Source organism: Micromonospora rifamycinica, assembly GCF_900090265.1.
Lineage (GTDB): Bacteria > Actinomycetota > Actinomycetes > Mycobacteriales > Micromonosporaceae > Micromonospora > Micromonospora rifamycinica.
Genome location: NZ_LT607752.1, coordinates 1 through 922,746 on the forward strand (window position 1 = coordinate 1; position 922,746 = coordinate 922,746).

The window sequence follows — 922,746 nt, forward strand, 5'->3', positions numbered from 1 at the left end:
CCGGACGGCACGGTCAGTCCCGAAGGCCACAGTGAGTGCTGGCCGTTGCTGTTGGCCAGCACGAGGTAGCTGGCACGGTCGTCCTCGAAGGGATTGGTGTTCATATCGCCTCCCGCAGGTTGTCAGGTCATCCGTCGCAGCCGGGGCCGCTGGGCCGCCCCCGGCGCGCTCGCCACCGCCGGGCCGAGGCCGGCCACCGTGGGATGGGCGAAGACGGTGGCGAGGTCCACGTCGCGGCCGAGCGCCGCCCGGATCCGGTTGATCAGCCGGGCCGCGAGCAGCGAATGCCCGCCCAGTTCGAAGAAATTGTCGTCAATGTCCACCTGCTCGACGCCGAGCACGTCGCGATAGAGGTGGCACAGCCGCCGCTCGATATCGTCGCGCGGCTCCCGGCCGGTGGACGGACTCCCGGTGACCACGGCGGGTAGGGCGGCGAGATCCAGCTTGCCGGTGGCCGTCCGCGGCAGGGCGGGTACCACGACCACGGCGCCGGGAACCAGATGCTCCGGTAGCTGCGCGGCGAGCGCCTGCCGCACCGCCGCGGGGGCGATGCCCGTACCGACGACGTAGGCGACCAGCATCCGGTCGCCAGGTGTGCGTTCCGCCACCACGACAGCGGACTGCTGCACGCCGGGCTGGGCGGCCACCGCGGCGTTCACCTCGTTCGGCTCCACCCGGAATCCGCGGATCTTGACCTGATCGTCGCTGCGGCCCCGGTAGGTGAGCACGCCGCCGTGCCAACGGCCGAGGTCACCGGTGCGGTACATCCGGTCACCCGGTGCGCCGAACGGGTCGGCGACGAATCGGATGGCGGTGCCGGGAGCGTCGCCGAGGTATCCGGTGGCCAACCCGTCCCCGGCCAGGTAGATCTCGCCCACCACACCCGGTGGCACGGGTTGCAGGCGGGCATCCAACACATAGGCTCGCTTGTGCGCCACCGGCCGCCCGATCGGGATCGTGCCCGCGTCGAGGTCCTCGGGGCTGATCTGGTGGCAGGTGGTGAAGCCCATGCTTTCGGCTGGTCCGTAGCCGTTGCCGATGCGCAGGTCAGGCCGTTGTCGGGCGACCGCTCGGACGTGTCGTACCGAGGCTGCCTCGCCACCGGTGAAAACCTGCGTCAGTCCATCGAAGGTCTCCGGGTGCTCGTCGGCCAGGAAGTTGAACAGGCTCGCCGACAGTTGCAACATGGTGACGCCGTGGCGTGCGGCTGCGGCGGCGACACGGGCCGGTTCCGGCCGCTGGCCCGGTTGCAGCACGCACAGGCCGCCGAACAGCAGCGCACCGAACAGCTCCAGCGAGAAGCCGTCCCAGGACACGGGTGAGCACTGCAGGAACACCTCACCCGGCCCGAACCGCGCATAGCTCTGCTCCCGGAGGGTGGCCACCATTGCGCGATGCGGGACGAGCACCCCCTTGGGCTCACCGGTCGATCCGGAGGTGAACAGCACGCACGCCGGCATCGCGTCCGGTCGTGACGGCCAGGTGTCCGCAGCACCTGCGGCCGGTAGGTCGTCGGTGAGCAGCACACGGACCCCGGCGGTGGCGATCCGCGCCACGAGGTCGCCCCGAGTCACCACCAGCGTGCCCCCGCAGCGAGCCCGGATGCTCCGCAGCCGTTCGTTCGGATAGTCGGGGTCCAGCAGGGTGTAGGCGGCCCCGGTGCGGAGCACGGCAAGCAGCGAGGCGACCATGTCGGTGCCTCGTTCGAGCAGGATCGGGACCACCTGGCCCGGACCCGCCCCTGCGGTGCGCAGAGCCGTCGCCAGCGTGCCGGCGCGCTCGGCCAGTTCTCCGTACATCACGGTGCGGTCGCCGTCGACCAGCGCGGTCGCTCGCGGTCGACGCCGGGCCTGCTGCCAGAAGAGTTCGTCGAGGGTTCCTAGCGAGGTGGGCCGCGCGTGACCGGTCACGCCGCCCGCGGCGAGGAGCGCGGCCATGGTGTCCGTGCCGATCAGCGAGGCCTGCCAGATCGACCGGCCGGGGTGCGCGACGACCTGCCGTAGGAAGAGGGTGAAGCTGTCGAGCAGCGTGTCGGCGGTGTCGGCGTCGAACACGTCGGCGTTGAACGACCAGCGCAGGGTCAGACCAGCTGGTGTCCCGGTGGCGGGGTCCACCTCCTCGGCGATGCCGATGGACAGCGCGAACTTCGCGTTGTCGGTGGTCAGCACTTCGGTGCTGGTGACGCAGCCGTCCAGGGTGAGGTTCTCGTCGCCGTGCTCGACAGCGCTCTGCAGGGTGAACATGACCTGGAAGAACGGGTGCAGGGCGAGCGAGCGTCTCGGGTTGAGTGCGTCGACCAGCCGCTCGAACGGCAGGTCCTGGTGGCTCAGCGCGCCGACGGTGACCTGGTGTGCTCGATCGATCAGCGCGTCGAACGACGGGTCGCCACCGGTGTCGATGCGGAAGACCAGCGAGTTGACGAAGAAGCCGACGAGGTCGTCGAGATCCGACTCGCCCCGTCCGGCGACCGGGCTACCCAGCGGGATGTCCGTGCCCGAGCCGGTGCGCGTGAGAAACGCGGCGATGGCCGACTGCAACACGGTGAACAGGGTCGTACCGTGTCCCCGTGCGATAGCGATCAGCCGTTGGTGCAGGCCAGCGGGCAGAGTCCGGACGACCAGGACGCCCTGGGTGCCCAGCCGGTTCGGCAATGCGCGATCGGTGGGCAGGCTGAGCTGCGGTTCGAGGCCGCGTAGGCGGTCGCGCCAGTAACCGATCTGACGGTGGGCGAGGCTGCCCGGGTCGTCCTCGGAGCCCAGCAGTTCCCGCTGCCAGAGCGCGAAGTCCGCGTACTGGATCGGTAGCGGCGGCAGGTCCGGTGCCGCTCCCTTGCGGCGGGCGGCGTACGCGGCGCCCAGGTCACGGCACAGGGGACCGGTGGAGACACCGTCGGTGGCGATGTGATGGATCACCAGCAGGAACAGGAAGCGGTCGACGCCGGTACGCCACACCCGCGCCCGCACCGGCAGGTCGGTGGTGAGGTCGAACGGCTCACGGCAGGTTGCCACGAGTGCCTCTTCGGCCTGCTCCGGTGTGGTCTGCTCGTAGACCAGGCGGGGGACCGCTGCCGCGGCCGGCACGATGACCTGCTCGCCGGTGTCGTCGTTGCACGGATAGCGGGTCCTCAGGACCTCGTGCCGGGCGACGAGGTCGCCCAGGGACGACTGCAGGGCCGCCAGGTCTAGCGGGCCGTCGATCTCGATCCGGAACGGTACGTTGTACGCGTCGCTGGCCGGGTCCAAACGGTTGATCATCCAGAGGCGTTGCTGACCGTAGGACATGGCAACCATGGTGTTCCTCCCGTGTCGGTGCGGGCGGGGCTATCGGGTGAGGTCGTCGACCGGTGTCTGCTGCGCCGGTTCGCGCCGTGAGGGGTGCGGCCAGATGTCGGCGGCGGTGACAGCGTCCGGCCGGTAGAGGCCCAGCGCGCTGACGAGCATCCGTATCTCGAGGTCGATGCACTCGACCAGACGGACGAGGCCCGCCGTACGGTCCTCGTCGACGGCGAGGAGCGCAGCGCGACCCAGCCCGACGGCCTGGGCGCCCAACGCCAGTGCCTTGACCGCGCGGGCACCCTCCCAGATCCGGCCGCTGGCGAGCGTGCGAATCCCCGCCTGGCCCAGCCGGGCCAGGCACTCGACAAGCGGCAGGCCGACGTGGTCGAGGAACGCGGTGGGTGCCCATCCGGTACCCCCCTCGGCACCGTCGACGCACACCGCGTCGGCACCGGCGGCCCTCGCGGTGGCTGCGGCCTCGGCGACGTCGCGCCCCGGGTGCAGCTTGACCCACACCTTCGCGGCCGGAAAGTTGTTGCGCATCAACCGCACCTGGTGGTGCAGGATCTCCCGGGTCACGGTGCCCGGACTGCTGGCGCGCAGCACGGTGTCGGCAGCCGCGCCGAGCGGAGCGGTGGCGTACTGGCGGGCTGCTGCCGCACCGCGCTGGCGGTCCAGGAGGACCAGTCCACCGAGACCGGGCTTGGCACCCTGCCCCACCTTCAGCTCGAAGCCGAGCCGCCCCGACTCCAGCAGGTGCCTGGCGCCAGGGTGGCTGTAGAACATGTTCCACACCTCGGCATCGGCATCCTCCGTGCTCTGCTGGATGATGACGCCGCCGTGGCCGTCGCCCAGCTCGGCCGCGTACGCGTCCAGCCGGTCGAGCATGGGGGCGGCAGCCTTCGCGGTTCCGGCGCTGAACTGTGCCGTCGGCACCAGGTTCTCCCCGATGACCATGGGGAGCCCCAACCTGCCGGCCTGACGACTGATCGCCTCACCCAGTCCGGCCGCGATCCGGGTCGAGCCGAACGCGCAGACGAACACCGGCAGAGGCGCGGAGAAACCGCCGATCGTCGAGTTCGTGTCCACATCCGAGTAGAGAGGTTCCCGGCCCAGCTCGATGAGCTTGTGCAGGCGGTCCGGCATGAAGACCGGTGGGACCAGCCGCAGGGCGTCGAGGTCGTCGAAGAGTTCGGAGCGGGAGCCGAACGCGACACGGCCGTACTGGTCGGCGCTCGGAAAGGCGGCGGGTGCGCCACGCCGGGCGCGGTCGCGAATCCGTTCCTCGGGCAGGCCCGGAGCGTGCAGAGCGCCGGGGGAGGGGGCGTTAGCTGGTACGACGTCCCGCTGGGCGGGTGTCGCAACGGTCATTGACGGCGGTCTCACGGCGAGACCACGCCCGGGATCTTCGGGAATGCGCAGACCTGCCAGACCGCGTCCAGGCCGGTGACGTAGCGGATCAGCCGCTCCAGACCGATACCGAAGCCCGCACTGGGCGGGAGTCCCTGTCGCGCCAACGCCAGATACCAGGAGTACTTGGCGGGATTCTCGCCGGTCTCCCGCATTCGGGTCACCAGCTTGGCATAGTCGTGTTCGCGCTGGCCGCCGCTGGCCAGTTCCCCGTAGCCCTCCGGTGCGATCAGATCGAAATTGCGCAGCACCCCGGGACGGTCGGGGTCCTCCTGGTCGTAGAAGCCTCGTGAGCCTTTTGGATAGTCGACGATGAAGAACGGCGTGTCCGCACCTGCCGAGAGCGTACGCTCCGCCTGCCAGTTGATCTCGGTGTAAGGGTCCTGGGGCTGTCCGGCCTCGCGCAATCGGGCCGTCGCGTCGTCATGGGTCATGGTGCCGACCTCGCCGAGCGCGCCAGACAACGCGGCCGGGTCGCGGCCCAGGATCGTGAGTTCCCCCGGACAACGCTCGATCACCGCCTGGAGGGCGGCGCGGAAGATGCCGTGGGCGACGGACATCGCTTCTGCCCGCCCGGCGTGGGCGAGTTCCACGTCGATCTGGTGGAACTCTGCCAGGTGCCGGCTGGTTTCCGCCGTCTCCAGCGGCTCCAGTCGAACGTTCGGAGCGATGCAGTAGATCTTGTCGAAGCTCAACAGCGAGGCCTGTTTGTACAGGATGGCACTGGTCATCAGTCGGTAGCGTTCGCCGTAGTAGTCGATGTCCACCTGTTTGGAGCCGCGGATTCCCGGATCGGTCACCGGGCCGATGATGGGCGGGAGCACCTCGGCGAAACCCTGGCCGTCAAGATGGTGGCGGACGGCTACGAGTACGCACTGCTGAATCCTCAGCGCCGCACGGGTGCTGTCGGCGGTCAGGTGAGCCCGCAGGTCGGGGCGTACGGCAGTATCGATCGACGCGGTCATGGTGAGTCCTTTCCGGAGGTGGCGGTACCTGGGGCGCCGTGCAGGGTGCCAGCGAGGCACCTCGCCGACGAACCGGCGTCACGGACCGAGGAGATTCCGGACGAGGTCGGCGGCGCTGGCCGAGTCGTCCCCGGCCGGGGGTGGTAGGCGTTCGGGCGGCTAACCTCCCGACACCTCGGGGACGGACGCCCTCCCGAGGGCGCCGCTGTCGAACCTGCGGGCGACGTAGGACAGGTGGGCCAACAGCTCGGTTGATCCGATGCGGCGGGAGTTTTGCGAGTCCGCCGCGCCGGCGAGGGGCATACGTCCCACCCCGGCCCACCTCAACCAGCCATCAGCAGCCAGGTAACTGCGCGACAGACCGGCGTTGTCCGGATGGAGGCAGTACGGCACGTCCAGGATGCCGAGCGAGAACGCCTGCCGGAGCGCCTGACCGACATCGGTGCTCAATTCCAGCACCGCGTTGACCAGGGTCGACGCCTCTGCATAGACCTCGGTGTCCGTGCCGGCCGCCGGTGGCACCCGGTAGTGCCGCTCGGACGCCACATCGCCGGCGAGTTCCAGCGCCGTGACGTTCTCAGTGACGGTGGGAATACGGTGCGCCTCGGCGGCTGTCTTGACGATGAGCCGGGCCACCGGTGTACGACTGGCCAGCCGTGCGGCCTCACAGAGGAGGCGGCGGGCACCCTGCTCGGTGCGGGGGTAGACCCCCATGTACGCGTAGAGAACGATGTGTCGATCCGCGTCGTGGGGGACGAACTCAGCGGCCAGCCGGTGCAACGCCAGTAGTGCATGTTCATCTTGCTGCGCGTTCGCCTGCTGGGCGTAGCTGAGTGATACGGAACGTAGCCCTTGCTGGTAGAAGAACAGCGCCTCCAGGACGCTGATAGCCACGAGCAGGCTCGGCGGGCAGAGTTGACCCATCATGCAACCACCGAAGGTCTCGAGGTGAGGCTCGGCCCCTTGCTCCTCAAGTTCGAGCAGCAACTGACAGCATCGCTCCCAGTTGGCGACGGACTCCCGCAGCGGTAGACGACCGTAGGGCAGGCAATAGGAGACCGGTCCGCCCTCCGTCGCGTCGAGACCAAGCTGCACCATCGCCGCAAAAATGTCCTGCGGGAGAGCGGAGCCGTGGCGGACCTGCACCGGGAAGTTCTCGTCACGAATGCGATGAAGGACGGCGTGGGTGGTCGCCACGGGGTGCGCGACGATCGGGTATCCGTTCAGGGGCACTCCGCTGCGCATCGCCTCGCGTGCACTTCCGTGTTCGCCCAACCTCGTATAGCTGTCGAGCGTGATCGTGCCGACGGTCGTGGCCCTCGCTCGTTTCGTCGCGGCCAGTCCGGCGCGCATCTCGGCGGGGTTGCTCAACCCCATCCGTGGCTGCACGACCAGCAGACCCGCCTGCTGGGCTCTGGCGACGAACCGGCCGAGGGAGATGCGCTCCGCCGACACCTGGGCTGGTCGTGCTCCCACGACTGTCGTTACCGGTCCTGCGGCTACCACGCTGCCTCCACCGCCCGAACACCGGAATCAAGCGACCTTGTCACGCCGGAGCCTGGTGCGGGTAGGGAGAGCACGAACTTCTGGAAGGAGTCGAGGCTGGTGCCGTCGGCGAAAACCGCAGTGAATCCGGCGGACAGCAGGCGTTCAGTCTGAGCGACCTCGTCCTCGCTGCCGATGCCGAGTTTTCCGCCTATGATCATCGGTGTGGCGGCGAGTTCATCTCGCCGACGTAGTGCCCGGGCCAGCCGCAAACCGTCATGGTATCCGTGACCGTTGACGCTGCTGATGACTACGAGCCCCGGGCGTAGGTTCATGCACTCCGCGACGATGACGTCGTCTGGAACACAAGCACCCAGATTCTTCACCGGGTGGCCGAGTTCCTCGATCAGAAGCTGAAGGAATATGAGGTTCCAGGTGTGCGAGTCCGATGCGGTGCTGGAAAGCAAGACGTGGGTGCCAGGCGATTGCACACCTGTTGGGCTTGCTTCACCCATGCTCCATCCTTTCTTCGGATTCGGGTTTCGAGGATCAACGCGCCAGATGGCAATCAACGGACGAAAGCCAGCTACCGGCTCTGTAACGTTAAGCCGTCAACCGGTACGAAGAAGGCAGTTGATGGGCGGGAAACCGGCAGTTGCTGTCGCCGGCAGGGTGATGGTACTGCCGCCGGCAACTGGAGTGCCGGGCCGTGTTCGTCGCCGGAACGCAGAAGCTGGGCAGCGCCGGATCGACACTGCCCAGCGCGGGTCGCAGCGAGGTGCCGGGAGGAGCAGGGAGATCAGCCGGCGAGGGGGCCGTTGTCGGGGCGCGTGCCGAGCACTGCCCTCCGCACGAGGTTCAGGACGGTGAAACGCTGCCTGCCCGGCTCGTCGACGGCGCGAATGCAGCCGCTTATCAAAAGGGCGTACACGCCGCGTGCCGCCTCAGCAGATCTCCCGCCGACGAGGGACGCCACCTCGTCGATCGACCAGGTGTCCGTCCGGTCCGACAGCTTCGTCAGCAGCGTCCGGAGGTCGGGCTCAAGCTGTCGTATGGTCTCCGTCAGCGACGCGGCGAAGTTCACGTCGGTCTCCTGGGTCGGTGACGCGCACAGCGGAAACGGATCTGCGTAGATCAACTCGATCAGCTCGCTCGGAGGATGAACCAGCGACCAGGAAGCCACGTGCTCCAGCACTCCCGGGATGCCATCGAGGAGACGGGAAAGCTCCGACAGCATGGCCGCACTCGATGCGTCGAAATCCAATTGTGGGTGGAAGGCACGTAGGTGGGACAGGAGCAACTGGACCGAGGCGAGGTTCTCCACATCACGGATGGTTGCCGCCGCGGTGCTCCCCGCCACCGGCAGCGGGCCGACCGGAAACAGCTGCTCGCCGGTCATATGGCGTGGATCACGGCTCGTGGACACGATACGAAGTCCCGGATGGCGGGTGAGTGCTGTTTCCAACTCATCGTAGATCGCCGCGCCGGCCGCGAGGTCGTCCAGCACCAGCAGCACGTTGCGCGCGTCGACATGGGAAATCGCCTCACGGAGTACTTCGCCGTCAGGGTCGGCTGGTTGGTCGCGGCTGCTGGAAGAAGCACCATTCTTCGGTGCCGTTCCTGCCCGAGGTCCGTTCCTGAGACCGTGTGAGATCCAGGGAGTGTGCCATCCCTGTCGCTGAAGTGCCCCGGCGAGAGCGATCACGGTGCGAGTCTTACCGACACCGTTCAGGCCCACCACCCGAATCATCCGCTGCCCTGACGAGGTCAAGAGGTTCGACAACGCCTTTACCTCGTCGGACCGGCCCAGGAGAGTGCCGGCGGCCATGGGGGGATCCAGGCGCACCGCCCGATCATGGGCCGCCCCGGCGGGAGGTGGTTGATCGTTGCCGGCAGCCGCTTCGAAAGCCGTACGGTCTGCACTAGGGAGGCGGAGGACGTCGGCGAGGAGACGAACCGTCCCCTGTCTCGGGTGGCGAGCTGCTCCACGCTCGAGATCCCGAATTGCTCGAACACTCACGGTTGACAAATCTGCGAGCTGCTGCTGTGTCAGCCCCCTTCGCTTGCGGTGCCGCCGCAGCATTTGTCGAAAAGTTGTTAACGCGCTGTTCCTATCCATATGATCCGTTCCCACGGTGTAGATGCACTCACTCCTCACCCCGGACACTCGGGCGGCAGCCTGACGTCCAGGATCGGAGTCTGAGACGTGGTCTGGGTGTGCCGCGATTTCGAACCGGGTCCGAAGGACGGATGAGGCGGGCGACAAGGCGATTCCCGGCGCGTCGGGCGCGGGACCGTTTCTAAACGCGTGGCCGTCGGCTTCGCGCCCCCGACCGACACTGGTTGCAGCGTCCCCAGTCACATGCCTGTTCGCCGCTCGGAGGCATCCAAGTTGCCACCACCCCAGGGGATGGCGGATTGGTGTCCCGGTAATCGCGTCTACCGGTCCCGGTTCGTCGCGGCTCCGCCGGTTTCGACCGGCCGGTCGGAGCTGTGTGCCGGTCGGGGAGAGCGGTGGCGCGAAGTGCTCACCCGGCCTCGGCCTGTTCGTCGCTGGCAGCTGGCTGGCGTGCGAGATCGACGAACGCGAAGACCGTGTCCAGTGATCTTGCTCGTCCGTACCGTGGGCGGCATCTTGTCGGATCGTGGCTCAATTGATTTCTCCCCCGTGACGGCAAATCCGCACTTGACGCTACAAAGGCTTGCGAGTGGCGGCAACCGATGGGAGCCGTGACATCCGGCCCGTCGGGTTCAAGCTGGTCACGGAGCGTGGTCAAGACTGCTTCGGCGGTCGATCTTGTCCACCTCAGTGGGTGGAGCAAGGTGCGATCGTCTTGACACTGTGTGTTACGGAGGTGGGTGATGGGTCGTTGGCCTTTCGGTATTTGCACAGAGGGGAGAAGCCAGGCATAAATGCCTTTAACGGGTTAATTTGGAGGTTATGGACCCTGGTCGACAGACGGCGGACAGACGTGTCGTACCCGACGCCGACGTGTACCTCGACCGGCGGTGCCGGTAGGGAAGCACCTGCCCCAGCAGGAGTCCAACTCCGGCGGCGGTGCTGTCCCCCGAGGACACGTCATCGAGGTTGGTACCCCGGTCGGCCACCTGCCACGACGTCGTCCGCCGACCAGCCGTCTCGTCACTCCAGCCCCGTCAGGGTGGGCATCGGATGTAGCGCCCTCGGCGGCGGATACCGTGCCATGTTTCGCCCCGCAGCAGGGGGGCATCTTCCGGCGACGACCTACGAAGACCGCAGGTCACGCTGGGGGAGGTGCCCGATGACGGTCGACCGTCAGCAGAGGTTGCCCGTTGTCGGCGACGGAACGGAACGGATTTCACCCGGTACGCCCCGGGGGACCGCCCCGGGCGACGGGGATCCGAGGGTGAGCGCCCCGGACCGGCAGCCCGGGGAGGCGTTCCGGTCGGCCGTCCGCGCCGGTCGGCTGGACCTGCCGTTGCCCGGTGGTGGACGTACGGCGCAGCGGTGGTCGCGTCTGGTCGAACTCGGCCGCACCGACCTGGTGCTGGCCCGGCTGGGGGAGGGGCACGCCGACGCCCTGGCGATCCTCGCCGAGCTGGGCGTGCCGGTCGATCCCCGGTGGCGTCGTGAGCCGTGGGGCGTGTGGGCGGCCGCCCCGGCCTCGGTCACCGCGACCCGGGACGGCGATCGGTGGCTGCTCACCGGGGACCGGCCCTGGTGCTCCGGGGCGGGTCTGCTGTCCCGGGCGCTGGTCACCGCGACCGCCGCCGACGGTGTCCGGCTGTTCGCGGTCGAGGTCGGTGCGGCCGGGGTCACCCCGGTGGCCGGCACCTGGCCCGCCGTCGGCATGGCCGCCAGCGACAGCCGGACCGTCAGCTTCGACGGCGTGACCGCCGTACCCGTGGGTGAGCCGGGCCGCTACACCGCGCGGCCGGGCTTCTGGCACGGCGGGCTGGGCGTGGCGGCGTGCTGGTACGGCGGCGCGGTCGGGGTCGCCGACGCCCTGCGCGACGCGGCCCGGCACCGCGGCCTCGGCCCGCACGCCATGGCGCACCTCGGGGCGGTCGACGCGGCCCTCACCGCCGCCCGCGCCGTCCTGTTCGCCGCCGCCGACGCGATCGACGCCGACCCCACCGGTGACGCGGACCGGCTGGCGCACCAGGTGCGGGCCACCGTCGAGGCGGCGGCCACCACCGTCGTCGAGCGGGTCGGCCGGGCGTTGGGGGCGGGACCGTTGTGCCGGGACGCCGACCACGCCCGGCGGGTCGCCGACCTGACGGTGTACCTACGGCAGAGCCACGCGGAGGCGGACCTGGCCCATCTCGGCGAACTCGCGGCGGCGGCGGGGGAACCCGGATGGTGAGGCCGATCGTCGACACGGGCACCGACGAGGGCACCTGGCGTGCTTGGGCCGCACCGGCCGACTGGCCCGTACTCGCGCTGGACGACCGGGCGCGGGCGGTGCCGCCGCTGGTCGTCGCCCCGCACCCCGATGACGAGGTGCTCGGCGTCGGCGGCCTGGTCGCGGTGCTCACCGGCGGCGTCGAGATCACCGTCGTCACCGACGGCGAGGCCTCCCACCCGGACTCGACGGTCCACTCCCGCGCGGAGCTGGCCGCGATCCGGCGGGCCGAGACGGTGACGGCCTGCGGGCTGCTCGGCGTCGTCCCCGCGGCCATCGACCATCTCGGGCAGCCCGACGGCGCCGTCGACGAAGCGGCCCTCACCGACGCGTTGACCACCCGGCTGACACCGGAGCGGTGGTGCGTCACGACGTGGCGCGGCGACGGCCACCCCGACCACGAGGCGGTCGGTCGTGCGGCCGCGGTCGCCTGCCGGCGTACCGGCGCGACGCTGCTGGAGTTCCCGGTGTGGACGTGGCACTGGGCCACGCCGGACCACCCCGACGTGCCCTGGCACCGGGCCCGCCGGATCGACCTGACCCCGGCGGCCCGGTCGGCCAAGAGGCGGGCGGTCGACGCCTTCCGTAGTCAGGTGCTGCCGCTCGGGCCGACGCCCGCCGACGCCGCGATCCTTCCCCCGCACGTTCTCGCCCGCTTCGCCCGCCCCTACGAAACGGTGTTCGTGTCATGACCTCACGCGGCACCCCCGACGGGTACTTCGACGACATGTACGCCCGGGCCGAGGACCCGTGGAGCTTCGCCACCCGCTGGTACGACCAGCGAAAGCACGAGGTGACCGTCGCCTGTCTGCCCCGCCGCCGCTACCGGTCGGCCTTCGAGCCGGGATGCTCGACCGGCATGCTCACCCGCCGCCTCGCGCAACGGTGCGACCGGTTGTTGGCGGTCGACCTCGCCACCGCGCCGGTGGCGAGCGCCCGGCGGCACCTGTCCGACCAGCCGCACGTCCGGGTGGAACGGATGCGCGTCCCCGACGAGTGGCCGGCCGTGGGGACCGACCGCTTCGACCTGATCGTCCTCTCCGAGCTGGGCTACTACCTCGACGACGCCGGACTGGACCGGCTGGTGGCCCGTACGGTGGACTCGCTCGAACCCGGTGGCACCCTGGTGGCCGTGCACTGGCGGCCGGCGGTGGCCGAGCACGCACGCGGCGGCGACGACGTGCACCGGCTGCTCGCCGACGTGGACGGCCTGACCCGGACGGCCCGGCACGAGGAGGCGGACTTCCTCCTCGACGTCTTCCTCCGGGTGCCGCCGCCGGCCAGATCCGTCGCCCAGGTCGACGGCCTGTGGTGAACCGGATCGCCGTCGTGGTGCCCGCCCACGACGAGGAGGCGCTGCTGCCCGGCTGCCTGACCTCGGTCCTCGACTCGCTGCGTCACCTGCCGGTGCGCTCGGAGGTGATCGTCGTGGCCGACGACTGCCGGGACGCCACGGCCGCCGTCGCCGAGCGTCTCGGCGTCGTCGTGCTGACGGTCCGCGCCCGCAACGTCGGCCGGGCACGCGCCGCCGGCATGGCGCACGCCCTGCGGAACGGACCGCAGGGTCTGTGGCTCGCCACCACCGACGCGGACAGCCGGGTGCCCCGGCGGTGGGGCGGCTGGCAGCTGCGCCACGCCCGCGCCGGCACCGACCTGCTGGTCGGGACGGTGCGGGTCACCGACTGGGCACCCCGCTCCGCGCTGGTCCGGGAACGCTACGAGATCCGGTACCGGCACGGTCTGACCGGCACCGGCCACCGGCACGTCCACGGTGCGAACCTGGGCTGCGCCGCCACCGCCTACGAGCGGCTGGGCGGATTCGCCGACCTGCGCCACGGCGAGGACCACGACCTCGTCGAGCGCGGTCGTCGGCGTGCCATGCGGGTCGTCGCCGACGCCGACTGCGCGGTCCGGACCAGCGCCCGACGACACGGCCGCGCCCCGCACGGCTTCGCCGGCCACCTCGACGCCCTCGACGACCGGCCCCCGGCACCGCCCCGGCACCACCACACCCGGCCGGGGTGCACACGGCAGTCATCATGAGGTGGTGGTTCCCCGACGTCTGCGGCTCGCCGCGCAACGATCCCGCACCCCGGCACCGCCGGCCGGCACCAGCCTCACCGACCGGGTGCAGGCCGCCGCCGCCGTCATCGCCGTCCTGTTCGCCGGTGGGGCGCTCCTCATCTCGCTGGACACCCTCAAGGACCAGCAGCGGATCAACCGGAACCAGTGGGAGCTCAACGTCGCCGCCCAGGACCGCCAGCAGAAGCGCTACGCGTCCCGCGTCGCCTGGTGGACGACCAACCACTACCGTGAGGATGACGACTATCGGATCATGGTGCAGAACCGGTCCACCGCACCGCTGCGAGGGCTGGAGTTCTTCCTGCCCGAGCGGCACCGCTGGCTGCTGGGCGACAGCGGAGCGCCGGTGCTGTTCTTCCTGGAGGACATCCCCCCGTGCACGGTGGCGCGGTACCGCATCGGCCGGGACCTGGATGGGGAGGCGGCCAGCGCCATCCGGACGAGCTTCTCCGATCCGAGCTGGGAACTGCGCTTCACCGACAGCCTCGACCGGTGGGTGATCTCCGAGCGGGGGCTCCGGCCAGCCGGCACCGCGCCGCCGTACCCCACCCGCGGCAACGGGGTGCCGGACGTCGCCTCCGACACGCTGGACGAGGACCGGGCGGGCACGTCGGAGGCAGAGGACTGCGGTGAGGGCGGCTGAGCCGACCACGCCATGAGCGGCGTCGCCCGCCGGTCGGGCACACTGTGGACAGCGATCGGGACACCGACGCGTCGTCGACCCGCCCCCTTCGCCATCGGCCCGGGGGAGGGAACGCGACATGGCAACGGTGGGCACGTCCAGGGTGGACCGACTGCTGGCCCGGATCCGCGACGGCATCATCGGCGAGGGTGAGGTGCTGGACGGCCCGTACGGTCCCCGCCGGATCACCTACGCCGACTACACCGCCTCCGGTCGGGCGCTGGACTTCGTGGAGGACACCGTCCGGCAGTGGGTGCTGCCCCGCTACGCCAACACCCACACCGAGGGCTCCGCCACCGGGCGGGCGACGGGACGGCTGCGCGAGGACGCCCGGCGGACCATCCTCGACGCCGTCGGCGGCACCGACGACCACGTGGTGATCTTCTGCGGCTCGGGGGCCACGGCGGCCGTCGACAAGCTGGTCGGCATCCTCGAACTGCGGCTGCCCGACGGGCCGACCCGCCGCCACGGCCTGCTGGCCGGCATCCCGGCGGCGCAGCGCCCGGTGGTGTTCGTCGGTCCCTACGAACACCACTCCAACGAACTGCCGTGGCGGGAGACGTACGCCGACGTGGTCGTCATCGGCGCGGACGCCGACGGGCACATCGACCGCGCCGAGCTGGCCGCGCGCCTGGCCCGGTACGCGGACCGCCCGCTGCGCGTGGGCAGCTTCTCCGCCGCCTCCAACGTCACCGGGATCCTCACCGACACCGACGCGGTCACGGCGCTGCTGCACGCCCACGGGGCGCTGTCGTGCTGGGACTACGCCGCCGCCGGACCGTACGTGCCGATCCGGATGGGGGAGTCGGCACCGGGAGCCGCGGACGGCAAGGACGCGGTCTTCCTGTCCCCGCACAAGTTCGTCGGCGGGCCGCAGACCCCCGGCGTGCTAGTGGTGCGCCGGGACCTGGTGCGCAACCGGGTGCCGACGGTCCCCGGCGGTGGGACCGTGACGTTCGTCGACCCTGCCGGGCACCGCTATCTCGACGATCCGGTCGCCCGCGAGGAGGGCGGCACCCCGGCGATCGTCGAGTCGATCCGGGCGGGCCTGGTGTTCGCCCTCAAGGAGTCCGTCGGCACCGAGGTCATCCAAGCCCGCGAGGAACGGCTGTGGTCGCGGGCGCTGCGCCGCTGGTCGGCCAACCCGGGGATCGTGGTCCTGGGCGACCTGCGGGCGCGGCGACTGCCCATCGTCTCGGTGCAGATCCGCCACGGTGCCCGCCACCTGCACCACAACTTCGTCGTCACGCTGCTCGACGACCTGTTCGGCATCCAGGCCCGCGCCGGGTGCTCCTGCGCGGGCCCGTACGGGCACCGGCTGCTGGGGATCGACGAGGAACGCTCCCGCGCGTTCCGGGAGGAGATCGTCCGGGGCTGCGAGGGGATCAAGCCCGGGTGGACCCGGATCACCTTCGGCTACTTCATCTCCGACCGGGTCGCCGACTACCTGATCGACGCGGTCGACCTGATCGCCCGCCAGGGGCACCGGCTGCTGCCGGACTACCGCTTCGACGCCCGCAGCGGCCGGTGGCGCCACCACCGGGGTACGGCGTGGTCGCCGCGCCTGGCCGACCTGGTCCCGCTGCTGACCGGCGACGACCAGCCGGCGCTGCGGCGGCGGTGGGCCGGCGAGGACGCCCTGGCCGGCTACCTGGAGGAGGCCCGGGAGATCCTGGCCGGTCGCCCGGACCACGTCGACGAGGGGGACACCGGCCTGCCGGCGGGCGTGGAGGCGCTGCGCTGGTTCCACCTCCAGCCGGCCTGCACAGCCGCCCGGGACACGCCGCCGTCGAGCTGACCGGCGCGGTCGACCGGGTGCGGAGGTCCCGCCGCCCGCCCGGTCAGCTCGACGCCGGTGGGGTGTCCGGGGTGCCGGGACCGCCCACCGGCTCGGTGAACCCGGCCAGCAACCGCTGCGCGGCGAGGGCCGGGGTGAGGGTGCCGTCGACGACCTGCCGTTCCACGTCCGGGGTGAGCGCCCGTACCCGGGGATGGCTGCGGAGCCGGTCCAGCAGCTCGGCCCGGACCATCGCCCAGACCCACCCGATCTGCTGGCGGCGACGTCGCTCGGCGAGTTCGCCGGAGGCGGCCATGCTGTCGTGGTGCCGGGTGAGCTGACCCCACACGTCGTCGAGGCCGGTCTCCTGCAGCGCGCTGCAGGTGACGACGGGTGGTTGCCAACCGACGTCGGTCGGGTGCAGCAGGCGCAGCGCCCCGGCCAGTTCCCGGGCGGCGCGGCTGGCGTCGAGGGCGTGCGGTCCGTCGGCCTTGTTGACGGCGATGACGTCGGCGAGCTCCAGCACCCCCTTCTTGATCCCCTGGAGCTGGTCGCCGGTGCGGGCGAGGGTGAGCAGCAGGAACGAGTCGACCATGTCCGCCACGGTGGTCTCGGACTGGCCGACGCCGACGGTCTCCACCAGGACCACGTCGTAGCCGGCGGCCTCGACCACCACCATCGCCTCCCGGGTCGCCGTGGCGACCCCACCGAGGGTGCCGGCGCTCGGCGACGGCCGGATGTAGGCGGCCGGGTCGGTGGCGAGCCGCGCCATCCGGGTCTTGTCGCCGAGGATGCTGCCGCCGGTACGGGTGGACGACGGGTCGACCGCGAGCACCGCCACCCGGCTGCCCGCGCCGGTCAGCCGGCTGCCGAGGGCGTCGATGAAGGTGGACTTGCCGACCCCGGGAACGCCGGTGATCCCGATCCGGCGGGCACCGCCCGCGTGTGGGGTGAGCGCCACCAACAGCCGCTGGGCGGCCACCCGGTGGTCGGGCCGGGTGGACTCGACCAGGGTGATCGCCCGTGCGACCCAGGAGACCGCCCCCGCGCGCACCCCCTCGACGTACGCCTCGACGGCGGGAATCGACATCGTGTGCCGCTCACCCGTCCGGGTGCCCGAGCAGCCGGGACAACCGGCGCAGCAGATCCGCGGCGGCGTCGGCGATGACGGTGCCCGGCGGGAAGATCGCCGCCGCTCCCGCCGCGCGCAGCGCGTCGAAGTCCTGCGGCGGAATCACACCCCCCACGATGATCATGATGTCGTCGCGGCCCAGCGCGGCCAGCTCGTCCCGCAGCGCCGGCACCAGGGTGAGGTGTCCGGCGGCCAGGCTGGACACCCCGACGAGGTGCACGTCGGCCTCGACGGCCTGCCGGGCGACCTCGGCCGGGGTCTGGAACAGCGGACCCACGTCGACGTCGAAGCCGAGGTCGGCGAACGCGGTGGCGATCACCTTCTGCCCCCGGTCGTGTCCGTCCTGGCCCATCTTGGCGACCAGGATGCGGGGCTGGCGGCCCTCGGCGGTGGCGAAGGCGGCGGTGGCGGCCCGCACCGTCTCGACGGCCGACGCCCCGCCCGCTTCGGTGCGGTACACCCCGGAGATGGTACGGATCTGCGCGGAGTGCCGCCCGTACACCTTCTCGATCGCGTCGGAGATCTCTCCGACGGTGGCCTTGGCCCGTGCGGCGTCGACCGCCAGGGTGAGCAGGTTACCGCCGAGCCCCGCCTCCCGGGTGCCGTCCAGCGCGGCGCCGGCCGCCCGGGTCAGCGCGTCCAGCGCGGCGGTGCAGGCCTCGTCGTCGCGCTCGGCCCGTAGCCGGCGCAGCTTCTCGACCTGCTGCTCGCGGACGGCCCGGTTGTCGACCTTCAGCACCTCGATCGGCTCGTCGGCGGCCGGCCGGTACTTGTTGACGCCGATCACCGGCTGCCGGCCGGAGTCGATCCGCGCCTGCGTGCGCGCGGCGGCCTCCTCCACCCGCAGCTTGGGGATGCCCTCGTCGATGGCGCGGGCCATCCCGCCGGCCGCCTCGACCTCGGTGATGTGCTTCCAGGCGCGGGCGGCCAGGTCGTGGGTGAGCCGCTCCACGTAGGCGCTGCCGCCCCACGGGTCGATCACCCGGGTGGTGCCGGACTCGTGTTGCAGGACCAGCTGCGTGTTGCGGGCGATCCGGGCGGAGAAGTCGGTGGGCAGCGCCAGCGCCTCGTCGAGGGCGTTGGTGTGCAGCGACTGGGTGTGCCCCTGGGTGGCGGCCATCGCCTCCACGCAGGTGCGGACGACGTTGTTGAACACGTCCTGGGCGGTCAGTGACCAGCCGGAGGTCTGGCAGTGCGCCCGCAGGCTCAGCGACTTCGGGTTGCCCGGGTTGAACTCCCGCACCAGCCGCGCCCAGAGCAGCCGGGCCGCCCGGAGCTTCGCGACCTCCATGAAGAAGTTCATCCCGACGGCCCAGAAGAACGACAGGCGGGGGGCGAACGCGTCGATGTCCAGCCCGGCGTCCCGGCCGGCGCGCAGGTACTCCACCCCGTCGGCGAGGGTGTACGCCAGCTCCAGGTCGGCGGTGGCCCCGGCCTCCTGGATGTGGTAGCCGGAGATGGAGATGGAGTTGTAGCGGGGCATCCGCGCGGAGGTGTAGGCGAAGATGTCGGAGATGATCCGCATCGACGGCTGCGGCGGATAGATGTAGGTGTTGCGGACCATGAACTCCTTGAGGATGTCGTTCTGGATGGTCCCGGACAGCTGCTCCGGCGCCACCCCCTGCTCCTCGGCGGCGACGATGTAGAGCGCCAGCACCGGCAGCACCGCGCCGTTCATGGTCATCGACACGCTCATCCGGTCCAGCGGGATGCCGTCGAAGAGCTGCCGCATGTCGTAGATCGAGTCGATCGCCACCCCGGCCATGCCCACGTCGCCCGCGACGCGCGGATGGTCGGAGTCGTAGCCGCGGTGCGTCGGCAGGTCGAAGGCGACCGACAGGCCCTTCTGCCCGGCGGCGAGGTTGCGCCGGTAGAAGGCGTTGGACTCCTCGGCGGTGGAGAAGCCCGCGTACTGGCGGATCGTCCACGGCTGGGTGGCGTACATGGTCGGGTACGGGCCCCGCAGGTAGGGCGCGATGCCGGGGTACGTGCCGAGGAAGTCGAGCCCGGCCCGGTCGTCGGCGGTGTACAGCGGAGCGACCGCGATGCCCTCCGGGGTCTGCCAGGTCAACGCCCCGGGGTCACCGCCGGTCTCGGCGCGTACGGCCGCGCGCCAGTCGCCCGGCCCACCGCCGGTGGGCGCGGCCCCGAGGTCGACGCCGGTGAAGTCGGGAATCGCAGCGGGCATCACGGCACCCCCAGGTCACGCAGGATCTTCTCCAACACCCGCACGGCGTCGCAGCCCGCGAAGAGATAGTCGTCCACCGCCGGATGGTCGGCCGGTGCGCCGGCCAGCCACACCCTGGTCGCGCCCGCCTCGGCCAGGGCCCGGGCCACCGGCTGCGCCGACTCGGCGTAGACCCGGTCGGAGGAGCACAGGCAGGCGACCCGGGCGCCGCTGGCGGCGAACGCCGCCGCCAACCGGGCGGGATCGTCGTCACCGGCCGGCGGGTGGACGCTGGCCACCCCACCGGCCGCGAACAGGTTGGCGGCGAAGCCGGCGCGGGCGCTGTGCACCGCGGGGCGGCCCAGCGTGGCGAGGAACACCGCAGGTCGTACGCCGGTGGTCGTGGTGTGCGCGTCGACCCGGTCCCGCAGGTCCTCGTACGCCTCGGCGTAGCGGTGCCGGGGCAGGCCGCCCTCCGGCGCGGGCGGTGCCGCCGGACGGGTCGGCAGCTGCTCCTCCAGGTGGGGGAATTCGCTGACGCCGGTGAGCGGGTCGCGGCGGTGGGCCAGCGCGTCGGCCCGTCGCCGCCAGGTCGCGGCGAGCCGGTCGGCGACGAGCCCGCTGTCCAGCGCGGCGGCCATCCCGCCGGCCCGCTCGATGTCGGTGAACCAGGCCCAGGCCGCCCGGGCGACCTCCTCGGTCTGCCGCTCGACGTACCACGAGCCGCCGGCGGGGTCGACCACCCGACCCACGTTCGCCTCGTCGAGCAGGAGTGACTGGGTGTTGCGGGCGATTCGCCGGGCGAAACCGTCCGGCAGGCCCAGGTGCAGGTCGAACGGCTGCACGGTCACCGCCTCGGCGCCACCGACCCCGGCGGCGAAGCAGGCCAGCGTGGTGCGCAGCATGTTCACCCACGGGTCGCGGGCGGTCATCATCGCCGAGGAGGTCACCGCGTGTTGCCGCTGTGCGCCCACCTGGGGCGCCCCGCAGACCTGGGCGACCCGCGCCCACAGCCGACGGGCCGCGCGCAGCTTGACGATGGTGGCGAACTGGTCGGCGGTGGCCGCGTAGCGGAACTCCAGCTGGCCGAACGCGGTGCTGACGTCCAGCCCGGCGGCGGTCAGCTGACGCAGGTACGCCACCCCGGTGGCGAGCGCGCAGCCGAGTTCCTGGGCGTCGGAGCCGCCCGCGTCGTGGTAGGTCGTCGCGTCGACCGTCATCGCCCGCAGCAGGGGGAAGTCGGCCGCGCAGCGGCGGGCCCACTCGTCGGCCGGGCCGCCCCACCGCTGCCCGGTGCGCGCCCGCCAGCCCAGCGGGTCGACGCCCAGGTTCCCCCGGACCTCGGCGGACGGCACCCCACGCTCGGCGAGCAGCGCGAACCACGCCGGCACCGCCTCGACGGCGGCGTCCCCGGCGTCCAGGACCACGCCGGCCAGGTCGAGGTAGACGTCCTGGAGTGCGGTCGCCAGGCCGGTGACCGGCAGGCCGCCGTCGCCCAGCACCAGCCACAGCGAGGTCACCCCGTTCTCCAGGTCGACCCGGATCGCCTCGCCGGTGAGCTTCGGGTCCGGGTCGGCGTGGCGCTGCCGGATGTCCCAGCCGGCGGCCACCGCGCCGGTCGCCCGCCCGCCCCGGGTGTACGGGAACAGCCCCGGTGGCGGCGGGACCGTCGGCGCGTCGGCTCCGGTGTAGAGCGCGGCGGTGTCGATGCCGTCGTGGCCGTGGTGGGTGAGCAGCTCCCGGACCGCCTCGGGGCCGGTGTCCGCGTCGGCGGCACCGGTCTTGCGCAGCACGGCGAGCGCCGACTGCCGCCACTGTTCGGAGGTGGCGGCCGGGAAGTCGGCGGCGAGGCGAAGCGTCTCTGACGGCACCGTCATGCCGGAATAGTAAAGGTGCGACCGCGGACCGTCGCCTGGATGTGACAACTCCAACTGCGGTGGCGACGCTATCGGGAGGTATGGCCGCCGACCCTACCGAAGCCACCATATGGGTTACCGCTCACGCATTGACGTGGGCTGACGTCGCTGACCGCGGCGGCAGGCCCGGCCGCCGGGGCGGAGGAGCGTGCCGGTCGCGGCGGGCCACCCCGGGGTGGTGGATCGGGCCACCCGGGGTGGTGGAACCGGTGTGCTGCTCGTCGACCGGGTGCCACGACTCCGCCCCCGCACGCCCGCCCCGCGGGTCACCGGGCGGGTCGGCCGGCGGGTCGGCGGGGCTCGGCCGGGCGGATGACGCTCTGACCATGGTCGATGTACTGGTGCAGGAGAGCGGATCGCCTGTCGGGCAATTCTATTGATCATGATGAATTGTCCTCCGGTTCCCGGGAGGCCTGGTCGTGACTTTCCGAAATGTGTAGGGTGAGCGCAGCGCCGTCCCGGCCGACATTCCGCCGCCCGGGGCACGGGTAGCGCGGGGCAGGCCGGGGAGGTCCTGCCGGCGGCGGGACAGCTTTCCGATTTCGATGACGACGTGCCAGCGGCGGCTGAGGACATTCGGCCAGAGAATCGTCCTCGGGCGCCACCTCGCAGACGTCCACCGGGCGGGGCGGAACGTCCCCGGTTTCCCCGGCGGGTCGCGGTGAGGCGAGACGGAGGAGGCGGATGTCCATGAAGGACGGTGCGGTGCGGTCCCGGCGGGGCTTTCTGGGAATGGGGGTGGGACTGCTCGGCGCGGCCGGCCTCGCCGCGTGCGGAGACACCTCGCCGTCCACGCCCAGGGTGCAGGCCGAGGTTCCGCAGGAACTCGTCGACGCCGCGACGGCGTTGAAGGGCTCCTCGATGGGGATGCTGTCGCAGAAGCTCTACTCGGAGGCGGCGAACGCGGCTCTCGACGCCTCGATCAGGAAGTTCGCCGACACCACCGGCACGAAGATCGAAAACAGCCTGGTCCAGGCCGACGCCGGGGACGTGGTCGCCAAGATCCATGCCGAGGTCCAGGGTGGCGTGGCACGTGACCTCGCGTTCATGACCGACTCGCGGTTCGTCGCCCAGTTCCAGGCGCTCGGCGACCTGGAGGACGTGACGGACGTCGTCCAGGCGCTGACGGCGACGTACGGCGAGCCCACCGCCGAGTCCAAGAACTTCTGCGTCTTCGACGGCAGGTGGTTCGCCATCCCCTACCACTTCATCGGCATCGGATCCTTCCTGCGCAAGGACTGGATGAGCGACGAGGGCATCACTCCCAAGGACGTCTACACCTGGGAGGAGCTGCGGGACCTCTGCCTGGCGATCTCCGACCCCGGCAAGCGGCGGTTCGGCTGGGGCATGACCGTGAACCGGTCCGGGGACGCCAACGGCATGATCGAGGCGCTGATCAACTCGTACGGCGGGGCGATCGCCTCCAACGACGGCCGGAAGGTCACCTTCGACTCGCCCGAGACGGTGCAGGCGGTGACCTTCCTCGCCGACATCTACACCAATCCCCGGTACAAGCCGATGCTGCCGCCGGGGGTGGCCGCCTGGACCGACTCCAGCAACAACGAGAACTGGCTCGCCGGCATCCTCGGCTACACCCGCAACCAGTTCAGCGTCTACGCGGACTCCAAGACCAAGAAGAACCCCGTCTACGCCAACACCCACGTCTTCGCCGACTGCACCGGCCCCGCCACCGACAACTCCCTGCTGCTCGGCCAGTCCCAGGGCTTCGTCATCTTCAAGGGTGCCAAGAACCCCGCCCTGGCCAAGCTCCTGACCCAGTACCTGGTCACCGCGCCCGCGCTCGTCGGCGTGGCGAAGGAGGCGCCGGGGCTGGCGCTGCCGGCCTGGGAGAAGGTCTGGGACGCCGACCCGTTCTTCACCAGCGGCGACCCGGCGTTCCCCATCATGCGCAGGATCACCCAACAGAAGCTGCCGCTGTCGACGAAGAACGGCCTGGACTTCCCGCAGAAGGCCAGCGCGGGACAGCAGGCCGCCGTCGGCGCGTACGTCCTCACCGACCTGATGCAGCAGGTCATCCAGGGCACGTCGCCCGCGCAGGCGGTGCGGGCCGCCCACGCCAGGATGGTGCAGATCTTCACCCAGCAGGGGCTGCCGCAGTGACCTCGGTCCGCCCGGCGCCCGCCCCGGCGTCAGGAGCATCGCCACGGCCGAGGCCCGGCCCCCGTACCGCGCCGGGGCGGCGACTGGGCCGCGACTGGCGGCTGGCGGCGACGTTCCTGGCCCCCACCGCGGTGCTGGTCGGGGTGCTGGTGCTGCTGCCGATCGCCTGGTCCGTGGTGACCAGCACGACGGAACGGCACGGCCAGGACAGCGTCTTCGTCGGCCTGGCCAACTACCTCGCCCTGACCGACGACGAGCAGTTCCACACGGGCGTGGTGAACTCGTTCGTCTTCACCGCGTACGCCGAGGTGTTCAAGGTGGTGCTCGGGCTGTCCGCGGCCCTGCTGCTGCACCACCGACGCCGGGGACGGGCCGTGCTGGCCGGGCTGCTCCTGCTGCCGTGGGTGGTGCCCACGGTGGTCACCGCGTTCAGTTGGCGCTCGCTGCTCGACCCGATCTTCGGCAGCGTCAACACGCTGCTCACCGGGTCGGGGATCGGGCCGCTGCTGGTGCGGGCACACCTGGTCGACAGCTGGCCCGCGGGCTGGCTGTCCGAGGCGTCGCTGGCCATGCCGTCGGTGATCGGCGTCAACGTGTGGAAGGGGGTGCCGTTCTTCACCGTCGCCTTCCTCGCCGGGTTGAAGGCCATCCCCACCGAGCTGTACGAGGCGGCGACCGTCGACGGGGCCTCACCGTGGCGGCGGTTCCTCCACGTGACGCTGCCCGGACTGCGCCACGTGATCACCGTGACGGTGACCCTGTCGTCGATCTGGACGTTCAACAACTTCGACCTCATCTGGTTGCTGACCCAGGGCGGTCCGGGCGACGCGACGGCACCGTACGTGCTGGTCGCGTACTCGAAGGCGATCCTGCAACTCCAGTACGGCGCGGGAGCGGCGGTCACCCTCGTCATGCTGCCGGTCATCGGCGTGCTGGTGTTCCTGCTGGTCCGGCTGTTGCGCCGGGACTCGGGCGTGGCCCCGTCCCGACGTGCCCGCAGGACCCGGCCGGCCCGGCCGCCCCGTACCGTCCGCACGGTCCGCACCGCCCTGCCGTGGGCCGTCGCGGCGGCGACCGTCGCCCTGCTGGCCTGGGCGTCACCGCACATCTTCTGGAAGGCGGCGGTGCTCCTCGGGGTGTTCCTGCTGATCGCGGCGGCGGTCGGCCGGGTGGTCTCGGCCCTCGGTGCCCGGGGGAGTCGCCGGGCGTCGTCGCTGGTGTCGGGGTTGGCGTCCTGGGTAGCCCTGGCCGGGCTGCTGGTCTTCGTCCTGGCCCCGCTGTACTGGATCTTCGTCACCGCCTTCAAGTCCGACGGTCAGATCGTCATGCACGCCCGCGACCTGTGGCCGACACCGTGGACCACCCAGCAGTTCACCGACCTCTTCGCCACCAAGCCGTTCGGCCGCTGGTACCTCAACACGGTGCTGGTGTCCGTGGCGTCCACCGCGGTGGCGCTGGTCTGCGCCGCCCTGGCCGGCTACGCGCTGGCCCGGCTGCGGTTCCGTGGGGCACAGGGTTTCACCGTCACGGTCCTGATCACCTACGTGATGCCGGGCGCGCTGCTGTTCATCCCGCTGTATCAACTGCTCATCGGGATGCGGCTCACCGACTCGTTGTGGTCGCTGGTCGTGACGTATCCGACCTTCACCCTGCCGTTCGCGACCTGGTTGCTGGCGGGGTACTTCGCGTCGATCCCCGTCGAGTTGGAGGAGGCCGCGCTGGTCGACGGCTGCACCCGCCTGCAGGCGTTCCGCCGGGTGGTGCTGCCGCTGGCCAAGCCGGGCCTGCTGGCGGTCGGGCTGTTCACCCTGACCAACGCCTGGAACGAGTTCCTCTTCGCCTTCGTGTTCATCACCAAGGACGAGTACAAGACCCTCCCCGTGGGCATGCAGTCGATGATCACCGGAGATGTCGTGCCGCAGGGGCAACTCGCCGCCGCGTCGCTGCTCGTCAGCATCCCCGTGGTGCTCATGTACGCCTTCGGCCAGCGCTTCCTGACCGAGGGGCTCACCGCGGGCGCGGTGAAGGGCTGAACCGGGGCTTCCGCCCGCCCGGATCACGGGTGTCGGGCACCGGCCGCCGGGCCGCAGCCCGCTCCGCTGTCGGGGCGTCGAGGAGCCTCGGCGAGCGGCGGCGCGGGCAGGCGTCACCCGGCGGCGTACCGGCCCGGGGTCACGCCCAGGTAGCGGCGGAAGTGGCGGGTCAGGTGCGGCTGGTCGTAGAAGCCGGTCGCGGCCGCGACCTGGCCCGCCGGTACGCCGCGCAACAGCAGCCGGCGGGCCGCGTCGATGCGCCGCCCGGTCAGGTACGCGTGCGGCGCCAGCCCGTACGCGCCGGTGAACGACCGCACCAGGTGCGCCGGACTGACGTCGAACTCCCGGGCGGCCAGCTCCAGCGTCACCCCGTCCACCGTCCGCTCGTCCAGCAGGCGGCGCAGCCGGCGGGCCAGGGCCGGTTCGGGTCGGGAGAGGGGAGTCGGGCGGAGGTGCTGGGCGAGCCCCTCGCGGATGAGCGAGAACCGGCTCTGCGCGGCGAACTCCTCACCGGGCTGAGCCAGCGCCTGGTGCAGCCAGTGCACCCGCTGCCGCAGTGCCGGCTCCGTCAGGATGGGCGCGTCCACGGCGGCCCCGATGAGGCCGGTGTCGAGGGTCGCCGGATCGAGGTAGAGCACCCGTTTGCGGAAGCCGGCCGCGGTCGCGGCCCGACCGTCGTGCGCCACGTCGGGAGGCAGCAGTGTCACCTGGGACCGCAGCACGCCGTGATGGGTACGGTTCAGGTCGTACTCGATCACGCCGTCGTCCACGATGAGCAGCGTCCAGCAGTCATGGGTGTGCATCGGGTACGTGTGACCGGTGAACCGGGCGTGGAGCACCTCGACGATGCCCTCCACGGCCGGTCGCCACGCCGTCACCCGCTGACCCGCGTCCACGACATCAACGTACAAGAGCCTGCCACTGCCGTTCCGCCGGCTCGCGCCCCCGTCGGCGGTGCCGGGACGCACCGTGGACCCGACCGGCGTCGTGGCTGTTCGGTGCCGTCCCGCCGGACGGCCCGGCCGGAGCCGGGAAGCCCGGCACGCATCCCCGGCGTGGCGGCGCGGAGCTCAGTCGGCCATCTCCGGCACGGACGGGGGGCGGGATCCAGGCCCGGCATGATCCGGCCCGTCCGCCTGGTCCGCCGGGTCGGTCGCGGCTCCCGGCATCGTACGCATCCTGGTGAGCGGCGACAGCGCGACTCCGCACAGCACGAACACCCCCGAGCAGCCGGTCGAGATCCAGAGGGCCTCCCGCACCCCGGCCGTGGCCGCGATCAGACCCGCGACCGGGCCACCGAGCGCACCGAGCCCGAACATCACGGCACGTACCGCCGCGTTCATGCGGCCCAGCAACGACGGCGGCGTCACGTTCTGCCGCACGCTCATGATCACGATGTTGACCATCGTGAGCCCCAGTGACCCGAGGAACCAGGCGACCGTGTACAGGACGCCCAGGACGAGGGTCGGCCCGCTGGCCGCCGGCAGCAGCAGTGCGGGGACGAACGCCACGCAGAGCGCGCCCGCGTAGACCCGGCCGAGGTGCAGCCGTTCGATCAGCCGACGGCAGATCATCCCGCCGATGATCCCGCCACCCGCGCCGATCGAGAAGATCAGGCCCAACATCGAGGAGGGGACGTCCTGTTCGCGCACCGCGAACAGGATGAACATCGGCTGCGTGGCGGAGAGGAAGAAGTTCGCCAGGCCACCGACCAGGGCGATCCACCGCACCAGGCGGTTCCGCGCGACGAACGCGAACCCCTGCGCCAGCTCCGTGCGGATCCGCCGCTTCACCGTGGCCGGCGGTGGCTTCTCCTCGGTACGGATGAGCAGCAGGGAGATCACCGAGCCGAGGTAGGTGACCGCGTTCGCGGCCATCGCGACGGGCGCGGACAGCAGGTTCACCAGCGCTCCCGCCACGCCGGGTCCGGCCGCGTCGGCGGTCGCGGACGTCGCGGCGAGCTTGGAGTTGGCATCGACAAGGTACCCGGGATCGCGAATCAGGGTGGGTACGAACGACATCCAGCTGATGTCGAACAGCACCGCACCCATCCCGACACAGAAGGTGATCATGAGAAGTACGGGCATGTTGAGTTGACCGAGCCCGGCCAGCACCGGTATCAGCCCGATCAGCACCATGCGGACGACGTTCGCCCCGATCATCGCCGTACGGCGGCGGTGACGGTCGACCCAGACCCCGAACAGCGGCCCGAACAGCAGGTACGGCACCATCTGCAGGAACCGTAGGATGCCGAGCTGCTCGGGCTGGGCATCGAGGGTGATCACCGCAGTCAGCGGAAGTGCCAGAACGGTGATCTGCGTGCCGAACAACGACAGGGTCTCGCCCGACCAGAACGTGACGAAATCCCGGTTGTGCCAGAGGCTCCGCCGGACCACGGTGTCACCCGACCCCACCCCGGCCGGCGCCGTCACGTCCGGACCTCCCGGGCCGGCGCCGCACACGCCTCGCGTAGCGCCTCCTTCAGCCGCGCACCCAACGCCGCCAGGCCCGCACCCCGCCAGAGCGAGAAGTGATCGCCCGGCACCGTCACGGTGCGTACCCGCGTTGCCACGTCCGCCCACCGCAGCGGTCCACGCGGCGAATCCTCGCCGTCGATGACCAGCACCGGGTCGGGGTAACCGGGTTCCGGCGCGTACCGGTGCAGGGCCTCGACGTTGCGGCGGAACACCTCGAACCGGCGAGCGAGCGTCTCGGCGTCCAACTCCTCGGGGACCAGGTCGGCGCGGCGCAGCAGTCCCCAGGCTTCCGTGACGGGAGCGTCCGACGACCAGGCCCGCAGCGCGGCGACGACGCCCTCCTCAGCCCGACCGCCACCCCCCTCCGTAGCCAGATCGACGGCGAACCTGGTGAGAATCTCGCGCACCGGGGGTGTCGGCTCGGCGTGGTGCATCAGTGCGTCGACGATCACCACGAGCGGCACGACGACTCCCAGCGCCCGCAGCCGCCAGGCCATGGCGTACGCGACCGAACCGCCCATGGACCAGCCGAGCAGGCACGCCTGTCGCCTCCCGCAGTCGTCCGCCACGGCGCGGGCGTAGCGGTCCGCGAGTTCGCGCAGATCAGCGGGGGGCAGGCCGTCGCCGTCATACCCCGGTGCCTCGATGCCCACGACCCGTCGACCACCGAGCGCGCCGACCAGTGGGAGGTAGGTGTAGGCGGAGCCGGAGGCGGAGTGCACGCAGTACAGGGGCGCCGCGTCACCATCCCCCGCGCCGAACGGCACCAGCAGGTCAGAATGCACGGTCGGCCCCTGCTTCGGCCTGCTGGACCGCCCTCGTCGGCCGCGCCGCGACCAGCCGGTCCACCTCGGCCGCGACCGAACGCACCGTGGCATCGGCGAACATGCTGCGCATCCGCAGCTTCACGCCGAATTCCTTGCCCAGGCGGCTGACCACCCGCATCGCCTGCAGCGAGTTCCCACCGGCCGCAAAGAACGCCACCGCCGCACTCACCCGGTCGACTTCGAGCACCTCGGCGTAGATCCGGGCGACAGCCGTCTCGGTGCCGCCCTCCGGGGCGACGTAGTCCTGCTCGGGATCGGCGTCGACCGGATCCGGCAGGGCCTTGCGATCCACCTTCCGGGCGGTGGTCAACGGCAGGCTGTCCAGGAACACCCAGGCCGTCGGGATCATGTAGTCGGGCAGTCGTTCGGCGAGGTGGGCGCGCAGTTCCGTGGCGACCGGCTGCCGGTCGGCGGCGGGGGAGGCGTAGCCGACCAGGCGGGCCTCACCCCGCCGGTCCAGCCGCATCGCCACCGCGGCGACGCCGACATCCGGGTGCGACATCAGCGCGGACTCGATCTCCTCCAACTCGATCCGCAGGCCCCGCATCTTCACCTGTCCGTCGCCGCGACCGAGGAACTCCAACTGGTAGTCCCGGTTCCAGCGCACGATGTCGCCGCTGCGGTACACCCGGCCACCGGGGTGGAACGGATCCTCGACGAACGCCCTGGCGGTCAGCTCCGGCTGGTTGAGGTAGCCGCGGGCGAGGCCCTCCGCACCGCCGATCAGCAACTCCCCGGGAACGCCGCGGGGAACCAACCGACCGGCCTTGTCGACCACGTACATCCGTCGGTCGGTGAAGGGTTTGCCGATCGGCGGCGCGCTGCGCGCGGGCTCGTGCGGGCATTCGTAGGAGGTGCAGCCGACGGCTGCCTCGGTGGGACCGTAGCAGTTGATCAGACGGCGTCCCGGCAGGTTCCACTTGGCGACCATCTCGGCCGGTACCGCCTCGCCACCCGCCATGATCTTGCGCAGATCGGGGTACGGTCCACCCTCGACCAGCGCCAACATCGCCGGAGACATGCAGATGTAGGTGACCCGCTGCCGGCGCATGAGCGCGGCGAGTGCGGCGGGCGAGGTCCCGGTCTCCTTGTCGACGAGGACCAGACTCGCTCCGGCGGTGAGACCGGCGAAGATCTCCCCCTGGGACATGTCGAACGCCAGCGCCGCCAACTGGAGCATCCGGTCGTCCGACCGCAGGTCGAAGACCCGACGGTAGGAGGCGATGAACGACTGCAGTGCGCGGTGTTCGATGAGCACGCCCTTGGGCCGGCCGGTCGAGCCCGAGGTGTACAGGACGTAGGCGAGCGCATCCCTGCCGACCTCGGCCCAGGGCTCCGCCGCGGCCCCCGCCTCGACGAATGCCGCGCGTTCCTGGTCGATCTCCACGATCGACCACGGACCCGTCTCCGGAATGCGGTCCCGGACGCGGCTCTGCGTCAGCACGACCGGCGCAGCCGTGTCCCTCAGGATGTACTCCAGTCGGCCCGCGGGGTGCGAGGGATCCATGATCGCGAAGGCGGCACCCGCCCGGAGGACGCCGAGCAGCGCGACGAGCGCGTCGAGGTCACGCTCCACCGCCACGGCCACGACCTGGCCGTCGCGCACGCCCCGGCCGCGCAGGAACGCGGCCAGCTCGAACGCCCTGCGGTCCAGCTCGCGGTACGTCAAACTGTCGTCCTCGTACACGGCGGCGACCTGGTCGGGCTGCTCCTGCGCCCTACGGGCGATAGCGGCGTGGACCGGCTCGTCGGCATGGACGAGCAGCTGACCGGTGCCGGCCGCCAACAGCGCCCCGATCTCCTCCTCGTCGAGCAACGGCAGTTCCGACACCGGCCGCGTGGGCTGTCCGCAGGCTGCCGAGAGCACCTGCGTGAGGTGACGGACCAGGGCCTCGACCCGCCAGTCGTCGAAGAGGTCGAGGGCGTACTCGACGAACACCCGCAGCCGGTCCGGTGACTCGACGAACGTCAACGACAGGTCGAAGCGCGCGCCGAGCGACGGCGCGTCGATGGCCTCCGTGGTCAGTCCGGGCAGGTCCAGAGCGGTTCCGGCAGTGAATTCGGTGAGGAACTGGGCGCAGACCCCGAACAGCGGATTGCGACCCGGGTCGCGGTGCGGGCGGAGACGGTCGACGACGCGTTCGAACGGCACGTCCTGGTTGTCGTACCCGTCGAGCATGGTGTCCGCGACCCGCGCCACGAGCTCGGTGAAGCTGGGGTCGTCGTGCAGGGTGGTGCGCAGCACCACCATGTTCGTGAAGTAACCGACCACCTGCTCCAGGTCCGGGTCGGTCCGGCCGAGAGTGGCAGTGCCCAGGCAGATGTCGTCGTGCCCGCTGTACCGGTTGAGGAGCACGAGCAGCGCGGCCGACAGGACCACGAACGGGGACACGCCCTCGCCGGTGGCCAGCGCACGGACGAGCTCGACGGGCAGCTCGGCGCTCGCGGTTCCGCTGGCGAAACTCGGTTCGGCCGGGCGCGGCCGATCGGTGGGCAGTTCCAGCGGAGCGGCCCCGTCCAACTGCCCGTGCCAGTACCGGAGCTGCTCCTCCAGGTCGCCGTTGTCGAGTGCGGCGCGCTGCGCGGCGGCGAAGTCGAGATACCGCACCGCCGCGGCCGAGTCGGCGGGCTTGGGCGGGGCCGGCTCGGTGCCGGCCAGGGCGGCGGCGTACTCGTCCGTCAGCTGCCTGAGCAGCAGGCTGGTCGACCATCCGTCGGTGACGATGTGGTGGAAGGAGAGCGACAGCACGTGTTCGTCCGGGCCGCACCGGAACAGCTTGAACCGGTACAGCGGGCCACCGGTGAGGTCGAACGCCCGGGCGGAGTGCTCGCGCAGGCCCGCTGCGAGCGCGGCCTCACGTGTTTCGGGCGTCTCGTCGCTCAGATCGCTGATCGGCAGCGGCACATCCGAGAATGGAGTGATCACCATCCCCGGCACCCCGTCGACGGTGGTAACCGTTCCCCGCAGCAACTCGTGCCGCCGGACGAGTGCGGTGAGAGCGGTCCTGAGTGCTGCGATGTTCAACGGCCCGCGAATCCGATGGGCCACCGAGACGTTGTACGTGGCGAGCCCGGGTGCCATCTGCTCGAGAAACCACAGCTGTTCCTGGCCCACCGACAGCCGTGCCAGCCGAGTTTCCGAGCCGTCATTTGCGATCACTGCACCCGCTCCAAACCGATGAGACACCGGACAGTCCTGTCGGCGCTATGGTCGCGGCTTCCGCACCTCACGTCTTGTACGTTCCTGACCTTTTTCCAACCGCCAGCCGCGTATTTGCGGGGGATATTTCGGCCCTTACTATGTCCGGGTGTTCCTGGCGATTCAGCGACGGTGGAGGCAGAGATGACCAGCAAGGTCCTGACGATCGGCGCCCCTCTGGATGAGCTCCACGAGCGGCGGCTGAGAGCGGTGACCGCCGCCTGCGAGAGACTCGGCACGCTCCTGCGCTCCTCGGCCCCGGCACCTGCCAGCCCGGCCGTGGGACTGCTGCGCGCCCTGGCGTCCGCGGGAAGACTCGCGGTGAGCGCCGAGGACGAGGAGGCCGGGCCCTGGACGCTGGCCTATGCGCCCTCGCCGGCCGCGCTCGCCGCGGTGGCAGGCGGATCGACGTCCTCCTGGGGCGCCCGGCTGGACGCCAAGCAGAAGAAGGCGCTGCGCCGGGCACCCGGGGCGGTCTTCCGCCTACCGTTCGTCGATCCCGTGACGGGTGCGGCGAGCGGCGGGGCGCTCAGCACGTTCACGACCGACTGGTCGCCGTTCACCGCCGCCTGCGCGGTGGCCGTCCACCCGGACCACGAGATGCTCGCGGGGAGCGAGGTGCGTCCGCGTCCCTACTTCAGTGGCCGCCTCGTGCGCCATCCGTTGCACGGCGATCTGCTGCCGGTGTGGGTCGCGGACTGGGTCAAGCCCGAGTTCGGCACGGGCGCGGTCATCGTCAACCCGGCGCACTCGGTTGCCGACCTGGAGTTCGCGCGCAGCGTCGGGCTTCCGGTCCGGTTCGGTCTCGGACCGCACGAACCCGGTGCCGATCCGGCCAGCTGGCTGACGCCGCCGGTCATCAAGACCGGGATGACGCTCCGGGCGGGCCGGCACGACGGCCTCAGCCACGAGCAGGCGGTCGACGCATACCTGAGTGACCTGACCGAGGCCGGTCACGCCGAGCGGGGCGAGTCCTTCTCGCTCGGTCGGGTACCGCTCGCCGTGGTGACAGCAGACCCCGCCGGAGAGATCCGCTGGTCGCCCGGGTTGCGGGCGCGCAGCTTCACCGCAGAGGCCGGGACGGCCGCGGCCGTGTCCGCGTCGCTGCGGGCCACGCCGCTCCTCAGCGCGGCGACCGAATTCGAGGCGGCGTCCATACTGGTCTGCCCCGCGGACGCGGTCGGAGCCGACCTGCTGTGGCTGCGTCTGCTGATGTTCGACCTCAATGTCAAGCACGCGCCGGTTCTGGTGGTGCCGGTGGCCCGCATCGGCTCCGCGCAGGGCGTGGAGCCGCAGTGGCTGGACGCCTCGCTGCTCGTCGCCGGCCGGCCGGACGAGACGGTCTCGGTGAAGCCCCAGCTGGGCGAGCAGATCGGACGGATCGCGAAGGACCACGCGGCGATGGGCGTCGGCGGCGGGGAACTGGAGAGCGCACCGTCCCCGGTGGCCGGGCAGATCTTCACGGCGCTCTCCACCGCCGACTTCGCGGCCGCCTTCAAGGCGGTCGGTCCGACCGCGAAGACCGTCCGCCGCGGCGGCGCGATCGGCGAGTCCGAGCGGGCCGCGTTCCTGACCGCCCTGTTCGTGCTCCTGGGACTTCCGCTGCCCGAAGGATTCTCCGCGGACGCGCTCGAAGGAACGTTCACGATGTGACCGGGCTCGATCAGTGCCGCGGCCGGTGGTGCCCGGCCCGCCGTAGTCGGGGGATGCGACACGCGGTGCGCGGCGGGCACCGCAGCGGCCGTCCTCCGCCGGTGGCCGCACCGGGGAAACCGGTCCTCGTCGGGCCCGCCCGGTCTCGGCCCCGGTCGGCCGCACCGGGTCGACCGGGGCCGTGGAGAGGTGAACCTTGCTGAAGTCTTGTGCGGCCTTGTCCACTTCTTGCGGCGCGCTCCGGCTGCCACGTCAAGAACGTACAAGACCGGCCGGTGGGACGATCGGCATCATCGACTCGTGCACGGGGAACAACGACGACCCCCTGGGCGCGAGGACCGCCCGGCTACTCCACGACGCCCTTCGGTAGCCGGCCCCGCAGGACGCCCGGCCGCCCGCGGGCGAACCCCGTCGGACCGGCCGACCGCCGATCGGCCGGTCCGGCCCCCGGTCAGCCGGTTCACCTGCGCAGGCGCATCCGCTCCACGGCAGCGTGTCGGCTGTCGTCGAGACGGTTACCCACGGTGGCCCGGTCGATCCTGGGTGTCATGATCGTCGTTGACGAACGGACTGGGGCGTCGTTACCATAGCGCCCACGAGCCCGTGCGCTGCTCGTTGCTGCGCAGCCCACCCGCTCCGCGCCTACCCGTAGTGGCGAGATCAGGCCCTGCCGCCGTCGTCGGGTAGCGGTTCCGCCTGACAATCGCCGCATTTGCGGGGGTAACTAGTGCCGGTTACGCAGTTTCGTGTCCTCGGACCGCTCGACTGTCAGGCGAACGACACGACGATCCGGATCAACGGAACGAAACAGCAGACCGTCCTGGGCATGCTCCTGCTGGCCGACGGTAAACCGGTGGCATTGTCCCGGCTCGTGGACGCGGTGTGGGACGAGGTCGCGCCGTCGACCGCCTCCAAGCAGATCCGCAACGCGGTGTCAGACCTGCGTAACCTGCTGGTCGGCACCGGTGTGACGATCAGTCCCGTCGGTGACGGCTACCGGCTCGACCGTGCGGGCGCAGCACTCGATCTGGAGGATTTCACCAGGCAGGTCGAGCTGGCCGACCGGGAGACCGATCCGGTACGCAAGATCGATACCCTGCGCTCCGCCCTGTCGATCTGGCGCGGCCGGGCGTTGACGGGGCTGACCGGTGCGCTGCTGCTGTCCCAGGTCGTCAGCGTCGAGGAGTTGCGACTGACCGTTCTTGAGCAGTGCATCAATCTCGAACTGGAACTCGGCAGACACGCGTCGCTGATCGGTGAGCTGACGGCGACGGTGGCGGAGAACCCGTTCCGCGAACGCTTCGTGGCGCAGCTGATGATCGCCCTGTGTCGTTCGGGTGCCCGTGCGGACGCGTTGCGGGTGTTCGACACCACCCGCCGTCTCCTCCGCGACGAGCTGGGCATGGACCCCGAAACCCAGTTGAAGGACCTGCACCGCAGGATCCTCGGCAGCGATCTGCCGCCCGCCGCCACCGAGCCGGAGGCGACACCCGAGCTGCCCCGTCCACGGCACACCCTGCCCGGCGAGGCGGTGCGGCTCACCGGCCGCGAGCGGGAGGAGGCCACGGTCCTGCAGGCGCTGCGGCGACATGCCGAAGGACTGAGCGTGGCCCCACCGGCCATCGTCGCGATCGACGGGATGGCCGGTATCGGCAAGACCGCGTTCGCCCTGCACCTGGGCCGGCGGCTCGCGGCGGCGTATCCGGACGGCCAGATCTTCGTCGACCTCGGTGCACACGGCATAGGCGGCCGATGGGCGGAGGCGTCCTCGGTCCTGTCCATGCTGCTGCGCACCTCCGGCGTGCCCGCCGAGGCGATCCCGCCCGACCTGGAGGGACGCTGCACGGCCTGGCGCACCTGGCTGCTCGGCAGGCGTGTCCTGGTCATCCTCGACGATGCCGCGAGCACCTCCCACATCACGCCGTTGCTGACCGGCGCTGCCGGGTGCCTGACCATCGTGACCAGCCGTCGCCGGCTGCCCAGCCTGCACTCGACCTGCCAGCTGTCGCTGCCGGAATTCACCATCGCGGCGGGTCGTGACCTCTTCAGCAGCGTGGTGGGGGACAACCGACCGCTCGCCGAGACGGCGGCCGTGGACGAGATCCTGCGACACTGCGGACGGCTGCCGCTCGCCATCCGCAGCGCCGCGGTCCGCCTGCGCAACCGGACCAGTTGGAGCGTGTCCTACCTGGCCGCGCGGCTGGCCGACGACGCGTCCCGGCTCGCCGAGCTGAACACCGAGAACACCGGGCTGACCGCCGCCTTCGACATGTCCTTCTATTGGCTGGATCCCGAACACCAGCGACTGTTCCGGCTGCTCGGCCGCATCGATGTGGAGGACATCGAGCCTGATCAGGTCGCGAGGATGGCCGGCCTGTCCGTCTCCCGGGTCGACCGGCTGCTCGAGGAGCTGGTCGACTTCCACCTGCTCAAGGCGATCGGGCAGGGCCGTTACCGGATGAACGAGCTGGTTCGGGCCTACTCCCTGCAGCTGACCTGAGGCGGCACCGGCCCCACGGGACCGGTTCCCCGGCTCCGGTGTGTCCCGCCGGCCGTGGTCTGCCTTCTGCCTCCTCGGTGGTGGTCGCCTTCGTCGCGTTCCGCGCTGCCGGGCGTCAGGTCTTGGGGAATGGCCGAGGACCGTCCGAGGACGTGCCTCACTACGGTTGCGGCGCTGGCTGATCCAGGTTTCCGAAACCTTGAAATCAACCGCTCCCCAGACAACCGGCACCAAGCGAGCAGCTCGGGAGTTGATAATGTCGGCGCCACCCGTCCCGCCCCTCCAGACCCCGACCATCGAGGTTCTCGACGCCACCCTCCGCGAAGGCTCCTACGCGGTGAATTTCCAGATGGACGAGAATTTCGTCGCGTCCCTGCTGTGCCGCCTCGACGACACGCCTATTCAGAAGATTGAAATCGGGCACGGTATCGGATACGAAGCCGAGCGGGCCGGGTTCACGCCCAGCAACATCAAACTCGACCGGTGGTGCGAGATCGCCCGGTCCAACCTCACCTCGTCGTCGTGGGGCATGTTCGCCCAGCCGGAGTTCAGCCGGCTGTCGATCCTGCGTGAACTGTGCGACCAGGGCATGTCATTCGTCCGGATCGGCATGGAGGCCAACCAGGTGCCGGAGAACCTGGATTACCTCGAGGAGGCGGTCGGGATCTGCGACCAGGTCTACCTCAACCTCATGAAGGTGAGCGCCACCCCCGCCTCGGAGATACCCAAGCTGCTGAGTGGGGTCACCCCGGACATCGCCGGGCTGTACATCGTGGACTCCTACGGCTCGATGCTGCCCAGCGACGTGAAGGAGTACATCGACGTGGTGAGGGACCTGTGCCCGGTGATCGGCTTCCACGGTCACGACAATCTCGGCATGGCGAACGCGAACAGCATGGCCGCGCTGGAGACCGGTGCCGCGATCGTCGACGGCACGTTGGACGGGATCGGTCGGGGCGCCGGCAACGCGGAGACCGAGTCGCTCGCCAGCATCATCAGCATCCTCGGCGAGGACAAGTACTCCTACCAGGCCCTGGCCCGCATCGCGGGATACTGCCGGGCCAACCTCGAACGACTCCCGGAGAACCGGAACCTGCAGGTCCTCGGCGGCGTCATCGGGGTGCACTCCGGCTACTTCCCCTTCATCGAACAGATCTGCGCGGAGTACGGTCTCGAGCCGGCGAGCCTCATGGAAAAGGCGGCCGAACTGGCCCGGCGCAGCGTGCACCGCAACGACATCCGCGAGGCGGCCGACCGGATGGTCGCCGCCCTGGCGGCCGAGATGAAGTCCCTGGAAGCCCCGGTCGCCGGAGGTGCCAGGTGAGGCTGGCGCGATTCGCCGTCGAGGACGGCCACCAGATCTTCGCCGCCCGGGACGGCGACTGGGTGCCGCTGTCCACCGTCCAGGGAACGCTCATGACCGACCTGGTGGGGGAGGCCCACCGAGCCGGGATCGCGGAACAGGTCAGCGCGGGACAGCCGGGCGACGTGACGCTCGCCGACGCCGCCACCGTCCTCGACAGCGGTGACATCTGGGGCGCGGGACTGAACTACCGGGGTCACTCTGCGGATCTCAACACCGATCAACCGGTGTCCGGACCCGGCTCCTACCTGCGGCCGCGAGGGTGCCTCATCGGCAATGGGCAGCAGATCTCGCTGCCCTCGCAGAGCAAGCGCGTGACGGCGGAGGCCGAGTTGGGGCTGGTCGTCGGTCGCGCCTGCAAGAACGTGAGCCGCGGGGCGTGGCGTTCGGTCATCGCCGGGGTCACCGCCGTCCTCGACATGACGGCTGAGGACGTGATCCGGGAGAACCCCCGCTACATCCCCTGGGCCAAGGGGTTCGACACCTTCTGCAGCGTGGGACCACAACTGGTGACCCTGGACGAGTTCGACGACGACGAGCTCCAGGCGATCCGCGTCTCGACGGTACGCAACGGCGAGGTTGTCGCCACCGCGCCCGTCTCCGAGATGAAGTACGACCTGGGCTACCTGGTGGAGTACTTCACCGCCGGCCGCACCCTCACCGCCGGAACCGTCATCTGCACCGGTACGCCGGGAGCGGCGGTCATCACGCCGGGCGATGTGATCAAGGCTGTCGTCGACGGCGTGGGCACTCTCTCACACACCGTGGCATGAGAGCGGGGGAAGCGACCATGACGCAAGGTTCCATCGTGTCGGCGGTGGAGGACGCCATCCGGAGCCACGGGCGGCACGAGGCCCTCGTCACCGGTGACCAGGTGATCACCTACCGGCAGTTCGGCGAGTACGTCAACGAGTTCTCCGCCAAGCTCCAGACCACGGCCGGCCCCGGGGAGTTCGTGGGGATCGAGGCCACGCGGAGCGCCGCATCGATCGTCGCCATGATCGGCGCATTGGTCGCCGGCTGTCCGTTCGTCTTCATCGACCCGCGCGACAGCAGAGCACAGAACGCGAGCAAGGTCACCTCGCTCGACATCAAGGTGGTGGCCCGCACGGCGGACTCGTCACCGATCCCCGTGATCGCCGCCGCCTCGACGCTGCCGTGGGGCGCGGACGAGCAGCAGCCGCGGGTGATCGACCTGGCGGCGGAGGGTGCGGACCGGATCGCCTACGCGATCCACACGTCGGGCTCGACCGGTGAGCCCAAGTGCGTACTGGTCCGGTTCGATCCGCTGGCGCAGGTGATCCGGGACCATGTGCGGCGGCTGGCGATGACGACGCGGTCCCGCACGCTCCAGTTCGCCCGGTTGACCTTCGACGGCTGCATCACGGAGATCCTCTGGACGCTGACCTCCGGCGCATGTCTCGTGGTCCTCCCGGAACAGCAGCTGCGACCGGGCGGCATGCTGGGCGCCACGCTCGAGGACTTCCGGATCACCCATCTCAAGACCACGCCGTTCGCGCTGACGGCGACCGAACCGACGCCCACCATGTGCCTGCAGCACGTGATCAACGGGGGTGGGGCGTGCCGCCCGGCTGTGGTGCGGAAATGGTCCGAGGTGGCGGCGTTCCACAACGCCTACGGGACCACCGAGACCACGATCTGCAGTCTTCTCACCGACCCGCTCACCCCCGACGAGTGCGCCGACGGGGTGCCGCTCGGGGATATGGTGGGCGAGGGTGCCTTCCACCTGGAGCCGCTGTCGACACCCGCGGACGACGCCGCAGGCGGCCGCGCGACGCGGGGAGAGCTGGTGCTCACCGGCGGTTGTGTGGCGCTCGGTTACCTGACGCCTACGGGTGTGCAGCGTTTCGTCGACGGGAGCGGGGCGCGGATCTACCGCACCGGCGATGTGGTCGAAGAGCGGGACGGACGGCTCTTCTTCGTGGAACGGGTCGATCGTCAGGTGAAGGTGCGCGGTTACCGCATCGACCCGGGCGAGATCGAGAGCGCCGCCTGCCGATGCCCCGGGGTCGTCGAGTCGGTGGTGACCGCCGAGTCGCACGACGGCTTCGCTCAGGCCTCCGCGGATGCTCTGGTCTGCTACTACCTGGGCGGGGCCACCGTCCGGGAGGTACGTCGGCACCTGGAGTCGGTCCTCGACGGCTACAAGGTTCCCTCGGTCATCCAGCAGATCGGCGCGCTGCCGTACACCCCTAACGGCAAGGTGGACCGGGACGCGCTGCGGGCCGGTCGCCGCGTCGAGCCGGACACCGCCGCGGCGGTCTCCGTGGCCGAGCAGATCCTCCAGCTCGTGCGCCGTCTCACCGGGACCACCGACGCCAGCTTGGCGGACAACTTCTTCGACATCGGAGGCGACTCGGCCTCGACGCTGGCCCTCGTGACGAAGCTCAAGGAACTGGGCTGGATGGACGTCGGTGTCCGGGACGTCCTGCGCGCCGAGAACCTCCAGTCGCTTGTCGTCGAGTTGTCCGAGAGGAGTGCGTGACGCCGTGTGCGGGGTTTGCGGGACATACTCACCGGCCGGCGGCTTCGATCGTGGTGTCGTCGCCGCCATGCACTCCCGGATCGTCCATCGTGGGCCGGATGAGACCTACTCGCTGAACACCGGGACGGTGTCGGCCAAGCTCGCCCGCCTGGGCATGACCGGACTGGTGGACGGCTGGCAGCCGGCGGAGGACCGCAGCGGTCGCTACCTCGCCATGACCAACGGTGAGGTGTTCAACCACCGGACGCTCCGCGAGCGATGCGGTACCGACCTGGGGCACAACGGGGTCGACGTCGCCGTGATCCCGGAACTCGTCGCACGCTACGGGATCGACGGGCTCGCCATGGTGGATGGCCAGTTCGCCACCGTGATCGTCGACCGGGCCGAGAACTCCCTGCTGCTCGCCCGGGACCGGTTCGGGATCTGCCCGCTCTACTACGTGACGGATGACGCGCGGGTGCACTTCTGTTCCGAGATCAAGCCACTGGTGCGGTGCCTCGACCGGGCCTGGAGGGTGGACATCGGCGCGATCGACCAGTATTTCTCGCTGGGGAACATCGTCGCGCCGCGAACCCTCGTGGCCGGGCTGCTCGCCGTGCCACCCGGCTGCGCTGTCCGGTTCGACGCCGACGGGCACCAGACCATCCGTTACTGGCGTTACGGCGACGTCGAGGAACACGGGCGGCCGGTGTCCGCCGAGGAGCTGCGGGACAGCGTACGGCAGTCCACACGGGACCGGCTGTGCGCCGACGTGGAGATCGGCGCCTATCTGAGCGGTGGATTCGACTCCACCGCGATCGTGCTGGAGTGCAGCAGTCTCCTCGACCGGCCGGTCCGGACGTTCTCCGTCGTCTTCGACGATCCGGCGCTCGACGAGGGCCGGTTTCAGCGCGAGGTCGCGGAGAAGGTCGGCAGCAAACACGAGCAGATCCGGTGCGGCCCGCAGGATGTGCTGTCGAGGTTCGAGGAGATGGTCCGTCACTGTTGCTACCCGCAGCGCGAGACCTACAACGTGGCCGCGATGATGCTGGCCGAGGCCGTGCACGCCAACGGCATCAAGGGTGTGGTGTCCGGCGAGGGCGCCGACGAACTGTTCTTCGGCTACGACTCGTACGCGTTCGACAGCGCGACCCGGTTCAAGCGCTCCGGTCGCACCGAGAACGAACAGGCATGGGGTAACCCGGATTTCAGCTGGGAGGTCGACTGGCGTCGGCTCGACGAACGCCGGACGGCGTACCTGTCGTCCAGTGCTCTCGACGCGGTCACCGGAAACGAGTTCTGGCGGTCCAGGCTGATTCCCTTCTCCGACGAGGAGGCCCGCCGCCTGTCACCGATGCAACTGCGCTCCGTCGCGGACGTCTACGTCCAGCTCTCCGGCCACCTGCTGGGCGACCACGGCGACTCCATGCTGATGAAGACCTCTCTCGAAGGCCGGTACCCGTTCCTCGGCAACCCGGTCGTCGCCGCCGCCGCGCGGGTGGGCGACGACGCGAAGGTCGTGGACTTCGAGGGCAAGTCCTGCCTCCGGGCCGCCTACGAAGGCGTCGTTCCCGAGTCGGTCATGCGCCGGGGAAAGCACGGCTTCACCGCCCCCGACCTGGCGTCGGTCACCGGCCCGACCTGGTCCCGCTGGCGTGAGCTCGTCGCGGCCACCGGCCTGTTCACGCCGAACTGCCTGGACCCGAGCCGTCTCGACCGGCAGGACAAGTGGGACTACCGCCTCGGCGTCATCAGCATCTCGCTGGTGATGGACGAGCTGGGTCTCGGCTCGTGACCCCGGACAGGAGGGCTCCCACCGGCCCGGACATCGCCGTCCTTCCCGGTGCGGGCTCCTTCGGTGGCGAGTTGCGCCCGCTCATGCAGGCGTTCGGGCCGCCGGCCTGGCTGGTCTGCTATCCCGGTCGGTTCGGCAGGGGCTTCGGCCGGCCCGCCCTGTCGTTCGACCATGTGGTGCGGTCCTGCGTCGACCAGGTGGCGGCCCGGCGAAGCGTCCGGCCGGTGCTCGTCGGGCACAGCTTCGGCGCGTACGTCGCCTTCGCGGCGGCCGCCGAGCTGGAGAGGTCCGCGACCGGGCCGGCCGCGGTGGTGGTCGTCGGGGCGATGCCGCCCCACCTGTTCTCGGTGTCCGAATCGGTCACCCGGAGCCGGGCGGCCCTGGCCGCGTACCTCGACGAGATGAACCCGGAGTTGCCCTCCTCGGGCGAATGGCGGGAGGTCGTCATCGACACCGCCATGAGTGACCTGACCCTGCTGAGGGAGTTCGACCCGGTCCGGTGCGGTCCGCTGCGGTGCACCATCCTCGCCGCCCGAGGCGAGACCGATCCGCTCACCACGACGGCCGGCCTCGCCGAATGGGGCCGGTCGACCCACGGGGACTTCGCCCACCGGGACTTTCCCGGCGGTCACACCGACCTGCTGGGCAACGCCGCGTTCCTGGCCTGGCTGCGCGGCGAGCCGTCCGTCCGGTGGGACGTCTCCGTTCACGGATAGCCGGCCGCGTCGTCCGACGGGCCGGACCGCAACATCTTCGACCGCTCTCGCGGTGACGGTATTCAGGGAGGCACTTCATGCTGCGCAAGACAGTCCTGGCGGACCTACGGAAGGCACTGCCGGAGCGGGACGTTCCAGCGGTCGAGGAATGCGCCACACGCCTGTACGAGTCCCTGCCGTACCAGGACGACCTGGCCCGGAACACCGTCATGGTGGCCTACGGTGGCGGGAAGGACAGCGCCTATGCCGTGGCCTTCGTGCGTGCCGTCCACCTCGCGCTCGCCGAACGGCACGGCGACACCTTCCGGCTGCGGGTGGTGACCATGCGGCACGGCGGTATGCCGTACCAGGTGATGCTGAACATCGACCGGTCCTACCAGGCGCTGGGTCTCTACGACGACCCGCGCGTCGAGCTGTTGCTGGTGGAGGGCCAGCAGGTCCGTCCGTTCGAGCGGGACCGCCCGATGCCACACCGGCTGATCGAGTTCAACCGCACCGACATGCTCATGTCCGGGCACCGCAGCTACGGCGACGGTCGCGCCACCTTCTGTAACGCCTGCAACCTGAACGTGGCCAGCTCCTTCGGCGTCGCGGCCCGGCACGGGGACGGGGTCGACCTGATCATCACCGGTGACTCCCCACAGGAGCAGCGGGACTACGCCCTGTGGATTCGCAAGCTGTCCCGGGAGGCCGGCGTGAAACCGGCGGACAGCAGGAAGGGCTTCAAGGGCACCCTGGAGACGCTCAACGGGCTCGCCATCGCCTATTTCCGCGAGATCCACGGCGCCGACGACGTCGATCGGATCCAGGAGCGCGCGGTGATCTCGGACGTCCCGGCCACCCTGCAGTTCTTCTCGATCTACGACTACACGAGCTACGCCTCGGGCGCGCACTGGCGTCTGCTCTCGGACTTCCTGCACTTCGTGTTCGACGAGGTCGCCTTCAACTTCACCGAATCCGACTGCGCGAATCCGCTGATCATGGCGCACCTGCGCGGGCTGCGGACCGAACGGGTGTACCAGCGCTCCTACCGCGAGGGTGTGGGACAGTACGTCGACTTCGCCCTGGGCCTGATGCGTCGCAAGAACTTCCCGGAGCACCTGGTCGAGGAGATGCGCCTGCGGTACGACACCGAGGAGGGCATCGAGCGCACCCGCAGAACGGCGACCGAGTACGCCGAGGACGCGTTCGGTCTCACCACCACGCAGCTGGTCTGCATGGTCTATTCACCGTTCGCCGCGGGCGCGACCCACCTGCACGAGTTCCTGGCCGCTGAGCACCCGGACCTGCTGATGGACGAGGACCGCATCCGTGCCGTGCTGACCGGCTCCGACCACCGCACCCTCGTGCCGCGTCTGGAGCGCATCAGCGGCCTGAGCGTGAACGACCTGCGGGTCCTGCACGACGGGGCGCTGTGGTCGCCGCGTACGGACGTCTCCGACCAGGCGCGGGTTCTCCAGCGGGTGATGACGACCGACCCGCACCAGAAGGTGATCACCGCGAAGCGCAACCCCGCGGGCGACGAGATGGTGGACCGGGTCGCCGGCCGCTGACCGGCGGCCGTACCGCAGAGCGTTCCTGGAGGGTGGATGGATCTCGGTATTGCCGGACGGACGGCTCTGGTCTGTGCGTCGACCGGCGGTCTCGGCCGGGCGATAGCCGAGCAGCTGGCCGCCGAAGGCGCGCGTACGGTGGTCTGCGGTCGCCGGGAGGCACTCGCGAAGCAGATTGCCGCCACGCTGCCGCGCGCCGTCGGCGTCGGCGTCGATCTCCTCGCCGACGACGGACCGGCCGAGCTGTTCGCGGCGACGGTCGCGGCATTCGCGGCACCGGACATCCTGGTGCTCAACGGGCCCGGTCCTCGGCCGGGCGCGGCGGCGGACATCGGTGTCGACGCGGTGGACGCGGCGCTCGATGCGTTGGTGCGGCAGCACGTCAGGTTGGTGTCGCACGCGCTGCCGGTCATGCGGAGGAGGCGCTGGGGGCGGATTCTCGCGGTGGGTTCGAGCGGGGTCGCGGCCCCGTTGCCGAACCTCGCGCTGTCGAACCTGGGCCGCGCGGCGCTCGCCGGTTACCTCAAGACGCTGGCCACCGAGGTGGCTGCGGACGGCGTCACGGTGAACATGCTCCTGCCGGGTCGCATCGAGACCGAGCGGACGGCGGCGGTCGACGCGGCCAACGCCCGGCGAGGCGGCCGCACCGTCGCCGACACCAGGGAGCTCTCCATCGCCACGATCCCGGCGCGCCGGTACGGCCGTCCGGCGGAGTTCGCGGCGACCGCCGCGTTCCTCTGTGGAGCGCCGGCCTCGTACATCACCGGGACCGCGCTACGGTGCGACGGCGGCCTGGTCCGCAGCCTGTAGCCCGGTTCGGGGGCACACCGACGGCAGGAACGGGAACCGCCGGCGCGGCTCCGTTCCTGCCGTCGGTGTGCCCGCCGGCACCATCCTGCGCCGCCTGTTCGACGCCGCCGGTGCCGGCCATCGTGAGCCGGGCGACCCAGACACGTCCGCGGTCGACGACCTGCCCACGCCACCCCGAACGGGAGCGACGACGGGGGCACCGCGCGCAGCGCGCCCCCGGGCCGGCGGATCAAATTATGCTATTGGCCCAAAAACTCCCGAGAACTGACCCGCGTAAATCAGCACCGATCTCCTGAGTAAATCAGTTTCCCAGCCTATGGAACGGGTGTTATTCGTGTCGGCGGGCAGCCCTGCCGGAGCCTGACAGCGTGACCCGCCGCGGGGCCGAGAAATCTGCTGATGTCTTGTCGGTGCCTTGTTTTCGGTGGAGGCTTGGGCCAGAATGGGCGTGCCATGTCCATTGGCCAGCTGCTATTTGACGCCGTGGTCCGGCCAACTCGACGACACCGACCCAAGCTCGTACGGGGGCGTGGGCGGGAGGGTGGTGGCGCTATGGCCGATTGGGATTTTCGCCTGCTCGGCACAGTAAAAGTGCTGGTAGACGGGGTGCCGCTCGTCCTCGGGCCGGTTAAACAGCGGCTGGTGCTGGCCGTGCTCGTGTCTCATGCCGGGCAGGTCGTCTCGGTCGACAGCCTCGTTGATCGGGTCTGGGAACGCCCGCCTTCCGCCGTGCGCAACGCGCTGTACGCCCACATCTCCCGGATTCGCCGACTACTGGCGAAGGTGGACAAATCCAATGCGGTGATGATATCACGAACATCGCAGGGTTACACACTCGAAGCATCGCCCGACATCATCGACGTCCGCAATTTCTTGAGCCTCGTCGAACGGGCGCGAAGCGAACCTGACCAGGGACGTAGGGCGGCTTTACTCGGTCGAGCTTTATCGCTGTGGCGTGGCCCCGCCATGGCCGACCTCTCCGGCCACTGGGTGAGCCGTACGCGCGAAACGTGGGGACAGCAACGGCTGACCGCTGCCGTCGAATGGGCGAAACTGGAGACGGGCAACGGTCACCCGGACGTCGTGATCGACACGCTGACCGCCCTGACCATGGAGAATCCGCTGGCCGAGTCCATCGTCGCGGAACTGATGCGGGCGCTGCGGGCGGCGAGCCGCAGCGCCGAGGCGATCAACTGGTACGCCCGGACCCGTGAGCACTTCCTGGACGTCCTCGGTGTCGAACCGGGCCCCGAGTTGAACGAACTGCACGTGTCGATGCTGCGGTCCCGCTTCCGCACCCAGGGCGCTCAGCTACCGGTTCCGGAGAGCAGCGAACCGGCGAGGGCGGTCACCTCCTCCGTGCCGGCACAGTTGCCTGTCGACGCGGCGGTCTTCGTCGGCCGCACCGAGCGGCTGGCCGAACTCGACAGCCACCTGGCGGCGGGTGCCGGACCGGGGGGAGTCCGCGTGGTGATCTCCGGGTCGGCCGGTGTCGGCAAGACCGCGCTCGCGACGCACTGGGCACACCGGGTCCGTCACCTTTTTCCCGACGGTCAGCTCTATATCAACATGTACGGGTACGCCAATCGGGTGCCGGTCCGTCCCGCGGAGGCCCTCGCCCAGTTCGTCCGGGTCCTCGGGGCACCGATGCACACCATTCCGCTGGGGGTCGACGAACTCTCCGCGCTGTACCGATCGCTGCTGGCCGACCGCCGGGTGCTCGTGGTGATCGACAACGTGGCCGCGGTGGGCGACGTCCGTCCACTGCTTCCGGCGGCGCCCGGATGCATGGTCCTGGTCACGAGCCGGAACCGGCTCCGCGGGCTGGTGGCCCTGGACGGGGCGTACCGGCTGCAACTCGACGTGCTGACCCCCGACGACGCGACCACCATGTTCCATCACCTGCTCGGCACCCAGGCCCGGAGCACCAGGCCGGAGACCATCGGGGCACTGGCCGCCGCCTGCGCCTACCTGCCGCTCGCCATGCGTATCGCGGCCGCGACGATCGCCGACCGGCCGGGGCAGTCCGTCGAGCAGTACATCGACAGACTGAACGTCGACAACCGGCTCGACCTGCTGTCCACGGGTGACGACGAGCGCAGCATGGTGGGCGTCGCGTTCGATCTGTCGTACCGCATGCTGCCGGCCCGGGCACGCACCATGTTCTGCCTGCTCGGTGTCGCGCCCGGACACGACATCTCCGTGTCCGCGGCGGCCGCGCTGCTGGGGGACACCACCGCCACGGCGGAGCTTCTCCTCGAGCAGTTGGTCGGCAGTCATCTGCTGGACGAGCGCAGCCCCGGCCGGTTCACCTACCACGACCTGCTGCGCCTGTACGCCAGGAGACAGGCGCAGATCGAGATCACCCCCGAGACGCGGCGCGCCGCCCTCCGTCGACTGCTGGACCACTACCTGCACACGGCGGACGCCGCCGCCCGTCAGCTGTACCCACAGATGTTCCGGCTGCGGCTCCCCGATCCACCACGCGGCGTGCCGGTCATCCCGCTCGACGACCACCAGGCGGCACTGGGCTGGCTGGACAACGAACGACCCAACCTCGTGGCGCTCGCCAAGGGTGTCACTGACAGCGAGACACGCCCGTTGATCTGGATGCTCGCCGACACGCTGCGGGGATACCTCGCGCTGCGCCAGTACATGCACGACTGGTTCACGATCGCCGAGGCGGGCCTGGCCGCCGCGTGCGCCGAGGACAGCGCGATCGGGCAGGCTGCGGCGCATCACAGCCTCGCCCAGGCCTGCCACAGCATCACGCGCTACGCCAAGTCCATCACCCACCTTCGCCAGGCCCTGGCGCTGAGCGAGCAGGCCGGCTGGTCGGAGGGGCACACGGCGGCGCTGTGCAACCTGGGCATCGTCTACAGCGATCTCGGCGAGCTGGACGCGGCCGTCGCGCACTTCATGCAGGCTCTGCACGCCAACGAGGCCAACAACAGCCTCGCCGGCATCGCGGTCAACCTCAACAACCTCGGCGACACCTACCGGCGGATGGGCAAGCTGCCGGAAGCGATCGACTACCTCACCGCCGCGCTGGTTCGCTACCGGATGCTGAAGTCGCCGACCGGACAGGCGGGCGTACTGACCGCGCTGGGCGGGGTCCGCCGGGAACTGGGCCACCTGACCGCCGCCACCAGCCTGATCAGCGACGGTCTGGAGATCCATCGTGGCATCGGCGACCGTTACGGCGAGGCGACCGCCCTGATCGAGCTGAGTCGGGTACGGGCCGAGGGTGGTGAGGGCCGGGCCGCGCTCGCCACCGCGGCCAAGGCCTTCGAACTGAGCAGGGAACTCGACGACCGGCAGATCGCCGCCGACGCCCACAACGCGATCGGGCAGGCATGGGCACTCCAGGGCGACGACCCGGCGGCCCTCACCCACTTCGAGCAGGCCCGGATCAGCGCCCAGCAGGCCGGGTCGCTGCGCCCGGAGGCGGAGGCCCTGATCGGATCGGCGGTGCTGTTCGTCCGGACCGGCCGTCTCGGCGAGGCGGCCGATTGGGCCGGCCGTGCACTGGAGATGACCCGCCGAGCCGGTTACCGCAGCCTGGAACGGCGTGCCGCCGCCGCGCTGGAGGCCGCGCGGCGACCCCCGCCCGCCGCGCTGGTGTCACACCAGCGACGCGACAGGGCGGCGGGGGTGCCCGTCGGGGGCCGACCAGGCGGTGACCCCGCCGAAACGCGCTGACCGACGCCGACCGCCCGTCCGCCGTCTCCGCAGGGTGCCTGCGGCAGGTCGACGCGGGGGCGTCCGGGGTCGGTGACCGACGGGCGACGTCGGCGGGAATCTGTCGGCATGTCGACACCAGCCCCCATTCGCTACCGGAACCGGCCGTGACCTCGGCGGATCGCTCCGGCCTCCGGTCCCACGGCCGCGCGGTCCCCGGCGCGGTCGTGGCACAGTGCTCGGCATCCGTCCGGAACCTCCGGACGACGGCCGCTGACCGCGACGTTCAGCAGAATCTGGGGAATCAGAGCATGGGTGCCGACTCGGACTGGGGCGATTTTCTGGCCGCCGACACGCCGATCGTGGACACCACCCCGGCCGGGGCGGTGGCGGCGCTGCCGGAACCGGCGGCGTCGGTCGTGGAGGCTGAGATCGGCGGGGCCGTCGGCGACCAGGACTGGTCGAACTGGCACGCGGACAGCGGCGACGACTGGGCCGACTCCGCCCAGGACTGGGCCGACTACGCGGTGGAGAACGCCGCGGCCGGCAACGTCGAGATCGCCGAGAGCGCCATGGCACGGGCGGCCGACCATGCCGACATCGCCGGGGACAACTACACCGCCTCCACCGACTACGCCGACGCCGCGGTCGACCACCTGGAGACCGCCGCCGCCGAGGTCGACTGGGCCACCAGCGGCACCGCGCCGACCGGCACCTCCTACGACGCGACCTCCTACGACGCGACCTCCTACGACGCGACCTCCTACGACGCGGGCAGCTACGACGCCGGCACCTGCTACGACTCCGCCGTGTCCAGCTTCGACACCAGCGCCTCCTACGACGTGGCGGAATGAGCTGGGCCGACGCCGGTGGACCCGGTGCCCTGCCGCCGGCCGTCCCGGCCGGGCTGGAGCCCGGCCGGCTGGCGGCCGGCGCGGAGCGACGACTCGGCGCCCCGCCGAGCCTGGCCCGCCAGCAGCTGCTGCGCGGTCTCCGCGAGCTCGCCTTCACGCTGAGTACCGAGCAGCTCAGCCTCCTGGAGGCGGTACGCGGCTCCCGCCTCGGTGGCGTCACGCTCTCGCCCACGCAGGTGCCGGTCCTGCTGCGGATCACCCTGGAGGCTGACGGCCCAGGGGTACGGGTGGGCGTGCTGCTGGTCGACCGCTGGCCGGGCAGGCTGGGCCGGAGCTGGGGCGTGACCTCGGTGTACGTCAGCCTCTTCGAGTCCGTGCTGAGCACGTTCGACGCCGTCCTCGCCCGGCTCGACCCGGCGGCGGCGACCTCGTTCGCCCCGTGGTGGCGGCAGACGGGCCCCGGTGACGTCGCGGTGATGCAGCACGCCGCCGGGCTGGCCAACCGGGCGCAGGCGGTGCTCTCCCGGCACGCGGGACGGCTGCTCGACGGCGACGGACAGGCCCCCCGGCGGGCGGTGGTCACCCGTGCCGGCGGCGGCGCGGTCTTCGCCTTCGAGACGGCCGACGCGGTCGCCGAGGTCCCCGCCGAACTGGCCGACGGCATGTTGATGGTCGGCACGCTGATCGTCAGCCGGCCGGGCGGGATGCCGCCGAAGCTGGTCGGGCAGGTGCAGTCGCTGGTGTTCCGGGTCGAGGAACGCCTCGCGGCGGGTGGAACCGACCGGATCACCGTCGAACCGGCGGACGTGCCGGTGGTGACCTTCCTGCACCAGCAGGCCCGGCTGCGCGGCCTGCTGCCGGTGCGGACCCTGCGCACCTGCACCACCTGCCGGTTGGAGAAGGTCACCAATCCGGAGCTGGAACGCCGGCAGGAGCGCACCCGGCGTACCCGGGAGCTGGCCAGCGGCATCAGCGGACTGGTCACGCCCTACGTGCTCGCCGGTCGACTGGTGCAGCTCCAGGACAGGGGTCCGACATTCGCCTGTCCCCGCTGCCAGGGGATGGACGCCGACGAGACGGTGGTGACGTACTGCCAGCGGTGCGGTGACCGCCGGGCCGAGACCGCGCTGCGCACCTGCCCGACGTGTCAGTTCGACTTCCGTGCTCTGGTCGGCGGGGATCAGGTCTGGCGGCCCAGGGCGGCCGTGCCGGCGGTCTCCGGCCCGGGGCCGAAGCCCGCCGAGGCACTGCCGCCCGTCGGGCCGACGCCGGGTTACCGGCCCGACCCCGAGGCGGAGCAGTGGCCCCGTCCGCCGGGTTTCCCCTCCTGAGCGCCTCCGGGTCGCGCCGCGTCGACAGCCGACCCGGTCCTGGTCCTGCCGGCGGCCTGCGCGACGCCCGCCGCCAGGTCGGCGGGGTTCGTCGCCGGCCGTGGCCTGGCGCAGCGGTCCGTCAGGGGCCGGCATGGAGGGCTTCTTCTGCTTCGCATTCGTCGCCGGCGTGGTCGGCGTCATCGTCTGGCAGTTCATCGAGACACAGCGGGCGGTAGCGACGACGACTGTCGCGTCCGCGTGTCCCCCCGCGGAGGCGGCGCAGATCGTCCGTGGCGCGTTCGGCGGTCCCCGGGCCGTGCTGTGGACGACGGCCGCCGGACCGGGAACGATCAACATGCGCCGGCGGGGAGTTCGTGGCGGCATCACGATGTCGATCACCGTCGAACCCCGTCCGGGCGGCGGCTCCGAGGTGGCGATGTGGGCCTCGGAAACCGTCGTCTACCTCGGCTTCCTGGTCAACTTCGCCGGCGTGGTGAACCGGCGGAAGGCGGCCATCGAGCGGCTGCTGACAGCGGATCCGGCTGACCGCTGAGGAGCGCCTCGCGTCGTCGGGTGGCGTCGGCACCACCACCCCGTCGGGGGAGCGGCGGCGGCCCAGGACGTCGCCGTCCTGGGCCGCGGTGGTGGTGCCGGATGCCGGTCAGATCTTGATGTCGCTGCACCACATGTAGGTCTGGTCCGCGTGGGACGCCTTCCAGATGAAGAACAGGATGTGGTTGCCGCTCCGCGACGACGGGATCGAGACGTTGAACGAGATGTTCTGTGCCGGCGCGTAACGTCCGGTCGTCGTGATCAGGTCGAGGTTGCCCCACCCGAGCCGCTGGGTGGCGGAGTTGAACCCCTGCTTGGTGACGTAGACCCGGAAGAAGTCGGCGCCGTGGCTGGCCTGGTCGTACATCTGGACGGTCAGGTTACGGCTGACGGTGGTCGCCTTCCACGCCCCGGGCTGGTTCAGCGAGTTGTTCCTGGACAGGGCGTTGCTGCACAGCTGCCCGTCCGGGGTGCTGGGCTGGTACTGGCCGGCCAGGCCGTCACGCAGCTGGCTCATCCAGTTCCACATGGTGTCCGGGTTGGCCTGGAAGGCCTGCCAGCACATCGGGTCCTGCTGCTGCATGGCGGGGTTGGTGTGCTGGCTGCCCCAGGTCTTCCAGCACTGGTAGGCGCGGGTCGCCGGGTTGATGACGGTGCCGTGGGCCTGGGCCGCCCCGATGGCGGGCAGCGTGCCGACAACCATGGCGAACATCAGGACGAGCGCCTGGAGGGACCGGCGGACGGTGGACCGGGGCCGTCCACCGGATTGGTCGGAGCTGTGTGAACGCACTGTTCATCCTCCATTCCTCGGTAGGAAACATTGGGCTGCGAACGCTTCCGGACCCACTGTTGCATCTATTGCAGTAAATATCAACGTTGATCAATGTTTAGTCGGATGTGGAGCGACCTGTCCGAGATCGCCGGATCGCTGGTGGGACGGCACGTACGCAGGACGGCGGTCACCGCGCCGTCGTGGTGCGGACCGGCGGCCGGTCGGGGAAGTGCCACCCGGCCCGGCCGGTGGGGTCAGAACCCGGCCGCGGTGTCGTACCGGCGGCGCTGGTCGGCCATCTCCGGGGCGGTCAGCGCCTCCTGCTGCGCCACCGTGGCGTACCTGGCCGGGAACATCTCCCGCAGCCGGTCGACGAACCGGACCCCCTCGGTCGCCTCGACCACCTGGATGCCCGGGGGATCGGTGGACATGTCCATGATCACCGGCCCGGCCAGCTTCACCGCCACGTCCCAGGGGCGCTTCTGTTCGGCGATGCCGCACAGGTGGAAGCCGTAGACCTTCCGCACGTCGGCGAGCGCGGTGGCCGCCTCGGGCTCGTAGCCGTAGACCCGGACCCCGCAGATCACCGGCGCCTTCTCCTCGGTGCCGCCCTGCTGGGCGCCGTGCCCGGCGTGCTGGTGCTCACCCGGGTCCGCCTGTTCGAGTGTGGTACGCATCCGGGCGACGATCTGCGCCTGCAGGTCCGCCGGCTCCGTCTCCGGGCCGGCCCGCCTGGCCAGGAAGACCGTGCCGGCCGACACCGCCAGCAGGATCACCGCCACCCACACCAGGCGGTGCCGGTACCACCCCGCGGAACTCTCTGGGGAAATCATGATCGCTTCTCACCTCGTCGCCGGTTCTGGTGCGCTGGCCGACTGGATCGGACGCCCGCCGGCAGGGGTGGAGCGCGTCGGCCGGCGGAGACACGTGCCGGGGCGCGGCATGGCGGAAGGCGGTCCCGCCCGCCATGGTGCCCGTCTCATGGCGATGGCCCGGCGACGTGGCGTGCGAGCGCCGACCGAGGCGGCGCGCTGCCGGCGCTGCGATGCTCCCGTGCTGGCCGTGGTCGGCACGGTTGCCCCCGTGCCGCGGCGATATGAGCTATTCCAACACGTCTGGATACGCTTGGCAACATTGACAGGCGTCGGTATGGGTTCGGCCCGCGCTGTCAGCTGACCGCCAGTGTCCAGGCACGGACAGTGTGCGCTGCCCGTGGTCGGTTCCGGTCGATGATGGGTCACGTCGACGCGCCGCCGCGACAGGCCGGCGGGCGTGGCGCTGCGGACAGGGGATGGTCATGTCGTTCGAGGTCGACTTCAACTGGGCGTCGCAGGGCGTCATCGAGACGGTGGCGGTGCCCTTCCCCTCCCTGGAGACGCCACCCGACGTGGTCGTCGCCGATCCTCCGGTCCCGCAGCTGGCCTTCAAGGAGTCCGGCCCGGTCACGGTCACCATGCTCGGCTGCGGCCGGTGGAACCGGGACACCAGTTACCGGTTCAACGCCGGGTGCAACCCGGAGCCGCACCGGGCGGCCGAGGTGGGGGAGCTCGGGCTGCTCACCGCCGCGGACGGGCAGCGGCTGGAGGACTGGTTCCTCCAGCGGTATCCGACCGCCAACCCGGTGGTGCTCAAGAACGGCGGGAAGTGGAACCTCACGCTCACCCGTAATGGGGCGGTCTACAACTTCCACACGGGCATCCGGCCGGCCCACGGGTAGCGGTCGGCGTGCGCGGGGGTCGGCGGGCGTGCCCGTCGGCCCCCGCGGAGCGCTGGGAGACCTCCCGGCGGGCACCACCGGCCGGCGGCGAGGGCCGGTGTCCCTGGGCACGCCGGGTAACCGGTCGTCGGCGTCGGGGTGGTGGGCTAGGGTGGAGGCCTTCGCGGAGGGGAGCGGATCGTGGCAGGTGACGACGACATCTCCGGGTGAGCACCGACAGCGGTGACCGATGCGGCACAGGTCGCGCCGGTGCACCGCCCCGGTCGTCGCGTGCCCGTCGCCGGGTGGCGGAGGTCCGCCCGGTTCGCCTGTCCTCCGAGGTCCTCATGTCCGACAGTCATGTCGTCAGCTCTGCCCTGTCCTTTTCCTGGCCGGACGACACCCCGGTCTTCACCGACCTGTCGTTCTCCGTGCCCGGCGGCCGTACCGGCCTGGTCGCGGCCAACGGCGCCGGCAAGTCGACCCTGCTGCGGTTGATCGCCGGTGAGCTGCGCCCGACCGGGGGCAGCGTCACCGTCGAGGGTGTGCTGGGCTATCTGCCCCAGCACCTGCCCTTCGCCCGGGACCAGACGGTCGCCGGTGTGCTCGGGGTCGACCGTGTCGTCGCCGCGCTGCACGCCATCGAGGCCGGGGACGTCGCCGAGGAGCACTTCACCACCGTCGGCGACGACTGGGACGTCGAGGAACGGACCCGGGTCGAACTCGACCGTCTCGGGCTGGCCGACGTCGGGTTGGACCGGCGGCTCGGCACCCTCAGCGGCGGGCAGGTGGTGTCCCTCGGCCTCGCCGCCGAGCTGCTCAGACGGCCCGACGTGCTGCTGCTGGACGAGCCGACCAACAACCTCGACCGCGCGGCGCGGGCGCGGCTGACCGCGGTGCTGCGCTCCTGGACGGGGTGCCTGCTCGTGGTCAGCCACGACCGGGCGCTGCTGGACGAGATGGACCGCATCGCCGTCCTGGACCACGGTGAGATCCGCTGGTACGGCGGCAGCTTCACCGCGTACGAGCAGGCGGTACGGGCCGAGCGGGAGGTCGCCGACCGGCAGGTACGCCAGGCCGAGCAGGACGTGAAGCGGCAGCGGCGTGAACTCCAGCAGGCCCGCGAACGGGCGGCCCGCCGGGCCTCCACCGCCTCACGGAACCTGGCCGACGCGGGGCTGGCCCGGATCGTCGCCGGCAAACTCCAGCGGGACGCGCAGGTGTCGGCGGCCAGGGCCAACGACGTGCACACCGCGCGGGCGCGCGACGCCCAGGCCCGGCTGGACCAGGCGAGCGACGCCGCCCGGCGCGACGACCACCTGGTGGTCGACCTGCCCGACCCGGCGGTGCCCGCCGGCCGGACCGTGTTCCGTGGCGAGGGCCTCCAGGCGGGGTACGGCGGCCGGTCGGTCTTCGACGGCGACGGTGTGGACCTGCACATCCGTGGCCCCGAGCGGATCGCCCTGACCGGTCCCAACGGCGCGGGGAAGTCCACCCTGCTGCGGTTGATCGCCGGTGACCAGGATCCCGTCGCCGGCACGGTCACCCGGGCACCGGGGCGGGTGGCGTACCTGTCGCAGCGCCTCGACCTGCTCGACCCGGACCGCACGGTCGTCGAGAACTTCGCCGCCTCCGCACCGGCGCGGACCGCGGCGGACCGGATGAACCTGCTGGCCCGGTTCCTGTTCCGGGGCGACCGCGCCCGGTTGCCGGTCGGCGTGCTCTCCGGTGGCGAGCTGCTGCGCGCCACGCTGGCCTGCGTGCTGTTCGCGGAGCCCGCGCCGCAGTTGCTGCTGCTCGACGAGCCCACCAACAACCTGGACCTGACCAGCGTCGCGCAGCTGGAGAGCGCGCTGCTGGCGTACCGGGGGGCGTTCGTCGTCGTCAGCCACGACGAACGGTTCCTGGCCGGGATCACCGTGCGCCGCTGGCTCCGGCTGGCCGACGGCCGGCTCACCGGGTCCGACGGGCCGCGCTGACCCGCCGGCGGGTGGGCGTCAGGTGGCGTCGGCGGCCTCCCGGATGAGGGCGACGAGCTGGGCGGCCTCCGGGATGGCCACGGTGTGCGAACCACCGGGCAGCTCCACCGTGCGCCGGGAGCCCGCCCGCTCGGCCATGAACCGGTGGGCCGCGACCGGGATGTTGAGGTCCTCGCTGCCGAACAGGAACCAGGACGGCAGCGACCGCCAGGCGGGCTCGCCGGAGGGTTCGTTCAGGGCGGCCCCGGTGATCGGCCGCTGGGTCACCGCCATCACGGCGGCCCGCTGCGCGGTCGAGTCGGCGGCGAACTGGTGGTGGTAGCGGTCCTGCCGGATGTAGAGGTCGGTGCCCCCGCCGGGGAGGGCGACGGTGGCCAGCGTCTCGCCCAGCGAGCTGCCGGGGAAACGTCCGGCCAGGTCGGCGGCGCTCTCCCCGGGCTCGGGGGCGAAGGCCCCGACGTAGACCAGCGCGGTCACGCCGGTGCCCGCAGTGGGCACGTTGGAGATCACCATCCCGCCGTACGAGTGCCCGACGAGGACGACCGGACCCTCGATCCCGGTGAGCACGGCACGCAGGTGGTCGGCGTCGTGCCGGACCCCGCGCAGCGGGTTGGCCAGGGCCACGGCGGGATATCCGGCGTCGATCAGCCCGGCGATCACGCCGTCCCAGCTCGCCGACTCGGCGAAGGCCCCGTGGACGAGGACGACCGTCGGCCTGCCGGGCCGTGCGGTGGTGATGGACATCGCGGATCGCCTCCGGGCGCTGGTGCGGGTGTCGACCCTATTGTCGGGTCATCGGCGCACCACCCCGTCCGTCGACCGACCGGCTCACCCGACCGGGGTAGCCGGCGGCGCGGAGCCGCCGCGACCGAGAGGAGCCCACTGTGAGTGACCACCCCGAGGAACCAGCCGTCACCGGGGCGGCGATCGACCCGACCGTGCCGCCGAGCGGACCGGGCTGCGTCGAGTGCGACGCCTCCGAGGGGTGGTGGGTCCACCTGCGTCGCTGTACGGGCTGCGGCCACGTGGGCTGCTGCGACTCCTCGCCGGGCCAGCACGCGACGGCGCACGCTGCCGCGACCGGGCATCCGATGGTCCGCAGTTTCGAGCCCGGTGAGTCGTGGTTCTGGGACTACTCCGAGAAGCGGTTGCACACCGACGGGCCGGAGTTGGCCGCCCCGTCCTCGCGTCCGTTGGACCAGCCCGTCCCCGGCCCCCGGGGGCGGGTGCCGGCCGACTGGCGGCTGCGGTTGCACTGACCCGTCCGCCGTCGGCCCCACCGCCACGGTGCGGCCGGGGCCGACGGCGGACCCGGTGCTGAGCATCGTCGATGCCTTGACACCCCAGATGCGATCGCTAACACTTGTCTGCAATGCGCCTGTAACAACCAGAACACATGTTTCCCACTGCGGTGGGACGCAGGCCACGGCGGCTCGCAGGGCACGTCGACCAGGCCGGGGCTGCGGGCTCGGGGGCTGCACATGCCGCAGCCGTGTTAGCGATAACATCGACGATTGTCCCGGGAGGGCAGCATGACCGTGGTCCCACGCCGACCAGCAGCGACCCCGACCTCCGGGGCTTCCCGGTCAACGCCCCCGCGTACCCGGTCGGCACGCCGGTTGCTGGTCACCCTGGCGGCCGTGCTGACCGTGCTGACCGGCAGCGTCGTCGTCGCGTCCCCGCCGGCCACCGCCGCCACCAGCCAGTTCCGGGGTATGAACTGGGCCGTGCTGGGGGACAACTTCAGCAAGGGTCCGCTCGTCGTGCAGGGCCTGAGCGCCTCCGACAGCAACGCGACGGTACGGGCCAAGGCCAACGCCCTCTACGACGACATGGCCGCCACCATGGGGGTCAACACCGTCCGGCTGCCCGTCAACACCCACACCGTGGGGACGGCCTGGTGGGAGGCCTACCGGGGGGCCATCGACGCCGCCACCGCCCGCGGGTTCAAGGTCATCCTTGCGTACTGGGAGGACGGCGCGGCCTCCGGTGGACGGATCACCAACCTCGCCGCCTGGAACGCGATGTGGTCCACGGTGACCAACACGTACGGCACCAACCCCAACGTCTACTTCGAACCGATGAACGAGCCGCACGGTTACAGCTCGGCGGAATGGCGCAACGTCGCGGCCGACTGGCTCAGCTACCACTACTCGGCGGTGCCCGGCCGGGTGCTCATCGGCGGCACCGGCTTCAGCCAGGACCTGCGGGACGTCTGCAACGACAGCCGGTTCAACGCGACGCTGCTCTCGTTCCACCACTACGCGTTCTTCTACAGCGAGATGAGCTACGACGCCTTCCGCAGCCACATCCAGGCCCGCCTGGGCAACTGCGCCTCCCGCGCCGTGGCCACCGAGTGGGGTGCGCCGATGAACGACGGCCGCAACTACGCCGACGCGAACAGCACCGACAACTTCGTCCGGCACATCCGGGCCATGGCCCAGGTGATGCGGGACAACCAGATGGGCGGCACGTACTGGCCCGCCCTCGGCGGCAAGCCCGGCACCATCGGCTACGACTGGTACTCGATGTACGCGCTCAGCGGCAGCGGCACCGACCTCAACCTGAGCATCCGTAACACCTCCGGCGCCGACCGGGTCCGCTACGGGTGGGGCGACACCGTCGGCAACGAACCGACGACGCCTCCGCCGTCGACGGGGACGTACTACCGGGTCACCGTGCGGCACAGCGGCAAGGCGATGGACGTCCAGCAGCCGAACACCGACAACGGCGCGCGGGTCGGGCAGTACACCTACGCCGGCAACGCCTGGCAGCAGTGGCAGTTCACCGACGCCGGCGGCGGCTACTGGCGCATCGTCAGCCGGCACAGCGGAAAGTGCCTCGACGTGACCAGCGCCTCCACCGCCGACGGTGCCGAACTCATCCAGTACACCTGCGGCAGCGGCACCAACCAGCAGTTCCAGCTGGTCACCAACGGCAGCTACTTCCAGCTGCGGGCCCGGCACAGCAACAAGTGCGTGGACGTGCCGGCCTCGTCGACCGCCGACGGCCAGGTGCTCAAGCAGTACACCTGCAACACCGGCGCCAACCAGCAGTGGTCGCGTACGGCCGTCTGACCACCGGGGCCACGGATCCACCGGCCGGGGTTCGGAACCCGGCCGGTGGCGACGGCGCCGACCGGTCGCGGTATCGACCGGTAACGGTGGGCGACGGTGCCGACCGGTCGCGCCGCGACGACCGGCACGGTACGCGGCGGGCCGCCCCGCCATGGGGACACGTCGGACGTCAGGACCCCATCTGTCCGCGCCTCACGACCGGCCCGTCGGCACGGGTAGCCGTACCTCGAACTGGCAGCCCCGCACGGTGTTGCGCACGTCGACCCGGCCGCCGTGGGCCTCGACGAGCCCCCGCACGATCGCCAGGCCGAGCCCGCCGCCACCACCGGAGCCGGCCGCGCCCGGCGTGCGGGCCCGCTCGCCCCGGAAGGCGACGTCGAATACCCGCTCCAGATCCTGCTCGGGGATGCCACCGCAGGTGTCGGAGACGGCCAACCACACGCTGTCGCGCTCGTGACCGGCGGCGATGTGCACGGTGCCGTCCTCCGGGGTGTACCGGACGGAGTTGACCAGCAGGTTGCTGACCACCCGGGCGAGTTCGCGTTCCCCGGCGCGGACGGAGGGCCAGCCGCTGTCCGCGGCGACCAGCCGGATCCGCCGGCCGGCGGCGAGCGGCGCGACAGCGGCGATCGCGTCGGACACGATGTCGCGCAGCGGCACGGTGGTGGGGACGAGCCGCAGCGCACCGGCGTGGATCCGGGACAGCTCGAACAGGTCGTCGACGAGTTGCGCCATCCGGTCGCTCTCCACCCGGATCCGGCGGTGGTACTCGGCGACGGTGGCCGGGTCGTCGATGATCCGGTCCTCGAGGGCTTCGGCCATCGCCCGCAGCCCGGCCAGCGGGGTACGCAGGTCGTGCGACACCCAGGCGACCAGTTCCCGCCGTCCCGCCTCCAGCCGTCGCTCCCGGTCCCGGGCCGCCTGCGCCCAGACGGCGGAGGCGGCCAGCCGGCTGCCGAAGACGGCACCGACGGCGAGGCTGATCACCGCGGAGGCGCTCACAGTGACCAGGACGACCCACAGGTCGTGCGGGGACAGGAACATGGCCCGGGCGACGGTGGCGACGCCGACCACCACGGCGAGCACGGTGACGGTGAGCAGCACCAGCACGTGCACCAGGATCGAGCGGCCCCGCAGCAGCCGGAGCATCCCGGCCCCGGCCAGCCCGACGACCCCTCCGGCGACGAGCGCGTAGAGCCCGATGAGCAGCATGTCCCTCACCGGTCGCCGCCCTGGTCGAGGGGGTCGTAGCGGTAGCCGACACCCCACACGGTGCAGATCCGCCGCGGTTCGGCCGGCTCCTTCTCGATCTTCTCGCGCAGCCGCCGGACGTGGACGGTGACCGTCGACTGGTCGCCGAACTGCCAGCCCCACACCTTGTCCAGCAGGTCGGCGCGGGACCAGGCCCGCCCCGGGTGGCGCATCAGGAAGACCAGCAGGTCGAACTCCCGGACGGTCAGCGACAGCGGCACCCCGTCCAGCTCGGCCACGCGCCGGGCGACGTCGACGGCGAGTTCCGCGTCGACGAGCCGGCCGAGACCCGCCGGACCGGTGGCGGGCCCGGTGGTACGCCGCAGCACCGAACGGATCCGGAGCACGAGTTCCCGGGGCGAGAACGGCTTGGTCATGTAGTCGTCCGCGCCGACCTCCAGCCCCAGCACCCGGTCGGCCTCCTCGCCGAGGGCGGTCAGCATGATCACCGGCAGGTCGGGTAGCTGCCGACGGATGCGGCGACACACGTCGAGGCCGTTGATCCCGGGCATCATCAGGTCGAGCACCACGAGGTCGGGCCGGTGCGCGGCGATCGCGGCGAGGCCGGCGGCCCCGTCGGCGGCCAGCCGGACCTCGCAGCCGTCCTGTTCCAGGTAGCGCCGGACGACGTCGCTGACCGTGGGGTCGTCGTCGACCACCAACACCCGATGTCCCATCCCGGTAAGCTACCGACCGGCCGGTGGCGGGCCGCTCCCGCCTGGTCTTTCGGAATCCTTACCGCCTGCCCGCAGCCGGTGTCGCCGGTCCCGCCACAGCCACGACAGCACCGTCGCGGCGACGACGAGCAGCAGCACCACGGCGAGGTTCCGACCGTACGGCAGCGGCAACGCCGAGGGGTTGTCCGGGGACCGGCCGAAGCCGAGCACGAGCGGCAACGCCACGACGGTGACCGTGGCGGCGCTGATCGCGGCGATCCGGGCCAGTGGACGGTGGCGGTGCGGGACGAACCGGGCGAGCAGCGCGCCGACGGCCGACAGCCCGAGCATCCAGACGAGATCGTGCCCGACCAGCACACCGGCCAGGAAGAGCAGCACCCCGGCCGGCGACAGCTCGGGGTCGGCCAGCGCGCCCACCACGGCGTACCCCATGGTCAGCAGGCCGACCGCGACCAGGGCCACCCGGATCCTCACGGCGTCTCCCGGACGGTGATCCGGCCGAGCCACTTGGTCTGCAGCACGCCGGGCCGGTTCGGGGCGATCAGACGGGCGGGGTAGCCGTGGTCGAGGTGCAGGGGCTCGCCGCCCAACCGCAGGGCGACCAGGGTCAGCGGGTCACGTACGTGCGCCGGCCCGACGGTCGACGTGCGGTACCGGCCGGCCGCCTCCAGCGACTCGACGACGACGGTCGCCCTCTCCGGGTCGCCACCCACGAGGGCGACCAGGTCACGCAGGGGTACGCCGCTCCACCGCCCGGTGGCGCTCCACCCCTCCACACAGGCGATCGGCAGCCGTGCGGTGTGCTGCTCCAACCCGTGCAGGGCAGCGAGGTCCAGCGCGACCTGCCCGGCCGGACCGGTGACCACCAGCCGGTACGCCGGGTCCAGCGCCAGGGCGGCCACCCCGGCGCGCTGCGCGGTCCGGTTGACCGGCAGCCCCTGCGGCCCGACGTCCGGCCGGCGGGGGGCGAGCACCGCCAGCCCGGACAGCGGCCGGACGGTCTGCCCGACCGTGGTCAGGGTGACCAGCCCGGCCGCGGCGGCGACCCCGCCGAGCAGGCCGCGCCGGCTGAGCCGGTCGGCCGGCGGCTCGTCGGTGGGACGGGTGAGCGCGGCGCGGACGGCCGGCAGTTGGACGCCGACGTGTGCCAGCAGCGCGCCGACCGCCAGCCACGCCACCCAGTAGTGCCCGGCGGTGAAGAAGTACGGCATCGGCGCGTACCAGCGGGAGATGTTCAGCACCCCGCCGACCACCTGGAACAGCGCCGCGGCGACCAGCACGGCGACGCTGGCGCGTTCGACCGCGTGGGCGATCGACCGGACCGGCGGCCAGCGGAACAGGTGCGGGTAGACCGACCACAGCTTGGCCCCGAGCAGCGGCACCGTGGCCAGGCCGGTCGCGACGTGCAGGCCCTGGGTGAACCGGTACAGCCCCACCGGGCGGGCCGGCCACCCGAACCAGCCCGGCGGGTCCAGGGCCAGGTGGCTGAGCAGCCCGGTGAGGAAGCAGACGGCGAACGTGACACCGAGCGCGACGCCGAGTTGGCTGGTCAGCCGGCTCGACCGCGCCCGGGAGGGAAACCCGTCGGGGCGCAGCGGCCCGCGCCGCAGGGCCTCCGGCGGCGCCGGCAACGATGCCCGCCACCAGTCGGTGAGCCGCCGCGACCCGGCCGACCGGCCGGTCACCCGGGGCTGAGGGTGGCGAACCACCGCCCCGCCTCCGTCCAGGTGTCGCGCACCCGCAGCGCCGTGGCCCCGGCCAGCGCGGGGAGGTCGTCGAGGGGTACGCAGGCCCAGGGCAGCGGGCTGCCGGTGCCGCCCGGGGTCTGCACCGTGGCCGTGCCGGACCAGGCGGGGGTGCCCGGTGGCGCCAGCTCGGCGTGCAGGTGACCGTCGGCCGCCAGCAGCCGGCGGCAGCGGCGCAGCAGCCGGTGCGGGTCACCGCCGATGCCGATGTTCCCGTCGGCCAGCAGCAGGTGCCGCCAGCGCCCGGCCCCCGGCACCGGGCCGAACACGTCCCGTCGCAGCGCGACCGCGCCCCGCCCCCGGGCCAGCCGGACCGCGATGGCGCTGACGTCGATACCGAGGGCCGGTAGGCCGGCGGCGAGCAGCGCGCCGGTGAGCCGGCCGGGGCCGCAGCCGACGTCGAGGGTGGGGCCGGTGCAGCGGGCGAGCAGCGTGGCGTCCCCGGCGGTGGCGTCCCGGCACCAGACGGCCGGGTCGAACCGGAGCACCCCGCCGCTCGGGTGCCGGGCCGTGAAGGCGGCGGGCACGCCCGAGGCGGCCCGGTCGAACACCGCGTCGAAGACCGCGACGGCGCTCACCGGGCGACCGCCGTGGGTGACGGCACACCGGCCGCCACGGCGGCGGTCGGCACGGTGGCGGCGACAGGGGCAGCCGCCACGGCGGCGGTCGGCATGTGGGCCGCTGCCGCGGTGGTCGGTACGTGAGCCGCGACGGCGGCGGCGAACCTGCTGGTGGCCGGGCATCCGGCGGCCACCGCGTGCGCGTCGGCCGCGGTGTCCACGTCGCGTAGGCGGGGTAGCAGGTGGACCCGCAGGCCGCGGCGGCGCAACGCGGCCAGGGTGAGCCGGCCGGTGTCCGCCACCGAGGTCGGGATCGTACGCAGGACCTCGGCGTGCGCGGGGTCGCGCAGGCCCAGCGTCCACCACCCGCCGTCGTCGGCCGGTCCGAGCACCGCGTCCGGCCCGTCCGTCGCGCCGAGCAGCCGTACCGCCGTGTCGAGCTGACCGACGGTGAGCTGCGGGGTGTCCATGCCGATCAGCAGGGTGGCGGTGCCCGCCACGCGGGTGTCGGCGAACGCGGCGGCGAGCCGCTCGCCGAGCGGGCCGCCCCGCTGGGCGAGCCGGTTCCAGCCCGGCGGGGCCGGATGGTCACCGTCGACGACCAGGATCCGCCCGCCGGCCGTGGCCGCGCCGACGGTGGCGAGGGTGTCGGCGAGGGCGGCTGCGGCGACCCGGGCCGCCTGTTCGGGGGTGCAGGGCGGGCAGAGCCGGGTCTTGACCCGGCCCGGCTCCGGCTTCTTGGCCAGCACCAGCACCTGGGGGACGCTCACCGGGCCAGCACCGCGCCCATGTCCCGGACCGCGCGGGCGGTGCCGAGCAGGGTTCCGGTGACCTTCGACCGGGTGCCGGCCGCCCGGGGGTGGTAGTCGACGTCGACCTCGACCACCCGCCAGCCGGCCCGACCGGCCGCGATCAGCAGCTCCAGCGGATAGCCGAAGCGGCGGTCCCGCAACCCCAGCGCCAGCAGGTCGTCCCGGCGGACGGCCCGGATCGGCCCGATGTCGTGGATGTCGAGGCCGGTCGTGCGGCGCAGCCGGTGGGCCAGGAAGGCGTTGGCGGCGCGGGCGTGCAGCGGCCACACCCCGGGGGCGGTCGGGCGACGTCGCCCGGTGCCCAGCTCCGCCTCGCCGACGGCGACCGGGCCGACCAGCCGGGGCAGCTGCGCCGGGTCGAAGGACCCGTCGGCGTCCATGACGCACACCACCCCGTCGTCGGGGTCGGCCGCCAGGACCCCGGCGTGCACGGCCGCGCCGTACCCGGGTTCGGCCACGCTGATCACCTCGGCGCCGCAGGCGCGGGCGACCGCCGCCGAGTCGTCGGTGGAGCCGTTGTCCACCACGATCGGCCGGTAGCCGGCCGGCATCCGGGCCAGCAGATCGGGCAGGGCCGGCGCCTCGTTGCGGCAGGGAAGAACCACATCGGTCATGCTGCGGACGGTAGGACAGGATCCGCCCGGAAATCCTTACCGGACGGTGACGGTGTTCCCGGGCGTCAGCGGTCGGTGCGGAGTTCTTACGAACCGCTGACGGGCGGCCGGCAGCAGGGGCGGTCGACCGCCTCCCGGCTCTACCGTCGGCGCGTGACCCACGTACTCGTCACCGGCGGCGCCGGTTTCATCGGAACCCATGTCGTGACCGCCCTGCAGGATGCCGGCCACCGGGTGACAGTGCTGGACTCCGGTCACCCCGGCGCCCACCGGCAGCCGCTGCCGGACACCGTGGCGGGCGCTCCGCTCGTCCGGGCCGACGTGCGCGACCGGTCCGCCGTGGACGGGGCGCTGGCCGGGGTGGACGTGGTGGTCCACCAGGCGGCCATGGTGGGACTCGGCGTCGACCTGGACGACCTGCCGGAGTACGCCGGCTGCAACGACCTCGGCACGGCCGTCCTGCTCGCCGCGATGGCCCGCGCCGGGGTGCACCGCCTGGTGCTGGCCAGCTCCATGGTGGTCTACGGCGAGGGGGCCTACGCCTGCCCCGCGCACGGGCCGGTCCGTCCCGCCCCGCGCACCGTCGCCGACCTGGCCGCCGCCCGCTTCGAGCCGACCTGCCCCACCTGTGGTGCCGTCGTCGCCCCCGGCCTGGTCGACGAGGACGCTCCGCTGGATCCGCGCAGCGGGTACGCCGCCACCAAGCTGGCCCAGGAACACCTCACCTCGGTCTGGGCCCGGCAGACCGGCGGCTCCGTGGTGGCGCTGCGGTACCACAACGTCTACGGGCCGGGCATGCCCCGGGACACGCCGTACAGCGGGGTCGCGGCGATCTTCCGCTCCTCGATCGAGGGCGGCCGGCCGCCCCGGGTGTTCGAGGACGGCGGCCAGCGCCGCGACTTCGTGCACGTCCGGGACGTGGCGGCGGCCAACCTGGCGGCGCTGGAGGCGACCGGGACGCGCACCGGCTGGCGGGCGTACAACATCGCCTCCGGCCGCCCGGCCACCATCGGCGAGCTGGCCACGGAGTTGGCGCGGGCGGCCGATGGCCGACCGCCGGTGGTCACCGGTGAGTTCCGGCTCGCCGACGTACGGCACGTGGTCGCCTCGCCCGCCCGTGCCGAGGCCGAACTCGGCTTCCGGGCCGCCGTGGGCCTCACCGACGGGATCGCGGAGTTCGCCCACGCACCACTGCGCGGGTGAACGGCACTGCGCGGGTGAACGGCACTGCGCGGCACCGCCCGCCGCGCGCCGACCTGATCGCCGCCGGCGCCGCGGTCGGCCTGGTCGCGGTGGCCGTCGTCGTCGGCGGCGTGCTGTACCTGACGGGCCGCCCGGTGCACGCCAGCGCGGCGCCGCTGTTCGCGCAGTGGCTGCCGCACGTCGGCCCCGGCACCCCGCTGGCCGTACTGCTGGCGGTGCTGGTCTGGTGGCGCGGACCGGCGACGGCCGCCCGGCTGACCTGGCGACCGCTGCTCGCGCTCTCCTATGCCACCGCGGTGGCCTGGACACTGTCGCTCGCCCTGGTCGACGGCTGGCAGCGGGGCGTCGCCGGCCGGCTGACCACCGAGTTCGAGTACCTGCACGAGGTGCCCGGCGTCACCGACATCCCGGCGATGCTGGCCGGCTTCGCCGGCCGGATCCTCGACCAGCAACCGGATTCCTGGACCACCCACGTGTCCGGCCACCCACCGGGGGCGCTGCTCGTCTTCGTCCTGCTCGACCGGGCCGGGCTGGGCGGCGGCGGTTGGGCCGGCATGCTGTGCGTGCTGGCGGCGGGGCTGGTCGCCGTCGCCGTGCCGCACACGGTACGGCTGCTCGGCACCGACGAGGCGGCCCGGGCAGTGGTGCCGTTCGTGGTGCTGTTCCCCGGCGCGGTCTGGTCGGGCGTCTCGGCCGACGGGCTGTTCGCCGGGGTGACCGCCACCGGAGTCGCCCTGGTGGCGCACGGGGCGGTACGGGGGCGTGCGGTGGGCGCGGTGGCCGGCGGTACCCTGTTGGCCCTCGGCTGCTACCTGTCCTACGGGCTGGTCCTGATGGCCCCGATCGCGCTGGTGGTGGTCGTGCTCGCCGGCTGGCGCTGGCGCAAAGTGGGCGGGATATTGCTCGGGGCGGTGCCGGTCGTCGTCGCGTTCACCGCCGTCGGCTTCTGGTGGCCCACCGGCTACCACCTCGTCATCGAGCGCTACTACCAGGGCGTCGCCAGCGACCGGGCGTACGGCTACTGGGTCTGGGCGAACCTCGCGCTGGTCACCGTCGCCGCCGGGCCGGTGGCGGCGGTGATCGTCCGGCGGGCGGTGCCGGCCGCTTGGCGGGACGTCGCATGGCGTCGGCCGGTCCTGCGCCGGCCGGTCCTGCGCCGGCCGGTCCTGCGCCGGCCGGTCCTGCGCCGGCCGGTCCTGCGCCGGCCGGTCCTGCGCCGGCCGGTCCTGCGCCGGCCGGTCCTGCGCCGGCCGGTCCTGCGCCGGCCGGTCCTGCGTCGGGTGGTCTCGCGCCGGGTGGTCCTGCCTGAGCCGGGCCTGTCCCGGCCGGTCCTGTCTCGGTCGGGCCGGTTCCAGCCGGGTGCCGACCCGGCCGGGTGGCTGCTGGTCCTCGCCGCCACGGCGGTGATCCTCGCGGCGGACCTGTCCGGCTACAGCAAGGCCGAGGTCGAACGCATCTGGCTACCCTTCACGGTCTGGCTCATGGCGGGCGCGGCCCTGATCCCGCCCGCCGACCGGCGTGGCTGGCTGGCCGTGCAGGCGGCGGTGGCCCTCACCGTCAACCATCTGCTCCTGACGGGCTGGTAGCCGGGGCGGCCCACCCCTTGCGGCGGGACTTCTTACCGAAGCATGACGTACCCGGCGAACGGTGACCTTCCACCGCCCGCCGGCCCGTATCCGGGAGCGACAACACGTCACCGGAGCCGCTTCCCGGCTGTGAGGAGATCCGATGAACCGCAGAAAGAACGGGACGCCGCTGGTGCAGTCGCGGCCGGCCCGGCTCGCCATGGCGGCGGTCGTGCTGGCGGCCAGCGGGGCGCTGACCGTCACCTTCGTCTCCAGCGGCGGCAAGGGCACCGCGGACGCCGCCACCAGCCTGGACCAGTTCGTGAAGATCGAGGACGTGACGCCGAACGTGCAGAACCCGAAGCCGGCGGCAGGCGGGTCTACCGGCCGGTTCACCGTGGACTGCGGCACGAACGGCAACGGCAAGTTCAGCCCGGACAACCCGGTGGCCCAGCCCGGCATCCGCAACGGCGCCGAACACGTCCACGACTTCGTCGGCAACCTGGCCATCACCGCGAACTCCTCCGACGCCGACCTGGACGCCTCCGGCACCACCTGCCGCAACGGTGACAAGTCGTCCTACTTCTGGCCGGTCGTCCGCATCGACAAGGCCGTCCGCAGCGGCGACCAGGTCCAGCAGGCCCTCGCCCAGACCCAGCCGATGGTCGTCTGCCCCTCGGTCGGCAGGCGGCTGCGCGCCGTCCCCACCGGAGCCCGGGCCACCGTCGACCGGCTGCTGGCCGAGCTGGACCGTCAGCAGGCCGCCGCGAACCAGCGGATGACCTCCAGCCGGGGGCGCATCGACGCCACGTTCAACCGGCAGGTCATCGACTCGCTGCGGACCCGCCGCGCGGCCATGATCAAGGAGATCAGCCGTACGGTCACCGCTGCCGGCGGCAACCAGCCGGGTCTGGTCTCGCTGGTCGAGTGCGACATCAGCTACGACGACATGCACGCCCGGATGCCCGGCGCGACCCACCGGGCGAGCGTCAGGGCCGCCCAGGCCGCGAATCCGCGGATCCAGTGCCCCACCGTGCGGGACAAGCTCCCCGGCGTGCCCGCCGGGGCGCTCGCCGAGGTGAACCGCAACCTCGACGAACTGGACCGGCAGATCTCCGAGGCCAACGAGCGTCTCGTCACCAGCCGGGGCCAGGGCGGTCCGGCCTTCGTCGACAACGCCATCCTCGGCCCGTTGCGCGCCAAGCGGACCGCCGTGCTCGACCGGATCGCCATCGCGATCGGCCGGCAGGCCGCCCGCCCGCAGGGTCTCGACGCGTTCGCCGCCTGCACCCTGGACCAGGCCCCGGGCAACCCGGCGACGCCCGGCACCGCGCCGACGACCACCGCGCCGACGACCGCCGCGCCGACGACCGCCGCGCCCACCGCCACCGCGCTGCCTGATCCGCAGGGGCCGGATCTCGAACTGCCCGGCAACACCGGCGGTATCGTCCGTCCGGCGCAGGTGCTGATCGAGTACCGCGGCAATCCCGTCAGCACGGTGGTGCCGATGCCGAAGTTCCTCCGGGCGCTCACCGGCGACGCCAAGCCGACCAGCCGCGGCCCGGCCAACGCCCGCGCCACCTGGAGCTGCTCGGGCTTCGCCGACCGGCTCTCCGACAAGTACCCGATCTGTCCCGCCGGCAGCCGGGTGCAGCGGGTGCACGACTTCCCCGGCTGCTGGGACGGCAGGAACATCGACAGCGACAACCACCGCAACCACGTCGCGTTCGCCGACCGGGCCACCGGTGCCTGCCCGCAGGGTTTCCGGGCGATCCCGCAGCTGCGGATCACGGTGGCCTACGACATCGCCCACGACGTGCAGGTCAGGGGTCAGTACGCGCTCGACTCGTTCCCCGAAGAGAACCACAACCCGTTCTCCGACCACAACGACTTCGTCAACGTGAACTCCGCCCGGACCATGCAACGCATCGCCACCTGCATCAACAAGGGCAAGAACTGCTCCTGACCGGCTGGCCCGCGTCGACGAGGGCAGGACCGGCTCCCGGCGATCCGACCGTCCACGGCTCACGCGCGCTCCCGCACCGGGTCCTTTCGGGTGCGGGAGCGCGCCTGTCCGCGGTGCCACACCGGCACGGGCGTCCGGCCGCGGTACGGAATCTAAGGCATTTCCCATATGCATTGGCGAACATCTATCTCGATCGCCGCAAGGGGCGGCCGGTCAGACAGGAGCAGCCGATGTCCGTACGACAGTCCGGCACGATCGACGACGCCGCAGCCGGCCCGGCCGGCACCCCTCCCGCCGCGCCCGACGGCTGGCGGGGGCCACTGCTGGACCAGCTCGCACCCCGCGAGCGCCGGCTCCTCCACCGGTTCGGCCGGGGGCCGGCGGTGCCCGTACCCGATCTGCGTATCCACCAGGCGTTCGCCCGCTGGGCCGCCGCCACCCCGCAGGCCGTCGCGGCCGAACACCTCGGGGTGCGGATCGGCTACCGCGAGCTGGACCGGCAGGCCAACCGGCTCGCCGCCCGGCTGGTGGCGCTCGGGGTGCGGACCGGCGACACCGTGGGCGTCTTCACCAGCCGGTCGATCCCGATGCTGGTGGGGATCCTGGCCACGCTGAAGGCCGGGGCCGCCTACGTCCCGCAGGACGTCCGGATCGCCCCGGCCGGGCAGCTGCGGCAGGTCGCCTCGGCCGCCCGCTGCCGGGTGGTGCTCACCACCTCGACGGCCCTGGACACGGTGCCGGCGCTGCCCGGGGTGCCCCGGCTCGCGGTCGACGAGGTGATGGCCGACCCGCTGCCGCCGGGCCAGTACCTGACCGCCGCGCCGCCGGACCGGCCGGTACGCGCCGACGACGGCTGCTACGTGCTGTTCACCTCCGGCACCACCGGCACCCCGAACGGGGTCACGGTGACCCACGGCAACGTGGCCAACATCCTGCTCACCGCCCCGGGTGACCTGGGCGTCCGGCCCGGCCGGCGGGTCGCCCAACTGCTCAACGTCGCCTTCGACATGGCGGCCTGGGAGATCCTGGGCTGCCTCGCCAACGGCGGCACCCTGCTGGTGCGCGACCACGACCTCACCGCCACCGCCGCCCGCGCCGACGTGGTGATCGCCACCCCGTCGGTGCTCGGGCGGATCGACCCGGACCGGTGCGGCGGGGTGCGGGTGGTGGCCGTGGCGGGTGAGCCGTGCCCGCGTCCGCTGGCCGACCGGTGGGCGGTCGGCCGGGTCTTCTACAACTGCTGCGGCCCGACCGAGACCACCATCGTCAACACCATGCACCGGCACCGGCCCGGTGGCCCGCTCACCATCGGCCGACCGACGCCGAACAACACCGTCTACGTCCTCGACGCCGACGGTCGGCCCTGCCGCATCGGTGAGGCCGGTGAGATGTGGGCCGGCGGCGGGTGCGTCTCCGCCGGCTACCTGGACAACGACGCGCTCAACGCCGAGCGGTACGCCCCGGACCCGTTCCTGGGCGGGGGTCGGCTGATGTTCCGCACCCGGGACCGGGGCCGCTGGCGTGCCGACGGGGAGCTGGAACACCTGGGCCGCACCGACGACCAGGTGAAGGTCCGGGGCTTCCGGGTCGAGCTGGACGCGGTCTCCGCCGTGCTGGAGACGGTGCCCGGCTGCCGGTGGGCGGTCACGCTCCGGTTGACCGACCGGGACCTGGTCTCCTTCGTCGCCCCGGCCGGGCTGGACCCGCAACGGTGCCGGGAGGCGGTGGCCGCCGTGCTGCCCTACTACTGTGTGCCGGCGGCCGTGCACCCGCTACCGGAACTGCCGGTGACCGGTCGCGGCAAGGTCGACCGGGACGCCCTGCGCCGGCTCGCCCTCGACCTGCGTTGGCAGTGGGCGCACCTCGGGGAGGCGGCGGCGTGACCGGCACCGGTCTGCGGGCCGCGCCGGCCCCGACGGGTCCGCCTCCGGCCCCGACGACCGGGTCCGGCGAGGTGCTGCCGCCGCCGGCCGGCACGCTGCGCCGGATTCTCGCCCACCCCCGGTTCATGCACCACCACCGTCTGGTGGCGGCGGTGCTCACCGGCAACGCCGTGCTGCTGGCGTACGGGTGGACCGCCGGTTGGTGGCGCGAGCCCGCCGCACTGGGCGACGCCGCCCTGGCGAACGTGGCGCTGGCGGTGCTGGTCCGCCAGCAGTACCTGGTCAACCTGTTCTTCTGGCTGGCCACCCGGGCGTCCACCCGCTGGCCGCTGCGGATCCGGGCGACGTTGGGCAAGGTCTACCACTTCGGGGGGCTGCACGTCGGCGCGGCGCTGGCCGGGACCGGGTGGTACCTGGCGCAGCTCGGCGCGCTGACCGTCGGCGACGGACCGGTCGGGGCGCTGGTCACCGGGTACGCCGCCGCCGTCCTGCTGGTGGCGGTCGTCGGCACCGCGCTGCCACCGGTCCGCTCCCGCCGGCACGACCTGTTCGAGCGCACCCACCGCCTCGGTGGCTGGGCGGCCCTGGCGCTGCTCTGGGCGCAGGCCGGCTTCCTGGCCGGCGGGCCGGCGGCGCTGGCCGTCTCCCCGCAGGGCGGGGTGCTCGCCGTGCTGACCGCCAGCATCGCCCTGCCCTGGCTACGGCTGCGCCGGGTGCCCGTGGTGGTGCACCGCCCCTCGTCGCACGTGGCACTGGTGCACTTCGACCACGGGGTGACCCCGTTCCCCGGCTCGTCCACGGCGGTCAGCCGTAGCCCGCTGTGGGAGTGGCACTCCTTCGCCAACGTGCCGACGCCGGGTCGCAGCGGATTCCGGCTGACCGTCTCCCGGGCCGGCGACTGGACCGGGCGGTTCATCGACGACGCGCCGGACCGGGTCTGGGTGAAGGGGATCAGCACGGCCGGGGTGGCGAACATCGAAACCCTGTTCCGCCGGGTGGTGTACGTGGCGACCGGCAGCGGGATCGGCCCGGTGCTGCCGCATCTGCTGGCCGGGCTGGTGCCGGCCCGCCTGGTCTGGGCGGCCCGCCGGCACCGGGAGACCTTCGGCGACGAGCTGGTCGACGAGATCCTCGCCCACCAGCCGGACGCGCTGCTGTGGGACACCGCCCGCGACGGCAAGCCCGACATGCTGCGGCTGGCCTGGCGGGTGTGCCGCGAGTTCGACGCCGAGGCGGTCATCTGCATCTCGAACCGCACCCTGACCTGGCAGGTGGTGCGGGGCATGGAGGAACGCGGCGTGCCCGCGTACGGCGCGATCTGGGATTCCTGAGCAGAGGGGGGCGACGATGAGGATCACCGTGGAACAGGTCGACCGGGTGGTCACGGTGCGGTTGTGCCGGCCCGAGGTGCGCAACGCGCTGGACACCGGGCTGCTGACGGAGCTGGTCGGGACGCTGGGACCGCTGGACCGCGATCCGGGCGTGGGCTGCTTCGTGATCACCGGGTCGGAGCAGGTCTTCGCGGCCGGTGCCGACATCCGCGAGATGGCGGGCAAGTCCTTCCTGGACGTGGCGCTGGAGGACCACTTCGCGGGGTGGGACGCGTTCGCCGCGCTGCGGACCCCGAAGATCGCGGCGGTGGCCGGGCACGCCCTCGGCGGTGGGTGTGAGCTGGCGATGATGTGCGACCTGGTCTTCGCGGCCGAGAACGCCCGGTTCGGGCAGCCGGAGCTGCGGTTGGGGGTGATGCCCGGCATCGGCGGCACCCAGCGGTTGACCCGGCTGGTCGGCGCGGCCCGGGCGATGGACCTGGTCCTCACCGGACGGCAGCTCGACGCGTGGGAGGCGGAACGGTACGGCCTGGTGTCCCGGGTGGTGCCGACGCAGCGGCTGCTGGCGGAGGCCCGGGCCGCCGCGGCGGTGGTGGCCGGGCATCCCCGGCTGGCGACGCTGCTGGCCCGGGAGGCGGTCCGGCAGGCCGAGGAGGTCGGCGTCCGGGCCGGGGTGCTGTTCGAGCGGCGGTCCTTCCACGCGCTGTTCGCCACCGAGGACCAGCGGGAGGGCATGGCCGCCTTCCTGGAGAAGCGGCCGGCCCGGTTCGCGGGGCGCTGAGCCGCCGGCCGTCCGGGACCGCCGGTCCCGGACGGCCGGCGCTACAGCGCGCCGATCTGGTAGCCGAGTCCGTGCACGGTGCGTACCACGCCGTCGCCGAGCTTGCGCCGCAGATAGTGCACGTACGTGTCGACCACCGCCTCGGTCCGGTCGGGGCCGAAGACCCGGCCGCGTAGCTGGCTGCGGCTGTGCACCATCCGGGGCTGGGTGGCGAGCAGCCGGATCAGGTCGAACTCCCGTCCGCTGAGCGTCACCTGCCGGCCGTCGGGCAGTCGTACCCCGCGCTGGGCCAGGTCGAGCTGCCCCGCGCCGATCGGGATCCACTCGGCGCCGTCGAAGCGGCGGCGGGTCAGCGCCCGGACCCGGGCCATCAGCTCCGGCACCTCGAACGGCTTCGGCAGGTAGTCGTCGGCGCCCGCGTCCAGGCCCCGGATCCGTTCGTCGGGATCGGCCAGCGCGCTGAGCATGAGCACCCGGGCGCCGACCGCCCGGCGCCGTAGCCGGATGAGCAGGTCGACGCCGTCGATGGCCGGTAGCCGCCGGTCCAACATGATTACCTGGTACCGGCCGCGCAGGGCCAGGTGCAGGCCCCGCTGGCCGTCCCGGGCCAGGTCGATCGGGTATCCGGCGCGGTGGAACAGCTCGACCAGCATGTCGGCGAGTTCCGCGTCGTCCTCGACGAGGAGCAACGGGCCGTGCGCCGGGGGTGACGGGTCGGTCATCCGTTCATGGTCGCACCGAAACGGCCGAAGGTTGACCCGCGGAATTCTTCACCGGTCAGAACCTGCTCATCTCGCGTTCCCGGGCCGCCCGGTCGCGGTTGCCCCGCCAGCAGAAGGGCCACCAGCCCCCGGCGGGGTCACCCGCCGCCGGTGGCCCGCCGGCCGGATCCCCGCCGGGCACCGGCAGCCGTACGGTGAAGGTGGCCCCCGTCCCGGGCCGCCCGGCGGCGCTGATCGTGCCGCCGTGCGCGGTGACCACCTCACGGACCAGGGCCAACCCGAGTCCGAGGCGGCGGTCCCCGGCGTCGGGGCCCCGGTGGAAGCGGTCGAAGATCCGGTCGGTGTGCCGCGGGTCGAGGCCCCGGCCGGAGTCGCTGACCACCAGCTCGACGTGGCCCGTGCCCGCCGGGCGCAACCGCACCTCGACCCGGCCGCCGGTCGGGGTGTGGTGCAGGGCGTTCGCCAGCAGCTCCGCCACCACCCGGCGCAGCGCGGACCCGACGCCGCAGACCGGCACCGGGGCGTCCCCGGCGGCCACGGTGAGCGTCACGTCGTGTGCGGCGGCGCGGGGCGCGTCGGCCTCGACCGCCTCGCTGACGAGCGCGGCGAGGTCGACCGTGGCCGCCGGCCGGGCCGTCGCCGCCGGGTCGGCCAGCCGGGCGGACAGGAGCAGCTCGTCGACGATCTCCCCGAGCAGCCGGGTGGTGCGCAGCAGCCGGTCCAGATCCTGCTGTGCGGCCCCGGTGCCGGTGCCGGCCGACCGCTGTGCCAGCAACTGTGCCGCCGTGTGCACCCGGGTGATCGGGGCGCGCAGTTCGTGGCTGGCGTCGGCGACGAAGCGGCGCTGCCGGTCGAGCGCCTCGGTCAGCGGCCGCACCGCCCTGCGCCGTAACCGCAGATCGGTCGCGGTGGCCGCGACCAGGACCGCCACCGCGGCGGCCGAGACCCCCCACAGCAGGTGTCGCCGCTCGGCGAGCTGGAACCGGGCGTCGAAGACCACCTGGACGACCTCGTCGCCGCGCTGCTGTGTACGCACGTGGTACACCGTGCCGTTGCGGGTCACCCGGTCGACCTGTGCTCGGCCGGTGCGGGCCACGGCGTGGATGGCCGCGTGCCGGGGGAAACCGGCCGGGGGCGAGCCGGCGTGCCCGGTGTCGCTCGCGCCGCCGAAGATCCAGGTGCAGCCGGACGGGTCGGCCGGTCGGCCGTGCACCATCGCCCAGTCCAGCTCATGGTTGATCCTCGCCTGCTGGACGTGCAGCAGGGCGGCGTAACCGAGCCCGCCGACCAGGATCAGCAGCGCGACGACCAGCAGGCCGACGGCGAGCCCGGTACGGGGCCGGGCGCGACGTACGGCCGGCCGCGTGCCGTCGCCGGTCAGCGGCACCGCGCCGCCGCTCCCGGCCGGCCCGCCCCGGTGCCGCCCGGTCCGCCGGCGAAGCCATCGACCCACATTCATCGAAGATGGCACATCGGCCAGCCGATCGGAAGGGAGCGGTGGTGTCCCGACGGACGGTGGGTGGTGGGTGGCGGCCGGGCGGTCACGGTACGGCGGGCGGCGCCGGTCGGCGGCCGGGGAGTGAGCGTTAACATGTCGACTCACGTCGATGACCCGGTGTCGGGTCGTCGAGGGCGGGGGGGGTGCCCTGAGCGGGTCTTGAGCCGTACGAAACGCTCTGGTAACATCGCCGGATCTGAATGGAGCCCCTGTCGGTTCGTTCGCCCCCCAACCACTGGATCAAGGAAGTGCCCGACGGGTATCCGGCAGTGTGAACGTTCACATTGCCTGTCGACCCCGGTCCCGACGACGGAGCGGCCGGCGGGCACCGGTCACGCCACCACCGGCGATCCGCGGCGACGCTGTCACCGCGCAGGGGCCGTCCCCTTCAGGCTCCACCCGTCCCCATGAAGGAGCACCCATGCATCTCCTGGCTGATCCCTCCGGCCCGGTGACCCGCCAGCCGGGTCACCGACGTCGGCGATGGCTGCTGCCGGCGGCCACGGCGGTCGTGACCGCCCTGAGCGGCGGGGTCGTCGTGGCGGCCACCGTCACCGAGGCCGCCGCCGCCACGATCGACACCAGCGCCTCGTACGTGCTGGTCAACCGCAACAGCGGCAAGGCCCTCGACGTCTACAACCTGGCCACCAACGACGGGGCCCGGATCACCCAGTGGACCCGCAACGACGGATCCCAGCAGCAGTGGCAGTTCGTCGACTCCGGCGGCGGCTACTACCGGCTGAAGTCGCGGCTGTCCGGCAAGGTCCTGGACGTCTCCGGCAAGTCGACCGCCGACGGCGGACCGATCGTGCAGTGGACCGACAACAACGGCACCAACCAGCAGTTCAGCATCCAGGACATCGACGGCTACATCCAGCTGATCAACCGCAACAGCGGCAAGGCCGTCGAGGTGCAGGGCGCGTCCACCGCCGACGGCGGCAACATCGTCCAGTACGCCGACTGGAACGGCACCAACCAGCAGTGGCAGCTCGTCAAGCTCGGTGGCACCACCCCGACCACCCCGCCGCCCACGACCCCGCCGCCGGGCGGCAACTGCACGCTGCCGTCGACGTACCGGTGGTCCTCGACGGGTCCGCTGGCCACCCCGAAGTCGGGCTGGGTGTCGCTGAAGGACTTCACCGTCGCGCCGTACAACGGCAAGCAGCTCGTCTACGCCACCACGCACGACTTCGGCACCTCGTGGGGGTCGATGAACTTCGGCCTGGTCGACAACCTCAACCAGCTCGGCTCGGCCCCCCAGAACACCATGAGCCAGGGCACCGTCGCGCCGTCGCTGTTCTACTTCGCGCCGAAGAACATCTGGGTGCTCGCCTACCAGTGGGGCGGCGCGGCGTTCTCGTACCGCACGTCGAGCGACCCGACCAACCCGAACGGGTGGGGTCCGGCCCAGACGATGTTCACCGGCACCATCTCCGGCTCCGGCACCGGCCCGATCGACCAGGCCCTGATCGCCGACAGCCAGAACATGTACCTGTTCTTCGCCGGTGACAACGGCAAGATCTACCGGGCCAGCATGCCGATCGGGAACTTCCCCGGCAACTTCGGTTCCAGCTACACGACCATCATGAGCGACACCTCGGAGAACCTGTTCGAGGCGCCGCAGGTCTACAAGGTCGCTGGCCAGAACCAGTACCTGATGATCGTCGAGGCCAGGACCAGCTCCTGGGAGCGCTACTTCCGCTCGTTCACGGCGACCAGCCTGAACGGCACCTGGACGCCGAACGCGGCGACCTACAGCAACCCGTTCGCGGGCAAGGCCAACAGCGGTGCCACCTGGACCAACGACATCAGCCACGGTGAGCTGCTGCGTACCAGCGCCGACCAGACCATGACTATCGACCCGTGCAACCTGCAACTGCTCTACCAGGGCCGCTCGCCCAGCTCCGACGGCGTCGACTACGGTCTGCTGCCCTACCGGCCGGGCCTGTTGACCCGGCAGCGCTGACGTCGCGCCGCCGGGTCGACCGAGGTCCCTGACCTCCACCGGCGGCCCGGCGTACGGCACGGACACCTGAACGGATCGGCAGGACCCGCACTGCGGGTCCTGCCGATCCCTGTTTCTCCCGGGCCGCCCCGAGTGGTCGACCCGGCTGCCGGCGCGGCCGGCCGGCGGCGTCCACCACCGGCGGCCCCGACCGACGGATCCGGGATTCGCCGGTCGCGGCGGTGGGTGCCCACCCGGGGAAGTCCGTACCTGAGTCACGGCGGCGGTGTCCGGCCGGGTGCTTCCCCCGATCGCCGGAAGGGCCGGCCCCGGGTGTCGGGAGCCGGCCCTCTCGGCCGCCGCCGTGGCGGCGGATGGTGCGTCACACCTGGGTGAACCGCCACTGCTGGTTGGTGGCGCCGTGGCAGGTCCACTGCAACAGTCGCGCGCCGTCGGTGGTGGCGGCACCGTTGACGTCCAGGCAGAGCCCGCTCTGCACGTTGCGCACCGTGTAGACCCCGGCGGTCGTGGTCGCCGTCGCGGTGAACTTCTGCTGGTTGCCGTTGGTGCAGGTGGCCTGCTGGAGGAACGCCCCCGCCGTGGAGGAGCCGCCGATCACCTCGGCGCACTTGCCGCTGTGCACCGCCTTCAGGTAGACCGCGCCGTTGCCGGCGTCCACCGCCTGCCACTTCTGGTTGTTGCCCCCGGTGGCCGCCCACTGGGTGAGCTGCGCGCCGTCGGCGGTGGAGACGCCGCTGACGTCCATCAGCTTCCCGCTGTGCAGGGCGGTGAGCGTCCAGGTCTTCCCCGCCACGCCGGTGCCGGTGCCGGTGCCGGGCACGCCGACCCCCGCCCCGCCGAAGGTGTGCGAGTCGAGGTCGAACCAGTTGTTGGTGCTGCCCTTGAACACCATGTAGAGGGTCTGGGTGCCGGCCAGCGCGGCCACGCTCACCGGTGCGGTGGACTGGTAGTTGTTCCAGCCGCCGGTGCTGGGCACCGGGGTGGTGGCCAGCAGGGTGCCGGTCGGGGAGCCGGCCCGCAGCTCGATCGTGCCCCCACCGGACGGCGACGACAGTCGGTAGCTGACCGTGGAGATGCCCGCCAGGCTCATCGGGGTGAACGCGATCCAGTCGTTGTTGGAGATGTCCCCGACCCGCTTGGTGCTCTCCGCGCTGGCCTCGTCGACCACCCGGATGCCGGACTGGCTGCTGAAGTACTCGGCCTGCTTGTGCTTCGGCTGGAGGATAGCCTGCGCGGTGCCGGTCAGTGGGGACGCCCCGCCCGGGCCACCGCTGTCGGTGTAGCGCGCGTTGAGCACGTAGAACAGGTTGGCCCCGTCCGGGTGCCCACCGAGCAGGTCGGTGGAGATGGTGCCCGAGCAACCCGGGTACTCGGTGGTCTCGTGCGCGTGGTCGTCGTGGCCGAGCGCCGGGTTGAGGAGCACCTTGCTGCAGTCGACGGTGCCGCCGTCCGGGTCGGTGACGGTGATCTGGTACGACACCTTGTCACCGAAGGTGAGCATGCCGCCGCTGGCCGGTGTGGTGATGGTGACCACCGGAGCGGAGTTGCCCACGGTGATCTGGACGTTGGCGAAGCCGGTCTTGCCGGTGTTGTCGGTGACCCTCAACTGCGCCGTGTAGTTGCCGTTGGTGGTGTAGACGTGCGACGGGTTGGCCGCGGTGGACGTGGTGCCGTCCCCGAACGTCCACTGGTAGCTGAGCGTGTTGCCCGGGTCCGGGTCGGCCGTGCCGGCGCTGCTGAACTGGACGTTCAGCGGGGCCAGGCCGCTGGTGGGCGTCCCGACGGCCTTGGCGATCGGGGACCGGCCGCCCTGGATGTAGTCGATCCGGTAGAGCCCGGAGTCGCTGTTGCCGCCACCGAAGTTGGTGCCCCACTCTAGGACGTAGAGCGAGCCGTCCTTGCCGAACTCCAGGTCCATCGGCTTGTTGAACCGTCCACCGGGCAGGAACGTGTTGGTGCGGGTCACCGCCGTCGCGGAGTCGAAGTGCACCTCCTTGAGGTAGCTGCGGGACCACTCGTAGAAGAAGTGCACGCCGTCGTAGTAGGGCGGGAACTTCGTGGCGGACGGGTTCGCCGGGTCGTACCGGTAGACCGGTCCGCCCATCGGGCCGGAGCCGCCGGAGCCCAGCTCCGGGAAGGTCGACGAGGTGCCGTATCCGTACCACATGTTGGGGGCGACGATCGGCTTCAGGCTGGTCAGACCGGTGTTGTTGGGGGAGTTGTTGACCGGGGCGTTGCAGTTGAACTTGGCGCCGACCACGCCGGTGTCCGGGTTGAACGGCGCGTAGGGCTGGTTGTCGCCGTGGCAGAACGGCCACCCGTAGTTGCCGGGTTGCTTGATCACGTTGAGTTCGACCAGGCCCTCGGGGCCGCGGTTGGTGGTGGGCGGGTTGCGGTCCGGCCCGTAGTCGGCCAGGTAGACCCAGCCGTTGGCCGGGTCGATCGAGAACCGGAACGGGTTGCGGAAGCCCATCGCGTAGATCTCGGGTCGGGTCTGCGCCGTGCCCTGGGGGTAGAGGTTGCCGGTCGGGATCGTGTAGCCGCCGCTGTCCGAGGGGCGGATGCGCAGCAGCTTGCCCCGCAGGTCGTTGGTGTTGCCGGCACTGCGCGCGGCGTCCAGGTTGGACTTGCCGGCGCGCCAGTCCAGCGGCGCGTAGCCCTGCCAGTTGGGGTCGAGGTTGGGCGGCGTGTCGTCACCGGTGCCGATGTAGAGGTTCCCGTCCGGGCCGAAGTCGAGGTAGCCGCCGGTGTGGCCGGGCTCGGGGAAGGTGCGGTCACGGTAGGCCGGGATGTCGATGATCCGGGCCTCGGTGGCGAGGTTGAGGGTGTCCCCGGTGAGCGTGTAGCGGGAGACGCGGTTGACGTCGGTGCTGCTGCTCGCCGGTGAGTGGTAGAGGTACACGTAGCCGTTGGTGGCGAAGTTCGGGTCCAGCGCCAGGCCGGTGAGACCGTCCTCGCCGCCGGTGTAGACGCTCAGGCTGCCGGCGGTCACGGTGCTGTTGCTGGCCGGCTTGAAGATCTTGACCTGGCCGCCGCGCTGGATGTACATGACCCGACCGTCGGGCAGCACGGCCAGGGCCATCGGGTCGACCGTGTTGTCGTCCAGGGTGCGCTTCTCGAAGTTGCCCCAGACGGTGCCGCCGCAGTCGCCGGGCAGGTTGCCGGCGGCCCACTTCACGCCGCCGAGGACGTGGTTGCGGAAGTTCGTCTCGCTGTAGGAGTCGATCGCGTGGCCCATCGCGGTGGCCCAGACCCGCCCGCCGGCGGCGGTGCGGCACCAGGAGATCGGGTGGTCCGGACCCATCGCCCGGGAGCCGGGGTTGTAGGTGCGCTCGTCGGCGGTCACCAGTACGTGCACGTTGCCGCGCGGGTTGGCGTCGAAGTTGTACCACTCCTCGCTGCGGTTCCAGCGGTCCGGCAGGCCGGTCGTCGACGGGTGCTGCTTGTCGGCGACGATGGCGGTGCCGGGCAGCACGCCGGGGGAGTGCTCGGGCATGTGGGCGCCGCCGTTGAGGGTCTGGTCCCACCAGGGGTACTCGCCCTCGATGCCCATGTCCAGGGCGTTGTGGATGCCGACGATGCCCTTGCCGCTGGCCAGGTAGCCCTCCACGGCCTGCCGTTGGGCGGCCGAGGTCCAGACCATGCCGGAGGTCTGGAACATGATGATCACGTCGAACGTGGCGAGGTTGGCCGCGGTGAAGACGCTGGAGTCCTCGGTCTGCACCAGCTCGAAGTTGTTGGCCGCCGCCTGCTGCTGGAACATGCTGATCCCGGCGGGGATCGAGTCGTGCCGGTAGCCGACCGTCTTGGTGAACAGCAGGGCGCGGAAGGCCGGGGCCGCGGACGCGGGTGGGGCGAGGCCGAGAGACATCAACAGGCCGGTGATCATGGCGATGAGCAGTGTGGTACGACGCATGCCGTCTCCTCGTTGTCGGCGGGCAACTCCTGGCGACCGTGGGTCCGTCGGCGCGCAGGTGGTGCCTGGGCGCACGACGGGGCACGGGTGTGCTGCTCGGGTCGTCGTGCCGTCCGCCGTAACGGCCGTCAGCCCCGTATGGCGTCACTGGGAGTGACGTGGTTGGTGTCCTCGTCCCGTGGGCCGCGAGGTCAGGATCGTTCAGTCATCGACGACTGTCAATGGATTGCCAGAGGTTCGATGTTTCGGCGGGTCGGCGGTGGTCGCCCGGTGTCTCCTCGGCGCGGTGTCGACGCCGGCCGGCTGGGGGTGTGCTGGGAATTGCGTCAGCCGGAGGATTGTGGACAGGCATCGAAACATCTATCTTCATACGTGTGATGTTTCGTCGATGTCAAGGAAAGTTTGCGTCGGCGCGACGTAAGAGTTTGTTGCAGGTGGCGAAAGTCCCCCCGGTCGGCACCTTGGGCGAGCCTGACCCGGGGGGACAAACCAGCATTATGACTACTTTCTGTGAGGGCTTTCGGAATGCCAGACCCACCGCCGACGGCGCTGCTCACCCTTCGGGGCATCGGCAAGTCCTTCCTCGGGGTGCGCGTCCTCGACGGTGTCGACCTGGACGTCGCGCCGGGCGAGGTGCACGCCGTCGTCGGTGAGAACGGCGCCGGGAAGTCCACCCTCATGAAGATCGTCTCCGGCGGGTACGCCCCGGACGAGGGCACCGTCGAGATCGCCGGTGAACCACGCGTCCTGCGCGGGCCGCGCGACGCCCAACGGGCCGGGGTCGGCATCATCCACCAGGAGTTCAACCTGCTGCCCGAGCGCACCGTCGCCGAGAACGTCTACCTGGGACACGAGCCGGTACGCCGGGGCCTGGTCGACCGTCGGGCGATGCGCGGGCGCACCGACCGGCTGCTCGCCTCGATCGGGGAGACCACCCTCGCCGCCGACGCCCCGGTGGGACAGCTCGGCGTCGCCCAGCAGCAGGTCGTCGAGATCGCCAAGGCGCTCGCCCTGGACGCCCGGCTGCTCATCATGGACGAGCCGACCGCGGCGCTGGCCGACCACGAGGTCGAACTGCTCTACGGGCTGGTGCGCCGGCTCCAGCACCGCGGCATCGGCGTGCTGTACGTCTCGCACCGGCTCACCGAGGTCTTCGACCTGTCCGGCCGGATCACGGTCCTCAAGGACGGCCGCCGGGTCACCACCGTGGACACCGCCGGCACCACCACCGACGAGCTGGTACGCCACATGGTCGGCCGGGAGCTGTCCAGCTACTACCCGCAGCGCGCCCGCCCCGCCGACCGCGGCCCGGTGCGGCTCGCCGTCCGGGGTGCGGGAAACCGGAAACTGCGCGGGATCGACCTGGACGTGCGGGCCGGCGAGGTGCTCGGTGTCGGCGGCCTCCAGGGCTCCGGGCGGTCCGCGTTGGCCCGGGCACTCTTCGGCGTCGCCCCGTTCACCACCGGTGCGGTGACCCGGGACGGCACGCCGGTCCGGCTGCGCTCGCCGCGGACCGCGATGCGGGCCGGCATCGCCTACGTCACCGAGGACCGCAAGGGCGAGGGCATCGTGCCCCGCCAGTCGGTGCTCGACAACGCCCTGCTCGCCAGCCGGGCCGTCTTCGCCGCCCGGTCCGGCCGCGCCGCCCGTACCGCCCGGGTCCGCGACCTGCTCGCCGCCGTCGAGGTCCGGGCCGCCGGTGACGACCAGGAGATCCGTTTCCTGTCGGGCGGCAACCAGCAGAAGGTCGTGCTGGCCCGGTGGCTCGCGCTCGACCCGCAGGTCCTGCTCTTCGACGAGCCGACCCGGGGCATCGACGTGGGCGCGAAGTCGGCCATCCACGACCTCGTCCGCCGGCTCGCCCGCGAGGGTGCGGCCGTGGTGATGATCTCGTCCGACCTTCCCGAACTGCTGGGCATGAGCGACCGGATCGTCGTCATGCGCGACGGCCGGATCGCCGGTGAACTACCCGCCGGCGCGACCGAGGAGGACGTGATGGCCCTGGCCGTCGGCCACGCCACGGAGGCAGAACGGTGAGGGGCCTGTCGCTGTCGCCGGCCCGGCGGGCCGTGCCGGGCGTGTTCGTGGCCCTGGCGCTCACCCTCGCGGTCGGGTGGCTGGTCGTCCTGGCCGACGGCGGGCAGTTGTTCAACCAGTCGACGACGGTGAGCCTGCTGCACGTCGCCGCCGGTCTCGGGCTCGTCGCCGTCGGCCAGACCCTGGTCATCCTCGGCGGCTCGCTCGACCTCTCCGTGGCGTACGTGATCAGTCTCAGCACCCTCGTCGCGGCCGAGACGATGAACGGCAGCGACGGCGCGTTGCTGCCGGCGGTGGGCCTCGCGCTCGCGGTCAGCGCCGCCGTCGGGCTGCTCAACGGGCTGCTCGTGACCAGGGTCCGGATCAACGCGTTCATCGCGACCCTCGGCGTCGGGCTGCTGCTCAAGGGGTACCTCGACAGCTTCTACGACGGCCCGGCGGGCAGCACCTCACCGGGCCTCGTGCAGTCCCTCGGCTACCAGCGGGTCGGCCCGGTGCCGCTGTCGTTCCTGCTGCTGCTGGCGGTGACCGGGGCGGCCTGGTTCGCGCTGTCGCGGACCCGCTTCGGTCACCACCTGGTCGCCGTCGGCGGCGATCCGGAGGTCGCCCGGCTCTCCGGCGTCCGCAACGACCGGGTCCTGGTCACCGCGCACGTGCTGTGTTCGCTGTGCGCCGGGCTCGCCGGGATCTACCTGGCCAGCCGGCTCGGGTCGGGAGCGCCCCGGGTGGGCACCGAAGGGCTCTACGACCTGGAGTCGATCGCCGCGGTGGTGATCGGGGGCACCGCGCTCGCCGGTGGGCGCGGCGGCGTCGTCGGCACCGTCGGCGGGGTGCTGCTGCTCGCCAGCATCGACGCGATCTTCAACCAGCTCGAGGTGGACGCGTTCTTCAAGCAGGTGATCAGGGGCGTCATCATCATCGCCGCGGTCGCCGTCTACGCCCGTCGGGCTCTGCGAAAGGCGGCGGCCTAGCCATGCAGCTCGTCCAGCGTCGTCCGGGGCGCCTGCTGCGGGCCCGGCTCCGTCCCGGCGGGGTGCTGCCGATCGTGGCGATCCTCGTGGTGCTGCTGGTGCTGGTCGGCATCCGGCAGCCCGGCTTCCTCGACCCCCCGTCGTTGATGTCCTTCCTCGGCCGGTCCGCGCCGATCATCCTGCTCGCCGCCGGCCAGTACTTCGTGATCGTCTCCGGCGAGTTCGACCTCTCGGTCGGTTCGCTGGTCACCGCCCAGGTGGTCGTCGCGGCCCGGCTGATCGACGACGATCCGGCCCGCACCTGGCCGGTGGTGCTGCTCCTGCTCGCCTTCGGCGCGTTGGTGGGGCTGGTCAACGGTCTGATCACCACGCGCCTACGGGTGCCGTCGTTCATCACCACCCTCGGCATGTACCTGATCCTGGTCGGCGCGGTCTACCTGTGGTCCGACGGCGCTCCGAAGGGCGGGCTCCCCGAGGAGTTCCGGCGCTTCGGCCGGCGGGCCGTCGAGGACGTGCCGGTGCTCGGCCGGCTGCCGTACGCGCTGCTGGTGCTGGTGGTCCTCGCGGCGCTCGCGGTGGTGCTGATGCGGTCCGACTTCGGCCGGACGCTGGTCGCCGTCGGCGACAACCCGCGCACCGCGCACCTGAGCGGGGTACCGGTCTGGCGTACCCGGACCGCCGCCTTCGTCCTCAGTGGACTGGCGGCGGCCGTGGCGGCGATCCTGCTGGGCGGCTACAGCGGGGTGTCGTTCCAGGCCGGCGCGGGCCTGGAGTTCGGTGCGATCACCGCGGTCGTCCTCGGCGGTGTGGTGCTGGGCGGCGGCCGTGGCTCGGTGGTCGGCGCGATGCTCGGCGCGCTCACCCTGGAGCTGCTGTTCGCCCTGATGAACTTCTACGGCGTCTCCGGCGCTCTCAGATCCACCGTCCAGGGCGCGATCATCCTGCTCGCCGTGGCGGTCTCGGCAACCCGTCCTTCGTCACGATAAGGGGAGACCATAGTGCGACGCTCCATGACGGCCCTGGCCGCCGTCACCCTGCTGGCCCTCACCGCCTGCGCCACCGACGAACCGGGCGCGGGGCCGGCGGGGAGTCCCTCCTCGTCCGCGGGCGCGGGCACCGGGGAACAGTCGAAGTTCTTCGTGCAGGCCGACTACGACGCCGAGCTGGCCCTGCTCGGGGCCACCCCGACCGGTGCGGCGGACCGGCCGTGGGAGCAGGTACTCAACCCGACCATGGTGGAGACCGCGACGTTCCGCAAGGCCGGGCCGCACAAGATCTGTTTCTCCAACGCAGCGCTGAACAACCCGTGGCGGCAGGTCGGTTTCAAGACCATGCAGGCCGAGGTGGCGGCGCAGAAGGGCCGGATCAAGGAGTTCGTGCACGTCGACGCCGAGGGCAAGGACCAGAAGCAGATCGCCGACATCAACGACCTGCTCGGCAAGGGCTGCGACGCGCTCATCGTCTCACCGAACACCACCGCCACCCTCACCCCGGCCGTCGAGGCGGCGTGCAAGGCCGGGCTGCCGGTCGTCGTGTTCGACCGGGGGGTCGACACGAAGTGCCCGGTGACGTTCATCAACCCGATCGGCGGCTACGGCTTCGGTCACGTCGGGGCCGAGTTCGTCAGCCAGAAGATGAAGCCCGGCGGAAAGCTCCTCGCCCTGCGGATCCTGCCCGGCGTCGACGTCCTGGAGACCCGCTGGTCGGCGGCGAAGGTGGCGTTCGACAAGGCGAAGGTGGACGTGGTGGGGGTCGAGTTCACCGACGGTGACCCGGCCAAGACCAAGAAGATCGTCGACGACTACATCCAGCGGTACGGCACCATCGACGGTGTCTGGATGGACGCCGGCGCGGTGGCCGTCGCGGCGGTCGAGGCGTTCCAGGACGCGGGCAAGCCGGTGCCGCCGATCAACGGCGAGGACCAGCTCGACTTCCTGAAGATCTGGAAGGACAAGAAGCTCACCGCGATCGCGCCGACCTACCCGACCTACCAGTGGCGGACGCCGATCATCGCCGCGCTGCGGATCCTCGACGGTCAGCCGGTGTCCAACCCGTGGAAGCTGCCCCAGCCGACCATCACCCAGGACAACCTGGACCAGTACCTCGACGCGGACATGCCGCCGCTGCACTACGCGATGTGCGGCTGCACCGACCTGCCCGGTTACCCGCAGCGCTGGAAGTAGGCCCGGTGTACGCCATCGGCGTCAACCCCTGGGTGTGGGCCTCGCCCGTCGACGACGCGGCCCTCGCCGAGCTGGTCCCGCGGATCGCGTCGTTCGGCTTCGACGCGGTCGAACTGCCGATCGAACAGCCCGGCGACTGGGATCCGGTCCGTACCCGGGACCTGTTGGCCGCGCACGGCCTGGCCGCGGCCGGTGTCTGCGCGGTCACCCCGCCGGGGCGGGACCTGGTGGACGCCGCGCCGGAGGTGGTGGCGTCGACCGTGGCGTACCTCGGCGGGTGCGTGGCGGCCGCGGCGGCCGTCGGCGCCCCCTGCGTCGGCGGCCCGGTGTACGCCTCGGTCGGCCGCACCTGGCGGATGTCGCCGTCGGCGCGGGCGGCCTGCTACGCGGAGTTCCGCCGGGCACTGGCCCCGGTGGCCGAGCAGGCCGGCGAGCAGGGCGTCAGCATCGGGGTCGAGGCGCTGAACCGCTACGAGACGAGTGTGGTCAACACCGTCGCGCAGACGGTCGAGCTGATCGACGGGCTGCCGGCCAGCGTCGGCATCATGATCGACACCTATCACATGAACATCGAGGAGTCCGATCCGTACGCGGCGCTCGCCGCCGCCGGCCCGCACATCAAGCACGTCCAGGTCAGCGGCACCCACCGGGGGGCACCCGGGGCGGACCACTTCGACTGGCCGCGCTTCTTCGCCGTGCTGGGGGAGACCGGCTACCGGGGTGCGGTCTGCATCGAGTCGTTCACGGCGGAGAACGAGACCATCGCGACCGCCGCGGCGATCTGGCGTCCGTTGGCCCCGTCGCAGGACCGGCTCGCCACGGACGGTCTGCGTTACCTGCGGGAGGTCACCACGGGTCCGCCGGCCGTGGGCCGCTGAGGCGCTCCGCCCGGGTGCGGCACGCCGGGTGGTGGACCCGGGCGGGAACCGGCAGTCCTGCCGGCGGCAGGACTGCCGGTGGTGCCTTGACAGGAAGGTCACACCGCAGGACAGTCATCTTAGATATTGACGTTTAACGATATTATCTGGGCGGGGTGTGTCATGAGGAAATCGCTGACGGCCGTCGTCATGGCCGCCGTCGTCGCCGTGACCGGGCTGGTCGCCGTGATCACGAACGCCGGCGCGGCCAGCGCGGCCGCCGGCTGCCGGGTGAACTACGTCGTCAGCAGTCAGTGGACCGGTGGCTTCAGCACCGACATCGCGGTCACCAACCTGGGCGAGCCCGTCGACGGATGGACGCTGCGGTTCGCCTTCCCCGCCGTCGACCAGCTGCTCGGGCAGACCTGGAGCGCCACCTGGAGCCAGTCGGGCCGGGAGGTCAGCGCGACCAACCTGGGCTGGAACGCGAAGCTGGGCACCAACGGCACGGTGAACATCGGCTTCGTCGGCAGCTGGTTCGGCAGCAACCCGGTGCCCGCCGCGTTCACCCTCAACGGGGTCGCCTGCACCGGCGGTGTCCAGCCCAGTGTGACGCCGACCCGGACGCCGACGCCGACGCCGCCGGTCGCCGACTATCCGGCGATCGTCACCTGGCTCAGCCCGGCCGCCGGCGCGACCTACACCGCGCCGGGCCCCGTCCCGCTGGCGGCGACCGCGACGGTGGGCGGCGGCCACAGCATCACCTCGGTGTCGTTCCGGGTGAACGGCGTCACGGTGGCGCCGGGGACCAGGACGGCCGGTGACCGGTACGAGGCGCAGTGGACCGCGCCGGTCGGTGCGCCCGGGACCAGCACCACCTTCGTGCTGAACGTCTCCGCCGGCACCGACCAGTCACTGTCCGGCGGGGCGCCGCCCCGGCTGATCACGGTGGTGACGCCCCCGGCCACCGGCACCAACACGCCTCCGGCGGTGGCGCTGAGCATCCCCGGTGGGCAGACGTACTTCCTCGAACCGACGACGGTCACGCTGGTGGCCGACGCCACCGACGCCGACCCCGGGGACGTGGTCAACCGGGCCGAGCTGTACCTCGGCGCGACCCGGGTCGCCACGACGGCGACCAACAGCGGGCAGCGTTACCAGTTCACGGTGGACCTGGCGGCCGCCACCTCGTCGGTCTACACCGTCCGGGTCTACGACGCCCACGGCGGCGTCGGCATCTCCAACCCGCTGAACCTGGTCGTCCGGTAGCTCCTTCCCGGCGGCCGACCCGGTCGGCCGCCGGCTGGTTCCGGCCACCCCCGGCCGGTCCGCGACCAGTCGTTCGACGACGGGCGGCACGCGCACGCGTGCCGCCCGTCGCCCTGTCCGCCGGGTCCGGCCCGAGAGGCGGCGACAGCGACCCGGATGGCCGGGTCGCCCTCCCGCAGGCCGCCGGGACGAAACCGGCGAACCGGTCACCGGACCGAACTACCCACGTTGGTTATGGCCCCTGACCAGGGGAGTGGGCGAGTCTAACCAGGCATAGATCCGTACCTGTGAGTTTCGTGGGTCCGGCAGCGGGAGGAAGGTCTGGACTTGCCATGCGACAGCTTGAGGTGGCTCTGATCGGTGCGGGCCTGATAGCCCGCTTCCATCTGGACGCGTGGATCGGCGCCGGGGCGGCTGTCCGGGTGTACTCCCACGACGGCCGGGCCGCCGAGCTGGCGCGCGAGTTCGGGGCGCGGGCCGTCGACTCGCTGGACGAGGCGCTGGACGGCGCGGACGCCGTGGACATCTGCACCCCCACCGGCACCCACCGCGAGATCGCCCTGGCCGCGATGGCCCGTGGCGTGGGCGTGGTGTGCGAGAAGCCGCTGGCCGCCACCACCGCCGAGGCCGAGGAGATCGTCGACGCGTCGGAGCGCGCCGGGGTCCGGCTCTACCCGGCCCACGACGTGCGGTTCGCCCCGGCGTTCGCCCGGCTGCACGAGGTGGTGTCCACCGGCGGCATCGGCCGGGGCACGGTCGCCCGGTTCCAGTTCTCCGCGTACCACCCGAGGCCCTGGACGGCGTCGGTGCCGGCCCGGTCCGGCGGGATCCTGACCGACCAGCTCCTGCACGGCGCGGACCTGGCGTACTGGGTGTTCGGTGAGGTCGTCCGGGTGTACGCCCGCTACCAGGGTGAGATCGCCGCACCCGCCCCGCAGGGGCAGGTGGCGACCGGAACCGTCGTGCTCACCCACGCCAGCGGCGCGATCAGCCAGGTCGTGAGCCGGTGGACGGCCACGCCGAAGCCCCCCGTCCGGGTGGCGTTCCACGTCTCGGGCACCGGCGGCAGCGTGAGCTACGACTCCGAATGGCCCCAGGAGGTCCGGGTGGCCGACGGCGAGGCCGACGGCTTCGGCTACGCCGGAACGTCGGTGTTCGCCACCGAGATGCGTGAGTTCGCCCAGGCCTTCCTGGGTGGCCCCGAACCGCGACTGGGTGCCCGGGACGCGCTGGCCGCGGTCCGTATCACCCAGGCCGCGGCGGAGTCCGCCTGGACCGGCCGTGCCGTGGAACTGCCTGTGAAGGGAGCCGCATGAGAGTCGCCGTCCTGTCCCTCGCGCACGAGCGCGCCGAGGTCTACGCCCGGCTGCTGCACGACCTGCCCGACGTCGAACTGCTCATCGCCGACCCCGACGGTGCGCCCGACGACCAGACCCGGGCCCGCGCCCTCGCCGAGGAGCTCGGGGTGCCCTACCTCGACGACTGGGACGAGGTGCTGCCCTGGCGGCCGAACGCCGTGGTGGTCACCAGCGCCGTCGACCGCCGCCGGGAGATCGTCGAACGGATGGCCGAGGCGGAGGCGTTCGTGCTGTGCGAACAGCCGCTGGCGCTCAGCGAGCGGGACGTCAAGGAGATGGTGGACGCCTGCGACATGGCGGGTGTCCGGCTCACCCTCGCCTCCCCGGCCTGCTACGGCGAGGCGTTCGCCGCTGTCCGTCGGGGGATCGCCGACGGCGCGGTCGGCACCCTGACCACCATCCAGGGTGTATACCACACTCCACCGGCGGCCGACACGACCGTCGGAGCCGTCGCCGCCAACGCCCCGTACCTGCTCGACCTGGTGGACATGGTGCTCGGCGGGGTACCGGCCGAGCAGGTCTACGCACAGGCGAACGACGTGTCCGGTGGCGGCCAGGGCGGGGAGAGCGCCGCGGTGCTCACCGTCACGTACCGCAGCGGGGTGGTCGCCACCCTCGACTGCAGCGGGAGCCCGGCGGCGGCCGGACCCGGCCTGACCCTGATCGGGGACCGGGCCAGTGTGGAGTACGACGCCGCCCCCCGGCTGCTCGGCGGGTTCGACGCCGCCACCGGCGGTGAACGGCGGGAGCCGGGCGGGGAGGACCGGTATCCGCTGATGCTCCGGGAATTCCTCGACACGGTCGACACCGGCAAGGGGACCGGCCCCGACGGCGAGGTCGGGCTCCGCACGCAGCGGATCATCCAGGCCGCCTACGAATCACTACGCACCGGGCAGCCCGTCGACATCGGATGACGACATCGGCCCGGCCGATGCCCGGAACCGGACCTGTCGATCACGTTTCGTGAGAATGGCGCCGACCGTGTCGGTGCGGGAATCGCGCGCCCAGGTTCCAGGCGGAACGACCCGGCGAAAGTGGGAGATCAGATGAGTGTCACGCAGGTGGAAGTCGTCCTCAGCGGCGGACCGGTCGACTTGTCGTCGGCGCACCGCAGCGTCCCCGAGTCGGCGCTGGGACAAATACTCAAGATCCGGCACGGGGCTGGCTACGAGCATTTCATTCACGAGGGCGAATACCAGACGGTGAACGGGTCCGAAGTGGCGGTCTTCCGCTGGACCGGCCGCACCAAGATCGCCGAATAGCACAGCGCCCACCCACCATTTTCCGAGGGAGAAGGAATCCATGACCGACCCCATTTCCTTCGAAGTGCCGTGGGCGCGGACCGACAAGTTCGATCCACCGGCGATCTTCGACGAACTGCGGGAGCAACGTCCGCTCGCCCGGATGCGCTACCCCGACGGGCACGTCGGCTGGATCGTCTCCAGCTACGAACTGGTGCGGGAGGTCCTCAGCGACCCCCGGTTCAGCCACAGCTGCGAGGTCGGCCACTTCCCGGTGACCCACCAGGGGCAGGTGATCCCGACCCACCCGCTGATCCCCGGGATGTTCATCCACATGGACCCGCCCGAGCACACCCGCTACCGCCGGCTGCTGACCGGCGAGTTCACCGTCCGGCGGACGAACCGGTTGACGCCGCACGTCGAGGCCGTCGCCGCCGAACAGATCGAGGTGATGCGGGCGCACGGGGCGCCCGCCGACCTGGTCAAGACCTTCGCCCAGCCGCTGGTGCTGCGGGTGCTGGCCGAGCTGGTCGGCCTGCCGTACGAGGAACGCGACCGCTACCTGAACGCGGTGATCCTGCTGCACGACGCGGAGGCCGACCCGGCGGAGGCCGCCGCCGCGTACGCCGAGGCGGGGGCGTTCTTCGACGAGGTCGTCGAGCGGCGACGCCGGCAGCCCCGGGAGGACCTGATCAGCACCCTGGTCGCCGACCCGGAGCTGACCGGGGAAGAGGTGCGCAACATCATCACGCTGCTGCTCTTCGCGGGCTACGAGACCACCGAGAGCGCGCTGGCCGTCGGCGTGTTCGCCCTGCTGCACCACCCGGAGCAGCTGGCCCTGCTCCGGGCGGAACCGCAGCGGCTCGACGCCACGATCGAGGAGCTCCTGCGCTACCTCACCGTGAACCAGTACCACACGTACCGCACCGCGTTGGAGGACCTCAAGCTGCACGGCGAGCTGATCCGCAAGGGCGACACCGTCACGGTGTCGTTGCCGGCGGCCAACCGCGACCCGGCGAAGTTCCCGTGCCCGGCGAAGCTGGACATCGACCGGGAGACCTCGGGGCACGTGGCGTTCGGCTTCGGCATCCACCAGTGCCTCGGCCAGAACCTCGCCCGCGTCGAACTGCGTACCGGGCTGTCGGCGCTGCTGACGGCCTTCCCCGAGCTGAGCCTGGCCATCCCGGCCGACGAGGTGCCGCTGCGCCTGCAGGGATCCGTCTTCGCGGTGCAGCACCTGCCCGTCCGTTGGTGAGCGTCCCGCTCCGTCGATCCTCGAAAGGACCAGCCACGCCGTGCGAACCGACCTCATCCGGCCGCTGTCCGTCACGCTCCAGGAGAACGCGGCCCGGTTCCCCGGCAAGGTGGCCTTCGAGGACGACCGGCGGGCGGTGACGTACCGCGAACTCGACGCGCGGACCCGGCGGCTCGCCGGGCAGCTGGCGGGCCTCGGGGTCCGGACCGGCGACCGGGTGGCCATCTGGTTGCACCAGTCGGTGGCCACTGTGGAGAGCTACCTCGCGATCGTGCGGGCCGGCGGTGTCGGGGTGCCGCTCAACCCCGCCTCGGCCCAGGCCGAGCTGGAGTACCTGCTGTCCGACAGCGGCGCCACGGTGGTCGTCACCGACGCCGCGCTGGCCGGGCGGCTCCGGTCGATGCCGCACCTCACGGTGCTGGTCACCGGCGCGGACGTGCCGGCCGGCATGCTGTCCTACGACGCGCTCGCCGAGGCCGAACCGGAGCAGCCGGCCGGCGACGCCCTCGGGCTCGACGACGTGGCCTGGATGTTCTACACCTCGGGGACGACCGGCCGCCCCAAGGGCGTGCTGTCGACGCAGCGCAACTGCCTCTGGTCCGTCGCCTCCTGCTACGTGCCGATCCCCGGGCTGACCGACCGGGACCGGGTGCTCTGGCCGCTCCCGCTGTTCCACAGCCTCTCGCACATCGCCTGCGTGCTGTCCGTCACCGTGGTCGGCGCCACCGCCCGGATCATGGACGGCAGCTCCGCAGCGGACGTGCTCCGGATGCTCCACCAGGAGGAGTCGACCTTCCTGGCCGGCGTGCCCACCACCTACCAGCACCTGGTGACGGCGGCCCGGCAACACGGCTTCACGGCACCCAGCCTGCGGATCGGCCTGGCCGGAGGCGCGGTCCTCGGCGCCGGGCTGCGCCGGGAGTTCGAGGAGACCTTCGGGGTGCCGCTGGTCGACGCGTACGGCAGCACGGAGACGTGCGGGGCGATCACCATCAACCCGCCCGACGGCCGGCGGGTCGACGGATCCTGCGGCCTGCCCGTCCCCGGTGTCGGAGTGCGTGTCGTCGACCCCGACACCGGCCTGGACCTGCCCGCCGGGGCCGAGGGGGAGGTGTGGGTCCAGGGGCCGAACGTCATGGTCGGCTACCACGACAGCCCGGAGGCGACCGCCGAGGCGCTGCGCGACGGCTGGTTCCGCACCGGTGACCTGGCCCGGCGCGACGACGACGGGTACTTCACCATCTGCGGCCGGCGCAAGGAGCTGATCATCCGCGGTGGGGAGAACATCCACCCCACCGAGGTGGAGGCGGTGCTGCGGACCGTGCCCGGGGTCGCCGACGTCGCCGTGGCGGGGGTGCCCCACGACACCCTCGGCGAGGTGCCGGTCGCCTACGTGATCCCCGACGGGACCGGGTTCGACGTCCAGGCCCTGCTGGCCCGCTGCCGCGAGCAGCTGTCCGCCTACAAGGTGCCCGCCGAGGTCCGCGAGGTGACCCGGATCCCCCGGACCGCCTCCGGCAAGGTGCAGCGGCGGCTGCTGGCCGAACAGCCCGGCCGGACGGTGTACGCGGCGACCGAGCACCACGACGCGCTGACCACCCTCACCGAGCCCGACCCCGCCGTCACGGCGACCCTGCGGCGGCGACTGTCGGCCCTCGACGAACCCGACCAGCGCGCCCTGCTGGCCGACCTGGTGCGGAGCCGGGCCGCCGCGGTGACCGGCCAGCCCGGACCCGGATCGGTGCCGGCCGACCGGGCGTTCCGCGACCTGGGGTTCACCTCGCTGGCCATCGTCGAGCTGCGCAACCGGCTGACGGCGGACACCGGGCTGCCGCTGCCGACCAGCGTCGTCTTCGACCATCCGACGGCCCGGGCGCTGGCCGACCGGCTGCGGGCCGAGATCCTCGGCGTCGACGCGCCGGTCGACGAGCCGACGCCGGCCGCCGACCCCGACGAGCCCATCGCCATCGTGGGCATGGCCTGCCGGTTGCCCGGTGGGGTGAGCGGGCCGGACGAGCTGTGGGACCTGGTGGCCGCCGGGGTCGACGCGGTCACCGGGTTCCCCGAGGACCGGGGCTGGGACCTCGAACGGCTCTTCGACCCGGACCCGGAGCGCACCGGCACCTCGTACACCCGGCACGGTGGCTTCCTGCCCGACGCCGGGCTGTTCGACGCGGGGTTCTTCGGCATCTCGCCGCGTGAGGCGCTGGCCATGGACCCGCAGCAGCGGCTGCTGCTGGAGACCTCGTGGGAGGCGCTGGAGCGGGCCGGCATCGACGCGTCGGCGTACCGGGGGGCCGACGTCGGCGTGTTCACCGGCGTCTTCGGGCACGGCTACGGCAGCGGCGTCGACGCGCCGGAGCTGGAGGGCTTCACCACCACCGGGTCGGCGGCCAGCGTGGCGTCGGGCCGGGTGTCGTACGTGTTCGGCTTCGAGGGGCCGGCGATCACCGTGGACACCGCCTGCTCGTCGTCGCTGGTGGCGGTGCACCTGGCGGCCCAGGCGCTGCGCCAGGGCGAGTGCTCCCTGGCACTGGCCGGCGGGGCGACGGTGATGGCGACCCCCGACACCTTCGTGGAGTTCTCCCGGCAGCGGGCGCTCGCTCCGGACGGCCGGTGCAAGGCGTACGCCGCCGCCGCCGACGGCACCGGCTGGGCCGAGGGCGCGGGCGTGCTCGTGCTGGAGCGGCTGTCGGTGGCCCGCGAACGCGGCCACCGGGTGCTGGCGGTGGTCCGGGGCAGCGCGGTGAACCAGGACGGCGCGTCCAACGGGCTGACCGCGCCGAACGGCCTGGCGCAGCGGCGGGTGATCCGCCGGGCGCTGGCCAACGCCGGTCTGACGGCGGCCGAGGTGGACGCCGTGGAGGGCCACGGCACGGGGACGACGCTGGGTGACCCGATCGAGGTGCAGGCGTTGCTGGCCACCTACGGCCAGGACCGGGACACCGACCGGCCGCTGTGGCTGGGGTCGTTGAAGTCGAACATCGGGCACACCCAGGCGGCGGCCGGGGTGGCCGGGATGATCAAGATGGTGCAGGCGCTGCGGCACGGGGTGCTGCCGGCGACGCTGCACGTCGACGCCCCGGCCTTGGGGGTGGACTGGTCCGCCGGTGAGGTGGAGCTGTTGACCCGCCCCCGGGAGTGGACCGCCGCCGGTCGGCCCCGCCGGGCCGGGGTGTCGTCGTTCGGCGTGAGCGGGACGAACGCGCACGTGATCCTGGAGGAGGCACCGGCGGAGCCGGTCCCCGGGGAGCCGACCCCCGCCGGGGCGCTCCCACCGGTGGTGCCGCTGGTGGTGTCGGCGCGCGGCGCGGTGCCGCTGGCCGGTCAGGCGGGCCGGCTGGCCGCGTTCGTCGCACGGACCGGCGTGCCGCTGGCGGGGGTGGCCGGCGCGCTGGTGACGCAGCGGGCGGTGTGGGACGAACGGGCCGTGGTGGTGGCGGCCTCGGTGGACGAGGCGTCGGCCGGGCTGGGCGCGCTGTCCCGTGGCGAGCAGGCGGCGGGTGTGGTGACCGGCGGCGCGCAGGCCGTGGGCCGGATGGTGTGGGTGTTCCCGGGCCAGGGCACGCAGTGGGTCGGCATGGGCCGGGAACTCCTCGACACGTCGCCGGTCTTCGCGCGGCGGGTGGCGCAGTGCGCGGTCGCGCTGGATCCGTGGATCGACTGGTCCCTGCTGGACGTGCTGCGGGGGGTCGCCGACCCGGAGCTGACCGAGCGGGTCGACGTGCTGCAGCCGGCGTCGTTCGCGGTGATGGTGGGCCTGGCGGCGGTGTGGTCGTCGGTCGGGGTACGGCCGGACGCGGTGGTGGGCCACTCGCAGGGCGAGATCGCGGCGGCCTGCGTGGCCGGCGCGTTGTCCCTGGACGACGCGGCGCGGGTGGTGGCGCTGCGCAGCCGGGCCATCGCCTCGACGCTGTCGGGCCGCGGTGGCATGGCGTCCGTCGCGGCGGGCGAGGACGAGGTGACGGCGTACCTCACGCCCTGGGCGGGCCGGGTGGAGGTCGCCGCGGTCAACGGCCCGTCGTCGGTGGTGATCGCCGGTGACGTCGGGGCGTTGGACGAGGCGTCGGCGGCGCTGACGGACCGGGGCGTCCGGGTCCGGCGGGTGGCGGTGGACTACGCCTCGCACACCCGGCACGTGGCGGACGTCGAGGGGACGTTGGCCGAGGTGCTGGCACCGGTCGAGGCGCGGACGCCGGTGGTGCCCTTCTACTCCTGCGTGACCGGCGGATGGGTCCGCGACGCCGGGGTGGTGGACGGCGCCTACTGGTACCGGAACCTGCGTGCCCAGGTGCGGTTCGGCCCGGCCGTCGCGGCCCTGGTCGACCAGGGGTACGGCGTCTTCGTCGAGGTGAGCGCGCATCCGGTGCTCGTCCAGCCGATCAGCGAGCTGGTGGCCGACACCGAGGTGCTGGTGACCGGCACGCTGCGGCGGGACGACGGTGGCCTGCGGCGGCTGCTGACCTCGATGGCCGAGCTGTTCGTCCGGGGGGTGGCGGTCGACTGGGCCGCGCTGGTCCCGCCGCCGCCCGGCGGGGTGGACCTGCCGACCTACGCCTTCGACCGCCGGCACTACTGGCTGCGGTCGACGCCGACCGCGACGGACGCGACGTCGCTGGGCCAGGCGACCACCGGACACCCGCTGCTCGACGCGGTGGTGAGCCTGCCGAACGCGGCCGGATTCGCGGCCACCGCGCGGTGGTCGTCGCGGTCGCTGCCGTGGCTGTCCGGGCCGCCCGGGTCGGCCGCCGTCGCGGTGCCGAACGCCACCCTGGTCGAGGTCGCCATCCGGCTCGGTGACCTGGCCGACACCCCCACCCTCGACACGTTGACCGTCGACGCGCCCGTGCTGCTGCCGGCGCGTGGCGGCCGGGACGTCCGGGCCGTGGTCGGTGGACCCGACGACGCCCGGCGGCGGTCCGTGGAGATCTACTCCCGGGAACCGGACGCCCCGTTCGACGCGCCGTGGATCCGGCACGCGCACGGCACCCTCGCGCCCGCCGCCGCCCCGGCGACCCACCCGATGGCCGACGTGGCCGCCGAGGTCGGCCTGGGCGAGGGCGCGGAACGCGACGCCGAGCGCTACGGGCTGCACCCCGCCCTGCTCGACGCGGCCGTCCGGGACGTGCTGCCCGCGGGCACCCAGCCGACCGGGTGGACCGGGGTGACCCTGCTGGCGTCGGGGGCCACCGCCGTCCAGGTGCGGCCGGGACCGACGTCGTCGCGGGGGACCGCGCTGACGCTGACCGACGCCGCCGGGCGACCCGTGCTGACCGTGGACGCCGTCCTCGGCACCGCCGCGCCCACCACCGACCCCGGCACGCTGCCGCCCGACGCCCTGTTCCGGGTCGAGTGGGCCGCCCTGCCGCTGCCGCCGGTGGACCGCGCCCTCGACATCGTGCCCGTGACGACCGGCGGCGTCGCCGCGGCGGCGGCGACCCTGCCGGACGTCCTGCTCTACGAGGCGGCCACCGGGGATCCCCGCACGGCGCTCGACGCCGCGCTGGCGCTGCTGCAGGCCTTCGTCGCCGAACCCGGTCTGGCCGACACCCGGCTGGTCGTCGTCACCGGCGACCACACCACGCTCGACGCCGCGGCGGTGTGGGGCCTGGTCCGGTCGGCGCAGTCGGAGCACCCGGACCGGATCGTGCTGGTCGACCTCGACGACGCGTCCCGGTCCGCGCTGCCGGCGGTGCTGCACACCGGCGAGCCGCAGGTGCGGGTGCGTGCCGGCGTCGCCGAGGTGCCCCGGCTGGCCCGGTTCACCCCCGGCGGGCCGACGCCGGGCCGCCCGCTCGACCCCGACGGCACCGTCCTGGTCACCGGCGGCACCGGCACGCTGGGGGCCACCACCGCCCGCCACCTGGTCACCGCGCACGGCGTCCGGCACCTGCTCCTGCTCAGCCGCCGGGGGCACGCCCCGGAGCTGCACGACGAGCTGACCGCGCTGGGGGCGTCGGTCCGGATCGTCGCCTGCGACGCGGCGGACCGGGCACAGCTCCAGGCCGTGCTGGCGACGGTGCCGGCCGAGCGGCCGCTGACCGCCGTGGTGCACACCGCCGGGGTCCTCGACGACGGGGTGCTCACCGAGCTGCGCCCGGAACGGGTCGACACCGTGCTGCGGCCGAAGCTGGACGCCGCGCGGCACCTGGACGAACTCACCCGGGACCTGGACCTCGCCGCGTTCGTGCTGTTCTCCTCCGCGGCCGGCGTCCTGGGCAACCCGGGGCAGGCCAACTACGCCGCCGCCAACGCCTGCCTGGACGCGCTCGCCCGGCAGCGGCACCGGCTCGGCCTGCCCGCCGTCTCCCTGGCCTGGGGCTACTGGGCGCAGGCCAGCGCGATGACCCGGCACCTGGGGACGGCCGACCTGAGCCGCCACCGGCGCACCGGGATGACCGGGCTGTCCGCCACCGAGGGGATGGCGCTGCTGGACGCCGCCCTCGGCGTCGCCGACGTCCTGGTCGCGGCGAAGCTCGACCTGGCCACCGTGCGGCGGGCCGCCGCGGCCGGTGACCCGGTGCCGCCGCTGCTCCGCGCGCTGGCCCCGGCACCGCGGCCGAGGGCCGGCGGTGCCGCCGCGGCGGTCCCGCTGGCCGAGCGCCTCGCCGGACTCGCCGAGGCCGCGCAGACCGAGCTGCTGCTCGACCTGGTACGCGGGCACGCCGCCGCGGTGCTCGGGCACACCGGCGTGGACGCCGTGCACCCCGGTCGCAGCTTCAAGGACGCCGGCTTCGACTCGTTGACCGCGGTGGAGCTGCGCAACCGGCTGGCCACCGCGACCGGGCTCACGCTGTCCCCGGCGATGGTCTTCGACTACCCGAAACCCGTGGCGCTCGCCGGGCACCTGCGCGCCCGGCTGGTCGGCGGGACGGCGACCTCCCCGGCCGGCTCCGTGAACCCCGCCCCGACGACCGACGAGCCGATCGCGATCGTGGCGATGGCCTGCCGCTTCCCGGCGGGTGTGCACAGCCCGGAGGACCTGTGGCGGGTGGTGGCCGACGGGGTCGACGCGGTCACCGAGTTCCCCGCCGACCGGGGGTGGGACACCGACGGGCTCTACCACGAGGATCCGCACCACCCCGGCACCTCGTACGTGCGCCACGGCGCTTTCCTCGACGACGCCGCCGGCTTCGACGCGGCCTTCTTCGGCATCTCACCGAACGAGGCGCTGGCGATGGACCCGCAGCAGCGCCTGCTGCTGGAGACCTCGTGGGAGGTGTTCGAGCGGGCCGCGATCGACCCGACCACGCTGGCCGGGCAGGAGGTCGGCGTCTTCGTCGGCGTCAACAGCCACGACTACGACACCCGTACCCTCCAGGCCGCCGGCACCGAGGGTTTCCGCCTCACCGGAAGCTCGGGCAGCGTCATCTCCGGCCGGGTGTCCTACCTGTTCGGTTTCGAGGGACCGGCGATCACCGTCGACACCGCCTGCTCCTCCTCGCTGGTGGCGTTGCACCTGGCGGCGCAGGCGCTGCGCCGGGGCGAGTGCACGATGGCCCTCGCCGGTGGCGTGATGGTGATGGGCACCGTCGAGACGTTCGTCGAGTTCTCCCGGCAGGGTGGGCTCGCCCCCGACGGCCGGTGCAAGGCGTTCGCCGACGGCGCGGACGGCACCGGCTGGTCCGAGGGGGTGGGACTGCTGCTGGTGGAGCGGCTGTCGGAGGCCCGCCGCCGGGGCCACCAGGTGCTCGCCGTGGTCCGGGGGTCGGCGGTGAACCAGGACGGCGCGTCGAACGGGCTGACCGCCCCGAACGGCCCGTCGCAGCAGCGGGTCATCCTGCGGGCGCTGGCCGACGCCGGGCTGGGCACCGCGGACGTGGACGCCGTGGAGGCGCACGGCACCGGCACCACCCTCGGCGACCCGATCGAGGCCGAGGCGCTGCTCGCCACGTACGGCCGGGACCGGCCGGCCGACCGGCCGCTGTGGCTCGGCTCGGTGAAGTCGAACATCGGGCACACCCAGGCCGCGGCGGGCGTCGCGGGTGTCCTCAAGATGGTGCTGGCCATGCGGCACGGCGTGCTGCCCCGGACGCTGCACGTCGACCGTCCGTCGGGCAACGTGGACTGGTCCTCGGGCGCGGTGGAGCTGCTGACCGAGGCGCGCGACTGGCCGGACACCGGCCGGCCCCGCCGGGCCGCCGTGTCGTCCTTCGGCATCGGTGGCACCAACGCGCACGTCATCCTCGAAGCGGCCCCCGACCGCCCGGTCGCGGAGCCGGAGCCGGACCCGACCGGCTTCCCGGTCCCGGTCGTGGTGTCGGCGCGGACGGCCGCCGGGCTGCGCGGCCAGGCGGGCCGGCTCGCCCGGTTCCTCGCCGACCGGCCCGACGTCCGGCTCGCCGACGCCGCCCACGCCCTCGCCACCGCCCGCGCCCACCTCGACCACCGCGCGGTCGTACTGGCGGCCGACCGGGAGCGGGCCGGCGCGGACCTCGACGCCCTCGGGCGTGGCGAGCCGGCCCCCTCGACGGTCACCGGCACCGCCGCCCCGGGCAGGCTGGCCGTCCTGTTCACCGGCCAGGGCAGTCAGTGGGCCGGCATGGGACGCGACCTCGCCGCGACCTTCCCGGTCTTCGCGGCCGCGTTCGACACCGCCTGCGCCGCCGTGGACCGGCACCTGGGCCGGCACGTGCCGCGCCCGCTGCGCGACGTGGTGTTCGCGGCCGACGGCGGGCCGCTCGACCAGACCGTCTACACGCAGGGCGCGCTGTTCGCCCTGGAGACCGCGCTGTTCCGGCTGGTCGGGTCCTGGGGGGTACGACCCGACCTGCTCGCCGGCCACTCGGTCGGCGAGATCACCGCCGCCCACGTCGCCGGGGTGCTGGACCTGGACGACGCGGCCCGGCTGGTCGCCACCCGGGGCCGGCTGATGCAGGACCTGCCCACCGGCGGCGCGATGGTGGCCGTCCAGGCGACCGAGGCCGAGGTCGCGCCGCTGCTCGCCCGGGCGCAGGGCGTGGTGTGCGTCGCGGCGGTCAACGGCCCCGACGCGGTGGTGCTCTCCGGCGACGAGGACGCGGTGCTCGCCGTCGCCGCCGAGCTGGCCGGTCGGGGCCGCAAGACCCGCCGGCTGCCGGTCAGCCACGCCTTCCACTCGCCGCTGATGACGCCGATGCTCGACGAGTTCCACGCGGTGCTGGCGGAGCTGTCGTTCCGGCCGGCCACCCTGCCGGTGGTGTCCACGCTGACCGGCGCGCTGGTCGGGGACGACCGGCTGGGCACCCCGGAGTACTGGGTCGACCAGGCGCGCGGCGCGGTCCGGTTCGGCGACGCGGTCACCGCGCTGAGCGGGCACGGCGCGACGACCTTCCTGGAGCTGGGTCCGGGCGGGGCGCTCGCCGCGATGGCGCTGGCCACCCTCGGCGTACCGGAGGAGAGCTGCCTCGCCGTGCTGCGCAAGGACGGTGCGGAGGCCGCCGGCCTGGTGACCGCGGTGGCGGCCCTGCACGTGCGGGGCGTGCCCGTCGACTGGACCGGCCTGCTGGGCCGGCGTGCCCCGGGCCTGGGGACCGAACTGCCCACCTACGCGTTCCAGCACCAGCGGTACTGGGCCGAGCCCGACGACACCGCCGCCGGGGGCGCGACGGCGCTCGGCGTCACCGGCACCGGACACCCGCTGCTCGGCACCGTGGTCGACGTGCCCGACACCGGCGGTCTGGTGTTCACCGGCCGGCTGTCACCACGGACCCCGGGGCTGCTGGCCGGCCCGACCTCCCGGGTGCCGGTCGCCGCCCTGCTGGAGATGCTGGTCCGGGCGGGCGACGAGGTCGGCTGCGGCGCGCTCGAACGGTTCGTCGTCGAAGCACCCCTGGCGGTCGGGGAAACCGGGGCCACCGTGGTACGGGTGACCGTGGACGGTCCCGGCCCGGACGGACGCCGCGGCGTCGCCGTGCACGGCCGCCCCGACGGCGACGGGGCCGGCCGGTGGACCTGCCACGCCCGCGCCGTGCTGGTGCCCGGCATCCCGCAACCCGCCTTCGACCTGCGGGACGGTGCGGACACCGAGCTCAGCCTCCCGGGCGACCTGACCGGCCAGGCCACCGCGTTCACCCTCCACCCGCTGCTGGTCGACGCCGCGCTGCGGGTCCTGGCGGGTGACGACCAGCGGGACGTCTCGACCTGCCGGGGCATGGCGGTGTACGCGCAGGGCGCCGCCGCGGTGCGGCTGCGCACCACGCCGAGCCCGGACGGTGGTCACCTGCTGGAGCTGGCGGACGCCGCGGGTGGACCCGTCGCCTCGATCGGCCCGCTGACCCTCGACACCGCCGTCGTCGAGCCGGCGACACCGGCCGACGACCGGCCGACGTCGCCGCTGACCCGTCGGGTGGTGGTCCAGGGCGGGGCGACCGGTGCGGCGCTACCGGACCGGCTGGCCGGGCTGGCCGTCGCCGACCAGCTCCGGATGGTGCTGGACCTGGTCCGGGAGAGTACCGCCGTGGTCCTCGGCCACCGGGACTCCGACGCGTTCGACGAGGGGCAGGCCTTCAAGAGCCTCGGCTTCGACTCGTTGAGCGCGGTCAAGCTCCGTAACCGGCTCCAGGACTTCACCGGCGTACGGCTGCCCAGCACCCTGGTCTTCGACTACCCGACGCCGGCGGTCCTCGCCGCCCACCTGCGGGCCGAACTGCTCGGCGAACGCCGGGAACCGTCCACCGTGGCCGGGGTGGCCGCCTCCGACGAGCCGATCGCGATCGTCGCGATGAGCGTCCGGCTGCCTGGCGGGGCGGACACCCCCGAGGAGCTGTGGAACCTGGTCCGGGAACGGCGCGACGCGGTCGCCGGTTTCCCGGTCGACCGGGGCTGGGACCTCGACGGGCTGTACCACCCGGACCCGGCCCACCCGGGCACCAGCTACACCCGGATGGGCGGGTTCCTCTACGACGCCGCCCAGTTCGACGGCACGTTGTTCGGGATCTCGCCCCGCGAGGCGCTGGCGATGGACCCGCAGCAGCGGCTGCTGCTGGAGACCTCCTGGGAGGCGCTGGAGCGGGCGGGCATCGACCCGCTGTCGGTCAAGGGCAGCGACATCGGGGTCTTCACCGGGATCGTCCACCACGACTACGTGACCCGGCTGCACCGGGTGCCCGAGGACGTGCAGGGCTACCTGATGACCGGGGCGGCGGCGAGCGTGGCCTCCGGGCGGGTGGCGTACGTGTTCGGCCTGGAGGGGCCGGCGGTCACCCTGGACACGGCCTGCTCGTCCTCGCTGGTGGCGATGCACCTGGCGGCGCAGGCGCTGCGCCAGGGCGAGTGCTCGATGGCGCTGGCCGGGGGCGCGACCGTGATGTCCAGCCCGGACGCGTTCCTGGAGTTCTCCCGGCAGCGCGGGCTGTCCGCCGACGGCCGCTGCAAGGCGTACGCCGACGGCGCCGACGGCACCGGCTGGTCCGAGGGGGTCGGGGTGCTGCTGCTGGAGCGGCTCTCGGTGGCCCGGGAGCGCGGGCATCCGGTGCTGGCGCTGCTGCGCGGCAGCGCGGTGAACCAGGACGGCGCGTCCAACGGGTTGACCGCGCCGAACGGCCCGTCGCAGCAGCGGGTGATCCGCAGTGCGCTGGCCAACGCCGGCCTGACGCCGGACGAGGTGGACGCCGTGGAGGGCCACGGCACCGGCACCGCGCTGGGCGACCCGATCGAGGCGCAGGCGTTGCTGGCCACCTACGGGCGGGACCGGGATCTGGACCGGCCGCTCTGGCTGGGGTCGCTGAAGTCGAACATCGGGCACACCCAGGCGGCGGCCGGGGTGGCCGGGGTGGTCAAGATGGTGCAGGCGCTGCGGCACGGGATGCTGCCCGCCACCCTGCACGTGGACACCCCCACCACCCAGGTCGACTGGTCGGCCGGGGCGGTCCGGGTGCTGACCGAGCCCCGGGACTGGCCGCGCGGCGCACGGCCGCGCCGGGCCGCCGTGTCCTCCTTCGGGGCCAGCGGGACGAACGCGCACGTGATCCTGGAGGAGGCGCCGCCGGTCGACGCCCCGGCACCGGCTGACCGGCAGGTCGACCCCGGCGGTGTGGCCGACCGGCAGGTCGACCCCGGCGGTGTGGTGCCGCTGGTCGTGTCGGCGGGCAGCGCGGGCGCGCTGGCCGGGCAGGCCGGCCGGCTGGCGTCCTTCCTCCGCGACGGCGGCACGGCGTCGCTGGCCGGGGTGGCCGGCGCGCTGCTGGCCGGCCGGGCGAAGCTCGGCCGGCGGGCCGTGGTGGTGGCCCGGACCGACGCCGAGGCGCTCGCCGGGCTCGGCGCGCTGACCCGGGGCGAGAACGACCCCGGCCTGGTCACCGGCACGGTCGACCTGCCCGGCAGGCTGGTGTGGGTGTTCCCCGGCCAGGGCTGGCAGTGGGTCGGCATGGGCCGGGAGCTGCTGGACACCTCGCCGGTCTTCGCCGCCCGGATCGCCGAGTGCGCCGCCGCCCTGGAGCCGTGGACCGACTGGTCGCTGGCCGACGTGCTGCGCGGCGAGACCTCCGCCGACCTGCTGGAGCGGGTCGACGTGCTGCAACCGGCGGGTTTCGCCGTGATGGTGGGCCTGGCGGCGGTGTGGTCGTCGGTCGGGGTACGACCGGACGCGGTGCTCGGGCACTCGCAGGGTGAAATCGCCGCCGCCTGCGTGGCCGGTGCGCTGTCGTTGCCGGACGCGGCCCGGGTGGTGGCGCTGCGCAGCCAGGCCATCGCCGGGAAGCTGTCCGGCCGCGGCGGCATGGCCTCGGTCGCCCTGGCCGAGCAGGACGTGCTCGGGCGGTTGGCGTCCTGGGCGGGCCGGATCGAGGTGGCCGCGGTCAACAGCCCGTCCTCGGTGGTGGTGGCCGGCGACGCCGACGCGCTGGACGAGGCCCTGGCGTTCCTGTCCGGCCAGGGGGTGCGGGTCCGGCGGGTGGCCGTCGACTACGCCTCCCACAGCTGGCACGTCGAGGACATCCGGCAGACGCTCGCCGACGTGCTGACCGGGATCGACGCCCGGACGCCGGAGATTCCGTTCTACTCGACGGTCACCGGCGACTGGATCCGCGACGGCGGGATCGTCGACGGCGACTACTGGTACCGGAACCTGCGCAGCCAGGTCGGCTTCGGCCCGGCGGTGGCGGACCTGGTCGCCCAGGGGCACGGCGTGTTCGTGGAACTCAGCGCGCACCCGGTGCTGGTGCAGCCGATCACCGAGATCACCGACGGGCTGGTGGTCGGGACGCTGCGGCGCGACGACGGCGGCCCGCGGCGGCTGCTGACCTCGATGGCCGAGCTGTTCGTGCGGGGGGTGGCCGTGGACTGGGCCGCCCTGCTGCCGCCCGTCCCGGCCCGGGTGGAGCTGCCCACGTACGCCTTCGACCACCGGCACTACTGGCTGCACGAGGCCGACGAGGGCACCGACGGGGCCGACCCGGCCGACGGCGCGGACGCCGACTTCTGGGCCGCGTTGGAGCGCCCCGACCTGGACTCCCTCGCCGCGTTGCTGGACGTCGACTCGACCGACCAGCGCGGCGCCCTGGACACCGTCGCGCCCGTGCTGGCCGACTGGCGGCGCAGGCGCCGGGCGATGTCGACCGCCGAGAAGCTGCGCTACCAGGTGACCTGGCAGCCCCTGGAGCGGGAGGCCGTCGGGGTGCCGGCCGGGCGGTGGCTCGTCGTGGTGCCGTCGGGCCAGCGGGCCGACGGGCTCCTCACCGAGCTGGCCGGACAGGGCCTCGACACCACCCTGCTGGAGGTCGACGCGTCGGACCGTACCCGGGAAGGGCTCGCCGGCCGGCTGGCCACCGTGCCGGCCGGGGACGACCTGGCCGGCGTGCTGTCCCTGCTCGCCCTGGACCCCGGCACCCCGACCGAGGTCGCGGCGGCGACCCTCGCCCTGGTGCAGGCCCTCGGCGACCGGGGCGTCACCGCGCCGCTGTGGTGCCTGACCCGGGGGGCGGTGAACATCGGCATCCAGGACGCCGTCACGGCACCGGCCCAGGCCGCGCTCTGGGGTCTCGGCCGGGCCGTGGCGCTGGAACGCCCGGACCGCTGGGGCGGCCTGGTCGACCTGCCCGCGTCCACCGATCCCCGCACGGCCCAGGCCCTGCTCGGGGTGCTGAACGCCGCCGACGAGGACCAGCTCGCGATCCGCCGCTCCGGCACCTACCGCCGCCGGCTGGTCCGCAAGCCCGTGCCGGAGGCGGCGGCCGGCGCCCGCTGGCAGCCCCGGGGCACTGTCCTGGTGACCGGCGGGGCGGAGGGCCTCGGCCGGCATGCCGCGGCCTGGCTCGCGCAGGCCGGCGTCGACCGGCTGATCGTCACCACCACCGCGCACGCGCCCGACGACAGCGTGGCGGAGCTCCGCGCCGAACTGGCCGGGCTGGGCCTGTCGACGGTGGTGGAGTCCTGCCCCGACGCCGACCGGCAGGCGATCGCCGCGCTGGTGGCCGCGACGGCACCGGAGCAGCCGGTCACGGCCGTGGTGCACGCCGCCGACGTCACCCAGACCAGCTCCGTCGACGACACCGGGGTACGCGACCTCGCCGGGGTGTTCGCCGCGAAGGTGGACACCGCGGTGTGGCTGGACGAGCTGTTCCGGGACACCCCGCTCGACGCGTTCGTGGTGTTCTCGTCGATCGCGGCGGTCTGGGGCGGCGGCGGCCAGGGGCCGTCCGGCGCGGCGAACGCCGTCCTGGACGCCCTCATCGAGTGGCGTCGGGCACGGGGCCTGCGGGCGACGTCGATCGGGTGGGGCGCGCTGGACCAGATCGGGGTGGGCATGGACGAGGCCGCCCTGGCCCAGCTGCGGCGTCGGGGCGTCCTGCCGATGCCCCCGGCGGTGGCGGTGACCGCCATGGTCCAGGCGGTCGCCGGCAACGAGCGGTCCGTGACGGTGGCCGACATGGACTGGGCCGCCTTCATCCCGGCGTTCACCTCCGTGCGACCCAGCCCGCTCTTCGCGGACCTGCCCGAGGCGAAGGCCGCCCTGGCGGCGTCGCAACCCGGCGACGGCGACGGCGACACCGCCGCCTCGCTGGCCGACTCGCTGCGCGGGGTCACCGACAGCGAACAGCAGCGGATCCTGCTGCGGCTGGTGCGGGGGCACGCCTCGACGGTGCTGGGGCACGGCGGTGCCGAGGGCATCGGGCCGCGGCAGCCGTTCCAGGAGGTCGGCTTCGACTCGCTGGCCGCGGTCAACCTCCGCAACAGCCTGCACGCGGCCACCGGGCTGCGCCTGCCCGCCACGCTGATCTTCGACTACCCCACCCCGGAGGCGCTGGTCGGATACCTGCGCGCCGAACTCCTCCGGGAACCCGAGGACGACCTGGCGGGCCGCGAGGACGACCTGCGGCGGGTCCTCGCGTCCGTGCCGATCGCCCGGTTCAAGGAGGCGGGCGTGCTGGAGACCCTGCTGGGCCTGGCAGATGTGGACACCACCGTGCCGTCCGCCGGCCCGCCCCCGGCGGCCGACGACGGGGAACTGATCGACGCCCTGGACATCGCCGGTCTCGTCCAGCGTGCCCTGGGCACGACGAGCTGACCATCGATGACGAACGAACGTGGAGGATGGGTTATGTCGGCGCCAGACGAGCAGATCGTCCAGGCACTGCGTGCCTCGCTGAAGGAGAACGCCCGGCTTCAGCAGGAGAACAGCGCGCTCGCCGCCGCAGCCGCGGAGCCTATCGCCATCGTCTCGATGGCCTGCCGGTACGCCGGTGGCATCCGTGGCCCCGAGGACCTGTGGCGGGTGGTGACCGACGGCACCGACGTCTACACCGGCTTCCCCACCGACCGCGGCTGGGACCTGGAGGGCCTCTACCACCCCGACCCGGACAACCCCGGGACCACGTACGTCCGCCAGGGCGCCTTCCTGCACGACGCCGCGCAGTTCGACGCCGCGTTCTTCGGGATCTCCCCCCGGGAGGCCCTGGCGATGGACCCGCAGCAGCGGCAGCTGCTCGAAGTGGCGTGGGAGACCTTCGAGCGGGCCGGCATCGACCCGCACTCGGTGCGGGGCAGCGACGTCGGGGTGTTCGCCGGGATCGTGCACCAGGACTACGCCCCCGACCTCAGCGGGTTCGAGGGATTCCTCAGCCTGGAGCGTGCGCTGGGCACCGCCGGTGGGGTCGCCTCCGGCCGGGTCGCCTACACGCTCGGGCTCGAAGGACCCGCGGTGACCGTCGACACCATGTGCTCGTCGTCGCTGGTGGCGGTGCACCTGGCCAGCCAGGCGCTGCGCCGGGGCGAGTGCTCGATGGCGCTGGCCGGCGGCTCGACGGTGATGGCCACCCCCGGCGGGTTCGTCGGCTTCGCGCGCCAGCGGGGGCTCGCCTTCGACGGGCGGTGCAAGTCGTACGCGGCGGGCGCCGACGGGTCGTCGTGGGCCGAGGGCGTCGGCGTGCTGCTGCTGGAGCGGCTGTCGGTGGCCCGGGAGCGGGGCCACCAGGTGCTGGCGGTGATCCGGGGCAGCGCGGTCAACCAGGACGGCGCGTCCAACGGGCTGACCGCGCCGAACGGCCCGTCCCAGCAGCGGGTGATCCGCAACGCGCTGGCCAGCGCCGGGCTCCGGCCGACCGACGTCGACACCGTGGAGGGCCACGGCACCGGCACCACCCTCGGCGACCCGATCGAGGCCCAGGCGCTGCTCGCCACGTACGGGCAGGGCCGGGATCCGCAGCAGCCGCTCTGGCTCGGCTCGGTCAAGTCGGTCATCGGCCACACCCAGGCGGCGTCCGGGGTGGCCGGTGTGATCAAGACGGTGCTGGCGCTGCGGCACGGGGTGCTGCCGGCGACCCGGCACGTGGACGCGCCCACCCCGCAGGTGGACTGGTCGGCCGGCGCGGTCGAGCTGTTGACCGAGGCGCGGGACTGGCCGCGCAACGGCCGTCCCCGCCGGGCCGGCGTGTCGTCGTTCGGCGCCAGCGGCACCAACGCGCACCTGATCCTGGAGGAGGCGCCCGAGGAGGCCAACCCGGCCCCGCAGGCGTCCCCGGCCGGGGTGGTGCCGTTGGTGGTGTCGGCGCACACCGCCACCTCGCTCGCGGCGCAGGCGCAGCGGCTGGCGTCGTTCGTCGCCGACACCCCGGCACCGCTGTCGCAGGTGGCCGGGACGCTGGTGGCGGGCCGTGCCACGCTGGGCGAGCGGGCCGTGGTGGTGGCCGGCTCGACCGACGAGGCGGTGGCCGGGCTCGGGGCGCTGGCCCGGGGGGAGAACGCCCCCGGCCTGGTGACCGGCTCCGGGACGCCGGGTCCGGTGGTGTGGGTGTTCCCCGGTCAGGGCACGCAGTGGGCCGGCATGGGCCGGGAGCTGCTGGACTCCTCCCCGGTGTTCGCGGCGCGGATCGCCGACTGCGCCGCCGCCCTGGAGCGTTGGGTCGACTGGTCGCTGGTCGACGTGCTGCGGGGGGACGTCGACCCGGCGGTGATGCGGCGGGTCGACGTGCTGCAACCGGCCAGCTTCGCGGTGATGATGGGGCTGGCGGCGGTCTGGGCGTCGGTCGGCGTGCAGCCCGACGCGGTGCTCGGCCACTCCCAGGGCGAGATCGCGGCGGCCTGCGTGGCCGGTGCGCTGTCGCTGGACGACGCGGCCCGGGTGGTGGCACTGCGCAGCCAGGCGATCGCCGGGACGCTGTCCGGGCGGGGCGGCATGGCGTCGGTCGCCCTGAGCGAGGACGAGGCGACCCAGCGCCTGGCCCGGTGGGCCGACCGGGTCGAGGTGGCCGCGGTCAACGGTCCGTCGTCGGTGGTGGTGGCGGGGGACGCCGACGCCCTCGACGAGGCCCTGGAGCTGCTCGACGACCAGGGTGTGCGGGTCCGCCGGATCGCGGTGGACTACGCCTCGCACAGCCGGCACGTGACGGACGTCCGCGACGCCCTCGCCGACGCGCTGGCCGGGATCACCGCGTCCGCGCCGACGGTGCCGTTCTACTCCACCGTGACGGGGGAGTGGGTTCGGGACGCCGGGGTGGTGGACGGTGGCTACTGGTACCGCAACCTGCGCCACCAGGTGCGGTTCGGGCCGGCGGTGACCGAGCTGCTGGCCCAGGGGCACGGCGTGTTCGTCGAGATCAGCGCGCATCCGGTGCTGGTCCAGCCGATCAGCGAGATCGTCGACCGGGCCGGCGGCGACGTGGTGGTGACGGGCTCGCTGCGGCGCGACGAGGGCGGCCTGCGCCGGCTGCTGACGTCGATGGCCGAGCTGTACGTCCGGGGCGTCGCGCTGGACTGGGCGGTGCTGCTGCCCGAGGGGGCGGGCGTGCCGCCGCTGCCGCTGCCCACCTACGCGTTCGACCACCAGCACTACTGGCTGCGGATGGGGGACTCGGCCACCGACGCGGCGTCGCTGGGCCTGGTCGGCGCCGACCACCCGCTGCTGGGCGCGGTGGTGCCGCTGCCGCAGTCGGACGGGCTGGTCTTCACCTCGCGGCTGTCCCTACGGACGCATCCGTGGCTCGCCGGGCACGCGATCGGCGGCATGGTGATCATCCCCGGCACGGTCTACGTGGACCTGGCGGTGCGGGCCGGCGACGAGTTCGGCTTCGGGGTCCTGGAAGAACTCGTGATCGAGGCGCCGCTGGTCCTGCCCGAGCAGGGCGGGGTGCGGCTCCAGGTCGCCGTCGGCGGTCCGGCGGAGACCGGGCTGCGTCCGGTCTCCGTGTACTCGCTGCGCGAGGACGGCACGGACACCTGGACCCGGCACGCCACCGGCCTGCTGGCGGCGACGCCGCCGACGACGCCGGTGGGCGGGTTCGACTTCACCGCGTGGCCGCCGGCCGGGGTGCGTCAGGTCGACATCGAGGGCTTCTACGCCGACCTCGTCGAGCGGGGTTACGCCTACGGGCCGGCGTTCCAGGGGCTGCGGGCGGTGTGGCGGCGCGGCGACGAGGTGTTCGCCGAGGTCGCGCTCCCGGACGACCAGCGGGAGGACGCCGGCAGGTTCGGTATCCATCCGGCGCTGCTGGACGCCGCCCTGCACACCAACGCCTTCGCCAACCCGGACGACGACCGGCGGGTGCTGCCGTTCGCGTGGAACCGGCTGGTGCTGCACGCCGCCGGAGCGTCCGCGCTGCGGGTCCGGGTCGCCCCGTGCGGGCCGGACGCGCTGTCGTTCCAGGCCGCCGACGACACCGGCGCCCCGGTCGTGACGATGGACTCGCTGGTGTCGTTGCCGGTCTCGGCCGACCAGCTGGAGACGGCGGCGCAGGAGAACCGGGACTCGCTGTTCCGGGTGGAGTGGACCGAGCTGCCCCCGGTCGCCGCCGCCCCCGCGTGGTCCTGGACGACGGTCACCGGCCCGGACGACGTGCCGGCCCTGACCCGCCGCGCGGCCGAAGCGCCGACGGCCGTCCTGCACGCGGTCGGTGACGACGAGGGGCCGCTGGCGTTGACCTCCCGGGTGCTGGCCGTGGTGCAGGCCTGGCTGGCCGCGGACGAGCTGGCGGACGCGCGTCTGGTGGTGGTGACCCGGGGCGCGACCCCGGCCCGGGACGGCGTGGTGGTCGATCCGGCCGGTGCGGCGGTCTGGGGTCTGCTGCGCGCCGCCCAGGCCGAGAACCCGAACCGGTTCGTCCTGCTCGACGCCGACCCCGCCGGCCCGGACCTGCTGCTGGGCCCGGCGCTGGCCAGCGGCGAGCCGCAGCTCGCGGTGCGCGGGACCACCCTCGCCACGCCCCGGCTCACGCACGCCGCGAACCAGGATCCGGGTGCGCCGGACGTGTTCCGGCCGGAGGGGACCGTGCTGGTCACGGGCGGGACCGGCTCGCTGGGCGCCATGATCACCCGGCACCTGGTGGGCCGGCACGGGGTACGCCGGCTGGTGCTGGCCAGCCGGCGGGGTCCGGCCGCCGACGGGGTGGCCGAGCTGATCGCCGAGCTGACCGCGCAGGGCGCGGACGTGTCCGCGGTGGCCTGCGACGTCTCCGACCGGGAGCAGGTCGCGGCCCTGGTGGCGGAGCACCGCCCGACGGGTGTGGTGCACATGGCGGGTGTCCTGGACGACGGCGTGATCGGCGCGTTGACCCCCGAGCGGCTGGCCGGCGTCTTCGCCCCCAAGGTGGACGCGGTACGGCACCTCGACGAGCTGACCCGGGACGCCGACCTCGACGCCTTCGTGGTCTTCTCGTCGGCCGCCGCGCTGATGGGCTCCGCCGGGCAGGGCAACTACGCCGCCGCGAACGCCTTCCTCGACGGGGTGATGGCCAACCGCCGGGCGGCCGGACTGCCGGGCGTGTCGTTGGCCTGGGGCCTGTGGGAGCAGAGCACCGGCCTGACCGCCCACCTCAGCGCCGTCGACCAGGCCCGGATGAGCCGGGGCGGCGTGCTGGCGATCACCCCCGACGAGGGCACCGCCCTGTTCGACCTGGGTCTGCGGGCAGACCAGGCGCTGCTGGTGCCGATCAAGCTCGACCTCAAGACGCTGCGTGCCCAGGCCGCCACCGGCACCGACGTCCCGCACCTGCTGCGCGGCCTGGTCCGGGTCAGCCGGCGGGTGGCCCGGGCGTCGGCCGGCGACAGCGGCGGACTGGTCCGCCGGCTCGCCGGGCTGACGCCGGAGGAGCAGGAGACCATCCTGGTGGGCATCGTCCAGGCCGAGGCGACCGGGGTGCTGGGCTTCAGCGGACCGGAGCTGGCGCAGGGCACCCGCACCTTCAACGAGATCGGGTTCGACTCGCTGACCGCGGTCGAGCTGCGCAACCGGCTGAGCGCGGCGACCGGGGTGAAGCTGCCCGCCACGCTGGTCTTCGACTACCCCACTCCGGTGGCGCTGGCCCGGCACCTGCGCACCGAGCTGGGCGACACGGTGGCCGGCACCACGACCACCGTCACCGTGCTCGCCGACCCGGACGAGCCGATCGCGATCGTCGGCATGGCCTGCCGGCTGCCCGGTGGGGTCACCGATCCCGACGGGCTGTGGCACCTGCTATTCGAGGGGCGGGAGGGGATGTCGCCCTTCCCCGAGGATCGGGGCTGGGACCTGGCGGGCCTGTTCGACCCGGATCCGGACCGCCCCGGGACCTCGTACACCCGGCAGGGGGGTTTCCTCCAGGGCGCCGGGCTGTTCGACGCCGGCTTCTTCGGCATCTCCCCGCGGGAGGCGCTGGCGATGGACCCGCAGCAGCGGCTGCTGCTGGAGGCCTCCTGGGAGGCGCTGGAGCGGGCGGGCGTCGACCCGACCGCGATGCGCGGCCACGACGTCGGCGTCTTCACCGGCGTCTCCATCCACGACTACCTGGAGTCGCTGAGCAACATGCCGGCGGAGCTGGAGGGCTTCGTCACCACCGCCACTGCCGGCAGCGTGGCGTCGGGCCGGGTGTCGTACGCGTTCGGCTTCGAGGGACCTGCGGTCACCGTGGACACGGCGTGTTCGTCGTCGCTGGTGGCGATGCACCTGGCGGCGCAGGCGCTGCGGCAGGGCGAGTGCTCGATGGCGCTGGCCGGTGGGGTCGCGGTGATGGGCTCCCCGATCGGCGTGCTCGGCATGTCCCGCCAGCGTGGCCTGGCCGAGGACGGGCGGGTCAAGGCGTTCTCCGCGACGGCGGACGGCACGGTGCTGTCCGAGGGTGTCGCCATCGTCGTCCTGGAGCGGCTGTCGGTGGCCCGGGAGCGGGGCCACCGGGTGCTGGCCGTGGTCCGGGGCAGCGCGGTGAACCAGGACGGCGCGTCCAACGGGTTGACCGCGCCGAACGGCCCGTCGCAGCAGCGGGTGATCCGCAGCGCGCTGGCCAACGCCGGCCTGACGCCGGACGAGGTGGACGCCGTGGAGGCGCACGGCACCGGCACCGCGCTGGGCGACCCGATCGAGGCGCAGGCGTTGCTGGCCACCTACGGCCGGGACCGGGATCCGCAGCGGCCGCTCTGGCTGGGGTCGCTGAAGTCGAACGTCGGGCACACCCAGGCGGCGGCCGGGGTGGCCAGCGTGATCAAGATGGTGCAGGCGCTGCGGCACGACACGTTGCCGCCCACCCTGCACGTGACCGAGCCGACCCACCAGGTCGACTGGTCGATGGGGGCGGTCGAGCTGCTCACCGCGGCCCGGGAGTGGTCGCCCGACGGCCGTCCGCGCCGGGCGGGGGTGTCGTCGTTCGGCATCAGCGGCACGAACGCCCACCTGATCCTTGAGGAGGCGCCGGCCGAGGTGATCCCGGACGCCGCCCCGGAGGAACCGGCCGGCGGCGTGGTGCCGCTGGTGGTGTCGGCCCGCAGCCCCCGCTCCCTGGCGGGTCAGGCGGGCCGGCTGGCGGCGTACCTGGAGCGGGCCGACGGGGTGCCGCTCACCCGGGTGGCGGGCGCGCTGCTGTCCACCCGGGCGGTGCTCGGCGACCGGGCCGTGGTGGTGGCGGGTTCGGCCGAGGAGGCGACGGCCGGGCTGGGCGCGCTGGCCCGGGGCGAGACCCCGGCCGGTGTGGTGACCGGCAGCGTCCGTGCGCCGGGCAGGCTGGTGTGGGTGTTCCCCGGCCAGGGGACGCAGTGGGTCGGCATGGGCCGGGACCTGCTGGACGCCTCCCCGGTGTTCGCCGAGCGGATCGCCGCGTGCGCCGCCGCGCTGGCGCCGTGGGTGGACTGGTCGCTGCCGGAGGTGTTGCGGGGGGAGTGCGACCCGGCGCTGATGGAGCGGGTGGACGTGCTCCAGCCGGCGAGTTTCGCGGTGATGGTGGGGTTGGCGGCGGTGTGGTCGTCGGTGGGTGTGGTGCCGGATGCGGTGGTGGGTCACTCGCAGGGTGAGATCGCGGCGGCCTGCGTGGCGGGCGCGCTGACCCTGGAGGACGCGGCCCGGGTGGTGGCGCTGCGCAGCCAGGCCATCGCCGCCGAGCTGTCCGGCCGCGGCGGCATGGCCTCGGTCGCGCTGAGCCAGGAGGAGGTGCTCGCCCGGCTGACGCCGTGGGGCGACCGGGTCGAGATCGCCGCGGTCAACGGCCCCTCCTCCGTGGTGATCGCGGGCGACGCCGAGGCGTTGGCCGAGGCCGTAGCGGCGCTGGGCGGCCGGCGGGTGGCGGTGGACTACGCCTCGCACACCTGGCACGTCGAGGACATCGAGGACCAGCTCGCCGAGGCGCTGGTCGGGATCGACGCGCACGCCCCGGCGCTGCCGTTCTACTCCACCGTCACCGGGAGCTGGATCCGCGAGGCCGGGGTCGTCGACGGCGACTACTGGTACCGCAACCTGCGCAACCAGGTGCGGTTCGGCCCGGCGGTCGCCGAGCTGATCGACCAGGGTCACCGGGTGTTCGTGGAGGTGAGCGCGCATCCCGTGCTGGTCCAGCCGATCAGCGACCTGGTCGACGGCACCGAGGCCGAGGTCCTGGTGACCGGCACCCTGCGCCGCGACGACGGCGGCACCCGACGGCTGCTGACGTCGATGGCCGAGCTGTTCGTGCACGGGGTGGCGGTCGACTGGACCGCCGTGCTGCCGCCGGTCACCGGCCGGGTGGACCTGCCGACGTACGCGTTCGACCACGAGCACTACTGGCTGCATCCGGCGGTGGCGGCGGACGCGGCGTCGCTCGGGATGGCCAGCGCCGACCATCCGATGCTCGGCGCGGTGGTCCGGCTGCCGCAGTCCGACGGCCTGGTCGCCACCTCGCGGTTGTCGGTGCGGTCGCACCCGTGGCTGGCCGGGCACACCGTCGGCGACGTCGTGGTCGTCCCGGCCGCCGCGCTGGTCGAGCTGGCCGTGCGCGCCGGTGACGAGGCGGGCTGCCCGGTCCTCGACGAACTGGTGGTCGACACCCCGCTCGTGGTCCCCGCCCACGGCGGCGTCCGGGTCCAGGTCGCCCTGAGCGGACCCGGCCGCGACGACACCCGCACGGTGGACGTCTACTCGCTGCGCGAGGGGACCGCCGACGAGGTGTGGACCCGGCACGCCACCGGCCTGCTGTCGCCCACCCCCGGCACCCCGGAACCGTTCGACTTCACCGCCTGGCCGCCCCCCGGCGCGCGGCCGGTCGACCTCGCCGGACCGGCCGACGACGACCACCCGTACGGCCGGGCGGTACGGGCGGTGTGGCGTCGGGGCGAGGAGGTGTTCGCCGAGGTCGCCCTGCCCGAGGAGCAGGCCGCGGAGGCGACCGGGTACGGCCTGCACCCCGGACTGCTGGACGCGGCCCTGCACCCGGCCCTGCTGCCGGCGGCGGACGGCGTCGACGCGTCGCCGCGGCGACCGCGGGACTGGCACGGGCTGGTGCTGCACGCGGTGGGCGCGTCGACGCTGCGGGTCCGGCTGGTGGAGATCGACGCCGACACGGTGTCGCTGACCGCCGCCGACGACACCGGCGCGCTGGTGGTGACCGCGGACTCGCTCGGCCTCGGCGCGCTGTCCGTCGCGGCCACCGCCGGGGCCGGCACCCGACCGGTCGACTCGCTGTTCCAGGTGGAGTGGACCGGGCTGCCCGACGCCGGGGCGGTCCCGACACCGGCCTGGACCACTGTCGACACCGCTGACGACGTCACCGCCCTGACCGACGTACCCCCGGCCGTGGTGCTGGACGCGACCGGCGGTGGTGACCCCCTGACGGTGACCGCCCGGGTGCTCCAGGTCGTCCAGGCCTGGCTCGCCGGGTCGGGGCCGGAGGAGTCACGGCTGGTGGTCGCCACCCGCGGTGGCGTGCCCGCCGGGGACGGCGCGGTGCCGGACCCGGCCGGGGCGGCGGTGTGCGGCCTGGTGCGGGCCGCCCAGGGTGAGAACCCGGACCGGATCGTCCTGCTCGACCTGGACCCGACCGGCGACGCAGGCGCGGAGCCGGTCCTGGGTGCGGCCCTGGCCAGCGGCGAGCCGCAGCTCGCGGTGCGTGGGACGACCCTGTCCGTGCCCCGGCTCGCCCGCGCCGCCCGGGCGGCCGACGCCGATGCCGGGTTCGGTCCGCAGAGCACGGTGCTGGTCTCGGGCGCCGGCGCGCTGGGCGCCCTGGTCGCCCGGCACCTGGTGGACCGGCACGGTGTCCGCCGGCTGGTGCTGGCCAGCCGGCGGGGTACCGCCGCCGAGGGGGTGGCCGAGCTGGTCGCCGAGCTGACCGGGCGGGACGTGGACGTGGCCGTGGTGGCCTGCGACGTGTCCGACCGGGACCAGGTGGCCGCCCTGCTGGCGGAGCACCCGCCGACCGCGGTGGTGCACACCGCCGGGGTCCTGGACGCGGGCGTGATCGAGACGGTCACCCCGGAGAAGCTGGCCCGGGTGTTCGCGCCGAAGGTGGACGCGGTGCGGCACCTGGACGCGTTGACGCGGGGGCTGCCGTTGACGGCGTTCGTCGTGTACTCGTCGGTGTCGGCGGTGTTCATGGGTGCCGGTAGTGGCAGTTATGCGGCGGCGAATGCGTTCCTGGACGGGTTGATGGCGCAGCGGCGGTCGGTGGGTCTGCCAGGGTTGTCGCTGGCCTGGGGCCTGTGGGAGCAGAGCACCGGGATGGCGGCGAACACCGACGAGCTGACCCGGGCCCGGATGAGCCGGCGCGGTGGTCTGCAGCTGATGACGCAGGCCGAGGGGATGGCGCTCTTCGACGCCGCCCTCGGCGCGGAGCAGGCGTTGCTGGTGCCCGCGAAGCTGGACCTGCGCGGCGTCCGCGCCGACGCGGCGGCCGGCGGCGCGGTGCCGCACATGCTGCGCGGACTGGTCCGCGCCGGTCGCCGGCAGGCGCGGTCGGGTGCCGCCGGTGCGGGCCGCGGCCGGCTGGCCGAACGGCTGGCCGGGCTCTCCGCGGCCGACCAGCTCACCCTGCTGCTGGACCTGGTACGCGGTCAGGTGGCGGCCGTGCTCGGGCACTCCGGTGCCGGCGCGGTCCGCGCGGACGGGGCGTTCAAGGACGCCGGGTTCGACTCGCTCACCTCGGTGGAGCTGCGCAACCGGCTGCGCGAGGCGACCGGCCTGAAGCTGCCCGCCACGCTGGTGTTCGACCACCCGAGCCCGCAGGCCCTCGCCCGCCACCTGCGCGACGAGCTGGGCGACGGCACCCCGACGGTGACGACCCTGCCGACCGGGCCGGCCGCCGACCCGGAGGAGCCGATCGCGATCGTCGGCATGGCGTGCCGGCTGCCCGGCGGGGTGGCCGGGCCGGCGGACCTGTGGCGGCTGGTGACCGAGCGCCGGGACGCGGTGTCCGGGTTCCCCACCGACCGGGGCTGGGACCTGGAGGGGCTGTTCGACCCCGACCCGGAGCGTCCGGGCACGTCGTACACCAGCCAGGGGGGTTTCCTGCACGAGGCGGGCCTGTTCGACGCCGGATTCTTCGGCATCTCGCCGCGCGAGGCGCTGGCGATGGACCCGCAGCAGCGGCTGCTGCTCGAGACGTCCTGGGAGGCGCTGGAGGACACCGGGGTCGACGCCACCGCGCTGAAGGGCGCCGACGTCGGCGTGTTCACCGGCGTCTTCGGCCAGGGCTACGTCGCGCCGGGGGCCAGTGTGGTCACCCCGGAGCTGGAGGGCTTCGCGGGCACCGGCGGGTCGTCGAGCGTGGCGTCGGGCCGGGTCTCCTACGTCTTCGGCTTCGAGGGGCCGGCGATCACCATCGACACGGCCTGCTCGTCGTCGCTGGTGGCGATCCACCTGGCCGCCCAGGCGCTGCGGCAGGGCGAGTGCTCGATGGCGCTGGCCGGGGGCGCGACGGTGATGGCGAACCCGGGTGCGTTCGTCGAGTTCTCCCGGCAGCGGGGGCTGGCCGTGGACGGGCGCTGCAAGGCGTTCGCCGCCGCCGCCGACGGCACCGGCTGGGCCGAGGGCGTCGGCGTGGTGGTCCTGGAGCGGCTGTCGGTGGCGCGGGAACGGGGTCACCAGATCCTGGCGGTGCTGCGCGGCAGCGCGGTGAACCAGGACGGCGCGTCCAACGGGCTGACCGCGCCGAACGGGCCGTCGCAGCAGCGGGTGATCCGCAAGGCGCTGGCCAACGCCGGGCTCTCCCCGGCCGAGGTGGACACGGTGGAGGCGCACGGCACCGGCACCGCGCTGGGCGACCCGATCGAGGCGCAGGCGCTGCTGGCCACGTACGGCAAGGACCGGGATCCCGGCACGCCGTTGTGGCTGGGGTCGCTGAAGTCGAACATCGGTCACGCGCAGGCCGCCGCCGGGGTGGCCGGGGTGATCAAGGTGGTGCAGGCGCTGCGGCACGGGGTGCTGCCGGCGACCCTGCACGTGGACGCGCCCACCCCCGAGGTGGACTGGTCGGCCGGCGCGGTCGAGCTGCTGACCGAGGCGCGTGACTGGCCGCGCAACGGGCACCCGCGCCGGGCCGGGGTCTCCGCGTTCGGGGTCAGCGGCACCAACGCGCACCTGATCATCGAGGAGGCGCCGCCGCAGGAGGAGTCCCCCGCCCCCGAGCCGGTGACCCTCCCGGACGTGCTGCCCGTGCCGGTCTCCGCGCGCAGCGCCGCCTCGCTGGCGGCGCAGGCCGGCCGGCTCGCGGCGTACCTCGACGGGGCCGACGGGGTGCCGCTGGCCCAGGTGGCCGGGGCGCTGGTGTCCGGCCGGGCCGCGCTGACCGAGCGGGCCGTGGTGGTGGCCGGTTCCCGGGCCGAGGCGACGGCCGGGCTCACCGCGCTGGCCCGGGGCGAGGACGCGCCCGGCGTGGTCACCGGCCGGACGGGGGCGTCCGGCAAGGTGGTCTGGGTGTTCCCCGGCCAGGGCACGCAGTGGGCCGGGATGGGCCGGGCGCTGCTGGACGCCTCGCCGGTCTTCGCCGAGCGGATCGCCGAGTGCGCGGCCGCGCTGACGCCGTGGACCGACTGGTCCCTGATCGAGGTGCTGCGCGGCGAGGCCGCGCCGGACCTGCTGGACCGGGTGGACGTGCTGCAACCGGCCAGCTTCGCCATGATGGTCGGCCTGGCCGCGGTGTGGCGGTCGTGCGGGCTGCGGCCGGACGCCGTGATCGGGCACTCCCAGGGCGAGATCGCCGCCGCCTGCGTGGCCGGCGCACTGACGCTTCAGGACGCGGCCCGGGTGGTGGCGCTGCGCAGCCAGGCCATCGCCGCCGAGCTGTCCGGCCGCGGCGGCATGGCGTCGGTCGCCCTGAGCGAGGAGGAGGCGGTGGCCCGCCTCGCGCCCTGGGCCGACCTGGTCCAGGTCGCCGCGGTCAACAGCCCCACCTCGGTGGTGGTCGGCGGCGACGCGGCGGCCCTCGACGAGGCGCTCACCGCGTGGGAGGCCGACGGGGTACGGGTCCGGCGGGTGGCGGTCGACTACGGTTCGCACACCGTCCAGGTGGAGCAGATCCGCGACCTGCTCGCCGAGACGCTGGCCGAGGTGCGGGCACAGGCCCCGACGGTGCCGTTCTACTCGACGGTGACCCGCGAGTGGATCCGCGACGCCGGGGTGGTGGACGGCGGGTACTGGTACCGCAACCTGCGCGGTCAGGTGCGGTTCGGGCCGGCCGTCGGGGACCTGCTCGGCCAGGACCACGGCGTCTTCGTGGAGGTCAGCGCCCATCCGGTGCTGGTCCAGCCGATCAGCGAGATCGTCGACGACGCCGACGTCGTGGTGACCGGATCGCTGCGGCGCGACGACGGTGGCCTGCGGCGGCTGCTGACCTCGATGGCCGAGGTGTACGTCCGGGGCGTGCCGGTGGACTGGACCGGGCTGCTGCCCCCGCCGCCCCCGCGGCTGGAGCTGCCGACGTACGCCTTCGACCACCGGCACTACTGGTTGCGGCAGCCCAGCGGCTCCGCCACCGACGCCACGTCGCTGGGGCAGGTGGCGACCGACCACCCGCTGCTCGGCGCGGTGGTGCACCTGCCGGCCTCGGACGGTCTGGTGTCCACCTCGCTGCTGTCGGTGCGCTCGCATCCGTGGCTGGCCGACCACGCGGTCGGCGGGGTGGTGATCCTGCCCGGCAGCGGGCTGGTGGAGCTGGTCGTGCGCGCCGGTGACGAGGCCGGTTGCCCGGTGCTGGACGAGCTGGTGGTGGAGGCGCCGCTGGCCCTTCCCGAGCAGGGCGGGGTGCAGGTCCAGGTGGCGCTGAGCGGGCCGGGCGCGAACGGCACGCGCGGGGTGGAGGTGTACTCCCGGCGCGACGGCGGCCCGGGCACCTGGACCCGGCACGCCGTCGGTGTGCTCTCCGCGACGCCGGGCGGCGGCACCGGCTTCGACTTCACCGCCTGGCCCCCGCCGGGCGCGGAGCCGGTCGACGTCGGGGACTTCTACCTCGACCTGGCCGAGCGGGGTTACGGCTACGGACCCGCCTTCCAGGGCCTGCGGGCGGTGTGGCGGCGCGGTGACGAGGTGTTCGCCGAGGCGGCCCTGCCCGAGGACCTGCGCCCGGAGGCCGGCCGGTACGGCGTCCACCCGGCGCTGCTGGACGCCGCGCTCCAGGCCGCCACGGCCGGTGCCCCGGGTGAGCAGCCGGGCGAGGCGGTGCTGGCCTTCGCGTGGAACGGGTTCGTCCTGCACGCCGAGGGTGCGACGGCGCTGCGGGTCCGGCTCGCGCCGCAGGGGTCGCAGACCCTGGTCGTCGAGGCCGCCGACGAGACCGGCGGACCGGTGCTGACGATGGACTCGCTGGTGTCCCGGCCGGTGTCGGCGGCGCAACTGGGGGCCGCCGGGCACGACGTGCGGGACGCGATGTTCCGGGTGGACTGGACCGAGCTGCCCGCGACCGCCGCCGAGCCGGTGCCGGCGTGGACGTCGGTGTCCACCGCCGACGACGTGACGGCGCTGGCCGGGGGCGACGGGTCGCCGACGGTGGTGGTGCTCGACGCCGACGGCGGCGCCGGTCCGCTCGCGGTGACCTCCCGGGTGTTGGCGGTCGTGCAGGCGTGGCTGGCCGAGCCCGGGTTCGAGGAGGCCCGGCTGGTCGTGCGTACCCGGGGGGCGGTGCCCGCCGGGGGCGACCACCTGGTCACCGATCCGGCGGCCGCGACGGTGTGGGGTCTGGTCCGGGCCGCCCAGGCGGAGAGCCCGGACCGGATCGTCCTGCTGGACGCCGATCCCGCCCCCGGGGCCGACCCGGACCTGGCGCTGGTGGCCGGTGAGCCGCAGCTCGCGGTGCGGGCGGGCCGGCTGTGCGTGCCCCGGCTCGCCCGGGCCACCGAGCCGCTCCGGGACGACGCCCCGGACGTCTTCCGGCCCGACGGCACGGTCCTGGTCTCCGGTGCCGGCGCGCTGGGCGCGCTGGTGGCCCGGCACCTGGTGGACCGGCACGGGGTACGACGGCTGGTGCTGGCCAGCCGGCGTGGCCCGGCCGCCGACGGGACGGCCGAGCTGGTCGCCGAGCTGACCGCGGCGGGCGCGGACGTGTCGGCGGTGGCCTGCGACGTCTCCGACCGGGACCAGGTCGCGGCCCTGCTGGCCGGGCACCCGGTGACCGGTGTCGTGCACACCGCAGGGGTGTTCGACGACGGTCTGGTCGGCGGGCTGACCCCGGACCGGTTGGCCGGGGTGTTCGCCCCCAAGGTCGACGCGGTACGGCACCTCGACGAGCTGACCCGGGGCCGGGACCTGGACGCGTTCGTCGTGTTCTCGTCGGTCGCGGGTGTGGTCGGTGGCGGCGGCCAGGGCAGCTACGCGGCCGCGAACGCGTTCCTGGACGCGGCGATGGCGCACCGCCGGGCGGCCGGTCTGCCCGGGCTCTCGCTGGCCTGGGGCCTGTGGGAACGCAGCGTCGGGATGGCCGCCCACCTCAGCATCGTCGACCACGCGCGGGCCAGCCGGGGCGGCGTGCTGGAGCTGAGCCGGGCCGACGGGCTGGCGCTGTTCGACGCGGCGTTGCGGACCGACCAGGCCCTGCTGGTGCCGATCCGGCTGGACCCGCAGGCGATGCGGGCCGACGTCGCCGCGGGCGGCGCGGTGCCGTCGCTGCTGCGGGGACTGGTGCGCGCCGGCCGGCAGCAGGCCCGGGCCGCGGTCGCGTCGCAGGACTCGCTGGCCCGCCGGCTCGCCGGGCTCGTCCCGGCCGAGCAGGAGGCGCTGCTGCTGGATCTGGTACGTGGCCAGGTCGCGGCGGTGCTCGGGCACACCGACCCGCAGGACGTCCGGGCGGACGTGGCCTTCAAGGACGTCGGGTTCGACTCGCTGACCTCGGTGGAGCTGCGTAACCGGCTGCGCGAGGCGACCGGGTTGAAGCTGCCCCCGACGTTGGTCTTCGACTACCCGAACCCGTCGGCGCTCGCCCACCACCTGCGCACCCGGCTGCGCCCGGAGGACACCGCGCCGGCAGTGGAGCGCGGCGTGGACGAGGCGCGGTTGCGGCAGGCCCTCGCGTCGGTCCCGTTGGCCCGGCTGCGGGCGGCGGGGCTGGTCGACGCGCTGCTCGAACTCGCCGTCACGGACGAGCCGGACGACGGTGCCGTGGCGGAGCGGGAGGTCGGCGACCTGGACGTCGACGACCTGGTGGAAATGGTGCTCGGCGGTGAGTAGTCCGGGGTGGTCCGGCAGTGGCTTGCGAGGAATGGGAGACCTCTGGTGAGTGCGTCGTACGAGAAGGTCGTCGAGGCGTTGCGGCGGTCGGTGGCCGAGGCCGGTGAGCTGAAGAAGCGCAACCGGCAGCTCCTCGGCGCGTCCCGGGAGCCGATCGCCATCGTCGGGATGGCCTGCCGCCTCCCGGGCGGGGTGGCCGGCCCGGCGGACCTGTGGCGGCTGGTGTCCGAGGGCCGGGACGCGGTGTCCGGTTTCCCCACCGACCGGGGCTGGGACCTGGACAACCTGTTCGACCCCGATCCCGACAACTCGGGCACCTCGTACGTCGACCAGGGTGGCTTCCTGCACGAGGCGGGCCTGTTCGACGCCGGGTTCTTCGGCATCTCGCCGCGCGAGGCGCTGGCCATGGACCCCCAGCAGCGGCTGCTGCTGGAGGCCTCCTGGGAGGCGTTCGAGAACGCCGCCGTCGACCCGACCACGCTGAAGGGCACCGACGTCGGCGTGTTCGTCGGCACCGCCCCGCAGGGCTACGGCTCCGGCCCGATCGGGCCGGAGATGCAGAGCTTCGCGGGGACCGGGGTGGCGTCGAGCGTCGCCTCGGGCCGGGTGTCGTACGTGTTCGGGTTCGAGGGGCCGGCGGTGACCGTGGACACCGCCTGCTCGTCGTCGCTGGTGGCGATGCACCTGGCGGCGCAGGCGCTGCGGCAGGGCGAGTGCTCGATGGCGCTGGCCGGCGGCGTGATGGTGATGTCCAGCCCCAACTCCTTCGTCGTGTTCTCCCGGCAGCGGGGGTTGGCGGCGGACGGGCGGTGCAAGGCGTTCGCGGAGGGTGCGGACGGGATGGGGTTGGCGGAGGGGGTGGGGGTGGTGTTGTTGGAGCGGTTGTCGGTGGCGCGGGAGCGTGGGCATCGGGTGTTGGCGGTGTTGCGGGGTTCGGCGGTGAATCAGGATGGTGCGTCGAACGGGTTGACGGCGCCGAATGGTCCGTCGCAGCAGCGGGTGATCCGGGCGGCGTTGGCGAGTGCGGGGTTGGCGGCGTCCGAGGTGGACGTGGTGGAGGGCCACGGCACCGGCACGTCCCTCGGCGATCCGATCGAGGCGCAGGCGCTGCTGGCCACGTACGGCCAGGGCCGGGATCCGCAGCGACCGCTCTGGCTCGGGTCGTTGAAGTCGAACGTCGGTCACGCGCAGGCGGCGGCCGGGGTGGCCAGTGTGATCAAGGTGGTGCAGGCGTTGCGGCACGGGGTGCTGCCGCCCACCCTGCACGTCGACGCGCCCAGCACCGGGGTGGACTGGTCCGAGGGGGCGGTGGAGCTGCTGACCGAGGCCCGTCCGTGGCCGCGTGACGGGCATCCGCGCCGGGTCGGGGTGTCGTCGTTCGGGGTCAGCGGGACCAACGCCCACCTGATCATCGAGGAGGCCCCCGACGATGAGCCGGCTGGCGAGCCGCCGGCGTCCGGGGTGCTGCCGCTGGTGGTGACGGCGCGCGGCGCGGTGGCGCTGGCCGGTCAGGCGGAGCGGCTGGCCGGGTTCCTCGCCACGGCCCGGCCGCCGCTCGCGGGGGTGGCCGCCACGTTGGTCGCCGGCCGGGCGGTGTTCGACGACCGCGCCGTCGTGGTGGCGGGTTCGACCGAGGAGGCGGTGACCAGGCTCGGTGCCCTCGCCCGCGGGGAGGACGCCGCCGGGGTGGTGACCGGCGGGGCCCGCGCCCCCGGGAAGCTGGTCTGGGTCTTCCCGGGTCAGGGCTCGCAGTGGACCGGGATGGGCCGGGAAATGCTGGACTCCTCGCCGGTGTTCGCCGCCCGGATCGCCGAGTGCGCGACCGCCCTGGCGCCATGGATCGACTGGTCGCTGGAGGAAGTGCTGCGCGGCGAGGCCGACCCCGAGCTGGCCGCCCGGGTCGACGTGCTCCAGCCGGCCAGCTTCGCGGTGATGGTCGGTCTGGCCGCGGTGTGGACGTCGGCCGGCGTACGACCCGACGCCGTGCTGGGCCACTCGCAGGGCGAGATCGCGGCGGCCTGCGTGGCGGGGGCGCTGTCCCTCGACGACGCCGCCCGGGTGGTGGCGCTGCGCAGCCGGGCCATCGCCGCCACGCTGTCCGGGAAGGGCGGCATGGCGACGGTGGCGCTGAGCGAGGACGACGCGCTCGCCCGGCTGGCGCCGTGGGCCGATCGGGTCGAGGTGGCGGCGGTGAACGGCCCGACGTCGGTGGTGGTCGCCGGGGACGCCGAGGCGCTGGACGAGGCGCTGGAGTCGTTGGCGGGCCAGGACGTCGGGGTGCGGCGGGTGGCGGTGGACTACGCCTCGCACTCGCGGCACGTGGCGGACATCGAGGACACCCTGGCCGGGGCGCTGGCCGGGATCACCGCGCAGGCGCCGACGGTGCCGTTCCGGTCGACCGTGACCGGCGAGTGGATCACCGACGCCGGGGTGCTCGACGGCGGGTACTGGTACCGCAACCTGCGCCACCAGGTCCGGTTCGCCCCGGCGGTGGCGGACCTGCTCGACCGGCAGTTCCGGATCTTCCTGGAGGTCAGCGCCCACCCGGTGCTGGTCCAGCCGGTCAACGAGCTCGTGGACGACGCGGACGTGCTGGTCACCGGCTCGCTGCGCCGTGACGACGGTGGCCCGCGCCGGATGCTCGTCTCGCTGGCCGAGCTGTTCGTCCGGGGCGTGCCGGTGGACTGGACCCGGTGGCTGCCGGCGGGGGCGACGTCGGCCCGGGTGGAGCTGCCCACCTACGCCTTCGACCACCGGCACTACTGGCTCCGGTCGGCCGACACGGCGACCGACGCGACGGCGCTGGGCCAGTCCGCGACGGACCACCCGCTGCTGGGCGCGGTGGTGCGGCTGCCCCAGTCCGACGGGGTGGTCCTCACCACGCAGCTCTCGGTGCGGTCGCATCCCTGGCTGGGCGACCACGCCATCGGCGGGGTGGTGCTCTTCCCCGGCACCGGCCTGGTGGAGCTGGCCCTGCGGGCCGGTGACGAGGTGGGCTGCCCGGTGCTGGACGAGCTCGTCACGGAGACCCCGCTGGTGGTGCCCGAACACGGCGGGGTGCGGGTCCAGGTCGCGGTGGGCGCACCGGACGACAACGGCGTACGCCAGGTGGACGTGTACTCGCTGCGCGACGACACCGCCGACGGGTGGACCCGGCACGCTACCGGCACGTTGTCGGCGCGCTCGGGCGACACCGGCGGCCGGTTCGACTTCACCGCGTGGCCGCCCCCGGGCGCGCAGCGGGTCGAGGTCGGCGACTTCTACGCCGACCTGGTGGAGCGGGGTTACGGCTACGGACCGGCGTTCCAGGGGGTGCGGACGGTGTGGCGGCGTGGCGACGAGGTGTTCGCCGACGTCGCCCTGCCCGAGGAGCACCGCGCCGAGGCCGCCGGGTACGGCCTGCACCCGGCGTTGCTGGACGCCGCCCTGCAGACCGGCACCGTCGCCGCCGCGGCGGCCGGGCCGGCCGAGCAACCCGGGCGGTCGGTGATGCCGTTCGCCTGGAACGGGCTGGTGCTGCACGCCGTGGGCGCGTCGGCGCTGCGGGTCCGGGTCACCACCGGCGGACCGGACACGATGGTCGTCGAGGCCGCCGACCAGACCGGCGGGCCGGTCCTGACGATGGACTCGCTGGTGTTGCGCGCGGTGGCCACCGGGCAGGTGGATCCGGCCGGGACCGACGCGCTGTTCCAGGTCGACTGGACCGAGCTGCCCCCGGCGGGCGGACACCCGTCGCCGTCGTGGGTGGCGGTGGACGGCCCCGACGACGTGGCCGCCCTGACCGACCCGCCCGCGGCGGTGGTGGTGACGGCGGTCGGCGCCGGCGACGCGCTGGCCGTGACGTCGCGGGTGCTGGCGGTCGTGCAGGCCTGGCTGGCCGCGGGCGAACGGGACGAGTCGCGGCTGGTGGTGGCCACCCGGGGCGCGATGCCGGCCGGGGACGGCACGGTGACCGATCCGGCCGCCTCGGCGGTGTGGGGTCTGGTGCGGGCCGCCCAGGTGGAGAACCCGGACCGGATCGTGCTGCTGGACGGCGATCCGGCCGCCGCCGACGGCCCGGAGGCGGTGCTCGGCGCGGTGCTGGCCAGCGGTGAGCCGCAGGTGGCGGTGCGGGGGACCACCCTGTCCGTGCCGCGTCTCGCCCGGGCCACCCCGGACCCGGACGTCGCGTCCGGGTTCGGTCCGGAGTCGACGGTGCTGATCTCGGGCGCCGGCACGTTGGGCGCGCTCGCGGCCCGGCACCTGGTCGGCCGGCACGGGGTACGGCGGCTGGTGCTGGCCAGCCGTCGGGGCCGCGCCGCCGACGGGGTGGCCGAGCTGGTCACCGAGCTGACCGCGCAGGGCGCCGAGGTGTCGGTGTGGGCCGGTGACCTGTCCGATCGGGACCAGGTCGCCGCCCTGCTGGCGGGGGAGCGGCCGACCGCGATCGTGCACACGGCGGGGGTGTTCGACGCCGGCGTCGTCGGGGCGTTGACCCCGGAGAAGCTGGCCCGGGTGTTCGCCCCGAAGGTCGACGCGGTCCGGCACCTGGACGAGCTGAGCCGCGACCTCGCCCTCGACGCGTTCGTGGCCTACTCGTCCGCTTCGTCGATCTTCATGGGGGCGGGCAGTGGCGGCTACGCGGCGGCCAACGCGTACCTGGACGGCCTGATGACCCAGCGGCGGGCGGCGGGCCTGCCCGGGCTGTCGCTGGCCTGGGGGCCGTGGCAGCAGCTCACCGGGATGGCGGACACCATCGACCAGGTGACCCTGGACCGGATGAGCCGGCGGGAGGGGCGCGGTGGGGTCCGTGGCCTCGGGTCCGTGGACGGCATGGAGCTGTTCGACGCCGCCCTGGCCTGCGGTCCGGGCCTGCTGGTGCCGGTCCGGCTGGACCTGCGGGAGGTACGGGCCGACGCCCTCGCCGGTGGCGGCGTGCCGCACCTGCTGCGTGGTCTGGTCCGGACGGGCCGGCAGTCCGCGCGGGCCGCGACCGGCGGGGACGGTGGGCTGGCCCGCCGGCTCGCCGGGCTCACCCCGGCCGAGCAGGAGGCGCTGCTGTTGGACGTGGTACGGACCCAGGTCGCCGTGGTGCTCGGGCACGCCGAGGCGGGCGCGGTGCGGCCGGACGCGGCGTTCAAGGACGCCGGGTTCGACTCGCTGACCTCGGTGGAGCTGCGTAACCGGCTGCGCGAGGCGACCGGGCTGAAGCTGCCGGCGACGCTGGTCTTCGACTACCCGAACGCGCAGGCCCTGGCCCGGCACCTGCGCGGGGAGATCGCCGTCGAGGAGGCGTCGCCGGTCGACTCCGTGCTGGCCGGTCTCGACGGCCTGGCCCCGGCGATCGGTGCCGTCGCCGGGGACGGGCAGGCCCGCGACCGGATCACCGCCCGCCTGCGGGAGCTGCTGAACGCGGCCGAGGCGGCGGCCGATCCCGGCCCCTCCGACGACGACCTCGACACCGCCAGCGACGAGGAGCTCTTCGCGCTCGTCGACCGCTTCGCCTGACCACCGCACCACCGCAGACCGGCAATCGGACACACGGACATCCCGGGGAGCTGACTTTCCATGGCTGACGAGGTACAACTCCGCGACTACCTCAGGAGGGCCATCGGTGACGCCCGCGACGCCCGCAGGCGGCTGCGCGAGGTCGAGGACCAGGCCCGGGAGCCGATCGCGATCGTCGGGATGGCCTGCCGGTATCCGGGCGGGGTGACCTCGCCCGAGGAGCTGTGGCGGGTGGTGGCCGACGGGGTCGACGCGGTCGCCGGCTTCCCCACCGACCGGGGCTGGGACCTCGACGCCCTGTTCGACCCCGATCCGGACCGGCCGGGCACGTCGTACACGAGCCGGGGCGGTTTCCTCGACGGCGCGGGCCGGTTCGACGCGGGGTTCTTCGGGATCTCACCGCGGGAGGCGCTGGCGATGGACCCCCAGCAGCGGCTGCTGCTGGAGACCTCCTGGGAGGCGATGGAACGGGCGGGCGTCGACCCGTGGTCCTGGCGCGGCAGCGACGTCGGGGTGTTCACCGGGCTGTCCAGTCAGGGCTACGGGGCCGGCTCGGGTCGCCCGGTCGCACCGGAGCTGGAGGGCTTCGCCGGTACGGGTGCCGCCCCGTGCATCGCGACCGGCCGGGTGTCCTACGTGTTCGGGTTCGAGGGGCCGGCGGTGACGGTGGACACCGGCTGCTCGTCGTCGCTGGTGGCGATGCACCTGGCCGTGCAGGCGCTGCGGCAGGGCGAGTGCTCGGCGGCGCTGGCCGGCGGGGCGATGGTGATGGCCCAGCCGGGTTCCTTCCTGTCCTTCTCCCGGCAGCGGGGGTTGGCGGCGGACGGGCGGTGCAAGGCGTTCGCGGAGGGTGCGGACGGGATGGGGTTGGCGGAGGGGGTGGGGGTGGTGTTGTTGGAGCGGTTGTCGGTGGCGCGGGAGCGTGGGCATCGGGTGTTGGCGGTGTTGCGGGGTTCGGCGGTGAATCAGGATGGTGCGTCGAACGGGTTGACGGCGCCGAATGGTCCGTCGCAGCAGCGGGTGATCCGGGCGGCGTTGGCGAGTGCGGGGTTGGCGGCGTCCGAGGTGGACGTGGTGGAGGGCCACGGCACCGGCACGGTGCTGGGCGATCCGATCGAGGCGCAGGCGTTACTGGCCACGTACGGCCAGGGCCGGGATCCGCAGCTGCCGTTGTGGCTGGGCTCGGTGAAGTCGAACATCGGGCACACCCAGGCGGCGGCCGGGGTGGCCGGCGTGATCAAGATGGTGCAGGCGTTGCGGCACGGCGTGTTGCCGCCCACCCTGCACGTGCAGCAGCCGAGCACCGAGGTCGACTGGTCGGCGGGCGCGGTGGAGCTGCTGACCGAGGCCCGTCCGTGGCCGCGCGGCGACCGGCCGCGCCGCGCCGGGGTGTCGTCCTTCGGGATCAGCGGGACCAACGCCCACCTGATCATCGAGGAGGCGCCGGAGGAGGTACCCGGGGAGGCGGCCGAGGAGTCCGGCGCGGACCTGCCGGCGTCGGCTGTGACGCCGCTGGCCGGGGGTGTGGTGCCGCTGGCCCCGGAGGTGGTGCCGCTGGTGGTGACGGCCCGCACCGCCGGGTCGTTGGCCGGGCAGGCCGCCCGGCTCGGGGCGTACCTGGAGTCGTCCCCGGTGCCGCTGGCGGAGGTGGCCGGCGCGTTGGTCACGGACCGGACCCGGTGGGACGAACGCGCCGTGGTGGTCGCGGGCACGGTCGGGGAGGCCTCCGCCGGGTTGGCCGCGCTGGCCCGGGGCGAGACCGCCACCGGCGTGCTGACCGGTTCGGGGTCGGCGGGCAAGGTCGTGTGGGTGTTCCCCGGGCAGGGAACCCAGTGGGTCGGGATGGGCCGGGAGCTGCTCGACACGTCCCCCGTCTTCGCCGCCCGGATCGCCGAGGTCGACGCCGCGCTGACGCCGTGGATCGACTGGTCGCTGGTCGACGTGCTGCGTGGTGACGTCGATCCGGGGCTGGCCGACCGGGTCGACGTGCTTCAGCCGGCCAGCTTCGCGGTGATGCTGGGGCTGGCGGCGGTGTGGACCTCGGTGGGCGTGGTGCCCGACGCGGTGGTCGGCCACTCGCAGGGCGAGATCGCTGCGGCCTGCGCGGCCGGCGCGCTCTCCCTCGCCGACGCGGCCCGGGTGGTGGCGCTGCGCAGCCAGGCCATCGCCGCGAAGCTGTCCGGCCGGGGTGGGATGGCCTCGGTCGCGCTGGCCGAGGAGGACGCCCTCGACCGGTTGCGGCCCTGGGCGGACCGGGTCGAGGTGGCGGCGGTGAACAGCCCCACGTCGCTGGTGATCGCCGGGGACGCCGAGGCGTTGGACGAGGCGCTGGCGGCGTTGGCCGGGCAGGAGGTCCGGGTACGGCGGGTGGCGGTGGACTACGCCTCGCACAGCCGGCACGTGGAGGACATCCGCGACGCCCTCGCCGACACGCTGGCCCCGATCACCGCCCAGGCCCCGGTGGTGCCGTTCCGCTCGACGGTGACCGGCAGCTGGATCCGCGACGCCGGGGTGGTGGACGGTGGCTACTGGTACGAGAACCTGCGCCGGCAGGTGGGGTTCGGGCCGGCGGTGGCCGACCTGGTAGAGCAGGGGTACCGGGTGTTCGTCGAGGTGAGCGCCCACCCGGTGCTGGTCCAGCCGATCAGCGAGACCGTCGACGACGCCGACGTCGTGGTGACCGGGACGCTGCGTCGTGACGACGGCGGCCCGCGCCGGTTGCTGACCTCCATGGCCGAGGTGTTCGTCCACGGTGTCCCGGTCGACTGGCACGGCATCCTGCCCCCCGCCACCGGGCACCTCGACCTGCCGACCTACGCCTTCGACCACGAACACTTCTGGCTCCGTTCCGAGGAGGCCGCGACCGACGCGGCGTCGCTCGGCCAGTGGCCGACGGAGCATCCGCTGCTCGGGGCGACCGTCGCGCTGCCCGGGTCCGACGGCCGGGTGTTCACCGCGTGGCTGTCGCTGCGCGCCCACCCCTGGCTCGCCGACCACGGCGTGGACGGGGTGCCGGTGCTGCCCGGCAGCGCGTTGGTGGAGTTCGCGGTGCGGGCCGGCGACGAGGTGGGCTGCCCGACGCTCGACCGGCTGGTGACCGAAGCGCCGCTGGTGCTGCCCGAGGAGGGCGGGGTCCGGGTGCAGGTGACGGTGGGCGGGCCGGCGGACGACGGCACCCGCACGGTCGAGGTGCACGCGCTGCCCGACGGGGTGGACGACGGCTGGACCCGGCACGCCCGGGGCACGCTCTCCGCCGGATCGCCACCGGACCCGGGGTTCGACTTCACGGCGTGGCCGCCGGCCGGTGCCCAGCAGGTCGACCCGGCCGACCGCTACGCCGAGCTGGCCGCCCGGGGGTACGCCTACGGCCCCGCGTTCCAGGGGCTGCGCGCGGTGTGGGAGCGCGGCGACGAGGTGTTCGCCGAGGTCGCCCTACCGGACGACGTGGGTACGGGCGCCGACGGTTTCGGGATCCATCCGGCGCTGCTGGACGCGGCCCTGCACACGGCCCCGCCCACCACGGGGGACGGGTCGGACGGGCCGTGGCTGCCGGCGGACTGGACCGGGCTGGCCCTGCACGCGGCCGGTGCCCCGGCACTGCGGGTCCGGCTGGTGCCCGGCGCGGACGGCGTCGTCTCGCTGGCGGCGGCCGACGGGACCGGCAGCCCGGTGCTGACGGTCGGGTCGGTGGCCTTCCGGCCGGTCCCCGTCGCGGGGCCGGCCGCCGCGACGCCGACGCGGGACGCGTTGTTCCGGGTGGAGTGGACCCGGCTGCCCGCCACGACGGAGCCGGCCGGGCCCCGACCCGACGTCGAGGTGCTGGAGGTGGCCGGCGGTGCCGACGCCCTGGCCGTGACCACGGGGGCGTTGGCCGCGCTCCAGGGACGGCTCGCCCGCGCGGAGCAGCCGCGGCTGCTGGTGGTGGTGCGGGGGGCGGCACCGGTCGGCGACGGGGCGGTGGTCGATCCGGGCGCGGCGGCGGTGTGGGGCCTGGTGCGTTCCGCGCAGGCGGAGAACCCGGAGCGGATCGTCCTGCTCGACCCGGACGCCGACGGCGCCGTGGACGAGGTGCTGGGCGCGGTGCTGGCCAGCGGGGAGCCGGAGGTCGCCGTCCGCGCGGGGGCGCTCTTCGTCCCGCGCCTGGCCCGGGTCGACGCGCCCGTGCCGGAGACCCCCGCCGGATTCGGTCCGGACGCGACGGTGCTGGTGTCCGGCGCGGGTGTGCTCGGGGTGTTGACGGCCCGGCACCTGGTGTACCGGCACGGCGTCCGACGGCTGGTGCTGGCCAGCCGGCGCGGACCGGACGCCGAGGGCATGGCCGACCTGGTCGCCGAGCTGACCGGGCAGGGCGCCGAGGTGTCGGTGGTCGCCGGTGACCTGTCCCGCCGCGACGACGTGGCGGCCCTGCTGGCGCGACACCGCCCGACCGGGGTGGTGCACACGGCGGGGGTGCTGGACGACGGGGTGATCGAGGCGTTGACCCCGCAGCGGCTGGCCCGGGTGTTCGCCCCCAAGGTGGACGCCGTACGGCATCTCGACGAGCTGACCCGGGACCTGGACCTCGACGCGTTCGTGGTCTTCTCCTCCGGTTCGGGGGTGTTCGGCTCCCCCGGCCAGGGCAACTACGCGGCGGCGAACGCCTTCCTGGACGCCGCGATGGCGAACCGCCGGGCCGCCGGCCTGCCCGGGGTGTCGCTGGCGTGGGGCCTGTGGGAGCAGGCCACCGGCATGACCGCGCACCTCGGCGGGGCGGACCAGGCCCGGATGAGCCGGGGCGGCGTACGGCCGATCACCGCAGCGGAGGGCGTCGACCTGTTCGACGCCGCGCTGGCCGCCGGGCCGGCGCTGCTGGTGCCGGTCAAGCTCGACCTACGGCAGTTGCGCGCCGGCGGTGTGGTGCCCCACCTGCTGCGTGTCCTGGTGAAGCCCGCCCGGCAGCAGGCGCGGCGCGCGGCCGGCGGCGACGGCGGGTTGGCCCAGCGGCTCGCCGGACGCTCCCCGGCGGAGCAGGAGGCGCTGCTGCTCGATCTGGTGCGGGCACAGGTGGCGGTGGTGCTCGGCTACTCCGGTGCGGCGGCCGTCCGGGCGGACGGCGCGTTCAAGGACGCCGGCTTCGACTCGCTGACCTCGGTGGAGCTGCGCAACCGGCTGCGCGAGGCGACCGGCCTGAAGCTGCCGGCCACGATGGCCTTCGACTATCCCACCCCGGCCGCCCTGGCCCGGCACCTGCGCGACGAGCTGGGCACCGGCGGTGACGCGCTGACCCAGGTCACCACCCGGATCGAGGAGGTCGAGTCGCTGATCGGCGACCTGGCGCTCGACGAGTCCGCCCGCTCCGCGCTCACCCTCCGCCTCCAGGGCCTGGTCGCCAGGTTCGCCGGGGTGCGCGAGCAGGGCGGGGCCGCCTCGGTGGCGGAGCAGCTCGAATCCGCCAGCGCCGACGACGTCCTCGACTTCATCGACGCGGAACTCGGACTCACCTGACCTCGGTGCGCGACGCCGGACCCCATCGACACCTTCGTGAGGACATGACGAGAATGGCCACCGACGAGAAACTCCTCCAGTACCTCAAGCGCGTCACGGCCGAGCTGCACACCCTGCGGCAGCGGGGTTCGGGGCACGCCGACGAGCCGTTGGCCGTGGTGGGCATGGCGTGCCGGTTCCCGGGTGGCGTGGCCTCGCCGGAGGACCTGTGGCGGCTGGTCGTCGACGGGGTGGACGCCCTCTCCGACTTCCCCGAGGACCGGGGCTGGCCCCTGGAGGGGCTGTTCGACCCGGATCCGGACGCTCCCGGCACCTCGTACACCAGCCAGGGTGGCTTCCTGACGGGCGCGGGGCAGTTCGACGCGGGCCTGTTCGGGATCTCCCCGCGGGAGGCGCTGGCGATGGATCCGCAGCACCGGCTGCTGCTGGAGACGTCGTGGGAGGCGCTGGAGGACGCCGGGGTCGACCCGACGTCGATGCACGGCACCGACGTCGGGGTGTTCTCCGGGGTGTTCACCCAGGGCTACGGAGCCGGGTCGATCACGCCGGAGCTGGAGGCCTTCGCCGGCACCGGGTCGGCGTCGAGCGTGGCGTCCGGCCGGGTGTCGTACACCTTCGGGTTCGAGGGGCCGGCGGTCACCATCGACACCGCCTGTTCGTCGTCGCTGGTGGCGATCCACCTGGCCGCGCAGTCGCTGCGGCTGGGGGAGTGCTCGATGGCGTTGGCCGGTGGCGCGACGGTGATGCCGACCCCGGGCACGTTCGTGGCGTTCTCCCGGCAGCGGGTGCTCGCCGCCGACGGCCGGAGCAAGGCGTTCGCCGCCGCCGCGGACGGCACCGGCTGGTCCGAGGGCGTCGGCGTGCTGGTGCTGGAGCGGCTGTCGGTGGCCCGGGAGCGCGGGCACCGGGTGCTGGCGGTGCTGCGCGGCAGCGCGGTGAACCAGGACGGCGCGTCCAACGGGTTGACCGCGCCGAACGGCCCGTCGCAGCAGCGGGTGATCCGCAAGGCGCTGGCCGGGGCCGGGCTGACCCCGGCCGAGGTGGACGCCGTGGAGGCGCACGGCACGGGGACCGCGCTGGGTGACCCGATCGAGGCGCAGGCGCTCATCGCGACCTACGGTCAGGGCCGCCGGCCGGGCCGCCCGCTGTGGCTCGGCTCGATCAAGTCCAACATCGGCCACACCCAGGCGGCGGCGGGCGTGGCCGGGGTGATCAAGATGGTGCAGGCGCTGCGGCACGGGGTGCTGCCGCCCACGCTGCACGTGGACGAGCCGACCCCGCAGGTCGACTGGTCGGCGGGCGCCGTCGAACTGCTGACCGGGGTACGCGAGTGGCCGCGCGACGGCCACCCGCGTCGGGCCGGGGTCTCCGCCTTCGGGATCAGCGGGACCAACGCGCACGTGATCCTCGAGGAGGCTCCGGCGACCGACGCCGTGCCGGCTCCGGCGACCGACGCCGTGCCGGCTCCGGCGACCGACGCCGTGCCGGCGCAGCCCGCCGGGCCGGTGCCGCTGGTGGTGTCGGCCCACAGCGCCGCCTCGCTGGCGGCGCAGGCGGGCCGGCTGGCCTCCTTCCTCACCGGCACCACGCTGCCGCTGGCCCGGGTGGCGGGGGCGGTGCTGACCGAACGGGCGGTGCTGGCCGAACGCGCCGTGGTGGTGGCGGAGACGACCGGTCAGGCGGTGGTCGGGCTGGCTGCGCTGGCCGGCGGCGAGGCCGTTCCCGAGGTGGTCACCGGCTCGGGTCCGGCCGGCAGGGTCGTGCTGGTCTTCCCGGGTCAGGGCTCGCAGCGGGCCGGCATGGGCGGCGAGCTGTACGACCGGTACCCGGTCTTCGCGCAGGCGCTGGACGAGGTCTGCGCGCACCTGGACGCCGAACTGGCCGGTTGGACCGACCACCCGGTGCGCGAGGTGGTGCTGGGCCGGCTGCCGCGCAGCGGTGACCTGCTGAACCAGACGGTGTTCACCCAGGCCGGCCTGTTCGCGGTGGAGAGCGCGCTGTTCCGGCTGGTGGAGTCGTGGGGGGTGCGGCCGGACCTGGTGATCGGGCACTCGATCGGCGAGATCACCGCCGCGTACGCCGCCGGGGTGCTGTCGCTGGCCGACGCGGCCCGGGTGGTCGCGGCGCGCGGCCGGCTCATGCAGGCGCTGCCGCCGGACGGGGCGATGGTCGCGGTGGCCGCCGGTGAGGCCGAGGTCGCCGACCTGCTCGACGCCCGGGTGGAGCTCGCCGCGGTCAACGGCCCGTCCTCCGTGGTGCTCTCCGGCGACCACGACGCCACCCTCGCGGCGGCGGACCGGCTGCGCGAGCGGGGCCACAAGGCGAAGCAGCTGGTGGTCTCGCACGCCTTCCACGCGCACCAGATGGAACCGATGCTGGCCGGGTTCGCCGCGGCGCTGGCCGGGGTGTCGTGGCGTCCGCCGACCATCCCGGTGGTGTCGAACGTGACCGGCCGGCTCGCGGAGCCGGGCGAGCTCGCCGACCCGGGGTACTGGGCGGCGCACGTCCGCCGGCCGGTCCGGTTCGCCGACGGGATCGCCGCCGCGGTGGCGCAGGGCGGGGACCTGTTCGTGGAGCTCGGGCCGGGCGCGGCGCTGACCGCGATGGTCGCGGAGACCGCCGCCGCGCTGGACGCCGAGGTCAGGTGCGTCCCGGCGCTGCGCGACGGCCGCCCGGAGGACCGGACGCTGCTGACCGCGCTGGCCGAGTTGTTCGTCCGGGGTGTCCCGGTCGACTGGACCCCGCTGCTGCCGCCGGTGGCGGGGCACGTCGACCTGCCGACGTACGCCTTCGACCGGCGGAACTACTGGCTGCCGCCGGGCGGGTCCGGGGCGGACGCGACGTCGCTGGGGCAGTCCGCCGTCGACCATCCGCTGCTGGGCGCGGTGGTGCGCCTGCCGCAGTCCGACGGGCTGGTCTTCACCTCGCTGCTGTCGCTGCGGTCGCATCCGTGGCTGGCCGACCACGCGATCGGCGGCCGGGTGCTGGTGGCCGGGACCGGGCTGGTCGAGTTGGCGGTCCGGGCGGGCGACGAGGTCGGCTGCGGGGTGCTCGACGAACTCGTCATCTCCACGCCGATGCTCGTCCCGGAGCGTGGCGGGGTGCGGGTGCTGGTGGCCGTCGGAGCCGCCGGGGATAACGGCACCCGCTCGGTGGACGTGTACTCGCTGCGCGACGACGACGCGGACGAGTGGACCCGGCACGCCACCGGCCTGCTGTCGGACGGGCCGGCGGCGCGGGGCTCCGGGTTCGACTTCAGCGCCTGGCCGCCGCCGGGCGCGCAGCCGGTCGAGGCGGCCGGTCTCTACGCCGACCTGGCCGAGCGGGGCTACGCGTACGGCCCGTCGTTCCAGGGGCTGCGGTCGGTGTGGCGGCGAGGTGACGAGGTGTTCGCCGAGGTCGCGCTCCCGGTGGAGGCGGGCGCCGCGCCGGCCGGCTTCGGCATCCATCCCGGGTTGCTGGACTCCGCCCTGCACGCCGGCATGCTCGGTACCGCGGCGGCCGAGGAGACCGGCCCGCCGGTGCTGCCGTTCGCCTGGAACGGGATGGTGCTGCACGCCGCCGGTGCGTCGGCGCTGCGGGTGCGGATCGCCCCCGCCGGCCCGGGGGCCATCACGGTGGAGGCGGCGGACCCCACCGGCGCCCCGGTGGTGTCGGTGGACTCGCTGGTGTCCCGGCCGGTCGCCGTCGACGAGCGGGACACGACCGGCACCCGCGACGCCCTTTTCCGGGTGGAGTGGACCGGGCTGCCGGTGGTCGCCGGGGAGCCCGAGCCGTCCTGGGTGGCGGTGGCGACCGTCGACGACGTGGCCGCGCTGACCGACGATCCGCCCGCGGTGGCGGTGTTCGAGGCGGTCGGCGCGGACGACCCGCTGGCGGTGACCGCGCGGGCGCTGGACGTCCTCCAGGTGTGGCTCGACAGCGGCCCGCAGGACGCGCGGCTGGTGGTGGTGACCCGGGGCGCGGTGCCCGCCGGTGACGGCGGGGTGGCCGACGCCGCCGCGGCGGCGGTCTGGGGGCTGGCGCGGTCGGCGCAGGCCGAGAATCCGGACCGGATCGTGCTGCTGGACCTCGACGCCGACGGCGCCGTCGGGCCGGCGCTGGGGCCGGTGCTGGCATCGGGGGAACCGCAGGTCGCGGTGCGGGGCACCGTGCTCTCGGCGCCCCGGCTGGCCCGGGTCGCGGAGCCCGACGCCACCCAGGCCGGGTTCGGCGGGGCGGGGCCGGTCCTGGTCACCGGCGGCACCGGGTCGTTGGGCGCGCTGGTCGCGCGGCATCTGGTGGCCCGGCACGGGGTACGACGGCTGGTTCTGGTCAGCCGGCGGGGTCCGGCCGCCGACGGTGCCGGGGAGCTGGTCGCCGAGCTGACCGGGCAGGGTGCGGAGGTGTCGGTCGTCGCCTGCGACGTGTCGGAGCGGGGGCAGGTGGCGACGCTGCTGGCCGCGCACCGGCCGACGGCGGTGGTGCACACCGCGGGCGTGCTGGACGACGGCGTGCTTCAGGCGCTGACCGCCGAACGGTTGGCGACCGTGTTCGCCCCCAAGGTGGACGCGGTCCGGCACCTCGACGAGCTGACCCGGGACCTCGACCTCGACGCGTTCGTGGTGTTCTCGTCCGCGTCCGGGGTGTTCGGCTCCGCCGGGCAGGGCAACTACGCGGCGGCGAACGCCTTCCTGGACGCGGCGGTCGCCCGGCGTCGGGCCGCCGGCCTGCCGGGGGTGTCGCTGGCGTGGGGCCTGTGGGAGCAGACCGACGGGATGACCGCCCACCTGGGCGACGCCGACCAGGCCCGGGCCAGCCGGGGCGGGGTCCTGGCGATCACGCCCGCCGAGGGCATGGCCCTGTTCGACGCCGCCGTCCGCGCCGACCTGGCGCTGCTGGTGCCGGTCAAGCTGGACCTGCGGGCGAGCCGGGCGACGGTGCCGTATCTGCTGCGTGGCCTGGTCCGGCCGAGCCGCCAGCAGGCGCGGGCGGCGTCGGCCGGGGACCAGGACCTGGTGGGCCGGCTGGCCGGTCTCGACCCGGCGGCGCAGGAGGCGCTGCTGCTGCACCTGGTACGCGGCCAGGTCGCGTTCGTGCTCGGGCACGCCGGCGCGGACGCGGTACGCCCGGACACCGCGTTCAAGGACGCCGGCTTCGACTCGTTGACCTCGGTGGAGCTGCGCAACCGGCTGCGCGAGGCGACCGGGCTGAAGCTGCCGGCGACCCTGGTGTTCGACTACCCGAACCCGGTCGCCCTCGCCCGCTACCTGCACGAGGTGCTGGGCGAGCGGGTGGCTGTCGCCCCCACCCGGGTCGCCACCGTGGCGGACCCGGACGAGCCGATCGCGATCGTGGGCATGGCCTGCCGGCTGCCGGGCGGGGTGTCCAACCCGGACGACCTGTGGCGGCTGGTGCGCGACGGTCGGGAGGGGGTGTCGCCCTTCCCCACCGACCGGGGCTGGGACCTGACGGACCTGTTCGACCCGGATCCCGACAACCGGGGCACCTCCACCACCAGCCGGGGCGGTTTCCTCGCCGACGCCGGCCTGTTCGACGCCGGGTTCTTCGGGATCTCGCCGCGGGAGGCGCTGGCCATGGATCCGCAGCAGCGGCTGCTGCTGGAGGTGTCGTGGGAGGCGCTGGAGGGCGTGGGTGTCGATCCGACCTCGTTGCGGGGCGGCGACGTCGGTGTCTTCACCGGCATCTCCGCCCAGGGCTACGGGATGGGGGTGTCCGCGCCCGAGCTGGAGGGCTTCGCGAGCACGGCGGGGGCGGCCAGTGTGGCGTCCGGCCGGGTGTCGTACGTGTTCGGGTTCGAGGGGCCGGCGGTCACCATCGACACGGCGTGCTCCTCCTCGCTGGTGGCCATGCATCTGGGCGCGCAGGCGCTGCGCCAGGGCGAGTGTTCGATGGCGCTGGCGGGTGGGGCGACGGTGATGGCGACGCCGGGCACCTTCGTGGCGTTCTCCCGCCAGCGGGGCCTGGCCGGGGACGGCCGGTGCAAGTCGTACGCGGACGGCGCGGACGGCACCGGCTGGGCCGAGGGCGCCGGTGTGGTGGTGCTGGAGCGGCTGTCGGTGGCCCGGGAGCGCGGTCACCGGGTGCTGGCGGTGTTGCGGGGCAGCGCGGTCAACCAGGACGGCGCGTCCAACGGGCTGACCGCGCCGAACGGGCCGTCGCAGCAGCGGGTGATCCGCCGGGCGCTGGCCAGTGCGGGTCTCGATCCGGCGGACGTGGACGTCGTGGAGGGGCACGGGACCGGGACGCCGCTGGGGGATCCGATCGAGGTGCAGGCTCTGCTGACCACGTACGGGCGGGACCGGTCGCCGGACCGGCCGCTGTGGCTGGGGTCGATCAAGTCGAACATCGGTCACGCGCAGTCGGCGGCGGGCGTCGCCGGGGTGATCAAGATGGTGCAGGCGCTGCGGCACGGGGTGATCCCGCCGACGTTGCACGTGGACGCCCCCACCTCGCAGGTGGACTGGTCCGGGGGCGGGGTGGAGCTGCTGACCCGGCCCCGGGAGTGGCCGCGTGAGGGGCGTCCGCGCCGGGCGGGGGTGTCGTCGTTCGGGATCAGCGGGACGAACGCGCACCTGATCATCGAGGAGGCACCGGCCGAACCGGCGGTACCCGCCGCGCCGTCCGGACCGGCCGTCCCGGTGCCAGCGGCGACGCCGGACGGGCCGCTGCCGTTGGTGCTGTCGGCGCGCAGCGCCGGCTCGCTGGCCGGGCAGGCCCGCCGGTTGGCCACCATGGTCGAGGACGCCGCCGGTGTCCCGTTGGCGGCGGTGGCGCGGGCGTTGGTGTCCGGGCGGGCCGTGTTCGGGGAGCGGGCCGTGGTGGTGGCGGGGTCCACCGAGGAGGCCCTCGCCGGTCTGCGGGCGCTGGCGGACGGCGGCAGCGCCCCCGACGTGGTGGTGGGCCGGGTGCCGGCCTCGGGTGTTCCGGGGAAGCTGGTCTGGGTCTTCCCCGGCCAGGGCGCGCAGTGGATGGGCATGGGGCGGGAGCTGCTGGACTCGTCGCCGGTGTTCGCCGAGCGGATCGCCGAGTGCGCGTCGGCGTTGCGGCGGTGGGTCGACTGGTCGCTGCCGGAGGTGTTGCGGGGGGAGTGCGACCCGGCGCTGATGGAGCGGGTGGACGTGCTCCAGCCGGCGAGTTTCGCGGTGATGGTGGGGTTGGCGGCGGTGTGGTCGTCGGTGGGTGTGGTGCCGGATGCGGTGGTGGGTCACTCGCAGGGTGAGATCGCGGCGGCCTGCGTGGCGGGCGCGCTGACCCTGGAGGACGCGGCCCGGGTGGTGGCGCTGCGCAGCCAGGCCATCGCCACGGGCCTCTCCGGTCGCGGCGGCATGGCCTCGGTCTCCCTGGGGGCGGACGAGCTGACCGCCCGGCTCGCGCCGTGGGACGGCCGGGTCGAGGTGGCCGCGGTCAACGGCCCGGGCTCGGTGGTGGTCGCCGGTGAGGCCGGGGCGCTCGACGAGGCGCTCGACGCGTTCGCCGCCGACGGCGTGCGGGTGCGCCGGATCGCGGTGGACTACGCCTCGCACAGCCGCCAGGTGGAACGCATCCGGGACACCCTCGCCGAGGCGTTGGCGGGGATCCGCGCGCAGGCGCCGGTGGTGCCGTTCCTGTCCACGGTGACCGGTGAGTGGGTCTCCGGGGCCGGGGTCGTCGACGGCGGCTACTGGTTCCGCAACCTGCGCCACCAGGTGGGTTTCGGTGCCGCGGTGACCGAGCTGGTCGACCGGGGGCACCGGGTCTTCGTGGAGGTCAGCGCGCACCCGGTGCTGGTCCAGCCGATCGCCGAGAGCACCGACGACGTCGATGCGGTGGTGGTCGGGTCGTTGCGGCGTGGCGAGGGCGGGCAGCGGCGGCTGCTCACCTCGATGGCGGAGTTGTCCGTCCGCGGCGTCCCGGTGGACTGGAGCGCCGTGCTGCCCGTCCCGGCCGCCCGGGTCGACCTGCCGACATACGCCTTCGACCACCAGCACTACTGGCTGCACGCCAGCGGGGCCGCCACCGACGCCACCTCCCTGGGGCTGGCCGGCGCCGACCATCCGATGCTCGGCGCGGTCGTCCGGCTGCCGCAGTCCGACGGCCTGGTGGTCACCGCACGCCTCTCGCTGGGTTCGCACCCCTGGCTGGCCGACCACGCCGTCCGGGACGTGGTGGTGGTTCCCGGGGCCGGGCTGGTCGAGCTGGCGGTCCGTGCCGGGGACGAGGCCGGCTGTTCGGTGCTCGACGAGTTGGTGATCGAGGCGCCGCTCGTGGTGCCCCGGCAGGGCGCGGTCCGCGTGCAGGTCGCCGTGGGCGGGCCGGGCCCCGACGGTGCCCGTACCGTCGAGGTGTTCTCCCAGCGTGAGGACGCCGACGCGGACGGCTGGACACGGCACGCCAGCGGCGTGCTCGCGGTGGCCGCGCCGCAGGGGCACGGTGGCGGCTTCGACTTCACCGCCTGGCCGCCCCCGGGCGCGGAGCCGTTGGACATCGGCGACGGCTACCGCCGGCTCGCCGAGGTGGGCTACGGGTACGGCGCGACGTTCCGGGCCGTCCGGGCGGTGTGGCGGCGGGCGGACGAGGTCTTCGCCGAGGTGGCGCTCCCCGAGGAGCACCGTGCGGAGGCGGGCCGGTTCGGAATCCACCCCGCGCTGCTGGACGCGGCCCTGCACTCGACCCTCGTCGGTGCGGCGGTCGCCGCCGACGCACCGGGTGGCCAGGAGCTGTCGCTGCCGTTCGCGTGGAACGGGCTGCGCCTGCACGCGGCCGGCGCGGCGGTGCTGCGGGTGCGGGTGACCAGCCCCGGGCCGGACGCGATGGCGCTGGAAGCCGCCGACGAGGCCGGTGGCCTGGTGGTGACGATGGAGTCGCTGGTGGGCCGGCCGGTGTCCACGGCCCAGTTGGCGGCGGCGGCGGGGACCGCGCTCGCCGACTCGATGTTCCGGCTGGAGTGGGTCGGGCTGCCGTCGCCGCGGGTCGGCTCGACGCCGTCCCGGCTACCCGTCGCGGACGCGGAGGAGGTGGCCACCCTGGCCGACGAGGTGCTGTCGGGGCGTACGGAAGCTCCGGCGGCGGCGGTCCTGGAGGTGGTCGGCGGCGATGACGTGCTGGGGGCGACCACCCGGGTGCTCGACGCGGTCCAGTGCTGGCTCGACGGTGGCGGGTTCGAGGAGTCGCGGTTGGTGGTCGCCACCCGGGGCGCGGTGCCCGCCGGGGACGGCGCGGTGACCGACCCGACGGGAGCGGCGGTGTGGGGTCTGGTGCGGGCCGCCCAGGCGGAGAACCCCGACCGGATCGTCCTGGTCGACCTCGACCCGGCCGCCGGGGAGCCGCCGGATGCGCTGTGGGGTGCGGTGCTGGCCTCCGGCGAGCCCCAGGTCGCGGTGCGCGGCGCGGCGCTGTCGGTGCCGCGCCTCACCCGGGCCGCCGGGGAGGTGCCGGCCGCCGGGGAGGTGTTCGGCCCGGATCCGACGGTGCTGGTCACCGGGGGCACCGGGTCGCTGGGCGCGCTGGCGGCCCGGCACCTGGTCGCCCGGCACGGGGTGCGGCGGCTGGTGCTGGCCAGCCGGCGGGGTCCGGCCGCCGAGGGCGCGGCGGAGCTGGTCGCCGAGCTGACCGGGCAGGGTGCCGAGGTGGTGGTGGTGGCCGCGGACCTCGCCGACCGGGACCAGGTGGCCGCCCTGCTGGCGGAGCACCCGCCGACGGCGGTGGTGCACACGGCCGGGGTCGCGGACGCCGGGGTGATCGGGACGATCACGCCGGAGCGGCTGGCGGAGGTGTTCGCGCCGAAGGTGGACGCGGTGCGGCACCTGGACGCGTTGACGCGGGGGCTGCCGTTGACGGCGTTCGTCGTGTACTCGTCGGTGTCGGCGGTGTTCATGGGTGCCGGTAGTGGCAGTTATGCGGCGGCGAACGCGTTCCTGGACGGGTTGATGGCGCAGCGCCGGTCGCTGGGTCTGCCGGGGTTGTCGCTGGCCTGGGGCCTGTGGGACCAGTCCACCGGCGGCATGGCGGCGGGCACCGACGAGCTCGCCAGGTCCCGGATGACCCGGCGTGGCGGGCTGCTGGCGCTGACCCCGCAGGAGGGGATGGAGCTCTTCGACGCCGCCCTCGGGTCGGGGCGGCCGTCGCTGGTGCCCGCGAAGCTGGACCTGCGCGGCGTCCGCGCCGACGCGGCGGCCGGCGGCGCGGTGCCGCACCTGCTGCGTGGGCTGGTGCGGGCGGGCCGGCAGCAGGCGCGGGTCGCGGCCGGCGACGAGGCCGGGCAGCTCTCCGAGCGGCTGGCCGGGCTGCCGGCCGGCGAGCGGGCCGGGGTCCTGCTCGATCTGGTACGGACGCAGGTGGCCGCGGTCCTGGGCTACCGGGCGGGCCACCACGTCGAGGCGGACCAGGGGCTGTTCGAGGTCGGTTTCGACTCGCTCACCGCCATCGAGCTGCGGAACAGGTTGCGCGACCTGACCCACCACAGGATCGCCGCCAATCTCGTCTTCACCCACCCGACACCGGAGCGGATCGCCGCCCACCTGAACGAGCTGATGTACGGCGACCGGGCGGACGCCCCGGCGGCGATCTCCGTCTGAGAGAGGTGACGACGTGTTCGACGTGGACGGCTATCTGCGACGGATCGGCTGCCCGGGAGCGACCGGGGTGGACCTGGAGACGTTGCGGCTGTTGCAGAAGCGGCACCTGATGGCGATCCCGTACAGCAGTCTCGCCTACGACCTGGCCGACGGGGTGGCCGTGGTCGACCTCGACGAGGACGAGGTGTTCGACCGGAGCATCGCCGACGGGCGGGGCGGCGCGTGCTACCACCTGAACCGTCTGTTCTACCGGCTCCTCGGCGAGCTGGGCTACCGGACGACGCTGCTGGCGGGGAGCACCGCCGAGGGCCGGGCGGCGTTCGGCAGCGACGTCGAGCACATGTTCGTCGGGGTCGCCCTGGACGGTGCCGACTGGCTGGTGGACGTCGGCTACCCGGGGCCGACCTACGTGGAGCCGTTGCGGGTGGGCGGCCCGGTGCAGACCCAGTACGGCAGCCAGTTCCGGCTGGTCGACCAGGATTCCGGGACCGCGCTGCAACGCCGGGGGGTGGCCACCCGGTGGAGCACCGTCTACACGTTCACCCGGCAACCCCGGCAGTGGAGCGACTGGAAGGAGATGGAGAGCAACTTCCGGGAGATCCTGGCCGATCCGGGGCGGGACGACACCCGGGAGGTGCTGTGCGGCCGGGCCGTGGACGACGGCCAGGTGTTCCTGCGGCAGCGCCGGTACCTGACCGTCCGCAACGGCCGTGAGCAGGTCCGCACGATCACCGACGACGACGAGCACCGGATGCTGCTGTCCCGCATCCTCGCCGGCGACCTCGACTGAGCCCGAGCCGGTCGTTACCAGAAAGGGAGACCATGGAGAACCTGGATCATCCGTCCGTCCGGTTCGTCGCGTTCGTCCGGGCCTGCTACGCGGAGTACTCCCGGTTCGTGTGGGCCTTCTGCGGCGGTGCACCCGTGCCGGGGGCCGCCCGTCCCACCGGCCGGCCCACCCCGGCGAGCAGGGAGAAGACGCCGTGAACGGCAGCACGGTTCCGGTACGGCTCGGCGACCGCTCCTACGAGGTGTCGGTCGGTGCGGGGGTCCGGTCGTCGTTGGCCGCGGTGGTGGGCCGGCTGGGCGCGAGGCGGGCCGTCGTGGTGTCGGCCCGGCCACCGCACTGGGTGCCCGACCCGGGGGTGGAGACGCTGCTGCTGCCGGCCCGCGACGGTGAGCGCGGTAAGACCCTCGCCACCGTGGAGGCGTTGTGCGGGGAGTTCGTGCGGTTCGGCCTGACCAGGAACGACGTCGTCGTCTCGTGCGGCGGCGGGACGACCACCGACGTCGTCGGGCTGGCCGCCGCGCTCTACCACCGGGGGGTGGACGTGATCCACCTGCCCACCACGCTGCTCGCCCAGGTGGACGCCAGCGTCGGCGGGAAGACTGCGGTGAACCTGCCCGAGGGCAAGAACCTGGTGGGCGCGTTCTGGCAGCCCCGCGCGGTGCTCTGCGACACGGACTACCTGTCGACCCTGCCGGCCCGGGAGATGGCGAGCGGGTTCGGGGAGATCGCCCGCTGCCACTTCATCGGGGCCGGTGACCTGCGCGGGCTGCCCCTGCCGGAACAGATCGCCGCCAGCGTGGCCCTGAAGGCGGCCATCGTGGAGGTCGACGAGCGCGACGCCGGCCGCCGGCACCTGCTCAACTACGGCCACACCCTGGGCCACGCGCTGGAGGTGGCGACCGGCTTCGCGCTGCGCCACGGTGAGGCGGTCGCCGTCGGCACCGTCTTCGCGGGGCGGCTGGCGTTCGAGCTGGGCCGGATCGACCGGGCCAGGGCCGACGAGCACCTGGCCGTGGTCCGGCACTACGGTCTGCCCACCGCGTTGCCCGCGGAGGTCGACTCCGCTCGCCTGGTCGGTCAGATGCGCCGGGACAAGAAGGCGGTCGACGGCCTCGGGTTCGTCCTGGACGGACCCGGGGGAGCGGAACTGGTCACCGACGTGCCGGTGGACGCGGTCCGGCGCGTCCTCGACGAGATGCCGCGGCTGCCGATGGCCACGCTGGTCGGGGCCGCCTCCGATGCGGTCCTGACATGAGACGGTTCCCGCACCCGCCGGGCGGGGTCGACGACCCGGCACATGCCCGCTGCCCGGCGGACCAGCGGCTCTCCGGTCGGCTGGAGGAGGCGGTGTCCCGCCCCGCCGCGCAGCAACCGCACTGGCCGGATCCGGACCGGGTGAACGCCGTCGTCGCCGAGTTGCGGCGGGTGGATCCGATCGTGACCCCGGCGGAGACGGCCGGGTTGGCCGCCCGGCTCGCGTCGGTCGCCCGGGGCGAGGCGTTCCTGCTCCAGGGCGGCGACTGCGCCGAGACCTTCGCCGACAACACCGAGGCGCACCTGCTGGCCAACCTGGGGGTGCTGTCCCGGATGTCGGCCGTGCTGACCGGGGCCGGCGGTCTGCCGGTGGTCAGCATCGCCCGGATGGCCGGGCAGTACGCCAAGCCCCGGTCCAACGCCGTGGACGCGGCGGGCCTGCCGGTGTACCGCGGTGACATCGTCAACTCCGCCGAGCCCACCCTGGCCGCCCGTACCCCCGACCCGTCCCGCATGTTGCGCGCCCACGCGCACGCGACGGACGCGATGGAGGTGGTCCGCCGGGTCGGCGCGGGCGGGGTCTACGTCAGCCACGAGTTGCTCCTGCTCGACTACGAGCGGGCCGTGCTCTGGGCGGACGGCTGCGGCCCCGGCAGCCGGCTGACCAGCGGTCTCGCGCACTTCCTGTGGATCGGTGAGCGGACCCGGCAGCTCGGTGGGGCGCACATCGCGTTCGCGGAGCTGATGGCCAACCCGATCGGTGTCAAGATCGGCCCGACGGTGACCCCGGAGCTGGCCGTCGAGTACGTGGAGCGTCTCGACCCGGACGCCGTGCCCGGCCGGTTGACGTTGGTGAGCCGAATGGGCCACGGCCTGGTCCGGGACGTGCTGCCGCCGATCGTGGAGAAGGTCAACGCCTCCGGGCACCAGGTGGTCTGGCAGTGCGACCCGATGCACGGCAACACCCGGCTGTCGGGCAACGGGTTCAAGACCCGGCACTTCGACCGGGTGGTCGACGAACTGGCCGGCTTCTTCGAGGTGCACCGGGGACTCGGCACCCATCCGGGCGGCATCCACGTCGAGGTGACCGGCGAGGACGTGACGGAGTGCCTCGGCGGGGCCTGCGGCGTCACCGAGTCCGACCTGCCCGCCCGGTACCTGACCGCCTGCGACCCGCGGCTCAACGCCGAGCAGTCGGTCGAGCTCGCGGTGGTGGTCGCGGAGCTGCTGACCGGGCGGGGCACGGCCGGGCGGGCGGGGTCGTGCTGAGCGCGCCCGCACCCGTCAGCGGCACCACCCGGCTGTACGCGGTCCTGGGCGATCCCGTCGTCCAGGTGCGCTCACCCCTGCTGGTCAATCCGATCTTCGCCCGGCTGGGCCTCGACGCGGTGCTGGTCCCGGTGCACACCCGGCCGGAGCACCTCGCCCGGGTCGTCGACGGGTTGCGCTGCGGGGGCAACGTCGACGGCATCTTCGTCACGGTGCCGCACAAGGCGGCGGTCGTCGCGCTCGCCGACCGGCACAGCACCATGGTGGGGATCGCCGGGAGCGCCAACGCGCTGCGTCGGGACGACGACGGCAGCTGGTACGCGGAGAACTTCGACGGCCTGGGCTTCGTGGCCGGCCTGGTGGCGGCCGGCCACGAACCGGCGGGCCGGCGGGTCGCCCTGGTCGGCGCGGGCGGCGCGGGCAGCGCCATCGCGGCGGCGCTGCTGTCGGCGGGGGTCGACCGGCTGGCGGTGTGCGACCCGGACGCCGGCCGGCTGACCGGGTTGCGTTCCCGTCTGGACCGGCACTGGCCCGGCCGGACCACGACCTCGGCCGGGCCGGACCTCGACGGCGCCGACCTGGTGGTGAACGCCACGCCGCTCGGGCTGGATCCGGGCGACCCGTTGCCGGTGCGGCCGGAGCTGCTGCCGCCGGGCAGCGTGGTCGCCGACATCATCATGCACCCCCGCCAGACGCGGCTGCTGCGGGCCGCCGCGGCGCTCGGGCACCGGGTCCACCACGGCATCCACATGCTCGACGGGCAGCTCGACCTGTACCGCGAGTTCTTCCGGTGGCAGGACAGGGCGACGACTACCAGACCGAGGGATGTTGGCTACCGATCGTGCTCATAGCATGACGCGAGAGGCTGAAATCGGTCTTTCCCTGTCACACGGCCATTCACGCTTTCTCCCAATGGGATCGATCACGAGAATCGGAGAGCCATGGACGCGCGACCGGCACCAGAATTCCCCGCGTGGCCTCAGTACGACGATGCCGAGCGGGACGGCCTGATCCGTGCGCTCGAACAGGGCCAGTGGTGGCGCATGGGCGGGTCCGAGGTGGACTCGTTCGAGCGCGAGTTCGCCGACCACCACGGGGCCGAGCACGCACTGGCGGTCACCAACGGCACCCACGCGCTGGAGCTCGCCCTACAGGTCATGGGCGTCGGACCGGGCACCGAGGTCATCGTCCCGGGCTTCACGTTCATCTCGTCCTCCCAGGCGGCCCAGCGGCTCGGCGCGGTCACCGTGCCGGTCGACGTCGACCCGGACACCTACAACATCGACCCGGGAGCGGTCGCCGCCGCCATCACGCCGCGCACCAAGGTGATCATGCCGGTGCACATGGCCGGTCTGATGGCCGACATGGACACGCTGGCGAAGATCTCCGCCGAGAACGGCGTGCCGCTGCTCCAGGACGCCGCCCACGCGCACGGCGCGCAGTGGCAGGGCCGGCGCGTCGGTGAACTCGGCAGCATCGCCACCTTCAGCTTCCAGAACGGCAAGCTGATGACCGCGGGCGAGGGCGGCGTCGTGGTGTTCCCGGAGGGCGAGAGCGAGAAGTACGAGCTGGCGTTCCTGCGGCACAGCTGTGGCCGCCCCCGTAACGACCGCCGGTACCTGCACCGGATCTCCGGCTCCAACATGCGCCTCAACGAGTTCTCCGCGGCCGTCCTGCGGGCGCAGCTGCGCCGCCTCGACGGGCAGATCGCGCTGCGGGACCAGCGCTGGGAACTGCTGTCGCGGTTGCTCGGGGAGATCGACGGGGTGGTGCCGCAGGGCGGCGACGTGCGCGCCGACCGCAACTCCCACTACATGGCCATGTTCCGCGTCCCCGGCATCAGCGAGGAGGGCCGTAACGCCCTGGTCGACCGGCTGGTGGCGGCGGGCCTGCCGGCGTTCGCCGGGTTCCGGGCGATCTACCGGACGGAGGCCTTCTGGGAGTTCGGCGCACCGGAGGAGAGCCTGGACGCCATCGCGGAGCGCTGCCCGCACACCGATGCCATCAGTCAGGACTGCGTCTGGTTGCACCACCGGGTCCTGCTCGCCGGAGAGCAGGAGATGCACGCGACGGCCGAGATCGTCGCCGCCGCCGTGGCCGGCGCATGAGCATCCGGGCGGCGGTGGTCGGGCTCGGCTGGGCCGGCCGGGAGCTGTGGCTTCCGCTGCTGCGCGAGCACGCCGACTTCGAGGTCGTCGCGGTCGTCGACGCCGACCCGGCGTCGCGGGCGGCGTTCCGCGAGGAGACCGGCCTCGCCGTGTACCCCACCGTCGACGCGTTCACCGCGCGCGAGGTCGACCTGGCCGTCGTCGCGGTGCCCAACCACCTGCACGTCGAGGTGGCCGGCGCGCTGCTCGCCACCGGGATCTCGGTGTTCGTCGAGAAGCCGGTCTGCCTGACCTCGGCCGAGGCCGACGTCCTCGCGATGGCCGAACGCCGGGGCGGGATGCTGCTGGCGGGCAGCGCCGCCCGCTACCGGGGCGACGTCGCGGCGTTGCGGGAGACCCTGGCGGAGCTGGGCGACATCCGGCACGTCGACCTCGGCTGGACCCGGTCCCGGGGGGTGCCCCGGGCCGGTGGCTGGTTCACCCAGCGCGGCAAGGCCGGTGGGGGAGCGCTGTTCGACCTCGGCTGGCACCTGGTCGACACGCTGGCGTTCCTCCTCGGCCCGGCCCACTTCACCCAGGTGATCGGCGTGACGTCGGACGACTTCGTCAACGTCGGCGCCTGGCGGGCGGCGTGGCGACAGGACGAGCCCGGCGCGGAGGCCGCCGACGTGGAGGACACCGCCCGCGGCTTCCTGGTCCGCGACGACGGGGTCTCGGTCTCCCTACGGGCCAGCTGGGCGTCGCACGAGGCGCGGGACGTGTCGTCGATCCGTGTCGAGGGCCGGGCCGGGGTGGCGGAGTTGAGGTGCACCTTCGGCTTCAGCCCGAACCGGGATCCCGAGCCGGTGCTGACGGTGACCCGGGAGGGCACCACGACCCGGATCCCGGTGCCGGCCGAGCGGATCGGCATCGAGTACACCCGGCAGTTGGACGATCTCGCCGCGATGCTCGCCGATCCCGGCACCCGGGGCCGCGCCATCGCCGAGACCCGGCCGATCGTGCAGATGATCGAGAACTTCTACGCGTCGGCGGGATCGGCGCGGGCCCGGCGGACGGTGCCCGCGTACCAGTGAAGGGGTGCTCCATGGCGTTTCCGATCGTCGACCGTCCGGCGACCGTGACCGATCCCTCGACACCGGTCCGGCACGCGGTCATCTTCGACCTCGACGGGGTCGTCGTCGACAGCTTCGCGGTGATGAGCGAGGCCTTCGCCGTCGCGTACGCCGAGGTCGTCGGCGACGGTCCGGCGCCCTTCGGGGAGTACCGCCGGCACCTGGGCCGCTACTTCCCCGACATCATGCGGATCATGGACCTGCCGCTGGCGATGGAGGAGCCGTTCGTCCGGGAGAGCTACCGCCTCGCCGACCAGGTGCAGGTCTTCGACGGCATCCTCGAACTGCTGCTGACCCTGCGGGTGCGTGGTCTGCGGCTGGCGATCGCCACCGGCAAGAGCGGGCCGCGGGCCCGCTCGCTGCTCGACCGGCTCGGCCTGCTCCCGTTCTTCGCCCACGTGATCGGCTCCGACGAGGTGGCCCGACCCAAGCCGGCCCCCGACATCGTGCGGCGCGCCCTGGACCTGCTGGACGTCCCGCCCGAGCGGGCCGTCATGATCGGGGACGCGCCGACCGACCTGGCCAGCGCCAAGGGGGCCGGCGTCGCCTCGGCGGCGGCATTGTGGGCGCCACCGGAGGACATCGACGCGCTCCTCGCCGGCGGCCCCGACCTGGTGCTGCACCACCCCACCGACCTGCTCGCCCACTGCCCGGCCGTCCGGGCCCGCTGACCGGTGGAGCCGGCCCACTACCTCGGCCTCGACGTCGGCGGCACCAAGGTCGCGATCCGGGTCGAGGCCGACGACGGGTCCGTCTGGGAGTCCACCCTGGCCTGGCAGCCCCGGCACAGCGTGGACCGGGATCTCGCCCGGCTCACCGGGGAGCTGACCCGGCTGCGGGCGCGCGTCGGCGCCCCGCTGCGCGCGGTGGGGGTCGCGATGCCCGCGACGGTCGACCCGCGGGGCCAGGTCACCGCCTGGCCGAGCCGACCGGAGTGGACCGGCCTGGACCTGGCGGCGGCGCTGCGGGCGCTGTTCCCCGGCACGACAGTGGCCTGGGCCGACGACGGCGACCTCGGCGCGCTCGCCGAGGCGCGGGCGGCGGGCTGCGACGATCTGCTCTACGTGGGGGTGGGGACCGGGATCGGCGGTGGCCTGGTGCTGGGGGGCGTGCCCTGTCCCGGACCCGACCGGGGCTCGTTCGAGATCGGGCACGTCATCGTCGAGTCGGGCGGTGCGAGCTGCGTCTGCGGCCGGCACGGCTGCCTCCAGGCGATCGCCTCCGGACCGGCCACCCTGCGCCGCGCCGGTCGGCTGCGGGGAGCGGAGGTCGGCCCCGACGAGCTGGGGCCGGCGCTGCGCGCCGGACAGCCCTGGGCCGTCGCCGCCGTCGACCGGACCTGCCGCGCGCTGGCCGCCGCCGTGACCAGCGTGCGGGAACTGCTCCATCCGCAGCGCGCCCTGATCGGAGGCGGGTTCGCGGCCGGCGTCCCCGAACTCGTCGACCTGCTGGCCGCCCGGCTGGCCGAGCTGACGCGGGCCGGGCAGGATCCGTTGCCGGTGGGACCGGCGGTGCTGGGCGGCCTGTCGTCGTTGCACGGCGCGGTGTCGCTCGCCCGCCTCGTCGCGTCGCCCCCGGCGCGGGCGTCGCCGCTTTCCCGAACATCGCCGCCTGCCGGCACGTCGCCCGCTCCCGGCACGTCGCCCGCTCCCGGCACACCGACGTGGACGGCCGCCGGCACGCTGACGTCGCCGCCGGCCGGCACGCCGGTGCCACCACCCGCCGGTGGCGGGTGAGCGGCGGCCCGGCCGTTGCCGGGTCAGCCCCCGCCGGTGGGCCGGAGCAGCGGCAGCACGATCGTGTCGACGATGTCCGCCAGGGTCTCGTCGGGAACGGGCTGCAGGGTGGTGAGCAGTTCCAGCCGCAAGAGGGTGAACGGCAGTTCGCGGACCCGTGGGGAGAGCCGGTCCAGGTCGATCTCGCCCCGCTCCGCCGCCCGCCGGTAGACGATGTCCAGGGCGTGCGGGCGGCCGTAGCGGATGACGTCGCGCAGGTCGGCCGGACCGGTGCCGGTCTCCTCGAAGTACCCGGCGAGGTGGACGCTCAGCACGGTGACGAACTCGGTGCGGGTGCGGCTGATCTCCTGCATGAGGGCCAGCAGGTCGCCACGGAGCGAGCCGGTGTCCTCGGGCGCCGGGACACGGTTGCGTTCGAGGACGTGCACGATAGTGGCACGCAGCAGTTCGAGCCGGTCACCCCAGCGCCGGTACAGCACGGGACGGCTGGTCCCGGCGCGGGTGGCGACCGCGTCCATGGTGAAGCGCGCGTAACCGGCCTCCTCCAACTCCTGCCAGGACGCGTCCAGCAGGGCCTGTTCCAGGGCGGTGCCCCGACGCCGCTTGCCCGTCTCACTCACCTCGACTCACCCGCGCAGCATACTTGCGGGCCTGCTGCGTCCGATCTACAGTGACGTCTCGATAAGAAACAGAGCTGTATCTTAGGATGTGCCCCATGTCTGCGTCCGGCAACTCCGCGCCCGCCGCCGCACCCACCGACTCCGACCGCATCGATCCGGTGGTACGCCGCCTGGCGCTCACCGTCATCGTCGGCGCCCTGGCGGCGGTCTTCGACACCACGATCGTCAGCGTCGCCATCAACGACCTGGCCCGCGACCTGGACGCGCCGCTGAGCACCATCCAGTGGGTGAGCACGGGCTACCTGCTGGCCATGTTCGTCACGATCCCCATCGTCGGCTGGGCCCAGGCGGCGGCCGGCGGCAAGCGGCTGTGGCTGGGCTCGCTCGGGTTCTTCCTGCTCGGATCGGTGCTCTGCGCGGCAGCCTGGGACGCCCCCAGCCTGATCGTCTTCCGGATCGTCCAGGGTGTCGCCGCCGGCATCATGATGCCGCTGATGAGCACGCTCATCATGCAGGCCGTCCGGGGTCGCAACATCGGCCGGGTCATGGCGACGATCAGCCTGCCGGTGGCGCTCGGCCCGATCCTCGGCCCCGTCCTGGGCGGCCTCCTGCTGGCCACCGGGAACTGGCGGCTGCTCTTCGGGGTCAACATCCTGTTCTGCGCCGTCGGGGGCTGGCTCGCCTTCCGGAACCTGCCCGACGACCGCCCCGACGGTGAGCGGGGCCGGCTCGACGCCGTCGGCCTGCTCCTGCTGTCGCCCGGGGCCGCCGCTCTCATCTACGGCCTCTCCCAGATCCCGGTCACCTCCGGTCTCGGCAGCCGCCGGGTCCTGGTGCCCCTGGTGGCCGGTCTCGTCCTGGTCGCCGGTTTCATCGGCTGGGCGTTGCGCCGGGGGTCCGGGGCGCTGGTGAACGTCCGGCTGTTGCGTCACCGGTCGCTCGCCGCGTCGTCGGCCCTGCTCTTCCTGGTCGGCGTGACCCTGTACGGCGCGATGCTGCTGCTGCCGCTCTACTGGCAGCAGGCCCGGGGTGAGGACGCGCTCGGCGCCGGGCTGCTGCTCATCCCGCAGGGCATCGGTTCGCTGCTGTCCCGGCCGCTCGCCGGCCGGTGGACCGACCGGGTCGGACCACGGTGGATCGCGTTCGCCGGCTTCTGCGTCGTCGGCCTGGCCACCGTGCCCTTCGCCGTCGCCCCCGACTCGCCGTACCCGCTGCTGATGGCGGTCCTGGTGGTGCGCGGCCTGGGGCTGGGCATCGCCACCATCCCGCTGGCCAGCGCGGCGTACCTCGGCATGGACCACCGCGACATCCCCAACGCCAGCATCATCGTCCTGGTCACCCAGCAGATCGGTGGCTCGCTCGGCACCGCGGTGCTGGCCATGATCCTCCAGCACGCCGGGTCCGGTGCCCGGACGCCGGAGGCCCTCACCCGGGCGTTCGGCACGACCTTCTGGTGGTCGGTCGGCTTCACCGCCGTCGCCGTGCCGCTCTGTCTGCTGCTCCCCGGCCGACCCAAGCCCCTTCCCGATTCCGAGCAATCCCCATCCGAAGTCCCCGCCCGCGCCTGATCAGCACCGTACACCTTTATGCAATCGACATCGGCGAGTCGATGTGTGCGCTCGTCGTCGTCTCTTCCCGTGTCGGGGGAGTCGCATCCGGATGAGTGGGCGGTCAGGGTACTCGGGGGATGCGACGATCATCCCGGCGGGCTGTCCCGGTGTCCCGAACATATCTGCAGAGTGACCGTGAGGTCACGTTGTTTCTCCTCTTCAGAACAAAGTGGACAGACCTCGGAGGTTGCCCAAATTAGACACCCGAGTAGGTGATCCACAACCCGATTCGCAAATGTCTCCCTGAGGTATGGTCAGTCGCGCGAGCCTGCCCTACCCTACGATGGCTCGCACGGATCGCCGGTGATCGCACGGCAATCATGTGGATGGCGGGGCGACCCAGGTCGACTGTCGGCAATCCACTTCTGTGGCTCGGGAAGCCGCAGTTCATGGTCACCGGTGTTGCGGGTCGCGGCGGTGCTGTTCCTGTTCATCACCCGGTGAAGAATGTCGGCGCCTGCCCGCGTGCTTACCAAGACTGCGACTGCGACAGGGTAGGGGAGAACCAGAACATGGATCGTCCAGGGGGAATCGTTCGGTCACGGCGCGGGTCCGTCCGCGTCGTCGGCCTGTTGGCGGCTCTCGCCGTCGCCGTCCCCACCGCGGGATGTGCCGCCGACAAGGTCGAATACCGCGACGATCGCGGCGACATCACCCAGCTCATCTACCGTTTCTACGCCGACACGACGGAGGGGAAGTTCGACGATCTCAACAAGGTGCTGACCGAAGGGGTGGTCGTCACCAATCCCGGTGGCGGGCTCACCGAGGGCCGGGAGAAGGTCATCGCCGGTGCGTCGGAGGGGTTCAAGACCGAGGACCGGGTGCAGGAACTGGTCAGCAATGTCCTCATCGACCTCGACGGCGACAAGGCCAAGGTCCGGGCGGACGTGGTGCAGCTCTTCGGCAGCAGCGTGACGCCGAAGGGGAAGATCGCCCCGGAGCCGGCGCTGACCCTCAACTCGCGGATGCGCTTCGAGGCGACGCGCGACTCGCAGGGGTGGCGCCTGTCGCGCATCGAGGGCGACGTCCTGTGGGCGGTCGACAAGCCCGCAGCCGCGCCTCCGGCGAAGTGACCACCGGCCGGCGGTAGCCGGCGGATCGGGGAGGGACGGTGTGACCCACCGTCCCGAACCGGCGGCCCGCGTACCCGGGGGGGCGATCGACCCGCGGGTGCCCGGCCGGGCCGCCCGGTCGCCGACAGGGGCTCCGCCCCCTGGTCGGCGGCGTCTGCCTGCCCCACGGCTATCAAGGCGAGGTATGCCCAGCCGCGTCCTCCTGTCCTAGCCTACGAAGGCCCTTACGGATCACCGATGGGGCGGAACAGGCTTGCGGGGGGAATGATGACGATCCTGGTGACGGGTGCGACCGGCAACGTCGGTCGGAACGTCGTCGACCTGCTGCTGCGGGCGGGAGTGGAGGTGCGGGCGACGTCCCGTGATCCGGCCGCGCTCGACCTGCCGGCGGAGGTCGACGTCCGCCGGGCCGACCTGACCGAACCGGAGACGTTCGCGCAGGCGTTCCAGGGCGTCGAGAAGATCTTCCTGTACAACCAGCCGGCCGGCATCGACGGAGTCCTCTCGGCGGCCAAGGCCGCCGGCGTCCGGTACGTCGTGCTGCTGTCCTCACTGGCCGCCGCCGGCCGCGACCCGGATCACTGGATCGCCCGGTGGCACCTGGCGGTCGAGCACGCGATCGAGCGCTCAGGTCTGCAGTGGACGTTCGTCAGGCCGGGAGCCTTCGCGGTGAACTCACTGCTCTGGGCGCCGGACATCAAGCAGGGCAGGCCGGTACGGCTGCACTACGCGCAGTCCTACCTCTCCTCGATCCACGAGCGGGACATCGCCGAGGTGAGCACCTGCGCGCTGCTCCAGGAGGGGCACGCCGGGGCGAGGTACCACCTCAGCGGTGGTGACAGCATCACCCAGGCCGAGCAGGTCGCCCTCATCGGCAAGGCGATCGGGCGTGAGCTGGAGATCGAGGACGTCACCGGCGACGACGTCCGCGCGGAGCTGCGTGAGCGGTTCGCCCCCCGACTCCGGGAGCTGATCCGGGAGGGGGTGATCTCCCCGTCCGACCCGCCGGGGATCATCGAGACCCGGGTCCGCTACTACCTGGAGGCCCTCGACGGCCCTGCCGAGATCGACGGCACCGTCGAGCGGGTCCTCGGTAAGCCGGCGCGGACCTTCGCCGAGTGGGCGGTGGACCACAGGGCGGATTTCACGAACTAGGCGTCTGGAGCGCGGCGACCCTCGGCCGCCGCGGATCCGCGCACCCGCACGGTTAAACCGCACATCGCCGTACCGGCCGATCGAAGGGTTCGCGTATGACCGACACCGTGGTGTTCCCCCAGGACCGCACCTGTCCCTACCAGCCCGCTCCCGCCTATCCGTCGCTGGTCGACCAGCGACCCCTCGCCCAGGTCGCCCTCTACGACGGCCGGCACGTCTGGGCGATCACCAGTCGTGAGCTGACCCGTCGGCTCCTCGTCGACCCGCGCATCTCCAGCGACCGCACCAACCCCGCGTGGCCGATGATGTTCCCGAGCATCGCCGCCGCCGTCGGCGACGCCCAGCAGAAGGTCATGAAGATCGTCACCGCGCTGGTGGGGGTCGACGGGCCGGTGCACCAGGCCCGGCGCAAGATGCTGATCCCCAGCTTCACGATCAGGCGGATCAACTCGCTGCGGCCGATGATCCAGGAGGTCGTCGACGAGCGGCTGAACCAGATGATCGCCGACGGTGCCCCGGCCGACCTGATCCCGGCGTTCGCGGCACCCGTCCCGCTGACCGTGCTGTACCGCGTGATGGGCATCCCGGAGGCCGATCACGAGGCGTTCCACCGGATGTCCCACCAGCTCGCCGCCGGCCCGAACGCCAACCAGGCGTACGACGACCTGATGGCCTACATGGGCGAGCTGATCGCGCAGAAGCGGCGCGACCCCGGGACGGGGGTGCTCGACGAGCTGCTCGCGAAGCCCGGTCCCGCCGGCGACCTGGACCACGAGGAGCTGGTCTCGACGCTGGTCCTGCAGGTGGCGGGCGGGCACGGCACCACCGGCACGATGATCTCGCTCGGCCTGTTCACCCTGCTCCAGCACCCCGACCAGCTGGCTGAGCTGCGGGCCGACCCGGCGCTGCTACCCACCGCCGTCGACGAGCTGCTGCGCTTCGTGTCCATTCCGGACGGTGTGACGCGGCTGGCCGTCGACGACATCGACATCGAGGGGACCACCATCCACAAGGGAGACGGTGTGTTCTTCATCACCTCCCTCATCAACCGGGACGCCGACGTCCACGACGCGCCGGACTCCCTGGGCCTGCGCCGCAGCTCCGCCCGGGACCACGTCACGTTCGGGTTCGGCACCCACCAGTGTCTCGGCCAGAGCCTCGCCCGCATCACGATGGAGATCGCCCTGGGTACTCTGCTCCAACGGCTACCGGACTTGCGCCTCGCTGTCCCGGCGGAGGAGATTCCGTTCAACCCGACCGCGGGCTTCGAGGTGCTGACCGCACTGCCGGTCACCTGGTAGCACCCTCCCGGCGTCGGTACGCCCCCACCTCTCGCAGGAGAAGATCCGATGGATGCCCCCGTTGAGCGTCGCGCGTTCCTGTTCTCCACCGTGCTCGGCACCGCAGGTGTCGTCGCGGGTGCGCAGACGCTCGGCCCGGATGCCACGGGCAAGGCGGCGTCGGCGGCGACCGTCGGCGGGTCACGAGCGGCACTCGTGGCACCACAGTTCGGTCTCACCAAGTTCCTCGACCCGCTGCGGATTCCGCCGACGGTCCGACCGTCCTCGGGGCGTTCCCGGGACGAACTCACCGTCACGATGACCACCGTGCAGCGGCGGCTGCACTCGCAACTGCCCGAGACCACCCTGTGGACGTACGACGGGCACTTCCCCGGCCCGACCATCGAGGTACGCCGTGACCGGCGGCTGCGGGTCGCCTGGGTCAACGAGCTGCGCGGCACGGTTCCGGTGGTGGCGGTCCGGGCGCCGTACGCGGTACCGACGCCGGCGAACACCCCCGGCTACCGTAGCCCCGACGGCGGCCTGCCCGCCGGGGTGGAGCTGATCGACGGGGTCGCCGAGCTGCCGCCGTGGAACGTGGTGCACCTGCACGGCGCGCACACCAACGGCGGCAACGACGGCTGGGCGCACAACGGCATCTCCCCCGGGGACGTGCAGCTCACCGAATACCCGAACCGGCAGGCGGCGTGCACCCTGTGGTACCACGACCACGCGATGGCGGTGACCCGGTTCAACGTCCACGCCGGGCTCGCCGGTCTCTACCTGATCCGCGACGAGGAGGAGGACCGGCTGCGGCTGCCCCGTGGTGACCACGAGGTCCCGCTGGTCCTCGCCGACCGCAACCTCGACACCGACCCGGCGACCGGAGCACTCACCGGCCGGTTGCTGTTCAAGTTCCAGTACCAGCTCGCGACCGGCACGTCGGCCCCGGTCACCGGCCCCTTCACCACCGTCAACGGGGTCATCTGGCCGCACCTGGACGTCGACGCGCGCTGGTACCGCTTCCGGGTGCTCAACGCGGCGAACGGCCGGTTCTTCCGGCTCGACCTGGTCGACGAGGCGGGGGTGGTGCACAACGACGCGGTCCGCATCGTCGGCACGGACGCCGGCCTGCTGCCGGCCCCGGCGGCGGTGCCGGCGGGCGGGCTGACCATCACCCCGGCCGAGCGCGTCGACCTGCTGATCGACTTCAGCCGGTTCCGGGGGCAGCGGCTGCGTCTGGTCAACACCGGCGCGTCGATCGAACCGGACATCATGCAGTTCCGGGTCGAGAGCCGGGGCCGCAGCGACTTCTTCACGCCGCCGGCCCGGTTGTCCGGGTCGTACGTCCGGTTGCGGCAGGGCGGGACGGTGCCGGAGGACCACGACGAGGTGTTCGTGGCGACGACCCTGCCGGGGGTGGGCGGTCGTCCGCACCCGGAGATGTGGGAGCTGCAGGAGATCACCGACCCGGCGGAGCTGCCCACGCAGTTCCCGCAGGAGGGGGTGATCCAGCTCACCGACCCGGCGGCGGGGCGGGTGCGGACCTTCCGGAAGGCCGCGCGCCTGTTCGACGAGACCACGACGGTCTTCATCAACCGGGGCCGGTGGACGGTGTGGAACCTGATCCAGCTCGGCGGTGCCCCGCACCCGATGCACATCCACATGGCGAGGTTCCAGCTGCTGACCCGGTGGAAGATCGCCGACCTGACGGCCTTCGACCTCGCGGCCGGCGGCACGAGCAGGCCGTTGCCCACCCCGGTCGACGGGCCGCCGATCGAGAAGCACGAAGAGGGTTGGAAGGACACCTTCAACCTGTGGGCGGGGGAGTGGATCCGGGTCGCCGGCCGGTTCGAGGGCGCCACCGGCCAGTTCATGTACCACTGCCACATCCTCGACCACGAGGACGAGGGGATGATGCGGCCCTTCGTCGTGCACCCGGCCGAGGTCGCCCGGTTCCACATGCACCCGGCCGGTTCGACCCACCACGCGGCCGGCGCGGACCACCGTGCCGGGAGCGCGGCACACCACCCGGCCGGGGGGCAGTCAGGTGGACGCTGATCAGCGGCGGCGCCCCGCGGCCCGACGCTCCCCGACGTGCCGTGGACCGCGGGGCGGGGAACCGCCGCAGGGTCTCCGGTGCCGGCCGGCCCGGGGCGGCGGACCTCCGCCCCGGGGCCGGCGTCGCTCGGCGTCCGTGCCGTTTCGTTCTGCCCGATTGTTGCCTCGGGCGACCGAGAGGCCTGGTCACCGCCCCGGGCTGCCACGGCCCGGACCCACCGCACGGAACGGAGGTACCGGATTCACCACACGGATCGAGGGGACCAGACCCACCTCACTGATCGAGGTGGCCCCGCACCTGTCGGACAGCACACCGCCCCGGAGCGTCCCGACCCCCAGGCCACGGTCGCGCCGATCCGACCCACGCACCAGCGGTGGGGTACGCCCTCGCCGCCTGTAAACCCGGCCGACCGGCGGGTCCGGCCGACCGCGTACCGATCACGTGACCATTCTGGAGGGCGACATGGACACCATCAGCGGGACCTGTCCCGTAGCCACCGGCAACGGCGCCGCCGCACTGGACATGACGGACGCCGACCTGCTCCGCGACCCGTTCCGGGGATACTCGCTGCTCCGTGAGCGGGACCGGATCGTCCGGGCCGTCTACCCCACCTCACCCACGCCGCTGTGGCTGATCACCCGGTACGACGACGTCAAGATGGTGCTGGGCGACCAGCGCTTCGCCAACAACCCGGGGAGCGTGCCCGGCGCGAACGTCGACGACCTGCACGACGAGCTGGCCAAGGCGCTCGGGCTCGAGGAGAAGTACATCAAGATCTTCACCAGCAGCCTGCTGGACGCCGACGGCGAGGACCACGTCCGGCTGCGGCGGCTCGTCTCGCGTACCTTCACCGCCCGGCGCGTCGCGGCCCTGCGGCCCCGGGTGGAGGAGATCGCGGCACGACTGCTGGACCAGCTCGGCCGGCGGGCGGAGGCGGACGACGCCGACGGGGTGGGCGTCGTCGACCTCATCGAGAACTTCGCCTACCTGTTGCCGATCAATGTGATCTGCGAGTTGATCGGCATCCCCGAGGCCGACTGGCCCCGGTGGCGGCAGTGGGGCCGGGCGGCGTTCTCCCTGGAGCCGGGGGCGCAGAACGAGCCGATGCGGGGCATGGTCGACCACATCACCGAGCTGGTCGAGCAGCGTCGCGCCGTGCCGACCGGCGACCTGCTGTCCGGGCTGATCGAGGCGCACGACGAGGAAGGCGACCGGCTCACCGGGGATGAGCTGATCACGATGGTGCTGACCCTGGTGCTGGCCGGCACCGAGAACACCGCGCACATGATCGGCAACGGCACCCTGGCCCTGCTCACCCATCCCGACCAGTTGGGCACCCTGCAGGCCGACCCGGCGTTGATGCCGGCGGCGGTCCAGGAGCTGATGCGTTGGTGCGGCCCGCTGCACGGCACCCAGTTCCGGCACGCGGTGGAGGACGTCGAGATCGGCGGCGTCACGATCAGGCAGGGCGACCGGCTGATGTGCATGCTCGTCGCGGCCAACTACGACCCGCGTTACTTCTCCGACCCGGACCGCCTGGACCTGCGCCGCCAGCCCGACAGTCTCCGCGAGACGCACGTCGGATTCGGCGCCGGTCTGCACTACTGTCTGGGCGCGCACCTGGCCAAGCAGGAGTTCGAGGTGGCGTTCAGTGGACTGCTGACCCGCTTCCCGAACATGGAGCTGGCCGTTCCCGCCGAGGAACTGGAGCGGCAGAACATGCCCGGCTCCTGGCGTCTGCGGCGGCTGCCCCTGCGCCTGCACGGCACGCCGCGGCTCGGGTGACCCACCCGGGCGTCCGGGTCGTGGCCGTCGGCGTCGCGCCGGCCCACGGAGGCGGAGGCGGCCACGACCCGGTCCCCACCCGGCACGGTGGTCGGTGACCACCGTCCCACCGTCCGCCGGTGTCCCGCCGCTCGCCGCGACCGGGACACCGGCGGACGCGTGTGACCGGGCGCCGGCGGATGCGTGCGGCCCGGGCGCCGGCGCCGCCGCACGACCGGAGCACGTCTCCGGTCGTGGCGCGTCCGGTGGGCCGGGATCTGCGGGCCGGGACGGTCAGTTGACGGTGGTGCCGGGGTCGACGAAGACCTCTCCGTCCTCGACCCGGACCAGATAGACGTCCACCGGCTCGACGGCGGGCGGCGCGGTCGGCACCCCGGTGCGCAGGTCGAAGCAGGCACCGTGCATCCAGCATTCGATGCCCTTGCTGGTGACCTCGCCGTCGGACAGTGCCATCCGGGCGTGCGTGCACTGGTCCCGCAGCGCGTGCACCTCGTCGCCGATGCGTACCACCACGACGGGGACGTCACCGATCTGGACGGCAAGCGGTGCCTTGTCGTCCAGATCGGACAGGGCACACAGTCGGATCCCTTGCGGCGTGGGCATGCGGGCGGGTCTCCCTCTCGACGCGGAACGTGCTGGCCGGCCCGGGTCGGGCCAGGGTCGTCCTGGCGACGGACGCCGTGCAGGTCTGGGCGGTCCGGAGACCGGACCGCCCAGAGCTGCGTCGCCTGGTGTAGGTATACAGCCGACCTGCCGCCGCGTCCACAGGGGAGCGCGGCGGGCAGGCGACGGTGGTGCGGGTCACTTCAGGACCGACGGTGACCGGGCACGGTGCCCGGCTCACCGACGGAAGGGCCGGTGTGGCCCCGGAAGGCTCAGGCGAGCTTCAGCGGGAGGGTCCTGGTCCGGGTGAACCCGGGCCGCAGGATCCACGGGATCTCCTCGCGCGGCACGGCGAGGGAGAGGTCCGGGAACCGGGTGAACAGCCCCTGCAACGCCACCTCCGCCTCCTGGTAGGCCAGGTGCTGGCCGAGGCAGCGGTGGATGCCCTTGCCGAATCCGAGGTGGCTCTCGCTGCCGACGGCCAACCGGTCGATGATCAGCTGGTTGGGGTCGGGGAACTTGCGCGGGTCGGTGTTCGCCGCCAGCAGCAGCGGCGCCACCGGCGCTCCCCGGGGGATCGTCACGCCGCCCAGCTCCACGTCCTCCACGGGGAAGCGCGGCTGCGCGAACTGGATCGGACCCAGGCGCTGCAACTCGCGCACCGCCTGCGGCCACATCGACGGGTTCTCCTTCAACCGCGCGAGCTGGTCGGGGTTCTCGAGCAGGATGATGACCGAGTTGCCGATCAGGTACGTCGTGGTCTGGTGGCCGGCGGTCACCAGGCTGAAGAGAATGCCGATGATCTCGTCGTCGGAGACCCGGGTCGGGTCCTCGGCCTGCGCCTGGACCAGCGCGGTGACCAGGTCGTCCTGCGGCTCGGCCCGCCGCTTCTCGATCAGCTCACGGGCCAGCTCGATGCACTTGAGCAGCGTGGTCGGGATCCGCTCGCCGTTCATCGTGGCCATCGAGTCGCCCCAGGCCCGCCAGTGCGGCCGGTCGGGCTCGTCGATGCCGACCAGCTCGCAGATGACGGTGACCGGCAGCGGGTAGCAGTACTCCTCGACGAGGTCGACCGGCGAGCCGTCCCTGCTGTCCTCGGCCAGCTTGTCGAGCAGGTCCGCGGTGATCTTCTCGACCCGGGGACGCAGCTTGCCGATCCGGTGGGCGGTCAGCGCGTACGAGACGAGCTTGCGCAGCCGGGTGTGGTCCTCGCCGTCGGAGACGTTGAGGAGGTTGGCCATCCACGGGATGAGGTCCGGCGGGAAGTCCAGTCGCTTGAACACGCCGTCGCGGATGTCCGCGATGGTCGAGTCGGCCGGCGGGTTGGTGACGAACCGCGGGTCGGTGAGGACCTGGCGGACATCGTCGTAGCGGGTGACGAGCCACATCTCGGGCCCGCCCATCATGGTGCCGATGTTCAGCGTCCCGGTGTGCGGGCCAGTCTCCTCGCGCAACCGCGCGTACCAGCCGAACGGGTCGGCGACCACTTCTGGTGAGAACAGGTCGACCGTCTCGGCCGACGTCTCGGCAGTGGTCATGAGCCCCTCCCTTTCGTGTCGAATAGCTAGCGATCCGTTGGCGTGGGGCGGGCGCGTTTCGGCGCCTTTTCGGCAACGATAGGGAGCCGGCGACGGGCTGAGCATCCCTCAACCTGATAGGCGTTCCGGTGCCGCTGACGGGGTGGTCGAGCCGGTGGGATTCCGCGCCGTGGGACACTTCCTCCGGCGCGGCCGCCGCGAATCCGACCCGTCGGTGCTATCAGCGCGAGGGATGTGCGGGACGTGGGAGCTGGCCTAGGCTTCGACAGTGGAGTATGGGTCGCTGTCGATCTACCGGACGTGGCTGGTGACACCGGTACCGGCACCCCCGGCCGCACTCCGCGAGCCTTGCCGAGTCGACCACGGACACCCTTGGCGTAATCGGTTCGCTGTCTGCTGAAGCAATTGGGAGGACACTGCGGTGACGACCGAGACGATGAAATCCCCACCCGCCGACGAATCGCTGCAGGCACCGCTCTCCCGGGAATTCCTCCAACGCGACGATCCGTTCCTGCTGCCCTCCGGTCTGGCGGCGCTGGCCGCCGAGGCCCCGGTGGCCAGGTCGACGCTCCCCGGCGGCGATCCGTGCTGGATGGTGACCGGGTACGACGAGGCCCGCGCGGTGCTGTCGGACCCGCGTTTCTCGGCCGACCGGTTCCGCTACCACCCCCGGTTCAAGAACCTCTCCAAGGAGCTGGGGGAGCAGCTCCGCAACGACAAGGCCCGGGCCGGATCGTTCATCAACATGGATCCGCCGGAGCACACCCGGTACCGCAAGCTGCTCACCGGCCAGTTCACCGTGCGCCGGATGCGCGACCTGACCACCCGGATCGAGGAGATCGTCACCGAACGGCTGGACGCGATGCTGGCCGCCGGCACCAGCGCCGACCTCGTGCCGGCGTTCGCGGTCCCGGTGCCCGCGCTGGTGATCTGCGAGCTGCTCGGCGTGCGGTACCAGGACCGGGCGGAGTTCCAGCAGCGTGCGGCGGACCTGTTGCAGACGAACGTGCCGGTCAAGGAGGCGGTCGCGAACGCCGAGGCCCAGCGCGCGTTCATGCAGCGGCTGGTGGCGGACAAGCGGGCGAACCCCACCGACGACCTGATCTCCGGGTTGGCCCACCACCCTGGTGCGGATCCCGCGCTGACCGACGACGAGCTGGTGGGGATCGCCAACCTTCTGCTCTTCGCCGGCCTCGACACCACCGCGAGCATGCTCGGGCTGGGCATGTTCGTGCTGCTGCAGCGCCCCGAACAGCTCGCCGCGCTGCGCGCCGACCCGTCCCGGGTCGGTGACGCCGTCGAGGAGCTGCTGCGCTTCCTGACCATCGTCAGCACCGGTCTGTTCCGGTTCGCCAAGGAGGACCTGGAGCTGAACGGGGAGCACATCCCGGCCGGTGCGACGGTGGTGGTCTCCCTGCTGGCGGCGAACCGGGACGGGCGGCACTGGCCGCAGCCGGACACCCTGGACGTGGCCCGGGAGCGTAGTTCGCACCTGGCGTTCGGCCACGGGGTGCACCAGTGCCTCGGCCAGCAGCTGGCCAGGATCGAGATGACGGTCGGCTACACCGAGCTGCTGCGTCGGCTGCCCGACGTCCGGCTCGCCGTGGCGCCGGGGGAGGTCCCGCTGCGGAACAACATGATCACCTACGGGGTGCACGCCCTGCCGGTCAGCTGGGACGCCCGATGAGGGTGCGGGTCGACCCCGGCGTCTGCGTCGGCGCGGGGCTGTGCGTGCTCCGGGTGCCCGGGATGTTCGACCAGGACGACACCGATGGCACGGTGGTGCTCCTGCGGGCCGATCCGGACCCCGGCGAGGAGGACGCCGTGCTCAAGACGGTCACCTCCTGCCCGTCGGGGGCGCTGCAGCTCGACCGTTGAGACCCGCCGGGGTCGTCGGCCCGCTCGCCCGGGGCCGACGACCCCGGCGGCTCGTCCGTCGACGCGGGGCGGTCACGACCGACGCACCGCCCGCGACAGCGGACGGTGCGTCGGTGCGGGGTCCGTCAGTGGGTGGCGACGAACTCCTTGAGCGTGCCGATGACGTACTCGATCATCTCGGTGGTGATGCCGGGGTAGACGCCGATCCAGAACGTCCGCTCGGTCACCGTGTCGCTGTTGGCCAGCGAACCGACGATGCGCTGCGGCCGGCCGATGTAGGCGGGGTGCCGGGTGAGGTTGCCGGCGAACAACCGCCGGGTGCGGATGTTGTGCCGCTCCAGGTGGCCGACGATCTGCGGAACGTCGAAGCCCGCATCCGGCAGGACCGTGATGATGAAACCGAACCAGCTCGGGTCGCTGCCCGGCGTCGCCTCGGGCAGCAGCAGGCCGGGGAGGCCGTCCAGACCCTCCCGTAGCTGACGCCAGTTGCGCTTGCGGGCCTCGATGAAGCCGGGCAGCTTGGCCAGCTGGCTCAGCCCGAGCGCGGCCTGGATGTCGGTGCTCTTGAGGTTGTAGCCGACCTCGGAGAAGACGTACTTGTGGTCGTAGCCCTCCGGGAGGGTACCGGCCTGGAGGTCGAACCGCTTGAGGCAGCGGTCGTCCTCGCCCGGCTCGCACCAGCAGTCGCGGCCCCAGTCGCGGAACGACTTCGCCAGCTTGGCCAGCTTGATGTCCGACGACAGGAGCATGCCGCCCTCACCCATGGTCAGGTGGTGGGCGGGGTAGAAGGAGATGGTGGAGAACGCGCCGAACGTGCCGGTGAGCCTGCCCTGGTAGGTCGAGCCCACCGCGTCGCAGTTGTCCTCGACCAGGTGGCAGCCGTGCCGGGCGGCGATCTCGGCGATCTCGGCCACCGGGAACGGGTTGCCCAGCGTGTGCGCGATCATGATCGCCCGGGTGCGGGGGGAGATCGCCTGCTCGACCAGTTCGGCGGTGGTGTTGTAGGTGCCGAGTTCGATGTCGACGAACACCGGCACGAGGCCGTTCTGCAGGATCGGGTTCACCGTGGTCGGGAAGCCGGCGGCGACGGTGATCACCTCGTCGCCCGGCTTGAGCCGCTGGTCGCCCAGCTCCGGCGAGGTCAGCGTGCTCAGCGCGAGCAGGTTCGCCGACGAGCCGGAGTTCGTCAGCACCGCCTTGCGCCGCTTGAGCGTCCGGGCGAGGGACGACTCGAACTTCGCCGTGATCTGACCGGAGGCGATCCGCATGTCGAGCGCGGCGGCCACCAGGGCCTCGCGGTCGTCGGCGTCCAGCACCGCCCCGGAGGACAGGATCGGGGTCTGCCCCGGGATGAACGGCGCAGCGTCCGGGGTCTGGGCGTCGTGATAGTCACGGACCAGTTCCAGCAGGTGCGATCGGGCTGGGTCGACCATGTCGTATCCCCTACGGTCGAGAGTGGGAGGTGTGCCGGACCATGCGCCGGAGCCGGAGCGGCGGCCAGGCGTCCACCCGATCCCGGCGCACGGCAGAGCCGTCGTACCTTTCGGAATCTCTCCGGAAGAGACTAGGAGCGCCGGTCCGGCCCGGCATCCCTCACCGTGGTAGATCCATTTTCAATAGTCGATTGCTACTATCCACTTTGGTGATGGACCCGGCCCGCGTCGTCGGCAAGCCTGATCCGGCAAGAGCCGGTCCGCGGGCGAGTGACACCCGCGCCGGGTTCGGCGCCGCTGCCAGATCCATGACCGCTTGGAGGACAACTTGCGGGTCCTAATTCTCGCCGGGATCGCCCCGTCCACGATATTCAGTCACGTCCCGCTCGGGACGGCCCTGCATAACGCGGGACACCAGGTCATGATGACCGCCTCGCTCGATGATCTGGTGCCGACCATCGCCGGGGTAGGGCTCTCCGCCGTGCGGGTCACCGACCCCGGGGTGTCCCCGCGCGAGATCATCGCCCGGGACAAGCGGCTGCTGCGCGTCCCGGAGGACCCGATCGAGCGGGAGCAGCAGTCGGGCCACTGGTACGCGCGCATCGAGGCGTCCACCCTGGACGCCCTGGTGGCGTTCACCGACGACTGGCGGCCGGACGTCATCATCGGCGGGATGGCCTCCTATGCCGCGCCGCTGCTGGCCAAGCGGCTCGGAGTGCCCTACGTGCGCCACGCGTGGGACATCCACGACCCGCGGTTGCTGGACCTCGGCGCGACGGAGGAGCTCCAGGCCGAGCTGGCCGAGCTGGGCCTGGACGCGCTGCCCGAGCCGGATCTGATGATCGACATCACGCCACCGAGCCTGCGCCCGCCGATCGCCCAGGCGGTGCAGATGATGCGGTGGATTCCGGGCAACACGCAACGCTGCCTGGAGCCGTGGATGTACACCCGCGGCGCGGACACCCGCATCGGGGTGACCATCGGCACCGGGGTGGCGACCTACAACCAGTACGACTTCCTCCAGGGCATCGTCGAGAACGTCAGTGCCCTGGACGCCGAAGTGGTGGTGCCGGTGGCCGACGACGCCCTGCCCGTGCTGCAGGAGCGGCTCAAGAACGTCCGGGCCGGCTGGGTGCCGCTGGACGTCGTGGCGCCCACCTGCGACGTGCTCGTGCACCAGTCCGGTGGCAGCACCATGATGACGGCGCTGAGCTGCGGGGTGCCCCAGGTGCTGATCCCGGACCCCAACCTGTTCCGGGCGAACGAGATGGCCCGGCGCATCGTCGAGGCCGGCGCGGGGCTCGTGCTCACGCCGGAGGAGGCCACCAGCGACGTCATCGCGAAGACCTGCCAGGAGATCGTCGCCAATCCGGGCTACGCCGCGGCGGCCCGCGGGCTCGCCCGCGAGATCGCCGCCCTGCCGTTGCCGTCCGAGGTGGTCCGCCGGGTCGAGTGGCTGGTCCACGAGGCGTCCGCCGGAAGCTCCGCCTGAGCCCGGCCCACCGACCGGGCCGCCGGGACCGTCCGACCACCCCGGTGGCGGGGACGGTCCCGGGCCGCGCCCGGGGACGAACCTGATCAGGCTTGAGTCGCGGGTCACCCGATCCTGCGCGCTGACTGGAGGCCGATTCGTGACACCAGCGGGAACATGGCGCGCACTGGCACCCAGCGAGCAGGTCCACGCCGCCCGGGAGGCCCACATCGGGTACACCGTGCGCGCCGAGGGCCGGCTGGACCTCGACGCGCTGGCCACCGCCTTCGCGGCGGTGTGCCGCGCCTATCCCCAGCTGTCCGCACGGCTCGCCGACGGCGACGACGGGCCGGTCTTCGTGGCGTCCGACAGCCGGCCGGAGCTGCGCACCGGTGCCGGGGACGTCGACCGGCCGCTGGCGGGGGTGACGGTGGACCAGCGCCGGACGCTGAGCGCGCTGCACGTCGTCCGCGACGGTGACGTGGCGAGCGTCTGCCTGCTGACCCACCACAGCATCGCCGACGCCGACCACGCCGTCGCCCTGCTCACCGAGATCTGGTCCAGCTACACCGACGTGGTCCGGGGGGTGCCGGTCGCGCTGCCCCGCCAGCCGTACCCCCGGCCACTGGAGGACCTGCTCGCGGAGCGCGGCATCGGTCCGACCGTGCCGGTCGACGGCCCCCTGCCCCGGCCGATGCCGATGGCCGCGCCGTTGACCGACGCCGAGCGGAGCGTCTTCGCCCGCAACGGCGCCCGGCACCGCCTGACGGCCGCGCAGACCACCGCGCTGGCGGAGCTCGGCCACCGGGAGCACGTGACGCTCAACGGGCTGCTGGCCGGTGCCCTGCTGCTGGCCGAGGCGGAGCTGCGCGGTCTGCCCCTGACCGAGCTGGTGTACCGGTTCACGGTCAACCTGCGCCGGCACCTCACCCCGGCGGTCGGGGCCACCGAGGGCACGAACGTGCTGGGCGGGGCCGGCTTCGGCGCCACCGACGACATCGCGCCCGACGCGGTGACGCTCGGCCGGGCGATCGGCGAACGGCTCCGGTCGGAGCTGGCCGACGGGTCGGTCCAGCGCAGCCTGCTGGACATGTTCAGCCGGTCCGCGCCAGCGGCGAAGCCGTGGGATCCGAGCGCCGCGCCCGTCGTGGTCAGCATGATGAACTGGGGTCGGGTGCCGTCGCTACGCACCCCGGACGGGCTGCGCCTGACGGACTTCCGCGCCACGTCCCACATCAGGGATCCCTCGGGTCTGGGAGGATACGTCGTGCACACCTTCGACGGCCGTGTCGGCGTCGACCTGCTCTGGCCGGAGGGGGACGCGGAACTGCCGAAGCGTCTCGACGTCCTGCGGGAGCAGCTGAGCCGATTGACGTCGCGGCGATGAGGGCCACCGCGTCCACCGGTGCCCGCCGTCCCCGCGGGCGGGGCGGTCGGCGATGACGTCACCGGGCCTGACCAACCGCAGCATGACGGTGCGTCCGCTGGACATCGACGGTGCCTTCCTGATCTCCTCCCGGTCGTTCGTCGACGACCGGGGGGTGTTCTTCGAGGCGTACCGCGAGGACGTGCTGGCCGAGGTGCTCGGGTACCCGCCGAAGCTCGTCCAGACCAACTACTCGGTCTCCCACCGCAACGTGCTGCGCGGCGTGCACGGGGCGTCCGTCCCCCCGGGCCTGGCGAAGTTCGTCACCTGCGTCCGGGGCTCGATGCTCGACTTCGTCGTCGACCTGAGGACCGGCTCACCCACCTTCGGTACCTGGGACATGATCGTCCTGGACGGGCGCGGGTCCACCTCGGTCTACGTGGAGGAGGGGCTCGGGCACGCCTTCGTCGCGCTCGACGACGACACCTGCGTCCAGTACCACCTCTCCGAGCTGTACCGGCCGCAGGAGGTGGTCACGGTGCACCCGCTGGATCCCGAGATCGGTCTGCCGCTGCGGCTGCCCGGCCCGCCGGTGCTGTCCGACCGGGACGCCGCGGCCCCCTCGCTGCGGGAGTCCGTCGAACAGGGCCTGTTGCCGAGCTACGACGCGTGCCTGGCGCTGCGCAAGGCCCGCATCCACGCCGCCCCCGTCCCCGGACTGCCCGTCGGGTCGTGACCTGCGTCCCGGCCGGTCGGGTCGTGACCTGCACCCGGGCCGGTCGGTCGGGGTGCGGCACGTTCCGTCGTCCAGCCGACCGTGGACCCGACGCCGTGGCGGGTGGCCGGAGGGCCACCCGCCACGGTGCGTCGACCCGAGCGGTCAGCCCACGGTCTCGTTGAGGCGCACCAGCGACGTCCGCAGCGCCCGGCCGAGGTGGTCCAGGTCGGCCTCGGTGGCGTTCAGCGGCGGTGCCACCAGCAGACCCTCGCCGCTGCCGTCGCGGCGGTACCCGACGAACGGGTACAGCAACAGCCCGTTGCTCCGGGTGATCCGCAGGGCCTCGCCGACGGTGCCCCGGGCCAACTCGATGCCGTGGAAGAAGCCGACCCCCCGGACGTCGGTCACCACCGGCAGATCCCGCGTCACCTCGGTCACGATCCGGGTCACGGCCGCGCCGCGGACCTGGTCGCGGTCGAGGGCGCCGATCTCGTCGAGCACCGACAGCACCGCGAGCCCGACCCGGGCCTGCAGCGGCGTCGCCGACATCGTGCCCATCAGCGGCAGCCACGCGCCGCTGGACAGGATGCTCTCGGCCAGGTCCGGCGAGATCATCGTGGCGGCGAGCGGGACGAAGCCCGCCCCGAGCCCCTTGGACAGGGTGACGATGTCCGCCTGCGCCTGCTCCGCCTGCTGCGCGTGGTGCGAGGCCAGGGGGAGCCCGGTACGCCCCAGCCCGGTGAGCACCTCGTCGTGGATGAGCAGGACGCCGTACTCGTCGCAGACCTCGCGGAGCGCCCGCAGGTATCCCGGCGGCGGGGTGTAGCCGCCCCCGGTCGTGCCGTTGACGGGTTCCAACAGCACCGCCGCGACGGTGTCCGGGCCGGCGTCGACGATGGCGTCGCGCACGGCCCGTACGCACTCGGTCCGGCAGGTCGGGAACGGGCAGCCGAGGTGCTGTCCGGGGTACGGCGGGTCGAACGCCGGCCCGATGCCGAAGCTGTCGTCCTCGTGCGGTCGCCGGGAACGGTGACCGGACAACGCGAGCACGAACGCGCTGTTGCCGTGGTAGCCGAGCGACGCGGTCAGCACCTTGTGGCGGTTCTTCTCACCCCGCGACCGTTGGGCCAGCCTGGCCAGCGCGATGGCGGACTCCGACGCGTGGGTGCCGGTGGGGGTGAACATGACGCGGTCGTGGGGCCGGTGCACCGCCCGCGCCGTGGCGACCGCCAGCTGCTCCATGCCGCTGGCCAACAGCGACCCCGGGCTGGCGTACGTGCAGATGCCCACCTGGTCCCGCATCGCCTCGACCACCGTGGGATGGGCGTGGCCGATGTTGACGTTGATGATCCCACTGGACGCGTCGAGGTAACGCTCCCCGTTCGAGGCGAAGATCCAGGATCCAGCGGCATGGCTGTACGAGATGGGGGGGATCTGCAACCGCGCGGCCAGCAGCTGCGGCGCGTGCGCAGTGTCACTCATCGTTCCCCACCTCGACCACACTGTCACGGACGCTGACCAGCTGCATGCATTACTCCTGCCGTGTCGGTGCGGGCCGGCCCCGCGATCGGGACAGAGCTGTTGCGGTACGGGCCACCCGGGACGGTGCCGGCGTCGTCCCGGTCCGCCGTGGTCAGCGGCGGCTCATGACGACCTCTCCAGCGGGCCGGTGGCCGCCGGGTCGGGGGTGTGGTCGACGTGGCGTCTCGCCCGGGTGCCGATCTCCTCGACGAGGACCGCCTGGCGCAACACGTCGCGGTCGTCGGGAAGCTGCCCGGACCGGACGGCCGTGGCGAACGCGCGCACCGCGTTGGTCACCTGGTCGTCGGGCTCCAGGCGGAACTCCCGTACCCCGGAGTGCCGCTCCAGGCGCAGCACCGGGACGTGGTCGGCGGGCGGACTGTAGGCGTGCTCGACGACGATCCGCCCCTCGCTGCCCCAGAGCTGGTAACTGGAGCGGTAGAGGTTGTCGAGGCCGAAGGCGAGCTGTGCCCCCACCCCGTCGTCGGTGTCCAGCAGCGCCTGCCCGCAGGAGTCGACGAGCTGGCCGTGGCGCGAGGTCAGCACCGCCGAGAGGACGTCGAGTCGGCGGTCGCCCAGGAAGGACAGGGCCGCGCGTACCGGATAGACCCCGGTGTCCAGCAGCGCGCCACCGCCGAGTTCGGGCTGGTGGCGGACGTCGTCGGCGGGACGCCTCGGCACCCCGAACGCGGCGTGGAAGGACCGCAGCGAGCCGATCGCCCCGTCGGCGACGTACTGCCGGACCACCGCGTGCTGGCTGTGGTGGAGGAACATCATGTTCTCCATCAGCACCAGCCGCCGGGCCCGGGCCAGGGCGAGCAGCTCACCGGTGCGGGCCGCGCTGGTGGTCAGCGGCTTCTCGGCGAGCACGTGCCGGCCGGTGGACAGGGCGGCCTCGATCCAGGGGGCGTGCAGGGCGTTGGGCAACGGGACGTAGACGGCCTCGACCTCGTCGAGGTCCAGCAGCGACCGGTAGCCGGCGACCGCCCGACAGCCGTAGCTCCGGGCCAGCTCGGCCGCCCGGCCCGGATCCCGGCTGGCGATCGCCGTGATCTCGACGGCGGGAAGGGCGGCCATGGCGGGCAGCACCCGGCGACGGGCGATGCTCGCGCACCCCATGATCCCGATCCGTACGGGCGTCACCAGCTCTCCTTCCCCGGTGGTGCGGCAGGTCGGCAGCGCTCGCGGCGGGCCGTCGACCCCGACGGTCCGCCGGGCCGTCGCGGGACGCCCGGCACCGGACCGGCGCGGCGGGCTACGGGTCGTCCTCCCGGCGCGGTCCTCTGGGAGAGTAGGGCCGCCGTGCCACCGCGGGCATCCCCCGGTCTGATAGCCGGCGCGGGGCGCGACCACGGCGGCGCCATCAGACCGAGGGATGCCCCGCCGGTCACGTCTGTCCTAGCGTCGTGCACAGCCATGCGCGCACCCCGTCGGCCCGCCGCGCCCGGTACCTGAGGACAGGCCGGACCCGTCGTGGGGTGGGCCTCACCGCCAGTCGCCGGTTCCGGGTCGGCTGACCCCGGCGTACGGGCACGACCTCAGGGGGAACCGGTGATTGACAGCTCTGGTGCGAGGCAGGCGGTCCTGGAGGCGGAGCGGGTCGAGCGGGCCACCGCCTCGGCGGAGGACGCGGTCATGTCCATGGCGGACTTCCACTCCTGGTTCAACGCGCGTACCCGGGCGAACACCTTCCAGGTGGACCGGATCCCGTTCGCGGAGCTGTCCGGGTGGGACTTCGATCCGGACACCGGCAACCTCGTCCACGCGAGCGGGCGGTTCTTCTCGATCGAGGGGCTGCGGGTCCGGACCAACCGGCCCTGGATGGGCGAGTGGTCGCAGCCGATCATCGTGCAGCCGGAGATCGGGGTGCTCGGCATCCTCGTCAAGCGCTTCGACGGCGTCCTGCACTGCCTCATGCAGGCGAAGATGGAGCCGGGCAACATCAACGGGCTGCAGCTCTCGCCGACCGTGCAGGCCACCCGCAGCAACTACATGAAGGTCCACGGCGGCGCGGACACGAAGTACCTGGAGTACTTCCGGCCGGAGTCCCGGGGTCGGGTGCTCTTCGACGGGTTGCAGTCCGAGCAGGGGTCCTGGTTCCTGCACAAGCGCAACCGCAACATCGTCGTCGAGACCGAGGACGACGTCCCGCTGGACGAGAACTTCTGCTGGCTCACCCTCGGCCAGATCCGCCGCCTGCTGCTCCTGGACCACATGATCAACATGGATTCCCGGACCGTCCTGGCCTGCATCCCGCCCGCGTTGACCGGGCCGCAGGGTCAGGAGGCCGGCGACGACCCGTTCACCCGCGCGTTCCTGCGTTCGTTGTCCGACCACGGCAGCGCCGTGCACGACTCGGGGCGGATCCTCAGCTGGCTGACCGAGCTGCGGTCCCGGCAGGAGCTGGTGCAACGGCGGGTCTCCCTGAGGCAGGTCACCGAGGACGGCTGGCGGCTGGGCAGCGACGTCATCGACCACCGCGACGGCAAGTACTTCGACGTCGTGGCGGTGGCCGTGCAGGCGAGCAACCGCGAGGTCGCCGCGTGGACCCAGCCGCTGGTGGCGCCCAAGCAGGCCGGCCTGCTCGCCCTGTTGGTCAAGCGGATCGGCGGTACGCTGCACGCGCTGGTCCAGGCGCGCAGCGACGCCGGCATGCTCAACGTCGCCGAGCTGACCGCCACCGTGCACTGCCAGCCGGGCAACTACGCCGACGTGCCGGCGGAGCACCGCCCCCACTACCTGGACTACGTGCTCACCGCGCCCACCTCCCGGGTCCGGCTGGACGTGCTGCACTCCGAGGAGGGTGGCCGCTTCTACCACGCGCAGAACCGTTACCTGGTGATCGAGGTCGAGCCCGACCTGGACGAGCCCGACGACCGGTACCTGTGGGTCACGCTGCACCAGCTCACCTCGCTGCTGCCGCACAGCAACTACCTGACGGTGGAGCTGCGCAGCCTGATGGCGAGCATGCGCTGTCTCGCGCAGCGGCTGTGAACGCCGCCGCCGACGCCGGGTGACCGCCGCCGACGCCGGGTGACCGGCACCGTCGTGTCGGCGGCTCGGCCGGGCTCCGTTCGGTCGGGGGCGGCCAGTGCGGCGGGTCAGCCGGTGCGCAGCGGCACACCGGCCGGCGCGGTCGCGGACAGCTGGTGGCGCAGGTCGTCCACCAGTGCCCGGACGCCGGCCGGGTCCTTCGCCGCCCCGAAGACGTGGTAGTCGGGCCGGACCAGCAGGTACGACGCCCCGAAGCCGGCCAGGTAGGGCCGGTAGACGTCGTCCACGTCCACCACCCCGTCCCGTGGTGCGGGGCCGGGGGACAGCAGCCGGACCAGGTGGGTGTCGAGTCCGGCGAGGAAGGCCAGCCGGTCCCCGTCGAGCGCGGCCCGGGGATCCGCGGTGGCCAGCAGCACGAAGCCCCGGCCGACCACGTCGTCGAACAGGCCGGTGGTGTCGCCGTGCGTGACCCGTCCCTGCGGCACGACCGCGCCCGCCGGTGGCTCGGTCCCGTCCGCTCCGGGCCGCCGGTGCAGCAGTCCGGCGGTGAGGGGCTTCGCGGGTTCCGGTCGGCCCGCCGGGCGGCCACGACGGTTCGCCAGCACGGTGGCGTCCCGCTCGGCGGCGGCCGCCGGGTCGGTCACGCAGATCACCCGGCCCAGCTGGACCGACGCCAGGATCGCGTCCCTGACCTGCGTACGACGCTCCTCGGTGTAACTGTCCAGCAGGGACTCGGCCGCCACCCCCCGGAGGACCAGGTCGAGCTTCCAGGCCAGGTTGACCACGTCCCGGATGCCGGAGCACATGCCCTGCCCGGCGAAGGGCGGCATCAGGTGGGCCGCGTCGCCGGCCAGCAGGACGTGACCCACCCGCCACTGCTCGGCCCACCGGGCCTGGAAGATGTACGTGGTGCTCCGCAGCAGGTCGGCGTTGCCGGGGTCGACGCCGTACGGCGCCAGCAGCCGCCAGGCAGTCTCGGTCTCGTTCAGCTCGGCCGCGCTCTCACCGGGCAGCCGCATGAACTCCCAGCGCCGTCGCCCGGGGCCGCTGCCCACCTGGGTGGTGGGCCGGGCCGGATCGCAGATCTGCACGTTGGTGGGGACGAACTCGCGGGGCTCGCGGAGCTGGACGTCGCAGAGCAGCCACTCGTACGAGAAGCCCAGGTCGGTGACGGCGACGTCGAGATGGTGGCGGACGAAGCTGTTGGCGCCGTCGCAGCCCACCACCCAGCGGGCGGAGAGCACCCGGGTCGCCCCGTCGTCGTCGGTGGTGCGGACCTGCACCTGCCGGTCGCCGTCGGTGATGCCCACGACCTCGTGTCCCCGCAGCACCGTCACGCCGGGCAGCGACGCCACCCGGGCGGCGACGAGTTCCTCGAGTGCGGGCTGGTGCATGGTGTTCGCATCCGGCCAGCCGTACGGGCCGGACGTGGTGAACACGATGTCCAGCAGCGTCTCGCCGGTGGCGGTGCGCCACTGGTAGCCGCTGGCCGGCGCCGTGATCCGGCCGAGTTCCGGGCCGATCCCGGTGCCGGCGAGCAGCCGGGCGGTCTCGCCGTCGAAGCTGGTGGCCCGGGGGAGCCGGTACGGTCGGGGTCGGCGTTCGAGCACTGTCACCCGCCAGCCGCGCTGCGCCAGCAGCACCGACAGGGCGGCGCCGATCGGACCGTTGCCCACGATGACGACATCCGCGTCGGTCAAGGAAACCTCACAGGTCGGCGCTGTACGCATGGTCGGGGGAGACGCACGGTCGGGGGGCTCGTCACGCGACGGTGGGGCTGCTGCCCAGCAGCTCGCGGCGCAGCACCGCCAGCACGTCCGCGCTGCGGTCGACGAGGAAGAAATGGCCCCCCGGGAAGACCTTGAGTTCGGTCGGCCCGGTGGTGTGCTCCGCCCAGGCGCCCGCCTCGTCGAGGGACACCCGGGGGTCGCGGTCGCCGGTGAGCACGGTGACCGGACAGTCGAGCCTTTGGCCCGGATCGTGCCGGTACGTCTCGACGGCCCGGTAGTCGCTGCGGATGGCCGGCAGGATCATGGCCAGCACCTCCGGGTCGGCGAGCATGGTCGCGTCGGTGCCGCTCAGGGTCCGCAGCTCGGACACGATCCGGTCGTCCGGCAGGTGGTGCACCCCCTCGTCCCGGTAGCGGGACGGTGCCCGTCGACCGGAGGCGAACAGGTGCGTCGGCGCCGGCAGACCGGCGTCGCGCATCCGCAGCGCCACCTCGTAGCCGAGGATCGCGCCCATGCTGTGTCCGAACAGCGCCAGGGGACGGTCGTCCAGGTGGCGTAGGGCGTCGAGGATCCGGTCCGCCAGCTCGGCGATGCTGCCGAGGGCGGCCTCGTGGCGGCGGTCCTGACGGCCCGGGTACTGGATCGCCAGGACCTCCACCGTGGGAGCGAGCGCCCTGGACACCGGGTGGAAGAAGCTCGCCGAGCCGCCGGCGTGGGGCAGGCACACCAACCGGGCGGCACACTCCGGTGCCGGATGGAACCGACGCACCCACTTCTCGACCTGCTCCGCAGACTGAGGCACTGCCGTGGTCCTTTCCGAGGGTCGCGGCCACTGCCGGTGAGGACCGGCGGGCCGGCACGTCGGCGGTGGCGGCCGGTGCTCCGTCCGCCGGATCCCGGCACCGGTGCGGCCCTTCGGAGGGTACGACCGGCGCGCGGCGGTGGGCATCCCCAGATCTGATAGGGCGGTGCGCGGCCGTACCGACAGCTGTGCTATCAGGTCGAGGGATGCCGGTCGATCGGTTCTGTTCTAGCGTGGAATTGCCACGTGGGTAGCGGCGGATCGAGAGGTGGTCGGGGTGCGGGGCAGTGTTCCGTCGCGGCGGCCACCACCACGGCCCGCCGGGGTGCCCGGTGGCAGGACGACAGCGCAGGCGCTGCGGGGCAGGGATGCCGCGTCTGCCGGAGGCAGGTTTGCCGGTCCGGTCCCGAACTGAGAGGTGCTCCTTGAGTGTCATGCTTCTCCTCAACGGTCCCAACCTGGGTGCGTTGGGCCACCGGGAGCCGGAGATCTACGGCACCGACACCCTCGCCGACATCGAGAAGGCGGTCGCCGAGGAGGTGGGTTCCCGTGGCTGGGAGGTCGTCTCGGTCCAGCGTGACGGGGAGGGCGACCTGGTCGGGGCGATCCACCAGTACCGCGACTCGACGGTCGGAGCCATCGTCAACCCGGGGGCGTTGATGATCGCCGGCTGGAGCCTGCGGGACGCCCTGGCCAGCTATGCCAAGCCGTGGATCGAGGTGCATCTGAGCAACGTGTGGGCACGCGAGCGTTTCCGGCACGAGTCGGTGATCGCGCCGCTGGCCAGCGGGGTGGTGGTGGGACTCGGGGCCTACGGTTACCGGCTGGCCGCCCGGGCGTTGTTGCACCTCGCCGCGTGACCGTGGCGGGGGGTCGACCGGGTAGCCGCGCTGCCGTCGCGACGACCGTCGTCCGGTGACGGTGTGTGCGTTGCGGGGCGGACCGGCGGGACGTCGCCCGGTGGTGTCGAACGCCGGTGGAGTGCGGATACCGGGGCGCTTTTCCGGACCATGACGCGGCTCACCTGGGGTACACAGGCGTATACCTTCACGCCAAGCTCGGCAGTCTTTGCCGGCGGGTGTACTTCAATCGACACAAGCCTATATCCAGATCGTAATTATGTCGATGCGTCAGACCAATTGATCAGTGTGCGCGGCGGTGGTCAGAGGAAATGTCCGTCTTTGGCGAACTGGCAATCTGCCCTGGACGCGGGGCCTCGGCGGTAGTACTGTCGGTGACGGGTTAGCTGCCCGTGGTAATTGTCAAGAGGGCAACTATCTGAGAATCAAGAACCACTGGGGAGGGTTCCTTGTCGTCTTTGCTGACGTCGGTGCCTGCCGGCGTGGAGATTCCCGGTGACCGCAACCGCTACGCAGCGCGGGCGCCATTTCCCCAAAATCCTTTCGTGGGATTCCGGGATGAGCTCGTGTCCCCGTCCTGTGCGACCGCCCGCCTTTTCCGTCGTTCCGCGTTGTGGTGGTATGGCGGCCGGCTCGACGCGGGATTGCACTATGCCACGGAAGCTGTCGACGTCGAGTGTGAAGAAGGTCACGAGTTCTGTCGGCTGGCCCCCTATTGGCGCGTCGCGTTGTTGACGAAGTCCAGGGATCTCGATGCCGGCTGGCGGGTGGTCAACGCGCTCGACGGGCGTCGGGAAGAATCGGACTCACCGCTCGTCACCGCGACGTCCCTCGTCATCCGGGGCGAGCTGCTGTTCGCCATGGGGTGCGTCGACGACGGTCTCGCCGACGTGACCGAGGGGTTGCGCATCGCGGAGCAGTGCGAAGCCCGCTCCCTGCTGCCCACCGGTTACGTCGTGATGGCGCTGGCCGCGCTCCGCCGGGCGGACATGCGAACGTGTCTCACCTATGTCGACAAACTGACCGGCGAGGCCCTGCTGGGCTATTTCGGGCAGGCGGCGGGAGCGTGGGTGACCGCCCAGGCGGCCGAGGCCCGGGGCGGGGTGGACCGGGCCTCCGGTCTCATCGCCGGAATAGTCACCAGCCACCTCGTTCTCCGTCAGCTCCTGGTGTCCGAGCCGGCGGCGGCGTCCTGGCTGGTTCGCGCCTCCCGCAAGTTGGGCGCCGACGACCTCGCCGAAGCCGCCGCGGCGGCGGCCTCCGCCGCCTCCGCCGCGCATCCGGGCTTCGACGTCATCCGTGCGGCGGCGTTGCACTCCGCCGGTCTGCTGGAGGAGGACTCCGGCAAGCTGCTCGAGGCGGCGAACCTCTATCCCGACCGGTGGTGCGGGGCGTCCGCCCGGGAGGACCTGGCCGGGCTGCTGGCCAAGCGACGGTCCGAACGGAGCAACACGATCCGCATCTTCGAGGCGGCGCTGGTCGCGTACACCGCGGTCGGCGCCGCCCGTGATGCCTCACGGGTCGCCAACAAACTCCGCGATTTCGGTGTGCGGCGTGGTGTGAGCCGGACCGTGGAGTGTGCGGGGGAACTGCCGCACGGACTCACCAACACCGAGTTCGCCGTCGCCGAACTCGTCAGCCAGGGGCACACCAACAACGAAGTCGGCCGGCAGTTGTTCATCTCTCGGCACACGGTGGCTTTTCATCTCAAGAAGGTCTACCAGAAGATGAGCCTGACCTCGCGTGTCGAATTGGCGGCCAGCTGGAAGGCAATGCAGTTGCGGCACGGATCGTAAGATTGGGGAATACGATGGTTGAGGGGAACTGGTGAAGAAGCCGACGCCGGACGAGATTGGCCATGGCTACGACGCGTTCGCGGATCTGCTCGACCGGCTCTGGGGCGAGAATCTGCACCACGGTTACTGGAACGACGCGTCCGAGGACGTATCGGTGGACGAAGCCGCCGACCGGCTGACCGACCGGCTGGCCGGTCTGCTGACCATCGAACCGGGTGATCGTCTGCTCGATCTCGGTTGTGGCATCGGCGAGCCGGCGATGAGGCTGGCGGCGGCTCACAAGATCGAGGTCGTCGGCGTGTCGATCAGCCGGCGGCAGGTGGAGCGGGCGAACGACCGCGCGGTGGCCGCCGGGCTGGCCGACCGGTTGTCCTTCCAGTTGGCCGACGCGATGGACCTGCCGTTCCCGGATGGCTCCTTCGACCTCGTGTGGGCGCTGGAGTCGCTGCACCACATGCCGGACCGGGGGCACGTCCTGGCGCAGGCGGCCCGGGTGCTGCGGCCCGGCGGACGGGTGGCGATCGGTGACTTCATGCTGCTGCCGAGCGCCGACGGCTACGAGGCGGGCGCCGCCCGTGTCGCCGAGGCCAGCAAGGGTGTGCTGTCGGTCATCAGTCTCGACGACTACCTCTCCCTCATCCGGGCCGCCGGGCTCGAACCCGGCCCCACCGAGGACGTCAGCCGCTACACCCGGCCCTCCTGGGACAAGGCGGCCGAGCGGTTCGCCGCCCTGCGGGAACAGGCGGTGCCACACATCGGGGCGGAGCAGTTCGATCTCACGCTCTCCCGGTTCCACGCCTTCAGCGCGGAGCCGTCGCTGGGGTACGCCCTCCTCACCGCCCGCAAACCCGCCTGACGGCCCGACCGGCTGGTGGTGCGTGACGCCGGTCGCGGACCGGCGGGTGGCGACCAGCCCGCACGCCAGGTGAACACCGCATTGACCAGGTAGTAGGGAAAGCGTGGCGCTTTCCTCCGGAATCGACATCGCGCAGGTGGGAGCATGCAACTTACCGAAGAAGCAACATTACGCAGCCTGTTCGGCAGGATGGTGGGCGACGAGAAGCACGGATGGGCGGCGGCATCGACGCTGCACACCATCTGGGTCCTCTACGACCGGGTGCTCAACGTCTCGCCCGAGAACATCGACGACCCGGACCGGGACCGGTTCTTCCTCTCCAAGGGCCACGGGCCGATGGCCCTCTACGCGATGCTCGCCGCGAAGGGTTTCATCGCCCCGGAAGCCCTGGACACCTGGGCGCAGCTCGGTTCACCGCTCGGCCTGCACCCGGACCGGACCCTGGTACCCGGCGTGGAGATCAGCAGCGGCTCACTCGGGCACGGGCTTCCGCTGGCCGTGGGCACCGCCCTCGCGCTGCGCGCCGAGGGGCGGCGGGCCCGCGTGGTGGTGCTGATGGGCGACGGCGAGTTCGACGAGGGCAGCAACCACGAGGCGATCGCGATCGCGAGCCGCCTCGGGCTGGACCGCATCACCGCCATCGTGATCGACAACCGTTCGGCGAGCCTCGGCTGGCCGGACGGCATCGCCCGGCGCTTCGAGGTGGAGGGCTGGCGGGCGGCCACCGTGGACGGACGCGACAACGACGAGTTGTACCGGGCGCTGACCCAGGAACCCGACGGACGGCCGCAGGCCGTGGTCGCGGAGATCCGCCCGAACCGGGAAGGGAGCGCGGCATGACCATCCAGGTGGACCGGAAGTTGATGCGGTCCGTCTTCGTCGACACCGTGATCGAGTCACTGGCGACCGATCCCAAGCTGGTCCTGCTGACCGCGGACATCTCGTCCTGGTCGTTCGACGAGGCCCGGGTCACCTATCCCGACCGCGTGATCAACGTGGGCATCCGCGAGCAGGCGATGATCGGGATGGCCGGCGGCCTGGCGCTCAACGGCTTCCGGCCGGTGGCGCACACCTACACGCCGTTCCTCGTGGAGCGTCCGTTCGAGCAGATCAAGCTCGACCTCGGGCACCAGGACGTCGGTGCGGTGCTGGTCAGCATCGGCGGCTCCTACGACGACCTGCCGCGCGGCCGGACCCACCAGGCCCCGGGCGACGTCGCGCTGTTCGACACGTTGCCCGGCTGGACCGTGCACGTGCCGGGGCACGAGGACGAGGCCGAGAAGCTGATCCGGGACGCGATCGCCGGCGACGGGCGGGTCTACGTGCGGCTGTCCGACAAGGCCAACGCCGAGGCCGCGCCGGTGCTGGACGGCTTCACCGTCCTGCGGCAGGGCAGCGCCGGTGTGGTGGTCGCCGTCGGGCCGGTCTGCGACGACGTGCTCGCCGCGACCGCCACGGCGGACGTGACGGTGCTGTACGCCTCCACCATCCGGCCGTTCGACCACGCCGGCCTGCGGGCCGCGGTGGCCGGCGCCCAGCCCAACGTGGTGGTGGTCGAGCCGTACCTGCGGGGGACCTCCGCGCACGAGGTGGCCGAGGCGCTCGGCGACGTACCCCACCGGTTGCGGTCGCACGGGGTGCGGCGGGACGAGGAGGTCCGCGCCTACGGCCGGGCGACGGACCATGACCGGCTGCACGGCCTCGATGCCGCGAGCCTGGCCGAGTCGATCGGCGAGTTCCTCCGCTAGGCCGGACGTCGCCCACGGCGGACGCCGGCTCCCGGGCCGGCGTCCGCGTCGGGCGCTGGGTGCCCCGGGCCGGCGTCCGCGTCGGGCGCTGGGTGCCCGCCCGGCCGGTGCGCGCCCGGCGTGCCCGGCGTGCCCGGCGCGCCCGGGGCGCCCGGGGCGCCCGGGGCGGACGCGACGTCGACGAGACACGCGCCGTGGTGGTGGCGCCACCGGGTCCGACCCGGAGGCGATGGCCATTACCATGGGTGCTGCACCGGGCGGCCAGGCCCTCCCGGTGCCCATGTTCTGGTGGTTCCTGTTCTGTGGGGTGGTGGTCGCGGTGGCGGTCGGAACGATTCTCAGCTTCGACGACGTGAAGGGTTACGGTTTCATCCGGCCGGAGGGCGGTGGTGAGGACGTCTTCGTGCACGCGAACGACTTCGGTGACCAGCGGCCGTCCGTGTCGGCGGGCATGCGCGTGGAGTTCGACTCGGTGGAGGGCAACCGCGGCGTCAAGGCGTTGTACGCGCGTCTGCTCAATCCCGGCGCGGGAGCGCCGGTGCGGTCGGTGACGGCGTCCGGCTCGGCCCCCTCGACGAGGGTGGCGGCCGACGACCGGGGCGAGGACGACGAGTGCGACGTCCTGACCCCCGCCGCCTTCCGCGCCGCCATCACCGATCTGCTGGTGGAGCAGGTCCCGACGCTGACCGGCGGGCAGATCGGCCAGATCCGGCAGCACCTCGCGCAGTTCGCCCGCTCGCACGGGTGGATCGAGGACTGACCTCCCCGGCGTCACCCCGGGTCCACCGCGTGGACCCGGGGTGACGCCGGCTACGCCGCGCGGCAGGGCCGAGGCCGGCCGCTCTCGCCGTCCTGCCAGGCCTTCCCGTCGTCCGCCCGGCGGCCCGGGACGCCCGGCGGCCCATCCCGCCTCCGGGCGTGACGGGAGCGCGGGTCGTTTCGTCAATACTTGACGTCATCGATGTCAGCGATACCGTACGGGGGTCAGTGTCGCCCTGCCGCCCGCCCCCGAGGTGACCCGTTGAAGCGTCGTACCCTGCTCTCCGCCACCGGCGCCGCCGTCGCCGGGGCGACCCTGTGGCGTCCCGGGGCCGCGTCCGCCGCCGCCGGTGACGGCTACGCCATGGCGTACTTCACCGAGTCGCCGAGCATGACCGCCGCCAGCTACGGCCTGCACCTCGCCGTCAGCACCGACGGCCTGAACTGGACCCCGCTGAACCAGAACCGGCCCGTCGCCACGCCGACGCTGGGCAGCCGGGGCCTGCGCGACCCGTTCATCCTGCGCCGGCAGAACGGCGGGTTCGTGGTGCTGGCGACCGACCTCAACGGCACCGACTGGAACTACCAGAGCCAGTACCTGCACGTCTGGGACTCCGCCGACCTGCGGACCTTCACCGGGTACCGGCTGCTGAAGGTGCACTCCCTCGCCACCCACGCCTGGGCGCCGGAGGCGTACTGGGACGCCGGACGCGGCCGGTACGCGGTGGTCTACTCCGCGGTCACCGGCGGCCACAACGTGCTGATGGTGAACTACACCAGCGACTTCGTGACCGCCTCCGCCCCGCAGACGTTCTTCGACCCCGGTTACGACGCCATCGACGGCAGCTTCGTCAGCGTCGGCGGGGTCAACTACATGTACTTCAAGAACAACACCAACAGCACCCTGCTCGGCACCCGCTCCAGCACCCTCGACCCGGGCAGCTTCAGCATCCACACCACGGCGATCGGCCCGGGTCGAGGGGTCGAGGCGCCGCAGATCGTCAAGTCCCACACCGCGAACACCTGGTACCTGTGGGGCGACACGTGGAGCCCGAACGGCAGGTTCTTCTGCTGGCAGACCACCAACGTGGCGGGCGGCTCGTGGAGCCTGCTCAACGACCGGTCGTACACCCAGCCGCTGAACTCGAAGCACCCGGGGATCATCCCGCTGACCGCGGCCGAGGTGACCGCGCTCACCGGCACCTGGGGCCTGCCCGCGTGGAACCGGGTGAAGTCGTACAACTTCCCGGACCGCTACCTGCGGCACGCCAACGGTGTCGGGCGCATCGACCCGTACCCCTTCGAGCCGTACCAGGACCAGTTGTGGACCCTGGTTCCGGGCCTGGCCGACCCGGCCGGGGTGTCGTTCCGCTCGGTGAACTACCCGGACCGGTACCTGCGCCATTACGACTACACGATCCGGCTGGCCGCGAACGACGGCACGAGCGCGTTCCGGGGTGACGCCACCTTCTACCGGACGGCCGGCCTCGCGGACGCCGCGTGGACGTCGTTCCGGTCGTACAACTACCCGGACCGGTACCTGCGCCACTACGACTACCTGCTGCGTATCGACCCGATCGGCACCGGCTCGCCGGCCACCGACAGGCAGGACGCCACCTTCCGGATCGGATACTGACCGCACCGGTCCCGGCCCACCCGCCGGGACCGGTGCGGTCGGCCCTATCCTGGCGCGGTGCCGTACGCCGATCTCCGTTGCGACCAGTGGAACGACCTGTCCGACGACGCCGCCGGCCGGCTGGCCCGGGAGATCGCGGCCCGGCACGGGCTGAGCCTGGTGGGCCTGCGGGACACCCGCTACGCGGGACGCGCGCACCGGACGGCGCTGTTCGACCGGGACGGGCTGCGGTTCGCGCTGGTCCCCGGCGGCCGGCCGACGCTCGGCCACGACGCGGCCCGGTTCCACCCCGGCGCGGGTCAGCTCGCCAGCTACACCGACAGCGCCGAGGAGTACGGCCTGCCGTCGCTGACCGAGCACGTCGACGCGATGACCTCGCCGGTGCGCGTCGTCGACCTGCCGGCGATGCTGGTCGCGGTGGAGGCGTTCGTCCCCGACGAGCTGCCGCTGCCCCCCGACGACCCCCGGGTCCGCGAACTCGTCGCGGCCACCGGGATCCGGGGCGGCGGGGCCGGCACGGTGCGCTCGGCCGACGGGCTGACCGTCGAGCTGGACCCGGACGGCCGGGTGCTGCGGGCCTGGGTGGTGGAGGAGGCCGACCACGACCAGGCGATGGCCGCCCTCGCCGCCCTCGGCCTGCGCACCGCGACCGCTGACGAATGGGAGTGGGCCTGCGGTGCCGGGGCGGACACCCTGTTCCGCTGGGGCGACGACAGCCCCGACGACGGTTACCCGGTGGAGCACCCGACCGGGGCGCACCGCACGGCGAACCTGTGGGGGCTGGCCATCGGTCAGGACCCCTACCGGTACGAGGTGACGACCGATCCGACAGTGGTCTGCGGCGGCGACGGCGGCGTCACCGCCTGCGGCGGCAGCGGCTTCTTCCTGGGCTGGCTTCCCCTCGCGACCTCCTACCGCGACGAGGAGTTCGGCCGGTGGCTCGTCTCCGCCGACGGGTACGCCGACGAGATCCTCACCCGGCCCGTGCTCGACCTGGGCTGACCGCGACCGACCGGTGGTCAGCCCTTCAGCGGGTACGGGACGAAGGTGCTGCGGTTCTCGTCCAGGTCGAGCCGGCCACTGATCGGCGCGGCGGCCCGCTGCGGGCAGGTCAGCCGTTCACAGGTCTTGCAGCCGGGGCCGATCGGCGTGACGGCGTCGGTGGCGTACAGGTCGATCCCGGTGGCGTAGACCAGCCGGTCGGCGTGCCGGGTCTCGCAGCCCAGCCCGATCGCGTAGACCTTGCCCGGCTGGTTGTAGCCGCCGTGGTGCCGGGTGATGGTGCGGGCGATCCACAGGTAGCGCTGCCCGTCGGGCATCGCGGCGACCTGCACCACCACCCGGCCGGGCGCGCCGAACGCCTCGTAGACGTTCCACAGCGGACAGGTGCCGCCGGTGAGCGAGAACGGGAAGCCGGTGGCGGACTGGCGTTTGGACAGGTTGCCGGCCCGGTCGACCCGGACGAAGGAGAACGGCACCCCGCGCGCCCGGGGTCGCTGCAACGTGCTGAGCCGGTGGCAGACCGTCTCCCAGCCCATGCTGAAGTGCTGGGTGAGCAGGTCGATGTCGTACCGACGCTGTTCCGCCGCCGCCAGGAACGGCTCGTAGGGCAGGATCAGCGCGGCGGCGAAGTAGTTGGCCAGGCCGACCCGGGTGAGGATCTGGGTCTGCGGGTCGTCGAACCGTTCCTCCTCCACGATCTCGTCGATCACGTCGGCGTACTCCAGCAGGGCGATCTGGGCGGCCATCCGCATCGCCTCCTGCCCGGCCCGCAGCGACGTCGACAGGTGCAGGGTGCGGGTCTGCGGGCGGTAGCGGTGCAGTTCGTCGCCGAGCAGGGTGGCGTCGTCGTGACGGACCTGCACCCCGTGCCGTCGGGCGAGCCGCTCCCGTAACCCGGACCGGATCTCGCCGCGGCGCAGCCCGACGGTGCCGGCCAGCCGTTCCGCCGCCTCGTCCAGGTCGGGCACGTAGTTCTGCCGCCGGTAGAAGAACTCGGTCACCCGGTCGTGCGGGCTGCGGCCGACCGTCTCCCGGTCGCCCAGCAGCTCGGCGAGCTGCTCGTCGGCCTGCCGGTAGCGGCGGTGCAGGTCGAGGACGGCCTCGGCGACCTCGGGCAGCCGGGTGGCCAGCTCGGTGAGGTCGGCGACGCCCGGCCGGCCGGGCAGCGCCTCGCGCAACCCGGCGACCAGCCGGGGGGTGTCCCGGGGGGCGAATACGGTCGGGTCGACGCCGAACACCTCGGTGATCCGCATCAGCACCGGCACGGTCAGCGGCCGGGTGTCGTGCTCGATCTGGTTGAGGTAGCTGGGCGAGATGTTGAGCAGCCGGGCCAGCCGGGACTGGCTCAGGGCGCGGTCCTCGCGCATCCGGCGCAGTCGGGCACCCGCGAAGGTCTTGCTCACCAGGCCCACCTCCCATCGCTCTTCCTGCAGCCCAGCGCGCCCTTGGCAGAGTGCGAATATATCTGTTCGCAACTTCGCAAAAGTGGGGGTGAACTTCTCAGAAGTTGGCTTCTTCCGTCCCTCGACCCGGCTCCGGACACCGTGTGACCGTGGGTGACACGCCGGCCGGGCAACACGCCGCACCACCGGGCGGAACGACGGTCCGGTGCCGGCGTCACGACATCCGAGGAGACGACATCATGCAGAACGCCGTGGAGCGGTTGCGGACCGAGTGGGAGACCGACCCCCGCTGGCGGGGAGTGCGCCGCAGCTACCGCGCCGAGGACGTGGTCCGGCTGCGCGGGGCCGTCCAGGAGGAGCACACCCTGGCCCGACGCGGGGCGGAACGGCTGTGGGAGCTGCTGCACACCGAGGACTACGTCCACGCCCTGGGCGCGCTCACCGGCAACCAGGCCGTGCAGATGGTCCGGGCCGGGCTCAAGGCCATCTACCTCTCCGGCTGGCAGGTGGCCGCGGACGCCAACCTCGCCGGGCACACCTACCCCGACCAGAGCCTCTATCCCGCCAACTCGGTGCCCGCCGTGGTGCGCCGGATCAACAACGCGCTGCTGCGCGCCGGCCAGATCACCACCGCCGAGGGCGACGACGGCGGCACCGACTGGCTCGCGCCGATCGTCGCCGACGCGGAGGCCGGCTTCGGTGGCCCGCTCAACGCCTACGAGCTGATGACCGCCATGATCGCAGCCGGCGCGGCGGGGGTGCACTGGGAGGACCAGCTCGCCGCCGAGAAGAAGTGCGGCCACCTGGGCGGCAAGGTGCTCGTCCCGACCGGCCAGCACGTCCGCACCCTGGAGGCGGCGCGGCTCGCCGCCGACGTGGCCGGGGTGCCGTCGGTGGTGATCGCCCGCACCGACGCACAGGCCGCCACCCTGCTCACCACCGACGTGGACGAACAGGACCGGCCGTTCGTCACCGGCGAGCGCACCGCCGAGGGGTTCTACCGGGTGCGCAACGGCGTCGAGCCGTGCATCGCCCGGGGACTGGCCTACGCCCCGCACGCCGACCTGCTCTGGATGGAGACCTCCACCCCCGACCTGGCGGTCGCCCGCCGCTTCGCCGAGGCGATCAGGGCCGAGTACCCGGACCAGCTCCTCGCCTACAACTGCTCGCCGTCGTTCAACTGGCGCAGGCACCTCGACGACTCGACCATCGCGAAGTTCCAGCGGGAACTCGGCCACCTGGGCTACCGGTTCCAGTTCATCACCCTGGCCGGCTTCCACGCCCTCAACTACTCGATGTTCGACCTGGCCCGGGGCTACGCCGCCGACGGCATGTCGGCCTACGTGGCGTTGCAGGAGCGGGAGTTCGCCGCCGAGCCGGCCGGCTACACCGCCGTCAGGCACCAGCGTGAGGTCGGCACCGGCTACTTCGACCTGATCAGCACCGTGCTCAACCCGGCCGCCGAGACCACCGCCCTGCGCGGCTCCACCGAGGAGGAGCAGTTCGCATGAGATACGAGATCATCGGCCCGCTGGCCGACCGCTTCGACGAGGTCCTCACCCCCGACGCGCTGGCGTTCCTGGTCGCGCTGGACAGCGAGTTCGCCGCCCGCCGGGTGGCCCTGCTGGACACCCGCCGGGCCCGCCGGGACCGGTACGCCACCGGCCAGTTCCCCGACTTCCTGCCGGAGACCGCCGCGGTCCGCGCCGATCCGGACTGGCGGGTGGCCCCACCGGCACCGGGCCTGGTCGACCGCCGGGTCGAGATCACCGGGCCGCCCGACCGCCGGATGACCGTCAACGCGCTCAACTCCGGAGCCCGGGTGTGGCTCGCCGACTTCGAGGACGCCACCGCCCCGACCTGGCACAACGTCATCTCCGGCCAGCTCAACCTGATCGACGCCCTGGACCGGCGGATCGACTTCACCGACCCGCGCGGCAAGCGGTACGCCCTCGGCGCGGAGCTGGCCACCATCGTCGTCCGACCGCGCGGCTGGCACCTGGTGGAGAAGGGTGTCGTGGTGGACGGCCGGCCCATCTCGGCCAGCCTGGTCGACTTCGGGCTCTACCTGTTCCACTGTGCCCGCCGGCAGCTCGACGCGGGCTCCGGGCCGTACTTCTACCTGCCGAAGCTGGAGGGCCACCGGGAGGCACGGCTGTGGAACGACGTCTTCGTCTTCGCCCAGCAGCGGCTCGGCCTGCCCCGGGGCACCATCCGGGCCACCACGCTGATCGAGACGGTCACCGCCGCCTTCGAGATGGAGGAGATCCTCTACGAGCTGCGGGAACACTCGGCAGGGCTGAACGCCGGCCGGTGGGACTACATCTTCAGCATGATCAAGAACTTCGGGCAGTGGGCGGACTTCGTCCTGCCGGACCGCGCCGAGGTCACCATGACGGTGCCGTTCATGCGGGCGTACACCGAGCTGCTGGTCGCCACCTGCCACCGGCGGGGGGCGCACGCGATCGGCGGGATGGCCGCCGTCATCCCGAACCGGGATCCGCAGGTCAACGAGGTGGCCCTCGACCGGGTGCGGGCGGACAAGCGACGGGAGGCCGGTGACGGGTTCGACGGCTCCTGGGTGGCCCATCCCGGCCTGGTCGACACCTGCCGGGAGGAGTTCGACACGGTGCTCGGTGACCGCCCCCACCAGCTCGACCGGCTGCGCGACGACGTCACCGTGACCGCCGTCGACCTGCTCGCCGTCGACAAGACCCCGGGCCAGGTCACCGCCGCCGGGTTGCGGGCCGACATCGCCGTCGCCGTGCGCTACGTGGACGCGTGGCTCGGCGGCACCGGCGCGGTGGCCCTGGAGAACCTGATGGAGGACGCGGCCACCGCCGAGATCGCCCGCTGCCAGGTCTGGCAGTGGCGGCACCACGGCACCCCGCTGGCCGACGGCGGTCGGGTGACCGAAGAGCTGGTCCGGTCGATCCTGGCCGAGGAGCTGGCCGCCCTGGTGACCGGACGCGGGGGAGCCGACCGGGAGCGCGCCGAGCGGGCCGCGCGGATCATCGAGGACACCGCCCTCGGCGAGGACCTGCCGGCCTTCTTCACCACCGTCGCGTACGCCCGGCATCTCGATCCGGCCCGCCGGCCCGCCGGGTCGGCCCGCTGACGATCCGGACCGGGCGACCGGGACGGGTCGACCGGCCCGTCCCGGCCCGCTGACGGCTCCGTTGCCCGTGCGCCGCGCCGCGCCGCGCCGCGCCGGGCCGTGCGGGGCGGGGCGGGCCGGTCGCGGGTGGCGCTCAGCCGGGTTCCCGGCCGGCGGAGGTGCGGCGCAGCTCGCGCAGCACACCGTGGCGGCGCAGCGCCCAGGTGAGGCGGGGGACGCTCGGGTGCCGGACGAACAGCACCACCGCCCGGCGGACCACGCCGCCCCGGTCGTCGTCGACCTGCCGCTCCACCGCCTGCCAGACCAGCTCGCGCACGCCGGCGCTGTCGAGCACCGCCCGTACTCCGCGCCGTACCTCGGGATCCTCGGCCGCCGAGGCGATGGCCGCCGCCCGACCCGGCCGGCTGGCCAGCGACGCCGTGACCGCCGCGACGAGCGGCCGGCGCACCTCGTCGCGCTCCAGCACCAGCAGCACCGCCTCCCGGATCTCGGTGGTGTCCAGGCCGGACCGCAGCAGGCCGAGCAGGCCGCGCTCCACCGCGCGGTCGTGCCCGGGGGCGGACAGCGCGGCCAGCAGCACCGCCACCTCGTCGAGATCGACGAGGTGGTGCACCCCGCTGCGGAACTCGGGCAGTTCCCAGACCGCCAGCAGGGCCGTGACGAGATCGCGGTTCACGCCCCCTGCGCTACCCGGGGACGGCCGGCGGCGAAACCCGGCCGGCCGGGTGCACCGGGGAGGGCGGTGCCGCCCGGCCGCCTGCGACGGCAGCCGGACCCGGTGCGGTCGGGTTGTTGTCGGGCCGGGTCAGGCGGGCGGGGTGCGGGGGATGCCGGCGAGCCGGCACACGGCGGCGAAGCCGTCCGGGCTGCCCGGCCAGTGCCGTCGCACGGCGTCGATGCCGGCGCGGCGGACCACGGAGCGCAGCACGGCCGCCACCACGATGGCGTCGTCGGCGTAGCCCAGCAGCGGGATGACGTCGGGGATCAGGTCGACCGGGCTGGCCAGGTAGGCGATCAGCAGGTAGAGCCGTACCCGCACGCCGGTCGGCAGGTCGGGGTCGGCGGCCAGGCGGCGTAGCGTCCGCAGCAGGTCGGGCAGGATCCGGATCGCCTCGGCGAGCAGGGAACCCTTCGGCCGCACCAACAGCAGGCCGATCGTCAGCGCCGCCCAGGAGGCGGCGAGCGCGACGGCGATGCCGAGGACGACCTTCCACGTCATCAGCCGAGTATCCCCGCCGGCCCGGTGCGGTGCCGGCCGTTGCGGTGCCGGCCCGGGCGGTGCCGGCCGTTGCGGTGCCGGCCCGGTGCTGTCGTACGGGCGGCCCGGTGGCGGGCTTTCGAATGTTTCGACCCCGGCGGCCCGGACGATCGGTGTGTTCGTCCGTCACCCGCCGACCCCGGCCGGATGGCACCCGACCCCCTGCTCCCCACCTGCGCAAACGCTGTCCCCGGCGGGCCAGGAGTTTTCCGGAACATTTCCGAAAGTTGTTGACAGTGTGGCCGACCGGTATCGATACTGACCCTTCGATAGGAATACACATGCATCGATTGTTGGCACCGGATGGCAGGGAGGCCCCGTGAGTAGCAGCCAGAGGCAGCGCAGGAGAGTACGCCGGTTGGCGCTACCGGCAGCGATGTTGTTGCTGGTCGGCGGCGCGGTGACGATCCAGTCCACCGCCCCGGCCGCCGCCGCGGAAACCACGCTGCGGGCCGCGGCGGCCAAGGCCGGGCTGTTCTTCGGCACCGCGTCCTCACCCAACCGGCTCTACCCGATCCTCGCCCAGGAATTCGGCCAGCTGACCCCCGAGAACGACATGAAGCCCGACCGCATCGCCACGTCGAGCGGCGGGCTGCAGAACACCAGCGGCGCGGACCAGCTGGTCAACCACGCGCAGAGCAACAACATGGTGGTCCGGGGGCACACGCTGGTGTGGCACTCGCAGGCCGGCGCGCTGCAGGGCGCGAGTCAGTCGACGCTGAACACCTTCATCGGCAACGCCATCAACCGGTGGGGCAGCAAGATCGCCTACTGGGACGTGGTCAACGAGTCGCTGGAGGACAACAACACCGGCCGCCGCCGCAACCAGTGGCCGCACACCATGAACCGGGACGCCAACGGCGACGGTGACTACTTCGACGCCGGCGACACCGACGTCATCCGGGACTCGTTCATCCGGGCCAAGCAGGTCGTGCAGGCCGGCGGCTACTCCACCAAGCTCTGCATCAACGACTACGACGTCGAGGGGCTGACCGTCAAGGGCGGTGGCCCGAACCGCAAGGCCAACGCGCTGTACGACATCGTCCGCACCTACCGGCAGTACATCGACTGCGTCGGGTTCCAGTCGCACTTCAACGACAACCCGAACAGCATCATCAGCGACGACCTCCAGGCCAACATCCAGCGCTTCGCCGACCTCGGCGTCGAGGTGCACCTCTCCGAGGTGGACATCGACGACGACCTGAGCAACAACGACATCGGCGCCGGCCAGGCGGAGAACTACCGCAAGGTCGTCCGGGCCTGCCTGAACGTGGCGAAGTGCACCGGCATCACCGTCTGGGGCATCTCCGACAGCGAGTCGTGGCGCTCCTCGGAGCGGGGCCTGCTGTTCACCGGCGGCAACGGCAACTACCAGAAGAAGTCGGCGTACTACGCCGTGCTCGACGAGCTGAACAAGGGCCGCGGCACCACCACTCCGCCGCCCACCACCACCCCGCCGCCGACCACGCCCCCGCCGACCACTCCGCCCCCGACGACGCCCCCGCCGACCACTCCGCCCCCGACGACGCCTCCGCCGACCACGCCTCCGCCGACCACGCCCCCGCCGGCCACGGGCTGCACGGCCACGGTCTCGCTGAACTCGTGGACCGGCGGTTTTGTCGCCACCGTGCGGGTCACCGCCGGCAGCTCGCCGATCAGCGGGTGGAACGTCCAGCTCACGCTGCCCTCCGGCGCGGCGGTGACCAGCGTGTGGAACGCCAACCGCACCGGCACCAGCGGCAGCGTGCAGTTCAGCAACGTCAACTACAACGGCTCGGTCAACGCCGGCCAGTACACCGAGTTCGGTTTCCAGGGCACCGGCGCCGCCAGCGGCCTGACCCCGGTCTGCACCGCCTCCTGAACACCACCTGTCCTGGACGGGCGCTGGCCGCCCGTCCAGGACAGGCCGGGAGTGTCGATCCAGGTGCCCCCGCGCAGTGCGGCACCCGCCCCCACCACCCGCCCCACCACCTCCGCACCGCCGGAAGCGCTCATCCGGTCGCCGACCTGACGACCGGCCAGGTTCCCGGCGCGGGCGGGGGAGCGGCCCGCCCGCCTACCCCGCCCCCGACCTCGGCGGCGGGGGGAGCAGCGGGTGTTCTCTATATTGGTGAGACCCGCCCCAGCCGGTCGAACTGTCCTGACGGGGCTCGACGGGTCGGCCAGAGGGGGACGTGGATGGCACTGACCGACGACGCGATCGCCAGAATCCGGAGCATGATCTCCAGCGGTGAGCTGCCGCCGGGCGCGCGTCTCCCCCCGGAGCCGCAGTTGGCCGCGCAGATGGGGTTGTCCCGCAGCGGCGTCCGGGAAGCGGTCAAGGTGCTCGAATCGGCCCGGGTGCTCGACGTACGCCGCGGCGACGGGACGTACGTCACCAGCCTCGCCCCCCGGCTGCTGCTGGAGGGCCTGGGTGTCGCGGTCGAGCTGCTGCGCGACGACACCCTGCTGGAGGTCATGGAGGTACGCCGGATGCTGGAGCCGATGGCGACCGGGCTGGCGGCGCTGCGGATGACCGAGGCCAGGCTCGACGAACTCCGGCACATCCTGGCGGAGATGCGGGCCGCGGCCGACGACGCGGAGAAGCTGATCGGGTTCGACGCGGCCTTCCACCACACCGTCGTGGCGACCACCGGCAACGAGACCCTCACCTCACTGCTCGACGGCCTGTCCAGCCGTACCCTGCGCGCCCGGGTGTGGCGGGGGCTGATCGAGGGCAACTCGGCGCACCAGACGATCGACGAACATCACGCGATCTATCTGGCGCTGCGGTCACGCGACCAACTGCTCGCCCAGGCGAGTGCGCTGATCCACGTCAACACCTCCGAGGCGTGGTTGCGCACCGTGCTCGCGGCCCAGGCGGCCGACGCCTGACCACCCCGGCGGCCCGGAGCAGCCGGGCCGTGCCCGGAGCAGCCGGGCCGTGCCGGGAGCAGCCGGCGGCCGGGTCTCACCCGGTCGACGCTCCGGCCGCCGCCACCGCCCACTGTGGGCCGTCCGGGAAGCGGAAGGCGGCCAGGGACGCCGGCAGGATCTCCGCGCTCATCCCCGGTGCGGTGGGGGCCAGGTACCGCCCTGCGCTGACCCGCGCCGGGTCGACGAAGTGCTCGTGCAGGTGGTCGACGTACTCGATGGCCCGGTCGTCGGTGCTGCCGCTGAGCGCCACGAAGTCGAACATCGCCAGGTGCTGTACCAGCTCGCACAACCCGACCCCACCGGCGTGCGGACAGACCGGCACCCCGAAGCGCGCGGCGAGCAGCAGGATCGCCAGGTTCTCGTTGACCCCGGCGACCCGGCAGGCGTCGATCTGCACCACGTCGACCGCGTCGGCCTGGAGCAGTTGTTTGAACATCACCGCGTTGTGCACGTGCTCGCCGGTGGCCACCCGGATCGGGGCGAGCGCCGCGCGGACGGCGGCGTGCCCGAGCACGTCGTCCGGCGACGTCGGCTCCTCGATCCAGTACGGGTCGAACACGGCGAGTTCGCGCATCCACCGGATCGCCTCGGGCACCCCCCAGATCTGGTTGGCGTCGACGGCGAGGCGGATCTCCGGCCCGACGGCCCGCCGGGCGATGCCCATCCGACGTACGTCGTCGGCGAGGTTCCCGCCCACCTTCAGCTTGATCAGTCGGTAGCCGTCCCGCACCGCCTCCGCGCAGAGCCGGGCCAGCTTCTCGTCGTCGTAGCCCAGCCAGCCCGGGGTCGTGGTGTAGGCCGGATAGCCCTCGGCCCGCAGCCGGCGTTCGCGGTCGGCCCGGCCGTCGCCGGCCCGACGCAGCAGGGCGAGCGCGTCGTCCTCGGTGAGCGCGTCGCGCAGGTAGCGGAAGTCGATCTGGCCGACCAGTTGTTCCGGGGTGAGGTCGGCCAGCAGCTTCCACAGTGGCTTGCCTGCCCGCCGGGCCGCGAGGTCCCACACCGCGTTGACCAGGCCCCCGGCGGCCATGTGCACGACCCCCTTCTCCGGTCCCAGCCAGCGGATCTGGCTGTCGCCGACGAGCCGCCGCGCGAGCGCGCCCGGGTCGGCGGTCAGTTCGTCGACCGGCTGGCCGACCACCATCGCGGCGAGCGACCGGACGGCGGCGACCTGGATCTCGGTGCCGCGTCCCACGGTGAAGACCAATCCGTGCCCCTCCGCCCCGGCCGAGGTCCGCAGGACGACGTAGGCGGCGGAGTAGTCGGGGAACGGGTTCATCGCGTCGGATCCGTCCCGGTGGACGGAGGTGGGGAAGCGTACGTCGATCGTCTCTACCGACGAGATGCGCTCAGTCAACGGGACTCCTGGGTGGGGAACGGTTGTCGGTCTGCCGCCCGACTCGTGGGCGTGGCTCGCGGGTCCGGCCGACGGACCGCGCGGGTTCAGGTCTGTGCCCTGCCGCCGGTGATGCGCGACACCACCAGGGCGACCAGGATGACCGCGCCGTTGAGGAAGTTCGTCCACTGCGCGGGCACCCCGGCCAGGGTCAGCACGTTGATGATCATGAAGAGCAGCAGGACGCCGGTGAAGGCGCCGAAGACGCTGCCCTTGCCGCCGTTGAGGCTGACGCCGCCGATCACCGCCGCCGCGAAGACCTGGAAGATCGCGCCGTCGCCCTGGGCCGCCGGCACCGCCGCCAGCCGGCCGCTGATCAGCAGCCCGGCGAGGGCGGCGAGCACGCTGGCCACGACGAGCGCGATCCACAGCACCCGGTCGGTACGGATGCCCGCGGCGCGGGCCGCGTCGACGTTGCCGCCGATGGCGTACAGCGACCGGCCGGCACGGGTGTAACCGAGGACCACGATCCCGACGGCGAACAGCAGCAGCGACAGCCAGATCGAGGCCGGTATCCCGACCCAGCTGGTGGAGCCGAGATACGTCATCGACCCGGGCAGCGCGAAGAAGGTCTGCCCGCCGGAGATCCCGGTGAGCAGCCCGCGCAGGATGATCAGCATGCCCAGCGTCACGATGAAGCCGTTGAGGCCGAACCGGACGATGAGCAGCCCGTTGAACGCCCCGACCAGGGCGCCGACCAGCAGCACCACCGGCACCGCCCAGGCGTCCGGGAGCAGGCCGAGCCCCAGCCCCCGGGTGAGCGCGGGGTCGACGACCAGCCAGGCGGCGATGCCCGGGGCGAGCCCGAAGGTGGACTCCAGGGAGAGGTCCATCTTGCCGGTGATCAGCACGATGGTCTGGGCCAGCACCAGGATGGCGATCTCCGACATGCTCTGCAGCACGTTGACGACGTTGTCGGCGCTGAGGAAGACCGGGCTGATGATCCACCCGACGATCGCCACCGCGACGATCGCCGGCACCAGCGCCAGGTCGCGCAGCCGGGCGAGCGCCAGGTGCCGCGACGGCGGGCGGGTCGGTGGCGGCGCCGGAGGCGACGCCTTCCCGGTGGACAGCGTCTCAGACATGGTGGAGGTCCACCCCTTCCATGGCGGCTACCAGATCGTTGTCGCGCCAGCCGTGGGCCAGCTCGCCGACCACCCGACCCTGGAACATCACCAGCACCCGGTCGCAGATGCGCAGGTCGTCGAGTTCGTCGGAGACCACCAGCACCGCGGCGCCCCGCCGTCGCACGTCCTCGACGACCCCGAGCAGGGTCTGCTTGGCCCGCACGTCGACCCCGGCGGTGGGCGTGACGAGCACCAGCAACCGCGGGTCGTTGGCCAGCGCCCGGCCCATGACGACCTTCTGCTGGTTGCCGCCGGACAGCTCGGAGACCGGCACCTGCGGGCCGGCCGCCTTGATCGTCAGGTCGGCGATCGTCCGCCGGGCCAGGGCGTCGCGGCGGGCCGACGAGATGAGGCCGTACCGCCCGACCCGGTGCGGCACCGTCATCGTGACGTTCTCCGCGACGGACAGGGACGGCACCAGACCCTCCCGGTGCCGGTCCTGCGGCACCAGCCCGACACCGGCGGCGAGGGCGTCGGGCACACTGCCCGGCCGCAGCACGCGGCCGGCGAGGGTGACCGTGCCGCCGGCCGGACGGGCGAGACCGACGATCGCCTCGGCGACCTCGACCTTGCCGCTGCCCCCGCTGCCGGCCAGGCCGACGACCTCGCCCGCCCGGGCCTCCAGCGACAGCTCGGCACCGGACGCGGTGACCAGGTCGCGTACCGCGAGCAGCACCGGCGCGTCGGCCGTCGGCGGCCGGTGGTCGGCCACCGGCATCGTCACGTCCTCCCCGGTCATCGCGGCGACCAGCGCCTGCCGGCTCAACGCGGCGACCGGCGCGGTGACGATGTGCCGGGCGTCGCGGAAGACCGTGACCCGGTCGCACAACTCGTAGATCTCCTGGAGGTGGTGGCTGATGAACAGGAACGTCACGCCGTGCGCCCGCAGGTCCCGGATCCGGGTGAACAGGCGGTTGATGCCCGCCGCGTCGAGCTGGGCGGTCGGTTCGTCGAGGATGATGAACCGCGCGCCGAAGGACAACGCGCGGGCGATCTCCACGAACTGCCGCTGCTCGACCGAGAGCGCCGAGGCCGGCTGGCGCACGTCGACGTCGACCGACCAGTCCGCCAGCAGCTGTTCGGCCTCCCGGCGCAGCCGCGACCAGTGGATCAGGCCGCTGCGGGAGCGCGCGTGCCGGTGCAGGAACAGGTTCTCCGCCACGGTCAGGGTCGGGATGATCGTCGACTTCTGGTAGACGCACGCCACCCGCTGTCGCCAGGCGTCGCGGTCGCCCAGCGGGGGCGCCGGCCGCCCGGCGAAGGCCACCGCCCCGCCGTCGGCGGCCTGCAACCCGGTGAGGATGCTCACCAGCGTCGACTTGCCGGCGCCGTTGCGCCCCACCAGGGCGTGCGCCTCACCACGGCGGACGGTGATCTCGGCCCGGGACAGGGCGAGGGTGGACCCGAACCGTTTGGTGATCTCCACGGCCTCGACGACCGGCGGGTCGTCGTCGACCGGCCCGCCGTCCGGGCGGGGCGCGGTGGCACTCATCCCTGACGACCCCACAGCGACGTGTCGTCGAACTTCACCGTGGGCTGGCCGCCGACCGGTGCGCCGTCCAACGTCACCAGCGGTGCGGGAAGCTGGTCCTCGAGCAGGCCCTCGCGCACCCGGATGATGGTGCTGCCGTGCTCGGTGGGGCCGGGTTGGAACGTCCTGCCCTCGATCGCCGCCTTGGCGTACTCCAGCCCGTACCGGGCGTAGAGGTCCGCGGGCTGGCTGACGGTGGCGTCGATCAGGCCGTCGCCGATGTTCTTCAGCTCCTCGGGGATGCCGTCGTTGGAGACGACGAAGACGTGCTTCGGGTCGGTCGGCGGCACCTGGAGGCCGCGCTGCTTGAGGATCTGCAGGGTGCCCGACAGGGCGAACGAGGACTGCATGTAGATGCCCTTGACGTCCGGGTCGGAGGCGAACCGGGTCTGCAGCTTCGACGCCGCCACGTCGGCCTTCCAGTCGGTCGCCTCACCGAACACCGTGATGCCGGGGAAGTCCTTGGCCATGCACTCCTTGAACGCCTCGGTGCGGTCCCGCCCGTTGATCGAGTCCAGGCCACCCTGGAGCATGACGACCTTGCCCCGACCGCCGAGCTTGCTGCCCAGGAACTGGCAGGCCTTGGTGCCGTAGGCCCGGTTGTCGGCGCGGACCACCATGAACACCGTGCCGGTGTCGGGGCGGGTGTCGATGGTGACCACCGGGATCTTGCGGCTCTCCAGCTGGCTCAGCGTCGGCGCGACGGCGGCGGTGTCCTGCGGGGCCATCACCACCCCCTTGACGCCCTGACTCATGAAGGTCTGGGCGTTCGAGATGAGGTTCGCGATGTCGTTCTGCGAGTTGGTGGTCTTGAGGTCCACCCCGAGTTCGTCGGCGGACTGCGGCACGTACCTGATGTAGGAGTTCCAGAAGTCGGTGTCGGAGCGCGGGTAGTCGACCCCGATCAGCGCCCGGCCGCCCCCCGCGGCTCCGTCGCCGTCCCGGTCACCGCAGCCGGCGGCGAGGGCGGCCGTCGCGCCGAGCAGCACCGTCAACCCCGCGCTGAGCAGCTGTCTGTGGTTCATTGGGTCTCTCCGTTTCCCCGGGCGTGGTCCGCGCGCCTGCTGGGGCGGGACGGGTGGTGGGTGTCGTGCGTGGAGGATGACCCGCCCGGCGTCGATACATCAGACGTTAGAGTTTACAATGGTCAACGTCAATGCCTGCCATTCCCGCGCTGCGCATCTTGCACGGTTGTCCCGTGCCGAGGGGCCGGTGCGTGGGAACGGGTAGACGTCAGACCAATGCCGGTATCGTGCCCGGGCGGAGCCGGCGGCCCCCGGGTTCCGCCGGCCCCCGCCCTTGTCGGCGGGACGGGGACCGGGCCGGAGGCCCGCCGTCCGGGTCGCCCACCTTCCATCCAGTGGAAGACGCCGTCCCCGCTGCCCACACCGCACGGGATGATGCGGTGACATCGACCCTCGTCGAGAAGGAGGTCAGTCGGATGGCGTTCGCCCGGGACCAGTGGTATGTGGCGGCCCACAGCGACGAGGTCGGCCGGGGGCTGCTCGCCCGCACCGTGCTCGACGAGCCGTTGGTGCTCTACCGCAACGGGGCGGGGCAGGCGGTGGTGCTCGCCGACCGGTGCGTGCACCGGCGCTACCCGTTGTCGCGGAGCCGGCTCGACGGCGACACGGTCGTCTGCGGCTACCACGGCTTCACCTACGACCCGACCGGCGCGTGCGTCCTCGTACCCGGTCAGCAGCGCATCCCGCGGACCGCGCGGGTCGCCGCCTACCCGGTGGTGGAGCAGGACACCTTCGTCTGGGTCTGGATCGGCGACCCGGACCGGGCCGACCCGGCGGCCATCCCGCGCGCGCCGTGGCTGGCCGACCCCGGGTACGCGGTGGTCCGCGGGATGGCCCCGCTGGACGCGCGGTACGAGCTGCTGGTCGACAACCTGCTGGACCTGTCGCACGAGACCTACCTGCACGGCGGTCACATCGGCACGCCGGAGGTGGCGGACACCCCGATCACCACCGAGGTGGACGAGGACCGGGCCATCGTCTACGTCAGCCGGCACATGGACGACGCCGAGTGCCCGCCGTTCTACGCCCGCTCGACCGGGATCCAGGGCCGGATCACCCGCTGGCAGGACATCGAGTACCACCCGCCCTGCCTCTACCTGCTGCACAGCCGGATCGCACCGCAGGGGGTGCTGCCGCCCGCCGAGGGGGCGGACAGCCAGGCCTTCCACGCCGAGATCGTGTACGCCATCACCCCGTCGACCGCGCACAGCACGTACGACTTCTGGGCGGTGGCGCGTGACTTCGCGGTCGACGACGAGTCGGTCAGCGAGTACCTCCACCAGAGCAACCACACCGTGGTCATGCAGGACGTGGCGGCGCTCAACATCCTGGAGCGGGTGATCGCCGCCGAGCCTGACGGCTACCGGGAGCTGAGCATCAACATCGACACCGGTGGCCTGGCCGCCCGGCGGTTGCTGGCCCGGATGGTCGGGTCCGCAACGGTGGGAGCGCCCCGGTGACCTCCGCTCCGGCCGGGACGCCCGCCGGGGACCGCGTCCACCGGATCCACTGGCTGCCGGGCACGGACACGCTGCGCGGGGTCTGCCACTGCGGCGCGGAGCGGGTCGCCGTCGAGCCGGTCGCGTTGTGGGAGTGGCTGCTCGGCCATCCGCGGGACCACCAGGATCCAGCGGTGCCGGGGGACCGACCGGTGGCGTCGGCGGGGGACCGACCGGCGGTGCCGGCGGGGGACCGACCGGTGGCGTCGGCGGGGAACCGACCGGCGGTGCGGGCGTGACCGAAGAGGCGGTGGCCGGGGAGGCGGTGACGGACGAGGAGCCGGCCGGGGAGGCGGTGGCCGGGCTGGAGTTGACGGTCGTGGCCCGCGACCGGGTGGCGACGGAGGTGGTGGCGCTCACCCTGGGCCGCCCGGACGGCGGTGAGCTGCCCGGCTGGACCCCGGGCGCGCACGTCGACCTGGAGCTGGGGCCGGGACTGGTCCGTCAGTACTCGCTGTGCGGCGACCCGGAGGAGCGGACCACGATGCGGATAGCCGTGCAGCGTGAGCCGGCCGGGCGCGGGGGTTCCCGGCTGGCCCACGAGCGGCTCACCGTCGGCGCGACCGTCCGGGTGCACGGCCCCCGCAACACCTTCCCGCTGGTCGCGGCCCGGCGCTACCTCTTCGTCGCCGGTGGCGTCGGCATCACCCCGATCCGGCCGATGGTGGCCGCCGCCGACGCCGCGGGCGCCGACTGGCGACTGGTGTACGGCGGACGCAGCCGGGCCACCATGGCCTTCGCCACCACCCTGCGGCAGCGCTACGGCGGCCGGGTGAGCCTGTACCCGCAGGACGAGACCGGGCTGCTCGACCTGGCCGCCGTGCTGGCCGGTCCCGACGTCGGCACGGTCTACTGCTGCGGCCCGGAATCCCTGGTCACGGCGGTGGAGGAGCACTGCCGTGGGTGGCCGCCCGGCTGCCTGCACGTCGAGCGGTTCGCCCCGCGCGACGACGGCCGGCCGGCGACGACGATCGACGGCGACGGCGGACCAGCGGGGACGACCGACGACGGCGGGCCGGCGACGGCGTTCGAGGTCGAGCTGGCGCTGTCCGGGCGTACGGTGACCGTGCCCCCGGGCACCTCGATCCTGCGGGCCGTCGAGGAGGCCGGCGTGCCGGTGCTGTCGTCGTGCCGGCAGGGCACCTGCGGCACCTGCGAGACCCCGGTGCTGGCCGGGGTGCCGGAGCACCGCGACAGCCTGCTCGGCGCCGCGGAACGGGCCGCCGGGGACGTCATGCTGATCTGTGTCTCCCGGGCCCGTACGCCCCGGCTGGTGCTGGAGCTGTGAGCCGCCGTCGGCGGCGGGGAGGAGGGCGGGGTGCGCGGGCAACCGGGACGGTCGGTGACCAGCAGGGTGCTGGCGCTGCTCGACGCGTTCACCCCGGCCGGTCCGGCGCTGACGCTGAGCGAGCTGGCCCGGCGCACCGGCCTGCCGCTGTCCACCGTGCACCGCCGGGTCGCCGAACTGCTCGCCTGGGGGGCGCTGGAGCGCGGCGACGACGGGCGGTACCGGATCGGCCTGCGGCTGTGGGAGGTGGGCTCGCTCGCGCCACGCGGGCTGGGGCTGCGGGAGGTGGCCCTGCCGGTGCTGGAGGACCTGTACGAGGTGACCCACGAGAACGTCCAGCTCGCCGTCCGGCAGGATCTCGAACTCGTCTTCATCGAACGCATCGCCGGGCGGCACGCGGTGCCCGTGCTCACCAGGGTGGGTGGCCGCTTCGCGTTGCATGCCACCGGGGTCGGGCTGGTCCTGCTCGCGCACGCGCCGGCCGGGGTCCAGGAGCGGGTGCTGGCCGCGCCGCTGGAGCGCTACACCGCGCTGACCCTCACCGACCCGGCGCGGCTGCGCCGCTGTCTGGCCGAGGTGCGCCGGGTCGGGTACGCGGTCAGCGACCGGCAGGTCACCATGGACGCCCTGTCGGTGGCCGCCCCGATCCGTGCGGCGGAGGGGGTGGTGGCGGCGATCTCGCTGGTGGTCGCCCACGACCGGGCGGATCCGTTGGCGCTGGCCCCGCTCGTCCAGGCGGCGGGCCGGGTGCTCTCCCGGGCGCTGGGCGGCAGGTACCGCTGAGCGTCGGGCGCGGTGACGGCTCCGGCCGTCAGTCGGGGAAGGCGAGCAGTCGCAGCAGGCGGGCCAGCCGTTCGTGTTCCCGGGGCGTCACGGCGGGCAGCGAGCCGAGCCCCACGGCGCGGACGCTGTCCTGGGCGCGGGCGAACAGTTCCCGGCCGGCGTCGGTGGCGACCAGCACGTTGGCCCGGCGGTCGGCGGGGTCGGCCCGGCGCTCCACCAGTGCCCGCTGGGCCAGCCCGTCGATGAGGGCGACGACCTGGCTGGGGTCGAGCCGCAGGAACTCGGCGAGTTCCCGCTGGGTCGGGCGGACGTCGTCGGCGGCCAGGGCGAGCACCGAGTAGGAACGGGCCTTCAACCCGTGCTCGGCGAGCGCGGCGTTCGCCGCGGCGAGGGCCAGGGCGTTGGCGCGGGCCAGCAGGAAGCTCAGGTCCCCGGCGAGCACGCTGTCCCGGAGCCGGTCGCGTCCGGTCGACCGGGTCCTGTCGACAGGGGACATGGCGCGATGGTAGCAAGCATCCCGAATAATTGACATTCTCAACGGTCCGTGCTCAGATCGCATCGACGAAAGGGAGTGCCCATGTCACTGGACGGCAAAGTCGCCATCGTCACCGGATCCGGGCGGGGGCTCGGTCTCGCCTACGCCCAGGAGTTGGCGCGGCGCGGCGCGGCCGTCGTGGTCAACGACGTCGACGCCGAGGCCACCGCCGGTGCCGTGGCGGCGATCGAGGCGTCCGGTGGCCGGGCCGTCGCGGTGACCGCACCGGTCGGCCCGACCGCGACGGCGGAGGTACTCGTCAGCGCCGCGGTGGAGCACTTCGGGCGGTTGGACATCGTGGTCACCAACGCCGGCGTGCTGCGCGACACGGTGCTGTGGAAGATGAGCGACGACGACTTCGACACCGTGGTCAACGTGCACCTGCGCGGCACCTTCACCACCGTGCGCGAGGCGGTGCGGCAGATGCGGCAGGCCGGCGGGGGCGGCCGGATCATCTGCATCGGGTCGCCCACCGGCCAGCGCGGCACCTTCGGCCAGACCAACTACGCGGCGGCCAAGGCGGGCATCGTCGGCATGGTCCGCACCTGGGCGCTGGAGCTGAGGCGGGCCGGCATCACCGCCAACACCGTCGTCCCGGTCGCCGCCACCGCGATGACCGCCACCGTCCCCTACTTCGCCGCGGCGGTACGCGCCGAGGCGGACGGCGACCCGATGCCGGCGTTCTTCCGGCACGATCTCGGCTTCGGCACCGCCGCCGACGTCGCGGGGCTGGTCGCCTTCCTCGGCTCCGACGCGGCGGCCCAGGTGACCGGGCAGGTGATCGGGGTCGGCGGTGACCGGCTCCAGATCTGGACCCATCCGGAGGCGGCGGTGACCGCCTACCGGGAGGGCGGCTGGACGTACGACGCGCTGGTGCAGGCCTGGCCGGCGACGTTCGCCGGGGCGACGCAGAGTGTCGGCGAACGCTTCCCGGAGCTGCCCGCCCAGTTCCAGCCGGCCACCCCCTGACCCACCCGGCCCGCGAACCGACCCCCGGCCCGCCGGACCACGGACCCGCCCGACGGAGGCTGCCGCCGATGTACCAGCCCGCGATCGACCTGGCCACCGTCACGGCGATCGACATGCACGTGCACATCGAGGTCGACGACCACGGTCACACCTCGCTGCCCGAACCGCTGGTGGCGGCGGCGTCGAGGTACTTCCGGACGGACGGACCCCGGCCGGCGGTCGACGCGGTGGCGCGGTACTACCGCGAGCGCGCCATGGCCGCCGTCGTCTTCACCGTGGACGCGGGCACCCAGCTGAGGCACCCGCCGCTGTCCAGCGTCGACATCGCCCGGGCCGCCGCCGAGCACGCCGACGTGCTCATCCCCTTCGGGTCGGTCGATCCGCGCACCGGCGGGGCGGCCCTCGAACTGGCCGACCGGCTGATCACCGAGGAAGGGGTACGCGGCTTCAAGTTCCACCCCACCGTCCAGGGTTTCGACCCCGGCCGCGACGAGTACGCCCCGCTGTGGGGCCTGATCGAGCGGGCCGGGCTCCCGGCGATCTTCCACACCGGGCAGACCGGCATCGGCGCGGGCACCCCCGGCGGTCACGGCCTGCGGCTCGGCCTGTCCAACCCGATGCTGCTCGACCCGGTGGCGGCCGACTTCCCGGACCTCCAGATCGTCATGGCCCATCCGTCGGTGCCCTGGCAGGACGAGGCGCTGTCGGTGGCCACGCACAAGCCCAACACCTGGATCGACCTGTCCGGCTGGAGCCCGAAGTACTTCCCGGCAGAGCTGGTGCGGCACGCCAACTCGGTGCTCCGGCACCGGGTGCTCTTCGGCACCGACTACCCGTTGCTCACCCCCGACCGGTGGTTGCGCGACGTCACGACCACCGACCTCAGGCCGGACGTGCTCCCGGGCATCCTCAAGGACAACGCGGTCCGGCTGCTGGGCCTCGCCGGGGAACGACGAGAGGAAGCACCATGACCACGACCATCAGCTACGACCAGCTCCCCGACCTCGCCGGCACCGATCTGGGGCACACCGGGTACCGGACGGTCACCCAGGACCAGGTGAACCTGTTCGCCGACGCCACCGACGACCACCAGTGGATCCACGTCGACCCCGAGCGGGCGGCGGCCGGGCCGTTCGGCGCACCGATCGCGCACGGCTTCCTCACGCTGTCGCTGGCCGTGCCGTTCTGGACCGAGCTGCTCGAGGTCAAGGGCGTGTCCACGAAGGTGAACTACGGGCTCGACCGGGTGCGCTTCCCCGCGCCGGTGGTGGTCGGGGCGCGGGTGCGGATGCGGGCCGCCGTCGCCGAGGTGACCGGGGTGCGCGACGGCTACCAGCTCACCGTCGACCAGACCATCGAGATCGAGGGCGTGGCCAAGCCGGCGGTCGTCGCGCGGGGGTTGTACCGCTTCCACGCCTGAGCCGGGGGGCGTCCTTCCCGCCTGAACCCCTTGGGGGGCGTCCGGGCCGGCCGCGCACACCACCACCAGGAGGCTGCTGATGCACCAGCACGGGATCGGCGCGTGGGTGGCCAAGCGCCGGCTCACGTCCCCGGACCGGGTCGCCCTGATCCACGGCGAGGGGTCCACCGTCACGTACGCCCAGTTCGCCGACGCGGTGGACCGCGTCGGCGCGGTGCTGCGGGAACACGGCGTCGGCGTCGGCGACGCCGTGGCCTACCTGGGCGAGAACAGCCCGGAGTTCCTGGAGGTGATGTTCGCGGCGGCCCGACTCGGTGCGGTGTTCGTGCCGGTGAACACCCGGCTGGCGCCCCCCGAGATCGGCTACCTCCTGGCGGACTGCGACGCCCGGGTGCTGGTCCACGACCCGGAGTTCGCGGCGTCGGTGGCCACCGCCCTGCCGGCCGCCCGGGTCCGGCAGGTGGTGGTCACCGGCGAGGGCACCCCGGACCGGCCGGGGCTGGCCGCGTTGGTGCGGGAGGCCGACCCGGAGCGCACCGGCCGGGCCGACCCGGGCCTGGCGGACCCGGCGGCGATCGTCTACACCTCGGGCACCACCGGTCGGGCCAAGGGCGCGGTGCTGACCCACGGCAACCTCACCTGGGTCGCGCTCAACTGCGTGGTCGACTACGACGTCGTCTCGACCGACGTGGCGCTGATGATCTCGCCGCTGTTCCACGTGGCCTCGCTGGGGATGGGCGCCCTGCCGGTCATCCTCAAGGGCGCCACGATGGTCGTCGAGCGGGGCTTCGAGCCGGGGCGGGCGCTCGCCCGGATCGCCCGGCACGGCGTCACCATGCTCAGCGGCGTGCCGACCACCTACCAGCTGCTGGCCGACCATCCCGCCTGGGCCTCGACCGACCTGTCCACGCTGGCCAAGCTGACCTGCGGCGGTTCGGCGGTGCCGACCCGCATCCTGGACGCGTACGAGGCGCGGGGGCTGTCCTTCTCGCAGGGGTACGGCATGACCGAGGCGTCGCCGGGCGCGACCGCGCTGCCGCCCGCGTTGACCCGGGCCAAGCAGGGCAGCGTCGGCCTGCCGCACTTCTTCACCGACGTGCGGATCACCGGCCCGACCGGTGCCGTGCTGCCCGCCGGTGCGGTCGGCGAGATCGAGGTGGCCGGTCCCAACGTCTTCCCCGGCTACCACGGCCTGCCGGCGGCGACCGCCGAGGCGTTCACGCCCGACGGGTGGTTCCGCTCCGGCGACCTGGGCCACCTGGACGCCGACGGCTGCCTCTACGTCACCGGCCGGCTCAAGGACATGATCATCTCGGGTGGCGAGAACATCTACCCGGCCGAGCTCGAACTGCTGCTCGGCGAGATCGACGGAGTGGTCTCGGCGGCCGTCATCGGGGTGCCGGACGACCGCTGGGGTGAGGTGCCGTGGGCGATCGTGACCGTCCGGGAGGGGGCCGCCGTGGACACCGACGCCGTGCGCGCGTACCTCGACGGCAGGATCGCCCGCTACAAGCTGCCGAAGAACGTGGTCATCGTGGACGAGCTGCCGCGGACCGCGTCGGGGAAGGTGCGGAAGGCGGAGCTGCGGGCCCGGTTCGCCGGCTGACCGTGGGCCGGGCCGCGGCGAGCGCGGCGAACTCCGCCGTGGACGCCTGGGCCAGCGCGCGGTGCGCCCGGCGGTAGGTCTCCACCGACCGCGCGGCCGGCCACTGCGCGTCCATGAACTCCGCCGGCAGCCGGGGGTCGGCCCGCAGCAGGGCGAGCCAGTCCGCCACCAGCATCGTCCGTACGGTGAGGGCGCTCGTCGCCGTGGCCGTCGCGGCCGGGTCCGCCCACCGCTCGATGAACGCCAGGTGCTCCCGGCGGATCGCCTCGATGTCCCAGGCGGCGCGGACGCTCCCGCCGATCGGGAAGCCGGCGAGCTCCCGGGCGTGGAAGGCGACCACGGCGTGCGGTGCGAGATCCTGCCGCAGCGGCTCCAGCGAACCGGCCAGGTCGACCTCGCCGGGTGCCAGCCACAGCCCGTCGCGGATCGGCGCGAAACCCTCCCAGGTGAGAGTGGACCGCAGCCGGTGCCGCAACCTGCGGTGGTCCTCGGGGATCGAGAAGGTGACCAGCGTCCAGCCGCCGCCCTGCGGGTCGAACGGCCGTGGCCCGCGTACCCGGTGGGTCGCCTCGCGCAGCACCGCCGTCCCGTGCTCGGTCAGCGCGAACAGCGTCTCCCGGCCGCTGCGGCCCCGGGCGAGGACGCCGCTGCGCACGAGCCGGTCGAGGGTGGCCCGGGTCGCCGGTGCGGCGACCCCCGCCCCCTCCAGCACCGTGATCAGGACGCTCGCCCGGATCGGCCCGGTGGCGTCGTCGACCACGTGCTCGCCGAAGAAGGCGAGCAGCAGCTGCTTCGGTTGACGCCGACCCACGGCTGTCCCTCTCGGTGCGTTCGTCGTCCGGGCGTCGCTCACGGCGCGGACCGGTCCGCCGGCTGCCCGCGCTTGGCCCGCTGGATCTCGCCGTAGACGCGCGTACGCAGCTCGGTGAAGCGGGGCAGGGCGCGGGTGGTGATCTGGTCGCGCTCCGGCGGCAGGTCGACAGTCAGGTCCTCCCGGACCCGGGTCGGGGCGTGGGAGAGCACGAGCACCCGCTCGCCCAGGTACACCGACTCGTCGATGTCGTGGGTGACGAACAGGATCGACATCTCCCGGCGGGCGTGCAGCTCGCGGACCAGATCCTCCAGGTCGGCCCGGGTCTGCGCGTCGACGGCGGCGAACGGCTCATCCATGATCAGGACCTCGGGCTGGTAGGCGACGGCCCGGGCGATCGCCACCCGCTGCTGCATCCCGCCGGAGAGCTGCCACGGGTGGCTGCGCGCGGCGTGCCCCAGGCCGACCGCGTCGAGCGCGTCGGCGACCAGTGTGCCGCGCGCGGCGCGGGAGAGCTTCTTGTGCCGCAGCGGCAGCTCGACGTTTCCGCGTACTGTCAGCCACGGGTAGAGGCTGCGCCCGTACTCCTGGAACACCACCGCCATGGCGGGGCTCGGGCCGGTCACCGGGGCCCCGTGCATCTCGACCACCCCGCCGGTGGGCCGCAGCAGACCGGCGAGACACTTCAGCAGGGTGGTCTTGCCGCACCCGGACGGCCCGACGATGCAGACCAGCTCACCGGCGTCCATGGTGAAGCTGAGGTCCCCGATCGCCTCGACGTCGCCGGTGGGGGACTGGTAGACCTTGCGCAGGTGCTCCACCCGCAGCAGGGTGCGCCGGTCAGACACGGTTGACCTCCCTGATTCCGTGGTACCAGCGCAGGACGCGCCGTTCGACGAGACCGAACACCACCGCGAGCAGCACGCCGACCAGCCCGAGCAGCAGGATGCCGCTCCACATCTCGGCGACCAGGTAGTTGCGCTGGAAGTAGGCGATCCGGTAGCCGAGCCCGGCCGACGAGGCGAACATCTCGGAGATGACCATCAGGATGAGGCCGACCGAGAGGGCCTGCCGGACCCCGGCCATGATCCGTGGGCTGGCGGCCGGGAGCACCAGGAACCACAGCCGTTCCCACCAGGTGACCCGGAACGACCGCGCGGTCTGCGTCATGACGCTGTCGGTGGACCGGACCCCCTCGATCGTGTTCAGCAGGATCGGCCAGACCGCGCCGGAGACGATCACCACGACCTTCATGGTGCCGGTGATGCCGAGCAGGAGCATCATCACCGGGATCAGCACCGGCGGCGGGATGGCCCGGAGGAACTCCAGCAGGGGTTCGAGCAGCTCGCGCAGCCACCGGGTCAGGCCGATGACGGTCCCGGCGGCGGTGCCGAGCACTATCGACGCGCCCAGGCCGAGGCCGAGCCGGGCGAGGCTCGGCAGCACGTCCCCGGTGAACGCCGGCCCGATCCAGGTGTCGACGAAGGCGTCGGCGATGGTCACCGGGTCGGGGAAGAACCGGTTCGTCGCCCTCGTCGCCACCAGGCCCCAGAGCACCAGGAGCAGCAGCGGCAGCCCGAGGGCGTGCAGCAGGCCCACCGCCAGCCGGCCGCCGGTCCCGCGCCGGGGCGGTCGGCCGGCGGTTCCGTGCCCGGTCACGGCGTCTCCTCGCCCCGTACCGACTGGTGCCAGGACAGCGTCCGCCGCTCGACGAACCGGAAGACCAGGTTCACCGCCAGCCCGAGCAGGCCGGTGACCACGACTAGGGCGTACAGGCCGACGGCGTCCCCGGCGGACCGGGACAGCTCGATCATGCGGCCGAGGCCGGGGTTGCCGATCACCATCTCCGCGGTGACGGCCAGGATGAGCGCCACCGCCGCGGCGAGCCGCAGCCCGGTCATCAGGTACGGCAGGGCGGTCGGCAGGACGAGGTGGGTCAACCGCTCGCGGCGGCGCAGCCCGAAGCTGCGGGCGGTGTCCCGGGCGACCGCGTCGACGTCGGCGACCCCGTAGATCACCTGCACGAACACCTGCCAGAACGACGCGTAGACGATGATCACCAGGGCGGCCTCGCGCTGGATGCCGAACATCAGCACGGCGAGCGGGATCAGGGCGACCGACGGGATGGGACGTAGGAACTCCACCGTCGTGTGGGTCGCGCGCCGCAGGAACGGCACCAGCCCTACGACCGTGCCGAGGACGACGGCGGCGACCGTGGCCACCGTCACCCCGATCGCCCACGACGTCATGGTGCTGCCCAGTCGCCGCCAGAACGCGAGGTCGACGAGCTGCTCGGCCAGCCGGGCGAGCACGTCGGTCACCCGGGGCAGGTACTGCGGGTCGACCAGGCCCAGCGTGGGGACCGCCTGCCAGCAGACGAGGAAGCCGGCCAGGCCGAGGCCGCCCAGCAGCGCCCTGCGTGCCGTGCCAAGGCGTCGGGTGGGGGGCACGCGCATGTCACCTCCGTGGTGGCGCGGACGACGCCGCCCGCCCGGGGCCGGGCGGGCGGCCCGCCGGCTACTGCTGGTGGACGAGGCGGTCGAGATCGGGCTGCCGGTCGAGTACCCGGTACTTCTGCGCGAGTTCGGCGAGCTTCTGCAGGCTCGCCCGGTCGACGTCCCAACCGAACGCCGGCAGCCGGACCGATTCCGCCACCGGCGGCGGCAGCTGCAGGTTGTCCTTGATGGCCTGCCGGACGGCCGGCTCGTTGGCCGGGTCGCCGGCCCACTCCAGGGTCTTCTTCATCGCCGCCGAGAAGTCCTCGACCAGTGCGGCGTCCTTGTCGGTGCGTTCGGTGGTGGTGATCGTGGTGAGGGTGGCCAGGCCGGGCACGACCGCCTGGTAGGGCGCGACGACGAAGGTGTCGCCCCGGCTCTTCAGCTGGGTGACGAACGGCTCCGGCACCCAGGCGGCGTCGATGTTGCCCGCCGCGAGCTGGGCCGGCGCGTCCGGGAAGGCCACCTCGACGAACTTGATCCTGGTCGGGTCGCCGCCGTCCTTCTCCACCGCCGCCATGATCGTGACGTCGCCGGCCGCGCCCAGGCTGTTGACCGCGACCCGTTTGCCCGCCAGATCGGCCGGCCGCCGGATGCCCGACTTCGCCGAGGCCACCACGGCGTTGATGTCGTCGCCGTCGGCGTACGAGGAGGCGTAGTTGCCGATGATGACGACGCCGAGCTTCTGCAGGTCGGCCCGGAACGGACCGAAGGGCTGACCGATGGCGAAGTCGATGTCGCCGTTCATCAGCGCGGGGATGGCCTGGGCGCCGCCCTGGGCGGGCAGCACCTCGACCTGGAGCCCGCGCTCGGCGAAGATCCCCGCCTTGATGCCACCCCACAGCGCGGCGGTCTCGGTGATGGGCAGCGCCGCGACCCGGACCTTGCGCAGGTCACCCGAGGCCTGCGGGGACGGGCTGGACGCGTCGGAGTCGGTACATCCGGTGAGGGCGATCGCGGTGACGGCGATCAGCCCGAGAGCCATGACCTTCTTCATTGACGAGGCCCTTCCTGGGCGGGGGTGGTGGGGTGCGTCGGAAGTCGGCGGTACGCCTCTGATCTGCGGGGGACCGGTGCTGCGGGGAAGCGGTGCTGCGGGGGGGAGCAGAGCTGCGGGGGAGCGGTGCTGCGGGGAAGCGGTGCTGCGGGGGGAGCAGAGCTGCGGGGGAACGGTGCTGCGGGAGACCGGTCGCGGCGTGGGGACGCACGCCGCCGTGCTGGCCATGGTCGGCCACCACGGCATCGAAAGTCAATAATTTCTGACGCCCGTCATGAATGAGTTGAACAACGCTGTGTCGTGGTGGCGTCGCTCCGGCGCGTACCCGGACGGCGGTGGGCGGGGCGCGACGGCCACCGGGGTGGCCGTGCCCCCGTCCGGGCGGGTCCACGGTGGTCAGACCTCGGCCAGACCCACGTAGTTCTCTGCCAGGCTGGTGGCGTAGGCGCGGGAGGTGGCGACGTACCGCAGGGTGGCGGTCTGCAGCTTCGCCTCGTACGGGTCGTCGGTCGCCAGCCGGTGCAGCATGGAGGTCATCCACCAGGAGAAGTGCTGCGCCCGCCAGACCCGGCGCAGCGCGGTGGCCGAGTAGCCCGCCAACAGGTCGGCCCGCCCGTGGCCGTACCAGGCGGCGAACGCCTCGCCGAGCAGCGCGACGTCGGCCAGCGCCAGGTTCATGCCCTTCGCGCCGGTCGGCGGGACGATGTGCACCGCGTCGCCGGCCAGGAACAGCCGTTCCCACTGCATCGGCTCGACCACGAAGCTGCGCATCGGGGTGACGGACTTCTCCAGCACCGGCCCCTCGGTGAGCGACCAGCCCGGCACCGTCTCCAGCCGGGTCCGCAGCTCCGTCCAGATCCGTGCGTCCGGCCAGTCGGCGACGTCCGCGTCCGCCGCGACCTGGAGGTACAGCCGGGAGACCTCCGGTGAGCGCATGCTGTAGAGGGCGAAACCCCGGTCGTGGTGGGCGTAGACGAGTTCCCGCACCGCGGGCGCGGCGGCGGCCAGCACGCCGAGCCAGGCGAAGGGGTACGCCCGTTCGTAGCTGGTCAGCACCCCCTCGGGCACCGCGGCCCGGCTCACCCCGTGGAACCCGTCGCAGCCGGCCACGAAGTCGCAGCGCAGCTCCTCCGCACGCCCCTCGCGTCGGTAGTGGACGACCGGCGCGTCGGAGTCGAGCCCGGTCAGCCGGACGACGTCGGCGTCGAACAGCAGCGCGCCGCCGGCCGCGAGCCGGGCGGCGATCAGGTCCTTGACCACCTCCTGCTGACCGTAGACGGTGATCGCCCGGCCGGTCAGCTCGGTCATCGGCACCCGGTGCGACTCACCGGCGAAGCGCAGCTCGATGCCCTCGTGCCGCAGTCCCTCCCGGCGTAGCCGCTCGCCGAGACCGGTGCGGCAGAGCAGGTCGACCGAGCCCTGTTCGAGGACGCCGGCCCGGACCCGCTGCTCGACGTGGCTGCGGCTGCGGGTCTCCAGCACCACCGAGTCGATGCCCTGCCGGTGCAGCAGGTGCGACAGCATGAGTCCCGCCGGCCCGGCGCCGACGATGCCGACCTGGGTACGCATCTGCGACCTCCTCGTTCCCCGTGCGGCCCCGGTCCAGACGGGAGTGTGCGGGGTCCTCCCGGGAGGCTGCGGGCTGCGCCCGACGGGTGTCCGGCGGTGTTCGCTGACCGAACGGCTGTTCTCCCTATGAACGTTGGCACGCGGTCCGGCCGCCGTCAACGCGTTGACGTATGTCGCTGTCCGTCGTACGTTCGACATGAGTACGGCGGTCCGCATGGCGCACAGCCGGCGGTGCCCGGTTCGCGGCAGGCGGGGGAGGCTGATGGCGCGGCTCGTCTCGCTCGCCGACGGCGTGGCGGAGCTGGTCCGCGACGGCGACACGGTGGCGCTGGAGGGGTTCACCCACCTCATCCCGTTCGCCGCCGGTCACGAGGTCATCCGCCAGCGACGGCGGGAACTCACCCTGGTCCGGATGACCCCCGACGTGGTCTACGACCAGCTCATCGGGGCCGGGTGCGCCCGTCGCCTGGTCTTCTCCTGGGGCGGCAACCCGGGGGTGGGCTCGCTGCACCGCTTCCGGGACGCCGTGCAGCAGGGCTGGCCGCGCCCGCTGGAGCTGGAGGAGCACAGCCACGCCGGGATGGCGAACCGCTACCTGGCCGGGGCGTCCGGGCTGCCGTTCGCCGTGCTGCGCGGCTACACCGGCACCGACCTGCCCCGGCACACGGCCAACGTCAGCTCCGTCACCTGCCCCTTCACCGGGGAGACCCTCACCGCCGTGGCGGCCCTGCGCCCGGACGTGACGGTGGTGCACGCGCAGCGCGCCGACCGGGCCGGCAACGTGCAGCTCTGGGGCATCACCGGGGTGCAGAAGGAGGCCGTGCTCGCGGCGCACCGGTCGCTGGTCACCGTGGAGGAGATCGTGGACGAGCTGACGCCGGTGCCCGGCCAGGTCGTGCTGCCCGGCTGGGCGGTCACCGCCGTCGCCGAGGTGCCCGGCGGCGCGCACCCCTCCTACGCGCAGGGCTACTCGGTCCGGGACAACGACTTCTACCGGGCGTGGGACGCCGTGAGCCGGCACCGCGACACCTTCCGGGCCTGGCTCGACGAGCACGTGCACCGGGCCGGGGCGGCGACGTGAGCGGGGCGGACGCGACGACGGACTGGACCGCCGACGAGATGATGACCGTCGCCGCCGCCCGGCAACTGCGCGACGGCACCGCCTGTTTCGTCGGGATCGGGTTGCCCAGCACGGCGGCGAACCTCGCCCGGGCGACCCACGCCCCGCACCTGGCGCTGGTCTACGAGTCCGGCTGCCTCGGCGCGAAGCCGGACCGGCTGCCGCTGTCCATCGGCGACGGCATCCTCGCCGACACCGCCGACGCGGTGGTGTCGGTGCCCGAGGTGTTCAACTACTGGCTCCAGCCCGGCCGGATCGACGTCGGCTTCCTCGGCGCGGCGCAGCTCGACCGGTACGGCAACCTCAACACCACCGTCGTCGGCGACTACGACGCCCCCCGGGTGCGGCTGCCCGGCGCCGGTGGCGCACCGGAGATCGCCGCCTCCTGCCGTGAGGTGGTGGTGGTCGTCCGGCAGAACCTCCGCACCTTCGTCGAGCGGGTCGACTTCGTCACCTCGGTCGGGTACGGGGCGGGACCGGGCGACCGGGAACGGCTCGGCCTGCGCGGCGGCGGTCCCCGCCTGGTGATCACCGACCTGGGTGTGCTCGAACCCGATCCGGTCAGCCGCGAGCTGACCCTGACCCGGCTGCATCCCGGGGTGACCCGGGAACGGGCCCGGGCGGCCACCGGCTGGGACCTCGCCGTGGCCGAGCCGCTGACCACCGGTGACCCGCCGACGCCGCACGAGCTGGCGGTGCTACGGGCGTTGGCGACGACCACACGGGAGGGACGATGACCGGGGAGGCCGGCGGTGCGCCGGTGCTGCCGGCGTACCGGCGCGACGACGTCGACACCCACCCACCGCTGCTCAGTCCCGGCTACCGGTCGACCGTGACGCGGGCCCCACGGCAGCCGCCGGTCCACCTGCCGCAGCGGCTGACCGAGGTCACCGGGCCGCTGCTGGGTGAGGGACGCCTCGGCGACCTCGACCACGACCTGACCCGCCAGCACGACGGCCCCCCGCAGGGGCAGCGGATCATCGTGCACGGCCGGGTCCGGGACGGCGACGGTCGCCCGGTGCCGCACACGCTGGTCGAGATCTGGCAGGCCAACGCCGCGGGGCGCTACCGCCACGCGAGCGACACCTGGCCGGCCCCGCTGGACCCGCACTTCGACGGGGTGGGCCGGACCCTCACCGACGACCGGGGGCGCTACCGGTTCGTCACCGTGCGGCCCGGCGCGTACCCCTGGCGCAACCACGACAACGCCTGGCGGCCGGCGCACATCCACTTCTCGCTGTTCGGCTGGGCGTTCACCCAACGGCTGGTCACCCAGATGTACTTCCCCGACGACCCGCTCTTCTTCCAGGATCCGGTGCTCCACGCGATCCGCGACCCGGACGCCCGGCAGCGGCTGGTCGCCCGCTACGACCACGCCGGCACGGTGCCGCAGTGGGCGCTGGCGTACGGGTTCGACATCGTGCTGCGGGGCCGGGAGGGCACCCCCTTCGAGGACGGCGACGACGATGAGTGAACGGCTGGGCGTCACCCCGGCACAGACGGTGGGGCCGTACCTGAGCATCGGTCTGCACTGGCCCGACGGCCCGTACGTCGTCCCCGAGGGCACCCCGGGGGCGTTCTGGATCCGGGGCCGGATCCTCGACGGCACCGGAACACCGGTGGTCGACGCGCTCGTGGAGAGCTGGCAGGCCGACCCGGACGGCCGGTTCGACCATCCGGACGACCCGCGCGGGGCCTGGCCGCCCGCGCTCGCGGGATTCCGGGGGTTCGGCCGCAGCGAGACCGACGAGCGGGGGCGGTACCGGCTGCTGACCGTCCGACCGGGGGCACTGCCCGCCCCGGACGGCGGCACCGAGGCCCCGCACCTCAACCTGTCGATCCTCGGCCGGGGGCTGCTGCACCGCCTGGTCACCCGGCTCTACTTCCCCGACGAGCCGGCGGCCAACGCCGTCGACCCGGTGCTGCGCGGTCTCGACGCCGACCGGCGGGCCACCCTGCTGGCCACCACCGCGTCGGACGGGTTCCGCTTCGACATCCGTCTCCAGGGTGACCGTGAGACCGTCTTCTTCGCCGTCTGACGGCCTGCTCTCCGGCCTCTCCGGTACCCCGGACGTGGACGCCGAACTCGGCGACCCGGCCCTGTTGCGGGCGCTGCTGGACGGGGAGGCGGCGCTGGCCAGGGCCGGGGCGGACGCCGGTGTGCTGCCCGGGTCGGCTGCCGACGCGATCGTCGCCCGGTGCCGCCCCGAGCGGTACGACCCGGTGGCCCTCGGCCGGGCCGCCGACGCCGCCGGGAATCCGGTCGTCCCGCTGGTGCGGGAGTTGACCGCCGCCGTGCCCGCCCCGGCCCGGCCGTGGGTGCACCTCGGGGCGACCAGCCAGGACATCCTGGACACCGCGCTGAGCCTGGTGGCGGTGCGGGCGCTCGGTCCGCTGCTGCGCCACCTGGACGCCGCCGTCGACGCCGCCGCCCGGCTCGCCGCCACCCACCGGGACACCGTGCTGGTCGGCCGGACCCTCGGGCAGCAGGCGGCACCCACCACCTTCGGGCTCAAGGCCGCCGGGTGGTCGACCGGCCTGGCGCAGGCCCGGGACCGGCTCCGGCAGGCGGGTGCCGGGCAGCCCGCCCAGCTCGGCGGCGCGGTCGGCACCCTGGCCGCCCTCGGCCCGGCCGGTCCGCGGGTCGCCGAGCGGTTCGCGGCCCGGCTGGGGCTGCCCGCGAGCCCGCTGCCCTGGCACACCTGCCGGCAGCCCCGCCTCGACCTGACCGCCGCCCTCGGTGCGGCACTCGCGGCGACCGGCAAGGTCGCGCTCGACGTGGGGCTGCTCGCCCAGACCGAGATCGGCGAGGTCGCCGAGGGGGGCACCGGCCGGGGCGGCTCCTCGGCCATGCCGCACAAGCGCAACCCGGTGGACTCGATCCTGATCGGGGCCGCGGCGCGCCGCGGCCCCGGCCTGGTCGCCACCCTGTTCGGCGCGGTCGTACAGGAACACGAGCGGTCCGCCGGCGGCTGGCACGCCGAGTGGGAGCCGCTGTGCGAGCTGCTGCACCTGGCCGGCGGTGCCGCCGGCCGGTGCGCCCGGCTGCTGGCCGGCTTGCAGGTCCGCCCGGAACGGATGCGGGCGAATCTCGACGCGACCGGCGGGCTCGTGCTCGCCGAGGCCGTCGCCGCCCGGCTGGCCCCCGCCGTCGGGCGCAGCGCCGCGCACGACCTGGTCACCCGCGCCGCCGCCGCACCCTCGTTCCGGGCCGCGCTGCTCGCCGACCCCGAGATCCGCGCCCACCTGTCCGAGGCGCAGCTCGACGAGGCGCTCGACCCGCACCGGTGGCTCGGGTCGGCCGGCCCGCTCGTCGACCGGGCGCTGGCCGCCGTCCGGGGCGCGGGCCGGTGACCTCCCGGCTGCACCTCACCGTCGACGGTCCGGCCGCCGCGCCGGTGCTGCTGCTCGGCAGTTCCCTCGGCACCACCGCAGCGATGTGGGAACCCCAGGTCCCGGTGCTCGCCGAGCGGTTCCGGGTCATCCGGTACGACCACCTGGGTCACGGCCGCTCGGCGGTGCCGGACGGGCCGTACACCCTGGACCTGCTGGGCCGGGAGGTGCTGCGGACGCTGGACGCCCTCGCGGTGCCGTGGGTGCACTACGCCGGGCTGTCCCTCGGCGGGATGGTCGGGATGTGGCTCGCCGCCCACGCGCCCGAGCGGGTGCGGCGCCTGGCGCTGCTGTGCACCGCGGCGTGGCTCCCTCCGCCCGCCCCGTGGCGGGAGCGGGCGGCGACGGTACGGGCCGGCGGCCTGTCGACGATCGCCGACGCGGTGGTGGCCCGCTGGTTCACTCCGGCGTTCGCCGTGGCCCAGCCGGACGTGGTGGCCGGGTGCCGGGACCTGCTCACCGCGACGCCCCCCGCCGGCTACGCCGCCTGTTGCGAGGCGATCGCCGCCATGGACCTCCGCCCCGACCTGGGCCGGATCGACGCGCCGACGCTGGTCGTCGCGGGCGCGGAGGATCCGGCGACCCCGGTGGCGCACGCCCGGGAGATCGCCCGGGGCATCCCCGGGGCGCGGCTGGTCGTCCTCGGCGCGGCGGCGCACCTGGCCAACGTCGAGCAGGCCGGGCCGGTGGGTCGGCTCCTGCGGGAGCACTTCGAGGAACCGGGTGGGCGATGAACGACCACGAGCGGCACGAGGCCGGCATGGCGGTACGCCGGCAGGTGCTCGGTGACGCGCACGTCGACCGCGCGGTCGCCGGCACCGACGAGTTCACCGCCGACTTCCAGGACTTCATCACCCGCTACGCGTGGGGGGAGGTGTGGAGCCGGCCGGGTCTCGACCGGCGTACCCGTAGCTGCGTCACCCTCGCCGTGCTGGCCGCCCTGCACCACGACGAGGAGCTGGCGATGCACGTGCGGGCCGCGCTGGGCAACGGGCTGAGCCCGCAGGAGGTGGCGGAGGTGCTGCTCCAGGTCGGCGTCTACGCTGGCGTACCGGCGGCGAACCGGGCGTTCCGGGTGGCCCGGGAGGTCCTGCGGCGGGAGGCGGGGTGAGCGTGGGCGGGGAGGCGGCGCGGTCGCCGGACTTCGTGCAGTCGCTGGAGCGCGGACTCGCGGTGATCCGGGCCTTCGACGCCGAGCACCCGCGGCTCACGCTGAGCGAGGTGGCCCGGCGGACCGGGCTGACCCGGGCCGCCGCCCGCCGGTTCCTGCTCACCCTGGTCGAGTTGGGTTACGTGCACACCGACGGCCGGTTGTTCTCGCTGCGGGCGCGGATCCTCGCCCTCGGCTACGCGTACCTGTCGGGCCTCGGCCTGCCCGAGATCGCGCAGCGGCACATGGAGGCCCTGGTCGCGCAGGTGCAGGAGTCCTGTTCGGTGTCGGTGCTCGACGGCGACGAGGTGGTCTACGTCGCCCGGGTGCCCACCAAGCGGATCATGACGGTGGGGATCAACGTCGGCACCCGGTTCCCCGCGTACGCCACCTCGATGGGACGGGTGCTGCTGGCCGCGCAGCCGGCGGACTGGTTGGACGACTACCTCGCCACCGCGTCGCTGCGGCCGTTGACCCGGCGCACCGTCACCGACCCGGCCAGGTTGCGGGCCGTCCTGACGAGGATCGCCGGCCAGGGCTACGCCATCGTGGACCAGGAACTGGAGGAGGGTCTGCGCTCGCTGGCCGCGCCGATCCACGGCGAGGACGGCACGGTGGTCGCGGCGGTGAACCTGTCCGCCCACGCCAGCCGGGGGTCCTTCGAGCTGATCCGGCGGGAGCTGCTGCCGCCGCTGCTGGCCACGGCGCGGCGGATCGAGGAGGATCTGCGGGGCGCGGCCTGAGTCGGCCGGAGGGCCGTCACCCCACCCGGTAGAGCCGGTCCGCCGGGTCCACGACAGCGGTCAGCAGCGCACCGGGCACGAGCGCCGGGTCGTCGGGCCGGACGGTGTCGGCCTCGAAGGCGGCGAACCCGGGTCCGTGGATCCGCAGGTGGAGCAGGAGCCCCGGGTCCTCGCCGCCGAGGTGGTGCGCCACGGTGAGGATCTCCGCCGTCGCGGCGACCCCGGTGGCGTCGAGCTGGCGCGCGTCGCGGCGGGACCGGTCGACCACCCGCCAGCCGAAAAGGCCGAAGCCGACGCTGACGACGGTGGTGAACACCCCGCCGGCGAGCAGGCCACAGCGCTCCCCGGTCGACACCGGCAGGTCGCCCAGCAGGTCGGCGGCGAGCAGGGCCGGCCCGGGCAGGCAGATGGCCAGGAAGACCAGCCGGCAGAGGAAGGCGCCGACCGGCCCGATGCGGGTCTCCGCCTCCCGGGGTGCGCGCGTCATGGCGGCACCCTAGAACACCCGACGGCGGGCCGGTACCCGGTACCGGCCCGCCGCGGACCATCCGCCTGCCTCCTCGGGTGGTCGTTCAGCTTCCGGTGCAGGTGGCGGTGGCGCCGGCACCGGTCCCGGTGCCCTGGAAGCCGAAACTGGTGGCCTGTCCGGCGGCCAGCCGTCCGTTGTAGCTCTGGTTCGTGACGGTGACGCTGCCGCTGGTGCCGCTGCCGACGCCGTTCCACAGCGAGGTGACCGACGCTCCGCTCGGCAGGTTCAGGGTGACCCGCCAGCCGGTGAGCGCGCTGGTTCCCGCGGTGACGCTGACGTTGGCGACGAACCCGCCGTTCCACTGGTCCTGCACCGCGTAGACCGCGGTGCAGCCGGCGTTCCCGCCGGGCGGCGGAGTGGTGGGTGGCGGCGTGGTCGGCGGGGGAGTGGTCGGCGGTGGCGTGGTGGGCGGCGGCGTGGTGGGCGGGGGAGTGGTCGGCGGCGGGTCGCCGAGCGTCAGGTTCTTCTGCTGGACGGTCCACTGGGTGCGGCAGAGCCCGCAGTTGGCGCCGACGAAGTTGGTGCCGGCGGTGGTGTCGCCCTTGAGCCGCCACTTGAGGTAGAGCACCGCCACCCGGCCGAACTCGCCGCCGTTGGGCTGGTCGTAGGTGCCGCCGTGCCCGACGTTGAGGTTGCCCATGAAGGCGGGCAGCCCGGCCGGCAGCTTGCCCCAGTCGTCGATGGCGTTCGGGTAGGCGATGTCGCTGGGGCCACCGACGAAGTAGGCGATCGGCTTGGTGAGCCGCCGGAGCTGGTAGTCGTCGGCGTCGTTGAGCAGGCCGCTGCTGAAGATGCCGGTGGTGGTCACCCGGGGATCGTTGGAGACGGCGTACGCCTCCAGACCGCCACAGGAGAAACCGGCGACGGCGACCTTGCCGGTGTCGATCCGGTTGTAGTACTTGCTGCCCTGACGGGAGTTCTCCGCCACTGCCCAGTCGATGGACTGGGTGAGCATCTGCGAGTTGGTGGAGCCGGAGGCGTTCGGCCCGCCGTTGGCGATGGCCAGGAAGCCGTGCGAGGCGATCTCACGCAGGAAGTTGCCCTGTGAGAGGCCGTTGGCCGAGCAGCCGCCGTTGCCCCAGACGAGGATCGGCAGCCGCTCGGTCGGCAGCGTCTGCGGCCGGAAGATGGTGTGGTTGGGCAGGCTGGCCGAGGTCTCGTAGTCGGCGGGGTAGGGCCCCGATCCGCCCACTGCGGCGTCGGCCGGCGTCGCGCCGAGGGTCATCAGCACGGCGGCTGCCGGCACGAGCGCGGCCGTCAGGCCGGCGTAGAGCTTCGATCTGAGTGGCATGCACCCTCCTGCGGGTGTCGGCGGTGGCACCCCTGCGGTGGCGGGGCTGCCGCCGGGCCCGACCAGGGTGGTCGGCGCCGGCGGCGGGGCGGGCCGACGTGGACGCGTCGACCGCCGGCCGCAGTCCCCACAGGCGGTCGCGGTATGCAGTTACTATCACTGTGGTAACGAAAAGTGTCAATGTCTTGCCCGGCTGGCGGGCCGGGTCCGACGCCCGTCCGGGCCGGTCAGCCGGTACGGCGTGGGACTCCGGGCGGGCCGTCGGCCGGTTCCGGGCGGGTGGCGTCCCGGGTGGCGTCGAAGTGGGTGATCCAGCCGGCGGCGGCCGGCCAGTGCGGGGCAGCCACCTCGACCAGCCGGGCGCGGGCGAGCGCGCCGAGCGCGCCGTGGACGTCCAGGAAGGTCTCCCGGGCCTGCTGGCGGGGCCAGGGCTGCGGCAGCAGATGGGCGGGCAGGTCCGGGTCGGTGTCGGCGAACCGCCGCCAGGAGTCCATCGCGGAGGTGCGCGCCACCAGAGCCGTGGCCGGGTCGACCGAGCCCCGGCGGGCGGCCGCCCGCAACGGCGCGTAGCGTGCGACGAAGGCCGTGTAGCCGGCGGCGAGGCCGGTCAGGTCGTACGCGGCGGCCGGGCCGTGCGGGCCGGACTCCTCGTCGAACCGGGCGTGCAGCACCGACCAGCGCGCCCCCTCGACGGCGTGCAGCAGCGCCGTCAGCTCCTCCCGCACCGGTCCGGCGTGGCTGCCCGGCCGGATCCACACGCTGTCGTAGAGGCCCACGAAACCGTGGCCGGTCAGCGCCCGGCGCACCGCGTGCCGGGCGGCCTGGCCGGAGCTGGGGACCGAGAAGGAGACCACCACCCAGTCTCCGGTCCAGTGTGGTGGGCGTGCGCCGAAGTCCAGGAAGTGCCGCATCCGGGAGCGGTGCCGGGCGATCGCCGCGGGCGTGAGGTGGTAGACCGGCGGCCGGGTGTTACCCCGGGCTGCGATGAGACCACGCTTGACCAGCCGCGACAGGGCCGCACGGGCGCTCGGTTCGGTGATCCCGAACTCCCGCAGCATCGCGATGACCGCCGCCGACGGCAGGTCGGCGTCCGCGGAGTCGAGGTACTCACCGAGCAGGGTGGCCAGCAGGTGCTGCGGGCTCGACCCGAGCTGCGCCCGGGGGGTGCGGACGTCGTCGGTGGGCTGTTCGGCGTTCACCCCGTCAGATTGTCCCACCACGGTGGGGCCGCGCCCGGCCGCCGGGCCGGGGCATCGCCGCTGCGGCCCGTGACATGATGACGCCCATGGGCGAGCAGCAGGACGTCGGCGGGACCGACCGTCACCGTGGGTCGGGCACCGTGGCGCAGGAGGCGACGGACGGCGGGGTCGAGGCCCGGCTCGCCCTCGCCCAGGCTCCCGGCACGACCCACCTGACCCTGATCGACCTGGCCGCCGACCCGTCGCCGGTGGTCCGCCGGGCGGTCGCCAGCCGGCCCGACGCGCCCGCCCAGGCGCTGCGACCGCTGACCCGCGACCATGACCGTGAGGTACGGGAAGCGGTGGCGAGGAACCCGTCGACCTCGGTCGCCAACCTGCTGCGCCTGGTCCGGGACGCCGACCGGTGGGTCCGCTGGGCGGTCGCCGGCAACCCGGCCTGCGACACGTCGGTACGCCGGGCGATGGTCCAGACCGCGGACAAGGAACTCCGTGGTCTGCTCGCCGAGTCGCGGGAACTGGAGCCCGAGCTGGCCGCGCGGCTGGTCGACGACGTCTCCCCCGAGGTGCGGGAACGGCTCGCCGCGCACACCCACGACCCCGAGGTGATCACCGCGCTGCTGGCCGACCGCACGGCCCGGGTGCGCAAGGGGCTGGCCCGCAATCCGCGCACCACCGCCGCCCAGCGCGGCGCGCTCGCCGCAGATCCCGTACCGGACGTCCGTGCCGCGCTGGTGGCCGCCGTCGCGCTGGACGAGGCGGACCTGCGCCGTCTGGTCGACGACCGGTCCGTGCAGGTACGGATGGCGGTGGCGACCTCGGAGCTGGTCCCGGCGCACCTGCGGCGGTCACTCGTCGACGATCCCGACGAACTGGTGGCCGGCGCGGCCCGGGAGTTCCGTCCCGGATCGGTGACGTCCCCGGTGGTCCGCCCGCCGCGGGTCGGTCACCGGGTCGGTCGGGGGCGGTCGGGCGACGCCCGGCGCTGAACCGGTCCGCGCCACCGGTCCCCGTCCTCCGCGGCCGGCGGCGCTGCGGTCCCGGGCCGCACCGGGAACGCGGATCGGGCCGGCTGCCGCGTACCGCCCGTGCGGGGTCGTCGACGGTCGGACACCTTCCCGCGTCGTCGGAGGTGTTCCCCGGCGGGCGGACGAGGCGCGACAATTCTCGGGCGGATTGACCGGGGTGGCTCTCTTCGGTTCCTACCGACCGGACGGTAGCATTGTGTGGCTGTACAGGGGATAGGAGGCCACCAATGGCGCGTGCGACGTCCCGCCCGGAGTCGACCCGACGCCGGCAACGCTGGCCCGACGGGTACGACCCGGAGAACACCCGCAACTCGTTGATCACGAGTGCGCTGGGGTTGATCGAGCAGCGTGGCTTCGACCGTACCTCGGTGCAGGAGATCGCCGACCAGGCGCAGCTCACCAAGGGGGCCTTCTACCACCACTTCGCCAGCAAGGACGACCTGCTGCGGCACATCCAGGAGGAGTACCTGGAGGCGCAGCTCGCCGCCATCCAGAAGATCGAGGCCGACAGCGACGACCCGACCGTCCGGGTACGGGAGCTGATCCGGTTCAGCCTGACCAGCGTGGCCGAGTACCGGGCGCACGTGACGATCTTCTACCAGGAGCGGCGCTACCTCACCGGTGACCTGTTCGCCGAGGTGACCCGCAAACGTGGCCTGGTGGAGGCGGCCTTCGCCGGGATGGTCGCCGACGGGGTGGCCCGGGGGGCGTTCCGCCCGGACGTCGACCCCCGCATCGCCACCTTCGGGCTGGTCGGCATGTGCGCCTGGGCGTACCAGTGGCTCAACGTGGGTGGTCCGCTCAGCGTCGACGAGGTGGCCCGCCAGTTCAGCGCGATGGTGCTGGAGGGCCTGTCCGCCTGACCGCCCGGCGGTGGAGCGGCCGGCGGTGGAGCGTCAGTCCTTGAGGAGCTGGCGGGCCATCACGATCCGCTGGACCTGGTTGGTGCCCTCGTAGATTTGGGTGATCTTGGCGTCGCGCATCATCCGTTCGACGGGGTAGTCACGGGTGTAGCCGTAGCCGCCGAGGAGCTGCACGGCGTCGGTGGTGATCTCCATGGCCGCGTCGGAGGCGAAACACTTCGCCGCCGCCCCGAAGTACGTCAGGTCCGCGTCGCCGCGCTCGGACTTCCCGGCGGCGGTGTAGGTCAACTGCCGGGCCGCCTCCAGCTTCATGCCCATGTCGGCGAGCATGAACTGGATGCCCTGGAACTCCGCCACCGCCTTGCCGAACTGCTGACGCTCCCGCACGTACCCCTTGGCGTAGTCCAGGGCGCCCTGGGCGATACCGACGGCCTGCGCGGCGATGGTGACCCGGGTGTGGTCCAGGGTCCGCATCGCGGTGCCGAAACCGGTCCCCGGCTCACCGATGATCCGGTCGGCGGGGATGCGTACGTTGTCGAGGTAGACCTCCCGGGTCGGGGAGCCCTTGATGCCGAGCTTCTTCTCCGGAGCGCCGAAACTGACCCCCGGATCGGACTTCTCCACCACGAACGCCGAGATCCCCCGCGACCGCGCCGCCGGGTCGGTCACCGCGAACACCGTGTAGAACTCGGAGACGCCGGCGTTGGTGATCCACCGCTTGACGCCGTTGAGCACCCAGTGATCACCGTCACGCACCGCCCGGGTCGTCATCGACGCCGCGTCACTGCCGGCCTCCGGCTCCGACAGGCAGTACGAGAACATCGCCTCCCCGGCCGCCACCGGCGGCAGGTACCGCTGCTTCACCTCCTCCGAGCCCGCCAGGATCAGCGGCATCGTGCCCAGCTTGTTCACCGCCGGGATCAGCGACGACGAGGCGCAGGCGCGGGCCACCTCCTCGATCACGATCGCGGTGGCCAGAGCGTCCGCACCCGCACCGCCGTACTCCTCGGGGATGTGCGGGGCGTGGAAGTCCGCGGCCCGCAGCGCGTCGTACGACGCCCGGGGGAACTCACCGGTCTCGTCGGCCTCGGCCGCGTACGGGGTCACCTTCGCGGCACAGACCTCACGAACCGCCTCACGGATCGCGTCGTGCTCCTCGGGCAACCGGTAGACGTCGAACACCGTAAAACCCCCTCGTCGCCACGCGTCACAGCAGCATACCACCTGGTCGGTATGAAATGTGTCCTTGAACTGTCCCGTCAGCCGGTGTTAGATACCCGCCAGTCGGAATGGCGAGAACCGGATCGCCGCCCGGGGCCGCCCCGGACCGACACCCTGGACCGGACCGACACCCTGGACCCGCCACCTGGAACGGAGCCCCGCCGATGCGCGCCCTGCGACGAACCACCATCGACACCCCGGACGACCTGCTGGCCCTGGTCGGTGCGGAGCTGGGCGTCAGCGCCCCGCGGGTGGTGACCCAGCAGCAGGTCGACCAGTTCGCCGACGTCACCGGGGACCACCAGTGGATCCACGTCGACGTGGAGCGCGCCCGGTCCGGGCCGTTCGGCTCGACCGTGGTGCACGGGTTCCTGACCCTGGCCCTCGTCCCCCGGTTGCTCGCCGACATCCTGGCGGTGCGGACCTTCTCGATGGGGGTCAACTACGGTCTGGACCGGGTCCGCTTCGTCCGGCCGTTGCCCCCGGGTGTCGAGATCCAGGGCACCGCGACCCTCGTCGCGGCGAAGCCGATCGCCCCGGTGGGGGAGGGCGCCGCCGGTGTGCAGGCCAAGGCCTCGGTGGTGGTGGAGTTCGCCGAGACGTCGCAACCCTGCTGCGTGGCGGAGATCGTGTTCCGCTACTACGGCTGAGCCCGGCGACCGGCGCTCACTCGGTCGCCGTGCGGGACGGCGTGACGAACCGGCCCCGGTAGAACGACAGCGCCGGCACGTCCGTCTGCTTCAGGTGCACCTGGTCGACGTCGATCAGGACGATCACGTGGTCGCCGCTGGTGATCACCTGGTCGCGTCGCCCGGTGAGGATCGCCGGTGTGTCGGGCAGCAGCGGCACGCCGTCGACGCCGGGCACCCAGGACACCCCGTCGAGCCGTTGCGCCCCGGACAGCCCCGAGGTGGCGAACCGCCGGGCCACGTCCTGCTGGTCCTGGCTGAGGATGTGGATCGCGATCCGCTCCGACCCGAGCAGGACGGGGAAGCTCGACGAGAAGCTGGTGACGCAGAAGAGCACCTTCGCCGGTTCCAACGAGACCGAGGTGAACGAGTTCACGGTCAACGCGGCGACGGTGCCGTCCGCGGTCACCGCTGTCACCGCGGTCACGCCGGTGGGGAAGTGCCCGCACACCTGGCGGAACTCGGCGGAGTCGAACAGGGGCTCGGCCATCATCGGGTCACCGCCGGATCGCAGGAGTGGTGGTCGGGGCGGAGCCCGGCTTCGAGCTGGATGAGGCACAGGGTGTGGCCACCCGGGTCCTTCACCAGGTGCAGCCGTCCGTGCGGGCTGTCCACCGGCCCGACGGTCGGCAACCCGCCGAGGGCGGTCACCCGGGCCAGCGCGTCGTCGAGGGACGCGACGGTGAAGTAGGTGATCCACGTCGAGGGGATGAGGTTCGGCCAGGCGTTGTCGAGTTCGAGGACCCCGGCGACCGGGACGTCCCCGAGCGTCAGGACGGTGTAGGGGCGGGCCGTCGGCGAGTCATCGCGCTGTTGGGCGGTGTAGCCGAACAGGGCGCGGTAGTAGGCCACCGCCTCGGCGGGCTCACCGGTGTCCAGTTCGTTCCAGCACAGCGCTCCGACCGAGTTGACCGTCTGGACGCCGACGCGGGTCTCGCCCTGGTAGAGGCCGAAGGCCGCGCCGAACGGGTCGACGACCGCCGCGCCGGTGCCGGCCGCCGGCAGGTAGCGCGGGGGCGTGACCAGTTCGCCGCCGAGCGCCACCGCCCGTCGCGCGGAGGCGGCAATGTCGTCCACGGCGAAGTAGGTGAGCCAGCCCCGGGGGCGGTCGCCGTGCAGGGCGGCGGCGTCGGAGATCCCGGCGACGTCCCGCCCGTCGACGCTGCACATCCGGTAGGTGGTGGCACCGAGGCGTTCGGCGCGCACCGTCCAGCCGAGCAACGCGGCGTAGAAGGTCTCGGCCCGTTCCGGGTCGGGGGTGCACAGCTCCACCCAGACCGCTTCGCCGGGCTGGAATCGTCGGGTCATCAGGCTGCTCCCCGGGTGGCCGGGCCCGCGACGATCGTGCGGGCGGAGATGTCGTACGCCCGGTCGGCGGTGCCGGTGGCCAGGCTGGACTCGACCACCTCGACCACCGCCCGCAGGGTGGACCCCGGCACGGCCAACAGGGTGTCCAGGAGGTGGCCCACCGCCCGGTCGAGGTCGTCGTCGGCGACCACCCGGACGACCAGACCCCAGTCGAGCAGTTGCCCGGCGGTCGCGGTCGCCGCGCTGGTGAGCAGGTGGTAGGCGTGCGGCCGGGGCAGCGACCGGGCGACGGTGTGGCCGACGCCGGCCGGGGCGAAGCCGTAGCGCGCCTCCGGGAGGGAGAGCCGGGCGCTCATGGCGGCGACCGGCAGGTGGACGGCGGCGAGCAGGCCGGCGCCGAACCCGATGATCCGGCCCCGGACGCCGGCGACGAGGGGGACGGGCAGCCGCCGGATCCGGTGCAGCGCGTCGTCGCTGGCCCGCAGGTCGGCGGCGACCGCCTCCTGGCTGGCGGCGGCGAGTGCGGTGAAGGAGGAGGTGTCCCAGCCGGCGCAGAAGTTCTTGCCGGCCAGGTCGAGGTGGATGACCGCACACCTGTCGTCGGCGGCGGCGGTTTCCAGGGTGTCGACGAGGTGGTGCAGCGCGGGGAGGTCGAAGCAGTTGCCGCGCGCCGCGTTGTCGTAGCGGACCCGGGCGAGGCGGCCGTCGTGCCCATGGGTGAGGGTGCTGGTCACCGCGGTATCATACATACCGGTCGGTATGAATACAACGCCGCTGGCCGGCGGCCCTGTGTCACGTGAATGTCATGAGCGGGATACCCGGTCGACCCGTTGACTTGATACCGGCTGGTCGGTACTTTGTGGCGAACGTCACCGCCGCCTCACGCGGAGACATGACGGGTCCATCGCAGTGAAGGACACCACGATGATCATGAAATCCCTGCGCTCCCGGCGCTCCTGGGCACTGGCCGCCGCGCTGACCGTCGTGGGCGCCGGCCTCACCGGGTGCGGCGGCTCCGACTCCGACTCCACCGGCTCGTCCCGCACCGCCCCCGTCCGGGCGCTGCTCGCCGCCCAACCGGCGACCCTCGACCCGATCGTCGGCGCTCGCTCCGCCCAGATCGTCTGGGCGACCATGCTCGAACCCCTGATCAACACCGGTGGCGACCTCGCGCCGACCGACACCGGCCTGCTGACGGGCTGGACCCGTACCGACCCGACGACCTGGACGTTCACCGTGCGGCCCGGGATCAGCTTCAGCAACGGCGAGCAGGCCGACGCGGCGGCGGTGGCCAACACCATCACCCTCACCCGCGACAACCCGGCCTCGCAGCTCAAGTCGTACTTCGGCAACGTCACCGCGATCGAGGCGCCCGACGCCACCACCGTCGTGCTCAAGACCAAGACCCCGCAGTACGACATCCCCGACCTGCTCACCACCGTCTACCTGGTGCCGCCGAAGTACTACCAGGAGAAGGGCTCGGAGGGCTTCGCCGCCGCCCCCGTCGGCACCGGCCCGTACGTCTGGTCGGGCGCGAACGCCGGACGGGACATCTCGGTCAAGCGCAACCCCGACTACTGGGGCACCAAGGCGACCAACGAGGGCGTCACCTTCACCTGGGCCAACGAGGCCGCCCAGCGGCTCGCGCTGATCCAGAGCAAGAGCGTGGACGTCTCTTTCGACCTGCCCCCGGCCCAGGCGAGCGCGGCCAAGTCGGCCGGGGTCGAGGTGGTGAGCACCGAGACCGCCATGAAGATCATCGCCTTCCTCGACTCCACCAAGGCGCCGTTCGACGACCCGAAACTGCGCGAGGCGGCAGCCCTGGCCATCGACCGGGACGCCATCGTCAAGGGCATCTTCGACGGCCAGGCGGTCTCCGACGCCGGCCTGCTCAACGTCAAGCCCGGTCAGCAGCCGACGCAGAGCGTGACCGCCGACGCCGCCCGGGCTAAGGAACTCGTCGGCGGGGCCAAGCCGACCGTCCAGATCACCTACCCGGCGGCCCAGTACACCAACATCGAGGAGGTCTCCCAGGCCGTCGGCGGCAGCCTGGAGAAGGCCGGCTTCACGGTCAGCTACGTCCCGCTGGACTACGGCACGCTGGTCAAGCGGATCGTCGGCCGCCAGGTGCCCGGCCTGTCGATCTTCGCCGGGGTGCCGAACGTCGCGGTGCCGGACTACTTCGTCAGCGGCTTCATGAAGACGAAGTCGATCACCGGCAACTGCCCCGACCCGCAGATCGACACGCTCGCCCAGCAGGCCCTGGAGCAGAACGACGCCCAGCAGGCCGCGCCGCTCTACGAGCAGCTCAACACCATCGGCGTGGTCCAGAAGCACTGCTACGTGCCGCTGTACCGGCAGGTGTTCAACTACGCGACCGCCCCCGGCGTCTCCGGCGTGGTGTTCGGCCCGCTGAACACCGTGGACTTCACGAAGACGACCCGCTGACGATGTCCGAGGTAGTGCAGACGGGGGTGCCGGGCGACCTCGCCCGGCACCCCCGCACCCCGGAGTCGGACACCCCCGTGCTGGAGGTCACCGACCTCGTCGTGGAGCACCGCGACGGCGGCAGCGGCGCGCTCTTCCGCGCCGTCGACCAGGTGTCGCTGCGCATCGCGGCCGGCGAGAGCGTCGCCGTGGTCGGCGAGTCCGGCTCCGGCAAGACGACGCTCGCCATGGCGGCCACCGGGTTGGGTCCGCGCGGCCGGGGCGACGTCCGGCTGCTCGGCCACCAGCTCTCGGCGATCAGCCGTGCCCAGCTGCGCCGGCTGCGCCCCGAGGTGCAGGTGGTCTTCCAGGACCCGCACGGCTCGCTCGACCCCCGCCAGTCGGTCCGCTCCGGGTTACGGGAACTGCGGGCGCTGCAACCCGAGCGGACCTCCTGGATCGGCGACGCCGACCTGCTCGGCCGGGTCCGGCTCGCCCCGGACCTGCTCGACCGCTACCCCCACCAGCTCTCCGGGGGCCAGGCGCAGCGGGTCTGCATCGCCCGCGCCCTGCTCATGCGCCCCCGCCTCATCGTCGCCGACGAGCCGACCTCCGGCCTCGACGTCTCCGTCCAGGCCGACGTGCTGGCCCTGCTGCGGCAGATCCGGACGACCACCGGCGCGGCGCTGCTGATGATCAGCCACGACCTGGCCGTGGTCCGCTCGCTCTGCGACGTCGTGCACGTGATGTACCGGGGCCGGGTCGTCGAGTCGGGGCCGTGCGACCGGGTCTTCGACACCCCCGACAACGACTACACCCGCGAACTGCTCGCCGCGATGCCCGGCGCGCGCTGGAGGTCCCGCCGATGAAGGCCCGCACCGTACGCCGCATCGGCGGCCGGCTCGCGTCGCTGTTCGCCTCGCTGCTCATCGCGCTCAGCCTGGCGTTCCTGCTCGGCCGGCTCTCCGGCGACCCGACCGCCACCATCCTCGGCCCGATGGCCCCACCCGAGCAACGCGAGGCGCTGCGCCACCAGCTCGGCCTGGACCTGCCCGTCGCCGTCCAGTACCTCGACTATCTCAAGGGCGTCCTGACCGGCGACCTCGGCCAGTCGTTGCAGTTCTACCAGTCCAACACCTCGATGATCGCCGACCGGCTCCCGTTCACCCTGCAACTCGTCGGTGCCGGCATGGCCCTCGCCCTGCTGGTCGGCATCCCGCTCGGGGTGCTCGCGGCGACCCGGGAGGGCACCTGGTGGGACCGGGCGGCCTCCACCCTGGCCCTGCTCGGCCAGTCGGTGCCGGTGTTCTGGTTCGGGATGATGCTGGTGGTGCTGTTCGCCGTCAAGCTCGGCTGGCTGCCCGCCGGCCAGTCCGGCAGCCCGAAGCACCTGATCCTGCCCGCGCTCACCATGTCGGTCTACCCGATGGCGCACATCGCCCGGCTCACCCGGGCCTCGATGAGCGACGCGCTGGCCGAGCCGTACATCGACGCCGCCCGCGCCCGGGGCGTCAGCACCCGCCGGGTGGTGTGGCGGCACGCGTTCACCAACGCGATGATGCCGATCCTGACGATCGTGGTGCTGCAGACCGGCATCCTGCTCTCCGGCGCGGTCGCCGTCGAGTACGTCTACTCCTGGCCGGGTCTCGGGCAGCTCGCCCTGCAGGCCATCCAGTTCCGCGACTTCCCGCTGGTGCAGGCGATCGTCGTGTTCGGCGCGCTGGTCTTCGTCGTGCTGAACCTGCTCGTCGACGTCCTGCACTCGATCGTCGACCCGAGGGTGCGGTGAGCATGAGCCAACTCGAACTCGATCCGGTCACCGCCGCGGTGCCGCCGCCCCGGCGGGCCACCCGTCGCCGGCGTACCTCGGTGTTCTGGCTGGCCCTGCCGCTGGCGGTGACCGCCGTCGCGGTGTTCGTGCTGCCGCTGACCGGGCTGCTGCCCGACGCCGGCCAGGACCTCGACGCGACCCGCCGGCCGCCCGCGTTCCTGGCCGGCGGCGACTGGGCGCACCCGCTCGGCACCGACAAGCTCGGCCAGGACCTGCTCACCCAGTTCGTCTCGGCCGGTCGGCTGACCATCGTGATCGGCCTGGTCGGCGCGCTCGTCGCGATCGGCCCCGGCACGCTGCTCGGCCTGCTGGCCGGCTACTTCCGGGGCTGGGTCGACCGGGTCATCTCGATCCTCATCGACGCCCAGCTCGCCCTGCCGTTCATCCTGGTCGCCCTCGCCATCATCGCCAACCGGGGCAGCTCGCTGCCGGTGCTGTTCCTGGTGCTGGCGCTCACCGGCTGGGCGGTGTGCGCCCGGGTCACCCGCTCCGCCACCCTGGCCATCCGGGAACGCCAGTTCGTCGTCGGCCTGCGCGCCGCCGGCGCGTCCGAGCCCCGGATCGTGTTCCGGCACATCCTGCCCAACCTCGCCGGCACCATCGTCGCCCTCGGCACCCTCCAGGTCGGCACCGCGATCCTGGTGGAGAGCGCGCTGAGCTTCCTCGGCCTGGGCGTGGTGCCGCCGATGAACAGCTGGGGCTCGATGCTCGCCTCGGGCCAGGACGAGCTGAGCCAGGCCTGGTGGATCGCCTTCTTCCCCGGCCTCGCCATCACCGGGCTGGTGCTGCTGGTGAACCTGCTCGGCGACGCCCTGCTCACCCACCACGACCCACGGAAGAGGCGGCGATGAGCGCCCTGCTGGAAGTCCGCGGGCTGTCCATCACCGCCCGGCTCGCCGTCGACGACCTGCGGCTGCTCGACGACGTCGACCTGGAGATCCGCCGCGGTCAGATCGTCGGCGTGGTCGGCGAGTCCGGCAGCGGCAAGACCACCCTGGCCCGCGCCGTCGTCGGCCTGCTCGACCGCAACGTCCGGGTCGACCACGGCACCGTCGCGGTCGCCGGCGAGCAGGTGGTGGCCCCCGGCGTCGACCGGACCGACCGGGTCCGGGGCAGCGCCGTCGGCATGGTGTTCCAGGACGCGTCACGGTCGTTGAACCCGCTGATGAGGGTCCGCACCCAGCTCGCCGAGGTGCTGCGCCGGCACGTCCGCGACATCACCCGGGCCGAGGTGGAGCGCCGCTCGGTGGAGGTGCTGGCGCAGATGCGGATCGACGATCCCGGCCGGGTGCTGGCCAGCTATCCGCACCAGCTCTCCGGTGGCCTGCGGCAGCGGGTCGCCATCGGGCTCGCCGTGGTCACCCGCCCCGCGCTGGTGATCGCCGACGAGTGCACCACCGCCCTGGACGTCACCACCCAGACCAAGGTCGTCGACCTGTTCCGCACCCTGGTCGACGAACTCGGCATCGGCCTGCTCTTCGTCACCCACGATCTGATGCTCGCCAGCGACCTGTGCGACCGGATCGCGGTGATGAGCGGCGGCCGGGTCGTCGAACAGGGCGACGCGCTGACCGTGCTGGACCACCCGCGGCAGGACTACACCCGCCGCCTGCTCGCCGCCATCCCCTCGTGGAGCTGAAGGAGAACCCGCGACCCATGCCCGAGCAACCCGGCATCGACGCCTACGCGGCCTACCTCCCGGCGTACGCGCTCGACGACAACAGGCTCGACCCGACCACCCCGGCCCGTGCCGGCGGCCCCGCCCGCAGCGTCGCCGGCCACGACGAGGACGCCGTCACCATGGCCGTCGAGGCGTTGCGGCACGTCGCCGCCGCCACCCCGGCCGGCCGGCACCTGCTGCTGGCCACCACCAACGCGCCCTACGAGGCGAAGACCTCCGCCGGGGTGGCGCACGAGGCGCTGGGGCTCGACCCCGGCGTCACCGCGCTCGACCTGCGCGGCCACCGGGCCGGGGCGTCCGCCCTCGACCTGGCCCTGCGGGGCGTCGCCACCGCGGCCCTGGCCGACGTGCGTACCACCCGGCCCGGCGCCCCCGACGAGCTGGCCCAGGGCGACGCCGCCGCGGCGTTCGTCGGCGGCCGGCGGGCCGCCGTGCTCCTCGCCCGCGCCGGCCACACCGCCGAGGTGCTGGACCGCTGGCGACTGCCCGGGGAACGGCACGACCGGGTCTGGGACGAACGGTTCACCGCCGAGATCCTGGTCGCCGCCGGCCTGCACACCGCCCACCGGGCCCTGGCCGAGGCGTCCCTGGACACCGTCGACCAGGTGGTCGTGTCGTCGTCGAACCCGCGCGCCGCGGCGGCGCTGCGCAAGGCGCTCGGCGGCGCGACAGCGCTGCGCACAGCGTCTGGCGGCGCGACAGCGCTGCGCACAGCGTCTGGCGGCGCGGGTCAGGACGCGGCCGTCGAACGGGCCACCGGCTTCACCGGCGCCGCCCACCCCGGGCTGCTGCTCGCCGCCGCCCTCGACGAGGCGCAGCCCGGACAGACCATCCTGCTGCTGTCGGCCACCGAGGGCGCCGACGCGTTCGTGCTGCGGGTCGGCGACGGGGTCCGCGCCGCCCGGGGCGGCCCGTCGGTCCGCGCGCAGCTCGCCGCCCGGCAGCGTGTCGGCTACGGCCGCTACCTGCGCTGGCGGGGACTGCTCGACGTGCAGGGTCCGGCCCGGCCGGCGGCCCCCGCCCCGGCGGCCCCGCCGATGCACCGCCGGGCCGGCTGGAAGTACCGGCTGGAGGGCAGCCGGTGCGACGCCTGCGGCCGGGTCACCACGCCACCCGGCCGGGTCTGCGCGTCCTGCGGCATCGTCGGGGCGGGCACCGCGACCGGGAAGGTGTCGCTGCGCGAGCGCACCGCCCGGGTGGTCTCGGTGACCCGGGACCACCTGACGACCATGCCGGAACCGGAGGTGGCGATCGTCGTCGCCGACGTGGACGGCGGCGGCCGGCTCAGCGCGTACGCCACCGACGTGGCACCCGGCGACGTGACGGTGGGGATGGCGATGACCCCCGTCTTCCGCCGGCTCTGGACCACCGACTCGATCCACAACTACTTCTGGAAGCTCCGCCCGGCACCCGCGGACGCCGCGCCAGGGAAGGACACCGCCGATGGCCAGTAGGCGCACCACCCACGACGTCGCGATCGTCGCGATGGGCTGCACCCCGTTCCGGGACCACTGGAACTCCTCCGCCGACGACCTCCTGGTCGACGCGGTGCAGGAGTGCGTCGGGTCGCTGACCGACGTCACCCTCGACGACGTCGACGCGTTCTGGGTCGGCACCCAGGGGTCGGGGCTGTCCGGGCAGACCCTGGCCCGCCCGCTGCGGCTGGTCGGCAAGCCGGTGACCCGGGTGGAGAACTACTGCGCCACCGGCTCCGAGGCGTTCCGCAACGCGGCGTTCGCGGTCGCCTCCGGGGCGTACGACATGGTGATGGCGACCGGGGTGGAGAAGCTGAAGGACTCGTCGTACTCCGGGCTGTCGGCGGTCTTCCCACCCGCCGACGGCACCGACGTCGACTGGACCGCGCCGGCCGGGTTCTCCCTGCTCGCCCCGGCCTACCAGGCCGCGTACGGGATCGACGAGCGGGAGATGCGCGCCGCGATGACGAAGGTCGCGGTGAAGAACCACGCCAACGGGGCGCGCAACGACCGCGCCCAGTTCCGTCGGGCGGTTACCGCCGAGACGGTGGAGCGGTCGCCGCGGATCGCCGGGCAGCTCGGCGTGATGGACTGCTCCGGCGTCTCCGACGGCGCGGCGGCGGCGATCCTGGTCCGGGCCGAGGACGCCCACCGGTACACCGACCGGCCGGTCTACCTGCGCGGGATGAGCTTCGTCGCCGGGTCGGGGGCCGGCCTGGCCGCCGACGGCTACGACTTCACCAGCTTCCCGGAGGTGGTCACCGCCGCCCGCGAGGCGTACGAGCAGGCCGGGGTGACCGACCCGGCGGCGCAGATCTCGCTGGCCGAGGTGCACGACTGCTTCACCCCGACGGAGGTGGTGCTGATGGAGGACCTCGGCTTCTCCGCCCGGGGCAGGGCGTGGCGGGACATCCTCGACGGCCGCTACGATCCCGACGGGGCGCTGCCGGTCAACACCGACGGCGGGCTCAAGTCGTTCGGCCACCCGATCGGCGCGACCGGGCTGCGGATGATGTTCGAGTGTTTCACCCAGCTACGCGGGGAGGCCGGCCCACGGCAGGTGCCCGACGCCCGGCTGGCGGTGGCGCAGAACCTCGGCGGGCAGCCCGGTTCCTGCGTCGCGTTCGTGGCGGTCCTGGGGAACGAGCGATGAGCGCCCGGGTCACCCTCGACGGCCGGGTCGTCGTCGTCACCGGCGCGGGCAACGGCATCGGCCGGGCGCACGCGCTGACCCTCGCCGCACGGGGCGCGTCGGTGGTCGTCAACGACCTCGGCGGGACGGTCGACGGCTCGGGGTCCTCCGGTGCCGCCGAGCGGGTCGTCGCGGAGATCCGCGCGGCCGGCGGCACCGCCGTCGCCTCGACCGACTCGGTGGCCACCGCCGCCGGGGGCGCGGACCTGGTCGGCCGGGCGATCGACGCCTACGGCCGGCTCGACGCGGTCATCCACAACGCCGGCATCCTGCGCGACCGGACGCTGGCCAAGATGTCCGACGAGGACGTCCGCGCGGTGCTCGACGTGCACCTGGCCGGGGCGTTCCACGTGCTGCGGCCGGCCTGGCCGCACCTGGTCGCCCAGGGCTACGGCCGGATCGTGCTGACCAGCTCGTCGTCCGGCCTGTTCGGCAACTTCGGTCAGGCCAACTACGGCGCGGCCAAGGCCGGTCTGATCGGGCTGATGAACGTGCTCGCGCTGGAGGGCGCACGCCGGGGCATCCTGGTCAACGCGATCGCGCCGACCGCCGCGACCCGGATGACCGAGAACCTGCTCGGTGAGCTGACCGAGCGGTTCGACCCGCAGCACGTGGCGGCGGTGGCGACCTTCCTCGCCTCCGAGCAGTGCCGGCTCAACCGGCACATCCTCACCGTCGGCGGGGGCCGGGTCGGGCGGATCTTCCTGGGCGTCACCCCCGGCTGGTACGGCGGTGCCGAGCCGGCCTCGCCCGACGACATCCTCGACGCGGTGGACGACATCTGCCGGCTCGACGACTTCATCGTGCCGGACAGCGGCGCCGACGAGGTCACCCTGATCCAACGGGTCCTCGGCGGGCCGGCCGGACCGTCCGCCTGACCCGGCGCGAACCCCACAGGAAGCGAGGCACCATGCCGGTCAGCGAAGTGCACCACGTGGCGATGACCGTCTCCGACGTCGACCGCGCCGCGGACTTCTACGAGCGCGCCCTGGGTTACCGCCGGACGCTGCGGACCGACGTCGGCGGGCCGGGGATCGAGGTGTCGCTGGGGTTGCCCGCCGGCACCACCGGCCGGGTCCAGTACCTCCAGGGCCCCAGCCGGGTCGGCCAGCTCGAACTCATCGAGTGGAACGGCGTGAAGACCCGCACCGCCACCGCCGGCCACCTGGAGCTGGGCACCTTCCTGCTCAGCTTCGAGGTGCCCCTCGACGAGCTGGACGACCTGCACCGGCGGCTCACCGAGCTGGGCGCGCAGTGCCTGTCCGCGCCGAACCGGGTGCTGCTGGACAACTACGGGTACATCACCGCGTTCGCCGCCCGGGATCTCGACGGCAACCTGCTGGAGTTCGTGTCGCTGCCGTCCCGGGAGGAGATCCTGGCGCGGCGGCGGGGGAGCGGCGACTGATGGGCGGGAGCAACTTCACCGAGACGCTGCGCCGGCAGGCGTTGCGCCGGGCCGACGCCGAGGCCCTGGTCGACGGGGACGCCCGCTGGACGTACGCCGAGCTGGACGCCGACGTGGACCGGCACGCCGCGGCCCTGCGCGACGCCGGCATCGCCGACGGCGACCTGGTCGGGGTGCTGGGCCGCAACACCGCCGGCTACGTCATCGCGCTGTTGGCGCTGAGCCGGCTCGGCGCGGTCTCGGTGCCGTTGAACTGGCGGCTGCACGTCAACGAGCAGGCGTACGTCCTCGACCAGGCCGGCGTCAGCGCCCTGATCTACCACGACGACTTCGCCGCCGACGCGGCCCGGCTGGCCACCGTGACCGGGGTGCGGAAGCTGGTCGCCACCGGGGACCACGTCGTCGGCGACGCCCGCCGGCTGGCCGACCTGCTGGCCGGTCAGCCGGCCGGCGTCCGGGTCGCCGACGCGGAGAAGAGCCCCGCCGACGTGCACCGGCTGCTCTACACCTCGGGCACCACGGCCCGCCCCAAGGGGGTGGTGCACACCTGCGGGAACCTCACCGCCAACCACTTCGCGCAGGTACTCGAACTGGAGCTGACCGCCGCCGACCGGATCCTCGTCTCCGCGCCGCTGTTCCACGTCAGCGGGCTGGAGGCGCCGGGGCTGGCGACGTTCGTGGCCGGCGCGACGATGGTGCTCACCCCGACGTTCAAGCCGACCGACATCGCCCGGATCGCCGACGGGGAGCGGATCACCGGCATGGTGCTGGCCGCCCAGATCCTGTTCGGGCTGCTCGACCTGGACGACCCGCCGGACCTCGGAACGCTGCGCTACCTGCTCTTCGCCGGGGTCGCGCCGAGCGTGCGCCAGGAGGTGAAGCGGCGGCTGCCGCACGTCCGCCTGATCGACACCTTCGGGATGACCGAGCTGTGCAACGGGGTCTGCTACCTCGACGCCGCCCACGAGCAGAGCAAGCTGGGCGCGCTCGGCGCACCGTTCCCCGGGGTGCGGATCCGGATCGTCGACGAGCACTTCCGGCCGGTCGGCCCGGACGTCGAGGGGGAGATCGTCGTGCAGGGGGAGAAGGTCTCGCCCGGTTACTGGAACGACGACGAGGCCAACCGGCTCAGCCGGCGCGACGGCTGGTTCCGCACCGGCGACGTGGGGCGGATCGACGCCGACGGCTACCTGTGGTTCGTCGACCGCCGGGCCGACCTGATCAAGTCCGGCGGGGAGAACGTCGCCAGCGCCGAGGTCGAACGGGTGCTCGCCCGGCATCCCGACGTCGCCGAGGTCGCCGTGATCGGGGTGCCGGATCCGCGGTGGGACGAGGTGCCGAAGGCGTTCGTCGTGCTGCGCCCCGGCGCGACCGGCACCGCCGAGGAGCTGCGGGCGCACTGCCGGGCCGAGCTGGCCCGCTACAAGGTCCCCCGGGACGTGCAGCTCGTGACGTCGCTGCCGCGCAACGACTCCGGCAAGGTGCTGAAGAAGGCGCTGCGGGAGACGGCGGTGTCCGGGTGAGCACCGCGAACATCGCCGCGATGCTGGCCGGCAACGCCCGCCGGTTCGGCGACGCCGACGCGCTGGTCTTCGAGGACCGCCGGTGGACCCACCGGCAGCTCGACGACGACGTCAACGCCCTGGCCGCCGGCCTGACCGCCGAGGGGGTGGGCCGGGACAGCCGGGTGGCGATCGTGGCCGACAACGTCCCCGAGTTCCTCGTCCTCTCGCTGGCGCTGGCGAAGCTCGGGGCGGTCTTCGTGCCGCTGAACTACCGGTTGACGGCGGGGGAACTGGCTCGGCTGCTGGCGCACGCGCGGGTCGGGGCGGTCGCCACGGTGCCGGAGTTCGCCGCGCTCACCGCCGCCGCGCTGGCCGACCTGCCGCAGGTGCGCCGGTTCGCGTTGGAGCCGATCGACGACGGCTGGACCGACGTACGGGCGCTCGTCGCGGCACACCGGGGCGCGCGGGTCGCCGACGTGGCCCTCGACGACGCGGCGCTGCAACGGATCGTCTACACCTCCGGCACCACCAGCCTGCCCAAGGGGGTGCTGCTCACCCACGGCAACGTGAACATGAACATGCACGCCCAGATCGTCGAGCTGGGGCTGCGGCCGACCGACCGGATCCTCAACGTCGCGCCGCTCTACCACGTCGGCGGCACCGACCTGCCCGGCTACGGCATCTGGCACGTCGGGGGCACCATGGTGCTGCACCGCCGGTTCGTGCCGGCGGCGGTGCTGCGGGCGATCGGGGCAGAGCGGATCACCGGCATGGTGGTGGCGGCGACGATGCTGGACATGGTCCGCCGCGAGTCCGCCGCCGTCGACGCCGACCTGTCGTCGGTGCGCTGGCTGATCTTCTCCCAGGTGACCGCGGCGCTGTTCGGGGTGGCCCGGGAGCTGTTCCCGAACGCCCGGCTGATCGAGGGGTACGGCCTGACCGAGACCTGTAGCGGGCTGACCTACCTCGACGCCGCGCACCAGGAGTCCAAGCAGGGCTCGGTGGGCCTGCCGGTGCCGTGGGTCCAGGTCCGGGTGGTCGACCCGGCCGGCGCCGACGTGCCGGTCGGTGCGGACGGCGAGGTGGTCGCGCGCGGGCCGAAGGTGAGCCCCGGCTACCTCGACGATCCGGCGGCGACCGCCGCCGCGTTCCGGGACGGCTGGTTCCACACCGGCGACATCGGCTGCTTCGACGCCGACGGCTACCTCTACATCCGTGACCGGCTCAAGGACATGATCCGCAGCGGCGGGGAGAACATGTCCAGCGCCGAGATCGAGAACGTGCTGGCCGACCATCCACTGGTGCTGGCCGCGTCGGTGGTGGCCGCGCCGCACCCGGTGTGGCAGGAGGTGCCGGCCGCTTTCGTGGTCGCCCGGCCGGGCCTGACGCCCGAGGCGCTGATCGGGCACGCCCGGGAGCGGCTCGGCCGGTTCAAGGTGCCGAAGGAGGTCTACCTGGTGCCGGAGTTCCCCACCAACCCGTCGGGCAAGGTGCTCAAGCGGTCGCTGCGGGAGCTGCGGTCGACGCTGCGTCCGGACTGGACGTACGACGACGCCCGACGCGACTGAGGCCGCGCCGGGCGGGCCGCCCCGGCGTCACCGGTCGGCGGTGGCGTGACGCAGCAGGGCCAGGGTGTGCACGAGGGCGAACCGCCGGGTGCCCCGGCCCAGCTCGTCCCACGGCTTCTTCCAGGTCATCCGCCGGGCGAGGTCCCACGCGGTGACGCCGTCGCGGACCAGCCCCCGGACCGTCTCGACCTCGTCGTGGTGGAACGCCGCGAGGGCCTCGGCGCGGGCGGCGACGTCCCGGTAGGGGAACTGGTGGGCGGGGCAGGCGATGGCGGCCCCGAGGTCGCGCAGGCTGGCCAACGTCCGGAACAGGTCGGCGGCCGGGTCGTCCGCGGGGCGGCTGACGATGGCGAGCTGGGTCGGCCCCTCGGCCATCATGGTGTCGCCGGTGAAGACCAGGCCCCGGCTGTCGAGGTAGACGGTGTGCCCGTAGGTGTGCCCGGGGGCGGGCAGGGCGCGGAGGGTCACCTCGCCGAAGCGGAGTTCGGTCTCACCGGTCAGGGCCGTGTCGAGCCGCAGGTTCTCCGGGTGCGCGGCGACGGCGACCGCGTCGGCGTACATGGTGGCGACGACGTCGGGCGGGGCGCCGGTCAGGTCGAGCGCGGCGCGCAACTGATCGAGGAAGGTGCCGCGCCGCCGGTGCATGGTGGCGAAGTCGTCGGCGTGGCCCATCACCACCCTGGCGCCGGAGGCGGCCCGGACCCGGTCGGCGAACCCGACGTGGTCGGGGTGGTTGTGGGTGATCAGGACCGCCGCGATGGCGTCGACCCGTTGGCCGATGGCGGCCACCGACCGCTGGAAGGACGCCCAGCAGCTCGGGTGGTCGTAGCCGGCGTCGACGAGGACCAGCCCGTCGCCGGTCTCGATCAGGAAGACGGTGATGGACCGCAGGGCGCTGCCGTGCAGGGGCACCGGGACGGCCCAGACACCGTCGACGACCTGGGCGGGGACCGGCACCTGACGGGTCCGCCAGGCGGTGGCGTGGGCGTCGCTCACGGGTCTGGACATCGTCGGACGGCTCCCTTACTGTGGGACACCAACATACCGGATGGTCGGAATCTAGCTCAAGGAGTCCGATGAGCGAGGAGCGGACCGGGTTCCGGCTCTGGGCAGCCGCGGAACCGGACCTGTGCGCGATCGTGACCGCCGACGACCGGCGGATCTCGTACGGTGACCTGTACGCCGAGGTGAACCGGCTCTCGCACGGGCTGCGCACCCACGCGGGCCTGCGGCCCGGCGACACGGTCGCGGCGGTGATGACCAACAGCCCCGGCCTGGTCGCGCTCTATCTCGCGGCGATGCAGTCCGGGCTCTACCTGGTGACCCTCAACTACCACCTCACCGCGCCCGAGGTCGGCTACGTCCTCGCCGACAGCGAAGCCCGGGTGGTGGTCGGCTCCGCCCGGGTCGAGGACGTCGTGGTGGACGCCGCCGGGGAGGTGCCCGGCATCCAGGTCTTCGTCGACGGGACGCCCGGCACCGACCGGGCCCGACCGCTGTCGGCGCTCACCGTCGGCATGCCCGCGACCAGCCCGGAGCAGACCCCGGCCGGTTCGCTGATGATGTACACCTCGGGCACCACGGGCCGGCCGAAGGGGGTCAAGCGCCCGCTCAGCGGCGTCGACGCGGACACCGGCGCGCTGACCTACGTCTGGCTGTTCCGCGAGTTCGGCATGGAACGCGACGCGTTCGCGTCCTGGCTGGTGTCGGCACCGATGTACCACTCGGCCAACATCACCCCGGCGATGGGCGCGCTGCACGCCGGCGGCACCATGGTGCTGATGGACGGCTGGACGCCGGAGGGCTTCCTGCGCCGGGTCCAGCAGTGCCGGGTCACCGGGACCAGCATGGTGCCGACCCACTTCTACCGGCTGCTGCAACTGCCCGAGGCGGTGCGCGTCGGCTACGACGTCTCCTCGCTGCGCTACGTGCTGCACGGCGCCGCGCCCTGCCCCCGCGAGGTCAAGCAGCGCATCCTCGACTGGTTCGGCCCGGTGGTCTACGAGTACTACGGCTCGACCGAGGTCGGCACCACCGTTGCGCGGCCCCACGAGTGGCTGACCCACCCGGGCACGGTCGGTCGACCGGCCTCGATCTCCACCCTGCGCATCCTCGACGAGCTGGGCAACGAGGTGCCCGTCGGGCAGACCGGCATCGTCTACATGCGACAGGGCGACGACCGGATCGAATACCACAACGACCCCGGCAAGACCGACGGCGCGCGCCGCGACGGCCTGCTGACCGTCTGGGACGTCGGCCATGTCGACGCCGACGGCTTCCTCTACATCACCGGCCGCGCGGCCGAGCTGATCCTGGTCGGCGGGGTCAACGTCTACCCGGCCGAGATCGAGGCGGCGCTGATCGGCCACGACTGGGTCGCCGACGTCGGCGTCGTCGGGGTGCCCGACCCGGAGTTCGGCGAGGTGCCCCAGGCGCACGTCGTGCTCACCGACGCCGCACCCGACCCGGACACGGCCGTCGCGCAGCTGCGCCGGTACCTCACCGAGCGGCTGGCCAAGCCGAAGCGTCCGCAGTCCTACGTCGTGCGCGACGCGCTGCCCCGCGACCCGAACGGCAAGCTCTACAAGGCCCGGCTCGTGCCCGCCGGGGAGGCCGGGGCATGACCGGCGACACCGACGACCCGCAGGGGGGTGGGCATGGACTTCGCTGACAGCGAGACCGACCTGGAGTTCCGGCGCGAGGTCGGCAGGTGGCTCGACGGGGCGCTGGCCGACGTGCCCGACCAGGAGGAGCTGACCCAGGACGAGCGCGAGCACTGGTCCCGGGTGTGGCAGGACCGGCTCTGCGCCGGCAACTGGGCCGGGCTGTCCTGGCCGGCCGCCCACGGTGGCCGGGGGATGGACGCGCTGGCCCAGGCCGTCTTCAACGAGGAGGCCGCGGTCCGCGGTGCGCCGTACCCGCTCAACGGGGTGGGCATGATGCTGGCCGGGCCGACGATCATCGCGCACGGCACCCAGGCCCAGCAGGCCCGGCACCTGCCCGGCATCCTGCGCGGCGACGAGTACTGGTGTCAGGGCTTCAGCGAGCCCGGCTCCGGTTCGGACCTGGCGAGCCTGAGCACGGCGGCGACCCGGGTCGACGGCGGCTGGCGGATCAACGGGGCCAAGATCTGGACCTCCAACGCGCACAACGCGTCGCGGTGCCTGCTGCTGGCGCGCACCGACGCCGCCGCGCCGAAGCACCGGGGCATCACCTACTTCCTCGCGCCGATGGACGGCTTCACCGTCCGGTCGCTGGAGATGATCAACGGGGACACCGAGTTCAACGAGATGTTCCTCGACGACGTGTTCGTCGCCGACGACGACGTGCTCGGCGGGGTCGGCAACGGCTGGACCGTCGCGCTCACCACGCTCGCGTTCGAACGCGGCAGCATGGCGCTCAACCTCTGGGTCTGGGCCCGCCAGGCGGTCGACCGGTTGGTCGACGTCGCGGTCGACCGGGGGGTGGCCGACGACAGCGCGTTCGTCGACGCGGTGGGCGCGTTGCAGTGCGACGCCGAGGCGGTCCGGATCGGGTCGATGCGGATGCTCGGTGAGAGCCGGGCCGGCGGGGTGCCGGGGCCGGAGACCTCGGCGCTCAAGAGCCTGTGGGCCCGGGTGGTGCAGCATGCCAACCGGCTCGCCGTGCAGCTCGACGAGGCCGGCGGGGTGCTGGTCGACGGCGACGGCGCGGCCGCCCGGATGCGCCGCTACCTGCGCGCCCGCGCCCACACGATCGAGGGCGGCACCGAGGAAGTCCAGAAGTCGATTCTCGCGGAGCGGGTGCTGCGCCTGCCCCGCTCACGCTGAGCGGAAGTGGTCCCGTGCGCGCGACATTCACCGAGGAACAGCAGGAGATCGGCCGGACCGTGGGCGCGCTCGCGGACGCCGACCGGGGTACCGCCCGCGCGGCGCTGTCGGGCCGCTGGCAGGCCCCGGCGGGGGACGGACCCCTGCTGCGCGACTTCGGGCTGCTCGGGGTGCCCGAGCAGGCCGGCGGCATCGGATCGAGCCTGATCGACCTGCTGGTCGCCGTCGAGGCGCTCGGCGAACGGCTGGTGCCGAGCCGGTTCCCGGCGCACGCGGCGGCCGTCCAACTGCTCTGCGGCGACGCGCGGCGCACCGGCCCGCTGCCGGACGAGGTGCTCGACGGCCGCCGGGTGCTCACCTGCGCGGTCGACGTGCCGGGCGGCTCCGGCTGGGCCGACCGGGAGCCGTCGGATCCGCTGGTGCGGACCCTGGTGCCGTACGCGACGCAGGCCGACGGCGTGGTCGCGCTCGGCCCGGCCGGGGTCTGGTTCGCCGACCCGGTCCGGGTCACCGTGCGGCAGTCGGTGGACCCGTCGGTGCCGCTGGCGGACCTGACGGTGGCCGCGCCCGAGCGGACGCAGCCCGCCGGGGCCGGCCCGCTGCGGGCCGCGCTGGTGGTGGCGGCCGAGCTGTGCGGGGTGGCGCAGGGGGCGGTCGACCTGGCCGCCGAGCAGGCCCGGACGCGCCGCCAGTTCGGTCGGGTGATCGGGGAGTTCCAGGGGGTGGCGTTCCCGCTGGCCGAGGCGGCCACCGCCCGCAAGGCGGCGTGGGACCTGACCCTCTACGCGGCGTGGGCGGTCGACACCGGTCGTCCGGACGCCGGGATCCAGGTGCACGCGGCCAAGGCGGCGGCCGGGCAGGCGGCGGTCTTCGCCGCCGAGCGGTGCATCCAGGTCCACGGCGGGATGGGCATCACCATGGAAGCGGACCCGCACCTGTTCCTGCGCCGGGCGTTCGTGCTCGACGCCCGGTGCGGGCGGGGCTCGTGGCACCGTCGGCGGACCGGGGAGCTGCGCATCCGGTCACGCCGGACGGCACCCGCCTGACCTGCGGAAGTCTTGCCGGGCAGCAACCCGGGCAGTAACATACCGGCTGGTCGGAATAAATGAGGAGAAGGCCGTGAAGTTCGGAATCATGAACCTGTTCCCGGTGGCCGACGGCGCATCGGACCACCAGGTGCTCCGGGAGAGCCTCGACGAGATCCAGCTGGCCGACGAGCTGGGCTTCGACTCGATCTGGCTCGCCGAGCACCACTTCTCGACGTACGGCATCCTCGGCAGCCCGGTGAACTTCGGCATGGCCGTCGCCGAACGCACCCGGCAGATCACCATCGGTACCGCCGTCCTGGTGCTGCCGCTGCACCACCCGCTGCGGCTGGCCGAGGACATCGCCGCCCTCGACGTGCTCAGCGGCGGGCGGGTCTCGATCGGCGTCGGACGCGGCTACCAGCCCGCCGAGTTCGCCGGCTTCGGCGTCCCGCTGGCGGAGTCCAAGCAGCGCTACCAGGAGACGCTGGAGATCCTCCGGCTGGCGTTGTCGCAGGAGAACTTCTCCTACCACGGCGAGATCTTCCACTACGACGACGTGACCACCTACCCGAGGCCGTACACCCCCGGCGGGCCGCCCATCCTGCAGGGCACGGTCTCCCCGGAGAGCTTCCGGGAGCGGGGCGCGGCCGGCGAGTCGATCATCACCTCACCCAACTTCACGCCGTTGGGCATCATGCAGAAGAACTTCGACCTCTACCGGCAGGGCATGCGGGAGAACGGCTTCGACATCTCCACCTACGACCTGCCCTTCATGCAGCAGGTCTGGTGCGGCGACGGCGAGGAGGGCCTGCGCGCGGCGGCCCAGGCGGCGATGAACTACTACAAGTCCGTCGGCAAGGTCATCCCCGGCTCGGAGGACGCCATCGCCAAGGAGCGGTCCTACTACGCGGCCGTCGCCAAGAACATCGAACTGCTGACCCTGGAGCAGACGCTCACCCACGGCGGCAACTTCGGCTCCGCCCAGCGGGTCATCGACACCATCGAGATGCTGCGCGAACAGCTCGGCATCAACCACTACATCGGCTGGCTGCGGATCCCGTCGCTGGACCGCAGGGCCGCGCTGCGCTCGATGGAGGAGTTCGCCGACAAGGTCATCCCGCACTTCCGCGCCCAGCAGCGGGCCGCCGACAGCGTGCCCACTCCCGCGGCGGTCGCCGGGTGAAGATCAGCTGCTTCCTGAGCGCCCAGTTCGACCCGTCGGCGTCGGCCACCGAGGGCGTCGACGGCGTACTGGCCCAGGCCGCCGCCGCCGAGGCGGCCGGCTTCCACGCCGTCTACCTCGGCCACCACTACCTGGCCCGGTCGGCGTTCGTCCAGCCGATCCCGCTGGCCGGCTACCTCGCCCACGCCACCTCCCGGGTCCGGATCGGGTTCGGGGTCCTGCTGGCCCCCCTGCTGAACCCGGTCGCGCTCGCCGAGGAGCTGGCCTCGCTCGACGTGCTCTGCGGTGGCCGGCTGACCGTCGGCATCGGTGCCGGCTACCGGCGGCGGGAGACCACCGCGTTCGGCGTCGCCTGGGAGGACCGGCTGCGGCGACTGCGGGAGTACGTGCCGATGCTGCGCTCGCTGTGGAACGGCGAGACGGTCGACGCCGCCGGTAGCTGGGGCGAGGTGCCCGGCGCGTCCCTGGCGCTGCGCCCGGTCCAGCCCGGTGGCCCACCACTGTGGATCGGCGCGTTCGCCGAACCGGCGATCCGCCGCGCCGCCCGGCTGGACGCCCCGTGGCTGATCGGCCCCAAGGGCGATGACGCCGAGCTGGCCCGGCTGCTCGGCATCTACCGGGCCGACCTGGCCGAGCGCGGCTTCGCGCTGGACCGGGAGTACCCGATGAGCCGCGAGGCGTACCTCGGCGACAGCTTCCCGGCGGCCGTCGCGGCCGTCCGCCCGCACCTGGAACGGCAGTACGCCGGCTACAAGTCCTGGGACGACGCGCAGTCGCTCGACCTCGACCGGTACCTGGCCGAGGACTGCCTGGTCGGCTCGGCCGACGAGATCGTCGCCAAGCTGCGCCGCTGGGAGACCGAGCTGGGCATCACCGAGGTCTCGCTGCGCCACCAGTTCGTCGGCGCAGGCCAGGACGAGGCGATGGAGCAGCTCGCCCGCTTCGGCGCGGAGGTCATCCCGAGGCTCGCCGCGACCGCCCCCGGGGTGACCCGATGAGCGCCGGCCGCCCGGTGGACGCGGGCCGCCCGGTGGACGCCGGTGGCCCAGCGGGCGCGGGCAACCTGGCCGGGGTCCTGGAGGGGCGGCGGGCCGACCGGGGCGACCTGCCCGGCCTGTACGGCGAGGACGGCCGGTCCTGGACGTTCGACCAGATCGACCTGCTCGCCGGGGGCGTCGCCGCCGCGCTGCGGGCCGAGGGGATCGGCCCCGGCGACCGGGTCGCCTGCTACCTGACCAACGGTCCCGAGATCGTGTTCCTGCTCTTCGGGGCCTGGAAGATCGGCGCGGTGCCGGTCACCGTCAGCAGCCTCTACAACGCCGCCGAACTGGCCGAGTCGGTGGCGAAGACCGCGCCCCGGCTGCTGCTGGTCGACGACCGCCGCCCGGACGTGGTCGCCGAGTTCCTCGCCGCCCGGCACGCCGCCCGGGGTGACGCCCGGGATGACGACCAGGCCGACGGCGGGGACGGCGCCCGGACCGCCGCCGACGGCACCGGGGCGGGTGACGTCGACGCCGGGCTCCCGGTCCGCTCGGTCGGTGCGCCGCTGGCCGGGGTGCCGGCGCTGCCCTGGCGGCGGGAGGTCCGGGTCGCCGGGGTCGACGTCGCGCCGGAGGCCGAAGCGTGCATCCTGTTCACCGGCGGCACCACCGGGCGGCCGAAGGCGGTCAGCGTCACCCACGGCGGGACGCGGGAGTCGCTGATGCGGCTGGCCCGGGTCACCACCGGCACCGGGGCCGAGGGCAGCGCCGCCCGCGACGCCCGCCCCAACCTCATCGCCCTGCCGCTGTTCCACAGCGGCGGCCAGCACGCGCTGCTGTTCGCGTACTTCGTCGGTCGGCCGGCGGTGGTGTGGGAACGCTTCGGCGTCGACCGGCTCGCCGACCTGATGGGACGGTTCGGGTTCGACAACCTCTTCCTGCTGCCCACCATGGTCTTCGACATCGTGCACGCCGAGCGGGACCTGCCGTTCGCCGGGGTCAGGTCGGTGCTGGTGGCCGGGCAGGCGATCTCCTGGCCGGTGCGGCGGGCGTTCGAGGAGCGCTACCGGGTGCCCATCCTGGTCAACTACGGCTCGACCGAGGCCGGACACATCGCCGGCTGGACAGGTCGGGACATGAAGGCCGGGCGGTGGAAGCCGGGCTCCGCCGGCCGGGTCTACCCGGGCGTCGAGCTGGAGATCCGCGACGACGCCGGCACCGCGCTGCCGTCCGGCGCGCAGGGCGAGGTGGTGGTCCGCTCCGCGTTGACCCGGGGGTACGTCGACGACGCCGCGGCGTCGGCCGAGCTGGTCCGGGACGGCTGGGTGCACACCGGCGACATGGGCTACGTCGACGCCGACGGGGTGCTCTTCCTGGTCGGCCGCAAACGCGACATGATCAAGTGCGGTGGTTTCCAGGTCTGGCCCGAGGAGATCGAGGACGCACTGCGCGGACATCCGCTCGTGCAGGACGTCCGGGTGCTCGGCCGGCCGGACGACCGGCTGGGGGAGATCCCGGTGGCGCTGGTGGTCCGGGCGGCCGGGGGCGGGGTCTCCGACACCGACCTGGCCGGGCAGCTCGTGGCGTACGCCCGGGAACGGCTGGCCCACTTCAAGGCCCCCCGGCGGATCGAGTTCGTGCCCGCCCTGGAACGCAGCGCCACCGGCAAGATCAGCCGCGTAGCGGCCCCCCTGCCGGAGGCGGGCGAGATCAGCCGCGTAGCGGCCCTGTCGCAGGGAGGCGAAGGTCGATGAGGTTCGGCATCATGGCGTCGCACCAGTACCCGCCCGGCGACGACCTCGGCAGGCACCTCGACGACCTGTTCGGCACCGTCGAGCTGGCCGCCGAGCTGGGCTACGACTCGGTGTGGACGATCAACCACTTCCAGTCCAACCTGGCCACCCCGCAGCCCATCTCGATGCTGGCGAGCCTGATCCCGCGCTCCGGGGACATGCTGCTCGGCACCGGCATCCTGCTGCTGCCGATGTTCCACCCGGTGCACGTCGCCGAGGAGTTCGCCACCCTGGACCACCTCTCCGGCGGCCGGGTGGTGCTCGGCGTCGGGGCCGGCTACCGGGAGAACGAGTTCGCCGCCTTCGGCGTCGACCCGGAGAGCCGGTTCCGTCGCTTCGACGAGAGCCTGCGCCTGATCCGGGCACTGTGGACCGGTAGGCCGGTGACCCACGACGGGGAGTTCTATCCGCAGGTCGACGCCACCATCGGCATCCCGCCGCTGACCCCCGGCGGCCCGCCGATCTGGATCGGCGCGGGCGGCAGGAAGGCGGTCCGCCGGGCGGCCCGGCTCGGCGACGCCTGGTACGCCCCGGGCAACTCCCCGAGCCGCCGGTTCCTGCCCGAGCACCTGGCCGTCTACAACGAGGCGCTGGCCGAGTACGGCCGGGATCCGGCGACGGTGCAGCGGCCCGTCGGCGTCGAGCTGTACTGCGCGCCGAGCACCGAACAGGCCGTCGCGGAGGCGTTGCCGCACGCCCGGGTCGAGTACTCGACCTACGCCGAGTACCCGGCGCTGCGCTGGCAGCGCGACCGCTTCGACGACCTGGTCCGTAACACCCTGCTGCTTGGCTCGCCCGAGTTCCTCGTCGAGCGGATCTCCGCCCTGCGGGACCTGGGATTCGACCACCTCATCTTCCGTCCCGGGTGGCTCGGCATGCCGACCGACAAGCTCCGCGCCTCGCTGCGGCTGTTCGCCGCCGAGGTGATCCCCGCCTTCCGTACCACCTGACCTAAGGAACCCGCCGTGAAGAAGACCGAAGCCGAACTGCTGGAGAACCAGTGGGACGTCGAGAACATGGAGGTCGACCCCGAGGTCCTGGCGAAGTACGTCCGCTACCACGTCGACGAGGAGCGGGCCGTCGCCACCATCACCTTCGACCGTCCCGAGCGGCTCAACGCCATTCCGGTGGCCGCCTTCGAGCGCGTCGGTGACCTGGTGAAGGAGGCCGAGACCGACGACCGGGTCAAGGTCATCGTGTTCACCGGCGAGGGGGAGCACTTCGGCACCGGCGCGGACGCCGCCGAACTCGGCCACTACATCGGCTACCGGACCGGCACCGACAAGGCGTCCCGGCGTCGACCCGCCCAGCGCCAGCGCATCCTGCCGGACCGCAACGTGCTCAGCTCCGGCTTCACCCGGCCGATCATCGAGTCGCTCAAGGCGACCATCTGTCAGGTACAGGGCTACTGCTACGGCGGGCACTTCCAGATCGCGCTCTCCGCCGACATCGTCATCGCCTCCCCGGACGCCCGGTTCACCCACCCGGCGTTCCGCTACCTCGGCCCCGCCCCGCAGGACATGTACCACTGGATCGAGAAGGTCGGCCTGACCACGATGAAGGACGTCATGCTCACCATGCGGGCGATCGGCGCCGAGGAGGGCGAGCGCAAGGGTCTGGTCACCAAGGTCGTCCCGCGTGACGAACTCCAGAAGTGGGTCGACGACTACGCCGACGCGATCGCGGTGATGCCGCTGGACTCGCTGATGATGGGCAAGTCGATGATGCAGGTGGTGATGGAGGCCCGGGGCAAGGGCCTCGGCGCGATGACCGGCTGGGTCGGGCACGGCTGGGCCACCAACGTCAGCTTCGCCGACGGCGACTGGAACTTCCTCAAGGAGCGCCGGGAGAAGGGCATCGGGCAGGCGCTGGCCGACCGGGACCGGCTCGTCGCACCCTACTTCCGGCTCAGCGACAGCCGGTCGCGGGAAGAGTAGGCGACCGGCGTGAGGTTCGGCATCCTGCTCGACCACCAGTACGCCCCCGGCGACGACCTGGGCCGCCGGATCGGGGAGACCGTCGAGTACGTCCAGCACGTCCGCGACCTGGGCTACGACTCGGTCTTCGGCATCCACCACTACCTGTCGTCGCTGCGCACCCCGCAGCCGCTGCCGCTGTTGAGCCGGCTGATCGACCACTCCGGGACGATGCAGCTCGGCACCGGCATCCTCATCCTGCCGCTGGGCCACCCGGTGCACTGGGCCGAGGAGATCGCCACCATCGACCAGATGTCCGGTGGCCGGTTCGTCCTCGGCATCGGCTCCGGCTACCGGGACGACGAGTTCGCCTCGTTCGGCATCGAACGGCGGACCCGGGTGTCCCGGATGAACGAGGCGCTCGCCGTGATGCAGCGGCTGTGGACCGGGGAGCCGGTGCACCACGAGGGCAAGCACTTCACCCTGGACGGGGTGCGGTGCAGCGTGCTGCCGGTGCAGCGCCCGCATCCGCCGGTCTGGGTGGGCGCCAACGGCCCGACCGGCATCGCCCGGATCGCCCGGCAGGGGTTGCCCTGGCTGGCCCCGTCCAACGTGCGCCGCAACTGGGCCGTCGGCAACCTGGCCGACTACCGCGAGCAGCGGCGGGCCGCCGGCTTCGACGAGCGGGACGCGGTCTTCCCCATCCACCGGGACCTCTGCGTGGCCGACTCCGCCGACGCCGCGTTCGCCGTCGCCGGTGACGCGGTGAGACGCTCCTACGGCGAGTACGTCCAGTACGGCATGGACTTCTTCGAGTCCCAGTGGGACGCCATCAAGGAGAAGGCACTCTTCTTCGGCTCGCCCGACGACATCGCCGCGAAGATCCGGGACTTCGCCGACGCCGGCTTCAATCACTTCGTGTTCCGCGCCCAGTGGCTCGGCCTGCCGATCGAACGGTCCATCGAGATCGTCGAGCGGTTCGCCCGCGAGGTGATGCCGAGGTTCCGCACATGAGGATCGGCCACGTGATCGTCCCCGCCGACGACCTGGACGCCCAGCTCGCCTTCTACACCTCGCTCGGGCTCACCGTGCGGTTCCGCGACGGCGACCGCTACGCCGCCGTCACCGACGGCACGGTGACCCTGGGCCTCGCCGACGCCTCCCAGCAACCCGTCGCCGGCCGCACCGTGCTCAGCATCCAGGTCGACGATCTGGACTCCTGCGTCGCCCGCCTGGTCGCCGCCGGTGCCACCGCCACCGACCCGGTGACCGGCCCCCACGAACGCCGCGTCCTGGTCACCGACCCCGCCGGCAACCCCCTCACCCTCTACCAACCCCACCCCTGACCCCCACCCCCCACCCCCACCCCCCACCCCCCCACCCCGCCTGCTCCCCACCCCACCCCGCCCCGTCCGCCCCCGGTGATCAAGAGGTTTGCGCCACTTTGAAGATCAATCCTGGCGTTTTCCTCTTGATCACCGGGGCGATTCCGGGGGCGAGGGGGCGGGGGAGGGGGAGGGGAGAGGTGGGGGCGAGATGAGAAGGAGACTGATGTGAGTGAAGGGCTGCGGGGCCGGACGGTCGGCGTGCTCGGGGGGACGGGGCCGCAGGGGCGGGGCCTCGCCCGGCGCTTCGGCGCGGCCGGGTTGGACGTCGTGCTGGGGTCGCGGGACGCCGGGCGGGCGCGGGAGACGGCCGCCGGGCTGCCCGGTCGGGTCCGGGGCGGCTCGAACGCCGAGGCCGCCGCCGAGGGCGACATCGTGCTGGTCGCCGTGCCCTGGGCCGGGCACGCCGAGCTGCTCACCGCGCTCGCCCCGGTGCTGGCCGGGAAGATCGTGGTCGACTGTGTGAACCCGCTCGGCTTCGACCAGCAGGGCGCCTACGCCCTGGCCGTCGAGGAGGGCTCCGCCGCCCAGCAGGCCGCCGCGATCCTGACCGGTGCCCGGGTGGTGGCCGCGTTCCACCATGTCTCCGCCGTACTCCTGGAGGACCCGGAGCTGCCGGCGGTCGACACCGACGTGCTGGTGCTCGGCGACGACCGCGAGGCCACCGACGTGGTCCGGGAACTCGCCGCCACGATCCCGGGCGTCCGGGGTGTCTACGGCGGACGGCTGCGCAACGCGCACCAGGTGGAGGCGTTCACCGCCAACCTCATCTCGGTCAACCGCCGCTACCGGGCGCACGCGGGCCTGCGGATCACCGACGTGTGACCGACCCGAGGAGCGGACGGCGGGGTGCCGCCCGGCACCGGCCCGGCACTCCCGGCGAGTACGCCCCGCCCGTGCCCGGGGTCGCCCCGCCGCCCTGCCTGTCGTCGCCCCGCCGCCCCGCCCGTCTCCGCCCCGCCCGGCGTCGCCGCCGCCCCGCCCGTCTCCGCCCCGCCGACCCGCCCCTCAGTAGGCGTAGGTGACCGAGACGGTGATGTTCGGGCAGCCGCCGGTCAGGCCGGTCAGGGCGCTCTTCTCGGCGTTGTCGACGGTGAGCCGCCAGCGGATCTTGGTGGCGACCCACTCGGTGACGTACCGGCACCGGGCGGCGGCGTACGGCGGCAGCCAGCCGGCCGGGTCCTGGTCGCCCTTGGCCTGGTTGACGTTGTCGGTGACGGCGGCCAGGGCGCGGCTGTCGCCGAGATCGTTGGCGTACGCCTGGCGGCGGCTGGTGCTCCAGGTGCGCGCCCCGGAGTCCCACGCCTCGGCGAGCGGCACCATGTGGTCGATGTCGAGGTCCCCGGTGGCGGTCCAGGAGGCGTCGTCGTAGTAGGAGTACCAGCGTCCGCCGGTCAGCGTGCAGGTGCCGGTGACGGTGGGCGCGCTGACCGCCTCGGCGAGCAGCACCTCGTTGCGGGTGGTGCAGCCGTCGCCGTCGGCGTCGATCCAGTGCGGGAAGAGGTCCCGGCTGTAGCCGGTGCGGTTCTCGGCGGCGACGGCGAGGCCGGCCACGGCGGTGGTCAGCGGGGCGGAGTAGCCGGCGGCCTCGGCGGGGTGGGCGGGGCCGGTGGTGGCGAGGGCCGTGACGAGGATGGTCGTGGCGGCGCGCAGGCGTCGGTTCATGGTGCTCCGTCCGGGTGAGATGCGGACTCCTCCGACATGTATAGATGCAAGTCGAAGTTCTGGTCCAGTGCGGGTTCCGTGAACGGTGGACGACATCGCCGGTCAGCGCCGGGCCGGCAGCCGACCCAGCTTGTCCGGGTTGACCACCAGCAGCAGCCGTTCGACCCCGCGTACCGAGGTGTCCAGCGTGATCAGGGTGACCGGCCGGTCGGTGGCGACCAGCAGCCCCGGGCCGCCGTTGACCTCGGCCAGTTCGATCGTCGTCCCCCGCCAGTACTTGCGCCGCACGTTGTCCAGGAAGTTCGTCACCCGGGCCACCCCGCACACGTCCCGGCGGGCCGCGTGCACCCGGCCGCCACCGTCGGCGCGGGCCACCACGTCGGCGGTGAGCAGCCGTTCCAGCGTGGCCAGGTCGCCGTCACGGGCCGCACCGAGGAACGCCTGGGCCACCTGCCGTCGCCGGGCCGGCGGGGCGGGCGCGGCCCCCTCGACGGTGAGGTGCCGCCGTGCCCGGCTGGCCAGCTGCCGGGCGTTCGGCTCCGAGGTGCCGAGCAGCTCGGCGATCTCCCGGTACGGGTAGTCGAACGCCTCGTGCAGCACGTAGGCGGCCCGTTCGGCGGGGGCCAGCCGCTCCAACAGCAGCAGCACCGCGACGTCCAGCGCCGCCGCCCGTTCCGCGCCGAGGGTCGGATCGGCGCTGGTGTCCACCGGTTCGGGCAGCCACGGCCCCACGTACGTCTCCCGGGTGGCCCGCGCCGAGGTGGCCGCGTTCACCGCCAGCCGGGTGGTCGTGGTGGTCAGGAAGGCCGCCGGGTTGCGCACGACGCTCCGGTCGGTGCCCTGCCAGCGCAACCAGGCCTCCTGCACCACGTCCTCGGCCTCCACGACGCTGCCCAGCATCCGGTACGCCAGCCCGAACAGCCGGGGCCGGACGTCGAGGAAGGCGGCCAGGTCCGCCGCCGTGACGGCCGGTGGCCCGTCGTCGGCGGCGGCGGTCCCGTGCCCTGCCGTCACACGCCCACCGTAGGCGGTGCGCCGGGCGGACCCGGCCTCGCCCGACGCCGGCGCCGCGCGCAGGGTCAGCGCCCGCGCCACTCGGCCAGCCGGGTGCCACCGGTACGGGCGGCGTCGCCGAGCGGAACCAGCGACTGCTCCGCCAACAGCGCCCCGAAGTAGCGGCCCTGCGGGTCGGTGACCACCGGCCGACCGTCCCCGGCGGCGGCCAGCGTCTCCCGGCCCAGCTCGTCCAGGCGGAACCGCTGCGGACCGGCCAGCTCCACGATCCCGTCCACCGGTGCGCCGACGGCGATCCCGGCCAGCGCCGCCACCACGTCGTCGGCGGCGATGGGCTGGATCAGCGCCGGTGGCAGGCGTACCTCGTCGCCCACCACGGCCGCCTCGACGATGGCCGGCACGAACTCGAAGAACTGGGTGGCCCGGACCACCGTCCACGGGATGTCCGCCCCGGCGATCAGCGACTCCTGCGCCACCTTGGCCCGCATGTACCCGCTGTCCGGGATGCGGTCGACGCCGACGATCGACAGCGCGACGTGGTGCCGTACGCAGGCCTTCGCCTCCGCCGCGAGCAGGGTACGGGTGGAGGTCTCGAAGAACCTCAGCACGGCCGTCTCCTCGAACGACGGTGAGTTCGACACGTCCACCACGACGTCGGCGCCGTCGAGCGCCTCGGCCACCCCCGCGCCGGTGAGCGTGTCGACGCCGGTGCGCGGTGAGGCCGGCACCGCCCGGTGCCCCTGCCGGTCGAGCAGCGCCACCAGCCTGCTGCCGATGAGTCCGCTGCCCCCGATGACGACGATCTTCATGGTCGGTCCACTCTCCCTGTCCGTTCCTGGCGGTCGCGCCGCCCCGCACCACTGACGACCGACCGGCACCCCGATCCGTGACAGCCGGCTCCCCGCGGCCGTCCGGATACGGCGGGCCGTACCGCGACCGTCCGGCCGTGGGTGGCCGACCGCCCCACCGGCCGGCCGTCGGATACGGGGCGGTCCGCCCCACCGTCCGGCCGTCCGGATACGGCGGTCTGCTGCGCCGGACGCCGGGCGACGGTCCACCGGGGGCTGCGGCACCGGGTAGCGTTCCCGCGACGGGCGCGCCGGCACCCGGGGTGAGGAGACACCATGGCGGAGCCGACGACGGTGCAGGTGCCGACCAGTGACGGCGCGGCCGACGCGTACCTGGCCCGGCCGGACGGCGACGGGCCGTTCCCGGCGGTGCTGTTCTTCATGGACGCCTTCGGACTGCGTCCCCGGCTCGCCGAGATGGCCGGGCGGATCGCCGCGCACGGCTACCTGGTGCTGGTGCCGAACCTCTTCCACCGGACCGGCCCGATGCCGCGGTTCGACCTCGCCGAACTGGCCGACCCGCAGCGGCGCGGCGAGCTGTTCGGGCGGATCGTGCCGCTGATCAGCGCGCTCACCCCGGAGCTGGTGGCCCGGGACACCGGGGCCTACCTGGACTATCTCGCCGCCCGTGCCGACGTCACACCCGGCCCGGTGGGGATCGTGGGCTACTGCATGGGTGGCACCAACGCGCTGCGCGCGATCGAGGCGCACCCGGACCGGATCGGGGCGCTGGCCAGCTTCCACGCCGGCCGGGTGGTCACCGACGGGCCGGACAGCCCGCACCGGGGCGTCGGCACGGTCACCGGCGAGCTGTACTTCGCCCACGCCGACCGGGACGAGTCGATGACCGGTGAGCACATCGCGGCGCTGGAGGGGGCGCTCGACGCCGCCGGGGTCAGGTACCGCTCCGAGGTGTACGCCGGCGCACCGCACGGCTTCACGATGGCCGACACCGCGATGTACGACGAGCAGGCCACCGAGCGGCACTGGACGGCCCTGTTCGACCTGCTGGACCGGACCGTCGGGGGAGCGGACCGGCGTCCCGGATGACGGTCGGCACGCGGCTGCATGACAGTCGCGTGACATTTGGCCCGCAGCGTCCCTTCCGCGTTTCACCGGCCGCCCGGCGCGGGCACAAGCCAGGGCGACAGCGACTCGTGGAGGGACGACAGACGTGGAAGTACAGGGCTTCTTCACCGCCATCATCATCGGTCTGGTCATCGGTGCGCTGGGCCGGTTGGTGGTGCCGGGCAAGCAGAAGATCTCCATCCTGCTCACCCTGGCCATCGGCGTGGTGGCCGCGATCCTCGGCACCCTGGTGGCCGCGCTGCTCGGCGTCGACGAGACCGCCGGCATCGACTGGATCGAGCTGTTCATCCAGGTGGCCTTCGCGGCCGTCGGTGTCGCCCTCGTCGCCGGCACGTACGGCCGCCGCCGGCACTGACCCGCCGGCACTGACGTGACCCCTCGCGCCGGCCCGCCCTCTCCCCGGGGCGGGCCGGCGCGGCCGTTCCCCGGGGCACCGGCCGCGGACCCGGGGCACCGCTGCGCTGTACGGAGCCGGTCGTCGACCGGTCAGTGCCCGCCGGAGCCGGTCGTCGACCGGTCGGCGGGGCCGGTCAGCGGTCGGTGGGCTCGTCGTCCGTGGTGCCCGGGGGCGGGAAGGCCAGCGCGACGGTCAGGTCGAGCACCGTGGCGGGCTCGTGCAGCCGGTCGCCGTACAGCTCGCGCAGCCGGCCCATCCGGTAGCGGACCGTCTGCGGGTGCACGAAGAGGTCGGCGGCGACGTCGTCGCGGCGGCCCTGGTGCAGCAGCCAGGAGCGCATCGTCTCGGCCAACCGGGCGGCGGTCGCCGGGGCCAGGGTGGCCAGCGGGGCGAGCACCTGGGTACGCAGGTCGGCCAGGGCCTCCGGGTCGGTGTGCAGCACCAGCCGGGCCAGGTGCTGCTCGGTGTCCAGCGGGGGGCCGTCCGCCGGTGGCGGCACCCCGAGGGCGAGCGTCCTCAACACCCGCTGGTACGACCGGTCGACCGCGACCCAGGGGCGGGCCGGCCCGAGGACCGCGCGGTGGCCGTGCAGCACGGTGGCGAGCTGCCGGCGTCGCCCCCCGTGCATGTCCGGCACGAGCAGCAGGGCCGCCTCCTCGGCCCACTGCGCCCCGGGCAGGTCCTCGCCGCTCTCCAGGGTGTGCGGACTGAGGGCGGCGAGCACCGAGCGCAGGCTGCTGCGGGGCAGCACCGCGACGGTCAGGGTCTGCGGCGGGGGCCACTCGGCCCGCTCGGCGCTGCGCCGCAGCACCTCCTCCGGTTCACCGGCGAGCAGCTGCTGGGTGAGCCGGTCCAGGTCCCGCCGTCGGGCCCGGCCGACGTTGGCCAGCTCGTCGGAGTGCCCGGCGACGCTGGCGGCGGAGAGTTCGTCGATGTAGGCGAACATCAGCTCGGCGAACTCGGCTACCGTCTCGGCGGAGAGCCCGCTGCGTACCGTGGTGGTGGAGACCTCCCGCCAGGCCACCCGCGCCCCCACCCGGTACGCGGCCAGCAGCGCGTCCATGCTCCGGCCCACCCGCGCCTCCCCGGCACCCAGCGCGTACGCCGCCTCCAGCGCCCGGCTCAGCGGGGTGCTCGGGTCGGCCGCCCCGGCCCGTTCGATGAGCTGGAGGAAGGTGCCCAACGCGATGCGTACCGCGTTCTCGATCTTTTCGCGCATCTGGCCGGTGAGGGTGCCGGAGTAGGCGGGCACCTCGGCGGTGATGGTGGTGACGGTGTGCGCGGCGACCATCGGCAGCCGACCGCGTAACCGCTCGGCCACCTGGGCGTCGAGTTCCAGCCGGCCGCCCAGGTGGCTGGCGGCTTCCGATTCGGACATGTTGTTCCCCCCGAACAAGATAACGCCTCCGATTCACCCTCCTGGGTCAAGATGTTATGCGAAAGAGCGAGCACTCTGGGGTCATGACCACCACCGTCCCGCGTCCCCCGGCGAAGACCTCCGTCCGGGACCGGCTGCTCCGGCTGGCCGAGACGGTCACCACCCCGCTGCTGCCGGAGGACTACCTCGACCTGGTCGCGCCGCTGCGCGCCGGGGCCGCCCTGCGGGGGCGGATCGTCGCCGTCGACCCGGAGACCCGGGACGCGGCCACCCTGACCCTCCGGCCCGGCCGGGCCTGGCGGGGGCACACCCCGGGCCAGTACGTCCGCCTCGGCGTCGACGTCGACGGGGTACGGCAGTGGCGGGCCTACTCGGTGACCTCCGCCCCCGACCGCGCCGACGGCCTGATCAGCGTCACCGTCAAGGCCATCCCGGACGGCCGGGTCAGCAACCACCTGGTCCACCGGACCCGGGTGGGCACCATCGTCCAGCTCGACCAGGCGACCGGTGACTTCGTGCTGCCCGACCCGGTCCCGGACCGGGTGCTGTTCCTCACCGCCGGCAGCGGCGTCACCCCGGTGATGGGCATGCTGCGCGCCGGTGTGCACACCCGGGCCGACGTGGTCGTGGTGCACTCCGCACCGACCCCCGACGACGTCGTGTTCGGCGCCCGGCTGCGGGCGCTCGCCGCGCAGGGCGGGATCCGGCTGATCGAACGGCACACCGACCGGCACGGCCTGCTCGGGGTCGACGACCTGGCGACCCTGGTGCCCGACCACCTCGACCGGCAGACCTGGGCGTGCGGCCCGGTCGGCATGCTCGACGCGGTTCAGGAGCACTGGGCGGCGGCCGGCGTCGCCGACCGGCTGCACACCGAGCGGTTCCGGCCGACTGTCGTCGCCCCCGGTGAGGGCGGCGTCGTCACCTTCACCCGGGCCGGTATCACCCTCGCCGCCGACGGCGGCACCCCGATCCTCGATGCCGGGGAGGCCGCCGGGGCGCTGATGCCGTCCGGCTGCCGGATGGGCATCTGCTACGGGTGCGTCCTGCCGCTGCGCCAGGGAGCCGTGCGGGACCTGCGCACCGGCGACGTCACCACCGCCGTTCCCGGTGACGGCGTGCTCATCCAGACCTGCGTGTCGGCGGCGGCCGGTACCTGCGACATCGATCTCTGACCAGGAGGCCGGACGTGACCGTCATCCAGCACAAGCCCGTCAACCCGATCGCCCACCTGAGCGCCGAGGACATCGAGACGCTCGGCAAGGAGCTCGACGCCATCCGGGACCGGGTGCTCGCCGAGCGGGGCGAGAGCGACGCGACGTACATCCGCAAGGTGATCAAAACCCAGCGGACGCTGGAGATGGGCAGCCGCGCGGTGCTGCTCTTCTCGCTCTTCCCGCCGGCCTGGGTGATCGGCACCGCCGGCCTCACGGTGGCCAAGATCCTGGAGAACATGGAGATCGGCCACAACATCCTGCACGGCCAGTACGACTTCATGCGGGATCCGAAGATCCACTCCACCACCTGGGAGTGGGACCACGTCTCGCCGGCTGAGCAGTGGAAGCACTCGCACAACCAGCTGCACCACACCTACACCAACGTCCTCGGCAAGGACAACGACCTCGGGTACGGCATCATGCGGGTCGACGAGGACCAGAAGTGGTACCCGCTGCACCTCGGTCAGCCGCTGTGGAACTTCGTCAACGCCTGCTTCTTCGAGTACGGCATCGCCGCGTACGACCTGGAGCTGGGCCGTAACCTGCGCAAGGGGCGGCACAGGACCCCCGAGTTCCGGGCCCGGCTGCGCGCGGTCGGCCGCAAGATCCGCCGCCAGGTGCTCAAGGACTACGTCATCCACCCGCTGTTGTCCGGTCCGTCCTTTCTCAGCACCCTGGCCGCCACCTTCACCGCGAACCTGCTCCGCAACCTGTGGAGCCACTCGGTGATCATGTGCGGGCACTTCCCCAACGGGGTCGAGACGTTCGCCAAGACGTCGATCGAGGGGGAGACCCGGGGCGAGTGGTACCTGCGGCAGATGCTCGGCTCGGCCAACATCAGCGGCAGCCGGCTGATGCACATCATGACCGGCAACCTGTCCTTCCAGATCGAGCACCACCTCTTCCCCGACCTGCCCAGCAAGCGCTACCAGGAGATCGCCCCGCAGGTGCGGGAGCTGTTCGACAGGTACGGGCTGAGGTACACCACCGGTCCGCTGCCCAAGCAGGTCGCCTCCGCGTGGTGGAAGGTGATCCGGCTCTCCCTGCCCAACCGGGAGGCCGCCGGGCCGGCCACCGACGAGCGGCCGTCGCGCGCCCTCGCGGCCTCCGGGGTCTGACCCCGCAGGACCGGGGCGGCGGCAGCCGCCCACCCGACGGCCCGCGACCGGGCAACCCGGCGGCCCGTGACCGCCCACCCGACGGCCCGCGACCGGGCGGCGACGCCGGGCGCGGGCCGGGCCGGCTGCCCGTCAGCAGCCTGTCCAGCGGGCCGGGGTCAGCCGGCCAGTGTTGGTCCAGCCGACCACCGTGCCGTTGTCCGCGATCGCCTCGGACCCGAGGCTGGTGACGTCGACCGCTGCCGGCAGCCGCGTCAGTCGACCGTCGCGCCACACCGCCCGCGAGCCGAGCACCACCCCGTCGGGGGTCACGCCCTCCACCGAGCCCGCCGCCGGGTCGAGCATCGTGGTCGCGCCGGTGCGCAGGTTCCAGCGCACCGGCGCATAGCCGCCTTCCGCCTCGTCGCCCGCGCTACCGACCGCCCAGCCGCCCCGGGCCGCGGACACGTAGGCACTGGGCCGGCCGGGCACGGTGAGCAGGGTGAGCCGCCCGTCGGGACGCAGCACCCAACCCACGTACGACGACACACCGAGCGACTTTCGGCCGTAGCCGAGGACGGTGCCGTCGTCCAGTACCGCCATGGGGGTCGCGTCGGGCAGCACGTCGACCACCTCGACCGTGCCGGGCCGGTCCGCGGGCCAGCGCAACACGACCGCGCTCTCGGTGGCCTCCACCGCGCCGAACCCCACGATGTCGCCGCGTCCGTTGATGCCGGTGGCCCAGGCGCCGGAGACGGATCCCGGGACGACCAGGTCCGTCAGCCGACCGTCCTGGTAGCGCCAGGGCTGTGGTGCCGCGGTGACGAAGGCGTTGCCGGTCACCACGCCGGACGCGTTGACGCCCACCACCTGCTCGGCCAGCGCGGTGTCGACGGCGGTGACCCGGCCACCCCGCCAGAGCAGCAGCACCTGCTCCCACACCCCGTCGACGACCCGGCTGCCGATCCCGGCGACGAGGCGGCCGGCCGGATCCACCGCCTGGGCGCGGCCGAGGGCCACCCCGGTCGGCAACGGCAGCGGATGGATGGCGCAGAGCCGGGTGTCGGCCCCGCGTGGCCCGGCGGTGGCCGCACCGGGCAGACCCAGCACGACGGTGAGTAGTCCGATGGTGGCTCCGGTGAGTGCCCGGTGACGGATCATGGTGGCTCCGATCGGAGGTGGGGCGGGGAGGCCGCCTCCGGCCCGGTCGCGCCCCGTCGGCCGGGGGCGACCGGGGGCGCGGGTGGGACGGCGTACGGGCCGGGAATCCGACGCGGTCGATCCCCGACGACTTGTATGACGCCCGAGGCCCGAGCCGGGTTACGCGGTGTCCGAAACGCGACCGGGATCCGGTCGTGCGGGTCGTACCGGACACCGCTGGAGTCCGATCGACGGTCTTCATCCGGCCCCGGCTCGGGCTGACCGTCACCCACCTGCGGACCTACCGGTGTCGCCCGTCCACCGGTGATCCCGGGATCAGCAGCCGGTCCAGCGCATCGGGATGACCCGGCCGTCGTTGCGGAACCCGACGACGACGCCGGTGTCGGCGATGGCGCGGCCACCGGTGCCACCGGGCAGCACCCGTGAGGTGCCTCCCCGCGCTATGCGGTCGCCGCCGACGACCACCCCGTGCGCGTTGACGTCGGTGACCAGCTCCAACGCGTCGGCCAGCCGGGACCACGAGCGGTCCCGCAGATCCCAGCGCACGTTGATCCCATAGCCGCCGTCCAGGTAGGCCCGACCGACCGCCCAGTGGCCGGCCGCTGAATCGACCAGGGTGCTACGGGCGTCGGGCACGGTCAGGTCGGCCACCCGGCCGTCGGGCCGCCGGACCCAGGCCGTCTCCCGCGCGAAGTCGCCGCCGTTGCCGACGATGGTGCCGTCCTGGGTGATCGCCACCGGCAAGGGGTCGGTCCGTGGGACGTCCAGCGTCTCGACGGTGCCGGGCCGGGCGGCCGGCCACCGCAACGGGCGACGGTTGCCGGTGGCCGTCTCCTCGGCGACGCCGATGATGTCGCCGGCCTCGTTGATCGCCGTCGCGCCCGCACTCCGAGACGGTGGTACGGGAAGCGGGGTGAAAACGCCGTCCCGGTACGTCCAGGGGCGACCCTGCGCGTCGATCCAACCGTTGCCGACGACGACACCGCTGGAGTTGACGTCGGCGACGCTACTGAGCAGGGGCGACTCCAGGGTGGTGAGCCGGTCCCGGTCCCAGAACAGCAGGAGTTCCTGGTTGCCGGTGTCCTCGACCCGCAGCGCCGTGCCGGCGATGAACCTGCCGGTCGGGTCGATGGCCTCGGCGTCGGCCCGATAGACGTCGGGCGGGTAAGCCAGTGGGCGGACCGTGCAGGCGGACCCCGGCTGGCCGCGGACGACGGTGGCGGGGGACGCTGCCGCAGCCTCTGCCGATGCTGTCGCGGGTGCGGCGGCGATCAGGACGACAGCCGACATGCCCAGCGCGGTCAGAGCCCCACCGACTCTGCTTTCGATACTTCGTGACACGGGCATTCCCCTCCGGGATTCCGCTGCACGAGGGCGGACTGCGCGGTTGCCGTGCGTCGACGCCCCGTACGGGTTTCTGAGATGAATGCATCTTCATGGACTGATTCCTTAACTCAAAGCGACTGTCTGATTGCTTGCAGTGGTCGATGGCGCGAATCTTCGCCGTCCAGGGTCCAAGGTCCGCCCGACGGGCCGGAGCCGGCCGGAACGTCATCAACGGATGACCAGGCCGGAGGGCGGCATCCCGGACGACGGCAGCTCCCGGATCCGGTGGCCGAACCGGTGCCGCTGCTGTCGGCACCCGGCCGCAGGCACGGCTGATGGACGCGGCTCCCGACCGCTGGTACCCGTGAGACCGCCTAGCGGCGGCCGGCCGAGTGCCGGTGCACCGACTGCCGGCCCCGCAGGAACGCCAGCACGATCACCACGAGCAGCGCGACCAGACCGATGATGACCAGCCAGCGGACCGCCTCCAGCAACAGCCCGAGCAGGATGAGCGCGCCACCGACGACACCGACGACGAAGAGCATGGCCCGCATCTCGACCTCCTCTGACAGCACCGACCGGCCAGCCTTCCCGTTCCGTGCCGCGGTATGCCTCCCCGACCGGACCGGTCCGGTCCGGTCCGCGCCGGGGCAACTCCGGGGCGGCGGGGCCGGGCATGCCGGCGCTGTCGGGGTCGGGCAGGTCGGCGCTGCCGGTGCGGGCGGGTCGGCGGGCGCGGGCGGCGGGGATTCAGCGCCGGGCGACGTAGACCGTGTTGGCGGACTCGCCCCCGGTCAACGGGTTGGCGAACGTGACGACGTGGGCCTGCCAGGTCGGGAACACCTCGGCGAGGGCCCGGCCGAACGCGTCGTCCGGCGGATCGTCCGACCAGAGCGCGAAGACCCCGTCGGGCAGCAGCAGGTCGGCCAGGCGGCGCAGGCCGTCGGCGGTGTAGAAGGCGGCGTGGCGGGGGTGCAGCACGTGACGGGGGGAGTGGTCGACGTCGAGCAGCACCGCATGGAAGCGGCGGCCGGGCTGGTCCGGGTCGAAGCCGGTGCCGTCGGCGACGGCGGCGAAGAAGTCCGCCCGGACGAACCGGGTGCGCGGGTCGGGGGCCAGACCGGCGGCGAAGGGGAGCAACTGGCGGCGGTGCCAGTCGATGACGTCCTCGATCGTCTCCACCACCAGCACCGAGCGCACCCGGGCGTCCTCCAGGGCGGTACGGGCCGTGTAGCCGAGGCCGAGCCCACCGACCGCCACGTCGAGTGGCCCCTCGCCCAGCGGGGCCAGACCCAGCCGGGCCAGTTCGATCTCGGCGACCGGGAAGAGGCTGGACATCAGGTACTCGTCGTCGAGCTTGACCTCGTACACGTCGACGTCGAGGGCGGGATCCCGCCGCCGCCGCAGACTGATCGCGCCGATCGGGGTCTCCCGCCAGGCCAGTTCCTCGAATCGCGCGCCCACCCGGCCACCCTTTCCACCGTCGTCGTGCCGGGATGCTACCGGGACGACCGGTTCGGCCCGGCGTCGGCTCGCGGCGGCCCGGCAGGGCGCGTCGTCGGCTCGCGGTGGCCCGGCCCGGCGTCGGCTCGGGGCCGGTCGGCGGGGTGCCGTCGTCGGGCGACCACCGCGTCGACCCCCGACGGTCGCCGGTGTCCGCGACTCAGGGTCAACGGGACATCGACGCAGCGCATATCCTGTCCGCCGAGGACTCGCGGAAGGGACACCATGCCGTCGCGGCAGGACCAGCTCCACTCCTACCAGTTCACCGTGCAGCGGGCGGTCGCCGCCCTGGTCATGTGGGAGACCGACCCGGCCCGGTCGCCGTTTCGCCGGCTGGCCGGAGCGGGTCTGGCCAGCGTCCTGGTGGCGGCGATCGGCCTGGGTGGCTTCGCCCTCTACGGGCTGTTCGCCGGGGGCGGGTCGAGCTGGCGGGACACCGGCGCGGTGATCGTGGAGAAGGAATCCGGTGCCCGGTTCGTCTACCGCGACGGCCGGCTGCATCCGGTGCTCAACTACGCCTCGGCGCTGTTGATCGTCGGGGCCGACCGGTCCCGCACCGTGCTGGTGTCCCGCCGGTCCATCGAGGGGGTGCCGCGCGGGCTGCCGTTGGGTATCGCCGACGCGCCCGACTCCTTGCCGGCCCCGGGCCGGCTCTCCACCGCGCCGTGGACGGTCTGCTCCTGGGAACCGGCCGACACGGCCCGGGCCGCCCCCCGCTCGGCGTTGCTGATCGGCCGGGAGGCGGCCGGTGGGCGGCTGCTGGCCGAGGAGGCGGTGCTGGCCCGGCACCCGGACGGCGTCCTCTACCTGATCTGGCACCAGCGCCGGCACCTGGTGCGGGATCCCGCCCGGGTGCTCGCGGCCCTGGCCACCACCCGGGAACGCGCGGTCCCCGCCGCGCCGGCACTGCTCAACACCCTGCCGGTGGGTGTCGACCTGGCCCCGCCCGCGCTGGCCGGGCTGGGTGAGCCCTCGGCTGAGGTGGTCGGCGCGGTGATCGGGGAGGTCTACCTGGTCCGCAACTCCGGCGGCGGCCGACAGTACGCGGTCGCCGGGCGGGACGGCCTGGCCGGCATCACCGAACTCCAGGCGGCCCTGCTGATGGCCCGCACCGGCCAGGACGAACCGGAGCCGATCACCCTGGGTCGGTTCGCCGCGCTGCCCAAACTGCCGGACCTGGTGCAGACCGGGCCGACCGCCCCGCCACCGGCCCCGCCGCGACTGGCCGGTGCCGACGGTGGCGCGCTCTGCGCCCGGGTCGGCGACGACGCCGTGGTCCGGGACGTCCGGGTCGGCACGGCCGCGCCGGACCTCACCGCCGCCGCCCGCACCGTCGGCCGGGCGGGCGGGGTGCGCGTCGACCACGTGCTGGTCGAGCCGGGCCGGGGCGCGGTGGTCGAGTCGGTGGCCGCGCCGGACGCCGAGGGTGGCGCGGTGTCGGTGGTCACCGACCTGGGCCGCCGCTACGTGCTCGCCGACGCCGCGGTCCTCGGGATGCTGGGCTACCCGGGGGTCACGCCGATGCGGCTCCCGGCCGGCCTGGTCAGCCTGGTCCCCGCCGGCAGCACCCTCGACCCGGTGGCCGCCCGGTCGGTCGCCGCCCCGTCCTGACGACATCACCGACCTGCTCGACCTGCCCGGCGAGACCATCGCGGCGGACCCGGCACCGGTGGCCGGGGTTCAGTCGGGCGGGCGGCGCAGCAGGCTGACGGCGAAGTCCGCCTCCTCCCGCCAGGGGCGCAGGTCCCAGGTGGCGAAGCGCTGTTCGAGCCGGAGGCCGGCGGCGGCCACGTCGCTGTCGAAGTGGTCGAGCCGGTACCCGCGGTCGAGGCCGAAGCCGACCAGCGCCACCCCGTCGGGACGCAGGTGGGCGGCGACCCGGGCCAGCACTGTCGGTTCGGTGCCGGCCGCGACGAAGGCCATCACGTTGCCGGCGAGCACGGCGGCGTCGAAGGGCTCGGCCTCGCCGGCACCGGCGAGATCCAGCTCGGCGAGGTCGGCGACCAGCCAGCGCGGCCCGGGGTGGTCGCTACGGGCCGCCTCGACCAGGGCGGGGTCGGCGTCCACCCCGACCACCCGGTGCCCCCGATGGGCGAGCGCGGCGCCCACCCGTCCGGTGCCGCAGCCGGCATCGAGGATGCGGGAGCGGGGGGCCACCACCGCGTCGACCAGCCGGGCCTCGCCGGCCAGATCGGCCCCCTCGGCGGCGAGCTGACGGAACCGGTCGATGTACCACTGCGAGTGTTCGGGACCGGTCTCGGTCGCCCACCGGGTCGGGTTGGTCATGTCGCCACGGTAACCGGCGCGGCCGGGCGCTCGGGACACCTCGGGCCTCGGCGCACGCCGTCCGAGGTGTCGGTGGGGCGGGGCCCGAGGGGCGCTGACGGGCGGTGCCCGAGGGGTCGGCGGGACGGCGTCCCGCCGACGGTCAGGGCAGCCGGGCCACCGTGACGAACTCGTTGTAGGTGAAGACCTTGCCCATCGACCGGGGGAACGGGAAGGAGTACTGCTTGACGACCGTCATGCCCAGATCCCGGGCGGCCTGGGCGGCCTCGTCGAAGCCGACGAACCGGACGTGGGTCTCGTCGCTGGCGTACCCCCGCTCCTGCGGGGTGATGAAGACCGCGGTGCCGCCGGAGCGCAGGAACGGCAGGTAACCGGAGATCACCTCGAGCGCCGCCTCGGCGGGCAGGTGCTCCAGCAGGTGGGCGGCGAGCAAGGCGTCGAAGGCGCCCGGCCGGGCGTGCGGGGACTGGTGGAACTCCTCGATCGTGTACGCCTCCAGCCCGGCGGCCCGCGCGTGCGCCACCGACGTCGGGTTGTGGTCCACCCCGACCGCGCCCTCGCCCAGGTTGGCCAGGTTGCGGCCGAGGCCGCACCCGACGTCGAGGGTACGGCCCAGCCCGAGCCGTTGGAGGTTCCACCGGTACGGCGCCTGCACGTCGAGCACCTGCTTCCAGCGTGCGCCACCGAGGCGTTGCAACCGTTGGGTGTAGTCCTCACCCTCGGTGCCCGCCGCGGTGTCCTGCTCTGCTCGACTCATCGCCGGCCTCTCTGCCCGTCGCGGAAAACGTCGCCCTCCGGCAGGCGTGCGGGGGCACGCCGCCGGCCGGTGTCCGCGCCGACGCGGACACCCGAGAGATGCTACGGACCCGGACGGCCATCGTCAGCCCCCGCAGGCGGCGGGTTGGCACCGGAACGCGCCTGGTCACCCTGGGTCACCCGGACTCGACCCTGGGTGTGGCCGGTCCGGTGCCGTCGGTCGTCGAGCGGGTTCGCCGGCCGCCGCCCGGCCCGACGTGGGCAGCGGGTCAGGACGAGGAGACGTCGCCGCTCAGGCCGGCTCGGGCGGGTCGGCGAGATCGGCCTCCTCCGGTTCCCGGGGCGCGGCCACCCAGGCCGAGAAGACCGGCACCCCGTGCCACGGCCCCGTCGTGCCGTCGCGCTGGTCGGTGGCCACCGCCAGCACCGCGTACGGGTGGCCGAAACGCAGTTCGGCGGTCCGTCGGACACCTTCCGGCGGGAGACTGACCAGGGCGAACGCGCCGGTCACCGCAGCGGCCTCGAAGCCGTACCGGCCGTAGTGCGCCACCGCCGCCTGGCGGGCCTCGACGCCCACCTCGGTGCCGAGCAGTCCGCCCAGTGCCCGCGCCACCGCCGGGAACCCGAGCCCGGCGGCGGTCAGGTCGTGCTCGTCCCGGGCGGACCAGCAGGGCAGCACCGCGTGGTGCCGCTCCTCCCGACCGTCCCGGGCCGGGGTGCGGACCCGCTCCTCGCGCAGCGTGCCGAGCGGTCCCGCGCCGAGCGGCAGGTCGAACAGCGACCGGCGGGCCGGTTCACCGTCCACCGCCGCGCCGGCCAGTTCGTAGCCGGCGGCGAGGACGTCCGCAGGTGGGACCGTCGGGTCGGCGACGACCGAGAGCACCACCAGACCGGCGCCGTCACGTTCCACCGCCGGGGCGGCGTGCACCGCGACCTCCCCGGCCGCCCCGGTCGACGCGATCCAGACCCGGTGCCCGTGTTCGGGGGTACGCAGCGCCCGGGTGAGCCGTCCGGCCCAGGCGGAACCCGCCCGGCCCGCGTCGCCCCCGGCGGGTCGCCCCGGGCCGTCGGCCGGGCGGTCCGTCCCGGGGTCGTCGCCTGTCCGGTGCGTCCCCGGGCCGTCGGCCGGCCGGTCCGGGGCGTCCGGGTCGGGGCCGAGCGCCGCGCCGGGCACCAGGTCGAACGGGGTGGCCCAGGAGATCCGGGTGGCCAGGGCGCTGGCCAGCGCCACCAGCACCCGGGGGGAGACGGTCAGCGGGAACCGGTCGACCAGCCCGAGGGTGTGCCCGCGGGCCCAGCCGTCCAGGCCCGCCTGGTCGGGCAACGGGCCGGTGGTGGTGGCCCGGGGGAGTCCGTCCCACCATCCGGCCAGCCGCGCCGTGTCCGTGCCGGGGCGGTGCCAGACCGCGCTGGCCGAGGCCACCAGCGGGTGCGGTCGGTCCAGCAGCGCGGTGGCCGTCGCGGCGGCGGTCTCCCCGTCGACGCCGAGCACGTCGGCCAGCTCGGCCCGGTCCGCAACGGTCGCGGCGGGCGCGGCCAGGGCCAGCAGCAGCCAGGCGCCGAGCGGGGAGGCGACGTGGTGCCGGTCGCCGATGTCGGCGTGCAGCCGGGCGGCGTACCGGGCCAACGGGGCGTACGGGAGGGTCGTCATGTCCTCCACTGTGCCCATCGTCCGCGCCGCCGGCATCCCGGGGGGTCAGGACCAGAGCTCGAACGGCTCGTCGATCCGGTGGCCGGCGAGGAAGGCGGTGAGCAGCTCGGGCAGCCGACCCGGGTAGAACCGTTCGGTGCTGTCGACGATCTCGTCGGCGGTCCACCAGCGGAAGTCGAAGTAGTCCTCCACCTCGTAGTCGAGCCGGTCGGTGGCGTCGACGTCCGGCGCGGTGGCGTCGAGGCGTACCGTCAGCACCACCTCGTCCTGGACGTGCCGCAACCGCCGGTGGATGAAGCTGGCCCGCCGTCGCCAGGTCGGCGGGCCGAGCTGCCCGGCGGTGACCACGAAGCCGGTCTCCTCCCGCAGTTCCCGCAGCGCGGTCTGCGGGTACGTCTCGCCCGGGTCGACGCCCCCACCGGGCAGCTCCCACCAGGTGCCGAGCCGCGGATGCTCCGGGTCGCGGGTGTGGAAGAGCAGGATCAGGCCGTCCCGGTCGCGGACGACCAGCCGGACGGCGGTGCGTTCGATCACGGGCAGGTCCCGGGGCAGGTCGGTCACGGGTCTCCCTCGACGGGGCACCGCGCGGGCGGCGACGGTGCGACGATGGCGATCATGGTGGAGGTCTTCGGTGAGGTGGCGGCGGACTACGACGAGATCCGGCCCGGATACCCGGCCGCCCTCGCCGGGGCCATCCTCGCCTATCACGGCGGGCCACCCGCCCGGCTGGTCGAGGTCGGCGCGGGCACCGGCCTGGCCACCGCCCTGCTGGTCGGCCTCGTCGCGGCGGACGGCGGCGCCGCATCGACCGGCCGGGCGGCGGACCTGACCGGCCCGGGACCGGCCGTACCGGCGGGCAGGGAGTCGGGTGCAGCCGAAGCGGTGGCCCCGGGTCCGGCCCGGGTTACCTGTATCGAGCCCGACGCGCGGATGGCGGCGGTGCTGACCGCCCGGTTTCCCGACGTCGAGGTGGTGGTGACCCGGTTCGAGCAGTGGTCGCCACCGTCCGGTGGGGTGCCGCTGCTGGCCTGCGCGTTGGCCTGGCACTGGCTCGACCCGGCCACCCGCAACCGGCGGGCGTACGACGCGTTGGCCCCCGGCGGCACCCTGGCCGTCTTCGCCCACCGCTACGACTACGTCGACCCGGCCCGGTCGGCGGCCATCCGGGCGGCCTTCGAGTCGGTCGACCCGGTGCCGCACCACGACCAGCCGGAGGACTGGTTCCACACCGACATCACCGCCAGCGGGCTCTTCACCGACGTACGCACGGTGGCGTTCCGCCGGGCGGTGCCGCTGGACACGGCGGCGTACCAGCGGCTGGTCGGCACCTTCTCCCCGCAGTTGCGCCGGCCGCCGGAGCTGCGGGAACGGGTGTTGTCGGCGATCGGGGCGGCGGTCGACGGCTTCGGCGGTACGGTCACCCTCGACCTGCGGACCACCCTGGTGCTGGCCCGCCGGGCGGCCGGAGGGGAAACCGGTGGGCGGGTCGTGTCGATCCGGCCGGGTTCCCGTTCGACCTGAGGGTGAACGGGTCGACCGGCGGCCCGATGCTGAGGAGTGACGATGGCCAAGTACATGCTGATCATGCGGGGTACCGACGAGTCCTTCGCCGCGATGACGGAGACGCCCTTCGAGGAGATGCTGGAGACGATGGGGCGGTTCAACGAGGAGTTGATCCGGGCGGGCGTGCTGGTGGCCGCCGAGGGCCTGGAGGACCCGGCGCAGAGCGTGGTGGTCGACTACAGCGCGGACCCCCCGGTCGTCACCGACGGCCCCTACGGCGAGACGAAGGAGCTGTTCGGCGGCTTCTACCTGATCGACGTGGCGTCGAAGGAGGAGGCCGTGGAGTGGGCCCGGCGGATGCCGGCGGTGAGCGGCAGCAAGTGCGAGGTGCGCCGGGTGCCGGGCATCGACGAGTTCCCGCAGGACAACGAGTGGATCATCAGGGAGCGGGCGTGGCGCGAGCGGACCGGCCAGCTCTGACCCCGGTGACCGGCGACGGCCCGCCGAGCGCCGAGTCGGCACGGCGGGCCGTCGAGGCGCTCTGGCGGATCGAGTCCGCCCGGATCGTCGGGGCGTTGGCCCGCTACACCGGCGACTTCGCGCTCGCCGAGGACGTCGCGCAGGAGGCGGTGGCCGAGGCGCTGGTCGGCTGGGCGCGCGACGGCGTGCCGGCGAATCCGGTGGGCTGGCTGCTCACCACCGCCCGTCGGCGCGCGGTCGACGCCTTCCGTCGCCGGGCGGCCCGCGACGCCCGGTACGCGGTGCTCGCCGGTCAGCTCGCCGAGGGCACGGACGGGTCGTCGGCCGGTGACCTGCCGTGGGATCCCGACCGGATCGACGACGACGTCCTGGCGCTGATGTTCGTGGCGTGCCATCCGGTGCTCTCGGCCGAGGCCCGGTTGACCCTGACGCTGCGGGTGGTCGGTGGCCTGTCCAGCGCGGAGATCGCCCGGGCGCTCCTGGTGCCGGTGCCCACCGTCCAGGCGCGGATCACCCGGGCCAAGAAGACGATCGCCGCCGCGCAGGTGCCGTTCGCGCTCCCCGAACCGGCCCAGCGACGGGAGCGGCTCGGCGCGGTCCTGACCGTGCTCTACGTGATCTTCACGGAGGGGTCGACGGCGACGAGCGGTGACCGGCTGCTCCGCCCCGACCTGGCGTACGAGGCGATCCGGCTGGCCCGGACGCTGGCCGCGCTGCTGCCCGCCGAGCCGGAGGTGCACGGCCTGCTCGCCCTGTGCGAGCTGACCGCCGCGCGGTTCCCGGCCCGGGTCGACGCGGACGGCGCGGCGGTGCTGCTGACGGATCAGGACCGGCGTCGGTGGGACCGCTCGGCGATCCGCCGGGGCGTGGCCGCGCTCGCCCGGGCCGTGGCGCCGGGGCGGGGCCTCGGGCCGTACGGGTTGCAGGCGGCCATCGCCGCCTGCCACGCCACAGCCGGGTCGGTGGAGCAGACCGACTGGGCCCGGGTGGTGCTCCTCTACGAGGCCCTGGGCCGGGTGGCCCCGTCGCCGGTCGTCGAGCTGAACCGGGCCGTCGCGGTGGCCATGGCCGACGGGCCGCTGCCGGCGTTGGCGCTGGTGGACCAGGTGGCCGCCACCGGTCGCCTGGCCGGGTCGTACCTGCTGCCGAGCGTGCGGGGTGAGCTGCTCGCCCGGCTCGGTCGGCACGGCGAGGCGCGGACCGAGCTGGAGTCCGCCGCCCGGTGCTGCCGTAACGACCGTGAGCGGGCGGTGCTGCTGCGCAAGGTGGACGCCCTGGGCGGCTGATCGGGGCCGGGGGCGGTACGCTGCCCGCCGTGGCAGGTCTGTTGAGGAACGTGGCGACCCGGCTCGGCCGGATGACCGGCGTGGTCGGCGCGCAGCGGGGCACCGCCGGCCCGATCCCGGCCCAGCCGGCCCGGCGGCGGCAGGTCAGCGCCCTGCAACGACGGGAGCTGTCGTACGCCCCGGAGCCGGACGGGCAGGCCGACCCGGGGGAGATCGTCTGGACCTGGGTGCCCTACGAGGACGACCCGAAGCAGGGCAAGGACCGCCCGGTGCTGGTGGTCGGCCGCTCCAGCCGCACCCTGTTCGGGCTGATGCTCTCCAGCCAGAGCGAGCGGGACGGCCAGCGGCACTGGCTGGGGCTGGGGCCGGGGGAGTGGGACCGCGACGCGCGTCCCAGCTGGGTGCGGCTGGACCGGGTGCTCACCATGCGGGAGGACAGCATCCGCCGCGAGGGTGCGGTGCTGGACCGGGTGCGGTTCGACCGGGTGGGGCAGGCGCTGCGGTCCGGGTACGGCTGGCGCTGACCCGCCGCCCGCTCCGAACGGCCCGGGTCCGCTCACGGGTGGCCCCGCCGGAGCCGCTGGAAGGCGGTCGGCCGGGGTCCGACGTGGGTGTCGGCCCGGGGCCGCGTTTCAGCACTCGGCGAGGCGGGCCGCGTCGAGCAGTTGCCGGGGTGACTGCCGGCTGGTGACGCCCTTCGCCCGGTACATCGCGGCGTCGGCCCGGCACAGCGCGTCGGCCAGCTGGGTGGGACCGGTGACCGGGGCGAGCCCGACCGAGGCGGTGACCCGGACGCTGCACGGACCCAGCGGGATGGGGGCGGCCAGCGCGTCGCGCAGCCGCCGGGTGGCGTGGTCGATCCAGCGCCGGTCGACCGAGGGGCTGGCCAGCAGGCCGGCGAACTCGTCCCCGCCGAGCCGGGCGACCAGGTTGTCCCCGGCGAAGGCGGCCAGTCGTTGGGCGACGCTGATCAGTACCTGGTCGCCGGCGGCGTGCCCGTAGCGGTCGTTGACCTGTTTGAAGTCGTTGAGGTCGAGGACCACCGCGATGAGGGGTTGCCCGCCGGCGTCGGTGAGCAGCGTGGCGGCCAGCCGGTAGAAGGCTCTCCGGTTGGGTAGCCCGGTGAGCGGATCGTGGCTGGCGGCGTGCCGCTCGGCGGCGAGTTCGGCCTGGAGGTGCTCCAGTTCCGCCTCGGCCTGGAGTGCCCGGCGGCGTAGCTGCCACACCGAGACCAGGGCCCCGGCTGCGGAGACGCCGGACGCGACGGTCAACGGATCCGGCACGGGTCCTCCCTCGCGGTGTCGGCGTACGGTCCGGGCGGCGGCGGCCGTCGTGCCGCACCGGACCCTCGTTTCCCCAGGTGAATGCCCCCGGGGTGGTAACCCAAAGTGAACGGATAAGTACCGCGCACGTGCGTTATCATGCTCGCTGTCCGATGCAGATGCAATAGCAGATGCACGTGCATCACGGCCGAATCTGATGTCGCGCAGCCCTTCCAGCCCTGGACCATCCCCTCGCGACACCGGGTCCGAACCCCGACAGAAAGACATCCATGCAGCAGCCTGAGAACGGCGTCCCCACCACCCAGCTGCCCCCCCTGAGGTGGGAGAAGAGCCGGCGGAGCAACCCCAGCGGCAACTGCGTCGAGTTGGCCGAGCTACCCGGCGGCGCCGGCATCGCCATGCGCAACTCCCGCCATCCCGACGGGCCGGCCCTGATCTACACGGTGGACGAGATAACGGCTTTCGTCCTCGGCGCGCGGGACGGCGACTTCGACCATCTGATCGGCTAGTGTTCGACGGTCCCGCCCAGGGGACCGTGTTCGTCCGGAGGATGTTCACCTCACCGTCGGTCCATGGCATGCTTACTCGTCGGCCGGGCGGGGGCCGGGGAATCACGATCGGTCGTGGGCATTGTGCGGAGGGGCGGGGCACGTGACGATGGTTGCCGCCGAGGGGGGGCCGGCCACCGGTCCCACGGTGTTGCGGATGCTGCTCGGCGCGCAGTTGCGCCGGTTGCGGGAGGCCAGCGGTGTCACGCGTGAGGGCGCCGGCTGGGAGATCCGTTCCTCGGAGTCGAAGATCAGCCGGATGGAGCTGGGCCGGGTCGGCTTCAAGGAACGTGACGTCGCCGACCTGCTCACCCTCTACGGCGTCACCGCCGACGAGGAGCGCGGCGCGTTGCTCAAGCTGGCCCGGGACGCCAACAGCCCCGGGTGGTGGCACCGCTACGGCGACGTGCTGCCCGGCTGGTTCCAGTCCTATCTGGGCCTGGAGGCCGCCGCTGCGTTGATCCGCAGCTACGAGGTGCAGTTCGTCCCCGGCCTGTTGCAGACCCCGGAGTACGCCCGCGCGGTGGTCCTGCTCGGGCACCGGGGGGCGGCGGTGGACGAGGTGGACCGCCGGGTGGAGCTGCGTATGCAGCGTCAACAGCTGCTGCGCCGCGCCGACCCGCCGCAGCTCTGGGCGGTGATCGACGAGGCCGCCCTGCGTCGGCCGATCGGTGGCCGGGAGGTGAAGCGGGGGCAGTTGACCGCGCTGATCGAGGCGACCCGTTCGCCGCACGTCCGGCTGCAGGTCATCCCGTTCGACGCGGGCGGCCACGCCGCGGCCGGCGGGGCCTTCACCATCCTGCGCTTCGGCGACGACGACCTGCCCGACATCGTCTACATCGAGCAGCTGACCAGCGCGCTCTACCTCGACAAGCGGGAGGACCTGGACTACTACGCGGCGGCGATGGAACGGCTCTGCGTCGAGGCCACCCCGCCGGAGCGTACGCCGGAGGTGCTCACCCGACTGCGTGACGAGCTGTACCCGGAGTAACCGCACCACCGCTTCGCCGACCGCACCCGGGCGACCTCTACGATGGCGGAACCGCAGACAGTGGACGGACGCCATCACCCCCGGGATGGCACGGAGTCATGGAGGACCCGGTGACCACCGATGCCCCGACGGGCGCCGCCCCGCACCCCAGCGACCGGATCGACACCTCGGTCGCGCACCCGGCCCGCCGCTACAACTACTGGCTCGGTGGCAAGGACAACTTCCAGGCCGACCGGGACTCCGGGGACGCGATGGCGGCGGCCTTCCCGACCATCCGCACCGCCGCCCTGGAGAACCGCCGGTTCCTGCAGCGTGCGGTCGCCCACCTGGCCCGGGAGGCGGGCGTCCGGCAGTTCCTGGACATCGGCACCGGTATCCCGACGGCGAACAACACCCACGAGGTGGCGCAGGCCGTCGCACCGCAGTCCCGGGTGGTCTACGTCGACAACGACCCGATCGTGCTGGCCCACGCCCGCGCGTTGCTGACCAGCTCGACGCAGGGCGCCACCGCCTACATCGACGCCGACCTGCGCGATCCGGAGAAGATCCTGCACCACCCCGAGCTGCGGCGGACCCTCGACCTGGAGCAGCCGGTCGCCCTGATGTTGGTGGCCATCCTGCACTTCGTGCCGGATCCGGACGACCCCTACGGCGTGGTCCGCCGGTTGCTCGCGGAGCTGCCGCCGGGCAGCTACCTGGCCGCGTCGCACGCCACCTTCGACCACCTCGCCCCCGAGGTGGCCGAGGAGGCCCGGGAGGCGACCCGGGTCGGCAACGCGCCCGGCATGATCAACCTCCGCGGCCGGGACGAGTTCGCCCGGTTCTTCGACGGCCTGGACCTGGTGGAGCCGGGCCTCGTCTCGGTGGCCGAATGGCGGGCCGGGGCCGAACCGCAGCCCCGTCCCACGGCCGCCGAGGTGAGCATGTACTGCGGGGTAGCCCGCAAGGGCTGACGGCCCTCCGGTCGCGCCGCCGGGATCCCCGCGCGGCGGGAGCGCCGGCCGGTGGTCAGGCCGGCTCGACCCGGTCCCCGGCGGCGACCCGGCCACCCCGCACCACCACCGCGTACACCCCGACGCAGGGTTGCGCCCCCAGCTCGGGCAGCGGGACCACCCGGTTGCGTCGGGTCGGCCGCCGCAGCGCCTCCGGATCACGGGGGAGCACGCCGTGCGCCAGGGTGGGCACCGCGCACCGGGGGGTCGGCACCAGCACCCGCAGCACCACCTCCGCGCCGACCCGCAACTCCCGACCCGGCCACCCGTTCTCCACGAAGCCCGTCGCGTCGGTGGCCACGACCAGGTTGGGCCGGTAGCGGGGCACCGCCGCCAGGGGCAGGCCGAGCGCGTCCAGACTGGCCGTGGTGACCAGGTGCAGCGGCGCGAAGTCGACCAGGCTGCCGGCCGGGGCGACGCCGCCCAACGGGTTCCCGGTCACCGGCACGTCGGCGTCCGGCCCCTCGGCCAGCACCGCGTCCGGGTCGGCCCGGTCCAGCAGGGCGTCGGCGGGCACGGTGTCGGTGAGCGTGACCGCCCGGCCGAGCAGCCGGGACAGCGCGGCGTCCAGGCGGTGGTCGGGATGGGCGTGGACGCTGCCGTCGGGGAGGGTGAGGCGTACCCGGTCGGGGGCGTCGCCGGTCGCCCGGACCCCGAGCAGGGCCGACCAGCGTCGGGGCCGCTTCGCGCTGCCGACCCGCCCGGTCTCCCGGTCCAGCACGGCGAGCCGACGGTCACCGGCCACGCCCCGACCGTCCACGGTGGTGTCGGGGAGCGGTTCGCCCAGCATCGACTTGACCGGGTACCGCCACAGCTGGGCCACCTGTCCGTACACGGGTCCAACGCTAACCGGCGCGGGGCGGCCGGTCGGTCCCGTGGTCGATCCGTCGACCGGCTCGTAACGTTGTCGGATGATCACACGCTCCCTGGCGCTCAGCCCCCGCACGGTCGTGTCCGCCGCCGAGCCGTCGTCCGAGGGGCCGGTGGGTTACGTCACCGGCCTGGTGGAGCGGCTCGGCGGGCCGGGCGCGGGGCTGGCGGTGGCGTTGGAGAACCTCTTCCCGCCGATCCCCAGCGAGGTGATCCTGCCGCTGGCCGGCTTCGCCGCCGCCCAGGGGCGGATCAGCCTGGTCTCGGCGATCCTCTGGACCACCCTCGGTTCGGTGGTCGGCGCCTGGGTGCTGTACGGCATCGGCGCGGCGCTGGGCCGCGACCGGATGCGGGCGGTGGCGGCCCGACTGCCGCTGGTGAAGCTGAGCGACGTGGACCGTACCGAGGCGTGGTTCCTCAAGCACGGGGTCAAGGCGGTGTTCTTCGGGCGGATGATCCCGATCTTCCGGAGCCTCATCTCGGTCCCGGCCGGGGTGGAGCGGATGCCGGTCCCGACATTCCTGCTCTACACCACGCTGGGCAGCCTGATCTGGAACACCACCTTCGTGCTGGCCGGTTATCTCCTCGGCGACAACTGGCACGTCGTCGAGGAGTACGTCGGGTCGTTCCAGCGGGTCGTCATCGTGGTCTGCGTCGCCGCCGCCGGCTGGTTCGTGGTCAGCCGGATCCGCGCCGCCCGTGCCGCCCGCGCCGACGCCCCGGCCGCCGGACCCCCGCCCGGCGTCGACCCCGTGGACCGGCCGGACCGGGACGGGGGCAGCACCTACCGGGGGACCGTCTACCGGGGCGGGGTCTGGGGGCGTGACACCGAATGACCCGGGTCGGCGCTGGCACGGTACCCGGGTGGAGTGATCCGTTCCGGCTGCCCGTACGTAGTGCTGGGTGGGGGACCGGACAGGGGAGGCACGATGGCGGAGCCGGATCAGGGGTACCGTCCGACGGCGGGCGGACAACGACCGGTCTTCGAGCCGGTGATCGAGGTGACCGGTGATCCGGTCGACGTCGAGGTGACCGGTGATCCGGCGAGCGACCGGCCGCCCCGATCGCCGTGGCCCCGCGGGGCGCGCTGGCTGGCCGCCGCCGCGGCGCTGGTGGTCGCGCTCGGCGCGATCGCGGTGGTGGTGACCATGGCGAACCCGGACCGGCTGGGGGTGGTCTTCTCCGGGGGGAGCGACGCACCGCCGGTGACGGTGGGCGGCGGACCCGGTGGTGCCGGGGCAGCCGAAACCGCAGCCGGGCGGGCCGCGACCGCGCCGGTCGGCGGGTTACGCCGGGCGACCTTCGAGCTGATGGACGGGGTGACCTCGTTCCGGCTGCGCGTCGACGACCTCGGTGCCGACCTGTACCGGATCAGCAGCCCGGCCGACGCGGGCCTGACCCCCCGGCCCGAGGTGTCCGGTGACCGGGTGCAACTGCGGGTCACCCGGCGGGACGAGCCCGGCCGGGGTGTCGTCGACGTGGTGCTCAACTCGCGGCTGACCTGGCGGCTACGGCTGATCGGCGGGGTCAGCGACCATGTCCTCGACCTGTCCGCGGCCCGGCTGTCCGGGGTGGAGCTGATCGGCGGGGCGGCCCGGATCGACCTGCGGTTGCCGCCGACGAAGGGCACCCGCACCGTACGGATGACCGGGGGCGTCAACCAGTTCGTGGTCCGGGCGCCGGACGGCCCGCCGGTCCGGATCCGGGCCAGCGCCGGCGCCGGCAGCGTGGTCTGGTACGGCGACCGGCGGGACGGGCTGGCCCGGGGGGCCACCGTCGGATCGGCGGACTGGGACCGGTCGCCCGATCGGCTCTACCTCGACCTCGTGGCCGGAGCCAACGCGGTCACCGTCGTCGAGGACTGAGGTGCCGTGGCGGGGGCGGGCATAGAGTCGGGTGGTGGACCGTACCGAATCGTTGCCGGCGCAGACCCGACCACCCGGCGTCGTCCCCGAAGACCCGGGCAGCGTGCTGCTGCCCGGCCACGACGTGCCACTGGGGCGCTACACCACGGTGCGCCGGCTGCTGCCGCAACGGGTGCGCCGGATGGTCGGGGCGTGGTGCTTCGTGGACCACTTCGGCCCGGACGACGTCGCGCAGCGGCCGGGGATGGAGGTGCCGCCGCATCCGCACACCGGCCTGCAGACGGTGACCTGGCTGCTCGACGGCGAGATCGTGCACCGGGACAGTCTCGGCAACGTCCAGCCGATCCGGCCCGGCCAGCTCAACGTGATGACCTCCGGGCACGGCATCGCCCACTCCGAACGCTCGCCCGCCGCCCGTCCGCCGGTGATGCACGGCGTACAACTGTGGGTGGCGCTGCCCGACCCGGCGCGGGCCGGCGCGGCCGACTTCGCCCACCACGCCGACCTGCCCCGGTGGCGCGACGGCGACTGGGACCACACCCTGCTCGTCGGTGAGCTGGCCGGTGAGCGGTCCCCGGCGGTGGTGCACACCCCGCTGCTCGGCGCGCAGCTGGAGGCGCGCGGCCCGGCGCCGGCGACGCTGCGCCTACGGTCCGGTTTCGAGTACGCCCTGTTGGCGATGTCCGGCCAGGCCCGGGTGGACGGGCTGACCCTGGAGCCCGGTGCGCTGCTCTACCTGGGGACGGGGCGGGACCGGCTGGCCGTGGCCGCCGACCCGGGCAGCCGGCTGATGCTGCTCGGCGGCGAGCCGTTCGACGAGCCCCTCGTCATGTGGTGGAACTTCGTCGGCCGCTCGCACGAGGAGGTGGCCACCGCCCGGGAGGACTGGATGGCCGGCCGTCGCTTCGGCCCGGTCACCGACGACGCGGCCCCGCCGCTGCCCGCCCCGGAGATGCCCGGCGTCCGGCTGAAGGCCCGGGACCGGCGGGGTGACCTGCACGGCTGAGCCGGTGACCGGGGTGGTGTGCTCGCCCACAGTATTGCCGGAAATCAGCCGTACGGATGATGGCGTGTCATATGCTGATCGTGGCAGCGATGCCCACCCGGTTCGGGTGGCCACCCGGCAGCTGGCCGGTGAACAGGCACGCGTGCGCCCCAGGTCGCGGTTCGCGACCCGGGGCGCCCGCCTTTCCGCCCCCGCCGCCCCTCTCACCCACCCTCCCGCGCGCTCCCACCCCACCCCACCCCACCCCGCCGCCCGCTCCCGCCCGCCCGCCCGCATGACCCCGTTGATCAAGAGGTTTGCGTCATCCCGCCGCACGCCAGCTGACGCAAACCTCTTGATCAACCAGCCGGGTCCATGGCCGCGACTCCTCGGGTCGGGCGGCGGGCGTGTACGGGGGAGGGGGAGAGTCGGGTCGGTGGGGTGGTCAGATGCTGCGGAGGTGTTGGGCCAATCGCCGGGGGTGTCTGGTTTCCGCCGGGCGTGTGCGTCGGGCCGTGCTGATCTCCGGGGCGGCCTCGACGGCGGCGGAGCGGGCCACCTGGGCGTCGTCGGCGTAGTCCACCGGCGGCAGCGCCCGCAACGCCTGTAGCACCTCCGGCGGTGCGCCCAAGCGCTCCGCCTGGCGTACCACGGCGTCCTTCTCCGCCGGGTAGTCCAGGCCGGACAGGTACCGCAGGACTGGGGTCCGACTGGCCATCGGGTGAGCCTCCTCGCTCCTGGGGCGTCGCGATCAGCGCCGCCTCGGTTGTCGTGACCGAGCGCCGCCGTGGTTGTCGTGACCAGCGCTGTCCCGGTCGTGGTGATCGGGGGTGGCCCGGGGCTCCGTGATCGAGCGCCGCCTCCGGTCGTGGTGAGCGGAGGGCCGCCCTGGTCGTGACCGAGCGCCAGCTCGGTCGCCCGTGATCGGGTCGGTGCGATCGAGTGGCGTGGTCGGCGGCGGTTACCCGCCCGGCGGTCGGTCACGCATCGTCGGCGGCGGGAAAACGCCACCGTCGGTCGGGTCGTTTCCGGACCGCGCCGGTCGTTCACCCACCACGTGTCGTTTCCGGGCCGCGTCGGCCGGTCGGCCACCGGAGTGTCGTTTCCGGGGCGCGTCGGTGGGTAACCGGCCGGCCTCAGCTCGGCCGGTGTGCCCCACCGGCCGGCCCCAGCTCGACCGGTGGGGCACACCGGCCGGCCCCAGCTCGAAGGGAGCCCGCGATGGACTACGACACCTTCGTCGACCAGGTGGCCCGGCGGACCCGTACCGGTCCGGAGCGGGCCGTGGCGTTGGCCCACGCGACCCTGGCGACCCTCGCCGATCGGCTGACCGGCGGCGACGTGCTCGATCTGGCGACGCAGCTACCGGCGCCGCTGCGGCTGGCCCTGCGGCCGGGTCCTGGTAACGAGGCGGCCGAACGGTTCGGTGCCGCCGAGTTCGTCGCCCGGGTGGCGGGCCGGGGGGACCTGACCGAGCCGGCCGCCCGGGAGGCGGTGCGCGCGGTCCTCGCCACGGTCCGCGAGGCGGTCAGCGGCGGTGAGTTCGACGATCTGGTGACCCGGCTCCCGCGTGACTACCGGGATCTGGTGGAGCCGGCGCTCACCCCGGGCGGCACCATGTCGCGTCGCGCCTGACCCACCCCGCGCCGACCGCGCCGTCGTGACCGACCAACGGGCTCCCCGCGCCGTCGCGCGCCGGACCCGCCGGGTATCCCGCGCCGCGCGCCCGGCCTGCCCGGTGACCCGGCGGCCGGGTGGGGCCGGGATGCCCGACACAGCCGTTGATCAGGGCAACCATGTCGTGAAGTCGGGTGCCCTGACTTGGCGGGTGCTCCCGACCTGGCCTAACCTGGACCGCACGAGGGGAGTACTTCCCACGAACCATTCCGGTCAGTACGGCGGGCCCCGGGTCCGCCTCGGGTGGTTGCCCACGGCGGATCGTGGGTGAAGGAGACCTCGAACATGGCACGGTGTTCGAGGAGGCTCCATGACCGATCTGTCATATCTTGCTGCCGGTGAGTTGTCCTCGGTGGGTACCCCGACCCTCTGGGCGGTCACCATCGTCGGGGTGCTCGCGCTGCTGGTCCTCGACTTCCTGGTCACCCGGCGGCCGCACGAGGTGTCGATCAGGGAGGCGCTCGGCTGGTCGGCGTTCTACATCGCGCTGCCGTTGGCGTTCGGCGGCTGGGTCTGGTCCCGGTACGGCTCCCAGCAGGGCGTCGAATACCTGACCGGCTACCTGGTCGAGAAGTCGCTCTCCGTCGACAACCTCTTCGTGTTCATGCTCCTGCTGGCCGCCTTCGCGGTGCCCGCGGTGCTCGCCCAGCGGGTGCTGCTCTACGGCATCGCCGGCGCGCTGGTGCTGCGCGCGGTCTTCATCGCCATCGGGGCGGCGGCGTTGCAGACCCTCGACTTCGCCTTCCTGCTCTTCGCCGTCATCCTGATCGCCACCGCGGTCAAGCTGCTACGCGACGCCCTCTCCGGGCACGAGCAGGAGATCGACATCAACAAGATGCGGTCGGTACGGCTGCTGCGCCGGTTCATGCCGGTGGTCGACGAGTACCACGGCACCCGGATGACGGTCCGCCAGCAGGGCCGGCGGGCGCTGACCCCGTTCGCGCTGGTGGTAGTCGCAGTGCTCGCCACCGACATCGTCTTCGCGGTCGACTCGGTGCCCGCCGTCTACGGCATCACCGAGGACCCGTACCTGGTCTTCGCCACCAACGCGTTCGCGCTGCTCGGGCTGCGGGCGTTGTACTTCGTGCTGCACGCCGCGCTGAGCCGCCTGGTGCACCTCAGCTACGGCCTGGCGATCATCCTGGCCTTCATCGGCGTCAAGCTCGGCCTGCACTGGGCGCACGGGATCTGGCCGGGCGTGCCGGAGATCCCGACCCTGGCCTCGCTCGGTGTGATCATCGGTGTCCTGGTGGTGGTCACCCTCACCAGCCTGCGGGCCACCCGCGACCGGGAGCCCGGCGACGCCGAGGTGGTCACCGAGAAGCACTGACGGTACGCGCCCGGCGGCGGTCCGCGAGCAGACCGCCGCCGGGGCCGGCCCGGTCCGCCGGAACCCTCCCGCCCACGCCCGCCGGGTGGTACGACTGACAGGTGGGAATCGTGTCACCGGGCTTCCAGGGCCGACGTCGGACGACCGACCCGGCCCTGCCGCCGGGGCAGTACCTGACCGAGGACTTCCCGGTCCTCTCCGCCGGACCGACCCCCCGGGTGCCCCTGGACCGGTGGGAGTTCGTCCTCGCCACCGAGACCGGCGACGAGTTCCGCTGGTCCTGGGCGGAGCTGATGGACCTGCCGCAGGAGACCCCGACGGTGGACATCCACTGCGTCACCCGATGGTCCAAGTTCGGCACCAGCTGGCAGGGCGTCTCGTTGGACGTGCTGCTCGACGGGGTGGACACCGCCGCCGACTACGCCCAGGCGCATTCGTACGGCGGCTACACCACCAACCTGCCGCTGGACGACCTGCGTGACGGCCAGGCCTGGCTGGTGCACGGCTACGACGGCGAGCCCCTGCCCGCCGAGCACGGTGGTCCGGCCCGGCTGCTGGTGCCGCACCTCTACTTCTGGAAGTCGGCCAAGTGGGTGCGCGGCCTGCGGCTGACCGTCGAGGACGAGCCCGGTTTCTGGGAGACCGCCGGCTACCACGACTACGGCGACCCGTGGCGCGAGCAGCGCTACCAGGGCGACTGAGGTGGCCGCAGCCGCCACGGGCGGCCGGGTGGCGACGCCGCTGGGCTGGCGGGTGGCCCGGCTGGTGGAGCGCCGGGTCGAGACGGCCACCGCCCAGACCCTCATCCTGTCGGTGCCCGGCTGGCCGGGGCACCTGCCGGGGCAGCACGTCGACGTCCGGCTCACCGCCCCCGACGGTTACCAGGCGGCCCGGTCGTACTCGCTGGCCGGGCCGGCCGACGGCGACCGGGTCGCGCTGACGGTGCAGCGGGTGCCGGACGGCGAGGTGTCCCCGTACCTGACCGACGCCTGGGCCGAGGGCGATCCGGTGGAGGTGCGCGGTCCGGTCGGCGGCTGGTTCGTCTGGCGGCCCGAGCAGACCGCGCCGGTGCTGCTGGTCGCCGGGGGATCCGGGGTGGTGCCGCTGATGGCGATGGTGCGGTCCCGCCGGGCCGCCGGCAACCGGGCGCCGTTCCGGCTGATCTATTCGGTCCGGACGCCGGCGGACGTCATCTACGCCGACGAGCTGCGGACCCGCAACCGCGACGACCCGGGCCTGGACGTGACCTACGTCTACACCCGGCAGGCTCCCGACGGGTGGCGGGGCGAGCCGCACCGGATCGGCCTGGCCGACGTGAACACCCACGGTTGGCCGGCGGAGCTGGAACCGCTCTGCTACGTCTGTGGGCCGACCGGTTTCGTGGAGACCGTCGCGGACCTGTTGGTGGGGTTGGGCCACCAGACCCGACGGGTACGGACCGAGCGGTTCGGACCGACCGGCTGAGCGGCGAGGAGAACCCATGACCGAGATGTCCTACCTGGACGGCAACATGCTCGACGGGCCGCTGCGCGAGCTGTTCGCGGTGGACCTGAGCGCGGCGACCGGGCGGTGCGCGTCGTGCGGCGCGACCGGCCCGATGGCCGACCTGCACGTCTACGCCCACGCCCCCGGCCTGGTGGGGCGCTGCCCGTCCTGCACCGAGGTGATGGTGCGGCTGGTCCGCGCCCCCGACCGGGCCTGGCTGGACCTGCGCGGCGTCACCTACCTCCAGGTGCCGCTGCCCACCGCGCAGCCCTTCCCCCGCCCCGTCTGATCGACGCCCGCCGGGCTGACCGGCGGGCGTCGACACCGGTTCAGATCCGGGAGGTGAAGGCGACCAGCACCTGGTAGGGGGCGGGGGTGCCGGTGTTGTCGAAGCAGATCACGTCCACCGGGGCGTCCACCGCGTACGACCAGGGTTGGGTCAGGTTGCAGTAGTTCGGTCCGGGGCCCTGCGCGGTGACCTGGGCGTGCGTCTCCTTCTGGCCCAGCTGTGGGAAGGTCACCAGGTAGCGGCCGGCGGGCGCGAGCGGCGCGATGGTGTTGACACCCACGCCGAGCGGCGAGTTGTCGTTGGTGGGGCCGCCCGCCGCGCTGGCCAGGTGACCGAAGAACGTCGGCGGGGCCAGCGACCCGATCACCGACCGCCTCCGGTGGTACGAGAGGGTGAAGTCGGTGTTCACCGGGGCGCCGGCCTGGTCGAAGCAGAACACGTAGACCAGCACGTCGGTGCCGGAGGCGCCCCACCGGGCGACCGTGCACCGGCGTGGGCCGGCGTTCGGCTGGACGGCGGTGGCCTGCACGTTGCCGGCCAGCACCCCGGCCAGTCCGACGCCGGGCAGCTTCACCGACCACTGCCCGACCCCCACCGGGGCCAGCGCGGCGGGGGCACCGGTCGACACGTACGACTGGACCAGCCCGCTGACCCCGCCCTGGACGTAGGCGTGTGCGGTGCCGGCCGGCAGCACCCCGGAGCTGGCGGTCCACAGCACGGTGAACCGGCTGTCGTCGCGGGTGCCGCCGGGGGCGAAGCACTGCACGTCGACGATCTCGTCGGTGCCCGACTGGAACCAGCGGACCACCGTGCAGTAGTGCCCGGCCCGGTCGACCGGGGTCACGTGCGGCACCCCGCGCGCACCGGCCCCGATCTGCGGGAACCGCACCTGGAACCGACCCGGGGCGAGCTTGATGCCGGTGGCCCAGGCAGCCGGGAAGGCGGTCTTCCAGGTTCCCCACTGCCGGCTGGTGTCCAGCACGGTCCAGCTGGTGACGGTGGGGTTGTCGACGTAGGCGAAGCCCCAGCGGTCCGCGGTGGCCGCTGCGGCGGGTGCGGTCGGCGCGAGCCCCACGGCCGCCAGCAGGGCGGCCAGTGTGACGGCGACGACACGACGAACTCTCATCTGTCCCTCCGATCGGTGGTGGTCGAACAGGAACTCAGCGTGAGCGGAGGGCGTGCCGAAAGCAACGAAGTCGTTTACACGATGTAACGACAGTCGGGAGCCCGTCACTGAGGTATCAAACGGACCGCGACGCCCTCGTGGGCTGCGGGGCGGTGGCTGCGGCTCGCTCGCCGCCCCGCTCCCCGGCGTGGTGGCGGTGCCGGGGCGATCCGACACGTTTGTCGCGCTGACCGCCGGGAAGGGAACGGACATGACGAAACCTCGGGTGGTGATCGTGGGGGCCGGTTTCGCCGGTTACCACGCGGCGAAGACGTTGCGTCGGCTGGCCGGCGGGCGTGCCGAGATCGTGCTGCTGAACTCGACCGACTACTTCCTCTACCTGCCGCTGCTGCCCGAGGTGGCCGCCGGGGTGGTCGAGCCCAGCCGGATCTCGGTGCCGTTGACCGGCACCCTGCCCGGGGTACGGGTGGTCGTCGGCGAGGCCGACCGGGTCGACCTGGCCAACCGCTGGGTCGGCTTCACCAACCCGGAGGGGGAGCGGGGTCAACTGGCGTACGACCGGCTGGTGCTCTCGGTCGGCAGCGTCAACAAGCTGCTGCCCATCCCCGGGGTGACCGAGTATGCCCATGGTTTCCGGGGCCTGCCCGAGGCGGTCTACCTGCACGACCACGTGGTCCGCCAGATCGAGCTGGCCGAGCTGGCCGATGACCCCGCCGAGCAGCAGGCCCGCGCGACCTTCGTCGTGGTGGGCGCGGGCTACACCGGCACCGAGGTCGCCGCCCACGGGCAGCTCTTCACCGACGCGCTGCGGGTACAGCGGCCCCGGCTGACGGTCCGCCCCCGGTGGATGCTGCTCGACGTGGCCCCCCGGGTGCTGCCGGAGCTGGACGAGCGGATGTCGCGCACCGCCGACCGGGTGCTGCGCCGCCGGGGGGTCGACGTGCGGATGGGCACCTCGGTCGCCGAGGCCACCCCCGACGGGGTACGGCTCACCGACGGTGAGTACGTCCCGACCTGCACGCTGGCCTGGTGTGTCGGGGTGCGCCCCGACCCGTTCGTGGCCGAGTTGGGCCTGCGTACCGAGAAGGGCCGGCTGGTGGTCGACGAGTACCTCAACGTCCCCGGGTTCCCCGAGGTCTACGCCTGCGGTGACGCCGCCGCCGTGCCGGACCTGACCCGCCCCGGTCAGATCTGTGCGATGACCGCCCAGCACGCGCAGCGGCAGGGCAAGCTCGCGGCGCAGAACATCGCCGCGTCCTACGGGCACGGTCGACGCCGCCCGTACCGGCACCACGACCTGGGTTGGGTGGTGGACCTGGGCGGCCGGGACGCGGCGGCGAACCCGCTGAAGGTGTCGCTGTCCGGATTGCCCGCCAAGGCGGTCACCCGGGGGTACCACCTGTTGGCGATGCCCGGCAACCGGGCACGGGTGAGCGCGGACTGGGTGCTGGACGCCGCGCTGACCCGACCGGCGACGCAACTCGGCCTGGTCCCGGCCAACGCCGTGCCGCTGGAGAGCTCCTCACCCGAGGTGCCGATGCGGAACCGTTGACCGGAAATGATCGGTGTCCGCTTCGGCTGTGGGCCGTCGGCTGCCGGCTTCGGCTGGGGGCCGTCGGCTTCGGTCGCGGGCCTCCGGTGCCTCGATGTCCTGCCGCAACCGGCGGTCAGCCGGTGAGGTCCGCGTCCCGGGCCGGTCGGGCACCGCCGACGAACCCGTCCAGCGTGGCCCCGTGCAGCACCGCGCCGGGCACCCGGTCGGCGGCGACCCGGGCGGCCAGCCGCCGCACCGGTAGCCGTCCCGGTGTGCTGCCGCCGGCCAGGACCACGTTGCCGTACCGCCGGCCGCGCAGCATCCGCCGGTCGGCGACCAGGCAGACGTCGGCCAGGACCGCGCGCAGGGTGGCCACCTGGACCCGGGTGAAGACCAGCGGCGGCAGGTCGGTGACGTTGACCAGGTAGCCGCCGCCCGGCCGCAGGACCCGGGCCACCTCGGCGACGAACTCCACGCCGGCCACGTGTGCCGGCATCCGGGCACCCCGGTAGATGTCGGCCAACACCAGGTCGTACGCCCCGTCGGGAGTGCGGACGACCGCCTCCCGGGCGTCGGCGATCTCGACCCGCACCCGGGGTGGCAGCGCGGGCAGCTCCCGGTCGACCAGCGCGGCCACGGCCGGATTCCGCTCGACGACCCGCTGCGTCGATCCGGGGCGGGCCGCCGCGACGTACCGGGGCAGGGTCAGCGCCCCGCCGCCCAGGTGCAGCACGTCCAGCGGCCGGCCGGTGGGAGCCGCCAGATCGATCAGGGTGGCCATCCGACGGACGTACTCGAAGTGCAGGTGACGCGGATCGGTGATGTCGACGTACGACTGGGCGACGCCCCCGGCGAGCAGGATCCGCCCGGTCCGCCGGGCCGGGTCGACGACCAGCTCCAACCGGTCGTCGTGGCCGCCCTCCCCGGCGGCGACGGTCCGTCCGGCGGCGTCGGCGGGTGGGGCGCCGGCAGGGTCCATGCCGGCACGGTAGCCCGGAACCGGCGGTGGCCGCCCGGCCGGGCGGCTCCGGATGGGCCGTCCCCGGTGCCGGCGGGGTGGGGTGCCACGGTGTCCCCGTTTCACTCGCCGGGGGTGAGGGGCGCTCACCCGTCGGGGGCAGACCATCGGGTCGACCGGAGGTCTTCCGAGGCAGGCGGAAGGGAAGGTCGTCATGAAGAGGATCGTCGAGATCGTCCCGGCTCGTCCCGGCTGGTATTCGCGGTGGCAGATCAGCCCCGAGGTGACCCGCTGCTACCCGGTCAGTCTCTGGGCGCTGGTGGAGGAGGCCGACGGCTCGGGGCGTGAGGTGGTGGGCATGGACTGCGCCGGGCAGTGGCCGGGAGCGGAGGAGAACGAGTCGGGTGGGGGATTCGTCCGGTATCTGTTCCAGCTTCCCGATTCCGGTGCCCCGGAGGACGTGGAACCGTCGTCCCCCGCCGGCCTGCGGTCGGCCGGGCCGCGGCGGCAACCCGCGGCGGCCCCCCGGCCCGTGGTGGTCGCGTGACCACCGTCGGCACCCCGCTCAGCCCACCTCGCGCTCGTCCTCGACGGCGTGCACGGTGGACTGCTCCACGGCCAGCAACTCGGTCAGGCCGGTGCGGTCGAGCAGCTGGCGGAGCCGGGCGCCCACCCCGGTCAACCGGACCGTGCCGGCACCGCCCTGGCTGAGCACCACGAAGGCGCTCAGGCCCGACGAGTCGCACAGACCGACCCCGCCGAGGTCGATCGTCAGCTCGGGACAGCCGTCGGCGCGAACCCCGGCCGCCGCGTCGACCAGCTCCGGCGCGGTGTCGAAGTCGAGGTCACCGGTCAGCCGTAGCCGGGCGTGGCCGGCATCGAGCCGGGTCACCTCGATCGACAGCAGCGGTGGACGCATGCCTCCATGTTCCCAGCAACCGGTGAGCGGGAAACGCCCGGGTACGCACTGGCGCGCGGATCACCCGCCCGGAGCCACCGCTCGGGTGACCTCCCGGTCAGGCGGAGCCGGCCGGGGGCTCCGGCACGGCGGCGGACGGGGCCGGCGCCGGTCGCGCGAGCAGGCTGGAGACCCCGGTCATGTCGAGGATGGTGGTCAGGAACCGGGGCGTGCCCCGCAACCGGATCAGCGTCCCGGCCGGTTGCCCCTCGCGCCAGGCGTGGACGATCACCGACAGCCCGGTGCTGTCGATGAAGAGCAGCCCGGCGAAGTCCAGGACGAGCACCGCTGGCCGGCCGTCCAGCACCCGGTCCACCGCGGTCCGCAGCGGCCCGGCGGTGGTGAAGGTCAGGTCACCGGCGACCACGATGACCGGCGACCGGGGATCCGAGTGGTCGATCGACATGGTCAGCGGGGCAACCTGGGGGTTCCTTCCATGGGTCACCGCAGCACGCCCTTCCCCGGACCCGACCGTCGGGTCGGACTTTGCCGGATCGTAACAATCTCCCCGGGGGTCTGCAGGAGGCGCGATCCGGGGGGCCGGGACGGCCGTGCGGTGGCGGTGTCCGCGTTCCGGCGTAGGCTGGTCGGAACGGAATCGGAACACACGTGCTACCGCCGCGACGGGCGGAGGCGACAAGGGGAGTGGGGCTCAGCTGGTGAATGCTGCCGACGTCAGGGGCTTCGACCCGGGCGACGGACGGATCTCCACGTCGAGTCCCGGACGGGCCACGGACCGGCCCGGCGGCCCGGTCGGCGGGCTGCCGCCGTTGGCCCCGGACCGCGCCGAGCCCGAGCCCGCCTGGTCCGAGGTGGTCGAGCACTTCCGCGAGGGCCTGATCGTCTGCGACGCCGACGGGGTGGTCCGACACGTCAGTCCGGTCGCCGAGCGGCTGCTCCCCGAGGTGACGCCCGGCCACCACCTGGCCGCCGCCGGGGTGGCCGGGCTGACCGGGGTCGGCGCCGAGCCGGCCGGTGTCGCCCACCGGGGCCGGCGGCTGCGGATCCGCCGGGTGCCGTTGTCCGGATCCCGGAGCTGCCTCTATGTCGAGGACGTCACCGACAGCGTGTCCCGCGCGGACGCGCTGCTCGCCGAGCGGGCCCGGTCCGCCTTCCTCGCCGTGGTCGGCGAGAAGCTCGGCAACCCGCTGCACCCCGACCGGGCCGCCGCCGCCGTGGTGCGGCTGAGCGTACCCACGCTGGCGGAGGTGGCGGTGCTGGTGCTGGCCCCCCGGTCCGGGCGGGCCCGGTGGTGGCGGGCGACCCGCGCCGACGACGACTCCCCCCGGGTGGACAGCGGCGTGCTGCCCGCCACCGCGCTGCCACCGGCGATCACCGAGGGCCTGTCCGGGGTGGAACCGCACGCGGTGGACTGGCTGGTCGAGCAGGCCACCGACGCCGGCTGGCTGCCGGGGCTGTCAGCCGGGGAGGTGACCGCCTGGGCGGTCCCGCTGCCCGGCCGGGACACCCCGGCCGGGGTGCTGCTGGTGGCCCGCCGGGCCCGTGGGTACGACGACGCCGACGTGGCGCTCGTCCGGGCCTTCGCCGCGCGGGCCGGTGCCGCCCTCACCACAGCGGTCCTCTACCGCAACCAGACCGAGGTGGCCGACACCCTCCAGGCCAGTCTGGTGCCGGTCGAGCCGGCCGACACCGACGGCGTGCAGTGGGGCACGGCGTACCGGCCGGCCCAGGCGAGCCTGCGGATCGGCGGGGACTTCTACGGCGCGCACCGGCTGGCCGACGGCGGCTCGGTGTTCTTCCTCGGCGACGTCTCCGGCAAGGGGGTGGAGGCCGCTGTGTTCACCGGGCAGCTGCGGCAGTGCCTCCAGGCGCTGTACCGCATCGAGTCGCGCCCCGGCCGGCTGGTGAAGCTGCTCAACGACGCCCTGCTGGAAACCACCCAGGCGCATGGCCAGGGCCGGTTCGCGACCATGGTGCTCGGGGTGGTGCGCCCGCAGCGCGACGGCGGCCTGTCGCTGACCATGGCCGGCGGTGGGCACCTGCCACCGCTGGTGCTGCGCAACTCCGGCGAGGTCGAGCCGGTGCCGCTGAGCGGCATGCTGATCGGCGTGGTCCCCGATCCCCGGATCGGGGAGGTCACGGTGCGGCTGGCGGCGGGGGAGACCTGCCTGCTCTACAGCGACGGGGTGACCGAGGCGCGGGGCGGTCGGCGTGGTGACGAGCAGTTCGGCCAGGACCGGCTGGTGCGCGCGGTCACCGGCTGCCACCGGATGCCCGCCCCGGCGCTCGCCGAACGGATCGAACAGGTCACCGGCGACTGGTTGGCGCACGGCGACCACGACGACATCGCGGTGCTCGCGTTGCGGGCCACCGGCCCGGGGGGCCGTCCGCAGCGGCACCTGCACTCCGTCCCGGCCCTGACCGAGCCGGCCGCGGACGGCGGGGAGCCGGCCACCGAGCGGACCGCGCCGTCGTGACCGCACCGGCCGAGCCGTCCCACGCGCCGACCGCGGAACCGTCGCACGCGCTGGCCGACTTCCTGGCCCGCCTCGCGGAGGCCGACGAGTTCGGCGCGATCGAGGTGGCGACCGGGCTGCTCGACGCCGGTGTCCCGGCGGAACGGGTGCTGCTCGAGCTGGTGGCCCCGGCGCAGAGCGAGGTGGGGGAGCGGTGGGCGCGCAACGAATGGAGCGTGGCGCAGGAGCACGCCGCGACCCACATCAGCGAACGGGTGGTGGCCGCGATCACCGCGTACGCCGATCCGCGGCCCACCCGGGGGCGGATCGTGGTGGCCTGTATGGACGGCGAGTGGCATGCCCTGCCGCCCCGGCTGGTCGCCGAGGTGCTGCGGCTACGCGGCTGGCAGGTGACCTTCCTGGGGGCCAGCGTCCCGGCCGCCCACCTGGTGTCGTACCTGCACCGGCACGACGCGTACGCGGTGGCGTTGGCCTGTGCCCTGCCGATGCGCCTGCCGTACGCGCACCGGATGATCGAGGCGTGCCAGCGTTCGGACGTACCGGTGGTGGTCGGGGGGCGTGGGTTCGGTGTGGACGGTCGGTGGGCGCGGCGGCTCGGGGTCGCCTGGGCCCCGGACGCGCCGGGCGCGGCCGACCTGGTCGCCGACGAGCGGGCGTTGCGCCGGGTGGTCCCGACTGACCTGTCCCACCTGGCCGACGACGAGTACGCCAGCCTGGTGAAGCGCCGTGGCGAGCTGATCGACTCGGCGCTGGCGGACCTGCGCGCCCGGGTGCCGTCGGTGGTCGACTACACCTCGGCCCAGTGGGACGCCACGATCAGTGACCTCGGGTACGCGGTGGACTTCCTGGCCGCCGCCGTCTATGTCGACGACCCGGTGCTGTTCACCGACTACGTGGCATGGTGGGTGGCGCTGCTGACCAGCCGGGGAGTGCCGGCGGGCGCGGTCGTGTCGACGCTGGGCCACCTCCGGCACGCCCTGCGTGACTTCCCCCGGGCGGGCCGGTTCGTGGCACTGGGCGTGACGACGGCGGTCGCCTCCGGGACCGTCCCGCGTTGACGCGTCGCCGCAGCCCTCCGGAGCCCGCTGCGTATACTTGCCGCACTGCAAGGATCTGCCTGTGGTGTGAGCGAGAGGGACGACGTTGACCTTCACCGTCACACACGCCGAGCGGGAGGGGAGCGGCGTGTGCCTGCGGCTCGCGGGCGAGCTGGACCTCGGTGCCGCCGGGACGCTCAACGCCGAGATCGACCGGCTCACCGCCGCCGGTGAGCGGCACCTGCTGCTCGACCTGACCGAGCTGACCTTCTGCGACTCCACCGGCATCGCGGCCTTCGTGCGCGGTGACAACCTGGCCGTCGCCCGGGGCGGCTGGCTGCGGCTGTCCGGGGCGACCGGCCGGGTGGACCGGGTGCTGCGGATCACCGGCCTGGCCGACGTGTTGCGTTACCAGCCGGATACCGTCGACCCGCGGTCGTCGTCCGCCGTGTGATGGGTTAGGTTTCCCCGCCAGCGGGTGACGAGCCGTCGCCGCCTCTCGGGGACGGCCGCGTTCGACCAGCCCGTCAGCGGGGTACCGAGACCGTCGTCCCCCGATCGCCGAAACAGACAGGTTGAACCCATGGACCGAGGCGCCACGAACCCCGTCCGCATCCTGGTGGTCGACGACGACCCGGGTGACGTGCTGATGATCGAGGAAGCCCTGGCGGATTCCGAGATCGCGAAGGTCATCGACGTGGTCGGTGACGGCCAGGAGGCGATGGAGTTCCTGCGGCGGGAGGGTCGGCACGTCGACGCCCGTCGCCCGGACGTCATCCTGCTCGACCTGAACATGCCGCGGATGGACGGCCGTCAGGTGCTCGGCGAGGTCAAACGGGACGAGGACCTGCGCACCATCCCGATCGTGGTGCTGACCACCTCGAACGCGGACACCGACATCGTGGGCAGCTACAGCCTCCAGGCCAACGCCTACGTCACCAAGCCGATCGACCTGGACGACTTCAACGACGTGGTGCGCCGGATCGACGAGTTCTTCGGCCGGGTCGTGGTGCTGCCGAAGCGTTCCTGACGCGTGGACCGCCCCGGTTCCTCCCGGGGCGGTCACCCCCGGTCGCCGAGAATTTTTCGCGAACCCCCTCGGCGAGGGCCGGCTGCCGCGAGGATCGAGCGGGGACAGACGTACCAGTTTCTGGGGGGCGACACGCATGAGGTTCTCCGTCGTTGATTCCGGCTACGACCCACGGCAGGTCGATTTCTGCCTGGACGAGCTGGCAGTCCGGTTGACCCGGCTCGCCGCGCGGGCGGAGGTGCTCGCCGGTGCGGAGCGGGACGCCGACCAGCTCCGCCAGGAGGCCACCCTGCTCCTGGCGCTGGTCGACCGCCGGCGGGCCGACGGTGACCGGGCGGCGGCCCGGCCGGCGGACGATCGCACGGCGGTGGACCTGCTGGCGCGGGCGCGCGGTGAGCTGGACGCGGCCCGCGAGGAGGCCCGGTACGTCCGGGAGCGGGTGTACGCCGAGGCGGTCGAGGCCCGGCGCGAGTTCGAGGCGTCGTTGCGCGCCCGCCGGCACCGGGCGGACCGGACGGACCACCTCCTCGGCGGGCTGACCGTCGAGTCGGTGCCGGTGGACACCCCTACCGCGGCCGCCGGCGGTGTGCCGGCGACCCGGCCGGCCACCGGCACCGACGAGGCGCCGGTCGACCAGCCGGAGCCGGGCACCCGGGTGGCCTGAGCTCGCCGGCCGCCCGGGGGCGGCTCAGGTCAGCGCGTCCACCACGGCGGCGGCGCGCTCCTCGTGCCGCGCGTACGCGCCCGGGTGGGCGGAGACCTGGACGGCCTGCGCGGCGGCGGTGACGCTGAGTTCCGGCCAGTCGGGGACCTTGACCAGCGCCGAGTAGAAGGCCCGGGCCGCGTAGGCGGGGCGCATCAACTGGGCGACGGTGCCCCAGCCGCTGCTCGGGCGCTGCTGGAACAGGCCGACCGAGTCGTGGTCCGATCCGCTGCCCTGGTGCGGGTGGTCGTACGACTCGGGCAGCACGTCACTGGCGAGGTTGCGCAGGTCGCTCTCCTGCATGGCGCAGGCGACGGCGACGACCAGGCCACGCCGGGGCACCCCCAGGTCGACGCCCACGTCGACGATCACCCTGGCGTTGTCCATCTGGAGCTGGGTGAGCCCGGCGACCGGGCGGGGGCGGGCCGGCTTCTTCGGCGTCGGGCTGGCTCCCCGGGCGGCCGGGGGGCGGCTGCTGGTCGGGGCCGGGGTGACCGGGACGGCCAGCGGCGAGGCGGCCCGGTCCCGGGAGCGGGAGGCCCGCTGCTCGTCGGCGGCCCGGTCGACCAGCACCTCCTGTACGGGTTGCTCCTGCCGGTCGACGCGCTGGACACCGGCGAACGCGACCAGCCCCAGACAGCAGCTGACCCCACCGGCGAGGGCGAGCCGGGCGGGGGTGGAGGCGAACGCGGCGCGGGCACCGCGCCGGGGCGGCTCCGGCGCGCGGTGCCGGCCGATACGTCGTTCACCCGGGGTCGCCTCGTCGGGGCGACCCGCCGGGGGCTTCCGGGGCGGCTGCGGCGCGGTGGTGTGGTCGTGATGCACCCGCCGAGGCTAGAGAGGTTTCGCCCCCGGATCCCCGTCGGTACCGGTGGGCTGTGCCCCAGTTCACCACCGTTCCGCCGAACATCTAGTGCGAAAACCAGCAAAAGACGTAGAACGCGCAGCAGTGTCCGACCCTCACCCCCTCACCCCCTCACCCCCTCACCCCGTCGACCTGAGCGGGTGATCAAGAGCTTTGGGTCACGCGCGGGCGGGCGGGGTGACGCAAAGCTCTTGATCACCGCGTCGGCCCGCGTCGGCCCGGGTCGACCCGGGCCGGGCGGGTCGGGCGGGGTCGGGCGGGGTCGGGCGGGGTCGGGCGGCCGGGAGGGGACGTGGGAGCGGGTGCTCAGTGCCGGCCGTTGTCGGCCGCGCTCACCGTCAGCCGGTGCCGGCTGTTGTCGTCGCTGGAGAAGGGCCAGAGCCGGTCGGCGCAGGCGACCAGTTCGGCCAGCTGGTCCCGGCTCAGCCCCACCGACGAGATGCTGGCGTGCACGTCGGCCCGGTACCGGCCGTCGTCGTCGCGCCCCAGCCTCGCCTCGGCGGTCACCTGCACCGTGTGCGCCTCGTCGGTGATCTCCCCGGCCGCCTCGACCGCCGCGTGGTGCAGGCAGGAGGCGAAGGCGGCGGCGAGCAGCTGCTCCGGGGTCAAGCCGCTGCAGTGCGGTGCGAGCGGCGACGCCAACGCGGTGGAGAGCCCGCCGTCGTCGGTGCGTACGTGGCCGCCCGTGGCGGTCGCGCTGGCCTGGTGCAACCAGGAACTCGGATCCGGCATCGCGTTCCTCCCTCACTCGCCGGCCGGATTCCCGGCCACGAACGGGTGAAACGCCGGGCCGGTGCGCCGACGGCCCCGGTCAGACCGGCCCGGTGCGGGTCCAGTCGGGCAGCGCCACCGCCTCGGTCGCCTCGGCGGCGGCCCGCTCGGTCCACGGCGACACCGGCGCGGCACGGGGCCGGGGCACCGAGGCCAGCATCGGCACGTAGACCCGGGCGTCGACCACCTCGGCCAGCTCCAGCGCCGCCACCAGGCTGCTCGGCCGCCGGCCGGGGTCGTCGTCGAGGCAGCGCTGGCACAGGTCGGCCACCTCCGCCGGCAACCCCGCGATCGGCGGCAACGGCTCCGGGACGATCTGCCGGCGGGCACCGAGCAACTCGGTGGCGGTGGTCCCCGCCGCGTACGGCAACCGTCCGGTGAGGCAGTAGTAGAGCAGCACCCCCACGGCGTACATGTCGGCGGCGGGGGTGGCCGGCTGCCGGTCGAACTGCTCCGGGGCCAGGTAGGCCGGTGTTCCCACCACCATCCCGTCCGGGCGGTGGTCGGCCGACCCGGCCGGGGTGGCGATGCCGAAGTCGAGCACCTTCGCCCCCGACGGGGTGAGCATCACGTTGGCCGGTTTGACGTCCCGGTGGACGATGCCGTGCGCGTGCGCGGCGGCGAGTGCGGCAGCCACCTCGGCGCAGACCCGCACGGCGATGCGCCAGTCCAGCGGCCCGGCCCGCAGGTGCGCGGCCAGGGTCTCCCCCTCCACCAGCTCCATCACGATGTACGGCATCTCCCGACCCGGCAGCGTGGTGGAGGTGCCGAAGTCGTGGACGCTGGCGACGTTGGGGTGCACCAGGCGGGCGGCGGACCGGGCCTCGGTCCTGATCCGCTCGACCGAGGTCTCCTCGCCCCGGTGCGCGGGCGACATCAGCTTCACCGCGACCGGCCGGTCCAGGACCACGTCGTGGGCCCGCCACACCTCGGACATGCCACCCAGGCCGATGCGCTGTTCGAGCTGGTACCGCCCGGCCAGCGTCCTCATCGACCCGCTCCTGTCCATGCCGATCGCGTCGCCGGGGTGGCGATGGCGCTGCCGAGCCGGTACCCGGCGGCTGTGCTGGGCAAACGCTCCCACACCGCCCTGGCTGCCGGATCGGGCCTCCCGGCGTCGGCCGGCCCGGTACGGTCGAGCGGGGCCGCCGCCACGCGCACAGCGGGCGCACAGGACGCGCACAGGGCCGGGTCAGTAACCGGTCCCACGATGGGGGGCATGGTGACCGACGGGCAGACCGCACCGAGCCGGATCGAGTTGCGCCGCCCCGACGGCGAGCCGGTCCGGGTGCTGGTGGTCGACGACGAACCCACCCTGACCGACCTGCTGTCGATGGCGCTGCGGTACGAGGGGTGGCAGGTCCGCAGCGCCGGTAACGGCATGGCGGCGCTGAGCGCGGCCCGGCAGTTCCAGCCCGACGCGGTGGTACTCGACGTGATGCTGCCCGACCTGGACGGCTTCCAGGTGCTGCGCCGGCTGCGCGAGCAGACCCCGACCGTGCCGGTGCTCTTCCTGACCGCCCGGGACGCGGTCGAGGAGCGGATCGCCGGGCTCACCGTCGGCGGCGACGACTACGTCACCAAGCCGTTCAGTCTCGAGGAGGTCATCGCCCGGCTGCGCGCCCTGCTGCGGCGGACCGGTTTCGCGGTGACCGCCCGGGAGGAGGCGGTGCTCACCGTCGGCGACCTCACCCTCGACGAGGACAGCCACGAGGTGCGTCGGGGCGACGACCTGATCACGCTGACCGCCACCGAGTTCGAGCTGCTGCGCTACCTGATGCGCAACCCGCGCCGGGTGCTCAGCAAGGCGCAGATCCTGGACCGGGTGTGGAACTACGACTTCGGCGGCCAGGCCAACGTGGTCGAGTTGTACATCTCCTACCTCCGCAAGAAGATCGACGTGGGACGGGCGCCGATGATCCACACCCTGCGCGGCGCCGGCTATGTCCTCAAGCCCGCGTCGTGACCGTCCGGGCCGACCGCGCCCCCGGCTGGCGGGCTGGTCGCCGCGCCCCCGGCTGGCGGGCTGGTCGCCGCGCCCCCGGCTGGCGGGCTGGTCGCTGCGCCGTCGGCTGGTGCTCGCGGTGGTCGGGCTCCTCGCACTGGTCAGTGTGGGCATCGGTGGGCTGACCACGGTCGCGCTGCGACACTTCCTGATCTACCAGGTCGACAGCCAGCTCGCCGGGGACAACCGCCGCTACGACGGTCGGCTGCCGTGGGCACGGCCCGGTGACCCGCAACGTCCCCTCGACCAGGCCGACGGCCGGCAGACCCCGCCCGACCCGCCGCCCACGTTCCCGGTCGGGTCGATCGGGATGCGGGTCACCCCGCAGGGGCAGCCGTCGGCCCGGATCCGGACCGGCTCCGGGGCGACCGCCGCGCTCACCGCCGCCGAGGTGACCGCGCTGACCAGGCTGCCCAGCGACCGCGCCCCGCACACCGTCGAGCTGGGCGAGCGGGGGGACTACCGGGCGGTGGCCCGCCAGCTCCCCGACGGCGCCGTCGTGGTCTTCGCCATCCCGCTGAACCTGGTGCAGGAGACGGTGTGGTGGATGGTGGTCGCCCAGGCGGGCGTCGCCACCGCCGGCCTGCTCGTCGCCGGCAGCCTGGGCGCGTTGATCGTCCGGGCCACGCTGCGGCCGTTGCACCGGGTGGCGGCCACCGCCGGCCGGGTCGCCGAGCTGCCGCTGGACCGGGGCGAGGTGGCGCTGTCGGAACGGGTGCCCGCCGCCGACACCGATCCGCGCACCGAGGTGGGGCAGGTGGGCGCGGCGTTGAACCGGATGCTGGGCCACGTCGCCGCCGCGCTCGCCGCCCGGCAGGCCAGCGAGACGCGGGTACGCCAGTTCGTCGCCGACGCCTCGCACGAGCTGCGCACCCCGCTGGCCGCGATCCGGGGCTACGCCGAGGTAGCCCGCCGGGGCCGGGACCGGGTGCCCCCGGACGTGGCCCACGCGCTGCGCCGGGTGGAGTCCGCCAGTACCCGGATGACCAGCCTCGTCGACGACCTGCTGCTGCTGGCCCGGCTGGACTCCGGTCGTCCGCTGGCCACCGGACCGGTCGACCTGACCGCCCTGGTGGTGGACGCGGTCAGCGACGCCCACGTGGCCGGTCCCGGTCACCGCTGGCAGCTCGAACTGCCCGACGAGGCGCTGGAGGTACCGGGCGACGCTGTCCGGCTCCATCAGGTGGTGGCGAACCTGTTGGCCAACGCGCGGGTGCACACCCCGCCCGGCAGCACCGTCACCACCCGGCTCGCGGCGTTGGCCGGCGCGGTGGAGATCAGCGTCACCGACGACGGCCCGGGTGTGCCGGCGGAGCTGCGCGACGAGGTCTTCGAACGGTTCGCCCGGGGGGACAGCTCCCGCTCCCGGGAGCACGGCAGCACCGGCCTCGGCCTGGCCATCGTGGCCGCCGTGGTGGAGGCCCACCACGGCACCGTCGCCCTGGAGAGCCGGCCGGGCCGGACCGTCTTCACGGTACGGCTGCCGAGTGCCGACGTGCCCGCGCCGCCGGACCCCACCGTGCCCGCACTGCCGGACTCCGACGTGCCCGCGCCGCCGGACCCCACCGTGCCCGCACTGCCGGACTCCGACGTGCCCGCGCCGCCGGACCCCACCGTGCCCGCACTGCCGGACTCCGACGTGTCCGCACCGCCGGATTCCACCGTGCCCGCGCTGCCGGACCCCGACGTGCCCGGTCGGCCGGATCGCGGGTTGCCCGCGCCGCCGGATTCCACAGCCCACGCATAGCCGGAGCACGGGGACGGTCCAACCGGGGCGCCCAGGCTGGTCGCATGGACAGAACCGAGAGCCTGCTGAGGACGGCGGCCAGCCCGCCGGACGCCGCGACCCTACCGTCGACCCCGGGCGACGCCGCGACCCCGCCGTCGGCCCCGGCGGACGCCGTGACCCCACCGCCGTCGGCCCCGGGCGACGCCGCGACCCCACCGCCGTCGGCCCCGGGCGACGCCGCGACCCCATGGCCGTCCACCCCGGCCGACACCGCACCACGACGTGACCCGCGCTGGGTCGGACCGGCGCTGGTGGTGCTGCTGCTCGGCACCGGCCTGCTGTACCTGTGGGGGCTGGGCGCGTCCGGCTGGGCGAACTCGTTCTACTCGGCGGCCGTACAGGCCGGCTCGGAGAGCTGGAAGGCCTTCTTCTACGGCTCCTCCGACGCGGCCAACTCGATCACCGTCGACAAGACGCCGGCCGCGCTGTGGCTGATGGCCCTGTCGGTACGGATCTTCGGGCTCAACAGCTGGGCCATCCTGGTGCCGCAGGCGCTGCTGGGGGTGGCCTCGGTGGGCGTCCTGTTCGCCACCGTCCGCCGCTGGTACGGCCCGGCGGCCGGCCTGATCGCCGGGACGGTCCTGGCGCTCACCCCGGTCGCCGCCCTGATGTTCCGGTTCAACAACCCGGACGCGCTGCTGGTCCTGTTGCTGGTGCTCGGCGCGTACGCCACGGTGCGGGCGGTGGAGACGGCCAGCACCCGGTGGATCGTGCTGGTCGGGGTGCTGGTCGGCTTCGGCTTCCTCACCAAGATGCTCCAGGCGTTCCTGGTGGTCCCGGTCTTCGCCGGGGTCTACCTGTTGGCCGCGCCGACCGGCTTCTGGCGGCGGATCCGGCAGCTCCTGCTGGCCGGTCTCGGGCTGGTCGTGGCCGCCGGCTGGTGGGTGGCGACGGTGGAACTGGTCCCGGCCAGCGCCCGGCCCTACATCGGCGGGTCGCAGGGCAACAGCATCCTGGAGCTGACCCTCGGCTACAACGGTCTCGGCCGGATCACCGGTGACGAGGAGGGCAGCGTCGGCGGCGGTGCCCGGCCGGGTGGCGGCGGTGGCCCGTTCTCCGGGCAGACCGGTTGGTTGCGGATGTTCGACACCGAGGTCGGCGGCCAGATCTCCTGGCTGCTGCCGGCCGCGCTGATCCTGCTCGTCGCCGGCCTGGTGCTGGCGGGCCGGGCGGCCCGCACCGACCGCCGTCGGGCCGGGCTGCTGCTGTGGGGCGGTTGGCTGCTGGTCACCGGGTTGATCTTCAGCTTCATGTCCGGCATCTTCCACGCGTACTACACGGTGGCCCTGGCTCCGGCGGTCGGCGCGCTGGTCGGCATCGGCACGGTCCTGCTCTGGCGGGAACGCCGGGCCGCCACCCGACCCGCTGCCCCGGTCGTCGCCGGTGGTCGGCGGCCCGGGCGGTGGCGGGGGCCGTTCGCCACCGTCACCCTGGCCGCCACCCTCGCGGTGACCGTCTGGTGGTCCTGGCGGTTGCTCGACCGTAGCCCCGACTTCCACCCCTGGCTGGGCACGACGGTGCTGGTCACCGGCCTCGCCGTGGCGGTGCTGATCGTGCTCGCCCGCCGGTTGCCCCGGCGTCTGGTGCCGGTGGTGTTGGTGCTCGGCGCGTCGGCCGCGCTGGCCGGCCCGGCGGCATACGCGGCAGAGACCGCCGCCACCGCGCACACCGGGTCCATCCCGAGCGCCGGCCCGGCCGTGCAGGGCGGCTTCGGCCCGGGTCGCGGCGGACCCGGCGGCCGGATGGACGGGGGCATGGCGTTCCCCGGTGGCGGCGGCCCGGGCGGCGACCGGGACGGCGGCACCGGCCAGTTCCCCGGCTTCCCCGGTGGCACCGCCGACGGCGGCCCGGGCCAGTTCCCCACCCGTCCCGACGGCACCGGCCAGGACGGCGGCACGGGTCAGAACGGCGGTACCGGCCAGAACGGCGGTACCGGCCAGAACGGCGGTACCGGCCAGAACGGCGGTACCGGCCAGAACGGCGGTACGGCCAGAACGGCGGCACGGGTCCTGATGGCGGCACGCTCCCGAACGGCGGTACCGGCCAGGACGGCGGGCGTACCGGCGGCGGCCAGGGGCGTACCGGCGGTGGGATGGGCGGCCTGCTCGACTCCCGGGAGCCGAGCGCCGCGCTGAAGGCGCTGCTGGCGGCCGACGCCGACGACTACACCTGGGTCGCGGCGACAGTCGGCTCCAACAACGCCTCCGGCTACCAGCTCGCCACCGGCGAACCGGTGATGGCGATCGGTGGCTTCAACGGCAGCGACCCGTCGCCCACCCTGGCCCAGTTCCAGGCGTACGTGGCCGAGAAGAGGATCCACTACTTCGTCGGCGGGGGCGGCTTCCGGGCCAACGGGGGCAGCTCCGCCTCCCAGGAGATCGCCGCCTGGGTCACCGAGACGTTCACCGCGCAGACCGTGGACGGGGTCACCGTCTACGACCTGAGCGGCGCGGGACAGGAGGACCAGTGATGACCCACACCGGTGTACCCCGGCCCGCCGTCGCGACCCGGACCAGCACCCCCACCGCCGTGCTCGACGTGGTGGTCCCGGTCTACAACGAGGAGGCCGACCTCGGTCCCTGCGTACGCCGGCTGCACCAGCACCTCAGCACGCACTTCCCCTACCCGTTCCGGATCACCGTGGCGGACAACGCCAGTGTCGACGGCACCCTCGCGGTGGCCGAGGCGCTCGCCGCCGAACTCCCGCACGTCGAGGTGCGGCACCTGAGCGCCAAGGGCCGGGGGCGGGCACTGCGGGTCGCCTGGTCGGCCTCGGACGCCCCGGTGCTGGCGTACATGGACGTGGACCTGTCCACCGACCTGGCGGCGTTGCTGCCGCTGGTCGCGCCGCTCATCTCCGGCCACTCCGACCTGGCCATCGGCACCCGGCTGGCCCGGACCTCCCGGGTGGTGCGGGGCGCGAAGCGGGAGGTGATCTCGCGGGCCTACAACCTGTTGCTGCGGGGCGCCCTCGCGGCCCGGTTCTCCGACGCGCAGTGCGGGTTCAAGGCGATCCGGGCCGACGTGGCCCGGGAGCTGCTGCCGCTGGTGCAGGACACCGGCTGGTTCTTCGACACCGAGCTGCTGGTGCTCGCCCAGCGGGCCGGGCTGCGGATCCACGAGGTTCCGGTGGACTGGGTCGACGACCCGGACAGCCGGGTGGACATCGTGGCCACCGCCCTGGCCGATCTGCGGGGCATCGGCCGGCTGGGCCGGGCGCTGGTCACCGGGACGTTGCCGCTGGCCGCGCTGCGCGCCCAGTGGGGCCGGGCGCCGCTGGCCGCTCCGCCGGCCCGGGTGCCGGTCGGGCTGCCCGGACAGTTGGCCCGGTTCGCCCTGGTGGGGGTGGTCAGCACGGTGGCGTACCTGGTGCTGTTCGTGGCGACCCGGGGGGTGCTCGGCGCGCAACCGGCGAACCTGGTGGCGTTGCTGGTGACCGCGGTGGGCAACACCGCGGCGAACCGGCGGCTCACCTTCGGCATCACCGGGCGTCGGGCCGCCGGGCGGCACCATCTCCAGGGGCTGCTCGCCTTCGCCCTCGGCCTGGCGTTGACCAGTGGCGCGCTCGCCGCCCTGCACGCCGTCGGCACCCCGTCGCGGCCGGTGGAGCTGGTGGTGCTGGTGGTGGCGAACCTGGCCGCGACGGCGCTGCGGTTCCTGCTGCTGCGCCTGGCGATGCACCACCGCCGGAGCTGACCGGTCCGCCGGTGGGCGTGTCAGTTCACCGGCGTGACCATCCGGGACACCTCCGGCAGCGCGACGGTACCCGCCACCGCCTCGGTGGTGTCGGGGGAGAAGTCGGCGGTGGTCGCGCGGACGACCAGTTCCGGGGCCAGCCGCACCGACGTGGTACGGCCCGAGTCGAGCAGGGTGAGCAGGGCGTGCAGGGCCTGTGAGCCCATGTCCCGCAGCGGGGTGCGGATCGAGGTGAGCGGGACCAGGAGCTGGGCGTCCACGTCGATGTCGTTGTAGCCGACCACCGCCACCTGCCGGCCCACCCGCAGGCCGTGGTCGCGCAGGGTGCCCATCGCCCCGATCGCGGCGAAGTCGTTGACCGCGAAGACGCCGTCCGGCTGACCGCCGGCCAGCAGTTCGGCCATCGCCGAGGCCCCGCCGGCGACGTCGAAGGTGGACGGGGCCACCCGGCGGGGGTCGACCGGCACGCCCCGGGCCTTCGCCGCGGCGAGGAAGCCCGCGACCCGGTCGGCGGAGGTGCTGGCGTGCCCGGGGCCGGCGATCACCGCCAGCCGCCGGCACCCGACGTCGATCAGGTGCTCGGCGGCGAGCCGACCGCCGAGGCGGTCCCGGCCGGTCACCGACGGGAAGCCGCGCGAGGCCCGGCTGACCAGCACGAACGGCACCCCGTCGGCGGTCAGCCGGGCCAGCAGCGGGTCGTTGCGCCGGGCGTCACCGATGATCAGCCCGTCCACCCGTTCCCCGATCAGCCGCTGGATGCGCAGCTCCCGCGCCTCGTCGTCGTCCCAGCTGCTGCTCACCACCGCCTGGTAGCCGGCGGCGGCAGCGGCGGCGTCGATGCCCTCGAAGACGGTGGCCAGCACGATGTCGGTGATCCGGGGGACCAGCACGCCGATCACCCCGGTCTTGCCGCTGCGCAGGCTCGCCGCCCAGCGGTCCCGGTGGAACCCGAGCTGCTTGGCGGCGTCCACGATGCGGGTCGCGGTCGCCGGGCTGACCCGGACGTCGTCGCCGCGCAGCACCCGGGAGACCGTGGAGACGTGCACACCGGTGAGGCCGGCGACATCGCGCAACGTCACCCGTTTGTTCACTGTGCCTCCCGTGCCGCTCCCGTGCCCGTACCCGGCAACCTAGCTGAGATGACTGCCCCCGTTCACATCGAAGGTGGTGCCGGTGACCGTGGCGCAGGAGTCGGAGAGCAGGAACAGCACGATGTCGGCGATCTCCTGCGCCGAGGAGACCCGGCCCAGCGGCATCCGGGCCCGCAGCCCCGCCTTCTGTTCGGCGGTCAGCCGGTCGTGCATCGGGGTGGCCACCGGGCCGGGCGCGACGGCGTTGACCCGTACCCCGCGGGGTCCGAAGTCGACCGCGAGGTGCCGCATCAGGCCGAGCACCCCGGCCTTCGCCGCCGCGTACGCGGTGCCCGACAGCCGGGTGCCGCCGTCGCGGGCGTTGAGGCTGCTCATCAGCACCAGCGACCCGCCGCCGGCCGCCGCCATCCGGGGCACCACGGCCTGGCTGACGACGAACGCGGCGGTCAGGTTGTTGCGCAGGGTGCGGTCCCACTCGGCGAGGGTGGTCTGTTCGATGCCACCGGCGCTGACCACCCCGGCGAGGTGGGCCACCCGGGTCGGGGTGCCGATCGCGTCGACGAACTCGCCGACCGCGACCGGGTCGGCGGCGTCCACGCCGGTGGTGACGTCCAGCACGTGCACCGTCTCGCCCCGGGCGCGGGCGGTGGCGACCACGGCCGCGCCGATGCCGCTGGCTCCGCCGGTCACCAGCAGGCTCACGACGTACCGCCGAGGATCTCGTCGCGGGCCCGCCGGTAGGCGTCGGAGAGCAGCATCTCCGGCTGGGAGTAGACGACGAAGCGGACACCCCGGTCGATCCAGCGGCGGGCCTCCTCGGCGGAGTAGGCCAGCATGCCGGCGACCCGACCGGCGGCGACGACCCGCTCGACGAACGCGATCGCGTGCTTCTCGACCTCCGGGTGGGTGGGCTGGTAGCCCAGGCCCAGCTTGACCGACAGGTCGGCCCGGCCGAGCATCAGCACGTCGAGGTCGGCGGCGAGGATGTCGTCCAGGTTGGCCAGTCCGGTGGGGGTCTCGACCAGGGCGACGACGGTGGTGTTCCGCCCGGCCCAGGTCAGGTAGCGGTCGAAGTCGCCCCGGGCGGTGCCGTGCCCGGCGGCCCGCGCCGCCGAGCACAGCGTCCGGTCGCCGACCGGCGGGTAGTGGGTCAGCCGGGCCGCCTCGACGGCCTGCGCGCCGGTCTCCACCAGCGGCAGCACCACCCCGCCGGCGCCGCTGTCCAGGGACCAGAGCAGGTCCTTCTCCTCGATCCGGCGCAGCCGGACCAGCGGGGTGGTCCCCGCCGAACCGGCCGCCCGGACCATCGCCAGCACGCTCTGCTCGTCGGCTGCGGCGTGCTCGGTGTCGACGACCAGGAAGTCGTAGCCGAGCGCGCCGAGGATCTCGCCGATCGCCGGTTCCTGCAGCAGGGTCAGGCTGCCGAGGGCGACGCCACCGTCGCGCAGCACCTCGGCCAGCCGGCTCGGACGGGGAAACATCAGGACTCCAGCTTCTGCACGCCGCCGCAGTCGCGGTTGGCCGGCACCTCGCCGACGATCTTCAGGGCGGCGTCGACGACGGAACCGTCGTGCCACTCACCGACCTCCGGCAGCTTCTCGATGATCTTGTTGTCGAGCAGCCACTTGCCGTCCTCGGCGGCCACCGTCGCGGTGTCCACCCGACCGTTCGGGTCCATGTACGGCCACTGGTCGGTGCCGTACAGCTTGCTGATCGTCGCCGCCGGCACCTTGGTCCGCTCGGCCACGATGGAGATGACGTCGTCCTTGTTGGCCGGGTCCTGGTAGTAGCGCACACCCTCCAGCCAGCCGGCCATCCACCGGGCCGCGACCTCGGGCCGCTTGCTGATGAAGTCCTGCGACATGGTGATCAGGCCCTGCTCCTGGTTGGGCGCCACCTCGTTCATCGCCAGCACCCGCTTGGCCTGCCCGTCGGTGATGAGCTGGTACGCCAGCGGCTGCACCAGGAAGCCGGCGTCCACCGCACCGCTCTTGAGCGCGTTGGCGGTGTCCGGGTAGCTCAGGGTCACGATCTGCCCCAGGTCGGACTGCTTGAGCCCGACCTCACCCAGCGCCCGGTCCAGCCAGTACTCGGTGGTCGAACCCTTGGCCAGGATCGCGACCTTCTTGCCCTTGAGGTCGGCCACGCTCTTGAGCCCGCCGTCGAAGGCCTGGGTCCGGGCCAGCAGGAGGTTGTCCGACGCGCACCGGTACTGCTGCCGGTCGGCCACCGCCCGCACCCGCAGCCCCTGGTTGACCGCGTTGAACAGCGCGCCACCGGTGCCCGGGATGTTCACGTCCAGCTTGCCCTGACCCTGCACCGCCAGCCGGGAGTAGATGTCAGCGTTGCTGAACTCCACCTCGACCTGGTGCTTGCCGAAGAAGCCCTTGGCGTCGGCCACCATCATCGGGGCCAGCGAGAGGATCTCCAGCGAGTTGACAGTCACCTTGTCGGCGCCACCGGCACCCGTCGACTCCGCGTCGTCACCGCAGGCCGCGGTGCCGAGCAGCAGGCTCGCCCCCAACAGCGCGGCGATCACACCCTTTGTCTTGATCGTCGTGATCCGCTTGGTTGTCATGATTGGCCCTCCGTCCAGCTGAAGAAGCGCCGCTGCACCCGCAGCGTCACCGTGGTGAGGAAAAAGCCCATCGCCGCGATGACCGCGAGCGTGGCGTACATGTTGTCGATCTGGTAGATCTGCCAGTACCGCCAGGTCATCGACCCGACGCCGTCACTGGCGGCGAGGAACTCGCCGGCGATGGTGCCCAGCAGGGCCAGCCCGGCGGCCAGCCGGATGCCGGCGAAGATGGACGGCAGGGCACCCGGCAGGACGATCTTCCACAGGATCTGCTGCCGGCTCGCGCCCAGGTTGCGGGCCATCAGGATCAGCCGTTCGTCGACCTGGAGCACCCCGGACATCGCGTTCACCACCGCCGGGAAGAACGAGATGATGCCGGCGAGCACCACGATCGGCCGTCCGCCGGTGCCGAAGATGACCAGCAGCAGCGGCAGGATCGCCACCACCGGAATCGGGTACGTGATGGCGATCAGCGGATCGATCAGCACCCGCACCCACTTCGACCGCCCCATCGCGATGCCCAGCAGGGTCGCCGGGATCACGCCGAGCAGGAAACCGAGCAGGATGCGCTGGGCGGTGATCCCGACGTTCGGCAGCAGCTCCCCGGAGGAGAAGAGCTCGACCAGGGCCTGCACGCACTCCGACGGGGCCGGGAAGAAGGTCTTGTCGATCAGCCCGGCCATGCTGCCGCCCTGCCACAGCGCCAGCACCACGACCACCGGCACCATGCTGCCCAGCCCGCTGCTGAGCAGCTTGAACCCGCGACCCGGCGGGCGTTCCGCGCGGGGGTCCACCGCGTAGCGGACCACGGGTTCGTCGGTCGCCCGTTCCCGGGTCGGCACGCTCTGCTCGCTCATCGGTCCCCCTTCGCTTCCGCCCACTCGGCTGCCAGGGTGGCGTCCCGCAGCTGCGCCCACAGGTGGCGCTTCAACTCGGTGAACCGCGGGTCCAACTCGACGTCGCGGGTACGCGGCCGGGGGAACGGCACCCGGATCTCCTCGACCACCCGGGTCGGCCGGGGGCCGAGCACGATGATCCGGTCGGCCAGCAACAGCGCCTCCTCGATGCTGTGCGTGATGAACAGGACCGTCTTGCGGTGCCTCGACCAGACCTGGAGCAGCTCGTCCTGGAGCAGGGTCCGGGTCTGGGCGTCCACCGCCGCGAACGGCTCGTCCATCAGCAGGACCTCGGGATCGCTGGCCAGGGCGCGGGCGATCCCGGCCCGCTGGCGCATCCCGCCGGACAGCTCGTGCGGCTTGTTGTCGGCGAACGCCTCGATGCCCATCATCGCCAGGTGCTCCCGGGCGACCTCCCGCCGGCGGCCGGCGGGCACCCCGCGCAGCTCCAGCCCGAAACCGACGTTGTCGGCGATGGACCGCCACGGGATCAGCGCGTAGTCCTGCCAGACGATCGAGGTGAGCGGCCCGGCGGCGGTGCGCTCGCCGACGAACCGGATCTCCCCGTCGTCCGGCCGGCGCAGCCCGCCGAGCAGGCCGAGCAGCGTCGACTTGCCGCATCCGCTCGGCCCGATCACGCAGACGAACTCCTGCGCCTCGATCGTGGTGCTGAGGCTGCCGACCACCGACAGTCGGCTCCCGTCGGCCCGGGGATAACCCTTGGCCACGTTGTCGATCTCGATACGCATGGTCACTGCCCTCCGTGGGCCGGCAGGTCGGAGTAGTGGTGGTGCCACCAGTCGGCGATGTCGCGCCGCCGGGCGAACCAGACCCCGGGCAGGTCCTGTGCCCAGGCGATCAGGTCACGCAGCGCGGAGGCCCGACCGGCCTGGCCGATCAGCCGGGCGTGCAGCCCGATCGAGATCATCTTGGGGGAGGTCTCGCCCTCCTCCCACAGGTACTGGATGCCCCGCCGGCAGTTCTCGAAGAAGTCCGTCGGGTTGCCGTAACCGGGGCTGAACGCGAACCGGCCGTCGTTGTAGGTGTGCGTGTACGGCACCACCAGATGTCGCTGCCCGGCCACCTGCACCCAGTACGGCAGGTCGTCGTTGTAGGCGTTGGAGTCGTAGCGGAAGCCGCCCTCCTCGACCAGCAGCCGCCGGGTCCGGTCCGACGGGGCGTACCGGGAGTACCAGCCGACCGGGCGTTCCCCGCACAGCTCGGTGATCGTCGCCACCGCCTGCCGGATCTCGGCGCGTTCCTCGTCCTCGGTCATCCCCGACGGCTCCCGCCAGCGCAGGCCGTGCGAGCAGATCTCGTGCCCGGCGTCAACGAAAGCCCTGGTCAGTGGCCGGTTGCGGGCCAGCGCCTCGGCGCAGCCGTACACCGTCACCGGGGTCTGTGTGCGGTCGAACAGCCGCAGCAGCCGCCACGCCCCGGCCCGGCTGCCGTACTCGTAGACCGACTCCTGGGACAGGTCACGGTGCTCGGCGCTGGTGGGCGTGTACGAGATCTCGCCGACCCACTCGTTGACGCTGTCGCCGTCGAGGAGGCTGTGCTCGGCCCCCTCCTCGTAGTTGAGGCACAGGCTCACCGCCACCCGGGCGCCACCGGGCCACTCGACGCGGGGCAGGTCCGCGCCGTAGCCGATGAAGTCCCGCTCGGTGCCGGGTTCGACTCTGATCACCATGACGTCATGTCCTTTCTGCCGGATGGGCCAAGCCCAGCGGGAACCGGTGGCGGGCCGCCGTTCGGATTCGGTGCCCCGTCGCGCACCAGCGCGGTGAGGTCTCGCAGTCGGGTCGCCCCGGGAGCCCGGGCCAGCCCGTGCAGCAGGTCGGCCGCCCCGGTCGGTGTCCCCGGCGTGCGCAGCAGCGCGGCGTCCACGGCGGCCAGCTCGTCGGCCGTCATCGGGTCCTCCCGGTCGCCGTGGTGGAACCGGGCGCGCCCGGACAGCCGGGCACCGGTGCGGGTGGTCACCTCCACCACCGCCGGTCGGCCCGCCGGATACCCCTGGTCCAGACCGGGGTCGTGGCGTACGGTCACCCGCTCGGCGAGTCGGGCCGCGCGGGTCCACCGGTCGTCCGCCGGCCCGGCCGGGGCACCCGGGTCGGTGCCGAGCAGCCCGCAGGCCACCACCCACGGGATGCTGAACTGACGGGCCAGCCGGCCGACCGGTCGGCGCTCGGCCAGCAGGGCCGCGCCCGCGTAGGTGTCCACGGTCACCGTCGCCACCTCGTCGGCCGGCAGGTCCCGGGCCATCGTCCGGGCCACCGTCCAGCCGGTCAGGGTGTGCGCGCACACCCCCACCGGCTTGAAGTAGGCGTCCGGCAGCAGCGGTCGGGACAGCAGCGCGGCATCCACCGGCCGGTCGGCGACGCCCAGGTGGACGGTCCGGCCCAGGTGGGGCAGCGCCGGGCCGGTGGCCGGGAAGCCGGCGGCGGTGAGCCGGGCGACGGCCAGTCCGTTGGCGGTGCCGAGGGCGGGCAGCAGGTAGTGGGCGGGGCGTCCCCGCCGGGTGTCGGCCTCCGGCCCGGCCAGCGCCACGGTCAGCGCCAGGTTCACCGTGTCGGTCACCCCGGCGGCGTCCTGCCCGGCGACGGTCCCGGCGGCGGCCGCCGCCGCGCCGGTGCCCCACCCACCGTGCGGGTGCACCCCGGGGCGGGGTGCGCCGAGCAGTAGCCCGAGCCGCGCGCCCACCTCCCAGCCGACCGTCAGCGCCCGCAGGAACACCCGCAGGCTGCGGTCGTCGGCCTCGGCGGCGGCCAGCGCGGCGGCGTAGGCGTGCAGCCCCGGGTGTCCCCGGGATTCGCGCAGCCCCTCGTCGCACTGGCTGACGGTGATCGCCGCCGCGGTCACCGCGGCGGCCCGCTCCGGCTGGTCGGTCCCGCCCGGGGCGGCCAGCAGGGTGCACCGGCCGTCCGGGTCACCGGCGGTGTCGAGCCCGGCGGGCAGCAGCCCGCGGGCCGCGACGGCGTTGGCGGTCAGCCGGGCCGCGACCCGCCGGGCCAGCACCTGGCCCGCGCCGGTGGCCAGCAGCGTGTCGGCGGCCTCCACGGCACCGGCGACGAGGGTGGCCAGCACGTCGTCGCGGGCACCGCCCCGCCGGTGTCCGGTCACGGCGTGATCACCTGCTTGCCGAGCACCTGCCGGTCGGCGAGCGCCTGGTGGGCCCGGCCGGCGTCGGCCAACGACAGGACCGCGTCGACCCGGGGGGTGAGCTGTCCCGCCGCGACCAGGCCCAGCACCCGGGCGATCTCGTCGGGGCGCTGGCTGCGCGACCCGCGCAGCTCGTACTCGTTGCGGAAGGTCTCGATGAGGTCGAGGTGCGGGTGCTCCCCGGCGTGGCCACCACCGACGATCAGCCGGCCGGTCGGGGCGAGGGTGCCCAGCGCGGCCTCGAAGACGTCGCCGCCGATGTGTTCGACGATCACGTCGAAGCCCGCGTCCCCGGTGATCTTCCGGGCCTCGGCGGCCCAGTCCGGATCCCGGGTGCTCAGCACCGCGTCCGCGCCGAGGGAGGAGACGAAGTCGGCCTTCGCCGGGTCGCCGATCAGGCCGACCACCCGCGCGCCGCCCAGCTTGGCGAGCTGCACCACCGCGTGCCCGAGCCCACCGGCGGCGCCCGGGGCGAGCACCCACTCGCCGGGGGCGAGCCGGCCGATCGAGTACAGGGTGCGCCAGGCGGTGCCGAAGGAGATCGGGGTGGCCGCGGCGACCACCGGGTCGAGGTCGCCGATGTCCAGCAGGCCGCGCGCCGGGGCCACCGCGTGCCGGGCGTAGCCGCCCCACCGGGTGATGCCGGGCATGTCGGCGTTCGGGCAGAGGTTGGCCCGTCCGGTCAGACACCGGGGGCAGCTGCCGCAGGGCGTGTTGGGCAGCACCAGCACGCGGTCGCCCGGGGCCCGGCCGGTGACCCCGGAGCCGAGGCGTTCCACCACGCCGACGACCTCGCGGCCGAGCACGTGCGGCAGCCGCAGCGGCATCCGGGACACCCCGCTGCGCAGGTCGGCGTCGAGGTGGTTGACGGCGACGGCGAGCACCCGCAGCACGACCTCGTCCGGCCCGGGGTCGGGCAGGTCGACCTCGGCGGGGGTGAGGGTCTCGGGGCCGCCGTACCCGTTCATGGTCACTGCTTCGGTCTTCACGCTCGACGTCCTTCCACCATGGCGTGCAGGGCTGCCGGCACGACGCCGGGTTCTTCGACGGCCAGGGCGAGGGCCAGCGCCACCCGGGCCTGGGCGCCGGTGAGGTCACCGGCGAACAGCGCGCCGGCGCGGGCGAGGGCGGCGCCGCCGCCGGCGTAGACGGGACGGACCCGACCGGCCCCGGTCCGGCTGGTGATGACCACCGGTACGCCGCGTCGGTGGGCCTCCCCGACGGCCTCGGCGACCGCGGGCGGGGCGTTGCCGGCCCCGAACGCCTCGACCACGATCCCGGCGGCCCCGGCGTGCAGCGAGGCGCGCAGGTGGGTGCCGTCCGCACCGGCGACGAGCTTGACCAGGTCCACCCGGGGCAGCGCGGTGGGCACCGGCCGGTGGGCGTAGTGGCTGCCCCGGGCGGCGGTGGAGACCCGCAGCACGCCGTCCGGGTCGACCAGGGCGAGCACCCCGGCCGTGCCGCCGGAGAACGCCGACACCGCCGAGGTGTGCACCTTGCGGCTCTCCACCGCGGCGTACGCGACACCGCCCATGACCGTCGCCGCGCCGAGCGGCTGTGCCGCGGTGACCACCCGGAGCGCGTCGGCGAGGTTGCGCCCGGCGTCGGAGTCGGGCTCGTCGGCACCGCGTTGCGCGCCGGTCAGTACGACGCGGGCGTCGGGGCCGGTGAGCTGACCGGTCAGGTAGGCGGCCTCCTCCAGCGTGTCGGTGCCGTGGGTGACGACCACGCCGGTGAACCCGTCGGCCAGTTTGGCCCGGACGGCCCGCACGGTGGCGAGCATGTCGTCCAGGGAGAGCGTGAAGCTCGGGCGGCAGGACAGGTCGAAGCCGTGGATCTCCACGTCGGTCGTGCCGACGACGTTCTTCAGCAGGTCCGTGACGGAGTCGGTCACGGCCAGGCCCTCGTCGGGATCCCACCGCGACGCGATCGTCCCCCCGGTCGCCAGAACCGCGATCCGCACCAGCCACACCCCCTTGCGCAAACGATTGCTCAATTGAGTGATGACAGTTGCACAAACGTTCGCCCTGCACAAGAGCTGCAGGAACGTCAAAACGAGGAAGATGCGCGATGGTGACCCGCCAGGTCACCCGCCGGTGTCCGGCCTGTTTCGGTGTCCGTCTTCGTCCGGTTCGGCCCGGTGGCGGTGTCGCGGCGCGACCGTCGGCCGGCGGCGTGGCAGGCTTGCCCCGTGTACCGGGAACGGCCTACCGAGGTGATCACCGGCGCGGTGCTCTGGGCGAGCGAGAGCGGACCGGACGCCCGGCCGACGCGGGTGCTGCCCGACGGCTGCCTGGACCTGCTCTGGTCCAGCCGGTCGGGCCTGCTGGTCGCCGGGCCGGACCGCACGGCGCAGTGGAGCGTGTCCACCCCGGGGGAGCGGTGGCGCGGGGTCCGGCTGCCTCCCGGGGTGGGGCCGGCGGTCTTCGGCGTCCCCGCTGCCGACCTGCGTGACCAGCGGATACCCCTCGACGCGCTGTGGGGCCGGGAGGCCGCCCGGCTCGCCGAGCGCCTGGGTGGCGCACCCACCGCCGCCGACCTGGCCACGGTGGCGGCCGCCCGGCTCGCCCGGGTGGGCGGCCCGGACCCGCTCGGCCCCCGGGTGGCCGCCCTGCTCGCCGCCGGTGCCACGGTCACCGCGACCGCCGCCGGGGTCGGCCTCGGTCCGCGCGCCCTGCACCGCCGCAGCCAGGCCCTCTTCGGGTACGGCCCGAAGACCCTCGCCCGCATCCTGCGGCTGCGCCGCGCCCTTGCCCTGGCCGGTCACGGGATCGGGCTGGCCGAGGTGGCCGCCCGCGCCGGTTACGCCGACCAGGCCCACCTCACCCGCGACGTGCGGGACCTGACCGGCGTCCCGCCGACCGCCCTGTTCGCCCGGTGACCGTCGCCCCGTCCGGCGTCCCCGGCCAGGGTGTCACCGCCGCGTCCGGCGTCGGCGCGGGGTGCGCTCCGCGCCGTGCGGTTCGGAGCCGGCGGTCCTGCCCGGGTTGAGGGGCGGCTCGGCTCAGCTCGGGTCGAGGGGGGCGAAGAGGTCGACGCCGTTGCCGTCCGGATCGTGCAGGATGGCGTACCGCTGGCCCCAGAAGGCGTCCCAGGGGGCGATCTCGCCGTGGAAGCCCGCGTCGGTCAGCACGGTCCAGTAGCGGTCCACCTCGGCCGGGTCGGCGCACCGGAAGGCCAGGCTGGTGCGCGGGCTGCCGCCGGGTGGCGTCCAGTCGGGGTGGAACCCGCGCAACATCGCCACGGTGTCCCAGGCCAGCCGCAGACCACCCGGCAGGGTGACCTCGACGTGGTCCTGATGGTCGGCGTCGGCCGGGATGTCCAATCCGAGCCGACGGTAGAAGTCCAGGGTGCGGGCCATGTCGCTGACCGCGCACCCGACGAGGTCGAACCGAGGTGTCATGCGGGCAGCGTAGGCAGACTGCCGTCGCGCGGTCTTGAACGGAACGGACCTGGCGCAGGGATCCAGGTTTCCCTCGCGGCGGCACCGGACGACGTACGGTGTCAGGGGAGCAAACCGGCTTTCAGGCATAAAAGCCTCATGGGGGCATGTCTGACGGGGCGATGACGGTGAGGGAAGGGAGCGGCCGATGATGCACCTGGCCTACCTGGACGCGGGGTCCGGCAGCCTGATCGTGCAGGCGGTGGTCGGTGGGACCGCGGGCGCGGCGGTCGCCGCGAAGCTCTACTGGCGGCGGCTCGCCGCCCGGTTCGGCCGCCGGCCCACCGACTCCGGACCCACCGACACCGGATCCGCCGCCGGGCACAACGGGCACGGCCCCGCCGAGGTCGAGTCCGGAGCCGACCGGCGGCCCACCGGCCCCGCCGAGATCGTGCCGGCCGAACGGCAGCCGCGCCAGCCGGCCGACAACTGACGGGCGGGCGTACCGATGACCACCGCCGACCTGCGCATCCGGGCCGAGCCCGGGTCCTTCCGCGACCCCGCCAACCGCGTCTTCCACCTCGGTGACCAGGTGTTGCGCGGCCTCGGCCCGCAGGCCGCCGCCGACTGGCGGTCCCTCGCGGCCAGCGACTTCTTCGCCGCGCTGCTCGCCGAGGGCAAGGTCTGCGCCACCACGGCGGTCGACCCGACGACGCTGCCGGACACCGGCTGGACGACGGTGCTGCGGCACGAGCGGATCCCGTTCGTGTCGCACCCGTACGAGTGGTCGTTCGGCATGCTGCGCGATGCCGCCCTGCTGCACCTGGAGATCCTGCGTCGGGCGCTGGAGGCGGGGTTCACCGTCAAGGACGGCTCGGCCTACAACCTCCAGTGGCGGGGGGCGACCCCGGTCTTCATCGACATCGGCTCGTTCGCGCCGCTGGTCGAGGGGGAGCCGTGGGCCGGCTACCGGCAGTTCTGCCAGACCCTGCTCTATCCGCTGCTGCTCCAGGCGCACCTCGGGGTGGACTTCCAGCCCTGGCTGCGCGCCCGGGTCGACGGGATCGAGCCGGACCAGCTGCGGCCCCTGTTCCGGGGGGTCCGGCGGTTGCTGCCCGGGGTGCCGACGCACGTGCACCTGCACGGTGCGATGCAGGCCCGGCACGCCACGGCCAGCAGCAGCGCCGTCACCGCCCAGCTGCGCGACGCCGGTTACTCCCGCCACCTGGCGCTGGCCACCGTACGCCGGCTGGCGCGGTTGGTCCGTCGGCTGGACCGTCGGGTCGACGGTGGCCACTGGGCCGATTACCAGCGCACCTGCGGCTACAGCCCGGCGGACCGGGCGGCCAAGGAGAGCTTCGTCGCGGCGGCGGTGACCGGCGGCACCGTCCGGTTGGTGCTCGACCTCGGCGCCAACGACGGCCGGTACGCCCGGATCGCCGCCCGGCACGCCGCCCAGGTGGTCGCGGTGGAGCAGGATCCGGCCGTGGTCGACACCCTCTACCGGGCGCTGCGTGCCGAGGGTGACCGGCGCATCCTGCCGCTGGTGATGGACCTGGCCGACCCGTCGCCCGGGGGCGGCTGGGCGGGCGTGGAGCGGGCCGGGTTCGCCGCCCGGACCCACGCCGACCTGGTGCTCGCCCTCGCCGTGGTGCACCACCTGGCGATCGGTCGTAACGTGCCGCTGCCCGAGGTGGTCGACCAGTTGGTCGGGTACGTCCGGCCCGGTGGCCGCCTGGTGGTGGAGTTCGTCCACCCGCAGGACCCGATGGCGCGGCGGCTGCTCGCCAACAAGCCGGCCGGGATCTTCCCCGACTACCGGCGCGACGAGTTCGCCCGGCTGCTGACCGCCCGCTGCCGGATCGAACGCCAGCAGGACCTGCCCTCCGGAACCCGGACGCTCTACCAGGCGGTGGTGGATGGCTGAACCGGCCCTCACCCACGCGCCGGACCGGCAGACCGGATCCGTCCCGCCCGCCGGGGCGGACGCCGCGCACACACCGCCCGCCGGGGCGGACGCCGGACCCACCCCGTCGGCTTGGCGGGTCGAGCTGCGCCGGGCCTGCGAGGTGGTCGCCCTGGTCGGCCTGGTGGTCACCCAGCCCCTGCTCGACGTGCTGGGCCGCAGCCCCGACTTCTTCCTGTTCCACCGGGCCACCAGCCGGGACGTCCTCGCCCTGGTGGCGTTGGTCGCCGTGTTGCCCGCTGCCGTGGTGGTGCTGCTCGGGGCGCTGACCCGGCTGGCCGGGGGTCGGGTCCGGGCCGGCGTCCACACCGTCGTCGTGGGGCTGCTGCTGGCCGCGCTGGCCGTGCAGGTGGGTCGGCAGGTGACGCCGCTGCGGGGGGTGCCGTTGCTGCTGGTGGCGGTGCTGGCCGGGGCGGCCGGGGCGGCGGCGCACCGGCGGTGGTCGACGCCCGGTCGGGTGCTGCGGGTGGCGGCCCTCGGCCCGCTCGTCTTCGTCGGGTTGTTCCTGTTCGCCTCGCCGGCCTCGGCGGTGGTGCTGCCCCGGGCGCACCAGGGTGCTGCCGGGGTCGCCGGTCCGGGGTCGCACCCGCCGGTCGTCATGATCGTCCTGGACGAGTTGCCGCTGGTCTCGCTGCTCGGCCCGGACGGGCGGATCGACGCCGCGAGCTACCCGAACTTCGCCGCGCTGGCCGGCGGCTCGACCTGGTACCGCAACGCCACCGGCGTCAGCGGCTGGACGCCGTACGCGCTGCCGGCGATGCTGACCGGTCGGTATCCGGCGCAGCCGTCGGCACCGCACTACTCGCAGTACCCGGACAACCTCTTCACCGCCCTCGGTGGCCTGTACGACATCCGTGCCCAGGAGAGCATCACCCGGCTCTGCCCGCCCAGCCGCTGTGACCAGCCGGTCGCCCCGGAACAGGGGCTCGGGGTGCTGGTCCGGGAGAGCGGCATGCTGCTGGGCCGGATCGCCGCCCCGGTGGACAGCCGGGTCGACCCGGAGGAGTCGTACCGGGAGCGGACCGCCGCCGAGGTGGGCCTGGACGCCGCCGAACCGGTCCCGGCCGACCCGAAGTTCCGCTGGGACAGCCTGAACGACAACCAGCCGGCCCGGTTCACCAGCTTCCTCGCCGGCCTGCGTCCGACCGACCGGCCGACCCTGCACTTCCTGCACCTGCTGATGCCGCACCCGCCGTGGACGTACCTGCCGTCCGGGGCGCGGTACGACGCCCCGGACGACCTGCCCAACGACGGTACGGGCTGGGTGGAGCTGGCCCGTGCGCGGCACCTGGCCCAGCTGCGGTACACCGACCGGCTGCTCGGCGAGACGCTGCGGACGTTGCGCGCCGGTGGGCTGTACGACAGGTCGCTGGTCGTGCTCACCGCCGACCACGGGGTGAGTTTCACCCCGGACTGGCAGGGTCGGGGGCAGGACGCGATCGACCATGCGGCCGGCGAGGTCGCCTGGGTGCCGATGTTCGTCAAGGAGCCGGGTCAGCGGGCCGGTCGGGTCGACGACCGCAACTGGGAGCACGTCGACCTGCTGCCCACCGTCGCCGACGCGGTGCACGTCCGGGTTCCGTGGCGACTGGACGGGCGGTCGGCGGCGCAGCCGCCGCGCGAGCGTACCGAGAAGTACTTCTACGACCGGCCGGGTGAGCGGATCGTCCTTCCCGGCGGGGTGCCGGGCCGGGCCGCGCCCCCCGCTGCGCACCCGCTGGTCGGCACGACGGTGGGGGAGAAGCCGGTCGGTGGCACCGCCACCGTGGCGCACCTGAGCGCGTTCGACCACGTCGATCCGGCGGCGGGTGACCTGCCGGCCCTGGTCTGGGGCTCCGTGCCCCGGCAGGTGCCCGACGGCACGCTGCTCGCGGTCGCCGTCAACGGCCGGGTCGGCGCGGTCGTCCCGGTGGTGCCGCAGGATCGGGGCGGCCGTCGGTTCGCCGCCCTGCTCGCTGACGACCGGCTGTTCCGGGCCGGTGCGAACCGGCTGGACATCTACCGGGTGGGTACCGACGGCGCGCTGCGTCGACTGACCCTCTCCTGAGCTTTCGTCGGCTTTCGCCGCTTTCCACCGTCGCGTCCCCGGTGTCCGGCCGGTCGCGGCCGGTTCGCGCCGGCCGGGGTTTCCGGGCCGCCGGGCCGGGAAACGGGTGACGCATACCTCACCGCCGAACCACGGCGGGCGGTATCCCCGCGACCGCGATTACGGTAAAAGCGAAGGCAATTCAACGAAGATTCGCCGGCGAAGCGAGGAACCACATGACGGAAGTCAAGCTCGACCACCCCGGTGGGCAGCTTTCCATGCCGGTGCAGGGCGCGGTCGAGGGCCCCGCGGGCATCGGGGTCACCAAGCTGCTCAAGGAAACCGGGATGACAACATACGATCCCGGGTTCGTCAACACCGCGTCCTGTTCTTCCGCGATCACCTACATCGACGGTGACGCGGGCATCCTGCGGTATCGCGGCTACCCGATCGACCAACTGGCCGAGAAGTCCTCCTTCCTGGAGGTCTCCTACCTGCTCATCTACGGCGAGCTGCCGACCCAGCAGCAGCTGACCGAGTTCAGCGAGCGGATCCGGCGGCACTCCCTGCTGCACGAGGAGATGCGCCGGTTCTTCGACGGGTTCCCCCGGGACGCCCACCCGATGGCCGTGCTGTCCTCGGCCGTCAGCGCCATCTCGACCTTCTACCAGGACAGCCTGGACCCGTTCGACTCCGAGCACGTGGAGATGTCGACGGTCCGGCTGATGGCGAAGGTCCCCACCATCGCCTCGTACGCCTACAAGAAGTCCATCGGTCAGCCCCTGCTGTACCCGGACAACTCGCTGGGCTACGTGGACAACTTCCTGCGGATGACCTTCGGGGTGCCCGCCGAGCCGTACGAGGTCGACCCGGTGGTCGCCCGGGTGCTGGACATGCTCTTCGTCCTGCACGCCGACCACGAGCAGAACTGCTCGACCTCCACCGTCCGGCTGGTCGGCTCCAGCAACGCCAACCTGTTCGCCTCGGTCTCGGCCGGGGTGAACGCCCTGTTCGGCCCGCTGCACGGCGGGGCGAACCAGGCGGTGCTGGAGATGCTGGAGAAGATCGACGCCGAGGGCGGTGACGTCGCGTCCTTCGTCCGCAAGGTGAAGGACAAGCAGGACGGTGTGAAGCTGATGGGCTTCGGGCACCGGGTCTACAAGAACTACGACCCCCGGGCCGCCATCGTCAAGAAGGCCGCCCAGGACGTGCTCAACCGGATGTCCAAGCCGGACCCGTTGCTGGACCTCGCGATGCAGCTGGAGGAGATCGCCCTCGCCGACGACTTCTTCGTGTCCCGCCGGCTCTACCCCAACGTGGACTTCTACACCGGCCTGATCTACAAGGCCATGGGTTTCCCGACCAAGATGTTCACGGTGCTGTTCGCGCTGGGCCGGCTGCCCGGCTGGATCGCCCAGTGGCGCGAGATGATCAGCGACCCGGAGACCAAGATCGGCCGGCCCCGGCAGATCTACACCGGCGCCCCGGAGCGGGATTTCACCGCCATCGCGCAGCGCTGACCCCGGTCACCCGACGAAGGCCGCCGACCCCGCTAGGGTCGGCGGCCTTCTCGCGTACGCCGGGCCGGTCAGCGCAGGCCGGCGGCGACGAGCAGGTTGCCCGCCGGGATCGGGGCGGTGACCCGGCCGGTCGCCATCCGCTGCTCGGCGCGCTGCGCGGTGAACGCGGCGTCCCCGGCGATCGCCGAGGCGTACGCCGCCGCGGTGCGCTGGGCGATCGCCGACCAGCCGTACTGCTCGTGCACCATGGCGCGGGCCCGGCGGGCGAGCACCCGGGCGCGTTCCCGGTCGGACAGCAGCGCGTGCACGGCCTCGGTGAGGTCGGCCGGATCCTCCGGGGCGAAGGTCATCCCGGTCACCCCCGGCTCGACGATCTCGGCCAGCCCGCCGGTCTCGGCGACCGCGAGCGGCGCTCCGGCCGCCGCCCCCTCCAGGGCGACCATGCCGAACGGCTCGTAGATGCTGGGCACCGCGAAGCAGTCCGAAGCGGCCATCACGGCCGGCAGGTCGGTGCCGCCGAGGAAACCGGGCATGGCGACCGTGCCGGCCAACCCGAGCCGGTGCACCTCGGCCTCCAGCTCCGCCTTGTACGGCCCGTCGCCGACGATCACCGCGCGCAGGCCCGGGTGCCGGTCCCGCAGCCGGGGCAGGCCGGCGATCAGGTGCTGGACGCCCTTCTCGTAGACCAGCCGGCCGGCGAAGGTGACCAGCGGGCCGTCCCCGGCGAACCGGGTGCGGGCCGCGGTGACCGCCGAGGTCGGCACCTTCCAGCGGTGCGGCTCGACGCCGTTGGGGACCACGTCGACCCGGGCCGTCGGCACGTCGAACAGCGCGCCCACCTCGTCGCGCATGTACCGGGAGCAGACGATGACCCGGCCGGACTCGGCGGCCAGCCACTGCTCGACGCCGTGGATGGTGCGGTTCATCTCGCCCGGCAGCCAACCCTGGTGCCGGCCGGCCTCGGTGGCGTGGATGGTGCTGACCAGCGGCACGTCCAGGTGGGCGCGCAGCGTCATGGCGGTGTGCGCGACCAGCCAGTCGTGTGCGTGGATCACGTCGTACGTGCCGGACTCGGTGGCCCGCAGGGCGGCCCGGGTCAGGCTGTGGTTGAACGCCATCGTCCAGGCCAGCAGGGAGTCGGTGGCCAGCGGGAAGGTCACCGGGTCCTCGGCGGCGCGGACGATCCGTACCCCGTCGGCGTACTCCTCCAGGGGGGCGCCCTCGGTGTGCCGGGTGACCACGGTGACCTCGTGCCCGGCGGCGGCCAGGGCCACCGACAGGGCGTGCACGTGTCGGCCGAGCCCACCGACCAGCACCGGCGGGTACTCCCAGGAGAGCATCAGGATGCGCCGGGTGCGCGGGGGCACGCCGGAGCCGCCACCCTGCTGGGGGAGCTGGGGCCGGAAGGTGGGGGTGGGCCGGCAGGTCCGGTCCACAGCGGTCGCGAGGTGTTCGCTGACCCGCAGGGTGGTCACATCGATCTCCGTCCGTACACACGAGGGGTCGCGCCGGCAACGACGACGGCGGAAGGTGGTGGCTGGGGATGGCCGGGGGCCGAGGGTGGACCCGCACGGGCGCGTGTCCGCGTCCAGCAAAGGCCATCGCGCGGCCCGGCGCATCCTGAAACGGCCTATCGTGACGGACGACACCCGACGGTCCGGTACACCCCGGACGGGTGGAAGTCGGGAGTTGCCCGAACGGGTGGATTGGCGGGGGCGGCCGCAGGGCATTAGCGGCGTGCGCTCCGGCGGTCACCGACCCGGCCGGTGCGCTCATGATCATGGCCTAAGGAGCGAGATGCAGGTCTGGCCGGGTGAGCGTTACCCCCTGGGCGCCACCTATGACGGGATGGGCACCAACTTCGCGATCTTCTCGGAGGTCGCCCAGAAGGTCGAGCTGTGCCTCTTCGACGAGTGGGACGTCGGCACCGAGCGCCGGGTCGAACTGCGCGAGGTCGACGCGTACGTCTGGCACGCGTACATCCCCGGGATCGAGCCGGGCCAGCGGTACGGCTACCGGGTGCACGGCCCGTACGACCCGGCCAACGGGGTCCGGTGCAACCCGCACAAGCTGCTGCTCGACCCGTACGCCAAGGCGGTCGACGGGGAGGTCAGCTGGAACCCGGCGGTCTACGACTACGAGCTGGGCGGCGACCCGGACCGGATGTCGGAGACCGACTCGGCCCCGTTCATGCCCAAGTCGGTGGTGGTGAACCCGTACTTCGACTGGGGCAACGACCGGCCGCCGCGCACCCCGTACCACCATTCGGTGATCTACGAGGCGCACGTGCGCGGGCTGACCATGCGCCACCCCGGCATCCCGGAGGAGCTGCGCGGCACCTACGCGGCCATCGCCTCCCCGGTGATGATCGACTACTTCCGGCAGCTCGGGGTGACCGCGATCGAGCTGATGCCGGTGCACGAGTTCGTGCACGACCACCGGCTGGCCGACCTGGGCCTGCGCAACTACTGGGGTTACAACAGCATCGGCTTCTTCGCCCCGCACCACGGCTACTCGGCGCTGGGCCGGCTCGGCCAGCAGGTGCAGGAGTTCCGGGGCATGGTCAAGGCGCTGCACGCCGCCGGCATCGAGGTCATCCTCGACGTGGTCTACAACCACACCGCCGAGGGCAACCACCTGGGCCCGACGCTGAGCTTCAAGGGTGTCGACGCGCCCAGCTACTACCGGCTGTCCGAAGAGGACAGGCGCTACTTCGTCGACTACACCGGCACCGGCAACAGCCTCAACGTGCGCAGCCCGCACTCGCTTCAGCTGATCATGGATTCGCTGCGCTACTGGGTGACCGAGATGCACGTCGACGGCTTCCGGTTCGACCTGGCCGCTACCCTGGCCCGCGAGTTCTACGAGGTCGACCGGCTGTCCACCTTCTTCGAGGTGGTGCAGCAGGACCCGGTGGTCAGCCAGGTGAAGCTGATCGCCGAGCCGTGGGACGTCGGCCCCGGCGGCTACCAGGTCGGCAACTTCCCTCCCCTGTGGACGGAGTGGAACGGCAAGTACCGCGACACGGTGCGCGACTTCTGGCGCGGTGAGCCGGCCACCCTGGCCGAGTTCGCCTCCCGCATCTCCGGCTCGGCCGACCTCTACCAGGACGACGGCCGCCGCCCCTTCCACAGCATCAACTTCGTCACCTGCCACGACGGGTTCACCCTCAACGACCTGGTGTCGTACAACGACAAGCACAACGAGGCCAACGGTGAGGAGAACCGCGACGGCGAGGGGCACAACCGGTCCTGGAACTGCGGCGTCGAGGGGGAGACCGACGATCCCGGCGTCAAGGCCCTGCGGGCCAGGCAGCGCCGCAACTTCCTCGCCACCCTGATGCTCTCCCAGGGCGTGCCGATGCTCGGCCACGGCGACGAGCTGGGCCGCACCCAGCGCGGCAACAACAACGCCTACTGCCAGGACAGCGACCTGGCCTGGGTGGACTGGGAGCACGCCGACGACGAGCTGCTGGCCTTCGTCCGGCGGCTCACCGACTTCCGCAACCGGCATCAGGTGTTCCGCCGCCGCCGGTTCTTCACCGGCCTGCCGGTGGGTGGCCGCAACGCCGAGGCGGGGCTGCCCGACCTGGCCTGGTACACCCCCGACGGGCGGGAGATGACCGGCGAGGACTGGGGCAACGACTTCGGCCGGTCGGTGGCCCTGTTCGTCAACGGCGACGGCATCCCCGAACGCGGCCAGTACGGCCAGCGGCACCGGGACTCTTCGTTCCTGCTCTGCTTCAACGCCCACGACGCGCCGCTGGACTTCACCCTCCCCGGCGAGGAGTTCGGCCAGCGCTGGGAGCTGGTGATCAGTACGGCGGAACCGGACCCGGAGAAGCCGACGGTGGTCGACGCGGGCGGCGCGGTCTGCGTGCCGGACCGCTCCCTGGTGGTCCTGGAGAGGACGGTCTGACATGCCCGCACAGCCCCGGCCCGACTCGACGGTGACGGTCGGGTCGACGTACCGCGTCCAGATCCGACCCGGCTTCGACCTCGACACCACCGCCGGCCTGGCCGACTGGCTGGCCGACCTGGGGGTCACCCACCTCTACAGCGCGCCGCTGCTCACCGCCACCCCCGGCTCCGCGCACGGCTACGACGTGGTCGACCACCGCGCGGTCAACCCGGAGCTGGGCGGGGAGGCCGGCCGGCAACGGCTGGTCCGCGCGCTGCGGGCGGCCGGGCTGGGCCTGGTCGTCGACATCGTGCCCAACCATGCCGGCATCGCCCAGCCGGCGACCAATCCGGCCTGGTGGGACGTGCTGCGCCGGGGCCGGGCCTCGGCGTACGCCGACTGGTTCGACATCGACTGGGAGCGGGGCCGGCTGCTGCTGCCGGTGCTCGCCGACAGCCCCGACGCCGTCGACGACCTCAAGGTCGTCGACGGGGAGTTGCGCTACCACGAGCACCGGTTCCCGGTCGCCGACGGCACCGCCGACGGCAGCCCCCGCGAGGTGCACGACCGGCAGCACTACGAGCTGGTCTCCTGGCGGCGCGGCGACGCCGAGCTGACGTACCGCCGGTTCTTCGCCGTGTCCGACCTGGCCGGGCTGCGGGTGGAGGACCCGGCGGTCTTCGACGCCACGCACGCCGAGGTGCTGCGCTGGGTGGCCGCCGGTGAGGTCGACGGCATCCGGGTCGACCACCCCGACGGTCTGCGCGACCCCGCCGGCTACCTGGCCCGGTTGCGCGCCGCCGCCCCGCACGCCTGGCTGGTGGTGGAGAAGATCCTGGAGTACGGCGAGGAGCTGCCGGACTGGCCGGTGCAGGGCACCACCGGCTACGACGCGCTGGCCGCGGTCTGCGGGCTGTTCGTCGACGGGCGGGCGGAGGGCGACTTCACCGCCCTCGACGCCCGGCTCACCGGCCGGCACACCTCGTGGCAGGACCTCACCCACGCCACCAAGCTGGCGGCGGCCACCCGGCTGCTCGCCGCCGAGCTGGGCCGGCTCGCCGCGCTAGCCCCCGACCTCGACCGGGCGGCCACCCGGGAGGCGCTGGCGGAGCTGGCGGCCTGCTTCCCGGTCTACCGGGGCTACCCGCCGCACGGTGCCCGGCACCTGGCCGCCGCCCGCGCCGAGGCGGGCCGCCGCCGGCCCGACCTCACCGCCACCCTGGACGCGGTGACCGCGCTGCTGCGCCGCCCCGGGCACGAGCTGGCCGCCCGGTTCCCGCAGCTCACCGGCGCGGTGATGGCCAAGGGGGTGGAGGACACCGCCTACTACCGGTGGAGCCGGTTCGTGGCCCTCAACGAGGTCGGCGGCTCGCCGGTCCACTTCGGGGTGCCGCCGGCGGAGTTCCACCGGTTCGCCGCCGCCCGGCAGGTGCGCTGGCCGGGCAGCATGACCACGCTGTCGACCCACGACACCAAGCGCGGCGAGGACGTCCGGGCCCGGCTGGCCGTGCTCGCCGAGCTGCCGGACCGTTGGGCGGAGCAGGTCGGCGACTGGATGACCCGGGCGCCGCTGGCCGATCCGGCCTTCGCCCACCTGGTGTGGCAGACCGCCGTGGGGGCCTGGCCGATCGACCGGGACCGCCTGCACGCGTACGTCGAGAAGGCCGCCCGGGAGGCGTCGACCTCGACGAGCTGGGCCGACCCCGACCCGACCTTCGAACACGACCTGCACGCCCTGGTCGACCGGCTGTACGACGACCCGCAGCTGCACGACGAGGTCAGCACGTTCGCCGCCGAGCTGACCCCGGCCGGCTGGTCCAACGCACTCGGCCAGAAGCTGGTCCAGCTCGCCATGCCGGGGGTGCCCGACACCTACCAGGGCACCGAGTTGTGGGAGAACTCGCTGGTCGATCCGGACAACCGTCGTCCGGTCGACTTCGCCGTACGCCGGGAGCTGCTGGCGCGGCTCGACGCCGGCTGGCAACCGGAGGTGGCCGCCGACGGCGCGGCCAAGCTGCTGGTGGTCTCCCGCACGCTGCGGCTGCGCCGGGACCACCCGGACCTGTTCGCCGGCTACCGGCCGGTGGCCGCGCACGGGCCGGCCGCCGCCCACGTGGTCGCCTTCGACCGGGGTGGCGTGATCGCGGTGGCCACCCGGCTGCCGGTGGGGCTGGCCCGTGCCGGCGGCTGGCGCGGCACCAGCCTGTCGATCCCCGGCAACAGTGTTACCGACGTGTTCACCGGACGGGTCTACAGTGGTCCTGACCTGCTCCTTCATGATCTGCTGAGCAGCTATCCCGTCGCGCTGCTCGCGCCGACCGCCCTGCTGGCTCCCACCGACTCCGTGGAGGCTGCCGCATGACCGAGTTCACCGTCTGGGCGCCGGACGTCGCCCGGGTGAGGCTGCACCTGCCCGGCGTCGCCGACCACGACATGCGGGTCGGGCCGGACGGCTGGTGGCGGGTCGAGGTCCCCGACGCCGGCCCCGGCACCGACTACGCGTTCCTGCTCGACGACGACGACACCCCGCTGCCCGACCCGCGGGCGGCCTGGCAGCCGGCCGGGGTGCACGGGCCGAGCCGCCGCTACGACCACGCCGCCTTCGACTGGACCGACCAGGGCTGGACCGGTCGGCAACTGCCCGGCAGCATCCTGTACGAGCTGCACGTCGGCACGTTCACCCCGGAGGGCACCTTCGACGCGGCGATCGGCCGGCTCGACCACCTGGTCGACCTCGGTGTCGACCTGATCGAGCTGCTCCCGGTGAACGCCTTCAACGGCGAGCACAACTGGGGGTACGACGGGGTCTGCTGGTATGCCCCGCACGAACCCTACGGTGGGCCGGACGGGCTGAAGCGCCTGGTCGACGCCGCCCACGCCAGGGGCCTGGGGGTGATCCTCGACGTCGTCTACAACCATTTCGGGCCCTCCGGGGCCTACGCGCCGAGGTTCGCGCCCTACCTGACCGAGCAGGACAACCCCTGGGGCCGCACGGTCAACCTGGACGGCCCGCACTCCGACGGGGTGCGCCGCTACATCGTCGACTCGGTGCTGACGTGGCTGCGCGACTATCACGTCGACGGCCTGCGGCTGGACGCCGTGCACGCGATGCCCGACTCCCGGGCGGTGCACGTCCTGGAGCAGATGGCGGTCGAGGTGGAGGCGCTCGCCACCCACCTGGGCCGGCCGCTGTCGCTGATCGCCGAGTCCGACCTCAACGACCCCCGGCTGATCACCGCCCGGGAGGCCGGCGGCTACGGCCTGCACGCGCAGTGGAACGACGACGCCCACCACGCCCTGCACACCCTGCTGACCGGGGAGCGGCAGGGCTACTACGGCGACTTCGGCTCGCTGGAGTGCCTGACCGACGTGCTGACCGGGGCGTTCTTCCACGCCGGCACCTGGTCCAGCTTCCGCAACCGCAGCCACGGCCGTCCGGTGGACCGGCACGCCACCCCCGGGCACCGCTTCGTGGCGTACCTGCAGAACCACGACCAGATCGGCAACCGGGCCACCGGCGACCGGATCTCCGCCGGCCTGTCGCCCGCGCTGCTGCGGGTCGGCGCGATGCTGCTGCTGACCGCGCCGTTCACCCCGATGCTGTTCATGGGGGAGGAGTGGGCGGCCAGCACGCCGTGGCAGTTCTTCACCAGCCACCCGGAGCCGGAGCTGGCGGCGGCGGTCGCCACCGGCCGGCGGCGCGAGTTCGCCGCGCACGGCTGGCCGCCGGGTGAGGTGCCCGACCCGCAGGACCCGCAGACCTTCCTGCGCTCCCGGCTCGACTGGGCCGAGCTGGACAAACCCGAACACCGCGAGATGTACGACTTCTACCGGCGGCTGATCGCGTTGCGCAAGTCCCGCCCCGACCTGTCCGACCCCCGCCTGCACCGGGTGGAGGTCCGCCACGGCGACGAGTTCCTGGTGGTACGCCGGGGCGGGTGCCTGGTGGTGGCGAACCTCGCCGGTCGCCGTCAGCGGATCACCCTGCCCGGGGTGGCCCGCCGGGTGCTGCTCACCACCGCTGAGGGCGTCACCGTGACGCGCGACCGGGTGGAGCTGCCGGCGGAGACGGCGGCGATCGTGGCCCTCTGAGCGGCGCTGCCGTGCGGCGGCGGGCACTGCCGTGCGCGGCGCGTCGGGAATCGTGAGGGTGCCTGTCTGCGCCAGGGTTCGTCACGCTGGGTAACTGGCGCGGCGGAAGCAGTGTCCGCGTAGAGCAGTATGCCTGTCCGTCATATTTATACCTGTGTGTCATAAGCCGCATCGGACCATGACACTCCCGACCCGACCTCGCGCCACCCCGCTGGCGGGCTACGGGCATCGGCCCGTCGGTAGTTGTCAAGTCAAACTGAGACGGTCTGTTCCTGTCGGGGCGGCTGGTTGATCCAGGCATGGTCGGGCAGTTTCGGTGCGCGTGGCCGGCGGTTGAATCGGTCCGGGTGGGCGGTGTGGGCTGCGTCGAGGGCGTGTTGGCGTTGCTCGCGGATCTGCTCGGCGGTGCCGTAGTGCACCGAGGCTGGGGTGTGCCAGCCGATCCCGGAGTGCCGGTGCTCGTGGTTGTAGGCGGTGAAGAATCCGTCGCAGAAAGCTCTCGCGTCAGCGAGGGACCCGAACCTCTCGGGGAAGTCCGGCACGTATTTCATGGTCTTGAACTGGGCTTCGGAGTACGGGTTGTCATTCGAGGTCCGAGGTCGGGAATGTGACCGTAGGACACCGAGGTCGACGAGCATCTCCGATACCGGCTTCGACACCATGGCGCCGCCACGGTCGGCGTGGATGGTGTGCGGTTCGATCCCGTTACGGCTGATCGCGTCGGCCAGGAAGTCGCGGGCGACGACCGCGTCCTCGACGGCCGCGACGAGCCAGCCGGCGACGTAACGCGAGTAGATGTCGATCACGACGTAACACCGGTACCAGACGCCTTTGACAGGTCCCTTCAACGCGGTGATGTCCCAGGACCACACCTGACCCGGCCCGGTCGCGACCAGTTCCGGACGCACCCGCGGCGGGTGGGTCGCCAGCCGGCGTCGTTCCCGGCTCTGCCCGGCGGCACGGGCGATGCGATACATCGTGGACATCGAGCAGTGGTAGCGGCCCGCGTCGAGTTCCCTGGCCCAGACCTGCGGGATCGCCAGGTCGGCGTAGGCCGGCGAGTTCAGCACAGCCAGCACCCGGTCGCGTTCGGCCATGCTGAGCGCCTGCGGCGGCGGGGTGCGGGGCAGCCACGGCCCGTGCCGCGGTCCGACCGGCTTGGCCCGCCGGTAGTAGGTCGCCCGCGAGGTCCCGGTCAACGCGCACGCCCGCAGCACCGAGATGTCCGCGTCGCGTAACTCGCCGAACACGGCGGTCAGGATCTCCTCGGCTGGCTGTCGCTGTCCGCGCTCTCGGAGAGTTCTTCCAAGAGCGCGTGTGCTTTTCCCATGATGTCCAACGCCATGCGGGTCTTCTTCAGATCCGCCTGCAGCTTCTCGTTCTGCCGGCGCAGCTTCTCCAACTCGATCTGTTCCGCGGACTTCTTCACCCGCGCCCCGACCGCCGCCGTGCCGGAATCCGTGACGGGAGTCCCTACCTGGCCGAGTTGCCCGGCGTCGCGAGCCCGTGTCCATTCGATGATGTGCGACGAGTACAGACCTTCCCGGCGCAGGATCGCGCCTTTCTCTCCGTTCGCGGCGTTCTCGTACTCGGCGACCATCGCGAGCTTGTACTCCGGGCTGAAGACCCGCCGTGATGGCTTTGGCGCCGGGTCGCCGCCGCCGGACGCCGGCTGCTTGCCAGATGAAGTAGACACGTACACAAGGATCTCCGATCCCCGCCCTCAGCAGGTCAGCACCCCACTCACACGGGGTGTCTCACACCATCTTGACCAAGAGGGCGTAGCCCGAGGCTCAGGACTCCTCGAACAGCTTCCCGGTCACGTAGGTGCCCTTGCCCTGTCGCCCCTGAAGCTCGCCGGTGATCTGGAGATGCTCGATCGCCCGGCGCACCGTACCGATGGAGCAGTCGTACCTCTCGGCAAGCTCAGGCAGCGACGGGAGTTTGTCGCCTTTCTTGAGCTGCCCCGAGGTGATCGACTTCCGGATGTCGTTGATGACCATCCGAAAGGTCGGGACGTATCCGTTCACGAGTATCGCTCTCCTCGACGCAGTCGAAACGATCCTGGGCAGGATGCCTACGAGGCGGTTACGCCGTCGACGAGATAGCAAGGGATACGACGAGCACGTGCGCGAATAGCTGCACTCACCCGTGGAGCGACGTTGTCGGGAAGGCGTTGTGCGGCTTCATCAGGTGCGAAGAAGCCGACACTTTCGATCTCCTGCTCCGGTATGGTGAAACCGTCGTGCCGGGTGCTGGTCCCGCAGTCGAAGGTGAAGTGGACGAGGGCACGGGGCCGTTGCCCGGCAGGCGATGCCCAATCCACGACAAGCAACTCTCCGACTGCCACCGCGATTCCGAGTTCCTCCCGGGCTTCGCGGGCGCATGCCTGGTGCGGATACTCATCCTGTTCCACGTAGCCGCCCGGAAAGGCCCAGTGATCGCGGTAGGTGGGCTTGACCAGGAGCACGTCGCCCACCGTGTCGGTGATGAAGGCGGCCGTGGCGGCATGGAAGGCGGGCAGTTTCGCATACCAGGTGCTGGGCTCCGTCCACGTCATCCGTGTGACGTTAGCCGTAGACGTCGATGCGAGCTTGCGCTACCTCAGCGGGGGCCGGCGTGCGGGTGCGACGGCGGCGTGGGTGCGAGCATGAGGAGCAGGTCGTGGACGTCGGCCGTCGCTCGGTGAGGGTTTAACGCGGCGGTGAGTTCCTGGACGCGCTGCGTCACCCGGGCGGAGCGGACTTGCGGTGCGTGTCGTGCCGCCTCCCGGCCCCAGGTGCAGGCAGCGTCGATGTCTCCGGCCTGAGCATGGGCCAGCGCGATCAGGGCGCTGTGTAAGACGCGCGTCCGGGCATTCGCGCTGGCGAGGGTAATCGCGTCGGACGCGTGCCGCAGCGCCTGCCGGTGCAGGCGTAGGTCGCTGAGACACTTCAGGGTGGTGCCAGCGAGGTGGGCCGGGCTGAAGTAACTGACCCAGTGTGGCCTGTCCTCCCCGCACATTCGATCGACAGCCTTTTCTGCCTTTGCCAGCGCTGTTCGACAGGCCCGCCTGTCCCCAGATCGGCCGTACGCGCTGGCGGCTGTGGCGTAAAGCCGGGCGCGGACCGCAGCGGGGGCACGGCCCGCCCCGTCGAGGGCTGCCTCGGAGAGTCGGGTGGTGTCTCGGGTGTGCCCGAGGTAGACGGCCTGAGTGGCGAGGTTTGCGAGGAGATGTGCGCCGTAAAGGCGGTCACCTGCGGCCTTGGCGAGCCGCAGAGCGATGGTGACGTGGTGCTGGGCGACGCCGTGTTCACCCGCGTCGTAGGACATGAAGGCGAGCTGACCGCAGAGCGTTGCGCTGGCCCGCATGAGGTCACGCCCGACGGCATCCGCGTATGCCCCGTGCAGCATGGGAAGCACCTGCCGGGCGAGGAGATCGGCCATGAGTGCACGGGTGTACGGGGAGCCGCCACCGTGGCGTCGATCGAGGTCGGCGAAGTGTTCAGCGAGGAGGTGCAGCGGTTGAATGTCAGCTGCCGTGAGCGACGGGACCCCTTCGCGGGTCACCTTTGTATCGGGAAGGTCGTATCGCCAGGCGAGCGCGGCCTGTAGTGCCGCTCCGCTGTGGAATACCTTTCCGGTCGGTGAGCTGATCCGTTGAGCGAGTAACGTCCACAACCCTCCGGCAGCCTCGATGGCATCGCTGGCAGTCGGAGGGTAGGTTGCGTCCCCGAGGTCGGAGCCGACGAACCCGAGTTCCGCCATCTCGACGGGCCGACCGAGTTTCCGCGCGATCGTCTCTGCCATGGCGGTCTGCACGTGCTTAGCCGGCCGACGTCCACGAAGCCACCAGTAGACGCTGGCCGCGTCGTAACGCCAACTGCCCTGAGCCCGGCCCGCGTGGTTGACCTGGCGGGCGAATGCCGCATGAGCGCCGCCGTAGCCAGCAGCGGACAGCAACGCATCCAGCGCCTTGTTTGTGACCGATCGTGCCATCCATCTACTCCCGGGAGTCGACTGGCTACCAACAGCGATGAGCGTAGAGGGAGAACTGGCATGGCAGGGGGCCACGCAAGCCCGCACAACCCGAGGTAGGGGAAGCGCAATCGCACACACGGCTCGTCATCTGGTCCGTCGACCAGTGGTCGACTTCGCTGAAGCCCATCAGGGAAGCCGGCGCTATCGACGGAGGTGGGCATGCGGGAGCAGGGGAACGAGCCGGTCGCGAGTCGGGGAGAACAGGCCGAGGCTGCCGAGCACGAGGCCGCCAAGCGCCGCATTCTCGCGCAGGCCGAGGCGGAGCGCGTACCCGTCGAGGACACGACGCGCGCCGTGCCGGATCGGCGGTGGCGGCGTGGGCGGTGAGGAACTGCCGGTCGGGCGGCGGGTGGCGCGCTGGCGGGTACGACGGCGGATGACCCAGCAGATGCTCGCCGACCGGCTCGGCAAGTCGAAGAGCTGGGTGGACAAGGTCGAACGCGGAGTCCGCGCGCTGGACCGGTACTCGGTGATCCAGGAGATCGCCGAGGTGCTGCGGGTCGATCCGGCGGTACTGCTCGGCACCCGGCTGCCGTCTGTGGGCGGGACCGGCGGGCTGGACGGGGTGGACGAGCTGCGCGCCGCCCTCGCCCGCTACGACGTCCCTGCCGGGGTGGTGTCACCGGTGGAACTGCGGCGGCACGTCGGGCACGCCTGGTTGACCTATCAGCACGCGCACTACGCGCAGGTCCTGCGGGCACTGCCCGGGTTGCTCGACGCGGCCCGTAGCCGGCACGCGACGGCCCCCGAGGGCGCGGCGGAGGCGTTGGTGCAGACGTACCGGATCACCTCGGCCGTGCTGGTGAAGCTCGGCGAAGCCGACCTCGGGTGGCTCGCCGCCGACCGGGCGGTGGCCGTGGCCGGCGACGACCCGGCGTTGGCGGGTACGGCGGCCGTGGCGGTGGGGCAGGCGTTACGGGCGCTGGGTCGTGGTCGGTTGGCGCTCGCGGTGACAGTGGCCGCCGCGCGTCGTGTCGCCCCGAGGCCGGTACGCGACGCCACGGCGGTGCGGCAGGCGCTCTGCGGGACGCTGCTGCTCCAGGCCGCACTTGCCGCCGCCGAGCACGGCGACGCCCACCAGACCGACGAGCTGATCGATCTGACTGCCGGGATCGCCACCCGGGTCGGGAGCGGTGACGATCCGCACCGGACCTGCTTCGGGCCGGTCGTCGTCGAGTTGGCCCGGGTGGTGGCGGCGATCGAGGTGGGCGACGGTGGGGAGGCGGTCTACCGGCACGAGCAGGTGATCCGTCGGGAGGGGTGGCGGCTCTTGCCGGCCGAGTACCGCGCCGCCTACCTGGTCGACGCCGCGCGGGCGTACCTCCAGGTAGGTGATCTGTTCGGGGCCGGTCGGGTGCTGGTCGACGCGGACGGTATCGCGCCGGCCGAGGTGCGGTGCCGGCCGGTGGCCCGTACGGTCATCGCCGAGCTGGCCCGGGGGCGGCCGTCGGGGGCCGGCGTCGCGCGACTGGCCACGCTGGTCGGCCTCACCACCCGGTGACCGGGGCTGCCTGCGGTGGTGGCCCGGCCGGTCCGACCGGGCCACCATCGCGGGGTCGGCGGTTACAGGGTGACCTGCCGGCCGCCGAGGGTCACCACGAGCCGCCCGTCGGAGGCGAAGGACCACCCGATGGCCCCGGTGTACGACGCGCAGCGGGAGCCGTTGCTGCCGCTCCAGAACTGGTTGGAGCTGTCGCTGTTGCCGACGATCTTGTCGTTCGAGCCGCTGCCGCTGCGGCACGAGGTGTTGTTCCGGAACACCGAGCTGCCGCCGTCGAACGAGAAGTTGCGCTCGGTGTTGTCGATGCTCAGGTTGTTCGAGATCGACATCGAGCCGAGGTTGCGGTTGTAGGTGAACCCGTGCTTGCCGTTGCGGAAGGCGATGGTCCGTCGCACGACGTGGTTGACGCCGATGTCCTCGCCGCCGAGCTTGAAGCCGTTGCGGTCACCGTTGCCGTTCTGGGTGCCGTTGCTGAGCGTGCCGTTGTTGTAGGCGAGCGAGTCCTCGATGGTCACCACACCGATCGGTCCGGTGTCGGTCTTGGTGTAGAGGTCCCACCCGTCGTCGATGTTGTTGTGCGACACCGCGTACCGGAAGACGTTTCCGCTGCCCACGGTGAGCTTGGCGGCGAAGCCGTCGGCGTCCTCCCCGTCGGAGTCGGCGTTGTCGTGCGACTCGGCGCTGAGCACCAGGTTGTTGGCCGGCCACTGGTCGCGTGGGGTGCTGGAGGCGATCCGGGAGAGCTGCAGCCCGCTGTCGCGGTTGAAGCGGGTCACCGTGCGCTCGATGATGTTGTTGCTACCACCCACGAAGATCCCGTTGTCGCCGGCCCGCTCGACGACGAGGCCCTGGACGTGCCAGTACGACCCGTTCAGGGCGAGCCCCCGGTTGGCCGGGTCCTCGCTCATCGCCGAGAAGTTCAGCACCGGCTTCTCGCCCGGGTAGGCGAACAGCTTCTTGCGGGCGCTGGCGGTGCCGTTGTTGCCCGGTTCGATGGTGACGGTCTGCGCCAGGTTGTACGTCCCGGCGCGGACGTAGATCGTGCCGCCGGCGGTGACCCGGGTGATGGCCGAGGCGAGGGTGGTCGGGTTCGCCTGGGTGCCGGCCGCACCGGCGGTGCCGTTCGGTGCCACGTACAGCGTGCTGCCCGACGGCGGTGGGGTGGTCGGCGGCGGCGTGGTGGGCGGGGGTGTGGTCGGCGGCGGGGTCGTGGGCGGGGGTGTGGTGGGCGGTGCGGTCGTCGGGGGCGCGGTGGTGGGGGTGCCGGTGGTGGGGGTGACGCCGCCGGTGCAGGTCACCCCGTTGACCGCGAAGGTCGTCGGGACCGGGTTGCTGCCGGTCCAGCTGCCGTTGAAGCCGAACGAGACGGTGCCGTTGGTGCCGACGGACCCGTTGTAGCCGGCGTTCGCGGCGCTGACCGAGCTGCCGTTCTGGTTGAACGTGGCGTTCCAGCCCTGGTCGACGCGTTGCCCGGCACCGAACGTCCAGGTGGCCGTCCAGGCGGTGAGCGGGTCGCCCAGGTTGGTGAGATCGACGTTCGCGCTGAAGCCGCCGGACCACTGGGTGGTCACCGTGTAGGTGATCCGGCACCCGGCGGCGGCCTGGGCGGCGTTCGCGGTGATCACGACACCGGTCGCGGTGAGCGTCGTCGCGGCGACTGCGGACATCCACAGTGCCGTCCGACGCTGTCGGTAGATCATGGTCTTCTCCTGTGGGGGTCGGGGTACCGGGTCCGCCCTGCCCGGGGCAGCTCCGGGAGGTGGTGTCATGTCAGGTAAGCGCTTTCCAAGGTACTGAGCGTTGTCTATGCCGTCAATTTGTCCGCCGGCCCCGACCGCCCGGCACGGCGCTCCTCCACCCTGGGGAGGAGGCGGCCTCCGACCGGGGGCCGTGACCGGGGCCTCCGGTCGGGCGCGGTCGGGCCGGCGGCCGGCGAGGCTCGACACATGACTGACGTGATGTCCCGGGCGGCCGGCCGGCACCGCCCCCTGATGGTGCTCAGCGTGGCGGCGGCGGTGCTCGCCGTCGTCACCGCGGTGGGCCTGGTCGTCGACGGCCGGGTGCTCACCGGCGTGCCGATCTGGCTCAAGCCGTTCAAGTTCTCGGTCTCCTTCGTGCTGTACGGGGCCACCCTCGCCTGGATGCTCGCGCAACTGCCGCGTCGCAGCCGGCTCGCGGAATGGTCGGCCAGTGTGGTGGTGGCGATGGCCGTGGTCGAGATGGCGGTCATCGTCGGGCAGGTGCTGCGCGGCACCACCAGCCACTACAACCAGACCACCCCGCTCAACGCCGCGCTCTGGCAGGTGATGGGATTGGCGATCATGGTGTTGTTCGTCGCGCACCTGCTCGTCGCGGTCGTGCTGCTGGTGCGGCGGCCCCGGGACCGGGCCACCACCTGGGCGGTGGGCCTGGGGCTCGGCCTGTCCGCGCTGGGGATGCTGGTGGCGTTCCCGATGGTGGCCCAGGACCGGGCCGGGCCGGACGGCATCGCCGGGGCGCACAGCGTGGGCGTGCCGGACGGCGGGCCGGGGCTGCCGATCGTCGGGTGGAGCACCACCGGCGGCGACCTGCGGATCGGGCACTTCGTGGGGCTGCACGCCATGCAGGCGCTGCCGATCCTGGCCTTCCTGCTGCGCCGCTACCTCGGGCGCTGGCTCGACGAGCGGAGCCGGGTCCGGCTGCTGGTCGTCGCGGGGGCCGGGTACGGCGTACTCACCGTGCTGTTGACCTGGCAGGCGCTGCGCGGGCAGCCGCTGCTGCGCCCGGACGTGACCACGCTCGCCGCGTCGGCCGCCCTGCTGGTCGCCGCCGGCGCCGCCGCGACGGTGGTGCTGTTCCGGCGGCGACGCCCGGACCTGGCGCCGGCCGCATGACCGCCACCTGGTTCTCGTTGACCTTCGCGCTGGCCGCGCCGTTCTGGGCACTGATGATCCTGCTGCCGGGCTGGTCGTGGACCACCCGGGTCATCCGGTCGCCGCTGATCGTGCTGCCGGTCCTGGGGATCTACGCGGTGCTGGTGCTGCCGGCGCTCGGCGAGCTGCTCCCGGTGGTCACCATGCCGACCCTGACCGGCGTACGCGACCTGCTGGGCACGGACGTCGGCGCGGCGGCGGCCTGGGCGCACCTGATCGCCTTCGACCTGTTCGCCGGCCGTTGGGCGTGGCTCGACGGTCGGGAGAGGGGGGTGCCGGCGTGGGTCATGTCCCCGGTGCTGGTGGCGACGATCCTGTTCGGGCCGCTCGGGCTGGCCGGCTACCTGGGGCTGCGGACCCGCTGGAACCGCCCGACCGGTGCCGCCGACTCCTCCTCCCGGCCGTAGGCTGAGCCGGTGGGCTGGGTCGGGCGACTGTTCGACGTACGGGACACCCTCGTGCGGATGCTGCTGCTCGATCTCAGCGGCCTCGGCTATCTCCTCTTCGGCACGCGGACCGGGCAGTCGCCGACCGGCGCGCAGTGGGCGTTGGCCGGGACGGCGTTCCTCGTCGCGCTGGTGACGCACCGCCGGCCGCTGGTGAACCTGACGGCACAGACCGTGCTGCTGCTGGTGGCGATCACGGCTGTCGACGACACCACGATCAACCAGGTCGGGGCCAGTTGGGGGCTGCTCGAACTGACCATGCGGTGCCGGCGGCCGCGCACCGGTTGGGTGGCCGCCGGAGTGCTGGGCGTGGTCACGGCGTTCAACCCGGGCGGGCACGGGGCCAAGGGCGTCGCCGGGACGGTGTTCGGGGTGCTGGTGTACGTCGGACTGCCGCTGCTGGCCGGGACGGTGGTACGCACCAACCGGGAACTCGCCCGGCAGGCCGAGGAGCGGCTTCGGGCGGATCAGCTGCGCCGGGAGTCGGAGGGCCGGGCGGCGCGGGCCGACGAACGCAGCGCCATCGCCCGCGAACTGCACGACGTGGTGGCGCACCACGTGGCGTCGATGGTGCTGCGGGTCGGTGTCGCCCGGCACGTCCTCACCGACCCGGATCCCCGGGTGGGGGCGGTCTTCGACGACGTGCACGCGACCGGGACGGCGGCGTTGGCGGATCTGCGGGGGCTGGTCGCGGTGCTGCGGGATCCCGACGCGGCGCATGGGGACGCGGCGCTGACCTCGATCGAGCCGTCGGCGCTGCCGACCGCGCTCGGCGCGGCGGTCGACCGGGCACGGCAGTCGGGGGTGACGGTGGAGGCGGAGGTCGATCCGGCGGTGGGCGCGCTCGACGCGGTACGGGGGCTGGCGGTCCTGCGGTTGACCCAGGAGGCGTTGACCAACGTGGTGAAGCATGCCGGCGCGGCCACCCGGGCGCGGCTGTCGGTGTCGGTCGTCGGCGACGCCGTCCATTGGGAGGTGGCCGACGACGGGCGGGGCTGGACCCCGGCGACGGTCCCGCCCGGCGGTGGGCACGGCATCACCGGCATGCGGGAGCGCGTCGAGGTGCTCGGCGGGCGGCTGGAGGCCGGCCCGGCCGGCACCGGTTGGCGGGTCCGGACGGTGCTGCCCGCCGTGGCGTCGACCGAAGCCGGCCCGTCCCCGGCCGCCGGCCCACCTCCCGGCGGTCCGACGCCCGCACCACCGGGGGCGGGTGGTCCGACGCCCGCACCGCTCGGGGGTGACGGTCCGACGACCCCGCCGCCCGGCTCGGGCGGTCCGTACCCGGCGTGGCGGTCGTGATCCGGGTGCTGCTGGTCGACGACCAGCACCTCATCCGCGCGGGCCTGCGCATGCTCTGCGAGGCCCAGCCCGACATCGAGGTGGTCGGGGAGGCCGACAACGGCCGCGACGCGGTCACCCTGGCCGCCCGGCTCGTCCCCGACGTGGTGGTGATGGACCTGCGGATGCCCGGCGTCGACGGGATCACCGCCACCGGCCGTATCCTCGCCGGCCGGCCCGGGGCGCGGGTGCTGGTGCTGACCACGTTCGGCGACGACGACCACCTCTATCCCGCGCTCACCGCCGGGGCCTGCGGCTTCCTGCTCAAGGACGCCCCGCCCGGTGAGCTGGTCGACGGGGTGCGGCGGGCCGCCGCCGGGGGCAGCCCGTTCAGCGAGGAGGTGCTGCAGCGGCTGGTCCGACGGGCGGTGCACGCCCGCGCCGAGCCGCCCCGGCCGGTGTCCGGGCTGACCGCCCGGGAACAGGACGTGCTCGACCTGGTGGCCGAGGGGCTGTCGAACTCCGAGATCGCCGACCGGCTGCACATCGGCGTGACCACCGTGAAGACCCACATCACCAGCCTGATGACCAAGACGGACAGCCCGAACCGGGTCCGCCTGGCGCTGTTCGCCCGGGGCGGCTGACCGCGCACGCCCGCGATGGTGGAGCGCGCCGCCCGGGGCCGGTGTCGGTCGGCCCGGCTATCCTGCGCGACGCCGGGGCGTCCCCCGGCGGGCTCGGGTGGGGAGGTCGGGGTGACGGTCGGGGAGTCGGACCCGGTGGCGTTTCAGGGAGCCGTCCGCGCGGTCGCGCAGGAGACGGGCGCGGGCCGGATCGCCGCGCTGCGCCGTCTCGGTGAGCTGGTGGCCGGGCGTCCCGGGCTGCGGCCGCCGGCGGTCGCGGCGCTCGCCGACGGGCTGCGGACGCCGGTGGGGGCCGACGGCTGGGACGTCGACGCCCGGCGGGAGGCGGGCCGGGTGCTGGCCACGCTGCTGCGCCCCGCAGCGGTGGCGGAAACGCCGGCCGGGCCGGTCGACCTGCCCGCCGCACCGGACCTGCCCGGCGTCGACCTCGACCTGCGGGCGGCCACCCTGGTGGATCTCGACCTCTCCCGCGCGGTGCTGGGTGCGGGCCGGTTCGCCGACGCCACGTTCCTCGGGACCACCTCGTTCGCCGACGTCCGGTTCACCGGTGTCGCCGACTTCGCCCGCACCGTCTGGCCCGGCCCGGCCCGGTTCAGCCAGGCCCGGTTCCTCGACCATGCCGCGTTCGGCCGGGCCCGGTTCCGCGCCGACGCCGATTTCACCGGGGCGCGGTTCGCCGCGTTCGCCTGGTTCGGCCGGGGCGAGGACGAGCTGTGGGAGGACGACCCGGCCTGGGAGAGCACCGAGGAGACCTCGCCCGCGCCCTGGGACGAGCCGAACGAGGACGACCCGCACTGGCCGGTCGCCGTGCTGATGGGCGACTACCAGGAGTGGAGCGAGGGCGGTGACGGCGCCCGGTTCGTCGGGCCGGTGTCGTTCCGGCAGGCCCGGTTCACCGGTCCGGCCTGGTTCTTCAAGGCGCGGTTCGCCGCCGCCGCGACGTTCCGCCAGGCCCGGTTCGCCGGCCCGGTCCACCTCGACCAGCCCACCGTGGACCTCACCGGCGCTACCTGGGCCGACACTGCCGACGGCGGCCCGGTGTGCTGGCCGCTGGGCTGGACGCCGGCAGTGTCGGCCCGGCCGGACGGGGCGCAGCTGGTGCCCGACGACGCCGTCCGGCCGTACGCGGGCCAGCTCGCCGACGCCGACCCCGACGTGCGCCGGGCCGGCCTGGCGGTCCTCGCCGACCTCGGCGATGCCCGGCCGGAGCTGCGGCAGCGGGTGGTGGACACGATCTGCGGCTATCTGCGGATGCCGCTGCCGTTCGACCTGGCCGGACCACGCACCGACGGGCAGGCCGTCGAGCTGGAGCTGCGGCGCACCGCGCAGCGGCTGCTCGCGGCGCGGCTGCGACCGTCGACGGACGCCGTGGGCGGGCCGCCGCACTGGGCGGGGACGGATCTCATGCTCTGCGGGGCCACCCTGGTCGACCTCGACCTCGGCGGTTGTCACGTGGGCCACGCCGATTTCACCGGTGCCCAGTTCCACGGCGACACCGGGTTCGCGGGGAGCGTCTTCACCGGGGCGACCTTCCGGCTCGGCGGCGACGGGCGGGCGTCGTTCCACGGTCCGGTCAGCTTCGCCGGGGCCCGGCTCGACCTGCGCCGGAGTGTGCGCGAGGTGCTCGGTGAGGTCACCTGTCATGCCGAGGTGGTGATCGACGAGGCGGTGCCGCCCCCGCAGTGAGCACCGGCGCCGGGCCGGTCCCGCCGTCGATCCGCCGGGTCGGGGTCAGCCGGTCACCCGGGCGACGAACGCGGCGACGTTCGTCGTCAGCCGCTGGACCTTCTCCTCCGTGGTGAGCGACTCCTGCATCCGGGCACCCGGCCCGGGGTCCTTGCGTCCGCGCACGTAGAGCGGGCAGGCGAGGTCGGTGCAGAGGTAGGTGCCCACCGAGTTGCCCTGCTGCCCCGCTTTGCCGGCCCTCGGCGCGACCATCAGGCTGACGCCGCCGGCGGGGGAGGTCAGGCAGATGGTGCACAGGCCGCGCGGCGGCTGCCGGGTGGTGGGGGTGGGGCAGCGCAGCACCAGGGCGGTCCGCCGGCCGTCCAGCTCGGTGACCAGGTAGGCCCGGTCGGGAGCGCGGGGGTCGCGCCAGCCGAGGTAGTCCAGCTCGGGCCAGGGGCGGTCGGCCAGGTCACGGGGGACGTACAGCCGCTTGCTCTCGCCCTTGGTGCAGTTGACGAACGCGGACCGGATCTCCTGCTCGGTCAGTGGTTCCATGACGGCAACGGTAATTTGCCTAAAACCTTTAGGCAAACCCATAATGAGTCATGGTACGAGCGGGCTTGACCCCCGGACGCCTCACCCGGGCCGGCGCGGAGCTGGCCGACGAGGTCGGCTTCGACCAGGTGACCCTCTCGGCGCTCGCCCGGCGCTTCGACGTACAGGTCGCGAGCCTCTACGCGCACGTGCGGAACTCCGGCGACCTGCGGACCCGGATCGCCCTGCTGGCCCTCGACGAGCTGGCTGTCCGGGCCGCCGACGCCCTCGCCGGTCGGGCCGGCCGGGACGCGCTGGCCGCCCTCGGCGGCGTCTACCGCGACTACGCCCGGGAGCATCCTGGCCGGTGGGCCGCCGCCCAGCTCAGGCTCGACCCGGAGGCGGCCGCCGCCAGCGCGGGCGGCCGGCACGCCGAGCTGACCCGGGCCATTCTGCGCGGCTACCAGCTCGGCGAGCCCGACCAGACCCATGCGGTCCGGCTGCTGGGCAGCGTCTTCAACGGTTACGTCAACCTCGAACTGGGCGGCGGGTTCGACCACAGCGCCCCGGACACCGAGCAGACCTGGATCCGGGTCCTCGACGCCCTGGACGCCCTGCTGCGGAACTGGCCCGCGCCCTGACCGGCCGGTGTGGCGCCGGGTCCGCCGGGCCGTCATGGTCGACGCCCTGCCGGCCCCGCCTGCCCTGCCCCCGCCCGCCGGGGTCGAGGGCGCGTGCGTCGCCGGCCCACCCGCCGGGACGGGGCGTGGTGGCGTCAGCGGGGGCGGCGGGCGATCCGGACGCCGATGGCGAGTGCGCCGATCACCAGCAGGCCGCCCAGGAACTGGAGGCCGGGGGAGTCGTCGGACTCGCCGAGCACGACGCCGGCCACCCCGGCGGCCAGGACCACGACCGCGGCGAGGGCGAGCAGGTACCTCACGGCGTCGGCTCCCCGTCGTCGACGAATTCGAGCACGTCGCCCGGCTGGCAGTCGAGCACCCGGCAGATCGCCTCCAGGGTGCTGAACCGCACCGCCTTGGCGCGGCCGTTCTTCAGCACGGCCACGTTCGCCGGGGTCAGCCCGACCCGTTCGGCGAACTCGCCCACGCTCATCTTGCGTTTGGCCAGCTCGACGTCGATGCGTACGACGATGGGCATCAGATCACCGCCTCCATGTCGGTACGCAGCGCGGTGGCCTGCCGCAGCAGCGCCCGCATCACCACCATGAGCAGCCCGAGCACGGTGACGCCGACCGACAGCAGGAACAGCAGCATCGGCAGACCCGGGTCGTCGGCGTGGAACCCGACGTAGAGGAATACCCCCACCAGCGTCAGCCAGCCGGCGGCGATGGCCCAGACGATGGCGTCCACCCAGGCCAGCGCGGGTTCGCTGAAGATCCGGTCCTTCCTGACCAGGGTGAGCAGCCGCCAGGTCGCCACGATCACCACCTGGACGCAGAGCACCCAGAACACCGTCACGGCGGTGGCGGGCCAGCGCAGGTAGGCCTGCTCGGGCGACTCGCGCGCCAGGTGGGCGAACTGACCGGGCAGCGACATGGTCTGGAACAGGACCAGCACCGCGAACAGGACCACGAGGAAACCTCTGAGGGCGGTGACCGCCCAACGTGCCGTCGTCATGTATCGACTATCGCTCTTAACCTATCGAAAGTCAATCGACTCGGCGATGCGGGAGGACCCGGGAAACCCTCCGTCAGGGGACCGGCCACTCGTGGACCGGACGGTTGCTGTGCATCAGCTCGACGTAGTGGCGGACCACCTCGCGCAGCGCCTCGGGGCGGTCGAGGTGGTCGGCGGACTCCAGCCGGTGCAGCGCCGCCACCTGCCAGCTCGCGCCGTTGCGCCCGGTCAGGCAGCGCTGCTCGATGATGCCGAGCAGCCGGTCCCGTTCGGCCGGATCCACCCCCCACCCGTCCAGCCCCTGGTGGGCCAACGGCAGCAGCCGGCGCAGCACCAGCTCGGTCGCCGGCAGGTAGCCCAACCCCGGCCAGTAGACCTGCGCGTCGACGCCGTGCCGGGCGCCGCTGGTGAAGTTCTCCTCCGCCGCGCTGAACGACATCTGCGACCACAGTGGCCGGTCCGCCTCGGCCAGCGCCCGGACCAGCCCGAAGTAGAACGCGCCGTTGGCGATGGTGTCCACCACGGTCGGCCCGGCCGGCAGCACCCGGTTCTCCACCCGCAGGTGCGGCCGACCCTTCCACACGTCGTAGACCGGCCGGTTCCAGCGGTAGATGGTGCCGTTGTGCAACCGCAGCTCGGCCAGCTTCGGCACCCCGCCCGCGGCCAGCGTCTCGGCCGGGTCCTCCGGGTCGCCGACCGGCAGCAGCGCCGGGAAGTAGCGCACGTTCTCCTCGAACAGGTCGAAGACGCTGTTGATCCACCGCTCACCGAACCAGACCCGCGGGCGTACCCCCTGGGCCTTGATCTCCTCGGGGCGGGTGTCGGTGGCCTGCTGGAACAGCGGCACCCGGGTCTCCCGCCACAGCTCACGGCCGAAGAACAGCGGCGAGTTCGCCCCCAGCGCGAGCTGGACCCCGGCGACCGCCTGGGCGGCGTTCCAGTAGCCGGCGAAGTCGGCCGGGCTGACCTGGAGGTGGAACTGGGTGCTGGTGCAGGCCGCCTCCGGGGTGATGGTGTCGGCGGTGGTGGCCAGCCGCTCCACCCCGCTGATGGCGATCCGCAGATCCTCGCCCCGGGCGGCGAAGATCTGCTCGTTGAGCAGCGCGTAGCGCGGGTTCGCCGACAGTGCGCCGGCGGTCAGGTGCCCCGGTTCCAGGGTGGGCAGGATGCCGATCATGACCATGTGGGCGCCGACCGTCCGGGCCTTCTCCTCGGCGGCGTTCAGGCTGGCCCGCACGTGCGACTCGAACTCGGCCGTGCCGGTGCCGACGAGCCGCCGGGGCGCCACGTTGATCTCCACGTTGAACTGGCCCAGCTCGGTCTGGAAACTGGGATCGGCGACGGCGGCGAGCACGTCGGCGTTGCGCATCGTCGGGCGGGAGTCGTCGTCGACCAGGTTCAGCTCGATCTCCAGGCCGGTCATCGGCCGTTCGACGTCGAACCGGGACTCCCGCAGCATCTCGGCGAAGACGTCCAGACACCGGCGTACCTTCTCCCGGTATCGGGCCCGGTCCTCCCGGCTGAAGGTGCGCGCTCCGACTTCCTCGCCCATGGCCACCGCCCTGTCACCGTTGGTCCGATCAACCTTGCACGTCCCCGGGGAACCGGAAAGGCCCGAAGGACCCTCTACGTACCCACCGACGACCCTGGTGATCCCCACGGCTTCCCGGCCGTCGCGGGCCGGCCGGCGACGACCGCTGGATAGCATGGCGCGATGCGCGAGAAGACGACCCGACTGTTCGTGGCGGCCGCCATCGCCGAGGCGTGCTCCTGGCTGGCCCTGCTGGTCGGCATGGCGGTGAAGTACGGCCCGCCGGGCAACGAGATCGGCGTGCAGGTCTTCGGGCCGATCCACGGCGCGCTCTTCGTGGCGTACGGCATCCTGGTGCTCGCCGTCGCCCGGCTGCACCGGTGGTCCCCCGGGGTCACCGTCGTCGCGCTGGTCTGTGCGGTGCCGCCCTTCGCCACCCTGTTCTTCGAGCGGTGGGCCGCCCGTCGGGGGCTGCTGCGGGCCACCCCGGCGTCGCGCCCGCTGACCCCGGTCGGCTGACCCGCGCCCGCTGACCCCGGTCGGCCCGCGGTCAGGTGAGGATCACGGCGGTGGCGACCAGCAGCACCAGCACCGCCCCCAGCACCGCCTGGATCAGCAGCGGCGGGCCGAGGTGGCTCCACACCGTCGCGGTACGCGGGGTCAGCAGCTGCCCGGTGGTCAGGTTGACGATCCGCTCGATGCGCGGCGGCAGGTCGACGTCCTGCGGGCGGAGGGTCAGCTGCACCCAGTCGGACGGGTGCACCGCGCTCTGGGGCAGGTGCCCGTGCAGCTCCACCTCGTAGAGCTGGCCGTGGTCGTCGCGCACCCGCAGCGGGGTGACCAGGAACTCCGGCCCCTTCTTGAGGTCCTTCCACTTTCGGCGGGCGCCCCCACCGCCGAGGCTGGACAGCACCGTACGCACCAGCATCACCAGCAGCCCCGCCACGCTCGCCGCGGTCAGCACCGCCACCAGCACCGGCTGGCCGATCCTGACCTCGCGGGAGTAGCCGTCCATGAACCGGACCACCCGCCCGGTGAGTATCCGCTGCGTCGGGCGTATCACCCGATTACGGAGATCGCTGTCCATGTTCACCACCGAGAGTCCGGTTCCGTTCACTGATGGTATCCGCCTCCTGGGTCGAATGACGTGAATGAACCGGCGTCTCACGGCCCCCGGCCGCCCCGTCGTGACGAGGTGACATCCCGGGTGGCGCGGGTAAGCGGGCGGTCGAGCCGGAAAGGGGTCGAGCATGCAGCTGTCCTTCCTGCGCCCGCTCTACGACCGTCCCGGGCCGTGGTGCTCGGTCTATCTGGACGCCTCCCGGGACACCCAGGACGCGCGTCCGGCACTGGACCTGCGCTGGCGTGCCCTGGCCGAGCAGCTCGTCGCCGACGGGGCGGACGAGCCCACCGTCGCGGCACTGGACCGGGTGGTCCGGGGCCACGACCCGATGCCGGGCGACTACGGGCTGGCCGCGTTCGCCAGCCGGGGCCGGGTGGTCCTCTCCGAGTACCTGTCCGCGCCGCCGCTGCGCGACCTGGCCGCGTACACCGCGCTGCCGCACGTCATGCCGCTGCTCGCGCAGCGCGGTGAACAGGTCGCCTGGGTCCGGGTGCTCGCCGACCGCACCGGCGCGGACGCCGTCGCGGTCAGCGCCGGCGGGGTGCCGCGGCGGTCCCACGTCACGGGCACGCAGACCTACCCGCTGCGCCGGGGGCAGTCCGGCGGCTGGTCCCAGTCCCGCTACCAGCGGGCCGCGATGGAGGCCTGGCACCACAATGCCGGGGACGCCGCCGCGGCCACCGCCGAGCTGGCCGACCGGGTCGGCGCGGACGTGGTGGTGGTCGCCGGGGACATCCGGGCCACCGGAATGATCGCCGCGCAACTGCCGTCGCGCTGGCAGGACGTGGTGGTCCGCACCGACGCCGGCTCCCGGGCCGGCGGCGCCGACCCGACCGCGATGGACGACGTCACCGTGCAGACCATCGCGGAGGCGGCCGACCGGCACGTCACCGCCGCCCTGGACCGGTTCGGCACCCAGCAGGACGTCGGGGCGGGGCTGGACGCCGTGGTGGACGCCCTGCAACGCCACCAGGTCGACACCATGCTGCTCGTCGACGACCCGTCGGCCATCGGCGAGCTGTGGATCGGCCCGCGGCCCACCGACCTCGCCACCGCACCCGGCGGACTCGCCGCGGTGGCCGACCCGCAGCGGGTCCGCGCCGACGCGGCACTGGTCCGGGCGCTGGTCGGCACGGACGCCGACCTGACCGTCCTCGGGCCGGACGAGGCCCCCGAGCTGGCCGACGGGATCGGCGCCGTGCTGCGGTACGCCGATCCGGCCACCCCGGGACGGGACCATGGCTGACCGTACGGTCGCCCAGCTGGTGGTGGACCGGTTGCGGGCCTGGCGGGTGCCCCGCGCCTTCGGCTGCCCGGGAGACGCGATCGGCCCGGTGGTCGGGGCGTTGGACTCCGCCGGTGGGGATCCGGAGTTCGTCCCCGCCCGGCACGAGGAGACCGCCGCCTTCATGGCGACCGGCCACGCCAAGTTCACCGGCGGCGTGGGGGTCTGCCTGGCCACCCAGGGGCCGGGCGCGGTGCACCTGCTCAGCGGCCTGTACGACGCGAAACTGGACAGCCGGCCGGTGGTGGCCATCATCGGCGAGGACGTCTGCGGGCCGCTGGGCGAGGTGCACGAGGAGATCGGGCTGAGCCGGCTCTTCGCCGACGTGTGCCACCAGTTCGTCCGTTACGGCCGTACCCCGGCCCAGGTGCCGGCGCTGCTCGACCAGGCGTTCCGTACCGCGGTGGCGACCCGCAGCCCGACCTGCGTGGTGCTGCCCCGCGCGTTGCAGGTAGCCGCCGTGGCCGACCTGCAACCGCACGCGGCGGGGGTGCTCAACGCGACGCCGGGTGAACCGCTGGCCCGGGTGCTGCCCCACCGGGCGGACCTGGACGCCGCCGCGGCGCTGCTCACCGTCGGGCGACGGGTGGCGATCCTGGTCGGGCAGGGCGCCCGGGGCGCGGCGGAGCAGATCACCGTGCTGGCCGACCGGCTGGGCGCGGGGGTGGCCAGCTCGCTGCCGGGCAAGCCGGTCCTCGACGAGCGGCTGCCGTTCCACACCGGGGTGCTCGGCGAGGTCGGCACCCCGGCCGCCGCGGAGCTGATGGGCGGCGCCGACACGCTGCTGCTGGTGGGCACCAACGACCCGTGGACCGACTACCTCCCGCCGCCGGGCCAGACCCGCACCATCCAGATCGACATCGACGGACGACGGATCGGCACCCGCTACCCGGTGGACGTGCCACTGGTCGGCGACGCCGCCGAGACGGTACGCGCCCTGGTGGGCCAGGTCGCCGACCGGCCGAACCGGCAGTGGCGGGCCACCGTCGAGGGCTCGGTGGACCGGTGGCGCAGCGCCGCCGCCGCCCGCGCCGCCGAACCGGCCGAGCCGGTCAACCCGCAACTGGTGCTGCACAAGCTGTCCACCCGGCTGCCCCGGACCGGGGCGGTCGCGGTCGACGTCGGTGCGGTGCTGCCCTGGTACGCCCGCCACCTGACGCTGCCCCCCGGGGTCGACGCGCAGCTCTGCGGTGCCCTCGGCTCCCCGGGCTGCGCGCTGCCGTACGCGTTCGCGGCCAAGCTGGACCGCCCGGACGCACCGGTGGTCGCCCTGCTGGGCGACGACGCGATGCAGCTCAGCGGGCTGGCCGAGCTGATCACCGTGGCGCAGCGCTGGCAGGAGTGGGCCGATCCCCGGCTGGTGGTGCTGGTGCTCAACGACCGTGACCACCGCGACCCGGGTGACGGCCGGTGGGTGCCGCCCGGGGTGGCCGCCCGGTCGCGTCCCGGGGCGGCGGGCGTCCGCCGGGCCGACGTGCCGTACGCCGGGTGGGCCCGGCTGCTCGGGCTGCACGGTGTCCGGGTGGACCGGCCGGAGCTGGTGGGAGCCGCCTGGGACGAGGCGCTCGCCGCCGACCGGCCGTGCGTGCTGGAGGCGGTGGTGGACCCGACGGTGCCCCGGCGGGCACCGGAGCCGGCCCTGGCCGACCTGCGGGACCTCGTCGCCGACGGCGACGCCGCCCGGCGGATCCGGGACCGGATGATGTCGGCCGACGGGCGGTGACCACCGTGCCGGAGCCGCCGGGGCCTACCGGCCGGAGGTCGAGGATTGCGCCCGTCGGCGCGGGATGCCCTGTTTAGACCCCAGCGGGACGGGAAGCCGGGCCGCGTGGTGAGCGATCGGGGCAGGACGGAACCGGTGCCGTGGGCGACGACGGCCCCGGACGCCGGGCTGTCCGGTGACCGGGTGGTCGCCGCGGGCAGCACCGCGCGGGTGCTGGTGGCCGCCGCCGCCCGGGCGTTGCGCGGGCTGGACTGCGCGGACCTGGGGCACCCCGGCCCGTCGTCCCGGTCCACCGTCGCCGCGGAGCCGGCCCGGCGGGACGCCGGACGGGTGACGCTCACCGCCGCGCAGGCCGCCGGGGTGGACGGGGAGCGGGTGGCCCGGTGGATCGTCGGCCAGTACCCCCGGCAGCGCTATCCGGCGGTGGTGCTGGGCTCGCCGCACGCCGCCGCCGTCCACCTGGCCGTGGCGCTCGGGGTGCCCTGGTTGCCGGCCGGGTTCGAGATGACCGCCCAGTGGACACACGGCGCGGTAGACCGGCCCGGGGCCGCCCTGGACCACGGCGCCGCGTTCGCCGCCCGGGTCCTCGCCGGCAACCCCGACCTGCACGTACGCCAGGTGCACTGCCCGGCCAGCCGGGGCGCGCTGGCCGGGACCACGCTCAGCCTGGTGGCCCGGTGGCGGTCGCTGCCGGTGGCGTACGCCCGGTTCCTGGCCGACCGGCTGACCCGCCGCTCGGCGGTGCTGCTCGTCGGCGACGGACGCGGCTGGCCGGTGTCGGACTCCGGACCGGGGCACAGCTTCCAGCTCGGCTCCCCGGCCAGCGGCCTGGAGCCGGTGGACTTCCATCCGGACTCCCCGACCCTGCGCCAGGTGCTCCGGGCCGCCGGCGGTACCGGGGCCGGGTGGGAGCCGCCGCCGGTCACCGCCGCCCGGGGCTCCGCCGAGCACGGGGTCGAGCCGGGTTTCACCAGTGCCCTGGACCAGTGGACCCGTACCCGGGGGCACGAGCTGCGGCAGGTCGGGGTGCCGCACCCGGGGGTGCTCAGCGCGGCCACCGCCGACCTCTACCGGCGGTGGCTGCGCCGGGCCGGCAAGACCGGCGACCGGTTGGTGGTCGAGTGCGGCCGGTTGCTCGACCCGTGGCAGGTGGTGCGGGCGGGGCTGGTGCCGTACTGGTGTGAGAACGCGACCCGGCGCAGCGTGGACGACGTGGAGTGGTGGCTGGCCGGCAGCGAACCGTTCAACTCGGTGGACGTGCTGCCCGAGTCGCCGGGGATGCGGTCCCCGGCGTTGGCCGGGCTGCCGCAGTGGCTGGCGGTGGCGGCGTTCGGGCGTCGTCGCCGGGCGCTGGACCGCACCGCCGCCCGGGGCTACCCGGTCGGGCCGGTGGCCACCCGGCGGGCCACCGAGGTGCTGCGCGGCCAGCCGTACGACCTGCCGACGCCGCCGCCGCTGGGTGTCGGCGAGGCGCTCGCCGGGTTGCACGAGGCGGGTGCGTCGCTGGGGTTGGCGGTGTCCTGACCGGTCCGTGCCGGCCGTCGGCCGGCTCCGGTGGGAGCGCCGGTGACCTCCGACCGGCCGGGCGGGGTTAGCCCGGAAAGGGGACACCCGGGGTGTCCGCGCCGCCCGGCCGGACCCGGCGCACCGAAACATCCTCGCGAACCCGGGGCTGCGTGGTTGAGTACCTGGGGAGCGGGAGGACCGCCCGCCGCGACGGTTGGACCACGTCGCGTGACGGTCGGTCGCCGTTCCCACGCGTCCGGTGATCCCGGCGCGGCAGGTGACCTACTTCCGACCCGGTGCGTGGTCCCACCACGCGCACGACCGGCTCGATCCGGGCGGGGGACCTTCCTGAGGGAGGCGCGGATGTTCGGACAGACCACCACGACCACACCACCGCCGACCGATCGCGGTCTGGAGGACCTGGACGCCGCGGCGCTGGCGTACGCGGCGCGGATCGCCGGCCTGCCACCGGAGCGTCGGGGGGAGGCGCGCGAGGACCTGGTCCGGTTCGCCCTGCCGTTCGCCGGCCGGCTGGCCCGCCGCTACCGGGGGCGGGGTGAGCCGCTGGAGGACCTGGAGCAGGTGGCCCGGCTCGGCCTGGTCAACGCCGTCGACCGGTACGACCCCGAACGGGGCTCGTTCACCGCGTACGCGGCGATCACCATCGTCGGGGAGATCAAGCGGCACTTCCGGGACCGGACCTGGGGGGTGCACGTGCCCCGCCGGCTGCGTGACCTGATCCTGGAGGTCGGCCAGGCGACCTCGGCGTTGACCAGTGAGCTGTCCCGGGCGCCGAGCGTGGCCGAGCTGGCGGCCCGGCTGGAGACGCCGGAGGAGGAGATCCTGGCCGCGCTGGAGTCGGCAGCCGGATACAGTCCGGCCTCGCTCAACGCGCCCGTCGGCGGGGAGAGTTCCGCCGAGTTCGGTGACCTGGTGGGGGAGTCGGACAGTGACCTGGAGTCGGTGGACGACCGGGTGACGATCAGCGGGCTGCTGCACCGGTTGCCCTGGCGGGAGCGGCGGATCCTGGCGATGCGCTTCTACGGCAACCAGACCCAGGCGGAGATCGCCGCCCGGTTCGGCATCTCCCAGATGCACGTCTCCCGGCTGCTGTCCCGGGCGCTGACCTGGTTGCGTCAGGCGATGCTCGCCGACACCCCGCCGCCGTGGCAGAACGGCGCCGCGGAGACGGAGACCGCCCGGAACCGGATCGTGGTCAAGCGCACCGCCGAGCGGACCGTGGTGGAGGTCGGGGGCGAGATCGACCGGGACGGCGCGGACCAGTTGCGCCGGACGATGCTGGAGGCGGTCGCCGGGCAGCCCCGCGAACTGGTGGTGGACCTGGACGGCGCGGGCGGGGTCGACGCCGGTGGCATCGCCGCCCTGGTGGCGGGCCGGGACGCGGCGATCCGTACCGGGGTGCCGGTGCGGCTGACCCGGGTCCAGCCGGCGGTGGGGCGGTCGCTGGCCGCCGCGGGTCTGCCCGCCCCCGTGGACGCCTGAACCGACGACGGCCGCCGGGCCGGCACCCCCTCGCGGGAGCGCCGGCCCGGCGGCCGTGGCGTGCCGGTCAGCGCCGCCCGGGGTCGTCGTCCGTGCCGTGCGGGTGACGCCACCGCTCGGGGGTGTCGGGATCCGCGCCGCCGGGTGGTTCGCTGTCGGGCGCGTCGGAGTGCGCGAAGCCGGGCCGGCGGACGTCCTCCGGCTCGGGTACCTCCACCGGGCGGGCACCGGACTGCGGGGCGGGCTGGTAGGCGACCGCCTCCCGGGCACCGTGCGCGCCCTCGGCCGCCGGTGACTCGGGGACGTGCCGTTCGTGGTGCAGCTCGTCGTGCAGTTCCTGCGGCGGTCGGGTGGTGCGTTGCGGCAGGTCCCGGCCGAGGTCGGCGACGAGCGGACCGTACTTCGCGTCGAAGGCGGGGCGTTCGGAGCGGATCCGGGGCATCCGGTCGAAGTTGCGCAGCGGCGGCGGGCAGGAGGTGGCCCATTCCAGCGAGTTGCCGAAGCCCCACGGGTCGTCCACCGTCACCAGCGCGCCGTACCGCCAGGACTTCCAGACGTTGTAGAGGAAGAACAGGGTGGACGCGCCGAGCACGAACGACCCGACGGTGGAGATCATGTTGAGCGTGGTGAAGCCGTCGCCGGGCAGGTAGTCGGCGTACCGCCGGGGCATGCCCTCGTCACCCAGCCAGTGCTGGACCAGGAAGGTGGCGTGGAAGCCGACGAACATGGTCCAGAAGTGCAGCTTGCCGAGCCGTTCGTCGAGCAGCCGGCCGGTCATCTTGGGGAACCAGAAGTAGACCCCGCCGAAGGCGGCGAAGACGATCGTGCCGAACAGCACGTAGTGGAAGTGCGCCACCACGAAGTACGAGTCGGTCACGTGGAAGTCCACCGGCGGGCTGGCCAGCAGCACCCCGGTCAGGCCGCCGAGCAGGAAGGTCACCAGGAACCCGACGGCGAAGAGCATCGGCGTCTCGAAGGTGAGCTGGCCCTTCCACATGGTGCCGATCCAGTTGAAGAACTTCACCCCGGTGGGCACCGCGATCAGGTAGCTGAGGAAGCTGAAGAACGGCAGCAGCACCTGACCGGTGGCGAACATGTGGTGCGCCCAGACGGTCATCGACAGCACGGTGATCGCGACCGTGGCCAGCACCAGACCGGTGTAGCCGAAGATCGGCTTGCGGCTGAAGACCGGGATGATCTCGGTGATGATGCCGAAGAACGGCAGCGCCACGATGTAGACCTCGGGATGGCCGAAGAACCAGAACAGGTGCTGCCAGAGCATCGGCCCGCCGGTCGCCGGGTCGTAGACGTGGGCGTCGAGCAGCCGGTCCGCGCCGAGGGCCAGCAGCGCCGCGGCCAGCAGCGGGAAGACCAGGATCACCAGGACGGCGGTGAGCAGCATGTTCCACGTGAAGATCGGCATCCGGAACATGGTCATGCCGGGGGCGCGCAGGGTCAGCGTGGTGGTGATCAGGTTGACCGCGCCGAGGATGGTGCCCAGCCCGGAGACGACCAGGCCGACCACCCACAGGTTCCCCCCGATGCCGGGGGAGTTCGTCGCGTCGCTGAGCGGGTTGTACGCCGTCCAGCCGAAGTCCGCCGCGCCGCCCGGGGTGAGGTAGCCGCCGACGACCATGGTGCCGCCGAACAGGTAGAGCCAGTACGCGAACGCGTTGAGCCGGGGGAACGCCACGTCCGGGGCGCCGATCTGTAACGGCACGACGTAGTTGCCGAAGGCGAACACCAGCGGGGTGGCGAAGAGCAGCAGCATGATCGTGCCGTGCATGGTGAAGGCCTGGTTGTACTGCTCCGGGGAGAGGAACTGCATCCCGGGCCGGGCCAGTTCGGCCCGGATCAGCAGGGCCAGCACCCCGCCGATCAGGAAGAACACGAACGACGTGACCAGGTAGAGCAGGCCGATCTGCTTGGCGTCGGTGGTGCCGAGCAGCCGCAGCAGCTTGTTCCCGGGCAGCGCCGGACGGACCGGGCCGGGGAAACCGCCGAACCGGGCCGGGGCGAGGATCGCCGGCCCCCGGTCCCGGGCCGGTTCCGTGGTTACCCGTCTGGGCATGGTTCTCTCACCCCGTCGTGACGACAGAAAGGACGGGCGCGACTACCCGCCCCACTGCCCATGTAACCAGGCGAGAGGGGGAATTTCGGTCAATTGGCCGGCAGGAGTGCCCAGACCACCTTGCCGTCGGCCAGCGGAGAGCTGCCCCAGCGCTGCGCCATCTCCCGGATCAGCAGCAGCCCCCGGCCGCCCTCGGCGGAGAGGCTCGGGCTGGCCTCGCGGGCCGCCGTCCGGCTGCCGTCGGCGACCGCCACCCGCAGGTACGGCTGGTGCAGGGTCAGCGTGATCCGCATCGGGGTGTGGGCGTGGCGCACCACGTTGCCGACCAGCTCGCTGAGCACCAGCGATGCCGGCTCGACCAGGTGCGGCACGTTCCACCGCGAACAGGCGTCCCCGACCAGCTCCCGGGCGCGTCGGCAGGCCCCCGCCACCGGCTCCAGCCGGGCCCGCAGCCGGGGCGCGGCGGCGGCCCCGGCCAGCCGGGTCGCCTCCGCGCAGTCCTGCCGCACCGGCACCACCCGACAGGCGGTGGAGGTGGCCAGCCAGGCCGCGGCGTCCGGCGGGGGAGAGCAGAGCACCACCGGCACGGCGGGCCAGTCGGCGGCCTGCCGTGCGGCGGCGGCGAACACCGACAGCGCCAGCCGGTCGGCGACGGTCACCCGGCCCAGGTCGACCACCAGCGCGTCCGGCAGGGTGGTCAGGCAGCGGTCCAGCACGGTGTGCACGGCGCGCATGGTCCCGAGGTCGAGCGCGCCGGCCAGGCGTACGACGGTCACCGGCGACTCGTCGTTGACCTCGCAGGTGATCCGGCTGACCATCGGCCCTCGATTCCGTTCGTGGTGCTCCGCAGGACCGCCAGGTACCCGCGACCCGGCGGGGCGAAACCGGGGCCGGCACCGCCCCGCCGCCGGGTACCCGCGGCTCAGGCGGCCCGGAGCTGCGGCAGTGCCGCCGAGGCCCGGACCGTCTCGTAGAGGGTGACGTACCTCTCGGCCATCACCGCCGGGGTGAACCGGGTGGCGGCCTCCCGCCGGCACTCGTCCGGGTCGATCCGGTGGGCCGCCAGCAGCAGCTCGCCCAGCTCCTCCTCGTCGTCGGTGAGCAGGCCGGTGCGCCCGTGCGTGATCAGCTCCGGCAGGCAGCCCCGCCGGGTCGCCACCACCGGCGTGCCCAACGCCAGCGACTCCACCACGGCCGTCCCGCCGGGCTCCTCCCAGCGCAGCGGGAACAACGACGCCCGCGCCCCGGCCAACAGATCGTCGCGCTCCCGGCCGGCCACCGTGCCGACCCAGCGCACCAGGTCACCGTCGACGTGCGGGGCGACCTGCTCGTGGAAGAAGCGCACGTCGGGGTTCTGCCGGGCTTCGTCGCCCGCCGCCGCCAGGTCCGCCGGCCGGTGGTACGGCCCGACCGGGCCGGCGAGCACCAACGGCACCCCGGTCCGGTGGGCCAGCCGGGCGCCGACGTCCTGGCCCTTGCCCGGGTTGATCCGGCCGAGAACGACCGCGTAGTCGCCCTTGGGTGGCCGGGGCGCCCGGTCGGCGTGCACGGCCAGCGGGGTCGACAGGTGCACGTGCCCGACCGAGTGTTCCCGCAGCGCCCGGGGTGCCCGGGCCAGTTGCGCGGCGGAGACGCCGTTGACCCGGACCCGCGTCCCGGCGTCGAGGTTGCCGTACAACTCGGGGTGTTTGGCCAGGTCCCAGTGCAGGGTGTGCAGCACCGGCGGGGCGGCCGGCCCCATCGCCGCGAGGGTGGCCAGCCCGACCGCCTCCACGTGGTCGTGCACCAGGTCGACGTCGTCCCGGCCGTGCACCTGCCGGACCACCCCGGCCAGGTGCGCCTGGGACACCCCGCACACCTGGTTGTACGGCCGTTGCAGGGCGGCGAACTGCCCGTCGTCGTAGACCGAGAACTTCTCGTCCACCGGCAGGGTGCTCGACCCCACCGAGGCGAGCACCACCTTCACCCCGAGCCGACGCAGCTCCGGCACCAGGGTGGCGATGACGTTCTCGATGCCGCCGTACCCGGGCGGGGGGACGGACAGCCACGGGCCGGCGTTCATCAGCACGGTGAGGCTCATGGTCGGGGTTTCCTCTCGGGGCGGGCGGAGTCTCGGGACGGTGTCCGACCGCTCGGGGGCGACGTCGGGTCGGTCGCGGCCGGGGAACCCCGGGCCGGACCAGCGTGGTCACGCGGCGGCCACCCGCCGGCGCGGCACCCGGGGCCGCAGGTCGGCGAGGGGCGGACGTTCCTGCACCGAGACGTCGTTGACGACGATCTCCCGGTCGAGGCTGGGCAGCGCCTCGGAGCCGCCCCGGCGGAACTGGGTCAGGGTGCCCGCCGGGCTGGTGCCCGGGGCGGCCCAGCCCCGCTGCTGCAACCGTGCCCAGGCGGTGTGCATGATCTGGGCGGACATCCGGCCCAGGGCCGCGGTGTCCTGGTGCCGGTGTTTGCGCTCGCCCAGGTCGACCTGGGCGAGCGCGTCCAGGCCGACCAGCTCCAGCAGGTCGATCAGCATGGCCGTCTCGACGCCGTAGCCGGTGACGAACGGCACCCGTTCCAGCACCGCGCGCCGGCCGGCGTACTCACCGGCGAGGGGCTGCACGAAGCCGGCCAGCTCCGGCCAGAACAGGTTCAGCAGCGGGCGGGCCATCAGCTCGGTCACCCGCCCGCCGCCGTCGGCCTCTACGCCGGCCGTGCCGACCAGCGGCCGGTGGTAGAAGCCCTTCACGAACTCGACGGTCGGGTCGACCAGCAACGGACCGATCAGACCGGTCACGAAGTGCGGCCGGAACTCGCGCAGGTCGGCGTCGACGAAGGCGACGACGTCACCGTCGGCGGCGGCGAGACCGGCCCAGAGCGCGTCGCCCTTGCCGGTCAGCCGGGGCAGGCCCCGGGTCATCTCGTCCTGGCCGACGACCTCCGCGCCGGCCGCGCGGGCCACCTGGGCGGTCCGGTCGGTGGACCGGGAGTCCACCACGATCAGTTCGTCGACCAGCGGCACCCGGTCCATCAGGTGTTCCCGGATCGTCGAGACGATCGCCCCGACGGTTGCCTCCTCGTTGCGGGCGGGCAGCACGACGCTGACCCGGTTCTCCCCCTTCGCCCTCATCAGCCGTCGTGTGGGCCAGTCCTGCGCCGACGTCGTCCGATAGGTGGCCCATGCCTCCACGACAGGTGAGACGGTCGGTTCTGTATCCCGCACTGGCAAACCCCCAGATCCATGGCGGAAAACCCGTATGTGGTTTTCCCATCCCCGCATTGCCGCTAACCGGATAATCCCTAACAGCTTGATCACATCGGTCCACCGCCCGGTTCCCGGCAGGTGAACGCTGTGTTGCGGACCCGCCCCGGGTTTTGCCGCCCCCCGTCGGGGGGAGTGCTGACGGCGTGGGTCGTGACCGCGTCGAGAGGGCCGAGGGAATGCGTACGTGCCGGGTGGGGCTGGTCGGGGCCGGCGGGGTGGCGCAACGCCACGCCCGAGTACTGGGGAGTTTTCCGGACGTGGACCTGATCGGCGTCACCGACGTCGCCCGGGAGGCGGCGACGGCCCTGGCCGACGCGCACTCCGCGCGGGTCTACGCCGACATCGACGAGCTGCTGGCCGCCGGCCCGGACGCGGTGTACGTGTGCGTCCCCCCGTTCGCCCATGGGCCGGTCGAGGAGGCGGTGATCGCGGCCGGCGTGCCGATGTTCGTGGAGAAGCCGGTGGCGGTCGACCTGGACACCGCCGAACGGGTCGCCGCCCTGGTCGAGCAGAAGGGTCTGCGCACCGCCGTCGGGCACCACTGGCGGTACCTGCACGTGGTGGAGCAGGCCCGGGAGCTGCTCGCCGACCGCCCGGTGCGGATGGTCAACGGGGCCTGGCTGGACAAGGTGCCCCCGGTGGCCTGGTGGGCGGTGCGGGACCGCTCCGGTGGCCCGGTCGTCGAGCAGGCCGCCCACGTGCTGGACCTGATCCGCGCCCTGGTCGGGGAGGTAGTCGAGGTCACCGCGTATGGCGACGGCAGCCCGCCCCCGGTCGACGGCGCCGATATCGACTCGGTGACCGCCGCCACCCTGCGCTTCGCCAACGGGGCGGTGGGCACCCTCGCCGCCGCCTGCGTGCTGGGCTGGAAGCACCGGGCCGGTCTGGAGATCCTCGCCGACGGGCTGGCCCTGTCGCTGGCCGAGGACGGCCTGACCGTGCGTGACGCCGACGGGGAACGCCACCTCCCGGCCGACCCGGACGGCGCCCGGGTCGCCGTGGACCGGGCCTTCGTCGACGCGGTCACCGGGGCCGGCGACGACATCCGGGTGCCGTACGCGGAGGCGCTGCGCACCCAGCGGCTGGCGGTCGCGGTCGCGCAGAGCGCCCGTACCGGCCGCAGCGTCACCCTGCCCACCGGCCCGGCCGCGCTCGCCCCGGCGACCGCTGACTTCCAGGCCGGCGGCGGGCACGGCGCACCGGCGTGGGTGGCCCTCGATGCGTGACACGGTGGTGGTGGTCAGCGGCCCCGGGCAGGTCGAGCTGGCCGAGCAGGAGGCCGGTGAGCTGGGCGACGGCGCGATCCGGGTACGGACCCGCTACAGCGGGGTCTCCGCCGGCACCGAGCTGAGCTTCGTCAAGGGCACCAACCCCTTCCTCAACGTCACCTTCGACGCCACCCTGGGCCTGTTCCGGCCGGGGACGGCCAGCGCGCCGTACCCGGTCACCCGGCTCGGCTACATGCAGGTCGGTGAGGTGGTGCAGAGCCGTACCCCGGCGATTGCCGTCGGCACCGTCGGCGCGATGACCTACGGCCACCGCACCGGCTACGTCGCCGACCCGCTGGCCGAACGGTTCGTGTTGCTCCCCGGGGACCTCGACCCGATGCTCGGCGTCTACGTGGCGCACATGGGGCCGATCTGCGCCAACGGCCTGCTGCACGCCGCGGCCGACCTGTGTGGCACCGACGTACGCTCGCTCGGCGACGGGGTGCGCGGCCGCCGGGTGGCGGTGGTCGGCGGTGGCGTGGTGGCCCTGCTCACCGCCCTGTTCGCCCGGCGGCACGGAGCCGCCTCGGTGGTGGTGCTCGACCCGACCCCGCAGCGCCGCCAGGTCGCCGAGGCGCTCGGCCTGGAAACCCTCGACCCGGAGGCCGACGATCCGGCGGTGCTGCTCAAGACCCGCTGGCACCACAGCGCGGGGGACCGGGGCGCGGACGTGGTGTTCCAGTGCCGGGGGCAGGCCTGGGCGCTGCACCTGGCGCTGCGCCTGCTGCGTCCCCAGGGCACCGTCATCGACCTGGCCTTCTACCAGGGCGGTGCGGAGGCCGTCCGGCTCGGTGAGGAGTTCCACCACAACGGTCTGTCGCTGCGGTGTGCCCAGATCGGCCGGGTTCCCCGGGGCCTCGCCCCGGCCTGGGACCGGGAGCGGCTCTCCGCCGAGACGATCGACCTGCTGCACCGGTACGGCGACCTGATGCGTAAGCACCTGATCTCCGCGGTGGTCCCGTTCGCCGAGGCCCCGGCCCTGCTCACCGACCTGGCCGAACGCCGCCGCCAGGAACTCCAGGTCGTCCTCACCTGCTGACTTGCGTCCCACCTGATGATCGCCTTGCGGCGTGTCGTCCCGCCTGGTTCGGAGTGCTTCATGATCACTTTGCGATATGAAGCACTCTTTCCCGCTGCTCGTGTTGTTGCGGCCACGGTGCCTCATGATCACTTTGCAGAATGAAGCACTCCTCCCGGCGTGTCGTCTTCATTTCGGCAAGGTGATCATCGGGCGCGATGTCGGGTCGGCGATGCGGTGGAGCCTGTGGGAGCCGGCGCGGGGAGCGGCGGGTCAGATCGGTGCTCCGGTCGGGGGGGTGAGCTGGTTGCCCGGTAGGCGTCCCCGTCGTGGGGCCGGTGCGCGCTGGTTGGTGCGCCGGATCGGCGGGGTGCCGGACGTCCGTGGGCGGGGTGCCGGTGGGGTGGGGGCGGGCAGCCAGTGCAGGCCGTCGCGGCGGACGTACAGCTCGCGGCGCCGGACCGCTTGATGGGCGGCGTCCAGTTGGTACGCGGTGATCCACACCCATCCCTGGTAGGTGTGCCGGTCGGTCAGCTCGCGGATGACCCGTACCGTGATCGGCTGGGTGAACTGCGGTGACGCGGTGCGGGTCAGGAGCAGCACGTCACCCGCCCGGAGCGGACGGTGGTTCGTCGGGGGCGGTGCGGGCGTCGGGGTGCCGGGCCTTGGTGCCGGATGACGGTGCTGTACGTGGTCGTGCTGCGGCATGGTGGCGTCCTGTCCCTCGGGTGTGGAGGGTGGGGCCGCCCGCCCCTCGTCGTGCGGCCCCACCCGACAGGCGTCGCCGCTGGTGCTGGACCGGAACGGCGGCGTCGTCCTGCCGCCCAGCTTGCCGAGAGTGTCTAGACAATCACACAGCGTTGTGCTAATTCTTGCGGACAGTTGCATTGTTCGGGGAGGGAAAAGGCATGAATCACGCGTTTGTCGAAGCGCTCGCCGAGGCGGGATACACCGCCGAGAGCCTGGCGGGCCAGCTCGGTCTGCACCCCAAGACCGTGGCCCGGTGGGCAAACCCCGGACACATCCCCCAGAGCCGACACCGGGCCACCGTCGCAGACCTGCTGGAGCGAGATGTCGATGCCCTCTGGCCGGACATCGTCAAGCGGCGCGAGCCGGTCTGGTTCCGGCCCTGGGTCGACATCGAGCGGGAGGCGACCACCCTACGGGCTTTTCAGCTGGCCTGGGTGCCCGGCCTGCTCCAGACGGAGGCGTACGCGCGGGCGACCCTCACCGGCGGCACGCTGTCGGCCGAGGCGATGGACGAGCTGACCGACGCGCGACTGGCCCGCCAGGCGATCCTGCACCGGGAACGCAGCCCCCTGCTCGTCGCCGTCCTCGACGAGGGCGTCCTGCGCCGCCGGGTCGGCGACAGCCGGGCGCTCATGGCGGCCCAACTCACCCACCTCCTCGCCTGTGCCGAGATGCCGAACGTGCAACTGCACGTCGTCCCGGCCGACGCCGCGAGCTACCCGGGGCTCGACGGGCCGTTCGTCATCGCCGACCTGCCGGAGGGGGCGCGGGTGGCCCACGTGGACGGTCCGGCCCCGGCGCAGATCCTGGACAAGCCGTCCGAGCTTGTTAACCTTGAACGGCGCTGGGAACGCATCCGTGGCGAGGCGCTCCCTCGTGGACGGACCCTCGATCTCCTGAGAGAAGCGGCTGCATCATGGACCTGACCGGGGCGCGGTGGCACAAGAGCACGAAGAGCGGCGGCAACGGTGGAGACTGTGTAGAGGTCGCGGGGAATCTACCCGGTGTCGTCCTGGTGCGGGACACCAAGGACCGTGACGGTGGGGTGCTCGTGTTCACTCCGGCGGCCTGGCAGGGCTTTCTCGGCTTCGTCGGCCGGCAGGAAGTGGCTGCACCGTGGACCTGACCGGGGCGCGGTGGCACAAGAGCACGAAGAGTGGCGGCAACGGTGGCAACTGTGTGGAGGTCGCGGGAAACCTGCCCGGCGTTGTCCTGGTGCGGGACACCAAGGACCGTGACGGTGGGGTGCTCGTGTTCACTCCGGCGGCCTGGCAGGGCTTCGTCGAATTCGCACGCGAAGCGGCGTGCGCCGACAAGTGAAGTAAATCCAGCTAGTTGATCTACAGCGCCCCAGCTCAGAAAGCCTGCTCCCCGCGCATGCGGGGGTGATCCCTGCGAGGTTCGGCCCTACATTGCATGCCTTTCTCTGCTCCCCGCGCATGCGGGGGTGATCCCACCTGGCCGACGAGGACGCGCTCGTGCGGGGCCTGCTCCCCGCGCATGCGGGGGTGATCCCGACCTCGGTAACGGCCTCTGAGCAGGGCGGTACTGCTCCCCGCGCATGCGGGGGTGATCCGGCGGGCCTGGGGACGTCCCAGATCCTCGGCGGCTGCTCCCCGCGCATGCGGGGGTGATCCGTCGCACTGACCCTGCGTGCAGCCCCAACCGTCCTGCTCCCCGCACATGCGGGGGTGATCCCGATGGGCATTCGGTGCTGCTCGACGACGCGGACTGCTCCCCGCGCATGCGGGGGTGATCCGGTGTTGTCCGCGCCGGCCGCCGACAGGTTGATCTGCTCCCCGCGCATGCGGGGGTGATCCCGACCCCTGCAAAGCCATCGAAGCTGCCCTAGCCTGCTCCCCGCGCATGCGGGGGTGATCCCGGGCGGAACGCGGTCAACTCGGCGGCCGGCACCTGCTCCCCGCGCATGCGGGGGTGATCCGCATGTCCGGGTCTGGCCGGACAACCTCCACGGCTGCTCCCCGCGCATGCGGGGGTGATCCCTCGGACTTCTCGGCCGACCGGGAGAGGTTCTTTCTTCCCGTCGTGCGCGGGGGCGTGGTGTCGATGACCATCCGACCCCGGGTAGCCGTCGTGGGGGAGTCCTCGTTGACCCCCCACCCGAGAGGTCGTGAGCTTCCTTCGGCCCGCCCCGCCGGGAGCGACCCCGTTGATCATCGACGGCCGTCAGCCCGCGCCTCTGACGGCCGCCTGCAACCCTTTCCCGCAGGCGGGGTTGATCACCCCCGTTGACCTGGCCGGATGTGCCGGGAACTGGACACCGGGGCCACCACGCCCGGACCGGGCAGCTTTTTCCGGCCGGGTTCGCGTACCGTTGCCGCTCATGGGTGTGTCGCAACGGTTGAAGAGCAGGTTCCGCCGGTTCCTCCAGCGCCCGGGGACGACGGTCGACCTCGCTCCGCTGGAGAAGCTGCTGCCGCGGGTCGCCGCGCGCGAGGACGAGCTGTCGGCGCTGGACGACGCCGCGTTGACCGAGGCCGCCGGTGCGGCCACGGAGTACGTGGAGATCTGCGCCGTCGGCCGGGAGGCCGCCCGTCGTGGCCTCGACCAGCGGCCGTACGACGTGCAGCTGCTCGGTGCGATGGCGCTGCTGTCCGGCAAGGTCGCCGAGATGGCCACCGGTGAGGGCAAGACGCTGACCGCCACCGTCGCCGCCTACGGGCACGTCCGGCTGGGCAACGGCCCGGTGCACGTGCTCACGGTCAACGACTACCTGGCCCGCCGGGACGCCGAGTGGATGACGCCGGTCTACCGGCTGCTCGGGCTGAGCGTGGGCTGGGTCAACGAGGCGTCCACCCCGGCCGAGCGGCGGGAGGCGTACGGCTGCGACGTCACCTACGTGTCGGTCAGCGAGGCCGGTTTCGACTTCCTCCGCGACCAGCTCGTCACCGACCTGGCCGACCGGGTCCAGCCGCCGCTGGCCACCGCGATCGTCGACGAGGCCGACTCGATCCTGATCGACGAGGCCCGGGTGCCGATGGTGCTGGCCGGTTCGGTCACCGGTGAGCAGGACCCGGTGCACGCCGCCGCCGCGCTGGTGCGCGGTCTGCGCAGGGGTCGGCACTACACGGTCGCCGACGACGGCCGCAGCGTCGCCTTCACCACCGAGGGGCTGGCCGCCGTCGAGGCCAAACTGGGCGGCATCGACCTGTACGACACCGAGCACGTCGGGCAGCTCTCGGCGGTGAACGTGGCGTTGCACGCGCACGCCCTGCTGCACCGCGACGTCGACTACATCGTGCGGGACGGCTCGGTCGAGCTGATCGACGAGATGCGTGGCCGGGTCGCCCAGCGTCGGCGCTGGCCCGACGGCCTCCAGGCCGCCGTGGAGGCGAAGGAGGGCCTGGACGCCACCGCCGAGGGGGAGGTGCTGGGCACCATCGCCGTGCAGGCGTACATCGCGCTCTACCCCAAGCTGTGCGGCATGACGGCGACCGCGGTGCTGGTCGGCGACCAGCTCCGCGAGTTCTTCGGCCTCGAGGTGGCGGTGATCCCGCCGAACACCCCCTGCGTCCGCGAGGACGAGCCGGACCGGATCTACGCGACCCGGGCCGAGAAGGAGGAGGCGCTGATCGACGAGATCCGGCGCTGCCACGAGGCGGGCCGCCCGGTGCTGGTCGGCACGCTCGATGTGAAGGAGTCCGAGGGGCTCGCCGCCGGTCTGCAGGCTGCCGGGGTGCCGTGCGTGGTGCTCAATGCCAAGAACGACGACGAGGAGGCGGCGATCATCGCCGAGGCCGGCGCGTACGGTGCGGTGACCGTCTCCACCCAGATGGCGGGTCGGGGTGTCGACATCCGGCTCGGCGGCAGCGAGCAGGTCGACCAGGAGCGGGTGGCCGAGCTGGGCGGGCTGTACGTGATCGGCAGCGGCCGGCACGACAGCCGGCGGGTCGACGACCAGCTGCGCGGCCGGGCCGGCCGGCAGGGCGACCCCGGTGGCTCGGTCTTCTTCGTCAGCCTGGAGGACGACCTGGTGGTGCGGCACGCCGGCGACACCATCCCGGCGTCGCCCCGGATGAACGCCGACGGCCTGGTGACCGACGAGCAGGTCGACTACGCGGTGGAGCACGCCCAGCGGGTCGCCGAGGGCGTCAACCACGAGATCCACCGCAACACCTGGCGCTACAGCGTGGTCATCGAGCAGCAGCGGATCGCGCTGGCCGAGCGCCGGGAGCGGCTGCTGACGTCCGACATCGCCGCGCTGATGCTGCTCGACCGGATGCCCGACAAGGCCGGCGAGATGGACGAGGACCTGCTGGCCCGGGTGGCCCGGTCGATCGCGCTCTACCACACCGACCGTCTCTGGGCGGAGCACCTGGCCGAGCTGTCCGAGGTGCGCGAGGGTGTGCACCTGCGGGCGCTGGGTCGGCTCGACCCGCTGGACGAGTTCCACCGGGCGGCGGTGCCGGCGTTCACCAACCTCATCCCCGAGATCGAGACGCGGACCCTGGCCACCTTCGAGGAGACCGAGTTCGCCGAGGACTGGGAGCCGGACGCCGCCAAGCTGGTCCGGCCCAGCGCCACCTGGACGTACCTGGTGCACGACAACCCGTTCGGCTCGGAACTGGACCGGCTGATCGCCTCGGTCGGCCGCCGGCTCGCCGCGGCCCGCTGAACGTCACGAGGTACCCCTCCGGGACGGTCCGGCACCGGAGGGGTACCTTTACGCGGTTTCGATCCGGTTTCGGCAGGGTAGTAGCCCGGGGCTCACGACTCGGAAGAGAGATCACGACGATGACGCAGGCAACGACGTCGGTGGCGGGCGGCAGGTGCGCAACGGAGCCCGTGGTTCGGTGAGGCTGGACATGCGGGAGCTGACGAGTGACACGCTCGGGGTGCTGGAGACGGCCGCCCTGTTACGGGAGTTGACCGCGGGGCTGATCGCGGTCGACGACTTCGACGCGGCACTGGCCGAGCTGGTCCGGATCACCGCCGACGCCGTGCCGGGCGTGGCCTGGTGCGGGTTCACCGCCTTGCTGGCCGGGGAACCCGCCGGGGTCGCCGCCTCCGATCCGCGGCTGGCCGAGCTGGACGACCTGGGGCACGGCGGGGAGTCACCGGCGATGAACGCGATCCGTCGCCGGGAGATGACCATCGCGGCGGACCTCACCACCGAGGACCGGTGGCCGGCGTGGACCGACAGCGCCCGCCGGCTCGGCGTCCGCGGGGTGATCTCCGCCCCGGTGGACGTCGACGAGCAGGCGATCGGTTCGATCAACCTGTACGCCGACCGGGCCGCCCTGCTGGGCACCCGGCAGCAGCTCACCGCGATGCTGCTGGCCGAGCACGCCGGGCTGCTGCTGGCCGCCGTCCGGGACCGGGCCCGGCGGGCCGAGCGGGCTGGTGAACGCGACGGCGCGCTGCTCGGGGAGAACGTGGTCGGCCAGGCCGTCGGGGTGATCATGACGCAGCGCGGCTGCCCGGCCCCCGAGGCGCTGCACGTGCTGCGCAGCGCGGCGTCCTCGCTGGACATCCCGCTGCGGGAGGTGGCGGAGCGGCTGGTCACCACCGTCTCGCGTCCCCGCGAGTCGTGAGTCCTCCACCGCTCGCGGGCGGCGTCCGGCGGCCGGTGTGGTCCGGTCTTCGGATGACGTCCGGCGGTCGGGCCGGGCGGTCGGATGGCGTCCGGCGGGCGGGTGTCGTTTCTTCCCGGCCCCGCGAATCCTGGCGCGGCCGTTTCGCCGGGCGGGGCCTCGGGTAGCACCCTGGACCGGTGAGCTGAGCCGATCCTGGGGAGGAACCGATGGAGAGCCGCCTGAGGGTGCAGGGGCATCCCATCCAACCGATGCTGGTGACGTTCCCCTTCGGGCTCTTCGTCAGCGCCACCGTCTTCGATCTCGCCGATGTGGCGGGTGGCCCGGTCTTCCTCGGTGAGGTCGGCTACTGGACGGCGATCGCCGCCCTGGTGGCCGCCGGGCTCGCCGGGGCGGCCGGCATGATCGACCTGTGGGACGTCCGGCCGGGGCCGCACCGCCGTACCATGGTCATGTTCAACATGGTCAACGCGGGCATGGCTGCGCTCTTCCTGCTGGCCTGCCTGATCCGCGCGGACGCCCCGCAGCGCGGCGCGACCGGGATGCTGCTGGTGACCGAGCTGGTCGCGCTGGCCGTCGGCGCGGTCGGCGTCGGGCTCGGCGCTCGGCTGATGCGCCAGTTCGACTCCGGCCACCGGGAGCCCACCGGCTTCGAGACCCTCGACGGCGTGCCCGCCGGCTCCACCGTGGAGATCCTCCGCTCCACCCCCTGACCGCCGGGGTGGCGCACCGCCGGTGGCCAATCGGGTTGCCGGCGGCGCCCCGGTGCCGCAGGGTGGGCGGATGGTCGAGCGGAGCTGTGCCGAGTTGATCGCCGAGGCGACGGCCGCCCCGGTGGACGGCTGGGGGTTCGACTGGCTGGACGGCCGGGCCACCGAGGAACGTCCACCGTGGGGCTATGCCCGCCAGGTCGCCGACCGGATGGCGACGGTCGCCGCGGCGTTGGACATCGACACCGGTGGGGGCGAGGTGCTCGCCGAGGTACCGCAGCCGCCGCCGCTGCTGCTCGCCACCGAGGCGTGGCCGCCGAACGTCGCGGTCGCCCGGCGGACGTTGCGTCGGGTCGGCGGCCGGGTGGTCCAGGTCGCCCCCCGCTCCCGGCTGCCCTTCCGGGACGCCGGCTTCGACCTGGTGACCAGCCGGCACCCGGTGGACACCGACTGGGCGGAGATCGCCCGGGTGCTGCGGCCCGGGGGACGCTACCTGTCCCAGCAGATCGGCGCGGGCACCATGCGGGAGCTGAGCGAGGCGGTGCTGGGGCCGTTGCCGCCGCCGGCCACCCGGCACACCGCCCAGGCGGTCGCCGCCGCCCGGACCGCCGGCCTCGACGTGGTACGCCTGGAGCGGGCCACCCTGCGGGCGGTGTTCCACGACGTCGGCGCGGTGGTCTGGTTCCTGCGCAAGGTGGTCTGGACCGTGCCGGACTTCGACGTGGACCGGTACCGTCCGCAGCTCGAACGGCTGCACGCGCGGATCCGGGCCGAGGGCGCGTTCGTCGCCCGTTCCCGACGTTTCCTGATCGAGGCGGTCCGACCGGCCCCGGGGGACGTCGGGTCGGCCTGAGCGGCCCCGGGTAGCCCGTCCGGGGCGGCGGGGCCGGCGACGGGTCACGCCCGACGGGGTGACCGCTCCGGGCCGGTGGCGGGTCAGTCGCGGGCGAGCAGGGTGAGCATGTCCGGCAGGTCGAAGAAGCGGGCCGTCTCCACCGCGGACGGGGTGCCGTGGTCGGGGTCGGCGCCGGCGTCGAGCAGCGCCCGTACCGCCTCGGTGTCGCGTCGGAAGACCGCCGCGGCGAGCGCGGTCTGCCCCCGGTCGTTGACCCGGCGGTGGTCCGCGCCCCGGGCCAGCAACGCCGCGACGGTCTCCGGGCGGGCGTGGTAGGCGGCCAGGATGAGCAGGGTGTCGCCCTTGGCGTTGGTCATGTTCACCGGCAGCCCGGCATCCACGTGGTCGCCGAGTTCCCCGGCCTCGCCCGCGCGGGCCAGGTCGAACATCCGGTGGGCGAAGGCCAGTGTCTCGGCGTCGAGATCCTCGGTCACCGGTCCAGCCTAGAGGTCGGGGTGCGGGTGGGCGGCGCGGACCGACCGTGCCGGCCGCGATGGGGACTCGTCGTGGACGCAGCATGTTTCCCACCATCCGGTATTACCTACTAAACCTATAGGCTTTGACGTTTAGAGTGTCCGGAGACGCGTCACACGGGAGTAACCATGACCAGCATCCGCACCACCGACCTGCTCACCGTCGCCGGCCGGTACGCCGACCCGACCACCTGGTCGGTGCCGCTGCGATTCGACCGCGCCGAGCGCTGGTACGCCCTGCTCGCCTCGACCGGCGAGCACGAGGTCTGGGCGCTGAGCTGGCTGCCCGGCCAGGGCACCGACCTGCACGACCACGGCGGTTCCTCCGGTGCCTTCCTGGTGGTGGCCGGCGAGTTGACCGAGCAGACCGTCTCCGGTGGCCGGCTGCGCCCGCACCGCCTCGCCGCCGGTGCCGGCCGCCGGTTCGGCCCCCGCCACGTGCACCAGGTGAGCAACCGGGGTGACCAGCCCGCGGTCAGCGTGCACGTCTACCTGCCGGCGCTGCGGCACATGACCCGTTACCACCTCGTCGACGGCCGACTCCGGGCCGCCGAGATCGACCGGGCCGGCATCTCCTGGTGACCCCGCCCGTTCCCGTTCCCCCCACCCGTCGGCTCGCCCCTGGAAGGACCGCGACGATGCCGTTGCACACCATCCCCACCGAGAGCTGTCCGGCCCCGCCCCCGGGGTCGCGCGGCATCGACGAGATCCTCGCCGAGGCCCGGACCCGGCTGCGCCGGCTCGATCCCGAGCAGGCGCACCTGGCCCACCGGGGCGGGGCGCTGATGGTCGACATCCGACCGGCGGCCCAGCGCGCCGCCCACGGCACCGTGCCGGGCGCGCGGGCGATCGAACGCAACGTCCTGGAGTGGCGGCTCGACCCACGCTGTCCGGCCCGGTTGACCGAGGCGGTCGACTACGACCTGCCGGTGCTGGTGATCTGCCAGGAGGGTTACACCTCGTCACTGGCCGCCGCCGCCCTGCAGGACATCGGCCTGCACCGGGCCACCGACGTGGTCGGCGGCTTCGTCGCCTGGCGGCTCGCCGGCCTGCCCGCCCTGGGTCCGGCGCTGTCGCACCACACCCCGCCCCTCGCGCCGCCGGTGACCGCCGGCCGGACGCCGCACTGACCGTCGCGCCCCACCGGGCCTGGCGGACGCACCGTACACAGGAGGCTCCCATGTCCCTCGTCACCCTCACCGCGCGTCCGCATCCGCCGGGCCGCCCCGACCGGGTGGCGCCGGGCCGGCCCCGGTCCACGCCGTCGCTGACCATCACCCTCGACCTGGCCGCCGGGCCGCTGACGCCCCGGCTGGCCCGCCTGGTCGACCTGCTCGGCGAGCTGGCCGAGACGGGGGAGGGGGTGGTCCGGTTCAGCGAGCCGGCCGCGCCGCGTCTGCTGTCGTCGGTGCCGGCTCCGCGCCCGACGCCGACCGGCGGAGAGCCGGCCCCGGCCGACGGCGAGACCCTGCGGATTCTGGCCGGCACCCGGGTGGTCCGCCACGGCGACCGGGAGATCCCGCTCACCCGCATCGAGTTCGACCTGCTGCTCTTCCTCGCCGAGCACCCGCACCGGGTCTTCACCCGGCTCCAACTGCTCGCCAGCGTCTGGGGGTACGAGCACGCCGTCGTCCGCACCGTGGACGTGCACGTGCGCCGGCTGCGCGCCAAGCTCGGGGCGGACGCACCCCTGGTGACCACCGTGTACGGGGTGGGTTACCGGCTCGCCGACGACGCGAGGGTGCGGGTCGAGCGGTTTCACTGACCATCGCACGCGCCGACGCGACGCACCCGACTCGTCCGAGCGGGTGCGTCGCGTCGTGTCGGCCGTCGTGGACCGGGCGGGCACCCCCGTATCCGGGCAGTTCGGCGCTTCTGCTGTAATCATCTGGCTCGTACGCAGAGCGAGGGACCGGCTGCTAACTGTTCGTCGATTGTCACATTCATGCAACGCGGTCGCCCCTTGACCCCCGTCCAGGGGCCGGGAAGCATCGATGCAGCGGCGTCCCGGGCCGTGGGGAGATTCCGGACCAGCCCCAAGGAGGACCATGTCGGTCAGCCCTGCATCCTCGCGCGCCGGATGGCATACGTCCCAGCCCTCGGTTCCCGGTCGACCCCCCGGCGGCCAGCGGCGTCCCGCCCACGCCACCACGCCCGTCCTCACTGTCACCCTGTCCATCCCGCTGGCCAGCGAGGAGTCGCTCACCGCGCCGGCCCGCCGGCTGCTGGAGGCGGCCCGGGAGATGCTGGAACGTGGCGAGGGCACCATCACCACCACCGGCGTTCCCGCCGAACGGCGGCCCGACCAGGCCCCTACCGGGCGGCCCCCGGCCCGCGCCCTCGCGGCCACCATCCCGATGCTGCACATCCTGGCCTCGTCCCGTTCGGTGCTGCGTGACGGCGAACCGCTGCCGCTGACCCGGCTGGAGTTCGACCTGCTGCTCCATCTGGTGGCCCACCCCCGGCGGGTGTTCACTCGGCTGCAACTACTCAACGCGGTCTGGGGGTACGAGCACGCCGGGGTACGCACGGTGGACGTGCACGTCCGCCGGCTACGCGGCAAGGTCGGCGTGGACGTCCCGTTGGTGACCACGGTCTACGGGGTGGGCTACCGGCTCGCCGACGAGGCCCGGGTCACCGTCGACCGCACCGGCTGACCCGGGGCGTCGGGCCCGGCCGACCGGGGCACCCGGACCGGCCGCCGTCCGGCGGGGCACCATGGTCGGATGCGTGTCCGCCCGATCTCGCCCGACCGGCTCGTCGCCGAGCTGACCGAACGGCTCCGTAACGCCGCGACCCGCTGCCCCGCCCACCTGCGGGTCGCCGTCGACGGGGCACCCGCCGCCGCCCCCGACCGGCTCGCCGAAGCCCTGGTCGACCCGCTGCGCGCCGATGGCCACCCGGCGCTGCACCTGCGCGCCGGGGACTTCCTCAGGCCCGCCTCCGTCCGCTTCGAGTTCGGCCGGACCAACCCGGACGCCTACTACGAGGGGTGGACGGACGAGGCCGGGCTACGCCGGGAGGTGCTCGACCCCGCCGGCCCCGGCGGCAGCGGCCGGGTACTGCCCTCCCTCTGGGACACCGGGACCGACCGGGCCAGCCGGGCGGCCTACCAGGACCTGCTGCCGGGCACGGTGCTGCTGGTCAGCGGTGCGCTGCTGCTCGGCGGGGGACTGCCCTTCGACGTCTCCGTGCACCTGCATCTCTCTCCGGGCGCGCTGGCCCGCCGCACCGACCCGGCGCAGCGGTGGACCCTGCCGGCCTTCGCCCGGTACGCCGACGAGGTCGCCCCGGCCTCCTTCGCCGACGTGGTGGTCCGGGCCGACGACCCCCGCCACCCGGCTCTGGTGCACCGCGACGGCCCCGGTGAACTGCTCGGATGAACCGATGGTTTACCGGGCTGCGACGTTGGGTAATCGCCCGGCTCACAGGGCACGGATGATCTCGCCGTGCCGTCCGCGTCCGGGGCTGGTCCCCGCGCGCCCGGCCTAAGGAAAGGCAGGCAGCGATGCTCGTCCACGACAGTGTCGGCACCGCACGTACCGAGGCGGAGGCCGACCGGATCCGGATCGCCCTGCGGACCCGCTACGACGAGCTTTCCGCCGAGTACGAGCACACGGTCGCGCAGAGCCAGGTGCTGCGGCTGGTGGAGGTTGGCGACACCGCCGGCGACGACCAGGCCGACAGCGGCACCAAGACCGCCGAGCGGGACACCGCGCAGTCCCTGCTGCGTGCCATCCTCGACCGTCGGGCCCAGTTCGAGCACGCGCTGACCCGGTTGGACGAGGGGACCTACGGCTTCTGCGAGGGCTGCACGTCGCCGATCCCGGTGGAGCGGCTGGAGATCTTCCCCGCGGCCACCTCCTGCGTGGCCTGCAAGCAGCACCGGGAGCGGCGGGCCGCCTGAGCCGGTCGCTGCCCGCCGGCACCGGACCGCCCCGAACCGGTGCCGGCCGTCCCATGGGTGGGACCGGGACCGGCACCGCATCCCGCCCGAGTCCGACACCGGTCGCCTGCCGGTTCACCCCGGCAGGGTGAGGACGGCTCACCCTGCCGGAGCACAGCATGGGTGGTGCCGGTCGGACCGTCCGGCCGGAACAGACGCCGGCCGGGTCGTCCGGGCCGGGACAGACGCCGGCCGGGTCCTCCGGCCGGACACCGAGGACAGGCACGGGGGTGACCGAGATGGCGGTACGGGTGGTGGCGGATCCGCGGCGCGGCGCGGTGCTGCACGTCGTCGGTACGGGCGGGGACAGTCGTCGACCGGAGCGGCCCGGCCGCCCCGGCAGCCCGGCCCGGCAGGGGCGGGGACCGTCGGGGCCGCCCCGACGCGCCGAGGACCGGCGGTGGGACGGCGATCCGAAGGCCGGGGGGTGACCGCGGTGGCAGAGCAGCTGATCTCGGCGGTCGAGTCCTCGGTGGACAAGACCAACCTGATCCTCAAGGACATCGAGCAGGCGTACGGCTGGCCCCGGGCACAGCGCAACCAGTCGTACGCGGCCCTGCGGACGGTGCTGCACCTGCTGCGGGACCGGATGACCGTGACGGAGTGCGCGGAGTTCGCCGCGCAGCTGCCGATGCTGGTGCGGGGCATCTACTTCGACGGCTGGCAGCCCGAGAACGTGCCGGTCAAGCTGAACCGGGACGACTTCCTCTACGAGATCCGCCAGGGCTTCCCCTACGACGTGGAGGGCGGCCCGCAGCGGGTGGCCCAGGTGGTGCTGGACACCCTGCGCCGGCACGTCACCCAGGGTGAATGGCAGGACGTCAAGTCCGGCATGCCGCGGGACCTGCAACAGCTGATTCCCTGACCGGAACCGTGCCCACCCGTCCCGACGATCCGGGTCCGTGTGTCGGACGGGCCGACTACGGTGGGGTTAGAGAAGATCGTGTCGGGGGTACCAACCGCACACGACAGACCCCGCCCCACGGCGGGGCAGCACATCCGAGGGAGCACCCATGGCACTGAACGACGACGACATTCAGACCACCAGCGGCGGCGGCGTCGAGGGTCCGGCCGATGGCGGGGCGACCTCGGGTCAGCACGACGGTGGCGCGGACGGCAGCGCGGAGGGTCCGGCGGACGGCGGGGCGACCCCGGGTCAGCACGACGGTGGCGCGGACGGCAGCGCGGAGGGTCCGGCGGACGGCGGGGCGACCCCGGGTCAGCACGACGGTGGCGCGGACGGCAGCGCGGAGGGTCCGGCCGATGGCGGGGCGACCCCGGGTCAGCACGACGGCGGCGCCGACGGCAGCGCCCGCTGACCGACACCATGGCGATCATCGACCCGCCGGGCGGCCACGGTCGCCCGGCGGTCCCGCCGGCTGCGGCGTCGGCCCTGGCCCGCTGCGTGAGCCTCGAACCGGAGAAGTTCGCCGCCGCCCACTGGGGCCGCGCGCCGCTGCTGTCACGGGCCGCCGAACTGCCCAACGCCGACGGGTTCACCGACCTGCTCAGCCCCGAGGACGCGGACGAGTTGCTCAGCCGGCGCGGTCTGCGTACCCCGTTCCTGCGGGTGGCCAAGGACGGCCAGTTGGTGCCGGCGGCCCGGTTCACCGGCGGCGGCGGGGCGGGGGCGGAGATCGGCGACCAGGTCCGCGACGAGCGCATCCTGGAGCTGTACGCCGCCGGGGCGACGCTGGTGCTCCAGGGGCTGCACCGGCTCTGGCCCGCCCTGATCGACTTCACCCGGGACCTGGGCGCCGCCCTGACCCAGCCGTTGCAGGTCAACGCCTACCTGACCCCGCCGGGTAGTCAGGGTTTCGCCACCCACTACGACACCCATGACGTCTTCGTGCTCCAGGTCGACGGCCGCAAGCACTGGCGGATCCACCCGCCGGTGCTCACCGACCCGCTGGAGAGGCAGCCCTGGGGCGGCCGGGCCGACGAGGTGTCCGCCACCGCCGACGGGCCGGCCGCGCTCGACGTGGTCCTCGAACCGGGCGACGCGCTCTACCTGCCGCGTGGCTGGCTGCACAGCGCCCAGGCCCAGGAGTCCCGCTCGCTGCACCTGACCGTCGGCATCCGCGCGTTGACCCGGTACGCCGTGGTCGAGGAGCTGCTGGCGTTGGCCGCCGAGGATCCCCGGCTGCGGGCCGGGCTGCCCTTCGGCACCGACGTCGCCGACCCGGACGCCATCGAGCCGGAGCTCGCCGAGACGGTGGAGGCGCTGCGCGACTGGCTGCTGTCGGCCGATCCGGCCGTGGTCGCGGCCCGGCTGCGGGACCGGGCCTGGCCGGCCGCCCGACCGGCCCCGATCCGGCCGCTCGCCCAGGCCGCCGCGCTCGACATGCTCACGGCGGACAGCACGATCGCCCCCCGCGACGGCCTGCGGTGGCAGCTCACCCCCACCGCCGACGGCCGGGTGGCGCTGCGGTTGACCGACCGCACCCTCACCCTGCCCGCCCAGTGCGCGCCGGCCCTGCGGGCGGTGCTCACCGGCACCGGCGTCCGGGTGGGGGAGCTGCCCGGCCTCGACGACGACGCCGACCGGCTGGTGCTGGCCCGCCGGCTGCTGCGGGAGGCGGTCGCCGTCCCGGCGTGAGCCGGGCCGTCCCGGCACGGGTCGCCGCGCCGGGACGCCTCAGCGGGTCGACACCAGCAGCAGCACCGTGGTCAGCACCCCGGCGGCCAGGACGATCGCCAGCGGGCGGGGGCCGAGCAGGGCGTGCCGCCGGTCGGCCAGCCGTTTCGCCGGTGCCAGCCCGGCCACCGGGCCGAGCAGCGTGACCACCAGTGCCAGCACCGGCATCCCCACCGCCAGGTCACCGCCGTACCGTTGGCCGACCGCGCGGGCGGCGGCCCCGAGGGCGTACGCGACGACCGCCCCGGCCACCCCGCAGAGGGCGAGCAGCGGGTTCACCGACCCCGGCAGCTCACCGCGCTGGCCGGTGCGGTCGAGCAGTTCGCGTACCCCGTGCAGCAGCGGCACCGGGTCGCCGGTGACGTCCCGCGCCGGCCCCGGTGGGTCGCCGAGCCGACGGGTGCCCAACCGGGACCGCAGCTCGGCCCAGAGATGACCGACCTCGGTGTCGACCCGTTCCAGCATCGACCGGGCGTCGGTCACCTCCTGCTCGGCGTCGTGGAGCTGGGTGACCGCCTGCTGCACGGCCCGCTCGGCGGCGACGCACTGCTGGTCGTGCCAGGCCTGCGCCTCGGCCCGCTGGGTGGCCACCCGACCGGTCAGCTCGGCGAGCCGGCGGACGTGGGCGGCGTAGGTGTCACTGGCGACCGGTTCGTTCATCGGGACGGACCATAGGGGATGATCACCTGTCCGGTGCGGTGCACCGCCCGGTCGAAGAACAGCCCGCGCCACGGACGCGGGTACCAGTCCGGGCCGCCGGAGCCGGGGTAGAGCGCCGAGCCCAGCTCGCCGCCCTGCACGTCCAGGGCCACCCAGGCGCCGATCTGGTCGGTCCGGGCGGCCGGCCCGCCCAGGTCCGCCCGCATCCGGGCCACCCCCCGCCACCAGGCCAGCACATGGGTACGCCGCTCCGGCCCGTCGTGCAGGATCCGGCGCAACCGGTCCAGGCCGGTGGCTCCGGGCGAACCGGTGGCCAGCGCCCCGGCCGCCGCGTCCACGGCGAACAGCAGCAGGTAGTGCGGGGTGGACGGGGTGCCCGGTCGGGTCAGCGCGGTCGCCGTCTCGGCCATCAGCTCGGCGACGGTCTCCTCGTCGTACCAGGCGGCGTCGTCGGCGAGGTTCTCGTAGAGGGCGCGGGCCGCCGGGTCGGCGTCCGGGTCGAGACAGGCGATGGAGAACCGGGCGCTGCCGGGGCGGTGCTGCCGGGCCAGCGAACGGGCGGCGGCGTCGAGCACCGCGCACGCCTCGTCGACCCGGGTTCCCAGGACCGCGAGGTTGCGCCCGGGCGCCCGGGGCAGCCGCAGCGCCGCCGACCGGGACTGCACGTCGATGATCTCCCCGAGTACGGCGACCGGCCCGCGCGGCGGGAGGTCGTCCCCGGGCGGGGTGAGCGCCCGGAAGTCGGGGGCCTCGGCGAGCCGGGGGATCGCGTCGCCGTCGAAGAGGCGTGCCGGGGCGGCGTCGGCGGGCCGCATCCGCCACAACCGGTGCTGCAGCTCGCTCCAGGTCTCCCAGTCGCTGGCCGACGGGATCCGGGCCACCTGGTTGCCCTCGGTCATCCCCGACTCGGCGTTGACCACCGCGTGGTGCCGGGGCAGCGCCTGCGCGGCGTCGTTGCGTTCGGCGAGGATGCGCAGCGCCTTGGGCAGCGCGATCCGCAGGGTGAACTGGGCCACCAGGGCGGGCCGCCCCCACAGCGCCTCGATGCCCCGGACGTCCTGCGAGGCGAGCACCAGATGGATGCCCTGCGAGCGGCCCCGGCGGGCCAGGTCCTCCAGCAGGTCGGCGGCCTCCCGGGCGACCACGTCCCGGCCGGCGAGCAGCGCCTGGAACTCGTCGACCACCGCGACGATCCGGGGCCAGTGCCCGGTCGGATCCACCGCCCGCAGCTCGGCCAGCTTGGTGACCTCGTGCTTCTTGGCCGCGTCGGCCCGGCGGCGCAGCTCCTCGGCGAGGAAGCGCAGCAGGGCCAGCCCGAACTCCCGGTCGGTGTTCACGTTGATCCCGACCAGCCGCATGTGCGGCAGCCAGCTCGGGTCGCGGCGGCCCTGGGCGAACCGGGCGAAGGACACCCCCTCCTTGAAGTCGAGCAGATAGAACTCCAGCTCGGCGGGGGAGTAGCGGGCGGCCAGCGCGCCGATCCAGGCGAAGATGAGGTTGGTCTTGCCGGTCCCCGACGGCCCGCCGATCAGGGCGTGCGGGGGGTAGTCGCCGAGGTTCAGCAGCACCGGACGACCGTGCGGCCCCTCGCCGATCGGCGCGGTCAGCCCGTGCGCCGAGTCCTCCTTCCACATCTGCTCCGGCGGTGGGAGCAGGTCGGTGAAGGGGGTCGGGGGCGGGCCGGCGTTGACCCGGGCGGCGACCTCCCGGCAGGTCTCGGTGACCAGGGCGGCCGGTGGCGGCGGGTCGAGGCGTACCGGGGGGCCGGGCGGGGTGCCGATGCGGGCCTCGCCCGGCCCGGCGACGATCCGGGTGAGGCTCGGGTCGTCCGGCAGGTCGATGCCCCGGACCACCAGGTGCACCCCGCAGGCCACCCCGGTGCGGACCACCCGGTCGAGCTGGCCGCGTTCGTGCCGGGACAGCTCGTCGCCCCCGAGCAGCACCGCCACCCGCCACGGTTCGGGTCGTCGGCCGGTCGCCACGGCCAGGGCGCGCAGGGAGCCGTACTCGCCCGCGAGGACCGTCTCGTTGATCCGGCGGATCTGCTCCACCAGGTCGTCGAGGAGGCGGGCCAGGCCGCCCGGACCGACGAAGGTGAGCAGCCCGGCGGTGCCGAGCGGGGCGAAGCCGGCCAGCCCGCCGCCGAGGTGCTCGGGGTCGTAGCCGTAGAGCCGGACGGCTCCCGGGTCGGCCCGGCCGACCCCGCGCAGCAGCAGTGCCGACACCACCGCGTCGGCGCCCTCCCGGTCGTCGCCGTGCAGCTGCACGTGGCCGGTGTCGAGCAGCGGCACCAGCGCCGGGACGGGTTCCGCGCCGGGCACCCGCAGGGTGCCGATCCGCAGTGGACCGGGGGTCTCGCCGCGTCCGGCCGGGGTGGGCCGCCACTGCGACCAGGCGGCGGAGGCCGCGCCGGGGGCCTCCCGGTGGGCCGCCTCGGTGGCCCGGTGGGCCAGCGCGGCGAGCCGCGCGGCGTGCCGCCGGTCGATCTCGGCGAGCCGTCGGTCGCGTTCGGCGCCCACCCGCTGCGGCACCGTCGCGGCGGCCCGCCGGACCCGGGTCAGCCGGTCCCGGGCGACGGTCAGCTCCGACTCGGCCGAGGCGAGCCGGGCACGGGTGACACCGAGCGCCTCGGAGAGCATCCCCCGCACCCGCGCCGCCAGCTGGGCACGCAGGTCAGCCATGGGGCCTGCCGTCCGCCCACGGACTCCTGCGGCCCGGCGCGGGGAATCCGGGAGGCGGACCCGCTCCCGGCGGCGGGGCCGGCGCGGGCCGGCGTTGCGGGGCCGGCTCCGGCCGACGCGGTGGGCGCGGCTCGGGGTGACGTTCGGCCGGCGGACGCGGCCGGGACCGGTCGGGTTCCGCTGCCCGCCCGGGCTGCTGCCGCGACGGGTCGGGCTCGTCGCGGGGCAGGTCGCGGCCGAGCCGGTCCAGCAGCACGCCGGTCAGCACCCCCGCGGTGACGGCGGGATCGGCGGCGTGCGGCTGTTCGCCGTCCCCCTCGCCCCGACGCGGCGGGGGCATCCGGCAGACCCGGGTGAGCAGCGTTTCCAGTACCGGCGGTGGCAGGCCGGGCAGCAGGTCGCGGACCCGGCCGTCGAGTTCCCGGCGCAGCCGGGGCAGGTCGTCGGCGCGGGGCGGATGCCCGAGCAGATCGCCGGCGAGGTCCCGCAGCAGCGGCGGGGCGATGGCGGCGAGGCCGAGGCCGACGTCGGCGTGGGCGGCGCGCAGCTCCCGGTGCAGCCGGTCCCGGTCGCCGGAGCGGATGCCGGTGACCACCCGGCGCAGCAGCTCCCGCGAGTCGGCGACCCGCTCGTCGGGCTGCTCCGGCGGACCCTCCCGGCCACCGGTCAGCTCGGCCACCCGGACCGCCCACCAGCGCTTGACCGTGGGGTCCTCCTCGGTGGCCGGTGGCGGGGCGGCCGGCGGCGGGGCGGCGTCGCCGCGCGGCCCGTCGTGCCTCGGCGCGGGGCCGGTCGCCCGGGGCGGGGGTGGGCCGTCGGGGGCCAGCCCGATCGCGGCCAGGTAGCCGGTGAGCTGTTCCTGGGCGACCCGCAGCGCGTGCCCGGCCGACTCGGCGTGCTCGGTGGCGGCGGCGAGTTCCGGCACCCCCATCGGGTTGGCCGACTCCTGGCGTACCCAGCGCAGCCGCTCGGTGGCCTGGCCGAACTTCTCCAGCGCCAGGGCGAGCTGGGCGAGCGGGAACTCCTCGGCGGCGGCCCGTACCTGGGCTCCGACGTCCTCGACGATCGACACGGCGGCCCGCTACAGCGACGACACGTAGAGCTGCGCCTGTTCCACCGCGACGAGCGTCGCGGCGAGACATTCCTCCAGCTCCTGGCCGGCCTGGGTGAGTGACGCCTGAGCCGCCTCGACGGTCTCGTGCCCGCTGCCCTCCAACGCCCCGGCGAGGGTCTGCTGTGCTTCGGAGAGCTTCTCCCCGGCGGCCTGTACGGCTGTCTGTCCGTCACCGATCTGTTGAAGGGCGATGTCGATCGCGGCCTTCAGTTCGGCGACGCTCGCCACGATGACCTCCTGGGGGCGGGGAGATCTCCATTACAACGTATACCTGACGGGGAGAGAACATCCGCCCTGTCGGTGTCGCGGCCCGGGTGTCCGGTCACCGCCCTGACGTGCGCGAAGTCTCCGGGGGCGTCCCGTCAAAAAGACAGCTGGTCCCGTCGGGGAGACTGCCCTCCGGTCGGCGGGCCGGCCGGGAGACCCCGTGCCGGGGGCGCTCGACCGGGCTCAGCCGGGCAGCCAGCGGGGGCCGTACACCTCGGCGCCCAGCGCGCCCACCCGCCCGCGCAGCTCCCGGTCGGCCGTCACCACCAGCCGCCGCCGGTCCGGCGCGTCCCGCACCAGGTCGACGATCGTGTCGTCGCCCGAGCCCGGCGCCGCGACGGTGCGTACCCCGGCGACCCCCGGCACGTCCCGGGCCGCGCCCTCGACCACCAGCACCACCTCGACGGGCGCGGGCAGCTCCGGGGGCACGCCCACGTCGGCCACCGGGACCAACCGGTCGCGCAGCCGGGCCGCCGCCCCGGCCCGGTCGTGCCACCAGCCGTCCGGCCGGGAGCCGACCACGTTCGCACCGTCGACGATCAGCAGCGGGTGGGATTCCATCCGCCCAGCCTGCCACCTCGGGGCGTTTGTCGGGGCGACCGTCGGGTAGCCACCGGCGATCGTGTCGCGCCCGGGTGTCGCCGCCGGCGACCCTGCCGCGGCCCAAGGAGCGGAGGACAGCCATGCTAGGACCCGGGGACTTCGGCTCCGACCCGTGGGACGAGTTCCTGGCCCGGTACTTCGGCCGGGGCGAGGGCGGACGCCGCCCGGCGCACCGGGTCGACATCACCCGCCTGATGACCGCCGACGCCCGGGAGATGCTGGCCGACGCCGCCCGGCGGGCCGCCCAGAAGCACAGCACCGACCTGGACACCGACCACCTGCTCTGGGCGGCGTTGCAGCGCGACCCGCTGCGGGACCTGGTCCGCCGCGCCGGCGCCGACCCGGACGCCCTGGTCAACGCGCTCGGCGGACGCGGCGACGGCGCTCCGCGCGGCGAGGTACCGCCGAACCTGTCGCTCACCCCGGCCGCCAAACGGGCACTGCTCGACGCGCACCAGCTCTCCCGGGCGATGGGCGCGAACTACATCGGACCCGAACACATCCTGATGGCCCTGCCGCTCAACCCCGAGTCCCCGGCCGGTCGGATGCTCGCCGCCGGCCGGATCCAGCCCGAGTCGCTCCAGGCGGCCGGGGCGGAACGCGGCCCGATGACCGGCCCGAAACCCGACCGCGGCACCCCCACCCTCGACCAGTACGGCCAGGACCTCACCGACCTGGCCCGCAACGACCAGATCGACCCGGTGATCGGCCGCGCCGACGAGATCGAGCAGGCGGTCGAGATCCTGTCCCGGCGGACCAAGAACAACCCGGTGCTCATCGGGGAGGCCGGCGTCGGCAAGACCGCCATCGTGGAGGGCCTGGCCGAGCGGATCTGCGACGGCGACGTGCCGCAGACCCTGCTCGGCAAGCGGGTCGTCCAGCTCGACCTGGCCGGTCTGGTCGCCGGCACCCGCTACCGGGGCGACTTCGAGGAGCGGCTGAAGAAGGTGATCGACGAGATCCGGGCGCACCGGGACGAGCTCATCATCTTCCTGGACGAGATCCACACCCTGGTCGGCGCGGGCGGGGCCGGCAGCGAGGGCGGGATGGACGCGTCCAACATGCTCAAGCCGGCGCTGGCCCGGGGCGAGCTGCGGGTGATCGGGGCGACCACGCTGGACGAGTACCGGCGCAGCATCGAGAAGGACGCCGCCCTCGCGCGCCGGTTCCAGCCGGTGCTGGTGCCCGAGCCCGACGTCGAGGACACGGTGGCCATCCTGCGCGGCCTGCGGGACCGGTACGAGGCCCACCACCAGGTCCGGTTCACCGACGAGGCGCTGGTCGCCGCCGCCGAACTCTCCGACCGGTACGTCACCGACCGGTTCCTGCCGGACAAGGCGATCGACCTGATCGACCAGGCCGGCGCGCGGGTGCGGCTGCGCACCCGGACCCCCGCCTCGGACGTCCGGGAACTGGAACAGCAACTGGAGGACGTCCGCCGGGACAAGGAGCAGGCGGTCGCCGACGAGCAGTACGAGAAGGCGTCCGCGCTGCGGGACCGGCTCGCCGAGCTGGAGGCGCAGATCGGGCGGGCCCGGGGCGACGGCGGGGACAATCAGGTGCCCTCGGTCGACACGAAGGAGATCGCCGAGGTGGTCTCCCGGTCCACCGGCATCCCGGTCAGCCAGCTCACCGAGGAGGAGCGGGACCGGCTGCTGCGGCTGGAGGGGCACCTGCACCAGAAGGTGATCGGCCAGGACGACGCGGTCAGCGCCATCGCCGAGGCGGTCCGCCGGTCGCGCGCCGGGCTGGCCGACCCGAACCGGCCGATGGGCAGCTTCCTCTTCCTCGGCCCCACCGGCGTCGGCAAGACCGAACTGGCCCGGGCGCTGGCCGAGGCGCTCTTCGGCGAGGCCGACCGGATGGTCCGGGTGGACATGAGCGAGTTCCAGGAACGGCACACCGTGGCCCGGCTGGTCGGTGCGCCCCCCGGCTACGTCGGCTACGAGGAGGCCGGCCAGCTCACCGAGGCGGTCCGCCGCCGCCCGTACGCCGTGGTACTGCTCGACGAGATCGAGAAGGCCCACCCGGACGTGTTCAACATCCTGCTCCAGGTGCTCGACGACGGCCGGCTCACCGACAGCCAGGGCCGCACGGTCAACTTCAAGAACACCGTGCTGATCATGACGAGCAACCTGGGTTCGGAGCTGATCACCGGAGCCCAGCGGACCGTCGGCTTCGGCGTCGGCGCGCAGGGCGACCAGCAGGAGGCCGACGAGCTGCGGGAACGGCTGACACGTCGGCTCCAGGAGAACTTCCGCCCGGAGTTCCTCAACCGGATCGACGAGACGATCATCTTCCAGCGGCTGGAGGCCGAGCAGCTCCGCCAGATCACCGGGCTGCTGCTGGAGGAGACCCGCCGCCGGCTGCACGCCCAGGACATCCGGGTCGAGGTCACGTCGACCGGCACGGACTGGCTGGCCGAGCACGGCTACCAGCCGGAGTTCGGAGCCCGCCCGCTGCGGCGGGTGATCCAGCGCGAGGTGGACAACCGGCTCTCCCGGATGCTGCTGGAGAACCAGCTCTCCCCGGGGCAGAAGGTCACCGTCGACGCCCGGGACGGGCAGCTCACCTTCGACGTGTCGGCCGGCGACCGCGACCACGCCCCCGCCACCACCTCGCATCCCCGATGACCGGAGGGCGGAGATGACCGAACCCGAGGAGACCGAGGAGAACGCCGAACGGACCGCACCGATCCCGGCCGCCCCGACGGCGAACCCGGCCCGGGTCCAGGTGCCGCCGGAGGGCCTGAAGCAGTGGACCGACGACGGGAACCCGGCACCGCCCGGGCCACCGGAAGAGGAGGCGTGATGGCACGCGAACAGCGACTCGACCCCGAGGTCGAGGTGCTCTGGGAGGATTTCCACGCCGAGGTGAACGTCCCCTCCGAGCAACTGCGGCAGTGGCTGCTGACCAGGGGGTCCGGGGAGGAGGCGTTCGGCCCCGACCCGGATCTCGACCTGCCCGAGCCCGGCCGGCAGATCCTGGCGGTGCTGCGTAAGCGCAAGGTCGACATCACCCCGGCCGACGTCGCGGTGATGCGGGCGGCGATCGACCGGATCCGGTCGTTGGTGGACGAGCGGCCCGGCGGCGGCAACGCCGACGACGAGTGGCGGCACGCCCTGCTCGACCTGGGCCACGACGTCCTCGTCGAACGCTGACCCGCCCGGTCGACGGCCGTCCCGGTCCGCCCGGGTCATCCCGGACCGCCGGGCGGTCCCGGGCGGGCGGGGAGGCCGGGCCGGCGGTCCGCCGGTGGGACGGCGGGGCACCCGGGAGTCGTCCCGGGTGCCCGGTAAGCCGGTCGGCTACTCGGATTCCAGGCTGGGCAGCTGCAGGCCGGCGGCGTCGGCGGCGTCCTGCCGCTCGGCGCGGGTCTGCTCCTCCCGGCTGAGCAGCGTCGCGTACTCGGTGATGTCGGCCGGGTCGGGCACCTCGGGCAGCCGGCGCAGGAACGCCTCGACGTCCCGGGCGGCGGCGGTGTGCGCGCTGGCCGCCCGACGCAGCAGCTCCCGCTGGTCGGCGGCCGGATAGAGATCGGTCATGCAGGGCTGATACCCGTCGTCACGCCGTTCGCACCCGTCCGGTCGCGCGGGCCGCACCGCCGTCCCGCGCGCCGAACTCGGGATGTCGCAGCAACCAGGCCAGGTAGTCGGGGTGGGCGGCCAACGAGTCGGTGTACGCGGCCACCGCGTCCTCCAGGACGGGATCGGCGACCCGGGCCGCCGGGGACTCCGGGTGCCAGCCGAGCAGCAGCCGCCACCGCAGCGGGGTACCGGCCAACCGGCGCGTCACCAGGCCGGCGACCGGGCGGAAGGTGGCCTGGCACAGGGCCACCGCCTCGCCGGCGTCGACCAGGTCCATGCAGCCACGGACGTCGGTCTCGTACACCTTGCGGGGGGTGAAGCCGGCGCGGGCGCACGCGGCGGCGAAGCAGTCGCCGAAGCAGCCGTCACCCGGCGCGGCGACCCACTGCTCGTGCCGCAGGTCGCCCAGGCCGACCTCGTCGCGGTCGGCCATCGGGTGGGCGGCCGGCAGCAGCACCAGCACCGGGTCGACGGCCACCTCCCGCCAGGACAGGCCGAACTCCGCCGGCGGGGTGGCGTCGCCGCAGATGCCGGTCAGCGCGAAGTCGAGCCGGCCGCCGGCGACCAGGGCGGCCAGTTCGTCGGCCGACCAGGACGCGTAGGTGGTGATCTGCGCGTGCGGCTGTTCGGCGGCGAGCCGGTGCACCAGCCGACCCAGGATCGGGCTGTTCACCCCGCCGAAGCGGTACCGGCCGAGGGCGTCGTCGGCCCCGGCCAGTCGGGCCGCCTCGTCCTGGAGGCCCTTCATCGCCGGCAGCAGCACCCGGGCCCGGGACAGCACCAGCTCGCCCAGGGCGGTGGGGCGGGCACCCCGCCGGTCCCGTTCGAACAGCGGGCCGCCCAGCGTCCGCTCGATGCGCTGAAGCTGGGCGGTCAGGGCCGGCTGGGCCAGGCCGAGGGCGGACGCGGCTTTCGTCACGCTGCCCGTCTCGGCGATCGCGCAGACCACCCGCAGGTGGCGCAGCTCCAGGTTCATAGGGTGACGGTATGGCCACACGTCGATAGACGGAAGGGTCTGGACCGAACCGGGCCGACAGACCTGACGGATAGGGGTCGATCGATCACCGCCCGGAACGGCGGGTGAGGTCGGACAACTGGGTACGGCGACCGGTCACCGCGTCCCGCAGCTTGTCCACCACCCCCACGGCCGGTTCGACGATCCGGTTCCACGGCGGGGTGGCCGGGGTGCCCGGGTGCGGTCGGGTCGGGGCCGCCTCCTCGGCGATCGCCCACCGGTTGCCCAGCCGGATCAGCTCCGCGTCGGTGGCCACCTCGCGCAGCGGGGTGATCAGCTCGGCGACCGCCTGCACGTGCCGCCGGATCCGGGCCGCCACGTCGGCCAGCGTCGGGTCGTCCGGGCCGCCGAGGGCCTTCAGCGCGGTGAGCAGCGCCACGTCCGCCGTCACCTCCCGGTCCACCCGGTCGGCGGCGGCGGGCAGCGCGGCGCGGGCGGCGGGCAGCAGGTACTGCTCCTCGGCCGACAGGTGCCGCGACACCACGGCGGTGAGCACCTGGAGCACGTCCCGCCGCCGCTGCACCGCCAGGCTCTCGTCGGTGACCTGGTCGACCAGGTCGAGGAGCTGCCGATGCTCGGCGTCGGCGAGGTCGGCCATGCTGCGCCCGCCGGGGCGGTAGGCGTCGTCGGCGGCCGGTGGCAGCGGGGGCAGGGGTACGGCGGACATGACGCCCTCCTCGGCGGGGCCGGCGCGGGTGGCCGGCCGGTGCGACGGGCGGAACGGGGACGCCAGCGCCGGTACCCGTACCCGACGACCGGCAAACCCGCGACGGCCGCGCCGACGGTCCCGCCGGTCCGGGGTCGGCCGGCGGGCGGCGCGGCCCTGGACCGGCGGCTCCGGCGGGTCGGCAACGGGCGGGTCGGGCGGTTCGCGGCGCGGCCGGCGACTGGTAGAAAGAGGCGATGACGAGCGACGCCGCCTCAGCCCTGCCCGACCCCACCGCCGAGGTCGTCGACCTCTGCGGTGACCTGCTGCGCATCGACACCACCAACACCGGTGACAACGCCACCAGCGCCGGCGAGCGCCGGGCCGCCGAGTACGTCGCGGAGAAGCTCACCGAGGTGGGCGTGGACGTCGAGATCCACGAGTCCGCGCCGGGCCGGGCCAACCTGGTCGCCCGCATCCCCGGTGTGGACCCGGGTCGGGACGCCCTGCTGGTGCACGGCCACCTGGACGTGGTGCCGGCCGACGCCGACGAGTGGTCGGTGCACCCGTTCTCCGGGGAGGTCCGCGACGGCTACCTGTGGGGCCGGGGCGCGATCGACATGAAGGACTTCGACGCGATGGTGCTGGCGGTGGTGCGGCACTGGCAGCGCACCGGCGTCCGCCCACCCCGGGACATCGTGCTGGCGTACACCGCCGACGAGGAGGCGGGCAGCGACTACGGCGCGCACTTCCTCGTCCAGCGCCACCGGGGGCTCTTCGACGGCTGCACCGAGGCGATCGGCGAGGTCGGCGGCTTCTCGTACTCGATCAGCGACGCCCAGCGGCTCTACCTCATCGAGACCGCCGAGAAGGGCCTGGACTGGCTGCGGCTGCACGCCCGGGGCCGGCCCGGGCACGGTTCGTTCATCCACGACGACAACGCGGTCACCGCGCTGGCCGAGGCGGTGGCCCGGATCGGCCGGCACCGCTTCCCGATCACCGTCACCCCCACCGTACGGGCCTTCCTGACCGAGGTGTCCGACGTGCTCGGCGTCGAGCTGGACCCGGACGACCCGGAGACCGCGATCGCCAAGCTCGGCCCGATCGCCAACATCATCGGCGCGACCGTCCGCAGCACCGCCAACCCGACCAGGCTGGCCGCCGGCTACAAGGACAACGTCATCCCCGGGCGGGCCACCGCCACCATCGACTGCCGCAGCCTGCCCGGCCAGTCGGAGATGCTGGAGCGGCAGCTGCGCGAGCTGGTCGGCCCGGACATCGAGATCGAGTACATCCAGCGTCAGCCCGCCCTGGAGACCACCTTCGACGGCGACCTGGTCGAGGCGATGTCGGCGGCGCTGCGGGCCGAGGACCCGGGAGCCCGGCCGGTGCCGTACATGCTCTCCGGTGGCACCGACGCCAAGGCGTTCGCCCAGCTCGGCATGCGCTGCTTCGGTTTCGCCCCGCTGCGGCTGCCGGCGGACCTCAACTTCTCGGCGTTGTTCCACGGCATCGACGAGCGGGTACCGGTGGACGGACTACAGTTCGGCGTGCGGGTGCTCGACCGGTTCCTCCGCAACTGCTGACCGGTGCCGGTGCCGCACCCCCCATTCCTCGAAGGGACTGCCTCATGACCGACCAGCACGCTGAGCTGGACGTCGCCCTGGAGCGCGTGATCGACGCGGCCCGCGCCCACCTGACGGCCGTACGGGCCGCCCAGGGGCGGATCGACGACGACGACGTCTGGCAGGCGTACGTGGCGTTGAACAACGCCTCCTTCGCCTACGACGAGCAGCTGCTCGACGCGTTCGGCGAGGTCACCCCCTGGGACGTCGAGTCGATCGACCCGGACGAGGCGGACGAGCGGTTCGGCTCCGGCGAGGGTGACCCGGCCACCGACCCGCACCCACAGGTCATCTCGGTGCGGCAGCGCCGTGACTACCGGGTGCCCAGCGTCTCGGCGCTGCTGCGGGTCGCCGAGGTGGCCCGCCGGGAGGGCACGCCGGAGGGCGACGAGCCCGCGCCGGTCGAGGGGGTGGGCGAGGCGGTGCTGGAGCTGTTGCAGGGCGGTGACGGCTCGCTCGGCGCCCTGGACGTGCCGGAGCTGGAGCCGTTGGACGGCGTGGTCATGGTCAGCGAGGTCGGCACCCCGGTCGACCTGGAGTCGTTCAGCGACGACGACCCGGTGGGTCCGTTCACCCCCGCGGCCGACGACCGGCTGGTGGGCCGGCTCGACGAGCACCCGTTCCTCGACGAGGACGACCACGACCACGCCGGGCACCAGCACTAGCCGGTGGCGGCCGGCCCGGGGGCGGTCCCGGGCCGGCCGTTCCCGGACCGCCGCCTCCGGGTGCCGGCTGGCCTCTGGGTGCCGGGCTGCCTCCGGGTGCCGGGCGGGTCAGTAGGACAGGCCGGGTTGCGGTTGGGCGACCCGACGGCGACGCAGCACCACCTTGCGGGTGCCGTCCCGGAAGAGCTGAACCCGGGCCAGCTCCCAGCCGGAGAACTCCGCCTGGATCGCCAGTTGCGCCGCGGCGGTCAACCGGTCGACGTTGGGCGGCAACCGCAGCGGCGCGTATTCGTAGTCCATGACACCCATGCTGCCCAGCCCGGCGGCCCGGCGCCACCCCCTACCCGGTGCGCCGCGCCACCACCGCGGGCGGCCACGCCCGCGGCGGAGTCCGTGGCGGGCTCAGCCCTCGCGTTCCGGGTAGCCGACCGGCACCGCGGACACGTCGTCCAGCGCCGTGGTGATCTCCTCCGGCAGGGTCATCCGTTCCACCTGCAACGCCCCGAGCAGCTGGCCCACCGTCCGGGCGCCGAGGATCGGCGCGGTCACCCCCGGCCGGTCCCGGATCCAGGCCAGCGCCACCTCCAGCGGGGACACCCCGAGCCCACCGGCGGCGATGCTCACCGCCTCCACGATGCTGGAGCAGCGCGGCTCCAGGTAGGTGGCGACGAACGGCTCGAAGTGCGCCGAGGCGGCCCGGGAGTCCGCCGGGCGGCCGTTGCGGTACTTGCCGGTCAGTACCCCCCGCCCGAGCGGCGACCAGGGCAGCACCCCCAGGCCGAGGGCGGCGCAGGCCGGCAGCACCTCCCGCTCGACCCCCCGCTCCAGCAGCGAGTACTCGACCTGGGCGGCGACCACCGGGGACCGCCCCGGCCAGGCGGCCTGCCAGGCGGCGGCGCGGGCGGTCTGCCAGCCGGAGAAGTTCGACACCCCGACGTACCGGACCCGGCCGGAGGCGACCGCGTGGTCCAGCGCGGCCAGGGTCTCCTCCAGCGGGGTGTCCGGGTCGTAGCCGTGCACCTGCCACAGGTCGACGTGGTCGGTGCCGAGCCGGCGCAGGGAGGCGTCCAGGGTGCGCAGCAGGTGCCCGCGGGAACCGTCCCGCCGTCGGCCGCTGCCCGGACGCAGGCCCGCCTTGGTGGCGATCAGCACGTCCTCGCGGGGGACCAGGGTGCCCAGCAGCGACCCGAGCACCGACTCGGCGTCCCCGTCGGCGAAGACGTCGGCGGTGTCGACCAGGTTGCCGCCCGCGTCGAGGAAGCTCTTCAGCTGGGCCGCCGCGTCGTCGGCGTCGGTGTCCCGGCCCCAGGTCATGGTGCCGAGCGCGAGCCGGGAAACCGCCAGCCCGCTTCGGCCGAGCGGTCGCTGTTGCATGGGTGAACCTTATTTCGAACCCGGCGCAACCGATATCCTCGCTCCCGGCATCTCTGCCTGTCGGGTCGCCGATCCGACCGTCACCACCGCCCCGGGTCGCTCGTTGGGCACTCCACGCGCCGGCCCGGTCGCTCGTCGTCCACCTCCCGTCGCGGCCCGCGGCACGCGGCCCGCCGGCGGGGGCGAGCCGGTGGGCGGCGGGGGCCGGGTCATTGCGTAACCTGATGCGACCTGTGGGTGCGGGATGGGGAGGATCAGTGCGACTCGGGCTCAACCTCGGATATCAGACGGCGTGGAGTACACCGGCCGGCTACCTGGCGCTCGCCCAGGAGGCGGACCGTCTCGGCTACTCGGTGGTGTGGGCGGCGGAGGCGTACGGCTCCGACGCGCCGAGCATGCTGGCCTGGATGGCGGGCCAGACCGAGCGGATCGACCTGGGCAGCGCGGTGATGCAGATCCCCGCCCGGACCCCGGCGATGACCGCGATGACGGCGGCGACCATCGACGCGCTCTCCGGCGGCCGGTTCCGGCTCGGCCTGGGGGTCTCCGGTCCGCAGGTCTCCGAGGGCTGGCACGGTGTCCGGTTCGCCAAGCCGCTGGCCCGCACCCGCGAGTACGTCGACATCGTGAAGCTGGCGGTGGCCCGCAAGGAGGTCGCCTACGACGGCGCGCACTACACGCTGCCGCTGCCCGACGGCCCCGGCAAGGCGTTGCGGCTGGGCTTCCATCCGCCGCGCCCCCACATCCCGGTCTACCTGGCCGCGGTCGGGCCGAAGAACCTGGAACTGGCCGGTGAGATCGCCGACGGCTGGCTCGCCGTCTTCTACTCCCCGGAGTTCGCCGAGGAGCAGCTCGCCTCGGTGCGGGCGGGCCGGGCCCGGGCCGGCAAGGAGCTCGCCGGCTTCGACGTGGTGCCGTCGGTGCCGGTGGTGGTCGGCGACGACGTGGCCGCCTGCGCCGAGCTGGTCCGCTGGTACGCCGCCCTCTACGTCGGCGGGATGGGCAGCCGGCAGCAGAACTTCTACAACCAGCTCGCCACCCGGATGGGCTACGGCGACGCGGCCCGTCAGGTGCAGGACCTCTACCTGGCCAAGCAGCAGCGCGACGCGGCGGCGGCGGTGCCGATGGAGTTCATCGACCGCACCTCGCTGCTCGGCCCCAAGGAACGCATCGCCGAGCGGATGCGGGAGTACGCGGCGGCCGGGGTGACCACCCTGTCGGTCACCCTGTTCGTGGCCGACCGGGAGAGCGGCGTGCAGACCCTGCGGACCGTCGCCGAGGCCCTCGACCTCTCGGGAGTCGGCGAGTGACCTGGGTCGAGGCCATCGTCCTGGGCATCGTCCAGGGGCTCACCGAGTTCCTTCCGGTGAGTTCGTCGGGGCATCTGCGGATCACCTCGGCGATCTTCTTCGACCAGGACGCGGGCGCGTCCTTCACCGCGGTCACCCAGCTGGGCACCGAGGCGGCCGTGCTCATCTACTTCGCCAAGGACATCTGGCGGATCACCCGGACCTGGCTGGTCGGCATCAGGGACGCCTCGGTCCGGTCCAGCCTCGACTACCGGATGGGCTGGTACGTGATCGTCGGCTCGATCCCGATCGGGCTGCTCGGTTTCCTGTTCAAGGACCAGATCCGCACCGCCGGACGCAACCTGTGGGTGGTCTCCACCACCCTGATCGTCTTCGCCTTCGTGCTGGCCTTCGCCGAGTACTGGGGCCGGCAGACCCGTACCCTGGCGAACTTCCGGATGCGCGACGGCATCGTGATGGGCTTCGCCCAGGCGATGGCGCTGGTCCCCGGGGTGTCCCGCTCCGGCGGCACGCTCACCGCGGGCCTGCTGCTCAACCTCACCCGGGAGGCCGCCGCCCGGTACTCGTTCCTGCTGGCCATCCCGGCGGTGGTGATGTCCGGGATCTTCAGCGTCGGGGACGTCTTCGAGCCGGCCGCGCCGGGCACCTCGGTGCCGTCGGTGGCGCAGATGGTGGTCGCCACCATCATCGCCTTCGGCGTCGGCTACGCGGCCATCGCCTGGCTGCTGCGGTACGTGGCGCACCACACCCTGTACGTCTTCGTGCTCTACCGGGTGGCGCTCGGCACCCTGGTGCTGGCGCTGCTGCTCACCGGCACGATCAGCGCCACCTGATCCGCCCCGGCCGACGGCCCCCGACACCGCCGCCGGTGTCGGGGGCCGTCGCGGTCCGGACTGCGCCTAGGGTGGGGGCGTGGCGACCCTTCTGCTTCTGCGACACGGCCGGACGACCGCGAACGCCGACGGTGGTCTGGCCGGCCGCCAGCCGGTCGAGCTGGACGAGACGGGCCGGGCCCAGGCGGTCGCGGTCGGCGACCGGCTGCGGCCGGTGCCGCTCGCGGCGGTGGTGACCAGTCCGCTGATCCGCTGCCGGCAGACCCTCGAGCTGGCGCTGCCGCAGGCCGAGCCGGTGGTCGAGGAGGGGCTGATCGAGTGCGGCTACGGCGCCTGGGAGGGGCAGCCGCTGAAGAAGCTGGCCAAGGAGCCGCTCTGGCCGGTGGTGCAGCAGCATCCCAGTGCCGCGGTCTTCCCCGACGGCGAGTCGATGGCGCAGATGTCGGCCCGCGCGGTCGCCGCCGTCCGCGCCTGGGACGCCCGGATCACCGCGGAGCACGGGCCGGAGGCGGTCTGGCTGGCGTGCAGCCACGGCGATGTGATCAAGGCCATCGTGGCCGACGCCCTCGGGATGCACCTGGACCTGTTCCAACGCCTGGTCGCCGACCCGGCCTCGGTCACCGCGATCCGTTACACCCCGTTGCGGCCGTTCCTGGTCCGGCTCAACGACACCGGCGGTGACCTGGCCGCCCTGGTGCCCCCGCGACCCAAGCGGCGGCGTCGGGCGGCCCGGGCTGTCGACTCCGACGCGGCTGTCGGCGGGGGCGCGGGGAGCGCCGGCTGAACCGGTCGACCACGACCGGGCCGGGCCGCGCCGTTTCGCCCTCGGCTGATTCGGCGTCGGTGCCTTGCGCGACGGTTCCACGCTCCGGATAGGGTCGTGGGTATGACCCACCAGGTGCACGCGTTCGAGCCGCCGGAGCGGTTCGTCGCCGGGACGGTCGGGGCGCCCGGGGAGCGCACGTTCTTCCTCCAGGCCCGCGGCGGTGGCCGGCTGGTCAGCGTCGCGCTGGAGAAGGTCCAGGTGTCCCTGCTCGCCGAGAAGCTGGAGGAGCTGCTCTCCGAGGCGCAGCGCCGGTTCGGTGTCGAGCTGCCGGAGGCACCGGCCGCCGTCGGCGACAACGACCCGCTGGACAGCCCGGTCGACGAGGAGTTCCGGGTCGGCACCCTCGGGCTGGCGTTCGACGTGGACTCGGCCACCGTGGTGATCGAGGCGATCGCCGCCGGTGAGGCGGAGGCCGAGGTCGAGCTGGGCGACGACGACATCGACGAGGACGACGACGAGGAGCCCGACGAGGACCTCGACCGGCTGCGGGTGCGGTTGACGCCCGAGGCGACCCGCGAGTTCATCGAGCGGGCCCGCCGGGTGGTCAACGCCGGCCGTCCGCCCTGCCCGCTCTGCGGCCAGCCGCTCGACCCGGCCGGTCACCTCTGCCCCCGGCACAACGGCTACCACCGGTGACCTCGTCGGAGGTGCAGCGCGAGGACGCCAGCGCCGCGCTCCGGCTGCTCTGCGACGGTGAACTGGAGCTGGAGGGTCGCCTGGTCGACGCCTCCAACACCACCCTGCGGGCGACCCTGACCCTGGACGACCGGACGGCCCGCTGCGTCTACAAGCCGGTGCGCGGTGAGCGTCCGCTCTGGGACTTCCCCGACGGCACCCTCGCCGGCCGGGAGGTCTCCGCATACCTGGTCTCCCGGGCCACCGGCTGGGACCTGGTCCCGCCGACGGTGCTACGGGACGGGCCGCTCGGCCCGGGGTCGTGTCAGCTCTGGATCGACGAGCCCGACGACGCCGAGCCGCTGGTCGGGTTCGTGCCGGCCGAGGCGGTGCCGCCGCGCTGGTTCCCGGTGGCCGCGGCCCGGGACGAGGACGGCTCGGCGTACGCCCTGGCGCACGCGGACGATCCCCGGCTGGCCCGGTTGGCGTTGCTGGACGCGGTGCTCAACAACGCCGACCGCAAGGGCGGTCACGTGCTGGTCGGCGCGGACGACCGGATCTACGGGGTGGATCACGGGGTCTGCTTCCACGTGGAGGAGAAGCTCCGCACCGTGCTGTGGGGCTGGGCCGGCCGGCAGCTCCCACCGGACGCGGTGCAGGTGCTCGACACCCTCGCCGGCCAGCTCGCCGGGGAGTTGGGCGAGGAGCTGGCCGCGCACCTGACCCTCGGCGAGATCGCCGAGGTGGGCGCCCGGGTGCGGCGGCTGCGGGACACCGGCCGCTACCCGCTGCCGCCGCAGGAGTGGCCGGCGATGCCCTGGCCGCCCATCTGAGTCGTTGTCGCGTTGATCACCCGAGCGGTTCCTCCGGGTGGCCGGAGCGCTCGTTAGGCTGACGGTCATGGACTCTTGGGTGGGACACGAGGTGCCACGGCTGCCGGGTGACGCCGGGCCACTGAGCTTGTACGACTCGGCCCGGCGCGGTGTCCACCCGAGTCGTCCCGCCGGCCCGGCGACCATGTACGTCTGCGGCATCACCCCGTACGACGCCACCCACCTGGGGCACGCCGCCACCATGATCACCTTTGACCTGGTGCAGCGGATGTGGCGCGACGCCGGATTGACCGTCCGGTACGTGCAGAACGTCACCGACATCGACGACCCGCTGCTGGAGCGGGCCGAGCGCGACGGCGAGGACTGGAAGGTCCTGGCGATGCGGGAGACGGCCCTGTTCCGCGAGGACATGGAGGCGCTGCGGATCATCCCGCCCGCGCACTACGTCGGCGCGGTGGAGTCGATCCCGGAGATCGCCGACCGGGTCCAGGAGCTCCTCAAGGACGGTGCCGCGTACCGGCTCGACGACGGCAGCGGCGACGTCTACTTCGACATCGCCGCCGCCCCGGAGTTCGGCTACGAGTCGAACCTGAGCCGGGAGCAGATGCTGGAGATCTTCCCGGAGCGCGGCGGCGACCCGGACCGGGCCGGCAAACGCGATCCGCTCGACCCGCTGCTGTGGCGCGGTGCCCGCGACGGCGAGCCGTCCTGGCCGGGCGGTGAGCTGGGCGCCGGCCGGCCGGGCTGGCACATCGAGTGCACGGTGATCGCGCTGAACCTGCTCGGCGACCGGCTCGACGTGCAGGGCGGCGGCAACGACCTGATCTTTCCGCACCACGAGTGTTCCGCCGCGCACGCCGAGCGGCTCACCGGCGAGGCGCCCTTCGCCGACCACTACGTGCACGCCGGCATGATCGGCCTGGACGGCGAGAAGATGTCCAAGTCCAAGGGCAACCTGGTCTTCGTCTCCCGGCTGCGCGCCGACCGGGTCGACCCGATGGCCGTCCGGCTCGGTCTGGTCTCCGGCCACTACCGGGACGACCGGGCCTGGACCGACGAGGTGCTCGACGCCGCGCACCGGCGGCTGGACCGCTGGCGGCGGGCCGCCGCCGCGCCGTCCGGGCCGTCCGGCGCGGCCTTCCTGGCCGGGGTACGCGAGCGCCTCGGTGACGATCTGGACACCCCGGGCGCCCTGGCGCTGGCCGACAGGTGGGCGGCGGCGACCCTCGCCGGCACCGGCGGCGACCCGGGAGCCCCCGCGCTCTTCGCCGTCACCCTCGACGCCCTGCTCGGCATCCGCCTCTGACGGTGAGGATGTAGGGGCGGATCACCCGGCTGGTCCGGCCCGGCCGCACGGGGGAGCGGATCACCCGGCTCTGGTCCGGCCCGGCCGCTGACGGTGGGGGCGCGCTCACCGGCCGCCGCGTCGTGACGTCGGCTGGCGCAGCGCGACCCGGGTCTGGGTCTGCACCACGCCGCAGCTCTTCTTGAGCCGACGCAGCAGCGAGTCCAGGGCCGCGGTGTCGCGCAGCCGGGCCCGCAGCAGGTAGTCGTAGGGGCCGGTCATGTGCACCGCGTCGATGACCTGCGGGATCGGGGCGATGGCGGCGACGAACGTCTCGTAGTCGGTGTCGGCGTCGAGGAGCACGTCGACGAACACCTCCAGGCCACCGTGGGGTTCCGGTGCGTCGTGGCCGGTGACGACGGTGTAGCCGAGGATGACGCCGTCGTCCTCCAACCGGCGGACCCGGGCGGCGGTGGCGTTGGTGCCGAGGCCGATCCGTCGGCCGATCTCGCTGAACGAGCACCGCGCATTGTCCTGCAGGATGCCGAGAATCTGCTCGTCCAGCGCGTCCACACCGGGAATCGTACGGTGCCGCCGGATAATTGTCGGCGGCTCGCCCGCGTTTCGCCCAGACTCGGGGGATGGTTGATGACGTCGTGGTGCTCGCGGTCGCCGGCTTCGCCGCCGGGCTGGGGGTGGCGATGCCGCTCGGGGCGATCGGGGTGCTGGTCGTTCGGGAGGGGATGCTGCGCGGCCACCGCGGCGGGTTGGCCGCCGCTTCCGGCGTGGCCACCGTCGACACCCTGTACTGCCTCGGCGCGCTGCTGACCGGGGCCGCGATCGCGCCGGTGATCGCCTCGTGGGGGGACACCCCCCGCTACCTGTCCGGGGTGGTGGTCATCGCGCTGGGCTGCCACCAGCTGATCGCGCTGCGCCGCGCGCCGGCCGGCGCGCGGCCCGCCCCGGTCGGCCCCGTCACCGCCGGTCCTCCGGCCGCCACCGTCCCCGGGGCCGGTCCGGCCGCCGTAGACCTGGCCAGGGCCGGTGCCGCCGGCGGTCCGGTGCCGGTGGGGGTGGGTCCTGCGGGTCCGGCCGGTGCCGGCGTGGCGACCGGACACCGGTCGGTCTACGCCCGGTTCGTGCTCCTGACCGCGATCAACCCGTTGACCCTGCTGTACTTCTTCGCGCTGGCCGGGATGGTGACCGCCGCGACGGGCACCTGGATCGGACCCGCCGTGTTCGTCGCCGCCGCCGGTCTGGCCTCGCTGCTGTGGCAGACCGTGCTCGCGATGATCGGCGCGGCCCTGGGCGCCACGGTCCCGCCCCGGGTGGGCGAGGCGCTCGGGGTGGTGGCCTCACTGGTCGTCGTCGCGCTCGGGGTGGCCGTGCTGGTGGCCACCGCGCGCACCTGAGGCGTTCCCGGGGCGGCCCGCCCACTGTCGCCCGCCGGTGTGCGGTGGTGGTATCCCGGTCAGCCGAGGACCAGCCCGGGGTCCGGATCCGGGTCCTGCGCCGGGGCGGGTACCTGGTACTCCTCGGTCAGCGTGGTCATCGGGCCGGGCCAGGTGGCCTGGGCGACCTCGATCGGTCTGCGGTGGGTGTCGTAGGCGACGTGCAGCAGGTGCAGCACCGGGGTGTCCGGGCGGATCTGGAGGGTCTCGGCCTCCTCCCGGCTGGGCTGGCGGGCGCTGATGGTGTCGGCGGCGGTGGCGTACCGGCGTCCGGTCGCCTCCTCGGCCTCCTGGTAGAGCGGCCGACCGAACGCCTCGGCCCGCTCCAGTGAGGTGCCGGCGGTGTCCTTCGGCAGGAACCAGGAGGCGCCCACCTCCACCGGGGAGTCGTCGGTGCGGACCAGGTGCCGGCGGCAGAGCAGCTCGGTGCCGTCGGCGACGCCGAACGCGTCGGCCACCTCGGGCGGGGCGGGTGCCCGGCCGACCGAGACGAGCTGCTGGCGGTACCGGGCGGCGAGGTCGGCGTGGTAGCCCCGGAAGCCACCGTAACGGCCCCGGGAGAGCCGGTTGAGTCGCCGCCGGGTGCCCCGGACGTACGTACCGGAGCCGGGTTTGGTGATCAGGATGCCCTCGACCCGCAACTGGTCGACGGCGCGCTGCACGGTCTGCTTGGCGACCCCGAACATCTCGGCGATGGCCGGGATGGACGGCAGTCGCTCGCCCGGCCCCCAGTCACCCCGGCGCACCTGGGCCTTGAGCTGCGCGGCGATCTGCCGGTGCGGGAACTCGGCGGCTCCCGGGTTGATCTGCACGCCCGCCTCCTCATGACAGCTAGGTTCCTAGGATGCCCTAGCGGGAGTGACGGCGCCACCCCGGACACGCGACCGCCCCGGTCGGCTGACCGACCGGGGCGGACCGACGGTAGGCGTTGTTACCAGGAACCGGCGGTGGGGCCGGCGGAACCGCCCCGACGACGCAGGTACTTCTCGAACTCCTGGGCGATCTCGTCGCCGGTCAGCGGGGTGATGCCCGCGTCACCCACCCGCTCCTCCAGCTCGCGGACGTACTCGCCCAACTCGGCGTCCTGCTCGGCGGCGCTGCGGACCCGCTGCTCCCACTCGGCGGCCTCCTCGGCCAGGTCGGCCATCGGCACCGGCAGGTCGAGCACGTCCTCCACCCGGTGCAGCAGGGCGAGGGTGGCCTTCGGGCAGGGCGGGTTGTTGGCGTAGTGCGGCACGTGCACCCAGAACGAGACCGCGTCGACCTCGGCCCGGGTGCAGGCGTCCTGGAGCACCCCGACGATACCGGTGGGCCCGTCGTAGCGGGTGGGGGTGAGCTGGTAGCGCTGGGCGGCCTGGGCGTCGGAGGCGCTGCCGCTGATCGGCAACGGCCGGGTGTACGGCACGTCGGCCAGCAACGCGCCGAGCAGCACCACCCGCTCCACCTCCAGGCTGTGGCAGATCTCCAGCACCTGCTGGCAGAAGGTGCGCCAGCGCATGCTCGGCTCGATGCCCCGGATCAGCACCACGTCGCGCTCGGTGCCCTCGGGGCTGGCCACCATGAACTTCGTGGTGGGCCACTCCACCCGGCGTGTCTCGCCGTCGGACATCGTGATGGTCGGGCGGCTGACCTGGAAGTCGTAGAACTCCTCCGGGTCGATCTCGGTGATCTCCCGGGCCTGCCAGACCTGTTCGAGGTGTTCCACGGCGGCGGTGGAGGCGTCCGCGGCGTCGTTCCAGCCCTCGAAGGCGGCGATCGCCACCGGGGACCGCAGCACCGGCAGCCCGTCGAACTCGGTCACGCCGTCACCTCGCCCCGCTCGTCGCCGACGGCGCCGGGGGTCGTCCCGGTCACCCGCCCGCCGTGCACGGTGGCGTCCCTGATGTCCTTCACGTCCGCCAGCCTACGTCCCGGTGCGGCGGGTGGCCCGTCGGCCGCGCCGGTCCGCCGACCCGCCGGGTCACCGAACCGGTACGAACCGGCCCGGTGAGCGGAGGGACACATAGTGGGACGGCGCCGGGGGTCAGCAATCGGCGGGACTCGCGCACTAACCTGAACCTGTGCGGACTTCGTTGCGGGATGTGCTGGCCGACCGGATTCTCATCGCCGACGGCGCGATGGGGACAATGCTCCAGGCTGCCGACCTGAGCCTCGACGACTTCGAAGGGCTGGAGGGCTGCAACGAGATCCTCAACGTGACCCGGCCCGACGTCGTCCGCGGGGTGCACGAGGCGTACCTGGCGGCCGGCGCGGACTGCGTCGAGACGAACACGTTCGGCGCCAACCTCGCCAACCTCGCCGAGTACGACATCCCGCAGCGCATCCGGGAGCTGTCCGAGGCCGGCGCGCGGATCGCCCGGGAGGCCGCCGACGCGTACGCGACCGCCGATCGGCCCCGCTTCGTGCTCGGCTCGATCGGCCCCGGCACCAAGCTGCCCACCCTGGGCCACGCCCCGTATGCGACGCTGCGGGACGCCTACCAGGAGAACGCCGCCGGGCTGATCGCCGGCGGGTCGGACGCGTTGATCATCGAAACCTGCCAGGACCTGCTCCAGGTCAAGGCGGCCGTGGTCGGGTCGAAGCGGGCGATGGCCGAGCTGGGGCAGCAGGTGCCGATCATCTGCCACGTGGCGGTGGAGACCACCGGCACCATGCTGGTGGGCAGCGAGATCGGCGCGGCGCTGGCGGCCATCGAGCCGCTGGGGGTGGACCTGATCGGGCTGAACTGCTCGACCGGCCCGGCCGAGATGGGCGAGCACCTGCGGTACCTCTCCCAGCACTCCCGGATCCCGCTGTCGGTGATGCCGAACGCCGGCCTGCCGGTGCTGACCGCCGACGGGGCGTACTTCCCGCTGAGCCCGGTGGAGCTGGCCGACGCCCTGGAGCGGTTCGTCGCCGACTACGGAGTGGGGCTGATCGGCGGCTGCTGCGGCACCACCCCGGAGCACATCCGGGCGCTGGCCGAGCGGTTGCACGGCGCGACCCCGGCGGCCCGGGAGCCCCGGCACGAGGCCGGTGTCTCGTCGATCTACCACCCGGTGCCGTTCGCCCAGGACGCCTCGGTGCTGATGGTGGGGGAGCGCACCAACGCCAACGGCTCCAAGGCGTTCCGTGAGTCGATGCTCGCCGCCGACTGGCAGGCGTGCGTGGAGGTGGCCCGCAGCCAGGCCCGCGACGGGTCGCACCTGCTCGACCTGTGCGTCGACTACGTCGGCCGGGACGGCACCCAGGACATGCGGGAGCTGGCCGGTCGGTTCGCCACCGCGTCCACCCTGCCGATCATGCTGGACTCCACCGAGCCGGCGGTGATCGAGGCCGGGTTGGAGATGCTCGGCGGGCGTTGCGTGGTCAACTCGGTCAACTTCGAGGACGGCGACGGCCCCGACTCCCGCTACGCCCGGGTGATGCCGGTGATCGCCGAGCACGGGGCGGCCGTGGTGGCGCTGCTCATCGACGAGGAGGGGCAGGCGCGTACCCGGGAGTGGAAGGTCCGGGTGGCGGCCCGGCTGATCGACGACCTGACCGGCCGCTGGGGGATGGACCGGTCGGACATCCTCATCGACGCGCTGACCTTCCCGATCGCCACCGGCCAGGAGGAGACCCGGCGCGACGGCATCGAGACGATCGAGGCGATCCGGGAGATCGCCGCCCGCTACCCGGGGGTCAACTTCACCCTGGGCATCTCGAACGTCTCCTTCGGGCTCAACCCGGCGGCCCGGCAGGTGCTCAACTCGGTGTTCCTGCACGAGTGCGTGCAGGCCGGGTTGACGTCGGCGATCGTGCACGCCAGCAAGATCCTGCCGATGTCGAAGATCCCCGAGGCGCAGCGCGAGGTCGCCCTCGACCTGATCTACGACCGGCGGCGTGAGGGCTACGACCCGGTGCAGCGGTTCATCGAGGCGTTCGAGGGTGTCGACGCCGCGTCGGCGCGGGCCACCCGGGCCGAGGAGTTGGCCGGGCTGCCGCTGGACGAGCGGCTCAAGCGGCGGATCATCGACGGCGAGCGCAACGGCCTGGAGGCCGACCTGGACGCCGCGATGGCGCAGGGCCGGTCCCCGCTGTCCATCATCAACGACATCCTGCTGGACGGGATGAAGGTCGTCGGCGAGCTGTTCGGCTCCGGGCAGATGCAGCTGCCGTTCGTGCTCCAGTCCGCCGAGGTGATGAAGACGGCGGTGGCCTACCTGGAGCCGCACATGGAGGCGGTCGAGGACGGCGGCAAGGGCCGGATCGTGCTGGCCACCGTACGTGGCGACGTGCACGACATCGGCAAGAACCTGGTCGACATCATCCTGTCCAACAACGGCTACGAGGTCGTCAACATCGGCATCAAGCAGCCGATCAACGCGATCCTCGACGCGGCCGAGGAGCACCGGGCCGACGCGATCGGGATGTCCGGGCTGCTGGTCAAAAGCACCGTGATCATGAAGGAGAACCTCGCCGAGATGGCGTCGCGCGGGGTGGCCGACCGGTGGCCGGTGCTGTTGGGCGGGGCGGCGCTGACCCGCGCGTACGTCGAGGACGACCTGCGGGCGATGTTCCCCGGCCAGGTGCACTACGCGCGGGACGCCTTCGAGGGGCTGGCCCTGATGGACCGGGTGATGACCGCCAAGCGCGGTGGCGCCCCGGTGATCGACCCGGAGCGGGAGGCGGCGCTGGCGGCCCGGCGGGCCCGCCGGGAGAAGCAGCGCACCCTGGTCACCGAGGTGCTGCCGGAGCTGCACGACGCCTCGGTCCGCTCGGACGTGGCGACCGACGTGGCGGTGCCCAGCCCGCCGTTCTTCGGCACCCGGGTGGTCAAGGGGGTGCCGTTGGCCGACTACGCGGCGCTGCTGGACGAGCGGGCCACCTTCCTCGGTCAGTGGGGGCTGCGCGGCACGCGGGGCGGCGACGGCCCGTCGTACGAGGAGCTGGTGGAGACCGAGGGTCGGCCCCGGCTGCGGTACTGGCTGGACCGGCTGATCGCCGACCAGGTGCTGGAGGCGGCCGTGGTGTACGGCTACTTCCCGGCCTACTCCGAGGGCAACGACCTGGTGGTGCTGGACGAGAACGGCAACACCGAGCGGGCCCGGTTCTCCTTCCCCCGGCAGCGGCAGGAGCGGCGACTGTGCCTGGCCGACTTCTTCCGTCCGAGGGGCGACCAGTTGGACGTGGTGGCGTTGCAGCTGGTCACCGTCGGGCAGCCGATCAGCGAGTACACCGCCAAGATGTTCGCCGCCAACGAGTACCGCGACTATCTGGAGGTGCACGGGCTGTCCGTGCAGCTCACCGAGGCGCTGGCCGAGTACTGGCACCGGCGGATCCGCTCCGAGCTGACCCTGCCCGATGGCGGCGCGGTCGCCACCGGCGACCCGTCCGACCTGGCCGGCCTGCTGCGCAACGACTACCGGGGCTGCCGGTACGCGTTCGGCTACCCGGCCTGCCCGGACCTGGAGGACCGGGCGAAGGTGGTGGACCTGCTCGGCGCGGAGCGGATCGGGGTGCAGCTCTCGGAGGAGTTCCAGTTGGTGCCGGAGCAGGCCACCGACGCGATCGTGGTGCATCACCCGGAGGCGAACTACTTCAACGCCAAGTGACGCCCTAACCCGCCCTGAGCTGCGCGAACACCGTTCCGGCACCCTGCTAGGCCGTCGCCAGGCCGTCGGGGGTCGTGGGGCCGTGCCCGAAGGCGGAGTCGATCGCCCGGCGGGTGCGGTCCTCGCTGGTCGGCAGGAGATGGGTGTAGACCCGCAGGGTGAAGCCGGGGTCGGCGTGGCCGAGGTACAGCGACAGCGCCTTGATGTTCTCGCCCGCGTCGAGCAGCACCGAGGCGTACGTGTGGCGTAGGACGTGCATGCCGTTCTGTCGGGTGTCCTCGACGCCGGCCGCCCGGATGGCCGGCTTCCACACATTGGCGTTGAACGACGGTCGGCTGATCGGGTCGCCGTTGGCGGTGCTGAGGTAGACCGTGACCGTCCGGGGTTCGCCGTCGGGGGTGCCCCATGGCAGGGTCACCGGTACGGGGGCGACCTGGTCGGCGTGCTCGCGTAGCCGTGCCGCGACCGCGTCGGGTAGCGGGACCTCCCGCAACTTGCCGCCCTTGGGTGGGGCGAAGACCAGGGTTCCCCGCACGATCTTGATCTGGCGGACGACGTGGAGCAGTCGCCGCGAGGTGTCGACGTCGTCCGGGCTGACGGCGAAGATCTCGCCCTGCCGGAGTCCGCAGCCGGCACCCAGGTCGACGGCGATCCGATAGCGTTCCCGCATCACGGCACGGAACGAGGCGAGGCGGTCCGTCGACCAGGGGAGGACCTTGGCCGGGACGTACCGGGGAGCCCGGACCGTCTTGAGTGCGCAGGGGTTGCTGATCACCTTCCGGTCGTCGACGGCCGCGTTGAGGATCATCGACACGTCGTTGAACAGGTTCCGCCGGTAGCTGGCCGCCATGCCCGAGTCCTGGAGCTGCTTGGCCCAGGCCCGGATCGTGTTCGGCTGGACGGCGGCGATGGGGCGGTCACCGAAGACCGGGTAGACGTGCAGGCGGAACTGTCGCTCCAACCGTTCCCGGGTCGACTCGTCGCAGGATGCGGCGCTCAGCCACTCGTCGGCGTACTTGCGGAACGTCACCCGACCGGCGTCCGGGTCCACGTAGGTGCCCTTGAGGATGTCGGCCTGGACCTGGGCGAGAAACGCCGAGGCGTCCCGCTTGCGCCTGTCCGGGAACGACTCCGAACGCTCCCGTCCGTCCGGGCCGATGTAGCGCACCCGGTAGCGCATCCCCTTGCCGTGGGTGGCCTTGGGCACCTGGACGTTGCGGTCGTCGACGACGACCGTCTTGTACCAGCGATCCTCGATGTGAGCCATGGTCGGTTCCTCCCCTCAAGCTGCGGTCTGCTGGACGAACCAGGCCCGGACGGCATCCGGGTCGTAGCGCAGATGACGGCCGACGCGGGCCGCAGGTGGCCCGGTGCGACGCTTGCGCCAGGTGTAGAGGGTCTGGACGGGAACGCCGAGGTACGCCGAGACGTCGTCGACGGTCCAGAGCTTGAGCGGTGACACGGGGGTCATGTCGTCTCCCAGCAGTCGGAGGGGTCAGGCAGCAGCCGGCGCGATGCCGGCCGGGGTGGTGCCGAGTTCGTGGGCGAGTTCTTCGCGGCCGGTGGCTTGTCGTTCCCGGGCCATGGCGGCGGCGGTGTTGGCGAGGAGGGCGTCACCGGTGGTGTGCCAGCCGACGCCGGCGAAGGTGAGGGTGCCGACGATCAGGGTGGTGTCGTCGTGCTCGTCGACGAGCTGGCCGCCGGCGACCGGGTGCCCGTGGTCCTGGTCCTCACGCTGCCGGTGGTGGCGGCGGGTGTCGCGCAGGAGTTGGAAGGTGACGGAGTACCGCCGGGCCTTGGTGAGGAAGTGGCCGCCGAAACCGAGCATGTGCGCCCAGCGACGCAGCCGGGCGTACGGGTTGGGGTTGGGCGGTCGCGTCGATTCGGTGTCAAGGCCGGCTTGACGGTGGGCGACGCAGACGGGGCAGGCGGCATACCGGGTGTGGGTGCCGCAGTCGGGGCACTCCCAGCGGTCGACGAAGCCGGGCCGGGGCCGGTGGTCGCGGGGCCGTTGCGAGAGGGGCACGGGGGTGCCGGTGGGTCGGCCGATGCGCCAGCAGGCGTCGATGAGGCGGGCAGTGTGGTCGCCGTCGGGGTCGGCGTGGTCGCCGATGGTGTCGGCGGTGAGCCTGACGGAGCGGTGTCCGGTTACCTCGGTGCTCTTGGTGGCGTACTTGGCAAGGTAGCCGGCGACCATGCTGTCGGTGACCTCGCCGTGGCCGGTCAGCGTGATGGGGCGGATGTCGAGCTGCTCGCCCCAGGCGATCGGCCAGCCGTCGGGCCGGTCGGGGTGGGTGGGGGTGGCGAACGCGACCTGCGCGGCGGCGTGGCGGAGCGCGTCGACGAGGTCGGCGGTGGTGAAGGCGGCCGGTGGTGGGACGACGGCGGTGGGGTCGTCGGGCTCGACGCCGTCGAGGCGGACGAGGGCGTGGAAGTGGACCGCGCCGCGTGCCTGGAACTCGGCGGCCTTGCCGTGGGACAGCCGGACGGGTGGGACGGTGCGGGTGGTGCCGGAGGCGGCGACGACCTGGACGCGGGGAATGCCGCGGTGGCGGGCGAGTTTGGCGAGGTGCCGTTCCGCGGCTTGCTTGGTGCGGTGCCACAGTTCGCCCGAGAAGAGGTTCCAGACGACCTGGTGGTCGTGGTCGTAGCAGTCCAGGCACAGCGGTTGACCGAGTGCGGCGTCCCCGGGTTCGTGCCTGGCCCAGCAGGCGGCGGGGCGACCGTGGGGGCAGCGGCCGGCGGTGGGGTCGGTGGCGCGGCGGGCGTGGCAGGGGTCGGGACGGCAGTCGCAGCGTTTGCGGTTCCGGCAGGTGTGTTTGCGGACCGCCCGGACGTGGACCGGTCCGAATGACGGGGCGGTGAAGGTGGGGAACACCGCCGGATGCTGGGTGACGGTGTCGGGTACGCCCTTGCCGCCGATGAGGCCGGCGCGCAGGAGTTGGTAGGCGTCGCGTTGGTAGGTGTGGGCGCAGGAGGGGCAGACGGTGGCGCGTCGGTTGCCGCAGGCGGTGTAGATGACCGCGTCGGGCATGGTGTCGGTGTGCCGCTGGTCGACGACCCGACCGGTGGTGGGGTCGACGGTGAGGAGGCTTCCGGCGAGGCGGATGGGGCGGGTGCAGCCGGCGGCGGCGCGGACGTGCTCGATCCACCCGAAGTAGTCGGGTCGGGTGGCGCGCTCGAAGGCAGAGCCGGCGGCGGTGTAGCCGTAGATGGGTGGGACGTCGGCGTTCGTGCCCACCCCCCGGGCCGAAGCGCGGGGGGTGAGGTCCAGCGTCGAGGCCATCAAGCCGCGTTCCCGTCGGGGGTGCGGGTGGTGATGGTGCGTTCGGTGACGATGACCCGGCAGGCGCCGCATTGGCGCTTGGCCGGTTCGTGCCGGTGGCAGGGGATGAGGGTGGTCTGTTCGCCGCAGCGGACGGTGACCGGTGCCCGGCAGGGGCCGCCGGGGATGACGTCGACGACGGTGCGCCGGATGTCGTACGGGTGCCCGTCGGGGTAGACGGGGCAGGTGTGGGTGACGTGTTCGATGTCGACGATGACGATGGTCATCGGGCACCACCGGTCAGGGTGGTGAGGAGTTGCCCGGCGACGGCCGGGGTGACGTCGAGCCGGTCGGCCAACTCGCCCGGGGTGATGGGTGCTCCGGTGTTCTGCTCGTGCTGGACGGCGGCGAAGCGGGCCATGGGCAGTAGGTGGGTAGGGACGTCGACCGGCTCCGGTGCCGGAGGGTTGACGGGTTGCGGCGCGGCAACCGTGACGGTGACGGGCTCCGGCGCGGTGGCCGGGAGGGGTTCCGGGTCGGTGGTGATGGCGGCCGGCGGTGCCGGTTCGGTGGTGACCTGCTCGGTCACCTGGACGTGGAGGGGTTCGGCCGGCTTGGCGACCGGCGGGGTGGGGTTGTCGCCCTTGACGGGGGCGAGGACGAGTTTCACCAGGGCCATGAACGCCAGGGCGGGTACGGCGGACAGGAGCCATCCGGACAGGCCGGGTTTGGCGACCGCGAGCTGTGCGGCGAGGGAGAGGCCGGCGGCGGCGATGAGCAGGAACAGCGGGTAGCCGATGGAAGCGCCGGCCCGGCGGCGTCGGCGGATGGTCAATAGGCAGGCGATGGGGACGAGTTCGGAGATGACGGCGTTGGCCCAACCGAACCATTGCCCGGTGCCGGTGGGGGAGTTGGCGAGGGTCCAGTCCTTGACGTGGGTGAACGAGGCCGCTCCGGCGAAGCCGGCGACGGCGATGAGGATGAGGACCAGGACGACACCCTCCACACGGGTGCCGGCAGTCGAGGTCTTCGCGGGCATCAGTGGCCTCCGTGGCAGTCGAGGCAGCAGCCGTAGCGGCGGGGGATGTAGTAGGGCTGCACCAGGCCGCAGACGGCACAGGTGCGGCGGGCGCGGAGCGCTTTGGTGATGGCTTCCCGCTGGGCGGGCGTGGCGGTCCGCTTCGGCTTGGCGAGGTCGAGGCGGTAGAGGTAGGCGACCCGCTTACCGCGACGCCAGAGGATCTGGCAGACGGGTTCCTGTCCGGCGGGCCGGAGACCGGCGGCGCGGAGTTGCCGCCGGGTGGCCAGGCCGTCGGGGGCCATCCGGTACGGATAGGTGGGCATGCCGTAGCGGCTGCCGGTCGGGTCGTAGAAGACGGTCATGAGCGGTCTGCCCAACGCTGCTGGGCGGCCTGACGGGAGATGCCGAGGCGGGAGCCGATCTCGGCCCAGGAGTAGCCGAAGGCCCGCAGGCCGACGACGGCCTCACCGATGGCCCGGTCGAGATCGGCGGACAGGGCGACGAGGTCGCGGAGTGCTTCGACGTCGCCGGTGGCGACGCGTCGGCCGTGGGCGCGGATGATGCGCCGGGTGAAGGCGGCGAACTGGTCGTTCTCGACGACCTCCCGCCGCTTCTGCCGCGGGACGGATGGCGTCAAGGACGCCTTGACGGTGCTCACCGGTTCTCACTCCCGGCGGTGTGGAGGCGGTCCCACTCCTCGGCGGCGGCCTTTAGGGCAGTGATGACCTGCTCGGCGGTGCGGGCCGGGTCGTCGTTCCAGGAGTAGGGGGAGGTGTGTTCGTCGAGGAGGTAGCCGTCCTCGTCGATGAAGAACATGGGCGCGCTGACGTCGAGGTGGTCGACGAACACGTCGAGAGCGGTGAGGTAGTCGGCGATAGTGTCGTCGTCGAGCTGGACGAAGCGCTCGACCGGGCGGCCGGCGCAGGCGATGCGGATGGCCCCGGCGGCGCAGGCCGGCGGGGTGGGGATGTCGGTGGTGGGGGCGTAGTAGGTGCCCTGGTGCCAGCCGTGCCGGCGCAGGTAGAGGGCAGCCATCCGGAGCAGGTCAGCAGTGGTGACCATTCCGGTGGTGGGCGGGTTCTGGGTAGCCTTCACGGCAGCCACGTCCTTTCAGAAGGGCTTGGTGGGAGGTCGGCGGAACTGGTCTGCTTTCCAGGGCTTGAGCCGGTTCCGTCGGCCGTTCAGCGGGTGCGCAGCCGCAGGTAGCGGCGGAATCGGGTGGGGTCGTCGGGCAGCGGCACGGGCGCGGAGGCGAAGGCGAGAATCCCGTTATCGGCGGCCAGCTTCAGGAGCGTGGCGAGTTCGGCGGGCGTGCCGACGACGAAGCGGTTGACGTATCGGGTGGTCGGTCGCGGGGTGCGACGTGCGTGGATGCGCTGGAGCAGGCTCATGCGGCGGTCTCCCAGTCGACTCGGGTTCCGGTGGGTGCGGATAAGCGGGTGGGGCGACGGGTCCAGGTGGCGTAGTCGGCGATGCCGGCGATCTGGGCGTCATCGAGGTAGGCCACCTTGATGCGGCGAGGGGTGCCGCCTTCGGCGATGAGGTAGGCCGCGCCCTGGTTGGTGGGGGCGATGTCGGTGGCGGTGTAGCCCTGCTCGGCCCAGCCGTGACCGAGGACGATGTTCGAGCTGTTGGGGGTGGTGCAGCGGAACGCGGCGCGGTAGCCGAACAGGTCCCGCAGGCTGGTGGGGATGATGTCGAACGACGGCCGCTGAGTTGCGGCGATGACGGGGATGCCGGCGGCACGTCCCCGGGCGACCAGGTCGCGGAGCAGGGCGACGAACTCTTCCTGCTCCTGCTTGCTGCCGATGGTGGCGGAGTAGAAGGCGATCTCGTCGACGAGGATGGTGATGACGGAGAGTCCGTCGAGGGCGGTGACCTTGCGACGTCCGTGGGCGCGTAGCCAGGCGTAGCGGTTGTTCATCACCGTTTGCAGGCGTCGCAGGACGTCGAGGGCGGCGGTGATGTCGGGGCCGATGAACGCGTCGGCGCAGTCCTCCCACTGCCCCAGTTCGACGAGCTTGCCGTCCAGCAGGACAAGGCGGGAGTCGACGGAGAGCGCGGCGTGAGCGGCGATGGTGTTGAGGAGGCCGGACTTGCCTCCGCCGGGTTCGCCGCCAGCGAGAAGGTTGCGGTAGGCCAGGGTGATGTAGACGTGCTGGCCGAACTCGTCGATGCCGATGAAGATCGGGTCGAACATCGACAGGCCAGGCCCCACCGGAATGCCGGCGGTCGGGGCGGATGCCGTAGCCATGGGTGCCCTCCTTGGGCGTTGGTGGGCGCGGGAAGCCACACGAAGGAGCCCGTAGGGCTCCCCGCGTCCGGGTTGGGTTGGGTGCGGGATCAGAGCCAGTCGGAGAGGTCGTCGGCGTCCGACGACGGCGCGGGGGCCGGCTTGCTGCCGTTGGCCGACGTGGCGGCCTGCTTCCTGGGCTGGGCGGGCAGGGTGATGGTGGGGGCCTGGACGTCGGGCAGGTCCAGGGCGGTGGGGATGACCGGCGTCGGCCGGTCGGTGGCCGGGGCGTCGGGGTCGATGACGTCGGCCAGGGGAGACGTGACGGTCGCGGTGAGCACCTCGCGGCGCTTGATGTCGAACCGCAGGTATGCGGCATTGCCGTCCGAGGCCCGTTCGACCAGGACAGATGATGCGTGGCAGGTCACCGCGATCTTGTCGAGGCGGCCTTCCAGGTCCGCCAGGGACAGGCCGGGGCGCAGGTAGACCCAGACCCGTTCGCCGACCGGGGTCGGCGTGGCCCAGAGGATCAGCGGGAGGGAGCCCGACTGGTTGGCGATGATGAACTGCGCGAAGCACACCCGCAGCCGGTGGCGCACGATCAGGCACCACACCCAGGCGACGACCTGGCGGCGGAGGGCGGGAACAGCGGCCGGGACGCCGAGGACGACGGCGACGACGGCCAGGGTGACCGGGGTCGGAGTGTGGGTGGCGAGCTGCACCCAACCGGTGAGCAGCAGCACGGCCAGGACGATTTCGGGGGTCCACCACCACAGCCGCCGCAGTACCGGCCAGATGCGGACCAGGAGCCAGGCCAGCGCGCCACACGGGACGCTGACGGCCGCGCCGATGAACAGCGCGATGATCGGGTGTACGTAGGCAGCGGCCACCACGGCAGCGAGTACGCCGATGATGACCGCAGTGAGGATGAACGCCATGCGAGCGTTCCGGGCCGACGACCGGTGAACCTTGGCCTCGATGACCGTCACGGTTCCGGTTGACTTCCGCCCGAACGAGCGGCGAGGGCTAGACTTGGACATGACACGTCCTCCCAAGTACGAGTTGGGTCGGATGAGTTGGAGGGCACGGGGTCGGCAGATGTAGGAGTCGGACCGACCCCGCGCCACTCATGCGGGATGCCACCACCACAGGTGGTGACGGGCCGGGAATGTAGGAGTCGGAACCACTCCCGGACCTTGGATCTCAGATCAGCGGACCGTCAGGCCGCTTCGTGCGAAGACACCAGAGGCTCACACAGCACGGTGAGCGAAGAACCTCACTTGGCCGCCGATGCACCAGCCTTCGGCTTCAGCGAGATCGCACGGAACGCGACGCCGTTACGCCCGTTGGTCGCCCACGGAATAGCCTCCAACTGCTCGACAGCGACGAGCTGTCCCACCGTCACGCCCGGCTTCTCTCCCGCCGTGGTGATGGTGATGATCTCGCCACCGGTCTCGTCGAGCACGAAGACCTGGGTGGACCACATGAGCCGGCCGGTGTTCTTCTCCGACCGCTGGTTGCCGTTCTGGTCGTTCTTCGGCTCCGGGTCCTTCGTCACCTGAACCTGCTTGCTCTGGGTGTCCACGTACAGCTTCACAACAAACCTCCTGTGTCTCGGGCCAGGTAGTGAGCTTGTCCCCGGTGGACTTTCTGCTCTTGGCCTCTGCGGTAAAGACTCCCGGAAAGCGGGGGACAGCCCATCCGATGGACTGGACGACTATGGGACGTCTCGGCTACCTTGTAGTCGTCCTAAAGTCGTCCCTTGAGGAGTGTCCGATGCCGAACGACCGGCTACGCGATGCCATCCTGCGCAACGGCCTGACTCCCGTCGCCGTAGCCGAGAGGATCGGGGTCGACGCGAAGACCGTGGAACGCTGGATCACCCAGAATCGGACGCCGTATCCGCGTCATCGGCACGCCATCGCGGCGATGGTGCGCGAAGACGTCCCGTATCTCTGGCCGGAGGCAGTGACACCGGAACGGGCGTCGAAGATCGGGCAGAGCGAAATGGTCCAGCTCTACTCCCGGCGGTCCTCGGTGCCGAACGACCTGTGGCGTCGACTGATCGAACGGGCCGAGCAGCGCATCGACGTACTGGCCTACGCCGGCCTATTCCTCGTAGAACAGGACCCGATGCTTGTCGACGTCCTACGTCAAAAGGGCCTTGACGGTGTAACGGTGAACATCCTCCTCGGTGATCCGACCAGCGCCGCGATCGAGCGGAGGAGCGTCGAGGAGGGTGCGCCCGGCGTGATGGCCGCGAAGATCCGCCAGGTCCAGGGGTACTACAAACGGCTTGACGGTGCGCCGAAGGTGAACGTGCTCTACCACGACACGACTCTCTACAACTCGATCTACCGCTTCGACGACGAGATGTTGGTCAACATGCACGTTCTCGGTTTCCCGGCACCACACGCGCCCGTGATGCACCTGCGCAAGCTCAACGGCGGCGACCTGTTCCGCACCTACTCCGACAGCTTTGACCGAATCCTGTTGGCCTCGAAGCCCCGACCCGGCGACGAGGTGGCAGCCTAGAGGCATGGCGAGAACCGAGCACTACCACGACCCGAACGCGCCGAAGGCCAACAGCATCGTCGTCGCCGTCTCCGTCTTCGTCCGGGACGAGCAGGCCCGGGTGCTGCTCATCCGGCGCACCGACAACGGCCTATGGTCCCTGCCCGGCGGTGGCCAGGAGATCGGCGAATCGGTCGCCGAGACGGCAGTCCGGGAGACCCGCGAGGAGACCGGCATCAGTGTCGAGGTGACCGGCATGGTTGGCGTCTACTCCGACCCCGGCCATGTCATCGAGTACTCGGACGGCGAGGTCCGGCAGCAGTTCTCGCTCTGCTTCCGTGCCGTGCCGGTCAGCGGCACCCCGACCCCGAGCGACGAGTCACACGAAGTCCGGTGGGTTACCCGCGACGAGCTGGCCGCGCTCGACATTCATCCATCGACCCTGCTGCGCATCACCCACGGCTACGAGGAACGCCCCGAGCCCTACATCGGCTGACGGACAGCGCCGGCGAGCCGCTCCTGAGTCCGCCGCACAGCGGCAACCATCTCCGGTTCCGCCCGACCGATGAACCGGGTCACCAGGTGGTCTGGCCCATACCGTGACCGGATCTCCGCGAGCCGTTCCAACACCTCGAAGTCCTGGCCGTCCGGCCCGGTCGTCATGTCGGAGAAGCAGAGCCCATCGGTCACTGCGGTCTCCTCCCGAGGGAACTCGGCGGCCAGGACGTCACCGAGCCCACGTTCCTCTGCTTCCAGCCACGCGCAGGAGTGATGAGCTACCAGGGCGGCAATGCGCTCGTTGAACCGCTCACGCCGCAACCATCGGCCACCGTCGAGGGAGTGAAAGCCGGTGTCGACCAGGTCGGGGCTGTAGCCCACATCATGCAGCCACGCCGACGCTACGAGCACCGCGCGATCTTCGGCCGGGACCGCCGCGCTGATCCGGTCCGCCTTGGCGGCCACCGCCTGGACGTGCCTCCATCGACGAGGCAACGGCGTCTCCAACAGATGTCGCGCAACTTCCCGAGCGGTATCGACGAGGTCGGCCATCCAGCCAGGGTACGGAGCGACCCGGTCCCCGCACCATCCCGTGTCCAGTCACCGACTGGCCGGCTGCCGGCGATGTGGTTCATAGTTTCTGTACGTCTTCAAGGCGGCCCTTGACGGGCCGCACGCGCCGCCGCCAGGGCGCGCGCCCGTCGCTCCGCTGTCGCTCCGACTCCGGCCACGCAGCACGCCCGGCGGCTGGCGCGGAGGCGGGTAGCCCGGTGGGCCGCCGGATGACGACAGGCCGTTGCCGGTGGGGTGGCGGGGCCGGCAGCCGGCCGGGCCGCGCGGCCAGCAGTCCGCGCGGCGTAGGGGAGCGCACGCCAGGCCCGTCGGCGGTTGCCGGGTGGTGGGCGGGGTTGCGGTTACTGCGCCTCCGGCGGGGGCGCTCCGGCTCCAGGATGGCCGGGGGTCCGTCGGCGGCTTGCGGTCCGTGGGTGGTGGCGGTGGGGAGCCATCCCGCCCACCGTCGACCCGGGCGAGCCGAGCAGACCACCGCCCGACCCGCCAGCGTCCGTACGAGCCGTCAAGGCCGTCTTGACGTGGCGGGCCAGGCGGCGGCCCGCTCCCCAGCAGGGCGGGTCGACGGCAGACGGGATGGCAGTGGAGGTCGACTGGGGCCGAACGTAGCTCTATGGTGTTCGGGTGGCAAGCCTTTGGACGCTCGCTAAGCAGAGCTATCAGAAAATCCGCGAAAATAAGCCGAGGGTAATTGCTAGGCCGTCGATTATCGCCTTACTTCTAGCAATGTGCGGGTTTGCCATCTCTTTGACGATAGTTATCGTTCTGCCACCGTACATGGTGGGCCGCAATGATGTGGCGGACTTTGCGCAACGCGTTGCCCTGCAAAATGACATCAGGAAGACGCTTGCGTCAGCAATCGCTGGAACTCTGTTTCTCGCTACTGCTTATTTTGCCTGGCGTCAAGTCTTAAATGCAGGGCATCAGTTGTTGTTGCAACAACACCAGGTGGAAATCACGCGGGACGAGCAGCTTGCAGGACGGCTTTATCGATCCTTCGAATATCTTGGTCACGATAACCTCAATGTTCGAATCGGGGCCATGTTCACCCTTGAGCGCCTCGTTAGGGCTTCCCCGGAAGATACAAGAGCCGTTTTGGAAGTTCTCGCGGCTTACGTACGTACCCGGTCACCTTGGCCGCCCAAGCTCCCCGGGCAATACATCGAGTCTGCGGACATCGATGACGTGCCGCCCATGCAGACTCGCAGCCCTGACATTCAGCTTGCCCTTGATGTTATAGGAAGGTTAAATTCTGGAGGCTCCGACATCAGGCTATCTCTGGCGGAGTCGGACCTCCGCCAAGCGTCTCTCAATGGCGGAGACTTCAGTGACATAGATTTCGATTCATCAAGTTTAGCTCGTGTCACTGCCTACGAAGCTAAGCTCAACAGGGCTTCTTTGCAGGAGGTCGACCTTCGCGGGGCGCACTTCGACTCAGCCGAGATGCATCTCTGCTGGCTTCGGGATGTCTTAACCGACGAGTCGACGGGCGTTTCTGGCGACCTAACAGGGTCGGACCTTAACCACGCAAAATTCCAACATGTAGATTTCCGAGGATCAAGTATGGCCCGCGTGCGAGCAACTGGAGTCGATTTCTCTGGCGCATTCTTGGATGGCGTGAGCTTTTCGGGTGCGGAGTTAGACGGAACGAATTTCGCGCAGGCGAGCTTACGGGGAACTGACATTTCCTCGGCGACCTTTTACGGGCCGTGTGACTTTCGGCTTTCCGCATACGATAAGGAAACTGTTTTTCCTGGCGGTTTTTCTTCAGATAAGGCTGGGATGACGCTCGCTCCACTGGAACCAAATACGATGATATTTAATGCGAAGCAGATTGTGCGCGTAATGGCCCCGTGGGAGGTTCACGGAGGTGAGTGACTAACTGAGTGACGATGAGCGCGAGCGGCGGTGGACGTCTACGGACTTTCATGGAAAGCCTCTGCAGCTCGGCATAACTGGCGAGGCAGGTCAGCGAACCGTGTTGGTTGCCTGGGGGTCAAGGAGTCAGGCCGTCGCCAGGCCGTGGAACGTCGACCGTTGATGCCCAATGGTGGCGATCGATGCCAAGTGTTCGTGCAGCTCAGACAGGAAATGAGCACCCTTTGCCCGGTTCGCCCGACGCCAGGGGCCAGTTCAACGCCAAGTGACACCTGAACTGCTTGGGAGCATGGTCCCCATCCGAGGGTCTGACAGGGTGGGGACCATGGGCTGAAGGGGCGTCGATTACCCGACGGGTGCGGCCCCGGCCTGTCGGTCGTAGGTGTCGAGTCCCACAAGGCGTCGGCCGGGTTGAATCTGCCCGCGCCCCTGGGGATGTCACGAGAGCCTGTACGGGCACATCTCGGCTGTGTAGCATAGCGGCCCTAGTCGAAGGACTAGGGCCGCTATTATTGGCGATAGGATTCCGCGAAAGGCGTGATTTGCCTTAGCAGAGTTTGGTTGGCGAAAGCACCAGCTTGGTCACCCTGGCGTAGTCCGGGTACCAGAAGTTGTCGTTGTTGCAGAACGTGTCCTGCCTACCAGTGCTGTAAGTGATGTAGCCTGACCATCCACGGCTTCTGAAGTTGGCCGCGTCCTTGTTGAAAGGATAGTATGTCCCAGTGCAGCTGAACGTGGACTGGGTGCCGTCGCGGTAATCCAGAATCGCCGAGACGCTAGCGGACTGGCAGCTCTGAGCCCTTGCCTGAGCAGGGTTCGTGGCGACCGTGAGGCTAGTGGCGATGGTCATGCCGACTAGCAACGCCACCTGCATTGACTTTTTGGCACCGGTGATCCACGGCGCTCTTGTTTCCATCGTGCTGCCTTTCCCCCGTGTAAGCCTCGATTGAGCGGCTGCTATGAATATAGCCCTCTTGCTCCCGTGAATGCAATAGGCGGAGGCGGGTGGGCAAGCGGGTACGGAGGCTGACGATCCACGGCTGCGCGGATGTGGGACATTGGTCAGCGGGTTGCGCAGGTAATGCGTCCGGCAGCGCCGGCACCACCCCGATCCTGGGCTGCTCGACCAGCTTCTTCACCTGCCGCGTTGAGACGCCGTGCAGATTCGACGTGGACACCATCGATACCACGTCCTGATCGGCGCGCCGGCGGTACGTCAGTAGTGTCGGTAACCGATGGGGGCACCCGACGACCGAAGACGCGGACGTGCCCCCGCTGCCGGTGCGGTAGCGGGGGCACGGCTGGTCCGCCTATCTGGTCAGGGCAGGGTCCATTTCTGGTTGGCGGCGGACAGACAGGTCCAGAGGTGGACCGCCTGGCCGTCGGCGGTGGCGGCGTTGCGGACGTCCAGGCACTTGCCGGGGAGCCCGACGATCGGCGGTGACGAGACCATCCACGATGACGTACCGGGTGGACCGCCCTCCGCCGAGCCGGTGCCGCCGTCGTCCGACGGCGCCACCGGCCGGTCTGGTGGAGCGTCAGGTGGCCAGGGTGGCCAGCGGCTTCAGGCCGTAGGTGCGGGCGTAGCCGTTCTCGGTGCCCACCAACAGGTCGACGACCTGGAAGTAGCGGTCCCAGAAGGGGGTCTCGCGCAAGGCGTCGATCAGCAGGCGGTAGGCGTCGTGGTCGTCCGCCTCCCAGACCCAGATGTCGGTGACCCGCGCCGAGTAGAACTCCGTGTCGTAGAAGCGGGAGCGGACACCGCGGGTGCGGGCCTGGATGACGGGGAGAACGTGGGTGGTGAAGGCCGTGACCCGTTCGGCCACGGTCATCGCCAGCCATTCGGGCGTGGTTTTGACCAGCATGAAAGCGGTGACCGGCGGCTCGGTCCGGTCAGCGGGCATCGACGGTCTCCTGCGTGCCGAGGACGGCGGGTCGGAGCGTCTGGGCGCACCACTGCGCGAACGCGGTCGCCGGCCACGCCTGCGGTGAGCGGGCGATGCCCGAGTCCAGGCCCTCGTCCTTGGCGCGTTTCATGTCGACCATGGCCTCGACGAACGCCTCGTTGAGGCCGTAGCCGAGCATGGTGGAGCGCAGTTCGTCGAGCGACTGGCGCTGGTAGCGGACCGGACGGCCCAGTTCCTCGGTCATGATGCGGGCCAGGTCGTCGGGGGAGAGGTCCTGCGGACCGAGCACAGGGACCTCGCCCACGCCGGTCCAGGAGCGGTCCAGCAGCAGCGCGGCCGCAGCGGCGGCGATGTCGGCGACGGCCACCATGGGGGCCGGACGGGCCGCGGCGACGGTGTCGGTGAAGACGCCGTCGTCGCGGATCGTGTCGACCTCCTCCAGCAGGTTCTCGAAGAAGGACGGGCAGGCCAGGGCGCGGTAGGCGACGCCGGAACCGGCGATCAGGTCGTCCATGGCCAGGGAGGCGGTGACCAGCCCGGCCCGGGCGGCCTGCGGGGTGCCACGGCCGAGCGCCGAGATGCCGACGACATGGCCGACGCCGTGAGCGGCGAAAGCCCGCGTGGCCGGGCGGGTGAAGCCGCTGTAGGCTTCGTCGGGCGGGACGGAGGCGTCCGGCGGTACCAGCCAGAAGACGGCGTCCGCCCCGGCGAGGGCACGCTCGACGGTCGCGGCGTCGCCGTGTGAGCCGACGACCACCTCGACCCGTCCACGGACGCCCTCAGGTAGTCGGGCCGGATCCCGGACGACGACACGCAACTCCTCACGACCTGCGGTCGCGTCCTCGATCAGTAGCGACAGCAGCTGCCGCCCGATGTTCCCGGTGGGACCGGTGATGACGATCATGAAACCTCGATTGTCGGATCGACGGGACTCCTTCATCGTGCTGACAGGCATCGCATTGCCACAATGGGAACTTCAGCATCCGATCATTGCCTGAAGTGGAATGAGTGTGTGGGTAGCCCAGCCTCGAACCTCGATGCCAACCTCGCCGTCGCTCTCGACGCCCTACTGACCGAGCAGAGTGTCACCCGCGCCGCCGCACGGCTGCAGACGTCGCCCGCGGCGATGAGCCGTAGCCTGGCCCGGCTGCGCCGGGTGCTCCGAGATCCACTACTGGTGCGGGCCGGGCAGACGATGGTGCCCACTCCGCGCGCCGAGGCACTGCGGGACGAGGCTGCCGCGGTGGTGCGCCGGCTGGAGGCGTTACTCGCCCCGAGCGGCGGGATCGACCCCGCGGCACTGCGGCGCACCTTCACCGTCCAGGCCGCGGACCTGGTCGGCGCCGCGTTCGCGCCCGGTCTGCTCCGGCTCGCCCGACGCCGGGCGCCGGGCGTGTCGCTGCGGGTGCTGGCCGAGGAGTGGGAGGCTGGCCCCGCGCTGCGTGACGGACGGATCGACCTGGAGATCGGGGCCATCGACCACGTCGACCCGGAGACTCACGTCGAGGAACTGGTCACCCTACGGATGGCGGCCGGCGTCAGGGCTGGACACCCGCTCACCGAAGGAGCGCTGACGGCCGCCAGGCTCGCTGCGGCCGAGCACGTGGCGGTCAGCCGCCGCGGACGCTTCACCGGGCCGCTGGACACGGCCCTGGCCGCGCAGGGGCTCACCCGGCGGGTCGGCGCCGTGCTGCCCGGCCACCTGGCCGCGATGCTGATGGCCGCAGCCGAGGACGTGGTCTGCCTGGTGCCGACCGCACTGCCGGGCGAGCCCTCGTCGCGGCTCAGCGACGCGGCGTACGCGCTGGGGCTGCGCCTGTTGGAGATCCCACTGCCACTGCCACCGCTGACGATCGGTATGGCCTGGCACCCACGCCACAGCGTCGACGGTGCCCACCAGTGGCTGCGTGACGCCGTGCGCCGGGTACTCGGTCCCGCCGGAGAGGAATAGTCGAGGCTGGAACCGGACGGGGTGGCGGGTCCGCGTGTGCGGACGCGGCGGATCACCGACGCTGTCGGGCCATCCACTGCCAGAGGTGGGTGCCCTGGTGGCTCGGGTCGTTGCGGGCCACGTAGATCCAGGAGAAGTGACCGGGGAACTGGTAACCGTTCCCGACGACGTGGTCGTAGCGGGTGACCAGTGATCCCGGATGAGGTGGTGGGCGTGGACCGTGTTGGTCTCGGGTGGCACGGTGTCGTCGTCGCGCGAGGTGACCAGCCAGGTCGGGGTGTCGTAGTAGCCGTCGGGCAGGGAGGCGCCCTCGCCGGCGCCGTGCAGCCAGAGGATCAGCGGCCGCCGGCCGGGGCGGGCTGGACGCTTCGGGCGTTGCGGCCCTTGCTCAGGATGTAGCCGAGGGTGCCGCCGCCGAGTTGGCCTTCGCCGTGGCTCAGGTCGAGCACGATGTTCCCGTGCCGGTCGAGCCGGGCCGCGGTCACCGTACGGTCGAGGTCGTACTCGCTGAAGATCAGATCGCCGGGGGCGATCGGAATGGGGCTGGTGGCCCTGGCGTGCACGGTCAACCTGGCGTCGTGGAGATCCGCTGGCAACCGGTGCAGGATCCGGAGCGTCCGTGAGGTTCCTGTCAGGACGGCCCGCCCGGGTCGCGGTGCACTGGTGAGCCCGCCACCTGCGCCTCGTGGCTGTCGCCGTGCCCTCGCCGTCGGCTATCCCCGACCGGCGGTCCCGGGGGCCGACGCCCGCCGCCGGATCGGCTCGCCCGATGACCTGCGTACGCGAGAACAGGCCCCGGGCACCGCCCGCCTGGCTATCCTGTGGCACGCCGTGACGGGCACGGCTCGCGGCACGAACCCACCGGGAGGCGACCACTGTGACAGTCTCCCCACGCCGGGGCACCTCGCCGGCGACGACGGTGGCGGCGCATGCGGTCCTGGCCGTCCTGACCGTGCTCGCCCTGGTGGGTAACCGGTACTACGGCGCGCACCCGGGGCAGATCCTCGCCGCGGCGGGCGCTGCCGTCCTGCTCCACCGGGCAGCGGTAGTGTCCCGTCGGCGACCGTGGGTGGGGTACGCGACCGGCGCGCTGGGCATGCTCGTCCTGGCGACGATCTCCTTCCCGGGCTGGTCGGCGATCCTGCTGCCGTCGGCCCTGTGTTTCCCCTTCACGTTGTGGCGGCTGACCGGCCTTGTCCCGGTCAGATCCTCGGTGGTCGCGCTGGCTGTCGCCGTACTCGGGATCGTCGTCACCGAGGCGGTGGCGTGGAGCCGGCTGCCCCCCGGGATCCCGGGATGGACCCTCCTGGTCGAGGGCGGGCTGTTGGTGGCCGTGGTCGGCGGTGTCTGGGGTGCGGCCGTGCTGGTGCGTCGGCGGCACGAGGCGGGCCGGCGGGCCGAGAGCGAACGGCTGGCCGTGGCGGTCGCGGACGAACGGGCCAGCATCCGCCGCGACCTGCACGACGTGATCGCTCACACCGTCACCGTCATGGTCGCGCGGATCGAGGCCGCAGCGGTGACGACGGCGGACCCGGCGACCCGCCGCGAACTGGGCGACATCGCCGAGACGGGCCGGGACGCCCACCAGGGCCTGCGAGCGATGCTGGCCACCCTGGGGCCGGCCACGGCACCGGACGCCGGTGCCCGGCGCGGGCAGGTGCCGATCTCGTTGGATGCCATCGCCGACCTGGTGGCCGCGGCGGCCAGCCCGCTGCACGCGGTGACGTTCACGCAAGTGGGCCGACGTCGGCCGCTGAGCCTGAGCGCCGAGGTGGCGGCGGTCCGTACCGTGCAGGAGGGCGTCACCAACGCGCTGCGCCACCTCGAACCGCCGGTCGCGGTGACCGTGCGCCTCCGGTGGACCCCGGCCGAGCTGGAGGTGGAGGTGCGCGACGACGGCGGTACGGTGCGGCGCGGCACCGGCAGTCGGGGCACCGGCCTGCTGGGTGTCGGGGAACGGGTGCGTACCGCCGGCGGCAGCCTGTCGATCACCCAGGGGGACGACGGATGGGTGCTGCGGGCGCGGCTGCCCACGAAGGAGGGGGCATGACCGCGATCCGGGTGATGCTCGTCGACGATCAGGAACTGTTGCGGGCCTCTCTGCGGACTGTCCTGTCGGTCGACGAACGCATCGAGGTCACCCACGACGTCGCGAACGGCAGGGACGCGATCGAGGTCGTCCGGCGGCACCGTCTCGACGTCGTGCTGATGGACATCCGCATGCCGGGCATGGACGGGGTCGCCGCCACGGCGGAGATCGTCAGGATCGCCCCGGCGACCCGGGTGCTCATGCTGACGACGTTCGACGATGACGACCTGGTCGTGGCCGCGATCCGGGCCGGCGCGAGCGGCTACCTGACCAAGGACGTCCGGCCCACCGCCCTGGCGCAGGCGGTGTGTGACGTGGCCTCCGGGACGTCGGCGCTGGCCCCGGGGGTGGCTGCGACGGTCCTCGATCTCGTACGGCAGGCGCCGACGCGCAGGGCGGGGGCGCTGGACGGCCTCACCCCGCGCGAGGTCGAGATCTTCGGCCTGCTCGCCCGCGGCCGGTCCAACGGCGAGATCTGCGCGGAACTGGTGCTGAGTGAGAACACGGTGAAGTCGCACGTCAGGTCCGTGTTGCAGAAGCTGGGCCTGCGGGACCGCGTGCACGTGGTGATCCACGCGTACGAGAACGGGCTGGTCGGTCGGCACGATCTGCCCGGCTGAGGTCTCACTCCGCCGGGTGGTGCCACCTCACCCCGTGGTGTGATGACCGCCGCCGGGGGGCTGCCTAGGTTCGACGTCGTGACCTTCCTACCTCTGCGTTTTCCCTGGTTGACCTGCCTGACCGCCGTCGCCGGTGTGCTCCTCACCGTCCTGCTCGGCCCGGCGGTGCCGGCCCACGCCACCGGTGGAGGGCCGGTCGACGACTACCGTTCCGCCTACGCGCCGCCGGGGGTCGCGGCGGCCGTGATCGACGGGGCGTCGGTCGAGACGACCGTCCGGGGCCGGGACGGGGACGGCGACCCGGTGACGACGGGCACGCTGTTCCGGATCGGCTCGATGAGCAAGTCGATGACGGCGGCGGCGGTGATGCTGCTGGTCGACCGGGGCCGCGTCGCCCTGGACGACCCGATCGTCACGATCCTTCCCGACTTCCGGATGGCTGATCCGCGCTTCACCGCGATCACCGTGCGGCATGTGCTCAGCCACACCTCGGGCCTGTCGAGCAGCACGAACGACGAGTACCCGTTCCCGCCGCCGCGCGACGCGCGGGAGGCCGTGGCCCGGCTGGCCGACGAGACCCTGGCCGCCGGTCCGGGCAGCCGACCGGTGTACCAGAACACCAACTACACGATCGCGGCGAGGATCATCGAGGTGGTGTCGGGCAGGCCCTTCGACGACTTCCTGCGTGCCGAGCTGTTCACCCCGCTGGGGATGACCAGTACCCGCTCGACGCCGGGGTGTTCGGACGGTGCCGAGGGGCTGCCGTCCGGGTATCAGGTCGTTCTCGGGTTCGCCCTTGCGGTGCCGGAGATGCCGGGGATGTGTGCCGGCAACGGCGGGGTGATCTCGTCCCTGGACGACATGGTGCGGTGGCTGCGGTTCAACCAGGGCGGCCCCGGTGCCGGCCTGCTGAGCGCCGCCTCCCTGGCCGAGCTGCACACCGTCCAGCCCGGGGCCGGCGACTACGCCCTGGGCTGGCAGGCCCGCCCGGGCACCTCGGGCGTACCGCCGATGATCGGCCACGGCGGCACCCTGGCGACGTGGACCGGGGACATGGTCTTCTCGCCCTCGACGGGTGAGGCTGCCGTCGTCCTGACCAACGGTGTCGGCGCCCCCGGCGAACTCTCGGCCAACCTCCTCGCCGAACGGTTCGGGACACCGACGAAGCCGATGAGCAATCCGCTCGACACCGTGAACGCGGTCCTGCTCGGGCTCACGGTGGTGCTGGCGGCGCTGCTGGTCACCGCGGCCGTCCGGGCGCGCCGCTGGGCCGTGCGACGCCGCACGGCGCGGCGACCGCTGCTGGTGCTGCGACTCGTGCCCCTTGCTCTGGCGACGGTGCTGGGCGCCACACTGCCCGCGCTGCTGCCGATTCTGCTGTTCGGCGCGACGTTCGGCTTCGCGTACTGGATCGTCTTCGCCTGGCTGCTGCCGCTGCTGACGCTGCTGTGCCTCGTCAGCTGTGTGCTGGGGGCGGTCGCGTTGGTCCGTCGCCTCTGGTGTCTGCGTGACGCCGGTCCGGCGGTGCGCGCAGTGGACAGTCCCGTGGTGGCCGGGTCGACGGCGTGATCGTCCCGCCGACCGGGTGCCGCAGGGGCCTGTCCCGCCTGTGTCACCCGGTCGGTCGGCAGGCGTGCCGGTCGGCCGACCGGGTGCCACCTCCCGGGCGTTCTGCTGCCGGGGTCAGTCCGTGGGCGCCGGGCTCGGGGAGATCGCCCCGGACGCATTCGGCCAGGAGTCTGCGCCGCCGCTCGTGGTCCTCGTCGGGCTCGTCGGCGGTCGCGGCGTGGACGATGCTCGCCGCCGACCAGGAGAACGCCATGCTGAGGACCAGGATGAACAGGTCGAAGGGGTCGCCCGGGCGCACGCGGCCGCCCACCGGCTGCCCGCCGGCCTCGACCCGGCCGGTGCGGCCCGCTGATGTGCGCCGGCATCACCATGTGGGAGCCGCTGTGCGGGGCGGGAATCGGCTCCGGCAGCCGGGTGGCGGTCGCCGGCCTCGGTGGCCTCGGCCATCTGGGTGTCAAGCTCGCTGCCGCACTCGGTGCCGAGGTCACCGTCTTGAGCCGTACCCCGGGCAAGGTCGACGACGCCCGGAAACTCGGCGCCGCCGATCTGCTCGTCACGACCGACGACGCCCAGCTCGCGCGGGCCGCCAGCCGTTTCGACCTGATCCTGGACACCATCTCCGGCCCGCACGACCTGTCGCCGCTGCTGCGGCTGCTGACTCTCGACGGCACCCTCAGCGTGCTCGGCTTCCCCATGCCGACGACAGTGAACCTCATGGAGCTGAGCTCCGGCCGCAAGAAGCTCAGCTCATCGGGCACCGGCGGCACCAGGCACACCGCCGAACTGCTGGCCTTCGCGGCTGAACACGGCATCACCGCCGGTCACGGCACCACCGTGAGCGTCGGGACCGGCCACGGTGTCCTGCCCGGCCACGGGACGCGGTGGCGGTGACCACCGCACCCACCCGGGCAGGACACCCCGCCGGCGCGACCGACACACCGGCCACGGTCCCGACCCGCCCCCCGGGTCACCCGCTCACGCCGAGGCCCTAGTTGCCGACGCCGAGGCTCGCCATGAACGCCGCCGGGTAGCGGTCACCGCGCGCGGCGCCCTTCGGCACGGCCGCCTCGATCTCGTCGAGATCGGCGGCCGACAGCGTCACCGCCAGCGCCGGCAACGCCTCGGCCAGCCGCTGCCGGGTACGCGCACCGACCAGCGGGACGATGGACGGGTCCTGCGCCGCCACCCACGCGATCGCCAGCTGCGCCACCGTGCACCCCTTCGCGTCGGCGACCCGGCGCAACGCCTCCGCCAGGGCGAGGTTGTGCGCCCCGTTCTCGGCCGCGAAGCGGGGGGCGTGGTTACGCGGATCGTCCGCCCGCCCCGGCACCCAGTTCCCCGAGAGCAGACCACGGCCCAGCACCCCGTACGCGGTCAGCCCGATGCCCAGCTCCCGCAGCGTGGGCAGCACCTCGGCCTCGACCGCCCGCGACAGCAGCGAGTACTCGATCTGGAGATCAGCGATCGGGTGTACGGCGTGCGCCCGGCGGACGGTCTCCGCGTCGACCTCGGAGAGCCCCACGTACCGCACGTAACCGGCGTCGATCATGTCCTTGATCGCGCCGATCGTGTCCTCGACCGGCACCGACCGGTCGAGCCGGGCCGGCCGGTAGATGTCCACGTGGTCGACGCCGAGCCGGGTCAGCGAGTAGTTCAGGAAGTTGCGCACCGAATCCGGGCGGGAGTCCTGCCCGGCGAACTTCATGCCCGGCCCCACCTGTTGCCCGAACTTCACGCTCAGCAGATAGCTGTCCCGGTCGCGTCCCCGCAACGCCTCCGACAACAGCAGCTCGTTGTGCCCCATGCCGTAGAAGTCGCCGGTGTCGACCAGCGTGACCCCCGCGTCCAGCGCGGCCCGCACCGTGGCGATGCTCTCCCCACGATCGGCCTGGCCGTACGCGCCCGACATGCCCATCGCCCCCAGCCCCACCGCGGAAACGGTCGGACCTGTGCTGCCCAGCGTGCGTGTCTGCATCGAAACTCTCCCTCGTCGGTCGATCCCGGCTCCACCCTGCTCCGCTTCCCGGCCCGCCGGCAGCGGAGCGCTTGTCGTGGGAGCGCCAATCCCTGGCTCGGTGCCCGGCCCCGGGGCAGCATGGAGGCATGCAGCGTGAGCAGCTCGCCGACTTCCTGCGGCGTCGGCGCGAGGCCATCCGCCCCGCCGAGGTCGGCATCCCCGACGGCCCCCGCCGCCGCACCGCCGGCCTGCGTCGCGAGGAGGTCGCCCTGCTCGCCGGCATGTCCGTCGACTACGTCGTCCGCCTCGAACAGGGCCGGAGCAGCCAGCCGTCGACCCAGCTGCTCGGCGCCCTGGCCCGGGCACTGCGCCTGACCGACGACGAGCGGAGCCACCTGTTCCACCTGGCCGGTCACCAGCCACCACCCGCCGAGGGTGTCGCCCGCCTGGCCCGGGCCGGCCTGGTCCGCCTGCTCGACCTGGTCGGCGACACCCCCGCCATGGTCCTGTCCGACCTCAGCGAGGTGCTGGCGCAGAACCGCATGTCGATCCTGCTCACCGGCGACCACACCGGGCTGACCGGTGACCGCCGCTACGTCGCCTACCGCACCTTCACCGACCCGACCATCCGCGACCTCCATGGTCCCGAGGAGTGGCGACGGCACGCCCGCCAGCAGGTCGCCGACCTGCGCGCGGTGGCCGGCCGGCGGGCCGGCGACCCGACCGTGACCGGCCTGATCGAACGGTTACGGGCGGCCAGCGACGACTTCCGGCGGCTGTGGGCCGAGCACGAGGTGGCGGTACGCCGGGCCGACCGCAAGACGTTCAGGCACCCGCGTGTGGGCCGCATCACGATGGACTGCGAAACCCTGGTCACCCCCGACCTCGGCCAGCTGCTGCTGGTGCTGACCCCGGCCGACGCCGAGTCCCGGGAGAGACTCGAGCTGCTACGCGTACTGGGCGTCGAGGAGTTCCCGGCCGACGTGCCCCACTGACGCGCCCACGCCCGCCCACGCCCGACGGCAGCGCTTCGCGGGCCGACGTCGGCGCCCGCCCGTCGGACTCAGCTCGGCAGTGCGTCGCCTCCGGCCGGACCCGGGGCCGTCGCCATGGTCGTCCGCCAGCGCAGGTCGACCCCCCGCCGGGCCAGTTCGGACTGGAATTCCTCCAGCAGTTTCGCGCTGGCCCGGACCCCGTGCGGCGATGTCTGGCGGTCCAGGCAGTAGGCGGCCAGCGCGCCGGCAGCCTCTCCGATCGACCACTCGGCCGGGTGCACCCGGTAGCAGCCGTTGGTGATGTGGGTGGTGCCGACGGCCTTGCCGGCGGCGATCACGTTGGTGACCCGCTCGGGTAGCAACGCCCCCAGCGGGATCTCGAACGGGTGCGCCGCCACGTCGAGGTATCCGTCACCGCCGGTCGTCGGGTGCAGGTCGATCCGGTAGTGACCGGTGCCGACCGTGTCGGGATAGTGGACCGCACCGGCGGCGCCCCGCACCGCGACCGACAGGTCCTGCTCGGTCGGCGTGGTCACCGCCACCAGCCGGCGGGCCTCCCGGATGTACGGCGCCTGCGCGAAGCCGTCGTCGGTGCCGGTCACGTCGGGGCGCAGCCGCAGGCCGGGGAAGCCGGTGCCGCCGTCCGGGCGGGGTGCCTCGGTCTGCAGCCAGTACAGAAAAGCCTGACTGGCCCGCCTGGCCCGCCGGACGTGCCGCTCGGCATCCGGCACGCCGAACAGCGGCCCGTCCAGGTAGTCGTTCATCGGCCAGTTGACCACCGTCACGTCGCTGGGGAACAGGCCGGGCCGGAACGCCTGCCGGTCGAGGATCCGCCGGTACGTCCACAACTCCGGCGCGATCAGGCCCTCCTCCATCGAGTTCGCCGTCGACCGGGGGTTGGGGGTGAACCGGCCGGTGACCGCCCGACCGGTGCGCGGATCGGGATAGGTCCAGCTGAACAGGGGGCCCGGCCAGCCGGGTGCGGTCCGGGTCCGCCAGTGGTCGTAGTCGGCCGGCCGGTCCACCGTGTGGTCGCCGTCGACGTGTTCGAGGGCGAAGCAGACGGTGGCCGCCTGCATGTTCAGCGGCGCGGGCCGGTCCGGGGCGCTCGGTTCGCCGGTCTGCGCCTGTGACTCGGTGCCGGTGCGGTGTTCGATGCCGGCCAGGGCCAGCAGTTCACCGGTCTCGCTCGCCTCCAGGACGAGGCTGGCCCCGAGGTGACGCAGCGTGCCGTCGGCGAGCCGGACGGTCAGGGCGGTCAGCGTGTCCCCGTCGGTGTGCGCCCGTTCGACCTGCGCCCGGGTGTGCACGGTCAGCCGCCCCGCCGCCCGCCAGGGGGCGATCATGGCCTGGAGTGCGGCCAGTGCGGCCCGGGGTTCGTGACACAGCGGGCTGACCCAGCCGTTGCCCGGGTTGAGCGGCCGGCCGGACCCGTCGGACGTCAGCGGGTACCAGGTCCGGTAGTGGTCGCGTACCGCCTGCCGGAACCGGCGGTAGCTGGCCGTCGAGCCGTGCGTCTCGATCCAGGGGTGCTCGTCCGGCGGCACCGCCTGCGAGGTGAGCTGTCCCCCGATCCACCCGTACGGCTCGACCACGACGACCCGGGCGCCGCCCTCGCAGGCGGCCAACGCGGCGGCGATCCCGCCCACGCCCCCGCCGACCACCAGGACGTCGGTGTGCTGCTCCGTCGGGGTGGTACGCATCAGTCCGCCTCGCCTCGTCGTGCGGTCAGGGAGAAGTGGTAGCGGTCGCCCCGGTAGAGCGACACCGCTCGTTCGACGGCCCGGCCGCGTCCGTCGTAGCCGATCCGGCGGACCTCCAGCAGCGCCGCCGAGGGCGGGATCTCCAGCAGGTCGCACTGCCGGGGGGTGGGCACGACGGCGGCGATCATCTGCTGGGCCACGGTGACCTGGACGTGGTAGCGGTCCTTCATGATCCCGTAGAGCCCGGTGTCGAGGTTCTCGACCAGCAGGCCGGGGAACAGGTCGGCCGGCAGGTGCACCTCTTCGAGGCACATCGGTGCGCCGTCGGCGAGCCGGAGCCGTTCCACCCGGTAGAGCAGTGACCCCTCGGGCAGGCCGAGTTCCGAGGCGTCCGCGTCGCGGGCGACCATCGCGTCCGCGACGATCAGTTTGCTGCTCGGCAGCAGGCCCCGGGCCAGCATGTCCTCGGTGAACCCGCTGAGGCTGGTGCCCTTGGCGATCCGGGTGTCGGAGACGAAGGTGCCCTGCCCCCGGATGGTGTAGACCAGGCCGGCGTCGAGCAGTTCGCGCAGCGCCTGGCGCAGCGTCGTCCGGCTCACGCCGAGTTCCTCGGCGAGGTCCCGCTCGCGGGGCAGGGCCGAGTGCGCCGGCAGTGCCGCGACGCGGTGCCGGAGTTCGGTACGGATCTGGCTCAGTTTGGTGGTCATCACGAGTCCAACCGGGGATGCGGGCAGGCCTGCGCGAACCTGCGCGTGGTGTTGACCGGGTCCGAGATGGCGGTGCCGACGACGACTGCCCATGCACCCTCGTCGAACGCCGCCGAGACCTGGGTACGGGTACGGTATCGCCCCTCCGCGATGACCGGAACCGGACAATGTCGACTCAGCTTCCCCACCAGGGCGATGTCCGGTCCGTCGGGGACGGGGCCGGTGACGTATCCGGACAGCGTGGTGCCGACCAGGTCGGCGCCGGCGTCCACGGCGGCCATGGCCGTGTCCACGCTGTCCACGTCGGCCATGAACAGCGCCCCGGCGGCGTGGGTCGCCGCGACGAGGTCGGACAGCTTCTCCCCGCCGGGCCGGGGACGGCCGGTGGCGTCGGCCGCGACGATCTGCGCCCCGGCACCGGTCAGCGCGGCCACGTCGGCCTCGGTCGGGGTGATGTAGACCGGGCTGCCGGGGGTGTGCCGCTTGACCAGTCCGACCACCGGCACCCCGAGGCCGACCATGCCCCGCACGTGGTCCACGCCCTGCCCGCGCAGGCCGGCGGCGCCGCCGAGCACGGCTGCGGCCGCCATCGCCATCATGTGTCCGGTGTCCCGGAACGGGCTGCGGCCCTGGGCCTGGCAGGACACGACCAGGCGTCCACGGATGGCTTCGGCCACGTTCATCGGTGTTCTGCCTTTGCGTCGAAGTCGATCTGGACGGTGAGTCCGGGGAACGGACCGGGGCCGGGCGGCCCGTCGGCCAGGGCCAGCGCCCCGGCGAGCGGGTCGCCGGCGGCCGGAACCGGCTGTGCCGCGGGCGCTGCGGCCCGCAGCGCCGCGGTGAACGGCGGCCACAGCAGGTCGGTGGCCCGGAAGACCCCGCCGGTGCCGGCGACCGGGACCGGGGTCGCCTCGAGGCCGACCCGGAACAGCGCCCCGACCACGGATTCGGCGAGCAGTTCGCCGGCCCGGCGCCAGATCCGTGCGGCGGCGTCGTCACCGGCGCGGGCCAGGTCGGCGACCGTGGTGGCGAAGCCCGCGATCCGTTCCGGGGTCGGTGGATCGGCCCGCCAGCGGGCCGGCAGCGTCTCGACCGGCCCCCAGACGGCGGTCACCGCGTCGGCGAGTCGGCCGGGTGCGGCCCGGTCCCGGTCGCGCAGGGCGGTCCGGATGGCGGTCCGGCCGATCCAGTGTCCCGAGCCCCGGTCGCCGAGGTCGGCGCCCCAGCCGTCGGAGCGGGCGGTCCGGCCGGCGGCGTCGGCGGCGAGGACCACCGCGCCGGTGCCGGCGGCGACGACCGCGCCGGGGACCGGGCCGAGCGCGCCGAGGTACGCGGTCACGCTGTCGTCGGCGACCCGCAGCCGCCCGGGTCGACCGAGGGCGCGCAGCCGGGCCTGCAGGGCGTCGGTCGCCGGCGGCCGGCCGTTGAGTCCGGTCATGCCGACGCCGACCAGCACCGAGGTGTCGGGGCCGGGTGTGCCCAGGTCGGCCAGCGCGCCGGCCACCGCGTCGGCGATCCGGGTGTCGGCGTCGCCGGTCCAGAAGCCGGGGGTCTCGGCGTGCCCGGTCGAGCGGCCGTGCCGGGCCACCGCGCGGCAGCCGCCCTGGCCCAGGTCGACCCCGACGCGGACGGGTTCGGCGCCGTTCACCGGGTCACCGCCGTGGTCGACGGTGGAGTGTCGGCGAGGCTGGACTCGGCGTAGTGGCAGGCGACCTCGCGTCCGGCGACCGTCCGCAGCTCCGGTTCGACCTCGGCGCAGCGTGGCTGGGCGAGTCGGCACCGGGTGCGGAAGCGGCAGCCGGACGGTGGCGAGGCCGGGGACGGCACCTCGCCGGTGAGCAGGATGCGTTCGGCCGGCGGCGTCGCCCAGGGGCGGGGCACCGGGGCCGCCGAGATCAGCGCCCGGGTGTACGGGTGGGCCGGGGTGTCGTACACCGTCGCCGCCGGTCCGGTCTCCACGATCCGGCCCAGGTACATCACCGCGAGGTCGTCGCTGATGTGCCGGACCACCGACAGGTCGTGCGCGATGAACAGGTAGCCCAGCCCCAGGTCGGCCCGCAGGTCGGCGAGGAGGTTGAGGGTCTGTGCCTGGACGGACACGTCCAGCGCGCTGACCGGCTCGTCGCAGACCAGGATCCGGGGCGACATGGCCAGGGCGCGGGCGATGCCGACCCGCTGGCGCTGGCCGCCGGACAACTGGTGGGGATACCGGTCGGCGAGTTCGGCGGCGAGACCGACCCGGGCCAGCAGGTCGGCGGTGCGGGCCGGCCACTGGTCGCGGGGGACGGAGCCGCGGTGGACCCGCCATCCTTCGGTGACGATGAAGGACACCTTCTTGCGCGGGTTCAACGACGAGTACGGGTCCTGGTAGACCATCTGGATCTCGGCGGTCAGCCGGCGTCGGCGGGCCGCGTCGGCGTGGTCGACCCGTTCGCCGGCGTACCAGATCTCGCCGCCGGTCGGTCGGCGCAGGCCGACGATGGCCCGGGCCAGGGTGGACTTGCCACAGCCGGACTCGCCGACCAGGCCGAGGGTGCGGCCGGTGGTGACGGTGAGGCTGAGCCGTTCCACGGCGTGCACGGCCGCCGATCGGCGCAGCGGGCCACCGTGGGTGGGATAGCTGACCCGTAGCTGGCGGACCTCAAGCCGCGTCGGCGACGTCGACACCGGCCATCACCTCCTCGGCGTAGTGGCAGGCCGCCTGGTGGCCGGCGGCGACGGTGCGCAGGGTCGGCCGGTCGGTGCGGCAGGCGCTGCGGGCGAGGGGACACCGGGGGTGGAAGGGGCAGCCGGCCGGTGTCGCCAGCGGCGACGGTGGCATTCCCTCGATCGGTGTCAGCCGTTCGCCGGGGCGGTCGGGGGCCGGGATCGACGCCATCAACCCCCGGGTGTACGGGTGGGCGGGTGCGTCGTACACGGTGCGCAGCGGCCCCGACTCGACGACCGTGCCGGCGTACATGACGGCGACCCGGTCGGCCACGTCGGCGACCACCCCGAGGTCGTGGGTGATGAGGATCATCGACATCCCGTCGGCCTCGCGGAGTTCCCGGAGCAGGTCCATGATCTGCGCCTGCACGGTCACGTCCAGCGCGGTGGTCGGCTCGTCGGCGATGAGCAGCCGGGGGCGCAGGGCGAGGGCCATCGCGATCACCACCCGCTGGCGCATCCCGCCGGAGAACTGGTGGGGGTAGTCGTGCGCCCGGCGGGCGGCGTTCGGGATGCCGACCCGTTCCAGGCCGGCGACGGCCCGCCGCCAGGCCTCCCGGCGTGAGGTGCGCTGCCGGACCCGGAACAGTTCGGCGATCTGCTGGCCGACCCGGACCACCGGGTTGAGCGCGGTCAGCGAGTCCTGGAAGACCATCGCCATCTCGGTGGCGGACAACTCGCGGGTACGCCGTACCGGCAGCGCGGAGATCTCCTCGCCGTCGTAGCGGATCGTGCCGCGTTCGATCGTCGCGCTGTGCCGGGGCAGCAGCGCCATGACCGCGCGGACGGTGACCGACTTACCGGACCCGGACTCCCCGAGGATCGCCAGTGTCTCGCCCCTGCCGACGGCGAACGAGACGCCGTTGAGCGCCCGGTAGGCGCCGAGCGGGCCGTCGAACGAGACGACGAGGTCGTCGACCGTCAACAGGGGACGGGGGGTGTGCGGTGGTGCGACCATCGGGTCCTCCGGGTCCGGTTCTCGGGTCAGCGCAGCGATACGCCGGCGAAGTCGGGCAGGTCGTTCGGGGTCGGGGTGAACCCCTCGACGGTGCCGCGCAGCACGACGTTGCCGTTGAGGTCGAGCGGGAAGATGCCCACCGCCTGGTCCCAGACGATCTTGCCGGCCTGGGCGTAGAGCGTGGCCCGCTTGTCCTGGTCGAGTTCGGCGCGGGCGGCGAGCAGGACGCGGTCCAGCTCGGGGTTGGCGTAGCCGTTGCGCTTGGCGGTCGACAGGTAGAGCCGGGCCAGGGTGAAGTCGGCGTCGCCGGTGACCGTGCTGCCGGTGGTCATCGTGCTGTCCCAGTCGAGCTTGAGCAGCTTGTCCAGCCAGGTGGCCCGTTCCAGCTCCTGGGGCTTGACCACGATGCCGACCTTGGCCCAGTCGCTGATCATCGCGTCGGCGAAGGAGTTGCCGTTGGTGCAGCAGCCGCTGCTCCACATCATCGTGGTGCTGAACCCGTCGGGGTAGCCGGCCTCGGTGAGCAGCTGGCGGGCCTTGGCCGGGTCGTAGGTGTACGGGTTCTGCCCGGCGGCGCCGAACACGGCCTCCGGCAGCGGGCCGGTGGCCGGGGTGCCGGCCTGGTCGAACAGCGACTTGCTGATCTTGGCGAAGTCGACCGCGTGCCACATGGCCTGCCGGACCCGCGCGTCGGTGAACGGCTTACGGGAGCTGTTGAACCAGATGTAGTAGTTGGCATAGGTGGGGAACGACCGGACGGTCAGGTCCTTGTTGTCCCGCAGCCCGGTCAGCTGGTCCGGCGGCAGGCCCCAGGTCACGTCGATCTCGTTGTTCGCCAGCGCGGTCACCCGGCCGGACACCTCGGGGATGTAGCGGTAGGAGATGCTGGTCAGCTTCGGCCGGTCACCCCGGTAGTTGTCGTTGCGGACCAGGTTCACGCTCTGGCCGGCGGTGAACGACGAGACCTTGAACGGGCCGGTGCCGTACGGGGCGTCGAAGAACGCGCTGTCGCCGATCTTGGTGGCGGGGGCGATCCAGAGCAGGGTGAGGTTGCTCAGCACGGTGCCGAGCTGGCTCGTGGTGTGGATGGTCAGGGTGCGCTCGTCGGGGGTGCGGATGTCGTCGACGGTGGCCCACAGCCCGGCCAGCGGCCCCTTGCCGTCGATCAGCGCCCGCAGCGAGGCCTTGGCGTCGGCGCTGGTCATCGGCGTCCCGTCGGCGAAGGTGACGCCACTGCGCAGCACGAACTGCCAGGTCAACGGGTCGGGGTTGGTCCAGCTCTCGGCGAGCTTCGGGGCGATCTTCCCGTCCTGGCGGACCACCAGGGTCTCGAAGACCTCCTGGACGACGGTGAGGGTGGGCTGGTCCGCCGAGTTCGCGGCGAACGGGTTCAGCGAGACCACCGGGGTCGGGTTGGCGACCCGGAGGGTGGTGACGCCGCCGCCGTCACCGGCGGGGTCGTCGGAGCCGAAGGAGCACGCGGTCAGTGCGAGTACGCCGGCGAGGGCCAGCGCACCGAGTCGGGTGATCGAGGGTCTCATGTGTTCCCATTTCGCTGACGGGTTACCGGGTGGAGAGGTTCGGATCGGAGCGGTCCCGTAGTTCGTCGCCGAGCACGCCGACGCAGACCACGAAGACGGCCAGGACCAGGCCTGGCAGGGTGGCGATCCACCAGGCGCTGGCCAGGTAGTCGCGTCCGTTGGCGATGGTGGTGCCCCAGCTCGGCGTACCGGCCGGGATGCCCAGGGACAGGAAGCTCAGCGACGCCTCGGCGACGATGACGAATCCGAGCTGGACGGTGGCGATGACCAGCAACGGGCTGGCCACCGCGGGGAGCACGCAGTGCCGCACGACGTGCCACGGCCCGGCGCCGAGGGTGCGGGCCGCGTTGGCGAAGTCCCGGGAGCGGGTCGCCATGGTCTGTGCCCGGGCCACCCGCGCGAAGATCGGCCAGGTGGTGATGGACAGGGTGAGTACGACGTTGGTGACGCTGGAACCGAGCACACCGGCGACGAAGACGGCGAGCAGGATCGACGGGAAGGCCAGTTGGATGTCGGCCAGTCGCATGACGGTCGCGTCCACCAGCCCGCCGAGGTAGCCGCAGAGGATGCCGATCGCGGCGCCGACGGTGCCGGCCAGCAGCAGGGTCGCCGCGCCGACCAGCAACGAGATCCGGGCGCCCTGCATGATCTGGGGCAGCAGGTCCCGGCCGACCTGGTCGGTGCCGAGCAGGGCCAGGCCGCCGTCGGACATCCGGCTGCCCGGGGGCAGCAGCCGGTCGGCGACGGAGGTCGCGATCGGGTCGTACCGGGCGATCAGCGGCCCGATCACCCCCGCCACCAGGTAGCCGGCGATCACCCCGAGGGGGAGCCACAGGCGCAGCCGGCGACGTCGGCGGCGGGGTGGGGCGGCCGGTGGGGTCGGCGTCGCGTCGGGCGGGCCGCCCTCGGTGGGCACGAGCGGGGCGCCGAGCACGGCCGGGCCGGGTACGCCGTCGGACACGGTGGTCACCTCTCAGACGCTCTCGCGGACCCGGGGGTCCAGCCGGACGTACAGCAGGTCGACGAGCAGGTTGACGACGATGAAGATCACCGCGACGGTGATCACGCAGGCCTGCACGACCGAGTAGTCGCGGGCGGCGATGGCGTCGGTCATCAGCCGACCCACCCCCGGCCAGGCGAAGACGGTCTCGACGATCACCGCGCCGCCCAGCAGGCTGCCGAACTCCAGGCCGGCCACGGTGACGACGGGGATCAGCATGTTGCGCATCGCGTGCCAGCCGACGACCCGGGTCTCGGACAGGCCCTTGGCCCGGGCGGTGACCACGTAGTCCTCGTGCAGCACGTCGAGCAGCCCGGAGCGGACCAGCCGGAGCACCACGCTGAGCAGCGGCAGGGCCAGCGTCACCGCCGGCATGACCATCGCGGCCGGGGACGCCGCGCCGGAGCTGGGCAGCAGGTGCAGGAACCGGGAGAAGACCAGGATCAGCATGATGCCGACCCAGAACGTCGGCAGGGACTGGGTGAGCATCGACAGCACCGACACCACCCGGTCCACCACGCCGTCGGGGCGGGTCGCCGCCAGGGTGCCCAGGGCGAACCCGAGAACCAGGGCGATGGCGAAGGCGGTCAGCGCCAGGGCGGCGGTCGCCGACAGGTGGGTGAGCACCAGGTTCGTCGCGGCGTCGTGGAGCCGGAACGACTCACCGAAGTCGAGGGCGACGGCCCGCCGGAGGAACTGGACGTACTGGACGGGTAGCGAGGCGTCGAGGCCGTACTCCCGGCGCAGCGCCTCGATGGCCGACTGGTCGGCGTCCGGGCCGAGCACCGCGGTCGCCGGGTCGCCGGAGACCGCCCGCATCGCGAAGAAGACCACCGTCGCCGCGCCGAACAGGACCAGTACCGAGATCGCGAGGCGACGCAGCGCGTACCGCAGCATCCGGACCCCTCAGCTACCGGGCGGCGGGTCGCCGGCCAGCGCCGCCTCGATGTCCTCGACGACGGCGACGGCCGCGCGGCCCTCCTCGCCGCTGACCGGTGTCGGCCCCCCGGTCAGCGCGGCGTCGACGAACGCCTCCAGCTCGGAACGCAGGTTGTAGGAGCCGCCGCCGTCGCGGCTCGGCCAGAAGTAGGTGTCCATGAAGCTGGCCACCCCGTCACGGCGGGCGTACAGCAGGTCGTTGTGCGAGAGGTTCATCTCGAGGATGCCGTGCTCGCCGACGATCCGCAGACCGGCGTCGGCCCGCGACGGGCGGGAGTGCGGCAGCGTCCAGGTGTTCTCCATCGTGCCGATGGCGCCGTCGTCGAAGCGGACCGTGGCGTGCACGACGTCGTGGCTGGGCGAGAGCACCTTGCGGCCGACCGCGCCGGTGACCTCGACCTCGCGGCCGGTCACGAACCGGAGCAGGTCGGCGTCGTGGATGCCGAGGAACCAGGCGACCGACGTCCGGTCCCAGATCCCCTCGCCGACCGCCTGCGAGGTGCACCGCCACACCTTGACGTGCCAGATGTCCCCGAGTTCGCCGGAGCGCACCACCTCACGCAGTCGCAGCACCCGGGGGTCGAACCGCAGCACGTGGCCGATCATCAACGCGTCGGGATCGGGCCGGCCGGCGATGATCCGGTCGCAGCTGGCCCGCGACAGCGCCATCGGCTTCTCCAGCAGCACCCGCTTGCCCGCGGCGAGCGCGGCGAGGGTCGCCTCCTCGTGCAGGTGGTCCGGCGTGCAGACGCTCACCGCGTCCACCTCGTCGAGGAGGTCGTCGACGTCCGCGACGGCCCGGACGCCGAGCTGGGTCGCGGCCCATTCCCGGTTACCTGACGAGATGTCGGCGACGGCGACCAGTTCGGCCTGCCGCACGTCGCGCAGCGCACGGGCGTGCAGCTGTCCCTGGACCCCGACCCCGACAACACCGATCCGTAAGCGGTCCACACCCGGCCCCCACTGTTGCATACCACCGAAAGCTAGATGTGTACCTAGCTCCGATAGTTGTACACCTGCTGTCCAGGTCGCGCAAGACACGGATTCATCTCCGCATCCGGCCCCCGACCTGCGAGATCGACGCTCGGCGGTAGCCATCCACACGGTGGCGCAGCACCACCGGGACCACCGACAGCAGCGCCACCCCCGCGCCGACGCCGGCCGACAGCCACCGGGCCGGCCCCGGAGACAGGCCGTCAGATCGAGGGCTGGTACGACACCCGCCTTTGTTCGTGGGGCATATCCCTACACCTGGGGGCGCAGCCGAGAATGTCGCAGTGATCTCGTAGCTTGCCGGGGTGTGAGCGCTGTTCAGACGTACCGATACCTGGGCCCATCCGTGCTGCGACCGGATGGTCTCGCCTTCCAGACCAGCGGCGGGCCGGTGCCGAACCCCCGGTTTTTCACCGGCTTCCTCACCACGCCGCAGCCGGCCGCCGTCGGGCTGCTCGCCGTGGCCGAGGTGGCCCGCACCCGCTACCACCGGCCGATCAGCCCGGCGAGCCTCGACCCGGTCGTCACCGGCAGTCGCGACCGGCTCCGGTTCGAGTCGTTCTCCGGCTGCTGCGGTGTCTACGCCCGCCTCGACGCGCTGCCCGCCGGGCTCGACGGTGACATCGTCGAGCACGGCACCACCAACGTCGACGTCAACAACCCGCTGCGGGAGGCGCTCGCCCGGGTCGGCGGCGGTGACCCGCTGCGGCTGTCGGTCGGACCCGACGACCTGACGGTCACCACGCTCGGCGGCGCGGTCGTGGAGAAGAAGGTGCCGCTGCCGGCGCGCTGGTTGCGGGGGTTCGCCGAGGTGCAGGTGCTGGCGTCGGCGTTCGAGCCGAGGGCCGAGATCCCGGCGACCGAGGCGGCCGCGTTCCTGCGCCGGCTGCCGACGTCGAGCGACCGCTCGGTGCTCTGGGTGGTTCCAGCCGGCCGGTCGTTGCGGCTGACCTCCCGGCCCGTGCCCGGCGCGGTGTGCCTGACCGGTGCGACCCGGCTGACCGCCCTGCGATCGATGCTGCGCTTCGCCCGGAGCCTGCAGGTCTACGGCCCGACCGTGGCGGCCGGCTCGGCCCCGGTGCCGAGCACCTGGGAGCTGGACACCGGTGCCCTGCGGCTCTCGCTCACCCTCTCACCCGAGCCTTACCGGGGCTTCTCCGGAGAGGGCGCGGCCCTTACCGCGCTTGCCGGCGACGAGGTGGCCGACGACGCCGACCTGATCTCGGCCCTGCTCTCCTGGGATCCGACCATCGACGTGGACGCGCTGGCCACCTCGGCCGGGATCGACCAGGACCGGGTCCGGGGCGCGCTGGCGCAGCTCGGCACCGCCGGCCGGGTCGGCTACGACGTCTCCGAGGCGGCGTACTTCCACCGGGTGATGCCGTACGACGCCGAGCGGGCCGAGCGGGACAATCCCCGCCTGGTAGGTGCCCGGGCACTGCTCGAGGGCGGTGCCGTCGAATCCGAGGGCGTGGCGGCCACCGTGCGCAGCGGCGGCGAGGTCTACCGGGTCCGCCGGCTGCCCGATGACACGTTCACCTGCACCTGCCAGTGGTGGGCCAAGCACCGTGGCCAGCGCGGGCCGTGCAAGCACGCGCTCGCCGTCCGGATGGCGGGCACCGCAGCCGAGGTGTCGCGGTGAGCCGTCGGCACGAGGTGACCAAGAGCATGGTCCGGCGCCGGCGGGAGTTGGCGGTCGAGGGCACCAGCGACCTGTTCGAGCTGATCAAGGGCGGTTCCGCCGAGCTGATCGTCGAGGCCCTGGCCGGGCTGCCCGAGGGCCGTCGCCGCGAGATCGGCAGCGAGCTGGTCGCCTGGGTCAAAGCCGAGAAGGTGGGGTGGTGGAGTGTCGGCCCGGGTACGGCGTTGACGGTTGCCGCGGTCGGCTGCCTGCCCAGCGCGGCGCAGGCGGCGCCGGTCGTCAACCGCCGGTCGGTCACCCTCGACGGCGCGCGGGCCGCCCGACTGGTACGCCAGGTCGCCGCCGATCGGGGGATCGGTTGGCTCGGCGACCTCGCCTACCGGATGGCCGGCAAGCTCTCCCAGAGCAGTTGGGTCGCAGTCGAACACTGGCGGATGATCGCCACGCTGTTGCGTGCCGAGGGCCTGCCGCCGCCGGCCGGCGACCGGTTCGTGGAGCTCTGGGTGGTGTCGCTCCCGGCCGATGAGCACCGGCGTTCCGGGCCGCGCCAGCTGGTCCTCGACCGGCTGCGAACCGATCCGTTCCTGCCGGCGTTGCTGCCCCGGCTCTTCGAGGTCGACGGCCTCGGTACGACGATGATGTACGACGAGGTCCTCACCACCGGGGCGGACCGGCGCCGACACCCGTTGCCGGCCGCCCTGGCGCAGCTGGCCGGGGAGGGGGTCATCGACCGCGCGGTGCTGATCGACGGCTCGATCGGCCGGCTGCTGCGCGGCGACCGACCGGCCGCGCTGCGCGCCTTCACCACCCTGCTCGACCAGCTCCAGCCGACCCCGGCCGAGGTCGCCGAGCGGCGCGCCGACTATCTCCGGCTGCTCGCCGACGCGCCGGCCCCGGTCGCCTCCATGGCGCAGAAGGTCCTGCGCGAACTCCCCGATCAGCCCCTCGACGAGCTGCTCGACACCTCCCACGAGGTGCTGCTGCGACCCGACAAGGTCCTGGTGCGGGCCCAGCTCGCCTGGCTCGACCGGCTGGCCCGGCAGCACCGCGACCGGGCCGTCACGATCGCCGAGGTCATCGCCGTCGCCGTCGAGCACGACGCGGTCGAGATCCGTGACCGGGCGACCACCCTGGCCACCCGGCACGGCGCCACCCCGGCCGTCGTCACCGGTGGCGCGGTCGCCATGACACGTGGCGACGATCTGCCCGCTCCCACACCACCGGCGGCCGCCCCGGCACCGATCACCGACGTCGACGAGCTGGCCGAGGAGGTCGCTGCGCTGCTCGGCACCGACCGCCCCGACGGGTTGCTGGACCGGATCGTCGATGGTCTGGTCCGGCTCACCGCCACCGACGGTCCACGGGTACGCGCCGCGCTCGACCCGGTCGTCGATCGCCGGCACTGGAGCTGGGCCAACCTGTACGACCGGGATCCGTTCGGCCTACAGGAGGTGGTCGTCGACATGTTCCGCAGCGCCGGTGGAGCCGACCGGCCGGTCGCCGCGAAGACCCGCTGGGGTCGGCTGTTCGCCGCCCTGCACCGTCCGGACCGCTCGGCCAAGGGGCCGGAGCTGGTCGTCACCGATCCCCGGGTGCCCCCACCGCACCGCCTGCTCAAGGTCCGGCTCATCGAGATCGGCCACCGGCTCGGCGACCCTTGTCAGCACGGCCTGCTCTCCACGCCCACCTCGGTCAACGGCATGCTCGACCCGTTCGTGCTGCTCGATCGTCTGGCGGCCCGCGGCGACCGGGAACCGTGGCGCTGGGATCTCACCCAGGCACTGCTCCGGCTGCCCACCGGCCCCGACGACCAGGTGGTGGCCGGCAAGGCGGCGGCGCTCGGCACGCCCGCCGGTGACCGGCTCGCCGCCTGGTTGCGCACCGGCGGGCTGCCGCAACCGGTCATGCGGGCCGTCACCATGGAGCGCCGCCCGCGCACAGGCAGGAACGACTGGGCGTACGACCAGCTTCCGCTCCGGCGTGTGCTGGTCGAGCTGCGGCCACCGGAGGGGTACGACGACCGGTACGGCCTACTGACCGCCGACCCGGCCCCGCTCACCCATGTCGAGTACCGGGGCTGGCCGCGACTCTGGCCGTCGATCCTGCCCGGTCACCGGGGCGCGGTCGCCGCGTACGCCCTGCCGGAGGTGGCCGCCGCCGCCGACCTGGACCTGCGCGACGGCACCGCGGTGCTGCCCCTGCTCGTCGACTGCGCAGGGGCCGGTGGTGTCGCCGTCGACCTGGCGCTGGCCTACGGCCTCGGTGCCCGGCACGGTGCCGACCGGATCGCCACGGTGGACGCCCTGCTCGGGCTCGCCGCCGGCGGTCGGCTCGATGCCACCGGGGTGGGGGAGCAGCTTGGCCGGTTGGTCGCCACCGGGCAGGTGAAGCTGTCCCGGGCCGTCGAGCCGCTGCGGGACGCCGCCACGGCCGGTGCCCCACTGACCGTGTGGCGGCTGCTGGCCGCAGCGCTGCCGACCCTGCTCACCGCCGACAAGCCGCCCCGTGGCCTGCCTGACCTGCTGACCCTGGCGGCGGAGACGGCCACCCGCACCGGGGTGCGGATCGAGGTGCCGGGACTCGCCGACGTCGCGGGCCGGGGTGGGACAACCCGCCTGGTGACCGAGGCGCGACGCCTGCACCGGGCGCTCATCGTGACCTGACGACCCAGGTGGGGAGGGTGCCCACGGTGGGCCGGTAGCGGCGTGTCGTGCAGTCGCCGTCGGCGACACCCGCAGCTGCCCGGCCGGCGTCGTGCACGACGGCGAACTGGCTGCACTCGAGGTCGTCGGGCGCGGCCGGGTGGTCAGGGACCGGTGTGGATCAGGGCGGCCCACAGTTCCGGGCGGTCCGGGTGTGTCCGGCGTACCCGGTCGACGGCCCGGTCCAGGGCGACGGCCGCGGCGTCGGCGTCCAGCTGCTCCCCGGCCCGCAGGCCGGCGTAGACGTCGTCGGCGACCTGGGCCGCTACCCGGTCTGCGACCGCCCACTGGCTGCCGATGACGTGCCGGAAACCGGCCATCTGCAACGCCGCGGTGAGCTGGATGGCCTCGTCGGGCAGGTCACGGCCGCCCGCCGCGGTGCGGCACGCGGACAGGTAGGCGAGATCGGCGCCGCCGGCCGACCGGCTGCGGGCGGCGAGACGCCCGGCCAGGTCCAGGACGCTGAGCCTGCCGTCGACCAGGCGGAGGGCGGCGGCACTGGGTCGCTGGAAGTCCTGGTCGCCGTGGCCGGCGAAGTGCGCCCAGCTGTGCCGTTCGAGGGCGGTCAGCACGCCCTCGACGGTGGCGCCGCGGCCGGACAGCACCCGTAGGCCGGGAACGTGGGAGCTGACCGCGCGCAGCTCGTCGCTGACCGCCGGCAGTGGTGCCTGGCCGGGCAGGGTGCCGAGCCCCACCGCGAAGGCCCGCGGCGGCCCGGACGGCACCGGGGTGGCGCGGGCACGCAGCAGTACGGACAGGCTCGGGGTGTAGGACGACACGCAGCGGGCGGCGACCGAGATCCGGCGTTTCGCGGCGAGCGAGGCGTTCGCGCCGAACCGGCCGGCGGCGTGCAGTGGCAGCATCGTCAGCGGCCCGGTCGGGCACCACCACACCCGGTGCCGCCGGTCCGGCGCGCTACCGAGGACGTCGTCGAGGGCCGCGCAGACGGCCTCCCCGACGGTGTCCCACAGCCATCGTTGCAGCGTCACCAGTGTCTGGCGCAGCGCGACCCGTTCGGCCGGCCCGCCGCCGCCTTCCACCGCCCGCTGCACGTCGAGGAAGGCCACGGCACGACGCTGTGCGGTGTCGTGGGACAGCCAGGGGAGTGGTACGGCCCGTACCGTGTCGGGGGTGACGATGATCGCGTCGCTGCGCCAGCGCGAGGCGTTGACCAGCACCACCGCGCCGCCGGTGGTCGCCGGTCGCAGCGCGGCGAACGACGGTGGGCGGAGGAAGCTCCCGAAGCCCGGCTGGCGGCGGGCCTCGGCCACGAGGTCCTCCCAGCGTTCGGCCAACCGGCGGCGGTGGCCGGCGTCCTCGGTGTCGGCGCGGTACGGTCCACCCAGCGCGCTGGTCAGCAGGTCGCGGCCCATCTCCCAGCCGGGTCGGGCCGGTAGCTCGACGATCGGGGAGGCCTCGGTGCCGTCCAGTTCGCGGCGTGTCCGGTCGAGTTCGGCGGCGAGCGCGGGCGCGACCGCGGCGAGCGCGGACAGGTCGCTGCGGGTCTGCAGGGCCTGTGACCACAGCACCTGACGGCCCTGCTCCAGCAGCTCCACCGCGCGTTCGGGCTGCCCGGCGGCGATGGCCCAGGCGGCCGCGTCGCCGGCCAGGCCGGTCACCGCGGTCAGCCGCTTCTCCTGCACGGTGCGGTCCAGGCCGCGCCACGCCAGCAGCGGCAGCAGACCCACGGCGGTGCCGTACGCCTCCAGGGCCAGCTCCGCGTCGCCTGCTTCGGCGGCCGTCTGTGCCCAGGTGCGGGCCGCGGTCATCCGGATCTCGATGGCCCCCGCCCGGGAGGCCGACGATGACCGCCACATGCCCACTGCGGTGTCGAGGTCGCGCGGGTCGTGGTCGATGAGGTAGCGGATCCGCAGAGCCGTGCCGAGCACGTTGAGGGCGCGGGCCCGGTCCGGGTGGCCGGGGGAGAAGCCGGCCAGGGCGGCCATGCCGGTGTCGACGGCGTCGCTGACGCCGGCCGGGTCGCTGCTCATCCGGGCCCGGATGAGCAGCGAGTGGGCCAGGTTGACCAGGTGGCCGGCCCGCTGGGTGCCGGCCGTCGGCGCGTCGACGGCCTCCCGGGCGCTGCGGATCGCCTCGTCCAGGTGCGCCGGGGAGTTGCTGCTGAGGCTGTGCATGACCAGCAGCGCGCCGTGGGTGGCGAGCAGTTGCGCGCGTACCGTGCCGATGTTCGGCAGGTCCGCGACGACCTGCCGGCTGACCCGGACCGCCTCGTGCAGGTCGGTGTCGTCGTCATCGTCGAGACCCACCCAGCGTTGCACCAGCGCGATCACCAGCACACCGTTGAGCGCGGCCCGGTCGACGTGCCGTGCGGGCATGGCGGCCAGACCGCTGCGGCAGTGCGCGACCGCCTCGTCGATGTCACCCGGGCTGCCGGTCCGGGCGAAGCGCATGACCAGGCAGAGGGCCAGCAGCTGACGGGCGGTGAGCAGGTGGTCCGGGTCGGTCGAGCGGTGCACCTCCCGGCTGAGACGGACGGCCGTGTCGATGTCCGCCAGCTGGCCGAACCTCTCGAAGCTGAGTCGGTACACGTTCACGCAGCGGATCAGCACGTCGATCCGGACGGGGTCGCCCTCGCCGACGGCGGCCACCGCGACGTCCGCGTGTCGCTTCGCCTGGGACAGGTCCGACACTGCGCGTCGCTGTTCGAAGCGGAAGCCGACGACCAGGGCGAGCTGGGCGTTGACGTACGGCCACCACGGGTCGTCGGGCGGGGTCAGCGCCGTCGACTTCTCGGCGGCGGCCACGGCGGCGTCGAGGAGCTGCGGGTCCGAGGTGCGGCCCCGCAACATCAGGACGGTGGAGAGCGCGGCGAGCACGTCCACCCGGGACGGATCAGCCGCGAGGATCTCCCGCGCCACGCCCTCGGCCCGTACCAGCAGGGATTCGTCGCCGCTGTCGTTGTACGCCACGATGAGCGGATCCACCGCATCGGCGGATCCTCCGGCGGATGGCACGGCTTCAGTAGATTCGACGGCGGCTCGGGCGTCAACCGACGGGAGTGTCGTGTATGGAGCAACGTCGTCTGCTGGCATCGCTGTGCGCCGCGGTGCCCACCCTGCGCGAACGTGCCGAGGCGGGGCTGTGGACCGATCTGCTCGACGAGCTCCTCGACGACCTGGCCGCCGGTAGGCCGGTGGCGGAGGTCTGCCGGCAGCTCGGCTGGCGCGGCGAGACCGAGACCGAACGCAGCATCGGCCCCGGGGCGTCGCTTCCCGACCACGTCGAGGGCGCCCAGCTGGAGGGCCTCGCGCCGGTGGTGCTCAACGGCGACTACCGCTGCCCGGGTCACCGCTGCTCACGCCGCGCCCACCGCGACGACCGGGGTCGGGTGCCGCACTGTGCGCTGGTCGGTACGCCGATGACGTACCGGCCCGAGCCGTGATCGAAGTACTGCTCGGCGAGATCGGACGACGCCTCAACGACCGCTGGCTGACCCGGGCGCTCGGCCCGGCCCTGCTGTGGTGCGTGGTGGCCGCGTTCGCCGTGCTGCCGGGACGCGGGTCCGTCGCCGACGTACCCGGTGCTGCACTCGCGTTGGCCGACGCCCTCGATCACCTGCGGGGCCGGGTCAGCCTGGCCGTGGTCGTCGGGTCGCTCGTCGTCGCGGCCGCCGCGGTGGCCGCCGTCTGCGCCCAGGCGGCCGGCAGGGTGGTCCGCCACGTCTGGCTGGGCTCCTGGGCCGGCCCGGCGGGCCGGATCGCGACCGCGCTGACCGTTCGCCGTCGGGCCGCCGCCGAGCGTCGACTCACCGGCCGACGCCGGGTGGTGCCGGCGGTGTACCTGCCCGCCCGGCCGACGTGGATCGGCGACCGGATCCGGCTCACCGACGACCGGGTGGCCGCCCAGTACGGCCTTCGCCTCGCCCTGATCTGGCCGCGACTGTGGCAGCTGCTCGACGCGGACGGGCGGACCGACGTCATGCAGGCGCGTGACCGGTTCGACCGGGCCGTCACCTCGGCCGGCTGGGCGGTGCTCTCCCTCGCGCTGACGCCGTGGTGGTGGCCGGCGGTGCCGCTCGGCGTGATCCTCGGCGCCGTCTCCTGGCGGCGGGCCCGATCCGCGGCGGGCCTGTTCGCCGACGTCGTGGAGGCGACCGTCGACCTACGGCACCGCAGCCTGGTCGTCGCGTTGGGTTTCCCGGTCGAGGACGGTCGTCCGGTGCCGGCGTCGACCGCCGCCGCCGTCAACGACCTGCTGCACAAGGGGGCCAGCGGTCACGGGCAGGACGCCCTGACCGGTGCGGACAGCGAGCCGACGTGGTACCCGTCGTCGTCCTTGACCAACGACAGCCGGGACCGCCAGCAACCGGACGACGGGCCGTCACCGACCGGCTCGAACACCACGTTGACCTGAGGGCTGCCGCTGGCCGCGGTGCGGATTCCGATGATCGTCGCGGCGTGGAACGGGCCTTTCCCCGCCAACGTGGCGACGCGGGCGGTCTGGGTCCTGCTGCGGTCGTCCAGGGACACCGCCTTGTTCCAGAGCGCGCAGAGGAAGCTGTCGACGGCGGAGACGGCGGCCTTCGTCCGGGCGGACGCCGCGTTCAGGCCCCGTCCCACCGTGACGTCGTTGAGCAGGCAGGCCCTGATCAGGGGAAGGCGGCTCGCGAGGTCGGGATAGGTGGGGTATCCCGGTGTCCTTCCGAGCGCGTCGGTGGGCAGGACCAGACCCGGAATCCTCGTCGGCAACCCGGGGTAGTCGAGCGGACGGTCGCTGTTCCACGGGTATCCCGTCGGCAGGTTCTGCCCCGTCCGGGGGTACGTGCCCGACGGGTCGCCGTTGGCGTTGATCAGGCCGACCAGCGGCACGATCGCCGCCACCGCCGCGGCGACGAGCAGCCCCCAGCCCCGACCGGCCGGTCGGGGCCGGGCCACCGCCCCGGGCCGGGGGACGATCCGGCGTACGGGGCTCGGACGGGACGGCTCCTGGCGGGGCGGCTCCCGGCCCGCCGGGGGAGTGCCGGGCGGCGTCGGGGGCGTGCGTCGGATGCTGCGGTCCAGGACGTCCAACCACTGTTGCGGAGCCGGCCTGCGGTCCGGGGCGGGATCGAGGCTCCGGCCGGCGAGGAGGACCAGCTGCCGGTCGAGCCGCCGCCGGGCCGCGTCCGGATCGCGGGTCTGCTGGTCACCGGCGAACAGGCGGACCGCGAGCAGCCCGAACTTGAACGCGTCGGTGGCCGGGGTGGCCAGCTCCTCGGCGTCGGCATCCGGCACGTGCCACTCGGGGGTCTCCGCCTGCGCCAGCACCGAGTCGCCGTCCAGCCGCATCGCGTCGCAGTCGATGAAGTAGCACCGTGGCCGGGCGTCGAGGCTGAACAGCAGGTTGTTCGGTGACAGGTCACCGACGCAGACGCCGAGCCGGTGCAGCAGGGTCAGCGCCTCACTGGTGTCCCGCAGTAGTTCCAGGCGCATCCGGTTGTCGATGTGCAGCCCACGGTCCCGCAGGTAGTCGTCGTTGTTGAGCAGGTACTGCACCTGCGCCAGGACGGTGTCCGGCCCCCGGGGCAGCTGGATGCGGACGTGGAACCGCTCGGGCACCCGGGGCATCAGGAACCCCCGGACCACACCCTCCTTGCGGACGACCGCGGTGGGCCAGGCGGCGAGACCGAGCAGCGCGTCGGCGTCCGGTCCGGCCCCGGCGGCGAGCCGGACGAAACGGTTCAACGTGGTGACGTCGACGTCGTCGACGAGCCGGGTCGCGTACTCCTTGTAGACCCACCGCGGGTCCTCCGCGAGGGCGTAGACCGTGCCCTGACCGCCGGCCCCGATCCGGGTCCGCGGACCGAGGGCGGACAGGCTCACCTCGGGCGGCAGCGGGTTGGTCACGACGGCCCCGGCGGCTCCGGCCAGACGGCCAGCACGGTCCGGTCGTCGTCCCACGACCCGCCGGTGAAGTCGAGCATCCAGGCGAGCCGGGTCATCGTCGGAGGCGTGGCCAGCCCGTCGCCGAACAGCTGCCCGAGATCACCGGTGCCGTGACCGAGCGGCTCGGCGAAACCATCGGTGGCGAGCACCAACACGTCGCCCTCGGCGATGACCACCTCCACCGGGTCGACCTCGGTGGGCACCCGGGGCAGGGCGGCGACACCATCCGGGAGCAGCTCGTCGCGGGGGTCGGACAGGGTGGTGAACAGCGGCTCCCACCCGCCGTCGCGCAACCGCCAGGCGGCCGAGTCGCCGACCCGGACCAGCTGGGCGACGGCCCGCCCAGGGCCGTCCGGGCGGACCAGGGCCACGACCACGGTACTGGCCAGCAGCGTCTCGGCCCGCTGCGGATCGGTCTCACCCCACTGCCGCCCGGCGTACTCCACCAGCGCCCAGCCCGCACAGCGCAGCAGGTCGTGCCAGTCGACGGTGGCGTCGGCGCGCAGCAGATAGTCGACGACCGTCCGGCACACCATGGTGGCGCCCAGGTGGGACAGCGGGGCGTTGGAAACCCCGTCGGCCACCACCGCGATCACCGAACCGGCCACCGTGGCCACCGCGAAGTCATCCTGCCGGGGTACGCCGGACGCCCGGTGACCCGGCCCGCGCACCGAGGCCGCCCGCACCGCGAAACCGTCCGCCGCCCAGCCGTCGATCACGGTGTCCGGCCGGTACGGCTGCGTCTGCGGGGCGCGGGCCGGCACCTCCGGCGGACCCGTCACCCCGATCAGCGGGGGTGCCCAGTCGAAGCTCACACCACGTCCACGGCCATCCGGAAGCTGTCCGGCCGCTCCACCACCAGCTCGGCCGCGTCCCCGCCGACGGCCTGCCCCGACCTGATGACGCTGCGGGTCAGGGCGGTGCAGAACTCGGCGATCGCGAACCCCACCTCCACCCCCGGCGTGGCCACGAACGCGAACTCCGGCCGGGTCGCCACCTGCAGGATCGTCTCGGCCCGCGCCTCGCCGATGCCACACGCGATGATGTTCGGCGCGGTGGGGGTGCGCTCCCGGTCGGTCAGCTCGGCATAGACCGGCTCCCACTCACCCGGGTCGGTCGGCTGCCCGTCGCTGAGGAAGAACACCGCCGGCCGGTGCACCGCGAAGCCCTCCCGCTTGAGCGCCCGCACGTCGGCCGGGATCCGGTCGATCAGCAGCCCGAACGCGGCACCGTAGGCGGTCCCGGACCGCACCGACAACTGCGGCAGGGCCGTCTCGTTGCGCAGGTCGGACAGCGCGGAATGGACGATCACGTCCTCGGAGAAGCCGATGATCGAAAAGCGGACCTTGGCTGCCGCGAGAGGCTCGCGCAGCAGCGCGTCGTGGAGCGACTGGAGCCCCGCGTTCAACTCGTCCACCACCGGAGTCATGGAGACGGACTCGTCCGCCACCAGATAGACCGGCAGCACCCGCCCAGCAGTCTCCGCCATGCACACCCCCAACCGTCGCCAGTGGACGGCCCCAACGTAACACTGCGTGTCTATGTCAGGACCGCGCTCCGCGGTGTCCCCGCTCGCGGCGTCGCCGACCGGCCGGGACGGGAGCGGCGGCGACCCGGGGCAACCCCTACGCCGTGCCGGTCCCGAAAAGCGGGTGTGACCCTTGCCTCATCATCGATCCGTCTCTATCGTTTTCGGAAAGCGCTTTCCCGTCCCAGGGCGCTCTCGTCCGAAAGGTGAAACCAGATGAAACGCAGAGTCGCCTCGCGGTGGCTGGCCGGTGGTGCCACCGTGGTCGCAGGTGCCGTCGTCGCGCTGGCGCTGCAGATCCCCAGCGCCTCGGCCGCCACCAACCTGAGCCTCGGCGCCGGTGCCGACGGCTCCAGCAAGGCCAGCGGCACCAGCTACGGCAACGTCATCGACGGCAACACCGGCACCTACTGGTCGCCGGCCGGCTCCACCGGCACCGTCTCGGTCAAGTGGGGCAGCGCCACCACGGTGTCCTCGGCCGTCATCGTGCAGGCCTCGGGCGGCGGCGCGATCAGCGGCTGGCAGCTCAAGAACAACGACACGAGCGCTGTCCTGGCCAGCGGCAGCAGCGCCCCGGGCACCATCACCTTCTCCGCGACGTCGCTGAAGAAGATCTCCTTCGTCATCACCAGCGCGTCCGGCACCCCACGGATCGCCGAGTTCGAGACGTACTCCAGCGGCGGGTCGAACCCGACCACCGGGCCGACCTCCGGCCCCACCAGCAGTCCGACGTCCGGCCCGACCGGCAACCCGGGCACGCCGACCGGCGCGTGGCCGTCGTCGGCCGGCTCGGTCGGCATCTCCGGCACGGTCAACGTCTCCGGCACCTTCGACGGCGGGATGAAGACCTACTGCTGCATCGGTGACGGCGGGCAGGGTGAGTCGCAGGACCCGATGTTCAAGATCGCCAACGGTGGCACGCTGCAGAACGTGATCCTCGGTTCGCCGGCCGGCGACGGCGTGCACTGCGAGGGCACCTGCACCCTGCGCAACGTGTGGTGGAACGACATCGGTGAGGACGCCGCCACCTTCAAGCAGACCAACGGCGGCACGTCGTACGTCATCGGTGGCGGCGCACGCAGCGGCAGCGACAAGACCTTCCAGCACAACGGCAACGGCACGGTCAACATCTCCGGCTTCTACCTGAAGGGGTCCGGCAAGCTGTACCGCGGCTGCGGCAACTGCACCACCTCGTACACCCGCCACGTGCGTATCGACAACGTCCTGGTCGACGACATCGACATGCTCGCCGGCATCAACAGCAACTGGAACGACACCGCGACGATCACCCGTGTGGTCGTGATCGGCTCGGCCACCATCTGCGGCAAGTACAAGGGCGTGCCCAAGGGCAGCGAACCCAGCTACCTCGGTGAGGGCTGGAACGACGCCAACTGCAAGGTCAACAGGAGTGACGTCATCTTCCGGTAGTCACCCCGGAAGAGTTTCTTCCCGGAGGGGCACCCGCCGCAAGGTGGGTGCCCCTCCGGGCTGTAGTAGCCGGGCGGACGGGGCCTGGGATGCGACCCGCCCGCCACAGGTGTTTTGAGGCTGGCGCTGGCGGTGCACGCGGCCTATCCGGTCGACGAAATGAGGCCCCAGCGAGGTGGTAATTTCCCACCCTCGTTGTTGCAGGTGTCGAGAAGGGACGTTCGGGTGACAGACGACCACTCCGGGGCTGGGTCCGCCGCCGATGTGCCGAGGCGGCGACGCCGCTGGGTCAGCCTGGTGGTGGTGTCTCTTGTACTGCTCGCTCTGGGGGGTGGTGGCGCGGCGGCGTACTGGCAGTTCGCCGACCGGAAGGACGAGGATCCGGGGGTGACCGCGTGTCGCTCGGCGGGGTTCGTGGTGCGGGCCGAGCAGGGGCAGGTTGCGCCTGCCGATGAGGCGCAGCGGGTGGGAGAGCTGTTCCAGCGTTCCGCTCATGAGGATCTGAAGTCCGCGGGGGTGACTGCGGTGGGCATGGTGCAACGGGTGCAGAGTCGTCGCGGTAGTGAGGAGGTACAGCACTTCGATCGGGTCACCTTGACCCGTGTTGTTCCCGGGCTCATTGCGGCCTGCGAGAATCACCAGGTCACCGTCAAGTCGTAAGGGCAGGGCCTGACTGCATACACCACCAAGTACAACGGCTTCAACGCCTTCGGCGCGTCCACCGGCGAGACCATCACCATTCCTGCGGTCGAAGGACTGCTCGGCAACACGTACACCTTCGGTCAATGGCTATCTCGGGGTGACCGGGCAGCCGTACAGCAACGGCTTCCCGGCCAAGGGTGGGCTCCCCTCCGAGACCGTCACCTACGCCTACACCGGAGCCCTGGAACTGCCGACCACGGCCGGTAGTCTGCTCGCCACCTACGCCAACGCCACCTATTACGACGCCTGGGGCCGGGTGACCGGCGGCCGGATCAACGCGAGCAGCAGCCTGGCCACCGTCATCAACACCTATGACGACCACAACAGCCGGCTGAAGACCCAGAAGATCACCAAAACCACCACCACTACCAAGGACGTCGCACAGAAGGAATACGAGTACGACCTGTTCGGCAACATCACCAAGCAGGTCGACACCCGCTACGAGCCGGCTACCACAGCAGAGACCCAGTGCTACCGGTACGACGCGCTTCGCCAGCTCACCTCCGCCTGGACCGCCACCGACAACTGCGCGCTCGCGCCGAGCGGCAGCAACCGCGGCATGGTCGGCAGCGGCATCAGCCCCGCCAGCGCCTACTGGACCGAGTGGACGGTAGACACTCTCGGTAATCGTCAGAACCAGAAGCAGTACGCGCTCACTGGTGGCACGGACATCACCACCACCTACGCCTATGACGGCAACAGCAAGGGGCAGCCGCACACCCTGACCAGTACGGCAACCAGCGGCGGACTGACCGGTGCCACCTCGTACACGTACGACAAGACCGGCAACATGGCCACCCGCAGCGCGGGTCAGGGCAACCAGACCCTGAGCTGGGACGACACCGGCGAGCTCACGGCCGTCACCGGCGGCACGGACGGCGACAGTTCCTTCCTGTACGACGCCGACGGCAACCTGCTCATCCAGAAGGACCCCGGAAGCAGCACCCTGTACCTGCCCGGGCAACAGATCACCCTCAACACCACCCAGACCCTGAGCGGCGTGCGGTACCACCCACTCCCCAACGGTGCGACCGCGATCCGCACCGGAACCGGCACCAGCTACGGCTACACCATCCCCGACCACCAGGGCACCCCGGGCCTCTACCTCAACAACACCGCCCAGGTCCCCACCTGGCGGCAGTACACCCCGTATGGCGCCCCCCGCGGCGCCACCGTCACCACCCCGGACAACCGAGGCTTCCTCAACCAGCCCCTCAACACCAATACCGGGCTGACCCAGGTCGGAGCCCGCAACTACGACCCCGATCTCGGCCGCTTCATCTCCCTCGACCCACTGCAGGATCTCGCCGACCCACAGCAGTGGAACGGCTACGCCTACGCCAACAACTCACCCGTCACCACCAGCGACCCGAGCGGACTGATCCCGGCGGACTGCCGTGAATTCGACTGCTACGGCTACAGCCCCACCAAGGGATGCCCAGGCGGCTGCGGCACTCCAGAAAACCAGCGGTGGGGAAGACGTAACGGCCGCAAGGGCACCGCGCCGACGCGACGAAACGACCCGCGGATCCTCGGCCACGTCATCCGAGTCCCCGTCACGGTGCCATTAGAAGAATTCACCCGCCGTTGGAACGAGCAGCGCGGTGAATGGTTCGGCCGGGAGTTCACCTCCGATGATATTTTGCAGGCTCAGGACGAGCGGCGCCTCGCGATGAACATCTGCCACGAGATGGGCCGGCCCGGGGGTTGTCAGCAGTGGATCGAAGAACTCTACAACCCGTATATCGATTCTCTGGCAGCTACCCTGCCCTCTGATGATCTGATCCCCGGAGGAGTGGGCGGCCTCGGCGCCGCAGGGGCGGTCGGACGCGGGGGAAGTCGGCCTTCCGTCGGTGGTGGCGGCTGTAAGAGTTTCAGCGGCGACACCAATGTCCTGATGGCCGACGGCAGCGCCAAGCGCTTGGACGAGGTGCGGCCCGGTGACGAAGTGCTCGCTGCGGACCCAGAGTCCGGCATCCAAGGCCCGCGGCGGGTAGAGCATGTATGGATTCACCCCGACGAACTGATCGACCTGGAGGTCGGCGGAGCACTCCTCACCACCACCGAGGACCACCCCTTCTGGAACCACACCGACCGCCAGTGGCAGCGAGCTGACCAACTCGATCCCGGAGATCTCGTCCTCAGCCCCGACGGACTCCACCCCGTCGGTGGCCTCCTCCCCTCCTCGACCCAAACAGCCCTCGCCTACAACCTCACCGTAAACTCCATCCACACGTACTATGTGATAGTCGGCAACACGCCTGTACTGGTACACAACTCTAGCGGCCTGTGTGGCGCTCAGGCGCTGGAGAGTGGAGACTGGCAGCATATAGTTGATCGCCATCGGCCCGGCGGTGCACTGGTAACTGGCGATGCTGGAATATTCAGCGGCAAGGCCAAACTTGTTCGCGCGCGGATTGCCGAAACTGTCAACCGGGGGGTGCCTCGGTCAAATTCGCCGGATCCCGCCACCGGGGCACCTCGGCCCGGCCAGGTTTATGAGTGGGACTTCGGCACGCCCGTTGGAAGAGCCGGGCCTAACAATGGTGGTGGAGAGTTGAGACGAGAATCCGCGTTGTTGTGGACGGCGGCAAGGTTGTGACGGCATTTCCATTCTAGGTGGATAGCGATAAGCGAGGAAAGTGTGATTCACCTGACGTTCTCCCTTCCTGACGCTGGGTCTCCTTGGCTTAGGACCTGGGATGATGCTAAAAAGGGCTCCTCTCTGGCATTGGTTACCGAGACTGAGCTCAGATATAAGTACTTCGGCGTTCGCTTCACATTCAGAATGGGTGATACTGAAATTACCCCCTGGGCAATTTGTGACGCTCGTCGATCTAGCTATTTCCCTGTCTTTCGTGGCGGCGAAGATTGCGTTAGGTCAGGATGCAGCATTCGGTTTCACGGAAAATGCTGAAGTGGTTCATTTGCGTCACGATGGCGATCTCGTTATAGCGACGTCCTCTGTGAGTTCTGCATGCGGATCTGTGGACCGTGGAGAATTCCTCGAAGCGATTGCCAGATTTCTGCGAGCAGCCCACTTGAGGTTAACTTCGGAAGTTCCTGAACTCTCCGATAATCCGGTTATCCTGCGGCTGGGCTCGGAGTAAGCGGAAGCCGGGAATTGTGCGGGTTGTGTAGCACCTGCCTTTTCGATGGGCGGTCGTAAAGACCTTTGTCTACCAAATTTTGAAGCGAGCAATAGTCATGCGGTGAACGTCTTAAATGGCGTAAACGAGTGTCTTTATTATCAGATTCCGAATCTCGCCGACCGCGAGCACCGCGACAGCCGGCGGGCCGCGTCGGTGTGACGCCGAGCGGGGTCTGCGCTGCCGCCCCGCACCGCGCGGTGCGGGGCGGGCGTGGGGTAGGGGAGGGGCGGCGGACCTCGGTGGCCTCACCCGGCCTCGTCGTACGACCGGCGGGCGGCCTCGATGGCGGGCAGGTGCCGACCGGCCCAGTCGAGGAGCACGTCGACCGGGTGTCGGAGGGTCTTGCCCAGCGTGGTGATGCGGTACTCGACGGCGACCGGCCGTGAGGAGAGGACGTGCCGGACGATGATGCCGTTGCGTTCGAGTCGGCGCAGGGTGGCGCTCAGCGACTTCTGCGACACGGTGGGGATGGCGTGGCGCAGCTCGTTGAACCGGGACGGACGTTCGCAGAGCTGGTTCAGCACCTCCAGGGACCACTTGTCGAGGACCTGGTCCAGGAGTTCCCGGTGCGGTGGGGTGATCTGGAGGCGTTCTGCCGCGAGGGGGTCGGTATCTGCCATGACACCTAGTCTCGTTGAAGTTTCCTCCAGGCACCAGGTATCCATGAGCTACTGAAAGAGGTACGAGCCACCACGAGGAAGGAAACCCGATGGGTGTCCAGTTCTTCTCCCCGCAGGGGATGACGCAGCCCGTCCCCTATCACCACGTCGCGGTCGCGTCGGGGTCGCGCCACGTCCACGTCGCCGGCCAGATCAGCCGGGACGAGGCGGGCCGAGCCGTCGCGGGAGGTGACCTGCGGGGTCAGGTCGCCCAGGCGCTGCGCAACACCGGGCGCGGCCTCGGCGGTGCCGGCGCGAGCTTCGCCGACGTCGTCCGCCTGACGTTCTACGTGACCAACTGGTCGCCGGAGCGGATCGGCGACTTCCTGGCCGGCGTCGAGGACGTCGCCGGCGAGCTCGGCCTGCAGCAGCCGCTGCCTCCGTCGTCGCTCATCGGCGTCGACTACCTGTTCGAGCCCGACGTACTGGTCGAGGTCGAGGCGACGGCGATCCTGGACTGATCGCCCGTCCCGCAACCGTCGCACCGGCTATATTCCTGGAATCGGCTGGCGGAAGATCGGCTCGAAACGAGGAATACCCGCTTTCCGCTCATTCTGAGTCCACTATTTCTGATGATTCTTCGGCTTCCGGTAAGGGTGCGGACGCCCCTGCCGGACACGCCACCTCCGGGCGGATCGACGCGGCCCGTCCCGCCGCGGGCGGCTCCGGGTGAACTCGGCTCGGTGACGGCTGTCGCCGCCGGATACTGGCACAGTCTCGCCCTGCGCTCGGACGGCACCGTCGTCTCCTGGGGATCGAACACCGAGAGCCAACTCGGTGACGGCACCACCATCAACCGTGCCGTCCCGGTCCGGGTGTGCGCGGTGGGCCGGACCGCTCCGTGCACGCGGTATCTCGTCCTGATCAGAGCCGTCTCCGCCGGGGTGTGGTACAGCCTCGCTCTGCAACCCGACTACACCGTGGCTGCCTGGGGCCACAACGACTTCTTCCAGCTCGGCGACGGTACCCATCTCACGCATCCCGTCCCCGTGCAGGTCCTCGCACCCCGCACGTAGCGCCGTGGGGAAGCCCTCCGGGGGTGGGTGCCCGAGGGCACGGCCCGCAACACCTACGAAAAGCCCTGGCAACAGTGCAGAATGACGTACATCGATCTATGGAAGGGTGTGTCGATGGGACGTCTCCGCCACGCCGCTCTGGCGGCGGTGCTCTGCGTACTCGGTGGCCTGCTGGTGGCCGTACCCGCGCGGGCCAACGCCGCCGGGCCGGTCCCGCACTACCTGATGACCGCGTTCACCAACAGCAGCGAGTCCAACATGTACGTCTACGACTCGGCCGACGCCACCCGGTTCACCCTCCAGCGGGCCAACGCCTACACCCCGCCCTCCGGGCTGGTCCGCGACCCCAGCGTCATCCGGCACACCGACGGGTACTACTACCTCGTCTACACCACCGGCTGGACCGGCAACACCATCGGCATCGCCCGCAGCAGCGACTACCTGAGCTGGACGTTCCAACGCAACGTCACCATCGGCGTCGCCCCCGCCAACGGCAGCACCTGGGCACCCGAGTGGTTCGTCGACAGCGACGGCAGCGTGCACATCGTGGTCTCGGTGTCCCAGACCGGCACCGCCGGGCAGTTCCAGCCGTACCGGATCACCGCGACGAACACGGCGTTGTCGGCGTGGAGCGCCCCGGCCGCGCTCAACGGCATCGGCACCAACCACATCGACAGCTTCATCGTCAAGGTCGGCAACACCTACCACAACTTCATGAAGAACGAGACCACCAAGTACATCGAGCACGCCACCGCCACCGCGCTGACCGGCCCGTGGAGCTGGGTCGGCACCGGCAACTGGGCCGGCTGGGGGGCGGGCCTGGAAGGCCCCGCCCTGGTCCGGCTGCCCGACAACCGCTGGCGCATCTACTTCGACCAGTACGGCGCCGGCCGGTACTACTCCGCCGACAGCAGCGACCTGTACGGCTTCACCGGCAAGACCGAACTGGCCGGCCTGTCCGGCACGGTCCGCCACTTCACCGTGCTGCGGGAGAGCGTCGGGGACAGCTCCGCCCCGCCCACCGGCAACCGCTCGCTGCGCTCGGCGAACTTCCCCGACCGGTACGTCCGCCACCGCGACAACGTCGCCCGCATCGACGTGCTCACCGGTGGCAGCCCACTCGCCGACCGGCAGGACGCCACCTTCCAGATCGTCCCCGGGCTCGCCAACGCCTCCTGCTACTCGTTCCGCGCGGTCAACGGCTCCTATCTGCGGCACTGGGACTTCTCGATCCGGCTCGCCGGCAACGACGGCAGCGCCGTCTTCGCCGGGGACGCCACCTTCTGCAGCCGCGCCGGGCTGGCCGGCGGCGGCAGCTACTCCTTCGAGTCGTGGAACCATCCGGGCCGCTACCTGCGGCACTACGACTACGTGCTGCGGGTCGACCCGTACGCCGCCGGCAGCACCTTCGCCGGGGACGCCTCGTACACCCTCACCACGCCGCTGGCCTGACCAGGCCGAGGATCGGCCGGCGGTGGTGGTGCGACCGCCGGCCGACCCGCCGTCAGCGGGTGGCGGGCAGGCCGAACGCCGGGAACAACGCGCCGTCGAGGAACGACGTGAGCTGGGCGATCCGCCCGTTACGCACCGTCAGCACCGTGATCGACCAGGGCAGGTACGGGCCGCTGTCGCCCGCGCGCAGGTAGTTGGCCACCGCCGGTTGGCCGTTGGCGGCCACCGGGACGTGCCGCCACCCGCCGCAGCTACCCAACGGCATCGCCCGCGCGAAGTCGAGCACCGCGTCGAGCCCGGCGTACCAGTGCGGCAGCGGCGGCATCGCCCAGGTGACGTCCTCGGTGAGTAGGGCCACCAGGGCGTCGGCGTCGCCGTTCTCCAGCGCGGTGGCGTACCCGGCGGCGACCGCCCGGAGCCGGGTGTCGCCGAGCGCCCGCAGGGTCCGCTGCTGACTGTGGGCCGGCACCCGGTCGGCGACGACCCGACGCGCCCGCGCCAGCGCCGAGTTGACCGAGGCGGTGGAGGTGCCCATCATCGCGGCGATCTCGGCGGCGGTGAAACCGAGTACGTCGAACAGCAGCAGGGCGGCGCGCTGGTTGCCGGGCAGGTGTTGCAGCGCGGCGACGAACGCCAGCTCGACGGCCTCCCGCTGCTCGTAGCGGACGTCCGGGGCGGCCGGGCCGGCGGCCACGGCGGCATCCGGGTACGGCCCGAGCCACCGGACGTGCCCGGCGGCGGCGCTGTCCGGCACGGCGTGCGCGCTGGCCGGCCCCAGGTCGACCGGCAACGCCCGCCGACCCCGGCCGGCGGCCAGGTCCAGGCAGGTCCGGGTGGCCACGGTGTAGAGCCAGGTCCGCAGCGAACTGCGCCCCTCGAACCGGGGCAGTGCCCGCCAGGCCCGCAGGAGCGCCTCCTGCACCGCGTCGTCGGCGTCGAACGGTGAGCCGAGCATCCGGTAGCAGTGGGCGTGCAGCTCCGCTCGCAGCGGCCCGACCAGCGCGGAGAACGCGGCGTCGTCCCCGCCCCGGGCGCGGGTCAGCGTCACGTGGTGGTCGTCGGTCGCCATGCCGGCGAGAATAATCCGCGCGACCGACGATTCCGCCGCCCGCGGGGAGTCTGTACCGGGTAAGCACCACACCTGGACACCCGGAGGACCCCGAGATGAGCAGTCCCGCCACGATGCCAGTGACCACCGCCACCCTCGACGTCCCGGACGGGACGCTGTACTTCGAGGTACGCGGCAGCGGTCCGCTGGTGGCGCTGGTCGCCGCCCCGATGGACGCGCGGGCCTTCGGCCCCCTGGCCGACCTGCTCGCCACCGACCACACCGTGCTCACCACCGACCCGCGGGGCATCCGCCACAGCCGGCTGCACGACCCCGAGCAGGACTCCACGCCCGTGCTGCGCGCCGGCGACCTGGCCCGGCTGCTCGCCCACCTGGACGCCGGACCGGCGACGGTGCTCGGCTCCAGCGGTGGCGCGGTCACCGTGCTGGCACTGGCCCAGCACCACCCGCAGGCGGCGCACACCGTGATCGCGCACGAACCGCCGTTGCTGCTCCTGCTCGACGACCGGGCCGAACTCCTCGCCCGGGAGGACGAGATGGTCGCCACCTACCGGCGCGGGGACCGGCTGGGCGCATGGCGCCTGTTCCTCGCCAACGCCAACATCACCATGCCGGAGGAGATGATCCAGGGCATGTTCGGTCACACGCCGGACGCGCAGGACGCCGCCGACGAGCGCTACCAGTACCTGCACACCCTCCAGGGCACCACCCGCTACGAACCGGACGTCGCCGCGCTGCGTGACGGCCCCACCCGGGTCCTGGTGGGCCTCGGCGCGGATTCGGCCGGGGAGCTGTGCGACCGCAGCTCCCGGGCGCTGGCCGCCGCGCTGGGGGTGCCGCCCACCATGTTCCCCGGCGGGCACCTGGGCTTCGCCGACGACCCGGCCGGCTTCGCCGCCCGGCTGCGCGAGGTCGTCTCCGGATAACCGTCGGAAGCCGGTGGACGGCCATCGGAACCCGGTGGACGGCCGTCCACCGGGTTCCGGCCGGCGCGGCGGCGACCGATCCGCGACAGTCGCGGGGGATTCCGGGAACCCCGGTCCTAGAGTGCCGGCCATGACGGTGATCGTGCGACTCGGCGCTGGGCTCGTCGTCCTCGTGGCGGCCCTGGCGTCGGGGCCGGCCCCGGCCCACGCCGGGCCGGCCGGTACGGGCCTCGGGCTGGAGCTGCGGACCGCCGCGCCCCGGTACCTGCCGGGCGAGCAGATCCGCCTGACGCTGACGGTGAGCAACGCCACCGGCGCGACCTGCGCGCTGGCCACGGTCGCCGACGGAACGGTGCGGGTGACCTCGGTCCGCCGGGACGGACACGAACTGGTCCCGGCCCTCGGCCGCAGCTTCTACGGCGACGGCATCGCGGCCGCCGCCACCGCCGGCACGGCGACCGTGGCACCCGGGGGGACGGCGACCGTGCCGCTGGTCGGTGTCCGGACGCACGACGGCGACGACGCCGGTGCCGTGGTGCTGCGGTCGGTGGCGGCGACCCCCGACGGTGGCGGGCTGGACACCCGCTGGCCGGTCGGGGCACCCGGACGCTACGAGGTGACGGCGGGCTACACGACCCTGCCGGTGACCGGGCTCGACGACCCCTGCCCGGGGGCGACGGGACTGCGGACCGTCAGCTTCACCGTCGGCGACGGCACCCCGGTGCCTCAGCGGCGGTGGCCCTGGCTGCTCGGCGGTGCGCTGCTGGTGCTGGTCGTCGGGGCGTCGGCGGTGCTGCTGCGTGGTCGCCGCCGCCCGGCCGCCGCCACGGTGGCCCTGGTGCTCGTCGGCGTCGGGACCGTCGTCGGCGGCACCGGCCGACCGGCCCGGGCCGACTACCAGGTCGACCCCACCGCCGGGGTGCCGGTCAGCGGCGTCGACTTCCAGGCGGCCGTGGACGGCTGCCTCCAGGGGTTCGCGGCGGCCGGCGGTGACCCGGCGGGCATCCTGCCCCGGCTCAAGGACGCCACGACACCCCGGGTTCGGATCATCCCCACCCCCGGCGGCTCCGGCTCCTTCGAGACCCCGGACAGCAAGGACGGCAAGGGCTCGTCCACGGTGACCTGGAACCCGACCTCGGTCGAGCCGTACGGCGACGGCGTCGCCCGGGATCCCTGCGCGGCGCTCTACCACGAGCTGAACCACTCCGACGACATCTCCCGTGACAGCGTGCCGAAGGGGGACTGCGGGGGCACCGGGATCAAGGCGGCCGAGGTCAAGGCGACCCTGGCGGAGAACAGGTACCGGGCGGCCAAGGGCCTGCCGCCGCGCACCGAGTACGACGGCAAGACTCTGCCCAAGAGCTTCGACGAGTGCAGGAAGCCGGCGAAGAAGACCCCACCGCCGAAGGGGCCGGTCAAGCTCTGCGAGGACGGGGCGGACTGCGGCGGCAGCAACGGCGACCCGCACCTGGTGACCTTCGACCGGCACTACTACGACTTCCAGGCCGTCGGCGAGTTCGTGCTGGTCGACTCGACGGCGGGGGAACCCCTCACGGTCCAGGCCCGGCAGAGCCCGATGGGGGACTCACGGACGGTGTCGGTCAACACGGCGGTCGCCGTCCGGATCGGCGCGCACCGGGTCGCCCTCACCCTGGTCGACGGCGACACCGAGGTACGCGTCGACGACGCCGTCCTGGTGCCGGCCCCGGGGCGCACCCCACTGCCCGGCGGCGGCACGCTCACCCGCCGTGGCTCCGACACCGGGGAGGCCGACGGGTACGACCTGGGCTGGCCCGACGGCTCCGCCGTCGCCGTCGACCAGATCGGCCCGTACGGCTACCGGGTGCTGGCGAAGCTCGCCCCGGGCCGGGCCGGGAAGGTGCGAGGGCTGCTCGGCGACTTCGACGGCGACCCGACCGACGACGTCGCCACCCCCGCCGGCGCCCCGCTGGCCCAACCGGTGCCGTTCGACAAGCTCCACCCGTCGTACGCGGACGGCTGGCGGGTCACCCGGGACACCTCCCTGTTCAGCTACCCCGACGGCCGGGACACCGCCTCGTTCACCGACCGCGCCTTCCCGGCGGAGGCGGTGAGCGTGGCCGACCTGGATCCGGCGCGGCGGAGTCAGGCCGAGCAGGTGTGCCGGTGGGCCGGCATCACCGACCCGTGGCAGCTCGCCGAGTGCGTCCTCGACGTCGGGGTGACCGGCCGCCCCGAGTTCGCGGTCAGCGGCGTCGGCACCGAACGGATCGCCCCACCGGCCGCCGCGCCGATCGCCGCGACCCCGGTCGCCACCGGGACGCTGATCCCGGGCGGTAGCCCGCTGGCCTTCCCCGGCCGGGCCGGCGACGCCGTCTTCGTCGACGTCACCGCGCCCGGCCTGGCCGACGGGTGTTCCCCGTACCGGCTGTTCGACCCGACCGGCACCGAGCTGGCCAGCGGCTGCCAGGTCGCCGGCCGTGGTCACATCGACCGCACCGACCTCACCGTCGACGGCACGTACACGGTGGCCCTCGACGACGCCGCCGACGGTACCGGGCGGGCCGCCGTGCGGGTCTACCTGGCCCGGGACGTCACCGGTACGCTGCGCCCGGACGCGCCGGCGGTCTCCGCGGCGATCGTCGATCCGGGCGGTCGGGCCCGGTACCGGTTCACCGGGGTCGCCGGTCAGCGGGTCTTCGTCGAGGTGCCGGAGAGCACCCTGCCGGACCAGTGCTCCCCGCTGGAGCTGCTCGGCCCGCAGGGAACGCGGCTGGGCAGCGGCTGTGTCGTCAACGGCAGCGGCGACGTGGACGGCACGGTCCTGCCCGCCGACGGCACGTACACGGTGCTGGTGGATCCGGTGGACCGTACCGTCGGCACGGTCGCGCTGCGGCTGTTCGCCACCCGCGACCAGGTCGGCGCGATCACCGTCGACGGCCCGCCGGTCGTCGCGGCGCTCGACCGGCCCGGCGCGGTGCGGAGCTACCGGTTCACCGGTACGGCCGGCACGTCGGTGACCGTGACGGCCACCGCCGCCACCCTGCCCGACCAGTGCTCTCCGCTGGAGTTGCGCGACGCCGGGGGTGCGGTGCTCGGGGCCGGCTGTGTGGTCGACGGCGTCGGTGGCATCGGGGCGACGGTCCTGCCGGACAGCGGTGTCTACACCGTCGTGGTGGACCCGTCGGGGGCGGCCACCGGCACGGTCACCCTCACCCTGCGGCGGTGACCCGTTGCCGGCCGACGGATCGTCGCCGCAGGTGGCAGGGGTACGAGTGGTCCGGGTGGCGGAGATCGTGCCGCCGTCGGGTCGACCGGGCCGGTACGGCGGACGACCGGGGGACGACGGCTGGCCGGCACCGGCGTCCCCGCGGGGCTTGAAGTCCTATCCCGGGGATAGGAAAATCCATCCATGCTGCTCGTCAGGCGCTCCACCTCCTGCCGGTCGTCGACCTGATGCGGGTCGCCGCGCACCGCTGTCCCGGACCCCCCACCACCGTCTGAACGGCCGTGCCGTCCGATCCGCCCGCAGGAGGCCCGTGAGATGACCGTGCCCGACGCTCTCCCACCGCCGGTCGAGGCCGACGCGGACACGCTGCGTACGGTGCTGCGGCACCAGGCCAGCACCGTCACGGTGATCACCGCGCCCGGCGCGCCGGCGGTCGGCTTCACCGCCACCTCGTTCACCTCGGTATCGCTGACCCCGCCGATCGTGTCGTTCTGCCTGAACCTCGGCGCGTCGAGCTGGGCCACCATGTCCCGGACCCGGCACCTGGCGGTGCACCTGCTCGCCGGCCACCAGCAGGAGTTGGCTCGTACCTTCGCCACCAGCGGCATCGACCGGTTCGCCGCACCGACCCGGTGGCGGGTCGGGCCGGAGGGGGTGCCGATCCTCGACGACACCCTGGCCTGGCTGCTCTGCCGGGTGGTCGAGCGGGTGACCGTCGGGGACCACGCGATCGTGCTGGCCGAGCCGGAGCTGATCCGGCACCCCGGGGTCGGGTCGCCGCTGCTCTACCACCGGGGCCGGTACGCCGGCCTGGCCGGTGTGCCGGAGGGGGCCTCCCGCCGTTCCGCCGCGTGACCACCGGGCCGGCGGGCCGCTCCCGGTGGCGGGTACACCGGTACCAGCTATATTGACGAGAATCGTTCAATGAGCTGGAGGTGCCCGACGTGAGACTCCGTCCGATGGTGGCGGCGACGGTCGTGGCGGGTCTCGCCGTGGCCGGCGTCGGCACCGCGACGCTCGCCGGGGCCGCGCCGGCCGCACCGCCGCCGGGGGTCGCCGCCCTGGCCGTGGGCGACTTCGACTTCACCCGTCCGCAGGTGGTGGCCAGTGGTCTGACGGTCCCCTGGGGGATGGACTTCCTGCCCGACGGCAGCGCCCTGACGGCGTTGCGCAACTCGGGCCAGGTGCTGCGGGTCCGTCCCGGTCAGACGCCCGAGCAGGTGGCCCAGATCGCCGGCGTGAACGCCACCGGCGAGGGCGGGCTGCTCGGCCTGGCGGTCTCTCCCGGGTACGCCCAGGACGGGTACGTCTACGTCTACCTCACCACCTCCACGGACAACCGGATCGTCCGGTTCCGGCTCAGCGCGCCACAGAACCAGGAGCCGGTCCTCACCGGGCTGGCCCGCGCCAGCACCCACAACGGCGGCCGGATCGCCTTCGGGCCGGACGGGATGCTCTACGCCGGCGTCGGTGACGCGGGGCAGACGGCCAACGCGCAGAACCCGCAGAGCCGCAACGGCAAGATCCTCCGGATGCGGCCGGACGGGTCGGTGCCGGCGGACAACCCGACGGCCGGCTCCCTGGTCTACAGCCTCGGCCACCGCAACGTGCAGGGCCTGGCCTGGGACGCCCAGGGGCGGCTGCACGCCGCCGAGTTCGGGCAGAACACCTGGGACGAGGTCAACCTCATCGTGGCCGGCGGCAACTACGGCTGGCCCACCGTCGAGGGCCGGGGCAACGACCCCCGGTTCCGTGACCCGCTGGTGGTGTGGTCGACCGCGGAGGCCTCCCCGAGCGGCGCGGCGATCGCCGGCAACCGGCTCTTCGTCGCCGCCCTGCGCGGCACCCGGCTGTGGACCGTGCCGCTCACCGGGACCGGTGGGGTCGGCACCCCGACCGCCGAGCTGACCGGCGTCTACGGACGCCTGCGGACCGTCGAGTACGGGCCGGACGGCTGGCTCTGGGTCACCACCAGCAACCGGGACGGACGGGGCACCCCGGCGGCGACCGACGACCGGATCCTGCGCTTCCCCCCACGGGACACCACGCCGCCCCCCACCACGCCGCCGCCGACGACGCCCCCGACCACCACGCCGCCGCCGACGACGCCCCCGCCCACCACCACCCCGCCGCCGGTCTCGTGCCGGGTCGGCTGGCAGGCCAACCAGTGGAGCGGCGGCTTCACCGCCGAAGTGTCGATCACCAACCTGGGCACCCCGGTGACCGGCTGGACCCTGACCTGGACGTTCGCCGCCGACCAGCGGATCACCAACGCCTGGAACGCGCAGGTCACCCAGTCGGGTGCCGCCGTCACCGCCCGCAACGCCAGCTGGAACGGCACGGTGCCGCAGAACGGCACGGTCAGCTTCGGCGTCCAGGGCACCTTCGGGTCCGGTAACCCGCGCCCCGCCGCGTTCCAGTTCAACGGGGGCACCTGCCTGGCCCAGTGACGCGACGCGGCCGGGGCCGGCGTCGGCCGAACCGGGGCAATGTGCCGGATTCGCCGACGCCGGCCCCTGTTCCGGTGGAGCCTGCGAGGGAGGCGATCGTGCACGGTGCGGCGGAACGGGGTGGTCGTGAACCGGAGGTTCGCCGGGCTGCTGCTGCTGACCGGCCTGATGCCGATGATCGAGGCCACCGTGCTGGTCGCCCTCGGATTCCGGGCCGCCGAGGGGGTTCCGCCGCAGGTCACCGCCTTGTGGCCCTACGACACGTACCACGATCTGCGGTGGCTCTACGTCTACCACCGCACGTGGTGGGGGTTCGTGCTCTGGCTGGGGTACGTGCTGGTCGCCCGGGGCCTGTTCACCACCGGCCTGGTGGTGCTGGCCTGGCCGGCCGGGGTGCCCCGGCCGTCGCTGGGGTGGCTGCTGCGGCGTAACGTCGCGCTCGGTGTGCTGGTCGGCGTGTTCGTCGCGCCGTGGGCGGCGATCTCGGTCGCGGCGTCGGTGGTGGCGCTGTCCTGGGTGCTGCTGGCGTCGCTGCTGCCGATGTTCCTGCTCGCGCCGTTCCTGCAACGGGTGGCCGTGGTGGAGCACTGGTGGCGGGGGCTGCCGTCGATCTCGCTGGTGGGCTGGTCGCTGTTGAACTTCGTGGTGCTCACCCTGGCCGGTGCCCTGTGCTGGCGTACGCCCGGCTGGTGGACGGTGCCGGTGGCCGGGGTGGCCGGGACGATCAACGGGCTGCTGTGGAGCCGGACGGTCCGGGCGGCGCTGCTGCCGTCGCGGCTGCGCTGGGCACGGGTGCCGGTGACCCCGCTGGCGGCGCTGCTGGCGGTCGCCGTGCCGCTGGCCATCCCCCCGGTGACCGAGCTGGTCCCGGGCAACGAGCAGTGGATCAGGACGGCGGTGCTGGAACGACCGCTGCCGTCCCAGGTGACCCACGCGGTGATCGTGCTCACCGGCTACGGCTCCGACTACGGCGGCGAGCAGCCGTCCGATCCCCGGGTGCAGCGGTTCTCCTACCGGGGGCTCGACCCCGACGGCAGGCCGCTGGCGTACCGGTCGGCGGACACCACCAGATCGATGGCGGACAGCGTGTCGCTGCTCGCCCGGCAGGTGGACGGGCTGCACCGGCGCACCGGGCGGCGGGTGGCGCTGATCGGGGAGAGCGAGGGGGCGATGGTGGCCCGCACCTACCTCGCCCGCCGGCCCGATCCCGCGGTCGACATCCTCGTCATGTTCAGCCCGTTGATCTACGCCGGCCGGGCCTACTACCCGCCTCCGCACCACGAGCAGGGCTGGGGGGTGGTCACCGGGTGGCAGCTGCGGCTCATCTTCGGGCTGGCCGAGGTGGGTGGTGGGCCGGACGAGCCGTTCATCCGCTCCCTGCTCGACGACGCCCCGTTCTACCGCAACCAGCTGATGTGCCCGGTGCCGGGCGTCCGGATCGTCGCCTTCCTGCCCACCGCGACCGCCACCGAGGCACCCCCCGGCGAGTACAGCCGCATCCCGGTCTTCCAGATCCCCGGCGTGCACGGCGGCCTGCTGGACCGCCGGCTGGTCCAGGACCGGTTGATCGATTTCCTGCTCGGCGAACCGATCGCCCAGACCCGGGCCGAGTACCCGCTGCTCCAGAGCTTCGCCGCCGGCTGGCAGGCACCGCCGTTGCCGATCGCGGCGAACCCGGCCTGGGCGGGTAACCGGCAACCCGACCCGGCGTTCACCGGGAAGGTCTGCCTGCCACCCGACTGACCGGCCGTCCGGATCGGCCCGGCCCGTCGCCCGCCGGCCCGACCGGCGACGTCACCCCCACAGCAGCTGGACGACCACCAGCACGGCCACCAGGTCCGGGCCGCGCGACACCTGACGGACCAGGTCGACCGGCACCATCGCGAACGGGGTGTTGACCATCGCCCCGCCGTACCGCATGGGCGGGCGGGTGCCGGCCCAGAAGGCCGCCGCCACCACCCCGGGCAGCAGCACCGCGTCGAGCGGAACGGGGACCGGCCGCAGGGCGGGCAGGGTGGCCAGGTACCAGAGCGTGGCACCGACCGCTGGCACCACGAGGTGCGCCAGCCGCAGCACCGCGTCGCCGCCGCCGAGGGACCGCCGCAGGCCCGGGGAGCGGCTGACCGCCCGGAGCCCGCCGGTCAACCGACCGGTCGCCAGGTACGCCAGGACCACGTGCGCGGGACCGGCGATCGACGGCAGTGCCACCGCGACGGCGTACATGGTCAGCAGCGCCCCGGCCCAGCCGACCAGGGCGCCCCGGCGGCGCGACAACCGGCGTACCTCCGCCTGGAGCAGCACCGGGAACCGGCCACCGGCGCGGAACCGTCGACCGCGCACCAGCCCGACCGAGCGCCACCGGCGGCCCTCCACCAGCGCGGCGAGCAGCGACGGATCCAGCAGCACCGCGGCGGTCGTGGCGGCGTTGGCGAACTGTGCCCCGGTGGTCAGCGCCGCCCGGTCCACCCGCCCGAGCCGGCGGAGCGCGCGGACGGTCGACGCCACAGCGACCGGCAGCAGCGCCAGCCCGACGACGGCGGTGAGCGGCACCGGCGGCACCGGCAGCGACCAGCCGGCGGGGTGCCCGAGCACCACCAGCACCGCGATCGTGGCGGCGACGGAGGGCAGGCCGACGGCGGGCAGGCCCGCCCAGCGGGGCGTGGCGCGGGCGCTCTGGGCGACGACCGCCCACCCGGTCGCGGCGGCCCCGCAGGTGACCCCGGCCAGCGCCGCCCAGCCCAGGTCGGCCGGGTGGTCGGCGCCCCCGGCGAAGGCCGCCGCGACCGCCAGCAGCCCGGCACCGACGGTGCTCCCGCCGGCCAGCCCGGCGAACCGGGGGAGCAGCCACGCCCGGCGGTCCACCGGAGAGCTGACCAGCCAGGCCTGGGTGGCGGGGGTGACCAGCAGGGGTCCGATCAGCCGCAGACCCCACCAGGCGAGCCCGGCGCCCGCCGTCACGGCGGCGACGGCGATCCAGTACCGGTCGCCCGGCTCGGTCCGGGTGACCTGCGGGGTCACCAGGTGGTCGCGGATCGCGGCGACCGCGAACCAGCCGTACAGGGCGACGAAGAGGACCAGCACGTAGGCGTCGGTGAGCACCTCGCCCAGCGAACCCGGATGGTGTCGGCGGCGGGCCTGCCGCAGCCGGGCACGCAGGTGCCGGGGGGTGGGCGCGACCACCGGCGGCGGGGAGATCCGGGTCGAGGTCACCTCAGCCGCCGATCTCGATCCGCCGGTCGGCGACCGCGTCGATGAGGTCGGTGTCGTGCGAGGCCATCAACACCGCCGTGCCGGCCGCCTTCTCCCGCAGCAGCCGCCGCGTCAGCCAGGCCCGGCCCCGGACGTCGAGCCGCTGCTCCGGTTCGTCGAGGACGAGCAGCCGGCGTGGGCGGACGAAGCAGGAGGCCAGGGCGAGGCGGCGGCGCTGCCCGCTGGACAGGGTCGCCGGAAGCTGGTCGCGGGCCGGTTGCAGACCGAGTTCGGTGAGCACCTCCTCGACCGGGTCGGCGGTGCCACCGTGGGCGTAGGCGACCAGTTCGAGGTGCTCGACGACGGACAGGTCCGGAAAGAAGTCGATGTCGTCGAGGGCGGCGGCGACCGCCGCGCGGACCCGGGGGTCGGTCTCGTCGCAGCGACGCCCGTCGAGCAGCACCTCACCCCCGTCGGGGCGGTCCGCGCCGACGACGCAGCGCAGCAGGGTGGTCTTGCCCGAGCCGTTCGGCCCGACGACGACCGCGACCTGCCCGGCGTCGAGGTGGAAGCGCACGTCGTCCAGGACGACCAGCGCGCCGAACCGGCGGGTCAGCCCGCGTACGGCAAGGGTGCTCACAAACAGCCACTGTCGCACGCGGGCCGGTGTGGCCGCCGACCCGCCCCGACCGGGCGGCGCGCGGTCAGCCCTTGACGGCGCCGATCAGCACGCCCTTGATGAAGTGCCGTTGGATGAACGGGTAGACCGCGACGATCGGGGCCACGGTGAGGACCACCACCGCCATCTTGATCGCCTCGGTCGGTGGCATGGACACCCCGGTGGTGCCGCCGGAGGTGTGCGGGGCCTGGCCGGCCAGCAGGTAGCTCTGCAACACCCGCTGGATCGGGTACATGTCGTTGCGGTCGATGAACAGCAGCGCGTCGAACCAGACGTTCCAGTAGCTCACCGCGTAGAACAGCCCCACCACCGCGATGACCGCCCGGGACAGCGGCAGCACGATCCGGACCAGGGTACGGAAGTGGCTGGCCCCGTCGACCCGGGCGCTGTCCAGCAGCTCCTGCGGGATGGCCTGGAAGAAGCCGCGCACCACCACCAGGTTGAACACGCTGATCGCCGGGGGCAGGATCAGCGCCCAGATGGTGTCCTTGAGGCCCAGTCCGGTCACCACCAGGTATTTCGGCACCAGCGGCGGATAGACCAGGAACGGGACCAGGAAGTAGATCAGCAGCCACCGGTAGCCCACCGACCGCGGCTGGGACAACCCGTACGCGGCCAGCACGGTCACGGTCAACGCCAGCGCGCTGCCGATGACGGTGACCAGCGTGCTGATCCACAGCGCCCGGGTGACCGCCCCACCGGCGAAGATCGTCTCGTAGGCCGCGGTGTCGATGCCCCGGGGGATGACGACGATGCCACCGGCCTCGGCGAGGGTCTCCCGGGAGGACAGGCTGGTCACCAGGATCACCCAGAGTGGAAAGAGCACGCTGAGCACGAGCAGACCCAGGAAGGTGGCCTTGAGCCCCTGGCCGATCCGGGTCGGTGGCTCCTCCCACACCGGCCGGCGGTTGCGTCCGGTGCGGGCCCGCAGTGCGACGGTCTCGGTCATTTCGAGTAGATCCCCCGTTCGCCGAGCAGGTGGGCGACCCGGTTGGCGGCCAGGATCAGGCCCAGCCCGATCGCGGCCTTGAACAGGCCGGCCGCCGCGCCGTAGCCGTAGTTCCCGGTGGCGATGGAGAAGTGGTAGACGAACGTGTCGAGCACCTCGGCGGCCTGCCGGCCCACCGCCTCACGTTGCAGCAGGAACTGTTCGAAGCCGACCGAGAGCGCGTCGCCCAGCCGCAGGATGAGCAGCAGCACGATCACCGGTCGCAGGCCGGGCAGGGTGATGTGCCACAGCCGGCGCCATCGGCCGGCGCCATCGGCCGCCGCCGCCTCGTAGAGGCTGGTGTCGATCGTGGACAGCGCGGCGAGGAAGACGATGGTCCCCCAGCCGACGTCCTTCCAGACCGCCTCGGCGGTGACCAGGATGATGAAGGTGTCCGGGTTGGTCATCACGTTCCACGGCTGCATCCCGGCGTCGCGCATGGTCTGCGCCAGCAGGCCGGCGCCGCCGAGCATGGCGACGAAGAAGCTGACCACCAGCACCCAGCTGAAGAAGTGCGGCAGATAGACGACGGTCTGCACGAAGCCGCGCCACCGGCTGGACAGCAGGTTGTGCAGCATGATCGCCAGGAAGATCGGCAGCGGGAAGAAGAAGACCAGCTGGAAGGCGGTGATCGCCAGGGTGTTGCGGAACGCCTCCCAGAAGGCCGAGTCCTCGAACAACAGCTGGAACTGCCCGAAGCCGATCCAGTTGCTGCGCGCGAACGCCTGCAACGGGTTGTCCCCCAGGTAGGGGTTGTAGTCCTGGAAGGCGATGACGTTGCCCAGGATCGGCAGGTAGCTGAAGACCAGCAGGACGAGGAAGCCGGGCGTCACCATGGCCAGCAGCTGCCAGTCCCGCCGCAGCCGGGTGCGCAGCGGCACCCGGCGTGCGCGTGCCGGGCGCAGGCGGTGCCGCGCCCGGGTGGTGGGCCCGTCGGGCCGGGTCCGGTCGGACCCGGCCACGACGGTGGTGTCGCGAGTGGTCATCGCCCGGCCTTGGGCAGCGACCTGGCGAGCAGTTCCCGCGCTTCATCGCCCCCGTTCGCCTTCCACTCCTGCACGATGGCGTCGATGTCGGAGAGTGGCCGGCGGCCCCGCAGCATGTCGGTGATCTTGTCCTCGGTGGGCACCTGGTTGGCCTTGTACGCGGCCGGCATCTCCAGCTTCACGCCGTCCCAGGGGTCCTTCTCCAGGTACTTCACCATGGCGTTGGAGTAGTTCAGGAGATCCGGCACGTAGTTCGGGGTCTCCGGGTACGGGCCGATGGTCGGGTTGCGACCGCTGATGAAGAAGTACTGGTTGGCGATCTCCTTGAACGCCAGGTCGGTCTTGACCGGCCCGTTGGGCGTGCTGGTGTGGTGCTTGCCCGCCACCCCGTAGTCGCGGAGCTGCGCCTCCTGCGTGCCGAGCGGCGCGGAGCACCAGTTCATGATCCGCAGTAGCTCCTCGACCCGCTCCTTGCCCACCCCCTTCTTGACGAAGGTGAACGAGATCGGCTCGTCGTCGCCCCAGACCAGCGGGTCGCCGCCGGTGGCGGAGAAGACCGGCACCGGCTGGATGTTCAGCTTGGCGTTGACCTTCTGGTGCTCGGCCTGGGCGCCCTGCCAGAAACCCACCCCGTTGCGGGTGAAGACGATCGCGCCGTTCTTGGCGAACAACTGGGCGCTGTCCGCGCCTCTGGTGGCGATGATCTCGGGGTGGACCAGGCCGTCCTTGTAGATCTTGGCCATCACCTCGACGGCCTGCCGGTACTCCGGGGTCTCGTACTTGAACTCCGGAGTACCGTCGGCCTTCAGCCGCCAGCCCTGCTTGGAGGCCGGCACCTTGTGGTACATCTGGATCATGTCGAAGACGTTGTCGAACGCCCACACCTTCTTGGCCGGGTCGGTGACCTGCTTGGCCACGGTGAGCAGGTCGTCGAGCGACGCCGGCACCGCCAGCCCGCGCGCGTCGAGCAGGTCCTTGCGGGTGAACAGCGCCCAGGGGAACGGCCCGTCGGTCGGGTTGGGCACGGCCATCAGCCGCTCGTTCCACAGCGAGTTGCGCCAGGCCCCGCTCGGGAACGAGGCCAGCATCGGGTACGCGTTGGCCGCGTCGCCCTTGAGGTGGTCGGTGAGGTCCTCGAAGAGCACCTTGATCGCCTCGGCGAAGCGCGGGATCTTGTCCACTTCCCATTGGGGCACGCAGAGCAGATCCGGGACGTCCCGGGCGCCGAGCATCGCGTTGAGCTTGTCCGCGTAGGTGTTGCCGTCCTGGATGGTGAAGTTGACCGGGGTGCCCAGCTCGGCGTTCACCGCCTGCAGGTAGGCGCTCTGCGCGACCCCGGGTGGGGCCGGACCCCACGCCGGGGTCATCGCGGTGACCTCCTTGCCGCTGGTGCCCGGCCGCTCGGTGATCGCGTCGACCAGCGAGGTGGGGTACTTCGTGTAGCCGTCGGGCACCGGTCGGGTGCCGACGATGTCGGGCTTGATGCTCTGCGCGAGATCCTGCTGCCTCGGCAGCAGGTCGGCGTAGGAGTCCAGGTTCTGTGCGGCGCCGGAGCCGGCCGGCTTCTCGGAGCACCCGGCGAGCAGGGGGCCGCCGGCGATGGCGGCCGTGCCGAGGCCGACCAGGCCGAGGAAGTGTCGGCGCGAGGCTGTCGAGCCGGGTTCATGGGGTGTCATCGGTCCCCCTTCGAGAAGGGTCGGTGGCGGATTCGCAGGTTGGGGCGAGCTAGTTGGTCTGGATGTTAAACAAACTAATGGACGGCGGGAGATTCCTACAAGGGGCATCGATGTCCCGGCCTCGCCCCGCACGGGGCGGCCCCGTCACGACGAGCGGTTCCCGGACCGGCTGCGTAGGCTCCCGGCATGAGCGCACCGTCCCGCATCCTGGTCTACGGGGTGTACGGCGCGGGCAAGTCCACCCTGGCAGCGGTGCTGGCCGACCGGCTGCGACTGCCCTGGCACCCGGTCGACGACCTGCTGTGGCTACCCGGCTGGGTGGAGGTGCCGGTCGACCGGCAGCGCACCCGGATCACCCAGATCTGCCAGGAGGAACGCTGGATCCTCGACGGGGCCTACCACGGGTGGCGGGACGTGCCGCTGGCCCGCGCCGACCTGGTCGTCGCCCTGGACTACCCGCGCTGGCGCTCGTTCGGCCGGCTGCTGCGCCGTACCCTGAGCCGGCTGGTGACCGGGGAGGAGATCTGCAACGGCAACCGCGAGTCACTGGGCAGCGTGCTGTCCCGGGACTCGATCCTGGTCTGGCACGTCGGCGCGTTCGCCCGGGCCCGCCGACGGATGCGGGCCTGGCAGGCCGACCCGACCGCGCCGCCGGTGCTGCTGTTCCGCTCCCCGGCCGAACTGGACCGCTGGGTGGCCACCCTGCCCCGCCGGTGAGCGGGCCCGGGCCGGCGAACCGTCAGGAGCGCGGCGCGGCGCCGTTGTCGACGAACCGGAACACCGTGTCCAGGGTGGCGTCGCCCAGCTCCTCCAGGATCAGGCCGCGCTGGCTGGAGTACTGGAGATAGGCGGAGCTGTTGCTGATCGCGTAGGTCCGCTTGCCACCCTCCGAGCCGCTCACCACGATCGAGAACAACTGGCGCGGTTCCGTCGGCAGGCAGGGGGCCGCCGCGACGGTCAGCGGAGCGGAACCCGCCGACTGGACCTGCCAGCAGGCCCGGTCCCCGTCGGCGTCCGGCTCGGCGGTACGGACCAGATAGTGACCGGACTTCTGCGGCACGAACACGAACAGCCGACGCCCCTCCTCGCCGTCGACCTCTCCGAGACCGCCGTCGTCGAGCAGGGACACCACCGACTCCGCGGCCGACGTCCGGATCAGCACGAACTGCCGCTGGCCCAGCCCCAGCGGATCGGTGCGCGGCGCACCCGACGAGGGACTGCCCGAACTGCCCGTCGTGCTCGGCGGGGGACTGCCCGAACCACCCGTCGGCCCCCCGGTGGCCGGTGCCCGGGAGGTACCCGGGGTCGGCGTGACCGACGGGGTGCCCGGCGGCGGACCCGGCGTCCGGCCGTCCGGCCCGGCCGGCAGGGTGCCGTGCGGGGCGTCGGCGAGGCGGACCGCGGTGACACCGGCCCCCAGCGCGCCCACCAGGGCGACCCCCAGCGCGGCGGTCGCCACCTGCCGACGCCGCCGCCGGATGTCGCCCCGCCGCCGGACCTCGGTGACCGGGGCGAGTCGGCCGGTCTGCCGGGCGTGCCGGGCCAGCCCGTGCAGAGCCCCGTCGAGCGTGTCGTCAGGCTCCATGGCTCCTCCCGCCCGTTGTCTGGTGTTCGCCGCCGGTCAGATAACTGGCCAGCCCCCGGCGTCCCCGGGCCAGCCGGGTCTTGACGGTGTTCGGATTCGTCCGGGTCTCCACGGCGATCTCGGTCACACTGAGGCCGACCAGATGGTGCAGCACGATGACCCGACGCTGCTCGGCGGGGATCCGCCGCAACGCCTCGACCAGCGCGACGTGGTCCACGGAGACCGCCTCGACCTGCTGGCCGACCGCCTCCCGGCGGTGCGCCCGGACCCGGTTCACCGCCTTGCGCCACGCGCTCACCGCGACCCGGTAGGCGACCTTGCGCACCCATGCCTCGGGGCTGTCACACTCCCGCACGGTCGACCACCGCCCCCAGGCACGGGCGTACGCCTCGGCCACCGCGTCCTCGGCCTCGGTGCGGCTGCCGACCATCGCGTACACCTGCCCCAGCACCCGCTGGGCCGAGGAGGCGTAGAACGCGTCGAACTCCTCGGCGTCACGCATTGATCAAGCTCTCCACCTGCCCGGTCGCATCTGGTCCACCTCTCAGCCACCCCGGCCCGGCCGGACCGGTCGGGACCGCCCCCCGTCCGATCCGACCGGCCCGACGTCACCGGCCGACGGGTGCCGGTCCGTTGTCGTTGAACCGGAAGCTGCTCGTCGGCTCGGCGTCGCCCAGCTCCTCGAGGATGAGACCGTACCGGGACGAGTGGCGCAGGAACGCCCCGGCACTACTGATCAGGTACGACGGGGTGGTGCCGGCGGCGGTCATGATCTCGAACTGCTGGCGGGGGTCGTCAGCCTTGCAGGTGGCGGCCTGCACCACCAGCGGCTGCGTGTTGCCCGGGTTGTGCACCCGCCAGCACAGCGGCCCGGCACTCGACCGCGAGTACGCCTTGAGGAGGTACCGCTGCCCGCCCACCGGGGTCGGCACGAAGAGCTGCCGACCCTGGTCGTCGTCGACCTCGGCCAGCCGCCCCGAGTCGGTCAGCGACAGGCCGCCCTCGAACGCGCCGACCCGCACGATCGTGTACTGGCGGTTGCCCGACAACCCACGCGGCGCGGTGCTGGTCTTCGGCGGCGTGGCCGACAACCCCGCCGGCACGGCCACCACCGGCTGCTCCACCGGGGCCGGTGGCACGTCGCCGCCACCCGGCCGGGTGTCCACGGCGCAGGCGGCCAGCGCACCGGTCAGGGCCAGCAGGCCGGCGCCGGTGAACCATCGCTTCATCGACATTGTCCGCTCCTCAGGATGGGTGGTGTGGGCGGCGGGTCGCGTCGACCTGTCGTCCTCGCCGGTGGGCGATTCACCCGTCAGGACGTCCGCCACGGCCACCCGGTTTCACCTCCGCCGAGATTTCTCCGCCGACCCGCCGCCGAGATTTCTCCGCCGACCTGCCGCTGCGCCGACCCGCCGATCCGCCGATCGCCGACCTGCCGCTGCGCCGACCCGCCGATCTGCCGCCGCGCCCGCTGATCCGCCGATCCACCGCCGGGCGTGGGGCGGGTGGGGTGACCAGGAACGGCGCGCGGCGGATGGGCCGGATCCGCGGCGGAGTTTTGGGATGCTGTGATGATCCGGCACGACATCGCCCGACTGGAAGGGAACCTCCGATGGCAAAGGTCATCTCCACCCTGTTCACCTCGGCCGACGGGGTGGCCGAGATCGACCCCGACTGGCACTTCCCGTACTTCGACGACAACATGGGCCGGGCGGTCACCGAGGACTACGGCACCGCCGACGTGCTGCTGTTCGGCCGGGAGACCTACGACAGCTTCGCCGGGGCGTGGCCCGACCGGGAGGCCGCGGGCGGCGACGACGCGCCCTTCGCCAAGCAGCTCGGCGACCTGCGCAAGGTGGTCGCCTCGCGGCAGCCCCGGGAGCTCGCCTGGCGCAACTCCGAGCTGCTCGACGGGGATCTCGTCGAGGCCGTCACCGCCCTGCGTGACGACCCCGGGGTGGGGGGCGTCCTCATCCCCGGCTCGATCTCGGTGGTGCAGCAGCTGTTGGCCGCCGGGCTGGTCGACGAACTGCGGCTGCTGGTGCATCCGGTCGCGGCGCGCAAGGGCCGCCGGTTGTTCGACGACGGGGACACGCCGTACCACCTGCGGGTGACGGCGACCGAGGCCTACCCGACCGGGGTGATCCGGGTGATCTACGCGCCGGCCGGTGCGCCCGCCGCCGCCGACTACGACGCGGCCAAGGAGCAGTTGGCCGCCGGGGAGTAGCCCCCGCCCGCGCGGACCGCCCGGCCCCCGCCGGCCACCGGTGTCGCGTGCCGCCGGCCGCCACCGACGTCGGGTGGCGTCGACCCGGTCGGTGGTCCGCGCGGCGACGCCGCCGACCTGTCAGGCCGGCGGCCGGTGGCCCAGCTCGGCGGCGGTACGGCCGCCCTGGGCACGCAACCAGTGGACCAACTCGACGGCACCACGCCGGACGGCCGCGTCCAGCGCCGTGCGGTGCTCCCACGGTGGCACCCAGTCGAGCCGCGCGCCCCGCTCCCACAGATGGGCGGCGCAGGACTGCCGACCGCCGTGACACGCTCCCCAGAACGCCGCGTCGACCTCGCCCGACGACGGCCGGGTGACACCGGTGAACGCCTGCTCCACCCGGTCGAGCAGGCCGAGCGTGGCCGCGTCGGTGAGGGTGGTGCGGGCACCCCGGACGACGAGCCGGTATCCGGCCCGCCACTGGGCGAAGGCCCGCGCGTCGGCGAGCGGCGTGCCCCCGCCGATCACGCCCCCGGGCGCCTCGATGTCGGCACCGGCATCCAGGAGCGCGTCGATGACGTCCACGTCGTCGCAGCTGGCCGCCCAGTGCAGCGGGGTTTCGCGGTGCGGGCCGGCGAACCGGGCGTCGACGTCGGCACCGGCGGCGACCAGGACGGCCACGGTGGCGGCGCCGTGCGGAAACCGGCCCGGCCAGTCGGTGACCACGTGCAGCAGCGTGCGGGACCTGACCCCGGGGACGTCCGGGCCGGCCGGCCGGTCGACGAGGCGCGCGGTGGCCAGCCCCGGGTGCGCGGTGAGCAGCCGCCGCAGCGTGGTGAGGTCACCGCCGCGGATCGCCCCGGACACCGCGACCGCCAGCGGGTCGTCGACCGGTAGCAGCAGGGATCCACCCGTCACCCGGGCGACCCTACCCGGCGGCGTCCGGAGGCACCGGCCCGGCGGTCAGCCGATGGCCGGTGCGCCGGCTGCGGATCCGACCGGCGGGGCGGTGAACTGGAGCTGCCACCGGGAGCCGTAGCGGCTGAGCCGCACCACCGCCAGCGGGGCGACGTCGAGCCGGAACAGGGCGGCCGTCGGGAGCTGCAACACGTGCCCGACCGCCACCCGGACCACCATCGGATGGGTCACCGCCACCACCCGGCCGCCCCCGCCGAGCCCGCCGTCGAGCCAGGCCCCGACCCGCTCGCGCAGCGCGACGAGGGACTCCCCGCCGTGCGGTGCGGCCTCCGGTGTCTCCCACCATCGCCGCAGCGCGTCCGGCTCCCGGGCACCCACGTCCGCCAGGCTCCGCCCCGACCAGCCGCCGTACCCGCAGTCGGCCAACGCGGCCTCGACGGTGGGGTGCAGACCGAGAGCGTACGCGGTCTGCACCGCCGCCAGCGCCGGGCTGGTCAGGCAGCGTTCCCCGGTGCCCAGCGGCCCGCCCCGTCCCTGCCCGGCCAGAGCGAGGGCGGCCCGCCGGCCGCCCTCGTCCAGGTCATCGTCACCCGCGCCGAACACCGCCCGCCGCAGGGCGGCGGTATGGGCGTGGGCGACCAGCCGCAGGCCGGTCGTCGGGGTCACGGGTGGATCGGTGTTCCCGTGCCGATCATCGGCTCACCGGGCTGACCGACGGCGGACCGCCCGCCGCCGGCCGTCAGTGCGCTGAACAGCAGGCCGAGCGCCGTCCAGAGCACCACCTGGGTGCCGAGGGCGGCCAGCCGGAAGTTCCACAGCAGGGTCGCCGGGAAGTCGTCCGGCACCTCCTGGAAAGCAGGCAGCACGACGTAGCCGACGACGGTGACCAGCAGGAACCCCCCGGTGGCCGCCCCGAACCGCTGCCACGGCGGCGCGTCGGCGCGGATCGACCGGTAGCCGAGCGACCCGGACCAGACCGCCACCAGGCCGAGCACCACCAGGGCCAGGTAGGCCGCGGTGCGCTGGTCGATGGTGTCGGGGTTGCCGACCGCCGGCGGATTGGCCGGGTATTTCAGGAACGGCACGACCACCGCGCCGAGCAGGGCACCACCGGCGAGCAGCAGCGCCGACCGGCCGTCGTCGGTGCCGGGCCGACGGCGGCGCAGGAGCAGGTACGCGGTCGCCAACAGGCCACCCATCGCGGCCCCGAAGAGACCGGTGGCCAGGAACAGGCCGGCGCGCTGGCCGTCCCGGCCGACCAGCTCGTCGGCGTGGTGGTCGTCGGCCACCGGACCGGCATGGGTCGCCGCCTCCTCGATGGCGATGGCCGCTTCGATGCGCGGCTCACCGACGAGGTAGCCGAAGGCCCCCGCGAGCAGGCCGGCGACGAGACCGGCGAGCAGACCGCGGAGCAGGACGCTGGTGAACGTGGGGGGATGACGGACAGGGGTCAGTGGCACGGGACACCGAGCAGGTGCCGGCCGTCGTGCATGAGCTCGTGCAGGTACATGCCGCTGCGCGAGACCGCGCCCTGGTCGAACGCGACCAGGTAGGTGAGCAGCAGGAGTACGGCGACGACGGCCAGGGCCGCCCCCCACACGCGGGCCGACCCGACGGGGTGGACCAACGGCTGGGCGGAAGTGGGACTCGACATGGGACACGAACCTTCCCGGGGATGACGCGTCCCCATCGCAAGGCTGCGGACGACCGAGCGTCCTGGCTCGCGGATCCGTCGACGACGGAACCGCTCACAGTGGCGCGACCGCGCCGGATTCTCACCGGCTTACCTCGCGACGCCGCAGATAGTGGATCGACCGTAACGGCGCGACCCCCGACCGGTCAATCGTCACCACGTGGAATGTGAGCCGACCGGTCGGGAACCGGCGACGCGGCGGGTCGACCGTCCGCGTCCGGCGGCCCATCCCGGGGCGGCCGGACGCGGGTCATCGGCCGGCGGGTGCCGGTGCGGTGGCGGGACGGCGTCGTCGGGAGACTGCACCCAGGACGGTGTCGACGGCGAGGAAGGCGAGCAGGGTGAGCCCGAACAGGGGCAGCGCCCAGCCGACCGCCGCGGTCACCGGCACGCCGACGAGCAGGACCCAGCGCGGTAGGCCACGGACGCCGCCCCGGGCCGGTGGGGTGCCGGCGCGAGCGCGCCGGTCGCTGCGGGTGGGTCGACGTTGCCACCACATGCGGTAGCCCCAGACGATGACGCAGAGCAGCCCGAGGGCCAGCGCTGCGAGCAGGATCTGGTTGACCGGGCCGAAGAGGACGCCCATGTGGGCCTGGATGCCGAGGCCGCTGAGCTGGGCCAGCAGCGGCCAGTCGGCGAAGTCGCTGCGGGCGGTGACCGTGGCCGTGGCGGGGTCGACGGCGACCCGGTCCTTCGCGACGGGCCAGGTGTTGTCGACCTGGGTGACCGTCCAGGCCGAGCCCGGCTCGGGGGCCGGGGCGATCTCGACCGGACCGGCCAGCCCGGCCGTCCGGGCGGCGGTCAGCACCCGGTCGAAGGCGGCCGACTCGACCACTCCGCCCCCTGTGGACATGCCGTGATGGCCGCCGCCGGTGTCGGTCGGGTTGCCCGGCGTGGCGGTGAGGGCGGTGGAGAGCTGCGGGGCGCGGGCGTCGAGCGAGTCGAGGCCGGCACCGAAGTTCGCCCCCGCGTACCGGGACCAGGTCAACCCGGTCGCCGAGAGGAACAGCAGGCCGACGGTGAGCCACACCCCGAGGGTGGCGTGCCAGCCCCGGGTCCGGCGGACGCCCCGGGCGGCGGACAGGTCCGGCACGAGCAGATGCCGCACGGTGGCCCGGGAGGCGCGGCGGCGACGCCACCACAGCACGACCCCGCCCAGCGCGATGACCCACAACCAGCTCGCGGCCAACTCCGAGTAGTGCCGGCCCGCCACCCCCAGGTGCAGGTTGCGGTGCAGGTCGTCCAGCCAGGTGGTGGCCGGCGTGGAGCCGAACCAGGTGGTCAACTGGCCCTGCACCCGGGCCGTGTACGGGTCGACGTACACGGTGTGCTGCTTCTCGCCGTACTCCGGTGCCGAGAACACCACCCGCGTGGTCCGGTCGCCCGTACCGGGCTGCACCGACGTGACGCTGCCCTCGGGGTGGGCGTTGCGCGCCGCCCCGACCTGGTCGGCCACCGGCAGTGGCCGCTCACCCACCCCGGTGACCGTCAACCGGTCGCCGTAGAGCACCCCGTCCACCTGCGGAGCCACCGTGTAGGCCAACCCGGTCAACGCGGCGATCAGCAGGAAGGGAGCGACCAGCACCCCCGCGTAGAAGTGCAGCCGCAGCAGCAGTGCGCCCAACGGTGAACCGCCACGGGTCGGTCGGGTGGGCGGGTCGGCGGGTGGCGCGGGTTCCGGCCTCGGCGGGCCGGACAACTCGGTGACAGACATACTCATCCGATCGGAATAGTCGAAATGAAGCCGTTGGTCGCCCCGTGCCCGCGGGGTGGGTCGGTGTGCGTGGTGCCGGCGTCGCCCGATGAGATAGTCGGAGCGGCCGCCCCGACGGTTCCCGGGAATGTCCCGACCGGCACCGACGCCGGTCGGTGCGGGTGTCCACGCCAGACCGGCACCGGTGCCGGAACCCTCGCCGCGCCGGTCAGGTCCCACCGGTCCGGCCGGGTCGGCACCGCCCGGCGGTGGTCGCGGCTGCCGGCGCTCACCGTGGGGCCGACACCGGAGGGTCCGGTCCCGTCGTCCCGGGGTCGGCCCTCAGCGGCGCGGTGACCGGCGTCGCCAGCGGAGCACACCGACGGCCAGGATGAGGACGACCGCCGCGCCGCCGGCCACGCCCAGGATGGTGCCCCGGCCTCTCCCGTCCCCGGCCGTCACGGCGGCGACGGCCGGGGAGGCCGGCCCGGTCGTGGGCACGGCGGTCGGCGCAGCAGCGCCGGCCGGGTCGGCCACGGTGAACGGGTACGACCCCTGCACCGGGTGCCCGTCGGCGGACACCACCCGGTACGCCACGGTGTACGTCCCGTTGGGCAGGGTGTCGGTCAGCTGGACGGTGCTCTTCGTCCCGGTGACCACCGGATCGCCGGTGGGGACGCGCCGTTTCGTCCCGTCGGTGAGCACGATGGTGGTGAAGGCCGGGTCCAGCCGGGCCAGGAACTCGAGCGTGATCTCGGTGGGCGCGCTGGGCAGCATCGCCTCCCGGGCCGGGGAGGCCGAGGTGAGGCTGTTGTGCGCCCGGGCCGGTGTCGCGGCGACGAGCAGCGCCAGCCCGGCGGCCAGCAGCGCGGCGGCGAGCCGGACGACGGCGGAACGGCGGGACGGTGTGATCATGATGCTCCGTCGGGCCGGCTCATCCGAGCACCTGCTGGCCGATCCAGCCGTCCGGCGGGCAGCCGGGCGGGACGGCGAAGACGGCGGAGCCGATCGGGGTGGTCCACTCGTTGAGCAGGTCCCGCTCGGCCAGCCGGCGTTGGATGGGCAGGAACTGCGCGGTGATGTCGGCCTGGTAGGCGGCGAAGATCAGTCCACTGTCGGCGTGCCCCTGCGGGGTCGGCACGCCGTCGTAGTTGTAGGGACGGCGCAGGATCTTCTGCCGGTCGTCGGTGACGCGGGCCCGGGTGAGGTGGGAGAAGTCGGGGATGACGGTGAGACCGTCGTCGCCGGTGGCGGCGAAGTCGGGCTCGTCGTGTTCGGCGGTGCCGGTGAGCGGCGCACCGGTGTCGAGGCGACGCCCGACGGCCAGCTCGCGGTCGGTCCGGCCGAGCAGGTCCCAGGTCTCCAGGTCCATGCGGATCCGGCGGACCACCAGGGTGGTGCTGTCCCGGAGCCAGGCCGGCCCGTCGGGAACCCACACGGCGGTGTCCAGCGGAGCCCCGGGGCGGGGGTTGGCGGTGCCGTCGAGCTGGCCGAACAGGTTGCGCTGGGTGTGGCCGGCGGGTTCGACGCCGGGGCCGCGCCGGAAGCCCTGCTGCACCCAGCGGACGGTGGCGAAGGGCCTGCTGTCCTTGACCAGCACCCGTTGGGCGTGGGCGACGGTCACCGCGTCGTCGGCGCAGATCTGCAGCAGCAGGTCCCCACCGGACCAGGCCGGCTGGAGCCGGTCGATCCGCAACGACGGCAGGTCGACCACCGATGCCGGCCGCCGGTCGTCCAGGCCGGCGGCCCGGTACAGGCCGGGGCCGAAACCGAAGGTCACGGTGAGTCGGGCGGGCAGCAGCCCGAGCTCCGCCTCGGTGTCGGCCAACGCCGGTCGACCCTGGGTGAGGCGGGCGGCGTCGTCGGTGAGCAGCCGCAGCAACCGGCCCAGCGCCGCCCGGTCGGTCCCCGGTCGCAGGGTGAAGGCGACGAACGCCGCGTGCGCCTGCGGCTCGGTGGCCACCCCCGCCTGCCGGGGCCCGTGGAAGGGCTCCACCAGACCGCCGACGGCCGCCACCGGAACCGGCTGCGCCCCGGGTGGCCGGTCGGCGGCCTCCCCGTCACCGACGGTGGCGACCACCGCGCCACCGGCCAGCGCGCCGCCCGCGGCCAGCGTCCCGCCGGCGAGCAGGCCCCGGCGGCTGACCGTGCGGGTGCTCGGGCTGCCGGTCACGACGTCGGACCGGTGGTCGGCTGCCCACCCGTGCCCGGCGTCGGTGCACCGTGGCCGGGGGCGTAGCTCTCCTGTGCACCGGTGAACGGCTTGGCCACGGCGACGAACCGCTGGGTCCGGCCGTCACCGAAGGTGAGGGTCACGGTGAGTTCGTCACCGGCCCGCACCGGCTGGCTCAGGTCCATCAGCATCAGGTGGTCACCACCGGGCTCCAGCACGTGGACGCCCTTCGCCCGGATCACGATGCCGCCCTGCTTCTGCCGCATGACCATCGCGCCGTCCTTCATGGTCATCTCGTGCAGTTCCATCGGGGACACGGGCGTGGCGGCCGAGGCCAGCGTCACGTCGGTGTCGCCGTCGTTGACCAGGGTTCCGAAGACCGCCGTCATGCCCCTGTCGGCCGCCTTGACCCACGGATCGCGGATACCGAGCACCCCCGCCGGGCTCGCCGCCGCCGACGCCGCCGGGCCCGACCGCGCGGTCGCCGACGGGTCGGAGGGGCCGCAGCCGGCGACGCCGACCGCCAGCACCGCCGCGCAGGCGGTGGCCAGGACGCCGGGCGCACGTCGGCGCTGCCCCAGGTGACCGGTGGTACGCATGGTTTTCCTCCGTTATGTTGGCTTCTGCCCCGTTGGTCGGTCAGCGGCCACCGAAAGTTCCCGGCCGTGTCGATCGGATCCCGACGGCCGATCCGTCCCGTCGGGTCAGGCCCGTTCGTCGGGTCAGGCCCGTCCGTCGGGTCAGGCCGCCGTCCGGTCGTGGGTGTGTGCCGAACCGGGGTGCGGCGGCAGCAACCGCAGCGCCGGCGTGGGGGTCGGCCCGTCCTCCCGGGGCAGCCGCCAGGCGGGGCGGTCGGGGCGACCGCGTCCCGCCGGGCCGTCCGGCCGCAGCCGGGGCCGGGAGAGGGCGACCACGATCAGATAGCCGGCGAGCAGGAAACCGTGGCTGACCAGCCGGGTCGGATCGACCCGTCCGGTCACCAGGTCGTTGGCCGAGAGCAGCACGAGCGCCCCGACGAAGGCGCTCAGGGTCGGCAGTAACCCGCTGGTGGGGGTGCGCCGGGCCGCCACGAAGAGGAAACCCGCCCCGACGGCGATGTTCCACGCGGCGGACTCGTGCCACAGGTGTCCCGACGTCAGGGTGTCGAGCGCGCCGTGGGCGTGGCCGCCGGCCGGACCCCGACCGACCTGGACCAGCCCCAGCACCAGTTGCAGGGCGCCGATCAGGGCCAGGCCGGCGCGCAGGCTGAGCACCAGGCGCTCCCGCCACCGCCGGGGCGCGGGCAGCGTGGCCAGGACGACCCCGGCGAGATCGGGGCCGACGAGCGCGGGGCGGGACCGGTCGGGTTCGGGGCCGGCGGGCGGGGGAGAGGGCTGGGCGGGGGAGAGGGCGACGAGCCCGGGGCGGGGCTGATCCGGGGCGACGAGCGTCAGGCGGGACCGCCGGGTCAGCGTCGCGGCCAGCGCGAACCAGTCCCGGCAGCCCGCGCACCGGCCCAGGTGGTCGTCGGCTGCGGTTCGCTCGGCGGGGGTCTCCTCGCCGTCGAGCTGCGCCGACAGGATCTCACGCCACTGCTCGCACCCCATGTACCGGTAGTCGGTGCGCGGGCGGTCCTGGTTCCCGTGCCGGGCCGGCGGGTGTGGTCCGCGTCCCGGTACCGCTCAGCCGGCGGCGCTTCCCGGCCTGCGGCGGAGCGACCGGGGATCGCCGTCGACCGCGAGGACGAGATCCTCGCGGGCCCGCGCGACCCGGGAGCGGATGGTCCCGACCGGGCAGCCGCAGACCTCGGCCGCCTCGGCGTAGGACAGGCCGAGGACCTGGGTGGCGACGAACGCCTCGCGGCGGTCGGCGGGCAGCGCCAGCAGGAGGTCGTTGAGGACCACCTCGCCGTCGAAGCCGCTGTCCCGGGCGTCGGGCCTGTCGTGCCACTCGGACAGCGGGACGGTCCGCGGTCGGGAGGTGGCGGCGCGGACGTGGTCGACGGCGGTGCGGCGGGCGATGCCGAGCAGCCAGGTACGGGCCGACGAGCGGGCGGCGAACGACGGGAGCGACCGCATGGCCCGCAGGTAGGTCTCCTGGGTGAGGTCGTCGGCCTCGGCCGGGCTGATCAGGTGGGCGACGAACCGCCGTACGTGCTGCTGGGTCGCCCGGATGAACCGGGCCGCGGCCTCCCGGTCACCCCGGCCCGCGGCCAGCGCCCACGCGGTGATCTCCGCGTCGTCGTCGGTCACCTGCCACCTCCGTGTCCGGTGCTACCGGCCGCCATGGTCCGGCATCACCCCGTCGGCCGTCACGACGGGGTGTAGTAGGTCCCGGGTGAGCGTACGGCATACCCGGCGTCACCCCCGCCCACTGGTACGGGTGGGAGCCGTCGGCGGATCACTTCCGCGCCCGGTCGTCGCGCGGGTGCCGCCGGCAGTGGTGGGTGAACCGTCGGCGAGTTTTGGACACCGCGACTCGATGTTGGGTATCGGCGACCAAAACTTTTGCCATCTGCGTAAAAAGTTCGTGAACTGTTGCGTGAAGTCCACGCTTCGTGAGGATGATCCGATGCGCCGTCTCCCTCCGACCCGCGGACTCGTCGGACGTGCCCTCACGGGGCTCCTCGCGTCCGTGCTCGCCTCAGCGACCGTCCTCCTCCCCGCCCCCCGGCCGGCGCAGGCGCACGGCACGCTGGCGATGTCCACCCCCGCCGCCGGCGCCACGGTGGCCGGGCCGCTGACCGAGGTGGAGCTCTACTTCACCGAGCAGGTCGCCGCCAACGCGTACTTCACCGTCACCGCCCCCGGCGGCGCCCGGGTCGACGCCGGCTGGCGGCAGGGCACCCCCCGGCCGCTCGACAAGCCGGTACGGGAGTACCTGATGGTCGACGGGAAGTTCGAGCCCAGGGAGTACAGCACGGGGTTCCCGGCGGTGGTGGCGCTCTCCCACCTCCCGGCGGCGGGGCAGTACGCGGTGAGTTACCTGTCGGTGGCCTCCGACGGCGAGCCGGTGCGGGGCACGATGAGCTTCCGGTACACCGGTCGGGTGACGGCGGCCCCGCAGGGCTGGCGTGCCCCGGTCGACCAGCCGGACCCGGCGCTGGTGGCCGCCGCCGAGCAGCACGCCAGCTCGGGACACACCGCCGGCCCGGCCCCGGGTGGCCCGGCGGCGTCGGCGGTGCCGACCGCGCCCTCGTCGACCGCCGCCCCGGCCTCCCCGTCGGCCGCCGCCACCGACGACGAGGGCGGCCTCGGGTGGCTGGCGTGGACCGGCGCCGTGGCGCTGGTCGTGGCGGCGGTCGGCTACGCGGGTTGGCGGCGCCGCCCGGTGCCGGCCGGGCGACCGGTCGGCCGCTCCGGCGGCCGGCAGCGCGGGCCGGCCACCACCCGGCGGCGGGACGCGACCGCCCGCCCGGGACGGTCCGCGACGACGGCCGGCCGGAAGGGCACCGCCCGTACCGCCGCCACCCAGCGTGCCGCGGCCAGTCCCCGGACCGCCGCCGCGACGCGGGTCACCGCCGCCACACGTGCCACCACCACGGCACGTACCACCACCGCGCGCACTCCCGCCACCACCGCTCCGCGCGTCCCCGCGGCCACCACGCAGACCGCCGCCCCGCCTTCCGGGGTGACCGTCGCCCCGCCGGCCGCCACCACCGCCCCGCCCGCCGGGGCGACCGACCGGGTGGCCGGCGACGGTCTCGCCCCGGCCGGTGCCGACGTGGCGCTGACCGGGGCCGGCGTGGCCCCCGGTTCGCGGCTGGGTAACCGGAACCTCGCGCTGGTGGTGGGCGGCCTGGTGGTCGCCCTGCTGGCCGGCTTCGGGCTGGGACGGATCGGTGCCGACACGCCGCCGGCCACCCGGACCGGCGGGACGGCACCGGCCACCGGGCCGGTCGCCGCGGCGGGGGACGGACACCAGCACGGGCCGGGCACCGGACCGCACACCCATCCCGGCGACGGGGGCGGGGCATCGGGCCAGGTGACCGGGCTGTCGGTCAACGCCGGTGGCTACACCGTCCAGCCGACGACCCGGTCCCAGCCGGCCGGCGTACGGGTGGACTACCAGTTCCGGATCGTCGGGACCGACGGTCGGCCGGCCACCCGGTTCGCGGTCGTCCACGAGAAGCAGTTGCACCTGGTCGTGGTGGGCCGCGACCTGAGCGGCTACCAGCACCTGCACCCGACGATGGCGGCCGACGGCACCTGGAGCGTCCCGCTGACGCTGGCCCGGCCCGGCGGCTACCGCATCTACGCGGACTTCTCGGTGACCGGGGCCGACGGCACCGCCCTGCCGCTGGTCCTCGGCGTCGACCACCAGGTTCCCGGTGCGCAGACGCCGGCCCCGCTGCCGGCGGCCCAGCCGACGGCGACGGCCGGGCCGTTCGCGGTGACGATGACCGGCACCCCCACGGTCGGCGTGACCGTGCCGCTGTCCTTCCGGGTCGACGGACTCGACCCGGCGCGGCTGGAGCGCTACCTGGGGGCGTACGGGCATCTGGTGGTGGTGCGCGAGGGGGACCTGGGCTACGTGCACGTCCACCCGGAGCCGGAACTGGTGGACGGGGCGGTCCAGTTCTGGCTGACCACACCGAGCGCGGGCCGCTACCGGGCGTACTTCGACTTCCAGGTCGACGGGAAGGTGCACACCGGGGAGTACACGCTCGACCTGACCTGACCTGAGCGCCGACGGGGCGGTGGCGGGCGGGGCCGGTCGGAGGGCGGCCCGGGGTCGGCCGTCCGTCCGGCATGATGGGCCGGTGAGAATCCTGTCCATCCAGTCGTCGGTCGCCTACGGCCACGTCGGCAACTCGGCGGCCGTGTTCCCCCTGCAACGGCTCGGGCACGAGGTCTGGCCGGTGCTGACCGTGCACTTCTCCAACCACACCGGGTACGGGGCCTGGCGGGGGCCGCTGCTGGCCCCGGCCGACGTGGCGGAGGTGATCGAGGGAATCGCCGACCGTGGCGTGCTCGGCAGCGCCGACGCGGTGCTGTCGGGATACCAGGGCGACCCGGCGATGGGTGCGGTGATCCTCGCCGCGGTGGAGCGGATCAAGGCGGCCAACCCGGCGGCGGTGTACTGCTGCGACCCGGTGATGGGCGACACCGGCCGGGGGATGTTCGTCCGGCCCGGCATCCCGGAGTACCTGCGTGACGTGGTGGTGCCGCGCGCCGACATCATCACCCCGAACCACTTCGAGCTGGACTTCCTCGCCGGCCGGGCGACCACCTCCCTCGACGCGGTGCTGGACGCCGTGGACGTGGTGCGGGCGACCGGTCCGCGACACGTCCTGGTCACCAGCGTGCTGCACGGCGAGGTGCCGGCCGGCTCGCTGGAGGTGCTGGCCGTCTCGGACGAGGGCGCCTGGTCGGTGACCACCCCGCTGCTGCCGATCAGCCCCAACGGGGGTGGCGACGTGACCGCGGCGCTCTACCTGGCGCACCTGCGGACGACGGGATCGCCGGCGACGGCGCTGGAGCGCACCGTCGCCTCGGTCTTCACCGTGCTGGAGCGGACCCTCGCGGCGGGCACCCGGGAGATCCAGCTGATCGCGGCCCAGGACGCGATCGCCGATCCACCGACCCGGTTCGCCGCCCGCCGGCTGCGTTGACCGCCGGTCGGTCGGATCAGCCGCGTTGACCGCGGGTCGGCGGTGTCAGCCGCGTTGACGCCGGTCGGCGGTGTCACCCGGGCCGGCTGCGCCGGGCGGGATCAGCCGGCGCGCAGGGCACGGGCGAGCCGGTGGACGGCCTCGTCCATCAGGTCGGGCGGGGCGGACGCGTAGCTGAGCCGCAGGTGCGGGGCGGGCGGCTCGGCGGCGTACCAGGGGCGGCCGGGGAAGACGACGACGCCGGCGGTGGCTGCGGCGGCGGCCAGCGTGACGTCGTCGGTCCCCTCGGGCAGGCGGACCCACAGGTGCAGGCCGCCACGCGGGACCGGCTGCCCGGCGAGCTCGGGCAGGTGCCGGTGGAGCGCGGTGAGCAGCGCCTCGCGGCGGGCGCGCAGCGCGGTGCGCAGGGTGCGCCGGTGCCGCTCCCAGGCCGGGCCGCTGACGAACTCCATGGTGGCCTGTTGCAGCGGCCCGGCGACGAAGAAGTCGTCGAGCAGTCTCGCGGCCCGCAACCGGAGGCCGGCCGGGCCGCGGGCGCCGATCGCGGCGATCCGCAGGCCGGGGGCGGCAGACTTGGTCAGCGACCGCAGGTAGACGACGTGCCCGTCGGGGTCGTCGGTGACCAGCGGCGGCGGGGGCGACCCGTCGATGGCGAGGTCACGGGCGTAGTCGTCCTCGATCAGGAAGGCCCCGGCGTCGCGTACCGCCTCGGCCACCCGGGCCCGACGACGCGCCGTGAGCGTCGCGCCGTGCGGGTTGGCGTACAGCGGCTGGCAGTAGAACAACCGCGCGCCGGTGCGGGCGAACGCGGCGGCGAGCTGGTCGGGGCGTACCCCGTCGGCGTCGGTGGGGACCGGCACCACCCGCAGCCCGGCGGCCCGGGCGGCGGCCAGCGCGCCCAGGTAGGTCGGTGACTCGACGAGCAGGGTGTCGCCGGGCGCGGCGAGGGCGCGCAGCGCCGACGACAGGGCGGCCTGACCACCGGAACAGATCACCATATCCTCGGCGCGCAGCGCACCCCCGGCCTCCCGGGCGAACCAGGCCCGCAGATCGGCCCGGCCGTGCGCCGGGTCGCGCTGCCAGGACGCGGGTTGCCGGGCGGCGCGGGTGAGCGCCGCGCCGAGCGCGGCGGCAGGCTGGAGATCGGCGTCCAGGTAGCCGCCGGAGAGCGGGATCGCCCCGGCGGGCGGCAGCGCCAGCAGCGCCCGCATCTCGTCCTCGCCGGGCCGGCCGGGGCCCAGCGCCACGGTCTGCCAGGACAGGTCGGCGGCGGGTGCCGGCCGGGGCGGGACGGCCACGAAGGTGCCCCGGCCGGCGCGTGCCTCGATCAGCCCCTCGGCGACCAGCTGCCGGACGGCGGCGGCGACGGTGACCGGGGAGGCGTGGTGCCGGGAGGTCAGCTCGCGGACCGACGGCAGCCGGGCGCCGGGAACCGCGACAGCCACCGAGCGGCGCAGATCGTCGATAACACGCTCGACTGCGTTATCGTGTTCCATGAGAGCTGAGAGTAACGCTACTGTGCCCGTCGCGGTAACAGCCGACCGGTCGACCGGCCTCGTCCTGGGCGCGCTGGGCGTCTGCGCCTTCAGCCTGTCGCTGCCGGCCACCCGGGTCGCGGTGCAGCAGCTCGACCCGTGGTTCGTCGCCTTCGGCCGGGCTGTCGGCGCGGCGCTGCTGGCCTGGGCGTACCTCCGGTTCACCGGTGCCCCACGACCCACCCGCGACCAGCGCCGGCGACTGGCGGTCGTCGCCCTCGGCGTGGTGGTCGGCTTCCCGCTGTTCACCTCGCTGGCGCTGCTCGACCAGACCGCCGCGCACGGCGCGGTCGTCATCACCGTGCTGCCGGCCGTCACGGCCGTGTTCGCGGTGCTGCGCAGTGGGGAACGGCCGCCGCCGCTGTTCTGGATCGCCAGCGGCGGCGGGCTGCTGACGGTGCTGGTCTTCCTCGCCGTCGGGGGCGTGGTGCGCGGTGCGCCGGCCCCGTCGGACCTGTTCCTGCTCGTCGCGGTCGTGCTCTGCGGCCTCGGGTACGCCGAGGGCGGCGCACTCGCCCGCGAGCTGGGCGGCGCCCGGACGATCTGCTGGGCACTGTGGTACGCGCTGCCGGCCACCGGTGTGGCCACCCTGGTCACCGCCGTGGCCCGTCCGCCGTCGGCCGACGCCGTCGCCTGGTCGGCATTCGGCTACCTGACCGTGGTCTCCATGTTCCTCGGCTTCTTCGCCTGGTACGCCGGACTGGCCCGGGGCGGCATCGCCCGGGTCGGCCAGCTCCAGCTCGCCCAGCCGGTGCTCACCCTGCTCTGGTCGGCGCTGCTGCTCGGGGAGCGGGTGCCGGTCGGCGCGCTCGGCGCGGCCCTGCTGGTGCTGGTGAGCGTCGTGCTGATCCAGCGCACCCGGGACCGGGCCGTGACGCCACACCCACGCCCGCACCCGGAACGCGATCCCGCCCGGGGATAGCCCCCCGGGGGCCGGTCAGCCGTCGCCGGTGGGTCGCGCCGCGCCGGAACGGGACGCCGGAGAGGCGCCTGCCGGCGGTGGTGGTGCCATTGTCGTCTCCGGCGGCCGTGGCGGCGAGATCCAGGTGACCAGCACCACTGAAATGATCATGAGGAGGAACCACGAGGCGAGCTTGGTCGGCGACACGGGATCCCAGCCGGTCACCTGGCCGGGGTAGAGCCACGCCTGCGACCAGGTGGCGATGTTCTCCGCCAGCCAGATGAAGAAGGCGACCAGGAGAAAGGCCACCGGTAGCGGCATGCGCAGCCGGTGCCGGAAGACCCGGAAGTGCATCACGCAGCGGCCGAACACCGCCGCGACGGCGGCGATGAGCAACCACCTGACGTCCGGCAGATAGTGGTTGGTGAAGAAGTTGACGTAGATCGCGGTGGCCAGGACGGCCGTAACCCAGCGCCGGGGATAGCGGGTGAAGCGCAGGTCGAACAGTCGGTTCACCCGGACCAGGTAGGACCCGACCGCGGCGTACATGAAGCCACTGAACAGCGGCACCGCGCCGAGCCGCAGCACCCCCTGCGGGGCGTAGGACCACGAGCCGACGTACGTCTTGAACAACTCCATCGCCGTACCGACCAGATGGAACAGGACCACCACCCGCAGCTCGCGCAGGGTTTCCAGCCGACCGGCCAGCATGCCCACCTGGATGGCGACCGCGGCGACGGTCAGCAGGTCGTTGCGGGCGAGGGCGGCGTCCGGTGGATACCAGAGCCGGGCCGCCAGGATGACGGCCAGCATCGCCCCGCCGAACACGCAGGCCCAGGCCTGCTTGAGCCCGAAGGCCAGGAACTCGGTCAACCAGCCGGCCGGCCCGTGGCGGGGCAGCCGGGCGAGGAGCGCGTGCAGGCGGACGTCGAGCGCGCGTTCCGCCGTGGTCAGGGCGCTCGGTCCGGGCACAGGGGGCATCGGTGGCGACGCTACCGGTTCCCGGGTCGGCGGCTGCCGACGGTCAGGGGGAGGTCGAGAGCGCGCTGAGGAGGCCGATCCCACCACAGCAGAGCAGACCGACCAGGGGCAGCACGACGAGCGCGATGCTGTAGTTCGACCACATCCCGAACTTCGTCACGTCGGTGCCCTGCCCGTCGCGGACCCGGTTGCGCCAACCGCCGAAGTTGAACACCAGCGGGTACGCCACCCCGGGCGGGACGGTCAGCGCGGTGGTGACGATGGGGATACCCATGAAATCGGTGTAACGGACGTCGTGCGCCCCGGCCGGGACGACCACGTACCAGGTGCCCTCACCGGGGATCGAGACCAGCCGACCGTCGATCTTGAAACGGCTGGTGGTCGGCACGGGCACCAGGTAAGGCCCCCGGTTGACCGAGACGACCAGCACCGCGTGGCCCGGCGGCGGCGGGACCGGCTGCGGATAGGCGATCATCGGCGTGACGCCGCCGGGGGCGGACGGGTACGGCTGCTGAGGGGGATACGACACCGGCACATCCTGGCACGACCCCTGACCACGGTCCACGCCGACGCCCTCCGATCGGCGCGGAGGGGGCTGACCGGCGGACGACCACCCCGTGCCGGCAGGTCTGTCCCGCTCGGGTTGAACCGTCGGCACCCCGGTTCGTAGAAGGGGGCCGGGACGGGAGGATGTCGGTGCGACCGAGGGTGTGGAAAGCGATGGTGGGGATGCGGCGAGCCTTTGTCATGGTGCTGCTGGTCGGGATCGCGCTGGTCGTACCGGCGGGACCGGTGGGTGCGGTACCCGCCGAGACCGGCCGGTACTACGTGGTCGGACCCCCGGTCGACGGCCAACGGGAGTACCTCTACGCCATCGCGCTGCGTACCCTCGGTAACGGCAACCGGTTCCGGGAGATCGTCGACCTCAACGTGGGGCGGGTGCAACCGGACGGCGAGACGTTCACCGACGGTGTGGTCCTGCGCCCCGGCTGGCGGCTCGTGCTGCCCCGGGACGCGAAGGGCCAGGGGGTACGGATCGGCCGCCTGCCGCAGGTCGCTTCGCGTCCACCGAGCCCACCGAGCCCGAGCGCGCGGGCCTCGACCCCTTCCCGGCCCACCGCGACCCCCCGTACGGCGGCTGCGTCCACGACGGTCGCGTCCCGGCCCGCCGCCACCCCGGCGCAGGCGGGCACCCGGGCGGTCGGACGACCTCCCGACGCCCCGCAGTCGACCGGCCCGTTGAGCCCGCTGCTGATCCGGGCCGGTGCCGGGATGCTGGCGGTGTTCTTCGCCGCCGTCGCCGTCATGTTGCTGCGTCGGGGCGGGGGCCGCCGGGTGGTGCTGGAGGACGACGGACCCTGGCCGCCACCGCGGCACCACACCCCGACCCCCGCCGAGATCGCCGCCGGACCGACGGTCGACGACCCGGAGCCGCCGCCGGCTCCGGCGACCCTGCCCGCCTCGCCGCCACCGGCGACCCTGTCCGCGCCGCCGCCACCGGTCATCCTGCCGGCACCGCCCCGGTCGACCCACCCGCTGCCCCCGCCGGTGACCCGATCGGCGCCACCGCCGCTACCGGCGCCACCACCACCCGCCCCTGCGGCACCGCAGGCACTACCGGCACCGGGCCTGACGGCACCGCAGACGCTGCCGCCGTCGAGCCTGTCGGCTCCGTCGTCGACCGCACCGGCCCCGCAGGCCCCGCCGTCACCGGCCCCTCCGCCCGGCATCCGGTCGGCCCCTGCGGCACCGGCCCTGCCGGGGGGCACGGCGACGGAGCCGGCCGCATCCGCCACCGCCGCGTCGTCGCCCCCGGCCCCGGTCCGGCCGCCGAAGCCGGTCTGGCCGCCCCGGACACCGCAGTCGGCACCACCCCGACCCACCGCCGTGGGCGTACCACCGCCGGCCACGCCGGTCCCGGCCACGCCGGTCCCGGCCACGCCGGTCCCGGTCCCGGCGTCGGCCGCACCAGCACCAGCACCGGCACCGGCCGTGCCGGTGGAGGCGGCCCGGGACGTCCTGCCGGTGGGCTCACCGAACCCCGCCCGGCCGGCGACCGTAGCCCCGGCCCTACCCGCCGGACCCGCGCTGCCCCGACCGGCGGTGCCGAGTGGGAACGACGTCCCGTACCTGCACACCGAGCTGGAGACCGGGCTGGGGGTGATCCGGGTCAGGCTGGTCGGGGTGGCGGCGGGCCGGGGTGCTCCCGCCTATGCCTGGCTCGGCCCGGACGAGGCCGCCCCACCGGCGAGCCTGCCGTTGGTGCTGGGGCGCAGGGGGCCGTGGCGGCTGCACGTCGACCTGGGGCGGGCACCGGACGTGCTGACCCTGGTCGGCGACACCGACGACTGCCGGCACACCGCCGCCCTCTTCGCCGGGCAGTTGCGCGCCGCCGGGATCGGTGTGGCCACCGTGGGCGGGGTGCTCGGCGGGCAGGCCCCGGAGGGCTGCCGGTCACTGCCGGGACTGCCCGCCGCTGCCGCCCCCGGTGCGGACCCGCCCCCGCCGTACGTGGTGTTCACCCCCGGTCTGGCCGCCACGGAGCTGGCCGGGGCGCGTCGACTCGCCACGGACACCGGTGGACGGTGCGTGCCGGTGGTGATCGGGCCGGTGCCCGCCGGCCGGTGGTCGGTTCAGGTGGGCTCGGCCGACGGGCGCGCTCCGGCGGCCCGGTCGGGTACGGCGGACTGAAGGCCGGCGACGGCGGACGGCAGCGGCCCGGGAGCCACCTCGGTGATCCGCTGCCAACCGCCGGCCTGCGCCCGGTAGGCGCGCTGCACCACGATCCGGTCGTACGACCGGCTGCCGAGGACCAACGGCACTCCGGCCCGGTGCAGCCGCTCCACCCTGGTCCGCACCAGGCGCAGCCCGGACACCATGGCGTGGGTGGCGTCGACGTCGACGGTACGGCCGGCCGGCACCCGTACCTCCAGCAGCAACCGGCCCGGCCGGGCCACGGGCCGCTGCTGGTAGAGCGGTAGCCAGCCCCGGGGCAGCCCCCGCGACCGCGTCGGCAGCAGGGCGTACGCCTGCCGGGTGCCGAATCCCGGCCAGCGGCGGACGTCCTGGGGCAGCCCGGCGACCGACCGGCTGGTCGGCGCGGGACGGATCCGCAACGGCTCGTCGGTGGTCTCCACGGTGGACCGCAACCGCCCGAAGCCCTCGGACCGCAACGCGCCCAGCACCCGTACCCGGTCGAGGCGGGCCGCCGGCAGCAGGTAGGTGTCCGGACCGCCCAGGACGTGTCTGAACCGGGCCGGGACGTGCGAGCGCAGCACTCCCGTCGGGATCGCACCACCCGGCCCGACCCGGACCCGCAGCAGGTCGCCGCCGGTGGGCGCGGACCGGGGGTCGAGGAAGGCGGCCAGGAACAACTCGACGCTCGGCACGCCCTCGGTGACCGCGCTGGCCGGATCGCCCTCGATGAGGACGAACGCCTCGAACACCTCGGCGTTGACCTGCTGGCCCCGCCGTAGCCAGGGCGGGCCGTAGTCCGCTGCGCGACGGTTCTCGGTGACCAGGGCGGGTCGGCGGAGGGAGCCGGTGCGGTGCTCGGCCGTCGCGTCCCCGGTCACCGTGCCGTCGACCGCCGGGGACGCGACGGCGACGCTGCCGGGGGCCGGGGCGGGGAGCCCGGTGCCGGACGGCCGGGCCGTCGGGTCACCGGTGGCCGTGCCGTCGACCGCAGCGGCGGCGTCGCCCACCCCGGCGGTGGGGACGGCCGCCACCGCGACCCGCTGCCGCTCCCGTCGGGACACCAGCAGCCCCTCGGGGGTGGCGTCGAGGGTGGACGCACCGTCGGCGTACCGCGGCCGGTGCGCCTGCCAGGCGGCGACCGCGCCGGCCGGGTCGAACGCGCGCAGGTCACGCCGGTCGTCGACCAGGTCGGCCCGGCCGCCCGCGGGTGGCGTCCAGACGGTTGCCCCGGTCGTCTCGGCCAGCTCCGCCACCTGCGTGCGGAGTCGGGCCTGCTCGTCGGCGTCGGACGGCCAGGTCAGCCAGAGGCGCAGGTCGGCACCGTAGAGCGGCAGGTCGCCGAGGAGTGCGGCGAGCCGGTCGCCACCGTGCACGGCCTGGGTGCCGCTGTAGTCGCCGACCAGGAAACCCCCGGAACGGGCCGTGACGGCGACCGTGACCACCCCGGTCGACGCGCCCAGCCGGTGCGCGGTGGCCCGCCTGGTGACGAAGTCGGCCCGGGTGGCGAGGGCGAGCCCGTCCGGCAGCGGTAGGCCCACCACTCCGGTACGGGGACGGACCAGACCGTCGTCCACCGCGAACCAGCCCGGCAGCGGGGTGGCGAGATCCGGTGGCTGGAGCACGAGCCAGTCCATCGGCTGGCGGGTCACCCGGTCCAACGGCACCGCGTCCAGGGGGACGGCGTCGGTGCCCGGTGGGGTGGTTGCGCCGGCGGTCCGGTCGGTGGCGTGCCGGATGTCGGAGCCGTCCGGGCTGACCAGCACGTCGTGTCCGAGCAGCCCGGCCACCTCGGTGAACAGGTCGAGGTGCCGGGCCCCGTCGTCGGCGAGGATCCGGACGTCCTGGGCGGCGTCCCCGCCCCGGCGGACCAGGGTGGCGACGGCGCGGGCGTCGAGTGGCCGGTCGGGGGCGGTGGGTACCACCAGGCGTCCGCCCGGTCCGGGCGCCAGCCAGAGGTCGAACAGCCCGGCGATCCGGCGGTGGCGGCGTGGGTCGAAGCGCCGGGTGGCCGGCACCCGGTCCAGACCGTGGCCGTCCGCCGGTCCTGTGGCCCGCCCAGACCCGTGCACCATCGCCCCACTTCCGTCTCCACCGGCACGGATCCGTCCGTGCCGTCCGCCCGCCGCCGTCGATGGTGGACGTCCGTCCGTCTGCCGGTCACCCGCTCCCGCCGGGGGGTACGGCCCGAGGAGATCTGCCCGTCATCAGCTGCCGGTACTCTCGGCAGACCTCATGACGAGGATCATGGAAATCTGGTTCAGATTGATTTGAACGGACCGGCCGCAGATCCGCAATAGACGGGTGAGGGCCGGTGACGCTCGGCCATGGTGACTGAAGGAGGACACCCAGTGCTGGCGAAGCGCTCGATCCTTGCCCGCCTGCTCGCGGTGGCGATGGCCGGCTGCGTGCTGATGACGCTGACCGGGCCGGCGGTCGCGCGGGCCAAGAAAGATCCGCAGCCCTACGTGAAGTACTACGTGGTCGCGGCACAGTACCAGGGCCAGCCGGAGAGCCTGACGGAGATCGCGCGGCGGTTCCTCGGCAGCGGTGAACGCTCGGCCGAGATCTACCACCTCAACACCGGGCGGGTGCAGCCGGACGGCTCCCGGCTGACCGACCCGGGCCGGCTGAAGGCCGGCTGGCAGCTGGTGCTGCCCTGGGACGCGGCCGGTGCCGGGGTGACCTACGGCCAGCTCCCGACCGGCAAGAGCCCCACCCCGGGTGCCCGCCCCACCGGGGCGACCGGTCCGGGCGCCACCGCCAGCCCGAGCCAGAGCCCGAGTCCGAGTCCGAGGCCGACCGGCGGTTCACCCGGACCGGGCGGCCCCGGCCCGAAGTGCACCGCCACCACGGGGTCGAGCAGCCGGTCGGACTGGGCGCAGCTGCGGATGGCCGCCGACAGCGCCTGGACCCTGACCCGGGGCAACGGTGTCAAGGTGGCCGTGGTCGACACCGGTGTCGACGCGACCGTCCAGCAGCTGAGCGGCCGGGTCGCCGTCGGCGCGGACGTGACCGTCGGCAACGGGCGCGGGGACACCGACTGCCTGGGCAGCGGCACCGCGATGGCGGGCATCATCGCCGGGGACAGCAGCGTCGACGGCAGCCCGGTCGGCATCGCCCCGGACGCCACCATCCTGCCCGTGCGGGTCGTCCGCGGCTCGGGTGCCGCCCGGCCGGGCGACGCGGCCAACGCCATCGAGGTCGCGGTCAGCGCGGGTGCCTCGGTCGTCGCGGTCGGGTCGCACGTCGACCTCACCGACCCGGCGGTGGCGACCTCGGTGGCCACCGCGCTCGACCATGACGTCCTGCTGGTGGCCGGTGCGCCGACCAGGGCGGTGCCGCCGCCGTCGCCCGCCGGCCGGTCCGGGGGAGGGGCGCTGCTGCTCACCGGTGGGGTCGGAGCCGGCGACCAGCTCGCCGAGCAGTACGCGGCCGGCGCGGTCGAGGTGGTCGCGCCCGGGGTGGACGTGGCGAGTCTCGGCGTCGGCGGCGGCCGGGCGGTCAGCAACACCGGCACCGAGTTCGCCGTCGCGTTCGTGGCCGGGCAGGCCGCGCTCATCCGGGCGGCCCAGCCCGACCTGACCGCCGCCCAGGTCAAGGAGCGGATCCGGGGGACCGCCGACGCGATCGGCGCGGCGGCCCCGGACGACAAGTACGGCTCCGGAATGATCAACCCGGCGGCCTCGGTGTCGGTGGCGGTGGACGACCGCAACCAGGTGGCCAGTCAGCAGCAGGGCAACAACGGCGTGGCGCTCGCCGTCATCCTCGGCATCGCGCTGCTCTGCGGTGCCGGCGTCGTCTTCGGGCTCCGGCTGCGCCGCAACCGGTTCGGCGGCTGACCCGCGCCGCGCGGCAGCCGATCACCGGCCGATGCCCGGTGCCCCGCCGGTACGGGGGGCACCGGGCATCCGGCTGTCGCGGTGGTCGGCTACCGCCGGGTGAAGGTCTGCTTCGGGTTGAACACGCAGATCCAGGACATCATCGGGGCGCCCACCCCGTGGCCGTCGACGTCCAGACACCGGTCGGTCTCCCGGTTGAACAGGGACGTGCGGTCGTTGTACGTGACCCACTCCCATTTCTGGGCCGGGTTGCCGCTGCACACGGCGACCTGCACGGGCGTGCCGTCCTTCTTCTCACCCCAGGCCACGTCGAGGCAGAGGCCGTTGGCCCGGACGCTGCCGTCGGAGCGGAAGTCCCACCACTGCGACTTCTCCTCCTGACACTTGCGCAGCACGGCGCGTACCCCGTCGCCGGTGCCGGCGGTGACGCACAGCCCGGTCTCCTTGCCGACGAGCTGCTTGGTGCCGGCCGGCCGGGTCGGTGCCGGCTTCGGCTTCTTGGCCGGCGGGCTCGCGGGGGTCGTCGTCGGGGCGGCCGGGGTGCCGCTGGGGGTGGGCGACGGCGTCGTGGTCGGGCTGGGCGAGGGGCTTGGAGACGGCGACGCCGCCGGCCGGAGCCGGCCGTCCAGGGCGTAGTAGTCGGTGTGGTCCCGGACGGTCCGCAGGAACGTCTGCGTCCCGGCGTCGAGCTCGCCGCCGGTCTGCCGGACGGCGGCCGGGCCGTTGCGGTACGCGGCCAGCGCCAGCAGCGACGGGTCACCCTCCAGCCCGGACAGTTCCCGGTGCAGGGCGCACAGGGCGGTGCCGGCCGCCGGGATCGCCACCTGCGGGTCCCAGGCCGAGGCGTCGGTCGGGCCGTAGGCCTGCCAGACCTCGGGGCGGAACTGTGCGATGCCCCGCTGCCCCTCGGGGCCGAGCAGGTTGACGTCGAAGCCGGACAGTGCCATCAGCTGCGCGGCGACCAGCGGCGGCGTGACCTCCGGGCAGACCGAGCCGGCCCGGACCACGAGCGCGGTGTAGCCGCCGGGGACCGCCTTGGGCTGCTGGACGCCGCCGCTCGGGCGGGGCTTCCCGGAGCCGCCGAACGCGGTCAGCTTGGCGTAGTAGGCGGCGTACCCGCTGGCCTGGTCGACGTACTCGACGGCGTCGGCGGGCACCCCCTTGGCGTCGCGTACCTCGTCGAGGCCGGTGTGGAAGGCGGCCAGCGAGAGCCGCCAGGCCTCCCCCGGGACGTCCGCCAGCCGGACCTGGCCGTTGAGGTCGCACATCAGGTGGGCCAGGGCGAGGATGTTGGCGGCGGGATCGGAGCGTTCCGCGCCCGGCCACGGCGCCCACGACTTCCACGCGGCGGCGTCGAGACCGGCGATGCCCTGGCCGCCGGAGGCGGTCCGCTTGGCCCGACCGTCCAACCCCGACTCGGCCATCAGCTGACCGGCCAACCGGGCCGGGGTGAGCGTCGGGCAGGAGCGGGCGGCCGCCGTGATGGTCGTCAGGTGCTCCTCCGAGACGGTCCGACCGGTCAGGTCGTCGTCCCGGGCGGAGGCCGCGCCCCAGCCGACGGCGGCCACCACCATGGACGCCACGGCGAGGCCGGCGAGCACGGCGGCGGCGGTACGACGGGGGATCGACCCCAGTCGGGAACGTACGGAGGGATGATCGGATTTCACGGGAGGTGTCCCTTCCGGGGTGGCGACGTCACTGTCGTGACGGACGCGCGATGTCCTCGGTTCACCGGGCTCGGGTCGGATCGGATGATTTTGGTCCGGTCGACATTGAACCGAGGCCGGTGGCGGACCGTCAACGTGGCTACCGCCGGGCCGGGCCGGATGTGCACGGGGTGCCGGCGGCGATGGCCGTACCGTTGATCGGAGCTGTGATGCTGACTCGCCGCAGGGTACTCGCAATGGGTTTGGGCGGCGCCGCCGTGGTCGGTGCGCCGCTGGTGGCGGCCCCGTTGATCTCCCGGGCGCGGGCCTCGGGTGGGCTGCCGCTGACTGTGGTGAACAGCACAGGCCGGTTCGCCGACTCGGCGATCCGGATGTACGTCGTGGGCACCGACCCGACGACCGGCGCGATGGGCTACGTCCGGGAGAGCGGACAGTTCACCCCGGCGGACCCGGCGCACAACGGGCCGGACGGCGCGGCCGACATCGGGGTGCCGCTGAGCGGGTCCGGGACGACCCGGTTCGTGCTGCCGATGATGTCCGGCCGGATCTACTTCGCCATCGACGGCCGGCTGCGGTTCACCGTGGTCACCGACGGCAACGGGCGGCCGGCGCTGCAGTACCCGGTCGGCTGGGTGGCCGACGATCCCAGCTTCGGGGTGCTGCACGACTGCTGCGAGTTCACCTACGACGCGACCGGGATGTACTGCAACACCACCACCGTGGACATGTTCAGCATCCCGCTGTCGATCCGGCTGCTCGGCGACGTGGAGCAGGCCACCGGCAAACTGGTCGACGGCGGCCGGGACGCGATCTTCGCCGAGCTGGCCCGCCAGCCCGGCTTCGAGCGGCTGGTCGTCGGCGGACTGCGGGTCCTCGCGCCCGGCAAGGGCATCGAGACGGGCCGCTTCGACCCGGGGTACTACGACGGCTACATCGCCGAGACGTGGGACCGGTACAGCCGTACCGACCTGCGCGTACGCGGCCCGGAGGGCAGCTACCGGGGCCGGGTGGTCGACGGGCGGCTGGCCTTCGACGGCCTGCGGGCGTTCGACCGGCCCTCCACACTGAACGTGTTCCACTGCGACGGGGCGCTCGCCGCGCCGAACGACAGGTTCTCCGGCCCGGTGGCGGCGATCCTCGGGGCCGGATTCAACCGGTCGGTGCTCGACCAGCCCGACCAGCCGACCACCAACCGGGACGCCTACTACCAGCACCCGGTGACCAACCACTACTCCCGGGTGCTGCACCGGCACAGCGCCGACGGCCGGGCGTACGGCTTCCCCTTCGACGACGTCGCCGACGACGCGTCGTATATCCAGGACGTCGCGCCGAGTGAGATGGTCATCACGCTCACCCCGTTCGGCCCGGGTCCGGCCGAGGTCGAGCCGCCCGGGGCCACCCCCACGACGGTCGTCGCGTCGCTACCGGGGGTGGTCGCCCGGCAGCGGGAGGAGGGGCAGGAGACCCCGGCGGCCGGCGTCGACCGGCACCGGGGGGTGGGCCAGGAGATCGCGGCGGCGGGCTTCGACCGGCAGCAGGGCGTCCGGACCGAGCCGTGCAGCGAGGGCGGTACCCACCTGGGGTTCCTCGCGCACGGCGACTGGGCCGGCTACCGGGGGGTCGACTTCGGCCGCGACCCGGCGACCCAGTTCCAGGTGCGGGTGGCCTCGGGCGCGCCGTCGGGCGTCTCCGGTCTGATCGAGGTACGCCTCGACGCCCCGGGCCTGCCGCCGGTGGGCAGCATCGCGGTGGCCAGCACCGGTGGCTGGCAGAACTGGGTGACCGTGCCGGGGAACCTCGCCCCGGTGACCGGCGTGCACGACGTCTACCTGACCTTCGCCAGTGGACAGCCGCAGGAGTTCGTCAACGTCCGCTGGCTGCGGTTCAGCCGATGAGCCCGACCGCCCTCGCCGCCCGCGCCGAACGGTGGGCCGGGGTGCCGACCGTCGCCGTCGGTCACCCGCGTCACCGGCCGGACGGTCGACGGCCCGGCCAACCGTCCGATGAGCACGGTTATGCTCTCTTCCTAGGCGGGCTCGGCGTTGGGACGCCGGCGCGGCCGTACGGGTGCGACCCGTACGTCAGGGGGAGGCGTTCTGTGTCGGCGGTGCCCAACGAAGCACCCGGGGTCACCGGCGACGCGGCGGTCGAGCGGGCCGACCCCGAGGCCCTGATGCGCTGGATCCACGAGCAGTACCGGGCACCGCTGCTGCGCTTCCTGACCCGGCTGGTGCTCGGTCGGCAGGAACTCGCCGAGGACCTCGTCCAGGAGACGTTCCTGCGCACCTGGCGGAACCTGTCGACCCTGGCGGAGGACCCGCGCCGGATCGCGCCGTGGCTCTACACGGTCGCCCGGCACGTGGCCATCGACGCGATGCGCGCCCGGCAGGCCCGCCCGCCCGAGGTGGTCATCCCCGACCTCAACCGGCTCGCCTCGGCCGACGACGAGATGGACCGGGTGGTCAGCACCCACACCGTCCGGCTGGCGCTGCAACAGATCAAGCCGGAGCACCGCGAGGTGCTCGTCGAGATGTACTACAAGGGCTCCTCGGTCGCCGAGGCCGCGCAGCGACTGGGAATCCCGGAGGGTACGGTAAAGTCCAGAACGTATTATGCGGTACGCGCGCTGCACGCAGCGATCGGCCCGACCGAGTCGTCCTGATGACGCGACGTGTCGATTTCCCGCTCGACCCCCCGGACGGCTGCCGTCCCGGGGGTCGTCACACCGTCACCGGTGTCTCCGGGTCGAGAAGGAGGGCGTGATGCGTACCGGCGGCGAACATCCCACCGCTGAGCACGCCGCCCTGGCCCTCTACCTGCTCGGCGCGCTCGACGAGGCCGACCGGGTCGCTTTCGAGGCCCACCTGGCCGGTTGCGGGGAGTGCCTGTCCGCAGCGGCGGAGATGGGCAGCGTGACCAGCGCCCTCGGCGGGCTGGACGCCGCCGACTGGGGCGACCTGGGTGGCCTGCCGGAGTTCGTGCCACCCGCGGAGTTCGCTCCCCCTGCGGGCCACCCACCGGCCGGCGTCGCCTCGGCCCCCGGCGTGGTGCCCGACGCTTCCGGCCCGGCCCCCGGCACCGACGTCGGAGCGGGGGCGGACCCGCCCCCGGGGAAGGTCGACCCGCCCGCCGGGACAGTGGCGGCCACCGCTGCCGGCGTACAGCCGGGCACGGCGGTGACCCCGGCCGTGACCGCCGGTGGGGCGGCCCCTCGGGGCGCTCGCCGGGGTACCGGCCCGCGTGCCGCCGACGGCGGCCGTCCGGGCGGGAGGCGGCCAGCGGGCAGCCGTCCCGGAGGCGGCGGACCGGGGACGACGTCCACGGCGGCCGGCAGCCGACCCGCCGACCCGGCCCGGCGTCGCCGGCTGGTGCTCTGGAGCGGGGTGGCCGCCGCGGTGGCGGCCGTCGTCCTGGCCGGTGGGGTCGCTGCCGTCACCGGTTTCGGTGGCCGCAGCGGGGTGGTCCTCACCGCCACCGGGGAGGCACCGGCCCAGGGGGTGAGCCTCTCCGTGGCGATCACCACCGACGAGGGGACCGGCTCCACCATCCGGATCACCGCGACCGGCCTGCGCCAGGGCCTGCGCTACCGGCTGTTCGCGGTGACCCGCGACGGCGCCACCCACGTGGTACGCGACTGGACCGCCTCGACCGGGCCGCAGGAGGTGACCGGGGAGCTGTCGCTGCCGGTCGCCGACCTCGCCTTCGTCACGGTGGGACTGGTGGACGGCACCGCGGTCGTCACCGCCCCGATCTCCCGCTGAACCGTCCCGGTGACCGTCCCCGGGCCGACCAGCCCGGACAGTCGCCGGGCGGGTCCGCCCGACGTCGTCAGTACGGCTCGGTGTGCGGGACCTCCTTGGCCCGGTGCGCCCCCACCTTGCACCCGGCGAACGGGCCCGCCGGGTTGCGCAGGCTGTTCAGCACCGGTTCGAGGTAGTCGCGGTGCCAGTTCGCCGGGCCACACAACCCGGCGTCCGGCCCGGTGAGCTCCTGCCAGGCCAGCCACAGGCCGTGTAACTGGGCCACCGCCTCAGGGTGCCGCCACCACTGCCCGCACCAGGGCGCGGCCGAGGAGACCTCCCGCGCGTAGACCGGTACGAGGAGCAACCGGACCCAGTTGCTGAGCAGCGTCAGCTCCTCGGTGTACTCGTCGTCGCGCAGATAGAGGATGAACGGCGAGGTGGCCGGCGGGTCGTCCGGCGACCCGTCCTCGGCGGGGCGTTGCTCCTGCTGCGTCACCGTCATCGGAACTCCTCGTCGGTGTGTCGGTCGGGTCGGGGTCCGCCGGTGTGCTCGGCGGCGGGTCGGCTCAGTCGCCGGTGTGCTCGGCGGCGGGTCGGCTCAGTCGCCGGTGGGTTCGGCGCTGGGCGTCGCGGTCGGCGGGAACGACGGCGGTGGGCCGCCGAGCCCCTGGTACTTCGCGAACAGGGACCGCACCTGGGCCAGGTAGAGCTGCGCCTCGTTGGTCGAGGGGACGCCGCCGGCCCGGCGTACCTCGTCGATGCCGACGGCGTACGCGACGAGCGTCAGATCGAGCACCTCACCGATCGCCTGGCCGTTGTCCAGCAGGGCCTGGGCCTGTCCGGCCAGCGCGCAGACGTGGGCGGCCTGTGCGGCGATCGAGTCCTCCTCGTCGGTCGCGTCGGTGTCGCCGTCGTCGTCGGCGTCCTCGCCGTACCTCGTGAAGACCTCGGGTGGGAGTTGGGAGATGCCCTTCTCGCCGTTCGCACCCACCTTCGCCGGATCCCACCCGGAGGCCACCTCGATCTGCGCGGCGATCACCACGGGACCGATCTGGGGACAGGTCTTCCCGGCCTCCTCGATGCTGTCGGCGAGCCCCTCGGGCACCTGTTCCGGGTCGAGGGCGCCCTTGCCGTCGCCCTGCGCGGCGGCCAGCGAGTCGTCGGCGGCGCGGACCGGGTCGGCCGAGCCCCCGCCACCGAAGAGCAGGATCAACGCGACCAGCGGGGCCAGCAGCACGCCCAGCGCGCCGATCACGAAGACGCCGGCGGCGCCGATCACCCCGGCCACCGGGGTGGCCAGGCAGCTCAGTCCCGCGGCCACGGCCGCGCCGATCAGGGCCGCGGTGCTCCGGTTGGACTTCTGCGTCGGCTCCGCGCCGTCGTTGTCGGACGCTGCCATGTCGCCTCCCAGGCTGGTCGCCACCGCTGTGGAAAAAGTTCGTGCTCGGCGTGAACCGGAGGGCGGGAGCCCCCGTAGAGGCGTCCGTCGACCGCCCGGCCCGCCGTACAGACGGGGCCGGACCCGGGGTGGTTCAACCGGGACGCCGACGAACTGGATCGATATTTCCGAGGAGGTGGGGTGCATGGGGTCCGCGACGACGGGGGGCCTGGCAGCACGGGTGCCGCCGGGGCCGACGTCCGCCCGGCCCGGCCCCGGGCCGGGCGGACCGCCCCGACGGTCGCTGTCCGAGGCGGGGCTGGGCTGGATCGCGGCGCACGGGGGTGCCGGCGCGACGACGCTCAGCCGACTCTTCGGCGGCACCGACCTGGGCTGCCGGTGGCCGGACGCGGCCCGCGCGGAGCCGGCCACGGTGATGCTGGTCGGCCGGACCGACGCCGAAGGTATGCGGGCGGTGTCCCGGGCGCTCAACGCCCTGCGGGAGGGCCGGCACCCGCCCGGGATGCGGCTGGTCGGCCTCGTGCTGCTGGCCGACGCCCCGGGCCGGTTGCCGCCGCCGCTGGCCCGGCGGATCCGGGTGCTGCGCTCGGTCACCCCGGTGCACCGGGTGCCCTGGATACCCGCCTGGCGGCTCGGACAGCAGCCGGCACGGGCGCCCAGGGCGCTGGAGAAGCTCCGGGCGGCAACCGGACTGGCCGGGGACGGGAGGACGTCGTGACCGTCGACCACGGGCTGTTCACCCGGCTGCCGGTGCTCGGGCCGGCCGGGCCCTCCCCGCTGCCGGCCTTCACCCCTCCACCGCCCTACAACCCGGCCGGCGGCGCGGCGGACGACCTGTTGAACCTGCTCGCCTGGGGGGTCAGCGCCGCCGGTGTCGCCGGGCTGCTCATCCTCGGCATCTCGATGGCCGTCCAGCTCAACCGGGGCGTGCCCGGGGAGATGAGCGAACACTTCCGTGGGGCGGCGTTCGTCGCGCTGGGCTGCGTGCTCGGCGCGACCGCCGGACCACTCGTCATGTTCTTCGGCGACCTCGGACTCTGAGCCGATCGCCGCCGGCCGGACAGCGCATCCCGCACTGCCGGCCCGTCCCACCCCGTCACCGTCGGGGCGTCGTCGACGCGTCCGACGATGCCCCCTGCCCGAAGGAGCTGTTCCGATGTCGTTCACGAGCCTGTCCCAGCACGCCGCGGCCTACCTGGTCGCCCGGTTCCCGATGGCCCTCGACCCGACGCCCGCCGGGGGCGGCGGGATCAACCCGACCCCCAACGCACCGGGCCAGCTGACCGGCCTGGTGAACAAGCTGCTCGGCCTGATCGCCTGGGCCGGCACCGCCGCCGGGGTGGCCGGGGTGCTGATCACCGGCACGATGATGGCGATCTCGGTGAAGCGGGGGGAGAGCTCCGAGCACATGTCCCGGCTCGGCCTGGTGCTCGGTGGTTGCATCCTGGTCGCCGTCGCCGGCCCGCTGGCGAACTTCTTCCTCGGCGGCGCCGGCACCACCGCCGGGCAGCCACAGTGATCGGCGGGCGAGGCCGGTCCCCGGCGGACCCGCCGTTCTGGACCGAGCGTGGCTGGCTCCTCTCCGTGGCGTTCCTGGCCGGGATGGCACTGCTGGCGGCCGTGGCCTGGGTGTCCTCCGGCGGGACCGGGCAGACGCCGGTCGACCCGGTGGGCCGGACCACCGCCGAGCAGGTGGCGCAGTGCCCGCCCCGGCCGGTGGTGGCGGCGGGACCGGCGGTGCCGCCGGACGACGTCACCTGGCGGACCCTCGACGGCGGGGACCGGGTGCCGGTCTCCGCGACGCAGGGACCGTCGCGCACCGCCGACGGGGTGCTCGGCTGCTTCGCGCACACCCCGATCGGTGCGGTGCTGGCGGCGCACGCCGTGCCCACCCAGCTGGGTGGACCCGCCTGGCGGGCCGTCACCGACCGGCAGGTGCTGCCGGGACCGGCCCGGGACGTGCTGGTGGCCCGGCTGGAGGCCGCCGCCGGGGTGGTCACCAGCCGTGGTGGCGGCAGCTACGCCGGCTTCGCCCTCGCCCGCTACGCGGCCGACACGGCGCGGGTGCAGCTGCTGGTCAAGACCGGTGCCGGGGGATACGTGGCGACCCTGGTCGAGCTGCGCTGGGACGCCGGGGACTGGAAGTTGGTGCCGTCCCGGGCCGGGGTGGTGCACGCCTCCATCGGCACGGTCACCGGCAGCGCCGGCTACACCCTCTGGAGGAAGTGATGGGCGGGTGTTCACCACCGAGTCCGCTCGACATCATCACCGGCTTCTTCTCGTTCCTCGCCGATCCGATCGGCACCCTGGTCCGGATGATCGCCAACCTGATGCTGGCCGCCGCGATCTCCATCTTCGCCGAGCTGAGCGCCTCGGTGCCGACGCTGGGCACCACGACCGAGGGCGGCCCGGACGACGTGCCGAGCCTGATCAGCGACCAGATCGAGTGGGTCGTCACCTATCTGGCGATCGGGTCGGTGCTGTTCGCCGGTGCCCGGATGGCGATGGAGCGCAAGGGCACCGCCGGACGGACCGCGTTGCAGGGCTTCCTGCGGGTCATCCTGGTCGCCGGGGCCGGCTCGTGGGTGGTGGGCCGCGCGGCCAGCCTCTCCGACGGCTTCTCCGACCACCTGCTCAAGTCGGCGGCCATGGAGGTCGTGATGGGGGTGCCGTGTGTGGACAACGGCTCCACCATCGAGTCGTTCCTGCTGCTGGTGCTGGCCTTCCTGCTGCTGATCGCCGCCATCGTGCACGTGCTGATGCTCTACCTGCGGCTGGGCGTGATGACCATCATGCTCGGCACCCTGCCGCTGGCCGCCGCCGCGTCGATGACGAACTGGGGTGCCGGCTGGTGGCGCAAGCACATCGGCTGGACGGTGGCGTGGCTGCTCTACAAACCCGCCGTCGGTTTGATCATGTTCTCCGGTGCGGAGATGCTCGCCGTCGGCAGCCGGACCCAGAACTCCTCACACATCCGGATCGCCGGCATCGGCGTGCTGCTGCTGTCGGCGGTGGCCCTGCCGGCGCTGCTCAAGATCGTGGTGCCGGCCACGGCGGCGCTGGGCACCGGCGACCCCACCGGGACCGCCGTCTCGGCTGCGGGCGGCATGGTCGCCTCCGGGGCGAAACGGGTCGCGGGATCCGCCCTGTCGCAGGGCGGTGGCGGGGGCGGCGCCCCGTCCGGGGCACGGGGACCGCAGGGCCGGCGGGGCGACACCGGCGGGCGGGGCTCGACCGGTGGCGAAGGGCGCACCGGCCGTACCGGTGGCGGCAGCGCGGCGGCCGCGGGTTCAGCGGCCCGGCTGGCCGGACCGGTCGGGGTCGCGATCGACGGGGCGCACCGCGCGGCCCGGGCCGGTCGGAACATGGCGGCCGGCACGGTGTCGGGCGCGGACGGCGACGCCGGCCACAACTGACGGCGCGGGCCGACGACCGCCGGGGAGAGCCCCGGCCGGGCCGTCGGCCCGCTGAGACGAGGGAGAGTCGATGTCGACGGAAGCCACCATCGAACCGACGTACGGCAACTGGCGCCGGCCCCGCCGGGCCGGGCTGGGTCCACTCGGTCTGGTCGGCACGGTCGGGGTGTTCGGCGGGCTGGTGCTGGTGCTGCTGGCCTCGCTGGCGTCGCTCCAGGCGGCCCTGGTGGTCGGCGCACCGCTCGTGGTGGCCCTGCTGCCGATGGCGGTACGCACCCAGGACGGCCGCAACCTGTACCAGCTCCTGGCGTTGCGCATCGGCTGGTCCCGTCGGGTGGCGCGGCGGGAGCACCTGTACGTCTCGGGGCCGCTGTCGGCCCGCCCGGGTGGCCGGTTCCCCCCGCCCGGCCTGCTCGCCGGGGTGCTCGCCCGGGAGGGCCGGGACGCCTACGACCGGCCGTTCGGGGTGCTGCACCACCGCAGCCGCAACCTGTACACCATCGTGTTGCGCTGCGAGCCCGACGGCGGGTCGCTGGTCGACCCGGAGCAGGTGGACACCTGGGTGTCGCTGTGGGGCGAGTGGCTGTCCCGGCTCGCCCACGAGCCGGGGCTGCGGGGCGCCTCGGTGGTGGTGGAGACCGCCCCGGACCCGGGTACCCGGCTCGCCGCCGAGGTACTGCCCCGGCTGGACGCGGCGGCTCCCGCGGCGGCCCGCGCCGTGCTGGAGGAGGTGGTCGACGACTACCCGTCCGCGTCGTCGGAGATGAACTCGTACATCACCCTCAGCTACGCCCCGGTGGGCGGGGCACGGCGCGATCCGGAGGACGTCGTCACCGACCTGGCGATCCGGGTGCCCAGCCTGCTGACCGGGCTGATCGGGGCCGGCGGGGGCGTCGCCGAGCCGCTGTCGGCCGAGCAGATCGCCGAGGTGGTCCGGGTGGCGTACGACCCGGCCTGTGCCGCCGAGGTGCTCAGCGTCCGGGCCGAGCACGGCCGGACCGGGCTGGAGTGGGCCGACTGCGGGCCGGTCGCCGCGGTCGAATCGGTGGACGCCTACCAGCACGACTCGGGGGTCTCCCGGACCTGGCTGCTCACCCTGGCCCCCCGGGGCACGGTGCGCTCCAGCGTGCTGCGCACCATGCTCGACGCCTCGGCCGGAACCCGGCGCAAGCGGGTGGCGCTGCTCTACCGGCCGATCGACCCGGCGACCTCGGCCCGGATCGTCGAGGCGGACCGGCGGACCGCGCAGTTCATGGCCACCTCCGGGCGGGGCATGGTGCAGGCCCGGGCCGCCGCCGAGGTACGCGCCGCCGAGCAGGCCGCCGCCGAGGAGGCCACCGGTGCCGGGTTGGTGGAGTTCTCGCTGATGCTCACCGTCACCGTCGACGACCGGTCCCAGCTCGACGACGCGTCGGTGCTGGTCCGCAACATGACCGGGGCCACCCGGATCGCGATGCGACCGGCCCACCGGATGCAGGCGGCGGCGTTCAGCTGCACCCTGCCGACCGGAATCCTTCCGTGGGAGCAGACCGTGCTGCCACACGAACTCCAGGAGGCGATGTGACCGGCGTACCGGCACCGCGCGTGGACGGGCTCGGCGCGGGTTGGCCGGCCGGGACCTCGGGGGCGCGGACCGCGCTGACCGGGCTGGTCGGCGACCCGGACGACGGGGCGCCCACCCCGCCGAAGAAGACCCGGCCGCCACGGCCCCGCCGTGAGCTGCCCGTGCCGACCCGGGGCTGGGAGGGTGCCGGTGGCGGCCGGGTCGGCTATCTCGACGCGCCCACCATGTGGCGGGCCACCACCGTCCAGGCGTGCGGGCTGTGGCCGTTCTCGGCCGGCTCGGGTGCGCCGATGTCCGGGGTGCCGCTCGGTCAGCACCTGTTCACCGGTGCCACGGTCTGTGGGGATCCGATCTCCTGGTTCACCCGCGCCCGGTACATCTCCAACCCGTCGCTGTTCATGCTGGGCATGCCCGGCCTGGGCAAGTCGACCCTGATCAACCGGATGGCGGTGGGCCTGGCCGCGACCGGCGTGGTGCCGCTGGTGCTCGGTGACCTCAAGCCGGACTACGCCGACACGGTCCGGGCGCTGGGCGGGCAGGTGATCCCGATCGGCCGGGGCGTCGGCGGGATCAACGTGCTGGACCCGGGGGCGATGGGGCTGGCCGCCGAGCGGATCGGCGGCCGGGCCGGCCGGGCGCTGGCCGCCGAGACGCACGGCCGGGTGCTGAACATGGTGGCGGCGCTGCTGACCATCGTGCGCGGCCGGGCCCTGGACGATCACGAGCAGTCGGTGCTCTCGGCCTGCCTGCGGCATCTGCGGGACCGGACCCCGCAGCACCGGGCGCCGCTGCTGCCGGACCTGCTGCGGGTGCTGGAGGAGGGGCCGGACCGGGTCCGCGCGGTGACCCTGGACCGGGGTCAGGAGAGCCGCTACCGGGACGCGGTGGATCCGCTGCACCGGTCGTTGCTGGGCATTCTCGACGGGGCGTTGGGCGACACCTTCGGCTCGACCACCTCCACCCGGATCGACCCGGACGCTCCGGCGGTCTGCATCGACATCTCCCGGATCGGGGAGTCGGACACCCAGCTCACCGCGGCGGCGATGCTGGCCGCCTGGTCCGAGGGCCTGGGCACGGTCGCCGCCTCGCACGCCATGGCCGACGCCGGGCTGGCCCCGCGCCGCTGGTTCTTCACCATCCTGGACGAGCTGTGGCGACCGCTGCGGGCCGCCTCCGGCATCGTCGACCGGATCGACGCGCTGACCCGGCTCAACCGGTCGCTCGGTCTCGGCGACGCGAAGATCACCCACACCCTGAAGGACGCCGAGGCGTTGGGTTCCGACGCCGACCGGGCCAAGGCGCGCGGCTTCGTGGAGCGGGCCGGGATCGTCGCCTGCGCCGGCCTGCCGGCGGCGGAGATGACCGACCTGGGTCGGGTGATCGGCCTGTCCAAACGGGAGATCGAGCTGGTCTCCTCCTGGTCGTCGCCGCCGGGTTGGGCGAGCACCGGCAGCGACGAGGAACCACCCGGGCGGGGCCGGTTCCTGATCAAGGTAGGTGGTCGGCCCGGCATCCCGATCCGGGTCTCCATCACCGACACCGAGCGGCGGCTGCACGACACCAACCAACGCTGGGTGCAGAACGGGTACGCAGCCCAGCAGGCCGCCGAGCGGGCGGCGGCCCGACAGGCGGTCTTCGAGGCCGAGGCGGAGCTGGGCAACCTGGCCACCCGGCCGGAGCTGGCCCACCTCGCCGACGAGGCCGTCGCGGGCGGTCCGGGGTGGCGGGGATGAGCCGGATGCCGTCGGGTTCCCCCCGCGGGGCCGACCTGTTCTTCTGGGCGTTCTGCCTGGTGGTCCTCGCCAACGCGGCGCTGTTCACGGTCGCCTGGCTGGGCGGCACCCTGGGCGCCGCGGTGACCGGGCACGGCTGGCACCCGCCGCCGTTCACCCTCGGCGCGTACCTGGCGTTGATCTCCGGTGATACCGGCACGCTCTGGCCCGGTGTGTCGCCGTACGCCGTCTACTCCGGGATGCTGGTGGTGGCGGTGCTGGTCGTGGTGCCGGCGGTGACGGTCGGGCGCGGGCTGCTCGACCGGCGCGGGCGGGGCGTCGGGCTGGCCCGGGTGCGCGACCTGGCCCCGCTGACGCCTGCCGGGATCGCCGCCCGCGCCCGGGAGCTGCGTCCCTCGCTGGCCGGGGTGCGGCAGCTGGCCCCGGACGAGACCGGCAACCTGCTCGGCGACCTCGCGCCGAACGGCCCGGAGCTGCGCTCCTCCTTCGAGGACGTGGAGCTGGACCTGATGGCCCCCCGGGCCGGCAAGTCCACCGGCATCGCGGTGCCCCGGGTGCTGCGGGCCCGGGGCGCGGTGCTGCTGACCTCCAACAAGTCCGACGTGTACGCGGTGACCCGGGCCGAGCGGGAACGCGTCGGTACGGTGTGGACCTTCGATCCGCAGGGCATCGCCCACGTGCCCCGTCGGATGTGGTGGGACCTCCTCGCCGACTGCGTGACCATCGAGGGCGCCCGTCGGCTGGCCGGGCACTTCGTGGCCTCGGTCAACGACGACACCGCCAAGAAGGACTTCTGGATCTCGGCGGCGCAGAACACCCTGACCGCGCTCTTCCTGGCCGCCGCCCGGGGGCGGGCACCCGTCGGCGAACTGCTCGGCTGGCTGGCCGACCCGGCCGACCGTACCCCGATCGACCTGCTGCGCGACGCCGGGATGGCGGCGATGGCCGAGCAGCTCCAGGGCACCGTACGCGGGGCGGTGGAGACCCGCGACGGCATCTACGAGACGGCCCGGCAGTGCGTGGCGTGCCTGCTCGACCCGGAGATCCTCGCCTGGGTGTCCCCCGACCCGTACCTGCCGCAGTTCCGCCCGGAGCGGCACGTTCTCGGCCGTGACACCCTCTACCTGCTCTCCAAGGACGGGGGTGGCTCTGCCGCCGGGGTGATCGCCGGCCTGGCCGACGCGACCCTACGGGCGGGCGTGGTGGCCGCCGAGCGGATGGGTGGCCGCCTCGACCCGCCGATGACGGCGGTGCTGGACGAGGCGGCGAACGTGTGCCGGATCTCCGATCTGCCCGACCTGTACTCGCACCTCGGATCCCGGGGGATCAACGTGGTGACCCTGTTGCAGAGCTACCGGCAGGGGTCGCGGGTCTGGGGTGAGGCCGGGATGGACGCGTTGTGGGGTGCGGCCACCATCAAGCTGCTCGGCGCGGGGCTGGACGACGCGGACTTCGTGGAGAAGGTCTCGAAGCTGGTCGGCCAGCACGACGTGAGCACTGTCAGCGTCTCGCGCAGCCGGGACGGCTCGTCCCGGTCCACCTCGTACCGGCAGGAGCACGTGCTGCCGCCGGACCGGATCCGGGCGCTGCCGAAGGGGACCGCCCTGCTGCTGGCCACCGGCATCCGGCCGGCGGTGATCACGCTGCGGCCCTGGTACAAGGAGCCGGACGCGGGTCGGATCTCGGCGCAGGCCCGGCAGGAGGTCGCGGCGATCACCGAGCGGGCCGCCGGCAAGGCCGCCGCGCCGCCGTGGCAGGCCGGCCGGCGAGAAAGTCGGTCTGCCGGCTGAACCGGCCCGCCGGGCCGGGCGTAAAGGGCGTGTCATCCGTTGGTCGAGCACTGAGGAGCGCAGGTGTCGTCACCCCATCAGAGGCCGTGGGGCGGGACCGGAAGTCCCACCGGCAGCGAGGGCAACAGCATCCACTACCCACCCACCGAGAACGAGTACGGGGAGGTCAGCTACACCCCGAGCAACTACAGCCAGACCAGCTACGGGCCGGTCAGCTACACCCCGAGCAACTACAGCCAGGACGCGCCGAGCGGCTCGTCGGTGGCGTCGGGCTACGGCCAGTACGGCGCGGCCGACTACCAGGACCTGGTGGTCCAGCCGTACGGAGCGGCCGATCATCAGACCGACGTGGTCCAACCGCACGGATCGTCGAACTCCTCGGGCCGCAGCAGCCCCGGCCCGGGGGACTCGATCAGCATCCACTGGAGCGAGCAGGAGACCAGCGAGCACTCGTTCGACGGGCAGAACCGGTTGATGACCTGGGCGCAGCAGGCCGGTCAGTGGATCTACGAGAACGACGAGAAGATCGTCAACTTCGTGTCGCTGGTCGCCTCGCCCGGGGTGCAGGGCAGCGCCGGCCTGCGGGGCAACGCGGTGGCCAACAGCGTGGGCCTGGCCCTGGCCGCCGGCCCCGGCATGTACGTGGTGGGCAAGGAGGTGATCAACTCGCTGCGCAGCGGCCAGCAGGGCGACCTGGTCCGGGCCGCCTACGGCGCGGTGGCCGCCGCCGGCGCGCTCACCTGGGGCGTCGGCTACGCCCCGGGTCAGGACGTCACGTCCGGCAACTCCGGGGCCATCGTGCACGGGGTGGGCTCCGGGCTCATGGTCACCCGCGGCCCCCGGGAGCAGCCGAGGCGCTCCCACCAGGACACGGAGTCCCGTGGGGAGATCGCCGACACCGCCAGTTCGCACCGCAGGAGCGGGACCACCTCCCGTGATCAGACCTCGCGCAACCACACCTCCCGGGGCCACACCTCGCGCGACCACACCTCCCGGGGCCACACCTCCCGCACCACCGGCCGCGACAGCGGCTCGTCCCACGAGCCGGCGAGCCGGCGCAACGGCACCGACCGCACCCGTGACCAGAACCGGCGGGGCGGAGGTGGCAACAGCGGTGGCGGTGGGAATGTCGTCCGGTAGCACCCGCCGGTCGTGACCGCCCGTGTCGGGGTGCCGCCGTCTCCCGGGACGTGGACCCGGCGGCACCCCGACGTCGTGGGCGGGTAGGGCACCCCCCGACCCCGGCCCGCCCAGCACCCGCACCGACCGCCGCTCAGCGGGCCGGCAGGGCGAACCGCCAGCGACGTGACCTCAGCACCGGTACGGCCCGGTCGACCGCGGCGACGCTCTGGCCGCGGTCCCCGCCGCCGTCGTGCAGCAGCACCACCGCGCCGGGGGTGACCCCGTCGAGCAGCCGGCGGACGAGTTCATCGGTGCCCGGCGGCTCCCAGTCCCCGACCGCCAGCCGCCAGCCGAGCGGCCGCATGCCCAGCGCGGCGGCCACGGCGGGGCTCGCCCCCCACGCCCCGTAGGGAGCGCGGAAGTACCGGATCCGGGCGTCCGGCACGGCCCGCCGGATGGCCTCGTTGGTCTCCCGCAGGTCCGCCTCGATCCGTCCGGGCGACCAGGAGGTCATGTCGTCGTGGTGCATGCTGTGGTTGCCCAGCCGGTGACCGTGGGCCACGATCCGGCGGACCACCTCGGGGTGGGCCTGCACCTGCTCACCGCAGAGGAAGAACACCGCCGTGATCCGGTGTCGGCGCAGGACGGTGAGCAGCCGCGGGGTGTCGGTGGGGTTCGGGCCGTCGTCGAAGGTGAGACTGACCACCCGTCCGCCACCCCGGGCCGTGTCGAGGATGTCGGCGCTCACCGCCGGGCCTACCGGCGCGGCTTCGGCGTCGCCCGCATCCGCACGTACGGCGGTCCGGCGTAGATCAGGTCGCCCTTCATCACCTGGTACGCCCGCTTGGGCTGGTAGTTCTCGTCGTAGATGGTGGCCAGGCCCTGCGGCGGGTCGTCGAAGGTGCCGGGCACCCAGGAGTGCCGGTCGGTGAAGCCCCAGACGGTGAACGACAGGCAGCGCGGCTCGGCCAGGCAGGCCTGCAACAGCACGTGGAAGTTCGCGGCGGACGCCTGGAGCCGCGGGTTGATCTCCTCGGAGTCGCCGGCCTGTACCCCGTCGGTCAACCGGCTGCGCACGTCGACCTCGGTGAACGCGGTGGACAGCCCCAGCCCGGCGAAGCGGTGCAGCGCGTCGGCGACCTGGAGGGTGTCGTAGTTGCCGTACTGGGTGCCCAGGTGGCCCTGGCTGCCGACCCCGTCGATCGGCACGCCCCGGGCCAGCAGCCCCTTGACCATGTCGTACACGAACTGGGTCTTGTCGTTGGCCGGGTCGCCGGAGCCGAACGCCTCGATGTTGTAGTCGTTGTAGAACAGCAGGGCGGTCGGGTCGGCGGCGCGGGCCCAGCGGAACGCGTCGGCCACGTAACCCGGGCCGAGGTGTTCGGCCCAGAAGCCCTTGTAGTGCAGGGTGGGCGGGGTGTCCCAGGGGTCGCTGACCGCCTCGTTGACCACGTCCCACTGCCAGATCCTGCCCCGGTAGCGGCTGGCAACGGTGGTGATGTGCTTGCGCAGGATCGACCGTAGCTCGGTGTTGTCGATGGATCCGTCGGCCACCCCGTCGGTCAGCCACTTCGGCAACTGGCTGTGCCAGACCAGCACGTGGCCGCGGACCTTCTGGCCGTTGCGTCGGGCGGTGGCGACGAGTTCGTCGGCCGCCGACCAGTCGTAGGTGCCCCGGGTGGGTTCCAGGGCCTCCCACTTCATCACGTTCTCCGCGGTGACCGTGGAGAACTCGTCGCGCACGATCTCCCGGTACCGGGGTTCGGCCGGGTCGGCGAGGGCGGCCATGTCGACAGCGGTGCCGACGTACAGGCCGTGGCGCTGGCCCAGGGCGCGCAGGCTCTGCGCGGTCGGGTCGTACGGTCGCTGCGCCGTCGCCGGCACGGCGTTCAACACGCCGGCGGTCGCGACGGCGACCAACCCGGCAGCCATCCACCGTCTGAGCATCATCCGCGTTCCTTTCCCGGGGCACGTCGACGGGTCGACGGCGGTGAGGTGGGGGAGGGGTGCGGCACCGCCCGCCCAGCGCGCGGGGCCGGCCGCACCGGAGCCAACCGATAGTCAGCGATCAATTTCCGGAAGCCGACTGGAACGTTACGAGCGGGAGCCGGCCGGGTCAACCATCGAAACTTCCGGAGCTCCTGGTCAACGCGGTGGACGATCATCGCAACTGTTTCGGTGGCGGTCGATGCGGCGGTGGGTCGGTCGCCCCCGGGCACGCCGACGACCGGCTCCACCCGGAGCCGGTCGTCGCGCGGTCGGTCAGTGCTCCCGGTAGGTGGCCAGGTCGAAGTCGGCGTACGCACCGTCGCCGCCGAGATCCTGCACCCAGAGCCCGAGGAACGCCCCGGTGAACCCCCAGGCCGCCGGCTCGCCGTCGATGATCAGGGCGGCGTGCTCGTCGGACAGGATGGTCGCGTCCAGCTCTATCGGCAGCTGCTGCCAGCCGGCCCCCAGGTCGTAACCGAAGCGCACCACCGGGCCGTCGAACTCCGCGCGCAGGCCGACCCGGGTGCCGTCGCGGGTGTCGACGGTCAGCTCCGGGTGGGCGGTGCGCCGGCCGTTGTCGGAGCTGAGCAGCTCCAGCACGGTGCGCCCGTCGTCCGCCCGGGTCAGGTAGAGGTGGTGCCAGTTGAGGGTGTTGTAGTAGGCGGTGATGCCGGCCAGCTGGCGGTGGTCGACCGGGTCGAACTCGACCACCGTCTCCAGCGCGCAGCGGCTCGCGCCGACCCGGCGGGCGACCAGGCTGGGGGCCTGCCGGCCCACCGGGGACTGCCCACCGTGCACCCGCAGGTGCGAGGGGCGGCTCCGCAGGTCGATCCAGTCCGCAGTGGCCGGTCGGCGCAGCGTCGACCAGGCCGGACCCAGCTCGGCGGTGTCGAAGTGGTCGGTGGCGGGCTCCGCCGGCCACGGGTGCGCCGGCAGATCGGGTGCGGTGATCTCGTCCGCCGGTACCCCGCCGGGGATCCGGGGCCAGCCGCCCGCGGGCCACTCGACGTGCTGGATCGCCGTCTCCCGGCCCAGCACGCAGCTGCCCAGCGGGGAGTAGGGGCGGCCGACCAGGTGGGCCAGGTACCACCCGCCGTCGGGGGTGCGGACCAGGCTGCCGTGGCCGGCCTTCTGCAGCCGCAGGTCGGGGCGGCCGACCGAGGTGAGCAGCGGGCCGTCCGGGTCCACCTCGTACGGCCCGAACAGCTCCCGGGAGCGGGCCACCGTGACCTGGTGCTCCCAGCTGGTGCCGCCCTCCGCGGTGATCAGCCAGTACCAGCCGTCGTGGCGGTAGAGGTGCGGACCCTCGGTCACCCCGACCGGGGTGCCGGTGAACAGGATGCGGGGCCGGCCGACGAGGCGACGGGCGGCCCGGTCGTACTGCTGGATCTCGATCCCGCCGAAGCGGTCCCGGCCGGGCCGCCAGTCGGCGCTCATGGCCAGCAGCCAGCTCGTGCCGTCGTCGTCGTGGAACAGCGCGGCGTCGAAGCCGCGCCCGTGCAGCTTGACCGGGTCCGACCAGGGGCCGGTGATGTCGGGCGCGGTGATCAGGAAGTTCTGCGGATCCCAGTAGCCGCTGGCGAAGCTGGCCACGTCGCTGTAGACGAGGTGGAACTCGCCGTCGTGGTAGGTCAGGTCGGGCGCCCACACCCCGTTGGAGTCGCCGCAGCCGCGTAGGTCGAGCAGGCGGCGGTCGGTGATGATCCCGCCCAGCGCCCGCCAGTGCACCAGGTCGCGCGAGTGGTGCAGGCGGACCCCCGGGTACCACTCGAAGGTCGAGGTGGCCAGGTAGTAGTCGTCGCCGACGCGCAGGATCGACGGATCCGGGTGGAACCCGGAGAGCACGGGATTGCGGATCGACCGGGCAGCGGTCGCCACGTCAGCGGTGTCGGTCGACACGGGCACTCCTCTGGGCAGCTTACGAAACTTTCGGGATCAGACCCACGTTCTGTGCGGCCCTGCACACGCTAGCCGTTTTCGCCGCGATAGGACAGAGGGCTTGACCCGCGTGGAAACAGCTCGTAGCGTGCCCGCCATCGATCGGTAATACCGGCGACGCACTGGAAGTTCCGGAGAAACACATTTCGAAACCGCCGGCCCGGCCGGCCGCCCGAGCACCTCGTGAGTCCCTGAAGGGATGGATCATGTCAGCGCACCTCTCCCGCAGATCGCTGCTCGGCCTCGTTGGCGCCGGTGCCGGCGCCTATCTGCTCAGCGGTTGTAGTGACGACGCGTCCGACGACCCGGACGCCCCGCAGACCATCAACTGGTGGCACATCCAGAACACCGAGCCGATGCTGCCGGTGTGGGCGGCCGTCGCCCAGGAGTACCAGGCCGCGCACAACAACGTGAAGATCGAGATCCAGCCGCTGGAGAACGAGGCGTTCAAGGCCAAGCTGACCACCGCGACCCAGGCCGGGTCGCCGCCGGACCTCTTCCAGTCCTGGGGCGGTGGCGTGCTCAAGCAGCAGGTCGACGCCGGGCTGGTCAAGGACCTGACCGAGACCGTGGCCCCCTGGAAGGACGGCCTGCTGCCGCTCTCGCTGGAGCCCTACACGGTTGACGGCAAGATCTACGGTGTGCCGTTCGACATCGGCATGGTCGGGTTCTGGTACAACAAGGATCTCTTCGCCAAGGCGCAGATCACCGCGCCGCCGGCCACCTGGGCCGAGCTCCTCGACGTGGTCCGCAAGCTCAAGGCCGCCGGGGTCACCCCGGTCGCGTTGGCCGGCAAGGACAAGTGGCCGGCGCACTTCTACTGGGCCTACCTGTCCATGCGTATCGGTGGGCTCGGTGCCCTCCAGCAGGCCGCCAAGGACAAGAACTTCGAGACCCCCGACTTCGTGGCCGCCGGCGAGCGGTTCAAGGAGCTGATCGACCTCCAGCCCTTCCAGAAGGGGTTCCTCGGTGCCGAGTACGGCTCGCCGGACGGCCAGGCCGCCACGATGGGCAACGGCGGCGCCGCGCTGGAGCTGATGGGCCAGTGGGCGCCGTCGGTGCAGGCGTCCAGCTCCACCAGCAAGAAGGGGCTCGGCGACAAGCTCGGCTTCTTCCCGTTCCCGGCCGTCGACGGCGGCAAGGGCACCGCCACCGAGGTGTTCGGCGGCGGCAACGGCTTCGCCGTCGGCAAGGACGCCCCGCCGGCCACCATGGACTTCCTCAAGACCCTGCTCAGCGCCGACGTCCAGCGGCGCAGCACGAAGACCGGCGCGGTGCTGCCGACGGTCAAGGAAGCCACCGACGCCATCACCGACCCCAACAACAAGGTCGTCGCGCAGACCCTGGCCGCCGCCACCGGCTTCCAGCTCTACCTCGACCAGGCGTACCCGCCGGCCGTCGGCCAGCAGGTCAACGACAGCGTCGCCGCCCTGGTCGCCGGCAGCAAGTCGCCCGCGCAGATCCTCAAGGACATCACCCAGGTGGCGAAGACCCAGTAGGGACGTCCCACCCCCATCGATCACCAGCCGCTGGCGCGAACTGAGTGGAGCAGGCATGACCACGCCATCGATCCTGTCGGGTGCCGGACCCGGCGGCCGCGTGACCGAACCGTCGGGGCCGGGGCCGGGCGGCGTCCGCCGTACCGGCCGCCGGCCCCGGCCGGGACGCCGCCGAGCCCTGGCCGTCTTCCTGGCCCCGTCGCTGCTGCTGTTCCTGCTGCTGGTGCTCGCCCCCATCCTGGTGGCCAGCTACGCCAGCCTGTACAAGTGGAACGGCTTCGGTCTGCCGGAGAACTTCATCGGGCTGGACAACTACACCCGGGCCTTCGGCGACCCGGTGTTCCGGGGCGACCTGTGGCACGGGCTCATCCTGATCGTGCTCTCCCTGGCGGTGCAGCTCCCGGTGGCGATGGGCCTGGCCATGCTGCTCAACCAGCCGCTGCGCGGGCGGGCCTTCTACCGGGTGATCTTCTTCGCCCCGTACGTGCTCTCCGAGGTCACCACCGCGGTGCTGTTCAAACTGGTGTTCTCGCCGAACCGGGGGTTCGGTGACGCGATCTCCCGTTTCCTCGGGGCCGACGCCGGTGCCGTCTTCGCCGACCCGGACACCGTGCTGTACGCCGTCTTCCTGGTGGTCTCCTGGAAGTACTTCGGCCTCTACATGATCCTCTTCCTGGCCGCCCGGCAGAACATCCCCAAGGAGCTCAACGAGGCGGCGGTCACCGACGGCGCCAGCGCCTGGCAGGCGTTCCGCCTGGTCACCCTGCCGCTGCTCGGCCCGACCATCCGGATCAGCGTGTTCCTTTCGGTCATCGGGACGATCCAGCTGTTCGACATGGTCTGGGTGCTCACCGGCGGCGGCCCGATCCACGCCTCGGAGACCATGGCCGTGACGATGTTCCAGTTCGGCTTCCGCCGCTTCGAGGTCGGCTACGCCAGCGCGATCAGCATCATCATGTTCCTGCTGAGCCTCGTCTTCGCCCTCATCTACCAGCGCATCGTCCTGCGCCGCGACACCGAAGGCGCCCTCACCGTCCAAGGAGACCAGCGATGACCAGCCCGGCGAACCCGGCCCAGCGGGCCCGCCGCCTCGTGCTGCACCTCATCTCCATCGCCGTCGGCGCGCTCATCGTGGTGCCGGTCTGGTTCGGGGTGATCGGCGGGTTCAAGGACAACGGGCAGCTCTCCACCAATCCGCTCGGCCTGCCCGACCCGTGGGTGCCGGGCAACTACGTCGAGATCTTCACCGCCGGGGTGTTCTGGCGCAACGTGGGCAACAGCGTCTTCATCGCCGTGGCCAGCACGTTCGTCGTGGTCGCCGCGGCGGCGATGGCTGCGTTCGTGTTCGCCCGCTTCGCCTTCCGGGGTCGGGAGTTCCTGGTCACCCTCTTCGCGATCGGGCTGATGTTCCCGTTCGCGGTGGCGATCCTGCCGCTGTTCATCCTGCTGCGCGGGATGGGCCTGCTGGACAACCCGCTCGGGGTGATCCTGCCGCAGGCCGCCTTCGGTCTGCCGATCACGATCATCATCCTGCGGCAGTTCTTCCGGACCATTCCCGGTGAGGTCGAGGAGGCGGCGACCCTGGACGGCTGTGGCCCGTTCGGGTTCTTCTGGCGGGTGCTGCTGCCGATGGCCCGGCCGGCCCTGGCCACCGTCTCGGTGCTGGCGCTGGTGAGCAGCTGGAACAACTTCATGCTCCCGCTGGTGGTGTTCACCGACCAGAGCTGGTGGACGCTGCCCCTCGGGGTCCAGGCGTTCCAGGGCCAGTACTCCGACGACACCGCCAAGGTGCTCGCGTACGTCGTGCTGTCGATGGTCCCGGCGCTGGGCTTCTACGCCATCGCCGAACGTCAGCTCATCGGTGGGCTGTCCGGCAGCGTCAAGGGGTGACGCCGACCTGCTGCGATAGCCTTCTGCGACCGTAGTTCCCACCAGACGAAAGGGTGACCGTGGGCTCCGAGAACGGCAGGAACGTCACCATCGCGATGATCGCGCGGTTGGCGGGCGTCTCGGTGCCCACGGTCTCCCGGGTGATCAACGGCCGGTCGGACGTCGCCCCGCAGACCCGGGAACGGGTGGAGGAGTTGCTCACCCGGCACGGCTACCGTCCCCGCTCGGCTGCGCGACGTACCCAGTCCGCCCTGATCGACCTGGTCTTCAACGACCTGGACAGCCCCTGGGCGGTGGAGATCATCCGGGGGGTGGAGGACGTCGCCCAGGCCAGCGGGGCCGGCACCGTCGTCTCGGCCATCCACCGGCGCACCTCGTCGGCCAAGCAGTGGCTGGACAACCTGCGCACCCGGTCCACCGAGGGCGTCATCTTCGTCACCTCGATGGTGGAACCGCCGTTGCAGGCCGAGCTGCGCCGGCTGCGCCTGCCGGTGGTCATCGTCGATCCCGCCGGGGTGGCCCCCCAGGAGGCCCCGACGATCGGCGCCACCAACTGGGCGGGCAGTCTGCGCGCCAGCCAGTACCTGCTCGGCCTCGGCCACCGGCGGATCGGCTTCATCGCCGGCCCGCCGCAGCTGATGTGCAGCCGGGCCCGGATGGACGGCTACCGGGCCGCGCTCGACGCCGCCGGCCTCGCCATCGACGACCGCCTGGTCCGGCCGGGCAACTTCTACCACGAGTCCGGCTACACCGCCGGCATGCACCTGCTGGGCCTGCCCGAACCGCCCACCGCGATCTTCGCCTCCAGCGACCAGATGGCGCTCGGCGTCTACGAGGCGGTCCGCAAGCGCGGCCTGCGGGTGCCCGACGACGTCAGCGTGGTCGGCTTCGACGACCTGCCGGAGGTCAGGTGGTGTTCCCCGCCGCTGACCACGATCCGCCAACCGCTGGCCGAGATGGGCATGCTGGCCGCCCGTACCGTGCTCCGGCTGGCCCGGGGCGAGACGATCGAGAGCCCGCGCGTCGAACTCGCCACCGACCTGGTCGTCCGGGACAGCGCCGCCGCGCCGCGCGGTCGCTGACCCCACCCTGTCCGGGACAGCGCCGCCGCGCCGCGCGGTCGCTGACCCCGGCCCGTCGGGAGGTCGACCGGCGCCCCGGGTGCCCTCCGCGGGCGGATCCGTCGACCGGTCGGACGGATTGCATCGACGGCTGTCGAATGCCAGACTGTTCTGGCGTTGTCACGCTCAGGAGCCGGCGTGACCACTCGTGCGCTGGTCCGTCGGACATGCGAGGTGGCCGTGCCACCCCGCGCCGGGCAGTCCGTGACGGCGAATGCTCGGCGGCCTTCGACCCGCCGTCCCGTGGCACGCGGTCGGCCGGTCCTCCGGCAGCCGCCCGTCCATGGTGACCGGCGATGACACGTAGCGACCACCCCATCCACCCCCGCCCGCTGGGCGACACCATCCGGCATCGTCGGCCCGTCCCGGCCGTCGGTGCCCCGCAACCCTTCGGAGGTTCGGATGCTCCGCACGTTCGGCGTGGTGCTGGCGACCGCGACCCTGACCCTGGCCGGCTGGGCCGGCACCCTCACCGGTGCCCAGGCGCAGCCGGTGCTGTCGGCAACACCCACACCCGTGCCCACCCCCACCTACGCGTGCCCCCCGGCGCTGCCGGTCTCCGGTCAGTTCGTGTCGGCCAGCGCCACCAGCATCACCGTCCGGTACTCGATGATCATGACCCCGCCGTGCGGCTACAACCCGCCGATGACCCTGGTCCTCTTCGCCAGCCGGGAGGACGCGACGGCATGGCTGAACCCGGTGGCCTCGGCGGTGTCCGGCCCGGAACGGCAGGGGGACATCACGGTCACCGGGCTGACCCCGGACAGCGAGTACTGGTACCGGTTCAGCGCCGGGGAGAAGCACGACCCGTACATCATCAACGGTCCGGTCCGGACGCTGCCGGCCGGGTCGGCGTCGTGCCGGGCGACGATCACCATCGACAACCGCTGGACCGGCGGGTACGCCGCCACGGTCACCGTGCGCAACACCGCCGAGGAGACGCTCAACGGCTGGCAGGTCACCTGGCGGTGGCTGGGCGACGAGCGCATCTCGGCCCTCTGGAACGGCGTGCTCGTCATCTCCGGTTCCGACGTCACGGTGCGCAACGCCTCGTGGAACGGGACGCTGGCCCCGGGTGGCAGCACGACGTTCGGCATGCTCGTCTGGACCAACTCGCCGGGTGCGCTGACGCTGAACTGCGGCCGGTGACCGTCGGCCGGTAGGCGACGGCCGTGCCGGCGCGCGGGCACACCGCACCGGACCGAGATCCGCAGCGGCGTGCCGCCGCCCACCCGGGTGGGCGGCGGCACGCCGCTGCGGATCTCGGTCCGCCGAAGCGCGATCCGTCAGGCGGTCAGCGCCTGCGTGATCCGCGCGTACTCGGCGGCCATCTCCGGCTCGGCGAGGAAGTCGTCGAGCGCGGCCGAGACCCGGTGGTCGACCTCCTCCAGGGAGCGGATGGCGAGTTCGTACAGCTCGCCGCGCCGGTGCTCCTCCAGGTAGCTGGTCCAGTGCTCGAGGGCCGACAGGGCGACCACCAGACCCGGGTCCATGTCGCCGTCGGCGAGGATGCCCTCGTCGATGCGGTCGAGGTGGCCCCGCAGCTCGGTCGCGTCGGCCGTGGCGATGCTCTCCCGCGCGGCGGTCAGCGCCGCCCGGGCATCCTCGTCCAGGTCGTCCTCGTCGGCCTCGTCGGCCAGGCCGGCCGCCAGCACCCGGGTGACGGTCGCCTGTCCGAAGGCGTGCAGGGCGTCCTCGTCGGCCGCGTCGACCAGCTGACGGATGGCCGCTTCGCACTCGTCGTATCGCATCGCGCCAGGGTAGTGCCCGGCCGGTGGCACGCCGACGCCGGCCGGCGGGACGCCGACGGTGGCCGGTGCCGGCCGGGGGCGGTGAGCCCGGCCGGCACCGGCGACGTCTACGGCCGCCAGCGGATGTTCGGGTTCACCTGACCGGTCCAGTTGAAGATGGCCATGTTGTCCCACTGGTTGCCGGTGCCGTTGATGTTCGCCGGATCCCAGCCGTTGCCGGGCACCGCGTACCAGGTCGGCTCCCAGTAGAAGACCCCGATCGCACCGGCGTTGCGGGCGGTGTCCTGGACCCAGGAGAACTCGGTGGCCTGGCCGGTCCAGCTCGCCTGGTGACCGGCGCAGGGCTCGCCGCCGTTGATCGCGTTCGCCTCGTTGTCGGCGTTCGCGGCGGTGAACGGGTACGCCGTCTCGGTGAGCACCACCGGCTTGCCGTACCGGGAACGGACGTCGGTGATGACGTTGTAGAGGTTGGCCAGCGAGCCGTGCCACATGCAGTAGTACGACAGCGCGGTCAGGTCCCACTGCACGCCCTTGGCCCGGATGCCGTCGTAGAACCAGCGGGCGTGGTCCATGCTGTCCGCGTTCGCGGTGTGGATGATCACCTGGGTGCCGCCGTTGCACTGCTTCGTCGCCTGGTAGCCGGCCTTGAGCAGCAGGCTGAGGTTGGTGAAGTCGTTGTTGACGACCTTGCCGTCGTTCCAGAGCATGCCGACGTTGATCTCGTTGCCGATCTGCACGCTGTCCGGCGTGGTGCCCTGGTTGCGCAGGCTGGTGCAGACGTCGTAGGTGTAGTTGTAGACGTCGGTCTGCAGCTGGCCGATGCCGTGGTTGGCCCAGGCCGCCGGCTTGTACTGCTTGCCCGGGTCGGCCCAGGTGTCGGAGTAGTGGAAGTCGATCATCAACTTGAGGCCCTTGGCCTTCACCGTCCTGGCGTACGCCAGCACCTTCTCCTTGTTGTTCCACCCGCTGGCCGGGTTGTTCCAGACCCGGAGCCGGACGTAGTTGACGCCGAGGCCCTTGAGGATGTCGAGCGGATCCCGGGCGGTGCCGCCGGCGTCGTAGTACCGCGCGCCGAGGTCCAGGCTGCGCTGCACGGAGGAGACGTCCGCGCCGAGCATGGTCAGGGTGTTCGCGGCCGAGGCCGGTGCCGGTGGGCCGAGCAGGGCGGCGGGCAGGGCGACCGCCGCGAGGAACGCGACGGCCCAGGCCCGCAGGCGGGCACGGTGCGAAGTCATCCGGACCTCCTCGGTGGTGGGGTGGTGGGGGCGCTGCGCCGGTACGGTCGACCCGGCGGCATCAATCGATGTTTGTGCATGACTATAGCGGGCCGTGGTGCCCGGGAGCGTGGACCCGACGCGAAAGCGGGCCACCCGGGGACGCCCCGGATGACCCGCCCGCAGAGCCGCTGTCAGAGGTTCAGGCTCCAACTGTTGAGGTAACCGGTGTCCAGGCTCGCCGCGTCCTGGACCCGCAGCCGCCAGCTCCCGTTCGCCGTCTCCGAGGAGAGGTTCACGGTGTACGTCTGGTCGATGTTGTCGGCGCTGCCCCCGGAGCGGTTCTGCAGCGTGTACACGCTGCCGTCCGGGGCGATCAGGCTGACCACCAGGTCACCGATGTAGGTGTGCACGATGTGCACCTCGACCTTGCTCGCGGTCGACGGGGTCGCCGCGCAACCGCTGATCACGATGGTGCTCTCCACCGTCGAGTTGTCGGCGATCGGCACGTCGGTGCCGTTGCTGCCGGAGCAGCCCGGCAGCCCGTTCACCGTCACGTTCAGCGTGGCGGTCCGGGCCACCGAGGGGGCGGTGCCCACCACGGTGATCGGCACCGTGCCACTGCCGGCGGTCGCGGCGGCGGTGACCGTGATGGTGGTCGACCCGCCGGCGGTGACCGAGGACGGGCTGAACGACACGCTCACCCCGGTCGGCAGCGGGCCGGTCGAGAAGGTCACCGTCTCGGCGGTGCCCCGGATCACCGTGGTGGAGACCGTGGCGGTGCCCGAGGTGCCCGGGTCGAGGGTCAGCGTCGCCGGGGCGACCGCGACGGAGAAGTCGTTGGCGGCGCACGACTCGGTGCCGGTCACGTTCACCGCGGTCCAGGCGGCCATCACGGCCTTGTACTCCGTGCTGCACAGGCCGTACAGGTCGGTGGCGGCCGACAGGGTGTGCAGCCGCGCGGTGTTGGTCGGCTGGGCGGTGTTCACGTAACGGGTGTTCGAGACGAAGTACGCGTCCAGCGCCCGGAACCAGATCTTCTCCGCCTTCTCCCGGCCGATCCCGGTCACCGGCGGGGCCGACCCGCACAGCGGCGAGGTGCCGTACGGGGTCACGCCGGAGCCCTCGGCCAGGTTGAAGAAGAAGTGGTTGGCCACGCCCGACGAGTAGTGCACGTCGAGGCTGTTGGTGCTGGTCGACCAGCAGCCGTGCGACGAGCCGTCCAGCGTCGGGTTGTACATGTACCGCAGCGGCGCGCCGGTGCCCCGGATGTCGATCTTCTCGCCGACCTCGTAGTCGCCGGGGTCGACCGGGGTGTCCGCGTAGAACTCCACCATGTTGCCGAAGATGTCGCTGGTGGCCTCGTTCAGGCCGCCGGACTCGCCGGAGTAGGTCAGGCCGCCGGGGACCACGTTCTCGGTGACGCCATGGGACATCTCGTGCCCGGCCACGTCGAGGGCGACCAGCGGCTTGGCGTTGCCCGCGCCGTCGCCGTAGGTCATCTGCGCGCCGTCCCAGAAGGCGTTGACGTAGGCGTTGCCGTAGTGCACCCGGCTCGGCACGCCGGTCCCGTTGCCGAAGATGCCGTTGCGGCCGTGCACCTCGGTGAAGTAGTCGAAGGTGGTGGCCGCGCCGAAGTGCGCGTCGACCGCGGCGGACTGCCGGTTCGACGCCGCACCGGTGCCCCACACGTTGTCGGCGTCGGTGAAGGTGGTGCAGGTCGAGGTGCCGTTGTTCATGTCGCAGGTGCGGCCGTTGCCCCGGGTCGGGTCGATCAGGCTGTAGGTCGCCCCGGACTGGGTGGTGTCGATCGAGACCGGGCCGGCGTAGATGCTGTTGCCGGTGCCGACGACGGACTCGATCTCGTCGTACGCGCCGATCCGCGCGCCGGTCAGGGCGTCGCTGATCACGTGCAGCCGGGAGGGGGTCTGCCCGTCCGGTGCCCACCCGGTGACCACGGTCTCCCAGGCGAGCCGCCCGGTGCCGCTGCTGGCGTCGACGAACAGCTCCGCCGCGCCGGTGCCGGTGACCCGGCCGGAGAACGCGGCGGTCGCCGCCTTACGGGCCTCGGCGGCGCTGACCTTGGCAGTGGTGGCGAGGGTCAGCGGAGCGGCCAGGCCGACCGAGCTGCCGGCGTAGTCGCCGTCGGCCTCGGTGCGGATGACGAAGTCCCCGCCGTAGACGCGGAGCCCGTCGTACGTGCGGGTGTAGCGGACCGCGCCGCGGCCCTGGGCGTCCCGCCTGCTGCTGTGCACGGCGTAGCGGTCCTTCGCCGAGGCCCTGACGGCCCGGGTGTGCTCCTTCAGGGCGGCGTCGGCGGCGGCGACCAACGCCGGTGCGGGGTTGGTGGGCGGGGCGGCGGACGCGCTCGTGGTGCTGACCACGAGCCCGCTGCCGACCAGCACGGTGACGCCGGCCAGCGCTAGGGCTGATCTCAAACTGACCTCCCCAATCCGAGATGCTTTCGCATCCTTCGATAGGGCGATCATCGTCGGCCGGGGAGAGCCTGGGAAGACGGTTGTCGATGGATATTCATACCGAGTCGTCCATCCCGGTGATGCTATGACCTAAGAGTTGTGCCCGGGGTGTTCCGTTCCGGTTAAGGATGGAACACCCCGGCAACGGTCCGGGCCGTCAGCGCAGGCCGGCGAACAGGTCGTCCTCGGGCAGCGCCGCCCCGGTGGTGTCGCGGACCCGCACGAAGGTCTCCAGCCCCATCAGCTCGACGAACCGCTCCTGGCCCATCCGCAGGAAGAAGATGTTCTCGGTCTGGCTGGCATGGGCGGCCAGCGCGTCGAACTTCTGCGCGCCGTGGCTGCTGGTGTCCACCCAGGTGGTGATCTCCTCGTCGGGCAGACCGAGCTGCGGTCCCGGCTCGTCCGCCGCGTCCGGCTCGGCCCAGTCGATGCCGAGCTCCTTCATCACCCGGCCGAACTCAGCGAACGCCTTCCGCGGGACGGTCGTCCAGTACACCTTCGCCGGGACGTCGGTCGTCGCCACCGCGGCCATGGTGATCCGGTGGGCCTGGATGTGGTCCGGGTGGCCGTAGAAGCCGTTCTCGTCATAGGTGACCACCACGTCCGGCCGGTAACGGCGGATCAGCTCCGCCAGCCGGTCCGCCGCCTCCGCCACCGGCGTGGTCCAGAACGCGCCGGGCAGCTCGTTGGTCGGCCAGCCCATCATCCCGGAGTCGGCGTAACCGAGGGTCTCCAGGTGGGTGATCTTCAACGCCGCGCAGCTGGCCTCCAGCTCGCGCTGCCGCATGGCCACCACGGCGGCCGGATCGTGCCCCGCCTCGCCCGGCTTCACCCCGCCGGGTCCGTCGCCGCACCGGCCGTCGGTGCAGGTCACGAGCACTGTGGTGATGCCCTCCGCCGCATACCTGGCCAGCACGCCACCGGTGCTCGTCGCCTCGTCGTCGGGGTGCGCGTGTACCGCCATCAGGGTCAGACCTCGCTCAGCCATGCCCTCACCCTAGGCGTCCTGAGCGTAACCGGGGCGACGCGGGCGGGGAGCGCCGGCAGACAATGGACCCCATGACCACCACCTGGAACGTGCCGGGCCTTCCGTTCGCCGTGTCGCCGTCCCCCGAGACGGCGTGGACGGTCGCCGAGGCCAGCGGCACGGTGACCGCCATGGCGACCCCGCGCAGCGACATCTTCATCGATCCGGGCCCGGGCACCCCGCCCGACGTCGGGGCGACCCTCGACGCGCCGACCCTGCTCGGCCTCCCCCCGGACGGCGACTTCCAGTTCAGCGCGCGGGTCACCGTCGACTTCACCGCCACCTACGACGCGGGGGTGCTGCTGCTCTGGGTCGACGAGCGGCACTGGGGAAAGCTCTGCTTCGAGTTCTCCCCCGACGGCGAACCCATGATCGTCTCAGTGGTCGCCCGGGGGGTCGCCGACGACGCCAACGCCTTCGGTGTCGACACCCGGACGGTCTGGCTGCGGGTGTCCCGGGTCGACCACGCCTTCGCCTACCACGCCTCGGTCGACGGGCGGACCTGGCGGATGGTCCGGTACTTCACCGTGGACGGCGCGGCCACCGCGGCCACGATCGGCCTCGAGGCGCAGTCGCCGACCGGGGACGGCTGCCGGGTCACCTTCGACGACATCCGGTTCACCCGCGACCGGCTGGCCGACCTGCGCGACGGCTCCTGACCACCGGCCGGGCCACCGCCCCGCCCGCCGGAACGCAGCCCGGTGCCGGCACTCCCGCCGGCACCGGGCACACCCGGACGGGCCGGTGTCCGCTCCCTCAGCCGGCCCGGACGCCCAGCGGGTCGGCGAGCAGCCGGGCGAAGCCGAGTTCCGCCGCGCCGACCAGGGTGGCGTCGTCGCCGAGGGCGCAGACCCGTAGTTGGGCCCGGGTCCGGGAGACCGGCAGGACGTTGGCGGCGATCCTCCGCTGGACGTGGGGGGCCGCGCCCCGGTACACCTCGCGCAGCACGCCGCCGAAGACCACCATGCCGGGGTTGAACAGGTTGATCACGTTCGCCACCCCGATGCCCAGCCAGTCGCCGACGGTCCGCAGCGCGTCGCGGGCCGCCGGCTCGCCGCGACCGGCCGCCTCGACCACCTCGCGGACCGCGTCCCGGCCGATCAGGTCGGCGGGCCGACCGGCGGCGTCGAGCAGCGCCCGCTCGCCGACCTCCGCCTCCAGGCAGCCGCGTGAGCCGCACCCGCAGGGCCTGCCGTCGTACGGGTTGACCAGCATGTGGCCCACCTCGGAGCCGTACCCGCCGTCACCGCCGAGCAGTTCGCCGCCCACGATGATCCCGCCACCGACCCCGACGTCGCCGTGCAGGTAGACCAGGTTCCGCACCCCGACGCCCACGCCGCGCTGGTGCTCGGCCAGCGCGCCCAGGTGCGCCTCGTTGCCGACCAGCACCGGCAGGCCGAGATCGAGCCGCCGCTCCAGTTCCGCGCCGAACGCCTGGTCCACCCAGCCCAGGTCCGGGCCGAACCGCACCATCCCGTCGCCGGGCCGGATCATCCCGCAGTACGACGCGCCGACCCCCACACAGACCGCCCCCTCGGCCGCCGACCGGTGCAGCTGACGCCCCAGGTCGGCCAGCACCCCCACCACGGTCTCCAGGTCGACCCCCGCCCGGGCCCGGTGCGCCTCCCGGCGGTCCTGGATCTCCCCGCCCAACCCCACCCGGGCGGCCACCAACCGGTCCACCGCGATGTCGAAGGCGAGCACGTACACCCGGTCGGACGCCGGCCGGACCACCAGGGACGGTCGCCCGGCCCGGCCGGTCAGCTCGGGGAAGCCCTCGCGCACCAGCCCGGCCGCGACCAGCTCCGAGGTGAGCGCCAGGACGGTGCTGCGGTTGACGCCCAGCCACTCGGCCAGCCCGGCGCGGGACACCGGCCCGCCGAGGTGCACCCGCCGCAGCAGCGCCCCCAGGCTCCGGCGGCGGCTGTCCCCCGACGGCTGCCCGTCCACGGTCGGACTCTTCGGCATCACGAGACGGACCCTGTCGATCGGTGGCTGACGGCCCGTCGAGCGTAGTGGCCGGTGCCCCGGTGGGTCACCTCGCGCCCCGGCCCGGGGCCGCGTACCGGTCGCGGCGCGCAGCCCCGGGCCGGGGGAGCGGTCAGCCGTCGATCCGGGTGATGTTGCGGATCTTGTTGGCCGCGTCCAGGGCGGCGACCTTGTACGCCTCGGACAGCGTCGGGTAGTTGAACACCGTGTCGATCAGGTAGTCGACCGTCCCACCGCAGCCCATCACCGTCTGCCCGATGTGGACGATCTCGGTCGCGCCGGTGCCGAACACGTGTACCCCGAGCAGCCGACCGTCCTGCGGGGAGACGAGCAGCTTCAACATGCCGTACGAATCGCCGACGATCTGCCCCCGGGCCAGTTCGCGGTAGCGGGCGATGCCGACCTCGAACGGCGTCGCGCTGTTGGTCAGCTCCTCCTCGGTCTTCCCGACGAAGCTGATCTCCGGGATCGTGTAGATGCCGATCGGCTGCAGCTCCTGGAGTTCGCGTACCGGCTCCCCGCACGCGTGCAGCGCCGCCATCCGGCCCTGCTCCATCGAGGTGGACGCCAGCGCCGGGAAGCCGATCACGTCACCCACCGCGTAGATGTGCTCCACGCTGGTGCGGTAGTGCTCGTCCACCGCGATCCGGCCGCGCTTGTCGGCCTCCAGCCCGGCCGCGTCGAGGGCGAGGTTGTCGGTCTGTCCCTGCCGGCCGGCGGAGTACATGACCGTGTCGGCGACGATCTTCTTGCCGCTCTTGAGGATGCACAGCGCCGCCGTCTGGTGCTTCTCCACCGCGGCGACCTCCTCGCCGAAGCGGAACGTCACCGACAGGTCACGCAGGTGGTACTTGAGTGACTCGACGATCTCCTCGTCGCAGAAGTCGAGCATCGCGTCACGGCGTTCCACCACTGTCACCTTGGTGCCGAGCGCGGCGAACATGGAGGCGTACTCCATGCCGATCACGCCCGCGCCGACCACCACCATGCTGCGCGGCACCGCCTGGAGATTGATCACCCCGTCGGAGTCGACGATCGTGCGGTCGTCGAAGTCGACGCTGTCCGGTCGGGCCGGCCGGGTGCCCGCCGCGATGACGACCTTGTCGAAAGTGATCTTCGACTCGTGCCCGGAGCCGCCGTCCACCCAGATCGAGTGCGGGTCGGCGAACCGGCCGGTGCCGGTGATCAGCGCGACCCGGTTACGGGCCAGCTGGTTGCGGATGACGTCGGTCTGCCGGTTGATCACGTGTTGCGTCCGGGCGGCCAGGTCGCCGACCGTGATCTCCTCCTTGACCCGGTAGCTGCTGCCGTACAGGTCCCGCTGACTGAGGCCGGTCAGGTAGAGCACGGCCTCGCGGAGCGTCTTGGAGGGGACGGTGCCGGTGTTGATGCACACCCCACCGATCATGTCGCGGCGGTCCACGATGCCGACCCGCCTACCGAGCTTCGCGGCGGCGATGGCCGCCTTCTGACCGCTGGGCCCGGAGCCCAGCACCAACAGGTCGTAGTCATACACGGCATCTAGCCTCGCAAGCAGCCGCAACATTCGCCAGTCGTGGTCGCTGCGGTGCAACGCGGTTGCCCGGTGCGGCGCCGCGGGTCGGCGTTACGTTGGCATGGTCGCCCCGGCCACCTGGCCGTGGCCGCGCCCCGACCCGGGACGCGCCGCCGGGCGACCCGGGACGCGACGAGGGGACAGGTGACGGCAGCGTCATGACCGACTACGGACACGAGTTGCTGTTCGGCGCCTTCCTCACCCCCGACGCCCGGCAGCCGGAGCAGGTCGTCGCCCGGGCCAGGTTCTGCGAGCAGGTGGGTCTGGATCTGGTCACCTTCCAGGACCACCCCTACCAGCCGGGTTTCCTCGACACCTGGACGCTGATGTCCTACCTGGCGGCGGCGACCAGCCGGATCCGGCTGGCCGGCAACGTGCTCAACCTGCCGCTGCGGCAGCCGGTGGTGCTGGCCCGCAGCGTCGCCAGCCTGGACCTGCTCAGCGGCGGCCGGGTCGAACTCGGCCTCGGTGCGGGCGCGTTCTGGGACGCCATCGAGGCCAACGGGGGCCGACGGCTCACCCCCGGCCAGTCGGTGGACGCCCTCGACGAGGCGATCCGGATCGTCCGGGAGGTGTGGGCCGCCGACCGGCGGGGCGGGGTGCGGGTCGACGGCGGGCACTACCGGGTGGTCGGCGCGAAGCGCGGTCCCGCCCCGGCGCACCCGGTGGGGATCTGGGTCGGCGCGTACAAGCCGAGGTTGTTGCGGCTGGTCGGGCGGACGGCGGACGGCTGGTTGCCGTCCCTGTCGTACCTGCCGCAGGGGCCGGCGGGGCTGGCCGGCCCCACCGCGCTGGTCGACGAGGGCGCGGCGGCGGCCGGACGGGATCCCGCCGAGGTGCGGCGGTTGCTGAACGTCTCCGGCCGGTTCACCCGTACCGGCGCGGGTTTCCTCGACGGGCCGCCGCAGCAGTGGGTGCGGGAGCTGACCGACCTGGTGCTGGCCCACGGCACCTCCGGGTTCATCCTCGGCGCCGACGACCCGGCCAGCCTCCAGGTGTTCGCCCAGGAGGTCGCCCCCGCCGTCCGCGAGCTGGTCGCCGCCGAGCGGAGCGCGACGGCCGGTCCCGGTCCGGCGGGGTCCGGGTCGACCGCCCGGGTCGACCCGGACGGGGGCGTCCGGGCCGGGTCGGGCGCGGGTTCGCCGGTGGTGCGCTCCGCCGGGCCGGCGGGTGGGCAGGCACGGGAGGTCGTCCGGGCCGGGGGCGCGACCGGACTGGCGGTCACCCCCACCCCCGCCCCGCAGGTACGGCACAGCGACCACCGGCTCTGGGACGAGTCGACCCGGCCGGTCGCCCCGCCCGCCCCGGCCGGGCACGTCTACTCCCCGCAGGCCCGGGCCGCCGGCGGTCACCTGGTCGACGTGCACGACCACCTGCGTCGGGAACTCGGCGAGATCCGCGACCTGCTCGACCAGGTCCGCCGGGGGGTGGTGTCCGCCGGGGAGGCCCGGGGCGTGCTCAACCGGATGACCCTGCGGCAGAACAACTGGACGCTGGGGGCGTACTGCGCCGCCTACTGCACGCTGGTCACCCAGCACCACGGGCTGGAGGACGACGCGATCTTCCCGCACCTGCGGCGGGCCGATCCGGGGCTGGTCCCGGTGATCGACCGGCTGGAGCAGGAACACGTCGTCATCCACGAGGTCGTCGAGGGCGTCGACCGGGCGCTGGTCGCGCTGATCGGCGACCCGGCGCGGCTGGCCGGCCTCCAGCAGGCGGTGGACGTGCTCACCGACACCCTGCTGTCCCACCTGGCCTACGAGGAGCAGAGCATCGTGGAACCCCTGGCCCGGTACGGCTTCTACCCCGGCCAGCTCTGACCGGCCCGGCTGGTCGAACCCGGCCCGGCCCGGTCCACGGGTGACGAGCCGGAGCGGTCGGAGTGTGCCGGCGTTCGGCGTACCGTGCCATAATTGCGGTGGCGCCCGTGGAGTTCATCCCCGGGCCCGGGGGGCCGCCTCCGCACCGCGCGGACGGCGGGGGACACCGACCCCCGGAGGCCACAGTGGATTCCACCTCTCTCGCCGATCTCGTCGACCTGCTCGACGGCCTGCTGCAACTGGGCGCGGCGGCACTCAGCCTCACCACCGCCGTGGTGGTGGCCCGGGCCGACCGCCGGCGCGACGACTGACCCGACCATGACGACCGGTGGGCACCGTGCATCCCCGCCGGCAGCGCGACCCTGCGCACCGGCGGGGCGGGGACGCCCGCGACCCGGGCAGGTCAGAGGAGTGCGCCGACGCGGGGCGTCGCGCCGTCCCAGCGGAAGATCGCCGCGTAGAGCGCCCGGCGGGCGTCGGCCGGCAGTGAACCGTCGGCCCGCTGCCGGCAGGGGGTGGTGCCGGCGCAGACCCATCCGTGCAGGAAGAGCCGCTGCTCGTCGTCGACCAGGGCCGGGACGAGATCCGCGCCGCCCGGGCCGCAGATCCCGGTGCCGGCGGTGGTGAGCAGCGGGTGCTCGGTCTTGCCCTGGAAGTTCCACCGGTCGGTGGAGGTGAGGTAGACGGTGGCGTAGCTGCAGTTGTCGTAGCCGTACCGGGAGGCGAACAGCACGTACGTGGAACCCCGCTGGCGCAGCACCGGGTTCTCGATGATGCCGCTGTTGCGGACCAGTTCGCCGCTGGCGTTGCCGACCCAGCGGGTGCCCGTGTCGTCGAGCCGCAGCATCCGGATCGACGACGGGGTCTGCTGCGTCTTGTAGAGCACGAACCGCTTGCCGTCGGCGTCCTCGAACGGGGACGGGTCGATCACGCCGGCGGCGGCGACCGGCCGCCCCGCCACCACGTCGTCCGCGCCGTGCGCGCCACCCGGGCAGATCAGCGGCGCGGCGCCCACCGGCGCGTACGGCCCGTCGACGGTGTCGGAGGTGGCGGCCCCGATGCACCGCTGCCCGTTCTTGCCCTTGGCGGGCAACGAGTAGTAGAGCACCCAGCCGGTGGCGGTACGGACCGCGTCGGGTGCCCACACCGCGCCGTTCTCGGCCCAGTCCGGGACGGAACCGAGGGTCGTGTCGAGGGCGGTCCACGGACCGGAGGCGGTCTCACCCCGGTGGGCCGGGGCGCGGGTGCCGGTGGCGAACACGACGAAGGTGTTGTTGTGCCGCACCACGCCGGGATCGGCGATCCCGCCCGAGGGGGCGTACACCGGTTGCGGGGTGGCCGCGGCGGCGGGCGCGGCGGCGGTGCCGGCGACGAGCGCCACCACGACGGCGGTCAACGCCGGCAGCCAGGTCCTTCGTGGATGCATGGGGCCTCCCTGGCGTGACAGGCGGACGGGCAGGCCGGCGAGGTCGCCGCCGACCGTGCCCGCCGACGTCGCCGAACATGATCAGCAATTGGTTCCCGACAATGTGGTGCCGTTGTTCAGGGGTTGAAAGTAAGCTACCGTGCCTCCCTTGAGCAAGATAAAATTCTTCACGGCCGGGTCGTGCCGCGCCGTCGTCGGTGATCGGGAGAGGGCTGCCATGTCACGCGGAAAACTCTGGTCGGCGCGCAGGGTGGGTGCCCTCGTCGGCGCGGCGGTGCTGCTGGTGAGCCTGGTGCCGGCCACTCCCGCCGCCGCGAACTCCACCTTCCAGGCGGCGACCCTGAACATCCTCAACGAGCTGAACCAGGCCGACTTCGTCCACGACCTGGAGCTGATCACCGCGAAGGCGGACCTGGTCGGGCTCAACGAGGTCGGCAACCGCAAGGCGTACCTGAAGGACTGGGCGGCGGAGAACGGCTGGTGGCTGTACGCGCCCGAGCCGACGCAGGCGGCGAACGAGGCGCTGCTGGCCAAGAAGAGCATGTTCGACGTGCTGGACAAGGGGTCGAACTTCGTCTGCGACACCAACGGGCCGGGCGAGGTGCCGCCGGCCCGCTACAACAACTGGGTCCGCTACCGGCACAAGGCGACCGGGCGCAGCGTCTACCACCTCAACGCGCACGCCAACGCGAGCATCGAGAACAACGGGCGGCCCGAGGACCTGCCCCGCACCGCCTGCGCCGAGGAGCAGTTCCAGGCCCTGAAGAACCTGGCGGCGGCCAAGAAGGACTCCGGCCAGGTCATCGTCAGCGGCGACCTGAACGTCGACTTCAGCGCCGACCGGGCGTACGGGTACCAGAAGTTCCCCTGGAAGGTCTTCGAGGCCAACCAGCTGCCGAACCTGCGGTCCTGTTACAACCTCTACGGCGAGAAGGGGAACGGGACGCACGGCAACCGGCACATCGACTACATCTACTTCTGGAAGCGCGTCGAGGAGCACCGCGAGATGTGGATGACCGACTACAGCATCGTCAGCGGCACCAACTCCGACCACAACGGCGTGGTGGCGGCGTTCACCATCTCGTCGTAGCCACCCGCCCCGCGGCCTGCCCGGCGGCTCCCTTGTCGACCGTCGACCATTGACACCTATCGTGATCGACTTCATCGTCGGGGGAACCGTCCCCGCGTCGAAGGGTTCGCCTGATGGTCGACACCGCGCACACGTACGTCATCGTCGGAGCCGGGCCCGCCGGCCTGCAGCTGAGCTACCACCTCCAGCAGCAGGGCGCCGACTACGTGACGTTCGAACGTGGGGCCGAGCCGGGGGGCTTCTTCCGGCGGTTCCCGCGCCACCGCCGCCTGAACTCGACCAACACGGTGCACACCGCCAGCGCCGATCCGGAGACCCGGCTGCGGTGGGACGGCAACTCGCTGCTCAACGACTCCCCGGACCTGCTGTTCGCGAACTTCAGCCGGGACTACCAGCCGTCCGCCGACGACCTGGTGTGCTACCTCGCCGAGTTCCAGCGGGTCCACCAGCTGCGGGTCCGCTACGGCACCACCGTCGAACGGATCACCCGGGAGGACGACGGGTTCAGCGTCCGCACCGACCGGGGCGGCGTCCGGGCGCGCTGCCTCGTGGTGGCCACCGGATGGGGCCGACCGTTCGTGCCGGACATCCCGGGCATCGAGCACGCCACCGGGTACGAGGAGATGGAGGTCGACCCCGACCGGTACGCCGGCCGGCGGGTGCTGATCCTCGGTAAGGGCAACGCGGCGTTCGAGACCGCCTCGGCCCTCCTGGGCAGCGCGGCCACGGTGCACCTGGCCAGCCGGCGGCCGGTACGGCTGGCCTGGCAGACCGGGCACCCCGGTGACGTCCGGGGCCGGCACGGGGCGATCCTCGACAGCCACCGGTCCGGCACCCCGCACACCGTGCTCGACGGCACCGTCGACCGGATCCGGCCGGTCGACGGAGGTTTCCGGGTCCGGGTCACCCACGCCGGGGGTGGGAGCGCCGAACTGGACTACCACGTGGTGCTGCGCTGCACCGGCTTCCGGATGGACACCACCGTGTTCGACGCCGGGTGCCGACCCGAGCTGGTGGACGACGGCCGGATCCCCGCGCTGCGCCCCGACTGGCAGTCGAGCAACGTCGACGACCTGTACTTCGCCGGCACCGTCGCCCAGGCGCGGGACCTACGGCACGCCTCGTCGCCCTTCATCGACGGGTTCCGCTACAACCTGCGCACCCTCACCCGGATCCTGCGGGAACGCTACGACGACGTGCCGATGCCCGTCGCGACGACGCCGGGCGAGCCGGCGTCGCTGGCGAAGCTGATGCTCGACCGGGTGAACGGGAGTTCGGCGCTGTGGACCCAGTTCGAGTACCTCGGCGACGTCCTCGTCCGCGACGGGGCCACCGGTGACTTCCGGCACTACGAGGACCTCCCCGAGGACTACGCGCTCGCCCGGTTCGCCGACGCCGCCCACTGCTACACCCTCACCCTGCGCTGGGGCCGCGACGACCACGGCGACGCCCCCGCCGTCGACCGGCCCCCGGCCCCGGGCCGGGTGACCGCCGCCCTGCATCCGGTGCTCCGGCGATACCGCCACGGGCAGCTGCTGGCCGAACAGCACCTGCCGGAGGACCTGTCGGCCGAGTGGCGGCGACCGGACCGCCACGTCCAGCCGCTGGTGGAGTTCCTGATGGCGGAGCTCAACGGCGGATCGTGACGGGTCGGGCGGTCCGGCCGCGCCGCACCCGCGCTCAGCCGCCGCCCGGGTCGGGTGCGGCACCGGCGGTCGACGGCTCGGGCAGGCGGGCCGCCCGGCCGTACAGGTAACGCTGGCGGGGGAGGTTCATCGACCGTCGGGCCGCGTGTTCGTACGCCTCCCGCGCACCGGCCGGATCCCCGGACCGCTCCAGCAGGTGGGCGCGGGCGGCGTGCCACCTCGGGTCGTCGGCGATCCGCTGGTCGGCCGCCAGGGCGTCCAGCAGGCGCAGCCCGACCCCGGGGCCCCGGGCCATCGCCACCGCCACCGCGTGGTTGAGGGCCACCACCGGGTTGTCCGCGATCCGCATCAGCACCTCGTAGAGGGCGACGATCTGCGCCCAGTCGGTCTCCCCGGCGCTCGGTGCCTCGTCGTGCACCGCCGCGATGGCCGCCTGGAGCTGGTACGGTCCGACGTCGCCGCGGGGCAGCACCGCGCTGACCAGGGCCACCCCCTCCGCGATCTGGTCGGCCCGCCAGCGGCGGCGGTCCTGCTCGGCCATCGGCACCAGCTCGCCGGCCGGGCCGACCCGGGCCGGCCCCCGGGCGTCGGTGAGCAGCATCAACGCCAGCAGCCCGGTGACCTCCGGGTCGGCCGGGAGCAGCCGGTGCAGCATCCGGGTCAGCCGGATCGCCTCGGTGGACAGGTCCACCCGGCGCAGATGCGTGCCGGCGGTGCTGGCGTACCCCTCGTTGAAGATCAGGTAGAGCACCTGCCGGACGGCGTCGAGCCGGGCCTCGCGGGTGGCGGCGTCGGGCAGCGCGAACGGCAACCCGCTGCCCCGGACGCGCTGCTTGGCGCGGGTGATCCGGCGGGCCATCGTGCTCTCGGGCACCAGGAACGCCCGGGCCACCTCACCGGTGGTCAGCCCGCCGACGGCCCGCAGGGTCAACGCGATCTGGGCAGCCGGCGGCAGCGCCGGATGACAGCACAGGAACAACAGGACCAGGCTGTCGTCGCCCGGATCCGGGTGGTCGGCCGGCGGGGCGAGCCACCGGCCGGTCGGGACCGCCCGCCCGGCGTCGTCCTCCCGTCGGCGGCGGGCCTGCTCACTGCGGAGCAGGTCGGTCAGCCGGCGGGCGGCCACGGTGACCAGCCAGCCCCGGGGGCTGTCCGGCAGGCCGTCGACCGGCCAGCGCGTCGCGGCGGCCAGCAGCGCCTCCTGGACGGCGTCCTCGGCGGTGTCGAAGTGGCCGTACCGGCGGACGAGCGCGCCGAGGACCTGCGGCGCGAGCACGCGCAGCAGGTCCTCGACGGCGGGTGGGCGCACGGTGCCGACTCAGCCGTCCAGGTCGTCGATGCCGTCGGCGACCGGTCGTACGTCCACGTACCCGCCCTCGGCGTCCGGGTCGACGAACCGGGCGGCGATCTGGGTCGCCCGGTCGAAGCTGGCGCAGTCGACGATGGTGAAGCCGGCCAGCACCTCCTGCGTCTCCGGGTACGGCCCGTCGGTGACCACCGGGGAGCCCTGCCGCAGCCGCACCCGACGGGCGTGCACCGGCGCGGTCAGTCCCTGCCCGTCGACCAGCTCGCCGGATTCGGCCAGCTCCTGGTGCACCGCCGCCATGTGGGCGTGCATCGCGGCGACCTGCTCCGGCGACATCGGCGGCTGCGCGCCGGGCCGCCCGGCCATCGCGTCGTAGTCGCGCTGCGAGCCGTACAACATGATCATGTATTTCATGGTCTCTCCTCTCGACCGGCCGTGGCCCGGCCGGACATCAGAGACGTCGGTGCCGCCGGACCGATCCGGACACCGTCCCCGAGGCTAACCGTCGACCAGCCGGGACGCCGGGGCCGGCGGCGACTACGTATCGTGTCCGTATGATGACGATGTGGCTGGTGCTGGGGGTGGCGGCACTGGTGACGGTGGGCACTGTCGGCTGGGTCGCCTGGCGCGACCGCGCCCGCGCCACCGGGGCCGGGGACCGCGCCGCCGGGCAGGAAGCCCAGGCCCGACAGCAGCGGTACGAGGCGGAGCGGCACCTCGCCCAGGGTGGGACGATCCAGCGTGGTCGGCCGCACCACTGACGGCCGGGCCGGGTCGATCCGGGTCGCCCATGGTCAACCGGACGTCGGCCGGGCATGATCGTCTGACGGTCGGGGTACCACCGACCACAGGACCGGGACGCCTGGGAGGCACACGGTGACGGCAGGCTCGGGACGCCGATCGCACGGACCGCTCGTCGCCGTGCTGACGGCGCTGGTGGTGGCGGTCGGCTGCGCGGCCGGCGGGGTGGGGGAGAGCGGCCCGGAGGCACCCCGGGAACCAGCCCCCCGGCAGTCCTCCCGCCCGGCGGCCCCGCCGTCGCCCGAGGCGCAGACCACCCGCGCCGACGGCACCACCAGCGTCGCCGAGTTCAAGAGCGACATTGAGGACGCGGTCACCATCGCCGAACGCTACTGGGCCGCCCGGTTCCGGACCACCGGCGAGCAGTTCCGGCCGATCCGCCGGATCGTGCCCTACCAGCGGGAGGGCGAGGTCTCCTGCGCCGGGCAGCCGCTGCCCCGCAACAACGCGGTCTACTGCTCCCGGGGCGACTTCATCGCCTACGACGTCAACTGGTCGGTCTCGGCGTTCCGGCAGGTCGGGGACGCGTTCGTGTTCTACCTGCTGGGCCACGAGTACGCCCACGGCATCCAGGTCCGGCTCGGCCTGCGCGCCGACTTCACCATCCAGCAGGAGTTGCAGGCCGACTGCATGGCCGGGGCGTACCTCGGCGACTCGGTCCGCGACGGCACCCTGAAACTGGACGCCGGTGACCTGGACGAGTTCCGTGAGGGGCTGCTCGCCGTCGGCGACGATCCCGACCAGCCGTGGTTCGCTGAAGGCTCACACGGCACCGCCGAACAGCGCACCGACTGGTTCTTCCGCGGCTACGAGAGGTCGCTGGACGCCTGCAACCTCGGCTGAGGAGCAGGTCACGTCCGGATGGCACGGCGGCGGGCGGTCCGGGCCGGGCTGGCAGGATCGCCCGGAGACCACCACCTGACGCCAGGAGGATCCGCTGAGCAGCCCACCCCCCGCCGCTGTGCTCTTCGACATGGACGGCACCCTGGTCGACAGCGAAAAGCTCTGGGACATCGCCCTGTACGAGCTGGCCACCGCGTACGGCGGCACGCTCACCGCAGCGGCCCGGCGGGCGATGGTCGGCACCAGCATGGCCGCGTCGATGCGCCTGCTCCACGACGACCTCGGCCAGCCCGAGCGGGATCCCCGGGTCAGCGCGGAGTGGATCCACGCCCGGATCCTGGAGCTGTTCCGCACCGGGCTGCGCTGGCGGCCGGGCGCGTTGACCCTGCTGCGGGCGGTCCGCGCGGCCGGTATCCCCACCGCGCTGGTCACCTCCAGCGGCCGGGCGCTGGTGGAGGTGGCGCTGGACACCCTCGGCCGGGGCAGCTTCGACGCCGTGGTCTGCGGTGACGAGGTCGACTCGGCCAAGCCGCACCCGGAGCCCTACCTGACCGCCGCCCGGTTGCTGGGCGTGCCGATCGGCCGGTGCGTGGCGATCGAGGATTCGCCGGCCGGGGTGGCCAGCGCGCTCGCCGCCGGTGCGGCGGTGCTGGCGGTACCGGCGGAGGTGCCGCTGCCGCCGACCGACGGCGTGCACCAGGTGGAGAGCCTCACCGCGGCGGACCTGGAGCTGCTGGCGGCGCTGCTCGGCGAACCGCCCGGCTGAGTCGCCCGAGCGGGTGTGTCGCCCGCCCGGGTGGGTCGCCCGTCCGGGTGTCGCCGCCCGGCTGAGCCGCCCGCCTGGTCGGCGCGGTGACGACGAGGGGGATCCCGCCGACCGGCGGAATCCCCTCGTGGCGTAGCGGGTCAGTCGTGCGCGATCGCGCCCAGCACGTTGATCCGGGCCGCCCGGATCGCCGGCAGCACCGCCGCCACCACCCCGATGACGGCCGCCAGCAGCAGGAACAGCCCCATCTGACCCCACGGGAGGATCAGGTCGGTGATGCCGTCGTCCTTGAGCGCCCGGACCACCGCGGCACCGAGGCCGACGCCCACCACGATCCCGAGCAGCGCCCCGAAGACCGAGATCACCACCGCCTCCACGGTGATCATCCGCATGGTCTGTGCCCGGCGCAGCCCGATCGCCCGCAGCAGACCCAGCTCACGGGTCCGCTCCAGCACCGACAGGGCCAGGGTGTTGACGATGCCGAGCACCGCGATCACGATCGCCAGCGCCAACAGGATCTGGATCATGGTGAGCAGGCTGTCCAGGGAACCCGTCTGCTGCGCGATGAACGCGTCCCGGTCGGCCACCGACACCTCCGGGCTGTCGGCGAGCAGCGCCTCCACCTGCGGCTGCACGTCCGCCACCGGGGTGCCCGGGGCCAGCTGGATGAACCCCTGGTTGGGTTTCGGGATGGCGAAGTCCTTCACCGCCTGCGGCGGCAGCTGCACCGGGCTGGTCAGCTCGGAACTCTCGTAGATGCCGCTGACCGTGTAGGTGCGCGGCTCACCCCGGGAGGCCTGCACGGTCACCCGCGACCCGACGGAGATGTTGCGGGACTCCGCGGCGTCCGAGCTGAACAGCATCTGGTCCGGGCCGAGCCGGCTGATGTCACCGGCGGTCGTCTTGGCCCCGAAGATCCGCTGCAAGGCGGTCACGTCGCTGGACGCGGCCAGCCAGGTGACCTTCCCGTCGACCATGCCCATGTCGCCGTACTCGCCGTCGGCCAGCTGCACCCCGGGCAGCGCGGCGACCTTCGTCAGCACCGCCGGGTCGAAGCTCGCCGGACGCGGACCGGTCGACGCCCCGGAGATCACCAGCTCGGCCTTGATGGTGTCCTGGGCCAGCGCGCCGATGCTGCCCTTCGCCGAGTCCAGGATCACCGTCACCCCGGTCACCAGGGCGATGCCGACCATCAGCGCCGCCGCGGTGATCGCCGTCCGGCGCGGGTTGCGGCCGGAGTTGAGCCGGCCCAGCTTGCCCGGCACCGACCAGGCGAAGACCGCCCCCAGCAGGGACACCACCGGGCGGCTGATCAGTGGGGTCAGCAGCGCCACCCCGATGAAGGCGAACAGCACCCCGCCCAGGATGACCGGCAGCGTGTTGTCCCCGGCGTTGCCGCTGAGCCCGAGGAACAACAGCACCGCCCCGATCCCGGTGACCACCCCGCCGGTCACTGTCACCCGGGTCAACGGCCGGTCCGGGTTGGCCACGTCCTGCATCGCCGCGATCGGCGGGATACGCGCCGCCCGCAGCGCCGGCAACAGCGCCGCCACCACCGTGATCACCAGGCCGACCGCGAACGAGCCGACCACCGCCGACGCCGGCACCCCGATCCCGGCCAGCGTCAACCCACCGGCCAGGTTGCCGAAGACGTACGCCAGCAGCGCGCCGATGCCGATGCCGGCGCCCAGCCCCAGCACCGAGGCGATCAGTCCGATCGCCACCGCCTCCAGCACCACCGAACCGATGATCTGCCGGCCGCTGGCCCCGATCGCCCGCATCAACGCCAGCTCCCGGGTCCGCTGGGCCACGATGATCGAGAAGGTGTTGAGGATGAGGAACGTGCCCACCAGCAGCGCGACGGCGGCGAACCCGAGCAGGATCTTGTTGAAGAAGGACAGCCCCTCCTTCAGGCTCGCCGAGGCGTCCGCCGACAACTGCGCGCCGGTCTTGACCTCGAAGTCACCGCCGAGCGTGCGGGCCAGGTCGTCGCGCAACGCGGCGTCGCTGACCCCGTCGGCCGCCCGGACCGTGACGTTGGTGAAGACGTCCTGCTCGCCGAGCAGCAGCCGCTGCGCCACCGGCGTGGTGAAGGCGACCTCGTTGACCCCGCCGATCGAGTCCCGGTCACCGCTGTACCCGAAGATCCCGACCAGGGTGAAGGTCTGCTTCGGCGCCAGCGGGGTCAGCACCCCGACCCGGTCGCCGACCTTCACCTTGCCCGCCTTCGCCAGCGCCGCGTTGACGACGATCTCGCCGTCCGCCCGGGGCTCGTGCCCCTCGCGCAGCTTCACCAGGTCGCTCTCGCCCTGCCAGTTCGACCCGAGCTGCGGCGGCCCGAACGAGGTGACCACCTTGCCGTTGCTGCCGATCAGCTGGGCGCCGTCGGTGGTGACCACGCCGGTGGCCCCGGCGACCCCGGCGACCGCGTCGATCCGCTGCACCGTCGCCGCCGGCACGGTCGCGGGCACCTGCTCACCCTGCATCTCGCTGAGCGCCACCTTGGGCTTGCCGGCGACGTTGACGTCGACACCCTCGTACGCGTCGGCGAAGACCGCGTCGAACGAGCGGCCCAGCGTGTCGGTGAGCACGAACGCCCCCGAGACGAACATGACGCCCAGCACCACGGCCAGGCCGGACAGCAGCAGGCGCACCTTGCGCGCCAGCAGACTCTTGAGGGTGGCCCGCAACATCAGCCGGCCACCTCGACCGGGGTGTCCAGCTTCTTCATGGTGTCCAGCACCGTGTCGGCGGTCGGCTCGATCAGCTCCGAGACGATCTGCCCGTCGGCCAGGAAGACCACCCGGTCGGCGTACGCGGCGGCGGTCGGGTCGTGGGTGACCATCACGATGGTCTGGCCGTGCTCGCGTACCGAGTTGCGCAGGAAGTGGAGCACCTCCGCGCCGGAGCGGGAGTCCAGGTTGCCGGTCGGCTCGTCGGCGAAGATCACCTCAGGGCGGGCGACCAGCGCCCGCGCGCAGGCGACCCGCTGCTGCTGGCCGCCGGAGAGCTGCGAGGGCCGGTGTCCCAGCCGGTCCCGCAGGCCCACCGTGTCGATCACCGTGTCGAACCAGGCCGGATCGGGCTTGCGGCCGGCGATCGACATCGGCAGCAGGATGTTCTCCTGGGCGGTGAGCGTGGGCAGCAGGTTGAACTGCTGGAAGATGAAACCCACCTTGTCCCGACGCAGCTTCGTCAGGCCCGAGTCACCCAGCCCGGTCACCGTGGTGTCGCCGATCTGCACGGTTCCCTTGCTCACCGAGTCCAGCCCGGCCAGGCAGTGCATCAACGTCGACTTGCCCGAGCCCGACGGGCCCATGATCGCGGTGAACCTGCCCCGCTCGAACTCGACGCTGACCCCGCGCAGCGCGGCGACCTGCGCCTCGCCGGTGCCGTAGACCTTCCACACGTCGTTCGCCCGGGCCGCGGCCGGCGATTGCCGGCCTACCGTCTCGGTCACGTCATCTACCTCTTCCGTCTGGCTGTGTCGTCCCCACCGCCCCCGCTGGCCGGTGGGGTTGGTCCCATCCTCGGTGCCGGTCGGCGGGTATCCGTCCGACCACGGGCGGACCCGAGGCGGATTTACCGCTGCGGGTCGGCCCGGAGACCGCCTCAGGGTTGCCCCTGAGTCGACGGTCGACCGCGCTACGCCCCACCGGCCGGCGGGACGTCGGCGTCGACGCTAGGACCTGACGTTCCGTCATGGTCAACCGCGCCGCGCCGTCTTTCGTCACGGTAGGTGAGCACGGCAACGCCGTCGTCGCCCCGCCGTCCCTACTCCGGGTACGCCCTGCGGTGGACCCGGCACCACCCGGCTACGCCTTGGGGCGGACCAGCCCCGACTCGTACGCCAGCACCACCGCCTGCACCCGGTCGCGCAGCCGCAGCTTGGTCAGCACGTGCCCGACGTGGGTCTTGATGGTCGTCTCGCTGACCGACAGCGCGGCGGCGATCTCCGCGTTGGACAGCCCCCGGGCCACCTGGACGAGGACCTCCCGTTCCCGCTCGGTCAACGTGCCCAGCGCCTTCGGCGGGGTCGCCGCCGGGTCGGGCAGTGCGGTGGCGAACCGGTCGAGCAGCCGTCTGAGGATGCGCGGCGCCACCACCGCCTCCCCGGCGGCCACCGTCCGGATGGCGGTGACCAGGTCCTCGGCCGGGACGTCCTTGGCCAGGAAGCCGCTCGCTCCGGCCCGCAGCGCCCCCACCACGTACTCGTCGAGGTCGAAGGTGGTGAGGATGAGCACCCGCACCGGCAGTCGGGCGTCGACGATCGCCCGGGTCGCGGCCACCCCGTCCATCCGGGGCATCCGGATGTCCATCAGCACCACGTCGGGTAGCAGCCGGCGGGACAGCTCCACCGCCTCCTGGCCGTCCCCGGCCTCGGCCACGATGTCCAGGTCGTCCTCGGTGCCCAGCACCATCCGGAACCCGGTGCGCAGCAACGGCTGGTCGTCGGCGAGCAGAACCCGCACCGGCCGGCCCGACGAGGGCCGCCCCTCGTCCCGCGGGAAGGGCGGGGCACCGCCGTGCGTCTCGCCCATCTGCTGTCCCCGTTCCGCCGTCATGCCGGGACCGTCCCGACCGGTTCCACCGGAATTCTCGCGTACACCCGGAAGCCGCCGCCGGGCCGTGGCCCGATCCGCAGGGTTCCACCGTAGAGGGCGACCCGTTCCCGCATGCCGACCAGTCCGTGCCCGATCCGCTCGGGCCCCGGGGCCGGACCCCGGCCCGTGTCGGTGACCTCCACGACCAGGCCGCCCGCGTCGACCCCCAGCCGGACCGTGGCGACGGCCGTCCCGGCGTGCTTGAGCGCGTTGGTCAGCGCCTCCTGCACGATCCGGTAGACGGTCAGCGACACGCCCTCCTCGACCACCGGCACCGGGTCCGCGACCTCCAGGACGACCGGCAGCCCCGCCTCGCGTACCTGGTCCACCAGCATGGCGATGCCGGCCAGACCGGGCTGCGGGGTGAGGTCGGCGGCCGGCTCCGCGTCGGTGCGCAGCACGTCGAGCAACCGGCGCAGCTCCCGCAGCGTGGCCCGGCTGGTGTCCTCGATGGTGGTGATCGCCTCGTCGGCGGCGGCCAGGTCCCGGCGCAGCACCCGCCGCGCCCCGGTGGCCAGCACCCCCATCACGCTGACGTGGTGGGCCACCACGTCGTGCAGCTCGCGGGCGATCCGCCGCCGTTCGTCGGCCACCGCCTGCTCGGCCAGCGAGCGCTGGTTCTCCTCGGCCACCCGGGCCCGCTCCCGCAACGCCCGCAGCGAGATGCGCCGGGACCGCACCGCCCGCCCCACCGCGTAGGCGAGCAACGCGGTGAGCAGGTTGTTGAGCACCAGGTACGCCGGGCCGACGTCGAGCCCGGTCTCCAGCGGAGCGAGCACGTTGAGCGCCGCCACCGGCGTCCAGAGCAGGACCGTGGCGACGACCGCCGCCGACACCGTCCGCCCGACCGCCATCGTGTACGTCAGCACCAGGAACGTCAGGCTCTGGGTGGTCGGAGCGGTCCCGAGCAGCGCCGGCACCGTCAGGGTGGCCAGCGCGGCGGCCACCGCCGGCCACGGGGCGACCCGGCGCAGTGCCACCGGTGCCGCGCACAGCACGCTCCACACCAGCATGGACGGCAGCTGCCGGGGCCAGAACTCGCGCGGGGTGAGCAGGACGAAGAGGGCGTCCAGCACCACCAGCGCGACGGCGAAGAGGGTGTCACCGGCCAGCGGCCGGCGTACCCACCACCGCCCCGGTTCCTCGGTCATACCGCGACGCTAGCCGCCCGCCGGGCCGTGAGGTCGTCGCCGACGACGAACCTCGTCTCCTCCTCGCGGACGAGCCCGCCTCCGCCCCGCGGCTCGGCGGCCGCCGTCACCCGTCGGGGCCCGGAGTGACCGCCACCCGTCGGGCACGGGCGGCTCGTCACCCGCCGGCACCCCTGGTGACCGTCACTCGTCGGCGCCCGGGACGGCCGGTCGGGACCGGGCGTCGCGCAGCGGGTCGGCCGCCGCGGCCCGCTGCGGGAACGGCGGCGGGGTGCCGCCGAAGGCCGGGCAGTGCGCCTGGTGGCTGCACCAGTCGCAGAGCCGGCTCGGCCGGGGCCGGAAATCCTGCCGGGCGGTGGCCTGCTCGATGGCCTGCCAGAGCGCCACCACGGTGCGCTCGAAGCGGAGCAGCTCCTCGGCGTCGGGGGAGTAGTCGCAGACCTCGGCGTCCTTGAGGTAGAGCAGGCGCAGCACCCGGGGCACCACACCCCGGGTGCGCCACAGCACCAGGGCGTAGAACTTCAACTGGAACAGCGCCCGTGCCTCGAACGCCTCCCTCGGGGCGCCGCCGGTCTTGTAGTCGACCACCCGCAGCGCCCCGTCCGGGGCCACGTCGAGACGGTCGAGATAGCCCCGGATGAGCAGCTCGTCGTCGACCACCGCGGAGATCAGGCTCTCCCGCTCGGCGGGCTCCAGCCGGCGCGGATCCTCCACCGCGAAGTAGCCCTCCAGCAGCGCCGCCGCCGACCGGAGGAACCCGGCGGTGCCCGCCTCGTCGGCCGGGTCGAACAGACCGGCCAGCTCGGGCTGCCCGGCGACCAGCCGGTCCCACTGCGGGCCGACCAGGTCACCGGCCGCGTCAGGGGTACGACCGCCCGCCGGCAGGTCGAACAACCGCTCCAGCACCGCGTGCACCAGGGTGCCCCGGGCCTGCTCGATGCTGGGGCGCTCGGGCAGCCGGTCGATGCTGCGGAACCGGTAGAGCAGCGGGCAGGTCTTGAAGTCGGCGGCCCGTGACGGCGACAGCGAGGCCCGGACCGTGGCGGGCAACGCCGCCGGGGAATGCTGCTGGTCGATCACCGGATCCGCCGTCATGCCCCGAAGGTTAGGTCACCGGTCCGACAGGTCCGCGCTCGCCGCACCGGGCATGATCGCCTGGCGCGTAGCATCGGGCCGGTGGAGTCCCGTCCCCCCGCGCCCCGCCGGCGTACCGGCCTGACCGTCGGCCGGGTGTTCGGGGTGCCGTTGCACCTCAACGTGTCGATGCTGCTGCTGACCCTGCTGGTGACGGTCACCTACGCCGAGTTCGCCCGGGACCGGCTCGGGTTGTCCCCGCTCGGCGGCTACCTGATCGGCCTGGGCTTCGTGGTGTCACTGCTCGGCTCGGTCCTGCTGCACGAGCTGGGGCACGCGCTGACCGCCCGCCGGTACGGCATCGGTGTGCGCGGGATCACCCTGGAACTGCTCGGCGGCTACACCGAGATGGAGCGGGACGCCCCCACCCCCCGGGTGGAACTGCTGGTCGCCCTGGCCGGGCCGGCCGTGTCGGCGGTGCTCGGCGGGATCGCCGTGGCCGCCACGCTGGCCACCCCCGACCACACCCTGGCCCGCCAGCTCGCCCTGCAACTGGCGCTGAGCAACGTGATCGTGGCGGTCTTCAACGTGCTGCCCGGCCTGCCCCTGGACGGTGGCCGGGCGCTGCGCGCCGTGCTGTGGCGGATCACCCGGGACCGGCACCGGGCCACCGAGGCCGCCGGCTGGGTCGGCCGGGCCGTCGCGGTCGGCACCGCCGCCCTGGTCGTGCTGCTCACCGTGCAGCGGATCCTGGCCCCGCTGGCGTTGCCGCTGATGCTGCTGGTGGCGGTCACCCTCTGGCGCGGCGCCGGCCAGTCGATCCGGTACGCCCGGATCAGCCGCCGGGTTCCGCTGATCGACCTGCCCCGGCTGACCCGACCGGTCTTCGCCGTACCCACCGGCACGCCGCTGGCCGAGGCGCAGCGCCGGCACGCCGTCGACGGCCCGCCCGCCTCGGCCGTCCTCGTGGTCGACGGCACCGGCCGGCCGGTCGCCCTGGTCGACCCGGCGGCGGCGGACGCCGTACCGCCGGATCGTCGGCCGTGGCTGGCGGTGGACGCGGTGGCCCGGTCGCTGGCCGCCCTGCCGACCCTGCCGCACGATCTCGACGGCGAGCGGGTGCTGGCGGCCGTCCAGGCCCACCCGGGCGCGCGGTTCCTGGTGACGGCAGGCGAAGATGTCGTCGGCGTTCTGCACATCGCGGATCTCGCCCAGGTCCTCGAACCCACACGGAAGATGAACAGGTGACCGCAGCACATCCCCCCACCCTTCCGGCCCGCGACGGCACACCGACGTCCGCCACCACCGCCGAGCTGCCCCCGGTGCACCGGGGGCCGTTCCGTCCCGGCGACCGGGTACAGCTGACCGACCCCAAGGGGAGGATGCACACCGTCACCCTGGAGCCCGGCAAGGAGTTCCACACCCACCGGGGCATCCTGGCCCACGACGCGCTGATCGGGCAGCCCGACGGCAGCGTGGTCAGCACCGCCGGTGGCGGGACGGCGTTCCTGGCGCTGCGCCCGCTGCTGTCGGACTACGTGCTGTCCATGCCGCGCGGTGCCCAGGTGATCTACCCGAAGGACTCGGCGCAGATCGTGGCCATGGGTGACGTCTTCCCCGGCGCCAAGGTGCTGGAGGCCGGCGCCGGTTCCGGAGCGCTGAGCTGCTCGCTGCTGCGCGCCGTCGGCACCGGCGGCGAGCTGCACTCCTACGAGGTGCGCGACGACTTCGCCCAGATCGCCCGGCGCAACGTGGAGGCGTTCTTCGGTGCGCCGCACCCGGCGTGGCGGTTGCACGTCGGTGACGTCGCCGACTGCCCGGAGACCGGTTTCGACCGGATCGTCCTGGACATGCTCACCCCGTGGGAGACCCTCGACATGGTCGAGCGGGCGCTGCTGCCCGGTGGGGTGTTCATCGGCTACGTGGCGACCACCCCGCAGCTGTCCGAGCTGGTGGAGGCGTTGCGCGAGCGTGGTGGCTGGACCGAGCCGCGGGCCTGGGAGTCGCTGGTGCGGGACTGGCACGCCGAGGGGCTCGCCGTCCGGCCGGACCACCGGATGATCGCGCACACCGCGTTCCTGGTCTCCGCGCGTAAGCTCGCGCCGGGGGTGACCGCGCCGCCGCGCCGTCGCAAGCCGAGCAAGGGCGCCGAGGCGTACGCCGAGCGGAAGCAGGCGCTGCGCGAGGCCGCGGCGGCCCGGGAGGCGGCGGCCCAGGCGGCCGCTGCCGACAGGGCCGACGGTGCGGCCGTCGCTGCCGGCGAGGCGGCCGTCGCTGCCGTCGTCGCCGGCGGGGCGGACGGGACGGACCGCTCGTGACGGCGGATCGGAGCGGCCGGGCGTGAACGGGCGGATTCCGGCGGCACGGACGGGCCGACGGCACGACCTTGGGGAGAGGGCATGAGTCAGCCGGGTTTCGGCGGCGGCGAGTTGCCGGCCGTGTTCCCGGACTGGTCGCCGTACCAGGATCTGGAGTCGGCCACCCGTGCCTATCTGCGCGACCCGGACATCGCCCTGGAGGCGCTCGGCGGGGTGCTGCGCGGGGCGTCGGTGCTCGGGTTCACCCTGGAGCGCTTCGTCAACGAGGTCAACGGGGTGTGGCAGGAGGTCGTGGTCTGCGACGGCAGCCGGCTGGTGCTCTGGCACGGTGAGGACGTACCGCCGGGGGAGGGGCCACCCGGGTCGATGACCTCCTCGCTGCGGGTGGTGCCGATCTCCACCGTCACCGAGGTCGGTTGCCGTCGCCGGCTGACCAGGGCCGACAACGGCGAGGTACGGGTCGACAGCATCGACGTCTACCTGCTGCTCACCTCGCTGGACGAGGCCCCGCCCGGTGACGAGATGGTGGGTGCGCCCCGGCACGACGCGCTGCGCTTCGGGAAGACCCTCGACGACGGCGGAGCCGGTCAGATCGCCCGGCTGGAGGAGTTTGCCCGGTTGGTCGCCTCGGTGGTCGGCCGTCCGCTGCTGTAGCCGCTCGGTCGGGTCGTGAGTGACGGTCGTCACGTTGCGGCCCGGCCGTCGCTGCCCGGCGGAGTCGTCTTTCCGACGATCGGCCCCCGGGTGGTCGCCGCGTCGGGGTGCCCGGTCGGCCCCGGGCCGCGGCCCGTCCGGCCCGGTCAGCCCTCCTCGGCCTCGGGGCCGGCCACCTCCACGCCGTCGCCGCCGCGCACCACGTGGATGCACTCACCCGGGCACTCCTTCGCGGAGTCGATCACTTCGAGCCGCAGGTGTTCCGGCACGTCGACCCGGCTACCAGGGGCGAGTCGCAGCTCACCGTCGGTGCCCTTGACGTACGCCAGGCCGTCGACGTCGAACTCAAAGACCTCCGGCGCGTACTGCACGCAGAGCCCGTCGCCCGTGCAGAGATCCTGGTCCACCCAGACCTGCAACTGGTCGGTCACGACGTCGGTCACCCGGCACCCCCCATGTTCTCCCGTCCCACCCCTCGACGGTACCCGAACGGCCGGACCTGCCCCTCGGGCGTCCCTTGGCGATCAAGGTTCGGTGACGAGGGCGTTGCGTGGGACCGAATCGGCCTCATAGCGGCTAGTGTTAGGGCAGAACGTTCAAGCCCCCCGGGGAGGTGGGACGTGGCACGCAGTGACGACGCGGACTCGCGCGCCGCACGGTGGGAGAAGGAGGCCCACGATCTCTCCACGCAGGTCGCGTTCCTTCAGGAGGAACTCGCTCTGGTGCGGCGCAAGTTGACCGAAAGCCCCCGACACGTCCGGCAGCTCGAAGAGCGGCTGGCGGCCACCCAGGCACAGTTGGCGCGGCTCACCGAGAACAACGACCGGCTCGTGAGCACCCTCAAGGAGGCTCGCGCGCAGATCGTGACGCTCAAGGAGGAGATCGACCGGCTGGCACAGCCGCCGTCCGGCTACGGCGTCTTCCTCGCGCGGCACGACGACGGCACGGTGGACATCTTCACCGGCGGACGCAAGCTCCGGGTCGCCGTCTCACCCTCGCTGGACGCCGAGGAGTTGCGGCGTGGTCAGGAGGTCCTGCTCAACGACGCGCTCAACATCGTCGACGCGTTCGGCTACGAGCGGGTCGGCGAGGTGGTGATGCTCAAGGAGATCCTCGCTGGTCCCGAGGGCAGCCCGGGTGACCGGGCACTGGTGGTCTCGCACTCCGACGAGGAGCGCATCGTCCACCTGGCCGACACCCTGATCGGCTCGGCGATCAGGGCCGGCGACTCGCTCATGATCGAGCCCCGCTCGGCGTACGCCTACGAGCGGATCCCGAAGAGCGAGGTCGAGGAGCTGGTGCTGGAGGAGGTGCCCGACGTCGACTACACCGACATCGGCGGCCTCCAGTCGCAGATCGAGCAGATCCGGGACGCGGTGGAGCTGCCCTTCCTGCACGCCGACCTGTTCCGCGAGCACCAGCTCCGGCCGCCGAAGGGCATCCTGCTCTACGGTCCGCCGGGCTGTGGCAAGACGCTGATCGCCAAGGCGGTGGCCAACTCGCTGGCCAAGAAGATCGCCGAGCGGTTGGGCAAGGACCGGCACACCAGCTTCTTCCTCAACATCAAGGGTCCTGAGCTGCTCAACAAGTACGTCGGCGAGACCGAGCGGCACATCCGGCTGATCTTCCAGCGAGCCCGGGAGAAGGCCGGGGAGGGCACGCCGGTCATCGTGTTCTTCGACGAGATGGACTCGATCTTCCGGACCCGTGGCTCCGGTGTCTCCTCCGACGTGGAGAACACCATCGTCCCGCAGCTGCTCAGCGAGATCGACGGCGTCGAGGGGCTGGAGAACGTCATCGTGATCGGCGCCTCCAACCGGGAGGACATGATCGATCCGGCCATCCTGCGCCCCGGCCGGCTCGACGTGAAGATCAAGATCGAGCGTCCGGACGCCGAGGCGGCCAAGGACATCTTCTCCAAGTACATCCTCGCCGGGCTGCCGTTGCACGCCGACGACCTGGCCGAGCACGGCGGCGAGCCCCAGGCCACCGTGGCGGCCATGATCGACGCGGTGGTCCTGCGGATGTACTCGGAGACCGAGGAGAACCGCTTCCTCGAGGTGACTTACGCCAACGGCGACAAGGAGGTCCTCTACTTCAAGGACTTCAACTCCGGCGCGATGATCCAGAACATCGTCGACCGGGGCAAGAAGATGGCGATCAAGGAGTTCCTCACCTCCGGCCGCAAGGGGCTGCGGTTGCAGCACCTGCTCGACGCCTGCGTCGACGAGTTCCGCGAGAACGAGGACCTGCCCAACACCACCAACCCGGACGACTGGGCCCGGATCTCCGGTAAGAAGGGCGAGCGGATCGTCTACATCCGCACGCTCGTCTCCGGCGGCAAGGGCACCGAGGCCGGCCGTTCCATCGAAACCGCCAGCAACACCGGTCAGTACCTCTGACCGGTCGACCGACCGGGTCCGCGACGCCACGCGTCGCGGGCCCGGTCGTCTGCGTCACCCACTGTTAACCGGGCCGCCCCCGCTTCCGGTGGGTGTGCCGCCGGACGCGTCGGTAGACTTCCCCGACCGCGTCGTCAACTCCGAGGAACCGCGTGCCGCCCGAGCTCTCCGTCGTTGATCCGCCGCTGTCCCCGGCGGTGGACCAGACGCCCCCCACCGTCCCGACGCGCCCGCCGGCCCGTCGCTGGCGGTGGATTCCGCTCCTGCTCGTCGCACTGGTCGCCGCGTGGGCCGTACCCCTGGCCGGGCATGCCCTGCACCGGGAATGGCTGCTCCCCCCGGTCGTCCTGATCGCCACGGCGAGCCTGCTGCGCGGTGGCCGTACCCTGCTCGACCGGCTGATGCTCGCCCTCGGGCTGCTGCTCGGCCTGGCCGCCGTCGGCGGTCTGATCTTCCCGGTCTGGCCGTGGGGAATGCGACCGGTGCCGGTCACCGGGGTCGCCCTCACCGTGCTGGTCCTGGCCGCCGCCGCGCTGCGGCGTGCGCCCCGGCTGCCCCGCCCCGGCTGGGCCGACCTGTTCCCGCTGGCCGGCGCCGCCGCCATGGTGGTCTACCTGCGGCAGCCCTGGCAGCGCGCCGGTGACCTCGCCGACCGGCTCACCGTCCTCGGCATGGGCGAGGACAACTGGCGGCACCTCGCCCTGTTCGACGTGATGGGACGCCTCGACGGCTACACCTTCGTCGACCCGGCCGCGGCCCGGGAGCAGATCACCGCGCAGCTCGTCTACTACCCGCAGGGCTGGCACCTGATCACCGCCCTGCTCGACGGCTTCCTGAGCCCCACCGCGCCGCGCGCCGACGACCTGGTCGCCCACTACTTCGGCTGGACCATCGCCGGCTTCGGACTGCTCACCCTCACCCTGATCTGGGCCGCCCAGCGGCTGTCCGGCCCCATCCACCTGCTGCACCGCACCGTGCTCACCGTGGTCGTCGGCGCGGTGGTGCTGGGCACCCAGCTACCCCGGCTGCTCAACGCCGGCTACCCGACCGAGGTGCTCGGGCTGACGCTGACCGTGCTGGTCGCCACCCTGGTCGCCCGGCCGGTCCCGGGCACCCGGGAGCAGGTCGTGCTGCTGTGCGCCCTGCTCGCCGCGGTCGGGTTCACCTACTACCTGTTCCTGCCGGCCGCCGCCGTGCTGGTGCTGTGCTGGGTGCTCACCCACTGGCGGGAGGCGCTGCGCCGGTGGTTCACCGTGCTCACCGTCGGCCTGGCCGGTGCCGCCCTCGCCCTGATCGCCCCGCTGCTCGGCGTGCTGCGGGCCGGGCAGACCGAAGCGTTGGTCATCGGCTCGTCGCAGGCCGTCGAGGGGTGGCGGGCGCTGATCTGGCTCGGCGGCATCGTCGGGGTGGCCCTGCTCGTCCAGGTCGCCCGCGCCGATCCGGCGTGGCGGCGCTGGCTGCTGGTCTGCGTCGTCGGCGCGGCCCTCCCGCTGACCATCGCCCAGCTCAACGTCAACGACGGGGTGCAGCCCGGCTACTACTTCGTCAAGGCCACCCACCTGGCCACCGCGCTGCTCATCGTCGGCACCGCCGCGGTGGTCCGGCTGCTGCCGGTGCCCCGGCCGGCGCTGACCTGGCGGGGGGCCGGCAGCACCGTGGCGGGGGTGCTCGCCGCCGCGCTCACCATGACGGTCGCGGTGGCGCTCTGCGGGGTCACCGGCTGGCACCGCAGCCTGCTGCTGGTCGACGAGAAGACCTGGGCACAGCAGTGGGTCCACCAGGATCTCACCCTGCCGTCCAGAGTGGCCTGGGTGTGTGCCGACGCCCAGCAGCGCTATCCCGAGGTGCCGGGCACCACCACCCTGGTCATCGACCGCGGGCCGATGCGGTCGTACCTCATCTCGCTGTGCCTGTCGGCGCTGCACGGCACCACGGCGGCCACCGACCCGGGCATCTACAGCCTGCCGTTCCTCGAACCCGACCGCACCGACCTCATCGTCCGGCGGGTGGCCGGTCCGATCCGGTTCATCACCTCCGATCCCAAGGGGGAGCGCCGGGTGCACCGGATGCTGCGCGACGAACCGGCGCTGCGGCACCGGCTCAGCTGGGTGCCGCTGACCGTCCCGGACTGCGACGTGGCCCCCTCGGACGAGCCGCCCCCGCCGACGCTGGAGACCGCGACACCCGACCCGGGCGAGGCGGCGTGCCCCCTTCCCCGGTGAGGCGGACTACGCTCGACGTGACGGCGGACCGGGTGAGGCGAGCGGAGCGGGTAGGTCGATGAGCGTCAGAAGGATCATGGGCACCGAGGTCGAGTACGGGATCTCCGTGCCCGGCCAGGCCGGAGCCAACCCGATGGTCACCTCGTCCCAGGTGGTCAACGCGTACGGTGCGCGCCCGGAACTCAACCGGGGCGGCCGGGCCCGGTGGGACTACGAGGAGGAGTCGCCGCTGCGCGACGCCCGGGGGTTCACCTACTCCGGGGCCGCCTACGATCCGGCGGAGGCGCTCGCCGACGAGGATCTCGGCCTGGCCAACGTGATACTCACCAACGGTGCCCGGCTCTACGTCGACCACGCCCACCCGGAGTACTCCACCCCCGAGGTGACCAACCCCCTCGACGTGGTGCGGTGGGACAAGGCGGGGGAGCGGGTGATGGCCGAGGCGGCCCGGCGGGCGGCCACCATCCCCGGCACCCAGCCGATCCACCTCTACAAGAACAACACCGACAACAAGGGCGCCAGCTACGGCGCGCACGAGAACTACCTGATGCGCCGGCAGACCCCGTTCGCCGACATCGTGGCGTACCTGACGCCGTTCTTCGTGACCCGGCAGATCGTCTGCGGCGCGGGTCGGGTCGGCATCGGGCAGGACGGCGGGCAGAGCGGCTTCCAGATCTCCCAGCGGGCGGACTTCTTCGAGGTCGAGGTCGGCCTGGAGACCACCCTCAAGCGGCCGATCATCAACACCCGGGACGAGCCGCACGCCGACGCCGACAAGTACCGTCGGCTGCACGTCATCATCGGCGACGCCAACCTGTCGGAGATCTCCACCTACCTCAAGGTGGGCACCACGGCGCTGATCCTCACCATGATCGAGGAGAAGGCGCTCGGTGCCGACCTGGGCATCGCCGACCCGGTCGCCGAGTTGCGGGCGGTCAGCCACGACCCGTCGCTGACGCACCGGATGCGGCTGCGCGACGGCCGCCGGTTGACCGCTCTGGACCTCCAGTGGGCCTACTACGAGCGGGTACGGTCCTTCGTGGACGAGCGCTACGGCGCGGACGCCGACGCGCAGACCCGGGACGTGCTGGAGCGCTGGGAGCGGGTGCTGGACCGGCTGGGCCGTGACGTGTTCCTCTGCGCCGACGAGCTGGACTGGGTGGCCAAGCTGCGGCTGCTGGAGGGCTACCGGGAGCGGGAGAAGCTGGGCTGGGGCTCGCACAAGCTCCAGCTGGTCGACCTGCAGTACTCCGACGTACGGCCGGAGAAGGGCCTCTACCATCGGCTGGTGACCCGGGGCTCGATGAAGACGCTGCTGGACGATGAGCAGACCCGCCGGGCGATGACCGAGCCCCCGGAGGACACCCGGGCCTACTTCCGGGGCCGCTGCCTGGCGCAGTACGCCTCCGAGGTGGTCGCGGCGAGCTGGGACTCGGTGATCTTCGATGTGGGCCGGGAGTCGCTGGTCCGGGTGCCGATGATGGAGCCGGAGCGGGGCACCCGTAAGCACGTCGGCGCGTTGTTCGACCGGTGCGACACCGCCAAGGACCTGCTGGAGACGCTGACCGGCGGCTGACCCGACCGGGGCCGGTGAGCCCGTCGTGCGTCGGATGCCGGCGTGCGGCGGGCTTTTCGTCGCCTGCGCGAGGTAAGTTCATCGCAGGCGATCGTGGAGGAGGCACCGAGATGGCTTCACAAGAGGGCGGCCAGTCGCAGGCGGGCAAGTCGCACCAGGCCGAGGAGATCGAGGACGTCACCACCGAGGCCAACCCCGAGGTGGCGGAACGGCACGCGGAGATCACCGAGGACGTCGACGACCTGCTCGACGAGATCGACTCGGTCCTGGAGGAGAACGCCGAAGAATTTGTGAGGGGTTACGTGCAAAAAGGAGGCCAGTGAACAAACTGGGTCGAAACGGACATGCCGCTCCCCCTGGATGATCAGGACGGCCGTCGTCGTTGCCGCGACTGCGGGGAATGGAAGCCGCTCGCCGAGTTCTGTGTGAGCAGCAAGCGTCCCAGCGGTCGTGGCAGCTACTGCAAACCTTGCTTCAACAACCGTTCGAAGGCCAGTTACGCCAAACGGGTCGGGGAGAAGCACGGCCGAGAGGTGAGGGCCACCCGGGAAGTTCCGGAAGGTCATCGCTTCTGCGCCGACTGTGGAACCGTCAAGCCCGTGGTCGACTTCCCCCGCAACCGGGCCGACAGTACGGGCTATGCCACGTACTGCAAGCCGTGCCACAACAGCCGCACCAAGGAAGTCAGGCAGCGGCTCTACGGCGGTAGTCGCGAGTACCACCTGCGCCGCCGCTACGGGATCGGCGAGAAGGAGTTCCAGGAGCTGCTCGCCGAGCAGGGTGGCGTCTGCGCCGTCTGCGGCGCGGAAGATCCTCAACATGTGGACCACGATCACCGCACCGGATGGGTGCGCGGGATACTCTGCTTCAACTGCAACGGTGGTCTTGGCCAGTTCCGTGACAGTCCCACGAGGCTGGCCAGGGCGATCACGTACCTGAGAGGAACCACGTGGCAGCGGGCTTTGATCCATCCGGGCGTCTACCAGATGTGTTCACCAACGCGGGGACGTCCTCCTTCACGACCTTCCTGAGTCGGGTGGCCCCCGAGATGCTGCCCGGCCGACGGCCGCTGCCGCCGGGCATGGCCGCCGACCTGGCGCCGCACGCCACCACCATCGTGGCCATCTCGGCCGTCGGCGGGGTGGTGCTGGCCGGCGACCGCCGGGCCACCATGGGCAACCTGATCGCGCAGCGCGACATCGAGAAGGTGCACCCCGCCGACGCGTACTCGCTGGTCGGCATCGCCGGCACGGCGGGCATCGGCATCGAGCTGATGCGCCTGTTCCAGGTGGAGCTGGAGCACTACGAGAAGATCGAGGGCGCGATGCTCTCCCTCGACGGCAAGGCCAACCGGCTCGCCTCGATGATCCGGGGCAACCTCGGCGCGGCGATGCAGGGGCTCGCCGTCGTCCCGCTCTTCGCCGGCTTCGACCTGGCCGCCCGGGATCCGGCCCGCGCCGGGCGGATCTTCAGCTTCGACGTCACCGGCGGCCCCTACGAGGAGACCGGCTACGACGCGATCGGCTCCGGTTCGCTCTTCGCCAAGTCGGCGCTGAAGAAGCGGTACCGGACGGGCGTCTCCATCGACGACGCGACCCGGCTCGCCGTCGAGGCGCTCTACGACGCCGCCGACGACGACACGGCCACCGGTGGGCCGGACCTGACCCGGCGGATCTACCCGGTGGTGATGACGGCGACCGCCGAGGGCACCCGCCGGCTCACCGAGGCCGAGACGGCCACCATCGCCGAGGGCGTCGTCGCCGGGCGGATGGAGAACCCGGGCGGCTGACGCCGCTCACCCCGACCAGCCTCAGTCGTCAGCACAGCGCCAGAAGGAGAACCGCCGCCGTGGCCATGCAGTTCTACGCCTCGCCCGAGCAGATCATGCGCGACCGCTCCGAGCTGGCCCGCAAGGGCATCGCCCGGGGGCGCAGCGCGGTGGTCCTGAGTTACACCGGTGGGGTGCTCTTCGTCGCGGAGAACCTCTCCAGCGCCCTGCACAAGGTCAGTGAGATCTACGACCGGATCGGGTTCGCCGCCGTCGGCCGGTACAACGAGTTCGAGAACCTGCGCCGCGCCGGGGTGCGGATGGCCGACCTGAACGGCCTGAGCTACGACCGGCGCGACGTGACCGGGCGGGCGCTGGCCAACGCCTTCGCGCAGACCCTCGGCGCGATCTTCACCGAGCAGTCCAAGCCGTTCGAGGTGGAGATCTGCGTGGCGCAGGTCGGTGCCACCGCCGACGAGGACGAGCTGTACCGGCTCACCTACGACGGGTCGGTCAACGACGAGCCGGGCCGGATGGCGATGGGCGGCCAGGCCGAGGCGATCACCGGGGTGCTCAAGTCCGAGCACCGGGCCGACATGTCGCTCAGCGAGGCGGTCACGGTGGCCCGCAAGGCGTTGAGCAGCGTCGGCGGTGAGGGCGGCGCGGCCCGGACGATCGCGCCCAACCAGTTGGAGGTGGCGGTCCTGGACCGCAACCGGGTGGGGCGTACCTTCCGGCGGATCACCGGCGCGGCGCTGACCGCGCTGCTGGAGGGCGACGCGGCGGGTGACGTCGCGCCGGCCGGCGGCCGGGCCGAGACCCCGTCGGTGCCGACCGAGGAGGCGCACAAGCCCACCACCTCGGCCGGCTCGGCCGACCTGGAGGGCCAGCCGCAGGAGAAGCCGGAAGCCTGACGGCGACACGCGCAGGGGCCGGGGTGCACACCCCGGCCCCTGCGCGTGGGTGCCATCCGCAGTCCGTGTCGACCCACCCGCCGCTGGTGCCCTGCGGCACGGCGGCGTGCCGGTCAGGCCCTGCGCAGCAGCGGCTTCGCCAGCGCCCAGTAGCCGGCGGCGATGACGTTGAAGACGCTCATGCCGGGCGGCGATTCGACGTTGGACGGGTCGACCTTGGCGGTCATCAGCTCGGCGATGACGCCGTCGGGGACCATCCGCTCCTGCTGGAGCTGCCGGCGTCGGGCCCGTACCCAGGCCCGGTTGGTCCACAGCCAGCCCCAGCCGCGCGCCTTCTCCCGCGCCCAGCCGCCGAGCAGCGCGGCCACCAGCATCGCCGCCTCGGTGAGCAGCAGCATCGGGGCCAGCACCACGAGCGTCCGCGTCTCGTACGCGGTGAGCAGCGAGATCAGCCGGTTGCGTTCCAGCAGGTAGTGCTTGAGCTTGTTGCGGGAGAACTCGTAGTGGTGCACCACGACGGCGTCCGGGACGTACTCCTGGCGCAGCCCGCGCTGCCACAGCCGCAGGCTGATCTCGGTGTCCTCGTGGTAGGCGAAGTACTCGGCGGCGAAGCCGTCCAGCTCCCGCCAGAGCGCCCGGTTGATGACGAAGCAGCAGCCGCTGATCGACGGCACCGTGGTCCGTCGGGCGTGCGCGCTGGCGGGCTGGCCGTTGCCGCCGGCCCAGGAGAGCCCGATGTAGTGCAGCGGATTGCCCGAGGTGTTGATCAGGTCGGGGTTCTCGGCGAGCCGGATCGAGGCCATCACCGCGCCGACGCCGGGCTCGCCGGCCACCGCCACGGTGCGGGCGAGCGCGTCGGGGGCGACGACGGCGTCGGAGTTGACGAAGGCCAGCCACTCGCCGGTGGCCTCGGCGGCGCCGACCCGACAGCCGCCGGAGTAGCCGGTGTTCTCCTCCGGCCGGACCACCCGTACCCCGGCGAGGCCCTTGACCACGTCGATGCCGTCACCGGTGCAGCCGTTGTCGACGACGATCAGCTCGATCTCGACGCCGGTGCTGTCCAGCACGGCGCGGGCCGCGTCGACCAGGTAGGGCTCGGCGCCGTAGGCGAGCATCACCGCGGACACCTGGGGGCGGGTCATCGGATGCCTCCGGAAACTCCAGGGGCCACCACGTCGTCGAGCGGCCGGATGGGGGTGGGGGTGGCCGGGCGGGTGCCCCGGCGCAGCAGCAGGACGGCCATGGTGGCGGCCACCACCACGGAACCCGCCGCGTAGGCCAGCTCGACGCGGAGCGCGACCGGAGCCGGGACGACCGTGACGGCGAGCAGGGCGGCCACCCCGATCGTCCAGGAGACCGCCTGCGCGCGGTGCCGGTCGAGGGCGAGCAGGGCCTGCCCGAGCACCATCGCCCACAGGTAGGCGAGGGTGCCGACGGCCAGCCAGGCGAAGTCGCCGTGGCCGAGGACGCCGGGGGCGTCGAAGAGCCGGCGGACCAGCCAGGGGCCGAGCGCCACCGCGCCGAGGGCGCCGGCGACGCCGAGGGCGGTGACCACGCCGAGCGCCCGGCGCAGCAGCCCGTGGAAGCCGGCCACGTCGCCGGTGGTGGCGGTGGTGGCCAGGCCGGGCAGCAGCGACGCCTGCATCGAGCCGAAGACGAACAGCGGGATGCGGACCAGCACCAGGGCGGAGAGCAGCGCGCCGGCGGTGGCCACGTCGGCCGGGTCGATCAGCCGCGCGTTGATCACGCCGACGTTGACCACGACCTGGGAGAGCAGGCTGGAGACGGTGAGCAGGCCGAGGCCGCGCAGCAGGGTGCCCCAGGCCACGGGGACGCCGCCGCCGACGGCCCGCAGCACCGGCGGCAGGGTTACCAGCACCGACAACAGGGGGGCGACGACCAGCACCGCGCCGTACCAGACCGGGTCGGTGACGCCGCCGACGCCGAGCCCGGCGACCAGCGCGATGCGCAGCCCGCCGTCGACCCCGAGCTGGGTGCCGTACCAGGGGAAGAGTTGCAGGCCGGACAGCACGCCCCGGGTGGTGTAGGCGACGGCCATCGCGAGCAGCGCGCCGATCAGCACGACGACCATCGTGTCGTCGCCGGCGAAGAGCCGGTCGGTGAGCGCCCGGCGGCCGGCCAGGGTGGCCAGGACCAGCAGCGCCAGCACGACGGTGGCGACGGCCGCGCCCCGGGCCAGCACCGGGCCGGGCGGCAGCCCCTGGCTGCGGCGGGCGGCGACGACCCGGGCCACCTCCTGCTCGACCGGGATGAAGACGCCGATGCCGAGGGTGAACACGATCGACCAGAGCACCGACAGCGAGGAGTAGTCGGCGAGGTCGAGGGCGTGCCCGGCCACCGCGAGGTGCACGTAGGAGGCGAGGCCGAGCAGGGCCAGCCCGCCTCCTACGGCGAGGGTGCCGGGCGGGACGAGGTGGAGCAGCCGCCGCATCACCGGCGGATGAGCGCCAGGGTGAGCACCGCGAAGGCCCGACCCAGGTAGATCATCGCCTTGGCGGGGGAGTGGCTGGGGGTGCCCGCCATCCGCTTGCGCATGGCCACCGGCACCTGACGGATCCGGTAGCCGCGCCGGGCGGTGTGCACCAGCGTCTCCACCGTGTCGCCCAGGTACTCCGCCGGGTACCAGCTGGCGAACATCTCGATGACCCGCCGGTTGGCGGCCCGGAAACCGGAGGTGGTGTCGGTCAGTCTGGTCTTGGCGACCCGGGAGAGCACCCCGGACAGCATGACCATCGCCCAGCGTCGGGGACCGCGCACGGAGTAGTCGCCCTCGCCGGCGAACCGGGCCCCGATGACCAGGTCGTTGTCGTCGAGCAGGTCGACCAGCTTGGGCACGTAGCGCGGGTCGTGCTGGCCGTCGGCGTCGATCTGGATCGCCACGTCGTAGTCGTTGTCCCGGGCGTAGCGGTAGCCCAGCCGCATCGCCCCGCCCACCCCGAGGTTGTACGGGAGCTTGGCCACCCGGGCGCCGGCGGCGGCGGCCACCGCGGCGGTGCGGTCGGTGGAGCCGTCGTCGACCACGAGCACGTCGACGCCGGGCAACTCGCCACGGACCTCGCCGACCACGTCGGCGATCGACCCGGACTCGTTGAGCGCGGGGATGATGATCAGGACGCGCTTGCCGTTAACCATCGTGGGACACCAGTTCGTCTCGGTCGGCGGTGCCGGTCTGGGCGGTTTCGGCGAGGCGGGCGACGCGTTCCGCGTCGATCTGCGCGCGGAGCAGGGCGAAGTCCTCGGCCAGGGTGCGGGTCTCCTCCTCCAGCGCGCTCACCTCCCAGCTCAGATGCACGCAGACCAGCAGCAGGAAGACGATGCCGAGGAAGAGCACGAGGCTGACGCCGGAGACCACGCCGAAGAAGCCGGCCACGTTGTCCAGCAGCCGGGGGAACAGCGACAACGGGATCACGATGACCAGGACGCCGAGCCAGAGCATGCCGTACTTCTCGCGGAGCTGGCGGCGGCGCAGCAGCTCGACGATGGTGGCGAGCAGGATCAGGCCGGTCAGACCGGTGACGAGGGTGAGCTTCATGCGACCTTCCACGGGGCGGGTGCACTGGGGGAGTCGAAGGCGTCGGACAGCGCGTCGCGCCAGTCCGGCAGCGGGGACAGGCCGGCCTCGGCCCACCGGTCGTGCCCTAGCACACTGTACGCCGGCCGCGCGGCCGGACGCGGAAACCGGTCGCTGGTGGTGGGCCGGATCCTCTCCGGGTCGAGCCCGGCGTGCGCGAAGGCGGCGCGGGCCAGGCCGTACCAGGTGGTCCGACCGGTGCAGGTGCCGTGGTAGACCCCGGCCGGGGCCCGCCCGGCCAGCGCCGCGTCGACGAGCGCCACCAGCTGACCGGCCAGCGCGTACGACCAGGTGGGCTGGCCCTGCTGGTCGTCGACCACGTCGAGGTGCTCCCGGGTGGCGGCCAACCCGATCATGGTGGTCACGAAGTTGCGGCCGTGTGCCCCGTAGAGCCAGGCGGTCCGCACCAGGTAGCCGGTTTCGGGGAGGAATCGGACCACGGCCCGCTCCCCGGCGAGCTTGCTGCGGCCGTACGCGTTGATCGGGTCGGTGGGGGCGTCCTCGGCGTACGGGGTGTCCGCGTCGCCGGCGAAGACGTAGTCGGTGGAGACGTGCACCAGCCGCGCGCCGTGCTCGGCGCAGGCGCGGGCCAGGTGGGCGACCGCGTCGCCGTTGACGGCGGTGGCCGCCGCCTCGTCCCGTTCGGCGCCGTCGACGTCGGTCCACGCGGCGGCGTTGACCACCACCTGGTGACCGGTGACGGCGGCCCTGACCGCCCCGGCGTCGGTGACGTCGAGGTCGCCGCGGGTGGCGGCGGTCACCTGGAGGTCGTCGCGGGTGGCGAGCACGGCCAGCAGGTCCCGGCCGAGCATGCCGCCCGCGCCGGTGACCAGGATCCGGGTCATGCGCCCGGGGCCGTCTTGAGCGGCTCCCACCAGGCCCGGTTGTCCCGGTACCAGGCGACGGTCCGGGCCAGGCCCGTCTCCAGGTCGATGCTGGGGGCGTACCCCAGCTCGGTGTTGATCTTGCTGATGTCCAGCGAGTAGCGGCGGTCGTGGCCCTTGCGGTCGGTCACCGGGACGACCCGGTCCCAGCCGGCGTCACACGCCTCCAGCAGCCGGCCGGTCAGCTCCTTGTTGCTCAGCTCGGTGCCGCCGCCGATGTGGTAGACCTCGCCCGCGCGGCCGGCGTGCGCCACCATGGCGATGCCCCGGCAGTGGTCGTGCACGTGCAGCCAGTCCCGGACGTTGCCGCCGTCGCCGTAGAGCGGCACGGTCCCGCCGTCGAGCAGGTTGGTGACGAACAGCGGGACGACCTTCTCCGGGAACTGGTACGGCCCGTAGTTGTTGGAGCAGCGGGTGACCACCACGTCCATCCCGTGGGTCCGGTGGTAGGCCAGCGCCAGCAGGTCGGAGCCGGCCTTGGCGGCCGAGTACGGCGAGTTCGGCGCGAGCGGCCAGGTCTCCGTCCAGGACCCCTCGTCGATCGAGCCGTACACCTCGTCGGTGGAGACGTGCACGAACCGGCCGGTGCCGTGCCGCAGCGCGGCGTCCAGCAGGGTCTGGGTGCCGAGCACGTTGGTGGTGACGAACGGCGCGGCGCCGGTGATCGAGCGGTCGACGTGCGACTCGGCGGCGAAGTGCACGATCACGTCGTGTCCGGCCACCACCTCGTCGACCGTCGCCGGGTCGCAGATGTCGCCCCGGACGAACCGCAGCCGGGGGTCGTCGCGCACCGGGAGGAGGTTGTCCAGGTTGCCGGAGTAGGTGAGCTTGTCCAGCACGGTCACCACGGCGGGCTCGACGGCGGGCACCCCGGAGGCGTCGCCACCGGGCACACCCAGCAGCATCCGTACGTACTCCGACCCGATGAATCCGGCTCCGCCGGTGACGAGAATCCTCACGGGGACGGAAGTGTACGCGCATCCGGCGGCCCGGCCGGGGACCGCGACCCCGGTGTCCGGTTCGCGTCGGTCCCGGTAGGCTCCCCCGGTGCGTGGAATCCTTCTCGCTGGTGGCACCGGGTCGCGGCTGTGGCCGCTCACCCGTGCGGTGTCCAAGCAGCTGATGCCGATCTTCGACAAGCCGATGGTCTACTACCCGCTCTCGACGCTGGTGATGTCCGGGATCCGGGAGATCCTGGTGATCACCACGCCGGAGGACCAGGACCAGTTCCGGCGGCTGCTCGGCGACGGCAGCCAGTGGGGGCTGCGGCTGGAGTACGTCGCCCAGGCCCGCCCGGAGGGCATCGCGCAGGCCTTCGTCCTCGGCGCGGACTTCGTCGGCGACGACTCGGTGGCGCTGGTGCTGGGCGACAACATCTTCCACGGCGCCGGCCTCGGCCGGCAGCTGGCCGACAACGGTGACCTGGTCGGCGGGCGGGTCTTCGCGTACCCGGTGGCCAACCCGCAGGCGTACGGCGTGGTCGACTTCGACGCCAGCGGACGGGTGCTGTCGATCGAGGAGAAGCCGGCCCGCCCGAAGTCCCGCTACGCGGTGCCGGGCCTCTACTTCTACGACAACCGGGTGGTCGGGATCGCCGCCGGGCTCACCCCGAGCGCCCGGGGCGAGCTGGAGATCACCGCGGTCAACGAGGCGTACCGGCTGACCGGGGAGCTGTCGGTGTCCGTGCTGGATCGGGGCACCGCCTGGCTGGACACCGGCACCTTCACCTCGATGATGCAGGCCGGCGAGTTCGTCCGGGTGATCGAGGAACGGCAGGGCATGAAGATCGGCTGCGTCGAGGAGGTCTGCTGGCGGGCCGGCCTGATCGACGACGACCAGCTCCGCGCGTTGGCCGAGCCGCTGCTCAAGAGCGGCTACGGTGACTACCTGCTCGAACTGCTGGCCGACAAGCACGACGAGGCGGTGCTGCGCGCCGCGCAGCCGGGAACGGAGAACCCGCGGTGAAGATTCGTCCGCTGAGTATCGAGGGCACCTGGGAGGTCACGCCGCAGCAGCACGGCGACCCGCGGGGCCTGTTCATGGAGTGGTACCGGTTCGACCACCTCGCCGAGGCGGTGGGTCATCCGCTGCGGCTGGCCCAGGCCAACCTGTCGATCTCCGGACGGGGGGTGGTGCGCGGCATCCACTTCGCCGACGTCCCGCCCGGCCAGGCGAAGTACATCACCTGCGTCCGTGGCGCGGTGCTGGACGTGGTGGTGGACCTGCGGATCGGCTCGCCGACCTTCGGCCGCTGGGAGGGCGTCCGGCTCGACGACACCGACCGGCGGGCGGTCTACCTGGCCGAGGGGCTGGGGCACGGCTTCTGCGCGCTGACCGAGGACGCCACCCTGACCTACTTCTGCTCGACCACCTACAACCCGACCGGGGAGCACGGGGTGCATCCCCTCGACCCCGAGCTGGGCATCGAGTGGCCGGTCGAGACGCCGCAGCTGTCCGCCCGGGACGCGGCGGCCCCGTCGTTCGCGCAGGCCCGCGCGGCCGGTCTGCTGCCGGACTACGCGTCCTGCCGGTCCTTCGTGGCCGGGCTGGGGCCGACCGGAATGTCGTACTCGGACGGGATCTGACCGGCCGGACCACACCAGCTGTGCTGTGACAGTGACGAACCGACCCTCCGGGCGGCTAGTGTCACACCATGGAGCGGCGAATCTTCGGCCTCGAGACCGAGTACGGCGTCACCTGTACCTACCGCGGGCAGCGCAGGCTGTCCCCTGACGAAGTAGCCCGGTACCTCTTCCGCCGGGTGGTGTCCTGGGGTCGGTCGAGCAACGTGTTCCTGCGCAACGGAGCCCGGCTCTACCTGGACGTCGGGTCGCACCCGGAGTACGCCACCCCGGAGTGCGACTCGGTCACCGACCTGGTCGCCCACGACCGGGCCGGGGAGCGGATCCTGGAGGGCCTGCTCGTCGACGCGGAGAAGCGGCTGCACGACGAGGGCATCGCGGGTGAGATCTACCTGTTCAAGAACAACACCGACTCGGCCGGCAACTCGTACGGCTGCCACGAGAACTACCTGGTGTCCCGGCACGGTGAGTTCGGCCGGCTCGCCGACGTGCTCATCCCGTTCCTGGTCACCAGGCAGTTGATCTGCGGGGCGGGCAAGGTGTTGCAGACCCCGCGCGGGGCGGTCTACTGCCTGTCGCAGCGGGCCGAGCACATCTGGGAGGGCGTCTCCTCGGCGACCACCCGCAGCCGGCCGATCATCAACACCCGCGACGAGCCGCACGCCGACGCCGAGCGGTACCGCCGGCTGCACGTCATCGTCGGCGACTCCAACATGAACGAGGTCACCACCCTGCTCAAGGTGGGCTCGGCCGACATCGTGCTGCGCATGATCGAGGCCGGGGTGGTGATGCGTGACCTATCGCTGGAGAACCCGATCCGGGCCATCCGCGAGGTGTCGCACGACATCACCGGCCGGCGCAAGGTGCGGCTCACCTCCGGCAAGGAGGTCAGCGCGCTGGAGATCCAGCAGGAGTACCTGGCCCGCGCCACCGAGTTCGTCGAGCGCCGGGGCGGCGACCAGACCGCCAAGCGGGTGGTCGAGCTGTGGGGTCGGGTGCTGAACGCGGTGGAGAGCGGCAACCTCGACCCGGTGGCCCGGGAGGTCGACTGGGTGAGCAAGCTCCGGCTGATCGAGCGGTACCAGCGCAAGCACGACCTGCCGCTGTCGCACCCCCGGGTCGCGCAGATGGACCTGGCCTACCACGACCTGCGCCGCGGTCGCGGCCTGTACGGGCTGCTCGAACGGCGCGGTCAGGTGGACCGGGTGGCGACCGACCCGGAGATCTTCGAGGCCAAGGAGACCCCGCCGCAGACCACCCGGGCCCGGCTGCGCGGCGAGTTCATCCGGCACGCCCAGGAGAAGCGGCGCGACTTCACCGTCGACTGGGTGCACCTGAAGCTCAACGACCAGGCGCAGCGCACGGTGCTCTGCAAGGACCCGTTCCGGGCGTACGACGAGCGGGTGGAGCGGTTGATCGCCAGCATGTGACCCGGTGGGCCGGCGGCGGCACCGCCCCGCCGGCCCACCGGTACGCTGGCGGGGCGATGAACACTTCCGAATCCGCCGACGGTGAGCGCGGCGACACCGAGCGGCTCACCTGGATCGAGCGCCGCCGGGCGAAGATCCGGGACGAGATCGCCCGCAACCGCCGGGGCGAGTACACGGTGCCGACCTGGGTGCTGGCGGTGGCGCTGGTCGCCATCGTGGGCGGCTGGCTCGCGTTGATCTTCCTGGTCGGGTGAGCCGCGGCCCGTGCCGTGCGGGAGGTCCCCACCGGGCCGCCCCGGAGCGCTGACCCCCGGGTCAGCCGGCCAGGCCGGCGGCGTGCCGGCCGGCCGCCGCCGCCGCGAGGAAGTAGGCGTGGTCGGCGTCCAGACCACGGCCCATCGTGGACAGTCGCACCGGCAGGGCGCGCAGCGCGGCGTCCAGCCCGTCGGTGTCGACCCGGACCACGGTGTGCCGGTCGGCGAGCGGGGTCAGCGCGGCGTCCACCCGGGCCGAAAGCTCCGGCGGCAGGCCGTCCGGCACCACCAGCTCCGCCGGGGCCAGTGCCACCCGGCCGTACGCGGTGAGGCTGTGGTGCGACACCCCCCGGTGCCGGGGGCGGGCGTCGGCGTCGGAGATCCGCAACGACCCGACCGGCCGGCCACCCAGCACCGCCACCGCGTTGACCGCCTCGCCGACGGCGACGCCGGAGAACCCCCACCGGGTGCCGGTGCCCAGGTTGCCCGGCCCCTGCGCGACGACCGCCACGTCGGCGCGGAGCACGTGCCGGGCGGCCAGCAGACCGGTGTGCAGGGTGGCCGCCTCCAGGTCCCCGCCGAAAGCCTGCCCGACGCTGACCGTGCCGACCAACGCGTCCCGCAGCCCGTCGAGGGTGCGGGAGAACCAGGCGGGCAGCGCACCGCCGTCGGTGAGCAGGTACGCCACCCGGGCACCGGGGGAGTCGGCGTGGATGCCGGCGAGGATGGCCGGCAGGGCGGAGTGCAGGTCGGCGGTGACCACCGGCAACCCGTCAAGGTCGTCGACGGCGGCGAGCAGCGCGTGGTGCGGCGACGCCTCCTCGTCGACCCCGAGCATGATCGGCTGGAGCGGGGTGTAGCGGGCCTTGACCAGGTGCCCGGCGTCGCGGGTGTCGCCGGCCTGCGGCGGATCGGCGGGCAGCCGGTCGGGCAGGGCGACCACCAGGGCGTACCCGCCGGTGCCGAGGCCCATCAGCAGCGCGCCGGCGTTGAGCAGCACCCGGTCGCCGGGGACGGGGTCGCCGACCAGCTCCGGGTAGGCCAGCGCACGCATGGTGGCCCCGTCGGGAAGGGCGACGTCGATCTCCACCGCGCCGGCCCACCGTCGCCGTACCGTCGTGACCGTCCCGGACCGCCATCGCACCATGCCCGGCACGCTATCGCCGGCCGCCCGGCCGGCCGCGTGCGGGGCCGCCTGCGGTCAGCGCCGGCCGTCGGCCTCCTGATCGGACGGCCCGTCGGTCGCTCGCGCGTCGGCGGCCGGGCCGGGCTCCTGCTGGGTACGCCGGGCGTGGCGGCCGGCGCCGGGCAGTGACCGGGTGGGGTCGAGGAAGACGTACCCGATCTCCGGGTAGCGGTCGGTGAGCCGCCGTTCGGCCTCGTCGGCGTCGGCCTCGATGTCGGCCCCGGTCGCCTCGTCCCGGAAGTCGATCTTGGCGGCCACCAGGATGTCGTCCGGGCCGAGCTGCATGGTCAGCAGCGTGTCGACCCGGTCCACCGTCGGCAGGCCGGCCAGCTCGCGTTCGATCTCGCGGTGCAGCCGTTCGGGGACCGCCCGGCCGACCAGCAGCGAGATGTTGCTCCTGGCCAGGATGGCGGCGACGACGAGCAGCAGCAGGCCGATCAGGATCGAGGCGACGCCGTCGAACAGCTCGTCGCCGGTCCACTGCGACAGGCCCAGCCCGACCCCCGCGATGAGCAGGCCGATCAGGGCGGCGCTGTCCTCCAGGAACACCGCCTTGACGGTGGTGTCGGCGGTCAGCCGCAGGAACCGACGCGGGGTGGTCCCCCAGCGGCGGGACTCGCCGCGCACCTGGCGTACCGCGCGGGCCAGCGACACCGACTCGATGACGAACGAGACCGCCAGCACCACGTACGAGATCAGGTAGTCGCCGCTGTGCTCGTGCACCAGGATGGTGGTCACACCGTGGGTGATCGCGAAGCCGGCACCGGCCACGAAGGTGAACAGCGCGGCCAGGAACGCCCAGACGTAGCTCTCCTTGCCGTACCCGAACGGGTGCCGGACGTCGGCGGGCCGGGCGCCCCGGCGCAACGCCAGGTAGAGCAGCACCTCGGTGGTGGTGTCGGCGACCGAGTGGGCCGCCTCGGAGAGCATCGCCGCCGAGCCGGACACGATCCCGGCGACCAGCTTCGCCACCGCGATGGCGAGGTTCGCCGCCCCGGCCACCACCACCGTGCCGACGCTCTCGCTGTTGCCTTCGGCCTCCGCCATGCGGTCACCGTAAGTCCGCCGGGCCGCCCGCGCTGGACGGTGGGGTGTCCGTCACGCCACACCCCGCGTGGATGCACGGGTATCCCGCCCGGGCTGCTAGCGTTCACCCCGTGTCGCGGAGTCGTACCGAACGCCTGGTCAACCTGGTGATCTGTCTGCTGTCCACCCGGCGGTTCCTGACCGCCGCGCAGATCGCCGCGACCGTGCCCGGCTACGAGCACGATCCGGAGGACGCCCGGGAACACGAGGCCTTCCAGCGCAAGTTCGAGCGGGACAAGGCGGAGCTGCGCGAGCTGGGCGTGCCGCTGGAGACCGGCACGGCCAGCGTCTTCGACACCGAGCCCGGTTACCGGATCGCCCACCGGGAGTACGCCCTGCCCGACATCCCGCTCGAACCGGACGAGGCCGCCGCGGTGGGCATCGCCGCCCGGTTGTGGCAGCACGCCGGGCTGGCCGCCGCCGCCTCGTCCGGGCTGGCCAAGCTGCGGGCGGCCGGGGTGGACGTCGACCCGCAGGCCACCCTGGGGCTGGAGCCGATGGTCACCGTCGACCCGTCCTTCGCGCCGCTGACCGCCGCCGCCCGGGACCGTCGGGAGGTCACCTTCGACTACCGGGTGCCGGACGGGGACGCCCCGACCCGCCGCCGGTTGCAGCCGTGGGGCGTGGTCTGCTGGCGGGGCCGCTGGTACGTCGTCGGTCACGACCGGGACCGGGCGGCGACCCGCTGCTTCCGGCTCTCCCGGGTGGTGGGCGCGGTCCGGCTCACCGGTGCGCCGGGGGCCTACGAACCGCCCCACGGGATCGACCTGATCAGCCACGTGGCCCGCTGGTCCGGGCCGGTCGAGCGGACCGGCCGGGCCACCGTGCTGGCCGCCGCCGGTCGGGCGGCCGGCCTGCGCCGGTGGGCCGTGCAGAGCGTGCCCGGCCCGGACGGCGACCGGCTGGTGCTGCCCTACGCCGATCCGGAGTCCCTGGCCGGTCAGCTCGTCGGCTACGGCCCGGACGTGCGGGTCCTGGAGCCACCCGAGGTGCGCGACGCGGTGATCCAACGGCTCAAGGAGATCGCCGCCCGGCACGACGAGCTGGCCGTTACCGGGGGTGCCCGGTGACCCGCCCGGCTGCCCGGGGCGGCTCCCGTACCTCGGCCGACCGGCTGGCCCGGCTGCTCAACCTGGTGCCCTACCTGCTGGCCCGGCCGGGTATCGAGGTGGCCGAGGCCGCCGGCGACCTGGGGGTGACCGAACGGCAGCTCCGCGAGGACCTGGAGCTGCTCTGGGTCTGCGGGCTGCCCGGCTACGGCCCGGGTGACCTGATCGACATGGCCTTCGACGGCGACCGGGTGACGATCACCTACGACGCCGGCATCGACCGGCCCTTGCGGCTCACCCCGGACGAGGCGCTCGCCCTGGTGGTGGCGTTGCGGATGCTCGCCGAGACACCGGGGGTGGCCAACCGGGAGGCCATCGAACGCGCCCTTGCCAAGATCGAGAACGCGGCCGGTGACCTGGTGGGCGCCCCGGTGGAGGTTCGGCTGCCCGGCGAGAGCCCGCGGGTGCAGGAGCTGCGGGCCGCGGTGGAGCGCCGTCGGGCGCTGCGGATCACCTACTACACCGTGGCCCGGGACGAGAGCACCGAGCGCACCATCGACCCGCTGCGGATGCTGATGGTCGACGGCCGGGCGTACGTCGAGGCGTGGTGCCGCCGGGCCGAGGCGGTCCGGTTGTTCCGGGCCGACCGGATCGACGCGGTGGTCGAGCTGGACGAGCCGGCCGTGGTGCCGCCGCAGGCCCGACCGCACGACCTGCGGCAGGGGGTGTTCCGCCCGGCGCCGGACCTGCCGCTGATCACCCTGCGGATCGGCCGGGGGGAGCGCTGGATCACCGAGTACTACCCGTGTGAGCGGATCGAGGTCGACGGCGACCGGTGGGTGGTGTCGCTGCGGGTGACCGACCTGGGCTGGGCCCGCCGCTTCGTGCTCGGGCTCGGGCCGGACGTCACCGTGGTCGCCCCAGCCGAGCTGGCCGTCCAGGTCCGCGCCCAGGCCGCCGCCGCGCTGGAGGCGTACGCCACCCCGGTGCTCCCGGCGGGCGCGGGGACCGCCCGGTAGGCTGACCGCCGTGGTGAAGTGGATCGTTCTCGCGGTGCTGCTGTTCGCGCTGGTCGTGTTGGCCCTGGCGGTCCGTCCGGTGCTGGTGCGGCTGCCCCGGTTGCGCCGCGCGGCGGTGGCGTTGCAGCGCCGCCAGGCCGACGCGGAGGCGCTGCGGCTCAGCGCCGAGGCGTTGCAGGAACGGGCCGAGGCGCTGCAGCGGCAGACCGACACGACCCAGCAGCGCCTGGAACTCATCAGGGCCAAGCGCGGGCAGTGATCGACACCGGTCGGTGCGTGTTGCGTCCGCAGCGCGTCCGGCGTCCGGTTTCCGCAGCTCCGCACCCGTCCAGGTGGTTGACGGGACAGTCAGCGGTGGTCGAGACTTCACCGGCCGGGCCGCATCAGCGGTGGCCCGGCGGGTGGCGGCAGCCCGTCCCGCACGTACGATGGGCTGCGACACACCCTTCGACACAGAGCGACTGGAGCTTCCCATGGGTGCCCTCAAGCCGTGGCACATCGCCGTACTCGTGGTCGTGCTGATCCTGCTGTTCGGCGCGAAGCGGCTTCCCGACGCGGCCCGTTCGCTCGGCCGTTCGCTGCGGATCATCAAGGCGGAGACCAAGAGCCTGGCCGACGACGACCGCGACCTGGCCGAGAAGGCCGACGCGCAGGCCGGCTACCAGCCGCTGCCGCCCCAGCAGCAGCCTGTGCAGCAGCAGCCGTACGCGCCGCAGCCCCAGCAGCAGTACGCCGCCCCGCAGCCGCAGCAGCAGTACGCCCCGCAGCAGGCTCCGCAGCAGCCGGTCGCCCCGCCGGTCGACCCGGTGCAGCGCGTCCGCGACAACTGACCGAAGGGCCCGATCACCGTGGCCTTCGCGCTCCGCAAACGCGGCCCCAGCACCTTCGAACGGGCCGCCGACGGCTCCATGACCCTCATGGAGCACATCCGCGAACTGCGCAACCGTCTGTTCCGCGCCTCGCTGGCGATCGTGGTGGGTTTCGGGGTGGGCATCTGGCTCGCGGGCCCGGTGCTGCACCTCCTCCAGCAGCCCTACTGCGACCTGCCCAAGGCCCGGCTGGCCAACGGGACGTGCAACTTCGTCCAGCTCGGTCCGGCGGACCTGTTCCTGCTCCAGCTCAAGGTGGGGCTCTGGGTCGGCCTGATCGTGGCCGCCCCGGTCTGGCTCTACCAGCTCTGGGCGTTCATCGCCCCGGGCCTGCACCGGCACGAGCGGCGGTACGCGTACGTCTTCACCGGGCTGGCGGCACCGTTGTTCGCCGCGGGCGCGGTGCTGGCCTACTTCGTCACCTCCAAGGGCCTGGAGTTCCTGCTCAACGTCTCCGGTGGTGGTGACATCACCACCACCCTGGACATCACCCGCTACATCTCGTTCATCACCAACCTGATCCTGCTGTTCGGGGTGGCGTTCGAGTTCCCGCTGCTGGTGCTGATGCTCAACTTCGTCGGGCTGGCCAGTGCCCGGAAGCTGCTGGGCTGGTGGCGGGTGGCGATCTTCGTGTTCTTCGCCTTCTCCGCCGTGGTGACGCCCACCCCGGATCCGTTCGGGATGACCGCGTTGGCGCTCTGCCTCTCCGCGCTCTACTTCGCCGCGGTCGGGGTGGCGTTCCTCAACGACCGGCGCAAGGGTCGGGGCCGGAAGGCCTACGCGGGGTTGAGCGACGACGAGGTGTCGCCGCTGGAGCTGGACGACGACCCGGTGGTGGCCACCCCCGAGCTGGAGCTGTCCGGTCCGGTGGGCGGCGTCGAGCCGGTGGCCCCGCCCCGGCCGATCGACCGCCGCTACGACGACATGACCTGACCGTCCCGGTCCCGCGTCACCCGACGCCGCTCCCGCCTGCCGGGAGCGGCGTCGGCCGTTGTGCCCCGCTAGGGTGGGTGCGGGTCGGTCGGTGACCGCGGGGCGCGCCGGAGGCCACCGGTTCCCACCTGTTCACTCTCTATTGGTGTGTTGCAAGCTACAAGATGTCTGCTCTCTCTCGGGAAGTATTGCCACCCCGACCCGCGTTGCCCGGTACGACAGCAGTACCGAGCCGAAGGAGTGCGAGATGTCCGTCGTCGTCACCGGGGCCACCGGCCACCTGGGCCGCCTGATCGTCGAGTCGCTGCTGCGTCGGGACGTGCCCGCCGCGCAGATCGTGGCCCTCGGGCGGGACGTGGGCCGGCTCACCGATCTCGCCGACCGGGGCGTCCGGGTGCGGGCGGCCGACTACCACGATCCGGACTCGCTGCGGGACGCCTTCACCGACGCCGAGAAGCTGATGTTCGTCTCCGGCAGCGAGGTCGGCCAGCGGGTTCCCCAGCACCGCAACGTCGTCGCCGCCGCCCGGCAGGCCGGTGTCGGTCTGGTCGCCTACACCAGCATCACCCGGGCCGACACCTCGGACATGGTGCTGGCCGGCGAACACCGGACCACCGAGGAGGACCTGCGCGACTCCGGTCTGCCCCTCGTGCTGCTGCGCAACAGCTGGTACCTGGAGAACTACACCGGTCAACTGGCCACCTACCTGGCCCACGGGATCGCCGGGTCGGCCGGTGACGGTCGGGTCAGCGCCGCCACCCGGGCCGACTACGCCGAGGCCGCCGCCGAGGTGCTCACCACCGAGGGGCACGCCGGCCGGGTCTACGAGCTGGGCGGTGCGGCGTTCACCCTGACCGAGTTGGCCGCCGAGGTGTCCCGCCAGAGTGGACGCGAGGTCCGCTACACCGACCTGCCGGAGCCGGCGTACACCGAGCTGCTGGTCTCGGCCGGGGTGCCCGAGGCGTACGCCGCCGTCCTCGCCGACGCGGACCGTGGCCTGGCCCGGGGTGAGCTGTACGCGCCCGTCGAGGACCTGGAGAAGCTGCTCGGTCGCCGCCCGACCAGCCTCGCCGAGGCGATCCGCGCCGCCCTCTGACGATCCTCGTCGGCCCGTCGCGCGACGGGCCGGAGCGCGGGCGCGTCGCCGCCGGCCCGGCCCACGACGGGTGGGCCGGGCCGGTCGGCTCAGCGGGGCGGGGGTGCCCCGGTGAAGGACGTGGCGTGGTCGACGGCCCACTGGCGGAAGGTCCGCGCCGGTCGGCCGAGGAGGTCGGCGACCGTCGAGGTGACGTACGCGGGGCGGCCCGTCGCGGCGCTCCAGGCGGCCAGGAGCATGTCCACGGCCGGCCGGGCGTCTTCCGGGGCCTGCCGCCGGAACTCGTCGGGCGGCAGCTCCTCGAACGTCAGCCGGCGGCCGAGCGCGTCGCCGAGGAGGCGTACCTGTTCGGCCTGGGTGAGCGACTCCGGGCCGGTCAGCACGTGGTCGCCGGCGGCGTCTCCGTCCGCGCGCAGGGTCCGCGCGATGACCGCGGCCACGTCCCGGTCGTCGACCGGTGCGGTCTCGGCGGTGCCGTAGGGCCACCGGACCACGCCGTCGCCCCGGACCGCGGCGGACCACCAGTGCAGGGCGTTCGACGCGAACATTCCGGGCCGGACGATGGTGGCGTCGAGGCCGGCGGCCGCGATGAGCCGTTCGATCTCGGCGTGCCGGGCCGCCATCGGGTTCGGCTGCTGGAAGAACGGGTGCGGGGTCCGGTGCGGTGCGGACAGGTAGACGACCCGCCGGGGCTCGGCGGCCAGCCGGTCGACGACGGCCGCCGCGGTCCGCAGCGGGGCCGTCCAGACCAGGAGGACCGTGTCGACGGCGCGCAACGCGGGGTCGAGTGAGCCCGGCTCGGTGAGGTCGCCGGTGACCGTCTCGACGGTGTCGGGCAGGTCCGTCGCCGCGCCGGGGCGGCGGACCAGGGCCCGGACCGGCACGCCCGCGCCGGTCAGCAGGTCGACCACGGCGCGGCCGATCCGCCCGGTCGCCCCGGTGACGAGCACCGGGCGGCCTCCCGTGGCGGTCATGGCAGCCTCGCCGGCGTCGAAGGGGCACGGCGGGTGTCGGTCTGTCCCATGGAGACCATCATTTCGTTACCGAGTTAAAAAAGCAACCTGGTAAATAATGTTACCGTCGGGTGGTGAGTGAGCCGGTCGGACTGCGGGCCCGCAAGAAGCTCCGCACCCGGGACGCGATCGCCGACGTGGCGATCACGCTGTTCCTGGCGCGCGGATTCGACCAGGTGTCGGTCTCCGACGTCGCCGCTGCGGCCGAGGTGTCGAAACCGACCCTGTTCCGCTACTTCGCCACCAAGGAGGACCTGCTCCTGCACCGCTTCGCCGACCACCTCGGCGAGCCCGCCCGGGTGGTTCGCGACCGGCCCCCCGGGGTGCCGCCCGTCGAGGCGCTGCACCGGCACTTCCGGGCCGGCCTCGACCGCTGCGAGCCGGTCACCGGCCTCAACGACCACCCCGAGGTGGTGGCGTTCCACCGGCTGGTGTTCACCACCCCGAGCCTGGCGGGACGGCTGCTGCGGTATCTGGAGGACGACGAGGACGCCCTGGCCGCCGTCCTCGACCCGGGTGTCCGGGGCCGGCTGCTGGCGGCCCAGGTGATCGCGGTGCAACGGGTGCTGGCCCGGACCAACTGGCAGCGGATCGCCGCCGGGCGCAGCGCACGCCAGGTGCTGCCCGAGGCCGTCGCCGACGCCGACGACGCCTTCGCCCGGCTCCGCCGCTGCACCGACGACCACTGACCCGGCGCACCCGTGTGGACCCCGCCACGGCCGGCGTCGCCGGGCGGTTCCCCGCCGCCGCGGGTATGGTGCGGGAGACGTGTCAGGCGGGACGGGCCGGTGGGTGTGCGCAGGGCCGACCACCGCCACGTCGAGGGCCGCCGTCGACCACCGCCACCATGGAGGACCGCCGCCGACCACCGCCACGGTGGAGGACCGTCGCCGCCTCGCGGTCCCGCCGCCGCCACCGGACGCCCGCCGGGAAGGAGCCGCGCGATGAGACCTCTGCCGCTCACCCCGCACGACGCCCTGGCCGAACTCGGTCGGCTCCGACTCGACGAGACCGGCGTGGACGAGGTGCTCCGGATGGTCGCCGACCTGGCCCGCAGCAGCCTGCGCGGCGCGTCGGAGGTGTCGGTCACCCTGCTGCGCGGCAGCAGCCCGCAGAGCGTCGCGGTCACCGGCGACGTCGCGCTGCTGCTCGACGAGTGGCAGTACCGGCAGGGGCACGGGCCGTGCCTGGACGCCTCGATCACCGGTGACACCCTCACCGTGGTCGACACCGGCACCGAGGAACGCTGGCCGGCCTGGGCGTCCCGGGCCGTCGACGCGGGTGTCGGCAGCGCGGTCGCCATCGGCCTGCCGATCCAGGAGGCGGTGGTCGGCGCCCTCAACCTCTACGGCACCGCCCGGCACGCGTTCGACGCCGAGACGGTGGAGTTGGCCCAGACCTTCGCCGCGTACGCCGCGGTGGCGCTGGCCAACGCCCACCTGTATGCCAGCGCCACCACGCTGGCCGCGCAGATGCGTACGGCGATGGAGAGCCGGGCGGTGATCGAGCAGGCCAAGGGGATCATCATGGGTCAACGCCGGTGCACCGCCGACGAGGCGTTCGGCATCCTCGCCACCATCTCGCAGGACACCAACCGCAGACTGCGCGACGTCGCCGCCGCCCTGGTGGGTCGGGCCACCGCGGGCACCCGCTGAACCCCCGTGTCTCAGCGGTCGGCGGCGGTGGGCTGACCGGGCACCGGTCGGACGACCTGCTGGACCAGGGCGTCCGCCACGTCCCGTAGCTTGCGGTTGGAATTCTGCGACACCCGGGCCAGCATGCTGAACGCCTCGTCGGCCGTGCACCGGCGTTGACCCATGATGATCCCCTTGGCCTGCTCGATCACCGCCCGGTTGCGCATCGCCTCCTGCATCTGTGCGGCCAGCGTGGCGGTGCTGTCGTACAGATGGGCGTTGGCCAGCGCCACCGCGGCATGACCGGCGATCGTCCGGGCCGGCTCGGCCACCCGGCCGAACGCGTCCGGTCGGGTGCCGTAGAGGTTGAGGGCGCCGACCACCGCCTCCTGGATCGGCAGGCCGATGGACATGCAGGAGCGCACCCCGGCGGCGTACGCCAGGGCCGACCACTCCGGCCAGCGCCGCTCCCCGGTCGTGTCCGCGACGATCAGCACGGCACCGGTGGCGGCCGCGTCCAGGCACGGGCCACGCCCCTGCTCGTACTGCCAGGTGTCGAGCTTGAGGGCCAGCTCACCGGTGTGGGCGGCGGTCTTCGCCTCGGTGCCGTTCACCAGGGTCACGGTGACCTCGGCGGCGTCCGGGATGCTGTCCCGGGCCACCTCGGTGATCCGGGTCAGCACGGCGTCGAGGCCCATCTCGTCGTGGCGGATGGACCCCAACCGGAGGACAGCCCCGGTGATGTCGAGTGGTGACTGCGGCATGCGTCTGGACGTCCTTGCGAACCGGCGCGAACCCACCGGTGCAGCCGGCGGCGCGTGACGATCGGTCCGTTTCGGTGGGCCGTCGCTGCGGCTCCACCGGGGACGGACCGGGGACCGCGCCACTGCTTGACGCTCGCTCACGACGCCGCCAGGGGCGTCGGACGCGGAGTACCACTGTACCGGTCGGCCGGCGGCGACATGCGACGGACACCGCCGCGGCGGTCGTTTCCGAGGTGGTGTCCGGGCCGGGCGCCGGGGGATGATGGCAGCCGACGACGACAGGGGGAGCGGACGGATGACGGTGGAGATTCCGCGTGGGGGCCGGGTGTTGTTCATCGGCGACAGCATCACCGACGCCGGACGGGACCGGGCCGACGGCGCCGACCTGGGCGTGGGCTGGGCGATGATGGCCGCCGCCTGGTTCACCGCGTGGCACCCCGGCCACCGGGTGGCGTTCCGCAACCGGGGCGTCGGCGGTGACCGGGTACGGGACCTGCGCGCCCGGTGGACCGACGACTGCCTGGCCTTGGCCCCGCAGGTGGTGTCGGTGCTGATCGGGATCAACGACACCTGGCGGCGGTACAGCAGCGACGAGGTCACCACGGCCGAGGAGTTCGGCACCGACTACCGGCACGTGCTGGCCGCCACCCGGGACGCGCTGCCCGACGTCCGGCTGATCCTGGTGGAGCCGTTCCTCATCCCGCTCGACGACCCGCAGCGGCGCTGGCGTGAAGACCTGGACCCGAAGGTCGAGGTGGTCCGCAAGCTGGCCGCCGAGTTCGACGCGACGCTGGTCGCGGTGGACGCGGTGTTCGGCTCCGCCGACGCCGACGACCGGGTGTGGACCGACGACGGGGTGCACCTGACCCCGCCCGGCCACGCCCTGCTGGCCCAGCGGTGGTTGGCCGCGGTCACCCCGGCCACCTGATCCCGCACCCCGTCGGCGGCCCGGGCCGAATGCCCGGGTCCGGGCGTTGCCACGGCCCGGGGTGATCCTCTACGGTCGGTCCAGCGGTTGGCGGTGCGGTCCTTTCCAACCATCACCGCCGAGCGGCCCCGTGACGGGCCGGGGCCGGTGGGGCCCCGGAACGCCCCGCCGGTGGCCCGTCGGTGGTCCCGCGTGTCCTCCTGCCCTCCCCGGTCCGCGCCCTCGCCGCGTTCGGAGTCGGTACGGTGGGAAACACGCCGAGCCGCCCGGGAGATCCCGTGTTCCTCACGCCCCACGAGCAGGACCGCCTGCTCGTCCACGTCGCCGCGGACGTCGCCCGTCGACGACGCGAGCGCGGACTGCGCCTCAACTACCCCGAAGCCGTCGCCATGATCACGGCGTTCCTCCTGGAGGGCGCCCGGGACGGCCGCTCGGTCACCGATCTGATGGCCGCCGGCCGTACCGTGCTCAGCCGCGACGACGTGCTCGACGGGATCCCCGAGATGCTGGGGGAGGTGCAGGTGGAGGCCACGTTCCCGGACGGCACCAAGCTGGTGACGGTGCACCACCCGATCCCGTGATCCCCGGGGAGATCCTGCCCGGCGACGGCCCGGTCGAGATCAACGCGGGCCGCCCGGTGACCACCCTGCTGGTGGTCAACACCGCCGACCGGCCGATCCAGGTCGGCTCGCACTACCACTTCGCCGAGACCAACCCGGGCCTGAGCTTCGACCGGTCCGCCGCGTACGGCCAGCGGCTCGCCGTACCGGCGGGGACCTCGGTGCGGTTCGAGCCGGGGATCAGCCGCACCGTCGACCTGGTGCCGCTGGGCGGCGCGCGGATCGTGCCGGGGCTGCGCGGCGAGGTCGCCGGCCCGCTCGACCGGGAGCCCGATCCCTCCGCCGGAGAGCCCGACCCGGCAGCCGGCAGGCCCGGCCCGGGCGTCGGGGAGGTCGGCCGGTGAGCGCGGTGGACCGGCGACGCTACGCCGACCTGTACGGCCCGACGACCGGCGACCGGATCCGGTTGGCCGACACCGACCTGCTGATCGAGGTGGAGGTCGACCACTGCGTCGGCGGGGACGAGGCGGTGTTCGGCGGCGGCAAGGTGATCCGCGAGTCGATGGGCCAGTCCCGGGCCACCCGGGCCGAGGGCGCGCTCGACACGGTGATCACCGGTGCGGTGGTGCTGGACCACTGGGGGGTGGCCAAGGCCGACGTCGGGCTGCGCGACGGGCGGATCGTGGCACTGGGCCGGGCCGGCAACCCGGACACCATGCCCGGCGTCCACCCGGACCTGGTGATCGGCCCGTCCACCGAGGTGATCGCCGGCAACGGGCGGATCCTCACCGCCGGGGCGGTGGACACCCACGTGCACTTCATCTGCCCACAGATCGTCACCGAGGCGCTCACCTCGGGCATCACCACCCTGGTCGGTGGGGGCACCGGCCCGGCCGAGGGCACCCGCGCCACCACGGTCACCCCGAACGCCTGGCACCTGGCCCGGATGCACGAGGCGCTGGACACCCTCCCGGTGAACGTGCTGCTGCTGGGCAAGGGCAACACGGTCTCCACCGAGGCGCTGTGGGAGCAGCTGCGGGCCGGGGCGGGTGGCTTCAAGCTGCACGAGGACTGGGGGACCACCCCGGCGGCGATCGACGCCTGCCTGCGGGTCGCCGACGCGTCCGGGGTGCAGGTGTCCCTGCACACCGACACCCTCAACGAGGCCGGTTTCGTGGCCGACACGCTGCGCGCCATCGCCGGCCGGGCGATCCACTCGTACCACACCGAGGGGGCGGGGGGCGGACACGCGCCGGACATCATCACGGTGGCGGGGGAGCCGAACGTGCTGCCGTCGTCGACGAACCCGACCCGGCCGTACACCCGCAACACCCTCGCCGAGCACCTCGACATGCTGATGGTCTGCCACCACCTGAACCCGTCGGTGCCGGAGGACCTGGCCTTCGCGGAGAGCCGGATCCGGCCGTCCACGATGGCCGCCGAGGACCTGCTGCACGACCTCGGGGCGATCTCCATCATCGGCTCGGACGCGCAGGCGATGGGGCGGGTCGGTGAGGTGATCACCCGGACCTGGCAGAGCGCGCACGTGATGAAGCGTCGGGTGGGTGCGCTGCCCGGCGACGGGCGGGCCGACAACCACCGCGCCCGCCGGTACGTGGCGAAGTACACCATCTGCGCGGCGATGGCCAACGGGCTGGAGCGGGAGATCGGCTCGGTGGAGCCGGGCAAGCTCGCCGACCTGGTGCTCTGGGATCCGGCGTTCTTCGGCGTCCGGCCACACCTGGTGATCAAGGGCGGGATGATCGCGTACGCGCAGATGGGTGACGCGAACGCGTCCATCCCCACCCCGCAGCCGATGCTGCCGAGGCCGATGTTCGGCGCGTACGGCGTGGTGCCGGCCGCGACCAGCGTGGCCTTCGTCGCGCCGGCCGCGCTGGAGGCGGGCCTGCGGCTGGACGTGCGCCGCCCGCTGGTCCCGGTGGCCGACGTGCGGTCCCGGGGTAAGGCCGACCTGCCCGAGAACGGCGCGCTGCCGCGCATCGAGGTCGATCCGGACACCTTCACCGTCCGGATCGACGGGGTGGTGGTCGACCCGGAGCCGGTCGCCGAGCTGCCCATGGCGCAGCGGTACCACCTGTTCTGATGACCCCGTCGAGCATGGTGCTGTTGCTGGCCGACGGCAGGTTCCCCGCCGGGGCGCACGCCCACTCCGGTGGCCTGGAGGCGGCGGTGGCGGCCGGCCTGGTCGCCGATCCGGCCACCCTGGCCGGGTTCCTGCGCGGCCGGTTGGCCACCGGTGGGCTGGTCGCCGCCGCGTTCGCGGTGGCGGCGCACCGGGTCGCCGCTGCCGCCGACCGGCGGACGACGCTGGCCCGGCTCGACGCCGAGCTGGACGCCCGGACCGCCGCCCCGGCGCTGCGGGCGGTCTCCCGCCGGCAGGGCCGGGCCCTGCTACGGGCCGGGCGGGAGATCTGGCCCGGCGGCGGGTTCGACGCCCTGCCCACCGACCCGTCCGGGCCGCACCAGCCGCTGGTGCTCGGTCTGGTCGCCGCCGCCGCCGGCCTGGACCCGGTGGCGGTGGCGACGATCGCCGCGTACGGGTCGGTGACCGGCCCGGCCAGTGCGGCGGTGCGGTTGCTCGGCCTCGACCCGTACCGGGTGCACGCGGTGCTTTCGGGGCTGGCCGGCGACTGCGACGCCACGGCGGCCCGCGCGGTCGCCACCGCCGACGATCCGCCCGAGCGGCTGCCGGCCCCGGCCGCCCCACTCACCGACATCCACGCCGAAGTCCACACCACCTGGGAGGTGCGTCTCTTTGCGTCCTGAAACCGTATCGACGATCCCGCACGAGCAGATCGCGCACGACGAGTCCGTTCCGCACACCCACCCCGAGCCGGGGGTCGACCCGCACGCGCCGCTGCCGTCCGGTGTCCGCCCGCTGCGGGTGGGCATCGGCGGGCCGGTCGGGTCGGGCAAGACCGCCCTGGTCGCGGCGCTGTGCCGGGCCTTCGCCGACGAGCTGCGCCTCGGCGTGGTGACCAACGACATCTACACCACCGAGGACGCCGACTTCCTGCGCCGGGCCGGGGTGCTCGACCCGGCGCGGATCCGGGCGGTGGAGACCGGCTGCTGCCCGCACACCGCTATCCGCGACGACATCGGCGCCAACCTGGACGCCATCGACGAGCTGGTCGACGGCGTCGGACCGCTGGACCTGGTGCTGGTGGAGAGCGGCGGGGACAATCTGACCGCCACCTTCAGCCGGGGCCTGGTCGACCGGCAGATCTTCGTGGTCGACGTCGCCGGGGGCGACAAGGTGCCCCGCAAGGGCGGCCCCGGGGTCACCGCCGCCGACCTGCTGGTCATCAACAAGACCGACCTGGCCCCGATGGTACGGGCGGACCTGTCGGTGATGGACCGGGACGCCCGTGCCCGGCGGGGGGACCTGCCGACGGTGTTCCTGTCCATCGTGGCCGATCCACTGGCCGGCGCGGTGGCCGACTGGGTCCGCCACGAGCTGGCCCACCACCGTGGCCGGCTGGTCGTCGGTTGATGCGGGCGGTCGCCCGGTTGGTGGCGGTGGCCGACGGCCGGGGCGGCACGGTGCTGCGCGAGCTGCGGAGCGAGTCACCGCTGCTGCTGCGGCAGGCCGCCGCCACCGACGACATCCCGACGGTGTACGTCGTCGGTGGCGCGGCCGGTCCGCTGGCCGGTGACGACCTGCGGCTGACCGTCGAGGTGGGGCCGGGGGCGGCGCTACGGGTGCGTACCGTCGCCGCCTCGGTGGCCCTGCCGGGCCGGGCCGGGGCGGTCTCCCGGATGCGGGTGGACGCGGTGGTGCACGCCGCCGGCACCCTGCTCTGGTCGCCGGAGCAGCTGGTGGCGGCGGCCGGCTGCGACCATGTCGCCGAGTCCCGGGTGGAGCTGGCCGGGGACGCCCGGCTGAGCTGGCGCGAGGAACTGGTGTGCGGCCGGTACGCCGAGCCCGCCGGGAACGTCGTGGTGACCACCTCGGTCGACTACGCCGGCCGGCCGCTGCTGCGGCAGTCCCTGGCGGTCGGTCCGGCGGCACCCGGCTGGGCCGGGCCGGCGGTGCTGGGTGGGGCGACCGCGACCGGCTCGCTGCTGCTGGTCGACCCCGCCTCCCCGCCCGGGCCGGTCGTTGCGGACGCCACCGGCGGCGTGACCCGGGGCCGGGTCCTGCCCACCGGTCCCGGTGCGGCCGCCGCCTGGCTGCCGCTGGCCGGTGGCCCGGCGGCGCTGCTCACCGCCACCGCCGCCGATGCGCAGACCCTCCGCGACCTGCTCACCACGCCCGCCGAGGCTACGGCCGGGGCGACCGCCACCGGTCGCCGCTGACGCCGCTGCGAGCCGGTGCCGAGCCGGCCGCTGTGGACCGGTGTGGAGCCCGGGCGGTTCGAGCCGGCCGCTTCGAGCCGGCCGCTTCGAGCCGGTGCGGAGCCGGCCGCTTCGGACCGGTGCGTAGCCGGGCGGTCCGAGCTGGTGCGGGAGCCGGTCAGCCGGTGCGGACGGGGTGCCGGCGCGGGCCGAGCCGGGCGGCGAGGTCGACGAGCTGACCGGTCAGCGCCGCGTCGTCGAGGACGCCGGCCAGTTCGGTGCGGACGAGGGCGTCGATGCGGCCCTGTTCGCGGTGGCCCCGGGGGGTGAGGTAGGCCCGGATGCGCCGCCGGTCGAACGGATCGATCCGGCGGTGGACCAGGTTCTGGTCGACGAGCTGGTCGACGATCTTCGTCAGGGTGCCCGGTGGCAACGACTCCTCGGTGGAGACCTCGCTCATCGGGTGGCCCTGCCCGTCGGCGAGACGGCACAGCACCCGCCAGGCCTCGACGGTGAGGCCCTCGGTGGCGAGGACCGCGCCGATCCGGCGGCCGAGCAGCCGTTCGGCGCGGGTGAGCGCACGCATCAGGTCGACGGGCGTGGTGGGATCGTCGGCCATGTCTCTCCCCGTTCGGTGGGTTGCCATGTTACCGAAGCGTCCCGGTTTTCGGTCTGCTCTGGTGGCCCGCCAGGGTTGCCGGCAATCATGTCAGCATGTCCGTGCCGGTGCCCGGTCCCCGCGGCGTGCCGGAGCCGTCCCCCCACCCGGGCGGGACAGCGCCCTTCCCCGACCCGGGCGGTGGCGTGCCCTTCCCCGACCCCGGTGGGACCGTGCCCTTTCCCCGCCCGGGTGGGAGCGCGGGCGGGGTGTCCTGGCTGACCGTCGACCGGTCGGTGGTCAGCGTCGCGCTGGTGTTCCCCATGCGGGGGCCGGCGGGCATGTTCGGCCCCACCTGTGAGCTGTGCGCCCAGCTGGCGGTCGAGGAGGTCAACCGGTCCGGCGGGGTGCTCGGCCGGGAGCTGCGGCTGGTGCCGGTCGACGGCGGGGCGGCACCGGCGGAGGTGGCCGCCGAGGTGGAGGCGCTGGTGTCCACCGGGGCGGTGCAGGGGGTGACCGGCTGGCACATCTCCTCGGTCCGGCAGGCGGTGGCCCCGCGGATCGCGCACCGGGTGCCGTACGTCTACACCGCCCTGTACGAGGGCGGGGAACGTACCGAAGGGGTCTTCCTGACCAGCGAGACCCCCGATGCCCAGCTCTGGCCGGCGATGCGGCTGCTCGCCCGGGAGCAGGGGGTCCGCCGCTGGTTCGTGGTGGGCAACGACTACGTCTGGCCGCGCCGTACCGCGCGGGCGGCCCAGCGGTACGCCCGCGACAGCGGGGCACGGGTGTGCGGGCGGGCGTTCCTGCCGTTGGGCACCGAGAACTTCGGGCCGGTGCTGCGGGAGATCGAACGCGCCGAGGTCGACGGGGTACTGATGCTGCTGGTGGGTGCCGACGCGGTCCGGTTCAACCGGGCCTTCGGCCGGTCCGGGCTGGACCAGCGGTGTCTGCGGTTGAGCACCCTGATGGACGAGAACATGCTGTTGGCCAGCGGGATCGGCGGCACCCGTCGACTGTTCAGCACGGCCGGGTTCTTCGCCGGCCTGGTCACCCGGGAGAACCTGGACTTCCACGGCGCGTTCGCCCGCCGCTTCGGGGTGGACGCGCCACCGCTGGGCAGCCTGGGGGAGTCCTGTTACGAGGGGGTCATGCTGCTCGCCGCCCTGATCGCGCGGGCGCGCACCCTCGACGTGCGGGCGATCGGCGCGGCCGCGGACGCGGTCACCTACCACGGTCCGCGGGGTGAGCTGCGCCTGCGCCACCGGCACGTCCGCCAACGCATCTACCTCGCCGAAGCCCACGGCCTCGACTTCACCGTCCTCTCCGAACTCTGACCCCCACCCACCCCACCCCACCCCACCCCGCCCTCCGCCCTCCGCCCGCCTCTGCCCCCGGTGATCAAGAGGTTTACGTCACCGGACAGCCGACGGATGACGTAAACCTCTTGATCACCGGGGAGATCGGGGCGGTGGAGAGCGGGGCGGGGAGATCGGGGCGGTGGGAGGGCGGGGCGGTAGGGGAGGGCTGGGGGAGGGCGGGCTGGGTGTGGGAGGGGGAAGGGGAGGGGTGCAGGAGGGTGGTTGACAGGGGGGTGGGTGGGGGTTCTAGGATGCTTCCTGCGTGAAGTAACCGCTATTCCGCCCATTGTCGAGGGTGGGTTCCGGCGGTGCGGCACAGGCCTGTCCCAAGGGGTCGACGGGTGTGCGTCACGCATTTATGTCGGGTCATCGTCCGTTGTGGCGGTGGTCCTTTTTTATGCGCCGTGATCGATGCGGGAAACAGTCAATTAAGGGCTGGGAAACATGGCGGCAAACAACGGGGCAGAGTCTTTCCCTGCCCAGAAGTCCACTGCGGACCGCCAGGGATGACGTCCCACCCGTCATCCGGTGGGCCCGCTGACGAGTATCGCCACCGCACCGCATCAACCATTGACAGTAATACCTGCCGGCCAGTGCGGGTCGGCACGGAAATCATTCGGCGAACATCGCTCCGCAGGGAGAATGAATGTCACAGTTCCGGGGCCGCCGCATCCTGGCGGGCGCCATGACCCTGATCGCCGCCGCCGCACTCGCCGGTTGCGGCAGCAAGACCTCCGACGGGAAGTCGACCGCGGGTGTGAGTGCCGACGTGTCCGGCGACACCGTCAAGGTCGGGCTGCTCAACTCGCTCTCCGGCACCATGGCCATCAGCGAGGTCACCGTTCGGGACTCCATCATGCTGGCCGTCGAGGAGATCAACGCTGCCGGTGGCGTGCTGGGCAAGAAGATCGTGCCGGTCGGTGAGGACGGTGCCTCCGACTGGCCCACCTTCGCCGAGAAGGCCGAGAAGCTGATCTCCCAGGACCGGGTCGCCGCCGTCTTCGGCTGCTGGACGTCGGCCAGCCGCAAGGCGGTCAAGCCGGTCTTCGAGAAGAACAAGGCGCTGCTGTTCTACCCGGTGCAGTACGAGGGGCTGGAGCAGTCGCCCTACATCTTCTACACCGGGGCCACCACCAACCAGCAGATCGTGCCGGGCCTGGACTACCTCAAGGCGCAGGGCAAGAAGTCGGTCTACCTGGTCGGCAGCGACTACGTCTTCCCGCGTACCGCTAACAAGATCATCAAGGCGTACGCGGCGGCGAACGGGATGACCGTGCTCGGCGAGGACTACGCCCCGCTCGGCTCCACCGAGTTCGGCACCATCGTCAACAAGGTCCGCTCGGCGAAGGCCGACGCGGTGTTCAACACCCTCAACGGCGACAGCAACGTGGCGTTCTTCAAGGAGTACACCTCGGCCGGGCTCACCGCCGCGGGCATGCCCGTGGTGTCGGTGTCGATCGCCGAGGAAGAGGTCAAGGGGATCGGCACCCAGTACCTCAAGGACCAGTTGACCGCCTGGAACTACTACCAGACCACCCCCGGTGCGGCGAACCAGAAGTTCGTCGCCGCCTACAAGGCCAGGTACGGCGCGGACAAGCCGACCAGTGACCCGATGGAGGCCGCCTACGTCGCGGTGTACCTGTGGAAGGCGATGGTCGACAAGGCCGGCACCTTCGAGGTGGAGAAGGTCCGGGCCGCCTCCGGCGGTATCACCTACGACGCCCCCGAGGGCCTGGTCACCGTGGACGGCCCCACCCAGCACATCGCCAAGACCGCCCGGATCGGCAAGGTCGGCGGCGACGGGCTGATCACCGAGGTGTGGAACTCCGGCAAGCCGATCACGCCGGACCCGTACCTGAAGAGCTACCCCTGGGCGAGCGGCCTGAGCTGACCGATCCCGGCCCGGACGGGAGGCACCCCCGTCCGGGCCGACCCACCACTGCGGAGCGCGAACGTGACAGTCCTCTTCGGCCAGCTCTTCACCGGCATCAGCATCGGCGCGGTGCTGCTGCTCATCGCCCTCGGCCTGGCGTTGACCTTCGGTCAGATGAATGTGATCAACATGGCGCACGGCGAGTTCATCATGGCCGGCGCCTACACCACCTACGTCCTCCAGCAGACCGTGACCGCCGCCGGCTGGTCGCTGCTGGTGGCGCTCCCGGTCGCCTTCGCGGTGGCCGGCACCATGGGCGTGCTGCTGGAGGTGCTGCTGATCCGTCGCCTCTACGCCCGCCCGCTGGACACCCTGCTGGTCACCTGGGGCGTCTCGCTGATGCTCCAGCAGCTGGCCCGGGACGTCTTCGGCAGCCCCAACGTGCAGACCCGGGCCCCGGCGCTGCTCACCGGCAACGTGTCCCTGCCCGGCGGGCTCACCGTGGCCAACAACCGGTTGTTCATCCTGGCCCTCGCGCTGGCCGCCGTGCTGGCGCTGACCCTGGCGCTGCGGCTCACCCCGCTCGGGCGGCGGATCCGCGCGGTGGTGCAGAACCGCGACCTCGCCGCCGTCTCCGGCATCCCCACCGCCCGGGTCGACCGGACGACCTTCTTCATCGGCTCCGGGCTGGCCGGCGTCGCCGGGGTCGCGCTGACCCTGCTCGGGCCGATCGGCCCGACGATGGGCACCAACCTCATCATCGACGCCTTCCTGGTCGTCGTGGTCGGCGGCATCGGCCAGCTCAAGGGCAGCGTGATCGTCGCCTTCGCGCTGGGCGTGCTCCAGGCCACCGGCGAGTACCTCACCACCCTCAGCGTCGCCAAGGTGATCGTCTTCGTGGCGATCGTGGCGTTCCTCCAGTGGCGGCCCCAGGGGCTGTTCACCCTGCGGACCAGGAGCCTCGCATGACCGCCGCGCCGCTGGTCGGCACCGATCCCGCCGCCGTGGCCGGCACCCCGCCGGGCGGCCGCCGGTTCGACGGCCCGGCCCGCACCGCCGCCGGGTTCGCCCTCGGCGCGGCGCTGCTGTTCGCCGTCGCCCCGCTGACCCTGTCGGACTTCCGGCTGTCGCTGCTGGCCAAGTACCTGTGCGTCGCGATGGTCGCGGTCGGCATCGGCATCGCCTGGGGCCGCGGCGGCATGCTCACCCTCGGCCAGGGGGTCTTCTTCGGCCTGGGCGGCTACGCGATGGCCATGCACCTCAAGCTCGCCGACGCCGGCCCCGGCCAGCTGCCCGACTTCATGCAGCTCTACGGTCAGCTCGACGAACTGCCGCTGTGGTGGCGGCCGTTCGCCAGCCCGTGGATCGCGTTGCCGGCCACCGTGCTGCTGCCGATGGCCGTCGCGTTCGGCCTCGGCTCGCTGGTCTTCCGCCGCCGGGTCCGCGGCGCCTACTTCGCCATCCTCAGCCAGGCCCTCGCCGCCGCGATGGTGATCCTGCTGGTCGGCCAGCAGGGCACCACCGGCGGCACCAACGGCCTCACCGACATCCAGGGCTTCTTCGGGTACGACCTGGACGACCCGGTCAACCAGCGGATGGTCTACTTCATCATCGCCGCCAGTCTGCTCGCGCTGCTGGCCCTGGCCCGCCAGCTCATCCGCAGCCGGTACGGCGAGCTGCTGGTGGCGGTCCGCGACGGGGAGGAACGGGTCCGTTTCCTCGGCTACGACCCGGCCGGCGTCAAGCTCGTCGGTTACGTGATCGCCGCCGGCATGGCCGGGCTGGCCGGGGCGCTGTTCGTCCCGGCGGTGGGGATCATCTCGCCCGCGCTGATCGGGATCGTCCCGTCCATCGAGTTCGTCATCGGTGTCGCGGTGGGTGGCCGGGCCACCCTGCTCGGCCCGGTGCTCGGCGCGGTGGCGGTGGCCTGGGCACGGACCGCCCTGTCGGAACGCTTCCCGGGCACCTGGACCTACCTGCAGGGGCTGCTGTTCGTGCTGGTGGTGGCGTTCCTGCCGGGCGGCCTGGCGTCGCTGTGGGTGCTGGCCCGACAGCGCCGGTCGGACCCGGCCGGCGCGCGGTGGTGGCGGCGGAGCCGGCCGGTCGAGCCGGCCGAGAACCGGACGGAGGTGTCGGCGGCATGACCGGCCCGCAACTCGACGGCCTGTGCGTACGCGACCTACGGGTCACCTTCGACGGGTTCACCGCCGTCGACGGGGTCGACCTCGACGTGCCGCCCGGCGACATCCGGTTCCTGATCGGCCCCAACGGGGCGGGCAAGACCACAGTGGTCGACGCGGTGACGGGGCTGGTCCGGGCCACCGGCTCGGCCCGCTTCGGGGACCGGGAACTGCTCGGCCGGGACGTGCACCGCATCGCCCGGCTCGGCATCGGCCGCACCTTCCAGACCGCCTCGGTCTTCGAGGAGCTGACAGTGGTGCAGAATCTCGACATCGCCGCCGGGGCGACCCGGAGCTGGTGGACGTTGGCCCGGCGGCGTGGCCGGATCCCCGACGAGGTGGCCGCCGCGCTGGAGACGATCGGGCTGACCGACCGGGGTGACCAGCCGGCCGGCGCGCTGGCGCACGGGCAGAAGCAGTGGCTGGAGATCGGCATGCTGCTGGTCTCCGACGCCCGGCTGCTGCTGCTCGACGAGCCGGTCGCCGGGATGAGCCACGAGGAACGCGACGCCACCGGCGCCCTGCTGGAGACGGTCAGCCGGGACCGCACCGTGGTGGTCATCGAACACGACATGGATTTCCTGCGCCGCTTCGCCCGCAGCGTCACGGTGCTGCACGCCGGCAAGGTGCTCAGCGAGGGCACCGTGGCCGAGGTCCAGGCGGACCCCCGGGTGCAGGAGGTCTACCTCGGCGTCGACACCGCACCGGAGGCATGATGTTGGAGTTGCGCGGCGTGCGCGCCGGCTACGGGCGCAGCGAGGTGCTGCACGGGGTGGACGTGGCCGTCCCCGTCGACGGGGTGGCCGCCGTGCTCGGGCACAACGGCGCGGGCAAGAGCACCCTGCTGCGGGTCGCGGTCGGGCTGCTGCGCCCCCGCGCCGGCACGGTCACCCTCGACGGTGAGGACGTCACCCGGCTCGCGCCGCACCAGCGGGTCGCCCGGGGGCTGGCGTACGTCCCGCAGGGGCAGCAGTGTTTCCCGCACCTGACGGCGGCGGAGAACCTGCGGCTGGTGGCCGACGGCCGGCGCGACGGGGCCGCCGCCACCGCCGAGGCGCTGGACCTGTTCCCGGCGCTGCGTCCTCTGCTGCGGCGGCGGGCCGGGTTGCTCTCCGGCGGCCAGCGGCAGCAGTTGGCCATCGCCCGCGCGCTGGTCACCCGGCCCCGGCTGCTGCTGCTCGACGAACCCACCGAGGGGATCCAGCCGTCGGTGGTCGCCGAGATCCAGGACCGGATCGTCGAGCTGGCCACCGGGGCCGGCATCCGGGTGCTGCTGGTCGAGCAGCACCTCGGCTTCGCGCTGCGGGTGGCGACCCGGCACTACGTGCTGGAGTCCGGTCGGGTCACCGCCACCGGTGCCGGGGGTCGGGCCGCCGAGCAGTCGGTCCGCCGGGCGCTCGCGGTGTGACCGTTCCGCCGTCCGATGGCGTACGGTGATCAGTCGTGTTCATCGAGTAACATAAATTTCGATCGATGAAGTGGAGTGTGGTCCAGCCGCCCTGGAACAGGGGAGTGACTGTGCGGAACCTGCCGGCCCGGATCCTGGGCATCCTGACCGCGATCTCCCTCGCCGCCGTCGGCGGCCCGGCGCCGGCCGCTGACCGGCCGGCCGGGCCGCCGGGGAGTCCCGCCCGGGCGGCGGACCCATCCGGCGGGCTGACCGGGGACATCGTCTTCTCCGTCCCGAGCGGCACCTTCCGGGACGAGCTCGCGGTCGCGCTGGGGACGGCGGTGGCCGGTGCCGAGATCCGCTACACGACGGACGGCACGCTGCCCCGGGTGGACTCCCCGCGGTACGACGGAACCCCGCTGCTCCTCACCGACACCACCCAGCTGCGGGCGTGGGCGTTCGTCAACGGGGCGGCGACCGGTGACCCGGGCACCGCCCTCTACGTCGAGCGTGCCGTGGACGTCAGCCTCGACCTGCCGATCCTGCTGGTCGACGGGTACGGCCAGGGGGCACCCGGGCGGGAGTTCGTCGACGCCGCCGCGCTGCTCTTCGCGCCGGTCGGGGGAGAGGCCTCGCTCTCCGCGCCACCCACCCTCGCCACCCGGATCGGTTACCACCTGCGCGGCACGTCGAGTTCCCTGTTCGACAAGGCGCCCTACCGGGTCGAGTTCCGCGACAACGAGGACGACGACGTCGACCTGCCGGTGCTGGGGATGCCCGCCGAATCCGACTGGGTGCTGCGCGGGCCGTACACCGACAAGGCGTTGATCCGGGAGGCGTTGACCTTCGACCTGGCCCGCGAGATGGGTTTCCCGGCCCCCCGGTACGCCTTCGTCGAGTTCTACCACAACGTCGCCGACCGGCCGGTGGGCGCCGAGGACTACCAGGGCGTCTACCTGATCGTCGAGACCATCAAGAACGCGAAGAACCGGCTCGACCTCAAGAAACTCGATCCCGACGACGTCACCCTGCCGGCGATCTCCGGCGGCTACATCGTCAAGTTCGAGTGGTTGACGGCCGAGGAGCCCACCCTGCCGTGCACGGGCCGGCCCGCGACCTGCTGGCACTACCTGGAGGTGGTGGACCCGTCGCCGCTGGCCCCGGAGCAGCAGGCCTGGCTCACCGGCCACCTCCAGCAGTTCAACGACGTGCTGCAGTCCCGCGACTTCGCCGACCCGACGACAGGCTATCCCGCCTGGATCGACGTGGGCTCGTTCGTCGACTCGTTCATCCTCAACGAGCTGACCCGCAACTTCGACGCCTACGCCCGCAGCTCGTACTTCTACAAGGACCGGGGCGGCAGGATCAACGCCGGGCCGCTGTGGGATCTCGACCTCACCTACGGCGTCGGCGGCGGGGACAACCTGGACACCGCCGGTTGGCAGTACGAGCAGCAGCGGTGGCCGAGGCCCAACAACTGGATGAACCGGCTGATGACGGATCCCGCCTTCATGGCGGCGGTGCGGGCCCGCTGGGCCGAGCTGCGCCAGGGGCCGCTCTCCCCGGCCCAGCTCGACACCCGCGTCGCCCGGCTCACCACGCCACTGGCCGGCGCGGCCGACCGGAACTTCCAGCGGTGGCCCAACCTGACGACCGAGAAGATCGGCCCCATCGTCACCCCGACCGCGGACACCTGGCAGGGGCAGGTCGAGTACCTGCGGGACTGGCTGGACCGGCGGATGGTGTGGCTGGACGCCGCCCTCTAGGCCAGCCGCACCTCGTCACCGTCGACGGTCACCGCCCGGGGCGTCAACGGCCGACCGGCCGGGCCGCTCTGCACGGCGCCGTCGGCGATGCCGAAGACGCTGTTGTGGCAGCCGCAGACGATGGTGCCGTCCTTGACCGAGGTGACCGTGCACCCCTGGTGGGTGCAGGTCGCCGAGAAGGCCTTGATGGTGCCGGCGGCCGGCTGGGTCACCACCACCCCTCGGCCTTGAAGATCTTGCCCCCGCCGACCGGGATGTCCGCCACCGCGGCCAGCGCCGCGGGCGCGGGCGGCTGCCCGCCGCCACCGGCGGGGGAACCGCTCGCCCCGGCGGACGGCCCGGCCCCGCCCGGGGACGCCCCGTCCGAGGTGGCCCCGCCCGGGGACGCGGCGGCCGGTGCACTGCCCTGCCCGGCGGCCGTCGGCGCGGTCGACTCGCCGTACGTCTGACAGCCGCTGAGCAGGGCGGCGACACCCACCCCGCCGGCTCCGGCCAGCACGGTCCGTCGGGACGGACAACCCGCCCCACGTTCGTCGCACATCGACCCGTCGTTCCTCTCCCGTGTTCCGTAACCGTCCGGTGTCGCGTGCCCGTCGGTCACGTGCCCACCCCGAAGGTGGTGAAGTACCACAGCGACGAACTGACCCAGATGCCCATCAGGACGGTGAAGAGCAGCCCGCCGACCACCGGCAGCACCCAGCCGGCCAGCCCCCGCTTGGGCAGCGACAGCATCTTCGTGGTGAACACCCCGAAGAACAGGCAGCCGAGCAGGGAGTGCGTCAGGGTGCGCAGGTCGTAGTCGGCGAAGCCCAACGCGTACAGGCAGTGCACCGCCACCGGCACGGTCAGCAGGAAGGCGATCCGCCCGCTCCACCGGTGCAGCCCACCCGCCCAGGAGGGCGAGAAGCCGCCGAGCCGGCCCCACATCGACAGCGCGGTGAGCAACTGCACCACGGCGAAGAAGGCCGCGCCGCTGCCCAGCCACACCTTGACCGCCTGCGGGCTGGAGAAGCCGGCCACGTTGACCGCGATCCCGGTGGGTTGGTGCACCCGCGCGTACGCCCCGATGGCGACCGCGACCGCGGCACCGACCAGCAGCGGCACCACCACCGAGGCGGGCGGCGCACCGGTCGGGGCGGGTGGGGCCACGGCGGGCTGGGGGGCGAACATGTCCCGGTCGGACATGTCGCGGTCGGACATGTCGCGGCCGGACAGGTCCCGGTCGAACATGTCCTGGTCGGGCAGGACCCGGACCGACGGACCGTCGTCCGGACCGCGTCCCACGTCGGTTTCGAACCTGCGGCGGGCCGTCGTCATTCACCGGCCCCCGGGTCGGCTGTCACCGGCGCGGCGGTGAGGGTCCGGCCGTCGAGGATGGTGGTGCCGAACGCCGGGTCCAGCGGCGGTGCCGACACCGGTTCGCCGTCGCGGGTGACCACCCCGATCTGGCTGCCGTCGGGCAGCATGATCCAGCCGCCGTCGACACCGGAGCGACGCTGCTGCGACGTGGCCCGGTACAGCACCGGGTCGGGCTTGCCGGTCTGCTTGGCGGTGAACTTCCAGCGGCGCTGGCCCACCACCATCTCGCCGGAGGCGACACCGTCGCCGAAGGAGCCGGTGAGCACCTCGCCCTTCTTGCCGGTCAGCTTCATCCGGCCGTTGGCGGCGGTGCCGTTGAGCCACACCTCCAGCTTCTTGCCGTCGCAGACGTACGCCACCGCCTTGCCGTCGGTGACGGTGATCGCGATGGTGGCACCGCCGTCGAGCCGTCCGGTCCAGTTGGAGTCGGCCCCGGCCGCCGGTGGGGCGGCCGGTGGGGAGGTCGGCGACGGGGCGGGCTGGCCCCGCTGTTCGGCGGGCTCGGCGGGCTCGGCCGGGGCGGCGTCCGGTGGTGGCTCCGCCGGCACGGCGGGCGACTCGACGGCGGCCCCGGGCGAGGCCGCCGCGTTCGTGGCCGTCCGGGGGTCGACCGTACGCGGCGCCGCCTGGGCGCTCATCGCGAACAGGACGGCGGCCATGCCCGTCCCGGTCAGCAGGGTGAGCAACGGGGTCATGCGCTTCATGAGCAACTCCCTTCACCCCGGATGTACGAAGTCGGGGCGCAGGTCGTTCAATCCGTGACGAGATCGCTGTGCCGGGAGCGGACGGGCGGTCGAACCGTCACCGTCGGTGACCGTCCGGTGGGGCCGATAGGGTGTCGGCATGGCCGCCCTGTTCCCGTACCGCCGCGGGACGGGGTGACCGGTGCCCTCCGCGTCCCCTCCCGCGCCCCGGAGGTCCCCCGATCCCGGGGCCGCCCGCCCGTCCGGCCTGGCCGGGTGGTGTGCCCGGGTCTCCCGGTCGCGTCCCTTCGAGGCGGCGATCGTGGTGCTCATCATGGCCAACGCCGCGGTGCTCGGGGTGGAGACCTACCCCGATCTCGGGGTGGCCCGGCCGGTGCTGCACTGGTTGGAGCTGAGTTTCCGGGCCGCCTTCGTCGCCGAGATCGCCGTCCGGGTGCTGGCGTACGGCCGCCGGCCGCAGGACTTCCTCCGGCACGGGTGGAACGTGTTCGACCTGGTGGTGATCGCGGCGATCTTCCTACCCGGGCTGCACGGGGACTCGGCGCTGCTGCGGGTCGTCCGGGTCGCCCGGGTGCTTCGTCTGGTGCGGTTCTCGCCCGGCCTGCGCACCATCGTGGCCGCGTTGTGGCGCAGCCTCCCCGGTGTCGGTGGGTTCCTCGCGCTGGCCATGGTGACGCTCTACGTCTACGGCATGGCCGGTTGGTTGATCTTCGGCCGGGCCTATCCGGAGCAGTACGGCGACATCGGCCGGTCCCTGCTGACCCTGTTCGTGCTGCTGTCCCTGGAGACCCTGCCGGATCTGGTCGAGCAGGGCCTGGCGCTGTCACCGTGGACGCTCGTCTACTACGTCAGCTACGTGATCATCACGGTCAACCTGTTGCTGAACATCCTGATCGCGGTCATCGTCAACTCGATGGAGGAGGCCCGTCGGCTGGAGATGACCGAGCGGCTGGCGCCCGGGTACGACGCCGACGGCGACGGGGTGCCCGACGAGGTGGACCGGATCGCCCTCACCCAACGGCTGGACGACCTGCGGGCGGTCATCGCCGAACTGGAACGGGAACTGCGCATCGACCGCGACGATCCGCCGAGCCGGCACCGGTCCGCCGAACGCACCGACGCCCGTTGAGGCGTGCGACCGCTGGGTCCGGCAGCCCCGCACCGCCCGCCGCCGAGGCGCCGCCGACGTGCGGCGTTCCGGGTGCTGGGACGGCGGGGGTGGGCGATCACGCCCTGATCATGATAGGGATGAAGGGGCGCGCGGCCGTTACCGGCCGGACGCCCCTTCGGTGCGGGGCGAGGGAGGTAGGCATGCGGTTCGAACGGACGGTTCTTCCCGGGGTCGGACTCTGCCAGCGCTTCGCCACCACGAACGGCCAGTGGGCCAGCGTCATCTCCCACCCGGGCGGCCGGCGCGACATCGTGATCTACCACCCGGAGGACGGCGACACCGCCCTCGGCACCCTGGTGCTCGACCAGGCCGAGGCGCAGGCCGTCGCCGCCGTACTCAACCAGGCGGTCACCGTCGACCACCTGGCCGAGCTGGAACGCCAGCTCCCCGGCGTCACCGTGGTCCGAATACCCGTCGCCGTGGACAGCGTCGGTGACGGAAAGCGCTGGCGGGACACCGGGTTGTCCGGCCGGCCGCTGTCGCTGCTGGCGGTGGTCCGCGCCGGCCGGGTCGTCCCGACCCCCGGTGACGACTTCGTCCTGCTCGCCGGGGACGAGGTGGCCGTCGCGGGTACGGAGGCGGCCACCACCACCGCCGCGGACGTGCTCGCCGGTCACTGACCGGACACCACGACAGACCGAACGACCAACCAGGGTTACGCCACCGTCGCGGTGGCCGTGCGACCCGGGGACGCCCGTCCCCGCGCCGCCGGTCCCACGCAGCCCCGAGCGGGCGGGGGAGACCCGACACCGATCTTCGAGGAGGGTATGTGCTGGTCCTGGTGGCGGTCCACGCCCTGGCAGCCGTGGTCGCCCCCGGGCTGGTACGCCGATTCGGTCGCCGGGCGCTCTACGCCGTGGCGCTGGCCCCGGCCGCCACGCTGGTCTGGGCGCTGACCCGTACCGGTGGGGTGCGGTCCGGCGAGCCGGTGGTGGAGACCTGGCCGTGGGTGCCCCGGATCGGCCTGGAACTGGCCCTGCGGATGGGCACCCTGTCCTGGGTGATGGTGGTGCTCGTCGGCGGGGTCGGCGCGCTGGTACTGGCGTACAGCGCCCGGTACTTCCGTTCCGACGACCCCGGGCTGGGCCGCTTCGCCGCCGTCTTCGTCGCGTTCGCCGGCTCGATGCTCGGTCTGGTCGTCTCCGACGACCTGCTGCTGCTCTACGTGTTCTGGGAACTCACCACCGTCTTCTCGTACCTGCTGATCGGGTACGACCCGGCCAAGCGGGCCAGCCGGCGGGCCGCCATGCAGGCGCTGCTGGTCACCACCCTGGGCGGGCTGGCCATGCTGGCCGGTTTCGTGATGCTCGGCCAGCACGCCGGCAGCTACCGCTGGTCGGTCGTCGCCACCGCCCTGCCCGACGGCGGTTACCTGGTCACCGCGCTGATGCTGATCCTGCTCGGCGCGCTCAGCAAGTCGGCGATCGTGCCGTTCAGCTTCTGGCTGCCCGGTGCGATGGCCGCGCCCACCCCGGTCAGCGCCTACCTGCACGCCGCCGCGATGGTCAAGGCCGGGGTGTTCCTGGTCGCCCTGCTCGGCCCCGCCGTGGCCGGGGTCACCGCCTGGCGGGTGGTGCTGCTCGCCGCCGGCCTGGCCACCCTCCTGCTCGGCGGCTGGGTGGCACTGCGCCAGACCGACCTGAAGCTGCTCCTCGCCTACGGCACGGTCAGCCAGCTCGGGCTGCTGATGGTGATCCTCGGCGCCGGCACCCGGGACGCCGCGCTGGCCGGTGCGGCGATGGTGCTGGCGCACGCCCTGTTCAAGGCCACCCTCTTCCTCGTCGTCGGGATCGTCGACCACACCACCGGTACCCGGGACCTGCGCGAACTCAGCGGCCTCGGCCGGCGGGCACCGGTGCTGGCCGGGGTCGCCGTGCTGGCGGCCGCGTCGATGGCCGGGCTGCCGCCGACGGCCGGCTTCGTCGCCAAGGAGGCCGCCCTCGACGCCTTCCAGCACGGCGGTACGGCGGACCTGCTGGTGCTGGCCGGGGTGGTGACCGGCTCGGCGCTGACCGTGGCGTACACGCTGCGGTTCCTGTGGGGGGCGTTCGCCGGTAAGCCCGGTGTGCCGGCGGTCGAACCGCACCCGGCGGGCCGGTCGTTCCTCGCCGCCCCGGCGCTGCTCGCCGTCGCCGGGCTGGCCGTCGGTGTCGCCGCCCCGGCCCTCGACGGGCTGCTCGCCCCGTACGCCGACGGGTTCGCCTCCGGCGGGCCCGGCTACCACCTGGCGCTCTGGCACGGCCTGACCCCGGCGCTGGGGCTGTCCGCCCTGGCGGTGGCGGCCGGCGGCGGCCTGTTCCTGCTGCTGCACCGGGGACGGGTGCGGGCCACCCGGTGGACGCCGCTGGACGGCGCGGCCGGCTACGAACGGCTGGTCGCCGGGGTGGACCGGCTCGCGGTCGAGCTGACCGGCGCCACCCAGCGGGGCTCGCTGCCGTTCTATCTCGGGATCATCCTGGTGGTGCTGGTGCTGCTGCCCGGCGGGGCGTTGCTCACCGGGGGGCCGTGGCCCCGGCAGTTCCGCGCCTGGGACACCCCGTTGCAGGCCGTGGTCGCCGCCCTGGTGATCGTCGCCGCCGTGATGGCCGCCCGCGCGTTGCGCCGGCTCACCGCGATGATCCTGGTCGGCGTCGCCGGCTACGGCACCGCCCTGATGTTCGTCCTGCACGGCGCACCGGACCTGGCGTTGACCCAGTTCCTGGTGGAGACCGTCACCATCGTCATGTTCGTGCTGGTGCTGCGCCGGCTGCCGGTGAAGTTCTCCGAACGGCCGATCCGGGCCAGCCGGCGCGGCCGGATCGCGATCGGGGTCGCCGTCGGCGCGGTCGTGTCCGGGATGGCCTGGGTGGCGGCGAGCGGCCGGCTGGCCACCCCCATCTCCGAGCGGTTCCCCGACGAGGCGGTCTCCTACGGCGGTGGCAAGAACGTGGTCAACGTGACCCTGGTCGACATCCGGGCCTGGGACACCATGGGTGAGATCGCCGTGCTGGTGGTGGCCGCCACCGGTGTGGCCAGTCTGATCTTCCGCCGCTCCCGGGACCTGGACCGGCGCAGTGCCTTCCCCGGCCCCCGACCGGTGACGACCGGCGGTCCCCGCTGGCTGACCGCCGGCTTCGAGGCGCACCGGCACTCGGTGATCCTCCAGGTGGTCACCCGGCTGCTCTTCCACGCCATCGTGCTCTTCTCCGTCTACCTGCTCTTCTCCGGCCACAACGCCCCCGGGGGCGGGTTCGCCGCCGGCCTGGTCGCCGGCCTGGCCCTGGCCGTGCGCTACCTGGCCGGCGGCCGCCGGGAACTCAACGCCGCCGCGCCGGTCGACGCCGGGGCGGTGCTCGGCGCGGGGCTCTTCCTCGCCGTCGGCACCGGAGTGGTGGCGATGCCGCTGGGCGGGGAGTTCCTCCAGAGCGCGGTGGTCGACCTGCACCTGCCCCTGCTCGGCAAGGTCCACTTCGTCTCGTCGGTCTTCTTCGACGTCGGCGTCTACCTGATCGTGGTGGGCCTGGTGCTGGACATCCTGCGCAGCCTCGGCGCCGAGATGGACCGCCAGCAGGAGGACGCCCGCGACGACGTACACGACAAGGAGCTGGTGTGACCCCCAACCTCACCTACATCGTGGTGGTCGGCGTGCTCTTCGCCGCCGGGGTGACCCTGCTGCTGGAGCGCAGCCTCACCCGGGTGCTGATGGGCGTCATCCTGCTCGGCAACGGGGCCAACCTGCTGCTGCTCACCGGTGGCCGGGCCGGTGGCCCACCGATCGTCGGCACCACCGACGCCGGGGAGATGAGCGATCCGCTGCCCCAGGCGATGGTGCTCACCGCCATCGTCATCACCCTCGGCATGACCGCGTTCCTGCTGGCGCTGTCGTACCGCAGCTGGCACCTCAACGGCCACGACGAGGTGCAGGACGACGTGGAGGACCGCCGGATCATGGACCTCGCCGACCGGGACGAGGGGCCGGGCACCGACGACGCCGACCAGTCCGACTCCGACGACCAGCCCGACGACGACCAGCCCGACGACGGCCGGCCCGATCAGGACGGCCGGCGGCCCTCGGCGGCCCCGGTGGCGGCAGCGGCCGGCGAGCGGGGGAGGGACGCGTGAACTACCTCGTCCCGCTGCCGGTGGTGATGCCGCTGCTCGGCGCGGCCCTGACCCTGCTGCTGGCCAGCCGGCCCCGCGCGCAGCGGTGGGTCAGCCTCACCGTGCTCACCGCGACCGTGGCGGTGGCGGCCACCCTGCTGGTCCGCTCCTCGATCGACGGGCCGCTCGTCGTCGAGGTCGGCGGCTGGGTCGCCCCGCTGGGCATCGTGCTCGTCGCCGACCAGCTCGCCGCGCTGATGCTGGTGGTGTCCGCCGCCGTCACCCTCTGCGTGCTGGTGTACTCCATCGGGCAGGGCATGGCCGACGGGCACGAGGACACACCGCTGTCCGTCTACCACCCCACCTACCTGGTGCTCACCGCCGGGGTGTGCAACGCCTTCCTCTCCGGCGACCTGTTCAACCTCTACGTCGGGTTCGAGATCCTGCTGGTCGCCAGCTACGTGCTGCTCACCCTGGGCAGCACCGAGACCCGGATCCGGGCCGGCACCACGTACGTCGTGGTCAGCCTGCTGTCGTCGCTGATCTTCCTGGTGGCGATCGGGCTGGTCTACTCGGCCACCGGCACCCTCAACCTGGCGCAGCTCGTCGACCGGCTCGACGCCCTCCCCGACGACCTGCGGCTGGTGCTCCAGGGGATGCTGCTGCTCGCCTTCGGCATCAAGGCGGCGGTCTTCCCGCTGTCGGCGTGGCTGCCCGACAGCTACCCGACCGCGCCCGCGCCGGTCACCGCCGTCTTCGCCGGCCTGCTCACCAAGGTCGGCGTGTACGCCATCATCCGCACCGAGACACTGCTGTTCCCCGGTGGCCGGACCGCCGACCTGCTGCTGGTGGTGGCGGCGTTGACCATGCTGGTCGGCATCCTCGGCGCGGTCGCCCAGTCCGACATCAAACGACTGTTGTCGTTCACCCTGATCAGCCACATCGGCTACATGCTGTTCGGGGTGGGGCTCAGCTCGTCGCTCGGGTTGGCCGCCGCGATCTTCTACGTGGTGCACCACATCACCATCCAGACCACCCTGTTCCTCGCCGCCGGTCTGGTCGAACGCCGGGGCGGCAGCACCGCGCTGGACCGGCTCGGCGGGCTGGCCCGGCTGTCGCCGCTGCTCGCCGTGCTGTTCTTCGTGCCCGCGCTGAACCTGGCCGGGATCCCCCCGTTCTCCGGGTTCCTCGGCAAGCTCGGCCTGGTCCAGGCCGGCGTGGACGACGGCGGCGTGCTGGCCTGGGTGCTGGTCGCCGGTGGGCTGCTGACCAGCCTGCTCACCCTCTACGCCATCGCCCGGGTGTGGAACCTGGCGTTCTGGCGTCGTCCGCACCCGGAGATGCCCGAACCGCAGGACAGCGTGCACACCGTCCGCACCGACGGGGTGGAGCAGCCCTACCGGGGGCCGGACCGCGACGCCCACCCGGGCGCGATGCTGCCCCGCCTGATGATCGCGCCGACGGTCGCCCTGGTGGTGCTGGGGCTGGGGCTGACCGTGGTGGCCGGGCCGCTGTTCGACCTCAGCTCCGACGCCGCGGACGACCTGCTGCGGCGCACCCCGTACGTCGAGGCCGTCTACCCCGGGGGTACCCCGTGAGCCACGATCCGCCGCCGCCACGGTCCACGGACCCGCCACCCGGTGCGCCGCCGTCGCCGCGCGCCGGGGAGCCGCCGGAGCATCCCGAGGACCTGCCGTTGACCCCGGCGGCCCGCCGCCGCAACCGGGCCGTCGCGATGATCGTGCTGGTCACCGTCTGGGTGCTGCTCTGGGGGACGCTGAGCTGGGCCAACGTGCTCGGCGGGCTGGTCGTGGGGCTGGTGGTGCTGACCGTCTTCCCGCTGCCCCCGGTGACCTTCGCCGGGCGGTTGCACCCGCTGCCGCTGCTGCGGTTCGCCCTGCGCTTCCTGCGCGACCTGGTGGTGGCCAGCGTCCAGATCGCGGCACTGGCGCTGCGGTTCGGGCATCCGCCGCTGGGCGCGATCATCGCGGTGCCGCTGCGGGTCCGCTCCGACCTCAACCTGACCCTGACCGCCGAGGCGCTGTCCCTGGTGCCCGGCAGCCTCATCGTCGAGGTCGACCGGGACGCCGGCATCCTCTACGTCCACGTCCTCGGAGTGCGCGACCGCGCCGAGGTCGAACGCTTCCGCACCGGCGTGCTGGAGTTGGAGGCCCGGCTGATCGCGGCGATCGGCTCGGCCGAGGAGCGACGTCTGATCCGCGAGCACACACCGCCCGTCATGGAAGGGACCTCGACATGACCACTGTCGCCGTGATCGTCACCGTGCTGCTGGCGGTGGCGGGGGCGCTCACCCTCACCCGGATCGTCCGGGGGCCGTCCGTGCTCGACCGGGCGGTCGCCACCGACGTGCTGCTGGCGATCGTGGTGGCCGCCGTCGCCACGGAGGCCGCCTACAGCCGGGACGCGACCGCCCTGCCCATCCTCGTGGTGCTGGCCATCCTCGGCTTCGTCGGGTCGGTCAGTGTCGCCCGGTTCGCCAGCCGGCGGGACGACCGGTGAGCGTGGACACGGTGCTGGACGTGGTAGCCGCGGCCTGCCTGCTGGGTGGCGCGCTGCTGAGCCTGGCCGCCGGGGTCGCCCTGGTCCGCTTCCCCGACCTGCTGTCCCGGATGCACGCGGCGGCCAAGCCCCAGGTGCTCGGCCTGCTGCTGGTGCTGCTCGGCTGCGCGCTGCGGCTGCGGACCGGGGTGGACGTCACCACGCTGGTGCTGGTCGGCGCGTTCCAGTTGGCCACCGCGCCGGTCGCCGCGCACATGATCGGCCGGGCCGGCTACCCGCACGACCGGATCCGCACCGACCTGCTGATCACCGACGAACTCGCCGCCCACCTCGACCGCCTGCACGCCGACCGGCGCGCCTGACGGCGGGCTTGACCGGCGGGGTGACCGCCGCGCCTGACCGGCGGGTGGGCCGGCGGCGCGGCGGCCGCGCCGGTCAGGGGGCCTCGACGACCTCGCGGCCGAGCGGCCAGAACGCCGCCGGGACCAGCTTGAAGTTGGCGATGCCGAACGGGATGCCGATGATCGTGACGCAGAGCGCGATCCCGGCCAGCAGGTGGGACAGCGCGAGCCACCAGCCGGCCAGCAGCACCCACAGCACGTTCGCCAGCCCGGACGGCACCCCGGCCCCGGGCTTGGCGACCAGGGTGCGGCCGAACGGCCACAGCGAGTACCCGGCCAGCCGCAGCGACGCGACCCCGAACGGGATGGTGACGACGAGGACGAAGCAGATCACCGCGGCGACGAAGTAGCCGAGCGCCAGCACGATTCCGCCACCGAAGATGAGCCACAGGACGTTCAGGACGAAGCGAATCATTCTCCCATGATGACCGGTGCCCGCCACCGTGCCGACCGGCCCGGCGAGGGCGGTGGTGCGCCACCGGATGACGACGGCGGCGCGGCGCGCCGAAGGTTTCCTTCAGTCGTACCAAGATTCATGATTTTATGTACCGGTGATCACTCCCACTCCTCTCATGCGTCTCGTCGGTGGTGTCTGGGCCTTCAAGACCCTCGCCGTCGGGGTCGAGTTCGGCCTCTTCACCCGGCTGGCCGGCGGGCGCACCGTCACCCTGGCCGAGGCCGCCGCCGAGTTCGGGCTCGACGAACGCCCGGCCGACCTGCTGCTGGCCGCCAGCGCGTCGCTCGGCCTGCTGGAGAAGGTCGGCGACGGCTACCGCAACTCCGCCCTGGCCGAACAGTTCCTGGTCGAGGGGCAGCCGTACTACTTCGGCGCCCAGGTGCGCTACTCCGACCTGCGTACCTACCTGCCCTGGCACCGGGTGGGCGAGGCGTTGCGGGGCAACCGGCCGCTCACCTGGGATCCGCAGCAACAGGACTCGCTGTTCGACACCACCGACCCGCAGCTGGTCGCCGAGTTCTGGGACGCCATGTTCGCCACCTCGCGGTTCACCGCCCGCGCGCTGGCCGACGCGTACGACTTCGGCGCGCACCGCCGGCTGCTCGACGTGGGCGGTGGCGCGGGGGCGTTCCCGATCGAGTTCTGCCTGCGCCTGCCGGAGCTGCGGGCGACCATCCTGGACCTGCCGCACGTCTGCGTCCGGGCCGGGGAGCGGATCGCCGAGGCGGGGCTGACCGGCCGGATCGACGCGGTCGCCGGTGACTTCCTCGCCGACCCGGCCCTGCCGGACGGACACGACGTCATCCTGCTCAGCATGATCCTGCACGACTGGGACGAGCCGACCAACCGGGGGCTGCTCGCCCGGTGCCACGCCGCGCTGCCGCCCGGCGGCGTGATCGTCATCAGTGAACTGCTGCTCAACGACGAGCGCACCGGTCCGGCGGAGGCCGCCCTGATGGGGATGAACATGCTCGTCGAGACCGAGGGCGGCAAGAACTACTCCGGTGCCGAGTACGCCGCCTGGCTGGCCGACGCCGGTTTCGTCGACATCCGCACGGTGCCGTTCGAGGCCCCCGGCGCCAACGGCGCGGTGCTGGCCCGCCGACCCTGACCCGGCCCCGCCCGGCCCGCCCCCGCCGGCCCACCCGGCGCGGGCGGGCCGGCGGTGTCGACGGTCCGGTGTGGACAGGTCAGGGCCGGTGTCGACGCGTCAGGGCCGGTGGCGGCGGGTCAGCCCGGTTTGTACGCGGTGACCAGCTCCCAGCCGCCGGGCAGCACCGCCACCCGGGTGAAGCCGACCTCGGCGAGCAGCCCGGTGTAGAACTCCACCTCCCGCAGCCGGCTCACGCAGCTGTCCACCCCGATCAGGAAGTAGCTCCAGAAGAACTGCACGGCCAGCCGGTCCGGGGTGCGGAACTCCTCACCGATCAGCAGCAGCCCACCCGGCTCCAACGCCGCGTACGCCTGCTCCACCAGATGCCGGGCTACCTCGTTGGGCCAGTCGTGCAGCACCCGGACGAACGCCATCGCGTCGTAGCCCGACGGCAACGGCCCGGCGAGGAAGTCGCCGCCGACGAAACCCAGCCGGTCCGGATGCCCCCGGTCGACCCGGGTGGCCGCCACCAGCGGGGCCACCGGCGGCAGGTTGAACACGTCGGCCCGCAGGCCCGGCGCGGTGTCGAGGATGTGCGCGGCGAGCGTGCCGTCCCCGCCGCCGACGTCCAGCAGGCGTCGCCGGTCCGGCCAGAGCAGGTCGGCGTGCCGGCGCAGCGTCTCGATCACCGGGCCGAGCCCGGCGGCCATGCTGCGCTCGAAGTCGGCGGTCTGCGCGGCGGTCTTCGGCGGCCAGGCGAAGTCGTCGTCGGTCATCCCGACCTCGCCGCGCAGGCTCTCGGTGAGCCGGCCATGCAGCAGCCGCCACGGGTAGCGGTCCCGGTCGCGTTCGATCGCGTCCGGGCCGACCACGGCGAGCACGGCGTCCCGCAGCCCCGGCACGGCCCGGTAGCCGGTCGTGGCGATGTCGTCGCCGGACTCGTGGCGGGTGACGCAGCCGAGGCTCTCCAGGCAGTCGAGGAACTTGTAGAGCCGCAGCGGGCGCACCCCGAACCGGTCGGCCAGCGCGTCCAGGCGTACCGGGCCGGCCTCCAGCGCGTCGAGCAGGCCGAGGGTCAGCGCGGTCTCCAGCACGTCGACGGCCTTGGGGCCGTTGACGAGCAGGCTCATCAGCGCCCGCGGCGACAGGGTGACGGTCACCGGCCCAGCTCCTCGACCAGCGCGTCCATGAACGCGTCCACCTCGTCCGGGGTGTTGTAGACGTGCGGCCCGACCCGCAGCCAGCCGCGCCAGCTGCAGATCATGTTCCGCGCGGCCAGCCGCCGCTTGACCGCCTCGCCGTCGGGGACGTCCAGACACACCACCCCGCCCCGGCGCTGCGGGTCGGTGGGGCTGACCACCGTGATGCCGGCCGCCGCCGCCCGGTCCAGTACCCGCTGGGTCAGCGCCAGCGAGTGCGCCCGGATCGCCCCGGCCCCGACGCCCGCGAGCAGGTCCAGGCCGACCTGGGAGATCAGCGAGGTCAACGGGTACGGCGTGCCGCCGGCGAAGCGTTGCGCCCCGGCCGCCCATCCGGTCGACACCCGGAAGGTCAACGCCCGGTCGCCGGCCTGCCACCCGGTCGCCGCCGGTGCCAGCCGCTCCACCAGATCGGGACGGACGTAGAGGAACGCGGTGCCGGCCCCGCACAGCCACTTGTGCGCCCCACCGAGGACGACGTCGACGCCGAGCGCGGTCACGTCCAGCGGGACCACCCCGACGGTCTGGAACGCGTCCACCACCACCAGCGCGCCGACGTCGTGGGCGCGGGCGACCAGCCGGGGCAGGTCGACGGTGGCCCCGGAGGAGAAGCTGGCGTGCGGCACGCAGACCAGCAGCGTCCGTTCGTCGACCCGGGCCAGCAGGGTGTCCTCGTCGACCGCGGGCCCACCCGTGCCGACCACGTCGAGTCGCGCGCCGTAGCGGCGGAACGCGGTGCCGATGAACGGCACCGTCGGGTACTCCAGGTCGGTGGTGACGATCCGGTCGCGCGGCGGACGGTAGTCGAAGCAGGAGAGCACCCGGGCCAGCAGGGTGCTCAGGTTGGCGTCGGTGACCACGCTGCCCGGGGGTGCGCCGAGCAGCGCGGCCACCGAGTCGGCGTACCGGTCGAGGCCGACGTGCCAGTCCTGCCACACGTCGTCGCGCCAGCCGCGCAGGGTCCGCCAGTAGTCGGCGAGCACCCGCTCGACGCCGCGGGGTGCCGCGCCGGTCGAGTTGTTGTTCAGGTAGACGCACGTCTCCAGCAGCGGGAACTCGGCGCGCAGGGCGGCGTGTGCGACGGCGTCCAGGCAGCGCGCCGGGAGGGTGTCGGATTCGCTCACTCGGGGTGTCCTCCCATCGGGTCGGTCGGGGTGGGCCGGGGATCGGTGGACACGGCGGTGAACACCGGCACCGAGCGGACGGCCGCCAGGTAGGGGGTGCCCTCGGTGTAGCCGGTGCCGGACCGGGAGCCGAGCATCCGGACCGCCAGCCGGTGGTGGGTGCGTCGCCAGGTCAGCACGGCCTCGGCGAAGGCCGCCATCTGCTGCCGGACCAGGGTGTGGTCGGCGTCGCGGAGCCGGCCGTCGCGGACCGCCGCCCGGTAGGCCTGGTCGATCGACTGATGGCCGGCGCGCACCAGGTCACGCACCTCCGGCACGGACCGGTACGCGGTGGAGTCGAGCCGGGCCGGCTCGGGGGTACGGCACAGCGACTCCATCAGCTTGTAGGAGCGGGACTGGATCGCGCTGGCCCCCTCGGTGTACTCGCGGAACGTCCGGAACGCCGCCGGCTGCATGGTGGCCAGCAGCGAGAAGAGCGCACCGGCCCCGCCGATCAGGTCCCGGGCGTACGCCAGCCGGGCGGCGGCCGCGCGGGACCGGCCGGTGGCCAGCTCGGTGATGGTGGCCCGCAGCTCCTCGGCGACCCCGACGAAGAGACACTCGTACGCCTGGAGCACCCGGATGAACAGGTACTCGTCGTGGGAGACGTAGACCGGCAGCATGCTCAGCCGCAGGGCCAGCTCCCGGGCGGGATCCCGGTCGGCGACGGCGAGCCGGTGCAGCGCCACCGCCGCGGTGACCGGGTCCGGGTCGGTGACCGTCGCGGCCAGGCCGAGCCGGGTGAGGGCGGCGAACACGGCCCGGACCGCGAGCCGGCACCGCTTGGTCACCAGGGTCGGCCCCGGCCGCTGCTCGGGCAGCAGGTCGGTGACGCCGGCCGAGGCGGCCAGCTCGAAGGCGACGGCATCGGCGACGAGGTCGACCAGGAGCCGGTCGCGCTCGCGCCGGCCGCCGTCCCCCGCACCCGGCCCGGCCAGGCCGTGCTGGCGGTCCGCCCCGGCCGGTGCGTGCTGGCTGTCCGGCGTGGCCGGTGCGTGCTGTCCGGCGGGCACCTGGTCCCGGGGGCGGGCGGGGGCGGTGGTGGGCAGGGGGAGCAGCGGCAGGGCCAGGTAGCTGCGGTAGTCGTACCGGGCGTCCCACTTGTCGAGCGCCACGTCGAGGAAGGCGGACAACGGGTGGGCGGCGGGCGTCCGGGCGGTCACCTGGACGCGGACCCGGGCCAGCCGGGCCAGCAGTTCTTTGTCGACGAAGTGTTTGCCGACCCGGTTAAATTCGGCGACCACCACGTGGTAGGGGAATTGTTCGGGGTCGGCCGTACCGGACGACCAGCTCGTCAGCTCACGCACGGACCGCACCTCGGATGGGAATGTGTCAGGGACAGCGCCGACGATTCTTCGAGTGGCGCGGCTCGTCATGCCTCTGCGGTGTGGGAACGGGCCGTCGCCGGGCGGTCGGCCGCCGGCGGACCCGGTCGTAGCTCGGGGAAGAACCGGTGCTCGAGGAGCTTGGCGAGCACCGTCGCCGGGCTGCCCGGGGAGCCGTCCGCGGCGTGCCCGCCGACCTGCAGCGCGACCTGGTAGTGGCGGGCACGCCACCGGGAGACCTGCTCGTCCCAGGCGGCCATCGCGTCGGCCAGCCGGCGGGTCGGGTCGGTCGGCGGCAGCCCGTCGAGCGGGCCGCCCCGGCTGCCGAGGTGCTCGGCGAACGCCCTGCCGAGGTGCCGGCTCGCCAGCGTGACCCGTCGCCAACCGGGTGACTCGGCTCCGGAACCGTTGCCCAGCGCCGGTTGCATCGTCTGGAAGTCGACCGGCGAGAGGTGGCGGAACATCGCCAGCTGGTCGGTGACCAGACGCACCGCGAGCGTCGCGCGGGCCAGCAGTGCCGCCGCCGCTGCCGGGTCCGCCGCCGTGACCCGGGCGACGGCGGCGGTCACCTCGGCCTCGGCCAGTTTGAGCCACAACTCGGCGGACTGGTGCACCACCTGGAAGAGCAGCTCGTCGCGGTGCAGCATCTCCTCCGGGCGGCGTTGCAGATCGAGCAACTCGTCGGTACGCATGTAACGGGCGTAGTCCGTGGTGCCGTCGCCCGGCAGCACAGGTGACTGGTCACGTTTCACGGGTGTCCCTCCGGTGAGCGCCGGCGCGGCGCGGGTGTCGGCGCTCAAGGGTGACAATTATCCAACGACGATTGGCAATGTGTCACCCCCTGTTTTGGGGGCATGGCTTGGTCGGTTTCGGGGGTGGACACCCCTTATTATCCCGTGATGTGAGCGCTAACACACCAAATTGTTTCCGTCAATGCCTGGCGCGTCACGGCCGCTCGACGGCGACGGGTGGCCGGGTGTGTCGCCGCCCGGCGGTGCGGTCCCGGTCCCGCCGCCCCGGTCACCCGCCGGTCGGTGCGTGGAGTGTTCGGTTGCCTACCGTGCGCAGGCATGGTTAGGTCGTCCTCACTGGTCGGTCGACGCGCGCGGTGGTCGACGGCGGTCGCCCGACCGACCCCGGAAGGAGTGCCATGACGGCGGTGCCGACCTCTGCCCGGCGTCCGGTCGAGGGCTTCGGTGAGGTCTCCATCCGGCCGGTGGAGCCCGACCGGGACGTCGAGGTGATCCACGACTGGGTGACCCGGGAGCGGTCCCGGTTCTGGGGCATGCGTGACGCCAGCCGGGAACGGGTCCACGAGATCTACACGTACCTCGACTCGCTGACCACCCACCACGCCTACCTGGTCCATCGCGACGGTCGGCCGGTGGCGCTGTTCCAGACCTACGAGCCGGCCGCCGACCCGGTCGGGCGGTGTTACGACGTGCGCCCCGGCGACTTCGGCATCCACCTGCTCATCGGCCCCCCGGACGGCGGTGTGGAGCCCGGCTTCACCGGGGTGCTCCTCGACGCCTTCCTCGCGTTCGTGCTGGCCGATCCGACCCGGCTGCGGATCGTGGCCGAGCCGGACGCCCGCAACGCGCGGGCCGTCGACCGGCTGGTCCGGGCCGGCTTCGTGCCCGGCCCCCTGATCGACCTGCCGGACAAGCGCGCCCGGCTGCTCTTCCTCGACCGGGGCGCGGTGTGTCCCGCCGGTCGACGGCCGGACGGTGTCACGGGCTGAGCGCGGGGTGGTCCCCCGATCGGGGGTGTGGGGGGCCGGGTGGCCATTCATCTCGTTGCTTAGGTTAGCCTCACCTACGTGCTTAGTGATCGAGTTCGCCCGGCGGGGGAGCCCCACCACGCCACCGGCACCGCGACCCTGCCCGTCGCCCCCTGGCGGCTGTTTGACGTGCAGGTGCGCGCGACACGCCGGCTCAGCCCGTCCTTCCTGCGGGTCACCTTCACCGGCCCGGACCTCGACCGGTTCGCCGACAACGGCTACGACCAGCGGATGAAGCTGGTGCTGCCGCTGCCCGGCCGACCCGGGGTGCACCTTCCCGGCGGCGCCGACTGGTACGCCCACTGGCGGGCGCTGCCCGAGGACGAGCGCTGCCCCATCCGCACGTACACCGTCCGCGCGGTCCGGCCCCACCTGGCCGAGGTCGACGTCGACCTGGTGCTGCACGGCGACAGCGGGGCGGCCGGCCGGTGGGCGCTGCGCGCCCGCCCCGGCGACGAGGCCGGCCTGCTCGGCCCCGACGCCGGCTACCACGGCGACCACGGCGGCATCGAGTTCCGGCCGCCGGCCGCCGGCCACCTGCTGCTCGCCGGCGATGAGACCGCCGTGCCGGCGATCTGCGCCATCCTGGAACGCCTGCCCCTCGACGCCCGGGGTCAGGTGCTGTTGGAGGTGCCGGACCCGACCGACGTGCTGCCGGTCGTCACCCCGCCCGGCGTGACGGTCGACTGGCTGGCCCGCGACGGCGGCGGGCACGGCAGCCGGCTGCTCCCCGCCGTCGCCACGGCGGCGCGACGCCTGCTCTGCCCCACCGACGCGGTCCCCACCGGGCCGATCGCCGACATCGACGTCGACCGCACCCCGCTCTGGGAGGTGCCGACCCCGACCGCACCGGTACCGGTGTACGCCTGGCTGGCCGGCGAGGCCGGTGCCATCCGCGCGCTCCGCCGGCACCTGGTCGCCGAACGGGGCATGGACCGTCGCGCGGTCGCCTTCATGGGGTACTGGCGGCACGGCGGCCCGGACCCGGCCTGAGGCGTGAGCTGCTGTTGTGACCCGCGTTACCTCTCGGCGGAGCGGGAATCAGCGCGGCGGATCCGGATTTGAAGCCAGGTGTGACTGTCGCCCTGACTCCCGCCCGGCCGCGCCGTGACCGGGCGGTGTTTCCCCGATGACCGATGTCGCCCACGAGCCGCTGGCGAAGGTGGCGCCGACCCCCGGTGAGCTGATGACCGGCCGGCAGCGGGTACGCCTCGTCCTGGTCCTCGGCTCGCTGCTCGCCGTCGGCCCGTTGACCATCGACATGTACCTGCCGGCGCTGCCCGCCATCGCCGCGGACCTCGCCACCACCTCGGCGGCGGTCCAGTTGACCCTCACCGGCACGCTCGCCGGGCTGGCCCTCGGCCAACTGCTGATCGGACCGCTCTCCGACGCCGTCGGACGGCGTGGTCCGCTGATCGCCGGCCTCGCCCTGCACATCGTGGCGTCGGCGCTCTGCGTCGTCGCCCCCAACATCGTGGTCCTCGGCGGCCTGCGGGTGGTGCAGGGCCTCGGGGTCGCCGCCGCCACCGTGGTCGCCATGGCGGTGCTCCGTGACCTGTTCAGCGGCACCGCCTTCGCCACCCTGCTGTCCCGGCTGCTGCTGGTGATGGGCGCCGCGCCGATCCTCGCCCCGACGCTCGGCGGCGGGGTGCTGCGCTGGACGGACTGGCGGGGCGTCTTCGTGACGCTGACCGTCCTCGGCGTGCTGCTCGTCGTGCTGGCCGTGGTCGGCCTGCCGGAGACCCTGCCGGCCCGGCGTCGCCAGCGCGGCGGCGTGTGGACCACGGTGGGCCTGTACGGCTCGCTGCTGCGCGACCGGGTCTTCGTGGGGCTCGTCCTGGTGGCCGGCCTGGCCATGGCGGCGCTGTTCGCGTACGTGGCCGGCTCCTCGTTCGTCCTCCAGGAGCGGTACGGGCTCGACGAGCAGCAGTTCGGGCTGGCGTTCGGGGCGGGCGCGGTGGGGCTGATCGGGGCGGCCCAGTACAACGTACGGCTGCTGCGTCGCCACCCGCCGCAGCGGATTCTCGTCACCTCGCTGACCATCGGCACCCTGGCCGGGCTCGCGCTGCTGGCCTTCGCGGCGACCGGCTTCGGCGGGCTGCCCGCTCTGCTGGTGGCGCTCTGGGCGGTGCTGGGCTCGGCCGGGCTGGCGATGCCGAACGCCCCGGCGCTGGCGCTGTCCCGGCACGGTGAGGCGGCCGGTACCGCCTCGGCCCTGCTCGGTGCCGTGCAGTTCGGTGTGGGTGCGGTGGCCGCGCCGATGGTGGGCGTGCTGGGCAACGGCGCGGTGGCGATGGCGCTGGTGGTGACCGGCGGCATGGTGGCGGCGCTGGCGGTGCTGTTCCTCGTGGTGCGGCCGTCCCGGCTCGCCGGCCTGGAACCGCCGCCCTCGGCGGTCGTGGTGGTGCACTGACCGGCGTCGTGGGTAGCGGCGTGCCGGGCGGTCGTGGGTAGCGGCGTGCCGGGCGGTCGCCGGCACCCCTGGACGGGGACAGGGCGGGTCCGGATGGACCCGCCCTGTCGGCAGTGACTACCAGAGGATTTGAACCCCTAGACCACATCGGTGGTCCGCAACCGCGCTAAGTGGCAGTCACCGAAAGCGTAGCCCCGCGCACCGGGCCGCCGCAGTCGGCGATGCGACAGCCCGACCGCAGTCGGCGAGGCGACAGCTCAACTGACGTTGCCGGAGCTGCGGGCACCCCCGCTCACCTGGATGGCGCCGTTCGACGAGACGTTGTCGGTGACCGACCACAGCCGCTTCGCCGGCGCCCCGTTCCAGGACGGGTTGCACAGGATCGCCGGCTCGCAGTTCTGCACCAGGTTGTCGCGGATCGCCATGATCGGCCCGCCGGCGGCGAAGGCCCAGATGCCGACGCCCGTCCCGGCGGTCACCGAGATCCGGTTGTCGGAGACGAACACGTGCCGGATGCTGCCGATCTTGATGCCCCGGATCGTGCCCGGTTGACGCCACCACGCCTTGTACAGGTGGATGTCGTTGCCGGTGACCCGGATGGTGCGCCCCTGGATCGGCGGTCCCTTGTGGTAGGAGACCCCGATGTGGACGCCCTCGGCGACCTGGTCGAAGCGGCAGTCGGAGACCTCCACGTCGCCCACCGCCGTCCCTCCGCCGATCACCACCGCGCAGGCCCCGACGGAGACCTCCGCCGCGGCGGTCAGCTCCTGCCGGTACCCGCTGGCGTACTTCTCGCCGAAGGCGGGCTCCAGCAGGATCCGGTCGGCGACACTGCGCAGGTGCCGGGCCGCCGCCGACGGGGTCTGCACCGGGCGCGACGGCGGCGACGCGGCCACCGCCGCCTCCCAGGCGCCCTGGCTCAACGCCGAGTCGAAACGCAGGCTCGCCCCGGGCACCGGCAGCGCCACCTCCCGGCGGTCGCGGGCGATGTCGTCGGCCTCCCGCACGTCGATCCCCTCACCGACCAGGTAGTCGCGCAGCGTCTGGCGACCCTCGTCGGTGTCGAAGATCCGCCCGGCGTTCTGCCCGAGCCGCCCCTTGAGCGAGGCCAGTTGCCGCTTGTACGAGGGCAGCTGCGCCGGGTCCTCGGTGGCCAGGTCCGCCAGCCGCAGCACGTACGCCTCGGCGGCGTCGGCGGTGCGCTGGTCCTCGGCGGAGGGCGGGCGCAGGGTGGTCAGGGTCTTCCACTCGCTCTGCGGGACCATCGAGTTCATCCGCACACCCCACCGGCCGACCCGGATCGCGGTGTTCCACTCGCCCGTCTCCAGCCGGTCGTCGCGGTCCAGGGCGAGCCGCCCCACCAGTTGGGTGGCGAGCTGGCTGCGGAACTTCTCGTCCTTGACCAGCTCGGCCAGGGTCAGCGACGCCGGTCGGGGCGGGCAGGAGAACCGGCACCTGGTGATCACCGCGTGGTCCGGGTTCACCAGCAGCACACCCTGCTGGCCGTGGCCGATGAGGAAGTCCGAGTCGAGCACGCGGACCTTCCCGGGCGGCGTGCCCTGGTCGTTGCGGACGGTCAGACAGGTGCTCTGCGGCGACGCGCCGGCCACCCCGGTGAGCTGGCAGTGTTCGATCGTCACCTCGGCGCAGTTGACGGCCGATACGGGGCCGAGCCGTCCCTCGGCGGCGGCCGGTCCGGGGGTCTCCACCGCCAGGTGCGACACCGAGACGGTGCCGCAGTTGACGAACATCAGCGCGAACTCCTGGCCCTGCACCCGGACCCGGCTGGCCGGCCCACTGCCCAAGAGCCGGATGTTGGCCCGGCCGGTGAAGGTGACCGGCACGGTGCTGGTGTAGAGGCCGGGGGCGAAGCAGACCAGCACGTCCCCGGCGGGCAGGGTGTTGAGCGCCTGCACCCAGTCGATGCCGGGCCGGAGGGTGATCGTCGCCCAGCCGCCGGTGGCGGACGCGGCGAGCTGGTTGATGGCGGCCTGCACGGTGGTCGCCCCGGCCAGCGACGGCCGCCCGGTCGGGTCGTACGACACCCGGTCGGCGCGCGACAGCGCGGCGGTGAAGGTCACCGGCAGGTGTACCGGCTGCCCGGCCTCGTCGAGGAGCTGGGCGGTGACCTCCTGGGTGGCGGCGGCGGAGTCGAGCTGCCAGCCGCAGCGGGCCCGGCCGTCGGTGCCGGTCTCCACCGTGACGGTGGTGGCGGTGACCGCCCCGGCGGTGACCCGGCCCGCGCCGCCGGTGACGGTGAACCGGACCCGGGCCTTGGCGACCGGCTGGCCGCCGACGGCCACCCCGGTGACCAGGTCGTGGCCGAGCGGCACCAGGGCCGCCGGGTTGGCCGGCACCGGCACCGCCTCCTGGCCGTCCCCGCCGAGCAGGCTCAGGGTGGCCTGGCCGGTCAGCGGGGCGAACACCGGCCGGCAGTCGCGCAGCACACTCCACTGGCTGCCGTCGAAGCTCACGACACCGATCCGGCCGTGCGCCCGGCGCGGCCCGTGCGGGGTCTGCGCCACCGGCGTGCTGCCGACCCGGGGCCACTGGACGTCGTGCAGCGCCGACCGGGCGGGGAACGACCACCAGTCGCCGGTGCGGAAGCTGCCCACCGCCGAGAACCGGATCTTGATGCCGAGTTCCAGGTCCAGCTCCACCCCACCGGCCGGCACGGTGCCCCGGCCGTCCCAGCGGCGGACCCGTGGCCGGGACGGGAAGTCGGCCCGGTCCAGGCTGCCGGTGGCGGTGCCCGGCCGGATCACGATCCGGTCCCCCTCCACCCGGTCGACCTGCACCAACGTGCCGGGCAGACTGTTGAGTTCCCGGCCGTCGTCGGTCAGCTCCACCCAGGAGCCGTTGGTGAAGCCGGCGCTGCCGTCGCGGCCGGGCACCTTCACGGTCAGCACGTCGACGTCGATGCTCTCCCAGCTGGCCACCGTGGCGGCGTTGTCCCGGGACCAGACGAAACCGGCCGCCCCGGGAGCCCCGCCGGTCAGGATCTCCACCCGGTAGAACTGGTTGTCCAACCCGGTGTACGGCGACCCGGTCGGGATCACGCAGTCACCGCCGGCGCTGCCCGTCGGGTCGGCGCGCACCGCGAGGGTGCCGGTGGAGGCGGCGGTCAGCTCCGTCCAGCCGGGTGGGGTGTCCGCGCAGCCGACCGGGGTGTTCGGCGGCCCGGCCTGCAACAACCGCACCTGCCACACGGTCCGCAGCCGGGTGGTGGTGTCCGGGCCGCCGAGGGCGACCTCCCGCAGCGTCGGATCCTCGATCGCGGTCACGTGCTGCGACCACACCTGGAGCCAGGCGGCGTAGACCCCCGGCGGCACCGGGGCGCCGGCGGCCAGCCAGGTGCCGTCGAGCTTACGCACGAACGGCCCGGTCGCCGGCAGGTCCGGCTGGCCGAACACGGAGACCGCGGTGTCGTTCTCGCAGAGCACCCCGTCGAGGTAGTACCGGCCCGCCGACAGCGTGAGGCCCGTCCCACCGGTCAACCCGAACGCCCCGCCGACCACCGGCGCACCGGCCGGGCCGACCACGTCGGTCAGCGCCGTGGCCCGCAGGTGCGCCTGGATGTCCTGCTGTTCGTTCCAGTCCGCGTCCAGGTCGACCCGGCCCTGCTGCTTGCGGACGCTCGTCGCGTGCCGCCGCTGGTCGAACGTGACGCGGCTGATGTCGCCCTTCATGGTGTGGTTCCTCCGGTCGGCAGGACGGGCAGGGCAGCGGCCACCCGCCCCAGCGGGAGGTACTCCGCCAGCGCGAGGGTGAGGTTGTTGAGACGTTGCGGGGTCAGGGCGCGGCGGAACGCGCCCAGCTCGGCGCCGGACTCCGCACCGGTGCGCAGCTCGACGGCGGCGGTGGCGGCGAGCCGGCCGTAGGTGGCGTCGCCGTAGCGGGTGCTCGCCCACGCCGGTCCGACCCGGGTGGCCACGTCCGGGTCACCGGGGTGTGCCTGCTGGGCCAGGTCCGGTTGGCAGCGGTAACGGCGCGGCGTGACCGACCCCGGGCGCAGGTAGCTGAACCGGACGTACCCCTGCTGCCGGCGGGCCACCGTCACCGGCTGGTCGAACAGGCAGTCGGTGGCGGTCAGCACCCGCGCCGCGGTGGTGCCGAGCACCGTCACCCCGCCCAGCTCGGCCGCGGCCTCCCCGGCGGCGACCGGGCCGTGCACCAGCGTGTCCGTCACGGTCAGCGGGCCGTCGGTGGTGCTCAGCGCGCCGGTCACGCAGCGGTGCACCACCACCCGGGTCCGGTCGTTGCCGGCGGTGACGGTGAGCCCGGTCGCCGCCGGGCCGACGGTGCAGTGCCGCAGCTCGACCAGGCCCAGGCCGGGCCCGCCGTCACCGGGCGCGGCGACGGTCACCGCCCCGACCACCAGCAGCCCGTCGACCACCAGCTCACCCGGGCGGTCCCCGACGCCGACACCGGTCACCGTCACCCCGCCGAGCAGGCAGGGGCGCACCCCGACCGGATCGAGGTCGCCCTGCCGGCGGGGCCGGTCCGGCGGCCGGGGCCACTGCGCGGCCAGCACGCTCAACCGGCTGCCCTGCCCCACCCGCACCGCCAGGTCGTCCCGGTAACGGTGGCTGTCCAGCACCACGATCCGACCGGTGCTGCCGGGGTGCGCGGCCTGGAAGTCGTGCCAGGCGGTCACCGCCTCACCGAGCGAGGCGACCACCTCCCCGGCGCGCGGCGGCTCGGTCACGCTCACCGCGAGCTGCCAGTCCACCGGGCCGTCCGCCGTGCCCAGGTCACCCCGGCGCGGGTACGGGCCGGCGCCGACGTCGGCGCTGAACGCGTACCACCAGGAGAGCGCGAGCCGATGCACCGGCCGGCCGGCGGCGACGGTGACCCGGCCGCGCACCGGGTCGACCCGCACCACGCTGCCGGTCGGCAGCTCCCAGCCGGCCAGGTCGCAGATCCGCAGCAGGTCCAGCGGGACCGGCCGCAGCTCGTCGGCCGGGGTCGGCTGGATCCACACCACGAACGACGGGTCGTCGTCGCGGAACCAGCGCCGCTGCTCGGGTGGGGGCGGTGTGTCGGAGGCGAGCGCCACCAGCTCGTCGCGCAACGGCCGGCGGCGCAGCGGGCCGGGCACGTTGGCCTCGTCGGCCCGGTGGTCGATGTCCGGCTCGGTCACCGTCGGGCCGGTCAGCTGCCGGCCCACCCCCACCGGGTCGATCCACCACCGGCCGTCCGGCGGCACGACCGCCGGGGCTGCGGTGGCCCGGTCCAGCCGGTACGACGGCAGCGGCCACACGTACAGGCCGATGTTCCCGATGGTGGGGCGGCCCTGCCCGGTGTCCATGGCCCGGACGTCCACCGTCCGGCAGACCGTCTCGAACGGCCCGCCGACCAGCTCCAGCGGCGCGGCGGCCCGGATCGACGCGGTGGCCGGCGCGGACCGGACGTGGTTGACGTGCTGGGTGACCACCAGCCGTTCGAAGAACTCGACGACCGCGGCGCTCCAGCCGGTGTTGGCGCGGGTCAGCTCCTCCAGCGCGGCGGCGGTGCCCTTGCGCCGCCGGAACCGGATGGTGTCGGCGACCCGGGCCCGGTCGGACAGCCCGGTGCCGTCCGCCAGCGGATGCAGCCGGCCCGCCCCCACCAGCTCACCCAGGTAGGGCACCACCCACTCGGCGCAGGTCTCCACGAACCAGTCGTCGGTGAGCTGGTCGATGTCCGCGTCGAGCGCGACGGCCTGCTCGGCCAGCACCTCCACCAGCGCGTGCAGCACCCCACCGGCCGCCTCGTCCTGGCTACGCAGGGCGGCCGGCAGCAGGTTCCAGATCTCCTCGGCCCTCACGATGCCTCCAGCAGGGTGACGTCACCGGTGTCCACGGTGAGCAGGTCGGCGGGGAGCAGCAGGTCACCGACCCGGCGGCCGGGGGCGGCGGGGATCACGTCGAGGCGCTCCGGTGGCTGCTCGGCGTCGTGCAGCAGCTCCAGCACCACCGCCGCGACACCGGGCACCCCGTGCAGCAACGCCTGCACCTCGCTGGCGCGCACCGGCCGGGCGTAGTCGCGGGCGTCGAAGCTCAGCCCGGTGACCACCGCGGCGCGGGCGGCGGCCGCGACCAGCGTGAAGCGGTGCCCGGGGGCCAGCAGCAGCCGGGCGGTCACCGCCACCCGCCGCCGGTGGTGGCCGAGGATCCGCACCGGCACCGCCGCCTGGCGGGCGGCGTCCAGAGCCCGCAGCAGGTCGGCGTGGACCGGGGCGCTCGGCGGGATCTCCGCGCCGTCCGGGCCGGCGACGGTGAGCAGGACGACCTGCCGGGCGTCGTCCCAGACCAGGTCCGCGCGGGCCTTGCCGATCCCGGCGAACGCGCGGGCGAAGTCGGCGTAGTCGTCCAGTGAGACGACCCGCCCCAGGGTCCGGACGGCCAGCGGCGCGTTGCGGCGGGCCCGGTCCACCCCCTCCGGGTCGTCGGCCCCGGCGGCGGGCACCGGGTTGTCCACCTCCATCAGGCCCAGCGGCCGGGACAGCGGGATCGTCAGCCGGCCGGGCGCCAGGTCCGCCAGCCGCCCGATGCCGCTGCGGTAGGTGGCCACCACGTTGTCCTGCCCGGTGGGCAGCCGGGCCCCGGTCAGGCCGTCGCCGAAGGTGACCGTGACGGTGCCGTCGTCGGCGCGGCGCACGGTGTAGACCCGGGCGGTGGGGGCCTGCCCGAGCAGCGCCGGCACCTCCTGCCAGCGCACCCCGTCGACCCGGACCGCCAGGGTGGTCCGGGAGCCGCTGGCGGTCGCGGCGGGGACGTGGGTCAGCGGCACGTGCCGCAGGGTGAACCGCTGGAACGCCCGCCGCGCGTCACCGCCGCCGAGTACCTCCGCCCGGCTCTCCCCGTGGGTCGCCGACGTGACGTTGCCCAGCACCCGGACGCTGTCGCGCCGGTACCGCCGCGCCACGTTCGCCGTCAGGTCCACAGTGGTCGCATCCCGGACCCGCAGCACGGTCACCACCTCGCCGACCGGCTCGCCGGCCGGGTCGACACCGGTGAGCACCAGCGGCCGGCCCGGCTCCAGGCCCGGCGTCGGCCGGGCCAGCTCCAGGGTCGCCGTCGCGGCCAGCGGGGTGGTCAGCGGCGGGTCGGCCGGCGGCAGCAGCCGGCTGTCGCCGAGCACGGTGGTGGTGCGCCGGGAGAAGGTGCTCGAGTCACCGCCGGCCACGGTGACCCGGGTGGTGCGGGCGGCGATGCCGAAGTCGGCCACCGGCAGCTCCGCCACCGCGTCGACCCGGCGCAGCTGCGGCACCCCGGCGGTCTCCAGCACCAGCCACGACCCGGCCACGATCGACGGGTACGACTGGTCCAGGTGCAGTGCCCGCTCGTCCTTGCCCAGCGGGGCGTCCACCCAGGTGTCCTTGCGGGTGGCGTACGCCCCCGGCAGCACCTGGTTGGTGCCCGGGTTCAGCTCGCCGACCCGCAGCGCCACCGGCAGCGCCGACCACGGCTGCGCCTGGTGCCCGAACAGCGCCGCCCGCTGCGCCAACAGGTGCACCTGCACCTCGCGCCCCGGCTGGTGCAGCTCCGTGCCGAGCGGCCGGGCGGTCACCGCCGCGTCCAACCCGACCACCGTGTACGCCGGCACCACCGCACCGCCGTCCAGCGCGGTGGCCACCGCCGGCAGCACCGCGCCGGCCGCGCGCACCCGGCGGACGTCGAACCAGTCGGGGCCGAGCACCAGCAGCACGCTGCCCGGGACGAGGACGGTGTCCGTGCCGGCCAGGTACAGGGTGGCGTCGCCGGGGCGGGGCGCGCGGGGCGCGGTGACCCGCAGCCCCACCGCGTTCAGCTCCGGGCGGGCCAGCAGCGGCGTCACCGTCTCGAAGACCTGCGGCAGCTCGCCGGGGCCGGGCACGCTCTGCGCCTGGCTGCCCGCCGGGATCGGCACCCCGTCCGGGGCGCCCGGGGTGGCGGTGACGGTGAACGACAGCCACGTCGTCGCGGCCACCCCGGGGCGCAGCTCGTAGCCGATCGCGCGGGCCAGCATCAGCACCGAACCGCGTTCGGTGGCGGTGCCGAGGAACCCCTCGTTGGCGATCCGTTCCTGGTAGAAGGCGAGCACGTCCAGGGTGGTCGCCCAGGCGTGCAGCAGCGCCACGGCCGGGTCGTCGACCTCCCGGGTGGTCAGCCCGGCCAGCTCCGGCCGGCCTCCCAGCCGGGCCACCAGGTCGGCGGCGAAGTCGGCCTGCCGGCCCAGCCGGTACGCGATGCCGCTGCGGCCGGGTGGGTTCGGCCCCCGGCCCACTCGTGCCGTCACAGTCCACCTACCAGGTCGAGGTGCAGGATGCCGTGCTCCGGCACGCTGGGGTCGTTGTCGAGGCGGATCACCTCGGTGTCGCCGGCCCGTAGCACCCGGTCGGCCAGCTCCCCGCCGGCCGCCACCCCCACCGGGTGCAGCTCGGTGACCCGTACGTCGGTGACCCCGGGGACACCGACCGCGGCGGCCAGCAGCTGGCTGACGTAGAGCGGGGTGCCGAAGCTGAACCGGTCGGGGTGGAAGAAGCCGCGGGCCCCGCCCGGCAGGTCGCGGGCGGAGAAGAGGTTCAGCAGGGCGCGGCGGACGTCGGAACGGAACGCGCCGGGGGTGACGCACACCCACAGCCGCAGCTCCACCGGCAGGTCGACCGGGTCGCGCAGTTGCAGGTCGTACCCGGCGACGCGGAACCGGTCGAGCCGTCCGGCCAGCCGGCGGGCCAGGTCCGGCTCGTCGGTGAGCCGCCGCCCGCCGGTCAGGTCGAGGGTGAGGAAGACCGTCCACCAGGAACCCGTCCAGCGGACCCGGGCGGTGGCGTTGGCCACCTCGGGCAGCCGCCGCGCCGCCGCCACCCAGTCGGCGGTGGTGACCGCCCGTTCCTGGACGGCGAAGGCGACCGGGGCGTGCTGCCGGGCGTGCTCGATGTCCTCCGGGTCGGTGCCGCCGACGGCGGGCAGCGGGTTGGTCGCGCCGAGCAGCCCGACCCGGTCGGTGACCAGGGTGGTCAGCGCGTCGTGGCCGAGGTTGCCGGCCGCGCCGCCGCCGCGCCACCAGGCGACCTGGAAGACCGTGCCGGCCGGTGGCCGTCGCCCCGACACGTCGTCGCCGAACCGCAGCGCCACCCGGCCGTCGCGTTCACGTTCCGGGACGAAACCCTGGTCGAAGCGGTCGGCGTTGAGCAGGTCCCGGCGGGGCCGCCAACTGCCCTCGGTGGTCTCCAACCGGATCAGCGGCACCGCGGCACGGGGATCCTGGTCGAGGGCCTGGCTGGCCGGGGTGTCGGTCCGGAACGGCACCGCCGAGGCCACCGGATCGGCGGTCAGCACCGGCCGCCACCGGTGTTCGGCGGCGGCCGGGAGCTGCCCGGACACCGCGATGGCGTGCTGCACGGCCACCAGGTTGGCCCGCGCCACCGCGCAGGTCACCAGGTGGTCGGTGCCCGCCCCGGCGACGGAGGCGGTGACGGTCAGCGGGAAGGCCAGCCGGTCGGCGGCGCTCCACTCGACCTCCAGCACGGCCACCCCGGTCACCGGGTCGGTGGTGGGCCGTACCGCCACCAGCCGGACCACCTGCCGGTGGGTGGGATCCGCGTCGGCGTGCCGCCCCGTCCGTGGGGAGAGCACCTCCTCCAGCAGCAGCAGGTCACCGGCGGCCAGCCCGGTCGCCGGCAGGTCGACCAGGGTGGCCCGGGTCGCGCCGACGGGCAGGCCGCAGTCCCGGCCGCCCCACACGTACAGGGCGATCTCGTTGCGGGCGGCGCGGGGGGCGAGCGGGGTCAACGTCTCGAAGCCGGTCGCGCCGCCGGCCAGCAGCGCCGCCGCGTCGGCGGGCCGTACCGCCGGGGTGGCCCGGTCGGCGGCCAGCACCGGCGTCCCGGCAGGCACGCCCCGGCTCTCCACGTCGGAGCCGGCGGCCACCCGGACGCTGAGCCAGGCGCGGGCCGCGCACCCGTCGTGCACCGCGTAGTCGAGCAGCCGGGCGTGCCGGCGTACCGAGATCCGGCTGCGGGCGGTGCCCAGGTACGCCTCGGTGCCGGCGGCGTCCTGCCGGTAGGACAGCCGGTCGGCGACGTGCGCCAACGCCTCGACCACCGTGGTCAGCGGGTCGGCCGGGTGCCGTGCGGATCCGCCGGGCAGGGCGGCGAGCCGGTCGAGCATCAGCCGCCGGAACCCGGCGTAGTCCTTGGCCAGGTAGTCGGTCGGCGCGGTGGTCGCCGGCGGCGGGGCCACGGTGGGGGCGGCCGGGGCCGGGTCCAGGTCGCTGGGGCAGTTGGCCTTGAAGGAGAAGGTCTGCGCCGACAGCACCGGGTCGAAACCGGGCGGCACCCGGTCGTCCACCGCCGAGCGCACCAACCGCAGGGTGTACGGGGAGAAGTCCCCGGCCCGGTCCACCCGGACGGTCAGCTCCGCGCCGGTGGCGGCGACGCTGAGCACCCGGACGCCGGTGATCCGGACCCCGCCGTCGACCAGCACGTTGCCCACCGCCAGTGCCGCCCCGGCGGGCACCTGACCGGGCTGGCCGGGCAGCGGGTGCAGGAAGCCGACGCGCAGCAGCCGCTGGTCGGCGGCGTCCACCTCGACCCAGTCGATGCCGTTGAACGCGCTGCCGGGCCGGGCCACCTCGGCCCGGCGTTCGTCGTCGTCGCACCGCACACTCATCCGTCGCCCCTCTCCACCGACACCTGCGCGGGCCGGCCGGTGGCCCGTAGCCGGTACCCGACGTGCACCCGCACCGCCGCCTCGGCCAGGTCGACGCGGACGTCGTCGACCTCGATCAGCTCGCCGAGCCAGCGCTGCAACGCGCTGCGGGCCTGCAACTCGGCGGTGCCCACCACCGCGTCGTCGACCGGGGCGAAGAGCAGCTGGCCCAGGCCGGCGCCGAAGTCCGGCCGGTTGACCCGCTCGCCGGGCGCGGTGAACAGCACCGCCTCCACCAGGTCGGCGACGTGCCGTTCCGGGTCGGCCAGGCCGGAGCGGCCCCGGTTGTCCGGCCGCCAGGGGAACGCCGGGTACGTCATGTCGCCACCGCCCGCACCTGGACGCCGGCCACCGTCGGCGGACCCTGCGGGACGCCCTCCGCGCTGACCCCGAGCCCGACGCTGGTGCCGAGCACCGGCGGCTGCCCGTTGACCAGCACCCGGGCCGCCGGGGTGGTCCACTGGAGCTGGACGCAGGGCTGCGGTTTGGTGCCCGCGCCCACCGGCACCTGGAACGGGCATCCGGTGACCGGGTAGGCGTCGGTGGCGGTGACCACCGGCAGGCCGTTGACCAGCACCCGCGCGTTGCCGGTCTGCGGGGTGACCGGGCCGGTGTGCGGGCAGGTCAGCACCGCCCCGACGTGCAGCAGCGGGCCGGGCATCAGGTCACCGTCAACGCGGTCTGGTTGACCGCCACCGTCGGGCCGACGAGGGTGATCGAGGCGCCCTTGCCGTTGGAGATGATGATTCCGGTGTCGTTGATCGAGATCATCGCCCCGGTCAGTGTCTTGAGCAGGATGCCACCGGTCGGGCCGGGGGCGTCGGAGATCATCAGGGTGGCCTGGCCGGGGGTCTGCAACACGATCGGCGGGGTGGGCGGCGGGGCGGACGACACCAGCGCCGGGATCTCCGCCTTGGAGCCGTACCAGCAGCCGGTCCAGATCGGATGGTCGGCGTCGCCCTGCTCGAACTCCACCCACACCCCGGTGCCCGGCAACGGCACGGCGAACATGCCCGCCTGGATGCCGGCCAGTGGGAAGCAGGGCATCGCCCAGCTCGACGGGGGGAGCGTGACGTCGGGGACGGTCACCTGGATGCGGCCCTGCTGCAACGGGTCGAGGTGGTTGACCACCGTGCCGCGATACTTGCCGTAGTACCTCGTCGTCATGGTTGTGCCCTTCCGGAGCGGGAGATCTGGGCGTTACGGCCGAGGGTGAACCGCTGCTTGACCTCGCCGGCCTTCACCGTGGTGGTCACGCTGCGCACCACGTACTCGCCGTCGTAGGCGCGGCCCGCCCCGCGTACCCCGACCAGCCGCCGGCAGCGCAGCAGGCGGCCGTAGCGCAGCACGTCCAGCGACCCGGACCCGCTGATCACGTTCGCCGACTGGGCGGCGCGGGCCAGGCCCCGGGCGAGGGTCTGCACCACGTCCATCCGGGCCGTGGCGTCGTCGGTGCCGCTCGGGTCGGACCGCCCGACGTTCATCCGCCGGTACGACAGCGGGATCGGGATCTTGCGGCCCAGCGGCGGGTTGAGCGGGCTGACGTCCGGGACCGGCAGCGGGATCGGCACCCGTACCTGCTCCGGGAACGCGGTGAGCAGGTAGACGGTCTTCTGCACCCCGTCGAAGGAGAACGACAGCGACTCCACGTTCGCGCCGGCGTCGGCGTTGACCGTCAATGCCGGCTGCGGCTGGCCGGCGCGTACCTCCGGCCCCCAGTAGGCGGTGTTCATCCCCGGGGTGGGCCCCGGCTCGACGTAGAACGTGTAGCCCACCTCGTCGGCGAGCTGCGACACGTACGCGAAGCTGGTGCCGCGCACCGCCGGGATCCGCTGCACCGGGTTCGGCGCGAACACCAGCACGCTGGGCACCACCATCGGCACCACCCCGTACGCGGCGAACGGGGCGAGCAGGGTCAGCACCCGGGCCTCGGCCGGCATCGGCATCGGCAGGTCGGACAGGTCGATCAGGTCCATCATCTGGCTGACGTCCACCCCGGTGAGGGTCAGCGTCGACGCGCCAGCGTCGTTGCTGCGGGCCACGTCGTGCCGGGTGACCACCCCGTCGGAGAGCACCTGCGGCCGGCCGTCGACGTGCAGCACCAGCAGCATCCGGGTCGGCGGGTCGAGGCTGCCGTCGGCGAGCATCCGCTCCACCAGCGACCCGCGGCCCAGCGCGAGACGCAGCTGGAACCCCGAGCGCTGGCCGGCGTTCTCGGTGACCTGTGCCTCCTGCACCGCCGCCACCAGCTCCAGCGGGGCCGGTCGGAAGGTCAACGGCCCGGTCAGCACCTGCAACCGCACCCCGCTAGGCATCGCCACCTCCCGGGAACCCCTCGGGCAGCGCCACCCGGACCACCCGGCCCGGCTGCTCCAGCTCGGCCGGGTCGAAGACACCGTTGGCGTCGCAGAGCTGCCAGAAGGCGGTCGGGTCGCCGACCGTACGCCCGGCCAGCAGGTCCACCCGGTCCCCGTCGGCGACCGGCTCCCAGCCGGCGGTGGCGAGCCGCTCGGCGGGGGGCACGAACCGGCGGCGCAGGTGCACGATCTCCTCGCCGGTGTCCGGGTCGACGGTGACCGTGGTGCCGACGGCGGCGTACCGGCTGTCCGGGGCGACCGCCCCGGGGGCCGGCGTGCCGACGCCACCCGCGCCGGTGGCGGCGAAGAGGGTCTCCGCGACCCGGCTCTGCGCGGCGACCAGGGCCGGGTCGGTGTCGGTCGGGTCGCTCATGGCAGCCGGTCGATGCCGAGGTCGGCCAGCCGTCCGCCGCGGGCCCGGCCGGCGAGCTGTTCGAGCTGCTGGTGGGCGGCCATGGCCAGGCCACCGGCCCGGCCGTCGGTGCCCACGTCGTTGACGGTCAGCACCCGCAGACCGAGTCGGATCTTGGCGCGGATCGGGTTCAGCATCGGGTCGAACGCCTCCTCGGTGATGGTCAGCTCGGTGATCCGTACCGGCCAGAGCCGGCGTCGTCCGAAGGCCAGCAGCACCAGCGGCGCCGGGGGTGGCACCACCTCCAGGGTGCCGGCGGCCAGCAGCGCCGCCGCGTCCTGCACCGCGGCCAGGCTGGGGTAGGCCAGCGATTCCAGGGCGGCGAGCTGGGCGGTCAGCCCCAGCTCCACCGTGTCCGGGTCGGTGAGCTGGTCGGCGGCGTCGAGGTCGGCCTCCAGGGTGAGCGTCTGCACCGGCGGGCCGGTGATCCGCAACGCCTCGCCCCGCGCCCCGCCCTCGGCCCCGGCGGTCTTGAGCTGGAAGCCGCGGGTCAACGAGTCCGGGTTGTACTGCAGGGTGATCACCCGACGGCTGCGTCCGCTGTCCGGGTCGAGCACGACCAGGCCGGCGCGGAGCAGCCGAGGGCTGAGGGGACTGGTCACGGGGTGCCTCCAGAGGTGGGACGCCGCCAGCGGATCCGCTCCGCCACGGCCCGGGTGATCCGGCCCTGCATCAGCAGCGGGTCCAACCCGCTGAAGTCGACAGTGCAGTCGGTCAGGTCGGTGATCCGGATCTGCCCGGTGGACAGGCCGAGCCCGTCGAAGAGCAGGTTCACCCGGGCCACGGTGGCGCTCTGCAACGACACCGGTCGCAGCCGGCCCGGTCGGCCGACGCCACCGGCGGCCCTCCGTACCCCGCCGCCGACGGCGAGGTGCAGCAGCGCGTCCGGGGCCAGCACGATCTCGTTGCTGCCGCCCAGCGGCAGGGTGATCTCCCGGGGGTTGTTGACCGACAGGTCCACGTCGACGTTGCTGATCGCCAGCAGGCCGGGCGGGCCGGTCGACGGCTCGTCGCTCTGCACGTCGGCGATGGTGTGCAGCAGGTCGTCGCGGGAGGCGGCGGTCGGTCGCAGCAGCCGGTTGAGGCGTACCAGGTGCGCGGTGCGGGCCTGGGCCACCTCGCCGGTGTCGAGCTGCCACCGCAGCAGGTCGATGTCGCTGTCCGGTGGGGGAGCGCCCTCCGCCCCGAAGCTGGGCAGGTGCACCCGGTAGACCAGGTCGTCGCCCTCGACGATGAACCGGCCCGGGGTCCACCACGGCAGCGCGCCGGTGAGCCGGCGGTAGTCGACCGCCCCGTCGCGCAACGTCAGCCGCACCTCCCAGCTCCGTTCGCCCCACAGGAAACCGTCGTGGGTGACGTCGAAGTCGATGTGCCCGTTGAGGCTGTCCAGCACCTCGCCGATGCGGTAGGCGTCCAGCACCCGGACCAGCGCGTCCCACTTCCCGGCCAGCGCGGCCCGGCGCTGCGCGCTGGTGGTCCGGGCGGGCGGCGGGGCCGGGATCGGGGAGCCGCCGCCGAGCATGGTGGCCAGGTCCAGCACGAACCGGGCGTTGCGGATGTCCAGCGACGGGAGTTCCCCCGACCCGCTGGTCAGGTCGTGGGTGAGGTCGCCGAGCAGCCCCTGCTCGACGAAGATGTACAACCCGAGCCCGCTGTCGGCGAAGCTCAGCCCGGTCACCTCGCCACCGCGTACGGCGATCCGCTTGCCCGGGGCCGTCGTGCCGTCCGGTGCGGCCGGGTCCTGCTCGTAGCCGATCGAGGTGAACCGCAGCCCGTACTCGGGGCGGCCGGTCGGTGCGCCGAGGAACAGCAGTTGCCGACGCGGGTCGGCGGTGACCTGGGCGCTGATCGCGGTCAGCGTGGGCTGCGCCAGGTTGAGCCGCAGCCCGCCGTGGTCGAGGAAGTCGACGCTGAGCCCACCGGCGGTGAAGTCGGCCGTGCCACCGGACAGGAAGGTGCCGATGTCGAAGCCGACCCGGGCCGCCTCGATCGCCCCGATCCGCAGGCCGCCGAGGATCCGCATCCCCTCCGCCGTGCGGGTCGCCTCCACCAGGAAGCCGTCCTGCCCGGCGGCCGGCACCAGCCGCAGCTCCCCGAGCACCGCCTCGATGTCCGGGTTGAGGCGGATGGTGACGCCGTCGTGCAGGTCGACCAGCAGCCCGCTGGCCCGGGTCTGCTGCACCACCAGCTCCCGCAGCAGCAGCCGGCGGAACCGGCCGCCGGGGGTGCCGGCCGGGTACAGGTCGACCCGGGCCCGGGCGCTGATGCCGAGCAGGGTGATCGCCCCCGCCCCCGACGGGATCCGCAGGCCGAGCGCCGCGCCCTGCCAGTTCAGCGCGTCCACCGAGATGGTGGCCAGGCTCAGCCCCGGCTGCCCGTCCGGGCCGATCTCGATGTGGTCCGGGCCGACGGTGACCACGCCGGTGTCCAGCCCCTGGATGCTGACCTGCTGGTCGTGCTCGCCGGGGCGGGGACCGACGCCGAGCTGAGCCTCACCGCCGACCACCCGGGCCTGGATCCGGCCGCCCCGGCCGAAGGCGAGGGTGAGCTGGGCGGCCCACAGCGCGCCGTCGACGTGCAGCGCGGCGTCGATCCGGCCGGCGATCTCCACCCGGGTGGCCCCGGTGGTGAGCCGTCCGGCGGTCAGCCCCGCCGCCGCCGACCAGCGCAGGCCGCGCAGGTCCACGTCGAGGATCTCCAGCGGCGGCCGGTCCGGCTCCCCGGCCGGGAGCGGTTCGGGCCGGCCGAGGCCGACGTCGAGCACCCCGTCGCGGTAGCGCAGGTCCCGGCCGGTGACCCGGGCGATGTGCAGCCGCTCCAGGTGCAGCGCGGCGGTGGCCGGGACGACCCGACCGGCGGCGTCGCGCTGCTCCGGCGCGCTGTCCCAGCGTCCGCTGGCGGTCAGCCCGTCCAGCACGGTCGGCCCCCGGGAGACGATCCGCCCGTCGCCGGCCCGCCAGTCGATCGCGCCCAGCTCGATGCGGGCCGGGCCGACGTCCTCGAAGCGCAGCCCGCCGGCCCGCTCGGTGACCAACCGCCCGCCCAGGCCGGCCCGGCGTACGGTGACCGCGCCGTCCGGGGTCCGCAGGGTGGTGTCGGTGAGGGTGAGCCCGTCGAGCTGGAGGCGTTGGCTGTCGGTGGGGTCGCTGACGATCCGGCCGGTCACCGGGTCGACCTGGTGCGGCCCGGCCCGGATCAGGTCCACGGTGACCGTGGCGGCGTTCGGGGTGGCCGCCCGGCCATCCACGGTGCCGGTGATCGTGGTGGGGCCGCCCTGCACCGCCCGGGAGATCACGCTGAACCGCAGCCGGTCGAGCTGGCCGACGGTCAACCGCCCGCTGTAGGTCAGCTCCGCGCTGGTGAGGTCCACCTCGAGGTCGCGCAGCCGCACTCCGATCAGCGCGCCGGAGACCACCTCGACGCTCATCCCCGGTGCCGGGTCGGTGACGTCCATGCCGATCCGGTCGGCGTCGATCCGGTCGATGACCAGGTTGCGGACCAGCGCGCTGCGGACCTGCCGGCCGGTGGCGGTCGCGCCGGTGCGGACCCGCACATCGAGGCTCATCCGGCCGATCCGGGTGCTGCCCCGGGAGTAGAGGCTGCGGCCGGGGGAGCTCATGGTCAGCCCGGTCAGCTCGGTCTGCTCCACCACCAGGTCGGGCAGGCGCAGGTCGTCGCCGTCGGGCAGTACCCGGCCGTGGATCGCCTCGCCGGGCGTGCCGTCGGCGCGGGCCGGCGCGGTGAAGGCGATCCGCTGGGCCTGCATGCCGGGGCCGGAGAACCCGGTCACCGCCAGCTCGCCGACGCCGAAACCGACGGCGGTCCGGCCGACCGGCAACCCCTGGGCGGCGGCCGGGCCGGCCAGCTCGGCCGGGAGCCGGCCGCCGCCGACGGTGTCGAGGTCGGCGCGCACCCGCAGCCGGGACGCCGCCAGCCGCTCCACGGCGGTGGCCCCGGCCCGGACGTCGGTGGCGGTCAGCTCGGCCAACCGCACCTCCACCCCCAGGGTGGCCGGGTCCAGGGCGACGTCGAGCCCGCCGACGGTCAGCCCGCCGACGGTGACGCCGAAGTACCGGCCGGCCCGCTCCCGCAGCAGCTGGAGCTCCTGTTCCTGGGCCCGGGTGCGGTGCCCCGGCAGGTACCGGCCGACGGGGTCGACCGGCTCGGCGGCCAGCGACTCCAGCTCCCGCAACCGGTCCAGGTCGGTCAGCCAGCGGGTCAGCTCGGCCCGCCGGTCCGCCCACCGCGGTTCGTCGGGCAGCGCGGCGAGCTGGGCGGTGACGTCGGCCCGGGTGGGCAGGGCGCCGGCGGTCAGCCGCAGCGCCGGTGCGCCGGCCGGGCCGGGCAGCAGCCGTACCCCGGCGAGGGTGGCCGACCCGGTGCTGCCCCGGGCCGTCGTCGCGGCGTCGGTGGGCCGGCGGTCGCGGCGGAAGCGGGTGATCAGCTCGTCGTCGGGCAGGTACTCCCCGGCGCGCGACGGCAGGGACGCCTCGGCGTGGATCGGATCGATCTCCACGCCGACGGCCTCGACCCGGCCGGTGAGCCCGGTGACCCGGATGCCGCCGACGTCGATCGCGCCGCCGACGGACTGGCGCAGCTGGTCGGAGAGCTCGACCAGCCGGCGACGTTCGGCCTCCGACAGCGACTCGGCGTGCCAGCGGTGCCGGGCCTCCAACCGGTGCAGTTCCCGCTCCGCCGGCTCCAGCGCGGCGAGCTGGCTGTCGACCGCGCGCAGCCGCTCGTCGAGGGCGGCGCGGGCCGTCGGCGGGGCGGTGTCGCGCCGCAGCCGCAGCGACTCCTGTTCGGCGCGTAGCCGGGCCGGCAGGCTGGTGGCCACCCCGATCAGGGTGCGTTCCACCTCGATCCGGCCGATCTGCTGCAGGCCGGCGAAGGAGAGCCCCTCGGCGGTGGCGCTGGAGAAGCTGACCCGCAGCGAGTGCATCATCTCGACCGCGTCGGTGACCCGTTCGCCGACCCCGCGGGGTGGGCGGAACACCCCGTCGGTGAGCAGGCCGATGGTGGCGTTGGCCAGCGGGGTGAAGATCTCCCCGGCGGTCAGCGAGGTGAACTGCTGGGCCAGGAAGGGCGCCCCGGCGGTGTACGGGGCCAGCAGCGCGTCGCTGATCTTGGACAGGAACGGCAGTCCACCGTAGAACGAGATGACGTTGTGCAGCAGGTGGATCAGCGGATCGATGATGGGGATGCCGACCCAGCCCTGCCGGCCCGGTTCGGTCAGGTTCTCCTGCCCGGTGGCCCCGGCCCGGAAGGCCAGCGTGGACAGCCCGAACCGGCTCAACCCGAGCAACCCTCCGGGCAACCCGTCGCTGGCGTACACCACGTCGGAGACGCTCAACGCACCCATCCCGGCCTGCGCGCCGACCGGCCGGTCGTAGCCCCGGTCGGAGAACGACGCGACGATGTCCAGGTCGGTCAGGGTGACCCGGCCGGTCCGCAGCGAACTGCCGGTGAAGGTGCGGTTCACCCCGTCGAGTTCCAGCCGGGGCAGCCGGACCCGCAGCACCCCCTGCCGGGCGTCCACCGACAGCGACAGCCGGTTGGTGCGCTCCCGGTCGGTGTCGCGCAGCCGGGCGCCGCCCAGGTCGCCGCTGATCCACTGGGCGTCGTGCAGGTCGAACTCGTCGACGGTCACCTCGTCGGTGAACAGGCTCAACCCGGTGCGGCTGAGGAACAGCAGCTTCAGCCCGACCGCGACCAGCCGGGCCAGGTCACCGACCACGGTCGGCAGGCCGTCAGTGCGCAGCGCCTCCGGCTCGAACGAGGGCCTTCGGGTGGCGTGGTAGAGCCGCAGCTCCGCGACCAGGGTCGCCAGGTCGGGCAGCAGGTCCGCGCGGACCTCCCGGGAGCGCAGGAACACCCACCGCCGGTCGTCCAGCGCGTACGCCTGGATGATCAGCGAGCGCAGCTCGGTGGCCCGCTCGGCCCGCCAGATCCGGTCGTCGCGCAGCCGGTCCCGGAGCTGGTCGCGGGCCTCGGCGCGGCGCGGACCGGAGATCGCGGTGGTGGCGAGGGAGGCCCGCATCTGCGGGGTCATCCCGGACTGCATCCGGGCCCACCGGTCCGGGTCGTCGGCGGCCAGCCGGGCCTGGTCGGCCACCGGCAGGTTCCGCACCAGCTGGAACGCCAGCCACGCCTCCCGGGGGTTGACCGCCCAGTCGGTCAGCCCGATCGCCAGCAGGCCGCGGGCCTGCCGCTCCAGGTGCGCCGGGTCGCGCAGCGCGAGCAGGTCGAGCAGCTCGGCCCGCCACCTCTCGTCAGTCAGGTACGCGTCCGGCAGGGCGGCGAGGATACGGTCCAGGTCGCGCAGCGCGTCCAACCGGTGCACGGCGGTCCGCAACGCCTCCCGCCCACGGGCATCCGGGCCGGCGGTCGCGCCGGTCGGCCGGTCGTAGCCGATCAGCCGGCGGACCAGCTCCACGGCGTTCACCCCGTCCAACCCGCCCTGCACCACCCGGTGGACGTCGGCGACGAGCCGTTCGGCGTCGACCTGCCCGGCGCTGCGTCGACGGCGGTCCCACGGCTCGGCGAGGGTGCCGACCCCGGTGTAGCCGCCGCCCAGCACGTCGGCGGCGGGGATGTTCTCCTCCAGCCGGTCGAACCAGCTGCCCTGGTCCAGCCGTCGCCACCGGTCCTGGGTGGCCAGCGGGAGGCTGCGCAGCAGCAGGTACGCGAAGCGGGCCTCGTGGTCGCGGATCGCCCAGTCGAACAGCCCGTACGACAGCAGCCCCTCCACCCGGGCCAGGTTCCGGTGCTCCGGGCGGGCGGCGAGGACGACCAGCAGCCGGGGGCCGAGCGGCGCGTCGACCCGCTTCTCCTCCCACGGCAGGTGGTCGAGCAGGGTGTCGACGTGACCGCTGTCGTCGAGCCGGCGGACCACGTACCGCAGCCGTGGCCCCGGCTCGGGCGGTCCCGCGCCGGCCGCCGTGGTGGTGGTCGGGGCGCCGGCGGTGGGTGCGGCGGGGGCCAGCTCGGCCAGCAGCCGCAGCGCCTCGTCGCCCTGCCGGTCGCCGACCAGCCGTTCGATGCGGCGCAGCCGCGCGCCCAGGTCGGTGTCGCGGTCGAGCCGGGCGTCGTCGGTCTGCGCGTCCCGCAGCGCGGTGACCTGCTCCCGCAGGGCGTCGGCGTCGCTGCCCGCCGGGGGCCGCTCGGCCAGCAACGCCCGGAAGTGCGCCCTGCGGTCACCGCCCAGCAGCTCCCGCAGCACGCTGGTCCGCAGCGCCCGCAGCACGTTCAGCGCGGTCCGCCGCTGCACCGGGTCGAGCCCGTCGGTGGCCAACCCGTGCACGTTGTCGGCCTCCAGCACCCGCAGCAGGTAGGGGGTCTGCCCGCCGAGGGCGGCCAGCGCGGCGCGCGGGTAGGCCCGGTGGTGGTCGTCGTCGAGGTTGCCGGCCAGGTCGGTACGCCGGGCCGCGGGCAGGCTGTGCACCAGGCTGCGGGCGACCACGAACGGCAGGGTGTCCAGGATCCTCAGGCACCCGCGCACGTCGTCGCCGGAGACCCAGAGACCGTCGAGCAGGTCGACCAGCCGGGACCGTTCCGCTCGGTACCGGCGGTCCACCAGCGCGCCCAGCTCCGCCTCCAGCGGCCCCGTCCCGTCCTCGCCGGCCGGTGCCCGGTCGGCGGCCGGCGGGGTGGCCGGTCGCGGCGGGGTGGCGACCGCACCGGTGTCGGCGGCGACCGCACCGGCCGGCAGCCACGCCACCGGCGTCCACAGCGCCCGCCCGGCCGCGGCGGCGTCGGCCAGCGCCCGCGCCTCGGCCTCCGGGTCGGTCGCCCGCCTCCCGGGGTACGCCGGCGCGGCGTCCGCCTGGGCCAGGTGCCCCAGCTCGTGCACCAGCAGGGCCCGCCCGGCGGCCCGGGACGGGTCGAACCCCGGGGCGAGGTGCACCGCGCCGTCGGCCAGCAGCCCCCGCGCGCCGTGGTTGGCGGCCCGTCGGCCCGCCTCGCCGAGGCGCACCCGCACCGCGTCCGGCCGTAGGCCCAGCGCCGGGGCGTACCGGTCGACCAGCTCGCGGGTCAGCGCGGCGAGGGCGTCGTCGCGGTGCGGCGCGGGAGGCCCCGCCGGCCGGGCGGCGCGGTCGACGGCCGGGTCGGCGGCCGCCCGCGCGCCGGTGGTGTGGTGGGCGGCCCGGCCGGGTCCGCCGGGGGTGGTCATCGGCCCACCGCCGACGGACCCAGCCGGATCCAGATCGTCTCGGCCAGCACGGTCGGCAGGTCACCACCGGTCGGCGGGCCGGTGGTCGGGGTGCCCGCCGCCGGCAGGCCACGGTCGGCGACCAGCCGGCCCAGCCGCTCGCCCACCTCGGCCGCCAGCGTGCCGTCGACCGGCCCGTCGACGCCGGTGAGGACCAGCCGGCGGATGTCGACCTCGATGGCGGTGACCTCGACGTTCATGACCACAACCCGGGGTCGGCGGGCCGGTCGTGCTTGGCGTACTCGGCGGCGACCGCGTCGAGCACGTGCCGCATCCCGACCGGGTGACCCTCCCCGGTGGCGACCAGCGCGGCGCGCAGCGCGACGGTGTGGATGTCCCCGCCGGTGAGGTCCAGCGCGGCGAGGCGGGGCAGGTCCAGCTCGACCGTGGCGACCCCGGCCGGGAAGGCCCGCCGCCACAGGTCGGCCCGCTCGACGGGGCCGGGGTGCCCGAACGGGACCACCACCCGCAGCCGGCGCAGGAACGCCGGGTCGATGGCGGTCCGCATGTTGGTGGTCAGCACCGCCACGCCCCGGTACTGCTCCATCCGTTGCAGCAGGTACGACACCTCGATGTTGGCGTACCGGTCGTGGCTGTCACGCACCTCCGAGCGGCGGCCGAACAGGGCGTCGGCCTCGTCGAACAGCAGCACCGTGCCGCCGCGTTCGGCAGCGTCGAAGATCCGCCGCAGCTGCTTCTCGGTCTCGCCGATCCACTTGCTCACCACGGTCGCCAGGTCCACCCGGTGCAGGTCCAGCCCGAGCACGCCGGCGACCACCTCGGCGGCGAGGGTCTTGCCGGTGCCGCTGGGCCCGGCGAACAGCGCGGCCACCCCGAGGCCCCGACCGGTCCGACCGGCGAAGCCCTGCTCGGCCAGCAGCGCCCGGCCGGCCGCGGCGGCGGTCAACTGACGCAGCTGGGCCAGCGCCGGGGCGGGCAGCACCAGGTCGTCCCACCCGGCCCGCACGTCGATCCGCTCGGCCAACCCGTCCAGGTCCCGCCGGACCCGCTCGCGGACCAGCCCCCGGGCCAGCGTCACCGGGTCGCCGGCCGGGCCGGGGGCGGCGGCGTCCAGGATCTCCCGGTGCGCCAGGTCGAACTCCCGGGCCAGCACGGCGGCGGCCTGCCCGGTGCGGCCGGGCAGCAGCTCCCGCCAGAGCGCCCGCTGCTCGGCCCGGGTCGGCCGGTCCACCGTCGGCCCGGGGGTCACCCCGTCGAGGGCGACGGCGCGGGGCGTGCAGACCACCACGTCACCGACGAGCCGGGCCAGCAGCTGCGCCACGGCGGCGCCCACCTCGGGCGGTTCGTCGCCGGTCAGCTCGACGACCAGCACCGGGTCGGCGAGCACCACCTCGCGGTTCCACAGCCGGGCGAAGGCGTCCCGGTCGGTCACCGCGCGGGGCAGGTCGGCGGCGGCCACCCGGTGCCCGGCCCGGCCCACCGTCGCGCAGGCCGCCGCCAGCACGTCGACCCTGTCGGCGTGGTCCGGGCCGCAGACCCGCAGCGGGTGCCGCCCGGCCTGCCAGGCGGCGCAGAGCTGCTGCGCGGCGCGGCGGCGGCTGGCCGGCAGCACGGCCGGCGGCGGGGGCAACGCCACCAGGTAGGGCCGCAACCGTTCGTCGAGCCGCCCGACGCCGCGCAGCTCGTGCAGGATCCGTTCGTCGACCCGGATCGGGGCGTGCGGCAACGGCCCCTCACCCAGCTCCACGAGCCGGGCCGCGCGCAGCGGGCGGTCGGCGGCCAGGGCGTCCCAGTGCCCGCCGGGCAGGGCGTCCAGGCACCAGGCGAAGGTGGCCGGCCGTTCCAGCAGGCCCAGCTCACCGGCGACCGAGGCGACCAGCACGTCGCGTTCGAAGGCGGTCAGCCCGAACCCGGTGGCGATCCGGCCCAGCGCCGCCCCGTCGGCCCGGTGCCCGGGTGCCGGTTCGCCCTTGAGGAGCAGCTGGATCCGGTCCACCTCGGCGGCCAGCCCGTCGTCGTGCCCGGTGGCCGGCGGTGGGGCGGGCCAGCGGGCGGCCGGGCGCGGGGCGGGCATCACAGCACCACGGCGGGGCCGTCGTACCGGCCGGTCGGGTCGGCGTGCAGCGGACTGTCCACCCCGTCCACCCGCAACCGGGCCAGGTAGGTGCCGGCGGGCAGGTCCTGGAAGGCGAAGCCGATCCGCCCGGTGCGCTGCCCACCGGGCGGCACCCCGTTGTCGGCGGGCGCGGCGAGCACCGTGCCACCCGCCCCGGTCAGTCCGAGGGTGACCTGCTGGCCGACCTCGACCTCGGGGACCACGTCGACGGTGACCGTGCCGGTGCGCAGCAGCACCCCGTCGACCGTCCGGCTGGCGGCGACCACCACGTCGCCGGGGGCGACGGCGATGGTCGGGCGGTAGCTGACCGGCACCGCGTCGGAGCTGATCGCCGGCCGGGGCGTGGGCGGGTCACCGAGCGCCACCGAGTGGGTGACGACCAGACCACGGATCCCGGCCGCGACGGGCCGGTCGAAGGCGGACAGCGGCAACCGCAACTCGCCGGCCGAGGCGGTGACGGGGCTGGCCGAGGCGGTCCCGATCCGGACCCGGACGTCCGGCCCGGCCAGGTTGCGGCCGGTCACCACCAGGGTCGCGCCCGCCGTGACCGGGGTGCCGGTCGGCCCGTCGGCCCGGACCAGGTCGACCTCGGGGCCGTCGACGTCGACGGTGCCGGCGGTGACCGCACGCACCGGCAGGGGCTCCCGGGCACCACGCAGCGGGTCGATCAGCACCACCGACACGTCGAAGAAGACGCTGCTGCGGTACGGCGCGCTGAACGCCGACCAGAGCCGGAAGCTCTCCTCCCCGCCGGGGCTGTTGGTGACGCTGACCCGCAGCAGTTCGACCTGCTCGGCGAGGCGGGAGTCGGCGACCGCGGCGGGTAGCGTCGGGTCGGGCGGGTCGGGGGCGAGCGACCGGCGGATCGCCGCCCGGGTGAGCACCGGCGTCTCGTGCAGCATCGCCAGCAGGTGACCGAGCAGGATCTCCCCGGTCAACGGGTCGTGACCGTAGACGCTGGCCACGTAGTGCAGGTCGACGCCGAGCGGCGGCGCGGCGACGTCGTCCCCACCGGTGCTGCGCGGCGGCGGGCCGAGGTTGGCCCAGGTCGGGTTCCGGGTCACCCGGCTCAGGAACAGGTTGACCTGGTTGCCCTCCTGGTTGCCGACGGTGACCCGGTCCGGTGGGCCGGCGGAGACGGAGACCCCGCCGACCGCCGACGAGGCACCGGTGGCCCGCAGGTACGCCATCAGCTGCCCGCGCAGCACGGCGGTGACGGCGGCCAGGGCGTACCCGGTGCTCATCGGGTCGCCCCCGGCCCGCGCAGGTACGACTCCAGCTCCGGAGCCGGCCCCGGGGCGACGGTGGGGGTGGTGGCGGCGACCGGCACGGCGGTCGTCGGGGACCGCCGGTCGCCGGTGAGGCGTACCTCTATCCGGTCGATGTGCACGTGCACGGTGACCGGATCCGGGGTCCGGGCGGTGGCCCGGGTGACCGGGGGACGGTATCCGGGTGGGGCGGGCGGCCCGGGGGGCGGCACGGTGCCGACGAGCACCGGCGCGACGGCCGGCGGCGGGACGACGGGGTGCGGGTCGGGGGTGCGGGCCGGCGGCCGGTCCGGGTCGTCCCGGCGGGGCGGCTGCGGTGGCCGGTCCGCGGTGGCCGGGACGGTCGGCGGTCGGGGCGGGGTGGCCCGGCCCGGCGGCGCGGTGGCGGGGGGCACCCAGGCGGGAGGGGGAGGGGGCGTGGGTGCTGGCGGGTGGGTCGCCGTCGGTGGGGTCGGCGCGGCGGCCGGGCGGTCCGGCCCTAGGTCATGGTGGGCACGGGGGCCGGGCGGCGGGAACGGCGGCGGCGGATCGGCCACCGGCATGTGGGCGGCCGGTGCGGCGGGTGTCCCCGCCGGGGAGGGCGGCGGTGGTACCGCGGCCCGGGGGCGGGGCGTCGGCGGCTGTTCCGTCGTCTGCGGGACGACCGGCCGGCTGGCCGGCGGGGGCGTCGTCCACTCCTGGTCGTCGGTCACGAAGCCGCCCGCCTCGGCCGGGTCCGGCTCGAACCGGCCGTGGCCGCGCGGGCGCAGCCGGGGCGCGGTGCCGACGGCCAGCGCCGCCAGGGCGGCCAGGTAGCCGGTCACGGCACCCGCTCCAGGTACGCGGCCCGCCGGTGCGGACCCAGCCCCAGCACCTCCGCCTCCGACCAGCCGTAGGCCCGGGCGAGCCGGTGCACCTCGTCGAGCAGCCGGCGGACCCGGGTGTCGGCCGCCTGCCACGCCCAGGCCGGCACGTCCAGCAGCGCCTCGGTGGTGCCGGCACAGCCCGGACAGGTCAGCGCGACCGCGACGACGCCGAGCGGGTCGCGGTCGGCCAGCGCGGCGGACACCGCCGGCAGCGCGGCGGCCGGGTCGGTCAGCGGCGGGGTGGCGTCGAGCAGGCAGGCGTCGAACAGCCACCGTTCGGCCGTCGCCGCGTCGCCGGCCCGCGCCGCCCCGGCCAGGTCGGCGGTGGTCGGCAGCCGCAGGGTGAGCAGATGCCCCTGCCAGCTCAGGGTGAACGACCGGCCGGCGCGCTCCGGCGCGGCGGCCCGGTCGGGCGCGGCGGCCAGCAGGTCGGCGACGGTGAGGGTCACCTCCAGACGCTCCGCGCAGGACGGGCAGTCCACGGTGGCCGCCACCCGGCCGCCCGCCCAGCCGCCGGCCACGGCCAGCAGCAGCGCCGTCACCTCACCCACCGGCAGCCGGTCGGCGTCGGCCCGGCCGAGCAGCGACAGCCCCCGGACGCCGTCGGGCTGCTCCAGCGCCAGGTCCCAGGCGTGGACCAGCTCCACCTCGGTCAGCGGCGGCCCCGCGCTCACGACCCGAGCCGGGGTTCGGCCGGCTCGGGCACCGCCTCGTCGCGTTCCCAACCCTCGTTCTCCAGTTTGAGATGCTCGATCGCCACCGCGTTGGCGTTGGCGTCCAGCTCCGGCAGCGCCTGGTACTCCGAGACCCAGCAGCGGAACAGCCGGTACGACAGCGCGACCTGACCGGCCTCGTTGAGCAGCTCGATGGTGATGTCCCGGCGGAAGTCGGCCAGCGACACCTCCGACCCGGGCCCGGCGTTCAGCGCCCAGATCCGGCCCGCCCACTGGGCGAACTCGGCGTCGTGGGTCAGCCCCCGTTCCAGGGTGACCGCCTCGAACTCGGTGCGCCCCGGCGACTTGTGACTGGTCGAGGCGTTGCCGCCGTCGCGGTGCTTGACCACCTCGGTGGTCCGCTTCAACGCGCTGACCTTGCTGACCCCGGCCACGTAGCGGCCGTCCCACCTCACCCGGAACTTGAAGTTCTTGTACGGGTCGAAGCGCGTCGGGTTGACCGCGAACTGCACCATGACTCACACCTCTCAGGACGGACTCTGGCCGGCGAGCTGCTGGATCCGCACGATCACGAACTCGGCGGGTTTGAGCGGGGCGAACCCGACGACCACGTTGACCACACCGCGGTCCCGGTCGTCGCTGGTGGTGGTATCCGCGTCGCACCGCACCAGGTACGCCTCGCGCGGCGTGCGCCCGGCGAACGCGCCCTTGCGGAACAGGTCCTGCATGAACGACGTCAGGTTCAGCCTTAGCTGCGACCACAGCGGCTCGTCGTTCGGCTCGAAGACGGCCCACTGGGTGCCCCGGAAGACGCTCTCCTCGATGTACAGCGCGAGCCGCCGCACCGGGGTGTACTTCCACTGGCTGGCCAGCACGTCCGCGCCGGCCGTGGTGCGGGCGCCCCAGTTGACCGTGCCGATCACCGGGAAGGTGCGCAGACAGTTGAGCCCCAACGGGTTGAGCACCCCGTTCTCGGCGTCGGTCAGCGGATACACCAGGCTGGTCACCCCGCGCAGCTGCGCCTCGGTGCCGGCCGGCGCCTTCCACACGCCCCGTTCGGTGTCCTGGCGGGCGTACAGGCCGGCGAGGGTGCCGCCGGGGGCGACGGTACGGGGCCGGAACCCGTCGGTGGGGTCGGGGACGCGCAGCCGGGGGAAGTGCGCCACCGCGTTGGGCCCCTTGACCCCGAGCTGGTTGATCCAGTCCAGCGCGCGGTCCGGGTCGTCCACCCCGGGCGGCGGGTCGACCAGCAGGACCGCCCGGCGACGCTCGCAGACGTCGTAGGCGGCCGACCAGACCGCCTCCGGGTCCAGCCCGGTGTCGACGACCCCGGGGTCACCGGGCCGGGCGCGGGTGGCGTCGGGGATGCAGAGCAGGTTGAACAGGTCGGTCTTGAGCAGCGCGTAGATGCCGGAGTAGGCCGCCTCGCTGCCGATCAGCGCGGCGGTGCCGGGCAGGGTGGTGCCGTCGGATCCGGTGACCAGGTCGCCCTGACCGAGCCGCTTGGCGCCCACCGGACTGAACCGGCCCACGTTGGTGGTGGCACCGGACAGACCCAGCAGGGCCGCGCCGTCGGCCACGTCACCGGCGGGGGCGACCCCCGCCACGGTGAAGGCGGCGTCCACGGCCGCCGGGGCGACCACCGCGTCCACGTCGCCGAGCAGGCGCAGCCCACCGGCGGCGGTGGGGACCACCCGTACCCGCAGGCCGGCCGCGCCGTCGGCGGCGCCGAGCGCGGTGTTGACCTTCCGTTGCAGCAGCGCGGCCACCCCGGCGGGGGAGGACGGCAGCCGTTCGCCCTTCTCCAGCACGGTGACGGTCACCGCGGCGACCGCCGGCACGGTCTTGGTGGGGTCGTTCGGGTCCGGTTTGGTGGGCCGGTCCGGTTGCACGGTGAGCCGGTAGTTCTTCGCGGCGTCCACCGTGGGCGTACCGAGCGCCGCGCCGACCGTACCGCTGGGCACCGGTCGGCCGGCCCCGGCGGCCCCGGCCCGCGCCCGGACCAGCGCCGAACCCCGGTCCGGGTCGTTGAGCAGGGCCACCGCGTACGCGGCGCTGGCCGGGTCGGCGGACAGGCCGGTGAACCGTTCGGTCTCGCCGGTGGCGGTGTCGGAGACGCTCAGGTTGAACGACTTGGCGTCGGCGGCACCGTCGTGGTCGACGTCGACGAGCAGCCCGCTGCCCCACGCGCCGGTGCTCGCCGCGTCCAGCAGCAGCGCGGACTTCGCCCCGGCGCCGATCTTGTCGAGCAGGGTCACCGAGGCGGCCCGGGCGTCGGCCCGGGGCACCCGCACGACCAGGGCGGCGGACCCGCCGTTGCGGAAGAACTGCTGTACGGCCAGGCTGAGTTCGGAGTCCCGGTCGACCCCGCCGAACCGGCGTTCGAACTCGCCGAAGGTGTTCACCCGGACGGCACGGTGCTCGGGTCCGGTCCGGACGTACCCCACGAAGGCGGTCACCCCGGTCGCCACCCCGATGGTGGGGCGGACGGAACTCGCGACTTCCTCGATGTACACGCCGGGATAGCTCGGAGTGACGGGCATGACTACCTCGTCTCGCAGTGGCGGGTCGGCTGATGTCACCCTCCGCTCACACCGCACCCGCCTCTAGCGGACACCCGACTACGCCGCGTCAACTACCCGACATCCCCGACCACCCTGTCCCGGTCGGACATCGATGCACCGGACCGGTCCGGTACCCCGGCTGTCGCGGGTGGCCACGTCGTGAGGTGCCCGCCGACAGCCGCGGTGCCCTCCGCCGACGAGGCAAGCCAATTTCCCCCGGCCGGGTGGGGCCGTCGTCCACCGCCGCCCGGGAAACGGCCCGTCCGACCTCCGGCCGGCCGTCCGACAGGCCCCCTCTCAGCGTGGCCGCCCGATCCCCACCGGACGTGCGCCCCCGCTGCCGGTCCGACAGCGGGGGCACCAGCTGCCCGCCTACCGGGTCACGGCAGGGTCCATGTCTGGTTGGCGGCGGACAGGCAGGTCCACAGGTGGACGGCCTGGCCGTCGGTGGCGCTGTTGTTCGACACGTCCAGGCACTTGCCCGACTGCGGATTGCGCAGGGTGCCGTCGGCCTGCGCCGACCAGTTCTGCGCGCCGCTGCCGTTGCAGGTCCAGAGTTGGATCTTCGTGCCGTCGGCGGTGCCCCCACCCGAGATGTCCAGGCACTTGCCGAGTGCCTTGACGGTGCTGTTCGGGGTGACCGACCAGGTCTGGGCGGCGCTGCCGTTGCAGGTCCAGATCTGGATCGGGGTGCCGTCGGCGGTGGCCGCGTTGCGGACGTCCAGGCACTTGCCGCCGAGCCCGACGACCGGCCCGGTACCCGGGGTGCCGGGGGTGCCGCCGCCCCGGACCAGGGTGAAGTCGTCCACGTCGAACAGGCCGGTCCCGGAGCCGGTGAAGGTCAGGTACACGGTCTGCGTACCGGTGGGCACCCCGGTCAGGGTGGTGCCGACGTCGGCGTACGTGGTCCAGCTTCCGGTGTTGGGCACCGCCACCTGGCCGAGTAGCGGGCCGGTGGCCGAGCCGGTCCGGATGCCGATGGTGCCGCCCGGTCCACCGGAGACCACCCGGGCCCGTAGCGAGGTGACCCCGGTCAGGTCGAGCCCGGGGTAGGCGGCCCAGTCGCCCGGGTCGACGTAGCCGAGGGTCTGCCCGCCGTTGGCCCCGGCCTTGGTGAACGCGCTGACCCCGTTGGCCGAACCGAACGCCTCGGCCGGCACGGTGGTGGTGCCGCCCAACTCCTTGATCCGGACGTTGCGGAACGACACCTCGTCGCCCGTACCGTGGTTCTGTAGCCCGACGTGGCCGGCGAGCGAGCGGGCCGGGTCGGTGTTGGTGAAGTCGTTGATCTTCCGCCCGTTGAGGAGGACCTGGAGGCGTTCCCCCTCGACCAGCAGTTCGTAGGTGTTCCACTCTCCGGGCGGGTTCAGGGCGGCGTCCCGGGCGGCCAGGTCGGCGGACTGGAAGGTGTAGACCGCTCCGGTGGTACGGTCGGCGGCGTCGGTGGCGTCGATCTGGATCTCGTACCCGTTGTCCACCGCCGACCAGGGGTCGGTCGACGGCGGGAAGCCGATGAAGACGCCCGAGTTGTCGTCGCCGGCCATCCGCCAGTCCAGCTTCAGCGAGTAGTTGGTGAACTGCCTGGCGCTGTACCAGTACAGGCCCATGCCGCCGACGGAGGTGAGGGTGGCGTCGGCGTTGCCGAAGCTGCCCGGACCGGCCTGCGACCAGCCGGTCGTCGACCCGTTGTAGAGGCTGCCGTAGCCGGCCTCCGGGCGGCAGTCGGCCTTCGCCCGACCGGCCGCGTACCGGATGCCGCCGAGCAGGTGGCTGCGGAACGCCGCCTCCGCGTACGACGCCTGGGTGTGCCCCAGGCCGGTGTAGAACGAGCGGCCGGAGCTGACCGTCTTGCACCAGGAGATCGGATGGTCACCGCCCATCGAGCCGCCCGAGTACGACGACTCGTCCAGGGTGGCGAGGACGCGGGCGCCCGCGCGCGGGTTGGTCTGGTAGTTGTACCACTCGTCGGTGCGGGTCCAAGTCTGCGGCAGGTGCCCGGTGGCCGGGTGCGCCCGGTTCTCGACGCGGACGGTCGCCTGCTGGATGGCCGGGTGCGAGGCGAAGTAGCCCCCCACCAGGCTGCCGTAGTACGACCAGCCGTACTCGGTGTCGGCGGCGGCGTGGACACCGACGTACCCGCCGCCGCCGTTGACGTACGACTCGAAGGCGGACTGCTGTGCGGCGTCCAGGACGTCACCGGTGGTGTTGAGGAAGACCACCGCCTCGTACTGGGCCAGGTTCGCGGTGGTGAACCGGGACGCGTCCTCGGTCGCGGTCACGGTGAAACTGTTCGCCGTACCGAGTTCCCGGATCGCCTGGACACCGACGGCGATCGAGTCGTGCCGGAACCCGGCGGTCTTGGAGAAGACCAGCACGTCGTACGGGGCGTCGGCCGCACCGGCCGGCGTCGGGACGGCGAGAACCGCGGCGGCGGTCACCGCGCCGAGGACGGATCGAAGGAGTCTGCGCATGTCACTCTCCCGAACGGGTGGAGGAGGGTGCCGGGTGCCCCGCTTGCCGGGTCACGGCAGGGTCCATCTCTGGTTGGCGGCGGCCAGGCAGGTCCAGAGGTGGACGGCCTGGCCGTCGGTGGCGCTGTTGTCGGACACGTCGAGGCACTTGCCGGACTGCGGGTTGCGCAGGGTGCCGTCGGTCTGGGCGGACCAGTTCTGCGCCGCGGTGCCGTTGCAGGTCCAGAGTTGGATCTTCGTGCCGTCGGCGGTGCCGCCACCGGAGATGTCCAGGCACTTGCCCAGTGCTCTGACGGTGCTGTTCGGGGTGACCGTCCAGGTCTGGGCAGCGGTGCCGTTGCAGGTGTAGATCTGGATCTGGGTGCCGTCGGCGGTGGCCGCGTTGCGGACGTCCAGGCACTTGCCGCCGAGCCCGACGATCGGCCCGGTGCCCGGGGTGGTGCCGCCGGTGACGAACGTGAACGTGTCCAGGTCGAACAGCGCCCCGGTGCCCCCGGCGAAGGTGAGGTAGAGCGTGCCGGTGCTGGCGGGTGCGCCGGAGAGGGTGCCGGTGACGGTGGTGAAGGTCTCCCAGCCGCCGGTGACCGGGACGGTCGCCTGGCCCAGCACGGTGCCGGTGGGCGAACCCGTCCGTATCTGGAGGGTGCCGCCGACGCCGTTGGAGGAGGCCCGGGCGCTGAACGAGGTGGCCTTGTCCAGCCGGTACGGCTCGAACGCGATCCAGTCGCCGTTGTCGATGCTGCCGACGGTCTTGCCGCCCTCGGCGGGGGTCTTGTCGTAGACGGTGATCCCGGAGGAGGTCTTGAAGTGCTCGGCCTGGCGCTTGCGCGGCTGGAGGGTGTGCTGCTTGTGGGTGGTCAGCCCGCCGGTGTCGGTGTACTCGGCGTCGAAGACCGCGAAGATGTTCGCCGCGTCGTCGTGCTCGCCGTCGACCGGGATGGTGATCGTGCCGGAGCAGCCGTTCTTGGCGGTGATCTGGTGACCGTGCTGGTCGTGGCCGAGCACGTAGGTCATCCTGACCCGGGCGCAGTCGATCGTGCCGTCCTCCGGGTCGGTGACGGTGATGCTGAACGGCACCGTGTCGCCGTAGGAGAAGAGCGAGCCGTTCGCCGGGCCGGTGATGGTGACGGTCGGGGCGGTGTTGCCGACGCCGATCTGCACGCTGGCGGTACCGGTCGCGCCCTGCGGGTCGCGGACGGTCAGGGTGACGTCGTAGGTGCCGTTGGCGGTGAACGTCTTGCCGGGGTTCGCCGCCGTGGAGGTGGTGCCGTCACCGAACGCCCACGAGTAGGTGAGCGCGCCGCCCTCCGGGTCCGACGACCCGGCCGACGAGAAGGTCACCGTCAGCGGTGCCGCCCCGGAGGTCTTGTCGGCGGCGGCGACGGCCGTCGGCGCGCGGTTGCCACCGCCGACGTAGTCGTACCGGTACAGCGCCGAGTTGGCGTCACCGTTGAAGTAGCCGGTGCCGTAGTCGAGGACGTACAGCGCGCCGTCCGGGCCGAACGCGGAGTCCATCACCTGCTTGCCGTTCCAGGGGAACGACGCGTCGATGGCGCCCCGGGAGCCGTCGGCGTTGACGTGGATGGGCTTGATCCAGCCCCGGCCCAGCTCGGTGGCGAAGAACTGGCCGTCGAAGGACTGCGGGAACTTCGTGGTGGACGGGTTCGACGCGCTGTACCGGTAGACCGGGCCGGCCATCGGCGACTCGGAGCCGGCACCGAACTCCGTCGGGCTGCCGGCGTCACCGGCGTACCGGATCCAGGCCGGTTGCGCCCCGGGCAGGGTGGGCAGGCCGGTGTTGCGGAACGAGTTGTTGGTCGGCCCGCCGGTGCAGTTGTACTTGGCCCCGGCGGTGCCGGCGGCGAAGTCCCACTCCGCGTACGTCTCGGCGGCGGTGTTGGTGCCGGTGCAGTACGGCCAGCCGTAGTTGCCCGGCCCGGTCACCCGGTTGAACTCGACCTGCCCGCTGGGGCCGCGCGCTCCGGTGGTGCCGGCGTCCGGGCCGTAGTCGCCGACGTAGACGACCCCGGTGGCCCTGTCCACGCTCATTCGGAACGGGTTGCGGAACCCCATCGCGTAGATCTCCGGACGGGTCCGCGCGGTGCCCGGGACGAACATGTTCCCGGCCGGGATCGAGTAACTCCCGTCCGCGTTCACCCGGATCCGCAGGATCTTGCCGCGCAGGTCGTTGCTGTTGGCCGCGCTGCGCTGGGCGTCGTACGCGGGGTTGCGGTTGGTCCGCTCGTCGATCGGCGCGTACCCGGCGGAGTCGAACGGGTTGCTGTCGTCCCCGGTCGACAGGTACAGGTTCCCGGCGGCGTCGAAGTCGATGTCCCCGCCGACGTGGCAGCAGATGCCCCGGTCGGCCGGCACGTCCAGGATGGTGACCTGGCTCGACGTGTTCAGCGTCCAGTTGGCGTTGAGGGTGAACCGGGACAGCCGGTTCACGCCCTGCCAGGCGGAGAAGTCCGTGCCGGTGGCCGGGGCGTCCCCGGCGGGGGTGGACAGCGGCGGGGCGTAGTACAGGTAGACGTGCCGGTTGGTGGTGAAGTTCGGATCCACCCCGACGCCCTGCAGGCCCTCCTCGTCGTGGGTGTAGACGGGGATCGTGCCCACCACGGTGGTGGTGCCGGCCGCGTCGGTGCGCCGCAGCGTGCCGTTGCGGGCGGTGTGCAGCACCGACCGGTCGGGCAGCACCGCGATGGTCATCGGCTCGCCGACCTCGGGCTCCCCCTTGGCGAGGGTGACCTGCTGGAAGTCGGTGGGGTTGATGGTGTGGGCCTGGGCGGGGGCCGGGTTGCCGAGGGCGACCAGCCCGGCGGCGACCAGTAGTAGTGCGGAGCTGACCGACGCCGTTCGCCGGCCGACCGTGCCGTCGTGTGTGGACACTGGCTGTCCGTCCCTTCCTGACGTGGGAATGCCAGGCGGGGCGCGCGCCGTCGCGCCGGATGCCGTAGCGGGGGAGGGGGCGATGGGTCACCGCGCCGCCGGTTCACCTCGCTGAAACACTTTCGTGATGGCGAAGACATTAAGCTGTTTCAATCCCGCTGTCCATACCTTCTGTCGAACCATGGCGGACTTTCGCTTGAACCGCGAAAAGCCCCCGCCGTCGATGCCGCGCGCCTGCGTGACCGGTTCCGGCGCGCTGTCGGCGAAGGGGGCCTGCCGCCCGACGCTGATCCCGCCCTGCTGGCCCGGTGCCTGATGACGGTCGCGAACGGCATCGCCGTGCAGGCCGCGGGTGGTGTTGACGGTACGCATCTGAGTGGGGCGGCGGTCGCTTACCGGACGGATCGGTGCACCACCGCCGTTGGGTGGTGGAGAGGACCCCGGCCTGGCTCACCACCCACCGTCGGCTGGCCCGCGACTACCGCCGCACCCTCAACACACCCGACTGACAGACATGCGAAACCCTCACTGAGGGGCAACCAGCACCTGGCAAGGAGCAGACACTTTTGCCAATGCAGACATCATCGTCTATGTGGTTTTCCGACAGTCATGCTGTCGGATGGCCGCACGGGACAGGGATTGTCTCGCAATAAGCTGCCACCGACAGTTTGAGGTAGAGAGGTGTCCATGAGAATTCGTTCAGTCGGTCGTGCCCCGCTGTCCTGGCTGCGGGCGCTTGCCTCGGTGGTCCTGATGACAGCCCTGCTGGCAACGGTGTCACTGGTTGCACCTGTCCGTTCCGCCCTCGCCTCCGAGATGCCGACATTCAGGGTCGACCAATCCACCAACGCCGACTACCGGATATGGTTGAACGTCATCGGCGCCTACTTCGCCGACCGCCTGATTCCCGACTCAGACATTGGCATGACAGAGTACGGCAGCGCGGAGATCTTCGCGATCGAGGTGGCGCACGGCGGCGAGAGCATTCACCTCGTCTTCAGCCGCGACGACCTTTACCTGGTCGGCTATTACCGGCCATCCGATGGCGTCTACTCGTACTTCAACGACCGTAACAACCGCTCCAACGCCTACCGACCGCCAGGGCTGCTCGCCTCGTACGAGATGTCCTACGGCGGCAGCTACAAAGATCTCCAGCGGGTGGCGGGTGTGCAGCGCAAGAACCTGCGGCTTGGGCGAGCGCCGCTTGGCGCCGCGATCGACATCCTGTCGGAAGGCAGTACCACCCCGGACGACGAGGAGGCCAGAGCACTGCTGCTGGTGATCCAGATGCTCGCCGAAGCAGCGCGCTTCACGCCGATAGCGCAGGCCGTCGCCGCAAGCTGGAACACGCCGGCACCACTTGGTGCCGACCTGATCGCCATCCAGGTCAACTGGACGGAGTTGTCCCGACTCGCCTACCACGGGACCGTCGCGCTGTCCGACGAGAACGACATGGTGCCCCAGGACTATGGCGGTGTCGACCCGTTCACTGTTGGCACGTTGCGCTTCGACTCGCAGCGCGACGCGCAGGACGTCCTGACCATCGCCCGCGGCTGTGACGACATGCCGCCGGAGGGGTTGACGGCCAGCCGGAGTGAAACTGTGGAAGGGGATCCGGCCGACTGTGCGTTCACCCCGAACACCTATGCCGTGACCGTCAAGAGCGTCACCTTCGCCAACCCTGGCGACGCCGGTGGGGATCCCGAGCCGTACGGCTATCTCGACGTCAGCTACGGCTACACCCCCGCAGACCCGAAACGTACCCACCAGTGGAGCCGCTTCTGGAGTGTCGACGCCGACTCGACGGAAACCGTCGGTGCCGCGACGATCAACTACGATCACATCTTCACCGGGATCAGCGGGCAGGTCTGCTTCTCCGGGTGGGTCTACGACCAGGACAGCAGCGGCGCGGACGACAGGCTGACCCCCGAATGGGAGCTGCCGAATCCGGAGGAGGAGTGCGGGGTCGACGGCACCTGGACGCTGTGGGGACCAGAGGGCACTGTCACCATCGACTACGAGGTGAACCAGATCTTCGACTGCACCAACCAGACCGTGTACTCCCAGTGCGTCGACTACCACCGGGACTTCTACGTCGTCACCAACCAGATCAGCTTCACCCAACCCGGTGACGCCGGCGAAGGGCCCGAGCCGTACGGCGCCATCACACTGGAGGAGCCCGGCGCCACCACCACGGCTGGCGACACGGTCTGGTCTGTCGACCCGGACGACGCGCGGGAACTTGAATACTACACCCAGGTCTATGTCGAGAAGATCGAATTCGGCGAGCGGCCGCAGACCTCCGCACCCTGCCTGAAATTCGACGTCAAGGACGAGGACGGCGCCGGCAACGCCGATGACCAGATCGCCGGTCCAGGCGTCGCCTGCGGAAAAAATGGAAAGTTGATCATCGGCACAGCTGTGGGCCGGGTAAGTCTGATCTACCAACTCTTCCGAATTCTCGTCAGCCACGACGAACTCTGAACACACAGCGCGCCGAGGCGGGGTGCTGCCGGTAACCGGAGTGCCACCGGAAGATGGTTGAGCGTCCGGCACCGCTGCGAGCCGCAACGACTCGGCGCCGACCGCAGGGAGCAGCGGTGGCCCCAGCCGCCAAGCCCGACAACGTTTCCGGGGCCGGTTCAGAACCCCATAGACAAACGCGAAGCCCTGACCAGGGTTCACCCTGTTCAGGGCTTTGGTCTGTCGGGACGGCCGGATGCGAACCGACGGTCCCTTGAACCCCGGCTGGGGGCGTTTCGTCCGCCGCGTATCTGCCCGCGGGCACCGTGTCCTCCCCGGATACGAGACAGCAACTGCGCTCATCCAGCCTGCCCCGCGACTTGCATCGACATCCGCAGCTACCCGGCGAGGCGGGGACAGCGTCAATCGCGGCGATGAATGTTCACGGCTGGTGCATGATCCCCGTAGTACGGGAGGCGCCGCTCAAACTCGGTGGGCACCCGAGCCGATCTGCAGCCCGCTTGACGCCGACGCGACACCGACCGGTGCTGAGCCGTCCCACCGCTTCCTGTGCCGGGCACGCCGACTGCCGGTGCCGTCGGCTGGCGTCTGAAGCGGTCAACGGCCCGGGCCGCGCGGAGGTGGTTTCCGGCTATGCCCGACCGTTGACGGAGACCGACGCGGAGCCGCCGTAGTCGTCGGTCATCAGGGCGTTTACCGTGACCTCCCGGAAGGAGTCCCAGCCCTCGGAGATATAGACGGTGACCTGCCAGGCGACCGGCCCGGCCGCGCAGGGCACGTCCACCCCGCCCGCGCCGAGCCGGAACGGCATCAGCTGCACCACGGTGGAGAGCAGGTGGGCGGTGCCGGTGGGCTGGGTGCAGGTCGCCGTCCCGTTCACCTGGATCTCCCGGTCGGAGACGGCGTAGAAGCTGGTCACCGTGATCTGTGCGGTGGTGGTGATCTGCCGGGCCGGTGACGCGGGGGCGGCCTGCGCGGGCGGGGCCACGGTCAGGCCCGCTGCGGAGACGGCGGCGGTGATCAGCAGAGCGCGGACGGACCCACGAACCATGACGTCGACTCTCCCGGACTGGTGCGGTGCCGACCCGACGGCGGTTGCCGCCGAGAGGTCCGATTCTCGCAGCGCAGTGTCACCGTATGCAATCACAGCGTGACTTTAATATTGTCATTCCTCGATCAATTCGGGGTCACTCCGGTCGCTACCGCCGCAGGCCGGCCTGTCCTGCGGGCCGCTGCTTCCCGATCTGCCACATGGCGTGCACGAGCTTGCCGGTCACGAGCTGGACGTGGCCTCCGTCGGCTGTCCCGGTCGGCACGTCGAAGTAGACCCGGCCGTGGGACGCCTGCCCGGCCGTGGTGAAGGCTGTGGACGCCAGTTGGGGTGCGGCGACCCGGGCGCTGACCTGTGCCGGGTGCAGGGCCTGGGCGTTGTCCCGGAAGACGAGGTTCTCCGGCCCTCCGGTGACCGGTTTCCCGGCCTTCAGCAGCCTGATGTCGACGGTGACGACCAGGCTCTCCCGGCCGGCGGCCGGCGGGGACAGCTCCGCCGCGGTCACGGTCACGCCGGCCTGACCGTTTCCCCGGAGGTCGATCGCGGCCTGCTGGCCGAGCCGCAGGACGGCTATCGGCGGGGCGGCCGTTTCCGTCGGGGCGGACTCCGGGGCGGCAGCCTGTGGGGTGGCCGGGTCGGTGCATCCGCCCAGCGGGGTGAGTGCCACGGCGAGCAGCAGGGGCAGGCAGGTTCTTCTCATGTGGATCCCTCGTGGTCGGGCCGGGCGGGCGCACCGCGTCGGGTGCGTCCGCCCGACGGTGCAAGATCAGCCCACACCGGTCCAGCCCGCGTACGGGGCGCCACCGTAGTGCAGGTTGTGCTTGTACACCTGGTTGCTGAAGTTGCCGGAGACCACCTTCTGGGTGCCGTTGACCACGCCGACGTAGACGCCGACGTGGTCCGCGTCGACCGTCGGGTCGCCGGCGGAGTTGTAGGTGACCGCGGCACCGGGGTAGATGCCGGAGGTGGTGCCAGGTGCCGAAGAACTTCCCGTACCGCGCGGCGGTGCCGGCCTCGGAGTCCAGGTTCTCCCAGGCGTAGACGCCGGCGTTCTTCCAGACGTACTTGAGGAAGTCGGCGCACCAGGCCTGGCAGCCCTTGCCCCAGTGGTTGGAGTAGAAGTTGCAGTTGGAGCCCATCGGGGTTTCGAGCGTGTGGTTGCTGTTGAGTTCGTCGTAGGCCGCCTGGACGACCCGGTCGCCGGTGGTGGTGTTGACGCCGACCTTCAGAACGTTCTGGTTTCCGCCGCTCGACTCGTCGGTGACCGCCGGGGCGGCCTGCGCCGCGCCGGCGGGGGCCAGCGCGGTGAGGATCCCCATGGTGACCATGGCTCCGAGGGTCCGCTGCCGGACACTGTCAGTCCGCATGTCCCACCTGCCTTTCTCTGTGTTGTCTGCCGGTTCCGCAAAGGAGTCCGTCGCCGGTGACGTCCTCCGGATACAGCGCGCAGATGTACTTGTCCCAGAGGCGGCCCGCGTAGTAGTCGTGCTCACGCAGCACCCCCTCCACGTGGAACAGGTGGTTCTGCCCGCTCTGCACCTGTGGCCAGTTGACTCCCGGTATCTCCAGGTAGATCTTGTTGAGGGGGAACGTGTGGAAGAGGTGGCGGGCGAACAACGCCACCGCCTGAGCGGCCAGCCCGGTACCGGTGACGGCCGGGTGGAACACGGCACCGATGTAGGTGTGTCGCAGGCTCAGTTCGTCGCCGTAGGCCACGACCTGCCCGACCGGTTCGTCGTTCTCGATCCGGCGTACCACGAACTGCAACAGCACCTGGTTCCACAGCTCGGCGTTGAAACGCTCTATCGGCGGCACCGATCCGCGGTAGCGCCAGCGGAAACCCGTCTCCGGCCGCACGGCGAGTGCGTAGAGGAAACCGACGTCGTCCGGGGTGACCGGCATCAGGCGGAACACCGGTGTCTCCAGGACCGGCACCAACGGGTCGGGCGGGGTCGTGCGGGCAAATCGGGTGGGAAGTCCTGACATCCCGCCGCCGCCACCGATCTGCACCGAGAACCGGGGCGCCCTGTCCACGAGCGCCAGCAACTCGCCCACCGTCTTGGGTAGTCCCGCCTCGACGGCGATCCGGACGCCCCGGCTCTGCAGCCAGGTGAGCACCCGCATCTGGGCCAGGCTGTCGAGGGCCAGTTCGTCGCGGAGCGAGACCCGGTCGATGAGCGACTCCGCCGGTACGTCCAGCAGTGTCGCGAGTTCCGCGCGGGCGGGTACGACGTTGTCGCCGGTCGTCATCGGGTGCTCCTGTCCACGAGGGATGCGGGGGGTGCGGGGGTGGCGGGGTGGTCGCCGGTGCCGGTGAGGTCAGGTCCGGTGAGGTCACCGGCGAGGTAGCGGCGTCGGGTCTCGGCCCGGCGCAGCTTTCCCGACGATGTCCTCGGCAGTCCGCCGGGGCTCAGCGTCACCACCTGCGCAGGGGTGACGCCCACGTGGGCGGTGACGGCGGCGGTCACCGCCCGGCGTACGTCGAGTGAGGAAACGTCGGGTGGTCACCGGGTCGATCGGTTCGGCGCCGGAGAAGACGTGACGCAGCGAACCGAGGTCCGCCCCGGTGCCCGCTTCGAGCAGGTGGGCCATCAGCCCGAAGGCGAAGTTGGGCGCCCCCGTGCAGACCGCCCGGTGCCGGCTGATCAGGTCGAGCCAGCTGGCCGGTCGGGCCGCGAAGGCCGTCGACGGCTGGAGGACCAGCGGGCACCCGCGGGACATCGGCAGGGCGAGGAAGCGGGTGGAGGCGCTGGTTCCCAGCGAGGAGGCTGTCTCGATCCGTCGGCGGTTGGCGGAGGCTAATCCCGCCGCCTACCTACCCGACCTCGCGATGTCGTTGTGGGCGTACGGGTGGGTGTGCGTGAACGTGAAGGCGAACTTCGTCGAGGCGCTGGAAGCGACCACCGAGGCGATCACCATCTACGGGCCTCTGGCCGAACAGCTGCCGGCCGTGTTCGCCGAGCGGCTGTTCGCCGCCTACCGTACTCTCGCCGATGTCCTCGACGGACTGGGCCGGACCGACGAAGCCGCAGAACTGCGTCGGCAGCTCGATGAGGCTACCGGCGGCGGCACGGACCCAGGGTGACGGCTGCCTTGAGAGGTCTCGTCTGTCAAGGCAGCCAAACGATGAACCGGTGACCACACCCGGAAAGTCGACACCGACCAACCCCAGAACCCGGCCCGACGGACACTGCCGCAGATTGCCTCCCCCGCGCCCGATCTGCCCCAACCAGTTGTACGCAGTCCGACCCAATTTAGAGATCAATCTCGTCGTCGTTCTCGGGTGCCGGAATCCAGTAAGGTTCCCTTTCAACCGGCACAACGAGGGCCGCTGCCGGACGCGATCTCGCCCACCCCAGAACCTCGCCCCGGGTGCCCTCGAATTCCTCGACGCCCGCCGATTGGCCGTCAGGCATTTCGTCTACCCATTTCGCGGCCCACACAATGCGCCGATCTAGGCCACGACTCTTGTGAATATAGACAGTGCCGAACCCTGGGCGGGGGGCAGGCATGACCTGTTGAGGCGCAATTTTGCTGTCGCGCATCTCCTCAGGTAGGTAGAAGGCGTTCGTTCGGCGGCGGAAGTCCCCCATGAGCGGATGCTACCCAACTCGCGCCGGCTGGGGCCGGAAAGCGGATCGAGCGCGCGGCTTGCTCGTTCGGGAAGCGCCCACGAGCCTGGAAGGCCTTGCGGATCCGGGCGTTGACGAGTTCCCCGTGGCACGGGGAGGTGTGGGCGTTCGTAGGGTGGGAACCTGATCGATGTGACGTATGCCCGCCTCGGTGCTGAGACTGCTGCCCGGTTGCGTGATCGGCATCGATTGAGACGGTAGTGTGAAAGCGGGCGGTGCGATGTCGCATCACACTTCGGTCATCGGTAGAGGCCTGGCCAGCAGGTCCATAGGGGGCCCCAGGGTAACGTGGACGTGGCGACCTGCCACCATCCTGTCCGCTGGTAGATCCTTCGGGCGTTCGAGGTGGGGTTGGCGGCGAGGGTCGCGTACCGCTCCGTCCGCTGCGAGAGCAGTTGGTGCATCAGCTCGGTGCCGATTCCGGACTTTCGCCGGTCCGGGTGCACCATCCACTCCAGCACCGCGAACTTATCCACGTCGCGGATCTCCGATGGTGGGTCCTGGTCAGAGCGGGACCACCAGGTGCCGGCCGGCATGGTCCATCCGTACGCGGCTCCGACCAGCAAGCCGTCATCCTCCGCAACGATCATGCTGAACCCAGGCCGGGCGGCCTCATCCGGGAGACTCTCGCGGAACCTCGCCACCTCCTGAGGCCCCTCCTCATAGGGCAGCTCGGCGTACACGACGGCGTACAGGTCGACGAGGGCCGTAAACAAGCGGGCTGCCGAGGTGGCGGTAATGATGGTGTAGAGGACCATGACCAGATTATGTCTTGGATCGAGCCGGGTGGACCTGACGACATATTGGGCGCGAGGGTGGAACCGAAATCCTGTTAGCAAGATGGAAGTGATCTCAGCGGGTGGCAGCGAGCGCGTGAACCTCATCGAGGTAGGCGACAGTCTCGGCTTCGTGTGGATACCGTTCGCGTAGAAGTGTGGCCAGTTCCTTGGAGCACATCAGCAAAGAGGGAAGAGATTTCCGTTCTCCGCTGAGGGCGTCGCGCCCATAAGCGACGGCACGTTCTAGGTCTCCTGACCGGGCTGCGACCACGCCGAGCGTTACCCGCGCTTCGGCATTGCGCATAGGCTTTTGCTCTGTGCCGTCAGGGTTCGTTGACGAGCGAATGACTTCCTGTGCGTATACTTCCGCCAGACGGTCTTCGCCCACTATTCGATAGCAATCCATAGCATAGAAGTCGAACTTTGCTGGGTCAACCACAAAGTGGTGATCGGTGTCGTCGGGGTACGGCAGTGACTCCAGCACGCCTCGACCTCGATCTAGGGCTCGCTCAACCTGTCGTCTGTCCCCGAGGCGAGCCCATGCCTTTGCTTGTTGGGCCGCAAGCTGAACAGCCGCTCCACCGCTGGGAGCGATAGCTTCCCCTGCCTCTGTTGCTGCGATAACTCCACGGTAGTCACCCTGGGTGAGCGCAAACCAAGCGCGCATCTCGTATGCCCAGCCGGTGATCGCCGCGTTGCCTGCTTCTTGGCCGAGTGTCAAAGCTGACTTGCGAGTTCCCTCCGCGATACGGCGATCCCCCATATCGTATTCTACGCACCCTACGAGAAGGGCAACCCATCCCGCCAGGCTGAGAACCTCCTGATGCTGAGCAAGCGTAAGCCGATGGTCCAAGAGGGCAGTGATACGACGAAGCCAAGCCAGCCCCTCGATCCGAAGTTGCTCGGGGGGTAGGTGTGGATACTCGCAACAAAGGCGATCTGCCGTTATGCGGAGAGCATCTAGCGTTGCGACGGAAACGTCGGAAGCGCGGAGGCGGGCGAGAATTTCGACCGTCTCCATCCCGTTGCCCGTGACAAGTTCCGTATCTGCCCTGCGGCCACCGGTCGTAGGTGGGAAGAACGCCCCAGTCACAGTGCCAAATGTTTTCGCGATCAGCGTCTTGTAGAAGCTGTCGGGCTCGGAACTACCTGCTTCCCACCGCTTCCAGTTGCGGAGCAGGGTGTTGTCCGTTGGCAGTGACGTGCTTGCGTGGGCTCGCAGTGCTCGCACTGCCTGCCCCTGCGACCAGCCCCTGGCAGTGCGTTCTGTTCTCAGCCTCATCGCCCACGCGGGCCGATCAACATCGGCAGCTATGTCAGCCATGCCGCCAGTATGACCCCCGTCTGGGGACGCGGCGAGGGGACGAGGGCCTGTCACCAACGTGACACCTGGTGTACGGACAGTAGTGGCCCGATGGTGGTGAGCAGTGCATCTTTCCGTAGAGCCCACGTTCGGTGGTCTGAGTTCCTTCTCCAGTTCTCACGACCCGAAGAACCATGACCGAAGGAGGCCAAATGTCAGCAGCAGTCGATCCCGTAGGCGATCAGACAGGCGTTCTGGCATCCGTTGATGCTGATCATGAGCGGGCAGCGGCGTACTTCTGGTCGTTCCTGTTGCTTCGGGGTGTGCGGTTTCTGCCGGAGCGGCTTGTGCCGGTGTTCTTCTCGACGGTGGTGGAGTTGATTGTGCGTGGGGGTGATCCTGCTGCGTATCGGGCTGGTCTGGTGGTGTTGGGCCGGTTGTACCAGCGGTTTGACCTGTGTCCGGGTGATGGGGCTGTGGTCACGGCGGCGGTGGTGGATACGGTGCGGCGGTTCGCGGGGGAGTCGTGGGGGCCGGAGTTGGCCCGGGTGTGGGAGCAGGGTTGTCTTCGGGTGTTGCGGTTGGCTGAGCGGTCGGCCGAGATGCTGGGCGATGGTCCGCTGGTGACGTTTGGTGTGGTGGAGTCGGTGGTGTCGGCGGGTGTGGATCTTGCGGTGGTGTCGGTGCGTCCGGTGGGGCGGCTGGACTTCGTGGCGGGGGAGGCGTTGCCGGTGTGTTCGCCGCGGTTGCCGGGCCGGTGGCGGTGGTTGTCCCCGGCGAACGCGCCGCGTGCGGACGGGACGGTCGAGTTCCATGTTCGTGCCATCACCGGTGGTGCCGTCTCACCGGTGCTGGTCGGGCAGGTGGCGGTGGGGGAGTCGCTGTGGTTGGGGCCGCCGTGTGAGGTGGGCCTGTCGGCGGCGGTGGCCGGTGACGCGGATCTGCTGTTGGTTGCCGGGGGTACGGGGCTTGCGCCGTTGCGGGCGGTCGTGGAGCAGCTCGCGGTGTCGCGGGTGCGGCGGCGGGTGACGGTGGTGGTCGGTGCCCGTGACCTGCCGGCGCTGTGTGAGATGGCGGGGTTGGAGGGGTTGCGGCGGGCGTATGGCGGCTGGTTGACGGTGGTGTCGGTGCCGGGTGATGAGGGTGTTGATCCGTTGGCGGCGGGTGGTTTGTTGGGTGCGGTGTTGCTCCACTATGAGCCGGGTCGGTTGGTGGTGGTGTGTGGTCCGCCGCAGTTGATCGAGGAAGCGCGGACCTGGCTGCTGGTCGGTGGCATTGCCCCTGACGATCTGCACGTGGCGGTGACGTTCCGGCACGGCTTCGACGCCGTGTCGTGGGCGTCGCGGCAACGTCACGCTGACACGGTGGTCGCTGAAGTGGCCGGCGGCGAGGCCGGGGAGGATCGTCGGGCGGGGGACGTGCCGTGACGCGGGTCGTGGTGTGCCGGGCGTCGGAGGCGGACCTCGATGTGCTGGCGCCGCTGGTGGCGGAGTCCCTGTCGGTCGGGCCGGTCGGTGGCTGGTTGGTGCCGGAGGCCTCCGCGCGTCCGCTGGTGCTGGGCTCGTATGCACGGTTGTTGGTGTCGTGGGGGTTGCGGCACGGCCAGGTCGACACGACGGGGGATCGGTCGGTGGTGGCGGTGTGGTTCCGGCGGGTGGAGGTGCCGGTGCCGTCGGCGGGGTGGATGTATGACCTGCACCGGACGCTCGGCGCGTATGCGTCGCGGTTTGCGTTGTGGCATGCGTATCTCGATGCGGTGGTGCCGCCGGTCCCGCATGCGTATCTCGCGCACCTCGCCATCCGTCCTGGTCGCGAGGATGCGGTGCGGGTGTTGTTGGCCGCCTGTCACCGGGTTCTCGACATTGAGGGGCTTCCGGCGTTTGCGGAGTGCCTGGGTGGTCGTCCTCGGGAGGGGGTGTTGGCCGGGTGTGGCTATGCGCCGAGGTTGCCGATCGGGCTGGAGCCGGGTGGTCCGGCCCTGTGGCGGATGTGGCGTCCTGCCCCCGACGCCGGCCGGTCGTGTGGTGGGTTTCCTCCTCGGGTCCGGTTGCGTCGTGGGGTGACCTTGCTGCGTGGCCGGCGTGTTTCTTCACTGCCTGGTCCTTGCTGAGCGTGCCCCGGTAGGGCGCTTTCCCGATTTGTAGCTGGTGTTGGCCGTGTGGCCCGCCGGTCGGCTTTGTGTACCCGTTTCTCAAGGAGGGCTTGTCTCATGGTGGTTGTTGTCGATCGTCCGGTGGTCATGTTTCCGCCGCGTCGGCGTGAGTTGGGTCGGTGGTTGCCGCCCTGGTTGACTCCCGCCCGTTCCCGGCCTGTCACCCTCGACAGTGGGGAGGGTGTGGGGTCGGAGGCGGATCTGTGGGGGTATGCGATCCGGCGGGAGTGGCCGGATGGTGTGCATGATCTGTTTGGGTTCACGTCGCGTGCGGATGTGGCGTTGCGGCGGTTGGATCGGGATCGGGGTTACTGGCGGGGTGGGCCGGTGCGTCCGACGGCGGTGTTGCTGGTGACCGCGAGCGCCGACGAGGTGGTGGCGCATCCGGTGCGGGGTTGTCGGAAGTCGTCGTGCCCGAACTCGTTGCAGTGGCGGCAGCGATGATGCCCCACGCTCAGGTGGCGCTCGCCCGGCGGACGATGACCCCGATCGGCTTGTCGATCTTCGGGGCGGCGGCGTCCGCGCCGATGGTGGTCCTCACTGGTGGTCTGGTCACCACGTATGCCACGACCCGGGTGACCGCACTGCCCCTCACCTTCGTCCTGGTGGCCGGGGTGGTGGCGTTGCTGATGGTCGGCTACACCGCGCTGGCCCGCCAGGTCGGCCATCCGGCGGCCTACTACGGCATCCTCGCCCAGGCGGTCAGCCGCGGCTGGGGTGTGGCCGCCGGCTTGGTCGCGCTGGTCGCGTACACGGCGATCCAGACCAGTCTGTACGGCCTGTTCGGGGCGACCCTGGCCGCGCAGCTCGGTGGCACCTGGTGGGTGTGGGCGGGCATCGCCTGGGCTGTTGTCGGGGCGCTCGGGGTGCGGGCGATCGTCCTGTCGACCTGGGTTCTCGGTGGGGTCCTCGCGGTGTCGCTGCTGGTCGTGGGGCTGTTCGTCGTGGCGGGTCTCGGTTCCCCAGCCGACGGTGCCGTGTCGTGGGAGGGGTTTGACGCTTCCGGTCTGGCGGTCGGGGGGATCGGTGGGGCGGTGGCGTTGTGTGTGGCCGCTTTCATGGGTGTCGACGCGCCGGGCTCGTTCGTGGAGGAGGCGGTGGATCGCCGGTCGATCGGCCGCGCGACGATCATGGCGGTTCTTGTCCTGGGTGGCGTGTATGCGGCTGCGGCGTGGGCGATGGGTGTCGCTGTCGGCCCGCAGACCGTCGCGGCCCGCGCTGCCGATCCGTCGGCCGGGCTGCCCTTCAGCATCCTTGAACCCGCCGGTGCGGCGTGGGTGGGTGTCGCCGGTGTGGTGCTGGTGTTCGCGATCGTCACGTCGATGCTGGCGTTCCACAACGTGATCGCCCGGTATGTGTTCGCGATGGCCCGTGAGGGTGTCCTCCCGGCCGGTCTTGCCCGCACGGGCAGCGTGACCCGGGTCAGCGCCCCCCGTGGTGGCTCTTTCACCCAGACGTCGGTGGCGGCCCTTGTCGTTGCCGCGTTCGCGGTCGCCGGGGTCGACCCGGTGGCGGTGATGTTCACCTGGCTGTCGACCCTCGGCGCGTTGGGTCTGCTCTGCCTGCTGCTTGCCGCTTCGGTCGCCGCGCTGGCCGCTCCACCTGCCGTGCGAGGTCAACGGGCCGGCATCTGGCAGTGGAAGGTCGCACCCGCGTTGGGGGTGCTCGGCGGGTCGGTGGTCCTGGTGGCGATGGTCGGCAACGTCGGTTCCCTGCTCGGGGCCGTGCCGGGGTCGCCGTATCCGTTGCTACTGCCGGTGGTCCTCGCCGCGACCCTGTCTGTCAGGGTGAGTTGAGGCCAGCGGCTCATAGCAAGTCCGTCGAACAGGGCGAGTTCAGGATCGAGAAACGTTGAATACTGCTGTTGGCGTGGTCACGGCCCAGGATGGGGTCATGAGTCGCAAGAAGGGGCCGCGTTCGGACGGTCCACGGGCACGTCGGTCGTTCACCCCGGGGCAGAAGCTGGAGCTGCTGGCTGGCTACGAGCGGGCCGTCGCGGCCGGTGAGGGCGGGGGGTTCCTGCGGCGGGAGGGTTTGTACTCGTCGTTGATGTCGGAGTGGCGTCGTGCTCGGGACGCGGGGTTGTTGCAGGGTAAACCGGCTGGTGAGACGGTCGGGCGGCCGTCGGCGGAGCAGGCGGAGATTGCCCGGTTGCGGCGGGAGTTAGCCCAGGCGCAGGCGAAGCTGGCGCGGACCGAGACGGCGTTGACGATCATGGGAAAAGCGCGAGAGCTCTTGGAGGACATCTCCAGGAGCGAGCCGGAGAATCCGGACGTGTTCGGGCTCGGCAGGCGCTGATGGAGGCGTTTGAGGAGCTGACCGGTGCGGGGACCACGACCCGGGCCGCAGCGGCGATGACCGGGATCGCCCGGTCCAGCGTCGATCGGGACCGGCGTCGGTCGGGCCCGTCACGCCGGCCGCGTCCGGCGCCGGCGAACGCGTTTTCTCCGCAGGAGCGGGAGCGCCTGTTGCGGCTGCTGGACGGCCCGCAGTTCGTCGACGCCGCTCCGGCGCAGATCTACGCCGCTCTGCTCGACCAGGGCGTCTACGTCGGCTCGATCGCCACGATGTACCGGATCCTGCGGGAACACCGGCAGATCCGCGAGCGTCGCCGGCTGGCCCGGCATCCGGCCCGTCAGCGTCCGGAACTGGTCGCCGACGCGCCGCGGCAGGTGTTCACCTGGGACATCACGAAACTGGCCGGGCCGGTGAAGGGCTCCTACTTCGACGCGTACGTGATGATCGACATCTACTCCCGGTACATCGTCGGTGTGCGGGTTCATGCCCGCGAGTCGGGTCCTCTGGCGGCCTCGATGATGCGGGAGGTCGTCGACGTCGAAGGCGTCCCGCACGTGATCCACGCTGACCGAGGCACGTCGATGACCTCGAAGTCGGTGTCTGACCTGCTCGAAGACCTGACCGTGACCCGGTCGCACTCCCGGCCGAAGGTGTCCAACGACAACCCATACAGCGAGGCGTGGTTCAAGACGTTGAAGTACGCGCCGGTCTTCCCGGACAGGTTCGCGTCCCTGGCCGCCGCACGGACGTTCATGACCGACTTCGTGACCTGGTACAACAACTGCCACCGGCACTCCGGGATCGGCCTGCACACCCCCGCAGAGGTCCACCACGGCCGCCACCACGCCGTGCGCGCCGGCCGCGCCGACACCCTCGCCGCAGCCCGCAGGGCACACCCGGAACGCTTCGGCACCAACCAGCTCCTGCCGAAGATCCTCGATCTACCCGACCACGTGTGGATCAACAAACCAGAACCGGAACCTCAGGCCGCATAACTCCCGCTGGCCTCAAATCCTTGACACGTTCCGCGACCGCCACCGTGGGCGGCTTGTGGGCGGGGCGTCTGCGCCGTACCAGGCCGGAGGTCTACGCCGGCATCGGGCACGGCACGCCGAAGACGCACGCGGTGCCCGACGCCATCCATATCTCCATCTGACCCCTGAGGGAAATCGGATCATGAAGACCTACACCGCCCACACACGCAACCATCGCAGCAGCAGTGATCCGCTGGACCCGGCCTGGCGACCCGAACCTCCGCGACTGTCGGCACCGCCCGGCCCTCGCCGACCGGCAGACCACCAACCCCCACCAGATCCCCGCCTGATCCAGCCGCCGCCACCGGACTACCGGATGCCCGACGAGCGACCATACCGCCGGGACGTCCCCGTCCACGCGGCCCCACCCGAGCACACCCCGTCACCACCCCCACAGCAGGGGGAGCCCGACGGCGGGGTGCCGGCCGACGCCCGGTGGTGGGCCGACCTGCGGCAACAGGTGGTCTACCGGGCGAAACGCCTGAACACCGGGCACATGATCGAGGCGGACCAGCGGTACGGGCAGCGTGATGCGCTCGGTCCGCACGGGGTGATGCTGTTCTTCGTCTCCGAGGCCCCCGCGCAGCCGCACGGCTACCAGCTGCACACCGCCTACCGGTTGTGGCTGGCCTCTCCGGAGTCGCAGCACCTGCCCCGTCTCCTGGTCGACCTGACCGAGGTCGTCGCCGACAGCATCACCCGCGCCGGGGCGGTGGGCCGTCGGTGGCATCCGGTGGGGCCGCAGGGGTCGATGGTCAACGGCGGTGACATGACCCTGCCCTCCAGTGCGGTCTACGTCGGGGTGGGGGTGACCACCCTCGACTCCGATCAGGGCCGGTGGCAGCAACTCGCCCGGACCCTGCGCCACCCCGACGACCGCCGCCGTTCGGTGTTCGACCTCAAGGGCCAGTGCTACGTGCTGCTGACCGATGGGACCGCTCTGCACGTCGACCGGGATCCGCACGCCCCGATCGGCGTGGACGGTGTCCGCTGCACCAAACCCCTCGACCCCGACCGCATCACCTACTACAACCCGCACGAACACCTCACCGACCAGGGCGACCCGATCACCCGGGACACCTGGGCGCAGCTGACCCGGCTACACCGCACCCTCGCCGGGCACCTCCTCACGGGACACCCCGCATGACCCACACCCCGGTGCCCGCTCGTCGGTGTGGGCTGGCCGATGCCGCGGATCTCGGCCGTACCCCGGTCGACGTCACCGCCGTCCTGGACCACCTGGTCGCGCAGGCGGACACGGCCGCGCCGACGAGCATCGGTTTCCCCGGCGCGGTGGATCTGGACCATCGGGAGGTGATGGCCCGGCTCGGCCACCGCCTGTGGAACAACATCGGTGACCCGACCGATATCGGCGGCACCGCCCACACCCGGGTCCTCGAACAAGCCGTGATCGCCTGGCTCGCCGACACCCTGGCCATGCCCGCCGACGACCGGTGGGGGTACGTCACCACCGGCGGCACCGAAGGCAACCTGTCCGCCCTGCACGCCGCCCGCCGTCGTCTCCCGACCGCCCGGGTCTACTACTCGACCGCCGCGCACTACTCCATCCCGAAGATCCTCGACATGCTCGGCGCCCGTGGGGTGGCCGTCGAGGCGGGTGCGGACGGGGAGATGGACTACGCGCATCTCGCCGTCCGGGTGCGCCGGCACCGCCGGTGGCCGGCCATCGTGGTCGCCACCGCCGGCACCACCATGACCGAGGCGGTCGACGACACCACCCGCATCCACACCATCCTCGACGAACATCAGGTGCCGGGCCGGCACGTGCACGTCGACGCCGCCCTGTCCGGGATCCCCCTCGCCCTCGACGGCCGACTGCGCCTCGACGACGACAGCGGCATCGGCAGCATCGCCGTGTCGGGGCACAAGTTCCTCGGGGTGCCCACGCCGTGCGGGGTGGTCCTCATCCGCGACAGCCTCCGCCGCCACGCCGCCCCCGTCGCCTACACCGCCACGCTCGACTCCACCATCACCGGCTCCCGCTGCGGGCTGGCCGCCGCCCTGCTGTGGCACGCCATCGCCACCCACGGCCGGGAAGGACACCGGTGGCGGGTCAGCGAAGCCCGCCGCCTCGCCACCTACACCGTCGACCAGCTCACCGCCGCCGGCTGGCCCGCCTGGCGACACCCCCACGCCTTCACCGTCGTCCTGGCCACCCCACCCGCCCCGGTACGGGCGAAATGGCTCCTCGCCACCGACGCGGACATCAGCCACCTCATCTGCATGCCCGGCGTCACCCAAGGCCAGATCGACGCCTTCGTCACCGACCTCACCGCATTGAGGGGAGGTCCCGACCCGGGTGACCCCCACCTACCGAGGCCGATTCCCCGCCCCCGCCGAGCGCCTCCACCCACCGCCGGCATCAGCACCCCCTGACCCGCTGCCTACCACCCCGACGCGCTGACTTCCCCGCGCCCCACCATCGTCGCCGCCTACACCAGCGAACCCCTGCGTCCGCACCAACAGGACGCCATCGACACCGCCACCGACCTCGTACCCCGTATCGCCGCGCCTGTCACTGCGCAGGCCCTGACCACCAATCGGGCCTGGTGATTGCTGTGGCCGGGCCGTTCGGTGTTTCCCCTGCCCACCTGTCTTGCCGAGGACCGACCTTCCAGATGGCCCGTACCTACACCCCCGAACTCATCGCCGCCGCCGTACGCCAGGTCGAAGCCGTCCGCGCGACAGGGCAACGCGGCCCGATCAGCACCGTCGCCCGGGAACTCCGCCTCGACCGCCGACTCCTGCAGTCGTGGGTGACCAAAGCCCACGCCCATGCCGCCGCAGCACCCGCTGTCCCGGCCACCGACGTCCCGGTCCTGCTTCCTGACGGGCTGCTGCACTGCGGGTTCTGCCGGCAGCCGATGTCGGCGGTGTTCACCTGCGCCGGGCTCGTCTACGACTGCCCACCCCCATGCCGCCGACCCGCACTGAACGCGACCGCCGTCGCCCACACCGTCGGTGCGGTGGTGTTGCGGCATGCCGCGCACCTGGTGCCCGCGCTCGCCGACCCGAAGGGGGCGAGTGCCGCCGCCGGTCACGCCCACCGGCTGATCACCCGGATCGTCGCCGGCAGCGACCCCGGGGATCTGCGGATCACCTGGCCCACCAGCCGGCCACCTCGACGCGTCCCACCCGGACACCTCCATCTCGCTCGCAGGCTCACGGGTAGCGATCCGCAGCGCACCCGCACCATCCTGCGGAACATCCTCGCCGGCATCGACCCCGCCGGCACCGCCACCGAGGTGTTCCATGCCGACGCCGCACACCTGCTGGCCCCGCTGTTGCACGGCCAGGCGGCGGTCCGCTGGGCCGACTACGCCCACCGCAGCTTCACCCATCTGCACGGCCCGACGGATCCGCTGACGCTGGCCGCCGCGCATACCCTCGCCACCGCCCACCGCCGGGTGGGCCATCACCAGCGCGCCTACCACCTGTTGCGGGAACTCGCCGAGCACCTGGCCGCCAGCGCCGGACCCGACGCGCATCCGACCCTCGCCGCCCGGGACGGCAGGGGACAGGTGATCGCCGCCTGCGGGACCGGGAAGACGTTGATCGCTGCGCATGCGGCGGTGCGGTGCTGCCCTGCGGGCCTGGTAGTGATCGTGTGTCCGTCGCTGGCGCTGGTCGGCCAGACCCTGCGGGTGTGGCGGCCGGTCGGCGTCCACGCGGCGGCGGTGTGCAGCGACACCTCCGTCGCCGACGTCGCCGGTCACACCGACCCGATGACCTGCCCGGTGCTGGCCGGCACCGACGAGGTCACCGCCTGGCTGCACCGTGCCCCGCCCGGGCGGATGCGGCTGCTCGCGGTCACCAACACCTCCGCCACCCGGGTCGGCGCCGCACTCCACGCGGCCGGCATGACCGCCGACCTGCTGATCGTCGACGAGGCGCACCGCACCGCCGGCCTCGCGGGTAAGACCTTCGCCCGCGTCCACCACGACACCCGCCTCCCCGCGAGGGTGCGGCTCAACATGACCGCGACACCCCGCATCATCACCGCGCACCGCCGCAAGGAACAGCCCCACGAGGTGCTGTCCATGGACGACCCGACCGTGTTCGGACCCGTCTGGCACCGCTACCCGTTCGGCCAGGCCATCACCGACGGCTGGCTCGACGACTTCCGCATCGTCGTCGTCGGCGTCCGCACCCACGACGCCCTACGGGTCCTCCAGAACACCGACGACGACCAGATCACCGCCATCGGCGACGCCCCCCTACGCACCGCCGTCGTGCAGACAGCACTCCTGCGCGCCGCCACCGAGTTCGGACTACGCCGGGTCCTCGTGTTCACCCCCCGCGTCGCCGACAGCCGAGAATTCGCCCGCACCCTCGCCCACACCGCCACCCGCCTCCCCGCCACCCAACAACCCCAGGGCCGACTCACCACCGGTCACGTCGACGGCCAGCAGAACCTGCGTCAACGACAGATCCACCTCGACCACCTCGCCGAACCCCCCGACGACGGATGGACCGTCATCTCCTCCGCCCGCGCCCTCACCGAAGGCGTCGACGTCCCCGCCGTCGACGCCGTCGTCCTCACCCGACCCATGCGCTCCACCGTCCAAGTCGTCCAAACCGTCGGACGAGCCCTCCGCCGCAACCCCCACGGCAGCGGCATCGCCACCATCCTCGTCCCCCTGCTCCTGCCCGACGACCCCGCCCGACTACCGCACGCCGACGACGAGTGGATGGCCGCCCTGCAGGTGCTGTGGGCGATGCGCGCCCACGACGACACCCTCGCCGCCGACCTCGACACCCGCCACCGCCACGCCCGCACCACCACCGGTGCCCGGCAACCACGGCTCCCCGAACGGGTCCTGCTGCGCATGCCCGACGGATACCTCACCGACACCCTGCTGCGGGACATCACCATCCGCGTCCTCGACCACGCCACCACCGGCAGAGCACCCACCCCACCCACCGAAAGCTGGACAGCAGGCATCACCGCCGCCCGCACCTTCCGACACCGCGAAGGCCACATGGACGTACCCCGCTACCACCGCGAAGACGACATCGACCTCGGCGGGTTCATCCACAACTGCCGCAGCCGATACCGACGCGGCGAGCTCACCCCCGACCAGGTACTCACCCTGGAACAGTGCGGCATCACCTGGCGGGTCTTCGACGCCCGCTGGCAGCGGTACCTCGCCGCGTTCACCGCCTTCCAACGACGTGAGGGACACCTACGGATACCCCGCCACCACCACGAAGGCGACATCAACCTCGGAAACCTCGTCCACAACCTCCGCAAACAACGCAAACGCAACCTCGTCCCCCGCGACCGCATCGACGCCCTCAACGCCCTCGGCTTCACCTGGACGCACCCCACCAGCAGAAACAACCCGTGATGCCACCGCCATCACCGGCCACCACCCAAGACACCGCAACCGGGAGCACCCGATGAGCGTCGACCTCGACCTGTCCCTGTTCAACTACGAAGCCGGCGGACTCCAACCCGACGGCACCTACACCTTCACCCCCCTCGCCCACGCCTTCCTCAACGGACCACCCCCCGACCTCCTCATGCTCTGCGAAGCGAAATTCTGGCATGCCCGGGGCAGACGACCCCTGCATACCGCCATGGCACACCTCACCGAGGTGACCGGACGCCCCTACGTCGGGGAACTCCACACCGGAGCACTCGCCACCGCGGTCATCTACGACCCGCGTGTCCTGCGCCTCGACGCCGCCGAAGAACCCGAATTCCCCGACAAACGCAACCTCACCCGCTTCAGCCTCCGCACCGACCCCACCTACCAACTCCACGTCTACACCGAACACTGGCCCCACGCCGACCCGGAACAACGCCTCGCCCGCGCCCGACTCCTCGCCACCACCGGCACCAGCCCCACCCCCACCCTCATCGCCGGAGACCTCAACTCCACCAGCTCCGGCCCCCACCTCCCCACACCCGACTGGACCCACATCCCCACCAGCACCCGCGACCACAAAGCCCACCACCACCACGGAACCTGGCACGCCGACACCCGCGCCGTCGACCGACTCATCGGCACCTGGAACACCCCCACCAACCAGCGCGTCAATGGCGCCGGATACCACCACCTCGCCGAACTCGACCCCCACACACCCACCCCACTACCACCCACCACCAACGGCCCCCACGGCCTCCACATCGACTACATCCTCGCCAACGATGCTCTCCTCAACACCGCCACGGTCGTACCCGGCACCTACACAGTCCACATCCCACCCGACGACCCCACCACCTGGCCCTCCGACCACCGCCGCATCAGCTGCACCCTCCGCATACACCCCACCCACACCACCAGAGAACAGTGACGACGGACCTCCACGACGAACGCCTGCCCACCTCGCGGCAGGATCGAGACGGACGTGCCGGCCGGGCGGAAGCTCAGGTGCCAGCCGCGATGCCGATGACAGCGCAACCGCCTCCTGGCTGTCGCTTCCCAGGCCCCGGTGGGCCCAGTGCTGATGACGGCGGTCGTTCCCACTCACCGCTGCGGGGGGCGGTCCCGGATTCCCACCGGGTTCCCTCTGCCGACGCCCGGACGTGACTCCGCCCGGGCGAACCAACGCCAGGAAACAGCCTGTCCACGCCAGGTCAGTCCGCCGGTCGCACCGCATCCCGCCCTCGGCCGGTAGGTGAGGCCACGCCTACGGCGGAACCCGTCACGCCCTCCGCTGCCGCCACCGGCGTCCCGGGTGGCGGCAGGGTCGTTGACGGAGCCGGTGTCAGCACGGGGGCGGCGAAGGTGACCGGGGCGTCGAACGCGGCCCGCCGGGCGGCCCGCCGCAGCGCGGCGAGCACCGCCGGGCCGGCCAGCACGACCGCCACGGCGGTGGTGATGGCTCGTCCGGTGTCCCAGCCGAACGTCGAGGTGACGGCCGTGAACACAGCGAAGCGGTGCAGATTGTCCAGCACCGGCGCACCGGCGACGTAGGAGAGTTGAGTGTCCGCGCCCAGGCTGAACGGCCAGAACCACAGATTCATCAGCAGGCCGTAGCCGTAGGCGGCGAACGCCCCGTACCCGGCCAGGACGGCAACCTCAGCCCGGCCGCGCAGCCGCGCGGGGAGCAGACCAGCACCGAGACCCACCCAGGAGGCGCACAACATCTGGAACGGCAACCACGGACCCACCCCGGCGGTGAGCAGCGCGGAGGCGAACAGCGACGTCGAACCGAGGAGAAAACCGAAACCCGGCCCGAAGACCCGACCGGCGAGGACGAGCAGGAAGAACACGGTTTCGATGCCTGCGGTGCCGGCGCCCAGGGGGCGCAGCGCGGCGTTGACGGCGGCGAGCACGCCGAGCATCGCCAGGGCCTTGCTGTCGATGCCACCGGAGCTGAGTTCGGCCAGGACGAGCGCCATCAGCACCGGCAGCATGACGAGGAAGACCAGCGGGGCTTCCCCGGTGCGGGCGGTGCCCTCCGGATGCGCGGGAATGAAGAACGGCCAGGTGAAGGTCGCCAACGCGGCGGCGGAGGCGAGGGCCAGCACCACGGCGGTGCGCGGCGCGACCCGCAGCACACTCATGCCGGCTCCCGGGGCGGACCCAGCGCGGCGGTGACCTGCTCGACCGTCAGCCACGGCGCCGGGGCGAGGACCTTGGCCACCTGTGGGGCGAACGCCGGTGAGGCGAGCATCACCTCGGCCGTGGTGCCGTCGGCCACGATGTCCCCGTCGGCCATCACGATCACCCGGTCGGCGAGGATCGCGACAAGCTCGACGTCGTGCGTCGCGACCACCACCGCCCGGTCGGCCGCGGCCAGCCCGCGAACCAGGTCCACGAACTGTCGCTTGGCGAGATAGTCCAGACCTCGGGTCGGCTCGTCGAGCAGGACCACCGGTGGGGCGGCGGTGAGCTGCACCGCGAGTACGAGCGCCAGCCGTTGCCCCTCGGACAGGTCACGGGGGTGCCGGTCGCCGGGCAGACCGGGGGTGAGCCGGTCGAGCAGGGCGCGGCAGGTGCCGGCCGCCGCGCCGGTCTCCCGATCGGCCTGGTGGCACTCGCTGTCCACCGTCTCCAGGTAGAGCAGGTCTCCCGGGGTCTGCGGGACGAGTCCGACGTGCCGGCGGGCCTGGCCAGCCGACAGCTGCTTCGGATCGACAGGACTCCGCCCCTCACCGGCATCGACGGTGACGGTGCCCCGGTGCCGCGGGCCGCTGCCCTGCACCGCCCAGAGCAGGCTCGACTTACCGGATCCGTTGCGACCCATCAACGCGACGACCCGGCCGCGATGCAGGTCGAGGTCGACGCCGGCCACGGCCACCGTGCCCGGATACCGCACGACGACCTTCCGGGCGGCCAGCACCGGGGGAGTATCCGGGGTCGACGTCGGGTCGGGAGGTGCCGTGCCGGCGAGCCGTCGACGCAGGAAACCGGCCTGTCGGCGGGCGTCGCGGACCGACAGCGGCAGCGGCGTCCACCCGGCCAGCCGGCCCAGCTCGACCAGCGGTGGTGCGAGGTCGACACCGGCCAGCACCGTCGCCGGCTCCCCGTCGACCACCCGGCCGTCGCCGGGCAGGTAGAGCAGCCGGTCGGCGTACTGCACGACCCGTTCCAGACGGTGTTCGGCAAGCACCACGGTCACGCCCAGGTCGTGCACCAGCCGGGTGACGGCGGCGAGGACATCCTCGGCGGCGGTGGGGTCCAGGGCGGAGGTGGGTTCGTCGAGCACCAGCACCCGGGGGTGGCTGGTGAGGACCGCGCCTATCGCGACCCGCTGCTGCTGCCCACCGGACAACGTCCGCAGCGGCCGGTGCCGCAGCTCGGCGATGCCGAGCAGGTCGAGGGTCTCCTCCACCCGCTTACGCATCACCGCCGCCGGCAGGGCCAACTGCTCCATGCCGTACGCCAACTCCTCTTCGACGGTGTCGGTGACGAACCCGGACAGCGGGTCCTGGCCGACCACACCGACGACGTCGGCGAGATCGCGGGGCGGGTGCCGGCGGGTGTCCCGGCCGTCGACGGTGACGCTGCCGTACAGGGTGGCGCCGGTGAAGTGCGGCACCAGCCCGTTGATCGCCCGCAGCAGCGTCGACTTGCCGGCCCCGGTACGGCCGGCGACCAGGCACAGTTCGCCCTCCTCGACCCGCAGGCTCACCTCCCGCAGCGGCGGTGGACCATCGTCGGTGTAGCGGACGGTCACCCGGTCGAATGTGATCACGGGTGACCTCCGGGTACGGGTGTCGCCGGGTCGCTGACACGGGTGGGTGTCGAGACGGCGCTGACCGGTGTGTCCGCCATCGGCGCCCGGGTCGACGGCGACCCGGGCGGTGGCGGTGCCAGCCAGGCCGGCCCCGCCGCTGCCACGACGGCGAGCAGCATCAGCGGCGTCAGCTCGGGCCAGGTGAGCGGGCTGACCGGAGGATAGAGCAACTCCGGGGCGACGGAACCGGCGAGCAGGGTCAACGCGGCAGCGGCGACACCACACCCGGCCACCAGCAGCTCGGCGGGACGCCACCGGTCCGGGCGGTAGCGGCTACGCCGGACCCGCCGGCCGGCCAGCAGCATCCCGGTCACCGCGACGGCCAGGCCGGCAAGGAGCATCGGTAGACCCAGGTAGCCGGATCCGGTGGTGTCGAGCAGCCCGTACGTGCCGGCGCAGACACCGACCAGCCCACCGAGCACCAGCGCCCCCGTCACGGCACGCTGACCGGCCGGCACCGCCGCGGTGCGGCCGTAGCCGCGCGAGTCCATCGCCGCCGCGAGCGCCAACGACCGGTCCAGGGCGTCGGCCAGCACCGGCAGGGCAATTCCCCGGAGCGCACGCATGCCCCGGCCGGCCGCGCCGCGCAGCCGACGCGCCCGACGTACCCGCAGCACGCTCTCCACCAGTTGCGGCGCGACCGACAGCGCCACCACCACGGCCGTGCCCACCGCGTACAGAGCCCCGGGAACGGCCTTGAGGAGCCGTTTCGGGTTGGCCAACGCGTTGGCGGCACCCAGGCAGACCAGCATCGTGGCCAGTCGAAGCCCGTCATAGAAGCCGCCGAGGACCTGTTCGACGGCGACCGGCCCGAACAACCGGATGCCCGCCGCCCACTCGGGCAGCGGGATCTCCGGCAGCGACACCAGCAGGTGCTCGCCCTGCCCGCCACCGAAGACGATCCGGAACACCACCCGCATCACGATGATCACCGCGCCGAGGACGAGGTACATCCGGAACGCCAGCGCCCACGGCGCATCGGTGCGCCGCCGGATCACCGCCAGCGCGGCGACGGCGACGAGCAGCGCCAACAGCAACGGATTGGTGGTGTGGCTGGCCGCCGTGGCCAGGCCGAGCGCCCACAACCACCATGCGCCCGGATGCAACCCCCGGGGTAGCCGCGCGGCCGACCAGGGGCGCAGGTCGCGCCCCGGACCGGCCGTAGCCGCGTCAGCCCCGGCCCGACGGTCAGTCATCGGGGTCGGCGGTACGCCGTCGCCGGGCGGTGACCACGCCGCCCGCGGCGAGCGCGGCCAGCAGGAGAACCCCGGCGATCGTGCCCAGCGGCAGCCCACCGTCGCCGCTGTCGGAGGAGGCGACCTCGGTCACCGCCGGATCGCCGGCCGTACCGCCCGATGAGCCGGTGACACCTCCGGGTGTCGCCGCCGACGCCGATGTCGAGGGCGCCGCCGCCGACACGCCGGGTGTCGCCGTGCCCACCGGGGCGGTGCCCGGCGTGTCGGCGGGAGGCACGGCGGTGGTCCGACCGGCTCCACCGACCGGTGGGACGACCGGGTTGCCCCCTGCGGCGGGCGGTGGCGCGGACGGCCCGCCTCCGGCCACCGGTGGGGTCGGCGACGCCGGTAACGGAGGTGTGGGGGCCGGCCGTTTCGGGGTGATCCCCGGCCGGGGGGGCGTCGCTGGCGTTGCGGTTGAGTGAGAAGGACCAGCCCTCGAAGCTGCCGGCCGGCGGCTTGCGGTTGAGGACGCCCTTGTCGCTGTACGCCCAGCCACCCCCGTTCGCGGCATGCCAGTACGACCAGTAGGCGCTGGCCGGCGGGGTGTCCACGCACTTCTCCGAGGCCGCCGACGGCTTGCCGTCGATCCGGCAGATGAACCCCTCACCCCAGCGCAGCGTGCCGGTGATCTCGAAGCCGGCGTTCTTGAGTGCCGCAAGACCGGTGGCCTGGCTGCCGGAGGCACAGCGCACCACCGCGCCGCCGCCCAGCTCGTGGAAGTCGACCACGACGGTGACGCCGGAGGCATCCGGGCAGTAGCCGGCCGACCCGGCAGCCGCAGCCGGGCTGCCCGGCCAGGACACGGTGATCGCCGCGGTGAACACGGCGATCGTCGCGGCATGAGCGGCCCGGCTGCTCATGCCGCCCGCCGCCGACGTCCGAGCACCAACAGCACCACACCGCCGCCGATCAGCAGCAATGCGACCAGCACGTACCCGATGATCGCCGCGCCGGTGGTGGGGAGACCGGGCAGCGGGGGAGCGGCCGGGGTGGTGGTCGGCGCGGCGGTGTCGGTCGATGACACGGTGGGGGAGGGCGTCGCCGGGCTACCGGTGGCGCTCGGGCTCGGACCGGCCGGGGTCGTCGTCGGTGTCGGTGTGGCAGAGGTGGTCGGAGTGGCAGAGGCGGTCGGCGTCGGAGTCGCGGTGCCGGTCGGCGTCGGCGACGTCGGCGGCAGGTCGAGACCGATGCGGCCCAGCGGCACCTGGGCGAGTCCGAGGAGGGCCTGCGCGGTGGCCCTGCGCCACTGGTCCCGGTCGGTGTCCGTGATCCCGGCCGTGACGGCGCTGGTGAACGACTCGGCGTGGTAGGCGATCGCCCCCGCGTCACCGGCGGCAGCACCACCGTTCGCCGCCGTGAGCTGCACCCCGGCCACCGCGTGTGCGGCCTGTGCGGCCTGGCTGTCCCGGCCGGCAGCGGCGAGCGCCTGCCCGGCCAGCCCGGTGCTGTTGGAGTTCGCGCCGGTGGTCGGGCCGGAACCGCCGAACGAACCGTCGGCGTGCTGCTGCCCCACCAGCCAGTCCGCGCCCCTGCGGGCGGCGTCGCTCGCCCCGGTGGCACCGGCGTCGGCGGCGGCCAGCAACGCCTGCACGGCCATCGCCGTCGAGTCGACGTCGAGGGTCGCGCCCGGCTGCTCGTCGCAGGACGGCGAAGGGCCGTCCGCGGTGTCCGGGTAGAGCCGGAAGCCTCCGGCCGCGCACTGCTGCCGGACGAGGAAGTCGACGGTGTCCTGCGGCAGGTCACCGCTGCGGGCCAGACCCAGCACGGCGAAGGACTGGTCGAAGGTGTTGCTGGCGTCCGGTCCACTGTCGGCCGTGGTGCGACTGGTGATCCGTCCCCGCTGGTGACCGGCGTCCGCCCCGGCCAGCAGGGACAGCGTCACCGCCCGCAGGTCGTACCCGCCGAAGTCGGTGGGGTCGGCACCGGCGGCGGACGCGACGTAGAGCAGCTTCGCGGTCGCCCCGCCGTCGGTGAAACCCTCGATGCCCCAGTCGTCGTAGCTGTTGTAGGACCGGACGTGCGCCGCGACCTGCCCGGTCGCCGCCTGTCGCGTCGGTGCCGACCCGCCGGTGGCGGACATCGCGATGATCCCGTCGATGGTCAGGCCCCAGTCCTGGCCAGCGTACGGTCCGGGCAGCGTGCCGTCGGCGAATTCACCGGCCAGCCACGAGGTGGCGTCACGCGCGGCGGCGGCATCGGCCGGGGCGGGTGCGGCCACCCCGGCCAGGGGCACGGCTGCCGTGACGACGGTCGTCGCCACGATCGCGCCGAGACCGGTGGCGAGACGCCGGGACAGAAGCATGGGAGTGCCTTTCGCAGAGCGGTCGGTGAGAACTCCGGAACACACCCTCCCCGGACCCGTCATCCCGCTCCGCGCGCTGCGGCGAGCGGGGTGAACGGACCGTCGACGGCAGCCCGGACCTCACCCTGTAGACCTCGACAGTGGAAGCCGCTCGTCCCGGGCGGGGCATTCCGGCTCGCGAGAGGACCCCTCGCTCACGGTTGCGGGTCAGCGCCGGCCTCTACCGGCTTCCCCCCACACGGGACGTATGCAGTTGAGCACCCGGCGCACCGGATGTCGACACGGTACCGCCCTGGCGTCACAGGACGCCAGGGCGGCAGCCGGCAGCCGACGCACCGGCCACACCAGGGCTGCGGTCCGGGTCAGGGTGCGGCGATGCTCGGCGCGGCGCCCGCCCCGAACGCCCAGCCCTCGACACTGCCCGGAGCCGGGTTGTAGCCGCTGGCGCCCGAGGAGCTGTAGGACCACGACCCGCCCGCCGGGGCATGCCAGTACGACCAGTAGGCGGTGGCCGGCGGCGTGTTGACACACGGGTCCGTCGCGGCCGTGGGCTTGCCGTTGATCCGGCAGACGAACGCCAGACCCCAGCGCGAGGTGCCGGTCACCGTGAAACCGGCCCCCTGCAGGGCGGCCACCCCGGTGGCCGGGTCGCCCAGGGCACAGGCGACCTGCACACCCCCGCCGAGCGCGGCGAAGTCGACAACGACGGTGACCCCTGAGGTGCCGGTGCAGGCTGCGGCGTGCGCCGCCTGGGGCGCGGGCTCCACGGCGGTCAGGGCGACGGCGGCGACGGCGGCGGCCACCAGGCTGGCGAGCCGTACACGGACGATGGATCGGAGACGGAACACAGGTCCTCCCGGGTTCGGGTCGGCGCGACAGGTCAGGGACAGGTGAGCACCGGTGCGCCGGAACCGGCGGTCGCGGCGGAGAGCGTGGCGTAGCCGTCCCCGGTCAGGCCCAGGACGGCCTGACCGGTGGCGCGGGTGGCGGTGGCCGGGTCGAAGGTGCCGTCGTCGAAGTCGACCGCGCCCCGGTCGGCCGGCGCTGCGCCGCAACCCACCTGCAGGCCGACCAGGAACGCCCGTGCCCGCGCCCAGGCCAACGGCCGGTGGCCGGTGCGCAGCGCCTGCGCAGCGAGCCCGGTGCTGTTGGCGTTCGGGACGCCCGACGAGTCGGCGAAGCTACCGTTGGCGCCCTGCACCGACACCAGCCAGCGCAGCCCGGCGGCAGCGGCGGCCGGGCGGCCCGCCGCCTGGAGCGCCTGCACCGCCAGTGCGGTGGCGTCCACATCGGAGGTGCACACCGGCTGGGCGGGCAGCAGCGGGTATCCGCCGTCCGGGCAGCGGGTCCCGGCCAGCCAGGTGGCGGCGGTTCCGGGCGCACCCTGCGCGGTGCGGTCCAGGGCGAGGATCGCGAAGGACTGGCTGAACGCGTTGCTGTAGTTCCCGTACGCCGACCGGTCGGTGAACCGGCCGCTGGACGATTCCAGCCCCCGCAGCCGGGCGATCAGGTCCACCCCACCGACGTCGGTCGGGTCGCCCCCGCGTACCTGCACCGCGAGGGCGAGTTTCGCGGTCGCGCCCACGTACGCCTCGGTGCCGCCGTCACCGACGTAACCGTCGCGGACGTCCGGTCGGGTGACCCAGGCCAGCGCCCGTGTCCCGAAGTCGTCGGCGACACCGGCGGCGGCGAAGGCGAACACCGCGTCGAGGGTCAACCCCTGGTCGGGGTAGGCGACGCCGTCGAAGACCACCTCGAATCGTTCACCGTCGACGAGTTGCCGCGCGAGCCAGCCGGCGGCGGCCCCGGCCCGGTCGACGCCGGGATGTGCGGGTACGGCGGTCGCGGGCGTGGCGAGGGTGAGAGCGACGAGTACGCCGCAGAACAGGGCGAGCAGGCGGTGCCGGCTCAGGCGGACGACCATCGGAAGCGCCTTTCCGGCCCGGCGGTCGTCAGAACCCGGACGACCACCACCGGCAGGCAGGATCGACCGGCCTCCGACCCGTGGGCCACGACGGGTGGGGAACGGACATCACGCGTGCGGCGGGTATTCGGGCTCGCCGTCAGGGTGTCTGCCACCTCGACGACCTACCGTTGCGGGCCAGCGCCGGACTTCGACCGGACTTCCCCCGCGCACGCGTTGCTGCAGTTGTCGCGACAGTCTGATCTCCCGCGACACCGGATGTCAATGCGCAACCAGGCGAACACGGCTGGTGAGAGTTGGCACAATGGTCGTCCATCCCGGACGAAGACGACCGTACTCGCACCACCCGACGCGAACATGGTCACCGACGGCGCATTCACTCACTGCCGCCCCCGGTAGGTGACGCTGCGGCAGGAAGCGCCGCCGTGTCGGAACCCGACGCGATATCGTGACACCGCAGTCGGTCCGCCACGCCCACCAGGTGGCGGCGCAAGCGGGAACCCGGTGCGAGACCGGGACTGCCCCGCAGCAGTGAGTGGGAACGACCGCCGCCATCAGCACTGGACCCACAGGGCCTGGGAAGCCACGGCCGGTAGGCCTGAGCACGACGCCCACGACTCCGAAGACCTGCCCACTGCCCACGTGCATCCGCACGCGGAGAGCTCGGCGACCTTCGCGGGCGGGTCGGCCATCGGCGACAGCACGACATCCGGTGCTGCGCGCGACCGCACCGCTCCCTGTCGAGTTCACCCGACTCGGCAAAGGAGACGGACACCAGCCGCACCCAGGGCACTCACCCGAGCCGCCCGGGCCTGCCCGTAGGCGGAATGCGCAGGAGGTACGGGCGGACTCCGTGAGGGAGCCCGCCCGTACCTGCCCGATCAGCTCCGGCGGACCTCGATGGCGGCTGCGACCAGGTGTCGGAGGGACGCCTCGACTTCGGCGTAGGTACGGGTCTTCAGACCGCAGTCCGGGTTGACCCACAACCGCCGGGCGGGCACGGCCGCGACGGCCCGGTGGAGCGCGTCGACCACCTCATCGTGGGGCGGGATGCGGGGCGAGTGGATGTCCCACACCCCGGGGCCGACGCCCCGGCGGTAGCCGATCGCGGCGAGGTCGTCGAGGATCTCCATCTTCGAGCGGGACGCCTCGATGCTCGTGACATCGGCGTCGAGAGCGTCGATCGCGGTGATCACCTCGCCGAACTCGCTGTAGCACAGGTGGGTGTGGATCTGGGTGTCGTCGGCGACGCCACTGGTGGCGAGACGGAACGCGTTCACCGCCCAGTCCAGGTACGCCGTCTGGTCGGCCCGGCGCAGCGGCAGGGTCTCCCGCAGGGCGGGTTCGTCGACCTGGATGATCCGGATCCCGGCGGCCTCCAGGTCGCGGCACTCGTCGCGCAGCGCGAGCGCGACCTGGTCGGCGGTGTCGGCCAGGGGCTGGTCGGTACGGACGAACGACCAGGCCAGGATGGTGACCGGGCCGGTGAGCATGCCCTTGACCGGGCGGTCGGTCAGCGACTGCGCGTAGGTGGACCACTCGACGGTCATCGGGGCACGGCGGGCCACGTCCCCGTGGATGATCGGCGGGCGGACGCACCGGGAGCCGTAGGACTGCACCCAGCCGTGCGTGGTGGCGGCGAAACCGTCGAGCTGCTCCCCGAAGTACTGGACCATGTCGTTGCGCTCCGGCTCACCGTGCACCAGCACGTCCAGGCCCAGCCGCTCCTGCAACCGGATGACCTGCTCCACCTCGGCGCGCATCCGCTGCGTGTAGCCGGCGTCGTCGAGAGTGCCGGCGCGGTGTGCGGCACGGGCCCGGCGCAGCTCGGTGGTCTGCGGGAACGAGCCGATCGTGGTGGTCGGCAGGTCCGGCAGCCCCAACCGTTCCTGTTGGCGGGCGGCCCGCTCGGCGTAGTCGCCGCGGTGCCGGTCGGTGGGGCGCAGCGCCGCCAACCGGCCGCGTACGTCATCGTGCCGCCACGCCGGCGGGACGGACGGCGGCGGGGCCGGCAGGCTGGTGGTGCCGTCGCGCAGCGCCCGGCCGAGCAGGACCACCTCGTCGACCTTCTGCCGGGCGAACGCGAGTCGAGCGGACAGTTCCGGGTCGAGGGAGGTCTCGGCGGACAGGTCGACCGGGACGTGCAGCAGCGAACAGGACGTGGACACCGCCACGTGGTCGGCCAGTCCGCCGACCGTGGCACCGGCGGCGACAGCGGCGCGTAGATCCGTGCGCCAGATGTTGCGCCCGTCGACCAGACCGGCGACGACGGTCCTGCCGCGCAGGGGACCGGCTGCGGCGAGCCGGTGCAGGTTGCCCGGGCCGGCGACCAGGTCCAGGCCGACCGCCTCGACCGGGGTGTCCAGCAGCGCCGGCAGCGCGTCGCCGAGGTCACCGAAGTAGGTGGCGACGAAGATCCGGGGGCGGTGGGGCAGCTCACCGAGGCGTCGGTAGGCGTGCCGCAGACCGTCGATCTCGGCCGGGGTGCGGTCGGCGACGTAGGCGGGTTCGTCCAGTTGGATCCAGGCCACGCCCGCGTCGGCCAGGGCGGTGAGGATCCGGGCGTACGTGTCGACCAGGTCGTCGAGCCGGGCGAACGGGTCGTCGCCCTTGGCCAGCAGCAGGAAGGTGGCTGGCCCGACCAGCACCGGACGGGTGGTGATGCCGAGGTCACGTGCCTGCGCATACTCGCCCAGCGCCTTTGCCGGATTCGCCGCGAACACGGTGTCGGGGTCGATCTCCGGCACCAGGTAGTGGTAGTTGGTGTCGAACCACTTGGTGAGTTCCAACGCGGGCGCGGCATCGACACCACGGGCCATGGCGAAGTAGGTGTCGAGGTGACCGAGGCCGAGCCGGGCGAACCGGCGGGGGACCGCACCGACCGCGACGGCGGTGTCGAGCATGTGGTCGTAGTAGGAGAACGTGTTGGACGGGATCGCGTCGAGCCGGGCGTCACGCAGCGTCCGCCACACCTCGGCCCGCAGCCCGGCCGCGACGTCCTCCAGGCCCGCGGCGTCCAGCGTGCCGGCCCAGTACGCCTCGACGGCCTTTTTCCACTCGCGGTGGGAACCGATACGGGGATAGCCGAGCACGGTGCTCTGCCCGAATGAGGTGGTCACAGGTGGTCCTTCCCTCGCGGTGTCCGACGACCACCCGAGAGGAAGACGGATACGCCACGGCGTAACCGGCATTCCGCCCTGGCCCTCCCGAGAGGCCGCCGACGGCGCGTACCGGCGGTACGCGCAGCGCTGGCAGGTCTTCGGACTCGTGGGCGTGACACGGGGTCGCCTACTGGCCGTCGCTTCCCAGACCGTGCGGTCCAGTGCTTCGTTGACGGCGGTCGTTCCCACTCACCGCTGCGGGGCAGTCCCGGTCTCGCACCGGGTTCCCTCTTACGACGCCCCACCCGCGCACGGGAGGGGCGAACCAGCACCGCCCGCGATCCTACCGCCCCACCGCCGCCCGCCGCGGCCGGCGTCCGGGGCGCGTGCCAGACGTGTTCGTCTCCGGGCCGGATCCTGTTGTGCGGGTGCCGGACGGTGGCGGCGGGACCTGGGGTGGTGGGGTCAGTCGGCGGCGGCGAGGGCGGCGATGCGCAGGGAGATCTCCCGGACGATGACGGGTAACTCCCTACCGGTGTGGTCGCTGGTGATCGCGAGGGCGAGTTCGGTGAGCAGGAGGAAGGCGTGGGCGCGTTCGGCGTCGTCGGTGAACGCGTCGGTGAGCGCCTGCTCGCGGGACCACTCGGCACCGATCTCGACGACCCGGACGGTGTCGTCGTAGGTCTCGCCGAACAGGGCCAGGGCGCCCTCGGCGCGGGCCTGTGCCAGCGGCAGGTGGCCCTTGACCGGTCGCTGCACGTCGATGATCTCGGCGCGCAGGTTCGGGCCGGTGAGCAGGCCGGCGTCGGAGTCCTGTCCGCCGCTCTCGGCGTAGAACGGGGTGCGGTCCAGTGCGACGGTGACCATGTCGCCGGCCCCGGCGGTGTCCACCGTCGCGCCGCCGGACCAGATCGCGACGACCCGGGATTCGGTGTCGAGCGTCTCGTAGGCCAACCAGTCGGTGGGTCCGTGCGCGTCCAGCACCGTCCGGTAGGCCGACAGGTCGGTGTGGCCGGTCTTGCGGGCCTTCGCGTCGGCCTTCGCGCGGGTGCGCTGCTCGGTCGTCAGGGCCCGGAACCCGTCGGCGTCCACGGTCAGGCCCTGCTCGTTGGCGATCTCCAGGGTGAGGTCGATCGGGAAGCCGTACGTGTCGTGCAGTTGGAACGCCTTGTCGCCGGGCAGTGACGAGCGTCCGGTTTTCTGACCGCCGCCCGGCCCGACCCCGTGCCTGGCCAGCTGCATCACGCAGCAGGAGAACCCTTACTGCCCATGCTTGGCAGTTGCCTATGATGGGCAACTGTGCAGACCTCGACCGGCATTCCGCGCCCGATCACCCGTTACGGCACCCCCGTGCTGCATCGCCGCTGTGCCGAGGTGACCGACTTCGACGACGCCCTCGCCCAGCTCGTCGCCGACATGTTCGCCAGCATGTACGCCGCCCACGGTGTCGGTCTGGCCGCCAACCAGATCGGCGTCGACGCGCGGATCTTCGTCGTCGACTGCCCCGACGCCACCGGCGCCCACACCGTCGCCACCGTCGTCAACCCGGTGCTGCACCTACCCGAGCACCGCGAGCTGGTGACCGACTCCGAGGGCTGCCTGTCCGTGCCCGGCCAGCACGCCGACCTGGCCCGCTGCGCCACCGCCACCGTGACCGGGTTCGACCTCCACGGCCGGGAGATCCGGCTGGACGGCACCGGCACCCTCGCCCGCTGCTTCCAACACGAGGTCGACCACCTCGACGGCCTCGCCTACGTCGACCGGCTCCCGACCAGGCTCCGCAAACAGATCCTCGCCGCCAACGCCGAACACCCCGGCGTCGGCGCAGGCACGGCGCAGGACGCCTGACCGGTGCCGATCGTCCTCGGCATCGAAACCTCCTGCGACGAGACCGGTGTCGGCATCGTCGCCGACGGCGTGTGCTGAGTGTTGCGCCGGCGGTAGTCTATCGAAGACGGTGAGTGACAGTGGGGAGATGAGATGCGCCTCGACATGGTGACGGTCGTCGTTTCGCTGCGAGAGCAGACCGCCCGCTCATCGCTCATCCCCGTCGGGTAGCCCGGCGGCGCGGTGCTCCTCGCCGCGAGACGGTCCCTGGATCCGACCGTTTCCGATCTGGCTCGAGGAGTTCTTTTGCGTTCCCTTGTATCCGCGCGTTTCGGCGCGGACTTCATCCGTCTGTGGACCGCTTCGGCAGTGTCGAACATCGGTGACGGTGTCACCATGGCCGCCGGACCGCTGCTGGTCGTGTCAGTCAGCAACGATGCCCGGCTGGTCGCCGGTGCCGCCTTTGCCCAGCAACTGCCCTGGCTGCTGTTCGCTCTGGTGAGCGGGGCCTATGTCGACCGGCTCGACCGGCGGCTGCTCATCGTGGTGGTGAACCTGGCCCGCGGCGTGGCCCTGGCCGCCCTGGCAGCGACCGTCGCGACCCATACGGTCACGGTGCCGATCATTTACGCGGTGGTGTTTCTGCTCGGGACCGGCGAGACTCTCGCGGACACCGCCATGAGGGCGCTGCTGCCGGCCGTGGTCGTGCCTGAGAGGCTGCCCAGTGCCAACGCCCGGCTCGCGGCCACCTTCACCATCGGTCAGCAGTTCGTCGCCAAGCCGCTCGGCGCGTGGTTGTTCGTCGTCGCAGCCGCCGCACCATTCGGCTTCGACGCCCTGACGTTCGTGGTCGCCGCCGTGTTGATTGCGGGCATTCGCCCGGTGCCGCCGGTGCAGCAGCCTGGGCCGCGGACCACGCTGCGCGGCGAGATCGTCGATGGGGTGCGGTGGTTGTGGCGGCAGCGTCTGGTGCGGACCTTGGCGATCAGCATGGGCATCGGCAACCTGGCGTTCTGCGCGGCGTTCGCGGTGTTCGTCATCTACTGCCGGCAGCGGCTCGGCCTGTCCGACGTCGGCTATGGATTCCTGCTGACCGCGTTCGCCGTCGGTGGTCTGTTCGGGGCCACGGTCGCGGCGAAGCTCGCCCACGCGTTCGGCAGCACTGCGGTGCTGCGGGCCGGACTCGTGATCGAGGTCGTCACGCACGTCACCCTGGCGGTGACGACGACACCCTGGGTGGCGGCCGTGGTGCTGGTGGGCTTCAGCATCCACGCCATGGTGTGGGGTGTGATCGTCACGTCGATCCGCCAACGGGTGGTTCCTTCCGGCCTGCGTGGCCGGGTCGGCGGCGTTTATTCGCTACTGGATCTGGGGGGAGCCGCACTGGGCTTCCTCCTCGGCGGCCTTCTGGCGGGCGCCTGGGGAATCACGACTCCGTTCTGGATCGCCGCCGCGGCCATGACCGTGGTGACGGTCGGTGCTTGGCGTCCGCCCGCGAAGCGACCGCATAGCTCCGACTCCCGCCGGCTCTCAGACAGCAGCGCCTTGCTGTCTGATCTGGACCCCCTATGGTTTCCGGCAGCCGGTGTCGGAGGCCCGCCAGGAGCCGCCGTGCGTCGACGACGTCCGAGGTGCACCGTTCCCCGGACCGGGGCTGGCTGGGGGACAGGGCGAGCGCCGCCTCGGCCGCGCCAACGCCGGACAACGCCGAGTCGTCGCTCCCGCGGATGCGGAACCCGCGTCGGGAAGTCGACCGGATCGGCTTGTCGACTGTGGTGACGCGAGTGATCCTCATGATTCAAGGCATTGCTCCTGCCACGAGAGGACACCATGAGAGGCAGCACCATGGTCCGCCGGATGCTGGCGACCGTCGCGACCGTCGCGTTGGCCGTCACGGTCGGCACCACCCCGACGGCCGCAGCGGCCGGGCCGGAACCGGCGGCGACGCGGTCCGCGACCGGCGGGCAGCTCCTCACCCGCTCCGCCACCGACACCGCCCCACCCCCGGTACGGACCATCGTCGGGACGGTCGCCGTCGGTGACCGCTATCCGTACGTCTTCACCATCGGCACCGACGGCAACCTCTGGATCAACTGGCAGGACCAGACCCAGGGGTGGAACTGGTCCAACATGGGCACCCCGCCGGGAGTCGGGATCCGGATGCCGGTCGGCGTGACCATCGTGGACGCCTTCAGCCGGCCGTACGCCTTCGTCCTCGGCACCGACGGCAACCTCTGGAGCCTGTGGAGGTCGCTCACCGCGTGGCAGTGGCGCAATCAGGGCGCACCACCCGGATCGAACTTCGTGAGCTGGCCGAGCTTCGCCGCCGTCGCCGTGGACGGCACCAGCCCGTACATCTTCGTCCGCAGCGACGGCGACGAGACGATCTGGGTCAACCGGTGGAACGGTGCGGTCTGGTCCTGGGCCAACCTCGGCTCGCCCCCCGACGGCATCTCCGCCTACGGACCGCTCGGCGTCCTGCTGGAAGAGGGCACCCCACAGGTCTACGTCGTCGGCAACTACGGACACCTCTGGAGCACCCGGGTCGACGGTCAGGCCGCGATCTGGAACGACCTGGGAAATCCCGGGGTCAGCCTCGACTCCGGCAGCAACGCCCTCGGCGCGCAGAACGCCATCCAGGTGGCGCCGAACGCCCGGCCGTACCTCTTCGCCCTCGGCTCCGACCGCAACGCCTGGATCCGCTGGCGGTCCGAGGCCGGATGGCAGTGGCACAACCTGGGCTCACCCCCGGGGCAGACGCTGGTATCCGCCCCGCTCGGCGTCCTCTCGGTCGACGGCACCTCCCCGTTCTCCTTCCACCGTACCGGTGAGGGCGGACTGTGGATCAACTACTGGGACGGGTCGAACTGGTACTGGAGCGACCAGAACCCACCGTTCCAGCCGGCGGGGGGCGGCTCAGCCGTGGTCGCGCCACAGAACTCCAGCCGACCGGCGCTCTTCCTCCTCGACACCGGCGGCAATCTGTGGAGCCGGTGGTGGGACGGGAGTTGGTGGAACTGGACCAACCGCAGCGCCACGTAGCGGGTCCAGCCTTGACCGTGGTCGGCCGCCGTGTCGTCCGTTCCGCTTCCGGGTGGCGATCTGGTCGTGGGATTCGGCCATGACCGTGGTGACGTGCTCGTCCCGCAGGACGGTCCGGTTCGCGCGAGCGGCGTACGCCTTGTCCCCCTGCAGCCGTCACTACCTAGACTGGCCGCATGAGGCAGGCGGTGAAGGATCTGACCTGGTCCGAGCACTCCGAGTGGTTCGGCCTGGGTCCGCTGGCGCTTGCCGTCCTGGCGGGCATCCGCGCCGTGGTGGCCGACGAGCCCTTCGACCGCTGGGCATGGACCACCATCGCCGTCCTCATGCTGATCCTCTGCGCCGGCTACGTCATCTGGACGAAGAGAAAGCGCTCCTGAGACCTGGCGTTTACGCCGGTCGATGTCCCGGTCGGCCCTGCTGGGAATGGTCGCTGTGATTCCACGCCGGCGTAGGTGGCGACGGTTCGCGCGGGACGGGTGAGCCTTATCCGCAAGTAATCGGTCGGCTCCCATGCCAGCTTGCCGGTGTCCCGACACGACGATCAGGCGTGTCATCAGTTGCGATACGTGTCCAGCAGTACCGCACATCTGACGCGATGGAGCAGGGTCACCATCTCGGTATCCAGCGCGATCCCGTCCTGCGGAGCGCGGGGGGTCCAGCCGATGGTCAGATCTATGTCGCATTCCCGCAGGTGCTCCAGCACGTCAAGTCGATCGCGCAGGAACTCCATCACTGTTGTCAACTGGTCCGCGAGGTCGACCCGGCTGTCCTCCGTCAGGTCCGTGGCCCAAGGACGACCGGGGGAGCCACGCTACGTCTGCCCAGCATCGTGGCAACCCTGCGCCAGAGGTGACCGGCGCGGGTTGATACGCCAGGCGTGGAGAACTCCCCGCGTTCAGCGGAACCCGCGCGGGGAGTCTCGCCCGTCACCCGTCGCGGACGGGGCTGGCCGGGCGGGGGCGGGACGACTCGGGAAACACCGCGGGCGTGCCCGTCACCGGATCGGACACGACCCGGCAGCGCAGCCCGAACACGTCGGCGACGAGGTCCGGGGTGAGCACCGCCGACGGGGGACCGGTCGTGGTGACCCGGCCGTCGTGCAGGACCACCAGGTCGGTGGCGTAACGGGCCGCCTGGTTGAGGTCGTGCAGGACGGCGACCACGGTCCGACCGCCGGCATGCAGGTCGGCGAGCAGGTCGAGGACCTCGTACTGGTGGGCGATGTCGAGGTAGGTGGTCGGTTCGTCGAGCAGCAGGATCGGGGTGTCCTGCGCCAGCAGCATGGCCAACCAGGCGCGTTGCCGCTGACCCCCGGAGAGCTCCGCCAGCATCCGGTCGCCGAATGCGGTGGTCCTGGTGGCGGCCAGCGCCGCGGTGACCGCCTGTTCGTCCTGCGACGTCCAGCGGCTCAACGCCGATCGGTGCGGGTGCCGCCCGCGCAGCACCAGATCGGTGACGGTCATCCCCGCCGGTGCCTCGATCCCCTGGGGGAGCAGCCCCACGGTGCGGGCGTACTGCCGTCGGCGGTAGCCGTGCACGTCGCGGCCGAGAACGGCCACCCGGCCCGCGCTCGGCCGCAGCACCCGGGCGATGGTACGCAGCAGGGTCGACTTGCCGCACCCGTTCGGCCCGATGAAGACGGTGAAGCTCCCCTCGGCGATCCGCAGGGAGACGTCCCGGCAGACGCTGCGCCGGTCGTAGCCGACGGTGACCGAATCCAGCTCGATCGTGGGTGGGGCGGTCATGGTTGCCTCCGGAATGGCGGTGCGGTACGGGACGGGCGGGCAGCTCACCCGGGCCTGCCCCGCCAGGTCCAGGCCAGGACGAGAGCCAGGTAGCCACCGCCGACGACGCCGGTGACCGCGCCGACGGGCAGTTGCTGCCCGGGGACGAGCCGTTGGGCGAGCTGGTCGGCGGCGAGCAGGAGCACGGCGCCGAACACCGCGCTGGTGGTCACCAGCGGAGCGGCGACGCGGGTGAGCCGGCGGGCCAGGTGGGGGGCGGCCAGGGCGACGAAGCCGACCGGTCCGGCGCCGGCGACCCCGACGGCGGTGAGCGCGACCGCCAGGGCCGTCGCGGTGAGGCGTTGCCGGCGCACGGGTACGCCGAGGCTGAGTGCCTTGTCCCCGCCGTTCTCGATGAGTCGCAGCCCCCGGGCCGCCAGCACGGCGGGTGGCAGCAGCACGGTGAGCGCGCCGAGCAGCAGCGGCAGGTGGTGACCGCTGCCGTTGAGGCTGCCGACGAGCCAGACGGCGGCGTTCTGCGCGTCGGTCACCTCGGCCCGGGTCAGCAGGTAGGCGTTGACGGCGGTGAGCAGGGCGGCCAGGCCGATCCCGACGAGGATGAGGCGTTGCCCGGTCCCGCCGAGCAGCAGGGCCGCCCCGGCGACGGCGGCACCGCCGAGCACCGCGCCCACGGCCGGGGTGAGGCGGGTCTCGTGGAGGACCAGCAGGACGACCAGCGCGCCGGTGGCGGCGCCGACGGTGAAGCCGACGATGTCGGGGCTGCCGAGGGGGTTGCGGCTGACACTCTGGAAGAGGGCACCGGCCGCGCCGAGGGCCGCCCCGACGGCGAGCGCGGTGCCGATCCGGGGGAGCCGCAGCTCGAACAGGACGAACCGCAGGCCGGGGCTGCCGCCCCCGGTCAGCGCCGGCCACAGCTCGGGTAGCGGGGTGGCGTACCGGCCACTGGTCAGGGCGACGACCGCCAGCCCGACGCCGAGGGCCAGCGCGACGAGGCAGGCCAGGGTGGCGCGGCGGGTGTGCCGGCGGCGGGCGCGGCGGCCCGGAGCGCTGGTCGGGACGGTGGTCATGGGCGGGGAATCCTCCGGGCGCGGACCAGGGCGATGAACACGGGGGCGCCGATGGCACCCATGACGATCGCGACCTCGATCTCTCCGGGGCGGGCCAGCAGCCGGCCGATCACGTCGGCGGTGATCAGCAGGAGCGGGCCGAGCAGGCAGGAGTAGGCGACGATCCACCCGAGCCGGGGGCCGCAGATCGCCCGGGCGGCGTGCGGGACGGCCAGTCCGAGGAAGCCGATCGGGCCGGCCACGGCGGTCGCGCCGCCGCAGAGCAGGGTGGTGGCGACCAGCGCGAGCAGCCGGGTGCGGCCGGGGCTGACACCCAGCGCGGTGCCGCCCTCGTCGCCGAAGCGCAGCACGTCCAGTGGTCGGATCACGCCCACGGTGACCACCAGGCCGGCGAGCAGCGCCGGTGCCGCCGTGAGCAGGGCGGACAGCGGCTGGTCGGCGAGGCTGCCGACGGCCCAGAAACGGTACCGGTCGAAGGCGGTCTGGTCGATCAGGGTGACACCGGCGACGGCCCCGGTCAGGCAGGCGCCGACGGCCGCGCCGGCCAGGACCAGCCGGCCGTCGTCGGCGGTGCCCGGGCCCCGGGTGCCGCCGATGGCGGTGACCAGGCCGGCGGCGACGCCCGCGCCGAGCAGGGCGAGCAGCAGGTGTCCGCTCTGACTGGTCACCCCGGCGAGGATGCCGGCGACCACCGCGGCGGCGGCTCCGGCGTTGACGCCCAGCAACCCGGGGTCGGCGAGGGGGTTGCGGGTCAGCACCTGCATCAGGGCGCCGGCCAGGGCCAGGGCCGCTCCGACACAGACCGCGATCGCGGTACGGGGTAGCCGGACCTCCCGGACGATCAGGCCCGCCTCGCTGTCGCCGGGGGAGACGAGTTCCCGCAGCACGGTGCCGGTCGTCAGGGGCAGCGCGCCGACGGCGAGGCTGACGGCGATCGCGGCCAGCAGGGCCAGCGCGCAGGCGAGCAGGCCGGCGGCGAGCAGGCGGGGGCGGCGTAAGCCGGCGGGGGTGGCGACCGACACTGTGACTCACTTCATGGTGGAACGTTCCATCACTGGCTAAGGTAAACCTACCCTAAGCCACTGGGAACGTCGTTCTCGCTGCCCCTCCTGAGGATCGAATGCCATGTCACACACCCGACCACGCCGGCTGAGCACTGTCCTGACCGCCGCCACACTGGTGCTCGCCCTGCTGGTGGCCGGCGGTTGCGCCACCGGCGAGGCGAGCCCCGCCGCCCCCGCGTCCGGATCGTCCGACGCCGCGTTCCCCACCACCATCACCCACGCCTTCGGCGCGACCACCCTCACCGCCAAGCCCCGACGCATCGTGGTGGTGGGCCTCAAGGAGCAGGACTACTTCCTCGCCCTCGGCGAGGTGCCGGTGGCGATCCGCGACTGGTACGGCAACCAGCCGAACGCGACCTGGCCGTGGGCCCGGGAACGACTCGGCACGGCCAAGCCGGAGGTACTGGCCCGCGCCGAACTCGACTACGAACAGATCGCCGCCCTGCGCCCCGACGTCATCGTCGGACTCTCCTCCGGCATGTCCCGCCAGGAGTACGACCTGCTCACCAAGATCGCCCCCACCGTCGCCCAACCGGCCGGCGACGGCAGCTGGGCGGTGACCTGGCAACAGATGAGCAGAGCCGCCGGACAGATCACCGGCCGCAGCGCCGAGGCCGAGAAACTCGTCACCGACCTGGAACAGCGGATCGCCGCGGTCGCCGCCGCCCACCCCCGCCTCAAGGGCGCCCACACCGTGTTCGCCTCCACCTACGAAGGCCAGTACTACCTGTTCAGCCCCGAGACCACCGCCTCGAAGGTCCTGCTCGACCTCGGACTGACCATGACACCCGAGGTCACCACCCTCACCGCGAACGCCAACCAGTCCGCCACCATCAGCCGCGAACGGTTCGACCTGGTGGACGTGGACGTCGCCGTCTGGTCCGAGGCGGCCACCGACCCGGGCGTGACCACCCTGCTCGGCGACCCGCTCTACACCCGGCTGGACGTCCGCACCCAGCGCCGGGACGTCTTCCTCGGCACCGAGGCCAACGGCGCGCTCGCCTTCGCCTCCGTCCTGAGCCTGCCCTACGTGCTGGACAAGATCGTCCCCGCGCTCGCCGTCGCCGTCGACGGCGACCCGGCCACCAGTTCGGAGTACAGCGCGCGATGACCGACACCCTCACCCGGCCCGGCTTCTGGACCGCCACCGTGCACGAGGTCCACCGGCTGACCCCACACCTGCAGCGGGTCGTCCTCGGCGGTCCCGACCTCGCCCACTTCCCCTGCCTGGGCGCACCGGACGAGTCGGTGACGATCTACCTCCCCCGCCCCGGCGAGCCGGCCCCGCCACCGATGACCCTGCGCGGCGAGGCATGGGGCTACCACGACGAACAGCACCCACCCGTCGGCCGCAACTACTCCGTCCGCGCCGTCGACCCCGTCGGGGCGCGGCTGACCATCGACTTCGCCCTGCACGACCACGGCCCCGCCACGTCCTGGGCACGACAGGCCGAAATTGGCACCGGTCTCCTGCTGTGGCGGTGCCGCGCCTGGTTCCGTCCACCCGCCGACACCCGCTGGCTGGTGCTCGCCGCCGACCTGGCCGGGCTGCCCGCCGCGACCCGTACCGTCGCGGAACGCCCACCCGGCCTCCCGACCCGGGTGCTGGTCGACCTGCCGGACCTGGCCGACGCCCGGGACCTGCTCACCGCAGCCGGCGACGACCCCACCGTGCACATCGACGTCCGCGTCGGGGTAGGCAACGGCCACGGACCGGGCAGCCTCGTCGACCGGCTGCGGGAGACGACCCTGCCCGACGGCCCCGGCTACGTCTGGGTCGCCGGCGAGGCGGGGGAGTGCCGCCAGGCCCGGTCCGTGCTACGCACCGTGCACCGGCTGCCCCGGGACCGCGCCGTCTGCGTGGGCTACTGGCGCACCGACGCAGCCGACTGGGAACGCCGCTACGCCCGCTTCCGCCCCCTCCTCGACCAGGTGTACCAGGACGGCCTCGCGGCCGGACTCAACCCGGTGGAAGCGGGCGACCGGATGGAGGAGACCCTGGAACGGATGACCCGGTGACCGGCGGCGACCCCCGGGTGGAGTCCCGCCACCACAGGTGGACCGGATGTTCGTAGACCCCGCCCGGGCCGCCACCGATCAGGTCGTCGAGCAGGTCGGCGCAGCGGCGTCCGGCATCCAACGGAGACAGGTCGAGCGCGGTGACCGGCGGCTGACCCAACCGCAGGGCGGACGACTCGGTGGCGCTCGCCACCAGGACGTCCCGCCCGACCGGGTGCCCGAGCCGGTGCAGCACCTGGACAGCCGTCGGCGCGGTGTCCACCGAGGCACACACCAGGGCGTCCACCCCCGGCACGGCGAGCACCCGCTCGACCGCCCGGGACACCTCCGACGGCGACGGCACCCACGGATGGTGCGCCACCACCGGGGCGACCCCGTGCCGGGCGCACCAGTCCCGGTGCCCCGCCGCCAGCTGGGCCGCCCAGTCACCGGTCTCCGGCGGCACCACCAGGGCGGGACGCCGAGCCCCGACCTCGGCCATCCGGTCCAGCAACCCGGTGAGCGCCCGGTGGTGGTCCGCCCAGAGCACCACGTCCGGGTGCATCCCGGCCGGGGGGCGTTCGAAACAGACGACCGGCATCCCACCGCGCATCAGCACCGGCACGAACTCGTCGTCCCGGTGCGGATCGGCCACGATCACCCCGTCGAGCGTCCGGGGCGACCGGTGTTCCGAGGCGGTCAGGATGGTGACGTCCCGGTCGCGGGCGGCAGCGCGCTCCATGATGCCGAACACGAACCGCATGTAGAACTCCGATGTGGACGGCACACCCGGAACGTAGACCCCGACGATGCCGGTCCGCCCGCCCCGCAACTGCCGGGCCGCCCGGTTGGGGACGTAGCCCAGCTCCTCCATCGCCGCCCGGACCCGCTCCCGGGTCGCCTCGGAGACCCGGCCGGAACGCGACAGCACATTGGAAACGGTGGACTTGCCGACACCCGCCCGGCGCGCGACATCGTGCAGCGTGACGGGACGGGCCATCAACCCAGTCTAGGCAACCCGACCCCGGTCGGAACTCGCCACCACCCACCCCACGGAAGACGGTGACCCTCATGTCCGAACACCATCCGGCCCCGCCGCGCACGACGTCCCCCATCGGCAACGACCACCGGCGACGAGCCGCGGTGCTCGGTGCGGCGGGCGACGGATGGATCGACTTCGACCTGCCCGGCGTGGCGATCGGCACCGCCGAGTACCCCGACGGCCCGACCGGCGTCACCGTCCTCAGCATCCCCGGCGGCGCCCGCACCGCCGTCGACAAGCGGGGCGGGGCCGTCGGGGTCAGCGGCGGCTTCCCGTACCACCACGCGTTGTGCTTCGCCGGCGGGTCGAGCTTCGGGCTCGCCGCGGCGTCCGGCGTCTACGACGAACTGCTCCGCCGCACCGGCTACGCGACCGACTTCGGGAGCCTGCCGGTGGTGTCCGGGGCCGTCGTCTACGACTTCACCCCCCGGGACAACGCCATCTACCCGGACACCCGACTCGGTGCCGACGGACTGCGCGCGGTACGCACCGACCGGGTGGCCGTCGGGAGGGTCGGCGCGGGTGTCGCCGCGACCGTCGGCAAGGTCGACAACACCCGCGCCGAGTGGGGCGGACAGGGCGCGGCCTTCACCCGCATCGGTGCGGCCCGGTTGCTGGTGCTGACGGTGGTGAACGCCATGGGCGTGATCGTCGACCGCGACGGCGACATCGTGCGGGGAAACCTCGACCCGGCAACCGGCCGGCGTCGCCACCCGGCCGAGGACTACGCCGAGCTGATCGCGGCGACCACCCCGGACCTCGCGCCCACCGGAGGGAACACCACCCTCACCGCCGTGGTCACCAACGTCCGGATGACCGACACCGAACTCGCCCAGTTCGCCACCCAGGTGCACGGCTCCATGCACCGGGCGATCCAGCCCTTCCACACCATCGCCGACGGCGACACCCTGTTCGCCCTGACGACCGACGAGGTGACGGTGCCCACCCCGTCGCTCCGGCTGGGCACGGTCGCCGCCGAGCTGGCCTGGGACGCCGTCCTCTCCAGCGTCGACATCCGCACCCGAGGTTGATCCCGCGCCCACCCAGCCCGAGCCGGTCGCCGGCCGCACCGATCAGGGCTCCGGCCGCAGCGGCAGGTCCGCGAGCACCTGCCAGCCCGCACCGGGCAACCGGCCCGCCTCGAACCGGCCGCCGAGCAGCTGCACCCGTTCCCGCATACCGACCAGGCCGTAACCGCCGCCCCCGGACCTCCTCGGCCGGTCAGCGTGCCGCCCGTCGTCACGCACCTGCACGCGGACACGCCCGTCTCCGGCCCGTACCGTCGCGGTGATCTCACGGGCGCCCACGGCATAGCGCCGCGCGTTCGTCACCGACTCCTGGACCAGCCGCAGCACCGTCGTCGCGACCGCCGCCGGCACGGGCTCGCCGAGTTCCACCGCCAACCGGACCGCAGTGGCGTCCCCCGAGGTGACAGCCGCCGCACGCAGGTCGGCGAGGAGGTCCGTGGGCGGCGTCACCGGATCCCCGTCGACATCCTGCAGCATGGCGACCATCCGCTGCATCGCCGACAGGGCCTCCGCACCGGCACGTTCGATCACCGGCAGCACCCGAGCCGGAGCACCGGGATCCGGCAGGGCCACCGCCTGCGCCGCCTGGGCCTGCACCACCATGCCGCCAATGTGGTGGGCCACCACGTCGTGCAGCTCCCGCGCCAGGGCCACCCGCTCACGCAACTGCGTCGCGACCACGACCGCCCGCAGCTCCCGCGCCTGCCGGGCGTCGCGCACCCGCAGAACCCAGCCGGCCACGACGGCCACCACCGGCAGGACCACCGACCAGCCCAGCTCCTGAGGAGCGCCGGGGTGCTCCGGCCGCAGCACCCCGACCGCCAGGCAGCCGAGCAGGAGCAACCCCACCAGGCCGGCGGCGGTGGACCTGGACGTCCGGCGGACCACCGCGACGATGACGGCCAGGACCGCGACGACCTCGGCAGCCCCCAACCCGCCCGCGGCGGCGGGGACCGCGACACCGGCCAGCCGCAGCACCACCGACCACGCCAGCAGGACCACCACCACACCGACACCCGCGACGACCGGCCACCGCGACGCCAGCAACGCGAGGGCACACACCACGAGGAAACCCGGCAGCTCCCACCGGTCGTCATACCCCAGTTCGCTCGCCGTCGCCCCGTCCAGCAGCAACGCCAGCGCGAGCAGCCCGGCCAGGGGCCAGTCCCAGATGGTCAGACCTCGCCAGTCGAGCTTCACGCCGCCACCACAGCAGTTCCTCGCGTCGGTCCGAATCCGGGGGAGCCGCCGGTGACAATAGTGCAGCAGCCGTTCCGCGGGCGATGACGACGAACCGTACTGTCTCCGGTGTCCTCCCGACGAGCGCGGAGGCGCGGCACGGGATGGTGACGGCGGTGGTATCGGCGCGGGTGCTGCGGCAATGGCCGTGGGCTGTTCCACTGGTGGTCCTCGGCCTGCTCGACATCCGGATCCTCGCGGAATCCGACACCGCGCGTCTCGGGTGGACGGTGCCGGGCATCGCCCTGATGGCGACCCTGGCGCTGCTGGCACAGGTACGGCCGGTTCCCGGGGCGCTGGGAGCCGCGGCGACCCTCGTCGTCTCGACCGGGGTGCTGCGGGCGGCCGACGCCGAGACCACGGCGGGCCTGGCCGTGACCGAGATCGCCGCCGTGGCGATCGTCATCGTGGCGGTGGTCCGGCGGGTTCCCGGGGTCGCCGCCACCGGTCTCGTCGGGCTGCTCCTGGCCACCAGCACGGTGGCGGCGCAGCTACGACCGCAGTACGCGCCCCCACCGGGGGAGTCGACGCCGGAGCCGTGGTGGAGTCTGTCGCTGTCGGGAATGGCGATGGTGGTGCTGCCCGTGGCGTACGGGTGGTACCTGCGCAGTCGCGACCGGCAACGGGCCCGGACGCGGCAGGCCGCCGTGATCGCGGTGCAACAGCGGGAGCGCCTCGCCCTGGCACGGGAACTCCGCGACGTGGTGACCCACCAGGTCAGGACGATGATGGACCAGGCGCAGAGCGCACAGGAACGCTCCATATCGGACCCCGGTGCGGCACTCGACGCCCTGCCCGTGATCGAACGCTCCGGTATCGAGGCGCTGTCCTCGATGCGGCACCTCGTCGCCGCGCTGCGGGAGGGTGAACCGGGCGAAGGCCGGACGCCGGCACCGCTGACCCGGACCACCGACCTGGCGGCCGACCTGCGGGCCATGTCGTCAGCTGGCAGCCCGCCGGTACGGGTGACGGTCGAGCTGGCCGAACCGGTGGCCGAGGAGGTCGCCACATCGGTGCTGCGCCTCGTACAGGAGTCGGTGTCCAACGCCCGTCGGCACGCGGTCGGGGCACGGCAGGTCGAGGTATCGGTACGGACCGGGCAGGGACACCTCCGGGTCGAGATCCGCGACGACGGGAAGGCGAACCGGCCGATCGGCAGACGTCGTGGTGGCTTCGGCGTCGTCGGCAGACGTCGTGGTGGCTTCGGCGTCGTCGGCAGACGTCGTGGTGGCTTCGGCGTCGTCGGCAGACGTCGTGGTGGCTCCGGACTCGTCGGCATGCGGGAGCGGGTGCGTCTGCTCGGCGGCCGGTTCACCGCCGGCCGCACGAGCGGCGGCTGGCAGGTCCTCGCCGACCTGCCGCTCTACCGGGCCGAACCGTAGTCCTGCCCCCGCACGACCCCGGAAGGTGGAGAGTGCTGTTCCCGGCCGCCCGATCGTCCATCGTCGCCGTCCTGGAACCACGGCGCGGCGGGCGCAGGTGGATCCGGGACAGCGACGCGCGTACCCGTATCATCCCTTCTCGATGATCGGGGATCTCCGTCGGATGCCGACCGAGCGCTGCCAGCGTCCACCGAGAAGCGGCCACGAGGACGGGGACGGTAGCCAGTGCGGGTCTTGATCGCCGATGACCAGGAGCTGATGCGGGTCGGGTTCCGGATGATCCTGGAAGCCCAGCCGGACATCACCGTGGTGGCCGACGTCGCCGACGGGCGGGCGGCGGTCGAGGCGGCGCGTCGGTTGCGCCCGGACGTGTGCCTGCTGGACATCCGGATGCCGGGCCTGGACGGACTGCAGGTCACCCGGCTGCTCGCCGGCCCCGACGTCGCCGATCCGATCGCCGTCGTCGTCATCACCATGTTCGACGACGACGAGTACGTGGACGTCGCCCTGCAGTCCGGGGCGAGCGGGTTCCTGCTCAAGGACTGCGGGCCGGCCCTGCTGGTCGAGGCGGTCCGCGCGGCCGTCCGCGGGGACGTCCTGGTGGCGCCCCAGGTCACCGTCCGGCTGCTGCGCAGTTTCCGGCACCGGCCGCAGATCCGCGCGACCGCACCGGTGGAGGCCCTGACGGACCGGGAGAACGACGTCGTACGGGCGGTGGCCCGGGGACTGACCAACCAGGAGATCGCGGACGAACTGTTCGTGGCGGTGTCCACCGTCAAGACCCACCTGGCTGCCGCGCAGGCGAAGCTCGGCGTACGCAACCGGGTCGAGGTGGCCTCCTGGGCGTGGCGGGCCGGTCTCGTCGACGCCTGACGGCACCCCATGTCCGGGTGCGAAGGCACCCGGCCTGCCGTGGCACACCACCACCTGTCCAGCCGGGGACATGACCACGGTCGTCGGCCCGGTCACCGCAGTGCCGTCGCCTCCACCTTTCGGATGAGGCGCGTCTCCCGATCTCCGCTCAGCGTCGAGCCGACGCAGGCCCGTGGCGGGAAGAGACCGCGGCGTCCGTTCGGCAGTCTCTACGACATGAACCCCGCACCGCGGTACGAGACGAGCCCCCGGGCCACCGGCCTGCACGGCTGATCTCGTCGGCACCGTCGCGGTTCTGCCGGTGACACCGGGCACCCGATCCTCCCTCTCCTGAAGGAAAAGCACATGCGCCACACCCGTTCGTTCGTCATGGGGGCCGTCCTCGCCACCGCCGGCCTGCTCACCGCCTGCACCAGCGGCGAGGACACGTCCGCCGCACCGTCGGGCACGTCCGTACCCGCCACGTCCACGCCGGCCGGAACGCCCTCCGGTACGGCGGTCCCCGCCGAGCCCCCGACCGCGCCGACCTCCGCCGCGCCGACCCGCAGCTCTGCCGCCCCGGCCAAGCCGACGACCAGGGCGAAGGTCACCTCGGACCTGTCCGGGCTGCGCATCACCGGCATCAGGACCGGCAAGAGCGTCCTGATCGACGTCGCCGGCGACGGCGTGGACCGCTTCCTGCAGGCGGGCCAGGGCCAGGTTGACTTCACCGGAACCGACCGGACGGACTCCACCATGATGGCCCTCTACCCGGCCCCGGTGGCGGCGAAGAACCGGGTGCTCATCAAGCCGCCGTTCTGGAACGAGGAGGCCGGCGGCGGTTACTGCGTCGCGGACACCGCCGGTGCCGCCTTGAAGCTGGAGAACTGCCAGGACGGGAAGGCGTCCCAGGTCTGGCGGATCGACCTGGCCGGTGACTCCGGCCTGTTCGAACTGCACGGCGCCTACGGCGTCATCGGCGTCGAGAACGGCCGCATCACGGCCTCCGGCGACGGGGACAAAGGCCTGCAGGTCCTGCCGTACGCCCCCTGACAGCACTCGGTCGGCCCCCCGCCGACGCCAGTCACCTGGACAGCAACGCGCTCTCCTCGCACCACACCGGATCCGCCGGTAACCGGACGACCCGACCTGCCCGCACCAGCAGTCCGCTGCTGCGGAACTCCTCGAAGAGAAGAGAAACCGAACCATGGGATTCACGGCATTCCTCGCGCTGTTCGCAGTGGCCGCATCCGTCGTCGTCTTCGTCGTGACCCGCAAGCGCGTGCGTCTCGCCGCCGCGTTGGGGCTGTCGGCGCTCACCTTCCTGGGCATCGCCCTCGCCTCGATCCTGTGGGTGCAGGTGGCCATCAGCGGCATGGACGGCTGACCGCGCAGCTCATCGGCGCCGGCCCGGACTCGGTGCTGCCGTCGCCCGTCGCCTCGACAGGGGACTCCGCTGTCGAGGCGACGGCCGCATCCTCATCGACCTCGGCGGAACGGGCGAGTGACCGGGTACCCCTGATCGGCTGCTCCGCCGTCGTGGGCGGCGATCGTGCGGTAAAGATGCAGGGCGAAGGGGGTGATCCAGGTCCAGCCGACTCCGATGGCGGGCTCCGGTTGACCCTGACACGGTGTCAGGGGCTTCACTGCGTCGGGGAGGTGGTCTTCCGATGACCAGACAGGAAACGGACACGGCGCGGGCGCTACGGGGGTTGGCGAGTGGTGACCCGTCGGTGCGGCTGCGGGCCGCGCTGGCGATCGGCACCGCTCCGGCCCCGGCGTTCGTCGACCCGCTCGTCGACCGCTGCGCGACCGAACCGGACTTCTCGGTCCGCGAGATGCTGACCTGGGCGCTCACCCGTCACCCGCCGGAGGCGACGGTGCCCCGGCTCGTCGCCGCCCTGGGTTCGACCGGCGCCCAGGCCCGCAGCCAGGCGTTGCACACGCTGTCCAAGATCGGGGACCGGCGGGCCTGGCCGGCGATCACCCGGGCTCTGCTGACCGACCCCGACGACGAGGTGGCGCGCAGCGCCTGGCGGGCGGCGGTCGTCCTGGTGCCCGACGGCGCGGAGCCCGGGTTGGCCGCGGTGCTGGCCACCCAGCTCGGGCGGGGTGACCGGGCGACGCAGCTGAGCCTCAGCCGGGCGATGGCCGCGCTCGGCGAGGCCGTCGCGCCGCTGCTGCACACTGCCGGGACGGATCCGGATCCCCGGGTACGCGCGCACGCGGTCGCCACCCAGCAGCTGGCGCGCGACCCGGACGCCGGATTCGCGTTCTCCCTCGCGGAGGCGACGCGCGTCGCGGCGCTCGGCGAGGCCAGCGGGCAGGGGTGAAGCGGTGCTGATCGGCGAGGTGTCACGACGCTGCGGCGTCAGCGTCCGGATGCTCCGGCACTACGAGTCGCTCGGCCTGCTCCGACCGACCGGCCGTACCGGCGTCGGCTACCGCGAGTACTCCGGCGCGGACCTCCGACGGATCTTCCACATCGAGAGCCTGCGCTCGCTGGGGCTGCCGCTGCGGGCGGTGGGCCGGGCGCTCGACGATCCCGCCTTCACCCCGGCGGAACTCGTCGACGACCTCATCCGGCAGACGCAGGCGCGCATCACCGCGGAACGGGAGCTGCTCACCCGCCTACGGCGGATCGACGCCGCCGACCCCGCCGACTGGCAGGACGTCCTCCAGGTCGTCGCGCTCCTGCGGGACCTGGGCTCACCGCGCGCGGACCAGCGTCAACGCGCCGCGTTGGCCTCCGCCGGCGAGGTCCCGGTGCCGGTGGAGGCGCTGGTCGCGGCCGCGCTGGACGAGTCCGACCCGAACGTCGCCGGGGCACTGCGCTGGGCGCTCGCCCACGCGGGCGTCGACGCCCTGCCCCTGCTGGCGGACGGGCTCGACGCCCCCGGGGCCGAGGTGCGGGAACGGGCCGTCCGGGCCATCGTCGAGATCCCGGGCGGGGAGGCCACCACGCTGCTCCGCGACGCCCTGCGCCACCCGGATCCCGTGGTCGGCAGGCACGCCGCGCTGGCCCTCGGAACCCGTGGCGAACCCGACGCCGTGCCGACGCTCATCGACATGATCGTCGCGGAGGTGAACGACGTCGACGCCGCCGACGCGCTGAGCGCGCTGGCCACCGATCCCGCCACGGCACAGCGGATCGCCGCACGCCTGATCGAGCTGCTCACCCCGGGCCACCTCGGGGCGTCGGCACGCGGCCGGCTGACCCAGGCGCTCGCCGGCATCCCGGGGGACACCACCTCCCGGGCACTGGCCGGCCTGACCGGGGACGACGACCGGGCCGTCGCGCTCACCGCCCGCTACCTGCTCACCCTCCGCACCACCCCCGACGGCCGCTGAGCGCCGGCCGCCGGCCCGGCCACCGCAGGCGCCGGCCGCCGGCCCGGCCACCGCAGGTGCCGGCGACCGGCCGGCACCGGACGGCCCGGCGACCCGCTCACCGCCCGCGGCGGTGCCGGACGATCAGCGTTCCCGCGCAGAACACGGCCACCAGGCCGCACGCCGACCCGATCCACGGATGGTCCACGGCGGTCGTCAGCACCACGTTGGCCGCCACACTGGCGAACAGGACCAGCCACAGCAGCGGGCGGAGCCGGTCGGCCGCCGGCTGCGGCGGGGCGACCGGAGCATCGGCGACACGGGTCGAATCGATCATGACTGCCTCCTCGGACGAACGAACATCGACCCGTCCGACGGTAGGCGCGGGCACGGGCCGAGGACGATCCCGCCAGCGCCACCAACCGGGGTACAGCAGGCGGTACTTTCCGCGCCGGCCGCTGCCGCCCGGGACCACGGTGGCCTATGTTGGCGCCGGGAGGTCTGGCGATGACACACCTGCGGGACCGGGCACGTGCCGCGGTCGACGCCCTCGAACACCTCGTCGGTGGGCTCGGCACCGCACTGCTGGCGTTGGCCGCGCTGCTCTGGACGGTGTTCGTGGCGACGGCCTGCCTGGTCTGGGTGGGGCTGCCGGCGGCACCCGGCGCGCTGCGGGCGGTTCGCGCGGTGGCCGACCGCGAGCGAGCCCGACTGTCCCGCTGGGGCACGCCGATCCCCACCCCGGGTCCGGTGCCGACCGCGCTGCCCGTGGCGGTACGCGACCCGTTCGTCCGTCGCGAACTCGGCTGGGTCGCCCTGCACGCGGTCACCGGCCTGTTCAGCGGACTGACCGGTCTGGCCCTGCCGCTCTACGCCGTACAGGACATCACCTTCCCGCTGTGGTACCGGCTGCTCCCGGCCGAGGCCGGCGCACCGGGGATCGTCTGGTGGCGCATCGACGGGCTGGCCGAAGCGCTCCTGGTCGGCCTGCTCGGGCTGGGCTGGCTGGCTGCCACGGTCACGGTCGGCCCGGCCCTCGCCCGCCTCCAGGCCCGGCCGGGCCGGTGGCTGCTGCCCCCGCCGCCGGGCATCGACCTGTCGTTGCGGGTCGCCGAGCTGACCGCGACCCGGGCCGCGGCGCTCGACGCCCACGCGGTCGAACTGCGCCGCATCGAACGGTCCCTGCACGACGGTACGCAGAACCGGCTGGTCGCGGTCAACGTGCTGCTGGGAGCGGCCCGCCGGGCGGTCCGACGAGACCCCGACCAGGCCGACGAGATCCTCGGGCGGGCACAGGACGCGGCCGAACAGGCCCTCGGCGAACTCCGTACGGTGGTGCGCGGCATCCTGCCACCCGTACTGGACGACCGGGGCCTCGCCGGAGCCCTGGCCGGACTGGCCGGCGACTGCGCGGTGCCCTGCCGGCTCACCGTCGACGTGCCGGTACGCTGTGCCGCCTCGGTCGAGGCCACCGCCTACTTCGTGGTGGCCGAGGCGTTGACCAACGTGGTCCGGCACAGTGGTGCCGGCCGGATCGACGTGACCGTCCGCCGGGAGCGGGGTCGGCTGCTGGTCACCGTCGAGGACGACGGGCACGGCGACGTCGACGAGACCCGCGGCTCCGGGCTGACCGGCATCCGTCGGCGGGTCGGGGCGTACGACGGCCGGATGACCCTGACCAGCCCTGCGGGAGGGCCGACGAGCCTGGAGGTGGAGCTGCCGTGCGGATCGTGATCGCCGAGGACGACCCATTGCTGCGGGAGGGGCTGGCCCTGCTGCTGCGGGCGGAGGACCTGGACGTGGTCGCCACGGCGGGCACCCCGGGGGAGTTCCTGACCGCCGTCGACACCCACACGCCGGACGTGGCGATCGTGGACGTGCGGATGCCCCCCACGCACACCGACGAGGGCATCGTGGCCGCGGTGGAGGCCCGTCGCCGCCAGCCCGGCCTCGCGGTGCTGGTCCTCTCGGCGTACGTGGAGCAGGCGTTCGCCACCGACCTGTTCTCGGTCGGCGCGGTCGGACTCGGCTACCTGTTGAAGGAACGGGTCGGCCGGGTCGAGGAGTTCCTCGCCGCGCTGCACCGGGTCGCCGCCGGCGGCAGCGTCATCGACCCGGAGGTGGTCGGGCAGCTGCTGGCCCGCCACCGCCGACCGGACACCGCGCTGGGCGAGCTGTCACCGCGCGAGCGTGAGGTGCTGGGGCTGATGGCCGAGGGCCTCGGCAACTCCGCGATCGCCGAGCGGCTGTTCGTCACCGACGGCGCGGTGCACAAGCACATCCGCAGCATCTTCGCCAAGCTCCAGCTGCCCCCGGACGACCGGGTCGACCGCCGGGTCACCGCGGTGCTGCGCCATCTCGGCGGCGGCCGGGGGTAGCGCCCGCGGTAGAACCTGACGGCGGCGCGTTCTGTCGGGGGTGCCGCCTAGGCTGGCCGGATGATCGACCGGCGGCAGGTGCTGCACTTCCGCGTCCAGGCACAGCAACTGGACCGGGACGGGGGCACCCTCGCCGACACCGCGGTCCTCGACATCGGGGCGCAGGACACCGGCCCCGACGGCGGCCGGTGGGCGCTGGCCGTGCGCGGGCTCGACGTACCGAAATCGTCCCTGGCGGACCTGGTCCTGCTCTGGACCGTGCGCGGTGCGCCACACCTCTACCGACGCGCCGACGTGAACGAGGTGGCGGCGGCGGTCGCGCCGTACTCCGACGCCGACGCGAGCAAACGCATCTACGACGCCGCCAAGCCGTTGAAGGCGGCCGGCATCGGCACCCTGGCCGCCCTCGACGAGGTGGCCGCCCGGCTGCGGGACGTCGTCACCACACCGACGGTCAAGGGGGACGCCTCCGGCCGGTTGGCCGAGCTACTGCCCCAGCCCTACCTGCGGTCCTGCCGCCCCTGCGCCGCCACCCACCTCTACGAGATGCCGTTCCGGCTGGCCGCCGTGCGGGCCGGGCTGGAGCTGCGCCCCGGCACCTCACCACCGGTCCTGCAACGCATCCCCGGATTCACCAGGGCCGCCATCTCGGGCGACCGCTTCGACCTGATCCGCGCCTACCTGCGGCTGCTCGGCCCGGCCACCCCCCAGCAGGTGGCCGACTATCTCGACGCCCCGGTCAGGGCGGTGAAGGCCCGCTGGCCCGAGGACGTGGCCGAGGTGCGGGTCGACGGAGCGGCCCGCTGGGTGCTGGCCGCCGACGAACCGGCCCTCGCCTCCTGCGACGACACCACGGCCGTCCGTCTGCTCGGCCCGTACGACCTGTTCCTCCAGGCCAGGGACCGGGCGACCCTGGTGCCGGAGCCGGCCCACGCCAAGGAGCTGTGGCCGGTGCTGGGCCGGCCGGGTGCCGTCCTGGCCGGTGGCGAGCTGGTCGGCACCTGGCGTCCCCGCAAGTCCGGCCGGACGATGACGCTCGCCGTCCGGCCGTGGCGCACCCTGTCCGCCGCCACCCGCGACAGCATCGTCGCGCAGGCCCGACGTCTCGCCGCGCACCGGGGCGTCTCCCGGGTCGACGTCGACGTCGACGCCTGACCGGCGGCTTGACACCGGTCCACGACGGTGGGGGAGGATGCGGCGTGCGGGTACCACTCTCCACGCCACCCACCATTCCCGCCGGGGCGCTCGCCGCCGGCCCGCAGCCGACCCTCACCGCGCCGGGTGACCTCGTCCTGCGCCCCTGGGAACCACCCGACGCCCCGGCGTTCCTGGCCGCCTACCAGGATCCGGAGATCCGGCACTGGCACGCCCGTCATCCCGCCTCCGAGAGCCAGGTCCGGGAGTGGTTCGTGGAGTACCACCAGGCCTGGGCACGGGAGACCGGCGCCAGCTGGGCGGTGACCCGGGGCGGCGGCGAGGTGCTCGGGCGGATCGCGCTGACCAGCATGGACCTCGACGACGGTGTCGCCGGGTGTGCGTACTGGGTGCTGCCCGCCGCCCGGCGGACGGGGGTCGCCTCCCGGGCGTTGACGGCGCTCGGCGACTGGGCGCTGGACAGGGCGGGCTTCCACCGTCTGCACCTGGACCACTCGACCCGCAATGCCGCGTCCTGCCGGACCGCGCTGCGGGCCGGGTTCCTTCTGGAGGGCACCAAGCGCAGCGACGCCGTCCATCCCGACGGCCGGCACGACATGCATCTGCACGCCCGCATCCGGGGCGACCGACCACCCACCTGACACCGGCACCCCGCCCGGGGCCCCGCCGGTCAGAGCCAGCCGTTGGCGCGGGCGGTCCGGGCCGCCTCGATCCGGTTGCGGGTACCCGTCTTGCCGATCGCCGCCGACAGGTAGTTGCGGACGGTGCTCTCCGACAGGTGCAGCCGGGCCGCCACGTCGGCGACCGTGGCGCCGTCCACCGCGGCGACGAGCACCTCCCGTTCCCGGTCGGTCAGCGGGTTCGGGCCGGCGGCCAGCGCGGCCGCCGCCAGGGCCGGATCGATCACCCGTTCGCCGGCCAGCACCCGGCGGACCGCGACCGCCAGCTCCTCCACCGGCCCGTCCTTGACCAGGAAACCCCGCGCCCCGGCCTCCATCGCCCGACGTAGGTAGCCGGGCCGGCCGAAGGTGGTGAGGATCAGGACCCGGCAGGAGGGGAGCCGGCGCCGCAGCGCCGCCGCGGTGTCCAGCCCACTGCCGTCGGGCATCTCGATGTCCAACAGGGCCACGTCGGGGCGGACCCGCAGGGCCGCCGCCAGCGCCGCCGTGCCGGTGCCGGCCTCGGCCACCACCTCCAGGTCGGGTTCGAGGTTGAGCAGCAGAGCCAACGCACTACGCATCATGCCCTGGTCCTCGGCGAGCAGCAGCCGGATCATCCGGGTGCCGACCCGTTCGCGCCGGTGGGGATCCGGGCGGTGAGCCGCGTGCCGCCGCCCCGCCCGGCGGTGACGTCCAGCTCCCCGCCGGCCCGCGCCAACCGTTCGGTGAGCCCCCGCAGGCCGTTGCCCGGCGCGATCCGGCCACCGACACCGTCGTCGTCGACGGTCAGCACCGACCCGTCGGCGTCGGTGTGCACCTCGATCGTGCACCGGGACGCCCGGCTGTGCCGCAGGACGTTGGTCACCCCCTCGCGCAGCACCCAGCCGAACGCGTCGTCCGCCTCCACCGGCAGCGGCCGACCGGGTTGCCGCACGGTGACGGTGACGCCCCCGCCGGCCAGGGCGGTCCGGGCGCCGTCCAGTTCCCGACCGAAGCTGTGGTCCCGGTAACCGGTGACCGCCTCGCGGACCTCGGTGAGCGCGGTGCGGCCGATCCGTTCGATGTCGGCGGCCTCCGCCGCCGCCCGTCCCGGATCGGTCGGGGCGAGCCGCCGCACCACCTCCGCCTTCACCACCACCAGGGACAGCGTGTGACCGAGCAGGTCGTGCAGGTCCCGGGCGAACCGGAGCCGTTCCTGCTCGACCGCCCTGCGGGCCAGCTCCTGCTGGGTACTGCGCAGCTCCTCCACCAGCCGGGCCGTCCGCGCGAACGCCAGGGTCAGGGTGCCGGCGAGTACCGTGATCAGCGCCGACCCGGTGATGTCGCCGGCCGGCACCCGGTGCGCCACCCCGATCACCAGGACGGCGGCGGCACTGCCCCCCACCCAGGCGAACCCCCGGATCGGCTGGACCAGCCCGACCGCCCCGGCCGTCGCGACGTACACCAGCAGGATCAGCCAGCCCTCCGGGCCACCGGCGTACGCGCCCGCGAGGCCCACTCCGAGCGCCGCGAACACCACCAGGCCGAGGTGGCAGAGCAGCGGCGGCACCGCCAGGTCGGCCACCGGAACCGCCACCAGCGCGAGGTAGAGCAGGGCGAAGGTGCCCAGCCCGGTGGCCGCGACCGCCGTCGGGCGTACCTGCCCGTGGGCGATCGCGGTGGCCGGTGGCAGCAGCAGCCAGAACCAGAGCGTGTGCGAGGCCACCAGCAGCAGTCCGCGCCGGTGGGGGCCGCGGCCGGTGGCGGGGGCCGCGCTGGGGGCGCCGGGCATGGTCGACACGGTAGCCGGATCTCAGCGCCGCGCGGTCGACCGGTGGTACGCCGCCGCGGCGAGCACCGCGAAGGCCACCGTCCACCCCGCGAGCACCGCCAGTCCGGACGGGCTGGGTGCCAGACCACCGGCCGCCCGCCAACCGAGTTCGGCGAACCGGTACGTCGGCAGCGCGTGCGCCAGGTGCCGCAGCGCGTCGGGGAAGTACGCCACCGGCACCAGCAGACCGCCGAGCACCGAGAGGCCGAGGAAGGCCAGGAAGTTGGCCGGCTGGGCGAGCTGCGGGGTGAGGCCGTACCCGATGGCGAGCCCGAGCAGCGCGAACGGCACCGTGCCGGCCCACATCAGCACCAGCAGGGCGACCCACCGGCCGGCGGACAGCTCGACGTGGTGCTGGAACCGCCCGGCGACGCCCACCGCGACCAGCGCGGGCACCGCACTCAGGGTGCTGACCAGTGCCTTCACCGTGACCACCCGGCGGGGCGGCAGCGGGGTGACCCGCAGGTGGTGCAGCCAGCGGACGGCGCGTTCCTGGGCCACCGCGGAGCCGACCGAGAGCACCCCGGCCATCGCGCCGTAGCCGGCCAGGCCGACCATGAGCGCGACGGTGGCGGTGAGGCCCTCCAGCCGGTCGCCGGTCGCGGGCAGGCCCGAGAAGATCAGGTACGTGACCACCGGGCCGAGCACGGTGAACAGGGTCAGCCGCAGGTCCCGGACCAGCCGGCGCAGCTCGAAGGAGAGGTAGGCGCGCATCTCAGTGTTCCCCTTCCGGAGCGGTGAGGGCGAGGAACGCCGCCTCCAGCCCGGCGTCGGTGACCGACAGACCCCGGAATCCCCGGCCGGTGGCCAGCGCCAGCACGGTCGCGTCGGCGTCGTCGGTGGTGAGCGACACCCGCCCGGCGTCCACCCGCACCGACCGGACGCCGGGCAGCAGGTCGAGGCCCGTCACCGGCCCGTCGGCGAGGTCGAAGGCCACCGTGCGGCCGCCGGCCAGCGTCCGTAGCCGCGCGGGCGGGGCGTCGGCCACCACCCGCCCGCCGGCCAGCATCACCACCCGGTCGGCGTACTCGTCGGCCTCGTGCAGGTGGTGGGTGCTGAACAGGACGGTGTGGCCGTCGGCGGCGTACCGGCGGATCGCCGCCCAGAAGACCTGCCGGGCGGCGACGTCCAGGGCCGCGCCGGGTTCGTCCAGGACCAGCAGATCCGGGCCGCCGGCCATCGCGAAGGCGAACCGGGCGCGCTGGCTCTCGCCACCGGAGAGCCGGTCCAGCCGGCGGTCGGCCCGGTCGGTCAGCCCGGCCAGGGCGAGCACCCGGGCGGTGTCCAGCGGACGGGGATACAGGGCACGGGCGAGTTCGATCACGTCCCGCACCGTGGCGCCGGCCGGGAACCCGGCGTCCTGGAGCATCGCCCCGACCCGGCCGGCCCGGACCGCCTCGACCGGCGACCGGCCGAACAGGGTCACCGTTCCCGTGTCGGGCGGGGTGAGGCCGAGCAGGAGCGCGATAGTGGTCGTCTTTCCCGCGCCGTTGGGGCCGAGCAGGGCGACCGTGCTGCCCGGGGCGATGGTCAGGTCGATCCCGTCGACGGCCCGGACGGGGCCGAACCGCCGGGTGAGCCCGGTCAGGCGTACCGCGGTGTCATCCATGCCGGTCACGCTAGGCAGCCGGGGCCGACGGTGGCAGAGCGGGCGGTACCCGGCCGGCCGGGACAAATGTCCCGGCGGACGCTCGGCTCGGCGCAGCGCCGCCACGCTCGACCGGTGCCGGCCCGCCGGTCGCCACCCTCCATGTGTGCGGCCCCCACCGGTCGCCACGCTCGACGGGCACCGGCCCAGGCACCACCCGTTGCCGGTCGCCGTCCACGATGGTGAGCGTCCGCGTGCCCGCGCTCCACCGTGGACCGCCTACACCGTCGGGCTTCGCCGTCGCGTCGACTTTACGGATGATGTCTGTCGACACCGGACCCGTCATAGCGTGGGCTTCCCGGGACAGCCCGGCGTGGCCCACGACCGCCACGCCACCCGGCCCGTTCCCCGACCTGGTGAAGTGAGGCCCTCTCGATGACGGTTCCACCCCCCGACTCCGCTGGTCCAGGCCGCCGCCGGCTGGCCGGACTGCTCGCCGCCGTGCTGGCCGCCACCGTGCTGCCGCTCACCGGTGGCACGGCGGCGGTCGCCGCGCCGGCCGACCCCGGCCCCTGGCGGCAGCTGCCCGGCGAGTCGTCGACGAACGCCCGCGACGGGCGGGTGCCCGACATCCGCGCCGAGCGGTTCACCGCGTACACCCTGGACCGGGCCGTGCTGGCGGACACCCTGGCCGACGCCCCGGCCGAGCGGTCCGGCGCGGCCCGGCGCGGCCAACCGGCGCTGACCGTCGCGCTGCCCACCCCGACCGGCCGGTTCCAGCGGTTCGCCCTGGTCGACTCGCCGGTGATGGAGCCGGGGCTCGCCGCCCGGCATCCCGAGATCAGCACGTACGTCGGCCGGGGGCTGGACGACCCGACCGCGACCATCCGGGCCGACCTGACCCCGCTGGGCTTCCACGCCTCGGTCCGGTCGGCTGACGGCAACTGGTACCTCGACCCGTACTACCACGCCGACCAGAGCGTCTACGCCAGCTACTTCGCCCGGGACCTGCTCGACACCGATCCGGCCCGGACCGAGCGGGAGGACGTCCCGGCGGCGGCCGGGGCGTCCACGCCGCAGGCGGCCGGGGACGAGCCGGCGGGCGCGCCGGTCACCCTGCGCACCTACCGGCTGGCGCTGGTCACCGACCCCTCGTACGCCACCTTCTTCGGCGCGGAGAACGTCACCGCGGCCAAGGTCACCCTGGTCAACCGGGTCACCCAGATCTACGAGGACGAGACGGCGATCCGGCTGGTGCTGGTCAACGACACCGACCGGACCAACCTGAACACCGCCGCCCTGGCCACCGAGCCGAACGGGCCGTGCGGCGCGGCGGCCTGCTACACCGCGGCGCAGATCTCCTCGTGCACCAGCTCGCTGCTCAACCGCAACCGGATCGTGCTCGGCCAGCTCGTCGGCGCGGGCAACTACGACGTGGGGCACATCGGTCTGGGCCTGCCCGGCGGCGGGGTGGCCGGGCTCGGCGTGGTCGGGCTGGACGGCAAGGCCCGGGGCTGCACCGGCCTACCGACCCCGGTCGGCGACTTCTACGCCGTCGACTACGTGGCGCACGAGATCGGGCACCAGTTCGCCGGCAACCACACCTTCAACGGCACCCAGTACAACTGCTCCGGCAGCAACCGCAGCGCCGCCAACTCGTACGAGCCGGGCAGCGGATCGTCGATCATGGCGTACGCGGGCATCTGCCAGCAGGACAACCTCCAGCCGCACAGCGACCCGTACTGGTCGCAGCGCAGCTACACCGAGATCAGCACGTTCGTCGCCGGCACCCGTCCGGCGCTCAACGAGGTGCAGACCGTCTCGCTGTCCGGGTTCGACACCGACGGCGACTCGTTCACGCTCAGCTACGCGGGGCAGTCCTCGGCGCCGGTCGTGCGCGGCGGCAACTACACCGCGGCCGGGATCCGGGCGGCCGTCGAGTCGATCACCGGCTGGCCGGCCGGGGCCACCGTCAGCGTGACCGCCTTCGGCGGGCTCGGCGCCCCCAACGACACCGGCTTCCAGGTCACCTTCAACGGTGGTCCGGTGGTCGGGGTCGACGTGCCGGCGCTCGGGCTGACCGATACCGTGGGCACGTCCGGCTTCGTCGGCGAGACCGCCCAGGGCGGCCCGGCCGGCAACAACGGTTTCCAGACCGCGCAGACCGGCAACCGGGCACCCGTGGTCACCGTGCCGGCCGCGGCGTACACCATTCCGGCGCGGACCCCGTTCGCGTTGACCGGTGGCGCGACCGACGCCGACGGCGACACCGTGCGCTACCTGTGGGAGCAGAACGACCGGGGCGGCAGCGCCGGCACCGCGCTGGTCAGCAACACCAAGACCAACGGCCCGCTGTTCCGGCAGTTCGGCGAGGCGGCGGTGGTCAGCCCGAGCGACGCGCTGGAGTACCACTCGCCGGGGCAGAACGCGGTCACCACCGACCCGACCCGGCACTTCCCGAATCTGGCCCAGATCGCGGCGAACAACACCAACGCGGCCACCGGGGCCTGCCCGGCCGCGCCGGCTCCGCCGGCCACCGGTGGGGCGAGCAACGTGCCGGCGGCGACCGTGGACTGCTACTCGGAGTTCCTGCCCACCGCCGACTGGGTCGGCGTCGCCAACGACCGGACCCTGCACTTCCGGCTCACCGGCCGGGACGGCCACCCCGGTGGCGGCGGGATCGGCAGCGCCGACGTGGCGCTGACGGTCGCCCCGACGGCCGGGCCGTTCCTGGTCACCTCGCCGGCGACGTCAACGGCGTACCTGGGCGGCGGCACCGTGCCGGTCACCTGGGACGTGGCCGGCACGGACGCCGCCCCGATCAACGTGAGCGAGGTGCGGATCTCGCTCTCCGTCGACGGCGGGGCCACCTTCCCGCACGTGCTGGCCGAGCGCACCCCGAACACCGGGGCGGCGACGGTGACGCTGCCGAACGTGGACACCGCCCGGGGCCGGCTGAAGATCGAGGCGGTCGGCAACGTCTTCTTCGACCTGAGCGACGCCGACCTCACCGTCACCCGGGTCCGGGCGGCCGCTGTCACCTACACCGGTGACGCCCTGGCCTCCCCGGTGGACGACGCCGACTCCACCGGTGTGCTGCTGCGGGCCACCGTCCTCGGTGGCGGCGGTGACGTCCGCAACGCCACGGTGACCTTCACCGAGGGCGGCGAGACCCTCTGCACGGCGGTCGCGACGCCGTTCGGCGCGGCAGCGGACGACGGCTCGGCCAGTTGCCGCGCCGTGCTGCCGCACGGCGCGCATCCGGTCACCGCCACGCTGTCGGGGGCGTACACCGGCAGCACGACGGCCACCGTCACGGTGGCCGGCGGGTACGGCCGGACGGTCACCGGCTCGGGCTACCTCAGGGGCGGGGCCACCGCCGGTGGTTACCCGCTCGACGACGACCGGCGCATCGAGGTGACCCTGGACGGCCGGATCAACAACGGCAAGAAGCTGGCCGGCAATGTGAAGGTCGGCTACAAGTCGGCAGGCAAGCGGTACAAGTTCCAGAGCACGGCGCTGGAGTCGTTCGGCGTCGCCGTCGGGGCCGGGGAACCGGTCGCCGACCTGCGTTACCAGGTCACCCTGTATGACATCTCCACCGCGCAGAACCCGGTCCCGCTGGCCACCGGGTTGACCATGCGGGTGACCGCCACCGACCGGGGCGAGCCGGGCCGGCGCGACGGCATCGGCATCACCGTCTTCGACGGTGACCGGCTGCTCTTCTCCTCCGACTGGACCGGCGCGTCGACCCGGGAGAGCACCCTGACCGCCTCCGGTGGCAACCTCACCATCGGCTGACCAGGCGCACCGCGACACCCGGCGTCCTCTCCCGCCCACCCGGCGGGGGAGGACGCCGGTCTGTGCCCGGGCGGTGGACGGGGCGCGTCGGGCACCCGGCACGATGAGGGGGTGACCGCCCCCGCCCGCCCGCCGCTCGCCACCCTGGACGCGGTCCTCGAACGGCTGACCTACGTCAACGAGGAGACCGGTTACACCGTCGCCCGGGTCGCCACCGACCGGGGCTCCGACCTGCTGACGGTGGTCGGCGCGCTGCTGGGCGCACAGCCCGGCGAGAGCCTGCGGCTGTCCGGCCGCTGGTCGTCGCACCCGAAGTACGGCCGGCAGTTCGAGGTCGACTCCTACACCACCGTGCTGCCGGCGACCATCCAGGGCATCCAGCGCTACCTGGGTTCCGGCCTGGTCAAGGGCATCGGGCCGGTGTTCGCCGAGCGGATCGTGGCGCACTTCGGCCTGGACACCCTGCGGATCATCGAGGAGGAGCCGGCCCGCCTGGTGGAGGTGGCCGGCCTGGGACCGAAGCGCACCGCCAGGATCACCGCGGCGTGGGAGGAGCAGAAGGCGATCAAGGAGGTGATGGTCTTCCTCCAGGGCGTCGGGGTGTCGACCTCACTGGCGGTGCGGATCTTCAAGCAGTACGCCGACGCGTCGATCGAGGTGGTCACGAAGGAGCCGTACCGGCTGGCCGCCGACGTGTGGGGGATCGGGTTCAAGACCGCCGACACCATCGCCCAGGCGGTGGGCATCCCGCATGACAGCCCGCAGCGGGTGATGGCGGGCCTGCGGTACACCCTGTCCGAGGCCACCGACTCGGGCCACTGCTACCTGCCCGCGCCCGCGCTGGTCGCCGACGCCACCAAGATCCTCGACGTCCCGGGCGACCTCGTCACCCGCTGCCTGGACGACCTGATCGCCGAGGAGGGTGTGGTCCGGGAGATGCTGCCCGGCGACGACGACGGCGAGCCGGTGCCGGCGGTGTACCTGGTGCCGTTCCACCGGGCCGAGCAGTCCCTGGCCGCCTCCCTGCTGCGGCTGCTGCACGACCGGGCCGACCGGCTGCCCCACTTCACCGACGTCGACTGGCCCCGGGCACTGGCCTGGCTGCGGGCACGCACCGGCAACGACCTCGCCCCCGAGCAGGAGCACGCGGTCCGGCTCGCGCTGACCTCCCGGGTGGCGGTGCTCACCGGCGGCCCCGGCTGCGGCAAGAGCTTCACCGTCCGCTCCATCGTCGAACTCGCCGCCGCGAAGAACGCCAGGGTCACCCTGGTCGCCCCGACCGGGCGGGCCGCGAAACGGCTGTCCGAGCTGACCGGCCACCCCGCCGCCACCGTGCACCGGCTGCTGCAACTGCGTCCGGGCGGGGAGGCCGCCCACGACCGGGACAACCCGCTCGACGTCGACCTGCTCGTCGTCGACGAGGCGTCCATGCTCGACCTGATCCTGGCCAACAAGCTGGTCAAGGCGGTGCCGCCCGGCGCGCACCTGCTCCTGGTCGGCGACGTCGACCAGCTGCCCAGCGTCGGCGCCGGGGAGGTGCTCCGCGACCTGCTCACCGCGTCCGCCATCCCCCGGGTGCGGCTGACCCGGGTGTTCCGCCAGGCCGCCCAGTCCGGGGTGATCACCAACGCCCACCGGATCAACGCCGGCCGGCCGCCGGTCCTCGACGGCCTGCCGGACTTCTTCCTGTTCGCCTGCGACGACACCGAGGCCACCGCCGCGCTGACCGTCGACGTCGCCTGCACCCGGATCCCCGCCCGGTTCGGCCTCGACCCGCGCCGGGACGTGCAGGTCCTCGCCCCGATGCACCGGGGGCCGGCCGGTGCCGCCGCCCTCAACACCCTGCTGCAACAGCGCCTCACCCCGCACCGCGAGGGCCAACCCGAGCGGCGGATGGGCGGCCGGGTGTTCCGGATCGGCGACAAGGTCACCCAGATCCGCAACAACTACGACAAGGGCCAGGCCGGCGTCTTCAACGGCACCCTCGGCATCGTCACCGCGCTCAGTCCCGAGGAACAGACCCTCACCGTACGCACCGACGAGGACGAGAACCTCGACTACGAGTTCGACGAACTCGACGAACTCGCCCACGCCTACGCGATGACCATCCACCGCTCGCAGGGCTCGGAGTACCCGGCCGTGGTCATCCCGCTGACCACCAGCGCCTGGATGATGCTGCAACGCAATCTGCTCTACACCGCCGTCACCCGGGCCCGGCAACTCGTCGTGATCGTCGGCTCCCGCCGCGCGCTGGCCGCCGCCGTGCGTACCGTCGGCGCCGGCCGCCGGCACACCGCCCTGGACCACCGCCTCGGCGGGGCGACCGGACAGCGGGGGTGACCCGCCGGGTGTGCGGGAGACACCCCCTGCGGTGGTTCCGCGCCCCGCCGCCCTCACGAGCAGCCGGCCGTCGCGCCGGTCACCGTCCTCAGGCGGTGACCGGCGCGACGGACCGGTCAGGCGGTCGACACCGGGGTCAGCGGTAGCCGGCGGCGGTGACGTTCGCCTGGACCGCGTTCTCGGTCGCGTCCGACGGGTATCCGGCGACCATCGCGCCCTCGTAGAAGGTGCCGGCGCTGAGGTTCGCGCCGCCGTCGGGCTTGCAGCAGTCCCCGCCGCTGCCCAGGATGATCGCCCCCTGCTTCTTCATCGGGCTGTAGCCGGGCGGCAGCGACCCGTCGTAGAGGGTGTAGAGGCTGCCGGACTGGGCGTTGCTGCCCTTGATGGCGAAGCGTGAGGTGCCGTTGTTCTTCAGGGTGGCGGTGACGAACTTGTGCGGGAACGCCCGCTGGTTGGGGTTCCAGGAGCTGCTCCCGCCCGGGAACAGACCCCACTCCAGGTCGGCCTGCACCCACGGGCCGGAGCCGGAGCAGCCGCCGAACCAGCACTGGGTGCTGAAGTTGATCGCGTCCATCGCCCCGGCGGCGTCGGCCTTGCGGGTGGTCTCGCTGTTGCCGTAGTCGAAGCAGCAGCCGTTGTTCACGTGGGTGCCGCTGGTGACCATGTACATGCCCTCGGGGGCGGCGCCGGTCGGCACCCCGGTCAGGTGACCGTCCCGCCAGTAGCTGTTGCCCGGGTTGATGTAGAGCGAGTACGCCTTGGCGCCGCCCACCGTCAGCGACTCCGACGTCGCGACCGCCGGCCGGCTCTGCGGCGATCCGGGTACCACGCTGGAGCCCTGGTACCACAGGTCGTTGCCCCGACCCGACTGGTCGAACACGACGGTCACCACGCAGGTGGTGCCGGTGCAGAACGAGTCCTGGGTCGCCGCGTTGGCGGTGCCGCCGGTGCCGGTCAGCCCGATGTTGCGGGTCGTGTTGTCCGAGGACCGGCGCACCTGGTACAGGTTGCCGGCGTACGCCGCGTAGAGCGCCCGGGTGGTGCTGTGCGCCGCCACGCACGGGGTGCCGCCGGCGGCGTAGATGTCGCACGGCAGGGAGCCGGCGGGCGGGGGTGTGGTGGTCGGGGTGGGGGTCGGGGGCGTGGTGGGCGGAGGGGTGGTCGTCGGCGAGGTCCACTGCTGGTTGGTCTGGCCGTTGCAGTTCCACAGCAGGATCTTGGTGCCGTTCGCGGTGCCGTTGCCGTTGGCGTCGAGGCACAGCCCGGACTGCACGCCGACGATGGTGCCGTTGGCGTTGACGTTCCACTGCTGGTTGGTCTGGCCGTTGCAGTCCCAGATGATCGCGGCCGTGCCGGCGGTGGTGCCCCGGCCGGAGGCGTCCAGGCACTTGGTGCCGTAGACGGTGAGCTGGCGGTTGGTGGTCCAGGTCCAGGTCTGGCCGGAGCCGCCCTGGCAGTCCCACAGCTGCGTCTGGGTGCCGTTGGTGGTGCTGGCGTTGGGGACATCGAGGCAGCGGCCGGAGGCGGTGCCGACGATCCGGGTGCTCTGCCCCGGCTCGATGGCGGCCAGCACGGACGCGGCGGCCCCGGCGACCGGCGCGGTGATGCCGGGGGTGGCCCCGGCGACGACGAGGACGCCGGCCAGCGCGCCGACCAGCATGGTCAGCCGGTGCAGCCGGCGGGGGCGCGGGAGGGGATCGCGGACCTGTCCGGGTCCGGTCGGGGACGGGGTTCGCACGGAGCGGCTCCTTGGTTCGTCGGCGGTGCGCGGGGCGGATCCGCCTACGGGTGGTGGTGGCGAATCGGTTCGGACCTTCTCAGGATCACGGACAAAGCGATATCAATCAATGTCTTGGGGTGGTTCGTCCCCGGCCGCCGGCCCTGGGCCGGGCACCGGTCGCCCGGCACCCGACCCGCGCGGACGGGGCTACCGGCCCCACAGCCGCCACGTCTGGTTCAACGGGCTGCTCTGGCCGACCGGCTTGCAGGTCCACTGCAGGATCCGCGCCTGGGCGGCGGTGGAGACCCCGTTGACGTCCACACACTTGCCGCTGTGCCGGGCGACGAGCTGGTGGTCGTGGGGGTCGTTGCCCCCGTACGTCACCCGGCGGAGGGTGAACTGCTGGCTCGGGGCGTTCTGGCAGGTCCCCTGCTGCACGGCCGCACCGTCCGCGGTGGACGCCCCGCCGACCTCCAGGCACTTGCCGCTCTGCTGGTTGACCACGGTGTAGGTGTCGGCCACCCCGGCGACCGGGCGGAAGCCCCAGAGCTGCTGGTCCCCGCCCTCGCAGGGGAACTGCTGCTGGGGATTGCCGTCGGCGGTGCCCAGGCCGGTGTTGTCCAGGCACTGCTGGGAGTGCTGGGCCACCGCGACCGAGGTGAAGCCGGTGTCCGAGGGCGGCAGCAGGGTGACCGTGTAGGTGTCGTTCTGGTTGCCGTACGGCAGGGTCACCGAGGCGGCGTTGTTGGCCACGGTGAGCACGGTGTTCGACACCGTGACCGGCCCCTGCACCGCGCCGCCGTTGTTGTACGGGATGCGCTGGGTGAGCACCCGCACCTGGTTGTTCTGCACGATGCCGCTGGTGGCGTCCAGCCGTTGCAGGTTGACCGTCAGGTTGCCGGTGGTCCGGCCGCCGCCGACCAGGACCCTCGCCACGCCGCCGGCATGGGTGGCGAACGCGTCGTACGACTGGCTGGCGGTCACCGCGGCGATCTGCCCGGTCTGCGAGGCGTAGTAGCGGTAGACCCACCACTCGCCCTTGGGCTGGTGCTGACCCGCCGCGTTGCGCACCAGCAGGTTGCCCAGGTCGTTGTGCAGGTTGCCGCCGCCGGCCCAGTTCGCCCGCAGGCCGTCGGCCCGGGCCCGTTCCAGGCGGGCCACGTACCACGCGCCGTCCGCCGGGTTCTGCTCGTTGGACGCACCGTACTCGTTGATCTGGTACGGCCGGGGATGGGCGATGCCGCGCGGGTCGAGGGTGGCGTTGGCGGCGGCGACGTTGGCGACCGGGTCGCCGGGCAGCGCGTGCCAGCTGACGATGTCCGGCACCGTGTTGGTGGAGCGGACGAAGTCCAGGTACTGGTTCCAGAAGGCGTGGTTGGTCGACGGCACGCAGGCGCAGCTCGGCCCGACGATGAGCTGGTTGGGGAGTTCCGCCCGCAGGCGCTGGTAGGTGCGCCGCCACAGTTCGAGGTACTGGGAGATCGGCCGGTTCCAGAAGATGGTGATGTTGGGCTCGTTCCAGATGTCCCACTGCACGGTCAGCCCGGCGGCACGGACGTCACCGATGAGCCGGGTCAGGAAGTTGTCGTAGTCGGTCCAGTTGCCGTTGTCGCCGGGGAAGCGGGAGATCCCCGCACCGTCCGCGCCCCACAGGTCGTGCGGCAGGATGATGAACTGACCCCCCAGGGCGGCGGTCCGGCGGGCCTGGGCGAGCGTGGAGTTCCACCGGCGGTCGTAGTTCCCGCCGACCCACCCGCTGCCGGGCAGTTGCGCGCCACCGGCCCGCATGTACTGGAACTTGACGTCCCGGTAGAAGTGGTCGGCCGGGCCGCTGGCGTTCTCGGTCATGCCGTAGATCCAGCCCGAGGCGCGGTAGGTCGGCGTGCCGGCGGAGCTGGCGAAGTTGACGGTGATCGACTCGTCGGCGGCCTGGGCCGGGGTGGCGGCGACGGCGGTCGCGGCGACGGCGAGCAGTCCGACGGCGAGTCGGGTGACGACCGTCCGGGCTCGTCGGGGCCGGCTGCGGGACGGGGTTTTCACGGGCGGCTCCTTGGTGGCGTGCGGAGGACGCTCTCCGGAGGGCTGCGCTTTGCGAATCGATTCGCAGGGATCGTAGGGCCAGGGGTTGAAGGATGTCAATGAGATGACACGCCGGTGACGTCGGTGTTTCCGCCGCTGGCCCTGCTTCCGAAGGGCCTCCCTTGACGGTGACGCATGGACGGACCTATGTTCGTGTCGACCGGTTTGTCGAATCGATTCGTCTGCTGATCCCGCCGCCCCGCCCCGGACCGTCACTGGATCCACCACCGGGTCACCGACCACCACGGCAGCCACCGCCACCGCCGGGCGAGGGCCGTCGTGGGCGGGCGGCCACCGTCCCGCCCGGGTACCGGGTGGGACGGTGGCCGGCCCGGGTCCTCCCGGCCACCGCCGCCCCCGCCACCACGCCGCCGGCCCCGGCCCGGCGGCACGTCCCGACCGGGGTCACCGCCGTGCCGTCTCAGGACCGACCACCCGCACCACAGAAGGGCCTCGCCACCCATGACCGTCGCACCGTCCGGTCCGGAGTTCTCCATCCAGGACATCCCGTTCAGCTACCGCGGGTCCTGGCTCAACATCTCCCCGGTGGTAGCCGAGAAGACGTACGCCGACGACCTGCACCTGGTCTCCCACCAGACCGGACTGCACCCGGTGCTCCGCCTCGCCCCCGACGCCGGCACCACGGTCGTCGCCACCGCCACGCTGCTGACCTGGCACCGTGCCGACGCCCGGATCGAGGCCGCCTACCAGGGGCCGGACACCCTGCGGATCCGCAGCCGGGGCCTGGGCCTGCGGATCGCCGCCGCCGCCCCCACCCTCACCCCGTTCAGCGGCACCTACCTCTACCGCGACCCGGTCGACGGATCGGCGGTGTTCACCTCCTACGAGACGGGCCGCCGCTACCGGGTCACCGTGCTGTCCGGGGCGCTACGGGCAGCCGGGGGAGTGGAGGCGCTCGGCCCGGCCGACCGGTGGCTGGACCTCCCCGCCGACCAGCCGTGGGAGATCGCGATCGAGGAGTACGCCACCGCCCGCCACCCGTACGCCCCGGGCGTCCCCTTCGACCAGCTGTGCCGCGAGCGCCGGGCCGAGTTCGCCGCGTTCGTCGAGGCGGTCGCGCCGTGGCGCGGCGTGGACACCCCCGCCGCCGAACTGGCCGCGTACGTGCTCTGGTCGGCCACCGTCGACCCGGCGGGCTTCGTCACCCGACCGGCCGTGCTGATGTCCAAGCACTGGATGGACAAGGTGTGGAGCTGGGACCACTGCTTCAACGCGATCGCCCTGGCGGCCGGCGACCCCGAACTCGCCTGGCACCAGTTCCAGCTCCCCTTCGACCACCAGGATCCCGCCGGTGCGCTGCCGGACTCGATCACCCACTCGGAGGTCCTGTACAACTACGTCAAGCCCCCCGTCCACGGCTGGGCGCTGGGCCACCTGCGCCGTCGGCTGTCCACGCCGCCGGACCGGGCGGCGCTGGTCGAGACGTACCACCGGCTGAGCCGGTGGACCCGGTTCTGGCTGGACGCGCGCCGCGCCCCCGGTCACGCCCTGCCCCACTACCAGCACGGCAACGACAGCGGCTGGGACAACGCCACCACCTTCGACGACGGTCGGGTGCTGGAGACCGCCGACCTCGCCGCGTTCCTGGTCGGCCAGCTGCGCTGCCTGGCCGACCTCGCCACCGAGCTGAACGAGCCCGCCGACGGCTGGTCGGCGGAGGCCGACCGGGTGCGCGCCGCCCTGCTGCGCGAGCTGTGGGACGGCGGACGCTTCACCGCCCGCTGCCCGCACACCGGGCGACGACGGGCCAGCCGCAGCCTGCTCGACCTGATGCCGGTCACCCTCGGCACCGAGCTGCCCGCGCCGGTCACCGCGGCCCTGGCCCGGGGCATCGAGACCCACCTGACCCGGCACGGGCTGGCCACCGAACCGACGGATTCGGCCGACTACCTCGCCGACGGCTACTGGCGTGGCCCGATCTGGGCGCCCGCCACCGTGCTGGTGGAGGACGGCCTGCGCCGGGCCGGGTACGCCACGATCGCCGACGACGTCAGTCGCCGGTTCCTGGCCCTGTGCGAGAAGTCCGGCTTCGCGGAGAACTTCGACGCCGAGACCGGCGCGGGGCTGCGCGACCGGGCGTACACCTGGACCGCCAGCAGCTACCTCATCCTCGCCGCCGCCCGGCAGGAACGTGCCGGGTCGCCGGTGGGCGGCCGGGGCGCGCGGACGGGTCCGGTGCGGTGAGCAGGCCCGGGCGCGGACCGTCGCCGGGGGACCGGGCGTCGCCGGGCGCAGCACGTGCGCCGCGCCCCTGGGCATGCCCGGGCGGACGGATGCCGCGCCCTGGGCGTGCCCAGGGCGGACCGGTGCCGGGCCGTCGGGCAGGGTCAGCGGGGCCGGACCGGACCGGTGCTGGCGCGCAACGAGATGGGCGGGGTGTACAGCCGGTGCCGGGGTGCGGCGGCCGGAGCGGCGATCAGCTCCAGCAGCAGGGCGACGGCCTCGGCGCCCATCTGACGCGTCGGCACGTCGGCCGCGGTCAGCGGCGGGTGGAAGTCCTCGGCCCAGTGCTGGGCGGCCACGCCGGTGACGGAGAAGTCGCCCGGTACGGACAGGCCGGCACCGCTCAACGCGCGCTGTATGCCGGGCAGCGCCGCCTCGTTGATGGTGGCCACCGCCGTGACCTCGGGATGCGTGCTCAGCAGCCGCTCCAGGCAGGCCTCGCCCGAGGCCGTGTCGTCACCGCAGCAGACGTCGACACCGGTCAGGCCCCGCTCGGCGACCGCCGCCCGGAAGCCGGCCAGGGCGCGGTGGCTGGGGCCGTAACCGGCGGCGACCAGCTCGGCGGACCGGTTCACCAGGGCGACCTGCCGGTGGCCCAGGTCGGCCAGGTGGTGCACGCAGCGGGAGATCAGCGCCGCGTAGTCGATGTCGATCCAGCTCGTCCCGTGCGGCTCCGCCGTCCGGCCGATGGTCACGAACGGCAGCCCCGCCGCGGCCAGCCGGCTCACCCGGTCGTCGGTCAGCCGGATCTCCATCACGACCACGCCGTCGACCCGCCGCCCGGTGACGATGCGCTCGAACGACCGGTCGTGGTCGCCGCCGGACGGGGACAGCAGCACGTCCAGATCGTGCCGCGCCGCCGCCTCGACGACGCTGGCGACGAAGCCCAGCTGCATGTCGGTCAGGCGCTGGCTGGCCGGGGGGATCACCAGGCCGAGGGTGCGGGTGCGGCCCTCCTTCAACGCGCGGGCGCTGGCGTTGGGCCGGTAGCCCAGCTCGTCGATGACCGTCTGGATCCGCAGCCGGGTGGTCTCGGAGACGGCGCGCTTCCCGCTCAACACATAGGACACGGTGCTGCGGGACACCCCGGCCCGCCGGGCGATCTCCCCGATGTTCATGCCGCCCTCAACCGAATTCCCGACACGGATGCGGAATGCGCCGCGCTTCCCATGGAGCATAACGGTTCCGCAATTCGTACCCGGGGTCGCAACTGTTGCGCGTCCGGCCCGGCGGGCAATCCGTCGGAGGTCGGACCGACAGGGATCGGAGGGTGGCGCAACGCATCGACGACTATTAATGTAAAAGATCTGACGTGTTATGTCGGGAGCGGTCTCGACCGACAGCCCGGCCCGGCGTCGCGCACACCGCAGGACGCCTGACCAGAAGCGGTCGTCACCATCCCGCTCCGGTGCGGAGAGGATTCGATGAACGTGAAGAGAAGGCCGATTCGTCTGACGGTCGCCGTGGCGGCCGTGCTGACCCTCACCGTCGGTGGCGGCTACCTGGTGTCGGACCCGCGGGACGCGCGTGCCGCGACCACCGGGCCGTGCGACATCTACGCCTCCGGCGGCACGCCGTGCGTGGCCGCGCACAGCACCACCCGAGCCCTCTACGGTGCGTACAACGGTCCGCTCTATCAGCTACGGCGGACGTCGGACGGCACCACCCGGGACGTCGGGGTGCTGAGCGCCGGTGGCGTGGTGGACGCCGCCGTCCAGGACTCCTTCTGCGCGAACACCAACTGCGTGATCACGGTCATCTACGACCAGTCGGGTCGCAACAACCGCCTCACCCAGGCGCCCCCCGGCTACTGGCCCGGCCCGGCGCCGGGTGGCTGGGACAACCTGGCGGACGCGAAGGCGGCCCCGGTCACGGTCGGCGGCAGGAAGGCCTACGGCGTCTACGTCTCGCCCGGGACCGGCTACCGCAACAACAACACCAACGGGGTGGCCACCGGCGACCAGCCCGAAGGCATCTACGCCGTCGTCGACGGCACGCACTACAACCAATGGTGTTGTTTCGACTACGGCAATGCGCAGACCGACGGTCAGGCGGATGCACCGGCCATCATGGAGACGGTCTACTTCGGCGCCAACAAGCAGTGGGGCTACGGGGCCGGTGCCGGTCCATGGGTCATGGCCGATCTCGAGTGGGGACTGTTCTCCGGGGTGAACGCGGGATACAACAACATTTCGTCCATCAACCACCGATTCGTGACCGCCATGGTGAAGGGCGAGCCGAACCACTGGGCGATCCGGGGCGGTAACGCGCAGTCCGGTGCTCTGACGACCTATTTCGACGGGCGGCGTCCCAACGGATACCACCCGATGAAGAAGGAGGGGGCGATCCTGCTCGGCATCGGCGGCGACAACAGCGTCTCCGGGCGCGGCACCTTCTTCGAGGGTGTCCTCACCTCGGGCTACCCGTCGCAGGCCACCGAGGACGCCGTCCAGGCGAACATCGCCGCCGCCGGGTACGCGCCGGCCGGTGGCGGCACCCCGCAGCAGAACGTCCAGCTCGTGGGCGCCCAGTCCGGCCGCTGTGTCGACGTGCCGAACGGCAGCACCACCAACGGCACACAGGTCCAGCTCTGGGACTGCACGGGCGGGACCGCCCAGCGCTTCACCCACACGGCCGGCAAGCAGCTCCAGGTGGCGGGCAACAAGTGCCTCGACGCGTCCGGGCAGGGCACCGGCAACGGCACCCAGGTCATCATCTGGGACTGTCACACCGGCACCAACCAGCAGTGGAACGTCAACGCCAACGGCACCGTCACCGGCGTGCAGTCGGGACTCTGCCTGGACGCCTCCGGCGGGGCGACGGCGAACGGCACCAAACTGATCCTCTGGGCCTGCAACGGGCAACAGAACCAGCAGTGGACCGTGCGGAGCTGACCGGAGCCCCGCACCCGACGGCCGGGCCACCCCGCCGCAACTACGGCGGATACCAGACCTGGCGGCTGAACGGGTGGTGAGTCGACCATGCGGTAGGTCACTGGGCGGCTGAACGGGGGGCGAACCGACCATGCGGTAGGTCACTGATCGATGCCTGGAACCTCCGCCGGTGATCTGTGAGGGTGTGCCCAGTGGAGCAGCAGATACCGGGCACCCCCGAATCCCCGTCGCTGGGTTCGGCGCTACGTGCCCACCGGGTGGCGGCGGGGCTGTCGATCGAGGGGCTCGCGGACCGGTGCGGGGTCAGTGTCCGCGCGATCAGCGACATCGAACGGGACCGGGTCCGCCGTCCGCGACGGCGTACCCTGACCGTCCTGTTCGATGTCCTCGCCGTGCCGGATGACGAGCGTCGCCGCCTGGCCGAGGCCGCCTCCGGCCGGCCGGTCGGCGGGGAACTGCCCGGGCCGCCGCGTCACTTCAGCGGCCGGGCGACGGAGCTGCGGACCCTGGGGGACGTCGCCCGCCGCCCGTCGGATGACCGGCAGCAGGCCACCGTGCTCGTCGTCACCGGACCGGCCGGGGTGGGCAAGACCAGCCTCGTCCTGCGGGCCTCGGCTGACCTGGCCCCGGAGTTCCCCGACGGCCGGTTCTTCGTCGACCTGCGGGGCATGGACGACGTTCCGACCCCGCCCGGCGAGGCGCTGCACCGGCTGCTGCGGGCGCTCGGCGTGCCGGAGCAGCGGATTCCCGCCGGCCTGGAGGACCGGGCGACGGTGTACCGGTCGGCGCTGTGCGAGCGCCGCGCCCTGGTGGTGTGGGACAACGCCGCCGACGAGGCCCAGGCCCGACCGCTGCTGCCCGGGGCCGGCCGTAGCCTGGTGCTGTTCACCAGCCGGCGGCGGCTCAGCGGCCTCGACACCGCCCGGTGGCTGTCGGTGGAGCCGTTGTCGGCCGAGGACTCCACCGCCATGCTCCGGGCCATCGCCCGCCCCGGCCCGGCCACCGACCCGGCCGCGCTGGCCGAACTGGCCCGGCACTGCGGTCACATGCCCCTGGCGCTGCGGGTCACCGGCCAGCGGCTGTCGGAGGAGCCGGGCCTGTCGGTGCAGGAGCTGAACCGGCGGTTCTCCGGGGAGCAGGCCCGGCTGCGGGTGATCGACGCCGGGGCCTCCGGCATCCACACCGCGCTCAGCCTGTCGTACCGGCGACTCGCGGCCGACCTGCGGCGCACCTTCCGGCGGCTGTCGCTGATGCCGGGTCCGGACTTCGGCCCGGATCCGGTCGCCGAGGTCACCGGGGCCTGCGGTGCGCAGGCCGAGCAGCGGCTGGAGGCGCTGGTGGAGAGCGGGCTGGTGGCCGCCGTGCCGGCGGACCGCTACGGACTGCACGACCTGGTGCGGGACTTCGCCGTCGACCGGATGACCGCCGAGGAACCCGAGTCGACCGGCCCGCTGCGGAGGTCGTCGCTGCGCTGGTGGCTGGGGCGCACCACCGCCGCCGGCCGGCACTTCGAACCGGACGGGCCGACGTCGCTGACGGAGTTCCGGGATCGCGCGGCGGCGGCGGCCTGGCTCGACGCGGAGCGGGGCAACTGGTTCGCGGCGTTGCGGTCGGCCACCGCCGAGGGCCTGCACGAGCTGGTGGTCGAGGCTGTCGACGCGCTGCACTGGTTCTCCGACAGCCGGGTCCACCTCGACCTGTGGCCCGAGGTCTTCCGGTTGTCCGCCGAGGCGGCGGCCCGGCTGGACGACCCCCGCACCGAGGCGGTCCATCTCAACTACCTGTCCTGGGCGCAGGCGATCTGCCAGCGGGCGTACGCCAGCAGCGTGGCCACCGCCGACCGGGCGCTGGACCGGGCGGTCCGGGCGGGCGACCCGGCCCAGCAGGGCTGGGCGTTGCTCTACGCCGCCAGCGGCCACACCGGGCTGGGCGAGTACGGGGCGGCGCTGCGGCAGCGGCAACGGGCCTGGGTGCTGCTGCGTCGCGCGGCCGACCCGGAGGGCCTGCCGCAGGCGATGGCCTCGCTCGGCTCCTCGCTGCTGGCGCTCGGCAGACCCGCCGAGGCGCTGCGGGTGCACCAGCGGACCAGGGACCTGCTCCGCGATCCGCACCATCCCATCGCGGTCTTCGCCCGGGCCGCCACCGACGCGTTGAACTGCCGGCGGATCGGTGACGACCTCGCCGCCCTCGGCCGGTGGCCGGAGTGTGTCACCGCCCGGCGGGAGGCGGTCGCGCGGCTGCGCGCCACCGCGATGCCGGCGTCCGAGGCCGTGGCGGTGGTGGAGCTGGTCGAGGCGCTGCGTCGCACCGGGGATACCCGGGACGCCCCGGCGTACCTCAGGCGGGCGATCGAGCTGGCCGAGGAGTGTGACGATCCGGACCTGGCCGCTCGGGCCGCGACGCTGCTGGCCGCCTGCTCCCGCGACGACCTGACCGCCGGTCGGGATCAGGTGCCGGCGGCGACCCGGGCGAAGGCGCGTACCAGCGGGTGCGGCTCGTAACGGTGCCCCCGGCCGGCGGTGACCCAGCCCCGTTCGGCCAGGTCGAGCAGGCCCGCCTCGGCGGGGGCCGGACCGACCGGCCGGGTCAGCAGCAGGACGGCCCGGCGGGCGCGTTCCGGCAGCCCCGCGTACGTCCGCTCGAACGCGTCGCGGACCGACAGGTCCCCGGCGACCAGCGCGTCCAGGATCCGTTCCGGCCGGGCCAGCCGGTCGATCAGCCACTGCGCGCTCCACTGCGGCCGGGTGAGCAGCCGGTTGGCGGTGACCCGCAGCGCCAGCGGCAGGCCGCCGCAGCCGGCGGCCAGGGTGGCGACCGCGGAGGTCGGTGCGGTGCCGCCCATCATCGCGGCGAGGGCGGTCCGTGCGTCGGCCGCCGGCAGCGGTGGCACCAGCCGCCGGTCGGTCACCGGGAGGTCGGTCAGCGGATGCCGGCCGGTGATCAGCGTGACGCCGAGGGCGTCCGCCGGCAGCAACGGACCGATCTGGCGGTCGTCGCGCACGTCGTCCAGCAGGACCAGGATCCGTCGGTCACGCAGCAGGTCGCGGTACGCCCCGATGGCCGCCGCGTCGGACCCGTGCGCCGCCACGTCGGACGGTGACAGGACCCGTCGCGCGATGGTGGCGGCGGTGGTGTCCGCGATCGGGCCGAGGAACCGGACCCCGTCGGGGAACCGTTCGGCGAGGTCGGTGGCGGCCTGCACCCCCAACGCGGTCTTACCCGCCCCGGGCAGCCCGATCAGCTGCACCGCGGGGCGGCGGCCGAGCTGCCGGGCCAGCCAGGCGAGGTCGTCGCGCCGGCCGGTGAAGTGCGCGGTCACCCCGGGCAGGCCGGTGACCCCGGCGACCTGCCCGCCGGTCGGGCGGAGCTGCCCGGCGTCGGCCCCGTCGAGACCCAGCGCCGTGCCCAGCGCCCGCAGGGTGCCCTGGTGCGGACGGCGGATCCGGTGCCGTTCGATCCCGCCGATCGTCCGGGCGCTCACCCCGGAGCGGACGGCGAGTTCCTCGATGGTCAGCCCGGCGGCGGTCCGCAGCGACCGGAGCCGATGGAGCTGTTCCTGTGTGGTGTCCCGCACCCCGTACCCCCGCCAGGACGTCTGCTGTCCCGCCCAGTAGACGCCGCCGGGAAACCACCTGGGGTGAGGGCATCGTCACATCGCGTTCCGGTGCTGGTGGAGCGCGGGGCGGCCGCCGTCCGCCGTCCCGCCCTACGGGAGGCGGGACGGCGGACGGGGGTGGGACGGCGGGCGGTGCGGTCTCAGGCGGCCCCGACCCGCTGCCACTGCTGGTTGGCGCCGGTGCCGCAGGCGTACTGGATCACCCGTGCGCCGTCGGCGGTGGAGTAGCCGGTGACGTCGAGGCACCTGCCGCTGTGCCGGGCCACGATCCGGACGCTGCCCGAACCGGCGTCGACGAGCTGCCACTGCTGGTCGGTGCGGCCGGTCTGGCAGGCGAACTGCTGCACCGCCGCGCTGTCGGCGGTGGACCCGCCGGCCACGGTGAGGCACTTGTCGCTGTGCCGGGCCACGATCTGCCGGTAGCCGGACCCGACGTCCCGCAGTTGCCACTGCTGGTTGGTGCCGTTGTTGCAGGCGTACTGCGCCACCGTGGCGCCGTCGGCGCTGGACCGGTCGAGCACGTCCAGGCACTTGCCGCTGTGCCGGGGACGCAGCGTCTCGTAGGTGTAGCTGCCGGCGACCCCGGTGACCACGCCGGTGGCGGTGTCGATGGTGAGCTGCGGGTACCAGCTCATGGTGAGCGAGGTGGCGGAGGGGAAGTTCAGCGGCAGCCAGACGTACCGGGACTGGTTGACCGGGCCGCCCGTCGCGCCCGCCCATCGGTCGCCGAGGTAGAGGTACGACGTGGCGGCGCTGCCCTGCACCGGCAGCACGTACGCCGACTGCGAGTCGTAGGTGGTGCCGTCGGCGAAGTTGGTCGGGTTGGTCCAGGTGCCGCCGATGCTGCTGGCGGTGGCGTACCGGGCCTGGTTCGGCGACCAGCCGGTGGCGCCCGAGGTGACCAGGAAGTAGACCCCGTTGCGTTTGAACATCGCCGGGGCCTCCCGGTAGTTGTCCGGCCACAGCGTGCGGACCAGCGACGCGACCCCGGTGTAGTCGGGGGTGAGGCGGTAGATGTTCAGGTCCGCGTTGTTGCGGGTGGCGGAGATCAGGTACGCGCTGCCGTCGTCGTCGCGGAACACCGTCTGGTCCCGGGAGTCGTGGCCGAGCGGGCGGAAGCTGCCCAGGTAGCGGTAGTTGCCGTCGACCGTGCTGGAGGTGGCCACCGCGACCCGGGCCTGGTTGTAGTCGACGCCGTTCTCCCAGTGCATCCAGAGCACGTACTGACCGGTGCCGGCGTTGTAGATCACCTTCGGTCGTTCGATGTTGGCCGTCGCCAGCTCCCCGGCGGAGGACTGGGTGAGCACGTTGTTGCGGAACTCCCAGGTGCGCAGGTCGGTGGAGCGGTAGACCGAGACGTACCGGAAGGTGTTGTTGTCGTTGCGGTTCTCGCCGAACCAGTAGTAGTAGTCGCCCACCTTGATCATGCCGCCGCCGTGGGCGTGCACCCCGGCGCCGGCGGTGTCGGTGAACTGGGTGCCGTTGGTGACGGTGACCGGCGCGGCCCGGGCCGCGGGGGCCGGCAGGGTGAGCGGGACGAGCAGGGCCGCGCAGGCGGCGAGGGCGAGGACGAGCCGTCGGAGGGTGGTGGGGTGGGGCGCGGCAGGCATGGGCCGCCTCCTCTTACGGTGGACGCGAGGTGCCCGCGGGGACGCGCGGGCCGTGATTCGACCCTCACGATAGGCCGATGTACCGCCACATGCCCATATGTCAATGTGATAGACATCGATATGTTGGGGTGGGGGGAGAGTGTCCCGGGTCACCTCGGTCGGCGGAGTCGTGTCGATCGTCGGGGTGTTTCCAATGATCTACGTCACATTGTGAAGGGTTCTCGCAGCGCCCGGCACGGAAGGCACGTTCCGGGCCTAATCCCTTTTCCGCACCCCACATTTCACCACCGAAGGTCCCTGTGAGGTGGTTCGACGGCCGCCGAGGAGAGTGGATCCGTGACCCAGTGTGATCGCTTGTCACCCCGTGTGGTCGGTCCGGGTTTGCTTGCCCTCCGACAACGAGCGTCTCGGTTTGTGCCGCTCACTACCCTGACCGATGATCCAGTGCCTGGGTACCGTCGACAGCGATAAGGGCTTCAGATGAGCAACAGTCACCCTCCGTACGGAGAACAGCCGGATCCGAACGTCACGCCGTGGAGCGGGCCACCGGCCCCGGCCGCCGGTTACCCGGCGTACGGCCAGCCCGGTCAGGCCCCGCAGTACGGCCAGGCCCCGCAGTACGGCCAGCCCCCGCAGTTCGGTGTTCCGGTGCCGCCGCCCAAGTCGAACCGCGGTCTGGTCATCGGCCTGATCGTCGGCGCGGTGGTCCTCATCCTCGCGCTCTGCGGCGCCGGCATCGGGCTCGCCCTGGTCGGCAACGACGACGAGCCCGACCCGACCCCGACGCCGACCGCCGCCAACCCGGGGCCCGGCACCGACACCTCGGCCAGCCCGCAGCCGTCCGACCCGCCGACGGAGCAGCCGAACAACAACAACAACGCGGTGACGGCCCGCTACTCCAGCGACCTGTCGTCGGTCTGCGACGGCAGCCCGATCCTCAACGCGGCCACCTACAGCGGCCCGGCCACCGCCAAGGCGTACGTCTTCTCGAACAACCCCGAGCGGCCGACGTTCTGGTCGTCGAAGCTGGTCGGCTCCGACAAGCGGTACTACGCCAAGTCGGCGGACTTCACCACCGTGTCGGTGGTCGGCTGCATGTCGATGGTCCCGGGCAGCGAGGGTGCGCCCAAGAAGTGCGACTACAAGGCGAGCGACGGCAAGAACGTCAGTGTCTCCTACATCTCCTCGCGCTACCAGCTCACCTTCTACGCCGCCAAGACGGCCGAGAAGATCGGCGACGGCGGGACCGTGAACGCCCCGGCCACCCGGTGCCCGAGCTTCATCTCGTACAACAAGACGACGATGAAGGCGTACGCGGCGCCGGACAGCGGAACCATCGAGGCCGCCCTGGACAAGTTCCTGTCCTGACCGGCTCCTGACGGCGGTGCCGGGGGCGGGAGGATTCCTCCCGCCCCCGGCCTCCCGCCTCCCGCCGGATCAGGTGTTGACCGGCCGGCGGGCGACCAGCAGCACGTGCGTCACCGGCCAGTCCAGCGCTGCGCCGTCCACCCGGCTCAGCGCGGCGCTCGGCGCGAGCCGGTGGGTGACGATCCAGTCGTTGCGGTACGGGCCGCTGGCCGGGTCGACCTCGAAGCCCACGTCGGCCAGCAGGGCCTTCCAGTCGGCCCACTCCAGCCCGCAGAACTCCTCCTGCGTCTCGGACAGCCAGTTGTCGGTGTAGTCCTTGCGGGTGAGGAAGTCCATCGCCGAGCCGAGCGGCAGCTCGACCAGCCCACCGGTGCCGTCGTCGACCGACCGGAACCCGAACGGGAACCGGTAGTCGACGGCGAACTGGTCCAGCCGGGCCCGGGTCGACAGCCCGGTGAGGTGCGCGGCCACCTGGTCGGCCGGCAGCGACGCCAGATCCTCGCGGGGGCGGGCCGGGTTGGCCCCGTCGGTGGTCGACAGCCGCAGCCGTACCGTCCGGTCCCGGCCGTCCGGCCCGCACACGTCACTGTTGATCCACACCCCGCCGGGCACCGTGTGCTCGTAGATGGCCTGCACGAACCGGCGCAGCGACGCCATCCGGTCGCCGTACGACCAGATCTCGTGGGTCAGCGCGAACGTCAGCGTGGTGTCCACCGAGCGGGGCGCGAACACCGCCCCGCCGAGCACGTTGCGGCGGTAGAAGAACACGTTGGGGTTGGTGAAGAAGCCCTGCGCCTTCTTGTGCACGCACTCCTCGTACAGGTGCCGGGCCACCTCGACCCCGATCAGGTCGCTCTCCCGCAGCGTCGGCTCCCGGTCGGCCAGCTCCAGCACCGCGCCCGCGCCGCAGCCCACGTCGACGATCCGGCCGGGCCGCACGTGCTCGCGCACCGTCGCCCACTTGCGCTGCGCCGCGTCGGCGAACGCCTCGGCGTACGTCCGGTAGTCGCGGGTGGCGGTCAGCCCGCCCTCGTCGCCGACCACCGGGTCGTTGACCACCGAACGGACCAGGTCGTCGAGCCGGTAGCGGGCGTAGACGTCGAGGGTGGCCGGGTGGGCCAGCTCCCGCCACGACGGGTCGTCGGCGGCCAGCCGCAACAGCACGTCCCAGGGCCGGGCGGGGGTCGGGTCGACGTCAGCCTCCACCCCGGCGATCGGGAACCCCAACCGGGCGTACATGGCGGCGACCTGCGGCGTCGAGCAGGCGACCACGGTGTTCTCCGGGGTCAGCTCCAGGCCTGCGGTGGCCGCCACGTTCTTGAGGGTGACCTCGGCGAACCGGTCGGTCTCGGCGGTGTCGAAGACCGGCACCACCACCGACCGCAGCCCGGCCAGCACGCTGAACCGTTCGATCGCCGCCTCCCGCCGGTGGTAGGGGACCGGGTTGCGGCGGGTGTTCTCGTGGTTGGCCGAGGTGACCGCCCAGACCACGGTGACGTCGGCGGAGGGGTCGACCGGGCGGCCCCCGGCCGCGGCGTCGTGGTCACGTTCGGTAACACCGTGCCCACCGTCGGGGGTGTCGTGGTCGCCACCGGTGGCGAACCGGTGCAGATAGTCGGCCTGGAACCGGGTCAGCAGGTGATGTCGGCCGGGAAACAGCAGGTAGCGGGGCATGTACCGTTCCTAGCCGATGCGCGGTGCCCGGCTCCGCGCGGGGTGGGGGACGCGGCTGCACGTGAGGTGCCGGGACGGTGCGTGCCGCTCGGAGCGGGTGCGGGGGCGACGCCGTGCGACGCCGCCCCCGCCCGCCCGGCGTCAGCCCACCACGGAACGTAGCGGAACCTGCGCGGCCCGCAGGGTCCGCACCAGGTCACCCAGGAACGGGTGCTCGTCGATCTGGAGACCCTCCGGGTTGGGGATCACCAGGTACGCCGAGCCGTCCGCCACCGCCACCCGCGCGGTGTCGGTGTACCGGTCGACGATCGCCTCGGTCCGGGCCAGGTCGCCGGCCGCCACCTGGAGGGTGAACGGCCGCCACTGCCCGCCCAGGTTCTCGGTGGCCGGGGTGGCCGCCGCGGCGGCCCGGGCCGGGTCGACCAGGACCGGCGACGCGGTCCGGGCCGATGTGCCGGTCGTCGGGTACAGCAGCGCGTTGGCCACCAGGTGCAGCCCACTCTCGTTGTACGCCCGGAACAGCGGGTTGAAGGCGAACAGCACCGCCCGCCCGGCACCGGTCGGCTCGTCCACCACCGCGACCGTGCCCTTGAGCGCGTCACCCTGCACGGTGTAGCCGTTGGCCCAGAAGGTGTCCCCGCTCGGGTAGCGCAGCACGTTGCGGCCGGTGCTGCTCGGGGTGAGGATCGGGTCGTTGTTGTTGAACTCGAAGTCCTCCGCCGGCCGGCCCAGCCCGACCGGGCTGTCCGGGTCCACGTCGACCCGCAGGTGCGAGCCGATCACCGTGTAGCCGGTCGGCTTCGGCTTCTCGGTGGTCGAGGTGAGACCGGCGGCGCGGGCCATCCGGGTGCCCTCGTTGCGCAGGCCCAGGTAGGTGTGGCCCTGGGCGATCCAGGCGCGCAGGTTGGCCTGCCCGGTCGCGGTCAGCCCGCCGGTCGCGTTGCTGCCGTCCGGCACCAGCAGCACCGTGCGGCCGGTGAAGGCGGGGGTGTTGTCGTTGATGTCGGCGGTGGTGACCGGGGTGAGGTCCAGGCCCCACCGCTTGCCCAGCACGTACCGGGCCTCGCCGTGCGAGCCGGAGGTGGTGGAGATGCCGGTGCCCTGGAACAGGCCGACGTCCGGCCGGCTGATCGGGGTGCCGACCGCCGCCGTGGTGTACGGGGTGAGCGTGACGCCCAGCTTCTTGGCCGTGGTGTTCAGCTCCGGCGTCAACGCGCCGGCCGGCATCCCCACCTCGCCGCTGTCCAGGTCCCGGACGAGCTGCACGTCCTTGCCCAGCAGGGTGAAGGTGAACTCGGCCGCGGCGGCGGAGTCCAGCGCGTAGGTGTAGGAGCCCTTCAGCGGCGGCGCGGCCAGGATCTTGCCGCCCCCGGTGTTCTGGATCTTGTCGATCAGCTCGGCGTTGGGCTTGACGTCCGCGCCGGTGTAGACGGCGTTGATCCCCATCAGCAGCGGGTTGCTCCAGGACGACACGTCGTAGAAGTACGGGAACGGCGTGTACGGGTCCTCACCCATGATCGCCTGGATCCAGTGCTTCTGCGGCTGGTTCATCGGGATCCAGTACGACCCGACCGGGACGGTCAGGTTGGTCGCCGACCGGCCGCCGAAGAGCTTCGCGGTGGGCAGCCTGACCGCCTTCTTCACCTGGTAGACCTCGACGTCCATCCGGCGCAGCCGCTCGACGAGCTGGCGGGCGTCGGCGAGCTGCCGGTCGGGCAGCAGGAAGTACGACCTGATGCTCTGCGCCGGCACCGGGAACTGCACGGTGTTGGTCGGCTGGACCACCTCGTTGGGCTCCAACGTGCCGGCCCGGCCCTGGGCGAGCGCGTCCTTCCAGACCTTGAACCAGCCGGTGAGCACCTCCCGCTTGTGCGCCGCGGCCCAGCCCAGCGTCGACCACTGGGTGTGGAACTGCTGCTGCACCCGGTCGGCCACCGCCGACGAGCTGCCCTTCTCGAAGGTCATCCCGGCGGCACCGAAGCCGGCGGCCGGCACGGTGTCGCCGTACCCCATGAAGAACAGGTCGTAGGTGGAGTAGTTGAAGTAGCACTCGGTGGTCACCGTGGCGTCGCACGCGCCGTTGTAACCGAAGCCCGCCTTGTTGGCCTCGCCGATCCGGTTGATCCAGTCCACCGCCTCGCCGGAGATCTCGTGGTGGATCGGGTCGGCGTTGGGCGGGAAGAAGTACTGCCGGCCGCCCATCTCGTGCGCGTCGATGAAGACCTGCGGCGGGTACTTCCGCATCAGTTCGAGCTTGCCGTCGGTCTCCTGCTGGGTCCGGGCGAACCAGTCCCGGTTCATGTCGAAGCCGTACTCGTTCTGCCGGCGGCTGGCGTCGCGGCCGTCCGGGTTCTGCGTCGGCACGATGATGGTGATGAGGTTGTCGTTGCGCTGCTCGACCTCGCAGGACAGCCCGGCGGCCAGCTCGTACAGCGTCTTGAGGGCGGCGTCGGTGCCGCTCTTCTCGCCGCCGTGCACGTTGGCGGTGACCCAGACGATCGCCGGGGCCGCCTCGGCGATCTCGCCGGCCCGCTGCTGGTCCACCACCCGGGGGTCGCGCAGCGAGCGGACGTCCTCGGCGATGCCCTTGAGTACGGCCGGCCGCACGTTGCGCTCGTTGGACACGATCGCGTACGGCAGCGGCTGGCCCAGCACGCTGCTGGCCATCACGCCGGTGACGACCCGCTTCGAGGCGGTGTCCACGGCGGCGAGGTAGCCCCGAACCTCCTCGTTGGTGACCACCCGCTCCTGACCGGTGCCGAGCGGGAACCCGAGGAAGCTCTCCGGGCTGGGCACCGAGGCCAGTCGGTCGGTGGGATCGGTACTACAGGTGGCCGGGGGAGCGGCGGTGGCCGACGGACCGGCCACCAGGGGGGTCACTCCGGCCAGAAGGACGATGGCGGTGGCGCTCGCCAACCGTCTGCGGGAATGCAGTATGGAGCGGAGTCCGGCAGTTCGCATGGGTGTCCCGTTTCCCTTCCCGGGAAATGAATCGAGGGTGCCCGGAGCGTATGACCTGCGCTTTCGGGTGGTCAAGATTCACAACCGGTGACCGGTACGCGATTCGCCAATTGCCCCACACCCGCGCGAACGCGGGCGATTGATGGCGAGTCGACGTCCACTCCGGACCAACGTCCGGCCGGGGAAAACGTCGCCGTGGGCCTGATCATATTCAGCACCGTCGACCCGGTGGGGGCGGTCCCGGCCCGCCGACGGCGGGCCGGGACCGGGCGGTCAGCGCACCCGGACGAACACCGGGTTGGAGTAGAACCACAGGTCGCTCCACGGGCTCTCCAACCCGTCGGCCAGCGGCTCGGCCTCGTCGGTGCTGGTGCCGCGCACCCGCAGGTAGCTGTCGGCCTCGACGTTGCGCAGGGTGTGCCGGATGACGCACTGCGCGCCCTGCTGCCGCCAGTCGCGTGGACCGAACCGGGCCACCACGGCGGTGGTCGGATTGGTGTCGGCGTCCCGGTCGACGCTCGGGCCGGTCACCCGGCCGACGATCAGGTCCACCCGGCGGACCTGCGGCCGGTCCCCGTTGGCGTTCGTGCCGGCCGGCGGCCGGAACCGGATCTCGACCTCCACGTCGGTGCGGTCGCGGCGGCTGACCGTGACGGTCTCGCCCGAGCCGGCCGAGCGCCCCTGGCTGCCGGCGGTGACGTCGAGCCGGGTGATCAGGTCACCGGTGGTGACGAAGATCCGCCCGTGCCGCAGCCCGTCCATGATGTCGTGGTATTCCTGGCGGGCCAGCACGTAGGTCTTGCTGTACTCGCCCGGCCAGAAGTCGGTGCCGCCCCGGGTCCAGTGCACGTGCGAGTCGGAGGTGGCGGTGATCCACCAGCGCCGCCCCTCGCCCAGCAGCGCGTCCCACAGCCCGCCGACCCGGGCGGTCGCCTGGTCGTAGCCGCCGTAGGTCGGGTGGTTGCCGTAGCCGCCGCGGGCGCTGCCGTTGAGCGGCCCCGCCTGGTGCCCGGGGGCGCCCTCGAAGCCGACGTAGACGTCCGGGGCGGCGTCGTTGCCGTTACGGAACTCGTGCGGGAGATCCTGCCCGTAGACCCCCAGCCCGGTCGCCGAACGGGAGGTGTGGTGGGCGATCACCAGCGGCTTGTGCGGCATGGTCCGGGCCACCTTGAGGAACTCCACCATCTTGGCCTCGGTGTCGCGGCTCGGGTCGGCGGGGAACGGATCCCGCTTGGCGAACCGGCTCTCCAGCTCGAAGAGCTGCTTCGCCTCGTCGGCGTGCCGGGGGATCATCAGGGTGTGGTGGTCCATCGCCGGGGCGTCGAACTCCATCCCCCAGAACTGCAACACCTCGGGCACCAGCCGGCGGGACCGCAGCAGATCGGGGTACGCCAGCTCCAGGTTCACCTTCGAGTGCGTCGGCCCACCGTGGTCGGTGCACATCGCCCAGGTCAGCCCGAAGTTCTTCGCCATGATCGCATTGGTGACGATCGGGTAGACCGCGTCGGCGCCCTTGCGGAACGTCGGCGGGTTCGTGGTGGTGTCGAAGTCCCCGCTGTACTCGGAGTGGATGTGGTGGTCACCGGCCCGCCAGCTCCGGCCGTCGGGCCGACCCGCACCGGCCTGCGCCGCCTCCTGCCGGTCCGGGTCGGCGTGCGCCGCCTCGACCCCCACGAACGGGCCGGCGGCGGCGAGCGTCGCACCGACACCCGCGTACTTCACCAGTTGGCGACGCGACAGCTGACCGCCTGTGGCGTCCTCGGAATCCCTGTCCTGCACTGCGGAGCCCTTCGCTCGATCCGGTGGTGACCGTGTCGATCACGAAGCCTGCGAGAGGGTGGTGAACAACCGTTGCACGGTGGTCGGGACCGGGATGAACGCCGCTCGGCCAGCGGAGGTCCACCCCGCCCGGGCGCAGGCCCCCGTCGCACAGCGCGACGGGGGCCTGACCGGACGATCAGATTGTGGGGTGCCGCCCGGCCGCGGTGCCCGGGCGGCCCGGACGGATCAGTTGCAGGTGGTGCCGTTGAGGGTGAACGGCGCCGGGGTTGCGGGAGCGCCGTTGGCGGTGAAGCCGAAGCTGACCGCCCCGTTGGTCGGGATGCTGGCGTTGTGGCTCTCGTTGGTCACCGTGACGTTCGCCCCGGTCTGCTGGAAGACACCGTTCCAGTGGCCCTGGACCGACTGACTGCCGGGGAAGGTCCAGCCGAGCGACCAGCCGCTGACCGCCGGGCCGTCGTTGTAGACGGTGACGCTGGCATTGAAGCCGGTGCCCCACGAGTCGGTCACCACGTACGACACCCGGCAGGTGCTCGCCAGGGCCGTCGCCGGCCGGATGTCGCCGTAGTCGTCCCGGGCGGTGGCGAAGTCCTGGAAGCCGAAGCCCGGACCGGCCGACCGGGTGGTGGTGCCGGCCGCCAGGACGGTGCCGTTGGCGTTGACGGCGTAGACCGGTCCGCCGCTGTCCCCACCCCGCGCCGACTCGTCGCCGTCGAGCTGGGTCGCCTCGACCAGGTCCTCGATGTCGTCGTAGTGGAAGTCGACCCGCAGGTTGCAGACCGGTCCGCCGATCTCACCGGCCGAGGTGTACCCCGACTGGCAGAGCAGCTGGCCGGGGATGACCTGGGTCCATCCGGTCACCTGGGCGCGTACCTCGTCGTTCTGCCCACCGACGTAGATGTGGCTGCCCGGCGAGGAGGTCGAGACCAGCATGGTGTCGTGGTCGTCGTTGCTGGCGACCCCGTAGCCGATCAGCGTGCCGGTGTTGGTGTTGGTGTTCCAGCCGACGTGCCACGGCTGACCGATCGGGCCGCAGTGCTCCGCGGTGAGCAGGTAGCCCACGTTGGTGGTGTAGTTGCGGACGCCGAAGCCGGCGGTGCAGGCGTACGTGGTCAGGCCGATGCCGATCCCGCCGTCGTACGGTGCGGAGTCGTTGTACCGGGACCGCTCGACCATCCGCTCGCGGACCACGGTCCGGGTGCTGACCCCGGTCGCCGGCAGCTTCGGCTGCCTGGCGCCGATCTTCGGGTCGACCGCGACCTCGATGCCGGATCCGTCGGTACGCAGCCGGACGGCGTGGGCGGCGTCCTTCGGGTCGGCGTCCACCACGGGGGCGATCTTCGCCGCCGCCTTCTTCAACTCGGTACGGGAGTACGTGGCCCCGACCACCTCGACCGGGGCGGTGTGCCGCGCGGTGGCCACCGCCGCCGCGACGTCACCGGGCAGGGCGCCCTTCCACCAGAGCGTGACGTGGTCGTCCACCAGCCCGATGCCGGCGTAGCCGCGCGGCGTGCCGGCGTCCACGGCGGTACGCACGATGTTGGCGGCGTCGACCAGCGGGGCCTGGGCGAGCATCCGGTCCCGGGTCTGCGCCGGGATCAGGTCGAGAATGGAGCGGCCGTCCTCGGCCGTCGGCGTCGTCGCCGACGGTGCGAACGGCTGGCTGGGCGCGGCGTGTGAGGGCGCCGTCAGCGGACCGGCCAGCACCATGGTGCCGAGCAGCACGCCGGCGACCACCGAACGGGGGGTCGCTTTCCAGGTTTGCGTCATGACGACGAGTCAAGTGATCCCGGACCGCCGGAAACAGGCAGAAGCATCGGCAAGAATCCCGCCGGACCGTCGGCGGTGCTCCGGCCTGCCCTCCACCTGTCCTCCGGCGGGCATGGGACATCTCACACGACCCGGATCGGGACGCGCGTCGACCGCGTCACCGGCAGCCGTCCACCCGGCTCCCCCTCACCGGAGGTGACCCTGATCCGGGCCGAGCAGCAGGGCGGCGACCGCCTGCGCGGTGGCCGGATGCCCGGCCAGCAGCGCCGGCACCGCCGCCCCCACCGGGTCGGCGGGTGCCGCCGACCAGTCGCCGTCGCAGCCGAGCAGCGTGGCCACCGCGTCGAGAGCCGCCGGGTGCGCGGCGAGCAGGGTGTGCACCTCACCCACCGGCGCGCCCCGGTGCGCCGTCGGCGCGGGTGCAGCGGCACCCGATCCCCGCCACGGCGGCACCCAGGCGTCCAGCTCGGGCAACGTCCCCGGGAAGGTGCGCGCGGCCTCCCGGACCAGCACCGGCACGAGTTCCGGGCCGTGCTCCCGCAGGGTGGTGATCAGGGTGGGCAGCCAGGGCAGCAGCACCGGGTCGGGCAGCCGGGCGAAGGCGCTGGACATCGTCTCCACCACGAACGGGGCGAGCCCCGGCACCGGTTCCAGCGCGTGCACGAAACCGGAGAGGTAGCGCGGGAAGGCGGGCACCACCAGCGGGTTGGCCAACAGGCCCGTGCAGCGCTCCCGCAGCTCGGCCAGCGGCAGCAGGCCGAGGTGGTGGCGGGCCGCCCAGACCAGGGCGACCTTCGCCGGTGCCTCCGGATGCGACTGGGCGACCGCGAGTTCGAGCTGGGACCGGTCACAGCCCAGGGAGAGCGCCAGGCTCTCCATGCTGAACAGGAAGCCCAGCATCGCCCCCACCTGCCGGACCCCGGTCTCCTCCTCGACGAAGGCGGTCGGCAGCAGCGTGCAGTAGTGCGCGTAGCCGGTCGTCACGAACGCCTCGCACCAGGCCGGCAGGGTCGGTGCGGTGGCCCGGTGGTGGGCCAGCAACCGACGGATCCGCCGCAGCACCTCCGGGGCGTCGTCCACCGTGCGCTCGGTGGACAGCAGCTCCACCGCCCGGGTGCCCAGCTCGTCGACCAACCGGGGACTGTGCAGCAGCCGGATGGCGTCCTCCACGGCGGCCAGGGCACCGGCGGCGGTCGCATCCGGACCCCGTACCGACCGGCGCAGCCGCTGCTCCAGCACCTGCTCGACGGTCACCCCCTCGTACCCCAGCTCGATCAACGCCCGCTGGTGGCGACCGAGCGCCAGGTCCCAGCTCTCCTGGATCGACCGGTGCCCCAGCCGGCGCTCACCCATGATCGGGCGGACCGCGTCGCCGGGAAGGAGGTGCCGCAGGATCCACAGCAGATCCGAACAGCCGGCCAGCCCGGGGTCGGCGTGCAGGTCGAGCAGGGCCCGCCCGATGGTGCGCTTCTCCAGGTCCAGGCCGAGCGGCTGGAGCCGGTCGAGCACGTCGCGGGCCAGCGGAGGCAGGGCGTCGTAGCCGACCTGCCCGATCCGGTCCCCGCCGAGCAGGATCTCGCAGAGCCGCCGCACGTCCCGCCGGCCCGGTACGACGTCCTTCTCGATGCAGGTCACCGCCGCGTCGGCGAAGTCGTACGGGGTCGGGCGGGCCCGGTTGCGCAACCCGGCCAGCAGGATCGAGGTCTCGAACACCGCGATCGCGTCGGCGGTGCTGGCCAGGTAGCCGTTGCGGCGGGCGAGCCGCACGATGTCCACGCACCAGCCGCGCAGCTCCGCCTCGTCCAGCCGGTCGAGGTGCGGGGGCGCGGCGAGGAACCCGGTGAGCCGGTCGGCGACCGGACCGCCCGGCGCGGCGACCGGCGGGACGCTCTTGCGCCGGCCCCGGCCGCCCTTGCCGCCCCGTTGACCGTCGAGCCGGTAGGGTGCCGGACCCGACCCGCCCACCGCCTTGGTCCAGGTGGCGGCGGCGATCGACACCGACCCCGGGGCGAGGCCGAACTGCGCCTCGATGGCCGAGTGGCTCGACGGGATCAGGCCGTACCGCCAGCGGGTGCCGGTGCGGGGGGTGATCGCGAAGTCCGGGGCGGGGGAGTCCAGGCCGAACTGCTCGACCCGGCTGGCGGCGTGGAAGGCGCCGCACACGTACAGGCAGTCCGCCGGATCGGCTCCGGACGCGGCGAGGTGCTGCCGCATCCGGGTCCACATGTAGCGCTCCCGGTCCTCGTCCCGGTCGGTGCGGTCCGACCCGGCGGGGCGCAGCCGGCGGAACAGGCTGCCGATCAGCACCATCACCTGCCGGTAGGTGTCATGGTCGGCGGCGGCGAGGGGCCGCTCGACGTACTGGTCCCACCACTCCGACCAGTGCCGCACCTTCCCGTGGTGCAGCAGGAACGCCTCCAGCTCGGCGAACCGGGGCCGCAGGTCACCGATCTCCACGCCGACCGCGTCGCCGTGCAACGCGGCCTGCTCGCCCTCACCGCCGGCCGCCGCGGTGGCCCCCGCCGGGCTGTCGTCGTCCACCGGCCCGCCGTCGCCGGCCGGGCTGTCGTCCGCCGGAGCGGCGTCGTGGCGCGGGGACCACTGGAAGACGTGGTCGGTGGAGCGGTCCACCAGCACCAGCTCCACCCCCGGCGTCTCCAACGCGTACGCGATCGCCTGGTACTCGGCGGACGCCTCGGTGACCGGCGCGACGACGCTGAGTGGACCCCACTCGGCGGGGAAGCCGTCCAGCTCGGAGGCGAACGCCTGCACCGCCACCGGCAACCGGCAGTTGCGCAGCTCACCGAGGAGCGGCTGGAGATCCTCGCAGAGCTCCAGGTAGATCACCTTGGGCTGCTTGTGCCGCAGCCGGCGTACCATCGCCAGCGCCGAGGCCGGCGAGTGGTGGCAGACCGGGAAGATCTCCAACCGCTCGCCCAGCGCCCGGTCGACGTCGTCGACGATGCCGGTGAGGATGCCGGCCAGCGCGTCGGCGGAGCCGGCGAAGGTGGCCGCCGCGTCGGTGAGCTGCTCCCGCAGCGCCCCGAACGGGCCGGCGACCACCCCGCCGGCGGCGGTCGGGTCCGGGGCGACGGCGGCGCTCCCGGCCGGGGCGTCGGTGCGGGCGTCGGCGGTCGTCACGACAGCGAGGCGATCGCCTGGCGGCCACCGTCGAGGAAGCCCGCCCAGTCCGCGCCGTCCTTCTTGGCCCGGGGCTCCACCACCCCGTGCAGGTACTTGTTGAGGATGGCCAGGTCCTCCGGGCTGCGGCGGGCCAGCGAGCCCATCAGCGACCCGGCCAGCGTCTCCGGCCGCAGCACCCGGTCACCGAAGAACTGGCTGTGCAGGATGGCGTCCTCCAGCACGCCGATCTGCTCGGCGGTGGACAGCGCCGACTCCAGCTTCTCGTCGTCGCTGGTCGCCGACGCGGCGGCGGCCCGCAGGTCGGCGAAGCTCTGCAACAGGATGTCCAGCAGGGTGGGCGGCACGTCCAGCTCGATGCGGTGCCGGCGCAGCAGCTCCTCGGTGCGGAACCGGACGATCTCCGCCTCGCTGCGCTTGTTGGTGACCACCGGGATCCGGACGAAGTTGAACCGGCGCTTCAACGCCGACGACAGGTCGTTGACGCCCCGGTCCCGGCTGTTCGCGGTGGCGATGATGGAGAAGCCGGGCTGGGCGAAGACGATGTTGTCGTCGTTCAGCTCGGGGATGGAGACGTACTTCTCCGACAGGATGGAGATCAGCGCGTCCTGCACGTCGCTGGTGGAGCGGGTCAGCTCCTCGAAGCGGCCCACCACGCCCTGCTCCATCGCCGTCATGATCGGCGACGGGATCATCGACTCGCGGGACTGCCCCTTGGCGATGACCATCGAGACGTTCCAGGAGTACTTGATGTGGTCCTCGGTGGTCCCGGCGGTGCCCTGCACCACCAGGGTCGAGTTGCGGCAGATCGCGGCGGACAGCAGCTCGGCCAGCCAGCTCTTGCCGGTGCCGGGGTCGCCGATGAGCAGCAGGCCCCGGTCCGACGCCAGGGTCACGATGCTGCGTTCGACGAAACTGCGGTCGCCGAACCACTTCTGCGGGATCTGCCGGTCCAGCCCGTCGGCCCGTTCCGAGCCGAGGACGAACAGCCGGACCATGCGCGGGCTCAACCGCCACGAGAACGGCTTCGGGCCGGTGTCGACCGACTCCAGGTAGTCGAGTTCGTCGGCGTACTTGACCTCGGCGGGGGCACGCAACATCTCGGACATCAGGGGTGATTCTCCTAGGTGAGGAAGTTCTTGAGCTCGAAGACGAGTTTGCGGATGTGACCGGAGAGCACCGGGGTGCCCAGGTCCTTGAGGCGCTGCCGGAACCAGGGGTTGACGCTCTGCTGGCCGGAGCTGCTGACCGAGCCGACCGGGATGAACCGCACCCCGGAGCGGTGCACCGCCTCGATGCCGTCGAACAGCGGCTGGGAGCGGTCGAACTCGTAGAAGTCCGAGATCCACACCATGACCGTGTTCCGCGGCTCGACGATCTTGGGGCGGGCCATCGCCATCGCCACCGGCCCGTCGTTGCCGCCGCCGAGCTTGGTGCGCAGCAGCACCTCGAACGGGTCGTGCACCCACGGGGTCAGGTCCAAAGCCCGGGTGTCGTACGCGATGAGGTGCACGTCGACCTTGGGCAGCCCGGCGAAGATCGAGGCCAGGATGGTGCAGTTGACCATCGAGTCGACCATCGACCCGGACTGGTCCACCACCACGATCAACCGGGACGGGGTGGTCTTGCGGGCGGTCTGCCGGTAATAGAGCCGGTCGACGTAGAGGCGCTCGTCCTCCGGGCTCCAGTTGGTGAGGTTCTGCCAGATGGTGCGGTCGAGGTCGAGGTTGCGGAACACCCGCTTCGGCGGCACCGACCGGTCGATCGTGCCGACCGTGGTCTGTTCGACCTGGGTCCGCAGCACCTCGGCGACCTCGTCGACGTACCGCCGGATCAGCGCCTTGGCGTTGGCCAGCGCCACCCCGGACAGGTTCGCCTTGTCCCGCAGCAGTTGCTCGATCAGCGACATGCTCGGGGTGAGCTGGGCGGCCAGCTTCGGGTCGGCCAGCACCTCCCGCAGGTGCATCCGGCGGACCAGGTCGCCCTCCAGACCGGCGAGGGTGCCGCCCAGCCCGGTGCCGCCCTGCCGCCGCAGTTCTCCCGGATCGCAGCCGAGCGCCTGCTCGAACCAGCCGGCGTCGGCCTGCCACCGGGCCAGCTGGCCGGCGCTGACCGGTCCCGACCCGGTGCCGAAGACGTTGAGCAGCAGCTTCGACACCAGCGCGGCCCGGCGCACTTCGGCCTCGCCGGGCCGGTGCGCCCCGCCGCCGTCGTCGTCGTCGGCCTGGCCGTCGTCCGCGTGGCCGTGGTCCGGGCCGCTACCCCCGGCGGGTTCGGCGTTCCCGGCCGGGTCGGTGCTCGCGGCCGGGTCGGTGCTCCCGGCCAGGTTGGTGCTCCCGGCCGGGTCGGGGGCGAGCAGGCCGCGGAGTTCGTCGGCGAGCGCCGGGAAGCGCTGCACGACGGTGTCCACCGACACGGTCGGGTCCAGCAGCGCGGCGGGCAGGCCGAGGTCATCGACCACGGCCACGCTCGCCGCCTCCAGCGTGGGCTGCTCGTCGGGGTCGAACAGCCGCCCCAGCAGTCGCCAGTAGAGCACCTGCCGGCGGTTGGCGGCAGCGAGGTCGCCCGGGGTCACCGGGTCGTCCGCCGGTGCGGAGGCCCCTGCGGGCAGGGCACCGGTCGTCGGGGTCGGATCGCTCATCGGCGTAGCAACCGTCCCGCGCGCTCGCGCAGCACGGCCACGGCGTCGCCCGCCCTGGCCTCGGCCTTCGCCACCTTCGGGTCGGTGACCCCGTCGGCCCAGTCGCCGTTGTGCGCCTCCACCGGCCGGCGTTTGACGGTGGCCCGCACCGCCAGCGGCTGCACCCACCACTGCCCGTCGTCCCAGCGCAGCAGGCCCAGGCAGGCCGACGAGGCGGCGACCAGCGCAGGGGTGAGCGGACCCGCCGTGGGCAACCGGTCGACGGCGACCGCGAGGCGGTGCCCGTCGAGGTCGAGGGTCAGCCCGTCGTCGTGCACGGTGTAGCCCTCCAGCAGGACCGGCTCGGCGATCGCCGCCGGGTGCCGGTCCAGCGGTGGGGTCGCCGTCGCCGCCGCCGCGCCGAGCAGCACCCGGGCGGTGGCGAACGGGTCGGCGGGCTCGCCCGCCTGCGCCCGCCCGTCGACCCAGAGCAGGTCGCCGCCGTGGGCCGGCAGGTCGGTGACGGTCAGCGCCCGCCGCTGGGCGATCGCGGTGAGCAGCACGGGGTACGCCGACAGCAGCCGCCACACCGCCGGCCCGCCGATGGTGGCGACCTTGGCCGCGCCCACCGTCACCCGGACCAGCCGGGGCGTCCCGGCGTCGGTCGGTTCGAGGATCGCGTGCAGTTGCACCTGGACGGCGGTCTCGTGTTCGTGGACGTCCACCCCGAGCGGCAGCAGCCGCCCGGTGACCCGCTCCGGGTCGACGGCGGTGGCCCCGGTCGGCCCGTCCTGGGCCAGCAGCACGCCCCGGGACCACAGGTCCGCCCAGCGCCGTACCGGCACCCGGGGCATGGTGGCCACCGGCAACCCGGCCCGCAGCTCGGCGGCGAGCCCGTCGAGCAGCACCGCCAGCCGCCGGGAACCCGGCTCGGCCAGCGCGGTCTCGACCGGCGTGCCGACCGCGGAGAGCAACTCGTGGTCGACACCCTGCCACCCGGCGAGGGCCGTCTCGTGCAGCCAGGACCGGGCGGCGGCGCGGGCGGGGGAGGCGTCGGCCGGCTCGTCGGTCGGCGACGTCCACGCCGCCCGGTCCCGCCCGAGGGCGGTGTCGAGCCGGTCGAGCAGGGCGTCGTGGGCCGCGCCGAGCAGCGCGACCCGTGCCCCGGCCAACCCGGCCAGTTGCTCCTGGCCGACCGAACCGGCGGTCACCTTGCCCACCGCCTCGGCCACCCGGTCGCCCAGCGGGGTGCCCGCCACCGCGTCGGCCAGGCCCGTCAACGCGGCCGTGTCCGCCTCGGCGACCCGGGCGAAGCCCCGCAGCAGCGCCTCGTCGAATCCGGCGACCACGTCGTCGGCGTCGGCCAGCCCGGTGGGGACGCCGCCGCGCAGCTGCGCCAGCTGCGTGCCCAGCATCAGCGACCCGCCCCGGTCGACGGGAACCAGTGCAGCTCGGGCAGCGCCGTGGTGCTGGTCGGGAGTTCGAGGTAGGCCAGGTGGCGCAGGAACCGGCTGAACACCACCGCGGCCGGGGTCGGCTCGTGCCGGGCGTCCAGCCGGGCCAGCAGCTCGACGCCGGTCTGCGTCCCCTCGCCGGCGTCGACCCGCAGGTAGCGGGCGACCCGGTCGACGCCGTACTGGAGCACGGCCTCGTCGGCGAGGGCCTCCAGGTGCTTGCAGGGTGCGCCCCGCAGCCCGCCGCAGGGCCGGTTGTTGTTGGTGCTGCAGTGGTAGGCGTGGGTGCCGGCGGCCACCGACGAGACGTAGACCCGTTCGATGTCGGAGCCGCTGGACACCACCCCCTGCAAGCGTCCGTCGGCCAGCTCGACGAAGGGCACCTTGGCCAGCTTGCGGGGTCGGGCGGGCGGGACCACCGCCAGCACACTCCGCCGCCGCCAGGCGGTCCCGTCAGGGTCCGTCACCACACGTCCTCCCACCCGCCGTGACACCGGCGTCGACCAGCGTTGATGGCACGCACCGACCGTGGCCGGCGTCGCCGTGACCACAAGATCATGGCCCACGGGTACGACACTCCGTCACCCCATGCCCCGGTGGTCGACACGGGAACTTCCCGGATGAATCGCGGCACCGACGTACATGACTCTGACGTGAGCTGGATCGAGGTTCAGTCCCTTCGCGAGGCCGTCTCGCCAAGGACGCTCATGCGTGCCGGGGACGGCCGCATCACCGCAGGTGCCGCCGTCGTGCTGAGCGACATTCCGACCGTGCCGCCGCCGGCAGCCGCCGCAGAGCCGGTCCAGAGCCGCGCATCGAGCCCGCATCCGGGCTCTGGTGGCGATCCGGCGCTGTCGATCACTTTTTGTAGCGAGGTGACCCCTCGAACGACGTCTCGTATTTTTCGTTGCCGTACACCGACTCGTACCGCACGTGGATCCTGATTCTTTCGGTAATCGTATCCCATAGCTCGGCGTCTCTCACCAGATCGTATTCGTCCACCCCGAATATGACTATTTCCTGGCCGACCGGGATGGGCCTTTCTTGGCGGAGAGCCGTGAAATTCGGCCACCTCGCGAAGGTGTCACGCAGTGGGTCTACGACGGGTTTCTCCCACGGTCCGACCTCGTTGCCGTCGAGGTAGAAGATGGCTGACCTGATGATCGCCGGTCCCAGGCCGCTGTTGCGAATTCTGATTCCTGCCGGTCCGTCGGTGCTGCGAAAGCAGTCGAAGCTGAGCAACGGGCGGACTGAATGGTGGTTGTGTTTACGGTTCGCCCTCGTCTCCGCGATCGAAACGAAGAGCGAGGCGACAGCGATCGCAGTTGCCGAAATGGCGGTAACTGAGTTTGCGTCCACTGCCTCAATTTACCCCGGCCAGGCAAGCGAAAGTGCTCCACAGGCTTCCTGCCGCGGCACGGGTGGGCCGACAAGCGGTCGACACCGGTGTATACGTGGCACGGATGGACGTGACGTCGTGTGCGCCCGGCGACATCCTGCGTGCGGTGCCGGTGTCACAGCGCCCCCGACATCGGCCAGTTGCTCCAGTGGGTGTTTCCCGGGCGGGTAGGCCGGTAGCGGGCCGGATCGGCGCTCGCCAACACCGCGCCGATCTGCTGGTACGCCTCGATGTCGCTGGGGCAGACCTCGAACGGCACCCGCTCCTGCGGTGGTGCGTGCCGGGTGAGCACTCCGTGCAGATGCCGTCGCCGTTCCCGCTCGGGATCGGGCGGCCTGACCCGTAGTGGGGTGTGGTTCCAGTCGTCCAGGCGCAGCACCTGGGGCAGGTCCGCCGGGACGAGGTGGCGGACCTCGATGTCCTCGGCTAGTAGCAGATCGCGGTACCGGGGAGCGAGCAGCCTGAACAGGTCCTCCGGAGGGGTTGTCGCGGCGGCGACCACCGGCACGACCCGTCCTCGGACGACCAGCGGCACCCGTCGGTACCGGGACGCCACCGGACCACCCTCGAACAGCGCCGCGAAGTTGTCGATGCGATGGGCGCACTGTGTGGCCCAGGTTTCGTCCGTGTCGGTGAGACAGTTGCCGAGCGCGTGCAGGAGGTCCACGACGTTGCCGGCGCGTGGGTTGTAACCGACGGTGTCCACGACCAGCGCCCAGCGTTCGGTGTCACTGAAGGCATGCAGCCGCGCCGCGATCAGATAGCTGTGGGGATGCTCCGGCTGGGGGAAAAGCCCCCGCTCTGCGGCGCGGTCGAAGACGTCGAGGACGTCCTGCACCCGCATCATCCACCGACGGTGGGGAGCTGCAGTGTCACTCCGAACTACTCTCCTCGTCTCAGGTCATCCGGGATGGACTCCGGAGCGGCTGGGTGTGGGGCAGGTCGACGTTGACCTAGCGGTCGGCGACGAAGACTCCGACGCCCTGTCGGCCCTCCAGGACACCGGCCTCGATCAGGACTTCGATGGCCTTCCTGACTGTCACGCCCGACGTGTCGTACTCGTCGGCAAGCTCTCTGGTCGTCGGCAGCTTGTCGCCCGGCTTGAGGAGGCCAGTGGTGATCTTGGCCTGGATCTCCCGCCTGATCCGTCGCCACAGCGGCTCGTAGGGCGCCATGGGCGGAGTTCATCACAGCCAGGGTTCGATCTCGCAACCAATGCCATCGTTACAACTAATAGCGTGTTTGACGTGTTTAGTTGTAAAGTGGTGCCCGGCGGCACGGTAAGGCGAAGGGAGTGACCATGGGACGGTGGTGGAAGTGGTTCGTGCGGGTGGGGCGGGTAGCCGCTGACCTGGTGGGGAAGGTCCTGCCGGAGGGGTGTGGGGCGGGGCGTTCGCTGCTGTCGGGTCGGCTGGTGGGCGTACCCGATGGGCCTGCGGCCCCGCGGTGTGGCGGTGCGGTGGGGGTGGCGCGGAACCAGCGGGCGGGCAGTTACGCGCTGCTGCCGTCAGGCGGGGGCTGTCGGCGGCGGGGGAGCGGGGTGGGCGAGGGGCGGCGGGCCGATGGTTGACGACGGGTCGTCGGTGCCGCGTCGGCACCTCGGGCGGGTGCTGGAGACGTTGCGGGTCGAGGCGGGGATGACGGTGGACGGCGCGGCGGAGACATTGGGTTTCAGCCGGCGCAAGCTGTGGCAGATCGAGGCGGGCCGGTCTGCGGTGAGCCGCACTGACGTGCGGGACATGTGCGAGCGTTACGCTGCCCGGCCCGAGCTGGCCGACACGCTGGTCACCCTCGCCGGGCAGACGCGGGCGAAGGGCTGGTGGCATGCGTACGGCGATCCGCTGCCCCGCTGGTGCGAGCCGTACGTCAGCCTGGCCGCCGAGGCCCACCGGCTCCGCGAGTACGCCGACGGGATGATCCCCGTGCTGCTACAGACCCGGGAGTACGCGACGGCCGTCTGCCGGCAACGGGCCGACCTCACCGAGGCGGACCGGGACCGCCTGATCGAGGTACGGCTGCGGCGGCAGCGCGTGCTGCGGAGGCTGCCGGCGGTACCCCGGTTGGAGGTGGTGCTGGCCGAGGCGGTGCTGCTGCGGGCCGTCGGGGATCCGGGGGTGATGGTGGCGCAGTCGCGGCACCTGGTGGAGGCGAGTCACCTACCACAGGTGTCGCTGCGGGTGGTGCCACTCGCCGTGGGGAGCTACCGGGCCGCCCTGGCCGATTCGTTCATGCTGCTCGACTTTCCGCCGGTGAACCGGGTGGAGCCCGACCCGCCGGTGGTCTACCGCGAGTTCTTGACCGGGGTGCTCTATCTCGACCGGGAGTCGGAGGTGGCCGAGTACGAGCAGGCGTGGGCGGGTCTGGACGCGGTGGCCCTGGACCCCGACGAGTCCCGCCGGCTGATCGAGACGATCAGCGCCGAGGTCCACCAACCGGATGTCTGACCACCCACAGGCTTCCTGTTTTCGCTGATCAGAGCAGATGCCGCTCTCAATGGCACCCGTCGGGCGACGCCTACCACGAGGAGTGCCATGCCTGCCGACAGCCTCCCGTCTTCGAATCAGGTGGACAGCTACCAACGAAACGTCCTCGATGTCGCGAAGGCGCGGTCCGATCCGTCGATGGACCGGAATGCAAAGTTGAGGCATTTCACCTTTTTCAGGGCGAGCGGCCGTCGCTGACCCAGACAGCACATCAACGGTCGTGAAGTCGACATCCGACGGTCGAGTACATGGCCACGGCGACCGGACTGTCCCTAGTAGAATCTCGGCCGTCACGCTCGATGTCGTGAGCTGGGCGATCTTAAGGTTGGTGAGTGCATGAGCCGACTTTCAAGATCGATGAGGCTATCGAGGCGATGCGATTAGGGGAGCGCGGTGTCAAAGGGTCTGCCGGGCGGCTATCACATCAAGAAGGTCCATCCAATGCTTGGGCGGCTACAGCAATATACTCTCAACAAGAAGATGAGCTTCCGATGCGTGAAGTGCTTCCGCGCGGAGGTGTCCGCCTCGATGGTTGTCGCTGCCGGGGACTGGTCTGCTTTGTGGTGTGTCGCTTGTTCGAATACCCAATTGGCAGTGAGCCCAGCAGATCGACCCGGTCGCGACCGTCCCGCCCTAGCTCACCGCGAGCGACAGGGCGCAAAAAATGGTACGGCCGGCCCGGCCGGCCAGATGCCGCGGGACATCACCTGGATCGCCACGCTCTGCCGGGAGGAAGCTCAAGGCAAAAAACTGTCGGATGCTGACAGGGAACTCCTGCGAGGGCGAGCCGGTGAGCCGGCAGTGGTTGCTGCCGTACTTTACGCGGAGCTTCTCGTGGATGCCGAACTGCGTGTTGCTGACATATCTGGTGATGTACGCACCCACCACGAATTGACCGAGCTTCGGGACGCGTTGGTGAGTGCTCAACAGTCGGCTCGTAAGAGTTTTGAGCGTGACCACCGTCGGTTACTTGCTGAGGCAAGTCGACCGAACCGGGCGCCTGACTATCTCGATGCCATAGTCATGCGTCACGTCGCCGGTGTTTCCTTCGGTGAAGAGCTTATCCGATTGCTTGGTTCTCTAGGTCTTCGGCCGGATGCAGTCGATCTGCCAAAGGCAGATTTTTGGGGATGGCTTGCTATTCACGATGGTGTGAACGACGGTGACCTCGCGGCTGAGGTCCGACGTCTTCGGCAACTTTCCGGTGCGGAGTTCGTCAGCGCGGCTCTGAGTGATATCAAACAAACGTGTTATGACGAGTCGTTGGCGCACGTGGCGGTGGCCGAGCAGTGGGAGCTATATGCCGAGGAAATCAAGAATAAACTGCAACGGGATCAGGAGCTCGTGGAGACTGAGCTGCGCAACCATGCTTCCCCATCAGATAAGAAGCGCTTGTTTGCTCAGCTCAGAAGGGCGGGGCAACTATATGCCCGAGCTTCAGCTAGATGCCTAGAAGCGGAGCTGATCGTCGACAACTTGCAGCTAAAGGTGGCGCAGCTACGTCGGGGGGATTCCTTCCAGAGACTGCGTGCCCGCTGTCTAGCCGAAGCCGCGAGGGCGGTGGGATCTGAAGATCCCACGCTCCATGGATTGGTTGCCGAGACATGTGAAGAACATCGGATGACATGCGCAAAGACTCGCCGTCCCCACCCTTGTGCCGACTGTGCAGGGGAGATTGCACGAAAAGTGCGAGGGCGGATGGATGTGGCGGTGCGGTCGCTTCGAGTTGAAGGCATCGGAGATCAATCCCCTAATGCCGTTTCTGTGGAGGGTGAAGGGCTTTCCACTGTCGTGGGCGCGGTGGACCTGGGCGATGCACCGCGCACCGTGTGGGAGAGTCGGGCAGTAGATGTGCCTAAAAGGCGTGGGGGGATCGGGTGGCGTGTCCCGTTACGCGGTGTGCATATCAAAGAAGGCTGGTGTCCGGTGCCGGACTTCGGTCTAAACGACGGTTGGCGTGGAAAGATTTTGCAACTTCGAATCTACCACGACGATTGTCAGCATTCATTCAATCCGGAGCCTCATGGCGTTGAACTACGGTACCGCGACCGGTGGGAACTCCATGGCGTCCGTTGGCCCGATTATCTAATTTCCGGGACGGTTCTTTCTATTCGTTGGCAAGTTGACAGATCTACGGTTACTATTCGAACCAAATTGTTGAAGGTGCCGGAGCGCGTCGAAGGTGTTAAATTCGATCACGAATACGACTCGCGTGTGGTCACCAGGGAGCATCTACCGGAAGTCGATGAAGGCGAAGCGAGGCATGGCCTTACTGTGCAGGGTTGGGTGATGCGGACAGTACGTAAGCTGGGTTATCTGAGTCCCGATGGGACGGCAACTATGCCCGGGGCGGCGTTGCGGTCAAACTGTATGGCGCAAGGCATGCCGGAGTCGCTCCTGGGCGAAATTGGTTCGTCGGTGAGCGAACTCGTCGGCCGCAAGAAGCTCTGGCAGGTGCTCGGCAGCCTAGACCAGACGGGTGTTCCGTCGGCACCTCCGCGTGCGGGAGAGAAACGTGTTCAGATGCTCCAGTATATTCCCCTCGTTGAGAAGGGGTTGACGCCTCGCCCGAAGAAAAGGTACACGACTCGGCCTGAAAGCAAGGAGCATCGAGTTGCTGGGCATACGAGAAAACTCCCGGCAGGTAGAAAGCCGTCGGCGGAGCAGCTCGCGTTGCGCGAAGAGGCGTGTCGAGTGGCCGGGGTTGTCGAACAACCGTTGCCCGATGGAACGACGTTCGTTAGACCCCACTCGCGGGGTAAGGGGAAGCGAAATGGCGAGTATTCGAATCGCCGTCGATGATCTGTTTCCTTCTGCTCTGCTCCCGCCGTCACCAGTAATGATAACCGTTGCTGTGAATGCTCAGGCATTGTCGTCGAGGACCCGGACGACGAGGACGGTCCCGTCGGTGCCGTACGAGTAGACCGCACCGTCGACCGGTACTGCCGGGAGCCCACGGAAGAAGGTCGGGGCGTCCCGCACAGGTAGGCGCTGATCCGACCGTCGGTCAGCCCGCGGTAGAGGTGGCTCTCCACGCCACAGAACACCTCCAGCACCCGGCCCCCGCCCAGGGGCGCGCGGTGCCGGGTGCCCTCCGCCGAGATCCCGTTCGGCAGGGCAAGCGTCGTCGCGCTGCTCGTCGCCCACGCCGGGTCCAGGTCGAACAGGACCGGCTGGGATGTCCGATCCTCCGTACCCCGCTGCCGTGGGGTGGCGTAATCACCGGCGGTGGCGCTGTTGCCGGCGAACAGCAGTGCGGTGGCTGCCACGGCACGGGTCAGGATCTGGGTGAACCAGCCACGCTCCGGCTCGGGTACGTCGAAGACCTGGGGTGCGCCGGGCGGCAACTCCTCGGCCGGCTCGGTGCCGGCCGCGCCGGCCGGCACCGGTGGGCCGCTGGGCGGCTGCTCCGACCGGATGTCGGCAGGGGTGGCCGTACGCGGTCGCCAGAACCTGTCCTCGGGGCGGGTGCTCAACAGGCCGTCCAGCTCCGCGTCGTCGCCGGACCACAGCTCGCCGTCGCCGGGCGGATCGAGCACGTAGGCGGTGATCCCGGCCTGGGTGAGGTGCGAGGCGACCATCAGCGACGGCGGGTGTCTACCGCCCACCGACAGCGCCTCCACCTGGACGGCCGCTCGGGCGAGTTGGCCGTGGAGGAAACTCGGCGATTGGTGGGTGCCCTTGCACTCCAGGATCACGATCTTCATCCGGCGGCGGGTCTTCGTGGCGTGGTGCCCGAGCAGGATGTAGTCCGGTCGTTTCTTGGTCGGCGAGACGGATTCCACCGCACCGCCCCCGTCCACGAAACCGGCTTTCAACGCCACCTCGGCGTCGACCGCGTGGAACGTCCACCCCCGGAACTGGCGGCGGAGCACGTGCTTGGCGACGACGAGGGCCAGGCCGATGCCCAACTGCTCGGACTGGGTCACCTTGTGGTGGTAGACGACCTCGTTGGCGTCGGGTGTCAGGGCGAGAAGCCCCCGTTTGGTCCTGGTCAGCGTGGCGCAGTAGCGCACGGCGGCCCAGTGCCGGGCCACCTGCGACAGCGGCGACGCGGTCAGCAGGGTGGTGGCCACGCCCAGCTCGTGCAGCACCCGCGCCGGGCTGGTCCGCAGCCCGCCGCTACCGACGTCCACCGGGAGCAACTGCTTGTGATACCAGTACGCCTCACGGTTCTTGGCGTGGGTCTGGGCATACCGCAGCACGTCGGTGACGAGCTGCTCGGAGGACTCCAGCGCCAGCAGCGACTGGTGGCTCAGCGCCCGTACGAGGGAATCGATCTCCACGCCCACCCCCGGTGCCGGCGCACCGCACGCCAGGCACCCAGAGTGATCGAATAATGTCCCTACGTCAATAGCGTGAGGCTTGGTTCCGGACGTTCGCTGTCGTGTCGCCTCCGTGGTCGAGTGGGAGACGGTGTGCTGTCAACCGCGGTACCGACGAATCAGGTCGAGGAAGTTCCGCAGCTTGCGCACGTCCGTGGGTTTGACCGGATCGGGATTGAAGTGCATCACGTTGTTACGAACCCGACGCAGCCGGTCGAGACGCTGGATAAAGATCGTCCGGTCGAGCGGCCACCCGAGCTGCTTCCAGCAGTCCGGATCGTTGAGCACCGCCTGGTATTGACCCACGGACATCGAGTCGAACGACTTGAACGACATGCCGGCCGACCGGCATGCCTGTTTGACGGTCTCATCGTCGAACGTGTTCTGCAGGAGTTGCCGCAACTCTTGGTCGATCTCGCCGATCAGGAAGAAGGGGGTCGCGGTCTCGTCGTACTTCCGCACCACGTCGGCGGCGGTGATGATTCCGGTGATCTCTTCCTGGTCGTCTCTGACGAAGATGAAACCATCCCGCTGGAGGGTGCCAAGCACGTCGAGAAGCCGGACGTGGTAGTCGAATACCCGGGTGGCTGCACGACGATCGATCGCGTCGCTGAAGGTGGCGTCCGCGTCACGGTGCTTGGCAGCGGCGATCGACTCCCAACTGACTGCACCGTGGAGTGTGTGCGGGTCGGCCAGCACCGCGATCTGGGAGAAGTCGTCCACCTGCATTGCCGTGATCGCCTCTTCGAACGAGGCGGTAGGGGAAACCCAGGTCAATGACATCTCGTCGGGCAGTAGGTTGCCCAGCGTCAGCCCGACGTCGATGCTCTCCTCGTCACTGGCGGACGGCACCAACTCGCTGCTGTCGACCCCGGGCTCGACCACGGTGGCGGCGTCGTCTCCCTCGGGCAGGCCCACGATCCGGATCGTCCTGTCCAGGCCCACGGTGCGGAAGTCGGGAACGGTGGTCAGGCCGTGGTTGGCCAGGTCCGCGTCGATCTGCACACTTGCCGTCCGGTCGCGGTCCTCGACGCCCCAGTGCTTGATGAACTCGCGGACGGTCAAGGTACGAGGACGACCTGCCTCGGCGTCTGCTCGCGCCTCCTCCAGCAGGGTGAAGCGGTGTCGTGCCGCCTGAGCCTCCTCGTGTGGACCGGCGTGGTCCGCTTCCACCTCCTCGGCGACGTCCTTGAGGAGCTTTACCCGCAGTTGGTGCAGTGTCTGTCCGCTCGGCTGGACCCGCCATACCGCCCACCCGGGCACCGCGACGAGACCGGAAGCCTCCACAGCCGCCCGGGACGGGGTGCCGAACTCCCGTCCGTCCGGAAGGCGGAGCTGTCCCCGGGAAGTGACGGTCGCGCTGTATGCGGGTTCGCCGATTTTCTGCTGGTACCGCAGCTCGGTGCCAGGAGTGAGTAGCCCGGCGTCGAGCAGGTCGGAGATCCGGACGCGGCGTCCGTTGATGAGGAGCTCTCGACGGCGCTGTTGGGACGGGTCGTTCGTCATGCTGTCGCCTTCATCGGATGAGGTGGTTTCGTGCGGGGAGTCATGATCCTCGACCTCGTCGCTGTCATCGGACCTGTGTGCGTCGGGCATCAGGGTCGGCTCTACGTGCAGGGAACTGCTTGCGGCCGTGAGGGCACGTTCGCCCGCCGATGTCTTGGTGAGCTCACCGGCGCCCATCTTCCAGCCGAGGATGGAGAGCTCGTTGGCTCCACGACCGAGTGCGGTGTCCTCATAGCTGTCGACTATCCGTACCGTCACCCGGTCGGCGTGCTCGTGCACCCGGGGTGCCAGCAGCATCAGCTTGGCCTTCCGGCTGGATGGGCGATCAGAGCGGTCATAGCCGGGTGGAGCGACGGTGAGATCGCCCCGACGCCAAGCGTTGATCATGTCGGCGATGGCCGGATAGTCGGTTATGACGGTCACCCGATACCTCGGCATGAGCCGGCGCAGAGCCCAGAAGAGTGCCCTTGCCTCCGCCGCCAACTCCCCATCGCCGTCGAAACGGCGATGGGTCGTGGTCGCCCCGAAGCCGAAGTGGCCGTCGTCGGCGAGGTAACCCCAACCACGAGGGTGTTCATTGCTGCTCGGGTGCAACTGGTAGCAGCCCACGACAGCCACTTCGACCGCACTGTCGGTGGGAACGACGCATTGCCGTAGCTGGGCTTCCTGTATCCAGCGATCGCGGCGGATCGATTGCATCGCACCGCGCTTCACCTCCTGCGACGTGGCCGATCGCAAGGAGTCGGGATGGTTGCAGATCCGTCGTGCCTTCAAGGTGCGCCAAGGCTCGGGATGTATCCACTCACCGTCGCGTGAGACGCAGATGACGCCGCAGTGGCGGCAGATGTGCTCACCGGTGGTTTCTGGTTTTGCCACGGAGGATTCGCCCCGTCCCTCGGTTTCAGGTCGTCGCAGCCTAGGCGATGATCGACATTACGCGGTGTCGCGAACCCGACTTGCAATCCACAAGGGAGATTCCGTTGTCAACCACTGTGGATGCTGACGTAGCATCCTGCTGCGCGGGCTCGCCGCCGTGCTCGGCGTACCCGGGGCGCGATCTACCACAGTGGCTGGTGCCGATGGTAGCCCTCAACGCCGAGACCATCCTCTTCGCCAAGGAGGTCATGCCGGCCGAGGTGGACCAGGTGCGACACGACAACGACCTGCTCCGGGAACGCTGTCTGCACTTCGTCGTCGGCACCCGCGCTCGCGAGGCCCGCTACGCCTCGTGGAGCGGAACACCCCGCCCGTATCTGTCGTTCGCCGCCGTTGACCGTTGGACCCCGAAGGAGAACAGTGCCGCAGCCTCTGACTCTCGCCGAGATGCTGGCCGTGCTCGACGACCCCCGGTCGGTCTCCGACCTGCGACGTTACTATCTGGCCACCGGCGACGCGGCGTTCACCGGTGGTCAGTTCGACCATCTCGGTGGCGGCGGCGACCGCCCCGAAACGGCCGGTGCCATCACCGCCGAGGATCTGGTCGCGGTGGAACTGCTCAACGTGCGGGTGCCGCCCCGGAGCGCGCTCGACCTGTTGCAGGGGCCGCTCGGTGAACGGGTCGCCGTCGAGCTGGCGAGGATTCCGGTCGACGTCGCGCTGGGCGCCGACAAGGCGTACCCCCTGGTGGTGGCGGGCGGTGCTGCGGACACCGCATGGCGGGCGCTGCGTGGCGCAGACGGCATCGGGCGGGTCATCGCCGGCAAGCTGCTCGCCCGCAAGCGTCCCAGGCTGGTGCCGGTGTACGACGCGGTGGTGTCCTGCGCTTACCGCACCGGCACCGGTTTCTGGGAGTGGCTGCACGGCAGGCTCCGCGAGGAGGACGGCGTGTTGGGGCAGCGGCTCCGCGCACTGCACGAGAAGGCGGAACTGCCCGACGTGGTGAGCCTGATCCGCGTCCTGGACGTGGTCTTCTGGATGCGGCACCGCCCCGCGCACAGCAACCCCTGCACCGGAATCCGCCTGCCGTGAGCCAGGACGAGCGACAGTTCACGGTACGGCTCCGGGGCGTGGGACCAGAGAAGTACGCCGACATCGTCAACGCGGTGTGGATGCAGATGCAGGCGATCGGTTGCGACTTCACCGTCACGCCGGACGGGCAGAGCGACGCGGCCAAGCTCGACGCCCGCTGGGACGACTACAGCGGGGTCTCCTGGACGGAGGGCGGCCGGGACGGAACCCCGCAGGCGAAGGCGGCACGCGCCCACCGGACCCGCAACCGGCGCTCCGCCGACACCGGCGAATGACGACGCGAAGGTCGACGGCCAGCCGACCCACGGAGCGCATCTGCGTCAACTGCGGGGAGATCGTCGACGGTCGGGCGAACACCCGTCGGCGTGGCCCGGACATCGCCTGGTTCGTCCACTGCCGACCGTGCGCGGACCTGGTCGCCGACCAGATGCAACCACTCGGCCTGCTGCCGGACGGCAGCGTCGACCTCTACCGGTGCCGCACCTGCGCCAGCCTCCGGGTCTGTCGCACCAAATGGCGGACCCGGTGCCACCTCTGCCTGGACGAGCGGTCCGCCGGCACGGGCCTCGCCGCCGGGGCACGCCTGCTGTCTCGACTGTCCGACGAGCCGGAACTCGCGGACCAGGTACGCCGCTTCGCCGGCCTGGCCGTCACCGACACCATCCCCACCCGGGCCGCCGCCGAGTTCCAGGCCATGATCGCGCTCGACGCGGAACTCGACAGGCGTCGCCGCGACGGCTGGGCCGACCTGGTCGGCGACGTCCACGGCCTACCCTGGTACGGCGAGCGGCAGGAATCCTTCTCGCACGGCACCTGGGGACGGCACCTGCGCTGCGACTCGTGGCAACGCCTCCGCGACCGCAGTTGCGCCCGGTGCCCACCCGAGCCCGAGGACCGGACCTTCGCCGCACTGCGCGACACGCCGTACCTGCTGTATCTGGTGCGGCACCGGGGGGTGCAGAAGTTCGGCGTCGGCGGGGTGGATCGGGTGCGGCAACATCTGCGGGCGGGTGCCCAGGTGGTGGAGGTCGTCGAGGGCCGGCACGCCGACGTCATCGAGGCGGAGGCGGACCTCAAGCGGGAGAAACGGGCGGCGGGGGAGTCGCTGAGCTGGTGGCGTACCCGCCGGATGCCGCCGACGTTCGGAGCGGGCACCGAAGTGGTCCGGGCCGGCGTACGGATCAGGCTCGCCGACCACCTCCGCGACGGAAACGACGTGACCAGCCGCTTCACGGGCACCGGTGAGACATGACCCGATGATCCCTGCTATCGGACGAGCAGGATGGTGAACGGACCGTCTGCCGGTGCTACGCGATGAGGCGGTAGTTGGGGATGCCACGCTTGCGTTCCTCGGCGGGCAGGTCAAGGGAGAGCGCCCTGACCCCGTCCGGGACGGGCGCTCTGGAGAGGTGAATTCCTTCCAGACAGGTGTCGCACCAGAAGGAGGCATAGCCGTGTCGTGCCCCTGGAGGAGCGGTGAAGACGAGGCGGAGAGTCTGATGGCCGCAGTTCGGGCACGGATGATCAGAGGAGGCCGGCAGGGTGCGGTACACGACGTCGTACGCGTCCAGCCACTCGTCGAAGTTCGCCATCACTGTCCTCCGTCTGGCCTGACCGGATGGTCGTTCCACCATCGTTCTTCGTGGGCGTACGCCCGGTCCTCGAAGGCATCGGCCTCGTCACGCGTCGTAGGGTAGGGACGCCCGTCCCGGAGTTCCGACACGTGGAACTTCTCGTGCTCGAGGGTCCGGGCCAGATCCTCTTCGCTGCGGAACGCCTCGCGGCAGAGCATGACCGATTGATCGGGTCTAGTCACTCCGCACACGCCCGAGATCCGGTTGTTGATGCTGAACCGAATGCCGGAAACTTCGATACCGTATTTGGTGACTATCGCCTGTACCGACTCCAGGCTCATCGGCATCCGGGGCCCCCGGCCTCTGCCTCGTACTCGATTGAGGTCATCAGCAGTGGGACCGGCGCGCTGGAGCCGGTTGAGTGCCTGCTTGAGCGCGTCGATCAGGTCGCCCAGGCGGCGGAGCTCCGGCAGCAACCGTCGCAGGCTGGCCAGCAAGCCGCGCAGCAATCGCGCGATCCGGGCCGCCCACGACCCCACCAGCGTGGTCACCTGCTCCACCACCAGCGGTGTCGCCAACCCGCCGGTGACGAGCAGTTCGCCCGCGTACACGATGAGGCGGGAGACGCAGGCGGCGATGGCGTCGCGGACGAGGAGCCGGACGGCGGCGACCAGGCCGGCGGCGCCCTCGGTGGCGGCGGCTAGGGTGTCCGCGCCCTGGGCGAGTGCGGTGACGGCCCGGTGCTGCTCGGCGGCCCAGGCCCGGTAGGCGGGGCCGGCGTCGCCGCCCCAGCCGGCGACCTCGGTGCGGACCGCGTGGGTCAGGTCGGCGGCGTCGGCGCGCAGGGAGGCGGCGACGTTGCGCCAGGTCCGGGCGTGCGCGGTGATCTGCGCGGGGTCTCCGGCGAGCCAGTCCAGGGCCTCGCTGAGCGGTCTGACGTGCTCGATGAGCCAGGCGATGCCGTACTGGAGCAGCGCGCCGACCGGGTCGGAGACGAGGGCGAGGGCGTCCAGGCCGGCGCTGACCACGCCGAGGCTGCCGTCGATCCAGCTGCCGGTGCGGATGCCCTGGGCGATGAGTTCGATGTCCTCGCCGATCCAGATCCCGGCCCAGGCGGTGGGGCCGGCGGGCGACGCGGTGGCGACCAGGGGGTTGCCGGTCACCGGCGGTCCCGTACCCGGTCGAGCTGCCGGGCGGCGCGGGCGTCGGCGGCCCGGTAGCCGTCGGCGCCGGACCGGAGTCTCGCGGCGGTGTCGCGGACCGATCCGGCGGCGGCGTCGACACCGTCGACCAGGGTCCGCTGGAGGCCGGCGAGCAGCACCGGCATGATCGCGCAGAGCTGCCCGTACGCGTCGGCGTCGAGCTGGACGTGCTGGCCGGCGCGGCGGGCGGTGTCGAGGCTGTCGGCGCAGCGGTCCAGGTGGGCGGCGTGGGTGGTCAGGTCGTCCGGGTCGACCCGGATGTGGTCAACGGCCGGCATCCGGTGTGCCCTGGCCTGGGTGGAGCCGCTGCCGGTGCGACTCGATGATCGCCCGGGCGGTCGGGTCGTCGGGGCCGAGGGTGCGGGTGGTGGCCTCGGTGATCCGTCGCAGCAGGTCGGCGCGGGCGGCGCGGCTGGTCGCCATGATCTGCCGGGCGGTGTGGGCCGCGCTGTGCTGCCGGGTCTGTTCGTCCAGCCGCAGGTCGACCAGCAGGCCGGTGGGGTCGACGGTGACCTCGACGGTCCGGTCGGGACTGCGGGCGGTGCCGGTCAGGGCCTGCACCTGCGCCGCGAGCTGCCTCGCCCGCTCCGCCCGATCGGTGAACGACGCTTCCCACTCGTCCAGCCGACGGGCCGTCGCGTCGAGCGTCGCCTCGTCCGCCCACATCTCACCCTCCCCGGGGAGCACCGGCCACCGCCACGCCGACACCGGACCCGGCCGCGCCGCGAGCCCCGGTGACCGGCGGACCGTGATGACCGACAGGCTATCAACCGGTCACTCCGCGGAGTGTCCCCTGGTATCGATAAATGCTGATGTAGTGTGGCGCTCGCGCCCTCGGGACCGGCGGTGGCCCAGCTCACCGCCGCTACCGGGCACGGACGTCGCGGCGGTCCGGTCCGGGTGCGTAGAGTTCCCGGGTCGGGCCGGCGGTCGGCCCCGGAGGCCAGGGCGGGACGATAGCGGACATGACGGTGGACAACGTCGGACAACCGGGCGACGCCGGCAGCCGGGGGCACGACGCCGGCAGCCCGGGGGTCGACCAGGACGAGTTGGCGGTCGCGCTGCGCGTCTTCGCGGCGTTGGAGTCGCTGCCCAGCGACCACCCGGACGTGGTCCGGGTACAGCGGGCCACCGCCCGGCTGTTCAAGATGGTGAAGCAGCGGCGGCGCGAGGAGCGGCGGGAGGCCGTGCTGGCCCATGACCGTGCGGTCACCGCCGCCACCGCCACCGGCGCACCGGGCCGGATCGACGACGAGACCAGGGGCATCCCGCTCGCCTCGCCGACCGCCGGTGACTCCGCCGGCACCCTGATCAACCCGCGCGGCTGTTACATCTGCAAGACCCGCTACCGCCAGGTCGACGCGTTCTACCACCAGCTCTGCCCCGACTGCGCCACCCTCAACCGGGAGCGCCGCGACGCGCGGTGCGACCTGACCGGACGGCGGGCGCTGCTCACCGGGGGACGCGCCAAGATCGGCATGTACATCGCGCTGCGGCTGCTGCGCGACGGCGCGCACACCACGATCACCACCCGGTTCCCACACGACGCGGTCCGCCGGTTCACCGCCATGCCGGACAGCGCCGACTGGCTGCACCGGCTGCGGGTCGTCGGCATCGACCTGCGTGACCCCGCCCAGGTGGTGGCGCTGGCCGACGCGGTGGCCGCGCAGGGTCCGCTCGACATCCTGATCAACAACGCCGCGCAGACGGTACGCCGCACCCCCGGCGCGTACGCCCACCTGGTCGCTGCCGAGGCCGTGGCGCTGCCCGAGGGGCCGCTGCCGGAGCTGCTCACCTTCACCGGCGGCCGGGGCGTCACCCTGGCGCTGCCGGACGGCACCCTGCCGGCCCCCACCATCGCCCCGCACGCCCTCACCGCGCTGGCGCTGACCGGCCGGTCCGCCACGCCGGAGCGGATCGCCGCCGCCACCGCAGTGGACGCCGGTGGGCTCGCCCCCGACCTCGGGGACACCAACAGCTGGGTGCAGCGGGTGCACGAGGTCGACCCGGTCGAGCTGCTCGAGGTGCAGCTCTGCAACGTGACCGCCCCGTTCGTGCTGGTCAGCCGGCTCCGGCCGGCGCTCGCCGCCGCCCCGACCGGGCGGGCGTACGTGGTGAACGTCTCGGCGATGGAGGGTCAGTTCGCCCGGGGCTACAAGGGGGCGGGACACCCGCACACCAACATGGCCAAGGCGGCGCTGAACATGCTGACCCGCACCAGCGCCGAGGACATGCGGGCCGACGGCATCCTGATGACCAGCGTCGACACCGGCTGGATCACCGACGAGCGCCCGCACCCGACGAAGATGCGCCTCGCCGACGAGGGTTTCCACGCCCCGCTGGACCTGGTCGACGGCGCGGCCCGGGTGTACGACCCGATCGTCCGGGGCGAGCGGGGCGAGGAGCTGTACGGCTGCTTCCTCAAGGACTACGCCCCCTGCGCCTGGTGACCGGGGCCGGCGGGGTGGCGGGCCACCCCGCCGCCGGTCGTCGGTCGAGGGGGCCGGCCGGTCAGTGCCGGGCGGGTCCGCCGGGCTCGGCTCGACCCTGCGCGGTGGCCGAGGGCAGGGCGCTGCCGCCCTCCGGTGCCTCGCCGGCCATCAGCCGGGCGATCTCCGCCCGGTCGGCCGCCGACGGCAGCCCCCACTGCGGCCGGTAGCCGTAGACCTTCCGCAGCGGCCGGGCGGAGGTCCGGCCGTCGAGGATCTCGACCGCGTCGGTGTCGATCAGCCCCGGATGCTCCACCCCGCACGCCTCGGCGACCTTCACCAGGTCCCGGCGCAGGGTGCCGATGTAGTTCGCCGCCCGCACCGACTTGCGGGCCGGGTCCAGGCCCCGGGCCAGCCAGGCGTTCTGGGTGGCCACGCCGGTCGGGCAGGTGTCGGTGTGGCACTTCTGAGCCTGGATGCAGCCGATCGCCAGCATCGCCTCCCGACCCACGTTGACCAGGTCGCAGCCGAGCGCGAACGCCACCACCGCGTTGTCGGGCAGGCCCAGCTTGCCCGCGCCGACGAAGACGGTCTGTTCGTGCAGTCCCCGCTCGGCGAAGGTCCGGTAGACCCGGGCGAAGCCCTGCTGGAAGGGCAGCGACACCGAGTCGGTGAAGATCAGCGGCGCGGCGCCGGTGCCGCCCTCGCCGCCGTCCACGGTGACGAAGTCGACGCCCCGCCCGGTGTCCCGCATCAGCGTGGTCAGCTCCTCCCAGAAGCCCAGGTCGCCGACGGCGGACTTGATCCCGACCGGCAGCCCGGTCTCGGCGGCCAGCAGCTCCACCCAGTCGAGCAGGCTGTCGCAGTCGGAGAACTCGGCGTGCCGGGACGGGCTCACACAGTCCCGGCCCGGCTCGATGCCCCGGGTCGTGGCGATCTCGGCGGACACCTTCGCCCCCGGCAGGAGCCCGCCCAGGCTGGGCTTCGCGCCCTGGCTGAGCTTGATCTCCAGGGCGCGCACCGGTGCGCCGGCGACCAGGTCGCGCAGCCGGGCGAGGTCGAACCTCCCCCGGGCGTCCCGGCAGCCGAAGTACGCCGTACCGAGCTGGAAGACCAGCTCCCCGCCGTGCCGGTGGTACGGCGACAGCCCGCCCTCGCCGGTGTTCTGCAGGCAGCCGGCCAGCGCGGCCCCCTGGTTCAGGGCGCTCACCGCGTTCCCGGACAGCGAACCGAAGCTCATCCCGGAGATGTTGACCACCGACGCCGGGCGGAACGCCCTGGCCCGGCCGCGTGCCCCGCCCAGCACCTTCGCCGCCGGCAGCCGCACGTCGTGCCCGGCGGTCGGCACCGACGACGGGACGGTCCGGGCGAAGGTGCGGTGTTTGATGATCGGGTAGCCGGGGCTGCGTTCGATGTCGTTGTCGGTGCCGAAGCCGAAGTAGTTGTTCTCCTGCTTGGCCGAAGCGTAGATCCACCGCCGCTGGTCCCGGGTGAACGGCCGCTCCTCGTCGTTGCCGGCCACGATGTACTGCCGCAGTTCCGGCCCGATCGCCTCCAGCAGGTAGCGGGCGCGTCCCACCAGCGGGAAGTTGCGGAGCAGCGCGTGGTCGCGCTGGAGGACGTCACGGGCGGCGAGGCCGGCGACGGCGGCGGCGATCACGGGTAGGGTGCGGCTGGCCCACTTCATGCCGGCCACACTCCCCGTTACCGCCGCCGGCCAAACGGCCCGCCCGCGCGGCGGTGGTCAGCGGCGCTGGAACGACTGCCGGACCACGCCGCCGACCAGGGCGCACCAGGTGCTGGTGGGGATCCGGCCGGTGCGGGGCAGCCCGTGCAACGTCTGGAGGTCCTGCACCGCCCGACGGGTGGCGTGATCGTAACTGCCGGTGACGGTGACCTCGGTGTAGCCCTTCCAGTTCAGGATGAACTGCACCGCCTGCACCGGCAGCCCGGTGGCGTTCCAGTCCAGCTCCGGGACGAGGGCCTCCCAGGTGGGGCCGGTCAGGGTGGCGTCGACGTCGACCGGGATGCCGTTGCGGGCCTGCCAGTCGGCGATCGCGGCGATGGTGGTGGCGTCGAAGGTGCCGTTCGGGGTGACCGGGTAGCCCCGGTAGGCCAGCAGGTACTGGGCGACCTGGACGGCGGGGGAGCTGACGAAGCGCCACAGGTCGGGCCAGCGGCGGGCCGGCACGTCGGTCAACCGGGTGCCGAGCCGGCGGAAGACCTGTCGACGCACCCCGGGGAAGAGCCGGTAGAACTGCGCGCCGGGGCAGAGGGTGGTGCGGAAGTCCCAGTGGCCGAAGATGTCGTGGGCGTGCAGCCCGTACTGCCGGCAGACGGTGGTGCAGAGCCTGACCAGCGCGTCGAGCAGCTCCTGCGGCGGGGTGTCGGTGACGTAGGTGCCCTCGTTCTCGATGCCGATGGCCCGGCCGTTCTCGCCGGGGCAGTGCGCCGAGACCATCTGCCGGTCACCGGCCCGCAGCCGGTCCAGGCTGCCGTGCCGTCCCTCCAGGACGTACCCGCCCCGGCTGACGGTGAAGTGCTGCCCGGTGTCGGACCAGCCGTTGCCGTCCATGTGCAGGTCCTGGCAGTCGTGGGCCAGCTTGACCGCCTGCTCCCGGGACTGGTCGGTGACGTTCGGGAAGGCCATGTGGTGCACGATGATCTTGTTGGTCGGGATCGTGCTGACCGACAGCGGGTCGGCCGGCGGCCGGGCGCCCCACCCGGCGCAGTCGATGACCCAGTCCAGGTCGGCGTCGGGAGCGGCCGCGGCGGCGGACGGAAGGGCCAGCTCCGACCCGACGACCGCGACGGTGGCCGCGCCGAGGCCGGCCCGCAGCAGGGTACGGCGGTCGAGTGCGGGGCGTACGGCGGACATGGCGGCTCCTCGGCGACCGGCGGCGGCGCTGCCGACGAACGTGAAGACGATCTCCGGCAGCTGCACGTGCAGTGGAGGATATTGTCACCGCGGCGGTCGGCGCTAGGGGGCGGCATTGATCGATGTCGTGTCCCGCCCTCGATCCCGTCCCCGTTCGGCCCGTGCCGCCGGCCCCGCCCGCCGGCTTCCTGGCCGCCCGCTGCTCGCCCGCCGCCGGCTGCCTGCCCTCCGGCTGTCCCGCCGCCGGCTGCCCGGCTGCCCGGTGGCTCAGTCGGTGGTGGCGAAGTGGTCGAGGGCGGCCAGCAGGTGCCGGCGGGTCGCCGCGGTGCCGAAGTGGCCCGCCTCCTCGACCAGGTGCAGCCGCGAGCCCGGCCACGCCCGGTGCAGCTGCCACGCGGTGATCGGGGGACTGCCCAGGTCGAGCCGGCCGTGGATCAACACGCCCGGGATTCCGGCCAGCCGGCCGGCGTCGCGGATCAAGGCGCCCTCGGTCAGCCAGGCCCCGTGCGAGAAGTAGCGGACGCAGATCCGGACCATGGCGATCCGGTCCGCCGACGGCCGGTCGCCGTACGGGTTGCCCACCCCCTCGGTGGAGACCAGCGCGTCCTCCCAGGCGCACCAGTCCAGCACGGCGCGGTCGCGTACCGCCGGGTCCGGGTCCTCCACCAGCCGGGCGTATGCGCCCACCACGTCGTCGTCCGGCCCGACACCGCCCCCGGCGAGGAACCGTTCCCACTCGCGGGGGAAGTACCGGCCCACGCCCCGGTAGAGCCAGTCGATCTCCGACCGGCGGGTGGTGGTGACGGCGGCGATGACGATCGCGGAGACCCGCTCCGGATGCCGTTGCGCGTACGCCAGCAGCAGCGTGGAGCCCCACGAACCGCCGTACAGCAGCCACCGGTCGACACCCAGGTGCTCCCGCAGCCGCTCCATGTCGGCGATCAGGTGCTCGGTGGTATTGTGCCGCAGGTCGGTGGCCGGGTCGGCGGCGTGCGGGGTGCTGCGCCCGCAGTTGCGCTGGTCGAACAGGACCACCCGGTAGCGGGCCGGATCGAAGTTCCGTCGCGGCCACGGGCCGCAGCCCGAGCCCGGTCCACCGTGGACGACCAGCGCGGGCCGACCGGCGGGGTTGCCGCACACCTCCCAGTAGACCCGGTTGCCGTCGCCGACGTCGAGCAGGCCGTGGTCGTACGGCTCGATCGGCGGGTACCGCTCGTCCATCGGTGGCCTCCCCGGGGCGTGAGATACGACGGCACCGACACCTTACGGCCGGGCGGGTCACCGCGTCGCCGCCCACCGGGCCGACGGCGGCCCGACCGCCGGGGCGTCGGACGGCCGTCGACGGCACCCGGGTGACCGGAACTAATCTCCGGGGACGGACGTCCGGACGCGAGGAAACAACCGTTGCGCCGATGGACCGCAGCTCGCCCCGGGTAAGAATGATCAGTGTGGCCCTGACCTGTGACCAGTCCCGGCGGACCGGAAAGGCCGGCGGGTGACCGGCGACTGGCGGTTGTCCGGCTACACCCCGGTACGGCAGCTCGGCGCGGGCGCGTCCGGCCGGGTGCTGCTCGCCACCCACGACGCCACCGGCACCCCGGTCGTCATCCGGTACCTGCCCGACGCCCTCGGCGACGACCCGGCCTTCCGGATGGCCTTCCGGGAGCAGGCGCGGCTGCTGGTCGACGTGGACGACCCGCACGTCTGCCGCCTCTTCGAGTACGCCGAGGCGCACGCCGCCGCGGCGATCGTGACCGAGCTCGTCAACGGGGTGTCGCTACGCCACCTGCTGCGTGCACACGGCCCCCTCGGGCCGGAGGCCGCGCTCCGCGTCCTCAAGGGTTCCCTCGCCGGGCTCGCCGCCGCGCACGCCCGGGGCGTGGTGCACCGCGACCACCGCCCGGAGAACGTCCTGGTCGGCGTGGACGGGTGGACCAAGCTCACCGACTTCGGCGTCACCCCGCCCACCGGCGGCGGCCCCGGTGTCCCGCGCCGGCTGACCCCCGAGCAGTGGACCGGCGCGCCCGCCGAGCCGGCCGGTGACATCTACGCCGCCACCGCGACCTTCTTCGAGTGCCTCACCGGGCGGGCACCCTACGACGCCCCGGACGCGGCCACCCTGCGCGCCCAGCACGCCGCCGCGCCGGTGCCGGCCGGGCCGACCCCCGCGCCGCTGCACGACCTGCTCCGCCACGGGCTGGCCTGGTGCCCGGCCGACCGGCCCCAGCCCGCCGAGATCTTCCTCGCCGAGCTGGAACACACCGCCGCCCGGTCGTACGGCGGGGACTGGGCGGAGCGCGGGCGGCGTCAGCTGGCCGAGCGGGTCGCGCTGTTCGCCGCGGTCCTCCCCTTCCCCGACGGCGTCCCGGTGCCCGCCGCCGTCAGCGTCGCGACCCGACCCCACGCCACCCGTCGGGGCGGCACCCGCAGTGCCCTGGTCGGGGTGGGGCTGACCGCGGTCCTGCTGACCGGCGTCGTCGGGGTGACCTACGCGGCCCGCCGACCCGGGCCGCTCACCGTCGCCGACGGCGCCGCGGTGCCGGGGGCGACCGCCGCCGCCACCCGGAGCGCGGCCCCGCTCGCCGCCGCGCCGGCGATCACCGTCGTGCCCGCGGAGCCGAGCCGCCACCCGACCCCGGTGGCGACCACCACCGGCCCGGCGCCCACCGCTGCCCCGACCCGGCCCGCCGCCGCGACCACCACCCGGGTACGCACCCCGCGCCCCACCCCACCGGCGACGCCCGTCAGCCCGCTGCTGCCCCCCGACGTGTTCGCGCCCACGGTGTCCGCCCTGGACGCCAGCTCGGCCGTCGTGGAGCCGAAGGGCTGCCCCGAGACCGGCACGTCGACCACGGTCACCGCCACGGTGGTCGACGACCGGGCCGGCGGTGACCTGCTCCGGGTGGTGTTCCGCTACACCCTCGACGGGGTGGTCCGCACGGTCGCCATGGACCAGACCGGCCCGGAGACCTTCCGGGGCACCCTCGGTGACCTGCCGGTGCCCCCGTCGGTGACCAGGATTCCGGTCGAGGTCATCGCCGTCGACGACGCCGGCAACGCCTCCGCGCCGGCCGGCCCGATCGTGGTGTCGCTGCTGTCCACCTGCACGTCGGGCTGACGGCCGGGGTTTCCGGCGTCCCGGCCGCGGGTAGCTTCGAGGGTCGGCCGAGCTGACGGTGGAGGACGACGGATGACTGACGACTTCGGCGACGCGGTGGGTGACGCGGTGCGGGCGGTACTGCTCTTCCTGCCCAAGGCGGTCGCCTTCGTGGCGATCCTGGTGGCGGGCTGGCTGGTCGCCAAGGCGGTCCGCAAGATCGTCGACAAGGTGCTGGAACGGGTGCACTTCGACCGGGCGGTCGAGCGGGGCGGCATCAAGACCGCCCTGGCCCGCTCCCGCTACGACGCCAGCGACATCGTCGCCAAGCTCGCCTACTACGGGGTCCTGCTGGTGACCCTGCAACTCGCCTTCGGCATCTGGGGCCCCAACCCGATCTCCGACCTCATCGCCGGGGTGATCGCCTGGCTGCCGCGCGCCTTCGTGGCGATCGTGATCGTGGTGGTCGCCGCCGCGATCGCCAACGCGGTCAAGGACATCATCAGCAGCGCGCTGGGCGGCCTGTCCTACGGCCGGGTGCTGGCCAACATCGCCTCGGTGTTCATCCTCGGACTGGGGGTCATCGCCGCGCTCAACCAGATCGGCGTCGCCACCGCGGTCACCACGCCGGTGCTGGTCGCCGTTCTCGCCACCGTGGGCGGCATCCTCGTCGTCGGGGTCGGCGGCGGTTTGATCCGCCCGATGCAGGCCCGCTGGGAGTCCTGGCTGACCCGGGCCGAGCAGGAGTCCCGCACCATCGCCGCCCACGCCCGGGCCTACCAGGCGGGCCGGCGCGACGTCGAGGCCCGGCTGAGCCCGCAGCCGCAGGCCGGACCCGCCGCGTCGCCCACTGCCGGGGTGCCTGCCCCGACGGCGTTGGACGACGACGCCGAACGGACCCAGGTGGTGCCCCGGCCCGACGAGGCGGAACTCACCCAGGTCCTGCCCCGTGCCGACGACGCGGAGCAGACCCAGGTGGTGTCCCGTCCGGTCGCCGCGACCCCGCCCGTGGACCGGGACGTCACCGACCCGCCGGTCGGCCCGGTCACCGCGCCGGGGGTCGTGGTCCCACGGCAGACCGGGCCGGTGGACGGATCCACTGCCGACAGCGAGGCCACCATGGTCATCCCGCCGCTGGACCCCGAACCGCCCCGACGCTGACGGCCGCCGTACCGCCGGAGGCTAACCGGGGCCGTCGGGTAGCGCGTCGAGGTAGACCCAGGTGCCGTCCTCCCGGACGAACCGGCTGTGCTCGTCCACCGTCCCGGGCCGCCCGGCATCCCGGTAGTGGGCGCGGAACGCCACCGTGCCGGCGCTGTCGAGCAGGCCACCGCCGGTGCGGGCGACGATCTCCAGCCGGATCCACCGTTGGGCGGGGTCGAGCCGCAGTCGCGCCGGCCGGGTGCTGGAGTGCCAGCTGCGCAGCAGGTAGTCGGGATCGCCGACGGCGAAGGCGCTGAACCGGGACCGCATCAGCGCCTCGGCCGTACCGGCCGTGCCCTCGCCCCGGTGCAGCGGCCCGCAGCAGTCGGGGTACGGCAGGCCGGTGCCGCACGGGCAGGCCGGTCGGGAGCCGCCACGTCGGCGGGGTGCAGACTTCGCCACGGTGTCCATCCTGCCGGATGCCCCGGGACCGCCGACCGGCCCGGCCCCGGGGCGGGGTCGGCCCGGTCGGTCGTGCGCAGGCGCGGTCGGGAAGGTCACCGGCGCGGTCGCGCCGGCGGTGCGGCGGCGTCGTCGGTCAGCCGACGGCGGTGGCCCGTACGACGATGTTGTCGGAGTAGTCGCGGGACCGCTCGTCGAACCGCCCGCCGCAGGTGACCAGCCGCAGCGCCGGTCCGGGTCCGCCCGGACCGTAGACCAGCCCGGTGGGGAAACTCGGCTTCGGGTACGCCCCGACACCGTCGACGGCGAAGGTGACCGTCCGCCCGTCGGCGCGGGTGACCCGGACGGCGTCGCCGGGGCGCAGCCGGCCGAGCGCGAAGAAGACCGCCGGCCCCTCCCGGGTGTCGACGTGTCCGACGAGGACGGCGTTGCCCGCCTCGCCGGGGCTGACACCCGGGCGGTACCAGCCGGCGACGGCGGGGCGGTCCAGGGGCGGCACCTCGAGGATGCCGTTCGGGTCACCGGCCACCGGCACCAGGTCGGCGTGTACCCCGATGGTCGGGATGTCGAGGCGTACCGGGGTGGAGCGGGGGAGTGCCGGGATCGGCGAGCGGCTGCCGTTGCCGCCGCTGACGTCGATGCTCGGCTGCGGTGGCCCGACCGGACCGACGGTCAGCCCGGCGGCGAGCAGGGCGATCCCCGTGGTGCCGCTGACCGCGACCGCCGCGATGGCGGTGCGGGTCCGGGCCGCCCGTTCGCGTACGCCCATCGCCCGTCCTCCCCGACGTCCGATGTGGTCGGGGTGCCCGTACCGGTCCGTGCCGGTGCGGGCACCCGTCCCCGGGATGGTGTGTCTCGTCGTCGGGCGACGCCGGTCCCGGCCGGGTCGTCGGCGCCGACGGCGCGGTCAGGCGACGGTGGACGCCGCCCGGCGTCGGCGGCGCAGCAGGACGGTCGCGCCGAGCGCGGCCGCGCCGGCGAGCGCGCCACCGGCGGCCAGGAGGCCCGTGTTGTCGCTGCCCCCGCCCGCACCCGCGGGCGCCGCGCCGATCGGCGTGACGGCGAAGGTGGCGCTGCCCGCGGAGCTGCCGTCGCCGCAGGTGGCCGCGACGGTGTAGGTGCCCAGGGTGAAGCCGGCGGTGAAGAGTTCGGCGCTCAGCCCGCCGCCCGCGGCGGCGGTGGTGGAGCGGACGTTCTGGTCCCGGTCCGGGCCGGTGACCCGGAAGATCACGTCACCCGACGTCGGATTGCAGGTGGTCGCGGTGAGCACGACCGTCCCGCCGACCGGGGTGGAGGCCGGCGACACCGTGGTGTCCGCGAGCGCGGCCGTCGGGAGCAGGAGCGTGCCGAGTCCCACGCCGAGCGCCGTCGATACGAGAACCTTCTGTGCCTTCATACGCGTCTTCCCTCACTTTTCGTCCGCTGTCTGCGTGGGACGTCGTTCGGGTGGCCAACTCCGTAACTAGCACCGGTGTGCCCAACACTAGGAGGGTTGGCCCCTCCTGCCGGGCTGAATGAGAATTCTTCGTTGCCGTCACGTGTTTTCCCTCGCGCCGTCGACTGGTGGAAACGCCCGGACAGGCCCGGACAGGACGGACACCGGACCATTCGACGCCGTGGCCGGATCGTCCGGAAAGCTGCTTGCGGGTCCGACCCGGCGCGAGGGCGGACCGTCCACCCCACAGCCCAGCCTCCTAGGATGCCTTACGCGACGTGCGCCCCACCCCGAGGACCGCGCCCGACCCACGGAAGAGTCACCACCACTCCCGCCCCGACCGGCTGTCGGACGACCACCACCCCTGCGCGCGGGAACGCCCGCCGTGGTCAGCGGCGGCGGGCCTGGAGGGTGTACGTCTGGGGGAGCCGCCACGGACGGTCCACCAGTCGCCATTCGCCGTGCTCGTCGCGGACCTGCCGCCCCGGCACGGCGTCCCAGGGGGCGCTGTCGTGCTCGCGCAGCATGGTCAGCTCCAACCCCGCGTCGAGCAGGGCGGTGACCACCTCACCGAGACCGTGGTTCCACTCGTGGGTGGTGGTGTGGGTGAAGGTCGCCTCGGTGCTCACGTAGGTGCCCTCGCCCTCCCACACCAGCGGCTCGGCCCGCTCGAAGTACGGGTGCTCCACCGTCAGCAGGCCGTCGGGGCGGGTCTCGTCCAGCGCCCACAGCATCGGGTGCCCCTCGCGCAGGAACAACCGCCCACCGGGGCGCAGCAGGGCGGCCACTACGCCGGCCCAGCGGCGGACGTCCGGTAGCCAGCACAGCGCGCCGATGCCGGTGTAGACCAGGTCGAAACCGCCCGCGCCGAGGACGTCGGGCGCGTCGTAGACGTCGGCCTGGACGAAGTCGACGGTCGCGCCGGTGCGGGCGGCCAGCGACCGGGCCTGGGCGAGGGATTCGCCGGAGAAGTCCAGTCCGGTCATCCGCGCGCCGAGGCGGTGCAGCGACACGGTGTCGGTGCCGATGTGGCACTGCAGGTGCACACCGCGCAGCCCGGCCACCTCGCCCAGGCGGGGCAGGTCGAACCGGACCACCTCGCTGAGGTACGCCGGGTCGGCGGCGAACCGGTCCACGGCGTAGTCGGGCGAGGCGGCGTGCGCGGCGGCCCGGTCGTCCCAGTTGGCCCGGTTGAGCGCGCGGTAGTCAGGGCCGGGCCGGTGCTCGCCCTGGTCGTCGTCGGTCACCGGCTGACCGTGCCAGATGTCGGGTGCCCGTTCAACGGCAATTCGCGGTCACCGCGACCCGGCGGCCGGCCCGCCGGGTGACCGGCCGCCGGGGGTGGCTCAGCCCGGCGTGGGGTCGGTCACCCAGCCGGCGACCAGCACCAGAGCGGTGGGGCGGTGCACGGCGAGGAAGCCGAACGGGCGGTCCACGTCGAAGCACCAGCGTCGGCGGCGGACCGTGGCACGAGGTGCCGCGCCACCGGCCCGCAGACTGATCGCGGTGACCGCCGCGGCGCGCAGGCCGGTGGCGGTGAACTCGGCCATGGCGCTCTGCCGGGCGGCCGAGACGGACAGCCGGGGACTGACGTCGGGGAAGTGGTCGCCGTCGCGGGCGGCGGTGGCCAGGCCGAACAGGTCGGCGTGGTGCAGCAGGTCGTGGTCGCCGGTCACGGTGAACCCGACGGTACGCACCAGTAGTTCCGGCCGGTCGTCGGACGCCTCGACGGTCTCCTCGCTGACGCCGGGTCCGACCGCCGGGGGTAGCGTCGCGGGGTGGTCGAGGGCGCCGAGCGCGGCCGGTAGCACCCGGGCCGGCGGCTGCCCGGTCGGGCCGAGGACGAGCAGCACGTCGACGTCTGCCGTCCCGGTGACGGTGAACAGGCTGACCGGGCCGATCCCGGTGTCGGCCACCTGGAGCGCGGCCGGATCCCCGCCGGGTCGGTGCAGGCCGGCGAGCCGGCGGCCCCGCCACGGCCCGGTCGTCGGCTCGGACCGGGCGGGCCGGAACGGGGTGGCCCAGTCGACCAGCACGGTCAACGCGTTGGCCAGCACCAACGCGGTGCCCGGCCCGACCTGGACCGGCATCCGGTCGATCAGGCCGTCGGTGTGCCGGTGCGCCCACCGGTCGAGCAGCGGCTGGTCGACCGCCGGGTCGCCGGTCAGCTCGCCCCGGAGCGAGGCGTCCAGCTCGGTGCGCCACCGCTGCCCGAGCGGCAGGCCGGCGCGGGACCAGAAGCCGGTGGCCAGCCGGGTGGTGGGGGAGTCGACCGCAGGCTGCGGGGTGGGGGCGACGGCGCGCAGCTCGTCGCGGGCCGGGCCGGTCGCGTACCGGGCGAGCAGGTCGAGCAGCGGGTACACCCCGGCGCCGGACAGGACGGTCGGCCGGTCGTCCAGGCGGGACGCCCAGCGGGCGGTGAGGACGTTGGCGGGCGGGTTCATGGGGCGGCAGGGTACCCGGATCGACGTGCCGCCGTCCGGTGCCGTCCACGGCGGGGCGGGCCGCCGTCCGGTGCCTTCCCGGTAGGGGTGCCGCCCGGCCGCGGCAGACGGGTGGTCCGGTCGATGGGGTGGGGTCCGCGCCGGTGGTGTCCGGTGGTGTGACAGCGTGACCGGGTGAGCGTGCGCGTACCGGTCGACGTGGACCTGGCCGTCGTCGGTGGTGGTGGGGCCGGTTCGCTGGTGCTCGCCGCACTGGCCCGGCACGCGCCACCGGGCCTGCGGGTCGCCGTGGTGGATCCGGTGCGCAAGCGGGGACAGGACCGCACCTGGGCGTTCTGGGGCGCCCCCGGTGGCGACCTGGAGCCGATGCTCAGCGCGAGCTGGTCGCGGGTGGAGGTGACCACGCCGGCCGCCGCCCGGGTGCTGGACCTGACCCCGCTGCGGTACGCGATGCTGCGGTCCGCGCCGCTGTACGAGCGGGCCGCCGAGGCGGAGCTGCGGCTCGGCGCGGCCCGGTACGACGCGGCGGTGGGGGCGCTCGACGACGACGGCACGGCGGTGACCGTGCGGGACACCGACGGGCGAGTGGTGCTGCGGGCCGGCTGGGTGCTGGACTCGCGCCCCCGACCGCCCCGCCGACCCGGCCGGACCTCCTGGTTGCAGCACTTCCGGGGCTGGTGGTTGGAGTCGGCGACCCCGGTGTTCGATCCGGGGCGGGCGGTGCTGATGGACTTCCGCACCCCGCAGCCGGCCCGGGGAGTGTCGTTCGGCTACGTGCTGCCGGTCAGTGACCGGTTCGCCCTGGTCGAGTACACCGAGTTCTCCCCGGCGGTGCTCTCCGACGCGGAGTACGACACCGGGCTGCGCGGTTACGCGGGGCTGCTCGGGGTGGACCTGGCCGCGGTGCGGGTGCGGGAGGTCGAGGACGGGGTGATCCCGATGACCGACGCGCCGTTCGAGCGGCGGCCGTCGCCCCGGGTGGTACGGCTGGGCACCGCCGGTGGGGCGACCCGCCCGTCGACCGGGTTCACCTTCTCGGCCATGCACCGGCAGGCCGGGCAGGTCGCCGCCGCCCTGGCGGCCGGTCGGCCGCCGGTGCCCCGGCCGGCGTACCCGGGGCGGCACCGGTGGATGGACGCGGTGGCGTTGCGGGCGTGGGACTCCGGCGCGGTCGGCGGTCCGGAGTTCTTCGACCGGCTCTTCGACCGGAACCCCGCGTCGCGGGTGCTGCGTTTCCTCGACGGGGCGACCGGCCCGGTGGAGGACCTGGCGGTGATGCGGTCCAGTCCGCTGCTGCCGATGACCGCGGCGGTGTGGGGCGACGCCACCGGCCGGCTGCGCGCCCGGTGGCCCCGGCGCTGAGCGGGGTCGCCCCGCGCCGGTCAGACCGCGGCGCGCCCCGTATCTCAGACCGCGGCGCGCACCGTGTCGCGGATCAGCACCCGCAGGCCCTCCATCGGGTCGCCGTCGTTCGCGCCGAGCCGGTTGCGGGTCGCCGCCACGGTCAGACCCAGTCCGGGGTACGCGTAGGCGAGGCTGCCGCCGCTGCCGGAGGCGCCGAACGAGCCGTCGTCGTCGATCGCGTAGCCCAGACCGTAGGCGGTCTCCTGGCCGAACACCCATTCGACGCCCCGGACGGCCACCGCGCCGAGCTGGCGCAGCCGGTGGTCGGAGACCAGGCGTACCCCGTCGACCTCGCCGATGAGCGCGGCGAACATCCGGGCGGCGGCCCGGGCGGTGAGGGTGCCCACGGCGGGCACGTCGGCGCGGAGCACCTCCGGTCGGCTGCCGATGGCGCCGTCGGGCCGGACGGCGGGTGGGGCGACGGCGTCGAAGTGCGGCAGGTTGGCGGAGGCGAACCGCATCAGGTCGGCCAGGCCGTGGTCCTCCAGGGTGGCCAGCCGGGGCAGGTCCGCCTCGGGCACCCCGAGGAACAGCTCCCCGGGTACGCCGAGCGGAGCGGCCACCTCCTCGGCCAGCACGGTGGAGATCCGTCGGCCGGTGACCCGGCGGACCACCTCGCCGACCAGCCAGCCGTACGTCCAGGCGTGGTAGGCGATCTGTTCGCCGGGCGCCCAGCGGGGCACCGCGTCGGCGACCAGGGCGCACATCCGGTCCCAGTCGGTGAAGTCGGCCGGGGTGACGTCGGCGGGCAGGGCCGGCACCCCGGCGGTGTGGGTGAGCACGTGCCGCAGGGTGACGGTGTGCTTGCCGTGCCGGGCGAACTCCGGCCAGACGTCGGCGAGGCGCAGGTCGTAGTCGAGCCGGCCCTGTTCGGCGAGCACATGCACCACGGTGCTGGTCAGGCTCTTGCCGGTGGAGGCGCTGAAGATCGGGGTGCCGGCGGTCAGCGGTCGTCCGGTGGCGGAGTCGGCGGTCCCGGCGGTTTCGTCGACGATCAGCCGGCCGTGCCGGTAGGCCGCCACCTGCACGCCGGCCTCCCGGCCCGAGTCGACCAGCGCGTCGACGGTGCTGCGTACCTCGGCCCGTAGCCCTGCCCCGGTGTCGGTCATGGTGGTGCACTCTGCCATGGCGCCGCCGGATGCCGCCGCCGGTTTCTCCGCCCGGCCGGGATCGGCGCGACGGCCGCCGGTGCCGCCGCGACCCGCCGCCCCGGCGGTGGATCCGGTGTGCCCCGGCCCCGGTAGGTTCGGCGGCATGGTGGACGCGGCGGCCGGCAGGGTCGTGGAGATCTGGACCGACGGGGCGTGCAGTGGCAATCCCGGGCCGGGCGGGTGGGGTGTGCTGCTGCGCTACGGCGGGCACGAGCGGGAGTTGTGCGGTGGTGAGGCCGGCGCGACGACCAACAACCGGATGGAGCTGACCGCCGCGATCGAGGCGCTGGAGGCGTTGACCCGGCCGGCCACCGTGCGGCTGCACACCGACAGCACGTACGTCCGCAACGGCATCACCGGCTGGCTGGCGGGGTGGCAGCGCAACGGTTGGCGTACCGCGGCCCGGCAGCCGGTGAAGAACGCCGACCTGTGGCAGCGGTTGGCGGCGGCGTGCGCCCGGCACGAGGTGAGCTGGCACTGGGTGAAGGGCCACAGCGGTCACCCGGAGAACGAGCGCGCCGACGCGCTGGCCAACCGGGGGATGACCCGGGCACGGTCGGCGGCCGGCGCGGCCCGCTGAGGGCGGTCCGTACCGTCGCCGACCGGCACCGGGGCGGTGGCACGGGCTACTCGGTGGGCGGGTGGGCCGCCTCCTCCTCGGCGGGGTCGCCCGCGCCGGAGACCGCTGTCACGTCGTAGCCGGCGCGGCTGGTGTCGCGGGCCGACAGGTGCTCCTCGGCGGGCAGGTCGGCGAAGTCGTCGCCGGTGTCCCCGCCGTCGCCCAGCGATTCACCCGGTGGGCGCAGCGACGCCTCGTACGCCGGCACGCCGTCCGGCTCGTCGGTGTCGGCCCGGTCGGTGCGCGGTTGCTCGGTCATAGCCGTCTTCCTGCCCGCCAGGCCGCGCCGCAAACCCGCGCACCGCGCCGGGCGGCCACCGGGTCGGCGGGTGGTGTCGTGGGCCGGCCCGCCGGGTCGTTCCATCGGCGTCGGGTCGGCGGGTCGTGTCGCCGGCCCGGCGGCGTGCGCCGAGCTCAGCGGCGCGGCCGGCGGCGGGTGGGGCCGGCGGGGCGGGCGGCGGGTGGCCGGACCGGGGTGAGGGTCAGCCCGGTCCAGTGCCCGGGGTGTCGCAGCGTGCCGGGGAGGGCGGTGCGCCGGTCGCCACGGGCCGCGTCGAGCTGGGACTGGTGCAGGAACAGGGTGCTGGACAGGTCGGCCCCGCGTAGGTCGGCCCCGCGCAGGTCGACTCCCGTGACGTCGGCGCGGCGCAGGTCCGCTCCGCGCAGGTCGGCCCCGACCAGGCAGGCCCCGCGCAGGTTCGCGCCGGTGAGGTCCGCGCCGCGCAGGTCCGCGCCGAGCAGCATCGCGCCCCGCCGGTCGGCCCCGCCGGTGCCGGCGCGGGCGGTGTCACTGGCCGCGGAGAGCAGCGGGTTGACCCGGCCCCGGTGGGCGTCCACGTCGACCGCGGCCAGCTCCTCGGGGGTGCCGGCGGCCAGGGTGTCGGTGGCGTCCCGGGCGGCGTTCAGCGCGTCGCGTAGCGGGCCGGGCGGGGTGAGGGCCAGCGCCTCGGTGAGGTACCAGAGCAGTTCGTGCAGCGGCCGGGCGACGGTGAAGGCGGCGAACATGCCGGCGGCGGTGTCCGGGTCGTCGCGCCAGTCCCGCCCGGGGTAGGTGACCTGGCTGACCCGCTGGCCGGCACCGAAGCAGTCGAACACGACGCAGCCGGGGTAGCCGCGTTCCCGCAGCTCGTCGTGGATGCCGCAGCGGGAGTCGGTGCGTAGGTGGGGGCAGGGGCGGCCGGCGGGTTTGTGCTGGGCGAAGTCGGCGGAGGCGGCGAAGGCGGGGGCGACGCAGCACAGCCCGATGCAGCGGGCGCAGTCGCCGCGTAACCCGGTGGTTTCCGCCATGGTGTCCGTCGTCTCCCCGTCCTGTCGTCGGGTCCGGTGCCGGGCGGTGGCCCCGGACGGGTGCCCGCGGCCATTGTCCGCCGCCCGGTGCCGGTGCCGTCGCGCGGGTTCCCGGTGCTGCTGGCCCGGGTGGGGAGGGAGGCACCGGTCGGGACGGGTGCGGGGCACGCGCGGCGCGGGGTATGGTCCGGTCACCGCCGCGGACCCGGAGGATGCGATGGCCACCGAGCATGTCGACGTGCTCATCGTCGGTGCGGGGCTCTCCGGTGTCGGGGCCGCCTGCCACCTGCGGCGCGAGTGTCCGGGCAGGACGTACACGGTGTTCGAGGCGCGCGGGGCGATCGGCGGCACCTGGGACCTGTTCCGCTATCCGGGCATCCGCTCCGACTCGGACATGTTCACCCTCGGCTACTCGTTCGCGCCGTGGACCGACCCGAAGGCCATCGCCGACGGCGACGCCATCCGCCGCTACGTCCGGGACACCGCCCGCCGGTACGGCGTCGAGGAGCACATCCGGTTCCGCCACCGGGTGCTGCGCGCCGGGTGGGACAGCGCCACCGCCCGGTGGACGGTCCACGCCCGCCGCGAGGACACCGCCGAGGAGGTGGTGCTGACCTGCGACTTCCTCTACGCCTGCACCGGCTACTACCGGTACGACGCGGGGTACACGCCGGACTTCCCGGGTGCCGAGCGGTACAAGGGGCGGGTGGTGCACCCGCAGCACTGGCCCGCCGACCTCGACGTCACCGGCCGGCGGGTGGTGGTCATCGGCAGTGGCGCCACGGCGGTGACCCTGGTGCCGACGCTGGCGCAGCGGGCCGGACACGTGACCATGCTCCAGCGTTCCCCCACGTACGTCCTCGCGTTGCCGTCCCGGGACCGGCTGGCCGACGCGCTGCGCCGGTGGTTGCCGGCCCGGCTGGCGTACCCGGTGGTGCGGGGCAAGAACGTGCTGTCCGGGGCGGTCAGCTACCGGCTCAGCCGGCGGGCGCCGGGGCTGGCGCGGTCGTTCCTGCTCCGGGCGGCGCGGCGGCGGCTGCCGGCCGGTTACGACGTGGACCGGCACTTCTCGCCCCGCTACGACCCCTGGGACCAGCGGCTCTGTGTGGCCCCCGACGGTGACCTGTTCGCGGCCCTGGCCGCCGGCCGGGCCTCGGTGGTCACCGACACCGTCGAGACGTTCACCCCCGACGGTGTCCGGCTCGGCTCCGGCGAGGAGCTGGCCGCCGACGTGGTGGTCACCGCCACCGGGCTGCGGCTGCTGGCCCTCGGGGGGATGACCCTGACCGTGGACGGTACCGACGTCGATCTGGGCCGGACGGTGGCGTACAAGGGGATGATGCTCTCCGGGGTGCCGAACTTCGCGTTGACCATCGGCTACACCAACGCCTCCTGGACGTTGAAGGCCGACCTGGTCGCCAGCTACGTCTGTCGGCTGCTGCGCCACCTGGACGCCACCGGCCAGCAGGTGGTCACCCCGGTCGCGCCGCCCGACGGCGAGCTGTCGCCGCTGATCGACCTGCGGTCCGGGTACGTGCTGCGCAGCCTGCACACGCTGCCCCGGCAGGGGGCGCGGGCGCCGTGGCGGCTGCACCAGAACTACCCCCGGGACGTGCTGTTGATGCGGCACGGCCGGCTCGTCGACGAGGGCGTGCGCTTCTCGCGGGCGACCGCCGGGCCCCGGCCGGCTGAGCCGGCACGACATTCGTCCCGCCCCCCCCCGCAGCAAGGAGACCCGCGTGCGTAGCTTCGACTTCACCGCCGGGACCGCCGTGGTCACCGGCGCCGCGAGCGGCATCGGTGAGGCGCTGGCCCACGGGCTGGCCCGTCGGGGTAGCGACCTGGTCCTGCTCGACCGCGACGGCGACCGGCTGGACGCGGTGGCCGCCGCGGTCCGGGCCGCCCACCCGGCCCGCCGGGTCGAGACCCGGCTGGTCGATCTGGCCGACCTGTGCGCCACCGCCCGGGTGGCCGAGGAGATCCGGGCCCGGCATCCCCGGATCCGGTTGCTGGTCAACAATGCCGGGGTGGCCCTCGGTGGCCGGTTCGACGAGATCACCGTGGACGAGTTCCACTGGGTCATCGACGTCAACTTCCGGGCTCCGGTGCAGCTCACCCACGCGTTGCTGCCGGCGTTGCGGGCCGAGCCCGGCGCGCACCTGGTCAACGTCTCCAGCCTGTTCGGCCTGATCGCCCCGGCCGGGCAGACCGCCTACGCGGCCAGCAAGTTCGCCCTGCGGGGTTTCACCGAGGCGCTGCGGCACGAGCTGGTCGACGAGGGGATCGGGGTGACCTCGGTGCACCCGGGTGGGGTGGCCACCCGGATCGCCCGGCACGCGCGGATCGGCAGTGGGGTGGCCCGGGAGGAGTTCGAGGCGGCGCGGCGGCAGTTCGAGAGGCTGCTGTCCATCCCGCCCGGGCGGGCCGCCGAGGTGATCCTGCGTGGGGTGCGGCGGCGGCGCGGCCGGGTGCTGATCGGCTGGTCGGCGACGCTGCCCGATCTGCTGGCCCGGGTCGCGCCGGGCTCCTACGGCCGGCTGCTCGCCGTCGGGATCCGCCTCGCGGGCGGCCCGGGCCGGCCGGCCCCGGCCACCCGTGCGCCGGCCGCCGCCGAGCTGCCCACCGGGGAGGTCGCCTGAGCGGTCCGCCGGGAGGGGTCAGGGTGCGCTGCTGCCCCGCTTCTCCTCCTGGGCCAGCACCGCCTCCCGGTGCTCCGGGTCGTCCCGGGCGGCCAGCTCGGCGGCCAGCCGCGGATCGGCGCCCAGCGTCTCCCGGTTGCGGTGCAGGAACGCGGCGAAACCACCGGTGTACGGGCAGGCGTCGTCGCCGAGTTCCCGGTCCGGCCGGTAGCGGCAGCCGGTGCAGTAGTCGCTGATCTCGTCGATGTACCGTCCGTCCACGGCGTACGGTCGGGTGTCCACCCGGGCGAGCGCGGCGTGCTGGCTCAGGCCGAGCACGGTGGTGTTCATGATCCACCCGGTGCCGTCGACGAAGCTGCGCTGGAACCAGTCGACCAGCTCGGTCGGCCGCCAGCCCCGCTGCAACGCGTAGTTGCCGAGCACCAGCAGCCGTTGGGCGTGGTGCGCCCAGCCCCGGTCGCGGACCCCGGCGAGCACGTCGGCGAGGCAGCGCGCCTCCACCGCGTCGGCGTCCAGGTCGACGAACCACTGCGGCAGCGGCTCGGTCGCGGCGAGCCGGTCGAGGCCCGGGCGGGGTGGCTCGGCGTACCAGTGGAGCTGCCAGAGGAACTCCCGCCAGCCGAGCACCCCCCGGACGAACGCCTCCACCGAGGCCAGCGGGGCGTCGCCGGCCCGCCACGCCGCCTCCGCGCCGCGCACGGCCACCCCCGGGTCGAGCAGTCCGAGGTTGAACGAGGAGGAGAGCAGGCCGTGCGCCAGGACCGGGTCCTCGGCGCTCATCACGTCCCCGTAGCGGCCGAACTCGGGCAACCGGTGCCGCAGGAAGTGGTCGAGCCGTTGCGCCGCCTCGGCGTGGCTGGCCGGGTGGGTGCGGGGGGCGTCCCGGCCGACGAACCGGACCCCGTCGCGTTCCCACCGGTCCAGGTCGGCGCGGACCTCGGCGTCGATGTCGTCCTCGACGACCGGCGGCGGGGGCGGAACGTCCAGGGTGCGGCCGGTGGGGGTGACGTCCTCGCGTCCGGCCGGCGCCGGCCCGGTGAGCACCCCGTGCCGCCGGGTGGCCCACCGGTAGAAGTCGACCATCCGGAGCTGTCCGCGCCGGGGCCGGTCGGCCCAGCCCGCGAAGTCGGCCCGGTCGGTGATGAAGCCCCGGGGCGGCAGGACGGTCAGCCCGGGGACGGACCGGACGAAGTCGAGGGTCGCCCGGGTGGTCGGGTGGCAGACCTCGACCGGGCCGTCGACCGACGCCAGGGCCTCGCGGAACGTGCCGGCACGCAGCAGCACCGCCCGGTCGCCGAGTTCGGCGGCGCGGTGGCGCAGGGCGCTGAGGATGAGGTGCGCCTTCTGCCGGTGCAGCCGCCGCCGCCGGAACAGCTCGCTGACCTCGACCAGCAGCACCGGTTGGCGGTCGTCGTCCAGGAAGTGCGGCCCGAGTTGGTCGGCGAGCAGCCACCGGCGGGGAGACATGAGTCGATTGTGCCCAGTCGTCCGGTCACCGCGCGTGGCGGGGTCGGTCGGCGGCGTGATCTCCGGTGGTGGCCCGCGCGGTCGGTGCCCGATCCGCCGGGATGGACCCGGCCGGCAGTGGTCCGGGCCACCGGCGGACCCGTCCGGCAGTGGTCCGGGCCACCGGCGGCGCACCCGCTTCCCCCGACCGGCGGCCGGGAGCCGCACCATGGCGGTATGACGCATCGCAGTACGTCGACGCGGGCGGCCGTCGGGTGTGGCCATCGGCCGCCGTTCGGGGTGGGCGCGGCGGCCCGGCGGTGAGCGGCGTGCCCGGATCCGCGCGCCGGGGTGCCCTGGTCTGGGCGGTGGCCGTCAACGCCTACCTGGCGGCGGTGTTCCACCGCAGCTCGCTGGGGGTGACCGGGGTGGAGGCCACGGACCGGTTCGCCATCAACGCCTCCGCGCTGGCGGTGTTCTCGGTGGCCCAGCTCGCCGTGTACGCGGCCATGCAGATCCCGGTCGGGGTGCTCCTCGACCGCTACGGTTCACGCCGGCTGCTGCTGGCCGGCGGCGCGCTGATGGTCGCCGGGCAGCTCTGCTTCGCCGTCGCCACCGACGTCCGGCTGGCGGTCGCCGCCCGGGTGCTGGTGGGCCTCGGTGACGCGATGACCTTCATCAGCGTGCTGCGGATCGTGGCGTTCTGGTTCCCGGGCCGGCGCAACCCGCTGCTGGTGCAGCTCACCGGCACCTTCGGTCAGGTCGGCGCGATCCTCGGCGCGGTGCCGCTGGTGGCACTGCTGCACCATGCCGGCTGGACGTCGGCGTTCCTGGTCGCCGCCGGGTTCGGGGCGACGGCGGTGCTGCTGGTGCTGGTCGTCGTCCGGGACGCCCCGCACGTGGGGCCGGGTGTCACCGCGATCCCCGCGCTGGCCACCGTACGCCGGGAGCTTGCCGCGGCCTGGGCCGAGCCGGGCACCCGGCTGGGCCTGTGGTCGCACTTCGTCGCCCAGTTCTCCGGGGCGGTCTTCGCGCTGCTGTGGGGCTACCCGTTCCTGGTGCAGGGGCAGGGACTGCCGCCGACCGTCGCCGCGTCCCTGCTCACTCTGATGACCGTCGGGGCGTTGCTCGCCGGCCCGCTGGTCGCCTACCTGTGCGCCCGGCACCCGTTCCACCGGTCGGTGCTGGTGTTCGCGGTTGCCGGGACCAGCGCCGGGGTGTGGGCGGTAGTGCTGGCCTGGCCGGGGCGTTCCCCGCACTGGCTGCTGGTGGTCCTGGTGCTGGTGCTGGCCCTCAACGGCCCGGGCGCGGTGATCGGCTTCGACTACGCCCGGACGTTCAACCCGGTGCACCGGATCGGCAGCGCCACCGGCATCGTCAACGTGGGCGGGTTCGTCGCCTCGATCGTACTGGTGCTGGCGATCGGGGTGGTGCTCGACCTGACCACCCCGGCGGGTGCGACCGCCCCGCCGCTGGCCGCGTTCCGGTGGGCGTTCGCCGTGCAGTACCTGCTCTGGGCGCTGGGCGCGGTCCAGGTGCTGCGGTACCGCAACGCCGCCCGTCGTCGTGCCGGGGGTCCGACAGCGGGCCGGGCGGCGGGGCCGGACCCCACCGGGACCGGCCCGACGGTGGGGGCGACCGGCCGGCGGGCGGCGAGTCCGGCGGACCGATGGGGCGGGCGGCATGATCGCGGTAGGTTCGGCGGTGGGCGCGGACCATCCGGCCGTCGGGCCGGCAACCAGGGAGGACACAGCGTGAGCCAGGAAGTCCGGGGCGTCATTTCACGGAGCAAGGGCGCTCCGGTCGAGGTCACCACCATCGTGGTGCCCGACCCGGGGCCCGGCGAGGCGGTGGTGCGGGTGCAGTCCTGCGGGGTCTGCCACACCGACCTGCACTACCGCGAGGGCGGCATCAACGACGACTACCCGTTCCTGCTCGGCCACGAGGCGGCCGGGGTGGTGGAGCAGGTGGGCGAGGGGGTCACCGAGGTCGCCCCGGGCGACTTCGTGGTGCTCAACTGGCGGGCGGTCTGTGGCGAGTGCCGGGCCTGCCGGCGGGGCCGGCCGTGGTACTGCTTCAACACCCACAACGCCGCCCGGAAGATGACCCTCACCGACGGCACCGAGCTGACCCCGGCCCTGGGCATCGGCGCTTTCGCGGAGAAGACGCTGGTGCACGCCGGCCAGTGCACGAAGGTCGACCCGGCGGCCCGGCCCGCCGCCGTGGGGCTGCTGGGCTGCGGGGTGATGGCGGGCCTCGGCGCGGCGATGAACACCGGGCAGGTCACCCGGGGCGACTCGGTGGCCGTCATCGGCTGCGGCGGGGTCGGCGACGCGGCGGTCGCCGGGGCGGTCCTGGCCGGGGCGACCACGATCGTCGCGGTGGACACCGACGGCCGCAAGCTCGACTGGGCGCGCAGGTTCGGCGCGACCCACACCGTGGACGCCTCCACCGAGGACGCCGTCGCGGCGATCCGGGCCGCCACCGGCGGCTTCGGCGCGGACGTGGTGATCGACGCGGTGGGCCGGCCGGAGACCTGGAAGCAGGCGTTCTACGCCCGGGATCTCGCCGGTACCGTCGTGCTGGTCGGGGTGCCCACCCCGGAGATGACCGTCGAGCTGCCGCTGCCGGACGTCTTCGGCCGGGGCGGCGCGCTCAAGTCGAGCTGGTACGGCGACTGCCTGCCCAGCCGGGACTTCCCCCTGCTCACCCAGCTCTACCTGCAGGGCCGGCTCGACCTGGACGCCTTCGTCACCGAGGAGATCGCCCTGGACCAGGTGGAGGAGGCGTTCCACCGGATGCACGACGGCGACGTGCTGCGGTCGGTGGTGGTGTTCCCGTGACCGTCCGGGTCGACCACGCCGTCACCTCCGGCACGTTCTCCCTCGACGGGCAGACCTTCGACGTCGACAACAACATCTGGGTGGTCGGCGACGACACCGAGTGCGTGGTGTTCGACGCCCCGCACGACGTGGCGGCGATCCGCCGGGTCGTCGGCGACCGCCGGGTGGTGGCGATCCTGGCCACCCACGCCCACGACGACCACGTCCGGGTCGCCCCGGAGCTGGCCAGGGTCACCGGCGCACCGGTCCTGCTGCACCCCGACGACCGGGTGCTGTGGGACCTGGTGCACCCCGGTCTGGCCCCGGACGGGGGGCTGTCCGACGGGCAGGAGATCACCGTCGGCGACACCGTCCTGCGGGTGCTGCACACCCCCGGCCACAGCCCCGGCGCGTGCAGCTTCCACGCCCCGTCGCTCGGCGTGGTGTTCACCGGCGACACCCTGTTCCGGGGCGGCCCGGGGGCGACCGGCCGGTCGTTCAGCGACTTCGCCACCATCGTCGAGTCGATCCGCACCCGGCTGCTCACCCTGCCGGCGGACACCGTGGTGCACACCGGGCACGGCGACGACACCAGCATCGGCGCGGAGGCCCCGCACCTGCAGGATTGGCTCGCCCGGGGCCACTGAACCGCCCCGGCCACCGAACCGCCCCGGCCGGGGGCCGGCCCCACCTCCGGGAGTGGCCGGCCCCCGGCCGGGCGGCATCCGCCGCCCGGCCCCGCGGCCTAGGATCGACCGGGTGACCGACGACGACCGCCCCCGGGGCGTACGACAGCTGCGCCTGGTGGTGGAGGCCGAGGACTACGACGCGGCGGTGGCCTTCTTCCGGGATGCCCTGGGCCTGCCCGAGCAGGCCGCGTACTCCGGTGCCGGTGACGCCCGGGTGGTGATCCTGGAGGCGGGCCGGGCCACCCTGGAGATCGCCAACCCGGCGCAGAAGCGGATGATCGACGACGTCGAGGTGGGCCGTCAGGTGGCCCCGAGGCTCCGGCTGGCGTTCGAGGTGGACGACACGGCCGCCGTCACCGGCCGGCTGGTCGCCGCCGGGGCCACCGAGGTCGCCCCGCCCACCGTCACCCCCTGGCACTCGCTGAACGCCCGCCTCGACGCGCCCGCCGGCCTTCAGCTCACCGTGTTCCAGGAGCTGCGGGACCTCGACGAGCGGTCCACCGCCGACGACTTCGGCACCGACGGCTGAACCCGGCGCGGTTCCGTCCGCCCGACGGGCCTGCCGCCGCCCGGCCCGCCACCCTGACTCCCGCGCGAACGGCCCGACCGAGCCGGATGGCCGGACCGCGCCCTGCTGGGCGACCTGGGTGATTTGTTCGGTATGCAGCGTCGGGTGCGGCCTGCCGGTGACCCGGACCACAGCCCGGGGCGGTAGCCACGTTTCCGGAATGCCCGACAAGGCCGGCTGGTTGTGTCCCCCATACGCCGGTCGGCACACCTACGCCCGGCGCGGTAGATCCCCCGAGGCCCGCTCACCCCGGAGCGTGGTCGCCACGATCGAAAGGGCAACCATCGTGAAGCTGGACTTCACTCGATGGCTCCCGGCCATCGCGAAGGACCGCAGGACCGCACTGAGCATCGCCGGCGTCGCCGCCCTCGGTGGCCTGGCGTTCGGCCCGGCGGCCGTGGCCGCCCCCCTCACCACCGGGCCCCACGAGGGCGCCCGCGCCGCGATCGACCTGGCCACCGGCAAGAGCCGGGAGAGCCGGGAGAGCCGCCCCGCCGAGTCGGGGCTGACCATGGGCAGCCCGACGGCCGACGTCCCCGCCGGCAAGCCGCGCACCGAGGACCTCGTCCCGCACGGGTTGGAGGGCGCCCAGTCCCGCGTCCCGCTGGACGACGCGCAGGTCGCCAACGCCAAGGCGATCATCGCGGAGGCCAAGCGGACCGGGGTGGGGGAGCGCGGCGCGGTGATCGGCGTCGCCACCTCGCTGCAGGAGTCGAAGCTGTACAACCTGGGGCACCTCGGCGCGTACAACGACCACGACTCGCAGGGGTTGTTCCAGCAGCGCCCGTCGTCGGGTTGGGGCACGCCGGAGCAGATCACCGACCCGCGGTACGCCTCGCGGGCGTTCTTCGAGGCGCTGAAGAACGTCCCCGGCTGGCGGGACCTGCCGCTGACCGCCGCGGCGCAGACCGTGCAGGTCTCGGCCTACCCGTACGCGTACGCGCAGTGGGAGCAGCAGGCCGCGGACCTCGTCCAGCAGCACTGGTGACCGACACCGACCGACCGGCCGGCCCCCGCCCGGGGACCGGCCGGTCGGCGTCGGCACGTCACGCCGGGGCGTCCTCCCGGCGCAGCTTCGCCGAGCCGGTGCCCACCGAGAACCCGGCGGCCCAGCGGCTCGCGCTGTCGGCCCGGGTCCGGTCGAGCAGGTGGTACCAGTCCATCCGGCAGCGCTGCGGGGTCACCTCCAGCACGCCGTAGCCGTGCCCGTCCAGCTCCGTCCACTTCACGTGCGGGTTCGTCGACCGCAGCAGGGTCGCCCCGAGCAGGCTCAACCCGTTACCGGCCGGCAAACCGAGGACGTCGTCGACGTTGTCACTGGTCACCGAGGGCACCACGAACTCGGCGGCGGCCGGGTCGGTCAACCCCGTCGACCGGGTGGTCACCTCGCTGGCCCACGAGGTGTGGATGTCCCCGGTGAGGAAGACCACGTCCCGGGTTCCGGTCGCCCGCAGGTGGTCGACCAGCCGGTTGCGGTCGGCGTTGTAGCCGTCCCACTGGTCGGGGTTGAGCACCGCGCCGTTCTGCGGGATCCCCAGCAGCTTGCCCAGCGGGCCGAGCAGCCACGCCGGCAGCGAACCCAGGTCGACCCGGGCCATCATCACCGGGTTGCCGACCAGCTTCCACTGTGCCGTCGAGGTGGCCAGCCCGTCGGAGAGCCACCGCAGCTGGGCCGCGCCGGTGATGGTCCGCGCCGGGTCGTCCACCGCGGTGCCGGCGGCCTGCTGTGACCGGTACGACCGCAGGTCCAGCATGGACAGCTCGACGAGCCGGCCGTAACGCAGCCGCCGGTAGATCGCCCCGTCCGCGCCGATCCGCACCGGCATCCACTCCTGGTACGCCTGCCGCGCGGCGGCCACCCGGTCGGCCCAGGCGCCCTCGGTGCCCGGGGTGTGGTTCTCCGCCCCGCCCGACCAGGCGTCGTTGGCGACCTCGTGGTCGTCCCAGGTGATCACCCAGGGCAGCGCGGCGTGCAGCGCCTGGAGAGCCGGGTCGGTCTTGTAGAGCCCGTGCCGGATCCGGTAGTCGGTCAGCGTCAGGGCCTCGTGCCTCGGCTCGACCGGGCGGACCACCGTGCCGCCGGCGTCGAACTCGCCGGTGCCGTACTCGTAGAGGTAGTCGCCGAGATGCACGACCAGGTTGAGGTCGCCCCGGTCGGCCAGTCGCCGGTAGGCGGCGAAGTGCCCGGCCTCCCAGTTCGCACAGGACACCACCCCCAGTCGCAGCCGGTCGATCGCCGCGTCGGGCGGTGGGGCGGTCATCGTCCGCCCGGTCGGCGACCACCCGTCGCCGTGGCCGAACCGGTACCAGTACGTCGTCGCCGGGGCCAGCCCGGTCACCGCGACCTTGACGGTGTGGTCGCGGGCCGGACCGGTCGGCGACACGCCCTGGGCGGCCACCGTGGCGAAGTCCGGGTCGGTGGCCACCTGCCAGCGGACGTCGACGTCGGGGCCGAGCCCGGAGCCGGGCACCGCCTCCGGGACGGGGGTGACCCGGGTCCAGAGCAGGATGCCGTCCGGCAGCGGATCGCCGGAGGCGACCCCGTGCCGGAACGCGCCGGCCGCCGCGTGGGCGGGACCGCTCGCGGCCAGGGTGGTGCCGGCGAGGACGGCCGTGCCGGCGGAGGCACCGGCGAGGCGCAACAGGGTACGACGGTCGAGGGTGTTCGTCATGGTCTATGTGTCTACCGGTTGCTGCGGTGTGTGCGCAGCCCCGTGCGGTGAGTGTTCGCCGACGGTTCCCCCGTCGTTGGCGGGGTCTGGTCGGTACCGCGGCCCGGCACCGACGTCAGGGGCGGGCCGGGCTCAGCGGCGGTGCGCGGCGCGGTGGTTCAGCACGATGTCGACCGCCGCGGCGACCAGGGCCAGCGCGACGATGCCGATGGCCAGCAGCAGGGAGTGCCGGAACGCGGTGGACCACTGGCCGTCGGTGTCGGCCAACGAGGAGAAGAACAGCGCGCCGACCGCGGCGATGCCGGCGGCCGAGCCGATGCGTTGCCCCGTCTGCAGCATCCCGGCCGCGCTGCCCGCCTGCGGCACCGGCACCTCGGAGAGGGTCAACGTCTGGTTCGGGGTGATCACCAGACCGCTGCCCAGGCCGGCGAGCAGCAGCGGCAGCGCGGTGAGCAGCGGCACCGACCCGTGCGGGGTGCCGCGCAGCACGAGCACCACACTGGCCAGCCCGACCAGCACCATGACCAGCCCGATCCCGACCAGCGGCCGGCCGAACCGGGTGACCAGCCGACCGCCCAGGGCGGCGGCCAGCGCCGAGCCGAGAGCGAACGGGGTGATCGCCAGGCCGGCGACGAGCGCCCGGTAGCCGAGGCCGTTCTGCAGGTAGAGGGTGAAGATGAAGAAGATCGCGGTGAACCCGCCGAAGTAGATGAGCGCGATCACCGCGCCGACGGTGTACGACCGCAGCCGGAACAACCCCAGGTCGAACAGGGGCGTACGGGTGCGCCCGTACCGGTGCTCCCAGAACCCGAAGCCGGCCAGGACCACCAGCCCGGCCGGGATCAGCGCCCACTTCCACGGGCTGGGCCACTGCTCCCGCTGCACCAGGGGCAGCAGCAGGCACGTCACGCCGGTGCCGAGCAGCAGCACGCCGACCGGATCGAGCCGGTGCCGGTCGAGCCGACCGGCGGCCCGGGTGGGCAGTAGCCGCCAGCCGAGCAGCACCGCGACCACGCCGACCGGCACGTTGACGAAGAAGACCCACCGCCAGCCGTGCGCCTCCCCACCGAGCTGGATGAGCAGACCACCCAGCAGCGGACCGACGGCGGTGGAGATGCCGATGGTCGCGCCGAGCAGCCCGAACGCCCGGCCGCGCTCCGCGCCCCGGAACAGCTGCTGGATCAGGCCGGTCACCTGGGGGTTGACGATCCCGGCGGCGACGCCCTGGAGCAGTCGGGCGGCGACCAGCCAGCCGGGGGACTGGGCCAGCCCGGCCAGCGCGCTGGTGACGGTGAACAGGGCCACCCCGACCACGAAGGCGTTGCGCCGGCCCCGGGCGTCGCCGAACCGGCCGGCGGGCACCAGGACCAGGCCGAACGTCAGCGCGTACCCGGACAGCACCCACTGCAGGTCGCTGGGGCTGGCCTGCAACGCCCGGTCCATCGACGGGACGGCGACGTTGACGATGCTGACGTCCAGCAGCGTCATGAACGCGGCGACGAGGCCGACCCCGAGGGCCTGCCAGCGACGCCGGTCGTCGGTCGGGTTCACCTCGGCACGGCGATCGGGCACGGACCGATCATCGCGTACGGACCGGTGATCGGGCATGCCGCAGCGCTACCCCGGGGTGAACGGGCCGAACCGGCGGGCGGGGTGACCGTCCGGCGGGGCCGGTCGGCGCTCACGCCGGCTGGCGGGCACACCAGCGCGGGCCGAAGTCCAGCCCGGCCAGGGGTGAGTCCTCGCGGTGCAGCAGGCCCTTCTCGGTGAGCAGGCGCAGCGGTGCGTGGACGTCCTGCTGGGCCAGCCCGGCCTCCTCGGCGATCAGGTCCGGGTACGGCACCTGACCGCGCGTCTCCAGCACGGTCACCGCCTCGTAGACGCGGACCTCGGCCTCCGACAGACGTACCTGCTGCATGGCGCCCTCCTTGCCGTCGACCCGGCCGGCCGGTCGGGCGGTCCGGCTTACCCGCTGACGGCCCGACGATGCCTGCCGGACGGGCCGGTCGTGCGGGACTCCGGCCGGGGCGGTGCCCTAGGCTGGCTGACATGATCATCTGGGATCTCGTCGTCGTCGGCGCGGGGCCGGCCGGGCTCAGCGCGGCCCGGGAGGCCGCCGCCGCCGGGGTGCGGACACTGGTGCTGGACCGGGCGGTGCACCCCCGCTACAAGACCTGCGGCGGTGGCCTGATCGGCACCTCGCTGTCGGTGGTCGCCGGCCGGATCGAGGTGCCGGCACACGACCGGGTCGACCGGGTGACCTTCACCAGGGACGGCCGGCGGGCCTTCACCCGCCGGCACGGCACCCCCCTGGTGACCATGGTGCGCCGGGAGGAGTTCGACGACCGGCTGCGCGCGGCGGCGGTGTCCGCCGGGGCCGAGGTGCGCGGCGGGGTCGCCGTGCGCGCCCTCGACCAGGACTCCGACCGGGTACGCGTCCGGCTGGCCGACGGCACCACGGTGACCGCCCGCGCGGTGATCGGGGCGGACGGCTCCGCCGGGATCACCGCCCGGCACGTGGGGGTCCGCTACGGGCAGGTGGACCTGGGGCTGGAGCGGGAGCTGCCGGTGTCACCGGCGCAGGCGGCCCGCTGGCGGGGGCGGCTGCTGCTGGACTGGGGACCGTTCCCCGGCTCGTACGGCTGGGTCTTCCCCAAGGGCGACCGGCTCACCGTCGGGGTGATCGGCGCCCGGGGTGAGGGCGACCGGACCCGGGCCTACCTGCGGGACCTGCTCGACCGGCTGGGCCTGGCCGGGGTGCCCGCCGAGCACGACTCCGGACACCTGACCCGCTGCCGGGTCGACGACGCGCCGCTGCGCCACGGCCGGGTGCTGGTCGCCGGGGACGCCGCCGGGCTGCTGGAGCCGTGGACCCGCGAGGGGATCAGCTACGCGCTGCGTTCCGGGACGCTGGCCGGCGCGGCGGTCGCCGCCGGTGACCTGGACCGTTACCCGCGCGACGTGCACGAGCGCCTGGTGCCGTCGATGCGGGCCGGTCGACGGCTGCTGGCGGTGTTCGCCCGTCGCCCGCAGCTCTGCCACGCCTTCCTGGCGACCCCGGCCGGCTGGGCGATGTTCGTCCGGTTCTGCCAGGGTCGGGTGAGCTTCGACCGGACCCTGGACCGGCCGCCGGTGCGGGCCGCGCTGACCCTGCTGGACCGGCTGCCCGCCCGGGGTGGCCGGCCGCCGCTGCCCGGCTCCGGCCGCTGACCCGCCGGCTGCCGGCGGCGGGACCGCGGGTCAGGGCACGATCACCGCGCGGCCGTGGATCTCGCCCGCGCGCAGCAGCCGGTACGCCTCCGGGGCGTGCTCCAGTGGGAAGGTCTGCACGTCGGCGGTGAGCAGCCCGGCCCGACCGAGGGCGATCACCTCCTGGAGTTCGGCCCGGGTGCCCCAGAACGGGACCTCCACACTGGTCTCGAACGGCACGGTGGGCGGCTCGTCGGCGACCGGCCGTACCGGCAGGGTGCCGCCGCCCAGGCCCACCAGCAGCAGCCGGCCGCCGGTGGCGACCACGCCGCGGGCGGTGGCCAGGGTGGCGTCGACCCCCACGCAGTCGACGACCACGTCCGCGCCGTCCGGCGCCGGGCCGACGAGCTCCCGAATCCGGTCGACCGTGTCCGGACCGGCCGGCACCACGTGGTGCGCGCCCACCCGGGTGGCCAGGTCCAGGGCGGCGACGTCGCTGTCCACCGCGATGATCCGCACGGCGGTGGTGGCGGCGAGGATCTGCACCGCCATGTGCCCCAGCCCGCCGATGCCGATCACCACGCAGGTCGTCCCGGGGCGCAGCGCCGGCCGGGCCAGCTCGATCGCGTGGTACGGGGTCAGCCCGGCGTCGGTCAGCGGCGCCGCCTGGGTCAGCTCCAGGTCACCGACGGGCAGCAGCCGCGAGGCGGGCACCGTCACGTACTCGGCCAGTCCGCCGTCGCGGCTGAGCCCGACTCCGCCGACGGGCACGGTGCGGCACTGGTTCTCCCGGCCGTGCAGGCAGCCCCGGCAGGTGCCGCAGCCGATGATCCCGTAGACGGCGGCCCGGTCACCGCCGGACCAGCCGGTGACCCCGTCGCCGACCGCGTCCACGGTGCCGGCGATCTCGTGGCCGAGGGTGAGCGGGGTGGGGAACACCCCCGGCGCGGCGTCGAGGATGTGCAGGTCGGAGTGGCAGGCGCCGACCGCGCCGACGCGTACCAGCACCTCGCCGGGGCCGGGCGTCGGGGTGGGCACCTCCACCTGTTCGAGCACCCCGGGGGCGGTCATCCGTACCGCGCGCATGGTTGGTCCTTTCGTCGGCGACGGTTCCGCGCGGTTACCCCTCCCGCCGGCCTTGATGCCCGGCGCACACTGTGGGTCATGAGTGAGCCCACCGAACCGTTCAGCGACGAGCAGTACGCCTTCCTGCGGCACGTGCGCTTCGGCGAGCTGCCACCGCCGGTACGCCCCGAGGACCGGCTGGCGGCGACCGAGACCGACCCGCCCCGCTACCAGCCCGACCCCACCCCCGGCCAGTACGAGCAGGACCTCCGCTCGGGCGGCTGACCCGTCCGGCGACCGGCCGACGCGCCGGGGTGCGTCCCCGGACCCGTCGGCCGGCACCCCGCTTCAGAAGACCGGCACCCCGGCGCGGACCAGCCGCCAGTTCGGCACGAAGAAGTCGGCCGGGTCGATGGTGCCCCGGGCCTGCGCCCAGTCGATCAGCAGCTGGCGGATCTCCTGCTGCGCGTTGTAGACCTGGGTCTTGACGATGCCGGGGAAGTTCCCGCCGCCGCTGCGCCGGTAGTTGTTCACCGCGACCACGAACTGCGCGTCGGCGGCGACCGGGCTGTCGGTGCCCGGCAGCACCAGTCGGGTGATCCGCTGCCCGACCGGCCGCGAGACGTCGATGTCGTAGTCCAGCCCGGAGATGACGTCGTAGTTGTAGTCCGGCACCGCCGGGTCGCTGATCGTCGCCGGGTCGACAGGCGCACCGACGGGCAGCGTGGTGAAGTACTTCGCCGAGTACTCCAGGTACGCCTTCACCTCGGCGCCGGTGAGCACCACCGCCTCCAGGGTGTTGTCGTAGACGTACAGTCCGGCGACGTCCCGGATCCGCACGTCGCCCTGCGGGAAGACGGCGGTGCGGCTGAACGGCGCGGCGATCGACAGCACCGGCAGCGCCGCGTACGGGCCGCCGGTGAGGGCGGCGGTGACCACCTCGGTCTGCACGTGGTTGATGAAGTCCAGGATCGGGGTGTCCCGGTAACGCGACTCGGCGGCGGACAGTTCCCGGGTGGACCGGGCGACCACCGTGTTGACGTACCCGACGGTCTTGTCGTGCTGGCCCCGCACGGCGGCGAGCACCTTCGGGTCCTCGACCACGGTGTTGGTGTTGAGCATGGTGGCGCCCTTGGCGACGACCTTCCAGCGGCCCCGCTCCCGGGTCAGGGTGAAGTCCATCCGGGTCAGCCGCTGCCCCCACTTGGACGGTTCCGCGGTGAGCACCTGCGCGCCGGTGGCGGTGTTGGTGACGAACCTCTCGACCACCTCGTTGTGGGCGTGGCCGAAGAGGATCGCGTCGATGCCGGGGACCTGCTGGGCGATCAACGCCACCGGGTTCTCGTTGGGCAGCTCCGGGCCGTAGCTGGAGGTGCCGCTGTCGCCGCCGTGGGCGGAGACGATGACCAGGTCCGCGCCCCGCTGCCGCATGACCGGCACCCACTTCGCGGCGGTCTGCACCATGTCGGGGAAGACCAGCCTGCCCTCGACGTTGCCCTTGTCCCAGATGGCCACCCCGGGGTTGGTCAGCCCGAGGATGCCCACCGTCAGCGTCGGCCCGCCGGGGCCGCCGGGCCGGACCCGCTTGAGCACGTACGGCTGGAACGCCGGCCTGCCGGTCCGCGCGTTCACCGCGTTCGCGGCCAGCGCCGGGAAGCCCAGCTGGTCGATCCAGGTCGCCAGCAGCGGCAGCCCGTAGTTGAACTCGTGGTTGCCCAGCGTCACGGCGTCGTACCGCAGGATGTTCATCGCGCGGGCCATCGGGTGCGTCGCGCCGGTGACGGTGATCGGCTCCTGCTTGGCGTAGTACGTGGCCAGCGGGGTGCCCTGGATGGTGTCGCCGGCGTCGAGGACCAGGGTGGCCCGGCCCCGCCGCTCGGCGCGGACCTGGTTGACCAGGGTGGCCAGCTTGGCGATGCCGACGTCGTTGTGCTTGCTGTCGTCGAACTCGGCGTCGCGGTAGTAGTCCCAGTTGTAGACGTTGCCGTGGGTGTCCGAGGTGCCCAGCACGGTCAGGTCCCAGGTCTTCGGACCGGTCGGGGTCTTCCGCTCGGCCGCCCGGACGGGGGTGCCGGCGATCAGCGGGGCGCTCGCCGCGGCGGCGGCGACCGCCAGCAGCCGGCGGCGCGAGGCGCCGGAGGAGGAGGTCATGAGATGCCCTTCCATGGGGGAGGCGGCGCCTCGTGGACGCCGCTGCGCACCATAGCCACCGCCGGCCCCTCCTGCCACAGTGGTCGCCACTGTTCGCCCGTGCCCACCCAGCCGGTCATCTCCGCGTCGGTCCGGCGACCCCCGGCCCGGTTGTTTCCGCCCTACCCCTCGGGGTAGGTGAGGCGGAGACCCAGAACGGACGAAACCAGGCAGGGAGCCGCACGGTGAGCCAGGACCAGTACACCCCGCAGGACCCGACCGACCAGTACGGCCACCAGGACGGCCAGCCGGCCCAGCAGCAGTCGACGCCCGGCCGGACCGGCGCGATGGACCCTGCCCCGGACCACGGCGAGACGTCGTACCGGGGCAGCGACCGGCTGGTCGGCAAGCGCGCCCTGATCACCGGCGGCGACTCGGGCATCGGCCGGGCGGTGGCGATCGCCTTCGCCCGGGAGGGCGCCGACGTGGTGGTCTCCTACCTCAGCGACGAGGAGGACGCCGACGCCCGGGAGACCGTCCGGCTGATCGAGGAGGCCGGCCGCAAGGGTGTCGCGGTACGCACCGACCTGACCGACGAGCAGCACTGCGTCGACCTGGTCGACCGGACGGTGGCCGACCTCGGCGGGCTGGACATCCTGGTCAACAACGCGGCCTACCAGATGGCCCAGGACGAGGGCATCACGGCGATCAGCACCGCGCAGTTCGACCGGGTGATGAAGACCAACCTGTACGCCATGTTCTGGCTCTGCCGCAGCGCCGTGCCGCACCTGAAGGAGGGGGCGACGATCATCAACACCACCTCCATCCAGGCGTTCGACCCGTCGCCGCCGCTGCTGGACTACGCCACCACCAAGGCGGGCATCGCCAACTTCACCAAGGGGCTCGCCGCGCAGCTCGCCGACCAGGGGATCCGGGTGAACGCGGTCGCCCCCGGCCCGATCTGGACGCCGCTGATCCCGGCGACCATGCCCGAGGAGAAGGTGGCGCAGTTCGGCACCGACACCCCGCTGGGCCGGGCCGGGCAGCCCGCCGAGCTGGCACCGGCGTACGTCTTCTTCGCCTCCCAGGAGTCCAGCTACGTCACCGGGGAGATCCTCGGTGTCACCGGTGGCCGGTTCACGAAGTGAGCTGCCCGCCCGCGCCGGGCCGGGTGCGCCCCGGTCCGGCGTACGGGCGGTCCGGCGGCAGGGTTCAGCGGGGCCAGTCGGCCAGCCGGCGACGTACCTGCGCGATCTGCGCCGGGTCCAGGCCGTAGCGGGCGAGCCGCCGGTCCGGCAGCCGGTCCAGGTAGCGGCCGGCGGCCCGGACGTCCTCGTCGGCCAGTGCCGGGTCAACCTGCCGGGCCAGGGCCAGCAGCGCGTCGACCGGGTAGTGCGCCAGCGCGGCCGCCACGTCGATGTAGTCGCGGGCCTCCCGCCTGTTGACCAGGGCGGCGGTCTTGTTGGCGATCAGGTCGCGGACGTCCATCACCGGTCCGAGGTCCATCACCACCGGTGAGCGGTACCGGTCGAGCCGGGCAAGGCTGAGCCGGATCCGCCGGTCGCCCCGGCCGACCACGAAGTCCCGGATGTCCCGGTCGAAGCCCTCGAACAGCGCACCGAGGTCGCTGTCCGGATCGGCGACCGCGACGGTGTAGCCGGCCCGCTCCAGCGCGGCGCGCACCTCCTCGGCAGCCGCCTCGGCGGCCCCCTCCACGTCGGCGAACAGGTCGACGTCCTCGGTGGGGCGGGTGACCAGGCCGTGCGCTGCCCAGGCCACCCCGCCGCCGAGCACGAACCGGTGCCGCCCGGCCGCGGTGAGGGCGACCCGGGCGACCTCCCGGTAGAAGTCGTGCAGGTGGGTCACGCGGCGCGCAGCGCCCGGTGCCGGCTCTCCCAGGCCTGGCGTACCCCGCGGGGCAGGTTGAGCAGTCGCCACACCCGGCGCAGGGTCGGCCCGTCGACCAGCGCCCGCAGGTCGTCGGCGCGGGTGGTCTCCCGCAGCACGTTCTCGTACAACCAGAGCAGGTCGTCCGGTTCGGCCAGGTCGAAGGTGCGTTCGCTGCTCCACATCAGCCGTACCGGCAGCTCCACCACCCCGCCGGTGGGACCGGCCAGCTCCGCCAGGGTGCGCGCCACCACCACCGGACGGCCCGGCCGGGCCAGGTGGGCGGTCGCCAGGGTGGCCTGCATGGTGTCAGGGTAACGCCGCGCGGACCCGCCCGGGTACGCGACGCCCGGCGCGCCCGTGCCGTCGCGGGCTTGGCGCGTGGGCGGCGGGGAAGCCCCGGGTGGGGTATCGTTGCCGCAGGAGCGTCGGTGTGTCCAGTGTCCCCGGGCCTCACCTGAATTGCCGTCGCGGAGTTCCGTTCGGCTGGAGCCGCGTTGCGCCACGCGCCGAGAGGCGACATGCATGCCGGCGCTCCGCCACCGTGATACGGCGCTGCCCCCGACCCGCCCGGTCGGGGGCAGCGCCGTTTCGGTGTGCGCAGATCCTCGCACCCGGGTCGCATCCTCCGCCGCGCTGGCCTATGTTCAGTAGGTCGGATCATGCCCGGGAGGGAGGTGGGCGGTGGGTCTGCGGACGTTCCTCGCGGGCTGGCCGGTCTACCGGCAGCTCACCGGCACCGACCCGCTCGGCCGGGGCGCGGCGGCGCAGTCGGGCCGCTCCGCCGGGCTGACCGCCCGCACCGAGACCGCCGACCGGGTGGCCCGCTCGGTCTGCCCGTACTGCGCGGTCGGCTGCGGGCAGCGGGTGTACGTCTCCGAAGGTCAGGTCACCCAGATCGAGGGCGACCCGGACAGCCCGATCTCCCGGGGACGACTCTGCCCGAAGGGCTCGGCCAGCAGGAGCCTGGTCACCAGCCCGTTGCGGCAGACCACGGTCCGCTACCGCCGACCGTATGCCACCGAGTGGGAGGATCTCGACCTCGACACCGCGCTCGACATGATCGCCGACCGGGTCCTCGCCGCCCGCGAGCAGACCTGGGAGGACGTCGACAGCGACGGCCGGCCGCTGCACCGCACGCTGGGCATCTCCAGCCTGGGCGGGGCGACGCTGGACAACGAGGAGAACTACCTCATCAAGAAGCTGTTCACCGCGATGGGGGCGCTCCAGATCGAGAACCAGGCCCGCATTTGACACTCCGCCACCGTCCCCGGTCTGGGGGCCAGCTTCGGTCGCGGTGGCGCGACGGACTTCCAACAGGACCTCGCCAACGCTGACGTCATCGTCATCCAGGGGTCGAACATGGCCGAGGCCCACCCGGTGGGCTTCCAGTGGGTCATGGAGGCCAAGCGGCGCGGTGCGAAGGTCTTCCACGTCGATCCCCGGTTCACCCGCACCAGCGCGGTCGCCGACAGCTACCTGCCGATCCGGGCGGGCACCGACATCGCCCTGCTCGGTGGGGTGGTGCGCTACATCCTGGACAACGAACTCGACTTCCGGGAGTACGTGCTGGCGTACACGAACGCGGCGACGATCGTCAGCGAGCAGTTCGCCGACACCGAGGACGGCGACGGCCTGTTCTCCGGCTACGACCCGAACACCGACAGCTACACCCAGACCAGTTGGCAGTACGCCGGGCACGAGCAGGATTCCGGCAGCGGGCACACCGCCAAGGAGCGGGACACCGCCGCCGGCCTGCGGCACGAGTCGCACGGCGCGGAGGTGGACGGGCAGACCGAGCGGGACGAGACCCTCCAGCATCCGCGCTGCGTCTACCAGATCCTGCGCCGGCACTTCGCCCGCTACACCCCGGAGATGGTCGAGCGGGTCTGCGGCATCCCCCGGGAGAAGTTCCTCGAGCTGGCGCGGGCCTGGACGGAGAACTCCGGCCGGGACCGCACCGGCGCGCTGGTCTACTCGGTGGGCTGGACCCAGCACAGCGTCGGTGTGCAGTACATCCGCACCGGGGCGATCATCCAGTTGCTGCTGGGCAACATGGGCCGGCCGGGCGGCGGCATCATGGCGCTGCGCGGGCACGCCAGCATCCAGGGCTCGACGGATATCCCGACCCTGTTCAACCTGCTGCCCGGTTACCTGCCGATGCCGCACCACGCCGACCACCCGACCTTCGACGAGTGGGTGGACAGCATCCGGCACCCCGGCCAGAAGGGTTTCTGGGGCAACGCGCGGGCGTACGCGGCGAGCCTGCTCAAGGCGTACTGGGGGGACGCGGCGACCCCGGAGAACGACTTCTGCTACGACCACCTGCCCCGGATGACCGGCGACCACGGCACCTACCAGCAGGTGCTGAACATGATCGACGGCAAGATCAAGGGGTACTTCCTGCTCGGCCAGAACCCGGCGGTCGGCTCCGCGCACGGGCGGGCACAGCGGCTCGGCATGGCCAACCTGGACTGGCTGGTGGTCCGCGACCTGTTCATGATCGAGAGCGCCACCTTCTGGAAGAACGGCCCCGAGGTGGCCACCGGCGAGATCGTCCCGACCGAGTGCCGCACCGAGGTGTTCTTCCTGCCGGCCGCGTCGCACGTGGAGAAGGAGGGCACCTTCACCCAGACCCAGCGGCTGTTGCAGTGGCGGGAGAAGGCCGTCGAGCCACCGGGTGACGCCCGCTCCGAGCTGTGGTTCTTCTACCACCTCGGGCGGCGGCTGCGGGAGAAGCTGGCCGGCTCCCCCCACCGGCGCGACCGCGCCCTGCTCGACCTGGCCTGGGAATACCCCACCCACGGCCCGCACGACGAGCCGAGCGCCGAGGCGGTGCTGCGCGAGATCAACGGCTACGACGTGTCCACCGGCCGTCCGCTCGCCTCGTTCGCCGAGGCGAAGGACGACGGCTCCACCGCGGTCGGCTGCTGGATCTACTCCGGCGTCTACGCCGACGGGGTCAACCAGGCGGCCCGCCGCCGGTCCCGGCACGAGCAGGACTGGGTGGCCGCCGAGTGGGGCTGGGCGTGGCCGGCCAACCGGCGCATCCTCTACAACCGGGCGTCGGCCGACCCGCAGGGCCGCCCGTGGAGCGAACGCAAGAGGTACGTCTGGTGGGATCCGCAGGCCGGCGAGTGGACCGGCTACGACGTGCCGGACTTCGAGCGGACGAAACCGCCGACGTACCGGCCGCCGCAGGGGGCGTCCGGCCCGGCGGCGCTGGCCGGCGACGACCCGTTCGTCATGCAGGCCGACGGCAAGGGCTGGCTGTACGCGCCGAGCGGGGTGCTCGACGGTCCGCTGCCGACGCACTACGAGCCGGCGGAGTCGCCGATGCGCAATCCGCTCTACGGCCAGCAGGCCAACCCCACCCGCAAGGTCTACGCCCATCCGGTGAACTCGGTGAACCCGAGCCCGCCGCAGGAGCACAGCCAGGTGTTCCCGTACGTGTTCACGGTCAGCCGGCTCACCGAGCACCACACCGCCGGGGCGATGAGCCGGACGGTGCGTCCGCTGGCCGAGCTGCAACCGGAGATGTTCGTGGAGGTGTCCCCGGAGCTGGCCGGCGAGGCGGGGCTGACCCACCTCGGGTGGGCGCACCTGATCAGCGGCCGGGCGGTGATCGAGGCGAAGGTGCTGGTCACCGACCGGCTCACCCCGTTGCGGGTGGACGGCCGGGTGATCCACCAGCTCTGGCTGCCCTACCACTTCGGCTACGAGGGCCTGGTCACCGGCGACTCGGCCAACGACCTGTTCGGCATCACCCTGGACCCGAACGTGCTCATCCAGGAGAGCAAGGTCGGCACCTGCGACATCCGGCCGGGCCGCCGGCCGACCGGGCCGCCGCTGCGGGACCTGGTCGAGGACTACCGTCGACGGGCCGGGATCGTGCCCGGCGAACGCCCGCCGACGGTGACGACCCGGGTCCGCCGGCCGGCGGGCCGCAGCGACGACGGGCCACGGGAGAAGGGTGCCGACCATGCCTGACGGCAACAGCCTGTACGGCCCGCTCGATCCGGCCCCGGACGCGGGCTGGACGGCTGCCGGCCCCCGGATGGGGTTCTTCACCGACACCAGCGTCTGCATCGGCTGCAAGGCCTGCGAGGTGGCCTGCAAGGAGTGGAACGCCGTCCCCGCGTCCGGCTTCGACCTGCTCGGCATGTCGTACGACAACACCGGCGCGTTGACCGCGAACTCCTGGCGGCACGTGGCCTTCATCGAGCAGCCGGTCCCGGCCGGTCCCGGCGGCGCGCCGTTCGTCGGCACCCCGACGGGCGGGTCGGCCGCCGCGGCGTCGGCGGCGGTCGCCGCCGGCACCGGCAACGTCGGCGACACGAACCCGGGTGTCCCCCCGGGCGACGTCGCCACCGCCACCACCGACCCGACCACCGCCGGGTCCGGCGGCACCACCCCGGCCACCGCACCCGGCGGCGGGGCGGCCGGTGGGGCCGGCGGCACGGGCACCCGGTTCCTCGGGATGCCCGGGGCCGCGCCACCCGGCCGGGGCACCGGCGTCGAGGCCCGCACCGACTTCCGTTGGCTGATGATGTCGGACGTCTGCAAGCACTGCACCCACGCGGCCTGCCTGGACGTCTGCCCCACCGGGTCGCTGTTCCGCACCGAGTTCGGCACGGTGGTGGTGCAGGAGGACATCTGCAACGGCTGCGGCTACTGCATCTCCGCCTGCCCCTACGGGGTGATCGACCAGCGCCGGGGCGACGGCCGGGCGTGGAAGTGCACGCTGTGCTACGACCGGCTCGGCGCGGGCATGACCCCGGCCTGCGCCCAGGCCTGCCCGACCGAGTCCATCCAGTACGGCCCGCTCGACGAGCTGCGCGAGCGGGCCGCCCAGCGGGTCACCGCGCTGCACGAACGGGGCGTGCCGCAGGCCCGGCTGTACGGGCACGACCCGACCGACGGCGTCGGCGGCGACGGCGCGTTCTTCCTGCTCCTCGACGAGCCCGAGGTGTACGGCCTGCCGCCGGACCCGGTGGTCACCACCCGGGACCTGCCGAGGATGTGGCGGCGGGCCGGGCTGGCCGCGCTGGCCATGACGGCGGCGGCTGTCGCCGCGTTCGTCGGAGGGTCGTCGTGAGCGTGGGCCGCAGGCCGGTGGGGGAGCGGTTCCGGGGCTTCCGCGAGCGGCTGGCGGCCGACGGTGCGTTCCGGCCGCAGCGGTCCTCGGCCCGGCTCGGCCACGGGGCGAAGGTCGGCGCGGGTCCGGCCGACGGCGCGTACCCGGCCGGAGCCCCCGGTTCGGCCGACGCTGCCGACGCGCCGGTGGTCGTACCGCCCCGGGACGAGCCGCCGGTGGCGCGCAGGCGGCGGGGCCGGGGTGGGCGCGGCGGCGAGGAGCTGCAGGTCCCGGCGGCGGAGTTCACCTCCTACTACGGCCGGCCGATCCTCAAGGCCCCGGTGTGGCGGTGGGACATCCCGGCGTACCTGTTCACCGGCGGGCTCGCCGCCGGGTCGTCGCTGCTGGCCGCCGGCGGGCAGCTCACCGGCCGGCCGGCGCTGCGGCGGGCCGGTCGGGCCACCGCGTTGGGCGCGGTCACCGCCAGCGCCTACTTCCTCGTCAACGACCTGGGGCGGCCGGCGCGCTTCCACCACATGCTGCGGGTGGCGAAACCGACCTCGCCGATGTCGGTGGGCACCTGGATCCTCACCGCCTACGGACCGGCCGCCGGGCTCGCCGCCGTCGCCGAGGTCGCCCGGCTGCTGCCGGACCGTGGCGTGTCGGGGCTGGCCCGGCGACTGCTGCCGCCGACCGGGCGGGCCGCCGGGCTGGCCGCCGCCGCCGTCGCGCCGGCGCTGGCCACGTACACCGGGGTGCTGCTGGCCGGGACGGCCGTGCCGTCCTGGCACGAGGCGTACCCGGAGCTGCCGACCATCTTCGCGGGCAGCGCGCTGGCCAGCGGCGCCGGTGTGGGGTTGCTCGCCGCGCCCTGCGCGCAGGCCGGGCCGGCCCGGCGGATGGCGGTCGCCGGGGCGGCGCTGGAGCTGTGGGGCGCGCACGCGGTGGAGACCCGGCTGGGCCTGCTCAGCGAGCCCTACCGGCTGGGCACGGCGGGCCGGCTGCTGCGCGCCGGTCGGCTGCTCACCGCCGCCGGGGTGGTCGGCGCGCTGGCCGGCCGGCGCAGCCGGGCACTGTCCGCACTGTCCGGCGCGGCGCTGCTGGCGGCCTCGGTGGCCACCCGGTTCGGCATCTTCCACGGCGGAGTGGCCTCGGCCCGGGATCCGAAGTACACGGTGCTGCCGCAGCGGGACCGGATCCGTCGCCGCGAGGCCGGCCAGGTCTGACACCTCGTCGCCTACGGGGCGGGTCTGACACCTCGCCACGCCGCCCGGGCGGCCCTGTGGTTGACTCGGTGGCGGAGGCGTTCAGGTGGCTGGTGCCCCTCCCAGCCTTCAAAGCTGGTGTGGTCCGGGATCCGGGCCAGGCGGGTTCGATTCCCGTCCGTCTCCGCCAACCACCGGGGGAGATGACACGCATGGGTGAGGCGGCGGGCGATCCGCGTCGGCGGGTGCCGCGCACCGACGTGCTGCTGGCCGACCCCGGGCTGGCCGCCGCGGCGGCCACCCTCGGCCGGGACCGGGTCAAGGTCGCCGTCACCCGCGCCCAGCAGCGGGCCCGGCTCGGGGAGATCACCCCCGGGCAGGTCCGCGACGCGGCACTCGCCGCCCTGTCCGCCCCGGGGCACCGGGTGGTGCTCAACGCCACCGGGGTGGTGCTGCACACCAACCTCGGCCGGGCCCCGTTGTCGGCCGCCGCCGTCGACGCGCTGGTCGCCGCCGCCGGCTGCACCGACGTGGAGCTGGACCTGGACACCGGTCGGCGGGCCCGCCGCGGCCGCGACGCGCTGGCCGCGCTGGCCGCGGCGGTGCCCGACGCCGCCGCCGTGCACGTGGTCAACAACGGCGCGGCGGCCCTGGTCCTCGCGGCGACCGCGCTGGCCGCCGGCCGGGAGATCGTGGTCAGCCGGGGGGAGCTGGTGGAGATCGGCGACGGGTTCCGGCTACCCGACCTGCTGGCCAGCACCGGTGCCCGGCTGCGCGAGGTCGGCACGACCAACCGCACCACCCGCGACGACTACGTTCGGGCGGTCGGGCCGGACACCGGTTTCGTGCTCAAGGTGCACCCGTCCAATTTCGTGGTCACCGGCTTCACCGCGGCCGTCGGGGTCGGCGAGCTGGCCACCCTCGGCGTGCCGGTGGTGGCCGACATCGGTTCCGGTCTGCTCACCGCCGACCCGCTGCTGCCCGCCGAGCCGGACGCGGCGGGCACCCTGCGGGCCGGGGCGCACCTGGTCACCGCCAGCGGCGACAAGCTCCTCGGCGGCCCCCAGGCCGGGCTGCTGCTCGGCGACGCCGACCTGGTCGACCGGCTGCGCCGGCACCCGCTGGCCCGGGCGCTGCGGGTGGACAAGCTGACCCTCGCCGCGTTGGCGGCCACCCTGCACGGGCCGACCACCCCCACCCGGGACGCCCTGCACGCCGACCCGGCCGGGCTGCGGGACCGCTGCGAACGGCTGCGGGACACCCTCGGTGCCGAGGGCTGCAAGGCCGAGGTGCTGCCCAGCGTCGCGGTGGTCGGTGGGGGCGGGGCACCCGGCGTCGAGCTGGACTCCTGGGCGCTCAGCCTGCCCGAGCGGTACGCCGCACCGCTGCGCCGGGGCGACCCGCCGGTGCTCGGCCGGGTGGTCCGGGGCCGGCTCCTGCTGGACCTGCGCTGCGTACCGGCCACCGCCGACGGCACGCTGCGCGACGCGGTGCTGCGGGCGGCCGACTGAGATGCACGTCGTCGCCACCGCCGGGCACGTGGACCACGGCAAGTCCACCCTGGTCCGGGCGCTGACCGGGATGGAACCGGACCGGTGGGCGGAGGAACGCCGCCGGGGGATGACCATCGACCTCGGCTTCGCCTGGACCACCCTGCCCACCGGCTGCACGATCGCCTTCGTGGACGTCCCGGGGCACGAGCGGTTCGTGCCGAACATGCTGGCCGGGGTGGGGCCGGTGCCGGCGGTGCTGGTCGTGGTGGCCGCCGACGAGGGGTGGATGCCGCAGTCGGCCGAACACCTGGCCGCCCTGCACGCGCTGGGGGTGTCGCACGGCCTGCTGGTGGTGACCCGGGCGGACCTGGCCGACCCCGGACCGGCGACGGCGCAGGCCCGCGCGCACCTCGCGGCGACGTCGCTGGGCACGGTGGAGTCGGTGGCGGTCAGCGCGGTCACCGGCGTCGGCCTGCCGGAGCTGCGGGCCGCCCTGGGCCGGCTGGTCGGCCGGTTGCCCGCGCCGCAGGTCGACCAGCCGGTGCGGCTGTGGATCGACCGGGCGTTCACCATCCGGGGCAGCGGCACGGTGGTCACCGGCACCCTCGGCGGGGGCCGGCTGCGGGTCGGGGACGAGCTGGCACTGGCCACCACCGGCGAGCCGGTCCGGGTCCGGGGCCTGCACCGGCTCGGGGCGGCCGAGCAGCAGGTGACGGCGGTGGCCCGGGTGGCGGTCAACCTGCGCGGGGTGCCCCGGGACCGGCTCGGCCGGGGCGACGCGCTGCTCACCCCGGACGCGTTCGGCCGCACCGACCTGCTCGACGTGCGGTTGGCCGGTGACCCGGCGGCTGAGTTGCCGGCGACGTTGACGCTGCACGTCGGCTCGGCGGCCGTGCCGGCGCGGGTCCGGCCGCTCGGCGGGGACACCCTGCGGCTGCGGTTGGCCCGTCCGCTGCCGCTGCTGGTCGGGGACCGGGCGCTGCTGCGGGATCCGGGCCGGCACCACGTCTGCGGCGGGGTGACCGTGCTGGACGTGGCACCGCCGCCGCTGGCCCGCCGGGGTGCCGCCGCCGCCCGCGCCGCCGTCCTCACCGGCCTGCACGGCCGGCCCGACCTGGCCGGGGAGCTGCGTCGCCGCCGGCTCGTGCGGGCCGGCGAGCTGACCCGGATGGGGGTCACCGGTGACGTCGCCCCGGTCGTCGGGGACTGGCTGGCCGACCCCGGGCACTGGCGGCAGCTCGGCGTCCGGCTGGTCGAGGAGGTGACCGCCTGGGCCGGTGCACATCCCCTGGAGCCCGGAGCCCCGGTGGAGGCGCTGCGGCGACGGCTCGGCCTGCCCGACCGGGCGCTGGTGGAGGCGCTGGTCCGGCCGCCGTTGACGCTGCGCGCCGGCCGGATCGGCGTCGGTGACCTCGGGCTGCCCGAGCCGGTGGCCCGCGCGGTCGACCGGGTCCGCCGCGAGTACGCCGCCCACCCGTTCCGCGCTCCGGAGGCCGACCGGCTCACCGCTCTCGGACTGGGGCCCCGCGAGGTCGGTGCCGCCGTACGGGCCGGCGCGCTGCTGCGGCTGGCGGAGAACGTGGTGCTGCTGCCCGACGCGGCCGACGAGGCGGTACGGGTGCTCGCCCGGCTCCCGCAGCCGTTCACCCTCAGCGCCGCCCGGCAGGCCCTGGACACCACCCGTCGGGTGGCGGTGCCGTTGTTGGAGCTGCTGGACCGGCGGGGGGTGACCCGTCGGCTGCCCGACGACGCCCGCGAGGTGGTCGGGTCGGGCTGACCGGCCCGTCGCCGGTCGCCGGTGCGCTGCCGAACCGCCCTCCCGCCGGCCCCGGGTCGCCTACCGTGACGCCATGGACCCTTCGGCGGTCTGGCGGGACCGGAACCATCGCTGGCGGATCGAGGCCTACCGGGCACCGGACCTGCGGTTCGCCATCTTCGCCACCAACGGCCCCACCGAGAGCGCGCCGCTGTGGTTGTTCGGCATGGCGGCGCTGGCCCGCTGGCTGATGACGCACGCGATCTCCCTGGACGACCTGGAGACCGTCTGACCCGCCGGGTGCGGCGGTGGATCAGTCCCCGGCGGGTCGGCACCCGTCGCCCGGACGGGGGAACCATGTCCGATACGCCTGGTTCCTGATGATTCCGCTCGTACCGTGCGGGACGTGAAGGACCGAGGAGTACGGACGTTCCTGGCGGTGCTCGCCGGCCTGGCGGTGATCTACTTCGGGGTGACCGGTCGTTCCACCGGCGACGGCGGGGTGTCCGGTGGGGTGGTGCTGCTGGCCCTGTTGGCCGCCCTGCTCGTCTGGCACCTGACCAAGCCGGCGGGCAACAAACCGGTCGACTGAGCCGTCCGCGGCCCGGCACGGCAGGTCAGCGGGGCGTCGTGGCCAGCCGGGTCACCTCACCCGCGGACTCCTCGCCGAGCGCCACCCGGACCAGCGCCGACGCCAGCCGCCCGAAGTCCGGCCCGGCGACCAGCCCGGCCAGCCCGTGCGGGTCGGCCGGCAGGCCGAGCCGCTTCGCGCCGGTCAGGGTGCGCCGGTCGGCGTACGGGCGGAGGTCCGACCAGACCGTCTGCGCCTCCCGCAGGAAGATGTCCGCCCCGGTCGGGCCGATGCCGGGGAACTCGGTCAGCCGGCGCCGCAGCGCCGCCGGCTCGCCCCCGGCCTCCCGGTGCAGCCGTCGCAGGTCACCGTGCCAGCGCTCCAGGCACAGCCGGGCCCCGGTGCCCAGCATCGTCGCGGTCCGCTCGTCGTAGCGGCGGTAGTGCCCGCGTCCCAGCGCGTCCACCCGCTCCTGCCAGCCGGCCGCCTCCATCGCCTGCGGGGTACGCCAGCCGGCGGCGAACAGCTCCCGGGCGGCGGCGACCGCGACCCGGGCCCGGATCCGGGTGCTCAGCAACGTGGTGAGCACCAGCAGCTGGTACAGCGGAGCGGGCCGGTCGGCCAGCGTGATGCCGGCCTCCTCGGCGTAGGTGCGGCCCTGCCGGTCCAACAGCGTCCGGGCCACCCGGCGGTCGTCCCCCATCACCTGGTGGTACCCGTCCTGTCGCACCTCAGCCCTGTCCGGTGACGGCAACCCGGGGCCGCATGCGCCCGCCGGTGCCGGGTAACCCGCCGACGGGCGCGGAGCACCGTGCCCGTCGGTCCGGAAGGAGACACCCGTGACGAACGTGCAGCAGCCCGAGATGCGGCGCGACGGGAACAACGCGACCGTGCAGGACAGCAAGGGGCCCGGCGTCGCCGGTCACCCCGCCCACCGGTCCACCTCGCCGGGGGACCGGGGTCGACGGACACCGCGCGGCCAGGCCTCCCCGTACGGTCCGGGCCGGCCGAGCGCCGACGACCACAGCGACCGGGGCTGACCCCCGCCGCCGTGTCGGCGCGGTGCCGACCACCCGACCTGCCGCCCGGCCCGGGGTCGATCCGGGCCGGGCGGCACCCTGCCGGGCCTCGGGTGGGCGACGGGAGCCCCGGTCCGCGGTCGGCCGCCGGGGCGGTGCCCGGCCGGCTACCCGGCCACCGCCGGCCCGGTCCCGTCGCGGCCCGGGCCGGGGGCGCGCACCACCGCGACCGGACAGGCGCTGTGGTGCAGCACCCGGTGGCTGACCGAACCGAGCAGCAGGCCGGCGAGTTCGCCGTGGCCCCGGGCGCCGACCACCACCAGCTGTGCCCGCCGGGACGCCTCGACCAGCGCGGCGACCGGCCGGGCGGGCACCGGCTCCGGGTCCACCGGGACGTCGGGGTGGCGCTCGGCCAGCCCGGCGAGGCTCTCGGCGAGCGCCTGTGCCTCCTCGTCGCGCAGCCGGGCCTCGTCGTACACCAGGGGTTGGATGTCCCCCGGGCGGCGGGTGGCCGGATGGGTGTAGGCGCGCACGGCCCGCAGCCGGACGCCCCGGGCGGACGCCTGCGCGGCGGCGTACTCGACCGCCGCGGGAGAGGCCGCCGAACCGTCGACCCCGACCACCACCGGGCCACCGGCGTGCTCCTCACCCCGGGCGACCAGCACCGGACAGCCGGCGTGTGTGGCGACCTGGATCGCCACCGAGCCGACCAGCAGGGCGGTGAACCCGCCGAGGCCCCGCTCGCCCAGCACGATCGTCGCCGCGGTGGGGGACCGGCCCAGCAGCACCGCGCTGGCCTCACCGTCGATGATCTCACCGGTCACCGGCAGGCCCGGGTCGACCGCCCGTGCGGCGGCCACCGCCTGCTCGACCAGTTTCTCCGCCTGGCGGCGTAGCCCGCCGCCGGGCGGGTTCCCGGCGACCGGGTCGACCGGCACCCGCAGCAGGGGCCAGATGAAGGCGTGCACCACCCGCAGCGGCAGGTGCCGCCGGATCGCCTCCGCCGCGGCCAGCCGGACGGCGCGCAGCGCCGACTCCGAGCCGTCCACGCCCACCACGACCGCCGCGCCGTTCGCCGAGTCCACCCCGTGCACCTCCCGCCTGCGTCAGTATCGCCGCCGGTCGGGGCCGGCGGGCCGATACCGCGACCGGGCACCGGCCAGGGGCGCCGCGGCGGCCGGGGCGGGGCGTGGTCGTCCGGCCCGGCCCCGGACCGGAGCGGGCCGACCGCTCCGTATGATGCTTGCCCTGTAGCAAGAATCTCGGAGGGGAACACACATGCCGGATGCGCTCGCAGCGATGTCGCGTGCGCTACGTGAGGCGGCACCGGACCGACTGGTGGAGGCCGTCGACCGGGCCCTGCGGTCCGTGCTCGCCGCCGTGCGGGTCGACGTCTTCCTGGCCGACTACCGGATCAGCGGGCTGTGGTCGGTGCTCGACCCGGAGTTGTCGGCCGGTTCCCTCAGCGGCCAGGGTGGCGCACCGCGCTGCTTCAGCAGCCAGCAACCGGTCCTCGACCCGCACGACGGCGGACACTGCCGGGTGTGGGTGCCGCTGACCGTCTGGGGCGAGCGGCTCGGGGTCCTCCTGGTCGAGCTGACCGACACCCCGGACCGCCCGACCCAGGACGTGCTCGCCGACCTGGCCGTCGACCTGGCCACCACGTTGCGGGCGGCCGACCGGGAGACCGACCGGTACCGCCGCACCCGCCGTCGGGAACGGCTGAGCATGGCCGCCGAGATGCAGTGGGACCTGCTGCCGGGGCGCAGCGTCACCGACGAGGCCTTCCTGCTGGCCGGGCAGCTCGAGCCGGCGTACAGCGTCGGCGGTGACCACTTCGACTGGTCGGTCGATCCCGGGCGGCTCACCCTCACCGTCCTCAACGGGGCCGGCACGGGGCTGGCCGCCGCGATGCTCACCGCGCTCACCGTCAACGCCATCCGCAACGCGCGGCGTTCGGGCGGTGGCCTGGTGGAGCAGGCCGAACTGGCCTCGGACACGCTGTTCTACCAGCACCGGGGGGACCGGCACGTGGCCACGTTGCTGCTGTCGGTGGACACCGCCACCGGTCGGGCCCGGGCGGTGGACGCCGGTTCGCCGCGCGTACTGCGGTTGCGGGGGACCACCGTGCAGCGGATCGCCCTGGAGCAGCAGCTGCCGCTGGGCATGTTCGCCGAGACCCGGTACACCGTGCAGGAGTTCGACCTGCTGCCCGGCGACCGCCTCTTCGTGGTCAGCGACGGCGTGTACGACGCACGACCCGGTGGCCAGGAGGCCTACGGTGAGCGGACGATGGCCCGGGCGATGCGCTCGACGCGGTTGCAACCGGCGCCGGAAGCGGTTGGTACGGTGATGCGCGAGCTGTTCGCATATCATGCCGACACCGATCTCCGTGACGATGCCGTCGTCGTGTGCCTGGACTGGTGCGGGCGGCGCGAACGATGATCGGCCGTCAGCGACACACGACAGCGGAGAATCGCGGGGGACAGCGGGTGGATCGACCTCCGAATCTTGCCGTGGCGATCGAGGCCGCGGCCGAGGCCTTCGTCGGTGTGCTCGATTCCGCGACCTCGCGTCACCAGGTGACGGTGCCGCCGACCCAGCTACGGGTGCTCGCGTTGATCAGGGACCGGCCGGAGACGAACGTCAACGGGCTGGCTGAGCTGCTGGACGTGGTGCCGTCGTCGGCGAGTCGGCTCTGCGACCGGCTGGAGGCCACCGGCCTGCTGCGCCGTACCCCCGATCCGCGGGACCGGCGTGAGGTGCGGTTGGTGCTCACCGCCGCGGCGGTGACCCTGCTGGGGGAGGTCCGGGAGCGGCGGCACCGGGCGGTGCAGGAGGTGCTGGACCGGATGCCGCCGCGCGCCCAGCACGAGCTGCTGCTGGCGCTGCTGGCGTTCGGTCAGGCGGCGGCGTCGGGGACCTCGCCTTCACCGGCCGACACGGCGGCGCGCACCGCGTGAGCCGTACCGGGCGACGGCTCCACTAGTGTCCTAGGATGCCTTAACGGTGGTGACCCACCGCACAACACGCCCGGACACCCGGAACCCGCGCACCCCACCGGGCACCGGAAAGCGCCCGATATAGTGGCTGCCGGTCCGGGCCGTCGACCACCCGGACCACATCAGGGGGAGGTCCCGGCCCGGGATCACCGAGACGCCGGCACCCGCCGGTCCGGTAGCGCACGACTGACCGTGGTGCCCGAGCGGGCACCGGCAGCGTGCTGCGGAGGGAGGTTCGGTGTCGCGTCGGCCGGCTCGGGCGGCACGTCCGCGTGCGGTGGACGGTGCCGTGACCGCCACGGACCGGGTGCTCACGCTGCCGAACCTGATCAGCTTCGTCCGGCTGCTCGGCGTACCCGTGTTCCTCTGGCTGTTCCTGGTCGTGGAGGCGGACGTGGCGGCGATCGTGGTGCTCGCCGCCGGCGGCACCTCCGACTGGGTGGACGGGTGGATCGCCCGCCGGCTCGGCCAGGTCAGCCGGCTCGGTGAGCTGCTCGACCCGCTGGCCGACCGGCTCTATATCCTCGCCACGCTGCTCGCCTTCACCGCCCGCGAGGTGGTGCCGTGGCAGTTCACGGCGGCGCTACTGGCCCGGGAGCTGCTGCTGCTCGGCTCGTTGGGGGTGCTGCGCCGGTACGGTTACGGCCCGCCGCCGGTGCACTACGTCGGCAAGACCGCGACCTTCCTGATCCTGGCCGCCTTCCCGGTGCTGCTGCTGGCGGCGGCCACCACGTCGGTGACGGCGACGACCGCCGGGGCGGTCGGCTGGGGGCTGGCCTGGTGGGGTCTGGTGCTCTACTGGGTGGCCGGCGCGATGTACGTGGTGCAGGCGACCCGGCTGGTGCGTGCGGTGCGGCCGGGAGCCGCCACGTGAGCGCGCCGAAGGACGGGTCGAAGCCGCCGGTGCGGTTGTTCACCCCGGACTTCCTCACCGAGCTGTTCCAGAACCCGCTGGATCCGGGCTACGCCGACGCGGCGGCCCGGCGGCGGGAGACCCCTGCGGCGACCGGGTGGCGGGGCGCCTCCGCGCGGGCGGTGGCGGTCGTGGTGGTGGCCGCGGTGGGTTTCCTGTTCGCGGTGGCGTACCGGGAGACGATGGCCGACGAGCCGAGCCGGAGTCAGGCGCGGGCCGCGTTGGTCACGCAGATCAAGCAGCGGGAGGCGGAGACCGACGCGATGACCGCGCGGGCCGGACGGCTGCGCGAGGAGGTCGGTCGGCAGCGGGACGCGGCGTTGAGCGGCTCGCAGGCGGCCCGGTTGCGCAACCTGGAGGCCGGTACGGGGCTCGGCCGGGTGCGGGGTGACGGGGTGGTGGTGCGGTTGGCCGACGCGCCCGCGTCGGACGACGGTGCGGTGGGCGGCGATTCGGGGGCCGGACCGTCGCGGGTGATCTACTCGGATCTGCAGAAGATCGCGAACGACCTGTGGGCCGCGGGCGCGGAGGCGATCTCGATCAACGGCCAGCGGTTGACGGCGACGTCGACGATCCGCTCGGCGGGGGCGGCGATCCTGGTGGACTTCCGTCCGGTGACGAGCCCGTACGAGGTGTCGGCGATCGGGCCGCGGTCGTTGCGGGACCGGTTCGACGACAGTCGGTCGGCGTATCTGATGCGTCGGGTGGCCCGGGACACCGGGCTGTCGTTCGAGGTCCGCGAGGTGGACGACCTCACGCTGCCGGCCGCTCCGGAGCCGCGGCTACGCTACGCGGAGCCGTCGGTCAGTCCGAGTCCGTCGCCGGCGGGTCCGGGTTCGTCCGGTCCGTCTTCCAGCCCCTCCGGAGGTGTCCGATGATCGCCGTGTTGGCGTTGCTCGCCGGTGTGGTGCTGGGGATCTACCTGGATCCGACGGTGCCGGCGGCGTTGCAGCCGTATCTGCCGATCGCGGTGGTGGCCGCGCTCGACGCGGTGTTCGGTGGGGTGCGGGCGAAGTTGGACCGGATCTTCGACGACAAGCAGTTCGTGGTGTCGTTCATCTCGAACGTGCTGGTGGCCGGGTTGATCGTGTATCTGGGTGACCAGTTGGGGGTGGGTGGCCAGTTGTCCACGGGGGTGGTGGTCGTGTTGGGTGTGCGGATCTTCGGAAACGTGGCGGCGATCCGCCGGCACCTGTTCCGGGCGTAGGTTGGTGGCGTGAGCGACGAGCATCGGGAGACGGGTACCGGGTGGCCGCAGCCGGCGGTGCCGGTGCCGGCGGGTGAGCCGGATCCGCGTCCGGACGCGCCGGACGCGGACGAGTTGAGTCCGTTGGTGCCGGACGCGCCGTCGTCGGACGTTCCGGTGGAGTCCGGTGACGACGACGGCGCGACGGTGAATCTGGCGGAGGTGGCGTCGCCGTCCGGGGAGGGTGCGGCGGGTTCCGGGGTGTCGCCGGCCGGGTCGGGGGTCGCGGGTCGGCGGGTGTCCTCGGCGACGGTGATGATCGCGGCGTTGTTGGCGTTGCTGGGTTTCACGTTGGTGGTGCAGTTGAAGACCACCTCGACGGATCCGACGCTGGCGGCGACCCGGCAGGAGGACCTGGTGCGGATCTTCTCGGATCTGGATTCCCGGGAGAAGCGGCTGCAGCAGGACATCGAGGCGCTGGAGGACAGCCAGCGGCAGTTGCGTTCGGGGGAGCAGGGTCGGCAGGCGGCGTTGGAGGAGGCGACGAAGCGGGCCGACGAGTTGGGCATCCTGGCGGGGACGTTGCCGGCGCGGGGGCCGGGTCTGGCGGTGCGGTTCGAGCCGGGCGGTAAGCCGATCCGGGCGGACCGGGTGTTGGACGCGGTGCAGGAGTTGCGGGGTGCGGGCGCGGAGGCGATGCAGATCTCGGGTGGGGATCGGGCGTCGGCGCGGATCATCGCGTCGACGTACTTCCTGGACGGGCCGGGGGACGTGTTGGTGGTGGACGGGCGGGCGTTGACGGGTCCGTTCACGATCACGGTGATCGGGGATCCGGAGACGATGCGTACCGCGTTGAACATTCCGGGCGGGGTGGCCGCATCGGTTCGCGGTGACGGCGGTAACGTGAGCGTCGAGGATCGTGAGGTTGCCGAGGTTTCGGCGCTGCACGCGCCGTTGAAGCTGGAACACGCCCGTCCGGTCTCCTGACCGGCGCGGCCGCGCCGGGTGGTCCCGGTGCACCGATGGATGAGGGACGCGCTGGTGATTCCTGAGGATCTGCGTTACACCGCCGAGCACGAGTGGGTGGTGGGTGTCGAGGGTGGCACCGTCCGGGTCGGTATCACCCATTTCGCGCAGGATGCGCTGGGTGACATCGTGTTCGTCCAGCTGCCGGACTCCGGTGCGGTGGTGGCGGCCGGTGAGTCGTTGGGTGAGATCGAGTCGACCAAGAGCGTGTCGGAGATCTACGCGCCGGTGGGTGGCACGGTGACGGCGCGGAACGAGGCGTTGGGTGATTCACCTGAGGTGATCAATTCGGATCCGTACGGCGCCGGCTGGTTGGTGGAGATAGCGCCGGCGGATCCGGCGGCGGTGGAGGGTTTGTTGTCCGCTGACGCGTACCGTGAGCTCACCGAGAGCTGAGTGGTGTCGTGCCGGGCGCGGGTGATGTTCTCCGCGCGTCCGGTTGCCCTGCATTTCGGCGCTGGCTAGGCTCGCCCAGTCGACCGAGAACCCCAAAATGGTTGTGCGTCGGGTGATTGCCTACCTGGGCACGGGGAGCCAGCCGCCGGGTGTGTGTTCTGCCCGGCGGCCATACCCGCCGTCTTCCTGACGCTGACCGAACTGATCCGTGAGGTGGTCCCATGACGCGCCCAGGCGACGAGTTCCCCCCGCTCGACGTCACTTCGACGCTCAATCTCGGTTCGCTGGACGAAGTGCTGGAGGGTCCGGACACCGATGTGGTGCCGAGTCGGATGTCCGGCTCGCTGCCGCCGGGTATGGCGCTGCTGGTGGTTCGTCGGGGCCCGAATGCGGGTGCCCGGTTCCTGTTGGACCACGATGTGACGACGAGTGGACGGCATCCGGACAGCGACATCTTCCTCGATGATGTGACGGTGTCCCGGCGGCATGCGGAGTTCCATCGGGATTCGGGGACGTTCACGGTGCGGGACGTGGGGAGCCTGAACGGCACCTACGTGAACCGGGAGCGGGTCGAGGCGGCCACGTTGAGCAATGGCGACGAGGTGCAGATCGGTAAGTTCCGGGTGGTCTTCATCGCCGGTCCTCGCCCGGAGGAGGAGGCCGGCCGGGGGTGAACGAGCCTGCGGCCTCCATGCCGTCCGGGGCGGCCCGGTCGCACCCGCTGATGAGTATCGGTGAGGTGTTGGGTCAGCTGCGGGTGGAGTTTCCGGACGTGACGATTTCGAAGCTGCGGTTCCTTGAGGCCGAGGGCCTGGTGGAGCCGCAGCGGACGGCGGCGGGTTACCGGAAGTACAGCTGGGACGACGTGGCCCGGTTGCGGTTCGTGCTGACGGCGCAGCGGGACCAGTATCTGCCGTTGCGGGTGATCCGTGAGCAGTTGGCGCAGTGGGACGGTGACGACGGGGCGTCGGGGCGTCAGCGGCCGACGTTGGTGGCGGTGGGTCCTGGTGGTGAGGTGCCGGGCCGGTCGGTGGAGGAGCCTGAGTCGCCGGTGCGGCTCGGGCGGGCCGATCTGGTGGCGCGGAGCGGGATCGCCGAGGCGACGTTGGGTGAGCTGGAGCGGTTGGGTGTGTTGGTGCCGGATCCGCCGGGGTGGTACGACGCGGATGCGTTGATCATCGCGCAGGCGGTGGCGGGGTTGGCGGCGTACGGGTTGGAGCCTCGGCATCTGCGGGGTTACCGGTCGTCGGCGGATCGTGAGATCGGTCTGTTTGCGCAGTTGGTGGCGCCGTTGGCGCGGCAGTCGGATCCGGCGGCGCGGGCGCGGGCGGCGGAGACGGCGCGGGAGTTGGTGGCGTTGTCGCAGCAGTTGCATGCGGCGTTGGTGCGGGTGGGGTTGCGGTCGACGTTGGGTCGGTGAGGGTGGCCCCCGGGTGCCGGCGGTGTGGTGTGTGCGGAAGGTTCTGCCCCGGGAAGCGTGTCGTACGCTTGCCGGGGTAACCCTTCTGCGGCGCGGTTGCTGTGCTGGTGCGGGTGGGGCGGCCGGGTCGAGGTCCGTGTACCGTGCAGGGACAGGGCGCGGTGCGGGTGTAGGTGACAACGACACGGAGGCGGCGGTGCGCGAGCTGAGCGTGGTCGGGGTTCGGGTGGAGTTGCCCAGCAACCAGCCGATCGTCCTGCTCAGGGAGGTCGAGGGTGACCGCTATCTGCCGATCTGGATCGGTGCGGTGGAAGCCACGGCGATCGCCTACGAGCAGCAGGGGGTCAAGCCGGCCCGGCCGTTGACGCATGATCTGTTGCGGGACGTGCTGGCGGCGTTGAAGGCGCCGTTGCAGGCGGTGGAGATCACCGAGTTGAAGGAGAACGTCTTCTACGCTGATCTGTTGCTGGGTGACGGGGTGCGGGTGTCCGCCCGGCCGAGTGATTCGATCGCGTTGGCGTTGCGGGTGGGTGCGCCTATTCGTTGTGCGGAGCAGGTCCTCGGTGAGGCGGGGATCGTGATTCCCGACGAGCAGGAGGACGAGGTGGAGAAGTTCCGGGAGTTCCTGGAGCAGGTGCGTCCGGAGGATTTCGCCGGCTGATCGTGGGCCTGGTGTGGGTGCCGTGGTGGCGGTGCCGGTGGTGTGGTGTGTCGTCGCCCCGTGCCGGCCGGGGCGACCCGGGCCGCTCGTCGCGCGGCGTGTCGCGGCGGTTTCTCCGTGGTAACCCCTTGGTGCGGCGTTAGTGTTGCCGTGTCGAGGGGTGCACGTCGTGGGAAACGGTGTGTCGCCGCACTGACGGGGAGGTTGTCGGGATGCACGAGCCGCGGGATCCTGAGCCAGTTGTGGAGCGGGGCGAGTCGTCGGTGGGGTCGTCGTCGGTGCCGGTGGACGGTGATGGTGCGGTCGGCTACCGGGGCGTGACGGCGTGTCATGCGGTGGGGATCAGTTACCGTCAGTTGGACTATTGGGCGCGGACGACGCTGGTGGTGCCGAGTGTGCGGGACGCGTCGGGTTCGGGGACGTCGCGTCTGTACTCGTTCCGGGACCTGGTGGTGTTGAAGGTCGTCAAGCGGTTGTTGGATGCCGGTGTGTCGTTGCAGAACATCCGTAAGGCGATCGAGGCGTTGCGGTCGCGGGGGGTGGAGGACCTGGCGGGGATCACGCTGATCTCGGACGGGACGACGGTGTACGAGTGCCGGTCTCCGGAGGAGGTGGTCGACCTGTTGCAGGGGGGCCAGGGGGTGTTCGGGATCGCGATCGGTGGGGCGTTCAAGGAGATCCAGGGTTCGTTGTCGCATCTGCCGGCGGAGCCGGCGGTGGCTGGTGGTGGGGTGGCGGCTTCCGAGGGGGTGGAGGGGGCTGCGGAGGGTCCGTCGTCCGGTGTGGTGGGTGACGAGTTGGCGGCGCGGCGGGCGCGGCGTAGAGCGGGTTGATCGGGGTGGGTGGGACGCCGCGGCCGGATTCCGGCCGCGGCGCTGTCGTCTGCGGGTACTGACAGGTGTCGTATCGACGTGCGTCGTGACCTGGGCAGTTGTTGTCGGGTCGGCGGGTGGATGGTTGTCCAGGATGGACGTTTACGGTGCGGTTCGTGGTGTTGACAGCGGTGGTGGTGCCAGGAATCCTGTCCAGGGCGATCACCTAGGACACCGGTCGGTCACGGTGAGTGACTGTTGGTGGTGGCGTCGAGCTGATGCGTGGACCATGGTGCGGGGATCGCAGCCGCGGTCGCGCCGAGGACGGGAAACGAACCGAAGTGCACACTGATCACTATGTCGGCCTGGGCTCCGGGCGGGTCGGCGGTGCCGTCGCCGAGCACGCTGTCGGGCCACGTTGTCCGGTGACCGCCCCGCCGCCTCCGGGTGAGCCGGCCGGTACCGGTGCGGACGTGGCGGCGGAGGCGGTGGAGTTCCTCGACGCGTTCCACGCCGAGCAGCGGGTGCCGGGGTTGGCGGCGCGGCTGGCGGAGGTGCGTGAGGAGATCGCGTTGACCGGTTCGTACCGGCACACGCGGGAGGAGCTGGTGTACGGGGCGCGGGTGGCGTGGCGGCAGTCGGCGCGGTGTGTCGGGCGGGTGCGGTGGGCGGGGTTGCGGGTCCGGGACCGTCGGCACGTGACGACGGCGGCGGGTATCGCGGAGGAGTTGGCGGCGCATCTGGCGGCGGGGGACAACGGTGGCCGGATCCAGTCGGTGATCACGGTGTTCGCGCCGGACCGGCCGGGGGTGGGGCCGAGGGCGCGGATCTGGAACGACCAGTTGGTGCGGTACTGCGGTCATCCGCGGGGTGACGGGTCGGTGTTGGGGGATCCGGGGCAGGTGGGGATGGTCCTGGCGGCGCGGCGGTTGGGGTGGCGTCCGCCGCCGGTGCCGGGGCGGTTCGACCTGGTGCCGTGGGTGATCGAGACGGCGCACGAGTCGCCGACGGTGTGGGAGGTGCCGCGGGAGCTGGTGCGGGAGGTGGCGTTGAGCCATCCGGACCATCCGTGGTTCGCGGACCTGATGCTGCGGTGGCATGCGTTGCCGGTGATCAGTAACATGCGTCTGCGTATCGGCGGGGTCGACTACAGTTGCGCGCCGTTCAACGGTCACTATCTGGGTGACGAGATCGGCACCCGCAACATGGGCGACCGGGACCGCTACGACCAGTTGCCGGTGGTGGCGGCGGGGTTGGGGTTGGACACGTCGCGGGAGGACACCCTCTGGCGGGAGCATGCGGCGTTGGTGTTGAACCAGGCGGTGCTGCACTCGTTCCGGGTGGCGGGGGTGCGGGTGTCCGATCCGCACACCGAGTCGGAGTTGTTCATGAAGTTCTGTGCGCAGGAGGAGCGGGCGGGTCGGCCGGTGCACGGTGACTGGTCGTGGCTCAACGGCAGTGTGGGGTGGGCGGCGTTGCACGCGGTGCACCATCGCTACTACGACACCCGGGTTCCGAATCCGAATCTCTGGCAGACTGACCGCGCGTACGAACCGGATGGTGTGGTGGAGATGACGTTGCGTGAGCGTCACGCCCTGGCCCGCGCGCAGGAGGACTGAGGATGGACAGCGCGGCGTTGCGCCAGAGTTGGGGCCAGTTCTCCGCTGCCGGCCCGGAGGCGGCGAAGTATTTCTATGCCACGTTGTTCGTGGTGGCGCCGGAGGCGCGGTCGATGTTCCCGACGAACATGCAGTACCAGGAGGACAAGCTTCTGGCGGCGTTGGGGCACATCATCACCAGTTTGGACGATCCGGAGGCGTTGGCGGTGTTCGCGCAGCGGTTGGGCGCCGACCATCGTCGGTTCCACGGTCGGGACCAGCGGGGCCATCCGGTGGTGCTGGGGGAGCGGCATTACATCTGGGTGGGTCAGGCGTTGCTGGCGACGTTGGAGCGGTTCCTCGGCCCGTACTTCACGCCGGCGTTGCGGGCGCAGTGGGCGGCGGCGTACGAGCTGGTGGCGAAGCTGATGCTGGAGGGTGCGGCGGAGGCGGAGCGGACGTCGCCGCCGCACTGGGAGGCGGAGGTGTTGACGGCGGAGCGGCGGCGGGCCGACATCGTGGTGTTCACGGTGCGTCCGAACTACCTGTGCGCGTACCGGCCGGGTCAGTCGTTGCCGGTGCAGGTGCCGCAGTTGCGGACCTGGCGGTACCTGTCGCCGGCGAACGCGCCGCGGGCGGACGGGACGATCGAGTTCCACGTGCGGGCGACGGGGCGGTTCTCCACGCATCTGGTGCGCCGGTTGCGGGCGGGTGAGTCGTTGTTGTTGGGGCATCCGACGGGGACGGCGTTGGCGTCGTACGACCGGGCGCCGCAGTCGCCGTTGTTGTTGATCGCCGGGGGGACGGGGTTGGCGCCGTTGCGGGCGGTGGCGGAGGCGGTGCAGCAGGGTACGGGGCGGCGTACGACGTTGGTGGTGGGCGGGCGGACCCCGGACGATCTGTATGACGAGCCGGCGTTGTCGCGGTTGGTGGCGATGCCGGCGGCGGGTGGGCACGGTGGTGGGGCGGGGTGGTTGCGGTATGTGCCGACGGTGGAGTCGGGGTGGGGGTGGCGGGGTGCGGTGGGGCGGGCCGGTGACACGGCCCTGCGGTTGGGGCCGTGGGCGGATACGGAGGTCCTGGTGTGTGGGAGTCCGGAGATGACCCGGGAGACGGTGACGATGCTGGTCCGGTCGGGTGTGGAGCCGGATCGGATTCTGACGGAGAGCTATGACCATTCGCGGTATCCGCCGTTGGCGGAGGCCGCGGCGGGTGTGGTGCGTGACTTCAGTGGGACGGGTGCGCGGTGAGCGGGGATCGGGCCGGTGTCGAGCCGGGTGAGGTGGCCCGTCAGTTGGCGGTGTTGGAGGAGCGGCGGTTCCGGGGTAGTCACTGGTTGTCCGCGGACGAGGTGGCGTCGGTGGTGCGGTCGGCGGATGACCGGATCGGGGTGTTGACGGCGGAGCTGGAGCGGCAGCGGCGGGAGAACCAGGGGCTGCTGAGTCAGGTGGAGATGCTGCGGCACGGGACGTTGCCGAGCAGTGCGCCGCAGGGGCCGGATCCGATGACGGTCGAGTTGGCGATGCGGGCGCAGGACGAGGCGAACCGGACGGTCGGTGAGGCCAGCGCGGAGGGTGCGGAGATCATCGCCGATGCGCGTCGGCAGGCGGAGGAGATCGTGGCGGAGGCGCACCGGCGGGCCGCGGCGGTGGGCGGGTCGGGTGTGGTGTCGGCTGGTGCCGGGTCGTCGGAGTTGGCCGGGCAGTTGCAGGCGTTGGAGGAGCGGCATGCGGCGGCGTTGGCGGCGGTGGCGGCGGCGCAGCAGCAGTTGAACCGGTGGCAGGCGTACCTGTCGGCGCAGTCGGAGCAGTTGCGGGCGGACGCGGCGGCGGCGGGTGGGGTGAGCGCCCAGTTGCGGGTGGTGCTGGGCGGTTGACCGGTCGTCGGGTCGCGGGTTGGCGGGTCTGACGGTGGTGGTTCGCCGTCGGGGCGGTGGCCGAGGCAGCATGGACGGGTGACAGAGACGATCGACGCGTTGGCCGCCCTGGTTGCCGCCGGTGGGGTGGTGGTGCTCAGCGGGGCGGGGTTGTCCACCGAGTCGGGTATTCCCGACTACCGGGGGCCGACCGGGGTGGCCCGTCGGCACACTCCGATGACGTACCAGACGTTCACCCGTTCGGCGGTGGCCCGGCGGCGGTACTGGGCGCGGAGCCATCTGGGGTGGCGCACGATCGCGCGGGCCGTCCCGAACGACGGGCACCGGGCGGTGGCCCGGCTCCAGGCGGCCGGGCTGGTCGACGGGGTGATCACCCAGAACGTCGACGGTCTGCACACGGCGGCGGGTAGCCGGGGGGTGGTGGAGCTGCACGGCCGCCTCGACGCGGTGGTGTGCCTGGACTGCGGTGACCGTACCGCGCGGGGGGAGCTGGACCGGCGGCTGGCGGCGGCGAATCCGGGTTTCGCCGCGCCCGTGGGGGCGGTGCGGCCGGACGGTGACGTGGATCTCGACGACGACGGGGTGGCCGGGTTCCGTCCGGTCGACTGCGGGTCGTGCGGGGGGATGCTGAAGCCCGACGTGGTGTTCTTCGGGGAGACGGTGCCGGCGGACCGGGTGTCGCGGTGTTTCGGGATGGTCGAGCAGGCCCGGTCGTTGCTGGTGGTGGGGTCGTCGCTGACGGTGCTGTCGGGGCGGCGGTTCGTGGTGCGGGCGGCGCGGCGGGGCATTCCGGTGGTGATCGCCAACCAGGGTGTCACCCGGGGTGACGGTTATGCGGCGCTGCGGGTGGACGCCCCGTTGGGGCGGGTGCTGCCGGCCCTGGCGGACCGGGTCGCCGCCGTCGGGCCGGGGCCTGCGGTGTCGGCGGCGGGTCCGGTGGCGTGCTGACCCGTCGTTCCCGGGGCCGGGCGGGGGTACGACATCCGCCGGTAACAGCGACGCTGGTAGCGTTGACCATGCCGACACCACCCGCGCGGGAGAGATCGCCCAGCAGTATCCGGGCGGCGCCGAAGGGGCAGATTCTCCCCGGAACCTCTCAGGCAGAAGGACCGCGACGGGCAGGCACTGTGGAGCGCCCTGCGGCGTGACTCAGGGGGAGGCCGATCCGTCGACCTCGCCCCCTGGAGTCTGGAGCGCACGCATGACCGTAGAGCAGTTCGCCGACCGGCACGTCGGTCCCGGCCCGGACGACGAGCGCCGTATGTTGGAGGTCGTCGGGTACGGCTCCGTGGACGAGCTGATGGACGCGGCGATCCCCGAGGTGATCCGCTGGCACGGCACCCTGGACCTGCCGGCGCCGGCCAGCGAGCGGGAGGCGATCGCCGAGCTGCGGAGCCTGGCCGCCCGTAACACGGTGGCGGTGTCGATGATCGGCCTGGGTTACCACGGCACCCACACCCCGGCGGTGATCCGCCGGAACGTGTTGGAGAATCCGGCCTGGTACACGGCCTACACCCCGTATCAGCCGGAGATCAGCCAGGGCCGGCTGGAGGCGTTGCTGAACTTCCAGACGATGGTCACCGACCTGACCGGGCTGGCCACGGCGAACGCGTCGATGCTCGACGAGGCGACCGCGGCGGCGGAGGCGATGACCCTGGCGCGGCGGGCGTCGCGCAGCGGCAGCCCGGTGTACGTGGTCGACGCGGACACGTTGCCGCAGACGGTGGCGGTGCTCGCGGGCCGGGCCGAGCCGCTCGGTATCGAGGTGCGGGTGCTCGACCTGGCGGTGCAGGAGCTGCCGGCGGAGTTCTTCGGACTGCACCTGCAGTATCCGGGGGCGTCCGGTGCGGTCCGGGACCATGCGCCGCTGGTGGACGCCGCGCACGCGGTCGGGGCGTTGGTGACGGTGGCGGCGGACCTGTTGGCGTTGACGCTGTTGCGGGCGCCGGGGCGGATCGGGGTGGACATCGCGGCGGGCACCACCCAGCGGTTCGGGGTGCCGATGGGCTTCGGTGGTCCGCACGCCGGGTACCTGGCGGTGCGGGCCGGTCTGGAGCGGATGCTGCCGGGCCGGCTGGTCGGGGTGTCGCGGGACGCGGCCGGTCAGCCGGCGTTCCGGTTGGCGTTGCAGACCCGGGAGCAGCACATCCGGCGGGAGAAGGCGACCAGCAACATCTGCACGGCGCAGGTGCTGCTGGCGGTGATGGCCGGCATGTACGCCGTCTATCACGGGCCGGAGGGGTTGCGGCGGATCGCCGGGCGTACCCGTGGGATGGCGGTGCGGCTCGCGGCCGGGCTGCGTGCCGGCGGCGTCGAGGTCGCGGACGTGGCGTTCTTCGACACCGTGACGGCGGTGGTGCCCGGTGGGGCGGCGGCGGTGGTGGCGGCGGCGCGGGAGCGGGGGGTGAACCTGCGGCTGGTGGACGCCGACCGGGTGGGGGTGTCGTGTGACGAGACGACGACGGTGGCGCACCTGGAGGTGGTGTGGGCGGCGTTCGGGGTCGACCCGGTCGTCGGGGACGTCGCGGTGGAGCTGCCGGCGGGGTTGGCGCGGGACACCGCTTTCCTGACCCATCCGGTGTTCCGCAGTCACCATTCGGAGACGGCGATGCTGCGGTACCTGCGCCGGTTGGCGGACTTCGACTACGCCCTGGACCGGGGGATGATCCCGTTGGGGTCGTGCACGATGAAGCTCAACGCGACCACCGAGATGGAGCCGGTGAGCTGGCCGGAGTTCGCGCATCTGCACCCGTTCGCCCCGGACGAGCAGACCGTCGGGTACCGGGAGCTGGTCGGGCAGCTGGAGGGTTGGCTGGCGGAGGTGACCGGGTACGACGCGGTCAGTGTGCAGCCCAACGCCGGGTCGCAGGGGGAGTTGGCGGGGTTGCTGGCGATCCGCGCCTACCACCGGGACCGGGGGGACACCCACCGGGACGTGTGTCTGATCCCGTCGTCGGCGCACGGCACGAACGCCGCGTCGGCGGTGATGGCCGGGATGCGGGTGGTGGTGGTCGGCTGTGACGCCGACGGCAACGTCGACCTGGTGGACCTCGACGCGAAGATCGACAAGCACCGGGACGCCCTCGCGGCGATCATGGTGACGTACCCGTCGACGCACGGGGTGTACGAGACGGGCATCGCCTCGTTGTGCGCGAAGGTCCACGACGCCGGTGGTCAGGTGTACGTCGACGGGGCGAACCTCAACGCGCTGGTCGGGTTCGCCAAGCCGGGCCGGTTCGGGGCGGACGTGTCGCACCTGAACCTGCACAAGACGTTCTGCATTCCGCACGGCGGTGGGGGGCCGGGGGTGGGTCCGGTGGCGGTGCGGGCGCACCTGGCGGCGTACCTGCCGGGTGACCCGGGTGGTGAGCGGGTGCCGGGTGCGCCGGCGATCGCGGCGGCCCGTTACGGGTCGGCGGGGATTCTGCCGATCCCGTGGGCGTACCTGCGGATGATGGGCGCGGCGGGGTTGACCCGGGCGACCGGGGTGGCGGTGCTGGCGGCGAACTACGTGGCGGTGCGGCTGCGGGAGCACTTCCCGGTGCTGTACGCCGGCAACAAGGGCCTGGTGGCGCACGAGTGCATCCTGGACCTGCGGCCGCTGTCGAAGGCGACCGGGGTGAGTGTCGACGACGTGGCCAAGCGGCTGATCGACTACGGGTTCCACGCGCCGACGATGTCGTTCCCGGTGGCGGGGACGCTGATGGTGGAGCCGACCGAGAGTGAGGACCTGGCCGAGCTGGACCGGTTCTGCGACGCGATGATCGCGATCCGGGCGGAGATCGACACGGTGGCCTCCGGTGGGTGGCCGGCGGGGGACAACCCGTTGGCCAATGCCCCGCACACGGCGGCGATGGTGTCGGCCGACGAGTGGCCGCACCCCTATCCGAGGTCGGTGGGGGCGTATCCGGGTGGGGTGGACCGGGCGGGGAAGTACTGGCCGCCGGTGCGGCGGGTCGACGGCGCGTACGGCGACCGGAACCTGGTCTGCTCGTGTCCGGCGCCGGAGGCGTTCCAGGACTGAGGCGCGGTGCCGGGGCGGCGGACGTGCCGCCCCGGTGCGGCGACCGGGGGAGGGCAGCTCCCTGCCGGGGGCTAGCCTGGGGTGGCCTGCCCACGCACGGTGAGCAGGTCAGGTGACCCGTCGGTGGGTCAGGCGACGAGCGCGTGCCGGGCGGGCCCGCGGTGCGGGGCGATGGTGCTGCCGTCGGGAAGGAGCTCGCCGGTGTCCTCGAAGACGATGACACCGTTGCAGAGCAGGCTCCAGCCCTGCTCAGGGAAGCAGGCGATGACCCGGGCGGCGTCCCGGTCGGTCGCTTCGGCGGAGGGACAGGTGATCTGGTGCTGGCACATCGGGTTCTCCGGACTGTGGGGGCACTGTGTCATGGTTCACATGACCAGTGACGCACAGTACCAAGGGATCGCGCGTCGGATCGAGCGGGCTTCCGTCATGTCGCCCCGAAATCCGCTGAACGGATGAGCGGCAATGGTCCACCTGGCGTGGAAACGCTCCCAACGGTGGCGGTGGACGTACCGGGAGTGCCGGCCCGCTGCCGCAGCGTGCTCGTCGAACGGGACCGCTACGAGTGGCGCCTCACCGACGGTGGTGATCCGGCCGCGCAGATCGCCGGCTTCCTCACCGCGCACGGTCTACCGGTCGACGACCTGACCCGCCCGGCCACCCACCGCCCCGACGGCCCCTGCGGGGCCGCCCTGTTCGTCTCCGCCGCCGCCGGCGCCCGTATCGCCGGCGCACCCACCGGCCCGCCCAGCCCGGCCCCCCAGCTGCCCGACGTGGCCGTCGTCGTCTACGACCACGCCACCGCCCGCCCCGCCGGTCCCACCCGCCGGGCCGCCGGCCGGCTACGGCTGGCCCCCTGGCGGGACAGCTGGACCACCGGGCAGCACGCCGACGCCGTCCGCACCGTCCGCGCCGCCATCGGCCGCGGCGACGTCTACCAGGTCAACGTGGTCGGTCACGCCGCCGCCGGATACACCGGCGACCCGCGTCCGGCCCTGGCCCGCCTCGCCGGCCTGCCCGGCGCCCGCTACGGCGGCACCCTGCACGGCGACGGCTGGGCGATCGGCTGCGCCTCACCGGAGACCCTGGTCGCGGTGCACGCCGGCCGGGTCGTCACCCGCCCGATCAAGGGCACCCGCCCGGCCACCGCCGCCGGCCGGCGCGACCTGCTCGCCTCGGCCAAGGAACGCGCCGAACACATCATGATCGTCGACCTGGAGCGCAACGACCTCGCCCGGATCGCCCGCACCGGCTCGGTGACCGTCGACGAGCTGTTCGCCGTCCGCCGCTGGTGCGACCTGTGGCAGGCCGAGTCGACGGTGTCCGCCGCGCTCGCCGACGGCACCGGCCTGACCGACCTGCTGCGCGCCACCTGCCCCGGCGGATCGGTCACCGGCGCCCCGAAACAGGCCGCGCTGACCCTGATCGCCGCCGTCGAACCCGTCGGCCGGGGCGCCGGCATGGGCGCGTTCGGCTGGGTCGGCCCCGGCCACCTCGACCTGGGCCTGACCATCCGTACCGCCGCCGCCGACCGCGACCGGCTGCACCTGTGGGCCGGCGGCGGCATCACCTGGGACAGCGACCCCGCCGCCGAGGTCGCCGAGGCCGCGGCCAAGGCCGCCCCGCTGCGCGTCCTGCTCGCCGCCGGCTGACCCCACCGGCCGTACACCATACGGCTAGGCTGGCCGCATGCACGTCGAGTACAGCGGCACCGGCGACCCCGCCCGCAGCCTCGCCCTGCTCTGGCGCACCCGGGACCGGGCCAGCCGCGGCGGCGACCTCGGCGTCGACCGGATCGTCCGGGCCGCCATCGAGGTCGCCGACGCCGACGGCCTCGCCGCGCTGTCCATGCGCCGGGTCGCCGAACGCCTCGGCGTCGGCACCATGTCCCTCTACACCCACGTGCCCGGCAAGGGCGAACTGCTCGACCTGATGCTCGACACCGTGCACGGCGAGACCCCCCGCCCGGCCGACGTCCCCGGCGGCTGGCGCGGCCGGCTGGAACGCATCGCCCGCGACACCTGGGCGCTGTACCTGCGCCACCCGTGGCTGTTGCAGGTCGCCACCACCCGCCCTCCGCTCGGCCCGCAGGTCACCGCCCGCTACGACTACGAACTGCGCGCCGTCGAGGGCATCGGCCTGACCGACCTGGAGATGGACGCCGTGGTCACCCTCGTCGACTCCTACGTGCACGGCGCGGTACGCGGCGCGGTCGAAGCCGCCCGGGCCGCCCGGGACACCGGACTGACCGACGAACAGTGGTGGCGGGCGCACGCCCCGTACCTGGAGAAGGTGATGGACCCGGCCCGCTTCCCGACGGCCGCCCGGGTCGGCGCCGCCGCCGGCGAGGAGTACCAGGCCGCCACCGACCCGGCCCGCGCGTTCGACTTCGGGCTGGCCCGCGTGCTCGACGGCATCGCCGCCCTGATCGCCCACCGGAGCGCCGACGTGACGCCCCCGACGGCCCCCCGATAGCCTTCCGGTCATGACCGTACGCCCGATCCGGATCATCGGTGATCCCGTCCTGCGCACCGCCTGCACCCCGGTGACCCGCTTCGACGCCGCGTTGCAGCAGCTCGTGGACGACCTGATGGACACCCTGCTCGGCGCACCCGGCCGGGCCGGTGTCGCCGCCCCGCAGATCGGCGTCGACGCCCAGGTGTTCGTCTACGACGCCGACGGCCACCGCGGGCACCTGATCAACCCCACCATCGAGCTGTCCGACGAGACCCAGGACGACGACGAGGGCTGCCTGTCCATCCCCGGGCTGTACTTCCCGACCCGCCGCGCCCTGCACGCCACCGTGCACGGCGTCGACCGGCACGGCGACCCGCTGACCATCTCCGGCAGCGGGTTTCTCGCCCGCGCGTTGCAGCACGAGACCGACCACCTCGCCGGCCGGCTCTACGTCGACACCCTGCACGGCGACGTGCGCCGCCGGGCCCTGCGGGAGATCCGCGCCGGCCGGTTCGACTCACCCCGCCGCCGCTGACCGGCCGCCCGGGGGACGGCATGCCACCGCCGCCGGTCAGCAGCGAACGGCGGGAAGGTTCTCGTCGGCCCACCGGGCCAGCGCGTCCAACGCCGGCAGCAGGGCGGCGCCCCGCTCGGTGAGCTGGTAGCTGACCCCCACCGGCGGACCCTCGCGCACCGTGCGGCGGACCAGGTCGACCCGGGCCAGCTCACCGAGCCGGTCCGACAGCACCGACTCGCTGATCCCCGGCAGCGCCCGGGTCAGCTCGGCGAACCCGGCCGGGCCGGCGGCGAGGGTGCCGAGGATCATCCCGTTCCACCGCTTGCCGAGGAACGCGAACGCGCGGGACAGGCCCCCCGGGCAGGCGCGGGGCCCGTCGTCGATCGGGGAACACGTCGTCATCGGTCCAGCATACGTGGTCCACACCTCACCCTAGCGACTACGAAAAAACTAGCTGCTATCGTGGCCGCAGCACATTCGATCCGACCGGAGGCACCCCATGACCGACGTCCTGCCCGACCAACTGATCACCCTCAGCCCCGAAGCCCAGGCCCAACTCTTCACCGAGGCGCGCACCGCCAACACCTTCACCGACACCCCCGTCGGCGACGACCAGCTCCGCGCCATCTTCGACCTCGCCAAGTACCCACCCACCGCCATGAACGTCCAACCCCTGCGGGTCCTGTTCGTCCGCCCCGGCGCCGGCCGCGACCGCCTCCTCACCCACGTCGCCGAGGGCAACCGGGCCAAGACCGCCCAGGCCCCCGTCGTCGCCGTCCTCGCCGCCGACACCGACTTCCACGAACACCTCGACACCCTCTTCCCCGTCCGCCCCGGCATGCGCGAACACTTCGCCGCCGACCCCACCGCCCGCGACGGCATGGCCCGCTTCAACGCCGGCCTCCAGGTCGGCTACTTCCTGCTCGCCGTCCGCGCCGCCGGCCTCGCCGCCGGCCCCATGGGCGGCTTCGACGCCGCCGGCGTCGACACCGAGTTCTTCACCGGCACCGGCTGGAAATCCCTGCTCCTGGTCAACATCGGCCACCCCGGCCCCGACGCCTGGCACCCCCGCCTGCCCCGCCTGGACTACGACACCGTCGTCCGGCACGCCTGACCCAGCGCGAGGCCGGCCGGGCGCCACCGCACGCTCAGCCGGCCCACCACTGGTCGTACCCCAGCCTCACCACCAACGCCGCCACCACCACCAGCAACACCACCCGCACGAACCCCGCACCCCGCCGCAACGCCAACCGCGCCCCCACCGCCGCCCCCGCCACGTTGCACACCGCCATCGCCAACCCCAACCACCACCACACGTGCCCGGTCGCCGCGAACACCACCAACGCCCCCAGATTCGTCCCCGCGTTGACCACCTTCGCCATCGCCGAACCACCCAGAAAATCCGCCCCCACCAACACCGTGAACGCCACCACCAGAAACGTCCCCGTCCCCGGACCGATCAACCCGTCATACACCGCGATCCCCACCCCACACACCACCACCGCCACCACCATCCGCACCGGAGTCCGCCGCCCCGGCACCGGCACCGCCCCCCACCGCGGCCGCACCACCACGAACAACGCCACCACCAGCAACACCACCAACACCACCGGCCGGTACGCCGACGCCGGCACCGCACCCGCCAACCCCGCACCCAACCCCGCACACACCACCGCCACCCCCGCCGCCGGACCCGCCACCACCCAGTCCACCCGGGTCCGCCGCGCGAACGTCACCGCCGCCGTCGACGTCCCCGCGATCGCCGCCAACTTGTTCGTCCCCAACGCCGTCGCCACCGGCACCCCCGGCGCCGCCACCAACAACGCCGGCAACAACAACAACCCACCCCCACCCACCACCGCGTCGACCCCACCAGCCAGGGCCGCGGCAACGAGCAGACCGATCAACGACACAGGATCCACGGGCCGCCATTCTTCCCACCACCCACCACCACCCGCCCGCCCGGGTGGCCCACCTCACCGCCCCCGCCGCCGACGCACCCACACCCCCACCCCACCCAGCGCCACGAACACCAACACCGAACAACACAACAACTTGATCATCCGGTAACTCTGCCACGGACGTAGGGTGCACAGGTGCGCCTGGCGACCTTCAACCTGCTGCACGGCCGCTCCCTGACCGACGGGCTCGTCGACCCCGACCGGCTCACCGCCGCCGTCCACGCCCTCGACGCCGACATCCTCGCCCTCCAGGAAGTCGACCGCGACCAGTCCCGCAGCGGCCACCACGACCTCACCGCCATCGCCGCCCGCGCCCTCGACGCCCCCGAACACCGCTTCGCCGCCGCCGTCGTCGGCACCCCCGGCGAACACTTCCGCCCCCTACGCCACGACGACGACGGCCACGGCGAACCCTGCTACGGCATCGGCCTGATCAGCCGCCACCCCGTCCGCACCTGGCAGATCACCCGCCTCACCCCCGCACCCGTCCGCTCACCCCTCTACCTCCCCGGCCCCGGCGGCGGACTGGTCCTCCTGCGCGACGAACCCCGCGTCGTCCTCGCCGCCGTCCTCGACACCCCCCACGGCCCCCTCACCGTCGCCGCCACCCACCTCTCCTTCGTCCCCGGCTGGAACGCCCACCAACTCCGCCGCGTCGTCCGCGCCCTGCACGCCCTACCCGCCCCCCGCATCCTCCTCGGCGACCTCAACCTCCCCGCCGGCCCCGCCCGCCTCCTCACCGGCTGGCACCCCCTCGCCCGCCGCCCCACCTACCCCGCCACCGCCCCCCGGATACAACTCGACCACATCCTCGCCGACCCCCACGGCCGGCACCGGCTACCCCCGGTCACCGCCGTCCACACCCCCCGCTCCACCATCTCCGACCACCGACCCCTCGTCGTCGACCTCGGCTGACCACACCCGGCCCCACACTCAACCCCGCCCCACCGCCCGCTGCGCCGCCCGCACCGCGTTGCGGAACAACATCGCCACCGTCGTCGGACCCACCCCACCCACCCGAGGGGTGATCGCCCCCGCCACCGCCGCACACGACTCGTCCACGTCCGGCAACAACCGGCGACCCGCGTACCGCACCCCACCACCGACCACCACCGCACCCGGCCGCACATGCTCCGGCCGCACGATCCCCGGCACCCCCGCCGCCGCCACCAGGATCTCCGCCCGCCGCGTGTACCGGGGCCAGTCCGCCACCCCGGTGTGCACCACCGTCACCGCCGCGTTCGCCGTCGGCCGCTTCTGCGCCAACAACATCGCCAACGGACGACCCAACGTCGCCCCCCGACCGAGCACCACCACCTCCCGACCCGCCACCGGCACCCCGTGGAACGCCAGCAACGCCTCGATCCCCGCCGGCGTACACGGCAACGGCCCCGGCAGCCCCAACGCCAACCGACCCATGTTCACCGGATGCATTCCGTCCACGTCGGAATCCGGATCCAACTCCGCCAACGCCCGGTCGTAGTCCAGGTGCCCCGGAACCGGATGCTGCACCAGCACCGCGTGCACCCCGGCGTCGTCGTTGAAATCCCGCAACACCCGGTGCAGATCGGCCTGCGTCGCCGACCCGGGCAGCCGCACGTGCGGCGACGCGAAACCCAGCTCCGCCGCCTGCCGGGACTTGATCCGGATGTACCCCACGCTGGCGTCGTCGTCACCCACCAGCACCGTCGCGAGCGTCGGCACCACCCCGACCGCGCGCAACGCCGCCACCTCCGCGGTGACCTCGGCGAGAATCCGCTCCGCCACCGGCCCACCCGGCAACAACCGGGCACCACCGGACGAGGGGGAGGAGGAAGAAGAGGAACAGACATGGCTCACCTCGACCACGGAGGCCCAGGCGGTCGACCCCCGCGACGAGCTCCCCGATGGTGGATCCATCCCCGTGCCGCCAGTCGCGTCCACCCCCACCATTGCACACCCACGGCCACCCCCGCCCGGCCGACACGCCCCCGCACCCGCCGACGACCACTCAGTCGAGCCGACCCCCCGACACCAATCCCACCAACACCCGGTTCGTCCGGTTCGACCGCACCGCCGCCCGCTGCTGACCCGCCGTCACCTCGATGTACGTCTGCGACGACGCCAACGACGCGTGCCCCAGCAACCGCATGATCTCGGCCGCACCCGCCCCCTCCTCGGCCAACCGGGTGGCGAACGTGTGGCGCAACGCGTGCAACCGGGCACCCGCCGGCACCCGGTCGGTGATCCCCGCCCGCCGGTAACAGGAGTCCACCAGGTACTGCAAACCTCCCCGCCGCAACGGCTCACCACGGCGGTCCACCAGCAACACCCCGTCCGGACGTACGCTGCGCGCCCCGAACCGCCGTCGCCTACTGTCCAGGTAGGCCGACACCACCTCGTCCAACTCCGGCTCCACCGGAACCACCCTCGGCCGACCGCCCTTGCCGGCGACCGCCACCCGGCGCTCGCCGGCCCGCCCCGACACCGACGACACCCGCAACGCCAGCAGCTCCGCCAGGCGCAGTCCCGCACACAACGCCAACGCCAGCACCGCGACGTCCCGCTCCGGCCACGGGTCACGCTGCCGGCCGTCCTTCTGCGACACCGACGCGAGCAGCACCTCCGGGGTGTCCTCGCCCCGCAGCGGCTTGGGCTGGGGGAGCGGGGTGCGGGGACGGCCCACCGCCGGCATCGGGTTGCCGGCCACCACCTGCTCGGCCACCAGGAACGAGAAGAACCCGTTCCAGCTCGACCAGGCCCGGTGCACCGACGCCGCGGCGCGGGTGGCAGCGAACCGGGCGAACGCCGCCCGCATCAGCCTGGGGGAGAGGTCGGAGATCATCAGCTCGTCGGGGGACCGGGCCGGGTCGACCTGCGCACCCGCCAGCGCCGCGACGGTGTGCAGGTCCCGCCGGTACGCCTCCTGGGTGTGCGGGGACGGTTTGCGGGTGGCCCGCGCGGTCAGGAACTCCTCGATGAGCCGTCCAACCGATTCGTCCTGTTTGTCATGCATAAGTGATATTATGCAGCCTTTTCGGGTTGGTGGCCAGCGGAGGGGAGTGGCGTACCGCGGTGCCCGGCCCGCACCTGCCGGACGTTCCCCGGGTAGCTGCGGGCCGGGGCGCGGCACCGCTCGCGTCCCGGTCGGTGCCGCTCCGGCCGGGACGGTGCCGCGCCGCCCGGGGTGGTGCCCGACGGTCCGGGGGATGCTCCCGTCGGCGGTCCGCGCACCGCCTCGGTGTCGGCGGCCGGGAAGGCTGCGGCGTCCGACCGTCGTCCGGGATTCGCGGGTACGACTCCGCAGCGCTGATCGGCTTCGGAAGCACCGAGGGCGACCGGCGCAGCACGGCGGGGACGCGGGACCGCGCTGACGCGGGGGCTCCCGGAGCGGGTCACCGGCATCGACGCCGACTGCGGTCGCCCGGGGTGGTGCGGGCCGCCGGAGGAGGCCCCACTCCGGTCAACTTTACATAATGTGCATTATCGAATCTGGCCGGAGGTGGTGTGCAGCGCGGTGCGCCGCCGACCCCGGGGTCGCCGCCCTACAGACCGCCGGCCACCCGCAGCACGGTGCCGGTGGTGTAGGTGGCGTCGGGGCCGAGCAGCCAGGCGACGGCGCCGGCGACCTCGTCGGGTTCGCCGGCCCGGCCGAGCGGGATCCGGGCGGCTGCGGTGTCGGCGCGGTCGGGTACGCCGGAGGTGGCGTGGATGTCGGTGCGGATGATGCCCGGGGCGACGGCGTTGACCCGGATGCCGCGGGGGGCGAGCTCCTTGGCCAGGCCGAGGGTGAGGGTGTCGGTGGCGGCCTTGACGGCGGCGTAGTGGACGTACTCCCCCGGGCTGCCGAGGGTGGCGGCGGCCGAGGAGATGTTGACGATGGCGCCGCCCCGGGTGAGGAGGCGGGCCGCCTGCTGGGCGCAGAGGACGTACCCGATGAGGTTGACGTCGACGACCCGGCGCAGGTCGTCGGGGCGCAGGTCGGTGAAGGGGCCGATCGGGCTGGTGACGCCGGCGTTGTTGACCAGGGCGGTGAGGGGGCCGAGGTCGGCGGCGGCGGTGAAGAGGCGGTCGACCTGGGCCGGGTCGGTGGTGTCGGCGGGGACGGCGACGGCGCGGCGGCCGAGGCGGTGGATGTCGGCGACGACGGCCGCGGCGGCGGCGTGGTCGCGGCGGTAGCCGATGGCGAGGTGGTGGCCGTCGGCGGCGAGTCGTCGGGCGGTGGCGGCGCCGATGCCTCGGCTGCCGCCGGTGATGACGGTGACCGGATTCAATGCCCTGCTCCCCTGGTGTGCTGGTGACCGCCCGGTGTGCGGCGGGTGTCGACGGTATCGTCCGCGCGTCGGTCGGGTGGCCACGGTGGGGTGCGGGGGTGATCGCTTACGCTCACCGCGCGTCGGTCGGCGTCGGTACCGCAACTGGTGGAGGTGCGTGGTGGGTGTGAATGTCGGTGACCTGGTGGCGGATTTCGAGCTGCCGGACCAGACGGGTGCGCCGCGGCGGTTGTCGGAGTTGGTGGCGGCGGGGCCGGTGGTGTTGTTCTTCTATCCGGCGGCGATGACCCGTGGGTGCACGGCGGAGAGTTGTCATTTCCGGGATCTGGCGGCGGAGTTCGCGGCGGTGGGTGCGCAGCGGGTGGGGATCAGCCGGGATCCGGTGGCGAAGCAGGCGGAGTTCTCCCGGATGCACGGGTTCGACTATCCGCTGTTGTCGGATGTGGACGGTGTGGTGGCGCAGGCATTCGGGGTGCGGCGGCGGTTGCCGTTGGGTCCGTTGAGCACCCGGCGGATGACGTTCGTGATCGGGGTCGACCGGCGGGTGCTGGCGGTGGTGCACAGCGAGTTGGGGATGAACGAGCACGCCGACGAGGCGTTGCGGGTTCTCGGGGGCTGATCTTCCGGTTGTCGTGGTGGGCTGGTATCAAGGCAGGATCAAACACGTGTACGAAAGAGGGCTGTGATGGCGGACCAGGGTTTGTCCGATGACGAGGTGCGGGGCATCCGGGAGGCGTTGGCGGCGGGGCGGAAGCCGAAGGTGGTGTTCACCGCGTCGGCGGGGCAGGTCGCCGGTCAGGTGGGTCAGGTGGTGGAGCTGACCGATCCGGCGGTGTCCGACGAGTTTGTGGTGGTGCGGTTCGGCCGCGACGAGTTGCCCTTCTCCCCCGCCGACGTGGCGGTGGCGCCGCGCGGGGCGGGTCGTCGGGTGGCAGAGGCGAAGTCGGAGCCGGCGGCGGAGCCGGTGGAGCCGGCGACGCCGGAGCCGGCGTTCGTGTTGGACACGCCCCGGGTGCCGGGGCCGCGTCGGGAGGAGCCGAGGGTGGAGCCGGTGGCGGCGGTGGAGAAGCCGGCGGCGCGTCGGCCGGCGAAGGTGGCGAAGCCGAAGGGGCCGGCGGGGTTGACGGTGACGTTGGCGTATGCCGACGGTGAGTGGACGGTGGCGGCGCAGCAGGGTGCGAAGGCGTTGGCGAAGCCGTACGTGGTGAAGCCGGCGGAGGCGTTGCGGATGGTGGCGTTGGTGGACGTGCCGGGGGTGCAGGAGGCGGTGGAGCAGATCCTGTCGGCGGAGCGGTCGGAGGCGGAGCAGCAGGCGGAGAAGCTGCGGGCCGAGTTGGCGGAGATCGAGGCGCGGCTGGCGGAGTTGCGCGAGGCGCGCTGAGTCCCGGGTCTGGTGGGGGTCGTCGTGGTGCCGGCGGGGTGCGCGGGTCGGCGGTCCCCGCCGGTGTGCCGGGTGGGTGGTCAGAAGTAGTCGCCGAGTTGGGCTGGTCCGCCGGCGGCGAGCAGGTCGAGGGGGGCGGGGTCGGTGCCGGCGGGGTGGTGCAGCAGGCCGGCCTGGGCGACGGTGCGGGCGGTGGCGGCGCCGGTGTAGAGCAGGGCGAAGCCGCGGACGGTGAGGTGCAGGTCGGCAGGGGTGGTGGTGCGGCGCAGTTCGGCGCTGCCGTTGGCGACTTCCAGGTGCCAGGTGCCGGTGTTCCAGTCGGCGAGGGGGTCGTCGAGGGTGAAGGTGGTGGTGCCGTTCAGGTGTGCCGGCCAGCCGCGGTCGCGGACGGCGCGGGTGACGTCGACGGGGCGGTGCATCCAGGTGTCCTGTTCGTGCTCGCGGGCCTTCTCGACCGGCAGGTGCGGGATGAGGGGGTCGCCGGGGAGCAGGGTGAGGCGCAGGGTCGGGGCGACGCTGTGCCAGCTGGCGAGCGTGCCGACGAGGGCGCGGGCGGCATCGGCGGTGCTGGCGGCGAGGTCTTCGACGGTGAGGGTGCCCTGGTCGCCGTAGCCGTGGCGGCGGTCCCAGCCGGCGTAGCCGACCAGGTGGCCGTGGTGTTCGACGAGGGTGAGGCCGTCGTGGGGCAGGGTGTCGTCGGTGGTGTGGCGGGTGCGGCGGTGTTGGTGCAGGGGTCCGCTGCGGGCGAGTAGGCCGCGGCGGTGGCGGGTGGTGGCGGTGTGCAGGTCGTCGACGGCGGTGAGGTCGGCGGCGGTGCCGGGGCGGATGGTGAGGTGGGGGGCGGGGCGGTGCCGGGTGAGCAGGGCGGTGGGTAGCGCGACGGTGCGGAGGCTGCCGGCGGTTTCCCAGCCGCAGGTGCGGTAGGGGGCGGCGACGGTGGGGAAGAGCGCGCTGATGGCGGCGCCCCGGTCGTGTGCGCCGCGGAGGAGGGTGGTGAGCAGGGCACGGGCGATGCCCCGGCCGCGGGTTTCGGGGGCGACGGCGACGCTGGCGATGTCGGCGGCGGCGACGGTGCGGCCGTCCCACCACTGGTGGTGGTGGAGGTCGAGGGCTTTGCCGATGAGGCGGCCGGTGTGGTCGAAGGCGCCGTAGCGGGTGGTGCCGGGGGTGGCGGTGGTGTCGTCGGGTGGGGGTTGGGGGTCGGAGCCGAAGGTGGTGCGGCCGAGGTGCCAGGCGGTGGTGGCGTCGTCGTCGGTGAGTTCCCGGACGTGGGGGGCGTCGTGCATGCGGCGACGATAGCGGTGGGTGGGGGTGGCGGCGATCGGTTTGGGTGGGGCGCGTTGCGGGGCCGGTGCGACCCCCTCGCTCCGGCCCCGCGTCCCCGCGCCCCTCGCGCGTCTTTCAGTGTTGCGGGATGTTCTGTACCCCGATTCGCTTGCGGAACACCCAGTAGGTCCAACCTTGGTAGGCGAGGACGATCGGGGTGAAGACGACGGCGACCCAGGTCATGATTTTCAGGGTGTAGGGGGTGGAGGCGGCGTTGGTGGCGGTGAGGGTGCCGGTGGGGTCCAGGGTCGAGGGCATGACGTTGGGGAACAGGGCGGTGAACAGGGTGGCGACGGCGAGGGCGATGGCCAGGGCGGTGCCGGTGAAGGCCCAGCCTTCGCGGCGTGCCCGGGCGGCGGCGAGTGCGCCGAGCAGGGCGAGGGCGGCGCCGGCGGCGAGGGTGATGGCGGCGGGGTTGGCGCGGATGGTGAGGGTCCAGGTGAGGAAGGCGACGGCGACGACGGCGGTGCCGGCGCCGATGCGGACGGCGAGGGTGCCGGCGCGGTGGCGGATGTCGCCGGTGGTCTTGAGAGCAAGGAAGACGGCGCCGTGGGTGAGGAACAGGCCGAGGGTGGTGAGGCCGCCGAGCAGGGCGTAGGGGTTCAGGAGGTCGAGCAGGCCGCCGACGTATTCGTGGTCGGCGTCGAGTGGTACGCCGCGGAAGATGTTGGCGAAGGCGACGCCCCAGAGTACGGCGGGGATGGCGGAGCCCCAGAAGATGGCGTGGTCCCAGCGGCGTTTCCAGGAGGCTTCGGGGCGCTTGTGGCGGTATTCGAAGGCGACGCCGCGGGCGATGAGGGCGAGCAGGATGAGTAGCAGGGGCAGGTAGAAGCCGGAGAAGAGGGTGGCGTACCACTCGGGGAAGGCGGCGAACATGGCGCCGCCGGCGGTGATGAGCCAGACCTCGTTGCCGTCCCAGACGGGGCCGATGGTGTTGATGAGGACGCGGCGTTGGCGGTCGTCGCGGCCGAGGACGGGGAGCAGCATGCCGACGCCGAAGTCGAAGCCTTCGAGGATGAAGTAGCCGGTGAAGAGCACGGCGACGAGGAGAAACCAGATGGTGGTCAGTTCCACGGGGGGCTCCGGGGATCAGTAGGCGAAGGCGAGCGGGCGCTCGGCGTCGTCGTCGGTGTCGTCGGGGGTGGGGGTGACGTCGGGTAGGCCGGCGCGGGCGTAGCGGACGAGGAGTTTGAGTTCGATGACGGCGAGGATGGCGTAGATGAGGGTGAAGGCGGTGAAGGAGGTGAGGACTTCGGTGCGGGAGACGGTGCGGGAGACGCCGTCGCGGGTGAGCATTTCGCCGAAGACGATCCAGGGTTGGCGACCCATTTCGGTGAAGATCCAGCCGAAGGAGTTGGCGAGCAGGGGTAGTGCGGGCATGACCAGGCCGGCGCGGAGCAGCCATCTGCTGGTGGGGGTGCGGCCCTTGCGTTGGGTCCAGAGGATGAGCAGGGCGATGGCGGCGGCGGCGAGTCCGAAGCCGATCATGAAGCGGAAGCTCCAGTAGGTGACCGGGATGATCGGGGTGTAGCTGCCGGGGCCGTACTGGCTGGCGTACTGGGCCTGGAGGTCGTCGATGCCGTGGACGGTGCCGTTGGGGTCGCCGGTGCCGAGGTAGGACAGCAGGTAGGGGATTTTGAGGGCGAAGATCTCGCGGCTGCCGTCGAGGCTGCCGATGGTGAGTACGGAGAACGAGGCGGGGCTCTCGGTGGTGTAGAGGCCTTCGGCGGCGGCCATCTTCATGGGCTGTACCTGGGTCATGATCTTGCCTTGGATGTCGCCGGTGAGGACGACGAGGGTGGCGGAGATGAGCACGACCCAGGCGCCGAAGCGGGTGGCGTGGCGGTAGGCGTCGGTGTCGGGGCTGGTGCGGTGGCGCATGAGGTGCCAGAGGCCGACGGTGGTGACGAGGGAGCCGGCGACGAGGAAGGCGCCGGCGAGGGTGTGCGGGAAGGTGATGAGGGCGACCTTGTTGGTGAGGACGGCGAGGAAGTCGGTGAGTTCGGCGCGTCCGGTGTCGGGGTTGAAGCGGTAGCCGACGGGGTTCTGCATGAACGAGTTGGCGGCGAGGATGAAGTAGGCGGACAGGTTGGTGCCGATGGCGGCGGCCCAGATGCTGGCGAGGTGCAGGCGTCTGGGGAGCCGGTCCCAGCCGAAGATCCACAGGCCGATGAAGGTGGATTCGAGGAAGAAGGCGACGAGGGCTTCGATGGCCAGGGGTGCGCCGAAGATGTCGCCGACGAAGCGGGAGTAGTCGGACCAGTTCATGCCGAATTGGAATTCCTGCACGATGCCGGTGACGACGCCCATGGCGAAGTTGATCAGGAAGAGTTTGCCGTAGAACTTGGTGAGTTTGAGGTATTTCTCGTCGCCGGTGCGGTGCCACCGGGTCTGGAGGATGGCGACCAGGACGGAGAGTCCGATGGTCAGTGGTACGAAGAGAAAGTGGTAGACGGTGGTGACACCGAACTGCCAGCGGGCGACGTCCAACGCGTCCACCGGGATCCCCCTGCCGTGAATACTACGAGACGTAGTAAATACTACTGCGCGTCGTAGGGCGGTGGGCAGGGCCGGGAGGCCCGATCCGGCCCGGGACCAATGACCCTGATCACCCCGGGCCGCCCGACCCGGGATCCGACCCGTCCCCCGCCCGTGCGACCATCGGCGACTGATGGACACCCCGCGCCCCGGCTGGCAGCCCCCACGGTTCTGGCGTGCCGCCCAACTCCTCGCCCGGCTGGTCGTCGCCCTGGTGGCCCGACTGGAGGTCAGCGGGGACGTCCCCGCGCACCTGCGCCGGGGGCCGCTGATCCTGGCCGCCAACCACATCAGCCCCTTCGACCCCATCGTGCTGGGCGCCGCCTGCCGGGCCCGGGGCATGGCGCCCCGCTTCATGGCCACCGGAGGGCTGTTCCGCACCCCCGGGCTCGGCGCGCTGATGCGCTACGCCGGGCATCTGCGGGTCGACCGGGGCACCAGTGGCGTACGCCGGGCGCTCGACGACGCCGCCGCCGCGGTCACCGCCGGTTCGGTGGTGCTGGTCTACCCGGAGGGACGGATCGGGTTGGACCCCGGCATGTGGCCCGAGCGCGGCAAGACCGGGACGGCCCGGCTCGCGATGGCCTGCGGTGCGCCGGTGGTGCCGGTCGCCCAGTGGGGGTCGCACGAGGTGCTGCCCTACCGGGCGCCCCGGGGGATGCTGCGCTGGCTGGGCCGGGCGCTGCTGCGCCGCCCGGTGATCCGGGTCCGCTTCGGGGCGCCGCTGGACCTGGGTGACCTCTCCCCCGCCGCGCCGGGCGCGGCCCGCCGGGGCACCGACCGGATCGTCGACGCGATCACCGACACCCTGGTGCCGCTGCGCCCCGACGAGCCCGACCGGCCCCGGCGCCTGGACCCGGGGCGTCCGGTGGACACCAGCCGGGTCCACCGCCGCCACTTTTCGGCCTGACCGGCGGGCACGGCGCCCGCGCCGCGCCGCGTCGGACGGGGGTCGCCGTCGCCGGTCGGCCACCCGCCGGTCACCGGGGGCGGGCATACTGCGCTGCGTGGTGACCCGTCCCGGCTATCTGGACGCCCCCACCCCGCTGGCCTTCGCCCACCGGGGTGGGGCTGCCGACGGCGACGAGAACACCGTCGCCGCGTTCGGCCGGGCCGTCGACCTCGGGTACCGGTACGTGGAGACCGACGTGCACGGCACCGCCGACGGGGTGTGTGTGGTCTTCCACGACGCCACCCTGCGCCGGGTCACCGGTGAGCGGCGGCGCATCGCCGACCTGCGGTGGGCCGACCTGGCGTCGGTACGGGTCGGCGGCGCGGCGGCCGTACCCCGGCTCGACGAGGTGCTGGCCGGCTGGCCGCAGGTCCGGTTCAACATCGACGTGAAGGCCGACGGCGGGGTCGCCCCGGCGGTCACGGCGGTGACCCGGGCCGGCGCGGTCGACCGGGTGCTGCTGGCGTCGTTCAGCGACGCCCGGCTGGCCCGGCTGCGGGCGGCCACCGGCGGGCGGGTCGCCACCGGCCTGGGCGCGCGGGGGGTGGCCCGGCTGTGGCTGGCGTCGCGGCACGGGCGGCCGGTGCGGTTGCCGCCGTCGGTGGTGGCCGCGCAGGTGCCGCCGCGCTACGGGCGGGTGCCGGTGGTCGACCGCCGGTTCCTGGCCTACTGCCACCGGCTGGGGTTGCAGGTGCATGTCTGGACGATCGACGAACCTGCCCAGATGCACGACTTACTGGATCGGGGTGTGGATGGCATCATGACCGATCACGTCGGCGTGCTGCGCGACGTCTACCGCAGCCGCGGCCACTGGGCCGCCTGAGCCCCGAGGACCACGATGGCCGATCCGGTCACCACCCCCACCGTCGTCGACGCCCCGGCGGGCCTGCGCCGGGAGCGGCGTGGCTGGTACCTGTACGACTGGGCCAACTCGGCCTTCCAGACCACCGTGATCACGGTGTTCCTCGGTCCGTTCCTCACCACCGTCACCGAGTTGGCGGCGGGTTGCGAACTCGGTGCGGACACCTGTGACGGGTACGTGCACCCGCTGGGCATCCGGGTCGCCGCCGGGTCCTACTACCCGTACCTGATCTCGCTGTCGGTGTTCCTGACGGTGTTCGTGTTGCCGGTGGTCGGGGCGATCGCCGACCGGACGGTGCACAAGAAGCGGTTACTGGCCGGGGCGGCGTTCACCGGGGCGGGGGCGACCATCGCGATGGCGCTGGTCACCGGGGAGCGGTACCTGCTCGGTGGTGCGTTGTTCCTGGTCGCCAACATCGCCTTCGGTGCGGCGGTGGTGGTGTACAACTCGTTCCTGCCGCAGCTCGCCGGCCCGGACGAACGTGATGCCGTGTCCAGCCGGGGCTGGGCGATCGGTTATCTCGGCGGCGGCCTGCTGCTGGCGTTGAACCTGGTGGCGGTGACGCTGCTCAGCGAGGACGACGACCCGCAGCGCACCCTGGACCTGGCCCGCTGGTCGATCGTGTCGGCCGGGGTGTGGTGGGCGGCGTTCACCCTGGTGCCGTTGCGGTGGCTGCGGGAGCATCCCACCGCCGAGGCGTTGCGGGGTGGGGGCCGCAACGTGCTCACCGACGGGTTCCGGCAGCTCGGTCGGACGTTGCGGGAGGTCAAGGCGTATCCGTTGACGCTGTTCTTCCTGCTGGCGTTCCTGGTCTACAACGACGGCATCCAGACGGTGATCACGCTGGCCAGCCAGTACGGCACCGAGGAGCTGCGGCTGGGGCAGAGCACCCTGATCGTGACGATCCTGCTGGTGCAGTTCCTCGCCTTCGGCGGCGCGTTGGGGTTGGGGGCGTTGGCCCGGCGGATCGGGGCGTGGAAGACGGTGCTGCTGTCGCTGGTGCTGTGGACCGGGGTGATCCTGGGGGCGTTCCGGTTGCCCGCGGAGGCGCCGGTGCCGTTCATGATCCTCGGTGGGGCGATCGGTCTGGTCCTCGGCGGCAGTCAGGCGTTGAGCCGGTCGCTGTTCAGCCAGCTCATCCCGGCCGGCCGGGAGGGTGAGTACTACGGGTTCTACGAGATCAGCGACAAGGGCACCAGTTGGCTCGGCCCGTTGGCGTTCGGGTTGGTCTTCCAGCTCACCTCCTCGTACCGGGTGGGCCTGGTGTCGCTGTTGATCTTCTTTGTGGTGGGGTTCGCGTTGCTGGCCGCGGTGCCGATGCGGCGGGCGATCCTGGCGGCCGGCAACACCCCGCCCCGGGTGCTCTGACCGGCGGACAGCCCATCGACCCGATCGTCGTGTGTCGATGGGCTAGGCTGCCCCGACGTGACCGACGACGCCGCTGCCCTCCCCTCCTGCCTGGCCCGCCCGCTCCCGGGCCCGGACGACGGGCGCACCGGCTGCGCCGCCGCGCGGGGGGTCGACGGGCGACCCTTGCACGCCGCGGCGCTGAAGTTCTTCTGGGGGCCGATGGACTGCGGCAAGTCCACCATGGCGTTGCAGATGAACTACAACCACGCCCGGCAGGGCCGCCGGGGGCTGGTCACCACCCGCATCGACCGGTCGTTGGGGCCGCAGGTGACCACCCGGATCGGGTTGGCCCACGCGGCGATCGAGGTGACCGACACCCTCGACCTGCGCGCCCTGGTCCGCGACACCTGGGCCGAGGGGGTCCGCATCGACTACCTGATCTGCGACGAGGCGTCGTTCTACGACGTGGCGCACGTCGAGCAGATGGCCGAGCTGGTCGACGGCTACGACGTCGACGTGTACGCCTTCGGCCTGGCCACCGACTTCCGGTCCTGCCTGTTCCCGGCCGCCCGGCGGCTGTTCGAGCTGGCCGACGAGGTGGCCCGCATCCAGGTGGAGGTGCTGTGCTGGTGTGGCCGGGAGGGCCTGCTCAACGCCCGGGTCGTCGACGGGCGGGTCGTACGGGAGGGCGCCCAGGTCGTCATCGGCGACACCGTGGACAGCGCCGAGGTGCGCTACCAGGTGCTGTGCCGGCGGCACTACCGCGCCGGTGACCTCGGCCCGCGCGCCTGACGCTCAGTACGGGTCACCGCAGACCAGCCAGTCGCCGTCCTCCTTCACCACCGGCAGCCGGCGCTGCTCGGCCGCGCCGCCGTCGCGGACGACCCGGACGCTCACCTCACCGGCGGGCCGGCCGCCCCTGGTCCGCACCGACACGTCGAGGATCTCGTAGCCGGTGACCACCGGCGGGGTGCGGACCCAGCCGGCGAAGCCGACCTCGCTCCACCGGCCGCGGGTCTGCGCGCACAGCCGCCGGTAGGCCTGGTCCACCTGCCCGGCGGACAGCTCCCGGAAGAACCCGTCGGCGCTCTGCCGCACCGGGCCGGTGGCGCCCATCACGACCTGCACGTTCCACAGCCCCAGCCCGGCCACCCCGACCAGGCACAACCCGACGGCGAGGCCGGCCAGGAACAGGCCGGTCCGCACCGGGCGGTGCCGCCGCGCCGGTCTGGTCCACGCCTGCTCCACGTCCATCATCTGCGACGGTAGGCGGCGGGGACGTGCCGCGGGGGCGGTTCGCCCCCTGTCGCGCCACCGGAGGCGATCGTCTACCGTCGGCGCACCCCCTGGTGAAGGAGCGACGGATGAGCCGCTACGTGCAGCCGGTGCCGGACGTCGACGACCCGTACGCCGACGACCGGCTGCTGCGGTCCTGGCTGCGACGGCAGCTCGGGCCGGCCGGGTACGACGCCGCGCAGCCGCGGCTGGCCGCGCTGGCCGCCGACGTCGTCGGGCCGCTGCGGGCCGCGCACGCCGACGCCGAGGCCCACCCGCCGACGCTGGTCCGCTACGACCCGTGGGGCGCCCGCGTCGACCGGATCGACACCAGCGCCGGCTGGCAGGCGCAGCGCGCCGCCGCCGCCCGGCACGCCGTGGTCGCGCTGCCCTACCTGGAGGCGGCGCGCGGCACGTGGGGGGCGGCGGCCCGGGTCGTCCAGCACGCCCTGCTGCACCTGTACGGGCCGGAGTCGGCGACCTTCTCCTGCCCGGTGGCGATGGCCGACGGCGCCGCCGCCCTGCTGCGCACCCCGGAGGTCGACGCGGGGGTGCGGGACGCCTGGCTGCCCCGGCTGATCTCCACCGACCCGGACACGGCGGTCGTCAGCGGGCAGTGGATGACCGAGTCGCAGGGCGGCTCGGACCTGTCCCGCACCGGCACCGTCGGGCGGCCCGCCGCCGACGGGTCGTGGCGGCTGACCGGGGAGAAGTGGTTCTGTTCGGCCGCCGACGCGGCGGTGGCGGTGGCGCTGGCCCGGCCGGAGGGCGCCGGCCGGGGCAGCCGGGTGCTCGCCCCGTTCCTGGTGCCCCGGTACGCCGTCGACTCGCCGCTGGCCGGGGTGACCGCCGCGGCGGACTCCCCGGCCCCCGGGATCACGGTGCACCGGCTCAAGGACAAGCTGGGCACCCGGGCGCTGCCCACCGCCGAGATCGGGTTGCGGGACGCGTACGCGCTGCCGTTGGGGGATCCGGCGGTGCCGGGGCTGGTGCGGGCGATGACCCTGGTGGTGGTGACCCGGGTGCACAACGCCTCGGCCGCCGCGTCGGGGATGCGGCGGGGCCTGGCGTATGCGCGGGCGTACGCCGGGGGCCGGCAGGTCGCGGGTGGGTCGCTGGCCGACGATCCGCTGCACCGGGCGACCCTGGGCGGGTTGGCGGTCGACGCGGCGGGCGCGTTCGCCCTGGCCGGGCATGCGTTCGCGCTGCTCGGCCGGGTGGAGGTGGGGGCCGATCCGCAGGCCGCCGCCGAGCTGCGGGTGGTGGCGCCGCTGGCGAAGCTGGCCACCGGCCGGCTGGCGGTGGCCTCGGCCGCCGAGTACGTGGAGGCGTTCGGCGGGGCCGGTTACGTCGAGGACACCGGTGTGCCGAGGCTGCTGCGCGACGCGCAGGTGCTGCCGATCTGGGAGGGCACCACCAACGTGCTGGCGGTGGACGTGCTGCGCGCGGTCGCCCGGGAGGACGCCGGCACGCCGCTGCTGCGCCGGTTGGCCGGCGCGGTGGACCTGGCCCGACCGGCCGCGCCGGCGCTGGCCGACACCCTCGCCGAGGTGGTACGGGAGCTGCGGGACACCCTCGCCGAGGTCGCCGCCGACCCGGGTGCGGTGGCGGTGCGGGCCGGCGCGCGGGGGCTGGCCCTGCGGATGGCGTACGCGCTGACCACCGCCCTGCTGGTCGAGCACGCCGCGTGGGGTGACGAGCAGGCCGAGGTGGCGGCCCGGTTGTGGGCCCGGCGGTGGCTGCGGCACGAGGACGTCTCCGCCGACGCCCACCACCACCTGGACCTGCTCGGCTGAGGTGTGCCGGCGGGCGGTGGTGGGCGGTCACCGCGGCGACGGGTCCGCTCAGCTGCGTCGCCGTGCCCGGGCGGCCCAGATGGCGTACGCCGGATCCCGGTCGAGGTTGTGCCGGTCGCGGTCGTAGCGGCGGGTGGTGCGCGGGTCGGCGTGGCCCATCGCGTCCTGGACGTCTTCCAGGGGCACCCCCTCCTCGCGGGCGGTGGTGGCGAAGGCGTGCCGCAGGGAGTGTGGGGAGAGTTTCGCCGCCGCGGCGATGCCGGCGGTCGCGGCCAGCCGGCGGACCAGGCGGAACACCGCGTGCCGGTCGAGCCGGCCGCCGGTGGTGGTGGCCAGCAGTGGGCCGGTCAACGCGGTCACGCTCACCCCCGCCGCCGCCGCCCGGTCGGCCAGGTAGGCGTCCACGGCGTACGCGGTGCCGGGGGTGAGGGCGCGTCGGCGGGGCTTGCCGCCCTTACCCACGAACCGGACGCTGCGGTGTCCCCGTTCGGCTCCCAGGTCGGTCAGGTCGAGCGAGACCAGCTCGCCGACGCGGAGTCCGAGGTCGGCGAGCAGGGCGATGGCGGCCCGGTTGCGGGCGGCTGTCGGGCCGGTGTCGGTGTCGGCGGCGGCGAGCAGGGCGTCGACCTCCTGCGGGGTGAGCCCGACGGTGACGGAGTGGTCCCGGTCGACGCGGGGGCGGTCGGCGCCGGAGACCGGGTTGCCGTCGACCGCGCGGAGCTTGACCAGGAACTCGTACCAGCTGGACAGGGCGGAGAGCTTGCGGGCGACGGTGGCGGGGGTCAGCGGCCGGCCGCTGCGCGCCGCGGGGGTGGCCTCCAGGTGCCGGGCGTAGGCGTTGACGTCGAGGAAGTTGGCCCGCAGGGGGTCCAGGGCGCCGGTGGCGCACCAGGTGAGCCAGCCGGCGATGTCGCGCCGGTAGGCGTCGCGGGTGTGCGCCGACAGCCGGCGGTTGCGCAGCCACGCCTCGGTGAAGTCGACCGGTGTGCCGGACAGCGCCGGGCGGGTCGGGACGTGGGGCAGGACGGGGACGTCGGGGCGCGGCATGCGAAAAAGACTCTCAGTCCCGGTGGGGAATCACCGTGAGGCGCGCCCGGTGGGATTGCCGCTGATGGGCTTTCCCTCCGGCGGGACCGATCGGTCCCGCCGGAGGGAGGTGGAGCGGGATCAGGCGGTGAGCTGCCGGCGGCCGTCGCCGGCGGTGACGGGCACCCGGCGGGGCTTCGCGCGCTCCGCGATGGGGATGCGCAGCGTCAGCACCCCGTGTTCGTAGGCCGCCTCCAGGCGGTCGGTGTCGAGGGTGTCGCCGAGGAAGAGCTGCCGGGAGAAGGTGCCCATCGGTCGTTCGGCGGCGACGAGTTCGACGGTGTCGGAGGTGGGGCGACGGCGCTGGGCTCGGACGGTCAGCACGTTGCGCTCCACCGTGCAGTCGATGCTGTCGGGGTCCACCCCGGGCAGGTCGAACGCGGCGTGGAAGTGGTCGCCGTCGCGCCAGGCGTCGAGGTGCATCACGGCCGGTCGGCTCGTGGTGCCCAGGAGCTGCTCGGCGAGCCGGTCGATCTCACGGAAGGGGTCGGTACGCATCAGCATGGTGGTGCCTCCTCGGTTTCCTCGGGCCGAAGGTCCTTGAGTTGAGTCGGGTCGGCTCAACTCGTACTTCAGTATTTACCGCGTTCCGCGGCCTCCGTCAACCCGACGGGGCGGACTCAGAGCGGGCGCCCGGTGGTGGCGTCCACGTGGGCGGGCACCTCCTCGTGCCGGTCCCCCACGTTGGACGTCCCCGACGGCTCGAACAGCAGGATCGACGCCCCGCCCGGAGCCGACGGCCGGTGCGCCACCCCGCGCGGCACCACGTACACCGCGCCCCGGGGCAGCACCACCGCCCGCTCACCGGTCGATCGGCTCGTCGCTCATCGCACCATCCTCACACCCGGGGGCCGGCGAGTCGGGCGGACACCGCGTCGAGGACCCATTCCAGGCCGGTCGCGAAGGACGTCTCGGCGTCGGTGTCGGTGGCGTCGTACACGGCCCGGGTCAGTGCCGGGAACCGGCCGGTGGCGAGCATCCTCGTCAGGTGCGGGCCGGCGGCGCGCTGCCAGTCCCGCTTGGACAGGCCGGTGGCGCGCTCGGCCCGCCGGTCGGCCACCTCACGCCTGATCGCGCCGGTGACGTAGGCGCTGACGGTCGCCACCGCACACATGACGGTGTCGACGTCGGCGAGGCCGTCGAGGGCGGCCAGCCTGGCCTCGGTCACGGCGAGGCCGTGCGGGCCGAGGGTGGGGCGGCCGCCGAGCAGGTCGGCCAGCCATTCGTGCCGTAGGGCCGCCTGCCGGGTGCGCTCGGCGTGCACGCGCAGCGCCTCCCGCCAGCCGTCGGGCGGCCGGTCGGGGAGGATCTCGGCGTAGACCTCGTCGACCATGAGGTCGAGCAGGTCGCCCTTGGTGGCGATGAACCCGTACAGCCGCATCGGGCCGACGTCCAGCCGGGCGGCGACCTTGCGTAGCGACACCGCCTCCAGGCCGCCCTCGTCGGCCAGCGCGACGGCGGCGGCGATGATCCGGCCCCGGTCCAGCGGGGTCGGGGGTTTCGGCGGCTCCGGCCGGTCCCACACGGTCATGATCGCTCCTCGCTGTTGCCTCGCATTCTAGGAGCCCGATACAGTGTATCGCCATGAGACAGCGTATCGGTGTGATCGGGGGCGGCCCGGGCGGCCTGACCTTCGCCCGGGTCCTGCACCGCCACGGCCACCGGGTCACCGTCCTCGAACGCACCGCGCACCCGACGCCCGGCCCCCGGGTGGCACCCTCGACCTGCACGAAGAGCTGGGCCAACGGGCACTGGACAAGGCGGGACTGCGGGCCGGCTTCGAGGCGCTGTCCCGCCCCGAGGGGCAGGCCATGCGGATCCTGGACCCGGCCGGGACGGTGCTGCGCGACTGGCGGCCCGCGCCGGACGAGCGGGCCAACCCCGAGATCGACCGGGGGCAGCTACGCGACCTGCTGCTCGGCGACCTCGACGTCCGGTGGGGGCGGGAGGTGACGCGGGTGGTGCCGGGAACCGGGGACGGCGCCCTGGTGCACTTCGCCGACGGGCGGCGGGAGGCCTTCGACCTGGTGGTGGGCGCGGACGGGGCGCGGTCCCGGGTCCGCCCGGCGGTCTCGGCGGTGACCCCCCGGTACACCGGCGTCACCTCGGTAGAGACGTCCCTGGACGACGTGGACACCCGCCACCCCGACCTCGCCCGGCTGGTCGGCGACGGGTCAGTGTCCGCGTACGGGGTGAACCGGTCCCTGACCGCCCAGCGCAACAGCGGCGGCCACGTCAAGGTGTACGCCACGTTCCGCGCACCCCTGGACCGGTACGCCGGGTGGGACATGACCGACGTCGAGGCCGTCCGGACGGGTCTGCTGGCACTGTTCGAGGGCTGGGCACCTCCCGTGCTCGACCTGCTGCGCCACGGGACCGCCTTCGTCCCCCGGCCCCACTACACCCTGCCGGTCTCCCACACCTGGACCCACGTGTCCGGGGTGACGCTGCTGGGCGACGCCGCCCACCTGATGCCGCCGCTGGGGGCGGGCGCGAACCTCGCGATGCTGGACGGCGCCGAACTCGCGGAGGCGATCGTCGCCGACCCGGACGACCTGGACCGGGCCGTCCGGGGCTTCGAGAAGCGGATGTGGGCCCGGGCCGGCCGGTGGGCGGAGCTGACGACGGCCGGCCTGCAACGCCTGGTGAGCCCGGATCCCGCCGCGGCGGTCGCCCTCTTCGACGAGGTCCAGCCGTCCTGACCACCGGCGACCCCGGCGCCGACGGAACGTCGGGCAGGGAGGCCGGCCGCCGGCTCAGGGGCGCAGCGGCGTACGGCGGGGAACCACCCTGCGGTACGCGATACGCCACCCGGTGGCCTCTCTGCGGACGACGTCCTCGTAGACCACGCTGCCCGCGCGACCGTCGGCGTAGATGCCGATCGCCTTGGAGCGCACCCGCACCGTGCCGTCCGGGTCCTCGCTCACGCAGACGTTCGTGACGTGGTGACCGACCGGGTTCGCGTCACCCAGCGCCAGGCTGGCCTCGCTGATCGCCTCATGCCCGCGCAGCTCGCCTCGGCCGAACGCGGATACGTCGTAGACGACGTCCGCGCAGAACAGCTCGTCCATGCGCCCGAACTCGCCGCCGTCCATCAGGTGACCGTGCAACGCCACGAGTTCGTGGATCGCCAGCCTGTCCTCAACCGACAGCCCCATTCTCAGCTCCTCGACGACGGGGAGCGCGTCGGCTTCCGGCTCCACTGACGTCGATCTTCCTACCAGATCCGGCTGTCAGGCCTGTGGTCCGGCGTGCGCAGGCCGATGTCAGCTGGAGCGGAGATCGGCCAGGTGGTCGGCCGGACGGCCTGTGCGGGCAGGCACAACATAACTGTCATTATGGTGTGTGGGTGTTGTGCACCTTATGCCCGCTCCAATTAGCGGATTACCGGTAATGGAAATACCGTAATTCGGATAGTGGGATTCCCCGTTCGGCCCCCACCTACGGCCCTGACTCTCGTCGGGTGTAGACCGTCGGACGGCCGCCGCCCCGGCCGGGGCGGCGGCCGTCCGACGGTCAGAACGCTCGGACCGCCGGCGGCATGCCCGGGAAGTCCGCCGACTCGCTCACCGACGCCCACTTTTCGACGTCGTCGAGGGCGCGACGGTAGACCCGGGTGAGGTTGCGCACCGCCTCGGCGCCGAGCGGGAGCCGCAGCGGCGCGTCAGGGGCGTCGAGCACGTCGCGGATCACCCGGGCGGCGCGAGCCAGGTCGCCCTCCTGGACGCCGTCGGCCTCGGCCATGTTCGCGCGTACGGCACCGGTGGACGCGTCGTAGTCGGCACTGCGCTGCGCCGTGCGGAGCACACCGGCGGCGTTGAACGCGGTACGGAGGCGGCTCGGCTCGACGATGAGGACCCGGACGCCGAACGGCGCGACCTCGCCCGCGAGCGCCTCCGACCAGCCCTCCAGGGCGAACTTGCCGGCCGAGTAGCTGCCGACGGCGGGGAACGACATCCGCCCACCCTGGCTGCTCATCTGCACGATCGCCCCCGAGCGACGCTGCCGCAGGTGGGGCAGTACGGCCCGCCCGTAGTTTCCAGACCAAAAACAACGCTAAGAACTGAGCCACCCCCGCTTTCATGTAGCTTCTTGACCATGGTCTGATGGCCGTGGGGGAGGAAGTCGTCCGTGGCTGCACCGAAGAAGTACCCCGACGAGCTACGTCAGCGCGCTGTGCGCCTGTACCGCGAGTCGGACCCGAAGCCCGTCATCCGGCGTCTGGCCGAGCAGCTCGGCGTTCATCACGAGGCGCTGCGGAACTGGATCCGCCAAGCCGAGGCCGACGCCGACGAGCGTCACGACCGGCCGACCAGCGAGATGGCGGAGGAGAACCGCCGGCTGCGCCGCGAGGTCACCGAGCTGCGGCGGGCGAACGAGATCCTGAAGGCCGCGAGCGCGTATTTCGCGGCGGAGCTCGACCCGACCCGGCGACGGTCATGAGGTTCATTGATGAACACCGTGACCAGTTCGCGGTCGCGCTCCTGCTACGGGTCCTGAACATCGGCGCTTCGACCTACTACGCGTGGGTCAAGCAGGCCGAGCAGCCCTGCGACCGGGACGTGGTCGACCTGGGGCTGATCTCCAACATCCACGAGATCTGGGAGACGTCCGGGCGCACCTACGGCGCGGACCGGGTGCATCGGCAGTTGCGTCGCGACGGCATCGGCGTGGGCCGCAAACGCGTCGAGCGGCTGATGACCGGCCAGGGATGGCAGGGTGCGTTCCTGCGTTGGGGCTGGCGCGGCGGGTCCACGAAGCAGGATCCACGGCACACGCCGGCGCCGGACCTGGTCAACCGGCAGTTCACCGCGACCGGGCCGAACCGGCTCTGGGTCGCCGACGCCACCCGCATCCCCTGCGGCGAAGGCGTGTTCTGGTTGGCTGCCGTCCGGGATGCGTTCTCCCGCCGGATCGTCGGGTGGAAGACCTCCGACCGATGCGACACCGACCTGATCCTCGCCGCCCTCGAATATGGCATCTGGTCCCGGGATGTCCGCGACGGCCAGTTGATCCACCACAGCGACCGCGGGTCGAACTATACGTCGTTCCGCTTCGCCGAACGCTTACAGGACAACGGGATCCTGCCCTCGATGGGCTCCGTCGGCGACAGCTACGACAACGCCCTGATGGAGAACTTCTGGTCAACGTTGAAGATCGAACTCGTCTACCGCACCTCGTGGCGGACCCGCGACGAGGCCGAGAACGCGATCTTCGCCTACATCGACGGCTGGTACAACAACCGCCGCATCCAGAAGGAACTGAGCTACCTCAGCCCGCACGAATACGAGGCTGCCTGGCACAGCCAGACGGAACCAGCCGAACCACCTATCACCACCCCTGCGCCGGCCGGCAGCAGGTAACCACCGCTCCATCAAAGCGGGGGGAACTCACCTGAGCCTCTACGCCGTCCTCCGCGAGCTGCAACACCACCTCGCGACCTGGCTCGGATTCTGCCCACTCTGCCGCCAACTGGTACCAACCTAACAAAGCACTACTAGTGGTTTGTCCGTGGTGCGTGACCCGGCAGGCCGGGCCTGGTCGCAGCCCGGGGCAGGCGACGCAGCGACGACGACCTGTTTAAGGCAGAAGTGAAACACCTGGTCCGGGTAGGTGCCGGGGTGACGGACGGATCGGCATATGTCAGCGCGACGACCCGCTCGGGCACTGCTGGTGAAAGTTGCAGGATCTGGCGCTATCGATCCTTGTTGTCGATCGTCGCCGATGGTTACGGTGCGATGCCTGGTTGTAACCGAGGAGCCTTAGGGGAGGTCTCATGAGGATCACCAGAGCACTACTCGCCGCCGGGCTAACGGTCGTGTCGATCGCGGCGGTCCTGCCCGGCGCGGCGTCGGCCGCGCCGTCGTGGAAGGGCCTGACCGGCCCGGCCGGGACCGGGTTGCAGGCCTGCGTGGCGCACGCGAAGACGCAGCGTCCCTCTTCCTGGACGTGCATGGGTGGGGAGTTGACCACCGCCGCCGCGAACGGCACGCCGACCACCACGATCGTGGCCGACGACTTCCAGCAGACCGCGTCGGTCGCCGACCGGGTGGGCATCGCCGCCGACGACTACGACAGCTGGTGCGAGTCCGGCTCGGTGTGCGGGCGCACTGTGGGCGGCAACTACATCGCCGAGGTCAAGGGCAACGCCGCGTACGGCAACGCCGCCGGAGTGATCGGCGCGTTCGACTTCATCGTCCGTCAGGCGTTCGAGGGCACCAGGCCGCGCTGGCGCAACACGCTGATCTGGGACTACGGCCCGCAGATGCAGCCGCAGGAGTTCACCAACAACTGCCGGACCAACGTCACCGGCCCGGACGGCTACTGCGGGCAGAACCCGTTCTACTTCGCCAACGTCAGCTCCGGCAGCTGGCGCAGCGACAAGCCCAGCACCACCGGCTACTACTACAACAGCCAGCTCACCGCCGGCAGTGGCAAGTACCACGACGACAACTACGGCTCGTTCTTCGCCTCCGGCTACTCGCAGCTGTTCTACGCCCCGACCATCCACACCGGCCGCTGGAACCAGTGCACCGTCAGCCCCGGCTGCCGCTACTACCAGGTCCCCTGGGCCTGAACCAGCACCAATCAAGAGCCGGGTGGCCGCGAAAGCGCCACCCGGCTCTGCGTGATGCCGGCGGCATCAACCCAGCAAGATGACGCCTCCTGCCGCAGGGTACACGGCGTGAGTCAGGGCGGCGGAGCCTCGCTGCGCACGGTGCGCCCGGTCAACTGCACGAACGGCTCGCTCAGCGTCAGCTCAATGCCCTGCTGCTGCGCGCGGCGCCACACCTGGTCGAGGACGGCGTCCACGCTGTCGTACCCGGGCGGCGGCTTGAGCAGCCAGAGACGCCCCCGCGGACGCCCGCTGATACCGACCCTGGCCAAGGTCCAGTCATGGTCGTCGTCGATCTCCGCCATCATCGCCGGACCGGCCTCGCGGGTCTCCGTGCGCAGAACGGCGTACGTCTTCGGGTCCTGCTCGTACCACGTGTCGTAGCGGGTGGCGCGGTCCGGCACCCAGGTGCGCAGCTCGCGCGGCCACACCGCCGGCAGGAACGCGTACAGCGGCGCGTCGGGGGCCAACTGCCAGCCCCGCGCGATCAGCTCCCGCACCTCCGGCAGCTGCTCCGGGCCGAGCCCAGCCGCCTCGCCCGCGTCCTCAGCGGCCGGATCCGGGGGCTGGTCCACGCCCCAGTCGTAGGCGATAGTCACCCCCGCACTGTACGACCGGGCCGCCCCTGCGGCGCCGCTGTTGGACCAGCTCAGGCGACGTCAGCCAGCGGGTTCGGGCAGGCGCAGTAGGCCGTCAGCGTGATGGGGTCGGGACGTCCGCGGCGGTCATCCGCCGCCGCTGATCTCGCATCCCACCTATCGGGATCGCAGGAAACGGCGAAAAGTTTTCCCTGCAACCCGCTCCCTTGGCAGCGCACCCCAGGTACGCGCTTTAGATCAACTGCTTACCGTTGTTTTTGGTCTGGAAGCTACGGGCGGGCCAGTACGGCACGCACGTAGGCGGCCGGACCGAACAGGTGCTGGTCGAGCATGGCCCGCAGCGCGGTATCCGTGATCTCCTCGGCCACCCCGACCTGTCCCCCGCCGGCATTGTTGACCAGCACGTCGACGTGCCCGAACGCCTCCAGCGCCCGCTGCACCGCCGCCGCCGCCGCCGCCCCCGCCGTGTCGCCGACGTCGTGCGCGACGGCGAGGAGGCGGCTCCCGTACCGGGCGCCGAGTTCGTCGAACCGGTCGACCCGTCGCGCCGTCCCGGCCACCTGCTCGCCGGCCGCGAGTGCCGCCTCGGCCAGCGCCAGGCCGAGCCCCGAACTCGCGCCCGTGATGATCCATGTCTTCGTCTCGTTCGCCGCGGTCATGGCCCCGACGGTAGAGCGTCGAGCGCGCTACGCCGCAAGCCCTGCCCGGGAACCGACGGATGGCCCGGCCGCGTGGCCCACGGTCCGTCGATCCGCTGCGTCAGACCCCCGGCACGGCGAGGTCCGTACGCGGCGGGTAGCGGGGTGCCGCGCCCGGGCCGGTGGTCGTCAGCCGTGCGGGTGGCGCAGCAGGGTCAACGCGCGGTGGATCCACTCGGTCAGCAGCGCGCGTTCGGCGTCGGTGAGTCCGGGGAGGTCCGGTGCCGTCGCGGCGAAGGTCACCGCGGCTGCTGCCACGCCCGGGTCGGGTGTCGCCGGGGCACTGGCGAGGATGCCGCCGAGCACCGCGTCGAGCATGGCCTCGGCCAGGCCGGGGTCGCGCTGCGGGGCGGGTGTCTCCAGCAGGGCGAGGATGACGCCGGTGCCGGCGGCGTGGATCATCGTGGTGGCCCGCTGCTCGTCGACCCGGAGCAGGCCGGCGGCGGCGAGCCGGCGTACCCGGGAGCGCAGCACGTCGATGCCCGCGACGGTCGCCGGCGAGGGGTCGTCCGGCCCACGCGTGCCGAGCAGCCGGAACAGCTCGGGATTGGCCAGGCCGAACTCCACGTGCCGGTGCCACCCGGAGCGCAGGTCGGCCAGCGGGTCACCCGGTGTGGTGTCCGCCTTGGTGGCCACGTAGGCGGCCAGCACGGCCTCGGCCACGGCGTCCACGAGGCCGTTCTTGTCGCCGAACAGCCGGTAGATGGTGGGGGCCTGGACGCCGGCCGCCTGGGCGACGGCCCGGGTCGTCACCGCCTGCGCGCCCTGCTCGCGGAGCAGCCGGGTGGCCGCCCGGACGATCTCGGACCGGACGTCGTCACGGGCTGGGGTCTGCGGTGCCACGGCCATGAACCAAGGGTAACAGCACCCTGTTAGCGATGGAATATCAGTGCTAACGTCGGTGACGTAACGATGGAATCATCGAAGGGGTCACCACCGTGTTCGTCATCACCGGCGCCACCGGCCAGCTCGGCTCCCGGATCGTCGACCAGCTGCTCACCCGGGTTCCCGCCGAGGCCGTGGCGGTGAGCGTGCGCGACGTCGACCGGGCCGCCCACCTGGCCGACCGGGGGGTGCGGGTCCGCCGCGGCGACTTCACCGAACCGGCCACCCTGGCGCACGCCTTCGCCGGAGCCGACCAGGTGCTGATCGTGTCCGCCGCCATCCGCGGCGGCGGCGCGGTCGACGCGAACCGCGCCGCCGCCGACGCCGCCCGCGTGGCGGGCGCCCGACGGATCCTGTACACCAGCCACCAGGCCGCCGCCCGGGACTCGCTCTTCCCGGCCCAGCTCACCCACGCCGCGACCGAGGAGTACCTGGCCACCCTCGGCACCGCCTTCACCGCCCTGCGCAACGGCTTCTACGCCAGCGCCCTCCAGTTCGCGATCGGCGACGCCGTGCGGACCGGCCGGCTGGTGGCCCCGGCCGACGGTCCGGTGTCCTGGACCGCCCACGCCGACCTGGCCGAGGTCGCCGCCGTCGCCCTGACCAGGGAGGGGGCGCTCGACGGGATCACCCCGCCGCTGACCGCCCCGCACCTGCTCGACCTGGAAGCGGTGGCCGGCGTCCTCACCGACCACACCGGGCGGACGGTCTCCCGGGTCGTCGTCGCCGACGACGAGTGGCGGTCGACCGCCGTGGCACGCGGCATGCCCGAGGCGGCGGCCGACTTCACCCTCGGCATGTACCGGGCGGCACGACGGGGCGAGTTCGCCGTCACCGACCCGACCCTGGAGACCCTGCTCGGTCGGCCGGCGACGCCCGTCCGGTCGGTGATCGAGGCCATCGCCGCCGACTGAACCGCGGTGCGCTGACCGCCGCATGTCCGCGGGCCGCTGCCGACCGACCCGGCCGGGTGACCGCGCGGCCGGTCGTCAGGCCCGCCGACGCCACGGCCAGCGCCACTGCCGCGGGGGACGACGGATCGGGGGTGGCGCCGCCGCCGCGACGACCGCCTGCCGGGCGGCCCGGTGTGCCCGCCACTGGCGCAGCACCGCCTCGGTGTCGACCGGCCGGACCACCACCCGGGGGCCGGAGGGGTACCGCAGCCAGGCGACGATCTCCTGGTTGAGCAGGCCGACGAACTCCCGCACCGACGCCTCGGTGGGCAGGTCACGCACCTCGTCGGGGACCTGCTCGACCCGGCGGCGCAGCTGGAGCGGGGTGGGCAGCAGCAGGTCGGAGGGGAGCGCCTCCCGCTCCAGGAAACTCTTGATCCACCAGGACTCGTCGTAGGGGAGGTCACGGCCGGGGATCGGCTTGCCCATGCCGGGCAGGTTGTCGAACTCGCCCCGCTCCTGCGCCCCACGGATCTGCGCCTCGACCGCCGCCTGCCACCCGTCCACCACCCCGGACACCTCCCCTGTCCCACCGTAGCCGCCCTGTCCGTCACCGGTGCAGCGACAGCGGGGCGCGGGGCATTCCCGGCCGCCGGGCGGGCGGCTCAGGCACGGTGCCGGACGTGGCGGTGCCCGTCGCGGGGAAACGGTGGGCGGGCGGGCAGCACCTCGACGAAGGGGTACCCCGACTTCTCCGCCACCCGGCAGGACGCCGGGTTGTCCACCTGGTGCAGCAGTTCCAGGCGGGCCAGCCCGGCCGCGGCGAACCGGGTGAACGCCCAGCGGCTCACCGCGTCCACCGCCCGGGTCGCCACCCCCCGGCCGCGCGCCGGCCCCGCCGTCCAGTAACCGACCTCGGCGTCGGCCCGCCCCGGCGTCACGTCCTTGAGCAGCACGCAGGCGACCAACCGCTCGCCGTCGGCGGCCGGTTCGCAGACGGCGAAGCTGAACCGGCGGCCCGCCGCCCAGCCCTGCCGGTTGGCGGCCACCCAGCGGCGGGCCTGCGCCGGGCCGGTCAGCGGGTGACGGGTCCGTGCCCGCAGCTCCGGATCCCGGTGCGCCTCGACCAACGCGTCGACGTCGTCGTCGCGCCAGCAGCGCAGGACCAGTCCGGGGGCGGCCAGGGTGGGGGCGGTCCGCAGGGTCACCGACATCTGTGCAGTGTGGCCGGTGCCCCCGTCCGGCCGGAACCCCCGCGGGCCGGACGGCCACCGGGCGGCGGGGCCCGGGTGGGGGCCGCCGGATCCGGGCGCGCGGCGTAGGGTGCCGGGCAGGGGACGACGCAGCGGGGGTGTCGATGGTCTCGGTCGGTGCGGTGGTGGGAATCGCCCTGGTGGCGCTCGGTCTGGTGCTCACACCCGGGCCGAACATGGTCTATCTGGTCTCCCGGTCGGTGGCGCAGGGCCGCCGGGCCGGGTTGGTCTCCCTGCTCGGGGTGGCCGCCGGGTTCGGGGTCTACCTGGCCGCCGCCGTCGCCGGTATCGCCACGGTGTTCGTGCTGGTGCCGCCGCTGTACACGGCGGTGAAGCTGGCCGGCGCGGCGTACCTGCTCTGGTTGGCCTGGCGCACGCTGCGGCCGGGTGGGAGCTCCGCGTTCACGCCGCAGGCGCTGCCGGTGGACCGGCCCCGGCGGCTGTTCGCCATGGGGCTGCTCACCAACCTGCTCAACCCCAAGATCGCCATCCTGTACGTGTCGCTGCTGCCGCAGTTCGTCGACCCGGCCCGGGGTGACGTGGCGGTGCAGAGCCTGCTGCTCGGGGCCACCCAGATCACCGTCGCGCTGACGGTGAACGCGCTGATCGTGCTGACCGCCGGCTCGGTCTCGGCGTTCCTGGTCCGCCGACCGGGCTGGGCGCGGGTCCAGCGCTGGGTGACCGGCAGCGTGCTCGCCGCCATGGCGGTGCGGATCGCGGCGGACCGCTCCCGGGCCGCCGTGGCCACCGGCTGAACCGGTCAGACCGGTGACGGTCGGGGCACCGCCGCCGGCAGCTTCCGGTTCACCGGGCCGTCCACGGCGGCCACCGCCAGCCCGATCGCGAAGAACATCACCGACAGGTTCATGTCGGTGAACCCGTAGAACGGGGCCAGGGCGAGGGCGACCACCGGCACCACGCTCAACCAGCGGCCGGCGGCGGACACCGCGACCGCCGTGCTGCGGACCAGCACCACCAGCAGGGCCAACAGGACCAGCAGGGCGGGGATTCCGTGGCTGTACATGGTCAGCCAGACCTGCCCCTGGGTGCCGAGCGGTTCCGCGCCGGTGGTGGTGTCGGCGCTGCGCGGGGCGCCGTAGCCGAGCAGCGGCGAGCGCAGGACCGCGTCGAGGGTCTGCCGGTAGAGGTCGGCGCGGTCCCGGGTCGAGTCGGTGTTCTCCACCCGATTCATGATCATGTCGCCGACCGGCACGACCAGGGTGATCACCCAGGCCACCGCCACGCCGGCGGCGATCGTACCGATCAGCCGGACGTCGCCGCGCAGCAGCGCCCGCAGCCCCAGGTAGACCAGCCCCACGCCCAGGCCGATGAACATCCCCCGGTTGAGGGTGAGGAACGCCGGCACCAGGGCCAGCGGCAGGGACACCACCAGCACCCTGCGCAGCGGGCCGGTCCGCACCGTCGACAGGTACGCCAGCACGCACGGCACGAGCAGCGCGAACCCCGTCCCCCAGTTGTTGGTGTACGGGTACGGGGCCGCCGTGCGGTAGTACGGGTTGCGGCCGGTGGGGTTGAACTCGGTGGAGTGCACGTGGGTGACCGCCCGGATCATCCGTTGCCCGGCCAGCCCGTCGGGCAGCAGCACCTCCACCGGGGTGGTCAACGCCAACCGGGGGGCCAGCACGCCGACCCAACCGAGCGCGACCATCGCCAGCCAGAAGAACAGCACCGGCTGGAACAGCCGGTCCCAGCGCGCCCCCTGCCGGGCGGCGGTGTAGACGTACAGGTAGACCACCAGGGCGGTCAGCACGAAGCCGAGCCGTAGGCCGTAGACGAGCAGGCCGCTGGCCTTCTCCAGGCGGGTGGCGCTGACCAGGATCAGCGCGACGAGCACGAACCACAGCGCCGAGCCGGGGGGCCACGCCACCCGGCCGTGGCTGAGCAGGACCACCGCCAGCAGCATCCCGAACAGCGTCCAGCCCAGGTAGAGGCCGCCGAGCAGCCACCACAGCGGCATCCCCGCGAACATCACGTACAGCGGCCAGAGCGGCAGTGCCCGCTGCGGCGCGGTGTTCCTCGTCCCCACCGGGGCAAGGCTAGGCCGGGACGGCCCGGCCGGTCATCGGCGGACCGGCTGTGACGGGGGCCACCCCGGTGCGGGTGCCGATCGACCGGCGGGTCACCGGGACTCCTCGCGGATCACCGCCACCCCACCGGCGGGCAGGGCGACCTCCCCGGCGGTGGGGACGCCGGTCAGCAGGTCCACCCCGGCGGCGCGGACCCGCTGCGGCCGGTCGGTGTGGTTGAGCAGGAACAGCCAGCTGGCCCCCGGGTGGGCGCGGCGGACCGCCTCCACCCCGGGCGGGGCGTCCGGGCAGACCGGCTGGACGCCGGCCGTCCGGGCCGCTTCGGTGACCAGGCGGCGGTAGGTGCCGTCGTCGGGCCGGGTCGACAGGTACCAGGCGGTGCCGGCGCCCACCCGGTGCCGGGTCACCGCCGGCAGGCCGTCGAGCACCCCGCCGACGTACCCGCATACCGGTTCGGCGCCGCGCAGCCGGACGGTCTCCGACCAGATCCGGCCGGTCCCGCCGCCGGAGAGCAGCACCTGCTCGTCGGCGGCGAGCGGGTGGAACTCCTCCACCCGCAGGCCGAGCAGGTCCCGGTACGCGCCGGGATAGCCGCCGAGGTGCACCCGGGCGTACGGGTCGGCGATCCCGCTGAGGTAGCTGACCAGCAGGTGCCCGCCCGCCTCGACGTAGCCGCGGACCCAGTCGACGGTGTCGTCGCCGGCCAGGTAGAGGGCGGGCAGGACGAGCAGCCGGTACCGGTCGAGGGGGTCACCGGGGACGACCACGTCGCAGCCGTACCCGGCCCGCCACAGCGCGCGGTGGGCGGCGGCCAGCTCGGCGGGCCCGTCGAGCTGGTCCGAGGGCATGCCGGGGTGGCGCAGCGCCCAGTCGCTGGCGGCGTCCCGGGCCAGCGCGATCTCGGCGACCACCTCCCCGGCGGTCACCTCGGCGAGCCGGTCGAGGGCCGCGCCGAGGTGGACCGACTCCCGGAACACCCGGCTGTCGGGGCCGGTGTGCGGCACCAGCGCGCAGTGGAACCGTTCCGCGCCGCCGGCCGGCGCCCGCCACTGGAAGAACATCGCCCCCCGGGAGCCGCGGGCGACGTGCGACAGGCTGTGCCGGGCCATCCGGCCGGGTTCCTTGGTGTGCGACCGGCCGGTGGTGTGGATCTGGCTGGCGGCGCTCTCCATCAACAGCCACGTCGCCGGCCCGTCGGCGGGGGGCCGGGTGGCGGGGTCGGCCTGCCGGCGGCCGTGGCGGGCCCAGCCGCGGGCCAGGTCGGCGGCGAGGGCGGTCTGTTCCTCGGCACCGCCGTCGACGGCCGACGGGTAGTGGTCGACGGCCACCAGGTCCACCTCGGCCGCCCAGCGGGCGTGGTCGACCGGCACCCAGTCGCCCAGCACGTAGTTGGTGGTCACCGGGAGCGCCGGGTTGGCCGTCCGGAGCAGGTCGCGTTGTTCGACGTACGCGGCGAGCAGGGTGTCCGACCAGAACCGCCGGAAGTCCAGCAGCTGGCCGGGGTTGCCGAGGTACTGGGTGGCGCGGGGGGTGCTCACGTACGCCCAGTCGGTGTAGTGCTGGCTCCAGAAGCTGGTGGCCCAGGCGGCGTTGAGGGCGTCCAGGTCGCCGTACCGGTCGATGAGCCAGCGGCGGAAGGCGGCCTCGGTGTGCGGGCAGTGGCAGCTGGTGCCGTACTCGTTGTGCACGCGCCACAGGGCCACCGCCGGGTGGTGGGCGTAGCGGGCGGCGAGGGTGGCGGCGATGCCCCGGGCGGCGGCCCGGTAGGCGGGGGCGGCGGCGCAGTAGGTGTCGCGGCTGCCGTGGTGCAGCCGGACGCCCTCGGCGGTGACCGGCAGCGCGTCGGGGTGGGCCAGCGAGAACCAGGGCGGCGGCGAGGCGGTGGGGGTGGCCAGGGCGACCCGGACACCCCCGTCGTGCAGCAGGTCGAGCACCTCGTCGAGCCAGCCGAAGTCGTAGCGGCCGGGGGCGGGTTCCAGCCGGGACCAGGCGAACACACCGACGGTGACCAGGGTGACCCGGGCCCGGCGCATCAGCTCGACGTCCTCGCGCCAGGTGGCCGCGGACCACTGCTCGGGGTTGTAGTCACCGCCGTGGCAGAGCCGTCCGTCGTTCCACATACCCACCGTCCCACCCGCTTTGTTTGGTAACTAGTCAAACTATGTATCGGGTTTACCCATGTCAATTGGTAGCAGGGTGAGCAGATCGAGCGGAATCGTTGACAGTTCGTTGGGAAAACAAAGAAACTGACGGAGTCGCCGGAACGCCCCGAGGAGACGCCGATGCCGTACCGCCCGCCGCTGCTCCCGGACGCGACCCCGGTGGCCGACCCGACCGACCCGCCGGTGCGGCCACCGGGCGGGGACGCCCCGCGGTCGGCTTCCGCCCCCCGGCGAACCGGTCGCCCCGACCTCGTCCGGGGACCGGCTCCCCGGCGGCTGAGCCGGCCGCCCGGCCGGGTGTCCCGGTCCCGGGCGTGCCGCTAGAGTTAGTTGAGTTTCCAGCCGAACGGACCTCCCGACGGGGTACCGGTCCACCGCCGGCGTCACGACGCACCCGCCCGTGGCGGCGGACGGCGACGAGGCACCGGCACGGCACCACCCACCGTCAGGCGCAGGGAGCGGGCAGATCGTGATCAGCGTCCACAACGAACCGCAGCCGACCGACCTGGGCGACGTCCGGGTGGCCAACCGGGCCGTGGTCCTGCGCCACGTCCGCCTGCACGCACCCTGCTCACGGGCCGACATCGCCGCCACCACCGGCCTCAACAAGGCCACCGTCTCCAGCCTGGTCACCGAGCTGCTCGACCGGCGACTGGTCCGCGAGACCGGGCTGACCGAGAACCGGGTCGGCCGCCCGGCCACCATGCTCGTCCTCGACGGCGCCCCCTACGCCGCGCTGGGTCTGCAGATCGGGGCGGACGACCTGGTGGTGGTCGCCGTGGACCTCGCCGGCAACCGGCTGCTCACCTGGCGTCGGGCGTTCCCCGCCCCGACCACCGCCCCCGCCGAGACCGTCCGCGCCCTGGCCACCCTGGCCCGCCGCGCGATCGGCCGGGTCACCGGGCAGGGCCGCGCGGTGCTCGGCCTCACCGTCGGGGTGCCCGGGCTGGTCGACACCGCCGGCGGCGTGCCGCTGGCCAGCGGCCTCGGCTGGCGGGACGTCCCGCTCGCCGCCGAGCTGCGGGCCGTGCTGCGGGAGACCGGTTTCACCGTCACCGTCGACACCGACGCCAACCTCGCCGTCCTGGCCGAGCAGCGGCACGGCGGCTACGCCGCCGCCACCGACCTGGTCCACCTGACCGGCGGCGTCTCCGTCGGCGCCGGGGTGCTCGCCGGTGGTCGGCTGCTGCGGGGCCACCGTGGTCACGCCGGCGAACTCGGCCACCTCTGCCTCGACCCGGCCGGACCACCGTGCCCGTGCGGGCGGCGCGGTTGCCTGTCCGCCCTCACCGCGCTGCCGGCCGTGGTCGCCCGGCTGCTCCCCGACACCACCGGGGACGGGCCGGTCACCGACTACCTGCCGGAGCTCGACCGGATCGTGGCCGCGGCCCGGCAGGAGGACCCGTTCGTGCTGGCCGGGCTCGCCGACATCGGCCGGCACCTCGGGCACGGGGCGGCGGTGCTGGCCAACCTGCTCAACCCGGAGGCGATCGTGGTGGGGGGACACTTCGCCACCCTGGCGCCCTGGCTGCTGCCGGCGGCGCGGGCGGAGCTGGTCGCCCGGACCCTCGCCCCGCAGGCCGGTGACTGCCGGCTCGACGCCTCCCGGCTGGACTCCGCCGCCACCGCGCTCGGCGGCGCGACCGCCGCGCTGGCCGCCATCGAGGCGGGTCGACTCCCCGCCGGCTGATCCGGGAGCCGGTCACCCCTTGACCGGCCGCCGCGCAGGTGCCAACCTCGACTCGCCGCCCCGTCGTTCGGGCACCGGGGCGGCATGTTTTCCGCGATCGTCGAAGCGCTTCGCCGCACCCGGGCCGACGACCGCCACCATCCCCACCGCGCGATGCCGCACGTCGCCACGGCCGTCGAAGCGCTTCGACCGGTCGGCCGGACGCCTCACCGCGAGCCCACCGGAAGGTAACCGCAGATGAACGACCCCACCGGACCGTCCCCCCAGGCACACGCCGACGACCTGTTGGCCCGGCTCACCCTGCCGGAGAAGATCGGCCTGCTGCACCAGTGGCAGGCCCCCGTGCCCCGCCTGGGACTACCCGGGTTCCGCACCGGCACCGAGGCGCTGCACGGGGTCGCCTGGCTCGGCCCGGCCACCGTCTTTCCACAGGCCGTCGGCCTGGCCAGCAGCTGGAACCCCGCGTTGATCCAGGCGGTCGGCACGGCCGTCGGCGACGAGGTCCGGGTCAAGCACCAGGCCGACCCGGCCGCCGTCGGGCTCAACGTGTGGGCGCCGGTGGTCAACCCGCTGCGCGACCCCCGGTGGGGCCGCAACGAGGAGGGCTGGTCGGAGGATCCGTGGCTGACCGGCCGGCTCGCCACCGCCTACGCGTCCGGGCTGCGCGGCGGGCACCCCCACCGGCTGCGGACCGCACCGACGGTCAAGCACTTCCTCGGCTACAACAACGAGACCGACCGGGCCACCACCTCCAGCGACCTGCCACCCCGGGTGCTGCACGAGTACGAGCTGCCGGCGTTCCGCGCACCGCTCGCCGCCGGCGCGGCGGTCGCCGTGATGGCCTCGTACAACCTGGTCAACGGGGTACCGGCGCACCTGAGCCCGCTGCTGGAGCAGGAACTGCGCCGGTGGACCACCGACGAGCTGATGGTCGTCGGCGACGCCGGAGCCGCCACCAACATCGCCGGCGTACAGCGGCACCTGCCCGACCACGTCACCGGCTTCGCCGCCGCCCTGCGCGCCGGCATCGACAACTTCACCGAGGACGACACCGACAGCGGGCAGACCGTCCGACGGCTCACCGAGGCCCTCGACCGGGGCCTGATCGACGAGTCCGACGTGGACCGGGCGGTACGACGCATCCTCACCGTCCGGATCCGCCTGGGCGACCTGGACCCACCCGGGCAGGACCCGTTCGCCGGGGTCTCCCCCGACGTGCTCGACAGCCCCGCCCACCGGGAACTGGCCCGCGAGGCCGCCCGCCAGTCGATCGTGCTGCTGCGCAACGACGGGCTGCTGCCCCTGCCGACCGGCACCCCACCCCGGGTCGCGGTGCTCGGCCCGCTCGCCGACACCGTCCACGCCGACTGGTACAGCGGCACCCTGCCGTACGCGGTCACCGTCCGGGAAGGGCTGGCCCGGCTGCTGCCGACGGTCACCCACCACTGCGGGGCGGACCGGATCGCGTTGCGCGTCGGCGACCGGTACGTGCGCTGCCCCCGCTCCACCGAGGGCGGCCCGCTGACCGCCGCCGACGGCCGCGACGGCACCTGGTTCGACGTGTTCGACTGGGGACGCGACACGGTGGCACTGCGCGCGGTCGCCAACGGCCGGCACGTCGGCGCCGACGACGACGGCGCGCTGGCCAACGACCGGCCCGGACCGGGCGGCTGGATCGTCCGGGAGACCTTCCGGTTCCACCACCGCCCCGACGGCACGAGCCTGCTGCACCACCTCGCCACCGGCGCGTACGTGCGGGTCGACGACGACGGACGGCTCCGCGCCGACGCCACCGACCCGGACACCGCCACCGGCTTCACCGTCGAGCGGATCGCCGACGGCGCGGCCGAGGCCGCCGCGCTGGCCGCCGCCGCCGAGGTGGCGGTCGTCGTCCTCGGCAACCACCCGATGGTCAACGGCCGGGAGACCGAGGACCGCGTCGACCTGGCCCTGCCGACCGGACAGGACCGGCTGCTGCGCGCCGTGCACGCGGCGAACCCGCGCACCGTGCTGGTGCTCACCAGCAGCTACCCGTACGCGGTCGGCTGGGCGCAGGAACACCTGCCGGCGGTGCTGTGGTCGGCGCACGGCGGCCAGGAACACGGCACCGCCCTGGCGCAGGTGCTGCTCGGCGACGCCGACCCCGCCGGCCGGCTCACCCAGACCTGGTACGCCGACGCCGCCGACCTGCCCGACCTGCTCGACTACGACGTGATCGGGGCGGACAGCACCTACCTGTACTACCGCGGCGAGCCGCTGTACCCGTTCGGCCACGGCCTCAGCTACGCCCGGTTCGACTACGCTGACCTCCGGGTGGACACGCCGACGGCGACCGTCGGCGACGAGGTGGAGATCCACGTCGAGGTCACCAACACCGGCGACCGGGAGGGTACGGAGATCGTGCAGCTCTACACCCGGCAGCGACGCTCCCGGGTCAAGCAGCCCCTGCGGCAGTTGCGCGACTTCGCCCGGCTCACCCTGGCCCCCGGCCAACGGCGGACGGTCACCCTGCGGCTGCGGACCGCCGACCTGGCCTGGTGGGACGAGCAGACCGGCGGCCCGGTGGTGGAGGACGCCACGCACACCCTGCTGGTCGGCCGCTCCGCCCGGGACATCCGCGCGGTCGGTGCGGTCACCGTGCGCGCCGGCGACCCCGCCGGGCAGCCGTGTGCGCCCGCGCACGCCGCCGGCGGGTCGCGGTGAGCGGCGAGCCCGGGCGCCGCCGCAAGTCGCCCGACCAGGTCACCATCGTCGACGTCGCCCGGCACGCCGGGGTCGCCGTGAGCACCGTGTCGTACGTGCTCAGCGGCAAACGGGCCATCTCCGAGGTGACCCGCACCCGGGTGCTGGCCAGCATCCGGGAACTGGGCTACCACCCGAACGCCGGGGCGCGTGCGCTGGCCAGCCGACGCGCCAACACCATCGCCCTGGTGCTGCCGCTGCGCGCCGGCATGCAGGTGCCGGTGGTGATGCAGTTCGCCATCGCGGTGGTCACCACGGCCCGCCGCTTCGACCACGACGTCCTGCTGGTCACCTCCGACGAGGGGCCGTCCGGGCTGCGCCGCATCGCCGGCAGCGCGATGGTCGACGGGATGCTGGTGATGGACGTCGAGCTGGACGATTCCCGGGTGCCGCTGCTGCGGGACCTGACCCGGCCCAGCGTGCTGATCGGCGTACCCGCCGACCCCACCGGCCTGACCTGTGTGGACCTCGACTTCCACCGCGCCGGCCAGGTGTGCGTGGAACACCTGGCCCGGCTGGGGCACCGCCGGGTGGCGCTGCTCGGTGCCCCGGCCGCCGTCTACGACCGGGGCACCGGTTTCGCCCACCGCACCCGCGCCGGGGTGTCCGCCGCCGCCGACCGGCACGGCGTCACCGTGGTCACCCAGCCGTTCGAGGAGGGGCCGGCGTCGGTCCGGCAGGAGCTGGCCGCCCTGCTCGACCGGCATCCCGACCTGTCCGCGCTGGTGGTGCAGAACGAGGCGGCCGTCGGGCCGGTGCTGGCGGCCCTGCCCACCCTCGGCCGGCAGGTCCCGCAGGACATGTCGGTGGTGGCGATCTGCCCCGACCCGTTCGCCGAGCAGGCCGCACCCCGGCTCACCTCGGTGCCGGTGCCCGCCGAGGAGATCGGTCGGCAGGCCGTGGCGCTGCTGATGCGCAAGCTGCACGACGAGCCGGTGCCGGAGGTGACCCTGCTGCCGCCCCGGTTGACCATCCGGGACAGCACTGCCGCACCGGCCGTGCGGACCCACCGGTGAGCGGTGGCCCCGCCCGGCAGGCGGCGCTGGCCCGCCGGCCGGGCGCTCGGCGACGGGCCGCGGGGCAGCCGTCCGTCCGGATGCCCGGTCACAACGCGTCAGGCCGGCACAGGCCGGGATGCCGCTCGCCCGGCCGGGCGAACCACGCCACGTCACCGGGCATCGTGGCCGTGTCCAGGCGCAGCCGCGCCCACTCGTTGAGCTCGGGCAGCTCGTCGGGGGCGAACCAGGCCACCTCGGTGGACTCGTCGCCGTCGGCGCGGGCCTGCCCGCCGACCGGCCGGCACCGGAACCAGACGTTGAGGTACTCGCAGGCGTCGCCGTTGGGGTAGACCACCGGGTGGGTGGCGAGGCCGGCGATCCGGTCGACGACGACCCGTACGCCGGTCTCCTCCCACACCTCGCGGACGACGGCGTCGGCGGGTTGCTCACCCGGGTCGACCACCCCGGCGGGCAGCGACCAGCGGCCGTTGTCGCCCCGGCGGGCCAGCAGCACCCGGCCGGCGTCGTCGTGCACCACCCCGGTCACCCCGGGCAGCATCAGCAGGTCGTGCCCGATGTGGGCGCGCAGGGTCGCGATGTACCGGGAGACGGTCACCGGCCCACGGTAGCGGTCGCGGTGCCGGCGCGGCGGGACCGACCCCCGCGGCGACCGGTCGCGGAGCCCGTCCCCGCGGGGGTGGGCGGCCGGGGTGGGCTGGCCGTCGACGCCCCCGGGCAGGCTCTAGACTTGCCCGTCGATGGACCCGCAGCCCACCCCCACCGACCTGCGTCCCTGCGCGCACTGTGGACGTGACGTGCCGCAACGCGCCGGCGCGGGACGCCCGTTCCGCTACTGCCGGGACAACGACGGCGCCTGCCAGCGGGCGTCGCGCAACTCGCGGATGCGTCACCGCAACGCCCCCGGCCTCCCCGGCCAGGTGGCCCGCACCTGGGAGGCCGTCGACCGGCTCGACCAGGTGGTGGAGACCCTCACCGAGGCGCTGCACGCCGAGCTGTCCCCGGTCGGGGTGGAACGGCAGCTCGCCCAGGTCCGCGCGGACGCCGCCACCCAGATCGCCCAGGCGCACACCGCCCGCGACGAGGCCCGTGAGGCCGCCGAGACGGCCGCCGCCGAGACCACCCGCGCCCGGCAGGAGGCCCGGGCCGCGACCGCCGCCGCCGACGCGGCGCAGGCCCGCGCGGCCCAGGCCGACAGTCGGGCCGCCGACGCGCAGCAGCGGGCCGCGCAGGCCGAGGCCGCCACCGAGGCGGCCCGCCGCGACGCCGCCGCCGCACAGGCACTGCGGGTACAGGCCGAACGCGACCGTGACGCCGCCCGCCACGAGCTGCGGACCCTCCGCGGTGAACTCGACGCGCAACGCCGACACGCCGCCGATCTGACCGCCGAACGCGACGCCGCCCGCGCCGACGCGGCCCGGCAGCAGGCCGACGCGCAGCGGGCCGTCGACGAGGCCACCGCCGCCCGGGAGGATGCTCAGCGGGTCCGCGCCGACGCCGCGGCGGCCCGCACCCGGGCCGACAGCGCCGAGCAGCAGTCCCGGCGGGCCGAGGCGACCGCCGACACCGCCCAGCGGGACGCCGCCGCCGCGCGGGCCGACGCCGACGCCGCCCGGCAGGAGAGCGCCGCGCTGACCGCCCGCGCCGCCGAGGACCTGGCCGCCGCCCTGGCCCGGGTGGACACGCTGACCGCCGCGCTGGCCGAGGCACAGGCCGAGGCCAGCGCGGCGCACCGGGCGACCGCCGCCGACCGGGCCCGGCTGGCCGAACTGGACCGGCTGCTGCCGGCGGCCCAGGCCGACCGCGACGCCGCCCGACGACGGGCCGATCAGCTCGCCGACCAGGTCAGTGACCTGGCCACCGCGTTGGCGCGGCTCGGCGGCCCCCCTCAGCCCGGCTGAGGAGGCGACCCCGACGGCCCGCCCGGGGCCGGGTCCGCGTCCGCCGAGGCGGCCCGCACCTCGACCCGGGTGTCGTGGAAGGTGGGACCGCCGCCCAGGTCGGTGTCGCGCACCGCGGTGACCGCGTTGACGGTGCTGCCGCCGGGGCTCAGCCGCGCCCAGTACGCCTTGTAGGTGAACGCCAGCCCGGGGCGGGTGGCGTCGTCCACGGCGACGGTCGCCAGGAACTCGCCCCGGTCGTTGTGCACCCGGGCCGGGTCGCCGTCGGCCAGGCCCCGGGCGGCGGCGTCCACGGGATGCAGGTGGATCCGGGGCGGGCCGGTACGGCCGAGGTGCCAGGGCAGCGACGCGAACGTCGAGTTGAGGAAGAACCGGCCGGCCGGGGAGATCAACGCCAGCGGGAACCGGCGGGCCAGCTCCGCGTCCGCGACCTCCACCGGTGGGGTGTACCCGATCAGCGGATCCACCCCCTGCGCGGTCAACCGCGGGTCGTGGAACCGGGCCCGCCCGTCGTGGCTGGGGAAACCTCCCCGCGCGTACGGCGCGGAACCCGCGGTCACCCCGGTGGCCCGCAGGTAGGTGTGGCGGGACAGCTCGTCGTAGTCGATCCCGGTGCCGTCGAGCAACTGCCGGGCCAGGTCCTCGTCGCTGTCACGCAACCGGGGATGGTCCAGCCCGAGGGCGGCGGCGATCCGGCGGAAGATCTCGGTGTTCGGCAGCGCCTGCCCCGGCGGTTCGAGCACCGGCCGGTTCAGGGTGGCGTAGTGGTGGCCGTAGGAGGTGTGCAGGTCCAGGTGCTCGGGTTGCATGGTGGCCGGCAGCACCACGTCGGCGAAGTCGCAGGTGTCGGTCCAGCGCTGCTCCAGCACCACGGTGAACAGGTCCGGGCGGGTCAGCCCCGCGCGCAGCCGGTTCTGGTCGGGGACGGTGGCCACCGGGTTGGTGTCGAAGACCACCAGCGCGGTCACCGGCGGATCGGCCTCCCCGGTGAGCGCGGCGGCGAGCCGGCTCATGTTGATCGACCGGGCCGGTGGCGCGGGCATCCCGGCGGGCCGGGCGACCCGGTCGGCGTCGATGCGGTGATGCCCGCTGGTGGTGGCCAACGCCCCACCGCCGGGATACCGGAAGTCCCCGGTGAGCAGCGGAATCGCCGCGATCGCCCGGACCGCCTGCCCGGCCCCGGCGTGCCGCTGCAGGCCGAGCCCGATCCGGATGGCGGTGGGGCGGCTGGTGGCGATCCGCGCGCCGAGGCGGCGCACCACGTCGACGTCGAGGCCGCACTCGGCGGCGGCGCGTTCCACCGGCCACTCGTCCAGGCGGGCCGACATCCGCTCCCAGCCGACGGTGTGCGCGGTCACCCACTCCCGGTCGACGCCGCCGAGGTCCCGCACGTGCCGCATCAGCCCCAGGGCGAGCGCGGCGTCGGTGCCGGGCAGCGGCGCGACGTGCTCGTCGCTGCGGGCCGCGGTGTCGGTGCGCAGCGGATCGACGGTGACGACGTACGCGCCACGCTGCTGGGCCTCCCGCACGAACGGCCAGTGATGCAGGTTGGTGGAGAGCAGGTTGGCCCCCCACAGGACGATCAGGTCGGCCTCGACCACCGACTCCGGTTCGAAACCGACGGACCCGCCGTACACCGACCCCAGCGCGGCCCGGGACGCGGCGGTGCAGATGGTGGTCCGCAGCCGGGACGCCCCCAGGTGGGCGAAGAGCCGAGGACCCATCGACCAGCCCTGCACCAACCCCATGGTGCCGGCGAAGTAGAACGGCAGGACCGACTCCGGGCCGTGCACGCGGACGCTGGCCCGCAGCCCGTCGGCGACCCGACGGACCGCCTCGTCCCAGCCCGCCGGCCGGTACGACACCGGCCCCACCCCCTTGGGGCCGACCCGCACCAGCGGCGTGGTCAGCCGGTCCGCGCCGGTGACCGCGTCGAGGTAGCGGTTGACCTTGCCGCACAACGCGCCCCGGGTGAACGGGTGGTCCGGGTCGCCGCGTAGTCCCACCGGCCGCCCGTCGGTGACGGTGAGCTGCCAGACGCAGGTGTCCGGACAGTCCAGCGGGCACGCGCCGGGATGCACCGAGGTGGCCATGCCGCGGATGCTATCGCCGCCGGGACCGGCCGGGTGCCCCGCCCGGCGCACGCCGCCGGGACCGGCCGGGTGCCCCGCCCGGCGTGGCACCGCTCGTCACCGCCCGCGGGGCGGCCCCAGCGGCTAGCATTCCGGTGCACACCGATGCACACCCGGCCGGGGAGACGACCCCGCCGGGACGGTGCGGTGGCCGGTTACCCTTGCCGGGGTCGTCCCACCCCGTCGGGCGGGAATGCCCCGACGGCAGCCGGCCGTTACACCGGTAGACCAGCACCACGAACGAGGGGAAGTCGATCATGGGCGAGCGTATGCTGCGCGGAAGCCGCCTGGGCGCGGTCAGCTACGAATCCGACCGCAACACGGAGCTCGCGCCACGCCAGACCCGCGAGTACCTCTGCGCCAAGGGCCACCAGTTCGAGGTCCCCTTCGCCGTCGACGCCGAGGTCCCCACGACCTGGGAGTGCAAGTTCGACGGCAGCGTCGCCCGGCTCGTCGACGGCACCGAGCCGGAGCAGAAGAAGGCCAAGCCGCCGCGTACCCACTGGGACATGCTGCTGGAGCGGCGCTCCATCGCCGAGCTGGAGGACATCCTCGCCGAACGGCTCCAGGAGGTCCGCACCCGCCGCGGCCGCGCCTGACCGACCACGCACACGACGGCGCCCCCGGGAGTGTTCCCGGGGGCGCCGTCGTGTCGTCACCCGCCCGCCCGGATGTCAGGGCCGGCGCGGCTCCACGATCTCCCCCTCGATGGCCTGACCGCCGTCGACCACCGGCGGAACCACCACGTCGTCAGCGTCCACCGGCGACGCCGCCGGCTCACCCTGGCGCACCCGCACCGTCCGCGGGCCGAACAGGTCACCGGCCACCATCGACGACACCCGCCGCTCGGTGGCCCGCTGCACCCCGGACCGGACCAGCCGCCGCACCGGCGGCACCAGCAGCACCACGCCCACCAGAGCACTGAGCAGACCCGGAACGGCCAGCAGCAACGCCCCGGCCAACCCGACCAGACCATCGGTCACCTGCCGGCCCGGCGGCTGCCGGGACTCCACCGACGTGCGGAACCCCCGCCAGGCACGCATCCCCTCCCGGCGCAGCAACACCAGACCCAGCAGCGACGCGGCGAACACCAGCAGCACCGCCGCACCGAAACCGACGGCCCGGCCCACCCCGACGAACACCGCCAACTCCGCCACCACCGCCAGCAGCAGGACCAACGGCACGAACCTCAGGTATCGGCGCATCTCACCTCATCCGCGTCACGCGGTGCCCGCGCACCACCACCGGCCGGACAACGCCGGGGCGGCAGGACCGCCCCTCCAGCATGCCACGGCCCACCTCACGGCCACCGGTCGTGACCGCGACGCCGACGGGACGGCCGCCGGTCCCGCAACCCCCAGGTGGTGATCCGCCACAACGCCTCCGCCACGATCAACGGGCTCATCTTGCTCGCCCCCCGCTCCCGCTCGGCGAACGTGATCGGCACCTCCACGATCCGCACCCCCGCCCGGTGCGCCAACCGCGACAACTCCACCTGGAACGAATACCCCTGCGAACATACCGACTCCAGCCGCATCACCCGCAGCGCCGACAACCGGTACACCCGGAACCCGCCCGTCGCGTCGGACACCGGCACCCCCAACGCCACCCGCGCGTACAGGTTCCCGCACCGCGACAACACCAGCCGCCGCCACGGCCAGTTCACCACCCGCGCCCCACCCACCCACCGCGACCCGATCACCACATCCGCGTCCCGGGCCGCCTCCAACAGGGCGGGCAGGTCCTCCGGCGCGTGCGAACCGTCGGCGTCCATCTCCACCACCGCGTCGTAGCCGCGCTGCCGCGCCCACCCGAACCCGGCCAGGTACGCCGCCCCCAACCCCTGCTTACCGGACCGGTGCAGCACGTGCACCTGCCCGTCGGTGTCGGCCATCGCGTCCGCCAGCACCCCCGTACCGTCCGGGCTGTCGTCGTCGGCGACCAGCACGTCCACCGCCGGCGCCGCCCGACGGACCCGGGCCACCACGTCGACCACGTTGTCGGCCTCGTTGTAGGTGGGAATGACCACCAGCACCCGACCCACCCCCGGCTGCCCCGCGACTGCCCCGCCCACGGTCCACCCCCGTCCTGCCGGCTCAACCGGCGACGGTGACCTCCCGCCGCCGGCGCAGCACCCCCGCGACGGCCAACGCCGCCACCGCCAGGCCCACCAGCGCCGACTCCGGCCACCCTCCGGCCCGGGTGGCCGGGGTCCGCCCCTGCGAGAGCGTCACCTGCCGCACCACCACCGCCCGGGTGTTGAACCCGGTGGCGTCGCTTACCCGCCCGTCCGGGGCCACGAACCCGGACACCCCGACCGTCGAGGCCATCAACGCCGCACGACCGTGCTCCACCGCCCGCAACCGCACCATCGCCAACTGCTGCCGGGCCTCCGCCACGTCGAACGTGGCGTTGTTCGTCTGCACCACCAGCAACTGCGCCCCACCGTCGACGGTCTCCCGCACCAACCCGTCGTAGGCCACCTCGAAACAGATCACGTCACCGAGCACCACCGCGCCCGCATCGACGACCCCCGGGGCCACCCCCGCCACGAAATCGGCCCGCACCCGGTCGACCTGCGACGACACCATCCGGGCCAGGGACCGCATCGGCACGTACTCGGCGAACGGCACCGGATGCCGCTTGGTGTACATCTGGGTCAGGTCCGGACCCGTACCCGGCCGCCACAGGATGCCCGCGTTACGGACCTCACCCGCGCCGGGACCGGACAGCACCGCACCGACCAGGATCGGCGCACCGATCGCGTCCGCCGCCGCGGAGATCCGCGCCCCGGCCGCGGCACTGCGCAACGGGTCGATGTCCGACGAGTTCTCCGGCCACACCACCAGGTCCGGACGCGGCACCGCTCCCGCGGCGACCTGCCCGGCCAACTTCACCGTCGCGTCGACGTGATTATTGAGCACCGCCTGCCGCTGGGCGTTGAAATCCAGCCCCAACCGCGGCACGTTGCCCTGCACGATCGCCACCCGCACCGACCGGCCACCCCCACCGGCACCCGTGGGCACCGCCAACCCCACCCCCACCAGCACCAACAACCCGGCGGTCACCCCGGCCAGCGGCCGCCACACCCCCTCCGGGGCCGACCACCGCCGCCAGCCCCCCACCACCAGCAACCCCCCAGCCACCGCCACCACCCCGGTGACCAGCGGCGCCCCACCCAGCCACGCCCACCGCAGCAACGGCGACTCGTCCTGGCTGAACGCCAACCGGCCCCACGGGAACCCCCCGAACGGCGTGCGGTCCCGCAGCGCCTCCTGAGCCACCCACAACACCCCGGTCACCGGCGGCCACGCCCACCGCCACCGGTCCACCACCGGCGACACCCACGCCGTCGCCGCACCCAGCAACGCCAGATAGCCGGCCTGCAACAACGACAGCAACACCCACGGCAGCAGCCCGGTGTGCAGATTCGTCCACGCCAGCAACGGCGCGAACAACGCCACACCGGTCAGGAACCCCAACCCCGCGCCGGCCCGCAGCCGACGCCGGTGCGTGGCCACCGCCAACCCGGCCACCCCCACCGGAGCCAACGGCCACCACCCGTACGGCGGAAACGCCAGCAGCAGCGCCACCCCGGCGGCCACCGCCACCGGCACCGCCACCCGCAGCGGCAACCCCGCACTGGCCGCCCGTACCACCACCGGGGCACGGGTCTCGTCCCGGTCGAGCGTCGTCACCGGCACCTCACCACGATCACGGGGCGAAGGCTACCCGCCCCGACACCACCACCAGGACCGGCACCGCCCCCAGGCAGGGCCACGACCGCAGCCGACCCCGCCCCCGGCGACCCTGACACAAACGGACACCGGGAGCAGGTCACCGCCAGGGACACGAAATCGGGGCGCGGCCTAAGCCGCGCCCCGATGCTCCCAGGCCCTCCCCGGCCGGTGGGGCGAGAACGAGCGGCGCCGACCTTCGGACCGACCAGGCGGTGGACTGGCTGCCCCCGCCGGGCCGTTGTCTACTGGCCGTACCCCTCACCCTGCCCGTACACCGGTAACCGCAGCCGGTTCGCGCCGCCCCGCCGACCCCCGCCCGCTGGACCTGGCCGCCGCGACGAATGCACCAACGATGTCGCTCGGCCAGCGGACGAAGGGACGAAGCGAACAACAGCCACTTCCCGTGGTAGGACTCAAAGACGGTACGGCCTACACCCCCGCCACTGTCAACCCACCCCGGCCAGTCGCCCCCGCCGACCCGGCGTGTCGCGTCGGCGGGTCTCAATCCCCACCGAGATGCCGCCGCAACAACGCCCCCGCCGCCACCGGATGCTCCCCGGCGAGCAACCCCCCGGCGGCCAGCACGTAGTCCACATCCACCACCGGCCGCGCCGCCCGCGGCAACGGCCACCCCCCGGCATGATCGGTGAGCACCCGCGTCAACACCCCCACCGCCGCAGCCGGATCGGCGTGACGCAGCACACCACCGGAACCCACCAGCAACCGCACGTCCCGCAGATCCCGACCCGCCCGCTCCCCACTGCCCGCACCCCGGGCATGCCGACGCAACGCCACCGTCGCCGCCAACCCCGCGATCCGCCCCTCCACCAGCCGGTCCCCGTCACCCGCCGGCAGGAACCCCGGATCCGCCGCCCGTACCGCCGCCGCCACCGCCAACGCCTCCTCCCCGGCGGCGTCGAGCAGCCGCTCCTCCACCGCCGCCCGCACCACCCCCGGCGCACTCCACCGCATCCCCAGATCCCCCTCCACGGTCCGCGCCCGCCACCACGTGCCGGCCACCTCCCGGCCCGGCCCCCCAGCCCGCTCGTCCGGCGTCAACACCGAATACACGTCCGTCGTCGCCCCACCCACGTCCACCACCACCAGATCCCCACCCACCGCGTCGGCCAGGACCTCCACCCCGGTCAACACCGCATCCGGCGTGGCCGCCCGCACCAACCGGGCGAACCGGTCACCCCGCGACAACCGCTTACCCCCGATGACGTGCCGCAGGAACACCTCCCGGATCGCCGCCCGCGCCGACGCCGGCGCCAACACCCCGATCCGGGGCAGCACGTTGTCCGCCACCGTCACCGGCACCCCCGCCGCCGACAACACCGCGGTCAACCCGTCGCGTACCTCGACGTTGCCGGCCAACACCACCGGCACCCGCCACCGCGCCCGCGCCAACCGGGTCGCGTTGTGCGTCACCGTGTCGACGTCCCCCCCATCGGTGCCGCCCACCAGCAACACCACGTCCGGCCGGGCCGCCCGCAACGCCGCCAGATCAGCCGCCGCCAACCGGCCGGCCGCCACGTGCACCACGTTCGCCCCCGCCGACAACCCCACCCGCCGACCCGCCTGCGCGGTCACCAACAGCTCGTAACCGACCACCGCCAGCCGCAACCCACCCCCCGCCGACGAACACACGTACCACGGCCCCGCCGCCCCCGCGCCGGCCCGGCCCACCGCCGCCGCGACCGCGGCGTCCAGACCGTGCAACACATCCGAGCCGACCGTCGTCGGCACCGCCGCCGCCCCCACCAACGCCCCCGCCTCCAGATCGACCACCGCCGCCTTCGTCCAGGTCGACCCGACGTCGGCGCAGACCACCCGACTCACGCCGCCGCCGGCACGACCACGGTGCCCGTCGCGGTGACCGCCACCAACGGCTCCGCCAACACCTCCGCCGCCGACCCACCCCGGTCCGGCCGGCCCCGGCACACCACCCGCGCCACGAAATCGAGCGTCCGGCTCCGGGTACCCACCCGCACCACCGACGCCGTCACCTCCACCACGTCACCGGCCCGCACCGGCGACACGAACTGCACATCCGCGTACGACGCGAACAACCCCTCGTCACCATCGGTACGGACACACACCTCCGTCGCCACGTCCCCGAACAACCCCAACACGTACGCCCCATCCACCAGATCCCCCGCATAGTGCGCGTGCGCGTACGGCACGTACCGCCGATGGGTGACCGTCAACCCGACCCGCGAATCACTCATACCCTCGCCCTTCCACCCGTGATCAACGCATGCACCAGATACGACGCCACCTCACCCGGAGTGGTGCCCCGACCGAAGATCCGGTCCACCCCCAACTCGGCGGTCATCGTCTCGTCGAACCGCGGCCCACCCACGATCAGCAACGGCCGCCGCCCCGCCGGCATCGCCTCCCGGAACGCCGCCGACATCTCCCGCGTGTTGTGCAGATGCGCGTCACGCTGCGTCACCACCTGCGACACCAACACCGCATCGGCCCGCTCCACCCGGGCCGCCTCCACCAACTCCGGCACACTGACCTGCGCCCCCAGATTGGTGACCTTCAACTCCCGGTAGTACTCCAGGCCCTTCTCCCCCGCAATGCCCTTCACGTTCAGGATCGCGTCGATACCCACCGTGTGCGCGTCCGTACCGATACACGCACCCACCACCGACAACTTCCGCCGCAACCGCCGCTTCACCACCGCGTTGACCTCCTTGGCGCCCAGCAGCGGAAAATCCCGCTCCACCACCTGCACCGCCGACAGATCCACCAGATGGTTCACCCGCCCGTACACCACGAAGAACGTGAACCCGTCACCCATCGGCTTCGCGTGCACCACCATCGCCGGATCGATGCCCATCCGGTTGGCCAACTGCACCGCCGCACCCTCGGCCCGCTTGTCGTGCGACACCGGCAACGTGAACGACACCTGCACCATGCCGTCCCCCGTGGTGTCCCCGTACGGCCGCACCACCCGCTTACCCGCCGCCACCGCACCCGCCGCCTCAACGCCCATACCGGCCGCGACCCCGCCCACCTCCACCGCGCTCACGCCGGCTGCTCCAGGATCTCCGTCGCCGGGTTGTAGTAACCCGCCTCGTGCCGCGCCACCCCGGCCAACCCCTTACCCCGGTCCGCCGGCCGCTTCATGATCCCGAACGTGCCCTCGGCGATCGCCGTCAACAACGACTGCTCACCGATCCGCTCCAACAACTCCACCGCCTCACCCAACACCCGGTTCGCCCGCTGCTGGATGAACCCACCCGGCGCCGGCACGAAATCCTCGTGCAACCCACCCGCCGCACCCAACACGTACCGCACGTTCTGCAAAGCGATGTCCCGATCCGACAACCACGGCGTCACCACCGCCTCCGTCATCATCCCCACCAACAGAATCCCCTGCCCCGTCATCGCCCCCGCCAGATTGAAGAACCCGTCCAACAGATTCCCCCGGAACACGTCCCCCGTCATGTGCTTCGTCGGCGGCATCCACTTCAACGGCGCATCCGGAAACAACTCCCGCGCCAACAACGCATGCGCCAACTCCAACCGGAACGACTCCGGCACATCCGGATTGATCTCGAACGCGTGCCCCAACCCCAACTGCCAGTCCGCCAACCCCGCCTCATACGCGAAAAACTCGTTGAGCAACTGCGACACCGTCACCGTGTGCGCCTCGTCCACCGCATCCGCCGTGGTCAGATAATTATCCTCACCGGTGTTGATGATGATCCCCGCCCGCGCGTGCATCTGCCGGGAAAACCGCTGGTCCACAAACGTCCGCACCGGATTGATGTCCCGGAAGAGAATCCCGTACATCGAATCGTTGAGCATCATGTCCAACCGCTCCAGACCGGCCAACGTCGCCATCTCCGGCATACACAACCCCGACGCGTAATTCGTCAACCGCACATACCGGCCCAACTCCCTCGACGACTCGTCCAACGCCGCCCGCATCAACCGGAAATTCTCCTGCGTCGCATACGTCCCCGCAAAACCCTCCCGCGTCGCCCCCTCCGGCACATAGTCCAACAACGACTGCCCCGTCGACCGGATCACCGCGATCACGTCCGCACCCGCCCGCGCCGCCGCCTGCGCCTGCGGAATGTCCTCGTAGATGTCCCCCGTCGCCACGATCAGATAAATCCACGGCCGCCGCGGCGGATCCCCGAACCGCCGCACCAACCGGTCCCGCTCCACCCGCCGCCGATCCACCCGCCGCATCCCCGCCGCCACCGCCCGCCGCGAAGCCCGCCGCGCCGCCATCGCCGCCTTCCCCGACGGCACCCCGAACCGCACCGACCCCGCCGCCGCCTTCTGCGCCAGCAACGTCACCTCCGCGACACCCTCCCGCGCCATCGCGTCGAACACCGGCACCGCCACCCCATGCCCCAACCCCACCTCCGCCACCACCGCGTCCACCAACCGGTTCACCCACGGAATCCCATCCGGATCCGCACCCGACACCCCGGCCAGCCGCAACACCGCCCGCTCCACCGACACCGTCGTGTGACTCCGCGCCAGATCCACCACCGGCTGCCCGGCCCGACGCGCCAACTCCCGCGCCCGACCCACCAACACCGGATCGAGACCCAACTTGCCCGGCCCCGCCACACCCAGGGATCGCTCGCTCACGACACGCCTTCCTCGTAGATGACCTCACCACGCAACACCGTGCGCCGACACACCGGCAACGGCGTCGGATCCTCAGACCCCCGCAACTCCGGATCCGCCGCCAACACCACCGGCAACCCCCGCTCCACCCCCGCCGGACTCGACCACACCGCGAACGTCGCCGGCGCACCCAACGCGATCACCCCCTCGGTGTCCCGCCGCACCGCCCGCCACCCACCCCGGGTGTGCGCCGCGAACGCCGCCCGCACACTCATCCGCTGCGCCGGACTGTGATGCGCCGCCGCCGCCCGCACCGACCCCCACGGATCCAACGGCGTCACCGGCGAATCCGACCCGAACGCCAACGCCACCCCCACCGCGTGCATCGCCCCCATCGGATTCGACTCCAACGACCGGTCCAGACCCAACCGCGACTCGTACATCCGACCCGCACCACCCCACAACCGGTCGAACGCCGGCTGCATACTCGCCACGATCCCGAACTCCACGAACCCGGCGATCAACCGCTTACTCATGATCTCCGCATGCTCCACCCGGTGCCGGGCCGCCCGCACCCGCTCCGTCCCCAACATCGCCGCCGCCCCCGCGAACCCCGCCAACACCGTCGCGATCGCCGCGTCACCGATCGCATGGAACCCGCCCTGCACCCCGTGCGCCGCACAGTCCACCAGATGATCACGCACCTGCTCGGCACTCAGATAACCGTGCCCACAACCCTCACCATCGAGGTACTCCCGCGACAGGTGCGCCGTCCGCGACCCCAACGCCCCGTCCGCGAACAGATCACCACCCGCCCCCACCGCACCCAACTCCCGCGCCCGCGCCGCCCCCGACAACTCACCCCAGTACCCGTACACCTCCGGCAGACCCACCCCCGACAACCGCAGCAACCCGGTGAAATCCTCCTCGTCGGAGATCTGCGGACCACCACACTCGTGCACCGCCGCGATCCCCAACGACGCCGCGTGCGCCAACGCCACCCGCTGCGCCGCCACCCGCTGCGCCCGACCCACCGAACCCTGCGCCGCCGCCCGCACCACATGGTGCGCCTCCCGCCGCAACCACCCCGACGCGTCGAACCCCGGCATCGCCGCCGCCTCCGGACACGCCGCCAACAACGCCGACGACACCAACGCCGAATGGATCGACGCCTGCGACAGGTACACCCGCCGACCACCCGCCGCCCGGTCCAACTCCCCCGCCTCCGGCAACCGCCGGTCCACCCAACCCGACTCGTCCCAGCCGTGCCCCAGCACCACCGCATCCGACGGCAGACCCGCCGCGAACGCCGCCACCGCCTCCAGCAACCCGGCCGCCGACCGCACCGACGACAGACCCAGCCCCGACAACACCAACCCGGTGTCCGTGGCGTGTACGTGCGCGTCCACGAACGCCGGCGTCACCAACGCCCCGTCCAGCTCCACCACCCGGTCGGCGGCCGGCGCCTCCGCGTCCCCACCCAACCAGGCGATCCGCCCGTCCCGCACCAACAGCGCCGTCGCGCTCGGCTCCGCCGGACAGTGCAGCACTCCACCGCGGTACAACGTCGAGGGATTCGTCATGGCACTCAGTCTGCCGCCAACCGGGACTCGAACAGCGCACGTACCCCCGGCTCCGACCGCACCAACCCCAACGCCAACTCCGCATGCCCCGGCACGAAACCGTTGCCCACCAGCATCGTCACGTCCGCCGCCAGCCCCTCCGCACCCAACGCCGCCGCCGCGAAACTCGTCGCCATCGAGAAGAAGATCACCGTGCCACCCTCCGCCGTGGCCAACACCGCACCGTGCTCACACCCCGGCACGTCCACGCACACCACCGTCACGTCCGCCGGCCCACCCAGCGCCGAGGTCACCGCCGACGACAACGCCACCGGATCCCGGGCATCGGCCAACGCCACCACCGACGCCACCCCGGCCGCCGCCAGCGCGTCCCGCTCCGCCTCCACCGGCACCACCCCGACGGTACGAGCCGCACCCGCCCGCCGCGCCGCCACCAACGACAACGACCCGCTCTTCCCGGCCCCACCGACCACCGCCACCGTCACCGGCGACCCGTCACCCACGCGCTCCCGCCGCGCCACCTGCTCACCCACCACCCGCGCCGTCAACGCCGGCGCCCCACACACGTCCAACACCGCCAACGCCAACTCCGCGGGCAGATCCGCCGGCAGCACCGCCGCGATCGACCGGGCGAACAGGATCGCGTACCCGTCGCACGGCACCTGCTCGCTGCGCCCGTCCCAGCGCGCCAACCGGTCGAGGATCGTCAACGGCGTCAGGGTCAACGACACCAGCGTCGCCACCCGGTCACCCACCGCCAGCCCCAGCGGCGACCGGCGACCTGCCTCCTCCACCGTGCCGATCAGCATCCCACCCGAGCCGGTCACCGGATTCTGCATCTTGCCCCGGGTCGACACGATCTCCAGCACCTCGGCGCGGACCTTCTCCCCGTCCCCACCGTGCTTCTGCGCCAACTGCCGGAAACTCGCCGCGTCGAGGTTCAGCCGCTCGACCCGGATCCGTACCTCGTTCGGGGCGATCCGCGGATCGGCGTCCAACCGCCAGGCCGCCTGCGGCAGCACCCCCGCCGGTTCCACGACACGGTGCAGACCCACCGGTGACGTCACGCCTACCTCCCCTCGTCGCCGCGCGAAGCCCCGACCAGGACTCGCATCGCGGGAAAACTTACGGCAGACTAATTTCTTCGCCGGATATTTTCCAGTAGCCTTCGGATTCACCGATCATCGCACCAGCCCGCCGGCCACCCCGGCCACGCACCACGAGGAGGGGCCGTGACCCAGACCCACCCGATGGAGACCATCCCCGGCCCCCGCCCCGCCCCGGTCGCCGTACCGACCGCCGGCCAGCCCTACGAGTACCGCCGCAGCCCCCTGGTCGAACCCGACTGGACCCGCTTCCCCGGCTGGCGCCACGTCACCCGCGAGCAGTGGGAGAACGCCCAGTGGCAACGCGTCAACTGCGTCAAGAACATCAAGCAGCTGCGCGCCGTCCTCGGCGACACCGTCGACGAGACCTTCTACACCGACCTGGCCGCCGACCAGCAGGCCCTGGCCACCATGTCGATGCTGGTGCCACCCCAGATGATCAACACGATGGTGCCGTTCGCGCCGCTCACCACCGACGCCTTCCGCGCCGACCCCATCCGGCGCTACATGATCCCCATCGCGACCGACCGGCGCACCGACTGGCCGTCACACCCCTACGCCAGCCGCGACTCGCTCCACGAACACGACATGTGGGTCGCCGAAGGCCTCACCCATCGCTACCCCACCAAGGTCCTCGCCGAGCTGCTCTCCACCTGCCCGCAGTACTGCGGGCACTGCACCCGGATGGACCTGGTCGGCAACTCCACCCCCGCCGTCGACAAGCTCAAGCTCGTCCTCAAGCCCGTCGACCGCTACGACGCCCACATCAGCTACCTCAAGGCCCACCCCGGCGTCCGCGACGTCGTCGTCTCCGGCGGCGACGTCGCCAACGTCCCCTGGCGCAACCTGGAGACGTACCTGATGCGGCTGCTCGAACTGGAAACCGTCCGCGACATTCGGCTCGCCACCAAGGCCCTGATGGGCCTACCCCAGCACTGGCTCCAGAACGACGTGGTCGAAGGCCTGGAGCGGGTCGCCCGCACCGCCGCCCGCCGCGGCGTCAACCTGGCCATCCACACCCACGTCAACCACGCCCAGTCGATCACCCCGCTGGTCGCCAGAGCCACCCAGACCGCCCTCGACGTCGGCGTCCGCGACGTCCGCAACCAGGGCGTGCTCATGCGCGGCGTGAACGCCACCGCCCCCGACCTGCTCGACCTCTGCTTCGCCCTCCAGGGCGAGGCCGGCATCCTGCCCTACTACTTCTACATGTGCGACATGATCCCCAACGCCGAACACTGGCGGGTTCCGGTCTGGCACGCCCAGCAGCTCCAGCACGACATCATGGGCTACCTGCCCGGCTACGCCACCCCCCGGATCGTCTGCGACGTCCCCTTCGTCGGCAAGCGCTGGGTGCACATGCTCACCGAGTACGACCGGGAGCGCGGCATCTCCTACTGGACCAAGAACTACCGCACCTCCATCGAGTCCGCCGACCTGGAGGCGCTCGACAAGCGGTACGCCTACTACGACCCGATCGACACCCTGCCCGATGCCGGCCAACAGTGGTGGGTCACCCACCGCGACGACTGAGCGGTGCCGTCCGTCGCCCCCGGGACCGACCGGTCCCGGGGGCGACGACGTTCACGCCCCGCGTGGGGCGTACATGATCACCGCGACGCCGAGCAGGCAGATCGCCGCGCCGGTCAGGTCCCACCGGTCCGGCCGGAAGCCGTCCACCACCATCCCCCAGGCCAGCGAACCGGCCACGAACACCCCGCCGTACGCGGCGAGGATCCGGCCGAAGTTGGCGTCCGGCTGGAACGTCGCCACGAACCCGTAGACGCCCAGCGCGACCACCCCGCCGGCGATCCACCACAGTCCCCGGTGTTCCCGCCAGCCCTGCCAGATCAGCCAGGCGCCACCGATCTCGGCGAGCGCGGCCAGGGCGAACAACACCAGCGAACGGGCGACCAGCATGACCGCACGCTAGCGCGGGTGACCCGCCGGTTCTCCCGCAGGGCGATCACCGGCTACCTCGGTGCGGGGATCGTGTCCCGTAAGCAGACGAACTGCGCCGTAGGCGCTGGTGTTTCGGGGTGCGCCTTGGCGCACTACCCCTAAGTCATCCTAGGACGCTAGGGTGTACTGACGACGGCCCATCCGGGTCGCCCTTCTGCCGGCCACGGCACCTTCCGGCGGCGAGGCACTCGATGACGACTGACGGACGGCTTGCTACCACGGTTCCAGGGCCGCCGGGATGGCTCTGGCGAAGACCGAGTCCGGGCCGAGGGTCCGTTCCAGGTCCCGGCGGAGTGCGTCGGCTTCGGCGAGGGCACGCTCCCGGTCACCGCTGCGGTTGCGCCAGCGGATCAGCAGGAGCCGGCTGTCCAAGGTATGCGGATGCTCCGGTCCGAGCGCGGCGAGGCGGTCCGCCAGCAGGCGCTCCATCCCAGCGACCGCCGCGTCGAGCTGACCGCTGCGGGCGACCCACTCGTGGAGTTGGTGCCGGGCGGAGAAGGTGCTCGGATGCCCGGGCACCGCGCCCTGAAGGTGTTCGGCGAGCGCCCGGTAAGCCTCGACGGCGCGCTGGATCTCGCCCATCTCCCCGCGGTGGCGCATGGCGGTGGCGCGAGCCCGGAGGGTGTCCGGGTGGTCCGGGCCGACCCGGGCCTCGGTCTCGCGCAGCGCCTGGTCGTGCAGTTCCCAGGCACCCTGGAAGTCGCCACAGTAGGAGCGGAAGTTGGCCAGGTGGTTGCGGTTGCTGATGGTGTCGCGGTGGTGTGGTCCCTGGATGCGGATGCGCTCCAGGTAGAGCTGTTCCAGTTGCTGCCGGGCGACGTCGAGGTCGCCGCTGTGGCCCCGCCAGACCGCCGCGCTCTGCCGGGTCTGCATCAGGTCGGGATCCTCGGGGTCGAGCACCTCGGCCTGATCGGCGTAGAGCGACTCGAACGCGTCAGCGGCCTCGCCGTGCCGCCCGGCCTGGGCCAACCACCAGGCGAGGTATCCGCGGCTCTTGAAGGCCAGCGCAGAGGTGCCGCCGGTGGTCCCGTCGTGGACCCGGGCGTCGATCTGCCGGAAGTGTTGGACGGCCGCCGCCGCCTGGCCCGCCTCGCCCAGGCTCCGCCCCATCCGGAACAGGACCTCGTGTGGTTCCGGCGTGAACAGTGCTTCCGGTTCGCGCCGGTAGAGGACGAAGGCGTTGGCTCTGAGCATCCGGTCGAGCGCGGACCCGGACGGTGGGGCCGCCCAGCAGTCGAGGAGAGCCTGTGCGGCGGTCCGTGCCACCTCGTAGCGGCGCGCAGCCGACATGAGTTCGGCGGTGGACCGCTGGTGCAGGACGTGCACCCGCAGGATCCGGGTCTCCGCGGTCGCGTCGTCGACGGCGATGTCGAGCAGGTTGAGGCGGCGGAGGTTGCGCACCCCGTCCCGCTGGGCGTCGCGGCGCAGATCCTCGTCCGCAGACGGCATCAACGCGGTCGCCGCCGGTGTCCGCAGCACCGATTCGGGTACGCCGTTCGGGTCGAGGACGCTCAGGACCTGCAACACGGTACGGGCCGTTCCAGCCGGATGCAGTTTGTCGGCTTCGACGACCGACAGCTCCAGCGCCGCGTCCAGGCCGACCGGATAGTCGTCGGGTAGCGCGCCGGGCTCCGGGATGAGGTCGGCCAGTCGACGCCGGGTGTCGGCCCACCGTGCCCGGAAGGTACGGCAGTCCAGCTTCCGGTCGCACATGTAGGTGCTGACCTGGGCCAGGGCCAGGGGTAGGAAGCCGAGGTCGTGGGCCAGGCCGGCGAGGTCGTCGTCGCTGCCGGCGTCGGCGGGGAGTCGTGCGCGCAGGAACGTGACGGCCTGGTCGCGGCGGAACACCCCGACCTCCACCCGTCTGCCGTAGCCTCGCAGACCGTCGTCCTGCCGGCGGGTGGTGGCCAGGGTGATGCCGCGTGCCGACGGCAGCGGCCACAGCCCCCGTACGTGGGAGATGTCGCTCAGGTCGTCCAGGACGACACACCACCGGTGCCGGGTGCCGGCGAGCCAGGTACGCAGCCGGTGGGCCATGAGTTCCGGGTCCTGGTAGCTCGCTCCGGTCAGGTCGGTGGCGGCGGCGGCCATGCCGGAGACGATCGTGTCGCGGGCTCCGGCAGAGATCCAGATGGCCAGGTCCAGGTCACCCGCGGCCAGACGCCCGCGGATGTACTCGGCAGCCGCCTGGGTCTTACCGACACCACCGGTGCCGGTCAGAATGAAGGACCCGGCCACCCGGTCGACCAGTGGGTCGAGCCGCTCCTGGAACGCCTCGACGGCCCCCGGGATACTGCCGAGGCGGCGCGGCCAGATCCGTCCCTCCTCGTCGGCGACGGCGTTGGCGATCGTCCGGCTACCATGCCCGAGGACGATGAGCCGCTCCTGCAGCCGGTCGTAGTGTCGTTCCCAGACGCCGAGATCGGGCTCGCCGGGGCGTCCGGCATAGGCGTGCGCTGCCCGGACGATCTGCTCCACCATCTCGGGCTTCGGGTGGATCTTGCCGTTCAGGATGCGCCAGATCGTGCTTTTGGACAGGCTCGCCCCGAGCGTGTCGATCCCGAGTTCCAGCTGTCGGTACGACGGACCGCCCGCCCCGGCCACGAACTCCCTCAGCTGGCGCGCGAACCAGAGCTGGATCTCGTCCACCTGGTTGCCCTGCTCGCTCGAAGCCATGGCGATGTCCCCGCTCGATCCGGTCGCACCGGAGAGTGTCCGACCGCCGCAGTGCGAGGGGCACTCTCCGGATCCACCACGTCATTCCATCAAGGACGGTCGGACGTCGACGTCGTCCGGTCGGCTGATTTCCCCCGCCGTACCCGCTGCCCGAGCCGGCCCACCGCCCAGCCGGCGGTCGCCAGGGCCGACACCAGCTTCGCCGTGAGGATGATGTCCGGTACGTGTACCCAGAGCTCGTTGATCGACATGACGCCTGCTCCCTTCTCCGTGGATGTCTCCCAGGTTGGGGCCTCCAGGGGTGTCCCAGGTCGTAGTGGGACGCACGGCGGGGCTGGTTGACTGGGGGGATGAGCGAGATCATCCTGATCCGGCACGGCGAGACCGCCTGGAGCGCCAGCCGCCGGCACACCTCGTACACCGACCTGGAGCTGACGCCCGACGGTGAGCGGCAGGCCCGGGCGCTGGCCGGGGTGCTCACCGGCCGCCGCTTCGCCCGGGTGCTCGCCAGCCCCCGCCGACGCGCCCGGGACACCGCCGAACTCGCCGGCCTCACCGTCGACGAGATCGACGAGGACCTGGCCGAGTGGAACTACGGCGCGTACGAGGGGCGGACCACCGCCGACATCCAGCGGGAGCGCCCGGGCTGGACCATCTGGACCGACGGCTGCCCCGGCGGGGAGTCCCCCGTCCAGCTCGGTACGCGGGTCGACCGGCTGCTCACCCGGGTCGCCCCGCTGCTGGAACTCGGCGACGTGGCGCTCGTCGGCCACGCGCACACCCTGCGGGTGGTCGGTGCCCGCTGGATCGGCCTGCCGGCGTCCGGCGGCGGGAAACTACGGCTGGACACCGCCACCGTCTCCGTCCTCGGCCACGAGCACGGCCGCCCGGTGATCCTGCGCTGGAACGGCGGGTGAGCCGGCCCGTCCACGGCACCGAATACACGCCGGGGGCTCAGCCGCCGTCGCGGGACCGCCGGGGGGTCGCCGCCAGCGGGATCTTCGGCGGTCGCGCCTCGTAGGGGGTGGACAGCACCACCGTTGTCCGGGTGGTGACGTTCGCCGCGGTACGGATCTCCTGGAGCACCCGTTCGAGGTCGGCCGGCCCGGCGACCCGCACCAGCAGCAGGTAGAAGTCCTCCCCCGCCACCGAGTAACAGGAGTCGATCTCGGGCAGGTGGGCCAACCGCTCCGGCGCGTCGTCCGGCTGGGACGGGTCGAACGGCCGGATCGCCACGAACGCGGTCAACGGCAGGTCCAACGCCTCGAACGACACCCGGGCGGTGTAGCCGCTGATCACGCCGCGCTGCTCCAGCCGGCGCACCCGCTGGTGCACGGCCGAGACCGACAGGCTGACCTTCTCGGCCAGGTCCGTGTACGACAGGCGGCCGTCGGCGGTCAGCGCGGCGACGATGGCACGGTCGATCTCCTCCACGCGTGCAACCTACCCGGTGGCGCGTGGGCGCGGCGACGGCCTCCCGCCCCCGGTGACGCTCAGCGGGCCCGGCGGTCGCGCACCGCGTCGGCGGCGAAGTGCAGTACCTCCGCCAGATCCTCCTCGTCGAGGAAGGGCAGATCGGTGAGGATGTCCGTCACCGACATCCCCTCCGCCATCATCGCCAGCAGGGTCGCCACCGGGATCCGGGACTGCCGCACGCAGGGTGCGCCGCCCATCACCTCGGGGTCGACGGTGATCCGGGGGAAGGTCACCGGCACAGGTTAACCCGTCGCCCGGATCAGCCCTTCGCCAACGCCCGGGAGATCACCAGCCGCTGGATCTGGTTGGTGCCCTCCACGATCTGGAGCACCTTGGCCTCCCGCATGAACCGCTCGACCGGGTGGTCGGCGACGTAACCGGCGCCGCCGAGCACCTGCACCGCGTCGGTGGTCACCCGCATCGCCACGTCGGTGGCGAACAGCTTCGCCTTGGCCGCCTCGATCGAGTACGGCCGACCGGCGTCGCGCAGCCGGGCGGCGGCCAGCGTGAGCGCGCGGGCCGCCGAGATCTGGGTGGCCGCGTCCGCCAGGAGGAAGCCGAGCCCCTGGAAGTCGATGATCGCCCGGCCGAACTGCTGCCGGTCCCGGGCGTAGCCGGCGGCGTGGTCCAGCGCCGCCTGGGCCAGGCCGACCGCGCAGGCGGCGATGCCGAGCCGCCCCGAGTCCAGCGCGGACATCGCGATGGTGAACCCGGCCCCCTCCCCGCCGATCAGCCGGTCGGCGGGCACCCGGGCGTCGTCGAGGACGAGCTGCGCGACCGGCGAGGAGCGCAGCCCCATGGTCCGCTCCGCCTGCTGCGGCGCGATGCCGGCGGTGCCCCGGTCGGCCAGCAGGCAGGAGATGCCCTTCGGCCCCGGCCCACCGGTACGGCAGAAGAGGTTGTAGAAGTCCGCCACCTGGGCGTGGGTGATCCAGGCCTTGACCCCGGTGACCCGGTAGTCGTCGCCGTCGCGGACCGCCCGGGTGGTCAGCGACGCGGCGTCCGACCCGCCCTGCGGCTCGGAGAGGCAGTACGCCCCGAGCAGCTCCCCGCCCAGCAGGTCCGGCAGCAGGGCGCGCTGCGCGTCGGTGCCGAACTGGGCCAGCGGGTAGCAGGACAGGGTGTGCACGCTGACCGCCTCGGCGACGGCGAGCCACCGGCCGGCCAGGATCTCCAGCACCTGGAGGTAGACCTCGTAGGGCTGGGCGGCGCCGCCGTGCTCCTCGGGGTACGGCAGGCCGAGCAGTCCGGCCCGGCCGAGGGTACGCAGGACCTCCCGGGGGAACTCGGCCCGCTCCTCGAAGTCGGCGGCCCTCGGCGCGAGCTCGCGGTCGGCGAGTTCGGTGGCGAGGTCGAGCAGGTCGTGGGCCTCGTCGGTGGGGAGGATCCGGTCGACAGTCATAGCGCGATGAGCTCCAGGGGTGGTGTTGAGCCGTTGCCCGCCGTGGTCGGGCACCACCCGGTCAGCTTAACGGTCGTTTGGGCCGTGGCCCACTCCGGTCGGTACCACCCACTCCGGTCGGCACGGCCCACTGCGGTCGCACGGCCCGGCCCGGCGGTGAACCGTCGCGGCCACGGCTGCGTACCACCGGTTGCCCTCCCCGGGCACCGACGAGCCCGACGGAGTTCTCCGATGCACCGACGCGCAGTACTGACCTCGGCGGGGGTGGCCCTGGCCGCGCTCGTCACCGGCTGGGCCGCCCTGGCCGTCCCCACCGCGAACGCCGAGACCGAGGCGGGACCGCCGGCCGTCACGGCACCGACGCCGACCACCGCCACCGGCCCGCCGGCCACCACCGACCGGCCGACGCCGGCCGCCGACGCCACCGAAGGACCGGCCGGTTCCCCGGTGGCCGTCCACGGCCGGTTGCGGGTCTGCGGCGTGCACCTGTGCGACCAGGCCGGCGAACCGGTGCAGCTCCGCGGGATGAGCAGCCACGGCCTCCAGTTCTTTCCGAACTGCCTCAACCCGGACTCGCTCGCCGCGCTGCGCACCGACTGGCGGGCCGACTTCGTCCGGGTCGCCATGTACGTGCAGGAGGGCGGGTTCGAGACCGACCCGGCCGGCTTCACCCGCAGGGTCGACGAGGCCGTGGTGACCGCCAGCGCGCTCGGCCTCTACGTGGTGGTCGACTTCCACCTCCTGACGCCGGGCGACCCCAACCTCAACCTGGACCGGGCGAAGTCCTTCTTCGCCGAGGTCGCCGCCCGGCACGCCGCCCGCACCAACGTGCTCTGGGAGATCGCCAACGAGCCCAACGGGGTCGGCTGGGCCGCCATCAAGAGCTACGCCGAGCAGGTCATCCCGGTGATCCGGGCCGCCGACCCGGACAGCGTGGTGCTGGTCGGCACCCGGGGCTTCTCCTCGCTCGGCGTCTCCGAGGGCGCCGACGAGACCGAGGTGACCGACGACCCGGTCGACGCCACCAACATCATGTACACCTTCCACTTCTACGCCGCGTCCCACCGGGACCTGCAACGGGCCACCGTGGCCCGCGCCGCGCGGAGCCTGCCGCTGTTCGTCAGCGAGTTCGGCACCCAGACCTTCACCGGCGACGGCCCGAACGACCTGGACAGCGCGACCACCTGGCTCGACCTGCTGAAGAGCCTGAAGATCGGTTACGCGATGTGGAGCTACTCCGACGGCCCGGAGAGCAACTCGGTGTTCCGGCGGGGCACCTGCGCCGGCACCGACTTCACCGGCACCGCCGTGCTGACCGAGTCGGGGGCGTTCATCCGGTCCCGGATCCGCAGCTGACCTGCCGCACCGCGTCGCCCCGCCGGCCGCAACCGACCCGGTGCGCCCGGCGGGACGACGCGCCCCACCGGGAACGGCCGGCCGGTCAGCCGGCGACGACCGCCGAGACCCGGCGGACCCGGTCGGGGTGGGTCAGCACGTCCACGCTGTCGACGTACTGGTCCACCGCGCCGACCAGGGGGCGGTCCCGCAGCACGGGGTCGACGATCGCGGCCCGCAGCGCGGCGGCCAGGCGGGGCGCGTCGAGCACCAGGAAGGGCCGCCCGTGGAAGGGCCGGACGGTGGGCTCGACCGGCGCGGCCAGCCCGGTGGCGTTGGACCACCCGGCGACCGTCTCCAGCGCCCGGACCAGCCCGCCCTGCCGGGCCGGCCAGTCACCCGGCCCGAGCACGTCCGCCAGCGCCGCCACCACCGGCGCGGCGTCCGGCAGCACAGCGAACACGCTGCCGAGCCACTTGTCGTACGGCGGCCACCGCCGGTGCAGCAGCAGGCCGAGGCGCATCAGGTCGCGGGCCACCCGGGCGGCCACCAACCGGCTGCCCAACGCGTCCCCCACCTCCGCGCACCGCCCGACGAGATGCTCGGCCTGCCCCACCCGGGTCCACCCGGCGGCCAGCACGTGCCGCCACACGTCGTCCGGATACCAGGCCAGGGTGGCCCGGACCGCGCCGACCGCGCCGTGCAGGCCGTCGTGGAAGACCGCACCGCCGGTCAGCTCGGCCAGCCGCTGCGTCGGCACGGCGAGCCAGTCGTCGCCGGTGACGGCGACGGCGGGGTCGAACCCCAGCCGGCCGCGCAGCCAGTCCCGCCAGACGGCCACCTCCACCCCGGTGCGGTCACCGGCGACGTCGGGCACCCCCACCCGGGCGGTCGGCCAGCCGAGGAACCGGGTGGGCCGGCCCAGGAACCACGGCGGCAGGTCGGCCACCGCCGCGCGGACCGGTGCCACCGCCGCCGGGTCGGCCACGAAGACCTGGGCCCGCGGCCCCCAGTCGTGGTCGGTGGAGCGTTCGGTGTCCAGGCCCAGCAGCTCCGAACCCCCGTCGAGCAGAGCGGCGGAGTACCGCAGGCCGGGCAGCCGGTCCGCCAGCAGCGGCGCGACGACCTCGTCGTGGAAACGGCGGCACAGCACCAGGCCGGGCACGAACTCCATGCCCGGCAGTCTCGCCCACCGGCCGGCCGGCGTCACGCCGGTTTCCCGCCCACCGGTGTCCCCCCGGCCGCCCGGCACCGGACCAGCGGGCCGCCGGCGGGCGGTGGGCGTCGAGGCGACCCACCCCGGTCGTCCCCCCGGTCGTCGGTGGGCTGTGCCAGGCTGTCGGGCGTGGCAGACCAACCCCCGATCCTGCTGATCGACGCCCCCAGCCTCTACTTCCGGGCCTACTTCGGCGTGCCCGAGTCGGCCGCGAAGGCCGAGGACGGTCAGCCGGTCAACGCCGTGCGCGGCTTCCTCGACATGCTCGCCCAGCTCGTCCGCACCCGCCGGCCCGACCGGATGGTCTGCGCGCTCGACCACGACTGGCGGCCCGCCTGGCGGGTGGAGCTGCTGCCGTCGTACAAGGCGCACCGGGTCGCCCCGGCCGGCGGCGAGGAGGTGCCGGACACCCTCTCCCCGCAGGTGCCGGTGATCCTCGACGTGCTGGCCGCGATCGGCATCACCGCCGTCGGCGCCACCGGCTACGAGGCCGACGACGTGCTGGGCACCCTGTCGGTCACCCAGCCCGGCCCGGTGGAGGTGGTCTCCGGCGACCGGGACCTCTTCCAGCTCGTCGACGACGCCCGGGAGGTCCGGCTGCTCTACGTCGGGCGCGGGGTGGCCAAGCTCGACGACTGCGACGACGCGGCGGTCCGGGCCCGCTACGGCGTACCCGCCGACCGGTACGCCGACTTCGCCGCCCTGCGCGGCGACCCGAGCGACGGACTGCCCGGGGTGCCCGGGGTGGGCGAGAAGACCGCGGCCCGGCTGATCGACCGCTACGGCGACCTGCCCGGCATCCTCACCGCGCTCGACGACCCCGGCTCCGGGTTCGCCCCGGGGCTACGGGCCAAGCTCGACGGCGCCCGGGACTACCTGGCGGTGGCCCCGAAGGTGGTCCGGGTCGCCACCGACGTGCCGCTGCCGACGCTGTCCACCGCCCTGCCGGCCGCGCCCGCCGACCCCGACCGGCTCCTCGAACTGGCCCAGCGGTGGAACCTGGCCGGATCGTGCCGCCGGCTGGTCGACGCCCTCGCCGGGCACCCGTGACGGTGCGCGGGCGGCCGGGGCCGGTCGCCCGCCACCGGCGGCACGACGGGCCGGCGCGGCCGCGACCGGCGGCGCGAGGGACGGCCGCGACCGGCGGCGCCAGGGCCGGCCGCGACCGGCGGCGCGAGGGACGGCTGTCAGTGCTGCGGCGCGGGGCGGCCGTTGTCAGCGCTGCGGCGGGGGCGGGACGTCCCGACGGGACGGGAACGGCGTGCCCGGCCGGCCGAGCGTCGTCGACCGGCTGCGCAGGCCCACCGGGTCCGGGGCGGTCTCCGGCTCGACCACCGGCGCGCTGACCTGCCGGGCCTGCAGGTACGCGGCGGCGGCCCGGTCGTCGTCGGTGGGGGCGGCGAGCAGCGCGTAGACCAGCCCGACCACCACCAGGATCACCGCGAGGACGATCGGCACCAGCAGCGTGCTCACCCCCGCACCGGTCAGCTCGCCGCGCCGCTCGTGCAGGTGCACCGACAGGGCGCTCATCCCGGTGAAGTGCATGCCGTTGACGGCGACCCCCATCACCAGGGCCGAGCCGGCGATCGCCAGCCCCCGGCGGACGGTCATCGCCAGCCACAGCGCCACGGTGGCCGCCACGACGGCGATGACCACCGACAACCCCACCCGGGTGCCGTCGTAGGCCAGATCGCCGTTGAGCCGCATCGCGGCCATCCCGGTGTAGTGCATGGCGGCGACGCCGATGCCGGTGAACAGGCCACCGCCGAGGACCTTCACGGCGCTGAGCCGGCCGGTGCCGACGATGGCCAGACCGATTCCGACCGCGCTGACGGCGATCACCGTGCTGGCGGCGGTGAGCGGCACGTCGTACCGGATCCGGGTGCCGGTGACCGCGAACCCGAGCATGGCCATGAAGTGCATCGCCCAGATCGCGGTGCCACCGATCGCCCAGGCGGCCAGCAGCCCCCACCAGAAGCGCTGACCGGAACCGGTGGCGGTGCGGATCCGCCCGGCGCAGACCAGTCCCAGGAACGAACCGAGCACGGACAGCGCGTAACTCAGCGCCGGTGTGATCCACCCGTACTCAAAGTGATTGATCTCCGCCACGACGGCCTTCCCCCCACTCGTTACCGGCGCGTAGGAGACCGCGCCCGAGCAATGATCGGGGAGCCTGCTAGCAGGCGCAACAGTGCCCCCCGGGTTATCCGTGGGGTGCTGTCGCGGTGACCGTCCGATGCGTCGATTCCCCCGACCGACGGTGACCGAAAGTGATGATCAGGCCGAGGTGTAGTGAGCCAGCACACCCCGGTTGACGGCGACGATCGCCTGCCGCGCGGTGGCCCGCAGCTCGGTCGACGCCCCGCCGGAGTCGGCCAGCTGACCGAGCAGGTCGGCCACCTGCCGGGCCCACCGGACGAAGTCCCCGGCGGGCATCTCACCCTCGATCTGGTGGCCACTGGCGAGCACCTTGGCCAGCGTCTCCCCCCGCGCCCAGCGGTAGATCGGCCAGGCGAAGCCGAAATCCGGCTCCCGGGTCGCAGTCAGGCCCCGCTGCGCCTCGTCCGCCTCGATCTCGCTCCACAGCTTGAGCGTCTCGTCGACGGCGTCGGCGACCGGGCCGCGCGGCAGCGACGCCCGCTCGTCGGTGTCCCGGCGGGCCTCGAAGACCACCACCGAGACGGCCGCGGCCAACTCCGACGGGGACAGCCCGTCCCAGACGCCCCGCCGCAGACACTCCGCGACCAGCAGGTCCGCCTCGGTCCAGATCCGGCCGAGCATCCGCCCGGCGGCGGTGACCCCACCGTCGGCGGACAGGTAACCCCGGGCGGTCAACAGCGCCACGATCCGGTCGAAGGTCCGGGCCAGCGAACCGGTACGCCCGGAGACCCGCTCGCGCAGCTCCTCGGTGTCCCGCTCCAACCGGCGGCGTCGCTCCGCCCAGCGGGCGTGCTCCTCCCGCTCCGGGCAGGCGTGGCAGGGGTGCCGGCGCAGCTCGGTGCGGAGCTGGCTGAGCCGGTGGTCCTCGCCGGTCGCCTGCCGGGACCGCCCGCCCCGACGCCCACCGTGCCGGTCCAGCCCGATGGCACTGACCTCGGCGGCCAGATCCCGCCGGGCGCCCGGGGAACGGTGGTTGAAGTGCTTCGGCACCCGGATCCGGGCGAGCACCTCGGCCGGGGTGGTGAAGTCGCCGGGGCTGACCCGGCCGGCCCAACGGTCCTGGGTGAGCACCAGCGGCCGGGGCTCGCCGAACCCGCCGGTGGCCGGGTCGAGGACGACCGCGAGACCGGCCCGCCGCCCCGAGGGCACCCGGATCACGTCGCCGACCCGCAGCCGCTCCAACGCGGCCACCGCGGCCGCCTTGCGCTGGGTCTGCCCCTGCCGGGCGATGGCCCGCTCCCGGTCGGCGATGGCGACCCGCAATGCGAAGTACTCGTCGAAGTCTCCCTGGTGGCAGGCCGCCTCGGCGCCGTACGCCTCGATGGTCTCGGTGTTGCGCTGCACCTGCCGGGCCAGCCCGACCACCGACCGGTCCGCCTGGAACTGGGCGAACGACGACTCCAGCAGGGCGCGGGCCGGGTCGGCCCCGACGCTGCCGACCAGGTTGACCGCCATGTTGTACGACGGCCGGAAACTCGACCGCAGCGGATAGGTGCGGGTCGAGGCCAGCCCGGCCACCTGCCGGGGGTCGGTCTCCGGCGACCAGACCACCACGGCGTGCCCCTCGACGTCGATGCCCCGCCGGCCGGCCCGCCCGGTGAGCTGCGTGTACTCCCCCGGGGTGAGGTCGACGTGCGCCTCGCCGTTGAACTTCACCAACCGCTCCAGCACCACGCAGCGGGCCGGCATGTTGATGCCCAGCGCCAACGTCTCGGTGGCGAAGACCGCCTTGACCAGGCCCCGGACGAACAGCTCCTCGACGACCTCCTTGAACACCGGCAGCATCCCGGCGTGGTGGGCGGCCAGGCCGCGCTCCAACCCGTCGAGCCACTCCCAGTAGCCCAGGACGGTCAGGTCCTCACCGGGAATCGCGGTGACCCGGGACTCCACCACCCGGCGGATCTCGGCCCGCTCCTCCGCCGAGGTCAGCCGCAGGCCGGCGGCGAGGCACTGCTGCACGGCCGCGGCGCAGCCGGCCCGGCTGAAGATGAACAGGATCGCCGGGAGCAGCCCCTCCCGGTCGAGCCGGTCGACGATGTCGGGGCGCATCGGCCCGCGCCACCGCGGCCCCCGCCGGCCGCCGCCGGGACCGGCGCTGCGCCCCTCCCCCAGCTCCAGCCGGCGGACCTGCTCCCGGGTGTAGCGCAGCAGCTCCGGGTGCACGTCGTGCTTGCGGGCCGCGTCGGCGTCGTGGAACAGGTCGAACATCCGCCGGCCGACCAGCATGTGCTGCCACAGCGGCACCGGCCGGTGCTCGCTGACCACCACCGCCGTCTCGCCGCGCACGGTGACCAGCCAGTCGGCGAACTCCTCGGCGTTGGAGACCGTCGCGGACAGCGAGACCAGGGTGACCGAGGAGGGCAGGTGGATGATCACCTCTTCCCACACCCCGCCCCGGAACCGGTCGGCGAGGTAGTGCACCTCGTCCATCACCACGTAGGCCAGCCCGGTCAGCGTCGCCGAGCCGGCGTAGAGCATGTTGCGCAGCACCTCGGTGGTCATCACCACCACCGGGGCGTCCCCGTTGATCGCGTTGTCGCCGGTGAGCAGGCCGACCTGCGCGGCACCGTACCGCTGCACCAGGTCGTGGTACTTCTGGTTGGACAGCGCCTTGATCGGCGTGGTGTAGAAGCACTTGCGCCGGGCCGGCGGGGTCGCCGACCCGTCGGCCGCCGTGGTGGCCGTGGTGGGCGTGGTGGGCGTGCCCCGCAGCGCCAGGTGCACGGCGAACTCGCCGACCACCGTCTTGCCCGCCCCGGTCGGGGCGCAGACCAGCACCCCGCTGCCCCGCTCCAGGGACTCGCACGCCTCCCGCTGGAAGTCGTCGAGCTCGAAACCCAGGTCGAGCGCGAACTCTTCCAGGGCCGGGAACTGGGCGGCCTGGGCGGCCCGACGGCGGGACGCGGCGTACCGCTCGGCTGGGCTCGACATGTCAGCAAGATTAATCGGTACCACCGACGCTCCACCCGCCAAGGCCGTCCGGTACGGGGGTCGGGGCGGGTCGGTAGGGTGCACGGGTGCCGGATCACGCCGAACCGCGCGACGCCCCTGACGGCATCGCGAACGCCACCCGAGCGGGCGCGTCCCGCCGCCCCGTGGAGGCGGTGCTCTTCGACTTCCACGGCACCCTCGCCCAGGTCGAGCAGGCCCACGACTGGGTGGTGGCCGCCGCGGCCTCCTGCGGGGTGAGCCTGGAGCGGATGCGCGCCACCGCGCTGGCCGACCGGCTGCTCACCGCCGGGCGGGCCGGCGGCCCCCTGCCGGCCCGGGTACCGCCCGGCCTGGCCGAGCTGTGGGCCGACCGGGATCTCTACGAGCACGCCCACCGGGCCGCCTACACCGGGCTGGCCGAGACGGTGGACGCCGGGATCGAGGGCTTCGCCGAGGCGCTCTACGAACGGGTGCTGGTGCCCGACGGCTGGGTTCCCTACCCGGACACCGGGCCGGTGCTGACCGCACTGCGGGACGCCGGGATCAAGGTGGCCGTGGTGAGCAACATCGGCTTCGACATCCGCGGGCACTTCGCGGCCTGGGGGCTGGCCGAGCTGGTCGACGCGTACGCGCTGTCGTACGAGGTGGGCCGGTGCAAGCCCGACCCGGGCATCTTCCTGCGGGCCTGCGGCATGCTCCGGGTGGACCCGGAGCGGACCCTGATGGTCGGCGACACCCCCGCCGACGCGGGCGCGGTCGCCGCGGGCTGCGGCGTGCTGGTACTGCCGGCCGCCGGCCCGGGACGCCCCAGCGGCCTCGGCGCCGTGCTCGACCTGGCCCTGCCCGCCCCGTGACCGCCCCGTCCGGTCGGGCGGCGTCGGTCGGGCTGGTGCTGGGCGGGGCGCTGTCGGTGCACTTCGGCTCGGCCGTCGCCGCGCTGCTCTTCCCCCGGGTCGGGGTTCCCGGCACGGTCACCCTACGGCTGGCCATCGGGGCGGTGCTGATGCTCCTGGTGTGCCGGCCCCGGCTGCGCGGGCACGACCGGGCCGACTGGCTCGCCGTCGGCGCGTTCGGGCTGGCGCTGGCCGGGATGAACTCGGTCTTCTACCAGGCCATCGAACGGATCCCGCTCGGCCCGGCGGTGACCCTGGAGGTGCTCGGGCCGCTCACCCTGTCGGTGCTGACCGCCCGCCGGTGGACCGCCTGGTGCTGGGCGGGGCTCGCGCTGGCCGGGGTCGCCCTGCTGGGCCAGGGCGGATTCGACCGGCTGCACCCGGCCGGCGCGGGCCTGGCGCTCGGGGCGGGCGCGCTGTGGGCGGCGTACATCGTCTGCTCCGCGCGGGTCGGCGGCCGGTTCCCCCGCGCCGACGGGCTGGCCCTGGCCCTCGCCCTCGCCGCCCTGCTCACCCTGCCGTTCGGGTTGGCCGACGCCGGGGCGCGGCTGTGGCAGCCGGGAGCGGTGGCGCTCGGTGCCGGGCTGGCGCTGCTCGCCTCGGTGCTGCCGTACACCCTGGAGCTGCTGGCGCTGCGTCGACTGGCCACCTCGACCTTCGCGGTGCTGATGAGCCTGGGGCCGGCGCTCGCCGCGCTCGCCGGCTGGCTGATCCTCGGTCAGGACCTGCACCCGGTCGAGGTGCTGGCGATCGGCCTGGTGGTCGTCGCCAGCATCGGCGCCGTCCGGGCCGCCGCCCCCCGTGCCGGTGCACCGCCGGACGGTGGTCCGACGCCGCAGCCGGGTGCGCCGCTCAGCGCAGCAGACGCACCGCCCGGGGCACCGCGCTGATCCGTACCGGCAGGTCGAGGGAGCGCTCGCCGTCGGCGTAGGTGGTGATGCCCTCGGCCGCCAGCTCCACCGTGCCGGCCCGGTAACTGCGCACCAGCGGATGCGCCACGTGCGTGCCGGCGTAGATGCGCGGTTTGACCCGGATCAGGGTACGCCGGTCGAAGCGGCCGCCGACCACCACGTCCAACAACCCGTCGGTGGGGTCGGCAGCCGGGCAGACCCGCATCCCACCGCCGTAACTGGCGCAGTTGCCCACCGCGACCAGCACCCCGTCGAACCGGTGTTCCACCCCGTCGAGGCGCAGCGTGTACCGGCGTGGCCGCAACCGGGCCAGCTCGACGAGGATGGCCAGGTCGTACCGGCGGGGTCCACGGGGCCAGCGCATCCGGTTGGCGCGCTCGTTGACGACCGCGTCGAAACCGGCGGCGAGGACCGCCCCGTACCAACGCTCGGGGCCGGTGCCGGCGGACATCCGGGCCAGGTCGACTGGGTGGGTACGGCCGGTCCGCAGCGCGGCGACGATCAGCGCGACGGCGGCGAGCGGATCGGCCGGGAACCCGGTGTCGGCGGCGAAGTCGTTGCCGGTGCCCGCCGGCACCGGGCCGAACGGCACCGAGGTGCCGGCGACCGCCTGGAGGGCCCGGTGGACAGTGCCGTCGCCACCGACCGTGACCAGCGCGGACGCCCCGGCGGCGACCGCCGCGTGGCAGGCCTGCTCGGCGGCGGCCGGGGTGTCCGCGGTGAGCAGTTCCACCGGACGGCCGGCGGCGGCCAGGCCGTCGAGGATCCGGGGCAGCAGCCCCCGGTGCCGGCCCCGGCCGGCAGTCGGGTTGGCGAGCACGGCGACCGGGCCGACCGCCGGGTGATCGTCTGGGGTCACGGCGAGCACCGTACCGGGCGCGCGGCGGGGTGTCCGGCCGGTCGTGACCGGCTAGCCGTGGCCGCAGCCGGGGACGGGGCTCTCGCTGTGGGCGATCACCGCGTCGAGTCGCTCGCGGGTCCGGATCAGTGCGGCGATCTGTGCGTCGACCCGGTCCCGCTCGGCGGCCAGCAGCGCCCGCGACTCGGGAGTGGCGACCCCCGCGTCGACGCAGGGCAGCAGTCGGGCGATGGTGGTGCTGGTCAGGCCGGCCGCGTAGAGGTTCTGGATCAGGCGGACGCGCTCGGCTGCGTGGTCGGGGTAGAGCCGCTGCCCGTGTGGGCTGCGGGTCGACGCCAGCAGGCCCTGCTCCTCGTAGTAGCGCAGGGCCCGGACGCTGACCCCGGCCTGCGCGGCCAGCTCACCGATACGCACGTCACTTCCCTTGCCTCTGACGTCAACGTCAGGTCCTAGCGTAGCGGCATGCAGATCAACGGAGCAGTCGCCCTGGTCACCGGGGCCAATCGCGGCATCGGCCGACAGTTCGCGAGCCAGTTGCTCGACCGCGGCGCACGGGTGTACGCCACCGCCCGCCGCCCGGAGCTGGTCGACCTGCCGGGCGCCACGGTGCTGGCACTCGACATCACCGATCCCGCCTCGGTGGCGGCCGCCGCCGAGGCCGCCCCGGACGTGAACCTCCTGATCAACAATGCCGGGGTGACCACCGCCACCGACCTGGTCGGCGGGGACCTCGCCGAGGTCCGGCGCGAGCTGGACACGCACTTCTGGGGCACGCTGTCGGTGATCCGCGCGTTCGCCGCGCAGCTCGGCGACGGGGCCATCCTCAACGTGCTCTCGGCCCTGTCGTGGTTCGCGCACCCCGGCAGCGGCGCCTACTCGGTGGCCAAGGCGGCCGAGTGGAGCCTGACCAACAGCGTGCGGCTCGAGCTGGCCGCGCAGCGGACCCTGGTGACCGGCCTGCACATGGGCGCGGTCGACACCGACATGATGGCCGGCTACGACATTCCCAAGCTCGACCCGGCCGACGTGGCACGGCAGGCGCTCGACGCGATCGAGGCGGACCGGATCGAGGTGCTGGCCGACGGGACGGCCGTCGCGGTGAAGGCGTCCCTGGCCGCCGACCCGGCCGACTTCTACTTCCCGGCCCGGCGCTAGACCGGATGGCGGGTTCGGCCCCGCGCTGCGGTATGCCCGTCGGTGGACCGGCCCCGTTCCGGCCGGTCCACCGACGGTGTGGCGCACCACCCGTAGAGCATCCTAGGTTGCTAGGCGACGGCGTGGCGCTCAGCCCCCGGTCCGCTGCTGGCAGGGCACGCAGAAGCGGGCCTGGGGCAGCACCTCCAGCCGCTCGGCCGGGATCGCCACCTGGCAACGCTCGCAGCGGCCGTAACTACCCTCGGCGAGCCGCCGCAGGGCACCGGCCAGGTGGTCGAGGCTCTGCCGGGTGGCCGCGAGCAGCGCCGCCCTGGTGTGCGCCTCGGCCGGGTCGCCGGTGTCGGCGGTCAGCTCGGTCAACCGGGCCGTCTGCACCGCGAACTGGTCGGTGAGGGTCTGGCGGAGCATGGTCAGCCGATGCTGTTCGGCCTGGTCCTGCAGCTCGGTGGTCATGTCAGGTCCTTTCGGGCGCGGCATCCGCGGGACGGATGCGCTCGGGCGACGACGGGGTAGCCGGACGGAAACCCCGGAAACAGAAAAAGGGCCGAAGCCCGATGGCTTCGCCCTGTGTGGCCGTACCGGAGGATGAACGTTGCTCCGGTGGGCCACGGCCGGCGGGGATCGGGCTCGGCCGCCCCGGGGCGGGCACCACGACGGGCCGCGCGGCACCGGGCAGCACCGACCCGCACCGGCCGACGACGACCACCGCCACCGGGGAACCGGTGGCGGTCGGCGACAGCGGTCGGACGGCCGGGGACATGCGGCCCACCATAGGCCGTGCCCCGGGGAAAACCAACGGACAATGCACCCCGACCGCCCGTCGGCGGCGCGGACGCCCGCACGGGAGGCTGTGCTTACATGGGCACCATGGCACAGCCGGTGATCCTCACCATCGACGACGACCCCGCCGTCTCCCGGGCGGTCGCCCGGGACATCCGCCGCCGGTACGGCGACCGCTACCGGGTGGTCCGGGCCGACTCCGGCCCCGGCGCACTGGAGGCGCTACGGGAGATCAAGCTGCGCGGCGAACGGGTGGCGGTGCTGCTGGCCGACTACCGGATGCCCGAGATGAACGGCATCCAGTTCCTGGAGGCCGCGATGGACCTCTTCCCCGCCGCCCGCCGGGTGCTGTTGACCGCCTACGCCGACACCGAGGCCGCGATCGACGCGATCAACGTGGTCGACCTGGACCACTACCTGCTCAAGCCGTGGCACCCGCCGGAGGAGAAGCTCTACCCGGTGATGGACACCCTGCTGGAGGCCTGGGCGGCCACCCCCGACCAGGCCAGCGAGGAGATCCGGGTGGTCGGGCACCGCTGGTCCGCGCCGTCGTTCGCGGTCCGGGACTTCCTCGCCCGCAACCTGGTGCCGTACCGCTGGCTGCTCACCGACGACCCGGAGGGCGGCCGGCTGCTCGCCGCCGCCGGGGCCACCGCCACCGACGTGCCGCTGGTGGTCACCCCGGACGGCAAGGCGCTGGTGGCCCCCACCGAGGCGGAACTGGCCGCGGTGGCCGGGCTCACCGTCGTGCCGTCCGCCGACTTCTACGACCTGGTGGTGGTCGGCGGCGGACCGGCCGGGCTCGGCGCGGCCGTGTACGGGGCCTCCGAGGGCCTGCGCACCGTGCTGGTGGAGCGGCAGGCCACCGGCGGCCAGGCCGGGCAGAGCAGCCGGATCGAGAACTACCTCGGCTTCCCCGACGGGGTGTCCGGCGCCCAGCTCACCGACCGGGCCCGCCGGCAGGCGCTCAAGTTCGGCGCGGAGCTGCTCAGCACCCGCGAGGTGGTGGGGCTGGAGAGCGCCGGCACCGCCCGGCTGCTGCACTTCGGCGACGGCAGCACCATCGCCGCGCACACGGTGGTGCTCGCCACTGGGGTGTCCTACCGGGTGCTCGACGCGCCCGGCCTGGCCGACCTGACCGGTCGGGGGGTGTTCTACGGCGCGGCCGCCACCGAGGCGCCGAGCTGCGTCGACCAGGACGTCTGGATCGTCGGCGGGGCCAACTCCGCCGGCCAGGCGGCGGTGCACTTCTCCCGGTACGCCAGCCGGGTGCACCTGCTGATCCGGGGCGCCGACCTGACCGCGTCGATGTCGTCGTACCTGATCCAGCAGCTCGACCGCAACGACCGGATCGTGGTGCACCCGCACACCGAGGTGGTCGGCGGCGAGGGAGACGGGCACCTGGAACGGCTGCGGCTGCGCGACGCCCGTACCGGCGAGGTCCGCGAGGTGGACGCCTCCTGGCTGTTCATCTTCATCGGCGCGGCACCGCGTACCGACTGGCTGGACGGGGTGCTGGCCCGCGACGAGCGGGGCTTCATCGTCGCCGGCCCCGACCTGACCGCGGGCGGCCGACGGCCGCCCGGCTGGACCCTGGCCCGTGACCCGTACCACCTGGAGTCGAGCCTGCCGGGGGTGTTCGCCGCCGGTGACGTGCGGGCCTCGTCGGTCAAGCGGGTCGCCTCGGCGGTCGGTGAGGGCGCGATGGCCGTCTCGCTGGTACACCGCTACCTGGAGGCACAGTGACCGACGCCGACGAACGACTCACCCCGGACCAGCTCCGCGAGCTGTTCCTGTTCGCCGCCCTCGACCCGGCGCAGCTCGACTGGCTGGCCGAGCACGGCCGGGTCGAGCACCGGGCCGCCGGCACCGTGGTCTACGCCGAGGGCGAGGACGCGACCTGCTTCTTCACCCTGCTGTCCGGCACGGTCTCGATGAGCCGGCGGGTGCGCGGCGACGACCTGGAGATCACCCGCACCGACCAGCGCGGGGTGTACGGCGGGGCCACCCAGGCGTACCTGGGCGGGCAGGCCGACCAGGTGTACCTGAACACCCTGCGGGCGGTCACCGACGCCGCGTTCCTGGTGCTGCCCGCCGAGACGTTCGCCCACGCGGTACGGACCTGGTTCCCGATGGCCATGCACCTGCTGGAAGGGCTCTTCGTCGGGATGCGCGACACCCAGACCATCATCGGCGAGCGGGAACGCCTGCTCGCCCTGGGCTCGCTCTCCGCCGGCCTCACCCACGAGCTCAACAACCCGGCCGGTGCGGCCGTACGGGCCACCTCCGCGCTGCGGGACCGGGTCGCCGGGATGCGGCACAAGCTGGCGATGATCGCCGACGGCCGGCTCGACGGCAGTCGGCTGCACGCCCTGGTGGAGTTGCAGGAGGAGGCGGTAAAGCGGGCCGCCCGCGCGCCGCAGCTGTCCGCGATGGCCGCCAGCGACGCCGAGGACGAGCTGGCCGACTGGCTGGACGACCAGCGGGTCACCGCCGGCTGGGACCTGGCGCCGACGCTGGTCGCCGCCGGCCTGGACGTCGCCTGGCTGGAGCAGGTCCGCGAGGTGGTCGGCCAGCGGGACCTGGAGTCGGCGGTGCGGTGGCTGTCGTACACCCTGGACACCGAGCAGCTGATGGCCGAGATCGACGACGCGGTGACCCGGATCTCCACCCTGGTCGGCGCGGCCAAGCAGTACTCGCAACTGGACCGCGCCCCGCACCAGGTGGTCGACGTGCACGACCTGCTCGACGCCACCCTGGTGATGTTCAAGGCGAAGGTCCCGGCGGGGGTGCGGGTGGTCCGCGAGTACGACCGCGGCCTGCCCCCCATCCCGGCGTACGCGGCCGAGCTGAACCAGGTGTGGACGAACCTGATCGACAACGCCCTGTCGGCGATGGGCGCGACCGGCACCCTGACGCTGCGCACCTCGCGGGCCGGCGACCTGCTGGCGGTCGAGGTCGCCGACACCGGGCCGGGCATTCCCGAGGCGGTCCGGCCGCGCATCTTCGAGCCCTTCTTCACCACCAAGGCGGTCGGCGAGGGCACCGGACTGGGGCTGGACATCTCGTACCGGATCGTGGTCAACAAGCACCACGGTGACATCCGGGTGGACAGCGTCCCGGGGACGACCGTGTTCCGGGTGCTGCTGCCGTTCACCGCGCCGGCCCGGACCGCCTGACCAGCGGCCCGGGCCGGGCGGTCAGCCGGTGGCCCGGACGGACGGTCAGCCGGTGGCCGGGGTGGGCTCGGGCAGGGCGTGCCGGCGCAGCAGCCGCTGACCGATGAACGTGCGCCACACCCGGTCGGCGACCGCCGGTTCGACCACCCAGAGCCGGTGCTGCGCCTCGGCCAGGGTCAGCGGGGCGGTGAACAGGTCCAGGAAGATCCGGCTGCTGCGGTTGAGCGCGAAGACCTGTCCGTCGGCCCGGCGGAACAGGTGCCGGTCAGCCGGCAGCTCGGCACCCGGGGTGCCCTGCTGATCCTCGGCCCGCAGCCGCCGGTACGCCTCCCACGCCTGCTCGTCGGCGCGGTCGACGAAGACGCCGTTGGCGACGAACTCGGTGTGGTCGTCGTCGTGCTGGCGGACCCGGTCGTGGGCGAGGACGCCACGCACGTCGGTGCCGTACCGGTCGTGGTAGAAGAACGAGTGCGGGGTGTCGGTGCTGCCCAGCCAGGGCCGGTGGTAGTGGCCGGGGTTCAGGGTGGACTTCGCCCGCATCACCTCGTCGTGCGCGGCCTCGGTGACCGGCTCGTCGTACCGCAGCATCCGGACGATGTCGGAGCCCTCCACCGGGCGCACGTTGCTCACACCGAAGCGCTCCGGCTCCTTGGCGACGATCGCGCCCGGGGTGAGCACGAAATCGCCGAGGCCACCCAGGGTCCACAGGTCGGGGTTGTCGCGCAGGAAGCCGATGCTGTCCAGGGCCTCCTCCCGGGTCTCGGTGGGGAACCCGGTGAAGCCCATCATCTGCACACCGATGTTGGCCTTGGTCATCGCGGTCATCGTCCGGCGGACCTGCTCCGGGCGGGTGCCCTTGTCGATCAGGTCCAGGATGCGCTGGTTGCCGGACTCGAAACCGACCGAGACGGCCACGCAACCGCTGCGCCGCAGCAGCTCGCAGCGCTCCTCCGACCAGTACTTCTCCAGCCGGATCTCGGCCCCCCAGCGGAAGTCGAGCCCCCGCTCGACGACCTTCTCGGCGAAGCGCAGGATCGTCGCGGGGGCCAGCACGTCCACCGAGAAGTAGATGAACTTGGCGAACTTCGCCAGCTCCGTCACGTCGGCGATCATGGTGTCGGCGGTGTCCTGCCGCCAGGGGCTGGTCGGGCCGTCGGTGTTCAGGCCGTAGTCGCAGAACGTGCACTTGTTCCAGTAGCAGCCCCGGGTGGGCGAGTAGTAGACGAACCTCTCCGGGCTCAGGTAGCGGTCCCAGGGCAGGCCGGAGAAGTCCGGCACCGGGATGGCGCCCAGCCGCTCGTAGCGCAGCGGGAGCTGCCGCTGCCGGCCGTACTTCGGGTGCAGCCGCACGTTGGGGTGCCCGGCCGGCAGGGTGCCCGTGGCCACCGCGTCGAGGATCTCGGTGTAGGCGGTCTCCCCCTCGCCGACCACGATCGCGTCGAAGTCGGCGAACACCTGGAACACCTGCTCGGGGCGGCTGGCGCACTTCCACACACCGGAGATCTCGGTGCCGCCGGCGATCACGAACGCATCCGGGCAGGCCTGCCGGATCAGCCGGGCCAGCCAGAGGGTGAACGGGAGCTGCCACTGGTAGGTGGCGCTGATACCGATCACGTCGTACCCGCCCGCAGCCAGCCGCGGGATCAGCACGTCCTCGTAGTACGGCTGGAACGGCCGGTTGAGCCGGGCCAGCGTCGCCTCGTCGGTGAGCGCGGCCACCGAGCCGATGGAGACCGCAGGCGGCGGCTGCAACCGGAAGCCGGCCCGGAACTGCCCCGGGAAGCCGACCGCGCCGAGCGCGTCCATCCAGGAGATGACGCCCTCGACCGCCTCCTGGTAGTGCCGGTAGTCGTAGAACAGCACCGGATCCTGCAGCACCCCGATCGACCGGCGCAGCCGCTGCGGATCCGGCTCGGGCAGGCCCAACCGGTTCGCCCGGGCCATCAGCGCGTCCGTGCCGGTCAGGTCGGTCACCGGCGGCCGGGCCAGCTCCCGGCGCAGCCACTCGTACGCCGAAGGGGTGTAGGAGTGGTGGAACGCCTCGATGTTGGCGTCGATGATGTCCGCCGGCCGGTGCCCCCGGGCGCGGGCGTAGGAGTCGAGGTAGTTCAGCGAGTGGTACCCCGAGGTGGGGTCCGTCAGCGGCGGGTAGATCAGCGCCGCCTTCACGGTGCCGCCCATCGTTTCCTCCTCAGCCCACCCGGGCCGGCGAACCGACCCGGGAACCGTCGGGGGTTGCCGCGCCGGCAACCGGGGGCAGTCGCGGCGGGCCGAACGCCTTGAGGTAGGCGACCAGTGGCTCGGCGGCGAACCGGAACGCCTCCAGGTCGAGGAAGCCGCGGTCCCAGGCCGCCGCCGCCAGGCCGTCCACCGGGCAGCCCCACAGCGCCGCGAAGCAGCGGTCGACGACCTCGGTGCGGAAGTGCTGCCGGCCGGGCCGGCGGTGACCGGTCGTGCGGGGCAGCACCGTCTCGTTGAGCGACATCGCGGTGGCGGCGACCTGCCGGGCGGCGGCGACCTGCGCGGGGGCGCGCAGCGGCTCGGCCACCATCCACAGGGCCAGGCTGCGGTACGAGGAGACACCGAAGGCCCGCACCAGCACCCGCAGCGCCGCCTCCCGGGGATCGAGCCCCTGCTCGGCACCGGTCAACCAGTCCCGGCCGACGGGGCCGACGGCGAGCAGTCCGCGTTCCCGGGCCACCTCGGCGGCCCGGTCGTCGACGGCCCGGTCGTCGAGGGCCGGGTCGCTCGGGTCGACCTCGGCCACCCCGGCGAGGACGGCCCGCCGGTGCCGGGCCGGCGACTCGGGGTGCAGCAGCATCAGCACCGCCGCGACATCGCGCTCGCTGACCCAGTGCCCGCCCACGGCCGCACCGGCGTGCCGGGACCGCCAGCTGTCCAGGAACCGGGTGTGCAGGTTGTCGATCGGCTGGTCGCCGGGACCGGCGGGGCTCAGCTCGGCGGCGTCGGCGGCGGCCATCGCCAGCAGCAGCCGGGCGTCGGCGCCCTTGGCGTCCCACGGGTCGCGCCGGTGCCAGGTCAGGAACCGGTCCACCGCCGCTGCGGCGTCCGGTGGCGCGGTGCACTCCAGCGCCCGGTAGGACCGACGCCGGAACGGCAGGTCCCGGCAGAGCCCGAGCAGCCGGTCCGCCTCGGCGTCGACCAGCACCCCCGCGGCCACCGCCCGGCGCATCGCGATCCGCATGTTGACCAGCGGTTCGCTCAGGATGCGGTGGCCGTCCTCGGCGGGGCCGTGCACCACGGCCACCTCGTCGTCGCCGGTGACCACGCCGTCGCGGTAGAGCTGGTACACGTCACCGACACCGCGCATCCCGAACTGCCACAGCTCGGCAGCGCGCAACGCGCCCATGCTGGCCGCCCCGGCGACGGTGACGCCCCGGGCCAACAGGTCGAGGATCTCCCGGTGCCGCACCGGCGGGTGGTGCAGGAAGAACCCGTCGACGATCAACACCCGGTCACCGGGACCGACGTCGAGCCGCAGAAGGTCGCCGTGGGCCACCGGCGGGAGGACCTGCGCGTCAGGCAGCACCTGCCCGACCTGGTCGGCCGGCAGGCTCGGGCCGATGAAGACGATGTCGGTCATGCCGGCGTCCCCGGGCGGGTGCTCAGTGCCCGCTCGTCGAACATCCGCAGCCCCGGAGCGAAGACCTTGCTGACCGCGATGCCGATGTCGTCGTGGGTCAGATCGACGGCGAACGGTTCGACGCCGGTGACCCGTTGCACCCTCAGGGCCAGTTCGCGCAGCACGTCGGTGACGTCACCGGGCGGTGGCCGGTCGCGGCGGACCGCGCCGGCGGGGCTGTCGAGGGCGGGTGGCGGCTTCGGTGCGGCGGCCACGTGGTGGTAGGCGGCGGCGTCGATGTCGTCGCGGGCACCGGAGACCATCACCAGGCGGGACTGGGCGGCCTCGGACATGGCCCGGCCGACCGCGATCTCCGGGTCGACGTGGCAGCCGAAGCCCCCGAAGGTGACCGGGATGTCCGGCGACCAGACCGAGGCGGCGTAGCAGGGCACCCCGATGCCGTTGGTGATGTCGCAGACCTCCACCCAGCAGCCGGCCCGCAGCAGCGCCTCGTGCACGGTGCGGGTCATCGGGTTGCGGGCGGTGCCCGGGTCGGTGTGGACCCGGTCGGCCAGCGCCGAGGTGCTGTACGGGGCGATGCAGTCTCGCTCGATGACCTCCAGCAGGGCGTGCAGACTGGCCTCGGCGAAGGTGTTGCCGGTCGCCAGGCCGTTGCTGCTGGGGTAGAACAGGGTGCGCGCCCAGCCCCGGCGGACGGTGAAGTCCAGCTCGATGGTGGCGCGCGGCACCAGGCAGGGCGTGCCGGTGACCAGCCCCCGGCCGGCCACCCAGTCGAGCACCACGGCCGAGGTGAGCGGCGAACGTTCGGCCAGGTGCAGCCAGCGTACGTCGTACGGTAGGTCGAGCCCCTCGGCCGGGGACCGGGTGACGGTCCCCAGCCGGAGGTTCTCGGCATGCCAGGACTCGATGCTCTCCATGACCGCGCTGACCTGCGACTGCATCGGCGTGGCACCGGTGCCGACGCTGACCGCCATGGTCGCCCCGACCGGCCGGTAGGCAACGTGCACCGGCAGGCCGATCTCGTCGAGACGGGTGATGTCGGCGACCCGGGTGATCCGGAACCGGTCGAGCAGGGGCGCGATGCGTCCCCAGGTCTGCTCGACGGTGGCCGTCCGGTAGGTGCCGGCGCGGAACGCGATGGTCTCGGTCGTGGTGGGCATCGTGGCTCCCGGGGGGTGGGGAAACTCAGATGACGATGGCGATGACGACGATGTTGACGTCCACCTCGGACGACACACCACCGGCCACCGATTCCAGCTCGGACTCGGTCAGTTCGTTGAGGTCGACCAGCGGGACCTCGGGCACGTGCAGGACGTGCCGGCCGGCGGTGGCGGTCCAGTCGGCGACGATCTCGTCCTTGGTGTAGAGGGCGGTGGGCTGGGTGCGGTCCACCACCACCACGGCTCCGGGACTCACCGGCAGGCCGGCGGCGGTGGCGTAACCGGTCGGGTCGGCGAGCAGCTGTCGCAGTTCCTCGTCACTGCGCCACACCGCGGTGACCAGCTGCGAGTACTTCGTGATGAACCTGGCGCCGAACTCCTGCTCTTCGTTGCTCATCGACAGCACCTTTCTTCGGGTTTCACCGCGCGTAAATTGCGCTTGATTGGTGTGCGAGAACGTTAGAAAAATTGGTGTTCGACTATCAAGGATTCTGGTTGGCTGCCATCAGAAGCGGCCACGGCGCACCTCGGGCGGCAGACATCGGTGGCGGGTCCACCGCCCGCGCGGCAGCAACCGGCGGTCAGGTGCAGCAGCAGGGGCAGCAGCAGGCGCAACTGGAGTCCAGCCCCGCCACCACACTGTCCAGCTCGTCCTCGGCCAACTCCGTCTCCGTCACCGGCAGCAGCGCCGGCACGAAGAGCACGAAGGTCCCGGTGTCCGCCGCCTGCTGCCAGGAGTTGACCTGCACCTCCAGGTCCGGGTCGGTGTCGGCGGCGTCCCGCACCACCCGGACCCGCACCTCGTCGGGCAGCCCGAGGCCGTATTCGGCGAGCAGGGTCCGGGGGTCGCTCTCCAACGCCCGCTCCCGTTGCGGGTCGGCCCAGACGTCGGCGACCAACCGGCTGTAGGCGGCCACGAAGACCGCCCGATCGACAGGTGTCACAGTTCCTGCTCCCTTCAACGGCCGAGTCGCACGTGCGGCGCGGCGACGGCGGGGGCGACCCGGAACACCCGGGCCACCCGATTCCGCTTCATCCTGGGACAGCAGAGATCGGGCGGGAGCAATCCGGGGGGAATTTCATCGAATGTGGCCGCGAATGGGGCGAGAAACGGCGGAACTCGGGTAATGCGGAATTGCTGTGATCGCGTGGTCACGGAGGATAATGGTTGACCACCGCCGAGGGCAAGTAGAGGTTCCCCTTCTGTCCTCCGTGGGTCGCCCGGTCATACGCTCGGCCCGGGGAGGCCGCCGTCCGCCGCAACCGGACGGCAGCCGCCGGACCCCGTCCCCGACGCCTGCGGAGGCCACCGTGACCATCGACCGGGTGACGACGACCGGGCCGGCGACCGCCGGCGCTCCGGCCGGCTACACCGTGGAGGAACTCGCCCGCAAGGTAGGGATGTCAGCGCGCAACATCCGGGCCCACCAGGCCCGACGGCTGCTGGCCCCGCCGGTGCGCCGGGGGCGGGTCGCGCTCTACGACGACTCCCACGTCCGCCGCCTCGACGCCATCCTGACCCTGCAGCGGCAGGGCTTCAACCTGGTCTCCATCGAGGCCATGCTCGGGGTACGGGCCAGCGACGAGGCCCCCGACGGGCTCACCGCGATGCTGCAACGGCTGGCCACCGAGCGCCCCGCGCTGACCCACGCGCTGACCCGGCACGGGGTGATCGGACGCGCCCCGGACGGCACGGTACGCACGGTGCGGCCCCGGCCGCTGCGGGCCGCCCTGGACCTGCACCGGGTGCGGATGGGCACGGTGCCGGCCCTGCAGGCGCTCAGCGAGGTGCTCGACACCGTCCGGCCGCTCGCCGACGAACTGGTCGCGGCCGTCACCGCCCGGATGCTGACCCTCGCACCCGAGCTGGCCGGCGGCTCCCGACCGTCCTGGGCGGACGTCGACCGGGAGACGATCCTGCTGACCCAGGGGGTGGTCAACGTGCTCACCGAGGCGTTCCGGCTCGCGGTCGAGAACCAGGCCGAGGCGCACGTCGCCGACCTGCTGGAGAATCACCTCGGCGCGGAGCTGTCCGTCGAGGACGGCAGCCCCGTCGACAACGGCTGACCGTCGGGCGACGGCTGTTCTCCGGCCGGCGACCGGTCTCCGGGCGACGAGCCCGGCGACCGGGGACCGGCCGCCGGGGACCGGCCCTCGGGGTCGGCGAGCAACTGCCGCCGGGCCAGCCGGTGGAACAGCCCGTCCGGCTGCCCCATCAGCTCGTCGTAGCTGCCCCGCTGCACGATGCGGCCCTGGTCGAGCACCACGATGACGTCCGCGTCGCGGACCGTGGACAGCCGGTGGGCGATCACCAGCCGGGTGGCCGCCAGCGTCGCCGTGCTCCGGGTCACCACCTCCTGGGTACGGTTGTCCAATGCGCTGGTCGCCTCGTCGAAGAAGAGGATCCGGGGCCGGGGGGCCACCGCGCGGGCGATCAGCACCCGCTGCCGCTGCCCGACCGAGAGGGTGCCGCCACCGAACGGCACCATCGTGCTCATCCCCATCGGCAGCGCCTCCAGGTCGTCGGCGAGCCCCGCCATCCGGGCCGCCTCCCAGACCTCGTCCAGGGTGAACCCGCCGGCGCCGCAGATGTTGTCGCGCACCGACCCAGCGAAGAGCTGACCGTCCTGCAGGACCACCCCACACTGCCGGCGGACGGCCTGGGCGTCCAGTTCGGACAGGTCCTGCCCGTCGTAGAGCACGGCACCCTGCTGGGGGCGTTCGAAACCGAGCAGCAGGCGCAGCAGGGTGGACTTGCCGCAGCCGCTCGGCCCCACCACCGCGACGAACTCGCCGGGCCGGATCTGCAGGTCGACGTCGACCAGCACCGGCGGGTCGTCGGGCTGGTAGGCGAAGGTGAGCCGGTGCAGGCTGATCCCGCCGCGCAGCTCCCCCGGATCCACCCGGTCCGGCCGAGCCTCCGGCTCGGCCCGCAGGATGTCGCGCAGGCTGCCCAGCCGGGGCACCGCGGCGACCACCTCGACCCCGGCGGAGACCAGCACCAGCAGCGCGCCGAGCAGCATCGCGAACCCGACGTTGAGGACGAAGAAGTCGGTCGGCGACACCTGCCCCGCCAGCGGCCCCATCAGGACGGCGAAGAGCACCAGCTGCCCGGCGACCGGGAGCACGGTGGCGAAGGCGATCAGCCCGGCCTGGCTCTGCCGGACGCGTTGCAGCGCCGCCCGCGCGGTGGCCGCCAGCTCGGACCACCGGGCGTGCGCGCGGGACTCCGCGGCGGCGAGCTTGAGCTTGACGATCGCGCCGAGCAGCTGGTTGGTCATCGCCGCCGCCCGGTGCTCGGCGGCCACCGCGGCCCGCTGCCGCCGCAGGACGAGCAGCGTGAACACGGTGAACGCCAGCACGCAGACCCCGACCACGCCCAACCCCCACAGGCCGAGCACCGGCTGCACGACCAGCAGCATGGCGGTGGTCACCAGCACGGTCGCCGCCGCGGTGACCAACTGCGGCAGCAGGGCGCTGAGCGCCTCGCCGACGAAGGCGACGCCGAGCAGCGAGTTGGCGATCTCGCCGCTGCTGCGCCGGCTGAAGAAGCGGGCCGGCAACCGCATCAGCCGGTCCCACAGGGCCAGCTGCACGCCGGACTGCATCCGGCCGTCCAGTCGCAGCAGCAGCAGGTTCTGCGCCACACCGAGCAGACCGGCCACCACCGCCGCGCTGAGCATCAGGACGAGGAACCCGGACAGGCCCTCGACCTCGCCGCGCCGGGCCAGCTGGCCGAGCACCGCTCCGGTGGCCAGCGGCACACCGAGGCCGAGCACCGCCACGCAGCTGGCGGTCAGCAGCAGGGTGCGTACGTCGTGGGCCGCGCCGACCAGGCCGGCGCGCAACAGGTGCCGCAGCGCGGCGACGTGCGGCAGCGGGGCCTGGACCTGGGTGGCCGCGGCGGCCAGCTCGGCGGCGAAGGCCGGGGAGACCCGGCGGTGCACCCGGGTCTCCGGATCCACCCGGTGGTAGTGGCCCCGGCGGAACACCATCGGCACCGCCACCGGCGGGCCGCCGTCGTCGCCGTCCCGCCAGCCGATCAGCGGCCCCAGATCGCGCCGCCACCACCGCTCGGGCAGCCGGACCTCCCGCAGGAACAGGCCGGAGGCGCGGGCGACGGCGTGCACGGCGGCCCGCTCGCCGTCCGGGGTGCGGCTGCGGTCGGTCGGTTCCTCGACGGTGGCGTCCCACCCGGCGGTGACCGCCCGCAGCACCGCCGCCGCCGGTCCGAACAGATCGAACCGGACGGCCTGCTCCGGTTCGGCCACCACCTCGCCGGCGCCGATCACCCCGATCGCCCGACGGGCCGCCGCGGCCACCACGGCGGCGTCGGCCTGTCGGCGGCGCTCGACGGCGCTCAGCAGCGCGGCGTCGGCGTCGGCGACGCGCGCCTCCACCGTCCGCAGCAGTCCGGCCAGGTGCTGGTCCACCGCGGTCTGGAGCTGGCCGGCGGCGAGCAGGTCGACGCTGGCCTGACTCTCCACCACGCACGGCGAGTCGGCCACCACCCAGTCCCGGCCGGCGAACAGCAGCAGTTCCTGTGCCCCGACGGTCTCGCCGGGGCCGCCGTCGTTGCGGCGCAGGTGGCCACCGGCGCAGCGCAGCCACCAGACGCCGCCGTTGGCGGTCAGCACGCTGTCCTGCGCCAGCGAGACGATCTCCCGGGCGGGCAGGGTGGACGCCTCCCGGGGTGCCTGGCCGGGGCGCATCGCGTCGGCCAGGGTGAGCAGCGCCAGGTCGACGGCGTCGACGAGCTGCGCGGCGGCGGCCCGGGCCCGTGCCCCGGTCGGATCGGCCGGATCCCGTTGCCGGCGGGCCTGCCGTTGCAGCACCGACAGCTCGCGGACGCCGAGCCCGCGCAGTTCGGTGCCGGGCAGCGGCACCAGGATGAACTGCCACGCGCCGAGCGCGGTGGACGTCGACAGCAGCGCACCGGCGGGCAGCCGGGCCACGTGGAACCGGCGTGACGGGTGCAGCCCCGGGCGGCGTACCGCGAACAGGTCGGCCTCCCCGCCGGTGACCAGCCAACCGGCGTCCGGCCCGTCCAGCCGGCAGGTCCGGCGTACCGGGTCGCCACAGAACCCGACCAGGCCGCCGGCCGGGCTGTCCGGCGTCGTACCGCTCATCGTCGTCTCCTCACCCGCTCGGGTCAGTTGTCCCGGACCAGCCGGGTGTACGCCCCGCCCCGGGCGACCAGTTCGTCATGGGTGCCGCGTTCCACCTCCCGGCCCGCGTCGAGCACGACGATCAGGTCGCAGTCGCGGACCGTGGACAGCCGGTGCGCGACGATCAGGCAGGTGGCTCCACGTCGGCGCAGGTGCAGGTCGATCTGGCGCTCGGTCTCGGCGTCCAGCGCGCTGGTCGCCTCGTCGAGCACCAGCACCCGGGGGTTGCGGACCAGCGCGCGGGCGATCTCCAACCGTTGCCGCTGCCCGCCGGAGAAGTTGCGGCCCCCCTCACGGACCGCGCTGGCCAGCCCGCCGGCCCGCGCGGTCACCTCGGCGTGCACGCAGGCGTCGGTGAGGGCGGCGTGCACGTCCTCGTCCGGCACGGTCAGGTCCCACATGGTCACGTTGTCCCGGACGGTGCCCTCGAACAGCCGCTGGTCCTGGTCGACCATGGCGACGGTGGCCGCCCAGAGCCCGTCGTCGACCGCCGTCCGTTCGACGCCGTCCACGGTGACCCGGCCGGTCCACGGCCGGTACAGGCCGGCGACCAGCCGCCCGACCGTCGACTTGCCGCTGCCCGACCGGCCCACCAGGGCGACCCGGGCACCCGGGGGCAGGTCGAGGGTGAACCCGGTCAGCAACGGCTTACCCAACGGGTGGTAGCCGAAGGTGACGTCCTCGATGCGCAGGTGCCCCTCCAGCGGCGTCGCCGGCAGCGGCGGCGGGTCGTCGACCGGCAGCGGGTACCGCTCCACGTCGCGCAGCCGGTTGAGGTCGGCGCTCATGTCCTGCACCCGGGAGCCCAGCGCGGTGAGGTTGCCCAGCGGGCGGTTCATCGCGGCGGCCAGCCCCTGCATGCCGACCAGCACGCCGACGCTCATCGCCTCGGTCACCACCCGGTCGCTGCCCACGCCGAGCAGCACCGCCGTGGTCAACGCGGCCAGGAACGCAGGCAGGACGGAGAGCACCGCGGTGGGCACCCCCAGCCGCTGCTGACGGCTGGCGACGGTGGCGTTGCGGGCGGCGAACCGGGCCGCGGCGCGTTCCTCCTCACCACCGGCCTTCACCGTCTCGATCATCTGCACGGTGGTGTAGACGGCGGTGACCAGTTTGCTGCGGTCGGCCTGCAACCCGGCCACCGCCACCGACCGGGTCGCCGCGACGACCCGCAGCACGGTGACGTTCAGCCCGGCCAGGACCACCGCGCACAGCCCGAGCAGCAGGTCGTACTGGCACAGCAGCGCGCCGTACGCCAGCACCAGGGCGGTGTCGACGACCGTGGTGGCCGCCCGCCGGGTCAGCACCTCGGCAACCATGTCGTTGCCGCGTACCCGCTGGCCGAGGTCGGCGGCCTGGCGTTGGTCGAAGAACGCCGGCGGCAGCCGCAGCAGATGTCGGAAGAAGCGGGCGGCGCTGGCCAGCGCCAGCGCGGTCTCCGCGCGGACGGTCAACCGCTGCTGCAACCAGCTGGCCAGGAAGGTCAGCACGGTGGCCACCGCCACCGCCGCGACCAGACCGGCGAAGGCCGCCTGGTCCTCCTGGAGCAGCACCCGGTCGACGAAGACCCGGGCCAGCACCGGGACGGTCAACCCGACCAGGGCGATCAGCAGGCCGAGCAGGAGCATCTGCACGATGGCGGATCCGGGGCCGCGCCAGCGTTCCACCAGCGCCCGGACCATCCGGTACCGGGTGCCGCCGGGCTGGAACTGCGGCCCGGGACGCATCGTGAGCACGATGCCGGTGAAGGCGCCGTCGAACTCGTCCCACCCCACCGCCCGGGGGCCGGTGGCCGGGTCGTTGATCCAGACCTTGCGGCCCAGCCCCTCCAGGACCACGAAGTGCTCGAAGCGCCAGAACAGCACCGCCGGCAGGGCCACCGTGCGCAGTCCGGCCAGGTCCATCTGGAAGCCCTTGGCCTCCATCCCGTACCGCCGGGCACCCCGCAGCACGGTGGCGGCGGTGGAGCCGTCCCGGCTGACCCCGCAGACCCGGCGCAGCTCCTCCAACGGCACGTGCCGGCCGTGGTGGCCGAGCAGGATGCCCAGCGCGGCGGCCCCGCACTCCACCGCCTCCATCTGAATCAGGGTGGGGGTGCGGACCCGCCGTCGGCGGATCCGGGGCCGCTGCGGTGCCGGGACCACCCCGGTCGTCGGCGCGCTCATCGCCGCAGCAACCAGTCGACCGGGTGTTCCCGGGCCACGGTGAACCAGGCGGTGACCTCGCTGGCCGAGTTGAGCTGGAACGGTGGCGGGGCCTTGGTCCAGCGCAGTCCGCCGGGGGCCGCCGGATCGGGCTCCAGGGCCACGGTCACCCGCACCACGCTGCCGTTGGCCAGTAACCGCCGGACGTCCTGACCGGTGCCGAGGAAGGCCCGCAGCGACGCCTCGGTCTCCGGGAACGCGCCGACGGTGAGGACCCGCCCGGCCAGGGTGCCGAACACGTTGCGCGGCGCGGCGGCGGCGGCCACCTCGACCGGGACGCCCGGTTGCAGCAGCGGCGCGGCGACCGCCGGGGCGTAGACGACGGCCTGCAACGCGTCCCCGGCGGTGTCGAGGCGTTCCAGGTCGGCCAGGTGGCTGCCGGGGGTGACGATCTCCCCCTCGGACACCAGCCAGGCGACCACGTACGCGTCGCCCGGCGCGGTCTCCACCAGGACCTTGCCGGCGACGGTCCGCAGGCTGTAGAGCGGGGTGCCCTTCGTGACCCGCTGGTGCGGGGCCGCCCAGACCTTGGTGACCTGGCCGGCCTCCAGCGCGTCGAGGGCGGAGATGCCGTTGGAGTGGATCAGCACCCCGGCCGCCTCGACGGTGCGCGGCACCACCGTGCGGACCGACCAGGCCCCGGCCACCACCACGGTGATCACCAACGCGGCGGTGGCCAACCAGCTCGGCACGGTGGTCAGCCGGACCGCCCGGTCCAGCTGCTCGGGGGCCTCGAGCTGCTGCAACGCCTGCCGACGGAACTTCACGGCCCGGCCGCCTCGGGGGCGACCGTACCGAGCAGGAAGTCGGCCACGCTCGGTTCGACCAGCGGGTCGAGGCCGGACAGCTCGGCGAAGGCGTGCGAGTCGCCGGCACCGAGGGCGCACGGGGCGAGCCCCATGGCGGTGGCGACGAGGTACATCTGGTGGGTCAGCACCCCGGCGTCCTTGAGGATCATGGCGTAGCTCATCCCTTCGTACTTCCACATCAGCCGCTGCACCCGCGCGGTGACCACCAGCACGACCTGCGGCGGTCCGGCCATCGCGCCGGCCGCGCGGGCGTAGCCCAGCAGCCGGTCGGCGGCCGGCGCCCACCCGGCGACCGCCTCCAGCCGGTGGCCGGTGGAGTCGTAGTGGTACAGCCCCGGATCGAGGTCGGCGCACCGGCGCACCAGCGGATACAGCTCCAGCTCGTAGATCCCGCCGCCGCCCGGATAGGGACGGTGCCCCACCTGCTGCCCGCCGGACTCCCCGGCCAGCGTCCCGTGCTGGACCCGGTGCAGGAACTCGGCCAGCCGGTCGAGGGTGGGCGGGGCCGTGTCGTCGTGCCGGCGCACGCTGTGCCGGGCCGCGACGACCTGACTGAACGACGGGTCCGCCTTGGCGATGGTGGCCAGGTCCGGCAGCGGCAGCTCGATGGTTCGTCCACCTTCGTACGGACGCGGCAGCGGCTGCGGGGGGAACCGGTCCCGCAGCCGGTAGGTGCCGCCGACCGGCATCGTGTGCCGGCCCACCCGGGAACGGTGGTGCAGCCGCAGCTCCTCCGGCGACCAGTAGGCCAGCGGCGCGTCCTCGACCTCGGCGGCGTACTCGGCGGCGGTGACCAGGATCCGCGCGGTGACCAGCTCGTCGAGGACCCGGCCGGCGACCTCCGGAGGCACCGCCAGGGACCGGGCCACTGTCTCCGGGCCGACGCCCTGCACCGCCGCGGCCAGCACCGCGCCGAGCGCCGCGTCGACGCAGCCGACGGCGAGGGTGCTCAGCGGCGACGTGGCGACGAGCATGTCGCGCTCGTGTTGCAGGGCGACGAACCGGGACAGCCGGTAGCGGGCCCCGGGGACGTGCCGCCGGGTCTCCGGCAGGCTGCCCCGGCCCAACCCGGTCGGCAGCAGCTCCAGCAACGGCCGGTCGGCCACCTGTGCCCGCCGCTCCACCCACGAGTGGCTCAGCAGCCGGCGCAGCAGCAGCTGCGCGGGAAGCACCCGGGTCTCCCCCTCCAGGCTGCTGACCAGCCTGCCCACCTCGACGTCGCTGACCCACCCGGCGCCCAGCCGCAGCAGCAGCGCCCGCCGGCTCATCCCCGGCTGCTCCAGCCGCAGCCGGAACCGCCCCTGGCGCAGGGTGGCCGCGCCGTCCTCGTCGAGCACCAGCTCCGCGTCCCGGCGCAGCCGGTACAGGTCCTGCACGGCCGGGCCGGTCAGTGCCGTGCTCACCGTGCACCGGCCGGTGGCGTCCGCCACTGCGGTCATCGTCGACTCCCCTCGTCCGGCCGGGCCGGGTGGTCCGGTCAGAAGAACACGTTCAACGGGTTGGCCGACTCCTCGTCGTCGGCCGACGGGGTACGGCCCAACGCCGCCGGGACCTGCCACAGCCGGCCGGGGCCGAGCCGCCGCCAGAAGTGCCGCAACCCCGGCACCACGACCTTCACCACCGCCAGCTCCACGTCGGGCCGGGACTGGTCGACGACGATCACCT

Annotated in this window: 778 protein-coding genes, 1 tRNA gene, 12 pseudogenes, 1 CRISPR repeat array and 7 riboswitches (1 of these 799 only partly in view); of the genes and pseudogenes, 420 read left to right on the forward strand and 371 right to left on the reverse strand. The window is 73.2% G+C overall.

The features are described from left to right. Positions 1 to 47: 47 nt before the first annotated feature. From GA0070623_RS31510 to GA0070623_RS31600, 8 genes and pseudogenes are all read right to left on the reverse strand, one after another. A pseudogene (locus GA0070623_RS31510) lies at positions 48 to 104 on the reverse strand (hypothetical protein); the annotation flags it as partial. A gap of 18 nt (positions 105 to 122) precedes the next feature. Then, positions 123 to 3,281, reverse strand: coding sequence for a non-ribosomal peptide synthetase (locus GA0070623_RS00010; RefSeq protein ID WP_067301660.1), 3,159 nt, complete (start codon positions 3,279 to 3,281; stop codon positions 123 to 125). Positions 3,282 to 3,320: 39 nt separating this feature from the next. Next, positions 3,321 to 4,646 (reverse strand): glutamate synthase-related protein, encoded by a 1,326-nt coding sequence (locus GA0070623_RS00015; protein WP_084261026.1) that lies wholly within the window; start codon positions 4,644 to 4,646, stop codon positions 3,321 to 3,323. An 11-nt stretch (positions 4,647 to 4,657) separates the two neighbouring features. After that, positions 4,658 to 5,650 (reverse strand): asparagine synthetase A, encoded by a 993-nt coding sequence (locus GA0070623_RS00020; RefSeq protein WP_067301657.1) that lies wholly within the window; start codon positions 5,648 to 5,650, stop codon positions 4,658 to 4,660. A gap of 159 nt (positions 5,651 to 5,809) precedes the next feature. After that, positions 5,810 to 7,105 (reverse strand): methylaspartate mutase, encoded by a 1,296-nt coding sequence (locus tag GA0070623_RS00025; protein ID WP_269458968.1) that lies wholly within the window; start codon positions 7,103 to 7,105, stop codon positions 5,810 to 5,812. Between the two features lie 44 nt (positions 7,106 to 7,149). Continuing rightward, a complete protein-coding gene (locus GA0070623_RS00030; RefSeq protein WP_067301654.1) occupies positions 7,150 to 7,650 on the reverse strand; it encodes a cobalamin B12-binding domain-containing protein in 501 nt (166 codons plus the stop codon). Between the two features lie 284 nt (positions 7,651 to 7,934). Beyond that, positions 7,935 to 8,981, reverse strand: coding sequence for a hypothetical protein (locus tag GA0070623_RS00035; RefSeq protein ID WP_231932601.1), 1,047 nt, complete (start codon positions 8,979 to 8,981; stop codon positions 7,935 to 7,937). A gap of 120 nt (positions 8,982 to 9,101) precedes the next feature. Continuing rightward, positions 9,102 to 9,254 (reverse strand): annotated as a pseudogene (locus tag GA0070623_RS31600) (helix-turn-helix transcriptional regulator); the annotation flags it as partial. A 1,267-nt stretch (positions 9,255 to 10,521) separates the two neighbouring features. Here GA0070623_RS31600 and GA0070623_RS00040 point away from each other — a divergent pair. The 6 genes from GA0070623_RS00040 (at position 10,522) to GA0070623_RS00065 (ending at position 16,082) form a co-directional block, all read left to right on the forward strand. Next, positions 10,522 to 11,481 carry an acyl-CoA dehydrogenase family protein gene (locus GA0070623_RS00040; RefSeq protein ID WP_067301647.1) on the forward strand — a complete coding sequence of 320 codons (960 nt, stop codon included), beginning with the start codon at positions 10,522 to 10,524 and terminating at the stop codon, positions 11,479 to 11,481. Then, positions 11,475 to 12,212, forward strand: a complete 738-nt coding sequence (locus GA0070623_RS00045) for a PIG-L deacetylase family protein (RefSeq protein ID WP_067301644.1) — start codon at positions 11,475 to 11,477, stop codon at positions 12,210 to 12,212. The genes GA0070623_RS00040 and GA0070623_RS00045 overlap by 7 nt, the downstream gene beginning before the upstream one ends. Then, entirely contained in the window at positions 12,209 to 12,835 is a 627-nt protein-coding gene (locus tag GA0070623_RS00050) for a class I SAM-dependent DNA methyltransferase (protein WP_067301641.1), read from the forward strand. The genes GA0070623_RS00045 and GA0070623_RS00050 overlap by 4 nt, the downstream gene beginning before the upstream one ends. Further along, the gene (locus GA0070623_RS00055; protein ID WP_197700021.1) at positions 12,832 to 13,563 is read left to right on the forward strand and encodes a glycosyltransferase; all 732 of its coding nucleotides are present in this window, start codon (positions 12,832 to 12,834) and stop codon (positions 13,561 to 13,563) included. Before GA0070623_RS00050 ends, GA0070623_RS00055 begins: the two co-directional genes overlap by 4 nt. 4 nt (positions 13,564 to 13,567) lie before the next feature. Further along, positions 13,568 to 14,245, forward strand: coding sequence for a hypothetical protein (locus GA0070623_RS00060; protein WP_157517432.1), 678 nt, complete (start codon positions 13,568 to 13,570; stop codon positions 14,243 to 14,245). 118 nt (positions 14,246 to 14,363) lie between these two features. After that, a complete protein-coding gene (locus GA0070623_RS00065) occupies positions 14,364 to 16,082 on the forward strand; it encodes an aminotransferase class V-fold PLP-dependent enzyme (protein WP_067301636.1) in 1,719 nt (572 codons plus the stop codon). Positions 16,083 to 16,125: 43 nt separating this feature from the next. Here GA0070623_RS00065 and meaB read toward each other — a convergent pair whose 3' ends face one another. The 3 genes from meaB to GA0070623_RS00080 form a co-directional block, all read right to left on the reverse strand. Then, entirely contained in the window at positions 16,126 to 17,151 is a 1,026-nt protein-coding gene (meaB, locus tag GA0070623_RS00070) for a methylmalonyl Co-A mutase-associated GTPase MeaB (protein ID WP_067301633.1), read from the reverse strand. Positions 17,152 to 17,161: 10 nt separating this feature from the next. After that, the gene (scpA, locus tag GA0070623_RS00075; RefSeq protein ID WP_456320058.1) at positions 17,162 to 19,264 is read right to left on the reverse strand and encodes a methylmalonyl-CoA mutase; all 2,103 of its coding nucleotides are present in this window, start codon (positions 19,262 to 19,264) and stop codon (positions 17,162 to 17,164) included. A gap of 116 nt (positions 19,265 to 19,380) precedes the next feature. Continuing rightward, entirely contained in the window at positions 19,381 to 21,237 is a 1,857-nt protein-coding gene (locus GA0070623_RS00080) for a methylmalonyl-CoA mutase family protein (protein ID WP_067301626.1), read from the reverse strand. Positions 21,238 to 21,960: 723 nt separating this feature from the next. On the opposite strand from GA0070623_RS00080, the gene GA0070623_RS00085 reads away from it, so the two are divergent. After that, positions 21,961 to 23,397, forward strand: a complete 1,437-nt coding sequence (locus GA0070623_RS00085) for an extracellular solute-binding protein (protein ID WP_231932602.1) — start codon at positions 21,961 to 21,963, stop codon at positions 23,395 to 23,397. Continuing rightward, positions 23,394 to 25,430 carry an ABC transporter permease gene (locus GA0070623_RS00090; RefSeq protein WP_067301619.1) on the forward strand — a complete coding sequence of 679 codons (2,037 nt, stop codon included), beginning with the start codon at positions 23,394 to 23,396 and terminating at the stop codon, positions 25,428 to 25,430. Before GA0070623_RS00085 ends, GA0070623_RS00090 begins: the two co-directional genes overlap by 4 nt. 113 nt (positions 25,431 to 25,543) lie before the next feature. On the opposite strand, the gene GA0070623_RS00095 is transcribed toward GA0070623_RS00090, so the two are convergent. From GA0070623_RS00095 to GA0070623_RS00110, 4 genes are all read right to left on the reverse strand, one after another. Further along, positions 25,544 to 26,326 carry a helix-turn-helix transcriptional regulator gene (locus GA0070623_RS00095; protein ID WP_067301616.1) on the reverse strand — a complete coding sequence of 261 codons (783 nt, stop codon included), beginning with the start codon at positions 26,324 to 26,326 and terminating at the stop codon, positions 25,544 to 25,546. Positions 26,327 to 26,500: 174 nt separating this feature from the next. Further along, positions 26,501 to 27,862, reverse strand: a complete 1,362-nt coding sequence (locus GA0070623_RS00100) for an MFS transporter (protein WP_084261030.1) — start codon at positions 27,860 to 27,862, stop codon at positions 26,501 to 26,503. Then, a complete protein-coding gene (locus GA0070623_RS00105; RefSeq protein ID WP_157746943.1) occupies positions 27,859 to 28,692 on the reverse strand; it encodes a thioesterase domain-containing protein in 834 nt (277 codons plus the stop codon). Before GA0070623_RS00105 ends, GA0070623_RS00100 begins: the two co-directional genes overlap by 4 nt. Further along, entirely contained in the window at positions 28,682 to 31,921 is a 3,240-nt protein-coding gene (locus GA0070623_RS00110) for a non-ribosomal peptide synthetase (RefSeq protein ID WP_231932603.1), read from the reverse strand. The genes GA0070623_RS00105 and GA0070623_RS00110 overlap by 11 nt, the downstream gene beginning before the upstream one ends. A 156-nt stretch (positions 31,922 to 32,077) precedes the next feature. On the opposite strand from GA0070623_RS00110, the gene GA0070623_RS00120 reads away from it, so the two are divergent. The 13 genes from GA0070623_RS00120 (at position 32,078) to GA0070623_RS00180 (ending at position 51,209) form a co-directional block, all read left to right on the forward strand. Beyond that, complete coding sequence (locus GA0070623_RS00120) at positions 32,078 to 33,586, forward strand: class I tRNA ligase family protein (RefSeq protein ID WP_067301606.1); 1,509 nt, start codon at positions 32,078 to 32,080, stop codon at positions 33,584 to 33,586. Between the two features lie 826 nt (positions 33,587 to 34,412). Then, entirely contained in the window at positions 34,413 to 36,086 is a 1,674-nt protein-coding gene (locus GA0070623_RS00125) for an AfsR/SARP family transcriptional regulator (protein ID WP_067301604.1), read from the forward strand. 256 nt (positions 36,087 to 36,342) lie between these two features. Continuing rightward, positions 36,343 to 37,410, forward strand: coding sequence for a beta/alpha barrel domain-containing protein (locus GA0070623_RS31295; protein WP_084261021.1), 1,068 nt, complete (start codon positions 36,343 to 36,345; stop codon positions 37,408 to 37,410). Continuing rightward, a complete protein-coding gene (locus tag GA0070623_RS00135; RefSeq protein ID WP_067301601.1) occupies positions 37,407 to 38,222 on the forward strand; it encodes a fumarylacetoacetate hydrolase family protein in 816 nt (271 codons plus the stop codon). The genes GA0070623_RS31295 and GA0070623_RS00135 overlap by 4 nt, the downstream gene beginning before the upstream one ends. 17 nt (positions 38,223 to 38,239) lie before the next feature. Continuing rightward, on the forward strand, positions 38,240 to 39,955 hold the full coding sequence (locus GA0070623_RS00140; protein WP_067301598.1) for a non-ribosomal peptide synthetase: 1,716 nt from the start codon (positions 38,240 to 38,242) through the stop codon (positions 39,953 to 39,955). Between the two features lie 67 nt (positions 39,956 to 40,022). Further along, positions 40,023 to 41,729 carry an asparagine synthase (glutamine-hydrolyzing) gene (gene asnB / locus GA0070623_RS00145; RefSeq protein ID WP_231932604.1) on the forward strand — a complete coding sequence of 569 codons (1,707 nt, stop codon included), beginning with the start codon at positions 40,023 to 40,025 and terminating at the stop codon, positions 41,727 to 41,729. Next, positions 41,726 to 42,445 carry a thioesterase II family protein gene (locus GA0070623_RS00150; protein ID WP_157517431.1) on the forward strand — a complete coding sequence of 240 codons (720 nt, stop codon included), beginning with the start codon at positions 41,726 to 41,728 and terminating at the stop codon, positions 42,443 to 42,445. The genes asnB and GA0070623_RS00150 overlap by 4 nt, the downstream gene beginning before the upstream one ends. 77 nt (positions 42,446 to 42,522) lie before the next feature. Next, on the forward strand, positions 42,523 to 43,998 hold the full coding sequence (locus GA0070623_RS00155; RefSeq protein WP_067301591.1) for a hypothetical protein: 1,476 nt from the start codon (positions 42,523 to 42,525) through the stop codon (positions 43,996 to 43,998). Between the two features lie 36 nt (positions 43,999 to 44,034). After that, positions 44,035 to 44,808, forward strand: a complete 774-nt coding sequence (locus GA0070623_RS00160; protein ID WP_067301588.1) for an SDR family oxidoreductase — start codon at positions 44,035 to 44,037, stop codon at positions 44,806 to 44,808. A 552-nt stretch (positions 44,809 to 45,360) separates the two neighbouring features. Beyond that, on the forward strand, positions 45,361 to 48,510 hold the full coding sequence (locus GA0070623_RS00165; protein WP_172898348.1) for an AfsR/SARP family transcriptional regulator: 3,150 nt from the start codon (positions 45,361 to 45,363) through the stop codon (positions 48,508 to 48,510). Between the two features lie 290 nt (positions 48,511 to 48,800). Further along, on the forward strand, positions 48,801 to 49,343 hold the full coding sequence (locus GA0070623_RS00170) for a hypothetical protein (protein ID WP_067301581.1): 543 nt from the start codon (positions 48,801 to 48,803) through the stop codon (positions 49,341 to 49,343). Continuing rightward, positions 49,340 to 50,674 (forward strand): hypothetical protein, encoded by a 1,335-nt coding sequence (locus tag GA0070623_RS00175; protein ID WP_067301579.1) that lies wholly within the window; start codon positions 49,340 to 49,342, stop codon positions 50,672 to 50,674. The genes GA0070623_RS00170 and GA0070623_RS00175 overlap by 4 nt, the downstream gene beginning before the upstream one ends. Before the next feature lie 133 nt (positions 50,675 to 50,807). Continuing rightward, complete coding sequence (locus tag GA0070623_RS00180; RefSeq protein WP_067301576.1) at positions 50,808 to 51,209, forward strand: hypothetical protein; 402 nt, start codon at positions 50,808 to 50,810, stop codon at positions 51,207 to 51,209. A gap of 108 nt (positions 51,210 to 51,317) precedes the next feature. Here the strand turns inward: GA0070623_RS00180 and GA0070623_RS00185 are convergent, their stop codons facing one another. Together GA0070623_RS00185 and GA0070623_RS00190 are read right to left on the reverse strand one after the other, a co-directional pair. Next, the gene (locus GA0070623_RS00185) at positions 51,318 to 51,920 is read right to left on the reverse strand and encodes a lytic polysaccharide monooxygenase auxiliary activity family 9 protein (RefSeq protein WP_084261019.1); all 603 of its coding nucleotides are present in this window, start codon (positions 51,918 to 51,920) and stop codon (positions 51,318 to 51,320) included. Between the two features lie 314 nt (positions 51,921 to 52,234). Then, positions 52,235 to 52,813, reverse strand: coding sequence for a hypothetical protein (locus GA0070623_RS00190; protein ID WP_067301570.1), 579 nt, complete (start codon positions 52,811 to 52,813; stop codon positions 52,235 to 52,237). A gap of 464 nt (positions 52,814 to 53,277) precedes the next feature. On the opposite strand from GA0070623_RS00190, the gene GA0070623_RS00195 reads away from it, so the two are divergent. Both GA0070623_RS00195 and abc-f read left to right on the forward strand, forming a co-directional pair. Beyond that, positions 53,278 to 53,697 carry a hypothetical protein gene (locus GA0070623_RS00195; RefSeq protein WP_157517430.1) on the forward strand — a complete coding sequence of 140 codons (420 nt, stop codon included), beginning with the start codon at positions 53,278 to 53,280 and terminating at the stop codon, positions 53,695 to 53,697. 326 nt (positions 53,698 to 54,023) lie between these two features. Next, positions 54,024 to 55,655: a ribosomal protection-like ABC-F family protein gene (gene abc-f / locus GA0070623_RS00200; protein WP_067301703.1), complete on the forward strand. Its 1,632-nt coding sequence runs from the start codon at positions 54,024 to 54,026 to the stop codon at positions 55,653 to 55,655. Between the two features lie 18 nt (positions 55,656 to 55,673). Here abc-f and GA0070623_RS00205 read toward each other — a convergent pair whose 3' ends face one another. Continuing rightward, on the reverse strand, positions 55,674 to 56,399 hold the full coding sequence (locus GA0070623_RS00205) for an alpha/beta fold hydrolase (protein WP_067301565.1): 726 nt from the start codon (positions 56,397 to 56,399) through the stop codon (positions 55,674 to 55,676). Positions 56,400 to 56,539: 140 nt separating this feature from the next. Between GA0070623_RS00205 and GA0070623_RS00210 the strand changes: the two genes are divergently transcribed. Together GA0070623_RS00210 and GA0070623_RS00215 are read left to right on the forward strand one after the other, a co-directional pair. Then, positions 56,540 to 56,914, forward strand: coding sequence for a UBP-type zinc finger domain-containing protein (locus GA0070623_RS00210; protein WP_067301562.1), 375 nt, complete (start codon positions 56,540 to 56,542; stop codon positions 56,912 to 56,914). Positions 56,915 to 57,187: 273 nt separating this feature from the next. Continuing rightward, positions 57,188 to 58,732, forward strand: coding sequence for an RICIN domain-containing protein (locus GA0070623_RS00215; protein WP_084261018.1), 1,545 nt, complete (start codon positions 57,188 to 57,190; stop codon positions 58,730 to 58,732). A 192-nt stretch (positions 58,733 to 58,924) separates the two neighbouring features. Here the strand turns inward: GA0070623_RS00215 and GA0070623_RS00220 are convergent, their stop codons facing one another. Genes GA0070623_RS00220 through GA0070623_RS00250 form a run of 7 tightly spaced genes read right to left on the reverse strand, consistent with a single transcriptional unit; the run spans position 58,925 to position 64,391 of the window. After that, entirely contained in the window at positions 58,925 to 59,953 is a 1,029-nt protein-coding gene (locus GA0070623_RS00220) for a sensor histidine kinase (protein WP_067301556.1), read from the reverse strand. Then, complete coding sequence (locus GA0070623_RS00225) at positions 59,950 to 60,660, reverse strand: response regulator transcription factor (RefSeq protein ID WP_067301554.1); 711 nt, start codon at positions 60,658 to 60,660, stop codon at positions 59,950 to 59,952. The genes GA0070623_RS00220 and GA0070623_RS00225 overlap by 4 nt, the downstream gene beginning before the upstream one ends. A gap of 9 nt (positions 60,661 to 60,669) precedes the next feature. Further along, entirely contained in the window at positions 60,670 to 61,134 is a 465-nt protein-coding gene (locus tag GA0070623_RS00230) for a hypothetical protein (RefSeq protein ID WP_067301551.1), read from the reverse strand. Next, complete coding sequence (locus GA0070623_RS00235; protein WP_231932605.1) at positions 61,131 to 62,345, reverse strand: molybdopterin-dependent oxidoreductase; 1,215 nt, start codon at positions 62,343 to 62,345, stop codon at positions 61,131 to 61,133. The genes GA0070623_RS00230 and GA0070623_RS00235 overlap by 4 nt, the downstream gene beginning before the upstream one ends. Then, positions 62,342 to 62,983 carry an SAM-dependent methyltransferase gene (locus GA0070623_RS00240; protein ID WP_067301548.1) on the reverse strand — a complete coding sequence of 214 codons (642 nt, stop codon included), beginning with the start codon at positions 62,981 to 62,983 and terminating at the stop codon, positions 62,342 to 62,344. The genes GA0070623_RS00235 and GA0070623_RS00240 overlap by 4 nt, the downstream gene beginning before the upstream one ends. Beyond that, positions 62,980 to 63,735, reverse strand: coding sequence for a TIGR04282 family arsenosugar biosynthesis glycosyltransferase (locus GA0070623_RS00245; protein WP_084261015.1), 756 nt, complete (start codon positions 63,733 to 63,735; stop codon positions 62,980 to 62,982). The genes GA0070623_RS00240 and GA0070623_RS00245 overlap by 4 nt, the downstream gene beginning before the upstream one ends. Continuing rightward, complete coding sequence (locus GA0070623_RS00250) at positions 63,732 to 64,391, reverse strand: glycosyltransferase family 2 protein (protein ID WP_067301545.1); 660 nt, start codon at positions 64,389 to 64,391, stop codon at positions 63,732 to 63,734. Before GA0070623_RS00250 ends, GA0070623_RS00245 begins: the two co-directional genes overlap by 4 nt. 153 nt (positions 64,392 to 64,544) lie before the next feature. Between GA0070623_RS00250 and GA0070623_RS00255 the strand changes: the two genes are divergently transcribed. The 6 genes from GA0070623_RS00255 (at position 64,545) to GA0070623_RS00280 (ending at position 73,120) form a co-directional block, all read left to right on the forward strand. Next, on the forward strand, positions 64,545 to 65,594 hold the full coding sequence (locus GA0070623_RS00255) for an NAD-dependent epimerase/dehydratase family protein (protein ID WP_067301541.1): 1,050 nt from the start codon (positions 64,545 to 64,547) through the stop codon (positions 65,592 to 65,594). 14 nt (positions 65,595 to 65,608) lie between these two features. Then, entirely contained in the window at positions 65,609 to 67,180 is a 1,572-nt protein-coding gene (locus GA0070623_RS30510) for a hypothetical protein (protein ID WP_197700022.1), read from the forward strand. Positions 67,181 to 67,322: 142 nt separating this feature from the next. After that, positions 67,323 to 69,125 (forward strand): DUF1996 domain-containing protein, encoded by a 1,803-nt coding sequence (locus tag GA0070623_RS00265; protein WP_067314657.1) that lies wholly within the window; start codon positions 67,323 to 67,325, stop codon positions 69,123 to 69,125. A gap of 230 nt (positions 69,126 to 69,355) precedes the next feature. Then, entirely contained in the window at positions 69,356 to 71,008 is a 1,653-nt protein-coding gene (locus GA0070623_RS00270) for an amino acid adenylation domain-containing protein (protein ID WP_084261588.1), read from the forward strand. After that, positions 71,005 to 72,339, forward strand: a complete 1,335-nt coding sequence (locus GA0070623_RS00275) for a ferredoxin reductase domain-containing protein (protein WP_172898349.1) — start codon at positions 71,005 to 71,007, stop codon at positions 72,337 to 72,339. Before GA0070623_RS00270 ends, GA0070623_RS00275 begins: the two co-directional genes overlap by 4 nt. A gap of 16 nt (positions 72,340 to 72,355) precedes the next feature. Then, positions 72,356 to 73,120, forward strand: coding sequence for an enoyl-CoA hydratase-related protein (locus GA0070623_RS00280; protein WP_067314655.1), 765 nt, complete (start codon positions 72,356 to 72,358; stop codon positions 73,118 to 73,120). A 41-nt stretch (positions 73,121 to 73,161) separates the two neighbouring features. Here the strand turns inward: GA0070623_RS00280 and GA0070623_RS00285 are convergent, their stop codons facing one another. Together GA0070623_RS00285 and GA0070623_RS00290 are read right to left on the reverse strand one after the other, a co-directional pair. Further along, entirely contained in the window at positions 73,162 to 73,842 is a 681-nt protein-coding gene (locus GA0070623_RS00285; protein WP_089003836.1) for a response regulator transcription factor, read from the reverse strand. 55 nt (positions 73,843 to 73,897) lie between these two features. Beyond that, positions 73,898 to 75,229 carry a sensor histidine kinase gene (locus GA0070623_RS00290; RefSeq protein ID WP_231932606.1) on the reverse strand — a complete coding sequence of 444 codons (1,332 nt, stop codon included), beginning with the start codon at positions 75,227 to 75,229 and terminating at the stop codon, positions 73,898 to 73,900. 532 nt (positions 75,230 to 75,761) lie between these two features. On the opposite strand from GA0070623_RS00290, the gene GA0070623_RS00295 reads away from it, so the two are divergent. Next, positions 75,762 to 77,306 (forward strand): non-reducing end alpha-L-arabinofuranosidase family hydrolase, encoded by a 1,545-nt coding sequence (locus GA0070623_RS00295; protein ID WP_089003837.1) that lies wholly within the window; start codon positions 75,762 to 75,764, stop codon positions 77,304 to 77,306. 361 nt (positions 77,307 to 77,667) lie between these two features. On the opposite strand, the gene GA0070623_RS00300 is transcribed toward GA0070623_RS00295, so the two are convergent. Next, positions 77,668 to 81,222: a ThuA domain-containing protein gene (locus tag GA0070623_RS00300; protein WP_067313032.1), complete on the reverse strand. Its 3,555-nt coding sequence runs from the start codon at positions 81,220 to 81,222 to the stop codon at positions 77,668 to 77,670. Between the two features lie 525 nt (positions 81,223 to 81,747). On the opposite strand from GA0070623_RS00300, the gene GA0070623_RS00305 reads away from it, so the two are divergent. The 24 genes and pseudogenes from GA0070623_RS00305 (at position 81,748) to GA0070623_RS00415 (ending at position 153,462) form a co-directional block, all read left to right on the forward strand. Further along, complete coding sequence (locus tag GA0070623_RS00305; RefSeq protein ID WP_067313030.1) at positions 81,748 to 83,259, forward strand: sugar ABC transporter ATP-binding protein; 1,512 nt, start codon at positions 81,748 to 81,750, stop codon at positions 83,257 to 83,259. Then, on the forward strand, positions 83,256 to 84,230 hold the full coding sequence (locus tag GA0070623_RS00310; protein ID WP_067313029.1) for an ABC transporter permease: 975 nt from the start codon (positions 83,256 to 83,258) through the stop codon (positions 84,228 to 84,230). The genes GA0070623_RS00305 and GA0070623_RS00310 overlap by 4 nt, the downstream gene beginning before the upstream one ends. A gap of 2 nt (positions 84,231 to 84,232) precedes the next feature. Further along, positions 84,233 to 85,216, forward strand: coding sequence for an ABC transporter permease (locus tag GA0070623_RS00315; RefSeq protein WP_067313028.1), 984 nt, complete (start codon positions 84,233 to 84,235; stop codon positions 85,214 to 85,216). A 12-nt stretch (positions 85,217 to 85,228) separates the two neighbouring features. Next, the gene (locus tag GA0070623_RS00320; RefSeq protein WP_231932607.1) at positions 85,229 to 86,413 is read left to right on the forward strand and encodes an ABC transporter substrate-binding protein; all 1,185 of its coding nucleotides are present in this window, start codon (positions 85,229 to 85,231) and stop codon (positions 86,411 to 86,413) included. A gap of 5 nt (positions 86,414 to 86,418) precedes the next feature. Continuing rightward, positions 86,419 to 87,291, forward strand: a complete 873-nt coding sequence (locus GA0070623_RS00325) for a sugar phosphate isomerase/epimerase family protein (protein ID WP_067313024.1) — start codon at positions 86,419 to 86,421, stop codon at positions 87,289 to 87,291. 162 nt (positions 87,292 to 87,453) lie between these two features. Further along, positions 87,454 to 88,539 carry a cellulose binding domain-containing protein gene (locus GA0070623_RS00330; protein ID WP_084261505.1) on the forward strand — a complete coding sequence of 362 codons (1,086 nt, stop codon included), beginning with the start codon at positions 87,454 to 87,456 and terminating at the stop codon, positions 88,537 to 88,539. Positions 88,540 to 88,871: 332 nt separating this feature from the next. Further along, positions 88,872 to 89,855: a Gfo/Idh/MocA family protein gene (locus GA0070623_RS00335; RefSeq protein ID WP_067313020.1), complete on the forward strand. Its 984-nt coding sequence runs from the start codon at positions 88,872 to 88,874 to the stop codon at positions 89,853 to 89,855. Beyond that, on the forward strand, positions 89,852 to 90,811 hold the full coding sequence (locus GA0070623_RS00340) for a Gfo/Idh/MocA family protein (protein ID WP_067313018.1): 960 nt from the start codon (positions 89,852 to 89,854) through the stop codon (positions 90,809 to 90,811). The genes GA0070623_RS00335 and GA0070623_RS00340 overlap by 4 nt, the downstream gene beginning before the upstream one ends. Positions 90,812 to 90,943: 132 nt before the next feature. After that, positions 90,944 to 91,159 carry a DUF5988 family protein gene (locus GA0070623_RS00345; RefSeq protein WP_067313016.1) on the forward strand — a complete coding sequence of 72 codons (216 nt, stop codon included), beginning with the start codon at positions 90,944 to 90,946 and terminating at the stop codon, positions 91,157 to 91,159. A gap of 40 nt (positions 91,160 to 91,199) precedes the next feature. Then, positions 91,200 to 92,393, forward strand: coding sequence for a cytochrome P450 (locus GA0070623_RS00350; protein WP_067313014.1), 1,194 nt, complete (start codon positions 91,200 to 91,202; stop codon positions 92,391 to 92,393). 40 nt (positions 92,394 to 92,433) lie between these two features. Then, positions 92,434 to 107,877, forward strand: coding sequence for a type I polyketide synthase (locus tag GA0070623_RS00355; RefSeq protein WP_089003838.1), 15,444 nt, complete (start codon positions 92,434 to 92,436; stop codon positions 107,875 to 107,877). A gap of 33 nt (positions 107,878 to 107,910) precedes the next feature. Then, a complete protein-coding gene (locus GA0070623_RS00360) occupies positions 107,911 to 123,666 on the forward strand; it encodes a type I polyketide synthase (RefSeq protein WP_089003839.1) in 15,756 nt (5,251 codons plus the stop codon). 51 nt (positions 123,667 to 123,717) lie between these two features. After that, positions 123,718 to 129,153, forward strand: a pseudogene (locus tag GA0070623_RS00365) (beta-ketoacyl synthase N-terminal-like domain-containing protein); the annotation flags it as partial. A 102-nt stretch (positions 129,154 to 129,255) separates the two neighbouring features. Next, positions 129,256 to 134,637: a beta-ketoacyl synthase N-terminal-like domain-containing protein gene (locus tag GA0070623_RS00370; protein WP_456320059.1), complete on the forward strand. Its 5,382-nt coding sequence runs from the start codon at positions 129,256 to 129,258 to the stop codon at positions 134,635 to 134,637. Between the two features lie 53 nt (positions 134,638 to 134,690). After that, entirely contained in the window at positions 134,691 to 145,193 is a 10,503-nt protein-coding gene (locus tag GA0070623_RS00375; RefSeq protein ID WP_089003841.1) for a type I polyketide synthase, read from the forward strand. 109 nt (positions 145,194 to 145,302) lie between these two features. Beyond that, a complete protein-coding gene (locus GA0070623_RS00380) occupies positions 145,303 to 145,983 on the forward strand; it encodes an arylamine N-acetyltransferase (protein ID WP_067315759.1) in 681 nt (226 codons plus the stop codon). A gap of 32 nt (positions 145,984 to 146,015) precedes the next feature. Further along, positions 146,016 to 146,180: a hypothetical protein gene (locus tag GA0070623_RS29700; protein WP_157517697.1), complete on the forward strand. Its 165-nt coding sequence runs from the start codon at positions 146,016 to 146,018 to the stop codon at positions 146,178 to 146,180. Next, on the forward strand, positions 146,177 to 147,238 hold the full coding sequence (locus GA0070623_RS00385; protein ID WP_067315755.1) for a 3-dehydroquinate synthase family protein: 1,062 nt from the start codon (positions 146,177 to 146,179) through the stop codon (positions 147,236 to 147,238). Before GA0070623_RS29700 ends, GA0070623_RS00385 begins: the two co-directional genes overlap by 4 nt. After that, positions 147,235 to 148,506, forward strand: a complete 1,272-nt coding sequence (locus GA0070623_RS00390) for a 3-deoxy-7-phosphoheptulonate synthase (RefSeq protein WP_089003842.1) — start codon at positions 147,235 to 147,237, stop codon at positions 148,504 to 148,506. The genes GA0070623_RS00385 and GA0070623_RS00390 overlap by 4 nt, the downstream gene beginning before the upstream one ends. Next, positions 148,500 to 149,357: a shikimate dehydrogenase family protein gene (locus GA0070623_RS00395; RefSeq protein ID WP_197700023.1), complete on the forward strand. Its 858-nt coding sequence runs from the start codon at positions 148,500 to 148,502 to the stop codon at positions 149,355 to 149,357. The genes GA0070623_RS00390 and GA0070623_RS00395 overlap by 7 nt, the downstream gene beginning before the upstream one ends. 90 nt (positions 149,358 to 149,447) lie before the next feature. Beyond that, on the forward strand, positions 149,448 to 150,614 hold the full coding sequence (gene rifK, locus GA0070623_RS00400) for a 3-amino-5-hydroxybenzoate synthase (protein WP_067307272.1): 1,167 nt from the start codon (positions 149,448 to 149,450) through the stop codon (positions 150,612 to 150,614). Further along, on the forward strand, positions 150,611 to 151,687 hold the full coding sequence (locus GA0070623_RS00405; RefSeq protein ID WP_067307269.1) for a Gfo/Idh/MocA family protein: 1,077 nt from the start codon (positions 150,611 to 150,613) through the stop codon (positions 151,685 to 151,687). Before rifK ends, GA0070623_RS00405 begins: the two co-directional genes overlap by 4 nt. Before the next feature lie 11 nt (positions 151,688 to 151,698). Then, complete coding sequence (locus GA0070623_RS00410; protein ID WP_067307266.1) at positions 151,699 to 152,397, forward strand: HAD-IA family hydrolase; 699 nt, start codon at positions 151,699 to 151,701, stop codon at positions 152,395 to 152,397. A 3-nt stretch (positions 152,398 to 152,400) separates the two neighbouring features. Further along, entirely contained in the window at positions 152,401 to 153,462 is a 1,062-nt protein-coding gene (locus GA0070623_RS00415) for an ROK family protein (RefSeq protein WP_084261272.1), read from the forward strand. A 23-nt stretch (positions 153,463 to 153,485) separates the two neighbouring features. On the opposite strand, the gene GA0070623_RS00420 is transcribed toward GA0070623_RS00415, so the two are convergent. Then, complete coding sequence (locus GA0070623_RS00420; RefSeq protein ID WP_067307263.1) at positions 153,486 to 154,082, reverse strand: TetR/AcrR family transcriptional regulator; 597 nt, start codon at positions 154,080 to 154,082, stop codon at positions 153,486 to 153,488. Positions 154,083 to 154,177: 95 nt separating this feature from the next. Between GA0070623_RS00420 and GA0070623_RS00425 the strand changes: the two genes are divergently transcribed. From GA0070623_RS00425 to GA0070623_RS00450, 6 genes and pseudogenes are all read left to right on the forward strand, one after another. Further along, positions 154,178 to 155,650, forward strand: a complete 1,473-nt coding sequence (locus tag GA0070623_RS00425) for an MDR family MFS transporter (RefSeq protein ID WP_067307260.1) — start codon at positions 154,178 to 154,180, stop codon at positions 155,648 to 155,650. Positions 155,651 to 156,204: 554 nt separating this feature from the next. Next, positions 156,205 to 156,765, forward strand: coding sequence for a nuclear transport factor 2 family protein (locus GA0070623_RS00430; RefSeq protein ID WP_084261271.1), 561 nt, complete (start codon positions 156,205 to 156,207; stop codon positions 156,763 to 156,765). Between the two features lie 279 nt (positions 156,766 to 157,044). Next, positions 157,045 to 157,920 (forward strand): NAD(P)H-binding protein, encoded by an 876-nt coding sequence (locus tag GA0070623_RS00435; RefSeq protein WP_197700024.1) that lies wholly within the window; start codon positions 157,045 to 157,047, stop codon positions 157,918 to 157,920. Between the two features lie 95 nt (positions 157,921 to 158,015). Then, a complete protein-coding gene (locus GA0070623_RS00440; RefSeq protein ID WP_067307254.1) occupies positions 158,016 to 159,221 on the forward strand; it encodes a cytochrome P450 in 1,206 nt (401 codons plus the stop codon). Positions 159,222 to 159,269: 48 nt separating this feature from the next. Beyond that, positions 159,270 to 161,186 (forward strand): annotated as a pseudogene (locus GA0070623_RS00445) (multicopper oxidase family protein); the annotation flags it as partial. 517 nt (positions 161,187 to 161,703) lie between these two features. Continuing rightward, positions 161,704 to 163,047, forward strand: coding sequence for a cytochrome P450 family protein (locus tag GA0070623_RS00450; RefSeq protein ID WP_197700025.1), 1,344 nt, complete (start codon positions 161,704 to 161,706; stop codon positions 163,045 to 163,047). Positions 163,048 to 163,320: 273 nt separating this feature from the next. Here the strand turns inward: GA0070623_RS00450 and GA0070623_RS00455 are convergent, their stop codons facing one another. After that, positions 163,321 to 163,650, reverse strand: coding sequence for a non-heme iron oxygenase ferredoxin subunit (locus tag GA0070623_RS00455; protein WP_067307247.1), 330 nt, complete (start codon positions 163,648 to 163,650; stop codon positions 163,321 to 163,323). Positions 163,651 to 163,922: 272 nt separating this feature from the next. Continuing rightward, entirely contained in the window at positions 163,923 to 165,188 is a 1,266-nt protein-coding gene (locus GA0070623_RS00460) for a cytochrome P450 family protein (protein WP_067307243.1), read from the reverse strand. Positions 165,189 to 165,624: 436 nt separating this feature from the next. Between GA0070623_RS00460 and GA0070623_RS00465 the strand changes: the two genes are divergently transcribed. Beyond that, entirely contained in the window at positions 165,625 to 166,875 is a 1,251-nt protein-coding gene (locus tag GA0070623_RS00465; protein WP_084261269.1) for a cytochrome P450, read from the forward strand. Next, complete coding sequence (locus tag GA0070623_RS00470; protein ID WP_067307236.1) at positions 166,872 to 167,066, forward strand: ferredoxin; 195 nt, start codon at positions 166,872 to 166,874, stop codon at positions 167,064 to 167,066. Before GA0070623_RS00465 ends, GA0070623_RS00470 begins: the two co-directional genes overlap by 4 nt. A 125-nt stretch (positions 167,067 to 167,191) precedes the next feature. Here GA0070623_RS00470 and rfbH read toward each other — a convergent pair whose 3' ends face one another. Beyond that, on the reverse strand, positions 167,192 to 168,499 hold the full coding sequence (rfbH, locus tag GA0070623_RS00475) for a lipopolysaccharide biosynthesis protein RfbH (RefSeq protein WP_067307233.1): 1,308 nt from the start codon (positions 168,497 to 168,499) through the stop codon (positions 167,192 to 167,194). 421 nt (positions 168,500 to 168,920) lie between these two features. Here rfbH and GA0070623_RS00480 point away from each other — a divergent pair, with 421 nt between their 5' ends. The 3 genes from GA0070623_RS00480 (at position 168,921) to GA0070623_RS00490 (ending at position 172,072) form a co-directional block, all read left to right on the forward strand. Next, on the forward strand, positions 168,921 to 169,991 hold the full coding sequence (locus GA0070623_RS00480; RefSeq protein WP_067307229.1) for a glycosyltransferase: 1,071 nt from the start codon (positions 168,921 to 168,923) through the stop codon (positions 169,989 to 169,991). A gap of 139 nt (positions 169,992 to 170,130) precedes the next feature. Continuing rightward, complete coding sequence (locus GA0070623_RS00485) at positions 170,131 to 171,357, forward strand: phthiocerol/phthiodiolone dimycocerosyl transferase family protein (protein ID WP_067307225.1); 1,227 nt, start codon at positions 170,131 to 170,133, stop codon at positions 171,355 to 171,357. A gap of 82 nt (positions 171,358 to 171,439) precedes the next feature. Then, positions 171,440 to 172,072 carry a dTDP-4-dehydrorhamnose 3,5-epimerase family protein gene (locus tag GA0070623_RS00490; RefSeq protein ID WP_067307281.1) on the forward strand — a complete coding sequence of 211 codons (633 nt, stop codon included), beginning with the start codon at positions 171,440 to 171,442 and terminating at the stop codon, positions 172,070 to 172,072. Positions 172,073 to 172,216: 144 nt separating this feature from the next. On the opposite strand, the gene GA0070623_RS00495 is transcribed toward GA0070623_RS00490, so the two are convergent. Both GA0070623_RS00495 and GA0070623_RS00500 read right to left on the reverse strand, forming a co-directional pair. Continuing rightward, positions 172,217 to 173,536, reverse strand: a complete 1,320-nt coding sequence (locus GA0070623_RS00495) for an aminotransferase class III-fold pyridoxal phosphate-dependent enzyme (protein WP_067307221.1) — start codon at positions 173,534 to 173,536, stop codon at positions 172,217 to 172,219. A 162-nt stretch (positions 173,537 to 173,698) separates the two neighbouring features. Further along, entirely contained in the window at positions 173,699 to 174,718 is a 1,020-nt protein-coding gene (locus GA0070623_RS00500) for a Gfo/Idh/MocA family protein (RefSeq protein ID WP_067307217.1), read from the reverse strand. A gap of 492 nt (positions 174,719 to 175,210) precedes the next feature. On the opposite strand from GA0070623_RS00500, the gene GA0070623_RS00505 reads away from it, so the two are divergent. Next, a complete protein-coding gene (locus GA0070623_RS00505; RefSeq protein ID WP_089004235.1) occupies positions 175,211 to 176,569 on the forward strand; it encodes an NDP-hexose 2,3-dehydratase family protein in 1,359 nt (452 codons plus the stop codon). 107 nt (positions 176,570 to 176,676) lie between these two features. Here the strand turns inward: GA0070623_RS00505 and mhpA are convergent, their stop codons facing one another. Together mhpA and GA0070623_RS00515 are read right to left on the reverse strand one after the other, a co-directional pair. Then, entirely contained in the window at positions 176,677 to 178,269 is a 1,593-nt protein-coding gene (gene mhpA, locus GA0070623_RS00510) for a bifunctional 3-(3-hydroxy-phenyl)propionate/3-hydroxycinnamic acid hydroxylase MhpA (protein ID WP_067307210.1), read from the reverse strand. Between the two features lie 61 nt (positions 178,270 to 178,330). Beyond that, a complete protein-coding gene (locus GA0070623_RS00515; protein ID WP_067307207.1) occupies positions 178,331 to 179,101 on the reverse strand; it encodes a thioesterase II family protein in 771 nt (256 codons plus the stop codon). A 425-nt stretch (positions 179,102 to 179,526) separates the two neighbouring features. Between GA0070623_RS00515 and GA0070623_RS00520 the strand changes: the two genes are divergently transcribed. The 8 genes from GA0070623_RS00520 to GA0070623_RS00560 all read left to right on the forward strand — a co-directional run bounded on the left by GA0070623_RS00520 (position 179,527) and on the right by GA0070623_RS00560 (position 187,758). Beyond that, the gene (locus tag GA0070623_RS00520; protein WP_067307204.1) at positions 179,527 to 179,961 is read left to right on the forward strand and encodes a type II 3-dehydroquinate dehydratase; all 435 of its coding nucleotides are present in this window, start codon (positions 179,527 to 179,529) and stop codon (positions 179,959 to 179,961) included. A gap of 644 nt (positions 179,962 to 180,605) precedes the next feature. Continuing rightward, positions 180,606 to 181,757, forward strand: a complete 1,152-nt coding sequence (locus GA0070623_RS00525; protein WP_067307278.1) for a helix-turn-helix transcriptional regulator — start codon at positions 180,606 to 180,608, stop codon at positions 181,755 to 181,757. 31 nt (positions 181,758 to 181,788) lie between these two features. Next, the gene (locus tag GA0070623_RS00530; protein WP_067307201.1) at positions 181,789 to 182,613 is read left to right on the forward strand and encodes a methyltransferase domain-containing protein; all 825 of its coding nucleotides are present in this window, start codon (positions 181,789 to 181,791) and stop codon (positions 182,611 to 182,613) included. Positions 182,614 to 182,757: 144 nt separating this feature from the next. Beyond that, a complete protein-coding gene (locus tag GA0070623_RS00535) occupies positions 182,758 to 183,453 on the forward strand; it encodes a thiamine pyrophosphate-dependent enzyme (RefSeq protein ID WP_067307198.1) in 696 nt (231 codons plus the stop codon). Continuing rightward, a complete protein-coding gene (locus GA0070623_RS00540) occupies positions 183,450 to 184,361 on the forward strand; it encodes a transketolase family protein (RefSeq protein ID WP_067307195.1) in 912 nt (303 codons plus the stop codon). The genes GA0070623_RS00535 and GA0070623_RS00540 overlap by 4 nt, the downstream gene beginning before the upstream one ends. Positions 184,362 to 184,680: 319 nt before the next feature. Beyond that, positions 184,681 to 185,121, forward strand: a complete 441-nt coding sequence (locus GA0070623_RS00550) for a cold-shock protein (protein WP_067315018.1) — start codon at positions 184,681 to 184,683, stop codon at positions 185,119 to 185,121. 261 nt (positions 185,122 to 185,382) lie between these two features. After that, on the forward strand, positions 185,383 to 186,756 hold the full coding sequence (locus GA0070623_RS00555) for a glycoside hydrolase family 43 protein (protein WP_067315010.1): 1,374 nt from the start codon (positions 185,383 to 185,385) through the stop codon (positions 186,754 to 186,756). Between the two features lie 57 nt (positions 186,757 to 186,813). Continuing rightward, the gene (locus tag GA0070623_RS00560; protein WP_067315012.1) at positions 186,814 to 187,758 is read left to right on the forward strand and encodes a hypothetical protein; all 945 of its coding nucleotides are present in this window, start codon (positions 186,814 to 186,816) and stop codon (positions 187,756 to 187,758) included. A 17-nt stretch (positions 187,759 to 187,775) separates the two neighbouring features. Here the strand turns inward: GA0070623_RS00560 and GA0070623_RS00565 are convergent, their stop codons facing one another. Next, positions 187,776 to 189,161 carry a short-chain fatty acyl-CoA regulator family protein gene (locus GA0070623_RS00565; RefSeq protein ID WP_067315020.1) on the reverse strand — a complete coding sequence of 462 codons (1,386 nt, stop codon included), beginning with the start codon at positions 189,159 to 189,161 and terminating at the stop codon, positions 187,776 to 187,778. Between the two features lie 239 nt (positions 189,162 to 189,400). Between GA0070623_RS00565 and aceA the strand changes: the two genes are divergently transcribed. Both aceA and aceB read left to right on the forward strand, forming a co-directional pair. Beyond that, a complete protein-coding gene (gene aceA / locus GA0070623_RS00570; protein ID WP_067315014.1) occupies positions 189,401 to 190,672 on the forward strand; it encodes an isocitrate lyase in 1,272 nt (423 codons plus the stop codon). Continuing rightward, on the forward strand, positions 190,669 to 192,279 hold the full coding sequence (aceB, locus tag GA0070623_RS00575) for a malate synthase A (RefSeq protein ID WP_089003845.1): 1,611 nt from the start codon (positions 190,669 to 190,671) through the stop codon (positions 192,277 to 192,279). The genes aceA and aceB overlap by 4 nt, the downstream gene beginning before the upstream one ends. Before the next feature lie 133 nt (positions 192,280 to 192,412). Here aceB and GA0070623_RS00580 read toward each other — a convergent pair whose 3' ends face one another. Then, the gene (locus GA0070623_RS00580; protein ID WP_089003846.1) at positions 192,413 to 192,955 is read right to left on the reverse strand and encodes a hypothetical protein; all 543 of its coding nucleotides are present in this window, start codon (positions 192,953 to 192,955) and stop codon (positions 192,413 to 192,415) included. Between the two features lie 129 nt (positions 192,956 to 193,084). Next, entirely contained in the window at positions 193,085 to 193,498 is a 414-nt protein-coding gene (locus GA0070623_RS00585) for a YkvA family protein (protein ID WP_067315784.1), read from the reverse strand. 358 nt (positions 193,499 to 193,856) lie between these two features. Here GA0070623_RS00585 and GA0070623_RS00590 point away from each other — a divergent pair, with 358 nt between their 5' ends. Further along, a complete protein-coding gene (locus GA0070623_RS00590; RefSeq protein ID WP_089003847.1) occupies positions 193,857 to 195,398 on the forward strand; it encodes an endo-1,4-beta-xylanase in 1,542 nt (513 codons plus the stop codon). A gap of 317 nt (positions 195,399 to 195,715) precedes the next feature. Further along, positions 195,716 to 196,411 (forward strand): FadR/GntR family transcriptional regulator, encoded by a 696-nt coding sequence (locus GA0070623_RS00595; RefSeq protein ID WP_067312180.1) that lies wholly within the window; start codon positions 195,716 to 195,718, stop codon positions 196,409 to 196,411. Between the two features lie 76 nt (positions 196,412 to 196,487). Here the strand turns inward: GA0070623_RS00595 and GA0070623_RS00600 are convergent, their stop codons facing one another. The 4 genes from GA0070623_RS00600 to GA0070623_RS00615 form a co-directional block, all read right to left on the reverse strand. Next, positions 196,488 to 197,807: an enolase C-terminal domain-like protein gene (locus GA0070623_RS00600; protein WP_067312183.1), complete on the reverse strand. Its 1,320-nt coding sequence runs from the start codon at positions 197,805 to 197,807 to the stop codon at positions 196,488 to 196,490. Between the two features lie 86 nt (positions 197,808 to 197,893). Next, a complete protein-coding gene (locus GA0070623_RS00605) occupies positions 197,894 to 198,931 on the reverse strand; it encodes an ABC transporter permease (RefSeq protein ID WP_067312187.1) in 1,038 nt (345 codons plus the stop codon). After that, positions 198,924 to 200,465 carry a sugar ABC transporter ATP-binding protein gene (locus tag GA0070623_RS00610; RefSeq protein WP_067312190.1) on the reverse strand — a complete coding sequence of 514 codons (1,542 nt, stop codon included), beginning with the start codon at positions 200,463 to 200,465 and terminating at the stop codon, positions 198,924 to 198,926. Before GA0070623_RS00610 ends, GA0070623_RS00605 begins: the two co-directional genes overlap by 8 nt. Continuing rightward, a complete protein-coding gene (locus GA0070623_RS00615) occupies positions 200,462 to 201,529 on the reverse strand; it encodes a sugar ABC transporter substrate-binding protein (protein ID WP_067312193.1) in 1,068 nt (355 codons plus the stop codon). The genes GA0070623_RS00610 and GA0070623_RS00615 overlap by 4 nt, the downstream gene beginning before the upstream one ends. A gap of 380 nt (positions 201,530 to 201,909) precedes the next feature. On the opposite strand from GA0070623_RS00615, the gene GA0070623_RS00620 reads away from it, so the two are divergent. From GA0070623_RS00620 to GA0070623_RS00635, 4 genes are read left to right on the forward strand one after another with little or no spacing between them, the layout of a single operon-like run. After that, complete coding sequence (locus GA0070623_RS00620; protein WP_231932609.1) at positions 201,910 to 202,989, forward strand: aromatic ring-hydroxylating dioxygenase subunit alpha; 1,080 nt, start codon at positions 201,910 to 201,912, stop codon at positions 202,987 to 202,989. Further along, positions 202,986 to 203,267: a hypothetical protein gene (locus tag GA0070623_RS31300; protein ID WP_067312201.1), complete on the forward strand. Its 282-nt coding sequence runs from the start codon at positions 202,986 to 202,988 to the stop codon at positions 203,265 to 203,267. Before GA0070623_RS00620 ends, GA0070623_RS31300 begins: the two co-directional genes overlap by 4 nt. Continuing rightward, a complete protein-coding gene (locus GA0070623_RS00630; protein ID WP_331715196.1) occupies positions 203,264 to 204,316 on the forward strand; it encodes a PDR/VanB family oxidoreductase in 1,053 nt (350 codons plus the stop codon). The genes GA0070623_RS31300 and GA0070623_RS00630 overlap by 4 nt, the downstream gene beginning before the upstream one ends. A gap of 54 nt (positions 204,317 to 204,370) precedes the next feature. Beyond that, entirely contained in the window at positions 204,371 to 205,099 is a 729-nt protein-coding gene (locus tag GA0070623_RS00635; protein WP_269458969.1) for an IclR family transcriptional regulator, read from the forward strand. 28 nt (positions 205,100 to 205,127) lie between these two features. Here GA0070623_RS00635 and GA0070623_RS00640 read toward each other — a convergent pair whose 3' ends face one another. Then, a complete protein-coding gene (locus GA0070623_RS00640; protein ID WP_067312204.1) occupies positions 205,128 to 205,595 on the reverse strand; it encodes a MarR family winged helix-turn-helix transcriptional regulator in 468 nt (155 codons plus the stop codon). 81 nt (positions 205,596 to 205,676) lie between these two features. Here GA0070623_RS00640 and GA0070623_RS00645 point away from each other — a divergent pair, with 81 nt between their 5' ends. The 4 genes from GA0070623_RS00645 to GA0070623_RS00660 all read left to right on the forward strand — a co-directional run bounded on the left by GA0070623_RS00645 (position 205,677) and on the right by GA0070623_RS00660 (position 209,629). Further along, positions 205,677 to 206,603: an SDR family oxidoreductase gene (locus GA0070623_RS00645; RefSeq protein WP_067312207.1), complete on the forward strand. Its 927-nt coding sequence runs from the start codon at positions 205,677 to 205,679 to the stop codon at positions 206,601 to 206,603. A gap of 68 nt (positions 206,604 to 206,671) precedes the next feature. Beyond that, on the forward strand, positions 206,672 to 207,574 hold the full coding sequence (locus GA0070623_RS00650) for an amidohydrolase family protein (protein ID WP_067312211.1): 903 nt from the start codon (positions 206,672 to 206,674) through the stop codon (positions 207,572 to 207,574). After that, positions 207,571 to 208,023 carry a MaoC family dehydratase gene (locus GA0070623_RS00655; RefSeq protein WP_067312214.1) on the forward strand — a complete coding sequence of 151 codons (453 nt, stop codon included), beginning with the start codon at positions 207,571 to 207,573 and terminating at the stop codon, positions 208,021 to 208,023. Before GA0070623_RS00650 ends, GA0070623_RS00655 begins: the two co-directional genes overlap by 4 nt. Positions 208,024 to 208,102: 79 nt before the next feature. Next, on the forward strand, positions 208,103 to 209,629 hold the full coding sequence (locus GA0070623_RS00660; RefSeq protein WP_067312217.1) for an acyl-CoA synthetase: 1,527 nt from the start codon (positions 208,103 to 208,105) through the stop codon (positions 209,627 to 209,629). On the opposite strand, the gene GA0070623_RS00665 is transcribed toward GA0070623_RS00660, so the two are convergent. From GA0070623_RS00665 to GA0070623_RS00690, 6 genes are all read right to left on the reverse strand, one after another. Next, positions 209,553 to 210,440, reverse strand: a complete 888-nt coding sequence (locus tag GA0070623_RS00665) for a PaaX family transcriptional regulator (protein ID WP_231932610.1) — start codon at positions 210,438 to 210,440, stop codon at positions 209,553 to 209,555. The two genes, GA0070623_RS00660 and GA0070623_RS00665, sit on opposite strands and share 77 nt — an antisense overlap. Positions 210,441 to 210,478: 38 nt before the next feature. Continuing rightward, a complete protein-coding gene (locus GA0070623_RS00670; RefSeq protein ID WP_067312223.1) occupies positions 210,479 to 211,288 on the reverse strand; it encodes an ABC transporter ATP-binding protein in 810 nt (269 codons plus the stop codon). Continuing rightward, positions 211,281 to 212,099: an ABC transporter permease gene (locus GA0070623_RS00675; RefSeq protein WP_084261469.1), complete on the reverse strand. Its 819-nt coding sequence runs from the start codon at positions 212,097 to 212,099 to the stop codon at positions 211,281 to 211,283. Before GA0070623_RS00675 ends, GA0070623_RS00670 begins: the two co-directional genes overlap by 8 nt. After that, the gene (locus tag GA0070623_RS00680; protein ID WP_067312226.1) at positions 212,096 to 212,896 is read right to left on the reverse strand and encodes an ABC transporter permease; all 801 of its coding nucleotides are present in this window, start codon (positions 212,894 to 212,896) and stop codon (positions 212,096 to 212,098) included. Before GA0070623_RS00680 ends, GA0070623_RS00675 begins: the two co-directional genes overlap by 4 nt. A 61-nt stretch (positions 212,897 to 212,957) precedes the next feature. Next, positions 212,958 to 213,920 carry an ABC transporter substrate-binding protein gene (locus GA0070623_RS00685; RefSeq protein ID WP_231932611.1) on the reverse strand — a complete coding sequence of 321 codons (963 nt, stop codon included), beginning with the start codon at positions 213,918 to 213,920 and terminating at the stop codon, positions 212,958 to 212,960. Between the two features lie 408 nt (positions 213,921 to 214,328). Continuing rightward, positions 214,329 to 215,501, reverse strand: coding sequence for a 4-hydroxybenzoate 3-monooxygenase (locus GA0070623_RS00690; RefSeq protein WP_067313922.1), 1,173 nt, complete (start codon positions 215,499 to 215,501; stop codon positions 214,329 to 214,331). 262 nt (positions 215,502 to 215,763) lie between these two features. On the opposite strand from GA0070623_RS00690, the gene GA0070623_RS00695 reads away from it, so the two are divergent. Genes GA0070623_RS00695 through GA0070623_RS00730 form a run of 8 tightly spaced genes read left to right on the forward strand, consistent with a single transcriptional unit; the run spans position 215,764 to position 221,907 of the window. After that, positions 215,764 to 216,582, forward strand: coding sequence for a CoA transferase subunit A (locus GA0070623_RS00695; RefSeq protein ID WP_067313920.1), 819 nt, complete (start codon positions 215,764 to 215,766; stop codon positions 216,580 to 216,582). Beyond that, positions 216,579 to 217,358, forward strand: coding sequence for a CoA-transferase subunit beta (locus GA0070623_RS00700; RefSeq protein WP_231932612.1), 780 nt, complete (start codon positions 216,579 to 216,581; stop codon positions 217,356 to 217,358). The genes GA0070623_RS00695 and GA0070623_RS00700 overlap by 4 nt, the downstream gene beginning before the upstream one ends. Next, a complete protein-coding gene (pcaH, locus tag GA0070623_RS00705; RefSeq protein WP_067313918.1) occupies positions 217,355 to 218,095 on the forward strand; it encodes a protocatechuate 3,4-dioxygenase subunit beta in 741 nt (246 codons plus the stop codon). The genes GA0070623_RS00700 and pcaH overlap by 4 nt, the downstream gene beginning before the upstream one ends. Then, positions 218,088 to 218,660 carry a protocatechuate 3,4-dioxygenase subunit alpha gene (pcaG, locus tag GA0070623_RS00710; protein WP_067313916.1) on the forward strand — a complete coding sequence of 191 codons (573 nt, stop codon included), beginning with the start codon at positions 218,088 to 218,090 and terminating at the stop codon, positions 218,658 to 218,660. The genes pcaH and pcaG overlap by 8 nt, the downstream gene beginning before the upstream one ends. Beyond that, complete coding sequence (gene pcaB / locus GA0070623_RS00715) at positions 218,629 to 219,975, forward strand: 3-carboxy-cis,cis-muconate cycloisomerase (RefSeq protein WP_067313914.1); 1,347 nt, start codon at positions 218,629 to 218,631, stop codon at positions 219,973 to 219,975. The genes pcaG and pcaB overlap by 32 nt, the downstream gene beginning before the upstream one ends. Continuing rightward, positions 219,972 to 220,748, forward strand: a complete 777-nt coding sequence (pcaD, locus tag GA0070623_RS00720) for a 3-oxoadipate enol-lactonase (protein WP_067313909.1) — start codon at positions 219,972 to 219,974, stop codon at positions 220,746 to 220,748. Before pcaB ends, pcaD begins: the two co-directional genes overlap by 4 nt. Beyond that, complete coding sequence (gene pcaC, locus GA0070623_RS00725; RefSeq protein WP_067313908.1) at positions 220,745 to 221,125, forward strand: 4-carboxymuconolactone decarboxylase; 381 nt, start codon at positions 220,745 to 220,747, stop codon at positions 221,123 to 221,125. The genes pcaD and pcaC overlap by 4 nt, the downstream gene beginning before the upstream one ends. Next, positions 221,122 to 221,907 carry an IclR family transcriptional regulator domain-containing protein gene (locus tag GA0070623_RS00730; protein ID WP_067313906.1) on the forward strand — a complete coding sequence of 262 codons (786 nt, stop codon included), beginning with the start codon at positions 221,122 to 221,124 and terminating at the stop codon, positions 221,905 to 221,907. Before pcaC ends, GA0070623_RS00730 begins: the two co-directional genes overlap by 4 nt. 16 nt (positions 221,908 to 221,923) lie before the next feature. Here the strand turns inward: GA0070623_RS00730 and GA0070623_RS00735 are convergent, their stop codons facing one another. The 3 genes from GA0070623_RS00735 to GA0070623_RS00745 form a co-directional block, all read right to left on the reverse strand. Continuing rightward, entirely contained in the window at positions 221,924 to 222,394 is a 471-nt protein-coding gene (locus tag GA0070623_RS00735) for a hypothetical protein (RefSeq protein ID WP_067313900.1), read from the reverse strand. 85 nt (positions 222,395 to 222,479) lie between these two features. After that, positions 222,480 to 223,727, reverse strand: a complete 1,248-nt coding sequence (locus GA0070623_RS00740; RefSeq protein ID WP_067313899.1) for a cellulose binding domain-containing protein — start codon at positions 223,725 to 223,727, stop codon at positions 222,480 to 222,482. A 227-nt stretch (positions 223,728 to 223,954) separates the two neighbouring features. Next, positions 223,955 to 224,926 (reverse strand): PaaX family transcriptional regulator, encoded by a 972-nt coding sequence (locus GA0070623_RS00745; protein WP_067313898.1) that lies wholly within the window; start codon positions 224,924 to 224,926, stop codon positions 223,955 to 223,957. Positions 224,927 to 225,012: 86 nt separating this feature from the next. Here GA0070623_RS00745 and GA0070623_RS00750 point away from each other — a divergent pair, with 86 nt between their 5' ends. Both GA0070623_RS00750 and GA0070623_RS00755 read left to right on the forward strand, forming a co-directional pair. Continuing rightward, a complete protein-coding gene (locus tag GA0070623_RS00750; RefSeq protein WP_067313895.1) occupies positions 225,013 to 225,912 on the forward strand; it encodes a DUF2336 domain-containing protein in 900 nt (299 codons plus the stop codon). 266 nt (positions 225,913 to 226,178) lie between these two features. Then, entirely contained in the window at positions 226,179 to 226,814 is a 636-nt protein-coding gene (locus GA0070623_RS00755) for a TetR/AcrR family transcriptional regulator (protein WP_067313893.1), read from the forward strand. Positions 226,815 to 226,847: 33 nt separating this feature from the next. Here the strand turns inward: GA0070623_RS00755 and GA0070623_RS00760 are convergent, their stop codons facing one another. Continuing rightward, positions 226,848 to 227,996, reverse strand: coding sequence for an acyl-CoA dehydrogenase family protein (locus tag GA0070623_RS00760; protein ID WP_089003849.1), 1,149 nt, complete (start codon positions 227,994 to 227,996; stop codon positions 226,848 to 226,850). Positions 227,997 to 228,199: 203 nt separating this feature from the next. On the opposite strand from GA0070623_RS00760, the gene GA0070623_RS00765 reads away from it, so the two are divergent. Beyond that, positions 228,200 to 228,685, forward strand: coding sequence for a MaoC family dehydratase (locus GA0070623_RS00765; RefSeq protein ID WP_067309653.1), 486 nt, complete (start codon positions 228,200 to 228,202; stop codon positions 228,683 to 228,685). Positions 228,686 to 228,701: 16 nt separating this feature from the next. On the opposite strand, the gene GA0070623_RS00770 is transcribed toward GA0070623_RS00765, so the two are convergent. The 3 genes from GA0070623_RS00770 to GA0070623_RS00780 are packed head-to-tail and all read right to left on the reverse strand — an operon-like array spanning position 228,702 to position 230,766. After that, a complete protein-coding gene (locus GA0070623_RS00770; protein ID WP_084261364.1) occupies positions 228,702 to 229,217 on the reverse strand; it encodes a flavin reductase family protein in 516 nt (171 codons plus the stop codon). Next, complete coding sequence (locus GA0070623_RS00775) at positions 229,214 to 230,032, reverse strand: VOC family protein (RefSeq protein ID WP_067309646.1); 819 nt, start codon at positions 230,030 to 230,032, stop codon at positions 229,214 to 229,216. Before GA0070623_RS00775 ends, GA0070623_RS00770 begins: the two co-directional genes overlap by 4 nt. Beyond that, positions 230,032 to 230,766, reverse strand: coding sequence for an enoyl-CoA hydratase/isomerase family protein (locus tag GA0070623_RS00780; RefSeq protein WP_067309643.1), 735 nt, complete (start codon positions 230,764 to 230,766; stop codon positions 230,032 to 230,034). Before GA0070623_RS00780 ends, GA0070623_RS00775 begins: the two co-directional genes overlap by 1 nt. A gap of 190 nt (positions 230,767 to 230,956) precedes the next feature. Between GA0070623_RS00780 and GA0070623_RS00785 the strand changes: the two genes are divergently transcribed. Genes GA0070623_RS00785 through GA0070623_RS00835 form a run of 11 tightly spaced genes read left to right on the forward strand, consistent with a single transcriptional unit; the run spans position 230,957 to position 243,116 of the window. After that, positions 230,957 to 232,480 (forward strand): ABC transporter substrate-binding protein, encoded by a 1,524-nt coding sequence (locus tag GA0070623_RS00785; RefSeq protein WP_157517559.1) that lies wholly within the window; start codon positions 230,957 to 230,959, stop codon positions 232,478 to 232,480. A gap of 2 nt (positions 232,481 to 232,482) precedes the next feature. After that, positions 232,483 to 233,328, forward strand: a complete 846-nt coding sequence (locus tag GA0070623_RS00790; protein ID WP_084261362.1) for an ABC transporter ATP-binding protein — start codon at positions 232,483 to 232,485, stop codon at positions 233,326 to 233,328. Beyond that, positions 233,325 to 234,248: an ABC transporter permease gene (locus GA0070623_RS00795; RefSeq protein ID WP_067309637.1), complete on the forward strand. Its 924-nt coding sequence runs from the start codon at positions 233,325 to 233,327 to the stop codon at positions 234,246 to 234,248. Before GA0070623_RS00790 ends, GA0070623_RS00795 begins: the two co-directional genes overlap by 4 nt. A 2-nt stretch (positions 234,249 to 234,250) precedes the next feature. Beyond that, entirely contained in the window at positions 234,251 to 235,141 is an 891-nt protein-coding gene (locus GA0070623_RS00800; protein WP_067309634.1) for an ABC transporter permease, read from the forward strand. Beyond that, complete coding sequence (locus GA0070623_RS00805) at positions 235,138 to 235,929, forward strand: ABC transporter ATP-binding protein (RefSeq protein ID WP_067309632.1); 792 nt, start codon at positions 235,138 to 235,140, stop codon at positions 235,927 to 235,929. Before GA0070623_RS00800 ends, GA0070623_RS00805 begins: the two co-directional genes overlap by 4 nt. 17 nt (positions 235,930 to 235,946) lie before the next feature. Then, positions 235,947 to 237,425, forward strand: a complete 1,479-nt coding sequence (locus GA0070623_RS00810; protein ID WP_157517558.1) for a zinc ribbon domain-containing protein — start codon at positions 235,947 to 235,949, stop codon at positions 237,423 to 237,425. Beyond that, a complete protein-coding gene (locus GA0070623_RS00815) occupies positions 237,415 to 238,599 on the forward strand; it encodes an acetyl-CoA acetyltransferase (RefSeq protein WP_067309625.1) in 1,185 nt (394 codons plus the stop codon). Before GA0070623_RS00810 ends, GA0070623_RS00815 begins: the two co-directional genes overlap by 11 nt. After that, positions 238,596 to 239,516: an SDR family NAD(P)-dependent oxidoreductase gene (locus GA0070623_RS00820; protein WP_067309622.1), complete on the forward strand. Its 921-nt coding sequence runs from the start codon at positions 238,596 to 238,598 to the stop codon at positions 239,514 to 239,516. Before GA0070623_RS00815 ends, GA0070623_RS00820 begins: the two co-directional genes overlap by 4 nt. Before the next feature lie 32 nt (positions 239,517 to 239,548). Continuing rightward, positions 239,549 to 240,043, forward strand: a complete 495-nt coding sequence (locus GA0070623_RS00825; RefSeq protein WP_067309619.1) for a VOC family protein — start codon at positions 239,549 to 239,551, stop codon at positions 240,041 to 240,043. Then, positions 240,043 to 241,566 (forward strand): class I adenylate-forming enzyme family protein, encoded by a 1,524-nt coding sequence (locus tag GA0070623_RS00830; RefSeq protein WP_067309615.1) that lies wholly within the window; start codon positions 240,043 to 240,045, stop codon positions 241,564 to 241,566. The genes GA0070623_RS00825 and GA0070623_RS00830 overlap by 1 nt, the downstream gene beginning before the upstream one ends. Next, a complete protein-coding gene (locus GA0070623_RS00835) occupies positions 241,563 to 243,116 on the forward strand; it encodes a class I adenylate-forming enzyme family protein (RefSeq protein WP_067309612.1) in 1,554 nt (517 codons plus the stop codon). The genes GA0070623_RS00830 and GA0070623_RS00835 overlap by 4 nt, the downstream gene beginning before the upstream one ends. 27 nt (positions 243,117 to 243,143) lie before the next feature. Here GA0070623_RS00835 and GA0070623_RS00840 read toward each other — a convergent pair whose 3' ends face one another. Continuing rightward, entirely contained in the window at positions 243,144 to 244,124 is a 981-nt protein-coding gene (locus GA0070623_RS00840) for an MBL fold metallo-hydrolase (protein ID WP_084261361.1), read from the reverse strand. A 68-nt stretch (positions 244,125 to 244,192) separates the two neighbouring features. On the opposite strand from GA0070623_RS00840, the gene GA0070623_RS00845 reads away from it, so the two are divergent. The 11 genes from GA0070623_RS00845 (at position 244,193) to npdG (ending at position 256,035) form a co-directional block, all read left to right on the forward strand. Next, entirely contained in the window at positions 244,193 to 245,740 is a 1,548-nt protein-coding gene (locus tag GA0070623_RS00845; protein WP_067309605.1) for an AMP-binding protein, read from the forward strand. A 33-nt stretch (positions 245,741 to 245,773) separates the two neighbouring features. Next, positions 245,774 to 246,925: an acyl-CoA dehydrogenase family protein gene (locus GA0070623_RS00850; protein WP_067309602.1), complete on the forward strand. Its 1,152-nt coding sequence runs from the start codon at positions 245,774 to 245,776 to the stop codon at positions 246,923 to 246,925. 14 nt (positions 246,926 to 246,939) lie between these two features. Further along, positions 246,940 to 247,971: an acyl-CoA dehydrogenase gene (locus GA0070623_RS00855; RefSeq protein ID WP_067309599.1), complete on the forward strand. Its 1,032-nt coding sequence runs from the start codon at positions 246,940 to 246,942 to the stop codon at positions 247,969 to 247,971. Positions 247,972 to 248,044: 73 nt separating this feature from the next. Further along, a complete protein-coding gene (locus GA0070623_RS00860) occupies positions 248,045 to 249,136 on the forward strand; it encodes an LLM class flavin-dependent oxidoreductase (RefSeq protein ID WP_067309595.1) in 1,092 nt (363 codons plus the stop codon). Further along, positions 249,133 to 250,134, forward strand: coding sequence for an LLM class flavin-dependent oxidoreductase (locus GA0070623_RS00865; protein ID WP_067309592.1), 1,002 nt, complete (start codon positions 249,133 to 249,135; stop codon positions 250,132 to 250,134). The genes GA0070623_RS00860 and GA0070623_RS00865 overlap by 4 nt, the downstream gene beginning before the upstream one ends. Beyond that, positions 250,131 to 251,870: a class I adenylate-forming enzyme family protein gene (locus tag GA0070623_RS00870; protein WP_067309589.1), complete on the forward strand. Its 1,740-nt coding sequence runs from the start codon at positions 250,131 to 250,133 to the stop codon at positions 251,868 to 251,870. Before GA0070623_RS00865 ends, GA0070623_RS00870 begins: the two co-directional genes overlap by 4 nt. Further along, the gene (locus tag GA0070623_RS00875) at positions 251,867 to 252,859 is read left to right on the forward strand and encodes an LLM class flavin-dependent oxidoreductase (RefSeq protein WP_084261358.1); all 993 of its coding nucleotides are present in this window, start codon (positions 251,867 to 251,869) and stop codon (positions 252,857 to 252,859) included. Before GA0070623_RS00870 ends, GA0070623_RS00875 begins: the two co-directional genes overlap by 4 nt. Positions 252,860 to 252,874: 15 nt before the next feature. Further along, the gene (locus GA0070623_RS00880; protein ID WP_067309583.1) at positions 252,875 to 253,846 is read left to right on the forward strand and encodes an enoyl-CoA hydratase/isomerase family protein; all 972 of its coding nucleotides are present in this window, start codon (positions 252,875 to 252,877) and stop codon (positions 253,844 to 253,846) included. A 9-nt stretch (positions 253,847 to 253,855) separates the two neighbouring features. Continuing rightward, positions 253,856 to 254,839, forward strand: a complete 984-nt coding sequence (locus GA0070623_RS00885) for an LLM class flavin-dependent oxidoreductase (protein ID WP_067309580.1) — start codon at positions 253,856 to 253,858, stop codon at positions 254,837 to 254,839. Continuing rightward, the gene (locus GA0070623_RS00890) at positions 254,836 to 255,171 is read left to right on the forward strand and encodes a VOC family protein (RefSeq protein ID WP_067309577.1); all 336 of its coding nucleotides are present in this window, start codon (positions 254,836 to 254,838) and stop codon (positions 255,169 to 255,171) included. Before GA0070623_RS00885 ends, GA0070623_RS00890 begins: the two co-directional genes overlap by 4 nt. A gap of 207 nt (positions 255,172 to 255,378) precedes the next feature. After that, positions 255,379 to 256,035 (forward strand): NADPH-dependent F420 reductase, encoded by a 657-nt coding sequence (gene npdG, locus GA0070623_RS00895; protein WP_067309342.1) that lies wholly within the window; start codon positions 255,379 to 255,381, stop codon positions 256,033 to 256,035. A gap of 183 nt (positions 256,036 to 256,218) precedes the next feature. Here npdG and GA0070623_RS00900 read toward each other — a convergent pair whose 3' ends face one another. The 3 genes from GA0070623_RS00900 to GA0070623_RS00910 form a co-directional block, all read right to left on the reverse strand. Further along, complete coding sequence (locus GA0070623_RS00900) at positions 256,219 to 256,875, reverse strand: HNH endonuclease family protein (protein WP_067309339.1); 657 nt, start codon at positions 256,873 to 256,875, stop codon at positions 256,219 to 256,221. 102 nt (positions 256,876 to 256,977) lie between these two features. After that, positions 256,978 to 257,889: an RNA polymerase sigma factor SigJ gene (gene sigJ, locus GA0070623_RS00905; protein WP_084261352.1), complete on the reverse strand. Its 912-nt coding sequence runs from the start codon at positions 257,887 to 257,889 to the stop codon at positions 256,978 to 256,980. Positions 257,890 to 257,954: 65 nt separating this feature from the next. After that, entirely contained in the window at positions 257,955 to 258,698 is a 744-nt protein-coding gene (locus GA0070623_RS00910; protein WP_067309336.1) for an SDR family oxidoreductase, read from the reverse strand. A gap of 315 nt (positions 258,699 to 259,013) precedes the next feature. Here GA0070623_RS00910 and GA0070623_RS00915 point away from each other — a divergent pair, with 315 nt between their 5' ends. After that, positions 259,014 to 259,787, forward strand: coding sequence for a dienelactone hydrolase family protein (locus GA0070623_RS00915; RefSeq protein ID WP_067309333.1), 774 nt, complete (start codon positions 259,014 to 259,016; stop codon positions 259,785 to 259,787). A 124-nt stretch (positions 259,788 to 259,911) separates the two neighbouring features. Continuing rightward, the gene (locus GA0070623_RS00920) at positions 259,912 to 260,181 is read left to right on the forward strand and encodes a GlsB/YeaQ/YmgE family stress response membrane protein (protein WP_067309330.1); all 270 of its coding nucleotides are present in this window, start codon (positions 259,912 to 259,914) and stop codon (positions 260,179 to 260,181) included. A 175-nt stretch (positions 260,182 to 260,356) separates the two neighbouring features. Here GA0070623_RS00920 and GA0070623_RS00925 read toward each other — a convergent pair whose 3' ends face one another. Next, positions 260,357 to 261,601 (reverse strand): helix-turn-helix domain-containing protein, encoded by a 1,245-nt coding sequence (locus GA0070623_RS00925; protein WP_067309327.1) that lies wholly within the window; start codon positions 261,599 to 261,601, stop codon positions 260,357 to 260,359. A gap of 83 nt (positions 261,602 to 261,684) precedes the next feature. On the opposite strand from GA0070623_RS00925, the gene GA0070623_RS00930 reads away from it, so the two are divergent. Beyond that, positions 261,685 to 262,776: a ferredoxin reductase gene (locus GA0070623_RS00930; RefSeq protein WP_067309324.1), complete on the forward strand. Its 1,092-nt coding sequence runs from the start codon at positions 261,685 to 261,687 to the stop codon at positions 262,774 to 262,776. A gap of 14 nt (positions 262,777 to 262,790) precedes the next feature. Further along, positions 262,791 to 263,936 (forward strand): fatty acid desaturase family protein, encoded by a 1,146-nt coding sequence (locus GA0070623_RS00935; protein ID WP_067309321.1) that lies wholly within the window; start codon positions 262,791 to 262,793, stop codon positions 263,934 to 263,936. Between the two features lie 132 nt (positions 263,937 to 264,068). Here GA0070623_RS00935 and GA0070623_RS00940 read toward each other — a convergent pair whose 3' ends face one another. From GA0070623_RS00940 to GA0070623_RS00955, 4 genes are all read right to left on the reverse strand, one after another. After that, positions 264,069 to 265,076, reverse strand: coding sequence for a hypothetical protein (locus GA0070623_RS00940; protein ID WP_067309318.1), 1,008 nt, complete (start codon positions 265,074 to 265,076; stop codon positions 264,069 to 264,071). A 315-nt stretch (positions 265,077 to 265,391) separates the two neighbouring features. Beyond that, complete coding sequence (locus GA0070623_RS00945) at positions 265,392 to 266,366, reverse strand: hypothetical protein (RefSeq protein WP_067309315.1); 975 nt, start codon at positions 266,364 to 266,366, stop codon at positions 265,392 to 265,394. A 410-nt stretch (positions 266,367 to 266,776) separates the two neighbouring features. Then, positions 266,777 to 266,956, reverse strand: coding sequence for a hypothetical protein (locus GA0070623_RS00950; RefSeq protein ID WP_067309312.1), 180 nt, complete (start codon positions 266,954 to 266,956; stop codon positions 266,777 to 266,779). A gap of 196 nt (positions 266,957 to 267,152) precedes the next feature. Next, the gene (locus GA0070623_RS00955; protein WP_067309309.1) at positions 267,153 to 267,866 is read right to left on the reverse strand and encodes a polyamine aminopropyltransferase; all 714 of its coding nucleotides are present in this window, start codon (positions 267,864 to 267,866) and stop codon (positions 267,153 to 267,155) included. Positions 267,867 to 268,130: 264 nt separating this feature from the next. On the opposite strand from GA0070623_RS00955, the gene eccB reads away from it, so the two are divergent. Continuing rightward, a complete protein-coding gene (eccB, locus tag GA0070623_RS00960; RefSeq protein ID WP_067309306.1) occupies positions 268,131 to 269,516 on the forward strand; it encodes a type VII secretion protein EccB in 1,386 nt (461 codons plus the stop codon). 69 nt (positions 269,517 to 269,585) lie between these two features. On the opposite strand, the gene GA0070623_RS00965 is transcribed toward eccB, so the two are convergent. The 4 genes from GA0070623_RS00965 to GA0070623_RS00980 all read right to left on the reverse strand — a co-directional run bounded on the left by GA0070623_RS00965 (position 269,586) and on the right by GA0070623_RS00980 (position 273,159). Beyond that, a complete protein-coding gene (locus GA0070623_RS00965) occupies positions 269,586 to 270,191 on the reverse strand; it encodes a class I SAM-dependent methyltransferase (RefSeq protein WP_067309303.1) in 606 nt (201 codons plus the stop codon). Positions 270,192 to 270,333: 142 nt separating this feature from the next. After that, positions 270,334 to 270,948, reverse strand: coding sequence for a methyltransferase domain-containing protein (locus GA0070623_RS00970; protein ID WP_067309299.1), 615 nt, complete (start codon positions 270,946 to 270,948; stop codon positions 270,334 to 270,336). Positions 270,949 to 271,239: 291 nt separating this feature from the next. After that, positions 271,240 to 272,598 (reverse strand): hypothetical protein, encoded by a 1,359-nt coding sequence (locus tag GA0070623_RS00975; RefSeq protein WP_067309361.1) that lies wholly within the window; start codon positions 272,596 to 272,598, stop codon positions 271,240 to 271,242. 45 nt (positions 272,599 to 272,643) lie between these two features. Continuing rightward, positions 272,644 to 273,159, reverse strand: coding sequence for an NUDIX hydrolase (locus GA0070623_RS00980; protein ID WP_067309296.1), 516 nt, complete (start codon positions 273,157 to 273,159; stop codon positions 272,644 to 272,646). A 45-nt stretch (positions 273,160 to 273,204) separates the two neighbouring features. Here GA0070623_RS00980 and GA0070623_RS00985 point away from each other — a divergent pair, with 45 nt between their 5' ends. The 4 genes from GA0070623_RS00985 to GA0070623_RS01000 are packed head-to-tail and all read left to right on the forward strand — an operon-like array spanning position 273,205 to position 276,391. Continuing rightward, on the forward strand, positions 273,205 to 274,119 hold the full coding sequence (locus GA0070623_RS00985; RefSeq protein ID WP_067309293.1) for a class I SAM-dependent methyltransferase: 915 nt from the start codon (positions 273,205 to 273,207) through the stop codon (positions 274,117 to 274,119). 42 nt (positions 274,120 to 274,161) lie between these two features. Beyond that, on the forward strand, positions 274,162 to 274,581 hold the full coding sequence (locus tag GA0070623_RS00990) for a YciI family protein (RefSeq protein WP_067309289.1): 420 nt from the start codon (positions 274,162 to 274,164) through the stop codon (positions 274,579 to 274,581). Continuing rightward, the gene (locus tag GA0070623_RS00995; protein ID WP_067309286.1) at positions 274,554 to 275,867 is read left to right on the forward strand and encodes an RNA polymerase sigma factor; all 1,314 of its coding nucleotides are present in this window, start codon (positions 274,554 to 274,556) and stop codon (positions 275,865 to 275,867) included. The genes GA0070623_RS00990 and GA0070623_RS00995 overlap by 28 nt, the downstream gene beginning before the upstream one ends. Before the next feature lie 29 nt (positions 275,868 to 275,896). After that, complete coding sequence (locus tag GA0070623_RS01000; RefSeq protein WP_067309283.1) at positions 275,897 to 276,391, forward strand: type II toxin-antitoxin system PemK/MazF family toxin; 495 nt, start codon at positions 275,897 to 275,899, stop codon at positions 276,389 to 276,391. A 108-nt stretch (positions 276,392 to 276,499) separates the two neighbouring features. On the opposite strand, the gene GA0070623_RS01005 is transcribed toward GA0070623_RS01000, so the two are convergent. Further along, complete coding sequence (locus tag GA0070623_RS01005) at positions 276,500 to 277,150, reverse strand: GGDEF domain-containing protein (RefSeq protein ID WP_067309280.1); 651 nt, start codon at positions 277,148 to 277,150, stop codon at positions 276,500 to 276,502. Positions 277,151 to 277,419: 269 nt separating this feature from the next. Between GA0070623_RS01005 and GA0070623_RS01010 the strand changes: the two genes are divergently transcribed. The 3 genes from GA0070623_RS01010 to GA0070623_RS01020 all read left to right on the forward strand — a co-directional run bounded on the left by GA0070623_RS01010 (position 277,420) and on the right by GA0070623_RS01020 (position 279,642). Then, positions 277,420 to 277,659: a DUF397 domain-containing protein gene (locus GA0070623_RS01010; protein WP_067309277.1), complete on the forward strand. Its 240-nt coding sequence runs from the start codon at positions 277,420 to 277,422 to the stop codon at positions 277,657 to 277,659. A 148-nt stretch (positions 277,660 to 277,807) separates the two neighbouring features. Then, on the forward strand, positions 277,808 to 278,689 hold the full coding sequence (locus tag GA0070623_RS01015) for a helix-turn-helix domain-containing protein (RefSeq protein WP_067309357.1): 882 nt from the start codon (positions 277,808 to 277,810) through the stop codon (positions 278,687 to 278,689). A gap of 98 nt (positions 278,690 to 278,787) precedes the next feature. Further along, positions 278,788 to 279,642, forward strand: coding sequence for an SAM-dependent methyltransferase (locus GA0070623_RS01020; protein WP_172898352.1), 855 nt, complete (start codon positions 278,788 to 278,790; stop codon positions 279,640 to 279,642). Between the two features lie 55 nt (positions 279,643 to 279,697). Here the strand turns inward: GA0070623_RS01020 and GA0070623_RS01025 are convergent, their stop codons facing one another. After that, the gene (locus GA0070623_RS01025) at positions 279,698 to 280,516 is read right to left on the reverse strand and encodes an MOSC domain-containing protein (RefSeq protein WP_172898353.1); all 819 of its coding nucleotides are present in this window, start codon (positions 280,514 to 280,516) and stop codon (positions 279,698 to 279,700) included. 76 nt (positions 280,517 to 280,592) lie between these two features. Here GA0070623_RS01025 and GA0070623_RS01030 point away from each other — a divergent pair, with 76 nt between their 5' ends. The 3 genes from GA0070623_RS01030 to GA0070623_RS01040 all read left to right on the forward strand — a co-directional run bounded on the left by GA0070623_RS01030 (position 280,593) and on the right by GA0070623_RS01040 (position 283,422). Then, on the forward strand, positions 280,593 to 281,387 hold the full coding sequence (locus tag GA0070623_RS01030) for a DedA family protein (RefSeq protein ID WP_067309274.1): 795 nt from the start codon (positions 280,593 to 280,595) through the stop codon (positions 281,385 to 281,387). 93 nt (positions 281,388 to 281,480) lie between these two features. Beyond that, positions 281,481 to 282,416 carry a cell wall-active antibiotics response protein gene (locus GA0070623_RS01035; RefSeq protein WP_231932613.1) on the forward strand — a complete coding sequence of 312 codons (936 nt, stop codon included), beginning with the start codon at positions 281,481 to 281,483 and terminating at the stop codon, positions 282,414 to 282,416. A 34-nt stretch (positions 282,417 to 282,450) separates the two neighbouring features. Then, positions 282,451 to 283,422, forward strand: a complete 972-nt coding sequence (locus GA0070623_RS01040) for a pirin family protein (RefSeq protein ID WP_067309345.1) — start codon at positions 282,451 to 282,453, stop codon at positions 283,420 to 283,422. A 424-nt stretch (positions 283,423 to 283,846) separates the two neighbouring features. Here GA0070623_RS01040 and GA0070623_RS01045 read toward each other — a convergent pair whose 3' ends face one another. Continuing rightward, on the reverse strand, positions 283,847 to 284,119 hold the full coding sequence (locus GA0070623_RS01045) for a DUF2795 domain-containing protein (RefSeq protein ID WP_067312835.1): 273 nt from the start codon (positions 284,117 to 284,119) through the stop codon (positions 283,847 to 283,849). A gap of 503 nt (positions 284,120 to 284,622) precedes the next feature. On the opposite strand from GA0070623_RS01045, the gene GA0070623_RS01050 reads away from it, so the two are divergent. The 5 genes from GA0070623_RS01050 (at position 284,623) to GA0070623_RS01070 (ending at position 288,182) form a co-directional block, all read left to right on the forward strand. Next, complete coding sequence (locus GA0070623_RS01050) at positions 284,623 to 285,036, forward strand: DUF2267 domain-containing protein (protein ID WP_067312833.1); 414 nt, start codon at positions 284,623 to 284,625, stop codon at positions 285,034 to 285,036. 352 nt (positions 285,037 to 285,388) lie between these two features. Further along, the gene (locus tag GA0070623_RS01055) at positions 285,389 to 286,408 is read left to right on the forward strand and encodes a TerC/Alx family metal homeostasis membrane protein (protein ID WP_067312830.1); all 1,020 of its coding nucleotides are present in this window, start codon (positions 285,389 to 285,391) and stop codon (positions 286,406 to 286,408) included. Between the two features lie 110 nt (positions 286,409 to 286,518). After that, positions 286,519 to 287,109: a sulfite oxidase-like oxidoreductase gene (locus tag GA0070623_RS01060; RefSeq protein ID WP_197700079.1), complete on the forward strand. Its 591-nt coding sequence runs from the start codon at positions 286,519 to 286,521 to the stop codon at positions 287,107 to 287,109. A gap of 1 nt (position 287,110) precedes the next feature. Continuing rightward, entirely contained in the window at positions 287,111 to 287,872 is a 762-nt protein-coding gene (locus tag GA0070623_RS01065) for a ferredoxin reductase (RefSeq protein ID WP_067312825.1), read from the forward strand. A 16-nt stretch (positions 287,873 to 287,888) separates the two neighbouring features. Continuing rightward, positions 287,889 to 288,182 carry a DUF6510 family protein gene (locus GA0070623_RS01070; RefSeq protein WP_067312822.1) on the forward strand — a complete coding sequence of 98 codons (294 nt, stop codon included), beginning with the start codon at positions 287,889 to 287,891 and terminating at the stop codon, positions 288,180 to 288,182. 40 nt (positions 288,183 to 288,222) lie between these two features. On the opposite strand, the gene GA0070623_RS01075 is transcribed toward GA0070623_RS01070, so the two are convergent. Next, positions 288,223 to 289,308: a hypothetical protein gene (locus GA0070623_RS01075; protein ID WP_067312820.1), complete on the reverse strand. Its 1,086-nt coding sequence runs from the start codon at positions 289,306 to 289,308 to the stop codon at positions 288,223 to 288,225. 250 nt (positions 289,309 to 289,558) lie between these two features. Between GA0070623_RS01075 and GA0070623_RS01080 the strand changes: the two genes are divergently transcribed. Continuing rightward, on the forward strand, positions 289,559 to 290,860 hold the full coding sequence (locus GA0070623_RS01080; protein WP_067312818.1) for an NAD(P)/FAD-dependent oxidoreductase: 1,302 nt from the start codon (positions 289,559 to 289,561) through the stop codon (positions 290,858 to 290,860). A 115-nt stretch (positions 290,861 to 290,975) separates the two neighbouring features. Here GA0070623_RS01080 and GA0070623_RS01085 read toward each other — a convergent pair whose 3' ends face one another. Beyond that, entirely contained in the window at positions 290,976 to 291,821 is an 846-nt protein-coding gene (locus GA0070623_RS01085) for a spermidine synthase (RefSeq protein WP_172898354.1), read from the reverse strand. A gap of 193 nt (positions 291,822 to 292,014) precedes the next feature. On the opposite strand from GA0070623_RS01085, the gene GA0070623_RS01090 reads away from it, so the two are divergent. Beyond that, positions 292,015 to 292,347 carry a hypothetical protein gene (locus GA0070623_RS01090; protein ID WP_067312816.1) on the forward strand — a complete coding sequence of 111 codons (333 nt, stop codon included), beginning with the start codon at positions 292,015 to 292,017 and terminating at the stop codon, positions 292,345 to 292,347. A gap of 18 nt (positions 292,348 to 292,365) precedes the next feature. Here the strand turns inward: GA0070623_RS01090 and GA0070623_RS01095 are convergent, their stop codons facing one another. Further along, entirely contained in the window at positions 292,366 to 292,719 is a 354-nt protein-coding gene (locus tag GA0070623_RS01095; protein WP_067312814.1) for an STAS domain-containing protein, read from the reverse strand. A gap of 97 nt (positions 292,720 to 292,816) precedes the next feature. After that, a complete protein-coding gene (locus GA0070623_RS01100; RefSeq protein ID WP_231932614.1) occupies positions 292,817 to 293,203 on the reverse strand; it encodes an STAS domain-containing protein in 387 nt (128 codons plus the stop codon). Positions 293,204 to 293,417: 214 nt separating this feature from the next. Between GA0070623_RS01100 and GA0070623_RS01105 the strand changes: the two genes are divergently transcribed. The 5 genes from GA0070623_RS01105 (at position 293,418) to GA0070623_RS01125 (ending at position 297,927) form a co-directional block, all read left to right on the forward strand. Next, positions 293,418 to 295,196 carry a PP2C family protein-serine/threonine phosphatase gene (locus GA0070623_RS01105; protein ID WP_067312811.1) on the forward strand — a complete coding sequence of 593 codons (1,779 nt, stop codon included), beginning with the start codon at positions 293,418 to 293,420 and terminating at the stop codon, positions 295,194 to 295,196. Further along, the gene (locus tag GA0070623_RS01110) at positions 295,193 to 296,254 is read left to right on the forward strand and encodes a cobalamin B12-binding domain-containing protein (RefSeq protein ID WP_067312809.1); all 1,062 of its coding nucleotides are present in this window, start codon (positions 295,193 to 295,195) and stop codon (positions 296,252 to 296,254) included. The genes GA0070623_RS01105 and GA0070623_RS01110 overlap by 4 nt, the downstream gene beginning before the upstream one ends. A gap of 85 nt (positions 296,255 to 296,339) precedes the next feature. Then, positions 296,340 to 296,687: an STAS domain-containing protein gene (locus tag GA0070623_RS01115; protein ID WP_067312807.1), complete on the forward strand. Its 348-nt coding sequence runs from the start codon at positions 296,340 to 296,342 to the stop codon at positions 296,685 to 296,687. A gap of 129 nt (positions 296,688 to 296,816) precedes the next feature. Next, on the forward strand, positions 296,817 to 297,263 hold the full coding sequence (locus GA0070623_RS01120) for a response regulator (protein ID WP_067312804.1): 447 nt from the start codon (positions 296,817 to 296,819) through the stop codon (positions 297,261 to 297,263). A gap of 136 nt (positions 297,264 to 297,399) precedes the next feature. After that, on the forward strand, positions 297,400 to 297,927 hold the full coding sequence (locus tag GA0070623_RS01125) for an ATPase (protein ID WP_067312801.1): 528 nt from the start codon (positions 297,400 to 297,402) through the stop codon (positions 297,925 to 297,927). Between the two features lie 24 nt (positions 297,928 to 297,951). On the opposite strand, the gene GA0070623_RS01130 is transcribed toward GA0070623_RS01125, so the two are convergent. The 3 genes from GA0070623_RS01130 to GA0070623_RS01140 form a co-directional block, all read right to left on the reverse strand. After that, entirely contained in the window at positions 297,952 to 298,791 is an 840-nt protein-coding gene (locus tag GA0070623_RS01130; RefSeq protein WP_067312799.1) for a hypothetical protein, read from the reverse strand. A 346-nt stretch (positions 298,792 to 299,137) separates the two neighbouring features. Beyond that, a complete protein-coding gene (locus tag GA0070623_RS01135; protein ID WP_067312797.1) occupies positions 299,138 to 299,563 on the reverse strand; it encodes an OsmC family protein in 426 nt (141 codons plus the stop codon). Between the two features lie 79 nt (positions 299,564 to 299,642). After that, entirely contained in the window at positions 299,643 to 300,593 is a 951-nt protein-coding gene (locus tag GA0070623_RS01140; protein WP_067312794.1) for a serine/threonine-protein kinase, read from the reverse strand. A 219-nt stretch (positions 300,594 to 300,812) separates the two neighbouring features. On the opposite strand from GA0070623_RS01140, the gene GA0070623_RS01145 reads away from it, so the two are divergent. The 4 genes and pseudogenes from GA0070623_RS01145 to GA0070623_RS01165 all read left to right on the forward strand — a co-directional run bounded on the left by GA0070623_RS01145 (position 300,813) and on the right by GA0070623_RS01165 (position 307,092). Next, the gene (locus GA0070623_RS01145; RefSeq protein WP_407937958.1) at positions 300,813 to 301,568 is read left to right on the forward strand and encodes a response regulator transcription factor; all 756 of its coding nucleotides are present in this window, start codon (positions 300,813 to 300,815) and stop codon (positions 301,566 to 301,568) included. After that, positions 301,546 to 303,354, forward strand: coding sequence for a sensor histidine kinase (locus GA0070623_RS01150; RefSeq protein WP_089003851.1), 1,809 nt, complete (start codon positions 301,546 to 301,548; stop codon positions 303,352 to 303,354). The genes GA0070623_RS01145 and GA0070623_RS01150 overlap by 23 nt, the downstream gene beginning before the upstream one ends. A 155-nt stretch (positions 303,355 to 303,509) precedes the next feature. Continuing rightward, positions 303,510 to 305,866: pseudogene (locus tag GA0070623_RS01155) on the forward strand (glycosyltransferase family 39 protein). Then, the gene (locus GA0070623_RS01165) at positions 305,866 to 307,092 is read left to right on the forward strand and encodes a glycosyltransferase (RefSeq protein WP_067314776.1); all 1,227 of its coding nucleotides are present in this window, start codon (positions 305,866 to 305,868) and stop codon (positions 307,090 to 307,092) included. The pseudogene GA0070623_RS01155 and the gene GA0070623_RS01165 overlap by 1 nt, the downstream one beginning before the upstream one ends. Before the next feature lie 20 nt (positions 307,093 to 307,112). Here the strand turns inward: GA0070623_RS01165 and GA0070623_RS01170 are convergent, their stop codons facing one another. Genes GA0070623_RS01170 through GA0070623_RS30265 form a run of 10 tightly spaced genes read right to left on the reverse strand, consistent with a single transcriptional unit; the run spans position 307,113 to position 316,812 of the window. After that, positions 307,113 to 308,183 carry a LacI family DNA-binding transcriptional regulator gene (locus tag GA0070623_RS01170; protein WP_084261598.1) on the reverse strand — a complete coding sequence of 357 codons (1,071 nt, stop codon included), beginning with the start codon at positions 308,181 to 308,183 and terminating at the stop codon, positions 307,113 to 307,115. 39 nt (positions 308,184 to 308,222) lie between these two features. Continuing rightward, positions 308,223 to 308,885 carry an SDR family NAD(P)-dependent oxidoreductase gene (locus tag GA0070623_RS01175; RefSeq protein ID WP_067314762.1) on the reverse strand — a complete coding sequence of 221 codons (663 nt, stop codon included), beginning with the start codon at positions 308,883 to 308,885 and terminating at the stop codon, positions 308,223 to 308,225. After that, entirely contained in the window at positions 308,882 to 309,664 is a 783-nt protein-coding gene (locus GA0070623_RS01180) for an HpcH/HpaI aldolase family protein (protein ID WP_067314764.1), read from the reverse strand. Before GA0070623_RS01180 ends, GA0070623_RS01175 begins: the two co-directional genes overlap by 4 nt. Then, positions 309,664 to 310,761: an ABC transporter substrate-binding protein gene (locus tag GA0070623_RS01185; RefSeq protein WP_084261599.1), complete on the reverse strand. Its 1,098-nt coding sequence runs from the start codon at positions 310,759 to 310,761 to the stop codon at positions 309,664 to 309,666. Before GA0070623_RS01185 ends, GA0070623_RS01180 begins: the two co-directional genes overlap by 1 nt. Beyond that, positions 310,758 to 311,618, reverse strand: coding sequence for an ABC transporter permease (locus tag GA0070623_RS01190; protein ID WP_084261600.1), 861 nt, complete (start codon positions 311,616 to 311,618; stop codon positions 310,758 to 310,760). Before GA0070623_RS01190 ends, GA0070623_RS01185 begins: the two co-directional genes overlap by 4 nt. Beyond that, complete coding sequence (locus GA0070623_RS01195) at positions 311,615 to 312,406, reverse strand: ABC transporter ATP-binding protein (RefSeq protein ID WP_084261601.1); 792 nt, start codon at positions 312,404 to 312,406, stop codon at positions 311,615 to 311,617. The genes GA0070623_RS01190 and GA0070623_RS01195 overlap by 4 nt, the downstream gene beginning before the upstream one ends. A gap of 2 nt (positions 312,407 to 312,408) precedes the next feature. Further along, on the reverse strand, positions 312,409 to 313,347 hold the full coding sequence (locus GA0070623_RS01200; RefSeq protein WP_067314771.1) for a polysaccharide deacetylase family protein: 939 nt from the start codon (positions 313,345 to 313,347) through the stop codon (positions 312,409 to 312,411). After that, on the reverse strand, positions 313,341 to 314,777 hold the full coding sequence (locus tag GA0070623_RS01205; protein ID WP_089003854.1) for an MmgE/PrpD family protein: 1,437 nt from the start codon (positions 314,775 to 314,777) through the stop codon (positions 313,341 to 313,343). Before GA0070623_RS01205 ends, GA0070623_RS01200 begins: the two co-directional genes overlap by 7 nt. Then, positions 314,774 to 315,805 (reverse strand): zinc-binding dehydrogenase, encoded by a 1,032-nt coding sequence (locus tag GA0070623_RS01210; RefSeq protein WP_157517605.1) that lies wholly within the window; start codon positions 315,803 to 315,805, stop codon positions 314,774 to 314,776. Before GA0070623_RS01210 ends, GA0070623_RS01205 begins: the two co-directional genes overlap by 4 nt. Then, positions 315,802 to 316,812 (reverse strand): asparaginase, encoded by a 1,011-nt coding sequence (locus GA0070623_RS30265; protein WP_172898355.1) that lies wholly within the window; start codon positions 316,810 to 316,812, stop codon positions 315,802 to 315,804. Before GA0070623_RS30265 ends, GA0070623_RS01210 begins: the two co-directional genes overlap by 4 nt. Positions 316,813 to 317,007: 195 nt before the next feature. On the opposite strand from GA0070623_RS30265, the gene GA0070623_RS01220 reads away from it, so the two are divergent. Continuing rightward, the gene (locus GA0070623_RS01220; RefSeq protein WP_067312997.1) at positions 317,008 to 317,697 is read left to right on the forward strand and encodes a helix-turn-helix domain-containing protein; all 690 of its coding nucleotides are present in this window, start codon (positions 317,008 to 317,010) and stop codon (positions 317,695 to 317,697) included. 123 nt (positions 317,698 to 317,820) lie between these two features. Here the strand turns inward: GA0070623_RS01220 and GA0070623_RS01225 are convergent, their stop codons facing one another. Beyond that, a complete protein-coding gene (locus tag GA0070623_RS01225) occupies positions 317,821 to 318,219 on the reverse strand; it encodes a VOC family protein (RefSeq protein ID WP_067312979.1) in 399 nt (132 codons plus the stop codon). A gap of 187 nt (positions 318,220 to 318,406) precedes the next feature. Between GA0070623_RS01225 and GA0070623_RS01230 the strand changes: the two genes are divergently transcribed. From GA0070623_RS01230 to GA0070623_RS01245, 4 genes are all read left to right on the forward strand, one after another. After that, positions 318,407 to 318,691 carry a hypothetical protein gene (locus GA0070623_RS01230; RefSeq protein WP_067312981.1) on the forward strand — a complete coding sequence of 95 codons (285 nt, stop codon included), beginning with the start codon at positions 318,407 to 318,409 and terminating at the stop codon, positions 318,689 to 318,691. 15 nt (positions 318,692 to 318,706) lie between these two features. After that, the gene (locus GA0070623_RS01235) at positions 318,707 to 320,125 is read left to right on the forward strand and encodes a class I SAM-dependent methyltransferase (protein ID WP_067312983.1); all 1,419 of its coding nucleotides are present in this window, start codon (positions 318,707 to 318,709) and stop codon (positions 320,123 to 320,125) included. Next, positions 320,118 to 322,211 (forward strand): sulfatase-like hydrolase/transferase, encoded by a 2,094-nt coding sequence (locus GA0070623_RS01240; RefSeq protein ID WP_067312986.1) that lies wholly within the window; start codon positions 320,118 to 320,120, stop codon positions 322,209 to 322,211. The genes GA0070623_RS01235 and GA0070623_RS01240 overlap by 8 nt, the downstream gene beginning before the upstream one ends. A 215-nt stretch (positions 322,212 to 322,426) precedes the next feature. Further along, on the forward strand, positions 322,427 to 323,710 hold the full coding sequence (locus GA0070623_RS01245; protein WP_067312988.1) for a citrate synthase: 1,284 nt from the start codon (positions 322,427 to 322,429) through the stop codon (positions 323,708 to 323,710). A gap of 68 nt (positions 323,711 to 323,778) precedes the next feature. Here GA0070623_RS01245 and GA0070623_RS01250 read toward each other — a convergent pair whose 3' ends face one another. After that, on the reverse strand, positions 323,779 to 325,185 hold the full coding sequence (locus tag GA0070623_RS01250; RefSeq protein WP_067312989.1) for a glycosyltransferase family 4 protein: 1,407 nt from the start codon (positions 325,183 to 325,185) through the stop codon (positions 323,779 to 323,781). A 322-nt stretch (positions 325,186 to 325,507) separates the two neighbouring features. On the opposite strand from GA0070623_RS01250, the gene glgX reads away from it, so the two are divergent. The 3 genes from glgX to treZ are packed head-to-tail and all read left to right on the forward strand — an operon-like array spanning position 325,508 to position 331,702. Further along, on the forward strand, positions 325,508 to 327,628 hold the full coding sequence (gene glgX / locus GA0070623_RS01255; protein WP_067312991.1) for a glycogen debranching protein GlgX: 2,121 nt from the start codon (positions 325,508 to 325,510) through the stop codon (positions 327,626 to 327,628). A 1-nt stretch (position 327,629) separates the two neighbouring features. Next, positions 327,630 to 329,972 (forward strand): malto-oligosyltrehalose synthase, encoded by a 2,343-nt coding sequence (gene treY / locus GA0070623_RS01260; RefSeq protein ID WP_067312993.1) that lies wholly within the window; start codon positions 327,630 to 327,632, stop codon positions 329,970 to 329,972. Continuing rightward, on the forward strand, positions 329,969 to 331,702 hold the full coding sequence (gene treZ / locus GA0070623_RS01265) for a malto-oligosyltrehalose trehalohydrolase (protein ID WP_067312995.1): 1,734 nt from the start codon (positions 329,969 to 329,971) through the stop codon (positions 331,700 to 331,702). The genes treY and treZ overlap by 4 nt, the downstream gene beginning before the upstream one ends. Before the next feature lie 251 nt (positions 331,703 to 331,953). On the opposite strand, the gene GA0070623_RS01270 is transcribed toward treZ, so the two are convergent. The 5 genes from GA0070623_RS01270 to GA0070623_RS01285 all read right to left on the reverse strand — a co-directional run bounded on the left by GA0070623_RS01270 (position 331,954) and on the right by GA0070623_RS01285 (position 335,680). Further along, entirely contained in the window at positions 331,954 to 332,952 is a 999-nt protein-coding gene (locus GA0070623_RS01270; protein WP_407937959.1) for an IS3 family transposase, read from the reverse strand. A gap of 5 nt (positions 332,953 to 332,957) precedes the next feature. Beyond that, the gene (locus GA0070623_RS31605) at positions 332,958 to 333,398 is read right to left on the reverse strand and encodes a transposase (protein WP_407937960.1); all 441 of its coding nucleotides are present in this window, start codon (positions 333,396 to 333,398) and stop codon (positions 332,958 to 332,960) included. Between the two features lie 97 nt (positions 333,399 to 333,495). After that, positions 333,496 to 333,732: a GntR family transcriptional regulator gene (locus GA0070623_RS01275; RefSeq protein ID WP_089003857.1), complete on the reverse strand. Its 237-nt coding sequence runs from the start codon at positions 333,730 to 333,732 to the stop codon at positions 333,496 to 333,498. Positions 333,733 to 333,779: 47 nt separating this feature from the next. Continuing rightward, the gene (locus GA0070623_RS01280) at positions 333,780 to 334,262 is read right to left on the reverse strand and encodes an NUDIX domain-containing protein (RefSeq protein WP_067310925.1); all 483 of its coding nucleotides are present in this window, start codon (positions 334,260 to 334,262) and stop codon (positions 333,780 to 333,782) included. A gap of 44 nt (positions 334,263 to 334,306) precedes the next feature. After that, positions 334,307 to 335,680 (reverse strand): hypothetical protein, encoded by a 1,374-nt coding sequence (locus tag GA0070623_RS01285; RefSeq protein WP_157517576.1) that lies wholly within the window; start codon positions 335,678 to 335,680, stop codon positions 334,307 to 334,309. Positions 335,681 to 335,881: 201 nt separating this feature from the next. Here GA0070623_RS01285 and GA0070623_RS30675 point away from each other — a divergent pair, with 201 nt between their 5' ends. Together GA0070623_RS30675 and GA0070623_RS01290 are read left to right on the forward strand one after the other, a co-directional pair. Beyond that, complete coding sequence (locus tag GA0070623_RS30675) at positions 335,882 to 336,049, forward strand: hypothetical protein (RefSeq protein WP_231932615.1); 168 nt, start codon at positions 335,882 to 335,884, stop codon at positions 336,047 to 336,049. A 49-nt stretch (positions 336,050 to 336,098) separates the two neighbouring features. After that, positions 336,099 to 337,223: a helix-turn-helix domain-containing protein gene (locus GA0070623_RS01290; RefSeq protein ID WP_231932881.1), complete on the forward strand. Its 1,125-nt coding sequence runs from the start codon at positions 336,099 to 336,101 to the stop codon at positions 337,221 to 337,223. Positions 337,224 to 337,285: 62 nt separating this feature from the next. Here the strand turns inward: GA0070623_RS01290 and GA0070623_RS01295 are convergent, their stop codons facing one another. Next, positions 337,286 to 338,923, reverse strand: coding sequence for a cellulose-binding domain-containing protein (locus GA0070623_RS01295; RefSeq protein WP_067310932.1), 1,638 nt, complete (start codon positions 338,921 to 338,923; stop codon positions 337,286 to 337,288). 246 nt (positions 338,924 to 339,169) lie between these two features. On the opposite strand from GA0070623_RS01295, the gene GA0070623_RS01300 reads away from it, so the two are divergent. From GA0070623_RS01300 to GA0070623_RS01320, 5 genes are all read left to right on the forward strand, one after another. Beyond that, on the forward strand, positions 339,170 to 340,096 hold the full coding sequence (locus GA0070623_RS01300) for a hypothetical protein (RefSeq protein ID WP_067310935.1): 927 nt from the start codon (positions 339,170 to 339,172) through the stop codon (positions 340,094 to 340,096). Next, positions 340,093 to 340,542, forward strand: coding sequence for an ABA4-like family protein (locus GA0070623_RS01305; RefSeq protein WP_067310937.1), 450 nt, complete (start codon positions 340,093 to 340,095; stop codon positions 340,540 to 340,542). Before GA0070623_RS01300 ends, GA0070623_RS01305 begins: the two co-directional genes overlap by 4 nt. Positions 340,543 to 340,551: 9 nt before the next feature. After that, positions 340,552 to 341,880 (forward strand): sensor histidine kinase, encoded by a 1,329-nt coding sequence (locus tag GA0070623_RS01310; RefSeq protein WP_084261422.1) that lies wholly within the window; start codon positions 340,552 to 340,554, stop codon positions 341,878 to 341,880. Further along, positions 341,877 to 342,503, forward strand: coding sequence for a response regulator transcription factor (locus GA0070623_RS01315; protein ID WP_067310983.1), 627 nt, complete (start codon positions 341,877 to 341,879; stop codon positions 342,501 to 342,503). The genes GA0070623_RS01310 and GA0070623_RS01315 overlap by 4 nt, the downstream gene beginning before the upstream one ends. 135 nt (positions 342,504 to 342,638) lie before the next feature. Further along, positions 342,639 to 344,189, forward strand: coding sequence for a pentapeptide repeat-containing protein (locus GA0070623_RS01320; RefSeq protein ID WP_157517577.1), 1,551 nt, complete (start codon positions 342,639 to 342,641; stop codon positions 344,187 to 344,189). A gap of 45 nt (positions 344,190 to 344,234) precedes the next feature. Here GA0070623_RS01320 and GA0070623_RS01325 read toward each other — a convergent pair whose 3' ends face one another. After that, positions 344,235 to 344,726: an FBP domain-containing protein gene (locus GA0070623_RS01325; RefSeq protein WP_067310941.1), complete on the reverse strand. Its 492-nt coding sequence runs from the start codon at positions 344,724 to 344,726 to the stop codon at positions 344,235 to 344,237. Between the two features lie 65 nt (positions 344,727 to 344,791). Between GA0070623_RS01325 and GA0070623_RS01330 the strand changes: the two genes are divergently transcribed. Further along, positions 344,792 to 345,346, forward strand: coding sequence for a TetR/AcrR family transcriptional regulator (locus GA0070623_RS01330; RefSeq protein ID WP_231932616.1), 555 nt, complete (start codon positions 344,792 to 344,794; stop codon positions 345,344 to 345,346). Between the two features lie 134 nt (positions 345,347 to 345,480). Here the strand turns inward: GA0070623_RS01330 and GA0070623_RS30270 are convergent, their stop codons facing one another. The 4 genes from GA0070623_RS30270 to GA0070623_RS01345 all read right to left on the reverse strand — a co-directional run bounded on the left by GA0070623_RS30270 (position 345,481) and on the right by GA0070623_RS01345 (position 347,894). Beyond that, a complete protein-coding gene (locus GA0070623_RS30270) occupies positions 345,481 to 345,645 on the reverse strand; it encodes a hypothetical protein (RefSeq protein WP_172898356.1) in 165 nt (54 codons plus the stop codon). Then, entirely contained in the window at positions 345,642 to 345,863 is a 222-nt protein-coding gene (locus tag GA0070623_RS01335; RefSeq protein WP_067310947.1) for a helix-turn-helix domain-containing protein, read from the reverse strand. The genes GA0070623_RS30270 and GA0070623_RS01335 overlap by 4 nt, the downstream gene beginning before the upstream one ends. Then, positions 345,863 to 346,342: a DUF2975 domain-containing protein gene (locus GA0070623_RS01340; RefSeq protein ID WP_067310950.1), complete on the reverse strand. Its 480-nt coding sequence runs from the start codon at positions 346,340 to 346,342 to the stop codon at positions 345,863 to 345,865. Before GA0070623_RS01340 ends, GA0070623_RS01335 begins: the two co-directional genes overlap by 1 nt. A gap of 73 nt (positions 346,343 to 346,415) precedes the next feature. Then, complete coding sequence (locus GA0070623_RS01345) at positions 346,416 to 347,894, reverse strand: glutamate--cysteine ligase family protein (RefSeq protein ID WP_067310954.1); 1,479 nt, start codon at positions 347,892 to 347,894, stop codon at positions 346,416 to 346,418. A gap of 162 nt (positions 347,895 to 348,056) precedes the next feature. On the opposite strand from GA0070623_RS01345, the gene GA0070623_RS01350 reads away from it, so the two are divergent. Beyond that, entirely contained in the window at positions 348,057 to 348,392 is a 336-nt protein-coding gene (locus GA0070623_RS01350) for a DUF3817 domain-containing protein (protein ID WP_067310957.1), read from the forward strand. Positions 348,393 to 348,423: 31 nt separating this feature from the next. On the opposite strand, the gene GA0070623_RS01355 is transcribed toward GA0070623_RS01350, so the two are convergent. Next, positions 348,424 to 348,969: a hypothetical protein gene (locus GA0070623_RS01355; protein ID WP_172898484.1), complete on the reverse strand. Its 546-nt coding sequence runs from the start codon at positions 348,967 to 348,969 to the stop codon at positions 348,424 to 348,426. A 154-nt stretch (positions 348,970 to 349,123) separates the two neighbouring features. Between GA0070623_RS01355 and GA0070623_RS01360 the strand changes: the two genes are divergently transcribed. From GA0070623_RS01360 to GA0070623_RS01375, 4 genes are all read left to right on the forward strand, one after another. After that, positions 349,124 to 350,242: a baeRF2 domain-containing protein gene (locus GA0070623_RS01360; RefSeq protein WP_067310961.1), complete on the forward strand. Its 1,119-nt coding sequence runs from the start codon at positions 349,124 to 349,126 to the stop codon at positions 350,240 to 350,242. After that, entirely contained in the window at positions 350,235 to 352,004 is a 1,770-nt protein-coding gene (locus GA0070623_RS01365) for a thiamine pyrophosphate-binding protein (RefSeq protein ID WP_067310964.1), read from the forward strand. The genes GA0070623_RS01360 and GA0070623_RS01365 overlap by 8 nt, the downstream gene beginning before the upstream one ends. Before the next feature lie 105 nt (positions 352,005 to 352,109). Continuing rightward, entirely contained in the window at positions 352,110 to 353,528 is a 1,419-nt protein-coding gene (locus GA0070623_RS01370) for a hypothetical protein (protein WP_067310968.1), read from the forward strand. 345 nt (positions 353,529 to 353,873) lie between these two features. Then, positions 353,874 to 355,013 carry a SigB/SigF/SigG family RNA polymerase sigma factor gene (locus GA0070623_RS01375; RefSeq protein WP_067310972.1) on the forward strand — a complete coding sequence of 380 codons (1,140 nt, stop codon included), beginning with the start codon at positions 353,874 to 353,876 and terminating at the stop codon, positions 355,011 to 355,013. 67 nt (positions 355,014 to 355,080) lie between these two features. Here GA0070623_RS01375 and ctaD read toward each other — a convergent pair whose 3' ends face one another. The 4 genes from ctaD to GA0070623_RS01395 form a co-directional block, all read right to left on the reverse strand. Then, positions 355,081 to 357,084, reverse strand: coding sequence for an aa3-type cytochrome oxidase subunit I (gene ctaD, locus GA0070623_RS01380; RefSeq protein ID WP_089003859.1), 2,004 nt, complete (start codon positions 357,082 to 357,084; stop codon positions 355,081 to 355,083). A gap of 89 nt (positions 357,085 to 357,173) precedes the next feature. Continuing rightward, the gene (locus tag GA0070623_RS01385) at positions 357,174 to 357,902 is read right to left on the reverse strand and encodes an ATP-binding protein (RefSeq protein ID WP_067314678.1); all 729 of its coding nucleotides are present in this window, start codon (positions 357,900 to 357,902) and stop codon (positions 357,174 to 357,176) included. Positions 357,903 to 358,006: 104 nt separating this feature from the next. After that, positions 358,007 to 359,164: a glycosyltransferase gene (locus GA0070623_RS01390; RefSeq protein ID WP_067314675.1), complete on the reverse strand. Its 1,158-nt coding sequence runs from the start codon at positions 359,162 to 359,164 to the stop codon at positions 358,007 to 358,009. A gap of 108 nt (positions 359,165 to 359,272) precedes the next feature. Continuing rightward, positions 359,273 to 360,289: a glucosyl-3-phosphoglycerate synthase gene (locus GA0070623_RS01395; protein WP_067314673.1), complete on the reverse strand. Its 1,017-nt coding sequence runs from the start codon at positions 360,287 to 360,289 to the stop codon at positions 359,273 to 359,275. Between the two features lie 218 nt (positions 360,290 to 360,507). Between GA0070623_RS01395 and GA0070623_RS01400 the strand changes: the two genes are divergently transcribed. Together GA0070623_RS01400 and GA0070623_RS01405 are read left to right on the forward strand one after the other, a co-directional pair. Next, a complete protein-coding gene (locus GA0070623_RS01400; protein WP_067314671.1) occupies positions 360,508 to 361,557 on the forward strand; it encodes a Gfo/Idh/MocA family protein in 1,050 nt (349 codons plus the stop codon). Then, positions 361,550 to 362,638 (forward strand): zinc-dependent alcohol dehydrogenase, encoded by a 1,089-nt coding sequence (locus GA0070623_RS01405; protein WP_067314669.1) that lies wholly within the window; start codon positions 361,550 to 361,552, stop codon positions 362,636 to 362,638. The genes GA0070623_RS01400 and GA0070623_RS01405 overlap by 8 nt, the downstream gene beginning before the upstream one ends. A 252-nt stretch (positions 362,639 to 362,890) precedes the next feature. Here the strand turns inward: GA0070623_RS01405 and GA0070623_RS01410 are convergent, their stop codons facing one another. Beyond that, positions 362,891 to 363,220, reverse strand: a complete 330-nt coding sequence (locus tag GA0070623_RS01410) for a hypothetical protein (RefSeq protein WP_084261589.1) — start codon at positions 363,218 to 363,220, stop codon at positions 362,891 to 362,893. A gap of 305 nt (positions 363,221 to 363,525) precedes the next feature. Between GA0070623_RS01410 and GA0070623_RS01415 the strand changes: the two genes are divergently transcribed. The 7 genes from GA0070623_RS01415 to GA0070623_RS01445 all read left to right on the forward strand — a co-directional run bounded on the left by GA0070623_RS01415 (position 363,526) and on the right by GA0070623_RS01445 (position 370,485). Further along, positions 363,526 to 364,293, forward strand: coding sequence for a DUF5753 domain-containing protein (locus tag GA0070623_RS01415; RefSeq protein WP_067314667.1), 768 nt, complete (start codon positions 363,526 to 363,528; stop codon positions 364,291 to 364,293). Further along, positions 364,284 to 364,493, forward strand: coding sequence for a DUF397 domain-containing protein (locus GA0070623_RS01420; RefSeq protein WP_089003860.1), 210 nt, complete (start codon positions 364,284 to 364,286; stop codon positions 364,491 to 364,493). The genes GA0070623_RS01415 and GA0070623_RS01420 overlap by 10 nt, the downstream gene beginning before the upstream one ends. Beyond that, the gene (locus tag GA0070623_RS01425) at positions 364,490 to 364,687 is read left to right on the forward strand and encodes a DUF397 domain-containing protein (RefSeq protein WP_089004236.1); all 198 of its coding nucleotides are present in this window, start codon (positions 364,490 to 364,492) and stop codon (positions 364,685 to 364,687) included. The genes GA0070623_RS01420 and GA0070623_RS01425 overlap by 4 nt, the downstream gene beginning before the upstream one ends. A 44-nt stretch (positions 364,688 to 364,731) precedes the next feature. Continuing rightward, positions 364,732 to 365,370: a CRISPR direct-repeat array (repeat unit 28 nt; unit sequence CTGCTCCCCGCGCATGCGGGGGTGATCC). A gap of 341 nt (positions 365,371 to 365,711) precedes the next feature. Then, the gene (gene secA2 / locus GA0070623_RS01430) at positions 365,712 to 368,003 is read left to right on the forward strand and encodes an accessory Sec system translocase SecA2 (protein ID WP_067314399.1); all 2,292 of its coding nucleotides are present in this window, start codon (positions 365,712 to 365,714) and stop codon (positions 368,001 to 368,003) included. Between the two features lie 178 nt (positions 368,004 to 368,181). Then, the gene (locus tag GA0070623_RS01435) at positions 368,182 to 368,922 is read left to right on the forward strand and encodes a GAF and ANTAR domain-containing protein (RefSeq protein WP_067314407.1); all 741 of its coding nucleotides are present in this window, start codon (positions 368,182 to 368,184) and stop codon (positions 368,920 to 368,922) included. A 251-nt stretch (positions 368,923 to 369,173) separates the two neighbouring features. Then, on the forward strand, positions 369,174 to 369,635 hold the full coding sequence (locus tag GA0070623_RS01440; protein ID WP_231932617.1) for a DUF2231 domain-containing protein: 462 nt from the start codon (positions 369,174 to 369,176) through the stop codon (positions 369,633 to 369,635). A gap of 70 nt (positions 369,636 to 369,705) precedes the next feature. Beyond that, positions 369,706 to 370,485: a class I SAM-dependent methyltransferase gene (locus GA0070623_RS01445; protein WP_067314396.1), complete on the forward strand. Its 780-nt coding sequence runs from the start codon at positions 369,706 to 369,708 to the stop codon at positions 370,483 to 370,485. Positions 370,486 to 370,568: 83 nt separating this feature from the next. Here the strand turns inward: GA0070623_RS01445 and GA0070623_RS01450 are convergent, their stop codons facing one another. Beyond that, positions 370,569 to 370,916: an ankyrin repeat domain-containing protein gene (locus tag GA0070623_RS01450; protein WP_407937983.1), complete on the reverse strand. Its 348-nt coding sequence runs from the start codon at positions 370,914 to 370,916 to the stop codon at positions 370,569 to 370,571. A 213-nt stretch (positions 370,917 to 371,129) separates the two neighbouring features. Between GA0070623_RS01450 and GA0070623_RS01455 the strand changes: the two genes are divergently transcribed. The 10 genes from GA0070623_RS01455 to GA0070623_RS01500 all read left to right on the forward strand — a co-directional run bounded on the left by GA0070623_RS01455 (position 371,130) and on the right by GA0070623_RS01500 (position 377,545). After that, entirely contained in the window at positions 371,130 to 371,582 is a 453-nt protein-coding gene (locus GA0070623_RS01455; protein ID WP_067314392.1) for a cysteine dioxygenase, read from the forward strand. Between the two features lie 56 nt (positions 371,583 to 371,638). Further along, positions 371,639 to 372,130 (forward strand): rhodanese-like domain-containing protein, encoded by a 492-nt coding sequence (locus tag GA0070623_RS01460; RefSeq protein WP_067314390.1) that lies wholly within the window; start codon positions 371,639 to 371,641, stop codon positions 372,128 to 372,130. A gap of 137 nt (positions 372,131 to 372,267) precedes the next feature. Continuing rightward, positions 372,268 to 372,765, forward strand: a complete 498-nt coding sequence (locus GA0070623_RS01465) for a winged helix-turn-helix domain-containing protein (protein WP_269458983.1) — start codon at positions 372,268 to 372,270, stop codon at positions 372,763 to 372,765. A 283-nt stretch (positions 372,766 to 373,048) separates the two neighbouring features. Next, the gene (locus tag GA0070623_RS01470; RefSeq protein WP_067314385.1) at positions 373,049 to 373,657 is read left to right on the forward strand and encodes a winged helix-turn-helix domain-containing protein; all 609 of its coding nucleotides are present in this window, start codon (positions 373,049 to 373,051) and stop codon (positions 373,655 to 373,657) included. A gap of 69 nt (positions 373,658 to 373,726) precedes the next feature. Then, the gene (locus tag GA0070623_RS01475) at positions 373,727 to 374,383 is read left to right on the forward strand and encodes a nucleoside/nucleotide kinase family protein (RefSeq protein WP_067314381.1); all 657 of its coding nucleotides are present in this window, start codon (positions 373,727 to 373,729) and stop codon (positions 374,381 to 374,383) included. Between the two features lie 125 nt (positions 374,384 to 374,508). Further along, positions 374,509 to 374,907: a TraR/DksA family transcriptional regulator gene (locus tag GA0070623_RS01480; protein WP_067314378.1), complete on the forward strand. Its 399-nt coding sequence runs from the start codon at positions 374,509 to 374,511 to the stop codon at positions 374,905 to 374,907. A 278-nt stretch (positions 374,908 to 375,185) separates the two neighbouring features. Continuing rightward, complete coding sequence (locus tag GA0070623_RS01485; protein ID WP_067314404.1) at positions 375,186 to 375,377, forward strand: hypothetical protein; 192 nt, start codon at positions 375,186 to 375,188, stop codon at positions 375,375 to 375,377. Positions 375,378 to 375,382: 5 nt separating this feature from the next. Next, a complete protein-coding gene (locus GA0070623_RS01490; protein ID WP_067314401.1) occupies positions 375,383 to 375,811 on the forward strand; it encodes a DUF2267 domain-containing protein in 429 nt (142 codons plus the stop codon). 148 nt (positions 375,812 to 375,959) lie between these two features. Next, entirely contained in the window at positions 375,960 to 376,265 is a 306-nt protein-coding gene (locus tag GA0070623_RS01495) for a hypothetical protein (RefSeq protein WP_089003861.1), read from the forward strand. 8 nt (positions 376,266 to 376,273) lie between these two features. Beyond that, positions 376,274 to 377,545, forward strand: coding sequence for a cupin domain-containing protein (locus tag GA0070623_RS01500; protein ID WP_067305459.1), 1,272 nt, complete (start codon positions 376,274 to 376,276; stop codon positions 377,543 to 377,545). Between the two features lie 39 nt (positions 377,546 to 377,584). On the opposite strand, the gene GA0070623_RS01505 is transcribed toward GA0070623_RS01500, so the two are convergent. The 5 genes from GA0070623_RS01505 to GA0070623_RS01525 all read right to left on the reverse strand — a co-directional run bounded on the left by GA0070623_RS01505 (position 377,585) and on the right by GA0070623_RS01525 (position 382,867). Next, the gene (locus GA0070623_RS01505) at positions 377,585 to 378,244 is read right to left on the reverse strand and encodes a hypothetical protein (RefSeq protein WP_067305462.1); all 660 of its coding nucleotides are present in this window, start codon (positions 378,242 to 378,244) and stop codon (positions 377,585 to 377,587) included. Next, positions 378,241 to 380,925, reverse strand: a complete 2,685-nt coding sequence (locus GA0070623_RS01510; protein WP_067305465.1) for an FtsK/SpoIIIE domain-containing protein — start codon at positions 380,923 to 380,925, stop codon at positions 378,241 to 378,243. Before GA0070623_RS01510 ends, GA0070623_RS01505 begins: the two co-directional genes overlap by 4 nt. Then, positions 380,918 to 381,997 (reverse strand): hypothetical protein, encoded by a 1,080-nt coding sequence (locus tag GA0070623_RS01515; RefSeq protein ID WP_231932618.1) that lies wholly within the window; start codon positions 381,995 to 381,997, stop codon positions 380,918 to 380,920. Before GA0070623_RS01515 ends, GA0070623_RS01510 begins: the two co-directional genes overlap by 8 nt. Before the next feature lie 9 nt (positions 381,998 to 382,006). Continuing rightward, complete coding sequence (locus tag GA0070623_RS01520; RefSeq protein WP_067305468.1) at positions 382,007 to 382,267, reverse strand: hypothetical protein; 261 nt, start codon at positions 382,265 to 382,267, stop codon at positions 382,007 to 382,009. A 222-nt stretch (positions 382,268 to 382,489) separates the two neighbouring features. Further along, positions 382,490 to 382,867, reverse strand: a complete 378-nt coding sequence (locus GA0070623_RS01525) for a PIN domain-containing protein (protein ID WP_067305471.1) — start codon at positions 382,865 to 382,867, stop codon at positions 382,490 to 382,492. Positions 382,868 to 382,989: 122 nt separating this feature from the next. On the opposite strand from GA0070623_RS01525, the gene GA0070623_RS01530 reads away from it, so the two are divergent. From GA0070623_RS01530 to GA0070623_RS01535, 3 genes are read left to right on the forward strand one after another with little or no spacing between them, the layout of a single operon-like run. Then, on the forward strand, positions 382,990 to 385,542 hold the full coding sequence (locus GA0070623_RS01530) for an ATP-dependent Clp protease ATP-binding subunit (RefSeq protein ID WP_067305475.1): 2,553 nt from the start codon (positions 382,990 to 382,992) through the stop codon (positions 385,540 to 385,542). Between the two features lie 13 nt (positions 385,543 to 385,555). Further along, positions 385,556 to 385,720 (forward strand): hypothetical protein, encoded by a 165-nt coding sequence (locus GA0070623_RS30275; RefSeq protein ID WP_172898358.1) that lies wholly within the window; start codon positions 385,556 to 385,558, stop codon positions 385,718 to 385,720. Continuing rightward, entirely contained in the window at positions 385,720 to 386,070 is a 351-nt protein-coding gene (locus tag GA0070623_RS01535) for a DUF3140 domain-containing protein (RefSeq protein WP_067305479.1), read from the forward strand. Before GA0070623_RS30275 ends, GA0070623_RS01535 begins: the two co-directional genes overlap by 1 nt. A 147-nt stretch (positions 386,071 to 386,217) precedes the next feature. On the opposite strand, the gene GA0070623_RS01540 is transcribed toward GA0070623_RS01535, so the two are convergent. From GA0070623_RS01540 to GA0070623_RS01550, 3 genes are all read right to left on the reverse strand, one after another. Further along, positions 386,218 to 386,454 carry a hypothetical protein gene (locus GA0070623_RS01540; protein ID WP_067305483.1) on the reverse strand — a complete coding sequence of 79 codons (237 nt, stop codon included), beginning with the start codon at positions 386,452 to 386,454 and terminating at the stop codon, positions 386,218 to 386,220. Positions 386,455 to 386,473: 19 nt separating this feature from the next. Then, the gene (locus GA0070623_RS01545; RefSeq protein WP_067305487.1) at positions 386,474 to 387,472 is read right to left on the reverse strand and encodes a LysR family transcriptional regulator; all 999 of its coding nucleotides are present in this window, start codon (positions 387,470 to 387,472) and stop codon (positions 386,474 to 386,476) included. Between the two features lie 85 nt (positions 387,473 to 387,557). Further along, positions 387,558 to 388,178, reverse strand: a complete 621-nt coding sequence (locus tag GA0070623_RS01550) for a hemerythrin domain-containing protein (RefSeq protein WP_067305490.1) — start codon at positions 388,176 to 388,178, stop codon at positions 387,558 to 387,560. Between the two features lie 236 nt (positions 388,179 to 388,414). On the opposite strand from GA0070623_RS01550, the gene GA0070623_RS01555 reads away from it, so the two are divergent. Beyond that, positions 388,415 to 389,743 carry a M20/M25/M40 family metallo-hydrolase gene (locus GA0070623_RS01555; RefSeq protein WP_067305493.1) on the forward strand — a complete coding sequence of 443 codons (1,329 nt, stop codon included), beginning with the start codon at positions 388,415 to 388,417 and terminating at the stop codon, positions 389,741 to 389,743. A 44-nt stretch (positions 389,744 to 389,787) separates the two neighbouring features. Continuing rightward, the gene (locus GA0070623_RS01560; protein WP_067305496.1) at positions 389,788 to 390,447 is read left to right on the forward strand and encodes a hypothetical protein; all 660 of its coding nucleotides are present in this window, start codon (positions 389,788 to 389,790) and stop codon (positions 390,445 to 390,447) included. Positions 390,448 to 390,555: 108 nt separating this feature from the next. Here GA0070623_RS01560 and GA0070623_RS01565 read toward each other — a convergent pair whose 3' ends face one another. Both GA0070623_RS01565 and GA0070623_RS01570 read right to left on the reverse strand, forming a co-directional pair. Then, a complete protein-coding gene (locus GA0070623_RS01565) occupies positions 390,556 to 390,747 on the reverse strand; it encodes a DUF5703 family protein (RefSeq protein WP_067305588.1) in 192 nt (63 codons plus the stop codon). 102 nt (positions 390,748 to 390,849) lie between these two features. After that, positions 390,850 to 391,821, reverse strand: a complete 972-nt coding sequence (locus GA0070623_RS01570; RefSeq protein ID WP_067305498.1) for an aldo/keto reductase — start codon at positions 391,819 to 391,821, stop codon at positions 390,850 to 390,852. A gap of 257 nt (positions 391,822 to 392,078) precedes the next feature. On the opposite strand from GA0070623_RS01570, the gene GA0070623_RS01575 reads away from it, so the two are divergent. From GA0070623_RS01575 to mshC, 6 genes are all read left to right on the forward strand, one after another. Beyond that, positions 392,079 to 393,131, forward strand: a complete 1,053-nt coding sequence (locus GA0070623_RS01575; protein WP_067305501.1) for an LLM class F420-dependent oxidoreductase — start codon at positions 392,079 to 392,081, stop codon at positions 393,129 to 393,131. Beyond that, positions 393,128 to 393,964 carry an undecaprenyl-diphosphate phosphatase gene (locus tag GA0070623_RS01580; protein ID WP_067305504.1) on the forward strand — a complete coding sequence of 279 codons (837 nt, stop codon included), beginning with the start codon at positions 393,128 to 393,130 and terminating at the stop codon, positions 393,962 to 393,964. Before GA0070623_RS01575 ends, GA0070623_RS01580 begins: the two co-directional genes overlap by 4 nt. 79 nt (positions 393,965 to 394,043) lie before the next feature. Further along, positions 394,044 to 394,748 carry a histidine phosphatase family protein gene (locus tag GA0070623_RS01585; RefSeq protein ID WP_067305507.1) on the forward strand — a complete coding sequence of 235 codons (705 nt, stop codon included), beginning with the start codon at positions 394,044 to 394,046 and terminating at the stop codon, positions 394,746 to 394,748. Between the two features lie 102 nt (positions 394,749 to 394,850). Next, complete coding sequence (locus tag GA0070623_RS01590; protein ID WP_067305510.1) at positions 394,851 to 395,426, forward strand: DUF3090 domain-containing protein; 576 nt, start codon at positions 394,851 to 394,853, stop codon at positions 395,424 to 395,426. Then, complete coding sequence (locus GA0070623_RS01595; protein WP_067305513.1) at positions 395,423 to 396,238, forward strand: SCO1664 family protein; 816 nt, start codon at positions 395,423 to 395,425, stop codon at positions 396,236 to 396,238. Before GA0070623_RS01590 ends, GA0070623_RS01595 begins: the two co-directional genes overlap by 4 nt. Positions 396,239 to 396,305: 67 nt before the next feature. Then, a complete protein-coding gene (gene mshC, locus GA0070623_RS01600; protein WP_067305516.1) occupies positions 396,306 to 397,544 on the forward strand; it encodes a cysteine--1-D-myo-inosityl 2-amino-2-deoxy-alpha-D-glucopyranoside ligase in 1,239 nt (412 codons plus the stop codon). A 105-nt stretch (positions 397,545 to 397,649) separates the two neighbouring features. On the opposite strand, the gene GA0070623_RS01605 is transcribed toward mshC, so the two are convergent. Continuing rightward, entirely contained in the window at positions 397,650 to 398,096 is a 447-nt protein-coding gene (locus GA0070623_RS01605) for an Lrp/AsnC family transcriptional regulator (protein WP_067305519.1), read from the reverse strand. Positions 398,097 to 398,164: 68 nt separating this feature from the next. On the opposite strand from GA0070623_RS01605, the gene GA0070623_RS01610 reads away from it, so the two are divergent. Beyond that, positions 398,165 to 398,935, forward strand: coding sequence for a LysE family transporter (locus tag GA0070623_RS01610; RefSeq protein WP_067305522.1), 771 nt, complete (start codon positions 398,165 to 398,167; stop codon positions 398,933 to 398,935). A gap of 59 nt (positions 398,936 to 398,994) precedes the next feature. Here the strand turns inward: GA0070623_RS01610 and GA0070623_RS01615 are convergent, their stop codons facing one another. Both GA0070623_RS01615 and GA0070623_RS01620 read right to left on the reverse strand, forming a co-directional pair. Next, a complete protein-coding gene (locus tag GA0070623_RS01615; RefSeq protein WP_067305524.1) occupies positions 398,995 to 399,786 on the reverse strand; it encodes a GntR family transcriptional regulator in 792 nt (263 codons plus the stop codon). Positions 399,787 to 399,905: 119 nt separating this feature from the next. Beyond that, complete coding sequence (locus GA0070623_RS01620; RefSeq protein WP_067305527.1) at positions 399,906 to 400,775, reverse strand: PAC2 family protein; 870 nt, start codon at positions 400,773 to 400,775, stop codon at positions 399,906 to 399,908. Between the two features lie 316 nt (positions 400,776 to 401,091). Here GA0070623_RS01620 and metH point away from each other — a divergent pair, with 316 nt between their 5' ends. Further along, the gene (gene metH, locus GA0070623_RS01630) at positions 401,092 to 404,550 is read left to right on the forward strand and encodes a methionine synthase (RefSeq protein WP_407937984.1); all 3,459 of its coding nucleotides are present in this window, start codon (positions 401,092 to 401,094) and stop codon (positions 404,548 to 404,550) included. Positions 404,551 to 404,596: 46 nt separating this feature from the next. On the opposite strand, the gene GA0070623_RS01635 is transcribed toward metH, so the two are convergent. The 12 genes from GA0070623_RS01635 to GA0070623_RS01690 all read right to left on the reverse strand — a co-directional run bounded on the left by GA0070623_RS01635 (position 404,597) and on the right by GA0070623_RS01690 (position 412,666). Next, positions 404,597 to 405,817, reverse strand: coding sequence for a tyrosine-type recombinase/integrase (locus GA0070623_RS01635; RefSeq protein ID WP_067305534.1), 1,221 nt, complete (start codon positions 405,815 to 405,817; stop codon positions 404,597 to 404,599). A 15-nt stretch (positions 405,818 to 405,832) separates the two neighbouring features. Next, positions 405,833 to 406,021, reverse strand: a complete 189-nt coding sequence (locus tag GA0070623_RS01640) for a helix-turn-helix domain-containing protein (RefSeq protein ID WP_067305537.1) — start codon at positions 406,019 to 406,021, stop codon at positions 405,833 to 405,835. Positions 406,022 to 406,045: 24 nt separating this feature from the next. Then, on the reverse strand, positions 406,046 to 407,836 hold the full coding sequence (locus tag GA0070623_RS01645) for a replication initiator (protein ID WP_067305540.1): 1,791 nt from the start codon (positions 407,834 to 407,836) through the stop codon (positions 406,046 to 406,048). Next, positions 407,836 to 408,102: a hypothetical protein gene (locus tag GA0070623_RS01650; RefSeq protein WP_067305543.1), complete on the reverse strand. Its 267-nt coding sequence runs from the start codon at positions 408,100 to 408,102 to the stop codon at positions 407,836 to 407,838. The genes GA0070623_RS01645 and GA0070623_RS01650 overlap by 1 nt, the downstream gene beginning before the upstream one ends. Next, positions 408,099 to 408,854, reverse strand: coding sequence for a hypothetical protein (locus GA0070623_RS01655; RefSeq protein WP_067305546.1), 756 nt, complete (start codon positions 408,852 to 408,854; stop codon positions 408,099 to 408,101). The genes GA0070623_RS01650 and GA0070623_RS01655 overlap by 4 nt, the downstream gene beginning before the upstream one ends. Continuing rightward, on the reverse strand, positions 408,854 to 409,198 hold the full coding sequence (locus tag GA0070623_RS01660) for an RRQRL motif-containing zinc-binding protein (protein ID WP_067305549.1): 345 nt from the start codon (positions 409,196 to 409,198) through the stop codon (positions 408,854 to 408,856). Before GA0070623_RS01660 ends, GA0070623_RS01655 begins: the two co-directional genes overlap by 1 nt. Then, a complete protein-coding gene (locus GA0070623_RS01665; RefSeq protein ID WP_067305552.1) occupies positions 409,195 to 409,494 on the reverse strand; it encodes a hypothetical protein in 300 nt (99 codons plus the stop codon). Before GA0070623_RS01665 ends, GA0070623_RS01660 begins: the two co-directional genes overlap by 4 nt. After that, positions 409,491 to 409,931: a DUF6197 family protein gene (locus GA0070623_RS01670; RefSeq protein ID WP_067305594.1), complete on the reverse strand. Its 441-nt coding sequence runs from the start codon at positions 409,929 to 409,931 to the stop codon at positions 409,491 to 409,493. The genes GA0070623_RS01665 and GA0070623_RS01670 overlap by 4 nt, the downstream gene beginning before the upstream one ends. Positions 409,932 to 410,017: 86 nt before the next feature. After that, a complete protein-coding gene (locus GA0070623_RS01675) occupies positions 410,018 to 410,227 on the reverse strand; it encodes a hypothetical protein (RefSeq protein WP_067305555.1) in 210 nt (69 codons plus the stop codon). Then, entirely contained in the window at positions 410,224 to 411,090 is an 867-nt protein-coding gene (locus GA0070623_RS01680; RefSeq protein ID WP_067305557.1) for an FtsK/SpoIIIE domain-containing protein, read from the reverse strand. Before GA0070623_RS01680 ends, GA0070623_RS01675 begins: the two co-directional genes overlap by 4 nt. Before the next feature lie 89 nt (positions 411,091 to 411,179). Further along, on the reverse strand, positions 411,180 to 412,109 hold the full coding sequence (locus GA0070623_RS01685; RefSeq protein ID WP_067305560.1) for a hypothetical protein: 930 nt from the start codon (positions 412,107 to 412,109) through the stop codon (positions 411,180 to 411,182). A gap of 236 nt (positions 412,110 to 412,345) precedes the next feature. Continuing rightward, a complete protein-coding gene (locus GA0070623_RS01690; RefSeq protein WP_067305563.1) occupies positions 412,346 to 412,666 on the reverse strand; it encodes a hypothetical protein in 321 nt (106 codons plus the stop codon). A gap of 179 nt (positions 412,667 to 412,845) precedes the next feature. On the opposite strand from GA0070623_RS01690, the gene GA0070623_RS01695 reads away from it, so the two are divergent. Together GA0070623_RS01695 and GA0070623_RS01700 are read left to right on the forward strand one after the other, a co-directional pair. After that, complete coding sequence (locus GA0070623_RS01695) at positions 412,846 to 413,604, forward strand: XRE family transcriptional regulator (protein WP_067305566.1); 759 nt, start codon at positions 412,846 to 412,848, stop codon at positions 413,602 to 413,604. A 4-nt stretch (positions 413,605 to 413,608) separates the two neighbouring features. Continuing rightward, on the forward strand, positions 413,609 to 414,079 hold the full coding sequence (locus GA0070623_RS01700) for an NUDIX hydrolase (protein WP_067305568.1): 471 nt from the start codon (positions 413,609 to 413,611) through the stop codon (positions 414,077 to 414,079). Here the strand turns inward: GA0070623_RS01700 and GA0070623_RS01705 are convergent. Then, positions 414,067 to 414,633, reverse strand: coding sequence for an HD domain-containing protein (locus GA0070623_RS01705; protein WP_067305571.1), 567 nt, complete (start codon positions 414,631 to 414,633; stop codon positions 414,067 to 414,069). The two genes, GA0070623_RS01700 and GA0070623_RS01705, sit on opposite strands and share 13 nt — an antisense overlap. A gap of 642 nt (positions 414,634 to 415,275) precedes the next feature. Here GA0070623_RS01705 and GA0070623_RS01710 point away from each other — a divergent pair. After that, positions 415,276 to 416,529, forward strand: a complete 1,254-nt coding sequence (locus tag GA0070623_RS01710) for a pentapeptide repeat-containing protein (protein ID WP_157517495.1) — start codon at positions 415,276 to 415,278, stop codon at positions 416,527 to 416,529. Between the two features lie 1,318 nt (positions 416,530 to 417,847). Here the strand turns inward: GA0070623_RS01710 and GA0070623_RS01720 are convergent. The 3 genes and pseudogenes from GA0070623_RS01720 to GA0070623_RS01730 all read right to left on the reverse strand — a co-directional run. After that, a pseudogene (locus GA0070623_RS01720) lies at positions 417,848 to 417,952 on the reverse strand (RICIN domain-containing protein); the annotation flags it as partial. Positions 417,953 to 418,067: 115 nt separating this feature from the next. Continuing rightward, entirely contained in the window at positions 418,068 to 418,433 is a 366-nt protein-coding gene (locus tag GA0070623_RS01725; RefSeq protein WP_067305580.1) for a darcynin family protein, read from the reverse strand. After that, entirely contained in the window at positions 418,423 to 419,340 is a 918-nt protein-coding gene (locus GA0070623_RS01730) for an NAD(P)H-binding protein (protein ID WP_067305582.1), read from the reverse strand. Before GA0070623_RS01730 ends, GA0070623_RS01725 begins: the two co-directional genes overlap by 11 nt. A 108-nt stretch (positions 419,341 to 419,448) precedes the next feature. On the opposite strand from GA0070623_RS01730, the gene GA0070623_RS01735 reads away from it, so the two are divergent. Further along, positions 419,449 to 420,387 carry a LysR family transcriptional regulator gene (locus GA0070623_RS01735; RefSeq protein WP_231932619.1) on the forward strand — a complete coding sequence of 313 codons (939 nt, stop codon included), beginning with the start codon at positions 419,449 to 419,451 and terminating at the stop codon, positions 420,385 to 420,387. A 335-nt stretch (positions 420,388 to 420,722) separates the two neighbouring features. On the opposite strand, the gene GA0070623_RS30515 is transcribed toward GA0070623_RS01735, so the two are convergent. Further along, on the reverse strand, positions 420,723 to 420,983 hold the full coding sequence (locus GA0070623_RS30515) for a hypothetical protein (RefSeq protein WP_197700028.1): 261 nt from the start codon (positions 420,981 to 420,983) through the stop codon (positions 420,723 to 420,725). A gap of 281 nt (positions 420,984 to 421,264) precedes the next feature. Between GA0070623_RS30515 and GA0070623_RS01745 the strand changes: the two genes are divergently transcribed. The 3 genes from GA0070623_RS01745 (at position 421,265) to GA0070623_RS01755 (ending at position 424,665) form a co-directional block, all read left to right on the forward strand. Further along, positions 421,265 to 422,437 carry a sensor histidine kinase gene (locus GA0070623_RS01745; protein WP_067315517.1) on the forward strand — a complete coding sequence of 391 codons (1,173 nt, stop codon included), beginning with the start codon at positions 421,265 to 421,267 and terminating at the stop codon, positions 422,435 to 422,437. After that, the gene (locus tag GA0070623_RS01750) at positions 422,434 to 423,096 is read left to right on the forward strand and encodes a response regulator (protein WP_089003862.1); all 663 of its coding nucleotides are present in this window, start codon (positions 422,434 to 422,436) and stop codon (positions 423,094 to 423,096) included. Before GA0070623_RS01745 ends, GA0070623_RS01750 begins: the two co-directional genes overlap by 4 nt. A 78-nt stretch (positions 423,097 to 423,174) precedes the next feature. Beyond that, complete coding sequence (locus GA0070623_RS01755; RefSeq protein ID WP_067315524.1) at positions 423,175 to 424,665, forward strand: serine hydrolase domain-containing protein; 1,491 nt, start codon at positions 423,175 to 423,177, stop codon at positions 424,663 to 424,665. Positions 424,666 to 424,708: 43 nt separating this feature from the next. Here the strand turns inward: GA0070623_RS01755 and GA0070623_RS01760 are convergent, their stop codons facing one another. Next, positions 424,709 to 424,963 carry a hypothetical protein gene (locus GA0070623_RS01760; RefSeq protein ID WP_157517677.1) on the reverse strand — a complete coding sequence of 85 codons (255 nt, stop codon included), beginning with the start codon at positions 424,961 to 424,963 and terminating at the stop codon, positions 424,709 to 424,711. A 53-nt stretch (positions 424,964 to 425,016) separates the two neighbouring features. Here GA0070623_RS01760 and GA0070623_RS01765 point away from each other — a divergent pair, with 53 nt between their 5' ends. Beyond that, positions 425,017 to 425,556 carry a zinc-binding dehydrogenase gene (locus GA0070623_RS01765; RefSeq protein ID WP_157746944.1) on the forward strand — a complete coding sequence of 180 codons (540 nt, stop codon included), beginning with the start codon at positions 425,017 to 425,019 and terminating at the stop codon, positions 425,554 to 425,556. 97 nt (positions 425,557 to 425,653) lie between these two features. Here GA0070623_RS01765 and GA0070623_RS01770 read toward each other — a convergent pair whose 3' ends face one another. Continuing rightward, the gene (locus GA0070623_RS01770; protein WP_067309965.1) at positions 425,654 to 426,640 is read right to left on the reverse strand and encodes an aldo/keto reductase; all 987 of its coding nucleotides are present in this window, start codon (positions 426,638 to 426,640) and stop codon (positions 425,654 to 425,656) included. A gap of 128 nt (positions 426,641 to 426,768) precedes the next feature. Between GA0070623_RS01770 and GA0070623_RS01775 the strand changes: the two genes are divergently transcribed. Then, positions 426,769 to 427,617: a helix-turn-helix transcriptional regulator gene (locus tag GA0070623_RS01775; protein ID WP_067309962.1), complete on the forward strand. Its 849-nt coding sequence runs from the start codon at positions 426,769 to 426,771 to the stop codon at positions 427,615 to 427,617. A 68-nt stretch (positions 427,618 to 427,685) separates the two neighbouring features. On the opposite strand, the gene GA0070623_RS01780 is transcribed toward GA0070623_RS01775, so the two are convergent. The 10 genes from GA0070623_RS01780 to GA0070623_RS01825 are packed head-to-tail and all read right to left on the reverse strand — an operon-like array spanning position 427,686 to position 438,143. Further along, positions 427,686 to 429,320: an FAD-dependent oxidoreductase gene (locus GA0070623_RS01780; RefSeq protein ID WP_067309959.1), complete on the reverse strand. Its 1,635-nt coding sequence runs from the start codon at positions 429,318 to 429,320 to the stop codon at positions 427,686 to 427,688. Further along, positions 429,320 to 430,027, reverse strand: a complete 708-nt coding sequence (locus GA0070623_RS31305) for a GntR family transcriptional regulator (protein WP_067309956.1) — start codon at positions 430,025 to 430,027, stop codon at positions 429,320 to 429,322. Before GA0070623_RS31305 ends, GA0070623_RS01780 begins: the two co-directional genes overlap by 1 nt. Beyond that, positions 430,027 to 430,710, reverse strand: a complete 684-nt coding sequence (locus tag GA0070623_RS01790; RefSeq protein ID WP_067309954.1) for an N-acetylmannosamine-6-phosphate 2-epimerase — start codon at positions 430,708 to 430,710, stop codon at positions 430,027 to 430,029. Before GA0070623_RS01790 ends, GA0070623_RS31305 begins: the two co-directional genes overlap by 1 nt. Continuing rightward, complete coding sequence (locus GA0070623_RS01795) at positions 430,707 to 431,675, reverse strand: N-acetylglucosamine kinase (protein ID WP_067309951.1); 969 nt, start codon at positions 431,673 to 431,675, stop codon at positions 430,707 to 430,709. Before GA0070623_RS01795 ends, GA0070623_RS01790 begins: the two co-directional genes overlap by 4 nt. Next, on the reverse strand, positions 431,672 to 432,694 hold the full coding sequence (locus GA0070623_RS01800; protein WP_067309948.1) for an ABC transporter ATP-binding protein: 1,023 nt from the start codon (positions 432,692 to 432,694) through the stop codon (positions 431,672 to 431,674). Before GA0070623_RS01800 ends, GA0070623_RS01795 begins: the two co-directional genes overlap by 4 nt. Next, the gene (locus GA0070623_RS01805; protein ID WP_067309945.1) at positions 432,669 to 433,691 is read right to left on the reverse strand and encodes an ABC transporter ATP-binding protein; all 1,023 of its coding nucleotides are present in this window, start codon (positions 433,689 to 433,691) and stop codon (positions 432,669 to 432,671) included. Before GA0070623_RS01805 ends, GA0070623_RS01800 begins: the two co-directional genes overlap by 26 nt. Before the next feature lie 26 nt (positions 433,692 to 433,717). Beyond that, complete coding sequence (locus GA0070623_RS01810; RefSeq protein WP_067309943.1) at positions 433,718 to 435,232, reverse strand: ABC transporter substrate-binding protein; 1,515 nt, start codon at positions 435,230 to 435,232, stop codon at positions 433,718 to 433,720. A gap of 22 nt (positions 435,233 to 435,254) precedes the next feature. Beyond that, positions 435,255 to 436,202, reverse strand: coding sequence for an ABC transporter permease (locus GA0070623_RS01815; RefSeq protein ID WP_197700029.1), 948 nt, complete (start codon positions 436,200 to 436,202; stop codon positions 435,255 to 435,257). Positions 436,203 to 436,205: 3 nt separating this feature from the next. Next, complete coding sequence (locus tag GA0070623_RS01820; protein ID WP_067309940.1) at positions 436,206 to 437,129, reverse strand: ABC transporter permease; 924 nt, start codon at positions 437,127 to 437,129, stop codon at positions 436,206 to 436,208. Positions 437,130 to 437,138: 9 nt separating this feature from the next. Then, on the reverse strand, positions 437,139 to 438,143 hold the full coding sequence (locus tag GA0070623_RS01825; protein ID WP_157746945.1) for a Gfo/Idh/MocA family protein: 1,005 nt from the start codon (positions 438,141 to 438,143) through the stop codon (positions 437,139 to 437,141). Between the two features lie 328 nt (positions 438,144 to 438,471). Here GA0070623_RS01825 and GA0070623_RS01830 point away from each other — a divergent pair, with 328 nt between their 5' ends. Beyond that, on the forward strand, positions 438,472 to 439,806 hold the full coding sequence (locus tag GA0070623_RS01830) for an SWIM zinc finger family protein (protein ID WP_067309934.1): 1,335 nt from the start codon (positions 438,472 to 438,474) through the stop codon (positions 439,804 to 439,806). After that, complete coding sequence (locus GA0070623_RS01835; protein ID WP_231932620.1) at positions 439,803 to 442,469, forward strand: DUF6493 family protein; 2,667 nt, start codon at positions 439,803 to 439,805, stop codon at positions 442,467 to 442,469. The genes GA0070623_RS01830 and GA0070623_RS01835 overlap by 4 nt, the downstream gene beginning before the upstream one ends. A 143-nt stretch (positions 442,470 to 442,612) precedes the next feature. Here the strand turns inward: GA0070623_RS01835 and GA0070623_RS01840 are convergent, their stop codons facing one another. Beyond that, positions 442,613 to 445,453 carry a CHAT domain-containing protein gene (locus GA0070623_RS01840; protein ID WP_067309931.1) on the reverse strand — a complete coding sequence of 947 codons (2,841 nt, stop codon included), beginning with the start codon at positions 445,451 to 445,453 and terminating at the stop codon, positions 442,613 to 442,615. A gap of 83 nt (positions 445,454 to 445,536) precedes the next feature. Between GA0070623_RS01840 and GA0070623_RS01845 the strand changes: the two genes are divergently transcribed. Continuing rightward, positions 445,537 to 445,911, forward strand: a complete 375-nt coding sequence (locus GA0070623_RS01845; protein ID WP_067309928.1) for a hypothetical protein — start codon at positions 445,537 to 445,539, stop codon at positions 445,909 to 445,911. A gap of 832 nt (positions 445,912 to 446,743) precedes the next feature. Here the strand turns inward: GA0070623_RS01845 and GA0070623_RS01855 are convergent. The 3 genes from GA0070623_RS01855 to GA0070623_RS01865 are packed head-to-tail and all read right to left on the reverse strand — an operon-like array spanning position 446,744 to position 449,882. Continuing rightward, entirely contained in the window at positions 446,744 to 448,354 is a 1,611-nt protein-coding gene (locus GA0070623_RS01855; protein ID WP_157746946.1) for a protein kinase family protein, read from the reverse strand. Beyond that, complete coding sequence (locus GA0070623_RS01860; RefSeq protein ID WP_067309921.1) at positions 448,351 to 449,208, reverse strand: protein phosphatase 2C domain-containing protein; 858 nt, start codon at positions 449,206 to 449,208, stop codon at positions 448,351 to 448,353. Before GA0070623_RS01860 ends, GA0070623_RS01855 begins: the two co-directional genes overlap by 4 nt. After that, the gene (locus GA0070623_RS01865; protein WP_067309918.1) at positions 449,205 to 449,882 is read right to left on the reverse strand and encodes a vWA domain-containing protein; all 678 of its coding nucleotides are present in this window, start codon (positions 449,880 to 449,882) and stop codon (positions 449,205 to 449,207) included. The genes GA0070623_RS01860 and GA0070623_RS01865 overlap by 4 nt, the downstream gene beginning before the upstream one ends. A gap of 255 nt (positions 449,883 to 450,137) precedes the next feature. Here GA0070623_RS01865 and GA0070623_RS01870 point away from each other — a divergent pair, with 255 nt between their 5' ends. The 3 genes from GA0070623_RS01870 to GA0070623_RS01880 all read left to right on the forward strand — a co-directional run bounded on the left by GA0070623_RS01870 (position 450,138) and on the right by GA0070623_RS01880 (position 454,653). Further along, positions 450,138 to 451,349 (forward strand): pectate lyase, encoded by a 1,212-nt coding sequence (locus tag GA0070623_RS01870; protein WP_067309915.1) that lies wholly within the window; start codon positions 450,138 to 450,140, stop codon positions 451,347 to 451,349. Between the two features lie 225 nt (positions 451,350 to 451,574). Beyond that, entirely contained in the window at positions 451,575 to 452,009 is a 435-nt protein-coding gene (locus GA0070623_RS01875) for a hypothetical protein (RefSeq protein WP_157746947.1), read from the forward strand. 139 nt (positions 452,010 to 452,148) lie between these two features. Further along, positions 452,149 to 454,653, forward strand: a complete 2,505-nt coding sequence (locus tag GA0070623_RS01880; RefSeq protein WP_231932621.1) for an RHS repeat-associated core domain-containing protein — start codon at positions 452,149 to 452,151, stop codon at positions 454,651 to 454,653. A gap of 795 nt (positions 454,654 to 455,448) precedes the next feature. On the opposite strand, the gene GA0070623_RS01885 is transcribed toward GA0070623_RS01880, so the two are convergent. Then, the gene (locus GA0070623_RS01885) at positions 455,449 to 455,823 is read right to left on the reverse strand and encodes a winged helix-turn-helix transcriptional regulator (protein WP_067313963.1); all 375 of its coding nucleotides are present in this window, start codon (positions 455,821 to 455,823) and stop codon (positions 455,449 to 455,451) included. 89 nt (positions 455,824 to 455,912) lie between these two features. Between GA0070623_RS01885 and GA0070623_RS01890 the strand changes: the two genes are divergently transcribed. The 3 genes from GA0070623_RS01890 (at position 455,913) to GA0070623_RS01900 (ending at position 458,330) form a co-directional block, all read left to right on the forward strand. Beyond that, positions 455,913 to 456,323, forward strand: a complete 411-nt coding sequence (locus tag GA0070623_RS01890; RefSeq protein ID WP_067313960.1) for a RidA family protein — start codon at positions 455,913 to 455,915, stop codon at positions 456,321 to 456,323. Between the two features lie 222 nt (positions 456,324 to 456,545). Beyond that, entirely contained in the window at positions 456,546 to 456,878 is a 333-nt protein-coding gene (locus GA0070623_RS01895) for an RCC1 domain-containing protein (RefSeq protein WP_067313958.1), read from the forward strand. Positions 456,879 to 456,992: 114 nt separating this feature from the next. Beyond that, on the forward strand, positions 456,993 to 458,330 hold the full coding sequence (locus tag GA0070623_RS01900; protein WP_067313956.1) for a glycoside hydrolase family 43 protein: 1,338 nt from the start codon (positions 456,993 to 456,995) through the stop codon (positions 458,328 to 458,330). A 52-nt stretch (positions 458,331 to 458,382) separates the two neighbouring features. On the opposite strand, the gene GA0070623_RS01905 is transcribed toward GA0070623_RS01900, so the two are convergent. Continuing rightward, entirely contained in the window at positions 458,383 to 459,399 is a 1,017-nt protein-coding gene (locus GA0070623_RS01905; protein WP_067313954.1) for a sigma-70 family RNA polymerase sigma factor, read from the reverse strand. 95 nt (positions 459,400 to 459,494) lie between these two features. Between GA0070623_RS01905 and GA0070623_RS01910 the strand changes: the two genes are divergently transcribed. The 6 genes and pseudogenes from GA0070623_RS01910 (at position 459,495) to GA0070623_RS01930 (ending at position 467,726) form a co-directional block, all read left to right on the forward strand. Further along, complete coding sequence (locus GA0070623_RS01910) at positions 459,495 to 460,325, forward strand: alpha/beta fold hydrolase (RefSeq protein WP_067313952.1); 831 nt, start codon at positions 459,495 to 459,497, stop codon at positions 460,323 to 460,325. Positions 460,326 to 460,455: 130 nt separating this feature from the next. After that, positions 460,456 to 463,533, forward strand: a complete 3,078-nt coding sequence (locus GA0070623_RS01915) for a VWD domain-containing protein (protein ID WP_067313950.1) — start codon at positions 460,456 to 460,458, stop codon at positions 463,531 to 463,533. Between the two features lie 315 nt (positions 463,534 to 463,848). Next, positions 463,849 to 464,388 carry a flavin reductase family protein gene (locus tag GA0070623_RS01920; protein WP_067313949.1) on the forward strand — a complete coding sequence of 180 codons (540 nt, stop codon included), beginning with the start codon at positions 463,849 to 463,851 and terminating at the stop codon, positions 464,386 to 464,388. Positions 464,389 to 464,492: 104 nt separating this feature from the next. Beyond that, positions 464,493 to 465,560: pseudogene (locus GA0070623_RS01925) on the forward strand (PQQ-dependent sugar dehydrogenase); the annotation flags it as partial. Positions 465,561 to 465,725: 165 nt separating this feature from the next. Then, on the forward strand, positions 465,726 to 465,983 hold the full coding sequence (locus GA0070623_RS31610) for a cellulose binding domain-containing protein (protein WP_067311149.1): 258 nt from the start codon (positions 465,726 to 465,728) through the stop codon (positions 465,981 to 465,983). A gap of 39 nt (positions 465,984 to 466,022) precedes the next feature. Further along, positions 466,023 to 467,726 (forward strand): alpha/beta hydrolase family protein, encoded by a 1,704-nt coding sequence (locus GA0070623_RS01930; protein WP_172898360.1) that lies wholly within the window; start codon positions 466,023 to 466,025, stop codon positions 467,724 to 467,726. Between the two features lie 51 nt (positions 467,727 to 467,777). On the opposite strand, the gene GA0070623_RS01935 is transcribed toward GA0070623_RS01930, so the two are convergent. The 5 genes from GA0070623_RS01935 to GA0070623_RS01955 form a co-directional block, all read right to left on the reverse strand. Then, positions 467,778 to 469,193 (reverse strand): DUF6297 family protein, encoded by a 1,416-nt coding sequence (locus GA0070623_RS01935; protein ID WP_067311152.1) that lies wholly within the window; start codon positions 469,191 to 469,193, stop codon positions 467,778 to 467,780. A gap of 1 nt (position 469,194) precedes the next feature. Next, positions 469,195 to 469,812, reverse strand: coding sequence for an ABC transporter ATP-binding protein (locus tag GA0070623_RS01940; protein WP_231932622.1), 618 nt, complete (start codon positions 469,810 to 469,812; stop codon positions 469,195 to 469,197). Between the two features lie 64 nt (positions 469,813 to 469,876). Next, positions 469,877 to 470,800 (reverse strand): carbohydrate ABC transporter permease, encoded by a 924-nt coding sequence (locus GA0070623_RS01945; RefSeq protein ID WP_067311154.1) that lies wholly within the window; start codon positions 470,798 to 470,800, stop codon positions 469,877 to 469,879. Continuing rightward, the gene (locus tag GA0070623_RS01950) at positions 470,797 to 471,825 is read right to left on the reverse strand and encodes an ABC transporter permease (protein ID WP_067311157.1); all 1,029 of its coding nucleotides are present in this window, start codon (positions 471,823 to 471,825) and stop codon (positions 470,797 to 470,799) included. Before GA0070623_RS01950 ends, GA0070623_RS01945 begins: the two co-directional genes overlap by 4 nt. Continuing rightward, positions 471,822 to 473,501 carry an extracellular solute-binding protein gene (locus GA0070623_RS01955; protein WP_067311160.1) on the reverse strand — a complete coding sequence of 560 codons (1,680 nt, stop codon included), beginning with the start codon at positions 473,499 to 473,501 and terminating at the stop codon, positions 471,822 to 471,824. The genes GA0070623_RS01950 and GA0070623_RS01955 overlap by 4 nt, the downstream gene beginning before the upstream one ends. Positions 473,502 to 473,687: 186 nt before the next feature. On the opposite strand from GA0070623_RS01955, the gene GA0070623_RS01960 reads away from it, so the two are divergent. After that, on the forward strand, positions 473,688 to 474,218 hold the full coding sequence (locus GA0070623_RS01960) for a P-loop NTPase family protein (protein WP_067311163.1): 531 nt from the start codon (positions 473,688 to 473,690) through the stop codon (positions 474,216 to 474,218). A 22-nt stretch (positions 474,219 to 474,240) separates the two neighbouring features. Here the strand turns inward: GA0070623_RS01960 and GA0070623_RS01965 are convergent, their stop codons facing one another. From GA0070623_RS01965 to GA0070623_RS01975, 3 genes are all read right to left on the reverse strand, one after another. Beyond that, a complete protein-coding gene (locus GA0070623_RS01965) occupies positions 474,241 to 475,086 on the reverse strand; it encodes a hypothetical protein (protein WP_067311166.1) in 846 nt (281 codons plus the stop codon). Continuing rightward, positions 475,076 to 475,588, reverse strand: a complete 513-nt coding sequence (locus GA0070623_RS01970; RefSeq protein WP_067311168.1) for an RNA polymerase sigma factor — start codon at positions 475,586 to 475,588, stop codon at positions 475,076 to 475,078. The genes GA0070623_RS01965 and GA0070623_RS01970 overlap by 11 nt, the downstream gene beginning before the upstream one ends. Positions 475,589 to 475,694: 106 nt before the next feature. After that, the gene (locus GA0070623_RS01975; protein ID WP_067311171.1) at positions 475,695 to 476,321 is read right to left on the reverse strand and encodes a hypothetical protein; all 627 of its coding nucleotides are present in this window, start codon (positions 476,319 to 476,321) and stop codon (positions 475,695 to 475,697) included. A gap of 377 nt (positions 476,322 to 476,698) precedes the next feature. Here GA0070623_RS01975 and GA0070623_RS01980 point away from each other — a divergent pair, with 377 nt between their 5' ends. After that, a complete protein-coding gene (locus GA0070623_RS01980) occupies positions 476,699 to 477,313 on the forward strand; it encodes a dihydrofolate reductase family protein (protein WP_067311174.1) in 615 nt (204 codons plus the stop codon). 120 nt (positions 477,314 to 477,433) lie between these two features. On the opposite strand, the gene GA0070623_RS01985 is transcribed toward GA0070623_RS01980, so the two are convergent. The 10 genes from GA0070623_RS01985 to GA0070623_RS02030 form a co-directional block, all read right to left on the reverse strand. Continuing rightward, positions 477,434 to 478,213, reverse strand: coding sequence for an ankyrin repeat domain-containing protein (locus tag GA0070623_RS01985; protein ID WP_197700031.1), 780 nt, complete (start codon positions 478,211 to 478,213; stop codon positions 477,434 to 477,436). A 45-nt stretch (positions 478,214 to 478,258) separates the two neighbouring features. Next, positions 478,259 to 478,879: a histidine phosphatase family protein gene (locus GA0070623_RS01990; RefSeq protein WP_197700032.1), complete on the reverse strand. Its 621-nt coding sequence runs from the start codon at positions 478,877 to 478,879 to the stop codon at positions 478,259 to 478,261. Further along, positions 478,876 to 479,673: a CbtA family protein gene (locus GA0070623_RS01995; RefSeq protein WP_067311176.1), complete on the reverse strand. Its 798-nt coding sequence runs from the start codon at positions 479,671 to 479,673 to the stop codon at positions 478,876 to 478,878. Before GA0070623_RS01995 ends, GA0070623_RS01990 begins: the two co-directional genes overlap by 4 nt. Continuing rightward, positions 479,664 to 479,867, reverse strand: coding sequence for a CbtB domain-containing protein (locus GA0070623_RS02000; RefSeq protein ID WP_084261432.1), 204 nt, complete (start codon positions 479,865 to 479,867; stop codon positions 479,664 to 479,666). Before GA0070623_RS02000 ends, GA0070623_RS01995 begins: the two co-directional genes overlap by 10 nt. Positions 479,868 to 479,901: 34 nt before the next feature. After that, positions 479,902 to 480,043, reverse strand: a riboswitch (cobalamin riboswitch). A gap of 113 nt (positions 480,044 to 480,156) precedes the next feature. Continuing rightward, positions 480,157 to 481,620 (reverse strand): PepSY-associated TM helix domain-containing protein, encoded by a 1,464-nt coding sequence (locus tag GA0070623_RS02005; RefSeq protein WP_067311179.1) that lies wholly within the window; start codon positions 481,618 to 481,620, stop codon positions 480,157 to 480,159. A 321-nt stretch (positions 481,621 to 481,941) separates the two neighbouring features. After that, positions 481,942 to 482,514 carry a copper resistance CopC family protein gene (locus GA0070623_RS02010; RefSeq protein WP_067311181.1) on the reverse strand — a complete coding sequence of 191 codons (573 nt, stop codon included), beginning with the start codon at positions 482,512 to 482,514 and terminating at the stop codon, positions 481,942 to 481,944. Positions 482,515 to 482,533: 19 nt separating this feature from the next. Beyond that, positions 482,534 to 483,772: a Dyp-type peroxidase gene (locus GA0070623_RS02015; RefSeq protein WP_067311184.1), complete on the reverse strand. Its 1,239-nt coding sequence runs from the start codon at positions 483,770 to 483,772 to the stop codon at positions 482,534 to 482,536. Then, positions 483,769 to 484,371: a copper chaperone PCu(A)C gene (locus tag GA0070623_RS02020; protein ID WP_084261433.1), complete on the reverse strand. Its 603-nt coding sequence runs from the start codon at positions 484,369 to 484,371 to the stop codon at positions 483,769 to 483,771. The genes GA0070623_RS02015 and GA0070623_RS02020 overlap by 4 nt, the downstream gene beginning before the upstream one ends. A 141-nt stretch (positions 484,372 to 484,512) precedes the next feature. Then, entirely contained in the window at positions 484,513 to 485,358 is an 846-nt protein-coding gene (locus GA0070623_RS02025) for a zf-HC2 domain-containing protein (protein ID WP_067311187.1), read from the reverse strand. Positions 485,359 to 485,433: 75 nt separating this feature from the next. Further along, positions 485,434 to 486,003, reverse strand: a complete 570-nt coding sequence (locus tag GA0070623_RS02030; RefSeq protein WP_067311190.1) for a sigma-70 family RNA polymerase sigma factor — start codon at positions 486,001 to 486,003, stop codon at positions 485,434 to 485,436. Between the two features lie 382 nt (positions 486,004 to 486,385). Between GA0070623_RS02030 and GA0070623_RS02035 the strand changes: the two genes are divergently transcribed. Together GA0070623_RS02035 and pdxY are read left to right on the forward strand one after the other, a co-directional pair. Further along, a complete protein-coding gene (locus GA0070623_RS02035; protein WP_231932623.1) occupies positions 486,386 to 488,431 on the forward strand; it encodes a copper resistance CopC family protein in 2,046 nt (681 codons plus the stop codon). Positions 488,432 to 488,513: 82 nt separating this feature from the next. Then, positions 488,514 to 489,365, forward strand: a complete 852-nt coding sequence (gene pdxY / locus GA0070623_RS02040) for a pyridoxal kinase PdxY (protein WP_067306901.1) — start codon at positions 488,514 to 488,516, stop codon at positions 489,363 to 489,365. A gap of 101 nt (positions 489,366 to 489,466) precedes the next feature. Here pdxY and GA0070623_RS02045 read toward each other — a convergent pair whose 3' ends face one another. Beyond that, positions 489,467 to 490,861 carry an aminotransferase-like domain-containing protein gene (locus tag GA0070623_RS02045; RefSeq protein WP_067306897.1) on the reverse strand — a complete coding sequence of 465 codons (1,395 nt, stop codon included), beginning with the start codon at positions 490,859 to 490,861 and terminating at the stop codon, positions 489,467 to 489,469. On the opposite strand from GA0070623_RS02045, the gene GA0070623_RS02050 reads away from it, so the two are divergent. Beyond that, a complete protein-coding gene (locus GA0070623_RS02050; protein ID WP_067306894.1) occupies positions 490,860 to 491,822 on the forward strand; it encodes a DMT family transporter in 963 nt (320 codons plus the stop codon). The genes GA0070623_RS02045 and GA0070623_RS02050 overlap by 2 nt on opposite strands. A gap of 15 nt (positions 491,823 to 491,837) precedes the next feature. Here the strand turns inward: GA0070623_RS02050 and GA0070623_RS02055 are convergent, their stop codons facing one another. Next, complete coding sequence (locus GA0070623_RS02055; protein ID WP_084261255.1) at positions 491,838 to 492,782, reverse strand: DUF817 domain-containing protein; 945 nt, start codon at positions 492,780 to 492,782, stop codon at positions 491,838 to 491,840. Between the two features lie 43 nt (positions 492,783 to 492,825). Then, positions 492,826 to 493,311: a hypothetical protein gene (locus GA0070623_RS02060; RefSeq protein WP_067306928.1), complete on the reverse strand. Its 486-nt coding sequence runs from the start codon at positions 493,309 to 493,311 to the stop codon at positions 492,826 to 492,828. Between the two features lie 200 nt (positions 493,312 to 493,511). On the opposite strand from GA0070623_RS02060, the gene GA0070623_RS02065 reads away from it, so the two are divergent. Next, positions 493,512 to 495,473, forward strand: coding sequence for a hypothetical protein (locus GA0070623_RS02065; RefSeq protein ID WP_157517516.1), 1,962 nt, complete (start codon positions 493,512 to 493,514; stop codon positions 495,471 to 495,473). Here the strand turns inward: GA0070623_RS02065 and GA0070623_RS02070 are convergent. Further along, positions 495,416 to 497,551: a hypothetical protein gene (locus GA0070623_RS02070; RefSeq protein ID WP_089003868.1), complete on the reverse strand. Its 2,136-nt coding sequence runs from the start codon at positions 497,549 to 497,551 to the stop codon at positions 495,416 to 495,418. The two genes, GA0070623_RS02065 and GA0070623_RS02070, sit on opposite strands and share 58 nt — an antisense overlap. Positions 497,552 to 497,827: 276 nt before the next feature. Here GA0070623_RS02070 and GA0070623_RS02075 point away from each other — a divergent pair, with 276 nt between their 5' ends. Beyond that, positions 497,828 to 499,318 carry a S8 family serine peptidase gene (locus GA0070623_RS02075; protein WP_067306883.1) on the forward strand — a complete coding sequence of 497 codons (1,491 nt, stop codon included), beginning with the start codon at positions 497,828 to 497,830 and terminating at the stop codon, positions 499,316 to 499,318. A gap of 89 nt (positions 499,319 to 499,407) precedes the next feature. Here GA0070623_RS02075 and GA0070623_RS02080 read toward each other — a convergent pair whose 3' ends face one another. Then, the gene (locus GA0070623_RS02080; protein ID WP_067306880.1) at positions 499,408 to 500,985 is read right to left on the reverse strand and encodes a ricin-type beta-trefoil lectin domain protein; all 1,578 of its coding nucleotides are present in this window, start codon (positions 500,983 to 500,985) and stop codon (positions 499,408 to 499,410) included. A gap of 236 nt (positions 500,986 to 501,221) precedes the next feature. Between GA0070623_RS02080 and GA0070623_RS31310 the strand changes: the two genes are divergently transcribed. The 3 genes from GA0070623_RS31310 to GA0070623_RS31315 all read left to right on the forward strand — a co-directional run bounded on the left by GA0070623_RS31310 (position 501,222) and on the right by GA0070623_RS31315 (position 504,746). Next, positions 501,222 to 502,880: a beta-1,3-glucanase family protein gene (locus GA0070623_RS31310; protein WP_197700033.1), complete on the forward strand. Its 1,659-nt coding sequence runs from the start codon at positions 501,222 to 501,224 to the stop codon at positions 502,878 to 502,880. Between the two features lie 212 nt (positions 502,881 to 503,092). Continuing rightward, positions 503,093 to 503,647: a sigma-70 family RNA polymerase sigma factor gene (locus tag GA0070623_RS02090; RefSeq protein WP_067306925.1), complete on the forward strand. Its 555-nt coding sequence runs from the start codon at positions 503,093 to 503,095 to the stop codon at positions 503,645 to 503,647. Positions 503,648 to 503,747: 100 nt separating this feature from the next. Further along, complete coding sequence (locus GA0070623_RS31315; RefSeq protein ID WP_067306877.1) at positions 503,748 to 504,746, forward strand: zf-HC2 domain-containing protein; 999 nt, start codon at positions 503,748 to 503,750, stop codon at positions 504,744 to 504,746. A 67-nt stretch (positions 504,747 to 504,813) separates the two neighbouring features. Here the strand turns inward: GA0070623_RS31315 and GA0070623_RS02100 are convergent, their stop codons facing one another. Both GA0070623_RS02100 and GA0070623_RS02105 read right to left on the reverse strand, forming a co-directional pair. Continuing rightward, entirely contained in the window at positions 504,814 to 505,230 is a 417-nt protein-coding gene (locus GA0070623_RS02100; protein ID WP_084261251.1) for a DUF4913 domain-containing protein, read from the reverse strand. A 96-nt stretch (positions 505,231 to 505,326) separates the two neighbouring features. After that, positions 505,327 to 506,127, reverse strand: a complete 801-nt coding sequence (locus tag GA0070623_RS02105; RefSeq protein WP_084261256.1) for a transglycosylase SLT domain-containing protein — start codon at positions 506,125 to 506,127, stop codon at positions 505,327 to 505,329. 184 nt (positions 506,128 to 506,311) lie between these two features. Here GA0070623_RS02105 and GA0070623_RS02110 point away from each other — a divergent pair, with 184 nt between their 5' ends. The 9 genes from GA0070623_RS02110 (at position 506,312) to GA0070623_RS02150 (ending at position 515,770) form a co-directional block, all read left to right on the forward strand. After that, on the forward strand, positions 506,312 to 506,845 hold the full coding sequence (locus GA0070623_RS02110; RefSeq protein ID WP_231932624.1) for a hypothetical protein: 534 nt from the start codon (positions 506,312 to 506,314) through the stop codon (positions 506,843 to 506,845). After that, the gene (locus GA0070623_RS02115) at positions 506,842 to 507,168 is read left to right on the forward strand and encodes a hypothetical protein (protein WP_197700034.1); all 327 of its coding nucleotides are present in this window, start codon (positions 506,842 to 506,844) and stop codon (positions 507,166 to 507,168) included. The genes GA0070623_RS02110 and GA0070623_RS02115 overlap by 4 nt, the downstream gene beginning before the upstream one ends. Before the next feature lie 115 nt (positions 507,169 to 507,283). Further along, on the forward strand, positions 507,284 to 507,646 hold the full coding sequence (locus GA0070623_RS02120) for a hypothetical protein (protein ID WP_231932625.1): 363 nt from the start codon (positions 507,284 to 507,286) through the stop codon (positions 507,644 to 507,646). Beyond that, positions 507,643 to 508,356 (forward strand): hypothetical protein, encoded by a 714-nt coding sequence (locus GA0070623_RS02125; RefSeq protein WP_089003870.1) that lies wholly within the window; start codon positions 507,643 to 507,645, stop codon positions 508,354 to 508,356. Before GA0070623_RS02120 ends, GA0070623_RS02125 begins: the two co-directional genes overlap by 4 nt. After that, complete coding sequence (locus GA0070623_RS02130) at positions 508,356 to 509,543, forward strand: hypothetical protein (protein WP_067306867.1); 1,188 nt, start codon at positions 508,356 to 508,358, stop codon at positions 509,541 to 509,543. The genes GA0070623_RS02125 and GA0070623_RS02130 overlap by 1 nt, the downstream gene beginning before the upstream one ends. A 70-nt stretch (positions 509,544 to 509,613) precedes the next feature. Continuing rightward, on the forward strand, positions 509,614 to 511,107 hold the full coding sequence (locus GA0070623_RS02135; protein WP_067306865.1) for an SCO6880 family protein: 1,494 nt from the start codon (positions 509,614 to 509,616) through the stop codon (positions 511,105 to 511,107). After that, entirely contained in the window at positions 511,104 to 512,840 is a 1,737-nt protein-coding gene (locus GA0070623_RS02140; protein WP_231932626.1) for an ATP/GTP-binding protein, read from the forward strand. Before GA0070623_RS02135 ends, GA0070623_RS02140 begins: the two co-directional genes overlap by 4 nt. Continuing rightward, positions 512,837 to 514,630, forward strand: coding sequence for a type IV secretory system conjugative DNA transfer family protein (locus tag GA0070623_RS02145; RefSeq protein WP_067306908.1), 1,794 nt, complete (start codon positions 512,837 to 512,839; stop codon positions 514,628 to 514,630). Before GA0070623_RS02140 ends, GA0070623_RS02145 begins: the two co-directional genes overlap by 4 nt. Before the next feature lie 63 nt (positions 514,631 to 514,693). Then, positions 514,694 to 515,770: a hypothetical protein gene (locus GA0070623_RS02150; RefSeq protein WP_067306862.1), complete on the forward strand. Its 1,077-nt coding sequence runs from the start codon at positions 514,694 to 514,696 to the stop codon at positions 515,768 to 515,770. A 133-nt stretch (positions 515,771 to 515,903) separates the two neighbouring features. On the opposite strand, the gene GA0070623_RS02155 is transcribed toward GA0070623_RS02150, so the two are convergent. The 3 genes from GA0070623_RS02155 to GA0070623_RS02165 form a co-directional block, all read right to left on the reverse strand. Then, positions 515,904 to 516,500, reverse strand: coding sequence for a polysaccharide deacetylase family protein (locus tag GA0070623_RS02155; RefSeq protein ID WP_067306858.1), 597 nt, complete (start codon positions 516,498 to 516,500; stop codon positions 515,904 to 515,906). An 8-nt stretch (positions 516,501 to 516,508) separates the two neighbouring features. Next, positions 516,509 to 517,702, reverse strand: coding sequence for an endo-1,4-beta-xylanase (locus GA0070623_RS02160; protein WP_067306855.1), 1,194 nt, complete (start codon positions 517,700 to 517,702; stop codon positions 516,509 to 516,511). 312 nt (positions 517,703 to 518,014) lie between these two features. Then, a complete protein-coding gene (locus GA0070623_RS02165) occupies positions 518,015 to 519,640 on the reverse strand; it encodes a glycoside hydrolase family 43 protein (protein ID WP_067306852.1) in 1,626 nt (541 codons plus the stop codon). A 245-nt stretch (positions 519,641 to 519,885) separates the two neighbouring features. On the opposite strand from GA0070623_RS02165, the gene GA0070623_RS02170 reads away from it, so the two are divergent. From GA0070623_RS02170 to GA0070623_RS02190, 5 genes are all read left to right on the forward strand, one after another. Continuing rightward, entirely contained in the window at positions 519,886 to 521,178 is a 1,293-nt protein-coding gene (locus tag GA0070623_RS02170; RefSeq protein WP_067306849.1) for an extracellular solute-binding protein, read from the forward strand. A 55-nt stretch (positions 521,179 to 521,233) separates the two neighbouring features. Further along, the gene (locus tag GA0070623_RS02175) at positions 521,234 to 522,232 is read left to right on the forward strand and encodes a carbohydrate ABC transporter permease (RefSeq protein ID WP_067306845.1); all 999 of its coding nucleotides are present in this window, start codon (positions 521,234 to 521,236) and stop codon (positions 522,230 to 522,232) included. Then, positions 522,229 to 523,068 (forward strand): carbohydrate ABC transporter permease, encoded by an 840-nt coding sequence (locus tag GA0070623_RS02180; RefSeq protein WP_067306842.1) that lies wholly within the window; start codon positions 522,229 to 522,231, stop codon positions 523,066 to 523,068. Before GA0070623_RS02175 ends, GA0070623_RS02180 begins: the two co-directional genes overlap by 4 nt. A gap of 95 nt (positions 523,069 to 523,163) precedes the next feature. After that, positions 523,164 to 524,150 (forward strand): LacI family DNA-binding transcriptional regulator, encoded by a 987-nt coding sequence (locus GA0070623_RS02185; RefSeq protein WP_407937985.1) that lies wholly within the window; start codon positions 523,164 to 523,166, stop codon positions 524,148 to 524,150. Between the two features lie 441 nt (positions 524,151 to 524,591). Further along, complete coding sequence (locus tag GA0070623_RS02190; RefSeq protein ID WP_067306839.1) at positions 524,592 to 525,338, forward strand: cellulose binding domain-containing protein; 747 nt, start codon at positions 524,592 to 524,594, stop codon at positions 525,336 to 525,338. Positions 525,339 to 525,475: 137 nt separating this feature from the next. On the opposite strand, the gene GA0070623_RS02195 is transcribed toward GA0070623_RS02190, so the two are convergent. From GA0070623_RS02195 to GA0070623_RS02210, 4 genes are all read right to left on the reverse strand, one after another. After that, positions 525,476 to 525,940 carry a hypothetical protein gene (locus GA0070623_RS02195; protein ID WP_067314536.1) on the reverse strand — a complete coding sequence of 155 codons (465 nt, stop codon included), beginning with the start codon at positions 525,938 to 525,940 and terminating at the stop codon, positions 525,476 to 525,478. Positions 525,941 to 526,047: 107 nt separating this feature from the next. After that, on the reverse strand, positions 526,048 to 527,175 hold the full coding sequence (locus GA0070623_RS02200) for a glycoside hydrolase family 53 protein (RefSeq protein ID WP_067314521.1): 1,128 nt from the start codon (positions 527,173 to 527,175) through the stop codon (positions 526,048 to 526,050). A 173-nt stretch (positions 527,176 to 527,348) separates the two neighbouring features. Continuing rightward, entirely contained in the window at positions 527,349 to 529,592 is a 2,244-nt protein-coding gene (locus tag GA0070623_RS02205; RefSeq protein WP_067314523.1) for a M4 family metallopeptidase, read from the reverse strand. 196 nt (positions 529,593 to 529,788) lie between these two features. Further along, positions 529,789 to 530,619: a PIG-L family deacetylase gene (locus GA0070623_RS02210; RefSeq protein ID WP_067314525.1), complete on the reverse strand. Its 831-nt coding sequence runs from the start codon at positions 530,617 to 530,619 to the stop codon at positions 529,789 to 529,791. A 71-nt stretch (positions 530,620 to 530,690) separates the two neighbouring features. On the opposite strand from GA0070623_RS02210, the gene GA0070623_RS02215 reads away from it, so the two are divergent. Beyond that, complete coding sequence (locus GA0070623_RS02215) at positions 530,691 to 531,317, forward strand: DUF1349 domain-containing protein (RefSeq protein ID WP_067314527.1); 627 nt, start codon at positions 530,691 to 530,693, stop codon at positions 531,315 to 531,317. A gap of 97 nt (positions 531,318 to 531,414) precedes the next feature. Here the strand turns inward: GA0070623_RS02215 and GA0070623_RS02220 are convergent, their stop codons facing one another. Both GA0070623_RS02220 and sthA read right to left on the reverse strand, forming a co-directional pair. Beyond that, complete coding sequence (locus GA0070623_RS02220) at positions 531,415 to 532,626, reverse strand: ROK family protein (RefSeq protein ID WP_067314529.1); 1,212 nt, start codon at positions 532,624 to 532,626, stop codon at positions 531,415 to 531,417. A gap of 133 nt (positions 532,627 to 532,759) precedes the next feature. After that, positions 532,760 to 534,163, reverse strand: a complete 1,404-nt coding sequence (gene sthA / locus GA0070623_RS02225) for a Si-specific NAD(P)(+) transhydrogenase (protein WP_067314531.1) — start codon at positions 534,161 to 534,163, stop codon at positions 532,760 to 532,762. Positions 534,164 to 534,360: 197 nt separating this feature from the next. Between sthA and GA0070623_RS02230 the strand changes: the two genes are divergently transcribed. Both GA0070623_RS02230 and GA0070623_RS31320 read left to right on the forward strand, forming a co-directional pair. After that, on the forward strand, positions 534,361 to 536,022 hold the full coding sequence (locus GA0070623_RS02230) for an LLM class flavin-dependent oxidoreductase (protein WP_089003872.1): 1,662 nt from the start codon (positions 534,361 to 534,363) through the stop codon (positions 536,020 to 536,022). A gap of 185 nt (positions 536,023 to 536,207) precedes the next feature. Beyond that, entirely contained in the window at positions 536,208 to 536,333 is a 126-nt protein-coding gene (locus GA0070623_RS31320) for a hypothetical protein (protein WP_269458971.1), read from the forward strand. A 92-nt stretch (positions 536,334 to 536,425) separates the two neighbouring features. On the opposite strand, the gene GA0070623_RS02235 is transcribed toward GA0070623_RS31320, so the two are convergent. After that, the gene (locus tag GA0070623_RS02235; RefSeq protein WP_084261195.1) at positions 536,426 to 537,448 is read right to left on the reverse strand and encodes a glycoside hydrolase family 43 protein; all 1,023 of its coding nucleotides are present in this window, start codon (positions 537,446 to 537,448) and stop codon (positions 536,426 to 536,428) included. A 217-nt stretch (positions 537,449 to 537,665) separates the two neighbouring features. On the opposite strand from GA0070623_RS02235, the gene GA0070623_RS02240 reads away from it, so the two are divergent. Both GA0070623_RS02240 and GA0070623_RS02245 read left to right on the forward strand, forming a co-directional pair. Further along, entirely contained in the window at positions 537,666 to 538,538 is an 873-nt protein-coding gene (locus GA0070623_RS02240; RefSeq protein WP_157517497.1) for an endonuclease/exonuclease/phosphatase family protein, read from the forward strand. 113 nt (positions 538,539 to 538,651) lie between these two features. Then, a complete protein-coding gene (locus tag GA0070623_RS02245) occupies positions 538,652 to 540,184 on the forward strand; it encodes an NAD(P)-binding domain-containing protein (protein WP_067305701.1) in 1,533 nt (510 codons plus the stop codon). Between the two features lie 34 nt (positions 540,185 to 540,218). Here the strand turns inward: GA0070623_RS02245 and GA0070623_RS02250 are convergent, their stop codons facing one another. Together GA0070623_RS02250 and GA0070623_RS02255 are read right to left on the reverse strand one after the other, a co-directional pair. Beyond that, on the reverse strand, positions 540,219 to 541,493 hold the full coding sequence (locus GA0070623_RS02250) for an RNA polymerase sigma factor (RefSeq protein WP_067305698.1): 1,275 nt from the start codon (positions 541,491 to 541,493) through the stop codon (positions 540,219 to 540,221). 9 nt (positions 541,494 to 541,502) lie between these two features. Then, on the reverse strand, positions 541,503 to 541,904 hold the full coding sequence (locus tag GA0070623_RS02255; RefSeq protein WP_067305695.1) for a YciI family protein: 402 nt from the start codon (positions 541,902 to 541,904) through the stop codon (positions 541,503 to 541,505). Between the two features lie 140 nt (positions 541,905 to 542,044). Between GA0070623_RS02255 and GA0070623_RS02260 the strand changes: the two genes are divergently transcribed. The 3 genes from GA0070623_RS02260 (at position 542,045) to GA0070623_RS02270 (ending at position 543,900) form a co-directional block, all read left to right on the forward strand. Then, positions 542,045 to 542,251: a hypothetical protein gene (locus tag GA0070623_RS02260; RefSeq protein ID WP_067305692.1), complete on the forward strand. Its 207-nt coding sequence runs from the start codon at positions 542,045 to 542,047 to the stop codon at positions 542,249 to 542,251. Between the two features lie 163 nt (positions 542,252 to 542,414). Then, positions 542,415 to 543,134: a neutral zinc metallopeptidase gene (locus GA0070623_RS02265; protein WP_407937986.1), complete on the forward strand. Its 720-nt coding sequence runs from the start codon at positions 542,415 to 542,417 to the stop codon at positions 543,132 to 543,134. A 118-nt stretch (positions 543,135 to 543,252) separates the two neighbouring features. Continuing rightward, a complete protein-coding gene (locus GA0070623_RS02270) occupies positions 543,253 to 543,900 on the forward strand; it encodes an HAD family hydrolase (RefSeq protein WP_067305685.1) in 648 nt (215 codons plus the stop codon). Between the two features lie 140 nt (positions 543,901 to 544,040). On the opposite strand, the gene GA0070623_RS02275 is transcribed toward GA0070623_RS02270, so the two are convergent. From GA0070623_RS02275 to GA0070623_RS02295, 5 genes are all read right to left on the reverse strand, one after another. After that, positions 544,041 to 546,593, reverse strand: a complete 2,553-nt coding sequence (locus GA0070623_RS02275; RefSeq protein WP_067305682.1) for an ABC transporter permease — start codon at positions 546,591 to 546,593, stop codon at positions 544,041 to 544,043. Continuing rightward, positions 546,593 to 547,360 carry an ABC transporter ATP-binding protein gene (locus GA0070623_RS02280; RefSeq protein WP_067305678.1) on the reverse strand — a complete coding sequence of 256 codons (768 nt, stop codon included), beginning with the start codon at positions 547,358 to 547,360 and terminating at the stop codon, positions 546,593 to 546,595. Before GA0070623_RS02280 ends, GA0070623_RS02275 begins: the two co-directional genes overlap by 1 nt. A gap of 355 nt (positions 547,361 to 547,715) precedes the next feature. After that, on the reverse strand, positions 547,716 to 548,321 hold the full coding sequence (locus tag GA0070623_RS02285) for a response regulator (RefSeq protein ID WP_231932790.1): 606 nt from the start codon (positions 548,319 to 548,321) through the stop codon (positions 547,716 to 547,718). Between the two features lie 140 nt (positions 548,322 to 548,461). Further along, positions 548,462 to 549,655, reverse strand: coding sequence for a sensor histidine kinase (locus GA0070623_RS02290; RefSeq protein WP_067305674.1), 1,194 nt, complete (start codon positions 549,653 to 549,655; stop codon positions 548,462 to 548,464). Positions 549,656 to 549,838: 183 nt separating this feature from the next. Next, the gene (locus GA0070623_RS02295; RefSeq protein WP_067305669.1) at positions 549,839 to 550,750 is read right to left on the reverse strand and encodes a RecB family exonuclease; all 912 of its coding nucleotides are present in this window, start codon (positions 550,748 to 550,750) and stop codon (positions 549,839 to 549,841) included. A gap of 81 nt (positions 550,751 to 550,831) precedes the next feature. Between GA0070623_RS02295 and GA0070623_RS02300 the strand changes: the two genes are divergently transcribed. The 3 genes from GA0070623_RS02300 (at position 550,832) to GA0070623_RS02310 (ending at position 553,701) form a co-directional block, all read left to right on the forward strand. After that, positions 550,832 to 551,977, forward strand: a complete 1,146-nt coding sequence (locus tag GA0070623_RS02300; RefSeq protein ID WP_231932627.1) for a site-2 protease family protein — start codon at positions 550,832 to 550,834, stop codon at positions 551,975 to 551,977. Positions 551,978 to 552,042: 65 nt separating this feature from the next. Beyond that, positions 552,043 to 553,047: a tRNA (adenine-N1)-methyltransferase gene (locus tag GA0070623_RS02305; protein WP_067305714.1), complete on the forward strand. Its 1,005-nt coding sequence runs from the start codon at positions 552,043 to 552,045 to the stop codon at positions 553,045 to 553,047. 81 nt (positions 553,048 to 553,128) lie between these two features. Next, positions 553,129 to 553,701, forward strand: coding sequence for a hypothetical protein (locus GA0070623_RS02310; protein WP_067305666.1), 573 nt, complete (start codon positions 553,129 to 553,131; stop codon positions 553,699 to 553,701). A gap of 146 nt (positions 553,702 to 553,847) precedes the next feature. Here GA0070623_RS02310 and GA0070623_RS02315 read toward each other — a convergent pair whose 3' ends face one another. Further along, positions 553,848 to 554,144 (reverse strand): ferredoxin, encoded by a 297-nt coding sequence (locus GA0070623_RS02315; protein ID WP_067305663.1) that lies wholly within the window; start codon positions 554,142 to 554,144, stop codon positions 553,848 to 553,850. Between the two features lie 177 nt (positions 554,145 to 554,321). On the opposite strand from GA0070623_RS02315, the gene arc reads away from it, so the two are divergent. The 7 genes from arc (at position 554,322) to prcA (ending at position 562,583) form a co-directional block, all read left to right on the forward strand. Further along, on the forward strand, positions 554,322 to 556,103 hold the full coding sequence (gene arc, locus GA0070623_RS02320; protein ID WP_067305659.1) for a proteasome ATPase: 1,782 nt from the start codon (positions 554,322 to 554,324) through the stop codon (positions 556,101 to 556,103). 152 nt (positions 556,104 to 556,255) lie between these two features. After that, positions 556,256 to 558,325 (forward strand): hypothetical protein, encoded by a 2,070-nt coding sequence (locus GA0070623_RS02325; protein ID WP_197700035.1) that lies wholly within the window; start codon positions 556,256 to 556,258, stop codon positions 558,323 to 558,325. A 58-nt stretch (positions 558,326 to 558,383) separates the two neighbouring features. Then, positions 558,384 to 559,901 (forward strand): depupylase/deamidase Dop, encoded by a 1,518-nt coding sequence (dop, locus tag GA0070623_RS02330; protein WP_067305656.1) that lies wholly within the window; start codon positions 558,384 to 558,386, stop codon positions 559,899 to 559,901. Between the two features lie 110 nt (positions 559,902 to 560,011). Next, on the forward strand, positions 560,012 to 560,224 hold the full coding sequence (locus tag GA0070623_RS02335; protein WP_067305652.1) for a ubiquitin-like protein Pup: 213 nt from the start codon (positions 560,012 to 560,014) through the stop codon (positions 560,222 to 560,224). Positions 560,225 to 560,245: 21 nt separating this feature from the next. Beyond that, complete coding sequence (locus GA0070623_RS02340) at positions 560,246 to 560,932, forward strand: endonuclease VII domain-containing protein (RefSeq protein ID WP_084261194.1); 687 nt, start codon at positions 560,246 to 560,248, stop codon at positions 560,930 to 560,932. Then, positions 560,851 to 561,690 carry a proteasome subunit beta gene (gene prcB, locus GA0070623_RS02345; protein ID WP_172898361.1) on the forward strand — a complete coding sequence of 280 codons (840 nt, stop codon included), beginning with the start codon at positions 560,851 to 560,853 and terminating at the stop codon, positions 561,688 to 561,690. The genes GA0070623_RS02340 and prcB overlap by 82 nt, the downstream gene beginning before the upstream one ends. A gap of 59 nt (positions 561,691 to 561,749) precedes the next feature. After that, positions 561,750 to 562,583 carry a proteasome subunit alpha gene (gene prcA, locus GA0070623_RS02350; RefSeq protein ID WP_067305646.1) on the forward strand — a complete coding sequence of 278 codons (834 nt, stop codon included), beginning with the start codon at positions 561,750 to 561,752 and terminating at the stop codon, positions 562,581 to 562,583. 113 nt (positions 562,584 to 562,696) lie between these two features. On the opposite strand, the gene GA0070623_RS02355 is transcribed toward prcA, so the two are convergent. The 6 genes from GA0070623_RS02355 to rfbB are packed head-to-tail and all read right to left on the reverse strand — an operon-like array spanning position 562,697 to position 568,018. Next, positions 562,697 to 563,725 carry a glycosyltransferase family 2 protein gene (locus GA0070623_RS02355; RefSeq protein ID WP_067305643.1) on the reverse strand — a complete coding sequence of 343 codons (1,029 nt, stop codon included), beginning with the start codon at positions 563,723 to 563,725 and terminating at the stop codon, positions 562,697 to 562,699. Then, a complete protein-coding gene (locus GA0070623_RS02360) occupies positions 563,722 to 565,035 on the reverse strand; it encodes a lipopolysaccharide biosynthesis protein (RefSeq protein ID WP_231932628.1) in 1,314 nt (437 codons plus the stop codon). Before GA0070623_RS02360 ends, GA0070623_RS02355 begins: the two co-directional genes overlap by 4 nt. Then, positions 565,035 to 565,736, reverse strand: coding sequence for a glycosyltransferase family 2 protein (locus GA0070623_RS02365; protein ID WP_067305637.1), 702 nt, complete (start codon positions 565,734 to 565,736; stop codon positions 565,035 to 565,037). Before GA0070623_RS02365 ends, GA0070623_RS02360 begins: the two co-directional genes overlap by 1 nt. Beyond that, entirely contained in the window at positions 565,729 to 566,136 is a 408-nt protein-coding gene (locus tag GA0070623_RS02370) for a DUF2304 domain-containing protein (protein ID WP_067305634.1), read from the reverse strand. The genes GA0070623_RS02365 and GA0070623_RS02370 overlap by 8 nt, the downstream gene beginning before the upstream one ends. Next, positions 566,133 to 567,020 carry a dTDP-4-dehydrorhamnose reductase gene (rfbD, locus tag GA0070623_RS02375; RefSeq protein WP_067305631.1) on the reverse strand — a complete coding sequence of 296 codons (888 nt, stop codon included), beginning with the start codon at positions 567,018 to 567,020 and terminating at the stop codon, positions 566,133 to 566,135. The genes GA0070623_RS02370 and rfbD overlap by 4 nt, the downstream gene beginning before the upstream one ends. Then, entirely contained in the window at positions 567,017 to 568,018 is a 1,002-nt protein-coding gene (rfbB, locus tag GA0070623_RS02380) for a dTDP-glucose 4,6-dehydratase (protein ID WP_067305628.1), read from the reverse strand. Before rfbB ends, rfbD begins: the two co-directional genes overlap by 4 nt. A gap of 88 nt (positions 568,019 to 568,106) precedes the next feature. On the opposite strand from rfbB, the gene rfbA reads away from it, so the two are divergent. From rfbA to GA0070623_RS02400, 4 genes are all read left to right on the forward strand, one after another. Further along, on the forward strand, positions 568,107 to 569,024 hold the full coding sequence (gene rfbA / locus GA0070623_RS02385) for a glucose-1-phosphate thymidylyltransferase RfbA (RefSeq protein WP_067305625.1): 918 nt from the start codon (positions 568,107 to 568,109) through the stop codon (positions 569,022 to 569,024). Beyond that, positions 569,021 to 569,644, forward strand: coding sequence for a dTDP-4-dehydrorhamnose 3,5-epimerase family protein (locus tag GA0070623_RS02390; RefSeq protein WP_067305622.1), 624 nt, complete (start codon positions 569,021 to 569,023; stop codon positions 569,642 to 569,644). The genes rfbA and GA0070623_RS02390 overlap by 4 nt, the downstream gene beginning before the upstream one ends. A 68-nt stretch (positions 569,645 to 569,712) precedes the next feature. Beyond that, complete coding sequence (pafA, locus tag GA0070623_RS02395; RefSeq protein ID WP_067305618.1) at positions 569,713 to 571,071, forward strand: Pup--protein ligase; 1,359 nt, start codon at positions 569,713 to 569,715, stop codon at positions 571,069 to 571,071. A 56-nt stretch (positions 571,072 to 571,127) separates the two neighbouring features. Continuing rightward, positions 571,128 to 571,325: a hypothetical protein gene (locus GA0070623_RS02400; protein WP_067305711.1), complete on the forward strand. Its 198-nt coding sequence runs from the start codon at positions 571,128 to 571,130 to the stop codon at positions 571,323 to 571,325. A gap of 61 nt (positions 571,326 to 571,386) precedes the next feature. Here GA0070623_RS02400 and GA0070623_RS02405 read toward each other — a convergent pair whose 3' ends face one another. Together GA0070623_RS02405 and GA0070623_RS02410 are read right to left on the reverse strand one after the other, a co-directional pair. Continuing rightward, positions 571,387 to 572,472: a DUF3866 family protein gene (locus GA0070623_RS02405; RefSeq protein ID WP_067305614.1), complete on the reverse strand. Its 1,086-nt coding sequence runs from the start codon at positions 572,470 to 572,472 to the stop codon at positions 571,387 to 571,389. 54 nt (positions 572,473 to 572,526) lie between these two features. Further along, entirely contained in the window at positions 572,527 to 573,558 is a 1,032-nt protein-coding gene (locus GA0070623_RS02410; RefSeq protein WP_084261193.1) for a cation diffusion facilitator family transporter, read from the reverse strand. 110 nt (positions 573,559 to 573,668) lie between these two features. Here GA0070623_RS02410 and GA0070623_RS02415 point away from each other — a divergent pair, with 110 nt between their 5' ends. The 6 genes from GA0070623_RS02415 to GA0070623_RS02440 all read left to right on the forward strand — a co-directional run bounded on the left by GA0070623_RS02415 (position 573,669) and on the right by GA0070623_RS02440 (position 578,563). Continuing rightward, positions 573,669 to 574,667: a helix-turn-helix transcriptional regulator gene (locus GA0070623_RS02415; RefSeq protein WP_067305610.1), complete on the forward strand. Its 999-nt coding sequence runs from the start codon at positions 573,669 to 573,671 to the stop codon at positions 574,665 to 574,667. Next, complete coding sequence (locus GA0070623_RS02420; RefSeq protein WP_067305608.1) at positions 574,664 to 575,665, forward strand: helix-turn-helix transcriptional regulator; 1,002 nt, start codon at positions 574,664 to 574,666, stop codon at positions 575,663 to 575,665. The genes GA0070623_RS02415 and GA0070623_RS02420 overlap by 4 nt, the downstream gene beginning before the upstream one ends. A gap of 10 nt (positions 575,666 to 575,675) precedes the next feature. After that, positions 575,676 to 575,924 carry a hypothetical protein gene (locus GA0070623_RS02425; RefSeq protein WP_067305605.1) on the forward strand — a complete coding sequence of 83 codons (249 nt, stop codon included), beginning with the start codon at positions 575,676 to 575,678 and terminating at the stop codon, positions 575,922 to 575,924. A gap of 214 nt (positions 575,925 to 576,138) precedes the next feature. Beyond that, the gene (tatA, locus tag GA0070623_RS02430; RefSeq protein ID WP_067305602.1) at positions 576,139 to 576,495 is read left to right on the forward strand and encodes a Sec-independent protein translocase subunit TatA; all 357 of its coding nucleotides are present in this window, start codon (positions 576,139 to 576,141) and stop codon (positions 576,493 to 576,495) included. Positions 576,496 to 576,513: 18 nt separating this feature from the next. Then, the gene (gene tatC, locus GA0070623_RS02435; RefSeq protein WP_067305600.1) at positions 576,514 to 577,467 is read left to right on the forward strand and encodes a twin-arginine translocase subunit TatC; all 954 of its coding nucleotides are present in this window, start codon (positions 576,514 to 576,516) and stop codon (positions 577,465 to 577,467) included. Positions 577,468 to 577,714: 247 nt separating this feature from the next. Continuing rightward, positions 577,715 to 578,563, forward strand: a complete 849-nt coding sequence (locus GA0070623_RS02440; RefSeq protein WP_067305597.1) for an SDR family oxidoreductase — start codon at positions 577,715 to 577,717, stop codon at positions 578,561 to 578,563. Between the two features lie 89 nt (positions 578,564 to 578,652). On the opposite strand, the gene GA0070623_RS02445 is transcribed toward GA0070623_RS02440, so the two are convergent. Beyond that, entirely contained in the window at positions 578,653 to 579,537 is an 885-nt protein-coding gene (locus GA0070623_RS02445) for an NAD(P)H-binding protein (RefSeq protein WP_197700036.1), read from the reverse strand. Between the two features lie 113 nt (positions 579,538 to 579,650). Here GA0070623_RS02445 and GA0070623_RS02450 point away from each other — a divergent pair, with 113 nt between their 5' ends. Continuing rightward, complete coding sequence (locus tag GA0070623_RS02450; protein ID WP_067315796.1) at positions 579,651 to 580,265, forward strand: TetR family transcriptional regulator; 615 nt, start codon at positions 579,651 to 579,653, stop codon at positions 580,263 to 580,265. 255 nt (positions 580,266 to 580,520) lie between these two features. Next, positions 580,521 to 581,231 carry a GAF and ANTAR domain-containing protein gene (locus GA0070623_RS02455; protein WP_089003873.1) on the forward strand — a complete coding sequence of 237 codons (711 nt, stop codon included), beginning with the start codon at positions 580,521 to 580,523 and terminating at the stop codon, positions 581,229 to 581,231. A gap of 11 nt (positions 581,232 to 581,242) precedes the next feature. Here GA0070623_RS02455 and GA0070623_RS02460 read toward each other — a convergent pair whose 3' ends face one another. Next, complete coding sequence (locus tag GA0070623_RS02460; RefSeq protein ID WP_089003874.1) at positions 581,243 to 581,974, reverse strand: GAF and ANTAR domain-containing protein; 732 nt, start codon at positions 581,972 to 581,974, stop codon at positions 581,243 to 581,245. Positions 581,975 to 582,269: 295 nt separating this feature from the next. On the opposite strand from GA0070623_RS02460, the gene GA0070623_RS02465 reads away from it, so the two are divergent. The 7 genes from GA0070623_RS02465 to GA0070623_RS02495 all read left to right on the forward strand — a co-directional run bounded on the left by GA0070623_RS02465 (position 582,270) and on the right by GA0070623_RS02495 (position 587,782). Next, positions 582,270 to 582,902: an SGNH/GDSL hydrolase family protein gene (locus tag GA0070623_RS02465; protein WP_067303814.1), complete on the forward strand. Its 633-nt coding sequence runs from the start codon at positions 582,270 to 582,272 to the stop codon at positions 582,900 to 582,902. A 278-nt stretch (positions 582,903 to 583,180) separates the two neighbouring features. Beyond that, positions 583,181 to 583,483 carry an urease subunit gamma gene (locus GA0070623_RS02470; RefSeq protein ID WP_067303817.1) on the forward strand — a complete coding sequence of 101 codons (303 nt, stop codon included), beginning with the start codon at positions 583,181 to 583,183 and terminating at the stop codon, positions 583,481 to 583,483. Next, on the forward strand, positions 583,480 to 583,866 hold the full coding sequence (locus GA0070623_RS02475; protein WP_067303820.1) for an urease subunit beta: 387 nt from the start codon (positions 583,480 to 583,482) through the stop codon (positions 583,864 to 583,866). The genes GA0070623_RS02470 and GA0070623_RS02475 overlap by 4 nt, the downstream gene beginning before the upstream one ends. Beyond that, on the forward strand, positions 583,863 to 585,566 hold the full coding sequence (locus GA0070623_RS02480; protein WP_067303824.1) for an urease subunit alpha: 1,704 nt from the start codon (positions 583,863 to 583,865) through the stop codon (positions 585,564 to 585,566). The genes GA0070623_RS02475 and GA0070623_RS02480 overlap by 4 nt, the downstream gene beginning before the upstream one ends. Continuing rightward, positions 585,566 to 586,249, forward strand: a complete 684-nt coding sequence (locus GA0070623_RS02485; RefSeq protein ID WP_067303827.1) for an urease accessory protein UreF — start codon at positions 585,566 to 585,568, stop codon at positions 586,247 to 586,249. Before GA0070623_RS02480 ends, GA0070623_RS02485 begins: the two co-directional genes overlap by 1 nt. Then, on the forward strand, positions 586,239 to 586,976 hold the full coding sequence (ureG, locus tag GA0070623_RS02490) for an urease accessory protein UreG (RefSeq protein WP_067303831.1): 738 nt from the start codon (positions 586,239 to 586,241) through the stop codon (positions 586,974 to 586,976). The genes GA0070623_RS02485 and ureG overlap by 11 nt, the downstream gene beginning before the upstream one ends. Continuing rightward, positions 586,976 to 587,782: an urease accessory protein UreD gene (locus GA0070623_RS02495; RefSeq protein ID WP_067303834.1), complete on the forward strand. Its 807-nt coding sequence runs from the start codon at positions 586,976 to 586,978 to the stop codon at positions 587,780 to 587,782. Before ureG ends, GA0070623_RS02495 begins: the two co-directional genes overlap by 1 nt. 157 nt (positions 587,783 to 587,939) lie before the next feature. Here the strand turns inward: GA0070623_RS02495 and GA0070623_RS02500 are convergent, their stop codons facing one another. After that, a complete protein-coding gene (locus GA0070623_RS02500) occupies positions 587,940 to 588,380 on the reverse strand; it encodes a MarR family winged helix-turn-helix transcriptional regulator (protein ID WP_067303837.1) in 441 nt (146 codons plus the stop codon). Between the two features lie 95 nt (positions 588,381 to 588,475). Between GA0070623_RS02500 and GA0070623_RS02505 the strand changes: the two genes are divergently transcribed. From GA0070623_RS02505 to GA0070623_RS02540, 7 genes are all read left to right on the forward strand, one after another. Next, positions 588,476 to 589,696 carry a substrate-binding domain-containing protein gene (locus tag GA0070623_RS02505; protein WP_084261120.1) on the forward strand — a complete coding sequence of 407 codons (1,221 nt, stop codon included), beginning with the start codon at positions 588,476 to 588,478 and terminating at the stop codon, positions 589,694 to 589,696. 670 nt (positions 589,697 to 590,366) lie between these two features. After that, positions 590,367 to 591,611 (forward strand): urea ABC transporter substrate-binding protein, encoded by a 1,245-nt coding sequence (gene urtA / locus GA0070623_RS02515; protein ID WP_067303843.1) that lies wholly within the window; start codon positions 590,367 to 590,369, stop codon positions 591,609 to 591,611. A gap of 63 nt (positions 591,612 to 591,674) precedes the next feature. Continuing rightward, entirely contained in the window at positions 591,675 to 592,562 is an 888-nt protein-coding gene (gene urtB / locus GA0070623_RS02520) for an urea ABC transporter permease subunit UrtB (RefSeq protein ID WP_067303848.1), read from the forward strand. Further along, entirely contained in the window at positions 592,559 to 593,737 is a 1,179-nt protein-coding gene (gene urtC, locus GA0070623_RS02525) for an urea ABC transporter permease subunit UrtC (protein WP_197700037.1), read from the forward strand. Before urtB ends, urtC begins: the two co-directional genes overlap by 4 nt. Continuing rightward, positions 593,734 to 594,489 (forward strand): urea ABC transporter ATP-binding protein UrtD, encoded by a 756-nt coding sequence (gene urtD / locus GA0070623_RS02530; protein WP_067303933.1) that lies wholly within the window; start codon positions 593,734 to 593,736, stop codon positions 594,487 to 594,489. Before urtC ends, urtD begins: the two co-directional genes overlap by 4 nt. After that, positions 594,489 to 595,181 (forward strand): urea ABC transporter ATP-binding subunit UrtE, encoded by a 693-nt coding sequence (urtE, locus tag GA0070623_RS02535; protein ID WP_067303851.1) that lies wholly within the window; start codon positions 594,489 to 594,491, stop codon positions 595,179 to 595,181. The genes urtD and urtE overlap by 1 nt, the downstream gene beginning before the upstream one ends. A gap of 110 nt (positions 595,182 to 595,291) precedes the next feature. Beyond that, entirely contained in the window at positions 595,292 to 596,929 is a 1,638-nt protein-coding gene (locus GA0070623_RS02540) for a CotH kinase family protein (RefSeq protein WP_067303854.1), read from the forward strand. On the opposite strand, the gene GA0070623_RS30705 is transcribed toward GA0070623_RS02540, so the two are convergent. The 4 genes from GA0070623_RS30705 to GA0070623_RS02555 all read right to left on the reverse strand — a co-directional run bounded on the left by GA0070623_RS30705 (position 596,926) and on the right by GA0070623_RS02555 (position 598,992). Then, positions 596,926 to 597,141 carry a Rieske (2Fe-2S) protein gene (locus tag GA0070623_RS30705; protein WP_231932629.1) on the reverse strand — a complete coding sequence of 72 codons (216 nt, stop codon included), beginning with the start codon at positions 597,139 to 597,141 and terminating at the stop codon, positions 596,926 to 596,928. The genes GA0070623_RS02540 and GA0070623_RS30705 overlap by 4 nt on opposite strands. Beyond that, positions 597,138 to 597,470 (reverse strand): twin-arginine translocation signal domain-containing protein, encoded by a 333-nt coding sequence (locus GA0070623_RS30710; RefSeq protein ID WP_231932630.1) that lies wholly within the window; start codon positions 597,468 to 597,470, stop codon positions 597,138 to 597,140. Before GA0070623_RS30710 ends, GA0070623_RS30705 begins: the two co-directional genes overlap by 4 nt. Positions 597,471 to 597,526: 56 nt before the next feature. Then, positions 597,527 to 598,099: a DUF6529 family protein gene (locus tag GA0070623_RS02550; protein ID WP_067303939.1), complete on the reverse strand. Its 573-nt coding sequence runs from the start codon at positions 598,097 to 598,099 to the stop codon at positions 597,527 to 597,529. 143 nt (positions 598,100 to 598,242) lie between these two features. Beyond that, positions 598,243 to 598,992: a hypothetical protein gene (locus GA0070623_RS02555; RefSeq protein WP_067303860.1), complete on the reverse strand. Its 750-nt coding sequence runs from the start codon at positions 598,990 to 598,992 to the stop codon at positions 598,243 to 598,245. Between the two features lie 301 nt (positions 598,993 to 599,293). Between GA0070623_RS02555 and GA0070623_RS02560 the strand changes: the two genes are divergently transcribed. From GA0070623_RS02560 to mnhG, 8 genes are all read left to right on the forward strand, one after another. Continuing rightward, positions 599,294 to 600,121, forward strand: a complete 828-nt coding sequence (locus GA0070623_RS02560) for an ion transporter (RefSeq protein WP_231932631.1) — start codon at positions 599,294 to 599,296, stop codon at positions 600,119 to 600,121. A gap of 182 nt (positions 600,122 to 600,303) precedes the next feature. Further along, the gene (locus GA0070623_RS02565; RefSeq protein ID WP_067303865.1) at positions 600,304 to 600,783 is read left to right on the forward strand and encodes a hypothetical protein; all 480 of its coding nucleotides are present in this window, start codon (positions 600,304 to 600,306) and stop codon (positions 600,781 to 600,783) included. Positions 600,784 to 600,932: 149 nt separating this feature from the next. After that, positions 600,933 to 603,755, forward strand: coding sequence for a Na+/H+ antiporter subunit A (locus GA0070623_RS02570; protein ID WP_067303868.1), 2,823 nt, complete (start codon positions 600,933 to 600,935; stop codon positions 603,753 to 603,755). Then, positions 603,752 to 604,264, forward strand: coding sequence for a Na(+)/H(+) antiporter subunit C (locus GA0070623_RS02575; protein WP_067303871.1), 513 nt, complete (start codon positions 603,752 to 603,754; stop codon positions 604,262 to 604,264). The genes GA0070623_RS02570 and GA0070623_RS02575 overlap by 4 nt, the downstream gene beginning before the upstream one ends. Beyond that, complete coding sequence (locus GA0070623_RS02580; RefSeq protein WP_067303875.1) at positions 604,261 to 605,841, forward strand: Na+/H+ antiporter subunit D; 1,581 nt, start codon at positions 604,261 to 604,263, stop codon at positions 605,839 to 605,841. Before GA0070623_RS02575 ends, GA0070623_RS02580 begins: the two co-directional genes overlap by 4 nt. A gap of 92 nt (positions 605,842 to 605,933) precedes the next feature. Then, the gene (locus tag GA0070623_RS02585; protein ID WP_407937987.1) at positions 605,934 to 606,503 is read left to right on the forward strand and encodes a Na+/H+ antiporter subunit E; all 570 of its coding nucleotides are present in this window, start codon (positions 605,934 to 605,936) and stop codon (positions 606,501 to 606,503) included. Beyond that, positions 606,500 to 606,763: a monovalent cation/H+ antiporter complex subunit F gene (locus GA0070623_RS02590; protein WP_067303882.1), complete on the forward strand. Its 264-nt coding sequence runs from the start codon at positions 606,500 to 606,502 to the stop codon at positions 606,761 to 606,763. The genes GA0070623_RS02585 and GA0070623_RS02590 overlap by 4 nt, the downstream gene beginning before the upstream one ends. Next, complete coding sequence (mnhG, locus tag GA0070623_RS02595; protein ID WP_067303885.1) at positions 606,760 to 607,125, forward strand: monovalent cation/H(+) antiporter subunit G; 366 nt, start codon at positions 606,760 to 606,762, stop codon at positions 607,123 to 607,125. The genes GA0070623_RS02590 and mnhG overlap by 4 nt, the downstream gene beginning before the upstream one ends. A 73-nt stretch (positions 607,126 to 607,198) precedes the next feature. Here the strand turns inward: mnhG and GA0070623_RS02600 are convergent, their stop codons facing one another. Continuing rightward, positions 607,199 to 607,579 (reverse strand): YccF domain-containing protein, encoded by a 381-nt coding sequence (locus GA0070623_RS02600; RefSeq protein WP_067303889.1) that lies wholly within the window; start codon positions 607,577 to 607,579, stop codon positions 607,199 to 607,201. Positions 607,580 to 607,715: 136 nt separating this feature from the next. Here GA0070623_RS02600 and GA0070623_RS02605 point away from each other — a divergent pair, with 136 nt between their 5' ends. Then, a complete protein-coding gene (locus GA0070623_RS02605) occupies positions 607,716 to 608,732 on the forward strand; it encodes a methyltransferase (RefSeq protein WP_067303892.1) in 1,017 nt (338 codons plus the stop codon). Positions 608,733 to 608,851: 119 nt separating this feature from the next. Here the strand turns inward: GA0070623_RS02605 and GA0070623_RS02610 are convergent, their stop codons facing one another. The 4 genes from GA0070623_RS02610 to GA0070623_RS02625 form a co-directional block, all read right to left on the reverse strand. Continuing rightward, a complete protein-coding gene (locus GA0070623_RS02610) occupies positions 608,852 to 609,874 on the reverse strand; it encodes a methyltransferase (RefSeq protein WP_067303895.1) in 1,023 nt (340 codons plus the stop codon). Then, positions 609,871 to 611,037 (reverse strand): aminotransferase class V-fold PLP-dependent enzyme, encoded by a 1,167-nt coding sequence (locus GA0070623_RS02615; RefSeq protein WP_197700038.1) that lies wholly within the window; start codon positions 611,035 to 611,037, stop codon positions 609,871 to 609,873. The genes GA0070623_RS02610 and GA0070623_RS02615 overlap by 4 nt, the downstream gene beginning before the upstream one ends. Beyond that, positions 611,034 to 612,383, reverse strand: a complete 1,350-nt coding sequence (locus GA0070623_RS02620) for a tryptophan 2,3-dioxygenase family protein (RefSeq protein WP_067303946.1) — start codon at positions 612,381 to 612,383, stop codon at positions 611,034 to 611,036. Before GA0070623_RS02620 ends, GA0070623_RS02615 begins: the two co-directional genes overlap by 4 nt. A 65-nt stretch (positions 612,384 to 612,448) precedes the next feature. Then, complete coding sequence (locus GA0070623_RS02625) at positions 612,449 to 613,153, reverse strand: tryptophan 2,3-dioxygenase family protein (RefSeq protein ID WP_067303949.1); 705 nt, start codon at positions 613,151 to 613,153, stop codon at positions 612,449 to 612,451. A 398-nt stretch (positions 613,154 to 613,551) separates the two neighbouring features. Here GA0070623_RS02625 and GA0070623_RS02630 point away from each other — a divergent pair, with 398 nt between their 5' ends. The 3 genes from GA0070623_RS02630 (at position 613,552) to GA0070623_RS02640 (ending at position 616,594) form a co-directional block, all read left to right on the forward strand. Next, positions 613,552 to 614,142 carry a GNAT family N-acetyltransferase gene (locus GA0070623_RS02630; protein WP_067303898.1) on the forward strand — a complete coding sequence of 197 codons (591 nt, stop codon included), beginning with the start codon at positions 613,552 to 613,554 and terminating at the stop codon, positions 614,140 to 614,142. A gap of 78 nt (positions 614,143 to 614,220) precedes the next feature. Then, positions 614,221 to 615,174, forward strand: coding sequence for a siderophore-interacting protein (locus GA0070623_RS02635; protein ID WP_067303900.1), 954 nt, complete (start codon positions 614,221 to 614,223; stop codon positions 615,172 to 615,174). Positions 615,175 to 615,367: 193 nt separating this feature from the next. Then, positions 615,368 to 616,594: a multidrug effflux MFS transporter gene (locus GA0070623_RS02640; protein ID WP_067303952.1), complete on the forward strand. Its 1,227-nt coding sequence runs from the start codon at positions 615,368 to 615,370 to the stop codon at positions 616,592 to 616,594. Between the two features lie 257 nt (positions 616,595 to 616,851). Here GA0070623_RS02640 and GA0070623_RS02645 read toward each other — a convergent pair whose 3' ends face one another. The 21 genes from GA0070623_RS02645 to GA0070623_RS29720 form a co-directional block, all read right to left on the reverse strand. After that, the gene (locus tag GA0070623_RS02645; protein WP_067303903.1) at positions 616,852 to 620,283 is read right to left on the reverse strand and encodes a DUF6519 domain-containing protein; all 3,432 of its coding nucleotides are present in this window, start codon (positions 620,281 to 620,283) and stop codon (positions 616,852 to 616,854) included. Further along, positions 620,280 to 622,403 carry a phage tail protein gene (locus GA0070623_RS30285; RefSeq protein WP_067303907.1) on the reverse strand — a complete coding sequence of 708 codons (2,124 nt, stop codon included), beginning with the start codon at positions 622,401 to 622,403 and terminating at the stop codon, positions 620,280 to 620,282. Before GA0070623_RS30285 ends, GA0070623_RS02645 begins: the two co-directional genes overlap by 4 nt. Beyond that, a complete protein-coding gene (locus GA0070623_RS02655) occupies positions 622,400 to 624,856 on the reverse strand; it encodes a putative baseplate assembly protein (RefSeq protein ID WP_157517472.1) in 2,457 nt (818 codons plus the stop codon). The genes GA0070623_RS30285 and GA0070623_RS02655 overlap by 4 nt, the downstream gene beginning before the upstream one ends. Next, positions 624,853 to 627,231 (reverse strand): baseplate J/gp47 family protein, encoded by a 2,379-nt coding sequence (locus GA0070623_RS02660; RefSeq protein ID WP_157517473.1) that lies wholly within the window; start codon positions 627,229 to 627,231, stop codon positions 624,853 to 624,855. The genes GA0070623_RS02655 and GA0070623_RS02660 overlap by 4 nt, the downstream gene beginning before the upstream one ends. After that, positions 627,228 to 627,590 (reverse strand): GPW/gp25 family protein, encoded by a 363-nt coding sequence (locus GA0070623_RS02665; RefSeq protein ID WP_067303916.1) that lies wholly within the window; start codon positions 627,588 to 627,590, stop codon positions 627,228 to 627,230. Before GA0070623_RS02665 ends, GA0070623_RS02660 begins: the two co-directional genes overlap by 4 nt. Beyond that, positions 627,587 to 627,931, reverse strand: coding sequence for a hypothetical protein (locus GA0070623_RS02670; RefSeq protein ID WP_067303919.1), 345 nt, complete (start codon positions 627,929 to 627,931; stop codon positions 627,587 to 627,589). The genes GA0070623_RS02665 and GA0070623_RS02670 overlap by 4 nt, the downstream gene beginning before the upstream one ends. Next, positions 627,931 to 628,437, reverse strand: coding sequence for a phage baseplate assembly protein V (locus GA0070623_RS02675; protein ID WP_067303923.1), 507 nt, complete (start codon positions 628,435 to 628,437; stop codon positions 627,931 to 627,933). Before GA0070623_RS02675 ends, GA0070623_RS02670 begins: the two co-directional genes overlap by 1 nt. Next, positions 628,434 to 629,585: a hypothetical protein gene (locus tag GA0070623_RS02680; RefSeq protein ID WP_067303955.1), complete on the reverse strand. Its 1,152-nt coding sequence runs from the start codon at positions 629,583 to 629,585 to the stop codon at positions 628,434 to 628,436. Before GA0070623_RS02680 ends, GA0070623_RS02675 begins: the two co-directional genes overlap by 4 nt. Then, positions 629,578 to 630,000, reverse strand: coding sequence for a hypothetical protein (locus GA0070623_RS30525; RefSeq protein ID WP_197700039.1), 423 nt, complete (start codon positions 629,998 to 630,000; stop codon positions 629,578 to 629,580). The genes GA0070623_RS02680 and GA0070623_RS30525 overlap by 8 nt, the downstream gene beginning before the upstream one ends. Continuing rightward, entirely contained in the window at positions 629,997 to 630,641 is a 645-nt protein-coding gene (locus GA0070623_RS02690; protein WP_067303927.1) for a hypothetical protein, read from the reverse strand. The genes GA0070623_RS30525 and GA0070623_RS02690 overlap by 4 nt, the downstream gene beginning before the upstream one ends. Then, entirely contained in the window at positions 630,638 to 638,212 is a 7,575-nt protein-coding gene (locus GA0070623_RS02695; protein WP_089003876.1) for an eCIS core domain-containing protein, read from the reverse strand. Before GA0070623_RS02695 ends, GA0070623_RS02690 begins: the two co-directional genes overlap by 4 nt. Next, the gene (locus GA0070623_RS02700; protein ID WP_089003877.1) at positions 638,209 to 638,451 is read right to left on the reverse strand and encodes a hypothetical protein; all 243 of its coding nucleotides are present in this window, start codon (positions 638,449 to 638,451) and stop codon (positions 638,209 to 638,211) included. Before GA0070623_RS02700 ends, GA0070623_RS02695 begins: the two co-directional genes overlap by 4 nt. After that, a complete protein-coding gene (locus GA0070623_RS02705; protein WP_067315704.1) occupies positions 638,448 to 640,286 on the reverse strand; it encodes an ATP-binding protein in 1,839 nt (612 codons plus the stop codon). The genes GA0070623_RS02700 and GA0070623_RS02705 overlap by 4 nt, the downstream gene beginning before the upstream one ends. Then, positions 640,286 to 641,572: a DUF4255 domain-containing protein gene (locus GA0070623_RS02710; protein ID WP_067315706.1), complete on the reverse strand. Its 1,287-nt coding sequence runs from the start codon at positions 641,570 to 641,572 to the stop codon at positions 640,286 to 640,288. The genes GA0070623_RS02705 and GA0070623_RS02710 overlap by 1 nt, the downstream gene beginning before the upstream one ends. Then, a complete protein-coding gene (locus GA0070623_RS02715) occupies positions 641,569 to 642,399 on the reverse strand; it encodes a hypothetical protein (protein WP_089003878.1) in 831 nt (276 codons plus the stop codon). Before GA0070623_RS02715 ends, GA0070623_RS02710 begins: the two co-directional genes overlap by 4 nt. Further along, positions 642,396 to 643,115: a hypothetical protein gene (locus GA0070623_RS02720; RefSeq protein WP_067315566.1), complete on the reverse strand. Its 720-nt coding sequence runs from the start codon at positions 643,113 to 643,115 to the stop codon at positions 642,396 to 642,398. The genes GA0070623_RS02715 and GA0070623_RS02720 overlap by 4 nt, the downstream gene beginning before the upstream one ends. Continuing rightward, positions 643,112 to 643,630 carry a phage tail protein gene (locus GA0070623_RS02725; RefSeq protein WP_067315563.1) on the reverse strand — a complete coding sequence of 173 codons (519 nt, stop codon included), beginning with the start codon at positions 643,628 to 643,630 and terminating at the stop codon, positions 643,112 to 643,114. The genes GA0070623_RS02720 and GA0070623_RS02725 overlap by 4 nt, the downstream gene beginning before the upstream one ends. A 12-nt stretch (positions 643,631 to 643,642) precedes the next feature. Continuing rightward, positions 643,643 to 645,658, reverse strand: a complete 2,016-nt coding sequence (locus tag GA0070623_RS02730; RefSeq protein ID WP_067315560.1) for a phage tail sheath family protein — start codon at positions 645,656 to 645,658, stop codon at positions 643,643 to 643,645. A gap of 401 nt (positions 645,659 to 646,059) precedes the next feature. Further along, positions 646,060 to 648,150, reverse strand: a complete 2,091-nt coding sequence (locus tag GA0070623_RS02735; protein ID WP_089003879.1) for a ThuA domain-containing protein — start codon at positions 648,148 to 648,150, stop codon at positions 646,060 to 646,062. A 51-nt stretch (positions 648,151 to 648,201) separates the two neighbouring features. Further along, positions 648,202 to 651,039, reverse strand: a complete 2,838-nt coding sequence (locus GA0070623_RS02740; protein WP_089003880.1) for a PQQ-dependent sugar dehydrogenase — start codon at positions 651,037 to 651,039, stop codon at positions 648,202 to 648,204. 87 nt (positions 651,040 to 651,126) lie between these two features. Further along, on the reverse strand, positions 651,127 to 651,411 hold the full coding sequence (locus GA0070623_RS29720; RefSeq protein ID WP_067315047.1) for a hypothetical protein: 285 nt from the start codon (positions 651,409 to 651,411) through the stop codon (positions 651,127 to 651,129). A gap of 315 nt (positions 651,412 to 651,726) precedes the next feature. On the opposite strand from GA0070623_RS29720, the gene GA0070623_RS02750 reads away from it, so the two are divergent. Then, on the forward strand, positions 651,727 to 653,523 hold the full coding sequence (locus GA0070623_RS02750; RefSeq protein WP_231932791.1) for a ribosome-inactivating family protein: 1,797 nt from the start codon (positions 651,727 to 651,729) through the stop codon (positions 653,521 to 653,523). 631 nt (positions 653,524 to 654,154) lie between these two features. On the opposite strand, the gene GA0070623_RS02755 is transcribed toward GA0070623_RS02750, so the two are convergent. The 5 genes and pseudogenes from GA0070623_RS02755 to GA0070623_RS31615 form a co-directional block, all read right to left on the reverse strand. Next, entirely contained in the window at positions 654,155 to 654,574 is a 420-nt protein-coding gene (locus GA0070623_RS02755) for a hypothetical protein (protein WP_067315042.1), read from the reverse strand. A 148-nt stretch (positions 654,575 to 654,722) separates the two neighbouring features. Then, positions 654,723 to 655,274, reverse strand: a complete 552-nt coding sequence (locus GA0070623_RS02760) for a hypothetical protein (protein ID WP_067315040.1) — start codon at positions 655,272 to 655,274, stop codon at positions 654,723 to 654,725. Between the two features lie 656 nt (positions 655,275 to 655,930). Beyond that, positions 655,931 to 656,824: a GNAT family N-acetyltransferase gene (locus GA0070623_RS02765; RefSeq protein WP_067315038.1), complete on the reverse strand. Its 894-nt coding sequence runs from the start codon at positions 656,822 to 656,824 to the stop codon at positions 655,931 to 655,933. Next, on the reverse strand, positions 656,821 to 657,042 hold the full coding sequence (locus GA0070623_RS30715; RefSeq protein WP_067315036.1) for a hypothetical protein: 222 nt from the start codon (positions 657,040 to 657,042) through the stop codon (positions 656,821 to 656,823). Before GA0070623_RS30715 ends, GA0070623_RS02765 begins: the two co-directional genes overlap by 4 nt. Before the next feature lie 73 nt (positions 657,043 to 657,115). Next, positions 657,116 to 657,295: pseudogene (locus GA0070623_RS31615) on the reverse strand (hypothetical protein); the annotation flags it as partial. Positions 657,296 to 657,314: 19 nt separating this feature from the next. Between GA0070623_RS31615 and GA0070623_RS02775 the strand changes: the two are divergent. After that, a complete protein-coding gene (locus GA0070623_RS02775) occupies positions 657,315 to 657,659 on the forward strand; it encodes a hypothetical protein (RefSeq protein ID WP_231932634.1) in 345 nt (114 codons plus the stop codon). A gap of 169 nt (positions 657,660 to 657,828) precedes the next feature. Here the strand turns inward: GA0070623_RS02775 and GA0070623_RS29735 are convergent, their stop codons facing one another. The 3 genes from GA0070623_RS29735 to GA0070623_RS30720 form a co-directional block, all read right to left on the reverse strand. Beyond that, positions 657,829 to 658,167, reverse strand: coding sequence for a hypothetical protein (locus GA0070623_RS29735; RefSeq protein ID WP_157517688.1), 339 nt, complete (start codon positions 658,165 to 658,167; stop codon positions 657,829 to 657,831). Positions 658,168 to 658,445: 278 nt separating this feature from the next. Then, positions 658,446 to 658,964 (reverse strand): GNAT family N-acetyltransferase, encoded by a 519-nt coding sequence (locus GA0070623_RS02780; protein WP_067315692.1) that lies wholly within the window; start codon positions 658,962 to 658,964, stop codon positions 658,446 to 658,448. A 94-nt stretch (positions 658,965 to 659,058) separates the two neighbouring features. Beyond that, the gene (locus tag GA0070623_RS30720; protein WP_231932635.1) at positions 659,059 to 659,469 is read right to left on the reverse strand and encodes a tetratricopeptide repeat protein; all 411 of its coding nucleotides are present in this window, start codon (positions 659,467 to 659,469) and stop codon (positions 659,059 to 659,061) included. 1,031 nt (positions 659,470 to 660,500) lie between these two features. Here GA0070623_RS30720 and GA0070623_RS31325 point away from each other — a divergent pair. The 8 genes from GA0070623_RS31325 to GA0070623_RS02825 all read left to right on the forward strand — a co-directional run bounded on the left by GA0070623_RS31325 (position 660,501) and on the right by GA0070623_RS02825 (position 672,096). Beyond that, positions 660,501 to 661,715, forward strand: coding sequence for an FAD-binding oxidoreductase (locus tag GA0070623_RS31325; protein ID WP_089003881.1), 1,215 nt, complete (start codon positions 660,501 to 660,503; stop codon positions 661,713 to 661,715). Continuing rightward, a complete protein-coding gene (locus GA0070623_RS02795; protein WP_231932636.1) occupies positions 661,712 to 662,398 on the forward strand; it encodes an N-acetyltransferase in 687 nt (228 codons plus the stop codon). The genes GA0070623_RS31325 and GA0070623_RS02795 overlap by 4 nt, the downstream gene beginning before the upstream one ends. Positions 662,399 to 662,880: 482 nt before the next feature. Then, the gene (locus GA0070623_RS02800) at positions 662,881 to 664,236 is read left to right on the forward strand and encodes an APC family permease (RefSeq protein WP_231932637.1); all 1,356 of its coding nucleotides are present in this window, start codon (positions 662,881 to 662,883) and stop codon (positions 664,234 to 664,236) included. A gap of 97 nt (positions 664,237 to 664,333) precedes the next feature. After that, positions 664,334 to 665,733, forward strand: a protein-coding gene (locus GA0070623_RS02805; RefSeq protein ID WP_407937961.1) for an IS3 family transposase whose coding sequence is annotated in 2 segments (ribosomal slippage) — positions 664,334 to 664,684 and positions 664,687 to 665,733 — 1,398 coding nt in all. Because the reading frame shifts where the segments join, the coding sequence is not laid out codon by codon here. A 355-nt stretch (positions 665,734 to 666,088) separates the two neighbouring features. Beyond that, positions 666,089 to 666,919, forward strand: coding sequence for a hypothetical protein (locus tag GA0070623_RS02810; RefSeq protein WP_231932638.1), 831 nt, complete (start codon positions 666,089 to 666,091; stop codon positions 666,917 to 666,919). After that, positions 666,916 to 668,169: a histidine decarboxylase gene (locus GA0070623_RS02815; protein WP_089003882.1), complete on the forward strand. Its 1,254-nt coding sequence runs from the start codon at positions 666,916 to 666,918 to the stop codon at positions 668,167 to 668,169. The genes GA0070623_RS02810 and GA0070623_RS02815 overlap by 4 nt, the downstream gene beginning before the upstream one ends. 242 nt (positions 668,170 to 668,411) lie before the next feature. Beyond that, complete coding sequence (locus tag GA0070623_RS02820; protein WP_089003883.1) at positions 668,412 to 671,144, forward strand: DEAD/DEAH box helicase; 2,733 nt, start codon at positions 668,412 to 668,414, stop codon at positions 671,142 to 671,144. A 52-nt stretch (positions 671,145 to 671,196) separates the two neighbouring features. Beyond that, positions 671,197 to 672,096, forward strand: coding sequence for an endonuclease/exonuclease/phosphatase family protein (locus GA0070623_RS02825; protein WP_089003884.1), 900 nt, complete (start codon positions 671,197 to 671,199; stop codon positions 672,094 to 672,096). Positions 672,097 to 672,171: 75 nt separating this feature from the next. Beyond that, positions 672,172 to 672,312, reverse strand: a riboswitch (cobalamin riboswitch). A 67-nt stretch (positions 672,313 to 672,379) separates the two neighbouring features. On the opposite strand, the gene GA0070623_RS02830 is transcribed toward GA0070623_RS02825, so the two are convergent. From GA0070623_RS02830 to GA0070623_RS02870, 9 genes and pseudogenes are all read right to left on the reverse strand, one after another. Continuing rightward, positions 672,380 to 673,312: an ECF transporter S component gene (locus GA0070623_RS02830; RefSeq protein WP_067309716.1), complete on the reverse strand. Its 933-nt coding sequence runs from the start codon at positions 673,310 to 673,312 to the stop codon at positions 672,380 to 672,382. Then, the gene (locus GA0070623_RS02835) at positions 673,309 to 674,946 is read right to left on the reverse strand and encodes an ABC transporter ATP-binding protein (protein ID WP_067309713.1); all 1,638 of its coding nucleotides are present in this window, start codon (positions 674,944 to 674,946) and stop codon (positions 673,309 to 673,311) included. The genes GA0070623_RS02830 and GA0070623_RS02835 overlap by 4 nt, the downstream gene beginning before the upstream one ends. Next, positions 674,943 to 676,184 carry a CbiQ family ECF transporter T component gene (locus GA0070623_RS02840; protein ID WP_157517562.1) on the reverse strand — a complete coding sequence of 414 codons (1,242 nt, stop codon included), beginning with the start codon at positions 676,182 to 676,184 and terminating at the stop codon, positions 674,943 to 674,945. Before GA0070623_RS02840 ends, GA0070623_RS02835 begins: the two co-directional genes overlap by 4 nt. Then, positions 676,177 to 677,086, reverse strand: a pseudogene (locus GA0070623_RS02845) (hypothetical protein). The gene GA0070623_RS02840 and the pseudogene GA0070623_RS02845 overlap by 8 nt, the downstream one beginning before the upstream one ends. Continuing rightward, positions 677,083 to 678,528, reverse strand: a complete 1,446-nt coding sequence (locus GA0070623_RS02850) for a cell wall anchor protein (RefSeq protein ID WP_067309709.1) — start codon at positions 678,526 to 678,528, stop codon at positions 677,083 to 677,085. Before GA0070623_RS02850 ends, GA0070623_RS02845 begins: the two are co-directional and overlap by 4 nt. Positions 678,529 to 678,890: 362 nt before the next feature. Then, the gene (locus GA0070623_RS02855; RefSeq protein ID WP_067309705.1) at positions 678,891 to 679,376 is read right to left on the reverse strand and encodes a hypothetical protein; all 486 of its coding nucleotides are present in this window, start codon (positions 679,374 to 679,376) and stop codon (positions 678,891 to 678,893) included. 32 nt (positions 679,377 to 679,408) lie between these two features. Beyond that, on the reverse strand, positions 679,409 to 680,452 hold the full coding sequence (locus GA0070623_RS02860) for a peptidase (protein WP_067309702.1): 1,044 nt from the start codon (positions 680,450 to 680,452) through the stop codon (positions 679,409 to 679,411). Positions 680,453 to 680,553: 101 nt separating this feature from the next. Then, positions 680,554 to 680,726, reverse strand: a riboswitch (cobalamin riboswitch). 170 nt (positions 680,727 to 680,896) lie between these two features. Then, positions 680,897 to 681,101, forward strand: a riboswitch (cobalamin riboswitch). Between the two features lie 232 nt (positions 681,102 to 681,333). Beyond that, on the reverse strand, positions 681,334 to 683,571 hold the full coding sequence (metE, locus tag GA0070623_RS02865) for a 5-methyltetrahydropteroyltriglutamate--homocysteine S-methyltransferase (protein WP_067309699.1): 2,238 nt from the start codon (positions 683,569 to 683,571) through the stop codon (positions 681,334 to 681,336). 114 nt (positions 683,572 to 683,685) lie between these two features. Next, positions 683,686 to 683,898, reverse strand: a riboswitch (cobalamin riboswitch). Between the two features lie 120 nt (positions 683,899 to 684,018). Beyond that, entirely contained in the window at positions 684,019 to 684,795 is a 777-nt protein-coding gene (locus tag GA0070623_RS02870) for an alanine--tRNA ligase-related protein (protein ID WP_067309696.1), read from the reverse strand. Positions 684,796 to 684,852: 57 nt separating this feature from the next. Between GA0070623_RS02870 and def (GA0070623_RS02875) the strand changes: the two genes are divergently transcribed. The 4 genes and pseudogenes from def (GA0070623_RS02875) (at position 684,853) to GA0070623_RS02890 (ending at position 688,802) form a co-directional block, all read left to right on the forward strand. Beyond that, positions 684,853 to 685,401 (forward strand): peptide deformylase, encoded by a 549-nt coding sequence (def, locus tag GA0070623_RS02875; protein ID WP_067309693.1) that lies wholly within the window; start codon positions 684,853 to 684,855, stop codon positions 685,399 to 685,401. 285 nt (positions 685,402 to 685,686) lie between these two features. Continuing rightward, positions 685,687 to 686,871: pseudogene (locus GA0070623_RS02880) on the forward strand (MFS transporter); the annotation flags it as partial. A 339-nt stretch (positions 686,872 to 687,210) separates the two neighbouring features. Further along, positions 687,211 to 688,422 (forward strand): hypothetical protein, encoded by a 1,212-nt coding sequence (locus GA0070623_RS02885; protein ID WP_157517561.1) that lies wholly within the window; start codon positions 687,211 to 687,213, stop codon positions 688,420 to 688,422. A gap of 176 nt (positions 688,423 to 688,598) precedes the next feature. After that, entirely contained in the window at positions 688,599 to 688,802 is a 204-nt protein-coding gene (locus GA0070623_RS02890; protein WP_067309687.1) for a hypothetical protein, read from the forward strand. A gap of 176 nt (positions 688,803 to 688,978) precedes the next feature. Here GA0070623_RS02890 and GA0070623_RS02895 read toward each other — a convergent pair whose 3' ends face one another. From GA0070623_RS02895 to GA0070623_RS02910, 4 genes are all read right to left on the reverse strand, one after another. After that, complete coding sequence (locus tag GA0070623_RS02895; RefSeq protein ID WP_089003885.1) at positions 688,979 to 689,158, reverse strand: hypothetical protein; 180 nt, start codon at positions 689,156 to 689,158, stop codon at positions 688,979 to 688,981. Positions 689,159 to 689,351: 193 nt separating this feature from the next. After that, the gene (locus GA0070623_RS02900) at positions 689,352 to 690,170 is read right to left on the reverse strand and encodes an ABC transporter ATP-binding protein (protein ID WP_067309681.1); all 819 of its coding nucleotides are present in this window, start codon (positions 690,168 to 690,170) and stop codon (positions 689,352 to 689,354) included. Positions 690,171 to 690,214: 44 nt separating this feature from the next. After that, positions 690,215 to 691,237 (reverse strand): FecCD family ABC transporter permease, encoded by a 1,023-nt coding sequence (locus GA0070623_RS02905; protein WP_067309678.1) that lies wholly within the window; start codon positions 691,235 to 691,237, stop codon positions 690,215 to 690,217. Next, the gene (locus GA0070623_RS02910) at positions 691,234 to 692,259 is read right to left on the reverse strand and encodes a FecCD family ABC transporter permease (RefSeq protein WP_084261368.1); all 1,026 of its coding nucleotides are present in this window, start codon (positions 692,257 to 692,259) and stop codon (positions 691,234 to 691,236) included. Before GA0070623_RS02910 ends, GA0070623_RS02905 begins: the two co-directional genes overlap by 4 nt. Positions 692,260 to 692,362: 103 nt before the next feature. Here GA0070623_RS02910 and GA0070623_RS02915 point away from each other — a divergent pair, with 103 nt between their 5' ends. Further along, a complete protein-coding gene (locus tag GA0070623_RS02915) occupies positions 692,363 to 693,412 on the forward strand; it encodes an iron-siderophore ABC transporter substrate-binding protein (protein ID WP_067309675.1) in 1,050 nt (349 codons plus the stop codon). Beyond that, positions 693,409 to 694,320 carry a siderophore-interacting protein gene (locus GA0070623_RS02920; RefSeq protein ID WP_067309672.1) on the forward strand — a complete coding sequence of 304 codons (912 nt, stop codon included), beginning with the start codon at positions 693,409 to 693,411 and terminating at the stop codon, positions 694,318 to 694,320. Before GA0070623_RS02915 ends, GA0070623_RS02920 begins: the two co-directional genes overlap by 4 nt. Here GA0070623_RS02920 and GA0070623_RS02925 read toward each other — a convergent pair. After that, positions 694,262 to 695,299, reverse strand: a complete 1,038-nt coding sequence (locus GA0070623_RS02925) for a LacI family DNA-binding transcriptional regulator (RefSeq protein ID WP_084261367.1) — start codon at positions 695,297 to 695,299, stop codon at positions 694,262 to 694,264. The two genes, GA0070623_RS02920 and GA0070623_RS02925, sit on opposite strands and share 59 nt — an antisense overlap. A 71-nt stretch (positions 695,300 to 695,370) precedes the next feature. Here GA0070623_RS02925 and GA0070623_RS02930 point away from each other — a divergent pair, with 71 nt between their 5' ends. After that, a complete protein-coding gene (locus tag GA0070623_RS02930; RefSeq protein ID WP_084261370.1) occupies positions 695,371 to 696,372 on the forward strand; it encodes a P1 family peptidase in 1,002 nt (333 codons plus the stop codon). Positions 696,373 to 696,414: 42 nt separating this feature from the next. On the opposite strand, the gene GA0070623_RS02935 is transcribed toward GA0070623_RS02930, so the two are convergent. Then, positions 696,415 to 697,569, reverse strand: coding sequence for a sensor histidine kinase (locus GA0070623_RS02935; RefSeq protein WP_067309663.1), 1,155 nt, complete (start codon positions 697,567 to 697,569; stop codon positions 696,415 to 696,417). 83 nt (positions 697,570 to 697,652) lie between these two features. Between GA0070623_RS02935 and GA0070623_RS02940 the strand changes: the two genes are divergently transcribed. The 6 genes from GA0070623_RS02940 to GA0070623_RS02965 all read left to right on the forward strand — a co-directional run bounded on the left by GA0070623_RS02940 (position 697,653) and on the right by GA0070623_RS02965 (position 703,193). Continuing rightward, positions 697,653 to 698,990 carry a sensor histidine kinase gene (locus tag GA0070623_RS02940; RefSeq protein ID WP_089003886.1) on the forward strand — a complete coding sequence of 446 codons (1,338 nt, stop codon included), beginning with the start codon at positions 697,653 to 697,655 and terminating at the stop codon, positions 698,988 to 698,990. A 258-nt stretch (positions 698,991 to 699,248) separates the two neighbouring features. Further along, positions 699,249 to 699,863 carry a response regulator gene (locus GA0070623_RS02945; protein WP_067315589.1) on the forward strand — a complete coding sequence of 205 codons (615 nt, stop codon included), beginning with the start codon at positions 699,249 to 699,251 and terminating at the stop codon, positions 699,861 to 699,863. Positions 699,864 to 700,208: 345 nt separating this feature from the next. Beyond that, positions 700,209 to 700,895 carry a hypothetical protein gene (locus tag GA0070623_RS02950; protein ID WP_067315586.1) on the forward strand — a complete coding sequence of 229 codons (687 nt, stop codon included), beginning with the start codon at positions 700,209 to 700,211 and terminating at the stop codon, positions 700,893 to 700,895. 154 nt (positions 700,896 to 701,049) lie between these two features. Then, positions 701,050 to 701,229, forward strand: coding sequence for a hypothetical protein (locus GA0070623_RS02955; RefSeq protein ID WP_067315583.1), 180 nt, complete (start codon positions 701,050 to 701,052; stop codon positions 701,227 to 701,229). A 283-nt stretch (positions 701,230 to 701,512) separates the two neighbouring features. Further along, positions 701,513 to 702,175, forward strand: a complete 663-nt coding sequence (locus GA0070623_RS02960; protein ID WP_067315571.1) for a HEAT repeat domain-containing protein — start codon at positions 701,513 to 701,515, stop codon at positions 702,173 to 702,175. 4 nt (positions 702,176 to 702,179) lie between these two features. After that, a complete protein-coding gene (locus tag GA0070623_RS02965) occupies positions 702,180 to 703,193 on the forward strand; it encodes a HEAT repeat domain-containing protein (protein WP_089003887.1) in 1,014 nt (337 codons plus the stop codon). 97 nt (positions 703,194 to 703,290) lie between these two features. On the opposite strand, the gene GA0070623_RS02970 is transcribed toward GA0070623_RS02965, so the two are convergent. Further along, a complete protein-coding gene (locus GA0070623_RS02970) occupies positions 703,291 to 703,509 on the reverse strand; it encodes a hypothetical protein (RefSeq protein ID WP_067313666.1) in 219 nt (72 codons plus the stop codon). Between the two features lie 170 nt (positions 703,510 to 703,679). Here GA0070623_RS02970 and GA0070623_RS02975 point away from each other — a divergent pair, with 170 nt between their 5' ends. From GA0070623_RS02975 to GA0070623_RS02990, 4 genes are read left to right on the forward strand one after another with little or no spacing between them, the layout of a single operon-like run. Continuing rightward, complete coding sequence (locus GA0070623_RS02975; protein ID WP_067313669.1) at positions 703,680 to 704,906, forward strand: sensor histidine kinase; 1,227 nt, start codon at positions 703,680 to 703,682, stop codon at positions 704,904 to 704,906. After that, positions 704,894 to 705,550 (forward strand): response regulator transcription factor, encoded by a 657-nt coding sequence (locus tag GA0070623_RS02980; protein ID WP_067313671.1) that lies wholly within the window; start codon positions 704,894 to 704,896, stop codon positions 705,548 to 705,550. Before GA0070623_RS02975 ends, GA0070623_RS02980 begins: the two co-directional genes overlap by 13 nt. Before the next feature lie 60 nt (positions 705,551 to 705,610). Next, complete coding sequence (locus GA0070623_RS02985; RefSeq protein ID WP_067313673.1) at positions 705,611 to 706,705, forward strand: winged helix DNA-binding domain-containing protein; 1,095 nt, start codon at positions 705,611 to 705,613, stop codon at positions 706,703 to 706,705. 44 nt (positions 706,706 to 706,749) lie between these two features. Further along, positions 706,750 to 707,346, forward strand: coding sequence for a GNAT family N-acetyltransferase (locus GA0070623_RS02990; RefSeq protein WP_067313675.1), 597 nt, complete (start codon positions 706,750 to 706,752; stop codon positions 707,344 to 707,346). Between the two features lie 29 nt (positions 707,347 to 707,375). Here the strand turns inward: GA0070623_RS02990 and GA0070623_RS02995 are convergent, their stop codons facing one another. The 4 genes from GA0070623_RS02995 to GA0070623_RS03010 are packed head-to-tail and all read right to left on the reverse strand — an operon-like array spanning position 707,376 to position 710,783. Next, on the reverse strand, positions 707,376 to 707,981 hold the full coding sequence (locus GA0070623_RS02995; RefSeq protein ID WP_067313678.1) for a response regulator transcription factor: 606 nt from the start codon (positions 707,979 to 707,981) through the stop codon (positions 707,376 to 707,378). After that, positions 707,978 to 709,135 (reverse strand): sensor histidine kinase, encoded by a 1,158-nt coding sequence (locus GA0070623_RS03000; protein ID WP_089004247.1) that lies wholly within the window; start codon positions 709,133 to 709,135, stop codon positions 707,978 to 707,980. The genes GA0070623_RS02995 and GA0070623_RS03000 overlap by 4 nt, the downstream gene beginning before the upstream one ends. A 21-nt stretch (positions 709,136 to 709,156) precedes the next feature. Then, complete coding sequence (locus GA0070623_RS03005) at positions 709,157 to 709,888, reverse strand: ABC transporter permease (RefSeq protein WP_067313682.1); 732 nt, start codon at positions 709,886 to 709,888, stop codon at positions 709,157 to 709,159. Position 709,889: 1 nt separating this feature from the next. Then, on the reverse strand, positions 709,890 to 710,783 hold the full coding sequence (locus GA0070623_RS03010) for an ABC transporter ATP-binding protein (protein WP_067313687.1): 894 nt from the start codon (positions 710,781 to 710,783) through the stop codon (positions 709,890 to 709,892). A 414-nt stretch (positions 710,784 to 711,197) separates the two neighbouring features. Here GA0070623_RS03010 and GA0070623_RS03015 point away from each other — a divergent pair, with 414 nt between their 5' ends. Both GA0070623_RS03015 and recD2 read left to right on the forward strand, forming a co-directional pair. Continuing rightward, a complete protein-coding gene (locus tag GA0070623_RS03015; protein ID WP_084261545.1) occupies positions 711,198 to 714,563 on the forward strand; it encodes a M12 family metallo-peptidase in 3,366 nt (1,121 codons plus the stop codon). 111 nt (positions 714,564 to 714,674) lie between these two features. Beyond that, on the forward strand, positions 714,675 to 716,903 hold the full coding sequence (gene recD2, locus GA0070623_RS03020; protein ID WP_067313685.1) for an SF1B family DNA helicase RecD2: 2,229 nt from the start codon (positions 714,675 to 714,677) through the stop codon (positions 716,901 to 716,903). Positions 716,904 to 717,039: 136 nt separating this feature from the next. Here the strand turns inward: recD2 and GA0070623_RS03025 are convergent, their stop codons facing one another. Together GA0070623_RS03025 and GA0070623_RS03030 are read right to left on the reverse strand one after the other, a co-directional pair. Next, positions 717,040 to 718,641, reverse strand: a complete 1,602-nt coding sequence (locus tag GA0070623_RS03025) for an arabinofuranosidase catalytic domain-containing protein (RefSeq protein WP_197700041.1) — start codon at positions 718,639 to 718,641, stop codon at positions 717,040 to 717,042. Positions 718,642 to 718,830: 189 nt separating this feature from the next. Continuing rightward, complete coding sequence (locus GA0070623_RS03030) at positions 718,831 to 720,663, reverse strand: RICIN domain-containing protein (RefSeq protein ID WP_067313308.1); 1,833 nt, start codon at positions 720,661 to 720,663, stop codon at positions 718,831 to 718,833. A gap of 501 nt (positions 720,664 to 721,164) precedes the next feature. Between GA0070623_RS03030 and GA0070623_RS03035 the strand changes: the two genes are divergently transcribed. After that, the gene (locus GA0070623_RS03035; RefSeq protein ID WP_067313305.1) at positions 721,165 to 722,907 is read left to right on the forward strand and encodes an amylo-alpha-1,6-glucosidase; all 1,743 of its coding nucleotides are present in this window, start codon (positions 721,165 to 721,167) and stop codon (positions 722,905 to 722,907) included. A gap of 143 nt (positions 722,908 to 723,050) precedes the next feature. Here the strand turns inward: GA0070623_RS03035 and GA0070623_RS03040 are convergent, their stop codons facing one another. After that, positions 723,051 to 724,064: a LacI family DNA-binding transcriptional regulator gene (locus tag GA0070623_RS03040; RefSeq protein WP_067313303.1), complete on the reverse strand. Its 1,014-nt coding sequence runs from the start codon at positions 724,062 to 724,064 to the stop codon at positions 723,051 to 723,053. A gap of 306 nt (positions 724,065 to 724,370) precedes the next feature. Here GA0070623_RS03040 and GA0070623_RS03045 point away from each other — a divergent pair, with 306 nt between their 5' ends. Further along, complete coding sequence (locus GA0070623_RS03045; RefSeq protein WP_084261526.1) at positions 724,371 to 725,840, forward strand: arabinofuranosidase catalytic domain-containing protein; 1,470 nt, start codon at positions 724,371 to 724,373, stop codon at positions 725,838 to 725,840. Positions 725,841 to 726,031: 191 nt separating this feature from the next. Beyond that, the gene (locus GA0070623_RS31330; RefSeq protein WP_067313301.1) at positions 726,032 to 728,341 is read left to right on the forward strand and encodes an ATP-binding protein; all 2,310 of its coding nucleotides are present in this window, start codon (positions 726,032 to 726,034) and stop codon (positions 728,339 to 728,341) included. Here GA0070623_RS31330 and GA0070623_RS03055 read toward each other — a convergent pair. Continuing rightward, positions 728,287 to 729,414: a helix-turn-helix domain-containing protein gene (locus GA0070623_RS03055; protein ID WP_067313299.1), complete on the reverse strand. Its 1,128-nt coding sequence runs from the start codon at positions 729,412 to 729,414 to the stop codon at positions 728,287 to 728,289. The genes GA0070623_RS31330 and GA0070623_RS03055 overlap by 55 nt on opposite strands. 182 nt (positions 729,415 to 729,596) lie before the next feature. Then, complete coding sequence (locus GA0070623_RS03060; RefSeq protein ID WP_084261524.1) at positions 729,597 to 731,066, reverse strand: RICIN domain-containing protein; 1,470 nt, start codon at positions 731,064 to 731,066, stop codon at positions 729,597 to 729,599. A gap of 480 nt (positions 731,067 to 731,546) precedes the next feature. Here GA0070623_RS03060 and GA0070623_RS03065 point away from each other — a divergent pair, with 480 nt between their 5' ends. Next, positions 731,547 to 732,434: a flagellar basal body-associated FliL family protein gene (locus GA0070623_RS03065; protein WP_067313297.1), complete on the forward strand. Its 888-nt coding sequence runs from the start codon at positions 731,547 to 731,549 to the stop codon at positions 732,432 to 732,434. Positions 732,435 to 732,503: 69 nt separating this feature from the next. Here GA0070623_RS03065 and GA0070623_RS03070 read toward each other — a convergent pair whose 3' ends face one another. The 12 genes from GA0070623_RS03070 to GA0070623_RS03125 all read right to left on the reverse strand — a co-directional run bounded on the left by GA0070623_RS03070 (position 732,504) and on the right by GA0070623_RS03125 (position 750,407). Next, a complete protein-coding gene (locus GA0070623_RS03070) occupies positions 732,504 to 734,108 on the reverse strand; it encodes a class I SAM-dependent methyltransferase (RefSeq protein ID WP_067313295.1) in 1,605 nt (534 codons plus the stop codon). A 141-nt stretch (positions 734,109 to 734,249) separates the two neighbouring features. Beyond that, entirely contained in the window at positions 734,250 to 736,988 is a 2,739-nt protein-coding gene (locus GA0070623_RS03075) for a M14 family zinc carboxypeptidase (RefSeq protein WP_231932639.1), read from the reverse strand. 354 nt (positions 736,989 to 737,342) lie between these two features. Continuing rightward, positions 737,343 to 738,791: a CehA/McbA family metallohydrolase domain-containing protein gene (locus tag GA0070623_RS03080; RefSeq protein ID WP_231932640.1), complete on the reverse strand. Its 1,449-nt coding sequence runs from the start codon at positions 738,789 to 738,791 to the stop codon at positions 737,343 to 737,345. 285 nt (positions 738,792 to 739,076) lie between these two features. After that, positions 739,077 to 740,618, reverse strand: a complete 1,542-nt coding sequence (locus GA0070623_RS03085; RefSeq protein WP_067313384.1) for a cellulose binding domain-containing protein — start codon at positions 740,616 to 740,618, stop codon at positions 739,077 to 739,079. 186 nt (positions 740,619 to 740,804) lie between these two features. Next, positions 740,805 to 743,681: a DUF5682 family protein gene (locus GA0070623_RS03090; RefSeq protein WP_067313393.1), complete on the reverse strand. Its 2,877-nt coding sequence runs from the start codon at positions 743,679 to 743,681 to the stop codon at positions 740,805 to 740,807. A gap of 74 nt (positions 743,682 to 743,755) precedes the next feature. Beyond that, on the reverse strand, positions 743,756 to 744,868 hold the full coding sequence (locus GA0070623_RS03095) for an ATP-binding protein (RefSeq protein WP_067313381.1): 1,113 nt from the start codon (positions 744,866 to 744,868) through the stop codon (positions 743,756 to 743,758). Positions 744,869 to 744,882: 14 nt separating this feature from the next. Next, complete coding sequence (locus GA0070623_RS03100) at positions 744,883 to 746,400, reverse strand: VWA domain-containing protein (protein WP_084261529.1); 1,518 nt, start codon at positions 746,398 to 746,400, stop codon at positions 744,883 to 744,885. Further along, positions 746,397 to 747,794, reverse strand: coding sequence for a hypothetical protein (locus GA0070623_RS03105; protein WP_067313378.1), 1,398 nt, complete (start codon positions 747,792 to 747,794; stop codon positions 746,397 to 746,399). Before GA0070623_RS03105 ends, GA0070623_RS03100 begins: the two co-directional genes overlap by 4 nt. Further along, a complete protein-coding gene (locus GA0070623_RS03110) occupies positions 747,794 to 748,261 on the reverse strand; it encodes a hypothetical protein (RefSeq protein ID WP_089004249.1) in 468 nt (155 codons plus the stop codon). Before GA0070623_RS03110 ends, GA0070623_RS03105 begins: the two co-directional genes overlap by 1 nt. 430 nt (positions 748,262 to 748,691) lie before the next feature. Then, on the reverse strand, positions 748,692 to 749,192 hold the full coding sequence (locus GA0070623_RS03115) for a hypothetical protein (RefSeq protein ID WP_157517617.1): 501 nt from the start codon (positions 749,190 to 749,192) through the stop codon (positions 748,692 to 748,694). A 155-nt stretch (positions 749,193 to 749,347) separates the two neighbouring features. Beyond that, on the reverse strand, positions 749,348 to 750,079 hold the full coding sequence (locus GA0070623_RS03120; RefSeq protein ID WP_067313374.1) for a DUF7003 family protein: 732 nt from the start codon (positions 750,077 to 750,079) through the stop codon (positions 749,348 to 749,350). 106 nt (positions 750,080 to 750,185) lie between these two features. Next, positions 750,186 to 750,407 carry a GntR family transcriptional regulator gene (locus tag GA0070623_RS03125; RefSeq protein WP_067313371.1) on the reverse strand — a complete coding sequence of 74 codons (222 nt, stop codon included), beginning with the start codon at positions 750,405 to 750,407 and terminating at the stop codon, positions 750,186 to 750,188. A 387-nt stretch (positions 750,408 to 750,794) separates the two neighbouring features. On the opposite strand from GA0070623_RS03125, the gene GA0070623_RS03130 reads away from it, so the two are divergent. After that, the gene (locus GA0070623_RS03130) at positions 750,795 to 751,676 is read left to right on the forward strand and encodes a helix-turn-helix domain-containing protein (protein WP_067312449.1); all 882 of its coding nucleotides are present in this window, start codon (positions 750,795 to 750,797) and stop codon (positions 751,674 to 751,676) included. A 672-nt stretch (positions 751,677 to 752,348) separates the two neighbouring features. Here the strand turns inward: GA0070623_RS03130 and GA0070623_RS03135 are convergent. From GA0070623_RS03135 to GA0070623_RS03145, 3 genes are all read right to left on the reverse strand, one after another. Further along, complete coding sequence (locus tag GA0070623_RS03135) at positions 752,349 to 752,675, reverse strand: hypothetical protein (protein ID WP_067312426.1); 327 nt, start codon at positions 752,673 to 752,675, stop codon at positions 752,349 to 752,351. 1,559 nt (positions 752,676 to 754,234) lie between these two features. Beyond that, on the reverse strand, positions 754,235 to 756,001 hold the full coding sequence (locus tag GA0070623_RS03140) for a hypothetical protein (protein WP_157517595.1): 1,767 nt from the start codon (positions 755,999 to 756,001) through the stop codon (positions 754,235 to 754,237). A gap of 138 nt (positions 756,002 to 756,139) precedes the next feature. Next, the gene (locus tag GA0070623_RS03145; protein WP_157517596.1) at positions 756,140 to 758,422 is read right to left on the reverse strand and encodes a restriction system modified-DNA reader domain-containing protein; all 2,283 of its coding nucleotides are present in this window, start codon (positions 758,420 to 758,422) and stop codon (positions 756,140 to 756,142) included. Between the two features lie 420 nt (positions 758,423 to 758,842). On the opposite strand from GA0070623_RS03145, the gene GA0070623_RS03150 reads away from it, so the two are divergent. From GA0070623_RS03150 to GA0070623_RS03160, 3 genes are read left to right on the forward strand one after another with little or no spacing between them, the layout of a single operon-like run. Continuing rightward, positions 758,843 to 759,514, forward strand: a complete 672-nt coding sequence (locus GA0070623_RS03150; protein ID WP_157517597.1) for a DUF6308 family protein — start codon at positions 758,843 to 758,845, stop codon at positions 759,512 to 759,514. Next, a complete protein-coding gene (locus GA0070623_RS03155; protein WP_067312437.1) occupies positions 759,511 to 759,789 on the forward strand; it encodes a hypothetical protein in 279 nt (92 codons plus the stop codon). The genes GA0070623_RS03150 and GA0070623_RS03155 overlap by 4 nt, the downstream gene beginning before the upstream one ends. Beyond that, positions 759,786 to 760,766, forward strand: coding sequence for a hypothetical protein (locus tag GA0070623_RS03160; RefSeq protein WP_067312441.1), 981 nt, complete (start codon positions 759,786 to 759,788; stop codon positions 760,764 to 760,766). Before GA0070623_RS03155 ends, GA0070623_RS03160 begins: the two co-directional genes overlap by 4 nt. A 55-nt stretch (positions 760,767 to 760,821) precedes the next feature. On the opposite strand, the gene GA0070623_RS03165 is transcribed toward GA0070623_RS03160, so the two are convergent. The 4 genes from GA0070623_RS03165 to GA0070623_RS03180 are packed head-to-tail and all read right to left on the reverse strand — an operon-like array spanning position 760,822 to position 762,956. Continuing rightward, complete coding sequence (locus tag GA0070623_RS03165) at positions 760,822 to 761,106, reverse strand: zinc ribbon domain-containing protein (RefSeq protein WP_067312452.1); 285 nt, start codon at positions 761,104 to 761,106, stop codon at positions 760,822 to 760,824. Further along, the gene (locus GA0070623_RS03170; RefSeq protein ID WP_231932641.1) at positions 761,106 to 762,251 is read right to left on the reverse strand and encodes a WXG100 family type VII secretion target; all 1,146 of its coding nucleotides are present in this window, start codon (positions 762,249 to 762,251) and stop codon (positions 761,106 to 761,108) included. The genes GA0070623_RS03165 and GA0070623_RS03170 overlap by 1 nt, the downstream gene beginning before the upstream one ends. Next, on the reverse strand, positions 762,248 to 762,568 hold the full coding sequence (locus GA0070623_RS03175; RefSeq protein WP_067312444.1) for a type VII secretion target: 321 nt from the start codon (positions 762,566 to 762,568) through the stop codon (positions 762,248 to 762,250). Before GA0070623_RS03175 ends, GA0070623_RS03170 begins: the two co-directional genes overlap by 4 nt. Then, positions 762,555 to 762,956 (reverse strand): hypothetical protein, encoded by a 402-nt coding sequence (locus tag GA0070623_RS03180; RefSeq protein ID WP_067312455.1) that lies wholly within the window; start codon positions 762,954 to 762,956, stop codon positions 762,555 to 762,557. Before GA0070623_RS03180 ends, GA0070623_RS03175 begins: the two co-directional genes overlap by 14 nt. Positions 762,957 to 763,255: 299 nt before the next feature. Here GA0070623_RS03180 and GA0070623_RS03185 point away from each other — a divergent pair, with 299 nt between their 5' ends. Next, positions 763,256 to 764,740, forward strand: a complete 1,485-nt coding sequence (locus GA0070623_RS03185) for an SDR family NAD(P)-dependent oxidoreductase (protein ID WP_084261478.1) — start codon at positions 763,256 to 763,258, stop codon at positions 764,738 to 764,740. Positions 764,741 to 764,801: 61 nt separating this feature from the next. On the opposite strand, the gene GA0070623_RS03190 is transcribed toward GA0070623_RS03185, so the two are convergent. The 3 genes from GA0070623_RS03190 to pip form a co-directional block, all read right to left on the reverse strand. After that, on the reverse strand, positions 764,802 to 766,406 hold the full coding sequence (locus GA0070623_RS03190; protein ID WP_067312462.1) for an FMN-binding glutamate synthase family protein: 1,605 nt from the start codon (positions 766,404 to 766,406) through the stop codon (positions 764,802 to 764,804). 57 nt (positions 766,407 to 766,463) lie between these two features. Then, positions 766,464 to 767,663, reverse strand: coding sequence for a peptidoglycan recognition protein family protein (locus tag GA0070623_RS03195; RefSeq protein WP_231932642.1), 1,200 nt, complete (start codon positions 767,661 to 767,663; stop codon positions 766,464 to 766,466). Between the two features lie 201 nt (positions 767,664 to 767,864). Beyond that, positions 767,865 to 768,818, reverse strand: a complete 954-nt coding sequence (pip, locus tag GA0070623_RS03200) for a prolyl aminopeptidase (protein ID WP_067312446.1) — start codon at positions 768,816 to 768,818, stop codon at positions 767,865 to 767,867. Positions 768,819 to 769,092: 274 nt separating this feature from the next. Between pip and GA0070623_RS03205 the strand changes: the two genes are divergently transcribed. Further along, a complete protein-coding gene (locus GA0070623_RS03205) occupies positions 769,093 to 770,715 on the forward strand; it encodes a serine/threonine-protein kinase (RefSeq protein ID WP_089003889.1) in 1,623 nt (540 codons plus the stop codon). A 72-nt stretch (positions 770,716 to 770,787) separates the two neighbouring features. After that, positions 770,788 to 771,855 (forward strand): mechanosensitive ion channel family protein, encoded by a 1,068-nt coding sequence (locus GA0070623_RS03210; RefSeq protein ID WP_067315666.1) that lies wholly within the window; start codon positions 770,788 to 770,790, stop codon positions 771,853 to 771,855. A 21-nt stretch (positions 771,856 to 771,876) separates the two neighbouring features. Here the strand turns inward: GA0070623_RS03210 and GA0070623_RS03215 are convergent, their stop codons facing one another. From GA0070623_RS03215 to GA0070623_RS03235, 5 genes are all read right to left on the reverse strand, one after another. Continuing rightward, entirely contained in the window at positions 771,877 to 772,299 is a 423-nt protein-coding gene (locus tag GA0070623_RS03215) for a YchJ family protein (RefSeq protein WP_067315670.1), read from the reverse strand. A 136-nt stretch (positions 772,300 to 772,435) separates the two neighbouring features. Continuing rightward, on the reverse strand, positions 772,436 to 773,068 hold the full coding sequence (locus GA0070623_RS03220) for a class F sortase (protein WP_067315663.1): 633 nt from the start codon (positions 773,066 to 773,068) through the stop codon (positions 772,436 to 772,438). Between the two features lie 138 nt (positions 773,069 to 773,206). Continuing rightward, a complete protein-coding gene (locus GA0070623_RS03225; protein WP_089003891.1) occupies positions 773,207 to 773,695 on the reverse strand; it encodes a hypothetical protein in 489 nt (162 codons plus the stop codon). 428 nt (positions 773,696 to 774,123) lie between these two features. After that, positions 774,124 to 774,981: a class I SAM-dependent methyltransferase gene (locus GA0070623_RS03230; RefSeq protein ID WP_067314727.1), complete on the reverse strand. Its 858-nt coding sequence runs from the start codon at positions 774,979 to 774,981 to the stop codon at positions 774,124 to 774,126. Positions 774,982 to 775,080: 99 nt separating this feature from the next. After that, positions 775,081 to 776,178: a serpin family protein gene (locus GA0070623_RS03235; protein WP_067314725.1), complete on the reverse strand. Its 1,098-nt coding sequence runs from the start codon at positions 776,176 to 776,178 to the stop codon at positions 775,081 to 775,083. A 174-nt stretch (positions 776,179 to 776,352) separates the two neighbouring features. Here GA0070623_RS03235 and GA0070623_RS03240 point away from each other — a divergent pair, with 174 nt between their 5' ends. Then, the gene (locus GA0070623_RS03240) at positions 776,353 to 777,540 is read left to right on the forward strand and encodes a lycopene cyclase family protein (protein WP_067314723.1); all 1,188 of its coding nucleotides are present in this window, start codon (positions 776,353 to 776,355) and stop codon (positions 777,538 to 777,540) included. 44 nt (positions 777,541 to 777,584) lie between these two features. Here GA0070623_RS03240 and GA0070623_RS03245 read toward each other — a convergent pair whose 3' ends face one another. Further along, positions 777,585 to 778,691 carry a serine hydrolase domain-containing protein gene (locus tag GA0070623_RS03245; RefSeq protein ID WP_067314721.1) on the reverse strand — a complete coding sequence of 369 codons (1,107 nt, stop codon included), beginning with the start codon at positions 778,689 to 778,691 and terminating at the stop codon, positions 777,585 to 777,587. Positions 778,692 to 778,836: 145 nt separating this feature from the next. Here GA0070623_RS03245 and rnhA point away from each other — a divergent pair, with 145 nt between their 5' ends. Continuing rightward, positions 778,837 to 779,313 carry a ribonuclease HI gene (gene rnhA / locus GA0070623_RS03250; protein ID WP_067314734.1) on the forward strand — a complete coding sequence of 159 codons (477 nt, stop codon included), beginning with the start codon at positions 778,837 to 778,839 and terminating at the stop codon, positions 779,311 to 779,313. Between the two features lie 46 nt (positions 779,314 to 779,359). Here the strand turns inward: rnhA and GA0070623_RS03255 are convergent, their stop codons facing one another. Both GA0070623_RS03255 and GA0070623_RS03260 read right to left on the reverse strand, forming a co-directional pair. Next, complete coding sequence (locus tag GA0070623_RS03255) at positions 779,360 to 779,611, reverse strand: hypothetical protein (protein WP_067314719.1); 252 nt, start codon at positions 779,609 to 779,611, stop codon at positions 779,360 to 779,362. Positions 779,612 to 779,766: 155 nt separating this feature from the next. Further along, positions 779,767 to 780,639, reverse strand: coding sequence for a pentapeptide repeat-containing protein (locus GA0070623_RS03260; protein WP_067314731.1), 873 nt, complete (start codon positions 780,637 to 780,639; stop codon positions 779,767 to 779,769). Positions 780,640 to 780,856: 217 nt separating this feature from the next. On the opposite strand from GA0070623_RS03260, the gene GA0070623_RS03265 reads away from it, so the two are divergent. Then, complete coding sequence (locus tag GA0070623_RS03265) at positions 780,857 to 782,386, forward strand: flavin-containing monooxygenase (protein WP_089004250.1); 1,530 nt, start codon at positions 780,857 to 780,859, stop codon at positions 782,384 to 782,386. Continuing rightward, positions 782,379 to 783,278, forward strand: coding sequence for an SDR family NAD(P)-dependent oxidoreductase (locus tag GA0070623_RS03270; protein ID WP_067315353.1), 900 nt, complete (start codon positions 782,379 to 782,381; stop codon positions 783,276 to 783,278). The genes GA0070623_RS03265 and GA0070623_RS03270 overlap by 8 nt, the downstream gene beginning before the upstream one ends. 18 nt (positions 783,279 to 783,296) lie before the next feature. Here GA0070623_RS03270 and GA0070623_RS03275 read toward each other — a convergent pair whose 3' ends face one another. Beyond that, complete coding sequence (locus GA0070623_RS03275; RefSeq protein ID WP_067315351.1) at positions 783,297 to 784,745, reverse strand: cryptochrome/photolyase family protein; 1,449 nt, start codon at positions 784,743 to 784,745, stop codon at positions 783,297 to 783,299. A 101-nt stretch (positions 784,746 to 784,846) separates the two neighbouring features. On the opposite strand from GA0070623_RS03275, the pseudogene GA0070623_RS31520 reads away from it, so the two are divergent. The 5 genes and pseudogenes from GA0070623_RS31520 to GA0070623_RS03300 form a co-directional block, all read left to right on the forward strand. Continuing rightward, a pseudogene (locus tag GA0070623_RS31520) lies at positions 784,847 to 786,259 on the forward strand (MFS transporter); the annotation flags it as partial. Between the two features lie 219 nt (positions 786,260 to 786,478). Continuing rightward, the gene (locus GA0070623_RS03285) at positions 786,479 to 787,567 is read left to right on the forward strand and encodes an S-(hydroxymethyl)mycothiol dehydrogenase (RefSeq protein WP_067315356.1); all 1,089 of its coding nucleotides are present in this window, start codon (positions 786,479 to 786,481) and stop codon (positions 787,565 to 787,567) included. Then, positions 787,564 to 788,193, forward strand: coding sequence for an MBL fold metallo-hydrolase (locus GA0070623_RS03290; protein ID WP_067315349.1), 630 nt, complete (start codon positions 787,564 to 787,566; stop codon positions 788,191 to 788,193). Before GA0070623_RS03285 ends, GA0070623_RS03290 begins: the two co-directional genes overlap by 4 nt. 112 nt (positions 788,194 to 788,305) lie before the next feature. After that, positions 788,306 to 788,764, forward strand: a complete 459-nt coding sequence (locus GA0070623_RS03295; protein ID WP_067315877.1) for a VOC family protein — start codon at positions 788,306 to 788,308, stop codon at positions 788,762 to 788,764. 325 nt (positions 788,765 to 789,089) lie between these two features. Next, positions 789,090 to 789,791, forward strand: coding sequence for a hypothetical protein (locus tag GA0070623_RS03300; protein WP_084261671.1), 702 nt, complete (start codon positions 789,090 to 789,092; stop codon positions 789,789 to 789,791). A gap of 58 nt (positions 789,792 to 789,849) precedes the next feature. On the opposite strand, the gene GA0070623_RS03305 is transcribed toward GA0070623_RS03300, so the two are convergent. The 3 genes from GA0070623_RS03305 to GA0070623_RS03315 form a co-directional block, all read right to left on the reverse strand. Next, positions 789,850 to 791,475, reverse strand: coding sequence for an alkaline phosphatase D family protein (locus GA0070623_RS03305; protein WP_067315660.1), 1,626 nt, complete (start codon positions 791,473 to 791,475; stop codon positions 789,850 to 789,852). A gap of 132 nt (positions 791,476 to 791,607) precedes the next feature. After that, on the reverse strand, positions 791,608 to 793,047 hold the full coding sequence (locus GA0070623_RS03310) for an MFS transporter (RefSeq protein ID WP_067315657.1): 1,440 nt from the start codon (positions 793,045 to 793,047) through the stop codon (positions 791,608 to 791,610). A 109-nt stretch (positions 793,048 to 793,156) separates the two neighbouring features. After that, on the reverse strand, positions 793,157 to 793,393 hold the full coding sequence (locus tag GA0070623_RS03315) for a hypothetical protein (protein ID WP_067315654.1): 237 nt from the start codon (positions 793,391 to 793,393) through the stop codon (positions 793,157 to 793,159). Positions 793,394 to 793,524: 131 nt separating this feature from the next. Between GA0070623_RS03315 and GA0070623_RS03320 the strand changes: the two genes are divergently transcribed. Then, on the forward strand, positions 793,525 to 794,685 hold the full coding sequence (locus tag GA0070623_RS03320) for a geranylgeranyl reductase family protein (RefSeq protein ID WP_089003892.1): 1,161 nt from the start codon (positions 793,525 to 793,527) through the stop codon (positions 794,683 to 794,685). A gap of 30 nt (positions 794,686 to 794,715) precedes the next feature. On the opposite strand, the gene GA0070623_RS03325 is transcribed toward GA0070623_RS03320, so the two are convergent. Then, positions 794,716 to 795,750, reverse strand: a complete 1,035-nt coding sequence (locus tag GA0070623_RS03325) for an alcohol dehydrogenase catalytic domain-containing protein (RefSeq protein ID WP_067313138.1) — start codon at positions 795,748 to 795,750, stop codon at positions 794,716 to 794,718. 78 nt (positions 795,751 to 795,828) lie between these two features. On the opposite strand from GA0070623_RS03325, the gene GA0070623_RS03330 reads away from it, so the two are divergent. Continuing rightward, a complete protein-coding gene (locus GA0070623_RS03330) occupies positions 795,829 to 796,014 on the forward strand; it encodes a hypothetical protein (RefSeq protein ID WP_067313136.1) in 186 nt (61 codons plus the stop codon). A gap of 63 nt (positions 796,015 to 796,077) precedes the next feature. Here GA0070623_RS03330 and GA0070623_RS03335 read toward each other — a convergent pair whose 3' ends face one another. Next, positions 796,078 to 797,880, reverse strand: coding sequence for a bifunctional metallophosphatase/5'-nucleotidase (locus GA0070623_RS03335; RefSeq protein WP_067313134.1), 1,803 nt, complete (start codon positions 797,878 to 797,880; stop codon positions 796,078 to 796,080). 224 nt (positions 797,881 to 798,104) lie between these two features. Between GA0070623_RS03335 and GA0070623_RS03340 the strand changes: the two genes are divergently transcribed. Beyond that, positions 798,105 to 799,007 carry an SDR family oxidoreductase gene (locus GA0070623_RS03340; protein ID WP_067313133.1) on the forward strand — a complete coding sequence of 301 codons (903 nt, stop codon included), beginning with the start codon at positions 798,105 to 798,107 and terminating at the stop codon, positions 799,005 to 799,007. Between the two features lie 64 nt (positions 799,008 to 799,071). On the opposite strand, the gene GA0070623_RS03345 is transcribed toward GA0070623_RS03340, so the two are convergent. Both GA0070623_RS03345 and GA0070623_RS03350 read right to left on the reverse strand, forming a co-directional pair. Next, on the reverse strand, positions 799,072 to 799,725 hold the full coding sequence (locus GA0070623_RS03345; protein ID WP_067313132.1) for a nucleotidyl transferase AbiEii/AbiGii toxin family protein: 654 nt from the start codon (positions 799,723 to 799,725) through the stop codon (positions 799,072 to 799,074). Beyond that, on the reverse strand, positions 799,722 to 800,051 hold the full coding sequence (locus tag GA0070623_RS03350; protein WP_067313130.1) for a hypothetical protein: 330 nt from the start codon (positions 800,049 to 800,051) through the stop codon (positions 799,722 to 799,724). Before GA0070623_RS03350 ends, GA0070623_RS03345 begins: the two co-directional genes overlap by 4 nt. 379 nt (positions 800,052 to 800,430) lie before the next feature. Here GA0070623_RS03350 and fdh point away from each other — a divergent pair, with 379 nt between their 5' ends. From fdh to GA0070623_RS03395, 8 genes are all read left to right on the forward strand, one after another. Then, on the forward strand, positions 800,431 to 803,736 hold the full coding sequence (gene fdh / locus GA0070623_RS03360) for a formate dehydrogenase (RefSeq protein ID WP_157517613.1): 3,306 nt from the start codon (positions 800,431 to 800,433) through the stop codon (positions 803,734 to 803,736). Then, positions 803,729 to 804,844, forward strand: coding sequence for a 4Fe-4S dicluster domain-containing protein (locus GA0070623_RS03365; RefSeq protein ID WP_067313149.1), 1,116 nt, complete (start codon positions 803,729 to 803,731; stop codon positions 804,842 to 804,844). The genes fdh and GA0070623_RS03365 overlap by 8 nt, the downstream gene beginning before the upstream one ends. Beyond that, positions 804,841 to 806,049: an NrfD/PsrC family molybdoenzyme membrane anchor subunit gene (nrfD, locus tag GA0070623_RS03370; RefSeq protein ID WP_067313123.1), complete on the forward strand. Its 1,209-nt coding sequence runs from the start codon at positions 804,841 to 804,843 to the stop codon at positions 806,047 to 806,049. The genes GA0070623_RS03365 and nrfD overlap by 4 nt, the downstream gene beginning before the upstream one ends. A 73-nt stretch (positions 806,050 to 806,122) precedes the next feature. Further along, positions 806,123 to 806,218: transfer RNA gene (locus tag GA0070623_RS03375), tRNA-Sec, on the forward strand. A gap of 22 nt (positions 806,219 to 806,240) precedes the next feature. Beyond that, entirely contained in the window at positions 806,241 to 807,539 is a 1,299-nt protein-coding gene (gene selA / locus GA0070623_RS03380; protein ID WP_067313121.1) for an L-seryl-tRNA(Sec) selenium transferase, read from the forward strand. Position 807,540: 1 nt separating this feature from the next. Continuing rightward, a complete protein-coding gene (gene selB, locus GA0070623_RS03385) occupies positions 807,541 to 809,298 on the forward strand; it encodes a selenocysteine-specific translation elongation factor (RefSeq protein ID WP_067313119.1) in 1,758 nt (585 codons plus the stop codon). 73 nt (positions 809,299 to 809,371) lie between these two features. After that, entirely contained in the window at positions 809,372 to 809,569 is a 198-nt protein-coding gene (locus tag GA0070623_RS03390) for a hypothetical protein (protein ID WP_067313116.1), read from the forward strand. A 141-nt stretch (positions 809,570 to 809,710) separates the two neighbouring features. After that, positions 809,711 to 809,869: an amidophosphoribosyltransferase gene (locus GA0070623_RS03395; protein ID WP_067313147.1), complete on the forward strand. Its 159-nt coding sequence runs from the start codon at positions 809,711 to 809,713 to the stop codon at positions 809,867 to 809,869. A gap of 25 nt (positions 809,870 to 809,894) precedes the next feature. Here GA0070623_RS03395 and GA0070623_RS03400 read toward each other — a convergent pair whose 3' ends face one another. Beyond that, on the reverse strand, positions 809,895 to 810,551 hold the full coding sequence (locus tag GA0070623_RS03400) for a hypothetical protein (RefSeq protein ID WP_067313142.1): 657 nt from the start codon (positions 810,549 to 810,551) through the stop codon (positions 809,895 to 809,897). A gap of 136 nt (positions 810,552 to 810,687) precedes the next feature. Here GA0070623_RS03400 and GA0070623_RS03405 point away from each other — a divergent pair, with 136 nt between their 5' ends. Beyond that, complete coding sequence (locus GA0070623_RS03405; RefSeq protein WP_067313114.1) at positions 810,688 to 810,888, forward strand: hypothetical protein; 201 nt, start codon at positions 810,688 to 810,690, stop codon at positions 810,886 to 810,888. Between the two features lie 146 nt (positions 810,889 to 811,034). Here the strand turns inward: GA0070623_RS03405 and GA0070623_RS03410 are convergent, their stop codons facing one another. Beyond that, positions 811,035 to 811,952, reverse strand: a complete 918-nt coding sequence (locus GA0070623_RS03410) for a universal stress protein (RefSeq protein ID WP_067311547.1) — start codon at positions 811,950 to 811,952, stop codon at positions 811,035 to 811,037. 193 nt (positions 811,953 to 812,145) lie between these two features. Between GA0070623_RS03410 and GA0070623_RS03415 the strand changes: the two genes are divergently transcribed. The 16 genes from GA0070623_RS03415 to gcvP all read left to right on the forward strand — a co-directional run bounded on the left by GA0070623_RS03415 (position 812,146) and on the right by gcvP (position 827,781). Further along, positions 812,146 to 813,312: a PP2C family protein-serine/threonine phosphatase gene (locus GA0070623_RS03415; protein WP_067311478.1), complete on the forward strand. Its 1,167-nt coding sequence runs from the start codon at positions 812,146 to 812,148 to the stop codon at positions 813,310 to 813,312. A 47-nt stretch (positions 813,313 to 813,359) separates the two neighbouring features. Then, entirely contained in the window at positions 813,360 to 813,830 is a 471-nt protein-coding gene (locus tag GA0070623_RS03420; RefSeq protein ID WP_067311480.1) for a MarR family winged helix-turn-helix transcriptional regulator, read from the forward strand. 277 nt (positions 813,831 to 814,107) lie between these two features. After that, positions 814,108 to 814,743 carry a CDP-alcohol phosphatidyltransferase family protein gene (locus GA0070623_RS03425; protein WP_067311483.1) on the forward strand — a complete coding sequence of 212 codons (636 nt, stop codon included), beginning with the start codon at positions 814,108 to 814,110 and terminating at the stop codon, positions 814,741 to 814,743. Continuing rightward, on the forward strand, positions 814,740 to 815,660 hold the full coding sequence (locus GA0070623_RS03430) for a DUF881 domain-containing protein (protein ID WP_067311493.1): 921 nt from the start codon (positions 814,740 to 814,742) through the stop codon (positions 815,658 to 815,660). Before GA0070623_RS03425 ends, GA0070623_RS03430 begins: the two co-directional genes overlap by 4 nt. Continuing rightward, positions 815,657 to 815,989 (forward strand): small basic family protein, encoded by a 333-nt coding sequence (locus GA0070623_RS03435; protein WP_067311500.1) that lies wholly within the window; start codon positions 815,657 to 815,659, stop codon positions 815,987 to 815,989. Before GA0070623_RS03430 ends, GA0070623_RS03435 begins: the two co-directional genes overlap by 4 nt. A gap of 9 nt (positions 815,990 to 815,998) precedes the next feature. Further along, entirely contained in the window at positions 815,999 to 816,955 is a 957-nt protein-coding gene (locus GA0070623_RS03440; protein ID WP_067311503.1) for a DUF881 domain-containing protein, read from the forward strand. A 54-nt stretch (positions 816,956 to 817,009) separates the two neighbouring features. Beyond that, positions 817,010 to 817,390: a glycine cleavage system protein GcvH gene (gcvH, locus tag GA0070623_RS03445; protein WP_067311550.1), complete on the forward strand. Its 381-nt coding sequence runs from the start codon at positions 817,010 to 817,012 to the stop codon at positions 817,388 to 817,390. 221 nt (positions 817,391 to 817,611) lie between these two features. After that, on the forward strand, positions 817,612 to 818,064 hold the full coding sequence (gene odhI, locus GA0070623_RS03450) for an oxoglutarate dehydrogenase inhibitor Odhl (protein ID WP_067311506.1): 453 nt from the start codon (positions 817,612 to 817,614) through the stop codon (positions 818,062 to 818,064). Between the two features lie 50 nt (positions 818,065 to 818,114). Further along, positions 818,115 to 818,810, forward strand: a complete 696-nt coding sequence (gene ftsR / locus GA0070623_RS03455) for a transcriptional regulator FtsR (RefSeq protein WP_172898487.1) — start codon at positions 818,115 to 818,117, stop codon at positions 818,808 to 818,810. A gap of 196 nt (positions 818,811 to 819,006) precedes the next feature. Next, positions 819,007 to 819,471: a bifunctional nuclease family protein gene (locus GA0070623_RS03460; protein ID WP_067311512.1), complete on the forward strand. Its 465-nt coding sequence runs from the start codon at positions 819,007 to 819,009 to the stop codon at positions 819,469 to 819,471. Positions 819,472 to 819,683: 212 nt separating this feature from the next. Next, positions 819,684 to 820,304 (forward strand): MerR family transcriptional regulator, encoded by a 621-nt coding sequence (locus tag GA0070623_RS03465; protein WP_084261445.1) that lies wholly within the window; start codon positions 819,684 to 819,686, stop codon positions 820,302 to 820,304. 404 nt (positions 820,305 to 820,708) lie between these two features. Further along, positions 820,709 to 821,902: a nitric oxide synthase oxygenase gene (locus GA0070623_RS03470; RefSeq protein ID WP_067311515.1), complete on the forward strand. Its 1,194-nt coding sequence runs from the start codon at positions 820,709 to 820,711 to the stop codon at positions 821,900 to 821,902. A gap of 2 nt (positions 821,903 to 821,904) precedes the next feature. After that, positions 821,905 to 823,131, forward strand: a complete 1,227-nt coding sequence (locus GA0070623_RS03475; RefSeq protein WP_067311519.1) for a globin domain-containing protein — start codon at positions 821,905 to 821,907, stop codon at positions 823,129 to 823,131. Beyond that, positions 823,128 to 823,757: an SPFH domain-containing protein gene (locus GA0070623_RS03480; protein ID WP_067311522.1), complete on the forward strand. Its 630-nt coding sequence runs from the start codon at positions 823,128 to 823,130 to the stop codon at positions 823,755 to 823,757. Before GA0070623_RS03475 ends, GA0070623_RS03480 begins: the two co-directional genes overlap by 4 nt. Positions 823,758 to 823,835: 78 nt before the next feature. Continuing rightward, the gene (locus tag GA0070623_RS03485) at positions 823,836 to 824,705 is read left to right on the forward strand and encodes an NAD-dependent protein deacetylase (RefSeq protein WP_067311525.1); all 870 of its coding nucleotides are present in this window, start codon (positions 823,836 to 823,838) and stop codon (positions 824,703 to 824,705) included. Between the two features lie 76 nt (positions 824,706 to 824,781). Continuing rightward, positions 824,782 to 824,879, forward strand: a riboswitch (glycine riboswitch). Between the two features lie 79 nt (positions 824,880 to 824,958). Continuing rightward, positions 824,959 to 827,781 (forward strand): aminomethyl-transferring glycine dehydrogenase, encoded by a 2,823-nt coding sequence (gene gcvP, locus GA0070623_RS03490; protein ID WP_067311528.1) that lies wholly within the window; start codon positions 824,959 to 824,961, stop codon positions 827,779 to 827,781. A 128-nt stretch (positions 827,782 to 827,909) separates the two neighbouring features. Here the strand turns inward: gcvP and GA0070623_RS03495 are convergent, their stop codons facing one another. Continuing rightward, the gene (locus tag GA0070623_RS03495) at positions 827,910 to 828,110 is read right to left on the reverse strand and encodes a DUF5999 family protein (RefSeq protein ID WP_067311530.1); all 201 of its coding nucleotides are present in this window, start codon (positions 828,108 to 828,110) and stop codon (positions 827,910 to 827,912) included. A 123-nt stretch (positions 828,111 to 828,233) separates the two neighbouring features. Between GA0070623_RS03495 and GA0070623_RS03500 the strand changes: the two genes are divergently transcribed. Genes GA0070623_RS03500 through def (GA0070623_RS03510) form a run of 3 tightly spaced genes read left to right on the forward strand, consistent with a single transcriptional unit; the run spans position 828,234 to position 830,770 of the window. Beyond that, a complete protein-coding gene (locus tag GA0070623_RS03500; RefSeq protein WP_067311532.1) occupies positions 828,234 to 829,430 on the forward strand; it encodes a chorismate-binding protein in 1,197 nt (398 codons plus the stop codon). Between the two features lie 37 nt (positions 829,431 to 829,467). After that, on the forward strand, positions 829,468 to 830,253 hold the full coding sequence (locus GA0070623_RS03505) for a TetR/AcrR family transcriptional regulator (protein ID WP_067311535.1): 786 nt from the start codon (positions 829,468 to 829,470) through the stop codon (positions 830,251 to 830,253). Between the two features lie 10 nt (positions 830,254 to 830,263). Further along, a complete protein-coding gene (def, locus tag GA0070623_RS03510) occupies positions 830,264 to 830,770 on the forward strand; it encodes a peptide deformylase (RefSeq protein WP_067311537.1) in 507 nt (168 codons plus the stop codon). A 36-nt stretch (positions 830,771 to 830,806) separates the two neighbouring features. Here def (GA0070623_RS03510) and GA0070623_RS03515 read toward each other — a convergent pair whose 3' ends face one another. Continuing rightward, positions 830,807 to 831,154 carry a winged helix-turn-helix transcriptional regulator gene (locus GA0070623_RS03515; protein WP_067311540.1) on the reverse strand — a complete coding sequence of 116 codons (348 nt, stop codon included), beginning with the start codon at positions 831,152 to 831,154 and terminating at the stop codon, positions 830,807 to 830,809. A 97-nt stretch (positions 831,155 to 831,251) separates the two neighbouring features. Between GA0070623_RS03515 and GA0070623_RS03520 the strand changes: the two genes are divergently transcribed. After that, complete coding sequence (locus GA0070623_RS03520) at positions 831,252 to 831,866, forward strand: malonic semialdehyde reductase (RefSeq protein WP_067311542.1); 615 nt, start codon at positions 831,252 to 831,254, stop codon at positions 831,864 to 831,866. A gap of 34 nt (positions 831,867 to 831,900) precedes the next feature. On the opposite strand, the gene GA0070623_RS03525 is transcribed toward GA0070623_RS03520, so the two are convergent. After that, on the reverse strand, positions 831,901 to 832,674 hold the full coding sequence (locus tag GA0070623_RS03525) for a sulfite exporter TauE/SafE family protein (protein WP_089003893.1): 774 nt from the start codon (positions 832,672 to 832,674) through the stop codon (positions 831,901 to 831,903). A 174-nt stretch (positions 832,675 to 832,848) separates the two neighbouring features. On the opposite strand from GA0070623_RS03525, the gene GA0070623_RS03530 reads away from it, so the two are divergent. Then, positions 832,849 to 833,628 carry an endonuclease/exonuclease/phosphatase family protein gene (locus GA0070623_RS03530; RefSeq protein ID WP_089003894.1) on the forward strand — a complete coding sequence of 260 codons (780 nt, stop codon included), beginning with the start codon at positions 832,849 to 832,851 and terminating at the stop codon, positions 833,626 to 833,628. Positions 833,629 to 833,646: 18 nt separating this feature from the next. Here the strand turns inward: GA0070623_RS03530 and GA0070623_RS03535 are convergent, their stop codons facing one another. From GA0070623_RS03535 to GA0070623_RS03545, 3 genes are all read right to left on the reverse strand, one after another. Beyond that, positions 833,647 to 834,552, reverse strand: a complete 906-nt coding sequence (locus GA0070623_RS03535) for a bifunctional 5,10-methylenetetrahydrofolate dehydrogenase/5,10-methenyltetrahydrofolate cyclohydrolase (protein WP_231932643.1) — start codon at positions 834,550 to 834,552, stop codon at positions 833,647 to 833,649. Between the two features lie 6 nt (positions 834,553 to 834,558). Beyond that, a riboswitch (ZMP/ZTP riboswitch) is annotated at positions 834,559 to 834,635 on the reverse strand. A gap of 68 nt (positions 834,636 to 834,703) precedes the next feature. Beyond that, the gene (locus GA0070623_RS03540) at positions 834,704 to 835,708 is read right to left on the reverse strand and encodes a tyrosine-type recombinase/integrase (RefSeq protein ID WP_067315359.1); all 1,005 of its coding nucleotides are present in this window, start codon (positions 835,706 to 835,708) and stop codon (positions 834,704 to 834,706) included. Positions 835,709 to 836,237: 529 nt separating this feature from the next. Continuing rightward, positions 836,238 to 836,966, reverse strand: coding sequence for an SDR family NAD(P)-dependent oxidoreductase (locus GA0070623_RS03545; protein ID WP_067315360.1), 729 nt, complete (start codon positions 836,964 to 836,966; stop codon positions 836,238 to 836,240). Positions 836,967 to 837,123: 157 nt separating this feature from the next. Between GA0070623_RS03545 and GA0070623_RS03550 the strand changes: the two genes are divergently transcribed. After that, on the forward strand, positions 837,124 to 837,585 hold the full coding sequence (locus GA0070623_RS03550; RefSeq protein WP_084261633.1) for a peroxiredoxin: 462 nt from the start codon (positions 837,124 to 837,126) through the stop codon (positions 837,583 to 837,585). Positions 837,586 to 837,651: 66 nt separating this feature from the next. After that, the gene (locus GA0070623_RS03555) at positions 837,652 to 838,347 is read left to right on the forward strand and encodes a hypothetical protein (protein WP_067315362.1); all 696 of its coding nucleotides are present in this window, start codon (positions 837,652 to 837,654) and stop codon (positions 838,345 to 838,347) included. Positions 838,348 to 838,427: 80 nt separating this feature from the next. Here the strand turns inward: GA0070623_RS03555 and GA0070623_RS31335 are convergent, their stop codons facing one another. The 3 genes from GA0070623_RS31335 to GA0070623_RS03570 form a co-directional block, all read right to left on the reverse strand. Continuing rightward, positions 838,428 to 839,633 carry a GNAT family N-acetyltransferase gene (locus GA0070623_RS31335; protein ID WP_089003895.1) on the reverse strand — a complete coding sequence of 402 codons (1,206 nt, stop codon included), beginning with the start codon at positions 839,631 to 839,633 and terminating at the stop codon, positions 838,428 to 838,430. Positions 839,634 to 839,748: 115 nt separating this feature from the next. Beyond that, the gene (gene cydB, locus GA0070623_RS03565; RefSeq protein ID WP_067308687.1) at positions 839,749 to 840,747 is read right to left on the reverse strand and encodes a cytochrome d ubiquinol oxidase subunit II; all 999 of its coding nucleotides are present in this window, start codon (positions 840,745 to 840,747) and stop codon (positions 839,749 to 839,751) included. Positions 840,748 to 840,762: 15 nt separating this feature from the next. Continuing rightward, positions 840,763 to 842,172: a cytochrome ubiquinol oxidase subunit I gene (locus tag GA0070623_RS03570; RefSeq protein WP_067308689.1), complete on the reverse strand. Its 1,410-nt coding sequence runs from the start codon at positions 842,170 to 842,172 to the stop codon at positions 840,763 to 840,765. A 172-nt stretch (positions 842,173 to 842,344) separates the two neighbouring features. On the opposite strand from GA0070623_RS03570, the gene GA0070623_RS03575 reads away from it, so the two are divergent. From GA0070623_RS03575 to GA0070623_RS03590, 4 genes are all read left to right on the forward strand, one after another. Then, a complete protein-coding gene (locus GA0070623_RS03575; protein ID WP_067308692.1) occupies positions 842,345 to 843,121 on the forward strand; it encodes a lysophospholipid acyltransferase family protein in 777 nt (258 codons plus the stop codon). 97 nt (positions 843,122 to 843,218) lie between these two features. Next, positions 843,219 to 843,986, forward strand: coding sequence for a glycerophosphodiester phosphodiesterase (locus GA0070623_RS03580; RefSeq protein ID WP_067308695.1), 768 nt, complete (start codon positions 843,219 to 843,221; stop codon positions 843,984 to 843,986). 15 nt (positions 843,987 to 844,001) lie between these two features. Continuing rightward, the gene (locus tag GA0070623_RS03585; protein WP_067308699.1) at positions 844,002 to 845,393 is read left to right on the forward strand and encodes an MFS transporter; all 1,392 of its coding nucleotides are present in this window, start codon (positions 844,002 to 844,004) and stop codon (positions 845,391 to 845,393) included. A gap of 57 nt (positions 845,394 to 845,450) precedes the next feature. Continuing rightward, a complete protein-coding gene (locus GA0070623_RS03590; protein ID WP_067308702.1) occupies positions 845,451 to 846,167 on the forward strand; it encodes a thymidine kinase in 717 nt (238 codons plus the stop codon). A gap of 3 nt (positions 846,168 to 846,170) precedes the next feature. Here GA0070623_RS03590 and GA0070623_RS03595 read toward each other — a convergent pair whose 3' ends face one another. Then, a complete protein-coding gene (locus GA0070623_RS03595; protein ID WP_407937962.1) occupies positions 846,171 to 846,632 on the reverse strand; it encodes an Rv0361 family membrane protein in 462 nt (153 codons plus the stop codon). Between the two features lie 107 nt (positions 846,633 to 846,739). Between GA0070623_RS03595 and GA0070623_RS03600 the strand changes: the two genes are divergently transcribed. Beyond that, positions 846,740 to 848,446 (forward strand): acyl-CoA dehydrogenase family protein, encoded by a 1,707-nt coding sequence (locus GA0070623_RS03600; protein WP_067308705.1) that lies wholly within the window; start codon positions 846,740 to 846,742, stop codon positions 848,444 to 848,446. 48 nt (positions 848,447 to 848,494) lie between these two features. Here the strand turns inward: GA0070623_RS03600 and GA0070623_RS03605 are convergent, their stop codons facing one another. The 4 genes from GA0070623_RS03605 to GA0070623_RS03620 all read right to left on the reverse strand — a co-directional run bounded on the left by GA0070623_RS03605 (position 848,495) and on the right by GA0070623_RS03620 (position 851,063). Beyond that, a complete protein-coding gene (locus GA0070623_RS03605; protein ID WP_067308709.1) occupies positions 848,495 to 849,493 on the reverse strand; it encodes a tyrosine-type recombinase/integrase in 999 nt (332 codons plus the stop codon). 120 nt (positions 849,494 to 849,613) lie between these two features. Then, positions 849,614 to 850,036 carry an Hsp20/alpha crystallin family protein gene (locus tag GA0070623_RS03610; protein ID WP_067308712.1) on the reverse strand — a complete coding sequence of 141 codons (423 nt, stop codon included), beginning with the start codon at positions 850,034 to 850,036 and terminating at the stop codon, positions 849,614 to 849,616. 116 nt (positions 850,037 to 850,152) lie between these two features. Next, complete coding sequence (locus GA0070623_RS03615; RefSeq protein ID WP_197700042.1) at positions 850,153 to 850,326, reverse strand: cupin domain-containing protein; 174 nt, start codon at positions 850,324 to 850,326, stop codon at positions 850,153 to 850,155. Positions 850,327 to 850,370: 44 nt separating this feature from the next. After that, positions 850,371 to 851,063 (reverse strand): TetR/AcrR family transcriptional regulator, encoded by a 693-nt coding sequence (locus GA0070623_RS03620; protein ID WP_067308715.1) that lies wholly within the window; start codon positions 851,061 to 851,063, stop codon positions 850,371 to 850,373. Between the two features lie 53 nt (positions 851,064 to 851,116). Here GA0070623_RS03620 and GA0070623_RS30755 point away from each other — a divergent pair. Together GA0070623_RS30755 and GA0070623_RS03625 are read left to right on the forward strand one after the other, a co-directional pair. After that, a pseudogene (locus tag GA0070623_RS30755) lies at positions 851,117 to 851,188 on the forward strand (hypothetical protein); the annotation flags it as partial. 155 nt (positions 851,189 to 851,343) lie between these two features. Then, positions 851,344 to 852,234, forward strand: coding sequence for an FAD-dependent oxidoreductase (locus tag GA0070623_RS03625; protein WP_231932644.1), 891 nt, complete (start codon positions 851,344 to 851,346; stop codon positions 852,232 to 852,234). A 54-nt stretch (positions 852,235 to 852,288) separates the two neighbouring features. Here GA0070623_RS03625 and GA0070623_RS03630 read toward each other — a convergent pair whose 3' ends face one another. Together GA0070623_RS03630 and GA0070623_RS03635 are read right to left on the reverse strand one after the other, a co-directional pair. Then, positions 852,289 to 852,690 carry a nuclear transport factor 2 family protein gene (locus GA0070623_RS03630; protein WP_067308762.1) on the reverse strand — a complete coding sequence of 134 codons (402 nt, stop codon included), beginning with the start codon at positions 852,688 to 852,690 and terminating at the stop codon, positions 852,289 to 852,291. 358 nt (positions 852,691 to 853,048) lie between these two features. Then, the gene (locus GA0070623_RS03635) at positions 853,049 to 853,510 is read right to left on the reverse strand and encodes an SDR family NAD(P)-dependent oxidoreductase (protein ID WP_231932645.1); all 462 of its coding nucleotides are present in this window, start codon (positions 853,508 to 853,510) and stop codon (positions 853,049 to 853,051) included. A gap of 153 nt (positions 853,511 to 853,663) precedes the next feature. Here GA0070623_RS03635 and GA0070623_RS03640 point away from each other — a divergent pair, with 153 nt between their 5' ends. The 3 genes from GA0070623_RS03640 to GA0070623_RS03650 all read left to right on the forward strand — a co-directional run bounded on the left by GA0070623_RS03640 (position 853,664) and on the right by GA0070623_RS03650 (position 856,109). Beyond that, complete coding sequence (locus GA0070623_RS03640; protein WP_067308719.1) at positions 853,664 to 853,975, forward strand: transposase; 312 nt, start codon at positions 853,664 to 853,666, stop codon at positions 853,973 to 853,975. Next, complete coding sequence (locus GA0070623_RS03645; RefSeq protein WP_067308723.1) at positions 853,972 to 854,895, forward strand: IS3 family transposase; 924 nt, start codon at positions 853,972 to 853,974, stop codon at positions 854,893 to 854,895. Before GA0070623_RS03640 ends, GA0070623_RS03645 begins: the two co-directional genes overlap by 4 nt. Positions 854,896 to 855,308: 413 nt before the next feature. Next, complete coding sequence (locus GA0070623_RS03650; RefSeq protein WP_157517542.1) at positions 855,309 to 856,109, forward strand: hypothetical protein; 801 nt, start codon at positions 855,309 to 855,311, stop codon at positions 856,107 to 856,109. Between the two features lie 113 nt (positions 856,110 to 856,222). Here the strand turns inward: GA0070623_RS03650 and GA0070623_RS03655 are convergent, their stop codons facing one another. From GA0070623_RS03655 to GA0070623_RS03665, 3 genes are all read right to left on the reverse strand, one after another. Further along, positions 856,223 to 856,747: a DUF5956 family protein gene (locus GA0070623_RS03655; protein ID WP_067308730.1), complete on the reverse strand. Its 525-nt coding sequence runs from the start codon at positions 856,745 to 856,747 to the stop codon at positions 856,223 to 856,225. A gap of 269 nt (positions 856,748 to 857,016) precedes the next feature. Next, complete coding sequence (locus tag GA0070623_RS03660) at positions 857,017 to 857,406, reverse strand: SDR family NAD(P)-dependent oxidoreductase (RefSeq protein WP_084261317.1); 390 nt, start codon at positions 857,404 to 857,406, stop codon at positions 857,017 to 857,019. A 168-nt stretch (positions 857,407 to 857,574) separates the two neighbouring features. After that, positions 857,575 to 858,294 carry a TetR/AcrR family transcriptional regulator gene (locus GA0070623_RS03665; RefSeq protein ID WP_067308734.1) on the reverse strand — a complete coding sequence of 240 codons (720 nt, stop codon included), beginning with the start codon at positions 858,292 to 858,294 and terminating at the stop codon, positions 857,575 to 857,577. Positions 858,295 to 858,383: 89 nt separating this feature from the next. Here GA0070623_RS03665 and GA0070623_RS03670 point away from each other — a divergent pair, with 89 nt between their 5' ends. Continuing rightward, a complete protein-coding gene (locus GA0070623_RS03670; RefSeq protein WP_067308737.1) occupies positions 858,384 to 859,244 on the forward strand; it encodes an NAD(P)H-binding protein in 861 nt (286 codons plus the stop codon). A 75-nt stretch (positions 859,245 to 859,319) separates the two neighbouring features. Here GA0070623_RS03670 and GA0070623_RS03675 read toward each other — a convergent pair whose 3' ends face one another. Both GA0070623_RS03675 and GA0070623_RS03680 read right to left on the reverse strand, forming a co-directional pair. Next, complete coding sequence (locus tag GA0070623_RS03675; RefSeq protein ID WP_067308765.1) at positions 859,320 to 859,793, reverse strand: DnaJ family domain-containing protein; 474 nt, start codon at positions 859,791 to 859,793, stop codon at positions 859,320 to 859,322. A 95-nt stretch (positions 859,794 to 859,888) separates the two neighbouring features. Beyond that, on the reverse strand, positions 859,889 to 860,437 hold the full coding sequence (locus GA0070623_RS03680) for a GNAT family N-acetyltransferase (RefSeq protein ID WP_067308740.1): 549 nt from the start codon (positions 860,435 to 860,437) through the stop codon (positions 859,889 to 859,891). A gap of 143 nt (positions 860,438 to 860,580) precedes the next feature. Here GA0070623_RS03680 and GA0070623_RS03685 point away from each other — a divergent pair, with 143 nt between their 5' ends. Continuing rightward, positions 860,581 to 861,231, forward strand: a complete 651-nt coding sequence (locus tag GA0070623_RS03685) for a LysE family translocator (RefSeq protein ID WP_067308768.1) — start codon at positions 860,581 to 860,583, stop codon at positions 861,229 to 861,231. Between the two features lie 5 nt (positions 861,232 to 861,236). On the opposite strand, the gene GA0070623_RS03690 is transcribed toward GA0070623_RS03685, so the two are convergent. Continuing rightward, a complete protein-coding gene (locus GA0070623_RS03690) occupies positions 861,237 to 862,523 on the reverse strand; it encodes an O-antigen ligase family protein (protein WP_231932646.1) in 1,287 nt (428 codons plus the stop codon). Between the two features lie 93 nt (positions 862,524 to 862,616). Next, positions 862,617 to 864,644: a beta-galactosidase gene (locus GA0070623_RS03695; protein ID WP_067308743.1), complete on the reverse strand. Its 2,028-nt coding sequence runs from the start codon at positions 864,642 to 864,644 to the stop codon at positions 862,617 to 862,619. Positions 864,645 to 865,155: 511 nt separating this feature from the next. Between GA0070623_RS03695 and GA0070623_RS03705 the strand changes: the two genes are divergently transcribed. The 3 genes from GA0070623_RS03705 (at position 865,156) to GA0070623_RS03715 (ending at position 870,134) form a co-directional block, all read left to right on the forward strand. Further along, positions 865,156 to 866,376 (forward strand): ROK family transcriptional regulator, encoded by a 1,221-nt coding sequence (locus tag GA0070623_RS03705; RefSeq protein ID WP_067308749.1) that lies wholly within the window; start codon positions 865,156 to 865,158, stop codon positions 866,374 to 866,376. 237 nt (positions 866,377 to 866,613) lie between these two features. Beyond that, a complete protein-coding gene (locus tag GA0070623_RS03710) occupies positions 866,614 to 869,079 on the forward strand; it encodes a beta-glucosidase family protein (protein ID WP_067308752.1) in 2,466 nt (821 codons plus the stop codon). After that, positions 869,076 to 870,134 carry a LacI family DNA-binding transcriptional regulator gene (locus GA0070623_RS03715; protein WP_067308772.1) on the forward strand — a complete coding sequence of 353 codons (1,059 nt, stop codon included), beginning with the start codon at positions 869,076 to 869,078 and terminating at the stop codon, positions 870,132 to 870,134. Before GA0070623_RS03710 ends, GA0070623_RS03715 begins: the two co-directional genes overlap by 4 nt. A gap of 88 nt (positions 870,135 to 870,222) precedes the next feature. Here the strand turns inward: GA0070623_RS03715 and GA0070623_RS03720 are convergent, their stop codons facing one another. Next, positions 870,223 to 870,732, reverse strand: a complete 510-nt coding sequence (locus GA0070623_RS03720) for an NUDIX hydrolase (protein ID WP_067308755.1) — start codon at positions 870,730 to 870,732, stop codon at positions 870,223 to 870,225. 142 nt (positions 870,733 to 870,874) lie between these two features. Between GA0070623_RS03720 and GA0070623_RS03725 the strand changes: the two genes are divergently transcribed. Continuing rightward, positions 870,875 to 872,035 (forward strand): hypothetical protein, encoded by a 1,161-nt coding sequence (locus tag GA0070623_RS03725; RefSeq protein ID WP_089003896.1) that lies wholly within the window; start codon positions 870,875 to 870,877, stop codon positions 872,033 to 872,035. On the opposite strand, the gene GA0070623_RS03730 is transcribed toward GA0070623_RS03725, so the two are convergent. After that, positions 872,023 to 874,128, reverse strand: a complete 2,106-nt coding sequence (locus GA0070623_RS03730) for a molybdopterin-containing oxidoreductase family protein (protein ID WP_067315028.1) — start codon at positions 874,126 to 874,128, stop codon at positions 872,023 to 872,025. The two genes, GA0070623_RS03725 and GA0070623_RS03730, sit on opposite strands and share 13 nt — an antisense overlap. Before the next feature lie 296 nt (positions 874,129 to 874,424). Between GA0070623_RS03730 and GA0070623_RS03735 the strand changes: the two genes are divergently transcribed. Continuing rightward, positions 874,425 to 874,766: an RNA polymerase-binding protein RbpA gene (locus GA0070623_RS03735; protein WP_007070998.1), complete on the forward strand. Its 342-nt coding sequence runs from the start codon at positions 874,425 to 874,427 to the stop codon at positions 874,764 to 874,766. Positions 874,767 to 874,841: 75 nt separating this feature from the next. Here GA0070623_RS03735 and GA0070623_RS03740 read toward each other — a convergent pair whose 3' ends face one another. From GA0070623_RS03740 to kdd, 9 genes are all read right to left on the reverse strand, one after another. Further along, positions 874,842 to 875,372 carry an FxsA family protein gene (locus GA0070623_RS03740; RefSeq protein ID WP_067315026.1) on the reverse strand — a complete coding sequence of 177 codons (531 nt, stop codon included), beginning with the start codon at positions 875,370 to 875,372 and terminating at the stop codon, positions 874,842 to 874,844. 95 nt (positions 875,373 to 875,467) lie between these two features. Next, a complete protein-coding gene (locus GA0070623_RS03745) occupies positions 875,468 to 876,241 on the reverse strand; it encodes a polyprenol monophosphomannose synthase (protein WP_067315024.1) in 774 nt (257 codons plus the stop codon). A 22-nt stretch (positions 876,242 to 876,263) separates the two neighbouring features. Next, positions 876,264 to 877,865 carry an apolipoprotein N-acyltransferase gene (gene lnt, locus GA0070623_RS03750; protein WP_067315033.1) on the reverse strand — a complete coding sequence of 534 codons (1,602 nt, stop codon included), beginning with the start codon at positions 877,863 to 877,865 and terminating at the stop codon, positions 876,264 to 876,266. 543 nt (positions 877,866 to 878,408) lie between these two features. Further along, on the reverse strand, positions 878,409 to 879,749 hold the full coding sequence (locus GA0070623_RS03755; protein WP_089003897.1) for a glutamate mutase L: 1,341 nt from the start codon (positions 879,747 to 879,749) through the stop codon (positions 878,409 to 878,411). Beyond that, a complete protein-coding gene (gene kal / locus GA0070623_RS03760) occupies positions 879,746 to 880,138 on the reverse strand; it encodes a 3-aminobutyryl-CoA ammonia lyase (RefSeq protein WP_067313204.1) in 393 nt (130 codons plus the stop codon). The genes GA0070623_RS03755 and kal overlap by 4 nt, the downstream gene beginning before the upstream one ends. Next, on the reverse strand, positions 880,135 to 880,914 hold the full coding sequence (gene kamE, locus GA0070623_RS03765) for a lysine 5,6-aminomutase subunit beta (protein WP_089004252.1): 780 nt from the start codon (positions 880,912 to 880,914) through the stop codon (positions 880,135 to 880,137). The genes kal and kamE overlap by 4 nt, the downstream gene beginning before the upstream one ends. A 32-nt stretch (positions 880,915 to 880,946) precedes the next feature. Then, on the reverse strand, positions 880,947 to 882,512 hold the full coding sequence (gene kamD / locus GA0070623_RS03770; protein ID WP_067313202.1) for a lysine 5,6-aminomutase subunit alpha: 1,566 nt from the start codon (positions 882,510 to 882,512) through the stop codon (positions 880,947 to 880,949). Positions 882,513 to 882,529: 17 nt separating this feature from the next. Next, the gene (locus GA0070623_RS03775; RefSeq protein WP_067313200.1) at positions 882,530 to 884,095 is read right to left on the reverse strand and encodes an amidohydrolase; all 1,566 of its coding nucleotides are present in this window, start codon (positions 884,093 to 884,095) and stop codon (positions 882,530 to 882,532) included. A 5-nt stretch (positions 884,096 to 884,100) separates the two neighbouring features. After that, a complete protein-coding gene (gene kdd, locus GA0070623_RS03780) occupies positions 884,101 to 885,162 on the reverse strand; it encodes an L-erythro-3,5-diaminohexanoate dehydrogenase (protein ID WP_067313198.1) in 1,062 nt (353 codons plus the stop codon). Between the two features lie 165 nt (positions 885,163 to 885,327). Here kdd and GA0070623_RS03785 point away from each other — a divergent pair, with 165 nt between their 5' ends. Next, positions 885,328 to 886,734, forward strand: a complete 1,407-nt coding sequence (locus GA0070623_RS03785) for a KamA family radical SAM protein (protein ID WP_067313196.1) — start codon at positions 885,328 to 885,330, stop codon at positions 886,732 to 886,734. A 51-nt stretch (positions 886,735 to 886,785) separates the two neighbouring features. On the opposite strand, the gene GA0070623_RS03790 is transcribed toward GA0070623_RS03785, so the two are convergent. The 3 genes from GA0070623_RS03790 to GA0070623_RS29740 form a co-directional block, all read right to left on the reverse strand. Beyond that, entirely contained in the window at positions 886,786 to 887,121 is a 336-nt protein-coding gene (locus tag GA0070623_RS03790) for a YnfA family protein (protein WP_067313194.1), read from the reverse strand. Between the two features lie 255 nt (positions 887,122 to 887,376). Continuing rightward, positions 887,377 to 889,839 carry a tetratricopeptide repeat protein gene (locus GA0070623_RS03795; RefSeq protein ID WP_067313192.1) on the reverse strand — a complete coding sequence of 821 codons (2,463 nt, stop codon included), beginning with the start codon at positions 889,837 to 889,839 and terminating at the stop codon, positions 887,377 to 887,379. Between the two features lie 89 nt (positions 889,840 to 889,928). Beyond that, on the reverse strand, positions 889,929 to 890,090 hold the full coding sequence (locus GA0070623_RS29740) for a hypothetical protein (protein ID WP_157517615.1): 162 nt from the start codon (positions 890,088 to 890,090) through the stop codon (positions 889,929 to 889,931). A 99-nt stretch (positions 890,091 to 890,189) separates the two neighbouring features. Here GA0070623_RS29740 and GA0070623_RS03800 point away from each other — a divergent pair, with 99 nt between their 5' ends. Further along, positions 890,190 to 890,756, forward strand: coding sequence for a histidine phosphatase family protein (locus GA0070623_RS03800; protein WP_067313190.1), 567 nt, complete (start codon positions 890,190 to 890,192; stop codon positions 890,754 to 890,756). A gap of 37 nt (positions 890,757 to 890,793) precedes the next feature. Here the strand turns inward: GA0070623_RS03800 and GA0070623_RS03805 are convergent, their stop codons facing one another. Genes GA0070623_RS03805 through GA0070623_RS03815 form a run of 3 tightly spaced genes read right to left on the reverse strand, consistent with a single transcriptional unit; the run spans position 890,794 to position 892,717 of the window. Continuing rightward, positions 890,794 to 891,273, reverse strand: coding sequence for an Lrp/AsnC family transcriptional regulator (locus tag GA0070623_RS03805; RefSeq protein WP_067313188.1), 480 nt, complete (start codon positions 891,271 to 891,273; stop codon positions 890,794 to 890,796). Positions 891,274 to 891,332: 59 nt separating this feature from the next. Then, positions 891,333 to 891,548: a DUF433 domain-containing protein gene (locus tag GA0070623_RS03810; RefSeq protein ID WP_067313206.1), complete on the reverse strand. Its 216-nt coding sequence runs from the start codon at positions 891,546 to 891,548 to the stop codon at positions 891,333 to 891,335. A gap of 26 nt (positions 891,549 to 891,574) precedes the next feature. After that, complete coding sequence (locus tag GA0070623_RS03815; RefSeq protein ID WP_067313185.1) at positions 891,575 to 892,717, reverse strand: acyl-CoA dehydrogenase family protein; 1,143 nt, start codon at positions 892,715 to 892,717, stop codon at positions 891,575 to 891,577. A gap of 231 nt (positions 892,718 to 892,948) precedes the next feature. On the opposite strand from GA0070623_RS03815, the gene GA0070623_RS03820 reads away from it, so the two are divergent. Next, positions 892,949 to 894,073: a glycoside hydrolase family 5 protein gene (locus GA0070623_RS03820; protein ID WP_231932647.1), complete on the forward strand. Its 1,125-nt coding sequence runs from the start codon at positions 892,949 to 892,951 to the stop codon at positions 894,071 to 894,073. Between the two features lie 85 nt (positions 894,074 to 894,158). On the opposite strand, the gene GA0070623_RS03825 is transcribed toward GA0070623_RS03820, so the two are convergent. Beyond that, positions 894,159 to 895,226 carry a DUF4037 domain-containing protein gene (locus GA0070623_RS03825; protein ID WP_067313181.1) on the reverse strand — a complete coding sequence of 356 codons (1,068 nt, stop codon included), beginning with the start codon at positions 895,224 to 895,226 and terminating at the stop codon, positions 894,159 to 894,161. A 171-nt stretch (positions 895,227 to 895,397) separates the two neighbouring features. Here GA0070623_RS03825 and GA0070623_RS03830 point away from each other — a divergent pair, with 171 nt between their 5' ends. Beyond that, positions 895,398 to 896,318, forward strand: a complete 921-nt coding sequence (locus GA0070623_RS03830; RefSeq protein ID WP_089003898.1) for a 5'-3' exonuclease — start codon at positions 895,398 to 895,400, stop codon at positions 896,316 to 896,318. A gap of 165 nt (positions 896,319 to 896,483) precedes the next feature. On the opposite strand, the gene GA0070623_RS03835 is transcribed toward GA0070623_RS03830, so the two are convergent. Both GA0070623_RS03835 and GA0070623_RS03840 read right to left on the reverse strand, forming a co-directional pair. Then, positions 896,484 to 897,377 (reverse strand): MHYT domain-containing protein, encoded by an 894-nt coding sequence (locus GA0070623_RS03835; RefSeq protein WP_089003899.1) that lies wholly within the window; start codon positions 897,375 to 897,377, stop codon positions 896,484 to 896,486. Between the two features lie 168 nt (positions 897,378 to 897,545). Next, complete coding sequence (locus GA0070623_RS03840; protein WP_067306260.1) at positions 897,546 to 900,359, reverse strand: DEAD/DEAH box helicase; 2,814 nt, start codon at positions 900,357 to 900,359, stop codon at positions 897,546 to 897,548. An 86-nt stretch (positions 900,360 to 900,445) separates the two neighbouring features. Here GA0070623_RS03840 and GA0070623_RS03845 point away from each other — a divergent pair, with 86 nt between their 5' ends. Both GA0070623_RS03845 and GA0070623_RS03850 read left to right on the forward strand, forming a co-directional pair. Further along, positions 900,446 to 901,213 carry an HAD family hydrolase gene (locus tag GA0070623_RS03845; protein WP_407937963.1) on the forward strand — a complete coding sequence of 256 codons (768 nt, stop codon included), beginning with the start codon at positions 900,446 to 900,448 and terminating at the stop codon, positions 901,211 to 901,213. Beyond that, a complete protein-coding gene (locus GA0070623_RS03850; RefSeq protein ID WP_067306263.1) occupies positions 901,210 to 902,142 on the forward strand; it encodes an EamA family transporter in 933 nt (310 codons plus the stop codon). The genes GA0070623_RS03845 and GA0070623_RS03850 overlap by 4 nt, the downstream gene beginning before the upstream one ends. Here GA0070623_RS03850 and GA0070623_RS03855 read toward each other — a convergent pair. After that, on the reverse strand, positions 902,105 to 903,031 hold the full coding sequence (locus tag GA0070623_RS03855; protein WP_067306265.1) for a diacylglycerol kinase family protein: 927 nt from the start codon (positions 903,029 to 903,031) through the stop codon (positions 902,105 to 902,107). The genes GA0070623_RS03850 and GA0070623_RS03855 overlap by 38 nt on opposite strands. 42 nt (positions 903,032 to 903,073) lie before the next feature. Continuing rightward, the gene (locus tag GA0070623_RS03860; protein ID WP_067306268.1) at positions 903,074 to 903,436 is read right to left on the reverse strand and encodes a MerR family transcriptional regulator; all 363 of its coding nucleotides are present in this window, start codon (positions 903,434 to 903,436) and stop codon (positions 903,074 to 903,076) included. Between the two features lie 48 nt (positions 903,437 to 903,484). On the opposite strand from GA0070623_RS03860, the gene GA0070623_RS03865 reads away from it, so the two are divergent. After that, the gene (locus tag GA0070623_RS03865) at positions 903,485 to 904,177 is read left to right on the forward strand and encodes an SDR family oxidoreductase (protein ID WP_067306269.1); all 693 of its coding nucleotides are present in this window, start codon (positions 903,485 to 903,487) and stop codon (positions 904,175 to 904,177) included. 129 nt (positions 904,178 to 904,306) lie between these two features. Here the strand turns inward: GA0070623_RS03865 and GA0070623_RS03870 are convergent, their stop codons facing one another. Next, positions 904,307 to 904,630, reverse strand: a complete 324-nt coding sequence (locus tag GA0070623_RS03870; RefSeq protein ID WP_067306271.1) for a TraR/DksA family transcriptional regulator — start codon at positions 904,628 to 904,630, stop codon at positions 904,307 to 904,309. 414 nt (positions 904,631 to 905,044) lie between these two features. Here GA0070623_RS03870 and GA0070623_RS03875 point away from each other — a divergent pair, with 414 nt between their 5' ends. Together GA0070623_RS03875 and GA0070623_RS31340 are read left to right on the forward strand one after the other, a co-directional pair. Next, positions 905,045 to 906,703, forward strand: a complete 1,659-nt coding sequence (locus GA0070623_RS03875; RefSeq protein WP_067306315.1) for an FAD-dependent oxidoreductase — start codon at positions 905,045 to 905,047, stop codon at positions 906,701 to 906,703. Beyond that, entirely contained in the window at positions 906,700 to 908,136 is a 1,437-nt protein-coding gene (locus GA0070623_RS31340) for an ATP-binding protein (protein ID WP_089003900.1), read from the forward strand. Before GA0070623_RS03875 ends, GA0070623_RS31340 begins: the two co-directional genes overlap by 4 nt. A gap of 45 nt (positions 908,137 to 908,181) precedes the next feature. Here GA0070623_RS31340 and GA0070623_RS03885 read toward each other — a convergent pair whose 3' ends face one another. The 5 genes from GA0070623_RS03885 to GA0070623_RS03905 form a co-directional block, all read right to left on the reverse strand. Beyond that, positions 908,182 to 910,317: a B12-binding domain-containing radical SAM protein gene (locus GA0070623_RS03885; RefSeq protein WP_067306274.1), complete on the reverse strand. Its 2,136-nt coding sequence runs from the start codon at positions 910,315 to 910,317 to the stop codon at positions 908,182 to 908,184. Positions 910,318 to 910,327: 10 nt separating this feature from the next. After that, positions 910,328 to 911,740: a TfuA-like protein gene (locus tag GA0070623_RS03890; protein ID WP_067306277.1), complete on the reverse strand. Its 1,413-nt coding sequence runs from the start codon at positions 911,738 to 911,740 to the stop codon at positions 910,328 to 910,330. Continuing rightward, the gene (locus GA0070623_RS03895) at positions 911,737 to 912,900 is read right to left on the reverse strand and encodes a YcaO-like family protein (protein ID WP_067306280.1); all 1,164 of its coding nucleotides are present in this window, start codon (positions 912,898 to 912,900) and stop codon (positions 911,737 to 911,739) included. The genes GA0070623_RS03890 and GA0070623_RS03895 overlap by 4 nt, the downstream gene beginning before the upstream one ends. 25 nt (positions 912,901 to 912,925) lie before the next feature. Continuing rightward, positions 912,926 to 913,297 (reverse strand): hypothetical protein, encoded by a 372-nt coding sequence (locus GA0070623_RS03900; protein WP_067306283.1) that lies wholly within the window; start codon positions 913,295 to 913,297, stop codon positions 912,926 to 912,928. Between the two features lie 184 nt (positions 913,298 to 913,481). Beyond that, positions 913,482 to 913,844 carry a hypothetical protein gene (locus GA0070623_RS03905; RefSeq protein ID WP_157517508.1) on the reverse strand — a complete coding sequence of 121 codons (363 nt, stop codon included), beginning with the start codon at positions 913,842 to 913,844 and terminating at the stop codon, positions 913,482 to 913,484. Positions 913,845 to 914,211: 367 nt separating this feature from the next. Here GA0070623_RS03905 and GA0070623_RS03910 point away from each other — a divergent pair, with 367 nt between their 5' ends. Beyond that, a complete protein-coding gene (locus GA0070623_RS03910) occupies positions 914,212 to 914,967 on the forward strand; it encodes a MerR family transcriptional regulator (RefSeq protein WP_067306286.1) in 756 nt (251 codons plus the stop codon). On the opposite strand, the gene GA0070623_RS30530 is transcribed toward GA0070623_RS03910, so the two are convergent. The 5 genes in view from GA0070623_RS30530 to GA0070623_RS03935 are tightly spaced (at most 38 nt apart) and all read right to left on the reverse strand, a layout consistent with a single transcriptional unit that may run on beyond the window. Next, the gene (locus GA0070623_RS30530) at positions 914,913 to 918,029 is read right to left on the reverse strand and encodes an ATP-binding cassette domain-containing protein (RefSeq protein ID WP_197700043.1); all 3,117 of its coding nucleotides are present in this window, start codon (positions 918,027 to 918,029) and stop codon (positions 914,913 to 914,915) included. The genes GA0070623_RS03910 and GA0070623_RS30530 overlap by 55 nt on opposite strands. A gap of 23 nt (positions 918,030 to 918,052) precedes the next feature. Next, positions 918,053 to 920,233 carry an NHLP family bacteriocin export ABC transporter peptidase/permease/ATPase subunit gene (locus GA0070623_RS03920; RefSeq protein WP_067306287.1) on the reverse strand — a complete coding sequence of 727 codons (2,181 nt, stop codon included), beginning with the start codon at positions 920,231 to 920,233 and terminating at the stop codon, positions 918,053 to 918,055. Further along, positions 920,230 to 921,039, reverse strand: coding sequence for a hypothetical protein (locus GA0070623_RS03925; RefSeq protein WP_067306290.1), 810 nt, complete (start codon positions 921,037 to 921,039; stop codon positions 920,230 to 920,232). Before GA0070623_RS03925 ends, GA0070623_RS03920 begins: the two co-directional genes overlap by 4 nt. Continuing rightward, a complete protein-coding gene (locus tag GA0070623_RS03930) occupies positions 921,036 to 922,520 on the reverse strand; it encodes a SagB family peptide dehydrogenase (RefSeq protein WP_067306293.1) in 1,485 nt (494 codons plus the stop codon). Before GA0070623_RS03930 ends, GA0070623_RS03925 begins: the two co-directional genes overlap by 4 nt. Positions 922,521 to 922,558: 38 nt before the next feature. After that, positions 922,559 to 922,746 carry the 3' portion of a TOMM precursor leader peptide-binding protein gene (locus tag GA0070623_RS03935; protein WP_067306296.1) on the reverse strand. 2,095 nt of this gene lie beyond the right edge of the window, so only the last 188 of its 2,283 coding nucleotides appear in the window; its start codon lies off the right edge, out of view; the stop codon is at positions 922,559 to 922,561.

Excerpts from the sequence above, each read along its gene's own strand:
- GA0070623_RS00010 (WP_067301660.1), bottom strand. The coding sequence starts at position 3,281 with ATGTCCTACGGTCAGCAACGCCTCTGGATGATCAACCGTTTGGACCCG.
- GA0070623_RS00015 (WP_084261026.1), bottom strand. The coding sequence starts at position 4,646 with ATGACCGTTGCGACACCCGCCCAGCGGGACGTCGTACCAGCTAACGCC.
- GA0070623_RS00020 (WP_067301657.1), bottom strand. The coding sequence starts at position 5,650 with ATGACCGCGTCGATCGATACTGCCGTACGCCCCGACCTGCGGGCTCAC.
- GA0070623_RS00030 (WP_067301654.1), bottom strand. The coding sequence starts at position 7,650 with ATGGGTGAAGCAAGCCCAACAGGTGTGCAATCGCCTGGCACCCACGTC.
- GA0070623_RS00045 (WP_067301644.1), top strand. The coding sequence starts at position 11,475 with ATGGTGAGGCCGATCGTCGACACGGGCACCGACGAGGGCACCTGGCGT.
- GA0070623_RS00050 (WP_067301641.1), top strand. The coding sequence starts at position 12,209 with ATGACCTCACGCGGCACCCCCGACGGGTACTTCGACGACATGTACGCC.
- GA0070623_RS00065 (WP_067301636.1), top strand. The coding sequence starts at position 14,364 with ATGGCAACGGTGGGCACGTCCAGGGTGGACCGACTGCTGGCCCGGATC.
- meaB (WP_067301633.1), bottom strand. The coding sequence starts at position 17,151 with ATGTCGATTCCCGCCGTCGAGGCGTACGTCGAGGGGGTGCGCGCGGGG.
- GA0070623_RS00080 (WP_067301626.1), bottom strand. The coding sequence starts at position 21,237 with ATGACGGTGCCGTCAGAGACGCTTCGCCTCGCCGCCGACTTCCCGGCC.
- GA0070623_RS00085 (WP_231932602.1), top strand. The coding sequence starts at position 21,961 with ATGTCCATGAAGGACGGTGCGGTGCGGTCCCGGCGGGGCTTTCTGGGA.
- GA0070623_RS00120 (WP_067301606.1), top strand. The coding sequence starts at position 32,078 with ATGACCAGCAAGGTCCTGACGATCGGCGCCCCTCTGGATGAGCTCCAC.
- GA0070623_RS00125 (WP_067301604.1), top strand. The coding sequence starts at position 34,413 with ATGCTCCTGCTGGCCGACGGTAAACCGGTGGCATTGTCCCGGCTCGTG.
- GA0070623_RS31295 (WP_084261021.1), top strand. The coding sequence starts at position 36,343 with ATGTCGGCGCCACCCGTCCCGCCCCTCCAGACCCCGACCATCGAGGTT.
- GA0070623_RS00140 (WP_067301598.1), top strand. The coding sequence starts at position 38,240 with ATGACGCAAGGTTCCATCGTGTCGGCGGTGGAGGACGCCATCCGGAGC.
- asnB (WP_231932604.1), top strand. The coding sequence starts at position 40,023 with ATGCACTCCCGGATCGTCCATCGTGGGCCGGATGAGACCTACTCGCTG.
- GA0070623_RS00155 (WP_067301591.1), top strand. The coding sequence starts at position 42,523 with ATGCTGCGCAAGACAGTCCTGGCGGACCTACGGAAGGCACTGCCGGAG.
- GA0070623_RS00160 (WP_067301588.1), top strand. The coding sequence starts at position 44,035 with ATGGATCTCGGTATTGCCGGACGGACGGCTCTGGTCTGTGCGTCGACC.
- GA0070623_RS00165 (WP_172898348.1), top strand. The coding sequence starts at position 45,361 with ATGGCCGATTGGGATTTTCGCCTGCTCGGCACAGTAAAAGTGCTGGTA.
- GA0070623_RS00170 (WP_067301581.1), top strand. The coding sequence starts at position 48,801 with ATGGGTGCCGACTCGGACTGGGGCGATTTTCTGGCCGCCGACACGCCG.
- GA0070623_RS00175 (WP_067301579.1), top strand. The coding sequence starts at position 49,340 with ATGAGCTGGGCCGACGCCGGTGGACCCGGTGCCCTGCCGCCGGCCGTC.
- GA0070623_RS00180 (WP_067301576.1), top strand. The coding sequence starts at position 50,808 with ATGGAGGGCTTCTTCTGCTTCGCATTCGTCGCCGGCGTGGTCGGCGTC.
- GA0070623_RS00185 (WP_084261019.1), bottom strand. The coding sequence starts at position 51,920 with ATGTTCGCCATGGTTGTCGGCACGCTGCCCGCCATCGGGGCGGCCCAG.
- GA0070623_RS00190 (WP_067301570.1), bottom strand. The coding sequence starts at position 52,813 with ATGATTTCCCCAGAGAGTTCCGCGGGGTGGTACCGGCACCGCCTGGTG.
- GA0070623_RS00195 (WP_157517430.1), top strand. The coding sequence starts at position 53,278 with ATGTCGTTCGAGGTCGACTTCAACTGGGCGTCGCAGGGCGTCATCGAG.
- abc-f (WP_067301703.1), top strand. The coding sequence starts at position 54,024 with ATGTCCGACAGTCATGTCGTCAGCTCTGCCCTGTCCTTTTCCTGGCCG.
- GA0070623_RS00205 (WP_067301565.1), bottom strand. The coding sequence starts at position 56,399 with ATGTCCATCACCACCGCACGGCCCGGCAGGCCGACGGTCGTCCTCGTC.
- GA0070623_RS00215 (WP_084261018.1), top strand. The coding sequence starts at position 57,188 with ATGACCGTGGTCCCACGCCGACCAGCAGCGACCCCGACCTCCGGGGCT.
- GA0070623_RS00225 (WP_067301554.1), bottom strand. The coding sequence starts at position 60,660 with ATGGGACATCGGGTGTTGGTGGTCGACGACGACCCCACGGTCAGCGAC.
- GA0070623_RS00250 (WP_067301545.1), bottom strand. The coding sequence starts at position 64,391 with ATGACCGATGTGGTTCTTCCCTGCCGCAACGAGGCGCCGGCCCTGCCC.
- GA0070623_RS00265 (WP_067314657.1), top strand. The coding sequence starts at position 67,323 with ATGAACCGCAGAAAGAACGGGACGCCGCTGGTGCAGTCGCGGCCGGCC.
- GA0070623_RS00270 (WP_084261588.1), top strand. The coding sequence starts at position 69,356 with ATGTCCGTACGACAGTCCGGCACGATCGACGACGCCGCAGCCGGCCCG.
- GA0070623_RS00280 (WP_067314655.1), top strand. The coding sequence starts at position 72,356 with ATGAGGATCACCGTGGAACAGGTCGACCGGGTGGTCACGGTGCGGTTG.
- GA0070623_RS00285 (WP_089003836.1), bottom strand. The coding sequence starts at position 73,842 with ATGACCGACCCGTCACCCCCGGCGCACGGCCCGTTGCTCCTCGTCGAG.
- GA0070623_RS00295 (WP_089003837.1), top strand. The coding sequence starts at position 75,762 with ATGCATCTCCTGGCTGATCCCTCCGGCCCGGTGACCCGCCAGCCGGGT.
- GA0070623_RS00300 (WP_067313032.1), bottom strand. The coding sequence starts at position 81,222 with ATGCGTCGTACCACACTGCTCATCGCCATGATCACCGGCCTGTTGATG.
- GA0070623_RS00305 (WP_067313030.1), top strand. The coding sequence starts at position 81,748 with ATGCCAGACCCACCGCCGACGGCGCTGCTCACCCTTCGGGGCATCGGC.
- GA0070623_RS00315 (WP_067313028.1), top strand. The coding sequence starts at position 84,233 with ATGCAGCTCGTCCAGCGTCGTCCGGGGCGCCTGCTGCGGGCCCGGCTC.
- GA0070623_RS00330 (WP_084261505.1), top strand. The coding sequence starts at position 87,454 with ATGAGGAAATCGCTGACGGCCGTCGTCATGGCCGCCGTCGTCGCCGTG.
- GA0070623_RS00335 (WP_067313020.1), top strand. The coding sequence starts at position 88,872 with ATGCGACAGCTTGAGGTGGCTCTGATCGGTGCGGGCCTGATAGCCCGC.
- GA0070623_RS00340 (WP_067313018.1), top strand. The coding sequence starts at position 89,852 with ATGAGAGTCGCCGTCCTGTCCCTCGCGCACGAGCGCGCCGAGGTCTAC.
- GA0070623_RS00345 (WP_067313016.1), top strand. The coding sequence starts at position 90,944 with ATGAGTGTCACGCAGGTGGAAGTCGTCCTCAGCGGCGGACCGGTCGAC.
- GA0070623_RS00350 (WP_067313014.1), top strand. The coding sequence starts at position 91,200 with ATGACCGACCCCATTTCCTTCGAAGTGCCGTGGGCGCGGACCGACAAG.
- GA0070623_RS00360 (WP_089003839.1), top strand. The coding sequence starts at position 107,911 with ATGTCGGCGCCAGACGAGCAGATCGTCCAGGCACTGCGTGCCTCGCTG.
- GA0070623_RS00375 (WP_089003841.1), top strand. The coding sequence starts at position 134,691 with ATGGCCACCGACGAGAAACTCCTCCAGTACCTCAAGCGCGTCACGGCC.
- GA0070623_RS00380 (WP_067315759.1), top strand. The coding sequence starts at position 145,303 with ATGGCGATCCCGTACAGCAGTCTCGCCTACGACCTGGCCGACGGGGTG.
- GA0070623_RS29700 (WP_157517697.1), top strand. The coding sequence starts at position 146,016 with ATGGAGAACCTGGATCATCCGTCCGTCCGGTTCGTCGCGTTCGTCCGG.
- GA0070623_RS00390 (WP_089003842.1), top strand. The coding sequence starts at position 147,235 with ATGAGACGGTTCCCGCACCCGCCGGGCGGGGTCGACGACCCGGCACAT.
- rifK (WP_067307272.1), top strand. The coding sequence starts at position 149,448 with ATGGACGCGCGACCGGCACCAGAATTCCCCGCGTGGCCTCAGTACGAC.
- GA0070623_RS00405 (WP_067307269.1), top strand. The coding sequence starts at position 150,611 with ATGAGCATCCGGGCGGCGGTGGTCGGGCTCGGCTGGGCCGGCCGGGAG.
- GA0070623_RS00410 (WP_067307266.1), top strand. The coding sequence starts at position 151,699 with ATGGCGTTTCCGATCGTCGACCGTCCGGCGACCGTGACCGATCCCTCG.
- GA0070623_RS00425 (WP_067307260.1), top strand. The coding sequence starts at position 154,178 with ATGTCTGCGTCCGGCAACTCCGCGCCCGCCGCCGCACCCACCGACTCC.
- GA0070623_RS00430 (WP_084261271.1), top strand. The coding sequence starts at position 156,205 with ATGGATCGTCCAGGGGGAATCGTTCGGTCACGGCGCGGGTCCGTCCGC.
- GA0070623_RS00440 (WP_067307254.1), top strand. The coding sequence starts at position 158,016 with ATGACCGACACCGTGGTGTTCCCCCAGGACCGCACCTGTCCCTACCAG.
- GA0070623_RS00455 (WP_067307247.1), bottom strand. The coding sequence starts at position 163,650 with ATGCCCACGCCGCAAGGGATCCGACTGTGTGCCCTGTCCGATCTGGAC.
- GA0070623_RS00460 (WP_067307243.1), bottom strand. The coding sequence starts at position 165,188 with ATGACCACTGCCGAGACGTCGGCCGAGACGGTCGACCTGTTCTCACCA.
- GA0070623_RS00465 (WP_084261269.1), top strand. The coding sequence starts at position 165,625 with ATGAAATCCCCACCCGCCGACGAATCGCTGCAGGCACCGCTCTCCCGG.
- GA0070623_RS00470 (WP_067307236.1), top strand. The coding sequence starts at position 166,872 with ATGAGGGTGCGGGTCGACCCCGGCGTCTGCGTCGGCGCGGGGCTGTGC.
- rfbH (WP_067307233.1), bottom strand. The coding sequence starts at position 168,499 with ATGGTCGACCCAGCCCGATCGCACCTGCTGGAACTGGTCCGTGACTAT.
- GA0070623_RS00480 (WP_067307229.1), top strand. The coding sequence starts at position 168,921 with ATGATGACCGCCTCGCTCGATGATCTGGTGCCGACCATCGCCGGGGTA.
- GA0070623_RS00490 (WP_067307281.1), top strand. The coding sequence starts at position 171,440 with ATGACGGTGCGTCCGCTGGACATCGACGGTGCCTTCCTGATCTCCTCC.
- GA0070623_RS00495 (WP_067307221.1), bottom strand. The coding sequence starts at position 173,536 with ATGAGTGACACTGCGCACGCGCCGCAGCTGCTGGCCGCGCGGTTGCAG.
- GA0070623_RS00505 (WP_089004235.1), top strand. The coding sequence starts at position 175,211 with ATGTCCATGGCGGACTTCCACTCCTGGTTCAACGCGCGTACCCGGGCG.
- GA0070623_RS00535 (WP_067307198.1), top strand. The coding sequence starts at position 182,758 with ATGCAACTTACCGAAGAAGCAACATTACGCAGCCTGTTCGGCAGGATG.
- GA0070623_RS00540 (WP_067307195.1), top strand. The coding sequence starts at position 183,450 with ATGACCATCCAGGTGGACCGGAAGTTGATGCGGTCCGTCTTCGTCGAC.
- aceA (WP_067315014.1), top strand. The coding sequence starts at position 189,401 with ATGCAGAACGCCGTGGAGCGGTTGCGGACCGAGTGGGAGACCGACCCC.
- aceB (WP_089003845.1), top strand. The coding sequence starts at position 190,669 with ATGAGATACGAGATCATCGGCCCGCTGGCCGACCGCTTCGACGAGGTC.
- GA0070623_RS00585 (WP_067315784.1), bottom strand. The coding sequence starts at position 193,498 with ATGACGTGGAAGGTCGTCCTCGGCATCGCCGTCGCGCTCGCCGCCTCC.
- GA0070623_RS00595 (WP_067312180.1), top strand. The coding sequence starts at position 195,716 with ATGGCACTGACCGACGACGCGATCGCCAGAATCCGGAGCATGATCTCC.
- GA0070623_RS00605 (WP_067312187.1), bottom strand. The coding sequence starts at position 198,931 with ATGTCTGAGACGCTGTCCACCGGGAAGGCGTCGCCTCCGGCGCCGCCA.
- GA0070623_RS00610 (WP_067312190.1), bottom strand. The coding sequence starts at position 200,465 with ATGAGTGCCACCGCGCCCCGCCCGGACGGCGGGCCGGTCGACGACGAC.
- GA0070623_RS00615 (WP_067312193.1), bottom strand. The coding sequence starts at position 201,529 with ATGAACCACAGACAGCTGCTCAGCGCGGGGTTGACGGTGCTGCTCGGC.
- GA0070623_RS00640 (WP_067312204.1), bottom strand. The coding sequence starts at position 205,595 with ATGTCCCCTGTCGACAGGACCCGGTCGACCGGACGCGACCGGCTCCGG.
- GA0070623_RS00645 (WP_067312207.1), top strand. The coding sequence starts at position 205,677 with ATGTCACTGGACGGCAAAGTCGCCATCGTCACCGGATCCGGGCGGGGG.
- GA0070623_RS00650 (WP_067312211.1), top strand. The coding sequence starts at position 206,672 with ATGTACCAGCCCGCGATCGACCTGGCCACCGTCACGGCGATCGACATG.
- GA0070623_RS00655 (WP_067312214.1), top strand. The coding sequence starts at position 207,571 with ATGACCACGACCATCAGCTACGACCAGCTCCCCGACCTCGCCGGCACC.
- GA0070623_RS00660 (WP_067312217.1), top strand. The coding sequence starts at position 208,103 with ATGCACCAGCACGGGATCGGCGCGTGGGTGGCCAAGCGCCGGCTCACG.
- GA0070623_RS00680 (WP_067312226.1), bottom strand. The coding sequence starts at position 212,896 with ATGCGCGTGCCCCCCACCCGACGCCTTGGCACGGCACGCAGGGCGCTG.
- GA0070623_RS00685 (WP_231932611.1), bottom strand. The coding sequence starts at position 213,920 with ATGGCTCTCGGGCTGATCGCCGTCACCGCGATCGCCCTCACCGGATGT.
- GA0070623_RS00690 (WP_067313922.1), bottom strand. The coding sequence starts at position 215,501 with ATGCGTACCCAGGTCGGCATCGTCGGCGCCGGGCCGGCGGGACTCATG.
- GA0070623_RS00695 (WP_067313920.1), top strand. The coding sequence starts at position 215,764 with ATGGCGCGGCTCGTCTCGCTCGCCGACGGCGTGGCGGAGCTGGTCCGC.
- pcaH (WP_067313918.1), top strand. The coding sequence starts at position 217,355 with ATGACCGGGGAGGCCGGCGGTGCGCCGGTGCTGCCGGCGTACCGGCGC.
- pcaG (WP_067313916.1), top strand. The coding sequence starts at position 218,088 with ATGAGTGAACGGCTGGGCGTCACCCCGGCACAGACGGTGGGGCCGTAC.
- pcaC (WP_067313908.1), top strand. The coding sequence starts at position 220,745 with ATGAACGACCACGAGCGGCACGAGGCCGGCATGGCGGTACGCCGGCAG.
- GA0070623_RS00735 (WP_067313900.1), bottom strand. The coding sequence starts at position 222,394 with ATGACGCGCGCACCCCGGGAGGCGGAGACCCGCATCGGGCCGGTCGGC.
- GA0070623_RS00740 (WP_067313899.1), bottom strand. The coding sequence starts at position 223,727 with ATGCCACTCAGATCGAAGCTCTACGCCGGCCTGACGGCCGCGCTCGTG.
- GA0070623_RS00750 (WP_067313895.1), top strand. The coding sequence starts at position 225,013 with ATGGGCGAGCAGCAGGACGTCGGCGGGACCGACCGTCACCGTGGGTCG.
- GA0070623_RS00755 (WP_067313893.1), top strand. The coding sequence starts at position 226,179 with ATGGCGCGTGCGACGTCCCGCCCGGAGTCGACCCGACGCCGGCAACGC.
- GA0070623_RS00765 (WP_067309653.1), top strand. The coding sequence starts at position 228,200 with ATGCGCGCCCTGCGACGAACCACCATCGACACCCCGGACGACCTGCTG.
- GA0070623_RS00770 (WP_084261364.1), bottom strand. The coding sequence starts at position 229,217 with ATGATGGCCGAGCCCCTGTTCGACTCCGCCGAGTTCCGCCAGGTGTGC.
- GA0070623_RS00775 (WP_067309646.1), bottom strand. The coding sequence starts at position 230,032 with ATGACCCGACGATTCCAGCCCGGCGAAGCGGTCTGGGTGGAGCTGTGC.
- GA0070623_RS00785 (WP_157517559.1), top strand. The coding sequence starts at position 230,957 with ATGATCATGAAATCCCTGCGCTCCCGGCGCTCCTGGGCACTGGCCGCC.
- GA0070623_RS00790 (WP_084261362.1), top strand. The coding sequence starts at position 232,483 with ATGTCCGAGGTAGTGCAGACGGGGGTGCCGGGCGACCTCGCCCGGCAC.
- GA0070623_RS00795 (WP_067309637.1), top strand. The coding sequence starts at position 233,325 with ATGAAGGCCCGCACCGTACGCCGCATCGGCGGCCGGCTCGCGTCGCTG.
- GA0070623_RS00800 (WP_067309634.1), top strand. The coding sequence starts at position 234,251 with ATGAGCCAACTCGAACTCGATCCGGTCACCGCCGCGGTGCCGCCGCCC.
- GA0070623_RS00805 (WP_067309632.1), top strand. The coding sequence starts at position 235,138 with ATGAGCGCCCTGCTGGAAGTCCGCGGGCTGTCCATCACCGCCCGGCTC.
- GA0070623_RS00810 (WP_157517558.1), top strand. The coding sequence starts at position 235,947 with ATGCCCGAGCAACCCGGCATCGACGCCTACGCGGCCTACCTCCCGGCG.
- GA0070623_RS00815 (WP_067309625.1), top strand. The coding sequence starts at position 237,415 with ATGGCCAGTAGGCGCACCACCCACGACGTCGCGATCGTCGCGATGGGC.
- GA0070623_RS00820 (WP_067309622.1), top strand. The coding sequence starts at position 238,596 with ATGAGCGCCCGGGTCACCCTCGACGGCCGGGTCGTCGTCGTCACCGGC.
- GA0070623_RS00825 (WP_067309619.1), top strand. The coding sequence starts at position 239,549 with ATGCCGGTCAGCGAAGTGCACCACGTGGCGATGACCGTCTCCGACGTC.
- GA0070623_RS00830 (WP_067309615.1), top strand. The coding sequence starts at position 240,043 with ATGGGCGGGAGCAACTTCACCGAGACGCTGCGCCGGCAGGCGTTGCGC.
- GA0070623_RS00840 (WP_084261361.1), bottom strand. The coding sequence starts at position 244,124 with ATGTCCAGACCCGTGAGCGACGCCCACGCCACCGCCTGGCGGACCCGT.
- GA0070623_RS00845 (WP_067309605.1), top strand. The coding sequence starts at position 244,193 with ATGAGCGAGGAGCGGACCGGGTTCCGGCTCTGGGCAGCCGCGGAACCG.
- GA0070623_RS00850 (WP_067309602.1), top strand. The coding sequence starts at position 245,774 with ATGGACTTCGCTGACAGCGAGACCGACCTGGAGTTCCGGCGCGAGGTC.
- GA0070623_RS00870 (WP_067309589.1), top strand. The coding sequence starts at position 250,131 with ATGAGCGCCGGCCGCCCGGTGGACGCGGGCCGCCCGGTGGACGCCGGT.
- GA0070623_RS00875 (WP_084261358.1), top strand. The coding sequence starts at position 251,867 with ATGAGGTTCGGCATCATGGCGTCGCACCAGTACCCGCCCGGCGACGAC.
- GA0070623_RS00890 (WP_067309577.1), top strand. The coding sequence starts at position 254,836 with ATGAGGATCGGCCACGTGATCGTCCCCGCCGACGACCTGGACGCCCAG.
- GA0070623_RS00900 (WP_067309339.1), bottom strand. The coding sequence starts at position 256,875 with ATGAACCGACGCCTGCGCGCCGCCACGACCATCCTCGTCACGGCCCTC.
- GA0070623_RS00910 (WP_067309336.1), bottom strand. The coding sequence starts at position 258,698 with ATGAAGATCGTCGTCATCGGGGGCAGCGGACTCATCGGCAGCAGGCTG.
- GA0070623_RS00915 (WP_067309333.1), top strand. The coding sequence starts at position 259,014 with ATGGCGGAGCCGACGACGGTGCAGGTGCCGACCAGTGACGGCGCGGCC.
- GA0070623_RS00925 (WP_067309327.1), bottom strand. The coding sequence starts at position 261,601 with ATGTCCGAATCGGAAGCCGCCAGCCACCTGGGCGGCCGGCTGGAACTC.
- GA0070623_RS00930 (WP_067309324.1), top strand. The coding sequence starts at position 261,685 with ATGACCACCACCGTCCCGCGTCCCCCGGCGAAGACCTCCGTCCGGGAC.
- GA0070623_RS00940 (WP_067309318.1), bottom strand. The coding sequence starts at position 265,076 with ATGATCCGTCACCGGGCACTCACCGGAGCCACCATCGGACTACTCACC.
- GA0070623_RS00945 (WP_067309315.1), bottom strand. The coding sequence starts at position 266,366 with ATGTCGGCTGTCGTCCTGATCGCCGCCGCACCCGCGACAGCATCGGCA.
- GA0070623_RS00950 (WP_067309312.1), bottom strand. The coding sequence starts at position 266,956 with ATGCGGGCCATGCTCTTCGTCGTCGGTGTCGTCGGTGGCGCGCTCATC.
- eccB (WP_067309306.1), top strand. The coding sequence starts at position 268,131 with ATGCCGTCGCGGCAGGACCAGCTCCACTCCTACCAGTTCACCGTGCAG.
- GA0070623_RS00965 (WP_067309303.1), bottom strand. The coding sequence starts at position 270,191 with ATGACCAACCCGACCCGGTGGGCGACCGAGACCGGTCCCGAACACTCG.
- GA0070623_RS00970 (WP_067309299.1), bottom strand. The coding sequence starts at position 270,948 with ATGAGTCGAGCAGAGCAGGACACCGCGGCGGGCACCGAGGGTGAGGAC.
- GA0070623_RS00975 (WP_067309361.1), bottom strand. The coding sequence starts at position 272,598 with ATGACGACCCTCCCGTACGCCCCGTTGGCCCGGTACGCCGCCCGGCTG.
- GA0070623_RS00985 (WP_067309293.1), top strand. The coding sequence starts at position 273,205 with ATGGCGATCATGGTGGAGGTCTTCGGTGAGGTGGCGGCGGACTACGAC.
- GA0070623_RS00990 (WP_067309289.1), top strand. The coding sequence starts at position 274,162 with ATGGCCAAGTACATGCTGATCATGCGGGGTACCGACGAGTCCTTCGCC.
- GA0070623_RS01010 (WP_067309277.1), top strand. The coding sequence starts at position 277,420 with ATGCAGCAGCCTGAGAACGGCGTCCCCACCACCCAGCTGCCCCCCCTG.
- GA0070623_RS01015 (WP_067309357.1), top strand. The coding sequence starts at position 277,808 with ATGGTTGCCGCCGAGGGGGGGCCGGCCACCGGTCCCACGGTGTTGCGG.
- GA0070623_RS01020 (WP_172898352.1), top strand. The coding sequence starts at position 278,788 with ATGGAGGACCCGGTGACCACCGATGCCCCGACGGGCGCCGCCCCGCAC.
- GA0070623_RS01030 (WP_067309274.1), top strand. The coding sequence starts at position 280,593 with ATGATCACACGCTCCCTGGCGCTCAGCCCCCGCACGGTCGTGTCCGCC.
- GA0070623_RS01035 (WP_231932613.1), top strand. The coding sequence starts at position 281,481 with ATGGCGGAGCCGGATCAGGGGTACCGTCCGACGGCGGGCGGACAACGA.
- GA0070623_RS01045 (WP_067312835.1), bottom strand. The coding sequence starts at position 284,119 with ATGGCCAGTCGGACCCCAGTCCTGCGGTACCTGTCCGGCCTGGACTAC.
- GA0070623_RS01050 (WP_067312833.1), top strand. The coding sequence starts at position 284,623 with ATGGACTACGACACCTTCGTCGACCAGGTGGCCCGGCGGACCCGTACC.
- GA0070623_RS01055 (WP_067312830.1), top strand. The coding sequence starts at position 285,389 with ATGACCGATCTGTCATATCTTGCTGCCGGTGAGTTGTCCTCGGTGGGT.
- GA0070623_RS01070 (WP_067312822.1), top strand. The coding sequence starts at position 287,889 with ATGACCGAGATGTCCTACCTGGACGGCAACATGCTCGACGGGCCGCTG.
- GA0070623_RS01075 (WP_067312820.1), bottom strand. The coding sequence starts at position 289,308 with ATGAGAGTTCGTCGTGTCGTCGCCGTCACACTGGCCGCCCTGCTGGCG.
- GA0070623_RS01080 (WP_067312818.1), top strand. The coding sequence starts at position 289,559 with ATGACGAAACCTCGGGTGGTGATCGTGGGGGCCGGTTTCGCCGGTTAC.
- GA0070623_RS01085 (WP_172898354.1), bottom strand. The coding sequence starts at position 291,821 with ATGGACCCTGCCGGCGCCCCACCCGCCGACGCCGCCGGACGGACCGTC.
- GA0070623_RS01090 (WP_067312816.1), top strand. The coding sequence starts at position 292,015 with ATGAAGAGGATCGTCGAGATCGTCCCGGCTCGTCCCGGCTGGTATTCG.
- GA0070623_RS01095 (WP_067312814.1), bottom strand. The coding sequence starts at position 292,719 with ATGCGTCCACCGCTGCTGTCGATCGAGGTGACCCGGCTCGATGCCGGC.
- GA0070623_RS01120 (WP_067312804.1), top strand. The coding sequence starts at position 296,817 with ATGGACCGAGGCGCCACGAACCCCGTCCGCATCCTGGTGGTCGACGAC.
- GA0070623_RS01125 (WP_067312801.1), top strand. The coding sequence starts at position 297,400 with ATGAGGTTCTCCGTCGTTGATTCCGGCTACGACCCACGGCAGGTCGAT.
- GA0070623_RS01135 (WP_067312797.1), bottom strand. The coding sequence starts at position 299,563 with ATGCCGGATCCGAGTTCCTGGTTGCACCAGGCCAGCGCGACCGCCACG.
- GA0070623_RS01140 (WP_067312794.1), bottom strand. The coding sequence starts at position 300,593 with ATGAGGACGCTGGCCGGGCGGTACCAGCTCGAACAGCGCATCGGCCTG.
- GA0070623_RS01145 (WP_407937958.1), top strand. The coding sequence starts at position 300,813 with ATGGGGGGCATGGTGACCGACGGGCAGACCGCACCGAGCCGGATCGAG.
- GA0070623_RS01150 (WP_089003851.1), top strand. The coding sequence starts at position 301,546 with ATGTCCTCAAGCCCGCGTCGTGACCGTCCGGGCCGACCGCGCCCCCGG.
- GA0070623_RS01165 (WP_067314776.1), top strand. The coding sequence starts at position 305,866 with ATGACCCACACCGGTGTACCCCGGCCCGCCGTCGCGACCCGGACCAGC.
- GA0070623_RS01180 (WP_067314764.1), bottom strand. The coding sequence starts at position 309,664 with ATGTTTCCCCGTCCGAGCCGGCTGGCCGAGGTGCTGCGCGACGGTGGC.
- GA0070623_RS01185 (WP_084261599.1), bottom strand. The coding sequence starts at position 310,761 with ATGACAACCAAGCGGATCACGACGATCAAGACAAAGGGTGTGATCGCC.
- GA0070623_RS01190 (WP_084261600.1), bottom strand. The coding sequence starts at position 311,618 with ATGAGCGAGCAGAGCGTGCCGACCCGGGAACGGGCGACCGACGAACCC.
- GA0070623_RS01195 (WP_084261601.1), bottom strand. The coding sequence starts at position 312,406 with ATGCGTATCGAGATCGACAACGTGGCCAAGGGTTATCCCCGGGCCGAC.
- GA0070623_RS01200 (WP_067314771.1), bottom strand. The coding sequence starts at position 313,347 with ATGGTGATCAGAGTCGAACCCGGCACCGAGCGGGACTTCATCGGCTAC.
- GA0070623_RS01225 (WP_067312979.1), bottom strand. The coding sequence starts at position 318,219 with ATGACACCTCGGTTCGACCTCGTCGGGTGCGCGGTCAGCGACATGGCC.
- GA0070623_RS01230 (WP_067312981.1), top strand. The coding sequence starts at position 318,407 with ATGATGCACCTGGCCTACCTGGACGCGGGGTCCGGCAGCCTGATCGTG.
- GA0070623_RS01235 (WP_067312983.1), top strand. The coding sequence starts at position 318,707 with ATGACCACCGCCGACCTGCGCATCCGGGCCGAGCCCGGGTCCTTCCGC.
- GA0070623_RS01240 (WP_067312986.1), top strand. The coding sequence starts at position 320,118 with ATGGCTGAACCGGCCCTCACCCACGCGCCGGACCGGCAGACCGGATCC.
- GA0070623_RS01245 (WP_067312988.1), top strand. The coding sequence starts at position 322,427 with ATGACGGAAGTCAAGCTCGACCACCCCGGTGGGCAGCTTTCCATGCCG.
- glgX (WP_067312991.1), top strand. The coding sequence starts at position 325,508 with ATGCAGGTCTGGCCGGGTGAGCGTTACCCCCTGGGCGCCACCTATGAC.
- treY (WP_067312993.1), top strand. The coding sequence starts at position 327,630 with ATGCCCGCACAGCCCCGGCCCGACTCGACGGTGACGGTCGGGTCGACG.
- treZ (WP_067312995.1), top strand. The coding sequence starts at position 329,969 with ATGACCGAGTTCACCGTCTGGGCGCCGGACGTCGCCCGGGTGAGGCTG.
- GA0070623_RS01280 (WP_067310925.1), bottom strand. The coding sequence starts at position 334,262 with ATGACGTGGACGGAGCCCAGCACCTGGTATGCGAAACTGCCCGCCTTC.
- GA0070623_RS01285 (WP_157517576.1), bottom strand. The coding sequence starts at position 335,680 with ATGGCACGATCGGTCACAAACAAGGCGCTGGATGCGTTGCTGTCCGCT.
- GA0070623_RS30675 (WP_231932615.1), top strand. The coding sequence starts at position 335,882 with ATGCGGGAGCAGGGGAACGAGCCGGTCGCGAGTCGGGGAGAACAGGCC.
- GA0070623_RS01290 (WP_231932881.1), top strand. The coding sequence starts at position 336,099 with ATGACCCAGCAGATGCTCGCCGACCGGCTCGGCAAGTCGAAGAGCTGG.
- GA0070623_RS01295 (WP_067310932.1), bottom strand. The coding sequence starts at position 338,923 with ATGATCTACCGACAGCGTCGGACGGCACTGTGGATGTCCGCAGTCGCC.
- GA0070623_RS01300 (WP_067310935.1), top strand. The coding sequence starts at position 339,170 with ATGACTGACGTGATGTCCCGGGCGGCCGGCCGGCACCGCCCCCTGATG.
- GA0070623_RS01305 (WP_067310937.1), top strand. The coding sequence starts at position 340,093 with ATGACCGCCACCTGGTTCTCGTTGACCTTCGCGCTGGCCGCGCCGTTC.
- GA0070623_RS01325 (WP_067310941.1), bottom strand. The coding sequence starts at position 344,726 with ATGGAACCACTGACCGAGCAGGAGATCCGGTCCGCGTTCGTCAACTGC.
- GA0070623_RS01335 (WP_067310947.1), bottom strand. The coding sequence starts at position 345,863 with ATGCCCATCGTCGTACGCATCGACGTCGAGCTGGCCAAACGCAAGATG.
- GA0070623_RS01340 (WP_067310950.1), bottom strand. The coding sequence starts at position 346,342 with ATGACGACGGCACGTTGGGCGGTCACCGCCCTCAGAGGTTTCCTCGTG.
- GA0070623_RS01345 (WP_067310954.1), bottom strand. The coding sequence starts at position 347,894 with ATGGGCGAGGAAGTCGGAGCGCGCACCTTCAGCCGGGAGGACCGGGCC.
- GA0070623_RS01350 (WP_067310957.1), top strand. The coding sequence starts at position 348,057 with ATGCGCGAGAAGACGACCCGACTGTTCGTGGCGGCCGCCATCGCCGAG.
- GA0070623_RS01360 (WP_067310961.1), top strand. The coding sequence starts at position 349,124 with ATGCAGCTGTCCTTCCTGCGCCCGCTCTACGACCGTCCCGGGCCGTGG.
- GA0070623_RS01365 (WP_067310964.1), top strand. The coding sequence starts at position 350,235 with ATGGCTGACCGTACGGTCGCCCAGCTGGTGGTGGACCGGTTGCGGGCC.
- GA0070623_RS01375 (WP_067310972.1), top strand. The coding sequence starts at position 353,874 with ATGTTCGGACAGACCACCACGACCACACCACCGCCGACCGATCGCGGT.
- ctaD (WP_089003859.1), bottom strand. The coding sequence starts at position 357,084 with ATGCCCAGACGGGTAACCACGGAACCGGCCCGGGACCGGGGGCCGGCG.
- GA0070623_RS01385 (WP_067314678.1), bottom strand. The coding sequence starts at position 357,902 with ATGGTCAGCCGGATCACCTGCGAGGTCAACGACGAGTCGCCGGTGACC.
- GA0070623_RS01390 (WP_067314675.1), bottom strand. The coding sequence starts at position 359,164 with ATGAGCCTCACCGTGCTGATGAACGCCGGCCCGTGGCTGTCCGTCCCC.
- GA0070623_RS01400 (WP_067314671.1), top strand. The coding sequence starts at position 360,508 with ATGCGTACGTGCCGGGTGGGGCTGGTCGGGGCCGGCGGGGTGGCGCAA.
- GA0070623_RS01405 (WP_067314669.1), top strand. The coding sequence starts at position 361,550 with ATGCGTGACACGGTGGTGGTGGTCAGCGGCCCCGGGCAGGTCGAGCTG.
- GA0070623_RS01415 (WP_067314667.1), top strand. The coding sequence starts at position 363,526 with ATGAATCACGCGTTTGTCGAAGCGCTCGCCGAGGCGGGATACACCGCC.
- GA0070623_RS01420 (WP_089003860.1), top strand. The coding sequence starts at position 364,284 with ATGGACCTGACCGGGGCGCGGTGGCACAAGAGCACGAAGAGCGGCGGC.
- secA2 (WP_067314399.1), top strand. The coding sequence starts at position 365,712 with ATGGGTGTGTCGCAACGGTTGAAGAGCAGGTTCCGCCGGTTCCTCCAG.
- GA0070623_RS01440 (WP_231932617.1), top strand. The coding sequence starts at position 369,174 with ATGCTGGTGACGTTCCCCTTCGGGCTCTTCGTCAGCGCCACCGTCTTC.
- GA0070623_RS01445 (WP_067314396.1), top strand. The coding sequence starts at position 369,706 with ATGGTCGAGCGGAGCTGTGCCGAGTTGATCGCCGAGGCGACGGCCGCC.
- GA0070623_RS01450 (WP_407937983.1), bottom strand. The coding sequence starts at position 370,916 with ATGTTCGACCTGGCCCGCGCGGGCGAGGCCGGGGAACTCGGCGACCAC.
- GA0070623_RS01455 (WP_067314392.1), top strand. The coding sequence starts at position 371,130 with ATGACCAGCATCCGCACCACCGACCTGCTCACCGTCGCCGGCCGGTAC.
- GA0070623_RS01460 (WP_067314390.1), top strand. The coding sequence starts at position 371,639 with ATGCCGTTGCACACCATCCCCACCGAGAGCTGTCCGGCCCCGCCCCCG.
- GA0070623_RS01470 (WP_067314385.1), top strand. The coding sequence starts at position 373,049 with ATGTCGGTCAGCCCTGCATCCTCGCGCGCCGGATGGCATACGTCCCAG.
- GA0070623_RS01475 (WP_067314381.1), top strand. The coding sequence starts at position 373,727 with ATGCGTGTCCGCCCGATCTCGCCCGACCGGCTCGTCGCCGAGCTGACC.
- GA0070623_RS01480 (WP_067314378.1), top strand. The coding sequence starts at position 374,509 with ATGCTCGTCCACGACAGTGTCGGCACCGCACGTACCGAGGCGGAGGCC.
- GA0070623_RS01485 (WP_067314404.1), top strand. The coding sequence starts at position 375,186 with ATGGCGGTACGGGTGGTGGCGGATCCGCGGCGCGGCGCGGTGCTGCAC.
- GA0070623_RS01495 (WP_089003861.1), top strand. The coding sequence starts at position 375,960 with ATGGCACTGAACGACGACGACATTCAGACCACCAGCGGCGGCGGCGTC.
- GA0070623_RS01500 (WP_067305459.1), top strand. The coding sequence starts at position 376,274 with ATGGCGATCATCGACCCGCCGGGCGGCCACGGTCGCCCGGCGGTCCCG.
- GA0070623_RS01505 (WP_067305462.1), bottom strand. The coding sequence starts at position 378,244 with ATGAACGAACCGGTCGCCAGTGACACCTACGCCGCCCACGTCCGCCGG.
- GA0070623_RS01510 (WP_067305465.1), bottom strand. The coding sequence starts at position 380,925 with ATGGCTGACCTGCGTGCCCAGCTGGCGGCGCGGGTGCGGGGGATGCTC.
- GA0070623_RS01525 (WP_067305471.1), bottom strand. The coding sequence starts at position 382,867 with ATGGAATCCCACCCGCTGCTGATCGTCGACGGTGCGAACGTGGTCGGC.
- GA0070623_RS01530 (WP_067305475.1), top strand. The coding sequence starts at position 382,990 with ATGCTAGGACCCGGGGACTTCGGCTCCGACCCGTGGGACGAGTTCCTG.
- GA0070623_RS30275 (WP_172898358.1), top strand. The coding sequence starts at position 385,556 with ATGACCGAACCCGAGGAGACCGAGGAGAACGCCGAACGGACCGCACCG.
- GA0070623_RS01535 (WP_067305479.1), top strand. The coding sequence starts at position 385,720 with ATGGCACGCGAACAGCGACTCGACCCCGAGGTCGAGGTGCTCTGGGAG.
- GA0070623_RS01540 (WP_067305483.1), bottom strand. The coding sequence starts at position 386,454 with ATGACCGATCTCTATCCGGCCGCCGACCAGCGGGAGCTGCTGCGTCGG.
- GA0070623_RS01545 (WP_067305487.1), bottom strand. The coding sequence starts at position 387,472 with ATGAACCTGGAGCTGCGCCACCTGCGGGTGGTCTGCGCGATCGCCGAG.
- GA0070623_RS01550 (WP_067305490.1), bottom strand. The coding sequence starts at position 388,178 with ATGTCCGCCGTACCCCTGCCCCCGCTGCCACCGGCCGCCGACGACGCC.
- GA0070623_RS01555 (WP_067305493.1), top strand. The coding sequence starts at position 388,415 with ATGACGAGCGACGCCGCCTCAGCCCTGCCCGACCCCACCGCCGAGGTC.
- GA0070623_RS01560 (WP_067305496.1), top strand. The coding sequence starts at position 389,788 with ATGACCGACCAGCACGCTGAGCTGGACGTCGCCCTGGAGCGCGTGATC.
- GA0070623_RS01565 (WP_067305588.1), bottom strand. The coding sequence starts at position 390,747 with ATGGACTACGAATACGCGCCGCTGCGGTTGCCGCCCAACGTCGACCGG.
- GA0070623_RS01570 (WP_067305498.1), bottom strand. The coding sequence starts at position 391,821 with ATGCAACAGCGACCGCTCGGCCGAAGCGGGCTGGCGGTTTCCCGGCTC.
- GA0070623_RS01590 (WP_067305510.1), top strand. The coding sequence starts at position 394,851 with ATGACCCACCAGGTGCACGCGTTCGAGCCGCCGGAGCGGTTCGTCGCC.
- mshC (WP_067305516.1), top strand. The coding sequence starts at position 396,306 with ATGGACTCTTGGGTGGGACACGAGGTGCCACGGCTGCCGGGTGACGCC.
- GA0070623_RS01610 (WP_067305522.1), top strand. The coding sequence starts at position 398,165 with ATGGTTGATGACGTCGTGGTGCTCGCGGTCGCCGGCTTCGCCGCCGGG.
- metH (WP_407937984.1), top strand. The coding sequence starts at position 401,092 with ATGGGGACAATGCTCCAGGCTGCCGACCTGAGCCTCGACGACTTCGAA.
- GA0070623_RS01635 (WP_067305534.1), bottom strand. The coding sequence starts at position 405,817 with ATGGCTCACATCGAGGATCGCTGGTACAAGACGGTCGTCGTCGACGAC.
- GA0070623_RS01640 (WP_067305537.1), bottom strand. The coding sequence starts at position 406,021 with ATGACCCCCGTGTCACCGCTCAAGCTCTGGACCGTCGACGACGTCTCG.
- GA0070623_RS01645 (WP_067305540.1), bottom strand. The coding sequence starts at position 407,836 with ATGGCCTCGACGCTGGACCTCACCCCCCGCGCTTCGGCCCGGGGGGTG.
- GA0070623_RS01650 (WP_067305543.1), bottom strand. The coding sequence starts at position 408,102 with ATGACCATCGTCATCGTCGACATCGAACACGTCACCCACACCTGCCCC.
- GA0070623_RS01655 (WP_067305546.1), bottom strand. The coding sequence starts at position 408,854 with ATGCCCGCGAAGACCTCGACTGCCGGCACCCGTGTGGAGGGTGTCGTC.
- GA0070623_RS01660 (WP_067305549.1), bottom strand. The coding sequence starts at position 409,198 with ATGACCGTCTTCTACGACCCGACCGGCAGCCGCTACGGCATGCCCACC.
- GA0070623_RS01675 (WP_067305555.1), bottom strand. The coding sequence starts at position 410,227 with ATGAGCCTGCTCCAGCGCATCCACGCACGTCGCACCCCGCGACCGACC.
- GA0070623_RS01680 (WP_067305557.1), bottom strand. The coding sequence starts at position 411,090 with ATGGCTACGGCATCCGCCCCGACCGCCGGCATTCCGGTGGGGCCTGGC.
- GA0070623_RS01685 (WP_067305560.1), bottom strand. The coding sequence starts at position 412,109 with ATGTCCAAGTCTAGCCCTCGCCGCTCGTTCGGGCGGAAGTCAACCGGA.
- GA0070623_RS01695 (WP_067305566.1), top strand. The coding sequence starts at position 412,846 with ATGCCGAACGACCGGCTACGCGATGCCATCCTGCGCAACGGCCTGACT.
- GA0070623_RS01700 (WP_067305568.1), top strand. The coding sequence starts at position 413,609 with ATGGCGAGAACCGAGCACTACCACGACCCGAACGCGCCGAAGGCCAAC.
- GA0070623_RS01705 (WP_067305571.1), bottom strand. The coding sequence starts at position 414,633 with ATGGCCGACCTCGTCGATACCGCTCGGGAAGTTGCGCGACATCTGTTG.
- GA0070623_RS01725 (WP_067305580.1), bottom strand. The coding sequence starts at position 418,433 with ATGCCCGCTGACCGGACCGAGCCGCCGGTCACCGCTTTCATGCTGGTC.
- GA0070623_RS01730 (WP_067305582.1), bottom strand. The coding sequence starts at position 419,340 with ATGATCGTCATCACCGGTCCCACCGGGAACATCGGGCGGCAGCTGCTG.
- GA0070623_RS01750 (WP_089003862.1), top strand. The coding sequence starts at position 422,434 with ATGACCGCGATCCGGGTGATGCTCGTCGACGATCAGGAACTGTTGCGG.
- GA0070623_RS01765 (WP_157746944.1), top strand. The coding sequence starts at position 425,017 with ATGTGCGCCGGCATCACCATGTGGGAGCCGCTGTGCGGGGCGGGAATC.
- GA0070623_RS01770 (WP_067309965.1), bottom strand. The coding sequence starts at position 426,640 with ATGCAGACACGCACGCTGGGCAGCACAGGTCCGACCGTTTCCGCGGTG.
- GA0070623_RS01775 (WP_067309962.1), top strand. The coding sequence starts at position 426,769 with ATGCAGCGTGAGCAGCTCGCCGACTTCCTGCGGCGTCGGCGCGAGGCC.
- GA0070623_RS01780 (WP_067309959.1), bottom strand. The coding sequence starts at position 429,320 with ATGCGTACCACCCCGACGGAGCAGCACACCGACGTCCTGGTGGTCGGC.
- GA0070623_RS31305 (WP_067309956.1), bottom strand. The coding sequence starts at position 430,027 with ATGACCACCAAACTGAGCCAGATCCGTACCGAACTCCGGCACCGCGTC.
- GA0070623_RS01790 (WP_067309954.1), bottom strand. The coding sequence starts at position 430,710 with ATGAACGTGGCCGAAGCCATCCGTGGACGCCTGGTCGTGTCCTGCCAG.
- GA0070623_RS01805 (WP_067309945.1), bottom strand. The coding sequence starts at position 433,691 with ATGGTCGCACCACCGCACACCCCCCGTCCCCTGTTGACGGTCGACGAC.
- GA0070623_RS01810 (WP_067309943.1), bottom strand. The coding sequence starts at position 435,232 with ATGAGACCCTCGATCACCCGACTCGGTGCGCTGGCCCTCGCCGGCGTA.
- GA0070623_RS01820 (WP_067309940.1), bottom strand. The coding sequence starts at position 437,129 with ATGCTGCGGTACGCGCTGCGTCGCCTCGCGATCTCGGTACTGGTCCTG.
- GA0070623_RS01825 (WP_157746945.1), bottom strand. The coding sequence starts at position 438,143 with ATGCAACAGTGGGGGCCGGGTGTGGACCGCTTACGGATCGGTGTTGTC.
- GA0070623_RS01845 (WP_067309928.1), top strand. The coding sequence starts at position 445,537 with ATGGAGCAACGTCGTCTGCTGGCATCGCTGTGCGCCGCGGTGCCCACC.
- GA0070623_RS01865 (WP_067309918.1), bottom strand. The coding sequence starts at position 449,882 with ATGGCGGAGACTGCTGGGCGGGTGCTGCCGGTCTATCTGGTGGCGGAC.
- GA0070623_RS01870 (WP_067309915.1), top strand. The coding sequence starts at position 450,138 with ATGAAACGCAGAGTCGCCTCGCGGTGGCTGGCCGGTGGTGCCACCGTG.
- GA0070623_RS01885 (WP_067313963.1), bottom strand. The coding sequence starts at position 455,823 with ATGGCAGATACCGACCCCCTCGCGGCAGAACGCCTCCAGATCACCCCA.
- GA0070623_RS01890 (WP_067313960.1), top strand. The coding sequence starts at position 455,913 with ATGGGTGTCCAGTTCTTCTCCCCGCAGGGGATGACGCAGCCCGTCCCC.
- GA0070623_RS01900 (WP_067313956.1), top strand. The coding sequence starts at position 456,993 with ATGGGACGTCTCCGCCACGCCGCTCTGGCGGCGGTGCTCTGCGTACTC.
- GA0070623_RS01905 (WP_067313954.1), bottom strand. The coding sequence starts at position 459,399 with ATGGCGACCGACGACCACCACGTGACGCTGACCCGCGCCCGGGGCGGG.
- GA0070623_RS01910 (WP_067313952.1), top strand. The coding sequence starts at position 459,495 with ATGAGCAGTCCCGCCACGATGCCAGTGACCACCGCCACCCTCGACGTC.
- GA0070623_RS01915 (WP_067313950.1), top strand. The coding sequence starts at position 460,456 with ATGACGGTGATCGTGCGACTCGGCGCTGGGCTCGTCGTCCTCGTGGCG.
- GA0070623_RS01920 (WP_067313949.1), top strand. The coding sequence starts at position 463,849 with ATGACCGTGCCCGACGCTCTCCCACCGCCGGTCGAGGCCGACGCGGAC.
- GA0070623_RS01930 (WP_172898360.1), top strand. The coding sequence starts at position 466,023 with ATGTGCCGGATTCGCCGACGCCGGCCCCTGTTCCGGTGGAGCCTGCGA.
- GA0070623_RS01945 (WP_067311154.1), bottom strand. The coding sequence starts at position 470,800 with ATGACCGAGACCGTCGCACTGCGGGCCCGCACCGGACGCAACCGCCGG.
- GA0070623_RS01950 (WP_067311157.1), bottom strand. The coding sequence starts at position 471,825 with ATGACCACTCGCGACACCACCGTCGTGGCCGGGTCCGACCGGACCCGG.
- GA0070623_RS01955 (WP_067311160.1), bottom strand. The coding sequence starts at position 473,501 with ATGACACCCCATGAACCCGGCTCGACAGCCTCGCGCCGACACTTCCTC.
- GA0070623_RS01960 (WP_067311163.1), top strand. The coding sequence starts at position 473,688 with ATGAGCGCACCGTCCCGCATCCTGGTCTACGGGGTGTACGGCGCGGGC.
- GA0070623_RS01965 (WP_067311166.1), bottom strand. The coding sequence starts at position 475,086 with ATGGAGCCTGACGACACGCTCGACGGGGCTCTGCACGGGCTGGCCCGG.
- GA0070623_RS01970 (WP_067311168.1), bottom strand. The coding sequence starts at position 475,588 with ATGCGTGACGCCGAGGAGTTCGACGCGTTCTACGCCTCCTCGGCCCAG.
- GA0070623_RS01975 (WP_067311171.1), bottom strand. The coding sequence starts at position 476,321 with ATGTCGATGAAGCGATGGTTCACCGGCGCCGGCCTGCTGGCCCTGACC.
- GA0070623_RS01980 (WP_067311174.1), top strand. The coding sequence starts at position 476,699 with ATGGCAAAGGTCATCTCCACCCTGTTCACCTCGGCCGACGGGGTGGCC.
- GA0070623_RS02000 (WP_084261432.1), bottom strand. The coding sequence starts at position 479,867 with ATGTCGAGTCCCACTTCCGCCCAGCCGTTGGTCCACCCCGTCGGGTCG.
- GA0070623_RS02005 (WP_067311179.1), bottom strand. The coding sequence starts at position 481,620 with ATGTCTGTCACCGAGTTGTCCGGCCCGCCGAGGCCGGAACCCGCGCCA.
- GA0070623_RS02010 (WP_067311181.1), bottom strand. The coding sequence starts at position 482,514 with ATGATCACACCGTCCCGCCGTTCCGCCGTCGTCCGGCTCGCCGCCGCG.
- GA0070623_RS02020 (WP_084261433.1), bottom strand. The coding sequence starts at position 484,371 with ATGCGTACCACCGGTCACCTGGGGCAGCGCCGACGTGCGCCCGGCGTC.
- GA0070623_RS02025 (WP_067311187.1), bottom strand. The coding sequence starts at position 485,358 with ATGGGGTGCGAGCAGTGGCGTGAGATCCTGTCGGCGCAGCTCGACGGC.
- GA0070623_RS02050 (WP_067306894.1), top strand. The coding sequence starts at position 490,860 with ATGAGAGCTGAGAGTAACGCTACTGTGCCCGTCGCGGTAACAGCCGAC.
- GA0070623_RS02045 (WP_067306897.1), bottom strand. The coding sequence starts at position 490,861 with ATGGAACACGATAACGCAGTCGAGCGTGTTATCGACGATCTGCGCCGC.
- GA0070623_RS02055 (WP_084261255.1), bottom strand. The coding sequence starts at position 492,782 with ATGCCCCCTGTGCCCGGACCGAGCGCCCTGACCACGGCGGAACGCGCG.
- GA0070623_RS02065 (WP_157517516.1), top strand. The coding sequence starts at position 493,512 with ATGCGGCGAGCCTTTGTCATGGTGCTGCTGGTCGGGATCGCGCTGGTC.
- GA0070623_RS02070 (WP_089003868.1), bottom strand. The coding sequence starts at position 497,551 with ATGGTGCACGGGTCTGGGCGGGCCACAGGACCGGCGGACGGCCACGGT.
- GA0070623_RS31310 (WP_197700033.1), top strand. The coding sequence starts at position 501,222 with ATGGGTTTGGGCGGCGCCGCCGTGGTCGGTGCGCCGCTGGTGGCGGCC.
- GA0070623_RS31315 (WP_067306877.1), top strand. The coding sequence starts at position 503,748 with ATGCGTACCGGCGGCGAACATCCCACCGCTGAGCACGCCGCCCTGGCC.
- GA0070623_RS02100 (WP_084261251.1), bottom strand. The coding sequence starts at position 505,230 with ATGACGGTGACGCAGCAGGAGCAACGCCCCGCCGAGGACGGGTCGCCG.
- GA0070623_RS02105 (WP_084261256.1), bottom strand. The coding sequence starts at position 506,127 with ATGGCAGCGTCCGACAACGACGGCGCGGAGCCGACGCAGAAGTCCAAC.
- GA0070623_RS02110 (WP_231932624.1), top strand. The coding sequence starts at position 506,312 with ATGGGGTCCGCGACGACGGGGGGCCTGGCAGCACGGGTGCCGCCGGGG.
- GA0070623_RS02120 (WP_231932625.1), top strand. The coding sequence starts at position 507,284 with ATGTCGTTCACGAGCCTGTCCCAGCACGCCGCGGCCTACCTGGTCGCC.
- GA0070623_RS02130 (WP_067306867.1), top strand. The coding sequence starts at position 508,356 with ATGGGCGGGTGTTCACCACCGAGTCCGCTCGACATCATCACCGGCTTC.
- GA0070623_RS02135 (WP_067306865.1), top strand. The coding sequence starts at position 509,614 with ATGTCGACGGAAGCCACCATCGAACCGACGTACGGCAACTGGCGCCGG.
- GA0070623_RS02145 (WP_067306908.1), top strand. The coding sequence starts at position 512,837 with ATGAGCCGGATGCCGTCGGGTTCCCCCCGCGGGGCCGACCTGTTCTTC.
- GA0070623_RS02160 (WP_067306855.1), bottom strand. The coding sequence starts at position 517,702 with ATGATGCTCAGACGGTGGATGGCTGCCGGGTTGGTCGCCGTCGCGACC.
- GA0070623_RS02170 (WP_067306849.1), top strand. The coding sequence starts at position 519,886 with ATGTCAGCGCACCTCTCCCGCAGATCGCTGCTCGGCCTCGTTGGCGCC.
- GA0070623_RS02175 (WP_067306845.1), top strand. The coding sequence starts at position 521,234 with ATGACCACGCCATCGATCCTGTCGGGTGCCGGACCCGGCGGCCGCGTG.
- GA0070623_RS02180 (WP_067306842.1), top strand. The coding sequence starts at position 522,229 with ATGACCAGCCCGGCGAACCCGGCCCAGCGGGCCCGCCGCCTCGTGCTG.
- GA0070623_RS02185 (WP_407937985.1), top strand. The coding sequence starts at position 523,164 with ATGATCGCGCGGTTGGCGGGCGTCTCGGTGCCCACGGTCTCCCGGGTG.
- GA0070623_RS02190 (WP_067306839.1), top strand. The coding sequence starts at position 524,592 with ATGCTCCGCACGTTCGGCGTGGTGCTGGCGACCGCGACCCTGACCCTG.
- GA0070623_RS02195 (WP_067314536.1), bottom strand. The coding sequence starts at position 525,940 with ATGCGATACGACGAGTGCGAAGCGGCCATCCGTCAGCTGGTCGACGCG.
- GA0070623_RS02200 (WP_067314521.1), bottom strand. The coding sequence starts at position 527,175 with ATGACTTCGCACCGTGCCCGCCTGCGGGCCTGGGCCGTCGCGTTCCTC.
- GA0070623_RS02210 (WP_067314525.1), bottom strand. The coding sequence starts at position 530,619 with ATGGCTGAGCGAGGTCTGACCCTGATGGCGGTACACGCGCACCCCGAC.
- GA0070623_RS02215 (WP_067314527.1), top strand. The coding sequence starts at position 530,691 with ATGACCACCACCTGGAACGTGCCGGGCCTTCCGTTCGCCGTGTCGCCG.
- GA0070623_RS02220 (WP_067314529.1), bottom strand. The coding sequence starts at position 532,626 with ATGCCGAAGAGTCCGACCGTGGACGGGCAGCCGTCGGGGGACAGCCGC.
- GA0070623_RS02230 (WP_089003872.1), top strand. The coding sequence starts at position 534,361 with ATGACCGACTACGGACACGAGTTGCTGTTCGGCGCCTTCCTCACCCCC.
- GA0070623_RS02235 (WP_084261195.1), bottom strand. The coding sequence starts at position 537,448 with ATGCATCCACGAAGGACCTGGCTGCCGGCGTTGACCGCCGTCGTGGTG.
- GA0070623_RS02240 (WP_157517497.1), top strand. The coding sequence starts at position 537,666 with ATGTCACGCGGAAAACTCTGGTCGGCGCGCAGGGTGGGTGCCCTCGTC.
- GA0070623_RS02245 (WP_067305701.1), top strand. The coding sequence starts at position 538,652 with ATGGTCGACACCGCGCACACGTACGTCATCGTCGGAGCCGGGCCCGCC.
- GA0070623_RS02255 (WP_067305695.1), bottom strand. The coding sequence starts at position 541,904 with ATGAAATACATGATCATGTTGTACGGCTCGCAGCGCGACTACGACGCG.
- GA0070623_RS02260 (WP_067305692.1), top strand. The coding sequence starts at position 542,045 with ATGATGACGATGTGGCTGGTGCTGGGGGTGGCGGCACTGGTGACGGTG.
- GA0070623_RS02275 (WP_067305682.1), bottom strand. The coding sequence starts at position 546,593 with ATGTTGCGGGCCACCCTCAAGAGTCTGCTGGCGCGCAAGGTGCGCCTG.
- GA0070623_RS02285 (WP_231932790.1), bottom strand. The coding sequence starts at position 548,321 with ATGGTGCTGGGCACCGAGGACGACCTGGACATCGTGGCCGAGGCCGGG.
- GA0070623_RS02290 (WP_067305674.1), bottom strand. The coding sequence starts at position 549,655 with ATGACCGAGGAACCGGGGCGGTGGTGGGTACGCCGGCCGCTGGCCGGT.
- GA0070623_RS02295 (WP_067305669.1), bottom strand. The coding sequence starts at position 550,750 with ATGACGGCGGATCCGGTGATCGACCAGCAGCATTCCCCGGCGGCGTTG.
- GA0070623_RS02310 (WP_067305666.1), top strand. The coding sequence starts at position 553,129 with ATGAGTCAGCCGGGTTTCGGCGGCGGCGAGTTGCCGGCCGTGTTCCCG.
- dop (WP_067305656.1), top strand. The coding sequence starts at position 558,384 with ATGAGCGTCAGAAGGATCATGGGCACCGAGGTCGAGTACGGGATCTCC.
- GA0070623_RS02335 (WP_067305652.1), top strand. The coding sequence starts at position 560,012 with ATGGCTTCACAAGAGGGCGGCCAGTCGCAGGCGGGCAAGTCGCACCAG.
- GA0070623_RS02340 (WP_084261194.1), top strand. The coding sequence starts at position 560,246 with ATGCCGCTCCCCCTGGATGATCAGGACGGCCGTCGTCGTTGCCGCGAC.
- GA0070623_RS02355 (WP_067305643.1), bottom strand. The coding sequence starts at position 563,725 with ATGACCCGCCCCCAGGTGTCCGCGGTGATGCTCGCCTACGGCGCCGAG.
- GA0070623_RS02360 (WP_231932628.1), bottom strand. The coding sequence starts at position 565,035 with ATGCGGCGGCTGCTCCACCTCGTCCCGCCCGGCACCCTCGCCGTAGGA.
- GA0070623_RS02365 (WP_067305637.1), bottom strand. The coding sequence starts at position 565,736 with ATGGTTAACGGCAAGCGCGTCCTGATCATCATCCCCGCGCTCAACGAG.
- GA0070623_RS02370 (WP_067305634.1), bottom strand. The coding sequence starts at position 566,136 with ATGAAGCTCACCCTCGTCACCGGTCTGACCGGCCTGATCCTGCTCGCC.
- rfbD (WP_067305631.1), bottom strand. The coding sequence starts at position 567,020 with ATGACCCGGATCCTGGTCACCGGCGCGGGCGGCATGCTCGGCCGGGAC.
- pafA (WP_067305618.1), top strand. The coding sequence starts at position 569,713 with ATGGAGCGGCGAATCTTCGGCCTCGAGACCGAGTACGGCGTCACCTGT.
- GA0070623_RS02400 (WP_067305711.1), top strand. The coding sequence starts at position 571,128 with ATGAACACTTCCGAATCCGCCGACGGTGAGCGCGGCGACACCGAGCGG.
- GA0070623_RS02405 (WP_067305614.1), bottom strand. The coding sequence starts at position 572,472 with ATGGTGCGATGGCGGTCCGGGACGGTCACGACGGTACGGCGACGGTGG.
- GA0070623_RS02410 (WP_084261193.1), bottom strand. The coding sequence starts at position 573,558 with ATGGCGGAGGCCGAAGGCAACAGCGAGAGCGTCGGCACGGTGGTGGTG.
- tatA (WP_067305602.1), top strand. The coding sequence starts at position 576,139 with ATGGGTGCCCTCAAGCCGTGGCACATCGCCGTACTCGTGGTCGTGCTG.
- GA0070623_RS02440 (WP_067305597.1), top strand. The coding sequence starts at position 577,715 with ATGTCCGTCGTCGTCACCGGGGCCACCGGCCACCTGGGCCGCCTGATC.
- GA0070623_RS02445 (WP_197700036.1), bottom strand. The coding sequence starts at position 579,537 with ATGACCGCCACGGGAGGCCGCCCGGTGCTCGTCACCGGGGCGACCGGG.
- GA0070623_RS02455 (WP_089003873.1), top strand. The coding sequence starts at position 580,521 with ATGAGACCTCTGCCGCTCACCCCGCACGACGCCCTGGCCGAACTCGGT.
- GA0070623_RS02460 (WP_089003874.1), bottom strand. The coding sequence starts at position 581,974 with ATGCCGCAGTCACCACTCGACATCACCGGGGCTGTCCTCCGGTTGGGG.
- GA0070623_RS02465 (WP_067303814.1), top strand. The coding sequence starts at position 582,270 with ATGACGGTGGAGATTCCGCGTGGGGGCCGGGTGTTGTTCATCGGCGAC.
- GA0070623_RS02485 (WP_067303827.1), top strand. The coding sequence starts at position 585,566 with ATGACCCCGTCGAGCATGGTGCTGTTGCTGGCCGACGGCAGGTTCCCC.
- GA0070623_RS02495 (WP_067303834.1), top strand. The coding sequence starts at position 586,976 with ATGCGGGCGGTCGCCCGGTTGGTGGCGGTGGCCGACGGCCGGGGCGGC.
- GA0070623_RS02500 (WP_067303837.1), bottom strand. The coding sequence starts at position 588,380 with ATGGCCGACGATCCCACCACGCCCGTCGACCTGATGCGTGCGCTCACC.
- GA0070623_RS02505 (WP_084261120.1), top strand. The coding sequence starts at position 588,476 with ATGTCCGTGCCGGTGCCCGGTCCCCGCGGCGTGCCGGAGCCGTCCCCC.
- urtA (WP_067303843.1), top strand. The coding sequence starts at position 590,367 with ATGTCACAGTTCCGGGGCCGCCGCATCCTGGCGGGCGCCATGACCCTG.
- urtC (WP_197700037.1), top strand. The coding sequence starts at position 592,559 with ATGACCGCCGCGCCGCTGGTCGGCACCGATCCCGCCGCCGTGGCCGGC.
- urtD (WP_067303933.1), top strand. The coding sequence starts at position 593,734 with ATGACCGGCCCGCAACTCGACGGCCTGTGCGTACGCGACCTACGGGTC.
- urtE (WP_067303851.1), top strand. The coding sequence starts at position 594,489 with ATGTTGGAGTTGCGCGGCGTGCGCGCCGGCTACGGGCGCAGCGAGGTG.
- GA0070623_RS30710 (WP_231932630.1), bottom strand. The coding sequence starts at position 597,470 with ATGTGCGACGAACGTGGGGCGGGTTGTCCGTCCCGACGGACCGTGCTG.
- GA0070623_RS02550 (WP_067303939.1), bottom strand. The coding sequence starts at position 598,099 with ATGTTCGCCCCCCAGCCCGCCGTGGCCCCACCCGCCCCGACCGGTGCG.
- GA0070623_RS02555 (WP_067303860.1), bottom strand. The coding sequence starts at position 598,992 with ATGAAGCGCATGACCCCGTTGCTCACCCTGCTGACCGGGACGGGCATG.
- GA0070623_RS02565 (WP_067303865.1), top strand. The coding sequence starts at position 600,304 with ATGCGGTTCGAACGGACGGTTCTTCCCGGGGTCGGACTCTGCCAGCGC.
- GA0070623_RS02590 (WP_067303882.1), top strand. The coding sequence starts at position 606,500 with ATGACCACTGTCGCCGTGATCGTCACCGTGCTGCTGGCGGTGGCGGGG.
- GA0070623_RS02600 (WP_067303889.1), bottom strand. The coding sequence starts at position 607,579 with ATGATTCGCTTCGTCCTGAACGTCCTGTGGCTCATCTTCGGTGGCGGA.
- GA0070623_RS02630 (WP_067303898.1), top strand. The coding sequence starts at position 613,552 with ATGACGGCGGTGCCGACCTCTGCCCGGCGTCCGGTCGAGGGCTTCGGT.
- GA0070623_RS02640 (WP_067303952.1), top strand. The coding sequence starts at position 615,368 with ATGACCGGCCGGCAGCGGGTACGCCTCGTCCTGGTCCTCGGCTCGCTG.
- GA0070623_RS02645 (WP_067303903.1), bottom strand. The coding sequence starts at position 620,283 with ATGAAGGGCGACATCAGCCGCGTCACGTTCGACCAGCGGCGGCACGCG.
- GA0070623_RS02660 (WP_157517473.1), bottom strand. The coding sequence starts at position 627,231 with ATGAGTGTGCGGTGCGACGACGACGAACGCCGGGCCGAGGTGGCCCGG.
- GA0070623_RS02665 (WP_067303916.1), bottom strand. The coding sequence starts at position 627,590 with ATGACGTACCCGGCGTTCCCCTGGCGGCCGGACAACCGGGGCCGCTCC.
- GA0070623_RS02670 (WP_067303919.1), bottom strand. The coding sequence starts at position 627,931 with ATGCCCGGCCCGCTGCTGCACGTCGGGGCGGTGCTGACCTGCCCGCAC.
- GA0070623_RS02675 (WP_067303923.1), bottom strand. The coding sequence starts at position 628,437 with ATGACGACGAGGTACTACGGCAAGTATCGCGGCACGGTGGTCAACCAC.
- GA0070623_RS02680 (WP_067303955.1), bottom strand. The coding sequence starts at position 629,585 with ATGCCTAGCGGGGTGCGGTTGCAGGTGCTGACCGGGCCGTTGACCTTC.
- GA0070623_RS30525 (WP_197700039.1), bottom strand. The coding sequence starts at position 630,000 with ATGAGCGACCCGACCGACACCGACCCGGCCCTGGTCGCCGCGCAGAGC.
- GA0070623_RS02695 (WP_089003876.1), bottom strand. The coding sequence starts at position 638,212 with ATGACCACCCCCGGCGGACCCGGCCGGGCCGCCCACCACACCACCGGC.
- GA0070623_RS02700 (WP_089003877.1), bottom strand. The coding sequence starts at position 638,451 with ATGAACGTCGAGGTCACCGCCATCGAGGTCGACATCCGCCGGCTGGTC.
- GA0070623_RS02705 (WP_067315704.1), bottom strand. The coding sequence starts at position 640,286 with ATGCCCGCCCCGCGCCCGGCCGCCCGCTGGCCCGCCCCACCGCCGGCC.
- GA0070623_RS02710 (WP_067315706.1), bottom strand. The coding sequence starts at position 641,572 with ATGAGCACCGGGTACGCCCTGGCCGCCGTCACCGCCGTGCTGCGCGGG.
- GA0070623_RS02725 (WP_067315563.1), bottom strand. The coding sequence starts at position 643,630 with ATGGTGCAGTTCGCGGTCAACCCGACGCGCTTCGACCCGTACAAGAAC.
- GA0070623_RS02730 (WP_067315560.1), bottom strand. The coding sequence starts at position 645,658 with ATGCCCGTCACTCCGAGCTATCCCGGCGTGTACATCGAGGAAGTCGCG.
- GA0070623_RS02735 (WP_089003879.1), bottom strand. The coding sequence starts at position 648,150 with ATGCGCAGACTCCTTCGATCCGTCCTCGGCGCGGTGACCGCCGCCGCG.
- GA0070623_RS29720 (WP_067315047.1), bottom strand. The coding sequence starts at position 651,411 with ATGCGTACCGTCAACACCACCCGCGGCCTGCACGGCGATGCCGTTCGC.
- GA0070623_RS02750 (WP_231932791.1), top strand. The coding sequence starts at position 651,727 with ATGAGAATTCGTTCAGTCGGTCGTGCCCCGCTGTCCTGGCTGCGGGCG.
- GA0070623_RS02755 (WP_067315042.1), bottom strand. The coding sequence starts at position 654,574 with ATGGTTCGTGGGTCCGTCCGCGCTCTGCTGATCACCGCCGCCGTCTCC.
- GA0070623_RS02760 (WP_067315040.1), bottom strand. The coding sequence starts at position 655,274 with ATGAGAAGAACCTGCCTGCCCCTGCTGCTCGCCGTGGCACTCACCCCG.
- GA0070623_RS02765 (WP_067315038.1), bottom strand. The coding sequence starts at position 656,824 with ATGACGACCGGCGACAACGTCGTACCCGCCCGCGCGGAACTCGCGACA.
- GA0070623_RS29735 (WP_157517688.1), bottom strand. The coding sequence starts at position 658,167 with ATGGGGGACTTCCGCCGCCGAACGAACGCCTTCTACCTACCTGAGGAG.
- GA0070623_RS02780 (WP_067315692.1), bottom strand. The coding sequence starts at position 658,964 with ATGGTCCTCTACACCATCATTACCGCCACCTCGGCAGCCCGCTTGTTT.
- GA0070623_RS31325 (WP_089003881.1), top strand. The coding sequence starts at position 660,501 with ATGTCAGCAGCAGTCGATCCCGTAGGCGATCAGACAGGCGTTCTGGCA.
- GA0070623_RS02800 (WP_231932637.1), top strand. The coding sequence starts at position 662,881 with ATGATGCCCCACGCTCAGGTGGCGCTCGCCCGGCGGACGATGACCCCG.
- GA0070623_RS02810 (WP_231932638.1), top strand. The coding sequence starts at position 666,089 with ATGCCCGACGAGCGACCATACCGCCGGGACGTCCCCGTCCACGCGGCC.
- GA0070623_RS02815 (WP_089003882.1), top strand. The coding sequence starts at position 666,916 with ATGACCCACACCCCGGTGCCCGCTCGTCGGTGTGGGCTGGCCGATGCC.
- GA0070623_RS02820 (WP_089003883.1), top strand. The coding sequence starts at position 668,412 with ATGGCCCGTACCTACACCCCCGAACTCATCGCCGCCGCCGTACGCCAG.
- GA0070623_RS02825 (WP_089003884.1), top strand. The coding sequence starts at position 671,197 with ATGAGCGTCGACCTCGACCTGTCCCTGTTCAACTACGAAGCCGGCGGA.
- GA0070623_RS02830 (WP_067309716.1), bottom strand. The coding sequence starts at position 673,312 with ATGAGTGTGCTGCGGGTCGCGCCGCGCACCGCCGTGGTGCTGGCCCTC.
- GA0070623_RS02840 (WP_157517562.1), bottom strand. The coding sequence starts at position 676,184 with ATGACTGACCGTCGGGCCGGGGCTGACGCGGCTACGGCCGGTCCGGGG.
- GA0070623_RS02850 (WP_067309709.1), bottom strand. The coding sequence starts at position 678,528 with ATGCTTCTGTCCCGGCGTCTCGCCACCGGTCTCGGCGCGATCGTGGCG.
- GA0070623_RS02860 (WP_067309702.1), bottom strand. The coding sequence starts at position 680,452 with ATGGTCGTCCGCCTGAGCCGGCACCGCCTGCTCGCCCTGTTCTGCGGC.
- GA0070623_RS02870 (WP_067309696.1), bottom strand. The coding sequence starts at position 684,795 with ATGCAGCTGGCCAGGCACGGGGTCGGGCCGGGCGGCGGTCAGAAAACC.
- GA0070623_RS02885 (WP_157517561.1), top strand. The coding sequence starts at position 687,211 with ATGAGAGGCAGCACCATGGTCCGCCGGATGCTGGCGACCGTCGCGACC.
- GA0070623_RS02890 (WP_067309687.1), top strand. The coding sequence starts at position 688,599 with ATGAGGCAGGCGGTGAAGGATCTGACCTGGTCCGAGCACTCCGAGTGG.
- GA0070623_RS02900 (WP_067309681.1), bottom strand. The coding sequence starts at position 690,170 with ATGACCGCCCCACCCACGATCGAGCTGGATTCGGTCACCGTCGGCTAC.
- GA0070623_RS02905 (WP_067309678.1), bottom strand. The coding sequence starts at position 691,237 with ATGACCACCGTCCCGACCAGCGCTCCGGGCCGCCGCGCCCGCCGCCGG.
- GA0070623_RS02915 (WP_067309675.1), top strand. The coding sequence starts at position 692,363 with ATGTCACACACCCGACCACGCCGGCTGAGCACTGTCCTGACCGCCGCC.
- GA0070623_RS02920 (WP_067309672.1), top strand. The coding sequence starts at position 693,409 with ATGACCGACACCCTCACCCGGCCCGGCTTCTGGACCGCCACCGTGCAC.
- GA0070623_RS02925 (WP_084261367.1), bottom strand. The coding sequence starts at position 695,299 with ATGGCCCGTCCCGTCACGCTGCACGATGTCGCGCGCCGGGCGGGTGTC.
- GA0070623_RS02930 (WP_084261370.1), top strand. The coding sequence starts at position 695,371 with ATGTCCGAACACCATCCGGCCCCGCCGCGCACGACGTCCCCCATCGGC.
- GA0070623_RS02940 (WP_089003886.1), top strand. The coding sequence starts at position 697,653 with ATGACGACGAACCGTACTGTCTCCGGTGTCCTCCCGACGAGCGCGGAG.
- GA0070623_RS02945 (WP_067315589.1), top strand. The coding sequence starts at position 699,249 with ATGCGGGTCGGGTTCCGGATGATCCTGGAAGCCCAGCCGGACATCACC.
- GA0070623_RS02950 (WP_067315586.1), top strand. The coding sequence starts at position 700,209 with ATGCGCCACACCCGTTCGTTCGTCATGGGGGCCGTCCTCGCCACCGCC.
- GA0070623_RS02955 (WP_067315583.1), top strand. The coding sequence starts at position 701,050 with ATGGGATTCACGGCATTCCTCGCGCTGTTCGCAGTGGCCGCATCCGTC.
- GA0070623_RS02960 (WP_067315571.1), top strand. The coding sequence starts at position 701,513 with ATGACCAGACAGGAAACGGACACGGCGCGGGCGCTACGGGGGTTGGCG.
- GA0070623_RS02970 (WP_067313666.1), bottom strand. The coding sequence starts at position 703,509 with ATGATCGATTCGACCCGTGTCGCCGATGCTCCGGTCGCCCCGCCGCAG.
- GA0070623_RS02975 (WP_067313669.1), top strand. The coding sequence starts at position 703,680 with ATGACACACCTGCGGGACCGGGCACGTGCCGCGGTCGACGCCCTCGAA.
- GA0070623_RS02985 (WP_067313673.1), top strand. The coding sequence starts at position 705,611 with ATGATCGACCGGCGGCAGGTGCTGCACTTCCGCGTCCAGGCACAGCAA.
- GA0070623_RS02995 (WP_067313678.1), bottom strand. The coding sequence starts at position 707,981 with ATGATCCGGCTGCTGCTCGCCGAGGACCAGGGCATGATGCGTAGTGCG.
- GA0070623_RS03000 (WP_089004247.1), bottom strand. The coding sequence starts at position 709,135 with ATGCCCGGCGCCCCCAGCGCGGCCCCCGCCACCGGCCGCGGCCCCCAC.
- GA0070623_RS03005 (WP_067313682.1), bottom strand. The coding sequence starts at position 709,888 with ATGCGCGCCTACCTCTCCTTCGAGCTGCGCCGGCTGGTCCGGGACCTG.
- GA0070623_RS03010 (WP_067313687.1), bottom strand. The coding sequence starts at position 710,783 with ATGGATGACACCGCGGTACGCCTGACCGGGCTCACCCGGCGGTTCGGC.
- GA0070623_RS03015 (WP_084261545.1), top strand. The coding sequence starts at position 711,198 with ATGACGGTTCCACCCCCCGACTCCGCTGGTCCAGGCCGCCGCCGGCTG.
- GA0070623_RS03035 (WP_067313305.1), top strand. The coding sequence starts at position 721,165 with ATGACCGTCGCACCGTCCGGTCCGGAGTTCTCCATCCAGGACATCCCG.
- GA0070623_RS03040 (WP_067313303.1), bottom strand. The coding sequence starts at position 724,064 with ATGAACATCGGGGAGATCGCCCGGCGGGCCGGGGTGTCCCGCAGCACC.
- GA0070623_RS03045 (WP_084261526.1), top strand. The coding sequence starts at position 724,371 with ATGAACGTGAAGAGAAGGCCGATTCGTCTGACGGTCGCCGTGGCGGCC.
- GA0070623_RS03060 (WP_084261524.1), bottom strand. The coding sequence starts at position 731,066 with ATGCCTGCCGCGCCCCACCCCACCACCCTCCGACGGCTCGTCCTCGCC.
- GA0070623_RS03065 (WP_067313297.1), top strand. The coding sequence starts at position 731,547 with ATGAGCAACAGTCACCCTCCGTACGGAGAACAGCCGGATCCGAACGTC.
- GA0070623_RS03070 (WP_067313295.1), bottom strand. The coding sequence starts at position 734,108 with ATGCCCCGCTACCTGCTGTTTCCCGGCCGACATCACCTGCTGACCCGG.
- GA0070623_RS03085 (WP_067313384.1), bottom strand. The coding sequence starts at position 740,618 with ATGACGCAAACCTGGAAAGCGACCCCCCGTTCGGTGGTCGCCGGCGTG.
- GA0070623_RS03095 (WP_067313381.1), bottom strand. The coding sequence starts at position 744,868 with ATGTCCGAGATGTTGCGTGCCCCCGCCGAGGTCAAGTACGCCGACGAA.
- GA0070623_RS03100 (WP_084261529.1), bottom strand. The coding sequence starts at position 746,400 with ATGAGCGATCCGACCCCGACGACCGGTGCCCTGCCCGCAGGGGCCTCC.
- GA0070623_RS03105 (WP_067313378.1), bottom strand. The coding sequence starts at position 747,794 with ATGCTGGGCACGCAGCTGGCGCAGCTGCGCGGCGGCGTCCCCACCGGG.
- GA0070623_RS03120 (WP_067313374.1), bottom strand. The coding sequence starts at position 750,079 with ATGATGCGGGTGCAGGACGTCCTCGACGTCTTCGACCGCGCCGCAGAG.
- GA0070623_RS03125 (WP_067313371.1), bottom strand. The coding sequence starts at position 750,407 with ATGGCGCCCTACGAGCCGCTGTGGCGACGGATCAGGCGGGAGATCCAG.
- GA0070623_RS03130 (WP_067312449.1), top strand. The coding sequence starts at position 750,795 with ATGGTTGACGACGGGTCGTCGGTGCCGCGTCGGCACCTCGGGCGGGTG.
- GA0070623_RS03160 (WP_067312441.1), top strand. The coding sequence starts at position 759,786 with ATGACGACGCGAAGGTCGACGGCCAGCCGACCCACGGAGCGCATCTGC.
- GA0070623_RS03165 (WP_067312452.1), bottom strand. The coding sequence starts at position 761,106 with ATGGCGAACTTCGACGAGTGGCTGGACGCGTACGACGTCGTGTACCGC.
- GA0070623_RS03175 (WP_067312444.1), bottom strand. The coding sequence starts at position 762,568 with ATGCCGGCCGTTGACCACATCCGGGTCGACCCGGACGACCTGACCACC.
- GA0070623_RS03180 (WP_067312455.1), bottom strand. The coding sequence starts at position 762,956 with ATGTGGGCGGACGAGGCGACGCTCGACGCGACGGCCCGTCGGCTGGAC.
- GA0070623_RS03185 (WP_084261478.1), top strand. The coding sequence starts at position 763,256 with ATGACGGTGGACAACGTCGGACAACCGGGCGACGCCGGCAGCCGGGGG.
- GA0070623_RS03190 (WP_067312462.1), bottom strand. The coding sequence starts at position 766,406 with ATGAAGTGGGCCAGCCGCACCCTACCCGTGATCGCCGCCGCCGTCGCC.
- pip (WP_067312446.1), bottom strand. The coding sequence starts at position 768,818 with ATGGACGAGCGGTACCCGCCGATCGAGCCGTACGACCACGGCCTGCTC.
- GA0070623_RS03210 (WP_067315666.1), top strand. The coding sequence starts at position 770,788 with ATGACTGACGACTTCGGCGACGCGGTGGGTGACGCGGTGCGGGCGGTA.
- GA0070623_RS03220 (WP_067315663.1), bottom strand. The coding sequence starts at position 773,068 with ATGGGCGTACGCGAACGGGCGGCCCGGACCCGCACCGCCATCGCGGCG.
- GA0070623_RS03225 (WP_089003891.1), bottom strand. The coding sequence starts at position 773,695 with ATGAAGGCACAGAAGGTTCTCGTATCGACGGCGCTCGGCGTGGGACTC.
- GA0070623_RS03235 (WP_067314725.1), bottom strand. The coding sequence starts at position 776,178 with ATGAACCCGCCCGCCAACGTCCTCACCGCCCGCTGGGCGTCCCGCCTG.
- GA0070623_RS03245 (WP_067314721.1), bottom strand. The coding sequence starts at position 778,691 with ATGACCGACACCGGGGCAGGGCTACGGGCCGAGGTACGCAGCACCGTC.
- rnhA (WP_067314734.1), top strand. The coding sequence starts at position 778,837 with ATGGTGGACGCGGCGGCCGGCAGGGTCGTGGAGATCTGGACCGACGGG.
- GA0070623_RS03255 (WP_067314719.1), bottom strand. The coding sequence starts at position 779,611 with ATGACCGAGCAACCGCGCACCGACCGGGCCGACACCGACGAGCCGGAC.
- GA0070623_RS03260 (WP_067314731.1), bottom strand. The coding sequence starts at position 780,639 with ATGGCGGAAACCACCGGGTTACGCGGCGACTGCGCCCGCTGCATCGGG.
- GA0070623_RS03265 (WP_089004250.1), top strand. The coding sequence starts at position 780,857 with ATGGCCACCGAGCATGTCGACGTGCTCATCGTCGGTGCGGGGCTCTCC.
- GA0070623_RS03275 (WP_067315351.1), bottom strand. The coding sequence starts at position 784,745 with ATGTCTCCCCGCCGGTGGCTGCTCGCCGACCAACTCGGGCCGCACTTC.
- GA0070623_RS03305 (WP_067315660.1), bottom strand. The coding sequence starts at position 791,475 with ATGACGAACACCCTCGACCGTCGTACCCTGTTGCGCCTCGCCGGTGCC.
- GA0070623_RS03315 (WP_067315654.1), bottom strand. The coding sequence starts at position 793,393 with ATGCAGCAGGTACGTCTGTCGGAGGCCGAGGTCCGCGTCTACGAGGCG.
- GA0070623_RS03320 (WP_089003892.1), top strand. The coding sequence starts at position 793,525 with ATGATCATCTGGGATCTCGTCGTCGTCGGCGCGGGGCCGGCCGGGCTC.
- GA0070623_RS03325 (WP_067313138.1), bottom strand. The coding sequence starts at position 795,750 with ATGCGCGCGGTACGGATGACCGCCCCCGGGGTGCTCGAACAGGTGGAG.
- GA0070623_RS03330 (WP_067313136.1), top strand. The coding sequence starts at position 795,829 with ATGAGTGAGCCCACCGAACCGTTCAGCGACGAGCAGTACGCCTTCCTG.
- GA0070623_RS03335 (WP_067313134.1), bottom strand. The coding sequence starts at position 797,880 with ATGACCTCCTCCTCCGGCGCCTCGCGCCGCCGGCTGCTGGCGGTCGCC.
- GA0070623_RS03350 (WP_067313130.1), bottom strand. The coding sequence starts at position 800,051 with ATGCAGGCCACCCTGGCGACCGCCCACCTGGCCCGGCCGGGCCGTCCG.
- GA0070623_RS03365 (WP_067313149.1), top strand. The coding sequence starts at position 803,729 with ATGCCTGACGGCAACAGCCTGTACGGCCCGCTCGATCCGGCCCCGGAC.
- selA (WP_067313121.1), top strand. The coding sequence starts at position 806,241 with ATGGGTGAGGCGGCGGGCGATCCGCGTCGGCGGGTGCCGCGCACCGAC.
- selB (WP_067313119.1), top strand. The coding sequence starts at position 807,541 with ATGCACGTCGTCGCCACCGCCGGGCACGTGGACCACGGCAAGTCCACC.
- GA0070623_RS03390 (WP_067313116.1), top strand. The coding sequence starts at position 809,372 with ATGGACCCTTCGGCGGTCTGGCGGGACCGGAACCATCGCTGGCGGATC.
- GA0070623_RS03400 (WP_067313142.1), bottom strand. The coding sequence starts at position 810,551 with ATGGGGGACGACCGCCGGGTGGCCCGGACGCTGTTGGACCGGCAGGGC.
- GA0070623_RS03415 (WP_067311478.1), top strand. The coding sequence starts at position 812,146 with ATGCCGGATGCGCTCGCAGCGATGTCGCGTGCGCTACGTGAGGCGGCA.
- GA0070623_RS03435 (WP_067311500.1), top strand. The coding sequence starts at position 815,657 with ATGATCGCCGTGTTGGCGTTGCTCGCCGGTGTGGTGCTGGGGATCTAC.
- odhI (WP_067311506.1), top strand. The coding sequence starts at position 817,612 with ATGACGCGCCCAGGCGACGAGTTCCCCCCGCTCGACGTCACTTCGACG.
- ftsR (WP_172898487.1), top strand. The coding sequence starts at position 818,115 with ATGAGTATCGGTGAGGTGTTGGGTCAGCTGCGGGTGGAGTTTCCGGAC.
- GA0070623_RS03465 (WP_084261445.1), top strand. The coding sequence starts at position 819,684 with ATGCACGAGCCGCGGGATCCTGAGCCAGTTGTGGAGCGGGGCGAGTCG.
- GA0070623_RS03475 (WP_067311519.1), top strand. The coding sequence starts at position 821,905 with ATGGACAGCGCGGCGTTGCGCCAGAGTTGGGGCCAGTTCTCCGCTGCC.
- gcvP (WP_067311528.1), top strand. The coding sequence starts at position 824,959 with ATGACCGTAGAGCAGTTCGCCGACCGGCACGTCGGTCCCGGCCCGGAC.
- GA0070623_RS03495 (WP_067311530.1), bottom strand. The coding sequence starts at position 828,110 with ATGTGCCAGCACCAGATCACCTGTCCCTCCGCCGAAGCGACCGACCGG.
- GA0070623_RS03500 (WP_067311532.1), top strand. The coding sequence starts at position 828,234 with ATGAGCGGCAATGGTCCACCTGGCGTGGAAACGCTCCCAACGGTGGCG.
- GA0070623_RS03505 (WP_067311535.1), top strand. The coding sequence starts at position 829,468 with ATGCACGTCGAGTACAGCGGCACCGGCGACCCCGCCCGCAGCCTCGCC.
- def (WP_067311537.1), top strand. The coding sequence starts at position 830,264 with ATGACCGTACGCCCGATCCGGATCATCGGTGATCCCGTCCTGCGCACC.
- GA0070623_RS03515 (WP_067311540.1), bottom strand. The coding sequence starts at position 831,154 with ATGACGACGTGTTCCCCGATCGACGACGGGCCCCGCGCCTGCCCGGGG.
- GA0070623_RS03520 (WP_067311542.1), top strand. The coding sequence starts at position 831,252 with ATGACCGACGTCCTGCCCGACCAACTGATCACCCTCAGCCCCGAAGCC.
- GA0070623_RS03540 (WP_067315359.1), bottom strand. The coding sequence starts at position 835,708 with ATGCATGACAAACAGGACGAATCGGTTGGACGGCTCATCGAGGAGTTC.
- GA0070623_RS03555 (WP_067315362.1), top strand. The coding sequence starts at position 837,652 with ATGGCGGACCAGGGTTTGTCCGATGACGAGGTGCGGGGCATCCGGGAG.
- GA0070623_RS31335 (WP_089003895.1), bottom strand. The coding sequence starts at position 839,633 with ATGCACGACGCCCCCCACGTCCGGGAACTCACCGACGACGACGCCACC.
- GA0070623_RS03575 (WP_067308692.1), top strand. The coding sequence starts at position 842,345 with ATGGACACCCCGCGCCCCGGCTGGCAGCCCCCACGGTTCTGGCGTGCC.
- GA0070623_RS03585 (WP_067308699.1), top strand. The coding sequence starts at position 844,002 with ATGGCCGATCCGGTCACCACCCCCACCGTCGTCGACGCCCCGGCGGGC.
- GA0070623_RS03595 (WP_407937962.1), bottom strand. The coding sequence starts at position 846,632 with ATGATGGACGTGGAGCAGGCGTGGACCAGACCGGCGCGGCGGCACCGC.
- GA0070623_RS03600 (WP_067308705.1), top strand. The coding sequence starts at position 846,740 with ATGAGCCGCTACGTGCAGCCGGTGCCGGACGTCGACGACCCGTACGCC.
- GA0070623_RS03605 (WP_067308709.1), bottom strand. The coding sequence starts at position 849,493 with ATGCCGCGCCCCGACGTCCCCGTCCTGCCCCACGTCCCGACCCGCCCG.
- GA0070623_RS03610 (WP_067308712.1), bottom strand. The coding sequence starts at position 850,036 with ATGCTGATGCGTACCGACCCCTTCCGTGAGATCGACCGGCTCGCCGAG.
- GA0070623_RS03620 (WP_067308715.1), bottom strand. The coding sequence starts at position 851,063 with ATGACCGTGTGGGACCGGCCGGAGCCGCCGAAACCCCCGACCCCGCTG.
- GA0070623_RS03625 (WP_231932644.1), top strand. The coding sequence starts at position 851,344 with ATGCGGATCCTGGACCCGGCCGGGACGGTGCTGCGCGACTGGCGGCCC.
- GA0070623_RS03630 (WP_067308762.1), bottom strand. The coding sequence starts at position 852,690 with ATGGGGCTGTCGGTTGAGGACAGGCTGGCGATCCACGAACTCGTGGCG.
- GA0070623_RS03635 (WP_231932645.1), bottom strand. The coding sequence starts at position 853,510 with ATGAGCAGCCAGGGTGGGCGGATGTCGTTCCCCGCCGTCGGCAGCTAC.
- GA0070623_RS03645 (WP_067308723.1), top strand. The coding sequence starts at position 853,972 with ATGAGGTTCATTGATGAACACCGTGACCAGTTCGCGGTCGCGCTCCTG.
- GA0070623_RS03650 (WP_157517542.1), top strand. The coding sequence starts at position 855,309 with ATGAGGATCACCAGAGCACTACTCGCCGCCGGGCTAACGGTCGTGTCG.
- GA0070623_RS03660 (WP_084261317.1), bottom strand. The coding sequence starts at position 857,406 with ATGACCGCGGCGAACGAGACGAAGACATGGATCATCACGGGCGCGAGT.
- GA0070623_RS03665 (WP_067308734.1), bottom strand. The coding sequence starts at position 858,294 with ATGGCCGTGGCACCGCAGACCCCAGCCCGTGACGACGTCCGGTCCGAG.
- GA0070623_RS03680 (WP_067308740.1), bottom strand. The coding sequence starts at position 860,437 with ATGTCGGTGACCCTGCGGACCGCCCCCACCCTGGCCGCCCCCGGACTG.
- GA0070623_RS03685 (WP_067308768.1), top strand. The coding sequence starts at position 860,581 with ATGGTCTCGGTCGGTGCGGTGGTGGGAATCGCCCTGGTGGCGCTCGGT.
- GA0070623_RS03695 (WP_067308743.1), bottom strand. The coding sequence starts at position 864,644 with ATGTGGAACGACGGACGGCTCTGCCACGGCGGTGACTACAACCCCGAG.
- GA0070623_RS03710 (WP_067308752.1), top strand. The coding sequence starts at position 866,614 with ATGAACGACCCCACCGGACCGTCCCCCCAGGCACACGCCGACGACCTG.
- GA0070623_RS03725 (WP_089003896.1), top strand. The coding sequence starts at position 870,875 with ATGGACCCGCAGCCCACCCCCACCGACCTGCGTCCCTGCGCGCACTGT.
- GA0070623_RS03730 (WP_067315028.1), bottom strand. The coding sequence starts at position 874,128 with ATGGCCACCTCGGTGCATCCCGGCGCGTGCCCGCTGGACTGTCCGGAC.
- GA0070623_RS03735 (WP_007070998.1), top strand. The coding sequence starts at position 874,425 with ATGGGCGAGCGTATGCTGCGCGGAAGCCGCCTGGGCGCGGTCAGCTAC.
- GA0070623_RS03740 (WP_067315026.1), bottom strand. The coding sequence starts at position 875,372 with ATGCGCCGATACCTGAGGTTCGTGCCGTTGGTCCTGCTGCTGGCGGTG.
- kal (WP_067313204.1), bottom strand. The coding sequence starts at position 880,138 with ATGAGTGATTCGCGGGTCGGGTTGACGGTCACCCATCGGCGGTACGTG.
- kamE (WP_089004252.1), bottom strand. The coding sequence starts at position 880,914 with ATGGGCGTTGAGGCGGCGGGTGCGGTGGCGGCGGGTAAGCGGGTGGTG.
- GA0070623_RS03775 (WP_067313200.1), bottom strand. The coding sequence starts at position 884,095 with ATGACGAATCCCTCGACGTTGTACCGCGGTGGAGTGCTGCACTGTCCG.
- GA0070623_RS03790 (WP_067313194.1), bottom strand. The coding sequence starts at position 887,121 with ATGCTGGTCGCCCGTTCGCTGGTGTTGTTCGCCCTGGCCGCGCTCGCC.
- GA0070623_RS03795 (WP_067313192.1), bottom strand. The coding sequence starts at position 889,839 with ATGGCTTCGAGCGAGCAGGGCAACCAGGTGGACGAGATCCAGCTCTGG.
- GA0070623_RS29740 (WP_157517615.1), bottom strand. The coding sequence starts at position 890,090 with ATGTCGATCAACGAGCTCTGGGTACACGTACCGGACATCATCCTCACG.
- GA0070623_RS03800 (WP_067313190.1), top strand. The coding sequence starts at position 890,190 with ATGAGCGAGATCATCCTGATCCGGCACGGCGAGACCGCCTGGAGCGCC.
- GA0070623_RS03815 (WP_067313185.1), bottom strand. The coding sequence starts at position 892,717 with ATGACTGTCGACCGGATCCTCCCCACCGACGAGGCCCACGACCTGCTC.
- GA0070623_RS03820 (WP_231932647.1), top strand. The coding sequence starts at position 892,949 with ATGCACCGACGCGCAGTACTGACCTCGGCGGGGGTGGCCCTGGCCGCG.
- GA0070623_RS03825 (WP_067313181.1), bottom strand. The coding sequence starts at position 895,226 with ATGGAGTTCGTGCCCGGCCTGGTGCTGTGCCGCCGTTTCCACGACGAG.
- GA0070623_RS03840 (WP_067306260.1), bottom strand. The coding sequence starts at position 900,359 with ATGTCGAGCCCAGCCGAGCGGTACGCCGCGTCCCGCCGTCGGGCCGCC.
- GA0070623_RS03865 (WP_067306269.1), top strand. The coding sequence starts at position 903,485 with ATGCAGATCAACGGAGCAGTCGCCCTGGTCACCGGGGCCAATCGCGGC.
- GA0070623_RS03870 (WP_067306271.1), bottom strand. The coding sequence starts at position 904,630 with ATGACCACCGAGCTGCAGGACCAGGCCGAACAGCATCGGCTGACCATG.
- GA0070623_RS03875 (WP_067306315.1), top strand. The coding sequence starts at position 905,045 with ATGGCACAGCCGGTGATCCTCACCATCGACGACGACCCCGCCGTCTCC.
- GA0070623_RS03885 (WP_067306274.1), bottom strand. The coding sequence starts at position 910,317 with ATGGGCGGCACCGTGAAGGCGGCGCTGATCTACCCGCCGCTGACGGAC.
- GA0070623_RS03890 (WP_067306277.1), bottom strand. The coding sequence starts at position 911,740 with ATGACCGACATCGTCTTCATCGGCCCGAGCCTGCCGGCCGACCAGGTC.
- GA0070623_RS03895 (WP_067306280.1), bottom strand. The coding sequence starts at position 912,900 with ATGCCCACCACGACCGAGACCATCGCGTTCCGCGCCGGCACCTACCGG.
- GA0070623_RS03900 (WP_067306283.1), bottom strand. The coding sequence starts at position 913,297 with ATGAGCAACGAAGAGCAGGAGTTCGGCGCCAGGTTCATCACGAAGTAC.
- GA0070623_RS30530 (WP_197700043.1), bottom strand. The coding sequence starts at position 918,029 with ATGAGCGGTACGACGCCGGACAGCCCGGCCGGCGGCCTGGTCGGGTTC.
- GA0070623_RS03920 (WP_067306287.1), bottom strand. The coding sequence starts at position 920,233 with ATGAGCGCGCCGACGACCGGGGTGGTCCCGGCACCGCAGCGGCCCCGG.
- GA0070623_RS03930 (WP_067306293.1), bottom strand. The coding sequence starts at position 922,520 with ATGACCGCAGTGGCGGACGCCACCGGCCGGTGCACGGTGAGCACGGCA.